This window comes from Paenibacillus sp. FSL L8-0436, assembly GCF_038593025.1.
In the GTDB taxonomy this organism is placed as follows: Bacteria; Bacillota; Bacilli; order Paenibacillales; family Paenibacillaceae; genus Paenibacillus_AQ.
Map to the genome: position 1 here is coordinate 1,840,652 of NZ_CP151955.1, position 922,746 is coordinate 2,763,397.

A 922,746-nucleotide genomic window follows, 5' to 3' on the forward strand; every position below is an offset into this window, starting at 1 on the left:
GCCCATTATTTCATGCGGGCGATGCCGGAGCAGAACATTGTCCTGCCATCCTCTGAGCCGGGAATGTCCGGCGTGAAGCCAAAGTGTATTCCGGCCTATTCGCTTTCAATCAACAACGGCCTGCTGCCGGAGGATTATCCGCTGTACACGCCTAATCCAGCCTTTGGCATTATGGCTGAGGCCTTTAAGCCGGCTACGATTATCGCCGCCGAGTACAACCGCTGCTTCTATGACGATGCACCGGTCAGCCGCAGCTTCGACGTATACAACGACACGTTCTCTACACAGGATGTCCGGGTGGAATTCGTTATCTTGCAGGGGAAAAGCATCGTCCATGAGCAAAGCTTCGGCTTCCGCCAAAGCCCCGCCGAGCATAAGGCCGTCGGGGTGGAGTGGATGCCGTTCCGCGCCGCAGCCGGAGAGCAGGCGGTGTTGACGGCGGTGCTGTTTCACGGCGAGCGGCGGGTGCATGAGCTGCGCTTAGAATACAGGATCATGTCCGCAAGCCTGCTGAACCAACCCGTGAACGTACAGCGTCAGACCGTGTATTGGGGAGCGGATGAGGATTACGAACACATCCGCCGGCTTGTTCCGGGCTGCGAAAAGGTGGACCGTTCTGGACTGGCCGGGCTTGCTGCCGATCATTTGCTCGTTATCGGCAGCAAGGCCGAGGATGTAGATGGCGGACTGGAAGCGCTGCTGAAGGCGTTTGTCGCGCGGGGCGGCAAGCTGCTGCTGCTGGAGCAGACCCAGCTTTCGCTGGGCAGGCTGCCGCTCTCACGCCGGCCCTTCCTCCGCGCCCATGCGGGCAATTACCAGCATCCCGTGCTTGAAGGGCTTGGCGACGAGGAACTGATGTTCTGGCATGAGGAACTGCGTGAGGAGGGTCCGCTGCCGATTGTCCATGCCGCCTTCGAGAAGCCGGCCGCAGGCGATTTCACCCTGCTGCTGGAATGCAGCGCGGGCGATTTTGGCGACGGTGGCGATCTATGGTCGCCGCTGCTGGAATACCGCAGCGGAGAGGGCCTGTTCCTGGCCAATCAGCTGGAGCTGATGGCGAACATTGGCCGCGTGCCGCAGGCCTGCCTGCTGCTGCGCAACCTGCTGGCCTACGCCGGGCGCGCCGGGGACAACGCCGGGGCTGAGGCCCGGCCGGTGGCCGCGCTGCTGCGCCCCGGCGGGAAAGCCGCAGCGTTCCTCGATAAGCTGCGGCTGCGGTATACGGCGCTGGATATGACAGCGCCGGCAGTGGGCAACGCGCCGGGCGAAGCGGCGCCTGGGGACGGGCAGGACTTCGGCCTGATCGTGGCCGAAGCCTGCATGCTTGAGGCGCCGGGGACAGCCGAGGCGCTCCGGCGTCATGCCGAAGCCGGCGGACAGGTGCTACTCCTGCCGGCGGAGGACAGTCAGCAGGCTGAGCTTGCCCGCCTGCTGGGCCGTCCCGTGCGTGTGGTGCCGCACGAGACGTATCACTTGGCGGCGGACTACGCCCGCGCCGCCGTGCGCGGCTTCAGTCCGGTCGACCTCTTCGGCTTCGACAAGGTGTTTCTGTCGCCGCGCGAGGTCATGAACCGCGCGCTGGCCCTCAACAGCCTGGAGCTGCCGGACGCTTATGCTCTTTGTACCAGTGTCGAAGGCACGCCATGGAAGGACTATTTCGTGCATGGCTACACGGCAGAATACAGCCGTCTGGCACTGGTGGAGCTAAACCGCAGAAACACAAGTCCTGCTGGAACATTCCTTGCCGAAGTGAAGACAGGGGCGGGTTCCGTGCTCTGCTCGCAGCTGCTGACGGACCCCGGGAGTGACAAGGCGCTGCGCCTGTATACCCGCCTGCTCGCCAATCTTGGCGCGTCCTTTGACGACGGTTTACTGGATAGCGTGAAGGGTGACGGCGAGTGGGCCATGGAAGTGGCGATGGCGTTGCCTTGTCCGCCCCATGTCGATTACGGGGCGATGAAGGCTTACTACACCGATCCGGAGTTTTCTTTGAATAATCTGGGCGAAGGCCTTTATGGCTGGATGCAGAAGAAAGAGCGGCGTTCCGGCGACGGGACACTGCGGATTGCAGATGCGGGGCTTGATCCGTGGTTTCTGAGCTGCTTTGTGCAGGTGCCCGGACAACTTCGCCGCGGACGTCTGCGCGTCAATACGGCCGTGCCTTATGAGATTTATTTGAACGGCGTGCTGGTGGCAGAGCCTGAGCAGGAGCTTATCCTGCGGGGCGGCCTCAACCGGCTGATCGCGATACTGCATGGAACCGGTGGTGACCTGACCTTCGGTTTGACCTTTCTGAACGCCGACGGTACCTATATGAAGGACCTGGAATACCGCCTGACCCTGGACGAGGTCGAACCGAAATAAATAATCTATATAGATTGAACTGAAAAACTTGAGAGAAGGGAAAGGAGCATCGGAGGGGGATTTTGGAACTGTAGGAACGGTAGTGTCCGCCTTTGTCTTCGGATTTCTACCGCTAATAGCGGTTAAAATCAAGAAATTTGAAGACAACAGCGGCCGGAAGTCCAAATATTCACCGTAGTTGCGACTGATCCTGTACTCTAAAACCACAAGTTCAATCTATATAATAATCATCATAAAGGAGCTGGAGCCCAGTGAAAGCGGAACACTTCAAGCATGCTGAACCATCCGGGCAGCAGGAACATAAGGAGGACACAGGCGGCTTGCCGTCAAGCGGATTACGCACAAACCGCGCTGAGCCGAAGGATTACTATACCTTCAGCGACGAGGAGAAGGAAGTTGAATTTAAACGGCATGATATGCCTACGCCGTGGATGAACTACCTGTCGAACGGTACCTTTCACACAATGCTGTCGCATGCGGGGGGCGGTGTGGCCTTTTATAAGTCGCCCCAGATCTGGCGGATCACGCGCTACCGTTTCTTTCACCTGCCGATGGACCGCTCGGGTCCCTATATCTATGTGCAGGATGCAAAAACGGGCGGGTACTGGTGCCCGACCAGCGAGCCCGCCTCGGACAAACCTGAGGAGTGGAAAAGCGCCCACGGCATGGGTTATACCCGCTTCGAGGCGAAGCGGGCCGATATCGCCGCCAGGACGGTGTATTTTGTCGGGCCATACGAGAACTCGCTGATCTGGAATCTGACCTTGTCCAACCAGGGCAGTGTAGCGAAAGAACTGAAGGTTTACGCCTACGCCGAGTTCGGCATGATGGAATTTATGCGCGAGCTGCAGTGGCAATGCTACAACAAACATCAGGTTTCGGTGCAATATCATCCAGCGGAAACGCTGGTGTACCGTTACGGGGTCGAAAATCAGCCCAAACCGGAAGAGACGCCGCTGGTCTATCTGGCTTCGGACACGCCGCTTTCTGGCTATGACGGCGACCGCGAGGAATTTATCGGCTGTTACCGCAGCGAATCCAACCCGGAGGCGATTGAGAACGGCGGCTGCACCGGATCGACGCTGATGGGCGGGGACCCCTGTGGTGCGCTGCAGTTCAATCTTACGCTGCAGCCGGGCGAGAGCCGCACCATCAATGTATTTCTCGGCACCGCAGCAGATGAGCAGGAAGTTGAACGGGCCGTAGCCCACTCCCGGGAAGCCGGATTTGTAGAATCCTCCTTCCGGGCGCTGAAAGAGCATTGGGCGAGCTATCTGGGAGCGTGGGAGAGCCGGCTGCCGGACAAGGACGCCGAGCGGATGATCAACATCTGGAATCCGTACCAGGCGCACCGTAACTTTCTGTTTTCACGCAACATTTCCTTTTACGCCACCGGTACGTTCCGCGGAGTGGGCTACCGGGACACCTCGCAGGATATTTTGGCGGTGGTGCCCTTCGACACGGAGCTTGCCTTTGACAAGCTGCGGCTTTTGCTCGGCCAACAGTACAAGGACGGCCATGTTAATCATTATTTCTTTCCGAACGAAGGCTGGGAGCCGGTAACCAGTATCCATTCCGACGACCATTTGTGGACCGCACTTGCCGCATGGGATCTGCTTGCAGAAACCGGAGATGCCGCTTTTCTGGAGGCCAAACTGCCTTATTATGACGGCGGCGAAGGCACGGTATATGAGCATTTGAAGGCAGCGATTGACTTTACGGCGTCGAAGCTGGGGCCTAACGGCTTCCCGCTGATGCTGCGCTCGGACTGGAACGACCAGCTGTTCCGCGTATGCCGCGAGGGGCGGGGCGAGAGTATCTGGACGGCGATGCAGCTTGGAACGGTCCTGCTGCGTATGGTTGATCTTGCGGCTGCCGCCGGCCATCCGGAGCATTCCGCTCAGTATGAAGCCATGTATGAGGCGCAGCGTAAACGGGTCAACAGCCTCGGCTGGGACGGGCAATGGTTCCGGCGGGCCATTATGGACGACGGCCGGTTCCTCGGCAGCGATGAACACGACGAAGCCAAAATCTGGCTCAATGCCCAGACCTGGGCCACGTTGTCCGGCATGGCTGACGAGGATAAGGGGCTGCGGGCGATGGACAGCGTCCGCGACATGCTGGACACGGAGCTCGGCATCAAAAAAATTCATCCTTCCATCACCAGCTTTCCCGATCCTGCCGACCCTTTGACCAATTACAACAAGGGGACGGGGGAGAACGGAGCGGTATTCTGCCACGCCAACACTTGGGCTATTATAGCTGAATGTATGCTTGGCCGGGGAGATTTGGCCTACAAATATTACCGCCAGCTGCTGCCGAATGTGGCCATGGATAAGGCGGGCTTATGGCGGTACAAAGCAGAGCCTTACGTCTATGCCTCCAACCTGTTCGGGCCGGAGTCTGACAAGTTCGGCCTCGCCAACGTGTCCTGGCTAACCGGAACGGCTGCATGGATGTATGTCGCCGCCACCCAGTATATTCTGGGGGTGAAGCCGGTGATGAACGGCTTGTCCATCGACCCTTGCATTCCTGCAGATTGGGATGGTTTTACGGTGAAGCGGCGCTTTAGAGGCTGTGTCTATGACATCACCGTTACGAACGCAAGCAAGGTCTGCAAAGGCGTCAAACAAATCACCGTTGACGGAGAACGGGTGGAGGGCAACGTCCTGCCACCGTATCCTGGACGTTCGTCCGTCAAGGTTGAAGTTTTCCTGTAGACAGCCGCTGGTCTTCTAGCAGGCGGGGGGATGCCGCTGTGGTTGATCTTTTCGGTCTCAATCTGGGCGAGGCATTAGCGCTGCGGACTGAGGAGACGTTATTTGTGGAAAAGAGACATGGCGTTCAGTGTCGCGGACTGGAAAGACGTTATTTCGCCGGGAAGCAGCAAACAGCGTGTGAAATGTGGTTATAACATCACTGGTGTCCGAAAGCACCGGAAATGTGCCGAATATCTGCAAATAACGGCTCTGGTGTCCGAATCAGCTAGGGCAGGCGAAAATCGCCCCTTTTTGAAATGGTTGCGTATCACTTCCATTTTACCAAGGGGCGATTTTTTGTGATTAGTATGAGATTGTGTGATCCAGCCTATGGTAGGGCTTCAGCGGATGCTTCTTCTATATTGGTCCGGTGAAATTCCTTTGATCTTTTTGAACATCTGGCTGAAATAGGACGGGGAAAGATCGCCCACCTCCACAGCAATCTCCTGAATGGATTTACCGGTATTGGCCAACAGTATGCAAGCCTCTCTTACACGCCGCTGAATCAAGTATTCGGACAGGGTGATGCCGGCATGTTGCTTGAACAAATGTGAAATGTGGTAAGGCGACAGATGCAAACTGGCAGCCAGCGTTTCGAGGCTGAAGGGCTGCTTGTAATGTTCGTCCAGCCAGTCGGTAATCCGTTCGACATGTGAGCCTCCACGCGACTGGATGGGATTGTCTTCGGTTTGGACATCAGACACTTGTTTTTGAAGCAAACGCATCAGCTGAAGCATCAGGAATCCGGTATCTTCTTCTTTGTTTGCGGCAGAATCATTTACGGAATGATGTAATTCCTCCAGCAAATCCAGAATCGGGGTATTATTCATGGCATAGAAAACCGGCCTCTGCAGAGTGCCCTTCCACATGTTCCGGAAAAACTTCTCAAGGAGAGGAAAAGCGGTAAGATAATGCTCCAGAAAACTGGGGTCAAAGGTCAGATTGGTCCGAATATAAGAACGGTTGGGGGCCGGAGGAACCATCACTTGGTGCAACTGATAGGGCTGGAACCAAACCAGCGTATGATCCTGAATGGGGTAGGTCTGATTCTCCACCATGATTTCTCCATGACCGTTATATATGTACAGTATCTCAATTCCCCTGTGCGCGTGAAACCAATGGGATTCCTCATCTTCATATTTATACTTGTACATCAATAGACCGGGTTCAAGCCCTTTGGGTGTATGATCGTTCCTGTTCATGAAACGCTCCCTTGCAACCATTTTTACTTACAGTATAAATAGCAGGCGATGAAAAATAAAATAGTTTTATAAAAGCGTCAGCAATCCATATAGCACATCAAACCGGCAGAGCTCCGATGGGGAGCCTGCCGGTTTGCGGCTACATATACGGTTGTAAGGTTGATTCATCTTATCGGGTGCCCAAATTCACTTTAATGCTCGTACCAATATCCCGGTATTCCTTGCTCCAGCCGCATCAGCGCTTCCAGGAAAAAATAGTCGCCCCAGATCATGAAATCATCGGGAGACGAATTTCCCCTGACGGAATAGGAACCATGCCTCAGAAAACCCTCCTCAGTCTGACTGCCGGCAGTGAAATAGCGGTTCACCAGGGAATCTATAGATTTGTGGACCGCTTCGTCAAGGAATGCCCGCTCCGGATCATCTTCCGGCAAGTGTTCAAGCAGCTCAAGAATACCGCACACAAAGATAGCGGAAGCCGAGCTGTCGCGGGGTGTGTCTTGCTCTTGCGGAGCATCGAAATCCCAGTACGCAACATGATCCTCCGGGAGCTGCTCCAGAAAATAACGGGCAAGCCGTTTTGAGGTATCCAGGAAATAAGGTTCTTTGAGATGGCGGTAAGCTAAGGCGAAGCCATACACACCCCATGCCTGTCCCCGCGCCCAAGTGGAACCGTCTTGAAAACCCTGTTCTGTTCCTCCGCGGATAGCATTTCCCGTTACCTGATCAAAATAAAAAGTATGGTAGGAAGAGTCATCTCCCCTCACCAGGAACCGGCGGCTTTTCTCAGCCTGAATGCTGGCGCAGTCGGCATAGCTGCAGTCCCCGGTCTGTTCAGTAGCCCAATAGAGCAGGGGGAGATTCATCAGGCAGTCAATGATAATCCGGCCCCCGTTGGCGTTATCGCCTTCCGGCCCCCAGGCTTGAAACAGCTGCGGGGCAGACCGCCAGCGTTTCATCAGAATATCGGCTGCCTGCAGCGCCAGCAGGCGGGAGGCTTCATCCTTATCCACAATCCAGCGGGCCTTCGCGGACAACGAATATAAAAAGCCGATGTCATGATGATCGAGTTCTTTTTCAGCCTCCAAGCGTTTTTTGAGAGAGTCCACACTTTTGATGGCTGCGGCATGAATCTCCGGGTCCTTGCTGTATTCGTAGCTCAGCCATAATATCCCGGACCAGAATCCTTCCGTCCAGCTGGTATGGTCCGTTAAATGATATTTGCCGTCCCCAAGGCTTACGATGGGAAATTGGTCTCCAAAGCGCTTGATGTTAAGGCGGGTGGTGGCCAACGTTTGTTCAATCGCCGGTTTCCAGTTCATAATAACCTCCATAGTATCGCTCAATTGTTCTTATGTTTATTATAAGCCAATCATTTTGTTGATTTGTTGTGCAAGTTCTTAGGTAAGTTGCGGATTAAGCGCAATTCAAATGATATATAAAAAGTACGGTACAATCTTTAATTTAGAGTAAGATGCACTTTTTGCATTATGCTACGATTTGGGGTGAGAAAGGGGGCGGCTTTCCATAATTGTAAGCGCTTAACTTGTCTAACCCAAATTCATACAGAGGAGTGCAACGCATGAGTAAAATGATTAAACAGGTCTTCTCGTTAGTACTGGCGGCGAGTCTGCTTATTCCGTTAGGCTGTCTTGCTCCGGTTGCGCAAGCTGCAACACCGAAACTGGAAGTAACGAAAACGGTTTATCACGAAACCTTTGCGGCCGGTGCAGGCAAAGCTGTTCAATCGGGAGGTGCCAGCCTGACGGCTGTCACCGGCAAGTCTTTTGCAGGCAATGCAGACGGAGCGGCATTATACGTAAGCAACAGAATAAACAACTGGGACGCGGCTGATTTCAAATTCAACGACCTCGGCCTGGAAAACGGAAAAACCTACACGGTGACTTCAATTGTTTATGTGGATGCAAATGTGAATCTGCCCACCGGCGCGAGTGCTGCACTTCAAACTGTGAACAGCTATGGAAATTATGCGGAAGTGAGTTTTGAAGCGGGCAAAGCCGTCACCCTGACTAAGGAAATTACCGTCGATACAAGCAAAGATCAGGCCTTGCGCATGAACTCCAACAAAGCAGGAGCTGAGGTTTCTTTCTATATCGGAGACCTCCTTGTCACCGAGAAAATCGCTTCGGACGGTGGAGAAGAGCCGCCTAGAGAACCGGCTTTACCGTTCACTGCCATCACCTTTGAGGATCAGACTACCGGCGGTTTTGGAGGCAGAGCCGGGACTGAGAAGCTGACTCTTACAGATACAGAGAATCATACCGAGGGTGGTTCCTTTGCCTTGAAAGTAGAGGGCAGAACAGCTACGTGGCATGGGCCGTCCTTGCGTGTGGAGAAGTATGTGGACCAGGGCAGCGAATATAACATTTCGGCCTGGGTCAAGCTGATCGAACCCGCAAGCTCGCAGCTGCAGCTGTCCACGCAGACCGGGAATGGAAGCAGTGCAAATTATGTAGCTCTTTCCCCCAAAACAATCAATGCCAGCGACGGTTGGGTTAAATTTGAGGGGAGCTACCGTTATAACAGTGTGGGCGGCGAATATTTAACCATCTATGTCGAGAGCGCCAATAACGCAGCAGCATCTTTCTATATCGACGACATCCATTTTGAGAAAACAAGCACAGGTCCAATCGCTATACAAAAGGACCTGATTCCTGTAAAGACTGCCTATCAAAATGATTTTTTAATCGGCAACGCGATAACAGCCGAGGATCTGGAAGGCGTGCGGCTGGAGCTGCTTAAAATGCATCACAATGTCGCTACCGCAGGAAACGCGATGAAACCGGATGCGCTGCAGGGATGTTGATGCATGGGCATGTGCAGGTATGGCATCAGCAATCTCCCGTGTGGATGAATACGACAAAGGATGCAGCAGGGAATAGCCTTCCCTTGGGGCGGGACGAAGCGCTCGCAAATCTGCAGACTCATATTAAAACGGTCGTGGAACATTTCGGCGATAAGGTGATCTCTTGGGATGTCGTGAACGAAGCGATGAGTGATAATCCGGGTAATCCGGCAGATTGGGAAACCTCGCTGCGTGAATCCCCTTGGAAGAGCTCCATTGGCGCAGATTATGTGGAGCAGGCCTTCCTGGCGGCAAGAGAAGTGCTGGACCAACATCCAGATTGGAATATCAAGCTGTACTACAACGATTACAACGAAGATAACCAGAATAAAGCGGCAGCCATTTATAACATGGTCAAAGCCATCAATGATAGGTATGCGCTTACACATCCGGGAAAACGTCTCATCGACGGCGTCGGTATGCAGGGGCACTACAGTGTCAACACCAATCCCGAAAACGTAAAGCTGTCGCTGGAGAAGTTTATTTCCTTAGGCGTAGAAGTAAGCATCACCGAGCTTGATATTCAGGCTGGAAGCAACAATCAGCTTTCCGAGAAGCTTGCGAATGCCCAGGGCTATTTATACGCGCAATTGATGGAGCTCTTCAAAACTCACGCCGCAAATATAGAGCGCGTTACCTTCTGGGGCTTGGACGACCATACGAGCTGGAGAGCTTCTGCTAATCCGTTATTATTTGATAAGAACCTGCAGGCCAAGCCGGCTTACTACGGGGTGATCAACCCCGGTAAATTTATGGAGGAGCATAAACCTGATTCTACCGGCGCAAACCAATCCACCGCTGTTTATGCTTCACCTGTAGTTGACGGGACGGTTGATGCTGTCTGGAGCAAGGCACCGGAGTTGCCGGTATATCGGTACCAGATGGCGTGGCAGGGCGCGACCGGAGTGGCCAAAACCCTCTGGGATGATCAAAATCTGTATGTTTTGATTCAGGTCAGCGACGCGCAGCTGGACAAGAGCAGTAAGAACATATGGGAACAGGATTCCGTCGAAATCTTCCTGGATGAAAACAACGGGAAGACGACGTTCTATCAAGACGATGACGGACAGTTCAGAGTCAATTTTGACAACGGGACTTCCTTCAATCCGGCTGGGATCGCTGGCGGATTCGAATCATCAACCAAGGTTGCCGGAACCAACTACACAGTTGAAGTGAAGATTCCGTTTAAAAAAATCTCAGCTAGCAACGACAGGAAGATCGGTTTCGACGTACAGATCAATGACGCCAAAGACGGGGCCCGGCAAAGTGTTGCCGCATGGAATGATACAACCGGCAATGGATATCAGGACACCTCTGTTTACGGTGTGCTTACGCTTACGGGTAAACCTGGCCAATCGAACGAGGGCGGCAACAGCAACAATAACAACACTAACAGTAGCAACGGATCAACTCCGCAGGCCGGAAACGTTGGGAGCAAAGACGGCGTGGTGACAGGGAACCTATCTTGGGCAAAGCAGGCTGTTGCTGCCATGGCTGCCCGGGATATCGTCAAAGGAACCCCAAAGACCAGCTTCTCCCCGGAGACAGCGATGAATAGAGCAGACTTCACCGTGCTTCTTGTGCGAGCCCTTGAATTGAAGGGTACAGATCAGGATAGTGCTGCCTTCAGCGATGTCCAGAAAGATGCTGATTATAGAAATGAACTTGCCATTGCGAAGCAATTAGGCATCGTTACTGGCTATGAAGGCAACATGTTCAAGCCAAACAGTGAGCTTTCCCGCCAGGATATGATGGTGATCGCTTACCGCGCACTGGCGGCAGCCGGCAAAAAGGCGAGTGGCAGCGCAACTTTGGAAAGCTATTCGGATGCAGACCGGATTGCTGATTATGCCAGAGACAGCCTGGCGGCTCTGGTGAAATTCGGAATTGTCAGCGGCAAAGACGGCAAGCTTGCACCGGACGATACACTCACCCGCGCTGAAGCGGCAGTTATTGTGTACCGCATTTGGAATTTGTAATCTGTATTTACAGCTTGTAACCTAAACAGCCAGCCGCCGGGGAATTTCCGGTGACTGGCTGTTTTTTGCTGTGATTTACCAGTATTTCATCAATGAATAAAGATTCTATCTTTGATACAATTCTAAGATTGATGTCATAGGAGGAATCTCGTGAAGGCCATATTAGGTAGATTCATAATAGCGGCAGCCGCTGTCATTTGCTCGACAAGCATGTTTTGTCAGCATATATTGGCCGATGGACGGCTGCCTTTTGATGATATAAGCACAAGCTATGCCCAAAAAGAGATCATAGATTTATATAATAAAAAGCTTATTACAGGAACCTCGTTGACGAGTTTCTCACCAGCCAAGTCTATGACCAGAGCAGAATTTATTACTGTGCTGGAACGTTTGCTAAAGCTTGATCCAGTGGCTAGTCCAGTATCTGCTTTTAGAGATGTAGTAATGAATGAATGGTATTACGGTCCAATTCAGGCGGCTGTTCAGCTGAACCTGGCAAGTGGAACCTCGGAGACTACCTTTGCACCAAAGAGAGCAGTTACAAGACAAGAGGCAGCTGTTTGGCTGGCTGGTGCATTGCAACAAACGAACGGCAAATCCGCTAATCTGACAGCATATAAGGATAGTGATCTTATTGCTGCCTGGGCTGGTAATTCTGTTGCTGCCGTTAGTAATCTAGGATTAATGAAGGGCGATGAAACAGGATATTTTCGTCCAACGGATGCAATTACCAGGCAGGAAGCAACTGTACTTATTTATCGGGTGCTGCAAAATAAAAGCTGGGCCACGGAGCTTGAGAACGAGCCGCAAAAACATATTGTAATCGGCTGGCAGTATGGACAAACAACCGCAGAGTATAAGAGCACTATTCTGAAGTCGAATGTGAACATCTTATCTCCACGGTGGTACTTTGTAGGGGGAACTGGGAGTGTAACGGATTCAACAGATATCTCGCTTGTTTCGTGGGCAAAGACGAAGGACAAAGAAATTTGGGCGATGGTCGGTAACCGGTCCGATCAAGAAGCTACTCATCTAATGTTATCTAGCGTAACAGCAAGAAATACTGCAATAACCCAATTAGCAGCGATGGTAAGTAAATATGGCATTGATGGGCTAAATATAGATTTTGAGAATGTAAAGGCAGCGGATCGGAAATATTTGACAGATTTTATTGCTATATTAGCAGAGAGATTGCATGGCGTTAATGCTACGTTGTCTATAGATGTGTCGCCTGATCTTGGTACGGATTGGACAGAGGCATTCGACTACGCTGCGCTTGGGGAACAAGTGGATTATGTAGTAATGATGGGCTACGATGAGCATTATGGTGGAAGTGTCAATCCAGGCTCCAATGCTTCGCTTCCCTATATCATAAACGCAGTCGAAACCTTGCTAAAGGTTGTATCAAATGACAAGGTCATATTGGCACTGCCATTTTATAACCGGGACTGGACGTTAAAGCAAAATGGAACAGTTTCATCCTCCGAATTCATTACGTTCACTGAGCAAAATCAGAGGATCAATACCTATTCGATGAAACCGCTATGGAATGAATCATTGGCTCAATATGTTGCCGGCTATACGAACAATGTTATGCAACACATGATTTGGATTGAGGACGGGCGCTCGTTAATTGCCAAATATCATTTTGCTGTTACTAAAAATTTAGCGGGAGTGGCCTACTGGTACATAGGCGGGGAAAGTCCGGATATTTGGACAAGTATTAGTAATGCGGAGAAATATTACGGTTATTCCTTCTTAAACAATACAACCCCTTGATTCATCTAGGGGTTTAGACTTGACGGAAATCTCTTGCCTACTGATAGCTTCGTATGGTATATTCTAGGTGTCATTTAATAATCTAAACGTTTAACATAACGTTTGCGGCATAGAATAGGAGATTACAATGAGCAAAACCAGCATTAAGCATATCGCTGCTAAAGCCAATGTTTCGATTGCTACCGTCTCCTATGTGCTTAATGGTACCCGCAATGTCCGTCCAGAAACGCGTCAGCGAGTAGTTGAAGCCATTGAGGAGCTGAATTACAAACCCAACGATATTGCCAAGAGCCTCAAGCTCAACCGTACGAATACGATCGGTGTTATCGCAGAGGATGTGACGGTGTTTAATGCACCCGAAATTATCGATGGCATTAATGATTTTGGCGATCGGCATGATCTGCATATTTTACTGGTCAATCTTCGTCTAAATAAACGTATCGGCCGTAATTTTGCTGATATAGAGGCATACCGGAAGTACGCCGCCAATGCCGTGTCCGAGCTGCTCAGCAAGCAGGTGGACGGGATTATCTATATCGGTGTACATACCCGTGACCTAACCGGACTAATCGATGCAGACGACAAACCTATTGTATATACCTATGGTTATACACGGGACGACATTTCCATACATTATAACGATGAACAGGCTTCTTATGAGGCCATGTCCCATCTGGTCGCGAAGGGTCATAGCAGAATTGCGGTCATTAGCGGGCTGATGGATTCCATTCCGTCCAGACAGCGGCTGAACGGTTATTATCGGGCGATTACTGACTTTGAACTGCCCTTTGATCCTTTATTGATTAAGATGGGGGACTGGGAGCGGGAATCCGGATATCGCCTGACCGGCGAGCTGTTATCTCTGCCGGAGCCGCCGACGGCTATCCTCTCCATGAATGATGTTATGGTGGTAGGGGTATTGCAGGCAGCCGACGAAAGAGGCGTTAAGGTTCCGGAGGACTTGTCGGTGATTGGCTTCGATAACCGGGAATTCAGCGATTATCTGCGCCCGCGGATTACGACGATGGAACTTCCGCTGCACGAGATGGGCTATCAGGCCATAGAGAGCTTGTACAATGTGATCAATGGGAACGAGTCGGCGCCCCTGATTATGCCGGAATGCCGGTTAATCGAGCGTGACTCTGTAGCTGCTGTAATCGATGTGAGATAAAGCCGATGTCTCACATCATATTTTTCTCATTTATCTAAACGTTTAGATTATAAGGCAGGACGCGAAAGAGGTGATGGCGATGACGTTTCTCAGCAATGCAAAATACAGAATGGAGCTTAGCGCCCGGGGAGCCATGCAGTCCCTGGTGATGCAGGAAGATCCCGCCGCAATGAACTGGGTGGTTGATCCCGCTTATCTGCAACAGGCAGGATACGAAGACGAGGATAAGCTGTTCGGGGAATGGACGCTCGAACTAAATGGGAAGATTATACACAGTGTGGATCTTAAGCCGAGGGTGATCCAGGAGGGAGAGCATCGCGCTGCTGTTGAGTTTGATGCTTTTCCGGTAACAATCCGCTTCGTGTACACACTGGAGGAGGAGCGCTTCAGGTGGAGCATCGAATTGTCCAACCGCTCCGCACAAGCTGTACGGATTAACGGGCTGCATGTATGGTTCTCGCTGGCCTATATCATGTTTAGGGATGAGAACGTGCTGCGCAATATGCGTGAATCGTGTGCAGTGTTCACTCATCTGGGCGGAGACTTCACCAAGTTCGCCGCTATCAGGCGCAGCAATGAGGCGCCGCACTTAGGTATTTATCAGACTGGGGGCAGGACAGTCACGGCAGGCTCCTATTGCCGTTATAGTAACCGCTTTCTTGAGCAGGTATCCCCTTCCTTGGACGGCTTGCTGTATCATCGGCTGTCGCTGGTGGAGGATGGAGCTTCAATGCCCGCCTCAGCAGCTGCGGATTGGATCTATGGTAACGCTTACCATGCGCTGGATCTGGAGCCCGGGCAGACTTCCAGCTGGGAGTATGTATTTCTCCCTTGCCAGGATCAGGATGATTTCTACCGCCAGGGAGCCGCGTTTGGCCACCCGCACTGGAGCTATACGCCTGTGCTGACACAGGGCGGAATCTTCCAAGCTGAGGTTGGGATAACGCAGGAACAGTCTATACGTGAAATCTGCCTATTCAGCGCTCCACCGGGAACGGAGGAGATCCGCCGTGAAGACGTTACAGATCAGGCGATTCCGGTAAAAGGAGAGAATGGCAGGTACACACTTACGCTGCTTCGCCCGGCGCCCGGTGAGCATAAGCTGGAGCTGGTGCTTGAAGACGGACGCAGCGACATCCTGGTGTGGAACGTGCTGGAGCCAATCGACATTATGCTGGAGAAACGGGCGGAATGGCTGGTAGCCCATAGCTATGGAAGCGCAGATGGAGTGGAACGCCCCTACGCGTTCCGTCCCTTGTCCAATCAGGGAGAATCACTTGGCAAGCTGACCTTCCTGCTGATGAAGAACAGCATGTCGGCTGCAGTGCCGGAGCAGGTTGAGAAGGCCGAGGCTGCTGCAGTGCTGGATATGAAGCTCCATTGGTTCGAGGAGGGCGATTTCACTCGGCCGCGCCCCTTGTATGGAGGCTTCTACCGGATTTATGATCTGGATTATATTGCGCATGTTTTCTACCTGCTGTCGAGAATGGATGCTGCGCTGCTGAGGCTGCATCCGCCACGGCTTTATCTGGAGTGGGCTGCCGAAGTGATATGCCTGCGTCTGAACCCGGACTGCCATTCCAGGCAGCGAGAGAAGGACGAGGCAGGGCTGAACGGCATTTTCACTCTATATATTCGGGATTTGCTGCAGGCACTTGAGGAGGAGGGACTTGCGGAATGGCAGGGGCAATTGCAGCAGTTATGGGAGCGGTTCGGCCGGAATCTGCAGACAGAAGTACAGCAATACGGCGGGGCAATTACAGAGCACTTCTATGATAACGCAGGGTTCGGACCTACCTGTGAAACGCTGTGCCATCTTGGGAATCTGGACGAAGCGGAACGTTACGGACAGCTGATTCTGGCGAACATCGGTTTCAGTAATGACTACAGGGTCCAGAACCCGGACCGCTGGTGGGAAGCCCTCTCTTCCATGATCCATTCCTTATGGGGGGGATTGGTGTCCGGCTCGGCGCGGGTTGCCTACGAGCATTTGGGCAACCCCGAATATTTGGAGGCGGCTTACCGTTCTACAATGGCCGTGTTCAATTGTTATGACTGGAATGTGCGCTCCACTCCGCGCCGCCTGCAGCCGGGAGAGGCGGCCTCAACTTACAGTGTGGCTGCACCGAATCTGAATATGCCGGAGCTGTCGAGGAACAGGTTCGGACAGTCGGTATTTGTAGCAAGCAGTGATCCGTTATTCGCTTCGCTGTTCTCCACTGTATCCGGAGATGATTGGGACATGGGTGAAGAGCTGGTTGCCTACTTATTGGGTTTTGGGACAACCGCCTACCTCTATAGAGACAGCAGCGGCAAGCTGCGTTGTGTTAACGGTTATGTTACCGAAGAGGCGGACGGCTGGACAATTACGAGCTATGCGGCATACCCTTCCAGATACCTGCTGCTTGAAGACAAGGTGGGTTTCCGCTCCGGGCAAGGCCGGCTGCAGCGCCAAGTAAGACTTCAAGGCGGCGTCTTCAGCGCTTGTCCATAATCGCCGGCAGGAGCGGCAGAATGGGACAGGCTACTATAACGGACAAAACCCGCGAAGCTTTTAGATTAAACGTTTAACTTAGTATAATCGAAATAAATATAGGTGAACTTGGAAAATCGACATTAGGTCTCACAAGTTCATTTTATATAGATTTAAAAGAAAAGGGAGGCAACAAACATGAAGTTTGGTAAACGCACTCTGGTTCTATCACTGGCATTAACAATGGTCTTCGCTTCGCTGGCCGGCTGTTCGGGGAATGGAGAGAAAAACACGGGCAACACTGCCGCCAAAGCCACAGAAAAAGCCGCGAATGATAAGGGAGGCACGTCCGGCAAGGATATCACGCTTGAGCTGTTGTATTGGGGCGATGATGCGCAGAAGAAGCTGGTGGAAGAGGCTGCAGAGAAATATACAGCAGACACTGGAGTTAAGATCAATGCGCAAGTGTTGCCGGCGGACGGAACCTTTGATACTTTCATTCAGACCCGCCTAGCCTCCGATCAATTGCCGGATATCAGCTACATGGGCGAGGGGGATATTCAGAAGTACAATGAAATGGGCATTCTTGAGGACATTAGTGACCTGCTGGCCGATGGTTCAATACCTGAGAAATTGGCAGCGATTACAATCCATTCTCCGGAGCAAAAAGTTATCGGTGTCGGCCTCTCCAACCAACTGGAGCTGCTGTACTACAGTAAAGCAAAGTTCGATGCTGCGGGCATCGCCTATCCGCCATCCAAGGTTGAGGATGCCTGGGATTGGGACACCTTCGTGAGCAATGCCAAGAAGCTGACCACTGATACCAAAGGCAAAACGGCCGCAGATGAGGGGTTCAATGCTTCATTGACAGAAAATTACGGCATCGGGTTTACCGCGGGACGTGAGTTCCATCACTTCTGGGCAGCCAATGCGAACGGAGGCGGTATTGTATCCCCGGACGGCAAGGAGTTTCTGTGGGATTCGCCCAAATCGGTTGAGGGTATCCAGAAGCTGGCCGATCTTATCAACAAGGACAAGGTAGCCTCACCCTTCAATTATTCATGGACTACCGGCGCCGGTTCGGTCATTGATGCGCTGAGCGGCGGTTATGCGATGGCGGTCAGCGGCTCGTGGGATTTGGCTAACATCAAAGGCAATGATGATATCGGTGTCGGCGTGTTGCCCAAGATGGAACAAGCCGTAACGATGAACGCAGGCGCTCCACTGGTAGTTTACAATACGTCCAAGCATATTGAGGAAGCCAAGAAATTCTACGCTTACATGGTTAACCCGGAGAATGCCCTGGATCTGCTCAAGAGCGGAGCATGGCTGCCTAACCAAGCCGACTGGTACACCGACCCTGCCCTCATTGAGAAATGGACTGCCGATCTTCCGGCAAGTGCCAAAGAAACGATTCTCAGTTATTCCACAACCAAGGATTCCATTGCACAGTGGCCTGCTTATTATGTTCCGGCCTATCTTAAGATGAATACGGAATACGAGAAATCCATCGACAAGGCGCTGACCGGTCAGAAGAGCGTCAAGGACATCTACGATGAGATTATGCCAACGATTAAGAAACTGTGGGAAAGCGGAAAGGTTTCGTAATTAAAGCTTATTTTCAAAGAGAGGGCTATGGCTTATGAATCCAGAGAGCAAGACCGGTACGGCACCCAACTATGTTAAAAAGCCTGCCAAAGGCGCCACCAAGGAAGCGGTCGCCGGATATTTATTTGCAGCACCCGCGATTATCGGCTTTTTGGTGCTGACCCTGTATCCGATGTTGGCCAGCTTGTTCTACAGCTTTCACAAAATCACGGTGATGAGCGGCGGGCAGGTGATGGAATGGATCGGGCTGGACAACTTCAGATATATTTTCAGCAATCCAAGCTCCGAGTTCAAAAAATCGATCACGGTCACCCTGATTTACGCTTTTATCAACGTAGTGCTTGTTATTGCCTTCTGTCTGCTGGTCGCGCTCTTGCTGAACCGCAAGTTTCTCGGCAGAAATATGCTGCGGGCGGTCTTCTTCCTGCCCTCAGTCATTCCGATGCTGGCGACCACGATTGTCTGGCAGATGCTGCTGCAGAATCAGGCCAAGGGCGGTTTGGTCAACTGGCTGCTGCTGCAGCTGGGCATAACGCCTTTAGACTTCCTGACAGACCCGGTGCGGATCTTTGAGACGTTGTTTATTATGAGCTTGTGGACATGCGGGGGCACGATTGTTGTCTTCATTGCTACCTTGCAGGACGTTCCCGGTGAACTGCTGGAGGCGATCGAGATGGACGGGGGCAATGCCTGGCACAAGTTCCAGAAGGTCACCTACCCGACGATCAAGCCAGTACTCTTTTTCCAATTGATTATGTGCATGATGACCTCTATCCAGATTTATACCCAGAGTGTGGTGTTGTCCAGAAACGGAGCACCGGACCGGATGACTTATTTCATCAACGTTATGATTTATGATCATTCCTTTGTGCAGGTGGGGATGCGCGGGCTGGCGTCTGCCGAGGCTTGGGTCGTCTTCCTGATCACATTGCTCATTACGGTTATTCTGTTCTATTTCCAGGGCGCGCTCAAGAAGGATGATTCGATGGGCAAAAGAAAGCGGGTGAGATAATGGCTGTCTCTGCGACTGTAAAATATTCAAGTCTTAAGAGAGCAAAGAACAAAACAAAAGCGGTGAACGTCATACTCATCCTACTGTCCTGCCTGCTCGCTTTGGTATTCGCCTTTCCGCTTTATTGGCTGCTGCGCGGCGCATTCGTTAACCATTCAGAGATTCTGGCGCGCCCGCCAGTATTTATCCCCAGTGAGCCGGGCTTTGATAATTTCCGGCTGGGGCTTGAGCGCATCCAGTTTCTGCGGCAGCTCTGGAACTCAGTTTCGATTGTGGTGCCTTATGTAATCGGAACAGTGCTGACCACGAGTTTCGCCGGTTATGCTTTTGCCAAGCTGCGGTTCCCGCTGCGCGGGATGTGGTTCGTGCTCGTAATCAGCACCATGATGCTTCCAAGCGCTGTAACCCTGCTACCGCAATATTCCCTGTATACCTCCCTGGGACTGGCCGGTAAGCCAGCACTTATTATTCCCGCATTTTTCTGCGCAGGCGGCAATGCATACTTTGTCTTTTTGCTCCGGCAATTTTTCACGACCATTCCGCTTGAACTCAGTGAAGCGGCTAAGATTGACGGTGCGGGTTATTTCCGCATTTACTCCCGCATCATGCTGCCGCTCATTCGTCCGGCCATGATTGTTGTAGCCCTGTTCAGCTTCATCAACTGCTGGAATGAATTTTTCTATACGATGATTTATTTGAAGACAGAAGCGGATTATACACTGCCAATGGGTTTGTATATTGTGAACGGAATGCGCATTCCTAACTATGAACAGGTTATGGCGCTCGCTCTGGTCGTTACGGCTCCCTGCCTGGTGTTCTTCCTGATTGGCAACAAATATTTTGTGGAAGGTATTGCGTTGACAGGAATCAAGGGATAAAAAGGAGGAGACAACAAGTTATGAGAAAGACTAAGCGGTCAGGGAAGGCTTGTGTGGCAGCGCTTTGCGCTGCCGTAGTCCTAAATGGCGGGATCGTCCCGGCATCGGCGAATTATACGACAGATTTCGATCATAAGGGTGTAGGAACCGATTACGGGAAACCGGAGTGGAAAGTGGGTAACATCACTACCCCGGAAGGAATTGATTTCAGCAAAGCTACCGTCGGGGAAATGATGCAGACGATTGAGAATTTTGACTTTGATGCCTTCAAGAAAGATAACGCCGATCTGCCCTGGCTGGATTCATTGCTCGTGAACGAAGGCGTGATTCCTGATGATAATGGGAATGATGATGCCAGCGCCAATACATTGTTCAGCCGGGGCAGCGCCCTGTACATGAAGACACAGGACAACTCGAAGCTGGGTTTTGCCGGGAGTGTGTATTATGCGGATACGTTGAACCAGGATGTTATGTATACGCTCTCTCTTTCGACGGGAGAGGTTACGGAGGATCAGTCTGCCCGGAAAAATTATCCCAGCCACGAGAACCAAACCTACCGTAGCGGGGAACTGGAGATTAACCAGCGCAAATTTATTACGAATGATAACAGTGCAGTAACACTGCTGGAATTCAAGAATCCCACGGCAAGCGACATCCAGTTGACACTGAAGGTCAAATCTCCGTTTGTATCCAGGGCAGAAGGGGATGAGTTGATCGGTGACCGGGTAGCGGCTCCGCTGATGATCGGGAAGTCCGGCCAAAAAGTTGTGAAAGCGATGTCATATGTGGATGTTCATCTTAGCGGAACCGGACTTACCCCTGCCGGGAATGAGCTGGTCAGAGAGATTACCGTTCCTGCGGGCGGGACGCTTGACCAGAAGGTGGTTATGGGCTGGCTCGCGGATGAAATTCCCGGCTCCAAGACGCAGTATGAGGAATTCAAGTCTGCGCCCGGCAACAATGAGGCCTTTTCCACCCAGGTGAAGGAGTACAACGAGTGGTGGGCGGATAATATCCCGTACATTGATGTCCCTGATGAAAATGTGAAAAAAGTGCTCTATTACCGTTGGTGGTGTAACCGCTTTAATATCCTGGATGCCAACATTCCCGGCAATGACTGGCAGTTCCCGATGAATATGGAGGGTGTGCTTGGCTACAACAACGGGATCACGGTCAGCGTGCCGTGGGCGCTGCAGGATCTGAAATGGCTCCGCGATCCGTCCTATGCCTATGGGACCTGGCTGGCGCAGGGCGAATATTCAGAGAACAAGAATTACAAGAACAACCCCGGGCGGCCCAACATCTGGACCTGGGATATGATGCAGAACAGCTCGCAGGTAGGCTGGGAAGCATACAAAATCTATGGTGGCGGTTCGGAAATCCTGAAGAAATTCGCTGATTTCTCAGCCAATGATGTGACCGGCACACTGGCTCATTTCAAGGGCAATGATCCGAATCTCGTCTATTATAACCACGGCCCGATGACTGGAAATGACGGTGACACCGTCTCCATGCACTGGAATGGCAACGGCAACAATGCCCGGCTGGACGGCTCTGCGACTACTTATGGCAATGCAGTGGCCACAGCCCAAATGTATAAGCAGCTGGGGGATACAGTGAACGAGACCCGGATGAATGAAACTGCCGGGAAGATTCAGAGTACGATTTTGAACGATATGTGGTTTGACGGTAAGGATTTTGACGGAGACGGCAAAGCGGATACGAACGGCGAAGGCAGCTTTTTGCATAAAAAGGTTGTCGGTAAAGAGGATGTGTTCAACCCGTGGCGCGATAACAACATGTTTGTCTTCAACTTCGGCGTTGTGCCGACAGAAGGACAGGAGGGCTTTCAGGCTAAATATTTGACTCAGCTGACCGATTACGCGGATCCTGATTATTATCCGATCTTTCCGTTCTTCACAGCGGATCAGAACAGCATTATGAAACGGGTGGAGGATTTCAAGAATGGCAAGACGGATGCCTTCGGCACCGACCAGTTCGCCTGGTGCAACTTCGGCAACTACATTAATACTGTCCGTGCTTCCTTGCGCCATTACCCTGTGGACAATATTAACAGTGATACTTACAAGACGTTGTTCGACTGGGGTGCATGGCTGCATACGGTGGAGACGGGCAATACGGATCACCTCGATTCCAATGAATTCTTCTGGCTGGAGGACTATTTCTTCGGAACGCCGTGGACAAAGGAGAATCCTCCGAACCCGAGCGGCAAAATGGTGCGGGCTTGGATTCACCACGATACGCTGGGCATGATGAATTACACCGTACTGGAGGATATGGCAGGTCTTCAGCCGAGAACCGACGACAAGATCGAGCTGTGGCCGATCAATGTCGAATATGACCATTTTGCGGTAGACAATGTGCGGTATCATGATGCGGATCTGTCGATCGTCTGGCAGGACCCTAAGGTATATACCGGGGACAAAAAATTGCCTTATCAAGACATTCCGTCCGGTTTCTCGCTGTTCATTAACGGTGAGCTTGTGATGACCACGAATGAAATGTCACATATTATTTATGATACGGTGACTGGCAAGGTGGAAATGCCTAAGGGTGATGTTGCCGGAGCGGTTGGTGACAATTCTAAGACGCAAGTGTTGTTTGAAAAAGGCAGCGCTACTCCTCTAGCCAAGGCTGATGATACTTCACTGGCAACGAATGCAAAAACGGTGGATATGTTCAACAAGGCGGGCGTAGATATTGTCAATGGTGGCGAGAATCTGGCCGCTGCTGCCGGAACGACGATCGAATCGACGTATATCGAGAGTGGTTCAAGTATTAAAAGCTTGGCGGACGGCTCAACGATAGCTTCCATTGACCACACGTCCAACACGGCTCTGTTCGGCGGTTCGCCGAATCCTGCCGATACGGTCACGTTCAATTTTGACGCCACCAAGCCCGTAGACAATGTGAAGGTCTATTTCTACAATAACCGTCTCCTGGATGGCTACGGTACACCGCAGACGTTCGGTGTCGAGTGTCTGGAGGCGGACGGCATAACCTGGAAGCCGGTGAAAGGGAATTCCGATACCCGGATGTTGTGGCCTCCAACTATAACAATGTGGAGTTCGAGAAGGTTAATACGACAGCGATTCGTGTCAGTGTGACCCATGCACTCGAACTTGCAACAGGGATCAAAGAAATTCAAATCTACATTAACGGCCTGACGGTTACGCCAGCAGTAAATCAGGCACCGAAGGTAACGGTAGATACCCCGGTAAGAGTGCAGCAGGATGAGCTGCTGGCTGTGGTTCCCCAAATTTACGATGACGGTCTGCCTGGCGGCAAGCTGACCTATCAATGGGAGAAAATATCCGGTGATGGCGAGGTCGAAGAGGGTGCGCTCGATCAGGCTGTTTTGAAAGCCACCTTCAAGACTGTAGGTGAATATAAGTATCAGTTGACCGTCAGCGATGGAGACAAGCAAACGGTCGTAGAAGTTCCTGTGTCCGTGTTCATAGCAACGGCTGAACTGGCCGATATGGTTGCGAAATTCGCAGACCGGGATTCGGCGCAAGGGAAAATTGTCCGGAATTCCGGCGACTTCACACCGGAATCCTGGCAGCAACTGCAGTCCGCATTAACTGCGGCTAAAGCATTACTGAGCAAAGGCAACTACACTCTGGATGAAGTAAAGGCTACTACCGACCAATTGCGTATAGCCGTTAGTACTCTCGGCTACAGAAATGCGGCGCTGCTGGCTGTGCCGAGCGCTTCATACACCTCGGCATGGGAGTCGGTGTATGCGGTTAACGACGGATATATTCCGCTTTTCTCTACTGGTTTAGGTGATAATACAATAGAAACACAGTACGGCAACTGGGGCGGATCAGGGGACAATCAATGGCTGCAATATACCTGGAAGCAGAAGGTAAGCCTCTCCGGCAGCTCGATATATTTCTTCGATGACGGCGGCGGCGTGCAGGTGCCAGCTGATTACAGCCTTGACTATTGGGATGAGGCAGCCGGTAAATTTGTCCCTGTCACCAACCTGAGTGAGAAGGGCAAGGAGAAGGACAAATTTAACGATGTAACCTTTGATAAGGTGGAAACGGATAAGCTGCGGCTGACACTGGTTAAACAATCTGCTAGTGTGTTCACGGGAGTCAAGGAATGGCGCGCGATCTCGGCCAAACCGGAGGGAGAAACGCCCGATCCGGGCACATTCGGCAAAATTGTAAGCATAGAGCAGGTTGCCGTAAATACGACGATAGGGGTAGTTCCTGCACTGCCGTCCAAAGTATTGGTAACTTATGCGAATGGGAATAAGGGCATGGCAGATGTGCAGTGGGAGGACATTCCGCTTAACAAGCTTACGATTGCTACAGACTTCATGATTTCCGGCAAGGTTGCCGGAACAGAGCTATCAGCAAGCTGCCGTATATTTGTGAAGTATGACAAGACAAGATTGAAGACTGCTATTGATACGGCCGCAGATCCGGCGGTGAATGAAGAGAACTATACCGCTGCGCCGGGGCAGTGGGAGACGCTTCATGCCGCATTGGAAACGGCTCAAGCTGTGTACGAGAACGGGGCTTCGACCGAAGGTGACATTAATGCTGCTTATACAGCTTTAAAAGCGGCCTTTGAAGCGCTGCAGCCGGTGGAAGGCCGCAATGCGCTGATCAGCGGAATCACGATTCCCGGCGGCATTGTCGATCAGGTAGCGAAAGAAATCATCGTGCCGGAGACGACTACGCTGACAGAGTTGAAGGAAGGGCTGCAAGTTCCGGCAGGCGTAACCTTTGCCGTATATGGAAGTGACGGCATAACCGTTGCAACGGAGCTCCAGACCGGATACAAGGTGACCGTAACGGCTGCGGACAAAACGACGAACCGGACGTATACACTGACGTTGGCTTTCGTAACTCCGCCGGTGGTCACGACTGGTCTGGAGGCGAAGCTGAAGGAAGTGCTGGAGCTGGAACAGGGGCTGTATACACCGGACAGCTGGACGGCGCTCCAGAAGGCTGTAGCCGCTGCGGCTGCGCTGCTGGAGAGCGGAACGGCTGACCAGGCGGGAATCGACGCCGTGTTAAGCAGGCTTGCGGCAGCGGTTGCCGGTCTGCAGCGGCTTCCGGCGGCAACGCCATCAGCAACGCCGCTGCCTTCGGCGACACCGACCCCTACGCCGGGAACTCCGGCGTCCGGGTCCGAGACTTATGTCCCGACGCCGAAGCCTTCGCCAAGCGCGGCGCCGACAGCAGCACCTGCTGCCGTAAGCATAGGCAGCATTGTGCTGCATCCGGTGGCCGGAGCTGACGGAACGGTCAAGGCAGTGCTGACAGCGGGGAATATTGAGGCTGCAGCCAAGGGAATAACAGATGGCAGGTTGACAGTATCCATTAAAGCGGCGGCAGGCATGAAGCAGCTGTCAGTTGAACTTCCATTGCAAGCGCTCATGGCGGCACAAGGTGTGCGCGCAGTCAAGATTGAGACTGGAGCGGCGGACATTCTATTGAACGAGAGTTTCCTGAAAGTCTATGCCGACGGGAAGAGTAATAAGCTTGAGATTTCTGTCAGCGCTATAGATCCGGCAGGTTTACCGCAGCAGGCAAGCGCGCTGCTGGGAGTGAATGTGCTCAGCGATTTCGGACTGAGTGTTGACGGGACTGCTGTTCCGGCATCCGTACTGAAGGCGAAGGGCGTCAAGCTCGCGCTGCCGTACACGTTGAAGCCGGGTGAGAACCCGAACAAGGTAGTAGTCTATTATCTCAATGATAAGCGCGAGCTGGAAGTTGTGAAGAGCAGCAAATACAACGCCGCTGCCGGGACACTGGAATTCAATCTCAACCGGAGCGGAAGTTACGCAACACGCTACTCGAATGTTTCATTTAAGGATATTGCAACTGCAGCCTGGGCAGTGGACAGCATCGAAGCACTCGCGGCCAGAGGAGCTATCCAAGGAACAAATGCGGATAACTTTAATCCCTCAGGCAACGTCACCCGTGCAGAGTTCATCAAGATCCTGATGAATGCGTTCGACCTGGTTGATGAGTCAGTCGTAAGCACATTTACAGATGTGAAGCAGGGTGCCTGGTATGCCGGAGCGGTTGCCAGCGCCCAGAAGCTGGGCATTGTTAAGGGGAAGCCGGACGGCACCTTCGGACTGAATGAGGAGATTACCCGTGAGGAAATGGCCGTCATGCTGTATCGTCTAACACAGCTTGCAAACGTTTCGTTGAGCGGTGCAGTGAATGCCGGTGTCAATGCGAATACCAGTAACAATGCTGCCCCTGTGTCATTTTCTGATCTTGATCAAGTGTCATCCTACGCGGCTGATGCCGTGGAAGACATGGGCAAGAGCGGAGTGATTGGCGGAATGCCGGACGGCAAGTTTGCGCCGGACAGCCAGGCCACAAGAGCTCAAGCAGCAACAGTTATCTTCAGGCTGCTTGGGCAAGCTCAATAACGGGCAGGGGGAACCCATAATGCAGTTGCTAGAATACGCGGACTCAAGCGTTCAATGAACTATGAACCATGAACTAACACTAGAAGTCAGTAGTTTTCCCTACCTATAATTTGTTAAAGAAAGCGGCCAATGACCCAAAAGACAGACCAGGGATTCTCCAGTAATGGGAGAATCCCTGGTCTGTTATCTTTTTACGGTCTCTTTTTAATAACAGGGCAGTCTCATTTCTCGAAAAATCCACTTATGGGACGGTCCGCTTTAGGCTAGCTAATATTGCGGCTGAGAACTAAGGTGTATTATTCAGTTTTATCGAGGTTACTACGCTATTAATATATGCTGCAACATGGAATTCTATCTTTTGCTATATATGACGGTGTATCCGTATATCCGAGTTCAGGGTATGATTATGAAGTATTCGAATTAGTCTATTTTAATATAGAGGTGATTTTTACAATGGCTAGGACTAATCAGTTAACCATACATACGCTCACTCAAGGCGATAGACGACTTGTATCTCAGCTTTTTAAATCTTCAATTTCAGATGCCTTCGAAAAGGAGGGACTGGGGCATTTGCAGGAGGACATTCAACATGAAGTTGACAATAAAAAACAAAGGGTTGATGCCTTTCTGAACCCGGCGAATACAGATATATACTTCCTTGTTGCCAAAATAGATGGGACGGTTGTCGGCACGATTTCATTTGCACCCTGCGACGAGGATATTCGCTCATGCACCGGAAATCAACTTAATGATGTGGGAGAGCTAGGAAGCTTATACGTTTTGCCAAGCTATCAGGGTCTCGGTGTAGGCTCGAGGCTGATTAAGGAATTGATGGCATATCTAGGAAAGCAAGGGATTGAGCAGTTTTGCCTGGACAGTGGCTACCAACGTGCGCAGGCAAAATGGCTGCAGAAATTTGGCAAGCCGTATAAGGTGGTTAAGGATTATTGGGGACCGGATTCGGTTCACATGGTTTGGTTATGCAAAGTCAGCGATTATACAATATAGTTTGGGAAGTTTCCATCAGCCGTTTGCCCTCCGAGATTGACAGATTTAGGGGCGCTGGCTATACTTGAAATGTTAAAATGCAAATCGGATAAAACGTTGATGAAATGAAGTACGCCGGAGCATGGCTCCCTCAGAGAACGGATTCCGTTACGAATACAATCGTAATGGCTGCGAGAATCCGGAAGACAGACCGGCGGAAAGCTGATTTCGGAGTGCGGGGACAATCCCGCCGGGGGCGCCCGTTAACAGCCGCGACAAGGCGATCGCCAGCAGTTGTCCCATGCATATGGGCAGGGCGATAACCAGGGTGGTACCGCGATAATAATCGTCCCTGAATTCATTCAGGGGCGTTTTTGTGTTTTCCGGCAGAAGTGCCGAATTAATGAGAAGACGGGAGCTGTACATGATGAAAGCAAGTGAAATCCGTTCCAAATGGCTGCAGTTTTTTGAGAGCAAAGGCCACAAAATCGAGCCCAGCGCATCGCTGGTGCCCCATAATGACCCATCCCTGCTGTGGATTAACGCCGGTATGGCGCCGCTGAAGGCCTACTTCGACGGCCGGGAAATTCCTGAGAATCCCCGCCTGGCCAACTCGCAGAAATGTATCCGCACCAATGATATCGAGAATGTGGGCAAGACTCGCCGCCACCACACGTTTTTTGAAATGCTGGGGAACTTCTCCATCGGCGACTACTTTAAAGAAGAAGCGATCACCTGGGCTTGGGAGTTCCTGACCGGCAAGGAATGGATCGGCTTTGATCCGGAGCGCATTTCCGTGACGGTGTACGCTGAGGATGAAGAAGCCTTCAAGCTATGGAATGAAAAGGTAGGACTGCCTGCAGAACGCATCATTAAGCTGGGAGATGAGAACTTCTGGGATATTGGCGAAGGTCCTTGTGGACCTTGCTCAGAAATTTTCTATGACCGCGGTGAAGCTTACGGCAACGACATGAGTGATCCGGAAATGTATCCGGGCGGGGAAAATGAGCGTTGGCTCGAAGTGTGGAACCTGGTGTTCTCCCAGTTCAACCATAACAAGGACGGCAGCTATACACCGCTTCCGAATAAGAATATTGATACCGGAGCGGGTCTGGAGCGTCTGGCTTCCATCCTGCAGGATGTCGATTCCAACTTCGATACGGACCTGTTCCAGCCGGTGATCCAGAAGACGGCGAAGCTGGCCAAAGTTACCTATAAAGACAACTTGGAGCAGGATATCGCACTTAAGGTGATTGCTGACCATATCCGTACTGTTACTTTTGCAGTAGGCGACGGTGTGCTTCCTTCCAATGAAGGACGCGGCTATATTATCCGCCGTTTGCTCCGCCGTGCGGTCCGTTACGGTAAGACGCTGGGTCTGGATCGTCCGTTCCTGTATGAGCTGACGGAAACCGTCGGTGAGGTTATGGGTGTGTACTATCCATCCATTCTAGACAACCGGGAGTATATCGCAAAAATCATCCGTACGGAAGAGGAGCGTTTCCACGAAACCTTGTCCGACGGTCTGGCCATTCTTGGCGAGCTTACCGCCAAGGCAAAGACGGAAGGCCTTACTGCCATCGCTGGAGCAGATGCCTTTAAACTTTATGATACGTACGGCTTCCCGTTTGACCTTACGGAAGATTTTGCATCCGAGCAAGGACTTACTGTAGACCGTGAAGGCTTTGATGCTGCGATGCAGGAACAGCGTGACCGGGCCAGAGCTGCCCGCCAGGATGGAGCCAGCATGAAGATTCAGGGCGGCGCGCTTGCTGAGCTGACGGTTAAAAGTGAATTTGTTGGTTATAATGACTCCGTAACAGAGTCAAAAATACTTGCTATTGTTGTCGGCGGTGAACTTGTCGATACAGCCGGTGAAGGTACCGAGTGCCAGGTGATTTTGGAATCAACACCGTTCTACGCTGAAAGCGGCGGACAGGTCAGTGACACCGGCCTGCTTACCGGAGGCTCTGTCACTGCCAAGGTAACCGGATTGTTCAAAGCACCGCATGGCCAGCATGTTCATCTGGTTACTGTTGAAGCCGGGGAGCTGAAGGTAGGCGAGAGTATCCGCGCGCAAGTGAACCGCGAGCAGCGCGAGGATATCGTGAAGAACCATACGGCAACCCACTTGCTGCATAAAGCGCTCAAGGAAGTATTGGGCGGCCATGTGAACCAAGCCGGGTCTTTAGTAGAAGGCGCACGTTTGCGTTTTGACTTCTCGCATTTCGGCGCAATTACGCCGGAGGAGCTGAGTGATATTGAGCATCGCGTAAATGCTCAAATCTGGCGCGGCCTGGATGTCGTGATCGAGAGCAAGCCGATTGAAGAAGCCAAAGCAATGGGGGCAATGGCCCTATTCGGTGAGAAGTACGGCAATGTGGTACGTGTCGTTCAGGTGGGTGATTACAGTCTTGAACTGTGCGGCGGCTGCCATGTGTCCAACACCTCGCAAATTGGAATCTTCAAGCTGGTCAGCGAGAGCGGCATCGGCTCCGGCGTACGCCGGATTGAAGCTGTTACCGGCCGTTATGCTTATGAGTTCACGGAGAGCCAGCTTGATCTGCTGAAGCAGTCGGCAGGTTTGCTGAAATCCTCCCTGAATGATGTGCCGAAGCGGATTGACGCGCTGCATGCCCAGGTTCGTGAGCTTGCCCGTGAAAATGAGTCGCTGCAGTCCAAGCTGAGCGCTACCTTTGCGGCAGAACTGACAAGCAGCGTGAAGACAGTGGGCGGCGGTACACAGCTGCTGGCTGTTGCTGTTCAAGCCGGCAATATGGATGCCCTGCGCTCCACGGCCGATGAACTGAAATCCAAGCTGCCTGATGCTGTACTTGTGCTGGGTGCAGCGATGGACGATAAGGTCAACTTTGTAGTCGCAGTACCTCAGGAGCTGGTGAAGAAAGGCTTCCATGCCGGCAAGCTGGTCAAAGAGGTTGCTGCGGTATGCGGCGGCGGCGGCGGCGGACGGCCGGATATGGCCCAAGCCGGCGGTAAAGATGCCTCCAAGCTTGGCGAAGCACTTGTTAAGGCTGAAGAGCTGGTAGCTGCACTGGCGTAAACATTTGGCTACCGGGATTCCCAAGGTAGCTGTCAACTAACACTAAGGCAGATCAGCCCTAGGCTGATACGCTGCCTGCGAACAAGGTAAAAGCATGTGAGACAGAGAAGCAGCGGTACTGAGTGCTCCATATCAGTGCCGCTGCTTTATTCAAAAAAATAAAAAGTTTTGAATTTTTGCGAATATTCGCCTTTCATGGTATTCTGCAATAGCTTAAAAGCCAAAAAAATCTATATTAATGTAGATGAAATGCCAAAAAAAGCGTTATTATTGTGGCAGGATTTCCTCGTTGGGGCATGAATATGTTATGATGAAGGCAGCAAGTAAGCTGTACAGCAGCAACTTTGCGAAGCTGCCCTTTTAGGGTGATTTTGCAGAAGGAAGGTGTCACAAATGGACTCCATGGACAAAACGGTTAAATTCAATGTGAAGGGCGATGAAAAGGAAGCTTCTCCCCAGGAAATCTTGCTCGCCGTATACGACGCGCTCGTGGAGAAAGAATATCATCCGATCAATCAGATCGTTGGATATCTTCTTTCCGGAGATCCGGCTTACATTCCGCGCCATAACAATGCGAGAAGTTTGGTCCGGAGGAAAGAACGTGATGAGCTGATTGAGGAACTGGTCCGTTTCTACCTTGCCAATCATCGGGTGGATCAGCCGAAATGAAGAAGCTGGGTCTGGATTACGGCGACCGTAGAATCGGAGTCGCCACAAGCGATATTTTCGGATGGACAGCCCAGGCTCTAGAGACGATTGAGCGCCGCGGAAACGGGAATGAGTTCGAACGGATCCGCGAACTGGTGAAAGAGCACGAAATTGGAGAAATTGTGGTGGGGCTTCCGAAAAATATGAATGGCTCAGTTGGACCGCGTGGTGAAATCTGTATAGAATTCGCCGGCCAGCTGCGGGAACAACTCGAATTACCCGTACACCTTTGGGATGAGCGTCTGACGACAGTATCCGCTGAGCGGGTGCTGATTGAAGGGGACGTCAGCCGGAAGAAACGCAAAGGGATTGTGGACAAATTGGCCGCAGCCTTGATTTTGCAAAATTTTTTGGATGCTAACAGTAAAAGGTGAGGGGTGCGCGGATATGACAAACGAGCAGATCGGCCAAGAAGAAGAACCGGAAATCATCTATATTCCCGATGAGGAAGGTAATGAAGAGGAATTTGAGGTCATCATGAAGTTTGAAGTCGACGGTTCGGATGCAAAGTATATGATGGTGGTTCCACTCGATTCCGAGGATGAAGAGAGCGATGAGGTGTATGCGTTCCGTTACGAGGAAGATGGTGACGACCTGCAGCTCTTCATGATCGAGAATGACGAAGAATGGGCCATTGTTGAAGAGACTTTCAATACTTTGGTAGACGAATTGGACGGAGGAGCCGAGAATGACTGATTTTTCCGCCGAACAAGCGGTATGGACATCTAAGCTCAAAGAAATATACGGAGAAACAGTAGAACTGGAAGACGAGCAGGGTAAATCTTCCGTTTACGATATTATTGCCGAGTTTGAAGTCGGTGACCGCGCATATGCGGTGCTGACCGGTTCCGGAAAAGACGCGGAGCAGGAGATTCTGCGGATTGTAGTTTCGCCTGACGGTCTTCCGGAGCTGGAGAGCATCGTTGACGATGAAGAGTGGGAAGATATTTCCGAGCTGTATGATGAGCTGACTTTTCCCGCAGAGGACACGGAATAAGCATCTTTATCTGTATGCAACATTATGTTGAGCATGAAGAGGGCGGAATTTTCCGCGCTCTTTTTGCTTGATATACGACCATAAAAGGTTGATGCAGCGTTCTCATGAAATTTATGTTGAATTTAAGACAATACAATTTTATACTTTATAGTCGGAAAGTGAGGAATCACATTTGAAAGCCGCAATCCGCGCTGTGCTCATTATTATCCTTTTGCTGGCATTGGCAGGAGGGGGAGGAGCATGGTATATCTGGAATGGCATGCAGCCGGTAGAGCCTGCAGGGCCAGCCGTCACGTTTACGATAGAGAAGGGCATGGGGAGTGCGGAAATCGCCAGCCTGCTCGAAGATAACGGCATTATACGTAACGGAATGTTCTTTAGGGGATATCTGAAATGGGTCAAGGAAGGGTCAAGCTTCAAGGCAGGCACCTATACGGCAAGTCCAGGGGACACCTATGATGAGCTGATTACCCGGCTGAATGCCGGGGATGTAGTGAAGGAAGATACGGTGGTGTTCACCATTCCCGAAGGATTCACGGCGAAGCAGATAGCAGAGAAGCTTGCAGAGGCTTGGAACCAGCCGGCCGATGTGTTTCTGAAAATGATGAACTCGGGGGCAGGGCTGACTGCGGTAAATACACTGAAGATTCCCGAGGACGCTAGTTTACGGCACCGGCTTGAGGGCTATTTGTTCCCGGAAACGTATGAGCTGGCCAAGGATAGTACACCGCAAGAGGTTGTTGAAGCCATGCTGGAGCAGTTGACGAAGAAGCTGGACAGTATTCCGGATTGGCAGGCACAGCTTGCGGAGCGCGGATTGTCGCTGCATGAACTGCTGACCGTAGCTTCTCTCGTGGAGCGGGAGGTAGTTGTGGACGAAGAACGTCCGCTTGTAGCCGGTGTTATTTACAACAGGCTGAAGAAAGGCCAGAACCTGGAGATCGACGCAACTGTCCAGTATCTGCTGGACAAGCAGAAGGAAAGACTGCTGAATAAGGACCTGAAGGTCGAAAGCCCGTACAATACGTACCGGAACCCGGGTCTTCCACCTGGCCCTATCGGAAGTCCGGGCCTTGCATCGATTCAGGCTGCGCTTGCACCGAAAGCCTCAGAGTACTATTTCTATGTGACCAAAAAAGACGGCACGCAGGGACATCTATTTGCCAAGACCTACAAGGAACATTTAGCCAATATCAAAAAAAGTGAACAAAATCAGTAGGAAACCTGTAAAATGATAACTGTTGCCGTTCCAGGAATTCTAGTAGGCGTTTTAGAGTTTGAGGGGGAATTCTCCCTCTAATTTAAATAAATGATGATGAGCTGGGCGGATGAATTTAGGAGGAATCAACATGAATAACAAACCGGAGCTGCTGGCAACGGCGGCTTCCTTGGAAGAAGCGCGTGTATTGCTGGATGCCGGGGCAGATGCGCTCCTCATCGGGGATGACCGTTTCGGCATGCGACTTGCCGGACACTTCTCGCTGGAGGACACTGCGGCTGTCGTTAGTCTGGCTCACGGCAAAGGCCGCAAGGTGTATGCCGGTCTTGGCGGGCTGATGACGAACCGTCTGCTGGATGAGCTTCCTGCTTATGTGAAGGCGATCGGTGAGCTTGGCGTTGACGGCATTGAATTCGGAGATCCTGCCGTGCTGGCGGCTGTGAAGCATGAAGCGCCGGGCATGAAGCTGCACTGGAATGCGGAAATGACCTCGACCAATTATGCCACTGCGAACTATTGGGGCCGCAAGGGAGCTTCGCGTGTCGTTCTGGCCCGTGAATTGAATATGGATGAGATGACGGATATGGTACCGCTGCTGGATATCGAAGCCCAGGTACAGGTCCACGGCATGACGAATATATACCATTCCAAACGCAAGCTGGTAGAGAGCTATATGTCGCATCAAGGCTGTCCGAGTGAAGGCGGAAGCCTTGGTAAGGAGCGCGGCTTATTCCTGATTGAAGCAGAGCGCCAGAATGAGAAGTTTCCGATTTATGAAGATGTCAACGGGACACATATTATGAGTTCCGACGATATTTGCATTCTGGAGGACCTTCATCTGCTGCTGGGTGCCGGAGTACACAGCCTGAAGATTGAAGGGCTGCTGAAGCCAGCTGCCTACAATGCCGCTGTAGTTAAGGCTTACCGCCATGCGATAGACCTCTACACCGCTGATCCGGCAGGTTATGCGTTCCAGGAGGAATGGATGGACGGAATCCGGGCGCTGCAGGATCCTGAGCGTGAACTGACATTCGGCTTTTTCTACAAGGAACAGGTATATTAAAATATAAATAAGCAATGACTCAGCTTTTTAAAATAGCTTGTTGTTTAAGCAACATAAAGGTGTAGCAGTGGAGGGGAAGTTTGGAACTGTAGGAGCGATAGCGTACGCCTTTAGGTTTGGATTTCTACCGTGGCTAACGGTTCAAATCAGGAAATCCAAACCTAACAGCGGCCGGAAGTCCAAACATTCCCCGCAGCTGCGTCCAGCACCAGAATGGAAGGTTTTTAAGCTATTTTAACAGGTGAGGAATATGGAGGGGAGAACAGGAATGGGAACCATGACAAAGCCTAAGTTTAAGGGCAAACGTTACCGTCTGGACAAACCGGAGCTCCTAGCTCCGGCGGGTAATCTGGAAAAATTGAAATTCGCCGTGCATTATGGTGCGGATGCAGTATATATTGGAGGCCAGAAATACGGCCTGCGATCCGGAGCGGATAACTTCAGCTTTGAAGAAATGCGTGAGGGCGTGGAATTCGCCAAGAAATACGGGGCCAAGGTATTTGTTGCCACCAATATCTATGCCCATAACGAAGATATCGCCGGGATTGAAGAATACCTGCGCAATCTATATGAAGCCGGGATTGCCGCCATTATTGTAGCGGATCCGGCCATCGTCGATACCGCGCGCCGCCTGGTGCCGGGCCTAGAGGTGCATCTCAGTACCCAGCAGTCCACACTGAACTGGCAGGCTGTCTCTTTCTGGAAAGAGGAAGGTCTGCCGCGTGTTGTACTGGGCCGTGAGACCAGCCTTGAAGAGATTGCCGAGATCAAAGCACATGTGGACATCGAGATCGAGAGCTTTATCCACGGAGCCATGTGCTCCTCGTATTCCGGTCGCTGCGTGCTGTCGAATCACTTCACGGACCGCGACTCTAACCGCGGCGGCTGCTGCCAGTCGTGCCGCTGGAAATACGACCTGTTCGAAGATGCCCGCCCGGAAGGTGCATGGGTATCTGAGGAAGAACAGGCTGAAGCCCTTTCGTCCCCGCAGCCTCTTGAGCTTGGTGTAACCCAGCTTCCACTGCATCAGCCGGAGGATAACCAGTTCTCGATGGGCTCCAAGGATTTGTGCATGCTGGAGAGCATTCCTGAACTGATTGAGGCGGGCATTGACAGCTTCAAAATTGAAGGCCGGATGAAGTCGATTCACTATGTGGCGACTGTAGTCAACGCCTACCGTAAGGCCATTGATGCTTACATGGCCGATCCGGAAGGGTATGAGCTGAAGCCGGAGTGGCTGGAAGAGCTGCAAAAAGCGGCAAACCGTCCGCTGAACACCGGATTTTTCTACGATACCCCGGATCATGAGGATCATATCTATGAGCCGGAGGAAAAAGCGGCTCCTTATGATTTTGCCGGATTGGTGCTGGAGTATGATGCCGAAAGCGGCATGGCTCTAATTCAGCAGCGCAACAACTTCAAGCCGGGGCAGGAAGTGGAGTTCTTCGGCCCGGACAACACCTTCTTCAAGCAGACCGTCGGAGAGCTGTGGGATGAAGAAGGCAACCGGCTTGACGTTGCCCGCCACCCGCTTCAGCGTGTCCGCATGAAGGTAGACCAGCCGGTAGCTTATTTCGATATGATGCGGAAGAGAAAATAATATTATTATTTATTTTACAAGGGATGCTCTTATTTTTTTGAAGAGCATCTCTTTTTTTTGCGCTCCCGCCAAAATTCGGGATATTCTTAGGAAATATAAAATATTCTCTGGGAATTTGTAAAGAAAACTAAGAAAAAAGACCCAATATGCCGATATATATTCCGTGAACGCTTACATACATCTTCTAAACTAATTGGTAGGTGATGGTAATGGGGGCTCCCGAGCGTGAAAAAAGAGGAGAACAGCAGAAAGGGAGAAGGATGAGAGTGGGGAAGAACAAGAAGAAACCGGTGTCAGTACAAAAAGCAGAGACAAACCGCACAAGTGAAACACAGACAGCAAGCAAAAGTAAGGTCAAGAAAGTGCGCGACAAGGTAACCCTTAAGGGGGTACTACATACTTCGGTGCGTCAGGTGAAAAGGGTCAACCCGCTGAAGTCAGTTGGTGTCAAGCTGTTTTTGATTTTCTTGTCTTCAATTGTTATTGTGGTACTGCTCTTGGGACTGTTGTCCTATAACAAGGCCAAGAATACGATTAAAGATAATGTATCAGAAGCTAACCGGCAGACCATTATCCAGACCTCTGATAAGCTTGATATTCTTATCAAACAGTATGAGAATCTGGCACTGCAACTGTATTTTGATTCGAAAATGCAAAGTGATTTGACGGATTTGGCTTCCGCAAGTTCCAATTATGATAAATTTGTAGCTACCGATTCAATAAGCAAGAAGCTATCCAGCCAGACGACAACGGATTCGAACATTGTGGCTATTTCACTGATTCCGCAGTCAGCGGACTATAGTGTAATTACAAGCGGCAACTCCGGACTGAAAATGGATGGAATAAGAGATCAGGATTGGTATAACACGGTTGTAGGCCGTACTCAGGAATATGAATATTATTACTCCAAGGAAACCAAAGCATCCCAGAACTACTGGTTCTCGACGGCCATTGAAGGGGATAAAGGGAAAAATATCGCGATGGTAAGATCCCTCAAAAACATGGGTTCCAATTCAGGATATGTAATCATGCTTGAACTGAAAAATACACTGCTGGAGGAAGCCTTCAAAACTGTTTCCCTCGGAGACGGCTCACGGATTCAGCTTGTGGACCCGGATGGTATAGTAGTCGCTTCTAATGTACCTGCTGATGATGGGGTGGCTTCAGAGCTAGCCTTCATCAAGGAGAGCAAGAGCAACAACGCAAGTCAGGAAGCCAGCGATGCCGACGGCAAGGATGTGCTGGCAGTGTATAATCCCTTGACCAAAGCTGACTGGAAGCTGACCGGAGTGGTGCCTACCGGCGAGCTGGTGAAGGCAGCACGTCCGATTCTGTTCACGACTTATCTGGCGGCGCTTGCCGCAGCAGCGCTTGCGGTAGTACTGGGGTTCTGGATGGTCCAAATGATCGCCAAACCGCTGGCACGCCTGAAGGATCTTATGGTTGAAGGTTCGAAAGGTGACTTGAGCGTGCGTACCGAATACGTATCTAAGGATGAGATCGGCGAACTGTCGGCCTCCTTCAATACAATGATGGAACGGATTACAGAACTGGTTGCACAGACAACGGATACAGCCCGTGAAGTGCTGGATACTGCTGGTGAGCTTGGTGAAGCTTCCCGCAAGACTGCCATTTCCGCGAAGGAAATTGCCGCTGCTACGGAAGAGATCGCCGGTGGTGCAGGAAGTTTGGCTTTGGAAGCTGAACGCGGCAATGAACTGACGGATCTGATCGCTACGCAGATGCAGAGCGTTATCGCTGCCAATGCCGAGATGGATGAGGCGGCCCGTGGTGTCGGTGAAGCCAGCGGACACGGAGCGAAGCAACTGGAAGAGCTGCTGAAGCAGACAGGCCGTACCGGAGAGATGACAACCGCGCTGGTGGATCGTGTCAACGATTTGAAAGAAACGGTATTCTCTGTAATCAAAGTGCTTGATGTGATGAAGAACATTACACAGCAGACGAACATTCTCTCATTGAATGCAACCATTGAAGCAGCAAGAGCGGGCGAAGCAGGCCGCGGATTTATGGTCGTGGCTGGGGAAGTCCGGCAGCTGGCGGATCAATCCAAGCAGTCCATTGCCCTTGTAGCCGGGATTACCGATAAAATCATGGCTGAAATGAACGAGACAGTAACTGTGCTGTCCGAAGTTGCACCGCTCTTCAAGCAGCAGATGAGTTCGGTGAAGAGCACAAGCGATATCTTCGTATCGGTTAAGGGACAGATGGAGGATTTCATTACAAGCCTCGAATCAGTGACCGGCGCCATTGGAAGCCTCAATCATTCCCAAGGTGTCCTGTCGGATGCCATGGGCAACGTAAGTGCGGTAGCGCAGCAATCCTCGGCCACTTCGGAAGAGGTAGCCTCACTCAGCAGCGAGCAGCAGAACGTGAGCGATCACCTCGTTTCGCTGTCAGGCAAGCTGGAGAGCGTTTCAACTCAGCTGAAGGATAAGCTGGCGCTGTTTACCATCAAATAAATCATAGAGTTACGCAGGTTTTTGAGCCGATAAGGCCGTTTCTTCCACAGGAAGAAGCGGCCTTTTCCGCTTTAACAGGTTTCAATGCTTTGGCAAAGGGTTTATGGAACCAATCTGCGAAGTTAACTTGGAACTTTGCGTGCTATCTTCTTGTACAACCACACACTAACACGTATAATGATTTTGTTAGGCAAATTGTTATGAATATAAGAAAAGTTAGGTAAACGCCATTGAAGGAGAAGGGCCGTATGAAGGGTAAACGCAAATACAACTGGTGGTCCTTTATCGGGGATATGAGCATGGAACGCAAGCTACTCCTCGTCTTTCTGATTATCATTACACTCCCGCTTTCTTTTATCAGTGTAATCAGCTTCAAGAGCTACTCCAAGTCCATCGAGTATAATACCATTGCTTATTCAGAAAAGCTGATTGATCAAATGATGGACGGGATTGATGACTACATAGAGGATATGAAACGAATCTCATCCATGCCCGCTTATGTAAACGATATCAAGCAGAACCTGCTGCGCTCAAACCGTTATTATGAGCAGAAGCAGGCCATGACGGGCAAGACGGACAGTTCTTCGATTGCACCCGGTGATTTTGATCTTTTGCTGTCTATACAGCGGGGGATCGAAGGAAATATATCCTTCATCAACAATATCAAACGGGGCACGAATTCCGTGTATATTTTTGACGGCTATGGCAACGGTTATTATTCGGCCAAAGACGGAGGCGTCCGGTTGGATCTGAAGCAAAGCTACAAGTTCTGGAGCGAGCAGGCCAAGTATTCCAGCGGGGAAGCACTGCTTTTCGGCACTCAGGCATACACAAGCAATCTGCAAAGCACCCGGTATGCATTCACGGTTGTCCGTAAAATTGTCGACGGCCTCTGGAATCCAATCGGACTGATCGCGGTGGATGCCAATATCAGCAACATGGAAAATCAAGTTGCTGAACTGGATAAGGTTACGCACGGTAAGTCATTAATTGTGGATGAGAACGGAAAAGTTGTGTATGACAGCGATCAGAAGCTGCTGACGACGGATATTTCACACACGTTGCTGTACCGTAAGGCGCAGGGCAGCGCCGGGAGCTTCTACGATACGGTGTCCGGCAGGGATAGACTGAATATATATTCAAGCTCCTCCAAGACCAATTGGAAAGTGATTATCTCCATTCCGGTCGATGAGTTGACCCGCGATGTGAAGCTGACCCGCAATGTGACCTTTGCCGCAACGCTGATTATCATTGTGCTGGCGCTGATTATTTCGATTATTTTATCCTTTGCTTTGACCAAACCGTTGACTCAATTGATTCAGCTAATGAAAAAAGTGCAGCACGGCGATCTTGATGTCACCTTCCGAGTCAAACGCCGGGATGAAATTGGCCTGCTGGGTCACCAGTTCAACCGGATGCTTGCCCGGATCAGGCAGCTGATCGAGGATATCTACCGGATTGAAGAACAGAAGAAGGAGGCGGAGCTGCAGGCGCTGCAGAGCCAGATCAATCCTCACTTCATCTATAACACACTGGAGACTATCCGCATGACTGCAGAGCTTAATGACGATGTGGAAGCCGCCGACATGATCTCCATACTGGGCAAGCTGCTGCGTTACAGCACGAGTGAATTAACCGGCAAAACGACGATGAAGCAGGAACTGCTGTATGTGCGCAACTACGTAGAGCTGCTGGGCAGCCGTTATCCCGGACGTTTCCTGCTGGAGATCGATGTCCCGGAGGAGCTTAACGAATACTCCATCATTAAGCTGGTCTTCCAGCCGATCATAGAGAACGCTGCTTATCACGGATTGGATGACAGCAAGCCGCAGATGCATCTCAGCATTAAATGTGAGATTACGGAGCATAAGCTGCTGTTTCATATCAGCGATGACGGCTGTGGTATGGATCAGGACACGCTGGACAAGCTCAATGACAGCCTGAAACGTGAGACACCTCGAAAGAAAAGCATCAATGGAGGAATCGGTATGAAAAATGTGCACCAGCGTGTACAGCTGCATTATGGTGCGGGTTACGGCATTGAAGTGTTCAGTGAGGCCGGGAAAGGGACGGATGTAATCTTATCCCTGCCACTGCTGGAGCCAAGCGAACGGACGGATGGCGAGAGCTAGAGAGAGGGGGAAACACCTTGAAGAGGATTAAAATGCATTGGCCTGTGCAAACGGTGCTGCTGGTTCTGCTGCTGCTGTCAGCGGGTTGCGAGAATCGCAGCAACAGCAAGGAGCCTGCTGCATCAGCTGCCGTAGACGGGGGCACATCCAGTCTGTCAGGTACGATTGTCATGCTGACGAATCGAATTGATCTGATTGAGAATGGAACCTTCAAAGGGTATGCCGACCAGTTTAAAAAGAAGTATCCGGAAGCTAATGTGGAATTCGAAGGCTTGTCCAATTATGCGAGCGACATTCTCGTCCGATTATCGACCAAGGACGCCGGGGATGTTCTGCTGCTGCCCGTCAATTTGCCGGCGAAAGAGCTTGAGCTTTTTTTTGAGCCGCTGGATAATGAAATGTCCGCCCAGGAAAAATTCACCACATTCGCCACTTACGGTGGCAAGAGATACGGATTGTCTACAGGTACGACAACCAGTGGGATCGTTTATAACAAGCGGGCTTTCGAGCAGGCGGGCATTACGCAAATTCCGCAGACCCTTGAACAATTCTACGCTGCCTGCGCCAAGCTGAAGGCGGCGGGAATTACCCCCGTCTACTTAAATTACGGAGCTGTCTGGCCGCTGCGGGAATGGGGGAATAATATGGTCAATTTTATGACCGGTGATCCCGAATACATGAACAACATGGTTCATGAGGATAGCCCGTGGCAGATTGATAATGCATGGGGGCAATCTCTGTCCATTGCCAGAACGATAATTGACAGGGGGTATGTGGAGGACGAGCTGTTCTCGAACAATTGGGAGATTTCCAAGACCAAGCTGGCGAAAGGGGAGGTCGGCATGTATCTGCTCGGAAACTGGACGATCCGCCAGGTGCTGGATGCCGGTGCTTCCGAAGGGGATATCGGATTCTTCCCGTTTCCGTATGACAATAGCAGTGAACATTATGCTCCGCTCAATCCGGACTGGTTCATTGGAGTCAGCAAATTCAGCAAGCATAAGGAACTTTCCATGGCCTGGGTGGAGTATTTTGTAAAAGAGACCTCTTACACGGCTGACTGGGGCTTCCTGCCTCCTGAGGGAGCTGCAGAGCCTTCTATGGAGCCATTCCGCGAGTTTCTCTCCTACAATCCCCGGTTGGTTGAGGCTACGGTGCAAAGTGACGCCTTCATAGAAATGGCGAACAGGGCGAAGCTGTCGTTCTGGTCAGGAGATTATATTCAGGAGCTGCTTGCCGCGCCGGATTTACAGCAGTCTTTTGACATATTGAATGAGAAGTGGAAGGAAGCGCGTCAGGGGCAGCAGGCTTCTCCGCAGCCGTAAACGGGAATTGCTTTTTAAATCAAGATTATTTTGGAGGGTTTTCATATGGCTAAAAAGGTTACCATGCAGAAAATTGCCGATCATCTCGGCGTATCCAAGTTTGTCGTCTCCAAATCGCTTTCAGGCAAGGGCGGCGTCAACGAAACAACCAGAGAGCGGGTAATCCAGGCTGCTTCACAGCTTGGCTATTTCACACAGAAGAATGCATACGTGCAAAATATAAAACGTTCCTCCCAGGGCTCAGGGAGCGACCGGAATAAGCAGTCGGTGCTGGTGCTGATGCCCAATATCCGTTCACAGACTCAGGATTCCCTCTATTGGGGCAAAATTGTTGACGGTATCGCACTTGCGCTGGATCAGGAAGGCCTCGGAATGGTGATTGTTTCCGAGCACCGCGCAGATAATTTCGTCAATATTTTGAACCCGAACGGTCTTCTCGGTCTGGTTGGGGTAGGACAGATTTCTACCTCGCTGCTGCTGGAGGTGCACCGTATCGGACTGCCGATGGTGCTGATTGATCATGAAGATCCGCTAATTCCGAGTGATACAGTATTCGCCAACAATACGGATTCCATGAACCGGCTGAGCAACCACCTGATGGCAACTGGGCATAAGCTGCTGCATTTTATCGGTAATATCCGCTACTCGCGCAGCTTCCGCGACCGCTGGATCGGCTTCCGCAGCGCCCTGGAAGAGAATGAACTGAAGCCCCCTGCCGGTGATGACGAGATGCTTCAGCTGGAAGGTATGGATGACGCAATCATTCAAGAGCAGTTCAACCAATGGATGGCGAAGCGGAAAAAAGCCAAAACCATGCCGACAGCGCTAGTCTGCGCCAATGATTTCATCGCGCTCACAGTTAGCGAGGCGCTGAAGGAAGAAGGCTTCTCCATACCGGGTGATATCTCGGTTACGGGATTTGACAACATCGAGGATGCAACAAGAGGTGTTCCGCCGCTTACTACCGTGCATGTGCCCAAGGAGGCAATGGGCCGGGCGGCAGTGGAGAAGCTGCTGAACCGGATTCATAATCCGTCAGCACCGCTGGAGAAGATTCTGATCGCTGCGGATATCGTCCACCGGGATTCAGCTGGACCGCAGAGCTAAGGGGAAGGTGCAACAGCGGCCGGAAGTCCAAACATTCTCTGTAGTCACGGCCAATCCGAAAATAGAAGAATTATAGTTTATGTGGTGGAGGAGTTCTAGTGAGTTATAATGTACATCTTACCCGGGCCGAACATTGGACCGAAAGTATGAATAATCCGATCTCTCTCGAAGAGGCAAAGTCCTGCTTTGACCAGAGAGATGATTTTGAGTATACTAATATGCTCTCCTTGAAAGGCCCATTCGGAACAATGAGCCTTGAAGGGGATTTCTTTCATTGGTCTGTCGAAGATTTTAGTGTGCCTTTCAGCTATAAGGAAGGCAGAATTACTGTACACAGAGCGGATGAGTTTGTCATTGAGAAAATGATTGAAATCTCTGCTGCGCTGGGAGCAAGAGTACAAGGGGATGACGGCGAACTCTATAGCTGATTCGCTGCCGTACTTTACGATGAAGACAGGAGGAGATGGAATGAACCAGACGTTAGCAGATCCGACAGAACACCCGGATTGGAGACTGCCGCATTCATTTGAATGGTATGCCGGACTGGGAGGGGCAACGGGGAAATATACGTACCCTTGGAATTCCACGATCACGGGGCCCGATGCGGAGGCGATGTTTGCCGAGGAGGTTGCAGGGCTGGTGCCAGGGAAAAGAGTGCTCGATATCGGCTGCGGCCACGGGGATTTTACGATTCGCTGGAGTCCTGTGGTGAAGCAAATTGTCGGGCTGGACGTCACTGCTGATTTTATTGAAACGGCCAGCAGCACAGCCCTTTCCAATGTTTCTTTTGTTACAGCCAATACCAAGCACAAGCTTCCCTTCGAAGACGGACAATTTGATTGTGCTTACAACCGTAAAGGCCCGACCTCCGCATACTCCGATCTTACGAGAATCCTCACTAAAGGCGGGAGGCTGCTTGCTCTTCATCCCGGAGACCGTTTGTCGCCAGAGCTGTCCCGGCTCTTTCCCGGGCTGTTTGCACCTCAGCCGGAAGGAACTCCGGTACTGGACAAGATCAATCAACGGCTCGAGGCAAGCGGAATTACAAGCGCTGAAATCGAGATTGTTACGAGTGTGCAGTATTTTCATGAGCCGCTGGATATTGTACGGTTGCGCTGTTTTGGCCAGACGCCAGCGGTTCACGAAATGGTGTTGCAATGTATGCCTGAGATCAGCCGGATCTTCAATCAGCACCAGTCATCCCAAGGGTTGCAGGCAACCTTGGATAATTACATCGTTCGCGCAGCGGTGTAAGTTGGCACTAAGTCTGCTGAAATCTCAAATAATAGGAAAAAGTGCAAGTTTAGTTTCTCTTTTTGCGCTGTTCCGCCACCTGTATAATTTGGCCTGAGACCAAGAGAGTCTATTAGGGCAATTTAGAAGGCATCATCAGCACCTGTAGCTTTAATTGCATTACCTGCAACTATTCAAGGCATAAGCAGATTATTTCTAGAAATAATTGCAGTTCATGCAGTTAAAAATAATAAATTCACCCATTTGATCTGAAATCATCCAATATAAATGTACGGAATGCAACTATACTCGCGGTGGCAGTAGAATTTACGTTTTTAAGTGTACGAAGTACAATTAAGTCGCATTGAGAGTGGTGAATTTGGCCAAAAAGCCATACGGTCATTCCGCTTGCCGGTTCTTACCTCAGCCCATATAAATATAAAAAAAGAGTCCGCCAGATCAACCCGGCGGACTCTTTTTACGTATGAAGTAAGTTAATTATAGCTGCAAGTTACGGTCGATCAGTGCGATGCGCTGTTGTACGCAGGCATAGGAACGGAGCGGATCTTCCGGTGTATTCAGCACATAGTCGAGCATTTGGTCAACTGATGTGGTGGCTACATGAATGCGGGTGTCGGAGGATGCGTAATAAATATAGATTTCTCCGTTATCGCGGGCAATTACACCGTTGCAGAACACTACGTTAGATACGTCGCCGACACGTTCTTCACCGTCTGGAGCGATGAAGTGGCCGCCTGGAGCATGGGTAACTTTGTTCGGCTCATTCAGGTCCGACAGGAAAGCATAAAGCACGTACCGCAGTCCTGCTGCTGTATTGCGCACGCCATGGGCGATGTGCAGCCAGCCGCGCGGAGTTTTGATTGGAGCCGGGCCTTGGCCGTTTTTCACTTCTTTGATAGTGTGATAATAGCGCTGATCCATAATGGACTCGCTGGTAATTACGGCATTTTCGATTGTATCGGAAAATCCCCAGCCGATGCCGCCGCCGGAACCGGCGTCGATGAAGCCATCCTGCGGACGGGTGTAGAAGGCATATTTGCCATCCACAAATTCAGGATGCAGGACGACATTGCGCTGCTGGGCGGAACCGGTCTTCAGGTCAGCCAGACGTTCCCAGGTTTTCAGATCCTTGGTGCGGGTAATGCCGCACTGGGCTACAGCACTGGAGAGATCGCCGTGCGGAGCATCCGGATCTTTACGCTCGGTGCAGAACAAGCCATAGATCCAGCCATCGGCATGTTTAACCAGACGCATGTCGTAGACATTGATATCCGGGTCTTCTGTTTCAGGCAATACTACCGGATGGTCCCAGAAGCGGAAGCCGTCTACACCGCTGTCGCTTTCGGCTACGGCGAAGAAGGATTTACGGTCATTGCCCTCAACGCGGGCTACGATATAGAACTTGCCATCCAATTCAATGGCGCCCGGGTTGAAGATGCCGTTAACGCCGATTCTTTCAGCAAAATAAGGATTGGTTGCCGGATTATAATCATAACGCCAGATCAGCGGGGCATGCTCCGCGGTGAGCAGCGGATACTGATAACGGTCATAAGTCCCGTTGCCGTAAGGCACCTTCTCATTTTTGCGTCCGATCAGGGCTTCATAACGTGCTGTTAATTGCTCTTTGCGTTCTTCGAATAAAGTTGTCATTAGATATTCTCCTTTATAGTTGATTTAAGACGTTCGATCATCTCGAAGCAGGCTCTGCTGTTATGATAAGGACATTTCCAGGCACTGACTTTCGGCTCATGCGCGAGCGGCTGCAGCTTCTCGTCAACACCCCAGTACCATTCGCCATACTTGCGGTCCACTAAATAGCTGTCAATAAACGTCCAGGCGCCTTCGGCGGCATTCAGGAACCGCTGATTCCCTGTCAGCTGATAGGCATTGTAGAAGCCGACAACAGCTTCAGCCTGCGGCCACCAGTCCTTATCCTTGCTCAGCAGCCCGCTGCCGTCGGCCTCATTCCAGATGCCCCCGTCGCTGGCGATGCCTTCTTCAAGCGCAGCTTCCGCCATGGTCAGGGCAACTGTGCGTACGCGCTTGAGCAGCTTCTCATCACCAAGCACCTCTGCGGCTTCCACCAGCAGCCAGCTGCCTTCGATATCATGGCCGTAGGAGACGAGCTCGGATTTCACATGCCACTCCTCATCCAGGAACAGGTGGAAATGCTTGCCTTCCCCGTCAATGATATGATCAAGCATCGTTTCGATCAGCCCGGACAGCTTAACCTTAAGTTCTTCGGATTTCCATACACGGTACAGGCCGGTATAACCCTCCAGCACATGCAGATGCGTATTCATCGACTTCTTCTCATTCATATCCTTGGCGCTTAGCGACAGATCATCCGTTACTTGCCATTCACGCGACAGTGCTTCGATATATCCTTTATAAAGCGGATCATAACCGTGTTTTTCCAAGAGACGGAACAGCTCAACCGCTTGTTCCAAGGCTTGCGGATTTCCCGTAGCGTGATGGAACTCGGCTAGCGCGTAGATGGCAAAAGCCTGGCCGTATACTTGCTTTTTCGGCTGGGAAGGTGCACCTAAAGCATCTACCATCCAGTAAAATCCACCGTATTCCTTATCTGTGAAATGCTCCAGCAGGTAGCTGTAGGCACGTTCAGCCATGGACAGGTATTCAGCTTTGCGGTACATGCGGTAAGCACTCGCAAACGTCCAGAGAATCCGTGCATTAAGCACAAGGCTTTTCTCTGCGCCTTCGACAACATTCAACTGGTTATCAATTTCGCCAACAAAGCCGCCGTGTTGTTCATCCAGCGTGTGTTCCATCCAGAAGCCAAGAATATTGTCCTGCAACTCCGCTTCCAGCTTCTTTAGCCAATCTTCGGGTGAGTTCTTCATTTTCTGGTCCACTCCCATCGTTAGTTATTGATTTTGGAGCCATAATACGCTTTGATGACACCTGCTGCCGACTTCCCGTACATGCAGTAATCATCATTGTCTGCCGCCTCTTCAAGCGGGTAGAGGTGTGCAGGCCAATCCCATAACTAAAGCCCCGTACCCATTCACGGCTTTCGCAGCTGCCGAACATCGCCTGGTAGAACCGGCGTTGCTCTTCTTCGCTGGGTTCACCTTGTAACGTCCAGTCATTGGGGATAGCAGCGCTCCCGGTACGGCTGGGACAACCGGCTTCCATAAAGAAGAACGGTTTGTTGTGTGACTTCACCACCGCTTCAATCCGGTCAAGCTGGGCCTCCCAGTCCTGTTCCGGATAATATCCGCTGGAGGAGATCACATCGAGGTCATCCCACCAGGTCACGTTATCCTCCTGGTATTTGTCGCAATTGTAAGTAATGACCCCGTGGTAGACCTTGCGTACCTCAGCGATCAGGGCCCGCCATTCGGCTTCGCGCCGGTCGGTCTGAACCAGCTCACAGCCGATGCAGAACATTTCGCAACCGCTTTCTTCAGCGATCGCAGCATAATGCAGGATAAAGTCAGTATAAGAGCGGAACCACTCCGACCATTTGGGCTCGCAGGGAACATCCTTGTCGAAAAAGTTAATATGAGCGCGCCAAGTGCCGTCTGCACAATTGACAATCGGCTTCAGGCAGACCTTTAAAGTGAGCTCTTTGGCCTTGCGGATCGCCCGGACTACTTCTTCGTCGGTGACTGTCGGCTTCTCCCAGTACGGAATTTCCGTGGATTGCGGAGTGGCCTGAATGGCGCTGAAGGCAATTGCGGTCCAGTTCGCACCCGTAACCGATTTCATAAGCCCCATCGAAGCTTCGGCTGCTTCAGTAGTCCAGGTTCCGCGTCTGCCCATAAAGCCCCAGGTGACACCTCCGACATATTCATTAAGCAGTGACATTTGGAAACCTCGCTTTACTTAGAAGAATAGATAAAATAATGCTAACAAATAATAATTTTTGTTGTATTATTATTATAATATTGTTATTTATTAATAACAACAATACAATTTAGTTATATACCTTTTTGTGTTTGATTTCAAGGGGGAATTAATTAAAGTAAACTGAAGACTATAAAAGAGCAACACAACACATTTTCTAACCGGCTAATGAGGCATATAATTGAAATGGTAGCGCAATCATTCGTAACGGATTTACAATTGGAGGCGGTTTCGAATTGATTAAGGTCATGATTGCGGACGATGAGGAAGTAATACGACGCGGGCTGGAGAAGATTACTTCCCGCATGGACTTGGAAGTGGAGGTCATTGGCTCATACGGCAATGGACAGGAGGCTTGGGGGCATCTTTCTAAGCTGGCCCCTGAGGATATTGATCTCCTGATTACGGACATCAAGATGCCGAGGATGGACGGCTTCAAGCTGATAGAAGAGGCCAGGGGCCATATGAAAAATTTATCCATCGCTGTGCTGAGCGGATTTAGCGAGTTTGATTATGCCCGGAGGGCCATGCGTCACGGCGTACTGGATTACCTGCTTAAGCCGATAGAGAAGGCACAATTGTACGAGCTGCTGAAGCGGGTGGAGGAGAACAAGGAGCTGAAGATTGCCGTACCTGAACAGGAGAATCCTCCAGCTCAGGCTGCCGAGGGTGGAGAGCATTATGTGGTTGAACAGACCAAAAGCATTCTGGAGAAGGAATATGGCCAAAATTTTGAGCTGGAGCGTCTGGCAGAGACCGTTGGTATGAACGCAAGTTATATCAGCCGCTTGTTTAAGTTCAAGACCGGCCAGACGATAACGGATTATCTTATCGGTATTCGTATCGCGAAAGCCAAGGAGCTGCTGATTGGACAGCCTGATCTCAAAAACTATGAAATTGCCGAAAGGGTCGGTTACAGCGATCCTGTATATTTTAACAAGCTGTTCAAGAAAATGTGCGGAATGACACCAAAGGATTACAAAAGCGAATGCAGGACTCCGAAAAGCTAGCATCCGGAACCAAGTAATCTGCTCTTTAATAGGAAATGATTCGTGAAAAGGGGGGCGAAAGCCCTCCTTTTCAGGTTGTTTAATATAAGGTAGATAACAAATTTAAGTTTAGAAAAACAAAAATAACAAATTTAAGACCAGAAAAAACAATTGAAACCATCGTTTTGGTTCTGGAAACGATTTATAATATATTTGTAAGCGATACCATCATTCTTTTCATAACGATTGCAGACAAGACACGAATTAACGGTGATTTATCTCAATCACGAGTGATATGGAGTGTTAGTATTTTGTTATTTAGAAACGTGACTAAAAGAGAGGGGTCAAAAGTAATGAAGAAAAGCAAAGTAATGGCTGGTTTAATGGGACTTACGCTAATGGCTGGCTTATTCACAGGCTGTTCATCGAACAACAACGCGGAGAATGAAACAGCGAACAATAAAGGAAACGCCGGAACCAACACGGAGGCTACTGCTGCTCCTGAAGGTGATGCCGCCAAGGACATCAAAGGCGAAATCACTGTGATTACACAAAGAACGGATATTGTTGATACCGTATTCAAAGATTATGCAGCAAAATTCAATGAGAAATATCCGGACGTAAAAGTGAACTTTGAAGCACTTTCCAGCTATGAGGATCAAATCAAAATCCGTATGAGCACCGACGATTACGGTGACGTGCTGCTGCTGCCTACAAGCGTAGCGATCAAGGATCTGCCGGACTTTTTCGAGCCGCTGGGCCAAATGTCCGACCTTGAACAGAAATATACAGGGCTTGAAGAACGTTCGGTAGACGGAGTTTCCTACGGTGTTCCAATCACCGTTAACTTCTCCGGCGTGATTTATAACAAACAAGTATTTAAAGATGCGGGCATTACGGAAACACCGAGAACGATGGACCAGTTCATGACGGCTCTGCAGAGCATCAAAGATAAAACCGAGGCTGTTCCGCTGTACACGAACTATGCAGCCGGTTGGACATTGACTCAATGGGAATCGGATTTGGCTACCGTTGCCGGCAACCGCGACTATGTCAATATCGCTCAAGTAGCTTCCGATGACAACTTCGTTAAGGGACAACCTCACTATGACCTGTACAAAGTACTGTACGATGCAGCTAAGAACGGCTTGATTGAAGAAGATCCTACAACAACAGACTGGGAATCTTCCAAGGCTGATCTGGCTAACGGAAAAATCGGTACCATGATGCTCGGCTCCTGGGCGATCGGCCAAATTAAAGGAGTGGCTACAAATCCTGACGATGTAGGCTTCATGCCATTCCCTACCAATGCCGAGAAGGTTCTGGTTCCGCTGTCTGATGACTACAACCTGGGTGTCAGCGTTCACAGTAAAAATAAAGAAGCAGCAAGAGCCTGGTTGGACTGGTTCATTAATGAATCCGGCTATCCGACTACTGAAGGCGGCGGCATGAGCCCGGTTAAGGGTGCTGAGCTTCCTGAAATCCTCAAACAATTTGAAGGCACGGAAGTAACCTTCGATACACTGGCTCCTGCTAAAGCTGGAGAAGAAGGCTGGGTTGATGCCATCGACAAGGAAGCTCAAATTGGCCTCTGGCAGCCTGACTTCAAGAAAGTGATCATTGAAGCGGCTATCGGCAACCGCAAAGATTCCTATGACGATATCATGAAAGATCTGAACGATAAATGGAAAGAAGCAAGAGCAAAGGTTACTGCTGCGAAGTAAGTGCCGGTGATTGCTATAACATTTTAACTTGATAAAACGCAGGGTGAAGAAAGATTCAAGAGAACGGGAAGATGCTCAATGAGGCATTTTCCCCTTCACTTTTGCTGCCTGGAGCTGGATTTGGAGTAAAAAGCATTTGTTCTTAGGAGGTGTGGAGAGTGCCCAAATTGTCTAACTTGAGTTATAAAAATCAGCGGATTTTGATTATTTTTCTATTTTCGTTGGTTCCGCTTCTTTTACTGTTAACCTTCTCGTATTTGCCGGTGTTCAAGATGTTCCAGTACAGCTTCACGAGCTGGGATGGACTCAGCAAGAAGATGGAATATGTAGGGCTCGAAAACTATAAGACGATCTTCACCAAACCGGAGTATTTTTCTGTATTTAAAGTCAGTTTGTATTACTTCTTCGCTACCTTTATCCAAATGGGACTGGCGCTGTATTTTGCCACCATTCTAAGCTTTAATGTCCGGATGAAAAATTGGTTCAAGGGAATTCTGTTCTTCCCGACACTGCTTAACGGTGTGGCTATCGGTTTTATCTTCCTGTTCTTCTTCAAGCCGGAAGGGACTCTCAATACACTGCTTGATTTGTTGGGACTTGGAGCCTGGCAGCAGAAATGGCTGCTAAATCCTCATCTGATCAATATTTCCCTTGCTTTTGCCTCCGTCTGGAGATACATGGGAATGAACTTTATCATCTTCCTTGGAGCGATTTCCTCGATCGGAAGTGATATTTATGAAGCTTCGGAAATTGACGGCGCCAACCGCTGGCACCAGTTCAGACATATTATTATTCCGAGCATCAAACGTATATTGCAGCTCAATCTGATTCTCGCGGTAAGCGGAGCGATCGGTGTCTTCGAAATTCCGTATGTCATGACCGGCGGGTCCAACGGCAGCAGCACGTTTGTCATCCAGACCGTCGATGTGGCCTTCAAATACAGCAAGCTTGGCCTTGCTTCCGCAATGGCCGTATTGCTTCTGGGTATAGTTATACTTGTTACCATTTTACAGCGTGTTCTGATCAAGGAGGAGAAGTAAGAGTTATGCATACTTTTAAATACACCGCTGCTTCTTTCTTCAAATACCTCACCTTACTGTTAGGAGCGCTGGTGGCACTTATTCCAATCGTTGTCGTCCTTTTCGCTTCACTCAAAACAAACGCCGAATATGCTTCGACCGGACCGCTAACACTGCCGGAAAATTGGCTGAATTTCTCGAACTACACCAAGGCCTTTGTCGACGGCAAAATGCTGCTCGGCTTCAAGAACACGATCATTATCGTGGTGATTTCCATCGCCGGTGCAACGCTGACCGGTTCGATGATGGCTTATATCCTGTCCCGCTTCAAATTCAGAGGCAGCAAGCTGATGATGGGTGCCTTCCTGCTGGCTACGCTGATTCCGGGTGTGACGACTCAGGTGGCTACATTCCAGATTATCAACTCCCTGGAGCTGTTCAATACCCGCTGGGCGCCGATTTTGATGTACCTGGGTACAGATATTATCGCCGTTTACATCTTCATGCAGTTTCTGGATTCGATTTCGGAGTCGCTTGATGAGTCTGCGATGCTGGACGGGGCTTCGTATTGGACCATTTACTGGCGGATTATATTGCCGCTGCTGAGTCCTGCCATTGTAACGGTCATTATCGTAAAAGGCGTAAATATCTACAATGACTTTTACACCCCATTCCTGTACATGCCAAAAAGTGACCTGCAGGTCGTCTCGACTGCGCTGTTTAAATTTAAAGGCCCGTACGGTTCGCAGTGGGAGGTTATCTGCGCCGCGATCATGATTGCGATTATCCCGACACTGGTCGCTTTCGTCTCTTTGCAAAAATATATTTATAACGGGTTTGCGCAAGGTTCTGTAAAATAGTTACAGGTAGATTCAACCATTACATTTAAGAACTGCAGCGGGGCTGCAGTACCTTTGGAGGGAGACTTAACTATGAAAGAAGTAAAGTTGATTGGACATGATTTGCCGAATATCCCATGGCAGGAGAGACCTGCAGGAAACGAAAATCCGGTCTGGAGACATAATGACAACCCGGTAATTAAACGCAATCCGGCTAAAGGGGTTGCACGGATTTTCAACAGTGCGGTTGTTGCTTATGATGGCAGCTTTCTCGGTGTATTCCGCGTAGAGGACAACACCACCCGTCCACATCTGCGGATGGGCTACAGTGTTGACGGTCTGGACTGGAAAATCGACGATCAGCCGATTCAATTCATTGATGAAGAAGGCAATCCGTACATGCCGCGTTATGCCTACGATCCTCGTCTGGTGAAAGTCGAAGATACCTATTACATCATCTGGTGTACGGATTTCTACGGCGCGGCTATCGGTGTAGCGAAAACACAGGACTTCAAAACCTTCATCAGCCTGGAAAATCCGTTCCTGCCGTTCAACCGTAACGGCGTGCTGTTCCCTAAAAAAATTAACGGCAATTTCGTGATGCTCTCCCGTCCGAGCGACAGCGGACATACCCCGTTCGGGGATGTGTTCCTGAGCGAAAGTCCAGACTTCGTCTACTGGGGCAAACACCGCCATGTGATGACTAAAGGCGGTCAAGGCTGGTGGCAGAGCACCAAGATTGGCGGCGGCCCTGCTCCGATTGAAACCTCCGAAGGCTGGCTGATGTTCTACCATGGCGTAACCGGAACCTGCAACGGTCTGGTATACAGCATGGGCGCAGTTATTCTGGATAAAGATGAGCCGTCGAGAGTGAAATACCGCTCCAAGAACTTCGTCCTGACACCGGAAGAATGGTATGAAGAAAGAGGTTTTGTGAACAACGTGCTCTTCCCTTGCGCCACGCTGAATGATGCCGAAACCGGCCGCATCGCGATCTATTACGGCGCTGCAGATACTTATGTAGGCGTTGCTTATACGACTGTTCAGGAAATCGTTAATTATGTTATTGCTACCCATGAGGAAGTCGGCGACGACGCGGGCTTGGGCAAGATCTAATACAGGCGGCAAAAAGATAAGCAGGAGCCTCTGAGGCTCCTGCTTGATTGTTGATTAACGGGGTGAAGGCAATCGCCGCCCCATTTCCCAAGATTTCACACCACCTTAAGGAGAAGATGATAAGTGACCAATGAACGATCCCTGTCCCAATTAAAAGCCTACGGGGGCAGCAGCCCGAAGCCGGAAGATTTTGACCTATTCTGGGAAAGGGCGCTAAACGACCTTAACACCCAGCCGCTTGATTATGAACTTGTGCCTGCGGAATTTACCAGCGAGCTGGCGGAATGTTTCCATCTCTATTTTACCGGCGTAGGCGGAGCAAGAGTGCACTGCAAATATGTAAGACCGAAGAAGGCGGCGCAAGGAAAGGGGCCGGGCCTTGTCATGTTCCACGGCTACTCCTGCGACAGCGGGGACTGGATGGAGAAGGTCACTTATGCCGCTCACGGAATTAGCGTGCTGGCGATGGACTGCCGGGGACAGGGCGGGCTGTCCGAAGACAATCTTACAGTGCAGGGCACCACGATCCGCGGCCATATTATCCGCGGTATTGATGATCCCAATCCGGACAACCTTTATTACCGCAACGTATTTCTGGATACCGCCCAGACGGCACGTATTCTGATGGCGATGCCTGAAGTTGACCCGGCGCGGGTTGGCGCTTTTGGCTTGTCTCAAGGCGGTGGACTTACTGTAGCCTGCGCCTCGCTTGAACCGCGCATTGCCATAGCTGTGCCGGTCTATCCGTTCCTGTCCGATTACAAACGGGCCTGGGAAACGAATATCACAACCTCGGCGTACGAGGAGATCAACTACTATTTCCGCTTTTTTGATCCGCATCATTTGCGCGAGGAGGAGATTTTCAACCGGCTGGGTTATATTGATATTCAGAATTTGGCGGACCGGATCCAGGCTAAAGTGCTGTGGGTGACCGGTTTGGCGGATACGATCTGTCCTCCTTCAACACAATTTGCTGCATACAATAAAATCACAGCATCAAAAGACCTCATGGTTTATTATGAATACGGTCATGAGTATCTTCCATATCTTGCTGATCGGACGCTTCAGACGTTCATGACCTTGTAACGGGTGTAATCCTCCCTGCAAGAAAACAGTAGATTTGGCGGTGAATTTTTTTGAGCAAGCAAGCAAAAGGCAGTAAAGGGTTCCTAACCCGGCTGCATCCCTCCAAGTCGCTGGGGATGCGGCTATTTCTCGTGTTCTTCATCGCCACGATGGGAATTGTCCTGTCCCTCGGATACACCTCGTATTCCGTAGCCAGACAAACGATCGAGAACAACGCGCTGTCCTCCAATGAGCAGACGGTCCTGCAAACGGCAGAGAAGCTGGACGTAATATTGCTGCGGTTTGAAGACAGCCTGGGACAGCTTTTTTACAACAAGGATATTCAGAATGCTGTAACGCAAGGTAACCAGTCTCCTGCAAACTCCGGGCAACCTCAGGAGCAGTCTAAAGTGATCACCGGGGAGCTGGAACATTGGCTCTCTGCAGTAAGCGGGATTCAAGCCGTGTACCTTGTACCGTTAAATGCCAGTCTCCCAATCTCTGCTACGGGAACGACTGACAGCGCCTTTGTGGAGGAGATCCGCGCATCCTCCTGGTTCAAGCAGCTGCAGGAGAAACCGCAGAGCTTATGGATTACGCAGGCATTGAAGCAAGGGGACCAGTCGGGAGTGCTGCATTTCGCCAAATCCATCGCGGGGGATGCCGGCGGCACTGGCTACATCGCTGTCTGCGATATCAAGACTACAGAACTGGAGAACCATCTCAGCAAAGTCAATCTGGGAATGGACTCCTACATTCAATTGCTGACGGACAAAGACGAGCTGATTGCCTCTTCACAGCACCAGGAGGCAGATACGTATCTGCGGCTGGGCGGAACGCTGCTGAAAGGCGTTAATCAAACCTCAGGCTCGCTGCCGACCAAGGATGAGGAAGGCGAATCCATTCTTGCAGTGTACGGCACACTGGAGAGCTCCGGCTGGAAAGTACTCGGGGTGGTGCCTGCTGAGAATCTGATCAAGGATGCCGCGCGTATTCTTAACACTACGTACATAGCGGTTGGCGCAGCCGCAGTAATTGCCATTATGATCGGCTTGTGGATGGTAAGGATGGTATCGAGGCCGCTATCAAAGCTGAGGCACTTGATGTTTCAGGGAGCCGAAGGCGATCTGCGTGTGCGGACCAAGATCACTTCCCGCGACGAGATCGGCCAGTTGTCCAGCTCCTTCAATGCAATGATGGAGCGGATTACAGAACTGGTTATCCATACCAACGAGACCGCCCGCGAAGTGCTGGAGACTGCTGATGCACTAGGCAGCGCATCACGCAAGACGGCTGCTGCGGCAATGGATATTGCTGCGGCGACCGAAGAGATTGCCGGCGGTGCAGGCAATCTGGCTCTGGAAGCGGACCGCGGAAATGAAATGACGGCGGCAATCTCCGGGCAGATGGATATGGTTTTTGCTGCCGCCCATGAGATGGAAAGCACGGCGCATAGTGTAGGACAAGCTAGTGAAGAAGGCGTTGTGAAGTTAAAGGAATTGCTGGGCAGAACACAAACGACAGGCGAAATGACCCATCATCTCGTGGTGAAAGTCAATGAATTGAAGGAAACTGCTTCTTCGGTGATTAAAGTGCTTGAGGTTATGCAGAATATTACGCAGCAGACTAATATCCTGTCACTGAATGCTACGATTGAAGCGGCAAGAGCGGGGGAGGCCGGTCAGGGCTTTATGGTTGTGGCCGATGAAATCCGCCAATTGGCTGACCAATCCAAGCGTTCCATTACGGTTGTAGCTGAGATTACCGACAAGATCATGAACGATATGAATGAGACTGTGGCTGCGTTGTCGGATGTAGCTCCGCTGTTCAATGAACAGGTGACTTCTGTCCGCAATACCAGCGACATCTTCGTATCCGTACAGGAACAGATGAATCATTTCATCGACCGGCTGGAATCTGTCTCTTCATCGGTCGACGGACTTAACCAGTCACAACGAGTGCTGTCAGAGACGATTGGCAATGTCAGCTCCTTCGCCGAGGAATCATCAGCTGCCTCCGAGGAGGTTGCTTCCTTAAGCGGTGAGCAGCAGAATGTGAGCGATTATCTGGTTGAACTTTCCGGCAAGCTGGAACATGCTTCAAGCATGCTTAAGGAAAGACTGTCCAAATTTAGTGTCTAACCGTCTGCATGCAAAAAAGTAATACATCCATTACACCGCTCCACCCATTTAGGGTAGAGCGGTTTTTTGCCATACCTTGAACGTCCCATGTAATAAATCAGCAAGGTGGGCATAATAGATCCCAGGAACAACACAATCGGCTATCCGTACATACATTCAGGAGGAATGGCATTGCATAAAGTAATCCATAAACGTATATTCTGGGGCCTGCTTATTTTGTCGGCACTGCTTGCAGTCCTCATTCTAAGGCTGGCATGGGTTCAACTGCTGCTTAAGAATCAGCCGGTCCCCGGTGCGGAATATTCTCTTGCCCAGATGGCCGAGATTCAGAGTGAGCGGGAGACCGTACTGGACAGCGGGCGTGGCCGGCTCTATGACCGCAGCGGAAAGCCGCTTGCCGGTGAAACCGTTTGGGCGGCAGCTTTTTTTCCGCAGGAAGAACAACCTGCTGCTGCCATTAGCCCGGGAGCGGAAGCGGGAACAGAACCTCAACGTCGTCTTGCCGCGATCCTCGGAGTCCCGTATGAGCAGCTGCAGAGCAGAATCTCCGGAGTAAAGGAGCCGTTTCTATGGCCCTCTGCCACAACCAAGATCCCCCAGGCACTGACACCGCAGCAGGCACAAGAAGTGGAGCATTTGGGTCTGGGCGGGGTCAGAGTCCTGCCGTTCTCCCGCAGATATGAGAATGAAGCGTCAGGACGGCAATGGCTGGGGTATCTGTCGGAGGCTTCCAAGACGAAGGCAAAGGACTCACCCACGGGACTAAGAACTCCACTGACCGGAACGGATGGGCTGGAGAAAACTCTGGAACCGCTGCTTCAAGGTGTTGGTCACACGGAGGCATATGCCCAGGTGGATGCGCGTGGCAACCGGCTTCCGGGCAGCCCTATAAAAGTGAAGGCGCCAGGGAATCCCTATTACCCCTTGTCGATCTATACGACGCTTGATAAGCAGCTTCAAGCAGGAATTGAGCAGCTGGTTACGGAGGCGGGATTGAAAGAGGGCGCGGTGGTAGTACTGGATACCAAAAATGGTGATATACAGGCGATGGTGTCTCTGCCCTTTTATAATCCAGGGCATATTTCGCCTGAAGGCGGGGAGTGGAATAACCGGGCACTGCAGGCAGCCGCACCCGGCTCCATCTTTAAGATTGTAACGGCCGCAGCCGCGCTGGAGGCCGGGATCACCTCGCCGGACGAGAAGTTCTATTGCTCGGGGCATTATGACAAATACGGTCTGTCCTGCCAGAACGGCAAAGGACACGGTCCTCTTACGCTGGCGCAAGGGTTCGCCGTGTCCTGCAATACAGTATTTGCTTCCCTCGCCGAGCGGCTAAGCGGTGCGCAGCTTCAGGCCACTGCACTGGCGCTTGGCCTGGGAAGAGATATAGGCTGGCAAGCGAAGGACACGCTTGGCCTGCCGCTGCTCCGGCCGCTCGCCGGGGAGCAGCCCGGAACGATCTTTACGACCCTGCTGCCGGATGACGGCGGAGCAAGGGTGCAGACAGCCATTGGCCAGCGGGATGTAAGAGTGACGCCGCTGCAGGCGGCCAATCTCGTCGTCACGCTGCTGCATGGCGGCAAGGTCAGAGCGCCGCGCATTCTGCAGCGGGTCGCGTTCAGAAACGGCCAGACGCTTAAGGAGCTGCCGGGACACCTGGCTCCGGCTTCCGCCGGACAAATCTCGGAGTCGACGTCCAGGCTGCTGTTGTCCTGGATGCGGCTGGTCGTCACAGAGGGAACCGGCAGACGCCTGCAAGACGCACATTGGCCGCTGGCCGGCAAATCGGGCACGGCCCAGACCCTAGTGAAGGGAGCACCGCGCAACAATCAGTGGTTCATCGGCTACGGTCCGGTTGACCATCCCCGGTATGCCGTATCCATCGCTGTGGAGAACGTGGCCCCCGGCAGTGCCCAGACGGCAACCAAGCTGTTTGGTCAGGTATTCGACTTGTTGGCCGCGTCTTCGGGAGCTTGAGAGGGTTCTGTTTCACCGGTGACGGATCCTCCGGCAGTCGAAGGTTCGGCTGCCGCGAACGGCGAAACGATAAATTCCTCCTGTGGCAGGTAGATCCAGCGCTGGAGATAACCCTGCTGAATCAGCTCTTTGATCAGAATAAGCAGGATCGGAGACAGGATCAGTCCGGCTACGCCAAAGGCGGACATGGAGAAGAGTACAAAGGACAACATCAGAAACGCTGAGGATACGCCGATCGAATTGCCGGTAATCTTCGGCTCCAGCAGCTGGCGCACAATCAGCACAACCGCCAGAAGGACGAGCAGTCCGATCGCAAGCGAAGTATTGCCCACGATAAACAAATAAATGATCCAGGGAATCAGAATCGTCGATACCCCAAGCAGCGGCAGCACATCAAATACAGCGCATACCAGCGCCATGGTGATCTCATTTCCCGTTCTCAGTATGAACAGACCGGCCAGCACAAGAACGAAAGTGATGCTGATCAAGATCAGCTGGGCTTTGAGATAGGAACCGATGGCTTTAAAAACGTTCCCTTGGACGAAAGCGAAAGCCGTCTTAAAGGTTTTGGGCATTTTATCATGAGCGATCTTGCGCCAGTCCTTGATCTCCATGCTGAGGAAAAAAGCGAGAATAATGGCAACGCCGAAATTACCCATAAAGGAGGAGAAAGAGCCAAGCACACCGACCATATACTTAAAGAAGCTGACCATCCATTTGGAAAGAATGTTGGTGGCATCGGTGAAATAGCCATTTATTTTCGTTGTAAGATCAGGCGGCAGCGCATCAATCTTATGCTGCAGATAAGTGGTGGTTTCTTTAAAATGCATTTGAAGCATCTTTGTGTATTCAGGTAAGCTATCCGAGAATTGAATGGCCTTTGTCGCAATGAGCAGTCCTGCACCGAACAAGACGCCCAGCAGAATAATCAGAAACAGCAGTACGGAAATTGCGGAGGCGAACGGTTTGCCCAGTCCCTTGCGGTTCAGGAAGCGGGCCAGCGGCTCGATCAGCAGGAATACAAAAAAAGACAGGAATACCGGTGCGGCCAGTTGATACAGCTTGCTGAAACCTAGCATTACGAGATACACCGTCAGCACCACCAAACCAATATCAAAGAAGGTGCGCCAATATTTTTTGTACAGCGGCAGCATAAGTATAAACGACTCCTTTTTCAGATTACTTTATTAGAAAATTTGACAATTCAGGCTCCAATTCATTGTACACGATTTTAATAAAAAAGCGTCTTTTTCTTTGGTACCTGTGTTAAAATAGGGGGTAACGTTTTTTCGTGGGATTCTGCTCACCTAAAAACCGCGAGGCATATTATACTCTACTTGGCCGTACCCGAATATCTGCTTGCAGACGTAAGACGAGCCAAAGTCAACTCTGGAAAAGCGGTGAATATACATGCAGACTTTGCTGCTCTGGTTATTTTACATCTCGACCTTTTATGCGTTCATTCCTGGAATGATCAGCCGGATCTTCGGTTACCGCGTATTCCGCAAAGGGATTGGGCGCTCCGAATTTGCACTGACCTTTGATGATGGTCCCGATCCGCGCTATACACCACTTTTACTGGATCTGCTTAAACGTTATGATGCCAAGGCGACCTTCTTTGTAGTCGGGGCGCATGCCGAAGAGAATCCGGAACTTATTAAGCGTATGCATGATGAGGGACATCTTATCGGCATTCATAATTATGTGCACAAGAGCAACTGGGTGATGCGTCCCGCTACTGTCAGGCGGCAGATTCAACGCACGGATGATATTATTTTCAGTATTACCGGGGAGCGGAGCACCTATTACCGTCCGCCGTGGGGGATTGTCAATCTGTTCGACTTCTCCAAACGCCGCCAGGTTCAAATTGTGCTCTGGTCGGCTATGTTCGGCGACTGGAAAGAGAAGCTTGGCGCAGACCGGCTGACCGAGAAGCTGATCGACAAGCTGAACCCGGGCGAAGTGATGCTGCTCCATGATTGCGGGACAACACTCGGTGCAGATCTGAAAGCGCCGGAGCATATGCTGATTGCCCTGGAACGGATGCTCGAGGAAGCGCGGCTTCGGGGCTTGCGCAGCATCCGGATCGACCGGATGATCAAGACTGTGCAGAACTCGCCGATTCAGCGGATCTCCTACGGCAAACGGCTGATTGTCGGCCTGTGGCTGGCCTGGGAGCAAGTCTTCCAGTTCCTTTTCCGTTTAAAGACGATCTCACCGGCTGACCCGTTCCTCCATTACCGGCTGCGCAAATATCAAGGCGGCCCCGTGCAGATGGAAGGCGGCGAGGTCTTGAACAAAGGCGATAAGATCATTGAGCTGCATATCGACAACCGGCAGCTGTTCGAGATTAGCCTGAATTCCCGCTCTTCGGCACAGCTTGCGATCCGCATGATCCGCAGAATGGAAAAGGATCTGCCGGTGCTTGCGGAGCAAATAGCCGGCGATGTGGACCTGGCCGAGGCCAAGGCGTTGTACGGTGTCAGCATGCTCAACCGCGGGCCGGAAAAATTCGGCTTCATGATCCTGGATCTGCCGAACGGCTGGTTTGCCCGTTCCTCCAAGTTTTATTTAAGTCTTCTGCTTAGTGTTATTCATCCCTCAGGCGGTGAGAGGTTGAAAGTCCGCAGCGAGGCTCTGATCCCCAAGATGATCCTGATGCCCATCTCACAGCTCTTGGATCAGATGAATCAGCAGCGCCCGCAGAAACAAGCGAACCCGCGTGAGCGCAAACGCGAAGAAGAGTTGACCCTGGAAGCTGAGCTGCCGGGAGCGACGGTTATGCATTGATTTGAGGGTTCCCGAACTTTTATATAATTCGATATAGCTGGCTAAATGCTCCGGCAGCCGTAATTGGCTGACGGGGCATTTTTTGTTTTTGTATAAGGAAATATGCATTGTGATAAAGGAAGGAATCACTTAAGGACTGTCGAATATGGATTTACTGCCTTCTGTGATAAAGAAGCTGGCGGAGCATCAAGCTTCAAAAGGGGGCAATCGGTATATCGGCAGGGGGCTGCCACGACTCTTAGCACAGGCAGGTTATGTCGATTTAGATATGGATACTGTTATCCAGCATAGTGATCTTCATGGAATGGAAGGTTTTAAACGGCAGTTTGATATTAACCGGTTTAGGGTTTTTTACAATAAGGGAATTATCAATGAAGAAGAGTATGAACAATTACAACAAGCCTCTGAGAATTTTAATAATTCCCCTGAAGCCCATGCGATGATGACCTTTGTGATGGCATGTGGTAAAAAACCAGAGGACCGCTGAGCGAACGGGTAACCTTATCCTAACAAACACACCAACACGGCAGCCGTTGTACTGCTGCCGTGTTGGTGTAACATCTGTGCAGAAGATCACACTATTTAGCTTTATTCACAGCATCCTCGGGTACAGCCTATTCGCCAATAGGAGTGAATTTATTCTCCATAGTAATATTGGAAAACTTTGCATAGTTCAGTTGCTCAATCACATTTGCAACATCATTGCTGTCAACGGCAAATCCGACATATACCGAACCTTGCATAACGATTGTCCGCTTGCCGATCAGCGTCCATTTTTTTCCGTCTATAGATCCATAAGCATAGAAAGTATCTCCTTGACGGCCAAGTTTAAGCCAATAGCCTTGTTCCACACCATTAATCTTGAACGGAATATCCGGAAGTAGTTGAATCCCGGCTTTTTCGGCAGCAGAAGGGCTGTCTAAAGTTTCGGCCAATACATCAAATTCTCCGCCCTTAAGGTTTCTTCCCGTCAGATAAGATGACCAGGCGGTAGCTTTAAATAACTTCACCCAGGAGAGGCCAAGGGCCGTAGCAGCACTGTCTTCTTTTAAGTCATCGCGGATCATCAGTCCTGTGAAGGCGTGGTTGTCAACGTCTCCGATCTTCTCCAGCTTCGCGGTAACTGCCATATCTCCGTTCATTTCTTTATACACAAAGTGAAAGTCGTCTTTGGCTGCATTGTTCGCATCTGATCGTTCAAGGCTGCCTTCGCTACTTCCAAGCTTTCCGTTACCTTTAACGGTGATCACATCGCCGGTCATGCTTCCGGAACCTTTAATGTCCGGCTTGCCGATATCTTTAGAGGTCCAGCCCTTGCCAGCCAAAGCAGAGGAGGAGGTAGTGACATAGATGTTAGCGGCAGTGGTTTGTGTTTCATTTCCTTTGGTATCCGTGACTCTTGCGGAGATATAGTGGGAAGTATCCTCTAGTCCCTTGATCGAATAGGTGTAAGTGTTGCCTTTCTTCACTGCATCTCCAAGATATTTAGATCCATTGTATACAGCAACTTTCTTTATTTTGTGTCCGAATTTGGAAGAAGCTTTGATTTTAACTTCGATCTCTTTCCCTAAAGCATACTGGGCATTATTCCCTGGTGCCATGAGGCTGGCTTCAGGATTTTCGGCAACATGGTCCATACCGGCAAGACCGTTAGTATAAAGTTCAAGCCATGTATAACCGCTTTCTGTAATTGTTTTATAGGCATCCTTGATGCCCCAGATATTATTCTTCTTTTCCCACTTGTCGTCTATGCCGTTTTGATTGGTGTCAAATTGATCCTCTCTCTGTTCTTCTACGACACCAAAGGCCGAGTATATCCCCCAACCTCATGTTCCGTGTTGATATATCTTCCCGAGCCTTGCTCTACTTCCGCAACAATTCTTGCATCGATAGCGCCGCGACGCGGGTAGGTAGCTCCCGCTTGTTGCAGAATGCTTTTCAGTAACGGTTGGTTAGCAGGTTTTACACCGGAATTAACGTAATCATCAAATGCTTTATTGGAAGTACCGTGATTTACCCCCGTACTGTCCGCCGAAAGATACGGCTTGCTTACTAAGTTCGTCATTTGGTCACCGCTGCTGTCACCGGAAAATTTCACAGTATCAGAGGACTCATTCAGCAATCCAGTAAGCTCCCCGTTGATTCGGTTCCCGGCGATGTAGAAGCCGCCAAGCTTCTTGGACTCTCCAGCATCAATAACCCTTTGAGTCACGTTATCTCTTGTACCTGGACCGGCAATTTCGATATTATTCATAAAATTAGTAAAGGTAAAACCCCCGCCATAAGTACCGTTAAAGCCCCAATTATAAATTACGTTGTTGGAGAACTGAACAACTGCGACATGCTCTGCATCCGCAGCACCTGCATAACCGCCGCCCAGCCTTGGGTTGCGCGAGGTGTGGTTCGCGTACAGATTGTGATGGAACGTTGTTTTATCTCCGCCTGAAATACCGCCATAGCCATGTCTTCCTTTGGTATGCCCGGACAGAGTCAGACTTTCCGAAATCATGGACCACTGGATTGTACCGTTTTCGCCTCTGTATAACGATAAGGTTTCATCCGTGTTCCAGCTGAAGGAACAATGGTCAATAAGGAAGTAGTTGTTGTCCCTGCCCCAAAGCGCATCCATTGAATCGCTGCCGCTAAATACATTGGTGGCACCCGGACGGAAAGAGATATAGCGAAGAATGATGTTTTCTGAATTGCTGATATCGGTATCCCAGCCTGCAATCGTGATTCCGTTGCCTGGGGCGGTTTGCCCGGCAATGGACAGGTTTTTGATATTGTTGAGCCGCAGGGTGCTTTTCAGTTCAATCGTTCCGGAAACATGAAAAACAATCGTACGCCCCTCTATAGGCGTAGATACAATCCCATACCGAAGCGACCCTTCAATCGGTTTGTCATTGACAGCGTAATCTTTGAGGGTGGTTACGATGTATACATCGCCCCCCCGGCCACCGCTGGTATAGGCGCCGCCACCTTCTGCGCCCGGAAAGGCAATAATAGAGGCACCTGTAAAAATCTTGTCTCCATCTGCCTGTCCTGAGGCATCAAGAGGCTGGATTCCCAAAAATGAAAACGCTACCGAAATACTCGTGAAAACGGCTAAAACCTTGTTGAATCTTTTACTCCTTCTGTTCATCTTTTGACGTATAACATGGATGCAGCCCTATCTTGAGGCAGTGCTCCTGTTATACTTCCTCCTTTCAGTCAAATGTTGTGGGTACGTACGTGATTTTTTGTTTCTTTTTACTGCAACAAGCAGACTACTGCTAATACTTTAAAACTTTTAGGCCGCATTTACCTGCCAAAAAGAAATTATTTTGTGCCAACTATTGCTCTTGGTTCTTGCGCAGATGAGCAAATCCATATTATGTTCTTAGTATTGCAGAAATTTCACTGCTTGGTATTCCGTGACGATAGGGAGGAAGATATGAATATTAAATATCAGCATCGTGACCAGGCGTTTCATTCCTTTATTTCAACCAATAACACCTATCCTCTTCATCTGCATAAGAATGTAGAGATCACGATGGTTTTGTCCGGCAAAATCAATATCAGCATCAATGGACAAGATTATGTTTTGTCTGAGGGGGACATGGCGATCATTTTTTCCAATCAACCTCACAGCTACAAAACGATAGAGAAGAACCAGATCCTGCTGATCTTTTTCGATGCCACATTTCCGGGGGATTTCACGGGGGAGTTGTTTAATCATGTCCCGGATAACCCTGTGATCCCCAAACATCAGATGCTTCCGGGCCTGCTGACAACCTTGTATACACTATATAAAGAACAATGTGACAATCGTTTGCTCAAGGCTTACACCTCTGTAGTACTAGGGCACGCTTTGCCATTATTGTTAATGAAAAAAGTAGACTACAAGAAAGAAATAGACCTCATTCCCAAAATTCTTGCATATATCGACATTCACTTTTTAGATCATATAGATCTGGATACGCTTTCAAAAGAGCTTGGCATCAGCAAATTTATTATTTCCCGCATCTTTTCTGAACAGTTCCACATCTCTTTTCGGGATTATATTAATGGACAGCGGGCAGCCTTTGCCCACATGTTGCTGTTATCGACTACCCATCCGGTCACTGATATCGCGTTTGATTCCGGATTCAACAGTTTGCGCTCTTTCTATCGTGTTTTTAAAAAGGAATATGGAATAACCCCTAATGAATTCCGGCGAAAAGTATCCGAGGATTGAAAAAAGATTGTTGCCTAGGCGAATAGAATATGTGTTGAAGAAGAACGTTTAAACATGACGATGATAAACTTCTGAAGAGAAGGATGAACTAAGCCGCATTTACGCTACCTAGAGCGTGACTTCAAACTGGAAGAGTTCTGGGGAAGCAGGGAATTTAGTATTGAAAGTAGGGTCCCTAAAGCCCGCAGCGGGTTCGTGTACTCGTAACGGACTCAGGAGACGCTATGGAGAGTAAAACCCCTGTTTATTCTCTTATGCGGACCCAGGCGACCTTATCAGCTCTGCATTCTATCTGAAAACAGCTATCAGGGAGAAATAACTGCACTGGAGTCCGTTGTCCTACTGTAACAGGCTAAAAGCTCCAGATAAGTGCAACTTGGTCCGTTTGTGCTCAAAGCGAGAAATACACTTTCCGGACGCACACACACGCCTTCGGAAGAAGAGCGAAGTCTCTGAAACCCCGAGACGTAAGCCTCCGCCCAAAAAACTACCTATTGGCGAAATGCTTTTCTCCGCGTATGATCAGAAAATGGTACTGTACCTATGATTACTTGGGCATACAGCAGCGGTTTTGGCGGAGAAGCGGTTTGAAGACACGCCCTAGTGAAATGAGAGGCAGAAGTGCACTTGAATCTGCCGGACACGGACTACATACAAAAATGATCGAATCAGCTAAACAAAAGAGCAGTCCCACATACGTAGTGGAGACTGCTCTTTTTGTCCGAACTATAATTAGGCTGATGCCTTAAAGCTTGATTAGATCTTCAACACGCCGCCCTTGCTGGCGTTGGTAACAAGCTTGGAGTAGCGGGCCAGATAGCCGGTTTTGACTTTCGGCTCGAACTCTTTCCAGCCGCTGCGGCGGACTGCAAGGACTTCTTCCTCAACCAGCAGTTCGATCTTGCGGTTGTTGAGGTCCAGCTCGATGATGTCGCCATCTTCGACAAAAGCGATCGGACCGCCTTCAGCTGCCTCCGGAGAGATATGGCCGATGCTGATGCCGCGGGACGCGCCCGAGAAGCGGCCATCGGTGATCAGGCCGACCTTGGCGCCAAGACCCATGCCGACGATCTGCGAAGTTGGTGCAAGCATTTCCGGCATGCCGGGACCGCCCTTCGGTCCTTCATAACGGATAACCACGACATGGCCCTCCTTGACTTTGCCGTTCGCGATGCCTTCCAGCGCTTCTTCCTGAGAATCGAAGCAGATTGCCGGGCCTTTATGGTAGCCGCCTACAGAGGCGTCAACGGCACCGACCTTGATGATGGAACCTTCCGGTGCAAGATTTCCGTAAAGCACGGACAGACCGCCAACCTCGGAATAGGGGTTGTCCAGCGTATGAATAACCGAGGTATCTTGAATCTCATGTCCACGGACATTTTCAGCCAGCGTTTTGCCGGTAACGGTCATACAGTCACCGAAGATGGCGCCCGGTTTCTTCAGCAGCTCGTTCAGCACGGCGCTTACGCCGCCTGCCCGGTCTACATCCTCGATGAAGATATCGGAGGCCGGAGCCAGTTTGGCCAGATAAGGCACGCGGTTCGCTACTTCATTGATGCGTTCCAGCGGATAGTCGATGCCTGCCTCCTGAGCCAGTGCCAGCGTATGCAGTACGGTGTTGGTGGAGCCGCCCATCGCCATGTCCAAAGCAAAAGCGTTGTCCAGCGATTCCTGGGTCACGATGTCGCGCGGTTTGAGATCCAGCTTGATCAGCTCCATGAGCTGGGTTGCCGATTTGCGGACAAAATCTCTGCGTTCTTCCGCTACAGCCAGGATTGTACCATTGCCCGGCAGCGCCAGTCCCATCGCTTCCGCAAGGCAGTTCATCGAGTTGGCGGTGAACATGCCCGAACAGGAGCCACAGGTCGGACAGCCGAATTGTTCAAGCTCCAGCAGCTCAGCATCATTGATCTTGCCGACCTGATGGGCGCCTACGCCTTCAAATACAGAGGTAAGGGATAACTTCTTGCCTTTGCTGTCTACGCCGGCCTTCATCGGGCCGCCGCTGACGAAGATAGTCGGGATGTTGACGCGCAGTGCGCCCATCATCATGCCCGGGGTGATTTTATCACAGTTAGGAATGCAGACCATGCCGTCGAACCAGTGGGCGGAAACGACGGTTTCCAGCGAGTCGGCGATAATCTCGCGGCTTGGCAGCGAATAGCGCATACCGATATGGCCCATCGCAATCCCGTCATCTACACCGATCGTATTGAATTCGAAGGGAACGCCGCCAGCTTCACGAATGGCTTCCTTAACAATTTTGCCGAACTCCTGAAGATGCACATGACCCGGAACGATATCAATATAGGAATTGCAGACCGCGATAAACGGCTTGCCGAAATCCTCCTCTTTTACTCCGGCTGCCCGCAGGAGACTGCGGTGTGGAGCCCGGTCAAAGCCTTTTTTAATCATGTCTGAACGCATTTTCTTGGCTGCCATAATGAAATTCCCCCCCTGAAAAGTTTGTTAGTTTCAGCTTCCGTGAATGTATCCAAGCTCACTACGGAAGTTTTTGCCTGGTGTCGTATAGTGTCGCATTAACGCATCACAATCCCAAAAGCTGCGTGTCTGCGGTTTATAGATAGAACGGGGTCCAGCTTCTTAAAGGAGAAGTAGGGCGAAGCCGTTTCTATAAAAAATAAGACCGATTAAGCTTAAACGGTAAGCTGCCATGAATAGCAGCCAGCCATTGTTATTAGTGAGTCTATCACAAAAGGCCTCTTTTTTCTACCGGACAATGTGAAGTTTGTCGGATGACGCAATGGGCCGGGGGGCGCAGAAAAAGCCTATCCCCGGAGGAGGAGGATTTATTTGGAAGTGCATCCAGAGGGGATTATAATCCGGAAGAAGCTGAGGGACAAGCGGAATTGTATTTTCCTTCCACTCTAGACAACTTAAGGAGACCTCAGTAAGATGGTACTTAGCTTTTTATGGGAGGTGCTGGAAGATCCGGGATTGTCCATCATATCACTGAGGAGGAAAGAAAATGTCACAGCGCACAACCTTTTTTAATCCGATTGCAGCAAGCTCAGCTGACCCGTGGGTATTCAAACATACCGATGGCTGCTACTACTTCATGTCTACCCGCTCCAAAGGTCTGGAACTCACCCAATCCAGTACTTTGACCGGGCTTGCGGAAGGCCGCAAGAAATTAATCTGGTCTCCCGCACCGGGAGGCAGCTACAGCTACAACCTGTGGGCGCCGGAGATTCATCACTTGGATAACAAATGGTATATCTACTACACCGCCAATGACGGCGGGGGCGATGAGTCGCGCCGAATCTGCGTGCTGGAGAATGAACAGTCTGATCCGCTGGAAGGGGAGTGGGTGTGGAAAGGCGCGCTGCAGACACCTGTTCCTGGCTTGGATGGTACGGTGATGAGATTGCGGAATGAGCTGTATTTCCTGTATGCCGGATATGGCCATTTCCCTGAGTACGGATCAGCTGTTTACATTATGCGGATGAGTGATCCCTGGACGGTTGCAGGAGAACATCGTCTGCTCACCGCTCCAACCTTGTCTTGGGAGAAACAAGGCGGTATGGCCATTAACGAAGGTCCGGTGATCCTGCAGCGCAACAGCCGCATTTTTCTGGTATATTCGGCGAGCACAACCTGGTCTGAGGATTATGCACTGGGTATGCTCACAATGAGCGAAGCTTCTGATCCTATGGAACCGCCATCATGGGAGAAATCGATGCTGCCTGTTTTTTGCAAAAGTGTGGAGAACGGGATTTATGCTACCGGACATAACAGCTTTACCCGATCACCCGATGACCGGGAGGATTGGATCGTCTATCATGCCCTTCCTGCCGCTGGAGCGGATGTATCTTTGCGGGCAACCCGGATCCAGAAATTCGGGTGGAAGCCGGATGGAACACCGGATTTCGGGGTTCCCTATAGCGATACTCATGCCTTGACCGTCCCGTCGGGTGAATAAGTACTGAGGATCAAACAAATATAAAATCAAGATAGAAAAGGCCATTTGTTACAATAATACTGTAACAAATGGCCTTTTCATGCGAATTGAATTCCAAAAAAAATTCTGCCGTAAATAACGGATTTAACGGCTGGTTATCAAGCTTAATCAGGTGTTGAACAGGTTTTTAAAACCCTTTTGCACTCGAATAGGAGTCTGGTAGGCCGGATTATTTGTTTAATTGAGAATTAAAACATTACAAAAATATTGTTTGAAAGCGTTGACAATGAAGATCAACATCCTTATAATTCGACTTATGATACAGAAAAATTGTATCAATCACATGATTTTTATGTCTGATCATTTTACAGGTAAAAAGGGAGCAATCGGTATGGTGCAAAGGAGCGTGGTTTCAAACGTTGGGTTCGCCTAAGATATTGCGGAACTTATTTTATAGTGGGAGGTTAAGTATGAAGAACAATACAAAGCGTCTGTTAAGTCTTTTATTTGTATTAGTACTGATCATTTCGACTGTAACAGCATGCAGTGGCAATAAGGCAGAAGATGGGGCCGGAAATAGCAGTAACTCCAACAAAGAGAACACATCCAATGCACAAGACCCGGTTGCTTTTAAAGATATCAGCGGAGACATACGCGGTAATAAAGCGCCCACCCAGGAGCAAACCGACGAAGTGAATCATTCCTTGAATGATACATACCTCGGCGACGTTTATGATGAAGTGATTCCAAGCGATTATTCAGCTTATCCTGTTAAAGGAGACGTTGTTCTGGATGTCTGGATGCCTGCAAATTCCAATATCCCGGATATGAACAATCATGTGGTCCAAAAACAGGTGGAGCAATTAACAGGAATCAAGGTGAATTTCATCACGCCGCCAATCGGCCAGGAAGCCGACGCCTTTACTTTGATGATTTCTTCGGGTGATCTACCAGACATTATCATTGAGCCGGGACGTTATCCGGGCGGTCTGGAAGCGGGTGTAAATGACGGCGCTTATATCGATCTGACAGATCTGATGGAAAAAAATGCACCGAACTATACGAAATGGCGCAATTCCGATGAATCGAGAAGAAAAACTACAGTCACTGATGACGGCAAGCTGCTGGGCTTTTACGGGATCGCCCCGTATTCCGAATGGACCTGGTTTGGAACGTTGATTAAGCAGGAGGCGCTGGACAAAACAGGGCTTGAAATTCCGAATACGATTGATGAATGGCATACCTTTTTGACCAAAGCAAAGGAAGCCGGCTACAAAGCACCGCTTAATTACGGATCCTCTTACGGTCAAATCTTTACCGGCATCATTAATGGTGCATATGGAGTATGGGATTGGACCTTCCTCGATAAGAACGGCAAAGTGGCCTGGGGACCGGCACAGCCGAAAGCCAAAGAATACCTGTCGACCATGCAGCAATGGAACAAAGAAGGACTGCTTAACCCGGATTGGGCAACGGCCGACTTTAACCAAAGAATGGCAAGCGCTATTTCGGGGGACACCGCTGTGATGATGGATTCTCCGGATACGATGTGGAGCTACTGGAAAGAGCAGAGCAATATCGATTTTGTGGGAGCGCTGAATCCGGTTCTGAACAAGGGGGATAAATCCGCCACTACGTACAAGAATTTTAAAAGGGCAGGGACTGAAGCTGCGATCACTACCCAAAGCGAGAATGTGGAAGCGGCAATGGCCTGGCTCGATTTCAATTTCAGCAAAAAGGGCTGGGAACTGATTAACTTTGGCGAATACGGAAAGGTACATCTGATAGATGAAACGGGAATGCCTTATTATCCGGAGGACAGTTATATCTATAAGGACCCTGAAGGTCAGCCGGTATCGACTACTTTATATAAATACCGCATGCATAGCTGGCCGAATATCCGTGATGAGCATCATGCCAACCCGCTGATCGCCACCAAAGGAAGCTACTCCGGCGATATCCGGAAATTCTGGACTGAAAATATGGATACCAGCATGGCAATGCCGCCGATTTCCTTTACCAAAGATGAAGCCTCACGGGAAGCCGAACTTGGCAACCAGCTGTCGACACTCCGTGGAGAGTATTTTGCAAAAATCATAATGGGTGAAATGCCGGTTGATGCCTATGATAAATTTTTGAAGGAAGCTCAGAGTATGGGACTGGACGAATTTTTAAGTATCCATCAGGCAGCCTTGGATCGATATAACAAACGATAGGTGGTTGTTTCATGATCCAAAAGGATTTGAAGAAGAACTGGTTTGTCTATCTGTTGGCTGTTCCTGTAGTTGCATGGTTTCTGATCTTCTGCTACGGGCCTATGTGGGGAGTTCTGATCGCCTTCAAGGACTTCAAGCCCTTGCTGGGGTTTAGCGAGAGCGACTGGGTAGGGTTTAAGCATTTTATTGATTTTTTCCAAGGCCCGTATTTTTGGAGAGTCGTTAAGAACACCCTGCTTTTGAATGTTTGGGGGATCGCCTTCGGATTTACCGCCCCGATTATTCTAGCTTTAATGCTGAATGAAATCCGCGGGGCCAAGTTTAAGAAAACCGTTCAAACCATTACCTATATGCCTCATTTTATTTCACTGGTGGTTGTATGCGGGATCATTCATATTTTTGCCGCAGATGAGGGGATCATTACACAAATTCTTCAATTTATAACCGGAAAAGAGTACTCCTCACTGCTTGGCTATTCTTCTTTCTTCCGGCCGATTTATACGTTCTCCGGCATTTGGCAGAGCATCGGCTGGGACAGCATCATTTATCTCGCCGCGATGAGCTCCATTGATACTTCATTATATGAAGCGGCTGAAATTGATGGCGTAGGACGGATAAAGAAAATGTGGCATATTACGCTGCCTCAGATCAGTCCGGTCATTATCATTCTTTTTATTTTTGCAATCGGCGGGTTAATGTCTTCCGGTTACGAAAAAATTATCCTGCTGTACAATCCTCTGATCTACGATACTGCTGATGTCATTGCATCCTATGTTTACCGCCGCGGCTTAAGAGAAGCCAGTCTCAGTTATTCTACGGCTGTGGGATTAATCAGTTCGATCGTTAACTTCGGGCTGCTGTGGATGACCAATAGAATAGCCAAACGCAGATCCGAGGTCAGCTTATGGTAAGAAAGAGGGACAGCCATGAAAGATAACCTGCAGCCTAAAAAGAAAAAAATCAGGAAGCATAGATCCACAGGGGACAGAATATTCGATTTCACCCTGTATGCCTTATTAACCGCATTAACGCTGGTGTGCTTTTATCCTATCCTGCATATCTTGTTTGCTTCCGTCAGTGACCCGGGCTCCTTAGTGGCTCATAAAGGAATTTTGCTGAGACCGCTGGGATTCACTTTGGACGGCTATAAGCTGGTGTTTAAAGACAACAGTCTGATCAACGGGTACAAAAACACGATTATCTATGTAGGGTTAGGCACGTTAGTCAATATGATCATGACCATACTGGGTGCCTATGTGTTATCCAGGAGAAATTTATACTTCAAAAGCTTCATCATGATCCTGATTACGATCACCATGTTCTTTGGCGGCGGGCTGATTCCCTGGTTCTTATTAATGAAGGATATCGGCTTATACAATAATTTGTGGGCCATGATTTTGCCAAGCGCTTTAAGCACATGGAACATCATTATCTTACGGACCAGCTTTCAAGCCATTCCGCAGGAATTGGAAGAAGCGGCTACGATTGACGGGGCGAGCCAGGCCCATATTCTAACGAAAGTCATTCTGCCCTTGTCCAAAGCTACACTGGCCGTAATCTTTTTATACTACCTTGTCGGGAATTGGAACTCCTGGTTTAATGCGATGGTGCTGCTAAAAGACAGAGAGCTGTTCCCGCTGCAGTTATTAATGAAGGAAATATTAGTAGCCAATGACGCTACTGCAACCTCGATCGGCAGCGCAGGCGGGGTAGTTATCGACAGTGCGCAGAGCCAAACGGCTTTCCGCGAACTCGTTAAATATTGTGCGATTGTCGTTTCTACGCTTCCTATATTAGTGGTATATCCATTCCTGCAAAAATACTTTGTTAAAGGGGTTTACGTAGGTTCGATTAAAGGATGAGGCAATAGACTATATAAAATGAAATAGAAATTAATAAACAGGAGTGAAGTACACCATGTTGCCAGAGGCAAGCAATACACAAGTTCCGCGTCCGGAGTATCCAAGGCCCGAGTTTCTCCGCAAAGAGTGGCTGAGCTTGAACGGAGAATGGGATTTTAGTTTTGATGATGAACGGGTTGGTGAGGATGAACGATGGTACCTGGCCGATGCCCCCGCTTTATTTACAGAAACCATCCAGGTGCCCTTTGCGTTTCAGAGCAAGCTGAGCGGCATTGAAGATCCCTCTTTTCATGATGTGGTGTGGTATAGAAGAAGCTTCGAAGTCCCGGAGGCTTGGGACGGCAAGCGGCTTGTCCTTCATTTCGGTGCAGTGGATTATTTGGCAAAGGTCTGGGTGAACGGGCAACTGGTGGCGTCACATGCAGGCGGTCATACGCCGTTTCAGGCAGATATCACACCGTCGCTGATTAAAGGAAGCAACACGATTGTGCTGCGGGCGGAAGATTTCAGCCGGGATGTAACCTTGCCGCGGGGCAAGCAATACTGGCTGGAACAGTCCGCTGCCATCTTCTATACCCGGACGACCGGAATCTGGCAGAGTGTCTGGATCGAACCGGTGTCAGCGGTACATCTGAGCAAAACTAGGCTGACGCCTGACATTGACCGCAATGAAATCCGCATCCGGACGTTCCTCCAGGGGTTTAAGGCTGCAGAGGAGCTTAAACTTCGCATAATGGTATCGTATAGCGGTGAAGTGGTTGCGGAAGATCAATACGCGATCAGGAATGCCGAGCAGCATCGGACCCTCGGACTGGGTGATTTTACGGATCATGGTCTTGGACGCCTATGGAGCCCCGAACATCCGAATTTGTATGACATTCAATTCGAGCTGCTTCGGAATGGCGAGGTAGTCGATGAGGCTGCGAGTTATTTCGGCATGCGCAAGGTGTCTATTGAGGACGGCAGGCTGTGCCTGAATAACCGCCCGTATTTCCAGAGACTGGTGCTGGACCAGGGATACTTCCCGGAGGGAATTCTAACCGCGCCTACGGACGAAGCCTTGAAACGTGATGTAGAACTGGCGAAGGAAATGGGATTTAACGGAGTAAGAAAACACCAGAAGACAGAAGATCCCCGTTTCCTGTACTGGTGCGACAAGCTTGGCCTGCTCGTCTGGAGTGAAGCAGCCAATGCCTATGAATATTCTGAAGAGTATGTCCGGCGGTACACCAGCGAATGGCAGGAGATTATTGAGCGGGACTATAATCATCCAAGCATCGTGGCCTGGGTTCCGCTGAATGAGAGCTGGGGAGTTCCCAATGTCCAGATTGATACACGCCAGCAGCAGCACGGACTGGCAATGTATCATTTAACAAAATCTTTGGATGAGATGAGACCCGTTATCTATAACGATGGTTGGGAGCATATGACTACGGATCTGGTAACCATTCACGACTATGAAAGTCGCCAGGAAGTGCTGGAAGAAAGATATGCCACGGCAGAATCCGCCGTGAATGCGATGCCGGCGAACCGCAAAATATTTGTCGGCGGAGCTTCCTATCAAGGCCAGCCGATTCTCGTATCGGAGTTTGGCGGGATTGCCTTCAAGAAAAGCGACTGGGAGGGCTGGGGTTATTCGGGAGCAGAGAATGAGGAGGACTTCCTGATTAAGCTTAAGGCAGTGGTGGACCCGATGTTCACTTCACCGGTGATTCAAGGCTACTGCTATACCCAGCTGACAGATGTCGAACAGGAAATCAATGGGTTGCTCACTTATGACAGAACGCCCAAAGCGCCGCTTGAAGCCATTCGCAATATTATGATGTTTATCCATAATAAATAATATTTCACAAAAGGAGCTACACAATGGCACATCTACCAACGCTTCCCCGTCCTGAATATCCCCGTCCCGACTTTGTCCGTCCCGAGTGGATCAATCTGAACGGTCAATGGCAATTTGAGATTGATCATGGCAAAAGCGGAAAAGAACGCGGTTACCATGACAAAGGACATGATCTCTCGGGAACGATAACGGTTCCCTTCTGTCCGGAAAGCAAGCTGTCCGGCGTAGAATATACAGATTTTATGGCAGCCGTATGGTGTAAACGGGAGTTCACCTTGCCGGTGAACTGGACCAATGGCAGAACGCTGCTGCACTTTGGTGCAGTTGATTACATGGCGGAGGTATGGGTTAACGGAGTCTCCGTAGGCACGCACCGCGGCGGGTACACTCCGTTCAGCTTTGATATTACCTCCAATCTGTTGCCAGGCGGAAATGTCATTTCCGTCTATGCTGAAGACGATGTCCGTTCCGGGCGCCAGCCGCGGGGCAAACAAAGTGAAATGTTCCACTCGCATGGCTGCGACTACACACGTACCACGGGGATCTGGCAGACAGTTTGGCTTGAGCAGGTGCCCGACGTTTATTTGTCGGACATGAAGGTTGTCCCCGATCCCGACAATGCTAGCGTGCATCTCGAAGTCAAGGTGCACGGAAATGTATCGGGAGGCACACTTACCGCTTCTGCTCTGTATGACGGCAGATCCGTTGGGAAGACCCGTGTCCTTGTCTCGGGACACTCCGTAAAACTTACCCTTCCGCTCTCGGAGGTTCACCTGTGGGAGGTTGGCAATGCCAGACTGTATGACCTGAAGCTGTCCCTGCATACACAGGGCCGGGAGAGCGATACCGTCGATTCTTATTTTGGCCTCAGAACCGTATTACTGGATGGAATGAAATTCCTGATCAACGGAAAACCGGTGTTTCAGCGTCTTGTGCTGGATCAGGGATTTTATCCGGAGGGGATCTATACCGCTCCAGGCGATGAGGATCTGCGCAAAGATATCGAAATCTCCATGGGACTGGGCTTTAATGGTGCGAGACTTCATGAGAAGATTTTCGAGCCGCGGTTTCTGTATTGGGCTGACCAATTAGGGTATCTGGTATGGGGAGAGCATGCGAATTGGGGGCTGAATATCACTGGAGCGGAGAGCTTGGCCCAATTTCTGCCAGAATGGCTTGAGGGCATGCAGCGGGATTACAATCATCCTGCGCTGATCGGCTGGTGTCCTTTTAACGAGACCTGGGACAGAGACGGCACCAAGCAAAATAACGATGTGCTGCGGATTGTATACGAGGTTACGAAACGAATGGACCCGACGCGTCCTGTAATGGATACAAGCGGCAATTTCCATGTGGTGACGGATATTTTTGATCTGCATGATTATGATCAGAACCCGCAGACCTTCCGGGAAAGATATGAACCGATGAAGGATGGCGGAGAAGTGTTCAATACCTTCCCGGACCGGCAAACGTATGAAGGCCAGCCTTATTTCATCAGCGAGTACGGCGGAATTTGGTGGAATCCGCAGCAGAAGGACGAGAAGTCCTGGGGTTATGGGGACCGGCCGGCAACTGAAGAAGCGTTTATTGAACGCTACGAGGGACTGACCCAGGTTCTGCTGGATCATCCGATGATGTTCGGCTTCTGCTATACCCAGCTATATGACGTGGAGCAGGAAGTGAATGGCCTGTATACCTATGACCGGCAGCCGAAATTTGATCCCGAAGTGATTCGCCGCATTAATTCGCGCAAGGCAGCCATCGAAGAGTAGAGCCTTCTAACATCATCCGAAAGGAACGTGAAGGGTTATGAAGGGAAATGTCCGCAATAAGTGGCTGCTGGCCATAGGCGTACTCCTTATTCTTCCAATGGGTCAGGAGACATATGCCGTCCCCAGCCATAACAACTTCTACAACGTAGTCATGCAGGATGGAGCGGACCCGTGGGTTTATAAGCATACAGACGGGTTCTACTATTTCACCAAAACAACCGGCGGGAATGTTACCCTCTGGAAGTCCGCCCAGCTGACTACGATAGATGCTGCTCCCACTAAGGTTGTGAATACAGGCGGCAGCGGCATATGGGCGCCTGAGCTGCATTATATTAACGGGGCTTGGTACATCTACTACGCGATGGATGACGGAGACAATGTGAACCACCGGATGTATGTCATGGAGAATACCTCCGCCGATCCGACAACGGGAACCTGGCAGTTTAAGGGCCGGATCACAGATGCGGCCGACAAATGGGCTATAGACGGCACTGTGCTGCAAGTGAATGGCGAGCTGTATTTTATCTGGTCGGGCTGGGAGGGCGATGTCAATGTGCGGCAAAATCTCTACATTGCCCATATGAGCAATCCTTGGACGATTGATTCCGGGCGCGTAGAGATTTCAAGACCCACCCATAGCTGGGAAACCAACCATTCCCCGCATGTAAATGAAGGCCCGCAGGTGATCGTGCGCGGGGGTGTCATCAGTCTGGTCTATTCGGCAAGCGGAAGCTGGACCGATGATTACTGTCTGGGACTGATCACAGCGGACACATCCAGTGATCTAATGAATCCCGCATCATGGGTTAAACGCAGCCAGCCTATATTCAGTTCAGCAAACGGACTTTACGGGCCGGGGCATCATTCGTTTACTACATCTGTAGACGGCACGGAGGACTGGATCGTCTACCATGCCGCCAAATACAGGGGAGCCGGATGGAACCGCGAGGTTCGCACGCAGCCCTTCAGCTGGAATGCCGACCAGACGCCTAATCTCGGTGCTCCCGCAGATCCTGATCACCCGATTGCTTTGCCCTCCGGCGAAGCCCCTCATTTCCGTTATGAAGGGGAAGAGGGGATATTTGGTGGAGAGGCTTATGCCTCAGCCAGTCCTAAGGGCTCGGGAGGTCTTAAAGCGGGTCATCTGGATACAGCGGCGAGCTACGTGGAATTTTCAGTTCGGGCGGCATCTGCAGGCGAATATATTCTTTTGGCCCGGACGGCGAACGGAACGGCTGGCGGGAATTGGTCCAATCTTCAGCTTAGTGTCAATTCAGGACCTTCCAGCCCGTTTTACATCACCAATAAAGGCTGGGAGAACTGGGGGCTGTCCACAGCCCGGGTACAGCTGAAGGCAGGACAGAACAAGATCCGGTTTGCGAAAGGCGAAGGATACGGAGAAATTGATTTCATTGATATCAAACCTGTGAACAGCAGACTTAATTGTTTTTCAATTCATTAAGAAGTAAGATAAGTATAATGATTAGGAAATAAGGAGAGCTGAATTGTGCTGGAACTTAGCTTAAATGACCCGGACAAACTGGTCACGGTGACCCATGCCTTATCCACCCGTTCCAGGGTTGATATTCTTCGGCTCTTAAACTCTAAAAACTTAAATATTATCGAAATAGCCGAGAAGCTGAAGCTTCCGGTTTCGACGGTAGCGAGCAATATCAAAGTATTGGAAGCGGCTGAGTTAATTCATACAGAATTAGTTCCGGCCTCCCGCGGGGCGATGAAAGTCTGCAGCAGGAATTACGATGATCTCCACATTGCCCTCAATCTGAAAGAGCCGATGCCGACGGGAGTAACCCATGTCTATGAAGTAGAGATGCCGATCGGCCATTACAGCGATTGTGAGGTATCTCCTACATGCGGGATGGCGAATAGCGAGGGCCTTATTATTAAAGAAGATGAACCGTCGAGCTTTTATCACCCCAAACATGTCAACGCACAGCTGATCTGGCTCCGCAAAGGGTTCCTGGAATATTTGCTGCCTATGGATGTCCCCTCCGGAGCGCGGATTGAATCGCTTGAGCTGTCTATGGAGATGTGTTCCGAAGCTCCGAATTATGATCAGAACTGGCCTTCGAACATATCCGTATGGGTGAATGGTTCAGAGATCGGCATGTGGACCAGTCCCGGTGATTTCGGTGACCGGCGCGGCAAACTGAATCCGAATTGGTGGTGGGATGGATCCACGCAATACGGGTTTCTCAAGACCTGGCGTGTTGACCATGAAAAGACAACGCTCGATATGGAGAAGGTGTCGGGTGTTACCTTAGATGATCTTCTGATTAACCGGAGCCCCAAATTGCGGCTGCGCATTGGAATCAACCCCGATGCTGTTCATCAGGGCGGTTTGAACCTGTTTGGCCGCCAATTTGGAGATTACGAACAACATATAATAATGCATGTGAAATATACGATGGAGCAGGATGAAGCAAACCTGTAGCTCTATCTACTCTCCATCATCAAGGGGGTGTCTCAAAAGCCGTGAATGAATTGGCTTGAGACACCCCCTTTTATTGTTGCGAAAGATCATAGGTAAAAGCTTGAGTGGGCGTTCTGTGAATGTTCACTATTCAATAAGGAAAATAACAGCTGTGCGTATCGTTAGAAGACGGAGCTTGCTTCCTCTATAGCACGCTAGAGTCAGGGGGTGCGGCGCAGGGCGGTCCGCTGCAGGGTGATCATCCAGTCGACAGAAGGCTCGACAATCGGGTGAAGCAGGCGTTTTACCCCGGGCTGGGCCAGCAGCACCGTAGAGAGGATTGCGCAGAGCAGCAGAAGAGCTGTCCCGGCGGCGTTGCCGATATAGGCGTAGACTCCTGAAATAGCGGCCAAACGCACGATAAAGCCATGCAGCAGAAAGACATAGAGTGTGCGGCGGCCCCAGTCAGTCATACGGCTAACCTGGTAAGGCACCCAGCCCAGAAAAGCCAGGGAAGCGGTGATTTGCAGAGCGTAGACAGCCAGCCGGTACAGACCCGCATACCATTCACCTGCCCCAAGCTGCATATAAGTCATGCTTCCGTACAGCCAGCCCATTGGAAACCCGGAGCCCAGTACTGCCAGGAGGGCAAAAATCAGGACAGAGAATGCGGCTGCGGCAATTTTGACATACTTCTGAACCCATTTGGCAAAGGTACTGAAGGAAAAGTGATAGCCGATTACGAAGAAGGGTAAATATACGAAGGTGCGGCTGATGCTGAACCAGACCCCGTCAAGCTGCAAATATCCGACGGCTACTCCCGCGGCTACGGCGAAGGCGATTTGTGCCGCTCGGGACCATTTGCCCATCCCCAGCATCAGGAGACGCCAGCAGGCGTGACTGGCCAGGAACCATAGGAGCAGATAAGGGGCGAAGAAGGAATGATGGATATTGGATACATGGAAGAGGGAAACGTCCAGTGCTGAGTATAGGCTTTGAAAAATAAGATATTGCATTGCGATCTGCAGCAGCACCTTGCGGCCTGCGGACCCCGTGAGGCTCTTTCTGGCGAAATAGCCGGTTACGAGCACGAAGAGCGGCATATGAAAGCTGAAGATCCACAGATAAAGACTGTGCATTCCATCCATGCGGCTAATTAAAGGTTCAATGGCGTTGCCTACAAATACAGTAACAATAAGCATGAAACGCAGGTTTAGGAAAAAAGTTTCTCCGCGCGTTTCCAGCGTGTTTTCCCTGGTCATGACCTAACCTCCAAATTATGCACTGTGGAAATTACTTTAATTTTAAAATACAAGATTTTCGGAGAATAAATTGTGAAATACATCACAATGGTAAGCGCTATCACAAGACTCAATTGTGGCGATGTGTTGAAGGTTGTTTGATTTACTTGATTCCTCTATAATTTTTGTATGCAGTACCCGGGAGTGAACACTATTGAAAAAAAGAATCACCAGACGCAGCATCCTCATAGCACTGCTTTTGTTTTTAATTGTGGCGGGGTTGCTCTTGTGGAAATACTTAACTCCTTATACTCCGGCGGAGAAGGCCGAGTCTGCGCTAGTTTCCGCCGGAGGTGTGTCTGTTGAGCAGAACGACAACTGGATCTCTTTCGAGCCCACGGTCATTCTGGGGACGGCAGTGATTTTTTACCCCGGTGCATTGGTGGAAGCGGAGGCTTATGCCCCGCTGGCCAAACGGATTGCCGCTGCCGGGCATCCATTCTATATAGCCCGGATGCCGCTGAATCTCGCGGTCATCAAGGGCGATGCCGCAGATGAAATCATCCGCGTGCATCCCAAGCAGTCTTTTGTGCTCGGCGGTCATTCGCTGGGCGGTGTGATGGCGTCCCGTTATGCGTCAGAGCATCCGGATCAGCTGAAGGGTGTTTTTTTTCTCGCTTCCTATCCAGATGAGAAAGGCAGTCTGAAGGACACTACATTGTCCGTATTATCCCTGCTCGGTACGGAGGATGAGGTTGTTGACAGGGACAAATACAACGAGGGACGTTCCTATCTGCCGGGCAATACGGTGTATTTCTCGATTCTGGGCGGAAATCATGCCCAGTTTGGAAGTTATGGGCCACAAAAAGGTGACGGTACAGCAACGATTACCGAGGATGATCAGCAGGCCCGCACAGCACGAACGATGCTGGACTGGATGGGAAACCTGCGGTAACGTGCTAGTCATCATGGCTATAGATAGATGAGAGGAGATGTATGATGCCACTGCTGCATGTAAAGGATCTCTCCGTGCCTTGCCAAGGCATATTGTTTGACAAGGATGGAACACTGCTCGACCTGCTCGCCACTTGGGGAAGCTGGGCGGAGGAGGTGCTGCTGGGTCTCGGCAATGAGCTTGCCCTTACTGGCACCGGATCGCATGTTGATCTGTCCAAGGTGCTTGGCACATCTCATAATGCTGAAGGTAAGGTAATAGGCTATGATCCCGCCGGACCTCTCTCTATGGCAACTACGGAAGAGAGTTATGGCATTCTCGCGTGGCAGCTGTACACTGCCGGAGTTCCCTGGAATGAGGCGCTGGTCCGTGTGAAGGCCATTGCCCAGGGTGCGATGAATGGAATGCGCGGACGCCGCACAATCGAGCCTTTGCCGGACCTGCTGCCGTTCTTGCAGCAATGTGCCGATGCTTCCTTGCAGCTGGGTGTAGTTACATCCGATGGTGACAAGACCACAGGTGAGCAGCTGGACTTACTTGAAATAACCGGTTACTTCCATACTATTGTCACGAGGGACCGGGTTTCCAATGGCAAGCCGGATCCGGAGATGGCCGAAACCGCTTGCCGGGAACTGGGCTTGCTGCCGGAGCAGACTGTTATTATCGGTGACAGCAATGCGGATATGCAGCTCGGCAAAGGTGCGGGCTTGCGTCTATCGGTCGGCATCTCTCCTGCCGGAGCAGCTGGACATCTGCAGGATGCCGACATTGTCGTTTCCGGCTTTCATGAGCTCCGCATTACCTGCTAACAAATAACTCGTGGAAAGGGTGCGTGTGCAGACTATGGATTCATTGCAAACTTTGGCTTCCTGGATTAAGGACAGCGGAAACATCGTTTTTTTTGGAGGAGCCGGAACATCCACGGAGAGCGGCATTCCGGACTTCCGCTCAGCGGCGGGTTTATACCAGACTGAGCATAACTCGCCTTATCCGCCCGAGGTGATGCTAAGCCGCAGTTTTTTTATGTCCTCGCCGGACATTTTTTTTGATTTCTACCGCAGCAAAATGATTCACCCGGAGGCAGAGCCAAACGGTGCCCATTTATTGCTGGCAGAGCTGGAGCGGCAAGGCAAACTGAAAGCGGTCATTACGCAAAATATTGACGGGCTGCACCAGCTGGCCGGCAGCCGTGTGGTGCTGGAGCTGCATGGCTCTATCCACCGCAATCATTGCATGGGCTGCAACCGTTATTACGGTCTGGAGCAGGTGATTCAGTCTGCTGAACGGGCGCCCCTCTGCCCGGAATGCGGCGGCATCATCAAGCCGGATGTTGTGCTCTATGAGGAACAGCTGGATCATGATGTGCTGGTTGGGGCGGTCGCAGCAATTGCGGCTGCGGACTTGCTTATTATCGGCGGCACTTCGCTGACCGTTCAGCCAGCAGCCAGCCTCGTCACCTACTTCCGGGGGCGGCATACGGTGCTGCTGAACCGTGACCCGACACCGTATGACCATAGGGCGGATCTGATAATTACCGACCGGATCGGGAAAGTGATGGGAGCCGTTCAGGACCAGCTCTAAGAATCTTATAGATCTCACATCCTGTGCGTATCACTGCAGGCGATTTCAGCATTACAAGATTACAAAGGCCGCCAGTGGTTTAAAATAGGGTAATGTGACAACTGAGGATACGAGAGGCAGGGATAAGCAATGGTATATGTGGCTAGCGATGAACGGTATGAAGTTATGCAATATAACCGCTCTGGCAGATCGGGACTGAAGCTTCCGGCGATATCACTGGGACTCTGGCATAACTTTGGCGGGATCGACACTTATGAGAATGGCCGGGAGATGATTACCCGTTCGTTTGATCTCGGCATTACCCATTTTGATCTGGCCAATAATTATGGCCCGCCCGCAGGTTCGGCAGAGGAACTGTTCGGCAAGGTGCTCGCCCGTGACCTTTCCCCCTACCGTGATGAGATGGTGATTTCTACTAAGGCGGGATATTATATGTGGCCTGGACCCTATGGGGAATGGGGTTCACGCAAATATATGCTGTCCAGTCTGGATCAGAGCCTGAAACGGCTGGGACTGGACTATGTCGACATTTTCTATTCTCACCGTCCGGACCCGGAGACACCGCTGGAAGAAACGATGGGCGCGCTGGATTATGCCGTGCGGTCAGGCAAAGCGCTATATATCGGATTATCCAACTATACGGCGGAGCAGACTGTGGAGGCGGTCAGTATTCTGAAGGGTCTCGGCACTCCGCTTCTGATTCATCAGCCGAGGTATTCGATGCTGGACCGCTGGATCGAAGGTGGACTGCAGGATGTGCTGGAAGAGAACGGTATCGGCAGCATTGCGTTTACTCCGCTGGCCCAGGGCCTGCTGACCAATAAATATTTGAATGGCATCCCTGAGGATTCAAGAGCGGCGGGTCCATCCACCGCGCTGAATGAAAGCCGGATTACACCGGAGGTGCAGCGCAAGATCCGTGCCCTTAACCAGATGGCTGTCGCGCGCGGCCAAAGTCTGGCCCAGTTTGCGCTCCTCTGGACACTTCGCGGCGGCAAAGTGACCTCTGCACTGATTGGCGCAAGCCGGGTGAGCCAGATCGAAGAGAACATCGCCGCGTTGTCCCATGCGGACTTTACCCAGGAGGAGCTGGATCGGATCGAGACCATCCTCAAAACAGAGAGTGATGTGTAAGCTTTGCATCCACTACATTTATGGCCTCCATATGCATCCCGTTTAGGGGCCTATTGCTGCACAGCCCGCTTCCTGACCGGAAGACGGGCTGTTGCTGTAGTTGGGCAATTAGGAATAGGGCATAACCTGGGAAAGGGATAGGACATAACATAGGGAATAGAGGGGGATGAAGTGGGGTGTGAATCGGACTGAGGGGACGTTATTTCAGGGAGAAACATCCAAAACTTACACAAACGGACCGTATAGCCGTTATTCTATCTGAAAAGTGGCAGAACACGCGCAATATTGGAAAATAACGCCTCTAAGGTCCGAATTTGTGTAAAAGACAGGCGGATCAGCGTAATAGTGGCTATGGAGTCCGTTTGCAGCCTGTTATCTCCGGAGGGACACGGGGTTAACTAATCAGCTTGATACCGTGTGGCAGCGCATCACACAATAAGGTGAGAGGGTTCAGCACGGGCCACGGCAAGGTGCAGAGAATTCAGCAGGGTTGCCGGGTGGACTGAGATCAACGCGGCTATCGCGAGCTGCAGTGTCTTATTGGGTTCGGGAGGGTGTACAGAATTCCGGCCTCAATAACATAGACCTTAAGTTTGCTGCTTCTCCCCGGGTCTGGACGTTGAGATGCGGTAAGCGGTTGGGGACTGGGCACAGAAGCGTTTGAATTGGCGGGAGAAATACAGGGCATCCGTCAGACCAACGGATGCCGCAACCTGCTCTACGGATAATTCTGGACGTTCCCGCAGCAGCTGGCGCGATTTCTCGATGCGCAGCTTAAGCAGATAGGTCACCGGCGAGAGACCGGTCTCCTGCTTGAAGATCCGCGACAGGTAAGCGCGGTTATAGCCGAGGCTGCCGCACATTTGCTCAATCGAGACCGGGTGAGCATATTGGGAAGCCATATAGTGGATCATCTGCTTCACGGTGCGCTTGACCTGTGATTCCGCCCCCGACAGCCTGGAGGAGGAGATATGCCGCTCAGCGGCTTCTCCGACAATCAGGTACAGATAGCCGAGTGAAGTCAGGTGGGCGCTCTCCTTATTGGCGTAGAACGCCTGCATCATTCCGGCCATCGCAGCGGGGATGACACTGCCTTCGGCAGTGGAGAGCACTGGCTTCTGCGGAGTAAAGCCGGTCTGCAACACAAGCGCGTCGGCTTCCGCACCGGTGAAAGCGGCCCAGCGGTAGCGCCAGGGCTGCTTCCCGTCCGAGAGATAGCTGACCAGCTGGCCGGGATGGATCAGGAAGCAGTCGCCTTGTCCCAGCTCATATTTGCGCTGCTCGGTGCGGAAGGTCCCGGAGCCGGATTCAATGAAGTGAAGCAGGTAATAATCATAGATTTTGGGACCGGCCTGATGCAGCGGCAAGGTCTGGCTTTCGCCGGCAAACAGTACATGCAGATTTTGCTTATCATAATAGACGGGATTTGACCCTACGGAATAAGTATGTTCCACGAAGAAGCTTCCTTTCTGGAGTTAACGCTGTCACCGCTTTGGAAACGGGTAATCGCTGGAAATGCCCGTCCTCCGATTATAACACGGAAGTCACATTTATCCATGCATTGCACACATGATTGCATTATCAGGGCAAGTCTGATTTTATTATAATATAACCATGAAGACAGCAAGACTGATTCCAAGTTGAAGCAAGAGCAGCGAAAGGATGGAGTGGCACTAATGAGCATACAGGAACTTAACAGCAAATTTATTGAGAAGTACGGGGAGAGTACCGAAGAGGCACGCGTCTTCTACGCACCGGGCCGTGTCAATCTTATTGGAGAGCATCTGGATTACAATGGGGGTTATGTACTGCCGGCAGCGCTGGAATTCGGCACAACACTGATTGTACGCCCGCGCAGCGACGGCAAGGTTCAATTCGCATCGACGAATCTTCCTTACGAAGCGTCCATCGACTACAGCGAAATAGGCAAGGCCAAAACAGGGGAATGGATCGATTATCCGATTGGCGTCATGGTGGAATTGGCAAAGAAGGATCTTCCGGTTTCCGGCGGCTATGATCTCTTGTTTCACGGTGATATTCCGAACGGTTCGGGCCTTTCTTCCTCCGCTTCCATTGAGGTGGTTACCGGCTTCGCGTTCCTGACACTGCTGGGTGGGGATACGGATACAGTAGAAATTGCGCTGCTGTCCCAGCGTGCGGAGAACCAGTATGTCGGCGTAAACTCCGGAATTATGGACCAGTTCGCCGTAGCCAACGGCAAGCGTGATCACGCGATTCTGCTGATGTGCGATACGCTGGAGTATAACCTGATTCCATTTGTGACCGGCGCCTACAAGCTGGTGATCAGCAACACGAACAAGAAGAGAGGTCTCGTGGATTCCAAATACAATGAACGCCGCAGCCAGTGCGACGAAGCATTGTCCATTCTGAAGCAGGAGGTTCCTTCCCTGTCTTACCTGGCAGAGCTGAAACCTCAGCAATTTGAAATCCATCAGCACAAAATTACAGATGAAACCGTCAGACGCCGCGCCCGCCATGTAGTGGAAGAGAACCAGCGTGTGCTTGACTCGGTTGAAGTACTGAAGAACAATGACCTGAAGCAGTTTGGTCAATATATGAATGACTCCCATGTTTCGCTTCGCGATCTGTATGAAGTAAGCTGCGAGGAGCTGGACATTATGGTTGAAGAAGCACAGCGGATTCCCGGAACCCTTGGCTCGCGGATGACCGGTGCGGGATTCGGCGGATGTACGGTATCACTGGTGCATGAGGATGATGTCGAACGCTTTATCCGTGAAGTCGGTGAAGCCTATACCACCAGATCCGGTCTGGTAGGCGAATTCTACGTATGCGGTATCGGCAATGGTGTGGAAGAATTGAAAGGAGTGAAGTAAGATGGCGATTTTGGTAACAGGTGGAGCGGGGTATATCGGTTCTCATACAGTAGCTGAACTGCTGGAGCGGGGCGAGGAAGTTGTGGTTATCGACAATTTGCTGACAGGCCACCGTGAGGCGCTGCTGGGCGGCAAGCTGTATGAAGGTGACCTGCGGGACAAGGCGCTGTTGGCCAAGCTGTTTTCGGAGAACAAGATTGAAGCGGTGATCCATTTTGCCGCTAGCTCGCTGGTGGGCGAGAGCATGAAGGACCCGGTCAAATACTATGACAACAACGTATATGGTACACAGTGTCTGCTGGAAGCGATGCAGCATGCAGGTGTGGACAAAATCGTCTTCTCCTCCACGGCCGCAACTTACGGCGAACCGGAAAAGGTGCCGATCGAGGAAACTGACCGCACAGAGCCGGCGAATGTGTACGGTGAAACCAAACTGACGATGGAACGCATGATGGCCTGGTTTGACAAGGTGCTCGGCATCAAATACGTGGCGTTGCGCTACTTCAATGCTGCAGGGGCACATGCCAGCGGCAAGATTGGCGAAGACCACCGTCCGGAGAGCCATCTGATTCCGCTGGTGCTGCAAACTGCGCTGAAGCAGCGGGAGAGCATTGCTGTCTTCGGCGAAGACTATCCGACCGAAGACGGAACCTGCGTCCGCGACTATATCCATGTCAGCGATTTGGCTGACGCCCATGTCCGGGCGGTCAACTATCTGCGCAGCGGCAGTGCAAGCAATATCTTCAACCTTGGCAACGGCCTCGGCTTCTCGGTCAAACAAGTGATCGAAACCGCCAAGAAGGTGACCGGACTGGACATTCCGGTTGTCATTCAAGAGCGCCGCGCCGGTGATCCTGCTGTGCTGGTAGCTTCTTCTGATAAAGCCCGCTCCATTCTCGGATGGACTCCGCAGCATGCGGACCTTGAGGATATTATTCAGAGCGCCTGGAACTGGCATTCAGCGAATCCGCAAGGATACGGAGAAGAATAACTCCTGGCTGTCCGGGGTAGTATGGCATTCTATTGAACCAGCTGCCCCCCAAAAAGGACGCAGACAACTCGCTACACCACATTAAGGAGAATTTAAATGCCTAACGATATTAATACCGCTCCGGCCGGAGAGAAGGCGCTGCATGCCATCGAACAGCTTGTGCTGTTTGCGCTGCACCAGGAGCTGATCCAGCCTGCCGATGTTGACTATAGCCGCAATGAACTGCTGGACCAGTTCGGCTTCAGTGAGCCGTATGCCCTTGAATTCAGTGAAACACCGCTTGAGAGCCCGCAGGGACCGCTGGACATTCTGATCGATTATGGCTTCGAAATCGGACTGATTCCGGAGAATACCGATACGTACCGTGATCTGCTGGATGCGAAGATTATGGGCCTGCTGATGGCACGGCCATCTGAAGTCAATGCCCAATTCTATAGCCTCTCGGCGGAGAAGGGCATTGAGGCGGCAACCGACCGCTTTTACAAATTAAGTATTGATTCCAACTATATCCGCATGGACCGGATTTCGAAGAATGTGTTCTGGCTGCAGGAATCACCCTACGGGGATATCGAAATGACGATTAACCTGTCCAAACCTGAGAAGAACCCGAAGGAAATCGCCATGGCCCGGCTGCTCCCTCCGCCGGTCTATCCGAAATGCCTGCTCTGCCGCGAAAATGTGGGGTATGCCGGACGGTTGAATCACCCGCCACGCCAGAACCTGCGTGTAATTCCGCTGAAGCTGAACAATGAGAATTGGTTCTTACAATACTCGCCGTATGTGTACTACAACGAGCATTGCATCGTGTTCCATCACGATCATGTGCCGATGAAGCTGACCAAGGAGTCGCTGAAGCGTCTGCTCAGCTTTGTGGAAGCTTTCCCGCATTATTTCATTGGCTCGAACGCCGATCTGCCGATTGTCGGCGGGTCGATTCTGACCCATGATCATTTCCAGGGCGGGCGCCATACCTTTCCGATCCAGAAAGCACCGAAAGAGCAGACGTTCACCCATGCCTCCTACCCGGGCGTCAGCCTCAGCATCGTGAAGTGGCCGATGTCGGTCCTGCGTTTGCATGGAGTAGACCCTGCAGTGCTGCTGGAATGCGGCAACGATCTCTATGAAGCCTGGAAATCCTACAGCGATCCTGAGGCTGAGGTATTGGCTTTCAGCGAAGTTGACGGTGTGGAAACCCCGCATAATACCGTTACTCCAATCGTGCGGCGGGCGGAAGACGGCGGCTTCGAGCTGGATCTGGTGCTGCGCAACAACCGGACCAGCGGGGAATTCCCCGAAGGGATATTCCACCCGCACCGGGAGATGCACCATATCAAGAAGGAGAACATCGGCCTGATTGAGGTTATGGGTCTGGCTATTCTGCCGGGACGACTGAAGGAAGAGCTGGATGCTATCGCAGGCGTGCTTGCCGGAGATCTCCCGCTACTGGCTGCCGTGAAGAGTGAAGCTGATCACGCGCTTGCGCAGCATGCCTCGTGGATACAAGAGCTGGCCGAACGCTTCGGCACAGGTCACAACCACGAAGAGGCTGTAAAAATCGTGCAGAATGAGGTCGGTATCAAGTTCACCCATATTCTGGAGCATGCCGGGGTCTACAAACGGACACCGGAAGGACAAGCCGCTTTCCGCCGGTTTGTGCAGAGCTTCGGAGCCCTATAAACAACTGAATGTTAGTATTAATGTCCCCGGCCACGCAGGTTTGGGGGCTTTTCTTATACAGTTCGTTCAGCTTGGCGTGATACGGGGAGACGCTGTGATTTGAATGACGCACGCCGGAGGTCTATAATATGAAATTGCATCACATTCATCAACTAATGGAGGTTTACCCATATGCGCAAGTTTGAATTTTATAATCCTACCAAGCTGATTTTTGGACAAGGAACATTGCAGGCTTTGAAGACCGAAGTCCCGAAATACGGTAAGAACGTATTGCTGATGTACGGCGGCGGCAGCATCAAACGCAGCGGTTTGTATGATAATGTGCTGGCTGAGCTGAATTCCATCGGGGCTGTCGTGACCGAACTGGCCGGAGTCGAGCCGAACCCGCGTCTGTCCACTGTACATAAAGGTGTGGCATTGTGCCGGGAGCACAACATTGAGCTGATCCTTGCCGTAGGCGGGGGCAGCGTACTGGACTGTGCCAAGGCAGTTGCGGTAGGCGCGAAATATGAAGGGGATATGTGGGACTTTGTGGAACGCAAGGCTGCTCCGCAAGCCGCGCTGCCGCTGGGCACAGTGCTGACGATGGCGGCTACCGGTTCCGAGATGAACAACGGCTCTGTCATCAGCAACGAAGTCACCCAGGAAAAAATGGGCTGGGGCAGCGTGCATGCCTTCCCGGCATTTTCCATCCTTGATCCCGAGAACACCTTCACTTTGCCGCGTGACCAGACTGTCTACGGCATGGTGGATATCATGTCGCATGTTCTGGAGCATTATTTCCATACCGACGGCAACACGCCTGTACAGGACGGCTTCTGTGAGACGCTGCTGCGCACCGTTATTGAAACGGCACCGAAGCTGATCGGGGACCTGAACAATTACGAGCTGCGCGAAACGATTATGTACTGCGGCACAATGGCTCTGAACGGCATGGTCAGCATGGGCTTCGCCGGAGACTGGGCAACACACAACATTGAGCATGCCGTATCAGCAGTCTACGATATCCCGCATGGCGGCGGTTTGGCTATTCTCTTTCCGCAATGGATGAAGTACAACCTCAGTACGAACCCTGCCCGCTTCCGCCAGCTGGCCGTGAACGTATTCGGCATTGATCCGTCCGGCAAAAGCGATGAAGAAGCCGGTCTTGAAGGCATTGAAGCACTGCGCCGCTTCTGGGATTCCATCGGTGCGCCGAAGACCCTGGGCGACTATGATATCAATGACAGTGAAATCGGAAACATGGCCGACAAAGCGGTGCGTTTCGGACCGTTCGGTAATTTCCGCAAGCTGGAGCGTGAGGATGTCGTAGAAATTTATACAATGGCACTGTAAGAATGCCACCATAAAGGAGCTGCAGAACTGCAGCTCCGGGCAGGAAATCAAGCCGTTCCCGGTAATGGGGGCGGCTTTTTTGCATAAACTCTTGGCATAGGCCGGCTTGGATTCAAGGCTGCTGCCACGATACAATATTGAGATAATCATCCAAGTTTGTGAAACCAAGGACATGGTTTGAACGTTTATACTAGTATGACAGTCCGGAACTTTAGACGGGAGGAGAAAATAATGCAAACGCTGTATTTGGGCTGTTTGGCGCTCGGCGTCATTTTTGCCGTAGTCAGCGTAGTTGTGGGAGATCTGATCGGCAATGTTTTGGATGGGATATTTGATGTGGCTTCCTTTGATTTCCTGAACCCTGCTGTGCTGGCCGGGGGAGTCACCGTATTTGGCGGAGCAGGCATTCTGCTCACGCGTTACAGCAGGCTGGAAGATGGCGCTGTTCTTGCCTTATCCTTGCTGATCGCAGCCTTTATGGGGGTGGTTCTTTACTTGGGAGTCGTCAAACCGATGGACAAAAGCGAGATGTCAAACGGGTTCTCCATGAGCGAGCTGCCCGGCAAGATCGGAGAAATTACCGTTCCTATTCCGGCACAGGGCTATGGCGAAATCATGGTGAAGTTCGGCGCAGGCAACAGCCTGCATACAGCAGCCAGCTTTGAGCAGCTTTCCCTCCCGGCCGGGATTAAGGTTGTAGTGGTAGAGGTCCGGGAAGGTGTTGCGCTGGTAACTGAATTTGAAGAGAGAAAAGGAGTGGATTCTTAATGTTAGGCTTAGACATTCCAGATTTTTTGTTTATTCCTATTGTAGTTGTAGCGGTTCTACTGGTGCTTGGGATTGCGTTCTGGGCACGTTACAAGACGGTCGGACCCGATGAAGGAATGATTGTCACCGGTTCCTTTCTCGGCAGCAATCATATCTCAGATGATGGCTCGGGCCGTAAAATCAAGATAGTCCGCGGAGGAGGGGCGTTCATTCTGCCTGTTTTCCAGAAGGCCGAGTTCATGTCTCTGCTCTCGCATAAGCTCGATGTGACGACACCGGAGGTATACACTGAGCAAGGGGTGCCGGTTATCGCCGACGGTGTGGCTATTATCAAGGTAGGCAGTTCTACCGAAGATGTGGCAACAGCAGCCGAGCAGTTCATGGGCAAGCCGATAGAAGGGCTGAAGAGCGAGGCGCAGGAAGTGCTTGAAGGGCATCTGCGGGCGATTCTCGGCTCAATGACCGTGGAAGAGGTTTACCGCAACCGTGACCGGTTTGCCCAGGAGGTTCAGGGCGTAGCAGCGCGCGATCTTAAGAAGATGGGACTGCAGATTGTCTCCTTCACCATCAAAGATGTGCGTGACAAGCACGGATACTTGGAAGCTCTAGGTAAACCGCGGATTGCTGCAGTGAAGCGGGATGCAGAAATCGCTGAAGCGGAAGCGCTGCGGGATGCACGGATCCAGAAGGCAAACGCCGAGGAGCAAGGGCAGAAGGCTGAACTGCTGCGGGATACGAACATCGCCGAAGCCTCCAAGGACAATCAGCTGAAGGTTGCAGCCTTTAAACGTGATCAGGATACAGCCAAGGCGGAAGCCGATCAGGCTTATCACATCCAGGAGGCGCGCGCCAAGCAGACGGTGGTCGAAGAGCAGATGAAGGTCGAACTGGTTCGCAAGGAACGCGAGATAGACCTGCAGTCCAAAGAAATACAGGTGCGCGAGAAGCAGTACGATGCGGAAGTGAAGAAGAAAGCGGAAGCTGACCGCTACGCAGTGGAACAGGCGGCAGAAGCCGATAAGGCCAAGCGGATGCGCGAAGCCGATGCCTTGCAGTACAGCATTGAGACCCAGGCGAAGGCAACATCCGAGCAGAAACGCCTGGAAGGCCAGGCAACAGCCGATGCAGAACTGGCTAAAGGTAAAGCGGAGTCCGAAGTTATCCGCCTGCGGGGTCTCGCAGAAGCAGAAGCCAAAGAGAAGCTGGCCGAAGCGTTCCAGAAATTCGGCGAAGCTGCCGTGCTCGACATTATCGTGAAGATGCTGCCTGAATTGGCCGGTAAAATTGCCGAGCCGCTGGCATCCATCGACAAGCTCACTGTAGTGGATACGGGCAACGGTGAAGGAGCGGCGCGGGTCAGCAATTATGTGACCCAGCTGATGTCGACGGCACCGGAAATGCTGAAGAGTGTCTCGGGAATTGATGTAGAGGCATTGATTAAAGGTTTGACTAAAGGAAAAACGGGAACTCCGGACCACAGACCGGCAGTATCGGTTGCACCTGCGGTACCGGTAGTACCTGCAGTACCTACAGTACCGGCAGTGCCAGTGGTTCCAACTGATAAACTTGAAGGATAATGCGGGATAACTCAAGGTATGACAGGTGCATTGCCTGTCATACCTTGAATTTTATGGAGAGTGGGGAACTTCGTATGGAGCTGCTCTTGGATAACATCCGTAAGAGCTTCGGAGATAAACAAGTGCTCAAAGGCATTGACTACACTTTTGAAAAAGGCAAGATTTACGGTCTGCTGGGCCGCAACGGTGCCGGTAAAACCTCGCTGTTCAACTGCTTGAGCGGGGAGATTGGAATGGACAGCGGCGGAGCTTTTTTACGGGAAAACGAAGTAAGCAGTCCGCTTCGCGAGGCGGATATCGGGTATGTGTTTTCTTTGCCCATCCTGCCGGAATTTCTTACAGGCTATGAGTTTGTGAAATTCTATATGGATATCAACCGCGACAAGATTGAACCTGGCAAAAGCATCGAAGACTATTTCGACATTATCCGGATTGAGCAGGAGGACCGCCACCGGCTGATCAAAGGGTATTCTCATGGCATGAAGAACAAGATCCAAATGCTCTGCTTTATCATTACACGTCCGCCCTTGATATTGCTGGACGAACCATTGACTTCTTTTGACGTTGTGGTGGCACTGGAGATCAAGAAGCTGCTGCGGGAGATGAAGCAGGATCATATCATTATTTTCTCTACCCATATTTTACAGCTTGCAGCCGACTTGTGCGACGAACTCGTTATCCTGAATAACGGGACACTCCAGGAGATTCCTGCCGACACTCCGCACAGCCCGGAATTCGAGGAGAGAATCATAACCTTGCTAAAGGATGAGGGCAGCAATGATTAAGACGCTGAACACCATACTGGATATCAGGGGCGCATCCGGGGCGAACCGGCTGATCTATTATCTCCAGCGGCTGCCGGTTATTGGGAAGATGGCAAAGAATGACTTGTATTCCCGGACAGGACTCAAAAAGACGCTGACTGTAATCGTGCTTATTCTGAAGATAATATGGGGCTTTCTGACCAAATTCGCTTACTTGGGAATTGTAGTCTATTGGCCGGTGATCACAATCGGCAAGGAACTGCCGCCTGCTGAACAGTATCAGCTCTATCTGCAAGTGCTGGTCATCATCAGTTGTATCGTAGCGGCAGTTTCAAATGCGGTCATCCTGGAACCGAAGCGGGACAAATATATTTGTGTGAAGCTGATGCGGTTGCCTGCTGATCAGTACATGCACGCTACTTTGTCGCTTCGGACCTTCAGTTTCTTTGTTTATTATATACCGGCCATGTGCCTCTTCGCTTCATTGCTACAGGCCCCGGTCTGGCAGGGAGTGCTGCTTGCCCTGCTGTTAACTGCCTGGCGTTTGGGAAGTGAGGCGCTGCATTTATGGCTCTTCGACTATACGGACATTGTGCTTGTCAAAAAAACAGGGTGGGTGTGGACCGTCATAGGCGTGGGATTTCCGCTTGCCTATGCTCTGCTGTATGCAGAAGTGTCCTTCGTGGACAGCGCTATGTTGTTCAACCTGCCGGCGGGTTTAGCCATTGCGGCTATAGGAGTGGTTGCCGCCGTTTATATTGCGCGTTATCCCCGTTACCGCAGTGCGGTTGATGCTGTGACCAAAATAGACGATCCGCTGCTGGATATGGGGCGTATGATGAAGGAGTCGAGAGTGAAGGATGTCGAGACGAAAGAAAAAGATTTTTCAGCGGAACAGCTGAGTCCCGGTCAATTTCAGGAGAAAAGCGGCTATGCTTACCTGAATGCGATCTTTTTCTCCCGGCATAAACGTTTTTTAATACAGCCGATTCAGCGGCGGATGCTTATCATTGGCGTGTTGTTCGCAGCCGGATTGCTGTCGATGATGGTCTCACCGGCAATGTTTACCAAGATGTCACATTTTTTAATCGGCAGCCTTTCTTATTTTGTATTTATTATGAATTTTACCTCGATCGGTGAGAAGGTCTGCAAAGCGATGTTTTACAACTGCGACATTAGTCTGCTGCGGTATGGATTCTACCGGGAACGGACGGCGGTGCTGAGCAATTTCCGGATTCGGCTGCTGAGAATAACCGCTCTGAATTTGATTCCGGCCGGAGCTATTTGTATAGCTGTGAATCTGCTCATTCTGCTTTCGGATGAAACCTGGGGGATTGCGGATGCAGCTGGTTTTTGCGGGGCTATCCTCGGCCTATCCCTGTTCTTCTCCGTGCATCACTTGTTCATGTATTATATTTTCCAGCCTTACAGCACAGAGCTGAATTTGAAGAATCCGTTCTTCACCATTGTCAACAGCATTGTGTTGGCTGCCACCATTGTGTGCCTCCGCTTGGAGAGCACTCCGGCTTATTTTGCGGGAATGGTACTGCTGACCACGGTAGCCTACATGACCATCGCCTTATTCCTGGTCTATAAATACTCGGGCAGAACCTTTCGGGTAAAATGATTCAGCCTCTTCCACAGTCGAAATCTTGATGTTATGGCGGTAGCCAAGTATAATCTACACATGCTGTCAAGTTATGCAGCTGCCGCAGCGGCAAAGGTATTCAGAATTCAAAGAGGTGTAAGCAGTGAGCAGCATAACAGTGGCTAAGGTACTCAATAACAATGTGATTATTGCCGAGCATCCCCAATACGCCGAGGTTGTGGTGATCGGCAAGGGCATAGGCTTTAACCGGAAAATACGTGATCGGATCAGTCTGTCTTCCGTGGAGAAGATGTTTATTCTCCGCAGCCAGGAGGAGCAGGAGCAATACAAGCAGCTCGTTCCGCAGGTGGACGAGAAGCTGATCGAGGTAGTTCAGGAGATTGTATTGCATATCATGCAGAGCAGCCGCCAACCGCTGAATGAACATATTCATATTGCACTCACTGACCATATTTCATTTGCCATCCGCCGTCATGAACAAGATATCGCCATACATAATCCGTTTCTGTACGAAACCAGGGAGATTTACCCTGAGGAATACAGTCTGGCCGAATATGCAGTCGGGCGGATCAATCAGGCAATGGGGGTAACGTTGCCTTTTGATGAGATCGGTTTTGTGGCTTTGCATATTGTAAGCGCATTGAGCAACCGCCATATCTCCGAGGTGAAGCAGCATTCCGTGCTGATCGGTGATCTCGTGGGGCTGGTGGAGGATAATCTGAGTTATCATGTTCCGCGGGATTCCCTGGATTATTCCCGGCTGGTCACTCACCTGCGTTTTGTTCTGGAAAGACTGCGCCGTGGTGAGAGTGTGCGGGAGACTTCTTCTCTGGACGGGTTAATGAAGCGCGAATATCCTGAAATGTACATGCTGGCCTGGAAGCTGACCAAGGTCATTGAGCAGCGGGTGCGTATTCCGGTATATCCGGCTGAGGTGAGCTACCTGACTATTCATCTGCAGCGCCTGGCCCAGAAGAAAGAGGATGAAGAGGATATGGAGCAGCATGAGGGTTGAAATGAACCCCTTACAAAAACATGCTTGCAACTTCAAAAAATCGGTGCTACAATGTTCCCTGTTCCAATAAAACAGAATACCTACGTGTAACTGATACGATCAGGCATGAGTGATTTACAGTATTTTGGTTGTCAGGCCCCAAGCTGGGGCAATCTAACCTTAGTGTTAGAGAGACAAACCTAAATGCTGTGTTGCTCATGCCTTTTTTGGTTTCTGTTTGTGCGAAATTACTATTAAGGAAGTGGCCAAAATGTTCAAAAAGTTGTTTGGCGTTTTGCAAAGAGTCGGTAAAGCGCTTATGCTTCCTGTAGCCATCCTGCCTGCGGCGGGCTTGCTGCTCGGGATCGGAAACATGCTGGTTAACCCGGATTTCCTCCAATACGTACCGGCACTGGAAAACAGCGGGGTTCAGGCCGTTGCTAACGTTTTGATGAACTCGGGACAGATTGTTTTTGATAACCTGTCGCTCTTGTTTGCGGTCGGGGTAGCCATCGGTCTTGCCGGTGGTGAAGGGGTTGCCGGTCTTGCGGCAATCATCGGTTTCCTCGTCATGAATGTAACCATGGGAACGGTACTGGGCATTAACGCTTATGTATTGACCTGGAAGGATTTCTCCTATTCCAGTGTCTTGGGAATACCGACGCTGCAGACAGGGGTTTTCGGCGGTATCCTGGTCGGGATACTGGCCGCGTCGATGTACAAGCGGTTCTTCCGCATAGAATTGCCGTCGTATCTCGGTTTCTTTGCGGGTAAACGGTTTGTGCCGATTATGACGGCAGTAACCTCTCTGATTCTTGGTCTTGTATTGACGGCTGTTTGGCCGCCGATCCAGCACGGCCTGAACTATGTGTCGCAAAGCATGATCAACACGAACTTGACGCTGTCGGCCTTTATCTTCGGTGTCATTGAGCGTTCACTGATTCCTTTCGGCTTGCATCACATTTTCTATTCGCCGTTCTGGTATGAATTCGGAAGTTATGTCGATAAAGCCGGCGAACTGGTACGCGGGGATCAGCGGATCTTCATGCAGCAGCTGCGCGACGGGGTGGATTTCACAGCGGGTACATTTACAACAGGTAAATATCCGTTCATGATGTTCGGTTTGCCGGCAGCGGCACTGGCGATCTACCATGAAGCCAAACCTGAGAACAAAAAGATTGTCGGCAGCTTGATGGTTTCTGCTGCCCTTACTTCTTTCCTGACAGGGATTACAGAGCCGCTGGAATTCTCATTCCTGTTCGTAGCTCCGCTTCTGTTCGCAGTGCATGCTGTCTTTGCAGGTCTTTCCTTTATGACTATGCAAATCCTTCATGTTAAGATCGGAATGACCTTCTCCGGCGGCTTTATCGACTATGTGCTGTTCGGTATTATCCCGAACCGTACTGCGTGGTGGCTGGTTATCCCGGTAGGTCTGGTTATTGCCGTGATTTACTACTTTGGATTCCGCTATGTCATCCGGAAGTTCAATCTGAAAACTCCGGGCCGTGAAGATGCATCCGATGATTCGGAAGACGTCAACACGGGGAAAGTATCTACAAGCGGGGATGATCTGCCGCGCAACATTTTGTCCGCACTGGGCGGCAAAGAAAACATCACCCATCTGGACGCCTGCATCACCCGCCTCCGCGTCGAGGTTAAGGATAAGGCAGGCGTAGATAAGAACCGGCTGAAGAAGCTGGGGGCTTCCGGTGTGCTTGAGGTTGGTAATAACGTTCAGGCGATCTTTGGTACACGTTCAGATACAATCAAGTCACAGATACAGGATGTCATGAACGGCAGAATACCAGCTGCTTCAGCTGCTGCCGCACCGCAGCCTGAGCTTGAGAAGCAGGCCGGTGAAGAAGGCGCAGCAATTATACCTGAGGACATCGTGTCCCCGGTAAACGGCGAGCTGCTTGATATTACGCAGGTTCCAGATGCTGTCTTCTCCCAGAAGATGACGGGTGACGGATTCGCCTTCCTGTCAGATGACGGCAAGATTGCTTCACCGGTATACGGTAAAGTGTTCAATGTATTCCCGAGCAAGCATGCCATCGGGATTATGTCCGACGGCGGCAAGGAAGTGCTCGTGCATATTGGTGTTAATACTGTAAAGCTTAAAGGCCAAGGCTTCACGATTCTAGTAGAAGAAGGCGACCTTGTAGCTGCAGGACAGCCGATTATGGAAGTGGATCTGGAATACGTGAAAGCCCATGCGCCTTCCGTTATTTCACCGGTCATCTTCTCCAATCTGCCTGAAGGGTCCACGGTTACCTTGAAGAAGCCGGGTAAAGTGGCTGTAGGCGATAAAGACATCATCAGCATTCAGTAACATGTGCATTGGCATGGCGCTTCCCTTATAATGGAGGGGAGTGCGGCCTTCGCATAAGACAAACATTCAAATTAACAGAAAGCGAGTTGGATATTATCATGCAAAAAACATTCAGAATTATTGACGAAGACGGAATTCACGCACGCCCAGCAACAGCGCTGGTAAATACAGCAACAAAGTTTAAAGGCACAGAAGCATTCGCGGAAGCCAAAGGTAAAAAAGTAACACTTAAATCCATTCTCGGCGTATTGTCTTTGGGCCTTGAAGCTGGCGATACCTTGAGTCTGATTACTGAAGGCAGTGAAGAAGCGGAAGCACTGAGCGCACTGCAAGATGTGATGATTAAAGAAGGGCTGGGAGAGCTCCATGAATAAAATTTCAGGAATCGCGGCTTCAGCAGGTATTGCCGTAGCCCGTGCATTTATCCTGGAACATCCGGATTATACAATCACGAAGACTGCTATTAGCGATGTGGAAGCCGAGATTGCCAAACTGGAGAGCGCCCTGGAGAAATCCAAGGGCGAGCTTCAGGCCATTAAGGAGCGCACGCTCGCTGAATTGGGCGAGAAGAAGGCGGAGATTTTCGAATCCCATCTGCTGATTCTTGAAGACCCCGAACTCATCAGTCCCGTAATGGATAAAATCCGCGAGGAATCGGTTAATGCGGACTATGCCCTAAATGAAGTAGCCACTCAGTTTATCGAAATGTTCGAAAATATGAAAAGTGCTTACCTGCAGGAACGTGCCGCTGATATGCGCGATGTAACCAAACGCATCCTGAATCACCTGCTGGGTATTCACTATGTAAGTCCTGCGGAAATCAATGAAGAGGTTATCGTCATTGCCCTGGATTTGACTCCATCCGACACGGCACAGCTTAATCGTAAATACGTGAAGGGCTTCACGACGAATATCGGCGGACGCACCTCGCACTCGGCCATCATGGCCCGGTCCCTGGAAATTCCGGCGGTAGTCGGCACCAAGAATGTACTGTCTGAAGTCAAGGCGGGAGATCTGGTGATTGTCGACGGTTTGAGCGGAGATGTTCTAATCAACCCGAGCGATGCTGAAGTCGCCGAATATAAAGCTAAGCAGGAAGCCTATGATCTGCAAATCGCCGAGTGGAAAAAACTCCGCGATGAGCCGACCGTATCGGCTGACGGCAAACATGTAGAACTGGCTGCCAACATCGGCACACCTAATGATGTGAACGGTGTGATCGAGAACGGCGGCGAAGGTGTAGGTCTGTACCGCACCGAGTTCCTGTACATGGGCCGCGACAAGCTGCCTTCCGAAGAAATTCAGTACAATGCTTACCGCACCGTGCTTGAGAACATGAACGGCAAGCCGGTTGTTGTGCGCACACTGGATATCGGCGGCGACAAGGAGCTGCCTTACCTGGATCTGCCGAAGGAAATGAACCCGTTCCTTGGATTCCGTGCGATCCGCCTGTGTCTGGACCGTCAGGATATTTTCCGCACCCAGCTGCGCGCTTTGCTTAGAGCAAGTGCTCACGGTGACCTGCGCATCATGTTCCCGATGATCGCTACGCTCGGCGAATTCCGTGCAGCCCGCGATCTGCTGCTGGAAGAAAAGGCTAAGCTGCGCGAAGAAGGCAAGGAAGTATCGGACAACATTCAGTTGGGCATCATGGTAGAAATTCCATCAACGGCGGTTCTGGCTGACCAGTTCGCCAAAGAAGTGGATTTCTTCAGTATCGGTACCAACGATCTTATTCAATATACGATGGCTGCCGACCGTATGAATGAACGGGTATCCTACCTGTACCAGCCATACAATCCGGCGATCCTGCGTCTGGTCAAAATCGTTATCGACGCAGCCCATGCTGAAGGCAAATGGACCGGCATGTGCGGCGAAATGGCCGGCGACAGCACAGCGATTCCGCTGCTGCTCGGTCTGGGCCTCGATGAGTTCAGCATGAGCGCAACCTCCATCCTGCCTGCACGCAGCCAGATTTCCAAGCTGTCCGCTGCAGACATGAAGGAAATGGCTGCTAAAGCACTTCAGCTTGGCACCGCCGAGGAAGTTGCTGCACTTGTGCAGAGCAGCGTGAAGTAAATTCGCAAAGATTTTTTGCATTATCCGTTTAGGCAATTCACTCTTCCAACTACTACTGCCGGTCTCCTCTATTGGAGGCCTTTTTTTTGTTGTCAGCGGCAGTACATCATCTGTTGTTCGTGCTGTCCTTTATAAGGACAAGCTCAAATGCCTGGGCGCAGCAGCCGATAATAGAATGTGGGCACATAAAACGGGTGGAACCCAAACCTGTGAACATAGTGTTACATATTATATTATGATTCAAAAGAAAGACAGTACTCTATAGACTTCGCTTGCAGATCTGTGCAAGTATTAATTTCTTCCGTAGTGGAAATAGTTGGATTTAAGTGAAGTAAACCGTTATCCGGCAATATGGCGGAGAACAGGGGGATGGTGGAATAATGAATAGCAATTATATAAATACAGAGACAATAATAGAAACTTATGAAGGCAAGGACCTTGGAGTAACCTACACTGCAGGCTGCAGCCAGTTTAAAGTATGGGCCCCGACGGCCTTTACCGTATCGGTTGTATTGTACGAGACCGGCGGGAACGGCGCAGATGTATCAGCCGTTTATTCCAAAGACAGTGGAGTGATTATCCCCATGCAGCGCCAGGACGGCGGTGTTTGGCAGGCGCAGCTTACCGGAGATCTGAAAGGCAAATATTATATGTACCGCACCGTATTTGCCGACGGCAGTATAAGGGAGGCCGCCGATCCCTATGCAACCGCTGTTTCGGCAAACGGGGTGAGGTCGGCGATTGTGGATTTGCGTGAAACCGATCCGCCCTCCTGGGCAGAGGACCGTTCACCCCAGTTGCCACATCCCGCAGATGCGGTAATTTATGAGCTGCATGTGCGTGATTTCTCCGCCCATGAGAGCTCTGGTATGTTGCATAAGGGGAAGTTCAAAGCTTTTACGGAAACCGGATTACGTGATTCCGCAGGGAATGCACTGGGAATTGATCACTTGGCTGAACTGGGGATTACCCACGTGCATCTAATGCCGGTATTCGATTTCCAGACGGTAAACGAACTGAATGCAAATGGTCTGGACACCGAAGCGGGACATTACTCAGAATATAACTGGGGGTATGATCCACAGCATTATAATGTACCTGAAGGGTCCTACAGTACGAATCCGGCTGAACCTGGGACCCGGATCCGTGAATTCAAAGAAATGGTGCAGGCACTGCATAGCCGGGGCATTTCGGTCATTATGGATGTGGTGTACAACCATACGTATTCTGTTGAGAAGGGGCCATTCGAGCCGCTGGTGCCGGAGTATTTCTACCGTCATGATTATTTGGGTAGACTGTCCAACGGTTCGGGCGTCGGCAACGAAATTGCCACAGAGCGGCCTATGGTGCGCAAATATATTAAGGACTCCTTGTTATACTGGGCTTCGGAGTATCATATCGACGGGTTCCGCTTTGATCTGATGGGTCTGATGGACAGCGTAACCATGCGCGAAATTACGGAAGAGCTGCGCCTTGCCATTAATCCGAATCTGCTGATCTACGGGGAGCCGTGGACAGGAGGGGACTCTCCGCTGGCGGACAAAACGCTGAAGGGTGTGCAGCGGGGCAAAGGTTATGCCGTGTTCAATGACAACTTCCGCGCGGCAATAAAAGGCGACAGCGATGGTTGGGGCAAAGGCTTCGCAACCGGTGAATACGGCAAAGAAGGCGCAGTGGCGTCGGGAATAAAAGGAGCGATTCATGAATTTACCGACTCGCCTGTCGAAACCGTGAATTATGTTACCGCTCATGATAACTTGAATCTGTGGGATAAGGTGCTTGCTTCCCAAGGCCAGCGCCAGGCGGCAGATCTGCCTGAACTGGAGAACGGAAGATTGAAGGGCGGCGGAGAGGTCGAAAAGGCGGTCGCTAGAGCAAATCCGTACTTCGCAATCGACCCGCAGGATGTTCTTGACAATGAAACTGTACGCCGCTCCCTGCTGGCTAACGGGATCATTTTAACCTCCCAGGGCATTCCTTTTCTGCAGGCCGGAGATGAAATGCTGCGCAGCAAATATGGGGATCATAACAGCTACCGTTCCCCTGATGTGGTCAATGCGATCCGCTGGGATAACAAAGAGACATTTATGCCTGTCTTTCAATATTATAAAGGGCTTATTGAACTGCGGCGGAAGCATCCGGCCTTCCGTCTGCATGGACGGCAGGAGATCGAACGCTCACTGGAGTTCCTGCGCTGTGAAGACGGCGTCGTCGCTTATCAGCTGAAGGATAATGCAGGCGGTGATGTCTGGAACAATATCGTTGTTATTTTCAACGCCAATTGGGGGCCTGTTACTCAGCAGCTGCCTGAGACAGGCGGCTGCTGGAATATTGTGGTAGATCATTCCGGTGCCGGTACAGAAGCCTTCCGTATTGCTACAGATCATGCAGTAGAGCTTGAAGGACTGTCGATGATGGTACTGTATGATGTCTACGGCGAGCCTGCACCACGGGCAAAGATCATTGAGGTTCATTATGACCGCCCCGACGGCGATTACCGCGGCTGGAATCTTTGGGTGTGGGGTACAGGCATCCAGGATGGGCAGTGCGATTTCCGGCAGATGGAGGATGGACGTGCGGTAGCACGGATCGAAGTGGTGCCGGGAACAGAGTCAGTTGGATATATTTTGCGGCTGAATGACTGGGAAGAGAAGGGTAGCGGAGACCGCTTTATTGACTGCTCCGGCAGTGAAGCGCTGCTTAAGGTAGTGGTGCAAGACCGCAGCAGTGCAAGCAGCGGCGATGGAGATAATCCGCTTCAGTTAAGCAGCTGAGGTTAAGATATAGAAGAAACGCATAGCCACTCAGCCGATAAAGGCTGTTCTAGCATCGCCGCCGTTTGGGCAGTGATTCCGGAACAGCCTGTTTTGCTGCCTGTTTCTTTATTTATGCTTGTCTGAATGTTCTTCATCCACAAGCTTATTGTATAGATTGGCTTCGTTGCCGCCGCTGTTTTTGGAGCGGTACATCGCCAGGTCGGCGGCGCGGAGCAGTTCGTTGATACTGCCGCCATGCTGCGGATATAGGGCTACGCCGATGCTAGCGGTAGTATGAAAGCTGGAGCCTTGGTTGACAGACCAGGATTTGTTGAACAGCTGAAGCAGGCGGTCCAGCATTTCCTCCAGCATCTCTGGATTGGTAAGGCGGTGAAGCACGACGGCGAACTCATCGCCGCCGATGCGGAACGCCTGACCGAATCCTTTGACCGTCTGCTGCAGCTCACGGGAGAGCAGCTGCAGGAATTCATCTCCGGCCAAGTGGCCAAGGGTATCATTAAGCTGCTTGAACCTGTCGCAATCGAGCAGCGCAACTGCTATTTCCTGTCTGCGATCCTCCGGCTGATTAATCAGGTTCTCCATGTACATTTTAAAATGGGCTCTATTGGGGATTGCTGTTAAATGGTCATAGAAGGCCAGCTTGTGGAGCCGTTCCTCATGTTGCTTACGCTGGGTAATCTCACGAGAGATAAGCATATACTGCGCGGGAAAAGCACGGCTGCCGGTGATCGGTGAGATTTTCGTTTCCAGCCACACCCAGTGGCCTTCTGCCGAACGCATGCGCAGCTCCGAAATCCGCGGAGTCCCCTGGACTACACTCTTCAGCTTCGCCCAGGAGATTTCAGCTTCGCGGATGTAGTTGGAGAGAGGAACACCTTTGTCCGGCACGTAGCCAAGCACGCTGGAATGGGAAGGCGAGGCGTACAGGATCATGCCGTTTGGATCGGTCAAAATAATGAAGTCAGACATGGTCTCACCGATCAGCTGGTATAGGGATTGATCTTCCTGCATCTCACTTTGCAGCGAAACTACTCTGCGGCAGAGATAGATAATAACGAGCATAAGCAGGAACAAGATCAGCGAGTAGGCCGCGAACAGGGTGCTTTTTCTTTCACGGAACTCTTGGGTAATCTGCTGTCCGTAGTTATCGATCAGGTTCTCGGATTGATCCAGGCTGCTGCGGACCTCACTCAGCCGGGTGTTGATCATGGTAGCTGAGTACGTATCCGGGTTCCAATTGCTTTCCATACGCCGGGAGATCAATTCCTGCCCGGTACTCTTCCAGCTTTCAAAAGAACCCTCGAAGCTCTGCAGCTCGTTTCTCAGCCGGGAGAGCAGCCGATTGCTCTGTGTCATCCTCTTTTCCGGTTGCTTCATAGCGTTGATGTTATAGCTGGCCATGCCCAGCCGCTGCTTCACCTGGGCATTATTGTCATGAAACTCCTGAGACAGCAGGCTGCGCTGTTCACGGGTAATGTTCCGGTTCATCACCGTGTGCAGCGCAAGGGCAGCCTGATGAAGATCCCGGTCGGCATTCAGAATCAGCTCTGAGTTTTGGTAGACATCGCTGTACAGTGAATCTGAAAGCCGGTTAATTGTGTGGTTCAGATACAGCAGAGAAGCGGTGCTGATGCCCACCAGAATAACGGAGATAGCGGCAAATAAAAGGATTAATCTGCGTGTGTTTTTGATTTTGTATAAAGCCACTGTCATCCTCTCCCCGCATAAAACTTTGAGAAATCTCTTTGATAGTAGATGATACCTATGCGGAACTAATCCCAGCTGCGGGTAATTGGCCGCAGGGACAACGAGAGAGTGTCTTTCAAATAGTCATAGAAACATAGTGCTTCCAGTACGATTAGGGATCCTTCTCATCAGTATGTAGGACGTACTGCTTAGGGCATCCGGGCCGAGTATGGAATATAAGAGGTTGATCCGAGCCTGAAATCCCCTGCCAGCCGACCTTTCGGGTCATCAAGCGATCCGGTAAGCCGGGGAGGAGACGGGATTCTTGATATAATTAGCTTCAGATTTAAACATTATGTATAGTACTGACTTATTCATACTCCAACCCTTGAGTCCTATTACCCAAGTTTTCTACAAACGATACTCCCTTTCTGTGCTAAGCACTAAAATATCATAGCTGCCGCTCCCGTCCCTTATATTAAAGGTTAGCGGGTTCGTTCCCGGCGAGTTTAGGGATTGATTCCTCTGAATTTGTCGGCTTGTCAAAATGAAATTTTGTGCATATAATAAATAGACATATCTTCTGAGTAAGAAGATGCAGTTTCTCAGCTACATCATTATAAATGCAGTGATGGAGAAGAGTACGCAGTGCCTGGCTTACAGGGAGGAGACGCCGCAGATTGAGAGCGTTTCTAGGAGAGCAGAGCTGCCGAAGTTCACTCCGGAGCAGTTCCCTGAATTTACTTCAAGATCTTTTTGAAGAAAGACAGTAGGGGAAACCGGCCGCAGACCGTTATTTCTGTTAAAGTGAGGCATGTCTTTACCGCACCGAAAGAGGGAATACAGCTCTTAAGGGAAGGGGTACGGCAGTCTAACAAGGGTGGTACCACGGTCTTTTCGTCCCTTACCGGGAGGAAAGGCCTTTTTTTGTTGACAATATGATGATTAAGGGGGCAGTACACGCCATGAAAGAGAAGCTGGAAGCGTTGAAGGTTGAGGCATTGGCTAAGCTGCAGGAAGTAACCGATCCGCAGGTTCTGAATGACTTACGCGTGAAGTATCTGGGCAAAAAAGGCGAGTTAACCGAGGTTCTGCGGGGAATGGGAGGGCTTAGCGCGGAAGAGCGTCCGGTAATCGGCCAGGTGGCGAATCTGGTGCGCAGCGCGATAGAAGATATTATCGGCTCCAAGCAGGAGGCATTCCAGCAGCAGGAAACGCTGAACCGCCTGCAGGCAGAGAAAGTCGATGTTACGCTGCCGGGCCGCGGGTTGCCGCAAGGCGGAATTCATCCGCTCACCCGGGTGGTGCAGGAGATTGAAGATATCTTCATCGGCATGGGCTACCTGGTAGCAGAAGGCCCTGAAGTAGAGACGGATTACTATAACTTCGAGGCACTTAATCTGCCGAAGAACCATCCGGCACGTGATATGCAGGATTCCTTCTATTTGACGGATGATCTCCTGATGCGTACGCAGACCTCTCCGGTGCAGATCCGCACCATGCAGGCAATGCAGGGCGAAACCCCGGTCAAAATCATCTGTCCGGGCAAAGTGTTCCGCCGAGATGATGATGATGCCACCCACTCCTTCCAGTTCCATCAGATCGAAGGTCTGGTCATTGGACGGGGAATCCGCATGAGTGACTTGAAGGGTACATTGCAGCAGTTCATGAAAGAAATGTTCGGCCCGAGTGCGGGGATCCGTCTTCGTCCGAGCTTCTTCCCATTCACCGAGCCTAGCGTTGAAGTTGATGTCAGCTGCTTCAAATGCGGCGGAGACGGCTGCCGGCTGTGCAAACAGAGCGGCTGGCTGGAAATCCTCGGCGCTGGCATGGTACATCCGAATGTACTCAGAATGGGCGGATACGACCCTGAGGAATATAGCGGCTTCGCCTTCGGCGTAGGTGCGGAGCGGATTGCCATGTTGAAATACGGCATCGACGACATCCGTTATTTCTATATCAATGATATGGGCTTCGTGAAGCAGTTCAAGGGCATTTAGATTTTTGACGGGTGAGCGGCTGTTAGATAAATACATCTGAAATAAAGGAAGTGAGCGGACATGAAAGTATCAACCGGATGGCTGGCTGATTATATATCGTTAGAGGGAGTAACCGCTGAAGAGCTGGCGGACAAAATCACCACTGCAGGCATCGAGATTGACGGTGTCGAGCGCCGCAACAAGGGGCTTTCCGGGATTGTAACCGGATATGTGAAATCGAAAGAAAAACATCCCGACGCCGATAAGCTGAACGTGTGTATCGTGGATGCAGGACAGGGCGAGGATCTGCAGATCGTATGCGGAGCAAAGAATGTCGAAGCGGGGCAAAAGGTGCCTGTAGCCTTGGTGGGCGCGAAGCTTCCAGGTCTGGATATCAAAAAAGCTAAGCTGCGCGGCGTATTGTCGCAAGGCATGATCTGCTCGGCTAAGGAGCTTGGGCTCAATGACAAGCTGCTGCCGAAAGAACTGCAGGAAGGCATTCTTGTTCTGCCTGAGAATACCGAGATCGGCCAGGATATTCTGAAGGTGCTGGGCCTGAATGATGAAATTCTTGAATTCGATCTGACACCGAACCGGTCCGATTGCCTAGGCATGATTGGCGCGGCCTATGAGGTAAGTGCGATTCTTGGCCGGGATCTGAAGCTGCCCGATCCGGCAGCGGATCTGGTAGAGACCGGGAGCCAGGCATCCGACTCTATTTCCGTAAAAATCGAGAATGACGAATACTGTTCCCGCTATGCAGTACGCTATATTACCGGAGTGAAGCCTGCTGCTTCTCCGCTCTGGATTCAGAACCGGCTGATGGCTGCAGGTGTCCGTCCGATCAATAACATCGTGGATATCACTAACTACGTCATGCTGGAATACGGACAGCCGCTGCATGCCTTTGACAGTGACAAGGTGGAAGGCGGCGTGCTTGGTGTCCGCTTTGCGCAGGAAGGCGAGGTTCTGACTACGCTCGACGGGCAAGAACGCAAGCTGGAGCCGCAAATGCTTGTGATCGCCGATGGGGCAAAAGCCGTAGCGCTTGCCGGAGTAATGGGCGGACTGGCAACGGAAGTAACTGGAGAAACAGTGAATCTGGTGCTGGAATCGGCCAAATTCGACGGTGGAACGGTCCGCAAGGCTTCACGCCAGTTCGGCCTCCGCTCTGAAGCATCATTGCGCTTCGAGAAAGAAGTGGATCCGAATGCCGTAATTCCGGCATTGGACCGGGCGGCAGCGCTGATTGCGCGTTATGCCGGGGGTTCAGTGCATGAAGGCATTGTTCAGGCAGGAGGAGACTCTGTACAGGAGAAGGTTCTGACCTTGCCACTGGAGAAGTTGAACAACTATCTCGGCACGGAGCTGTCACTGCTGGAAGTGAAGACATTGTTTGGCCGTCTGCATTTCAAATGCGGTGATGCCTCCCAGGGAGTTGTTGAAGTTCAGGTGCCAACCAGACGCGGCGACATCAGCTACGATGTGGATCTCATTGAAGAGATTGCCCGGCTGTATGGCTATGACAATATCCCGACAACCCTGATGGAAGGCATTACCACTCCTGGAGCACTCACTAGACAGCAGTTCCTGCGCCGCGAGCTGCGCCGCCTGCTGTCCCTTGGCGGATATCAGGAGGTCATGGGTTATTCCTTCATTCAGCCGGAGCAGAGCAAATGGTTCCCTGCGCTTGCAGAAGGCCAACTTTCTGTGAAGCTGGCCATGCCGATGAGCGAGGAACGCAGCGTGCTGCGTACCAGCCTCATTCCGCAGCTGCTGGATATTGCCCTCTACAATACCAACCGCCGGCAAAGCGATCTGGCGCTGTTCGAAATCGGCAATGTCTTCTTCACCGACGAAGAGCAGCTCACCCGCCAGCCGCGTGAGCTGCCGGTGCTGGGACTGCTGCTGAGCGGAAGCCGCGCAGCCAAACAGTGGAATGTGACGGCAGAGCCTGTCGATTTCTTCGATCTTAAGGGCGCGCTGGAAACCGTATTTGCCCATCTGGGACTTACCGGACGCGTAGTCTACGAAGCTGATGCCCCGCAAGACTATCATCCGGGCCGTTCCGCTTCGGTGTATCTGCTGGGAGATGAAGGGCGCTTGAAGATCGGAACAATCGGCCAGCTTCATCCTGAACTGCAGCGCAAGCTTGACCTGGAGGATACCTATGTAGCTGAGATCCTGCTGCAGCCGCTCTATGAGTCTGCGCGCGCTAACCTGCAGTACAGTGAACTGCAGCGCTTCCCGGGAATGGAACGGGATATCGCAGTCGTTGTGGATTCGGAAGTTCCGGCAGGCCATCTGCTGGCATCCATCCGTGAGAACGGAGGAACACTCCTGCAGAATGTGCAGGTATTCGACGTGTACACCGGCGGCAAAATGGAAAGCGGGAAGAAGAGCGTAGCGATCTCGCTGCTCTACCGTCATACGGAACATACACTGACCGACGAGGAAGTTGGGGAAGTGCATGATAAGGTTGTTTCCGCACTTCAGCAAACTTTTGGTGCGGAATTAAGAAAGTAGCAGGAATTGTGCAAAGCCGCAGCGAATCCATTTAGAACCAGAGATTCGCTGCGGCTTTTTTCTAATAAGTCTAAGGTTCGGCGGATATGGACTAAATCAATATAATGAAGACGTTTTTTTTGCCAAATGTTTAAGAATAACGCTACAATAGAAGCAGGGATAGCAACTTAGAATCCGCACACATACAAAGGAGGGCACAACTGTGGCTATGGACCGGACTCGTGTCGCCGTGGAGATATATGGAACTTCCTATAAACTTGTCGGAAGCAGCACTGAATATATGAAGCAGGTTGCCCGTTATGTGGACGAGCACATGCGCGCAATTTCCAAATCACATTCCAGACTGGATACACCGCGGATTGCGGTGCTTGCAGCCGTACATATGGCAGAGCAGGCCATCCAGGTTCAGGACTTTAAGAATGAGCTGAATATGCTGACCGGCGAGCGCACGGAGCTGCGCGTGGAGGTATCGCGTCTCCTCGAAGTACAGCGGGAGCGGCAGGAGGAATTCGAACGGCTGGATGCTGCGGCCAAAGAAGAGGCAGCACGGCTGATTGCCGCCGCTGAAGAGGAACGCAAACGGCATTTGGAGATACAGGAACATGAGCGCAAAGTTCATGCCGAGCAGCTGCTTGAAGCAGGGAAGACGGCCGCTGCGGACCGGGATAAGCTGGCTGAAGAGCTGCAGGCCCGCGAGGTGGAACTGAAGACGCTGCGGGATACGAATGAGAATGAGCAGGCTGCTGCCCGCGAGAGTCACCGGCAGGAGCTGGAACGGCTTGAAGCTGTACGTCTGGAGCAGCTGGAAGTACTGAAAGCGGCACATGCGCAGGAGCTGGAACTTCTCCGCGAGACATTGTCCAAGGAGAAAGCGGAAACGCTGTCGGCTCTCCAGCAGGAACTGGCCGAGACCCGGGAGTCGCTGGGAAGCGAGGTTGTGGAGATCCGCACTTCGCTGAGCAAGGAACTGGCGGATACCAAATCCGCGCTGGACAAAGAACTCAGCACCGAAAGAGAAGCGCTGCAGAAAGAGCTTGCCAAGAATAAGGAGCTGCGGCAGTCACAGGGTACCCAAGAGCACCGGCATAAGCAGCAGCTCGGAGAGCTCGAGAAGCAGCTTAGCGAGCTGCGCGGCGGAACCGGGCAGCTTCAGTCCAGGCTGAGAGCGGCGGAAGCGGGGCTGAAGGGTGAACGTGATGCCCGTACGACACTTCTGGCGCAATATGAAGCGGTTCTAAGCCGGGAGGAGCAGCTTTCTGAAGAGCTGCGCTCCGCTACGGAACTGGGAACACTGCTGAATGGGGAGCTGGAAGAGCTGCGCCAGCGTTATGAGCAGGTACAGCGCGAAGCCGTAGAACTCAGAGAATCTCTGCAGGCAACAACCGATACCTTGAGCCACACCAAGGAAGAGCTGCGTTCTGCAGCCGAATTGGGAGAGCTGCTCAGCGATGAGCTGGAAGGACTACGCCAGCGGTATGAGCTGGCACAGCAAGAATCCTCAGAGCTGCGCAAGTCGCTGCAGGGAACCAAGGACAGTTTGCTGAACGTACAGGCGGAGCTTACCCGTACAGCAGAAGAAGCCGGGAACTGGCAGGAGCTTGCGGACAAGCATATGGAGGATATCAGCGAGCTGGAGATGAACCTTCTGGAAGCCGAAGAGAAGTCAGCAGGACTGCAGCGTGAGATTGATACGCTCCGCGGCCAGGCAGACGGAATGGTACAGCAGCTGGACCGTGAGGCCCAACTGCGTGCAGAAGCGGAAATGGAGAGCGCAGCACAGCGCGAAGCTGCAGCGGAAGCCCGCAAGGAACTTTCGGCGCTGCGCGGGCGTTATGAGGAACTCATTGCGCAGTATGATGATGTTCTGCAGGACGGCGAGCAGCTTCGCGAAAGATACGAGCTGCTGGAAGCCGAAAGCGAAGAGTCCACACGGCGTCTCGAGGAGCTCTACGAAGCTAGCCGTGAAGCTGCCGTAACCGCAGCAGAGCAGCAGGAAGTGCTGAAGGAAGCGCGGGAATACGAGGCATCCTGGAAGCATAAGTATGAAGAGCTTCAGCAGCGTCAGCAGCAGTGGAGTGAAGCGGAAGCCACTCTGCGCGAGGAAATCGAGATCTGGCAGCAGCAGGCCGGAGAAGCCGAAGCCGAGGCTGAATCCATGAACCGGGAGCGCAGTGAAGTGCAGCAGCAGCTCGCAGAAATCGGTGAGAGCTACGAGCTCGTGCAGGGCCAGCTTCGTTTAGTGCAGGCGCAGTTCGAACTGCAACAAGGTGAGCTGGATAAGCTCTCTCAGGAACATCGCAATCTCCAAGGGGAATATGCCAAGCTGCAAAGTGAATATAATGAATGGATTCAACTGATCGAACAGGATAGTTGAATGGCGGACGCAAGACAAAGACGGGGCCCGGGCAGTGAATTCTGCCTGGGCCCCGTCTTTGTCTAAATATAAGAATTTATAGGCTTCACGCTATAAATTATCCTTCTATTTCTCGCTGAAACGGATACCGTCCTTTTGAGGACGGTGAAGCCGTTTCCACTTGTTAGATATCAAGTTAGCATCTGCGGGTAACTGTATGCTATTATTCCACGATAATCTTAGCGCTCATCGAGCTGTGCCCGGAGCCGCACATGATTGCACAGGTCATTTCAAAGGTTCCTGCTTCCTCTGGAACAATGACGCGGGAAGAATCCTTGGCGGTTAATTGAAGCTCCAGCTCAGGAACAAGAATTCCGTGGTTGCCGCTTTCGTTCTTAAAGGTGATCTCCACCGGCACGCCTTTTTTTAAATGATATTCCTCCTGGTCAAAGCTGTAATTCGTAGCAGAAATGACGAGTTCATCCTCCGGCTTAATGCCGGAAGCGGCAGTGGCATTATTGCTGGTGGAGCTGGCTTGCTTGCCGTTGCCGCCACTACAGGCCGATAGTATAAGAACAAATGCGATGGACAGCAGCATAGCTGATCTTCGGATCATCTTCATCCTCCTATAACTATATTTTGATACCGTTCGGTGACAATAGCATAGCTTACTTTTAAGCGGAAGTCTTGGATAAACTTTTCAAAACTGTTGACAAACAATCAGGCTCAAAATTTCGTCTAAAAATATGTCCGAAGTTTGTCGAAAAATGCAAATAAATGATGCAAAAATAAATTAAATTTATTATAATGAAAGCTATTATATTAACGGTTAGAAGTAGGGGATGTACATCAATTTAGCTAATGATACGTTGAATGCAGAGATATGGCACCGGAGAATATTAAGCGGGTATTGGGTGCTGGTAATTTTCATGCTGGCTGCCCAGCTCATCTTTATGTTGTCAACCCATATGCCTGAAGTCAAGACGGTGCTGATTCCGAGCAAGGGGCACCTATTTATAGGATGTAATATAATGATTGTGATCGCGATGATACTCGCCGAAATGTGGTTGCGCACTACCTTGCAATATCACAAGCAGGCTGTTGTTGTTTGCGGGTTTATTGTCTCCTATTTGATGTATTTCGTCTTGGAGCCGTTTGTTGACGGTGCACAAATGACCCTGATGATGCCAATTATGATTGCGCTTGTTTATTTCGATCAAAGACTGCTGCACGGATTGGGACTGATCAGCTTACTGTTTTATGCCGGTGTTTATTTGGGGCTGGAACGGCCGGTGCTGGACAAGCCGGTGCTGGAGTTTCTGATGGTAGAGTGCGTGTTTATTGTGTTCGTTGTGATGGCTCAGGCCGTAATTGTCCGGGCACGTGAAGCCCGTGAGCATCTGGAGCAGCTGACCATATCCGAACAGGAACTTATGGTTGAGCGGGCAATTTCCGATAAGATGCTGAAGATTGATGCACTTACCGGTCTTTACAATCACAAGTCATTTCATGAATATCTGGACTCGCTGCTGGAGCAGTGTGAAAGCAACGGGCTGCGGCTGCAGCTGGCGCTGTTTGATATTGATAACTTCAAGCAGGTGAATGATACTTATGGACACTGGGTCGGAGACCTTGTGCTGAAGGAGGTTGCGGCCAAGATGGGCAGCCTGATCAGCTTAAATGATTTTTCGGCGAGGTATGGCGGTGAGGAATTCGCAGTGATCTTCACGGATAAAAGCTTTCACGATGCTTATGCCGCTGCAGAGAAGATGCGGATAAATATCGCCCAGATGGAGCATCCCTATGCCGGGGACAAGCCGATTACGGTCAGCATCGGGTTATGTGATTACCAGCTCGGAGACGGCAAAGAGCGGCTGTTCCGCAAGACAGACAATGCCTTGTACGAAGCTAAGCGGAGCGGAAAGAATACTGTGGTTACCGCATCTGTAGCCCATGACGATGATCCGGTCATGTCCTATGCGTAAGTTACTATAATAAACCCCCTATTTCCGTTATAATCCGGAAATAGGGGGTTTCGTTGTCTGCAGAGCCTCTGACAGGCGATACGTTATTTTCCCGCTTCAAACGGAGTGGATACCGGCAGAAACAGGTCGATAATCCCTATGACGAGTGCTGCCAGAAGCGCTCCAAGGATGGAGACGCTGACACCGCTCACGACAAATTGGGCGATCCAGATGACTAACGCGCTGACGATAAAACCGACGATTCCGCGGCCGAAGGGCGTTGTTTTTTTGCCGAAGATTCCCTCAATAACCCAGCCAAGCAGAGCGATCACCAGGGCAAGGACAAGCGCACTCCAGAAACCGCCGATCGTAAACTGCGGGACAATCCAGCCGACAATCAGCAGCACGATGGCTGCAACGATGAAACGGACGACATGACCCAAAAATTTCACTGAACTAACCTCCTTTGCCTTCGTTTCAAGGATATGTGCAGTTGTTATTGTGACCTGAATCGCCGATTCTATGCCTAAATAGCGCAAATGGGCCGAATTAGGTATAATGTAAACATCTATGAAGGGAGCTGTGACAGTAATTGGACGACAAGATTTTGCATACGCTTGAATATCGCAAGATTTTAAATAAATTGATGCAATATACGCAAACTCCGATGGGACGGCTGGCGGCGGAAGACCTGAAGCCCTCCGGTGATTTTGAAGGGGTGAAGAAACTGCTGCAGGCCACGGATGAGGCGGCTAACGTTGACCGGTTGAAGGGTATTCCTTCTTTTGGCGGGGTTAGCGATATTCGGCCTGCGCTGAAACGCGCCTCCATCGGCGGCATGCTGGGAACGACGGAGCTGCTGTCGGTTGGTAATACCATTGGCGGCGCCCGCCGGGTCAAGCGGTTTCTGGCGGCCATGCATGAGGATGAGAAGATCCATTCTCTGTTTGCCTTAAGCGATCTGCTCTCGGAGCAGAAGCATGTAGAGGATGACATCCGGGCCTGCATTGATGAGAATGCGGATGTGCTTGATTCGGCAAGCCATGAGCTTGCCACGATCCGCAGGGAGCTGCGCGGAGGGGAGACGAGAATCCGTGAAAAGCTGGATTCAATGATCCGTTCCTCCTCAGTGGCCAAGATGCTGCAGGATCAGCTGGTGACGATCCGCGGTGACCGGTTTGTCATTCCGGTCAAGGCCGAATACCGTGCCCATTTTGGCGGAATCGTGCATGACCAGTCCGGTTCGGGGGCAACGCTGTTCATTGAGCCGGAGTCTATTGTGGCGATGAACAATAAGCTGCGGGAGACCCGACTGCGCGAGGAACGCGAGATTGAGATCATTCTCCACCGGCTGACCGCGCTGGTAGGCGACATTGCTGAAGAGATGACCTATGATGTCGATATCCTTGGTGAGCTTGATTTCATCTTTGCCAAGGCGCGTCTGGCGCGTGATATGAAAGCGACCCAGCCACGGATGAATGATCGTGGCTACCTCAAGCTGCGCAAGGGACGCCACCCGCTTATTCCGGCGGAACAAGTCGTTCCCTTGGATGTGGAGCTTGGCAATCAATACAGCTCAATCATCGTTACCGGGCCGAATACGGGCGGTAAGACGGTTACGCTGAAGACCATTGGCCTGCTTAGCCTGATGTCGATGTCCGGATTGTTCATTCCGGCAGAGGAAGGCAGCCAGATGTGTGTATTTGATGCGATTTATGCCGATATTGGGGATGAACAGAGCATTGAGCAGAGCCTCAGTACCTTTTCCAGCCATATGACCAATATTATTTCCATACTGAAGCGTATGACTCCGAAAAGTCTGATCCTGCTGGATGAGGTGGGAGCGGGAACAGATCCGGCCGAAGGCTCGGCACTCGCCATTGCGATTCTGGAGCATATTCACCGGATAGAATGCCGGATGGTGGCCACCACGCATTACAGCGAACTGAAGGCTTATGCCTATGAACGCAAAGGGGTCATCAATGCCAGCATGGAATTTGATGTGCAAAGTCTCAGCCCAACCTATAGATTGCTGATTGGTGTACCGGGCCGAAGCAATGCATTTGCCATTGCCGAACGCCTCGGCCTGCAGAGTGACATTCTTGAGCATGCCCGCGGCGAGGTCAAGGAAGAGGATCTGCGCGTGGAGCACATGATTGCTTCACTTGAAGAGAACCGGCTGGGTGCAGAGAATGAACGCGAGCGTGCTGAAGTGGTCCGCCGTGAAGCGGAAGAATTCCGCAACCGGCAGCAGCTGGAGCTGGAGAAGCTGGAGAGCCAGCGTGACAAGCGGCTGGAGAAGGCGGAGAAAGACGCCAGTGCCATTCTGGACAAGGCGCGTAAGGAAGCGGAGGAAATCATCAGCGATCTGCGGAGGCTGGCGATGGAGGAAGGTGCCTCCGTCAAGGAGCATAAGCTGATTGAAGCACGCCGCCGCCTCGATGAAGCCGAGCCGGCACCGCGTAAGAAGGCGGTATCCCGCAGCAGCAGCGGCAAAGCGCCGCGGCGGATTCAGCCCGGAGATGAAGTCAAACTGCCGAGCGTGAATCAGAAAGGCTTCGTCGTGGAGCTGAGCGGAACGAAGGAAGCGCTGGTGCAATTCGGCATTATGAAGATGAAGGTTAATCTGAACGATCTGGAGTTCCTGGCTTCCGCCCCGGATGTCCCCGTTCCTGCGCTTCGCCGGGCTACTACAGTGAAACGTACCCGTGACGAGAACATCCGCAGTGAGCTGGACTTGCGCGGGACGAACCTGGAAGAGGCAATCATGGAGACCGACCGCTTTATTGATGAAGCCTTTCTCGGCAACCTGGGCCAGATTTCGATCATACACGGCAAAGGAACCGGCGTGCTGCGAACAGGCATTCAGGAGTACTTGCGCAAGCATAAGCATGTCAAAAGCTACCGGCTCGGGAATTATAATGAGGGCGGCGCGGGCGTAACCGTGGCTGAACTGCAATAGCGGCGGAGCCTGGCGGAAAGAGGGGGAAAGATGCAAGAAACTATTGATCTTATGCTGGGCCATCCGCTGGGCGCGCTGATCGGTTACTTCACCGTGGCGATTTTGGGGCTGGTGGTGTTTCTGTCCTTTTTTGAAATGGTGACGAAATATAACTGCTGGGAAGAAATCCGCAAAGGAAACTTGTCGGTAGCCATGGCGACAGGCGGCAAAATCTTCGGCATTTGCAATATCCTGCGCTTCAGCATACAGGCAGGGGCATCGATTTACGAAACGATGAAATGGTCGGTTGTCGGATTTCTGCTGCTCTTGCTGGCTTATTTTTTGTTCGAGTTTTTAACCCCTGTTTTTTCAATTGATGATGAAATTGCCGCAGATAACCGGGCTGTCGGATTGACGGCCATGCTGATCTCAATTTCACTGTCTTATGTAATTGGCGCCGCTATATTCTAACTCAGGGAGTAGGAAAATCATGAAGATGCTGATCCGGATTCTGTTTTTTTCCGCCCTGGCTTTTATAGCGGCCGGTATTATTTATTTAATGGTGAATTGAATTTAAATGTGAGGTAAGAAGGAGATTTTAGTGATGGAAACAACCGTATGCCCTTGGTGTCATACCGAAATCGTGTGGGACGAGGAATTTGGACCCGAAGAGACTTGCCCCCACTGCAACAATGAGCTTAGCGGCTACCGTACAGTCACTCTGGGCAGTGACGATCTGGAAGAAGACGAGCCGGAGACTGAGGACGAACCGGAGTCAGAGGAAATCAGCGATGAGGACTTGTGGGACGACAGCGACAAGGAGAGCGTAGTGCCAATATTCAATACCGCCAGCCAATTCAGCGACGATTATGATATGAAGCGTTACGAGCATAGCGTTTCTGCAATTCTTGCTGCACAGCTTGAAGCGCCCGAGTGCCCGCAATGTCATGAACTGATGGTGCTTGCCGGTACACAGAAGGTAGACAGCTTTGAGCCATCAATTCCCGAAGCACTGGGTGGAGCTGTATTGAAAGCGCCGTTTGCGCTTAATCTCTATGTATGCCCTTCATGTTTTCATGTTCAGCACAATCTCGCGCAGGAAGACCGTATTCAGTTTGTGCGTAACCTGAGCACCTCTGCGGAATAAATGCCGATTCATGTCAGCCCTGCTTTCTGGACATATTAAAGCTAGGAATGTCCAAAAGGCAGGGGGTTAATTATGAAAAGCTTATTACGTAATCAGGCGGTTCTGCTGCTTGCCGTGGCCGGGCTGTATATGCTGGCGAGTGTGCTGGCAGGCACTTTTCTGAACGTCTATCTGTGGAAAAGCCGCCAAAATTTTGCCATGATCGGCTGGTTTACGGTTGCTCAGCAGGTGGCTGTTGGCCTCAGCTTCTGGGTGGGCGGCAAATGGGTGAAGGAGCATAATAAGATGAATGCCCTGCGGCTGGGAATCGCCGTTTCGGGCTTTTTTTATTTGCTGGTGCTGTGGCTGGGCGGACAAGCAGTGCATTATATCTGGCCGCTCGGCCTGATCCTGGGGCTCTCGATAGGCTTCTTTTGGCTGGCATTCAACATCGTGTTTTTCGAAATTACCGAAGCGGTTAACCGTGATTTCTTCAATGGGTGGATGGGGCTGCTCGGTTCCTTTACCGGCATCGTCGGACCGTGGGTTTCCGGTTGGCTGATCTCATTGTGGCCAGGGGAACACGGGTACCGCGTCGTATTTATAATCTCGCTCTGCACTTATGGTATTTCAGCCGTTCTCAGCTTTCTGCTGCAGAAGCGTAAGAGCGAAGGGATCTACCTGTGGCTGGAGCCTTGGAAAGAGCTCCGGCGTGCCGGGAGCCCATGGAGACCGGCAGCGGCTTCGCTGCTGTTTCAAGGGTTGCGTGAGGGTGTTTTTTCATTTCTCATCGGCTTATTAGTGTACATAGCAGCTAAAGAAGAGAGCAAGCTGGGGCAGTTTGCACTCATTACCTCAGCTGTATCTCTGATCAGCTATTTTGCCGCCGGTAAGTGGTTCAAGCCCAAATTCCGCTCCGCAGGCATGTTGGCCGGGGGCCTGCTGCTGTTGGCTGTGATTACGCCGCTGCTCTGGAAAGTCAGCTACGGGACGCTGCTGATCATGGGCATAGGAACCTCGCTCTGTATTCCGCTTTACATGCTGCCTATGGTTTCGACCAGCTTTGACTTGATGGGCCTGTCTGCGGAGGCTGCCGGCAAACGGGTCGAGCTTGTCGTCCTGAGGGAGCTGAGCCTCATGAGCGGACGGCTGCTAGGGGTGTTCGTATTCATTGCGGTGCTGTCTGTGAACGACTCACCGCAGGTCATCACGCTGCTGATGTTGCTGCTGGGTGCATCTCCGCTGGGCAGTTGGCTGATCTTACGCCGTCTGCTGAGAAGCGGCAAATATCATCCGTCTTGAAGAGGGCGTGATGACCGGATAGGGGGAAGGTTAAGTTTGGCCAAGAAAAAAGGTTATGGCCTAAGGACGAAGGTTGCAGTTATGGTATCCGCTGTGGTGATGTTGGTCATGCTGGTGCTCTACATTATTTTCCGGAATCAGATTATCCCGCAGACCCGCCATGCCCTGGAGGATAAAGCCATTACGATTGCCCGCACCCTTGCCCTGATGCCGCTGGTGTCGGAAGGGCTAGGGGAGGGCCGCAGCAAGGAGATTCAGGCCTATACCTCCAAAATCACCCGCCGCAATGATATTATGTTTGTAGTCGTTATCGATATGAACAGTATCCGCTATTCGCATCCTGATGCCTCAATGATTGGAAGGCACTTTGTGGGTGGAGGACAGAAGATGGCACTGCGCGGGGAAGAGAGTATCTCCGAAGGCGAGGGGCTGCTGGGCAAGTCACTGCGCGCCTTTGTACCAGTGTATAACAACAGAGGTTCTCAGGTGGGAGTAGTCGTAGTCGGACTTTCGCTGGAACGCGTACACCGTCTGATAAGGCAGAATGAATGGACCATTATCGCGATTCTGCTGTCCGGTGCCGTGCTTGGAGCCGGAGGGGCGATCGTGCTGGCCCGGAAAATCAAACAGATGATGTTCGGCATGGAGCCTTCAGATATTTCCAAGCTGCTGGAAGAGCGCAGCGCCATGCTGCAGTCTGCACGCGAAGGTATTATTGCGGTAGATGATAAAGCCCGGATCACAATGATCAATGTGGAAGCAGAGCGGCTTCTGGGAACGGTGGGCATTACTGGCAATGCGATGACCCGGCATATCGCAGATTATTGGCCTGAGCTGCGTCTTGAGCCCGTGCTGGCCACCGGGGAAGCTAAGGTCGATCAGGATCTTGAACTGAACGGAATCACATTGCTCGTCAACAGTGTTCCGATCCGGGTGAATGGCCAGATTGCGGGAGCCATCGCTACATTCCGGGACAAGACCGAGCTTGCCGTGCTGGTTGAACAGCTGTCCGGCATTTCCGTATATGCGGACGCCCTGCGGGCCGGGACGCATGAATTCATGAACAAGCTGCATGTCATTATGGGAATGACACATATGGGCCTGTACGATGAGCTTCAGCAGTACATCTCGGGCATGGTGGGCAACTACCAGAAGGAAGTTGGTTCCATTACAAGACAGATTAAGGACCCCGTGATGGCAGGCTTCCTACTGGGGAAATTGAGCCGGGCCCGCGAAGCGGGAATTGATCTGCAGCTGACCGGGGACAGCTATTTGCCGGAATCGGCAGACCCGCAGTGCATACATGAACTGATTACGATTGCCGGCAATCTGCTTGACAACGCTATGGAGGTACTTAAGGGGTATAGCGTTAAGGAGATAGGGCTTGCTTTTTATTATGACCGGGGGCACCTGATTTGTACCGTACGGGACAGCGGGCCGGGAATTCCAGGGGGGCTGCGGGAGCAGATATTTGTTCAAGGCTTCTCCACCAAAGGAGAGCAACGGGGGATCGGTCTGTACCTGGTCCGGAAAAGCGTGGAGAAGCTGAAGGGTAAGCTTCAGATTGTAGATGACGGGAAGCCGGGAACAACGTTTATGGCCGATGTGCCATATGCTGTGAAGGGTGATGAAACTGTATGAACATTAAGGTGCTGATTGTTGAGGATGATCCGATGGTGGCGAAATTCAACCGCCATTATCTGGAGCAGGTGCAGGGTTTTGAGTTCGCAGGCTGGGCCTCTTCAGGCGATGAGGCTGCAAAGATGCTTATGGATCGTGAAGTAGACCTGATACTGCTCGATATTTATATGCCGCATACCAACGGGCTGCAATTGCTGTCCTCCCTGCGGGAGCAGGGAAGCATGGTTGACGTTATCGTGATTTCCGCAGCCAGCGACAATGGGAGCATCCGTAAAGCGCTGCAGCACGGGGCTGTTGACTATTTGATCAAGCCCTTTGAGTTCGCCCGTTTTCAGGCGGCGTTGTCTGCATACCGGGAGGATCATCTGCTGATGAAGCATAGGGAGCATCTCAGCCAGGAGCAGCTTGACAAGCTGCTGCGGCATTCCCTGGGAACCGAGGAAGACAAAGCGGGGACTCTGCCCAAGGGACTTGCGGAAGGGACGCTGGAGAGCATTTGGAACACCATACAGCAGTTGGAAAGGCCGGTATTCTCCACCGAGGATATTACGGCAAGTGCTCCGCTTTCGCGGATCTCTGTCCGCAAATATTTGGCTTTTCTCACGGAGGCCGGTGTGTTGGAGATGGAGATCAGCTATGGAGCGGTGGGCAGGCCGGTATATATGTACACAGTATCTGCTACGGGCCATGAAATTATAGCTAAATATATATAAGCGGCAGCTGCCAATCAAGAGGGACCTTCGGGTCCCTTTTTACTGTACAGGAAGTCGTTGAACCAGACGTGGTTACTCGCCTATTCGCTATGGATTAGGGATTTCATCACTCCTCTATGAATTTAAGAAGCAAATACTAGGCATGTTGGTCCTTCTCTAAATAATATGTCGAATCTACTTGACAATGCTAGGCCTTTTTGACTAGTGTTAACTCAAATATTGGTAGAGAGGATCATGCTCAGAATGCTAGGGTTGTCGATGAAATCATTGTTTTACAAGTTTTGTATGGTACTATGTTTGTTAATTCTGGGTCTTGCTATTTTTCCGCGTCCGTCGCTAGGTTCGGCTAATATTGTGAACCCTGGACAGGTCTATTCCTATTCCACTATGGAAAGAGATATTAAGAGTCTGGCCGCTAAATATCCTGGACTGATCACTTACAAATCGCTGGGTAAGACGATATACGGACGCGAGTTGTGGGCGGTTCAGCTAGGGCGCGGGGAAGCCTCGCTGTTTCTGAATGGCTCGCACCATGCCCGGGAATGGATGACGACTTCACTGCTCATGAAAATGGCAGACTCGTATGCTGAGGCCTATGTCCAGGATCAGAAGCTGGGAAACTATAAGGTGAGAGATTTGCTGAACAATGTCAGTATCTGGATCGTGCCGATGGTGAATCCGGATGGTGTCACGCTGGCTCAGCAGGGCACAGCGGGTCTGTCTAAGAGTCTAGCTTCCACACTGGTAGGCTACAATGGAGGAAGCAGTAATTTCAAACGCTGGAAAGCGAATATGCAAGGGCTCGACCTGAACCGCCAGTATCCAGCGAGCTGGAGCACGATCAGGAATACTTCGCCTTATCCGTCGTACCAGAATTACAAGGGTGTGAAACCGGCGCAAGCGCCGGAGATCCGGCTTATGATGGATTTCACTTATACGCTGGATCCGGAAATGACCATTTCCTATCACAGCTCCGGCGAGATTGTTTTCTGGAACTTCAACACGCTGGCAGCCAATCTGGGACGGGACAAAAAAATCGCCGCCGATGTCGGACTCTTTACCGGCTATTCTCTTGTGAAGCCGGAGAAGAATCCATCCGGTGGAGGCTACAAGGATTGGTTCATCCAGGAGTTTAAACGACCTGGCCTTACGATTGAAATCGGCTCGTACGCCGGTGAAGGGCCACTGCCGCTCAGCGCTTTTAATAACATCTGGGCGAAGAATAAGAAAGTCGGAGTGTATGCAGCTGCGGTCTCATATGATCTTTGGCTCAAGAAGCAGACGCTGGAGCAGGTTGGGCTACCCATGAATCTGTTCACCCAATCGGCAGTATTCTCCGGTACCGGAAATTCGCCAGCCATAGGCACGCAGCCGCCGCAGGAAGTATATGTAATCGCACGTAAGGGAAACTGGTTCCAGATCAAGTACGGCAGCGGTGTGGGTTGGATTTGTCCTGCACCTGGAACATTGGCTGTCGTGGAGGCAGTAGAAGCTACTGCTCAATTGAATGCACAAACAAAGCTGTATAAGTATCCTGATCTTCTGGCTCCCAAGGCGGGCAGCCTTCCGCCACAGAAGGTAGAGGTCAAAGGCAAGTACGCCAATTGGCTGCTGGTCTCGAGCTTGAACGGGACGTGGTGGATTGACGGAACTTCGCTTACTCTGGTAGAGGCTGCGGACCCTACGGCAGTGTCACAGGGTGCAGAGGAAGTAAATAATAGCGCCGAAACTGAAAGCAATAGCATTAATGAAGGAGGAGCACCCTCCGAAGAAAACAGTAACGCAGCGGAAAGCAGCGGCGTTACTGAATAAAGCAGATCTGCAGAAGGCAGTGGAAATGTTGGACGGTGAGTGTTGCAGAAGTGATAGTTAAATCATAACATCATGCGAAAACGGCAGACCCGAAACTACAGGTCTGCCGTTTTCATTTCCAGCCATACATAAGCATCTGCACCAGGCAATTTAAGATTAACTTAAGATTCTCGAAATATAGCAGAAAGGTTGAAAGGATATTCTTGATCCATATGTCTGACAAGAGAAGGGACAGAATCAGGAGAAGAGGTTAAGAGAGATGAAAACAATACAGCGGACTATCATCCAAGCATTAATGATTATATTGGTTATGGTCACAGGCGTGCTGCCCTTACTGCAACCGGGGATGGCCCATGCGGAAGCGGCTCCACTTGCTGTAGATGCGGACCGGATTGACAAATTTGTGGAAACGATGCGGGAGAAACTGGATATTCCGGGTGTGGCGGTCGGGATTGTGCAGGGAGACCAGACCGTCTACACCAAGGGATATGGAATTTCCGGCCCTGAGGGTCAGCCCGTTACAGCGCAAACCCCTTTTATTCTAGGCTCGGTCTCCAAATCGTTTACGGCGCTGGCCATCATGCAATTGGTTGAACAAGGGAAGATTGACCTGGATGCGCCGGTACAGCGCTATTTGCCTGACTTCGAGCTTGCCGACAAGAAAGCGTCCAAAACCATTATGGTCCGGCATTTACTGAATCAGAACAGCGGACTGTCCACTTTACATGGGCGGACAGCTTTTACCAACACGGTGCCAACGATAGATGAACTTATACATAATCTGAAAGATACACCTTTAACTGAGGCCGTCGGCAACAAGTTTCAATATTCCAATGCCAATTACGATATACTCGGGGGGATTATTCAGGCCGTTTCCGGCAAGTCTTATGCTGGATATATTCAGGATCATGTGTATTCTCCTTTGAATATGCAGAACAGTTATACTTCTACACCCGAAGCGAAACTACAGGGATTGGCCACAGGCTACAAGTCCGTCTTTGGTTTCATGGTTCCTTTTGAGCAGCCGGACAACCAATCCATGCTTGCGTCCGCCTATCTGATCTCAAGCGCAGAAGATATGAACCATTATTTAATTGCTCAAATCAATGGCGGAAAGTTCCATGATCGCAGCGTGGCTACTCCGGAAAGTGTTGCGGAGATGCATCAGCCGGTCATAAAAGACCCTACCACCGAAGGCAGTGAATACGGTATGGGCTGGGAGATCATTAATGGTATTGTTCAGCATGCGGGTGATGTTGAGAGCTTTCACGCCGATATGAAGCTGGACGGGGACGTAGGTGTTGTGGTATTGATCAATGCCCATGATTATTTGGTCCGCGGCTACAAATTAAGCATGGTGGCTGATGGAATTCTTGACATTATACATGGCCGCGAGCCGGTCGAGGATACGGGCAGCATTACCGGTACCCATATTTTCATTGATCTGGCTTGTGCAGCAGTGGCAATTTTGCTGGGAGTGTCGGTTTTCAACCTGATTAAACGCAAGAAAAGCTTTCGGTTTACCCCGTTGCGGATCAGCGTATTCGCATTTTGTCTGCTTTTGTTTAATGTAGCGCTGCCGATTACGGTATTATACGGTCCTAGTCATATTTTTGCCCCATGGAGAGTGGTGGTCTCCTTTCTGCCTGGAGTTGGACATCTCGTCTTTGTCCTGAGTATCCTATCGCTGGGGATCGGTGCTGCCAAGCTGATTGTACTGGTTCATAATCTGCGTCTGCACAGAATGAAGGGAAGCGGGAAAACGATCGCCAGCTAGAATTGAATAGAGGAACCTGAGGCCGACCACTCCAGCCGGAAGATCCAGTTACTTTAGTTACTAAATGTTTTTTTTAATTACGTAAGCTTCCAAAAACAGCAGCTTTGCCGCTATGATTATTGTGAAAATATGCACAAGGGGGCAAAGATTACACATGAAAAAGAAAACAGCAGCTGCTCTTCTTCTCATTCTCTCCGTCATGCTTGTTATCGCTGGATGCGGTAACGGAAACAGCAACAATAATACCAGCAGCAACGCAAATGAGAACAAGAGCAAGAACAGCGCGACAAACGCGCCGAAAGAAACTGAAGCCGTTTCGGGGGCATCCGAAGCAAGCTATACACCGTTCGATCAATTAAAAGATAAATATGATATTATCATTGTCGGTGCAGGCGGGGCTGGGATGTCTGCTGCACTTGAAGCAAAAGAAAAGGGCATGAATCCGGTTATTTTGGAAAAAATGCCGGTTGCCGGCGGGAACACAACAAAGTCATCTTCCGGAATGAATGCTTCGCAAACGAAATTCCAAAAAGAGCAGGGCATTGAAGACAGCAATGATTTATTTTATGAAGAGACATTAAAAGGCGGTCATGATACCAACGATAAAGAAATGCTCCGTTTCTTCGTTGACAATTCAGCAAGCGCTATTGATTGGCTGGATTCCATCGGAATTCGCTTGAACAACATCACGATTACTGGCGGGATGAAGGAAAAACGTACACACCGTCCTGAAGATGGTTCAGCGGTCGGACAATACCTTGTTAAAGGTTTGGTGAAAAACGTACAAGAAAAAGGCATCCCGCTTTTTGTGAACGCGGATGTTAAGGAGATAACTGAAAAAGACGGCAAGGCAAACGGCGTCAAAGTCCTCTTTAACCAAAAGGATGAGAAAACCATTACAGCGGCTGCTGTTATTGTGACGACCGGCGGTTTCGGCGCGAATATGGATATGATTTCTAAAGTGAGACCTGACTTGGAAGGATATGTGACTACAAACCAGATCGGCAGCACCGGTGACGGCATCCAGATGATTGAGAAACTCGGCGGCACGACAGTCGATATGGATCAAATTCAGGTTCACCCGACGGTGCAGCAGGACAAATCCTATCTCATTGGGGAAGCTGTCCGCGGTGAAGGCGCTCTGCTTGTCTCAAGTGAAGGCAAACGGTTCACCAATGAACTGGACACGCGGGACAAAGTCACAGCTGCAATCAATACACTTCCAGAGAAATCGGCTTTCCTTGTATTTGATTCCGGCGTAAAGACCCGTGTTAAAGCGATTGAACAGTACGAAAAGATGGGCTTTGTGATCCAAGGAGATTCTATCGAGGCATTGGCCAAAGAAATGAATGTCCCGGCAGATCAGCTGCAAAAGACACTGGATACCTGGAACAGCTCGGTGAAGAATAAAAAGGATGCTGAATTCGGCAGAACTACAGGAATGGACAACGACTTGTCCGGTGCGCCATACTATGCGATTAAAATCGGCCCAGGGATCCATTACACCATGGGCGGCGTAAAAATCAACACGAACACAGAAGTACTGAATAAAGACGGCAAACCTATTACAGGACTGTTTGCGGCTGGGGAAGTTGTAGGCGGACTGCACGGACAAAACCGGATCGGCGGCAACTCTGTAGCGGAAATCATTATTTTTGGCCGTCAGGCGGGTATTAAAGCTGCTGAATTCGTCAAAGCACAATAAGCAATCAATACCTCTTCTATTAGGCAAAACAAAAGCTTGGGCTCAACAGAGCCCAAGCTTTTTGCTGCTTTTATGCCTGTATGGCGGGAGAAGGAGAAGGTTTGGTTGACCGGGTCAGTGAGAACAGCTCCAGCTCGGGCCGGTACACGCCTGCAAGGGTATCCGCCAGAAGCTCGGCAGCAATCATACTGTAGATCGTGCCGTTTCCGCCATAACCTTCAATGAAATAGCAGTGGGGATACTCTGGATGCGGGCCCATATAGGGAAGTCCGTCCCGGGTTGAACCGAAGACGGCTCCCCATGAATATTCCGCTTCGATCCCCCGGATTTCCGGGAAAAGGGCTTCCAGCTCTTCAAGCAGCCGCTGGCCCTGGGAGAGCACGCGGATATCCCGGCGCTCCTGATCGGTCAACGGCTCATCTTTGCCTCCCGCAATAATCCGGTTATCCGGCGTAGTCCGGAAATAGAGGTACGGGCGGGCAGTTTCCCAGATCAGGCTCTGCTCATACCACTTAGGCAAATGTTCAAGCGGTTTTGTCATAATGGCGTAGGTATTAATAAGCTCGGCGCCACGGTCTTTTTTCATCTCCTGGGTTTCGTAGCCCATGGCAAAAATCACTTTCTTGGCGAAGATCCGTCCGTTCTCGGTAATGCAGGTTACACCCTCGGCGCTGTATTCATAATGCCGTGCCCGGGTATGCTCATAGACGCGGACTCCGTTGTCACGGGCCTTGTCAATCAGGCTGTGAACAGTACGGAAAGGATTTGTCTCCGCATCGCCCTTGGAATACAGCGCGGCTGGTTTGGAGAAGGCGTAATGGGAGCTGACCTTATCCTGCTCCCAGAATTCCGAATCAAAGCCGTGCGATACCAGATTCTCATGCTCCAGCTCCAGAGCTGGCACATCCTCCGGTGTGCTTGCATACAGCAGGCTACTGCGGGGAATAATCTGGGGATCAATGTTCAGCTTGTCCGGCAGCTGGAGAATTCTCCGGGTAGCCTGCTGGCACAGCTTATAGAACAGCACACCGTTTGCTTCTCCAAACGTATTGATGCACGCAGTCAGCGATTTGTCGTTGGCTATCTGCAGCAGGCCGGTATTGGCATGGGAGCTTCCGCTTCCAATTGCTCTTTTATCGATGAGAACTGTATCTGCTCCGCTTAAAGATAAGCGGTAGGAGGACATGGCTCCGCCCATGCCTCCGCCAACAATCAGGCAATCGCATGTAATATCCCCTTCAAGCGCAGGATAGGATGGAGGATTTGGAAATGAGCTGCCCCAAGGTAGCTGCCCGCTGTTTAGTTTCATTTGTTGATCTCTCCTTTATGAGATACAGATAGGGTAGTTTCGCCAGCTTTGCCCGCTCTTATGCACGGGTTTAACCGGCATTCATCCGGGAGCACGCATAACATCCATGCATACATAATGTGCCTGGATACGCGGCATAATAACGACTGCTTGAACCATTTAGAAGGAGGGAAATACACACTATGCAATCGAACCAAATGCAGGCGCTTAGCGGCAAAGAAGTGGAATATATCGCTGACTCCATCTCTAATGAGGATCTGTTGATCAAGCAGCTGGCCGCAACCGCCGGGACGACTCAGAACGCCACGGTGCACCAAATCTGCGTGCAACAAATCCAAAGCCATACTGGTCATATGAATACTCTTGTGCAGCTGCTGGAGCAGCATCAGCAATACGCACCGACACAGCCGCAATAAAGCGGCCGGGTATTAGTATGGAAAGCAATTTCAAAACCAAACTATTGAGGGGGTAATATTGTGTACGCACAAAACGGATCGGCATTTATGTCGGATGAGGATTTACTCAACACAGTGCTTGCAGATTTGAAACGGACGGTACGCGAATATACGACCGCTGCTACGGAGTCGAATTGTCCGACTGTACGCCGGGTATTCAACGACCTGACCATGGATACTTTACGCCTGCAGGGGGAACTGTACACGAAGATGTCCCAAATGAACATGTACACTACGCCAGGCAAGGCACTGCGCCAAGATATTGACAAGCAGATTCAGACCGCTCACCAGACTCAGCAGAAATGCCAGCAGTTCGTGCAGCAAAAAACAGGTGCAGCCGGAACAAACGTACATTATGGAAATGTTCCCCAGCATCAGCCGAACGTACAAAGCTCTTACTATATGTAACCTTCCTGCCGGGGGGTGAAGCAACGAAGGGCCTGACCTGTTCGTGCGTAAAAACCTCAGCAGCTAAAGCCGTCCGCTATCCGCCGGATTTCCTCCGGAGGGGTGGACGGTTTTTTGTGTTGGCGACCCTTATTTCGAGCACTGCCCCGTCTTCCCCGCGGGGTTATTTTGTTTGCAGAACTGTCATTTTCGTGTCATATTAGTATTAAACTCTTTTCGCAGGACGATGCGTGATCTTTACGCAGTTGCCGGTGCGAACTATCCGGAGGGAAGGCATGAAGGAAATGAATGAATTGAAGCGGAAAGTGCTGGAACTGCTCAAGGAGGACGCCCGAAGCTCTACGGCGCTGATGGCGACGTTGCTCGGAGCGGAAGAAGATGATGTTAAGACAGTTATTGAGCAAATGGAGAAAGATCATGTCATTGTAAAATATGCTACTGTCGTGAATTGGGATAAAGTGGATGACGAACGGGTGACCGCATTGATCGAGGTGCAGATCACGCCTGAACGGGGCCGCGGATTTGAAGGCATTGCCGAACGGATCTATCTGTACCCGCAGGTCAAATCGGTCTATTTGATGTCCGGCGCCTACGATCTATTAGTGGAAGTGGAAGGACGCAACCTGCGCGAAGTCGCCAATTTTGTCTCCGAGAAGCTGTCTCCGATTGATTCGGTGCTCTCTACTAAAACCAACTTTACCCTCAAAAAATACAAACAGGACGGTATCATCTTTGAAGAGCATGAAGAGGACAAGCGTCTGATGATATCTCCGTAAAGGAAGTAATGATATGATCACCAATGAACCCAAACCAACCGGAGATACAGGCAAATCAATGAATTCATATTTGGCACCGCTGGTTCAGCAAATCCAGCCCTCAGGCATCCGCAAGTTTTTTGACCTGGCGGCAGGCAGCAAGGATATCATTTCCCTCGGGGTCGGGGAGCCGGACTTCAAGACCCCATGGCATGTCCGTGAAGCCTGTGTCTATTCGCTTGAGAGAGGCTTTACCGGATATACCTCCAATGCAGGGATGCCGGAGCTGCGTGAAGGCATTGCCAATTATCTTCAATCCCGTTTCGCTGTTGAATATAATCCCGCTAATCAGATTATCGCCACGGTAGGCGGAAGTGAAGCCATTGATTTGGCACTCCGCGCATTGATCGCACCGGGAGATGAAATTCTCATTCCTGAGCCCTGCTATATTTCGTATTCACCGATCACTGCAATTGGCGGCGGCATTCCGGTCGGGATCGAGACCTTTGGAGAAAATAACTTCAAACTTACGGCAGAGGCGCTTGAAGCCAAAATTACACCGCGCTCGAAAATATTGATCCTCTGTTACCCGAGTAATCCGACGGGGGCGATCATGAGCCGGGAAGACTGGGAACCGATTGCCAAAGTCGTCGAGAAACATGATCTCATCGTGATTTCAGATGAAATCTATGCCGAATTGACCTATGGAAGCAATCATGTGAGCTTCCCATCACTGCCGGGGATGATCGACCGGACGATTCTGGTCAGCGGCTTCTCCAAAGCGTTTGCGATGACCGGATGGCGGATGGGTTATGCCTGCGGCCACCCCGATTTGATCTCGGCCATGCTGAAGATTCATCAGTATACCGTAATGTGCGCCCCTTCCATGGGGCAGGTAGCTGCGCTGGAGGCTTTGACCAACGGTATGGAAGAGAAAGACCGGATGACGGATTCCTACAATCAGCGGCGGCGCCTGATCATCAAAGGCCTGCGCGATGCGGGATTGGACTGCCATGAGCCGCAAGGCGCATTCTACGCTTTTCCAAGCATACGCCGCACCGGACTGACCTCGGATCAATTTGCCCAACGTCTCTTGCTGGAGTACAAGGTAGCTGCTGTTCCTGGCAGTGTATTCGGCTTAGGCGGCGAAGGTTATCTGCGCTGCTCCTATGCCACATCGGTATCCCAGCTGAACGAGGCGGTAGAGCGGATAGGTGAATTCGTCTTACAGCTGGAACGTGAACGGACTGAATAAGGCAGTGAGATGAAGTTTAGGAGGGATGATTGTGCTCTGCGCCGATTGTTACTTGCCTTCCTATAGCGGGGAATGTTATCCGGGAAACGGAAAACGGTCCTGCAAGGCGGATGCTTCAACTCGCGAACTCTCTCTGGAAGATGAGATTCAGGCACTTCGCAGCAGAATGGAGCAGCTCTTTATACAGGAGAAATCCTTCACCTCAGATATTGTGATTGAAATCAGCAGTTTGCTGGACCTGAAGATTAATGAATATATGAGAGGACGTATGCGCAGGGATTGACTGCACATACATCCATTTGGAGATGGAGGGCCTTAGGGCCCTCCTTCTATTTTTCGCTGAAAATAGATGTATCCTATTACTAGTAAATTCCTTATAATGGGTTATGAATGAACGATCATTCATTTCATGGAGGTGTCTATGAGCATTCAAAGCAAAATGCTGGAGCAGAGATTTATCGACGGCTTTGAGCAACTCGCTCCAGATCAGGCAACGCGCCAAATTATAACTCACGCGCTCGAGGTTTTTTCGAGGAAAGGATTTGCCGGGACCAAAATCAAGGATATTGCGGCCAGTGCAGGATTCAGCCAGGGATATGTATATATGTATTTCAAATCGAAGGAGGAGATCTTCACCAGGATTGTCGAACTGGCGTCGGAAGGGGCAGGACGATCCGTGCAATATGCAGCGGAGCTGGAAGGGACGGCTATGGAGAGAATCACTTGGCTGACCGAGGCGTTTCTGTCCCCGGGCAGTCTTGCGATGCAGCATTGGCGGCTGATTCTTTTGCAGACAGCAACCTCCGAAGCTATCCCGGAAGAAGCGAAGCGGATCTCGAAGGAGAAGATTAGAGAGCCTTTTGAGCAGCTGATTCCGCTTATTATGGAAGGCCAGCGGGCCCTGGAGATTGTGGAGGGCGATCCGCTGGAGCTGGCGATTGCTTATTTTTCATTCATCCAGGGGCTGGGAATTGCAAGAGCTCAGGCCACGGAGCAGAATTCTTTTCCTACTACAGAGCTGGTGCTGCGCTTTTTGAAGAGAAGCTGACAGAAGCGGACATTGAACCTAAGGGAGAGAACAGTCATGGTCAAGGTATTTAAACGTGAAGCAGGCAAGGAGAGGGTGCTGCGTTCCTATAATGAGCTGCTGGGACGCTGGGCGACGGAATTCCGCGAGCTGGATATTGAAACGGAATACGGATCAACACATTGTATAACGGCAGGAGATGAAAGCAATCCGCCCTTGCTGCTGCTTCACGGGGTGGGTGATAATTCTGCAGTGATGTGGATGCTCAATATGCAGGAATTAGCCCGGCATTTCTATTGCATCGCGGTAGACACGATAGGCGGACCCGGCAAAAGTATTCCTAACGCCAATTTCAGCAAGCGGACGTTCTCACAGGTGGATTGGATTACTGCCGTAGCCGATGGGCTGGCGATCGGGAAATTCCATCTGGCGGGTGTATCGAATGGTGCCTACATGGCTTTTAATTATGCGACCTGCCTGCCTGAAAGAGTATACGGGGTGGTGTGCATGGAAGGCGGGATGATTACTGCTCCGATGAAGGCGATGATCCAGACGCTGATGATGATGTTCCCGGAAATTCTTGTTCCGACCCGCAATAACCTGCTTAAGGTCACCCGAAAGCTAATCTCGCCAAACTCCGGACTTTTTGACAAACATCCCGAAGTGGCCGAGCATCTGGTGCTGTTAATGAAGAGCCATAATCAGCAGGCCATGTTTGTTCATCAGCTTCATCTTTATGATAAAGAGAAGGCGGTTGCGATCAGAGACAAGCTTTACTTTCTGGTGGGGGATTACAAGCTGGGCCACAAGAAGGATTTCCTGGAGATTTTGAAGGATGGGGATTTCCGCTATAAAGTGATCGAAGACGCAGGGCATGGGGTTAATCATGAGCAGCCGGAGATCATCAACAGGGAAATTATCAGCTTCCTGCAGGAACAGGAGGCATAGGTGTGATAGAAGAGGCTATAAAAAAACGCGAAAACTGTAATTTGACTGAACTTGCCATGGATTGCCCGGACTCAGGCAGTTATTAACATGGCAGAAATACCGATCTTCATTTGCCAACCTTACATCCTACCGATTAAACTATGAATATGTGATGTTGAGAGTGAGGGGGCAGGGAAGAGATGGCGATTTATACGCGTACGGGGGATAAGGGAGAAACATCGGTCATCGGCGGCCGGGTAGGCAAGGATGATGTCCGCGTCGAGGCTTACGGAACGATTGATGAGCTGAACTGTTTTGTGGGTCAGGCCCGCAGTCTGATGGAGGACGAGAAATTCGCCGATGTCCGGGAACAACTGCTGGAGATCCAGCATGAGCTGTTCGATTGCGGTTCGGATCTGGCTTTTGTGAAAATCAGCGAGAGCAAATATAAGGTCAAGAGCGAGATGGCGGTTCGCCTGGAGGGCTGGATCGACAAATTGCAGGCGGAGAATCCGGTGCTGGAGCGCTTCATTCTGCCAGGCGGCAGCCAGCTGTCCTCAGTGCTGCATGTCTGCCGCACCGTCTGCCGCCGTGCAGAGCGGCGGGCGGTTACGCTGGGCCGCAGCGCAGATATTAATCCGGAAGCTGTGATTTATTTGAACCGGCTTTCGGACTATTTCTTTGCGTTGGCCCGCACAGCGAATACACGGCTGGAGATTGCTGATGTAGAGTATGTGCGCAGCAAAAAGGTGTTCCGTAAATAATATGACAAGCTATTATTCACCGATCTCCTATATTGTGCCGCCGTCCGAGGACGGCTGGCTGCTGAAGACCATCCTGCAGAAGCGGATGGATGTGTCCCGCAAGCTGCTCTCCCGCCTGAAGATGACAGAGCAGGGGATTATGCTGAACGGCGAGCGAGTCTATATCAGCGTCCGGGTCAGCGCCGGAGACACCGTGGACATCCGGATGGAGCAGGAAACGTCGGAGGATATTTTGCCGCAGGATATTCCGTTTGATATCCTGTATGAGGACGGGCATCTGCTGGTCGTGAACAAGGCAGCCGGAATCATTGTCCATCCGACCCATGGCCATTATACTGACACACTGGCAAATGGGGTCGTCCATTATTGGGCGCAAAAGGGAGAACAGTACCGCTTTCGCCCGGTTCACCGGCTGGACCAGGAGACGTCGGGCGTACTTGTAATCGCGAAAAATCCTTATAGCCACCAGCATATTTCCGAGCAGATGATTGCCGGAACCGTGGACAAACGTTATGCGGCCTTTGTTCACGGAATTCCTGCGGTGCCGCGCGGTGATATCGACGGTTCCATCGACCGTGACCCGGCAGAACCGCACCGGCGTATTGTGACGCCGGACGGCTATCCCTCCCTGACCCGGTATGAGGTCAAGGCAGCCTACCCGGGCCGTGCGGCGAGGGTGGAGCTGAAGCTGGAAAGCGGCCGCACCCATCAGATCCGGGTGCATATGAGCTCCATCGGCTGCCCGCTGATCGGTGACGGCATGTACCGTCACCTGCTGTATGGCAAGGAGGAGCTGACTTCGGAGGAAGCGGCATGGCTTGCAAGCATCGCGGAGCTGGATGCCTCAATTCCGCGGCAGGCGCTGCATGCGGTGCGGCTGTCGTTCAAGCACCCGGTCGGGCTTGCGGAGCTGGTCTTTGAAGCGCCACTGCCGCCGGATATGGCGCTGCTTGAGCAGAAGCTGGAAAAGGAGACGGCTGGGGAGTAGCGGTACTGCACCTGCACTGCACCTGCACAAGCATATGTCGCCGCAACACCTGGACCTCGTGATTAACGGGAAAAGGTCCCTGTAATTATCGCTTTTGGAAGTAGCGGAGTGAATAGCGGGATTTACTACCTGTAATTTTATCGATAGTGTGTTATAGCGTGATTTCTACAATTATAGAGGGAGTAATTCCCGCTGTCCTTTTATAATTGAGGGTTCGGCCGGAACTAGCGGGCATATTTCCCTCTAGTAACGCCCGTATTACTGATCTAATGCACGGTAAAACGAAAAGATAGCGGAATTACAATTCTATCAGTGAATGATACATGACAGCACCACGGGTCATCTCATTAGCTGCAGTTGGGCTGCAATTGAATTCACTATAAATTTTAAAGGGAACTGCCAAAGGAGCTGCTATGAGTCAACTGAAAGTATATCAATATCCAAAATGCGGAACCTGCCGCAGCGCTGTCAAATGGCTGAAGGAACAGGGGCATGAGCTGGAGCTTCAGCATATCGCCGAGCAGCCGCCCACGGTGGAAGAGCTGCGTTTGCTGGTCGCGAACAGCGGGTTTCCGTTGAAGAAGTTTTTTAATACGAGCGGTGAGGTGTACAAAGCACTTGGTTTGAAGGACAAGCTGTCCAGCCTTAGTGAAGATGAGCAGCTTGAACTGCTGTCCAGTAACGGGATGCTGATCAAACGCCCGGTAGTCACTGACGGCAAGAAAGTCACTGTAGGCTATAAAGAAGAGCAATACGGCGAAGCCTGGAGCAACGCCTAATAAGATGGAATATAAGGAGAGGTTACACATGAGTTCAGTAACAACGGGCCGGGTAATGATCGTCGATGGAATGGCTCTGCTGTTCCGGGCCTTTTATGCGACCTCTTATGGAGGATATATCCGTAAGACCAAGGCCGGACTGCCGACCAATGCGGTGTATGGATTTTTGCAGTATTTTTTCGATGCGGTCAGCACATTTGAGCCTTCCCATGTGGTCTGCTGCTGGGATATGGGCAAAGGGACTTTCCGCACCGAGAAGTATGACGGCTACAAATCGAACCGGATAGATGCGCCGCTGGAGCTGATTCCACAGTTTGATCTGGTCAAGGAAGTCGTGGCTGAACTGGGTGTACCGAATATTGGACTGGTGGGCTATGAAGCGGATGACTGCATCGGTACGCTTGCTTCATGCTACAGCGGGGAATCCGAGGTGTACATTCTCACCGGCGATCACGATATGCTGCAACTGGTCAACGATAACGTCAAAGTCGTCATTATGAAAAAAGGCCGCTCGAACTATAAAGTTTATGATCCGGCGGAATTGCTGGAGGAAAAGGGCCTCACCCCTGCCCAGGTGATCGATTTGAAGGGCTTCATGGGCGACACCAGCGATAACTACCCCGGTGTAAAAGGCATTGGCGAGAAAACGGCGCTGAAGCTGCTGACCGAATACGGGACGGTGGAAGGCGTAATCGAGAATCTTCATCTGCTTCCTAAAGGCGTGCGTGCCAAGATTGAGGCCGATCTTGATATGCTTCACCTGTCCCGTGAGCTGGCGGAAATCCGCTGTGATGTTCCGGTAGTCTGCACGCTAGCTGAATGCCTGTGGGCGCTGCAGCGCGAGACGGCAGCCCGCAAGTTCCAAGAGCTGGAATTCGGCAGCCTGATGCATCTGATCGGCAGTGTGCAGGATGAGCGGGGCATTGTGCAGATCGAGCTTGGGGATCTGGGCTGATCTTCGCCAGCTGCTGATACAGGTTGATTATTTTTTTGCAAAAGCACTCTTGAACCCATATAGGTTCCAGAGTGCTTTTTTTGCGAATGGGGCGGAACATGTTATATAAAGATTGACGAAGGGGTTTAGCAGTGTTTATAATATTAATATAATTATTAAGTAGTTAATATATGTATTAATTATTGAGAGGTGGATTATTATAATGGCTCAGCGTGCAGTATTAAATGCGGATATCCGCAAGGGAACAATCAACCGGAATATTTATGGACATTTCTCTGAGCATTTGGGACGTTGTATTTATGAAGGCATCTGGGTAGGCGAGGATTCGCCGATCCCGAACACGAACGGCATCCGCAACGATGTTGTGGAAGCGCTTAAAGAAATCAAGATTCCGGTGCTCCGCTGGCCGGGCGGCTGCTTCGCCGATGAATATCACTGGAAAGACGGCATCGGTCCGCGCGAAGGCCGCAAACGGATGATCAACACGCATTGGGGCGGTACGGTGGAGAACAACCATTTCGGCACCCATGAATTTATGGAGCTATGCGCCATGCTGGATTGCGAGCCTTATATCAACGGCAACGTCGGCAGCGGCACGGTTCAGGAAATGTCGGAGTGGGTGGAGTATTTGACGTTCAACGGCGTTTCGCCAATGGCGGAGCTGCGTCAGGAGAACGGCCGGCAGGAGCCGTGGACCGTGAAATATTTTGGCGTGGGCAATGAGAACTGGGGCTGCGGCGGAAATATGCGTCCTGAATATTATGCCGATCTGTACCGCCGGTATCAGACCTATGTGCGCAATTATGGAGACAATAAGATCCATCGCATCGCCTGCGGTCCGAACGTCGATGATTATCACTGGATGGAGGTCCTGATGCGTGAGGCCACCCGCTATATGGATTCCATCACACTTCATTATTACACCATTCCGGGTCCTGCCTGGGAACAGAAGGGGGCGGCTACCGGATTTGAAACCGGCGAATGGTTCTCTACGCTGGAGAAGGCGCTGCGCATGGATGAGCTGGTAACCCGCCATAGTGTGATTATGGACAAATATGATCCGGAGAAACGTGTGGGCCTCATTGTCGATGAATGGGGAACCTGGTATGATGTTGAGCCTGGAACCAATCCCGGCTTCCTCTATCAGCAGAACACGATCCGTGATGCGCTGGTTGCCGGTGTAACCCTCGACATTTTCCATAAGCACAGCGGCCGCGTCCGGATGGCGAATATTGCCCAGACGATCAACGTGCTGCAGGCTGTAATTCTTACTGAAGGCGAGAAAATGCTGCTGACTCCTACGTACCACGTATTCAACATGTACAAGGTGCATCAGGATGCGGAACTGCTTGATCTTTCGCTGGAGAGTGGCACCTATAGCTTCGAAGGCCGCGAGATTCCGGAAGTCTCGGCCTCAGCTTCCATTACGGCGGAGGGTGTAATTCATGTCAGCCTGTGCAACCTGAATCATGCTGCAGCAGCATCACTTCCGCTGGAGCTGCGCGGACTTGCCGGGAAAGAGGTTGAGATTACAGGAACGACGCTGGCCGGAACAGCAATTGATGCCCACAATACATTCAGCCAGCCGGAGGCAGTGACGCCACAGCCGTTTACTGGCTTTAAGCTGGAAGGCGGCAAGCTTAACGTTGAGCTGCCTCCGATGTCGGTGACTGTGCTGGAAATTACCCCGAAGGCTTAAGGGAGCATCCGTTATGAGCACTTTATCGACCTGCAAGGGCTGCCGGGAAGAGTATAAGGTGACGGATGCCCAGATTGCCCGGATTCTGGCTTCATCAATGTTCACCCCGGACAACACCGCTTCAGATGAAGTATACAGGGAGCGGGTTGCCCTTTGCTCAGCCTGTCCGAAGCTCCAGGATGGCGTAACATGCACAGCCTGCGGCTGTATCATTCCAGTAGTGGCCAAGCTGAAGGAGCGCGGCTGCCCGTTGCCGGGCGGCGGTTTGTGGAGTCCGGTCACGGAGTAGCGTTCCGCCAAGCCGTTGGAGAGCCTTTGTCACAGAGGAAGCATCATCGGCTGTGAATACCGGAAAGAACCCCCTGGAGTCCCAGGCATACTGAAATTTTAAACGCCCCATCCCTCGCGGTATTGTATCCACGAGTGATGGGGCGTTTGTTTGAGAAGAATTTATAGATGGGCTTGACAGAGCAGGCGTCGCTTGGCTAGGAAACTGTTCCATTCCCATTGTCAGTACCTGCTGCATCCCTTTTATCCGCGTCAGCACCATTGAATCCATCGGTATATAACAGCTCTATGACCAGATCCTCGTTGTAATTGCCGAAGCCTTTGCCGAATAAGGTGAGCCCGCCGATATGTTCGGCATCCTCTTCCACCGAGAGCCTGAAGGTCCACTGCTTGTTGCGGATTGCAACCTGCTCCAGCGTAATGTCAGAGAGTTTTAAGCCGTCCATATAGGTTCCTTTTGGGGTAATGCGCAGCTGCTTGAGCAGGCCGTATTGATTGGTGTACGCCGGCCACCAGGCAGGGGTATATTTCCCCGGGCTGTCTCCGTAATCGCCTGGGCTAGTCCAATATCCGAGCTTCTGGCCATTCAGCGTGAACGCAATATCCGAAGGCCAGTTATTATTGGTTGACGGTGCTTCGGAGGCAATCTCCATCGTAATGATGAGCTCCTCCGGCTGCTGGCTGGACAACAGGAAGTTGGGTATTTTGTATTCGACATAACCTTTGCCAAACCAGAGAATTCCGGCATTCATCCGCTCCATATCCCAGAAATAACGCGGATCGTCGAAGCTGCCGATGATATGCTCGGTAGTGGCCAGTCCGCAGGTTGGCTCTATCTCAAAGTCGGAATAATGTCCGACCGGTATTTCTTTCCGGTGACCCTTGCGCTCTGCTTTGGCCTGGAGCGGGAAGATAATCTCCACCCCTTCAGCGGCAAGAGAACAAATCTTCTGCAGTCCGCTTCGTCCGGGGGCCATATGGGTGCGGATCAGTCCGGCCGTTTCCAGCTTACGCACATGCATTGTCATAATGGCGCTGCTCAGCTTGACCGCTCCCGCCAATTCCTTTACGTTCATGGGCTGAACAGCAAGCAGCTGCAGCATTCGCAGACGTACAGCGCTTGAGAGCGCCTCGTACACCGGCAGGGAATCTTCGGTAAGATCAAGTTTCATTTTCTGGGTACGCCTCCGGATTCAAGTTATATAGTTAATAATTATATTACTTAAATGGCTTTCTTACAACCCGTAGGGTTCACCGGATGGTGTGCTGGAGAACTTTGCCGCTCCACTTTTATCACAGACACTACCCGGCGAAGTTTACTATAATGTACAGGATAAATTAGCGATAAGACAAGGTGCCCTTGTAACTACAAGGGGTAACAGGGAATCGGGTGCAAATCCCGAGCGGTCCCGCCACTGTAAGGAAGAGCTGAACTTCAGCATGTCACTCGGCAAACAGCCGGGGAAGACGAAGGAAGGCGTTATGATCCCGAGCCAGGAGACCTACCTTGTTTGCGCGCACCACGACTCTACGCGGATAGGAGCGGTGTACGAATTGGTTAAAGAGATGAAGGCATGCAGTTTTGGAGACGGTGGATTTTGAAGATTTGGTGCAGAGCAAGTGCCGTCTTCAGCTCCCCCACATTACAATTCTGCGAATTCTCCGCGCTGTTGCAGCGGGAACACCATCTCTTACATATCTGATGACGTACATAGCACTCCCACCCCCCGGGGCGGGAGTTTTTGATTTGATGCGGCACAAAATGACGAATCGATGGAGGGAAAAGCATGAACAAACGCAAGTTTTGGAGTTTTGCTGCACTTATTGCCGGATTTAGCGTTTATTTTTTGCTGAATGAGCCGGGCACGGCCAATGCGATGCATATTATGGAGGGGTTTCTGCCGGTAGGCTGGGCCGTATTTTGGTGGGCGGCGTTTCTGCCGTTTTTTGCCCTTGGAGTCCTTAAGCTGAAGAAAATGACCAAGGACAACCCGGAGCTGAAGCTGCTGCTTGGGCTGGCGGGTGCATTTACCTTTGTCTTGTCGGCACTCAAAATGCCTTCCGTAACCGGAAGCAGCTCCCATCCTACAGGAACGGGACTTGGTGCTGTAATGCTGGGGCCGCTGCCGATGAGCGTAATCGGGTCTGTTGTGCTGCTGTTTCAGGCGCTGCTGCTGGCACACGGGGGGATAACGACACTCGGAGCGAATGCATTTTCGATGGCGGTGGCTGGTCCTTTTGCCGGGTATGCGGTCTATAAACTGCTGATGAAGGTGAATGGACGTGAAAAGCTGGCTGTCTTTATGGCGGCGGCAGTGGCTGATCTCATGACGTATGTAGTGACCTCGGTTCAGCTTGCAGTGGCTTTTCCGGCAGCAGACGGAGGTGTGCTGGCTTCTCTGATTAAGTTCGGCGGTATTTTTGCCGTGACGCAGATTCCGCTCGCTATCAGCGAGGGGCTGCTGACCGTGCTGCTCTGGAACTGGCTGAAATCCTACAGCCCGAATGAGCTGTCACTGCTGAAACGGCAAACCAAGGGAGGAAGTCTGTGATGAGCAATAAGTGGAAAAATGGGTTGATGCTGCTGGCGGTGATTTTGCTGGTGGTGCTGCCTCTGCTGCTGGTGAACGGGGAATTCGGCGGGGCTGACGATGCCGCAGAGGGTGTAATTACAGAGATTGATCCCGGTTATGAGCCCTGGTTCAAACCGCTGACGGAGTTGCCCGGCGAAACGGAAAGCATGCTGTTCGCGCTGCAGGCGGCGATCGGGGCCGGAGTGATTGGCTATTCCATCGGCCTGCTGAAAGGCAGACAGGACCGGCGCAAGCTTAATGATCAGAAGAATTGATGCGTTATCCTACAGCAATGCGCTGAGGCAGCTGCCCGCGATGTGGAAAAGCCTGTTCGCAGCAGTCATGTTCATCCTTTCCTATGCGCTTCATCCGGCCTTGCAGCTTGTGATTGCGGGCTGGATGACCGTGTGGTGTGTCCTGTACGCCAAAATCCCGCTGCGCGCCTACGGCCTGCTGTTTGGTACGGCACTTTTGTTCTTTTGTCTGAGCCTGCCGGCCTTATTGCTTGAAATTGGCCTTCCAACTGCCGGTGAGGCGGTAATGTCCTTGCAGCTCCCGGCTTCGACTCGTTCGCTATACATTACGGCGGAGGGGCTGCACCGGGCAGGATTGCTGCTGGCGCGCGTATTGGCCTGCCTGACCTGCTGCTTTTTCATTATATTTACAACACCGTTCGGAGAATTGCTGCAGGTACTCCGCAGGCTGCGGATGCCGCAGATCGTACTGGAGCTCATGCTGATTATGTACCGTTTTCTATTCCTGCTGAGTGATACAGCACATGGAATGATGCTGGCCCGGCGGCTGCGCGGCGGCAAAAGAGGACGGGTGGCCAAACTGCGTGAAGTTGCAGGAATGGCGGGCTCGCTGTTTGCCAATACGATGCACCGCTACTATGGGCTGTCGCAAGGGCTGATAACCCGGGGGTACATGGGTGAGATTATTTTGCCGCCTTACTTGTCACAACCGGTGCCGCGCAGATTCGCGGTTCAGGCCTGCACCGGTATTTCCCTGCTGCTGCTCGCTCAGCTATGGATCTTGCGGAGCAGGTGATTGCCTGATGCAGGAATCGGCCAACGGCAGGAGTTAAAGCGGAGACTGAACTAAGGGTAAGGAGATTGCAATGAATAATGAATACAGCCTGGTCTTTGAGGGGGTCGCCTACAGTTATCCGGACACGGCGGAACCTGCGCTGCGGGAGCTGACAGTCTCCATCCCCAAAGGACGAAAAACAGCAGTGCTCGGCCACAACGGCTCCGGCAAATCAACCTTGTTCCTGCATGCCGTTGGCGTACTGCATCCGCAGAAGGGCAGGGTGCTGCAGGGCGGCACCCCGCTAACCTATTCCAAAAAAGAGCTGGCCGCCCTGCGCCGCCGCGTGGGCCTCGTCTTTCAGGACCCCGAGCAGCAGCTGATTCTTAGTACGCCTATCGAGGATATTTCATTCGGGCTACGGGGGACGGGCATGGATGAGGCCGCTATTCAGAAGCGCTGCCTGGAAGTGCTGGAGCAGCTGAATCTGCTGGCTCTGCAAGATAAGCCGGTTCATCAGCTCAGTCTGGGCCAAAAAAAGCGCACGGCGCTCGCAGGGGTTATGGCGATGGAGCCGGAGCTGATTTTGCTGGATGAGCCGACCTCCTATCTGGACCCGCTCTCCGAGAGACAGCTGCTTGCGGGACTTGAGAGCATTTCTGCCAAGGGCACCACAGTGGTCATGGCGACGCATGATATGAATCTGGCCTACCGCTGGGCAGACTGGATCATCGTGCTGGATAAAGGCGCCTGCCGGGTAGCCGGATCGCCGGAGGATATTTTTGCAGACGGGGAAGACATTCGGGCGATCGGCCTTGACCTGCCGCTGCTCGCCGATTTATGGCATAGCCTGCCCGGCCGTTTGACTGCCGGGCAGACTGCTCCCCGGAATGCAGAAGAGTTCAAAGCTATTCTGAAGCGGGAAATTCAGTAGAGTGATTACGTCAATGATAGATGTGAAAGTACCTGATTGGGCAGAAGCATCTGCTAGATATAGAGCGTTGTAGCAAGCAGCAGGGGAAGCATGAAATCAGGTTATTTTGTGGACGGGGGAAAAAGGATGAAGAAACAAGGAAAGCTGCTGATTATCGGCTTTGGCCCCGGTGCCCTGGAGCATATTACAGGCCGCGCACTGGCTGCGCTTGAGGAAAGTGAAGCTGTCATCGGCTATAACACCTATGTAGAGCTGATCAAGCCGCTGCTGAAGCATCAGGAAATTGTCGGCACCGGTATGACCGAAGAGGTCAGCCGGGCCCAGGAAGCGGTGCGCAGGGCGGAAGCGGGACAGAGCATTGCGGTCATTTCCAGTGGGGATGCAGGTGTGTACGGGATGGCCGGACTGGTGTACGAGGTGCTGATCGAACGGGGCTGGAAGCGTGCGGGCGGTGTGGAAGTTGAGGTGATTCCCGGAATATCGGCGATCCAGTCCTGCTCCTCTCTGCTGGGAGCGCCGATTATGCATGATGCCTGCACGATCAGTCTGAGCGATCATCTAACGCCGTGGGAGAGCATCGCGGCGCGTGTCGATGCGGCGGGTGCGGCGGATTTTGTAATTGCCTTCTATAATCCGCGCAGCGGCAAACGGACGCGGCAGATTGAGGAAGCCCGCAGCATTCTGCTTCGCTACCGCGATCCTTCCACGCCGGTCGGCATTGTCAAAAGCGCCTACCGTGACCGCCAGCAGACGGTTGTAACTACGCTGCAGAATATGCTGGAGCATGAGATCGGCATGCTCTCCACAGTTGTGGTCGGCAACTCCGCGACTACCGTCTATGAAGGTCTGATGGTGACGCCGCGCGGCTATGAGCGCAAGTACAGTCTTGGCGCCGAGACGCAGGCGCTGAAGCCGCATGAGCGGCTGCGGACAGCGGCAGAGCCGTGGTCGCTGGCTGCGGCAGCGGTTGCCGCAGAGGCCGCAGCAGAGGCGAATAACGCGGCTGGCCCTATGGGCAGCGCGGCGGCTGCGGAGAGCGGAGCTGTTTCTGCAGCGGCCCGGACGGAGCTGCCTAAGGTTTTTGCTTCCGCCGTTTCGCCGGCGGTGCAATTCGAAGCCTCCGAACTGGAGGTTTCGCCGGCACTTGGCAGCCATAGATATAGCGGCGCCCAGATGGCGCTGCTTGCGGAGCTTGCAGGCGATGAAGGTCAGCTGGTATATACGCGGGACGGACATTTTTTGCTGCGCAGCAGTGGGGCTGAGCAGGAGGATAAGGCGTACCGGCTGGCAGAGGCCGGGCTGAATGTGAGCCTGCCGGGGGATTTTGTGAAAGTGAAGACGTGCGGCTTCTGTGAATTAAGAAAGAAAGACGGGCTTAATGCAGCTATCCGCCTTCATAAGCAGCTCCACGGACGGCCGGTGCCACGGGAACTTCAGATCGGTGTAGCCGGTTGCGGAATGGCCTGCAGCTCAGCCGTGCTGGAGGATATCGGCGTAGTGTACTCCAAGGGCAGCTTCGAGCTGTATCTTGGCGGTAAGAAGTCGGGACGAGGCCCGCATGCAGGCAGTCTCGTCGGCGAAGGAATGAATGAAGATGAGCTCATAGCCGCAGTTACAGCGATTGTCAAGCGATACGGTTCGCAGGGCAAAATCAATGAACGGTTTTATACATTTTTTCAGCATGGGGGTCACAACGAATGAAAACAGTATTGCTCGTAGGACACGGCAGCCGGGTAGCGGAGGGCAACGAGGAGCTGCGGAAATTCACAAGTGAGCTTGCCGCCCGCAAGCCGGAGCTGACCTTTGTAACCTGCTTTATAGAACTGGCTTCGCCTTCGATTGCTGAGGGCATAGCGCTTGGTGTAAAAGAAGGCGCTTCGACGGTTTACGTGGTGCCGATTATTTTGTTCGCGGCTGGCCATTCCAAGCTGGACATTCCGCTGGCCATTGACCAGGCGAAGCTAAAGTATCCCGGCGTGGAATTTGTATACGGACGTCCGGTCGGCGTGCAGGAGCGGGCGGTGGATATTTTGCTGGACCGGATCGCAAAAGCAACTGCGTGGAGACAGCCGGACCAGTTGGAAGACAAGATGCTGACAACGGGGGAGAATGCGAATGACGCGGGTCCGGGGGAAGCACCTTCTGACTCCGGAGCTGGCAATACAGGCACTGCTGCAGTTGAGATAAAAACCTCGAAAGTGGAGGACAAAGACACCATTATTCTTGTTATGGGCCGTGGAGGCAGCGATCCTGATGCCAACAGTGATTTCTTTAAGCTGACCCGCCTGCTGTGGGAAAGGACTGCTTATAAAAGCGTAGAGGGCTGCTTTATCGCCATTGCCAAACCTTCGCTGCCCGAGGGGCTGGAGCGTTGTCTGGCATTGGGTGCGCGTAAAATTGTGGTGCTGCCGTACCTGCTTTTCACCGGAGTATTGATGAAGCAGTTTTCTGATATCATCTCGCAGTTCGCTGCCGGGCATCCTGAGGTCGAGGTGGAGCAAGGCAGTTACCTTGGTTCTCACCCGCTGCTGTCCGACATGCTTGCGGAGCGAATTGAAGAGACATTGGAAGGCCAATCCTTCGCCAACTGCGATAACTGCAAATACCGTGTTGAGGCGGCCGCACACCACCATCACCGCCACCATCACGGAGAACATCATAGCCAGGAGCACGGGCGATGTGGGCATAATCATGCGGCTCATGGGCATCAGTGCTGCAGCAGGCAGCATGAACAGGAGCATCACTCCGAGATGGGTACGGAAGGCGAAATACAGCCGCGTCAGCGGGACCTTTCAGTACAGACAGTATCTTCGGCCAACGGACCGAAGGAATTCTGAACGTTATGATATTTATGTTGTGCGGAACGAGTGATGCCCGGGAATTAGCGCTGACTTTGTCATCTCATGAATTGCCGCTGGTGGCTTCTGTCGTGACGCCAAGTGCAGCGGAGCGGCTTGAAGCAGCCGCAATACGGACTGCGGTTGGCAGGTTGGACCGGCCGGGGATGATCTCCTTTTTGCAGGAGGGGAATTACAGTGTTGTAGTAGACGCAAGCCATCCCTTTGCGCTTGAGGCGCATGCCAATGCAATGGCGGCTGCGGAAGCGCTGGGGCTGCCCTATTTTCGCTTCGAGCGGCGAAGCCTTCAGTATGACAGCCATCCCCGGTTGATTTGTGTAGCTTCTTATGAAGCTGCGGCCCGCAAAGCAAAACAATTAAAAGGCTCGGTCATGCTGACCACCGGCGGGAAAACACTGGAGATTTTTGCGGAGCAGCTGCTCGGCGATCCGGAGGTGTGCCTGACGGTCAGACTGCTTCCCTGCCGGGAGAACATCGAGAAATGCCTTGCGCTTGGGATAGAACAGCGGAATATTATTGGGATGCAGGGACCTTTTTCAAGGGAAATGAACGAAGCGATGTACCGGCAATACGGCACGCAGGTCATGATCACTAAGGAGAGCGGAGCCGAGGGAGCTCTTGATGAGAAGCTGCATGCTGCGCTGGATATGGGGCTTTACGTTATTTTGATAACGCGTCCGGACACGCCTTATTGTGATTTTGGCAGTGTTTATCATGCAATGGATGAGATAGCTTATGCGGTAAAAGCAGTACTGGCGGGGCGTGAGCGAAGAGATGTGGAAACATCTACTGAATTATGAAAAGGGGAATGGGCTTGGACTTTGGAACGGATTTCAAACCGCTGACGGTGCAGCCGCAGGAAATTGAGAGCTTGAGCTTTCAAATGATCACGAAGGAACTGGGAGTACATTATTTTAACGCTATACAGTATCCGGTGGTGCAGCGGATCATCCACGCATCTGCCGATTTCGAGCTGGGGCGGAGTCTGGTGTTTCATCCCCGGGCGATTGAAGCGGGTATAACTGCCATTCTGCAGGGCAAGCCGATCATTGCCGATGTGCGGATGGTAGAGGCCGGTATCGCCAAGGAAAGGATACATAAATACGGCGGAGATGTCAGGGTGCATATTTCCGATCCGGATGTCATCGAAGAAGCCAAAATGCTGGGGACGACCCGGGCGATTGTCGCGACGCGCAAAGCTTGTAACGAAGCTCCCCGCGGGATATATGTTATCGGCAATGCGCCCACGGCGCTGCTGGAGTTGATTCGTCTGGTAAAAGAAGGAGCGGCCCAGCCCGGGCTCGTCATCGGCATGCCCGTTGGTTTCGTATCCGCTGCCGAATCCAAAGATGAGCTGCGCAAGCTGGATATTCCCTACATTACGAACGTAGGCCGCAAAGGCGGCAGTACGGTCGTTGTAGCAGCGGTGAATGCCTTAAGCCTGCTGGCTGTCCGGCAGGATACTGAGCAACAGGAATCTGGACGGTAGCAGTAAAGGTAGGGTTTTATACGAATAAAGAATAAATAATCATAGAAGTCGGGAACTAAGCAGAAACAAGCCAAGACTAGCCAAGCTAAGACAAGAAGAAGCGAATTAATGAGAGCCAAACAGAGAGTAGAACATCCACAGACCACAAGAAAAGTAACATCAAGTAAGTACTAAGAAGCACTAAGAAGCACTAAGAAGTACTAAGAAGCACTAAGAAGCACTAAGAAGCACTAAGAGCATTAAAAAAAATAATAAGCTAAGAAGCAGCACTAAGCACTTAGAAGCACTAAGTTAAAATCTAGTGAGCCAAGCAAGTACAGCAATTACCGATATCAACAGAGACCCATAACATACAGCAAAGAAGGGATCGGCATGACCGAGGAGACCGCTTCGAAACCTATGCGCCGGGGTTATACCACCGGCGCCTGTGCTGCCGCCGCAGCCAAAGGCGCGGCACTCCTGCTGATCACAGGCGATGCGCCGGAGAGCGTGGAGCTTTACTTGCCGGCGGGATTCCGGCATACCTTCGAACTGACCGGATGGCAGCGACAGGATAATTTCATGGCAACCTGTGCCACGGTGAAGGATGCCGGGGATGACCCGGATGCCACTCACCGGGCCTGGATCGAGGCCACTGTCAGTTGGCTGGAACATCCCGGTGTGGAGATTGACGGCGGGCGGGGCGTCGGCAGAGTAACGAAACCGGGGCTGCCGGTAGCGGTAGGAGAAGCCGCGATTAATCCGGTACCCCGTCGTATGATTCTGGAAGCTGTATCCGAGGTGCTGGAAGAGCATGGCGCCGCCCGGGGACTGCGGGTGGTAATCAGTGTGCCCGAAGGCGAAGCCATTGCGCTCAAGACACTTAATCCGCGCCTAGGCATCGTAGGCGGTATTTCGATACTTGGCACAAGGGGAGTGGTTACGCCGTTCTCCACTGAAGCCTATAAGGCGAGTGTGGTTCAGGCCATATCGGTTGCAGCTGCTACAGGGAACAGGGGGCTGATCCTCACTACCGGCGGCAGCAGTGAAAAATATGCCATGGCAATGTTCGCTGAGCTTCCGGAGGAAGCTTTTATCCAGATGGGCGAATACGTGGGGTTCTCTCTCGGCCATGCCAAAGCCTATGGATTTAGTAAGGTGACGCTTGTCGGCATGGCGGGCAAATATTCCAAAGTAGCACAGGGTGCCATGCTGATTCACTCAAAAAATGCGCCGGTTGATTTCGGTTTCCTGTCCCAAGTAGCGTCCGAAGCCGGGGCTGACGAAGAACTGGTGCAGGAGATTGCTGCCGCCAATACGGCTTCGCAGGTTGTGGACATGATGACGGAGGCCGGGAATTACGCTTTTTTTGAACAATTATGCCTTCATGCCTGCAGACATTGCCTGATTCACATGAATGGGGAGATGACGGTAGAAATGGTGCTGATCACGATGAAAGGCCGAGTGCTGGGAAGGGCGGAAATCTGTGGCTAATGTAATTTATATCATCGGTATCGGCGAGGATGGCGCAGGCGGGCTGACGCCGGGTAGCTTGAGAAAAGTGCAGGAGAGCGAGGTACTGCTCGGCGGGGAGAGGCAACTGTCGTTTTTCAGCCGGTACGATGGGGACAAGATCACGCTGCAGGGCGGGCTGAAGTCTTTTGCCGATAAGCTGGAGGGATTGTGGAAAGCGGGAAAACGTATTGCTGTGCTGGCTTCGGGGGATCCGCTGTTTTTTGGGATTGGCGGCTACCTTGCCAAAAGGTTTGGGCCGGAGCAGGTCGAAGTGATTCCGCATTACAGCAGTGTGCAGCTTGCTTTTGCCCGGCTGGGTGACAGCTGGCAGGATGCAGAGCTTATCAGTCTGCACGGCAGGCCGATTAACGGGCTGGCCCAGCGGATTGACGGCAGGCAGAAGATTGCTCTTTTGACGGATGAAGTTAATACTCCTGCGCGGATTGCAGCTTACCTGCGGGAGTTTGGCATGACGGAGTATCAGGCTTTTGTCTGCGAGCGGCTGGGCGGCCCGGAAGAGGTCTGCAGGTTCTGGGAACTGGAGGCGCTGGAGCAGGCGGAGTTTGCATCATTAAATGTAGTGATTCTGCGGCGGAAGCCGGGAAGTACGGTGGAGGTACGGCGCGGATTCGCATATCCCGATGAGGTGTTCCAGCAGCGAAAGCCGGAAAAAGGCCTGATTACCAAACGGGAGATCCGCGCTTTTGTCCTGTCGGAGCTGAATCTGTCCGAGGATGCGATTGTCTGGGATATCGGCTCCGGCTCCGGTGCAGTAGCGGTGGAATGTGCGCGGATTGCCCGTCTTGGCAGGGTCTATGCCCTGGAAAAAGGGGCAGACAATCTGCCTAACATTGAAGCCAACCGGCGGAAGTTTCGTGCGGATTTTGCAATTATCCATGAAAAAGCCCCGCAGGGGCTGGATAAGCTTCCAGACCCGGACGCCGTGTTCATCGGCGGCAGCGGTGGTGAGCTGGCAGCTATAATTGCACATAGTGCGGCCCGGCTGCGGCCCGGAGGGCGGATCGTTGTGGGGGCCATCACGATTGAGACGCTGCATGGCAGCATGGAGGCGCTGGCACTCGCCGGATTTGCTCCGGAAGTAACGATGCTGCAGGCCTCGCGGGGCAAACCGATTCTTGGCATGACCCGGTTTGAAGGGATGAATCCCGTCTATGTGGTCAGCGGCCAAAACACGGTTTAACCGATGAACGCTGCAGGGCAGCGGAAGATAGGTATGAGGCGGACAGCGGTTGCGGTGCGAAGAAGGTAGCGATAAGAGGACGATTAGACGGCAACGGTGCGAAGATGTAACGATAAGAGGACGATTAGACGGCTACGATGCGAAGAAGGTAGCGATACGAAGGCTACTAGACGACTAGACAGCTACGATATTTAGTAGGTAACGTCACGAAGTTAGCTACGAGCAGAGGCGGACCGCAGCGACGTTATTTTATCAATGAGCTTTAGTTTTCCAAGTAAACGGACCCCAGCGCCGCTATTTCCTCGCCGGGCTGTATCGTGGAGGTAAATGATGCGAATAACGTCTCTGGAGTCCGAGAAGAGCGAAAAACAGCAATAAATCTGCAAATAGCGCCTCTCCAGTCCGCATAACCGCAAGTTGATCGGATCATGAGCGATGGACCAAGCATTCTGTGCCAGTCCCCCCCTTGAGAAACAGAGTGCTGCATCCAGCAGCTGCAAGGAATCAACTGCCTATCGTCCGGATATGCAATCGGCAATCTAAAGCGAAGCACATGGAGGATTAGTCCATATCTGAGTTAGTCACTACCAGATTTAGTCACTAACAGCTTCAGTCACTAACAGCTTCAGTCCATACTTGCACCCGTGCGTGCCAATCCGAACTCTTATATGCATACCTGTAACGCAAAATGCCATGCCGTACATACACGAAACTGTCGCAGCATAAATCCCTCCTGCCATAGGCAGTAGTGACCTAAAGATATATCCAAATAAACATTCAGCTCAATAAAAGGAGAAACTGGAGATGACAAACAATCAAGCGGAACCGCAGCTGGCGCCCACAAGCGGGCAGTATACTGCCGGTGAAGAAACAGCCCAAGCGATGGCCCAAACTGCTGTGGAAGAGTATGAGTTTGTTGACGGCCAGCTGGAGGCCGAGAATGCATTTGAGTCTAAGGCTGCTTTGCTGGCTGTAGGTACCTTGTATGGAGTGGGTGTCGGTCCCGGGGACCCGGAGCTGATTACGGTCAAAGCCTGCCGTCTGTTGAAAGAATGTCCGGTGATCGCCTATCCGGCTACCAAAAAAGGCGGCAAATCCTATGCACAGGAGATCGTCGACACCTATGTAAATGAGGACGAAAAGGTCATGCTGGGACTTGTGTTTCCGATGACCAAAGACCCTGTGCAGCTGGAGAACGGGTGGCGCTGGACTGTGGAGCTGTGCTGGAATGAGCTGCGCCTTGGCAATGATGTTGCTTTTGTGACGGAGGGTGATCCCAATTTGTACAGCACCTTTATTCATCTGGCCCGTTTAATGCAAGAGCAGCATCCCGTTGTGCCGATTGTATCGGTTCCCGGAATTTCTTCGGTGCTGGGTGCCGCTGCGGCACTCGAACAGCCGCTTGCCGACGGCGATCAGCGGGTGGGTATTATTCCGGCTACCGATGACCGCGAGGCGCTGAAGGAAGCACTGCTGCATCATGATACTGTAGTGTTCCTTAAGGTGGCGAAGGTGCTTGATCTGGTGCTGGAGGTGCTGGATGAACTGGGTCTTGGAGGAAAAGCGTCCGTTGTCACCAAGGTGACTTCTTCCTATGAGACCGTCTGGCGGGATGCCCGCGAGCTGCGCGGCTCAGATCTGGAGTATTTGAGTCTGATGGTGGTGAGCAAATGACGGAAGTACAGCTGGAACCTAAGGTCTACATCGTCGGGGCAGGACCCGGCGATCCAGAGCTGATTACCGTTAAGGGCAGCCGTATTCTGCGCTCGGCCGATCTCGTATTGTACGCCGATTCGCTGGTCAGTGAAAAGCTGATCTCCAGCGCGAAGCCCGGTGCTGAGGTGCTGCAAAGCTCAGGGCTGGATCTGGAGCGACAGGTGGAGCTGATGGCAGAAGCGGTGCAGGCCGGCAAAAGCGTAGCCCGTGTGCACACAGGCGACCCCTCGATGTATGGTGCGATCCTGGAGCAGATGTCGCTGCTGAAGCTGTGCGGCGTCGGCTATGAGATCGTGCCGGGTGTCAGCTCTGTTTTTGCCTCAGCGGCGGCGCTTGGCGCGGAGCTGACGGTGCCGGAGCTGACGCAGACGGTCATTCTGACCCGTGCCGAAGGACGCACGCCTGTGCCCGAGCGCGAGCAGCTGCGCCGTCTGGCCAGCCATCACTGCACGGTGGCGCTGTTCCTCAGCGCTTCACTGGCTGGACATGCGGCGGAGGAATTCCTCGCCGCCGGATGGAGTCCGGACACGCCTGTGGCTGTGGTCAAACGGGCCACCTGGCCGGATCAGCAGATTCTGCGGACAACGGTAGAGAGACTGGAGGCTGACCTGCGCGAAGCGGGCATTACGATGCATGCGATGATTCTGGCCGGCTGGGCACTGGATCCCGGGCTGGTCGACCGCGATGCTCACCGCTCAAAGCTGTACGACAAGACGTTTACCCACGGCTGCCGGGAAGGGACCGGCAATCATGGATAAGAAATATGCGGCTGTCGCCATTACACGTAACGGCATTAAGCTTGCGCTGACGCTGGGGGAGCAACTGGGCAGTACCGAAGTATTCTGCTATGCCAAGTATAGCGGGGAGCTTGAAGAGCTACCGGGGGAACGCCGGATATTTGCCGAGCCGCTAAAAGAGCTGCTGCCGGTTCTATTCCGACGTTATGAGGCTTTGATTCTTTTCTTCTCGCTTGGCGCAGCGGTAAGATTAGCTGCGCCTTTACTGCAGGATAAAAAAACCGACCCCGCCGTCATCGTGATTGACGAACGCGGAGAGCATGTAATCAGCATGCTCTCCGGCCATTTGGGCGGGGCCAACAGGCTGACGCTGCAGATTGCCGGGCTGCTGGGTAGCCATCCCGTGATCACAACCGCCTCGGATGTTCAGGGGACGTTCGCGGCGGATTTGCTCGGCCGTGAATTCGGCTGGCGGCCGGAGAGCTTCACCCACATGAAGGCGTTGAGCGCCGCCTTGGTGAACGGCGAGCGGGTAGCCTTCCTGCAGGAGTACGGGGAGTGCGGCTGGCTGCACCCTGGAGCGGCATTGCCCGAGCATGTGCAGCTCTGCGGGGGTATGGCTGAAATGCGCGCGGCTTCCTTCAGCGCGGCAATTGTTGTAACCGACCGGCTGCTGAAAGCGCCGGAAGCGGCGGCTTTGCCGGAACGGACCGTAGTGTACCGTCCGCGCAGCCTGGTGCTCGGCCTGGGCTGCAACCGCGGCACTTCGGCGGCGGAGCTGGAAGCCGTGGTGGCAGAAACCCTGGCAGAGCTGGGGCTGTCCCTCCTAAGCGTGCGGAATGCGGCCACTGCCGGGATCAAAGGCGATGAAGCCGGACTGCTCGCTTTATGCGCCAAGCACGGCTGGGAGCTGGCTTTGTATCCGCCGGAGCAGTTGAATACGGTGCCGCTGGACCAGCCGTCGGAGATCGTATTCAAGGCGACCGGAGCCTATGGTGTTTGCGAGCCTGCAGCCCTTTTGTCTTCCGGTGCGAGGGACTTGCTTTTGCCCAAGAAAAAAAGCGGCAATGTGACCATTGCCGTGGCCAGGGTTATTTTTGACAGAGGGGAGGCAAATGCAGATGTATGAGTGGGAGGGAGACGGGCTTCCGTTGCAGCGGCGTGCCCGCATCCTTGTAGCCGGTACAGGCAGCGGTTCGGGAAAAACGACGGTAACACTTGGGCTGATGCGGGCGTTTGCCCGGCAGGGACTGAATGTACAGGGCTTCAAATGCGGCCCGGATTACATTGATCCGGCCTATCATGCTGCTGTCACCGGACGTTCACCGCGGAATCTTGATTCCTGGATGACCTCAGGTCAGTATTTGCTGGAGTACTTTCTGCGCTCCTCAGCGGAAGCGGATCTTTCGGTGATCGAAGGGGTCATGGGGCTGTATGACGGCAAAGAAGCGACAGGGCTAACCGGCTCAACCGCCGAGATTGCCATCCTGACAGAAAGTCCGGTTTTGCTGGTGCTCGATGTCCGCAGCATGGGCCGCAGTGCGGCGGCAATAGTACTGGGCTTCCAGCAGCTTGAGCCGCGCGTACGTATTGCCGCAGTTATCGTGAACCGCTGCGGCAGCGCCAGCCATTACCAGACGGTGAAGGGGGCGATTGAAGCTGCCTGTGGAATTCCCGTGCTGGGCTGGCTGCTGCGGGATAGCGGGCTCGACATTCCGGAGCGGCATTTGGGCCTGCTGCCCGCCGTTGAGCGGGGGGAGCTGGAGCCCTTGTTCGACCGTGCCGCCGATCTGCTGGCGGAGGGCACCGACCTCTTGGCGCTGCTGCAGCTTGCCGGAGCAGCGCCTCCGCTGCGGCATCCGCTCCTTTTGCCGGAAATCTCGCTGGCAGAAATCCCCCTGTTTGGCAACCCGGCACAGGGCGGGTCGCCAGCTGAAGACTACCCGGTGGCGGCGTCCGGTTCTCTGCGTGAAGATCAACCGGCAGGCATCGTGGAAACAGGATTACGAACTAATCCTGCTCCCGATTTGGACCTTTCCCGGGGTGTGGAAAGTGAACGGGCAGCGGCTTCCCAGTGGCCAGAACGGCCGACAACCGGCAGCGAGTCTGCGGCGGTATCCCCAGCCGTATCCCATGCCGTATCTCCAAGCAGCCATCTTCCCATCACTCCGTCACTCGCGTCAGCCAGCTACCAGTCGCCGGTTCACCCCATCGCTCCGTCACTTGCGTCAGCCAGTCACCAGCCGCCGGTTCGCCCTATCCCTCCGTCACTCGCATCAGCTAGCTCCAGGCCGGTTCACCCCATCCATCCGTCCCTTGAACCAGCCGACTACCGCCCGGTTCTTGCCGTTGCCCGTGATGCGGCATTTAATTTCTATTACACCGACAATCTGGAGCTGTTGGTTCGAGCCGGTGCAAGACTGGCTGAATTCAGCCCGCTGCGCGGCGAGGGCATTCCGCCGGATGCGGACGGCATTTATATCGGGGGCGGGTTTCCCGAAGAGTTCGCTTCCGTGATCGCGGGGAACAAGGTTTTCCTGAACGGCATCCGGTTAGCTGCGGCGGACGGAATGCCGCTCTATGCCGAATGTGGCGGCTATATGGTACTGGCCCGCAGTCTGACCGACCGCAGCGGGAACTTGCATGAGATGGCAGGGATTATTCCGGCCCATACGGTTATGCAGGAGCGTCGTGCGGCGCTTGGTTACCGGGAAGTTACCGCGATCCGGGACTGCCTGCTGCTGCAGCAGGGAGAGACGCTGCGCGGACATGAATTTCATTACTCCGTCATGAGTTATGACCATGGAGAGCCGAGGACCTTTGCGTATGAGAGCAAAGGGAGGGGCGGCAGCCAGCCGGAAGGTTATGTAAGCGGCAATGTGATGGCAGCTTATGCCCATATTCATCTGGCTTCTTATCTGCCAGCGGCCGTACGGTTTGTCGCAGCATGCCGGGCCTATCATAAACGTAAGTAAGCCAGAGCTTTACCAGCTATGACAAAGGACAAAACAGCAGCTCCGGTTAAACAGGGGATAGCGTGTGATGTCCTTTTTTTTCGGAAAACAGAAGTATGTCAACCGCTTGTCATAACCCTGCAACCCACGTATAATAAAGGCAAGAGAGCGCTTTAATATTGTATAACTACCGGTAGAGCCGGTTAACGGCCAGCCGTTCATGGAGAAGGGGGAACACTGCAGTGAAATTGTTGGGAGCGATTGAAGCAGGGGGAACGAAGTTTGTATGCGGAGTGGGGAATGAGGACGGGACGATAATCGACCGGGTCAGCTTTCCAACGACAACGCCCGAAGAGACGATGGGACTCGTGATCGACTATTTTGGCAAAAAACAAGTCGGCGCCATCGGCATCGGCTCATTTGGACCCATTGATCCGGTGCTCGGAAGCCCTACGTATGGATATATTACGACGACTCCGAAACCTCACTGGGGACAATATAATTTGGTAGGAGCCGTAGGCGGACAATTTAATGTGCCGATCGGTTTTGATACGGATGTGAATGGAGCAGCGTTGGGTGAATACAAATGGGGCGCGGCTCAAGGGCTGGACAGCTGTCTTTATATTACCGTTGGCACAGGCATCGGGGCCGGGGCAGTGGTCGGCGGTGAGCTGATTCACGGCTTATCCCATCCTGAAATGGGGCATATTCTCGTGCCGCGCCATCCGGAGGACAACTTTGCAGGCTTTTGCCCTTATCATGGGGATTGCCTGGAAGGCCTGGCCGCAGGTCCGGCAATCGGCAGCCGTTGGGGCCAGCCGGCAGGCGAGCTGCCTGCGGATCACCCGGCTTGGGCTATGGAGGCCCATTATCTGGCGCATGCACTAATGAATTATGTGCTTATTCTGTCTCCGCAGAAGATCGTTATGGGCGGTGGTGTCATGAAGCAAAGCCAGCTGTTCCCGTTAATCCATGCCAAGCTGCAAGAGTTGCTGGGAGGTTATGTGCAGCATCCTGCCCTGAATGAAGGCATCGGCAACTATGTTGTTTCACCACAGCTTGGAGACAATGCCGGACTGTCCGGAGCGCTTGGATTAGCCAAAATGGCGTTAGACAGAGCCTAACACAAAAAGAGATTGACTGTTCGGCAATCTATGGTATCCTAGGATTTAACAGTATAGCATTTAAGAGGGAGCACCTCTTTCACGTTCAGCGTGAGAGAGGTGCTTTTTGTGCGTTCAAGGGGTCTATATAGCAGTCGTGCTCTATAGATCGGAAGCTCCGGCGTTGACGCGATCATGCTTGCTGTAAGACGAGGAAGGTAGGGATCGGGATGCAGATCGTATTTATGAACCGGTTGTCGAGAATGTCAGGGGCGGACCAGGAGGCGTTTGCCCAGCTATGGATTGGCGAGGAAGAAGGCATTTGGAGTCTGGGCTGGCGCGATTTTTCCGGAGCCGAGGAGCTGAGCGACAACATTTGGTATGAGGGCGGCTCATGGAATGAGATGTTATGTGTATACAGGCATGAGCTGGCGGTAAAGATGGGGGACGGCTATCGTCCGTTAATCGACGGAGCATTCCATGAAGAAGAGGGTCTGAACAGCCGTAATCAGGAGCAGCTCAAGCTGCAGCATTACAGCGAACAGCACGCTAACGAAGCCATCTATGAGGAGCTCTGCGCCTGGCGCAGGGGCAGGGCTTCCAGTGAGCGCAAAGCGCCTTATATTCTGGCCAGCAACCGTCTGCTGCGGATGCTCAGCGCATTTCTTCCCCGCACGCCGGAGGAACTGCTGCAAATCCCGGGGGTCGGCGAGGGAAAGGCTTCGCAATACGGGGCAGAATGGCTGAACATCACTTCGGGAGCTTCGCGTGATCACAGTTATCCGCTGGGCTGGGTCAACGAGGCTGTTGAAGAGGAAGCTTTCAGCTCATGGCTTTATAAGCAGAAAGAGCTTAAGTACAAGAAACAGCTGGAACGGTTGCGGCTGCGGCGCATAGTGCTCCAGGGGATTGAAAACGGCCTGGGAATGGACCAGCTCAAAACGGCGAGCGGGGTTAGCCGCCGTGAAGTGCTCGAAGCGGTAGAAGAACTGGAGAAGGACGGATATTCCGTGGAGAAGCTGATTGAGCTGGAACTACAGGGAATTTCACCAAACGAGCAGGATAGTATATGGACCGCTTATGAACTGTTGGGGGATTCCTTCCTGAAGCCTGTGCTGTATAAAGCGTACGGAGAGGAATTTTCACCTGCCGAAGGGCTGGATATGTATTATGAGCGGCTGCGGCTGATCCGGATCCGTTTCCGGCGCGGTACGGAGAGCGGAGTGGAAATGGCTACGGGGTTTTAGAATAAGGCTTTCGATACCGGGGCGAAATGGAGTTGCCTAAGCGAAAGAATTGTAGCTAAGCGGGATTTTCCCCTTGCAGGAGAGAGTTCCGCTTAGGTTTTTTTTCGATTTGTATTACAAAATATGCAAACAGGGTAATGAACATTAACCTTTAGGCAGATGATCAAAGGGGATTTGCGGATTGCCGCTGAACATATTCTGGATTGGAGCTGTATACATGAATGTTTTACAATGGCTTGAAGTGTGGTATTCACGGCAATGTGACGGAGATTGGGAACACAGCCAGGTTGTCAGCATCACGACACTTGATAATCCCGGGTGGTCTGTTGACATTTTTCTGGGGGGAACCGAACTGGAGGATAAAGGTTTTGAACTGCTGAATATTGACAGGTCGGATGTCGACTGGGTATACGGCAAGGTAAGCGATAATATTTTCCAGGGAAGAGGAGGAGTGAACAATTTAGAAGAGATCCTACAAATATTTCAGCAATGGGCAATGCTTAACGAAGATTAGAATAGATTCTATTCAGCTTCTTTTGAACAAAAAGACGAAGGCTTCCATTCCCTTGCGGTACCGGTGCCTTCGCCTAGCGTATTCGTCCGTTGTTGTTCATAGCCAATCCTTTTTGCGGAAAACAAACAGCATCCCGCAGCCGAGCGTCACCATAACGGCAATAACGCCATAGTAGCCGTACTCTGAATGGGTCTCGGGAATATTGTCAAAGTTCATCCCGTAGATCCCGGTAATTACGGTCAGCGGCATGAATATCGTTGTAATGGCTGTAAATACTCTCATAATTTCGTTGGCACGGTTGGCAATACTCGATTGGTACGCCTCGCGCAAGTTGCCCATAAGATCGCGGTAGGTCTCAAAGGTTTCAGAGATTTTGACCGCATTTTCATAAATGTCGCTAAAATACTTCTGCAGCTGGTCATCGATCAGGCGGAGGTCTTTTTTATTTAGGGTGTTGATAACCTCTTTCTGCGGTCCAAGCATCTTCTTCAGCCAGAGAATTTCGCTGCGCAGACCGATGATCTCGCTAAGATGCGATTTCTTGGTATGCATAAGGATATCCTCTTCCAGCTTCTCAATCCGCACTTCAATCCGGTCGCCGACAGAGAAATAGTTATCCACGACAGTGTCGATCAGATGGTACAGGAAGCGGTCCGGCTCGCTGACCTCCTGCTCCCACAGGATAGGTTTCAGCACACGTAGCTCATGGATCTTTTGTTTGGTGACGGTGATAATGTAATGTCTGCCGAGAAACACGTTCAGTGCACGGAGGAAAATCTCCTCGTCATCGAAACGGATACTGTTGACAACTATAAAATAATGGCTTTCATAAATTTCAATCTTCGGGCGCTGCTCCTCTTCGCTGAGGCAATCCTCAACGGCCAGGTCATGCAGATTGTATAGGGGCTGAAGCAGCTCCAAATCCTCAACATCCGCATCAATCCAGTAGAAGCCCTCTGTAGGGGCTGTCAGTGTTTCTTCAATATCCTCAATAGTTGTAAAAACCCCTGCGTTCACCAGCCGGATTTTCATCTGATTCACTCCTTCTGTCCCCGGTCTTCTCCAGGGATATGCTAATTAAAGCACAGAGAAAAAAATCAGCTTGGCCGGTGGTACAATCAATGAATCAGGCCAAATGACGTTTCGAGAGCATGAAGAAGAACTGCTCCCGCCGCCGGCAAGCTGATGTTAATCCTGTGTGGTAGCTCACTTTGCACGCTTAACTGCGCACCCGGGTCGCCTTCCATGCTTCTCTCACCTCTTCTTTTCGTCATTTATGGTATGAAACACTTGTCTAGTATAACGCCGGGGTATGCCTCTTTCAAGCAAAATTCTTTTCACTTTCAGGGGCTCTTTAGCATTGTATGGACTTGACGAAAAGGAGGTTCATGATTTAAAGTGAATTTTAAGAAAAACAACGTTTGACATTTTAGATTTTTCTAACTGAATACAGCTAAATCTTATCAAGAGCAGGTGGAGGGACTAGCCCGATGAAACCCGGCAACCGGCGTGTGAACGCACGGTGCTAATTCTTGCGGAAGCTTTGCAGGGGATATTTGAATCCCGGCAGAAGTTCTCTGGCAGATGAGAGAGGCGCATATGACTGCAAATCTATGACCTTTCTCGCCCGAGAAAGGTCTTTTTTGGTTGTATTTTAAACACAAGCCGTATTAGCGGCACTCAAATTCAGTTAAGGAGTGGACACAACAATGCCAATTAAAATTCCCGACAGCTTGCCGGCCAAAGAGGTATTATCCGGGGAGAATATCTTTGTAATGGATGAAAGCCAGGCCTTCCACCAGGACATCCGCCCCTTGAGAATCGCTATTCTGAATTTAATGCCGACTAAGGAAACAACGGAAACGCAGCTGCTGCGCCTAATCGGAAACTCGCCGCTTCAGGTTGATGTGATTCTGCTGCATCCCAGCTCCCATACCTCCAAGAACACTTCGGCAGAGCACTTGAAGAGCTTTTATAAAACCTTTGACGAAATCAGCCACCGCCGTCTGGATGGATTAATTGTTACAGGCGCCCCGGTAGAACAGATGGAGTTCGAGGATGTGAACTACTGGGAAGAGCTGAAAGAAATCTTTGAATGGAGCAAACACAACGTTACTTCGACCATGCATATCTGTTGGGCTGCCCAGGCAGGATTGTATCACCACTTTGGAGTGCGTAAGGTTAGCTTGGACGAGAAATGCTTCGGAGTTTTCCCGCACACCGTGAGCCATAATAACGTCAAGCTGCTGCGCGGATTTGACGAAGTGTTCCATGTTCCACATTCCCGTCATACCGACATTTCCCGTGAGGATATCCTCGCTAATCCGGATCTGCAGATTCTGGCCGAATCGGAGGAAGCCGGAATTTATCTGGTAGCGACACATGACGGCAGACAGATTTTCGTTACCGGTCATTCTGAATATGATCCTTTTTCCCTCAAATGGGAGTATGACCGGGATGCAGCCAAGGGGATGGATGTCGCACTGCCGAAGCATTACTATCCTAAGGATGATCCGCAGCGCACACCGCCGGCCGTCTGGCGGGCCCATGCCAACTTATTGTTTGCCAATTGGCTCAATTACTATGTATACCAGGAGACCCCTTACGATATTGGTCCAATAATTTAAAAGAGAAGACGTTAGCTGCTTCACACTATATAGAAATGATTACACCACATTTAGGAGGCTTACAGATGGACGAGAAACTTAGGATTGAAAGCAGACTGGCGCAAATTGGCTCACAGGAAGATCCCGGTACAGGGGCAGTAAATTATCCGATTTATAATGCAACGGCATTCCGCCACCCTAGACTCGGACAAAGCACAGGTTTTGACTACAGCCGCACCAAAAGCCCAACCCGCTCCGTGCTGGAAGAGGCGGCTGCGGAGCTGGAATCCGGGGATGCCGGTTTTGCCTGCAGCTCCGGGATGGCTGCGCTGACCACAGTGTTTGCGCTGTTCGGGCATGGGGACCATCTGGTGGTCTCGCTGGATCTGTACGGGGGCACATACCGGCTGCTGGAGCGGATTCTGTCCAAGTACGGGATCACCGCCTCCTATGTGGATACAAACGATCTTGATGCGCTGGAAGCGGCACGCCTTCCGAATACGAAGGCTGTATTTATTGAAACCCCGACCAATCCGCTGATGATGATTACGGATGTATCAGCCGTGTGTACGTGGGCCCGCCGCCATGGGCTGCTCACAATCGTAGACAATACGCTGCTTACCCCGTTCTTCCAGCGTCCGCTGGAGCTCGGGGCGGATATTATTGTCCACAGTGCCACCAAATATCTGGGTGGCCATAATGATGTCCTTGCGGGTCTTATCGTTACCAAAGGCACCGAGCTGTCAGCAGAAATGGCCATTCTGCATAACTCTCTGGGTGCCGTGCTTGCACCAAATGACAGCTACCAGCTGATGAAAGGCATGAAGACGCTGGCCCTGCGTATGGAGCGGCATGAGAGCAATGCGCTGGAATTAGCTCATTATCTGCTGGAGCACCCGGCTATTGCAGAGGTATTCCATCCGGGGTTGCCTGATCACCCGGGCTACGAGATTCAGAACCGCCAGTCCTCGGGCAACACCGGGATCTTCTCCTTTAAGGTAAAAGACGCAAGATATGTGGAGCCGCTGCTCCGCCATATCCGCCTGATCGCCTTCGCTGAAAGCCTGGGCGGTGTCGAGTCGCTGATGACCTATCCGGCGGTGCAGACCCATGCCGACATTCCGGTCGAAATTCGCGATGCCGTAGGCGTGGATGACCGCCTGCTGCGCTTCTCCGTCGGAATAGAGCATGTGAATGATCTGAAGGGCGATCTCAGCCAGGCGCTGGAAGCAGCGCGGAGCGAGCTTGAGGAAGCTGCGAATTAAGGAAACAACAGGGATGAGCGATAATGAAAAATCGTTAAAATCCGCTGTCCAACTGCTTCATTTCGGCGGGGAAATCGACCGGAAAGCGAGCCGGTCGAAGACCCTATCACTGATCTGGACCAGGTTCTCGCAGGCAAATGATAAAGGATATAGGCAGCAGCGCCGCTTTATGGCGCTGCTGTTTTATTATGGCTTTAGCCAGTTGAGTGCGTGAAACGCGCGAAACAAAAAACCACCCGCTATGCGGGTGGAGGGAACGAGGGTTTGACCACCAAGACCATTCCGATAGAATTGAGATGTTCAGGCTCAATGGAAAGGAATGGTCAAAGATGGCAAACAAGAGCTATAGAAGTGGATGTGCAAATACCATATCGTGTTCACCCCGAAGTATAGACGGAAAGAAATATATAATCAAGTAAGGAAAGATTTAATCGAAATCTTCAAGCGTTTATGTAAATACAAAGGAGTCGAGTTCATAGAGGGACACATGATGCCAGATCACGTGCACCTGTTGGTCGCGATACCGCCGAAGATCGCCGTGTCCACGTTCATGGGATATCTGAAGGGAAAAAGTTCGCTCATGATCTTTGAGAAGCACGCTGGACTAAAGTATAAGTATGGGAATCGAAAATTTTGGGCGGAAGGATACTACGTGAGCACGGTGGGTTTAAATGAAGCCACGGTAGCCAAATACATCCGTGAACAAGAAGCACATGACCAAGCCATAGACAAATTGAGTGTAAAAGAATACGAAGATCCATTCAGTGACAAAAGGAACAAAAAGAAATAAGCCCGTTTAACGGGTAAGTGAAGATGACAAATTACACTGAGCCTGAACAAATGTGTGGTCAGGCTAGCGTCTTTAGGCGCAGTTTGGCAACGAGGGGTTATACCCCTAGAGCAAACCACCCGTTGGACGGGTGGTCCTGATTGTATGTAGAAGTAAAAAATGTAAAAAGTGGAGTGAAAGGTAGAAGTGCCTCTGAATTTGGCGTATGTGGGCAATGTAGCGGCATAAGCGGTAAAAGTGCGTTTGAATTCACCGTATGCCCGCTAAATGGCGGAATGAGAGATTGAACACCTTAGGAGCGCCAGCAAACTTCCAGATGAAGCTGCGAAGTCCATGCCCTACTTTGAGGGAGGATTTTGCCTCGGCTGAGGAATCGCGTGTACGCAAAAAGTTTCTCAAGCTGCCCGGATTGTGATACGATGAAGAAACGAGCTTATTCAAATGTTATACAAATTTAATTCATCCATCATACTAAATGGGCTTAAGAGGAGGCTGCGAACGATGAGTGCGATAGATCTTATTCTGGATAAGACGCTGAAGGGCGAACGTCTTCAATTGGAGGACACTATCCGGTTGTTCGAGAGCAACGAAATTGAGAAAATGGGCGCTGCCGCAGATATTATTATGAAACGCTGGCACCCGGACCCGCTGGCCACATTCGTGATCGGCCGCAATATTAACTACACCAATGTGTGCGATGTATACTGCCGTTTCTGCGCATTTTACCGCAGACCCGGATCCGAGGAGGGCTATGTGCTTCCGGATGAGACCATCTATCAAAAAATTGCCGAAACCATAGCCGTAAACGGTACGGAAATCCTCATGCAGGGCGGCACAAATCCGAATCTGCCGTTCAGCTACTATACGGATCTGCTGCGTGGCATTAAGCAGCGTTTCCCGGAAATTACGATGCATTCCTTCTCCCCGGCGGAGATTATGAAGATGAAGGAAGTGTCCGGCCTTTCTCTGGAAGAGGTAGTGCGGGAGATTCATGCCGCAGGACTAGATTCGCTGCCAGGCGGTGGAGCGGAAATTCTTGACGACCGTACCCGCCGCAAGATCAGCCGGCTGAAAGGCTCCTGGCGTGAATGGATGGACGTCATGCAGACCGCACATAAAATCGGCATGAACACGACCGCAACGATGGTTATTGGCCTGGGAGAGAGTATGGAAGAGCGCGCGCTTCATATGCTACGTGTGCGTGAAGCTCAAGATGAGTGTATCGCCAATAAATATGACTCCGAAGGGTTCCTTGCCTTCATCTCCTGGACATTCCAGCCGGACAACACCAACCTGAAGCTGGACAGACAGACGCCGGAGGAATACCTGAAGACGGTAGCCATCAGCCGGCTTGTGCTGGATAATATCAAGAACTTCCAATCCTCCTGGGTAACGATGGGTCCTGAGGTTGGCAAGTTGTCCCTGCAATACGGATGCAATGATTTCGGCAGTACAATGATTGAAGAGAACGTGGTTTCCTCGGCGGGTGCGACCTACAAGGTCAACATCGAGTCGATCACCCAGCTCATCCGTGAAGCGGGCAAGATCCCGGCGCAGCGCAACACACGCTACGATATCCTGCGGACGTTCGAGGATGCCAATGCGAAGATCGACAATGATTTTGTGATGCAGAACTAGGAAGCTCCGCCGATATTCTAAGTTTAATATACCTTCATATCAATGCGTTAGAGCACCTGTCCGTGTACTTGGCAATTCACGGGCGGGTGCTTTTTGCTTGTGTGCCTGCGTGGTAATAACTAACCAGCGGCTATGTCGAATCTACTAATATTTCAAGTTTTACAAAACTACTTATTAGATTTGATAAACTTCGACAGATTCCTTAACTTTGTCATGATACACTTTTTGCGGTCGGTATAAAGATACAAAGTGGGAGGATTATTAACTTATGAAAGTAACAAGATGGAACAAGCCTATCGCTTCAATACTGGCGGCCACGGTTCTTGGTGCGCAAGTGTTGGGGGGGATGTTTGCAGGTTCAGTTTTGGGAGCGGAAAAGGTTGAAGCCGCAGGTGCTGCTGCAGACTCTTCGGCCACAGTTAAACTGCGGCTCATGAGCACAACGGACGTGCATACAAATGTCTATGGCTGGGACTATTTCAAGAATAATAAATCCTTGACGGTAGGTCTGGACCGTACGGCAACATTGGTCAAAACAGCCAGACAAGAAAACCCGAACAATCTTTTGCTCGACAACGGTGATTTGATTCAAGGCACACCGCTTGGCACTTATATGGCAACCAAATCGGACATTATGACAAAGGCGGGCAAAATTCATCCGCTGATCGCAGCCATGAACGTGATGGGCTATGACGCAGCAACCTTCGGCAACCATGAATTCAACTACGGATTGGAGTATTTGGATCGGGTAGTTAATGGAAGCAAGGAAGATAGCGAAGCTACGAATGCTGATTTTAAATATGTGAATGCAAACATTTATATTGACGACCATAATGCGGATCCTGCAGATGACGTCAATGCCTATAAGCCTTATATCATCATTCCTAAGACAGTTACTGACAGCAGCGGCCAGACGCAGACGATCAAGGTGGGACTCCTTGGACTGGTAACACCGCAAATTATGGAATGGGACAAAGTGAATCTGGAAGGCAAATATATCACCAAGGATATTGCCGAAACCGCAGAGAAGTTTGTTCCCCAAATGGAGCAAGCGGGCGCAGATGTAATCGTGGCGATGGCACATACCGGGTTTGATGCATCTGCCGTGAAGGGTGATCTTTCCGAAAATGACGTCAATGCGCTGAGCAAAGTGCCGGGTATCGACGCCATCACCTTCTCCCACAGCCACAAGGTATTCCCGACCAACGGGAATGACACCCTGCTGGATGCTTCTTTTAAAGATCCCGTGACCAAGCTGCCGTACAATAACGACAAAGCGGTCATCGACAATGCAAAGGGACACATCAATAATGTTCCTGCTGTACAAGCCGGCTACGGCGGTGCATACCTGGGCATCATCGATCTCTCGGTTGTCAAAGACGGAGACAGCGGCTGGAAGGTGGATAAAGCCAACTCGGAATCCTCCACACGTTCGATCTACCGCACAGAAAACAAAGTGAACATCGCAACTGTTGCTCCGGATGCCGAAGTGGATGCGGCGGTTGCAGCCGACCATGAAGCTACAATCGCGTACACCGGCCAGAAGCTGGGCGAAACTACGGCTCCGATGAACAGCTACTTCGCTATGGTACAGGATGATCCGACAGTACAGATCGTAACCTATGCGCAAAAATGGTACGTGGAGAATTACATCGCCACCAGCGCACCTGAATACAAGGATCTGCCAATTCTCAGTGTCGGGGCTCCTTTCAAAGCGGGACGAAATGGCCCTGACGAATACACCAAAATTGATAAAGGCGATTTGACGATCCGCAGCGCCAGCGACCTCTATCTCTATGACAATACGCTGAAAGCAATTCTGGTTAAAGGCAGCACAGTCAAAGAATGGCTTGAAATGAGCGCCGGTGCCTTCAACCGTATCAAAACAGGCATTTCGACGCCGCAGTCTTTGCTTAATCCTTCTTTTGCCGTATATAATTTCGATGTAATTGACGGAATTAAATATCAAATTGATGTGACCAAGAACGCAAAGTACAAGCCGGACGGGTCTATCAATGACGCAACTTCCAGCCGGGTGACGGAAGTGACCTACAACGATCAGCCGCTGGACATGAATCAGAATTTCGTAGTCGTAACGAATAACTACCGTGCCAGCGGCGGCGGCAACTTCCCAGGTGTGAAGGACTCGGTCATGATCCTGAATTCCCAGGAAGAGAACCGTCAGGTGCTGATGGATTACATCACCACTGCCGGTACAATTGATCCAACCGCTGACAACAACTGGTCCATTGCTCCGATCAAGGGGAATGTCAACGTTACCTTTACCTCTTCACCAGCTGCAGCAGCAGTGATGACCGGGAACATTACGGATACCGGTGAGCGTGACGGACGTGATTTTGAAATCTACAATTTGAAATTGAAGGAAACCACTCCTCCGCCTACCGGGGATGTCGAGGTTCATCTTCTCGGAATCAATGACTTCCACGGCCAATTGGATACAACTTCTATGGTGGGCGATAAAAAGGCAGGTACTGCAGCTGTGCTCGCCACCTATTTGAAAGAGGCACGCGCGAAATATCCGAATTCTCTGTTGTTCCATAACGGTGACTCCGTGGGTGCATCTGCACCGGTATCCTCGCTTGAACGCGACGAGCCGACCCACGAATGGATGAACCTGATGAAATTTGATGTGGGAACCTTGGGCAACCATGAGTTCGATCAGGGTGTTGCAGCGCTGAAAACACAAATTTTCGGCGGTGTGGACCCGGTTAACAGCAAAGTTAATCATGCGGGTTCGGATTTTGATTACATCAATGCTAATGCAGTAGACAGCAAAACCGGAGAACCGATCATCACGCCTTATGTTATTAAGGAAGTTGCCGGTATCCAAATCGGCTTTATCGGTGTGGTTACCAAAGCGACGCCAAGCAAAGTATCCCCTGCCGGAACGGCTGGCGTGAAATTCCTGTCCGCTGAGGAAGAAGTTGCGGCGATTGAGAAATACGCCAAGGAATTGCAGCAAAAAGGCGTGGAAACGATCATTGTACTTGCCCATGATCCCGCTACAACTAAAAATGATGTGACCACAGGCGAAGCTGCCGATCTGGCCAACGCGCTTCCGGCCAACTCGCCGGTAGACGTTATCGTAGCCGGAGATAACCATGCGCTGGCCAATGGGGTTGTGAACGGCAAGCTGGTTGTTCAGGCTTACTCTTACGGCACCGCTTTTGAAGACATCAAGCTTGTCATTGATTCTACTACCCGTGATGTGAAGAGCAAAACGGCTGTAGTTACGACCACATTCCAGGAAAATATCACACCTGATGCCGAGACTGAGGCACTGGTGAATAAGTATCTGGCGCTTCATCCGGAGCTGACTCAGCCTGTAGGCACTACAGACGGAACGATTAACCGCAACGATGCCTACACCAAGGAATCCAATCTCGGCAACCTGATTGCCGATGCGATGCGCCAAGCCGATTTCGGTGACGGCAAAGGGGCTGCTGATTTCGCCTTTATGAATCCGGGCGGCATCCGCGCTGACCTTCCAAAGGGGAATGTGGCATTTGGCGATTTGGCCAAAATCCAGCCGTTCGGCAACACGCTGGTGAAGCTGACCCTGACCGGCGAACAAATCAAAACGCTGCTTCAGCAGCAGTGGAACGTTAAAGCCGATGGAACGGTAGATACAAAAACACTGCAGATTTCCGGTCTGAAATATACGGCCAACATGTACCTGCCGGTTGCTGACCGTGTGGCCAATCTTACCAAGGCTGACGGAACCGCGATCAGCATGACTCAGAGCTATACGGCAGTAGTCAACAATTTCATGGCTGCAGGCGGTGACAATTACAGCGTATTAACGAAGGCAAGCGCAACTTTGCCGGGACCTATTGACCTCGACGTGTTCTATGACTACGTTGTGAAGACATTCAAGGGCGGTGCCATTACTGCGGCGCTTGAAGGACGTATCGTCAATAATCTTACGGCTCCTAGCACAGGGGGAGGCGGTACATTACCGTCAGCAACACCAAAGCCTTCTCCAACCACATCACCAAGCCCGTCTCCTAGCGCAACACCTGCGCCGGCGGGAACTTCAGCGCCTAGCGCAACGCCGGTGCCGAGTGCAACAGCGGTTCCTGTATTTAAGGATCTGGGCAAGGTAGCCTGGGCACAGGAAGCGATCAGTGCTTTGGCCGCCAAAGGCATTGTCAAAGGCCTGGACGGCAACACTTTTGCTCCGGCGAAAACGGTAACCAGAGCAGAATTTGTAACCATGCTTGTTCGTTCACTGAACCTTAGCACGCCAGGAAGTGCAACGTTCAAGGATGTTAAGCAAGGAACCTGGTATTCTGAGCCGATCTCCATTGCGGTGAATGCCGGTCTTGTAAAAGGCTCCGGAGATAACCGCTTTGAGCCGGGACGTGTAATTACCCGCCAGGAAATGGCGATTATGATTGCGGGTGCGCTTAAAGAGCAGCTGCCTTCCGTAGATAAGACTGCGGTTTTGGCAAAGTTCGCCGATAAGTCCTCCATTGCCTCCTATGCCCAGGAAGCTGTTGCACAGCTGACAGAGCTTGGAATTCTGAATGGGATGGATGACGCCAAGTTTGCACCTAAATCAAATGCGAACCGTGCTCAGGCAGCGGTGATCATCTACCGCATGCTGGAGAATAAAGCATCTTAATTTCAGCTTTTACCCGGATGTTCCGCCGGCTCTCTTAGAGAGCAGCGGAACATCTTTTTTTAAAATATAAGAATTTATATGTTCACACTATAAATTATCCTTCTATTTCTCGCTGAAACGGATACCGTCCTTTTGAGAACGGCGAAGTCGTTTCCACTTGTGCCAAGTTCATTAAGAGGATATCCGGGAGAAAGTTGATCTCTGCAACCCGCTGACCGCTGCGGCTGCTCAGGGATTACTTCGCTGCAGCTTCCCACTTGCAGCGGATAGGGGAAACAATCGCATTTTCTTTCTTCAGCTCGGTGAAGGCTTTGTCAATGGCTTTGCGTTCCAGTCCCGACAGCTTTTCCACTTCACCTGCGCTAAGCGGGTTCGGCGAAGCTTTGATAATATCCAATACCTGTTCTTTAACACTCATGTCTTCCACTTCCTCGTTTGATTTTTGTGTATCACATTAGCTTTGATAGATAGATTGAATTTAAGATTTTCCCATTAGCCGAGGACGTAGCTACGGTGAATATTTGGACTTCCAGCCGCTGTTGTCGTAAGGATTTCTTGATTTAACCCGCTTGATGCGGTGGAAATCCATGACTGGTTATGCTTCCGAAGCGAGCTTTCCTATGGAAAGCTTTCAGGCGGTGGCTATCGCTCCTACAGTTCCAAAATTCCCCTCCGCGACTTGCCCTTTTGTGTAGTTTTTAAGTTCATTCTATATAGATTAGTAGTATAGGAAAATATGAGCAATAACGCAGTGATATTTTTGGGGGATAAAAAAAGTAGGTGAGAAAAAGGATTTACATATACAACCAAAAGTGATATCATAATCATATCAAATACATATCTTATGGAGGTATCTTTATGAAAGAGAAAACATTGCGCCCGGTCAGCGGTTTTTGGGTTGTCGCTTTAATTGTCATTTGTTTAGGCGGAGGCATTTACGGTGCGTCTCAGGAGTATGTGGCGGTACCGCTCATCCTGTTCGCTCTAGCTGCTGTGCTGTGTACGAGTATTACAGTAGTTCAGCCTAACAAGTCAGTGGTAGTGACCTTCTTCGGACAATATGTCGGAACCATTTCAAGCAGCGGTTTATGGGCGGTTATCCCGTTCAGCATTCGTAAGACGGTATCGCTTCGCGTACGCAACTTCAACAGCGTCAAGCTGAAGGTGAATGATGTGGAAGGCAATCCGATCGAGATTGCCGCTGTTATTGTGTTTAAAGTGATCAATTCGGCCAAGGCGTTGTTTGATGTAGATAAATATATGGCTTTTGTGGAAATCCAGAGTGAGACGGCTCTGCGGCATGTAGCAAGCAGGTATCCCTATGACAATTTCAACGAATCAGGAATGTCACTGCGTGCCAATGCGGATGAAATTGCCAAGGAGCTGGCAACCGAACTGCAGGAGAGATTGTCCTTATCCGGTGTAGAGGTCATTGAAGCCCGGCTGACTCATCTGGCCTATTCTACGGAGATTGCCAGCACGATGCTCCAGCGCCAACAGGCATCCGCTATTCTGTCTGCCCGCCAGATTATAGTGGAAGGCGCAGTTGGAATGGTCGATTTGGCCATCCGCCAGCTTAAAGAAAGCGGAGTCGTTGAGCTTGATGAAGAGCGCAAAGCGGCGATGATCAACAATCTGATGGTAGCGATTGTGTCGGAGCGCGGAGCGAGTCCGGTCATTAACGCCGGCTCGTTGTACTAGAGGCGGTTCATCATGGCGGCCAAAAAAAGCTTTCCGCTGCGGATCGATCCTGAGCTCCATGAGGCGCTGGAACGCTGGGCGGCAGAGGAATTCCGCAGCGTAAACGGACATATAGAGTACCTGCTGCGTGAGTCTTTGAAGCGTTCGGGCCGCTTGCCGGGAAGTAAACGCCGGGAAGAATAATATAGCTTGCGGAATTTCGGGCAGGCTGCAGGCTTGACGGAAGATGAGGACAGATTTATAATTACTCCATAATTCACGTTATCAGCTCCGACAAAGACATGGACCGTTAGCTCAGGACCGCTTCAGAGAGAGGAAACAAGGCTGCAAGTTCCTCCGGTATCCGGCTTCCGATTTACCCCTTTGTAGCTGCGGTTATGAACTCCCGAATGCTGCTTGTTGAAGACAGCCGCTGAGGGACAGTAAGAACCGCCGGTTCATGGCCGTTATTCCCATGCTGACGAAGGATGTAATCCCGTAAATGGCTGCTTTTAATTTAAGGTAGTTAGCCGGGAGGAATCGAATTTGGGTGGAACCACGGGTGCAATCACTCGTCCCTTTGCGGGACGGGTGTTTTTTGTGTGCGTGGATCATTCCGTTCCGAAGCAAATGCTAACAAAACTTTGATGGGAAAATAACGCGGACAGACGAAGTGACTTTTACGGGTTCTTGTCCAAACGAATCGCTCCCTTGCGAGGTGACCGCTAAAAAAGGCAATAGGATGCCCGGGAGGCTTAAAAAGCTCCTTTTAAAAAGGGCTATAGGGAGGGCCCCGGCTTCTGAACGGTGTACCCGAGTCGTTGCAGTTGGCGGATTAAACGATCTTCGGAAGAAATCGCATTTCGCCCAAGTAAATAGTCGGTACCAAGCTCCCGGTAAGGATCATTCGTTCTCAAGATGTGATAGGCGATGACGAGTAATTTATGAGCGAGGGCAACAATGGCTTTGGGTTTACCCCGCCTGCGGGCGAGGGCCCAGAACTTTGCCCCTAAAAACGTTCGGGTTTTACTGGCGGCCCAAGCGGCTTCGACGAGTGCGCTGCGAAGTGCGGAGTTGCCTTTGAGGGTAGCCGAACTTTTTTTTTACCGGCGCTTTCGTTACTGCCTGGACTGAGTCCGGCCCAGGAAGCAAGATGGGCAGCGGACGGGAACACAGACATATCGATCCCGAGTTCTGCGACGAGAATCTTGGCGGTATGGGGACCGAGACCGGGAACGCTCTGAAGGAGCTGAAGCTTCGGGAGATGAGGAGCAAAGGCGATGTCCATCTCAGCCTCCAGTTCAGCAATAGAGGATTCCAGAAAGGCCAGATGCTTCAAGGAATGGGAAATCATTTGGCGGTGGTGCTTGGTAACGCGCCCGTTCAAGGCGGCGGTCAACTCCGGAAGTTTGGCGCGAAGCTTGCCTTTAGCCAAGTCGGCGATCACGTCAGGTTCGAGGACCTCGCCATTGACAATGGCTTGAAGCATAAGGCGACCCGAAACACCAAAGAGGTCGGAGACAAAACTGGAGAGTTTGATATTAGCATCCTCAAGTACCTTGTGAATGCGATTGCGTTCGGAAGCCTCGTGGCCTTTGAGTTTTTTGCGGTAACGGGTCAAATCACGGAGGTTGCGGATCTCTTGAGGCGGCACAAAGCTGCTGCGAATGAGATCGCAGCGATGAAGCTGGGCCAGCCACTCCGCATCCTTGACGTCGGTCTTGCGTCCCTTGATATTCTTGACATGAGCCGCATTGGCGACGGTCAAGGAACAGGAATCTTGAAGGACATTGAAGACGGGTTTCCAAAAGACCCCGGTACTTTCCATCGCGACGTCGGTGCAGCCTTCGTGCTCCAGCCAATCGGCGAGGGAGAGAAGACCGGAGAGGACGGTAGGGAATTCGCGAATCTGTTTGGTGGGTTTGGTGTCTAAAGGTCCTTTGAGAAGACAGGCGACAATCGTGGCTTGATGAACATCCAGGCCGGCACAGCATTGACGAATAGCATCCAAAACAAAACATCCTTTCTTGGCAGGGCTACGGGCCGTCCGATCCAGTGAAATTTGATGGAGGTGCTCGGGGCAACAATACATTGTACTCGAAGACGGCCGTATTTCAATTTAGGAGTCGAGGTCGTACACACAATAAGTTTACCGACTTCACCTGTCCTGCTTAGTATCTGGTATGTACAGGATGCTTGTCGGTTAAACCTCAAGCCTATTTTCATAACACATTGTGCCCGCAAGGGCATTAAAATTTAGGAGGAATAACAATGTCAGTAAGTATCAAGCTACCGGACGGCTCGGTCCGGGAATACGCCGATGGCAGCAGCATCGATGATGTGGCCGCCTCCATTAGCAGCGGACTCCGCAAGAATGCCGCAGCGGGCAAAATGAACGGGATTGTCGTAGATTTGTCGACTCCACTGCAGGAAGACGCGCTGGTGGAAATTGTAACGCTGGATTCGCCGGAAGGCCTTGAAGTTATGCGCCACAGTACAGCCCACTTGATGGCCCAGGCGGTCAGACGCCTATTCGGCACAAAGGAAGTCAAGCTGGGAGTAGGTCCGGTAATTGAGGATGGTTTCTATTATGATATGGATCTGGAGCATCCGCTGAATCCCGAGGATCTGCTGAAGATCGAGAAGGAAATGGATCGCATCGTTTCCGAGAATCTGCCGATTGTACGCAAAGAGGTTAGCCGCAAGGAAGCGCTGGATCGCTTTGGCGAGCTGGGCGATCCTTACAAGCTGGAGCTGATCGAAGCGCTGCCTGAGGATAGCGTGATTACTATTTATGAGCAGGGCGAATTCTTTGACCTGTGCCGCGGCCCGCATCTGCCGTCGACTGCGAAGATCAAAGTGTTCAAGCTGATGAATGTGGCCGGTGCTTACTGGCGCGGCGACAGCAAGAACAAAATGCTTCAGCGAGTATACGGCACAGCCTGGCTTAAGAAAGCACAGCTGGACGAGCATCTGCATCTTCTGGAGGAAGCTAAGAAACGTGACCACCGGAAGCTGGGCAAGGAGCTGGAGATCTTTACATTTAACCAGCTTGTTGGACAAGGTCTGCCGATCTGGCTGCCGAAGGGCGCTAAGCTGCGCAGCATTCTGGAGCGTTATATTGTGGATCTGGAAGCAAGCCTTGGCTATCAGCATGTGTACACTCCGGTGCTGGGCAACGTAGAACTCTACAAAACTTCCGGCCACTGGGAGCATTATCAGGAAGATATGTTCCCTAAGATGACAATTGACAACGAAGAATTTGTGCTTCGTCCGATGAACTGCCCGCATCACATGATGATCTATAAGAGCTCGATGCACAGCTACCGTGATCTGCCGATCCGTATTGCCGAGCTTGGCATTCAGCACCGTTACGAAATGTCCGGCGCATTGACCGGTCTGCACCGTGTACGCTCCATGACCTTGAATGACTCCCATATTTTCTGCCGCCTGGACCAGATCAAGAGTGAGTTCACACGCGTGCTTGAGCTGATCAAGCAGGTGTACAGCGATTTCGGGATTTCCGATTACCGGTTCCGGTTGTCCTACCGTGATCCTAAAGATACTGAGAAATATTTCCCTAACGATGAAATGTGGGAGACTGCTCAGCGGATGCTGCGCGAGGTTGTTGAAGAAGCGGGCCTGCCGTTCTTCGAAGCAGAGGGCGAAGCCGCCTTCTACGGTCCGAAGCTGGACGTTCAGATCAAAACAGTTCTGGGTAAGGAAGAAACATTGTCCACTGTGCAAATCGACTTCCTGCTGCCGGAGCGCTTTGAGCTTGAATATGTAGGCGATGATGGTCAGAAACATCGTCCGGTCGTGCTTCACCGCGGAATTCTCGGCACCATGGAGCGTTTCGTAGCGTTCCTTCTGGAGAATTTTGCCGGTTCGCTGCCGCTGTGGCTTTCCCCGCAACAGGTGAAGATTATTCCGGTATCCTCTGCTTTTGACGAATATGCCAAAGAAGTGGAAGCGAAGCTGCTGAAGAGCGGCATCCGGGCTGAAGTGGATCTGCGCAACGAGAAGATGGGCTATAAGATCCGTGAAGCCCAACTGGAAAAACTTCCATATATGTTCGTCGTGGGAGAGAACGAGATGAACGCGGGATCCGTCTCCATCCGCAAGCGTGGAGAAGGCGATATCGGCGCCCAGCCGCTGCAGGAAGTTATTGAGTCCCTTGCCAAAGAGATCGCCGAGCGTGTAATTTAGTCACCTGATATGAACCTCTGTCATAGGCCCCATGAAGCCGGAACCTGGTGCTTCATGTATAAAATTTTGTGAAACGGGAAACCTTCGCTAATAGGGGGAGGTTTAAGAAATGAACAAAATGGGCTTATGTCAGAGGTTTTGGTGTCTATTCGTTACCATCGTGCTTATGCTGGCTGCTGCGGATATCTATCCGGATTATGGACGCAAGTCGGTTGAGGCGAGCGGGACGGGAGACACTGCCAATCCGCTAAACGTCCGTATAACGGAGTCAGAGGCTTCTCAAAATACAAAGGATCCAGCTGTTTTTACAAGTGTTCGCAATACCAAGCAATCAGAGGTGCTGGCTACCGGCCGCGTGATCCTGCATTCTCAGGAGACGATCTCCAGCGGAGCATCCTCACTCGGCGGCGCCTCAAGAGCAACGCGCCCTGCCGCAACACAGGCGCCTCAGCCAGCGGAAGGAACGGAGGGCCGCAAGAAGACCAATGCTGCTTCCAAGCTGCCGGCCACCGTGCCTGTAGCCGCACCGGCGCCGGAGCAGATCATCACTTCGCTAAAGGTCATGGCAACCGGCTATACGGCCGGATTTGAGTCTACAGGCAAAACCTCAAAGCATCCGCAATACGGGATCACGTATTCAGGTGTCAAGGTGCGCAGGGACAAAAATACCGTCTCCACCATCGCAGCGGACCCGAAGGTTCTGCCGCTGGGCAGCATCCTTTATATTCCGGGTTATGGCTACGCTGTTGTTGCAGATACCGGATCGGCGATTAAAGGACGGAAGATTGACTTATATTTTTCCACTACCAAGCAGGTGTATAAGGAGTGGGGCAAAAAAACAGTTGTGGTCCAGCTCATCAAACGCGGGAACGGGAAATGCACGGAGAGCATGCTGAAGAGTCTCAGCCGGGCGATCCAGACATACAAGACCGTTCCGCAAGACCTGCTGGAGGAAATCGTTTAAACGCAATTACGGACGTTAGGCAGTTTGAATTCTTTTTCACTTGGGGATGCATAATACAGCCCTTCACTTCCCATAATACGGACTGGGGCAAAACACTTGCCTCTTCCGAAAAGGGAGGTGAATTCCGTGGCTAAAAAACCAAAGGTACAAGAAAACTACAAAACACCGAATGAAAAATACAATGCTGAGTTTGCTGTCGAGAATGACGGCGCAACAAAGCAAAGCAACAACACGTTGTCCAAACCGGCCCAAAAACCGCAGCAGTAATGCGGTGATGGACTCTGGGTTACATCTAAAAGCAATGAAGCAGGCTGTCCCGATCACGCTCATATTGAGCTGAGGGGCAGCTTTTTTTGCGGCTTTAAAGAGTAGCCATTGAAATAATCCATGAAATTTCTTACTATTAATACCAATGGACTCCGTCCAGAGACTGAGGCTTATTTACTTCTCGCGCCGCTGTTCCCCGCACCAGTATTCCTGTAGACTAAGGCTATAAGAAACGGATCACATGATTGCTATAACAACTAAAGGGGAAATGGATTATGAAAAGAAGGTTCACCAGCCAGGTACTTGGCGGTCTGATCCTGATTGGACTCGGCGCAGTGTTCCTGCTGAGGCAGATGGGTTATACCGATTTCAGCATAGGATCACTAATTTCTGACTACTGGCCGGTTATTCTCATTTATATGGGTGTGCAGCGTTTACTATCCACCGACGATCATCAATCTAAATTTTCATCAGCGCTTGGCGGATTTTTCTTTCTGGCGCTTGGGGTCTTTTTTCTGGGGCGCAACTTGGACTGGTTCGATGTTTCAGCAGGCGACTTTTTTAAATTGCTGATACCCGTCATGTTGATCGGCGGAGGACTGTTTGTGATCTTCAAGCCGCGTAATGCTACACCACCGGTACCTCCCGTACCGCCAGCACCGCCAGCGCCGCCAAGCTTCTACCCGCCGGGCCAGGGTTCACCGGATGCCACGCCTCCAAAGCCGCTGGAATCGACGCTGGATGAGCAGTTTGAGCAGAAGTTCGGCAAACCTGCCGGAGAGCGTGACTGGAATGAATATTTAAATAAAGACACTAATGAAGACGAGATTGACCCTAAGGATGGCCGTTTTCAATCCGCTGCGGAATCGCGCTGGCAGGAGAACCGGGAACGTCATGAACGCAGACGGCAGGAGCGCCAGGAACGGCATGCCCGCAGACACGGCGAGTGGCATGAAGAGTTTCACCAGACAGAGGATCATAAGGAAACGACGAACCGGTCTGCTTTTATCGGAGATGTCCATATGGGACGTGAGCATTTTCAATTGAAGCATACCAACGTTTCGCAATTTATCGGTGACACGGTGCTGGACCTGACCAATGCGCAAATTCCTTACGGGGAGACGAAGATTAATATTTCCGCGTTTGTCGGCGACATCAAAGTGTATATTCCGGATGATATGAATCTTGGGGTATCTGTGACCAGCAGTTCCTTTATCGGTGACATGCAGGTACTGGAGCAGTCGCGCAGCGGGTTTATGAGCAATGTGCAGTGCAAGACACCTTATTACAAGGAAGCAGGCAAAAAGGTCCGTATTAACGTGAGTGCTTTCATCGGCGACATTAAAGTCAAAACGGTAGGTTAAGGATGGGGACGATCTTTAGCAATACCAAATGGATGCTGCTTGTTTATTTCCTGCTCAGCGGAGGTTTGGCTGCCGGACTTGTGTATGCCGGAACATGCTTGGGCTATATCGAAGTTGTGGATTACCGCATGTGGGTGTACCTGTGTGTTGGGATTGTATTGTTCACCGTGGTTATCGGCTATGTGGCGGGACAGCGGATTCAGCGCCGGATCGATCATCTGGATCTGAACATGCTGCAGGTGGCTAAAGGCAATCTGTCTGTACGGATGCCTGAAAGTGATGATCAGTCCTTTGCGCGGGTCTACCATGAATTCAACATCATGATGGATACCGTGGAGAACAAGATGCAATTGCTGCAGCGGCTTGGGGAACAGGAAGTGATTGAAAAAGAAAAGGCGGCGGAGAGCGCGGTACTGGAAGAGCGGAGGCGAATGGCCCGGGATCTGCATGATACGGTGAGCCAGCAGCTTTTTGCGATTCATATGTCCGCTTCTTCGCTGCCTAAAGTTCTGGAACGCAATGAAGAGCAGGGCCAGATCGTGATGAACCAGTTAATTACGATGTCCCAAATGGCGCAAAAGCAGATGAGAGCGCTGATTGCACAGCTGCGTCCGGTGGAACTGGAAGGCCGTAATCTGTTTGAAGCGCTGGAGAAATGGTTTCCTGACTATTGCCGCCAGAATGGGCTTAAAGGTGTGAAGGAGCTTGAACTGCAGGGCGAATTGTCGGAAGCGATCGAGCATCAGCTGTTCCTGATTATTCAGGAGTCGATGGCCAATATCGTCAAACATGCAGGAGCAAGGGTGGTCAGCCTGTCGTTGCGCGAAGTGCCGAGGCAGGTCGTACTGAGCATCAGCGATGATGGTCAGGGCTTTGAGCATGTGCAGCACAAGCAGGGGTCCTACGGGCTCACCACGATGCGCGAGCGTGCGGAAAAGCTTGGCGGCCAAGTGGAAATTATCAGCCGCAAGGGAGCGGGAACGACGATCCGCGTACATATTCCAAAGTTTGTGTAGGGCTATCAGGAACAGGGGGATTAAAACATGAGTCTTATAAAAGTGCTGCTTGTGGATGATCATGATATGGTGCGGATGGGGCTCAAAACGTATCTGATGCTGGAGCCCAGTTTCGAGGTTATCGGCGAAGCGGCGAATGGCCAGGAAGCGCTGGAAATGCTGAAGGCCGGCGGACAGGACGGTCTGCCTGATCTCGTGCTGATGGATCTGATGATGCCGGTGATGAACGGTGCCGAAACGACGAGGGCCGTCCTAGCCGAATTCCCCGGGCTTAAAATTGTCATCCTCACCAGCTTTCTGGAAGATGATCTGGTCGTAGACGCCATTGAAGCCGGAGCTGTCAGCTACGTGCTCAAAACTGTCTCGGCCGAGGAGTTGATCTATGCGCTGCAAGGAGCGTACCGCGGGATGCCGGTCATGACCGGCGATGTCTCACAGGCGCTGACCCGCGGCATCCGCCAGCGGACTGTACAGGGGGATTCCTCCGGCCTAACCGAGCGTGAGAAGGAAGTGCTGCTGCTTATTGCCGAAGGCAAAACCAACAAGGACATCGGCGAGGAGCTGCATATCAGCATCAAGACGGTGAAGACACATGTCAGCAACCTGCTGATGAAATGCGAACTGGACGACCGCACACAGCTGGCGATTTACGCCCACCGCAAGGGCTGGGCGCAGGGATAAAGGAAATGGATTCATTACAATGGCTTTATAGGAATCTATCAGTAAATAGGACCTGACTATTTACTGGATGGCAGAATGAAGCTTGATCATAATAAGATGTTGTTAAGGGCCGGCGCGGCAATGTGCGCGCGGGTCTTTTTGTTTTTTTATATGCTGAAGTAACAAATACAACAGTCTTTGGTTGTTATTCCTCTGCTACGGTGTCTGAACCCTATTATCTTTTATCTCCGCTTAAATTGTTTTTAATGTGACCTTAAGGTTTAAAGTACAAAATAAGAACAAGAGAACAACACAATACTCCTTGTCGAACAGGCAAGGCACGGGAGGAACGTAAACATGGACGATAACAAAAACAACTTCAATCGTGATAATGAACCTTCACCGGATCGGGAATGGGATAATGCTAAGAACAATGACAGCAGCAATAATAACCAATCAACCGATTCAGGATCCTCATACTACTATTCCTATGGACCTTTTAAATCTTTGAACAAAGACGAGATGAATCCGGATGATGTACAGCATTACAACCGGATGGAGTCGGAGCGGGTTGAGGTCACCCCTCCGCAGCCGATCAAACCGGCCCCTTACAGCACTTCACTTCGCACTACCGGAAATGACGGCGGTGGACGGGGCAGCAATGGCGGCAATGGTTCGGATGGCGGCAACGGCTGGCAGTATAACCGCAAGCCCCAGAGACCGGTAAAAACCGCCTTGATTTCTTTCCTCGCCGGGATGGTCGTGCTGTCAGGCTCAATGTTCATGGCAGACCGCGGTAACTGGTTCACAGGTGGTGAACAGGCGGCAACAGCTACAGTGGCCAGCCCGGCAGCCAAGACGGCAGTCGGCAATGCCAATATTACTCCTTCGACGTCCACCACGGCACTTGTTACCGGATCAGGTGATGTGTCGAGTGTAGTAGATGGAGTTGGACCGGCAGTCGTCAAAATCGAGACATTGGTCAAAACGGGCTCCGGCAGAAGCTCAACCAATCCAAACACGAGCGATCCGTTCTCACAATTTTTCTTTGGTGATCAATTCGGAGGCAGTGGATCTTCCGGGACGGACCAGAATTCCCAGTCAGAACCAAAGTCGGATTCATCACAGCTAACTCCTTACGGTATTGGAACAGGCTTCATTTATGATTCGGCCGGATATATACTGACTAATCAGCATGTTGTTGATAATGCAGATGTTATACAAGTAACTGTTGATGGAACCACCAAGCCTTATGGGGCGAAACTGCTCGGCGCCAGCAAAGATCTGGATTTGGCAGTCCTGAAGATCGAAGGGGCAGACTTCCCTACAGTGGCTCTTGGAGATTCCGACAGCATCAAGGTAGGCTCTGAAGTTGTCGCGATCGGCAACCCGCAAGGTTTCGATCATACAGTCACTGCTGGTGTGCTGAGTGCCAAGGACCGCAGCATTGATATTAACGAAGAAGACGGCAGCGGGACACGCAATTACAAAAACCTGCTTCAAACCGACGCATCGATCAACCCTGGTAACTCCGGCGGACCGCTGCTTAACATGAACGGCCAGGTTATCGGAATGAACGTTGCGGTAAGCACGCAGTCTCAAGGTATCGGGTTTGCCATTGCAGTCAACACCATCAAAGAGGTAGTAGACAAACTTGAAGCCAACCAGGAAATTCCGAAAGAACCTGTTCCATTTATCGGTGCCTCGCTCATGACCATTACAGATGAAGTGGCGAAACAAATGGGCACTGACATCAAAGAAGGATCTGTAGTTGCAGAGATTGTCTTTAAATCACCAGCTTATTCCGCCGACCTGCGTCCTTATGACATCATTACAGGTGTGAACGGAACGAAATATGCAACCAGCCAGGATCTGATTACTTATATCCAATCCTTGAAGGTTGGAGACAAGGTCACAATGAATGTGGTCCGTGACGGCAAAACGCTTGAGCTTCCGGTTACCATCGGCAACAAAAATGATTTTGACACCACCCAAACTCAGAAGCAGTAAATACACCGGACGGTAAAGTGAGCAGCGGAAGGGGGAACCCTTCCGTTTTTGCTGCACAGGGCGCTGGGCCGCGCATTCATGCTACAATAGAGATAAACGATCTAGACAATGGGGGCTGTTTGATGCGACCGAATATTCTAATTATTGATGACGATGAAAAAATTATTTCCATGCTGCGCCGTGGTCTTGCCTTTGAGGGTTATGATGTAAAAACTGCGGCTAACGGGGCCGATGGACTGCGTGCTGTTCTGAACAGCGATCCCGATGTAGTCATACTTGATGTGATGATGCCACAGGTAGACGGTTTTGAGGTCTGCCGTCGTTTGCGGGAAGGCGGAAGCAGTGTGCCTGTACTGATGCTGACAGCCAAGGATGAAATCGAACACCGGGTCAAAGGGCTGGATCTCGGAGCAGATGATTATCTGGTAAAGCCTTTTGCGCTGGAGGAGCTGCTGGCCCGGGTGCGCGCACTGCTTCGCCGCAAGAGCGAGCAGGGAGGCGGCGCAGATCAGGCAGTGTCGTATGAGGATATTACGCTGGATGTGGACTCGCGTGAAGTCACTCGCGCCGGCAAACGTCTGGAGCTGACGGCCAAGGAGTTTGAACTGCTGCATTTGTTCCTGCAGAATCCGAAGCGCGTATTGTCCCGCGACCTGATTATGGATAAAATTTGGGGCTATGATTACAGCGGGGAGTCCAATGTGCTTGAGGTCTATATTGCCATGCTGCGCCAGAAGACGGAGGAGCACGGCGGCAAACGTTTGATCCAGACGATCCGGGGAGCCGGTTACATTCTAAGAGGTGACAATTAAACATGTCTATTAAATTGCGGCTGACAGCCTGGTATTCAGGAATTTTGGCCGTTATGCTGCTGGCTTTATCAGCCGCAATTTACGGTTTTGTCTATTTTAATACGTATGGTGATTTGAAGGACCGGCTTAAACTGCAGGCACAGCAGGTTCAACCTGACATGGGCTTGAACAATGACGGTACTTTGGGGCCGGTGCTTAGAGGGCCTGCAGGACAAAGTTTATTTGCCCAAGTGTATATTTATGACCTGGAAAAGCTGATTCTCAGCACGAACATGACACAGATCAATCTGGAATTCAAATATCCTGCGAAAGAAAACATCCAGAAACAGCAAGGATTCTCTCAGTCCTATTATGGCGGGAATCCCTTTCTGATCTACCAGCAGGCAGTTGATGTTGCTACTAGCAGCGGCAATCATGCAGGTGTACTTCAGGTTGCAGTATATATTGGGGAACAAGTGACAATGCTGACCCGGCTCAAGAACATCCTGCTCGTCGGCTCTTTTGCCACGCTGATCGCAGCCTTCACCTTCGGCCTGTTCCTGGCCCGTAAATCCATGAGCCCGATCGGCATGGTCATTGAAGCTGCGAACGGAATTCAGACGGGAACCGATCTGAGCTCCCGCATTGAATATGACGGTCCGCCGGATGAAATCGGGCGGCTGATTGAAACGGTCAACAGCATGCTGGGGCGGATGGAGGGTTTCTATAAGGATCTTGAGGATTCGTATGCAACCCAGCGCCGATTTGTATCCGATGCCTCGCATGAGCTGCGGACTCCGCTTACCACGATTCGCGGGAACATCGACCTGCTGCAAAAAATATGGGAGATGGAGCCGGGCGAGAGCAGAATGACCGAGGCGGAAATCCGCCAGCTCTCTATGGAGTCGGTAAAGGATATTGCCGATGAATCGCAGCGCATGAGCCGGCTGGTCGCAGATATGCTCTCGTTGGCACGTTCCGATACCGGGCGGACCTTTGATAAGGAGCCAGTAGCGCTTGAGCCAATGATGACTGAGGTTGCACGCCGGGCGTCCTTCCTGCCGCGGCAGGCGGAATGGTCTGTAGGGGCTATGGGGCATCTGAACGGCAAATATATTGTCGGCAACAAGGATTATCTGCAGCAGATGTTATTCATTTTTATCGATAATGCCTTCAAATACACACCTTCCGGAGTAGTGACGCTGGACGCTGTCTTTTATCAGAGCCAGGTGGGGATCCGCATCACGGATACCGGAATCGGGATGGACAAGGATGAGGTGCCGCATATCTTTGACCGGTTCTACCGGGCCGATGAGTCGCGGGGAATTACGGAAGGAATTGGTCTCGGGCTGTCCATCGCCAAGTGGATTATTGATGAGCATGGTGGTTCGGTGGAGGTCGTTACCCGTCAGGGCGAGGGGACTACTTTTGTCATCTGGCTGCCCCTTCTCTTTGCTCCGCCGCTGGAATAGGGTATAATTAGGCAGGTCCTATTACAGCCGTCATTGACAGCAGAAAGCCGGTGAATTCATGGAAGTTATCAAAATCTCTCCCCGGGGCTATTGCTACGGTGTCGTCGACGCCATGGTAATGGCACGGCAGGCCGCACAAAATCTTGATCTGCCCCGGCCGATTTATATACTGGGCATGATTGTTCATAATAGTCATGTTACCAATTCTTTTGAGGATGACGGAATTATAACTCTAGACGGGCATAACCGTCTGGATATTCTCGATAAAGTCGACAGTGGTACCGTTATCTTCACCGCACACGGCGTTTCGCCGGAGGTGCGCAAGATGGCCCGCGCCAAGGGGCTGACGACCGTAGATGCCACCTGCCCCGATGTGACCAAAACGCATGATCTCATCAAGGAGAAGGCAGAGGAAGGCTACGAGATTATTTATATTGGCAAGAAGGGCCATCCGGAGCCGGAAGGTGCTGTTGGTATTGCCCCGGAGCATGTCCACCTGATTGAGAAGGAAGAAGAGATTGCAGGATTGTCTGTGCCTTCTTCCCGTATCGTTATTACGAACCAGACCACGATGAGCCAGTGGGATATTAAAAATATCATGAAAAAGCTGCTGGAGAAGTTCCCCGGCGCCGAGGTGCACAACGAGATCTGTATGGCTACCCAGGTACGGCAGGAAGCGGTAGCGGAGCAGGCCGGTCAATGTGATCTGGTCATCGTTGTTGGCGACCCTAGAAGCAATAACTCCAACCGTCTGGCACAGGTGTCAGAAGAGATCGCAGGCGTGCCTGCCCACCGTATTTCCGACGTGTCGGAACTGAATACAGAGTGGCTCAAGGGAGTCTCCAAGGTAGGGGTAACGTCCGGCGCTTCGACGCCTACACCGATTACGAAGGAAGTTATCAGTTACCTGGAGCAGTATGATCCGGCGCTTCCGGAGACATGGGAAATCAAACGTACGGTGAATATGGCGAAGCTGCTGCCTCCGGTGAAGAACAAGACTGCGAGCGCTACCTAAGGTTTGTCCCGGCATTTGAACTTATAAATTAGGTGGATATGTAGCACACAGATTCCGGCAGCGGAACCTGTGTGCTCTTTGTTATTGGATAGATATCCCTTTTATTATTCCATGCTATACCAGCTGATTTTCCAATGTGCACCAGAGAATAGCTTCATGAATACTAATAAATGGTAACTAATGCAGCTAGAACGGTAATTGAAGGTTGACGAAAAGAACAAAATGCGGTAAAATTACTTTAGTGCTTAAAAGCGTACACGCGTCGTAGCGTGATAGTGACGTGCGATTTATAAGGTAACATTTGCTAAATATTTGCCTAAAAGGGGAGCTATAATATGATCGTTATTACATCCAATCAAACACCGCAAGAGCAGGTAAATGATATTATTGCCGTTATCGAAAAGGAAGGGCTGCAGGTTCATCTCTCCCGGGGGGCGGATCATACGGTTATCGGCCTGATCGGTGGTGTCACACCAAAGCTTGCCGAGCATTTGCGCCAGATGAAAGGTGTGGAGAACGTAGTAAAAATCTCCAAATCCTATAAGCTGGCGAGCCGCGATTTCCATCCGGAGGATACGGTTATCGATATCCGCGGCGTGAAGATCGGCGGGGAAAATCTTGTCATTATGGGTGGGCCTTGTGCCGTTGAATCCCCGGAGCAGATTGACGAAATCGCCCGGCTGGTCAAAGCTTCCGGTGGCCAAGTATTGCGTGGAGGCGCGTTCAAGCCGCGTACCGGACCTTACAGCTTCCAGGGTGTCGGTGTAGAAGGACTGACAATGATGGCGGAAGCCGGCAAGCGGCATGGTCTGCTGACCATTACCGAGGTAATGACACCGGAGTATGTGGATATTTGTGCGGAGCATGCTGATATACTGCAGGTGGGCACACGCAATATGCAGAATTTCGACCTCTTGCGCAAGCTGGGCACCTGCGGACGTCCGGTATTGCTTAAGCGCGGCTTCAGTGCTACTTACGATGAGCTCCTCAATGCGGCTGAATACATTCTGGCCGGCGGCAACCGCGATGTCATGCTCTGTGAGCGCGGAATCCGCACCTTTGAAACCTACACCCGCAACACGCTGGATTTGTCAGCAATTCCAGTGCTTCAGAACCTCAGCCATCTTCCGGTGATTTCTGACCCGAGCCATGGTACAGGACGGCGTGAACTGGTTGCACCGATGGCCAAAGCTTCTGTTGCTGCGGGAGCCAACGGGCTTATTATCGAAATGCATACCGATCCCGACAATTCCATGACAGGCGATGGGGTCCAGTCTCTGTTCCCTGAGCAGTTTGACACCCTGCTGAGAGATCTGGAGAAGCTTGCTCCGCTGGTGGGACGCAAGTTCTCGGAGTCTCTTGAGCCTGCCCCGATTCTTTAGTACAAGAAGCAGAAATCAGCCTTTAGGCCGTCCTCTTCTCGCTTACGGGCGTAGGGAGAGGACGGTTTTTATGTATCGTATTGAATGAATATGACATAGGAAATAGAGAAAGTTGATTTTTTCACTAAAGCGTTAGAATATCTTACATTGTCTTCAAAAATACCTGACATAAGCATTGACGATGTTAGGTTTGAGATTTATAATGACGACAGCAAAAAAATTATAAACAAGAACATTTGATACTGTGAGCGGCCTAATGTTCGGAAATTGGGGAGGAATATAGTCATGTCGGTTGAAAAAGTGTTGCAGACGATCAAGGAAAACAATATCGAGTGGGTGGATTTTCGTTTTGTAGATTTGGGTGGACGTGCTCACCATATCTCATTGCCAGCATCCGCAGTGGAAGCAGAAACATTTGAAAATGGTGTTGCGTTTGACGGTTCTTCCATCAAAGGATTCCGCGGTATTGAAGAATCTGATATGGTAATGATGCCTGATCCGAGCACTACATATATCGATCCTTTTACAGCTCATCCGACGCTGAACATCATGTGCGATATTTTCACCCCTGATGGTGAACGTTACGAGCGCGACCCCCGTGGTATCGCGGTAAAGGCAGAAGAATTCCTGCAAGCAAGCGGTGTGGGTACAGCAGCATTCTTCGCACCTGAATCCGAGTTCTTTATCTTCGACGATGTGCGTTATGAGAGCGGAATGAATAGCTCTTCCTTCTTCGTAGATTCTGAAGAAGCGGCATGGAATACCAATCGTAAAGAAGAAGGCGGCAACCTTGCATTCAAAGTTGGCGTTAAAGGCGGATATGTTCCAGTAGCGCCGGTGGATTCCCAACAGGATATCCGCAGCGAAATGTGCCGTTTGCTGGCTGAAGCCGGACTTGAAATTGAACGTCATCACCATGAAGTGGCAACTGCAGGCCAAGCGGAAATCAACTTCCGTTTTGATACCTTGAAGAAAACAGCTGATAATCTGCTGACTTACAAATATATTGTGCAAAACACTGCACGCCAATACGGAAAAGTGGCAACATTTATGCCAAAACCGCTGTTCGGCGATAATGGTAGCGGCATGCACGTTCACCAATCAATCTTTAACGGCGACGCTCCTTTGTTCTACGAGAAAGGCGCTTATGCCAACCTGAGTGAGATGGCCTTGCACTATATCGGCGGTATCCTGTATCATGCTCCGGCACTGATCGCGCTGACTAACCCAAGCACTAACTCGTTCAAACGTCTGGTTCCTGGTTATGAAGCACCGGTTAACCTCGTTTACTCCAAAGGAAACCGCTCCGCTGCTGTTCGTATCCCGGTAGCTGCTGTGACACCTAAAGGCTGTCGCATCGAATTCCGTACACCGGATTCCACAGCCAACCCTTACCTGGCATTTTCAGCTATGCTGATGGCCGGTCTGGACGGAATCAAGAAGAAGATCAACCCGGAAGAAATGGGTTACGGTCCTCTGGACAAGAACATCTACGAACTGTCCGATGCAGACAAAGAAAAAATCCGCAGCGTTCCGGGCAGCCTGAGCGAAGCGCTTGATTCTCTGGAAGCTGATTACGAATTCCTTACTGAAGGCGGCGTATTCACTAAAGACTTCATCGATAACTATATCGCTCTGAAACGTTCTGAAGCTCAAGAAGTTGCGATTCGTGTACATCCGCATGAATACTCCCTGTACTTCGACCTATAAGTTAGCTTAATTATTGTTAAGAAGCCCCCGGGTATCCCGGGGGCTTCTTTGTGGTCTATTTCTCTTAATCAATGTCTGAAAATTAAAAACAATTCACGAAAACAACGATAATTTTCGTTAATATAACATTATTTAACATAGTTAGAGTGCATTTAGCATGAGCTTATATGTAATTTGATTGATTGAAGGCGTTTTTTGATAAGAAAACTCAAGATTTTGAGGTTCATTCGAGTGGATTTGATCAAAAATATGAATTATCGAAAATAGTTTCGGTTGAATTAGTGCGGTTATTATTGATTAATGAAAAGTAATCCCCTGCGTAATAAACCTGTTTATTCCTTGGAATATCAGACTTTATTCTATGTTTTATTATTAATCGAGGTTAACAAACGGAAATTACTTTACAACAATATCTAACGATGTGATAATAAATACCGAAAGCGGTTTCTGTAAAATGGATAAAAAAGTAACAAAACAATAGGCTATGGAGAGGATGATTGCAGTGGAACAAACGTCTAAGTCAGGTTGGGAATTTACCGGAACAAATGGAGAGTTTAAACTTAAGTATCCCGAAAGAAGCAGCTTTTTATATTTTCCCTTGGTGAATGAGGGAGGGATGATGTCTTCGGTCACTCCGAATCTTCATGGCCAAGCCACTTCAGGGCACAATACATTTCTTACTCCGCCGCTTTCGGTGGAGGATTTGCATAATTCGCGTGCTTCCCGCAATTTCTGGGTATATATTGAGGGCAAAGGCGCCTGGTCGGCAGCGGGGAATTCAGCCAGACAGCATGCACAGGCCTATGAGCCTAACTCTGATGATTCGGAATTGGAAGCAGGGCTCCTATGGCATCGGGTAACCCGTGAGAGCCGTGAACTCGGTATCAAGGCGCAAATCACCAGCATTGTACCCTGCGGCCAAGACAAGGTAGAATTGATGCAGGTGATGCTTACGAATACCGGAGCGGCTGAGCTCATCATTACGCCGACTGCGGCTGTTCCGCTGTATGCCCGTTCAGCGGATGATCTGCGTGATCACCGGCATGTGACCTCTCTGCTAAACCGGATTTATACTTCAGCACAAGGTGTCGAGGTTCAGCCTGCACTTTCCTTTGATGAACGGGGCCATCGTGTGAATCATACCTCCTATGGCGTCTTCGGTGTAGAAGGAGAAGGAAGAACTCCTGTGGGCTTCTTCCCGGTGCAGGAGGAATTTATCGGTGAAGGCGGAAGCCTGGATTGGCCTGAGGCTGTTGTGCGGAATCGGGCTCCTGAGACACGCGAAGAAGGCGTACATAAAGAAGGTTATGAGGCTTTTGGCGGATTGCGTTTTGCCACCGCATCTCTGCTTCCAGGAGAAGGCCGTTCCTATGTGGTGATTCTGGCCATTGAAAGTGAAAGAATAGATATTCCGGGGTTAATGGCCAAATACGGATCCGCCACAGCCTTTGACGTTTTACTGGAAGAAAACAAGGCTTTCTGGGCGGACAAGGTGAATACAGTTGAGTTTCATACCGGAGATCATGCTGCTGACCAGTGGATGAAATGGGTAACGCTGCAGCCTGTGCTGCGCAGGTTGTACGGCAACTCTTTCCTCCCTTATCATGACTACGGAAGAGGCGGGCGCGGCTGGCGCGATCTGTGGCAGGATTGCCTGGCGCTGCTTATTATGGAGCCGGCAGATGTGCGGAGTCTGCTGCTGAATAATTATGCAGGTGTGCGAATCGATGGCAGCAATGCGACCATTATCGGCCAGCAGCCGGGCGAATTTATTGCCGACCGCAATAATATTCCCCGGGTTTGGATGGATCATGGGGCCTGGCCGTTCCTGACCACTATGCTGTACCTGGACCAGAGCGGGGATCTGGATTTTCTGCTGCAGGAGCAAAGCTATTTCCGCGACTCCTTCATGAGCCGGTGCCGGGAACGCGACGCCTCCTGGGACGCTGCGGGGGGAAGCCATCTGCAGACCTCAACCGGAGAGACCTACAAGGGGACGATTCTGGAGCATATTCTGCTGCAGAATCTGGTTCCGTTCTTCAATGTGGGGGAGCATAACAATATTCTTCTGGAGGGCGCGGACTGGAATGACGGGCTGGATATGGCGGCCCAGCGGGGAGAAAGTGTGACCTTCACCGCCTTCTATGGCAGCAACCTGTACGATCTGTCCGTGCTGCTGCGCACTCTTCAGGAACGTACCGGGCTGGAGTCGCTGGAGCTGGCGGAAGAGATGACGCTGCTGCTGGATACATTAGAGAAATCGCTGAACTATGAGTCTGTAATAGCCAAGCGGGAACAGTTGAACCTTTACTACACCGCTGCGCCTAACAAAGTAAGCGGAGTCCGGGTAACTCTGCCAATAGCGAAAGTGGCAGCTGATCTGGCGAAAAAGGCAGAATGGATATTCAATCACTTGCGCCGGAATGAGTGGGTGCAAAGTGATCATGGCGACGGCTGGTTCAACGGTTATTATAATAACGACGGAGAACGCGTCGAAGGCGAACATGCCGAAGGTGTACGCATGACGCTGACAGGCCAGGTATTCCCGCTGCTCGGCCATGCAGCAGCGCCAGAGCAAATTCCGCATATCGTCGCAGCGGTAGAACGCAACCTGCTGGACGACAATATCGGATACCGGCTGAATACCAATTTTGGCGGCATCCAGCAGAATCTGGGCCGTGCTTTTGGTTTTGCCTTTGGTCATAAAGAGAACGGGGCTATGTTCAGCCATATGACCGTGATGTACGGGAACGCCCTGTATAAACGCGGTTTTGTTCAGGAAGGCCGCAAAGTGCTGGATTCACTGTACAAGCTCAGCGCGAATTTCGAACTCAGCCGGATGTATCCCGGCATTCCCGAATATATCAATGAGCAGGGCAGAGGAATGTACACCTATTTAACCGGTTCAGCGAGCTGGCTGCTGCTGACGATGGTCACAGAGGTGTTTGGGGTCAAGGGCAGGCTCGGCGATTTGCTGCTTCAGCCCAAACTGGTGAAGGAACAGTTCGATGAGCAGGGGAAGGCAACGATTAAGACGGTCTTTGCGGAACGCATGCTGGAGGTCGCCTATACGTCCACAGGAAGCAGAGAATACGGGGAGTATGAAATATACTCTGTGTCGCTTAACGGCGCTGAGGTGACGCTTCAGCGCGTCTCAGAGGGTGTTGTGATACCGCGCAGCATACTCCGTGCGCTGCCGGAAGGAGAACTGCATCTCCTGCAAGTGGAGCTGGCCTAACTGCATAAAAGTATACGAAAAGGCGCCTGCTTCGCAGGAAATGCGAATGCAGACGCTTTTTTCAGCGGTGAAGAGGTTCTGAGAATATAGGTAACAATAATAATAAGCAAAAGAAAGAGGAAGATTAACTTATGGCTTACACTCTCACTAATGGGATACTTACTGTGGAGATTGCTGATACTGGAGCCTATAACGGCACTAGATTTGATTGGACAGGGTTTATTACACAGGTAACACTGGAGCAGGGTAAACATACGTTTTGCGTACCGGAAAGCCTTGTGCCCGGGCAGGGTACTGGCGGTTTTGGGCTATGTAATGAATTCGGCATTTCCCGGGCAATTGGCTATGACGATGCAGAAGTTGGAGAATGGTTTCCGAAGCCGGGAGTAGGGCTGCTGCAGAAGCAGGAAGATGCTCCCTATTTTTTTGCCGGAAGTTATCCGCTGATTCCCTTTGAGGTGATTGAAGAACACACTACAGATTCGGTTACCTATTCGGTGCAGCCGATGGAGTGCCGGGGATACAGCATGCTTTTGACCAAAAGGATCTCGCTTGACGAAGACAGGCTGAACATCTATTACACTCTGGAGAACAGAGGGTCAAAGGAGCTTCTGACGGAGGAGTACAATCATAATTTTGTTGGAATTAACGGTGAAAATGTCGGATCAGGGTATGAACTGAGATTGCCGGACAATGTCAGGGTAGAGCAGGCGGAATCCATTTATACAGAGGAATTGCTCAGCCGAACCGGAGATACACTAAGCTGGAAGAATGAGCCCGACCGCCCCTTCTACTGTAAGCTGGGCGGCTGGGAAGATGCAGAAAATTCCTTTTATTGGGAAATTTCTCATCAGCCAAGCAGAGTTGGGATCAGGGAATACGGAAGTTTCCATCCGGAACAGATAGCACTGTGGGGCGAGAAGCATGTTATTTCGCCGGAAGTTTTTGCGGACATCAGCATTTTACCGCGTCACAGCAAGGATTGGAGCCGCAGCTATCAGTTTTTCACCATTTAAGCCTGGCGATTATACCTTCTATGTGAATAATTATACTTGATGGTGTGTTAGATTACTGCTATCATAATCTCTATCCATATTCGCAGGAGAGAAAGGGTGGGGGCAATTTTGAGCAAGAGAGCATACAATTTTAATGCAGGTCCGGCGGCGCTGCCGCTTGCAGTATTGGAACGCGCACAAGCGGAGTTTGTCGAATTCCGGGAAAGCGGAATGTCCATTATGGAGATGTCGCACCGTGGGGCGGTATACGAGTCCGTTCATAACGAAGCTCAGGAACGTCTGCTGTCACTCCTTGGCAATCCGCAGGGTTATAAGGTATTGTTCATCCAAGGCGGAGCAAGCACCCAGTTCGCCATGCTTCCGATGAACCTTGTCTCCGAGGGCCAAGTGGGCAGCTATGTCATGACAGGAAGCTGGGCGGATAAAGCCCTCAAGGAAGCCAAATTGGTTGGTGGCGCCCATGTCGCCGCATCCTCAGAGGACAAGAAGTTTCTGGCGATTCCAGAGCTTAGCAGCATCAAGGCAGCGGATAACGCAGCGTATCTGCATGTTACGTCGAATGAAACGATTGAAGGAACACAATATGCGGAGTTTCCGGATTCCGGCTCTATCCCGCTGATTGCAGACATGTCCAGCGACATTCTGAGCCGTTCCTTTGACGTGAATAAATTCGGGCTGATTTATGCCGGCGCGCAAAAGAATCTCGGACCATCAGGCGTAACTGTGGTTATTGCTAAGGAAGAACTGATCGCGAAGTCGCCTTCCAATATCCCGACGATTCTGCGTTACGATACACATTATAAGAACAACTCTCTCTACAATACTCCGCCATCCTTTTCTGTATATATGGTTAATGAAGTGTTAAAATGGATTGGGGAGCAGGGCGGGCTTGCAGGTATCGAAGTCAAGAACCGCGACAAAGCCGGGCTGCTCTATAATCATATTGACGGTAGTGATGGTTTCTACCGCGGAGTTGCGGAACAAGGCAGCCGCTCCATCATGAACGTTACATTTCGGATGCAGTCGGAAGAGCTTGAGAAGCAATTCGTCAAAGCCGCTGAACTAGAAGGTTTTGTCGGTCTTAAGGGCCACCGCAGTGTTGGAGGCTTGCGTGCTTCCATTTATAACGCGGTTCCTTATGAGAGTGTTAAGGCGCTTACCGATTTCATGCAGCATTTCCGGCAAACTCAGGGCTAATGAATGAAAGCTTTTGAACCTTCCGCCTGCAGGCGGAAGGTTTTCTGCGTGGCACATACGCGCCGTGTATGATCTATAAGCGCTGCCCTCACCTTAGAGGATGTCCTTACTAACACATTATAGGGCTGTTAGAGCCTAAAGAGAGGAAGCATTCACACTATGGCACTTCATATTGTGCTGGTAGAACCGGAAATTCCGGCGAATACCGGCAATATTGCCCGCACTTGCGCGGCAACAGGCACGCATCTTCATCTGGTCCGTCCCTTGGGCTTCCGTACAGACGACGCTACGCTGAAACGGGCAGGACTCGATTATTGGCACGCCGTAAATATCGAATATCATGATTCGTTTGGGGAAGTGCTGGAGAAGTATAAGGAAGGCCGGTTTTTCTATGCTACAACCAAGGCCGAGAAGCGCTATACCGATTTTGCCTTTCAGGATGAGGATTTTTTCGTTTTCGGCAAGGAAACCAAGGGTCTGCCAGCCGATATTCTGGAAGCCGGGAAAGAAACGAGAATGCGCATGCCAATGAGCGATGCTGTCAGATCGCTTAATTTGTCAAACTCGGCGGCCATTATTGTCTATGAAGCGCTGCGCCAGCTAGAATTTCCACAACTTTTCTAAAAACAGACATGAATTTTTATTTATTTCAGCAGGATTCGACAATTGATTAACGAAATAGTTGAATAGTGCCGAAAAAAGTAGTAGTTACTAATTATTAGTTGAACAGGAGAGGTGTAAGTTAGATATGAAACCTGCTGGCGTTGTTCGGAAAGTAGATCAGCTGGGTAGAATTGTTCTGCCTAAGTCCCTGCGTAAAAGGTATCAAATGAATGAAGGCGACCCGGTAGAAATTCTGGTACAGGGCGACCATATCATTCTGGAGCGTTACCGCCCCAAATGTGTATTCTGCGGATCAATTGAGGGTGTAAGTGAATATAAAGATCGTTATATTTGTGCTGAATGTCTTGGGGAAATGACTCAACTTTCAAGACACGCCTAGAAATTACGCTTTCTCCTGCTGAAAGCAAGCAAATTTAATTGTACATAGTATGGCCGCAGCAGGGTGTCTGCCGCCTCCATTACTAAAAAAAGCACCGCACAGATGTGCGGTGCTCTTTTTTTGAAGCAGCGAATGCTTGGGTCCATCCAGGCTTTTATAAGCCCTTGGTCTTATCGTCGTTGTAGGAGGAGGTTAGAATTCCGGTCAGGAACAGCAGAAATACCAGGGTTATGATCCAAAAGGTCAAGGAAAACGACATGCTGGACACCTCCATAAGGATCTGTATTCGTTATCCTGATTATAACCTGGTCTATATCAAAAACAAAAGAAAAATGTGAGATGCCGCATAGACAACTGGGAAAAGTTATTTGAAAAACAGGAAACTGGTCGGCACCTGGCGGAGATTCCCGTCCGATGGATTGTTAATAACCTTTCCTCTAAAGATCAGGGACGAAGAACCCCCGCCATCCAGATTGTAGGCATCGATCACACCCATGTTGTACAGCTTGTTCTGGATTTCCTCCAGTGTGGCACCGGAGGTGCCGTTTTCGTTGTAGCCGTCCGCCACGAGCACGAGAAGCTGATCATCCTTATACTTGCCGATTACGGTGCGCGGGGCACGTTTGGGGCTGCTCTTCCACTTATCCGGGATCACCATCTTGGTGTTGTTCTTCAGCAGGACCGGGACAAAGGTGGCGCCGAACACCGGCTCCAACTGGTCGAGTTGTGTCCGGCTGAAGAATTTGCCGCCGATCAGCTGTCCTGATTTATTCAGGCCAACGAAGCTGAGATCCTTGTAACTCGGCTCGAATCCGTACAAATATTGGCCGCCTACAACGGTTGTGGACAAGGGATAACGTTTACCGCCCTTATCGGCAAATCCTCCGGCATTGATGCCGGCTGTTGCACCGTAACGGTTGACGGCGCGCATGGTAGTTTCAGCTCCGCCGGAGCCGTCTCCGGCCAGGCTCATTTTCATGGCCGAAGCATCCTTCAGCTTGATTTTTAGGGCATAGGCTTTATAGTTGCCGGGATTTAAGCGGTAAAGTTCGATGGTAATGCGCTCGCTGTTCACAATATCGGCAGGAATTCCCAGCCTGGCTGAAATTCTCCGGTTATAGATTTGCTCCGGGCGGGATGCCTGGGTTTTGGCGGTATTAACAATGGCATTCATCGCGTTTGTTGTTTGTTTGTAGAGCTGTGCACTGGCACCTATTGAATCTATGGTATAGGAAGCAGAGGCCTCGGCCAGCTTCAAATCATTCTTCAAAGAGGTTGTTAATTCAAGCGGCCCCGGGGCTGCAGCGAACTGTTCTGTGTTCAGCTTCAGGTCAAGCGGCGGCTGATACCACCACAGACAGAGCAATAACCCGAAGAAGGGAGCAGTCAGCAGCATAAAGAACCGGTTGACTCGTTGGACAGGGGTTCTCATTTCAGCAGATCCATCTCTTTCTTCAGGGCATCGAGTTGCTTGCGGACCTCGTTTAACTGGGTATACAGCTTGTTGCTGTTGTCTGTCTTGCTGCTTGCATTGTCTTTGGTAAAGGTGAGCAGTTCATTAAAGCTCTGAACAGTGCTCTGCAGTTCCTTCACCTCTTCAGAGAGAACGGCAATTCGCGATTCATAATCGGTCTTCAAAACGGTAAGCTGCTGCTGGCTTTGAGTGCCAAGTTCGCTCAGCACCTGCTGCTTTAGATGGTTGGTATAGCTGTACACGGCATAGAAGCCGAGCCCGATCATCAAAATCCAGAACAGTAAAAACCATTTTACGGAAGGGCCGCTTCTCGCTGCAGTACGGCGCGAGTGTACCGGGGTCGATTCCGCTAGCGGTTGCATTACATCACCTCAGGCTGTTTTTTTTCAAGTCCCCATTCTATCAGACTTTTTGAGTTTTCGCAAAAGTGAAAGAGAGTCTGAAAACGTGAAAAAGTAATTGCATCCTATTAAACTACTGCGATACAATTTCTATAGATTGGAATATCTGATGGGCGTATACAAGGTAAAAGAAGGAAGAAAGGATAAAATTGCAACCATCCTTGCATACGTAATAACCGTAAAACCCCGAGGCGTTTTTCACTCTGGGTAAATTATATAGATAGCAGGAGGTCAGGGAGTTAATGATGAAGGTGTGGCGGGGGATCATCGTGGGATGTCATCCCACAAGTATGCTTGGAACAAAACTGATTTTGGAGGAAGGGGGGGAGCTGGAAATTCTCGGGATGTATTCGACTTGGAACGAAGGCGTTTACAATGTGCGTGAAAGTCAGCCGGATCTGGTGCTGGCGGATTATCAGATGCCGGAAGGAAATGTGGAGAGCATTCTGCCGGAGATGAAGAGCAGTTCGCCAAATTCTCATTTCATCATCATGACGGAAGAAGAGGACAAGACTTTATTTCAGCCGCTGCTTGAGCTTGGGGCAAGCGGAATACTCTCCAAGGGAGCTTCTCCCCGCCAGTTGCTGCTGATGATCGACGGATTGCGGGAAGGTTTCCTCTCTATACCGTTTGACTGGATTGAAAAAGGATTTCGGCTGGCACCATCGTCACAGGGGCTGGATGGTGTCATGCAGCTGACCCAGACTGAGATGTTCATTATGGAGCGTATTGTGCAGGGAATCACTTATGATAAAATTGCCCTTGAAATAGAGGTAAGCCGGCGTTCCATAGACAATTATTTGCGCAAAATTTATGTGAAGCTTGAAGTGTCGACGAGAGCGCAGGCTATCGAGAAGTTTGCTCTTTTCTCAAGGCAGAACAAGCAAATCTACGCATAGGATCACCCTAACGACATATTGCCGGCTGGGCTGGAATATTCTTGGTACCAGGGGAGGGGGGAACATATGAGATATGAGTTTTCTGCCCGCGCACATACCTTGCTGTCTTCACCGCTGTTGAGTATCCGCACCAAGACGCGCCGGGGCACGTTGATTTCACTGGCGGAAGAGCTTCCGGCAGAAGAATTGTTCCCGTTGTCCTTGCTTGCCGAAACCGCGTCTACAGTCATCTCCGCAGATGCCGGGGCACTGCAGTACGGTGATCCGGAAGGGTACGGTCCGCTGCGGGAGTGGCTTACCGGGGATTGGCTGAAAGCCAAAGGTGTGGCTGTTGCCGAGGGCGGAGTTCTTCTGACAACGGGAAGTCAACAAGCCATCGATTTGCTGTCCAGGGTATACATAGATCCCGGAGACCGGGTTCTTGTAGAGAATCCCACCTCACCAGGCATTCTGCAGGCGCTCCGTATGCAGGGTGCGGTGATTATTCCCGTGCAGGGAGACAGGGACGGCCTGCTGCCGGAGCATCTGCGTGCCCAAATCCGGCAGCACCGGCCTAAGATGCTGTTTGCAACACCAAGTTTTACGAATCCAAGCGGTATTCTCTGGAGCCTGGCAAGACGTAAGGAGGTGCTGGAGCTGTGTACCAGCCATAACGTGCTGATTATCGAAGACGATTCCTATGGTGATCTGCATTTTCAGCGTTATAGCCAGCATCCGTCCGTAAAATATCCGTCGCTTTATGCGCTGGAGAATGTAAGCGAGGGTGGACATGTGCTCTACATCGGTTCTTTCAGCAAAACGGTCGCGCCCGCTCTGCGGACGGGCTGGGCGGCAGGCAGCCGGGAGCTTATCGGCATGATGGCTGCCGCAAAGCAGATGGCCGACTGGCAGTCCAGCTCTTTAAATCAGCGGCTGCTGCATCATTTGCTGGATGTCACCTCTTTTGATCTGCGCGAGCATATTGCCCTCTTGAACCGGGAATACAATACCCGCCTCAAGCTAATGGCTGAACTGCTGAAGCGTCCGGCCTGGAAGAGCAGCACTTATAGTCTGCCGGAAGGCGGCATGTTCCTGTGGGTATCGCTGCCGGCTGGGCTGGACGCTATGACACTGCTTAAGGCCTCGCTGGCTAAAGGCGTAGCTTTCCTGCCCGGCCCGCTGTGTTGTGTCAGCGGCGGCGGCAACCGCATCCGCCTCAACTTCAGCCATCCCGGCCGGGATGAGCTGCTGCTGGGCATGAACCTGATGAGCGAGGCCGTGACGGAGTTTACGGCCCGGAGCTGAGGGGAATGGGGGTTATTGATTACTGATTGAGGGTAGGGTTGTTAGGCGTAGGTTGAGCACATCGTCTGTTGTATTTAGTGATATCTTTGAATTTGAATGTACAAAATGCAATAGAACCACACTTCGGCCTCTTCTAGCCGGATTCTGATGCACAAAATACATTTATCGAAACTCGGAGCAAACAACAATCAAGAGATTGGCGGGAGTCAGCGGCCGATAATCTCAATAATCAACGCGCTTACGTGTGGGAGGGCAGGAAGATGGAAATTAAAGCGGTGCTCTTCGATCTGGATGGAACGTTATTGGACCGCGAGTCCTCTCTGGTCTCTTTTGTCCGCGATCAGTATGAACGATATCCACAATTTCATTCTGTTCCCAAAGAAAAATTTCTGCAGCGGTTTGTCGAGCTGGATCAGCACGGTTATGTCTGGAAAGATAAAGTGTATCAGCAGCTTCTTGAGGAGTTTTCTATCCGGGAGCTAAGCTGCGCAGAACTTCTGAATGATTATCTGCATGGTTTCCAAGGACATTGCATTGGATTTCCTAATATGATGAGTATGCTTACAACCTTAAAGGCAAACGGAATCAAACTCGCGCTGGTATCCAACGGTTATGGACAATTCCAATATGATAATTTTCAAGCTCTGGGGATCAGCCCTTTGTTCGATAAGGTGTTGATTTCAGAGTGGGAAGGTCTGCGGAAGCCGGATCCGGCGATTTTCCTTCGGGCATTGACTAAGCTAGGGGTTACGGCGGAGGAAGCGCTGTTTGTCGGCGACCACCCGGACAATGATATCCGGGCGAGCCGCGTCGCTGGCCTCAGAGCAGCATGGAAACAAAGTACACAGTTTTCTACGGATGTAGAGGCGGATGTAATATTTGAAGATCTTAAGGAATTAGTTCAGTATGTAATAATCGATTAATAACAAATCGTTGGATATTGGCAGTGTGCAGGCTGGTATTGGTGAAAAGGCAAGTCTCCGGTATGGGGGGCTTGCTTTTTGTTATGCCAATACATGGCATTTCATATATGGATATAAGAAAGACCGAATGAAGAGGAGGGGCAATATGGGAAATGTACTGGAATGTGCGAACCTGACGAAAATGTATGAAAAAAAGGATGCTTTAAACGGACTGAATTTAACAGTTCCATTACGAATATAGCGATTGTGGACGAAGGAAGAGTGCAGCTGCAGGGGAGCGTGGAGGAATTGAAACGGGAGTTAAGCTGCTTAATCAACCTGTATTTCCTGTTCAGCTCAGGCCAAGATCTGGCATTTCTGATTCTTACCGTAAACATGGTCATCGGCATTCTGATCCCGGTGTACATCTATGTGGATGATTACAGGGAATTCTTCACGGGTACGATGCCGGTTAATCATATGCTGCCCGTCAAGACTTCATCGCTGTTTCTGGTGAAATCGGCCGTTTTTATGCTCGGCACCACGGCGGTATGGTCGACGACTTTGCTGGAGGTGTTTTTAAATCCTGATGGCTTATATCAGGCGAGGATTGCTGATTCGGCCAGTCCGGCGCTAGGAATCCTGTATCTGTTGTTGTCCAAGCTGTGCAGTATTCCTGCCGGACTGGCCTTAATAGGACTGGCGCTGGCTGCAGGCAAAAGACAACGCAAACCGTTGTTAAGGTATCTCTGCATTGCTGTCCTGATTGTTGCGGTTGTTGCTGTCCAGTTCGCTCTGGTTATCCAGGACAGCTCGCACTGGAGCTTAGGAACGTCGGCTAATGAGTCCTTCAAGCAATACGCCAATCTGCTGACGGTCAGTCCCATCTATCAGGAGCAGGCGGCCAATATTAACGATACGATCAGTTGGCAGTCTATTGGCATGAATCTGCTGGTCGCCTGTGTTGCAGGCAGCGGGGCAGCCCTTCTGCTGAACGGACGGAAATATGAGCTGTACGGAAAATAAAGCTTAGGCTCGGCTTCCGGTGATGTTCGCATATTCGATCAGCGCCGCTGTTCCGGCGGCCGTGAGCTTGTAGCGGCCGCGCCCCACCCGGAAGAACCACCCATAGTAGTTCTTCTGCAGGAATGCGGCGGCGCCCGGTACGCCGCTTCTCTTGCGCAGCTCGGCGGGTGTGACGCCGAGCTGCGCTTTCGCCCGGCTGTCCGCAGCCGCCGGGCCCAAGGCAGACACAGCAGCGGCGTCCGCTGCTGCGTCTGCCCCTGGCGCGCCGCCGCGTCCGGCGCGCTTCGCGGCGAGGCCGGCCGCCGCAAGGGCGGCTTCGGCCTCGGCGGCCTGCAGCGCGAGTGCCACGCGCAGCGCCTTCTCGCGGTAGGCCGTCACGAGCTTGACGCGCGTGCTGCCGCCGGTGTTGTAGTCGCCGCTGCGCTCGCGGAACTCGTAGAGCAGCCGCTCGCGCCGCCGTGTGCGGCTGCGGGGCTGGGGCGGCGCGTCGCCCGGCTCCGCGAGCACCTCGACCAGCGGCGCCTTGGTCTTGTAGAAAACGACAGTGATCAGCCCAAGGCCAAGGCGGCGGCATAGCCCGCTGAGTTCGCCCCAGCGCTGGTTCACCGCGCCTTTTTTGTCACGCACGCGCTCCACGGCGAGATAAACGTTGGGACTTAACCGCAATCGTTCAACCCCCTGCAGCAGCAGGGCGAGGTTGAACGATTTTTTCATCTCCACGATCAGCGGCTGCTCCTCACCCTCACGCAGGCCTACCAAATCACAGGTCCGCACCTCGCCTTTGATGTCATAGCCTTGTCTCTCAAAAAAACTCTTCAAAGGAGCATACAGCTCCGTTTCATGCCTTACGGCCATATTTGTCACTCCTGTGTCCTATTGTTGCGTCCCCGCTGAATCTACAGGTTTACGGTTGAATGGCAAAGTGTCTGAATAAGCTTGGAGGACAAGCCCGCACTTTGTGCCGGTATTTTATAAGGGAAATCATGATTCTCTATTATAGCACAGCAAAAAAGAGGTAAACTATTCCGGGCTTGCCGCATAGGTATGTAATACACTTTTAAAGCTGTGGAGCAAGTAGGAGCGCAAGAGGAGGTAGCGAGCAATGGATATTTTTGAGCGTATAGCTTCGTATCGGGCTGAGAACGACCGTTTGGCGTGGAGCGGCACCTTCAAGGACTATATAGAACTGCTGAGAAAAGACCCCTCTCCCGCTAAAACAGCTCATTCCCGCGTATACGACATGATCAAGTCACACGGCGTAGAGGACATTAATGGACGCAAGCGGTATAAATTTTTTGAGCAGGAGATTTTTGGACTCGACCGGGCGGTGGAGAAGCTGGTGGAGGAATATTTTCATTCCGCAGCCCGGCGTCTAGACGTACGCAAACGGATATTGCTGCTTATGGGACCGGTCAGTGGAGGGAAATCGACATTGGTTACGCTGCTGAAACGTGGCCTTGAGCAGTATTCGCGTACGGATGCAGGAGCGGTGTATGCCATTGAAGGCTGCCCGATGCATGAGGACCCGCTTCATTTGATTCCGCTGGAGCTGCGCCCGGAGATCGAGAGAGAACTGGGTGTGCGGATCGAGGGCAATCTTTGCCCTTCCTGCCAAATGCGGCTGAAGAATGAATACCACGGTGACATCGAGCAGGTGAAGGTTGTGCGGGTGCTGCTGTCGGAGGAGGAGCGGGTGGGCATCGGGACCTTCAGTCCGTCCGATCCGAAGTCGCAGGATATCGCTGACCTCACAGGCAGCATCGACTTTTCCACGATTACCGAATTCGGTTCGGAATCCGATCCGCGCGCCTACCGCTTCGACGGGGAACTGAACAAAGCGAACCGCGGAGTGATGGAGTTCCAGGAAATGCTCAAATGCGATGAGAAGTTTCTGTGGAACCTGCTGTCGCTGACCCAGGAAGGCAACTTTAAAGCCGGGCGCTTCGCATTGATATCGGCGGACGAGATGATCATCGCCCACACGAATGAAACGGAGTACAAATCCTTTATCTCCAACAAAAAGAATGAAGCGCTCCAGTCCCGCATGATCGTCATGCCTGTGCCGTACAACCTGAGAGTGTCGGAAGAGGAAAAAATCTACGCCAAGCTGATCGCCCAAAGCGACATGAAGCATGTGCATATTGCGCCCCACGCGCTGCGCGCCGCTGCGATTTTCTCAATCCTGACCCGGCTGAAGGAGAGCAAGAAGCAGGGGATGGACCTGATCAAAAAGCTGCGCATGTATGACGGCGAAGAGGTTGAAGGCTACAAGGAAGCCGACCTCAAGGAGATGCAGACCGAATATTTGGATGAAGGCATGTCTGGCATCGACCCGCGTTATGTTATCAACCGGATTTCCAGCGCCCTGATCAAAGGCGACCTGCAGTGCATGAACGCACTGGATGTGCTGCGGGCGATCAAGGATGGTTTGGATCAGCATCCTTCGATTACCAAGGAGGAGCGGGAACGGTATCTGAATTTCATTTCCATCGCCCGCAAGGAATACGATATTCTGGCCAAAAGCGAAGTGCAGAAGGCATTCGTTTACTCTTTTGAAGAGTCCGCCAAAACGCTGTTCGAAAATTATCTCGATAATATCGAAGCCTTCTGCAACTGGGCAAAGATTCGTGATCCGCTGACAGATGAGGAGATGGAGCCGGATGAGCGGCTGATGCGCTCCATTGAAGAGCAGATCGGCATTTCCGAAAATGCGAAAAAAGCTTTCCGTGAAGAAATCCTGATTCGTATTTCCGCCTATTCCCGCAAAGGCAAAAAGTTCGAGTACAACAACCACGACCGGCTGCGGGAAGCGATCGAGAAGAAGCTGTTTACCGATCTCAAGGATATCGTCAAGATTACCACCTCCTCCAAAACGCCGGATGAAAGCCAGCTCAAACGGATCAACGAGGTATCCAGACGCCTGATCGACGAGCATAACTACTGCCCGATCTGCGCCAACGAGCTGCTGAAATATGTCGGAAGTTTGCTGAACCGGTGACCGCACTCATTAGGCACATTCTCTAATAAAGAAATCTGCAAGCTGCATACTTTTGTATGTAACTGCAACACTGCGGACTGCCATGAGGCGGTCCTTTTTTGTGGTGTTTTTTTAAGTGAAATGTACTGCTGAACGCCCATGCAAAACGCTGAAGCAGAAAGCTGGTGCACGATACATGCTGAACTAGCCAAAGGGGAAACGGACCGTACAGCACTGACTTATGTACTTTGAGCTCATATACCCAGATTCACGGACCGTATAGTCCTTGTGATGCTGCAAATGCCGTTAAATATAGCGAATGTGGAGAAATAGCCACCAAAAATACATACAAAAGTCGACATTTTCATAGGAATATCAGTTTTTTCTTATAGTCGAAATTTAGGAGATCGTGTAATTTAATAGCGGATTCATTTTTTTATCATTGGAGGGAAGAACGTTGTCGAAGATGAAGATTGTGAAGAAAGGTTTTGCCTTATTACTTGTGATTTTTTTCACGATATCTCCCTACGCTTCCGTATTCGCCGGGACGGCTTCGGATATTTCCGGGAATTGGGCCGAACCGCAAATTAGCAAGTGGATGGAAAAAGGCTTCATCTCCGGATATCCGGATGGCCGTTTTAAACCGGTTAACCCCATCACCAGAGCCGAACTGGTTTCATTAGTTAACAAATCCTTTGGATTTGTGGAGAGCAAGTCCGTGGAGTTCAAGGATGTGGCAGCTTCAAGCTGGGTGTATCCGGAGTTGTTAAAAGCAAATGCTGCTGGATACATTAGCGGATATGGCAACGGCTCTTTTGGACCGGGCAACAAGGTTACCCGGCAGGAATTAGCGGTCATTGTCAGCAAACTGCTCGGGTTGACTGCATCAGCAGATGCCAACTTCAGCGATACAGCGGATAGTCCGGCGTGGTGCAAAGATGCTATCAGTGCAGTGCAGGAGAAGGGGATTCGAGATTAAGGTAACTTATGCTGATGGTACAGCACTTGGTAGGAGCTACTTAAATATCAGCACTGATGGAGGGACATCTACGAGCTACGGTACTTCTTCACAAGATGGCGTATTCAGTCTTTATCTTCCCGATGGAAAGTATAAGATATATAGTGTAACCGTTAATGATACCAGGGGGAATATTCCATTATATACTGGCATCACTGTAACTGATGGACATCTTAACCCGCAGCCGTATATTCTGAAGCTTCCTCCAAAAGTTTCGGGCTCAATCATTAGTGCAGATGGAACTCCAGTTGCCAATGGAACAATTCATCTCCACAGTGTCGGGGGCAGCGAATACAAGGCATACTCTGCTGTAATCAAAGATGGACAGTTCTCCTTGTATCTCCCGGAGGCTGATTACACAGTGGATAAATTTATTGACGAAGCCAGTCAGAAGGACATTAAATCTACTATTCCTTTAGTGTTGCAGCTGGACAGTCAGTGCCCAATCCGCTTGTGATTACCGTGCCTGGGGAGTATTCCGGTACAGTCACTAAAGGCGGTAAACCTATGACTGGCGTTGTTCTATACTTGCATGACACTGACAACAACAACTCGTATTCAGGACAAATAAAAGACGGGAAATTCACCGTACTTTTGCCTGACGGAAACTACCAGCTCGATAGGGTCAATGACATGAATAACTTCAAGAATTATACGCTCGATCTGAAGTTCAAAGCCGCAGCCGGGGGCATAGATCCCGGGGGCTCTCTGACCATTACGATTCCTTAAGCACATCTCTTGCACAGCAACACAATATGTTAAAAAGTATCATATATACAACAGGCAAGCCTCCGGTATACGGGGCTTGCCTGTTTTTTTTAGCGTGTGCTGCCGAACAGCAAACGAGGAACAGCCCGCTTGCAAACTGCTTGTTATAATGAAATCACCGTACGGGGAAAGGCTGGGTGACTCATTGAATTACAGCAAGGATATTGAGAGATGTATCGATTATATTGAGGAAAATATCAAAGACAACCTGACTGCTGAGAAGATTGCCGCTGAGGCCGGATATTCGCTATATCATTTTAGCCGGGTATTCAGTCTGTGCAAGGAGATGTCTGTAATGGAATATGTACGGAGCCGGAAGCTGTCACTGGCAGCGGTCGAATTGTTCAGCGGACGGAGAATTATTGATATTGCGCTGGAGTATGGCTTTGAGACGCCAGGCGGGTTTACCAAGGCGTTTCGCAAGGCCTATGGCTATAGCCCATCGCAGTATGCGTCCCGTATGGACGGTTATCTTCAGGGCGGTTCTGTTGTCAAAATCGGAGGTTATTTAATGAATCCTGTTATTATGCATAAACCGGCCTTTAAGGTCGCGGGTTACGGTATTGAAACCAATGTGGCCGAAGGCAATTACACCAAGGATACCGCTTCTTTCTGGAGCCACTATGATGGAGAGAACCTGGAATCCAAAATGTATGAAATTCTCGCACCCCCAAGGCACGGAGAAGTCGGCTTATGTGTTCCGGCGGCTGAGAGCGGAAACGCTACTTATCTGCTTGGCGTGATCGTTGACGATTTTAGCCGGGTGACCGACGAGATGCTGACAGTTGAAGTCCCTGAGGCAGACTACGCGGTATTCACCACACCACCCGTGGATACTTCGGAAGAGAAGGATCAGGGGGATTTTGTTCAGGTGATCAAGAGCACCTGGAAGTATATTTTTGAGGAATGGTTCAAGGACAGCGGGTATGTCTATGACGAAGGCAAGCTAGATTACGAGTTCTACGACGAACGCTGCCATTCCAGGGTGGATACGGTGATGGAGATTTATGTTCCGGTGAGGGTGCGACTTTAACATTTGAAAGATGGGCAAAGGCTGCCGGTGAATGAGCTTCACTGCGCGAATATTTGGACTTCCGGCCGCTATCGCTCCTACAGTGCCAAAATTCTCTCCGTTACGCTCACCTCCACAGCCTTTGCCTGGTTATTATTCCTATTCTTAAGGTCGCTGTGGGTAGCGACCTTAAGAAAAGCCCGCTCGCACAAAGTATGTGCTACTACACAAACTTGCGCTGCACCTTTTTACCGTCATAGGTAAAAAGGGCTTTTTTGTCTTCCACCACAGTTTGGAGGTGCACGGTCCGGCCCCAGAGGGCATAGATGTGCGGGAGCGTGCGTTCCAGGTATTTCAGGTCAAGCTCAATACTCTCGTAGCGGTGGGCGATCAGCAGTTCGCCATTGCGCTCGTAATCTGCGTCCTGAACAACAAGGTAGGGAGAGCCGCCGTTGACCCGGGCAAGCACAAGCTGGTCGCGTACATTTTCCCAGGCCTTGTCGGTAATTTTCCATTCCGGTCCTTTTTTCTCAAAGACATAGAGGTCGAGGTCATTGACCAGCTCTTTGGACAGGTAGCTGCGGATAAATGAAATGTCCGAATCCAGTTCGCGCACCTCAAACATTTTGTCGCGATCCCAGCGGCGTTCGATGTCTTCAAAGATTTTCAGCCCCAGATAGTAAGGGTTCAGGCTCTGGCGCGAAGGCTGCACGACCGAGGAATTGAGCTTCGAGTATTCAATGGTCTCCTCCGGAGTCAGGTCCAGCTCGCGCATGATCCGCTGATGCCAATAGGAGGCCCAGCCTTCGTATTGCTAAGGTGCTTGATCTCAGGACTTCTAAATGAGGAGCATTCAAAATAATTATTTTAAAGGGGATATGGAGGAGGGGATACAATTTCTTACTTATTATCAGAAGACATTGTTATCGTTCTTAGCTGATTGTGCTTATCAATCCGTGCTTGTATTGAAAGAAAGGTATAAACTCAAACTGCTAATTAAGTGGAGAAGATTAATTAAGAAAATTGAAGTCAATTTCGAAATCCCTTCATATTACAATACAATGTGGGATTATTCATTTACTAACAACAGTTGTAATAAGGACGAAATACCGTTTCTCGATTTGAAGGCTTGCTGTTATTCTATATTAAGGGAACTTATTGAATTCAGCAAAGTATCAGTTAAAAGTATTGATAGTAATGTATCATCACATGACGTTAGTCAGGCCATGCATGAAACTGTTTATCACACTTTAATTGATCAATTTGGTTTTAACTACACAAGTTATTGTTTAGATTACCCGATTTCAATAAATATCAGTGATTTTTTATTTTCCAATGGTTTAATTTGTACTACCTTTGCTATTGGTGAAGAAATTTGGTTTTATCCAAATAATTATAATGAAAAAACGAATTCTTATGTGTCATCAATTAATCGTTGCGAGGCTGAAGGCTTGTTCTATATTGGTGGTGTGAAACTTCTTAAAGAGGTAATCAATTTTACAAAATTAAGTATGTATGATATTTAATACTACAATAATAAGGAAACTCATTAAGGCCCATGTAGGGCCTTTTTTTCGAAGATTTTTTTTGATAAAGAGGGAAAATGTAGTAATTGGTCGAATTGTTACTTCAATACTAATTTAGAGGGTGTCAAAAATGGATGCGATCCAATTAACTCCTTATCACAGTGCTATTCCTAGCTGGAGCGGTTTTCAATATCAGGGTAAAGTTGCTCTAAATGTTGTGCTCGATTATATACTTAAAATTGAGCCATCAGAGCATGAAAACTACCGTTTAGAATTAGAGTGGTACGAAGATTTTTCCATTATCAAAAATGATGAATATGTCTCCATTCATCAAGTTAAATCATACAAAAAGAAGACCTTAAGTGAGTATAAAGACGCGCTGTGGAATCTCTTGGGGAAATCTGTTTTGAAACCAGGCATTGAGAGTTATCTACATGCAGCAACTGATTTAGATACTATTGAGGATATGAAATCGCGTTTAAAACAACTTGATCCACCATCAGAGCCAAAGCCACCCAAGGAACCAGCTAAGGGTCCGAAAATAAAAGGCTATACTCCTTGGCATTATTACAAAATGGTGATTGATACAGATGCTTACGATTCAGTATTCGATAGTCTTTCAATATATTTGTATGATAATTCAAAACGATTTTGTCCCTTAAATGAGTTGGAAGAAGAAATAAAAAAACGCATTAGATTGTATTTCCAAAAAAATAAAGGACATCTCCCCACTAAAGCTCATGTTGAAACCACTTATCACTATTTATTAGGTGAATTAGACAAGCATATCACGAACAGACATTTTAAATCGCAAGAAAATGACGAGGAGTACGAAGTATTCCCTGACCGTATCCCCTTTAAAGTGCTAATTGATGTTTTGGATACCGAGTGGGAAGAACCCTCAGAAGAATACATATTACATAGTTTAAGAAGTATTTTTCATACAACATGTGAATCTTTATTCGAAGATTTACATCAAACAATTGTTACGGAGGAATGCGAAGAAAAGCTGGAGGATTTATTTAGGGCTGAAGATTATGTGCGACAAATTTCCGAATTAAGTAACGGAGCCTTTTTTACCTTTTGCCAAATGGTTACACCACACATAGAGTTTCATAAAGCAAACACTCATGCCTTTAGAGACTTAATTCCTGAAAATGGCATGGATGTTTTTTGTTACGCATTATATGAGATTAAACATGTGCTTAGAGGATACAAATATATAATCCAAAATGAACAAGGAAATTATGTATATTTACCAAGTACTATAAAATTAAATATCGGACGGATAAGAAGTGAATCAAGGGAAGTTTCAAGAATTGCGATTGGTATATTAGGCAATGCAGCGATACGTGATGAACTTTATGAAGTAGAGGTTATTATTACTGAAAACGTTTGGGCTGAATCTTTAGAAAGTGCCGCTAATAAAATTTTTGATATCGATCCAAAAGGAGAAAGAAATGATAACATCACCAAAATAAAAAGGATTAGATTGATTGATATTGACACAGCGAGGAAGGAATTGAATTAAATGATAAGAATTTTTAATGCACTATTTGAAGAAAATAAATTTAATGTACAGCATTTTATATCGATGCCAACAAATACATTTGCATTAGATATAAGCAGGGGAAGTTATTACTTAGTAATCTTTTTAGATGAAACTTCTATCGATCATTCATCAGTTGACTTATTCAACTCTTACTTTGATGAAATAAAGGGGTTAGAAGTTGGGTATCGTCCAGACATGGATAAAAATACATCTTTAATTGTATGTATAAAAAGGAAAGAGCTTCATCCGAGTCCAGTATTAAATAAGATTATTTTTGATATTGAAGAAGACCCCTATTTTTTTAAGAAGTATGTCCTAACATACACTGAATCTCAAGTTGAAATAGTAATTAAAAATTGGGGTGATTCCTCAATAATGGAATATATGCATACAATTCTAAATGATGAGGGTTTATTTCAATCGCATAAAACATCTCAATTTTTAAATACAGAATACAATTTGGTAAGCCAATTTTTTATTAAACTGCCATTTTTAAGTTTAAGAAAAATGGATAGAGAACTTTCAAGTTTAAAGAAAGAAATTGAAAACTTGTTAACTCCTTCAATTCTTACTTTACGTGATGAATTATTAAATCTTAGATCAGATGACAAACTTGATGAAGAAACTCGGCGTAATTTAATTCTGGAGTTTATAAAGGTGGAGAAATATGAATAAAAATTTCTCGTTGAAACGTATTTACATTGAAAACTTCAAAGCGATTGAACGTTTAGAATTAGATTGGTCTAAAAAACAACTTATTGTTTTAGATGGGCCGAATGGTTTTGGGAAAACAACCATTTTTGATGCAATTGAACTTGTTTTGACAGGTAGAATTGATCGCATCAAAAAACCTGAGGATGCTCGTGTAAGTTTTAATGATGTTTTATTCAGCAACGATACGACCAGAGATTTAATTATCAAAATACAATTTGAATTTGACGAAGAGATAATTACACTTGCAAAAGTATTACCTTCTACGAAAAGGCTGACAGGAATACAAAAGCAACCAGGTAGATGGGAAATTTTTGACACATATTTATTGGAGGATTTCGACTCTGTTTTAGAAGAAGACAATAAAATTACTCAATTCCAACTAAATTCAAGGTTCGATATATCAGAGTTAGAACGAGTATATAGCCTCTTTTATTATATACAACAACAGGAGAACACCTCTTTTCTAAAAAGATCAGGGAAAGAAAGGCTAACGGAAATAAGCAGTTTATTTGACACAACAGAAGAAGTGGAAGAAATGAAGTACTTTCAGAAGGTGAGTAAGTATATAGAGCAGGAAAAAAAGAATGTTGCTAAAAAAATTGAGGAAAGTACAAAACGTATTGAGCATTTCAACGATATCAAATTGTTGGAGATAAACGGGGATGTGAAGTATGAAAGGCTTTTTGCTGAACCATTAAATAAGCAATGGGATCGTGAGGATGTAGTTATTTCTGATAATCAAATGCGAGATCGAATTATCAATGAATTACTTAGTATTGAAGACTTTATCAATAATTTTGATGAATTCGTAAATGCGGGATTCAATAAACAGTTACGGAAATTTGCTAGTGATAAAGACTTGTTAGGTAAAACTATTGCGGGAAAATCATTTATCTCGGACTTTTCTGAAATTGATAAATTAAAGGGGAGACGCAGCAGAGTTCAATTTTTTATTTCTCAGTTACAGGATTTCCAGAAAAACTATTCCCAAATTAATTATGAGAAATTAAATGATGAACTCAAGTTAGAACTCGATACTAAGCAAATTGTTGAAATTGTAGCTCAATTAAAAAATCGAGACGGGGACATTTCTCAGTTATCTAAATTAGTCATTGAACTAAATAATACACGTGATAGATTAACAACACAAATGAGATCTCTTCACGAACATACAGAAGATAACCGTGGCGAATGTCCTTTCTGTGGTTTTGATTGGGGTAATCTTGAATCGTTAAATAATGAAATTCAATCAAAAAGCAATTATTTTTCGTCATTGTGTGACGAGTCTTCAGTAAAACAAAATACTGAAATCAATCAATTGTATGAGATGCACATTAGAGCAGCGTTTTTAGAATTGGAGCTCTTCTTGTCCTTGCCTGAGAATCAACTTAATGAAGTATTTTATCGTGAAGTTGAAGTCGCTAAGCAAAGAGAAACTGATATTAATGCATTAAATGTATTTTGTGGTAATAATAATATTGAAATAACCAATTTTTGTAATATTGACTTTAATATGCACTTAGATGATGGGAATATGAAAATTAAAATTGATGAATTAACATCACACTTAGTTAGTCATTTGAAACGTGTTAAGGAAGGTTATTCTGAATTTGATGAGAAGTATCAAGTCTTTTCCACACTCTTTTCACAATTATTTGGTGAATCAAAACACCGACTAACTAATTTGACGCTTCAAAAAATCAATACTAAAAAACAGTACATTGATTGGGTCTTTTTTAATCAGATCTCTTCCAATCGACAACAAGAAACAGAAATGTTAGCTAAGTATACTGAGAACCATGATAAACTTTCTGACAAACTTGATGAGCTTAATATTATCATTCATGGTTATGATCAAGCTATAAAGCAACACTGGAAGACCATAATGATCGATATAGAAATACCTTTTCATATTTACAGTGGGAAGATAATGCAAAATTACCAAAGGGGATTAGGATTATTTATCAAAGAAAAATCAGACACTGAAAGTATTAGTTTCGTTTCGGATATAAATTCCGATCATGATGCACTAAATTATTTAAGTTCGGGACAACTATCAGCTTTAGTAATTTCATTTATGCTTGCACTAAATAAAATATATGGGCATAAAGACTTGGGAATACTGTTGATAGATGATCCAGTGCAAACCATGGATGAGATTAATATAGCCTCATTAACAGAGCTATTAAGAAATGATTTTTCACATAAACAAATAATTATCTCAACCCATGAAGAAGATGTATCACGTTACTTACAGTATAAATTTAGTAAGTACGGGCTTGAACCATCAAATTTCAACATGCGTGAAGAATCACATGTGAAATAAAACTCACTAGCCACTGGGAGAACTTTTAACCCCGTGGCTAGTGAGTTTTATAATTTAACCGAAAATTTGGACCTCCGTCAAGAAAGTGGACACTAAAAAATGAAATTAGGCTGATTTTCGTTTGAATCTAGCTGCAAACTGAACCGGCGATACGTAGCCCAGAGCACCATGGATTCGCTTGCGGTTATAAAAAAATTCAATGTACTGGTAGATGCCATCATAGGCTTGTTTCTTCGTTTTGAATCGGGTACAGTACACAAACTCTTTTTTCAATAGGCTGTGAAAAGATTCAATACAAGCATTGTCGTAGCAGTTGCCTTTACGGCTCATGCTGGCCTTCATGCGGTATTTCACCAAACGTTTACGGTAGTCGGCTGAGGCATACTGTGAGCCTCGATCCGAATGGTGAATGAGACCTTTCTTTGGGCGTTTGGCCTTGTAGGCGTCTTCTAGAGCGCCCATTACCAGATCTGTGGTCATCCGGTCGTCCAGCCGCCAGCCTACGATTTCCCGGGTGCATAGGTCAAGCACGCTGGCAAGGTACATCCGTCCTTCCCGGCAGGGAATGTAGGTGATATCCGCGACCCATGTTTGATTTGGCTTTTCGGTGGAGAATTGTTGGTTTAGCAGATTAGGTGCAACCGGTAAGGTGTGGTTGGAGTCGGTCGTGTTTACGCGGAATTTCTTTGCTACACAGGAGCGCAAGCCCAGCTCTCTCATGTATTTCCCTACGGTACGCTCACTGATCTTGTGGCCTTCGCGCTGGAGAAGAATCGTGATTTTAGGACTGCCGTAGCAGCCTCCTGTATCGTCAAAATGATAGGTAATTCGCTGAAGAAGCAACGCCTTTCGGGTCGCTTGTGGGCTTGGTTTTGCCGTTCTCCATTTGTAATAGCCGCTCCGCGATACCTCAAGGACACTGCACATCTTCTCCACACGAAACCGGGAGCGATGATCTTCGATGAACTGAAATCTCAGTTCTTTGGATTGCTGAAGATGTGCACTGCTTTTTTTACGATGGCCATTTCCTCCGCCATATCGGCTAGTTGCTGTTCTTTTTCCCGCAACTGTCGTTCCAGTTCTCGTACCCTTTCGGCGCTGGCCACGGGCTCGTCTGGGAACTGCCGGAACTTGCCCAGCCATTGATGCAGGGTTTTAGCGGGGATATCCAGCTCCTGGGCCAGTTCCGCCACCGTCTTGGTCTGCTCCTGGATGTACTTTACCGTCTGTTTTTTAAATTCATCATTGTAGCTTTTTCGTGTTCCACTCATGTGGACACCTCCTCGTTAATCTCATTATTCCTGTTCTCTTAAGGAGTGTCCACTTTTAACTCTAACAGCAATTTCTCTCTTCAAAATGGATAACCGAAGTTCATCCTTTGTATTATTAAGTGTTGCAGATGAGCTTTGACTTAAAATGAGAGGAGTTTAATTTATCATATTATATACAGGCATAAATACTAAATCGTGATGATATTGCACACTCTCAGTAGCTAATTTATGTTTTGCTAACGCTAAATGGCTATTATGGAGAGGATGATTCTTATCAATATGTAGAACTCTTTTTTGTTCATCATCAGAGGGATCAATGGTGATGATTCCTAAATCGAATAATGTATGATGATTGGGACATAAAACAAGCATATTAGGGAAGTCATCCAAATAATCTTTGGAATGCGGAATGATGTGACAAGCTTCTGAATATGCTATTCCTCTTTCCAGTGAACCATATAACACAAGTGGTGTTCCGCAAATTTGGCATGCTTCATTATAAAGCTTCTTCAAATCTCTGGCTTTCTTTCCATTACGTTTGAGTCTGTTTAGTAAATATTTAATGAATTTGTGCTCCGCATTAGAAATTTTGTTGTCGTTTTCCGCTGCGGAAACTGAAAAAAATAGTTATTTTCCGAATCGTCAATATCTTGACTTGGAATTATGTCCAAGTTCATTGTCATTGCACTGATGGTTGTTTCTTCTTCATAATATTTTGTAACAGCCTTAATGACAAAAGATGACCATCCATAAGTTCTAATAAGTCTGTCTATTCCGCTGCCATTAGTCCGAAGGAGATATTGGTAAATGGCATTATCCTTTAATCGCACTAAGGTTAAGCGTGTTTCCAACTGTAGATGATGAGATATAAAACTGAGGATATATGAAACCCAACCTTTGATGTAGGTTGGTTTTTTCAACTTCCATATTTCTTTATCAGGCTCTATATATCTCGTATCTTTTGAACTCCAAGTATTTACAAAAAACAGATCTGTTTCGTGTTCTTGACTTAATCTGACCTTATAAAATTGATTTATGATTTCAGAAAGTTCCTCATTGTAGGAAATCCATGGTGTATTAAAATTTTGATACGGATTTTTCACTTTTACCAGATTATTATTTACAGCAATATCACCAATGGTTAACGATTCGATTTCACTTGTATCAAAAGCAGCACCTAGGCAAACCGCGATACACGCTTTTAATGCAATTATTATCTGCCGATCCTTCAAATGTTCATACCATTTGTCATTAAATAACTCGGTGAAATCAAAATCATGAGGTAAGTATAGCTTTTTGTTGGAATCGATTTCCCCCTCTGCATTTTGTTTTCGGAAATTTTGTTTTAGAAGTAATTTGTTTAGGGGGAATGGCGGGAAATGGTCTTTTTTTAAAAGATGAATATTCACAAAATGATAAAAATGTTCTAGAGCAGCTAGAGTTATTTCTGTTTTATCCTCTGAAATAAATAATTCAAATATTTCGGCAGATATAGCCTCATCAACGTTAGTATCAGAATGATTAGCTGAAAATTTATCAATTTTAGGACGATATTGTTTTTTCGTTCCCTCTGATTGGAACTCTGCTTCCTCTTTGTATCTTAAGTATGCTGCTCTCGTAGTTATCACCTTTATTAACACATCTCCTTGTTTTTTTGTTTTCCTAATTGTCTTCTTCATTCTATAATGATATCCCTGCTATTGGTGGTCATTTTGATTCATCCAACTTCATTCAATGTTAAGTTCTATATCCAATTCCCCCGCCCCCAAAACCGTCACCTTCGAAACCATCGTCCGCAGCAGTACCTTGGCCTCCTCAACAGGCAGCACATATATCGCATCCAAAACCGTCTTTATCTTGCTTTCAAGCACTTCCTTCAGCTCTTCCACCTGTACTTTCTCTCCCTGTTCATTCGAACTTTGATTCTCCTGTATAACCATCTCCATCCGCTGCTTCTCCTCGTTTAAATCCTGCAACTCGATCAATCCAGCAGTATAGGCTTCAACCTTCCGCTTATAACGATTTTTAGCAGCCGTAATTTGTTGATCTCCACGGCTGCTCATGCTGCTGCGGGCTTTTTCGACGAGATGAGGGACCAGTTCAAGGCTAAGTGAATCTGACAAACCTGCTAACCCCTGCAAAAACCAGGACTCCACTTCGTTGGCCTTGTACTGCTTGCTCGTACATGTTCCTTTGTTCTTATTCGCAGAACAGCGGTAGACGCGGTAACGTCTGTCTCGTGACCCTGACCAGCCAATGCTCATCCCCGACCCGCAGTTTCCACATTTCAGTATGCCGCCGAGAAGATGGGGGCTGGTCTGGGCGCGGGGAGCTATGCCTGGTCTGTTCATTTTGGTCTGCACTCTTTCCCAAGTGTTCTTGTCGATAATAGCGGGTAGGCAATCGTCAATGACAATCCAATCCCTATCATCCTTTATGGTTCTTTTCTTCTTGCTTGAATCCACACGATTCCATACAAAAGTGCCTTTATATACAGGATTGGTAAGCAACAGTTTTACAGAACGAATAGACCATTCTTTGTTGTGCCTGGAAGGGATGCCTTCTTCGTTCAGTTGTCTGGCAATTGCGAAGAAGCCCATTCCCTGATTGAGGTATAGTTCATACATTTGTCGTACAATCTTTGCCTCGGGCTCATGGATGATAAGGACTTTATCTTCCAAGCGGTACCCGTAGGGACTCTGGGTCAGCCATTTACCTTGGTTGGCAGCATGGAACATATTATCCAGTACACGCTCTCGAATACGTTCACGTTCAAATTCTGCGACAGCACCCAGCACTTGAAGCGTTAAACGGCCTGATGGCGTGTTCGTATCAAATGATTCACTAATGGAGATGAACGCGACTTGATGCTGCTGGAACATATCGATCAGCGTAAGCAAATCGAGCAGTCGGCGGCTCATCCGATCCAGTTTGGTGACCATAACCTTTGAGATTTCGCCGTTCTCTATGTATGTCATCAGCCGCTTGAGCTGAGGGCGGTCTGTGCTTTTTGCGGAGTATCCATCGTCAATGAACAACAGGACTTCATTTGACCATCCCATGGCTTTACAGTAGGCTTTAAGGCGCTCCTGTTGCTCATCCAGGGAAATACCCTCACGGGCTTGCTCATCGGTGGATACGCGGCAATAAATCGCCACAAAACGGCTTGTGGTGCTCTCTACATTCATTGGCTGATCCTCCTGAGCGGCTGGTCCTTTATTCTATGCGCTAAAAATTAGATTTACGATTATAGGGTTGTCCTCGCCGATCCGCCACATAGGTTGTATTAAAGGGGGAAGGCACGATGGACCTGAAGATCCGTTTTACTGTCAACACTCCTTCGCAGCAGCTTTGTTTTGGCAATCTTAAGGAAATCGATCATCCCGAAACATTAGAGAAGTTAGCGGAACACTTCGCTTCTTGGGAGAAGACCCTAAAAGAAAGAGCAGCCGAACATCTAATGGCAGAGACCCTTGGCTCGGAACAAGCAAGTGGGTATCAAATTAGCTTTGTTCATTCAGAAGAGAGTCTTCCCGAGGTGGGATAGACTCTCCTTTTTTGCATGTTGGTGGTCTGATAACGCACGAAAAGGGGAGCCAACCTATTGCAGGTTAGACTCCCCTTTTGCTTGATCATTATTCACGGTTGTAAACGCATATTTATGAGTATGAAGCTGTTGTCATTCATGATTGTAAATAATTGTTCATGTTTATGAATACTTTTTCTTAACAAAGCACATATTACCAATTACCGAGGCGAGGAGGTGTAATGAGCCAGAAAGACCTCGGACCCTTCTTCGACACATCGAAGCAAATATTCAACGGCATCAGGTTTATAGTTTTGTAAATTCACAAGAAGTTCGTATACGCGATCAAGCCGCACTCGCAGCTCATCGTTATCGTCTGTTGGAAATGGAATTAGGTTAAGGTCATTTTGCAATTGCTCTAGAACACTAAGGGTTATGTTTTGGGTTTTTCCCGTTTCTAAATTTGAAAGATAGCCCGAAGATACGCCGAGCTCATTTGCATAGGCATTCAGACTAATGCCTTTCCGATTGCGAATTTGACGAATTTGTTGACCGATTTCCTGCATTACACAGCCTCCTTAATTCAAAATACTAAAAAGGAATTGAGCCCATGAAAAAAAGGTACCAAGAGATTAAGGATGCCCAAATTCATTCCGTAAAATACGTGAATGATCCCGAAGCAGCCAAACAATATCACGCTTTGTTTCTTGAGGTTATTCAGCGAATTGTTGATGAGGAAATAAATAAGCAGAACCAGGAGCTTCAATGAAGACGGCATTATATGCAAGACACTCGATAAACGAAAAAATCCAAAAAACCTCGATGAGATCACAGATTGGGGAAGGAGAAATTACCGCATTTAAGCACAAATTATTTATCGATGAGAGGTATCTTGATCCTGAAGTTTCTACACGTAGCAATAGCACTGCCGAGAGACCACAGTTACATCGACTATTGTCTGATATCCAGGCAGATATCGTGCAAAATGTGATTGTTAGCAGCCGCTGCCGATTAGCACGCAATTTGGCCGAGCATCTTGAAATTTACGATATTTTTAAGAAGCATAAAACGAATGTGATCTTCTCAGGGGAGGCAGAACCTCCAATGATTTATTCCGAGGAAGGTGAAATTATTGAGGCTATCTTTGGCGCGAAAAATGAACTTGTAGGCAAAAATATTGTTGAAGGGACGAAAGCGGGGAAGCGAGCAAAAGCGAAAAAGGGAGGAAACCCAGGAGGTCAAACACCTTATGGCTACAGATTAATTAAGACAGATGATAATATTGGATCTGGAATAATGAAGAAAGAGGAAAAAGAAGTGTTAGTGATACGAAAAATGTTTGATGTTTTTCTCGCACAAGATTTCAAGTCATTTGCTAATTATGTGAAGTTCCTGAAGTCACAGGGTATTGTGCCTCATGAATGGAGTGATTCTCGGGTACGTGGGATGTTCGGTAATAAGTACTATAACGGTTATCTAAGTTATGGGGATATACAGACGGCGGTTCCTCACCTGAGTATTTTTGAAGATGAAGAATGGAAGAAGATTCAGGAGAAGTTCGCAGCCTATTCAACTGGCCGAACAAATGCCAAACATAATGTCATATTTCTTCTTAAAGACAAAGTTTTCTGTTCATTATGTGGAGATATGATGGAAACAAAGAGATATAACTATAAGGATGTTGAGGGGTATTACGTCTGTATGAAGCACGATCTTAAGGTTAAAAAGAATGAAGTTGAAAGAAGCTATTTACAAGCAACCATTGATTTACTCATAGGTGAACTCCCGATAAAAGTAGAAAAACTGTTTCCAAAATATGTGGCTGAAAAGACAAGCGTTTTAGAAAATAGACAGTTTCAGTTAGAGTTCGAGCTGAGGACTATAGGTTATTCATTAATAACAAAGACCAAGCAATATATGCAAGCTAAATCGAAGGACGACAGGGATAAATATAAGGATGAATTAAAAAATATAAAGAATAGATATGATCTCATACAGGAGGATATTAGTTGTATGAAGGGTGAGATTGATAGGTTTAAGGGAATGGTTCGATACTCTACCATACCTCATCTGAAAGCGGCGGAGTTTGCTCTTAAATCCAGATTAACGGAATTTGCGAAAGATGAGTTAATCCAGTTTCTTATATCCATGAGCAAGGGGATTACAGTAACTCCTGAAATGATGAGAATCGAGTGGAATTATGGTGGTCAAAGTAAATACACGGAGGTGGAAATTTGAATATAACCGACTTTGTAAAACCTGGAATGAAGGGTGCATTTTACGGAAGGCATTCAACGGATAAACAGGAGATGGATTCCCAAAAAACTGCTTGTGAAGAGTTCGTAAAGAAGCATGAATTAAGTCTCATAGATAGTTATTTAGACAGTGCAGTTTCAGCTAGAAAAAAGGTGATGTATGAACGCCCTGAATTAAAACGATTACTTGAAGATGCCAAAAAGAGTAAATTTGATTTTGTCTTGGTATGGTCTGAAGATCGATTGGCGAGAAAAACCAGAGAACATCGTGAAATCCGTAAGAAATTCATAGAATATGAAATTCCTGTATATGTGATTCATAATAACACTCGTTACGATGAAGGTGAGTTGTTATCGCAGACCATACGCGACAGTTTCTCTCAGTATCAGGGAGATAAGATAGCAGGAGACACCAAGCGCGCGATGAGAACATTAAATCGAGAGGGGCGATGGACAACAGAATTGATTTCCCGTAAATCCTCGCTTGGTATAATGTGCATATTAGCATCTAATTCAGATGTAAGAGTTCCCACTTTTTCCCGTGACGTTTTTGGAGGAACTGCGAGAAGAATTCCCAGAGCATAATATATTTAAGCTATTTAATTACAAAGCACACGGTCCAATGACAAGTGATGCTAGATGAGTTCGATTTTATATTTTCTATCGATTAAATTGTCGTTTAGATTAACAAATATTGTTTTATCACTATAGGCTTCAATTTCACTGGCGTCTACTTTATATTCCTTCATTCAGGCAAGAGCTACCCTTGCGTAAGTGGTCCAGAGAACCTTGAATCGGTCAGAGTTCATTCTGAGCCTCTTTCAGTAGTTGTGCAAATTCCTCTTCGCTGTCACTATATGTGGAAATTCCATCCTTACGATCCTTTTGAGCTTGCTTCAGTTGGGACAGAACATTTTCATCTTTAAAAATCACTGAGGTCATTCGCTTCTTCTGTTCATCTGTAAATGTAGGCCGCTCATCTTTCCTTTGCAGCGTAACGTTGAATCCAAAGTTTTCTTCGATTAGCTGGACCAAATCTTTAAGGTCTACGTAAGATTTGCCCTGAAAGCTTTGCTCTAATTGTTCTTTTGAAATGGACATTCTGCTCACCTTCCTTTCGCTCATTATATCATAAACCAATAGCAATCTTATTGTGTTAAGATTACATTTATTAACACTTTAATATTATGATTTTCTAGATCTAAAGGGGGCCAATCTGTATGAGCCAACACTGTTGTGAATTACATGGGATCGTCAATAAAATGACTCGGCATCATTTTCCCTTCGAGGACAACGTGATCCCCAGAAATGGGGTCTATTTGCTTTTTGAAACGGGGGAATACGGGCATGACGCAGATCGGATCGTTCGAGTTGGTACCCACACAGGCCCTAATCAACTTAGGTCACGTTTGAAGCAGCATTTTGTTCAGGAGAATAAGGATAGAAGTATATTTCGCAAAAACATAGGTAGGTGCCTGTTGAACCGAGACAAAGATCCATACGCAAGTGTATGGGAACTCGATTTTACAACTCGGGAAGCTAAACTTAATAATGGTCATCTGGTAGATCCAGCTTATCAGTCAAATATCGAGAACAGAGTCAGTGATTATATACAGAAGCATTTCTCATTTTGTGTGCTGGCTATAGAAGATAAACAAGAGCGCTTATCTTTAGAATCCAGGCTCATATCTACGTTGTCGTTATGTGATGAGTGCGCTCCTTCTGTTCAATGGCTTGGGATGTCATCACCCCATGAAAAATTAAGAAGAAGTGGACTTTGGCAAGTGAACGAGTTGTATAAAGAACCATTGAATAACCAAGATTTTGACAGAATCGAGGTGCTCGCCAGTGAATCGAGATAAATCGCTTTGTATTATTCCTTGCGGGGCCGCAAAGATCTGGGATAAGCAGCCGAACCAGGGGGCGACCGAAGCGCAGTATGTATATACGGGAGTCTTTGCAGTGACTTGTCAAAAATACGCAAGGACCTATTTTGATAACTGGGTGATCCTGTCTGCCAAGCACGGATTTCTGTTTCCAAGCGACTTGATCCCAGAGGATTATAACGTTTCATTCGTTAAACCATCCATTGACACAATTTTACTTGATCAACTACATGAACAGGCAAAGAGTAAGGGATTGTTAGCGTACGAGGAAGTTACCGTTCTTGGAGGGAAACATTATGCAGAACGCGTTAAAGCCATATTCAATCAAGGACAACAGCTGATCTTTCCGCTAAGTGACTGTAAAGGGATCGGCTATATGCTTCAGAAGATTACACATGCACTTGAAGAAAATAGGGAATTGACGTCTATCGTAGCGTCAGAGATCCCTAAAAAAGAAGATAAGGCAAAATCAAAAAATAATTCCATCACTCGGGAGAACAATCTAAATGAAAGCAGCATCGGCAAGTACCACTCCCTTCATGACTTTTTGGTAAATCATCTGGATGGCAAAGTAGTCCTTTCTATAGAACAAATTGAGGCGATCCTTGGTTTTTCCTCGCCAGGCTCCTCATTGAACCACCGTCCGTGGTGGGCTAATTCCTTGAGTCAATCCCACGCCAAATCGTGGCTAATGGCAGGCTGGGAAGTTGATAAGGTTGCGCTTGGAAAGGTAGTCACCTTTCGAAGAATGCTTTAAAGCCTGCTCTTCTAATTTCATGAAACGATTTAGCAATAGAGTTGAGAGGTGGAGTAGTTTATGCATTTTAAACTCATAGATATGGATGGAGTGCCTGTAATTTCTTTACCACCAGGTTATGATTTGTTAGAAGCTTTTATCGGGACGAATCTTCAAGGTAAAACTGAAAAGGGAAAGTGGATCATTGATTCCGTTCACGAAATATTGAGCAATGATGTGACCAACATAACCCTTTCTACTGTTAAGTATCATGTTGTTGAGCTAAGCAAAACAAAAGCGAGAATAATAGATCCATATTCCGATGACGGAGATTATTGTGAGCTGCCATTAGATGCCTTTGAGAGTGTAATTATTAACTGGCTTCAGCAAAAGGATAAATACTACGGATTAAATTAATGGGCAAATCAGCTATAAAATAGGAACCCCACCTTGAGTAGGTTTAATGAAACAATTCACTTGAATGCTTTTTGAAACCAAAGGAATAGACTCTAATGGGATAATGGAAATATCATTAACAACAAGTAAGGGGATGAATGGTTATGTGGCTGTGGGTAATCATCGGAATCGGAGCAGTTATTGCATTTATTATGGTTACTACAAACAACAGGATCAAAGCAAAGGATGAACGCAAATTTCAAATGCACTTAAGGAGTGTTGTATATGATTTAAGGCGGTTCCTGGAAATCCAAAATAAATTAATTACTAACAAAGTCATTAATCTAAAAAAGTATAATTATCTCATTGAAGTAACGGATTATGAAAAATATATTACCCAGGCAGGGGCAGAGGTATATGTGCACGCGGTGCTTTTGGAGAAACTGATGGTGGAACGCTGGTCTTCTTCTATTAGTAAAGATAACAAAGAAATAAAGCAGATACGTGAAAAATTGTTTGGTGATAACGCGTGGAAGATGGAACTGGATGAGGATGATTTTGTCCTCCTTATGGTATTAGGACGAGATGAGGATGCATCGGTGGCATTTACTGAAGTCTGGAATTTGTGATAAGTAGGAATATTCTTAAGTTTTGTGTTACATATTCATGCATGAACTCATTAAACTGAACCTTAACAGATCCATAAAATTAGCCTAACCATAGCAGTTCTGAGGAGATGCAATATGGAAATAAAAAATCGACTTGGATTAAATATTTCTAATTTGACGGACTGGTTTCAACATGCTCCTCCAGCAAAAGGTGAAGCACATTGGGTAGATGGTAGAAGTGCGAAGGAACTTGCAAAGGCATGGACCCAATCAGGTGCTCCTACAGTTCCTAAGGAGTTGGAACGGTTATTAGACTCGCATCAAGATATTAAGGGTTTTATTGCCGAGTTAGCCATACCAGAGTGTGAAACTAAATTGGACGCCTTCAACGGCAGTGGGCGTAAACACGATTTGATTGTATATGGAAAAACATCTGATAATAAAATATTAATTTCTATTGAAGCGAAAGCTGACGAATCATTCGGAGAGGTTATCTCTAATCTGATCAAAAGGTATTCAACTAATCCAAGAACAAAAGTACCAGAACGAATAAAACAGTTAGGTCTTTCTATTTTTGGAGATAAGGAGTTTGGACATATCCGTTATCAGTTGCTTCATGCTGTCGCTGGAACATTAATAGAAGCCCATATAAACAACTGCGTTCAGGCAGTGTTTGTTGTTCATGAGTTCGTACCATCGGGAATACATTCGAAAAAATCGAAACAAAACAATGAAGATTTGCAGACATTTGTTGAGCTTCTTACGGGAACACCACTAATTGAAGGGCAACTCCTTGGACCAATCAAAATAATTGGTGGTACTAATATTCCAAGCAACACTCCATTGTATATTGGAAAAATTGAATCAGCCATAGAAATTTAATATCAAAATAACAGAGAGGACTGATTCAATGAAAATAGAAATCGGAGAATCCTTGATGCTCTCATGGCTGAGACATGCAAAGAATTGTCAGCTTGTTCAGTTGAACTGGAAGCCATCGGTGAAGTCGTGGGAAATTCATAACGAAGCTGTCGTCGAAAGTATGATGAAAGATTCAGACCTATATTTTAAAGAGAAATACAGCCTTGATTTGTTTAAGCAAAACAGTTCATTCTCTCAACTACTCCAACAGGCGGAGATTGATGCTTTGGGTATGGAAGTTGGAGGGGAGAATGGTGTTCAAAACATATATGGTATTGATGTAGCTTTTCATGAGAATGGCTTGAATTACGGCTCCAAGGAAGAAACGATATCCAGAGTGCTGAAGAAAATGATTCGCACTGCTATGGCGATTCATGGGTATTTCAATTTGAATGCTGGAAATATTATATTTGCTGCTCCAAAAATATATGGTGCAATACGTGAACCGCTGCAACTCTACATAGCCGAACTCCAGGAGCTGTTCCATGCAAAAGGTTTAGATTTTCGTTTTGAGCTTCTTTGCAATGAAGACTTCAAGGAGAAAATCTTCAATGTGGTTACAGCCTTATCCAATTCTGTGTCTGATACTTCGGAGCTGTTTATGCGAAGTATACAAATGTATAATCTTTTTGCAGATGATAAGCAGCCAGTAGGCCTACCGAAATCGCCAGTAAAAGTAAAGAAATTACCTGCTGATTTTAAAGGATCTGAGGAAATAAAAATTGGTGCTTTGGTCAGATCCAGTTTTGAGCGACTGATTGCAGATGATCTATTAACAGAGCGCGAAGTTGAGCGATTGGAGCGACTGGACTACGCCAAGAGGACATTTAATATCACTTATCCTGTATTGAAAAAAGTCGACCCTACCCTATCTTTAATCGAACAACGAAATATTAACGGACGGCCGAGATTCTACAGTGATCCATATTCGATCTATGGTTATGATTATCTATTATGTAATCATTGGGTGGAGAACCTCAGCAGAAGTTATTTCGATGCATGGCTAAGACGTATAGATGAAACAAATGTAGGGGACTCAATTTGAGTCCTCATTTTTTTATACTCTCCTTGTATTTAGACATGTTATTATGAACTTAGGAATATTTTCCTATGAATCATTTTACATTTTAAGAATAAATCATCCAGAGGTGAATGGAATGAGTAACAGCAATTTCACTTTCTTGTCGAACCATTGGAATATTCTATCCAATTTGGCCGAAATGGCGGAGCGGAACGTTTATATTGACCCTAACACTTCTCTTATCAAGCTCCGTATGTTCGGGGAGACATTAACGAAATACATATGTGCTTTTGAAGAAATGCAGTTACCAGATAGAGCGACTCAGGATGATAGACTCAGGATTTTGAAGCAAGAAGATCTCCTGACAGAAGAACTTCTTGATATTCTCCATGCTATTCGTAAGATTGGGAATAAAGCCAATCACGAAGAAGGGATTTACGGAACGACCGAGGAAGCCCAAGCATTGCTCAACATGGCCTTTCGCTTATCCGTTTGGTTTATGCAGGTGTACGGTGAGTGGGACTTCATAGCGCCTGAGTATGTTGAACCTTCTGAAGTGGAGGATTCACAAAATCAAGAGCAGCTTGTGATGCTGGCCGCTTCCTATGATGCCAAGGTACAGCAGTTGGAACAGGAATTGTTAAAACTTACTCAGCAGCAGGATACCAAAACCCCTGACGAGAAGCAGAAACGCCATACGAAGGCCAGACAGTTAGGCAGTGCTCTTAAGCTTACTGAAGCCCAGACCCGAATCATTATTGACGAGAAGCTCGTTCAGGCTGGCTGGGAGGCAGATACATTACAACTGCGTTTTAGCGCAGGTACCCGCCCTGAAAAAGGCAGGTACCTGGCTATAGCCGAATGGCCTCTGAAAAATGGGTTTGCGGACTATGCTCTTTTTTATGGAATGGAATTGATCGGTATTGTTGAGGCTAAACGTCAGAGCAAGGATGTTCAAGCCGACATTGAACAGGCGAAGAAATATGCCTCTTATGTAGTTAAGCACGGTGAAGAAATCATTCATGGACCCTGGGGAAATTATCAGGTGCCGTTTTTGTTTGCAACGAATGGGCGTCCCTATTTAAAGCAGCTTGAACACAAATCTGGAATATGGTTTCTGGATGCACGCAAGTCTACGAACCATGCCAGAGTGCTACAAACGTGGTATTCACCTGAAGGTTTAAAAGCTCTTTTACAGCAGGACATTGATAAGGCGACAAAGGATCTCCGTGATGAATCACTGGATTACCTGCATCTGCGTGAGTATCAAGAGAATGCGATTTTGTCAGTGGAACATGCGATAGAAGCAGGACAGCGCAGAATTCTGGTAGCCATGGCAACAGGTACAGGCAAGACAAGAATGGCTATCGGGTTAATTTATCGTTTGATCAAACATAATCGTTTTAAAAGAATTCTATTCCTCGTGGACCGTTCAGCATTAGGCCGTCAGGCTGAGGCGGCGTTTAAGGATTCCAAGCTGGAGAGCTATCATTCGTTTACCGAGATTTTTGAGCTTCAGACGCTGGATGCCAAGAAACCGAATGTGGAAACGAAGGTTCAGATTGCTACCGTTCAAGGTATGGTGAAGCGGCTGTTTTATAGTGAGGATGATAAGGGCATTCCTTCTGTAGATCAGTATGATTGCATCATCGTGGATGAGGCTCACCGTGGTTACACGCTAGATAAGGAAATGACTGAGATCGAGCTGGAGTTTCGTGATCATGCCGATTATGTGAGCAAGTATCGGAAGGTACTGGATTATTTTGACGCTGTGCGAATCGGGCTTACGGCTACCCCAGCTCTTCATACGGTTGAGATTTTTGACAAAGCAATCTTTAACTACTCCTACCGTGAAGCTGTGATTGACGGCTATCTGATCGACCATGAGCCGCCTGTTCAGTTTGAAACAGAACTGAAGAAGAACGGCATCAAGTGGCAGATTGGTGAGGAAGTAGCGGTATATAATGTGGACCTGGGAACCGTGGAGAAAGAAATGCTGGAAGATGAGGTCAACCTCGAAGTAACCCAGTTCAACAAGACGGTGATCACGGAGAATTTCAATCGTGTGGTGCTGGAGGCGCTCACTGAATATATCGACCCTGAAGCGGATGGAAAGACCTTGATTTTTGCGGCAACGGATGATCATGCGGATATGGTGGTTCGGATCTTTAAGGAAGAATTGGAGAAGGTTTACGGGCCAGTAGATGATGGAGCGATTCTAAAAATCACAGGTTCAATTAAAGATCCGCTGCATGCCATTAAGCTCTTCAAAAATGAACGGCTGCCGAACATTGTGGTCACTGTGGATCTGCTTACAACGGGGATCGATATCCCGAGTATCTCCCATGTGGTCTTCCTGCGGCGGGTCCGCTCTCGTATCCTGTATGAACAAATGCTGGGACGGGCTACCCGCCGCTGTGATGAGATCGATAAGGATCATTTTATGATCTATGATGCCGTCGGGATCTATGAATCGCTCAAGCCCTATACAGACATGAAACCTGTTGTGACTAGACCTCAGGTCAGCCTGGATCTCCTGGTCGATGAGCTGAAGCAGATGAAGAGTGAGCATCACATCAAGTCGCATCAGGAAGAGATTGTGGCTAAGATGCAGCGGAAGAAGCAGAGCTGGACGCTTCAGGATCATGAAGATTTCAAAGCTTTATCCGATGGGCAGAATATTGATGAGTTTATTGATGAGGTGAAGAAGGCAAGTACTGAGCAGGTAAGTGAAGCTTTGCTGAGCAAGCCGCAATTGCTTCAGTTTATCGAAGAGAACAGAGGGCGGCACAATCGTCAGTTCATCTCGGATCACAAGGATAAGCTGGTCGGAGTTACACGCGGTTATGGAGATGCCAATAAACCTGAGGATTATTTGGAAGGTTTTAATGGTTTTATCCGTGAGAACCTCAACCTGATTCCAGCACTGAATATTATCTGCACCCGCCCGAATGATCTGACCCGTGAAGAGCTGCGGAAGCTTCGTGTGGCGCTAGATCAGAAAGGTTTTACCGAGAAAAATCTACAAACCGCTTGGCGTGATGTGAAGCAGCAGGACATTGCCGCAGATATTATCAGTTTTATCCGTCAACAGGCACTCGGTGATCCACTCATCAGCCATGAAGAACGGATCGAGAATGCCATGAAGAAGATTTATGAGATGCGAGTATGGCCGAAGGTGCAGAAAGATTGGCTGAAACGGATAGAGAAGCAGTTGCTGCAAGAATCGGTGTTAGACCCGAATCCTGAAAAAGCATTCGATGTGGAACCTTTCCGCAGCAAAGGTGGCTATAAGCAGTTAAATAAAATTTTTGATGGTCAATTGGACGCGATTGTTGCTACAATAAATGTTGCGTTATATCCAACCAGACAGAAGGAGCAAGCTTAAACCATGAGGAATCAGGAAATTGTACAAAAGCTTTGGAACCTGTGTAATGTACTGCGTGATGATGGCATCACGTATCACCAATATGTAACGGAACTTACTTATCTGCTGTTTCTTAAAATGATGAAGGAAACAGAGAATGAGGGGATCATTCCTGAACAATATCGCTGGGATTCATTAGAGGAACGGCATGGAATGGACCTAACTAACCATTACCGCCAACTACTGCTTGATCTTGGTAAAGACGGTCACGAGATCATTAAGCAGATTTATATGAATGCCAGTTCCAACATTGATGAACCCAAGAATCTGGAGAAAATCGTGCGTTCGCTTGATCAACTTGATTGGTATTCTGCCAAGGAGGAAGGTCTGGGAGATCTTTACGAGGGACTGCTGGAGAAGAACGCGAGTGAAACCAAATCAGGGGCGGGCCAATATTTCACCCCGCGTCCATTGATTGATATGATCGTAAAGCTCGTTGACCCGAAACCAGGCGAGCGTTGTAATGACCCTGCCGCAGGCACGTTTGGATTTATGATTGCAGCGGATAGCTATATTCGGAGTAAGACAGATGAATATTTTGAGTTGAGTCAAAAAGAAGCTGAGTTCCAAAGAAACGAAGCTTTCACAGGGGTTGAGCTAGTTAAAGATACACATCGCTTGGCGATGATGAATGCAATGCTTCATGACCTTCATGGGGATATAATGCTTGGAGATACGCTCTCTGACCTTGGAAAAAGCTTGAAGAATTACGATGTGATATTGACTAATCCACCGTTTGGTACCAAACAAGGTGGAGAAGGCCTAACTCGTGATGACTTAACTTTTACGACTTCCAATAAGCAATTGAACTTTTTGCAGCATATTTATCGGGCGCTAAAGGCGAACGGAAAGGCCCGCGCAGCGGTTGTTCTTCCTGACAATGTTTTGTTTGAAGGTGGAGTAGGTGCGAAGATTCGCGCAGACTTGATGGACAAGTGTAATTTGCACACTATTCTGCGGCTGCCTACGGGGATTTTCTACGCTCAAGGGGTGAAGACGAATGTTCTGTTCTTCACACGAGAGAAGATGGATAAGGATAGTACAAAGGACGTTTGGGTATATGACCTGCGGACGAATATGCCGAGTTTCGGGAAGCGGACCCCGCTGACTACTGCGCATTTTGATGCGTTTGTGGAGGCTTATACGGCTGAGGATCGGAGCAGTGTGCAGGACGAAAGATTTAATGTGTTTACTCGCGAGGACATCCGCAAGAAGGACGACAGTTTGGATATTGGTCTGATCGCGGATGAGTCATTGTCAGCTTATGATAATCTGCCTGATCCGATTGATTCAGCGGAAGAAGCAATTGCGAAGCTGGATGAAGCAATGACATTGCTTCTTGAGGTTGTTGCAGAGCTTAAGGCGGTTGAAAACAAGCCAGAGTATGCTGCTGAAGAACGCCAGGAGCTGCTTCAGGTTGCGGAAGCACGTGGAGAGTATAAGGTATGAGTAAGAATAAAGGAAAGACAGCAGAGGAATTGCTGCAAGAGGCACTGGTACCTGAGGAGGAGCAGCCTTATTCAATTCCTGAGAATTGGGTGTGGGTGAAACTGGGGTTTTTAATAACTGTGAAATCTGGCGAAGCACTTACAAAAAAACAAATGATTGATGGGCCCTATCCTGTATATGGTGGTAATGGAGTAAATGGATTTCATAAAGAAAATAATATTTCCGAAACAAGTATAATTGTCGGAAGAGTAGGGTTCAATTGTGGAAGTGTGCATTTATCAGAGAACTATGCCTGGGTAACAGACAATGCTTTTATTGTGAACTTCGATAAAAACAAATTAAATATAAATTATTTATACTGGTTACTAAAAAATCTAAATCTTGGTCAATATAGCAACTCTACTGCTCAACCTGTTATATCGGGAAAAACTATATATCCAATAAAATTCCCGCTTCCACCGTTGAACGAACAAGAAAGAATTGCTATCAAAGTTGAAGAACTCTTGAATAAAATCAATCAAGCCAAACAACTAATCAAAGAAGCTCAAGAAACTTTTGAACTTCGTCGAGCGGCAATTTTGGATAAGGCTTTTCGTGGGGAACTAACAAAGAATTGGCGAGAGCAGCATGGGATAGGAATAGATAGTTGGGTGAAAAGTACCCTTCAGGAACATATATCATATTTGGGTGATGGAATTCATGGTACGCCCAAATATTCAGATACAGGGGACTTTTATTTTATTAATGGAAATAACTTTGATGGGTTTTCAATAGTTTTAAAGCCAGATACTAAAAGGGTGAACGAGGAAGAGTATAAGAAACATAAAAAAAACTTATCTAATCAGACAGTTTTTGTATCAATTAATGGCACTCTTGGGAAAACAGCTTTATATAATGATGAACCTGTGATTTTAGGTAAAAGTGCGTGTTACTTTAATGTACTTGACACATTAGATAAACACTTTACTAGATACTATTTAGAAACCCAAGAGTTTAAAGACTACGCTAATTTAATGGCTACAGGCAGTACGATTAAAAATCTTTCGCTTAAAGCAATGAGAACCCTCCCATTGCAGATCCCCTCACTTTCCGAGCAGCAAGAAATTGTCCGCATATTAGACAATTTATTTGCCAAAGAACAAAATGCAAAGGAAATGTGTGATGTTATTAATAATATTGAGCTGATGACAAATCAAGTTCTTGCCATTGCTTTTAAGGGTAACTTGGGCACAAATAACCCTGCAGAGGATGGTATAGTTGTGAAATTAGAATGAACTGGGATAACTCATTCAAATTCTTCCCACTGCATGGCTGGCACCTCAAGACAGCTTTATCCTTTTATTGTATCAGTTAATTGCAAGCAATTAAAAAAGCTCTCCATAAACGATGCTACATCGTTCATGGAGAGCCTTTTTGCGTAAGCACCTTGGCGATACGAAGCCCAGCCTTCGTTCATGATCTTGGTCTCCATCTGCGGCCAGAAATAGAGCATTTCGTCACGCAGCATCGTCATAATGTCGCGCTGCCAGTCCTCCAGCACGGTCGAATACTGCTGGATGAACCAGACGATATCCTTCTCCGGCTCAGGCGGGAAGGCCCGTTTTCCTGCGGTTTCCGCTGCCTGTGGCTCTGCTGAAGCCGGATCCAGATTCCACAGCTCGCTATAAGGACTTGGCGCAGCGGTACCGCCGGCTGGGGCATCCTTGCGTTCCTTCATCTTGGCTTCCAGCAGATGGGTTTTGCCCAGCTTGCGCGGCTGGATCAGACTGGGGTCAATATGCTCCTGTATCGCCAGCACAGAGTCGATGAAGCTCTCCACGGCATCCGTTCCGTAGGTCACCGAGTAGCCGGCAATCCGGTCGGCTGTGGCCGACATACTCTCGACCATATCCCGGTTGGACATGGAGAAACGCATGTTGTTCTTGAAGAAATCGCAATGCGCCAGCACATGCGCGACAATCAGCTTGTTCTGGATCAACGAATTTCCGTCCAGCAGGAAGGCATAACAGGGATTGGAGTTAATGACGAGCTCATAGATTTTGCTTAGTCCGAAATCGTATTGCGATTTCATTTTGTGAAACGTCTTTCCGAAGCTCCAGTGTCCAAATCGGGTAGGCATTCCATAGGCCCCGAACGTGTAAATAATATCGGCAGGACATATTTCATAACGCATCGGGTAAAAATCCAGCCCAAATCCGGTCGCAATCTCCGTGATCTCGGCAATCGCCCGCTCCAGCGCTTTAATCTCATCCCCGGGCATGAATCCATCGCTCCTTCCAGCTTGCTGTGTTTGCTGCAACCTATTCCGGCTAGACCGCAGAGGTTCCGTTAGATCGGTTCTGTTCTTCTTAATGTATATGGGAGGAGGGGAGGGAGTATGATGCCATGAATCGGGAGTTGGATAAATAGAGTTCATGTAAATTGGAGTATGTAATCGAAGAGTCGGATCGTTCGAGTAGGTACCCACAGGCCTTATCATGATGTCACGCTGCCAGTCCCCCGGCATGGTTGAATACTGCTGGATGTGCCAGACGATATCCTTCTCCGGCTCAGGCGGGAAGGCCTGTTTTCCTACGGTTTCCGCTGCCTTTGGCTCTGCTGGAGCATGTTCCTGATTCCATAGCTAGCTATGAGGACTTGGTGCACTTAGGGCTTGAACTTGAATTTAGATCTGAAACCCACCAAAAGGGAAAGTGACGGAGGGGAAGTTTGGAACTGGAGGAGCGAACGCGTCCGCCTTTATGGACCAATTTCTACCGCGATCAGCGGTTTGAAATCAGGAAATTGGTCCATAACAGCGGCCGGAAGTCCAAACATTCCCCGCAGTCACGGCCAAACCCGAAAGGTATAGCCTTAAAGTCTTAAAGTCTTACAGCCTCTTAATTCTTCATGCCTCAGTACACAAACCTTCGCTGCGCCCAGTAGCTGAACAGGAAGATCGAAACCTCGGTCAGCAGCTTGGCGGCGACAAGCGGGATGATCAGCTTTTCATTGTAGAAATAGAGCAGCCCGTAATTGAACAGCAGCACGAGAATGACCAGCGCGAAGTATTTGGGTAGCGACTCCTGGAGCCTGGACGCCTTGCCACCGGTGAACACATATTTCCGGTTCATGGAATAGTTGAAGATGGAGCTGCACAATCTCGCGGCGGCGACTGACAGGAACAGATTGTGGCTGAGACTCTGGAACAGGAACAACAGCGTGAAGTCGAGCAGGGCCGACAGCAGCGATGAAGTGCTGAACATTAGAATTGGCAGATAAATCCGGAAGGAATCCACCAGAGGCCGGAAATGAGATGATTTATTATCTTCCAGATACACGGTATCAATATATTCCTCGGTAAGGCTATACCCCTCTCTATGGGCAGTCAGCAGCATGTTCATTTCATATTCAAACCGTTCCCCGGGAATCTGGCACAGCCAGTCAAGCATCGGGAAGGAGAAGCCGCGCAGGCCGGTTTGTGTATCATAGATTTTGGTGCCTGTAGTGAGGGAAAAGACTGCCCGTGTCACCGAGTTGCCGAAACGGCTGCGCAGGGGAATGGTCCCGCTGAACCGGCGGCTGCCCAGCACAATTCCGGGCGTGGTCTGGTTCTGGAGCACCTCGACAATCCGTTTAATGTCATGAGGCAGATGCTGTCCGTCACTATCCGCGCAGACTACATAGCCGGACAGTCCGGTCTCCTGGATATACCGGAAGCCTGTCTTCAGCGCGCGTCCTTTTCCCAGGTTGGTCTCATGCGTCAGGACGGTGCAGCCGAAGGCTTCGGCCATGTCGAAGATTCCGCGGTAAGCCGGGCCGCTCCCGTCATCTACAAGGACGATCGGTCCAAGCTGATACTCTTGCAGCTGCACAATTAATTCCAGCAGTCGTTTATCTGGCTCATAGGCCGGAATAAGGATCGTCATGAGGTTACGCCCTCCTTGATATAAAGAATGTCGCTGACCCCGCGTTCCTGATTTTTGCCCAGCGGATTATTCACGACCCGTCCCATGAAATACATCGTGGATGAACCGCCGCCGTCCAGATTGTAGGCTTCGGTGGCTCCGAGATCCGACATCACAGCAGCAAGCTCGGCAAGGGTCATGCCCCGGCTGTAGCCTTCACTGCGCCCGTCCACAACAACGAACACATAATGGTTCGGTGCGATCATGCCAATTGCGGTCCGGGGATTCGCATTCTGGATGGAACGGTTGCCGAAATTGCTGTCGATTTTGACACTGCTGAAATCACTGACGATGTTGCCGTCCTGAATCAGAATCGGCCCGAAGGAGAGGGTATTGGTGGCTCCCTGCGCCAGCAGATCGGACGAAGAAATCTCTTCCTCGTCATACGTCTTCATGGTCCCGTCATCGAACAGCGCCATCGCATCCCGCACCGGATCATCCCGGTACACCGTTCCATTGCGGATAATGACCCCATCCTCGCGGAAGCCATAGTAATCGCCGTTGATTGCAAAGAGCGCATTGTTGCTGGAGGCAATCTCTGAGGTGTCCTCTATGATGTTCGTGCCAAAGCTGCTGTCGGCAAAAGCAGAGCGCAGGCTGCTTGCGTCCTTAAGCACGACATCAGCGACAAAATAAGTGATCTGGTCTGAACCGGACCCGGTCTGTACCTGGTCGATCTGGATCTGGATATCGTCACTGGAATAACTCCAGTCGTCGGAAGTCGCGTTAACCTCGGCTGCAACTGTGGCTGCTGCTGTGCTTACGCCGGCTGTGGCTGTGTCATCCGCTACGACGACTTCGACATGTTCGATCAAGTAACGGTCTGCCAGGCTATAGATCACCGTGCCGAGACTCAGGAGGACCACGATCATCACGATCAGAAGTTTGCGTTTGAAACTCCAGGGTTGTTTTTTTCTTATGTTCATCATTGAACCATCACCTCATCATGTAAGTTGTTAAGGTCATCATACCGGGGTTACCTTTAGTGAAACTGAAATAGTAACCGCACCGGACAATTGGTATACTTTTAACAGAGATCCGGCCATTTCCAGCAATGATAAGGAGGGTAAAGGCTATGAATCCAGTCCGTTGCGGTTATGAATAAACGATGATGCCGATCGGGGGAACCGCTGATTTTTGCTTTTGTATCAAGGAATCTATTGCTATACTTTAACAACAAGACGGTTATTAGAGCTGCTGGGAGGTTCAGTCATGACGCATCGTATACTGCTGGTTGAGGACGATGAAGATATTAGTAGAATGGTGTTTTCTTATTTGGTAAAAGAGGGCTATGAGGTGGAGACTGCATTTGATGGTGAGGCAGCGGAAAAGCTTTTTCATCGCGGCGGCGCCTATGATCTGGTTTTGCTGGATCTGATGCTTCCGAAACGAAGCGGCAACGATGTGCTGCAGACGATTCGGTGGGACAGTCTGGTGCCTGTGCTGATCATGTCGGCTAAGGACAGTGATGTGGACAAGGCGCTGGGCCTTGGCTTCGGCGCGGATGATTATATTACGAAGCCGTTCTCGATGATCGAGCTGGCGGCACGGGTGAAGGCGGCGATCCGGCGGGCAGGATATGCCGCTGCTGGAAGTCCTGTTCAGGAAACAGCTGCCGTTCAGGAGCGCGCCAACACGATAGCACTGCGTGGACTCACCGTCGATCTCGATAATTTCTCGGCGCTGAAGAACGGGGAAGAGGTCAAGCTGACGGCCAAGGAGTTCCAGATTCTTAAGCTGTTCGTGAGCAGCCCCGGCCGGGTGTACACCAAAGCGCAGATTTACAGCGTCGTCTGGGAAGACGATTATTACGGGGATGAGAATGTCATTAATGTACATATGCGCAGACTGCGTGAAAAAATTGAAGATGACCCGTCAAAGCCGGAATACATCAAAACGTTATGGGGCATTGGCTATAAGCTGGGGGATGTGCTGGAATGATCGCTTTTTTGAGTGTGGCTATCCTGCTGCTGCTGCTCGTGATCCTCTGGCAGTACCTGCGTCTGCGGGAGCATTCCCGCCAGCTCGATTATATCCACACCAAACTTACGAGCATTATTGACCGGGGCTCGCACGAAAGGCTGCTTCTGTTCAATAGCAACCCTCATCTGCAAACCCTGCTAACTGATCTCAACCGGCTGCTGGACGTCAATCACAAGGGAGCGGTCGAGCTGGCCAAGCTGGAGAAGTCTATGCGCAGCATGCTGGCGAACATCTCCCATGATCTGAAGACTCCGCTGACGGTAGTGCTCGGCTATATTGAAACGATTCTCCATGACGGGAATATAACGGAAGAGGAGCAGGCGCATATTCTGCGGATGATTCATGCCAAGGCAGAAGAGGTGATCCGGCTGATGAACAGCTTTTTTGATCTGGCCAAGCTGGAGTCCGGGGATAAGCAGATCGCGCTGTCGCGGGTGGAGCTGGGCGAGGTCTGCCGGCGGAACATTCTTTCCTTTTACGATATCCTGAATGCCAAGGGCAGTGAGGTGGAGATTGGGATTCCGGATGAGGCGATGTACATGATGGGCAACGAGGAGGCGCTGGACCGGGTGCTGTCCAATCTGTTGTCTAATGCGATCAATTACGGGGATGCCGGAGGTGTGCTTGGACTCACCCTCTACAGCGCCGGAGACCAGGTGTGCATAGACGTATGGGACCGGGGCAAAGGCGTCACCGAAGGGCATCAGGATAAAGTCTTCGAACGGCTCTACACACTGGAGGATTCCCGCAACCGTGACTATCAGGGGAGCGGCCTTGGGTTGACCATCACCAAACGGTTGACGGAGCAGATGAACGGCAGCATTACCTTACGCAGCAAACCTTACGTCAAAACGGTATTTACGCTTTCTTTTCGCAGGCTGACCTTCTAAAAACTATACTGGTCCGGCGGCTTAACCTGTACTTACGGCTGCAACTTAAGATTTTCGTAAGAATCAGGTAATAAAAAAGAAAATTCCGCTGTGTACAATAAGAACCAGGAAGACAAACGAAGAAGCCAAAGGGGATAACGGAAATGACCACCATACTGCGTACTTGGGATTTAACCAAGGAGTATCAAGGCAAAGAGGCTGTCAAAGGCGTGAATATGAATATCAAGCAAGGCGAAATTTACGGGTTCCTGGGACCTAACGGTGCGGGCAAAACTACGGTGATGAAAATGATCACCAATCTGGTGAAGCCGACGGCGGGGGAGATTGAATTTTTTGGCGAGTTCATGACAAACCGTTCCTATGAAATGCTGAAACGTATGGGCTGCATAATTGAATATCCGGTATTCTACGACAAGCTGACGGCAAGAGAAAATCTCCAGCTGCACGGGGAGTATATGGGTTACTACGATGCCAAGGCCATGGAAGAAGCGCTGGAGCTGGTGAAGCTGAAGGGTGTGGACAAAAAGCCGGTCAAGCAGTTTTCCCTGGGGATGAAACAGCGGCTGGGCATTGCCCGGGCAGTCATGACGAAACCGGAGCTGCTCATTCTGGATGAGCCGATCAACGGGCTGGACCCCATGGGCATCAAGGAGCTGCGTGAGGTGTTCCGCATGCTGAGCCGCGAATATGGAATGACGCTGCTGATCTCCAGCCATATTCTGGGTGAAGTTGAACAGGTCGCCGACACCATCGGCATGATCCGTGACGGAATTCTGCTGGAGGAAGTGGCGATGGATACGATACGCAGCCAGAACACGCAATACATCGAACTGATTACCAGAGAGAGCAGCAAAGCGGTGTATGTTCTGGAGCACAAGCTGGGCCTCACCAACTTCAAGGTGCTCGACCCGCGGACGATCCGCATTTACGATGCCATACAGCAGCTTGAACTGAATAAAGCACTGGTAGAAGCGGGTGTGGAGCTGGAAAGCCTGAGTAAAAAGAATCATTCGCTGGAAGATCATTTTGTGGAACTGATGGGGGGTGAGGGCATTGCTTAAGCTGATACAACTGGAAATCCGTAAAAACAAACTGGCAGGTATGCTCAAAGGCGTTGCCATCGCCAACCTCGCAATTTTTGTCTTTATGCTGCTGCTTACTTACGTTGATTCTGAAGGCAGCGGCAGCGGGGAATTCAATACTTATGCAGAGATGTTCTCCGGCCTGTATGTTTTGGTCAAGGCGACCTTTGTGGTGTTTGCTTCGGTTGTACTGAGCAAGCTGGTTATTGATGAGTATAAGAACAATACCATTACTTTGCTCTTTATGTACCCTATCTCCCGTAAAAAGCTCTTAGGTGCCAAAATTATCATCGTTTTCCTCTTTACACTGATCAGTATTTTTGTAACGGATGTTCTGATTAGCGCTCTTCTGATCGGACTTAACTCTTTCACCCATGCGATTCCGGGACAGCTGGATTTGGCTGTGATTCCTGGAGAGATGATCCGGATAGGTGCAGATGCGGCATATGCGGCAGGGATTGGACTAATTCCTTTATATATCGGAATGCGCAAGAAATCCGTACCAGCCACCATAGTTACTGCAGTGTTGCTTGTCAGCGTGAGTGCCTCCGATTTTGGTAATTTCCAGCCGGGTAATCTGGTAGGGTTCTCCATCTTCCTCAGTCTGCTTGGCGTAGCCATTGCTTACCTGTCGATCCGGAATATTGAACAGAAGGATATTGCCTGAAGGTAACCGGAAGTACAGCTTTGAGTGTTTTCATTTCCTAAGTTCCTCTGCGATGAGGTTAAGGATGGTTCAACCGTTCTTGCTCATCTGCCGGAGGGACTTTTTTGCTGCAAAACCGTTTGGCATCAATGTTTTGATGGCGACCAACTGCGGTTTTTTTGCTATAATAGTTCTTAATTCAGCAATTTTCGAGCGGAGTACAGATTGAAGTTATGGCTACAGTTTATCCGCAGTTAATGAATAGATGAAGATACAGGATTGAAGCAGCAGAGGAGGTGGGCTATGACTAAACAATGGTCTTTTATTCTGGATCGGGTGCTTTCGGAAGAAGGTGCTTATAAAGCGTTATACGATCATCACCCCGACCTGATTATTGTGCTGGACAGGCAGGGATATTATGTGGACAGCAACCGTGCTTTTGAAGTTGCCGCTGGCGCAGATCCGGAACTTCATGAGCCATCGTCTGGTTTGCGGCCAGAACCTCCCGGAGAAGAACATTTTGCTGCAGCGCTCGGAGGTATCGGCTCCGGCTTTGAACTGGAGGCGGATGAGAGCCGCGGAAGCAGCCCGGCTGCGGTTACGTATGTGCCGGTAAAAGCTGAAGAAGGGATCGCAGGCGTATTCGCCATTATCCGATATGACCAGAGCCGTGTTCTTCCTCTTCTGCTTCAGGAATGGTTCGGCAGGCTCCTGACCGGGGAAGTTTCTCCCATGGAATGGACGGATGAGCGGACACCGGGGCGTGAAGAGGAGCTTATAGAACTGGCTATGGTAGAGGAGCAGCAGAAGGCAGAGCTGGTGCTGGAGATGTCAGAGGACAGGCATCTTAGCCTGATATTCAATTCTATTGCAGCCGGAATCTTCGGGCTCGACACGTTGGGCCGGACCTTCTTTATCAACCGTGAGGGAGCAGAAATGCTGGGTTATGAGCCCTACGAGCTGAGGGGGCTTCCGTTGATGGATGTGATCCATCACATCCGTGGAGACGGGTCAAGGTACCAGCAGCATGAATGTCCGATCTGGCAGACCCTGCAGGATGGTGTCACCCGCAGTAGAGGGGATGAAATCTTCTGGCGGAAGGATGGCACCAGCTTTTTTGTTAGCTACCGGATTGCACCGCTTCTGCATAAAGGAATCATCTGCGGTGTAGTGGGCTCTTTCAGTGATATTACCAATGAACGGGAGATTCTCCGGGCCAAGGAATCAGCAGAGCAGGCGGCTCAGGCTAAGTCCGATTTCCTGGCGATGATGAGCCATGAGATCCGTACCCCGATGAACGGAATGATCGGCATGGCCGATCTGCTGCTGGAAACAGAGCTGGAAGAGGAGCAGCGCGGCTACGCCGAGATTCTGCGCAGCAGCAGCTGCAGTCTGCTGCAAATTCTAAATGACATTCTCGATTTCAGTAAAATGGAAGCCGGCAAAATGCCGCTGCTGTCGGAGAAATTTGATCTGCGCGAAATGCTGGAGAACATTATAGATTTATTCACCCCCAAAGCTGAAGAGAAAAATCTGGCGCTGCGCTGGTGGGCGGATACAAGCGTTCCGGCCATAGTGAAGACCGATCCCAGCCGCCTGCGCCAAATCATCGTCAATTTGGTCGGTAATGCGCTCAAATTCACGGAAAGTGGGAGCGTAACCTTGTCGGTGAAGAATATTCCGCTACCGGGTTCACCGGAATACCTGCTGGAATTTTCTGTCCGTGATACAGGAGTGGGAATTGCCGACAGCAAGCTGAATCTGCTCTTTCAATCCTTCTCGCAGCTGCATCCGTTCATTAACCGCAAATATGGCGGAACGGGACTGGGACTGGCCATCTGCAAGCAGCTCGTCGAGCTGATGGGCGGAACGATTTTTGTGGAGAGTGAAGAAGAACGGGGCTCGACCTTCCGCTTTATGCTGCCATTCGTCCATGAAGAAGCTGAATCAGAAGCAGAAGCGGGAATCACGCCCTACCTGTGAACAAGCCTTCTTTGTATTGAATGTTCGAACTGGATTAAACACAGACATAACAAAAACCAGCAAGCTCCGGTTATCGGGGCATTGCTGGTTTTTTTGAAAATATAAGAAGTTATATGCTTCGCGCTATAAATTATCCTTCTATTTTCCACTTGGCTGTTCAATAGTTAGTGCATATACATGAGGCCTACTGTAGCGGGTCCGCAGTGGCTGCCAATGACACAGCCGGCATGAATGACAGCAATCTCTTCAACATCGGTCTGTTCACGCAGCTGCGCCACCAAAAAGTTGGCATCCGCTTCACCCAGTGTGTGGGCCACGATGAGCAGCTCCTTATCCATTTCCCCGGCATTGGCAAGGGCATGCTGGAGCATTTGTTCCACAGCTTTCTCTTTCTTGCCGCGAACTTTGCTCACCGGTACAATCGCACCGTCAATCAGCCGCAGCACAGGCCGGATCTTCAACAGGCTGCCGATAAAATTCTGCATACCTGAACAACGTCCACCCATATATAAGTAATCCAGTGTATCTACAACAAATTCTGTCTCCACTCGGTCGCGGCATTGCTTCAGCATAGCGACAATTTCCCTGCTGCTGTGGCCTTTGGCTGCGGCGCGAACCGCTTTCATCACTAGGAGCGCAATCCCTCCGCATAACGTCTGGGAGTCGACCACTTGTACGCGTCCTTCAGGAAACTCCTCTGCAGCCAGCAGGGCATTCTGATATGTAGAGGATAAAGAAGAGGAAAGACTGATATAGACGATGTCTCCTCCGCTGCTGATGACCGGCCCAAAAGCGGCCATGAAGTCGGCGGGCGAAGGTGCAGCGGTCTTCGGCAGTGCTCCATTTGCGGCGACACGACGATACACTTCCTCAGGTGTAATATCTACACCATCTTTGTAGGTACCGTCTTGAAATACTACATACAGCGGGACGATGCCAATATCATACGTTTCCTTCCAGCCTTGCGGCAAATCGGAAGTGCTGTCTGAAAAGATTTTTACGATAGACATGAAATTCTCCTTCACCGAATCTCGGATGACAATATGACATAATAGAATAAGCCATATAATCTGTTTATTATACCAAGCTATTGCCAATTCTCAAAATGAAAAATAATAGAGTAGGAGACGGAAAAGATGTCAATCTCTTTACACGGCTGCTTCCAGCAAGGTTTAAATAAAAAGGACTACCCTAATCGGGTAGCCCAGTTGCTTATTTCTTCATCACCGGAATCCACACTTCACAGACATAATCCTCTGCATCCGGGTCGCCTGGTGGATAAAGCTCGAATTCCGGACCACCTGCATGCTCATAGCCGGTACCCGGGAACCACTCCTGGAAAATCCGCTGCCACACATTTTGAATCGCATGCGGCATGGGGCCGACTGAGGTGAATACGGCCCAGCTTGCAGCTGGAACCACCGCGGTTTCATAGCCTTGGGGATCCGTCTCCGGCGTACCTTCCACTCCGATCCAGTAGGACAGCAGCTCTTTCTCCATGTCCATACTCATACAGATGCCGAGCCAATCTTTGCCTGTGCCGATTTCAATCAGCTTATCCGAAGTGCCGTCCGCATTGCATTCATTCCAAAACTCAGGGATTCTGCGGAAATTCTCTCCCTCCCTGGTCGTAACCTCCATTGATTTGCCGATGACGGTAAATGCGTCTTTCACCACAATTCTGTATTCCATTTCCTGATCTCCCTTCAATGATAGATGGAAGGAGAGGCGGGGGAATGCTTTGAGCTGTACACCCGGTTCACGCGCGGCGGAGGGGGTCAGTCCATGCGCTTTGCGGAACGCTTTGGCGAAGGCTTCCGGGGAGTCATATCCATATTTCAGCGCTACATCCAGCACCTTAATTTTGGAAATGGCCAGCTCCTGGGCGGCCAATGTCAATCTGCGCTTGCGGATATAGTCTGCCACCGTTACCCCTGTCAGCATGCCGAACATGCGCTGGAAATGAAAAGGGGAGACATGAGCCACCTTAGCCACTTCTTCTATGCGCAGGGGTTCGGTCATCTTGCTCTCCATATAATCCAAGGCATTTTTCATTCGGATCAGCCATTCCACGTTTGCCATCTCCCTTTTGCATTTATACTATCATGAGCCAGTCAACCAAGCCTGTTATTCTCTGCTCATTAATGACAGGTTAACACAAATCGGGTATATGCTATAGACGAATTTGATAGACCCGGGCTTCATAAGGCCGCAAGGTTGCAAGGCTGGCAGCATCCGGCTCTCCCGGATAATTGCCGATAATGATGCTGGTTACAGCCGCCAGCTCAGCAGGGAGATCAACCGGCTGCGGGTCAGCGCTGAAATTCAGCAGAATAAGCCACTGTTCATCGTCTAACGTCCGGGTATAGGCATAAATGTATTCATGCTCCGTCAGCAGCAGTTTATATTCGCCGTAAGCCATAATCTGATGTTCTTTACGCAAGCTAATCAGCTTCTGGTAGTAATAAAACACGGAATCCGGATCAGCCAGCGCCTGCTCTACATTGATATCTGGGTAGTTCGGGTTAAGCTTCAGCCATGGCGCGCCTTGAGTGAAGCCTGCATTTGCGGAGGCATCCCACTGCATTGGAGTACGGGCATTGTCCCGGCCTTTCGTGTGGATGGCCTGTAGAATCGTCTCATGCTCCGCGCCGCCTTCCGTGACCTTTTCCCGGTACATATTCAGGATCTCGATATCCTTATAGTCTTCCAGCACAGGGAATTTCACATTCGTCATGCCGATTTCTTCGCCTTGATAGATGTAGGGCGTGCCTTTCAGCGTATGCAGCAGTGTAGCCAGCATTTTGGCCGACAGAACACGGTATTCACCATCATTGCCGAACCGTGAGACCATCCGCGGCTGGTCATGATTATTCAGGTACAGGCTGTTCCAGCCGCGTTCGGCTAAGCCAACCTGCCATTTATGCAGAATGTCGCGCAAGCCTTTGAGGCTCCAAGGGGTGACATCCCATTTGCCGCCGGGACCGGAGTCCACATCCATATGTTCAAATTGGAACACCATCTGCAGCTCCTGCCGGTCTTCGGCTGTATACAGAATCGCATCCTCTACACTAGCCCCCGGAGTTTCACCAACCGTCATCACCTCATATTTGGAGAGGACCTCACGGTTCATTTCCTGCAAATATTCATGGACCCGCGGGCCGTTCATAAAATATTCACCGCCACCGGCCAGCTCTCCCGGAGCCAGCCCCTCTCTGTGAGCGGAAGGCAGGCCTTCCACCTTGGAGATCATATTAATGACGTCCATCCGTAAGCCATCGACGCCTTTGTCGAGCCAGAACGCGATCATTTTGTAGAGGGCTTCGCGAAGTTGCGGATTCTCCCAGTTGAGATCCGGCTGCTTGCGGGAGAACAGATGAAGATAATATTCTCCGGTAGCTTCATCCAGCTCCCAGGCCGGACCACTGAAGACGGAGCTCCAATTGTTGGGCCGTTCGCCATTCGGTCCGCCGGGCCGCCAAATATAATAATCGCGGTAAGGATTGTCCAGGGAGGAACGGGATTCGGCAAACCATGCGTGTTCATCCGAGGAATGGTTGATCACAAGGTCCATCATCAGCTTGATGCCGCGTTCATGCAGTCCGGCCAGAAGCTCCTCCCAGTCCTTCAAAGTGCCGAACTCATCCATAATATCCTCGTAATCGCTAATGTCATAACCATTGTCGTCGTTAGGGGATTTATAGACCGGGGACAGCCAGACGACATCGACGCCGAGCTTCTGCAAATAATCGAGGCGGGAGATAATCCCTTGCAGATCCCCGATTCCGTCTCCGTTGCTGTCCTGGAAGCTGCGAGGGTAGATTTGATAGACTACGGCTTCTTTCCAAAAGGCTCTTTTCATTCTAAACGACTCCTTTGAGTGATTTTATAATGAAACCATAAAACTATATAAGATGAACTTGTAACCTAATTAGCAAGTAAGGTGGAGGGGAAGTTTGGAAGTGGAGGAGCGATAGCGTCCGCCTTTGTTTTCAGATTTCATCCGCAAAATTGGGTATTCAATATAGAAATCTGAAAACAACAGCGGCCGGAACTCCAAATCTTCCACGGAACCGTGACTACTGCTTAATTGATTTTGAGTTCATCATATATAAAAAACAACCCCGAAGGAGATTGAAGCCTCCGGGGCCAATTAACCGGAATTATGCCGTGACGGTGGAGCCTTCAGCACTGACGCTGCTGAGTCCGTTCACAGTATACTCCTTGCCGTGAATCGTGATGGACGCCGGAATATCGGTTTCATTAACAACCGTAACCTGTACATCGGTAACAATGACTTTAAGCCGCGAGCCGCGGAACATGATCTTGAAGGAATACGAAGTCCAGTGTCCCGGGTTGGAAGGCTTAAGGATCAAGCGGTCTTCCTGAACGCGCAGTCCGCCGAAGCCATGTACAATCGACATCCAGGTTCCCGCCATGCTTGTAGTATGGCAGCCGTCTTCCGTGTCATTGTTATAATTGTCGAGATCCAGTCTCGAAGTCCGCAGGTACATTTCATAAGCCTTATCCTTATACCCCAGCTCACAGGCAAGAATTGCATGGATACATGGGGAGAGGGAGGATTCATGAACGGTAATCGGCTCGTAGAAGTCGAAATTCCGTTTCTTGGTGTCCAGATCGTAACGGTCGCCAAGGAAATATAAACCTTGCAGCACATCGGCCTGTTTAATGAAGCAGGAACGCAGAATGCGGTCCCAGGACCATTTTTGATTCAGCGGCAGATTCTCTGGCAGAACATCCTTCACCTGAATGATCTCTTTATCGAGGAAACCGTCCTGCTGCAGGAAGATACCGCGTTCTTCATCGGCCGGATAGTACATTTTGGCGATGATTTCATTCCATTGTGTGGTTTCGCTGTCCAGCAGCTCCAGCTTATCGGCAAGCTCTTCATACCGGGAAGCCTCGTTCTCCTGCAGATATGCTAATGCTTCCAGCGTGTATTCCATCGTCCAGGCAGCAATCCGGTTTGTATACCAGTTGTTGTTGACGTTATTCTCGTATTCATTAGGTCCGGTTACGCCGAGCATCACATATTTGTCCTTGTGCGCCACGTAGTGAACGCGTTCTTCCCAGAAGCGGGAGATTTCCACAAGCACTTCAAGACCATATTGGCCGAGATAAGCTTTGTCCCCGGTGTAATTAACGTAGTTGTAAATCGCATAGGCAATCGCGCCGTTACGGTGAATTTCTTCGAACGTGATTTCCCACTCATTATGGCATTCTTCACCGTTCATCGTTACCATCGGGTACAGTGCACCTTTTTTATAACCAAGCTTAAGCGCATTTTCTTTGGCTTTTTCCAGATGTTTGTAACGGTAAATCAGCAGGTTGCGGGCGATTGAGGAATCCGCTGTACTTAAGTAGAACGGCACACAGTAAGCTTCTGTATCCCAATAGGTGCTGCCGCCGTATTTTTCCCCGGTAAAGCCTTTGGGTCCGATGTTCAGACGGTCATCTTCACCGGTGTAGGTCTGGTTAAGCTGGAAAATGTTAAAGCGGATCGCCTGCTGTGCCGACACATCACCTTCAATGATAATGTCGCTTTCCTTCCATTTATCGCCCCACACAGTAGCCTGTTCGGTCAAAAGTGCGACGAATCCGGCTTCCTGGGCACTTTGCAGTGCCGTCTGCGCAGCATCAACCAGCTGTCCCAGGCCGTAATTGCGGGAAGTGACATTGGCAGCATATTTATAGATGACAACCTGATCGCCGGTTTGCACGGGGAGAGTTACCGTACTGCCCACATATTTCTCCTGCTCGGTGACTTCAGCTTCTGCAGTAAGCTTTTCGCCATTGACCAGAATATCAAAGGTAAATGCCGAGGTGACGTGAAAATCAAGTTTTTTCGTCTTCAGGGTCAGGTATCCGCCGTCCGGCTCGCCTTTCTTCTCCACTTCGTTCCAGAATTTCTCGTCATAGTTGGCATCCTTATTCTTGATGTCGCCGTCAAGGTAAGGGGTAACGGTAAGCTTTCCGGCAAAATTCACCGGAATGATCGAGTAGCGAATCGCGCCGATCTCACGGCGGGCCATGCTGACGATGCGGATACTTTCCACCTTAACTTCCTTGCCGTCCTCAAGAGTGGCGGTGAAGCTGCGGGAAAGTGTACCTTCCTTCATGTTGAGCACCCGGCGGAACTCAGTAACGGTGCAGGTAGCCAAATCCAGCGGTGTGCCGTCGATGTCGATGTTAATACCAATCCAGTTGGTGCTGTTCAGCACTTTGGCAAAATACTCCGGATAGCCGTTTTTCCACCAGCCGACCCGGGTTTTGTCCGGATAATACACACCGGCCATGTAGCTGCCTTGCAGGCTGTGTCCGCTGTATTGCTCTTCAAAGTTGGCTCTTCCGCCCATATATCCGTTTCCGATGCTAAATACGCTCTCAGAAATTTCTTGGGTCTGGGGATCGAAGGATTCTTCAATGATTGACCATTCATCAATTTTTAGATATTGCTTCATTATTACCGGCTCCTTTTTAGGTGGGGGTGATATAGATGGAACTATGAGTTCGACTATACAGGTTACGTGCTGGCTGCCCCTCGGGCGAATGGATGTTACGATCGCTGTTGTCCCCGGATGCTCGGAAATGGGGGTATGGGGCAAGCATCCGGGGACAAAGACGAACGCAGGGTCTTCTTCGAAGGTCCGTCCGCCTTCACTGCTGCTCAGCGTAACTTTGTTCTCACATATAGTTCAGGTAAATAGAGTAGGGTAAAAGACAATTCACAGGGTTGCTGATAGATGTTAATGTTCGTCAAACCGTTGCAAAAGATTCCCGCAAATGCGCAACGCTAATCTGCTGGAGAGAAGACACAACGATGTTCGCTGCTCCCAGTGTTGCAGGAGAACCGATGCCTACGCTGCGCATACCGGCGCGGGTGGCAGCGAGGATTCCGGCCTCGGCGTCCTCAAAGACTACGCAGTGCTCAGGGGATACGGCGAGTGCCTGGGCCCCCAGCAGGAACACTTCAGGATCAGGTTTGGCCGCACTGGTATGTGTGCCGTCGATGATCGCATCGAAATACGGTGTCAGACCGGTGTTATTCAAGATGGTCATCGCGTTTTTACTGGCGGAGCCAAGGGCGACTTTGATACCGGATTCCCGGCATTCCTTCAGAAAGTCCAGGGCACCGGGCAGAATCTCCGAGCTGTCCATCTTGGCGATGTATTCGACATAGCGGTTGTTTTTTTGCTCGGCCAGCCGGGCTTTTTCCGCCTCGTCCAGCGAAAGTCCGCCGATTTCCAGCAGAATATCCAGTGAAGCGGCGCGGCTGACACCCTTAAGGCGTTCATTATCCTGTTCGGTGAATTCAAACCCAAGGTTTTCCGCGAGTTCTCTCCAGGCGATAAAATGATATTTGGCAGTGTCGACGATCACACCGTCCAAATCGAACAGGCAGGCTTTAATTTCTGACATGTTGATCCTCCTAAATTTTAATGCCCTTGCGGGCACAATGTGTTATGAAAATAGGCTTGAGGTTTAACCGACAAGCATCCTGTACATACCAGATACTAAGCAGGACAGGTGAAGTCGGTAAACTTATTGTGTGTACGACCTCGACTCCTAAATTGAAATACGGCCGTCTTCGAGTACAATGTATTGTTGCCCCGAGCACCTCCATCAAATTTCACTGGATCGGACGGCCCGTAGCCCTGCCAAGAAAGGATGTTTTGTTTTGGATGCTATTCGTCAATGCTGTGCCGGCCTGGATGTTCATCAAGCCACGATTGTCGCCTGTCTTCTCAAAGGACCTTTAGACACCAAACCCACCAAACAGATTCGCGAATTCCCTACCGTCCTCTCCGGTCTTCTCTCCCTCGCCGATTGGCTGGAGCACGAAGGCTGCACCGACGTCGCGATGGAAAGTACCGGGGTCTTTTGGAAACCCGTCTTCAATGTCCTTCAAGATTCCTGTTCCTTGACCGTCGCCAATGCGGCTCATGTCAAGAATATCAAGGGACGCAAGACCGACGTCAAGGATGCGGAGTGGCTGGCCCAGCTTCATCGCTGCGATCTCATTCGCAGCAGCTTTGTGCCGCCTCAAGAGATCCGCAACCTCCGTGATTTGACCCGTTACCGCAAAAAACTCAAAGGCCACGAGGCTTCCGAACGCAATCGCATTCACAAGGTACTTGAGGATGCTAATATCAAACTCTCCAGTTTTGTCTCCGACCTCTTTGGTGTTTCGGGTCGCCTTATGCTTCAAGCCATTGTCAATGGCGAGGTCCTCGAACCTGACGTGATCGCCGACTTGGCTAAAGGCAAGCTTCGCGCCAAACTTCCGGAGTTGACCGCCGCCTTGAACGGGCGCGTTACCAAGCACCACCGCCAAATGATTTCCCATTCCTTGAAGCATCTGGCCTTTCTGGAATCCTCTATTGCTGAACTGGAGGCTGAGATGGACATCGCCTTTGCTCCTCATCTCCCGAAGCTTCAGCTCCTTCAGAGCGTTCCCGGTCTCGGTCCCCATACCGCCAAGATTCTCGTCGCAGAACTCGGGATCGATATGTCTGTGTTCCCGTCCGCTGCCCATCTTGCTTCCTGGGCCGGACTCAGTCCAGGCAGTAACGAAAGCGCCGGTAAAAAAAAAGTTCGGCTACCCTCAAAGGCAACTCCGCACTTCGCAGCGCACTCGTCGAAGCCGCTTGGGCCGCCAGTAAAACCCGAACGTTTTTAGGGGCAAAGTTCTGGGCCCTCGCCCGCAGGCGGGGTAAACCCAAAGCCATTGTTGCCCTCGCTCATAAATTACTCGTCATCGCCTATCACATCTTGAGAACGAATGATCCTTACCGGGAGCTTGGTACCGACTATTTACTTGGGCGAAATGCGATTTCTTCCGAAGATCGTTTAATCCGCCAACTGCAACGACTCGGGTACACCGTTCAGAAGCCGGGGCCCTCCCTATAGCCCTTTTTAAAAGGAGCTTTTTAAGCCTCCCGGGCATCCTATTGCCTTTTTTAGCGGTCACCTCGCAAGGGAGCGATTCGTTTGGACAAGAACCCGTAAAAGTCACTTCGTCTGTCCGCGTTATTTTCCCATCAAAGTTTTGTAAGCATAGCTTCCTTGAATCGACTTCGTACAAAACTCACTTCGAAAGTATAAACTTAAGTTTTGTAAGCTATTTTGACGGATATATTGCGGTTTATAAGTAGCGCAAACGTTTGAACAAAGTTCGAAAAAATAAATGAAGCACTTTCGCTTCATTTATTCTTGTGACCTGATCATTTCTTCCCTGGAGCATACATAGATGACTCTCTAACGATCAAGCGGTGGGGAATGACAAAACGGTTCGTATATCCTGCCTGAATACCCGGCTTCTTGATGCTTTGGATCAGCACTTGGGAGGCCGTATAGCCAAGATGATAAATTCCGATGTCGATGCTGCTGATCGGCGGGCTGGACAGTTCCGATAGTGGGATGTTGTTAAAGCTGACAATCGCCAAATCTTCCGGAACCTTGTATTTCAGTTCATTCAGTCCGCGCAATACTCCGAAAGAGACCATATCGTCCACTGCAACAAGTGCTGTTGGACGGTTCGGGAGATTCATGAAAAATGACATCGCCCTATATCCGCTGTCCTGCAGAAACTCGCCCTCTACAATCCACTCTGTACGCATCTCCAGGCCACTGTTCAGCATGGCTTTGCGGTATCCTTCGAGGCGGTCGCGTGAAACGATGAGGTTAGGCGGTCCGCTGACAAAACCAATGCGTTCATGTCCCATGGAGATTAGGTGGTTTGTAGCGTCGTAAGCGGCCATGACATTATCATTATCCACGGATAAAATATCCTCATAGCGGTCGCTTCGCCCAACAAGCACGAAGGGGTAGCCGCCTGATTCCAGAAAATCAATAACCGCATCATCTTTGCGTGAATACAGCAGAATAACGCCATCAACACGGCGGCCCTTCAATAGGCGGGAAACAGCCTCAAGCTCTTCCTTTTCGTTTGCTCCGGAGCTAATCAACACATCATAACCGGATCGGCTCGATTGAGTCACAATCCCTCTGATTAATTCCATAAAAAACAGATTGGAGAACAGCTCCTCAGCCGGTTTCGGTAAGATGATGCAAATGCTGTTAGTGGTCTTCGAAACGAGGCTTTTAGCCATCATATTCGGAGTGTAGCCCATTTCCTCCATAATCACTTTGACCTTGCGGGAAGTTTCTAGGCTGATTCTGGGATGACCTGACAACACCCGGGATACAGTGGAGGGAGAAACTCCCGCTTTCTTAGCCACGTCCTTGATGGTAACTGTCATAGAAACCTCCTCATGGAACCGTTTGCTTTACAAAGTAATATTAATCGAAGTGCTGTAAATTGTAAATAGACAAAGTCTTTCTAAAAGCCCTTTAGAGCCGATTTGGGAATAAGGGCTAGAACCTTCGCTTTAAATTTGCACATTTCCACAAATGAAATGGAAAAATATAAAAAATATTTGTATATGATGTAAAAATGCTGCCGGGTAAGCTGAAATGTAAAGTCATACAATGCGCAAACGGTTTTTCTTTAAAAGTCTTACGCTACATATGTTTATTCTATTATTGATGATGCAAATCTGTGCAATAAATGGCATTACTGCAGGCCTATTAGTATGAACTTTCTGTCCCGGCTGACGGGTGATTTAGCAATTTATTTTTTTGGTTGACAACAAGTTGAGACTAAGATTAGTATGTTAAACAAGGTATAAAAGCGCTTACAAGCGCTTATTTTGTGCAACATGTCTGCTGCACAAAATAAAGTTTGCAGTGAATGTGTAGGTTTGTTATTTTTGCAAACGTTTGCGCAATGAATTCAAAATTGAAATCTATAAGGGGGTGTCATTCCATCAGGCTTTAGAAGCATGAAATGTTGGATCAAGGAATAAGAAATCAGTGTTATCTCTGTTCAGGAATCGAATGCAAATATGGGGGGATTGAAGGAATGAAATTGGCTTTATGGGGTAAAAAGGCTTTTGCCATCAGTATGATCCTTATTCTTGTGTGCTCTTACTTTACAGGGTACACGGCAAAAGTGGATGCAGCCACATCCAAAGTTGTGCTTGTAGGCGACCTCCAGTCAGAATTGTCTGCTGGTTCAGGGCAAGTGGAAGACTGGTCACCAGATGCAACAGTCACTCAGATGACCTACACAAACAATGGTACTTATGTCTTTACAGGCACGCTGCCGGCAGGGACCTATAAGTACAAGGTAGCCCTTAACGGCACCTGGGACGAAAGCTATGGATACAGCAGTTATACCCATACTGAAGGAACCGATGACGGCGGCAACATCGTGATTACATTGGCTGCTGAAACAACGGTTACCTTCTATTTCAACGAGATTACCCAAAAAATTGCCGACTCGACGTATTACTCGCCAATAGCAGACAACAGACTGCCGCGGCTGGTGGGTACTCTGCAAAGTGAGCTTGGCGATGCGGGCGATTCCTCGCCAGCCGACGCGAAGACGACATTGTCCGATCCGAACTTTGATAATGTATATGAGCGGACGGCTGATCTTCCTAAAGGCGACTATTCGTACAGCGTCTTTGTGCCGGGAGCAACCCCGCAGGAGGATAAGTCTTATCCTGAGCATGAACAGGCCTTGAATCTGCCAGCGGATCTGCCGGTCACCTTCAAATACAACGCGGCGGATCATGCTGTCAGTGCCAAATTTACGGCTCCGGTTGTTCCGGGTAACAATGCCCCTGTACCCGATGGGCATATGCGGGTTCACTACCAACGTACAGCCGGTGATTATACGGATCAGGGTTTATGGCTCTGGGATGATGTAGCTGCACCTTCCTCCGGGTGGCCTGCGGGTGCCACACCATTCCCTGAAGGTCAAACTGATTCTTATGGGGCGTATACTGACGTGCCGCTTAAGGCAGGAGCCAAAAAAGTCTCCTTCTTAGTCGTCAACCGCAACAATCAGGCCAAAGACGGCGGCGACAAGCTGTTCACAATCAATACTCCGCAAGCGAATGAAATCTGGATCAAGGAAGGTTCGGATCAGGTGACGCCGTATGAGCCGGCAGTAATTCCTGCGAATACCGTCCGGATTCATTACATGAGAGGCGACAATCATCAAAGCCAGTACGGTTTATGGCTGTGGGATGATGTCGCAACAGCACCGGTTAACTGGCCGTCGGATGCTGCTCCGTTTCTCCCTGAGAATGTGGACCGCTTCGGTGCGTATATCGATATTCCGCTGAAAGAAAATGCCAAGAAAATTGGCTTCCTTATCGTTAACCCGACAAACGAGGACAAGGACGGCGGCGATAAAGCTTTCAGCCTGCTGGACCGTTACAATCAGCTGTGGGTAAAAGAAGGGGATAACAATGTCTATGTTTCTCCGTTCGGGGAACAACCGGTAGGACTCGTGTCGGCTGAAGTACTATCGACCAGCAAAATCCTTCTGGGCTTCACCTTAACCGACGGTTTAGATGCTGCTGCATTAAAAGCTGGAATTACCGTCAAGGACAAAGAAGGTACAGCTGTCCCGGTAAATGCAGTAACCATTAAGAGCCCGACTTCCATTGAGGTGGATACAGCAGCTTTTGACCTGGGTAAAACGCCGCTGAGTGTATCTTTTTCCGGTAAAACGGTGTCTGCTTCCGGCGGCTGGAGAATGATCGATGAAATGTACAATTATACAGGGGACGACCTTGGGGCTGAATATAATGCGGCTGAGAAATCGGCCACGCTCAAGTTATGGGCTCCTGTGGCCAGTTCTGTTGTGGCAAATGTGTACGATAAGAGTGATGCAACTAAGCTTGTCGGCCATATCAGTCTGACTAAGGGCGAACAAGGCGTTTGGTCTGCGAAGCTGAAGGCATCTGATTTAACAGGCGCTCCCGGGGAGTCAGATGTAAGCGGATACTATTATCAATATGAAGTTACCAATGACGGGGTTATGAAGCAGGTGCTTGATCCGTACGCCAAGTCCATGGCTGTGTTCACTGTGGATACCACAGGTGCTGCGGGCGCTGGCGGAGATACAGTGGGTAAAGCGGCCATCGTTGACCTGAGCCGGACCAATCCGGCTAACTTCCATGAGGCAGATATCGCCGGTTATGAACAACGCGAGGATGCCGTCATCTATGAAGTCCATGTCCGTGATTTCACGTCGGATATTTCAATCGAAAGCAGTCTGGGCGGCGAACGCTGGGGCACCTATGCCGCTTTTGAGAAGAAGCTGGATTATATTAAATCTTTGGGCGTAACCCATATTCAGCTGATGCCTGTAATGGCATGGTATAACGGCGACGAGACGAAGATGGGACAAAGAGAAAGTGAATATTCAGCGCAAAATAATCAGTACAACTGGGGATATGATCCGCATAGCTACTTCTCCCCGGATGGCGCATATTCACAGAATCCTGCCGATCCAGAACTGCGGATCAAGGAGCTTAAAGGGCTTATCGACGCAGTGCATGAGGCCGGGATGGGCGTCGTTCTGGATGTTGTCTATACCCATATGGCGAAGAAGGAATTCTTGAACGATATCGTGCCTAATTATTATGCGTTCCAGGATGCAAACGGCAACTTTATCGGCGGTTTCGGCAACAACCTGGCGACAAACCATAAGATGGCGGAGAAGCTGATGGTGGATTCCGTCAAGTACTGGTTCAGTGAATACAAAATCGACGGCATGCGCTGGGACATGATGGGAGATGCCACGGCAGATGCTGTGCAGGCTGCCTATGATGCCGCAGCAGCCATTAACCCGCAGGCGCTGTTCATCGGCGAGGGCTGGAAAACGTTCGGCGGAGCTGCTTCCGATCCTTCTCTTGCAGGTAAAGGCGCGGATCAGGATTGGATGAATAAGACGGATAGTGTCGGCGTATTCTCCGATGAATTCCGCAATGAATTGAAATCAGGTTATGGTTCGGAAGGTGAACCGAGGTTTATTACGGGCGGGGCACGTTCCATTGAGACGATACTGGACAATATTAAAGGCCAGCCGTCCAATATCCCGGCGGATGATCCGGGGGATATCGTGCCGTACATTGAAGCCCATGACAATCTGACACTGCATGATGTAATTGCGCAGTCCATCAAGAAAGATCCGGCAATTCCCGGGAACGAGCTGGAAATACAGAAGCGGATCAGGCTCGGTAACATGCTGATATTCACTTCCCAGGGTACCTCCTTCCTGCAGGCAGGCCAGGAGTATGGACGCACCAAGCAGTGGAAGGCAGATACTATTCCTGAGCAAAAAGCTACAGAGCTAAAGGACGCAAACAATAATTCATTCGGGTATTTCATTCATGATTCCTATGATTCATCGGATGCGGTCAACATGTTCGATTGGTCCAAGGTAACCGATGAAGTGAACTTCCCGGTGCAGAACATGACCAAAGATTATACCTCAGGCCTCATTAAGCTGAGAAAGTCTACAGATGCATTCCGTCTGGGCGACATGAGTCTGGTGGATTCTAATGTCAGCCTGATTCCGGCGCCGGAAATGAAGGAGACCGGTCTTGTGATCGGGTACAAGAACAAGGCCACTGATGGCACCGGCATCTATTATGTGTTCATGAATGGCGACAATGTATCCCGAACGCTGACACTTTCCGAGGATTTAACAGGCGGCAGCGTACTGGCCGATGATGACGAAGCGGGTACTGAAGTTATCCCTGCTGCAGCCCAGTCCGGTTTTGCATTAACGGCTACGTCCATTGAACTGCAGCCGTTGACTGCTGTAATTATCAAGATGGATGCCGCAGCAGCTGTGCTGAGTTCTCTGGAAACGGACAGCAGCAGCTACTCACTGCAAATTGGCAGCACACATCAATCGGTTGTATATGCTAAATATGATGACGGCAGCAAACGGTCGGTTACGAATACTGCCACCTATATTTCCGATAAACCGGAAGTGGCTGCCGTTACAAGCAAAGGTCTCGTAAAGGGGCTCAAGGCTGGAACAGCCAACCTTACCATTACCTATGGCGGAAAAACAACGAAGGTAACCGTGAAGGTAACGAAAGAGCCGGTGGATAGCAAACGTTATGTCCAATTGACCTATGTCCGTGACGACAAGGATTATACGGATTGGAATCTCTGGATATGGAACACTGGAGTTATAAATGATCAAATTGATTTCACAACGTTTAAGGATGGTAAAGCCAGTGTTCTGATTGAGGTGGCGCCAAATGCCACAAGCGTGGGTTTCGTACTGCGCAAAGGAACGGACTGGAATACGGGCAAACAAGACTACCCGGATGACCGTGTTATTCCGCTTACCCCGGGTGAAAATTTCACCAAGGTCATTGTGACCAGTATGGTGAAGGAGCTTGACATCAAGCCGGTTATTAGCGGTCCGGTCATGAAGGACGGAACGATTACCTTCAAGTACCGTGATGACGAGCTTTTCCGCAGCGGCAACATGGAATCTATCAGCGAGGTCAAAGTGAAAGTAAACGGCAAAGAATACCCGATGGTGTATGATCCGTCGAGTGAGTGGTTCAGTTATCAACTGACTGGTGTGGAAGAAGGAACGTATAAGTATACCTTCCTGATCACTAAGGATGGAGTTACTGAAGAACTCACCGATCCGAAAAATACGGTGAACGGTGAATCGGTTGCCGTATATCATCGTCCAGACGTTACAGTCAGTGCAAAAGTTCAACCGGAAGCTGTCACATCGAGTGAAAATGCCATTGTGACTGTCAGTGCAGCCTCCGAAGAAGCTGTAACCTATACGCATGGATTCATGGATCTGACTGCCATTGGGGGTCCAAGCGAAGTGAAGCTCGATACCGGGCTCATGAAACAGACCATTGCGGTGAAGGATACCGTAGCCGCGGGCATCAAAACCATTCCGGTCACGCTTATTGACCAGTACGGAAATACGCATAAAGGCAGCACCTCCATTGAAGTGAAAGCCAGAACCTATACGGGAGCCAAGCTGGATTTCGATTGGGATGAGGCACGGATCTATTTTGCCCTGACCGACCGCTTCAAGGATGGTGACCTCACCAACAATGAGAACGTCGATAAAACACATCTTGAAGCCTACCACGGCGGAGACTTCCGCGGGATGATCAACAGTCTGGACTACCTTCAACAGCTGGGGATCAACACGCTCTGGATTTCGCCGATTGTCGACAACATTGATTTCAATAAGGGGGTTGATTTCGGCGGTACGCAGCATGCTTACCATGGATACTGGGCCAAGGATTTCACCCAACTGGATGAACATCTTGGCGATATGGCGACCTTCCGCGAACTGATTGAGAAGGCACATGACAAGGGTATCAAAATCATGGTTGACGTTGTGCTGAATCATGCAGGCTATGGTTTGGAAGCAGAGGATAACTATCCGGCCGTTACCGCAGAGGATAAAGCGCGCTTTGAGGGCATGCTCCGTACGGACGGTATATCGGCCGATACTGACCCGATCAAGGGAGAGCTTGCCGGCTTGCCGGACTTCAAAACGGAAGATCCTGCAGTTCGTGCGAAAATTATTGAGTGGCAAACGGGCTGGCTGGACAACGCACGGACAGCGCGTGGCGATACCATCGACTATTTCCGTGTGGATACCATTAAGCATGTGGAAGATACGACATGGAAAGCATTCAAAAATGCGCTGACAGCAATTGATCCCGACTTCAAACTGGTCGGTGAATACTACGGAGGCACCATTGACAGCGATGGCGGCATGCTGCAAACCGGGCAAATGGACGGCTTGCTGGATTTCGGCTTCAAGAATGCGGCGAGAGATTTCACGAACGGCAAAATCAGTGATGTGGATGCTTACCTTCAGGACCGTGAATCGAAGATTGACAATACCCGGATGATGGCTCAGTTCTTGAGCAGCCATGACGAGAACGGCTTCCTGTCTGACTATGTGGACGGGGACAAAGGCAAGCTGAAAATCGCTGCCGCTCTGCAGATTACAGCTAAAGGACAGCCAGTTATTTACTATGGTGAAGAACTCGGACGTTCAGGCAGAAATGCCGGAGACATGTCGAAGGGAGAATTCAGCGAAAACCGTTCGGATATGCCGTGGGATCAGCTTACTGCTGAGCAGGGTCTTCACGACCACTATCAGAAGCTGCTGAATATCCGTGCCAAATACTCTGCGGTATATGCTAAGGGTACACGTACGAAGCTGGCAGGTTCGGATGAACTAGGATATTTGGCTTTTGACAAGCAGTACGGTTCCCAAAATATTGTGACGCTCATCAACACCAGCACGAAGGCTGTAACTGCAAGTATTCCAGTGCCGTACACAGCATTTGCTTCTGTAATAGATGAGTACAGCGGCAGAACCTATGCCGTATCATCCGACCGGAAAGTAACGCTTGAGCTCCCGGGCAGAGATGAGGGAGGAACCGTTATTCTGGCGGTGGTATCTGATGGAACGCCGGGACCTGTACCCACTCCGACACCGACACCAGCACCAACGCCAACAACAACTGCAGATCCGCAAAGCATTGGGGTAGACAGTTTGAAAAACGGCAAGGATGGCAAGGTGGAAGTGCAGGTTGCTGCAGGCAAGCAATCAGTGCTCATACCGATTCAGGCAGCGGGCGTCCTCGGAACAAATGATTTGGTGCTTCATATGGGCGGCATTTCTGTAACCCTGCCTAGTGCAGTGCTGAGCGGGATTCTAGGAAGCTTGTCCGGGACTGAGGGGGAGGGTGCGCACATTCTGTTCGCAACCAGTCCGCTTCAAGGCAATGCGGCAGACACCTTCCTGGCCGGGCTGAAGCTTCAGGATACCAGAGTGACCGCTGCATCGGATGTATATGAGTTTACACTGCATATTGTCAAAAAAGACGGCACCCGTATTCCGGTTACGACCTTTAAAGCGCCGGTTACGCTTGCTTTCAAAATTACCGGCAATCCGGATAAAGATCTGCTCGGTATCTATGTTCTGGGCGATAGCGGAAGTGTGGCATATGCGGGTGGAACCTTGAACGGGAATGTCATTACGGCACAAGTTACGCATTTCAGCAAATATGCGGCACTTGAGCTCGACAAGACATTTAAGGATGTTCCGGCAGCCAATTGGGCGGCAGCGGCGATTAAATCGCTTAGCGCCAAACAAATCGTTACGGGTGTTACCTCTTCCGAATTCAAACCAAAGAGCAATGTCAGCCGCGCGGAATTTACCGCACTGCTGGTTCGTGCGCTTGGTGTGACTGTGGAAGGTCAGGCTGCATTCGCTGATGTGAAGCCTGATGCCTGGTACTCTTCGTACGTGGCAACAGCAGTTAGCCGGGGAATTGTGACCGGACGAAGCCAAGAGAGCTTTGCGCCAAATGCTGCCATCAGCCGCGAGGAAATGGCCGTTATGGTTATTCGTGCGCTGGAAGTCAAACAAGGTAAGAAGGTTGAGGTGGCCTCCGGGACAACCCGGTTTGCAGATGCTTCCGGCATCAGTGCCTGGGCGGGCTCTTATGTAAATGCCGCTGCAGAGCTGGGGTTAGTGCAAGGAAAAGCCGATCATAAGTTTGCTCCCAAAGAGCTGATGACCCGCGCTGAAAGCGCACAAGTGATCTACAATCTGCTTGGCAAATAAATAGCCACATAACGAAAACGGCACTCTTCATCGCGAAGAGTGCCGTTTTTTATTTATGAATGATATCAGGTCTGGATTGAATTGATGGAGCTTGTTATACTACCGCCTTAATGACGGTATAGCCGTATGCTGGCAGCTTAATTGACAGCTTGCCACGCTCAGCGCGCAAGGATTCGCCAGTGAACAGGTTCTCCCATTGACGTTCTTCTACGCCAATGTGGAAAGTCTGGCCTGTCCCTTCTGTGTTCATCAGTACGATGATAATATCATCGCCAAGACTGCGTTCATAAGCCAGCTTGCTGCCCTGCGGGGCCGCCTCCAGGAAGGTGAGGGCGCCGGTGCGGAGTGCAGGATGGCTGCCGCGGATCTCAATCAGCTTGCGGAAAAAGCCGAACAGCTCGCGGTCCTGCTTCTCGGGATCCCACTCCATGCATTTGCGGCAGCCCGGATCGCCTTCGCCATCCATGCCAATTTCAGCGCCGTAGTAGATGCACGGCGTGCCCATAAAGGTGAACTGGAACAATGTGGCCAGTTTCAGCTTGTTCTTGTCTCCTCCGGCCAAGGTCAAGAGGCGCGGTGTATCATGGCTGTCCAGCAGATTGAAGGCCACTTCACTGGCCTGCAGCGGGTAACGCGACAGCTGCTTGCCGATGGCATTGGCAAAAGCTTCGGCGTCAAGCGTGCCGGAGACGAAGAAATCAATTACGGCATCGGTGAATGGATAGTTCATTACCGCATCGAATTTATCACCTTCCAGCCAAGGGGCAGATTCATGCCAGATTTCACCCAAAATATAAGCTTCGGGATTTGCGCGTTTTACTACTTTGCGGAAGTCGCGCCAGAATTCATGATCGACCTCATTGGCAACGTCCAGACGCCAGCCGTCAAGGCCTACCTCACGAATCCAGTATTCAGCTACATTCAGCAAATATTCTTTAACTTCAGGATTCTCTGTATTCAGCTTTGGCATCAGCGGTTCGAAGGCAAAGGAATCATAATTCGGGATGTTGTCCACCACCTGCAGCGGGAATTCGCGGACATGGAACCAGTCCTTGTAGCGGGAGTTCTCTCCGTTCTCCAGCACATCAACGAATGGGGCAAAGGTTCTGCCTGAATGATTGAACACGGCGTCCAGCAGCACGCGAATGCCGCGTTCATGGCAGGCATCGACGAGTTTTTTGAGTGTCTTCACATCACCGAAATGCGGATCAACCTTCATATAGTCCTCTGTATCATACTTATGGTTGGTAGTCGCCGCGAAGATGGGAGTGAAATAGATGCCGGTAATGCCAAGCTCGGTCAAATGATCCAGATGGTCAATGACTCCTTGAAGATCTCCGCCGAAGAAATTTTCCGGTGTAGGCGTACTGCCCCATGGCTGCACATTCTCTGGATTCAGACTGGGATCACCGTTCGCAAAGCGCTCCGGAAAGATCTGATAGAAGACAGCGTCCTTCACCCATGCCGGCGGTGCGAACACATCTACAGGGTTTATGTACGGAAATTCAAACAGCCGGTTCGGATTCGCCGGACGTTCTGTCTGAAAGTCGCTTTCCGTCATCCAGATCCGCTCATGACCTTTTTGCAGCAGGAAACCGTATTTCAGCCTGCGGTACAGGGGAACCGACTCGCATTCCCAATAATCAAACATCGCATCCGAAGTGAAAAGCTTCATCGGAATCAATTCTTTAGTAGCATCCCAGGCATATTTATCGCCGGCCCAGGCGAACACCTCTGTCAAATCTCCCTTTTTGGCACGTAGACGAAGATGGATGGTTTGGCGGTCATAGGCATAAGACCAATTCAAGCGTGGACGGTGGTATACAGCTTCCAATAACATGATAATTCCTCCTAAAAAGTTGGTTTGTGTTGTGGAATCCCAATTGCAGAACTAAGACGGTGCATTATGCGCAATTTGCATGAAGTGGATATATAAGGAACTTAAGGGGTGATATACGGACATGTGCCCGCGGTGCGCAAACATTGTGCCACGATTGCACAATATCGCCCTTACATTCGCCCATAGCAAAGAGGCACAACCGCCGCCGAAGAGATAGTTCCGAGGTTGTACCTGTGTCAAGTAACATTGCCTTTTAGTTATAAAAGAACAAAGGGCGGATGCTTCTGCTGCTTCCAACAGATCAAGCTGCTCATAATGGTTTGGATTATAGCACGGAATAAATAGCCGTTCAATACTATTGTTCAAACCATTGCACAATTATTCACTTGCGATCAGGTTCTTTTACGGTGACCTGATTTTCAAAAAATTCTTTAGAGGAGATAAGTGTGGCTATAAATTGTTTATAAAAACAAATGATTGACTTGAGATTGAAGAAAACAAAAGAAAATAAGAGTAATCTTGCGAATAAGGGATATATTGTATTATGATCATGGATAAATAACCGAAAATGGACGAATATACCATGTGCAAACGTTTTAACAATTAAGATTCCTGTTGTATTATAAATTAAGTAATGAAGCGCTTTCTAGAACTTGACTAAAGCGGATACAGAAGGTTGAAAGAATAAAACAGACATTTTTTTTGGATCTTCTGAAATCGTTTGCGCAAGTTCTGCAGGATCATTGTTGGCAAGCGTACACAAATTAGGAGGGGTTAAAGCATGAAGTTGAAAAAGCTTATGGTTCTTACCGCCGCAGCGTCTATGGCACTTTCTGTTACTGCCTGCGGATCTAACAACAACGGAAATAACGGGGGCAGCAACTCAACCGCAACGAACGCACCATCAGAAAGCACGGCTCCGGCCGGAAACGCAGGCACAGACAACACTGGCGCCGAAACCACACAAATCACCCCGGAAGATGGCGCAACCCTGACCGTATGGGAAAGTAAGGAAGAAAGAGCCTTTACAGACGCAATCGCGAAGGAATTCACTGAAAAATACAATGTTCCGGTAAAAATTGAAGAGTTGTCACCGGTACAGCAAGTTACCAAGCTGTCCCAAGACGGTCCTTCCGGTTTGGCTGCCGACGTTATTCTGATTCCGCATGACAACCTGGGCAGAGCAGCAAGTGCACAGCTTTTGCTTCCAAACGATGTGTTCGAGCAAGAAACAGTAAAGAACAATACAGAATCCTCGATTACCGGTGCCAGCTATGACGGTCTCCTGTACGGCTACCCGCGTGCAGCTGAAACTTATGCTTTGTACTACAATAAGTCCCTTGTTACTGAAGCGCCTAAGAGCTTTGATGATGTACTCGCCTTCGGCAAAACCTTCACCGACAAATCCAAAAACCGGTATGGAATCATGTGGGAAGTCGGCAACATGTATTTCGACTATCCGTTCATCGCTTCCAACGGCGGTTATCTCTTCGGGGATAAAGGCACGAACAAAGACGATATCGGGATCAATACCGACGGCGCAATCCAAGGCTTGAGTGAATTTAAGAAACTGAAAGAAATTCTGCCAATCAACAGTGGCGATATTAACCCGGATATTAAGCGCAGTCTCTTCAACTCCGGCGATGTCGCAATGGATATCAACGGACCTTGGGAACTGGCCGGATACAAAAAGGCTCTGGGCGACAATCTGGGACTGACACCGCTGCCGACTGTCGGTGGAAAAACTGCCATCTCCTTGGCCGGCTTCAAGATCTTCGCGGTTAACGCGTATACGCAATATCCAAATGCCGCCAAGCTCTATGCTGAGTTCGCTTCCAGCAAGGATGCCCAGCTTAAGCTGAACAAACTGGTCGGATCGATTCCAACCAATTTGGAGGCTCTGGAAGACCCGCAAATCAAGGATGACCCTTATGTATCCGTTTTTGCTGAACAGGCTAACAACTCCCAGCCAATGCCTTCCATTCCTGAAATGGGCAATGTATGGAGTCCTGTAAATGCAGCCCTGCCGGAAATCTGGGACAAAGGCGTAGACCCTAAGACTGCAATGGACAAAGCAGCCCAACAGATCAAAGATCTGAACAACGGCGCTTCGAAGTAAACATCTGCAGGTCTATTCCAACAGTCAGTATATTTATGAAATCAAATCACCCGCCGCCTGGTAGCGGCGGGCGATTCTCTGATTTCCCAGGAGAGGAGAACGGAAGGGAAATGCAGCGACACCATACTAGAACAGCAACGATACTGTCTACATTGTTTATGGGATTGGGACAAATATATAACCGCCAATTTATCAAAGGTTTTATTTTTTTGATTGTAGAGGCATTAAGCTTAGTTTACTTTATTGAGAAGCTGGGACGGGCGTTCTGGGGTATCGTTACCTTGGGTACAACCTCCCAACATTTTGAGAAGGTCAAAGGGATTGCCAGATTGGTCAAAGGTGATCATTCTATATTTATTCTAATTCAGAGTTTGATTACAATTATATTCTTTGTTCTGTTTCTGCTTGCGTGGTATATGAACATTCGAGATGCCCAAAAGACTGGAGCTGCGCGAGACGCAGGCCATACTCCGGCTACATTTAAACAGAGCATCCGTTATATCCTCGATTACAAGTTTGCGCAGACATTTCTTATCCTGCCGTCTGTAGGTATTCTGTTATTTACAGTAATGCCGATCATCTTCATGATCATGCTGGCGTTTACGAACTATGCCGCGCCTAACCATATGCCTCCGGCCAAGCTGGTAGATTGGGTTGGCTTTGAAACATTCCGTAATCTGGTGGTACTTAAATCATGGAGCCAGACCTTTTACGGGGTACTTACTTGGACTATTATCTGGGCGATCTTGTCTACGGTTACTACCTATTTCGGCGGTATGCTGGTCGCGATGCTAGTCAGCCAGAAAGGCATTCGTTTCAAGGGCTTCTGGAGAGCTATTCTGATTGTTCCATATGCTATTCCGCAGATGATCTCCCTTCTGCTCATGCGTAACCTGTTCAACGGCCAGTTTGGTCCAGTTAACCAATATCTAAAATTTTTCGGGCTCGGTGGCCTTCCTTGGCTAACGGATCCATTCTGGGCCAAAGTAACGGTTATCGTGGTTAACTTGTGGGTCGGTATTCCGGTATCCATGCTGCTGATTATGGGGGTTCTGACAACGATTCCGCGCGATATGTATGAAGCGGCCGAAGTGGATGGGGCGACCAACTACCAGAAATTCCGCATCATAACATTGCCTATGGTGCTGTTCTCGACGGCGCCTACACTGATTGCCCAGTTTGCAGGCAACATCAATAACTTTAATGCGATCTTCCTGTTAACAGGCGGTAGTCCCCCAAATGGGGATTATCAGTACGCCGGTTCCACCGACTTGCTCGTGACGTGGCTTTACAAGCTCACGCTTGACCAGAACAAATATAACATGGCATCTGCGGTCGGAATCATTATCTTCTTGATCGTAGCCAGCTTCTCGCTTTACAATTACCGGCGGTCGAAATCATTCCAGGAGGAGGACATGATCCAATGAGCGGAGCAAAAATTAAAACAAAAATACGGCTCGGATTAAGTTATTTGATGTTGCTGATTCTGTCTGTTACAGCACTCTATCCTGCCATTTGGATTCTGTTATCGTCGCTGCGGCCGGGCAAATCCCTTTACAGTAAAACACTGATTCCTGAAACGTTTACGCTTGAACATTACCGGGCGCTATTCTATGATAACACCCTGCTGTTCCCTACCTGGTGGCTTAATACGTTTAAGATTGCCTTGTTCTCAATGATCCTGGGCGTTTTCTTGACATTGCTTACAAGCTATGCAGTTTCCCGGTTCAGATTCAAGGCGCGGAAGACCACCATGTCCGGACTGCTGGTGCTTGGAATGTTTCCAGGCTTCATGAGTATGATTGCCATCTATTTGCTGCTGAAAGAGTTTGATCTGCTGGATAAACATCTGGCTCTGATTATCGTATATGCAGCCGGTGCTCCGCTAGGCGGGACTCTAATCGCGAAAGGGTTCCTCGATACGATACCGCGTTCGCTGGACGAAGCTGCCCGCATTGACGGAACAAGTAACTTTGGAATCTTCTGGAGAATTATTCTGCCTTTGTCGAGACCGATGATTACCTACATGGCGCTTACCCAATTTGTCGGACCGTGGGTTGACTTTATCTTTGCAAGACTCATTCTGCGGACCAAGGATAAATGGACCGTTGCCGTCGGTATGTGGGACATGGTGGATTCGAATCAGAACTCCAATTTCACGACTTTTGCGGCAGGCGCTGTACTGATCTCTATTCCGATCATGATTCTCTTTGGCTTCTTGCAAAAATTGCTCGTCGAAGGGTTGACGGCTGGGGCGAGCAAGGGTTAATCAGGCCCTTTGCCACTTTGCGCGATTTAACGAAAACAAGGTACAGCCTTCATTTGACTGCGAAGGGTGTACCTTGTCTTATGTATTTTTATTTAATTTATGGGGTTTAATAGCGGGGCCCTCGCAAAGGATCTGAACCGGCATCCAGGCAAATCACCACTTTGTGGAGTTATTCAGGGACTTCAGCTGGGCACCTAATTAGGTTTCAAGGATAAAACCCACTAATGTGGCGTTATTTTATTCTATGGGAGAGTAGACTTATGAAACGGCAGCGAAGCCTGCATCTGCAATCGGTTGGCGTCAAATTATTTGTAATCCTGTTCAGTACCATTCTGTTGTTGTCCTCCGTGCTTGGTTTGACTTCTTATTACGCCGCCAAAGGTATTATTACCGATGAAGTAGCTGCTGCTTCATCGCAAGCGATTGTCCAGGCCGCTGATAAACTGGATTTCCTCTTTGTCGAGTATGAAGCGCTCTCGCGGCAATTTGCCGTAGATCAGGCGCTCAAGGCAGATCTGGAGGCGGTAAATGATCCCGGTATCGGGATCGTGGCTAAGGTTGCCGCCGAAGGGCGTATCAACAGCAAGCTGGATGCAGTCAAAAGCTCCGATGATCGTCTATTGGGCATCCGGCTTGTTTCCCGCAGCCTCGCCGAAGTTGAATCTTATAAAACCTCGGGCATTACGGGGATCCGCACCGATGAAGGGATCCTGGCGAGATTCAAGCAGATTGACGAGGCCAAGGGCAATCCAGTGTGGTTCCCGGTCCGGCCGACGGGTTTCTTCGATACATACTCGGAAGCTTCTCTCACGATGGGACGGCTTCTGCGCAATATGCAAAATCCGCAAGCGGAATATTATATGCTGATTGAGATCAAGCGAAGCTCTCTCAACGACATGTTAGCGAATCTGCGCATCGGAGAAGACGGTGAGCTGCGCATCCTTGATGCTGACCGAGAGGTTGTGTATGCGAAGGATGATGCTCAATTGGAGCAGACCTCATTCATCAAGCCCTCGAGGGCAGAGGTCGAGCCGCAGCCGGGCCAAGAATTGGATCGTTCCTTTATGGCAGACGATGAAGCCGGAACAGAGCAACTGGCGGTGTACCAGCCGCTGACCACAGGTGGTTGGACACTGCTTGGCTATGCGCCGGTCAGTGATTTCACCAAGTCGGCCGAACGCCTGTTGTACATTACACTGCTCGTAGTACTCGCGGCGGCGCTGATTGCTCTCTTGATCGGCTATGTGCTGGTCCGTCTGATTGGCCGGCCGCTCGGTAAGCTGGCCCGGCTGATGGAGGAAGGGGAGCAAGGCAACCTTAATGTTCGTACCAACTTCAAGGGCCGCGATGAAATCGGCCGGCTTGGACATAGCTTCAACCAAATGATGGAGCAGATTTCCCGGCTGGCCGGCCAGAGCGGCGCTTCGGCGACAGAGGTTCTGGCGACATCCGAACAGCTGGTTCATGCTTCGGCAACGATCTCGGACCACGCCCGTGAGCTGGCGGTAGCCACGGATGAAATTGCCCAAGGTGCTGCCAGTCTGGCGGCGGAAGCCGAGAGCAGCAACCATGATGTGGAGCTGATGGGCGGCAAGATGCATGAGGTGGACCAGATTAACCGGGTAATGGATGCGGCAGCCGAGAAAGTGATCGCAGTCAGCGAGCAGGGAGCGGCGCTGATGAAGACACTGGTTGCACAAAGTGAGTCGACGGTGGAGATGATGCGGCTGATTGAAGAGAATTCGGCCAAGCTGCAGGAAAGCACTCATTTGATCCGCAATATTCTGGCGCCTATGATTGCCATGAACAAGCAGACCAATATTCTGGCGCTTAATGCTTCCATTGAAGCAGTCCGTGCCGGAGCGGCCGGCAGAGGCTTTATTGTTATCGCCGACGAAATCCGCGCCCTGGCCGGCCAGTCCAGCCAATCGATTGCCTCCGTCTCGCAAATTACGGAGGAGATCGGGCGGAGTATCGAGGACACCGTCAAGGTGGTGGGCGAAGCCGTGCCGCTGTTCAGCGAGCAGATCGGTTCGGTGCGGGAATCGTCTCAGATTTTCGCGGCTGTACGCAAGGAAATGGAAGACTTCATTGAATACCTGGGACAATCGTCGGCTGCGGTTTCTGAGTTGACCGTTTTCCAGGCACGTCTTGGCGAGTCGATGGGCAGTGTCCGTTCTGTGGTGCAGCAGACCAGTGCATCTACAGAGGAAGTGGCGGCGATGTCTTCGCGGCAATTGACGGTAAGCGGCGAACTGGTGGCGCTGTCCAAGCAGCTGGAGGAACTGGCAGAGAGCTTGAAGCAATCGCTGATATCTTTTCACGGACAAGCTGAAAATCCGCAAGCGGACAGTCCGGAACAAATGCAGTAGAGTTGTTCCGAAGAACCTCAATATTAGTTGTATATCTTTCCAGGCAGGCAGCGGATAGCTGAATTTCAGCAAGTTGCCACATATCAAGATTCCTCCAGCCCCGCTGATGCGGGCTGGAGGGGTCTAGTCTGGATATCCTCAGTTAATTGGAATTTTCTTTCAATTATTAATAAAACATGAAAGAGATGGACTATGAAATTATTCTGTATACCTTATGCAGGTGGTTCGGCCTTCTTCTACAGTCAATGGTCAAGCCATTTAAACGGAATCGCTGAGATTATTCCTGTGGAGTTAGCTGGCAGAGGCAGGAGAGTGCACGAGCCGTTTTATCGATCTTTTGAAGAAGCAGTTGAAGATATTACATCGATTATTGTGCCGCAATTAAGTGGAGCTCCCTATGGGATTTTCGGGCATAGCTTGGGGGCAAATCTTGCCTATGAAACGATTCATCAACTGAAAAGTGGGGGGTATAAGGAGCCTGATGTCGTTTTTTTCTCAGGAAGATCTGCTCCGCATGTACCAGACAAGGATGAAACTATCGTTCACACGCTCCCGGATGAAGAGTTTAAGCGGCACTTAATGGAATTAGGCGGAACGCCGCCGCAGTTTTTTGATAATACGGAATTGATGGATCTTTTTTTGCCTATTATCAGGTCGGATTTCCGGTTGTCAGAGACTCATATGTTCAAAGAAAGAAACAGTAAACTTGGGTGTGACGTCTACATATTCTTCGGTTACAAGGATGACACCTTGTCAGGAGATATAGAAGAGTGGGACCAAATATCTGATAACGCTTGCAAGTATGTTGGTTTTGATGGAGATCATTTTTTTATTCATAGTCATTCGCAATTGGTTATAGAGGCTCTTATGAAGGCTCTCAATTTCCGCTAATCGCAACAAGATGTGTTTTTACAACAAGAACCTATATTCCAGGCCAATCATCATACTGCCTAATTCGACCTCACTTTCTCAGATTGGTTTGCGGTTGCCTTCAGAAGCATGCAGTTCATTCAGAGTCAGCATAATTAATGAGGGGGACTACTTGTATGAGACCGTTAAGCGGGAGCGAATCTGCATTTCCATTAACGCACGCACAGAAGAGAATTTGGATGATGGAGCAGCATTATCCTGACACTTCGCTCAATAATATAACGCTGTATTTTATTTTTAAAGGAGAAGCGAATTTAGAGTGGATTGAAGCAGCCATCCACTATAATCTTAGCAACCACGCAGGCTTTGGATTGCGAATCTCCCGCAACCAGGACGGTGAGCCCTATCAATATTATGTGCCCCATCATAAAACCCCGTTCCCACTAATCGATTTCAGTACTTCAAATAACCCTAATGAGGCGCTTGAGCTTTGGACGCAGCAGCAAGCGGCAATCCCCTTCCAATTCGAGAATAACCCTTTATATTACGTAGCCCTCTTCAAAATCAGTGACGATGAGTTGGGATATTTAATCAAGGCACATCACATCATTGCTGATGGATGGTCAGGGCAAGCATGGCTTCAAGATACACTGGAAATTTATGAAAAGCTGGCGAAAGGCGAAAACAATCCGGTTGGCAGGTCCAGCAATTTTCTTGATTTTGCAGATCATGAAGAAAATTATTTAAGGTCTAACCGGTACATAAAAGACAAGCAGTTTTGGTTAAACCGTTATCAGAACTTTGAGTCCCCCACGATTATGGGAACTTCCAAAGGGGTCACCAGTGATTCGGCCGGTACACGGAAATCATTCCTACTGAACAAAGAGCTTTCTGACCAGATCAGGGGAAAACTTGATGAGAACCGGGTTTCACTAAACGCCTGGTTTGTTTCGTTAATGCTCGCCTATTTGAATCGGACTACAGGGCAAAGCGACTTAGTCATTGGGACTCCGGTCTTAAACCGTTCCGGAGTGAAAGAAAAATCTGTAATTGGTATGTTTGCCAGTACGATGCCGCTTCGGGTTCAAGTCAATGCTATGCAGAGCTTCGACTCGTTTAGCAGGGAAGTACAGCAGGAATTGATGTCATGTTACTTTCATCAAAAATATCCTTACGATAATCTGGTGCAAGAATTAGAACTGCGCAAAAGGGGAATAGATCAGCTATTTTCTGTTGTTGTAAATAATCTTGGCACCAGACTTGTGACGAATTTGGCAAACCTGACTGTAAAAGCGAACGAGGTTTACAATGGGCATCAATTTTATCCATTTCAGCTTATGATTAAAGACTGGTCTCTGACTGGTGAACTCGAATTGGCTTTTGATTACAAAGCTGACCATTCGGATGGAATTGTAGAACAGATATTTAGCTCTTTTAATGTCATGCTTCAGGATATCCTTGGGGAGCCTAGTCTCATGATGCAAGATATCCGTCTATTAGATGAAGAGGGGACCCGTCAACTTACAGTTGGATTCAACGACACGGCGGCGGAGTATCCGCGGGAAGCGACAATCCACGGTCTGTTCGAGGAGCAGGTGGAGAAGTCGCCGGATGCGGTGGCGGTTGTTTACGGGGAACAGCAGCTCACTTATACGGAGCTGAATGCGCGGGCGAATCAGCTGGCGTGGACGCTGCGCGGGCAAGGTGTGGGGCCGGACCGTATTGTGGCGATCATGGCGGAACGCTCGCTGGAACTGATTGTAGGGATCTATGGCATCCTGAAGGCCGGCGGGGCGTACTTGCCGATCGATCCGGCATACCCGAAAGAGCGCATCCAATACATGCTCGGGGACAGCGGCGCGGAAGCGCTGCTGATTGACGCTGGCCTTGATCCATGCGGATTTGAGGGCGCGGTCATCGAGTTGACTTCCAGAAGGCATGCACAATCCGTGGCCAACCCGCCGCTAGAGCTGGATTCCCGGCATTTGGCGTATGTGATGTATACCTCGGGGACCACAGGCAACCCCAAAGGGGTCATGATGGAGCATCGCGCGGTTATTAACCGCCTGCAGTGGATGCAGAATTGGTACCGCATCGGAGAAGAAGATGTCATTCTGCAGAAGACGCCGATAACGTTCGACGTTTCGGTGTCGGAGCTGTTCTGGTGGGGAATGACCGGGTCCCGGGTCTGCATGCTTTCGCCGCAGGGAGAGAAAGATCCAGCGGTGCTGGCCGAAACCATCGAGCGTCACGGGGTCACGGTGATGCATTTTGTGCCGTCGATGCTAAGCGTCTTCCTGGAGCAGACCGGGCAAGCATTTAGCCCGGAGAAGCTCGGCAGCTTGCGCCGGGTATTTGCCAGCGGAGAAGCGTTGAAGCCGCAGCATGTGGCCGGTTTCTACAAGTTAATGGAAGGGAGCGGAGCCACGCTTCACAACCTGTACGGGCCGACGGAAGCAGCTGAGGTTTCTTATTTTGATTGCAAGCCACTCATCGCGGAAGCGGCGGTGCCGATCGGCAAGCCGCTTGCCAATACGCAGCTGTACATTGTAGGTGACGACTTGCAGCTGAAGCCGATGGGCACCGCTGGTGAGCTGTATATCGCGGGGGACGGTCTGGCGCGGGGTTACTTCAACCGGCCGGACCTGACGGCGGAGAAATTCGTGGACAACCCGTTCGAGCCGGGGACGCGGATGTACCGGACCGGGGATTTGGCGAGATGGCTGCCGGACGGCAATGTGGAGTACCTGGGCCGGATCGACCATCAAGTGAAGATCCGCGGCTACCGGATCGAGTGCGGGGAGATCGAAGCACAGCTTATGGCGCATGCGCATGTCCGCGAAGCGGTGGTCATGGCCCGCGAGGATGGTCAAGGACAGGCGTACTTGTGCGCGTATCTTGTAAGCGACGAATCCGTTCCGGTACCGGAGCTGCGGGCGCAACTGGCAACACAGCTGCCGGATTACATGATCCCGTCCTACTTTGTGGAGCTGGAGAAGCTGCCGCTGACCCCTAACGGCAAAGTCGACCGCAAGGTGCTGCCGGCGCCGGACCGGGAGGCGTACAGCGAAGGCTATGAAGCGCCGCGGGATGCGCTGGAGACGCAATTAGCGGAGTTGTTCGCAGAGGTGCTGGGGATAAACGAAGTCGGCATCGGCGATTCGTTCTTTGAGCGCGGCGGTCACTCGCTGAAAGCGATGACGCTGGTGTCGCGCATTCATCAGCAGCTGGCGGTGGAGCTGCCGCTGCGGGAGCTGTTCGCGCGTCCGACGGTGAAGGCGTTGGCGGTCTATGTGCGCAGCACGGAGGAAAGCGGCTACGGCCGGATCGAGCCGGCAGCGGCGCAGGCATCGTACCCGCTGTCTTCGGCGCAGCGGCGGCTATACGTGCTGCATGAGGTGGAGCCGGAGAGCACGCGCTACAACATGCCGGGTGTCATGGAGCTAACAGGGCAGGTGGATGCGGATCGGTTGAAGGAAGCGATTCGCTCGGTTATCGCCCGTCACGAATCGCTGCGCACGTCGTTCAGGTGGATTGACGGCGAACCGAGACAACAGGTATACGAAGATGTGTCGTTTGAATGGGGATGCCGGGAGGCAGATGAAGTGCAAGCTCGGGAGCTCATCCGGAACTTCGTGCGGCCGTTCGCCTTGGATCAGGCGCCGCTGCTGCGGGCTGGGCTGCTGCGGCTGGCAGAGGAGCACTATTGGCTGGTGTGGGACATGCATCATATCGTGTCGGACGGCGTGTCGCTGAACCTTCTGGTGTCGGACCTCATGGCGGCGTATGCCGGCGGGGAGCTGACGCCGCTGCGGATCCAGTACAAGGACTACGCGGTCTGGCAGCAGGACACGCTCGGGGTAGAGCGGATGCAAGGGCATGAGGCGTACTGGCTGTCGGTCTATGCGGAGGAAGTGCCGGTGCTGGAGCTGCCGGCCGACCGGACGCGTCCGGCGGTGCCAAGCAGTGAAGGCGGGCAGGTTCATGCGCAGATCAGCGCGGACGTAGCTGAGGTCCTAAAACGAATTGCCGCAGAGACCGGAGCCACGCTGTACATAGTGCTGCTGGCCGCCTATAACGTGTGGCTGCACAAGTACACGGGGCAGACCGACATTGTGGTCGGGACGCCGGTGTCGGGACGGACGCATGGTGATACGGAGCCGATGATCGGGATGTTCGTGAACACGCTGGCACTGCGCAACGCCCCGTCCGGGGAGAAGTGGTTTATGGACTTCGTGCGCGAAGTGAAGGAGCGGACGCTGACGGCATTCGAGCATCAGGATTACCCGTTCGAGGAACTGGTAGAGAAGCTGAACGTACGGCGCGATATGAGCCGCAATCCCTTATTCGACACGATGCTGGTGCTGCAGAACATGGAGCAGGCGCGCTTTACCCTGGCGGATGTTGACGTTCGTCCGGTCGAGCTGGAGCACTGGGCGGCGAAGTTTGACCTGACGCTGAACGTCGCGGAGAGTGAGCAAGGACTTCAGCTGTTGCTGGAATACAGCAGCGCGCTGTTTAATGAGGAGACAGCTGGGCGGTACCTGATGCACTTCGTGCAGCTCTTGTCCCAAATCGCCGGGCAGCCGGAAGCAAGCATTGGGTCGTATGAGCTTGTCACGCCAGAGGAGAAGCAAGAGCTGCTGCATGCGTTCAACGACACGGCGGCGGAGTATCCGCAGGAAGCGACGATCCACGGTCTGTTCGAAGAGCAGGTGGAGAAGACGCCGCATGCGGTGGCGGCCGTGTACGGGGATCAGCAGTTGACCTATGCGGAGCTGAACGCGCGGGCGAACCAGCTGGCGTGGACGCTGCGCGGGCAAGGTGTGGGGCCGGAAACGATTGTAGCGATGATGGCAGAACGCTCGCTGGAGCTGATGGTAGGGCTTTATGGCATCCTGAAGGCCGGCGGGGCATACTTGCCGATTGATCCGGCGCTGCCGGCCGAACGCATCCGGTATATGCTCGGGGACAGCGGCGCGGCAGTACTGCTGATTCAGCCCGGCCAGGATTCCTGCGGATTTGAGGGGACGGTCATCGAGTTGACGCCTGGAGGGCAAGCACAATCCGGGGCCAACTCGGAGCTGGAGCTGAATTCCCGGCGATTGGCGTATGTGATCTATACCTCAGGGACCACAGGCAACCCCAAAGGGGTGATGATTGAGCATCGCGCGGTTATTAACCGCCTGCAATGGATGCAGAATCGCTACCCCATCGGAGAAGGGGACGTCATTCTGCAGAAGACGCCGATAACATTCGATGTTTCGGTGTGGGAGCTGTTCTGGTGGGGCATGACCGGGGCCAAGGTCTGCTTGCTTCCGCCGCAGGGAGAGAAAGATCCGGCGGTGCTGGCCGAAACGATAGAACTTCACGGCATCACGGTGATGCATTTTGTGCCGTCGATGCTGAGCGTCTTCCTGGAGCAGGCCGGGCAAGCATTTAGCCCGGAGAAGCTGGGCAGCTTGCGCCGGGTATTTGCCAGCGGGGAAGCGTTGAAGCCGCAGCATGTGAGCGGGTTCTACAAGTTAATGGAAGGGAGCGGAGCCACGCTTCACAACCTGTACGGGCCGACGGAGGCCACGGTCGATGTCGCGTATTACGACAGCGCTCCGACCTTTGCGAAAGCGGCGGTGCCGATCGGAGGGCCGATCGCCAATACGCAGCTGTACATTGTGAACGACAACCGGCAGCTGCAGCCGATAGGCGTCGCGGGTGAACTATGTATAGCGGGCGACGGTCTGGCCCGGGGCTATCTGAACCGGCCGGAGCTGACGGCGGAGAAATTCATCGACAACCCGTTCGAGCCGGGTGCGCGGATGTACCGGAGCGGGGATTTGGCGAGATGGCAGCCGGACGGCAATCTGGAGTACCTGGGCCGGATCGACCATCAGGTGAAGATCCGCGGCTACCGGATCGAGTGCGGGGAGATCGAGATGCAGCTCATGGCGCATGCGCATATCCGCGAAGCGGTGGTCATGGCCTGCGAGGACGAGCAAGGGCAGGCGTACTTATGTGCGTATCTCGTAAGTGATGAAGCGGTTCCGGTACGGGAGCTGCGGGCGCAACTGGCAACACAGCTGCCGGATTACATGATCCCCTCCTATTTTGTGGAGCTGGAGAAGCTGCCGCTGAACTCTAACGGCAAGGTGGACCGGAAGGCGCTGCCGGCGCCGGACCGGGAGGCGTACAGCGAAGGCTATGAAGCGCCGCGGGATGCGCTGGAGACGCAATTGGCGGAGTTGTTCGCAGGAGTGCTGGGGGTAAACGAAGTCGGCATCGGTGATTCGTTTTTCGAGCGCGGCGGTCACTCGCTGAAAGCGATGACGCTGGTGTCGCGCATTCATCAGCAGCTGGCGGTGGAGCTGCCGCTGCGGGAGCTGTTCGCACGCCCGACGGTGAAGGCGTTGGCGGTCTATGTGCGCAGCACGGAGGAAAGCGGCTATGGCCGGATCGAACCGGTGAAGCCGGGCAAGGATTATCCGTTGTCTTCGGCGCAGCGGCGGCTATACGTGCTGCATGAGGTGGAGCCGGAGAGCACGCGCTACAACATGCCGGGGGTTATGGAGCTAACAGGGCAGGTGGATGCGGATCGGCTGGAGGAAGCGATTTGCTCGGTTATCGCCCGTCACGAATCGCTGCGCACGTCGTTCACGTGGATCGACGGCGAACCGAGACAACAAGTACACGAAGACGTGGTGTTTGAATGGGTATGCCGGGATGCAGATGAAGGGCAAGCCCCGGAACTCATCCGGAATTTTGTGCAACCGTTCGCACTCGGTCAGGCGCCGCTGCTGCGTGCCGGGTTGCTGCGACTGGCAGAGGAGCACTATTGGCTGGTGTGGGATATGCATCATATCGTGTCGGACGGCGTGTCGATGAACCTTCTGGTGTCGGACTTCATGGCGGCGTATGCCGGCGAAGAGCTGGAGCCGCTGCGGATCCAGTACAAGGACTACGCGGTCTGGCAGCAGGGCACGCTCGGGGTGGAGCGGATGCAAGGGCATGAGGCGTACTGGCTGTCGGTCTATGCGGAGGAAGCGCCGGTGCTGGAGCTGCCGGCCGACCGGACGCGTCCGGCGGTGCCAAGCAGTGAAGGCGGGCAGGTTCATGCGCAGATCAGCGCGGACGTAGCCGAGGAGTTGAAGCAGATTGCCGCAGAGACCGGAGCCACGCTGTACATGGTACTGCTGGCTGCCTATAACGTGTGGCTGCACAAGTACACGGGGCAGAGCGACATCGTGGTTGGCACGCCGGTGTCTGGACGGACGCATGGTGATACGGAGCCGATGATCGGGATGTTCGTGAATACGCTGGCGCTGCGCAACGCCCCGTCCGGGGAGAAGCGGTTTATGGACTTTTTGCGCGAAGTGAAGGAGCGGACGCTGGCGGCGTTTGAGCATCAGGACTATCCGTTCGAGGAACTGGTAGAGAAGCTGAACGTACGGCGCGATATGAGCCGCAACCCCATGTTTGACACGATGCTGGTACTGCAGAACATGGAGCAGGCGCGCTTTACCCTGGCGGATGTTGACGTACGTCCGGTCGAGCTGAACCACCGGGCGACGAAGTTTGACTTAACGCTGAACGTCGCGGATGGCGAGCAAGGACTTCAGCTGTTGCTGGAATACAGCAGCGCACTGTTCAACGGGGAGACAGCCGGGCGGTACCTGATACACTTCGTGCAGCTCTTGTCGCAAATCACCGGGCAGCCGGAAGCAAGCATCGGCTCGTATGAGCTTGTCACGCCAGAGGAGAAAGAGCAGCTGTTGCACGGGTTCAACGACACGGCGGCGGAGTATCCGCGGGAAGCGACGATCCACGGTCTGTTCGAAGAGCAGGTGGAGAAGACGCCGGATGCGGTGGCGGTCGTGTACGGGGATCAGCAGCTGACCTATGCGGAGCTGAACGCGCGGGCGAACCAGCTGGCGTGGACGCTGCGCGGGCAAGGTGTGGGGACAGAAACGATTGTAGCGGTTATGGCGGAACGCTCGCTGGAACTGATGGTAGGGCTTTATGGCATCCTGAAGGCCGGCGGGGCGTACTTGCCGATCGATCCGGCGCTGCCGGCCGAACGCATCCGGTATATGCTCGGGGACAGCGGCGCGGCAGTACTGCTGATTCAGCCCGGCCAGGATTCATGCGGATTTGAGGGGACGGTCATCGAGTTGACGCCTGGAGGGCAAGCACAATCCGAGGCCAATCCGCCGTTAGAGCCGGATTCCCGGTGTTTGGCGTATGTGATCTATACCTCGGGGACCACTGGCAACCCGAAAGGGGTCATGATTGAGCATTGCGCGGTCATCAACCGCTTGCAATGGATGCAGAATCGCTACCCCATCGGAGAACAGGACCTCATATTGCAGAAGACGCCGATAACGTTCGACGTTTCGGTGTGGGAGCTGTTCTGGTGGGGAATGACCGGGGCCCGGGTCTGCATGCTTCCGCCGCAGGGAGAGAAAGACCCAGTGCTGCTGGCCGAAACGATCAAGCATCACGGGGTCACGGTTATGCATTTTGTGCCGTCAATGCTGAGCGTCTTCCTGGAGCAGGCGGGACAAGCGTTTAGCCCGGAGAAGCTGGGCAGCTTGCGCCGGGTATTTGCCAGCGGGGAAGCGTTGAAGCCGCAGCATGTAAGCGGGTTCTACAAGTTAATGGAAGGGAGCGGAGCCACGCTTCACAACCTGTACGGGCCGACGGAGGCCACGGTCGATGTCGCGTATTACGACAGCGCTTCGACTTTCGCGGAAGCGGCGGTACCGATTGGGGGGCCGATCGCCAATACGCAGCTGTACATTGTGAACGACAACTGGCGGCTGCAGCCGATGGGCGTCGCGGGTGAACTGTGCATCGCGGGGGACGGTCTGGCGCGGGGTTACTTCAACCGGCCGGAGCTGACGACGGAGAAATTCGTAGACAACCCGTTCGAGCCGGGGACGCGGATGTACCGGACCGGCGATTTGGCGAGATGGCTGCCGGACGGCAACCTGGAGTACTTGGGCCGGATCGACCATCAAGTGAAGATCCGCGGCTACCGGATCGAGTGCGGGGAGATCGAGACGCGGCTTCTGGCGCATGCGCATATCCGCGAAGCGGTGGTTATGGCCCGCGAGGACGAGCAAGGGCAGGCGTACTTGTGTGTGTATCTCCTAAGTGATGAAACTGTTCCGGTTGCAGAACTACGTGCGCACCTGGCGGCACAGCTGCCGGATTACATGATACCGTCTTATTTTGTGGAGCTGGAGAAGCTGCCGCTCAGCCCTAACGGCAAGGTCGACCGCAAGGCGCTGCCGGAGCCGCAAGGACGGATGCAGGCGGGAAGTGAATATGTGGCGCCGCGCAGCAAGACGGAGGCGAAGCTGGCAACGATTTGGCAGGACGTGCTCCAAGTCGGACAAGTCGGGATCCAAGACAACTTCTTCGAACTGGGCGGGGATTCGATCAAAGCCGTTCAGATCGCCGCGCGGCTGCGGGGGCATGGGCTGCACTTGGGGATCCGCGATCTGTTCCGGTATCCGACGATCATGGAGCTGAGTCCGCATGTGCAGAAGTTGGCGCGGCAGATCGATCAGCGTCCGGTAGAAGGCGAAGTACGATTAACTCCGATCCAGCAAGGGTTGTTTGAACGGTCGCCGCAGCTGCCGCACCATTATAACCAGGCGGTCATGCTGCATCGCCGGGGCGGATTCGACGAAGGTGTCCTGCACCGTGTGTTTGAACGGATCGCCCAGCATCATGATGCGCTGCGGATGAGGTATCGGGAAGAAGCTACGGGCATGGTGCAGTGGAGCCGTGGGCCACTAGAGGCGAGTTTCGGGCTGGACGTGATCGACTTGCGCGGGGAAAACGGCGTGGACACACGGATTGCGACGGAAGCCGAGCGGCTGCAGCGGGGGCTGCACCTGGAGCAGGGGCCGCTGATACGCCTGGGGCTGATGAAAACCGGCGAGGGCGATCATCTGCTGATCGTCATCCACCATCTGGTGGTGGACGGGGTGTCGTGGCGGATCCTGTTCGAAGATGTGCAGACCGGTTATGAGCAGGCGGAGCGGGGCGAGGAGATCCGCTTTCCGGAGAAGACGGACGCGTTCCAGACGTGGTCGGAGGCACTGGCGCGTTATGCGGACAGTGAGGAACAGCTGAATGAAATCGCTTATTGGAAGCGAATCGAGGAGACGCCGGCTGCGGCGCTGCCAGCGGACGAAGGGCTCAAGGAAGCGGAGCGAACCGGCGGAGCGGTGAGCATCCGGCTGTCACGGGAAGAGACGGCGCAGTTATTGAACCAGGCGGGCCGGGCGTACTATACGGAAATCAACGACATCCTGCTGACGGGGCTGGGCCTGGCGCTGCAGGAATGGACCGGCGAGCGGCGGTTTGTGGTGGACCTGGAAGGGCATGGCCGGGAAGAGATCGGGGAAGCGGTGGATGTCAGCCGTACGGTGGGCTGGTTTACAACGATAGTGCCGACGCTGCTTGACCTGGGGGCATGCGAGACGTTGTCCGACTGCATCAAGGCGGTGAAAGAAGGGCTGCGCAGCGTACCGAACAAAGGGCTCGGGTATGGCGTACTGAAGTATATGACAGCAGCGGAGCACAAACAGGAGTTGACGTTCGACCTTCGCCCGGAGATCTGCTTCAACTACTTGGGCCAGCTGGACCGGGACGTGACCACTGGCGTATTCGAAACGTCGGTGTACGGGACGGGCACCAGCATCGACCCGAACCTCCCCAGTGAGTACAAGCTGAGCCTGAACGGGATGGTGATCGGCGGGGAGCTCGTGTTTACGTGCGACTATGCGGCAGACGTGTACCGGAGGGAAACGGTGGAATGCTGGATGGCGTGTTATGCGGAACAGCTTCGCAGACTGATTGCCCACTGCATGGGGCAGGCGCACAGCGAGAAGACCGCGAGCGATTTTAGTTCTAGTGGATTAGATATTGATGAAGTAGAGAACATTTACTCATTGCTTGAACAAATAGACTAGGAAAAAAAGGGTTAACAGAAGGGGGAGAGATAAAAACATCTCCCCTAACGTTGTTATTGAAGAGAACGAGGTACCAAGTATCTAAACTAAATGGTCGGAGGAATTAGCCCAGGTTTTATAATAGCGTCTCTAAACAACTTGCCGGGAGGTAAACATGAGTAGAAGAAGAGACTCGATAAAAGACATCTATTATCTTACGCCGATGCAAGAAGGTATGTTATTTCATTCTTTGCTTCACAAATCAAATGAGTATTTTGAACAATATACTTTGGAGCTTGCAGGTGATTTAAATGTAACCCTAGTTAATCAATCCTTTGCGAAGCTGATTGAGCGATACGATATACTTCGAACCATCTTCGTCTGGGAAAAGGTGAAGAAATCTGTTCAAGTCGTAGTAAAAAATCAAAAGACGGACTTGATTTTCGAAGATATTTCTCAGTTGAGTGAAAATGAAAAGTCTAGGTATGTGAACGAGTACATGCAAAATGATCGAGATGAGGGCTTTGACCTATTGAGGGGGCCTTTAATTCGATTAGCTGTTCTAAAAAAGGATTCTGATTCACACATAATGATTTGGAGCTTCCACCATATTTTGATGGATGGTTGGTGTGTAAGCATTCTTATGCAGGAATTTATGCATATATATCAATGCTTGAAGACTAAGCAGCCCATTCGACTTGACACGCCAATACAATTTAACAGTTACATGCAATGGCTTGAAAAGCAGGACGGGGAAGCGGCGCGGCAGTACTGGAGCCGGTACTTGGCAAACTATGAGCAACAGGCGAGTGTGCCGCGAGCGCTTTGGACAGCAGGGCATGCGGGAGCCGAGCCGCAGGAGCATGCCTTCCGTCTGGATCGGGGGATGACCCGGGAGCTGGAGCAGTTGGCCCGCCAGGCACAGGTGACGCTGAACACAGTGATGCAGACGATCTGGGGACTGCTATTGCAGAAGTACAACCAGAGCGGTGATGTGGTATTCGGGACTGTCGTATCGGGGAGACCGGCGGAAGTTCCGGGAATCGAACGGATGATCGGCCTGTTTATCAATACGACGCCGGTACGGGTCAGCAGTTCCCCCGACCAGAGCGTAACGGCGCTGCTGCAGCAGGTGCAGGAAGCGGCGCTGGCGTCGGAATCACACAGCTATTATCCGCTGTATGAGATTCAGGGGCTGAGCGCGCTGAAGCAAGGATTGATTGATCATATTTTGGTGTTCGAGAACTATCCGATTGCTGAAGCGATTGGCCAAGCAGGCGGAACGGACGAGGCTGCGTTTGGGATCCGTGACGTTGAAGTATTTGAGCAGACGAATTATGACCTAACCGTCGTGCTAGCCCCGGGCGAAGCGTTGTCGATTGAATTCCGGTACAACGCCAAGGTATACGATGGAACATTCATCCGGCGAATGGAGGGACATATCCGAGAGATCGCGCAGCAAATGCTGGCGGATGCGCAGCGGCCGGTGGCCTCGATATCGCTTGTCACGGCGGAGGAAAAGCAAGAGCTGCTGCATGCGTTCAACGACACGGCGGCGGAGTATCCGCGGGAAGCGACGATTCACGGCCTGTTTGAGGAACAGGTGAAGAAGACGCCGGATGCGGTGGCGGCCGTGTACGGGGATCAGCAGCTGACCTATGCGGAGCTGAACGCGCGGGCGAACCAGCTGGCGTGGACGCTGCGCGGGCAAGGTGTGGGGCCGGACCGTATCGTGGCGATCCTGATGGATCGCTCGGTGGAGATGCTCGTCGGGATGCTCGGCATCCTGAAGGCCGGCGGGGCGTACTTGCCGATCGATCCGGATTATCCGGCTGAGCGAATCGCCTATACGCTGGCGGACAGCGGAGCGCAGTGGCTGGTGACGACCCGTGACGTCGAGCTTCGGACACCGGCGCTTCCGTTCGCGGGATGCCGGGTATATGCCTTAGAAACGGAGCTGATGCCCGCGGAGAATCCGCCGCAGGCGACGAGGCCGGAGCATCTGGCCTACGTGATCTATACCTCAGGGACGACTGGAAAGCCGAAAGGGACGATGATTACGCACCGGAACGTGGTGCGGCTGTTGTTCAACGACCGCATGGCGTTTGATTTCAACGAACGGGATGTGTGGACGTTGTTCCACTCGTATTGCTTCGATTTCTCGGTATGGGAAATGTACGGAGCGCTGCTTTATGGAGGCAAGCTGGTTGTTGTGCCGCTGATGACGGCGAGGGACCCGGAGCAGATGGTGCGGCTGCTGCGGCAGGAGCGGGTGACGGTGTTGAATCAGACGCCAAGCGCGTTTTATGCGTTGTCAGAGCGGGAAATGGAAGAGGCGGACGCGGAGCTGTGCGTGCGAGCCGTGATCTTTGGCGGAGAAGCGCTGGCGCCGGTCCAGTTGCGGGCATGGCGGCGGAAGTATCCCCGTACGGAATTGATCAACATGTACGGGATCACGGAAACGACCGTGCACGTGACGTACAAGAAGCTTGGAGAGGCGGAGATCACAAGCGGCATCAGCAACATCGGCAAGCCGCTCCCGACGCTGCGGGCCTATATTCTGGGCGAAGGGCAGCAACTGCAGCCGATGGGCGTCGCGGGGGAGCTGTGCATCACGGGCGACGGACTGGCACGGGGTTATTTAAACCGGCCGGAATTGACGGCGGAGAAATTCGTAGACAACCCGTTCGAGCCGGGGACGCGGATGTACCGGAGCGGGGATTTGGCGAGATGGCTGCCGGACGGCAACCTGGAGTACCTGGGCCGGATCGACCATCAAGTGAAGATCCGCGGCTACCGGATCGAGTGCGGGGAAATTGAGGTGCGGCTTCTGGCGCATGCACAGATCCGCGAAGCGGTGGTCATGGTCCGCGAGGACGAGCAAGGGCAGGCATACTTGTGCGCGTATCTCGTAAGTGACAAAGCCGTTCCGGTACGGGAGCTGCGGGCGCAACTGGCAACACAGCTGCCGGATTACATGATCCCGTCCTACTTTGTGGAGCTGGAGAAGCTGCCGCTGAGCCCTAACGGCAAGGTGGAGCGCAAGGCGCTGCCGGCGCCGCAAGGGCTGGTGCAGGCGGGAAAGGAATACGAAGCGCCAAGCACGCCGACGCAGCGGCAACTGGCGGAGATTTGGCAGGAAGTGCTGGGAGCGGAGCAGGTCGGCGTCCACGATAACTTCTTTGTGCTGGGCGGCGACTCGATCAAGGCGATCCGCCTCGTCAGCCGGATGAATTGCGACATGGAGGCGGATCTCCCGTTAAGAGAGTTGTACCTGCATCAGACCATCGGAGAGTTGGCTGAGCTTTTGGCGCAGGAGCACAAGCCGAACCGGCAGCTGGAGTTGGGGCGGGAGATGCTGGAGCAGATGAAGCGGCGCATCATGGAGGATTCCGAGCAGGCGAAGCACCTGCCGGAGGATTACGAGGACGTGTATCCGCTTAGCAAAATTCAACAGAGCATGGTGTTCTACTCGAGATTGCGGCCGGAGGAGCCGATCTACCACGATCAGTTTTTGCATCACCTCAGGATCGTGTCGGCGGACCGGTTCGCAGAAGCACTGCAGCGGTTATCCGATAGGCATCCGATTCTGCGCACCACCTTCGATCTCACGCATTTCGAGGAAGAGGTCCAGCTTGTGCACGCCCGGATCGTGCCAGAGCTTTCGGTGGAAGATGTCTCCTCATTTAGCCGTGAGGAGCAGGAGCGCGTCATCCGCGCGCATATCGAACAAGACCAGCGCAACTTGTTCCGGTTCGACGGCAAGGTGCTGTGGCGAGTTCGCTTGTTCCGGATGAATACACAGCATGATTATTGCATGGTGTTTACGGTCCACCATGCGATTCTGGACGGATGGAGCGTGGCATCCTTCCAGCAGGAGTTTGCAGGCATTTATCAGCAACTGCTGCAGGGAGAGCCGGCGGAGGTCAAGCCGCTGGATAGCAATTACAAGGATTATGTGGCCATCAACCGGTTCCGGGAGAGCGACGAGGAGAGCCGGCAATATTGGATCCGCGAATTGGCGGGGTATACCCGCAACAAGCTGCCGTTTAACTACGCGGGCAAGAAGAGGGACCGCGGAGCGGCCAGCAAAATTTACCGCAGGCCACTGAGCAGCACGCTGCTGGGAGCCTTGAAGCGGCAGGCGAAGCGGTACGGTTGTACCGTCAAGGAGCTGTGCTTGAGCGCGCACGTGTATTTGCTGGGCATCCTGACGACGGAGGAAGAGATTGTCACGGGCGTGGTCAGCCACGACCGGCCGGCCATCGAAGATGCAGACAAAGTATTAGGCTGCTTCCTCAATACGGTGCCGATCCGCATGGGGCTAGCGCGCGAAGTGTCCAAGCGGGAACTGGTGAACCGTACAAAAAGGCAGCTTGGGCAAATGAAGGCGCATGAACTGTTTCTGGCCGACATTGCCCAGGCAATTGGTGAAGTATCGAGTCCGTCCGTCAACCCGATCTTCGATACGCTGTTTAACTATACGGATTTCCATGTGCTGGAGGAGATGGGGCCGGGGCAAGAGCTGGCATCGGAGATGGCGGCGCTGAGCTTGGAAGCAAACGAAATGACGAATACGTGGTTTGATCTGGAAGTATCGCAATACTTTAACAGGCTGAACATGCAGATCAAATATGCGCCAGCTTATTTTGAGGATCGGGAGATCGAAACGGCGTTCGTTTGGTACGAACGAATCCTTGAGGCCCTATGTGACGAGGAGACCGATATCTTGTCGGTAGAGCGCCTGATGGCGATTGCGGAACGGCAAGATATTGTGTACGAATGGAACCGGACGGATATGCCGTACGCAGCAGAGAAGACGCTGCACCAACTGTTCGAGGAACAAGCGGCGAGGACACCCGGGCGGACCGCTTTAAACTGGAACGGCCAGCCATTGACCTACCGGGAGCTGGACGAGCGGTCGAACCGGTTGGCGCGGCGGCTGCGGGCCCAGGGGGTGAAACTCAATGATCATGTCGGGCTGATGACCGGGCGGGGTTTTGAGATGATCGTCGGCATGCTGGCGATTCTGAAAGCCGGCGCGGCGTATGTACCGATGGATCCGGACTACCCGCAAAGCCGGATCGCACATATGATCAGCCATGCGGGAGTGAGCGTCGTTGTCGTCGATCAGGCGTATGCAGAAGCGCCTGCGCTATTCGTCGACAGCCGGGACCCTTCGCTGATTGAGCATTCCAGTGAGCCGCTTCGCCTTGCCAAAGATTCGCACGAGTTGGCGTACATTATTTACACCTCTGGCTCAACCGGAGAGCCGAAGGGCGTCATGATTGAGCATCATTCGGCAGTGAACCTGGTCAGCTGGGTCAATCAGGAATTTGGCGTGCATGAGGAAGACCGGCTGTTGTTCATCACGTCGATGTGCTTCGACTTGTCGGTGTATGACATTTTTGGACCGCTGGCGGCAGGCGCCCAGATTGTGATTGCAAGCCGGGAGCAGGTGCAGGATCCCAAGCAGATGCAGCAGTTGCTGGAAGAGGAAGCCATTACGATTTGGGACTCGGTGCCGACGACGCTGAATCATGTGCTGCATGGCCTAGAGGAACAGGAGGAGGCGATCAGCCAGAAGGCTTTACGGCTGGCGCTGGTGAGCGGGGACTGGATTCCGGTCGATTTGGCGGAACGCGCGAAGGCATACTTCCCGAACGTCCAAGTGATAGGACTTGGGGGTGCGACGGAAGCCACCGTATGGTCCAACTACTATCCGATCCAGGAAGTTACGGCGGATCAAACGGGCATTCCGTACGGAAAGCCGCTGGCGAACAATACCTTCTACATTCTGGACGCAGATCGGCATCCGGTGCCGTACGGGGTGGCCGGCGAGCTGTATATCGGGGGAGTGGGCGTAGCCAGAGGCTATTTGAACGATCCGGCGAAGACAAGCGCATCGTTTATGGCCAATCCGTTTGTGCCGCAGGGGCGGATGTACCGGACGGGGGACATGGGGCGCATGCTGCCGGACGGCAACATGGAGTTCCTGGGACGCCAAGATTACCAGGTGAAGATCCGCGGCTACCGGGTGGAACTGGGAGAAATCGAGAACCAGTTGCTGAAGCATGAGGCGGTCCGCGAAGCGGTGGTGATCGCCCGGGAGGATGCGGCCGGCGGGAAATACTTGTGCGCGTACGTGGTGCTGCAGGAGGAGACGGCTTCGGCGGAGATTCGGGAGCACCTCGGGCGGGCCCTGCCGTCCTATATGATACCGGGGTATATGATGCCGATGGAGCGCTTGCCGCTGACCCCTAACGGCAAGCTGAACCGTAAAGCGTTGCCGGAGCCGGATGCCAGAATGCATTCGGAAGAACGGTATGAGGCAGCGAGTACCGAGACGGAACGGAAGTTGCTTGGGATTTGGCAGGACGTGCTTGGCATAGAGAACATTGGGATGAGCGACGACTTTTTTGCAATCGGAGGGCACTCCTTGCGGGCAACCGCGCTGGTGTCCAAAATCCAGAAGACGATGAACGTAGAGCTGACGCTGCAGGACGTATTCCGACTGCCGACGATCAAGGAGCAGGCGCGGAAGATCGAGGGGATGTCGAAGATGGCATACAGCGCCATCGAACCGGCGAAACCGGGGAAGGATTATCCGCTGTCTTCGGCGCAGCGGCGGCTATACGTGCTGCATGAGGTGGAGCCGGAGAGCACGCGCTACAACATGCCGGGAGTCGTGGAGCTCACAGGGAAAATTGATGCGGATCGGCTGGAACAAGCGGTTCGCTCGGTCATCGCCCGTCACGAATCGCTACGCACGTCGTTCAGGTGGATCGACGGCGAACCGCGGCAACAGGTGCATGATGACGTAGCATTGGAATGGGTATACCGGGGTGCAGATGAAGCGCAGGCGCGGGAACTCACCCGGAGCTTCGTACGGCCGTTCGAACTGAGTCAGGCGCCGCTGCTGCGGGCCGGGCTGCTGCGGCTGGCGGAGGAGCGCCATTGGCTGGTGTGGGATATGCATCATATCGTGTCGGACGGCGTGTCGATGAACCTTCTGGTGTCGGACTTCATGGCGGCGTATGCCGGCGAAGAGCTGGAGCCGCTGCGGATCCAGTACAAGGACTACGCGGTCTGGCAGCAGGGCACGCTCGGGGTGGAGCAGATGCAAGGGCATGAAGCGTACTGGCTGTCGGCCTATGCGGAGGAAGCGCCGGTGCTGGAGCTGCCGGCCGACCGGACGCGTCCGGCGGTGCCAAGCAGCGAAGGCGGACAGGTTCATGCGCAGATCAGCGCGGACGTAGCTGAGGCCCTAAAACGAATTACCGCAGAGACCGGAGCCACGCTGTACATGGTACTGCTGGCCGCCTATAACGTGTGGCTGCACAAGTACACGAGGCAGACCGACATTGTGGTCGGGACGCCGGTGTCGGGACGGACGCATACGGATACGGAGCCGATGATCGGGATGTTCGTGAACACGCTGGCGCTGCGCAACGCCCCGTCCGGGGAGAAGCGGTTTATGGACTTCGTGCGCGAGGTGAAGGAGCGGACGCTGGTGGCGTTCGAGCATCAGGACTATCCGTTCGAGGAACTGGTAGAGAAGCTGAACGTGCGGCGCGATAGGAGCCGCAACCCGCTGTTTGACACGATGCTGGTGCTGCAGAACATGGAGCAATCGAGTCTCTATTTAACAGATATTGAGGTTCGCTCCGTTGAACAAGAGACTTCGACAACGAAGATGGATCTGACGATGATTGTTGTCGAAATCGAACAGGGCCTTCAATTATCTTTAGAGTATAGCCGGGATTTATTCGAGCATGGGACGGCGACGAGACTGCTTCAAGGATTTTGTGAACTTATCAAAGCCACGGCCACCGATCCTTCCGTTTGCATTAGAGAATTAAAAATGGAAATCTTTCAACATGAAAAAGAAGAGGAGGAAGACGAATTATTCGATATTATTCATTTTGAATAACAGGATCTGTTGTATTACTAGGGTTAATCTTCGGTAACAATGGCCAAGTCGGTTTATATGAATCTAGTTTCTGTGCTGATCGATAGTGTGTACTCTTTTATCTGAAATAGTTACAGAATTCTAGTTCCAGCGATGAAAAGCTTCGGAGCCATTGGCTTGGTAATTGATCTGGAAAGAAGCTGGAACTAGAATTCACAAAAATCAATTTCTAATTTTGTCAGATTTATTACATGCATAATTTCACGTTCCTATTCATTTTTTAATGCGAATGCATCGATTTTTGTGACTCTTCGATAAAAAACCGATAAAAGTTAATAATTTAACTTTATGGACATTAATGGATTTAATATAATGAGGTGTTGTATTTGTATAAAATGGCATTTATATTCCCTGGCCAAGGCTCGCAATATGTCGGGATGGGTCAAGCATGGCATTCAGCGTATCCTATCGCACGGGAATTATTCGAGATGGCCAACGATGCTCTTGGTTTCGATCTTAAAAAAATATGTTTCGAGGGAAGCACGCAAATACTTAGAAAGACGGAAATCGCCCAACCCGCAATTTTAACTGTAAGTTTGATTGCCTATCGCATAATACTTCAAGAGGTTGAAATTATGCAACCCGTCCTTGCGGGGCATAGCCTTGGAGAGATATCGGCGTTATGTGCAGCGGAAGCTATATCGTTTGCCGACGCAGTCAAGCTAGTGCATGCCAGAGGGAAATATATGCAAGAAGCGGTGCCGGAGGGCCGGGGTTTGATGTATGCCGTGGTTGGACTTTCATCAGAGCAAGTGAAGGAGATATGCAGGGAGATTTCGCTAAATATAGGGACCGTGGTGCCATCTAACTATAATGCCAGCAAACAAACTGTAATATCAGGGGTAAAGGGCGCAGTGGAAGAAGCAGCGATTTCCATGAAACATGCAGGTGCGCAAGTGATACCGTTAAAAGTCAGCGCGCCCTTTCACAGTCCGCTCATGGAACCGGCCTTAGCTCCGTTTCGCGAATTCTTGGGCGGACTTACACTTCATCCTTTGCAGCATCCAGTTGTCTCGAATGTTACAGGGGATTTTTACAAAAGTGAACAGGATATTATTCCGTTGCTCACTGACCAATTAATGAACCCCGTTTTGTGGACGGCTTGCATGAACAGGATGGCGACTCTGCCCGTTCAAGCATTTATCGATACGGGGCCTCGTGAAACACTAGGGCCGCTTTTGAAGGAACATTTTCCAGAAGCGAAGGTATATGCAACAGATTCCATCCATTCGACAATGCAAGAGTGTCTTGACAACCTGAGGGGTGATTCGGAGAGAAGTCATCTAAGAAGCACGGGTAATCTGATGGATAAATGCTTATCTATTGCCGTATGCACCAAAAATCACAATTCAAATGCGGATGAATATCAAAGAAATGTGATCGGGCCGTATAAGATGATCCAGAGAATGAAGGAAGAAATAACTGTTTCCGGAAAAGAACCAACATTAGAGCAGACAGAGAAAGTGCTACATCTGCTTCGGACTATTCTTAAAGGGAAGAAGCTGCCTGCCGATGAGCTGAAATTACGTTTGGAACAGGCGATTAACGAAACAGGTATGCCCGGTTTATTTCAAGGACTGCTGATGTTTTGACTGACTGGTAGAGATACAGATCGAACGCAAAGCTACTCAATGTATTGGAGGTTTAAAAATGGATTCTTTAACCGTTAGGCTTATGGCTTCTAGTGGTAAATACTCGGAGGCCGTTGATTATTGGCTTGAACAGCTTGCGGAATCTCCCGCACCAACAACCCTCTCTCTAGGCAGAGAAAGCGTTGTAGCCGGCCAGTCGTTCCGACAGGTTGAGCAGCAACTTTCGAATGAGACCTTACATCGTGTAGAGTCGCTATCTAAAAACTCGGAACAGGCAATGTTCATGGTCTTAATGTCCGGAACGCTGTTGTTTCTTTCCCGGTATCTGAATCTTACGGATTTATTAGTAGGTATGCCTCCACTGAAAAAAAAAGGAAGCGAAGAAGTTGCTTCGGCTGTATTGCCGATTCGAATCCAAATCCGCTCTGAGAGTACTTTCAGGGACGTGCTAATCCAGGTGCGCAATGGCTTAACGGAAGCCGCCAAACATCAGAAATTTCCCCATCCTTACATAGCCGAGAAAACCGGGCTGCCTATGAACCGTAACGAGTTATTGCGTTTCGGTACGATTGTCTCACTTAACAGCATTCACCAAACGATTGACCCTATCCTCTCTGAATGTCTCATACACATATCTTTTCAAAAGAAGGACGACACACTTTCATTTGTAATGCATTATGATGCAAGTCGCTATGCTCATGAGAGCCTGATCAGGTTGAAGCAGCAGCTGGCTTACTTCCTTGATTTAATAATGGAACAGATAAACACGCCGCTTGCTCAGATCGATATGGTTTCGGATCAGGAAAAGCAACAACTGCTGCATGCGTTCAACGACACGGCGGCGGAGTATCCGCAGGAGGCGACGATCCACGGTTTGTTCGAAGCCCAGGTGGAGAAGACGTCGGATGCGGTGGCGGCCGTGTACGGGGATCAGCAGCTGACCTATGCGGAGCTGAACGCGCGGGCGAACCAGCTGGCGTGGACGCTGCGCGGGCAAGGTGTGGGGCCGGACCGTATCGTGGCGATCCTGATGGATCGCTCGGTGGAGATGCTCGTCGGGATGCTCGGCATCCTGAAGGCCGGCGGGGCGTACTTGCCGATCGATCCGGATTATCCGGCTGAGCGAATCGCCTATACGCTGGCGGACAGCGGAGCGCAGTGGCTGGTGACGACCCGTGACGTCGAGCTTCGGACACCGGCGCTTCCGTTCGCGGGATGCCGGGTATATGCCTTAGAAACGGAGCTGATGCCCGCGGAGAATCCGCCGCAGGCGACGAGGCCGGAGCATCTGGCCTACGTGATCTATACCTCAGGGACGACTGGAAAGCCGAAAGGGACGATGATTACGCACCGGAACGTGGTGCGGCTGTTGTTCAACGACCGCATGGCGTTTGATTTCAACGAACGGGATGTGTGGACGTTGTTCCACTCGTATTGCTTCGATTTCTCGGTATGGGAAATGTACGGAGCGCTGCTTTATGGAGGCAAGCTGGTTGTTGTGCCGCTGATGACGGCGAGGGACCCGGAGCAGATGGTGCGGCTGCTGCGGCAGGAGCGGGTGACGGTGTTGAATCAGACGCCAAGCGCGTTTTATGCGTTGTCAGAGCGGGAAATGGAAGAGGCGGACGCGGAGCTGTGCGTGCGAGCCGTGATCTTTGGCGGAGAAGCGCTGGCGCCGGTCCAGTTGCGGGCATGGCGGCGGAAGTATCCCCGTACGGAATTGATCAACATGTACGGGATCACGGAAACGACCGTGCACGTGACGTACAAGAAGCTTGGAGAGGCGGAGATCACAAGCGGCATCAGCAACATCGGCAAGCCGCTCCCGACGCTGCGGGCCTATATTCTGGGCGAAGGGCAGCAACTGCAGCCGATGGGCGTCGCGGGGGAGCTGTGCATCACGGGCGACGGACTGGCACGGGGTTATTTAAACCGGCCGGAATTGACGGCGGAGAAATTCGTAGACAACCCGTTCGAGCCGGGGACGCGGATGTACCGGAGCGGGGATTTGGCGAGATGGCTGCCGGACGGCAACCTGGAGTACCTGGGCCGGATCGACCATCAAGTGAAGATCCGCGGCTACCGGATCGAGTGCGGGGAAATTGAGGTGCGGCTTCTGGCGCATGCACAGATCCGCGAAGCGGTGGTCATGGTCCGCGAGGACGAGCAAGGGCAGGCATACTTGTGCGCGTATCTCGTAAGTGACAAAGCCGTTCCGGTACGGGAGCTGCGGGCGCAACTGGCAACACAGCTGCCGGATTACATGATCCCGTCCTACTTTGTGGAGCTGGAGAAGCTGCCGCTGACCCCTAACGGCAAAGTCGACCGGAAGGCGCTGCCGGCGCCGGACCGGGAGGCGTACAGCGAAGGCTATGAAGCGCCGCGGGATGCGCTGGAGACGCAATTGGCGGAGCTGTTCGCAGAGGTGCTGGGGGTAAACGAAGTCGGCATCGGCGATTCGTTCTTTGAGCGCGGCGGTCACTCGCTGAAAGCGATGGCGCTGGTGTCGCGCATTCATCAGCAGCTGGCGGTGGAGCTGCCGCTGCGGGAGCTGTTCGCACGTCCGACGGTGAAGGCGTTGGCGGTCTATGTGCGCAGCACGGAGGAAAGCGGCTACGGCCGGATCGAGCCGGCAGTGGCACAGGCATCGTACCCGCTGTCTTCGGCGCAGCGGCGGCTATACGTGCTGCATGAGGTGGAGCCGGAGAGCACGCGCTACAACATGCCGGGGGTTATGGAGCTAACAGGGCAGGTGGATGCGGATCGGCTGGAGGAAGCGATTTGCTCGGTTATCGCCCGTCACGAATCGCTGCGCACGTCGTTCACGTGGATCGACGGCGAACCGAGACAACAAGTACACGAAGACGTGGTGTTTGAATGGGTATGCCGGGATGCAGATGAAGGGCAAGCCCCGGAACTCATCCGGAATTTTGTGCAACCGTTCGCACTCGGTCAGGCGCCGCTGCTGCGTGCCGGGTTGCTGCGACTGGCAGAGGAGCACTATTGGCTGGTGTGGGATATGCATCATATCGTGTCGGACGGCGTGTCGATGAACCTTCTGGTGTCGGACTTCATGGCGGCGTATGCCGGCGAAGAGCTGGAGCCGCTGCGGATCCAGTACAAGGACTACGCGGTCTGGCAGCAGGGCACGCTCGGGGTGGAGCGGATGCAAGGGCATGAGGCGTACTGGCTGTCGGTCTATGCGGAGGAAGCGCCGGTGCTGGAGCTGCCGGCCGACCGGACGCGTCCGGCGGTGCCAAGCAGTGAAGGCGGGCAGGTTCATGCGCAGATCAGCGCGGACGTAGCCGAGGAGTTGAAGCAGATTGCCGCAGAGACCGGAGCCACGCTGTACATGGTACTGCTGGCTGCCTATAACGTGTGGCTGCACAAGTACACGGGGCAGAGCGACATCGTGGTTGGCACGCCGGTGTCTGGGCGGACGCATGGTGATACGGAGCCGATGATCGGGATGTTCGTGAATACGCTGGCGCTGCGCAACGCCCCGTCCGGGGAGAAGCGGTTTATGGACTTTTTGCGCGAAGTGAAGGAGCGGACGCTGGCGGCGTTTGAGCATCAGGACTATCCGTTCGAGGAACTGGTAGAGAAGCTGAACGTACGGCGCGATATGAGCCGCAACCCCATGTTTGACACGATGCTGGTACTGCAGAACATGGAGCAGGCGCGCTTTACCCTGGCGGATGTTGACGTACGTCCGGTCGAGCTGAACCACCGGGCGACGAAGTTTGACTTAACGCTGAACGTCGCGGATGGCGAGCAAGGACTTCAGCTGTTGCTGGAATACAGCAGCGCACTGTTCAACGGGGAGACAGCCGGGCGGTACCTGATACACTTCGTGCAGCTCTTGTCGCAAATCACCGGGCAGCCGGAAGCAAGCATCGGCTCGTATGAGCTTGTCACGCCAGAGGAGAAAGAGCAGCTGTTGCACGGGTTCAACGACACGGCGGCGGAGTATCCGCGGGAAGCGACGATCCACGGTCTGTTCGAAGAGCAGGTGGAGAAGACGCCGGATGCGGTGGCGGTCGTGTACGGGGATCAGCAGCTGACCTATGCGGAGCTGAACGCGCGGGCGAACCAGCTGGCGTGGACGCTGCGCGGGCAAGGTGTGGGGACAGAAACGATTGTAGCGGTTATGGCGGAACGCTCGCTGGAACTGATGGTAGGGCTTTATGGCATCCTGAAGGCGGGCGGGGCGTACTTGCCGATCGATCCGGCGCTGCCGGCCGAACGCATCCGGTATATGCTCGGGGACAGCGGCGCGGGGGTACTGCTGATTCAGCCTGGCCTGGATCCATGCGGATTTGAGGGCACGGTGCTGGAACTGGCGGAAGCCGGGCAAGCACCAGCCGGGGTGAATTTCGCACTTCACGCAACGTCGGGCGAGTTGGCGTATGTGATCTATACCTCGGGGACCACAGGAAACCCCAAAGGGGTCATGATTGAGCATCGCTCGGTGGTTAACTTCATCACAGGGATGACGAGAGTGATTCCATTCGCTCCGGCGAAGTCGATTTTATTTGCGACCACACTGTCATTCGACATCTCGGTGGTGGAGACGCTGCTAGCGTTGACGCAAGGCATGCGGGTCGTGGCAGCGAGCGAAGAACAGCAGAAGGACCCTCAGCAGCTGGCGGCGCTGATCGAACGCCAGCGCATTGGCATGGTGCAGATGACGCCGTCGCGGCTGAAGATGCTGTTGTCGGCGGGCTGCGTGGCGTGGCTTGAAGGCGTAACGGAAATACTAGTCGGCGGGGAGGCATGGACGGACGATCTGCTGGCTGATCTGCAAAGCAAATCAAAGGCCGCGCTGTTCAATATGTACGGTCCGACGGAGACGACGATTTGGTCAGCGGTGCGGGAAGCGACCGTCGACCAGACAGTGACCGTCGGGGGGCCGATCGCCAATACGCAGCTGTACATTGTAAGTGACAACCGGCAGCTGCAGCCGATAGGCGTCGCGGGGGAGCTGTGCATCGCGGGGGACGGTCTGGCACGGGGTTACTTCAACCGGCCGGACCTGACGGCGGAGAAATTCGTAGACAACCCGTTCGAGCCGGGGACGCGGATGTACCGGACCGGCGATTTGGCGAGATGGCTGCCGGACGGCAATCTGGAGTACCTGGGCCGGATCGACCATCAAGTGAAGATCCGCGGCTACCGGATCGAGTGCGGGGAGATCGAAGCACAGCTTCTGGCGCATGCGCATGTCCGCGAAGCGGTGGTCATGGCCCGCGAGGATGAGCAAGGACAGGCGTACTTGTGCGCGTATCTTGTAAGCGAAGAATCCGTTCCGGTACCGGAGCTGCGGGCGCATCTGGCAACACAGCTGCCGGATTACATGATCCCGTCCTACTTTGTGGAGCTGGAGAAGCTGCCGCTGAACTCTAACGGCAAGGTGGACCGGAAGGCGCTGCCAGCGCCGGACCGGGAGGCGTACAGCGAAGGCTATGAAGCGCCGCGGGATGCGCTGGAGACGCAATTGGCGGAGTTGTTCGCAGGAGTGCTGGGGGTAAACGAGGTCGGCATCGGTGATTCGTTTTTCGAGCGCGGAGGTCACTCGCTGAAAGCGATGACGCTGGTGTCGCGCATTCATCAGCAGCTGGCGGTGGAGCTGCCGCTGCGGGAGTTGTTTGCGCGTCCGACGGTGAAGGCGTTGGCGGTCTATGTGCGCAGCACGGAGGAAAGCGGCTACGGCCAAATCGAGCCGGCAGCGGCACAGGCATCGTACCCGCTGTCTTCGGCGCAGCGGCGGCTATACGTGCTGCATGAGGTGGAGCCGGAGAGCACGCGCTACAACATGCCGGGTGTCATGGAGCTAACAGGGCAGGTGGATGCGGATCGGCTGAAGGAAGCGATTCGCTTGGTTATCGCCCGTCACGAATCGCTGCGCACGTCGTTCAGGTGGATTGACGGCGAACCGAGACAACAGGTACACGAAGACGTGTCGTTTGAATGGGGATGCCGGGAGGCAGATGAAGGGCAAGCCCGGGAGCTCATCCGGAACTTCGTGCGGCCGTTCGCGTTGGATCAGGCGCCGCTGCTGCGCATCGAACTGTTGCGGCTGGCGGAGAAGCGCCATTGGCTGGTGTGGGACATGCACCATATCGTGTCGGACGGCGTATCGATGAACCTTCTGGTGTCGGACTTCATGGCGGCGTATGCCGGTGAGGAGCTGGCGCCGCTGCAGATCCAGTACAAGGACTACGCGGTCTGGCAGCAGGGTACGCTTGGGGTCGAGCGAATGGAGGCGCATGAGGCATACTGGCTGTCGGCCTATGCGGAGGAAGCGCCGGTGCTGGAGCTGCCGGCCGACCGGACGCGTCCGGCGGTGTTAAGCAGTGAAGGCGGACGGGTATACACCGAAGTGAACGCCGAGACGGCAGAGGCCCTAAAACGAATCGCGGCAGAGACCGGAGCCACGCTGTACATGGTGCTGCTGGCCGCCTATAACGTGTGGCTGCACAAGTACACGGGGCAGACCGACATTGTGGTCGGGACGCCGGTGTCGGGACGGACGCATGGTGATACGGAGCCGATGATCGGAATGTTCGTGAACACGCTGGCGCTGCGCAACGCCCCGTCCGGGGAGAAGCGGTTTATGGACTTTTTGCGCGAAGTGAAGGAGCGGACGTTGGCGGCGTTTGAGCATCAGGACTATCCGTTCGAGGAACTGGTAGAGAAGCTGAACGTACGGCGCGATATGAGCCGCAACCCCTTGTTTGACACGATGCTGGTGCTGCAGAACATGGAGCAGGCGCGATTTGGCCTGGCGGATGTTGACGTTCGTCCAGTCGAGCTGAACCATCGGGCGACGAAGTTCGATCTGACGCTGAACGTTGCGGAGAGTGAGCAAGGACTTCAGTTGTTGCTGGAATACAGCAGCGCACTGTTCAACGGGGAGACGGCAGGGCGGTACCTGATGCACTTTGTGCAGCTCTTGTCGCAAATCGCCGGGCAGCCGGAAGCAAGCATCGGCTCGTATGAGCTTGTCACGGCGGAGGAAAAGCAACAACTGCTGCATGCGTTCAACGACACGGCGGCGGAGTATCCGCGGGAAGCGACGATTCACGGCCTGTTTGAGGAACAGGTGAAGAAGACGCCGGATGCGGTGGCGGCCGTGTACGGGGATCAGCAGCTGACCTATGCGGAGCTGAACGCGCGGGCGAACCAGCTGGCGTGGACGCTGCGCGGGCAAGGTGTGGGGCCGGACCGTATCGTGGCGATCCTGATGGATCGCTCGGTGGAGATGCTCGTCGGGATGCTCGGCATCCTGAAGGCCGGCGGGGCGTACTTGCCGATCGATCCGGATTATCCGGCTGAGCGAATCGCCTATACGCTGGCGGACAGCGGAGCGCAGTGGCTGGTGACGACCCGTGACGTCGAGCTTCGGACACCGGCGCTTCCGTTCGCGGGATGCCGGGTATATGCCTTAGAAACGGAGCTGATGCCCGCGGAGAATCCGCCGCAGGCGACGAGGCCGGAGCATCTGGCCTACGTGATCTATACCTCAGGGACGACTGGAAAGCCGAAAGGGACGATGATTACGCACCGGAACGTGGTGCGGCTGTTGTTCAACGACCGCATGGCGTTTGATTTCAACGAACGGGATGTGTGGACGTTGTTCCACTCGTATTGCTTCGATTTCTCGGTATGGGAAATGTACGGAGCGCTGCTTTATGGAGGCAAGCTGGTTGTTGTGCCGCTGATGACGGCGAGGGACCCGGAGCAGATGGTGCGGCTGCTGCGGCAGGAGCGGGTGACGGTGTTGAATCAGACGCCGAGCGCGTTTTATGCGTTGTCAGAGCGGGAAATGGAAGAGGCGGATGCGGAGCTGTGCGTGCGAGCCGTGATCTTTGGCGGAGAAGCGCTGGCGCCGGTCCAGTTGCGGGCATGGCGGCGGAAGTATCCCCATACGGAATTGATCAACATGTACGGGATCACGGAAACGACCGTGCACGTGACGTACAAGAAGCTTGGAGAGGCGGAGATCACAAGCGGCATCAGCAACATCGGCAAGCCGCTCCCGACGCTGCGGGCCTATATTCTGGGCGAAGGGCAGCAACTGCAGCCGATGGGCGTCGCGGGGGAGCTGTGCATCACGGGCGACGGACTGGCACGGGGTTATTTAAACCGGCCGGAATTGACGGCGGAGAAATTCGTAGACAACCCGTTCGAGCCGGGGACGCGGATGTACCGGAGCGGGGATTTGGCGAGATGGCTGCCGGACGGCAACCTGGAGTACCTGGGCCGGATCGACCATCAAGTGAAGATCCGCGGCTACCGGATCGAGTGCGGGGAAATTGAGGTGCGGCTTCTGGCGCATGCGCAGATCCGCGAAGCGGTGGTCATGGCCCGCGAGGACGAGCAAGGGCAGGCATACTTGTGCGCGTATCTCGTAAGTGACAAAGCCGTTCCGGTACGGGAGCTGCGGGCGCAACTGGCAACACAGCTGCCGGATTACATGATCCCGTCCTACTTTATGGAGCTGGAGAAGCTGCCGCTGAGCCCTAACGGCAAGGTGGAGCGCAAGGCGCTGCCGGCGCCGGAATCGGTGCATACCGGCAGCGTCTACGAAGCGCCAAGCACGCCGACGCAGCGGCAACTGGCGGAGATTTGGCAGGAAGTGCTGGGAGCGGAGCAGGTCGGCGTCCACGATAACTTCTTTGTGCTGGGCGGCGACTCGATCAAGGCGATCCGCCTCGTCAGCCGGATGAATTGCGACATGGAGGCGGATCTCCCGTTAAGAGAGTTGTACCTGCATCAGACCATCGGAGAGTTGGCTGAGCTTTTGGCGCAGGAGCACAAGCCGAACCGGCAGCTGGAGTTGGGGCGGGAGATGCTGGAGCAGATGAAGCGGCGCATCATGGAGGATTCCGAGCAGGCGAAGCACCTGCCGGAGGATTACGAGGACGTGTATCCGCTTAGCAAAATTCAACAGAGCATGGTGTTCTACTCAAGATTGCGGCCGGAGGAGCCGATTTACCACGATCAGTTCTTATATCATTTCAAAATCGTTTCGGTAGAACAGTTCGAAGAAGCGTTGCAGCGGTTATCCGACAAGCATCCGATTCTGCGTACCACCTTCGATCTCACGCATTTCGAGGAAGAGGTCCAGCTCGTGCACGACCGGATCGTGCCAGAGTTTTCGGTGGAAGATGTCTCCTCCCTTAGCCGTGAGGAGCAGGAGCGCGTCATCCGCGCGCATATCGAACAGGACCAGCGTAACTTGTTCCGGTTCGACGGCGAGGTGCTGTGGCGAGTTCGTTTGTTCCGGCTGAACGCACGCTACGATTATTGCATGGTGTTTACGTTCCACCATGCGATTCTGGACGGATGGAGCGTGGCATCCTTCCAGCAGGAGTTTGCAGGCATTTATCAGCAACTGCTGCAGGGAGAGCCGGCGGAGGTCAAGCCGCTGGATAGCAATTACAAGGATTATGTGGCCATCAACCGGTTCCGGGAGAGCGACGAGGAGAGCCGGCAATATTGGATCCGCGAATTGGCGGGGTATACCCGCAACAAGCTGCCGTTTAACTACGCGGGCAAGAAGAGGGACCGCGGAGCGGCCAGCAAAATTTACCGCAGGCCACTGAGCAGCACGCTGCTGGGAGCCTTGAAGCGGCAGGCGAAGCGGTACGGTTGTACCGTCAAGGAGCTGTGCTTGAGCGCGCACGTGTATTTGCTGGGCATCCTGACGACGGAGGAAGAGATTGTCACGGGCGTGGTCAGCCACGACCGGCCGGCCATCGAAGATGCAGACAAAGTATTAGGCTGCTTCCTCAATACGGTGCCGATCCGCATGGGGCTAGCGCGCGAAGTGTCCAAGCGGGAACTGGTGAACCGTACAAAACGGCAGCTTGGGCAAATGAAGGCGCATGAACTGTTTCTGGCTGACATTGCCCAGGCAATTGGTGAAGTGTCGAGTCCGTCCGTCAACCCGATCTTCGATACGCTGTTTAACTATACGGATTTCCATGTGCTGGAGGAGATGGGGCCGGGGCAAGAGTTGGCATCGGAGATGGCGGCGCTGAGCTTGGAAGCAAACGAAATGACGAATACGTGGTTTGATCTGGAAGTATCGCAATACTTTAACAGGCTGAACATGCAGATCAAATATGCGCCAGCTTATTTTGAGGATCGGGAGATCGAAACGGCGTTCGTTTGGTACGAACGAATCCTTGAGGCCCTATGTGACGAGGAGACCGATATCTTGTCGGTAGAGCGCCTGATGGCGATTGCGGAACGGCAAGATATTGTGTACGAATGGAACCGGACGGATATGCCGTACGCAGCAGAGAAGACGCTGCACCAACTGTTCGAGGAACAAGCGGCGAGGACACCCGGGCGGACCGCTTTAAACTGGAACGGCCAGCCATTGACCTACCGGGAGCTGGACGAGCGGTCGAACCGGTTGGCGCGGCGGCTGCGGGCCCAGGGGGTGAAACTCAATGATCATGTCGGGCTGATGACCGGGCGGGGTTTTGAGATGATCGTCGGCATGCTGGCGATTCTGAAAGCCGGCGCGGCGTATGTACCGATGGATCCGGACTACCCGCAAAGCCGGATCGCACATATGATCAGCCATGCGGGAGTGAGCGTCGTTGTCGTCGATCAGGCGTATGCAGAAGCGCCTGCGCTATTCGTCGACAGCCGGGACCCTTCGCTGATTGAGCATTCCAGTGAGCCGCTTCGCCTTGCCAAAGATTCGCACGAGTTGGCGTACATTATTTACACCTCTGGCTCAACCGGAGAGCCGAAGGGCGTCATGATTGAGCATCATTCGGCAGTGAACCTGGTCAGCTGGGTCAATCAGGAATTTGGCGTGCATGAGGAAGACCGGCTGTTGTTCATCACGTCGATGTGCTTCGACTTGTCGGTGTATGACATTTTTGGACCGCTGGCGGCAGGCGCCCAGATTGTGATTGCAAGCCGGGAGCAGGTGCAGGATCCCAAGCAGATGCAGCAGTTGCTGGAAGAGGAAGCCATTACGATTTGGGACTCGGTGCCGACGACGCTGAATCATGTGCTGCATGGCCTAGAGGAACAGGAGGAGGCGATCAGCCAGAAGGCTTTACGGCTGGCGCTGGTGAGCGGGGACTGGATTCCGGTCGATTTGGCGGAACGCGCGAAGGCATACTTCCCGAACGTCCAAGTGATAGGACTTGGGGGTGCGACGGAAGCCACCGTATGGTCCAACTACTATCCGATCCAGGAAGTTACGGCGGATCAAACGGGCATTCCGTACGGAAAGCCGCTGGCGAACAATACCTTCTACATTCTGGACGCAGATCGGCATCCGGTGCCGTACGGGGTGGCCGGCGAGCTGTATATCGGGGGAGTGGGCGTAGCCAGAGGCTATTTGAACGATCCGGCGAAGACAAGCGCATCGTTTATGGCCAATCCGTTTGTGCCGCAGGGGCGGATGTACCGGACGGGGGACATGGGGCGCATGCTGCCGGACGGCAACATGGAGTTCCTGGGACGCCAAGATTACCAGGTGAAGATCCGCGGCTACCGGGTGGAACTGGGAGAAATCGAGAACCAGTTGCTGAAGCATGAGGCGGTCCGCGAAGCGGTGGTGATCGCCCGGGAGGATGCGGCCGGCGGGAAATACTTGTGCGCGTACGTGGTGCTGCAGGAGGAGACGGCTTCGGCGGAGATTCGGGAGCACCTCGGGCGGGCCCTGCCGTCCTATATGATACCGGGGTATATGATGCCGATGGAGCGCTTGCCGCTGACCCCTAACGGCAAGCTGAACCGTAAAGCGTTGCCGGAGCCGGATGCCAGAATGCATTCGGAAGAACGGTATGAGGCAGCGAGTACCGAGACGGAACGGAAGTTGCTTGGGATTTGGCAGGACGTGCTTGGCGTAGAGAACATTGGGATGAGCGACGACTTTTTTGCAATCGGAGGGCACTCCTTGCGGGCAACCGCGCTGGTGTCCAAAATCCAGAAGACGATGAACGTAGAGCTGACGCTGCAGGACGTATTCCGACTGCCGACGATCAAGGAGCAGGCGCGGAAGATCGAGGGGATGTCGAAGATGGCATACAGCGCCATCGAACCGGCGAAACCGGGGAAGGATTATCCGCTGTCTTCGGCGCAGCGGCGGCTATACGTGCTGCATGAGGTGGAGCCGGAGAGCACGCGCTACAACATGCCGGGAGTCGTGGAGCTCACAGGGAAAATTGATGCGGATCGGCTGGAACAAGCGGTTCGTTCGGTCATCGCCCGTCACGAATCGCTACGCACGTCGTTCAGGTGGATCGACGGCGAACCGCGGCAACAGGTGCATGATGACGTGGCATTGGAATGGGTATACCGGGATGCAGATGAAGCGCAGGCGCGGGAACTCACCCGGAGCTTCGTACGGCCGTTCGAACTGAGTCAGGCGCCGCTGCTGCGGGCCGGGCTGCTGCGGCTGGCAGAGGAGCGCCATTGGCTGGTGTGGGATATGCATCATATCGTGTCGGACGGCGTGTCGATGAACCTTCTGGTGTCGGACTTCATGGCGGCGTATGCCGGCGAAGAGCTGGAGCCGCTGCGGATCCAGTACAAGGACTACGCGGTCTGGCAGCAGGGCACGCTCGGGGTGGAGCAGATGCAAGGGCATGAAGCGTACTGGCTGTCGGCCTATGCGGAGGAAGCGCCGGTGCTGGAGCTGCCGGCCGACCGGAGGCGTCCAGCGGTGCCAAGCAGTGAAGGCGGACGGGTATACACGAAAGTGAACGTCAAGACGGCAGAGGCCCTAAAACGAATCGCTGCGGAGACCGGAGCCACGCTGTACATGGTACTGCTGGCCGCCTATAACGTGTGGCTGCACAAGTACACAGGGCAGACCGACATCGTGGTCGGGACGCCGGTGTCGGGGCGGACGCATACGGATACGGAGCCGATGATCGGGATGTTCGTGAACACGCTGGCGCTGCGCAACGCCCCGTCCGGGGAGAAGCGGTTTATGGACTTCGTGCGCGAGGTGAAGGAGCGGACGCTGGTGGCGTTCGAGCATCAGGACTATCCGTTCGAGGAACTGGTAGAGAAGCTGAACGTGCGGCGCGATAGGAGCCGCAACCCGCTGTTTGACACGATGCTGGTGCTGCAGAACATGGAGCAGGCGCGCTTTACCCTGGCGGATGTTGACGTTCGTCCGGTCGAGCTAAATCACCTGGCGACGAAGTTTGACTTAACGCTGAACGTTGCGGAGAGTGATCAAGGACTTCAACTGATGCTGGAATACAGCTGCGCGCTGTTCAACGAGGAGACAGCCGGGCGGTACCTGATGCACTTCATGCAGCTCTTGTCGCAAATCACCGGGCAGCCGGAAGCAAGCATCGGCTCGTATGAGCTTGTCACGCCAGAGGAGAAAGAGCAGCTGCTGCACGGGTTCAACGACACGGCGGCGGAGTATCCGCGGGAAGCGACGATTCACGGTCTGTTCGAGGAACAGGTGAAGAAGACGCCGCATGCGGTGGCGGCCGTGTACGGGGAACAGCAGCTCACCTATACGGAGCTGAATGCGCGGGCGAATCAGCTGGCGTGGACGCTGTGCGGGCAAGGTATGGGGCCGGACCACATCGTGGCGATCCTGATGGAACGCTCGGTGGAGATGATCATCGGGGTGCTCGGCATCCTGAAGGCCGGCGGGGCGTACTTGCCGATCGATCCGGCCTATCCGGCAGAGCGCATCCAATACATGCTGGAGGACAGCGGCAGTCAGTGGCTGATAGGCGATGAGGCGCTGCTGGCGGAAACTGCCTTTGCGGGAGCGAAGCTGGGACTGACGATAGCAAAGGCCGAAACCGCTGCGACCGGTACAATGTCTGTCGGGGAAAGCAGCAGTATCGATGGCTGCAATTTAGAAGCGGTCAGCGGGCCGGAGAACCTGGCATATATCATCTACACTTCAGGCTCGACGGGTCGGCCCAAAGGAGTGATGGCCGAGCACCGGAGTGTGGCCAACTTGACGTCCATGTTTCAACGTACGCTGCAGATTACCGGAGATGACCGGATTCTCCAATTTGCATCGCTTTCGTTCGATGCCTCTCTATCGGAAATCGTGATGAGCCTGTGCAGCGGGGCGCAATTGCATATAGTGCCGGTGGAAGTGATCCATCACCTCGGGGAGTTCGAGCAGTACATCCGGGAAAACGGCATTACAGTAATCACTCTGCCGCCGGCATACTTAACACGGATGCATCCGGAGCAGGTCCGCCCGTTGAGAACGGTCATCACGGCGGGCTCGGCCTGTCCGCAGGAGGTGGTGCGGAAGTGGAGTCCTTACGTCAACTTAATCAATGCGTACGGGCCGACGGAAACGACGGTGTGCGCCACGATGTGGCCGGCAGACGAGGCGGAAGAAGAGATGGGAATCGTTCCGATCGGTAAACCGGTGTCCAATGTGCGGGTGTATATTCTGGATCAGGAAGGCCGGTTACTGCCCATGGGTGTGCCGGGCGAAATCTGTCTCACGGGAGCCGGCGTGGCCCGGGGCTATCTGAACCGGCCAGACCTGACAGCGGAGAAGTTCGTAGACAACCCGTTCGAGCCGGGGATGCGGATGTACCGGACCGGGGATTTGGCGAGATGGCTGCCGGACGGCAACCTGGAGTACCTGGGCCGGATCGACCATCAAGTGAAGATCCGCGGCTACCGGATCGAGTGTGGGGAGATCGAGGCGCAGCTTCAGGCGCATGGGCATATCCGTGAAGCTGTCGTAGTCGACCGGAAGGACGAGCAAGGGCAGGCATATCTATGCGCTTATCTGGTTTGCAGCATGCCGCTGACTGTAGCCCAAATACATGCTCACCTGTCCAGATATCTGCCGGACTATATGATCCCGTCCTATTTTGTGGAACTGGACCATATTCCGCTTAATAATAACGGCAAAGTGAACCGAACACTTCTGCCTGTTCCAGATGTGGCCATGGATGATCAAGAAGAAAAACTGCCGCCTGCTACTGAGATTGAGTCTGGAATTTTGAAAGTATGGCAAGGGGTTCTTCACAAAGACGACATCGGGGTTACGGATAACTTCTTCCATGTGGGTGGAAACTCATTGCGCATTATGGATATATATTCCAAACTAGAGCAAAAGTATCCGGGCGTACTTGTTGTAGCGGATTTGTTCGGAAACCCGAACGTGCGTCAATTGGCTCAGTATATCGAAACGGTCCATGTGCAAAAACAAGCATCTACATGGAAGCACCTCCCCCTCGCATTCCCAACGTCAGGTATGACCGAGCAAGGAGTCTACATTCCGGGCGATGTATTGCGCTTTGAGCTCTCGGAACGAACGAGTCAAAGCTTGGAACGCATTTCGAGTCACTACAGCATTCAAAAGAGGTCTGTGCTGTTGACCGCTTTTGCATATTTAATGTCGGAATACGCACAGACAGAAACGGTTACTTTGCCTTGCCTGATAGAAGGCGGCGATGTATGCCGGGTTGAGGTTTCGTTCCGGGAAGCCGAAGAGCTGGAGGAAGTTTTTGCAATAGTAGACGGATACCTGAAAACGGAAGGGCGATTTCATTGGGACCAGGTGAAGTATGCTGCTTATGAGCCGCAAGAAGGCCAAATCCTTTGTGCATTTACAGGCGCTGACCCATTGCCGTCAGGCTTTGCAAAGCAGTTTGATCTTGTGCTCAATTGTGGAGAGGCTGGCATTGTCCAGTCAATGACATGTGAGTACAACCAGGGCCGGATTTTACAAGCGTCTGTAGAGAGGCTGCTTCGCCAGTTCGTAAGCTTATTGGCTAAAATGATGGAACAATGTGAAAAAAAGGTCGGTCTGTAAGAGACGTGAAGTGAACAGGAGAAGAGAGGAGAAGGCAAACGAAGGTCCTTCTCTTCTGTTCTACCGATTATACATCAGAGCAGGTTTCGAATTGGAGGGTGCGATGTGAAAAAAAGACTAGTCGACTTCGATACTTCCGAAGTGCTATCAACGAACGAGAATATCAAGTTTGAACAAATCTCAAGTAAGGATATTGCAGTGATTGGTGTATCCTGTCAGATTGGGAGCGCAAAAAATACAAATGAATTTTGGAATTGTATAGTTGAAGGGAAGAGTCTAATAGAAGAAATTCCGCAAACACGTAAAAAAGATATTACAGATGTGCTAAAGCAAAGCGGCATCGACCCTAAGGAATTTAAGAAAGCTACTTATCTTGGTAACATCGACATGTTCGATTATAAATTTTTTTCTCTGCCGGCTATTGAGGCCCAGTTAATGGATCCGCACCAACGGCTCTTTCTGGAGACTGTCTATGCCACTATGGAGGATGCGGGATACGGGGGGAGGGAACTCGTTGGCAGCGAAACCGGAGTATTCGTCGGATTATCAAGCGACGGGCTCAATGAATACAAAGCACTCGCGCAAAGGTCCGCTCCGGAGCTTGTGGGTCTGACAACTTCAGGTAATCTAAAATCGATTATTGCCGGGAGGATTTCCTATATATTTGATTTTAAAGGCCCCAGCAGTGTGGTGGATACTGCATGCTCTTCATCTTTGTCTGCACTTCATCTGGCATGCCGCTCTATTCGCACAGGCGAATGCAATACTGCGATAGCGGGAAGCGTCAGAATCAATATGTTACCGGCCAGTCAGGCGAATGACTACAAAATGGGAACTGAATCATCAGACGGGTACACGCGAACCTTCGATGCAGAATCGGATGGAACAAATACTGCAGAGGGAGTCGCGGCTGTTCTGTTGAAACCACTGCATCAAGCGATGTTGGATCATGATCATATCTATGCGGTCGTTAAGGGCAGTGCATGGAATCAAGATGGAAGCTCGGTAGGACTCACAGCACCGAATCCAGCCGCACAGGAGCGGGTTATTCTAAGAGCATGGCAAGATGCGGGAATCGATCCTGAATCCATCTCCTATCTGGAAGCCCATGGTACGGCAACAAAGCTGGGAGATCCTATCGAAATCCAAGGGATACACAATGCATTCCGCAAGCATACCTCAAAGATGCAATTTTGCGCCATCGGTTCTGTCAAAACAAATATCGGTCATTTGGATCATGCAGCGGGAATCGCTGGTTTTATTAAGGCCGTGCTGGCCTTAGAGCATCAACAAATTCCACCGATGCTGCATTTTAAACAACCTAATCCTAATATATCGTTTATTAATTCGCCCGTTTATATTGCAGACCGGTTAATCGAGTGGAAGCGTTCACCAGGTTCAAAAAGAAGATGCGGGGTAAGTTCGTTCGGTTTAAGCGGAACGAATTGCCATGTCGTATTAGAGGAGGCTCCTGAACGAACAGAGACTTCCCCTGACCATTCACATCATATTTTCACCTTATCTGCCATGGAACAAACGAACCTGTTAGATATGGTAAACAGATATATACTTTTCCTATCGAGTTCTGCCGGCCAGCATAGAATCGGGGATATTTGCTACACCGTTAATACGGGGAGAGGTCACTACGCCCACCGCTTGGTGCTGAAGGCATGCAGCATAGAAGAACTGCTTCAGCAATTGGAGCGATTTCTAAAAACCCCATTCGTTACGATGGAAGAGCATCATATTTATTACGGCAGCCATAACGTCAGCGCTAACAAAGCCACCTGGACAAATCCTGAAGCTGCGACCGGTTCCGCCTCCAAGGACGTCAAAGAACTTCTGTCCAATATTAGCAAAGATTCGTCCGATGCGGGAAGAACGTTTCATGATTTCGCTCAGGCTTATACACAAGGAACAGAGATGAATTGGAAACTGTTATATCCGACACGTTCTTACAATAAAGTCAGTGTGCCGACCTACAGCTATTCGAAAAGCAGATGCTGGATCAACATTCCGGAGAAGCATACACAGCCTGTTGAGAGACGTGAGACTTTAACATCCGTGCATGAAGAGGAGTATTGTTATTACCAGCCAAAATGGGTGCCCCAAAGTATTAATGACAAACTCCCGGAACCCATTGACGGGATGACGGTTTTCTTTCGAACAACGGCTCCGGTTTGCGGCCAGATCTGTACATTGCTGGAAATACAAAACCGGGAATATATTGAAGTTTATTATGGACCCCAGTACAGCAAAGTAACGGATTATGAATACGTGATTTCAGGCAATGACTCTGACTACCTCTTATTGCTCGAGCAAGTAGGAAAGGTTGGGCATGTCATCCATGCCTTTGATCTCGAAGAACGGCTGCCGCACCATACCTTGGAGCTGCAGGAACGCCTCGTTCGCAGCGTGTACAGCTTGGCTTCTTTATCAAAAGCATTATTCAAGAAGCAGCGAAGACAAGAAACAGTGATTTCTGTCCTTACCCGATTTGCAAATGCCGTGACAGGGGACGAGCCACAGATCGATCCGATCGGTGCCGCTATGCTCGGGATGGCGAAGGTTATTCATCAAGAACATCCGTACCTGTACACTCGCAGCTTTGATTTGGACGTAACGATTGAACCTCCCGTAATTGGGCAAATGTTATCTTCAATCAGAGAAGCGACAGAATTTGCATACCGCAACGGCGTTAGATATATAGAAAGCTTACAGGCAGCGGATCTAGGAACAACCGAAGCCGTTTCCATTCGCCACAATGGTGTCTATGTCATTACAGGAGGACATGGGGGGATTGGCTTAGAAGTGGCCAAACATTGGGCGAGACAACAGCAAATCTCCATTGCCCTTGTGAGCCGGACGCCCTTGCCGAGCCGTGAAGAATGGAGCTCTATTAAAGCGGGGGATGATCCTAAACGAAAACGCATCATTGAAAGCATAGAAGAAATGGAGAGTCTGGGTTCAACCATACATTCTTACAGCGCGGATGTTACCGATTTCGATCAAATGGACGTGCTGATCCGGCAGATTAGAGCCAGCCTCGGAAATATTAGTGGAATTTTTCATGCTGCAGGCATCGCAGGAGACGGGATGCTGTTCAGGAGAAGCCAAGAGCAAATGGACGCGGTCCTGTCTCCTAAAGTAATGGGGACATGGAACTTACACTTGCTTACGAAAGACAATGACCTTGACTTTTTTGTGCTGTGCTCGTCGCTCGCTTCGCTTACTGGGGGAGTGGGCCAAGGGGACTACACGGCTGCCAACAGGTTTTTGGATTCATTCGCTTCCTACCGATCCCGATTAGGTATGACGGCTTGTTCTATCAATTGGCCGGCCTGGAAGGAAGTCGGTATGGCTGCTAATTACGGCGTCAAAGAAAGCGATAAAGGTATTAGCCATATTACACCTCGTTCTGCGCTGGCTGCACTTGATCAAATCCTATATTCGAATCGGCCCAGAATGATTCTGGGAGAGATGAACGCTGTACACGCAGATCAAGTAGCGATGAATGGTCAGATTCAGGAGCAACCGTTCTTCAAGAACGTGCAGCTGGTTGGAAGAGAATCCGGTGAATACACCGAACTTGAGAAATTATTGGCAAGCATTTGGGGAGAACTGTTCGAACGTGATGTGATGAGGGTGGATGACAATTTTTACGACTTGGGGGGACACTCCTTATTGCTTATCCGGGTGGAGGTTGAGCTGGAAAAGCATGGTGTGGCGGTAGACCATTTAAATATTGAACGGGACCGGACGCTTGAGAAAATAGCGGAAACTCTGGAAAACTCGAATTCTAAGGTTGAGGACTGAGTGCGTGCTTGAAGTGAAAGCGGGGAAAAAGGGATGGCAAAAATCATTGAACCGATAGAACCTTTTAACGAAATCTATTATCAAAGTTGCTTGTATAATTCGTTGTTTCCGGTTATACGGCATTTTCAGCTTAGTATATTGCCGTTACTGATTAACGATTGGGTTGTGTATGAAACGGCCCTGACAGGGGAAGGCGCCCTTTGCGGAATCTCTTACAGAAGCAATAAGGGTCTTATTGAAGCTCTTGCAGGGCTTGGAATCGCAGTCGAGAAGGAACAGTTTGCCGGAACAGTCATTGACAAAATCAAGAGTGCGGTAGACATGGGGAGACCTGTCGTACTATGGGTTGATTGTTACGAATTGCCGATTCGCAAAGACACTTTTCGGAAGAAGCATTTGCCACACACCATCTTAGTTCATGGATATAATGATTGTACCGGCCATTTTCATATTATTGAACATTTGCAGATGGAGAACCTGTCCTATGATAAAAAAACAATCCGGATGGAAGATTTGGAGCGGGCTTATATTGAATTTGATCATGAATTCAATCAAGGACAAATGAAGCTGGATTCCTACTATGAATTTTATAAGCTGAATCAAGCTGCTTCCATGATTTCCGGCGAAGCGGAACAATACCAGGAACTCATTCAGGCAAATATGAATGTAATTACAGAAGGTCTAGACCAGCTGCTGGAAGTGTCGGAGCTGTGGTATGGGAGATTGATGCAGCAAGCGCACATATCTATAGATTATGCTGCACAGCAACTCGATAAGCTGAATTCAATCATATTGGCGAAACAAGCGGAGAGCTACAAGCTGAAGCTTTTGCAGATGGAGCAGGAGCCTTTAAGTGCCATTCTACAGAGTATTACTAATGAGTGGAGCATGATTAGAGCGATCGTGGGCAAATATGTATACTCCAATCAGTTTAAAGTTGAACAATTCGCCGAATTGCCGGATCGAATCAGCAGTATTTACGATGCCGAGTTAAAGTTTTATGAAACCTTTTTAACGAAGCGATGAAGAGGTACACAGATGAAAGGGATTATACAGATCGATGATGGTGTTAACACATACTAGGTCCATACAAAGGAGCGTCTACTATGCATTCCATGGATACGATTACTCAGGAATTGCTTGAAATCATTAATGCTCATCTCTTGCAAAGAGCTGAAGAAGCGGGAAAATCGGGTGAAACTGGATTGCTGGCCAGCTTGGAAGGTGACCTGGAGTTGTCCAATTATATTAATTCCCTTGATTTCATCATGATTCTCGTTAATATTGAAAAAAAGTTTAACGTGGTGCTGCAAGGAGACCTGAATATCCTAACAGATCGGAGTTTTATCCAAATTGCTGAATTTATTGCAAAAAACAGGAATGATTAATGTTAGCCCTGAAAAAGCTTGTATTTAGGGAAGGGATCTTCAGTTAGGGGCTAGGTGCAGTATAAAAATGCAGCGCGTATCCGCTTAGGCTACGCGCTGCATTTTCTTTTTAGGGGATATGTCACTCACGGCAGATGCTGACCGATGCGGTTCGAAGAGAAGCACTGTTGGATGCCCTCACCTGCGTACCAAGGGACATCGCTTACCCGCCCGATTTGAATTTGTTGAATGAAGCCCGTGGGATACCTTCTTATTATCTTATTAGTTCTCCTCTAAATCCGTCTCATCACGATTTCGCCAAATCTCTTTTGCCGAAAAAGGTCTTGAGCGCCTGGTACACTTCCTTCTTATCCTTAATGACATAATGCATGAACTGCTCCTGCTTCAGATGCCGGTAGGCGGACATCAGCGTGCTGCTGCGGTTGTACTGGTTCACCTCGCCGTATCCGAACATATTGCTGCGCTTCAGCAGCTCCCCGATCAGCTTGACGCAACGTTCGTTATCCGAGGTGAGATTGTCGCCATCCGAGAAATGAAAAGGATAGATATTGTATTTGGCCGGCGGATACCGGCTGTCGATAATCTCCAGCGCCTTCTGGTAGGCTGACGAGCAGATCGTGCCCCCGCTTTCACCCCGGGTGAAGAAATCATGCTCACTGACCTCTTTGGCTTCCGTATGATGAGCGAGGAACACAATCTCGACCTTTTCGTATTGCCGGCGCAGGAAGCGGGTCATCCAGAAAAAGAAGCTGCGGGCGCAGTATTTCTCAAAGGTGCCCATGGACCCGGAGGTATCCATCATGGCGATGATGACTGCATTGGAATGAGGAACGGTAATATCATCCCACGTTTTGTAGCGCAGATCATCGGGACTGATGCTGTGGATGCCGGGATTTCCGTTGCTGGCGTTGCGCCGCAGATTCTCCAGCAAGGTGCGCTTCTTGTCGATGTTCGACATCATGCCTTTTTTGCGGATATCGTTGAAGACGATGGACTTGACCTCGATCTCTTCTTTATCCTTCGGTGCTAGGTGGGGCAGCTCCAGGTCCTGGAACAGAATGTCCTCCAAATCCTCCAGGTTCACTTCAGCCTCAACCGTATCCTGACCCGGCTGATCGCCGGCCTTGTCACCTTTGCCCGGTTGGGCAGATTGCGAATCACGGCCGAGCACATCACCAACCTGGCTGTCTCCGTCTCCCTGGCCGACATGCTTTTGCTTGCGGAAGTTATAGATAATCCGGTACTCATCCAGACTGCGGATCGGCACCTTCACAATCTGTTTTCCGTCCGACATGATAATGTTCTCTTCGGTAACGAGGTCGGGCAGATTATCCTTAATGGCTTCCCTGACCTTCTGCTGATGACGTTCCTGATCCTGATGGCCTTTGCGGTGAAGGGACCAGTCTTCTTTTGACACGACAAACGCATATGGACCGGGTGATTGCGACAGGATGACCACCTCCCATGGAATATAAATCGGTACGGGCGTATGCACATGCTTCTTAAAGAGAGTAACTCTGAGGCATGCTGTAACTAAAGTATATTCAGGGGTAGGGAGGATATGTGAAGATATCAATGGGTATAAACTGCGGAGCCGGGAACTTTGATGCCTTATTCACTGATCTCTTCAATATTAAGCTTATAGCTGTTTGACCGGGATTCCCCGGAATATCTCCGGCCGTCAATCGTGTTATATTAACCTATGACGGGTAATTCCTGCTCATGGTTTCGAGCTCCTCCGGGGTGATTTCTTTCTTAATGACAGCAGAGTGATACATGATTTCATGAACTACATTAGACTGAAGCGTCTTGAGACTGCATGCTTCCGGCTCATGCCCATAGATTGAAAGAAACATGCTTTTAATATAAAAGTTGTTATAACAAAGGAGCAGAAGTACATGACCGCAACCTTATTTAAAAATGGCGTTCTGCCATTTCGCAGCCAACCTGGCGATAACGCAGTATATGTGGAGGACGGCAGGATGACTGCCCTTGGAGAGGGCAGGGACTTGGCCCTGCAGCTTAGCGGCAGAGAATATAACGTTGTCGATTGGGACGGAGCCTATGTGCTGCCCGGTCTGACCGATGCGCATGTGCATCTGGGCATGCACGGGATGAAGCTGGATATGCTGGATTTCACGGGTATGACCTCCAAAGAAGAGATGCTGCATGCAATTGCCAGACGCGCAGAGATTACGCCTCCCGGGGAATGGATCCTCGGGCTGAACTGGAACGAGAATGAATTCCGGCCTGCCGCAGCGCCGCATATATCCGAGCTGGATGCGTTGACAGAGCAGCATCCCGTATTCCTTACGCGTACTTGCTTTCATGCCTTCCTCGGCAACAGCGAGGCTTTCAGGCGGGCAGGCGTGACCGAATCCACTCCAGACTTCGCTTCCGGAGCCTACGGCCGTGATGCTGAAGGGAAGCTGAACGGCTGGATTTATGAGGATGCCTCACAGCCGTTTAATGCCGTGCAGCCGGTGCCCGATTATACCGCCAAGAAGAATGCGGTCCGCCGGGGAATTGCCGACGCGCTCTCCCTGGGGCTTACAGCCGTGCATACAGAGGATCTGAGGCTGCTGGACAGTGTGGAGACGATGCTGCAGATTCACCGTGAGCTGCGCGAAGAAGGCCTGTTCTTCCGCACACACCAGCTGCTGTATTATGGCTATCTGCAGGAGGTGGAGGAGCTGCGGCTGCAGGCAGGCAGCGGTGACGAGTGGCTGCGGCTTGGTGCGGTCAAGCTGTTCGCCGACGGTGCCATCGGCGGACGGACCGCACTGTTGGAGCAGCCTTACAGCGATGCCCCGGATACATCCGGCATCGCGATCCATACACAGGAGAAGCTGAATGAAATTGTCGGCGCGGCGAGACGGCTGTCATTTCCGGTTGCTGTGCATGCGATCGGAGATGCGGCAGCCCGGATGACGCTGGCTGCGATGGACCATCACCGGCTGTCTCCGGAAGCCGTCCTGCCGGACCGCTTCATACATGCCCAGGTGCTGAATGGCGCGCTGGTGGAGCAAATGCGCGGACTTCGGCTCATTGCCGATATCCAGCCGCGTTTTGTGGCCAGTGACTTTCCCTGGGTGCTGGAACGGGTAGGCCCGGCAAGAACAGGGCATCTATATGCCTGGAATAAGCTGATGAAGGCCGGAATTACCTGTGCCGGTGGCAGTGACGCGCCGATTGAGCCGCTGAATCCATTTCTTGGCCTGCACGCTGCCGTTACCCGCCGCAAGCCGGGAGAATCCCATGAGGGCTACTTGCCGGGTGAGAAGCTGAGCATCCCGGAGGCGATAGGTCTGTTCACAACGGGCAGTGCGGCTGCCGCGGGAGAAGAGCGGGAACGCGGACGTATCGCACCGGGCTTGCAGGGGGATTTTACGGTAATTGACCGTGACGTGTTGAGCGATCCCGAGGAACTGCTGCAGGTGAAAGTACGGATGACTGTGGTCAATGGGAAAATCGCCTACTGTGCGCAATGAAAAAAGCAGTCCGGGTACGGGATGATGAGTTGAAGAAATGCCGCCTCATACACTTCTAGTGCGCTCCCCATCAATTTCGACAAAGTTTATGCAACCCCGGCTATGGGTTAAACGTTAATAAGGGTAACAAGCAGATATTGACCATACCGCACGTCTATGAGGAGGCAGTCAACATGAAATCACAACGTTCATTACCGGCTATTGCGGCAGTCGCTGTATTGATGCTGACATTAACCGGTTGCGGAGGTAACACTCCTGCTGAGGCTCCGGGTGAGCCTTCGGCAACGGTTTCTCCTTCACCTGTGGCAAACACAGCAGCGCCTGCACCTAGTCCTACCGCTACTGCTGAAGCACAGGTCATCCAAGGAACCGGCAGCTATGTCGGTCAAATTGACAGTCATTCGATTGAAATAGAAACGGAAGAAGGCCCTACCGCTTTTGAACTGGCTGCTGGCACCGAGAGTGTGCTTGAAGGTCTTGAGATGGAGGACCCTGTAGTTTTTGAATATGTAGAAAAGCCGGTGGAGGGTGATCCTTCCGTTGTCCAACGGATTCTTTCTAAGCTGTCCAAGGCGGAAGAAGGGGCAGCCCCGGTGACCAAACTGCCGGAGACCCGAACCATGAAGCTTACGCTGGAAGGTATGGCGGAAGAGAAGAGTGCCGCGCTTGCGGACGGAGAAGGTTATTCGCTTTATGTATTTGATATCTTTACCTTTGATGCGGCAAGCAACCGGTTATCTATGAAGGTGGATCCTGATTATTACGCCGAAATTAAAAAATTGCCTTCTGATTTTAATCTCGATCTTTTGGAGCAGGAAGGCCGTAAGAAATTGTCTGCTACTGGCAAGGTGACAGCACTCAGCAAGGAAGAGCGTGATCTCAGAATGTCTGACCTGCAGTTATATTTGACCGCAACAGGTTCCGGCCTGACCCGGCAAACGATCGTCAAGGAAATTGACGGACAGGGCTACATGATCGAACTCAATATTCCACAGAGAGAGGCCTCGGAAGGCTTCGGGCCACATGTCTACGCGTCGCTGGATTCCATCGTAAGCCGCTAGCAGGCGGAAGGCTGAATTACCTGTATTGTATTTCAGCTTGAGTTGCAGTATTAGAAGAAGAGCCACTCCACGAACGACGGGAGCGGCTCTTTTCCATTAATGGAAGTAAATAGCGGGATAATCAGTAGGAGCCGGCATTGACCAGAATGGTAGAAATGAGCAGCATGAACAACAGAAGGATGATAGCATTGATAATGGTGCCGATAACGGCGAACACTTTGCGGCGGTTGCGGAGAGTCAGCCCGATAATTCCGACAACTGCTCCGATTACATTAACAGCTGCAAGTATCAAAACGGTCAATCCCAGAAACATGAAGGTTCCTGCAGACTCATTGATGCCGCTGTTGCTTTCACTAAGAATGGAAGAAGCCTGCTTCCCTACCACCACAAAAGTAATTGCATAACCGATAAACGTGACCAGCGCGATCACAAAAGAGGCGATACCCGGGCCGGAATGTTTGAAATCACGTTTATTCGTTTGGTAGGTGTAAGGCACTTCAGGTTTTGACAGATCATTTTGTCCTGGAAATAGGCTGTCCTGCCGGGCTTCCTGTGAGTCGGATTTTGGTGGAGAATTATAGTCCATAATAAAAGTGCGCTCCTTGTAAAAGAATGGGTTCTTGATACTATCCACTTTTTCATAAGAACGCTTCAAATGCAAGTCCCACATTGAAAAAATCCTTGAACTCCGCTGGAATTGACCTCTGCCGGTAAGGTAAGATAGGGGAAGTCCAATAATAAGGAGTTGTATTCTGATTATGCAACGGAGATTGATCGCCTGGGGAGCTTTGCTGGCTATGCTGGCAGTGGGGATCGGCGCATTCGGAGCGCATATGCTGAAGGCTTCGATCAGCGAGGATTACATGAAGGTGTATGAAACCGGTGTGCATTATCATATGATTCATGCACTGGGACTGATATTGGTCGCGATTATTGCAGGACAATGGGGAGAGAGTGTCCGCCTGCGCTGGAGCGGCAGGCTGCTGATCGCAGGAATTGTTCTCTTCTCCGGCAGCTTGTACGTACTGAGTATTACCGGGATCAAAATCCTTGGAGCGGTTACCCCGCTCGGCGGCGTTTGTTTTATTGCCGGCTGGATATGTCTGGCTTGGGAAGCCCTTTCCCGCAAGAACTGACTGAAGTCAACCGGAAGGCATAAGCAAATAAAACAAGCACCTTTCACGGAATGCCATTCCGGTAGGGTGCTTGTTTGTGCTGCACAGGTTCGTGCTAATGAAATTCGTCAATTTCATTGAGGTTAAAGGTATAGACCTGTTTCTCATCAACATGGTAGATGCTTATCGAGTTGGCCGCTTCATCAAAATTTAGAATACGGCAGGGCATGGACATCTGCTTGCCATGACGGTTCGTCCGGATACGGACCAGTTGATTGTTCTGAATGTACTGTCTGATCTTTCCATAAGCATCCGCACGGCTTTCCACTGAGGGCTTATCCTCTGCGGGCTTTTCCGGTTGTTTGTCCGCCGGCTTCACTGGCAATTTAAATGGAACTGGAGGGGCTGACTCTTGTTGCAGAGCTATCTTCGCAGAACGTAGAAGGTTGTCAATGGTTCTTCCCAGCTCAAGACCTGAGTTAATGTTGAAATCTGTGATTTTGTCGCTGTTGTTCAACATTTCAAGTAAATATTGCAGTGCAAGCGGGTTGGTACGGGCATTAATCAGGATGTCGACGTTAAATAAATAATTTCCGTCCGTGTGTTGTAGTTTCTTGTCCATAAATCCCCCAGCTTTTTACTAAATCGATTCCTAAAGTAAATAAACTATAACATTAAATAAACAATAATCATATACTTCTTTGCTTGGAAATAAGGCTTAAAGTCTCTGTATTTTATTAGGAAATAGGACCATCGTCTACACACAGTAAAAGGGCTCCGCATACACATAGAGCGTGGATGACGAAAAAAGGAGGCGCTGCTATTGGTTACCATAGAACCTATTCAGGTCGGAGATCACACCTTAGTTGGAGTCGAGGTGAAACTTCCCAAAACAACGCTGCTCACCATCAGCACAAGCCGAGGGTATATTATGTGCGGAGCGCTGGATGTGGGACTGCTGAATAAGATGCTCAGTGACCGGCAGATTATTGCCGCACGGGCCGTTGGCGTACGCACATTGGCGCAGCTCCTGGCAGCTCCGCTGGAGTCTGTTACTATAGAAGCGGAAAATCTTGGGATTGTGCCGGGGATGGCAGGCAGCGAGGCATTGCTCCGCATGCTCTGAGCGGTATTGAACGTAATGATTTGGCGTGTTGCACGGGGCCCTCTGGGGGCCCTTTTGTTGAAATATAAGCATTTATATGCTTTACGCTATAAATTATCCTTCTATTTCTCGCTGAAACGGATACCGTCCTTTTGAGGACGGCGAAGCCGTTTCCACTTATGCGGGCAGTTAAAGGGCATAAGGCGGACAATCTTGGTCATCCTACGGATAAGGAGTTGGTTTAGCCCTCGGAGAGAGCTCGATTTCACTGTGGGTATGGCTTCCATTTTGTTTCGGCTAACCGCTGGAAGGGTAAAGTAAGTATAGACAATTGCAAGGCCGGACCTTGGACAAGCAGCCGGCTAAATTATGGATAAGGATGGGATCATATCATGGCTAAAGCATCTAACAAAGTAAACACTGCATCATTGGAACAAGTCCTCAACCGTCAAGTTGCGAACCTGAATGTATTGTACGTTAAAGTTCATAACTTTCACTGGTATGTCAAAGGCGAACAATTTTTCGCCCTGCATGTGAAATTTGAAGAGCTTTATGATGATATTACGCTGAAAATGGACGAAGTTGCTGAACGCCTGCTGAGTATCAAAGGCAGCCCTGCAGCTACAATGAAAGAATATCTGGAGATTGCCACCATTCAGGAAGCAACGGGCAAAGAAGATGCCCGGGGCATGGTCCAATCCCTCATTGAAGATTTTGCTACGGTATCCGAAGAACTAATGGAAGGCATTGAGCTTGCAGAGAACGCCAGCGATCAGCCGACAGCCGATTTGTTCATCAAGATCCGCTCTGATCTGGAGAAGCAGCAATGGATGCTGCGCTCGTTCCTGGGCTGATTCCAGCCTGACCCGAAATTACATTTGAAATTCTGCAAAGCCTCCTGTGCGGAGGCTTTGTTTTTGTGTTACTGTGGCATGAGCGTTGGCAGGCTGCGGAATTTGTAGACTCCTGCGGCAAGGGATATAATTTATAGTGAAGATGATGATTTTGAACAGGATAAGTGGAAGGAGTGATTGACCTTGAACGCTAACCCCGTAGCTTTAAAAGAATGGGCCTCAGCGATCCAAACGCTGACAGAAGGACGGATGATTATGCTGATGCGCAAAGGGGGGATAGAGGAAGAAACACGGCGTTTTGAACTTAAAAGCCCTTCGTTCTATCTCTATCCCACTTATGAACACCAGCGTGCCGAACTGCTGAAGGAGCCATACCGCCCGCTCGTCTCCCAGACACTGGAAGCAGGCAGCGCTGACTCCGCTGTGGTTTCATTGAATGCATACGCTGAAGCGGTTGCTGATTTGGAGGTTCATGATTTGAATCAGCTGGAATGCCTGTACCCCTATCACATCTGGAGCGAAGGACTTGCGTCCGAAAGATTGCGCTGGAAAGCGAAGGAACCGCTTCATATCCTGCTGCTTCGTGTATACGTTCCTGAGGCTCCCGCCATTATTCAAGTGCGGCCGGAGTATTCAGGCTGCCGCTCCTGGATTGAACTGGAGTCCCCGCCTGAAGCCGGCAACTTGCGCCCGGTTCTGGGCGACGAAGAGTTCCGGATCAGGAAAGAGGAAATCATCTCTGCCCTTGGACAGCAACAGGCTGAGAAAAGCGCTAAACGTGGATGACGGGTATGAAAATTGAAAATAGATATTTGTAAAAAAACCTTCTTTGTAATAAAATTAGTGAGAATCATTGATAATCACTGTGATTCACTTTATAATAATTATAATGTGATATAAAATCTAATTGTGCTGGCAAACAGGGACCCCCTGTTTCAATACAGCTTTCTGATTTTGCAAATTGATGAGTGGAGGGAATAATTATTATGGCAGCAGATTTTGTCATTGAAGGACTAAAAGCGACAATCGAAGGAAAAGAAATTCTGAAGGGTATCAATCTTCAGATGAAGGGCGGCGAAATTCACGCTATTATGGGTCCGAACGGTACAGGTAAAAGTACACTGGCTTCGGCACTCATGGGTCATCCAAAGTATGTAGTAACTGAAGGCACAGCTGTGCTGGAAGGTGAAGACCTGCTGGAGATGGCAGTAGATGAACGCGCACGCGCCGGTTTGTTCCTGGCCATGCAATATCCAAGCGAGATCAGCGGAGTAACCAACTCCGACTTTCTGCGCAGCGCGATCAATTCGCGCCGTGAAGAAGGCAGTGAAATCTCCCTCATCCGTTTCATCCGTCAGATGGAAGCTAAGATGAAGGAACTGGATATGAATCCGGAATTCCTGCACCGTTATCTGAACGAAGGCTTCTCGGGCGGCGAGAAGAAACGCAACGAAATTCTCCAAATGATGATGCTGGATCCGAAGATCGTCATTCTTGACGAAATTGACTCCGGCCTTGATATTGATGCACTCAAAATTGTCGCTGAAGGTGTAAACTCGATGCGCAGCCCGGAACGCGGTTTCCTGGTTATTACCCACTACCAGCGTCTGCTTAACTACATCACGCCTGATTACGTGCATGTTATGATGCAGGGCCGCATTGTGAAATCCGGCGGACCTGAACTCGCGCAGCGTCTGGAAGCAGAAGGTTATGAATGGGTTAAAGAAGAACTCGGCATTGAAGATGAAACTGTAGGACAGGAAGCTTAAAGAGACGCCAGGAAGGAGGAAACCACTTATGACGACGCAAACCATTCTTCCGGTGGATGCCGGACGTCTCAGCGAATTATCGCAGAGCAGCGGCGAGCCAAGCTGGCTGAAGGACAGCCGGTTAAAGGCGCTGGAACTGGCAGCAAGCTTGGAGCTGCCGAAACTGGAAAAGACACGGATAGAACGCTGGAACGTAAACAACTATGGGACCTACAAAGCAAGCCAGCCTTTTACAGCACTTAGTGAAGCACCTGCTTCCATAACGGCCCTGATTCAGGGTCAGGAGGAAGGCAGTCTGATTATTCAACGCAATTCAGGCGCTGTCTATACACGGCTGGCTCCTGAGCTTGCTGCGCAAGGCGTGATTTTTACCGATTTGCAGACAGCAGTCAAGGAGCATGGAGATCTTGTGCAGCGTTATCTGCATAAGGCTGTGCTGCCAGACGAGCATTCCATTGCTGCACTTCATGCCGCCCTGTGGAACGGGGGAGTATTCCTCTATGTTCCAAAGAATGTGATTATCGACACTCCGCTGCAAGCGGTGCTGCTGACGGACGACGCAGAAGCTGCTTTCGTTCCGCATATTCTGGTGGTTGCCGAATCGAACAGCTCAGTAACTTATGTAGACAACTATGTATCCGACAAAACGGAAGCCGGACTGCATAACGGTGCGGTTGAAGTATTTGTAGGTGCAGGCGCCAAAGTGCGCTTTGCGTCGGTACATCAGCTTGGCGTAGACACTACAGATGTGACCTACCGCCGTGCAGTGGTTGAGAACGATGGAACTATTGAGTGGATTGTCGGCGAAATGAACTACGGCGATACAGCGAGTGACACGAAGTCGGTGCTGAAAGGCAATGGTTCAAGCTCCGATGCCAAAGTGATCGCAGTAGGATCGGGTTCGCAGAAGCTGAACTATACGACGCAGGCGCAGCACTTCGGCAAGAATACGCCGAGTGACATGATTACCCGTGCTGTTATGCGGGATTCTGCGACTTCTATTATTAACGGAATTACGAAGATCGAAAAAGGCGCGACAAGAGCTGATGGACAGCAGACCGAGAAAGTTCTGATGCTGAGCCCGAAGGCACGCGGCGACGCCAACCCGATCCTTCTTATAGATGAAGATGATGTAACAGCCGGCCATGCCGCTTCCGTAGGACGGGTCAATTACGAGCAAGTGTTTTACCTGATGTCCCGCGGAATTACACGGCACGATGCAGAAACACTGATCATATACGGCTTCCTGGCACCTGTAGTGTCGCAAATTCCACTGGAGGGACTGCGCAATCAGCTCCAATCTCTTGTGGAAAGGAAGTTAGGCCAATGATTAACAGTAACATCCGGGAGCAATTTCCCATCCTGAATCAAAAGATTAACGGCCATCCGCTGGTTTATCTGGACAGTGCGGCAACTTCACAGAAACCGCGCCAAGTCATCGAAGCGGTGAAATCCTATTATGAATGGGATAACGCCAACGTCCACCGCGGTGTGCATACTCTGGGCAGCCGGGCTACGGATGCTTATGAGGGAGCCCGTGAGAAGGTTGCGAAGTTCATTCATGCCCGCAGCACGAAGGAGATTATCTTTACCCGCGGCACAACGACAGCGTTAAATATAGTGGCTTCATCTTATGGCCCTGCTGTTCTTAGTGAAGGCGACGAAATTGTCATCACGCAGATGGAGCATCACAGCAACTTTATTCCATGGCAGCAGTTGGCCAAGAAGACTGGGGCGACCCTGAAATTTCTACCGCTGCAGAAGGATGGAACGATCACCCTGGAGGATGCCGAGAATACGATTACGGACAAGACCAAAATCGTAGCCATCGCGTATGTATCCAATGTTATGGGGGTTACCCATCCGGTTAAAGAGCTTGCAGCCATTGCTCACCGCAAGGGTGCAGTTATCGTGGTGGACGGAGCACAGAGCACGCCGCATATGAAGGTCGATGTCCAGGAGCTGGATTGCGATTTCTATGCGTTCTCCGGTCACAAGATGCTGGCCCCGACCGGCATCGGTGCTTTGTACGGTAAGAAGGCATTGCTGGAAGCTATGGAGCCGGTTGAGTTCGGCGGCGAGATGATCGATGACGTCGGTCTTTATGAATCCACTTGGAAAGAGCTGCCTTGGAAGTTCGAAGGCGGGACACCGATTATCGCCGGTGCCGTCGGATTGGGAGCAGCAATTGATTTCCTGCAGGAGATCGGACTGGATGAAATTCACCGTCATGAAATCCAGCTTGCCGCTTACGCGGAGCAGCGTCTTGCAGAGGTTAACGGCTTGACACTGTATGGCCCGCGTAATCGTCAGGTGGGTGTAGTCACATTCAATCTGGGTGATGTGCATCCGCATGATGTGGCGACGGTGCTGGATGCGGAAGGTATTGCCGTCCGCGCCGGCCATCATTGCTGCCAACCGCTGATGCGCTGGCTTGAGGTAAGCTCAACGGCACGGGCCAGCTTCTACCTCTACAATACGGAACAGGATGTAGATGCGCTGGTCCAAGCTTTAATCAAGGCAAAGGAGTATTTCGCCTATGAACTTGGATGACTTGTATAGACGCGTAATTATGGATCATTATAAAAATCCCCGGAACCGTGGTTCATTTGCAGACGACGCTGTGAAGATTGAGCTGAACAACCCGACCTGTGGCGACCGCATTACGCTGCAGCTTAAGGTAGAGGACGGCATCGTCAAAGATGCCCGGTATAGCGGCGAAGGCTGTTCGATCAGCATGTCGTCGGCTTCCATGATGACGGAAGCCGTCAAGGGACAGACTATAGAGCATGCGCTTGAGCTTGCTGACAAGTTCTCCTCCCTGATGAAGGGTGAGACAGTAGATTTCGGAGACTATGAAGATATAGAAGCCCTTTCCGGTGTTAATAAATTTCCGGCGCGGATCAAATGTGCCACACTGGCATGGAACGCGCTTCGCAAAGGAATAGACGTGGAAGAAGAACACCAACAACATTAGATAACAAGGAGGCTGACACCATGGCTAAGAAAGCGCCTGATATGGAGGAATACCAGTACGGGTTCCGTGATGAGCACAAGTCGATATTTCAGTCTGGTAAAGGACTTACGGCCGAAATTGTGAAGGAAATCTCCGCAATCAAAAACGAGCCGGAATGGATGTTGAACTTCCGCCTGAAAGCTCTGGAGCAATTCCGCAAGATGCCGATGCCTCAGTGGGGCGGCAACATGGATGATCTGGATTTCGAAGACATTCAGTACTATGTAAGACCTTCCGAGAAGCAAGGAAAAACTTGGGAGGAAGTTCCTTCCGAGATTAAAGAAACCTTCGATAAGCTGGGTATTCCGGAAGCGGAGCAGAAGTTCCTTGCCGGTGTATCGGCACAATATGAATCTGAGGTTGTTTATCACAGCATGCAGAAGAGCCTTGAAGACCAAGGGGTTATCTTCACCGATACCGATACTGCGCTGCGTGAGCATCCCGAGCTGTTAAAGAAATTCTTCGGCACGATCATTCCGCCGACAGACAATAAGTTTGCTGCACTGAACAGTGCCGTGTGGTCGGGGGGCAGCTTTATCTATGTTCCGAAGGGTGTGAAATGCGAAGTGCCTCTGCAGGCTTACTTCCGTATCAACTCCGAGAATATGGGTCAGTTCGAGCGTACGCTGATCCTCGCGGATGAGGACAGCTTCGTGCATTACGTAGAAGGCTGTACCGCACCAATCTACAGCACCAATTCCCTGCATAGTGCCGTTGTTGAAATTCTGTGTATGAAGAACTCCCGTGTTCGGTATACTACTATTCAGAACTGGGCACCAAATATCTACAATCTCGTAACCAAACGTGCGGTTGCCGAAGAGAATGCCACCATGGAATGGGTGGACGGCAATATTGGTTCCAAGCTGACGATGAAATATCCTGCGGTTGTGTTGAAAGGCCGCGGAGCCAAAGGTTCAGTATTGTCGATTGCAGTTGCAGGCAAAGGACAGCACCAGGATGCAGGCGCCAAGATGATCCACTTGGCACCGGACACGACTTCGACGATCGTATCCAAATCGATCAGCAAGCACGGCGGCAAGGTTACTTACCGCGGACTCGCTTCCTTCGGCCGTCAGGCGGACGGTGCGAAATCGAATATCAAATGTGATACGCTCATTCTGGATAACCAGTCCACTTCGGACACGATTCCATATAATGAGATCATGAACGATAATATCGTGCTGGAGCATGAAGCGACGGTATCCAAGGTTTCCGAGGAGCAGCTGTTCTATCTGATGAGCCGCGGTCTCACAGAAGCCGAAGCCACACAGATGATCGTCATGGGCTTCATCGAGCCGTTCACCAAAGAACTGCCGATGGAATATGCGGTCGAAATGAACCGTCTCATTAAGTTCGAGATGGAAGGAAGTATCGGATAACCTTGCTGTACTCAGGGTTTCCACCTTCCTACAATTTAAATTAATATTTATAGTTGTCACCATAATGTGTGTCCGCAGCAGCCCTGATGTTCTCATCTTTCAGGCCTGCCGGGCACATATTTTGCTTTTGCCCACTACGTATTTAGGAGGCCCACATGAGAAACTTGATCGTGTCTGAATTTTTAACTGTTGACGGTGTAATGGAGGACCCGCAGTGGACCTTTCAATACAGCTCGGATGAGCAGGATCAGTTTAAATTTGCGGAGTTAAAAGCTGCCGATGCGCTGCTGCTGGGGCGCGTAACCTATGAAGGCTTTGCGGCTGCCTGGCCTAATATGCTGGAGCAGACCGGGGAGTACGGCGAGATGATGAATGGTTATGCCAAACATGTAGTCTCCACAACCCTGACAGAAGCCGGGTGGAACAATTCATCTGTGATCAAGAATAATCTGGTGGAAGAAATCACGAAGCTGAAGGAGCAGCCCGGCAGAGACATTCTCGTGTTTGGCAGCTGCACGCTTGTACAGTCCCTGATCTCGCTGGGTCTCGTGGATGAGTACCGGTTAATGGTGTTTCCGGTGGTGCTGGGCAAGGGCAAACGTCTCTTTGGAGATGGGCTGGAGAAGCAGGGTTTTGAGCTGGTGCAGACTAAGCGGTTCTCCTCCGGTGTGGCAGTAGTCTGCTACCGGCCTGCAAAGAACTAAGAGCTGTACAGCAGCAGAGGAAACAACAAAATGCAATCCAAAAACGCTACCGCTGGAACATGAACCCCATGTTTTGGCTGTTGCGTTTTTTTTGTTGTAACAAGCTTCACGGAAATGGATGAAATATGCATAAATATACACCCTGAATCTTGTGTTTGCTTAATTGAACAGTATTTGCGAGGAAATGGAAGCAATTAAAGCTATAGGTATCGTTTTATTATCATATAAGCCATCTTTATTCGGGAAAAACGTGGAAAACGGCGTATTCTACCCTTTGCCGCATTAAAATATGGGTGATAAACTGCTTAAAGTCCCTAAAATGGAAGCGCTAAAAAAGCTGGCTTGCGATGTGAGATTTGCATCGCAAGCCAAATGTATCTTACGGGGCAGGCGCCGCCAAGTAGGGTCAAGTTCATGCTTACGAAGTGAGTTTTACTTCGTAAAGCCAAGTTCATGCTTACGAAGTAAGCTTTACTTCGTAAAGCTTTAAGGAGGAGAGATATGGATGTTCTCAGGCAACTGCGGGGCTTTTATCGGGAGAAGCTGCACTATCTGATTCTGTCGATTTTATGCTTGGCTGCCGCAACTGCAGTGGGGCTTATTACCCCGAATTTGCTACGAAGGTTAATTGATGATGTGATTGTTCCCCTGAAGTTTACTGAGGTGCCCGTACTCGCTCTATCTGTACTGGCCGTGGTAATCGTCAAAGCTTGCCTGCAGTTTGCGCATGGTTTTTTTGGAGGACGGCTGGGTAATTTTCTGGCTTACCGGCTGCGCAATGCCTGCTATGAGAAACTGCAATTTCTGTCTTTCCGCTACTATGATACGGCAAAGACTGGCGACCTGATGTCCCGGCTGACCGGGGACCTTGAAGCGATCCGGAATTTCATCGGCTTCGGCTTCGCCCAATTGCTGAATGTATTTTTTATGGTGCTGTTTGGGTCTATTATGATGTTCACGATCAATTGGCAGCTTACGCTCGTCACACTGATCACTATGCCTTTTCTGGCTGCAGTAGCACTCAGATTCGAATCGAAAATTCATCCGGCCTTTCAGGAGATGCGGCTTGCCCTCAGCTCTCTGACCACGGCTGTTCAGGAGAATATTACAGGTGTACGGACGGTCAAATCATTTGCCAGAGAGGCTTATGAAGTTGAGAAATTTTCGCACCGTAATGAACGTTATAAGGATAACCAGATTTTTGCCGCTGAGCTGTGGAGCAAATTTTTTCCGGTCATGGAGCTTCTGGCCTCCGTCAGTATAGCCATTCTGCTCGGTGTCGGCGGAACGCTGGTCATCAAGGGCCGCATGTCACTGGGTGAACTGGTCGCCTTCTTCAGTCTGATCTGGTATATTATCGGTCCGGTCTGGGGTCTTGGCTTCCATATCAACAACTATACGCAATCCAAAGCTTCGGGAGAACGTGTACTTGAAGTCCTTAACCAGCAGATTGATGTAAAGGATAAGGAGAATGCCCGCGAGCTTGTATCCTCCGAGGTACGGGGCGAGGTCATTTTCGACCATGTTACATTTGCGTACGGGAATAAAATGCCGGCTGTAAAGGACATTCATTTCGAAGCGAAGCCGGGTGCGGTTATCGGGTTCCTCGGCGGTACCGGCTCCGGTAAATCGACGATTACCCAGTTGATGATGCGCGCCTATGACGTAAATAAAGGAAGCATTACACTGGATGGCGTGGATATCCGGGAATACAATATTCGCAGCCTGCGTTCGCAGATTTCGACAGTGTTTCAGGAGACGTTCCTGTTCTCGTCCTCTATCCGCAATAATATCTCTTACGGCCTCAAAAATGTGAGCATGGAGGAAATCATCCGGGCGGCACAGCTTGCCAAAGCGCATGATTTCATCATGGAGATGCCTGATGGATATGACACGGTAGTCGGCGAGCGGGGGATGGGACTTTCGGGCGGACAGAAGCAGCGGATCGCTATCGCCCGTGCCCTGCTTAAGAATCCGCGTATCCTCATACTGGATGATGCCACGAGCGCCGTGGATATGGAGACGGAACATGAGATCCAGACCGGCTTCCAGGAGGTTATGCGCGGACGGACCACGCTGATCATTGCCCACCGGATTTCCTCTCTGCGTCATGCCGACCAGATCATCGTGATGGATGAAGGACGGATGGTTCAAAAGGGAACGCATGCGGAGCTGATTGAAGTTCCCGGCCCGTATCAGGATGTGTACCGGATTCAATACGCCGATTATCTGGCCCGGAATTCGGTGAGAGGGGAGGGGATTCAGCATGAAGCTTGAAGCCAAACAAGCCACAGCGGCTAGTGCAAAGCACAATAAAACCGAGGAACAGACGCTTGAGGAACGTTTTGTATACAAGGATGATGATCAGATCGACAAATCCTTTGACTGGAAGCAGTTCACGAGGTTGTTCGGATATATGAAGCCTTACGCGAAGCAGATGCTTCCGCTCGTCTCCGCTCTGATGATTCTGGGCACAGTCACGAAGCTCACGGTCCCTTTTCTGACCAGTATGGCTATTGACAAGGCAATTGCCCCGAAAGAGGGGAACCCCAGCTTAACGTTATTGTACACACTTACGGTAAGTGTAATTGTACTGTACCTGATCCAGTGGATCGCAGGGGTGTACCGGATCAAATATACTAATGTAATAGGCCAACGAGTGATTTATGATTTGCGCTCGGACCTGTTCCGGCATATTCAGAAGCTATCTTTTAACTTTTTCGATAAACGTCCGGCCGGCTCGGTACTGGTACGGGTAACGAATGATATTAACTCTTTGCAGGATCTGTTCACCAACGGGGTCGTCAATTTAATGATCGACTGTGTGCAGCTGGTCGGCATTACCGTGATTCTGCTGCTGATTAACTGGAAACTGGGGCTTGCCGTGATGGTTACGGTGCCGGTTATGTTCCTGGTTTCAACCAAGCTGCGGCAGAAGATCCGGATTGCCTGGCAGGATGTGCGGATGAAGAACTCGCGGATCAATTCACATTTGAATGAGTCGATTCAAGGTATCCGGGTCACTCAGGCCTACACACAGGAACAGGAAAATATGCATTACTTTGACGCCATGAACATGGACAGCCGGAAATCGTGGAACAAGGCTTCAGCGATGAACCAGGCCTTTGGCCCGATTATTGAAATAACAGGCGGGTTCGGCACCATGATCCTGTTCTGGTTGGGGGCATACCTGATCCAATCCGGAGAGCTGACCGTCGGTTACCTGGTGGCATTCAGTACGTATGTGAGCAACTTCTGGGACCCGATCAACCGCTTGGGCCAGATGTACAATCAGCTGCTTGTAGCTATGGCATCTTCAGAACGGATCTTTGAGTATCTGGATGAGCAGCCTTCGGTTCAGGATAAACCGGGTGCAACACCGCTGCCGAAGATTCAAGGGGATATCCGCTTTAACAAGGTCATCTTCGAATATGAAAAGGGCCGTGCGGCACTGAAGGGTATTGATCTGGACGTCAAGGCCGGCCAGTCGATTGCGCTTGTGGGCCACACGGGCTCCGGTAAAAGTACGATCATTAACCTGATCGGCCGGTTCTATGACATTAAGAGCGGCGATATTACTATCGACGGCAAGGATGTCCGTGAGGTTACCCTGCAGAGTCTCCGGGAGCAGATCGGTATCGTGCTGCAGGATACGTTTATCTTCTCTGGAACGATCCGCGACAACATCCGTTTCGGGCGGCTGGATGCCACCGACAAGGAGGTTGAAGAGGTCGCCAAGGCAGTGGATGCCCATGACTTCATCATGAAACTGCCCGGTGGGTACGAAACTGAGGTGGAGGAGCGGGGGAGTGCGCTGTCCATGGGCCAGCGTCAGCTGCTTTCCTTTGCCCGGGCACTCCTGGCCGATCCGCGTATTCTGATCCTGGATGAAGCTACGGCGAGTATTGATACCGAGACGGAGATCAAAATTCAGGAAGCGCTGAAGATTCTGCTGCAGGGCCGCACCTCCTTTATCGTGGCCCACCGTCTGTCAACGATCCGCCACGCCGATAAAATTATCGTGCTGGATCACGGGGAGATCAAGGAAGAAGGTAATCATGCCGAGCTTACCGCGAGAGATGGCATTTATAACGGTTTAATCGAAGCGCAGTTCCGCTTCTTATAGAAGGTAAGAGCAACCCCATCCGGCATAAGAAATGCTAGAGGGGCTGCTCTTTTTTTAGATTATCCTATTTACAATAGCGGATAAGAAGGGGTGCCTAGTGGCGTCGTTTCCCAACTTTGCCGGAAATACGCACTTCAAACATCTGTGCGCTGATTTCCTGCTGCCATTCGGTGTCCTCTGTATGCGCAGCAAGAACAGCCTCATGGGTCAGCCTTGCCATCTCCCAGCAATACATGGTGTTCACCTGCAGGCAATGGCGCTGCTCGGCTTCTTCGGCCGCCGTTAGCGGGCGCCTGCAGCTTACCGTATAAAGCTCTGCTAGACGCTGATGAACCGGTAGCATAGGTATTCCTCCTCAAAGGTTGTGAGCAGCCCGCAAACAACTTCAATCACTGCCTCTTTTTAAGCCTCGCCATGCGGTGGTTAATCCAAACCAGGCAGAATCACCGGGAATAATAAATTTTGACTAAATGAACACAAAAATCTTGAAATCGCTTTTTTTTGTGCTACAATAGCAGTAATACAGGATTGTGACCGGTAAGGCGGGCAATGCCTAAGTTGATGCGAGTATCATTTTTTTAATGATATTGGGATCAGCTTAGGCTTTTTTTGTACAAACTATATGTTAGGGGGTGATCAACAGATGATTATAGAGAAGATACTTAATAACAATGTGCTCTTAACCAAGAACCAGAAAGGCAAGGAAGTCATTGTGATGGGCAGGGGGATTTCCTTCAATAAAGTAGCCGGGGACTATGTAGATCCGGAAAAGGTCGATAAAATCTTTTTGCTGAACGAAAATCAATTCACGGCCAGACTGACTGAACTTCTGAATGACATTCCGGTGGCTCATCTGGAATTAGCCAATGAAATTGTCACCTATGCGAATGGAGTTCTTGGTACAGAGCTTAGCGACAATCTCTATCTGACCCTGACAGATCATATCCATTTTGCTGTCCAACGTTTTGAAAAGGGGATTGCACTGAAAAATGCGATGCTGTTTGAAATTAAACGTTTCTATAAGAAGGAATTCTCCATTGGGATGGATGCACTGAAGATCATTGAAAGGGCTACCGGACTTTCGCTGGGCGAGGATGAAGCCGGGTTTATCGCGCTGCATCTGGTAAATGCCAGAATGGACGGCAGTGAAATGAAGTCCACGATCAAGATGACGGAAATTGTCCAGAACATTCTGAATATCGTCACTTACCACTACAAGGTTGTTCTGGACGAGAGCTCACTGAATTATTCGCGGTTTCTTACCCATTTGCAATATTTCTCCATGCGGGTATTGAAGAAGGAGAGCAGCAGCAGCGGTGAGGATTTTTTGTACAATCAGCTTAAGCAGACTTATGTGAAGGCGTTTGAATGCGCTAACAAAATCAATGATTATCTGGAAAAGGCCTATAACCAAAGCTTAAGCAAGGATGAATACGTATATCTGACCATCCATATCCAGCGGGTAACGGAACGCAACAATCTGGAGTAAAGCTTGGGTTGAAAGTGAAAACAAAATAGTGATCATCTGACAGGGTGTTACTGGTAAGGCAGGCAAAACCTGAACTGATGGCAAAATGGGCGTGTGATGACATTTCCTTTTTGCCGTGAGTTCAGGTTTTTCTTGTTTGCAGGAGTATAAGGTCAACAGCTGGCACAACCTATATTTGCTGCAACGATCTACATTCTAAAGCTGTAAAGGAGCAAACTAATATGAGCAGCAAAGACTTGTCCAAACAGATTATTACGCTTGTAGGCGGCGAAGACAATGTGAATTCCGTGTTCCACTGCGCCACAAGATTAAGATTTAAGCTGAAGGATTCGAGGAAGGCAGATAAAGCGGCATTGGAGAAAACTCCAGGTGTTATCACTGTGGTGGAGAACAGCGGCCAGTTTCAGGTAGTCATAGGCAACAATGTAAGCCAGGTGTTTGAGCAGATTATGAAGGAAACCTCACTCCAGGATGCCGAAAAATCCGGCAAAGCCGATGAGTCTTCAGAGAGTACCAGTATTCTGGGCAAAGCCGTCGATATCATTTCCAGTATCTTTTCCCCGATTCTCGGGGCACTGGCAGGGGCAGGGATCCTCAAAGGGCTGCTCGCCTTAATTTTATCTCTGGAGTGGATTAATGCAGCCAGCGGGACATATTTGGTTCTGAATGCGGCTTCGGACAGCGTATTCTACTTCCTGCCGGTATTTCTGGCGGTTACGGCTGCGCGCAAGTTCAAGGCTAATCAATTTGTCTCCATTGCTGTAGCAGGCGCTTTAGTCTATCCGGCAGTGATAACCGCAGTCAGCGCGCCGGACCCGCTCAGCTTCTTGGGAATACCGGTTGTACTGATCAACTATTCATCCAGTGTCATTCCGATCATTCTGGCGGTCTGGGTACAGTCCTATATAGAGAAGTGGTTCCGCTCGTTCATCCATGAATCGGTTAGAAATATCCTGGTTCCGATGTTTGCACTGCTTATCGTTATTCCGCTGACCTTCCTGGCCTTCGGTCCTGTAGGTTCATTGATCAGTGATGGGCTGGCTTCCGGCTACACCTGGCTCTACAATTTAAGTCCATTGGTTGCCGGTGCCATTGCCGGAGCGTTCTGGCAGGTGTTCGTAATCTTCGGTGTACACTGGGGTTTCGTGCCGGTTATGCTCAGCAATATTGCCACATTGGGCTACGACACTATGCTGCCTATCCTTACTGCTGCAGTCTTGTCACAAGCGGGTGCGGTATTCGGCGTGTTCCTGAAATCAAAGAATCCGCAGCTAAAAGCTTTGTCCGGCTCCTCAACACTGGCTGCCGTGTTTGGGATCACCGAGCCGACGATCTACGGCGTCACCTTAAAGCTGAAGAAACCGTTCATCTATGCCTGCATCTCCGGAGCCATCGGTGGTGCGATCATCGCTATCGGCGGAGCCAAAGCAATAAGCTTCTCCTTACCGGGCCTGTTGGCTCTGCCGACCTATTTTGGCGACGGATTCTCCTGGGTTGTCATCGGTATCGTTGTTGCTTTTGTATTAGCGGTTATTCTGGTGTATATGTTCGGATTCGATGATCCTGCAGTACCTGCTGAGGAGGCTCCCGGACCTGTTGCCGCATCGTCACCCTCACAGATTGACAAGGAGACGGTGGTCAGCCCGCTGACAGGAACGCTTATGCCGCTGGAAGCTTTGCCGGACGAAGCTTTTGCCTCCGGAGCCATGGGCCAGGGGATCGTGATTGAACCGGATTCAGGGCGGCTGACCTCTCCGGTTAAAGGAATCGTGACGACTGTATTCCCGACAGGGCATGCGATTGGTATTACCTCCGAGAGCGGCGCCGAGCTGCTGATTCATGTCGGGGTCAATACCGTGAAGCTCAAGGGAAAACATTTTGACAAACGGGTACAAGAGGGAGATAAGGTCGAGCAGGGCCAACTGCTGCTGGAATTTGATGTAGCAGCGATTCGAGAAGCCGGCTTTGTGACTGCAACCCCAGTGATTGTGACCAACTCTGCAAATTATCTGGATGTGCTTAAGACTACTGCAACTCAAGTACAAAATGGCGACCTGCTGTTGACCATTATCAATTAGAAAAGAGGGAGATTAAATCATGACAGTGATCAAAAAAGGATTTCCGCAGAACTTCTTATGGGGCGGCGCTACAGCCGCGAATCAACTGGAGGGGGCATACGATGCCGACAGCAAAGGATTGTCCAGTGCGGACATGGTTGCCTACGTGCCTAAGGCCGAGCGTACAAATGACCATGCTATAGAAATCACCTCCGAGCGGATTGAACAGATTCTGTCCGGGGAATTCAGCGCACGTTTCCCGAAACGTGAAGGGGTGGACTTCTATCACCGTTATAAGGAGGACATTGCCTTGTTCGCCGAAATGGGCTTCAAAGTGTTCCGTCTGTCGATCAACTGGGCGCGCATCTTCCCGAACGGCGATGACGCCGAGCCGAATGAAGCAGGACTGCAATTCTATGATGATGTCTTTGACGAGCTGCATAAATATGGCATCGAGCCGCTTGTAACACTGGCCCATTACGAAACACCACTGGGCTTGACGCACAAATATAACGGCTGGGCAGGCCGCGAAGTTATCGCTTGCTTCACCCGTTATGCGGAGACCGTATTCCGGCGCTATAAGGACAAAGTGAAATATTGGATCACATTCAACGAGATCAATATGATGACGCTAAGCCCATTCACGGGCGGCGGCGTTGTAATCGACCGGGCAGAGAACAAGCTGCAGACGATCTACCAGGCGCTGCATCACCAGTTTGTCGCCAGCTCTCTCGCCACCAAGCTGGTGCATGAGATCATCCCGGGTTCGCAGATGGGCTGTATGCTGGCCCGGATGGAAAGTTATGCGAATACCTGCAATCCTGAGGATGTCCTGAAGAATCAGCAGGAGAACCAGATGAATCTGTACTTTACGGATGTGCATGCCCGCGGGGAATATCCGAAGTATATGGAGCGGTTTTTCGAGGAAAACAATGTGGTTATTCATAAAGAGCCGGGTGACGATGAAATTCTGAAACTCCACACCGTTGATTATGTGGCTTTCAGTTATTATATGACGCTGACCGTGTCTGTAAGTCCGGAAGGAGAACGCGCACAGGGCAATCTGTTCGGCGGTGTGAAGAACCCTTACCTGAAGGCTTCGGAATGGGGCTGGCAGATTGATCCCATCGGTTTGCGGATTATGCTGAATACGATGTATGACCGTTATCAGAAACCTTTGTTCATCGTCGAAAATGGTCTTGGCGCGTATGACAAGGTTGAGGAAGACGGCTCTGTCCATGACAGCTACCGTATTGATTACTTAAGACAGCATATTGCTCAAATGAAGGAAGCGGTACTGGACGGCGTTGAGCTGATCGGATATACAAGCTGGGGGCCGATAGACCTGGTGAGCATGTCCACTTCTGAAATGTCCAAGCGTTACGGATTTATCTACGTTGATCTGGATGACGACGGCAACGGTACCTTGAACCGTTCCAGAAAGGATTCCTTCCACTGGTACAAAAAAGTCATCGCCAGCAATGGTGAGGAATTGTAGGACTCAGGAGTAATAATGTGAGTTGCTTCTCACAAGCAATAATTATGGATCATAAAGAAGAGGTTCCCTCAGCCGTCACTGGCGAAAGGGAACCTCTTCTTGCGTGGGAATATCTAAACCGAAGTGAACTATTCCATATAAATTTCAACCACCGTGATTTTGCGTTCGCGGGACAGGTCAAGGAATATGCCTTCACTTTGCACAAGCGGGCGGAAAACATCCAGCGGATTGTTCATGACAATGACACCCATGTCTCCCGTGCTCAGCAGCACGCGTTTACCGATGAAATTAGGCATTAAATGCTGGATAAAGGCTTGTACAGGTCTGCCGTTTAGCTTGCCGAAGCTGAGATTGTTGATTTCACGCAGCACGGAGATCAGTTCTTGTTTGGATTGATAAACACGGTGTGTGGTCATTGCGCTGTAGATATCAGCTACGGCAGCAATCTGGGCATAAGGGTGGATGTCTGATTTCGTAAGGTTGTTGGGGTACCCGGAGCCGTCTTCACGCTCATGGTGCTGCAGGGCAACCAACGCGGTATAAGGATCGTTCATGGAGCTGCGGATGATTTCGTGACCGTAAATCGTATGTAATTTGACTTGCTCGTACTCCTCCGCGGACAGCTTGCCCGGCTTATTCAGAATGGAGGGGGAGATCCGGCATTTTCCGATATCGATCAAGTATCCGGCCCGGCCGATTTCGTAGCACTCTTTCTTGGAATACCCCAGCCATGAGGAGATATAATAAGAAAGCATGCCCACCTGAAGTGAATGGTTATAAGTGTAATTATCATCCCGGTTCAGCAGAAGCAGCAGAGAGACTACATCCTTGTGTTTATCCAAGGAGTTCAGTGACGGCTGGAGAATATCGTCCACTACGGTTTGATTAAAGCTCCCTTTGGTTAACGCTTCCATATATACCGATTCAAAGCCTTCAATACTTGTATCAAAGTTGGCAGCTACGGCCTGAATGATGGAGGATCTGCTGGTTGGGACCGGTGTTATGTACGCCTCCTCGATATCAACATAATCAACGCCATGCTGTATCAGCTTGGCTATCTCCTCGATCTGGAGAGATGATCCTTTAGGTAGTACATGCAGCCCTCTTGAATTAAAGGTGTCCATCCGCAGGCAATCACCCGGTTTAAGATCCATGACGTGTACTTTCAATGAATATGCCACCTTACATTAGCTATTTTTTCCAGCATAGCAACAAAGTCGGAAATATTCAATGGTTTTGAATTACAGGTTAATCTATCTGGTATTTCTGTGCTTTTAGGTCAGAGCCGAGCCACTGTTCTCCAGATTCATTAATGTCCTTTTTCCACACTGGAACGGAGGCTTTAAGCTTCTCGATGGCGTAGCGGCTCGCTTCGTAACAGACATCCCTATGCGCCGCTGACACCGCAATAATAACGCTGGCTTCCTTAAGGCCTACGAGTCCTATCCGGTGCGCAATGGCGCAGCGGGCGTTCCAGCGTTCCTGAACCCCCCTGCCGATTTCCTGCAGCTTGCCCAGCGCCATCGGGATGTAAGCCTCATAATGAAGCGCTGTTGTCCGCTGGTCTCCGGTCATCTCACGCGTAGTTCCGACAAAGACTAAGGAAGCTCCATGATCACTGTCAAGGACTTTATCCAGAAGAGCTTCTGCATTCAGCGGCAGATCGGTAATACTGAACAGACCATCTTCGGTCTCGCTCGTTGAGGGTTCGGCTTCTCCTCCGGAAACGGGAGGAATCAGGGCGACTTCGGAGGTTTCGGAGATCTCAGTATCATCAGGAGCGTATTCATGGTCAACAGCTACCAAAGAAACGCTGATCTGTGCCGCCGCATCAGGGTAGGAGGCAGAGAGAAGCTCCTTTAAACGGCCCGCAGTTACGGAGTTATCGTGAATGTGAAAAGACAGGGTGGAAGAGCCGATTACCTCGGCCAGCCCGGCAAACAGACGTATAGTTATATGCATGGTTTATTCACCTCTTAGGTTCTGATAATGATTCAAATATACCATATTAGCCCTGAAAATGTTATGCTAGGTCTTATAAGATGAGACACCTGCCGCTACATTCAGAACGGCTAAACAGGTGGGAGGGATAGAAGCTGATGGAATCCGCGCCGCAAAGATTGACCATATTTCATACGAATGATATACATAGCCACTTCGAAATGATGAGTCCGATTGCTGCGCAGATAGAACTTCTAAAGGCTGAGGCAGGCGAAGATCCCGTGTTGCTCGTGGATATCGGGGATCATATGGACCGGGCAGCTGTGGAAACAGAAGGTACTATGGGCCAGGCGAACATAGATATTCTTAACTTGACCGGATACGACGCTGTCACCATCGGTAACAACGAAGGACTGACCTTCTCGCAGGGAGATGCGCAAGAGACATTGTCTGCGATATTTACCGGCCTACAGTGCCCGGTGGTGTGCTGCAATTTCCTGGATTCGTCGACGGGAGAACCTCCGCACTGGATCAAACGCCATACGATTGTAGAAAAGGAAGGCATCAGAATTGGGATTACGGGAGCTACGGCAGCTTTCACTTCCTTCTATTCCTTGATGGGCTGGGATGTCACGGACCCTGAGGAGGCGCTGCGTGAGGAGTGCCGTCTTCTGGCCCCGCAGGTCGACCTTGTCATTATTCTCTCTCACCTTGGCCTGCCTGCAGACCGGGCGCTGGCGGAGAAGCTGGAAGGTGTGCATGCGATCCTTGGCGGACACACGCATCATATGCTGGAAACGCCGCTTCTTATTAACGGGACCGCCGTATGTGGTGCGGGGAAGTTCGGCCGCTATGTAGGAAGGCTTGTGTTTGAACGGACAGCGTCTGGAGATTCGTTCAAGTTCTTGAACGGCGGCTGCGTTGCTGTTGACCCCAATCTGAGCGAGGATGTTATTGCTCCTGCCGTAAGGATGAATTTGCAGCGTGGTCTTGAAGTGCTGGAGGAAACGGTGGCGATCAGTGACCGCGAGCTGCCGCTGGATCTGCAGGGCGAATCACCCTTTGGCAATCTGCTGGCGCAGGCGGTGCGGCGTTTCACAGGCAGTCCGATCTCATTAGTCAATACCGGACAGCTGCTCGGGCCACTTCCGAAGGGGAATATCACTGCAGGGATGCTTCATGCGCTCTGTCCCTCACCGATTAATCCTTGTACTATCAAGCTTGCCGGCAAAGACATCCGCACGGCACTTGAACAGAGCCTGTCAGACGAGTTCTGCAATAAGGCAATCTTCGGCTATGGTTTCCGGGGAAACGTGCTGGGAAGTCTGGCTGTGGATGGATTAAAAATCTTGTACGATCCGGCGGTCATGCCTTATGATAACGATATTGCCATTTTTGTCGATGGAGAACCGCTGGAGGAAAGCCGGGAATATGAAGTAGGGACTTTGGACATGTTCACTTTTCGGAGCGGATATGAGAGTATCGCTAACGGGCGTGATACAGTGTATCTGCTGCCACATTTTCTGCGCGATCTGTTGCGGATGGAGCTGCAGCGTCCGGGAAGTCTTGAGGAATGTATGCTCGTCCGCTGGGAGAGCAGAGCGACTTAATGTGGCACCACCTACATATGTAAATCTAGAGCAACAAGCTGCAACAAGTTTCATATGTTCAAGAACAGGAGGCTAAGATGGATACTATTACAGCAATTATTCTGGCTATTGTAGAGGGGATTACGGAGTTTATTCCGGTTTCATCGACAGGCCACATGATTCTTACCACGAAACTATTAGGCTATAACGAGCAAGAGCCGATAATGAAGACATACGAAATTGTCATTCAGCTCGGTGCGATTCTGGCCATTGCGCTGGTCTACCGCCAGCGGGTTCTGAACTTGCTGGGGATCGGACGCAGCCGTCAAGGCAGAGGCGGTGTGATGCCTGCTTCACGTCTCAATCTGGTGCACATCATTCTCGGAATTGCTCCGGCGCTGGCCGTGGCATTTTTTGCCCGTGACTTTATCAAGGGGCTTTTCGGGGCTACGACGGTGTTATGGGCACTGGTCGCCGGCGGGATTCTAATGATCGTTGCAGAATGGGTGAACAAACGCAAGATCCGTGTAACTGCGCATGAGCTTGATGATCTATCTTACGGGCAGGCGCTGGCTATCGGCATGTATCAGATTATTTCCGTACTCTGGCCCGGCTTCTCCCGCTCCGGATCTACAATCTCAGGCGGTATGCTGAGCGGTGTCAGCTATAAGGCTTCGGCGGATTTTTCCTTCCTCATCGCCATTCCGATTATGTGTGCGGCTTCGGGCTATGAGCTGCTGGATTCGTACAAGTATTTTACAAGTGATACCATCTGGGATTTTTCCATTGGATTCGTAATTTCATTTATAGTCGCTTATGTGGTCGTAATCCTGTTCATGAAGCTGATTCAGAAGATCAGACCGACACACTTTGCGATCTACCGGTTTATCCTGGCAGCTGTTTTCTGGCTGTTTATTATGCGTTAATCTCCAAAAAACTTGGTACCGGCAAGGATGTAACCGTTCATCACAAATTTCTTGCCGGATCGCTCAAGGCAACGGTATAGACACAGCGTGTTGACCCTAGGATTTTGAAACAGAATAGTAATTTACCGTTAAAGGCAGGAGTGAGCCAAGGTGCGTTTAGTATCCGTGAATCGGCTTCAGGCGGGAATGAAGCTGGGTAAAAAAATTTATAATGATGAAGGACTTGTTCTGTTAGCGGACGGAATAGAACTTACGGATTCCTTAATTAAGCGGCTGGCAAGGATCGACATCGGCTATATCTACATAGAGGATGCCATCACGGAAGATATCGTAATTACTGGAATGCTGCATGATGAGACACGCAATCAGGCGCTGAAGGTCATTAGGAGCCAGTTTCAGGATATGTCCGGTGCTTCCGGCATAACTAAAGGCTTCTATCATCTCGACAAAAAATTCTCCAAGATGATGGACTCCATTCTGGAAGACATGTCATCCCTGGAGGACCCGATGATTATGCTGGCGGATATGCATACAGCTGACAACTACCTGTATGTCCATTCGCTTAATGTCTGTCTGTATACGCTGGTGCTTGGAATTGCCCATGGCTACAGCAAAGAGGAGCTGCGGGTAATTGGGCTGGGCTCGCTGCTGCATGACATTGGCAAAACGCAGATTCCGGTCAAAATCATCCAGAAGCCGGGGATGCTCAGCGACGAGGAATTCCGCCATATGCAGGCTCACACTGAAATCGGATACCGGATTCTCAAGGATGAGCCGAATATCCCGCTGCTCGCGGCGCATTGTGCCCTGCAGCATCATGAACGTATCGACGGCTCCGGCTACCCCCGCGGGCTGACCGGTCCGCAAATCCATGAATATGCCAAGTGGCTCGGCATAGCCGATTCCTATGATGCCATGACCTCGAACCGGATTTATAAAAAAGCGATGCTGCCGCATCAGGCGGTAGAGGCACTGTATGTCGGATCAGGGACATTGTATGAGCAAAACCAGCTGGAGCTGTTCAGAGACCGTGTAGCGATCTACCCGCTGGGGCTCACAGTGAAGCTGAGCACCGGTGAGAGCGGCGTCGTGGTCAAAATTGATTCCAGTATCCCTCACAGGCCGGTTGTGCGGGTATTTGCCGGCCCCGAAGGTGAGGCAGTTATTCCCTTTGAACGGGATCTTGGCAGAGCCCTTTCCGTTGTGATCGTCGGCGTGACAGATGAGGATCAATCTATGGTGAAGGTGACCTAATTGATGTTGGCGGCAGGGAGTTATCTTTTCGGCTTCCCTGCCGTTTCGCAGCGAGGGAAGAAAGCAGGTTACGCAGCGGTGCGGCCTGCTTTCTTCCCCGCTGTTTTTTATACTCTTCCTAAGGAAAGGTTCCCCGGGCCGCAACAAATGGATCTGGCAATTACACCGCTTGGAGCGGCATAATTGCCGGAAAGTGCAGTTTTTTTGCTGCTCGTGGTATGATATAGGTTAAGTCAACGTTCTTTTTGATTTATTTTGGGTTAATAATAGGAATACGCACTAAAGGAGCAATAAGAAATGAGTATATTAGAACCATCCTCCACAACTGTCCGTGAACTGTCGCCGAACTTCGATCCATGGGATCCGATTACTTCACTGCGCAAGCATGGACGGCATGTATTGACCAGTGTGGAGATGACGGTTACCAATCTATGCAACATGCGATGTGAACATTGTGCGGTTGGCGACAGCCTGACGATGAAAGAAGGAGAAATGCTGCCTCTGAAGAATATGCTGGACCGCCTGGAGCAGGTAGAACATCTGCAAACGATCAGTATTACCGGCGGGGAGCCGATGTTCCGCGCATCGACTGTAGAGAATATCATCGTACCGCTGCTGAAATATGCCCGTGAGCGGGGCATACGTTCGCAGATCAACTCGAATCTGACTATGCCCTACGCCCGTTACGAGCAACTGCTGCCGTATTTGGACGTGATGCATATTTCATTCAATTATGTGAACGGAGACGACTTCCATGAGGTAGGCTTCGCCAACAGCGGTCATCCGGTGTCACGTGAAGCGGCGTATCGTTTATATGACACGATGCTTGAGAATTCACGGCGGCTCAGTGAAGACGGTATGCTGATCTCAGCAGAATCTATGATTAACTACCGTACACACACCAAGCTGCCTGAAATTCATAAGCTGATTGGCGATATGGGGGCAAGACGGCATGAGGTGCATCCGATGTACGCTTCCAGCTTTGCCTCTTCGCTCCCTGTGCTGTCTCTGAAGGAAATGGGTGATGCCATTCATTCCCTGCTGGATCACCGCGATCCGGAGATGTGGATGCTGTTTGGCACTCTGCCGTTTTTTGCCTGCAGCTTCCTGGAACAGGATCAGAAGCTGTTGCGCAGATTGCGTACCGAGAAGAATGTGACGCTGCGCAATGATCCGGACGGAAGAAACCGTGTGAATGTAAATTTATTTACAGGTGATGTGTTTGTCACGGATTTTGCCGATATTTCCGCCTTTGGCAACATCAGTACCAGCAAGCTGGATGACATTTTCGCCGAGTGGCAGACTAAGCATCCGCTTAATCAGAAAGTGAATTGCCACTGTGATGAAGCTGGCTGCTGCGGGCCCAACCTTTTGGTGGCCGATATGTATTATCCAGAGGTAGATTTCAAATCAAGGAAAGCGATCACTTTGTAGAAACGAGGCGTTGTTATAGTGGTGCATACGGAATTTGACATAGGAAGATTGCTGCTTAATCTTTTGCTGGTTCTGGTGCTTGTATTGTTGAATGGTATATTTGTAGCGGCGGAGTTCTCGCTGGTAAAGGTCAGACAATCGCGTCTGACCCAGCTTGTCAGTGAAGGCAACAAGATGGCTGGATACGCGCTGAAGGTCAACAAAAAGCTCGATTCCTACCTGTCAGCGACCCAGTTCGGTATTACCCTCGCCTCATTGGGTCTCGGCTGGGTCGGTGAGCCGGCCATCTCAGAGCTGCTGGTTGAACCGCTAATGTTCCAACTCGGCGTCACCGATCATACACTGATTTCCACTGTGTCTGTCGTTGTCGGATTTTCCATTATTACATTTTTACATATTGTGCTGGGTGAGCTTGCTCCAAAGTCCCTGGCGATTCAAAAAACTGAAGGCTCCGCGCTGCTGCTCTCTGCACCGCTAATGTTCTTCTATAACCTGTTTCTGCCCTTTATCTGGGTGCTCAATGCATCCGCCAATGCTCTTCTTAGACTGGTGGGGGTTGAACCGGCCAGTGAAGCCGAGGCGGCTCACTCGGAAGAAGAAATCCGGATTCTGATGAATCAGAGCGCCAAGAGCGGTGTCATTGATAAAGACGAGATGAAGCTGATGGATAACATTTTTGAATTCTCCGATTTGCTGGCCCGTGAAGTTATGCTTCCGCGTACCGATATGGATGTGCTCTATAGCAATCTTACACTGGAAGAGAATATGCGGATCATTACGGAGACGAAACATTCGCGTTATCCGGTTGCCAACGAGGATAAGGACCGGATTATCGGCTTCATCCACATTACCGACCTGTTGTTCGCACCATTAGAGCAGCAGAATGATCTGGCTTCGCTGGTCCGCCCGATTCTGAATGTACCAGAGTCGATGGAGATCAGCCATGCACTGCGCCTGATGCAGAAGAACAAAGCCCAGCTTACGCTGGTTGTTGATGAATACGGCGGTACAGCCGGACTTCTGACCGCTGAGGAGATTCTTGAAGAAATTGTCGGCGATCTGCATGATGAGTTCGAGGATGAACGTCCGAGCGTCGAGCGCAATGGAGATTATATCTCAGTTGAGGGCCGGATGCTGATTGAGGATGTCAACGATCTTACGGGTGTGATTATTGAGGATGATGAGGTCGACTCCATCGGCGGCTGGCTGTTCAAAGAGCTGGAAGGCAATCCGTCCAAGGGTAAGCGGATTGTTGTGGGCGATGTCACCTTTGAAGTAGAAGAATCCACCCGGCTGCGGATTACAAGAATCAATATCCACCGGGAAAAGCCGGTTGTAAGTGAAGAGGACGATACCGGGACGGATGAAAAAAAGGAATAAGCTTTTACAATATTGCCGGTTCAATGCAGCCGGACAGTTTACAAACCGTATCTTTACATGGAGAATTCCTTCTCTTTGTAAAAGGTGCGGTTTTTTTGCGTGGGCGTTCTGATTCCACCCCAGCCAGTCATAAATTAGTTACGAAGAGATGTGCGTTCAGAAGAAAGGTAAATCAAGCAAATCCTTCGAAGCGTGGTTTGTACGAAGCTGAATCAAGGAAGTATTTGCTAACAAAACTTTAAGGAGGGTGTATCTATTGAACTCCGAGGAACGTGTATGGACCCCGTATAGGGGACCATTTGACCCTTGTCCGCCGGTGCCGTTCAAAACGTATGTTGTGCCGCCTAACCAATTTATTACTTTTCAGCCCCCGGGATTGCCGCAGTTTCCGTTACCTGAAGCACTGAGGGCGGGGACACTTTGGCCCGCTCTGTTCAGCCCGTATGAATCCAAAGCCGGCAAAGGAGGAATTTAGGACGATGGAAGCAAATCCTTGCGAGCCCCGTTACTATGAATTGCTGGAGCAGCTGCAGGTTCTGGATTTTGCCCTGGTGGAGCTTAACCTGTATCTGGATACCCATCCCGAGGACTTAAGAGCGATTGAACAGTTCAATCAGCTGACTCAGGAGCGCACCCGGCTGGCTAATCAATTTCAGGAGCTGTACGGCCCGCTGCAGAACTTTGGCCGCGCCTACTCCAAATGTCCTTGGGAATGGAGCCAGAGCCCTTGGCCCTGGCAGGTATAGCGGCACGCTGGCCCCGGCGAAGCGGCTAGGCGAATAAAACTATAAGGAGGGTTCGTTCCCGAATGTGGATATATGAAAAAAAACTGCAGTACCCGGTACGTGTCGGCAAATGCGATGTGAGGATGGCGCGGTATTTGATGGAGCAATATGGAGGCGCGGACGGGGAGCTGGCGGCAGCGCTTCGTTACATGAATCAGAGATATGCGATTCCCGATAAGGTTATCGGCGTACTCACGGATATTTCAACGGAGGAGTTTGCCCATCTTGAGATGATTGCCACCATGATCTACAAGCTGACCAAGGACGCTTCTATCTGTGAGCTGGAAGCGGCAGGCCTTGGCCCGAATTATGCGACACGCGACCACGCCTTGTTCTACAACAATGCGGCGGGTGTCCCGTTCACCACGACCTATATCGCAGCCAAAGGCGATCCGCTGGCCGATCTCTATGAAGACATCGCCGCTGAGGAGAAAGCCCGGGCTACATACCAATGGCTGATTGATATGACTGATGACGTGGATCTGCAGGACAGCCTGAAATTCCTGCGGGAGCGGGAGATTATTCATGCAATCCGGTTCAAGGAGTCGGTGCAGATATTGATTGATGAGCGGGGGAAGAAGAAGGTGTTTTGATCAGCTGAAACGATGTAGTAAGCACTCGGTTTGAGAAGAAAGAGCCCAGAGATAGTTCTGCGGCTCTTTTATTCTGGTAACAACTCAATGCAGTTTCGATTAGAGCCTTAAACCGTTCATCACGTAAGAGCGGACAGTATCTACAAGTAGATCGGTTCGATCTTTTTCCCCGCTTATAAACCAGTAATACGCAGCACTATAGATCGCTGAACCTGTCATAGCCGAAATGACCTTAGTATGATTGCGGTCTGCCATACGCTGATTATCACCGTTCAAAATTATGCTTTCGATCATTTGCTGCAGCATCTTTTTTACCTTTTCATGAACAAGTGTATCAATAGATTTGGAGTCCATTCTGCATACCTGATAAAAATCTACGATGTAGTTATGTGTCAGCAAGATCAACTCTGTACATATTTCATCCGTGAACTCCTGCGCTTTCACCACTTGCTCAGGAATCAACTCTTGAAAAGCCTGTTCTGTAATTTTCTCCAGCAAAGCGTATTTATCTTCATAGTGGGCATAGAAGGTGGCACGGTTAATGGTAGCTCTCTGTGCTATATCTTTTATGGTAATTGCATTAAATCCTTTATACCGCAACAAATCTCTGAATGCTTCCCTAATTAACTGTCGTGTGCGTAAAACTCTTGGATCTTCCTGATTTGCCGTATCAATACCTCCCTATGTAAACATCAGATATCTAAATGTGTTGTCTATGCAACTTTTTCTTTACTCTGCTGATTGAAATCGTAATAGTACCCTACTATTATCGTATCAGACAGGTGTTGCTTAAACAAACTGTGATAGTTAGCTGAAAGGAAGGATAGTATTGAACATCAAACAAAATAGACTTTTGATAGTTGGCGCCGGTGTGATTGGCAGTTTATACGCACTCAGATTTGCACAGTCAGGACTGGACGTCACATTGCTTGCCCGGGGAAAGAGGTTGGATTCGCTTAAAACGGATGGGCTGCGATATAACGATAATGAGACGATACAGCAAATATCTATCAAGATGATAGAAAAGCTTGCGAGCGACGATACCTACGATTTCATCTTTGTTCCTGTGCGCTATGATCAGGCAGAATCTGCCCTGTCTGCGATCAAGAATAATCAGAGCAAAACAATAATCACCTTGAGCAACACCGTGGGATACGACCGCTGGCTTGAAATCGTGGGTGATCGTTTACTTCCAGGATTCCCGGGTGCAGGTGGAGACATCAAAGACGGTGTTCTATACGCCCAATTCGGTTCCAAAACTTTTTTTGGTGAAATAAATGGACAATTGACTGAAAGAGTGACGAGGCTTGCCCAAATATTTGAAACAGTTGATTTGCCTTATGAAATACAAAAAGACATTCAAGCATTCCATGTTTCGCATGCTGCGCTCGCTGTAGTGAACAAGCATCTCTATACGAACGACGGAATGGTGGATATAGAGACAGCAAGAAACGAGAATACTCTAAGTAAGATTGCCGCAGATATTAAACAAAATATTCATCTGGTAGCGCAAGCCGGAATTCCGGTAATTCCGCCTGAAACGAAGTTAATGGGTGAATTGCCTGTAGAAGATATTATATCCCAATACCGCCAGATGCTGAGCGATGAGTTTATCATTGATGTTAAGCTTGGAAACCAGGCTGTCAGCAGGAAGGCTGAAATAATGTTATTGGATGAGGATTTTCATAAAAAAATATCTTTTCGATAATGACATCAGCGCCGAAGAGAGCGCCCGGCCTATATTGCCGCCAAAGGCGATCCGCTGGCCGATCTCTATGAAGACATCGCCGCTGAGGAGAAAGAGCCCAGAGATAGTTCTGCGGCTCTTTTTTCATGTTCTGAAATTTTTTTATTGCTTACATTGCGATGATCTTACGAACATGTTGCCGCGTTATGCTGTAATAACTTGTTCTTTAAAATTTTAATTTTTATAAAGAGGTTTCGAAGTTAACAAGAACAGACAACAAGGAGCGTGAAAGTTAGTGAGTTATCATCATCCATTTGTAAAGAGAGTATTGAGCGGGATATTGGCAGTGACGGTTCTGCTCCCGTTCATTCCACCCTCCCTTTCATCGTCATCGACCGTCTATGGAGATGCAGCGGAGCCTAGCGGTATCGTCATGGCAGAAGATTTCGAAAAGGTTAACTTAGCTGACTTAGCCTTTGACAGTGCACGCATTCATAGCGGCAGTATGGCGCTTGAAACGAATCCGAAATACGTTCGTAACGGGGCAAAGTCCTTACGGATTGATTATGACTTCATTGGTGTAACAGATAATCCATCCCAAGTTGCGGTAGGGCCTGCAACTCAGTTGGCGTTAACAAACAGAGTTCCCAAAAAAATCGGGATGTGGGTATACGCCAATAACGAAGGACATGGTCTAACCTCTAAGTTCTACGTTTCATCCACTGGAAAATCCAAAACGTATGAGATTAGGAGTGAAGAGGTAGGTATAGACTGGAGCGGCTGGAAGTATGTAGAGGCTGAAATAGGGGCTGATTTGACTCTGCCGGGTACCCTGGCGTTCTACTTCCAGATGAAAGAAAGACAAATGAGCAAAAAGAATAAAGGCTCGGTTTGGATTGACGACGTCAGGCTCATTTATGATGAACCGGTGGATGAAGATATGGATGTTCCTGTATTAAGTCCAACTACACCTACTCCCAATCAAACCTTGAACGCCCCCGTCTCCGACATTATCCTGTCAGCGGATGATGTTAAGTCGGGTATCGATCCCGACTCGATCCGGTTAACTGTAGATGGTCAGTCTGTTGCACCGGCGGCCTATACATATGATCTGAATAATAAGGTGATAACCTATCACCCGGCTATACCGCTCGGCGGCGGCTATCATCAAGTGCTGGCAGAAGTTAAAGATCTGGCCGGCAATCCGGCAGCAGCAGAGTATGCTTTTAATATTGAGCATGGCGCCATGTTTACATTAGAAGCTCCAGCGGAAGCTGTCAGCAACGAGACCTACCGGTTGAAGCTCGAGGCGAAGGATGTAGGCGAAGCCAAGCGCGTGCATGCTAAGATCAAGTTCGATCTGGAGACGCTGCAAGCGAATGCTATTAACGCACGTTCCGATTTAAGCAATGTGCAGACTACCATCGATAATGCAGGCGGTTATGTTGAATTTAGTGCAGAGGGACTGCAAGGCGACCATGCGGATGCGCTGGCAATCATCGATTTCGACGTGAATAGATCCGCGAAGATGGAACGTGGCGAGACGTATAAGCATATTGCTATGGTGGGGGGCGGCTTTGGGTATGACGGCGGCCCTTCGGTGAATTCCTTTGCCTCACCGGTTAATTATAAGATCGGGTTTCCGTACACTCTAAAAGTTAAGGGATCAGGCCTGCAAACACAGAATATAATCACCGTCACAACTCACGCAGGAGATCCGGTAGAAGGAGCGGAAATTGATTTTACCGATACAAACGGCCCTCAGACTTATGTGACCGTAACAGCTGAGGGTTCCAATATATATACGAGCGCTGATAGTTCGTCCGCAGTGTTGCTGGCGGCAGAGAAAAACGGGCAATTTTTCGCCGCAACAGGAAGTACAACCGGATTTGTAAAAGTGTATATGCCGGATGGAACCAAGACCGGTTACATACCATCCGCTGATGTACAGCAGAAGGATCTTACCGAAGGGTTGGGCTTGACGGATGCCAGGGGAGAGATCCATACGTCACTAGCTAACCTTGCAATAGGCACCTGGAAAGTGCAAGCGGTCAAGGATGGCGGTACCAGCGAGAGTATCAGCATGACGGTTGTTTCTCAGTTTGGTGGGGACGATCCGAAATATGTACAAACCTTTGTTACCGAAGATATGAGCACAATGATGAGTGTAGGGTGGCAGACGGCACCTAGAGTTCAAGAAACTTCTATCCAATATGTGAAAGATAGCGATTTGGTTAATAGTGACTTGAGTAATGCACCGGAAAAAGCGGCAGAGCAGCTTGCGCTTTCTGATGTGGAGGTCATTCATGAGGTCGCAGGTGGGCCTCTGGGCGAAATTAAGTTCCATAAATCATTGGTTACTGGCCTCGAGTCAGGTACGGATTATCATTACAGAGTCGGCTACGAAGGACATTGGAGTAGGTGGTACGATTACAAGACATTGGAGGCAGTACCGGATCATCCCGTTTCTTTTGTATTTGTAACCGATTCGCATACCAAAGGTGATAATGGGCTTGCAATTTATCAACAATTGATCAGCAATGCTTTAACTAATTATCCGGACACCCAGTTCATTATGCATGGCGGCGATATGGTTGACGATGGGTCGATCTTGAATGAGTGGAACCAGTTCTGGGAAGCTTCATCGATCTACGCATCCTCTATTCCTTCTGGTTACACAATGGGGAATCATGATGTTAAAGGGGAAGGCAAAGATATTTTTGCCAAGGGATTGGATCTTCCAAATAATGGGCCTGATATCCAGAAGGAGTATGCATATTCATTCGATTCAGGCGAGGTGCATTTCATTGTGCTGAACTCCGAAGCAGACGAAGTAACCATGGACAAGCAAGCAGCTTGGCTTCGTGAGGATATTCAAAAAAGTAATAAAAAATGGAAGATTGTTATGTTCCATAAACCTGCTTATCATACCGAAGATGGACGCGGCAATATGATCGAATATACACAAACATATTTTGCCCCTATTCTGGAAGAATTAAAAGTAGACTTGGTGCTGGAAGGCCACGACCACGTGTACGCGCGCACCTATCCAATGAGTGAAGGGAAGCCATTGTTGAACGGAGAGCAGGGGACTGTCTATTTGGACGGAGGCGCATCTGGCTGGAAGTTCTACGATGGAACAAAATATGAGTATCTGAATTTCATGTTTGACGATGATGTTCCGGTATACTCTGCAATTCAAGTTAGCCATGATAAAATTATAATTCAAGCTCGTACTACGGAAAGCGAAGAATTGATCGACAACTACACGATTGAGAAGAAGGATGAGCTAAAGGTAACTTCCGTGGCAGTATCACCAGCCGAATTGACGTTAAAGGTCGGTGACGAGCGCGGGACTGTTCTTACCGCTACCTATAGCGATAATTCCGCTGTCGATGTCACGAATCAAGCAACATGGATTTCTTCGAATGAGAGTGTAGCTACGGTAGATGCCAAAGGCATCATTCACGCTGTCGGAATTGGCGGGGCTACAATCCAGGCGAGTTACGGCAACATGTCGCCAGTTAAAATTTCTGTAACCGTTCAGGCTGAAGGTATGGTTCCTGTTCTGCTTAAGCTGACAGCTGATCCAGGCACTCACACATTGCAGGCGGGTCAGACAGCTGCTTCTGTTATCACAGCAGTATATGACAATGCAGTGAATACGGTTGTAACGGATCAGGTCATTTGGACGACTTCGGACCCTGCCATTGCCTCGGTATCGGGTGAAGGTGTCATTACGGGCGTTGCGGTGGGTAAAGGGGTAACGATCACGGCTTCGTTCGGCGGCAAATCAATTGCGATTCCAATTGTGGTTACTGAGGTTCCAATTCTGACCTTGGTTGATCTGGCTGTAACACCTGCTTCGCTCTCCTTGAAAGCAGGTCAAACGCAAGCCTTGTCGGTGACGGCAAAATATTCGGATCTTTCTACTGTCCTTAAGACCTTGGATGCGAATTATGTATCGAGCGCGACTTCTGTTGCTACTGTGAGTGAAACAGGGGTAGTGACAGCGGCTGGCACGGGGACGGCCTCGATCGTAATATCTTTTGGGGGAATCAAGAAGGAGATATCGGTTTCGGTAACGGCGGCCACAGGCAACAACAATGGAGGCACGACACCGGCAGCAACGCCAACACCGGCAGTAACGCCAACACCAACAGCAACGCCAACACCAACACCAATATCAACGCCGACAGCAACACCAGCTGTAACTGTAGAGCCTGCGAAGCAACCGGAGTGAAACCTGTGTTCAACGACAGAGTAGACTTAGATAAGGTTAAAGCTATCTTGGCGAAAGAGCGAACAGCTTCTGTTGTTAAATTCCCGGACGTACCTGCAGCTCTGTGGAGTGCAGCGTTCGTTGAACGCGCGGCCCTGATGGGGATCGTAACTGGCTATGCGGATGGTTCATACCATCCTGACGCCAAAGTAACGCGCGCTGAGTTTGCTGCAATGCTTGTAAAGGCTTTTGGTCTGACAGCTTCGGGGGGGACCGGATTCTCCGATACGCAAGGGCATTGGGCTTCGGAGGCGATTGTTGCGCTTCAAGAGAATGGAGTGATTATGGGCTACGCCGATGGTTCATTCCATCCCACGCAGGAGATAACCCGTGCGGAGATTGTGACTATGCTGGCTCGTCTTACGAACTATGTTACCAGCACATCGACGCAATTTTCCGACGTCTCTACGAACTGGGCAGCAGAGCAAATCAATGCCTTTGCTAATGCAGGTATCGTATCGGGTAAAGGCAACGGAGCGTTCAAACCGAACGAATCTGCTTCCCGTGCCGAATCAGTAGTGATGATCATCCGTCTCTTGGATAAGGTCCTTGCACCATAAGAAGCAGTTCAATTTCTCATAGTAGAGTTTAACGACTAAGGCTTATGTAAATAAGCTGAACAAAACGAGCAGCCCAAGCCGGGTTGCTCGTTTTGCTGGTTGTATCAGGGCGATCCGCTGGCCGGTCTCTATGAAGACATCGCTGCCGAAGAGAAAGCCCTGGCTACATACCAATGGCTGGGCCTACGTTTTCCCAATGGTGAAACAGGGAGTACACCCTCTATCCGATTGTCCTCTTTAATCTCTTTTGTAATATCTTAGAAAATGGATAAGCTCACAATTTGATCATCTGCAATGCTGAAGTGATATTCCAGCAATAACGGATCGGGTAAACCTGTTTTGTCATAAGTTCCATCCAACTTGCATGTTACAACAACCTCATCCTTATTTTCTTTTACTGCTTTTGGCTCTAATGTTACGTTTGCTCCAAAATGGTATTGATCACTCCATTCTTTAATCGCTTTTTGGCCAATCCGCTTTTTTCCTTCATCCAACACAACGGCATCTTCTGAAAAGCAGTTTACAAATGCTTCCGGATCGGGCTTATTCGATGCATCAATAAATTTACTGATCGCAGCAGGGATTTGATCGATTTCCATTATTTCTCCCCCTTATTTAGTTTGAACAATTAAACTGTCGGAATGGTACCGCCATCAATGACATATTCGCTTCCTGTAATGGATGCTGCACGGTCAGAAACCAAAAATGCAACCAGCTCAGCGACTTCTTCAGGTAATCCCGGCCGGCCAATTGGAATACCTCCGAGCGAATCCATAAGCTGCTGGAGCGCACCTTCTCTGCTTCCTGTTGTAGTTTGCATCCGATCAATTAACGCATCTGCTGCCTCAGTTTGAATAAAACCAGGAGACAATGAATTAATCCGAATGCCACGGGGAGAAAATTCATTAGAAAGTCCCTTGCTGTAATTAGCGAGAGCAGCTTTAGCTGCTGCATAAGCTAATGTAGTTTCATAAAGGGGCAATCTCCTTTGGATTGAGGTGAAATGAAGAATAACACCTGATTTATTTTCCAACATCAATGGAATAAGGCCGCGATCAAGCCGGACTGCGGCCAGAAGATTCCAATTTAAGGCCTGCAGCCAATCGTCATCGCTAAGAACAAGAGCGCCGCCTGGCGGAGTAGTTGATCCGCCTACACAATGGACAATAATATCGATACCGCCAAGCTGTTCTTTCACTGCTGTAATCACTTGCTCTACCCCTTCAGGTGACACAAGATCAGCTTGAACGAATTTAACCGAATGTGCCATGTCAGCAGAAAGGGAACGGGCCGTTGTCAGGACTATTGCTCCGCTGCTTGCAAGTCTATTCACAACAGCTTGTCCCATTCCTTTTGTCCCGCCCGTTACTAGCACTTTCTTGCCTTTAAATTCTGTTGCCGAGTATTCAAATGCTCTACCCATATCTATACCTCCTTATTATGAATAACTGAATCCGTGTGTTCAGCGCTCTGTCCCTTAAACCTTTATGTAATGTTCAAGAGGAGCTGGTTATAATATTACACTTGACTCTTTTATAACGTCCAATTTATTATATTCATAAAACTAATGAATAATATTAATATAAAGAAGGTCATGTTATGGAGCTTACACAATTAGAGTACTTTATGACTGTTGCACGGTTAGAACACATGACGATGGCTTCAAAGGCACTCGGCATTACCCAGCCAGCCCTAAGTCATGCGATTGCCAAACTGGAGAACGAAATCGGCGCTCCCTTGTTTGAGCGCAATGGGCGAAATGTGAAGCTGAACCGTAATGGCGCAATGTTCTCTAAATGGGTCGGCAAAGCATTGCAAAATATTGAAAACGGCGTAAAAGAAATCGAAGAATGGTCTAACCCGGATACGGGGGTTATTACTTTATCCTATCTCAATATTCTTGGCGTTGACTTAATTCCCCATTTAGTCCGAAGCTATCAATTAGACCATCCCAAAGTCCGCTTTGAATTGACGCAAGGAAATCTTGGAGATATAGATGATCATTTGGAACAAGGACATTCGGATCTTATGATTACATCGAAGGAATCTACTTTAGACAATCATAAATGGGTGGTTATGCAAAATATACCATTGTTTATTGTTGTATCCTCCCAGCATCATTTAGCGAATCGTCCAGCTTTGAGTTTGGCAGAGCTGTCGGGCGAACCCTTCATTGGTTTGAAAAACAACTGCGGATTAAAAGCGACGATTATGTCACGTTTCCAACATACTGGTTTTGTCCTTGATTCGGCGTATGAAGCCGAGGACTTAATCACAGTAGCCGGATTTATTAAGTCAAATCTCGGTGTATCTGTCCTGCCTAAGACTATGGGCTTGATGTTGGATGAACTTGTTTGGATTCCGATTACTGATGAGGGCTGGTATTGGGAAATAGGCTTAAAGTGGAGAGAGGATCGTCATATTTCTCCAACTGCCAAGCGGTTTATTGCATACATTGAAAATGAGCAGCAACGACTTGATTGATGTCACGGTTGAGGCCGTTTTTTATTGAGTGCTAATGACCCGCTGGCTAATTTGTACGAGGGCTACAAAAAAAGAATCAAACAGCGCCTTATTCGGGTTGTTTGATTCTTTTGATATTTGTCTTGATGGGTTGTACAGATATTCAGCTCTTATACGTTATAGCCGAAGCCCAGGATCGTGAAGCATTTGTCCTCATCACCGGCGGCCATTCTTATTTCTATCACATGCTCCAAGTTAAGCTCATTCTGGTACAGGATAACCGGGTTGCAATGTGTCCAGTTGTTCGTATACGGATCAGCAGTGACCACCAGTTTGCCATCGACGAGAATGTCCGCTTTTCCAAATTCGGGACCTGTATGGCTCTTGCGGTCCAGCAGCCGGGTGCAGGCAAAATCATTCCCCAGAACGGGCAGTTTATCCAGTGTGATATCCCCGCCGGTCGTAAGTGATTTATAGGTCTCGGAGAATAAGAAGGTGAGGCAATCCGCCATTACCCGGTGACCGTCGTTAGTGGGATGATAGATATCATAGAAAAATTGCCTTTTCGATATGATATTACCTTCAGCTTTAATCAGTCGGAACTGTTCTGTCACTGCGTTCTTTACACTCACCATAGGGAGATGATAGTGCATGCCTACGGGGGAGAACCGTTCCTGGAGGTTCCAGTCATTCACAAAAACACTGAACAGCAGGATCACGGCCGGCTGGTTGCTCGCGGAAGGGATCTTCAGGCAGAGGCTTTCAAAGCAGTTGCCCTTTGTTTCATCGTCCTCGTCGTTTACCGCGAATTCCACCACTACGACGTCTGGTGTTACGGCACCGTCCCTGAGAATATCTCTTTCATAGCGTATGACCCCAAGCTCCGATGGCGTTCCGCCTACTCTGGCCTTCACATAATGAATGTTCTCTCCGCCGTCCTTGCCGAATAGTTCCTTAAATCTTAAATAGGACTGATAGGCATAACACCCGGTATGTATAGGCTTGGCCCCCGCACCTTGAGTGATGGAACCTCCGATGTAGGCGATCGTGACGTCCTCGCCTTTCACTGCTTTTGCTATCGCTGTCTTCAATCTTGTATTATTGCCTGAATGCATCAAGGATTTTGCAATCATGCCCCTGTATTCATTCGAGCCGAACGAAACCGGAGGTTCAGGCGGCCGGCGCGAACCGGAAATTATCAATACTTCAACCTTTAGCCTTGTGAACGGTCACGAGGCGCAGAGAGTTTTGCAGCTGGCGCTTGGAATTGAAAACGCAGCCGATACCTATAATGCGTTGATCCCTGAATCGCAGAAGGATGCCTATTATCAGCTCGTCTATTATCCTGCGGTAGCTTCGGCCAATGTGGTCAAAATGCATATCTATGCCGGACTGAGCAAGCTGTACGCTGAGCGGGGCAGTGTTCTGGCCAACACCTACGCGGAGTTGACAACGGAAGCAATTGAGCGGGATAAGGAACTGGAGCATTATTATAATACCCGGCTTTCAGGAGGGAAGTGGCAGGGAATGATGAGTTCCGCTCATGTCGGGTATGTCCACTGGGATGCGGAAGGGTGGAAGTATCCGGCGGTGCACACCATAATTCCTGGTCAGGAATCTCAAATGATCGTTGATGTAGAGGGAACGGAGCAAGGATATGTTACGGGTACGGCTACTCTCCCGGTATTCAGCAATCTGCACCAAGAGACGTATGAGATCACGATCAGTAATGGCGGAGCGGCGGGCTTCATGTATCGGGCAGACTGCAATGAGGACTGGATCAGGCTGGATAGAATGCAGGAGTGGGTGGACACAGGGAAGACGATACAGGTAAGTGTGGACTGGGAGAAAGCAAAGGGGGAGGAGTCGGGTGAAATTACCCTCACCGGTACCGGAGGAACGGTTAGGATCGAGGTATCCTTGGACTGGTTTGACCTCCGGGAGGTGCCGCCGGCAACCTTTATTGAAGCTCATAATATCGTGGCGGTTGAGGCGGAGCATGCCCTAAGCCGTGTTGCGAAATCCGGAGTTGAATGGAGGATTATCGAGAACTATGGCCGTTCTTTATCCTCGGTCAAAATGTTCCCGGCCGGAGCAGCTTTTGCCGGGCCGGAGCATGCGCCATATCTGGAGTACCGGATTCTGGTGCGTCAGGACGGGGAGTATACCTTGACCGCCTATCTTGCTCCGACAAACAATCTGTCACCGGTCAGAGGCTTGAAATATGCGGCAGGTTTTGATGGCGAAACTCCGGTGATTGCGGACGCCCTGCCGCCGGACTATGAAGGCGGCAACCATGACAATGAACCTTGGTGCCGCGCCGTTATGGACAATATTCATACGCCTGTCACCCGTCATACACTGACCCAAGGGGTGCACACTCTCCGTTTTTACAGGCTCGCTGCCGGACTGGTTGTGCAAAAGCTGGTGCTGTCTGTTTCCGCGCTGCCCTATACCTGCCTTGGGCCGGAGGAGAGCTACAGTACGGGACGGGCGTAAGTTCAGATGCGTTTTTTGATGTGATAGACAATGAGCAGCATTAGCGGGAAAACGATGGAATAAGTGAAGTCCCAGTCTACCCAGTAGGCGGGGACTTCTTTGACGTAGAAAATAATATCTTTTGCAATCAGATGGGTCAGCCCGTAAATCAAAAATGCCACCGGAAAAATTAGGGGGCGGTATGATTTCAGCTTCAGCAGCTGGGCGGTCCCTAAGACAAAGGCGTAGAAGTAAAGCGCTGTTTTGAAATAGGTGCTAATAATCCATGTGGTAGCCATTAAAGCCTCAAGCCGCTGCAAAAAATTGCCGATGTTGATCCTTTGGGCAAGAATATAGGCTGCATAGAAGTTATGCTCGGAGAAATAAGCCCCAAGCACCGTCAGGGAAAGAAACAAAATAAGGTTTAGTCCAACCCCTCCGATGAGCAGGGCGATGAATATATTCCGGCTTGTATTGCTTTGTTTTTTGGCATAGGGATACACCATGAAGAATACGCATAATTCCCCAAACGGATAAAACACCCCGAAAAAAACCGTGTGCAGCATGTCAGGAAACGGTGTATTCATAATCGGATAGATCTGCTCTATACGCATATCGGGAATCAGCAGAGCGAGCATACCAATCAGAAAAACCGTAAAGAAAGGGAGGAAAATCTGGGCCGCCCGCCCCAGCGTTTCCAGACCCAGTCTTAAGCCATACACCAGCAGAACAATGGCCATGAAGCGGATAACTCCCCCGGGGGTCGCCTCGTAAACCTGTGTGCACATAAAATCTTCAATTTCCCTGACATAGGTAGAGGCAGCAATGAGAAAAAAGAATAAATAACTCAGAGCTACCGCTCCACCTGCCCATTTTCCTAAAATTTGTTGTGAAAGCTCGATAATTGTTTTATTAGGATCAATATTGGCTGTAGTTATCATCAGCTTTAGGGTTGCGAGACCCAAGGGAATACTAATGAGGCCGGCGATCCACGCATCTTCGTGAGCTCCTGCTGTCATTACAGAAGGATATGTAAGCGCCATGTCCCCAATAAGAGTAAAAAGCCCGAGTACTATCATTTGAGCGGTACTGATCTGGTCCTTTTCAAGTCCCATGTGATTCCTCCGTATCTGCTGCAAGCCCTCTTCAGCGTTTCAATATCATTTTCCTTAGCATGCAATATCCTTCCATAATTATGCACCCTAAACAAAATAGAGGTGGAATCGGGATAATTATCAAATTCCGCATCATACTAAGGACAGCTTGTTCACGAAAAACGGAGGTTACGTTATGGAGGATATCCTTAGGAGCCCATTGTCACACCGGCTAGAGGATAATCAGAAGCAGCTATCCCAATTGCTCGGGAAAAGCACCGATCTGATAATCAAAGAATTGCAGCTGGATCCATGTACGCAAATTGCAGTGATCTATATAGATGGTCTTATAGACACGCAGGTGCTGCATAACTCTATTCTTTTTTCCCTTCAGGAAGGCTGTGCCCCCGAGCTGCTGCGGGATCTTGATGCCGGGCAGAAGTTTGAGCTTCTGCAGAAACGTATCCTCATCGCAGGAGATCTATCTGTTACTGATGATCTGAGACAATTTGTGTATCAGCTGATGTCCGGCAATGTGATGGTGCTGGTGGACGGAATATCGAGTGCCCTGCGGATCGGGCTTCCCGGGTGGGATGACCGGAGTGTAAGTGAACCCAGCTCGCAATCGGTTGTGAGGGGACCGATGGAGGCGTTCACAGAGAATATGAGAACGAACACGTCATTGATCCGAAGAAAAATAAAAGACAGTCACCTGTGGCTCGAAACCTTCCAGATCGGCAAGGTGACGCAGACCAGCGTGTCCATTATGTATCTCACTAATATCGCAAGCCCTGACCTGGTGCTGGAGGTAAAGCGCCGATTGGACCAAATAGATACAGACAGCATTCTGGAGAGCGGATATATCGAAGAATTTATTCAGGATAAGACTGCCACGCCTTTCCCGACAATCTATAACAGTGACCGGCCGGATACCATCGCGGCGGGAATTCTGGAAGGGAAAGTGGCGATTCTTGTGGACGGAACGCCTTTTGTCCTGTTGGTGCCTTGCTTTTTTGTCTCCTTTTTCCAATCTGCCGAAGATTATTATCAGCGGTCCGATATTGGTACCTTGCTGCGGTTTGTTCGCTTTCTTTCTTTTTTTATTACGATGCTTGCCCCCTCCTTTTACGTGGCGGTTACTACGTATCATCAGGAGATGATCCCTACCAGTCTGGTCATAAGCCTTGCCGCACAACGGGAGAGCGTCCCGGTTCCGGCTTTCGTGGAGGCGCTGCTTATGGAATTGACGTATGAGATTCTCCGGGAAGCGGGCGTGAGAATACCGAAGAATATAGGGCAGGCCATCTCTATCGTCGGTACGCTGGTCATTGGCCAGGCAGCTGTTGCGGCGGGTTTTATCTCATCGGCGATGGTTATTATTGTATCCATTACGGCCATTTCCAGCTTTGTCATACCGGAGTCGGGCATGGCCATTGCCGCAAGAATGATTCGTTTTGTATTTATCGTGCTTGCTGGTTTTATAGGATTGTACGGGATATTGTTTGGCGTGTTTTTGATTGTGCTGCATTTGGCAAGCCTTCGTTCATTCGGCATGCCTTATATGAGTCCAATCGCTCCATACGAATCGAAAGATCTGAAGGATTCGATCTTCCGCCTTCCTTGGCCGCTTTTAAAGACAAGGCCGGCTAACTTGAAAGTACAGAATTTAAACCGTCAAGACACTTCCAAGGGGAAGGAACCGGCTTATGAGCCCAATAAAAAGTAAACTCCTTCGGCTGCTGCTTGCCCTTCTCATTCCCCTGCTGCTTAGCGGTTGCTGGGAAAGAAAGGAATTAAATGAAATAGCCTTTGTGCTGGGAATGGGACTGGATAAGTCAGAATCCGGCTACAAGGTCACGATGCAGGTGGTTATTCCTTCTTCGATTTCTTCACAGACAGCTGGAGGAGCGGGCGGCGGCGGCGGGGTACCAGTGGTTGTATCCAGCTTCACAGTGCCCACGATCTATGAAGCGGACCGGCAATACACTCTCATCAGTTCGAGAACCAGCTACAAAGGGCATATCCGTGTACTGGTGATCGGAGAGGAGCTAGCCCGGGCCGGGATCGCCGAGACACTTGATGTACTGAAGCGCAGCCGGGAGCCGCGGAATGATTACTTTGTCATGGTCGCGAAAGGGACCACAGCCGAAGAAGTGCTGAAGGTTCTCACCCCGCTTGATAAAATAGCGGCGAATAAATTGTTTAGTTCCCTGGACAAATCCTACAAGATATCAGCCAAAACAACTGCTGTCTCCCTTAACAAGTTCGTTGATGATCTGCTGTATGAAGGAATTAACCCGGTGTTGACCGGAGTGGAGGTGGATGGCAATACCAGCGAAGGCGACAAGATGAGCAATCTGGAACAGAGCGTACCTAAAGCCAATTTACAATACCGTAGCTTAGCTGTATTCAAGAAAGACAGGATGGTCGGGTGGTTAAGTGATAAAGAGACAATCGGCTACAATTACATCACCGATAACGTTGTCAAAACCTCAGGTAATGTAATAGGGGACGACGGCCGGCCTATTGTTATTGAAGCGATACGGACAACCACTAAACGGAAAATGAAGATGGTCGGCGGTGAACCGCATATTTATATTCATGTAAAGGCGGAGGGCAATGTGCAAGAAGTCCAGAGCAAGGATAACCTGGAGGCGGAGAGTGTGATTAGACAACTGGAAAGGAAATCGGAAGAGCGGATAATTCTGCGGATGGAAACTACCGTCAAGCAAATTATCGAGCGCTACAATGTGGATGTCATGGGCTTTGGACAGATGATCTACCGTGCCAATCCTAAAGCTTGGGCCAGGCTGCAGCAGACAAAGGGGGACAATTACCTGAAATCGCTGCCTGTCCATTACAAAGCCACCATGTCGATAAACCGGATCGGTATTACAGACAGATCTTTTATTGACGATGTCAAGGAGTGAGCGAAATGCTGTTGCTGTTATTTCTGGCTATTGCGGCTGTCTGTATAGCCGTCGATGTGCCTTTGCTAAAGCGGGGAAGCAGGACCCGGGATTTGCTGGTCTGGGGTACGCTCTGGATCATGGGCCTTGGTGCGACTGTCTGCTTCTTGTACAGAATCAAAGTACCAAGCCCGCTCCTTCTGGTCATGGTGATCTATAGGCCCGTCAACAGCCTGTTTGAATCATGGTTTTATTAGGTTCGTTTATGTATAATAATACGCCAGCAGAAATGCTGGCTTTTGTATTTAATAATCCAATTAACCATGTCGGAATAGTTAAAACCCTTAGTGGATTTGGTATAATTAAGATATTTTAGAGATATGTATGCGCTTGATTAATTGACCATAGGAAAAAAGAGAACTATAATTGGTATAAAATGGTATGTAAAGGAGAGATATAGAAATTGCTGGAACTAGATGGGGTGAATGCGGATTCTTTGGTTGACATGCTCAAACTATCATTTTCGTGGGAGAACTGGTCAGCCGTAATTGAAATTTCAGACAAATTATTTGAAATTATCGCCATCGCATATGAAACCTCTCAGTATAATACCAAGACACCTCAAAAATATCAGTTAAAAAGAAATATTGTCTACTATTTTGGGTATAGCTTATTAATGAAGGGAGTCGCTTACCAAAAGGTGGGACAATACTCAGAGTCAAGAAAGTGTATTGATCAATATACTAAATTAAGCTGGATTAAGAACTTAGATGAAGAAGGCAAAGAGGAAGTTGAATACTACAAAAACATGGCTAAAGCAAACGGCTATGTGATCGAATTACTTGAGGGAAATGAAGAGGTTTTGCCGGAGTATGTTGTTTTTTTGCAAAGTATAGGTAAGGAAGAATTGTTAAATGGAATGTTAACAGTCCTTGAGTCTGCAATAAGATACAACTATTCTGTTGATTGGGTAATTGATTTATTTAAAGATCAAATCGGGCAGATCGGAAGTAAGGAGAAAAGAGAAGATGTAAGAAGTTATATAGATTATAAATATTTACACGCTACATACTTGTATAAAAGGAAAAATATCTCTGATTCCATAAACTTGATTCTCGATATTTTAATACTCAGTGGTAAACTTGAAGATGGAACAGGCTTTCGGAAGTCCGTTGCATTTTACGAATTGCTCAGAAGTGAAGCTTCAGATTCGCAACATGAGAGGCATCAAGAGATAATGAAAAATATCTTAGAGAGGGAGTTTTTGAACAATGAAAAAGATGATCTTGTTGCTGACAGCCGTATTCGTAATTAGTTCAGTCGTAGTTGTTACCTCTGCAAGTGCAAATAATACTCCGACGAAAAATTCGGTATCCGTTAACAGCATTTCTCTCAATAATCATGGAACAGGACACTAATTTACTTTTTCTTTTGATAAAGCTGTAAAATATTGTTGACCCTTAGAATGTGATATGAACGAAGACTCTACGCATTATGCAGGGTCTTCGTTCTATTATTAGGCTGATCCTGAATACGCCTTTCACTGGGGAAGGCAACAGTTTCACGTTAGCAGTCTGAAACTTCAACTGATATTTGTATAACATAGTTGTCCGGATTTTTTTCTGCCAAATAGTTGAGGAGATCCACTGAGTAAGCACTCCCGGAGATAGCCATTCCTTTGCTACTTATATATTTGTTTATAATTGAGTACGTTACGGGCATGGTTTCATACGATCCTCTATGATTCATGATGACATAACGTCCTTTGGGTTTGATGATCATCCGCTCCCCCAGAATCGGGGTCTTGAGCCTATTGGCAATATAATCCACATAATAATCTCCCGACTCCAGGCGGTCCTTGTCTAGAATGGTCCAAATCGGGAACTCGCAATCAATAAAATGATTCTCGCAATATTCCCGTTGTTCGCTTAATTTGTGAGCAAACTCCTTGTCACCATCGCCCTGTTGTAATTGTATGGCAATGAAATATTCCTCTTCACATTCCTCTATCGACGGCCTATCGTCTATCTCCCCCTGAGCTTGCTCCGTCATTTCAATAGCACCTTTCAATAGGCTTTGCATCCTTTTAATTTTATTCCGCTCGACTTCCAGGACATCCAGCTTCTGTTTGAGCAGCTCCAGGAGCAATGGGGTGTTCTGATTTTGCATGAATCCCTTGATTTCCTGAAGTGAACTCCCTGCCTTTTTCAGCACATTTATAATATCAAGCTTGTGTGAAGGACAGTCTGGATGAAGCACTGCTGGTTGCAGAGGGCTTGCCTCCTCAGGCTGCAGAAGCATTGAAAGAGGCAGGCCGTACTGCCTTTGACCACTCTTTTTTTATTATTCTTGCGGGTGTAGCTGTATTTTTGGCAGCAGCGTCGCTAATCGTCCGGTTAGCCGGAGGGCGGTCCAAGGCTCATGATCTTTTAAAGCTTTAGCGCCGGGCACCAGGAGGTGAAGAGAGGGGAGAGGGAGTAACGCAAAAAAGCCACTTCACGGTGTGAAGTGGCCCGAAATATCGTTACTCTATTATTGACGCAATGTCTTTAGCGCTCCGCTCCAAGCCAGCACTTGATCAAGCATCGCGTTTACATTTGCGGTATGCAGATCAGCCGGTTTGAAGACTGTACCGTTCTCGAAGTCTGTGAACAAGGACAACAGCGGGTGTACCCGGACATCCGCAACCTGCAGTTCACCGAGAATTCCACGCAAGTGTTCAGCAGCGCGTACACCGCCTGCAGAACCATAACTTACGATACCTGCAGCTTTATTGTTCCATTCATCACGGGCAGAATCCAGTGCATTCTTGAGTGCTCCCGTAAGGCTGTGATTATATTCCTGGGCAATAAATACGAATCCGTCAAGTGTGGCAAGCTTTGCTCCCCAAGCCTGAGCGGGTGCGTAATCATCACTTTCACCAAGCAGCGGCAATTTGAAATCAGCAATGTCCACGATTTCATAGTTGGCATCTCCGCGTGCGTCTGCGATTCCTTTTACCCATTCACCTACTTGCGGACTTACCCGTCCTTGACGAGTGCTGCCGAGTATAATACCGATGTTTAACTTTGTCATTTGAATTACCTCCTGAGTGATTTCTTAGTTATAGTTTCTAATAACTTCTATGTGTTTATTATAGCATATTACTTTTTTAAAGCAAGTGGTTTTTCGAAACTATTAATTTTTGAATTTGAGCAGAAATTACTAGGCGTACTACAAGTGGAAACGGCTTCGCCGTCCTCAAAAGGACGGTATCCGTTTCAGCGGGAAATAGAAGGATAATTTATAGCGTGAAGCATATAAAATCTTATATTTTAAAAAAATCCGCCAAAACGGCGGATTCTGATGCTGCTTATTGATCAATCTCAATGTCTCTATAATATTCATCTTTGAGAGTTTCCCAATGCTGTTTGTCTTCATCGGTAATGGTTCTAAGCACTTTGCAGGGGTTGCCCACAGCAATAACATTATCGGGAATATCCTTGGTGACTACGGCACCGGAACCGATGATCACATTGCTGCCGATGTTTACACCGGGATTTATTACTGTGTTTGCGCCGACCCACACGTTGTTTCCAATGGTAATCGGTTTGCCAAATTCGAGCATGGTATTGCGGACCTCTGTATCAATGGGGTGGCCGGCAGTATATACACCTACCCTTGGACCAAATAACACATTGCTGCCGATGGTTACGGGTGCCACGTCAATGATGATGCAGTCATAATTTGCATAAAAGTTATTGCCGATTGTGATGTTGCAGCCGTAATCGCAGCGGAAAGGGGGCTCAATATGTAAGGATTCCCCTGTAGAACGGAATAATTCCTTGAGCAATTGCACTCTATATCCTAACTGTTCTTCCGTACTGTTGTTGAACAAACGGGTGAGCATTCTGGATTTCTTATGGTCTCGGGCTAATTCCCCACCTCTGGCAAGGTACAGCTTGCCCGCTAGCATGTTTTCTTTGTTTGTCGCCATGATTGTGGCCTCCTGAAGTGTTCTTTATTATCTTTACTGCAAGATTGCCGCCAGAATTACCGGCGTTTCTCTATAAGCTGTAAAGAATACGTCATGCTGTCGAGTGTGATGGCAATAAGGCCGTTCATGTAATCATCATCAGGATCATCCAGCAGGATAAGCTGAGGCATATGTTCTGCGGGGATGATCTCCAGACAGCTTTCCAGAATGTGCTGCACATCTTCTTGTCTGAATTGCTCTCCCGTAAGCGCAATGGTCTTCGGATTAATAACCGCGGTCAATGAAGCTACAGCATGCACGGCCAAAGGGAGAAAGGTATCATCTCCACCTAAGCGGATGAACTGCTCTTCCCGGGAAATTCCAAAGGGCAAAAAAGAAACTTCGCCAGCAAACCGGGTATTTCCCTTGTGAATATGTCCGTCAATGATAATCCCCGAGCCCGGAAAGCTGCCGCGGATAAAGGTCAGCACCACGATGGTTGAGTCTTCATCATAGGACTGTTTGTTGTAGAATCCGTAGGCGGTGAGATTCATATCATTTTCTACAGTGACCTTGACGTTGTACTTCTCCTTAAGCAGTGATTCCAGCGGAACATTGATTAACGAATGGATATCACAAATATTAATAACACCTTGATGTACAAGACCCGGAATACCGATACCAACGGCCTTAATATTGTTATATTTCTGTGTGAGCGTTGCGACCAGATGATCCAAGCTTGCCGCGTCGATAAGCTCGGGTTCCAGCAGACCTTGTTCCACAAGTTCACCGGTTGAATTGGTGACCGCAAAAGTTAAGGATAACGAGCCGTCCTCCGTTTTGGCATAGATGCAGGCAATATAGGAGAAATCGGCATTGTACAGAAAACGCCTTGCCGGGCGTCCCCCGCTGGAAGCTTCCAGTTCGGTTTCAATAACCTCGCCGGTTTCGACCAGTTCATTGAGGATGTTTCCGCAGGTTGCTATACTTAACCCTGTAACGCTGGCTACCGCAGCCTTTGTGCCTTGCTTCATCGCTTTTAAGGCTTCCTTGATCAGCTCCTGATTTATCCTTTTGACGCGAATGGAATTGTTGGCGATCTGATTCATTGGGGGCATCCTCCATACCTTTGGAACTTTCAATATTGGTTATTAAAAGTATTGTAAATAATATATCCTGAGTTTTTGCAATTGTCCAGTAAGCCAAAGAAAAAAGCAGCCCTCACCAGGGCTGCTTTCTTAAGATCACAATATCCAATGGACTCAGACGGCTATTCCCGCCGGTATTTATCCCGGTCTGCTTCTGTAATTTCACGGATGACCCGGCAGGGATTGCCGGCTGCCAGCACACCGGAGGGAATGTCCTTAGTTACGACACTTCCGGCGCCGATGACCGTGTTGTCACCGATGGTCACGCCCGGCAGGACGCTTACGCCGCCGCCAATCCAGACGTTGTTTCCAACTGCAATCGGAAAGGCAACTTCCAGCCCTTGATTGCGCTGTTCCACGTCGAGTGGGTGCCCTGCAGTATAAAATCCGCAGTTGGGCGCTACGAATACATTGTCGCCGAAGGTAATCTTCGCCCCATCGAGCATTACACTGTTGTGGTTGATATAGAAATTTTCCCCGACCTCAATATTATAGCCATAGTCACAGACAAAAGGCTGTTCGATCAGGAACCGCTCTGCTGTGCTTCCCAGAAGTTTTTTGATGATTTCTTCTCTTCCTTCGGTATTTGCCGGATGCAGCCGGTTGTATTCATAGCACATTCCCTTAGCGTATAAACGTTCTTCGATCAATTCCTTGTCATAATTTGCATCGTACAATAAACCTAAATGTGATTTTTCTTTTTCTGTCATAACCAGCTGATCTCCACTTTCTATCATTTTATTTCCGTATATTAGTAAAATAGACCTTTAAATTTTACCATACGATTTCTATTTTATTCAAATAGGATGGAATTTACAGGTGAACTGATCTAAAATAAAAGTTGTGTACAAAACAACCGGAGCCATTAGAGCCGGATCTATGGAGAGGAGCAGTGTGAAATGAAGTATCGCAGATTGGGTGGAACAGGGCTTAAGGTCAGTGAAATCAGCTTGGGAAGCTGGCTGACTTACGGCGGTTACGTGGAACGTGAGAATGCCGTTAAAGCCATTGAAACCGCTTACGGATTGGGTGTTAATTTTTTTGATACGGCCAATGTATATGAAAAAGGAGCGGCGGAGAAAGTGCTGGGCGAAACTTTACGCGGATTTCCCCGCGAGTCCTATGTTCTGGCGACCAAGGTTTTCGGCGTTATGGGGGAGGGGCCCAATGACCGCGGATTGTCCCGCAAGCATATTACCGAGCAGTGCCATGCCAGTCTGAAACGGCTTGGGGCCGAATATGTGGACATTATGTACTGCCATCGCTATGATCCGGAAACTCCTATTGAAGAAACACTGCGGACACTGGATGATCTGGTCCGTCAGGGCAAGGTGCTCTATGTGGGTGTAAGTGAATGGACGGCAGCGCAAATGGCGGAAGCGCTCGCGGTCGCCGACCGTTACCTGCTGGATCATATCGTTGTTAACCAGCCTATTTATAATATGTTCGAACGTTATATTGAGAAAGAAATCATTCCGCTCGGCCAGCGCAAAGGAATCGGACAGGTTGTCTTTTCCCCGCTGGCCCAAGGTCTGCTGACGGGTAAGTACAGCTCCGTCTCTGATATTCCTGAGGACAGCCGGGCAGCTAAGCTGGACTGGATGCGTAAAGGGATAACGGATGAGAAGATTGCCAAAGTGCGTCAGCTTGAGGGTGTTGCGGCTGAATTGGACATTTCTGTCGGCAATTTGGCGCTGGCCTGGATTCTGCGTCAGCCTAATGTGGCAAGCGCGCTGGTCGGTGCAAGCCGTCCGGAGCAGGTTGAGGAGAATGTTCTGGCCTCAGGCATAGAGCTCTCCGGGGATATTGTGACCAAGATTGAAGAGATTCTGGGCTAAAGAGAGGAGCAGACAGAGATGAAGGTATTATTTATCGGAGGGACAGGATTAATCAGCGAGGCCGTCTCCAGACTGGCCGTTCAGCGCGGGATAGAGCTGTATCTGTTTAATCGCGGAGAGCGGGGCGAATTCGTGCCGGAAGGTGCGAAGGTGATCCAGGGAGATATCCGCAAGGGGGCGGAAGCCCGTGAAGTGCTGAAGGGGTATGAATTTGATGTTGTGGTAGACTGGATCGCGTTCACTCCTGAGCAGGTACAGCTCGACATCGAACTGTTTACCGGCAAGACGAAGCAATATGTCTTTATCAGCTCGGCATCGGCTTACCAGAAGCCGCAGCGGCATTACCGGATCACGGAAGAGACGCCGCTTGTCAATCCATACTGGCAGTATTCACGCGATAAAATCGCCTGTGAGGAACTGCTGCTGGAAGCCCATCACAGCAACGGCTTCCCGGTTACGATTGTCCGTCCGTCGCATACTTATGGCGTTACAGCAATTCCTGCAGCTTTGACGAGCTGGCAGCATCCCTGGTCACTGGTAGAGCGTATCCGCAAAGGCCAGCCCCTCGTGATTCATGGGGACGGAACCTCACTCTGGACGCTGACCCACAATACCGATTTTGCCAAAGGGTTTGTCGGCCTGCTGGGACATGCTGAAGCCATTGGAGAGGCTGTCCATATCACTTCTGATGAAGTGCTGAGCTGGAATCAGATTTATGCTGCCATTGGGGAGGCTGCAGGCAGAGAGCCGAAGGTTGTGCATATCTCCACGGATTTCATCGCAGCCCATACACCGGCGGGCACAGCGGATGGCCTGATCGGGGACCAGGCGGTAAGCAGTGTGTTCGACAACAGTAAAATCAAACGGCTTGTGCCGGATTACGAGGCTACGGTTCCATTCGCAGAAGGAGTGAAGCTGTCGGTGGCGTGGTTTGAGCGTCATCCTAAGCTGTGCTTGATGGACCAGGAATGGTCGAAGATGCTGGACAACCTGATCAGCAAACATGGCATCGATCCCAAGCTGCTTTCTTATTACGTTTAAGTTTAAGCTCATAGGGTGCACATAAGCTCAAAAGACGGTGATTCCTAATAAGGATCACCGTCTTTTTGTGGGGAATTTTGTTGCTTATACGTGCTGATGTGAGGCGTGGCATGAAACGGGGAATCTTGAATATACTCTCACTACCGAAATTCCCTTAAAAGGAGTCCTGGCCATGCCGACACATCCGTATGTCTCCCGTTTTTTTGTAAATTCCGATGCACGCCGTGAGAAGCTGATTTACGATCTGCCGGAATCCTGGTGGAGCCGCCCTTATGAATACGAGTGGTGTACAAACTTTATTTCACCCCATGATGTGGTGCTGGATGCCGCTTGCGGCATTTCCCATCCGCTGAAGTTCTATCTCGCCGGATTCAGCGACGAGGTTTATGCCTGTGATCTTGATGCCCGCATCCTGTCAAAGGAAGCGATCCTCCAGAACATTGCCGAAGATATCGGAGCCGAAGCGGCGCGGCAGGCGGGGGCGAGACGGACAACAAGTCTTCATCTGGCCCAGGCCGATCTCACCAAGCTGCCGTATGCCGATGAGAGCTTTGATACGATTTTTTGCATCTCGGTACTGGAGCATCTGTCGCTGGAGGATTCTGTGCGTGCGGTGCAGGAGTTCCACAGAACGCTGAACGGAGAGGGCCTGCTGGTACTGACCTTTGATTATCCTACAGTCAATCTGCCGCTGATGAACGACGTGCTGCTGCAGTCCGGATTCCAGTATTGGGGGGAGACGGATTTCAATCTTCCTGAGGATGCTGTGCGAACGGATTTGTGGGGCGGACTGAATTGTTTCAGAGCTGTGCTCAAAAAAGCGCAAAACTAGCAGGACTTTATACCCTTCTTTTAAGAATCTGCTTTCAGTATAGTAGAACAATATCTTATAAAAAGGGGCTAGAGTATTGAAAAGATTGGCAATCATTACAGTTATTTTGTGCCTGCTTGTTCCCTCGTCTGCTGTATTTAGCAAAGGAGCAGGGGGGCAGGAGAACATCACACTTGCTTTTGCCGGAGATATTCTGCTGGACGGTTTTGTAGGTGAGCAGATTGCAAAATACGGGGTTCATTTTCCATTCACCAAAGTGGCACCGGTCCTGCAGAAAGCGGATCTTGCGTTTGCGAATCTGGAGACGCCGGTATCGGTTAGAGGGAAGGCGGCCGAGAAGAACTTTGCCTTCCGCTCCAAGCCGGAAACACTGGGTGGACTCACCTATGCGGGAATTGACGGCGTGACCGTGGCCAACAACCATATCCTGGATTACGGGCAGAACGCCATGCTGGATACGTTGGTGCATCTGGACCGGCACAAGATCGGCCATACAGGTGCAGGCAACAATATTGAGGAAGCCTTCAAACCGTATATTAAGACTGTCAAAGGCAAACGGATAGCTGTGCTGGGCACAAGCCGCGTGTTATCCGGCACCTCCTGGTATGCCGGGAAAAACAATCCCGGAGCTGCTTCAGCCTACACTGCGGAGCCGCTGATGGGTGCGATTAAGAAGTCGGCTAAGGACAACGATTATACCATTGTGTATATCCATTGGAACCAGGAGTTCAAGGACTATCCCGAGGACTACGCCCGGACGCTGGCGAAGCAAATGATCGACTGCGGTGCGGATATTATCCTTGGCGCGCACAGCCACAACCTGATGGGGATCGAATATTACAAGCATAAGCCGATCTACTATTCGCTGGGCAATTTTGTGTTCAACCGTTCTACGCGCGGCGGAGAGAAGACCCTGCATTCGATGCTGGTCAACTTTACAATCAGCGATAGCGGCGTAACCGGCAAAATTACGCCGGTTAAGATTATCGGCGGACAGCCGAATTTTATGGGCAATGCCTATAATCAGGAGACCATCAAGCGAATGAACAAGCTGTCGTTCAATGCTGTCATAGCGGCAGACGGTACAGTTACAGAGGATCTTTGACCTCAATAATATAAAGAGCATGTGATCGAGCCTAATGGCTAATCACATGCTCTTTTTTTGTCATATGAAGTTTAACACTGTATTGAAATCAGCCCTTCACTGCCCCGGCGACAACGCCTTTAACAATATACTTCTGCAGGAAGATGAATACGACGATGGACGGCAGTACAGCCATTACCATGGCCGTCATCGCATATTGCCAGTCCGAAGTGTATTGGCCCACGAATGTATAAGCTGCAAGTGTAAGTGTCTTCGTATCCGGCGAGCCGTTGACCATAAGCAGCGGAAGCAGGAAGTCATTCCAGATCCACATGACGTCGATGATGACGATGGTCGTCGTTACCGATTTCAGCAGCGGGAAGATTACACTGAAGAACAGGCGGAAGCCGGAAGCCCCGTCGATCGTGGCGCTTTCATCGATTTCCAGCGGAATGCCTTTGACGAAGCCGTGATAGATAAATACAGCCAGCGGAGCTCCGAAGCCCCAATACAGCAGACCCAGTCCCCAAGTGCTTTCGGACAGGTTCAGGTTCTTGGCAGTCTGCAGTACGGTCAGCATGATCGACTGGAACGGAATGAGCATCGGCATGATGCAGAGGAAGTAGATCACTCCGCTCCATCTGGATTTTGTCCGTGCAAGCTTATAAGCCGCAATGGACGAAATGAACACGATTCCCAGCAGGCCGACGCCGGTAATAATGAAATTGTTCAGGAACAATCTTGGATAATTGATGAACTCCCACACATAGGAGTAGTTGCTGAAGGTCAACTTCTTCGGCAGGGCAATAACGTCAGTCATGACCTCACTGAAGCTTTTCAGAGAGTTGATTACGGTCAGGAACAGCGGATACAAGAACAAAAGAGATAGGAGGACCAGAACAACTTCCAGAATGATCTTGCCCGCTTTGCTGTTGTTTGTTTTCATTATGCCTCAACCTCTCTTCTCTTGAAGAACGTAAGCTGGATGATCGTCACGACAAGCACAGCCAGGAAGAGGATGAGCGCTTTTGCCGTACCATATCCGTACAGATTGTTCTGGAAGGTATCCCGGTAAATATCATAAGCGATACTGTAGGTAGTTCCGCCAGGGCCGCCGCCGGTCAGCGACAGGATAACGTCGAACACCTTGATCGAGTTGGTCAGGGCCATAAATACCGAAATGGTGATGGATGGAGCAAGCAGCGGCAGGGTGATGCTGAAGAATCTTCTCAGCGGTCCGGCACCGTCCACGGTGGCTGCTTCCTTCAGGTCTTCAGGTACAGATTGCAGACCGGCAATATAGATGACGAGATAGAAGCCGACCGATTGCCATATGGAGACTCCTAAGATCGAGATAAAGGCCAGTCCCGGCGTCCCTAGCCAGCTTAGGTCGAATATGCCCCAGCCTGTACTTTCTCCGAGGGAGTTGAAGCCTTGCATGAAGATGAATTTCCAGATGAAGCCGACGATAACAAGACTGAGGATATAAGGGATAAAGAAAGCCGCTCTCAGCCAGGAAGTCGTCTTCAGCTTCATGTCCAGAAGCACGGCCAGCAGGATGGCCAGCACGTTAACAAGTATGATGTAGAGCACCGCATATTTGATGGTGAACCACGCCGAATCGGAGAAGTTGGTATCTCCGGTGAAGATCTGCTTGAAGTTATCCAGTCCGACAAATTTGGGGTGTTTGGATATCCCGTTCCATTTGGTCATCGAATAACGGATGGTCATGGCAAAAGGAATGTAGAATGCTACAGCGATACAGATCAGAACAGGAAGCGTGAAAATTCCGAATTCTATTTTCTCACGCCATTTTCTGCCGAGTGTTTTTAACATGGAAGCACCTCTTCTTGTATTTATAGGGTGGGAGTAATGTGCCTGGCTTGCCACACATAACCATTCCGGTTAGTCTATATTGTGTATTATAGAGCAGACCCCTATACTCAAAAATGGATTTAAGAGTACAGTTAGGGGTAAAAAGGTGAACTGAAAAGAACACCAAAAAGATGCTGAAGCTGGAGAAAAGGGTCCTGGCATTTTATGGAGGCCACCATTTCCGGTATTGAACCCTGCAAGCAAAGGAGGCCGCCGCACATCATTAGATCAATTCTGCATAAGCTGTTTGAGCCTTTACTGGAGCGGATTTCACGCCGTCTGGCGAATAAGCTGATTCTGCTGTTCACGACCATTATTATCCTGGTGGTTACCTCGCTGACGTTCATTTCCTATGGAATGCTGCGCAAGGAATCAGTGAACAGCAGAATAACGAGCACAAGCAACAACTTGCTGCTGGTCGGCCGTAATCTGGAGAGTTACCTTGACGGGATCGAGCAGCTGTCCCTGCCGCAAATCTCCTATGATGAGATTACTTACGCCATCATGCACGAATCGGAAGATTATGCTTCCAAGATGTATGTGGAGGATTACCTGAAGAACCTCTATTTTTCACGCAATGACCTGGAGGCCATAACCCTCTACGTGATCAAAGAGCAGAAGTATTATTATGTCACCAAAGAGAACTATAATATTACAATCCGGGTCGCCCAGCACCCCCCGATTGAGAATCTCACCTGGTATAAGCGTGCGCTGGCAAGCCCGTTTAACCGTTCTTATCAATCCTTTGTGCAGGACACTTCGGAACAGGATGACTATCCTATTAATAAAGACAAAAGCTTCATGGGCTACCACAGGCTGCTCCGTTCAATCGCGTCCAGAGAACCGCAGGCGGTATTGTCCTTGTACTTCAACTCCAGCGTCACCGATGAGATCATGAAGGACATTCCGTTCAACAGCGGAGAGCATTTGATGTATGTCAGCCCGGATAATGAGGCGTTTGTGGTGGATGACCGTGAATTTTATGCCAAAAGTGAAGCGGCAGGCCTGCTGGACCAGCTGACCCCAGCCCAAGGCGGACGACTTACGTGGTCGGCTGATGAACAAAAATATCTGGTGATCTATGACATTAATAAAAAAGAGGGCTGGAAGCTGATCAAGCCGATTCCCTACAAAGAAATTTATGAAGCGGCGACAACGACACGTAAATTAAACTACTTCATTGGCCTGCTGTTTCTGATCGTCTCGGTGATCCTTGTCAGCTTCATCTCCAACAGGATCACAAATCCGCTGAAAAATCTGTCGCTGCAAATGAAGCGGTTCAGTACCGGCAGCTTTGATGCCGAGGCACAGGTGGAGGGCAACGATGAGATCGCGTATCTGTCGCGCCATTTCAATAAGATGGTGGAGAAAACCAATGAACTGATCAATGAACGTTATAAAATGAAAATCGTCGAGAAAAACGCGGTGCTCAAAGCGCTGGAGGCGGAGATTAACCCGCATTTCTTATACAATGCCCTTCAGGCGATTTCTACGAAGGCATTGAAGAACAACAATGACGATATCGTTGAGATGGTTGATAATCTGGCTTTGACGTTGCGTTACTGCATCAGCGGACGTGATGTTGTTGCGGCCAGGGAAGAGCTGAGGCATATTGAACGCTATTTGGCGCTGCAGAAGGCCCGTTTCGGGAGCCGGATGCAGATCGTCTACGATTGGGACGAGACCTTGCTGGAGCTGAGTATTCCCAAGCTGTCCATTCAGACGCTGGTGGAGAACTGCATTAAGCATGCGCTGGAGAGGGTATCCTCTACAGTCACGATCAGGATTGTGGCGCGGATTACTCCAACCTACAATGTGATTTCTGTACTGGATGACGGGCCTGGCATTAGCGGGGAACGGCTTGCGGAAGTGCTGAGCTCGCTGCAGATCCAGTGGGAGGAATTTGGAGGAGACCTGTCCGATGACGGAAATGAAAGCATCGGGCTGAAAAATTTGAATACACGGCTGAAGCTCTTATATGGAGAAGAAGCGGGTCTGGCGATCAGCAGTAATGAGCACGGAACGGCAATGGAAATGCAATTACCGCAGGGAGGTCTGGGACAACATGTATAAAGTACTGATCATAGATGATGAAGAGCCGCTGCGCGAAGCCATAAACATTCTGGGGGACTGGAAGGGACTAGGGGTAGATCAGGTGCTGGAGGCTACGGACGGCAACGTTGGACTGGCCATGCTGCGGCAGCACAAAATAGATATCGCGCTTGTCGATATGAAGATGCCGGAGCTGAACGGCAGCCAGCTGCTGCAAATCGCCGAGCATGAATTTCCGGATCTGCTGCTGATTGTTATCAGTGGCTACAATGATTTCGAATATACCCGGCAGGCCATCCGTTCCAAGGTTGTCGACTATTTGCTGAAGCCGGTTAACCGGACTGATCTGAACAGTGCGCTGCACAAGGCCGTCGACCTGCTGGAGGCGAAACGCAAGAAAGAAAGCGAATTTATCAGCCAGAACATCACGCTGAACATGTCCATTCCGAAGCTGAAGGAGAAAATGTATCTGTCGATTATCGAGCGCAGCTTCAAGAACCAGTCCAATGAAGCCTTTTTGCCGCTGATCGGTGCAGATACACCCGGCCATTTTTTTGCTGTTGGGATTGTCCGGCTGCTCAATCTGGAGCAGGTCCGCAAGGGTAGATTTCATGAGGACCGGGATCTGATGCATTTTGCCGTAACGAATGTCATTAATGAGAACAGCGGCGGGGATTTTGAAGCGTTCAGCTTCGTCAGCCCCCGGGCAGAGCGTGAATTTATCGCTATCTTTACCATGAAGGGCGGTTACGGGCAGGATGCGGCCTTTCTGTCCCTGCATCATATGAAAAAGGCTGCTTCGACTTTGAAGGAGTTGTTCGGAATTGCCTGTGCAGGAGGCATTGGAGAGCCTTATAGCGATTGTATGGATATCGCACAGTCGTATGACACCGCCACAGCGTCGCTGGACGCCATTGATCTGCTGAATCTAAAGAGCGGCATTGTTGCTGACGGTGCAGGTACTAAACTACCAGTTAAGGACAGCCCTTCTCTGACTGGCCGGATGCCGCTTATCCGCAATGTTTTGGAGAGCGGAAATGTGAATCATGCCAAAAGCATCCTCGGCGAATTCACCGGACAATGGCAGTCTTCCGGGCATTTCAGCCTCGGTGCGGCTGACCGGACGATTCAAGAGTTCATTATTCTGCTGAACGATATCGCCAAGGAACTGAATGCGGTTCCTGAACGGCTGCGCGGCGGCAAAGACAAGGGATTGCGCGGGCTGGGGATCGCCGGTGATTTTGCCTCCTTTGAGCAGTTTGAAGGCGTGCTGAATCATATTCTGGATGTCTATGCCGGTGAAATCGGCAGATCCCTTGCCGGTAACCGCGGCAATGTACTGGAAAATATTAAAGCATACATTGATAACCACTATTTCGAGAATATTAAAATATCGATGTTCACGGATAAATATTTCCTGAGCAGAGAATACTTGATGAAGCTGTTCAAGGCCCAATACAGTTACGGCATTCATGAGTATGTACAAAAGGTAAGAATGGACAAGGCCAAGGACCTGCTGTCTGATCCTGCCCTCAAAATCCAGGATATCTCCGAGATGCTGGGCTATAAGGACAAAAACTATTTCAGCAAGGCGTTCCGCAATTATTACGACTGTTCACCTTCTGAATTCAGGCTCCTGCTGCCCGGGGTAGAAAAGTGAAACGGTTACATTAGCCCACTTTTTTACCCTTATAAGTTCACTTATGTACATTCTTATCCTTTTTCTTTTTATTTAGAATAGCAACAAGACCACACAAGATGCATAAGAAAGAGGGGGCAACATCATGTTAAAACGATTTATGGGACTATCTGCAAGTCTGCTGCTCGTCGGCGGTCTGCTGGCCGGTTGCGGCGGGAACAACAATAATGCCGCTACTAATAATACGGCTGGTACAAATGGGACGGATAATGCTGCCACAACTGATTCTTCCAAGCCCGTAACGATTAATATGTTTACCGCATCTCCGGAGTACACCGATGCGTTCAATGCCTACATCGCAGAATACAAAAAGGTAAAACCGAACGTTACCATCAACCTGGAAATTATGCAGGCTGACTACAATACGGTACTTAAATCGAAAATTGCTGCCGGCAGCACTCCTGACGTGTTCCAGACGACAGCCGGTGGAGATATTGATACCTTTGCTGAATACAGTGCCGATCTTACGAATGAGCCGCTTGCGGCAGCGATGACCGATGCGGTCCGCTCCAATATGAGCTCTACCGACGGCAAGGTGCTGGGACTTCCAGTGAAAGGCAACCTGTTCGTACTGATGTATAACAAAAAACTGCTGTCTGATGCCGGAATCACAGAAATTCCAAAGACAACCGCCCAGCTGGATGATGCGATCACCAAGCTGGAGGCAAAAGGCATTACACCGTTCGCCAATGCCTACAAAGAGTGGTGGGTATGGAAGCACATCTTCCAACACTTTGTGGATGCGGCTGCAATCGATGCGGGAACAGACGCTAAAACGCTTGTAGCGGATTTCATCGCCGGCAAGACGACCATCAAGGATCACCCGCTGCTGTACAATAACTTCTTTAATTACATTGACACTACAGTTAAGCACGGTACGGACAAGCCGCTGGAGCGCGACAGCAATGCTCAAGTCAGCGACTTCGCTCTAGGCAAAACCGCATTCATGAACGGTAAAGGCGCATGGGATGAAGAAGCCATTAAGAAAATTACACCAGACTTTGACCTTGGCATCGCCGGCTACCCTGTCAGCGACAAACCGGAACAGTCCCAGATTATTACTGGTGCTGACCAGGCGCTGCGCATCAACAAGGATTCTGCTGTAGTTAAGGAAACTATTGAGTTCTTCAACTGGCTGTATACTTCCGAGTACGGCAAAAACTGGTTCTCCACCGTGGCTAAGGTAATCCCGCCAATCAAGGATGCCCCAATGCCTGACCTGCAAATGCCTAAGGAAATGGAAGAAATCCTGAAGACGGAGAAATCCGGTGACCTGTCGGTCAACTACTCCCTGGATACATTCCACCAGAAATTTGGTGAACTGATGCAGGCTTACATCGGCGGCAGCAAAACTAAGGATCAAGCGATCAACGAAATTCAGAAAGCCTGGATCCAATTCGGATCGGCTCAATAAAACATTTCGATGTGGGACGGTCTCGAAGGTAAGATTCATTTACCGGGGGGCCGTCCCTTTTTTGTTGGCGGGAGGCGAAAGTTAAAGAAACAAATTATAATTATATAAGACACCAACATATGGCAGGAGGCTAAATTAAATATGGACAGCAAGATCATTGAAATCGCCGAAAATGGACTTTATCTTACGATTGAAATTACACCGGAGCAGGATGTCCGGCTGCTCCACTTCGGAGCGTCACCTTTGGAAGCCGGGGCTATCGCCGACAAGAATAAACCGGGCTTCCGGCTGCTGGAGCTGCAATTGTCGGGTGAAGACCGCGCCGAATATCACGGGCGCACCCACCGGGCCTCCTATCCGGGGCTCCGGATGGTATATGCCGGGCACAGCGACACGGGGAATGCGCTGGGACGCAAGCTGGAGCTAACCTTGACCGATCACATTACGGGAATTCAGGCGGTACAGCATTTTCAGTTCTATAAGGGCGTGCAGATTGTACGCAGCTGGACAGTGCTGAAGAATGCCGGGGAAGCAGAGGCGGCCGTGGAATACATCTCCTCATTTGCTCTTACAGGTGTAGACAAGGAGGGAAGCGGAGACCGCAACGACAAGATCGAGGTAACCCTCGCGCATAGCGGGTGGCAGAGTGAGCTGCAGTGGCGGACCTACCGGCTGCCTGAGCTGGGGATGTCCCATCTGGCCGACCGCGGCTCGAAACGGATTGCCGCAAGCAATACAGGCTCCTGGTCAGCGGCAGAATTGCTTCCCATGGCTGTGCTGCACAACAAGGAGAGCGGGACAAGCCTGTTCTGGCAGATTGAGCATAACGGCTCCTGGCATTGGGAGCTGACGGATCAGTATGATCAGCTTACACTGCTGGCCAGCGGGCCTACAGAGCATGACAACCACTGGTGGCTGAAGCTGGCCCCGGGTGAGGAGTTCACCTCGGTGCCTGTAGCTGTGGGTGCTGTACAGGGAGGATTCCAGGGAGCAGCGGAACAGCTTACGGCGTACCGCCGGATGATCCGCAGACCCAATGAGGATAATGAGCTGCTGCGGATTATTTTTAACGACTATATGAACTGCCTGTGGGGAAGCCCGACGACGGAGAAGCTGCTGCCCTTAATCGACGCCGCCGCCGATGTCGGCTGTGAATATTTCTGCATCGATGCCGGATGGTATGCGCCTGGAGAGTGGTGGGATGGCGTAGGGCAGTGGGAGCCTTCCAGTGAGCGGTTCCCGGAAGGGATTAAATATGTGCTGGACTATATCCGCAGCAAAGGAATGATTCCCGGGCTATGGCTGGAGCTGGAGGTTATAGGCATCAACAGTCCGAAGCTGGCGGAGACCGATGGCAGCTGGTTTTTCATGCGGCATGGCAAACGGGTTAAGGACCGCAGCCGCTACCAGCTCGATTACCGCAGCCCGAAAGTGATTGAACATGCTAACGGTGTTATTGCCCGTCTGGTTGAGCAGTACGGCGTAGGATACATTAAGATGGATTACAACATCAATGCAGGCATTGGAACAGAGACAGATGCGGACAGCTTCGGCGACGGGCTGCTGCAGCATAATCGTGCCTATCTGGCCTGGCTGGACAGCATCTTTGTGCGTTATCCAAATCTTGTGATCGAGAACTGTTCCAGCGGCGGCATGCGTATGGATTATGCGATGCTCAGCCGGCACAGTATCCAGTCGACCAGCGACCAGGAGGATTATGTACAGTACGCGGCCATAGCCGCAGGCTCGCCGGCGGCACTGACACCGGAGCAGTCCGCGGTCTGGTCGTATCCGCTGCGCGAGGGCGATGATGAGGAAGTCATCTTCAATATGGTCAATGCGCTGCTGCTGCGTGTGCACCAGAGCGGACATTTGGCGGAGCTAGAGCCCCGCCGCAGAAAACTGGTGAAGGAAGCTTTGGATTATTACAAAACCATCCGCAGCGATATCCCGCATGCCACGCCTTTCTGGCCGCTCGGCTTGCCGGATAGCGGGGGCGAATGGGTTAGCCTCGGGCTGCGGCGCGGGGAACGCAGGTACGTCGCGGTATGGCGGATTGCCGGAGAAGCCGAGAATGTCCAATTGCCGATAGAAGAGCTGAAGGGGCTTGAACCAGCCATCGCCTGTGCCTATCCGCAGCAGCATGACTTGGCCTGGAATTGGGATAAATCAGCAGGAGTATTGACGGTGGTCCTCCCACCGGGAAAAACAGCGAGATTGTTTGAGATTACTTCGTAAAGTTCGTAAAGCCTGCAGCCAGGGCCGGTCCCCTTGAACCTGATTCTTGGGGAGCGGCTGCTGGTTCTTTTTTTGTACATATTGAGGAAAGTCTAAAATACAAATTCCGGAAGCCGATATACTAAATGGATGCTTCAGTAAAAAAGAATAAAGGAGTTGGTTTAATTTGTTGAAGGTAGTGCCACTCAGCAGCCTTAATCGTGCGGGGGCAACAATAGCAAGCCAGAAAAATCAGAATTCAGGGATTTCTTTTCAAAATGCATTATCGACAACGAATTCGGAAGCAGTTTTGACGGAATTGGAAAATAAATTCGGCATTAAGATCAATGTGCAAGCTATACCCAAGACCGAAGAAGCAGTAAAGAGTGTGTATTCCCACTGTGTTGGCAAAGGAAATGTTACGATCGCTCCCAATATACTGAATCAGTCGGCAACAGATCCACAATTGCAAAAAAAAGTAGAAGATATCATACAGGACCATTTTGCGTCCAGCGCTAATGATAAACCGGGGGATGCCAGCGGGGTAATTATACATCCGGATGGAAAAGCTACGTTTTGGGTTATTGGTGATTATTTGACACCTGCCGAGCGGGAAAAGATTCAAAAAGAAGTAGAGGCAGACCAAAAGAAGAAGGCGGAGCAGTCGGACTTGTTAAGTAAACTAAACAGCAGCACGCTCCTCTCACAATTTGGGTCATCTACAGAGACCTCCAGTAGTGTTGAAGAAGCAAATAACGTGTATATAAATAGTGTGCGTCAAGCCAGTATGGATTCAATGCTGCGGAAAAAGGATCTGTTTCATTTAAATGATTAATACCTTCTTGGATCATGATTACCGCCTAGGTCAACGCGTTTATGACCATTTAGGCGGTTTTTTGCTATGCCATTTGAATCTTCATTCTGCCAGTCCTCCTAATTTAACATTATTCCACAAAAAACTGTCAATGGCAGCCGTTTTCGGCTATTATAATTTATAAACATCGAATATTTTGTCGAATTGACTCTAAATTATAACGAATATTTTGTCGATAAATATCAAAAGTTGTTGAAAATTAAATTGACAGGAAAGAAATAGCACTTTAAAATGCAGATATAGCGTAATCATTACTACTATTTAGAAGCTATGATAGCTTTTAACACAAATGATTATATAAAGTGTTTATATCAAGGGAGGATGCATAATGATGAAAGCAACAGGTATTGTAAGAAAAGTAGATGAACTGGGACGTATCGTGATTCCGATTGAGCTTCGCAGAACAATGGGAATTGACATAAAAGACCCACTGGAGATCTTTGTTGATGGTGAAAAAATCATTCTCAGAAAATATGAGCCTACCTGCATTTTCTCTGGAAGTGCGGAAAACCTGATTAACTTCAAAGGTAAAATGGTAAGCAAAGATGTTCTTGATGAATTGATTTCAAGTTTTGACCATATCTAATTTCTTTTCCTAACCTTACAGATTCCAATGACAGCGGGGGACCGGTGGCAGACACGTTACAGTGTCCGCCACTGGTCCCCTTTTGTTAATCTCGACTCCATAGACAATTCACACTGCTTTCCTATATCATAAAGGAATGTAACCTAGAGCTGCATGTGCAGAGCAGAGATCACTCGCAAAACAATTTGGAAAGGATGAGTCACCTGATGCTAAAGAAACCGGAAGCAATTGTATTTGATATGGATGGAACGTTGTTCCAGACGGAAACCCTGTTATTGCCTGCTTACCATAAAATGTTCGATATCCTGCGGGAAGAAGGGCTGCATACCGGGCCGACTCCGCCGGAGGAACTTATTCTGGGCAGTCTTGGCATGCTGCTGGAGCAAATTTGGAAGAATGTAATGCCGGATGCCGATGAAGCTGTACACCGCCGGGCGGATGAACTGCTGCTGCAGATGGAGGTTGAGGGATTGGAAGCAGGCGGCACCTTGCTCTATCCAATGGTTAAGGAGACCCTTGCCGCACTTCATGAACGTGGAGTCAAGCTGTTCGTGGCCAGCAACGGGTTGGAGGATTACATCCACAGCATCGTTGTTGTGCATGAGCTGAAGGATTTGTTCGAGGGCTTGTACAGCGCTGGTGGACAAGGCACTGCGACCAAAACCGAGCTGCTGCGCATTCTGCTGGACAATCACGGGATCAGCAGCGCATGGATGGTTGGGGACCGTTCCTCCGATGTGCAGGCCGGCAAAGGAAACGGACAGACCGTAATCGGCTGTGCCTATGCAGGCTTCGGACGTCAGGATGAGCTGAAGGGCTCAGACGTTATTATTACTTCCTTCGATGAATTAATCGGATTGTACGACCGGGCTGAGTAACGGATAGAAGCGGGATGCTCCATTCCTGGTACATCTGCAGTTCAAGCCTGCCTACAAACACCCCTTGCTCCGCGGTGCTGCGGACAAGGGGCGTTATTTTTCTACTCTGGAAAAGATTAAGTATTTCGGCGGTTTGCCGGACAAAACGCCTGGAAAAATAGGTTGATAACCTATCTATTTTGTGATTTAATGCAGTAGTACTGTTAAATCTTTTGGATCGGACCGGAACGCACTAACCTGCGTTTTTTTACTGTCCTGTAACCCGTCGGGTGCGGCGTGAATATATTAATTGGTACTGAGGTGAGTCTGTTTGGTTAGATTGTCTGTGGTCGTACCGGTTTATAATGAAGAAGGCAATATCCGGGAGCTTCACCAGAGCATAACGGATGCGGTGCAAGAAAAGATGGACAGCTATGAAATTGTGCTAGTCGACGATGGCAGCAAGGACCGGACCGCCTTGATTCTGGATGAGATTGCACGGTCTGACAAGTCGGTGAAGGTCATTCATTTCGAGAAACATTGCGGGCAGACGGCTGCTGTCTGGGCGGGCATAAGGCAGTCCAGGGGAGAACTGGTCGCACTCATGGACGCCGATCTGCAAAGCGACCCGCGCGATATATTCAGGCTGATGCCCTTTATCGGCAGAGTGGATTTTGTGAACGGCAAACGGGAGAACCGGAAGGTTACTTTTTTGAAAAGGATATCCTCATGGATCGGCGACGGAGTAAGGAATTGGCTTACAGGCGAAAGGATCCAGGATTCTGTATCTCCCTTAAAACTTATGAGGCGGGAAGTGGCGGACAGCTTCTTTTTATACAATGGCATGCACCGTTTTTTGCCTACACTGGCCAAAATGAACGGATTTACAGTCATCGAGGTTACAGTAACGCATCAAGAGCGAAAACACGGACATTCCAAATATGGTGTGCTCAGTCCGGCAATTACAGGATTCGTAGACGCTGTTGTCATCGGTTGGCTAAAAAAAAGAGTCATCCGGTACCGCATCAGATCTATGCCTAATCCGGATTAACGAGAAGCTTTCTGAAATCGGGAGGAGGTGCGGCGGCTGGCCAAGTTTTTAAAGAAAGGGATAGAGTCATTATGAACAAATTCAATATTAAAAATAAATTATACAAGCCTATAGTATTATTCAGCTTAGTGTTGCTTATAAAGAGTGCAGTTGCCTGGTTTGTCGTCTTTAACGACGGTCCCAACTGGAGCATGGTGTTAACGGAAATCCCCTTTTTCATCATTGTGTTCAGTCTGATTGAATGGCTGGCCTCGAAGCGGAAGATATTGTACTACATGATCGCCAATCTGCTGATTACGGTTATTTATTTTTCCGTTCTGATGTATTACAAATATTACGGTGTGATCGCTACATATCATGCTTTGCAGCAAGCGGATAAAGTCACTAAGGTAGGGGAGAGCACGTATTCTCTGATCGCCCCCTATTACCTGTTTATCTTTGTGGATATTATTTTCTTCCTCTTCTTTATGTTCCGTCCCAAGTATATTGCCAAATGGAAGGAAAGAGGCTTGAAACGCATGAACCGGGCAGTTCTGCTGGTCATCACGGCCGTTTCCATCGGACTCTGCTTCTTTAGCATCTGGCCTAATCATGCGAGCATGAATGAGATTAAAAAAGCGGAGAGTATGGGGATTCTCAATTATGAGCTGTATACCCTGTTTGCGGATACCACCGAGGACGAGGAGCTTATTGACAGCAAGGAGATTACCCAGCAGGCGGTCAATGAGCTGAAAGGAATCCAGGAGCCGGCATCACCGCAATTTTATGGGGCTGATAAAGGCAAAAACCTCATTGTGGTGCAGATGGAGTCGTTCCAGAGCTTCTTGCTCGGACTGACCATTGACGGCCAGGAGATCACTCCCAATCTTAATAAGCTGGTAAAAGAAAACACGTATTTCAACAATTTTTATACGAATGCGGGCCAAGGGACAACTTCGGATGCGGAGTTTGTGGTGAACACCTCTTTCTACGTTCCCAAGAATGAGCCGGCTACCTCTTCGGCGTATATGGAGAAATCCGTGCCGAGTTTGCCGAAGCTGCTAGCCTCGAATGGCTATGACACGGCAACCTTCCACACCAATAGTGTGGATTTCTGGAACCGCAAGGAGTTATACAAAGCGGTAGGCTTTGACACCTATTATGACCAGTCCTTTTTTGGCGACGATGACCATATCGCCTTTGGCGCATCGGATGAAGTGCTGTTTGCCAAAACAGTGCCGCAGCTGTCCCAGATGGATGCCGGGGATAAGCCGTTTTATGCGATGGTGATTTCGATGACCGCCCATCATCCCTACCATATGCCGGAAGATAAATATAAGATCGAGTTGCCGGAGCGCTTCGAGGGAACGCTGTTGGGGAATTATATTCGCGCCCAGAATTACGCGGATTATGCGATGGGGCAATTTCTTGAGGAACTGAAGACAAGCGGCCTGTGGGATGACAGCCTTATCGTCTTCTATGGCGATCACCAGGGACTGCCGATGTACACGCTTGGCAGCGATGAGAAGGAACTGATCAATGGACTGGTCGGCCATGAATATGGCTACACCGATATGTTCAACATTCCGTTCATCGTCCATTCGCCGAGTGCTAAACTGCCTGCGGTAATGGATCACACAGGCGGCCAAGTCGACATCTTGCCGACGGTGGCCAATCTGCTGGGTGTATCGGTTCAGAATCAGCTCCATTTTGGTGAAGATCTGTTCAATCAGCAGACTAACCTGCTGCCGGTCAGACATTTCCTGCCGACAGGCTCCTTCATTAACGACAAGAGCATTTATGTAACAGGGGATGCCTACGCGGACGGTACCAACTACAGTCAGCTGGATAACTCCACTCTTGAGGGCGGATCTACAGAAGCGCAATTTGATGCTGTACAACGTCTGCTGCATCTGTCCAATAGCTATATTTTGCAGCTGCCGGACCTGGAACAATAATCAAAAGCACAAAGTATAGGTTGTAAACCTACGCTTTGTGCTTTTTTGGTACACTCTAGTAGCCATCCGGCTGATCCTGTATTTGTTCAAAGTAGGCATGTACCCTGTTCAGGAGATCAATTAAAGTTTCACTTTGCTCCTGGCCCAAATAATCGACCATGCCTTTAAACATCTCCCGGATCTTGGCGACGGCTTTATCTGCGAGCAGCTCGCCTTTTTCCGTCAAGACAATGCTGCTGATTCTCCGGTCCTGTGAGTCGCTGGTGCGCACAACAAAACCTTGTGACAGCAGGCTGTTCACCATCTGTGTAATCGTAGGGGAAGTTACCTTAAGCAGCTTGCTGATCTCGGAGACAGTCAGTACCTGCTTGTCCGCTTTTGTATTGCGGAGTCTGATCGTGATCAGCACCCGTATTTCACTGGGCTTTAGCCCAAACATCGTTAGCTTCTGCCAATTCATCTTGGAGAATTGCTGAAAAGCCCCCAATAATTCATCCACATGTTCATACCTGTCTTCTTTCACTAATACACCTCATAAGCTTATTTACCTATTATTATAGCCCAGATTTAATCACTTTAGGAGTCAATAAATATACTCAGAATTTATAGCAAGGTTCGACAATTTCCGTATAAATGATTTGCTATAATAAATCGATTCTAGGAATTGCAATCTAATATTTTTATCAATAAATAACAGAATTTTGGAGGGACGTTCTTGAAGAAATCAATGATAGTGACCCTGCTAGCCAGTGTCTTTTTAACTTTTTTTATCTTTAATTCTCAGACTTCAGCGGCTGCGGTATTAGAAGGTGTTGATTCCAATTATATAATCAAAGATATGAACGGCACGTCACAGCGGCAGAAGATCAACATTTACAATCAGAGTCGGCTTGAGATGGAGATTCTTCCTGATAATTCAATGATTCAGTATACCTATGATGCGAATGGCAACCTTCTTAAGCGAAGTAAGGCTACACCCGCAGAACCGTATATCTTCAGCACTTCGGTAGTCTCCTATGATATTTATCTGAAAGGGGTTCCTGACAGTGTTAAAACTGTACGTTTTCCGACATGGACGGAATACAATCAGCAAGATGATCTCGAATGGATTGATGGTGTGAAAGTTGCTCCAAATCTCTGGAGAGGTACGGTCGTTCTGTCCAAACATGGGATGGAAACTGGCGCATATGCAACACATGTTTATGCGGATAACAAAGTTGTAGCGGGTGTAACGACTCAAGTTAAGAATACTCAAACCGTCAGCGCTCCTCAAACGGTAGGATTAGCTGCTGAATACTATGAGGTGGTTATAGAAGGCGTGTCCAGAACCATACAAGAAGTGAAATTCCCGACATGGACAGAAAAGAATGACCAGGATGATATTGAGCGGCCCTATGTGATCGGTGAGCGGATAGGCAATACAACGTGGAAGATACGGATACCCTTCAGTAAGCACAATTATGAAGCAGGTAACTATTTCACACATATCTATGCCCATGACAAGTATGGCAATTCAAACTATATCGGAGGAACGTCAGTTACTGTTAAGGGAGGTGTAGGTGTATCAGGACCGAAAACAGCCAATATCTCGGCGGGTTCATACGATGTTTTGATATACGGACTAGACCCTAATATAAAACGTGTTCAGTTCCCTACCTGGACTTCTAATAAAGAGCAGGATGACCTTGAGTGGATTGAAGGTGTGAAGGTTGCCCCTGGAGTCTGGAAAGCCACAGTAGTCTTTCAAAGACACAACTCTGAGGTGGGAAGCTATATTACGCATATCTATGCTGATAATAAATATGTTGGGGCTTTAGTTTGTAATGTTAATCGTTAGCTGAGGTACAAATAGCAGAGATAACGAATGCCAAGCAGTAATTAGAATGAAGTTGGAAAAGTGGAGAGGATGATTGGAGCAAGAATGCAAACCAATAAAATTACTAGCTATGCACTGCCATTTTTTATGATTATTGTTGTATTCAGCCTTTTTCAGAACAAGGCTTTTGCTGCAGAGAACGTAGTGGCTCCTAAAGAATCATTCGAAAGTGGTACTTTTAACGGAACCAGCTATCTCCCTGTGAATGGGACAATTACCAGTGATGCACAAAAGATAGTTAGTGGAAAGTATTCCGCTCATTTGAGTTCTCAAGCATCAGAGGAGTGGAAGGAATTTTCCTATACAGATCAAAGCAAAATTAAATTCGAAAAAAACACAACCTACTCGGTGACTTTTTCCTACAAATCATTGGATATGCAGCCGCTGGATGCGAACCGTTTTTTTTATTTCCTTGCTCGCAGTACTGATAACCTGGAAGACAAGCAGTTTACAACCTGGAATGATGCAAGTGGGGGAAACGGCATAAAAACGATGACGTTCACAACCGGAAATAAAGCAAACTATTACTTAATTTGGGGAATCCACGCAGGAGGCGCCCTTTCAATTGATGATATAACAATCGTGAAGAAAATTTCCGCACAGAGCGAATCTTTTGAAAAGGGTTCATTTGATCAGACTAATTTCCTTGCCGGATCCGGTGTTATTACTAATGACCCAGCAAAAATAGTTAACGGTCAATATTCAGCTTATCTCTCTTCATTAAACACAGAGGATTGGAAAGCATTTTCCTATACGGATACGAACAAAGTGAAGTTTGAAAAAAATACGACCTACAAAGTTACATTTTCCTATAAAACTATCGATATGGTGCCAACCGGAAGTGATCGCCGTTTTTATTTTTTAGCCAGAAGTACGGATAATACAGATGATAAAGGCTGGACGGCCTGGAGCGACGCAAGTGGGAATAAGGGAAGAAAGTCGATAACATTCACAACGGGAAACAAAGAGAATTACTATTTGATCTGGGGAATATTTAAAGGCGGCGCCCTGTCCATTGACGATATAGAAATCACAAAAGTGAATGAATCCTTTGAGAGTGGTTCGTTTACCAATACTAATTTCAATGCTGGCTCTGGAGTCATTACTAATGAATCTTCTAAAGTGATTACTGGACAATATTCTGCTTACCTTAAATCACTGGCGACCGAACCAACAAAGGAATTTGTAAATACAGATCTTAATAAGTATAAATTCGAACCTAATACGACTTATTCAGTAACTTTCTCCTATAAATCAGCTGACATGGATTCTTCGAACGCCAACCGGTATTTCTATTTCCTGGCCCGAAGTTCAGACAAGCTAGAAGAGAAAGGAATGACTACTTGGCAGAACCCTAGTGGCAGTAAGGGCAGCAAAACCGTTACGTTCACGACAGGGAGCAAGGATAATTACTATCTGGTTTGGGGCATCCGTCAAGGTGGTGCTCTTTCGCTGGATGATATAGAAATCTCTAAAGTAAGCGAATCTTTTGAAGGTGGCTCGTATAGCGGGACTGGCTTTTCACCCGTATCCGGAAGGATTACTAATGAATCCTCAAAAACCGTCAGCGGTTCATATTCTGCCTATTTAAGCTCCACAGCTTCCCAGCAGTGGGCGAATTTCGCAAGTACAGATTTGGATCAAGTAAAGTTTCAGAGCAATACGACTTATTCAGTGACCTTTTCTTATAAATCTATTGATATGGATTCAACCAATGCCAACCGCTATTTTTACTTCTCAGCACGTGGCCTAGATGATATTGAAACCAAAGGCTGGACTACATGGAATAGTGCCGCGGGAACAAAAGGAGTAGAAACGGTCACCTTTACTACCGGGAATCAAGAAAACTACTATTTGTTCTGGGGAATTTATGGTGGAGGCGCTCTCTCCATTGATGACATTATTATTAAGCAAGCGACAACTTATCTATACGATGATAATGGAAGGCTGGTGCAGATCAAACAACCCAACAATAAGATTACTTACTATAACTATGACTCAAATGGCAATCTGAAGGGGACTCGAACGGAATAGTGCTACTATGCGCTGAAAGTAATTTGCGAAAGAGGAATGCTAATGAAGAAACGGTCAGCTGTATGGATATTTGGCGTCATAATTTCACTATTATCAGCTTTCTTTATAGAACCTCCCTTTGTTTTCGGAAACTCGGTTAAAAATGCCGAAGCCGCCTATGATGGAACAATCTGGAGACCGGTAATAGCTTATGTGAATTGAATTAGGGGGTGGACCGCTCTTGCACTAGATTCGTGCTTTGCTATACATGACTTTAAAAATGAATGATAGGGGAGTATTTATTTGAAGAATAGAAAAAAGATGAATTCATTTCTCAACGTTGCTTTATCCTTTACTATATTAGTAGGCGGATTTCAAGTTACAAATGAACGTATAGCCGCTGCTGAGAGCAATCCGATCCTTTCCTCTGAATATGTTAAGGCCGAAACTAAGGTGGAAAGTCCTGCTCCTTCTCCAGCCCCATTGAATACAATATCCGAACAGCAAATTGAGCCTACATTTAATCCCGGAAATGTCCAGATGAAATCAGCCTTTGCTGAAAATAAAAAGCTTATAGACGAGGTTGTATCCGTAACTGGAGACGTTTACGATCCGAACATGTTAACCATTCAAATGTTAAAAGAGAAAACCTATGAAACGCGTATGAAATTAGTTCCTGGGAAAACAAAGGAAAATTTAGAGAAGCCTCTTGCCCGTGCGGCTGAACCCAGGTCCCTGGATTTAACCCAAACAGAAATTGAACCGCTTGTTCTGGCTGGAGCCTCCAAGGTTGATGTATATTGGGTAAATTATCTGAGCTTGCTACAGGAGAAGCGAACCCCGCTGGAACTTTGGAAATGGAAACTGAATGAGAAAAGATCCTGGGAGGATATCCAACGGGAATTTGAAAAAGAAGCAGGAATATTCAGTAAGCCCACTGTACAGGAAAATGTGTATGCAACTGAAATGTTGAACCATTTTTCTTTTAATGGAAAGCAAACAGTTTCCTCCTCAGTATATGGACAAGAAGAGGGTACCGGGAAAGGGTATCGATCAGAATTAGCCCTCTCCATGAGTACCTTCGATGCAGCCGTATCCGGTGTGATCAACAACTTGGTCATTCAAGCTCAAATCAATCAAACTTATAAGCCACAGTTTAATGACCGCAACACTTCCAGTGAAATGGTCGATCCGGTGTCAGGAAGTGTGACCCGGAAAGAAAACCTGATTCATTTGCCCGGTGTGGACGGACTGGACTTAGATATTGGCCTTATGTACAATTCCAACCAAAGTATTCCCTTTCTTATTAGTACATGGTGGAATCCCAACTTTCAGAGTTGGGAATATAGCTACAATTATCGTCTTCCGGTCTTAGGCAGTGGGTGGTCGTATCAATTCCCTCACTTACAAAGGGTTAGTCAGTTTGGGTGGATTTACCACGATGGAACAGGCAATGCGTATAGAGTTCGTGATGACTATAGTAATGATGAGCTCTCACTTTATACAAATTTACTCAATTATAAAGGCAAAGACAAGCGACTGGTATCAGAAAATGCGAATACAGACGGCGCATTCAGTAACGGGCAAGAAAGATCAAGTTTCTATATTGAGTACTTAGATCTTAAACGAGAATACTTTACCATTGATGGGGATTTAATTGGAATCGTAGATCGCTTCGGCAATACGATTACATTTAAATACGACGGATCAAGAAGATTGTTCTCGATAACGGATACCGTTGGCCGTGTGGTGAAATTTAATTACGAGGAAGACCTGGATTCCGAGGTGTTTGATGGGGAAAACGTAGATATTCGGGTCTATAGCGAAGAGAACGCAACGCAAGAAGTTCAGAAGGTGGTATTGACGAAAGGGAGAGTATTGGGGGAAATTCAAAGAAATATAGGCATACCCCCACTTCAAAAGTATATTCCGTACCTTGCGTCAATTACCGATCAAAACGGAGAGAAAACCTATTTCGAGTATCAAAATGGCTTTTCGTCTTATGTTGGTTCTTACGACGGATTTCTTTTTAATTCGTTACTGAAAAAAATTACGTATCCCAATTCTGTTACAGAATATGAATATGAACAAGCCGATCGTCATACCGGCCCGAATTCCACCGTCGTAGAATATCGGGCGAAATCTAGAAAGGACAAGACGGCATCCAAGACGTATCAGGAAATAAACTATTCGTATACAGGTGATTATACGGGGAATACCCCGGATCAATATCCGGCTGTTTTACCTGCGGATTTTCGGTTTAGTACGACATCAACTGTGGTTAGCACGACTGCCAGTAATGGGCTCCAAACCACTCATACATTTGATAAAGATGGCAGAGTGCTTCGGACGGAAACCCGGGAGGCTGGAGGCGAGCGGAAGATCACTGACAATACGGCGTTTCATGGAGTCTTTACCCGGTATCCCACAAGGACTACCCTTTCGGAGTATGCTCCTCAAGACACTGAAGCAACCGCAAATCATTTATACACCGAAACCGTGTATAACAGCTGGGGGCAGGTTGAGAGTCAAACGAAGCCGTTGACCGGAGATCAGTTTAATAATCCGGCAATCAAACAGCATTATACAACCACCTACCAGTATGAACCTAAGTATCATTTGCTGGAAACGCAGTCCTGGTATAACAATGAAAATGATGCAACACCGCAAAGTGAACGTTATACCTATACTGCTGAGGGACGGCCGGTAACGGTAACCAATGCGTTAGGAGACAGGACGGTATACAGCTATAGTTATTTTAATAGTACGGGAGGGATCTCCCAGGCAACGGCGGAGAAGACCGCCCAAGGCCAACTGGTGGCCAAAAGCGTGACCCAGTACGGGCCTGAAGGCCGTCGTGCCTACCCTACCGAACAACAGCAGTGGTTCAACATTGGTACATCCAATCAGCAGATTGTGAAAACCACGATGAGCTATGAGATGGGTTACGGGTTGCTGAAAAGTCAGAGCGACGGGAATGGCAAGACCACAACATATGAATATGATGCCGCAGGGCGTCTGAAAAAAGAGACCTATCCAAATCGCTCCAACGCTAACGGAGAAGTGTACAGCGAGGTAGTAGAGTACAACTACTCTAATACAAGTTCCGCAAACTTTGATGCTGTCAATACGGGAATGCCGGTCTTAAAAGTGGACTCTATCCGAACTGTCACTCAGTTATCGAATAACAGCGTGGTTAAAACTTATGCCAATGTACTTTATAACGGAATGGGTTTGGCCCTTTTAGAGGAACACTTTGATGATAACGCTGGAAAGTGGGTGTTCACCCAGTATCACTATGACGATATGGGCAGACCCATCTATCAGAAAGACGCGCTTTCCAATGAAATAACGGTGGGGTATGATGCTTGGGGCCAACAAAAAAGTTTAACGGATTCCTATCGTAATGTCTTTGTGACAAATTATAATTTGAAGCAGCGGAAAGCGGTAAGCTACCTGACTGCGGCGGGCACCTCCGAAACGATGAATTACATCGAGGAGTCTTATGATCCGTGGGGCCGGGTGATTTCGAAGCGGACGTTTAGAGATTGGCCGAATCAGTCGCAGCCCATCACAGAACGCTACAGTTACGATATTATCGGCAATCTTACGGGATATACCGACCCGATGAACCATCTCAATGAGGCTGGCGTGACAACCCTTTACAGTTACAACGCATTAAATCAGTTAACTGGTGTTAAGGATGCGCTAAATCAGACTACACGGTACAGCTATGACGGAAATGGACAAATATCCAAGGTGACCGTTCAGGGTAAGGGTGAGTCGGAACAAACCTTAAACACGAAGAGTTACAACGAAATCGGACTGATGACGACGAAGCAGGACGCCGCCGCCAAAAGCGAAAGTGTGTCCTATAATCATCTGGGCCAACAGACCGGTAAAACGGACCGTATGGGCAGTGTGTTCAGTTACAACTACGACGAGAGAGGCCAACTAAAGAGCAGTTCCGTTAGTGGAGTAATCAATAATACGTCTGCGACGCAAAAAATTGATTATATCTACGGAGATGGATCGCCAAATTACCACACGATCAATAGTTATGTTAATGGAACCTTAAGGGCAACGCAGAAACGTTACCTGGATAGCATGAACCAAGTACGTAACGATTACTCCGTTGGATATTCTACTACGGGTGCGGGTAACCACTCGTCGTCCATTTTAAACCAGTTGGATGTACTGGGCCGAATGACACAAATAAACGATTCCAATCTTGGGTTTTATGTAAACTACCAATTTGACAGTCAGCGGCTGATCAACGTCCAAACCAATGGCAGCGCGTCCCTAAGCAAAGCCGCATCCGACAATGTACAGTACAGCTACTATGCAAATGGCCGAGTCAAGACAATTACGTACCCGCCGTTGACGGATGGAAGTATCTTAAAAACAGAGTACACGTACAACAAAGCACTCGGTTGGGTAGAGAGCATGAAGAATACAAAGGGCAGCTCCGTGCTATCGGGATACAACTACAGCTATGATAATAATGGAAATATTACAGCGGTAACTGAAGTCCTCAATAATGGAGCAGCAAAAACGACAAGTTACGGATACGATGCTTTAAATCGTCTACTGTCAATCAAACGGCCGAATGGTCAAAGTACGCAGTACACGTATGATGTGCGTGGCAATCGTCTAACCTCAAGCGAGAGCGTCAGCACCATGCTGGATCTGAGCGATACAAGCTACACCTATGATTTACAAAACACCTTAACCGGATTGACCAAAAATGGGAATACGACCATCTTCACCTACTATGCAGACGGTCTTCGGTATTTGAAGAGTACTGGAACGACCCATACTCAGGTCAATTATGATTTTAGTGGCCAAGTTATCGCAGAGGAGAAATTAAGCGGGAGCACTGTAATACAAAAGTCCTCCTTTGTCCGTGGAGACCGGGTATTGGTGAAAAAGGACAAGACGGCAGCAAAGGATTACTACTATTTGTACAACGGTCATGGCGATGTGGTGCAAATCGTCAATACCAGCGGAACACCAGTTAACACCTACAGCTATGACGAATGGGGGAATATCACCAGCCAGACGGAAGGGATACAAAATTCCTTTAAATATGCAGGTGAGATTTACGATGCAGAAACGGGACTTTACTATCTGCGTGCGCGGTATTATGATCCGAGTATCGGGCGGTTTTTAAATGAGGATACGGTTGAGGGGCAGATTGATAATCCGCTGAGTCAGAATCTGTATACTTATGTGCATAATAATCCAATAATTAATACTGATCCAACAGGACATTATTGTGAGTCTGGTAATAGTCGCTATGGGCATAGTGGGGGGTGTAGCAGATCTAGCTCTATATATGTTCCAGATTCCATTAAGAATAACAACTCTGGAAAAAGCATAACAGAACTACTGCAAATCTATAAAAACACTAAAGCACAAGCGGTTGTTAATGCTGCAAAGATTGACCCCCATAATTACGTAGTCAAAGGCGGTGCAGCAGCCGTCCCACTTCCTGGTGCACAAGCGGGTTCGGCATTAAATGCAATTGTACAGGCGATAGGAATAACAACAGTTCTCTCTATGGACACAGCTATAAGTGATACTACTACCTCAGAGAAGAAACAGCAGACAATATATCGTGATGGTTCAATGACTAACGCAAACCATACCCCTCGAGTCATAGATACAAAAGGCTTATCCGCATTTACTAAGCCAAAAAAACCTAAAGGGTGGTTTACATCAATAGAAGCGATTAACGCTACAGGAGTCTTGACTGCAGAGGTAGATAATCCTGTAACAGGTCATGTGAGTATCAGAGCTGTTGATCCATACGAACATAAGTTATGGATGGAATCAAGAGAGAATGCCGAGGTTAGTCCTTATTATCTAACTTTAGTTTTAAAGGAAATTACATTTAAATATAATTTTAAGTAGGGGGAATAGTAATGGATATCAATAGTTTAATCCCAAAGGATAAATTCGATCTCAATTCAGTTAATACTTTGAAAACATTGGATATAAACATAATTAAACCTATTATTTCTGATCTATTAGAGTGGACTAAAGATTCAAATTGGCCAATTACAGAGGAAATCGGAGATATGCTCGTTCCCTTAGGCTCTGAATTAATACCTTATCTTAGGGGAATTTTCGATTCTAATGATGACTGTTGGAAATACTCAATACTTGTGAATTTGGTGAACAAATTACCACCAACTGTATTATCGGAAATGGAGGCTGATCTTAAAAGGTTAGCTTTAAACCCTACTGAACGTGAAAGACAAGAATATGTTGACGAAGAGGCGACCGAGATTTTATTGCTTCTACAGTAAATATGAAGGAAACTGAGGAGTGATATTCTTTATTTCAAAATGTAGGGCAAGCCCATTGTTTTATCAATAGGGGCTGCTCTTGCATTATGAACAGGTCTGCAGGTGTTCTTTCTGCCGCCTTACAACTTAAATCCCGAATCCGGCCGGAAGGGCTGTAGCTGTGACTCAAAGCTGATGTGGTCACAACATCTTTTTGAAATAAGCTTCATGGTAGCCAATTTATGAAGCGAATCAATCAGCACCGATGGAAACAAAGGATCGTCTGCTTGTCAGGTTTTAATCTTAATCGGTCTATATAGAGGTGAATTATGTTTGAATAAATCAACTTTTCCCCAGGGACTATTACTTATAATGAGATAAACGAACCTAGATATTTAAAAGAAGAAGACTTATTTCAAGTGACATACGGTGACGATAAGTATGTCCTTGATTTAGGCTGGTATGGAACAGAATACGCAATATTGATTATAGAATCTTTGGATTGGTCTAATTCACTTTGGGAAAGACGTTCTAAACAATTATCTGATCTATTTCAATTAATGAGTGAAGCGGCGACATATATAAGAAAGATACTTAATTACTCCAATGAATAAATGTAGTTTTAGTTATCAAAGCCACGTGAGATTAATACTCCATGTGGTTTTTCTTTTGAAAAGACATTTGACTGACTGAGTATGTCAGTGAATAAGATGATAGGATTACAATAATAGCAGATAGGTTTCACATGGAGTACAAAAAAGTTGCAAAAGAAATTTGTGTTTAGAAACAAACGATTCAGGATTGGATCAAGAAAGACGTAAAATTCGGTAAACCTTCTTGAGCAACTGTCCAATTTATTCAGAATCGAGAATTAAACGTTGATTTTCATTTGCTTCGATTGGATCAGTATGTCAGTAATGCATTTAACTGTTCAATTAGTCGTTCCTGTTTTTGTTCTCCTGAATGCACTCAATAAGGTGCCTATTCTGCAAATAGTGCTGTATTGTTGTGTATTAGTATCCTTCATCATCTCGGTTGTAACCTCAACTTCTTCATGTTCATCTGTTTTGGTTAAGAAATCATCAAAATTTCTGATTTTTTTGGTGAAGTAACCCCTTCTGGAACTATCTTAAACTGTTTGAAGATGTAATTACAGTAATGCAAGTCAGGATCGTATTCAACATTTCCGAATGTCACACATCTTCCTATGACCAATTAGCCCAAAGTTGTCCTATAATAATCTGGGTCAACAGACCGGTAAAACGGACCGTATGGGCAGTGTGTTCAGTTACAACTACGACGAGAGAGGCCAACTAAAGAGCAGTTCCGTTAGTGGAGTAATCAATAATACGTCTGCGACGCAAAAAATTGATTATATCTACGGAGATGGATCGCCAAACTACCACACGATCAATAGTTATGTGAATGGAGCCTTAAGGGCAACGCAGAAACGTTACCTGGATAGCATGAACCAAGTACGTAACGATTACTCCGTTGGATATTCTACTACGGGTGCGGGTAACCACTCGTCGTCCATTTTAAACCAGTTGGATGTACTGGGCCGAATGACACAAATAAACGATTCCAATCTTGGGTTTTATGTAAACTACCAATTTGACAGCCAGCGCCTGGTCAACGTCCAAACCAATGGCAGCGCGTCCCTAAGCAAAGCCGCATCCGACAATGTACAGTACAGCTACTATGCAAATGGCCGAGTCAAGACAATTACGTACCCGCCGTTGACGGATGGAAGTATCTTAAAAACAGAGTACACGTACAACAAAGCACTCGGTTGGGTAGAGAGCATGAAGAATACAAAGGGCAGCTCCGTGCTATCGGGATACAACTACAGCTATGATAATAATGGAAATATTACAGCGGTAACTGAAGTCCTCAATAATGGAGCAGCAAAAACGACAAGTTACGGATACGATGCTTTAAATCGTCTACTGTCCATCAAACGGCCCAATGGTCAAAGCACACAGTACACGTATGATGTGCGTGGCAATCGTCTAACCTCAAGCGAGAGCGTCAGCACCAGTCTGGATCTGAGCGATACAAGCTACACCTATGATTTACAAAACACCTTGACCGGATTGACCAAAAATGGAAATACGACCAGCTTTACCTACTATGCAGACGGCCTTCGATATTTGAAGAGCACTGGAACGACCCATACTCAGGTCAATTATGATTTTAGTGGTCAAGTTATCGCAGAGGAGAAATTAAGCGGCAGCACTGTAATACAAAAATCCTCCTTTGTCCGTGGAGACCGGGTATTGGTGAAAAAGGACAAGACGGCAGCAAAGGATTACTACTATTTGTACAACGGTCATGGCGATGTGGTGCAAATCGTCAATACCAGCGGAACACCGGTCAACACCTACAGCTATGACGAATGGGGGAATATCACCAGCCAGACGGAAGGGATACCAAACTCCTTTAAATATGCTGGTGAGATTTACGATGAAGAAACGGGACTTTACTATCTGCGTGCGCGGTATTATGATCCGAGTATCGGGCGGTTTTTAAATGAGGATACGGTTGAGGGGCAGATTGATAATCCGCTGAGCCAGAATTTGTATACGTATGTGAGTAATAATCCGTTGATTTATACTGATCCGACGGGACATAGACAAGAATGGGGCACAGGTGGAGCAGGAGGTAAAGATTTTGGATTCTGGCAAAAAGAGTGGAATTCTTTTAAAGAGGCAAATTCAACGTGGTATTCGGCAATAGACTTTTGGTCAATGGGGACTATGTCTCAATTAAATGACTATTATAAAATATCTCAGGAGAATCCGTGGTCTTTAGAGCATTTTCTATCTGCTGGAATGATATTTATAGAGTTAACTCCTCAAGGTAAAACAGCAAAATTAACGAATAAGGGAACCGATTTTATAAGAGGTGCACTAAAGACTTGCAATTGCTTCACTGCTGGAACGAAGGTCCAAACAGACGAAGGGGAGAAGAATATCGAAGACATTAAGGTCGGAGATAAGGTTCTTTCCAAGGATGAAGAGACTGGCGAGGTAGCTTATAAAGAGGTCGAATGGCTCTTCCAACGTGATGTTGAGGAAACGTATAATATTACTGTTGGTGATGAAGTCATAACAACAACGGATGAACATCCGTTTTGGATTGTCGGTAAAGGTTGGGTGGAGTCAAAGAACCTTGTGGTGGGCGAAGTTGTAACGACTTCGGACGGCAAAGAATTAGCAATTGAGAAGATTGAGATTAAGCAGGGGCATGCTACGGTTTACAATTTCAAGGTGAAGGATTTCCATACGTATTTTGTCTCAAACCTTGGGATTTGGACACATAATGCTTGTGGGGTAGCACCTCATACTGTTGTAAATGCATTATCAAATTTTCAAAGTAGTCAAATGAAGTTTGGTAGTAATACTTTCCTGCTTGATAAGTCAGGAATGAAACATATTCTAGAGCGTCACCATCCGAATTACTGGGATGGCTCAGTAAAGGCACAACAATCGTTTTTTGATGCAAGTATGTCAATTGACGATATTACGAGCGCCATTAAATCAGTTATGTCCCAAAATAGAGACATCCTTGCGAGTAAAGGGACTAAAGGGATGTATCAAATCACGGGTACTTACAACGGCAAGGACTATGTACTTGGGTTAAACAATGGGCGTGTAGGTCAATTTTATACTCCGTAAGGGTGATACGATGTTTCAAGTTGATTCATATTTGATGAAACCGCAATGTAAAATAGCTGATTTAAGCGATGTAGTTAGAAATCCTCAGAACTATTTTGTCGAAATCACTGATTCGTCAGGATTAAAGGGAATCTATGAGAATCTTGATTTCCAGTATCTTAACGGGGCAATTTGTCTAAAGTATTACGGCGAAAGTATGTTGGATATGAGGTATTGGGACTTGGTCGACCAATTATGGGCGTACGTTATGAATTTAATTGAAGAAGTACTTCAAAAAGGAGAGGGAAGCGTATATTTCCCTGATCAACCCGTCAAAATTATTCTCCGTCCAACAACTAAAGAGTTACTGCTATTCTCAATTGAAGGAAGCGAAGTTACAAATTATGTATTACCTAAAAATGATTTTCTGATAGCACTAGTTCAAGGTGCAGAACAGTTCTTTACCTGCATGACTGATACGTTTAGTTCCGATTGTGATTATTCCTATGAGTTAGAAAGAATAGTCAGGTTAAAAAAGGAATTACATTAGTGTATATGACCTTGGGGAGACTACAATCCTCAAGGTCATTTCTTTTACCCCCACCCATTGCCGAATGAATCGGGCGGTACATCCCGAAAGAACTTAACCCTCATTACCCCCGTATAATATTTCCTAAATATACCTGTACCTGTACGCACATGCAATGCTTTAAAATTCAAAATCCTCCGATTTCGTAAAAACCTCAATTTCATCAGATATCACCATGTTTTACTCTGAATACCTTATCTTTGTTTTCTCTCGGATTTTTCGAGAAAATGACATTTTGCAGTTATCGCAACAGTTTATAGGTAGGTCTCGATAGATAGGGTGAACAGGTCAGTTGACGTACCTATTTAGACAGTTTCACCGATTACTCCGTTGGATATTCTACAACGGGTGCGGGTAACCACTCGTCGTCCATCTTAAACCAGTTGGATGTACTGGGCCGAATGACACAAATAAATGATTCCAATCTTGGGTTTTATGTAAATTACCAATTTGACAGTCAGCGGCTGATCAACGTTCAAACCAACGGCAGCGCGTCCCTAAGCAAAGCCGCATCCGACAATGTACAGTACAGCTACTATGCCAATGGCCGAGTCAAGACAATTACGTACCCGCCGTTGACGGATGGAAGTATCTTAAAAACAGAGTACACGTACAACAAAGCACTCGGTTGGGTAGAGAGCATGAAGAATACGAAGGGCAGCTCCGTGCTATCGGGATACACCTACAGCTATGATAATAATGGGAATATTACAGCGATAACTGAAGTCCTCAATAATGGAGCAGCAAAAACGACAAGTTATGGATACGATGCTTTAAATCGTCTACTGTCAATCAAACGGCCCAATGGTCAAAGTACGCAGTACACGTATGATGTGCGTGGCAATCGTCTAACCTCAAGCGAGAGTGTCAGCTCCAGTCTGGATCTGAGCGATACAAGCTACACCTATGATTTGCAAAACACCTTGACCGGATTAACCAAAAATGGGAATACGACCATCTTCACGTACTATGCGGACGGCCTTCGGTATTTGAAGAGCACTGGAACGAGCCATACTCAGGTCAATTATGATTTTAGTGGTCAAGTTATCGCAGAGGAGAAATTAAGCGGCAGCACTGTAATACAAAAATCTTCCTTTGTCCGTGGAGACCGGGTATTGGTGAAAAAGGACAAGACGGCAGCAAAGGATTACTACTATTTGTACAATGGTCATGGCGATGTGGTGCAAATCGTCAATACCAGCGGAACACCGGTCAACACCTACAGCTATGACGAATGGGGGAATATCACCAGCCAGACGGAAGGGATACCAAACTCCTTTAAATATGCAGGTGAGATTTACGACGCAGAAACGGGACTTTACTATCTGCGTGCACGGTATTATGATCCGAGTATCGGGCGGTTTTTAAATGAGGATACGGTTGAGGGGCAGATTGATAATCCGCTGAGTCAGAATCTGTATACGTATGTGCATAATAATCCGTTAATATACAATGATCCAACAGGACATTATGCTGAGGCTGGGACGGGTGGTGTAGGTGGTTCTGAATGGTATGTTGACTTAACAACTCTTACACAGTTCGAATTACTATCTATTGTTGATGACAAGAAACAATCAGCTGACACAAGAGCACAAGCAATGGCTGAATTCATGAAAAGAAACTTTATGCTTGTTGAGATTGGTGGTTTTAGAGCTGCCTCAGGGGCAAAAAAAATAATCAATAGTGTAAAAAAGGCAGAGAAAGCTGAGGAAGCTATTAAACCTAGTCAAGGGATAATAAAAGACTTTAATGTAGATTTTTTATTGAAAGAAAAGGAAAAACACATATTTTCTGCAGATCATATTAAAAGTGGAATTATGGATTTAGGGAACACCCGAAAAGCAATTATGAAATCTGGACTTGATATTGTTGAAGAGATGAATGGAAAAGGGCTTATAAAAGAGGGAGCGACTCAAATTAGAACAACGATTAATGGGTTTAAATCGGAGATTAGGATTTTCGTTAAAGATGGCAAACTTATAAATTTAGATATGTTCAAGGGACAATCAACAAGAGATATGGGGAATACTATTACTTATCCTTAGGGGGAAAAAAGTTGAATGAATTTTATGAGGAAATATCTGAAGCAATTAATAACTACAATATAGAAAAGGTTGAAACAATTATTGAGAGCCAACTTGTAATAGAACCGAATAATATTGATTTATTGCTGCGCTTAGCAGTTACAGTTTTAACTGTTCCATTAGTCGACTATGCTAAGAGCATTGTATGTTTGAACCGTATTTTTGAGTATGACAAGAAAAATGTAGCAGCAACAATTCTAGAATGTTGTATCCATTATTATCATTTAGCAGGTATTGATGAGAACTTAGTAAACAAAATTAAATGCATTGATGATACTGACTCAGATATATGTTCACTTAAAAAGTTAATATTATCGTGGTACTTTGAAGATAAGGATAAAACAAAAAAAATTGAAATGCTGCGTGAATCTATAGAATGCAATCCAAGTAATGTTAATCCTTATGTGCAATTGGGAAGGGTGCTTATTGAAAGAGGAGATATTACAGAAGGCAGCAGTATGATAAAGAAAGCCTTAGAAAATATTAAATTTGTGTATGACAAAAATACTACTTTTGATTTCTCGGATTTTAATGAATACCTCAATCAGAATATGCGAGGCATACATCTGAGCAATGAAGTTAAAGAAACAATTGAACAAATGATAGTCTAAAGTAAAGGGGATTTGCACGTAGCCACATGTGGGTTAAATACTCCATGTGGTTTTTCTTTTGGGAAAATAGTTGACATTCTAAGTATGGCATTATAATCAAATTAGTAATACATACTAAGCATGGCGGTGAATATGGTGATAGGGTTGAAATTTTTATAGCTGACACGTTTTATATGGGTGATTCCCCATTTGTCGGCGGGGCTTGCAAATAGAATTTCCTGCATAATTGGCAGTCGAGATAGCGCCTTTCCATTCTTCAGGTGCTGTTTTAAGATCAGAATATGGCAGTTTCTCTATGGACAGAGTAGCATAATTTGGCTGATTTGCTGCAAGTGCAAAGCCCGCTGTAATTAGGGAGAGGGGCAATGAATTCTTAAAAATAAACGCACCTGATAATTCACGAATCTAAGGTTACCTTGCGGCACATTAAGCATATTAGGACAGGAATTATTAGCCCATTGGAATCACCTTCCTTCAACCGAATCAACTGGTTTTTAAGAATGATTGACGTTCATTTTAAGACAAATGTAAAATAGTAAGACAAATGTCTTGGGAGGGTGATACGTTGGGCACAATTAAAAAACTGCCAGATGCAGAGTTTGACATTATGAAAGTGATATGGGCAAATAAGGCGCCAGTAACAACCAGTATCATTATGCAACAACTGGGAAGTGAAAGAAGTTGGAAGGCTCAGACAGTCGTTTCACTTATGTTGAGGTTGGCTAAACGAGGTTTTGTCAGATCGGAGAAGAACGGCAAGGAAAACCTCTACTTTCCGCTTATTGAAAAAAATGACTACCTGAATTTTGAAACTAGCGACTTTATCGAACGCTTTCATGGAAATTCTTTTACAAGTCTGGTAGCAAGATTATATGACGGAAACAAGATAAAAGACATTGACCTTGACCAACTGACAAAGTGGCTGAAAGAAAAGAAGGAATAGTATGCAGGAGTTTTTTAGCACTTTACTTCAGAATTCAGTTACTATGTCGTTAGTGACACTTATTTATGCGGCAATACTACCCGTTTTATCGAAACGGTATGCAGCAAAGTGGTGTTACATAGGTTGGATTATAATTGCAGTCGGGTGGGTGTTTCCACTTGGCCCTCAATTTGACTTCTTGTTGAAACCTATGCAATTTTCAGATATACCGCTAACGTCTGTACACACAATTATTAGAGCCACTCCAACTATGCCCGTGCAAGATGTTATAAACACTCCAGCTTCTATTTTATTATGGTGGATATTACTGGTAATTTGGGTTCTGGGTTCTATAAGTATCGCGGCTTATCATATTTGGCGATATAGATATTTTTTAAAGTTGGTAAGCCGTTGGAGCATTCCTATAGTTCATTTCAAATGCTTGAAAATTTTAGATGGATTAAAGTTAGAGATGAACATTAAAAAAAATGTAGAGTTACGTGAGTGTCAGATTATTACAAGCCCCATGCTGGTCGTTTTTTTTCGTCCAGTGATTTTGCTGCCATCTGAACAATTTTCTGATGATGAATTATCAATGATACTGAAGCATGAGTTGGTTCATTTAAAAAGGCATGATCTTTGGTATAAGGCATTGATTTTAATGGTAACCGTGCTTCATTGGTTCAATCCGATAGTTTATCTAATGTCAAGATCCGTAGCAGCACAGTGTGAAATCTCCTGTGACGCAATAGTTATTCAGGGAGCGGATTTACAGCGGCGAAAGCAATATGCTGAAGCAATTATTAATGTTGTAAAGAACGGGGCAAAGCTCCAAACAGCATTTTCAACAAATTTTTATGGAGGAAGAAATATGAAAAGTCGCATTCTTTCAATTATGGACACAAAGCAGAAGAAGACAGGCATTATTATTCTTTGTATGACGATGTTAGGTGTTCTAATGACTGGTGCAGCTATGGCTGCGGCAACTGACTCGCAAGAATCCATTCGTCCTGAAGTAGTTGTCGCATCTCCTAATAGTAATAAAGATACGGATAATGAAGTAACCCAACTCCTAAAGTTGTTACGCCGCCCCTACGGCGACAAGACGAACGCAATTAACTCACAAGGACCGACTCGTCCTGAAGTAGTTGCCGCTTCTCCTAACAGCGATAACAATAGTGATAATGCAGTGACCCACCTTCTAGAGTTGTTAAAGCAGTCGCGATAATGTTTTTCTTCTATGCAAGAAGTCGAAGCATTTGAGTTATTTGTGGGTAATCTTATTTGAAAAATCGAGATAGCCCGTATATGTAATAGTTGTTTTTTGCCCCACAAACAAACTTAGCAGTGGTCAGCACTTCTCCAGACAATTAGTGCTGGCCTCTGTTTATTTGTTTAGGTCAGAATGCAGGGATTTCAAGATATTTGGAGGTGCTTATCTTGGAGTATAGAAAACTTACCATTGATGAAATTTGCAAACTTGAAGGTTTTCACGAAGAAATAGTAGTGGAGAAAAGTGTTCCATTATAACTCATATTGACCCTACAGGGCATTATACTGAAAGTCATGTTGATGCAATGCGTTCGATTGCTATGAAGTATGGAGAAAAATCTCAGGTTTATTGAGATATTAGAAGTGATCTTGGCGAACAAAAACCGATGCACTATTTCAGTAAAAAACTAAGAAACGAATGGTTACAACTTTTCAATATGGTTACATCTTCAAAAAGCTCAAATGATCAAGCTTCGTCGGCTAAAAGACAACTAATGGATATATATGGTAAAGATCAAGCTATTAAAGACGCAGTTGTAAGTATGGTTATAGGTATGACTAGTCCTAGGAGCAACAAACCTTTAGCAACTCAAAAAAAAGGCAAGACATTGCCAATTGACAAATAAACAGACAGATATAATAGCTAAATGGTGGAAAATGGCGAAATCAGTAAAAGAATTAACAGTAAAGATACTCGGTCAGGTAATTTTGATGCACTTTTAACCAAGATTGGAGACTAATGTGTATTATTGGAGAATTACCAAATATAGCCCAAGTAACCGCATTAATGGAGATTATACAAAAGAAGAATGGACTTCAATAAGTGATGTTGGAAAATCATACTCAAATGAAGTGTTTTTAATTGAACATTATTTACAAACTGAATCGTTATATATAATGGCTTTAATTTCAATTATGAATGAGATGAAAATAAACTCACTTCAAGTGACAAATCTTGAGAAGCATGATTTTGGATTTTTAAACGACAGATTCCATACTTTTTATTCTGATGAAATGAAAAAAATCTATAGTAATATTAAGAATGGTGATTCTATTTCTGGGAATGAATTGGTGTTGTTATGTAAATTAGTGCTAAGAGAAAAGCTTTGGTGCAAACTCAAGACTAGTTGTATGTTTGTTCACTTTGGGTTTGATTATTACATGTATATTGGCAGTGCATTAAAATGTAAGGATTCTTTAGGATTTATAGTTAATTCTGGTCTTTTTATTGAACCTTTTCAATCACCTTATCTAGAGGAAGAATAGTACTATATTTCATTTCATGGGAATAACAATTGACATCCTGAGAATTGGAGGAAAGAAAGAGTACTTGAACTTTCAGGGACTTCTCAATACTGCCTTGTACCCAGGACAGGCATAAATGTGGTGACAGCAGACAATATATCATAGTGGCTCAATGACAAATACAAATCATACACCTCGACTTAAAGATACAAAGGGATTATCCGCATTTCTTGCGCCAGATGAACCTAAAGGTTGGTTTACATCAATCGAAGCGGTTAATGTCACAGGAGTCTTGAGTGCTGAAATAGATGATCCTGTAATCAGGTCATGAGAATATCAGAGTTGTTAATACATACGAACATAGGTTATGGATGGAATCAAGAGTGAATGCTGATACTAATCCTTATTATCTAACTTTAGTTTTGAAAGCAATCACCTTTCAATATGATCATAGGTAGGGGGAAAAAGATGGATATCAAAAGATTAATCCCGAAAGATAAAATGGATATCGATTCAGTTAATAAATTGAAAACATTGGATATCAATTTAATTAGACCTATTATACCTGATTTATTAGAGTGGACTGAAGATGCAAATTGGCCTATTACAAAAGAAATTGGGAAGTTGCTGCTACCCTTAGGCAATGAATTAATTCCTCATCTAAGGAAAATTTTCGTTTCTGATGATGACTGTTGGAAATATTCAATACTAGTGAAGTTGGTTAAAAATTTACCGGAATCTGTATTATCGGAAATGGAGGCTGACCTTAAAAGGTTAGCTTTAAACCCTACTGAACGTGAAAAGCAAGAATTAGTCAACGAAGAGGCAGCCGAGATTTTATCGCTTTTGCAGTGAAAGGAATTGAATAGTAATTCTCTTCTTTATGGAATGAAGAGTAGGCCCCTTCTTCTTTTGATTCAAGAGCTGAATTAGGCCTACAGTATGGTCTATATTATTCCTATTCTATGATATAAGTCGATGAATCGCTCATAAATATCAATTATTTATTTAATAAAAGTGAGGTATCCAATGAGCAATTATGATGAGTTATTTGAGGATGCAGAAAATAATTATGAAAAAGGAGGGTATCAAACTGCCCTGGAGTTTTTTGAGAAGGCTCTAGCCATTAGATATTCTAAAGACTGTATTAATTATGGCTCAAAGCCGTAATCAGTGCTTGACGAAGTGACCGAAGGATGAAAATGGAAAAACATCTGTTACTCCTGTATTGTTGTAAGTCTCACCGAACAACAAAAAAAGGAATAAACAGATGCAGATCCAGTATATCAATGAAATGCTCGACATACCAGAGCTACAAGTTCGTCAAATTCGGTCTATGGTGGCCGACGAACTTCATATCGAAGCCATTCCACGCAGCTATAAACAATGCTGTCCCCTGTGCAAATCCGACCAAAACGTCATTCGTAAGGGAAGTAATGGCATGCGGACGGTAAGGCATTTGCCAGTGTTTGCGAAAAAAACCTTTCTGCATGTGCCTTCCATCCGATTGTCCTGCACCACTTGCGAAGCCGGATTTGGATGGTTCTATGAATTTGTCGGACCCAAGCAGCGCTACAGCTGGCTTTTTCGTTTCCATACTTTCGAACAAGCGCTCGGATCAACGGCTGCACATAGCGCTCGTATGCAGCAATTACCTACCAGTACCGTACAACGCATGCATAACGAGGCTGTTCCGGTGGAGTGTGAACGCATCGAGAAGCACGTGTGGACCGAAGCGAAAGAAATGCCCAATCTGGTTTTAGGTGTCGATGATTTTGCCATCCGAAAAGGTCATACCTACAATACCGGTATCCATAATCTCAAAGGCGAGACCATGCTGGATCTGCTTCCGGGTCGAAAGCTAAACGACTTGCGGGCGTATGCCAACACTCATCCAGACTTCCTTCTGTTGAACCCCAAAGCGGTTGTCATGGATTTAGCACAGGCGTATCATACCTGGATCAGCGAGTGCTTTCCCCACGCGATTCGCATTGCGGATCGGTTTCATGTTCATGGTTATGTGATCGACAGTGTACAGGAGGTTCGAAAAACCGTTCAACCTACGCTATCGCCACGGGCAAGGGCTTACCTGAAAGCCCATCATCGCTTGCTTAATCCGCCTGTGGAATCGCTGGAAGAGGAGAGCCGGACGAGACTGGAGATGCTGCTAACCTTCTCCCCACTACTTCGTAGCGTCTGGGAATGGAAGGAAGCATTCTCGACCTGGTATGACTGTTCGCCGAGCTTTAGTGCTGCCAAACTGGGTTTTGAGCGTTGGTGTAAGCAAGGCGAGAAGATGGATCATCCTGCTGTTCGTAGCACCTTAAAGACGATGCGCAATTGGAACATAGAAATCGTAAACTACCATCAATGCCGATGGACAAACGCAACGGTGGAAGGTCGTCACAATCGCATTAAAGCCTTCCAGCGTCGCCATTACTTTACGCGAAATCGTAGCCGTTATAAAGCAGGCATTCTCATTGAATGTAACCGCCATCGTATGTTTCGCTAATAGTCAAGCACTGATTTTGAGATTGAGCCTTAATTATATAGCATGTTGTTATTTGAAATTAGGCAAACTAACCAAAGCTCAAAGTATATTGAAAGACTTAGTTCTGAATAATCCTAATTGGGAGAAACCGCTGATAAATCTTGGAAGAGTGAATTTGGCGATGGGAGATCGTGATAAAGCATTAGAGTTCTTTGAGAGCGCAGCAAAAGTTGAACCTAATAGTGAGGATGTTTACTATTATTTGGGAGTATACTATTTTCAACAAAATAACATTATGAAGGCAAAAGAATATTATGAAAAATCTTTGTCTATTGATAATAACCAATCAGAAACTCATTTAAATCTGGGTCTCTGTTATCTTAGGTTAGATGTAATAGATAAAGCTATAATAGAATTTAAACAAGCCTACCTATTGGACTCAGATTGTATTAAAGCAATTTATAATCAAGGAATAGCTTATTATGCAATAGGAAATTATAAAGATGCATTGAATTATTATCTTGAAGCCCACAAACATATAAAGGATGATACAGATATACTGTATGATATTGCCGATTGTTATTACAAACTTAAAGATCTTGATAACTCTATTCACTGGGGGAATGAAGTACTGAAAATCGACGCGGAGCATGGTAATGCAATCAAGTTGGTGAGAAATGTTTCAATTTTGAATAATAAATGCCAGAAGTAAGGACTCGCAGCAAGATGAAATTATATCGACCACACATGAGTGTAACAACTCCATGTGGTTTCTTTTTGTATTATTATGACTTAGCGCCCACCAAGTGCAGATTTAAACTCATATTCATCTTCGCGTACACTTCACCCTATAGTCCCTTATGAAAATTTCCTGAAGTTATGGTATTTACATAAATATGCTTGCGACAATCCATCTTAATTCCACAAGTCCATTTACCTGAAATACACTATGATCACCAGATTGCACCGTTAAGGGTGTATGGCCTACACTGCCCGCAAATTTATTAACCCTTAGGAGGTGGAAATACGAACATATCTAATCTCAGCTCTAGCAGAATACTACTTTCCACTTCAGTGGAAGAAGAAATTAACTTCCTTGCGTTTTCTAATGATGAAATATTTATTTCAAAGACTAGTATTAGAAAAGTTGATTTCAATGGAAATGTAATTGATAGGAATGAAGACAAAATTAGGACCAAATCGATTTGGCTGGTCAATCGTAAAAATGATATGAAAAAGGAAATTATCCAATATGGAGAATTTGATATTAATGATGTTTACCTAACAGAAAACTATTTATATTATGTCAAAATTGTTGATGAAGATAACGATGGATTATTGCTTGAAAATGACTATCTTAGTGGAGAAGTATGGAGATTAAATAGAATAACATTTGATGATCATTTTTGTTTCAAGATAAACCCATATTATTTTCATCGCTTTTTATCCGCAGACGACTCGTATGTGGTTTTTATTTCTGAAGATCGGATTCCTGATGTTACTGAAATAGTTTTTGTGAATTTAACTACAAAACAATCTGCTGTATTAAATAATACCTATGAGAAGAATTGGTACGATTTTAGAGTAGTGAACAATCAAATAGGAGAGCCGGATTATTGTATCTATAAAGAAGTAATTGACGAAACATCAGAAAAAGATCAATCTAATCTGCAGATGCTTAAATGGAGGGATTTAATAACTCAATTGCATTGGGAATAGATTTATTTGACTCGGCTGATTTAAGATGGAAAAAAAGTAAGCTGAAGCAATGCCGAATATACGAATTTTTAAGGTGGGATGATAGAATGGGTGGTAACTGGGAGTGCTCTCTCAGTTGCCACCTTCTTTATTCAAAGCTCCGCTTTATAAACTAGGATACAGTTGAGGGACAGATTGATAACACGCTGAGTTTTAATTTGTATCCGTATGTTGCAAATAATCCTCTGATTTATTGTGATCCAAGTGAACATATGCATACCGAAATTGGCGTTAGTTACACAGATGCGGATAAAGTAACTATAGCAGCAGCGTATCAACAATTGTTTGCTATGGTTCAATCCCAGAACTACGCATATTTAATGCAAGCAGCACATGATGGCGCTAATCTAATTTGATTGAGATATGAAAGCACGGTAAGCAGAACTATTTATGTAGACTATTACGCAAGGACACCCTTCAAGAGGAGAGGGAGCCAAGAGTATACTTCTTCATTGTATAGCAAATTATACAATGGAAATGCATCACCTGTTCCAATGGCAGCTGTAAAGTTATCGTATTTATAGATATAGAGACGAAAAGGGAAGTATTAGTTTTGATCTGTTTGGTGATCACTAAAAATGATGTCTATAGTTGAGTTACAACTATTTGCAAGTGAGGAGTGAATAAATTAGTGGAAACAGATAATTTAAAAGAATTTGAGTTGAAGTATAGCTGTTTTACTAAAGCTACTAATGGCTTTTGGGAGTATGTGAACTCATGGAAGGTTGATGAACCAGATGAATTTTATGAAGCATTCATGACCTTTGATATTTCTAAAATAGTACTAGAGAAAGGGCAACCGATAGAATATGTACAAACTACATTAGTGGTACTTTTTATGGAGGGGTTTTTTGCAGAGTATCGCATTCTTCAAAAATTAAACGGAGAAATTATGGATGATGGTTTAAGTTTTAAATAGGAGCACAAGTCGAGTACAATTAATGGGAGCAAACGATACCACGGGTTTTTTCAAAGGAATTCCGGCTAGCGAGGCTACTTTTAGGGGCAAGCACTATAACCAACCACATTCTTACAGCTATACCTAACTGTCATATTTCCCACGATAATGGTTTCCGGATCTAAGTGTAAACACGTTAAAAAACTTTAATAATATCCCCATTTATCAAGAGCCAGATGATGTCTTATCACGCTCTCAGCTAAGACGGTAACTACAGTATCGAAAACAAATCCGATCTGCCGTATGATGTGAAATATGAAGATTACACATATAATATCTCAAGGAGTGTAGACTGAGAAGCATTTGGTAGATACATTCACGAATTGAAAGATGCATTCTACATGAGACCTAATCAAAATTTCACTTATCAAGATTTATTAAAATATGCACAAGAACTAAAAGATTCGTTCGGTAAAAAAGGGGGGCCATTTAGTTGAAAGGCAGTTTTTCTTTTATAGTACGTGATGAAAATTTAGACTTTGATGATATAAGTGAAAAGTTGTCAATTGCAGCAACTTCAATTATTAAAAAGGGACAGTACATTAGAAAAGGAGGGGAAACACAAGCTCCATATGATATTTGGCGATTAGAAGTAACAATATCAGAACAAACTGAACCAGAAGATGCTCTTGAGTATTTACTGAACAAGTTAAGTCCGAATTTTGAAAAAATTAATGAACTAATTGGAGTTTATAAAGAAGTTATTATTAATTGTTACTTAAGATCAGATTATGGTCAAATGGGCTTCAAGCTTTCAAACGAAATGATGAAAAAAATAGCACTTTTAGGAGTAGAACTTGATATTCACATTCTATCCTTTGGTGGAGTAGAAAACTGATATCAAAGACAGCTTATTTACAAATCTCACTGAATTTATGCGAAGAAATAAGGTTGGCTTGGAGGTAGTTGCTTCACTTGATACAGAAGTTTACTTTTTGAAAAAACCAATTGCAAAAGCTTCGAAAAAAGTACTTAAAGAAGTGCATACTAAAAACTACAGATGATATTGAAGAATTAAAAAGGCAAATACAATAACAGGTTTTCGGTGTAAGACCTTGAGGATATAATAGTCCTCAAGGTCTTTTTTTTGCCCCCCGGTGCCCCAGTACCGCGCTGGTCGCAAAACAAACAAAATATATTTTTTGGTTGTATTACATCCCCTTAAATTACCCTATAAGTGAAGGCACAAATAAAGAAGAACAAAATGATTTTGGGAGGGAGCATGATAAAAATGAAAAATGTACTATATGTACCGTTGGATGATAGATCGGTCAACCTGGATGATGTCATTGTCCAAGGGAGATCGGCGGGGATCAATGTGATCACGCCAAGTGTGGGCGATCTTAGAAACCGGCTGGATTCACAAAAGACAGCATCGGGAACAACATTACTGGCGACCTCTTCACCCGCCTATGGAAATACCGCAAACATCCGGCAGTTTATCCTTGATAATGCAGCCTCTGTAGATGGCTTTATCATCTCAACAGATATGCTAGCTTATGGGGGCTTGATCGGAAGTCGCCGTCTTCGGACGAGTGCAGGAGGAGCTTACCCGGATTATGATGCGACTATCACGAATTTGCTCGACGTGATTCGTTTAGTTAAACAATCTTATCCTAAGAAGCCGGTCTATGTAATGGATACCATTTTGAGGCTGGCCACAACGATTTTTGCAGAAGGTTTAACCTTTGAAGCCTATACAGAATCACGCAATTTCATGTTACAGCCACGGAAAAGTTTTTCACAGTTTGCTGATATTCTCACCGGATATAACTTGTCGCCAACCGGTTCTTATGGCAGTACGACCCATTTTAATAAAGACCAATATTACAATACCAGACAGCACAAGTTCAAGAGTAATCGTTACATTCTAGAGAAGCTGGTCCAAGCGGGATACATTGATTTCCTTGCGGTGGGTGTCGATGATGCCAATACGCAGGGGGTACAGATCAATGAGATTAACTTTCTGGAAGGGCGCATCAATACTTGTCTTGGCGGAACGAATGGTCAAAACCCAGATCGGGCTATTATTCTTCCAGATGCAGACGGACTGGGGCAGGCGCTAGTGGCACGTATGGCGAATCAGCTCTACCGCTGCGGAATAAAGCCAAGGTATGCCGTGCAATACTTTGGACCACATGGCTCCACCATCACCAGTCCATATGAATATATGGATGTGCATCAAAATATTTTGCGTCATGTGGATATTGTTGGCGGAAAGTCTGTGAGCACTTCACCTACCTTAGAAATTATCGCGATAACTGCTGCGAATCAGGTAACGGCTGCGGTCAGCCGGATTGCTGCCAATAGTACCCAGCACGTTCCAACTGTAGTCATTGATTTCGTGGGTGGTGGCGCAGCGAATGCCACTGTAACCGAAGCATTGCTGAGTAGCGAGCATACGGGGAGTATTTTAGGATACAGTGGCTGGAACACACCAGGTAACAAGATCGGGATTGCACTGGGTATGGGCCAGGCGCGGTATACGTACTTGGTTACGGAAAAAGATGCTGAGGCACTCAGTTCAGCAGTCAACGCTCACGGTACGCTTTTGTTTAAGCGATTCTTGAAAGACTATTATTACAAAACGTTGGCCATTGGTGAAATCCGGGAGTACTCGAGAGCCAATTCTTTGTATACAAATATCGCTACGATTGCAGATCAAAATATGATTTTGTTCAATAGTCCAGCAGACTATTCTCATTTACAAGACGTGCTGAGGGAGCGGATGCAGACGCATACAACCTCACTTTCCGGGAAAAGTGCATTCCTTATCGGCGGTTCTGGAACGGCTTATAACGTCCGCCAGATTTGTGGAACCACTTGGTCATTTTCGGAATATGTCAGTGCAGAACTCATTCATGATGATCCGGATTTTATTTGGGGCCGTGCTTTTGAGATTACTTTGAATCCTAATGTAACCTTAGAATAAGTGTTAAGACAAATAAGACAGGAATAATTAAGATAACGCCAAAAAGAAATATAATTACTGGAAGGTTATTAGAGGTAGCCTTAGGTTCAGTGAAATTAACTTGTCCTGTCCCCATTTCAAGGACTCCGTTTTTAGTAGGAGAAGCAGCCCGTTTTTCCTTAATATTTTTTATTTTTTCATCAAAAACGGGTTGGGATATTGTATTCTCTGCGTGGAGGCTACCTGATGTAGCGTTGTTGCTGTTCAGATCTATTACTCGTTCCCCTGCTATCCCATGGATGTATAAAGCATCTATACCATATCTAACGTCACTAACAAGTTTTACGTCTTCTCCTTCTTTAAGGGATGATTGTGTTGCTAAAAATGATTGCTCATTATCTATATTACTAGTAATGTTGAATATCTCCCACGAACCTGAATCATTGTTTGAATAAATTGTTTCAACATCTATATTATTCACAACTCACTACTATTTTCATTATCAGATATTTTGTAGTAAGCAGTTCCTGAACTCAATTGTGCATTTTCAAAATTTTCTTTTCCATCGAGGCCGTATTCTGATTTCACTGAACTCAAGGAATTAAGATACTTTAATTTGAATTCATTTTGTATAGTTATTTTAATCTGTTCATTTGGAACCGGCTCAAAAGAATCGGCAAAGATGAAGGTACTAAAGTTAAATAACAAGAGATTAAATATGAGGAAAGAAGAAAAAACCCATTTCTTTTTCATTAAATAAAGTCTCCTTGATAAAAACCCACCTGATTCAGGTGGGTTTTTGCTATGATTAGAGTTTTAGGCTACTGAGAGTAGCCTTTATTTCATTCAGTTGAAAATAATAACTCCCCCTATCATCAACATTAAGTTTGGTCGCATAAATCCTTATAAACTTTGCTGAAACGGGAGTAGTGAAATTGAAATTCTTCGCAGATCCGTTATTAACATAATTGGTATATGATTGATTTGGAATATCTGTCCACAGTATAGCGTTATTGCTAGCTTGAATACTGAAATCCTTTGGGAAGCTTAAGGTTGCCCGCGGGGATAGCGTAATTCCGCTAACCGATTTTGTACTTCCTAAATTCAAAACAACCCATTCTGTGTTTGACTCGTTGCTATGTGCCACACTTGACCACGAAGTCGTAGTATTATTATCTGATAATCTGCTGGCAGGCCAGTCAATTAAGCTTGATGATGCAGCCGCATTGGTGATGTTAGCCTTGAATTCGGCAAGCTGGAAATAATACGAGCCCATGTCATCCTTACTTAGTTTAGTGGCGTGGACCCGGATATACTTAGCCAGTACTGAGCTCTCAAAAGTAAAGGTTTGCACACTCCCGTTATTTACATAATTGGTATAGCTTTGATTTGGAACATCAGACCAAGTTAAAGCATCATTGCTGGTCTGGATCTTGAAATCTTTAGGAAAACTATAGGTTCCTCGGGGAGTTAAGCTAATACTGCCTACGGTCTCCATGTTGCCTAAATCGAAGGCAATCCACTCTGTAGCTGATTCACTCCCATGTGCCGGAGTAGACCAAAGGGTGGAGGTATTATTATCAGTTAATCTGTTAACAGACCAACCTTGCAAGCTAGATGAGGCTGCAATATTGCTAAGATCAGCATTGAACTCGGATAATTGAAAGTAATAATTGCCCATATCATCTTTCCCCAACTTTGTTGCATACACCCGAACATATCTGGCTACCACTGAACTATCAAATTTAAACGATTGCACAGAACCGTTATTAACATAGTTTGTATAAGACTGATGTGGGACGTCAGACCATGTTACAGCGTTATCACTGAATTGGATTTTGAAATCTTTTGGAAAGCCTAATGTGGTTCTGGGAGTTAAACTGATTCCACTAATCATATGATTTTCACCTAAATCCGTAGCAACCCATTCCTGTCCAGTTTCTACAGGGTGACCATTACTTGACCAAAAGGTGCTAGAACTGCTGTCACCTAATTTATAAGCTTCAAAACCACTATATTCAGAAGAGGTAAACATGGGAGGTTTTTTTGAACTGATTTTTTTAGTCGTATTGCCGTTGGAGTCGTATAGGTAATAAGTTGTTTCAGAGGGGGATATTTTATAATTCAATCTGCTGCTCCCATTGGAGTATTGATAATAGCTGGCGTTATTTTTCAATGACTCTACATCGGCTGGTTCAGCGTACACTTGGCTCAAGTTACAAAGAAGCACAAGTATTGACGATATCAAGCATACTTTTTTTGTGAGCTTCATTCTTTTAGCACCTTTCATAAGTCACATAGTATTTTTCAACAATGGTAAATGAAATAATCACCTGTTAAATTATACTAAGATTGAATGTAACTTGTATACGGGAATTCGGTTCAAAAGAGTGGAAGCTTTTTTCCATAAAGTGAGTATAGAAAACAATGATAAATTCATAAACAAAATCCAAGCGGATATTAACAATAAACATATTCCATATCTAATCGATTCGAAAACAAGCGAGGAAAGAGTAAGGAATTAAAAACATATTATGTTGTAGTACTAGTGAAACAAAATGAGGGAGCCATTACAAAAGATGAGGTCGAATTTTTTGTGGATGAGGCTAAAAGCAAAAAAATCAAAAAAGTGAGTTTATTATTTTATGATAAATCTAAAGCGAATGCTATTTCTAAAACAGCCGCCCCTTCTGACTCATTCAGATTGGCGGTTGTTTGGCTTTGAGTTCATCTAATCTTGCGGTTGCTTCTACCACTTCTTCAAGCTCTGCACCTGTCAAAGATAAACTGTCGACTTTTTCAATAAAACTACTCATAAGTTCGATTTCATCCATGGATGCAGCAATATCGGCTCGTAATACAAAAGCTTTGTACTGTAGTGTTAATGTTGCTTCTTCATCTTTCGAGAACACAAGGTCAAGCACTTTCGCTGCGTCAGCGGGTTTATCTTTGGCATAGGCCAATTGGTATGCGGTTTCGAAGGCAGTGGCAAATCTTGACGGAGGTTCTTGTTCAGCTGGCATGGATGAGGCATGCTTTTGTCCAATTATTAATCGATTGCCGGCAGGGTCGATGAGGTTGAATCTCCGATCCTCTGCAAGATTATTGACCTTGGTGATCCTAGGCAAACCTTTGGAAGGGACCTTGTGATAGGCTTTTTTTAAATTTCCGCAAAATTCGTTGTACACAGCATCTACGTCTGGAACATTTACATAGCACATACTGTAAGAGTTTGCGGATTCCAGCTTTTTGAGTACAAAAAAATGTAATTCTGCAATCCGGTGACGGACACAAGCGTAAAGGTTTGGTTTGGCTTGCCGATAAGTTATTTCAAAACCTAATGCTTGGTAGAAATTCAACTGTTCGTCTATGAAGCTGCAAGGAAATATAGGGATTGTTGTCCCGTTGCTGATTGTTGACAAGTTTAGAACCTCCCGAGAGTTTACTGTATTTCAAGGAATCAGCTTACCCTCTAATAGTATAGTACAACATTCGTGCAAATGATAAGGTTTACTGGAATATCTTCTTATTTTTCAATGAAAAACATAATGAACCTGCAACAACTTTAAGGATTATTTGAAGGCTACAAAGTTCGTTAGTCTATTGGAGATCGTGATAATTGTTCCGATAATTACTTTAAAAGGATGATCTGTATGTAATTTTTGTCCTAAAAGGGGAGACAAATGGAGAAATTGATAAAGACCTTACTCCAAGCCATTCTTTATGTACTAATAGTTGTTGGATTACATCTAATTTTGATTTATTTTCTTGAGATAAGGATAGAGGGCTGGGGGACAGGATTATTAAAATTCTCATTTAAGGTATACTTTGTGCCGCTATTTTTATGTTTTATTAATTCCTTTTTGTTTATAAGGACTCAGAGGATAAAGTACCATGTCATCTGGCTTCTGTTAACTACGCTCCCAAATTTTTTACTTTTGTTATTTTTCACAGCAATACAAACTAGTGGAGATAGTGAGGATGCAGTTGTCGTTTCTATTGAATTATTCCCAAAATATCAGGTGGAAATGCTCATTCTGCTTCCTGGGAGTATTTTAGTAATCCAATTTATTTTGGCTTTATATTATCTCATCAAAATAAGAAAAGAAGTTAAATCATAATTCAAGCATCATAGTGTTTTGTGTATGGTTGTTTATTGATTTTAAAATTGACGAGGGCTTTGTTGAATTGATGATTTTGTTTCCTCTTTCGTACTTGCTAATACAATTGGTTCTAGTTATAGCGTTATGGATATTGAAATTTCCAAAAAACAACTAGTACCTTGACCGATTTTGATTCTAGTTTTACATTCTTCCTATAAGAAAAATATGGGAGGGTAAGACAATGAACAAAAAATACGAGATTCGACTGGAGCCGAAAGAACGCGAATGGATCGAACAACTTCTTCATGCCGATTCAACATCCCCCGGCATTCGCCGCCGCTGTCTCGTGCTGCTGCTTTCGGATGAAAATCAAGGTGCCATCCCCAAGCAGACTGAAATTGCCAGTCGTTCAGGAGTCAGTAATGTGACGGTCTTTTATACGGTAAAAGACTATTGTACACGTGGGCTTCAGGAGACGCTTAGTTACCGTCGCCGCGCTGAACCGGCACGCCCTTCCCCGATCACCGGTGAGGTAGAAGCACGAATCATTGCGTTAGCCTGTTCTGAGCCCCCAAAGGGGTATGCTCGCTGGACCATTCGTTTGTTGACCCGCCGAGTCATCGAACTGAATATTTTGGAATCTGTCGGACGAGAAACCATTCGAACGACTTTAAAAAAACAAAACTTAAGCCTCACCTGAAAAAACAATGGTGCATTCCCGCCAAATCGAGCAGTGAGTTCGTCGCTCGGATGGAAGACGTCCTAGAGACCTACGCCCTTCCTTATGACCCTGAAATCCCGCTCATTTGTATGGATGAACAGCCGATCCAACTGCTCGATCATTCGCGGCCTCCACAAACCATGAAGCCAGGACAGGTTCTGCGAGAAGATTACGAATATGTTCGCAAAGGAAGTTGCAGCTTGTTTCTGTTCACAGAACCGCTCGCGGGATGGCGTCACGTGCAGGCTTCAGAAAGACGTACTAAATATGACTGGCTCTGCAGATCCAGGAGCTGCTAGAGGTTCACTATCCAGAAGCAAAACGGGTTCGGCTGGTGATGGACAACCTGAATACCCATACGATCTCGTCCTTGTATGAAACCTTTGCACCTGAACAGGCTTTAGCCTTGGCGAAACGGTTGGAAATTCATTATCCCCCTAAGCATGGCAGTTGGCTGAACATCGCTGAGATTGAACTCAGTGTACTGACAATTCAATGCCTGAACCGCCGAATTGCCTCTATTGAAGAATTGCAAGGCGAGGTGTCGGCTTGGGAAACCGAACGCAACCGAATCCAAAAATCCGTTGATTGGCAATTTACCACTGAGCAGGCACGAGGAAAGTTAAAACATTTGTATCCTGAAATTTGATTTGGTCAAGGTACTAGTGCATTTCTTAGGATATATGTTTGCATTATCATACTTTATAAATTTAAAGGGAGGTGTGGTTATTTTTCAAATACCTTTACTTATCAGTTGTCTTCACCGGACTCGGGATGTTCTTGTTCTTTTACACCCACATTGCATATTCCAGCGGCCACAGCATCGCTTTGCGGTAAGTGGCGCTGTCCCCGGTGCGGGCGATGTATTATACGGGGACGTGTATAGAAAAACCACAAAATACTACTTTCCAATAGGTTGAATTATGGTTGAATTATGAGCTGTTATGATATACTAATTAAAGGAGGTGCTTCTGATGTCAAAGGTTAAAGATAATTTGCTTCACTTTCTGAAGAAGGTAGAGTCGGGTGATGTTACTGCTCAAGACATTCACAATGCACAGTCCATTTTAAATTCTTCAGTCATTATTCCGTCAAGTAGTGTACTGAGAAAAGGAAACACGAGAATTCGCTTAAGACATCGGGTTGGATTCACTCCAGCCTTAAAAGACATGCTCCAATCGAACGAGTACTACACGGTCCAAGAGGTTGCTCAACGCTTCAATGTGACGGATAAAGCAGTCTATAAATGGATTAAACAAAATAAAATTGAGTGGGAGCGGACCAGTCAAAATAGTAGGGACATCCGTATTCCCAAAAATCAATTTAAAAGTCCTCCTGCCAAAGCCGAGGCCTCAGATCTGGAAAAATCAATATTCAATGATGCTGTTGAAATGGAACTCGTTAAACGCCAGGATCTATACCGCGATGAAGACTAAAATTGTAATTTGGGATGGTTGTATACTCGCTGATCGGTTTATTTATCGTAACCATAGGGTTCGCAAGGAATTCGACCGGTTGCTTTTGAACATGACAAACTTATGCCACTCTTTAGAATGTTCGCCGGAATTTTTAATGTTGAATTTCTAGATTCATTAGCGCATATAGCTTGGCCTGAATTCTCAGACGATTATAAACTGATCGTCGATGAGATCTTGTATGAAGAGTATGGGTGGCGTAATAAGGGCCAAGATGTGATTGAGGAGTATTTGGGAAAAACAATACATAATGCTGATATGATTGTGACTTATAATCTTAAAGATTTCATTGACCCGTTCGGCAGAATTCGTGTAATGAATCTGGATATGTTTCTATCCCCTGAAGTTCAGGAGGCTTTGTTTTGAAATTTGCTTCAATTCTTCATGTTCCTTTGTTTCTTGTTTATAGTTTTCATCATCCTTCAGAAATATATTAATTCTTTTCGTATATGCATCTTCTAGCATCCATGAGTACCCAGGGGTATATGTAAATATTGTCTCAATCCTCTGAATAGTTTTTTTGAAATTAAACTCCACTTTCGCAACAACAACCGCCCCTTCTGAATCACTCAGAGAGGCGGTTGTTTGGCTTTGAGTAACAGATTTACTCATCAGTTGTCTTCACCGGACTCGGCGTGTTCTTGTTCTTGTACACCCACATCGCATACTCCAGCGGGCGGACCAGCGCTTTACGGTAGGTGCCGCTGTCGCCGGAACGGGCGAAGACTTCGCGGGCCGGCTTGGGATTGACCTCCAGCACCTAAATCTTTCCCTCGCGGTCGATAGCGAGGTCCAGCGCCAGCTCGCACAGGGCGCCGAAGCTGTCTTCAAGGAAGGCTGCGGCTTCAAGCCCCAGCTTTTCAGCCGTTTTCATGGCTTTGGACGCTTTTTCTTCGCTGCCGAGCCATTTCTTCAGCAGGACTTCCGCACGTACCGCATGTCCGCCGCCGTGAAGGTTAGACGTCCCGCTGCCGTTCAATCCGCAGGATGCCGCGTCCACCGGTGCCGTTAATCGGTTTGACGTAGACGACAGGGCTGAATTTCAGCATCCGGTGCAGATCGGCGGAAGACTGATATAGCAAAGTTTCCGGCATATGCTGGCGGAAGCGGCTTTTCTGCGAAAAGGTCTGGTGAACGGTCCATTTATTGCGCAGCGGCCGGTTCAGAAAGGTAAGATGATTATAACGGGAGCGGAATTTGAGCAGCTGCTGAAAGCGGGCATTGCGCTGGATCCGGCAGCGGTCATAGATCATATTCGGGAATGGCCGCCATTTGCGCGACCATTTGCCGCTCCCCGGATCATAGACCATTGCATGGATCAACTCTTTACCGGGATTCACATCTGCGGGAGTGAATACAAAGACACATTCATCATAGATGTAGATACAGAAACAGTTCAAACAGCTCTTTATACTGGTAGGGACCTTTTTATAAACCACTTTATTAAGCGCGGATTTCAATAACGTATTCTGCTCATGGGATTGTAATCGCCCCGAACAACTGGGCTCCTTCTCTTTACATTTTGGTAAGCATATAGGTCGCTTTGGATAAACTGATGCCGTACTCCCTCTTGATCCAAGCCAAATAGTTCGCAACATTTCCCGATACTCGAGTGAGGACAGGAATAAGAACACGAACATACAGACCTGCGTGCGCGGTGATAAGATCCCGGCAATCGGACGATTCATCACTGAAGACGCTTGGGAAGGGCGGATTAGCCACCCGATTACCCAGAACTCGTACAGTCTTTAATTCGCTAATTTATGTGGACCCGAGCGGGCATGTAGCCGTTTCCCATGACCTTTAGGATACGAAATATACCATAAGGTTACATCGTTTCAAAGATTTTTTGAGACTATGCCATTACCTGGATAACTCCACTTGGCATTGAAGATCGCTTCGCTTTGTTCCCAATACTGACGAATAGCCTGATCTCGTTCGGGATTCGGGAAATATTCATGATAAATGGTGCTGGCTGGACAGAATAAGACGCGGAAGCCTGAATAATTAGCATTAAAGCAATAGTCTGTCTCTTCAAAGTAATGAAAGTAATGTTCATCTAATAAGCCCAGCTTCTCCAGCAGATTCCTTTTCAATAGAAAACATGCTCCGTTTATTGCTAAGCATGCTCTTGTTTCCTCCAGAAGGCCAGGTTCATTGAGACACATAAAGTATGGAGAAGTCCAATCCCAGTTTGTTCCCACCCCCACCAGTTGGTTGTTGCTGTTGATTAATTTAGGCGCCACCACGGCGTTCTTCTGATCTGACCAGAGCAACTCATGGAGCGGAGACAGCCATCCGCTTGTAACGAAAACGTCCGGATTCATCACAACGACCGTCTCCGAATTCCCGCTCATTATCCCTCGATTGACCGCACTTGAATACCCCTTGTTATACCCATTCTCTATTAATGTAACTTCGTTGCGGCTTCTTACATACTCAAGTGTGCCATCGGTGCTTCCATTATCCACAATGATGATTCTATAAGGAAAAGGCGTATGTTTTTGAATGGCATCTAAACACCTCTTGATAGTAGAAACAGAGTTGAAGGTGACAATAACCAAATCCGTGCCCATTGACAGGTCCCCCTTTTGTTCCAATGATCGTATTCTTTTCATAATATGAAAATAAACTCTACAGTGACATGGATGAAGGACTATTTGTGATGAAAAAACAAACAGGATCAAAATAGGTGAATGCTTACGTTCAATCTTGTCAAGTGGGAATAGACTAAGTGCATAAGAAAAGTGGAGTGTGAGCTAAATGACAATAACGGTTATTACCCCGGTTCTAAACGAAGAAACTTTCTTACCCGTATATCTTGAAAGCTTATCATCCTATGCAGACGAAATCATCATTGTTGACGGGGGGAGCACGGATCGTTCAGTTGAAATTATTCAATCGTACATCAGTAAATGCAATATTCGCCTATTTATCAGAAAACAAGGGACGGCGTACACCGATGAGTGGAATGAGTCGGTTGTGCGAAATTTCATGGTTAACCAAGCCAGAGGGGATTGGATCGCCAATATTGATGCCGACGAAATATTCGACGACGCTATAAAGACTATATTGCCTGAAAAAATGAAGCAGACGAGTGCTGACGTACTTCTGTTTCCGATGATTAATTTTTGGAAAGATCCGTGGACCGTGCGCGTTAACGCGCCAAACGATGAGAGATGGTCAAATGATATCGTACGTATGTGGAGAAACGGGAAAGGGATTCGCTACCGGGATCAAAAACATCACTGCACATTGCATAATGAAGCAGGTGATGTTTGGTCGCTGCCCTCAGAACGAATCAATGTGCCGCTTTATCATTATCATTATGCGCTTGGGAAACGATTCAAGTTCAACGATAACCGGCGAGGAGATGTTAACTTATACAATAATTCGGGTGATCCCAACTGGTCTTATCATCATGATGAATACGAGGTGAGAACTGTCCCTTATAGGGGCAAACATCCTGAAAGTATTAGGAAATATTTTAACATCTGATAAAGAAGAGACCAATTGGAAGGGTGGACTGACGTGTATACAAAAGAGCAGCGCAGGTTATTAAGAATGCTGAATGAAGTTATCAAGTGGGATAAGAGTAAAAAACTATCACGTTTACAAAAGAAAAAAATGATCCGTAAGATCCATTATTGGGAGAAAACGAAGAAAAGAAAACCGATTCGTCCAAAAGTATCGCCTATTAACCCGAATATAGTTTTGCAAAGAAACATACCTTTACTCAACGAGAGTGACATGAATGACCAATATGCAACTCAGATGCATTCTTCGAAATTGATTGAAGAGCAGAGTTATGACAAACCAGTGGAAAATATGTATCCTTTAAAATTGGTTGAAGGGCCGATTTACGGACAATCCTTGGAATGCAATTACTATCCGAAATTGATTGAAGAGCATATGGCGAGAATCAATCAGCCAGGCAGTTCTAATATCGATTTATTCTGCTTCCCCATCATTGACTGGGATTACCGTTGGCAAAGACCGCAACAATTAAGCCGTCAATTTGCGCAGAATGGCTGCCGTGTATTTTATTTTTACATCGATAGTTTGCCAATAGAAAACCAGAACGCGACATTTGAAGATATTCGATCACAGATCGAGCTGGATGAGGTGGAAAACAAGGTATGGCGGGTGAAGCTGTGCTCTTATTCAGTTTTGAATGTCTACCGGAATACGATCCACCATCCATTAGACCTCCAATACTTGAAGTGGTCTTTAGAGGCGCTGAAACAAAGGTTCAATATTACTCATACCGTATCGATTGTCGATCTGCCGTTTTGGTCGACACTTGTTTTCGAGCTTGAGCATAATAAAATCATTTATGATTGCATGGATGAACACTCCGGATTCTCAAATACTTCTTCAGAGCTCTTGGCGCTCGAACCTGTTCTTATGGATAAGGCTGACGTCATAGTCACTTCCTCGAATCATCTCTATAACAAAGCTAAACAGCTTAATCCTTCTGTTTATCTCATACCAAATGCAGGAGATTTTGATCATTTTTCGGGCAGTGCAATGAAACGGCCCGCAGATATTTCGCAGGTGAGCGGGCCGATTATCGGCTATATAGGCGCCATTGCTGACTGGTTTGATATGCAGTTGGTTTACGATCTAGCTAATGGAAATCCTCACTGGAACTTTGTTCTAATCGGCAGTACGTATTTCAGTGATACAACGGAAATCGAGAAGCTGAATAATGTCTATTTTCTGGGAGAAAAGCCTTATTCCGTTCTACCCGGATATCTCCATTCATTCGATGTTTGCATCATCCCGTTCTTGATCAATAAACTGACAATCGCTACTAATCCTGTTAAGGTATACGAATATTTGGCTGCAGGCAAGCCAGTGGTTTCCTCGGACCTGCCGGAACTGGGCAGTATGACAGATTATGTTAAGCTTGCCAGTAGTGCCAAACAATTCGAAGCTTTGATACGGGTGGCTCTTCAAGAAACTGACGGAACTACATGCATAGCGAGGCGTAAACAGTTCGCAGCCGAAAATACGTGGAAGAAACGTTTCGACTCCTTTCAAACAATTATTCAAAAAATGCTCTATCCTAAAGTAAGCATTATTATCGTAACGCATAATAACTGGGAATTGAGCCGTCGTTGTATCGATAGCTTGCTGAGCAATACCGGTTATCCGCGACTGGAAATTGTTGTTGTGGATAATGCTTCAGCAGATGAAACGCCAGAGCAACTGCTAAAGTACAGCCAGGCCCAAATCAAGCCCATCTTGCTTCCCGAGAACACTGGATTTGCACAGGGGAATATTATAGGTATAACTAATGCTACAGGGGAATATATTGTTTTGTTAAACAACGATACGATTGTCCCCGAGGGATGGCTTCCCCGCTTGCTCCGTCCCTTCTTTGTCGACGACACGATTGGTGCAGTTGGCCCGATGTCCAATTACGTAGGCAACGATCAAAAACTGGACTTTTGTATTGCAGATGGAATAACTGGAGCTAATCAAATTTGGCTTGACGAATTCTACAAACTATATAAGCAAAGAATACGTTTTACGGAATTACTGGGTTTTTTCTGTGTAGCCCTTAAAAAGGAAGTCATCGCACAAGTTGGTCATCTAGACAAAAATTACGGGTATGGCATGTTTGAGGATGACGATTATTGTTTGCGGATGATTGAGGCAGGGTATCGTCTGGCAATTGCTGAAGATGCCTTTGTCTATCACCAGGGAAGTTCAGTCTTTAAACAATGGAGTAAAGAGGAATATACGAGCTTATTTCAAAAGAATAAAGCTTATTTCGAGTCGAAATGGAAAAGAAAGTGGAAACAGCCGAATTTGCCGTTGTCTCTGTTTATTAACGTACAGGACAGCACTAAAATAGCCGAAATAGTGGCTGCTAGCGGTAAACACCCCATATTGATCTATTGTCCCGATGAATGGGCCGATTCGAAAGAGGAATTGCAACAAAATCTTCTAGCCGTTCGCAACAATGATCAGCTGCTGGTGATCGCTATTGTCCAAACTTACCTGTCCGAACCGGTGCATGGCCTTCGTAAGCTCGGACCTGATCTTTATTTGACAAATAACGAGCAGTTTATTCAGCTGACGAAATTCGAACAAATATATTCCTTTACTGGAGGTGAGAGAAGTGGTGACCCAAGCGGATTATTTACAAGCGGCCAGTACCAGGGAGTATAAGGATATATTCGACCTTGAAAGACCTCTTGTTACGATTTGTATACCGACATTCAATCGAGCCGATTTCTTGCTGACCCGCAGCCTTAAATCGGCTGTTCAGCAAACCTACACGAATCTGGAGATTTTGGTTGTCGGAGATGCCTGCACAGATCATACAGAAGAAGTTGTACACGGATTTAAAGATCCAAGAATTGTGTTCCAGAATTTATCCAGCAGGGGTCAATATCCAGATGAGCCTGCTCAACGATGGCTGGTCGCAGGGAGCATTCCAACCAATCAAGCACTAGAGAAAGCCTCTGGCCATTTTATTACTCATCTGGATGACGATGATGAATTTACTGCAGATCGTATTGAAAAACTGGTTGAGTACGCTAAGGCCACACAGGCAGATTTGATTTATCATCCCTTTTACTTCCCATACCTTCCCGAGCAATGGGCCGTGAATGATGCTGAACCGCTCATGTGTGCAAAAGTGACGACTTCCTCCATGTTTTATCATCATTGGTTGAAATGTGTGCCGTGGGATCCACAGTCTTATTTGCTGAATGAGCCGGGTGATTGGAATAAAGTTCGGCGTATGCTCGAACTTGGGGTAAGAACAGCAAGGTATCCGGAGCCACTTACTTTCAAGTATTAAGGGATGTGTTTAATTATGAAGGAGATTCCGTTTTTGCGTCCCCTTGTCGTTCTGAAAGAGGCGTATCAGGGTTATTTGGCTGAAATCGATGCAACCAGAATGTATAGCAATAATGGCCCCTTGAACAAGAGGCTTGAAGAGCGTATTCTACAGGAATATTTCGGTAATATGGGAGCTGATGTTACTGTTAATAATGCGACAACTGGCTTAGTTTTATCGATCGCTCAAATGAAACGCCCCGGAAAATACGCGCTCATGCCCAGCTTCACCTTTGCTGCTACTCCGTTAAGCGCATTATGGTGTGGCCTGGAGCCTTATTTTATTGATATCAAGCCGGGTGATTGGTGCATGGATGAAGAGCTGCTGGAGGAAGCTTTGCAGTTACTCGGGGATGACGTTGCCGTTGTTATTCCATACGCAACGTTCGGCACCGAACTAAATCTTTCTTATTATGAATCATTGCTTCATCGGAACATTCCAGTTGTCGTCGATGCGGCTTCAAGTTTTGGGTCAACCAAAGAGCAACATCACCTCCGGGGTTTTGGGGGGGCAGTCGTTTACAGCTTTCATGCTACTAAATCGTTCGGAATCGGAGAAGGGGGGCTCATATATAGCGGCGACACAGATTTGGTCCGAAATCTTCGGCAGTCCTCCAACTTTGGCTTTAGCGAGGAGCGGGAATCCAATAAATTGGGATTGAATGGGAAAATGTCTGAATATACGGCTGCTATAGGACTGGCAACACTGGATGTATTTCATGAGAAAATCGCGAATCGTGAGCGGGTAGGGGAATGGTACAGGAAGGCAGTGGGCAAGCATAAGCTTTCGGAAGCGGGCTGGAGGGTTCAAGAGGGCATAAGTAAGGTTGCTTATCAATTTTTTCCGATATTATGTCCCCCACATCATGAAAATAATCATTATATTGAAAAATTGCTGAATTCAGGCATTCAAGCGAGGACTTATTTTTCCCCTCCATGCCATAGGCAAAAAATGTTCCAGCATCACCCCAGCACCCGGCTTACCGTTACTGAAGACATCAGTCGGCGTATTCTGAGTCTGCCTGTTTGGGAAGACATCAAGCTTCATCAAATACAGCGGATTGTAAAGTGTTTGGCAGAATGAATAATGAGACGCTGGTCATTTGGGGCTGCGGAGGAATGGGGCGTGAGGTTCTAGCTTTATGTCAGGTACTGGGGCGAGAAGTTGTAGGATTTCTTGATGAACGACCGGAGATGCGGGGCACTGTTATTGACGGTGTTCCCGTTCTCGGAGATATCACAGATCTTTATAAGTGGAAAGACAGTGTGGGCGTAATATGCGCCGGAGTCGGAGACCCTGCACTAAAGAGGAAATTTGTAATAAAAACGCAGAATCACGGGTTTCTCCTGTCCGGGGCGCTTGTTCATCCTTCTGTCAACCTGCCGCGAAGCACCCATCTTGGTGTGGGGTGTATTCTGTGTGCAGGGACGGTAGTTAGCATTAACGTATCTGTCAGCAATTTCGTGATTGTGAATACTAGCGTTACCTTGGCTCATGATGTTTCCATTTCCGATTATGCCACCGTTTCCCCAGGCGTAAACATAAGCGGGAATGTTACGGTAGAAGAAGGAGTGTTTATCGGCACAGGCTCAGCTATCCGTGAAAAAGTAACAATTGGTGCGTGGTCTATGATCGGCGGTGGCTCTTTTGTGAAGGAGCATGTTCCGTCAAATGTCCTGTATGCTGGCGTTCCAGCTGTATTTAAAAAGGGACTCTCCCATCATCCATAAATTGGATGATGGGAGAGTCCCTGCTTTTTGGAACTGGATCACTCAGATAAGATGATGAATCTACGCCAGCTTTTGAACAAGGCGAAGGCTATTATAGTCGCATAAATAAGCAAAATTTTGTTGTGCGCATAGTTCATCGACTGCTTTAGTAACGCCTGGCAATTCTGCCCATTCATATCCCGGGGAGTTTTTGTAGGAATAATCATGAAAGGCGATAATTCCGCCATTTACAACCCTTGAAGCATAGTGGATAATATCGTGCACAACCCCTTCATAGCTGTGGTCTCCATCTATGAAGAGCACGGAGATTGATGGCGGGCAATCGTCATAAGCGGATTGACTGGGCTTTTTTATCGCATTAACGTAAGACTCCATTCCGGCTTTTCGTAGATTTATAATAAAATCCTCTTCATAATTAACCGGCAGTGCGGGATGGGTGAAAGGATCGATGGCATAAACCAAACGTTTTTTGGCAGTGAGATATTGGCTTCCAAGAGAAAGAGCCACTGTGCTTTTCCCCTTGAAAGAGCCGATTTCAACAATTTCCCCGGGAAGATGATCGACAAGTAAGGGCAAATGAAGAAGAGCGAGCATCTCCAGTTCCATTAAAAAGCCTTCTGTGCCACGAACCTGCTCAAGCATTGCTGCTATATTAACTTCATTACTACTATACATTAATGTATCGCACTCCTTTGCTGGTATATCTCAATGATCAGAAACCAAGGCCAAATTCATCCAGATGTTTCTTGAGGAGAGATAAATCAATGCCTCTGTTGATCGATGCATTGGATAAGCTGTTGCATTTATCGCTGTAATACACTGCGAATTTCTCATGCATGTCAGTTCGATATTCTTGAATAAAACGGATACGATTTTCTTCAAATCCGGTTAAATCCGCAACTCCACAGTCATGAAGCGCCCAGGGAGTATCTTGAAAAGGAACCCCGATCTCGTAGCCGGCCCGGCTGAACTCCATACACTGGGAAATATCGTAATAGTGCCATCCTGGGAACAAATCCTCGCGCCAGAGAATGTCTGCCTGAGTGATCATAAGCAACCCGTCCACAGCCATAACTCTTTTGCAGGTGATTCCGGATTCGCAATTTTTAAAAGTAAGAAGCTCCATATTACCAGAATGGCTGCCGAATACTTGACCATAATTATCAGCGGATTCCCACCACATTCCACTGGATGGCAGATAGGCGGATCCTATCACCCCAATCAACCCTAATTTTGCGTTCTTTTGAAAAAGGTTCAACATATCCGCAATAAAATTTGGATTCAGAATATAAACGTCCTGATGAAGGTACACCTTGTACTTTGCATTAGTTTTACTCAAGGCTTCATTGTATCCGGAAGCCATACTCTTGGCGTTCTCAATGGTCAATACCTCGACCTTGATGCCTTCAGGAACATGAAGGGCTGAAATATAATTCATCGATTCTCTCAGTAAGCTGAACTGATTAACACAGTAGATGAAACAGATTTTATAAGGGTCCATAAGAAACTTATTCACCTCTACTTGAGAGATACTCTTACAGCTTGCTCTCGTAAACCTCATAAGTACAATAATTATCATGGATAAACAATTGATTAAGATTCATTTGTGATTTCCATTGCTGGTAAGGATGATTGCTGTCGGCATAGACATCCCATGTTAAATGAACAGCTTTGCTGGCCTTGGTTTTACCCCAACGCTTACCAAGGACTTTGTAACAAAATTCATGCATCATGACGTCCAGGATTTTATAATTCATTTGTTTGCTATAAGTCAGGTAATGCATGAAGTCCTGTGACCGTATTAAAGTTAGGTGTGCACCGGTAAGGGTTTCAATATAATCTTCATGTACGGCTATGTCATTCGGGATCCACGTGTTAGCCTCAGGATAATTATTTAGTGGAAGATTATCGGTGCATAAACTAACACCGCAGGCAAATAGCTCGGGATGGGAATCCATGATATGGATTTGCTCGGTTAAAAAATCGGCGTTATTTACAATTAAGTCACCATCAGTTATCATCACATAATTGCTGTCGGACAGGTTAACCAGCCCGAGATCGAAGGTCATCCGTAACGCGTTCATTGTAATATTTTGTTCAAATAGAACGTATCGGGAAATCTTCCTCTCCTCTACAAGGTTTAACAGGTATGGTTTGATTGTAGAATCGGTATGAATACTCTTGTTCTCAACGACCGTGAAATCTAGCCGGTCTGAGTATTGCTGCAGAAAATCCATCGTTTTGGCAATAATATCGGCATTGTAAAAGAATAATACTACACATGGAATTTTTGGATTCAAGTTGTCCTCCTCACTTTGATCGTTGATACGTAATTTTCTTGATAAACTATAATATTCCGGTTTACGCAGATGGAGAGGGCGGATAATCAAATTAAGTTATTATTCTTACACAGGACCAGTAATGTCACCACTGCTGACTGCAGCACCAACATTCACACCACAGCCGACAGTGGCTTCTACAGCTCATGCTGGACCCTAGCTGGATCTGAGGCCGTTACCTTTAGGGATGTGTGGTGGGTTCAGTTCACACAGCAAACAACCGCCTCTCTGAAAATTGTAGAGGTGGTTGTTTGGCTTTGAGTAACAGATTTACTCATCAGTTGTCTTCACCGGACTCGGCGTGTTCTTGTTCTTATACACCCACATCGCATACTCCAGCGGGCGGACCAGCGCTTTGCGGTAGGTGCCGCTGTCGCCGGAACGGGCGAAGACTTCGCGGGCCGGCTTGGGATTGACCTCCAGCACATAAATCTTTCCCTCACGGTCGATAGCGAGGTCCAGCGCCAGCTCGCACAGGGCGCCGAAGCTGTCCTCAAGGAAGGCAGCGGCTTCAAGCCCCAGCTTTTCAGCCGTTTTCATGGTTTTGGACGCTTTTTCTTCGCTGCCGAGCCATTTCTTCAGCAGGACTTCCGCACGTACCGCATGTCCGCCGCCGTGAAGGTTAGACGTTACGCTGCGGGCTGCTCCCACCCGGCCGGCCATGCCGGTCAGCTCCCACACGCCTTGGCCGTTCTTTTGCACTAGCATGCGGTAGTCGTGGTAGCGCCCGCTGGGCAGGCGCAGCGGGATGCCCTGCTGGACCAGAAAACGTCCGCCGAGGCACCATTGGCGCACAATGGACTCCAGACGGGTGAGCGACACCTTGCGGGGGGCAATAATCTGCCGGTTCTGGCGGCGTCCCTGGATATCGTAGAGTTGCTTGCCGTCCCGCTGCCGTTCAATCCGCAGGATGCCGCGTCCACCGGTGCCGTTAATCGGTTTGACGTAGACGACAGGGCTGAATTTCAGCATCCGGTGCAGATCGGCGGAAGACTGATATAGCAAAGTTTCCGGCATATGCTGGCGGAAGCGGCTTTTCTGCGAAAAGGTCTGGTGAACGGTCCATTTATTGCGCAGCGGCCGGTTCAGAAAGGTAAGATGATTATAGCGGGAGCGGAATTTGAGCAGCTGCTGAAAGCGGGCATTGCGCTGGATCCGGCAGCGGTCATAGATCATATTCGGGAATGGCCGCCATTTGCGCGACCATTTGCCGCTCCCCGGATCATAGACCATTGCATGGATCAACTCTTTACCGGGATTCACATCTGCGGGGGTGAATACAAAGACATCCAATCCGATGTGGCTGCCTTCAATAATCATCCTCCTGTATACACTCTTCTCTTCAAGCTGTTTGGCGTCGTTCAGGTACAGTGTAAGGATGCCTAAGACGGGTTCTGGCACAGGAGCTCACCTTCTTGTGGGTAAATTTCCACGCTGCCTCTGCTCTGGGGCGACCGCAGCAGCAGCGTGGGCTTGCCGGTAGGTCCGCTCTTCAATGCCACAGCAGCAAGCCCGCTGTTAAAGCACATCTTCAGGCTTGCCGTATTGTCGGTAGCGACGTTGCATTCCAGGCGGCCGAGCCGCTCCAGCTGCCCGGACAGCAGGGCTGTACCGGTATGTCTGTTACGGTATAGAGGATGGACGGCAACAAGACAGGCTTCTTTGCCGTAACCGGATACGAAGCTCACGCCTGCCAGCTGACGGCCGCTTTGACCGCGTACGGTGGCGACAAGCAGGGAGACGCCCGGCTCGGCAAGCTGTTCCGGAGTCAGACGGGCCAGCATCCTGCATGCACGAAGCGTAATCCGCTGCTCCCCATACTCCCTCAAAAATTCCAGCAGCCCGGCCAATCTGGAATTCCACTGGCCCGGACTGCTGTCATAGATAGAGGATATCTGCATGGCGTGTCACTTCCTTTACAGGTTTCTACTTGTTCATGCGGGCCAAATGCTGGCTGTACTGAAAAATCCGCTCCAGGGACAGCTTGCGGATGGCCGGTTCGTCGAATTTCATCGGCCGTGAGTTGGCCTCGAAGAACCACAGGTCACCGGCCTCATCGACACCAAGATCCATGGACATCTCACCCAGCATCATTTCGGAGGCCCGTTCAATCTGGCGGGCAATCAGCAGCGCGGTGGTGGGGACATTCTTGAGAATAGCTGCGGCCCTTTCTGGACCGAAGGTTCCTTCCAGCATGGTTGCCGGCTCTTCAATGCTGCCGCCGCGCGGCACATGGGTTGTAATGCTCCGGGCGCCGGCCAGTCTTGCACCGATTCCGGTCACTGCCCAGCCTCCCCGGCTATTCTTCTGCAGGAGAACCCGCAGATCGAAAGGCCGCCCGTGGTGTGTGGCGAGCTGAATGGCTTGCTGCACAATATAACGGGATTGTTTTTTTTCCTTGTTGATCCGTGCCCACAAGCGGTCCATGGAGGCCGCTTTGTAGGTCGCGTTCTTTTTGCCGCTCTGTATCTGCAGCCGATAGGGCAGGCTTACATCCTCGCGGTATTTAAGCCGCATAATCCCCTTGCCGGCTTTGCCGCTTTCCGGCTTCAGGTAGAGGCTGTCATGAGTACTCAGCATGGCGATAAGGGTGTTTGCGCTGCGCAACCGTCTAGTTTTGGGCACATGCTTCGAGGTTGCGCGCGATGCCTTCAGCCATTCAAACAAATCCCATTTATTAAAAAACCTCGGGTTGTAGAGCTTGATATGGTCATGCTCCAGGCACTCGGCAATTTTGCGGGCGACTGGTGCTTTTTCTTCTTCTTCACGATTGGAAATCCGGTTATAAATGACCTGCGGCAGCGGGACAGGAATGCTGTACCACAGCTTGCCGCTGGGGGAAGGGACGTAGCCGTTCACCGTCCGCTCCTCCAGCTTTAAATCACGCGTAGTCACAACGTACACAAGAAAGCCCATTTCTCTGCCGGTGCGGATGATGTCGCGGAAGTTATTGCGGTTGCCGCGAAATTGCTTTACTCTGTCACTGGTCGTTAGTATAGCTATTACGGGTTTGCTCGGGTCAGGGATTCGGCTGTTCACAGATCATCCCTCCTGCGGAATTTGCTGAGATAGAGGCAATGCTCCAGGATGTGCTCAATGGAAGCTTTGCCCTCAGCGCGCAGGGAAGGATGGCGGAAGATCGAGCGTCCCGGTTTGGCGTTAGCCTCGAACATCCAGATATCTTCATCCTGGTCAATTCCAAGGTCAAAGCCGATTTCGCCAAGCAGATGGTGGTGCTGGGTCTCCAGCGACTCGGCCAGCTTAACGGCGGTTGTTTTCGCACGCTGCAGCACTTCATCCGCTCTGGCGCCGAATACGCGGCCCAGAGCCTGTTGCGGTGTGAGCAGGGCGCCCCCGTTCTTTAAGTGGGTGGTCACACTGCCTCTGCCGGCTTTTTTGGCTCCGATGCCTACAACCACCCATTGATTGCTGCCGTTCTTATGCATATGGAAGCGGAAGTCAATGGGGCAGGAGTCAATTTCGATCAGGCGGATACCCTGTTGCACCACATAATTACTCAGGCTTTGGCCATGGCGGGCGCGCAGCATGCGCATGAGGCTGTCGAAGTTGGTAAACCGCAGCAGCACATTTTTACCGCTCTTGCGGTACCGGGCGAAGTAGCCTTTCTTCGGCAGGTAGGTGAGCCGGTAGATTCCGTGGCCCAGACTGCCTGCGGAAGGTTTGTAGTAGACAAAGTGATGCCGTTCGAGCATCTCACGCATTTTATCCGGATTTGGGTTGCTGTGCGTTTCCGGTACATAACGGTTGGCTGCCCCGTCATTTTCCAGCAGCCGGTAGATATCTGATTTATTGAAGAAGCTCCAGTTGAAATACGGAATTCTCTTGCGTGCAAACCGTTCACGCAACTGGTTGATATAGGGGGATACCTCAGCTCTGCGGCTGGGCAGACGGTTATATACCACATCCGGCAGCGGTACTATTTTGCGTTCGAATTTGCCGCTGGCATTCAGGAAGAAGCCGTTCACCTGCTCCTGCTGCCAGTCGATGTCACGCGGCATGAAGGCGAAAATATAACATCTGTTGCTGCCTTCCCGCAGGAGCTGTTTAATAAAGCCGGTGCGGGACCCGAAGGGGCTCGCCGAGGACCCGGGGCCGTCGGACAATACACCGACCAGCGGTCCAAGCTGTACTTCATCCTGCAGGTTGCGCAGATAGACGCCGCCTGTTTTGGGGACCTTGATTGCACTCTTTACTCCAGTGGCGAGGAACAGATGCTTGCCGGCACGTTTGATCGGCTTGATCGTTGCCGGAATGGCATCTTTTCCGAGCCGCAGGCGGATATTTTTCTTGCCGGTTAGTTTCAGGCTTTTCATCAGTTCACCCGAGACGTAGACAACTCTTTGGGGCTGCTTGGTGAAATGCACATTGCAAAAAGTGAGACCCATTTATGAATCCTCCTTAGGAACCATTGATATCATTCTCCCGTTTGTAACGGAACTGCCGCGTAGATGGCTTGCGGTTTGCTGCTGAATTCAGCAGCAGATGACGCGCATAGCGCAGGGGGTTCTCGGCGGCGAGCTTAGCAGCCCGGCGGTCGCCCGTCAACCGGAACACCGTGCGCCCTGGTTTGGAATTGGCTTCAAGCAGATAGATCCTGCCGCCTTCATCGATACCGAAGTCCAGGCCGAGTTCTCCCAGCCTGCCGCATGATTCCTCCAACAGCGGCGGCAGCAAAGCCGATGCTGCTGCAAGTTCCTCCATAAGCTCGATTCCCATCTTGCCGTATTCTGCAAGCAGGAAGGGCTGGGCGGGAACCGCGGTTCCCCCGCCATGGAGGTTCGAGGTTAGCGAACCGCGGCTGCCCAACCGGACGGCCATGCCGGTAAGCGTCCAGACGCCTCTGCCGTTCTTCTGCATTAGTACACGCACGTCGAACGGCTGTCCTCCGCTGCCGGTCAGATGAAGGTAAGGTTGTATAATATAGCGGCGCGGGCCGATAAAGTCATGGATCCAGCTCAGACCTTCGTCCAGCGTGCGGAAACCTTTCTCAAAGGGGGCATTTGCCTCATCACGACCTCTTAAGCTTATGCGCCCGCCCTCGTTATTGCTTAGGCGCTTCGCATGGATTGTGCGTTTGCCATGGGTGCCGGACCTTGGCTTCAGAAAAACGCCGTCCTCTCTTTCTGCGAGCATCGTACCCAAATCACCGGTACCGGTGTAAAGTCTGGTCTCGGGCAGCCATGCGGAAGCTCTGCGGCTGCGCCGCAAAATTTCATAGACGCTCCATTTATCTGGCAATCCACGCGACCAGGGAAGCGACCGGGATAAGGCAGCCAGGGCGGAAGCGGCGGATCTTTTTTCCTGCAGGCTTGAGTATAGACAACGGTTATACAGAATGTCGGGCGGAGCTGCCAGGGTAGGCTGCCACTGTCCGTCATTCCAGATATAGCCGCGTATGGATTGGCCGTCTCTTGCAACTCCCTCGGGGTGAAAGATAAGCACCTGCAGATCATACAGCGGGGCTACCCGGCATAACTGACTGCAGAACTCCGGTTCCGCGATGGGAGGATTCCCGCGGCGGCGGCCCGTCATGATGCCAAGGAACCCCATTGCTGTCTCTGTCATAATGCCCTCCTTATAACCCGGCCAAGTAGCGGCAATATAGAATCATCTGTTTGACGGACGGTCTGATTTTCACATCACTGAGGGGCGTGTTGTCGTTTTTGGACGGTTTGGAGTTGACCTCCAGCAGCCAGATTTTTCCCGACTGATCCAGGGCAAGGTCAATGCCGAGCTCCCCGAAATGCGCGGGGATATAGGTTTCCACACCCCTGGCTATCGCCAGAGCCGCCCGTGGAAGCTGCAGCTGTGTGCTTTCTTTGGTCCCGGACGAGAGGCTGCTCTTGCCGATGGCCTCGCGGACAGTGCTGAGCGTGCCGCCCCGCGCCAGATTGGAGACAAAATGGTTGCTTCCGGCGGTACGGGCAACGATTGAGGTGACGCCCCACTTGCCGGTGCCGTTCTTCTGCACGAGTGCCCGGAAATCTACCGGACGCCGTCCAAGCTCTAGTAGAGGGAGCCCCTGCTGAATCTGGTAGCGGGTGGTTTTCATCTTGGGCGCAATGGATTGAAATAGCTTCGCCAAGGTTGGATAGACTTGTTTACGCGTGCCAAGCGGTGTCGTGGACAGCAGCCGGTAGCCGCCCCCCTCATCTTTGGAAATGCGGAGAATGCCTTTTCCAAGGCTTCCGCGTACCGGCTTCAGGAAGACACTGGGATAGCTGCTGCACATTCTTTTTAATACGGCGAAGCCGGTTAAGGCATGCGATTCCGGCAAATACCGCTGCAGGGCGGCATCCTGTGCCAGTGCTTCGAACACCTCTGTCTTGTCAAGGAACTTTTCATTGAAAAAATGAGTTCCGTAGCGGGATTTTACATCCGCCAAAAAATGCTGTACGCTAGGTTTATTCTCCACCTTTCGAGTCGTAAGCCGATTGTTAATCACATCGGCAATAGGCAGACTCAGCTTCCGCCATCCCTCGTCGTATACCCAGCCCTCAATGGAGGAGCTGTGTGTTTCCAGCCCTTCCGGGGTAAAGAAATATACATAGGCGCCTTGTGCATGGCAGGCATTGGTAAGCTCCCGGCAGAACAGGGTGATCGGGCCGAATACCCTTTCGGGACGGTCCGGATGGTCCCGGCTCACCAGAACGGCAATCAGCGGTCCGAGCCGTAAGGTGCGGCTGCCGGAGCTGTATGAAGCGTTCAGTGTAAGCCGTTGCCGCAGTCCGAGTTTCCGTGCCAGCGCTTCGTTTACGCGCAGACTGTCGGCTTTGGGAACCGGAATGACGGTGACCTCCTGCCGGAAAGAGCCGAACGTGAGCCGGATCGTTCCGTGTGCGGGTATTTTGAGCTTTTTCATGGATTTTTCGCCAAGCATTACAGCGTTTTCCTGCAGGATGCCCGAGTGGACCGTGTGGACCGGGATCTTGAATTTGGACATCGTGGATCTCCTTCCAGTAGGCAGCATGATGCCGGCAATATGAATCTTAAGGGTTACATATCATTCATCATATGGAGACATCTGACCCTTGGTGATTGACCTATTCTTTAAAAAGCCGTGCCGGGTTTGAACGAAGCGAATCAGGAAGCGATGCTTACAAAACTTAGGCAGATGCTTCCGAAGCGAGTTTTGAACGAAGCTGAATCAGGAAGCGATGCTTACAAAACTTTTAGGAGGAATTATAATGAACGTAATTGACAAGGCGCATGAACTGGCGAGAGCCATTAAGGAAAGTACAGAGTTTTCGGATATTTCCAGCGCTATGAAGGTAATTGAGGCCGATCCGGAAAGCAAACGGATGCTCGACAGCTTCCGGCAGAACCAGATTGAGCTGCAGCAGCGCATGATGAGCGGGGAGATGCCTCCACAGGAAGAAATGGAGAAGATGGAGAAGCTGTTCGAGGTGCTGAACCTGAATCTGGGCATCCGTCGCCTGTTTGATGCGGAACGCCGCCTAAGTGTCGTTATCGAGGACGTGAACAAAATCATCACTGACAGCCTGTCGCAAATGTACGGCGGTCAATAATTCTGTATCCGGTCACACTGCTGCCTGGGGTGGCTGCAATGTATGAACAACAGGAGGGTGTCTCCTAGCCTGATGGCTAGAGGACACCCTCCTGTTTGTTGTTTATAGCGATGAAGATTACTCCTGCTTGCCTTCCACCGCACAGAGCAGAATCCCGGCAGCCAGGCCGAGACGGCGGTCCAGCTGGCCGCTGCGGTCCTCGGAGAAGTCGGCGATGATCTTGGTGACGAAGGGATTGAAATTTTGCCGGAAGGCGGGAATAACATTGTTCCCAAGCTCAATGTTATATTTTTGCGGAATGAGGGTGATGAAGCGCCGCAGGAGAGCCATAAGTGTGCTATTTTCTTTGATTAGCCCGATTTCGGTATCCCGCTGATCCAGGATGGTCCATTCATCCTTCAGGATCGATTTAAGCCCCTTGCGGCGGAGCGCCCCGATATGTTCACCGGTCTCCGAGTCATGCACATCGTAGGTCGCGCTGAAGTCGATCACATTGCGGGCTTTAATGCGCAGCAGCTCCTTTTCCATACTCTCGTCCGTAAACAGTGCAATGTCTTCTTTAAGTTTGAAGGCTTTCATTTGCGAATAAAGCACAAGCTCTTCCGAACTGTTGTAGATGTGCAGCTTAGCGCCCATAATGGAAAAAACTTTTTTGCGGATTATGTACTCAGTATGATTGAATGCGTTATTCAATGTAGAATCGCCTCCCTGTAATGCTAACATCATCTCATATCAGAACGGTGGAGGCTATGGTGTAGATTACTTCCCGGAAGTTTTTTGCAACTTGTCTCATAATTCCGGCTGCATGTTCATAGAGTAGAGATATAGATTCCATGGAACAACCTTTTAAGAGAGAAGGAGCTGTCTGTAATGAAGAAAAGAAACAAGTTCAAGCATGGTGTGTATATGCTGGCGGCACTGGCCATGCTGCTCTATGCGCTGCCCAAGCTGTCCTTTCAGAACGGGCCTGGCTGGGTGCTGGGGTTCGGCGTGGTCTGGTGCATTTTTGCCTTTCTGGTAATAGCGTCACATTTGCATTTTATAATCGGTGTGGATGAAGAGAAACAGAAGCGCCTGGAGTCTGTCCGCAAGCATAAGCTGGAGCAGTGGCAGGGCAAATGGAACGAGGAGTCCCGTGTGGCAGAAAGATGATGTAATTCCGCCAAAAGTAGTCCCGTTCCCGAATTTCTTCCGCAGTCAGGACAACCCCTGCATCCGCCGTTTTGGCGGGGGCAGGGGTTGTTGTGCAGTTGCTTAGCTGTAAAGTCGAAGCCTGAAGCGCAGTGTGTTTCATACTTGCTACGGTATAACAATATGTTCACAGATATAGCCAAATCTAAGCTTCCGTTGCTGTTGTACTCCACTGTTGCCTCCGTGTATAATAGGTACAGAATAGTACAGATCGGGCTATGGGGGTGTAACAGTTGGAGGGTCAAGGCGATAACATTACAAAACATGAACAACTGCTCCAGCACATTGAAGGCCTTAAGGTTGGCACCAAAATTTCCGTCCGCAAGCTGGCTAAGGAAATGGCAGTCAGCGAAGGTACGGCTTACCGTGCAGTGAAAGAGGCCGAGAATCTCGGCATTGTCATTACGAAGGAGCGCATCGGTACTGTCCGCGTGGAGAAGAAGCCGCGGAATATTTCCGATCAGCTTACCTTCGGGGATGTAGTGGATATTGTGGAAGGACATGTGCTCGGCGGAGTGAACGGCCTGAATAAGCATCTCCATAAATATGTCATCGGCGCGATGAAGGTTGATGCTATGATCCGCTATATCGACGCTGACAGCCTGCTGATCGTGGGTAACCGTGATGATGTGCATTCGCTTGCGCTGGAGCAGGGTGCAGGCGTGCTAGTGACGGGGGGCTTCGGGACAAGCCGTGAGGTCAAAGCGCTTGCTGACGAGCTGGACCTGCCAGTGATCTCTTCAAGGCATGATACGTTTACAGTGGCCTCCATGATTAACCGGGCCATATTTGACAGGCTGATTAAGAAAAAGATCATGCTGGTTGAAGATATCGTGGATAACAAGCCGCGGCTGAACACCCTGAAAGTTACAAGCACCGTCGGGGAATTGCGGATGCTGTCACAGACCAGCGGCGAACTGCGTTTCCCGGTTACAGATGAATGGAACCGGGTTATCGGCATCGTCGGCCGCAGGGATGTGGAGGAGTTCAGTGAGGAGCACAGCATTGAGAAGGCGATGATCCGCAGCCCTGTCACAGCGGCCCTGCAGACGTCGCTGGCCTCGGCGGCGCAGATCATGATGTGGGAGGGCATTGACTTCCTGCCCATCGTGGACCGCAACCGCAAGCTTGTGGGCTCGCTGACCCGCCGGGAGGTACTGCAAAGCCTGCGTGATGTCAGCAATCAGCCGCAGCTCGGGGAGACTTTCGACCACTTGATTTGGAACGGCTTTGCCGAGGAGCGGGACGAGGAAGGAAAGCTGTTCTTCCACGGCTTCATCACACCGCAAATGGCGACGGATCTGGGTACAATCTCCGAAGGCGTGTTATCCACGCTGATGACGCTTTCCGCATTCAAGGCGGCTAAGGACATCACCGGGAACGACTACGTGCTGGACAATATGTCAACATATTTTATCCGCCCGGTGCAGATTGAGCATTCGGTTGTCGTCCTGCCGAGGCTGCTGGAGATCAGCCGCCGGACCTGCAAGCTGGAGATTGAGATCTCCCACAATGACACAATAGTTGCCAAAGCGGTGCTGATGCTGCAGTCGATCGACCACGGCTGAGCCCTCATATTCTACCAAAAAGACTATCCCGCCGGGATAGTCTTTTACGCATATACGATACAGCGGTTGTCTTCTAATTGAAACGGTTCACTTAAGGATGCTGAGGATGCCGGCAATGCAGCCAGACTAATGGCGGGTAAAATGATTTTCATTCCTGTTCCGGCTGTAGTATCCGTGGCTGCGCAGTCCGGAGAAAATGTTGAAGGCGCCAATCACCAGGAAAACCGCCTCCACAATGACATTGACCGTGGAACCGCGGAAGAGAAACATCGACATCAGCGACAGCGTCACCAGCATGGCGCCGAGCAGCACATTCATAATAGCACGCTTGCGGCCTTTTTCCATTGGATCTGGCGCTCTGCGCGAGGATAAGCTGTACACGGCGGCACTGATCATACAAATCACCAGCAGGACAAACAGCACGTACTTGATGAGCAGAATCATGGACAGGCAGCTCCTTTATCAACATAGTGGAAAATGATAGTTTTGCCCTATGATGTATCCGTATATCACCTGTCCACTATTGTAGCATGATTGGCCTCAGCTGCGCTTATACGGATTAATTTCCACCCAGATTTGCAGTACCCCCTCCATGACGAGCATGGTGCGGATTTTGACCGCGTATTCCTTTTCGCGCACGATGTATATTTTACCGTCGAGGAGCAGCCGCGCCAGCTTGCCGTCCGTGTCGATTTCGAACATGCTGCGTCCGCGCATCGGTTCAAGGTCGGAGACCATTTTGCTGATAATCTCTTTGGTCGTAACGGGATCCAGAGCCGCAGCGCCATCCTTGACCTTGCTGTCCTCTGTGCGCAGCTTGATCTCCCGGATGACGGTAGAGGTGTTGTTGTATTTTTTGAGTGTCAGGATATCCTTCCGGTATTGCTCGATCTGCACACGAAGATCCTGATTGTTCAGCCAGAGCACATTATACCCCATATGAAAAATAGCATTGTATGCGACAGCTCCTGCGACCATGCCGAGTACAAACACAGCGGAAATCTGCGAGAAGCGGCGGTAGCGGTGGAACGGGGGGATTCTCATTCCGGCATCACCCCTTGCCGCACACCCATTTGACCAGCTCGCTGCCCATATGAGCGCCCAGGAAGGCAAATACTAGATAGAGAATTTGCTTGATGGCGGGGGAGAGGTTGCCTCCCAGCATATTGCTCTCAATGACCCGCATCGGGTCGATCGTTCCGCCGACAGCGGCGGCCAGCGCCCAGATTTTAATCCGGTCCGCGATATCCAGCATAGTCTGTGTAGGCGGCTGCAGGGAGACTACCGCACCGATTCCGCCCAGCATGGCTCCACCCAGTACGATGCCGCAGGCAATAAAGAAGTCTAGGACGGCTTTGCTCAAAAACACGTTCATACAAGGCCCCTTTCCGGACCAGGCCTGTTCGTCAGCTCAGCCTGTCCTTGTGCTCTTACTCCATTCTATGGGCGGTTCCCCCTTTAATATGATAAAATAGTTTCATCTTATGTTTTGATTGTTGACTGAAGGGAAGTGGGGATATGAGCCCTTACGTGCATTTGCATGTGCACAGCGAATACAGTTTACTGGACGGGGCGGCGCGCATTACCGATCTCGTGCGCCGGGCCGGCGAATACGGCATGAAGTCGCTGGCGCTGACCGATCATGGCGTGATGTACGGGGCAATCCCCTTCTATAAAGCTTGCAAGGCTAATGGCATCAAGCCGATCATCGGCTGTGAAGCTTATTTGACTGCCGGCTCGCGGCGTGAGCGGGGCAGCCGCAAGGATCAGCCGATCTACCACCTGATCCTGCTCGCCAAGGATGAAACCGGCTACAAAAATTTGATGAAGCTGATCTCGATCGGCCATCTGGAAGGCCAGCATTACAAGCCCCGCATCGATATGGAATCCCTGGCCGCGCATGCTGAAGGTATCATCTGCCTCAGCGCCTGCCTGGGGGGCGAGGTGCCTCAGCATCTGCTGCATGGGCGCGATGACGAAGCGCGCCGGGCCGCGCTGAGATATAAAGAGATTTTTGGCGGGGACTTCTATCTGGAGCTGCAGGATCATGGCATTCCGGAGCAAAAGCGGGTGAACCCGAAGCTGATCGCCCTTGCCGCCGAATGTGATATTCCGCTGGCCGCCACGAACGATGTGCACTATCTGGCCAAGGAGGATGCCGAGGTACAGGATGTGCTGATCTGCATCGGCACCGGCAAGACGGTGGATGATGAGGAACGGCTGAAGATCGGGACAGACCAGCTCTTTTTCAAAAGCGGCGAGCAAATGGCGGCACTGTTCCCGCATGTGCCGGAAGCCATTCTCAACACCGAGGCCATTGCCGGGAAATGCAATCTGGAGCTGACGTTCGGGGGCCATATTCTGCCGGAATATTCCCCGCTGCCGGAAGGGCTGGATGCGGCAGCTTACTTGCGTGAGCTGTGCCGCAGCGGGCTGGAGGAGCGTTATGCGGATACACCGCTATGGGCTTCACCGGAGCAAAAGGCAACAGCCGAGAACCGGCTCGACTATGAGCTGGGTGTCATTGAGAGCATGGGCTTCAGCGATTACTTTCTGATCGTCTGGGACTTCATCGCTTATTGCCACCGGCAGGGCATCGCCACCGGACCGGGCCGCGGATCTTCCGCAGGCAGCCTGACCGCGTACAGTCTGCGTATTACCGATGTCGATCCGCTGAAGTACAATCTGCTCTTCGAGCGTTTCCTGAATCCTGAGCGGATCACGATGCCGGATATTGATATCGACTTCAGCGACGAGCGGCGCGATGAGGTCATCGCTTATGTCGTTGATAAATACGGCCAGGAGCATGTGGCGCAGATCATCACCTTCGGAACGATGGCGGCGCGGGCGGCGGTGCGTGACGTGGGCCGGGCACTGAACCTGCCCTATAACGAGGTGGACAAGGCTGCGAAGCTGATTCCCGGCCAGCTCGGCATCAGCATTGCCCGGGCGCTGGAGAGCAGCCCTGATCTTAAGGCGCTGTATGAAGGCAATCCGAAGACCAGAGGTCTGCTGGACATGGCGATGAAGGTCGAGGGCATGCCCCGCCATGCTTCCACGCATGCTGCAGGGGTCGTCATCTCCAAAGGTCCGCTGACCGATGCTGTGCCGCTTCAGGCCGGCAACGAGAGCACCGCGCTCACCCAGTACTCCATGGAGCATCTGGAGAGTGTCGGACTGCTCAAGATGGACTTTCTGGGGCTGCGGACTTTGTCGATTATTGAACGCTGCATGAACTGGATCAAGGAAATGAGCGGCAGTACACCCGATTTCCGCAGCATTCCCGATGACGATCCGCTAACCTATGAGATGCTTGGTGCGGGTGAAACGACCGGCGTCTTTCAATTGGAATCGGCGGGGGTAAGACGCGTGCTGAAGGATCTGAAGCCTTCAGGGTTCGAGGACATAGTCTCCGTGCTGGCGCTGTACCGCCCGGGTCCGATGGAATTTATTCCTAAGTTTATTGCCGGAAAGCACGGCGAAATCGAAGTGGAGTATCCGCATGCCGACCTGACGCCGATCCTTGCCGATACTTACGGGATCATCGTATATCAGGAACAGATTATGCAAATCGCCTCGCGGATGGCCGGGTTCTCGCTCGGTGAAGCTGATCTGCTGCGCCGCGCGGTGTCGAAGAAGAAACGCGAGACATTGGATAAAGAGCGAAGTCACTTCGTGGAGGGCAGCTTGAGGCTCGGCTATCTGGAGACTGATGCCAACGCTATCTATGATATGATTGTGCGGTTTGCCGATTACGGCTTCCCGCGCGCCCATGCCGCAGCTTACGGCGTGCTGGCCTTCCAGACGGCTTATCTGAAGGCACATTATCCTGTGCAGTTTATGTCGGCGATGCTGACAGCAGTAATGGGCACACACCGCAAGGTGGCCGAATATGTGCTGGAATGCCGCCGCACGGGCATCGGCGTATTGCCGCCGGATGTCAACGAGAGCGGCGTGTTGTTTACGCCTGTGCCGGGAGAAGGCAGCGGCCATATCCGTTTTGGTCTGGCTGCGGTCAAGAATGTCGGCACGCTGGCTGTGGAGAACATCATTGCCGTCCGCAAGGAGCGGCCGTTCGACAGCCTGCTGGATTTCTGCCGCCGCGTTGATCTCCGGGTCTGCAACAAGCGCGTGATAGAATCGCTGCTGCAGGCCGGCGCCTTCGATCGTCTGCAAGGCCACCGGGCACAGCTGCTTGCGATGCTGGATGAGACAGTCGATGCCGCGCTGAAATGGCGCAAGGAGCGTGACGAGCTGCAGATCCAGCTGTTCGACGACCTGATAGAAATGCCGAACTGGGAAATCCGCTATCCGGATATCCCGAAATTCACCATCGGCCAGCAGTTGGAGCTGGAACGCGAGCTGCTTGGGCTGTATCTGTCCGGCCATCCGCTGGACGACAGCGCCGAGCTGCTGGAGGAGCCGGGCATGCAGCGGCTGATGGATCTCGGCGAGGCCGAGGATGAGAGCCAGATCGTAACGGCAGGTATGGTTGTGTCGCTCAAGGAAATTACGACAAAATCCGGCAAAGCGATGGCTTTTGTCGAATGGGAGGACCAGATCGAGCGCTGCGAGGTCGTGCTGTTCCCTGAGGTGTGGAAGCGGAGCCGCAGCCTGATTGAGAAGGGTGCGCTCTTGGCCCTGCGCGCCAAGGTGCAGCAGGAGGACGAGGGCTTCAAGCTGCTGGCCGAAGAGGTCGCGCCGCTTGGCGCCGACACGATTCGCAGCCTGCTGCAGCGCCGCAGCGCAGCTGCCGCCCGCGCGTCCGCCGCGGGCCGCACCCAGACGGCAGGCGCACCCGGAGGTGCGTCTGCTTCCCGGGCGGGCGCAGGCGGCCCTGGCGCCGCCCGCAGCACCGCAGGCGGCGTTACCTCGCCTGCGCCCGCAAGGCCCGCTGCCGCGCAAGCAGCGGCGCCGCAGGAAGCCCCGCGCTCCGCAGCGCCGGGACCGGCAGGCCAGCGTCCTGCAGCCGCAGACGCTGTGGAGTCCGCTGGCCGGAGTCCCGGCGCAGCGGGGAGCGGCCAGCGTGTCTTTATCAAGATCACGCCGGACTCCGAGAACCCGGCGCTGCTCTCGCGCCTGCAGGCGCTGCTGCAGACCCATCCCGGCCCTGCAGCCACCCTGCTGTTCTACGAGCGTGACCAGAAGCTGCTCGCGCTCAGCGACGGCTACCGGATCAAGCCTTCCCAGGAGCTGTTCGCAGCGATCGAGGGGATGCTTGGAGCAGGTACAGTTCGAATAAAATAAGAACATTTCCGCCTTTTTCCGCATACATTAGGAAACCACAGGGAACTGTCCCGTGCGGAAAGGGGAATCACATCATGTCCTATCAAATGGCAAAAGAGCTGCTGGAGCGCAGGGGAGTCACGCTAACGTCCATCGCTGAGATCGTATATATTTTGCAGTCGGCGTATTATCCGGATTTAACCGAAGAAGAGTGTTTATCGAGCGTTAAATCGGTGCTTGGCAAAAGAGAGGTGCAGTACACGCTGATGACAGGCGTTGCACTGGATGAATTGGCCGAAAAAGGCCTGCTGCCGCAGCCGCTGCAGGCGGTGATGGAGGCGGATGAATCGCTCTACGGAGCGGACGAGACTCTGGCGCTTGGCATCACCGGCGTATACGGAATGATCGGGCTGACAGGCTTCGGTTATCTGGATAAAATAAAGCTCGGCATCATCGGCAAGCTGAATGATGATGAGCAGGGGATTCATGTATTTCTGGACGATCTTGTCGCGGGAATTGCGGCGGCGGCATCCGCCAGAATTGCGCATCGGCATGAAGGGGCCAAGGTGTATCCCCATGTCATCGGTACGGAATAATTAACCCCCATTATTTGGTGAATAATGCTCCCTGGTCTTGCTTTCTGCACCTTACTCCTGTTGCGGGAAAAAAGAAAACTGTGTTATCATGATTCCATTATACGGGATACGGCTGGGAATTGAGATTAGGGAGGCTTTGTTGGGCATGTGGACGGTAATCTATATTGCGCCAACCGCCAGAGTGGCGGATATGATTCAGAGCAAGCTTACGGAAGAAGGGTTTATGGTAAAGTGCCGTCCGGTCAATATGTCCAAGCAGCAGTTCGAGATTCTGGTTCCTTCAGGAGAACTGGAGGAAGTGCAGGAAGTCCTTAATCTAATTTTACATCCCTGAATAGACATCAAGATGGCATTCATGACAGCGGCAAGCTGCTATATGCGCAAATAAACGGCTGAAGAGGTGCGACCCTTGTTCAAAGATTTATTTCAGAAAAAACGGAAGTACGCGACTATTCCTTCAGAACGTCTGGAGCGGAGCGGCGGACCGGTAGAAGGCGAACGCCCCAAACGGGAGATTCCCGAGGGCTTAATGAGCAAATGCAGCAAATGCGGAACGATCCAGTACAGCAAGGAGCTGGAGAAGAATCTGAAAGTATGCCCTTCATGCGGTTATCATATGCGGCTAAACGCGTCGGAACGGATCGCAATGATCCTTGATCCGGAAGGCTTTATCGAGTTCGACAGTGAAATGGCGTCCGTAGACCCGCTGCAGTTTCCGGGCTATGCCTCCAAGCTGGAACAACAGCAGTCCAAAACTGGACAGGTTGAAGCCGTGCTTACAGGCCAGGGAACCATTGGCGGTCATCCGGTGATTGTTGCCGTGATGAATTTTGAGTTCTTCACCGGCAGTATGGGCTCGGTTGTGGGAGAGAAGATTACCCGGGCTGTAGAAGAAGCTACGGAGAAGAAGCTCCCGATGCTGATCTTTTCGACTTCGGGCGGAGCCCGAATGCAGGAGAGTATTCTCAGTCTGATGCAGATGGCGAAGACAAGTGCAGCGCTGGCCCGGTTTGGCGAAGCGGGAGGACTCTATATCTCTGTCATTACGGACCCGACAACGGGCGGAGTATCCGCCAGCTTTGCCAGTCTTGGCGATATTATTATTGCCGAGCCTGGAGCAGTATTCGGTTTTGCCGGAAGAATCGTCATTGAGCAGACCATTCGGCAGAAGCTTCCGGATGATTTTCAGACTGCTGAATTCAACCTTCAGCATGGTCAGCTTGATCTGGTCGTACACCGCAAGGAATTACGGTCCACGCTAACCAAGCTTTTGGATTTGCACGACGTGAAAGGGGGCTTTTAGGTTGGCGGGAGAGTTGCCTTTTGAAATGCCTCTGGTAGAAATGCGCAAGAAGATTGCCGAACTGAAGCAGTTCGGTGAAGAGAAGGGCATTGATTTCAGCGATGAGATCGCCCGGCTTGAGGAACGTTACCGCGTGCTTGAGGAAGAAATTTATACCGATATTTCTGCTTCACAGAAGATGCATCTGGCCCGGCATCATGGACGTCCGACTTCGCTTGATCTTATAGGGCTGATCTTTACTGATTTTATTGAGCTGCACGGCGACCGTCTGTACGGAGATGATCTGGCTGTAGTAGGCGGAATCGGCAAGCTCAACGGCGTTCCGGTTACTGTGCTCGGCCAGCAGCGCGGCAAGGATACGAAGGAGAACATTCTGCGTTTCTTCGGCAGCGCGCATCCTGAAGGCTTCCGCAAGGCGATCCGCCTGATGAAGCAGGCGGAGAAGTTTGGCCGTCCGATCGTTACCTTTGTCGATACCAAAGGGGCTTACCCCGGCAATACGGCGGAGGAGAGAGGCCAGTCCGAAGCGATTGCCAGCAGCCTGTATGAGATGTCTCAGCTTGGCGTGCCGGTCATCTGCATCATCATTGGTGAAGGCGGAAGCGGCGGAGCGTTGGCGATGGCTGTAGGCAACCGTGTTCTGATGCTGGAGCATGCCATCTATTCAGCGATCTCCCCGAACGGCGCGGCGTCCATTCTCTGGAAGGATGCCTCGAAGGCGGAACAAGCCGCAGAAGCGATGAAGATCACCGCGGCCGATCTGCTGGAGATGGAAGTGATTGAGGAAATTGTTCCTGAACCGCGGGGTGGCGCACACCGTGATTACGAGTCTACTGCCGCTGCGCTCAAGGATGTCATATGGCGCCATTTGCAGGAGCTGTCGAGCCTGGATTTTGCGGAACTTAAAGAAGACCGCTACCGCAAATTCCGCAAAATCGGCGAGTTTTCCGAAGCTCAGCAGGAAGCCGTTAACCCGGAAGAAGAAGTGCAGAACGTGGAGTAATACTCCCTGTTTCATTTGCACTTTCAGACATATAGTACTATCAGCAGGTACAAAATATGGACTGGCCTAAATTAACATTTATTACCATTGAAATAATCCTGCGGCATTCGCAGGGTTATTTTTATTTTGTCCTGAAACTTCATGTATTCGACTTAAATTTACAGCAAAAGAAGGCTATAACATTGATTTTGTGTCCAAGTTGCAGTAATATTCATTAGGGCGCAGTAAAAGGTACATGTGATAAAGTTCCTATACAAACAGAAAGCCTTATAGTAGATTTTGTAGTTGGAAAAAGTGAGACAGAGAGAACGAAAAAACGGAGGAAAACCTAATGCGGAAAAGTAAAATTGTATGTACGATCGGTCCTGCTAGTGAATCGTTGGAGAATATCAAAAAATTGATCTTGGCTGGTATGAATGTGGCCCGTCTGAACTTCTCCCACGGCGATTTTGAAGAGCACGGCAACCGGATCAAGACGATCCGTCAGGCATCTAAAGAACTGGGCAAAACTGTTGCCATCCTGCTCGACACCAAAGGACCGGAGATTCGCACAGGCAAGCTGGAAGTAGAACCGATTGAACTGGTTCAGGACGAGTATCTGACATTGACTACGGAAGAGATCCTTGGCGACCAAAACCGTATCTCCATCACTTACAGCGACCTGCCTAATGATGTTCAAGTAGGCTCGACCATCCTGATCGATGACGGCCTTATCGGACTTACCGTTGTCGACATTCAAGGCACAGAAATCAAGACCCGTATTGTTAACGGCGGTACGATCAAGAGCAAGAAGGGCGTTAACGTACCAGGAGTTGCCATCTCCCTGCCGGGTATTACGGAAAAAGACACCAACGATATCGTTTTTGGGATCGGACAGGACATCGATTTTATCGCCGCTTCCTTCGTTCGCAAAGCTAGCGACGTTCTGGAAATCCGTGCACTGCTTGAGAAGCACAATGCTTCCCATATTCAAATCATCTCCAAAATCGAAAACCAACAAGGTGTTGACAACCTTGATGAAATTTTGGCAGCTTCCGACGGCCTAATGGTTGCCCGCGGCGACCTTGGTGTGGAAATCCCTGCTGAAGATGTGCCTTTGGCTCAAAAGCTGATGATCGAAAAATGTAACATCGCCGGCAAACCGGTAATCACAGCTACACAAATGCTGGATTCCATGCAGCGCAACCCGCGTCCTACCCGCGCTGAAGCAAGTGACGTAGCGAACGCTATCTTCGACGGAACAGATGCAATCATGCTGTCCGGTGAAACTGCTGCCGGGAAATATCCGGTAGAGTCCGTTCTCACAATGTCCCGCATTGCTGAGAAAGCTGAATCTGCCCTGAACCACCGTGAAATCTTCATGAAGCAACAAATTGCTCAAGAAACAACGGTTACTGAAGCCATCAGCCAATCCGTAGCGATTTCCGCTCTGGACCTGAACGCTAAAGCTATCATTTCTTCGACTGTAACTGGCCACACTGCACGCGTAGTTTCCAAATACCGTCCTAAATCACAAATTATTGCCGTGACTACTCAAGAAAGAACTATGCGTCAATTGGCTCTCGTATGGGGCGTAACTCCTGTATTCGGTAAAGAAGCTACGTCGACAGACGAATTGCTGCAAACTGCCCTTAAAGGCGGTAAGGATTCCGGTCTGGTTAAAGCAGGCGATCTTGTTGTAATTACAGCGGGTATCCCACTGGGACGTTCCGGTTCTACAAACCTGGTGAAAGTAGACACCATTCCAGCTGACTAAGCTTAGGAGTCTTCTATAACGCAGATTGTTCTATTCATAAAAAGCAATGGTGGATCCCACCATTGCTTTTTTTTTTGCTTGATATACGAGGGTCAAATGTATATATTGGATTGAGAGTTTCGGGCAAAATGAACACTAGGAACGTATGAGAATGGGGTTTCTTGTGTTAACGAGAGGCGATCCCTTATGATATACACGTTTAACTACAAAAGTATCTCCGGCGGAATTGGGGCTTGAAGGGAAGGCAACTGCGGTTTTGTTCTGTACCATAATACCTCCATCGGCTGGAGTGAGTTTAGGGCTTTTTCCGTTGATTGTACAGCGGCTGAACCTTGTGGGTGTTACCCGGGCAAGCGCGCCTATAGTTCCGCCGACTTGGGGGGCTTCCATGATCCATTCAGCGGAGGACTGCGGACCAGTGTAATGCTGTATAGTGCGGAAAATCCAGTTCTTGCTGAGATTCTGCAAGGTTATGCGCCATTTGCCGCGGCTGATCTTGGCGATCGTTGCCCGCATGCGGTCTCCGGGAGAGACCGGGAGAGGAATAACCGTCTCCATTGCCGGCAGTATTTCCCACCAGGGATAGTAGCGGACGACTCCATTTATAGATTCATGTGCGGTGCCGGTCTGAATCAGATTGCTGTTTTTGAAGCCGTCGATTCCAATCCAGGCCGAGGAATAGCTGGCTTTGGAAGTGGGCTTGATATAGGGGACAACCCACTCGCCGGAGATCCTCCGGAAGGCTCCTTTTTTGCCTGTGATGGCATATCCGCTCCAGTTGCTGGAGGTCCAGCCGAAGCCCGTGCTTTGAGCTCTTCCCTTGTTGGTTTTGTCCGTGAGACAAGGCAGACCACGCTTTAATTTATAAACTGTGCTCACTTGTTCACCGCCTCTATTAGGTTCTGCTCTATCTAATGCGGCGAAGTCTTGCAAAGGTTGGGTATTCTGTTAAAAAGGATTGGAGAGGAAATATAGCACAAATGGAAAAACTACTGAAGCTGCGCGGCTTTTATCTCTTCCTGGGACTTGCCGGCGGCTCGTTTGGTTCCTATCTGACGCTGTTGCTGAAGTATAACGGAATGGATGTCAGCCAAATTGGTATGATGATGGCGGTAGGAACACTTATTGCCATATGTATTCAGCCTGTATGGGGTCTTATCTCCGACAGGTATAACCAGGCGCGTCTTGTACTTATTCTAAGTGTGGCTGTACCGGCGGTGCTGGCCGTATTCTACCGTTCGGAATATTTCATTGTTCTTCTGATGGTATACACGGTGTCCACGATCTTCTCGTCCACACAGGCCCCTATCGCCGATTCTTACGCCATTGCAGCGGCGAACAGAGCCGGATCCACCTACGGCAGCATCCGGCTGATGATGAGCATAGGAGCGGCTGTAGGAGCCTATGCCGGTGGCCAGTATGTTGAGAGATTTTCAGTCTCTACGATATGGCTCCCGTTCCTGCTCTTAAATTCAGTTGCCGTCATTTTTGCCCTGACCCTGCCCAGACAGGCGGAAGAGAATCATATGATGAGCCAATCGCTGGCTCAAGGGGTCAAAAAATTACTCGGCAACCGCATCTTCCTGGCCTTTCTGGGCGGCAGCTTTTTGGTGAACCAGACGATGACAGCTTTCGGCACTTATTTTGTGGTGGCCTTCCAATCTGTCGGCGGCTCCACCGGGTATGCCGGAATTGCGCTTTTCCTAGCCTCTGTGACCAACGTGCCCTCCATGCTGTATGCCTCGAAAGTCATCCGGAAGCTGGGACGCGAGCGTACGCTGCTGCTGGGTGCGCTGATCTATGTGCTGCGCTGGGGGATTCAGGTGGCCTTTCCCCATCCTTCGGTGATGATCGGCGTGCAGGTGCTGCACGGTCTGTCATTCGGGCTCTTTTATATTGCTGCTGTTGAATATGTGTCGCAGATTACCTCATCCGAGATGCAGGCAACAGGCCAAAGTGTCTTCAATATCGTATTTTCCGGTTTTGCGGGAATTCTGGGCAATTTGCTGAATGGATTTCTGCTTAGTCAGGGCGGTGTCGGGCTGATGAATGTGTCTTGCATGATAAGTTCTGCCGTCGGGGCGGTACTGCTCTTCTATGTAGCCAGAAGCTCAAGGAGCAGCGTTCCGAAGACGATGTCCTCGGGCGGAGTTGGCGTCTAGCTGCCGCTTCCGCAAGTTAATACAGAAAGGAGCATAAGTTATGGAATCACGTAATCGGGTGCTTTCCAGCCGCTGGTACAGCACGGCTTTCCGCGTGCGTTACCAGGAAACCGATCAAATGGGTGTGGTGTACCACGCCAATTACTTAAGCTGGTTCGAGAGCGGGCGCACCGAGATGTTCCGCGAGCTCGGCTTCGCCTACCGTTCGCTGGAGAACATGGGAGTGCTTCTTCCTGTGACTGCGGCAGATTTGCAATTTAAAAGTCCGGCGCGATATGATGATCTTATCGCCGTCTATGCGCGGCTTAAGGTTTTTTCAGCTTTGAGAGTTGTGTATGAATATGAGGTGCGCCGGATTGAGGAGGATGGGGAAAGTGGCGGCGAAGGTTCTGCGGAACACGGAGAGCTTTCACCGCTGACTACAGCCCAGACTCTTCCGGGAGAATTTCTGGTTAGCGGCTCTACCAGTCATGTCTGGCTGAACAAGGACTGGAAGCCGGTAAGACTGGATCGGGCGCTGCCGGAGCTGTATCAAGCGATAACCGGGGCGCTTAGAGAAGAAGAAGGAGGAGCAGTATGATCAGGAACAAATGGCTGTGGGCTGCCTTGTTTATTATCCCGGCCGTGGAATTATTCGGGTTCATCTATGTCGCTGGTTATCTTGGAGCGCCCAAAACGCTACTGCTCATTCTGGCTACTTCAGTGATCGGACTGCTTATGATGCGGTTCGAAGGCAAAAAGGTACTACAGGACAGCAAAATACAAATGCAGGAAGGCAAAGTGCCCGGACGGACGATGCTGGACGGCTTGTGTATTTTTTTCGGCGGTCTGCTGCTGATTCTGCCGGGCTTTGTAACGGATATAATCGGCTTTTCTTTGGTGTTTCCGCTGACCCGGCCGCTGTACCGGGTTTTTCTGCTTAGATGGATTGAGAAGAAAATGAAAAATGGCACCTTTACCTTTTACCGCAGGTAACAGAAACCTGTTTATGCGCTGCTTAGTGTACCAGACGAATAGGATGAACCTAGGAAACGAAACAGAGCGGAAGCCGTCTACTTGGACGGCTTCCGCTCTGTTTCGTTATAAGGGACTGTTTTACGGTTCCCGCTGTATTCCATACACCTAGTTGGACTAATGCAGACGTCCGCTCACAATGTAGCTGTGCAGCGCCCGGAACACACCGGCACGGTGGAAGGCGTCAAGGATGACCAGAATAACAGGACCCAGAAGAAGACCGAGCATGCCGAACAGCTGCAGGCCGGCGAACATACCGACCAGCAGGGTAAGCGGGTCCAGCCCGATGCTGCTGGCGAGCACCTTGGGCTCAAGCACCTGGCGGGTCACGAGAATGATCCCGTAGAGCACCAGCAATCCGATGGACAGAGCCAGGTTGCCGGTCATGTAGGAGTACAGCGCCCAAGGGAGCAATATAACACCGACGCCAAGGTAAGGGACCAAATCAACGATACCGACCGTCAGACCGATGGCAAAGGCGGAGTCTACGCCCAGCAGCAGGAGCCCGATAATGACGATAACCCCGGTAACGGAAATCAGCACTAACTGGGCCCGCAGATAGCCGGACAGCGCTTTGCGCAAATCACTCCAAATCTCAGAGACCGGTCTAAGCAGAGGCGCCGGCAGCAATGAAGTCAATTTTGCATTATGGCGATCCCAGCCGGTGCTGAGGAAAAAGGCGGCCAGCACGATCACAATCAGGATGGTTCCCATACTTGGCAGCGCGGAAATCAGCTTCAGAATCATATTGAAAAAACCGGTGATCAACTGGGTCATGGCGTGGCCCACGGTTTCGGTAGTCCGGCTGATGTTGCTGTCGATAGTGGCATGATAGTCCGGGTTGTCGTGGTAAAACTGGTTGATTTGGTTAATAATATTCTGAATGCTGGCATTGCGGCCCAGTGACAGCAGCAGCTCGCGCCATTGGTCGGTATGGAGATCTAAGGTCTGCAGCAGCACAATCAGCTCTTTCACCAGCCGGGTAATCAGCGCAGTCAGTACAAGGGCCGTACCTCCGATATAGAACAGCAGCGAGAGCGAGACGGCGAGCCAGCCCGGAAGCTTAAATCCTTTAAGGATCACCACCAGCGGATGAATGATATAGGCGAGCAGCCAGGCCAAGAGGAGCGGATAGAGCAGCGGAAGCAATACATAGATGGCGAACATCAGCCCCGCAGCGGCGAGAACGACCCAAAGGCCGCGCAGCACTCTTTTTAACACAAGCGTGTCCATCGTTCATCCCTCCACTATTGCTGCTCCCGCAAGAAAATAACTGCTCGTCTTATGTATATTCATAGATTGATTTTACAGACTATCAAAAGTCATAAAGCACAAAAACAGGGCAGACTCTATAACCTGAAAGCGCAATCATGAAACAGGAAGATCGGAAGTTTTTTTCTATCTCTCCGATAAAATCATTTGATGCGTGTCAAAGCTTCCACGTTGTTCACATAACCGTCAAAATCCGGTATGATTATTAAAGGTTCTACACTGAAAGTTGGTTGCAATCTTTAAGGATGTCTTATCCCCTTCTTTTTATGTTTTTAAACCTTTAAAATGTAAATGTTTTCACGATGTTAGAAATGGCTTTTATACCCTTGTTCGCAAAGGAGAGATATACTATGACAGCTACTAAAGGCCTGGAAGGCATCGTCGCCACGACTTCCTCAATCAGCTCGATTGTGGATGGCGTCCTCACTTACCGCGGATTTGATATTGACGATCTTGCGGAGAATGCCACCTTTGAAGAAACCGCTTATTTGCTGTGGTTTGGCAATCTGCCTACTACGCCTGAGCTGCAGGCTCTGCGACGTGATCTCAGCGCATTTGCACCGGTTCCGGAGCAGGTCATTGCACAAATGAAGCTGTATCCCAAAGAAGCGAACACGATGGCTGCCCTGCGCTCCGCCGTATCAAGTCTCGCGCTCTATGATGAAGCGGCGGATGACATGAGCCGTGAAGCGAATGAAATCAAAGCAGTGAAGATTCAGGCGCAGATTCCGACCATAGTGGCTGCGCTGGCGCGTATCCGCAAAGGTCTGGAGCCCATTGCACCCAAAGAAGGCTTGTCCATCGCAGAGAATTTTCTCTATATGCTATGGGGTAAACAGCCGGATGTCGTATCCGTCAAGGCGCTGGATGCTGCACTGGTGCTGCATGCAGACCATGAGCTGAATGCCTCCACATTTGCCAGCCGCGTGACTGTGGCTACTCTCTCCGATATGTATTCCGGTGTGACGTCTGCGATTGGTGCCCTTAAGGGTCCGCTGCATGGCGGAGCGAACGAGGCCGTAATGAAGATGCTGGAGGAGATCGGCAGTCTGGATGCAGTGGAGCCCTATATTCGCGGGAAGCTGGAGCGCCGTGAGAAAATTATGGGCTTCGGACACCGTGTCTATAAGAATGGGGATCCGCGTGCCAAACATCTGATGAAGATGTCCCACGAGCTGGGCACCATGAAGAATGACACTACACTCTACGATATGTCCGTCAAGATTGAGGAGCTGATCACCGGGCAGAAGGGACTGAAGCCAAACGTGGATTTCTACTCGGCTTCGGTATACACACAGCTTGGCATTGAGCGGGAGTTGTTCACACCGATTTTTGCCATCAGCCGCGCTTCGGGATGGACAGCGCATATTCTGGAGCAATATGTAGACAACCGTATCATCCGCCCGCGTGCTGAATACACAGGGATGTCCGAACAAAAATACGTTCCCGTTGACGAGAGATAAAGGCGGCCCTTGCGGGCCGCTCCACCCCTCTAGTAGAATGAATGTACGCAAGTGCCAACCAAACTAAACTAAACTTTTTAGGAGGATTCCCCACAAATGTTGAAACTAGAAAAATACGATCTGCCGACAGAAGGCGAACAAATCACGATTGAAGACGGCAAACTGGTGGTTCCGAATCATCCGATTATTCCTTTTATTGAGGGTGACGGCACTGGCCGCGACATTTGGAAAGCTTCCAAACGGGTGCTTGATGAAGCAGTTGCCAAAGCTTACGGCGGTTCAAAGAAAATTGCCTGGTATGAAGTGTTTGCCGGCGAAAAGGCCTTCAATACATATGGTGAATGGCTGCCTAATGATACGCTGGAAGCCATTCGTGAATATATTGTAGCTATTAAAGGCCCGCTTACCACTCCAATCGGCGGCGGAATCCGTTCTTTGAATGTGGCGTTGCGCCAGGAACTGGACCTGTATGTATGTTTGCGTCCAGTGCGTTATTTCGATGGCGTGCCTTCACCGGTGAAACATCCGGAGCTGGTGGACATGGTTATTTTCCGTGAGAATACAGAAGACATTTATGCGGGTATCGAATACCAGGAAGGCTCCGAGGCTGTCAAGAAAGTGATTGAATTCCTGCAGAAGGAAATGGGTGTGAACAAAATCCGCTTCCCGGAAACATCCGGTATCGGCATCAAGCCAGTGTCTTCCGAAGGCTCGAAGCGCCTCGTGCGCGCTGCAGTTGAATATGCGATCAAGCATGGACGGAAGAGCGTAACGCTTGTGCATAAGGGCAATATCATGAAATTTACCGAAGGTGCGTTTAAGAACTGGGGTTACGAAGTGGCTGAGCAGGAGTTCGGCGACCAAGTATTTACCTGGAACCAATATGATGTCATCAAGGAACGTGATGGTGAAGCTGCGGCCAATGCTGCCCAGAAGGAAGCGGAAGCTGCCGGCAAAATCATCATCAAGGATGCCATTGCCGACATCGCTCTGCAGCAGGTATTGACCCGTCCGACCGATTTCGACGTGATTGCTACGCTGAACTTGAACGGTGACTACTTGTCCGACGCGCTTGCTGCTCAAATCGGCGGCATCGGCATCGCTCCGGGAGCGAACATCAACTATTTAACAGGGCATGCTATCTTTGAAGCAACACATGGTACAGCTCCGAAATATGCCGATAAGGACGTTGTGAACCCGGGTTCGGTCATTCTTTCCGGAGTAATGCTGCTGGAGCATTTGGGCTGGCAGGAAGCGGCTGACCTTATCTACAAAGGAATGAGTACCGCGATCAACAACAAAACGGTGACTTATGATTTTGCCCGTCAAATGGAAGGCGCAACAGAGCTGAAATGCTCCGCGTTTGCCGACGAAATTATCAATAATCTGTAGTCTTGTAGGAGGATATCTCTTGGCCATCAAACGTTATAAAATTACAGTCGTGGGTGCCGGCTTCACCGGCGCTACCACGGCGCTTATGCTTGCCCAGAAGGAACTCGGCAACGTGGTGCTGCTGGATATTCCGCAGCTCGAGAACCCGACCAAAGGCAAGGCGCTGGACATGCTGGAAGCCGGCCCTGTGCAGAAGTTCGACAGCCAGATTACGGGAACCTCAAGCTATGAGGATGCAGCGGATTCGGATATCGTGATTATTACGGCAGGCATCGCCCGCAAGCCGGGCATGAGCCGCGATGATCTGGTGAATACCAATGCAGGAATTGTGAAATCGGTCTGCGAAAATGTGAAACGTGTCGCTCCGGAATCCATCGTAATTATATTGAGCAATCCGGTAGATGCGATGACTTATGTGGCTTACAATGCACTGGGCTTCCCCAAAAACCGGGTAATCGGACAATCCGGCGTGCTGGATACGGCCCGCTACTGTACTTTTATCGCCCAAGAGCTTAACGTTTCGGTTGAAGATGTACGCGGCTTTGTGCTGGGTGGACATGGCGATGATATGGTACCGCTCGTACGCTACTCCAGCGTGGGCGGCATTCCGATTGATACGCTGATTTCCGCAGAGCGTATTGCCGAGATTGTACAGCGTACACGAGTCGGCGGCGGCGAGATTGTCAGCCTGCTCGGCAACGGCAGCGCTTATTATGCGCCAGCGGCTTCCTTGGTCCAGATGACTGAAGCGATCCTGAAGGACAAGAAGCGGATCATCCCGGTAATCGCTCTGCTTGAAGGTGAATACGGCTATGATGGGCTGTTCATGGGCATTCCGGCGCTGCTGGGTGCGGACGGCATTGAGAAGGTATATGAACTGGAGCTTACGGCAGAGGAGAAAGCGGCTTTGGATAAGTCGGCAGATTCGGTACGTGCCGTTACTTCGTTAGTTACGATCTGAGCATCAGCCTGCAGGAGCCCTCATTTTAGAAATTAAAATGGGGGTTTTCTTTTCTTCTATTTGTTGGTTAGGTATAATTGAAGTGTAACTAAAATCACTGAAAACATTAGAGGAGGTATGTTATGGGTCACTTTTTGTTTTTTCTACATATGATCGGTACATTGGCGCTGGGCTTTTATCTGGTGCTGCCGTTTGTTCTCGGGCGTGTCCAGAAGCTGAGCGTCCCTGCGAGAGAAGGAACGCTTAGTGCAATCGGCGGCTTCAACCGCTTCGCCCAGTACGGTCTGGTCATCCAACTGCTGACTGGCGGCTATATGATGACGAAGGGTGAATATTCGGTACCGTGGATGATCGTGGTTGTTGTTCTGCTGCTTGCGATGTTTGCACTCGGCGGCATCATCAGCAAACCGTTGCGTCTTGCCGCAGCCGGCATGCGCGAGAACCGTGACGTGTCCGCAGAGACAGGCAAAATCCGTACCTTAAGCCTGCTGCTCATGGTGGCGCTGGTGCTGATGGTGTTTTTTATGGTGTACAACAGCATTATTTAAGACTTTCCTTCATAGAAAGACTACAGAAAGCCCGCCTCCGGAATGGCATGGAGAGCGGGCTTTTGGGTGCAGACATTACTTCGGGACTAGTCTATCGGATACTCCCCCGCCATGGCGCTGCCACAGATTGTAACAGACAACGTTTTACAGCAGTTCGTTCAGGGAGAAAACATGGCTTTTCTCAAATTCAGCGAGGATTCCCGCCGGAAGCAGGCGTTGAAGCTCGAGCCGGGTACACCATTTATAATCCGAATGCTCTTCGGACAGCTGTACCGCATGGTCTGTGCTCCGGCACAAATAGGTGATAATGACAAGCTGCCTTGCCGGATCGGTTAGAAACGAGGTTGCATACAGCAGATTGCCGACAGTAACCGCAAGTCCGGTCTCCTCATAAATCTCCCTTTCCAGAGCCGCCTCCAGGTCTTCTCCGAATTCTATTTTTCCGCCTGCACATTCCCAGGTGCCCGCTCCGACGGAATCTCTTGCCGCACGCCGAACAAGCAGAATCCGGCCTCCATGTACAATAACTCCTTTGACAGCAACGATGATGCTGCGTGTGTGTTTGACCATATTGCGTGCTCTCCCCTCTGCGCAGAGTCTGCATAAATCTGCAACTCCATTGCTGGATTAGTGCTTTCTCTCTAAAGTATATCGCCTTCCCCGGCAAAAACGACAGACATTTTAGTTTGACCGCGCCCAAGGTGTGGTAAGTAACATAACGTAAAGCAAATGAAGAGATGATCTGCAGGTGCATAAACCAGGCACCCTGAGCCAACCCTAAAACGATGAGTAACCAACAGGTACACAGCGAAAGGAGAATGGATCATGCCAGACAACACGCAAACCAAAAAAACATTACCTCCGCAGGTGCAGGACCGCCAGCCCGGAATTGAAAGTGAAATGAATCCGCTGCCGGAATTCGAGACCTCAGCCTATAAGGCGGCGGGCAAGCTGCTGGGCAAGGCGGCTCTGATTACAGGAGGAGACAGCGGTATTGGCCGGGCGGTTGCCGTTCATTTTGCCAAGGAGGGTGCGGATGTCGTTATTTCCTACCTCAATGAGCATTCCGATGCCGAAGAGACTAAACGCCAGGTGGAGCAAGAGGGGCGGAAGTGCATTCTGATTGCCGGCGATATCGGCGTGGAGGCGTTCTGCCAGGATCTGATCAATAAGACGGTGGAAGGACTCGGCAAGCTGGACATCCTGATTAATAATGCGGCCGAGCAGCATCCGCAGGAGAAGATTGAGGATATTACCTCCGAGCAGCTGGAACGGACGTTCCGCACGAATATTTTTTCGATGTTCTATTTGACCAAGGCAGCCATGCCTCACCTGAAAAAAGGGTCCACGATCATCAACACGACTTCGATCACAGCCTACCGGGGCAGCCCGCAGCTGCTGGACTATTCGTCCACCAAAGGGGCGATTCTCAGCTTTACCCGTTCGCTGTCGATGAATCTGGCGGACAAAGGCATCCGGGTCAATGCCGTAGCGCCGGGACCGATTTGGACACCGCTTATTCCGTCGACCTTTGACGCGAAGAAAGTCAGTGAATTCGGCGGCACGCAGCCAATGAAACGCCCGGGACAACCGGAGGAGCTCGCTCCGGCCTACGTGTATCTGGCTTCTGACGATTCATCTTATGTAAGCGGACAGGTAATGCATGTGAACGGCGGCGAGGTCGTAAACGGCTAAATGCGGTTGCTGATTCCACTGCTATGAATAATTAGAGTCTGGAGCGGAACCTTGGGTTCCGCTCTTTTTGAAAATATAAGAATTTATAGGCTTCACGCTATAAATTATCCTTCTATTTCTCGCTGAAACGGATACCGTCCTTTTGAGGACGGCGAAGCCGTTTCCACTTGTGCAGGCCTCCTTTAAAGGATGGCTCTTCAAGGAATAATATGTTAGTATATGAAACGTTAAGCGTAATTGAATATGAATTTGTCACTAGGGGTGCCGCAAGGCTGAGACGAACATACCCGTTCGGACCCTTTGAACCTGATCTGGTTTATACCAGCGTAGGGAAGTGGAGAACGAATAACTGCAGCGGGCTGAATGGCCCGGTATTCCTGTATATATTCCAGACTGCCTCCTTTACGGGGGGCGGTCTTTTTTGTGTTTGCCGGTAATGCAAAAGAACAGGAGAAGGTGAACGTGTTGAAAGAGATACATTTGATCTCGGATGGAAGGCAGAATCCGGTGCAGTTTGTTCAGCTGGCTGCGGCTGTGCAATTCATAGTGGATTATATCCATCTCCGGGAAAAGGCAATGTCTGCGCGGGAGCTCATGGCTCTGATGGAGCAGCTGATTATAGCGGGGGTTCCGCCTGCCAAGCTGGTGATCAACGACCGGATAGACGTTGCTCTGGCCGCAGGGGCGGGCGGGGTCCAGTTGGCTTGGCACAGCCTGCCGCCTAATGCAGCGCGCAGTGTAGCACCGGACCTGCGATTGGGAAGGTCGGTGCATTCCCCGGAGGAGGCGGCTGAATCCGGCCTGCAGGGAGCGGACTTCTGCCTGTTCGGGCATGTGTTTCCCTCGGCCTGCAAGCAGGGGCAGCGGGAACGCGGATTGCAGCAGCTGGCTGAGGCTGTCCGCTACAGCAGCATTCCGCTGATCGCCATAGGCGGAATTGAGCCGGGCAATGCCGGAAAGGTTCTGGCAACGGGTGCTGCCGGAATTGCCGTAATGTCCGGAATATGCAGTGCAGGAGATCCTGTGGCCGCCGCTACAGCCTACAGATCAGCAGTTCAGGCCGTACCTTAAGTCTGAAGCCATGAATAATGCTCCTGCACCAGTTAAAGGAGGTGAGCAAGCATGAATTTAATCGTGAATGGAAAAGGCGGGGCCTATGAAGAGGGCTGCCGGACTGTAGCTGATCTGCTAAGCCGGTCCGAGTGGACCGGGAGACTGGTTATCGTGGAGCTGAACGGTGAGATCGTCGGCAAGGAGGTTTACGGAGATACGCTGCTGAGTGAAGGTGACCGCGTAGAGCTGGTCCATTTTGTCGGCGGGGGCTAAAGTGCCGGTGCGTGTTGCCGGATGCAAGAAGCAAGAGGTAAATGGTATGAGGTAAGTGGCAAGTGGTAGGAAGCCAGAGGTAAGACGTAAGACGTAAGAAGCAAGAGTTAGAGGTAAGACGAAAGAGGAAAGACGTAAGACGTAAGACGCAAGAGTTAAAGGCAAGACGTAAGACATAAGACATAAGACATAAGACGTAAGACATAAGAGGTAAGATGAAAACTCGGCGTATCAGTAACAGAGGCTCCGCATTTTAGCGGGCCACTATCTCAGGAGGCGATTTTATGCAAGATCCTTTCGTTATCGGCGGAATCCCTTTATCCAGCAGGCTGTTTATCGGAACCGGGAAATACAGCCGCAATACCCTTATTCCCGAAGTGATTGCACGTTCGGGTTCTCAGGTCATTACGGTGGCTCTGCGCCGGGTTGATCCGGAGAGCAACGACAACATTGTTGCGCATATCCCCTCCCATATGACGTTGCTGCCCAATACCTCCGGCGCGCGCACAGCCGAAGAAGCGGTGCGTATTGCCAGACTGGCCAGGGCGGCAGGGCTGGGCAATTGGGTGAAGATCGAGGTCATTAATGATCAGAAATATTTGCTGCCCGATAATATGGAGACAGTTAAAGCTACGGAAATATTGGCTGCAGAGGGTTTCGTTGTACTGCCGTATATGAGTCCCGATCTTTCCACGGCTATCCGGCTCAAGGCAGCCGGAGCGGCCGCCGTTATGCCGCTGGGTGCGCCCATCGGCTCGAACCGCGGCCTGCAGACCAAGGAGCTGCTGCGGATTCTGATCGCAGAAGTGGATCTTCCGGTGATTGTTGACGCCGGTATTGGCAGACCTTCCGAGGCTGCTGAGGCAATGGAAATGGGCGCATCCGCCGTGCTGCTGAACACGGCAATTGCTACTGCGCATGATCCGCTTCTGATGGCGGAGGCATTCCGTGAGGCGGTAACCGCAGGGCGCAAGGCTTATCTGGCCGGACTGGGGCCGGTGGAGGAGGCGGCAACGGCCTCTTCGCCGCTGACCGGCTTTTTGTTCTAGCCAATGGAGAGAAGGAAGGGAGGAAGAGCATGAGCTTTTTTGATACGGTGACCAGGTTAGAGCAGCTTCCTTACGAGACTTTATGGAAGCAGTATACTGCGGTGGATGTGAAGCGGGCGTTACGATTGGAACATCTGGACGAAGACGGGCTGATGGCACTGCTGTCTCCGGCGGCGGAGCCTTACCTGGAGGAAATGGCGCAGAAAGCGCAAAGATTGACACGTACGCACTTCGGGCATGTGATGCAGCTGTTTACGCCGATGTATTTGGCCGATTTTTGCGTGAATCATTGCACTTATTGCAGCTTTAGCTCGATTTATGACTTTCCGCGCAAAAAACTGACACTGGAGGAGGTCAGGCAAGAAGCAGAAACCATCGCCGCCACAGGCCTGCGCCACATTCTGATTTTGACCGGGGAATCCCGGAGTGAAAGTCCGGCCGCTTATGTGAGGGAGTGTGTGAAGGTGCTCCGTGACTATTTTTCTTCAGTCAGCATTGAGGTTAATCCGCTCTCTACGGAAGAATACAATGATCTGAGGGTGGCAGGGGTAGACGGTCTTACCTTGTATCAGGAGGTGTACCATCAGGAGACCTATCGAAAGCTGCATGTGAAGGGTCCGAAGAGAGTCTACCGCAACCGTCTGGATGCGCCCGAGCGCGGCTGCCGCGCCGGGTTTCGATCCGTGAATATTGGTGCCCTGCTGGGGATGTACGATTGGCGCCAGGAGGCTCTGGCAACGGCCCTGCATGCGAGATACTTGCAGGACAAGTACCCGGAGTGCGAGATCGGCTTGTCGATTCCCCGTTTTCGCCCGTATCTCGGAGAATTCAATCCGGCAAGTGATGTAACCGACCGTGCGCTGGTGCAGATCATACTGGCTTACCGCCTGTTTCTGCCCCGTGCGGGCATTTCATTGTCCACGCGGGAGCCGGCAGCTTTGCGCGATCATCTGGTCCATCTCGGCATCACTAAAATGTCCGCAGGAGTATCCACCGAGGTAGGCGGGCATACCCTTGAAGGCGGAACCCCGCAGTTTGAAATATCGGATGGCCGCAAAGTGTTTGAAATTACAGAAATGTTGTATGCCAAGGGACTGCAGCCGGTATTCAAGGACTGGGATATCCTGACAGAGCCGCTCCATTCACCAAAGATTACACCACACCATCAGGTGGACTCCCTGCGTTAATAAATTCGAAGCGATCAAATTGCTGCATTCAATCTGCCGAATCTGCCCCGGGCTCACTGCTCATGCCAGCGGACAGCTCGTCCAGCGACATTTCAAACCCTGGAGCCATATGGGCCAGGAAATAATCCATCTCCGGCAGTTCCAGTACGCGCAGCTTCGTCGCGGTCTGCTCTTTGGCAGCAGCGAACTCGCGGTTGCCTGCAGCGACCTCCCAGACGCATTTCAGGTAGGCGTCCAGCACATCTGCTGCTTTGACATAGCGCAGCAGCCCGGCATCCTCTGAGCCGGGCGGGCTGTCCTGCGGCTGCAGGAGCGGCGTGTAGACCGCGCTTAGCTCCGGCGGAATCATCGCCGCCAGACGTTCGGCGGCGGCCCGCTCCATGTCGCGGAAGCTGGACAGCAGCCGCGGATTGTTATGTTTCACCGGCGTAGCGATATCGCCGGTGAATACCTCGGAGGCGTCGTGGAACAGCGCCATCACCGCAGCCCGGTCGGCATTTAGCGACCGCCCGAAATGAGCGTTGCCGATCGAGCACAGCATATGGGCCAGCAAAGCTACCTGGAATGAATGCTGCGCCACGTTCTCCGGAGCGGTGCTGCGCATCAGGCTCCAGCGCTGAATATATTGAAGGCGATACAAATAGGCTGAAAAATGGTAGTTCAATTTTTAAGTAACCCCTTTCATGAGCCGATTAATATGATATTATAATAACTAATTGTAACAGAGTTTAGACAACCTGGAACTGATGGAGAGGAGTCCTGAATGAAGATGCAGCATTTTGAAGACAGCATTTATAATCTGATCGTAGAGACCTCCACAAATTTGCCGGGCGATGTGCGCAGGGCGGTAGCGAAGGGGCGCGCGCTGGAAGACAGGGCGACCCGCTCGGGACTTGCTTTGACCACGATTGCACAGAATATCGGAATGGCTGAGCTTCAGGTATCGCCGATCTGTCAGGATACGGGGATGCCGACGTTTATTATTCATACACCTGTAGGCGTTAATCAGATAGAAATGAAAAAAGATATACACAGCGCCATTGTCCGGGCGACCCAAAACGGCAAGCTGCGTCCCAATTCGGTAGATTCGCTTACCGGCGAAAACAGCGGAGACAATCTGGGCGCCGGGACACCGGTAATCCATTTCGAACAATGGGAAGAAGAGGGCGTAGATGTCCGGCTCATCCTGAAGGGCGGCGGCTGCGAGAACAAAAATATCCAATACAGCCTTCCGGCAGAGCTGGAAGGACTGGGCAAAGCTGGCCGTGACCTCGACGGCATCCGCAAATGTATTCTCCATGCCGTCTATCAGGCACAGGGACAGGGCTGCAGCGCGGGCTTCATCGGTGTGGGCATCGGCGGAGACCGCACGACAGGCTATGAGGTGGCCAAGAAGCAGCTGTTCCGTAAGGTGGAGGATATCAACCCGGTAGAGGATCTGGGCAAGCTGGAAGATTATATTATGGAGAATGCCAACAAGCTGGGCATCGGTACGATGGGTTTCGGCGGCGAAGTCACGCTGCTGGGCTGCAAGGTGGGAGTGATGAACCGGCTTCCGGCCAGCTTCTTCGTCTCGGTGGCCTATAATTGCTGGGCCTTCCGCCGCCAGGGCGTGTTGGTTGATCCTGCGTCCGGCAAGATCAGGGAATGGCTGTATGAGAGCGGCACGGGGATTTCCGTTGATGACGCTGGAGTACCTTCGCCCGAGCCGGTAGCTGTGCATGCCGCAGGTGCTGCCGGGTCCGGTGTCGTTCCCGAGGATGCCACGATTCCAGGGGCTCCGGCTGTTTTGTCGGCCGCTGAAGCTGCTGAAGGCGCAGGGCAACCTGCAACGGCCGGCGGATCGCGCGAGGTCCGGCTGACGACGCCGATCAGCGAGGAGGATATCCGCAGCCTGCGGGTGGGTGATGTGGTAATCCTGTCCGGGGAAATGCACACCGGCCGCGATGCGCTGCATAAATACCTGATGGACCACGAAACGCCGGTTGATCTGAACGGTGCAGTCATTTATCACTGCGGTCCGGTCATGCTGAAGGATGAGGAAGGCTGGCATGTAAAAGCGGCAGGGCCGACTACAAGCATTCGCGAAGAACCCTACCAAGGGGATATTATTAAGAAATTCGGCATCCGCGCCGTGATCGGCAAAGGCGGAATGGGCCCCAAAACGCTGAAGGCTCTGCAGGAGCATGGCGGCGTATATCTCAACGCTATCGGCGGAGCCGCGCAATATTATGCCGAATGTATCAAGAAGGTCAATGCAGTCGACTTTATGGAATTCGGAATCCCCGAGGCGATGTGGCATTTGCAGGTAGACGGCTTTGCGGCAATCGTTACGATGGATTCGCACGGCAACAGCCTGCATGCTGATGTGGAGAAGGATTCTGCAGCCAAGCTGGCCCAGTTCCGCGAACCGGTGTTCAAATAAGTCATCAGGAAGATAAAGACCACAATAACAGAAGCCAACCTTCATTTTCACTCTGGAGCGAGGCTTCTTTTTTTGCCAATGTTCAGAAGAATTAAGGAGAAAAAACGAAGAAATTTAAATTTCTTGACAAGCATACGTTTGCATGGTAATTTCTTCTAGAAGGAAACCGGTTTCCCGAATTGCAATGCAGTGAGGCAAGTGATGGAAATGCATCTACAGTCTAACACAGGTTTTGTAAACGCTTTTATGAGAGGGAGATGAGAATGAAACGTAAACCATGGCTTATTCCCGTTCTAATCACGTCCATTGTTCTTTCGATCACGATGAATTTATTTGTGGTCCCGCCGTCGCAGGTTGAAGCCGCCAGCATAGGCACTGTTACCGAAAATGATACGATCTATCAGATTATGGTTGACCGCTTTAATGATGGGGATACATCCAATAATGCGACCGGCGCTGCAATCCGTTACGGAGAGAACTCGGAAGAAGATTTCCGTTACATGAAGGGCGGCGACTGGCAGGGGGTTATTGATAAGCTCCCCTACATTCATAACATGGGATATACGGCAATCTGGATTTCTCCGGTCGCTGAGCCACAAATGACGAACCGCGAGAACAACGGCACCGGGAAAAACACGGCTTATCATGGCTACAACGTGAAGAACCCGAATGCTGCCAACCCTTATTTCGGAACAAAAGAAAAACTTAAGGAGCTGGTAGACAGCGCCCATGCTCTGGGAATAAAAGTGGTTATTGATGTGGTGCCGAATCATATTGGGGACTACATGCTCGGCAGTCAGGCTTATTATGATATACCTTCATTGCAGCCGGCCGCCCCTTTTAATAATACGTCTTGGTATCATCATAACGGAGATATCAATTGGTCGCTGGCCGACGGAAGATATGATCAGTGGGCTCAGGACTACATGGAGAATCATGATCTCGGCGGGCTGGATGATATCGATTTCGATGTTCCGGCGGCGAAGCAGGCTGTGTTCAATTCCATCAAGGGCTGGTTTGATTATACCGGGGCGGATGGCGCCCGTGTCGATGCAGCCAAGCTGATGAAGCCTACGGACATTGGAGAGCTGGAAGATTTGCTGGGCGTCAATACCTTCGGCGAGAACTTTGACGGCAATGCCGAATTTGTCTCCCGCTGGGTAGGCAGCAGCAAGGAATGGGGAATGCTCGACTTCCCGTTGTTTTTCTCCGTGCTGAACAGCTTCGCCTACGGCCAATCTTTTGAGTCCAACATCAAAAGTACGCTGGCGCTCGATTCCCTTTACAATGGAAATGCCAACCATATGGTCACCTTTATAGATAATCATGACCGCAACCGTTTCCTGACGGAAGCCGGAGGAAACGTTGAGAAGCTGCAAAATGCATTGTCCTTTATTTTCACTGTTCGCGGAACTCCTGTGGTCTTCCAGGGCACAGAGCAGAATAAGGGCAACGGCAACGGCCAGATTATGACCGGCGGAATCGCCGATACCTGGAACCGCTGGTCGATGGTGAAACGGGATGCAAACGGCAATGTGCTTCAGAACTATTTTAATGAAGACGCGAGCACCTTCAAGCATATCGCCAAGCTGAATGAAATCCGCAAAAATAACCCGGCCCTGCGCACCGGCACCCAGCGTGAAATGTGGGCTGCCCAGAACCTGTACGCGTTCTCACGCCGCATTGATACCGGGGCCAATGTCGGCCAGGAGGTCATCTCTGTATTCAGCAATGCCTCGAGCGGTTCGCAGACCCTCACTATCCCGCTGCGCGCTGAAAGCACACTGACTGCGGGAACGGTTCTGGTGAACCAGTTCAATACGTCTGACAAAGTGACAGTGCAAGCGGGAGGGGTAACGGGCAAGCAAATCACTGTAACTGTGGGCGCCAATACGGCCAAAATTTACTCCAAAACGCAGCCTGTTTCAGAAAACGAGCCTCCGACTGTGCCAACCAATGTGACAGCCACTGTGAAAAATGCATCCAGTGTGCTGGTAAGCTGGACAGCGTCCACGGACAACGTTGGGGTAACCGGCTATGAGGTTTACCGCAATGGCGTCAAGGTTGGGACTACTTCTACCACAACTTATACGGATAACGGGTTAGCGGGTAATACCAGCTATTCTTATACAATAAAAGCTTATGATGCTGCTTCCAACCTGTCAGGATTCAGCTTAGCCGCTCTTGTTCTCACACCTGCGGGGAACAATGTGACGATTTACTACAAGCAGGGCTATACCACACCTTATATCCATTACCGCCCGGCCGGAGGGACCTGGACGACGGCACCTGGCGTAGCCATACCGGCAGCCGAGGTGGCAGGCTACAACAAAATAACGGTCAATATCGGCGCTGCCACCCAGCTTGAGGCCGTCTTCAACAACGGAAGCGGCACATGGGACAGCAACGGTGGCAGCAATTATTTCTTCGGCACCGGCACCTGGACCTATACACCGACCGGAAATATCCAATCCGGCGGACCCGTGACACCGACAGCCACACCAACGGTGACACCGACTCCAACACCGACAGCCACACCGACGGTGACACCAACGCCAACACCGACAGCTACACCGACGGTGACGCCAACACCAACGCCGACTGCAACAGCAACGGTGACGCCAACAGCGACACCTGTGGGCAATACGGCGACGATCTATTACAAGAATACAGCTTTCAGCAATTCCTATATCCATTACAAGCTGGATGGTTCAACGACCTGGACGACCACTCCAGGCGTGCAGATGGAGTCATCCTCCTATGCGGATTATAAAGTACTAGAGATTCCGCTGGGCAATGCGGCGGGTCTGACCGCTGCCTTTAATAATGGCAGCGGCACATGGGACAGCAACGGCGGCAACAATTATCACTTTGGACCGGGGAGCTCGAGTCTGGTGAACGGCAGCCTGTCGGCTGGAGAACCGCAGGCCGACAGCGTGACGTTCCGGGTCAGTGTTCCGGGTACTACGCCTGCAAGCGGACCGGTGTATCTGACCGGCTCCTTTAACAGCTGGAACGCAGCGGACCCTGCTTACCAGCTGACCAAGGGAAGCGACGGCGTATATTCGATTACACTCAGCCTGCCTGCAGGAACTGCTGTGCAGTATAAGCTGACCCGCGGAAGCTGGGCGGCCGTAGAAACCGCCTCAGGCGGTACGGACATCGCCAACCGGACACTGACACCGGCAGGCGGAGCACAGACAGTCACGCTAACCGTGCAGCGCTGGAAGGATCAATAACAGCTGTCATTAAATCTCTGCCACACTAATCGGTTTCCAAATGGATGTTTATAAACAAGGAGCGGCTCCCCGGGAGGCCGCTCCTTATTCTTAGTTCTGCAATCACAAGCTCAGAACAGCTTATGGCTAAGCTAATTCCGGACAACATGTCTTAACGTGGATTCACGGGCAATAAGCTCCGGTTCCAGCAGCAGCTGCCGTGATCCCGTATTTTTGCTCTGGATAAGATCCATCAGCCATTGGCCGGAGGTTACCCCAAGCTTGAAGGTATCTATATTCAATGAGGTCAGGGGAGGTGTGGTGTATCGGGAGAAAGGGTATTCATCAAAAGCAGCCACACCGAGCTGTGCGGGGATTTCAATGTCCAGCTCGCGGGCGGCTCTTAGCACGCCGAAGGCAACATAATTAGTCATACATACGATGCAGTCGGGCCGGTCACTACCCTGCAGAAGCTGCATGGCGGCGCGGTAGCCTGCATGCTCGTCGGCTTGCCCATTCACAATTAATCTTTCCGGGGCGGACCTGCCTGCCTGGTTCAAAGCCTTAAGATAGCCGTTTATGCGGGAAGTGAAGATTCGCTCATGCGGCTCTCCGCCAATGAAAGCGGGCAGGGAGTAACCCTGCTCCAGCAGATGGCGTGTCAGCATTCTGCCGCCGGCTTCATTATCGAAATCGACCCAGCTGGCCGGATCGTTACTTTCGCCAATGGAGATGTAGGGGAACCCAAGCTGATCGAGCTGCGCGGACAGTTCTTCCGTCAGCACTGAATTGTTGGCGATAATTCCGTCGACGCGCTGATTGTAGACCAGTCTGTTCAGGAAATCTCCCTCTTCATCATTATGCTGCACATTGCAGAGGGTCAGCTCATATTTCAGCGGACCGATCACGCTCTCTATTCCACCTATAATGTTATAGAAGAATTGATTCAGAAATTCGCTTCCTTTGGACATGTCAACCAGCAGCCCCACGGTATTACTGCTCTGCCTGGCAAGACCGGTGGCGATACTGCTCGGGGTATAGTTCATTTGCTTCATAATTTCACGGACTCTGCGTTTGGTGTCCTGCGAAATTTTCGGAGAATCGTTCAGTACCTTGGAGACAGTTGACTTGGCGACATTGGCGGCTTTTGCAACATCCGAAATCGTTACTTTCATTAGATTTCCCTCTCGAATTTAACAGGTTTTGTAATGATAATACCATAAATCGGGTGGAGCCTTAATGTTTTACGTCTCTGCTGGCAGCACATGTTGTCCTATTTTTACACTGCGTTGATAATTGCCTGGAGAACTGGTATTTTAGCCAAAATGGAGGTAGGATGTTCTCAATGACATAATGACAAGGAAGAGGATTTTCAGATGAAACCGTTTCGTATCCGGCTTACTTTTATACTGATGACTATGATCGGGATTTCCATGATCGGCGCCGGACTTACCATGGCCCAATTGTTTAAGGACTCCCATATTGCGGCCCTGGAGGAAAACATGTCCCGGGAAATAAAGCTGCTCTCCGGAACGCTTCAGTTTGCCGATATGAACAGCTCCGGCGCATTGAATTTCTATACGGAGCAGGCCAAGCATATCTCTAAGCTGACCAATTCCCGGATCACCTTCATTACCAAGGACGGCAAGGTCATCGGCGATTCGGAGAAGGATCCGCTGCAAATGGACAATCACTCCACCCGTGAGGAGGAAGTGCTGGCCGCCAAGGAAGGAATCGGACGGGCGATCCGTTACAGTGATACACTCGACCGGCAAATGCTGTATGTAGCCGGAGCTGTAGTCTCGGATCAGGGGTTCGACGGTTATATCCGGCTCTCCATGGAGCTGAACGCGGTGACGGAAGGACTGAGCCGGGCTTGGCTGATTATGGCCGGGGGGCTGGTTCTGCTGTTTATTGCGGCAACCCTGGTGAGCTACAAGGTGGCTTCAAGCATGACCTCTCCGCTGGAGCAGATTACGCGAGTGGCCCGGCGCATTACTGATCTGGATTATGATGCCCGGGTGCCGATGAAGCGCAAGGATGAGATCGGTCAGCTTGCCACAGCAATCAATGCCATGGCCGACAGCCTGCAGACCCAGCTGAAGACGATCCGTGACAACGAGGATTTGTTGCAGAGCGTGCTGGATAATATGACCGGCGGAATTGTGATGATCAATGCGGAGGGCGAGATCGCGCTGCTGAACCGGGCATCGGAACATCTGCTGGACGTGAAGAACAGTGAAATGGCCGGCTATTCCTACAAGGAAATTAAGCATCATTATGAGCTTACCCGATTGATTGACGAGGGAGTTACCCGTAAGGAGGCAATCCACGAGGAGCGGAGCATTTATAACCCGGCTGAGCGGATCGTCCGGCTTGACGGTGTGCCGATGATGCAGGATGGCTCTTACCGGGGCATGCTGTTCCTGCTGCAGGAGGTGACGGAAATCCGCCGTCTGGAGAAGATGCGCAGTGAGTTCGTGGCCAACGTCTCACATGAGCTGAAAACACCGGTGGCTGCGGTAAAAGGGTTTGCCGAGACCCTGCTTGGAGGCGGCGTTACGGATGAGAAGACGGCACGTTCTTTCCTGCAGATTATTTATGATGAGAATGAACGGTTGAACCGGTTGATCGGAGATATTCTGGAATTGTCCAAAATCGAATCAAAGCGCGTACAGCTCGAATGCTCTCCTGTCCATTTAATTGAATTTTTTGATTCCGTACTGGGGACGCTCAGCAAAGTGGCAGAGAAGAAAAAAATCAGCCTCAGTGCAAATGTGCCGAACGAGCTGTTCGTGGAGGGTGATGAAGACAAGCTGCGCCAGATCTTTATGAATCTGCTCTCCAATGCAATCAATTACACGCATGATGGGGGAAGTGTGAAAGTAACCGTCGTTAACGGCCATAAGGCCGACGGCACAGAAACGGTTGTCTTTACCGTCAGCGATACCGGCATGGGCATTCCCCGCAAGGATTTGCCGCGGATTTTTGAACGCTTTTACCGGGTGGATAAGGCAAGATCGAGAAGCTCCGGCGGAACCGGCCTCGGATTGTCAATCGTGAAGCATCTGGTGGAGCTGCATCGCGGTTCGATTACGGTGGAGAGTGATCTTGGCATCGGCAGCTCGTTTATTCTGGAATTGCCGCTGCTGCAGGAGCAGGCAGAATAGGAGTAGGCTCGGTTTACAGCTGGACACGCTCCCGGAAGTGCGTTTTCAAATTTGCCAGTGGGCCCTTCAAGGTTTACTATGGAATTGAATTCTTTTTAAAAATTCAGAAGTCTTTAAGATTTTACACCGGGTTAACATTCCGGTGATATGATGGGCTTGCGAACTGATTTGTAAATTTAAAAACATATGAAGACGGGGGAACCTATGGCACAACGATTGCTTGTCATTGAAGACGAACCGACGCTGGCACGGCTGCTGTCCTATAATTTGACGCAGGAAGGTTATGAAGTGACGGTGGAGGATCATGGAACGGCAGGATATGACCGTGCGACTAGAGAACCTTTTGACCTGATCGTACTGGACCTCATGCTTCCGGGAATGAACGGGATTGATATTCTTGATAAACTGCGCGGACAAGGCATCCGTACGCCTGTTATCGTGCTGACTGCCAAAAATGCCGAAGAGGATGTAGTCCGCGGCCTGAAATCCGGTGCTGATGATTATATAACCAAACCTTTTGGTGTATCGGAATTGCTTGCCCGGGTCAGCGCAGTACTCCGGCGGATCTCCGGACTTGCCGAAGAAGTCCAGCCGGAAGCTGTAGTATCGGCATCGACGATTATTCTGGGACAGCTGGAGATTTACCCTGAACGGTATGAGGTTTCTCTGGGTGGAGTCAGCATTAATCTGCGGCCGAAGGAATTTGAAGTGCTGCTGTATCTGGCTCGCAAGCCGGGTGTGGTGCTGACGCGCGACGATCTGATGAATGCCGTATGGGGCTTTGATTATATCGGCGGACAGCGGACGGTGGATGTCCACGTCAGCTCACTGCGCAAGAAACTGGAGCTTGATCCGGAATCGGTCCATATTGATTCGATTCGCGGTGTAGGCTACAAACTGGTAGTTAGCAAGAAAAGAGCGCCTGTCATTTGAAATGACGGTGTTCTTTTTTTAAAATATACAAAGAATTGAAATAATAAGATCAACGGCACTTCGTGAAAACGGGACGATTGTCACCGATTTTACACTGCGTTAACAATTCTCTTCAACTGTATTTACACTGAAAGCTTATCATGGGGAACGAAGATGATGAGAAGGAGACGCAAAAACTAATGAAATCCATCATTGACATAGAGAAACTTGATCTCTACTATGAGTCTTTTCATGCACTGAAGGCTGTGGATCTGCAGATTCCGGAGAAACAGGTGACAGCTTTTATCGGTCCCTCCGGCTGTGGTAAATCCACATTACTGCGCACACTAAACCGTATGAACGACATGATTCCCGGAACACGAATTGAAGGTAAAGTGAACATCAGCGGCAAAAATATTTACAGCGACGAGGTTGAGGTGGAGAGCCTGCGCAAGCAGGTCGGCATGGTATTCCAGCAGCCCAATCCATTTCCCAAGTCGATCTATGACAATGTGGCCTACGGCCCCCGTCTGCATGGCGTACGCGCAAAAGCGGAGCTGGATGAACTTGTAGAACAAAGTCTGCGGCAATCCGCGCTTTGGGAGGAAGTTAAGGATTTTCTGAAGAAATCTGCACTTAGCCTGTCCGGTGGACAACAGCAGCGTCTTTGCATTGCCAGAGCGCTTGCGGTACAACCGGATATTCTGCTGATGGATGAGGCAACCTCCGCGCTTGACCCGGTATCCACACTGAAGATTGAGGAACTGGTACAGGAGCTGCGCGATAAGTACACCATTGTTATGGTCACACATAATATGCATCAGGCGGCCCGGGTGTCGGGCAAAACCGTGTTTTTCCTGAACGGTGTAATTGTAGAGGCTGCGGATACGGAACTGTTGTTCTCCAATCCAAAGGACTCCCGCACAGAAGACTATATATCCGGCCGCTTCGGCTAACCCCCCCGCAGGGACCCGTTCCTGGAAATGACAAGCTGACCATACGTTTTTGAGGAGGATCGCTTTTATTATGATTCGCAGAAAAGAATTCGATAAAGATCTGGAAGAACTACGCAGTCTGCTGCAGCAGATGGGCGAGCATGTAACGGATGCTCTGGAAGGTGCAATCGTAGCTTTGCAGACTCTTGACACCGTACGTGCACAAGAAATCGTCAAAGCCGATTTACGGCTGAATGCCATGGAAGACAGAATAATGGAAATCGGTTCGCGGCTGATTATCACCCAGCAGCCCGTAGCCAAGGACCTGCGCCGAATTATTGTTGCGTTCAAAATATCCAGCGATCTGGAGCGTATGGGCGATTTGGCACTGGATGTTGCGAAGGTTACGCTGCGCATTCAGGGCCAGCAATTGATCAAACCGCTGGTGGATATTCCGCGGATGGCTGAAATTGTGGCCGTCATGATCGACGAGGCGATTCAATCCTATCTGGATGAGAACACCGATCTGGCGTACAAGATGGCCCAGGATGACGATCAGGTCGATCATTTGTACAGTGCAACGATTAATGAACTGTACACTTATATGGTCGAAAAGCCGGAATCGCTGAATCAGGCGATGCTGTTGACGCTGGTTGGCCGCTATATCGAGCGGATTGCCGATCACGCGACCAACATCGGCGAAAGTGTGGTTTATCTCGTAACAGGCAAACGCCCGGATCTGAATCAATAACGAAGGCACGATTGAGCCGGTGCTGGCTGACCTTGTGCAGCAGCCCGGATTAATTTCGCGTGTACCTATTAAGCAGCAAACTCCTGTACTGGAGGCTTGCTGCTTTTTTCATTTTTATTTGGAAGTTAAGCGGTTTTAACAAGGGTAATAATGGAAATCCTACATTAAATACATAAATTCGGGCGCTTTCTCGAATTAGCCTTCTTTTCGGATGTCTTGGTTCTTTTTTGAGCGGGGCATATGTTACTATGTAGGGAGTAAGCAAGATAAAGGCGAGGTGCTATAGTGGACAAGTTGATACTAATCGATGGAAATAACATCATTTATCGCGCATTTTTCGCCATGCCGCCGCTGACGAATACGGCGGGGCAGCAGACAAATGCGGTATACGGATTTACGACGATGCTGCTGCGTTTAATAGAAGAGCATAAGCCGAGTCATCTGATCGTTGCATTCGATGCCGGGAAGATTACATTCCGGCATGAAGGGTATGAAGATTATAAGGGCGGCCGTCAAAAGACACCGCCGGAGCTCTCTGAGCAGTTTCCGATGCTGAAGGACCTGCTGCGTGATATGGGGGTGCCGCAGTTTGAGATTTCCGGTTACGAAGCTGACGATATTATCGGCAGCATCTCTCGTGAGGCTGATGAAGCCGGACGCCAGGTAATGATCGTGTCCGGGGACAAGGACATGCTGCAGCTGGCCTCGGAGTATACGACGGTGGCACTGGTCCGTAAGGGCGTTACAGAAGTCGAGCTGTACGGACCGCAGCAAATCCGCGAGAAATACGATCTGACGCCAGAGCAGATCATCGACCTTAAGGGGCTGATGGGCGATGCCAGTGATAACATTCCCGGAGTGCCTGGCGTAGGCGAGAAGACCGCACTTAAGCTGCTGCACCAGTTCGGTTCGGTCGAAGGCGTGCTGGCCGGAACCGGCGAGCTGAAGGGCAAGATGAAAGAGAAGCTGGAGGAACATGCGGACAGTGCCGTAATGAGCAAGAAGCTGGCGACGATTTACCGCGAGGTTCCGCTGGAGCATGCCTGGGTGGATATGGAATTCACCGGAATTAAGGGGGATACCGCCGGCCCGGCACTCGCCAAGCTGGAATTCAAATCCCTGCTTGAGCGCCTGTCGCTGAGCGCTTATTCGCCCAGCAGTGATGGAGCTGTAGAAGCGGTTGAAGCTGCCGTCCTGGATATTACCATCGTCGGTGAAAGTGAACTGGAGGACTTGATCTCCGCTCTCCCGGGCATTTCCGCGCTGCATGTGGAATCAAACGGTGAGAACCCGCACCGTGCAGAAGTGATTGGCCTTGGCTTGTCTTCGCCGGAGCGGCATTACTTCGTGCCGTTTGCACTGCTGCAGAGCCATGCAGCAGCTCAGCTGCGGGCCTGGCTGGGAGACAGCAAGGCACCGAAGAGCGGTTATGATCTGCACCGCGCCGATCTGGCGCTGCATTGGCAGGGGATTCCTTTTGCCGGAGCAGCCAATGATGTGCAGCTTGCTGCGTATCTGCTGGATCCGACGGAAGCGAATCAGAACTTGAATGATCTTACCGCCAAATATGGCCTGCCCCGCTTATCTCCGGATGAAGAGGTGTTCGGCAAAGGCGCCAAATATAAAATACCGGAGCTTGAAATCCTCGGCAATCATGTGGCGCGCAAAAGCGCTACCGTGCTTGGTATCGTCGAGAAGCAGCAGCAGGAGCTGACCGAGACGGCAATGACCGGACTGTTCGAAGATCTCGAAATGCCGCTGTCGCGCATTCTTGCCGATATGGAAAAACAGGGAATTGCCGTCAATAAAGAAGATCTTAAAGAGCTGGGGAAAGAATTCGAAGCCCAGATTTCCAAGCTGGTTGCTGAAATCTACGAGATATGCGGAACCGAGTTCAACCTCAATTCGCCTAAGCAGCTCGGGGAAATCCTGTTTGTGAAGCTGGGTCTGCCTGTTGTCAAGAAGACCAAAACGGGATATTCTACCGATGCCGAGGTGCTGGAGAAACTGGCCCCATATCATGATGTGGTGCGTCTGATCCTGCAATACCGCTCGATCGCCAAGCTCCAGTCCACCTATGTAGAGGGGCTGCTCAAGGAAGTCTCCGAAGTGACCGGTAAGGTTCATACCTTCTACCGGCAGACCATTGCCGCAACAGGAAGGCTTAGCAGCCAATTTCCGAATCTGCAGAACATTCCGATCCGGCTGGAGGAAGGCCGCAAGATCCGCAAGGTCTTTGTACCGTCCGAACCGGGCTGGTCCATTCTGGCGGCAGATTACTCGCAGATCGAACTCCGCGTGCTGGCACATATTTCCGGTGATGAGCGGATGAAGGAAGCTTTTTTGCATGATATGGATATTCATACCAAGACAGCGATGGATGTGTTCGGAGTCACGGCCGACCAGGTAGACAGCAACATGCGCCGGTCCGCCAAGGCGGTTAACTTCGGCATTGTGTACGGCATCAGTGATTACGGACTGTCGCAGAACCTGGGGATTTCCCGCAAGGAAGCATCACATTTTATTGAGCAGTACTTTGAAGTATATGAGGGTGTACGCCGCTACATGGACGATATCGTGCTTGATGCCCGCAAGCAGGGTTATGTAACCACGCTGCTGGAACGCCGCCGCTATCTGCCGGAGATCAATGCGAAGAACTTTAATCTGCGCTCATTTGCCGAACGTACGGCGATGAATACCCCAATTCAAGGGACGGCTGCAGACATTATCAAGCTGGCTATGGTCCATATGGACAAGGCGCTTTATGAGCGCGGGCTGAAGAGCCGCATGCTGCTGCAGGTGCACGATGAGCTTGTCTTCGAGGTGCCGGAAGATGAGCTTGAGCTGATGAAGGAACTGCTGCCCAAGGTTATGGCTGGCGCGCTCAAGCTCTCTGTGCCGCTGAAAGCAGAGGTAAGTTTTGGAAGTAACTGGTATGAGGCGAAATAGACTCCCCGCAGGCCCGGCAATTCCGGTATAATGGAGGAGAGGTGAGCTATTATGCCGGAATTGCCGGAAGTAGAAACAGTCAAGAGAACACTAAATGAATTAATTAAAGGCAAGCAGATAGAGAATGTCACCGTCCGGCTGCCGCGGATTATCCAGCGTCCGGACGATACTCAGGCTTTTGCCCATATGCTGGCAGGCCATAGCGTGGTTCATGTGGAGCGCAGAGGCAAATTTCTGCGTTTTGTATTCGACGGTTTGGTAATGGTCTCCCATCTGCGGATGGAGGGCCGGTACGGTCTTTTCCAGGGAGATGAGCCGCTGGACAAGCATACGCATGTCATCTTCCATTTCACCGACGGCACCGAGCTGCGGTATACGGATGTGCGTCAGTTTGGTACCATGCATTTGTTCCAGCCGGGTGAGGATCTTCTTCTTAAGCCGCTGAGCAAGCTGGGGCAGGAACCGCTTGATCCTTCCTTTACAGTGGAGAGGTTCAAGGAAATTGTTTCCGGCAAAAACACCAAAATCAAGCCGCTGCTGCTGAATCAGGAATATGTGGTCGGCATCGGTAATATTTATGTAGATGAGGCGCTGCACCGCGCTGGAATTCACCCTGAGGTGAGCGCGAAGGCGCTTACGGAAGAGCAGTTGAACAAGCTGCATCATGCGATTGTGGCAACGCTGACTGAGGCGGTGAATGCCGGAGGCTCCTCTGTGAAGTCGTATGTCAACGGCCAGGGAGAAAGCGGCAGCTACCAGCAGCAATTGCTCATTTACGGACGTAAGGACCAGCCCTGCGCGACCTGCGGCACTCTTATCGAGAAGAGTGTTGTAGGCGGCCGGGGCACTCATATTTGCCCAAGCTGCCAGCCTTTGGCTGCGGCAGTTAGTAGGGTATTGCACTAGAGCAAGAGATGATTTACAGGCATTATACACCGCTGCTGTTCATGCTGCTGCAAAAGTAAGGCACCGACAGTTTGTCCCGCCCATATACTGTGTGAAGAATGCTCAATAAAGCGAACGGAGCCCGCGGAACGTTCCGCACGGGCTGCCGGTTCTTCACGGGAGGGATTGCGGGTGCTCAGCCCCTTGTTTTCATTGCTGCTGCTGGCTTTTGCCCTGAGCTTGGACGGTTTTGGTGTAGGCATTACATATGGACTCCGCAAAATGAAAATACCGTTGCTCTCCATTATGATTATCTCGCTTTGCTCGGGGGTAGTCATTTGTGTCTCTATGCAGGTCGGTGTGCTGCTGGCGAAGGTAATTTCACCGCAGGCCGCTTCAAGCATTGGCGCAATTATTCTGGTCCTGATGGGCTGCTGGTCCCTCGTCCAGATGTTGATCCAGAAGGAGAAGGAGCACAGTCCGGGAGGGCGGGAGACAGGAGCGGTACTGCTGCCGGGTGTGGCTTCCATGGGGAAGGCTGCAACTGCTGACCTTGCAGATACGACTGCGGATTGTGTGCGTGAGATCGAAAAAGATGCGCAGAAGTTGGCAGTCTTTTCACTGGAGCTCCGCCATCTCGGGGTGGTCATCCAGATTCTCCGTACGCCGTCTTCGGCCGATATGGACGCCTCCGGGAGCATTTCCTCCATGGAAGCGATGCTGCTCGGAATAGCACTGTCGCTGGATGCCTTCGGAGCGGGTCTTGGGGCTGCACTGCTGGGATTCAGTCCGGTATCCACCTCGCTTATGATCGCCCTGTTCAGCGGAACCTTTCTGCTGCTGGGCATGAGAACAGGTCTTAAGCTGTCTGGACGTTACTGGATGAAGCATGCTGCCGTACTGCCTGCGTTAATGTTAATTGCAATGGGAATAATGAAGCTATTATGAGGTGAGTACATGATTATGGGCTTAACCGGAGGCATTGCTTCCGGAAAAAGCACCGTGTCCGCACTGTTTGTGGAAAAGGGAGCAAGGCTCGTGGACGCTGATGCCATCGCCAGAGAAGTCATGCTCCCGGGACATCCGGTGCTGGCTGCAGCTGTGCTGCATTTTGGAGAAGGAATCCTGCTGCCGGATGGAACACTGAACCGCACCAGGCTGGGGGAGATCGTTTTTCATGATCTGGAAGCCCGGCAGGCGCTGAATCAGTTGACGCATCCGGCGATTCGCCAGGAAATCAAAAACCGTATGAACACAATGGAACAAGAAGACCCGCAGCGGTTGACTATTGTAGATATCCCTCTGCTGTATGAATCGGAGCTGGACAACCTTTTCGGGCAAATTGTGGTCGTCTATGTTCCCCGGGAGGTCCAGTTGGACCGGCTGATGGAGCGCAACGGGCTGTCTCTGGAGCAGGCCCAAGGAAGACTGGATGCCCAGCTGGATATTGAACTGAAGCGCAGCAGAGCGGACTACATCATCGACAACAGCGGTACTCTTGCCCAAACTGAGCAGCAGGTTGCCGTATTGTGGGACAGGCTGGGCCTATGATGAAATGGCTGCGTAAAAAAAGAGTGCTGCTCCTGTTATTCGTTGGATTCACTGCAATCCTGTTCTTGAGTACCAACTGGATGTCCTGGTTTTATCCGATTTATTATAAAGCAGAAATTCGTGAACACAGCATTACCTACGATATGGACCCTTTCCTTGTGGCAGCCATCATCCGGGTGGAAACGAACTATAAGACCGGCCGGGAGTCCAAAAAAGGCGCATTGGGACTCATGCAGCTGATGCCGGATACGGCGAAGTGGGCGCTTGAAAAGGCCAAGCTTCCGGATGTCTCGCTGCAACAATTGAAGAGGGAGCCATCGGCCAACATTGAGCTTGGAACCTGGTATTTGTCATCGCTTTCCCGCCAGTTTGATGGCAACCGTACCGCTGTGATCGCGGCCTATAACGCAGGCCCCGGGAAAGTGAAGAGCTGGCTGGAAAAGGGCAATTGGGACGGTACAGCGGCTTCCGTGAAGGATATCCCGTTTGGCGAGACCCGGCATTATGTGCAGCGAGTCATTTATTATTACGACCAGTACACGGAGATTTACAGCGAGTTCTAAGGGAGAAGACTGTATTTGTACGAAAAAGAAGCATTAAACAGCCTTGAAGGCCGTTTAATACTTCTTAGGCAAGCTTATGGGGACAGGTTATTTGTATTGACCTGCCAGTGATTGCTCAGCCAGGGTTACAAGACGTTTAGTGATGTAACCACCGATCGAACCGTTTTCGTAAGAAGTTTTATTGCCTTGGTATCCATCTGGGGAGAGCGTGATACCTAGTTCTTGGGCAACTTCATATTTCAGTTGTTCCAAGGCACCGCGTGAATTTGGAGCTACCAGGTTATTGGAGCTGTTGTTTTGGCTCATTGCTGTTCACCTCCTATCGGTTGGTAACTGTATTATGTGCCGGACATGGCATATTCATAACAACAAAGAAACGGTGTTTTCTGGAAATGAAATCAGCTTACCGGCAGCCGGCGTATTGCCGGACCGGAAAGCGACCATTAATGCAAAAGGAAGTGACTTAAGGCTTATGAAATGCCCTTACTGCGATCACACGAATACGAAAGTGCTTGACTCGCGTCCGGCCAACGAGAATAAGTCCATCCGGCGCAGGCGGGAATGTGAGCGCTGCAGCAAGCGGTTTACCACCTTTGAGATGATTGAAGAAACTCCGCTGATCGTGATTAAAAAAGACGGCAGCCGCGAAGAATTCAGCCGCGACAAAATCCTGCGCGGCCTTATCCGTGCCTGCGAGAAACGTCCCGTCTCCGTAGAGCGCCTGGAGTCCATAGTCTCCGAGGTGGAGAAGTCATTGCGTGGCATCGCCTTAGCCGAAGTGGAGAGCCGCCAGATCGGCGAGCTGGTCATGGAGCAGCTTTACCCTGTCGATGAGGTCGCTTACGTCCGCTTTGCCTCCGTGTACCGCCAGTTCAAGGATATCAACATGTTTATGAAGGAACTGAAGGGACTGCTCTCTAAAAACACCGAGGAGTTTGAGGGGGTGTAGAAGCATTTTGCGCACCCCGAAAAACTTTTTTTGAAAAAGTGTTGACACCGAAGGCGATTTTTTATATTATATAGAAGTCGCCTACGGAACTTAAACATGACGAAGCGATGGGAGCTAACAGCTCAGTCCGGATTTTAGAATACATAATTGTAGTTCTAAATCAGCCACATGGGGCCATAGCTCAGCTGGGAGAGCGCATCGCTGGCAGCGCGCTTATTAAAATCCGCAGTTTAACAACGTAGTTTGTACGATGACTGGTACGTTGACTGACGGTGACAGCACGCAGATATGCGCTACGACAAAACGATGATATGCGTTATACAATCGGCATCTTTCCGTAATAATACGGGAGGTGTTTTTTAGTTTGAGCGAAGATAAACGTAAAGGAAGAACGGTTAAAAGCGACAGGTCATCGGATAGGTTGCGCTATTCACTCGACTACTTGTACGATTACTATTACCAGGCGAAGAAGTCGGAAGGGCGCGCGGAGAATACGCTTAAGACGTACGAACAGAACTACGGGTACTTTTGCGAGTTCTTAGACATGCGCGGGATCATCCGCGATATCCGCAATGTTACTGTAGAGACTGGACGCGAGTACATAATATGGCTACGCGATGAGAAAACGAAGTTTAGCGATAATTGCAACGTTCCGGAAACATCTAGAACGGTTGGGCTATTGCCCAAGTCCATTAATACGCGCGTAAAGAATATGAAGACGATGTTTAAGTTTCTAAAGGAAGAAGGAGTTATTGATGCGGACCCGTTTGTATATCTAAAGAATGTTCAAGATATTGGGCGAGACATTGACGTTCTTACGTCCGACGAATTGAGCTGTCTCATACACGCGCCGAATCAGCGCAAATACAACGAGTTTAGGGATTACGTGGTACTCAACCTTTTAGTTGACGGGATGTTTCGCGTGGACGAGGCGTTATCGTTGAAAAAGACTGATGTTGATCTAACTGCCTGTTACGCTTCTTTGCGCAGGGAGATAACAAAGTCACGCAAGGCTCGTGTTGTTCCGATTACGAAGCGGACAGCTAAGTTGTTGCAGGAGTTAATACGCGAGACTACGGAATTCGACAGTGAGTACATTTTCCTCAATAACTACGGCGAGCGGTTGGTTCCGAATCATTTCCGCCACCAGCTCAAGAAATACGCAGACAGAGCGGGCATAGAAAAGCGAGTCTATCCGCACTTACTGCGCCATTCAGGGGCGACGCTGTTCCTTGAGGAAGGAGGTGCGCAACATCATCTGCAGGTGATCCTCGGTCACGCGGACGGGCGGATGACGGCGCACTATACGCATCTATCGGACAAGAACGTTAAAAAGAACCACGACGAGTTTTCGCCAATCAATGCCGTCATTAGTAAGGCGGAGCGGCCTCGTAAAACAAAACGTTAGCACACAAATAAGCGCCAGTCTTAGCGGAATCAAGCCGTTAAATCTGGCGCTTATTTATATCTGTAAACGCCCGGTTGTGGTATATTTAGTAAGGGGTGTTCATTTTAGTGGTAAAGAGTAGAATGAAATTAATAGTCTTATTAAGTTTGGTTACACTTACCGCGTGCACAAGTACTGAATCAACAAGAAGCGCAAACGTGAGTGAAGGTATTAAAGATAGCGCCCGTGCTAGTGCTACGGTATCCGCTTCGGTTAGCTCGAGTCCGTCTCAGATACCGGAGCCTCTGCGTCTAGCAAGTGAGCAACTAAGTGCCGGAAACCTAGACCGTACATTGACTTATCTTGATTTGACAATAAGCGATTTCCCAGGCACTGAGGCCGCGTATCTAGCATCAGTAGTAAAGTCCTCGATTCTTACGGCGAAGGTACAGAGTTACACATACATGAGTAGTTCGCTTACCAAAGGCAGTGAGAAAGCGTCCGGGAGTCTTTTAGGGGCGAACGTACTCCAGCGCGTGGTAGACATATTAGAGACCAACATAGCTGGGAGCACTAAAGCGGTGACAGAACTAGAGCCTACCGTAAAATATGTCCTTGATAACTATGCAAAGCATTCAGGCCAGCACGTAAGTCCTATGTTTGGATTTACTCCAGCGGTTCTGGAAAAAGATTTATCGTTCTTCGAGGACGTAGGTTATCCAGTACCAACAGATTCCGAAATTGACGAGGTACTGACGTATGCTTTTCAATCCCTTGTACAGTACAACTTAGATCGCCTGTTCGATGACAATGGTACAATTGATTACGTGGGCTATTTCTATTCAGCAAGTACAGCTGTTGAAGGTGGGGTGTATGAGGAACCGGTAATAAATGAAGTGCTAAAACTAACAGAAGACAGCAAATATGACGAAAGAAGAATAGCTATACAGGAGTACTTAAAGTCACAGAAGCAGTGAAAATACGCCAGTCTCTTCGGAGGTTGGCGTATTTTTTTTTTGTAAAAGTGTGTCAGGGGAGTTAGTGTGTCGTCTTTATTGATGTAAGGAGAAGTGGTAGAAGGGTGGCACACAAATGAGTGCAGAAATAACGCTATCCTCCGATCTCCCCACGCTGACCGCCGAAATCCACGCATACAAACGAGTTGCCGGCGAAGCGATATTCGAGATTGGGCGGAGGTTAAAACACGTTAAGGAGAATGACCTGGTTCACGGAGAGTGGTCGCGGTGGTGCATAGAGGATATTGGGATGACACGTCAGCAGGCGGATAAGTTCATTGTGGTATTCGACGAGCTAGGCGCATTTGACAATCCGAATTGTCATATCGGAGTAACTCGTCTGTACGAAATTTCGTTACTGCACCCCGAAGAACGCGAACGCTCGCACACGATCCCGTCAACTGGCGCAACAAAAACGGTCGAAGAGATGACCGTAAGAGAACTGCGCGAAGTTAGGGCGGAATTGAAGCGCGAGCAAGCGGCGCGAGAACAAGCGGAGGCTGAGCGTGAGAAGGCGCAGGAGGATTACGAACTCGTACGCGATACTCTCGAATCTGTACGCGAGCAGCCGCCGAGGATTGAGACGGAATATGTAAGAGATGCAGCGGCAGAAGATAGACTTCGGCAGTATGAAGAAAAGTTCGGGGATATAGAAATATACAAACAGGCGAGAATCGGCAACGTCGCGGATATATCGACATCCTTACAGACATTTGACTATGATGCTAGGACACTCCTTAAGCGTTATGCGTTCTTGCAACAGTACGGAGCTGATATCTCGCGGATGCACGGTTCCGTACTGGAAGATTACAGGAACACAGTGGGGGCGTTGGCTAACTTTGTTACTACTTTAAGCGTCGGATACACAGACTCACACATAAATCGAGATATTATCAACATCTAAACTAATACAGGGAGTGATACTAATGAGTAGCGTAGTTAGTTTGTTCAAAGGACAGGTCGGATTGGCTGATGGGGCAATGTCGGGGATACAGCAGATAATTGAAACTGCACTGTCTACTGTTGTCAGGGATGAGTTTAGACCGGTTCGGGAACTATTGGCGGGACTATTGTCAAACATACAGGAAATGCACGAGAGTACGTCTTCACTCGTGCTGCAGCTACAGGAGGTGAAATCTACGATACATTTACCACTGACGATACCTGATGAGCCTGTTGCGGGCGGGGTTAGTGGTCTACTACCACAAAAAGCCGGTGACGAGATAGTGGCGATGCTGTTTGATAAAATGATATCGAAACACCCGTCTAGGCTCCGCACATTTTACACTGACCTAGAGAGAGAAATGTGTGTACAATTTTCCGCACAGCATAAGGAACGAATCGAAGGAATCAAGCTGTGTGAAGAAGGTAAATATCCGTATAGAAAGATTGACACTATACTGATGCTCGCTGACCGAGAAAGTGTGTTCGCGTTCGCTAAAAGATACAAGTTCAACACGAAATGATTATTAAGTTCTGAGTTGGGCATAACGGGCAAATGTCCAACAGAGGAAATCGCAGCATAACCGTTTGTACTTTCTTACACTTACGTAAAGTTATCACATCGCATTTTTGCACTATTTAACACAAACGCAGCGACGCGTATTTATCTCACGCAGCCTCATCCGTTCAAATTACGCCGCTCACACGCTCCCTTTCGCTCTCCCGTAAAATCACCGTGAAATTAGCGCCTGTGATATCCGGGAGGGATAAATCTACCCTCACACTATCAAAACGGCTAATTCAACGGTGATTCCACGATAAAACGACGGAAGCCGGGCGGAGGGTATAGGTAGGATTACGGAAACGGGGCGGAGGCGGCCGCATCGGGTACGGTTTTTCTCTTATATTTTAAAATCCGCGCAGTTAGATATGTGTAATACAAGGCTTATCGCGCGTAATCCCTTTGATATCCCGTATAATGGTCGACCTTTACCCGTTACGGAGTTTATTAAGAACGATAGTGATTAATAAACTAGATCTTAAGGTCTTATATCTTTAGATCTTAAGTACTTAAAGATTTATAAAATAACACAACGTCCGCACATTGTCAACAACAATTTTACGCGCCGATATATTTACTGTTTCGTCCGCGTTTAAATTTGCACTATTTAACACAACGAAGGAGATGACGCTATTATGAAATTCCGCAAGAAGCCCGTACTTGTCGACGCTGTCCAATACACGCCGGGCCTCGAAGACGGCTACGCATGTTACGCAATTGACGGAGGGCGATTCGTCGGCTACCACGATAAGGCCACGCTGATACCGCCGGGATTCCGGAAAGTACCCGCGCTAAGGCAGTACGGCGGATTCGAGGAGATCAGCGCGGACGATTGGATTATAACGAGCGCATCCGGTAATCGCTACGTATGTAAGCCGGAGATATTTGCGCAGACTTACGAAGCCGCCGACGGACCGCCACACGAGGAAGAAGCGCACGACGTAATCAAACGGATATATGAAAGCAGCCGGCATCCCGAATACTACGATGCGGATACGTACGACCTTCATTGTGGGATCGCACGAGGCATCGAACTAGCGCTTAACACGCTCGGCATAAAAATCGAAGGAGTGAACGCTGATGACAACGGAAATTAAACCGGTAACAATTCCGCGCGAGGTGGCGGATGCGATTGAAACGCTGCGGAGGGATAGCGCTAGTGACCCGGCGTTCGATAACGAAGGGATTGCGCATGCTTACGTTACGGAGTCGTACGTTGGTCCTATCGCGCTTAACCTACGTAAAATCCCGTTCGACACGTTGATGCGCGCTCTGCTCGACGGATACGAACGTGAGCTGACGGAGGAAGAGAAGCGCGCACAATCCGCAACTTACGTAAAGCACCGCTATTTAGAGGCGTTAGAATTTGCGGACGAGGACGAATTGCAACTCGGATTCATTAACGGAGCCAGATTCGTGTTAGACGAATTCGGTATCACTATCGAAGGGGTGAACGCCTAATGTTAAACGCTCAGCTCACGCCAGACTACGCAATCCAATCGGACGCCAACGCTCAGAACTTCGTAGTCAAGCGCCGCCGCATCGTAGACCCGACGCAGGCTCCCGGATACAAGGCGGTTCAGGGAGCGCCAGCTCCCGTTAAGCGCGAAGTATGGGACGACGTGGCTTACTTTCCCGTTAACAGCGACGGTCTGCGCGCGGCACTCGATTACGTACGTTTCAAGGCGTCGGTTAGCGCGGATACGACGTCACTCAGCGAATTTACAGCGCGGTTACGTGCAGAAACATTTCGCATAACAAGCGCGTTGCACACGTCAGCACATTCGTGGCCGGACGTTACCGTTGAAATCGCGGGGAAAAGGCGTGCAATTAGCGGCGATGTGGCGGCCGGAGTGTTAGCGGAAGGGTAACGGGTAGGAACGCTAAATCAACGTAAAGGAGACGGTGCGCAGATATTCGAGAACGCACACGCTGCGGATATTACGTGGGAGGTGTAGATGATGGCGGATTTTAACGTTAAAGAAGTGCGCCAAGCGCTGACGGAAATGCGCGTAAAGGCTGCGATGTGTAAGTACGACCCGGGGTACGTTAGCTATGACGTATTCGAGGCGCTGGCCGGAGTTGCCGATATACTGCTCGGCGAGGTTGAGGAGGAGCAAGCGGAGAAAGCGAGAATGCGCGCGGGGCTTGACGAGTTGCGACGCCTGGCCGAGCGGCCGATTTATGGTAGGGGTTCCGCAAAGACGGCGATGGATACGGCGCGATTGGAGGCGGGGCTATGAAACGCGATGAGATTATCGCAAAGTGGGCGGGGCTTAGCGCGCGGGAAAGAGACGCGTGGGTCGAAGCGGCCGTCCTTCCGATTAGCGAAGAGGAGGCGCGTGACCGGCGCAAGTTCAGCATATCCCTACCACGCTATTCGACGGAAATTTCCGCAGCGTGGACGGTAATGGAGCGTATGAATCCGACGCATTGGGTCAGCGTTATGCGAATCGCAGGCGAAGTAAACTCGACGGGAAACTACGTAGCGGAAGTCGGCGAGCATAGCGCGGGAAGTAACAGCGCTCCAGAAGCGATATGCCTCGCGGCCCTAATCGCTGAACTAACGGAGGTGTCCGCTGATGTGGCCGTTTAAGCGCAAACCGTCTCCGCACCTCTGCGCGCATGAGTGGCGGCTGGATGATACGTTCGTAAAGACGATAGGCTGCGCCCGTTACGTTTTCTTCGTCATCGCGTGCCCTATCTGCGGAACAAAGCGCACCTACCGCGAAGAGGACTTCGCACATTTCCGCAAGTATTTCAACGTTAAATTAACGGAGGTGAACGTTAATGGAGCTGCGTAAATTTCCCGTAACTGCGCCGGACGGAACGGAGTATCGCGTTAAGATAGAGGAGTGGCGCGAATCACTAATCGGCCCGTGTCTGAGCGCTGTCCTATACGTTCCTCGTAAACGATGGGGATTCCGTAGAATCCATACGTTAACTCTGTACTCGCACCGCCAGGACTACGACCCGAACGACGTCGAGTACGTAGCGGTGGCGCGTGAGGCAGTCGCGGATTACTACAGGAACATTGAGGTAGCGGCTATATGGGTGCAGAAGGAAACGGAAGCAGCAGCGCGTAAACAGGACGCAGTCGACCGCTTCAACGCTTGGGACGGACGGATTGAAACGGAGGGAGGTGCGGAATGAAAACGAAGGTAAACGTAACGACAAACGATGGCACGCGCTATCGAGTGCGCTTTGACGAAACGAACGTCTACGGATCACGCTATGTGCTGACCGTTGATGTCTACGTTAAGCGGCGGAGATTCCCCGGATTTCGTCACGTAGATGAATGGCGCTTTATCAGCGGAAACGGCGTATACAACCACGCGAATCCGAACTTCGTAAAGTTAGCGCGAGACTGCGTATTTATCGCACACGATCACGGAGCTGACCGCAGACCTGGCGCAGTAGCCTTGCGTAAATGGGACGGGAGGGTTGACGTATGACACGCTTAACTACCGTTGAACTCCGCGCAGAACAAGCGCGACTCCTAGCGCTCGCGAACGAATTGGCCCGGCGTCATTGGGGCGTTGATTATACGGGGACGCTGCGCTTAACTGCGCGAAACTGGACGCGAAGAGGCGCGTGCTTTGCGTGGGCTCTCGATTTATCGCGGCAGGAAATCCGCATGTCGACGACGGTTAACGCTGAGATAGGCGCGGCTGCAGCGGAGGGAAACCTCCTGCATGAGCTCGTACACTGGCGGCTCAATACGCTCGGGCTTCCGTTTGACGATACGGATAGCGAGTTTATCGCGGAGTGTATTCGGGTGGGTGCGCCAATATCGCAGGACCGACGTGCGCAGGCGGCTTACCAGCGATACATGCGTAGATTCGGATTAAATGAGGAGGCAGCGTAAGTGAAGACGGTTACCGATATTATCGAACATTACAACGGGACAGCGCGCAAGTAATTTACGCGAAATGTGTGATTTAGCGCGCGAGCTTTATATTATTATATGCGAGGAAACGGAGGTCCGAAATGACAATACGTAAACTTGGCGCTGATTACGCACAGCTTATCGTAGAGGCGCGCCAGAATCCGGAAGTCGCGGCGTGGCTTGACGCAGAGGATTGCGCAAGGTGCGGATTCAATCCGGTTGTTCCCGGCTACGATTGGTGCGCGGAGTGTCGTCCGGAGCTGGCGGAATCGAAATCGTAAGAGAAATGGAGTATACGGAAGAAACCACCTATATCCGGGTTTCTTAGGCTTTTTGAACATTTTAGATTTCGCTTACATCTGTAAAGTATATGTGTCACATATGTAACGCAGATGTTATATAAATAGGTACTTTCTGGGAGGAGTGAGATGAAATGGGTTTCTCGTCTTTCAGTGCCATTGCTGAAAAATCGCCGAATATGACGTTTTACCGCTTGTACGCATTTACCATATAATCGGAGGTGTCAACGGATGACCACGAGTGAAACTACGGAAACACAACGTGATTTACACGCTGACCTTGCGTTATGCAGCGAGGTTGCCGAACACTCCCCGCACCATTGGTTCGTAATGCACGATACGGACGTAATGAGCGAAGACCCGCCGGGCTCGTGTGAACTTGACTCGTTAGCGTGGGCAAGCGCTCCAATAGTGGCGGAGTTTATCGCCGAAGCGCGCACCGGATGGCCGATCGCTTTGGAGCGCGCGATTAAAGCGGAGGAAATCGCGGAGATGTGGTGTAGCGAAACCGCAACACAAGTGCAGCAGTACCTCGACGCAATAGAAGAACTCGAACGCCTACGCGCCGGAATTGCGGTTGCCATGACGTACTCAGGCGGAATCATTGTCGAGATGCTGCGTAAGTTGCTGACGGAGGTGTTACGCGATGGCTCCACGCAAGAAAACGGAGAATAAACCGCGCATCACCGCCGACCAGCGCAAAGACTGGCGAGCGCTTCCTCTCGCGGACTGGAATACGTTAACCGTACAGGTGATGATTACGGACCTCAACCGCGAGCGCTACGGAGTCGATCCGTACATCCCGGCTGCGGGTGGCTATCGCTTCGAACAAGGAGTAATAAAACGTGCGCTCACGTTGTACGGTGCGGAGTCTCTACGCGAAACGATAGAACGCGCCTTCGCGGAACATCGCGTAACACGGGATTATCCGCAGTTGACCGCGGGATTTTTGATAACGTACTTGCTGCCCCGCCTTATGCCGCAGGTGCTGGCGGAAAGGAAACGGAAGGAGCGGGCGGAGAGTGCGGTCGTGAATGGCGGGATGACGGCGGAGGAGTTGGCGGAGTTTCTCTGAGGGAACCGTCAATTTCGAAAACCGTAGAGATATTGATAAATCTAAAGCTACGCGGAGGTATTTTGTCTTTCTCAACACTCAAGCCTATAAATTCGTTCCTAGATGGGCATATTTCTCGGAAATTGACGTTGCATAATCTATACGCTTCTACGGTCGGTTTGATAGAGTAATTGAGCAAGGAGATGGAGAAAAGGAGGAACGCAATGTCACACGCTAAAAACTGCATATTATCCGCGCAGTGTTCGCTCGCCGACACCGATAAGTGTAACGCCCGCTGCCCATCATTCATCGCCTGCCACGGATTCAACGGCGAAGGCGGACGCGTAGGCGCTGCGAATGTACCAGCGGATTACAAAGGCGTTACGCTCGCCAATTCGCCGGCACGCGAAGCAATGGCGCGGGATAAAACGAGGGAGTATCGGGCGTACAGCGTGGTAACTCCGTATGCTGACACTTTTACGCGGCAATTCGGTGATACGTCAGAGGAACGGATTAAATCGCTTTATCTGTATAGCGAGTCGCCCGGCACCGGTAAGACTACGACGGCCGCCGCACTAATCCACGAATGGGTCATACGTCATTATATCGGAAGCATCCAACGGAACGGGCAACCGTTGGAACGTCCGGCTTACTTCTGTGACGTAAACGCGTTCCAGACGCTGTTCCTCGGATTCACGCGGCCAGGCATACCGCAAGAAACCGCCGAGAGACACGCCGCTGAATACTACGCAATGGAGCAGCGCGCCAAAGCCGCCCCATTTGCGGTACTTGACGATATCGGCGTCCGGTCAGCGTCCGAAGCGTTTCGCGCGGATTTGCATAGTATCGTTAATCACCGCGTCAGTAACGGATTGCCGACCGTATACACATCGAACGTGCTGCTCGCGGACCTGGCGCAAGTGTTCGACGCCCGCCTGGCCGACCGCATACGGGAGCAGTGCGTAGAGATCGCGTTCGTCGGCGAGAGTAAGCGCGGTCTGCGCAAAACAGCGTAAATAGTAGCTACGATAAGTAAACGGGAGTTAACGAAACGTCACGGCTATTTTCGACAAATTGCGCGTGATAATCCGTTGAGAATAACGTTAATAGCGTTAAATATTTCCTAATGACGTCCAATAATTTATAAATAATCCCAAACGTGTCGAAAGTGCGAACGGAATTCCGCCTTATACGGGATTTGGACGTTGTGTAATGCGGCGGTAAAATAGGAGGTGTAAAGTATGGCAGCACATGGACAGCAGCTATTGTCAAAAATCGTCGATACCGGTGACATTCAGGCTTTAACGCGACTCGGCGTTAGCAGGACAGACTTCGCGACAAAAGGCGAACAGCAGGCGCATGACTTTATCGTTAAGTACGCAGCCGAAAACGCCGGAGCAGCGCCGTCCTTATCAACGTTTGTCGCGGAGTTTCCCGACGATGTGTGCGCATATATTCCCAGCGTGACGGATAGTTTCGAGTATCTGGCGCGCGAGATTAAGGATGCGGCCGGAAAGCGTGAGACTGCGGCGTTACTGAGTGACCCGCGAATGCAGCACGATTTCGACACGATGTCTACGGAGGGTTTTGTCGAGTCATTGACGAAACAACTCGAACGGATTAGAATGAAAACACGAACACTTGTTCCTAGTTCAGTTGGAAATGGTATCCAAGATTTGGCGGTGTTATTCCGCGAAGAGTACAACTCACGTAAAGCGGGAAACTCGTTCAAGTTATGGAGAACCCCTTTCGAGTCGCTTAACGCAGAGATCGGTGGTCTTTATTCCGGGGATATATACGGAATTATGGCGGAGTCTGGGCGCGGTAAGACGTACGTGTCCGAGGTGATTATAGACGAATTATTACGTCAAGGCGCGAAGGTGCTCGTCAAGTCATACGAGCTAAAATGGTATCAATGGCTAGCGCGGCTCATTTCGATTATTACTGCGCGTGAAGAGGAGTTGTCCGCAGATGACTTCGGGGTTAATGTTGGACTGCCGAACAAAGGATTACTCTCCGGAAAGTTAGACGAGGAACTTGAAACGTATCTAATGGGAATGCTAGATAAGCTTAACGGATACTACCCGGGCAACCTCATCTTACAGGCAAAGGGAGACAGCGCACTGTCGCGAACACTCGACGAGCTAGATCGCGAACTATACGAACACAGCGATATTGATGTAGTGGTCATTGACCCTTTTTATGGATTGGCCGATGTGTACGGAAGCAACGCAAATAAGACCGCCGGCGGTGCTGCGGAACAGGCTGCGCGGAGGTTTGAACGAATCATCGGCGAGCACGACGTTATCGGGATATATACGATCCAGGCACAAACGGACAAGCAGGATGAGGAAAGCGGAGAGCAACGCGAACTCCGTCTCCCAAAACGCGATAAGGTAAAGACGACGAAGGCCGTACTTGAAATAGCGACTAACTTATTTACGTTTGATGCAGCGAACGGAATAGGAAAGCTCGGCGTAGAGAAGGGGCGCAATGGTGGCGAAGGGTTTACCGTTGAGCTCGTCGCGTTACTTGATTACGGAGTACTGCGAGAACCTCCGCGTGGTGCCGAAGCCGCTGCGCAATTTGTGAGTGGATTTTAGTTGACAGCAGGAAGAGTTAGTATTATATTAAGGGTGTCAAATATTAGATTAACTAACATTGATATTAGAAAGGTTGATTATAATGACCCCTGAACAAATCCGCGAAGCTGCTGTCGAGATAATAAGAAAACACCCGCAAGGCCTTCGTCAAATTGACCTAATAAAGGAGATAGCTACGATATACAAGGATGAACTCGCTTCCAACGACGACCCCAAAGTTAAGATCAGGAATGCCGTGTGGAATATTGAGGAGAAGATGCCGTACGCGGTAAGCAAGCAAAATTTAGGCGGTCGAATGGCTATGCTGATTCCTGTTTTAGGAGCTAGACGCGGGGGAAGTCGCCAAGCAGGAAGGGTCTCGGAAGAGGGGGCACATTATGAGTCACTCTCAGGGAAACAAGTCGTGCAAAGTGCGTGGACTCTTCTCACTGCGCTTGAGCAGGAAGTTGAAAGGTTTAAGCCAATGTCCGAGGATGTTAGAGGAGTCAGCCCCACACAGATAGGCACGCTTGATTTCGACGATATGAATACCGTACTTGAGATGAGAAGCATCTTAGCTTCAATCAGAAGGTGTAGGGAACTTGTTACTACTCGCGGGATGTTCACTGCCGTAGACGAAGAGTAACAATTAATCTAAAGTGTCGGTTCTGCCGAGTATGTAATCCGCAGAGACGTTGAAGAAGTCCGCGAGTATTATTAGCTTCTCGTGATCGACCGCTGTCTCGCCGGACTCTATACGCTGAACCGACCGCGTTTCCTTATAGCCGAGTAAGTCGCGGAGTTCACGCTGTGTAATCCCGCGATCTTCGCGTAGTTGCTTAATGCGTTGCCCTAAAACGTTCATATTTACGTAATCTCCTATCTTATGTATAACGGATGTATTGACGCGTCATTTAATGACGTGTATGATTGGTAACGGTATCCAGTTCGTAGGTTTCTTCAACGCTACTTATTTTAGCATACGGAGGTGAAATTATGAACGTAATTAATCACGAACTCTTCCTTTCCGCACTCGAACGCTACCCCTGGCGCAATATTCAGCCGAACAGTCGCGGCCGGCTTAACGCATCCTCACCGTTTGGCGAGCGCGTCGACAAGACGCCGTCATTTTCCGTTATCACGGACGCCAACTCGTCAGCTTTCGGATGCTGGGTAGATTCAGGCGCTGCTGATCCGGAGTGGGCGCGAGGCAGCCCCGTAAAATTGTTTGCGTTTCTGCGCAACATAACGGAGTATGAAGCGTTTACAATGTTATATAGCGCAGAGGACGAGGATGCGCCGCCTAGCCTGCGGATTAACTTACGCGCTCCAGATACGGCAGCCCAGCGCAAGCCCATCGACATCACGACGTACATAACACGCGAGGTCCCGTACTTAACAGGGCGCGGCATTGCGCCGGTCATCCAGCGGCTTTACCGTTGCGGATTCGATACGCAGAAGAATGCGGTCGTGATGCCGTGGGCTGGGCCGTCGGGTAACGTCCTTAACGCAAAGTGGCGGGCGACCTGGGGAAAAGCGTTTTGGTACGCTGCAGGAGGCGCGCCGGTTAAGTCGATGATATACGGGATCGAAATCGCATATGCGCGTAAGATTAAACGCGCGGTGATCACAGAGGCCGAAATTTGCGCTATGACTGCGGCGACGGCTGGAACGTTCGGCTTGGCAGTCGGCGGATCGGAATTTACGGAGGAGAAGGCGGAATTGTTGCGGCGGAGTCCGATCGAGGAACTGTTAATCGCGGGCGATAACGATGAGGCCGGCGAAAAACTACGCTGGCAGATCGAGAGGAAGCTGCGCGGTTACCTGCGGCTGTACAACGTAGAGATAAGCGGCCACAAGGATTTTAACGCGGCAGGCATCAAAGCTACGCGCGAGGCGTGCACGAAAGCAACGCAGGTGTCAACGGTGAGGCCGCGTTTAATAGTACGTTGAATGTCGTTAAATTTGACGACATCTATGCGGTGCGAACGATGTTACTCGCTCGCTGCCTTATCGGGCGCAACTTCGTCCCATTCGTACAGATCGTACGGAGAGTCGAGTCCAAGAACTTCCGCTATCATACGGGCTTTATCTAGACCCATGACGCCGACACGTTTACGATCGTTGATCCAGTGTCCAATCTGCGACCGATGAATACCTGTCCGTCGTCCGAGTTCCGCCTGCGATAGCTTCCGTTCCTTGAGAAGCACCCGAAGTCGGCATTCACCGACAACGTACATGAGGGGCCTCCTACTCTAATAGTTCACACAAAATATTTTATCATAAATTTCTTATGAATGTGTGTCACAGACACTAGGACGTCGTCTTTATTTATGTAAGGCATGATTAACCATAAGGGGTTGTTAAATGAATGGACTTTGAACAATTGAATATTAAAGCGAAGGCGCATCTCGCCAGCCCGAATGATTTTACTTTCTCTGAGATGTACCGTGAAGCTACCAAGCTGTTCCAGCGTATGAACCGTGTACGGATTACGTGTAACAGAGTCGGTGACGACAATGATGCGGATGAGTTGCTGGACAAAGTTATCATGAAGGTGATCGCCAAATCACCGGATAACTTCGGAGCCGAGATGTTAAGGTCTATCCGTAACGCGCAGCTTGATTTCTTCAAAACGGAGCGGCGGCGCAGAACCAGGTACGAGCTAACCATCGACGCGGGATCGCCAAATTCCGAAGTCGCTGACGGTGATGACAAGTACCCGATTGAGACTGAAATCATTAATAAACAACGAAAAAAAGAAGCCGACCAGCGCCAACTGATCGACTTCCTCTCGGACCCTGCACAGGTCGATGAAGATACGACACGAATCGTATCCATTTTCTCGGAGTTTCCGTCCATAAGAGCACTCGCAAAAGCGCTCGGACTCCACTACGAGTACGTTAACCGTAAGCTTCGCAAGCTATCTCGCCGATACGACGCCAATCGTTTCGGAGACCTTAACGATTACTTAGCTAGTTAACTTAACGGAACGGGCTATCGGGCAGAAAGTCCGTTCCACTATTAATTATATCACAAGGGTCAAACAATTAGTCTTTATTACTTATGTATAGAATAGCCTAATATTTCCTTTTTGAAACTCCACGTTTTCAATATTACGCAAAAAATTTGCGGTTGTCAACGCTTATTTAGCTACGCCCATCTTTAAACAACGGAGGAACGCGCCATGCAACGTAAAAATGACACGGAATCATCACATAAAACACCGCGCAGTATCGACCGCATTTATAACGGAAGCTACGAAGAATACGAAGACGCAGCGGATTACATTGACGTCCGCGACGTATTGAAAGGACGAGTGATCGCATGACTTGGACCGCTAGTGCTCACGCAGCCAAACGCGCCACTGAACGTTTTGGCGCGACCGCCGAAACAGTATCCGAGTGGTTTAGCGATAAACTCGCGTCTGCTCGATACGTTTGTAACACGGTAGACGACGACGGAAGCGAAGCGCGCATGTTCGTCAACGGTAAAATCATGTTCTTCGTCGCGCTATTTGAGGACATTGTTAAATCCGTTCGATACGCATCTCGCACGCAGACAGCCGCCGACTGTATCGCCGAGCTCGCGGAAAAGGAACTTCGTAAGCGCCAGGTCCGCGCACTTGAGGCGGAACGAGGCTGTGCAGCTAAGAAAGCGGAGTTAGAAGCGCGCCGCATCGATCTTAACATCGCGTTATTGCGTACACGTTCCGAAGCGCGGACCGCAGTATTGACTGCTGAGCTCGCCATAGTCGAAACGGAATTATGCGAGGTGCTTGCGGCAGTCAAGCGCGCTAAGCGGGAGCTAACAAGTTTCGCGGAAGGATACGTATCAATGACGTCATAATTCCTACGTCGGCCGTGCGGTGTTAACGCGACGGTATCCGTTAATGCCGCGTTGCGGACGTAGGAAGTGTCCGAGGTTGGGCGGAACCTTAATCCGTACATTATACGAAGAGGAACGTGATCGAATGAGCATGTTTACGAAGGTAGGCGCGGAAGCAGCGGCGGCAGGTAACAACGAAGGAGACGCGAAGGAGAGTCCGATTGTATCGTTTAAATCCGGATCAACGTTTAAAGTCGGAGTCAAATCGATTAATGACGTGGCGGAATACTACGGCTACGGGATGTTCGGAAAAGTGAACACGTTTCTGCCGGAGAAAGCCGCCGAGCGCAACGCTAAAGGCTACGTAACGAAAAATCCGTCATTGTGGGATCAAGCGGCTGACCTGCTCTACGCGGACGCTAACGCAGCGAAAGAAGCCGGCGCGGATGAAGCTGCGGTCAAAGTGTTCACGGATGAGGCGTATCTCTACAAAGGTAAAAAGCGTTACCTGCGCGCATTCTTCGACCTGACAACCGGTAAGGATATCGTGGTCGATTTGAGTCCGAAACAGGAGCAGACGCTTAAGGCTACGATTGAAGACAATCTCGATGACCTCGACGCAATCGCGTTTAAGTTGACGAAGAAAGGTTCCGGTACAAATGCGGTTGTCGCGCTGTCGGCCATCGTTAAAATGGACCGCGATCTGACCGCAGAGGAGTGCACTAACTTCGATAAACTCGGAGAGGCTCCGTTCGATATGGCGTCGTTCGAAACGTGCTTATACGTTGCTGACACCGCCGAGCAAACGAAGAACCTCGTTATCGCGGGATTTGATATCGGCCGCCTCGGATTGTCTATCGGAGCTAGCGCGGGAACATCAGCGCAGCCTAACGCACAGACTCCGCCGCCTGCAGACGCTGCCGCCTCGCTGGAAATCGATGAGGCCGAGTTGCCCTTCTAAACTACGCATAACAACGGGGAGGTAAGCGCATGAGCAACGTAACGAATCCGATCGAGCGCCGGCTATCCGTCGGCCTCCTGGTCGATAGCGTTAAGGACTTACCGAAGGCAGGCGCGTACCTCAAGCGCTTTTTGGACGAAGTTGACATCGCGCACGGCCCGTTTAGCGTCAACGTGGTTATCTCGGCGGGTGGCGCAGAAGTTCCGCAGCCTACCGTAGAGATTATCTATACGGCGGGCGACGAAGACCGTTCGGCAGATTACGAAAGGGAGCGTGATTAATACGGCACACTTAAGTGAGAACGTAGGTAAGTACTCGGAATTGGCGGCGCGACTTGCCTTATTGGCTAACGGATGGACCGTCCATCAAGCGGAGACTGACGAGGCGTATGACGTCCTCGCCAAAGACCCGGTCAGCGGTGAGTACGCGAAGATTCAAATTAAGACGATCCGTCAGCGCAAAGATCGCGGCGGCGACCTCGTAGTATACGCGAAAAAAGGTAACGGGACGACGTACGACCTGGCCGACGCTGATTATATTATTGGCGTATGGGCGGTCGAAAGCGAAGTTCCCCGCGTGTTCATGTTCGAAAATCGCGTTTTGACTGAGTACTGGTGTGCGGAGGCTAAAGCGTCTGAGCGCTGGGTCGAACTGTCCCTCGCGCTGAATCGCGATGTGTATACGGCGGCAACAGCGGTGGATTCACTATCCGCAGCCTAAACGGAGTCAAGCGCAAGTGGACGTAACCGGGGCGGAGGTAAAGGCGCGGGTGACTGCGCTGATACAGCCCCAACGAAGGAGACGTAAATTAATGGCGAAATTGAACGTAACTTATCCGGCTAGCGAAGTGACTGTAGGAGACGTAATTTACCGCAAAGTTGACCGCAAGGCGCAAGCGGGCGATATCGTTAAGGTGCTGGCCGGCGGTTTGGATATTACGAACGGTGCGTTTTACCTTGTTGAACGCGGTCGCGAACTTTATTTCCGTGACGACGTCGGACACGCTCGTTATCGTATTGAAGGCAGAGTGGGGCAGCACGAAGTCTACACGCCAGTAATCTCCGCATCTACCGCAGATATCCCCGTTGACATGTCCGGTCAGATCACGTTCGAAGGCACGCAATACCGCAAGGTCAGCCGCTCGGCCCGCGAAGGCGACGTTATCGTATTTACGAAGAATACCGCATACGTTTCGGTGGGAAAACCGTACCTTGTCAACGAGATTGATAGCGCAGATGATGCGCAAATTACGGATGACGACGGAGACGACTTCGATACTTGCGCGAAGGAGTTCGATGTGTACGAAAAGGTAACGGAACCGTCCACGAAGTATCGCGAGGTTAAGCGAAAAGCTAACGTAGGTGAGCGCGTTAGAGTATTCGGCCATCACGACACCTCGCAAAATACGGAGCAAGCCGTAATCCGCGTAGAGGACAACGGTCATATCTACTATGCAGATGGCGGGCGGATGCCGGGTGGATACGTAGTCCTTGAGCCAATCGCAGCGCCAACGGCGGCGTACGTAGAAGCCAAGCGTAAGGCCAACGTAGGCGAGCGGATTAAGATCGTGAACCGCCTGTTTATGTCTGATCCGTACGAAACCGGCGATGAGTTAACGGTTAGTAAGCGCCTTGACTCCGAGAGAGTAAGCGTAGACGTTGGCGGTAGGAGTGCAATCGTAAGAGACGAGGAGTATGTCGTTCTCGAACCGAAGCCTAAACGCCTGACGGTCGGAGATTATGCGAAAGTTATCGCGAGGGGCGGTAATCATAACTACGAAGTGGATAGCGTAGTTAGGATCACGGAAGACGACCGCACCGGGGCGCCCTACAGAGCGGAGAAGGCAGACGGGACCGTAGGCAATTGGCTTACGGAGGAACTGGTCGAGCCCGCAACCGAAGCGGAGTTTCTTGCTCAGCGTAAGCCGGCGGAGCCTGCCCGTCTGAAAGTCGGCGACTATGCGAAAGTAATCGACGCTTCCGGGAGTGGCAGCGCGGTCCTCGGTGATATTGTAGAGGTAACGCATGTACGCAGCGCGTCCGACCCTCGTGACGGCGATATGGTCTCCGTTAAAACTTCGGCAGGGGACGCATATAATATGTTCTCGCGCAGATTCACGACAGCCACTCCGGAAGAAGTAAGCGAAGCTCAACGTAAAATCGAAAAGGCGCAAGCTGTCGGTCCGTTCGCTGACGGAGGCTTTGCGCAGATCGTCAACGCTACGGAGGATACCGCCAGCCCTACGCCGCGCAGCACGCCTAACGCCTTCGTACGTGTTGAGCCTACGACATTGAGCCGTCTGCGCGCATTGAAAGTTACGTATGTTGACGGTGCCTTCGGATACTGCAACGCGGACGCCCTGCGCCAGATTACGGAGGCTGAGTATAACGCGGCGGTTGCGCCTGAACCGAAGTTTAGCGTAGGCGATAGCGTTAAAGTTACGATTGCTGACGGGGAAAGACCGCGCTACGGATGGGGCCACGTTAGTAACGGAGACACCGGCAAAGTTACGAATGTGTCTGACGTTAGAATTACTGTAGACTTCCCGAAACAGGGCGGTTGGGACGCCGAGCCGGGCGAACTTACGAAACTGACCGCAGAGGAAGCGGCAGAAGCGCAGGAAACCGCACGTTGGAACGCAATCGGGCGCAAGATCGGCGAGTATAAAACGGGCGATATCGTTACCTCCGCGAGCTATAACGGTGCTACGAAAATAGTTACCGCGCAGATTGAGGACGTCGGTACGGAACTGCTTGGACTACGCGCGGCGGACGGAGAGTACCACGCGGTCAATAAAGACGGCGCTAAGCTCGTCGTACCGGTTGAACAGCGCTTTGACACGGAACAGGCCGCAGAAAAGGCGGCAGCCTAAATTACCGGAGGTGACGCGGATATATGGACGTTAAACTAACGCTTAATCTACGCAGTCCAACGCCAGCCGAAGCGCCGGAGGACGTAGCTGACCGCATAGCAAGCGCGACGAAGCGTAAGAAGGCAGCGGAGGAAACGATAGCGGACGCATGGGTTCGCATACTAGCGCTAAAGAATACGGATGCCGATCGCGAAAAGTTACTCGCGGTAAAAGACGCAATGGACACGGGTGTGACGGGCAGGCACCCGTCCAGCGTCGGTAAACGGTTCAGCAAAGCGGAGGCTATGCGGATTTACACCGGGCTGCAGGAGCGAAACAAGGCGGAGACGCTGCGCAAGATGGTCGAAAGTACTCCGGTACATTACACGCTCGTTCGCGATGAACGTACGCTCGCCAAAGCGTACAACGCGATCGCATCTGCGGACTTAATCGCGATTGACTGCGAAACGTTCGGCGAAGATGACGGAGCGCTCGACCCCTGGCGCGGTAACATGGCGGGATTCAGCGTGTCGACGCGGGGTGAAAGTTTTTACATTCCGCTGAACCACATAGAGAAAACGGAACTTACGGAGGAGCGCATATTTGCCGCGCTTCGTCCGTTGCTTGAAACGAAGCCTAACGTAATGCACAATGCGCCGTTTGACTGCAAATGGTTCGCGGTGAAATACGGAATCAACTTAATCGACGCACTGCACGCGGATACGCGGATTCTAGCGATGGCGTTCGATGAAAACCGCAATCACCGGTTGAAAGACTTGTGTACGGACTGGCTGAAACTGCCGGGCGATAACTTTGACGCGCTGTTCGGCCGTACTCCGTTCAGTGAAATTCCGCTAGACATCGCGTTAGCATATGCGGCAGGCGATACGGAAAAGACGCTTAAGCTGTACGACTGGATTACGCAATGGTACGCCAAGCGCGAAGACTTGCGTAAGATTGAGCGCCTTGTCTTCGATATTGAGATGCCGGTATGCAGAACCTTCATTAAGGCGGACTTGCGAGGCATACGTTTTGACACCGCGAAGTCCTGGGAGATTGACGCCAAGTTTGAAGAAGAGGAAACGGAGCTACGCCACCAGATATTCGAACAACTCGGCGAGGAGATCAACCTTAATTCACCCGCGCAGCTTAAGCGTAAACTCTTCGAGGACTTAAAGCTCACGGACAACGATAACGGATCGACCGGTGTACGTAGCCTTAAGCGGATAAAGAAGGAGCACCCGGTTATTCCAATGCTTCTCGAATATCGCGGTATTGACAAGCTGCGCCAGGCGTTCACGTCAAAGCTGCCGTTTAACGTTAAGTCTGACGGTAAAATTCATCCGTGGCATAACACGTGGGGTGCAGCGACCGGGCGCTTTACCTGCCGCAACCCTAATACGCAGCAGATTCCCGCGAAACGGCCAGAGATACGTCACCTATTCCTCGCAACCGCTGACGACCGCATTCTCGTATCGATCGACTATTCGCAGATAGAGCTCCGCGTCCTAGCACACATGGCGAATGAAACCGTACTTATCGAAGCATTCGAAATGGGCCGCGATATTCACTCGACGACGGCTGCGCTTATATCAAACGGTAAGTATACGTACGAGGATATCGAGCGCTGGAAGGATACGGAGGGCCACGAATGCGCGAAACTTCGTAAGCAGGCGAAGATTGTAAACTTCGGGATTGTGTACGGAATGGGCGCGGGGAAGCTTGCGGATACGCTGGAAATCACGAAGGCAGCAGCGCAGGAGATCATCGATAACTATTTCCGTGGGTATCCGGGCATCAAGCGCTATATGGACGAACAGCACGCGAAGGTTATGAAAGACGGATTCGTTACGGACTTGGCCGGGCGTAAGCGCAGACTCCACGAGGATATTAAGGCGAAAGAACGCTGGAAAGTGTTCAGTGCGCAACGTATGGGCGGTAACTTTCCGATTCAGGCCGGGGCCGGAACGATTCTTAAGAAAGCGCTGGTCGATCTGGAAACAGTGACACCGAAATATGACACGTACATTCTGCTGCAGGTACATGACGAGCTCGTGTTCGATTGCCCGCGCGATATCACTGCCGAAGCCCTTGCGGAGATTCAGCACACGATGGAGAACGCGGTTAAACTGCTGTGCCCTGTCCGTTGTGACGTCGAAATCAATCCGGAACGATGGCTTAAGAAAGTCGATATTGATGCGTGGTTTGAGGAAGAGGAGGATGCCGCGTGAAGGCAATTAAATTAACAAAGGGAATGTCTGCAATTGTTGACGACGATCTCTTTGAAAGTCTTTCTCAATATTCCTGGTGGTTCCATTCAGGAGGCTATGCGGGCCGGTCGGCGACGAAAGGCGGGAAAAAGCAAAGTGTCCTTATGCACCGTCAGATTGTTGATGCTCCGACCGGAAAAGTAGTTGACCATATAAACGGGAACAAACTTGACAACCGGCTAGAGAACTTACGGGTGACCGATCAGGTCGGGAATCAAGCCAATAGAGCGAGCCTGAATCGGAACAATACGTCAGGGTATAAAGGCGTGTCATGGAACAAGGCTACTAGTAGATTTGAGGCTGGTGTCCAGGTAGAGGGCAAACGGAACTTCTTAGGCTTGTTCACTACTGCGGAAGACGCGGCCCGCGCTTACAACGCTAAAGCGCTTGAACTGTTCGGAGAGTACGCACGCCTAAACGTTATCCCATACGAAGAGGAGGACGCAGCATGAACGAAATCATCACGGTAATCGACGTTGAAACGACGGGCCTCGATCACACTGCGGATCACATTACGGAGATCGCCGCTATCCGAGCGGAGGTCTCGGCGGACGGGAGCGGTGGCTTTAAGATACGCGAGATCGGGCGGTTTCAAACGTATGTAGCACTGCCGGATGGCGTTGTCATCCCGCCGGAAATTACGGAGTTGACGAGGATTAGCGCGGACGACTTGCACGGTGCTCCAACGCTAGAGCGCGCATTGACAGCGTTGTGGTACTTCGCCCGACACTCGTACATCATAGCGCATAATGCTCCGTTTGACCTGGCGTTCGTAATCCGCATCTTTAGTACGATTGGGTACTCCGGAGAGTTCGTATGTACACGCGCACTCTCACGCCTGGTTGATCCGGAAGAAAGCGCTAGGCTCGCGGATGTCTGCGCTAGATATGGCGTACCGCTTAACGGACATCACCGCGCGATGAACGACGTTGATGCTACGCTGCATGTTTATGCGATACTCCGCGAGAAGGCGGAGATTAACGGGATTACGTACAGGAACGTCGTGATTGATTCGGAGGAAAGACCGCTCAAATACGTGCCGCCGGGCGCGATAGTGCGGACGATTAAGAGAACGGAAGGGGCTGCGTAAGGGTGGCGGATAAAGCGCAGGTTAGAGCTAAAATCACGGAGGCTATCGAAACCGCGTCAGAAGATACGGACAAAGGCGGAGAGGATGTCGTTAAGTTCGCGGTCGGCGTTGTGCGCCAGTTCTTCGGCATTCCGTGCGAGTACGAATACTGCGGCGGGTTCGATAGTACGGGCTACGATATTGACTGCTACGCGATTGCGTTTATGACGGAAACGGGCGAGCTCGGAATCTACGATTACCAATACGAGAGTTACTAAGGGAGACGATAAATTGACGCAATCAATCGCTAATAAAATCGCGCAGGACCTTACACAATTCCTCAACGCATTCCACTCCGCGCCGGAAGTGTATGACGACGAACTCGACGCACAACTATTCCGCTGGAATGCGGACTGGCTGACGGATAAGTCACGCAAAGTGTGGCCTCCGCGCGGTATCCCAATGTTCTCCCCTTCCGCAGCTAATTCGGACGCTCGCGGACTTTACGAAAAGGCGCGCGGAGCTAAACGGGAATACGTCGCACAGCCTCCGCATCAAGGGCGATGGAAAAAACTTGGCACAGCGATCGGAGACCTTATTCAGCGCGATATTATCTTCGCGGAGAAACATTACGCTAAGCTGTGCGGCGAGGCTCCGCGCTTCGTATTCGAGCGTAATGACCGTGGCGAACCGATGTTTGAGAACTTCGCGAAGAAGAATCACGTTGTTAATCGCGCCGGCACCACGTTCGCGCTGTCCGGTAAGCCTGACGGAATCATGTTATACACGGCGGATGACGGAAAGGTGCTGCGCGTCGGCCTCGAAGTGAAATCGAAACAAGGTTCGTACTCGCAGACGTCCGGATTCCAGGCGAGAAAAGGACCGAAGGACGACCACGTTAAACAAACGTATTGCTATTCGGAAATGTACGGCGTTGACTACTACGTGATCCTCTACGTTAACGCGAGTAAAAAAGGCTGGACGATGACGCCGGAAGACTTCGCCAAGACTCCCGATATCCTCGCGTTCGGACTGCATATAACGGATGCAATGCGCGCGGAGGTACTCGACCACTTCGCGGGTATCGTTAGCGCAGCGAAAGCCGGAACACCGCCGAAGCTTGATCTCGATAAGTGGACGTTCCTCGACTTCAAGCGTGCGGTCTCGTTGTCACTCTCGGAGGAAGAGCTCGCGGAGATTCAGCGCATGGTATCCGCGACATTACGCTCGTCACTTCCGGACGGTAAGAAGCGCGACTATGCGGAGGCGCTGGCGTTCATCGAGGCGGTTCGGGCGGAAGAGTCAGCGAAGGAGGCGGCGTAGTATGCAGATCGGCGAGAGGGGCTACGTTATCCGCACAGCGAGAGCATTCGCATGGGCAGAGCTGGGCGAAGTGTACCTACGCGGAATCGATAACGGTAAGGCCGTTGTGCAGGACGATTCCGGGCGGTCCTGGACGCTGGATGACGGAGAATACTTTATGCCGGTTGTCAATCGGAATACTGGCGTACACGTAAGTGCAGATCAAGATGAGGAGGCCGCCTAATGTCGCAGCTCTATGTAATCGAATCAGTCAGCAATCTCGACGGAACGACGCACGAACGCGAATCCCGGCGTAAAGGCCAGCGAGTGGAAATCCTTAACTGTACGGTCGGCCAGGCGTTATTACTCGTCTACCGCGACGACTACAACAAGCTCATGCGGTCGACTCCGGTTACAAACGTATCATACGGCGCAGTCGACATCGTAGTCTGGACACAGAATAGCGAATACACATTCGGAAAGGTGGCGGCATAATGGACGCTAATTTACTACGTGAACTCATCGTATTCGGCGCGCTCGGCTCTCTCGCGGAGGAACTTACGGATAAGCCGGCGGAGGAATTACTCAGCGCGGAGACATATACGCAGATTGACGCGCTTATGGCCGCGAGCCAACCGTTCGACCGCCTGACGGCTACAGCGGAGTTACTTACGCTGCTCGACGAATCGGCTGCGCGGATACTCGTGCTGATTACGGAAGGAGGCGGAAGCGATCGCGGCAAAGACGAAGAAACCAGCGGAGTTTAACTACCGTATCCTCGCGCTAGACTTATCGCTGAGCCCCGGCATCGCAGCGCTGGAAGTGCGCGGGAGGACTCCGTTCCTCCTTGCGTGCTCCTCCGTTGCGACTTCGACGGCCGATACGGACGCAATCCGCAACTACACGGTTGAAACGTTTATCGCCGCTTTCCTCCGCGAACATCGTCCGTTCGATATCGTTGTCCGCGAAGACTTTACGTCCGGACGGAATAAGCGCGCGACTCAAACGATATTTAGCGCATGGGCCGCCGCAGACAAAGCGCTCCATGCGTACGGATATTACGCGGAGGATTTAAAGCCAGCGCTAAGCCCGACGTCGGTTAAGAAATATGTAACCGGCAGCGGTAAGGCGGAGAAGCCGGAGGTTGCGGAAGGCGTACGGAAGTACCTGCGGTTGGCGGACGGTTATAAATGGCGGACCGGCTACGACGATAGCGACGCGTGTGCGGTCGGCCTGGCGTATTTATTACGCGAGAATCTAATCGATGAAATCGGAGGGATTGCGGCATGACAAAAGCGGAGTTAATCGCGTTACTATCTGACGTTCCAGACGACGCGGAAATCTACGTATGGGAATCGTATAACGCCGGCTGCGCTACTACGAATATCTCGCGCGTTACTTACGGAGACGGCGCGGTATTACTCGAGGACGCATGACGCCCGGCCCCGACCGCATCACGCGGCAACTAGCGCAGGCCCAAGCCGCCGAAGTCGCGGAGATTGAACGTGCGATCGCGGTATATGACGCTTTACTCACGGATTTAGAACGTAAACTAACTGATGCGCGGCGTAGATATAACGAGACGACCGCGCATCTTAACGAATAGGAGCGATTTAATGACGAAATCAACACAGCTACTAACGGATGAATTTATCGCGAAATACCCGGAGTTTCCGGAACAAATGAACGCGCTGGGCCGCTTCGTATACTTGCGGACATACTCGCGGTTCTTGCCGGCGGAGGGCCGACGTGAAAACTGGCGCGAGACTGTGCGGCGTGCTACGGAATATAACGTACAGCTCGGCGTTAAGCATATGGACCGAATCGGATACGGGGCTGACATCGAGTGGCACCGGAAAGAAGCGGAGTTACTCTTCGATAATATGTTCAACTTGCGCCAGTTTCTAAGCGGCCGTACGTTGTGGGTCGGCGGGGCGGAGAACGGTGTCGCCGATAAGTATCCGCTGGCGAATTTCAATTGCTCGTTCATTAACGTCGCGTCATGGGCGGACCTCGGCGATCTATTTTACCTGTTAATGGTTGGCACTGGTGTCGGCTTCAAGTGTACGAAGGAAATGGCGGCTGGCCTCGCGCCAATCCGGACGAATACAGCGCTGCTCCACTCCGAATACGATCCGGTTCCAAAGGCCGCACGCTATGAGCGCACGCAGCTCCGTGACATGGGCAACGGATACGCGAAAATATACGTAGGTGACTCGAAGGAGGGCTGGGTCGAATCGCTGCGCATATACCTCGATATACTCACGCAGCCATCGTACGAGCACATTCATACCGTTAAGATTTCGTATAACAGTGTACGTCCGAACGGTGAGCGCTTGAATACGTTCGGCGGGACCGCGTCCGGACCGGAGCCTCTGCGTGAGATGTTCGCGGGGATTGATGCGGTACTTAAGAACGCGATTGATCCCGGACTCGATCCGTTAGAGCGCGTGCACTTCGTAGACACTGACGAAGTTAAGAACGGTCCAGTTACGGAGTATAGTCGCGTACGCCCGATTCACGTACTTGATATCGGTAATCTCATCGGTAATAACGTAGTTGTCGGAGGCGTGCGTCGTACAGCGGAGATATTCCTCATGGACGCGGACGACTACGAATGTATCTTCGCCAAGTATGGACTCAACGGATTATGGGACGCGGAGAAACACGAAGCCGTTATTGCGAAGACTCGCGCAGTCGGACTCGAAGCACAGGCGGAGTTTCTCGAAAGCTTACCGCTGAATGATCCGAATGCCCGTCCGTTGCATCACCGCAGGATGTCGAATAACTCGATCGCGTTTACCGCGCAGCCATCACGTGAATTTCTGAATCTTGTATTCACGATGATGCAGGCGGAGGGCGAGCCAGGATTCGTCAATCTCGAAGAAGCGCGTAGACGGCGTCCGAATGCGGAGGGGCTCAATCCTTGCGCGGAAATACTGCTCGATAGTTACGGTGTGTGCAACCTGACGACCGTTAATATGACGGCGTTTGTACGCGGCGTTAACGTGGATTACGCTGGACTCGACGAAGCTCAGCGACTATCTGCCCGCGCCGGAATGCGTATGACTCTCGCTGAGTTGGAACTCCCACATTGGAACGCAATTCAACAGCGCGACCGACTGCTTGGAACGTCGCTAACCGGCGTTAAGGATGCACTTGCCTCCGCGCGGATTTCCGCATTTGAGGAGCGTGAACTACTCGCGGACTTGGGCGATACAGCGCGTGACGAAGCGGACGCCTACGCTAAGCAACTCCGGGTTTCAGCGCCTCTACTCGTAACAACGGTTAAGCCGGAGGGTACGATATCGCAGGTTGCCGGCGGAGTGTCGAGCGGTCTGCACTGGTCGCACTCTCCGTATTACATCCGCCGCATCCGTATCAACGCCGCCGATCCGTTGGCTGCCGCTGTCCGCGAACTCGGCTGGCCGGTTAATCCCGAAGTCGGTACGCCGGGCGCAACTGAGGCGGAACGTCTCATTAACGCGCGCACACTCGTAATCGACTTTCCGGTCGCATCCGGAGCCGAGCGCACGAAGGACGACGTCAGCGCAACGGAGCAGCTCGATACGTATTTCGCGTTCCAGCGCCATTATACGGAGCACAACTCGTCGAATACGATAACAGTACGTCCGCATGAATGGGCGGAAGTCGAATCCGTCGTCTACGATAAGTGGGACGAGTTTACTGCGGTGTCCTTCCTCGCGTTGGACGGCGGTTCTTACGAATTAGCTCCGTACGAAGCGATATCCCGCGAACGTTACGAAGAGATGGCGGCGGCTATGCTTCCGTTCGACTCGGCGGTGCTGGCGCGCTATGAAACAACGGGGGTGAGCGATCTTGAAGGTGCTGATGGCTGCGAAGGAGGCGCGTGTCCAATACGTTAATTGGTTCGTTGTGGTGCGTGCGATACGGCTACACCCGTTCTTACGGCGCGCAAATAACATGGCGGATTTAACGGACGAGGAAGCGCGGAAGATAGATGTAATGATGAGAACACGGAGGGCTTGCGATTAATTTCGCCGGCTCTCCGTTCTTTTTTTTCGTAATTAATATGCGCAAAGTGTGTCACAGGCTTGCGTATGTCGTCTTTATGTATGTGAGGCGCAGATGCAACGCACACGCGCCGCCAATCCACGAAGGAGGACGATAGTATGACGAAGCAGTATCGCGAAGTATCACGTAAGGCAGCGGTGGGGGAGCGGATTAAGATCGTAGCGGCGGTCGTGATTTCGGGGTCATACAAAAATGGCGAGGAGATGACGGTCAAGCAGCGGCAGGACACGGAACCTTACGGAGTCTGGACCGTCGAGCAGCCCGTTTTTGTCTACGATAGAGAATACGTAGTCCTCGAACCGGTAACCTCCGCTGCCCCAACGCCATTGTCCGCCGATCCTCTCTACGCAGCCTTCCGCCAGCTCATCCTAGACAACGCGGAAGCCGTTCGCGCGATTCTGCCGGAGTTGGAGGCGTCGGTTCCGCTAAGACTTACGCCGCACGTAACTCCGCTTATCACGCCACCTTACGCAGTTAAACCGCTGACCCGCGCACAGGTTATCGCGAAGGCGGCCGCTGACGTTGCGGAGTTGCTGCGGATTGGTCACGATGTTGACTCAGAGTTACCGGAGCCTGTCGATTTTCAAGGCGTATTCTTTAGCGTCAAATTACACGTTAACCGTGAGAAACGCTCTGTTACCGCGCTTGTCTTTCGCGGATGTGGGACGTTCGCCAGGGATGTACCGGAGGCTAAGTTCACCGCAAAGTGTTCGCCAGCCGACGTATTCCACGCGGAAATCGGCAAAGCGATCGCGCTGCGTAAGGCGCTGGGGCTCACGGTGCCTAGCGAGTATACGGACGCGCCGCAACCGGAGAGGGCGCATGACTACGCGAAAGTAACGTACGCGAACGAGCGCTACACGATTACGCCGGGGGACTTTAAGGAAGGCACGCATGGTACAAACGAAGCCACCGCGTCATCACAAGTAGCCCGCGAAGGTAAAATCACCGACGACACCGACGTTGACTACGGCGCGGTCGAAGCGAAACTATCCGCAGCATAATACGAAGGAGGCCAACGTATGCCACTACCGAAAGATTCGATGTTCTTCGGATTCGCCGATAAGCTAACGGACGAACAGCGCATTTACGTTAACTCGATATTCGATAACCGCGTGACTTTCGTTAACGCCGCGGCAGGAACCGGTAAGACTACGATGGCGGTCGCGGTTGCGAAGATGCTCGGCAAACCGCTCGTCTACGTAATCAGCCCCGTTGAGGAAAAGCGCCTCGGCTTCCTGCCCGGCGGAGTCAAAGCGAAGGAATCCGTATACTTCACGCCATTGGAAGACGCGCTGTACGAGATCGGCGAAGACCCGCGTAAAGCGATATTCGACGAGGAGAACGTAGAAGCGCAGAAACGCGGTGATGTGTGGGTTTACCCGAAGTCACACGTTTACGTACGCGGCACTAACGTAAAGGGTAAAACGGTCATCATTTCGGAGGCGCAGAACTTTACCCGGCGCGAGCTTAAAAAAGTATTAACGCGTTTGCACGACGATTGCCGCGTCATAGTTGAGGGCCACAGCGGCCAGTCCGATTTACCGGACCCGAGTAAATCCGGATTCGTACCGTATCTAGAACATTACCGCGATCAACCGTACGTCAACGTGTGTGAGCTGACGGTAAACTTCCGCGGCGAGATTGCTACACATGCGGATAAACTCGCATGGTAACGCGCGTACCCGACCGCAAGCAGGCGGACATCATGGCGGAGCGCAAACGTCAGCGGACGGTTTTACTCGACAAATTACGAAGAGGTGAGCGGATGAACAACGAAGTTAACGTTAAAATCAAGCGTCTGCATCCGGACGCAGTAATACCACAATATGCAACGGACCTCGCGGCCGGCTTCGATCTTGTTGCGGTCGAGGACGTAGTGATTTCGCCTGGTGAGACCGCCAAAGTACCGCTCGGCCTTGCGTTCGAAATACCGCCCGGCTACGTCATGCTCGTGTGTATGCGGTCGGGGATCGCGCTTAAGACAAAGCTGCGGCAGCCGAACGGAATCGGCGTTATAGATGCGGATTATCGCGGGGAGGTTGCGATGATGTTCGATAATACGCGGCCGGCGCTGTCAATCGACGAGTACTGCGAGTGGCCGACGTTCCTTAACGGAGAAGAGGCGGTAGGCGTGAACTTGCTCGGCGGAGAGTACATCGTGCGGAAAGGCGATAAAGTGGCGCAAGCTTTCGTACTCCCTTATCCGCGAATTAACTTCGTAGAGGCTGCGGAATTATCGGAAACAGCGCGCGGAGACGGCGGATTCGGTTCCTCCGGAGTCAGCGTATGAGACGCCTCAACTACGAATTTATCCTCGTATGGGCCGTCGTGATTATCGTATGCTTGGCGTTTTGGTACGGACTATTCAAGGCGCTGACAATATTAACGTAAAGGAGGCGTACGAATGAACGGAACACGCGTTAAACCACCGCTAGGATTAAAGCCGCGTTACATCTCGAAGGCACAGCGGATGTGCGGGATCAAGGACGCTGTTCAGCGTTATATGGGCGCATGGATGCCAATACCCGACGAATGGATCACGGAGTATAACGAACTTGCAGCGCAAAAGGAGGTCCGCTAATGAGCACGGTAAGGTTTCCACGCTGGTTACGCGCCGACACTATCGCAAGCCATGCGTTCATCTTCCAATGTACAGCGAATCCGGGCGAGTACGTGTGCCTAAAGGCGCGAAACGGCGACGCTATGCCGGGCGATATCTGCTCGCGGGAGTATATCGATAGCTTATCGGTTGAGGTCGCGGACAAATTGATAATCTGCGAAGTTGCGGAGCCGGCCGAAATCATCCCGTTTCCGAACGCAGTCGCCGACACGCTCGAACATTACGCGAATTTAGCGCGGGCCGGCCACGTAACCGGCGTTGTCATCGCGGCTTTAACTCCGCACGGACTCGCGGCCGATCCGCTGCTTGGACACGTCGGCGTAAGCGAACGCGAGCTCAGCGTATTGATCACGGAACTGAACGACGCCCGCCTGTACGCTCTCGTTAACGGAGAAGACGTATAGACGTACGCATTATACTCGCGCTAGTGTTCGCAGTCTTAGTCGCTGGTATTACGGAGTCAACGGGGACGAGTGAAACGGGCAATTACTCGTCTGGCTACAAGACTCCGACAGTACCGGCGCAGAAAGAAGCGCAAGTAACTCCGCAGCCAACCGCTACGCCAATAGCGGAACCGGCGGAAACATGGCGCTCTTTCACCGCGACCGCTTACGTTGCGGATTGCGCCGGCTGCAGCGGCATCACCAAAACGGGCATCGACGTAAGGCGCACGGTTACACACGAAGGACGCTGCGTGATTGCGGTCGATCCGGACGTTATTCCGCTCGGCTCAACGGTTGAAATCCGCTTAGCCGACGGGAGCACATTCGAAGCGACCGCGCAGGACGTTGGTGGCGCGATTAACGGCGCGGAGATTGATGTATTGATGGCGGACGTGAATGACGCGATGGAGTTCGGACGGCAGGCGGTTGAGGTACGCGTCACATCGCCGCGTTAGAGGCGAAAATTAAACGATAAGGGAGACGATTATTAATGGGAAAAACAACGAAGTATTTGCGGTGTCATACGGCGGTATCCGGTCGGTATGCCGTAGGGGACCGATTCGAGGTAATTAGCGAGGATAAGCGGTGCTACTACGTTGCGGAACTCGTCGGAGGCTACACGAAGGAGCCTGACTCAGACGGAGACAGCTTCGCAACGTGGTTCACGCTCGAAACGGACGCCGAAACCGCGCCTATCACGCTCCTCCCCGACGAATCGCTCGGCGGAACTTTACGCGAATATCGCGAGGTTAAGCGGAAGGCGGCCGTAGGTGAACTCGTCAAAAGTTGCGTAGATACTCCGCCGGTATTTACAGTAACAGGCACTGACGATATCGAGACCGGAAGTGTGAGCGGTGGTGCGGACGGTATACCTACGTGGCACAAAAATTACGTCGTCCTCGAACCTACGGAAATCCTCGTAATCAATAACGAGCGCTTCCGCACGGTCGACCGTAAGGCTGCGTTGGGCGAGCGCGTGATTATGACGAAGAGCGGTGTAGCTTTCCCCGCAGGCTCGGTAATTACCGTACATCCTGACGCGGACATCCGCGAAGGTATTATCTGTTACGTGGATGGAGTGTGCGGAACAGGCGGAGGGAGATACCGCGTACTCGAACCGGTTGTATCCGCTGACTCTACGCCTGAACCTACGCTGTTATCCGACCAACCTGCGGAGGACCAAGCGGCCGCTAATATCGTTACCTTAACGCTTAAAGTTGCGGAACTCGAAACGCAGCTTAAAGCGTTGACCGAGTGGCACCGCCGGGCTGCGATTGACCTGCGCGTGGCTCGCGAGGATATCGTACTCATCGAAGAGGGCGTTAGCGACGAGCTTGATGCGCTGAAATTGCGCATTACTGCGCTTGAGTCCGCGCCGGCTAAGTGTAAAGTCGCGTCCGGTCCTGCGGATACTACGCCGCCGTCGTTCAGTAAATCGCCGAGTACCGCCGACGCATACGCTGATCTCGCCGCTAAAATGTTCGCTGCTCCGCTGGTTAAGTCCGCGCAGCAAATCCGCGACGAAATCGTTGAGCGTGCGAAGGCTGACGTTGAAAGAATTATAGACGAATGCTGGGCGGCGGTGCGGCTTTGAAAAATAACTTCGAAATAGTCGGTGATGACGTTCTTATTTTCCTTGATAAGAAAGGTGGAGAACAGATTGCCACTACAATATCTATCGAGGACCTTGAGCGCGCATTAGGATATCCAGGAAAGTGGGTGCCGAGCTTTAAAAAGGGAGCCGGGGTTCACTACGTCACTGGTTTTAGATTTACTGAAGACCGCAGAAAATCGTCTATCCAGTTTCACAGATACTTAACTAATTGCCCGAAGGGGTTGGTCGTAGATCACATAAACCACGACACACTAGATAATAGACGGAAAAACCTCCGTATTGTCACACATGCCCAGAACATCCAGAACAGAAGCTTGAGTAGAAACAATTCAAGCGGTGTCCGGGGAGTCAGCTACTGTAAAGCGCGTGGCTTGTGGGAGGTTAAATTCCGCGTTAACTACACGACCAAACACTTTGGAAGGTACCCAACACTGGAAGAAGCGAGCTTAGTAGCTGCGGAGGCTCTTAGGGAGGCCCTCCCATACTCAGACCCACAAGAAGGAGTGAATGAATATGACGCTTCCTAACATCGGCCTCATCGGAAAGCTCCGCGCAGGTAAGGACGTTGTTGCCGCCTACCTCGCGTCCAAATACGGATACACACGTTTCGCGTTCGGTGACGAACTCAAGCGTTATGCTCACGAAATATTCGGAGAGCCTTTGCCGGGAACGAAGCCACGCGCGCTCTATCAAACGTTCGGCCAAGCGTGCAGAACGGTAGAGGACGGAATATGGATACGCAAATGTCTCGCTGCTATCGATTGGCGTGCGGATGACTGCGCTGCATATAACGCTTCATTACGGGAACACGCACCGCACATTCCTACCGCACCCTTCCGCGCGGTGATTACGGATTGCAGGCAGCCCAACGAATACGAAGCGCTCGCCGCACGTTCATACGTCCTCATCCGCGTCGACGCACCGGACGGCCTCCGTATCCAGCGCGCAGTCGAATCGGGCGACACGTTCGAATATGCGGATTTGATGCACGGAACGGAAACGGCGCTCGACGGGTATTTAGCGGACTTCACCGTTACGAATGACGGGACGCTGACGGAGCTCTATGCGCAGATTGACGATATCATTGCGGAGCTGAGCGCAAAGGAGGCGGCGTAATGACAGCGGAAGGAGTACGCGAAGCCTATCGCGCAGGTTATGCCGCGGGCTATATGTACGGGCGCATTGACGCGATTAACGGCGCGGCTTACGACGATCGGACTCCGCTGACTAAACGTGAGGATACGGAGGTGCGCGCTGATGACGTGGACGGGTTATTCCCCGCTGGACGAACGCTTTCAATCGCCGGATGAACCGTCCGTATTCGCAACCTGCGCATGGTGCGGCGGAGAGATTTACGTAGGCGATCCGGTTACAACGTTTGCGAACGGAGACAAGACGCATGATGGGCGCTGTGAAGACGAGTACGTTCGTGCGGAACTCGGTTTAGAGCGGACGATTGCGGAATAATATTCGCAAGTTTCATCGTTAGAAAAATTCATAATAAGCGGAGTAGTTGGCGAAAATAAGCGTCGGCTCCTCCGCAAAAGGGGCGGATTATCATCGGAAGTGTAAAGATCGATATCGATAAGGGCGCACGCACATACGCAGTTAAATACGTTTTAAACGACGCAGCCGGCGTTAAGAAGTTGCTGCGCGATCGCCACCACGTAAGCAGCGCTCAGTTTCTCGGAGATTATAACGCTGTGGATACGCTCGTTGACTTGAATTCCGCGATCAGCAGCGCCAGCCTGACGGACAAACAAACGGAGTCCATCGCGTGGGTGTATGGCGCTGACCTCACGCAAAAAGACGCCGCCGACATTATAGGCGTATCGCAGCCGACCGTTAAGCAGTCGCTAGATGAAGCGGCGGAGAAGATCGCGGCCGTCTATCGGAAATGGGAATACGGAGAGATTACGGTTGAGTATCCGCTTGAGGACGAAGAAATTACGGAAGAGGAGGCCGCCTAATATGTACGATTACAAAACGGAATTTCACGATGCTGTTACGGGCTTGATCGCGCAGGACATTACGGACCGCGCCGAACGTATGGCGGCCATCCACGCGCTCACTGACGCGTATTTCGATAGCGTAGGTAAACAGCCGGACGCTGCGGAGGTCGAGCGCCTGACCGACTATATTCTGCGCGAGGAGCTTACGGATACGGATCGGATGAAGACGCGCAACACGGAGTATCCGTTCCTATCCGAGCATCAATTCGCGCGGAGGCAAGGCGGCGAGGCATCGGATAAAGCTGCGGAAGAGTATGGCGTAGATGGGCGGAATTATGGCGCACCGGGCCGCCGAAAGCGCAGCAAGGGCGAGGGTATGCTCGTTGACCAATACGCTAAAATCCGGAACAAGACGCGGGCAGCGCAGTACAAGCGTGACACAGCGCCGGGACCGGAGATTACGTATAACTTGTACGAAACAGGCGGCGAGCTTACGGAGCCGTTTACGCAGAAGCGCGGGATTGGTGCGCGGTGGCTGACGGATATGTCAGCGGTTAACGAGGTGACCGTGGAGCCAGCGGAAGAACACGTAAGGGAGGCAGCGTAATGGGTAAAGCATCGCGCGCTAGATGGGACGGTAACGTACGCTCGATGGCGATTGTTGCGAAGTCTCACGCTGACATTACGGAGGAGGACGTTCAGTTTCTCCGCGATAACTATACGTCGACCGGCGGGTTATTACCGAACGCATACGCTGGCGGCGCGTTCTATACGCCCACTCACGTTGCGCGATTCATTACGGGAGCACTATGCGGCCTGAGCGGAGGTTCATTTCCACCGGGCTCCCGTTTCCTTGAGCCAAGCGCAGGTTCCGGCGTATTCATCGAGCACCTGCCGCCGGACTCCGAGATTACAGCGCTTGAGCTCGATGAGACCTCCGCAAAAGTAACGTCACTCATTTATCCGCAGGCCAACGTTACCCAGGGCGACGCGTTCCTGCACAGCCGCCGCGACTATTACGATTACGTTATCGGGAACCCTCCGTATGGCGTGAGTATTGACGTAGCTGCTGACGCTTTACCGGACGCATTCGAGACGCTAAGGATAACGAAAGGGCGCGCGAAAGGGAAGTCGGAGTCAGCGTTTATCGAGCTCGCGACTAAGGCGGTCAAGCCAGGCGGTTACATTGCATTCGTGCTTCCGAAGGGTATCGGATACGGTACGCAGTCAGCGAAAATTCGCGATATCATGCGAGAAACGTGCTGGCACATCGCGTCAATAGAGCTTCCCGGCGAGACATTTGCGCTGACCGGTACGACGATTAAAACGGATATCCACATACTCCGCAAGGTAACGCCAAACGCGCGGAAAGTGTTCGTTAAATACGTCGAGGTTGCCGGTGTTTATCACCGCGCAGAGCAGGCGGAGGAGAGTACGGCCGATACGTTTTGGTACGAGGGACAAATGCCGGTCCTGCAGGCGCAGGTTAACGATATTGGCTACGATAAGGACGGTAAAAGTACGGATAAATGGGGCGACGGCTTAACGCAGCTCGACGAACTGGCCGAAGCGTTTGATGACGACATCATGCGCGCAAATACAAACCCGGTCACACCGGAGCTAGGCGCGAATATCCACGCGTTTAACGTTAAGATAACGCCGTACGAAGCCTGGCGTGCGAAGTCCGGATATATGGCGTATTGGAACGTGTTAACGCTCGGGCGCGGCGAGGACATAAACGGAGTCAGCTCGTTCGACTTCGCGTGGCAGGACCGGATAGTTGACGATTATTACGGGCAAACAGCCGAGATGCCTGAGTATCCGATCGCTGCGTAATTAATCCGCCGCATCTTCGATTATAAACAGCGATTCGACCGTTACATTAAGCGCACGGGCCAGCGCGATTAAGTTAGCGTATGAGCCCTGCGCGGATTTATCAAAGCGCGAGATAGCCGCCTGGGGAACGCCGGATTTCGCTGCGAGTTCAACTTGCGTGAGGCCGGCGTCCTTGCGTGCGCGTTCGAGTGCGGGCGTTACTTTTAACATGCGGGTCACCTCCGATGTTAATTATACATAAGTGAATAAAGTTTGGCAAATAGTATTGACTAATGAATAATCACTAGTGTATAATAAGGATATAAAGAACAACACAAACGGAGGTAATAAAAATGACAAACATTAGCGAAAGCATCATCAGCATATTGAACGGTGACGAAAAGGCGCGCCGCGTACTCGAAGCATTTAACGGAGCAGTTGCGAGTCAAGGTCTTAGTGAGGTTGAGGCGGCACAGGCTCGTCAGGCGCTTATGATGATGTTAATCGCTAACAATCCGCAGGCTATGAGCGTGATGGCGCTTGAATCATATGCGGAACTCCATTAAAGGGGTTCTGCTTGGGAAGGGGAGTGCTATTGCATTGGACGAGAATTGGGAGGAAGTTATGACTCTCGCTGAGAAGTACGGACTAATACTGCAAGCGGCTAATGGGGTTGCCCTACTCGCTACGCATGCGGTGCAGATTGAGAGGTACGGCGAGGAGCAATTCGTAAAGATACAAGAAATGAACGGCAGGCGCCGCTCGGAAACCGGGATAGAGCTGTGCGAGGTAGCGGAGTGAGCACGCGCCAGCCTAAAACCGCCGCCGACCGCAGCGCCTTCCTCGACCGCAAGCTCACGGAATATGGCGCTAGGCTCCGCGCTAATCCGGAGTACGACCGCTGGCGCTGGCGGCGTTACCGGCTGTTATCGTATCGCAATCACGTGTATAAGCTGGTTAACCGCGATCTGCGGGATTCTATTCGGAGGGAGTTGCGGAAATGAGACGGATAAAACGGGTTGTAACGGTAACATACGAATACGATAGCGTAGACGAGGCGCTTAGACACCGCCGCATTATGGAGGCGGACGGATGGGCAGTTAGCGGATTTGCGGTAAGTAACCCGCGCTCTGCAGAGTATACGCTAGAACTTACGGAGGAGGATGCGTTATGAACGGACGGCTTTACGTGAGGACAGCAGGCGGGAATTACGTGGAATTAGCGCTACTGATCGGAGGTGGCTACGTTGCAGACCGGCGATAGAGTCACCGCAAGGGAGCCGCTAAGCTGCACGCAAATGTTCTATGGTAAAGCGGACGTCCCGAAGGAAGCAGCGTTCAATCCTGGCGCGGCGGGTACGGTAGAAAGCGCCTGGCCTAGCGGTGCCGGCATCGTTCAAATGGACGGAGGTCCGCGCGTAATGGTGCTGGATTTGGCTGCGCGGTTTATGACGACGTAAATATTACGCAATAAAGACGCTAGACTCCGTTTGGGCCAGCGTCTTTTTTACGTTACCCGCGTTTTCCTACCTCCGCGATCTTTGCGCCAAACTCCGCCACATATTGCGTCAGCCGCACGCTAATTTCCGCGCGCATAACATCGCGCGTGAGTCCGAAGCGCTCCGGATATCCGCGACAATTAAATTCCGTATACAGGATAAAGTCCGTATGCTCATCGCCGAGTATACGGATATTTGCGCGCTTAAGCTCCGCCCGAATCCGCCGCGTGTCTTCCGCTATCTGGCGCTGGATGTACGTGCCGGCAGCCGCGTATAAGCGCTTGAGCACGTTGCCTGAGCGCTCGATATCGTCAATGCTGCGCTGGACCATCGCGTCTATATGCGGCAGTAATATATAATCGCGCAGCATCGTGCGCTCTTCAACCGTGATGTGACCGTTCATGTGCGTAACCTCCGTGTGAGAACGTATGTACGTATTATACGCGATCAACCGGCGGCCGTCTAGCTCGCGTATTTAAACGTACAGGCTGCGCGCATATAGTGTAGTCCGCGTATCTTAACGGATACCTCCGTAATGTCTTCGATAACTCCGCTGACGAATACTACGATCGGTACGCGCTCTATTTGCGCGGTATACAATTGCACGTTCGAGGTTAGCGGCTTCATAAATCGTGTCATAGCGCAGTCCTTTCGACAAAAACAGCGCCATTTCCTGCGGGAGACGGCGTTTTTATTTGCGGGAAAGGCACGCGGATACCTATAAAAAGCGTGATTTTGCGCCTATACGTTATGAGCCCCGCGAAAGGGCTGCAGGTGAGGATAGTGTGGCCGCACGACAAGCGCAGGCTCCCCGGCAGTGCGTTTCCTCATTTTTATTTTTTCTTGTCGGGAAGAGAACAAATTAGGGGGACTGGGAATGGCGATAGTAATAGAAATGCCAGAGGATTACACAGAGTTTAGACGCAACGAGGCTACAAGGGAATCTGCAAAGGTTGCCGGTAAAAGTGGGATTTATGTTTTCTATGACCGATTGGGTCGACCTTTATACATTGGTAAGTCTAAGGACTTGTCCCGGAGGCTGAAAGAGCACCTAGGAAGCGGAAGGTCCGAATTTTCCCACTTGATCGAAAGTATCCGTATCTATTTGGAGCCGAACCAATGCTACGTCGACATATACGAGACTTACCTAATCAACGAGTTGAAACCTCCGTTTAACTACGACAAGGCTCATTACGCGGAAAGATACTTAATAGTTGCGGATAGACTATCAGAAGTCGAAGTCCGGCTGCGGGAGATAGAAGAGGAAATAAGGGAACTGGAGCACGAGGAACGTCCTGATGATATGGACGGCCTGGGCGACTGCCTCCTCGCTGGCTCTGAGGTACGTAGGCTGGTTCGTGAACGAGCTAGGTTGAACGGAGAGGCAACTAGGCTTCGGAGACGTAGCGAAAGAGGTGTCGCATGAGTACTGCGCAACTATACACCGCTGAACACATCGCATTCGCCGGCACAGGTACCGCATATGACCCGGAAACAGGCGAGATGCTCGTATACGGTCCGGCCAGTACGCATAAGGTCGTAAACATTGCACAGGCCGACGCGTACAAGGAGCGCAAGGAGCACCAAGGCAGGCAGGCGGAGTTCACTTTCGCCGATATGACCGAATTACATGACGTGATTGATGTACTGACTACGTCGCAATGCGGCTATTTGCTTCTGCTGCAGTGTTACGTCGATTACGACAATGGCCGCCTTATTAACGCCAAAGGCGACGCAATGAAGCCGGGGGACCTGCTGGATGTTCTCGGACTGAAACGTAAGCGGCAGACATTTTACGACTTCCTTGATCGCTGCGTTGAGAACGCAATAATCACGCGCGATGAGGACGGAACCTATTACGTCAATCCACGATATCACTTCCGGGGAGCAAACGGCAGCCGGGCGGTGGTTCGAACGTACTCTACGATGGTCAAGCGCTCATATCGCGAGAATAAGGCGTCGGACCTCGGTCTTGTCTACCGAATGCTGCGTTTTGTGCATCTGGACACTAACGCACTTTGCGCTAATCCGCTTGAGCGTGACGCGAGAAAGGTGCGCTGGTTTAACGGTAAGCAACTTGCGGAAGCGATTGGCGTTGATGAGAAGACGGTAACGCGGAGGCTACCGAATATTACGGTGGGCGGCGCTCCAATTGTGGCTCGCGTTAAGGTGAGCGGAGAAGCTACGAAATACGTGTTCAATCCGAACGTGTTCTACCGCAGTAGTAAGGAGCCGGGTACGTTATTGGCCGCGATCTTTAACGGGGCGGCTGCGTAAAAAGTGACCTGATTCGTACATTTCGCCGAAAAAAGTGACTTTATTCGTACATCGAAAAAAGCCATTCCGCCGTGTAGTGGTGCGGCTTTTCGGCGTTTTGGGCGGTAATTTATTTCTTAGTCTTCTCCGTTAACAACGTTCAACAAACGCAGCCATACCGGTAAAAACGCGAACAAATCAGCGGAGTTCGTATCGAGGGAAAGCGCCTCGAACACTGCGGCCAAAACCCGGCCTTGTGTAACTATTATCTAAACGCGCTGATCTTTAATAAAAGCTTGAGCGCAGTTAAATAACATGTTCCGAAGGCGCGGCAGCGACAAGGGATTTAGCCGAACTTTGGCTGAATCAGCACTTGACTTAAACCTCGGATTGTAATGAACATGAAGCTTATTCATCGAAGTATCTCATGTAGACAACACAAAGAATAACGCGGATGTTAAAGCGCAAGCGAACGTACAGTAGCTACGTAGTTGAGCGGAGGGATAACGTTATGTATACGGTCATAAGCGGTAAGTACGAAGGGTTTACGTATGATGAAGATATAGACGCGCTCGAATGCGCTGATGTTGACGAAGTAGATGCGGTAATTAACGAAATGAGATTCGCAGGTTATCGTATCTTTATCATACGTAAGGACGGCGTAGATGTAGCGCGAGTAGACGATATTGCAGCGGCTATTATAGCGCAGGACCGCGTACTTAGTACGTTAGAATAAGCGCAAAAGTCGCGATTAAAAAGAGCGCTATTCCTACGCTCTGCCCGGGCGTAGGAATAGCGTATAGAAGCGCTAATACAGCGGAAAGGAGACGGTTAAATGGCGAAGCAATTAACGTCAGAACAGACGCTTGCGATCGAATGGTTAGCGAAGCCACGTAAAGGCGGTAAGACATACGAAGAGATTGCGAAGCTATGCGGAGTAACAGCGCGTACGCTCGAGAACTGGCGTAAGGACGCGTTCTTTGATGCGGAGTTTAAGCGTGCAGTCATACGTGATAACAGCGCTAAGTTACCGGAGTTAGTCGATTCGTTATCTACGATAGCTATTCGCGATGGTAACGCGGCAATGGCGAAGCTGGCGCTGCAGATAAGCGGTCTGTTAACGGATAAGATCGAAGTGGAAACGAAGGACAGCGGAGGTACAGACGTAGAGGCGTTGAGACAGCGTATCGAGGCGTTGAAGCAGCGTAAGGATAACGAATCCGAAAGCAGCGAGTAATTACGCCATATAATGAAGGAACGCGAATGGCAGCGTTTCGGATACGTTCGGGTGATCGCGTATTGCCTGCACGGGTCGCCTGGCGCGTACCCTCCGCAAACTTTTCACGCTGCACCGTAGTAAATCGCCTTTAACGTTGCATAACCGTTGCATAAACGTATTACACAGCGCCTTATACACGCTGCATAAACTGGAAACGCAGATGAGCGCTAATCACCGGGAAATCGCGTGGTTATGCGCTTCTTTGCGTCTGCGCGCTGGTAAATGTATATGCGATGAATAAGGCGTGTTTATGCAGCGGAATATGTGCGGCTAAAAACGTTGATATGGCGCGGTTTTCTGCGGGTGTCAAGGTAAAGTACATGACCACAAAACTCCGTATTTAGTACATATGTCTACGCATAACGATGTATAACGTAAAGATTACGATGATTTATCGGAGTGAAGCGATTGGATACCCCCAAGGGCTTACCTAAAGTAAGTGCTTTTAGGTGCTATTACAATCCGCGCACCAAAATTAACGTTTGGGCTTCGGTAACCAGACGCATCTACACGTAATTTTATGGTAGAATCACCGTCAAATTAGCGCGATTCAGCCACGGCAGGTATAAACGCTAGGGTACGGATTACTCACGCTAATTCGACGCTAATAAACGGAGGTGCTTACGTGGAGGAGTTACGTCAGATCGCTCTCGACTTGCTGGACGATTACCTTAGCGCAGAAGGGAGCGCTATTAACGAATACTCGACGAATGTTCTCGGACAATTAGCGGAACTCGAACGCGAGGTCGAGGAACTCCGTGAACGCATCGTTAATATCACGTAGAATCACCGTTGATTTAGCCAGTGTAACCCTCGGATGGTATTAGCGGGAGGGTCACGTAGTACGAGCGCTAATTCAACGGTAAAATCACGGTTATTCCCGGCGCAGTCATTTCGCGCCTTAACGGAAGGGAGGCGATATCTATCGCATGGATCGGCGGTAAATGGGTCGCGCGGGCTGAACGCGACGAGCATATACGCGGCTTAGACGGACTCAGAGACGCGCTGTCCAGCGTAGATATCGCGTCTCTTTCTGCGGAAGACTTGCGCGAAGCAGACGCACAGATGGCGGAGCTTGAGCGGTTAGAGCGGATACAGCGCTGCGAAACGTCACTACTCGAATTTTCCATCGAATATTTCTCGGAAGCGCGCAATCCCGGCAACGACGGAAACTGGGAAGACTTCGACATTACGGATGTATCGCAAGCTCCCGATTTTCACCGCGAGATATGCGGGTTAATGGACGACGTATCCAACGTCCATATAAATGATAAGGTGGCGGAAGCAGCGCCCCGGTCACACGGGAAGTCTACGTATTTATCAAAGGCGTTCCCGTTACGTGAGATTTGTTACCGTAAGCGGCGGTATGTGATCACGATATCAGAGACTCCGGCGGTAAGCTCCGCGAATCTCGATTGGATATCGCTGCAGCTCAAGAGTAATGAAAAGCTCCGGACGGACTTCGGACCGCTGTTGAGCGCGAAACAGCAGGAGAATCCAAAAGATAACTCGTCAGAATTTATCGCATGGGAACCGCGCGAAGACGGTACGAAACGTATGCTTGCGAAAGTAGAAGCGGCGTCGACCGGCCAAGCAATACGCGGACGTAACTGGAACCAAAAACGCCCGGACCTCATCATTTGCGATGACCTCGAAGATATTAAATCGAACGCGGCCACTCCGGAACTGCGTAGAAAAATGAAGGATTGGTTTTCACAGACAGTAATGCCACTCGGCGGACCGAAGGGCAAGCGTACAGCCTTCGTATATATGGGAACAACGGTCCATCATGAAGCGCTACTCGTTGACGTACTGTACAATCGGTCAGACTTTAAATCGCGAGTTTATCGTGCGGTCATCGAATGGCCTGAACGTATGGACTTGTGGGAAGCGTGCCGGCTCGTATATAAAGACCCGGACCGGCCGAAAGAGGATCGCGTTAAGGAAGCGCTAGCCCTGTACGAGCTCAATCGCGAGGAAATGAATCGCGGCTGCGTCGTACTATGGCCGGAAGCACAGCCGATTTGGAAACTGATGACGTGGAAATGGGATAACGGTAGTAAAGCGTTCAACACGGAGTATATGAACAACCCGATCGATGAAGAGTCGATGATATTCAATCCGGAGTCATTTACGTATTGGGACGGCGGTCAGCTTAAAGCGGCGTTATCCGTGTATCCCCGTCCGGCCGACGCTGAGTATGACGTTTACATGGGCGTTGACTTCGCGATGGGTAAAACGCGCGGCGACTATAGCGCAATCGCCGTTATAGCTCGCCACAAAAAGACCGGAACAAAATACGTCATAGATGCGTTCGGCGAACGGATAAAGCCGGACGCTTTTTTGCGTGTAATCGTAGAGAAGGCGCTGCGGTATCAACCGAACGCAATCGCGGCCGAGGCGCAGGCGGCGCAAGAGTTCTTCGTTATGCAACTCAAGGACGCACTCAAGGCGGCCGGCTATCCGTCACATACGCGTGTCAAGGAGATTCACCAGCGCTCGCGCAAGGGACTTCGTATCGAAGCGATGATGCCCGCGATTGAAAGCGGAGAGATACAGTTCAGCCGCCGACACGCGCTACTACTCGAACAGTTCGAAATGTACCCGTCCGGCACGCACGACGATCTACCTGATGCTTTGGAAATGGCCGTAAGCATAGCGAAGAGCGGGCGCAAGCAAGCACGCAATAAACCGAAGTGGATGTGATAATTTGACGGAGTTTTATACGTATAGCGAGACGAAGCTGTTTTATACTGGCGCTCAGTATCCGCCGGCTTCCGAAATTGAACGCTTAGCGAAATACGAACGGGGCCGCGTTATCTTCTCCGGCCGCCACGCGGAAATATACGATCGCGCATCGTCTATACTCGCAGATACGCCACAAGCACCGCAGCTTAAGACGCTATTCATCGCGGTTAACATAATGGACGTATTACTCACGAAGCCAGCGGATTTAATGGTCGGCGATCCACCTACGTATGACAGCGGACGCGGACCGGACTCACGCGAACAGCAGCGGCTCGACTCGATCGTTGAGGAGAACGACCTTACGCAGATGATGCACGAAATCGTAATTGGCGGCGGCTACCGGGGCGACTCGTTTATCAAGACGCGCTTCAACTTGCGGGACGACTTTACCGAAGCGGAAGAACTCGGGTTAACACCGCCGCCCGCCGTCATGGAGCCGATTATCGAACCGATCGACCCGTCGATTGTCTTTCCGGAGTTATCACGCGGATCAAAGAAACGTTTTAAAGCGATTAATATCGCGTGGGTCGAGTGGGAAGTCGAGCGGTCAACCGGATTTCTATCGTATTTAACCGGAGTATCAACCAACGAGGACCCGTTCCTAAACGTTGAGCGGCATATTCCCGGCTATATCATTTATGAGCGCTATAAGCTGATTACAAACGGGCTGAATACGTTCTACGACGTGCCGGTTCCCGTTTACATGATCGGCGAACAAGTCGGGGAATCGCGGATTGAACCAACCGGCCAGACGTACATGCTCGTTGAACATGTTCCAAATAAAACGACGGACGACGATTGGCGCGGCATCAGCTCGGTCGAAAAGCTGGAAAGCGTGCTGAGCGCGATTAACGACCGCCTCGTACAGATCGATTATATCCTGTGGAAGCACAGCGATCCGACCGCGTACGGTCCGGACGTAGAGGATAGTACAGACGGAAACGTCCGATTCGGCAGTCGCTATATCCCCGTCGATAAAGAGGACGCGACGCCTGGCTACATGACATGGAACTCGCAGCTTGAGGGCGCGTTTAAGGAGCTCGATATTCTACTCGGACTCGTATTCCAAATGAGCGAAACGCCGCAATGGTTGTTCGGCACTACGCTCGCAGCGGATAAAGGCGGAACTGGTACATCACATACGGATGCCGGTGCAATCAAAGCGCGCTTTATGCCGATACTCTCGAAGGTTAAGCGGATTCGCTCACACGTTGACCGTGCATTTAGAAACGCGCTATGGAAGGCGCTGGCCCTTGAAAATTACGGAAGTAAGGATGTAACAGGCTACGAACCGGTCGAAGCCGTTTATCCTACGATAAATTGGCGCGACGGCATTCCCTCTAATCCGAAAGAGGACGCGGAGGTGGCGCAGATTAGAACTGGCGGAAAGGCGACGTGGTCCGTACTTGACGCAATCAAGGCGCAGGGCGGCGTAGACAACGCGATGGCCGAGGAAATCATACGCAGAATTGACGCAGACGAAGCGCGGACGTTGGGAACGGTCGAATCGACGGTGTTTAACGAATGACGCCGCTAATTCCGGACCCAACGTACGACTACGAGATTGCATTACTCGTCCGCGCATATAAATCCGCGTTATCGTCAATAAGCGCGGAGCTTTCACGCTTAGATTTAACCGCAATGTCCCGCGCTAATTCACGCGCCGCACTCGCCGAGGTTGCGGCTATTTTGCATGGGCTTAATGACGAATCGGCCGCGTGGGTCGAGCGCTACATACCGAAGGCAGCTACGGACGGAATCGCGCGAACGATCGTAGCCCTCGGCGCTGCGGATACGCTTCAGGATGCGGAGAAGATCGTTAAGTTTAACCGGATAAACCGCGAGTTTGTGGCGTCAGCGGTCGCGGATACACAGGCGGACCTCTTGGCCGTAACGCAAAACGTCGACCGCCGCGTTAAACAAGCGATACGCCAAGTGACCGCCGATTCAATGCGCGCGAATCTCACGCGCGGGATCAACGGGAATCGAACGCTTAACGCGGACATCCTGACGCGCATGAAGAAAACGCTCGGCAGCGCGATTGATACTGGAATTATTGACGCAGCAGGCAGGCGTTGGCGTCCGGAAGTGTACGTCGAAATGGTGACACGAACAAAGATGGCGTCTACACACCGCGAGTCAACCGTCAACGAAGCGGTCGGTCGCGGCGCTTACTACGGAGTGATTTCGCGGCATAACGCGGTCGATAAATGCCGGGGTTACGAAGGCATGATCGTTAAGCTGACCCCGGATGCGCCCGGAGATTACCGGTTCATTGGCGATCTGCCGCGTAATGAAATTTTCCATCGACAAACGGGTGGCTTTGCGGAGTGATCCGCACCGAATAACCGCTTAAACTCAGGGAACCCTACGGCGCTTGCGCTATGGCAATCCTGAGCGAAACCTGCTCGCGTATATCGCAATCACAAAGTAGGCAGGGACGTGCAGAGACTATAATAGCGGGACCTTTCGAGGTCATGGGATAGTCCGACACTTCGGGAAACCGGAGAAAACAGCGTGCGCCGAATTGTCGCCACGTAGTAACTGCAGTACGTGATCCAAAACTACTGACCGCCGAATAGGGCGGTTTTTCTTTTGCCGCGATAGGCCGATCACCGAAAAGGCGTGACCTTGACGCTCTGCGTGGCTTTCCTTCAAGGAATCGAACCGAAGGGGTTTGGTGTTTTGGGAGATTTAATTCGTAGGGTACACAGTGTTAATGAAGACTTCTTTAAGGTATGGACTAGAGAAAGCGCGTGGGCATTTGGTTGGCTGGTCACTGACGGCTCCGTTGACGGGAAAAGTGGTCATATCCGCCTAATGCTTAAATCACACGATACTGATGTACTTGAAAAGATTAAAAACGTCATGCGGTTTACTGGTCCAGTTATTCAGGGGATGCATGAGGACGGCCGGCAGTTCGCCTATCTGCGAGTATGTCGCAAAGGTATGACAGAAGATTTGTTCGCTCACGGGATGGCTAGAAAGAACAAGACGTTCAATACGTCTGTGCCAGATGTTCCGGACTCCTTGTTTTGGGACTTCACACGAGGCGTTTTCGAAGGCGATGGAAATATGAAACACGGCAAGCAGTGGAACGATCTGCAACTACTAATTTGTGGGGCAACAAAGAACTTCTTTGAAGAGATGCAGGCCGAGCTTCAAAAGAGGGGAATTAATACAACGCTTAAAGAGCACCCCGCCGGACAGTCAGGCCGTAAGAGCCCGCTTTATACACTAACTACCAAATCGAACGCCGACGCACTGCGTTGGTGCTTTTTTATGTATGCTGATACGCCGAGAGGTCTACGTCTTGATCGCAAGTTCACAATATTCACAAATTACGTAGGCGGATACTACGACCGTAAACGCAGATCGCGGCCATGTATCGAAGCTATTGAACTCATCCGTAACACAATTCCGGAATGCGCAGTCTCAGCGACGACTCCAGAACTACTCGCAGCTTAGCAGGAGCGCCAGGCTCCGCGTCCAGACGTGAATTGACGCAATAAACTTTACGGTTAGTCATCCAATGCGCTACGCGGCGCTTAAACGCGGGAGGATACGCTATGAAACGATTATTCAACGGATTTATGCCTTTCTATAACGCTGATGACGGCGGAGGAGGGGAAGGCGGTAGTAATGGCGCAGACGCGGGCGACGGTAAGCCGGCTAAGGTCGAGTTTACACCGGAGCAACAGGCGGAGCTAGACCGCATTGTCGCGGACCGACTCGCACGCGAACGTAAGAAGGCGGAGAAATTCGCGGATTACGACGAACTAAAAACGAAGCTGACAGCGCTTGAACAAGCGGAAGCAGAACGCACCAAAGCGGACATGACCGCTACGGAACGTCTGGAAGCGGAGAAGGCCGACGCGCTCAAACGTGCGCAGGAAGCCGAGGATCGCAACGCATCCGTATTGACTGCGGCGAATAAGCGCCTGATCAACGCTGAATTTAAGACCGCAGCACGTGACGCGAACATTCCGGTGGACCGTTTAGCGGCCGCGTTGAAACTGGCGGATACCAGCGCAGTTACCGTCGATGATGACGGAAATGTTAGCGGACTGGCCGACGTGATTAGCGCGTTGATTACGGAACATCCGTATCTGGCGGAAGTAACGCAGCCGAAGCCGGTGGGAAGTCCGTCAGGTGGCGGCGATCCCGCAACTAAAACGAAGGACCAGCGCCTGGCCGAAGCGAAGGCGGCTGCGGAGAAGAATCCGACACCGCAGGCAATCGCAGCCTTTACGAAGTTGAAACGTGAATTATCGAGTTAAGTCGAGGCGGCCCATACGGTCGTCTTTTCTTTTGCGCGCATACTTTAGCGCTGCACCGCAATAAACAAAATAACTTATACGGGGGAAATTAAATCATGACTAAAATTTTTAACGCAGACATCATCGGTAAGCCGGAGTCAGTGACAGAACAGATTTTGATGCTCAATCCGCTGCAGACACCAATGCTCGCAATGCTAGGTTTCGCCAATCCGGTCAGCCAGGTTGAGCACGTATGGTTTGAAGACTCGATGTTTTCGACAGAGTCCGCAACTACAGCGTCCGCATTAATCGACGCTACAGCTATCGTAGTAGCATCCGTAGAGCCTTACCGCGTGGGCGACGTTGTTAAGATCGGCGAAGAGTTGCTGAAAGTTACCGCAATCAACTCCGGTACTAAAACGCTGACCGTAACGCGCGGCTACGCAAGCACTACCGCTGCTGCCGTAGCGTCTGGCGCAGTTGTCGAGTTCCAATTCAGCGAAGGCACAGAAGGCGCAGACGCACGTAGCGCCCGGTACAAACAGCGCGTTCGCAAGTCTAATCTGACGCAAATCTTCGACGACACCGTAGAAATCACCGGTACAGCAGCCGCCGTCGCAAATTACGGTATCTCCGACCTGTATACGTATGAGCAATCGAAGAAACAGCTTGAACTCGCGCTGCAACTCGAAAAAGCGCTGATCAACGGTGTGCGCTACGAAAACGGCTCTATCCGGCAAATGGCTGGTGTACGCAGCTTGATTAGCACCAACGTTAAGGACGCACAGGGCGCAGCACTCACGCTGACAATGATCAATGACTCGTTGCAGGCGATCTACGAAAAAGGCGGATTCGCTACTGGCGGTAATTACGAGATCATCGTGCCGGCCAAGCAAAAACGCGTAGTGTCCGCGTTCGGCGACGATAAGATTCGCATCGACCAGGCGGATAACCGTCGCGGCGCGGTCGTTTCCCGTCTGACTACGGATTTCGGTGAGTTCCCGGTTTCCATTAACGATAACCTGGCCGCATCCGAAGCGCTGATCCTCGATAAGAACCGCGCGATGATCCATCCGCTGAACGGCCGCGACTTCACGCACGAATACCTCGGTAAGAAGGGCGACTACTACCAAGGAATGCTCGTAGGAGAGTACACGTTCGAGCTGCACCAAGAAGCCGCACACGCTCGCATCAAAGGCTTGGCGTAATCCCAGCCGCAAATACAACGGAGCCCGTCGCCTAACCGCGCGGGCTTTCGTTTGTAACGGAGGTTAACGATGGAAAAATACACGTCAAAATACGCGGAACTTTCTTTTTACGTCGGCGGTCAGGAACGCAAGTTCAGCGCCGGCCAATACGAAGCAAAAACTGCGGAGGAAATTGCGGTACTTGAACGCTTGGCCGACGCGATTAAGTCGGAAGAAGCAGCACCGGAGGAACCCGTTAAGTCGACGCCTAAACCGCGCAAGGCTGCCGCGAATACCTCCGCAAAATAACGGGAGGTGGGCGCATGGCATTAACGGTAGAAGACGCAACAACGTACATCAACGCGAATTGTATCCTTGTTGACGATTGGACAGACGCAGATGACGCCAAAAAACTACGGATAGTTAACGTGGCTGGACGGACGCTGACGCTCAAATACGCTCAATATACGATACCGGACGCGGCAGTATACGAATTTAGTAATGCGTTAGCGATCGCGTTTAACGATACGAACGCGCTGCAGCAGCAAGGCGTAGCGAGCTTCGGGCTGACCGGCGTAGCTAATTTTACGTTTAAGGACGGAATGAAGACGGGGCTTGACGCGCTGATCCCTGACGTCGTTTATACGCTAATTGGCGCGGCGAACGGCGTTAAGCTCAGCAAACGCGCAGTTAAGTGGGTGACGATGTAATGGCGCTGATACCGCTGAAACAGACGGTCGTAATTACGCCACCGGGCGGATTTGATCCGGACTATAACACGCCGATACCTGGTGTCCCTTATACGCTGAAATGCCGGTTTCAAGAAGGCGTTAAACTTGTGCGCAATCAACACGGAGCCGAAGTGGTCAGCGTCGGCACGTTTTACTTCGATAAGCTGGCGGACATCGGGCTTGACGCCTCTCTTACGTACACCAACGAACTATTAGCGGAAACAACGTACACGCCACTCGCAATCAGCGTAAAACGGGCGCTCAACGGGAAACCGCTACTGACGGAGGTGGACGTATAAATGGTAGGAGCGACAGCGCTCACTCTAGCGGATATCAATGCGGCCGTCCGGACAGCGATGCCGGGAATTACCGTAGTCGGCAACGATTTTATCGCGGCTAATCCGGATGATTGCGCATATGTACGGATAACGGGAGGCGGCCCGCCGAGCGAATGGTCGTCCGTTGCCTATCCTGCGTTTCAGGTCGTGATACGCGCGAAGTTGCCAGCGGCCGCCGAAACGAAGGGGAATGCGCTAATCGCGGCGCTACACGGTAAGACGGAATTTATGGTCGGGAGTACACGCGTGGTTAAGTGCCTGGCGGATCAATCTGCGCCGTGGTATCTCGGACCTGACGAGAGCGGCCGCGCACTCTACTCCGTCAATTTTACGCTAACTACATCGCTTTAAACGCAGGGCTGTCCGTAATCGGGCGGCTCTTTTTGCTGCGCAATAAAAATACCGAGGCAAAGGGGAAAACACTAAATGGCGCAAAATTTTAGCAAGATTGAAATAGGGCCGGCTATCGTCGAGTACGGTACAGGCGCGGATTTGATTAAGTTTGAGACTACTATAGGCGGAGTCGTACTCAACACGGAAACAACATACAGAGATCAGAAAACGGACCAGACCGGTGAGTCAATTGTAGGTAAGCGAGTAACCGGGCGTAATGTCAGCGTTACAGTTCCGTTCGGTGAGTACGAACTATCCATCATTCCGAAAATCATGGCGGGTGCAGAAGTTATTACTGGAGCAGGCGGGTCGAAGGTTAATATTAAGACTGGCGTTGGATTGAATCTGATTGATACCGCAAAGAAAGCCGTTATCAAACCGTTGGCAGGGCTGACCGACCCTGACACATGGGTAACGCTTCCCCTTGCATACAGTGAAACGGACTTGTCCTATTCGTATAACAATGAGAACGAACGTATCACCAACGTAACACTTCGTTCTACTCCAGATGGAACCGGCGTCATTCTCATTATGGGCGACGATACGATTACCGCAACTCCGTAAGCAACGCACGACATGAAAGGGGCGCTTAACTGCGCCTCTATTTTTATTACAAGGAGCGAAAATGATGCAGCTATTTAAGCGTTCAGATAAAGCGGCGGAAGCAGCCGAGCAAGAAACCCCGCAGACACCCGTAATCGACCCGTCGGTAATCCTCCTCGGCGGCCAGGCGGTAAAGGTACGTAAAGTAACGATCGGACAATGGCGCGAGTTATACAGCGTAGTCGGCACGTTGCCGCAAATGTTAATCAGCGTAATAACAGCGCCAGCGGATAGCCGGGTTGCGTATTTGCTTGCGGTAGTGGAGAGCGCGATTGACGACGTTGTTAACGTGGTCGCGGTGCTGACGGGCCTTGAGCCGGCGTGGATCGACGAGAACGTATCTCCAGACGAATTGATGGCGTACTTTGTCGCCGTTGCGCGCGTGAACGATTTCGGCGGACTCCTAAAAAACGTGCAAGGCGCTCTAAAGCTGACGCAAACGCTGGACAAAGCAGCGGACGCAGCGATGAGCGCGGAATAACGGTTGAGCAGTTTTTTATCGACGCAGCCGTACGCCTGGGCAAGACGCAAGTCGAGTTTGAGCGCGGCTACTACGTTATGGACTTACTCGATGTGCTTGAAGCGGAGACACGGCGCAAGGCCGGCGAAACATTGGACGCGCTCAACGTTACCGTCATGTCGCACTCAACAAACGTTGACGACTTCCGAAGCTACGCGGACGGCTTACGTAATGCGGCTGGATTTACGCAGAGTAGTACACCGAAATACGACGAGGCCGGAATTAAGTTACTGCGCGAGCAGATGCGGATAGGGGCGAGGTGATCGGATATGGATTTTAGCGCAGACACGTCGGGATTGTACCGATTTCTAGCGGAGCGTGAGTCCGCTGTTATTGCCGCAGCGATATCCGGAGTACACGACGCTACGGACCATTTGCTCGCGACATCACGTAATGAAGCGCCACTTAAGACGGGGACTCTGCGGATAACGGCGGGCAAAAAGGTCACGAAGGAGAACGGTCAGATATACGGAGAGGTGTTTTATTCCGCAACGGAAGAAGGATCGAGCGGCGTCCGCTTTAACTATGCGCTACGAGTACACGAAATGGGCGAGTATAAGAGCCCGACAACGCCCGGCACGCGTCCGAAGTTCCTATCGCGGCCGCTGCGCACGAACGAGCGGCTATATCAACGGTTTATAAATGACGCGATAAGGAGGGCGCTAAGATGACGACAGGGAGCGCGGGAAACGTCGGAGAAATCCGCGCACGAATTACACTCGAAATGACGGAGTTCCGACGCCAGCTCGAAGAAGCACGGCGTAGAATACGCGAACTCGAAGGTGATACACGACGCGGCGCTGACGGATTCCGCGATATGGGCAGCGCGATTGCGGGGCTTGCGGCTGGCGCAGGACTATCGAAGCTGGTTAACGAGATGCAGCGCGCAGTCGACGCAGCTACGAAATTACACTCGGCGTTTGCGGGGCTTAACGCGGTTGCGAAGGGATTCGGAGTTCAGACAAAAGATGCGAACGCAGCCGTACAGGATCTCGCATCACGCGGATTCCTATCGTTAACTGAGGCGGCACAGGCGTATAAGACTGCGCTGTCAACCGGACTCAGCCTCGACGAGTCAACGAAGCTGATTACGTCGCTCGCGGATTCAGCGGCATACGGACGGCAGTCCTTTTATACGATGGGCGGCGCGATACAGGCGTCACTCGACGGGATTAAGAACGGTAACTCCGTGCTCGCGGATGCGGTCGGTGTGACGAAGAATCTCAGCGTTATGCAAAAGGAATACGCGGCCTCGATTGGTACGACCGTCGGTAAATTGACGGATGCGCAAAAGATTCAAGCGGCGTATAACGGATTTATCCGCGAGGGTGTCTATTACGTCGGTAACGCGGATCAGGCGATGCAAGGGATCATCGGTAGTCAGGCACGGTTTACTCAAGCGACGAATCAAGCCACGGTCGCAATGGGCGAAGCGTTTACTCCGGTCGTACAAAAAGCGCTGGAAACGCTGACTCCGTTAATTATTGAACTGGCGGAATTTACATCCGCGAATAAGGAACTTGTATCCGGACTCGCTACGGGAACAGCCGGAGTACTCGGATTTATCGTTATCCTTACGTCTCTATCAACGGCGCTAAAAGTAATCCCGATGTTGTTTACCGCGATCAAAGCCGCAGCGGCAGGGCTCGGCCTTGCGACTGGACCGTTAGGTATTGCGCTTTTAGCAGTCGGTGCTCTGGCGACCGCATTCGGCGCATTAACGGCAGCCAAAGCGAAAGATAAAGCGGCTACCGAAGAGATGTTGGCCGCGCAGAAAGAGCTTAACGAGCTGCTTGAAAAAGCGCCAATCGACCGGTCTGCTGCGGATGATGAGACGCTGCGAGCTAAAGCGGACGAGCTTAACTCCGCGTTAGAAAAGCGTGCAGAGCTGCAGGAGCGCATCAACGAGATTCAAGCCGCCGGTCAGCGGGGCGAAGGTACGCCGGCGATGCTGTCGGAATCAATGGACATTAACGACGAACTCGAAAAGATGGACGATAATCTCCGCAGCATGGGTTATGACGGCGTCGAGCAGGCCACGGATAAACTAGGCGAATTAAACCAGGCGCTCAAATATTCGGTCGACCGCGTTACCGAACAGGACAAGGCCGAGTATGAAGCGCTCGCGACGAAGAAGGCTACGCTGGTACAAATGAGCGCGCTGGCTACGCAATTTCGGGACCTCTCGTCGCTCCAGACGCTAGACGCCTCACAGAAAAGCCGTCTCGTCGACATTACGGAATCTCTTATCGAACAATATCCGGAGCTTAACGCGCAGCAAGGCGAAGACGGCCGTATCCGTGCGGATAACATAGACGTAATCATTGCGCAAATTGCTACGGATAAGAAGTTCACGGATCAAGCCGCCGAGCATGCATCGCAGCGTATTCGAAACTTTGCAACGGAGAATGAGGCGCAGGCGAAATCGGTCGAGGCGCAGATTGCAAACTATACGCGGCTGATCGAAGCTATGGCTCAGGTCTCCGGAACTCGCGCGGCAACATTTGCGGAGTCGGTGGGGCAAGGCAAGACGCCTGACGTAATGGACATCGTGTTTAACAACGCGCTTACGTCAAAGGTTACGGCGGAGACTACGAAGGCGCGGGACGCAGCACTCGCGCAGCAACAGAAATACTCCAATGCCGCGCGCGATCTGCAGAAGCTAGCCTCGCAAGTGGAGAGCGGTACGCAGACGTTTGATAAAGGGATCATTGCGCCAAATCCGAAAAAAGAAGCGAAGGCAAAGGAAAAGACCGGCAAGACAGCGGCCGAACTCGCTGCCGAAGCGCGTAAAGCCGCATATGACGCGGACCTTAAGACCGTCCAGTTTCAAGCGGACTTTTACGATATGACTGCGGACCAGCAGATCAAGAAATACGAAGAGTTGCGGAAGAAGCACGCGCAGTTTTTGAAAGAGTCCGTAGAAGACGCGCGAACTCTCACGCTCCAGCTTAAGAGCTTATCGGAAGATTCCGTACAATCACGCTACGATTTCAGCACAACGTGGATCGACGCGGAAGAGAAGCGCATGGAAGACGCCGGCAAAACGGAGCTGCAGATAGCGGAGGTGAAACTCGCAAGCTGGACGCGATTACGTGACCGATACGCTAAGGATTCGGAGCAGTATAAAGCCGCCGATGATCAGCGCCGTCAAGCGCGTAAGGACGTAGCGAGTGCGACCGAGGCGGAAGCTCGCGACCAATACGAAGCCTCTGCGAAATGGATCGACGCAGAAGAGCGCCGTATGGAAGACGCGGGCAAGTCGGAAGCGGAAATAGCGCGGATGAAACTCGACGCGTGGACTCGTATTCGTAACCGCTACGCGAAGGACAGCGAATATTACGCGAAGGCCGACGAACAGGCGTATCAATCCCGCAAGGAACTCACGAAGCAGACGGTAGCACTCGCGGACGATCTCGTCAAGGCGCAAAAGGACGCGATTAACGACGCAAAGAAGGCGGACCTCGACGCAATCGACGAGCGCAAAAAGGCCGCTATGGACGATTACGATTCGCGGATTGATGCGATCCAAAAGCTACGCGACGCTAATAAAACGCTGAGCGCGGATGCTGATTACGAAACGCAATTACGCGAGAAACGTGCGCGGGCAGCGGAATTGCAGAGCGCAGTCGGACCCGAAGGCATAGCGGAACGTGACGCGGTACTCAAGGAAATCGAGCGTATGCAACTCGAACACGACCGCGATCTTACGGACCGTACGCTCGAATCGCAGCAGGACGCGCTCAAGGACGAAAAGGACGCGAAGGGTCAGGCGTACGACGCTGAGAAATCCGCAGCCGAGGCGCAGTACAGTGCGCTATTGAGTTCGTTCGAAGCGTATAGCGGCAATATCAAAACGGTCGAAGACGGAATCGCAGCGTATCGAGTTAGCGCGAGTAACGGCGCGAATACCGCGATCCTTACGGAGCTTGACGCGTTCATCACGCAGTACAACGCGAAGATGGCAACCGTTAAGTCACCGCAGACAGCAGCGAAGACAAGCGTAGGCACAGGCGTAATTGGGGCGGCAGCACCTATCATGTCGAGCGCAGGCGGAATCAAACTTAACGCGCAGCAGCAATCAGCGTTATGGGGCGCGATTCCGATTCCGCGTATGGCCGCGCAGGCTCCGGCGGCCGTTACGCAGATTACGCAGAAGATAGATATGAGCGTTAATGACGTCGAGCTTAAGGACCGCGCTGACATAGAGATGCTTTACGATGAGCGTGCGCGCGCTGTGTCACGTATCCAAGCGGCGGGGGTGAAAACGGATTGACGAAACCAGACGTAAACATAAACGGAATATGGATGTCAACGGTAGGGGCGGCGCTTTTTGAGCGTCGTCTTCCCGTTTTGCCCGACGTTGAGGACAATACGCTTAAACTCGCGGACAGAGACGGCGTGCTCGACTTCGGCGCTAATTACGGCCCGCGAACGCTGACGCTGACGTTCGAAATTACGGTAGGGGCGGAGGAGTTTAACGCAACGGTTGCGAATCTCGCCCGCACATTTAACGCGAGACGCGGAGAGCTGGCGCTAGAGTTTAAAGACATGCCGGACAAAAAGTGGCGATGCGTATATGCGGGAACGCTGCAGCTCGGTGCGACCGGCTCGCGCTTGATCGACGTACAGTTGCGGATGAACGATCCGTGGCCGACGTCCGCACAGACTACGGAATTACACGAATACGGTGACGGCCTTTCCTTCGGGGAGGGCTATTTTTATACGGATCACAGCGTAGAAATCACGCATAGCGGTCAGACGTTCACGGTGAATAACGCGGGATCGAACGATGTCGGACCGCTGATTCGGATTTCCGGTGCGTTTACAAATCTATCATTATCGGACGGATTCGATACGCTGACGCTAACGGGATCAACTGGTCCCTCTGACGTTATCGAGATCGATTGCGCAACGGATAAGCAGACGGTGAAAAAGAATGGCGCGAATGCCTACGCGATGAGTAACCGCGTGTTTCCGACGTTGTTACCGGGCGACACGACGTTTACGGTTACGGGCGCTGCGGTTAACGTGCGGATTGAGTTTGTATTCCGCTATAAATACTTATACTAACGGAGGTAATTGCGAATGGGATTTGTAAGACGCGTAATATCGAGCGCGCTGGACTTGGCGAATCTGGCGAAGCATAACGCTAACTTTGCGGATATCGAAACGGACTTAACGGATCATCGCGGGCGGATTGCGACGGTGGAAACGGAACAGACAGCGCAGAGTGACCGTATTGACAATATCGTAGCGAGCGGCGGTGAGAGTAACGTCGAAATTGTGGATGCGCGTGAGGATTACGGGACGCTGCGTGAGCGGTTGGATACGGAGCATGGCGTGGTTACTGCGCAGTTGGCGGCAAAGGCGGCGCAGGAAGATTTGATATACGCTGTGACTAGAAAGCCCTATCTCGTGGTTATAGGTGATAGCACGGCGAAGGGTGGGACCAACGGCGCGAGCATGGCAATGTGGTTAAGCATGATGCTGAAACGCGAGATTATAAATAACGCGGTATGGGGTAGCTGGGTAGTGGATGTGCGAAACAGATTAAAGGAAGACGTACTCGACCTACATCCAGAATACTGCCTCATGCTCATGGGAACCAATCCTATTCATGGTGGAGAGTCGCGCGATATCACTCTAGGACATTATGAGTATATCTTAGACACACTCATTACCAACGGAATAAAGCCGATTGTGTTGTCGGTATTGCCGCGCGGAGACTTTCCCGGTGATAATGCAGCTATACGAATTTTTAACTCATGCCTGCTTCATATGTGCCAAGAAAAAAGCATCCGGTTCGTTGATATGTACAACACTTTGGCGAAAGAGGACGGTACTCCGCTGGATTATGTACTTCACAATGCCGACAATCTTCACTGGGCCACATATGGAGCGCTTTTGGGTGCGCGAGAAGTAGCTAAATGCTTTGAGGTTCCTACTCAAAATAATATTGACTATCCGTTTAACCTCTTTAAAGGTGAATACCCGATCCTTGAAAACGGCATCTTTACGCTAGACACGAATGCTGACGGTCTGGCTAACAGTTGGACAGCGGTAGACACTTCCCATACTACGTTCAGTCTTATAGATAACCCTTCCGGCGGTAAGCGGCAAGTCATTACAAAAACTTCTACTACGGTTGGAACGAGTGGTATCTACCAAACTATCGGAGCTTTGACAGAAAACGCAACATATCGCTTCCAATGCGGCTTAGAATTTACGTTGACCGACCGGACAGACGGCGGCGCCAACAACGCTAACGTCGCGGCAACGTTTGAGTTTTTCAATTCAGGCGGGACATCAATCGGTAGCATTATCGTTGACGAAATTTGGTACGCTACAGGAATCCCATTCGTTAAGATATATAAGGATTTTAGCCCACCAGCAGGCACGTCGACCACCAGATTCACGGTGAGAGGTAACGCGACCTCGCCATTTGAATTGAAAATTGATACCGCCTATATAAATGTAATTCGTTGAACCAACGAGCAGCATTGCCTGACAGTAAAAGCTACAAATTTTAAGTTTTATTTTACACTAGAGGAAAAATATGTAGGTATATCCCACCTTTGATATGTTAAGCTATGTTTATACTTCAAAAGGTGGGAAATTATATGAAAAAGATAAAAATTATCTTAACTCTGTCTTTGGTTACAAACATCTTTATGGCTTGTGTCGTTCTGTTGATCACTTACAAGGTTGGCGGGGTTAATTTTGTGCTGTCAAAGCTGGAGGATAAGGCATTGAAATATTCGGATAACCCCTACTATATTGAGAGAGAAAATATCTACGAAAGTACGATATTACCGCAGAATAAAACAATATTTTTAGGGGACAGTATCACTAACAGAGGATTGTGGGATGAATGGTTTCCAAATTCCGGTACTATTAATAGAGGTATTAATAGTGATACAACCGAAGGGATCAAGAGTAGGTTAAACAGTGTTATCGAGGCAAAGCCTAGTAAAGTTTTCATTATGGCAGGGATAAATGATCTATACGAAAAGAGGTCGATAAAGAAAATTGTTTCGAACTATTCTGAAATCATGAAATCATTTAAAACAAGTTCTCCAGATACTAAAGTGTATATCCAAAGCGTTTTGCCAGTTAACAACGAAATGTATGGAGATGCTATACATAACACGGATGTAGTTAGTCTTAATACTAAACTGAAAGAAACTGCTAGCAAATTTGGATATGAGTACGTCGATGTTTACTCGGAGCTTTCAGAACAAAATCAATTATTAAAAACATTGACAATAGAAGGCATACACTTGAACGGTGAGGGGTATAAACTTTGGAGAAAAGTACTTGAAAAGTATCTTTGATAATATCAATAATTAAATTGCGTGATGCTCGGGATTCCATACTGTGCACCAACTCGCATTGCTCACGCAAGCCCCACGCTCCCACGCGCGGGGCTCTTTGTGCTGCGCAATTATTCCGTTTTCACACGAAAGGAGGACGCTACCATCTCAACGCTACTCTCGCTTGACCGCCATCTCACGCCAATCGGAGCGCTCGTCTCCGCAGACGACGTTACGCGCACACGCCGTATCAACGCCGACTACACGCTCGCTTTCACCGTCCCGTTATCGTCCGCAGATTACCGCGATAAGCTGCCGCTAAAAGGCCACGTACAGGACGAGCGCGGTCAATATTACGTAATCAACAAGCGCCAGCGCAACCGCGACGGCCGCAAGCTAACCGCGCAGATATCGTGCACTCACGTCATGTATAAACTCGCGGATTATAAATTTCCCTACGCGTCATATATCGCGGAGGGCTACGGTAAACACATAACGGAATTAACAGCGCTCATCTCGGCGGCTACGGGTGGGCGCTTTACTATTTCCGTCGACGACACGTTCGATCTCGCGGACGTCAAAGAGTTCGGCGGCGGTAACTGTCTCGAAGCGCTTAACGCGGTAATCAATCTCTACGGCGCGGAGGTCGATCCGGATAATTTCGTTATTCACCTGCGCAAAAAGATCGGCGATGTTAACTCCGCGCTGCAGTACCGCATCGGCAAGAATATCGTAAGTTCGTCCGCAAGCGACGATACGTCTTCGCTGTGCACGCGGTTGTTTGCGGAAATGAAAGACTCGCGCACATGGATCGGGCAGCCAGCGTCGATACTTACGGCGGACGAACGCGCGCGGCTCTTAGCGGCGGACCCGAACGCAATCACTGACGGCATTATCCGCGTCAACTATCTCGTATCTCCGTATGCTGCTGCGTGGGCCAGCGCAAGCGTTCCGTACTATGACGATCTGCTGACGGAGCAGGACGTTACCGATCCCGTTAAGCTATTGGAGGCCGCGCGCTTACGATTGGCCGAACGCGAAGTCCCGGCGCTTGAGGTCAGGGTATCGGCTGCGGACTTATACAAGCTCGACAGTACGGAGCCGCGACCGGGCCTCGGCGATACCGTTACGCTGGTTGATCCGGATATGGACCTCGCGCATGTCAACGCAAGGATCACGGAGTTGACCGAGTATCCGTATACACGCAACAAGCACACACAAGGAACGATCGCTAACGTCCAGCGGCGAGATTATGCGCAGATCATAGCGGACCTAGAATCAACGCGGCGTGCGATCGACAACGTATTTAGTGGCGGAAGAATCCGGGCAGAAGCGTTCGAGGCATTCGCGGCGGCTGCGGTTAAGGAGATCAACGCAAGTAAGACGGAGGTTAAATACGATACGCGCGGGATCGTGCTGCAGTCTACGATTGATCCGGACGACCTCGTAGTCCATACGTCTAACGGCATCATTCTATCTACGGACGGCGGAGTGACAGCGCGGACCGCTATTACAGCGACCGGTATCGTGGCGGAGACAATCGTAGGACAACTCGGTAACTTCGTAAGCATGGTAATCGGCGCAGACAATAACGTAGTTAAGATTAATACGCACGGAATCAGCGCCGGCCATGCGGACTTTAACAGCGCTCCGTTTCGCTTGGATATGGCAGGCAACTTGGTCGCGAATAGTCTGACCGCTAACTCTGCGAAGATACTGACGTCGCGGTTTACGGACGGGGAGATTATCGGCTCGTCGATTAACGTAGGTAGCGGAAAGTTTACGGTAAGTGCCGGCGGAGACGTTTACGCAGAGGGCGGCATATTCGCGGGCGGAACGATTACGGGCGCTAAGATACAAACGTCAGACTCCGTATATCCGCGCGTAGTAATCGATCCGACAAGCGTGGCGTTTGGCGTATATGCTGACGCTAATAACGGTATTCAGATACCGGCGTATGAAGGAGGGGTAAGTAAGATTATTTTTACTGCGGACGGGAATCAGTCTACTATTTATAACTCGCCGGGAATTGGTATGGCTATCGCGGCGTTTGGAAACGCGACACTATCGGGGACAAATATTGACCTCCAACCCGGAGCCGGACGAGTACGGGTACCTTCATGGGGAGATTTTTACAGTACCGCAGATAATGTTACACTCCGCGATGAGTTAAACGCGATATGGTTAGCAATAGGAGCGTAAGCTAACCTATATTAGTGTATCAAACAAGGTGAAACGTTTACGACATCATTTGCGTAGTGGTACAATAAGGAAAATACCATTACGGGGGTTAATCTATGAAAAAATTCGTATCCGGTTTAATAGTTGGGGTATTGCTGTTTGCGGGTGCTTCTGCGTTTGCAGATTCGTCGAGTCTGATCGGACAAAAAGTTCAGGGCTTGTTTTCAATAGAGAGAAACGGAACAAAGGTCGCTGACGCCGTGGTAATCAATGGCTCTACTTATGCGCCTGTGAGAGCTATAGCGGAAGCGACCGGGTCAAAACTGACCGTAGAGGGGAAGAAGATTATTATGGCAGAACGATCGGATGCTGCGCCAGCAGTCGGAGAAACAACACAGGTGGAGCCTGTAGCTCTGGAGGCAGAACGAGAAAAACTGAAAGCCGAAATAGAGAAAAAGACAAAAGGAATTGAGGAGTTCCAAAAGAGCCAAATTGATTTTTGGGATGTCTTGATTGCTGAGAATCCAAACTCAACAACAATACCGCAATGGAAAGCGGCTAAAGAAAAGTACTCCGTGATGCTAGAGCAACTAAAAACAGAGCTCGCCACACTCCAAACGAAACTAACCGAAATTGACGCTAAGCTCGCGGCATCATCGAAATAAAATACGCACAAATAACGAAGAGTCTCGCCATTCCCGGCGGGGCTCTTTTTACGTAAAGGAGACGTTATATGAAAGCACGCGCATTACTCGAATTAACGGTCGATCTCGCTAATCCAGCCGCTGAACTTACGGACGCCATCAGCGCAGTCCTCGGATCAATCGCGCCGGCTCAACGCAAATCAGTCCTCCGCAGTCTCGACGAAGCGGTCGGCGTTGCCCTCGCGTCATTAGCGGATGAAACGGAGGCGGCTGCGTAAATGGACGTATTATGGGCGGAAGTCGCTAAGAACGGAATATTCGCGCTGGCCGCTGCGGTCGTTGCCTACGCGTTCTGGAAGCAGATGCAGCGGATATCAGACGAAGCAAAGGCGCGCGAGGAACGGATTAGCGCGGAGGCTAAAGTCGAGCGTGACCGCATGCACAGCGAAGCACTGGCGCGGGAGGATCGCCTCATGAATCTAGCGGAAGGCTTAACGCAGCGTTTCGAGGCGCTCGCGGGTCAGTACGAGAGCCTGGCGCTCGATGTACACGATATCAAATCGAATTTGAACGGAAAGGATGCGGCATAATGGCGCTAACAATCGAACAGGTACGGAGCAAGTCCGCTGCTAAATTGAGCGGGCTTCTTCCGTGTGTAAAAGCGGCGACTGAGGCGTTAATCGACCGGTCGTTTGCGGCGGGCATTCCGATCGTGATTACGCAGGGGCTGCGGACAATTGCGGAACAGGACGCGCTTTACGCACAGGGCCGTTCGAAGCCGGGCAACGTAGTCACAAATGCGCGCGGAGGATATTCGAATCATAACTTCGGCGTTGCGATTGATTTCGCGTTGCTGACGAATGACGGACGCTCGGTTTCGTGGGATACGAAGCTGGACGGTAATCGCGATGGTAGGGCGGACTGGAACGAGGTGGTTGCGCTAGCGAAGGCGCTCGGCTTTACGTGGGGCGGCGATTGGAAAACGTTCCTCGACATGCCGCATTTCGAAATGACATTCGGAATCAAAACCGCGCAGTATCGCGCAGGCAAGCAGCCGACACAGGCGCAGACAGACGCGGTATTAACGCTGATAGCGAAATTAAACGAGGGGGACGACGAAGTGAAAGTCGATAAGGCGAACGTAGTCATTAACGGATGCAAGGCGAAGGACGGCGTAATCATAGACGGATCGGTTTACGTACCATTGCGTGAGGTTGCGGAAAAGCTGGGCGCGGTCATTGCGTGGGATAACGTAAGTAAGACGGCGGTAGTTAAAACGAAAGGTGGCGCAGTATAATGAAGAAGATCGATTGGGCAGCGAAATTATCCTCGCGTAAGTTTTGGGCGTTGTTGGCGGCGCTGGCTACGTCAGTACTAACGGCGGCTGGTGCGGGAGAAAGCGTAGCGCTACAAGTAACCGGCGTGATTGGCGCGGTCGGCGCGTGCGTGGCGTACATGCTGGCGGAGGGTCTTTCTGACGCAGCGAACAAAGTGAGCGGAGACCTTGCGGACGGAGCGAAAAAGGGAAGCGGAGATAAGACGGAAGAGTAACGAAAAATGGGCGCAGGCTAACGGAGATTGATTCCGCGAGTCTGCGCCCATTTTTGCGTTTTAACAGCGATGCGCTCAGCGCATATCTGATTGATAAACGTCAGCAGCCAAAAAACCGCGCTGCATCAACGTTTCCTAGCCTCCGAAAAATATTTTCGCAGATATGCGCACAAAAAGCTTGCAGCGATGCGCTCCCATGTGATATATTATTTGAGCGGGAAGAAAACGAGCGGGTTGATAAAACGCTGGAAAACGTTGATGTAGCGCGGTTTGTATGCTGACTGACCGTTGACAGAACGGGGTAATTTACGGGGCCATAGCTCAGCTGGGAGAGCGCATCGCTGGCAGCGATGAGGTCAGGGGTTCGATCCCCCTTGGCTCCACCAAATTTCATATGGACTCTTAGCTCAGTTGGTAGAGCAGTAGACTCTTAATCTATTTGTCCAGGGTTCGAGCCCCTGAGAGTCCATCCTAAAGAACGGCAGAAATGCCGTTTTTTTGCTTTTTCGGGAAGCGGGAGGATGAAGCTCCCATTTCTTCTTAGAATAGAACGCTCATTATTTCACAAAACGTTTGTTTAATGAACAGTTGGGACAATCCATTTTTCATACCACTTGTGTCTTTCAACTTTCATATGTGAGGATTCCAAATTATATTTTCTTCACCCTCCTTAATAGCTTGTTGATAATAATTAACTTTTTTTCGTAGCAATATAATTTGTTGTGTGACTTCTTGAAGGTAATCTTCTGCCAATAATTGTTGATCTCTTATGATGTTATATCGTTCTTCCACGGTATCTGATCCCTGTTCGCATAAATCGATGTATTGTTTGATATTCTCAAGCGACATACCTGTCATGCGCAGTGCTTTGACGATTTCAACATATTCCACGTCCTTTGAGGAAAAAAGACGTACATTCTGATGATTTCTGATTATATTTGGAAACAGCTCTTTTTTAGCATAGAACCTGACAGTATGGGGAGATAACCCTGTAAAATTTGCTACCTCATTAATGGTGTACATGATATGCTCCTTTCTCTTGACTGAGAGTAACTCTCAGGTTGTATATTTATTATAACTTATAAATGCTTGATAGAGAAAGGATAATGATTGGTGGAAAATAAGGTATGGTTTGTTACGGGAGCTTCGACTGGACTAGGGAAAGCCATAGTTTTAGAGCTAATAGCTAAAAAGTGCAAAGTAGTAGCAACATCGCGTAATCCGCTAGACATAGAACATTACCTGCCTGGCGCTCAGGAGAATGACAATCTTTTGGTTTTACCGTTAGACGTCACAAACAGTCAGCACATTAAAAGTGTTGTTGAAGCAACCAAGCAAAAGTTTGGCGGAATTGATGTTCTTGTTAATAACGCAGGTTATGCCTACTTCTCACCTGTTGAAAATGCTGATGATGAGCAAATTGAAAATATGTTTGCTGTTAATTTCTGGGGAGTCAAGCACATGATAGATCATGTGCTACCAATGATGAGAGAGCAAAAGAGCGGAACTATTTTAAATATATCTTCTTTAGGCGGTTTACGTGCATTTGCAGGTTTCGGATACTATCATGCCACTAAGTTCGCTTTAGAAGGCTTTTCCGAAAGTTTAAGTCAAGAAGTTAAGCCTCTAGGAATTAATATTTCCTTGGTAGAACCAGGCGATTTTAACACGGATTTTGCAAGCAGATCTGCAACTGAAAATGTAAATATTATAGAAGCATATCAAGCAACGGCAGGTGAAAATATCAAAAACCTTAGAGAATTATCTGGACACCAGCCGGGAGACCCTAACAAAGCTGCCAAGGTAATATATGATCTGGTGAATCGTGGTGATGTTCCTTTGCGAATTCTTTTAGGGAGTGATGCCTATCAGCGGGCAATGGAAAAGTTAACGGGTATGCAAAAATTATTTTCGACCTACCATGATATAACAATTAGCACCGATTATTAAAAGTAATGGGGGGAGTTCCTAAAGCCATGAATGGCTGGTTGGGATGCCCTCGTTTTTTGAACAGGTAGACGTGAGCGCTTGGTGTGGACACTCCGTGAACGGGACCGGTGTTCCAATCGCTGACATGAACGAGACTGTCAAACGCAATTGTAGCACCTTCGTTTTTCCCCATTTCTAGTGGTTGCAACGAATTTTAGATATTTAGAAGATACTGCAACGGGTTCTGCGAACCTACAAACCGCCTTATGATGGAAAGCATGTAATCCATAAGGCGGTCTTTGTCTTGTCTTGAGATTGTTGCGGGTTCGCTCTGAGGAAGGATAATTAGTCATCAGAAGGATCGGCTTTGAAGCCGGGCATCCAAGACGACGGTCTGCTCTTGTGCAGAGAAGTTAGTGACTACAATCAATAACTTCGTACCGTTTACGCAGCCGGAAATTCACAGTAGTAGTACCATGAACATTACAACAGCTTGGCTTAAAAACGGCCTCCATCTTTCAAAATGACGCCGTGGAGCGAATTCCAGAATATAGGGACATCGGATTCGGTGTTGTCAGTATGGCGCATGCTTCCTCGTTGAGCTTGTGGAGATTTTCAGTATTTTGCATGCGAGCTTCTTGGTAGGTTTTCAACTTTCGTGTGTTCGTATTGTAGGAGGCATCTTAGCAGGAAATGTATACAGTTGATCCTTAACTTGTCTATAAAACGACGGAGGTTCAAAAATCATATTGACTTTCTGAAATGGAGTGGATACAATGATACCAAAAGGAAACACCGTTACCGTAAATACACTTAACTTAACTTTTAAAAAAATCGAAAAATACTTCTGAGTTCTGGTAACGGTGTTTCTGAATTATAACATAGTATTTAAAAGGAGAGCACCACTATGACAAATAAGGGGATATGAATCGGGGTAATCAATCTGATCTTGCAGGGAGGACAATATAATGAAAGCTATACAACTGACAAACGGCTTCGGCTTTGAGGAATTAACCATGACGGAACTCGACAAACCAACGCCAGGCCCTAAGGAGGTGCTGATCCGCATGAGGGCGGCTTCTCTCAATTATCGGGATCTAGTGGTCCTCGGCGGATTAATGCCGATCGTAGTTAAATTCCCCTTCATTCCATTATCAGACGGAGCGGGAGAAATTGTAGCCATTGGACAAGGCGTAACTAGATTTCAGGTCGGACAACGAGTAGCAGGTAATTTTCAACAGCGTTTCATTGGCGGCAGCCCAAGACCAGGGGTGTTAGAAGAAAGCCTGGGAGGTCCGTTGAATGGAGTAGCGGCCGAGTATGTCGTTCTACATGAAGACGGAGTCGTTCCTATTCCCGATCACCTCACTTATGAGGAGGCCTCCACCCTGCCGATCGCGGCATTAACCGCATGGAGTATGCTAATCGAATACGGTGGTTTGCAAGCGGGTGATACTGTGCTGCTGCAAGGAACAGGCGGTGTCTCCATCTTCGGTCTTCAATTCTCGCTTATGACCGGAGCACGAGTCATCATCACGTCGAGCAGCAACGACAAGCTGGAACGAGCAAAAGCTCTTGGCGCATGGCAAACGATCAACTATTCGGAGGTTCCTGATTGGGATAAGGCAGCGTTAGAGCTGACTGGCGGCGTCGACCATGTTCTGGATGTTGGAGGAGCGGCAACGATGGGGAAATCCATAAATGCACTTCGCACTGGAGGGACCGTGAGTATGGTCGGGTTCTTATCGGGCTTGACCATTCCGGAATACGATGTCTCCAGCATCTTGCACAAAGCCGCAACGGTTCGCGGCAGTCAAGTCGGCAACCGGGATCACTTTGAAAAGATGAATCGGGCGATTGCCCATCATCGTTTACATCCCGTCATCGACCGTGTATTCCCTCTAGAACGAATTGGAGAAGCTATCGCGCTCTTGGCTGAGGGAAAGCAATATTTTGGTAAAATCGTAGTCCAAATCTAAAATCTCTCAAAAATGATACAGGAGGCGCTCTAATGCCCAATAAACCAGTTAACTCCGTTAAATCTACTGAAAGCGTGAATCGTCCTAAACGCTCACTGCGTGCTAGGATATCCAGATGGGTTCTATCACTGCTCGCGGTGCTCGTTGTAGGATTACTTGTTTTCTTACTTTATCCTTCACCGGTCAAACCGGCAAAATGGTCCGCACCGACGGCTCCCTCTTTTGAGGAAGCGGGTCCGTGGCAACAGAACAACAAACTCAGTTCGGCTCAGCTAGTTACTGATGCCCCTCAATTCCCGGAATTCATTACATTCGATAAAGAAGGCCAGCTATATACAGGAGATTCAGACGGGAAAATTTACAGGGTTCCTTTCGATGCAGAGGGAAATCCGCAAAAAGCCCAACTGTTTGCAGACACCCAAGGAACGCCTAATGGGCTTAAATTCGATGCCAAAGGCGATTTGATCGTTACGGATGTCCAGAGGGGACTGCTGTCTATAAACCCATCCGGGAGCATAGAGGTATTGGCCGATCAAGTGGACGGCAAGCCGATCTATTTAGCTAATGAGCTTGATATTGCCAAGGACGGCTCCATTTATTTCTCCGATACTTCTAATTATGGTAAAGTGACCTTCAAGGAAATGGCCGAGAACAAGCCGCATGGACGTTTGCTGAAGTACGATCCAATGACCAAGAAGACGAGCGTCCTGTTAGAAGGCTTCTATTTTGCAAACGGGGTTGCCTTGTCTGCGGATGAAGATTTTGTGCTTGTGGCAGAATCGTATCATTATCAGTTGACCAGATACTGGCTCAAAGGACCGAAGGAGGGCACATCTGATATTTTCGCAGACAATCTCGCAGGCTTTCCAGACAACATTACGCGTGATGACCAAGGTCATTTCTGGGTCGGTATCTTCACGACTCGCCTTTCTTTTGTAGATCAGATGCATAGCAAACCTTGGCTGGCCAGTACCATGGCCAAAGTGCCGCAGTCGCTGCTTAACGGTGCAAGCGCACCAGTGAAGCATGGGCTTGCTGCGGAGTTCAGTCCGCAGGGAGAACTTATCGGAAGCTGGCATGATCCGGAAGGCAAACTGTATGGTGTAACTACGGCTGCAAGCCATAATGGTTATTTATATATTGGAACGGCACCTGGAGGCAGCAAGGGTGTTCATCGTGTGCTTTTAACAAAATAAGATTGGAATCTGGGAGGGTGCAAAATGAATCTGGATGATTTGGAGCTATCTTGGAATGAGAAGGAGAGTCTGACCGGTAAAGTGGCCTTGGTGACAGGCGCCAGCAGCGGAATCGGGGCATCGATCGCCAGGAAACTGGTAAAACGCGGCGCCCATGTGACTGTAGTGGCACGTCGGCAGGATCGATTGGATGAGCTGGTTCAGGAATTGCATAAAGAGGGATTATACGAGGTTATGGCGGTACCTGCTGATATTCAAAAGGCTGAAGAAGTACAGCATGTGGTCAATGAAACGATTAACCGCTGGGGCCGTCTCGATATTATAGTTGCCAATGCCGGATTCGGGTATCGAAGTCCATTGGTAGAAGTGGATCTGGAAAGATGGGAGGAGCTGTACAAGACGAATGTACACGGTCTAATGTTGACGCTGCACTACGGTCTTCCGCCAATGCTGGATCAGGGGAAGGGAGATGTCATCATCATCTCCTCCATTGCAGGCAAGGAAGTGATTGCCGGAGGAGGTCCATACAGCGCTACCAAATACGGCGTTAACGCCATAGCGTCTGCATTACGTTTGGAGACAATCGATCAGGGAATTCGCGTTACGACGATTCTGCCCGGGGCGGTGGCAACGGAGTTTTCTCAGGTGGCCGGGTATTCCGAGGATGAAATACGGGCGTTTGCTTCGAAAGTTCTGCCGTTACATCCCGATGATGTTGCAGAGGCGGCACTTTATGCATTGGAGCAGCCTGAGCATGTCAGCATTCCGGAACTAACCATTATGCCTTCAAGGCAAGCCCAGCGGTTCAAATAAAACGATGTCCAAATAGTAATAAAAGATCCGTGCCAAATTTGGCAACGGATCTTTATTTTTCCTGGAGCAAGAGCTAACCCTTTTAGGGGGGGGCGGTCCGCACGCACGTAGCAATTGATATGGGGGTAAAATAACCAATTGTTGTATGGAATATACTAAATACTACAGCGCAAGCATCATTAAGTTAATGAACGTATGTCGTAATATTATATATAATTTGTCGTATTTTCCTATTAAAAAAAGCGACTCAGATATGTTACCTTATAGTGGGATGTCAGAATACTATATGTTGGAGGTTATAGCAAATGAGCATTGGCATTGGTCTAGTCAGCTTTTGGCATGTACATGCTTGGGACTATGTTAAGCAAGCGCAGGCGCATGAGGATACGTTTATCGCTGCAGTATGGGACGAAGACGTGATAAGAGGACAAGAAGCGGCTGCAACGTTGAAGGTGCCTTACTTCGAGTCTCTCGATGATATGTTGGCTCAGGAAGATGTTAACGCTGTCATCGTGGATGCGCCGACAAACATTCATAAGGATGTAATAGTGGCCGCCGCCAAAGCAGGCAAACATATCTTTACCGAGAAGGTTATCGCTCCGACAGTGCAGGAAGTTGATGATATTATTACCGAGGTAAATCGGAATCAAGTGAAAATTACCGTATCCTTGCCGCGATTGAACGACGGATACACTTTGTCCATTATGGAGTTGATTAGCGGGGGGCTACTGGGGGAGATAACGTATGTCAGAGTTCGCTTATCCCACAATGGGGCCATTGCCGGCTGGCTGCCTGAGCACTTTTATAATAAGGAACAATGCTCAGGGGGTGCTTTGATCGACTTGGGATGCCATCCTATGTATTTAACCCGCCTATTTTTAGGTCAGGATGTGACCGGTGTAAGTGCCAATTTTGGATATATCACAGGGAAAGACGTGGAGGACAATGCAGTAGCAACCCTGTTTACTACTTCGGGGGCGATCGGTGTGGTGGAGGCCGGATTTGTGAACAGCCATTCGCCGTTTACCATCGAGGTTCACGGAACAGAAGGAACTCTGCTCTTCGGAACGCCGGAGGATAAATTACTTCTTAAGACAAATAAACCTGAGGGTACCCCGAATAGCTGGACGGAGATTCCAATAAAAGATAATCACGACAGTGCTTTTCATCAATGGGTCAATCATATACAGAGTGATACTTTTGCTGATATTAATGTTCAGACTGCCATAGAACTGACCAGATTAATGGAAGCTGCAAATCGCTCGGCAAAAGAAGGACGGGTCATCCCGTTAGCAGATGTAAACGCATGATCTACCAAACGATGTCTCAAAAGTCAGATTTGCTGGAGAGACTCGATATTACAGTTCAATGGGGACATTATGAGATTGTTGTACTCAGGTTCCATTTAACCTCATTCCCGGCCGGAAAAATCATAGATTTCCATAATCATGCAGAGTTTGAGTTTCACTTTATTCCTAAAGGTAAAGGGAAAGTGATTCTCGCTGAGCAGGAGTACCCATTATCACAGGGTATGCTGTATTTAACGGGGCCGGGTGTGATGCATTACCAGGAGGCTGACCAGGAAGAAGCCATGGACGAACTTTGCCTCCATATTGATATTAGACAGAAAAGCAGAGCAGAAGTGGATCCGTGGGAGGTAGCAGAAGCGGAGGAATGTATCGACAAACTGCGGAAACTCCCCCTCATTCCGATCCATGACCGGCATCATGCCATGAATTGCTTTCTGGAAGCCTATGAAGCTTGTGAGGATAAGTTCACCGGATATTATACAGCCATCAAACAGTTTGTAATCAGTATTTTGTTAAAAACAGCAAGAGCGTATGATCCGGAAGGGGTTAGAGCGGAAGCGCCGGTGCGGGATATGCTGACCTACAGATATGAATACGCCATTCAGTATATCAGGGCTAATTATTCCGGGGCTGTCACGCTGGACAATGTTGCAGAAAAGCTGAATATCAGCTCCAGACAGCTGCAGCGGATTTTTAATAAGGTCAATCCTGATCAATCCTTCTCCCAGATTCTTGAGAATATCCGTTTGGAAGGTGTCTGCCGCAAGCTTTCGGAGGGCAACCAGCCGATTGAACAGATTGCTCAGTCTGAAGGTTTTACGAATGCCAACTATTTGCATAATGTTTTTCGCAAGCGGTTAGGAATAACTCCCGCGACCTATAGAAACGGGAAACATACGATAAAGTGAGGATGATAGATATGAGTAAAGTGTATCGGTTAGGCATAATCGGGTGTGGTGGAATCGCGAGCGGGAAGCACCTGCCAAGTTTAAGCAAGCTGAACAATATTGAAATGGTTGCGTTTTGTGATATCGTTCAGGAGCGGGCTGAAGCAGCAGCACAACAATATGGAAGCAAAGACGCAAAAGTCTACACGAATTATCAAACATTACTTAAAGATGGCACACTTGATATTATTCATGTGCTTACTCCCAATGAGTCTCATGCGGAAATCTCTGTCGCTGCGCTGGAAGCCGGCAAGCATGTCATGTGTGAGAAGCCGATGGCCAAGACGGCAGCAGAAGCCAAAAGAATGGTTGATGCAGCCAAGCGAACAGGGAAAAAACTAACGGTAGGCTATAACAACCGCTTCAGAGAGGATAGTCTATTTCTGAAAAAGCTCTGCGAAGCAGGACAATTAGGCCATATTTATTACGCCAAGGCGCACGCCATCAGAAGAAGAGCAGTACCTACCTGGGGCGTTTTTCTTGATGAGGAGAAGCAGGGTGGAGGACCGCTCATCGATATAGGAACCCATGCACTTGATCTGACCTTATGGATGATGGACAATTACCAGCCCAAAGTCGTCTTGGGAACCAAATATCATGAGCTGTCCCAACGGGAAAATGCTGCAAATGCCTGGGGACCCTGGGATCCCGCCAAATTTAAAGTGGAGGATTCGGCGTTTGGAATGATTGTTATGGAGAATGGTGCAACGATCATGCTGGAATCCAGCTGGGCCCTGAATTCGCTGGAGGTTGATGAGGCAAAATGCAGCTTGAGCGGAACGGAAGCCGGCGCGGATATGAAAGAGGGCCTGCGGATTAACGGAGAACAGCATGGCCGCTTATATAAAAATGAGATTGAGCTGAACGCAGGTGGAGTAGCATTCTATGATGGCACAAAGGAAAGTGCGCCTGACCTGGAGATGAGAAAGTGGATTGAAGCGGTTGATCAGGATAAGGAACCGGTTGTAAGACCTGAGCAGGCATATGTAGTTTCCTTGATTTTGGAAGCACTTTATGAATCCGCGCGCACAGGGAAAGCCGTTTACTTCGATTAAAGGAGGAGTTCCCTTTATCAAATCTGAAATTCAAGCAGCCAAGATTCGGGGTACTATCCTGATGGGAACCTGACACCGCCGAGCGAATATGACATCAGGCAGGATGTGGAATTGATAAAAGCGATGGGCTTCAATGGCGCCCGTGAGCACCAGAAGCTGGAGGATCCCCGCTACCTGTACGGGTGCGACCGCCTGGGCCTGCTGGGGAGTGAAGCAGTGAATGCTTATGAGTACTCTGAAGCATTGTCCGCCGATTCATAGTCTTTCGTTAACGTTCATTCCTTCCGATAAACGGGAGGAATGAACGTATTTATAACCGTATAGATTTCTCTCCAACGATTCCGAATGTCGCTATTTGCTACCGGCTTCCCATCTTAGATTCCAGTTATAATGCTGATCCAATTCCTGGTGCCCGCCGAAATATTCTACGAGTCTCTCCACGCTGAATGTATCATCATTCTGATTACGAATCATGGCGATGGCACACATACCCTTATTGTTGTTATGCTCATCCAGCCGGACCTCGATCTCCGGTCCGCTCTGCTGCTTGATGGTTACAACAGCGTCAGCCTCCGACCAGTTCGTGATTCCCTCATAGATGAAAGCAAAGATAACAATTCTGCTGATTTCGGAAAGATAATGGCCATTAATCCGCAGATTCTCGCCCGTGGCAATGGATCCGGTGCGGTCATCCCCGTCTAGGGAGATATAAGGTGGTCTGTTCAAGCTTCCGAAGGATTCACCGAGTGCTTGGACAGAGCCTTTAATGCCATTTTTTAATTCAAACAGACAACCAAGGTCAAGGTCGATGCCTTTACTTCCGAACCAGCCCGATGCTTTTTTTTGATACCAGTTGAGATTGATCAGTATCTCGCCCAGGGATTCAGTCCCTTTCTGGAGATTGATCATCTCACCGCGTTTCTTAAGCAAGATAGTATTGAGATCTAGAGGAGGGGCTGGAGGTGATGCTGGTGAAGAGGGGGGCAAATTGCCCGCCTTAGGGCGTGACCGCAGCTCTGGGAGAGAAAAGGGTGACTGCTGCGATTGAATTACTGGGCTAGAGGGTAGAACTGACGGCACTATGTTATTAACCTGTATTCCATAACTTTCGCATAAGGCAGCTAAACCTCCTGCATATCCGGAACCCACAGCGCTGAATTTCCATTCATTATTGAATCTATAGATTTCTCCGGCGACAATGGCGGTCTCTACAGAAAAAGCTTTACCTAGCCTGTAGCGGATAAGCTCCGTTCCATCAGCGGCGTTGATAATCCGTAAATATGCATCGTCCAGTAGCGAGAAGTTTTGCTGCCGCTTTTCACCCTCATAAATCGTTAGCGCAAATGCAACCCGTTCGTAGTCCGTAGGAATTTGCCGGAGCTCGACAGTGATTTGGGTGTTGTCGGTTAAGCCCGCGTAGGCTCTTTTATCGGACAGCAATACAGCTACGGATTGGTTCGAAGTAGAAGGGTTGCCATAAAAAATAAGATCCTCATCTTTAGAGACAGTCTGGGCCGGCGTAAGCAAAAAAGCAGAAAAATCAACCTCAACCTCAGATCTGGTATTATTCCAGCCCATTCCTACTATAATACGGGTAAGTAGAGGCTCGTCTTTCGTTAAATTGCATTTTTGTCCCTTAATCAGATCAAATGTCATTAGAATCAGCCTTTCAAAAGATTAGTAGAGCTGGATCAATACCTGAAGCAGGTTAGAATCTGCCACGTCTTCCGGCGTCGAGATTTGGACCGTTCAGACTGGATAGCTTCTCCAAGGAATGTTCGTAAATACGTACAATATCCTGCACCTTTTGGAACTCAGGATCCGAAGGACCCAAATTGTCCATGAACATACGCTGCAGGATTTCCTTATAAAACGAAATGCGGCTTCCGATAAGCCCGCACTCGTAATCAATGACCTCTTCAACCGTGTGCTGCTCAACAAATTCCATCATGTCATCGGCCGGGCTATCGTGTGATTCCCGCTCATTGCGTGCAGCAATCGGAGTGTTAACATTCTCGAGGTTAACGGTAGAACGTATATCGGAAAAGAGAATACTTTCTTTCGCCAGCATTACCTGAAAAGGCTTGTGCTTGAACAACTCTTGTACGACAAGAGCGCACATCGTCTGATTCCCCAGCAGCATACCATCAAAAGGGTGAAGAACCCATCCCCTGTCATCCCGATACAGGCTGAACGTGAAGTATTCACCTCCATATTCATATTTCAGATTGATAGCAGTCTCTGAAGTAAGCTCATATTGAAATGCATCCATTGTTCTACTTGCGCCTCCTGCTTCTTCGTTCTGTGTGATTATATTAGCATAGCAGAATATGGGGAATCTTGGGAGAGCGGATTTTCCCCTTTATTATTTACCACGCAAAGGGTATCTGGAAATCGAATATAGCGACAGATTGCCGTTGATAGTTTTTTCGGAAAAAGGGTGGGCTATAGAACGTGAAACATATGCTGAGGAGTTGCTGCTCAAGCTTGGCTCGTTGCTGGACGGGCATGACTATTCTTATGTAGAAACGCTTAAGGATCGCAATCGCGGAATGATCCTTCTATTGATTGAGAAGATCAAGGGGACAGGCAATGCCCGTTTTGTGCCACTGCTTAGAACCTGACAAGCCATAGAATATAAGAAGGTGCAGGCAGAACTTCAAAGTGCTGTACAGTATTTGCTAAAGGAAGGCCAGATATGATTTACCACCTACGACTTTCCCCCTTCGCGCCCGCCTGATCCATCCCTAAGCCCCAAACACCAGCTTCTGCGATAGGCTATCGAGTCCCTGAATTCCTTCTCCTGAACTTCGGACCCCACAGCCCTTATTTTCTCTAATTGACACATTTAGCAATGCTAGCGGACCGTGCTGCACTTATTCCCCTCCATCAGGCATGTTTCACGCGGAATGTCAGCAATTAGCTGCATCTGAGTCCGGAAGGTAGACAAAACAGTGCTTCTTGTGGAAATAAAGGCTCCTCGGTCCGTAACGATTCACCCGACTCCTTCACCATACCTTACAGTAATATGATCCAGCAGGAGTCAAACCGCTAGCCGGTCACACCTTCCGCATTCTCATAAATATTCATGACAACCTGCTGGATCGGCAGTTCCTTGACCGAAATGTCGGAGAACCGGTGCTTCCTGGAGATTTCTTCGATAAAATCGCTGATTGAAATAAGTGCCGTATCCACTTCAAGCGTAATTTGAAAGTCTGACGGGCGCTCGACCACTTTGGTGTAGGCATTGTCGAAGATGGTTTTGTGCACAGACTCCGCAAAAGTAAAACTGACCCGTTTCTTATCCCCCAGAAAAAGCTTCAGCTGCTGAAGCGATTCATCAAAAACCTTCTCCCCGTGGTTAATGACAATGACCCGGTGGGCAAGCTCCTCCACATCCTCAAGATCATGGGTGGTCAGAATACACGTCATATTATGCTTCTTGTTCATCTGGTGAATGAATTCGCGGATTTTGACCTTGGCGATCACATCAAGCCCGATGGTCGGCTCATCCAGAAACAAAACCTCCGGCCGGTGCAGCATAGCCATGACGAATTCGCATTTCATGCGTTCGCCAAGGGACAGCACTCGTGTGGGTTTTTCGATCACATGCGCAATATCCAGCATTCCCGTCAGCTCTTCCAGACGGTGTTTAAAGTCCTGATTGGCGATTCCGTAGATTGCCTTGTTCATGTTGAAGCTGTCGATAGGCGGAATATCCCAGATCAATTGGGATTTCTGACCGAATACGGCTCCGATTTTGCCGACATAACGTTTCCTGTCCCGGGCAGGCGAATAACCAAGAACTTGAATTTCACCGCTTGTGGGAAACAGCGCGCCGCAGAGCATTTTGATCGCCGTTGATTTTCCCGCCCCATTGGGACCCAGAATACCGCAGATTTCCCCCTGCCCAATGGCAAAGCTGATATCGTTGACGGCGTTGACCACGACCTCTTCGCGCTGGAAGAAGCTCTTAAAGGTCTGGCCCATACCTGCGCCCCGCTTATAGGTTTTATACGTTTTAGTTAAATGCAACACATCAATAACCGGCATCATCCGCCTACCCCCTCGTACAATCTGATCATATGCCGGTAAACCCATACTCCTGCCGCCAGAAATAAAAAGCAGGGCAGAACAGCAGCGAAATCGCTGGCATGCACCCGTCCTAGAAGAGCGGAAGCAGGGAAGAAGCCTACCATTCCCACAGGAATTATCATCGTGGCCAAAGCTTGTACAGCCTTCGGAAATATGGACAGCGGATATTTTCCAATGTGCAGCACACTGTCAGCAAGCTCGGAAATTCTCGAGTTGCCCACCCATTTGAAGGACATAGCGGCCATCATTAGAGATAATCCTGCAAGGACCGCCGTCCCTGCGATAAACATCCCGGCAAATTGGAGCCAGCAAAGGACCGGAATGGCGCCGACATGCATAGCGGAGAATATGAATAGCGAAACCCCGCCCAGAAACAGGCCAATACTTTCGGTAGAAAATGTTGTGGCAATAATAAAAAACAGCGGATTCAGCGGTTTCATAAGAATAACTTCGAAGCTTCCCTCACGGACATGCGACATTGTGGTCCAGAGAACGCCGCCGAAAATAAGGCTCGAAAGGCCGCTGGACATGGTGAATACAGACTGGATCAACAACACCTCAAACAAGCTCCAACCGGGAAAGCTGGTGCCCGCCCGGTAAATAAGCAGGGTCACCAGCGGAAACAGAATGTTGCCGACCAGGGTGATCAGACTGCTGATAATGAAATTCATACGATAGGCCACAGCCGACTGCAAAGCAGAATACATGCACTGCCTGTAAATATCCAGATACCGTTTCATGTAAAAAACTGTCCTTTCATGGGGGCATTCACGCGCCGACAGCAGTAAACTGCTTCATGGCCAGACGGCGAACAAGCTCGTTTAATCCGAACGTAACTAACAAGGCCACCGCCTGTATGCCCACGGCTTGCTCAATGGAAAGCTCAACGCCTCCAAGGGAGTAATGGCCGGTAAAAACCATTGCAGGCAGGTAGGCCATGTACTGAAACGGCAGGAAGAACTGGATCACCTGAAGCCAGTGCGGAAAAAAATCAAGCGGAATAAGCGCACCCGAAAAAATACCCGACACCAACATAAAAGCGCTTCGTATTCCAGCTGACTGGACAAGCCAAAATGAAGTCAGGCCGATCATGTAGTTCACATAAAAAATCATTAGAAAGGCAAGCAGCACCGACAGAAGCATCCATGGAAAGCTTGCCGGCCGCATATCAACTCCAAAAATAAAAATGAAGATCAATAGGCAGGGTAAAAATTCAAACAGGAAACCGAGAGACCGATGCCCGATCTTCTGAAACAAAGCGAAAGAACGGTGATGAATCGGGCGCAAATGAAAGGTAAGGAATTTACCGGTGCGCACAAGCATGGATAAGTTCCAATCGGCAAAATCCATGACCAGGTAACCGATAAGCGCAGTAGCGCCGAAATAGCGGATCATTTGGGGGAGTCCGATACCGCTGAGCGAAGCATGATCTCCATATACCGCCGTCCAGATAAAATATTGTACCATAAAATATACAGGACCGACGATAATGGACACCATGGAATGAGTGCGGTAGGCACTCCACTCTTTGTAGGTTACCTCCGCCACCGTCCGGCAAATAAGCCATTTGCGTTGCAGGCTATTCATCAGGTGAGTCCAGACCAAATGATATTAGTTACATTAAATAGGCCCTCTGCGTACCAATTATCACCGGTAAAAGGCACAAACCAAACAGCGGCAAGCTGCTCTGTAGGGTCGATGGCCATGCAGCAGGCTCCAGCGCCTTCGTGAAAATAGCTGGTTGGAGAGTAGAGGAAGGCGGGGCCTCTCCTCATATCCAGTCCAATGCCATAGCTCCGGTCTTTGACATCGTTATTCCAGCAATAATCGGGAACCCCGTACAGGGTGCGGGTCGTGATCTTCTCAACCGCTTTGCGGCCGACGATACGGGTACCGCCCAGTGTTCCCATGCCCAGGAGCATGTTGGCGAACCGGATGAGATCGGCTGGCGTAGAGGCCAGACCTCCGCCGGTGCTGGAGACTGTATCCCACAGCTTTTCCTCTGGAGAGACTTCAGGCTGATTACCGTTAATTAGATCGTTCAGCCGCTTCTCATGTCTCTCGTTTCTTATAATGGCGCGTCCGGCTAGCTCCGGAGTCAGTTCCCAAACAGTATCCTTCATGCCAAGAGGCTTCAGGATTTGCTCTTCTATGTACTGTTCAGCGGTTACGCCAGTCACTTTCTTGATGATTTCTCCGAGCAGGCAGAAGCCAAATGAGCAGTACTGCCATTCCTCGCCGACTTTTTTATTGACCCCGCAGCTCAGCGCGGCTGTGATCCAGTCCGGATCCCCATTCTCAGGGTTATACTTTTCGAAATATTCACCGATTAATTGCCAATAGGATTTATGATAGGGAACTAAGCTGCCCGCACAGTCGGGAAACAGGCCCGAGGTATGGGTCAGAAGGCTGTAGATATCGATTTTGTTAAAAGGGTCCACGTTAAACTGCTCCAGGAACTCGCTGACAGGAAGGTCAAACCGGAGAATACCGTCCTCAACAAGCTTGGCCATTGCTACTGAGGTAACGGCTTTGGTAATAGATGCGATATTATGAACGGTTGTCGGTAAAAGCGGCTCCGCCTTGTCTTCCCGGAACGAAAGCGATCCCATAGCACCATGCATAAAGGTCTTTCCATACCTTGAGACGCAGTAAGATGCGGCCTGGATCTTATTTTGATCAATCAGGTTCTGGAAGTGGTTGTGCAAAACCCCGATTCTCGAAGTATCATAACCTACCTCTGCCGGTGAACAGTCGGTAATGCCTGGCGTAAACAGCATACATATATGCCTCCTTGAAATTATTAGCACCATGCAAGGATACCTAATCTATCTAAGCGCTTTCACAGGAACTCGCCTATTCGTGCCGCTCTGCATGGTAATAGCTTTCAGCACGATACCACTTAAGTATATTTCCAGAGTATGGATGTTACAACGGTAAATTTGTATATAACCAAACTTGCCCGGGTGATGTGTTGTGTAAGAATTTTAATAGAGGATGATATTTACAAAGAAGAAAAAGATTGCAAAAATGACGTATAAAAAGGTATAAATATATATGTGACTTGTCCGGTAGAGATGCCGTTTCATTGCTGGATCGAAAGCTTATTGACAACATTTTTAGATTTTTTGCTGACTGATTAAATAATTAAGCAACAGCGGTCGATAAACATCATATACGAATAATGTAATATTCATATTCACTCGATTTGCATGCAGTCTAATAGAATTCTAACAAAAGAGAGGGCTGGCTGTGGACGGAAAATCAAATGCTTCTGCCTTGCCGCGTAACACATTGCTGAATGGCGTCTATCAGATCAAAAAAGTAATATCGCGCAGTGAGCTTGGAATTGTCTATTTGGGAAGGGAAAAGGAGACGGGGAAACCTGTCGCAATAAAGGAGTTTTATCCTTCGGTGCTGGCCCGGCGAAAGGCTGATAAGCGTACGGTTGAAATTAGATTGGGGAATAGCCTGGACAAATATGATGAGCTTCTGCATTCGTTTATGCAGGAGGCGGAGCTTCTTTCTGAATTGAAGCATCCTCATCTTCTGAAGTATCTTGCTCATCTGGAAGCTCACGGGACAGGATATATTATTATGGAGTACTGCCAGGGAACATCTCTGGATAAGTGGCTGAGTGCACGTGGAGCGGTTGACCGCGCATTATTCATCAATCATACCCTGCTGCCATTGGTGGAGACGCTGGAATACATACATACTCAAGGCATTATTCACCGGGATATCAAGCCCTCCAATATTATGATTATGGAGGATGGCACTCCGAAGCTAATTGATTTTGGGTCTGCAGTCCGCCTTCCGCTTAAGGAAGGGGAGAAGCAGACAATCTTTACATCAGCATGTTACTCTCCCTTGGAGCTTTACTCTGAATTGTCACCTCATAATGAAATGTCTGATATATTCAGTCTGGCTGCGCTATTACATTACTGCTTCTGCGGTGAAGCACCTGCCGATGTGAAGCTGCGCTTGTTCGATGAACAAATTCCTGCGGTTAGGACCAAGAATCCGGAAGTCAGCCGCTGGCTGTCGCGAACCGTTCATTGGGGCCTGGCCATGCGGCAGGAACAACGTTGCCCGTCACTCGCCAAGTTCAGGAGGGCACTGCAAGTTCAGTCTTTTCTATGGAAGTGGAAAGGTACAGCAGTACTTGGGAAGGCAGCGATGGATCTGTCGTCCGGAAAGAAATAGGACAACCTCTAAAGGTTGTCCCATACGGTAACCGGTAGTGATCCTGACTTGAGGGTCACTTTTCTTTTGCCTGGAAGCAACGCTCGCACGCCCCCCGGTTATTCTCCACAGCTTATATAGCTTCCGAATCCCTCTGCTGGCCTACATAAATATTAGTTTTTGGCTTAATGGCCTTATAACGAATCTCAATCTCCGTCAGACCATCTTCGAACGTAATATAGAGCCGGTCATTGTATTCAAGCACTTCCTGCTTGCCACGCTCCACAGGGGTTCTCCCATGTACGACGGTGCAGCGGGAATCATGCCGGACGATCAAGGTTTCATTCTTGCCGGCCTTGAACCAGATATTCCCCGCTTCCGGAACATGTTCCCGGATCTCCATCATGTTAAGCAATTCAGCCAGATTCATCCTGCGCTGTTGAAACGAGGTCATCGGCCAGTGGGTCACAGGAATATCCGTACCGCTTGCAGTACTTAGGAAATAACCCTCCAGTCTGCCGCGAAATACTGGCTTTGGTCGCAGCACGAACCAGTACAGCAGTCCGATAGCAATCAGCAACAGTACGGAGAGTACGCCAATACGCAGCATCTTTTCCACCATGGAAGTGATATGTACAGGGATTCGGGCGGTTACTTTGGCGCCTTCATCATCTGTGGCTGTTACTGAGAGATAGGACTTTCCTGAATGCAGCGAAGACAATAAGAGTTGTCCATCTTTGATGTCTGCTTGAGCCAGGCTCCGATCTCCTTGTTCTGTATCCACGGTATAAGTAAGCGAATCCTTATTGGGATCTTCGAAGTAGCTGGTTAAGTCAAGCTCAACAGCTCCGTCATCCTTGGACAAATCAATGGATTTATTCAAAGCGACCGGCGGCAGATTGTTAATCTCGATGACTGCAGTTTTGCCTTCTCTGTAGAAATCCGAACCGTCTACACGGATATGGTATTGGTATGTATTTGATTTAGGAAATATATAGGTGCCCTGAAAGCCGCTTCCCGTATTGGTTAGTGGAATCCGTTCAACTTTGCCTTCTTTGGGTGTTACGATCAGTTCTGCTTTCAGCCGATTGTAAATATCGGTATCCTGTACTTTAGAAGCGCCGTTTATTCCGTATAGTGCAGCCTCGAAGACGGTAGCTTGTCCTTTGAGCACCTTTTGTCCGCCGGATATAGCGGCTTCGGCACGCATATTGTAATTGCCAAGCAGATTGACTTTGACAAGGTCACCGGCATGTCCGCGGAATTTCAGCACGAAATTGCCTTTAACCGGCTTGACGATTTTCATCAGCGAGTATTTATCCGATTGAATGAAGCTTACATTGCTTGATTTGTAATAGAGCTGGGCCTCCGTTACCGGATGCTCCGACAGCATGATAATATTGGCGTCAGCCATGCTGGAATTGGGAATCTCCACGGTGATTTCCTGAAGGGAGCCATTTGCTGTAACGGCTGCTACGGATGTAAGTACGGATTGAATCTGACTGGCAAAGATCTGGTTAAATATTTCAGGCAAATCGTCTGCACTTCCGGTAATAAAAGAGGTGCCGCCCGTCTCACTTGAGATCCGCTCCAATTCACTTGAATTAACCTTGCCTCCATAATTAAGGCCAACGGTGTAAATCGGGTATCCTGATTTTTGGGCCATGTTAATGACTTTGTCCACATCATTTGCAGAATCAGCAAAAGTCCGTCTACCGGAGCTGTTTCCAATATCGGTCTCTCCGTCGGAGAGAAGGATGAGGAAGGGTTGTCTACCGTTTGCCCGGGATTTCTCCAGCAGTTCCGCGCCGCGCCGCAGTCCAAGGCCAAGATCCGTGTAGCCGGTCCGCTTCAAGCTGTCGATCTTGCTCCGTAATTGCTGTCGTGCGCCGGAAGACGTAATATCCGTGAGCGGGACAGAAGCGGTGATCCGGTCGTTGTAGGCCACGAAGCCCAGCCTGGTTTTTTGCCCCCCGCTCATATCCATGAACATGCGGATAACTTCATCGGCTATCCGGTCCTTGTCCGTCTGATTCATGGAGTAGCTGACATCCAGTACAAACATGGCATCCAGACCTCCTGCCGAAGCGGAAGCGGTAGAGTTCTTGCCGGATGATGCGTAGCTGGAAGTCCCGCCGTTCCCTGCCAAGCAACTTGAAATCAGTATCATCACTACTACAATTTTCCTGAGTGATCTAAAGTACATAAGCTGCGGAATCCCCCCTTGTATCTGTTTAGGCCTAAAGTTATTGATGCAGCTCCATAAAATGCTGGGATAAGGTTATCATCGGCAGCTCTTTGAGGGAAAATAAGGAAAAAATACAAAATAGTCCTTTTAGTCTAGTTAGTCATAAAAATGATTAAATGGAACTATATGCCTTTATATTGACAAAAATTATCTTTACTGGTTAAGATGGGTCCCATGAATCTAAAAATTATCGCAGCAAATGGCAGTATTTAGTCGAATGGTGTAACCAAAGACTCACGAATGCATGCCGGGTAACAGAAAATAATGGAGGGGGGAAGGCATCCTCATGAGCCTTTTTTAACATGGGATGCTGCCTGAATGGACATTATCAATCAAACGAACCGAACCTTGCTTTTTGAGGAAATCAACCCGGAAAAGCTCGATTTAATCACCATCGTCGGGGATGTAAAAGGTATCGACAGCTTGAGTGACGATAAGATCAAAGAGATTAATGAGCATCTTCTTGTGCACAATTTTGATGAGTTCCTCGACAAGTTTTCACCGAGCATCTACTCCTTTTTTAATGCGGCGAACCAGAAAGTAATGTACACGCTGAAGAAGCCTGAAGGCATTCCGGATGATACCATTTCAGAGATTAAGATTGATCAGAGCAATGACTTCCTGCGAATGTTGTTCACGCTGATCGATACGAAAAGAAGCCAAGGGATTACGAATGTTGATTTCAAATTTGAAAATTTGCTGGACATGATCTCTCCAAAGAAGGTTATGGATGATATCCGCCAGGTCCGCAAAGAGATTCACTACATGTACGGCCAGTACGACAAGCTGGATGACGGAGATCCCAAAAAACTGGATGTCGGCGATAAACTGAATATTATGTTTGAGGAAGCCAGCCGCAACTATAACAATGTCATGGCTATGCTGCCACTGGCCATCGAGGATATCAAGACTCGGCTGCTGCTCGGCCGGGCGCAGGAGGATACATCTTCCGAATTGATTCAAGTAGGCCAGCTTACCATCGGCGAGAGCGGTGAACTGAAGATCATCGAGGCTCCCAAGAGTGACAGTACCGACCTGATGCTTCTGGATGAAAGCACGAATACAGATCTCACACAGGTATTTGCTGAAGATTACGGCTCTTTGTCCGAATCTCCGTCTACTTATGTGCAGGACCTGGTAGTACGCACATTCTGTCCGCTTCCGGCGGTCCGGGCTGAAGTCAATGCCGCACTGGAAGTACAGAATTACAATACATACCTGGAATTCTACAAGAATGCCAAAGATGATTTCGTCAAGACGGTTAAACCGCTAGTGGAAAAAATACTGGGTGTCAAGATGTTCTTCGACCAGTATGCGGTTAAAAACAAAGGCATGCAGCCTTCGATGCTGATTGCCAACAGCAAGCTGGATATGCTCGTGAAGAGCAGCAATATCCCGCGGCTGGAGACATATTTGAATACAGTGAACTCGAAAAATGAATTCTCCGATACGATCTGGTACGGGATTGTACCTTCCGTTGAGCTAGAGACAACCGGCAAGGTCAAAGTTAGCCGGGAACGTTTTCGCGGAAACGACAAAGTGGTCAAGCAGGATGGCAACAGCATGGAATCACTTACAATGCTGCTCCAAGTGATCAAGGACTACAAGGTGCAGTTGTTCTTCAGTTTCGAGTCTGGCGAGGACACTACGTTCAGCAGTATGGCTACTGCCGGAATCGACAAGTACATTGACAAATGTGCAGGATTGACACGGAAGGAATACAGTGAATTTGCGATCCCGAGTGCACCGAATTTCACGGTGATTCCTAAGGAGAAGTCCGGTGTTATCATTGACAGCAGAATGCTGCAGACCGAGAACGGTGTGGAATTGTCCAAGGATAAAGAAGACATTCTGAAGCTTTGGATCGAGGGTGTCTATATCGGAGCCGCTTATGTTGCCGCTGGTATTGTAGCTGCTTATCAATGTCCTGAATATCTGAGAAGCAACTTTAAGAATGTAAACCGGGAATTTCCGGGGGTACGCTTCGATATCGAAGCGGGAGACAACAGTCTGCGCTCCGTAACAACGATGACCAAGGAAATCTCGGGGTTCACGAATACAATCAAGGACTCCATTAACCGCAAGAACTTCGGATTTATTTTCTCCTCTGAGAACGCACAGCTTCAGGATACGGATATCAAACGGATTACCGTATATAAATCGAGAAGTATGGCTATGTCAGAGGACGGATATGATTCCATTTACAAAACACAGGTGAGTACCTATATCGAACGTTTCCTGCGCTTCCAGACCGGAGATTTCAAGCATGAGAACATAGTGAAGTTCTTCAGCAACAATCCGAGCAGTCAGAAGAGCCGCTGGTTGGGCAAACGCGGATCGGTTAACTCGATCATTCAAGAAGGCGATGATATGAGCTATATTATCGACGAGAAGAGCAACCTGTGCCATATAGATCTGGTCTTCAACGGTAACGTGAAGAATCTTGAGGTCATGATAACCAAGGGAACCAGCACTGTTAAGGCTTAATCATTCATATAACAACGATAAAAGTTTATATTACAGAACTTATTAAGGTATCAGAGGCTTGTTCATCCGAGCTAGCCTTTATACATATTTCAATACTATTTTTCGAGGAGGTTTTTTATTTATGGGTTTTATTTTAAAAGTTGAAGGTGCAGAAACAATCGAACTGGGAATGGACAATATTCGTTCTGTTGTGTACGACACGGACACTCCGGATGATTCAAACGCAAGATCGACCGATGTTGGAGCAACCCTGCGCATCACTGGTAAAATTATCACGGCTACTGACGGCGATAATGCAGATGACACCATCAAGCTGGCGCTCTGGTCTATTGTTCCTGCTGAAAAAGCGGACTGCTACCGCAAAGTAACGCTTGAAGTTATTGCAGCAGACCAAGTAGTGCGCAAGATCCATTTCCCTAACGCATTCGTTGTAGATTACACAGAACGTTACGGGGACACCGAAGGTGTTGGTGAGTTCACACTGTACATCAAACAAAAGAAAGACAAAACCGAACTTACCAAAATCGATGGCGGATTTTCGGCCTAATATTAGGTAATCGGACTGGGACATCGGGCTGCTGTGTCGGCCTGATGTTCAGAACATTAAGGGGCCTTTATGCGCCTCTTAATGTTTATTTATCTCTAAATCGTAACGGGAAGCGGTGAGGCGATTGACAGATTATTATGAAGTGCTTGGTATTGCCCCAAATGCATCATCCGCCGAAGTGAAGCAAGCTTACCGGAAGCTGGCCAAAAAGTATCATCCCGATACGAACGGAGGAGATCCGCAGGCCGCCGAGCGGTTTAAGCAGGTTCATGAGGCCTATAAGGTACTAGGTAATGAAGAGTCAAGGACGGCTTATCAGTCGCAGTCGCGTACAACCCGGGCATCCGGAGAGCCGCCGGAGAAGCCATCCCCAGGCAAGGAGCGGGTCAGTTTTGATCCGGGAAATATGCAAGAGCAGTTCGAACGTTTTTTTGGTTTCCAGCCGAAAAAGGAGAGTGACCGGAGCATCCCCAAACGCTCTGAGCCAGCAAAAAGTATGGAGTCATCGGAGCTGTTTGAGCGCTATTTTGGAATCCGAAAGAAGTGATCCGGCAGTCATTCTGGGGCGTAGCCCGGTAAGGCGGAGGTTATGGGAGTGAAACAAGGAAGGTCGATCTGGACCCTGGTGCTGGATCTATTGATAACAGCCATCTCGGCTGTAATATTCTATTACATATTTGTGGTTGCAAAGGTTAGGGGGGCACAGGTGGTTGCGGCAGCAATCCTTTTGTTGTCAGTAGTCATAATTGCAGTCAGAACAAGACCCAAGAAGATCAAGGCGCAGAACAAGGTCAAACCCGGCAGCAAGGTTGTAAAGCTGGTGCTGCTGAGTGAAGACGGTGAAAGTGTAAAGGAATGGTACATAGAAGGCGAGACAAGTGTTCTGATCGGCAAAAGCTCAAGGCACGGCGAAGCGGATATAGATCTGTCAGATACACCTTATGCTTCTCTGATCAGCGCCCAGCATGCTGTGCTGAACAAAGCATCCGGCAAATGGTACATAGAGGATATTGAATCCTCCAGCGGTGTGGGTATACGGAAAAGCAATCAGAGCAAAGCAGTTAAATTGGAAATCGAGGAACCCAGCCTGCTTGAGGCGGGGGACTTAATTTATATTGCCAACACGAGGATTCTGGTGAAATGAACAACACATGCGGGGGTATGAGAGCGAATGAGTCTGACAAGATGCGCTAACGGACATATGTTCAGCACAAGAAGACACGGCAACACGTGTCCTTACTGTAATCTTACCGTGGAGAGCCCGGCTCCGTCCGGCAGCAAGGGAGCAGCCATTGCTATGGCGTCCCGTCCTTCCGAAGATGACAGAACGATGCCGTATTTGGGAGAGGCTACCGGAATTGAACCGGTGACGGGTTGGCTGGTCTGTATTGAAGGGGCACAAATGGGACAGGACTACCGGATTATGGCGGAGAAGAATTTTATCGGCCGCTCGGAAGAGATGCATGTGCGCATTCTGGGTGACAATACGATCTCCAGACGCAATCATGCGGTGATTGTCTATGATCCGAAGAAACGCAATTTCTACTTGCTGCCCGGTGATGCTTCCGGACTTGCTTATCACAATAACGAGGCGGTATATTCCCCGGTAGAGCTGGCTGCTTATGATGTTATTCAGCTAGGACGAAGCAAGTTTATTTTTGTTCCCCTGTGCGGTGTTCACTTTGAATGGGAGCAGCAGCAATGAATACGCTGAAGCAACTGCTGGATGATAGTGCATTGACCCCATACTGGATGATTGTTGTCTGGATATTGCTGATCTGGCCGCTGATTATGTTCAGGTATCGTATTCAAAAGATGCCGAAGGCTGGCACCGGTTCCGGGGACGGAATCGGGAACGGCCAGACGATCGGTGCGCGTGAAGAGCAGGATGACTATTTTGCGACGGTCAATATGCCTTTTGGATTGCTAGCTGTGCTTGCGGATGGAATCAGCGGTTTAAGCGGGGGAAGGGTGGCCAGTACGGCGGCCGTCCATACTTTTGTTAAAGAATTTCGGGAACTGGAGCGCTTCCCCGATCCGCCGGAATTCTTCGGTGATGCGGCAATGAACGCCAATGGAGAGATCATGAACCAGTTGCACGGAGTGCAGGGAGGGACCACGCTGGTAGCGGCGCTGATCCGCAGTAGTATGCTCTACTGGGGGGCGGTAGGGGACAGCCTGTTGTTCGTATACCGCGGCGGTATTCTGATTCCGGTTAACCATAAGCATACGCTGGAGAACACACTGCAGGAACAGTATCTGTCCGGTGAGATTACCGAGTCGGAGGCGCTAGGCAATCCGCAGCGCAAGACTCTGGTCAATTATCTGGGGTCCGAGAATTTCAGGAGCATGGAGCTGGCAGAAGAACCTTTTCAGCTGTATAAAGGGGACAAGATTATGCTGTGCAGCGACGGGGTGTACAACACGCTCACGGAAATGGAAATGGAGACGATACTGTCCCGGCCGCTGTCACCCTATGATGCTGCTCAGGCCATGATTGATTTGATAGAGGAGAAAAGGCTTGTACATCAGGATAACGCTACAGTCATTATTGTGGAGAGGCGTTGGTAGAACAGGAGATGTCCCGCCGGGTACATAGCATAAATCATCAATACGGGAAATGGGGATACGCATGAGGAAGGAGAACAGCGATTTTTTAATGAGTTTCGTCTCCGAATCGGGTTCTTTTATGACTAACCGGGATTTTTTCGGGTGCGTTGAGCTGGAGGATAAGGCCTGTTATATCATTGCCGATGGATTGGATTCAGATGAAGAGGCTCACAGTGCCGAAATGATTGTGCAGACGATTCTGGAGAGCTTTTTGGAGAAACCCACCCTCTCCCGGCGGCGTTTGACCGATTACATCCGGATTGCCCATGAGTGGCTGCATTATGAGAGCCGAAGAGTCCGTCTGAAGGCCAGTATACTAATTGTGGTGACGGATTATACGAAGATGGTATGGGCATCAGCCGGGAATGCGAGACTTTATCATTTTCGCGGGGAGCGCCTGATCTTGAAAAGCCGGGACCACAGCCTTGCCCAGCAGATGGCAGACGAAGGACAAATTGCCGAGGACAAGATCGATACGAATGATGAACGTGGCAATCTGCTGCAATATGCCGGGATGCCGGGTAAGCTAAAGCCTTATGTCTCCGGGAAGATTCCGCTGGCAGATGGCGATGTGCTGGTGATGTGCACCTCCGGTTTGTGGCAGGCTGTCGAGGACGCGGAGATGATTGATTCTGTTCAGGCGGCGAATGACCCGGTCATGCTGGCGGATACGCTTGAGGAAGTCATGCTCAGCAAACAGCGGATGCGGATAGACAATTATACGGCAGCATGTATCTACGCTAATAAGACCTATCAGGAAGAGCCGAAGAACCGCAAGAAGTGGATCAAACGCATTCTTATTATTCTATTAACGGTGCTTCTGGTAGGTGGCGCCGGGATCTTCTATAAGGTCAAAAGTGCGGCTAAGAAGGCCGAATTAGCTGCCGACATGCTCCAGTACGAACAGAGTGCTGACGTGTATGTTACAGAGCAGGAGTATGTCAAGGCAGTATCCGACTATAGTCTGGGCCGCAACAACTCGATCAAGCTCAAGGACCGGCTTCATAAAAAGCTGCTGACAGACAAAATGGCGGCTGCGCAAAAGCTGGTTGACGGCGAAGCCCACCTCAAGGAGGGGGATATTGTAAAAGCCAAAGCGAGCTATACCAAAGCGCTGGAACTGTCGGAACCGTACAGTATCTTCAAGCGGCAGGCGATTGAAGACAGACTGGGACAGATGACTGCCTTCCAGAAGGTACAGGACTGGCTTCGGGAAGCAGATCTCAAATTCCAGAACGGAGACTCCAGCGGCGCCATTACGCTGTACCTGCGGGCGCGGTCCTCCGCCACAGAGAACGCTTATAAAGAGGCCCTTGCTGAAATTACAACCAAGCTGGAAACGGCGGAAGCCAAAAAATCGGATGTGGAACGGCAAGTAAGTCAGCTCCAGGCTGATAAGCTGGAAGCCAAGGGCGACCGTTACAATGAAGCCGCTGATTACAGCGGGGCGCTCGATGCTTACGCAGCAGCACAAGAGGTCTATCAGAGTATTGATATGCTGGAACGGGTACTGGCAATGGAGCGCAAGATCTCCAAGCTGGAAGAGAAATTGAACCCGCCTGTACCTGCTGTAGACCCGAATGCTGCCGGAGCTGCAGACCTTACGGGAAGTATGGATTTGCCTCTGGTGACTCCAGATGAAAGTACGGATAACAACGGAAGTATCACAGGGAATTCAACTAATAATGAAGCTGGTAAGGGTTTAGAGGAAAGTGCCGCAAAAGGTGCAGCGAGCACAGAACCGGGCAGCGGTGTAGATGCCGCGCTGCCGAAAGAGGAAACGGTCCAGAAATCTGCTGAAGAGGAGGTGCAGCCATGAAAGATATCATTCGTGACCGTCTGAACAAGATGGAGGATCTGGAGCAGCGCCGGATGCTGAAGGATGTAATGACCGGTTTATTTCTGAATTTGGTGGAATATCAGGAGACGCTGAACCGGCAAATTGAGGAGCGCGTCTTCAATGAACTGGAGCCGGAGGAGGTGCGGCATGATGTGTATGCGTCACTCTGTCCCCGGGAAGAGCTTGATCCACTGCATGAATTCCTGTACCCCATGGTCCCAGGCGATTCAGAGCCGCAGTTTATCAATCTGGCTGAAGTTGCGGCTGCCCTATCGAAGCAGGAGGAAATGAAGTTATGTACGCTGTTCCTTCAGTGTGATACCTCACAGATTCGCTCTCTTACCCGGAGCAAGCGCCAGTTCAAGGGTGAGATGATCACCAGCGGAGGCCGGTATGAGATAACAGTCCGGCTGAAGCAGAGCTCAATGTACACCGAACGCATTGAAGAACTGTACCGGATATTCCGTAAAAACAGCCTGCCGTGGAAAACAGTCCACATCCCTTATGCCTACAAATTTATGGACTGCATCCTGATATCCTGCGGTTCGGAGTGGGACAACCAGGAGACGGTGAAGCAGATTTCCATACAGTTGGAGGAATTGGAACCGTATAAACATATGAATCTGGTGCCGATCTGGAATATTCAGAGAATGGAAATGAAGATCGGCGGCTTTCCCGTTCCGGCGGCTGACCGGGTGAATTACGAGCATGTGCTGCCGCTAAGAAGAACAGGCACAGAACACGGATATCTTGTAGATGGCGAGGAAGCAAATATCCGTTATATTAAACGCTCGGAGGAAGAGATTACAGTTGTATCTCCGCTGGATAAATCGGATTCCTGGACCATGCTGAAGGTGACGAGGCCCATGAATTCTGGAATTGGCCGGATGCATTATCCTCTTTTGTCGAACCGCAGACAGGAAGGGTATATCGGCAGATATGTCCGGCAGGCCGGCAGTCCGGTTCGGTCCAAGGGGGGCATTGCCCGTTTGACCGGGGCATTTGAAGTTTCGCGGGAGGTAGAACTGGAGGATGTCAAGATTCTGCCGCCGGGACAGGAGATTCCGCTGACTTATGAACTGAACAGCTTTGTCAGCGACCAGGTCCGCGTACAGACGGATAAGTACCGGATGCGCCTTCTGTTCAGAGCTGTGGCCAGGGACCGATCACTTGCCGGATCCTATCTAAGTGACGATGTGCTCAGCTTCCTCGTCTCTGAAGTTCAGCTAATCTTTCCGGAGTACCGCTGTGAAGGAGCCTGGGTATGAACTATATTTGGGATCTGCTGGTTCGGTCGGGGCGGGCGGGAATGAAGAGGAGCGACATTCACTTTGTTCCGGCGAAAGTGTATTCACCTTATATGGAACTGAGCCATGCTTATCTCAATGCGGCTGCTGTGGAGCAGGAGGTTGAGGTGAACCCGTACTACCGTTTTTATGATATTTTCAGAGACTTGTTCGATCCTAACAACACTGAGGATTCCGAACTGCGTGAGACTTTATTCGATCTGATCATTCATTTCCTGGCTGAACTGGACCTGATGCAGGGGATGAACAAACGGGAATATCAAATCCGCTTCACACTGCGGGAAATGCAGGAGGGAGTCTTCGGAGAACGGATCCGGCAGCGGCTGAAGCTGTTTGGACGGGAAGAGCAGGAAGTCATCGCCGGGCATGTTCTGCGGCTGTTCGATACCGGCGAAGCGGTGCATCTTCTGCGGGAACTGCTGGTCCGGATGTTCCCGCGTTCCACATTGTATGCGAATTGTGAGGATAAGGACGAATTGCTGCTCTATATCGGTGAGGAAGAGCGCCCGGAGACAAGGGAGAAGCTGGAACTGATTTTGGAGCTTTTTTTACCGGTACGCTTCGAAACGGAGATTTACTGGAAACGCCATTTCGGCATTCTCGACGTGGATCACACGATGGTTCAGGATGGCATTGCCTTGTATTAAAGGAGCAAGAAGAGAGGGCAGATTCAGATGCTGCGGGAGCAGCCGCCTAGGAGGTTACGAACATGAACGGTTATACATACAGGTTGCATCCTGATGCTGCGAGCCGTGAACGCATTCGGGGAACCACCCGATATACGCGGGCAGAGCTTATGGACATGACGACCTTTCAGCTTCGCAACATTTGCTACAAAGAACGGATGGTAGAAGGGCTGGGTCCGCAGACGGACCGCGAAGAGTTGATCCGGATTATCCTGAAATTTCTGGGAGCGGATGATGTACTGTGTATCGGCCGTGTGCATAAGGGCGGGTTCGAACGGATTCAGCAGGCGATCAACCGCCATATGACCTCGCCGCTAAGCAGTGATGGCGGGATTAGTGTTCCCGCACGTCTGATTCTGTACGAAGGGCTTAAGGTGGACAGGCTGGACCGCTACATCGTTACTGCAGCAGGAGGGCTTACGGACTCCAATGTGCTGCTGGTGAACGAAAGTATGGAGCTGTGCGGGATTTTCAATCTGGAGCAGGATGAAGCCGTGCCGGGCACCTTCTACTTAACCGCCGACAGTGGAGCGAGGTGGGAGAGAAGCAGGAACCGCCAGTACAGTCTATTGTTCTTCCGCAAGCGTGACTCGGAGTATTTGTACAAGATTTATTATTCGGACAAGCCGCTGCCGCCTGTTAACATTCAATATACCAAAATTCCGCTAGCCCATCTGGACATCCGTGAGCTGGAACAGACGCAAGCCGTGCTTGCCATCGATTTTGGCACCTCCAATACGACGGCGGGTGCTTATTTGCATAGAGGTTATATTCAGGAACCCAGCAGCCAGGACCTTCTGAACGGACGTGTACGCCTGGAAGAGATTAATTATGTGACCTTTCCGGATACAACCTTTAAGAATACGGACTGGATTGAAGTGCTCCCGACAGCAGTCAGCATCGCAGATTGCTCAGAACCCGGCAATATCCTGTACGAATTCGGATATGAAGCACTGAAGAGCATGCGCAGGGGGGGCTACAGCAGCCGGGCCAGTGTCTTCCGCGGTATCAAGCGTTGGATCAGCGATTACAGTAAACAGGAGGAAGTAGTGGATGCCCAGGGCAATGCAGCTGTAGTGACGCGTCTGGATATTGTGCGTGCCTACCTTGAACATGTAATTCTGACGGCGGAGCACCAGTTCAAATGCAGATTCAAACGGCTGCATCTGTCCGCTCCTGTGAAGATGAAGGCCCAGTTCCTTGAGATGTTCAGCGAGATTCTGCCCGAATACGAAATCGAGAGCGAGCATGCCCTCGATGAAGGAATGTCAGTGCTCTACAACACGATTGCCGACGGTATCGAACGCAATGCCTTTATGGAGGGCGTGCCGTATCAAGCTCTGGTAATTGATTGCGGCGGGGGCACAACCGACCTTTCCTCCTGCCGCTTTACTGTGGAAGACGGACAGATTGCTTACAAGCTGGACATCCACACCACCTACGAGAATGGGGATACCAATTTCGGCGGCAATAATATCACTTACAGAATTATGCAGTTCATGAAGATTGTCTTCGCGGATTATTACTCCGGACGGCGGGCCGCAACCGATATTGACAGCCTGATTGCAGCACCGGGGGCAGATGTGTTCCGCCAGGTCGATGAAGCGGGAGTCCAGAGTGTATATGCGGAGCTCGATCGCCGGTATTTGGAGGCGGAGCAGATTATTCCTACAGCCTACGCCCACCGGGAGCATCGTTCACGGGACGAATATTTGCGGGTCCGCGGAAATTTCCATTTTCTCTGGGAGATTGCTGAAGAGATGAAGCAGCAATTCTTCCGCAAGACCGGCATGCTCCGCAACCGATTCCACTCCGCCATCGAGGACGGACAGGACAGCGATTTGCAGATTACCACGATGGAGCGCTGGTTCCTGTCCGTGGTGCGGAACGGCGAACTCCGTGATGAATTTGAATTTCCGGATGTGGTCTTTAACATCAAGGAGATAACCCAGCTCATCAAGGCGGATATTTATGACGTAGTCCGGAAGTTCCTGGAGGAGTTCTACCGGGAGGGAAGGCTTGGCCAGTATTCGATGATTAAGCTGACAGGCCAGTCCTGCCGGATCGATGTTTTCCGGGAAGCGCTGAAGGAGTTCGTGCCGGGGCGCAGTATAGAATTCCGCCAGAAACCGGCGGAAGGCCGTGTTCCTGATCTGAAGCTGGCTTGCCTGCGGGGAGCGATCCGCTATCTCAGTGCCAGAAAGACGGGGGCAATTCAGGCGGAAATCACCCATGAGGCGGCGGTCATTCCTTATACGGTCAGCGCGTATACCCACAACCTCCGGCAGAAGGTATTGATTAACAGTCTGGAGCGGAGTGACGGTCTGCCCGGCAGCATTTCCCGGCCGTTCGAGACGGCCGAGGTCGAGCTGTATGTCAGCGGCAGCGACGGGACCCTGCGGCAGAAATGTGTATACGTCAATCGTAAGGAGAATTACGAGCAGGTGGTGTACGAGGACATCCAGTCCCGCTTTGGTACGAAGATTCCGCAGGACGATACGGATTCCATTATGAACGGGGAGACGAAGTTCTTCGTGTTCGCGGATCATTCGCATTGGGGTTTCCATGTCCTGCCTGTGGCCCGCCGTGATGAGCAATTGCTGCTGGGTCACAAAAGGCTGTTCGCCTATGAGAATGAATCCTCGGAACTGGACTTTTTTGATGGACTGAAGTAAAAAGGCAAGTCTGGGAAAGGAGCGCCGCAAATGTTCACCTATACTTACCCTGAGTTTCATAAGGGACGGATTCTAAAGACCCGGATGCTTGAGGATCTGCGTGATTTCCCCCGGCAGTTTTGGGAGCTGTACTACAGGGATTATGCAGATGGAATTGTGTCTGGGGCAGAGGTGGAGGTACACGCCGAACGGTTATCGGTAAGCCCCGGCATACTTATGCATGAGAGGCGGCTCTATATGATGACGGAGCCGGCGGAAATTGCTTATAAGGCCACAGGTCAAGAGACTGTTCTGAAGCTCCGCTTCACAGAGCTGGAGACAGGTCATGACCTGTCTCTGGGGCAGACCTCGCTTGCACTGGAAGATGCGGCGTCCGGGACCGGTTCCCATGAGATGGAGCTCGCCCGCTTCAAGCTGAAGGAAGGGGCCAGATTGCGCAAGGATTACCAGAGCTTCGCGGATCTGGCCACCGAATACAATACGCTCCAGGTGGTGCAGGTTCCCTATGCGGCTCCCGGTGCCAGTACCCTTCCTCCGGCTGTGCTTCAGGACTATGCTCAGCGCCTTATGCGTACCGGTACGCCGGATCCGCATGATGTGATGTTCGGTATGCTGTGTATGAATGAAGGTGTCATCGCCCGGAGCGTTATCCTGCATTATATTGCGAGCCGGCTGGGACAGGAATACCGGGATTATCCGAGCCTGCAGATTCACCGCTATCTGGACCGGATTCTCACAAATGCGCGCGGAGGACAGGGACATAAGGGGCAAGCCCACGGGGGTATGCAGCGGATGCTGGTGGAGTAGAGCGGCTGCGCATCAATCGACTATTGGAAGGATGGGGTGAAGATGGAGCATTGGGATGAGAAGATTGTGTCCATGCTTAACGGCAATACAGGCGGACAGCCTACGGATAATTACGGAGTGATTCCGGAAGAGGCTGGACCGGATTTAACCGCACCCGTGGTGCAGATTGGAGACGAGCCGCACACCTTTGTGGAAACGGAGCTGCTGGACGGTGCGATGCGCATGCTGCTCCCGAAGACATTTAAGCTCATGAGTAAGGAGATGGCAAAGCGGAAATATCCTTCTGAGCATCGACCCAGTGTTATATATACGACTTCCAATGCCAGAATTAACATTGCCATCAATCACACCATGAACCCGCTGCCGGAGGACGAGCTGTCCGATTTCAAGAAGGCCATGATCCAGATGCTGCGCCGGACGCAGAAGCTGACGAAATGGTATGGAGACCATGAGTTCAGCATTAACGGCAAGCCGGTCGCCACTTGTGAATTTTTGACCCCGGCGGTTAATGCCAATCTGTATAATCTGATTCTGTTCGCTTCACTTGAGGATCGGGCACTGATGTGTACCTTTAACTGTACGGACGAGGAGCTTGATGACTGGAAGCCGGTCGCACTGGCCATGATGAAATCCATTCAGTTCATTCCACAGAAGGAAGGAGACGAGTCTCATGAGTGAACCAGCCTTATCTTACGATAATCTGCGGGTTAGCCCGTTTGAACTGGTCAGTCTGCAGGAGTTAACCATTACGAAGCAAATGAATGAGCACACCTATGTGAAATTCACCGGTATTGTGGATGAAGAGAAGAAGGACAGCTATGTCCGGCTGAGCTCATCAAATACAGTGGTGGAGATCACGCAGGTGAATGAAGAAGGCGGCAGCTGGGTGCTGTTCAGCGGACTCATTCTGAATTTGAGTGTGTCGGTGAACCGCGGGGTCCACATCCTTGAAGTGGAGGGGGTCTCCCATACCCATGAGTTGGACATTCGCAAGAAAAGCCGTTCCTTCCAGAACCACAGCATGACTTACCCGCAGCTTCTGGATCAGATCGCGGAGGGTTATGCCAATATTGATATTATGGACGCGGCAACGGATGGAGCGGCTATCGGCAAGTTCACGCTCCAGTATGAAGAGACAGACTGGCAGTTTCTGAAGCGGATCGCTTCACGTCTGCGTACCGGTCTGATGCCTGCATCGGTCTTTGATACGCCGAAGTTCTATTTTGGCGTGTTCGATACCTCCTCGAAAGGCAAGCTGCAGGATTTTAACTACCGGGTTCGCAAAAGAATGGACAAATTCCGTTACACTACGCAGAATACGTCAGCCAAGGTAGGCGAGGATGATTTCATATATTATGAGGTCGAGACGGGCCGGGTACTGGATCTGGGCAATGCGATCGAATTCAAAGGCAAGCTGCTGTATGTATACGAAGCTTACACTGAAATGAAGAAGGGCCTGCTTCGTCACCGCTATATTTTAAGCTCGCGTCATGGACTTCGCCAGAATACTTTTTATAATGACAAAATTATCGGAGTTTCGCTGCAAGGCCAGGTAATCGGGATCAACAAGGACAAGCTCAAAATTCATCTCTACATCGATTCGGAGCAGCAGGCAGGAGAGGCGCATGACTTTCCGTATTCATCTGTGTACACGGCAGAAGGCAACAGCGGCTGGTACGTCATGCCGGAGAAGGGCGATCATGTTCGGGTGTATTTTCCGGGGAACAAGGAGGAAGAAGGGGTAGCAACCAGCTCGGTGCGGCAAAATGCCGAAGAAGGCGAGAGCAACAAGCTGAGCAACCCTGACCACAAGTTCTTCCGCACACCGGCCGGCAAGGAGCTGAAGATGACGCCGGATGAGGTGATTGTGACCGGCAAGGACGGAGAGATCTACATCCGGCTTAGTGAGGGCGGCGGGATCGAGATTATCAGCAGCAAGCTGATCAAGCTCAATGCTAAGGAAGATATCATGATGAGCGCGGATAAAAGCATTGTCATTTCCGCCAAGGATCAGCTCAGCCTTATCTGTAAGGACAGCAGCCTGAAGATGGACGGCACGACTGCTTTAAGCGGAACTGAAGTACGTACGAACTAAGCTAAGATGTGCAGATAACATCCTATAAACAACGGTTTAGTTTCGCTATGAAGGAAAGCCTAAACTGGAGCAAGCGATAACAGGAGGGGAAGCTGTTGGCTCAGACTGCTGTGATGGAGATGTTTATGGAAGAAATTCTGGAACCGGTTCGTAACCGGGTGCTGCTGCATTGGGAGCAGCTGTATCAGGCCAACCGCAAGCCTCTACAGGAGGCGTTCATCCGCCACTTTGACAAGCTGTGCCGGGAGGTGGCGGAGCTGCAGAGCATAGGAGAGAAAGGAGCCATCGGGCATTTCACCTATTCGATGCTTCGGACCCGGCTGCAGGAAGGACACGGAGTCTATCTGGTGGAGGTTTCGGATGAGACGTGGCTGTTTGATCCTGCTTCTGTGGCGGGTGAGTATGATGCTTCTTGGGCATTCGGCTATCTGGATGAGCTCCAGCTGCTGCTGGAGGAGGAAAGACAACGCCCGGGTTCCCCGTATACCGGAGGTATCAGCCGTCCCGACCTGGAGAAGCTGCTGTTGCGTGAATCGCAGCATGGGCATCAATATGTCATTGCACTGCTCCGCTCGGCGATGCCGGAGGCGATGCTTACCGAGGGATTCCGTGAGCTGGAGCAATGCGGAATTGTTGAAGTGCGTGTGGGCGAGTATCTCGATATCAGCGAGTCTGTCTACCGCAAGGATAGCGACCCTACGGATGAGACCGAGATTCGGAAATGGCTGGCTGAGCGGATCGAAGGTGCTTACGGATACGGCGCGCTGGAGCGGCTGGATCTGGCAGGCGGAGATTACAGTGAAATGGATTTTCGTTATTCTGCCTTTCGCGAGAGCGCTTTTGGCGGTAGCAGCTTCGCAGAGAGCAATCTGGTGGGTACAGTCTGGGAAGGCTGCGATTTGACGGATACGGAATGGAATCAGGGGTGGCTGCACGGTGCAAGCTTCGAGAATTGTCGTCTGGTGGGGGCATTATTTCATCGGGTGGAGGCAGATTGCGGGCTTCCTGATCCAGGGAATTGGGAGATTCCGGGCTTCCAAGAAGTATCCTTTGCCGGAGCAGACTTAAGCGAGGCTGAATTTGTTCTGGCCAAGCTGCGGGGGGCCAGATTCACGGGGGCGAAGCTGACCGGAGCGATCCTTGGATGGTGCGATCTGACCGATGCGGATTTCCGGGGAGCTGATCTGCGTGGAACGAACTTCTCAGGCTCCTGCTTAATGGGAGTGCAGATGGACACGGGTGCATGCAGCTTGCTCAGCGAACGTCCGGAAATGCCGGAACTTCCGTTCACTGAAGAAGCCATTACGGATTGGCTGAAGGAGGAACATCAATGAGAAACGACTGGTTCCAGCTCTCACAGGACATGCGTGTGCGGGGGGCACTTGAACCGCGTGGTGTAAAAGAAGCCATCCGTCCGGAATGGCTGAAGGGGGAGGATTTACGGGAACTGGAGCGGGCTAATTTGCATTTTGCGCTGCAGCCCAGTCACCAGCCGGTGGCTGTGGACCTCATTGAGCGGCCCTATCCGCTGTGGTCTGATCCTCTGAAGCAGCTGCTTCAGACCTTTGCCCCGCGCCTGATCTTCCGTCTAGCCGGACTAATGGACGCCGAACGAGAGCAGCTGTACCCCTATTGGTTCCTGGTTCCACCGCAGCTTGCCTGTCTGAACGAAGACAGCCAGTTCGACAGCAGCGGCCGCCTTACCCGGCTGAAGGTAGATGCGGACTGCTTGCAGACCTGCATCTGGCCGATTGTCCAGGCCGTGGATAATCGGCTGCACGAGAATGTGTTCCTGATCAACCTCGCCCTCGCGGAAGCCATTTTGCGCAGGGACTTTACTGGGTTATGTATGCAGCGGGTAGAGATGACAACAGCGGAGCCGATGGTTTGAGGCAAATGGAAATCGTTTATTGTAGGCACTTCAACTAACATAGGCAGTTGAATTTAGGAGGGAAGCTCTATGGCAGAAATCAAAGGAATAACGAGACCGGATGTTGTGGAACAGGACGGAGGAGGGGCAGAGCCGAGCTACGTGGTTGCCGGGGCAATCTTAAGCTGTACATGCGGAACTCAGCTGAATCGCTTGAAAATCCCTTATAGCCACGGCGTACACCTGAAAGAAAAAGCACAGCTGAATGTGGAGGACAAGAACCCGATGATCCACATTATGCCATTCGGGAATTGTACCAGCTTATTGAACCCGGCTGTTCAGATCGGGCAACTCGATATTGAAGGGAGGAAGAAGGCGCCGTGTGTTCCGGGGATTTCGACTTCGTGGATGGACGGAAAAACAGATGTGCTTGTGGATGGACACCCCGCGCTGCTCAGTACATGTGTGAACCAGTGTGTTTATGGGGGACGAATTGTGATCGAGGATGACGGTCAGGAGCTTGGGGGATCGAGCCTGGAGGGGACGACGAGCGGGTTCGGCGGGGCCATCCGGTAATGTAAAGGAGAGGAGTGAGACAATGGGCATTGTGGAAGCCGCAACAGGCACATGGAACCTCAAGTGCCAATCGCCCTATCCCGTGCACAGCATCCAGAACATACATATGGAGCGGAAGGCAGGCGGACATGCACGCTTGTTCCTGACCGCTGTTCTTCCCGAAGAACAACAGGACCGGGAAATCGATATGACCGCAAACGGAGAGAATATCTCCCTGATCGAGACTGGTGAACGGGGCCAAGAAATACGCAAGCTGTTTCAGGGGATCATCCAGGAGGTGGGCGTCCGGGATGTTCAGGGGGTATACATCCTGGAACTGGAGGCCGTTTCCTATTCGTATCTGCTGGACATCGAGCCGCGAATTCGTTCGTTTCAGCATAGCGAGATGGAATGTGAGGACGTGATCCGTCAGGTATTATCAGCCTACCCAAAGTCTGACCTCATCGACTACGTGAGCAGCGGCACGAAGCTGGGAGGGCTGACGGTACAGTACCGCGAGACGGATTGGCAGTTCCTGCGGCGAATCGCATCCCGGTTCGGAGCGGTGGTGATCCCGGAGGTGACGGCGGATGCGCCGAAGCTGTATTTTGGTGTCCCGGATGGCGGATATCATGAGCTTAAGGATCAGAATTATACAGTAACAAGAGATTTGCACGCGCTGAAGATGTCCTGGTCGGCGGGAGCCGCAGACGTAAAAGAAGCAGACTTCACCTCATACCGGGTAGAGACGCGGCGCTGGTTCGGACTCGGAGATACCGTACAATTTCAAGGACAGGAGCTGCGGGTAGCAGCGGCAGAGAGCAGGCTTAGGCAGGGCATGCTCATACATACGTATACCCTCAGTCCCCACAGCGGGATCCGGGAGAATGAAATCCGCAACGATGAACTGGCAGGAGCCTCGCTGGAAGGCAAGATATTGGCGGTCACGAAGGATACCGTAAAAGTGCATCTGGACGTGGATGCGACCCAAGCGGAACACGAAGCGAGCTGGATGCCGTACTCAGCGGTCTACGCGAGTGACGGTGGAGGGTTCTACTGCATGCCGCAAGCGGGAGATTCGGTGCAGGTGTATTTCGGAAGCGGGCGTGAACAAGATGCGTTCGCGATGGGATCGGTGAGACGGGGCAGCAGTCCGTCACCGAAGACCGCGGATCCGGCGACCAAGAGTTGGGGAACGAACTTCGGGAAAGAGATGCGGATGACTGATGCGGAGATGTCGCTGATCGCGACCGAAGGCAGCCTGTTCATCACGCTGGACGACGGAGGCATCTCGATCACGAGTAACAGCGGCATCCAGATAAAGACTGTGCAGGATTTGGTACTGGACAGCGAGAAGTGTATAGAGATCGAAGCGAAGGAAATTCTGTTCCTGCAATGCGGGGACAGCAGTCTGGTGCTGGACGGGATGTCGGACCTGCGGGGAAGCAGCCTAACGATGAATGGCATCATAAAGCTGCCCGTGCAGGTCGAAGACCTGGAGCCGCAATACGAAGCCCCGTTCGTGAGCGAAGTGGCAGTACCGGAAGAAGCCGCCCCCGAAGAGCAGCCGAAGAAGAAGAAAAAAGGCTTCTGGAGTAAGGTGCTGGATGTAAGCCAGACAGTGCTGGATGTGGCGGGCCTGATCCCGGGTGTTGGAGAAATCGCGGATTTGGCGAATGCGGGGATCTACGCGCTGCGTGGGGATTATACGAGTGCACTCCTTTCGGTAGGTGCTTCAGTACCCTTTGCAGGCTGGGGACCGACGGGAGTGAAGCTGGGAAACAAAGTCAGGAGAGTACTGCAGAAGGTAGATCTGGCAGGCCAGGCGAGCAAAGCCTACGGCGCAATCAAAACCGTGGCAAGCAAGGGAGCCGATGTCGCGAAGGCGATCGGAAGAATAGCGGATACCGCGGGGGATGCGCTGAATGCCGGTCTAGGGAAAGTGCTGACAAAAGCGAAGAAGCTGGCGAGCAATGTGAGCGCGTTCGATCTAGCTGGCAAGTTGAAGAGCCAAATGAATACCCTCCTGGAAAAACACTCGAAGCTGAAAAAAGTGCTGAACCTAGCAGGGGGCATGGGAGTCAACTACATGGCGACTTTGGCGATGGGCTCTGGGGTAGATGCACTGAGCGAACATGCAGATTCGAATATTGTGAAGGCAGCGGCGTTTACCCTGAGTATGCTTATGGGGCGGAGTAGGTTGAAGAAAGGGAAAGGTGGGGGTTCTAAGGGGACGGGGGAAGGTGATAAGAGAGCTAATGAAAGTTATGATTATAGAAAAGTAAATAAACAAACTAATGATATAGGAGAAACACTCGCAACAAAGAAACAGGTGAAACAATTCAAGGAAAAATGGGGACAATTAGGGGTACCTGTAAAAGTGGATAAAAAAGGGAATATTCTCACAGGTAATCACGAAGCGGCATTCGATTATGGAAAAGGAAGGATATTTATAAAGAAAAACCCTACTGTTGTGAATATATACCACGAAGGTTATCACGCTGAACAATGGTTGGGTATAGGGAAAGAAGCTTATATGAAGTTGAGTCGTCTAGACAGAGAAGAATATGTATTTGAACAAATAATGAAAAATCAACATTTGTTCGATGATGCGTCAATTAAACATTCAATTGAGTATATCAACAGATTACGATTGAAATTTAAATAGTTGAAAGGAGTACAGAAGTGAAAAAATACAATAGAACTAAAGAAGAACTTGAAAAGTTGATAGAATCAGTAAATAAAGAGTTTCCTAGACATCATCGTAAAATAGAAGAAATCCCGATTGATGTCGTTTCGACCCCAGAAGAAGCAATTGAAATCGCAAAAAAGTACCATCAAGAACATGAATTGGATGGGACGGTTGATGAGCAAATAGAAAGTTTATTTTTTGATGAAGCCTATACGTTTAAAGTAGATTTAGAAAATAGAGAGAATGATGATATTCGACCTGCTTGGAGAGTTACTGTAGATTTACCACCAAATCCATTTTTGTTTGAAGATTATACTTTAATTGTATCAGACCGAGATAAAGCGGTAATGGGGATGTTAGATCCTAATGGACATCCAGTATCAGAAGGTAACGAGTTCACTGATGAAGATATAGAGTATATTATGAGTGATGAAGATAAAGAAGATGATGAGGAATAAATGAAATAATTTAAATCATATTTATTTCTATTTTTTAAGTAGAGATTTTGTAGTTGGGTAGGTACAGAAGGAACTCATTATCAATCAATAACACATTTTGGGAAAGTATAAGGTTAATAACGTAAGAGCGTACATTAGAACAGGTCGATTATGGTCAGATACCCCCATGATTGGCCTGTTTTTTGTTATCTTTGTTTTCTCACAGTTTTTGAAATCGGTCGCAACTTAACGAATAGATACCTCGATGGATATTGTACCGAAATAAATTACCATCTTTCCTTAGTAGAGTTTAAAATTATTAATATGGGAACAGGCAATGCTAAAAATAATACCGATCGTGTATTTAGAGAGAATGGTGTTTATAAAATTAATTTCAAGAAGAATTCAAAAATATTAAAATTGTTAGAGTTTAAATGAAGAATTAACAGATAAGAGGAGTTGTATTTGATGAATAATATTAAAAAGAAATACTTGGGAGAAGACAATATTGATTCATTTTTAATGTTCCTAAAGGATCATTATAGTAACGAACTTAAACCTTGTGATGAAAATGACATGATGCTAATAACACAATTAGCAGATAACAAAAAATTGCCTGAAGCATATTTGAAGTTTATGGAATGCGCTGGCAGAGGTTATGTGATGTTCAGTGGTTCGGATTATAGTATTAGGAATATGGAGAGATTTAAAGGATTTAAAGAAGGAGCATTGGAGCTATTAGAAGAATGTAATTTTAATAAAAGAATCGGTGATAATCAATTTGTTTTTATGGGGCACCAAGGATATATGTATTGGTTGTTCAATCTTGATGATGGAGACAACCCTTCCGTCTACTTTTTTGAAGAAAGCTATGATGAGTCATACACTCAAAATGACTTCACGAAATTAAGTGAGACTTTTTCAGAGTTTTTGATAAAGAAATATAATGGTGAACTTCCGCGTTATTAGCAGATATTGAGAGTCTGTAAAATATATTGTGTAAACTCTCAAACCCATTAAAATGGAAGTAAGAGAAAGGTTGGGGAGAACACATGGGACTTTGGACAAAACAGCAGTTACGGGAATTTATTAAGGAAAACAATTTGGTAAGCGCACAGGATGCGCAAAATGCTCTAAAAGAGCTATTCGCTGAGACGATTCAGGAGATGCTGGAAGCCGAAATGGATACTCACTTAGGCTACGGAAAGCATGAAGTAAAGGCGAAACTCACTCCAAATAGTCGCAATGGAAAGAGCCGCAAAACGGTCGTCAGTGAGTACGGTGAACAGGAAATCGCTATCCCTAGGGACCGTCTGGGTGAGTTTGAGCCACTTGTCGTCAAGAAGCATCAGTCGAACGTAACGGGCATCGAAGAACAAATCATTGCCCTGTATGCCAAAGGCGTCAGTACAAGAGAAATCCAGGATCATCTAGGACAGATGTATGGCATTGAAGTCTCTCCTACGCTCATTTCCAATGTCACGAACAAGATTGTTCCTCTCATTAAAGAATGGCAGAACCGGCCTCTGCAGGGCGTCTATGCGGTCGTCTATCTGGACGCCATCCACTTTAAAGTCAAACAAGACGGGGCCATTATCAACAAGGCCGCCTACATGGTCATTGGCATTGATTTGGACGGAAACAAAGATGTGCTGGGCATGTGGATCGGGGAGAACGAGTCCTCCAAGTTCTGGCTGAGCGTGCTCAATGAGCTGAAAAATCGCGGGGTGGGGGACATTCTCATTATCTGCGTGGACAACCTGTCCGGGTTCTCTCAAGCGATTGCAGCCTGCTACCCCCAAACTGAAATCCAGAAGTGTATTATTCACCAGATCCGCAGTTCCACACGGTACGTGTCGTACAAGGACATTAAGAAGGTGACCGCCGACTTAAAGCCTATATACAAGGCCGCTACTGAGGAAGGCGCCTTGCTTGAACTCGACCGTTTTGAGGAAGTCTGGGGCGCTAAATATCCTCTTATTATCCGTTCCTGGCGGACAAATTGGGACGAACTTGCTACCTTTTTCAAGTACCCGCCTGAGATCCGCAAACTCATCTACACCACCAATATGATCGAGAGTTACCACCGCCAGCTACGCAAAGTAACGAAAGGAAAAAGCATCTTTCCTACGGATGAGGCATTGCTGAAGATGCTCTATTTAGCTACCGTTGACGTCACTCGGAAATGGACGGGACGTGTACAAAACTGGGGGCAAATGCTGCTCCAGTTGTCCGTCTTCTTTCCTGATCGGGTCGGTCAACACTTGCGTTAGATTCGCGACTTCCCCCTCGGGGGAATCTATGCTTAAAAGAGTTTACACAAAATTATTGACAGACCCGATATTGAAAAGAGATTCATAGCAATCTAAATCATCTTAAAATAATTCTAGTACTTTGACCATAACGGGAAGTATTGACCCTGATATTTGACAGGTATATGCATGTCGTATGCAAATTTTGGTTACCTCCAGTTTCTAACTTTTAGTTGTAATGAGGGTAGTTAGGGGAAGCATACAGATTCTTTGTTGGACTAGGAGGCTTTAAATGATAAATCTACAATCTTTATCAACTTTTAATCTTTATCCTGCAGTTGATGAAAATGAAATCAACAGGATCGAGATAGAAATAGGGTTCAAATTCCCCAAAGTATTTAGGGATCTCCTAAAGTTAACTAACGGCTTTGAAACAAAAGAAGGTGTCATAATTTTTGGTACTGATGTTATTTTTGAAAGAAATCAAACATATGAGGTTTCAGAATACGCTCAGGGTTATTTAGCTATTGGATATATTAGCGCCATCATTTTAATAGGAAAGTAGTTTAGCGAAGCAATATAGTTACCAGCCCAAGCCTGTTGATTAATCCCAATATGTAACTTAATACTGACATATAGCAAAGTGAAACCTCAGAACGAACACCACGTAATAACAAAATGATATATGAAAATAATACCAATTAGATTTTATTTTATCCGAGGAGGGGAAGCTTTGAAGAAATTATTAGCATTTTTGTTGTCTTCATCCTTGATACTTACTTCACTAGCGCCACATGCACTAGCTAAGGATGAGAAAGCAGCAATGACACGAGAAGAGGTTGTTACTTATTTATTAAATGTTGCAGATGATTATAACCCTGGCTTGAAGAAAGAAGACATTTTGAAGGGGGATGCTCAAGGCAAAACCAAAGGTGGTGAGTATGTCTCACGTGCCGAAGCATTAATTATGCTAAGTAGAGCATTCTCAGACCTACCGAAGCCGCAGGGAAACGATTCACGTAGCTTAAATATAGCGTCTTCCTTTAGTGACATCCCGGTGTGGGCACAAGCTGAGATGACTGAAATTGCTGCGACAGGTATCGTTAACGGTTATACGGATGGCAAACTTGGAGCTAAGGATCAAGTTACACTTGAACAATTAACTGCACTAGTTAAAAGAATGGTAGCGTTAAAGGGGACAAACCCTCGTGATGATTATTATGAGTTTGTAAATAAAAAGTGGCTGAATGCATCTACCATTGATGCTGGAGAAATGACCAACGGTGCATTTAACGAATTGGATAAACAAAATCAAGAACGAATTAAAGATATGCTGCAAGAAGTTGTGAAGGACACACATGCTAAAGGATCAGTAGAACAGAAAATTGCAGACTTTTATACGAATGCACAAGATTTAAAGCATCGTAATGCTTTGGGAATTAAGCCAATTGCACCTTATATTACATCCTTGAATCAAGCTTCTACAATCCAGGAGGTAATGAATGTAGGCTTGAAGATGGAGAAAGAGCTCGGCTTTGGCTCTATTTTATCATTTGGTATCATGGCAGATGCTAAAAAAAGTGATATTAATGCATTATATTATGCAGGTGTAGGCTTGATTTTAGACAAGACGAGTTATGTTTCTAACAATGCTCAAGCAAAACAAGGGTATGTCTCGTATTTGAGCAAGTTATACCAACTTGCTGGTGACAGCAAGGAAGTTGCCGAGAAAAAGGCAAACTCATTGTATGAGTTTGAGAAGCAAATAGCAGCAGCAACGATGGACATTCAAGACCAGAATGATGTAAATAAATATTATAATCCATATGCGATCCAAGACTTTGCTGCGCTGTTCCCTTCACTGGATATGGCTAATTATTTGAAGCAGCTACAGCTTGGTTCCGTGGATAAAATAATTGTAATGGACAAGGGGCAAGCCAATAAGCTTTCACAATTAATGACTGATGAGCATGTGCAAGATTTTAAAAACTATATGCAAGCGATTTGGCTTATTAATACCAGTAGCGTATTAAGTGAAGAGTTGCAACAAGCATCGTTGGATTTCCAAGCTAATCTATTTGGTATTCAAGGTCAAAAAACACAAGATGAAATTGCAATTCAATTAACACAAAGTGTAATGAGTGATTACTTAGGTCAAATGTTTGCAAAACGCCATTTTACAGCTGAAGCGAAGCAAGACGTGGAAAAAATGGTGAAGGAATTTATTGCGGTGTACAAGGAGCGTATTAAGGCGCTCGACTGGATGTCTGAAACCACTAAAGCTAAAGCTATGCTGAAGCTAGATAAAATGACCTACAAGATCGGTTATCCTGATAAATGGGATGACAGATTTAAAGACGTATCCATCGTATCCATTAAAGAGGGTGGAACATTATTTGATAACTTTGTAGCTATTCGCAAAGCATCATGGAAAACAGAAGTAGCAACATTGGGCCAACCTGTGGATAAAAGTAAATGGCAAATGAGTGTTTACAATGTTAACGCCTATTACAACGCACTCAATAATGAAATTGTATTCCCAGCAGGTATTCTTCAAGCACCATTTTATGATATTAATGCGAAGCACGAAACAAATTTAGGTGCAATTGGTATGGTGATTGCCCATGAAATCAGCCATGCATTTGATAATCTCGGCTCTTCCTATGATGAAAATGGAAATGCTGTAAACTGGTGGACACCTGAGGACTATAAGAAGTTCCAAGAAAAAACGGAGCAAGTGATTGCTTATTATAACGGACTGGAAGTCATTCCTGGTGTATATAATAACGGTAGCTTGACTGTGAGCGAAAATATTGCTGATCTTGGTGGTATGGCCGCCTCCTTGCAAGTATTGTCTCAAACGAAAAATGCTGATTACAAAGCTTACTTTGAAGGATATGCAACGATTTGGCGTACTACAATGAATAAGGAAGTGGTTGCTTATCTTTCTAGCAATGATACACATTCCGCTAACAAAATTCGTGTGAATCGCACAGTTGCCAGCTTTAAAGAATTTTATGATACCTATGGAATTACAGAAAAAGATATGATGTATGTAGCGCCAGAGCAGCGTGTGAGTATCTGGTAGAGTATAACTTGGCACAAACTTGATGGACTATCCAAAGCTCATTCCCACTTGAACCATGAGTAGGAATGAGCTTTTTTACATACCCAAAATCAAAGAAGGATGAAACAAATGGCAAAACGTGTACAGGTTGTGACAGCAGAACAGAAAGAAACAGCAACCAGTGCAGAAAGCAGAAAAGAGGTACGGTCTATAGCACAGGCCCGCGCATTATACGAGTTAATTGATGGAATTCCTGATAACTGTCAGCAAGCCCGGGAGTACGTGAGTAGCAGGGTTACATCATTCTGGACGGACGGATTCTCAGGTTAATGTAGGCTTAGGCAGTATAATCGGGGGGGAATGCTGCTGAAAAAATAGGAAGAAGTATGCAGTGCCCTAGCTTTAATTGTTTTTTCACCATGAAAATGGTGATGGTAAAAAAAATGTCGAAGTATTGACTAGGATGAAAATGGAATCATACACTTTGGTGAATTCTCAGCATACTGAAGTTACTGTTTTCAAAAAAAATAAAGTGTTAAAATGGCAGATGGATACTGGACGAAGGGAAAAATAAAAGGGTGGTGGAAAATGGCAAACTATACGCACCTTATGAATAGCAGTTGGTACGGTGAAATCTCAAATTCCAATATTTCGGATATTAAAGAAAGCATTTTACGTTCAAAGACGGAACAAGGTATTATACTCCAACTCGTGGAGCTTTTCAAGTTAGGAGATTTTACGCAAAAAACACTCTTAATTCACTTGTTAAATCATTCTGAAGATGAAGCAGTATTAAATCTCTGCATTCAAATTTTTTGCTCAATTTGTACGCATGAAGATTTAAGAGACTCGAACAATCATCTGTTTTTAGAAAATGCTACAGAAGAGGTGGTTCATACATTTGCGTTAGCGGCAGTTACAACGCTTTCTCTCGAAGTTGTTCCATATCTATTAGCATTACTTGAAGATTGGGATGAAATTAATGATACGTCGATCATTATAAGGGATTCGATAGATGCTTTTATTGAATTTGAAGAGCATTTAGGTGATGGTGCAACCGTGGAAGAGATTAATCATTATTATTTGGAGTACATTAACAGTTGTAACTCGGAGAAGTATTACTATAATCAAGAAACTGTATTTCTTGGTGATTTAGCAAAAAAATTAATTGAAAGAGTTATGATTGCCGCTAATACCGGACAGCGTCTTGAAATGGAGTTAGTTCCATCCTTACTATCGATTTGGTCTGGGGAGAAAGTGCCAGGCGATTACCACACAGTAATAAATGCTGACAACTATAAAGTTTTTATTAATTATGTCGAAGGACTTTCAAAGAAAAACTGGGAGAAGGGACATAAGTATTTTTACGGACTTAAAGTATAATGTATGGTTATAAGACACCCTCTGTGATAACATGATGTGAAATAAACCTTGATAGAATGAGGGCTACCCAGTGCCAAATGAAGTCATCATTCAACTAACAACACATATAACTTAACAATAGCGTTACGATGATCAGGTCGATTATGGTAAGATACCACCATGATTGACCTGTTTTTTTTGTTGTTTTATAGGAATTTGAGCAATTCATGGAAAATACTGTCCTCTAGATCAAGCAGCCATGGCTCATCTAACTGACGTTGTCTCGTGGTGGAGCAATACGGGGAGATATTATGGTGCAAAGTCCCCAGAAGTTAGGGAATGGATGCTTAACTCCGATAACTATGTAATAGTACATTATAGTTTGAACCGACCTGCAGATGCGAAGTTAACTGAAACCTATTTGCCACCAGATAAATAATCATTGGAGGGACTGCTAATGGAACTAGATGATCAAGTATATAAAGCTATCGAGAGTTATACTGCCGCTCTGGAACTGGTTCCGTTACCGAAGAACAACTGGGAAACAAGTACATGGATTTATACAGCATTAGGCGACACTTATTTTCATAACAATAGCTATGAAATGGCCAAAAGTAATTTTTATAATGCTTTAAACCGTCCAGATGGGATTTCAAATCCATTTATTTTACTGAGACTTGGAGAGAGTTTGTTCGAGTGTGGGGAGCTTGCTAAAGCTAAGGACTATCTGTTAAGTGTACCTAGACCCTATAAATCGAAATATTAAAGACCTATTTTTATATGTTCAGGAAGGGTTAGATAAGTTAAAACTTAAAGAAATACTTAGCGAAAAATATGAGGGCGTATCCATTGAATTAAATAGCGAGTTTATTATTACAGGTAAGGATTACAGAATCATCATCGGCGGCAAATAAAAAGAGGAGATTTTAAAATGACAATAAACGATCCGATTTTTGGTGAAATTGAGTATAACTATACTTGGGCTAAGGATACTACGATTCATTTTTTTGGAAAAGAAACTGAGATTGCATTGATGATCGATGGTGAAGAAGATGGCAAGTTTGATGAAGATCAATATACAGCATATCAATCATTAATGCAAAACTGGCAGCAATTACAGCAAAGCTTCTTGCAACCCATTTTAGACTATTACCAACAAAAACGATATGAACTGGGTTATGATATTGAATTTAATGAGTATTATCCCTTAGTTGAAACAACCAGCCAACTTCTTGAGATGATTACTTTGGTTGGAATTGTTGTTTCATATGCAGGGATTTATGAAGGCCGAGATATCGGAATACTTTTTGATTGTACCTGGGATATAGAGAATGGAGTGGGAATTCGTTTATTGAATGAAAAAGTAACTGAAGTAGGCTATCAGGATGTTGCGATTTGAATAACTTATCATCTGATGTCAGAGAAACACTGATACAAGCAGGCTGGAACCCAAATAATAAGGTTGATTTAAGCAAGACGGTAAAGTTTTTAGAAGCAATGGGGTATCAAGTATTCGATTCAGTGATTGATGCACTAAGAGTATTTGGTGGAATCGAATATAAATTTAAGCATCCCGATGGAAGTTTGGAAACCTTTAGTTTATTTAGAAAACCAGAAGAGATATGACGCCGGGAACAGATAGACTTGTGGCAAAGGTGGATTGATAAGTTATGCAGAACGGAATATACAGCAATTTAGTAGAGGAAGTTATTCAATTCTCTAATTCTATTATGGATTTCCCGAAAATAGCGAAAGCCCAAAATATCGTTACAATTAATCAATATGAAGAGGCGAAAAGGCTAGCCGGTACTGAAGTTTTTGGTGAAGATGAGTATACTTGGTCTGATATAAGACAACTTGAAATGGGAAAAGTTAAGGGGAAGTTATATAAATTAGATTCTTCCCAAAAACCTAGGGGTTTGGATGAATTAACTGGATTAATAGCGGATGGTCTTAGAAGTCAAATAACTGGCCCCTATCATGATTTTTTTGAAACTGTTGTAGTGGACTTGAGAAACTGTGCGATCAATCGTGCAATAAATGGTGTGGTTGAAAATTTTTATGAACAAGTTTTTAAAATCTATAAGGCTGGTGGTTTTCCATGCGGGTGGGATGGTGATTACCCGGACGAAGGAAGACTTATTGCTTACTTTGCCTAAACAAGAAACTGAGTGAGGTTAACATATGACTTTTTCACAAAGAACTATTGATATATTAAAGGATGCTGGCTGGTATCCTGAAAGGAAAGTAGCGATTAGCCCAACAATAAACTTTTTGGTGAAAAAAGGGTTTGAAGTATTTGATCTTGCCAAGGAGGCATTTGAACAATTCGGTGGATTGGAGTATTCAGTGCCCAGTGATGAATCAGATAACTTCCAGATAGGTCCTGAATTTTTAAGGGAAGGCATCGAAAGGAAACACTATAGCAGGTATGAAACAATCATAGGAGAAGAACTAGTTGTAATCGGATTGGCATATGACGAGAATGCAACTATGTTTATGTCTAAAACAGGGAAAGTATATGGCATTATGGATGATTATTATATTTGGAAATTCGGCGATAATATATATGAAGCTATACATAATTTATGTGAGAGTAAAGAGTTAAAGGTAATTAGTGAGGAATGAGAATATTGGGGGGAGTTTTGTGAACATAGAATTTGAGTCAACATTTAAACCATTTCAACTTCAAGAATTAAAAACTTTTGAAGAAACGTATAGTATTGTCTTGCCAGATGATTATAAGAATTTTTTAATGTATCGTAACGGAGGTAAGACAGTTCGCAGAAGATTTGAAACAAGAGATCAGAAAATCACATCGTCTATTATGTTATTTCTGCCACTTAGCAAAGAAACGGAGAGTAATCTAGAAGATTATTTTAAAAAATATAATGGTGGAGCAATAATCCCTCCTAACTTTATTCCTATTGGAATAGACCCTGCAGATAGTCTAATATGTCTTTCTGTTAATGAGGAGGATCAAGGAAAAGTTTATTTCTGTGATATGGATTATTTCGAAGAGGACAATGAGCTGAGACCCGAATTCGTCAAACTAGTATCTTCAAGTTTTGGTGAGTTTGTGAATTCACTGTACCAGCCAGAATGATTGTATTTTTATAAGGAATATCTTGACCAAGATAGATTTCCAAATTTATTCCCTGAGGATTAATAGATAGCACATAGCACAGTAGGTCAAAATTCCCCCTGGCGGACTTACTCCACTCCAAATTTGAGCTGGGGTAAGTCTTTTCTTGCATTGTGTATAGCTAGAAAGGAGACAGATAGGTGAGACGAAATTATGAAGCATTATTTGGTGCGTTTTATGAGATATATTTTGATTATAAAAGCGAGAAGATGAGCGATGCTGAAGCCATTGCCTGTACAGCTGATGCATATTTTGGTGTACAAAGTAGAGGGGAAATGGAGAAGGCTGTTGTATATATTTCAGAAGGGAGAATCTGCTTAACGCATTCAAAAATATTTATTAAAGCAAAAGAAAGAATAGTTGAGGCATTAAATTCTTTAGATTTACATAAGCTTCAAATTGAAACAACTCCAGATGAGTATAAGGACATATTAGAGCGCAGAGATATGGTATTAGATGAAATTGATAATATTCCAGTAGATTATAGCCCCTACACAAGATGGTATTACCATGAAATGGAGAAAGAAGTTAAGAACTACTTTGGGATCATTGTTAATGAAGTGGAAAATAAAAATGAAATGATAGAGAAAGTATTGGAGCGTTTTGAACGTGAATGTACGAATACGCTTAGCGAAAATATTGTTGTTAAAACTACGCTTGTAGAGTTGCTAATTAGATATGATATTAAGGGAAAGGAACAATTTGTAGAAATCAGAAAAGAGCTGGAACAGTTCGATATAAATGATGTAGGTGAACAGTTAACAGAAGCTGAGAAGGTAGATCTGTCTATCCGAATCAGCAACTTGTTGATGTTAACCGGGGCCTAGAAAATGAAGACAGGATAACATATCTAGGGCGGTAATCCGCCCTGAATAAAGTTTATTCGATACTTGCTAAAGCCTTTTTAACAAGTTGGTCTGACTGACGTGTTGTCTCTGGCAAACGATAATCGGGTGATAGGTGTAGAACCCATTCACAAGCGGTATCTAATGAAATACGATGACCAGTGGAGACGAAGATAGGCTTAACATTATTCTGTGTTCTAAGAACATTTCCGATAATATCTCCTTGATCTTGCAGTGGTGAAATAGATCCTCTTGTTAAATTGGGTTCATCATACTCTCCTAATAACCTGGTTTTTCCACAACCAATTGTAGGAATATCAAATAGAACACCTAAATGACTGGCCAGACCAAATCGCCTCGGATGCGCAATCCCCTGACCATCACAGACAACTAACTGAGGAGAGGTCTTGATCTGTTTAAATGCTTTAACTAAAGGGGGAAGCTCCCTGAACGAAAACAGTCCGGGGATATAAGGGAATTGAACAGAATCTTCAACTACCATTGATTCTACTATGTCTAATGAACTTGCTTCTAAAATGACTACTGCGGCGATCAGCAAGTCACGTTGTTCACTATATGCCACGTCTACTCCAGCGATATAACGAATTTCAGCAAATTGATCTTCTTTTATAACTTTTAAGGATAACTTTTGCTGTAATATTATTGCTTCCGTTTCGGTTAGAATCCATGAATGGTTTAATAGTGGTTCCATGTTGTATCCCTCATTTTCGAACATTAGAATATACAGAGATTTGTTTTTAGAAAATGCAAACTGCGTCACGGCTTTACTTACGCGTAAGGGTCCGTTTCGCCCGCTCAGTAATACGTTTCGTTTCCATTGTGTCAGAGGCGTCCAGCCAGTCGGAGCAAAGCTGCAGCACCCAATCCGGCTGGCTTTTGCTGGCGTCATTCAGCCAATTGGCCACCGAGTCCTGCACATATTTGACCGGATCGGAACGAAGGGGTTCAAGGAGCGGAAGCCCCTGTGCCGGGTTTTCTTTCAAGGCTTGTATATGTTTTGCCCAGACGCCTTGGGGACGTGTCGACTCCACGGCAAATCTGCGGATATTTGCGTCCTCGTCCCGGACCCATTTCGCCAAGAGGGTGATGGCTGCCTCCAGATTGGCTGAGATGTGGGCTCTTACCGCCATCCAGGCAATCTCACGCACTCCAAAATGGGAATCGGCAGCAAACGGGCGGATATGCTGCAGTATGCCGGCAATATCCATACCTGGAGTGACTCCGACGATATAAGCCGCCCAACAACGGACGCTGTCGGAGCGGTGTGACGCTAGCATAGCGAACAATTGGCCTCGCCCGGTCTCGGGCAACTCGCTCAGCAGGCGAAGCCACTGCGCTGCAATGGCCGGAATCATCTTCATCGGCTTGTCTTCTTTAAGCTTATTTAAAGCTGGCAGCATTACCTCTGCTTCATGTGAAAGACCGGAAGTGTTCAGCACAATGGACAATAACGCCCGGTGATCCACTGCCAGCCATTCTGTCAGATTAACGCTCTCAATAAAACCTTGATTTAAGAGTTCCAGCACATTTAGCGGAATATCCGCAGCCTTCTTGGCGCCTTTGCGATTAAGGATATCTGCGGGAAGTGAAGCCGTTTCGTTCATCAAAAAAAGGACCTCCTCATGGGTTGCTTTCCTTAAAATACCCTGAGCAACCGCATGGAGGATGTAATGCAGATTACAGCTTAAAGACAATCTGATATCAAATTCTCAAGTCGCTCCGGATGGATGCGGACCGTTTTAAAGCCTGTCTGGACCAGGCCGTCCCTGTTCCATTGCCGCAAGACGCCGCTTACTGCCTCACGGGTGGCTCCAACCATGTTGGCGAGTTCCTGGTGGGATAAGGACAGGTTGATCCTGGATAATCCGTCCTGCTCTTCACAGCCGAACCTGCGGGACAAACGCAGCAGAATATGCGCAAGCCTAAACCGCAAATCCCCAAGTGCCAACTGCAACATCAGACTGCCCATTTCATTAAATTGGCTGCTTAACGTCTGTATCAGGTTCAACATGAAACGGGGCCGGCTCAGCAGGAACCCTTCGAAGCGGTCTTTATTCATCAGACAAATATCACAGTCATCCAGCGTGTCTATAAAAAGCTCTCTTGTCCCAAGCGAGATGCCGGCCATTTCGCCAAAAACATTTCCTTCACTCAGAATATCGAGCGTAAATTGCTTGCCTGTGCTGCTCAGCTGGTAAAGGCGAACCTTGCCCTTTTTGACAAAAAACAACCCTTCTGTAAATGTCGACGGTGTCTGGAGCAACGTATTCGCCGGGACTGCTGTAATGGAAGTCATCTCCTCCATCTCCATTAAGTCCTCAGTGGACAGATTATTCAGAAGATTAAACTGGGATAAATACTGGATGCTATCCATGAATCCTCCTTGGCATGTAATACGGCTCTGCCGTATAAATGAACCCCGGGCTGCATAAAAGCCCGGGGTTTATTTTGTGTCCGATAGCCACCCTTAGGTAATGGAGGCTTCGTAGATATCATGTGTAGATTTTGCGAGCATAACATTGAATTCATCGTCCGATAGCTGATCGCTGAGCCCTTGCGATAAAGCGCGGGAGAAGCTGGCGATCAGTCCATGGTTATGTGCCAGCTTATCATTGGCTTCAGCTTGGGAATAGCCTCCAGACAAAGCCACGACCCGTACCACATGCGGATCTTCAATCAAATCGCTGTAGAAATTGTCCTCAGTCGGTATGGACAGTTTTAGCATGACCTTTACATCTTTGCCAAGGGCGGATAATTGAGTAGAGAGTTCGTGTTTTAAAAGCTTCTCAGCTTGTCCCTTATCTGCGCTGTGGATATCCACTTCCGGTTCAATGATCGGCACCAGGCCATAACCAGCAATTTGCTTAGCAATGGTGAACTGCTGTTCGACAACTTTTTGAATGCCTTCGGGATTTGCTTCCTTAATCAGCGAGCGCATCTTGGTTCCGAAGATGTTTTTCTGCACTGCGCGCTTCAGAAGGTCATCCAATCCGGGAATAGGCTTCATGAGCTGAACCCCATTTTCAAGTTCGTCCAGACCTTGATCGATTTTCAAAAAAGGCACAATGCCTTTCTCTTCCCAGAGATAATCGGCGGTTAATTGCCCGTCAATGAAACGATCCATCGTGTTCTCAAAAAGAATAGCACCTAAAATGTGCTTGGAATCAAACGCTGAGCTCTTGATAATACGTGTTCTCATTTCGTGAACCCGTTCAAACATCTCTTCTTCATTGGAATAGCGGTCTTCCTGAATACCGTATTGCAGCAGTGCTTTAGGCGTGCTTCCACCGCTTTGATCTAAAGCCGCAATGAAGCCCTTTCCCGTGTGAATCCGGTTCAATTGTTTCGTATTCATGGTCGCTTCCCCTTCCCTTTCATAAAGTGAATGGTAACTGTTTCAATCATGTATAGTTTAGTTAGATTAAACGAACAATGCAAACTAAAGGAAAAGACAGGGAAGCCAATCAAGTATGAGAGGTGAGTTCACATGAGTATTGATTTGATCTGCACGATAGGTCCGGCTAGTTCTTCTCCTGCGGTTCTCAAGGAATTGCTGCTGAGCGGGATGACGACTGCCCGGCTCAATATGTCGCACGGAAGCCATGAAGAGCATGAGCGGGTAATCGAAGCTTTACGGTCAGCCGCTGCCGAATCGGGACAGCCTGTACGGATTATGGGTGACTTGCAAGGACCGAAAATCCGTCTGAAGAACGTAAAAGGGGACGCGATTCGCTTAGATGAGGGTCAAACGTTTATCCTTGACCAGTCTGATGAACCGGGGAGCCGGGAACGCGCAGCGCTCGATAATCCTGGTGTAATGGAAGATATTTTACAAGGAGCAACTATTTTAATCAATGACGGGGAAGTCAAGCTTGAGGCGTCGCATTTGGAGGAAATTCGAGAGTTTGTAGCTTCACTGGGGAAATATAGTCAACCTGGCCTTATTTCTAAAATCGAAACTATTCATGCCGTGCGTAACTTTCCATCCATCATGGAGGCGTCCGAGGGGATCATGATTGCGCGCGGAGATCTTGGCGTGGAGCTGCCTTTTGAACGGATCCCCTTTATTCAGAAAGCGATTCTTCGCGAGTGCAGCCTGTCGAAGACCTATGTAATTACGGCCACCCAAATGCTGCAATCCATGGTCGATCATCCGGTTCCGACGCGCGCAGAGGTAACAGATGTCTCTCAGGCCGTAATGGACGGGAGCGATGCCGTGATGCTGTCAGCTGAGAGCTCGGTTGGTCATTATCCTGTGCAGAGCACAAGAGCCCTGAATACGATAGCCAAATTTGCAGAGAACATGCGAGAGCAAGGGAAAAACGGTTTTTCACTGGAGGAGATTTGCTCCGAGTCCCTATTTGATAATCTGTATAAGGGACACATAAAATAAATAGCGGCTGGCGGAAATCGTCCCGAGAATCCGAAAGGCGAACAAAGCAGCGGGTCTCCCGGTTATTGGAGATTCGCTGCTTTGTGTTTTCGCTCAACCGCCGTTTAGGTGATAACCTATTTCAAGCCGTTGCTTTAGCAAATATGATGAAGAACAACATCAACTCGCCTAATATAAGATGTGGAGAAGCCGCTATAAATAGGTCCAGGGTAAACAGGGCACACAGAATGCCGGTTAACAGAGTAACAACGGTGAAGCTGGGTCTAAGATGATTGAATTTGTACTGATAGAGTATGAACATCACGGAAATATAATAGATCAGCACAGAGCCGAAGGCAAAACAAAGCATAAAGACGTACTCCAATTGATCTATAAAGAGAAGTTGTATGGAAGCGGCAATCATACTGAGTGAAAAATAAATAAACAAGTGCCCGTATATGAGGCTCTGTCCTGCCGTTTGTTTCGATTTGTCTACGTGCTTCTCCACATTCTCGAAGTATTGCCACCAGATGGCTATCACTAATAGAAAAGCCAGGGCTGCAAATAAAACAGAAGATCCTGTGAATTTATAGGATTGCAGGACAGACAGCATGCTGACTACCGACTCACCAAGCAGAATCAGGGTGAACAACGCAAATCGTTCTAATAAATGCGCAGTATGAATCGGCGTCTTGACCAAAATTTTTCGTCCGAGCAGAGGTACAATAATGTCCACAGCAATGCCTGCATATAGAAACAAATACCGTACTGAGGAGTCAAAAAAGAGGGAAACGCAGGAGATAACGATCCCCAGCCCAAAGGAGGCTCCTAAGAATCGGGCTGTTTTCTGTTTATGTGCAGCCTCTGTCCGCGAAGAGAGCACATACTGGACGGCGGTTAAGCTCCTTAAACTGATATATCCGACAAAAAACGGCAAATAATTTGCATCAAAGTCCACATCAAGACTGGCGGTCATGATCAAAACAAAAAACAGCTGCACGATCATAAAGAGCCGTTGCGCATTGCTGTCACGGCCGAATCGGTTGATGTATACGGATTGCCCTACCCAAGCCCACCAAATCGGAACGAAAATCAGGATGAATTTCACCAGATGCTCAACGGAAATACTGTTATGCTCGACATGCAGTAATACATGGGTAGCTTTGGAAACAGCAGCTACAAATAGCAAATCGTAAAAAAGCTCTAGCCAAGAAACCTTTTTCTCATGCATTGTTAGGAAGCCCCCTCAGATTCTGCAGAATAGGTGTGGAGACTGGTGACGTTTCATCAGAATATATTAGCACGGAATTACTTAAAAAATAAGCAAATATTTAGACCCTTTAGCTGTTATGTCGTAAACTATATATACGTGATTTTCGCGTAAACACAGGAAGGACTTTTAATTTCACTATGAATACGAAGCCGCTAACAAAAACTGTAACATTCATTGAAGCTCTGGCCATTGTGGTGGGGATGATCATCGGATCGGGGATTTTTCTGAAGCCTAGTATTGTGCTGAATCATGCCGGTACGGCATGGATGAGTATTTTGGCCTGGGGGATTGGAGGAATCATAACGCTGGCCTCGGCGCTGAGCGTGGCGGAAATCGCAGCCGCCATTCCTAAGTCAGGAGGTCTCTATACTTATCTAGGTGAACTGTACGGCGGGGTATTCGGTTATTTGCTGGGTTGGGTGCAGGCTGTAATCTCCTATCCGGCCTCCGTTGCGGCGCTGGCGATAGCGTTTGCCACATACTCCGGATACTTTTTGCCGCTCAATCAATGGCAGCAGAAGCTGCTGGCGGTGTCCATTCTGGCATTCATTCTCCTCATGAACGTCATTGCGACCAAATTCGGCGGTATTATTCAGACGGTTGCGACTGTTGGGAAGCTGATTCCGGTTGCAGGTATCGTAGGAGTAGGTTTATTCTCGGATTTGGCTCCCGGCTTTGGAGGGATTGGAGCTACTGCGACTGGTGCGGGCTTTGGGGCGGCGGTTCTGGGCACATTATGGGCCTATGACGGTTGGATCAGCGTGACCAATATGGCAGGTGAAATTAAAGATCCGGCCAAGACCCTGCCGAAGGTCATCTCCATTGGTGTGATGTTCGTGATCGCCGTTTATGTGTTGTTCAATATTGCAATTTTCAAGGCGCTGCCTTACGATCAGATCATTTCTTCTCAGACTCCTGGGGCTGATGCAGCCGAGGCTTTGTTTGGCAGCGGCGGCGGAGCTTTCATTACTGCGGGGATTATCGTGTCTGTACTTGGTGCGCTAAATGGGTATTTAATGACCGCGGCGCGGGTGCCTCAGGCAATGGGGGAGAAGAATCAGATTCCTTTTTCCCGGGTACTCCGAAGCATCCATCCCAAGTTCCAGACTCCAGCCAATGCGCTCATTTTTCAAAGTGTGCTGGCGGTCATCTATATTTTCTCGGGAACCTTTAATACGCTGACGGATTTGCTGGTGTTTGTGTTGTGGATTTTCTTTACAATGGGTGTGTTTGGTGTGTTCATCTTGCGTAAAAAACTGCCGCAGGAGAAAGGACGTTACCGTGTGCCACTCTACCCGGTTACCCCTATCTTAGGGGTGGCAGGCGGGATCTATATTCTGGCCAGCACAATTGTGAGTGATCCGCTGCGTTCTCTTGTGGGTATCGGCATTACGCTGGCCGGACTCCCGGTCTACTATGTGCTGTCCCGCAAAAACCGGTAGTTTTAAAATAATGAAAGAACTTGAGTAATAATTTTCTTGACAGAAGAAATATAAAGTTATATGATATTAAAGCGTCTTTTAAAGATGATTTCTTTTTTTGAAAGATTCTAGTCTAGTGGAATTCGAATAATTAGACATCTATTTGGACTCTTAGCTCAGTTGGTAGAGCAGTTGACTCTTAATCAATTGGTCCAGGGTTCGAGTCCCTGAGAGTCCATCACAGAAAAAACGGCAGAGATGCCGTTTTTTCTGCTGTTCGGGTAGTGGAGTGGCTTTTTATTTGGTTTTGAATCGTGGTATAGTTTGGATAGAAAAGACGTACAATGCAAAGAGAGCCGTGCGTCAACACGACTCTCTAGGCAATAGCCGCTTTTAAGGGCGGCGGCTTTAAGGTATTACGGGCAGAGATAGACCGCATCCTTTGCGAGAGGGCGGTTGACACATACAAAGCGACTCCAAAGCTCTTGCTCTTATGGGACAAGCGAACCAAACACGTCAAATACCGGCGTGTTTTTTTGCGTTTAATTTCGGCGTCGATCATGCTCCAGCTCTTCTTTTATATATTGCATCAAAAGCTTCTTGGAAGAGGAGATATACTCATCATTGCGTGCTTGCAGCAGGCCGACCGGAATGGCGGAATCCTTCAGTTCAACTTGGATTCTCACAACATTTGGCGGTAATGGCGTAGAATCGAGAACGGCTCCTATGGAGGAAGGGATTTGCTGGACGAACCCCGCAATGGCTGAGATTTGACTTACTGTATACAGAAATGGAGTTTCAGTGTAACGGGAAAATTGCTTCGATAACCGCGAATAATATAAACAGGTAGTTCCCCCGGAAATGATTGGATAACCCAGTAATTCTTCAAAAGAGATTCCGTCTCTCCCCACCAACGGGTGGTTGTCCACTGCGATGAAAGAAATACGCTCGTTGTACAGTGGCTCAAAGTGAAACGAAGCCGCCTCGGCAGGTTCTCCGCATAGGGCAAAGTCCAATACATTCTGAAGCAGTGAACGGGACAGAGAGGTTGTGTTCCCGATTACGAAGTGGCAGGATACATTGGGCTTATTGTCGCGGAACCGCTTTAGCGAGTTTGGCAGTACCTGCTCTGTTAACGATTCCAGCCCTCCGATACTGAGAGTGCCGATCTCCTCTTTTTGCAAAGCTTTGGCCTGTTCTGCTACATAGTTCCAGTGTTGAATCAGCTTGTCGATCTCTGTTGCAAATATTTGCCCGGCAGCGGTGAGCTCTGAATCCCAGCCTCGTTTGAAAAGCTTGATGCCCAGTTCCTTCTCCAGCCGCTGAACCTGGTTCGTAATCGTAGATTGTGCGTAGTTCAGTTTTGCGGCGGCTTTGGAGAAGTTTCCTTCTTGAAGGATAGTCTGAAATGTAGTGAGTTCCTTTAAGTCCATAGTCTATATCTCCATCGGAAAAATTGAATTTTTGTATCATTTAATTCAATTATACAGAATAAGAGGTGGAGAGTACAATAAGGATAAATCGCGCTAAAGGAGTGAAGTGAACATGCCATTCGTCAGGGTAAGTTACATGGAAAATAAATACGATGCGGAGCAATTACCCATTATTAGCCGTGATATCATGAGTGCTCTAGTTGAGCATTTTAACGTACCTGAGGATGATTTTTTTCAAGTATTCCATGCACACAAAGCAAGTGAGTTTTACTATAGTCCGAATTACTTGAACATAGAGCGAACGGATGGACTGCTCTTTATTCAAATCACGCTCAAATCCGGAAGAAGCACGGAGCAAAAAAAGAGCTTTTACAGCAAGTTGGCTCAACTGTTATCGAATACCCTCCACATCAGGAAGGAAGACGTCTTCGTCGTGCTGGTCGATACGGAATTTGAGGACTGGACGTTTGGTAGTGGCATCGCACAAATGATTGAACGTCCATAGAAGGAAAGGAGGGGAATGGAATGAAGCATCGTAAAATTGCATCGAAAGCCCTTGAAACCTTTGGGGAGATTGCCCCAGCGTTTGCCCGCTATTCGGAAGAAGTGCTCTTCGAGGAGGTATGGCGGAGAGAGCAACTATCGCTTCGGGAACGCAGTCTCCTTACGGTATCGGCGCTAGTCGCTGGTGGACTTACCGGGCAGTTGCCCTTTCATATCCGTCTGGCCCGGGAGAACGGTCTATCCGAGGAAGAATTGATCGAAGCGATAACTCATCTCGCTAGAAAGTGATTCCCAAAGTGACAACAATGTAACAAACCCCCTCCTGCTTATCACCTGGATCGAACGACAGGGTTTGCGCTTAACCATACAATTAATGTGTTGGTTGGAACTGCCTGTTCGATCTGACTTGGGTTAAGCCCAAATTTAAGGGAAGCAAGGAGAGGATTTTCGTTGAGTAAGAATAAGAATAAGAATAACAAAACCCGCCGCACGTCCGGCATGCTGGCCGCTCTGCTGATGCTGACTCTTGCCGGTGAAGCAAGCGCGTATGCTCAGCCGTCTGAGCCATCAGATCATTTAGCCTCGGTCCAACAAGTTGCCGCACTCAGCAGCGCTGCCCCGGGAGATTTAAAGAACGGGCCCCGTGATGCGAAGGAAGTTGAGGCGTTTCTTGACGCATTTTTTGCCCAGGATGCCATAAAGCAAAAAGCCGGATCGGCTGCGATCTCTGTTGTTCAAGACGGGAAGGTGCTCGTCTCCAAAGGTTACGGCGTAGCTGACAAAACGTCGAAGGCACGGGTTGATGCCAACCTGGGTACCTTCCGGATCGGCTCCGTTTCTAAAGTATTTACAGCCGCAGCCATTATGCAACTTGTCGATCAAGGGAAAATTTCGCTTCAGGACAACATTGAAAAGTACCTGGATGGTTATAAAGTAACAAATCCCTTCGATACACCGGTAACGATAGAGCATCTGTTGACGCATACGACCGGTTTTGAAGTACGCGAACCTACGGATGCCAGCTATTTATTTGACCCTTCCCAGAAACCTATTTCATTAAAAGAAAGCATCTACGATGTGTTCCCGCCTGTTGTTCGCAAGCCGGGAACGTCCTATATGTACGATAATTTTGCTTCCAGGCTGCAAGGATACATTGTGCAGAAGGTAAGTGGAGAATCCTTCGGGAGTTATGTGCAAAAACATCTGTTTAAGCCGCTCGGTATGACTTCAAGCAGCTTTAGCATGACCAAAGATTTGACCCGCCGGCTTGTAACTTCTTATGATGCGGAGGGCAATGTTATTCCGGTGTATGGTTTTTCGCCGGGTGAATGGCCGGAGGGCAGCATGTTATCGACCGCCTCCGATATGGCATTGTTTATGAAAGCTTTTCTGAATGATGGCCGTGCGGCGGACGGCACGGTTATCCTGTCACCTGAATCGGTGAAGGCGATGTCGGCTTATCAGATAGCCATCCATCCGGATTTGCCGGATATGACATATGGCTTTGAGTCACCCGTTCTTCCGGCCAAAACGAAGGGTGAAACAGTGATCTCCAAAGGTGGCGACATTCTGGGCTATAGTTCGCTGCTATGGATTCTGCCTGACCGTAAAACGGGTGTTTTCGTTTCTTACAATACGAATCAGGATTTGCGTAATGATCTGTTTACCGCTTTTATGAATCATTATTATGCGAGTGGCAAATCGCCGTATGAAGCGAAGGGTTTCAAGGTACAGTCCGCGGAAGACCTTGCCAAGTTTGAAGGCCTGTACTCCGATTTGCGGATTAAACTGTTGACCAAAGTCGAAGTGGCAGGAGATGGCACTCTAATGGTGAGCGATATGCTCAGCCGTCACCAGTTGAAGCAGACCGGCGAGCTGCTGTTCGTTGATGAGGAGGGGAATCCTCTAGCCTTCAAGGCGGATGCCGAGGGCCGTATCCTCTATATGAAATACTCTAATTTATTCAGCTATGCGGCCAAAATACCGGAGGATCCAGCCGAATTCCCGGATGTATCGGCCGATCATCCGTATGCCAGTTACATTCTTAGCTTAAAGTCACTGGGCTTCTTAACGGAAGATTTGTCACAGCCATTTGAGCCTACGCAAACGGTCACCCGTGGAGCGTTCATCCATACTTTTAACGCGATATGGAGCATCCCTGAATCTTCAAATCCGTCTGTATTCAAGGATACTGAAAGTTCTCCCTACCGAAAGGATATTCAAGCCGCTGTCGAGGCCGGTATGCTGAATGGAACGGGGAGCGGATTGTTCGAACCGGACCGTCCGATTCTTCGCGAAGAAGCTGCGGCTATCGTCTACCGCTTGCTTACTGTAACGGGAATTAGGGTGCCGGATTCCACGGCTGTCCTTGCACCGGGCACGTCGAAATGGGCTGCCGATGCTGTCAGCTCTGCGGTCATCTGGAAGCTGCATGGACCGGAGGTGACCGAATCGAACGGCATGTTCGATTATGGCTCTCAGCGGGCGTTGAACAAGCAGGAACTGGCGGCTTTGCTGTTCACGATGCTGCTTCCGCAATAAGTTCATTACAGTGGGGGGGGCGATTCATTTGCCTCCCCTTTTTGTATGGAAGCACGGAATGGTATGATGAAGGAGCAACAGCCGGAAGGGAGTTCGCCGATATGGATTTTAATATATTTATTATCGAAGATGATGAGGCCATTTTTGCTTCCTTAAAGGAACGATTGGAGCAGTGGTCGTTTCATGTCACGGGACCGGAGCGATTTGATGATGTGATGAGCACCTACATTAAAGTGCAGCCCCAGCTGGTCATCATAGATATACAACTTCCAATGTATGATGGTTTTCACTGGTGCCGGGAGATTCGGGCAGTGTCAAAAGTGCCGATTCTCTTTCTATCTTCGCGCGATCATCCGCTGGATATGGTGATGGCGATGAATATGGGGGCGGACGATTATATTCAAAAGCCGTTTCATATAGACGTGCTGCTCGCGCAAATACAAGCGATTCTCCGCCGGACCTATGCTTACAGAGAGGAAGCTGATGACCTTATCGAATGGAACGGCACCATTATTGATATGAAGCGTGGCCTGATCCGCAAGGATGGGCAGGACGTGTTATTGACCAAGAACGAATTTTTTATTCTGGTGGTGCTCGTCAAGGAGAAGGATAAAGTGATTTTACGCCAGGATCTGATCCGCAAGCTGTGGGATGATGAGACCTTCGTCAACGACAATACGCTGACAGCGAACATAACGCGGCTGCGTCAAAAGCTGGCGCTTTTCCAACTGGAAGAAGCAATTATAACAAAAAAAGGGCTTGGATATATGGCGTGTACGTTATGAGCGGGAAACGTTTATTCCTCCGCTATCTGTATGACAGGAAAAGCTGGATTGTGTTCTTCCTGTTCTCATTGTTATTTGTAGATTTGCTGATCTGGATCGATAATGGTATTTCCATCCGGGGCAATTCGATGCTCTATTTAAACCTGCTGCTAATTCTGGCGATGATCGTTTTCCTAGGGTGGCGTTTTCGCAAAGAAACGAGGTATTCGCGAGCGCTGGTTGAACTGGCTGAAGGGATCCATGAGGATTGGGTTGAAACCTTGCCTTCAACTTATTTGTATCAGGAGGAGGCGACGAACCAGCTCTTACGGGCAGTGGACCACTGGTACTGGCATAAAATATCGAAGAGCCATTCTGCCCGATCTATGGAGCAGGATTATATCGCTGCCTGGGTGCATGAGGTGAAGACGCCGCTGACTGCGGTGAAATTAACCATCGATGCCAACAGAGACCATCCGGCGATGCGTAAAATCGAATCGGAATGGCTGCGGATTCATTTACTAATCGACCAGCAATTATACATTTCGCGTTTGCCGACACTTGAGGCTGATTATGTGTTGGAACAGACGGGAATTCAGCGGCTTGCTGCACTGGAAGTACGTGAGCTTAGCTCCTGGTGTATGGAGAAAAATATAGCTGTTGAGTTTGAAGGCGAAGAGACTTTAGTTAGAACGGACCGCAAATGGTGCCGTTTTATTATCCGTCAAATATTGACGAATGCGGTTAAATATAGCCCGGAGGGCGGAATGATTGTACTTTCAACTACAGCCATAGAGGATGGGCCTGTCAGATTAACGATTAGAGATGAAGGACCGGGCATCGCCGCACATGACTTGCCGCGTATTTTCGATAAAGGCTTTACCGGTGGGAACGGCAGACTGCAAAATGCGGCAACTGGACTGGGGCTCTATTTAGCTCAAACTGTTGCGGATAAAATCGGGATTAGGTTAACGGTAGAGTCGGAGCCCCAATCAGGAACGGCTATGCAGATGACCTTCACCGCGATCAATGCGTTCGAATCTGTCCGGACTTCAATATGATAATATTGTCACGTAGAACCTCCTGCTTGTCATCTGATACGGGCGACGGGCATGGCCTGTTTCTCTAAAATGAAGGTTATATCAGAGTGGAGGCTATGGAGATGAATCAAAACAATGGGCTGAGAACCGTGCTGCATGCGCAGGATGTCCGTAAATCATTTGGTGTCAGGGGAAATGTTCAGCAGGTGCTGAAGGGCATCAACCTGCGTGTAGTGGAAGGTGAGTTTGTCGGAATCATGGGGCCGTCCGGGTCGGGGAAGTCGACTTTGATCAAAGTGTTGGCGACCATTGATAAAGCGACGGAAGGCAAAATTCTCGTCGAAGATACGGACGTCTCGATTATGAAAAATAGCGAATTGTCTGCTTTTCGGCGCAGGAAGCTGGGCTTCATCTTTCAGGATTACAACTTACTTGATACGTTGACGGTAAAAGAGAATATCCTGCTTCCCCTTTCCCTCGATAAGATGAAGAAAGCAGCGGTGGAGGCTGATTTTCAGGCCATGGCTGCAGATCTTGGCATCGGGGAGATTGCCCATAAATATCCGAATGAAATTTCCGGGGGGCAGCGGCAACGGACGTCTGCTGCACGCGCATTAATCCACCGGCCCTCCATCGTTTTTGCGGATGAGCCGACAGGTGCTTTGGATTCGAAGGCGGCCTCCTCTCTGTTGGGAATGTTGGAGGAGCTTAACGGGCAGCAAAATATTACCATTATGATGGTGACTCATGATCCTGTGGCCTCGAGCTATTGCAGCCGAGTTGTGTTTTTGAAGGACGGAATGCTGTATTCCGAATTGTACCGTGGCAGCAAGACACGGCAAGCTTTCTTTAAAGATATATTGAATGTGCAGGCCGTGCTCGGGGGTGATCATATTGACACTGTTTGAGTTGATTATCCGTGGTGTGCGGAAAAATATTAAAAATTACTACTTATATTATTTTGCACTAATTTTCAGTACAGCCCTTTATTTCGTGTTTGCCACATTGCAGAATGACTCATCGGTAATGGCAGCATCATTCGGCGATATTCCATTTACTTTGGTGTTTGATGTGGCCGGAATTTTGGTGCTCACGATTGTAGTTGTATTCATGATCTACGCGAACAGCATTTTTCTGAAACGGCGCAGCAAGGAAATCGGGCTGTATCAGCTGGTGGGGCTGACGCACAGCGCGGTAGCAAGGTTGCTCATCACGGAGAGTGCGCTGCTGGGGATGGGGGCGCTCCTGACCGGAATAGTTGGGGGAGCGCTTGTGGCGCGGATTTTTATGCTTATTCTGATGAAACTGATCGGTATAGAAAGCGTTGTAACCCTCTCTTTCTCGAGTGGAGCCGCCTTGCAGACCGTCATCGTATTTACTGTGCTTATCGGCCTTACCATGGTACAAATGCTGTTCAAGGTTTACCGCTCAACGCTGCTCGATCTATTCAAGGCGGACAAGCAGGGCGATTATCCGCAAGAGCCGAAGACTGTTTTGTCCGCTTTGATGGGGCTGCTTGGGATTGGACTGATCGTTACAGGCTATCTGCTCTCCAGCCAAACCCTCGGCCAGAATCTGTTCCAGCAGGTGCTAGTGATTCTTGCCTCGACCATACTTGGAACCTATTTGCTGTTTCGTGTGACGATAGGCTGGCTGTTCTTCCGGATACGAAAGGGGAAGGATGGACAGCTCGGGCTAAAAAACAGTTTGTCGCTAGCCCCGATCATGCATCGCATGAAGGGGAATGCGAACTCGCTCACCCTGATTACCATTCTATCTGCGATGACGCTGACGATGGTAGCCATCTCTTATTCGCTGTACTATTCGGCGGAGAGTGAGTCTAGAGCAATGCTGCCTTACGACGTTATCTTTGCCAATAATGAGCGGGCTGCGAAGTCATTTCGTGTTGAGCTGGAGAAGGCCGGAATTGCGTTTGCTCATCGACCGGTTGAGGCTGTCCGGCTGCCTGGCACGATCAGTATAGGGCAAGGGGACGGACGCAGCCTGTTGTTGCTCGCGGCAGAACAATTGCAGGCAAGCGGTGCAGACATTATTGTCCCAGGACAGGGGGAGGCCGTCTGGTACACTGGCCTCAAGAAGGCGCTAAGCAAGCAGCCGTTTCCGGTTACTTTTCCACAAGCTGTTGATTTCGGGGCAAGTGGGGTTCACGCCAACATACAATTAATACGGGGAAATGATCGCTATGCCATGAATTTCAGCTTACACGGCCATCAGCTTGTGATGCCGCTGGCCTCGATAAGGGCTATTCGTGAGCAAATGCCATCTTCGCCTGCATATGAAGCGATTGTGATCGACACTTACCAAATTGCGGATAAGAATGAGCGTGCAGCGGCAGCTGGTATCTATGCGAAATATGTCAAGGAAGAGGGAGGCAATCCCGATTTCGATAGCTTTTATAAAGGGTCGCTCCGAAAATTCGGGCTGATCATTTTCATAGCAGGTTTTCTCGGCCTGATCTTCCTGATCTCTACGGGCAGTATTCTGTATTTCAAGCAAATGACAGAGGCGGAGCAGGAGAGGGATAGCTATACGATTCTATGGCAGCTCGGATTCGGAGAGCGTGAGATCATGGGCGGCATTATCCGCAAGCAGATGTTTGTATTCGCGATACCGCTTGCGATCGGGCTTTTGCATTCCATCTTCGCCGTAAAAGCGGCTTCTGCGCTGTCTTTATCTAACCTCACCTTCCCGGCAGCTATTGCCATGTCGGTATATACGCTCATCTATTTTCTGTTCGCTGTGCTCACTGTTGTTTATTATCGCCGGATTGTGAAGATGTCTCAGCATTAAGGCTAGTAAGTTGTGCGAGCTCCTGCATTATATCCACTATTTTTTTGAAAATTGTACAAAATTTAGGTAGATTAATGAACCGAAACCGGTTTATAATGGGTTTATACAAAATGTTTGCGCTTACATATTTTCCTGTGAAACTACCCCTGTAACGAAGTCAACAGGCGTTTATATACGAAACCGGTTGGAATAACAATAGTCTAAGCCGATTCGACTGCCCCCCTCCAAAGGTGTCGGCACCTATACAGTGTGGAAAACGCTTATTTATGCTCTGGCTATTCCGGGTTTCAAATGTGCGGAGCGCGCGCCGTGCATTGAAATAAGAGAAAATAAGTGAGGTGATATTACTGGGCTGATCATGGGTAGACTGTTACCGTCTGTTTTCCTGCGTCCTATTAAAACTTTCATTTTAAGAGGAGGGAAAGATGATGTTGAGAAGGGGAAAAGTTCTGGTTCTATTACTTCTGTTCACACTCTTGATTTCTTTAGTACCCGCTGGGCATTCAAATGCAGCTTCTAACTGGAATCAGGTATGGAGCGACGAATTCGACGGGAATTCTCTGAATACTGGCAATTGGTCTGCCGAAGTTAACGGCGATGGCGGGGGAAACAATGAACTGCAGTACTACACCAACCGTGCGCAGAACTTGAAAGTTACCGGGGGGAATCTCGTCATTACTGCACTAAAAGAATCCTATGGCGGAAAGAATTACACCTCTGCAAGGATAAAGACACAAGGATTAAAAAGTTTTACCTATGGAAAAATCGAAGCGAGAATCAAGTTGCCCTCAGGGCAGGGAATATGGCCGGCATTTTGGATGCTTGGAACGAACATCGATTCGGCGCATTGGCCTCAGTGCGGGGAAATCGACATTATGGAGCGTGTGAACAATAATGCCTTTGTTAATGGCACAGTGCATTGGGATGCCAATGGACATGCTGAGTATGGACAGGTATCCGGCAATTTGGATTTTTCCCAGTACCATGTCTACAGCATTGAGTGGGATGCAAATTATATTAAGTGGTTTGTAGACGGCAACCAATATAATGCCTTCTATATTGAGAACGGAACTGGAAATACGGAAGAATACCAGAAGCCATTCTTTATACTGCTCAATCTTGCCGTGGGCGGAAATTGGCCGGGCAGTCCCGACAATTCAACTCCATTCCCGGCACAAATGCTGGTTGATTATGTACGCGTGTATCAGGCGTCCACTTCGCCAAACATCGAAAGCGGCAGTATTTATACCTTAACAAACAAGGCGAGCGGCAAGGCGCTGGATGTAGTGGACGTTTCCACAGCCAGTGGAGCTAAAATGCAGCAATGGACCAATTACACTGCCAATAACCAGAAATTCAAGGTAGAGAGTACAGGTGACGGATACTACAAGCTTACAGCATTGCATAGCGGAAAAGTATTGGATGTCCCAAACTCAAGTACTTCCACCGGTGTACAGCTTCAGCAATGGGACGATAATGGTTCCAATGCCCAGCGGTGGAGAATCGTGGATGCGGGAGGCGGATATTTCAAACTTGTTTCCAAAGTGAGTGGACTGGCCATGGACGTATCCGGATCTTCTACGGCAGATGGGGCAGTGGTCCAGCAATGGACCGACAATGGAAGTGATGCTCAGAAGTGGTTGTTTACCAAAGTTAACTAACACCCTAGCAGGACACTGAAACAAATTTGTCTGAATGCCGTGCCCCGTTTCGGGTAATTTATGAATCTTGTGACGGGGTGCAGCTTTATTGCTTCTGCTCTATGGGGAAAAGACGAAAACGCAGGCTTAGCTGTGCACTGCAATCTGTACCTCGAAACCGTCCGGATCCAGTACATAAAAGAACGATATGCGTGGATTCGGCGTGATCGGACCACGCGCTACCGGGATACCCTGGCTTTTGAAACTCTCTATTGCCTCATCCAGTGACGCCACCTCGAACCCAATGGACACACCGCATTCCGGCTTCAGAGCCGGGTCGCTTCCCTGAATAAGCTCGATCTTGGGCTGCCCCTCCGTGCCTAACATAACAATCTGTCTTCCTCTGCTCTCAAATCTGCGGTCAATCGGAAGTCCCAGAATGCTGTGATAAAAATTAAGGGATGCCTCCAGATCCCGCACCCTGAGCGTAATCCAATTCATGCTCAATATCATGTATCCTATCCCCTTTTTGTGGATTTTCTATTTTGTTCATTATACGCTATTTTGGGGCAAGCATGTTTCCAACAATCCGCAGACTCTGCTTTCGGGTAACGAATCTGGACAACTGTGCTCCGAGGTAATTTTGCGAGCCTGGAACAGTGTATATCTTCTTTTTCGCGAGTGAGCGCAGCGCAGTCTCAACTACCTGCTGTGGAGTTGCTTTCTTCCCGACTGAAGCATCCTCAGTCCCCACGACGGTGAAGAAAGCTGTATCGGTAGAACCGGGGCAAAGTGCAAAGAACTGGACTCCACGGTCACGATTCTCCCACCATAATGCGTCTGTAAAGGACAAGACAAAAGCTTTGGTTGCCCCATACACAGCCATATAGGGGAGCGGCTGAAATCCTGCGGTGGACGATACATTGATCACAGTACCAGAGCTTCTGCGCAGCATATCCGGCAAGAATAAATGAGTCATATTTACGACGGCAGCAACATTCAACATAATCTCCTCATGCTGCCGCTGACCTGAGATTTGCTCGAACCTCCCATGAGTGGCAAATCCGGCATTATTGACCAGCAGCTCAATCTCAAGCTTCAACAGCTGGCATTGCTGGAACAATTCGCTTGGTGCACTTGCTTCCGTAAGATCCATAGCTATGACTTTGACTTTGATGTTATAGCTTCTTTCGAGTTCCGCTGCCAAGTCATCGAGTTTGTTCTTAGATCTGGCTACGAGAACCAGATGGCTTCCTTGTTTAGCCAGCTGTATTGCGAATTGTTCGCCAATGCCGGAAGAGGCACCCGTGACTAGCGACCATTTTCCTTGAATATTCATAAAATAACTCCTCCTATTAAAACGATGTATTCGTTAAGAAACAGTGTTTCCTATTGAAATCATAGTAACCTGCTGGCTGGAGAAAGTCAAACCTTCTTTTTTTAAAAATTTGCAAGAAGATATGTGTATGTAGGATTGACTTTGTGGAATCGACTGTATAGAATGCGTGGTATATGATTGGAAACTGCGTTTCCCGAGAATAACAACATAACTAAAGAAGGCGATTAAGTTGAATGAACCTAACAATTTTGCTGACGCAAGCAATAGAAAGCTGACAACCTACCAGGAAGCCCGCTTACAGAACACAGCTAGTCTTCGTCAACTCGTAGTTGATGCAGCAGCCTTTATTCTTCAGGAAGAAGGGCCGGAAGCTGTCACCGTGCGAAAAGTAGCTCAGAAGATGGGTTGCTCGACCAAGATCATCTACAGTCTGTTTGCTAATAAAGAAGGTTTAGCCCAGCAATTATATCTGGAGGGCTGCAAAATACTCTCGAGCGAATTTGAGAGTGCTTCACAGTCAGAGGATCTGCAGCAGTATTTAATTAATCTGGCAGAAGTGTATTGGGAATTTGGCCAGCGCTATACCAGCTACTATAAATTGATGTTTGGGGGAGCATTTGCAGATTTCAAACCGGATGAGCAGAGCATGAAAGGCACTGTTACTGCTATGCGGCGCTTGTTATCCGTGATTGTCAGCGCTCAAGAGCAAGGCCTAATTACTGGTGATTCAAATGCGGAATTTATTGTAGGTACGATTTGGTCCTCTCTTCACGGAGTGATTCACCTGCACATAGGAGGACATTTGGGAAGTGTCGCAGCGTCGCACGCAGTGTATAAAGGAACGGTAGCTCTGCTTGCAAGCTCACTGTTTGCACCTGCAGCCGCAGCCAAGCATTTAAAGCAGGAGTAGTTAGTGAAATCCTTTATATAAGGCCTGGGTTCGAATCCTGAGAGTCTATAACACAATTAAACGGCAGAGATGCCGTTTTTTTGTTTCTAAATTTGTTATAAATCTTTACAAATGCCGAAGAACGAAGCCTATTTCCGAAAAAAAGGAAAAGGTATATAAGTAAGGGAGAACTAGAACTTATTAATTTTATAGGGATAAATTCCGATAAAGAAAGAGTCCTGTACAACTAAAGTCACACCTGCATACCCATAACGGGACAGAAAAAACCGAGTTTGAAACAAAGGCAAATCCGTACGAAAGTCGGAGACGCAAAGCCACGGGTCTACTTCATCCAAAGGAGGATGTTAAGACAGCCGGGCCGCTCAAGGCACTTGGTTTTTTGGCGTGCCTACAAATAGCGCTGGGGGAGAGAAGTAAATGAGGTTTAGAAGGAAAGGGAAGTTTTCGCGGACGGTTGTGTCCGCAGTGGCGGTGAGTATGCTTGTGGGCCTGTTTAGCGGAGGCCTTAGCATGAAGCAGGTTTTGGCTGCCGGGACCGATCCGGGTAGAACGGACTATAACGTATCCGGCAACCGGATCGTATGGCTGGAAGCAGAGGCTGACGGGGTGAAGCAGGTTCACGCGATGAATCAGGCCAGTGGTGCCAGCACTGTTCTTACATCGGGTTCATCTGCCAAGGATGCGCCTTATGTGAGCGGCAACGTTGCAGTGTGGGCCGACAAAGGAACAGAGCAGGAGTCTTCACTGAACTGGGATATTTACACTGCCGATCTTGAGACGGGTACACGAAGAAAGCTTAACAAACAGTCTGGCACATATGGCAATCCGACTACGGATGGAGTCGGTGTGGTTTGGTACGAGCGCAAAAATTACGGCAGCATGATCTATCATGATCTGGCTACGGGCGTTGAAGCCGACCTCGGCGAAGGACGTTTCCCGGTGCTGGCCGGCGGCAATGTAGTGTATAAGAATGCCCGTGACGGGGGGCTCAGTCTGCTCCATTTGAAAAGCGGGGCTACGCGTGCACTGGTTAGTCTGGGCGGAGCAAGCTATGTGGACTGGTTTGTTTTTAACGGCAGCGATGTACTGTTTAAGCAAAAAAATGGGGCTTCCGAGAGCAAATATGTGATTCTGAATATCAAGGATCTGACTGCTCTGCCTGTGGATCTCACCGAGATGAAGCCTGGAGGAACCCAGTATGCCTTCATGTCGATAGGTGAAGGGCAGGCAGTTTTTCAAGAGGAGAGGGACGGTGCTGCCACATTGCAGCAAGTGAACCTTTCTACATATGCAGTGAAATCACTGCCAGCAATAGAGCCCGGAACGAAGCTGATCGGCATTACCGGGGATAAACTGCTTTACAGCAAGAAGGATGATTACATAGAGTCGATTGACCTGAAAGAAGGATCAACCCCTCCGAGTCCGGGAGCCACTCCAAGTCCAGGGGTAACCCCAACCCCAGGAACGACTCCAGCTCCAGGGACAACCTCAAATCCAGGTGCAGTTCCAAATCCAGGCGCAGATCCGAACCCGGGTTCAGCCCCGGAAGTGAAGACCCCTGTAGTAACCGGAGCCAAGGACAGTCAGGTTATCGGAAGTGCTGGAGGTACTTTGTCTGTACTGAATGGCTGGGCACGGCTGGAGATTTCAGCAGGAACCTTCCCTGACAATACCACTGTAAGCTTGGCCCAAGCTGAGCTGGAGAAAGAAGTACTGCTCGACGCAACCGGCAAAAAACTGCTGAAGGCAGGTTCAGCGTGGCAGGTGCAAGCGAGTGCTCCGTTCCTGATGCCGGCCAAGCTGACGGTAGGGTACCCGAAGGAAGCGCCTTGGACGACAGGCCGTGAGAAGCTTGGAATCTATAGCAACGATCCGGCAAAAGGCATATGGAACTATATTGGCGGAGTGACTGCGGCGGAAGACGCCGTTGTTCAAACCGGAATTACAGCTTCCGGACTATATGCGGTAATGCTGCGCGGAGCTGAATTCACAGATATGTCAGGCCACTGGGCGCAGCAAGCTGTAGAGGTGCTAGGGGCTAGGGGGATTGTGAACGGGATGAACGGAACCGCTTATGCGCCAAAAGGGATCCTGACCCGGGCTGAATTCACCAAGCTGCTGGCAGCAACTCTTGGATTGCAGCCGCAGCGGCCGGAGACACCGGCTTTCCGTGATGTTTCAGCTGCGAACTGGTCCTACCCTTATGTGGAAGCAGCTGCAGCGGCAGGAATCGTAACGGGAGAAAGTGGACTTTTTCACGGTAATGATCCGCTGACCCGTGAACAGATGATGGTGATGCTGATGCGGGCAATAGACAGCACTATCGGCAGCCGGGCTTCTGCTGCAGAATCTGCCAAGCTTGAAGCTGAATTGGGCGGATATAAGGACAACGGCAGCGTTAGCAGTTGGGCAAGGGATTCCGTAGCTGCAGCGGTGGGCAAGAAGCTGGTGCAGGGTAACGGACAGCTTTTGAAGCCTAAAGACTCATCAACGAGAGCAGAAGCAGCGGTCGTGATGTACAAGCTGCTGGCTGAGCTGAAATTACTCTAACTTACAACGGATAGGAGATCAAATCATGAAATTCGGAGCGCTCAAAAGGAAGTGGCGCGGCGGCAGCATGAAGGCACGTTTTAACCTCATGCTTGCTTTGCTGCTGGTCATTTCTTATATTCCCATCCTTCCAGGTCTGGATAAGTTCATCTCTCCGGCCTATGCAGCTACCAATATGCGGATTGAACCCAGTGAACTTAACCCGGAATCGGGAAAATCGGTTAAAATCTCCTTCAGCTTCAACGCGGCCGACAACGGTCAGGAGTATCATAAAACGAATATCAGCCTCTGTACTCCACAGCGGGACGGATCGTCCCCGCTCCTCGGGGATCTGATTAAGAGCGGTGAATATCCAACGAAGCTTAACGGCCAATATATCGTTCATGAGTATGAATGGGACGGGAAAATCGGCGGTGTACCGCTGGATGAAGGGCGTTATAACATCTGTATCTCCCCTGCCGAGTATAACGGTGTTGGCGTGTACTACGGGCAGATCGCCAGCTTTGAAATCCTTGGAGGCGATGAATTGCCTCCTCCGGCAGCTTTGCAGATCAAACCTGCTGCTGCAGGACAATCTGTGGTTTCAGGAACTGCTGAACCAGGGGCCCAGCTGGAAGTGGAACTTTATTATCCGTCCAGTGGGGAAAAACGGCTGTACTCTAATATTGCTGTCAACAGCGCAGGACAATGGAGTGAACAGATCGGGATAACGCTGGGTAAAGCCGTGCATATCACGGCAAGAGCGAAAGAGGAAGGTAAGTACTCGGGGGTTTCGGAGCCGCTCGCAGTGCTGCGTGCGCCTATGCCTGCTTTTTCACTCAGCTGGGAGGCGCTGGCAGCCTATTATTATAAGCTGGATACTGTTCAGGCCATGCAGGAGAAGGCTCAGGACATTGCATTATTGAACCAGTCTGCAACCTCTGCGGGAACAATCAGCGGCCTGACCTCCATTCTGCTGACCAATCCGCAAACCAGCCGGGCTATAAACAGCGGGGATCTGCCGCAGTTTACGGAAGCGGCACTTCAGGATCGGCTGCGGATTGTGAACCCGTCCGGACAGGCACCGGTTGATCCGGCACGGGGAGATTTTGTCTACTCCAGTGATTCAATCTCGCTGCAGGCGTTGATGCCGCTGCAATTCGGCCTGAACTATTTAAGCCGTGACCCTTTTACAGGTGTAAGTGGATTAGGGTGGCATCACAGCTATGAATGGAAGCTGACTGCGGTAGAAGACGGCAAGGTAGAAGTGATGAGCCCGGATGGCTCGCGTTTTGAGTACGTACCTTTGTCGGGAGGAGAGTATCTGACACCGCGCGGCACGGACTGGACGCTGAGTACTCCGTCAGCAGGGGCGTATACTCTATCATCACCTCAAGGCGATCTCTACCGGTTCAATGCAGAGGGGCTGCTGCAGTCCATTACGGATTTGAACGGGAATAAGATCACTTTTGCTTACCAGGGTACGAAGCTGGCAACGGTCAGTACAGCCGGGGCTTCTCTGAGCTTAAGCTATGACGGAGCAGGAAAGCTGATGACTGCAAGTGATCCAACCGGCCGCCAAATGTCATTTCATTATGACCCGGCCACTGGAGACCTGACCTCGATTACTGATGTGGACGGAGCTATAACCAAGCTTACCTATGATAACAAGCACCATGTGCTTAGTGTTACGGATGCCAAAGGGACCGCCACGATGAGTGTGACCTATGATGACCATCAACGCGTGACCGGCTTTACCGATTTTTACGGGCAGACAAGTTCATCCAGCTATGAAGGGCGCGTAGCTCCGGTAGTTCGGGGAGAGGTGTCTGATGGCGGCGAGACTGGGATAAATCCTGCAAACGGACGGGATATTCCGGACTCGGATGAAGTGATTTTGTCCGGTACGATGCATAATCTTGCCCATGCACCTGCATACCGGCAGGTTGCCGGGCTGAAGCCGCTCATCGCTGACTATTTGGCGGGCAGCATCGGAGCCATCGAGAACAAACGGGATGGCTTCATTACTTCTGCGGTTGCCGCTCCAGGCGGGATTGCTGCCATCCAAAGTGCAATTGCGGCCAGCAGTACATCTCCGGCAGTTGTCAGTTCGGGTCATTTAAATCTTGAAGAAAGCGTAACATTCGGGTCGCCGAACAAGCCTGTGGTGCTGATCGTGGATGGTATGAATACGAACCGGGATATTACCGTGCGTGTGTATGGTACGCTGATTCTGAAGCAGGGACTTAATGCCAATACAAAGCTTGCACTGGATGTGCAGAAGGTTCAAGGTTTGTACGGCAATCTGTGGTCCGGCGGAACGATTCATCTCAACAATGATTCTTCCGTAACTGTGGGGGATACACTGCAAACGGGCAGTTTGACCTATAACAGCGGCGGTCTGACCATTGATGCGCAGCGGATATTGATTGCCGGAGACTTGTCCATTAACACTAGGGTGGAAATGAACATCGCCCAGGAGATGGTCGTTGGCGGGATCGTATCCAACAACCAGACGGCGAATCTAACCGTGTCCGGCGGCGATCTGTTCGTTCGTGACAACGTCAGTGTTAACAATAATTTGAATGTGCAGACGGGCGGTCTATTCGTCCTTGGCGGAGACATGACTCCGAACCAGACTCCTGTTGTTCATACGGGAGTGGGAGCAGGCAAGACCATTTTGACCTACTCGGAGAGCGGAGCAAGCGATGTAGTTTCCGGGAATGCCAGAACGGTGAGTGCTGCCGGATTGGCCTCTTCCATCGCCACTACTGCGAATAAAACAACGTGGACCAATGCGCTTCATCAAGATACTGCTTATATATGGAATAATAATTTTCAAGTCGTTCAGCGGCAAGCGGCGAATGGCTCGATCGTAAAATACAGCTATGACAGCAGCGACCGGGTAACCGCGATCACAGACGCTAACGGCAATAAAGAAAAATTGGCATATGACGAGCGCGGCAATGTTACTCAGCTGACAGATGAGAATGGTACTTCCACCCTCACACGTTATAACGCCTTGAATCGTGCGGTTGAGAAGATCGATGCCCTCGGCAACCCTTCCACCTACGATTATGATACCGCAGGCAATCTTGTCGCAAGTACGGATGCCCTCGGCAGCACTGTCACCATTGTCAGAGACAGTGCAGGGGTTCCGGTCTCCGTAACCGATGCTGAAGGGCATACCACAGCATATATCAATGATGCTGCCGGGTTCGCACAGGAAATTAAGGACCCGAGCGGATATACGACAGTGATTGAGCGTGATACCCTGCACCGCACCACCCAAGTGGCAGATGCCGATGGCAAGCTGCAAGGTGTCGAATATGACAAGAAGGACCGTGCCGTTTCCATAACCAATGCGCTTGGCCAGACGAGCACGGTCACTTTTGACGCAAATGGCAATGTGGAAGAACAAACGGATGAAGCCGGGACAAAGACTGTCAGCTCTTACCAGGTATACCGGTTAAGCGGTACGAAGGACGGACTTGAGCATAGTACCAGCAATACGTATGATGCGCTCGGCCGCGTGATAGAGCAAAAAGATAAGGCGGGTGAGACAACGGCTTACAGCTACGACAGTGTCGGACAAGTAAAGGAAGTTACGGATGCTGAAGGCGGGAAGAGCACTTATACCTACGACGATAACGGAAATGTGCTCACCCGGAAGGATGCCAAGGGTAATCTCACCTCCTATACCTACAGTAAACGCAATGAACTGCTGAGTGTGACCGATCCACTCGATGCCAAGACGAGTTACCGTTATGATGCGGCTGGCAATACCATCAAAGAGACGGATGCACTGGGCAATAGCACCTATTATGACTACAATGCACTGGGACAACTGGTGAAGGTAACAGATGCGCTACGCGGGGTAACGGAATACCAGTACGACAAGAACGGCAATCAGATTGCCGTCATCGACCCTAACCATTCCATCTGGAAGACCAAATACGACAGCAGAGGTCTGGATGCAGGGACAATCAATCCGCTGAATGAGGAAACGGTCGTAACCCGCAATGCACGCGGACTAATGACCGGGTTCACCGATGCGGCAGGCCAGAAGACCACCTACGAATACGATGATTTGGGACGCAGTACACGGGTACGCAACGCGCTCGGGTACGAAACTTCATATGCTTATGATGCTCAAGGCAATGTAGAGAAGATCGTGGATGCGAATCAGCGTGAAACTGCTTTTACGTATGATCCGCTGGGCCGGTTAACAGATGTGAAGAATGCGGAGGGCAGCACCACCCATTACACCTATGACGCCTCCGGCAACTTGCTGGACAAAACCAATGCCCTGGGAGCAGTGACTTCCTATCACTACGATGCACTGAACCGGGTGATTGAATCAGTGAATCCGCTGCAGGAGAAGACCAGCCTTGCTTATGATAAGAACGGCAACCTGCAGAAGGTTACTGAACCGGACAGTAATACAACCGTATATGCCTATAATAAAGGCAATCAAGTCGAGCAGATTAAGTACGGTAATGATCTAACTGTAAATTACAAATATGACCTCGCGGGACGTCGTGAGTTGATGACGGACAGTACCGGAAACACAAGATATACCTATGACGCACTTAACCGGCCAACGTCGGTCATTGATCCGGACGGCAATAACGTGCGTTATGAATGGACCGCAACCGGACAGCGCAGCAGAGTGATCTATCCGGATAACTCGGTGGTTAACTATGCGTACGATAAGCTGGGCCGCATCAAGCAGGTGACGGATGCGCAGAACCAGACGACCAGCTATCAGTACGATGCGGGCGGCCGCCTGACGGAGAAGCTGCTGCCAAACAACGGTCAAAGCACTTATACCTATGACGGGGTTGGACAACTGCTGGAGATGAAGCATCAGGCACCGGGCGGCGCGCTTCTGGAGCAGCTGACCTATGTCTACGATCCGGCAGGGAACAAAATACGCACGGAACGCCAGGAAGGCGGCAGCGATGAGGATAATCCGGCCGGCACACAGCGTCCGGCAGACATCTCGGATTATGCGTACGATGCGCTGAACCAACTGGTTGAAGTGCAGAAGCAGAATGGTTCCAAGGTCGTCTACTCCTACGACACCGTAGGCAATCGTCTAGGCAAAGAAACAACTGAAGCCGGAATTACCACCTTGGAGAGCTACACTTACGATGCGGCCAACAAGCTGACCCATTACGAAAAAGGCAGCGACTACAAGGACTACGCCTACGATAAGCGCGGCAATTTGCTGGAAGTGAGCGGGATCGACAGCGAAACGGTTTTGAGCTTGTTCACGGCGAAGGGCAATGCGCAGAAGGTTACAGTGCCGGAAAGTGTCTATTCGGATAAGGAAGTAAAAGGACTGGAAGCAGGCGGGGCCGCAGACGCAAATGCAAATGCAGTTACCAATACAGATGCATTGTCGGAGCTGTTAGATCCGCTGTCATCGATTGCAAATCCATCCTTAAGTCCAGCAGGAACGATTCCAACCGATGATGGAGGAGCTTCATTATCCGGCCTGCCGGAAGCAGATCTTGAATCTGGCGTCACGGAAGAGGTATACGGGGCAGACAAAGTCCTGAATCCTGACGCACTGCTGAAGGTTGCGCAGGCAGCAGGCCCTCAGGTGCTGGAGAGCAACCGCTGGGATGCATCGAACCGGCTGATCGGGAATACCAACGCGTACGGCGATATCACCACATACAAGTATGACGGTGACGGGAACCGGGTCTCCATGCGGACCACCATTGGTGACGGTGCAATTCAGGATGCCTATCTCTCAAGCAATCCTGCCGGGAACCGGGATGGCTGGGAGCCGCAATATAAGAAGCGGCAGATTGATATTTATTTTACCAATGACATCACCATGAGCATTCCACAGCCTCTTATGGCGACCGGAGCTGACGGCCAGAACTGGAAGCAGTCCTACGTCTACGGAGCCGGTGAAGAGCGGATCAGCATGAGTTATCTGGTCAGCGGAGACGAGAGCAACGATTGGGAACCGGCTGATGGAGCCAGTGGTGCAGGAGCGGCGGCTGTAGCGCCAAATACACTCTATTATCTGAGTGATGCACAGGGCAGCGTGATCGGCCTGGAAGGCCAGGACGGCAGCATCTCGGCACGCTACCGCTACGACGAATTCGGCGTAGCCGAAAACCCGGAGAAATTCGACCTGAACTGGTCCGGTCCAGACAACTTGTTCGGCTACACCAGCCTGGGCTATGATTACTACAGCGGCTACTCCCATGCACAGGCGCGGGATTTTGACTCTAGTATTGGCCGGTTTATGAGTGAGGATACTTATGAAGGGGATATTAATGAGCCGCAGACGTTGAATTTATATACGTATGTGTTGAATAATCCGTTGAGGTATACAGATCCTAGCGGGAATATGGCATGGGAACCCTATAATGTCAAGCAGCTAAGAATCATAGTGGATGAAGCTAGGGTGAAATCTAAATTCAGTACAACCAATAAGAATTATCAGGTGTATAAGGATTTCATATGGAATCACTACAACTTTTCATCTTTCATGAAGAAAAACCGCTACAATTACTTATATGGGTTGTTAACGGGAACAAGTGCCTACACGAACAGTGCCGGTAATGCAGGCTGGGCGAGAGAAGAGTTAATACGAGCGTATTATGAATCAGTAGAGGCAGAGTATGTCGCAGCTATGGCGATGGGATTTGCTACAAACGTCAGTATGCGTGGCAGTGTAGGCAACCAGAATAAGACAAAGAGCAAATCTTCATCTGGATGTAATTGCTTTGTAGCGGGTACTAAGGTTCAAACAGACGAAGGGGAAAAACCTATCGAGGAAATTGAGGTAGGTGACAAAGTTCTAGCCAAAGACGATGAGACTGGCGAGATGGCTTACAAGGAAGTTGAATGGCTCTTCCAACGTGATGTCGAGGAAACGTATAATATTACTGTTGGTGACGAAGTCATAACGACAACTGATGAGCATCCGTTTTGGATTGTCGGCAAAGGTTGGGTGGAATCCAAAAACCTTGTGGTAGGCGATGTTCTAACCACTTCGGATGGCAAAGAATTAGCCATTGAAAAGATTGAGGTTAAGAAGGAACATAAAACCGTCTATAACTTTAAGGTCAAGGATTTCCATACGTACTTTGTTTCTAATCTTGGTATTTGGACTCATAATGCTTGCAGTACACCTAATACAACTACGAAATGGGATATTAAATCAAATGCACAAGCAGAATTAACCTATAATTTCCATGGGCAAAAAGTAAAAGCCTATCAAGACAGTAATGGCTACTGGTGGGCGAAAGATACCACTGGTCATGGCGGCTCTGCTTACAAGGTATTTGAAAAGAAAGGTAAAGAACTCCATTGGAAGGCAGATGCAGATGAGTACGGTAACTGGATTACAGACAAGCACAAGAGTCAGACAGGTACTGTAATAAAACTGAATTAGTGCATATGATGGAGGGAGGGGGGATATTCCCCCCATTCCATCATACACATATCATAGGCGGTGTATGAATGGGCTATAATAAACAGTTAGATGGGTTTTTATCCAGTAGTTTTCCTGGTCTTCAACTTAAAAGCCCCCTTTTTTATAATTCTGCAATTGCTGTTAGATTCGAACTAGGGGGCAATCTTGAAGAGCAAAGTAGGGTCGAAAGAGTAATCGATAGAGCATTGTCCATATTTAAGGAACTTAATCAGCCAACCGATGACATATATTTAACAGTTTTTGTTGATAGTTGGGGTGAAAATCCGGTCGCTTCTTTTGAGAAGGATGTTTATGAACTATTTTTCGCGTATGCGTCTGGAGTCAGAAATGAAGATATTGATAAGCTAGAGCAAGAGTTTCGCTATAAAGACCCGGATGAAAATGGCGACGACGATACTATTACGTTGAGATATTGCACAAAGGCTAAAGTGAAAGATTTGAAGGTGGAAGAATTACTGGGTGCAATTGCAAATCGAGAAATGGGATACGAGCCGCGCATCGTTGGAGATATCTTTTTGGTCAATGAAACGAAAAAATCCATATTTTATGTCTACGATAACAGAGGTATGGATGTTGTGGCAGAAGATAAAAAGACGTTAAGAGCAGTTTATGACAAATATAATAACTGGATATTAGATTATGACCGAAGTCGAATAGATAAAATATTTTCTTGATAAGTCCTTGTGGGGATAATTCCCTCCAAGGATTTTTTTGTACCCCACCCAGTGCCGAATGAATCGGGCGGCTACATCAAAACGAACTTAAATCTCATCACCCCCGTATGTAATTCCTCTAATATGCCTGTACGCACATCCAATGTTTAATTTTATAACCTAAGTAACGCTTTAGCGTTACATCTAACAGGTTCATTTTGGTCAGATACCATCATGATTGACCTGTTTTTTGATATCTTCGCTTTCTTATGGTTTTTCCAAGTAAACAGCTTCCGCAACTTCATTACGACATAAGCCGACTACGAATAGTAAGGACAATTTGAATATCCCACGCAACGAACTGGCAATAAGCAACGATGATTACTATGCAAAGGCAATCTGGTGACGACCAGTTGACATAGAGAGTAGGTCATATGAGAAGGCTAGCCGCCCACTCCATTAACATACCGAGGGGGAAAGCAGTATTAGACATGCAATTAACGGATTGGGAAGAACTACAGTCTAACTTGTTCAGAAATACCCGTGTTGAACAAACGGCTGAACAAGAAGCGATACAGCTTTATGAAGTCATTACCACGTTCTATGCCAAGTTCTCAAGAAATCCGCCGATGCTTTTTCTTGGAAGGCAATACGGTTAACGTACTCTTTGAACTTGTATCGTGGGGGATGTTGGCTTGGAAGATGTGGGGGTGACGGTGCAATTCAGGATGCCTATCTCTCAAGCAATCCTGCTGGGAGCCGCAATATAAGAAGCGGCAGATTGACATTTATTTTACCAATGACATCACCATGAGCATTCCACAGCCTCTTATGGCAACCGGAGCTGACGGCCAGAACTGGAAGCAATCCTACGTCTACGGAGCCGGTGAAGAGCGGATCAGCATGAGTTATCTGGTCAGCGGAGACGAGAGTAATGATTGGGAACCAGCTGATGGAGCCAGTGGTGCAGGAGCGGCGGCTGTAGCGCCGAAGACACTCTATTATCTGAGTGATGCACAGGGAAGCGTGATCGGACTGGAAGGCCAAGACGGCAGCATGTCAGCACGGTACCGTTACGACGAATTCGGCGTAGCCGAAAACCCGGAGAAATTCGACCTGAACTGGTCCGGTCCAGACAACTTGTTCGGCTACACCAGCCTGGGCTATGATTACTACAGCGGCTACTCCCATGCGCAGGCGCGGGATTTTGACTCTAGTATTGGCCGGTTTATTAGTGAGGATACGTATGAAGGGCAGATTGATAATCCGCTGAGTCAGAATCTTTATACGTATGTGGAGAACAACCCTTTAAGATATGTTGATCCCTCAGGAAATATAGCAATGGCGGCAGGAGGATTATATTTAATTCCTGGTGTTGGAGAGGTATTGGCTGTTGTTACTGGCGCAGGTATTGTAGTGTATGGAGGATACAAGATTTATCAGTGGGCTACTGCTCCAGAAGAGGCGCCTAATGTGTCGATTCCGAAAAAAATAGAACTTAAAGTAATTCCAGGTGGAAACAATACTAACAAACCAGATCCAAATCCTAAACCCAAAGCTCCACCTGTAAACCAACCCAATAACGATAAACAAAGAAAAGAACCAACGAAAATTTATCGGCTAGGAAGTGATAGTCCTTGGAATTTGACACCTAGGGCTACAGATGCGACTACAGGATTATCGTTCCAACTAACTCGTCCCACCTCTGGAGGTTTTATTGAAACAACAGTTGAACAAATAAATGCTACTGGAATACTTGTAGCCATTATTGATGGGCAGAACCATGTCTCGGTTGTACCTACAGATGGGAATCTTAAGTATTGGGCTTCTCAACGTCCAAATACTGGGGACCCCGCGAAAGATTCATATAATTATAATACTCAAGGAAGTTGGAATAGATACACAACCACTTTGTTAAATATCTTTGGTTCTTATAATAAATGGGTTCAAAAGAAAGGTGGACGATAAGAAATGGAAAAATACAGTCAGATGGATATATCAACCATGATTGAGAGACTAGATGAGTTACAAAATTCTCAACGAATAACAGAAGCAATAGATCTTCAAAAAGAATTAATTGAAAGAAGAGAGGATATTATCCCCTTTCTTAAGTTATCAAAAAAAGATTCGAGTTTTCTAACCTTTTTTTCTGCTTTTTTTATACCTGAATGTGATAAGGATTTTTTAAAACTAATGAAAAAAGAACTATTCGAAGTGATAAATAGTATGGATTTAACTGAACACGTAGATCTATTGCTTGTTGAAAGTTTGACTCATAAAGGGGTTTTTACTGAAGAACTGAACAAGAAATTATTTGAAAAACAAACGCACATTCAATATTTTTATAATTATTCAAATATGAATAAATATATTTTGTCTGACTATTTGAATAAATTATCGTCTTTATTAAAAACATAAGGTGGACGTGACATTGGTACTCATATTCCATTAGAGACGTGAACATGAAAAAGAAAATTGATTATATTGGAAGTACTGGTACTCAGCATTTTTTCGACTGGTTGCTCTTCTTCTCGAAATAAAGCATCTGTTTCACCAGCGACTCAGACGGATGTATTTGCACAAACGGGTAATGAGAAAATAGAAGACTCTACAAGTGAATCATATTATGGGGTTTGGAAAATAACCAAGGTTTTAGGATATGGACCAGTAAGCGCATATGACCGGGATGGAGTGGTGGATTGGGAGTTGATTTTAAACGAAAGTGCTTTTATCGGTGAGTTTTTGCTGGCTCAATGTGAGGGCAGTTGGATGTGGAAAGAAGATTATGAGGCGCCGGCTATCGCAACGAAAGATGGGAAGGTTATCATCAATGTTCTGCATCGGGTAGCCCGTTATTGGAGTAAGCCTGAACTGCCAGAGTATCATTTGGATAACATGCTGAAATTGTTGCAACCACATCCGTACTTATGAAGCAGTAAACCCCGAAATTTCCGGGATAAATGTACACTTTCAAAGTTTAAACAATAGTCGGCATAACTAGCATGGCCGACTGGAAAAAGATGTACTTATTCAGGTTAAAGAGCTTTGCTGCGGACGATTATGAAAACCAGCCTGCAAGCAACTTCGTAACCCTTAGAGCACTTGAATACTGCCAACATGGCAGGTTCAGGTGCTTTTTGTTTCCGGCGAAAGGAACTTGATAACATCGACAGTACAAAGCTGTACTTTAAACTTATGCTTAATTCCAAAAATGAACTATATATCTTGAACTCATAAAATTAAGAACTGCTTGATCGGGTGAAAGATAGTAAAGAACCGAAAAGGACGGGGAGCGAAATGACACATGAACAAGAGATTGAAAAACTGACCGCAGCGATGAAAGAAACGGAAAGCACACGCATGTACGAAAGATATCTAGCTGTACGTTTGCATTTAGGCCAATGCGCAGAAGGTTACAGTGCCGGAAAGTGTCTATTCGGATAAGGAAGTAAAAGGACTGGAAGCAGGCGGGGCCGCAGACGCAAATGCAGATGCAGTTACCAATACAGATGCATTGTCGGAGCTGTTAGATCCGCTGTCATCGATTGCAAATCCATCCTTAAGTCCAGCAGGAACGATTCCAACCGATGATGGAGGAGCTTCATTATCCGGCCTGCCGGAAGCAGATCTTGAATCTGGCGTCACGGAAGAGGTATACGGGGCAGACAAAGTCCTGAATCCTGACGCACTGCTGAAGGTTGCGCAGGCAGCAGGCCCTCAGGTGCTGGAGAGCAACCGCTGGGATGCATCGAACCGGCTGATCGGGAATACCAACGCGTACGGCGATATCACCACATACAAGTATGACGGTGACGGGAACCGGGTCTCCATGCGGACTACCATTGGTGACGGTGCAATTCAGGATGCCTATCTCTCAAGCAATCCTGCCGGGAACCGGGATGGCTGGGAGCCGCAATATAAGAAGCGGCAGATTGACATTTATTTTACCAATGACATCACCATGAGCATTCCACAGCCTCTTATGGCAACCGGAGCTGACGGCCAGAACTGGAAGCAGTCCTACGTCTACGGAGCCGGTGAAGAACGGATCAGCATGAGTTATCTGGTCAGCGAAGATGAGAGCAACGATTGGGAACCGACTGATGGAGCCAGTGGTGCAGGAGCGGCGGCTGTAGCGCCGAAGACACTCTATTATCTGAGTGATGCACAGGGAAGCGTGATCGGACTGGAAGGCCAGGACGGCAGCATCTCGGCACGCTACCGCTACGACGAATTCGGCGTAGCCGAAAACCCGGAGAAATTCGACCTGAACTGGTCCGGTCCAGACAACTTGTTCGGCTACACCAGCCTGGGCTATGATTACTACAGTGGCTACTCCCATGCGCAGGCGCGGGATTTTGACTCTAGTATTGGCCGGTTTATTAGTGAGGATACTTATGAAGGGGATATTAATGATCCACAGACGTTGAACTTATATACGTATGTGGAGAATAATCCGTTGAGGTATACAGATCCTAGCGGACATGAGGCACTACCAAAAACTGTAGATGAAGTAATTAGAGATTTTAAGGTTATAACAGGCGGGGCAGCTAAAGGGGCTAAGAAAGGTTCAAAAACAGGGCTGATTGGCTCAGTTGTTAGTGCTTTTATAAGCGCGCTTTTTGCTGCAACTCCAGTAGGTGAAGATCAAGAATATATAAATACAAAGGTTGCAGAAAGTTTAAATATCTCTATTCTAAGTTTAGAAGAAGCAGAGGATATAAAAAAAATACATCAAAAAATATAGTGTATAGATCGCTTAGTTCCTATGATGTCGGTAACCTAGTAGCTGGGAGAGGTATTCTTTCCAAACACACCCCTCCCCATCGAGAATGGTCTTTACTTGAGCACATACTAGATGGAAATAAGAAAGAAGATGGAAAAGATATATCTATGGGTTCTGATCCTTGGATAGCTACAACTAGAGAGTTGAGAATAGCTAATGAGCGATATAGAGGCAAGCATGGAATTGTTGTGATTGACTTAAATAAAGTTAGTTCAATTAAAAAGTCCGCACAATATGAATTTATGGGACTGTATGAACCATTTGGTGTTGAATATGCAGCTGAAATGGCAGAGAATGATAGTGAAGTATCAGTTTATAAATACATTCCAATAAGTGCGATTGTGGGGTGGATTCCATGACAAATGAAGCTGAATTAAGGAAGGACATATCATCGATTGTTCATAAAATTCTTATTTTGATTAGGAAAGACAGAATTATACCAAATGGAGAAATTTCAATGTTGATTGATTATTTGGATGATTTAAAAATATTCACTAAAGGAAGAGATGATATATCTAAAAAACTAGTATATGAATTATTTTATCTATATACAACTGTTATTAGCCAAATATCTTACAATAAAGATGTAGACATCAGCATTGTTACAGAATTATATATGAAGATTACTTCAGTTTTCAATGATGGCCTTTATCAATAAAAGACCACATGAGAGGAAACGGGACTGCGCCCTGTTTGTGAAACAGAGATTAAAACACCTACTAAGTTTAAGCAACCAGCCGTCGGAAATCTATCATACACAAGAAATTAAGTTTTTTTAACCTAATCTGGCGTCACGGAAGAGGTTTACGGGGCAGACGAAGTCTTGAATCGAGTCTGTAAAATATATTGTGTAAACTCTCAAACCCATTAAAATGGAAGTAAGAGAAAGGTTGGGGAGAACACATGGGACTTTGGACAAAACAGCAGTTACGGGAATTTATTAAGGAAAACAATTTGGTAAGCGCACAGGATGCGCAAAATGCTCTAAAAGAGCTATTCGCTGAGACGATTCAGGAGATGCTGGAAGCCGAAATGGATACTCACTTAGGCTACGGAAAGCATGAAGTAAAGGCGAAACTCACTCCAAATAGTCGCAATGGAAAGAGCCGAAAAACGGTCGTCAGTGAGTACGGTGAACAGGAAATCGCTATCCCTAGGGACCGTCTGGGTGAGTTTGAGCCACTTGTCGTCAAGAAGCATCAGTCGAACGTAACGGGCATCGAAGAACAAATCATTGCCCTGTATGCCAAAGGCGTCAGTACAAGAGAAATCCAGGATCATCTAGGACAGATGTATGGCATTGAAGTCTCTCCTACGCTCATTTCCAATGTCACGAACAAGATTGTTCCTCTCATTAAAGAATGGCAGAACCGGCCTCTGCAGGGCGTCTATGCGGTCGTCTATCTGGACGCCATCCACTTTAAAGTCAAACAAGACGGGGCCATTATCAACAAGGCCGCCTACATGGTCATTGGCATTGATTTGGACGGAAACAAAGATGTGCTGGGCATGTGGATCGGGGAGAACGAGTCCTCCAAGTTCTGGCTGAGCGTGCTCAATGAGCTGAAAAATCGCGGGGTGGGGGACATTCTCATTATCTGCGTGGACAACCTGTCCGGGTTCTCTCAAGCGATTGCAGCCTGCTACCCCCAAACTGAAATCCAGAAGTGTATTATTCACCAGATTCGCAGTTCCACACGGTACGTGTCGTACAAGGACATTAAGAAGGTGACCGCCGACTTAAAGCCTATATACAAGGCCGCTACTGAGGAAGGCGCCTTGCTTGCTTGAACTCGACCGTTTTGAGGAAGTCTGGGGCGCTAAATATCCTCTTATTATCCGTTCCTGGCGGACAAATTGGGACGAACTTGCTACCTTTTTCAAGTACCCGCCTGAGATCCGCAAACTCATCTACACCACCAATATGATCGAGAGTTACCACCGCCAGCTACGCAAAGTAACGAAAGGAAAAAGCATCTTTCCTACGGATGAGGCATTGCTGAAGATGCTCTATTTAGCTACCGTTGACGTCACTCGGAAATGGACGGGACGTGTACAAAACTGGGGGCAAATGCTGCTCCAGTTGTCCGTCTTCTTTCCTGATCGGGTCGGTCAACACTTGCGTTAGATTCGCGACTTCCCCCTCGGGGGAATCTATGCTTAAAAGAGTTTACACAAAATTATTGACAGACCCCTTGAATCCTGACGCGCTGCTGAAGGTTGCGCAGGCTGCAGGCCCTGAGTGCTGGAGAGCAACCGCTGGGATGCATCGAACCGGCTGATCGGGAATACCAACGCTTACGGCGATATCACCACATACAAGTATGACGGTGACGGGAACCAGGTCTCCATGCGGACTACCATCGGTGACAGTGCAATTCAGGATACCTATCTCTCAAGCAATCCTGCCGGGAACCGGGATGGCTGGGAGCCGCAATATAAGAAGCGGCAGATTGACATTTATTTTACCAATGACATCACCATGAGCATTCCACAGCCTCTTATGGCAACCGGAGCTGACGGCCAGAACTGGAAGCAGTCCTACGTCTACGGAGCCGGTGAAGAACGGATCAGCATGAGTTATCTGGTCAGCGGAGACGAGAGTAACGATTGGGAACCGGCTGATGGAGCCAGTGATGCAGGAGCGGCGGCTGTAGCGCCGAAGACACTCTATTATCTGAGTGATGCACAGGGAAGCGTGATCGGACTGGAAGGCCAGGACGGCAGCGTGTCAGCACGGTACCGTTACGACGAATTCGGCATAGCCGAAAACCCGGAGAAATTCGACCTGAACTGGTCCGGTCCAGACAACTTGTTTGGCTACACCAGCCTGGGCTATGATTACTACAGCGGCTACTCCCATGCGCAGGCGCGGGATTTTGACTCTAGTATTGGACGGTTTATTAGTGAGGATACTTATGAAGGGGATATTAATGATCCACAGACGTTGAATTTGTATACGTATGTGGAGAATAATCCGTTGAGGTATACAGATCCTAGTGGGAACAGGGCATACAAAGGCTCAAGCCAATAACGTCCTTCGGGAAATCTTCGACTCGTTGTACCGCTGATTTTGGAAATGACCAAAGCGGCAACCGTAGACAACACAAGCAAAATCGAAAACCCGGCATCAAGAAAAATAGCTTGAATACCTGTGGATGCATAAGTCCGGCAAGCCGAAACGGCCAGCAGTATGTTTACAGAAAAGATAACCCACAGCGTCTGCCGCTCGATTCTTTTTTGTTCCATCGTTCTCCAATCCTTTCCTCCTTACACTCGATAGATGGGGCACGTTGCGCATCGAAAGGCTCCATCCAAACGGGCGTGCCACGTAAAATCCAACGGGATTACTTCAAAATCGCGTTCTTTAAGTTGCTGCTGCAAGGAAATGTGTCTTTTCTGAACGATAATCTGCTTGGGTCCCACCATTAAAATATTCGTTCCCATCTCGGCGCGTGTTTTTTGATCCACTTCAATAAAATCGTATGTGTTCAAAGGGTAGGGGAGCGGAGATTGCAGTGATTCGCGATGAATGATGCCTTGCTTTTCCCCGATCAACGTCATGCAGCAATCCAAATGCAGGATACCGTCGTTCGCCAGTCGGATGGGAACGACCATGATCCCCGAGCCGAGCCGATGTTGCAACCATTGTGCACCTTTCATATTGCTTGCATATTTGCCAATCCCCACATAAACGTAAGGAAGATCGACAATAACATCGCCGCCTTCCAGATAGATGTCCGACGAAGGGGAAATCGTTTCGATTTTGGCTCCGGCAGCACTCATTTTATTCAGGATGGAGCGATACCCGCGCATTTCTTTGTTTCGCATGTCGATCTGTAGATTGGCGGCGATCATCGTTTCGTTTACACACAACACTGAATCGCGGGCATACATTTGTCCGAGCCCCGGCGGTTCCTCCAATTGAACCCTCACTTCGTCAAGACGAAGTACCTGAACCCCGCGGCTGGTCAAAGCATCTCTCAAACCTTCCAGTTCCCGCTGATACTTTCGTACCAAGAAACGTGGAACCGCCCTGCCGGAGAAAAGCGGATAGACCAGACGGGTAATTACCTTTTTCCACCAAGCGCTTTCGTCTTCCGATTCAATATCATGTGTGCCGGGAAAATAAAGGGACGGGGCAACTCCCAAAATGACCGTCTTCAACTGACCGTACTCATTTTCAACACGAATAGGATTCATCGATAGCCTCTCCATTTCTAAAAATTCCCGAACAAAACACATGCCATGCTGATTGTACGATATGAAGAAATTGTTCGTTTGTACCATATTGGAATTGCATCATGACTCCGTCCGAAATGCAAATAAATGCGTTTAGCAAGTCATAAATATCATGGTTCCTAATGGTGCCGTCATCCATGCCTTTTGTGAAAATCGAGGCGAGCAACTCTTTCAATTGCCGCTCGTACAAAGTTAATTTCTCTAAAAGCACAGATTTCAATGCATATGGCGGAAACGATGACATTCTTCTGAAAAAGTTGAATTCTATTTCTTGATCGGCTTCCAGCGGATAACAGGCAAGATGCTGAAAAATGGCGTATAACTGCTCTTCCGTATCTGAATCTGCGATCTCGTCAGTCAATCGCTTCAACAGCTCTTGGTTTTTTCGAATCAATTCGTCTACGATGGTTAGAAAAATCTGTTCTTTTCCTTTGAAATGCGAGTAAAGAGAGGCTTTGCGAATGCCGACTTTTGCTGCAATAGCTTCCATGGAAGTTCCTTCATAACCGTGAATTGAAAATAATTTTAAGGCTTCCTGCTTGATCAGATTTGATGAAGACATACAATCCCTCCCACAATAATACTACCGAACGGTAGGTAGTGTTATTATACTTCAAAAAATAAACGCATGTCAACTTCTAGCGTGGCGCGATTCATTCTATGTATGACATGCTGGATTGCGAAAACCAATCGCCATGACATTGATAATCAAATTCATTTAGATTACCATACAGAGTAAGAGGTTTGGCGAAGGAGTGCGGACAAATGCGAGAAGAAAACTTACAGGCATTCACACGCCCAACGAAAGAAGGAGAGCACCAAATTTTTGCGGGACTGCTGAAATGCTCGACCTGCGGACAAGGGCTGTCCTTTGCTCGTGGCGGCAGCAGTAAAACGGCTGGTGGCAAAGGTGGACGAGGCAGCTTCGCTTGCAACCAGTCCAGAACGCGCGGCAAAGCCTATTGCAGCTTTCATTACATTAGCTATGTGGATATTTACGAGATTATTTTGGCGGATTTCAGCGTCATGCCTGGATTGCCAAGGAGCAGGAAAGCGCCTTTGTGGAGATGGTTGCGACCATGAGCGAGAGCCAGCAGAAGAAGCAGTGGGGAACAGCAATTAAAGAGCGGGATAAGCTGGCTAAGCGGGAGAGCGAACTGCAAACCATTTAACGGAAGCTGTATGAGGACAATGCTTTAGGAAAAATCACGGACGAGCAGTATGTGGCATTGTCACGAGATTTTACAGCAGAGCAAGCTCAATTGAAGGTGCGGCTCAAGCTGTTGGAAGAACAGCTTCAACAAGCAGAGAGCAAGCGTGAAAACACGACTCGATTTTTGGAATTGGTACGAGAGTATACGGATATGAAGGTACTAACGAAGCCAATATTGAATGAACTGATTGACAAGGTTCTGGTGTATGATGCCGAGAAGGTGGATGGCAAGCGTGTACAGCGCATTGATATTTATTACCGATTTGTCGGTTTAATTTCGTAAACAACAGAGGTTCTTACCTCGTTAAAAAAAGATCACTCCGTTGAGGTATACAGATCCTAGCGGGAATATGGCATGGGAACCCTATAATGTCAAGCAGCTAAGAATCATAGTGGATGAAGCTAGGGTGAAATCTAAATTCAGTACAACCAATAAGAATTATCAGGTGTACAAGGATTTCATATGGAATCACTACAACTTTGCATCTTTCATGAAGAAAAACCAGTATAATTACTTATATGGATTGTTAACGGGAACAAGTGCCTACACGAACAGTGCCGGTAATGCAGGCTGGGCGAGAGAAGAGTTAATAAGTGCATATTATGAATCAGTAGAGGCAGAGTATGTCGCAGCTATGGCGTTGGGATATGCTACAAACGTCAGTATGCGTGGCAGTGTAGGCAACCAGAATAAGACAAAGAGCAAATCTTCATCTGGATGTAATTGCTTTGTAGCGGGTACTAAGGTTCAAACAGACGAAGGGGAGAAACCTATCGAGGAAATCGAGGTAGGGGATAAGGTTCTCGCCAAGGACGAGAATAACCCTGACGGAGAATTGGCTTACAAGGAAGTAACAGGTTTATACCGCAACCTACGTGATGATATTATTAAATTGCATGTTGGTGAGCAAATTATCGAGACGACTGACAATCATCCGTTTTGGGTGGAAGGCAAAGGGTGGGTCTTCGCAGATAAACTTCAAGCGGGCGATAAACTCCAAAAGGCTAACGGAAGCAACCTAACGATTGATAAGGTCGAGTTCGTTAAACTGGATGAGCCTGTAGCTTAAAAGAATAAATATTTCGATATAAACAAAGACTTTGACCTTGGGGGTTGCAATCCTCAAGGTCTTTCTTTTATCCCCACCCAGAGCTGAATGAGTTGGACGGCAGAACCAGAGTGAAGTTACCCTCATTACCTCAGTATGATATATCCCTGATATGACTGTACGCACACACATTTAATCTATGACCATTGTTAACACTGATAATAACCCTCAAATCACCAGATATGAACATGATTTATTTTGAAAACCTTATCTTCGTTTTCTCACGCATCAATAAAAGAAATCTGACGATTGATAGGGTAGATTTGTTAAGCTGGATGAGTCTGTTACGGTCTACAACTTTACTGTTGCTGGCTATCATATGTATTATGTAACCGATTTAGGAATTTGGGTACATAATACGAATACGGGTGATTGTATTATTAAAACAGGTGACAAGACACTCGGAGGTCATTCATTTAGTAAACATGGTGCAGAACATGCAAATGAGAGAGGGTTTTCATCTCAAGCGATTGACAACATAATAAACAACAATAAAGGGAATTGATTTAGCGAAAAGGAACATCAATAAGGTTAAATACTGTATTTCGAAACCTTGATTGGCTTTATGCCTTCAAGGTTTCTTTTTTAGAGGGGGACGAATGAACTGATACATTCAATCAAAAAGAGTCTTGCGATTCGTCAGACTAATGTCACACGTGCCAAGAGAATGCCTATTTTCATTCTTATTACGAGCGAAAGATAGCAGAGGGAAAAATCAAACAACAAGCAGTTGTCTGCTTAATGAGGAAGCTGGTAAACATCATCTACGTCATGATGAAGAAAAGTCAGCCTACGTGATGCCGAATACCCTGTACAACAGGCGGGATGATAGAATAGGTGGTAATTGGGAGCTTTCTCAGTTGCCACCTTCTTTATTCAAAGCTCCGCTTTATAAACTAGGATACGTATGAAGGGGATATTACGAATCCGCTGAGTTTGAATTTGTATACGTAAGAAAGATGGATCACTAGAAATGAACTTAGAAAATAATATTGTGGAAATTTCCACATAAAAGTTAAATGATTTGAAAGGTGGAATTCGTGTGATAATACCTGTGCTTAAAAGTATTGATTTTGCTGGAAACCCAGAAAAGCAGACTGATTTTAATGTGAGAGTAACAGCTTATGTTCCAGAAGAAAATGATAAGGGTGCAGACTGCTTTCATTTCCAAATGATTTCACCAGAATATCTGGCGAAATTTTTAAGTGGAAATAATCTTTTTAATGGAAGGGCAACATTCATTGTTAATAAATTTGACCTAGCTTTGTTGGAACTAGAAGTAAATAAGATTTTAAAGGATTGTATCCGTCCTACTTGGGATGAAGTGGGGAAGGCTATTAACCGACATTTGAGATGGGAATACGATAACATTCAATACTTGTCGAGTGAGGAGGTACAAACAAGGGTAGACCTAGATTAATGACAAGGACTTAAACTGTATCAGGCTACCTGGGTCTGTCAATAATTTTGTGTAAACTCTTTTAAGCATAGATTCCCCCGAGGGGGAAGTCGCGAATCTAACGCAAGTGTTGACCGACCCGATCAGGAAAGAAGACGGACAACTGGAGCAGCATTTGCCCCCAGTTTTGTACACGTCCCGTCCATTTCCGAGTGACGTCAACGGTAGCTAAATAGAGCATCTTCAGCAATGCCTCATCCGTAGGAAAGATGCTTTTTCCTTTCGTTACTTTGCGTAGCTGGCGGTGGTAACTCTCGATCATATTGGTGGTGTAGATGAGTTTGCGGATCTCAGGCGGGTACTTGAAAAAGGTAGCGAGTTCGTCCCAATTTGTCCGCCAGGAACGGATAATAAGAGGATATTTAGCGCCCCAGACTTCCTGAAAACGGTCGAGTTCAAGCAAGGCGCCTTCCTCAGTAGCGGCCTTGTATATAGGCTTTAAGTCGGCGGTCACCTTCTTAATGTCCTTGTACGACACGTACCGTGTGGAACTGCGGATCTGGTGAATAATACACTTCTGGATTTCAGTTTGGGGGTAGCAGGCTGCAATCGCTTGAGAGAACCCGGACAGGTTGTCCACGCAGATAATGAGAATGTCCCCCACCCCGCGATTTTTCAGCTCATTGAGCACGCTCAGCCAGAACTTGGAGGACTCGTTCTCCCCGATCCACATGCCCAGCACATCTTTGTTTCCGTCCAAATCAATGCCAATGACCATGTAGGCGGCCTTGTTGATAATGGCCCCGTCTTGTTTGACTTTAAAGTGGATGGCGTCCAGATAGACGACCGCATAGACGCCCTGCAGAGGCCGGTTCTGCCATTCTTTAATGAGAGGAACAATCTTGTTCGTGACATTGGAAATGAGCGTAGGAGAGACTTCAATGCCATACATCTGTCCTAGATGATCCTGGATTTCTCTTGTACTGACGCCTTTGGCATACAGGGCAATGATTTGTTCTTCGATGCCCGTTACGTTCGACTGATGCTTCTTGACGACAAGTGGCTCAAACTCACCCAGACGGTCCCTAGGGATAGCGATTTCCTGTTCACCGTACTCACTGACGACCGTTTTGCGGCTCTTTCCATTGCGACTATTTGGAGTGAGTTTCGCCTTTACTTCATGCTTTCCGTAGCCTAAGTGAGTATCCATTTCGGCTTCCAGCATCTCCTGAATCGTCTCAGCGAATAGCTCTTTTAGAGCATTTTGCGCATCCTGTGCGCTTACCAAATTGTTTTCCTTAATAAATTCCCGTAACTGCTGTTTTGTCCAAAGTCCCATGTGTTCTCCCCAACCTTTCTCTTACTTCCATTTTAATGGGTTTGAGAGTTTACACAATATATTTTACAGACTCGGCTACCTAGGCTTAATATTTTTTATGTATTTAGATGACTTATGGTAGCCGAAATAATAAGCGATATTTAAAGACCTTGGGGGACAAAATGATGATACACGGCTTTTAATTCCGCTAAGTGCAGTAAAAACAATTGCTCTGTGGCCTCTCTTGATTAGTGTGATTTATTAGAAATTGTTGGACTTACACGACGATAAATAGTATACAGCACTACATAGAGTAGAACAATTCCATGTAGTTCCCCCCCCCCCCCCCGCCCCCATTTATAAATGATCTGCTATAAATTATACTCAAATTTTCTCTATGACTACCCTAACTCATCGTGGTGAGCAGAATGCCAAGTTGTAGTGTCATATAATGTATAATAGTTCATTATGCAAGTCGGAGTATTCGATTAACTAAAAATCAAAAAGGCTAGGAGTTAAACTCCTAACCTTTCTGACGCTCTTGTTGCTTTTTTAGTGCTCTGCCCCGTGGTACAAGACGATAGGTTGATTTGCGGTTGACAAAACTGGAACAATGCTAACGATAGCGAGAACTAAAAACATGGAGACTACAAATTTTTTCATGAAGCTTCAACCCTTTCTTTTATAGTTTTTATTTTTGATTCGAAAATCTTTATTTGAGTAGAGTTTGCATATTGGCGTAAAGATTCAAAATAAACAATAGCCTGTTTAAAAACATTATCTGCACCAGTCGTATCTGCTGAATTTATCAGTTTTATGCAATACTCTATCGCTGTGAAAAAATCTTGTGTGTTTGTTTTATATTTAATCATGTTAAGAAAAAAAGTTTGACGGTAAGAAGCTATAATAACATCATTTGTGGACTTGTCTTCTAATTTAGAGGTATCACTTGAAAATAGATTTAATTGAGGATCGACATTAAGGTTGAACTTGGTAGCGGTTTTTAAAAGAGTATTTAGTCCTGGCAATATTTCTTTTGGATTAAGAGAAAGGAAGGATACATAATGATCCATAACTTCAATGTTACCAGAAAGCAATTCTACTTCAAATCTATTTGGTTGAGATATGTACTTATAATATTCCACTTCCTTAAAGCCTTCATCATCCAAATCTTGAAACCAGCTTAAATTGCTGTATTCATCAATACAAGTCCGAGCTTCGTCATAATCTTCGAGTTCTTTGTTCGCCAAACCCTTCATTAGCAAACTATAGCCGTAATAATAAACTAAAGGTCGTTGATGATTTTCATAAGAATTACCAGCAGTGTAATTATCGTAATTATTAGCAATTCGCCTATGAAAAGCATCTGAAAGTTTTAAGAGGTTGTGCCAACTCTCAAAAGAGTAAGCCATTTTTAAAACTTTAACAGCCAGATCATAATCTAATAGGTTTATGTCTATATCTAAAACGAGATTCCCATCCACAGGATCACCTTCCTATAATTACCTAATTATAGAATTATAATACAAGATAATCAACGAGTGGTCAATTATGTTTTATCGTTTCGTAATACTTTTTGATAATGGAGGGGCAAAGAAAAAGTAGAGAGTTGTGAAATGTTAATAATGTATAAATAAAGGTAGGGACCTGGAATTCAAACTAACTCTAACGTCGAAGTCTGAGCAGTGGTTCTCTTGTATACCTTAAGAAACAACTAATTAAAAGGCTCTACATATCCCGACCATAAACAATGAAAGTCGAGTTCTGCGCTCTACAGTAAAACATAGTTTTTCCTTAATATGAGATTGGGAGGGGAAGTATGGTGAAGATAGCTATAAACTTTGACCGACAACTGGATGAAGAGACCTATCATTTAGTGGAAGGCCTTGCGAAAACAAGAAGAATGAAAAGAGATGTCAAGATACTTTCTAGTATGGTTCAAGGTAAAGATATGGGGGTTGACGGCGAATTTTATTACAATCCATTAGATTTTCCAGAGTCTGGACAGAGCGTAGATCCATCCATTGTTGATTATAACACTCCGCCCAGTTGCCAACCGGACCTCTGGTTGCATTGGGAACCAACCAAAGATCGTAAGCAAATCATATGGACCTCCAGTGAACAAACGGTAAATATTGTGGACTGGCTGGTTTATTTGGTTCAAAAAGTCTTTGGGCCAAAAGGTTACTGCTTGAGTGGAGATGTACAAGTAACCGGGTCTAAAAGGATCAGGATAGAGAACAATGAGATATTTGTAAACGACAGATCTATAAACGCCATGGAAACTTTGATGAACATTATGATGTCAAATATGAGGCTGGATTTGAATACATCGGTTTTACCTGGACGAATACTTAAGATGGAGATGTCTCCTGGTGAGAAATGGGCTATCGAGGTCGAAGACACCTGTTTCGAAGTGAGGACTGTATTGTCTTCAGTTGAGAATGAGATTACTTTGGTACAGCAGTTTAATGATGTTTTATTCAGTTATTCTGGCCATCTCCAATTAGATAGTAAGGATATTGAAATTCATTGGAGTGATGACGGCATGAGATCCGCGGTTTTCCTGAAGGGTGTTCTTGTGACTGTTTATGACTTGGCAAACCAAAGAATGATCAAATCCGCGTTGGACGAAGGTGACCTGATTCCAGTTCCTGGAAAGTGGGGTGGATTCTATGAGTGATATATAAGAACGAATAGGGAGTTGCCGGAAGAAAGTATAAGAGAACTACTGGGTTTTCTAGAGGCACTAAGAAAATTCACTAAAGGAAGACATGAAATATCTAAACCTTTGGCGTATCAATTGTTCTACCTTTACACAACAGGTGTAAGTCAAGCTGCTCATAACAAGGATCCAGATAATACTATACTTACGGAGTTATACATGGGCATTGTTGCCGTATTTAGTGATGCTCTTTATCAATAATCAAATTTGCTATATAGATTGAACTTAAAATTTGAGAGAAGGGAAATGAGCAACGGTAGAGTCTGATGAGAAATTAATTGCACAATACCATCGGCTGAAGTAATGATGATTAGATTTATCATTGACAAAATATTTTATTTATGCTATAATTTACATATCTAAATTTACCGTTTATAATAAGATTCTCCTGGCCAGGGGGAGTCTTATTTTTGTTTATGCGGAGGATGATTGTATGTTGACAAATGAGTCCAGTTTAACTTCCTTAATCTCAGCGTTTGGTCGAGCCTATCATAGTAAATATGACACACCCAAAATTTTCGATGATTTTATTGCCAAAGATTTAATTACGGCAAAAGAATTTACAGATATCAGCGAGAATATGATCCAAGGCATATCCTTTTTTAACCAAGAGATTGCTCAAAAATATCAAGAGGACCCGGATGAAATTTTAAAGTGGATTACACAAGTCCAGCTTTCTCCAACACCTTTGGCACGGGCTGCGTATTGTGAACAAGTATTCCTGAATGAAGCGATGCTCGGACTAAAGCAGTATGTTATCCTTGGAGCCGGGCTAGATACTTTTTGTTTCCGGCATCCGGAACTGGAGAACAGCGTGGGAATTTTCGAGGTTGATCATCCGGCTACACAGGAATTGAAGAAGAACAGGTTGGATGAGGCTAATTTAACATTCCCGAGGAATCTTCATTTTGTTCCTATGGACTTTACCAAACAGTTTTCTTATCAGCATCTGATAGAGGCGGGATTTGACAGCACAAAAACATTCTTTAGCCTGTTGGGAGTTTCTTATTATTTAACGAAAGAGGAAATTTCGAACTTGATCCATCATTTATTTGCTAACGTCCCTTCAGGCAGCTCAATAGTCCTTGATTATGCAGACGACAGACTGTTTGAGGAAAAAGGGATGTCTAATAGAGTTGATAATATGGTGAAAATGGCTTCAGCCGGTGGAGAACCGATGAAATCAGGCTTCACGTATTCGGAAATCGAGAAGCTGCTGGAGGGCGCAGGCTTACTAATCTACGAGCATCTATCACCGGCTGAGATCAATGACCGTTTCTTCAGTCACCGGACGGATTATTTGTCTGCTTTTGAGACAATTCATTATCTCCATGCGATAAAAAAATAATCGATCAATGACCGCAGGCTTAGGAAAGAGACCACATTCCTTGAGATTGCGTTCTCTTTCTATTTGTCCAGCTGAATATTTAACTCATGATACCCCAGGGTTTGACAAAATGCTAAATCATTAAATGCCCAAACTAGGAATGGAACCCACTCGCCGGGGTGAGGTTATCAACGCCACGTTATTTTAAGAACAAGGATAACCTGACGATCGAAGCGTTTAAGTCGTTTTTGGCCTATTATGGCCTAAAGATTGAAGCGGAAATTGCAAACACCATGACAGCCGGGGATATGCTCGACGTTACACTGAAGCATATCTTAGATTAATGTATCGCAGCTGGATGGAATTGAAAAGATGCATATCCCGTATTCAGCTCAAGGCAGGCTGTTTATCCAGTTTTTTTCGAAAGCTGTCTTGGACCGTAATTTACAGGAAGTTGTGTCCAGCAGTTATCTAGCTAATGTCCATGGCATCGCAAAAATCTTTGATTACGGCAACAGGGCGGGACAGATGACTGTAGAGGATGCGCAAAGCGCTGCCTATGGGCTGCTGGCTATGGTACTAGGACTAAGCTTCTTCAGAGTAGCGGACATACCGCCAAGCCGCAGCGAAGACAACCGGTACATTTGCGAGGATTATGTCAGAAGGTTCACCAAGCATTGAATATGCAATATTAGGAGGACAATTATGAATGTAGCGAAGGTAGAAGCAGGTGGCGTAGATATTGCTGTTGTGAGCAGCAGCCAAGTATTAATTGGGGATGTGCAGTCAGCGCTGGATTTTATAGCTACCGTACGATATGAAACGGACTGTGACCGTATTATTCTGAACCAATCCAATGTAAGCGACAGCTTTTTCGACTTGAAAACACGCCTGGCTGGCGAGGTCCTGCAGAAGTTCATTAATTATCAAGTGAAGCTTGCGCTGGTTGGTGATTTTTCTGTATATACCAGTCAAAGCCTTAAAGATTTCATTTATGAATGTAACCATGGGAATGACTTCTTATTCATGCCAACCGAACAACAAGCGATTGAAAAGTTAAGCATGCTGAAGTAAAAGATAGACCGGGCAAAAGAAGCTAGAGGTTGTGGAGCAACCTGCCGCCGCCGCAGTCACCCTACATTTTCCATTGACGATCTTGGGTTTCGTGTTGCTAGATCCCAATAAAAAGGCGGGAACCCCCCCTAGAAATAAATCGGATCAACCATAGTGTCTCCAATTATATGCTAGAGGGTGTCCCCGCTCAATGGATTATAATGCAAATTACATATTGACGGCTTTGAGGTACAACGTGTTGGTCTTCTTGTCTAGTTCAAATTCCATATAGACACTGAAACTAGAGATGAAGAATCCGGGCAAGTCAACTTCATAGACCAAAGTAGTATAAGTAGCCCCTTTATCAGAATATGTCTTGTCTAACGTTACACCGTCGACAGTTGCATTTTTTAGAATAGCCGCATATTTCGTAAGAATATCTTTTTCATTGACTTTGACAAAGGCTTGGACAGTTTTGGCGAAGTTTTCCTTCGCTCTTTTTTTGTAGCCCATGTCATAGTCATTTAAGTCATCGATCACATATTTATCCACCAGGGCATCGTAATCGGCAGTTGAACCGGAGCTAACGGCCTTGCCGTAGGATTGGATAAATGCCAATCCTACGGATTTGTATTTGTCACCTGAGGCATTGAGATCATGATTCGCAGGCAATGTAATCAAACCAGCCGGTGTGCTGGCCGTCTGAGTTGCAGGTGCACTGGCTGCCGGAGCGCTAGCTGCCGGAGCACTGGCTGCTGGAGCACTCGCTGATGGTGTGCTAGGAGCAGCATCATTATAAGGGATACCGGCATTGGCGCCACCAGTAGTTGAAATGACAACGGTGTTGCTGCCGCTGTTCCAGAGGACTTCCGCATTCAGCGCTTCACCGACGGCTTTAGCCGGAAGATAAGTAGATCCGTTGTAGACCAGAGGGGAGATTTTGTTTCCGCTGGCATCTTTAGGCGTCCAGGAAGCTCCATCTACAGTAAACTTAATTGTGCTATTCAGGTAAGCTTTGACTAAAGAAATCCCGTCAGCAGCATAGACACCGACAGCCCCGAATAACAATCCGCTTGCCAGAATGGTAGAAACGAATGCTTTTTTTGAAATGTGCATAAATATTAAATCCTCCTAATTCATTGCTTGGTTTATTTTAACTATGTACTTTAAATGAGGTTTAATTTTCCTCTCTTTTTAATTTATAGTACCTTATTCTTATCGTCAACTTTAATGTTATTATCAAGGAAAAATAGAGAGAGTTTTGGAGCTTACACCATAAAACACCATCGAACGCCAAATTTGTCCACAAATTGGACCATACATGGACTAAAAAATACCGGACCTATGGGCGTAATTGTGGTGCTTCCATCCTTCATGATCTGATAGGCCTCCCGCAGAACTGTTTCGTTATCAAAGGTAGCGACCAGCTCTAAGATAGAATCGGATGAATGTTCTTTGTTGCCGCCGTAGTCGCTGAACATAACCCTTTGGCCGAGAATATGCATTTCCGCGTGAATGACAAATTTCTGGGGCTCCTTGTCGGGATCATACATTATGGAATCTGTAGTGGCGTTAAAAGCCTTTTGATAAAGTTCGATAGCTTTGCAGCAATCACCATTCAGATATAATTGTGGATTTAGCATACATTCTCTCCTTTAAGGGATTTATACTAAACGGGTAATAGTTTGAAGAAAGCTGATGCCAGTTTATCCGGTGATAATAAGTTATATTTTACCACCCGTCAATGAACTAATTATCGTTTTCTGATACCTGTGTTGCGGGGGAATCGGCTATCGCGGAGCCATCCGTTTTGAGCTGACCCTGGAAATGTGGGATAATAAGTTACAATGATTGGAGAGGTGAGAATTTAGATGACCTATTCGTTCGCAATTGGACCTATAGAGCTGCAGGAATTTGACAGTGAAGATGAATTGATAAACAAATGCAAGGAATGGAATCTCTTGTCGAATACAGCAACACGGGTGAAGACCTACCAGTACAAGAGAAACGGTATCACGCTGCCTTGTGAAATTGTGGGGTACGTCGATAGTATGACTGTAGTGATACAGTTTGAGAATAAGCAGCAGCATTGCATTCACCCTGCTTATTTAAAAGAGATGCAGACCTCCGGTTTTGGACAAAAATCAGCAGCAGCTGCTGAAGTCGAGGTGACCGATGGAGCGGATGAAGCTGGCAATGAAGCGGTAAGTGAAGAAACCGTAATTGAACCAGCGACAATCGAACCAACATCACTTCCGCCGGCTGCCGGTGTGAAGACTGAGGAAAAACCGCAGGAACCCTTGAAGAAACAGGAGAAAGCGAAAAAGAAAGCAGCGCTTGAACTGCCTGAAGAGAAACTGCAAATGTCCGCTACAGTCAAAGAGTTTACCACCGTGCCCAACCACTTTTCAGATAATGATGATGAAGTCATCATCTATGATGAGGTAGCTATAGAAGGCCACGAGTTAGAGTTTGGGGAAGTTTGGTCCAGCCACAGCGCTACATTGAAGAAACTTGAACTTGCGGTCGGGGATAAAGTTTCGTTTGAAGCAAAGGTGGTTGCCAAGAAGCTCACCCAGCATCCTGTAAAGTATAAGATCAACAACCCTTCGAAACTGAAGAAAATAACAGAATAAACAGGACCTTTAGAAGCAGGAGGACGGGGACGCTTATAAGTGACAAATTTCAAAACACGTCTGCTCTTAATCGGTACAGATAGTCTCCCAAGCTGCTGAATGGTATGATAGGAAGTGGGGTGAATTGGACAATGAATAATGAGACAACGAATGAACCAACAAACGAGGAAGTAGAAGGCAATCAAGAGAATATGTCTGCCGAGAATTGGTCCGAGCTTCTGAACGCTGTTCATCATAACGGCCTCGTAGCTTTGAAAATGAGCTTTAATGAAGTGGAAGGACAAGTGTCGCAGCTGGAGGCCTACGGTGCGGTGTTTGTGTACCGTGTTAAGGATGCGTCGAACAATGACTATTTCTGCGGGTTTTTCCTTCGCGAGCTGATCGCAAGATTTCAGTCGGGTAATGATCCTGCGATCTGGATGGCTTCTTTCTTCCACGAGCTGATGAAGACTCCAGGAGGCAAGGATCTTCCCAAACCGCCTGCAAACGAGGAAGAAGCAAAAGCGGTTATCGACAACGTGTTGGTTCCGCAATGCATCGAAGCTATTCGTGAAGAATTTGCTCCTGAGCAAATCCATGCGGGGCTTGCCTTGAACCCGGAGCATGGCCCGGTCCTGGAAGCCGGATTCCCGGCCATTACTGATGGCCCTAACGTTTGCGCGATTCCGCTACATTTCTTGCTAACCCATTTGCAGCTGAACCGTGATCCGTCCGAGCTGCTGATTACAGGCATGTACAATATCCGTAAAGAGCATGGATTGGACTAAAATGTGAAAAGCATGAAACCATACAAAAGCAACCCTGCCACCAGGCAGGGTTGCTTTTGTATTTTACAGTACATACTTCAGAGCTTGTAGCGGGACCGAGAAGAGCGTAGTTGCCGCAGAGGCAATTGGCTGACTATAAAATATAAGGTCAGTCCAATTAAGACTGCATAGTACGGTATGAAGTAATACAAGCTGTATTCATTCACGTAGCTGGTCAGGAATAAAAAGTGCAGGCTTGTTAAGAACATGTAATCTCCAGTCATTCTTAGATGGTAATAAGGATAAGCCATCAGGAAGAAGCTGAATACATAAAAGCATAAGATCAGAAAGGTGCTGAGCGTTCTGCGGATCAGGAAACTGACTAGCAATAAGAGCGATGTCACGATAATGAATAGGGAATACACGATCACCGGCTTTTCCAGTCCATCGTCATAATAATATAAATAGAGCGTTGTCGTATCTTTATTATGATAGAGGATATTGGAGAAATCATGTTCCAGCGAGACGGTGAGATTACCGTAATTATTGGAAGTAAGAAACGCATAAGCAAGGTAAGCGACTGTGAGCAGAGCAACCAACAGATTGATCGGGTAAGGCCGTTTATCTTCTAACTCTGCCATAGGTAACATTATTCAGAGTCTCCCATCCATTTGTTTAATATATGTTGTGAATCAATGAATTCATATTACATATATTGGTATATCATTATAATCATTTTAGTGTAGCGAATAAAATCACAAACCATAAGCCCGAACCGCAGCTTGTTCCTGCTCATATGTTGAATGGACGACAGGAGAGGGGAGAACGGCCTTGGGAAAAGCAGCCGATCCATACGGCGTTTCAATCATCGTGTGCACCAACCGCCCGCAATTTTTTGATAATCTATTAGGCAGCTTCAGAAGTCAGCAATACAAAACGAAAGAATTAATCATTATACTTAACAGAAACAGCATGAATCTGAAGCAGTATCAAAGTAAAATACGCGCCTATCCCAATATCTCGGTGTATAAGGTACCGGAAAAAACTTCGCTCGGACAATGTCTAAACTGTGGGATTGCCAAAGCCCGTTTCCCGTATATCGCCAAGTTTGATGATGATGATTACTACTCCCCGTACTATTTGAAGGAGCAGATGAATGCGCTCAAGCGTACCAAAAGTGATATCGTCGGAAAACATGCTTGTCTTGTGTATCTGTCAGGCACCAAACGGCTCATTATCAGATCGCCCAGAGAAAAGAATAAGACTGCGGATTTTGTGCAGGGGGGAACGCTGCTGTTCAGCAGACAAGTGACGAGGCAGGTGCGTTTTTCGGATCGTTCGCTGGGGGAAGATGTTGCTTTTTTACGCAGATGCAGCGCCAAAGGGTATCGTACCTATGCCACATCCCCGTATAACTATGTCTATATGCGCAGAGAAAACAAGGGCAGCCACACGTGGAAAGTGGGAGACCGCTTTTATCTCAAAGGAAGTATACCTGTCGCCGTGACCGACAACTACCGGGCAATCGCAAAACGGAAAGTGTAGAAGTGGAGTTGAGGGGGGACAACCACAGGTGGTTAATCCCCAAGCCTTTCACAAACAATAATGGCATCAGTATTCGGAGGCTCTTCTTGCCCGGATAAATAAAAATTGCGGTTTGCGCAGCAGCTTCTCATATGACTGAGGCAGCGCTTGTTTGAATTCTTCCGTCGGCATAGGCTCCAGCAGCTCTTCGAGTATAAAGTCAGCGTGAAGTACAGCGGACATAATCGCATTTAGAGGCCGTCTGTAGAACTGAACCTTCACTTTGACGTGATTGACATCCCAATCATCTTCCAGAAGTTCAGTCAGGAAGTAATTCTCCCGTTGAAATACAGTAAAATCCATAAACGGATGATGAACGGAAAAAACGAGTAACCCGCCCGGTTTCAGGATTCTATGGAATTCACGCATAACGAGTGTCCCGTCTTTCAGATAATGCAACGCCAACGAGGAAATCACCAGGTCAGTGGAGTCATCCCCGATAAAATAAAGGGGCTCATTCAGGTCCGCACAGACAAGCTTGGCCCGGTCGCCAACTCTTCTCCGGGTCATTTCGATCATTTTGGGGCTGAAATCGAGCGCGGTAACGGAAGCACCTTTGCCAAGTAGCCAATCACTATACCAGCCAGCCGCGCATCCTGCATCCACTACGCTTTTGCCCTCCACATCCGGCAGCAGGGATAAGGTAGCTGGCCGTTCATAGTAAGCATTATAAGGTTTTTTGTCCACATAGCTGAGATAGTATTCTGCCATTTCTTCATATGAATCCAGCGAAACCGACTCCTTGTGCATTCTGCTCTCCCCCTTTTCCCAATTAACCTTCCTCTAGCAGCCTTTGAAGTTCTTCTTCGTCACAGCCCGATACCAGCAGCTCTAGATGTTGAAACAGCTTGTGCTCATCCCAGTTCCACCACTGCACTTTGGACAGCAGCCCGATCAGCTTATCACTGAAGCGTTGTCTAATTAAACGGGCGGGATTACCGCCGACAATGGAATAAGGCTCTACATTTTTTGTTACGGTTGAATTGGAAGCGATAATGGCGCCGTCCCCAATCGTGATCCCCGGCATAATTGTAACCTGCTGGCCGATCCAGACATCGTTGCCAATTACGGTATTCCCTTTAAAAGGAAGCTGTTCAAGCGTAGGTGTCACCTTTTCCCAGCCGCCGCCAAAAATATTAAAGGGATAGCTTGTCAGTCCATCCATGCGGTGATTGGCACCGTTCATAATGAACGTAACACCTTCTGCAATGGCGCAGAATTTGCCAATGATCAGTTTGTCGCCCAAAAATTCATAATGGTGCAGAATGTGTTCGTAGAAATGCTCCGGGTTGTCGCTATTGTCACTGTAGTAGGTATAGTCACCGATTTCCACATTTGCCCTGGCTGGCAGATTACGGATATAGCATACAGTTTTAATATTCTCATTGGGGTACAGCTTGTTTTTATCCGGCCCGACCATCATGGCTTTCACCTCGCGAGTTATATTTACGGAATATTGAAGCAGGGGAAGCGAAACTCCGCAGTCATTCTATTCTTACTATTTTATGGCAGTCCGTCAAGTTGGAGAGGCTTATACGAAAAAAGCAACTCCTCCAACCCGGTAGGAATTGCTTTTTGTGTTGCAGCTTTATCAGTTACAGTGCTTTATCGTCAATAGAATTTAACCAGCCTTCAATCTCTCCGATGACAGAGCTGACGCAACCATCCTCGAATGGTGAGATCAGACCGGCAAGCTGGGCCAGCTGGACAAAAGATTGGCTTCCCCCGGCCTCACAGAGGCGCAAATAATCGCTCCAGGCAGATTTGAAATCTTCATTTGAACGTTTCCAGAACTGGAAAGCGCAGAGCTGGGCTAGCGTATAGTCGATATAATAGAATGGTGAGCGGAAGATATGTCCTTGCTTATGCCAGAACCCGCCTTGTTCCAGATAAGCGTTGCCGTCATAATCGCGGTGCGGCAAATATTTCTTCTCAATTGCCCGCCAGGCGTGCTTGCGCTCAAGCGGTGTGGCCTCCGGATTCTCATAGACAAAATGCTGGAATTCATCCACAGAAACACCATAGGGAATGAACTCCAATCCAGACGCCAAATGATTGAAGCGGTATTTGTCGGCATCCTGCTCAAAGAAGAGGTCCATCCACGGCCAGGCAAAAAACTCCATGCTCATTGAGTGAATTTCCGCCGCTTCCGAAGTCGGGAACTCATATTCAGGCAACAGCATATTACGGCTTGAATAGACCTGGAAGGCATGGCCCACTTCATGGGTCAGCACATCAATATCTCCTGCTGTTCCGTTGAAATTGGAGAAAATGAACGGGGCCTGATACTGGCTCAGATAGGTACAGTATCCGCCGAATTGTTTGCCTTTTTTACTTGTCAGATCCATGAGCTCGTTGTTCTGCATAAAAGTGAAAAATTCATCCGTTTCCGGAGAAAGCTCTTTGTACATCTTTGCACCGTTGGCTACAATCCACTCGGGATCGCCTTTGGGTTCAGCATTGCCTGTATTGAAGTTAAAGCCCTCATCGTAATACTTCAGGGCATCCAGACCCAGACGTTCGGCTTGGCGCTGCTTCAGCTTCAGGGAGACGGGAACGATATGCTCCAGCACCTGCTTACGGAAATTGGCGACCATCCCGGCGTTATAGTCGGTTCGCATCATCCGGTCATAACCGAGTTCTACAAAGCTGGCGTAACCCAGCTTCTTGGCTATGCGGGCACGAACCTTAACGAGCTCGTCGTAAATACGGTCGAATTCGGCCTCATGTGCGGCCATAAATTCATTTTTGGCCAGATATGCACGTTTGCGCGTATCGCGGTCTGTTGCCGTTTCAAACGGTGTCAATTGGGACAAGGTGCGTTCTTCCCCATCGAACTGGATCTTGGCGGAAGCGATCACCTGAGAGTATTCGGTGGAGAGCTTGTTCTCCAGCTGCAGATCCTCAATAATTTCCGGGCTGAAAATCCGGAGCGAAATTTCAGCCAGCTGGAGCAGCTGCGGGCCCCATTCCTTCTCAATTTCAGCTCTGAATTTGGAGTTTACGAGCGCTTTGTAGTATTCAGTTATGTATTCCTGGACAATGGGGCTGATCTCATCTACGTAATCCTGTTCTGCCTTGTAGAATTCATCCTCAGTGTTGATGGAATGCCGGATGTAGACGAGGCTTGTCATGGTTTCAAAAGAACTGCGGAGTTTGTTCAGCGCAAGGATTGCGGCCTTTTGTTCCTCCCAGTTATCCGCTTCGAGACCTTTTAACAGCGCTGTGAACTCCAGTTTGAACTTGTTTGCGTCGGGGCGTTCATAAGGGTATTCTGTAAATTTCATGAAACCATCAACATCCTTTCTCTACCATATGAACTATATTATATACGCTGGAGCCTCAGAAAAACAAAAAAATTAATGTTCGGAGATCTTGAATTAATTTGCGTAAAGGAGACAGCCGCACTATCCAAGGTAACCGTCAAAACTCTGCATCACTATCACAAAATCGGCTTGCTGATGCCGTGTGAGATCAGTGAAGCAGGGTACCGTTTGTATGGGACGGAGGAGCTGGAACGTCTGCAGCAGATTATTTTGCAGCGCAAGCGCAGTAGAGTGATTTCCAAACGGACAGCAGAGCTGTACACACCGATATTCCGCCAAGCACGTTTAAGTGTTTGGCGGTTTTTGGTGATAAGGTGCGAAACTATTTTTTTGTCACGGAAATCCAAATGCATCCATGTTATCATCGGTTCAGCAAAGGAGTGCTGATGTTGAAGACGAAGTTGATCCCACCACCAGGAAAGTTAATTCGGGTTAAAGGCAAACAGATGCATATCAGAATAAGTGGGTTACCAGGAGGTAAGACCGTTGTTTTCGATCATGGCTGCGGCTACGGATCTTATTCGGATACATGGTCACTAGTTGAGGAGAAAGTAGCGCCATTTGCACAGACTGTTGTTTACGATCGGGCGGGGTATGGTTGGAGTGAGAAGGGATCCGTTCCTAGAAACAATGAGGAAGCTGTTGAAGACTTGCACGAGCTGCTTCAGGCAGCAGGCGTTCGACAGCCTTTTATCTATGTGGGCCATTCCTATGGTGGTGTAAATGCGCGTCTTTATGCGGAGCGCTATCCGGAAAATCTGGCTGGCATCGTGCTTGTTGATGCGAGTCACGAAGATGAGCTGACAGAGCGGTTCCCAAGAGAACATGTGAAGGGTCAAAAGTCGGGAATATGGATGTTTCGGATGCTGTATTGGTTGACCAGAGCAGGGATTCTGAATTGGCTATTGCAGCGGAACAAGCTGAAGGATTTTGAAGCTCTGTTGAAGCATTTCCCTGAGCCTATAGCGGAACGGATGAGACTAATGACGCCTCAGAGAGCGACAGGGTTGGCAGTATATCAGGAATTCAAAAATTTACAGCTTGGCTATGATGCCGTCAGGAATAAAAGTCTTCCTGCAGGATTGCCCTTACTTGTGCTGAAAAGTGGCAAAGTGGAGCATTTAGAGAAACTGCCGTCAGGTATAGCCGATAAAATAACAAGCTGTTTATTGGATGTAGCTGAAGAAATGTCCCAGTTGTCAGACCAGGGTGAACTGGTCGTTGTGGAAGGCAGCGGACATAATATTCATATCGAACGGCCCGATGCCGTAGCTCAAGGAATCCGTCAAATGCTATAAAACCGTGTTTCCGAACATATGCAACCTGTGGTTGACAGATTGTTAACGTCGCTTGGTAGTCAGGAACATGACGGTTTAATACGATAAGCTTGAGGTGATGATGATGGATTTTGCGGATAAACTGCAAGGCTACAGAAAACAAAGGGGGATGTCCCAAGAAAATTTGGCGGAGGTCATCGGTGTGTCGCGGCAAGCCGTATCTAAGTGGGAATCGGGTCAGTCGTATCCGGAAATGGATAAGATGATTGCCTTAAGCGAGTTCTTTGGTGTAAGTATGGACCATATGGTCAAAGAAGTTTCGGGCAATCAGGAAGCAGTCCCGCCACTCGTTACTGGGAATTTCCACGCTGATGTAACTGCAAAGTATCATTATGAATACAAGAGCAAACGAACGTTGTTCGGGATTCCGCTGGTGCATATTAATGTAGGACGCGGAATTTATGTCGCCAAGGGAGTTCTGGCTATTGGGAATATTGCCGTTGGCGGTTTGTCAGTCGGAATCCTCTCGCTTGGCGGCCTATGCTTCGGCGCACTTGCAGGGGGGATGATCAGTATTGCCGGGCTGGCTCTTGGCTTGTTGTTGGCCATAGGCGGACTGGCCGCAGGAATTATCGCTATAGGAGGGCTTGCCGTTGGAATGTTCGCCATCGGCGGGTTGTCCATCGGAATGTTCTCGCTCGGCGGCTGTGCGATTGCCTCGCGGATCGCCATCGGGGGTTATGCAAGCGGACATATTGCGATCGGCGACGTGGCCAAGGGGGCGTATACGATCCTCGTTGAACAGGAGCATTTCAGCAGCATTCAGGCAGAGCAAGTGAGGGAACTGATCAATCAGGAGTACCCGCGCCTGTGGAAGCCGGTGGCGGAAGGGATTATAGCTATCTTCGAATAGAAACCAGTGTAGCGTCCAGCCGCTGATCACTGACAGGGAACTTTCTAACCAGCTTCCGGAGCGCATGGCTGTGGGGTGTACTCCGGGGGGATTTCTGCAGGAAGACTGGCAACCCTGTTACAATTTGGTATACTGAGCCTATCTATAAAACTTCCTATGCAACCAGAGTTTGACAGATGAAGTATGTTTCGCATAGAGATCTAATGTGTTATGGGGGAAATGGGATTGAAGAAGGCTGTTTTATGTTCAATATTGTTCATGTTTATAATGGGTAGCTTGATTCCCGGGGTGGGAGCAGCTGCGAATTCCGTTTATCCGAGTGATAATGGGCCCCGGCAATCCAGTTATGCTGCACCGTTAGCCAAGCCGGAGTTGAAGTGGGCGGTTCCGTTCACAGGAGAAATTAAGCAGGTGGTTATTGATTCAGCAGGTATTTTGTATGTTCTGTCCGAAGGAGTGCGGGTAGTGAAATTAACGTCACTTCGGGCAAGCGGCGAGATCCTCTGGTCCAAGGAAATAAAGGGCGTAGAGGCGAATGCACTCAACCTGTCCAACGATAAGTTTCTGATCGTATCAAGCTCTCTCGACGGCCGGGAGCTGACGGATTCTTCAAGGCTGAACGACAGAACGGCGATTGTATCCAAATACACTATCGCCGGAGAGCTGCTTTGGGAAAATACATACGAATATGTAATGAGACTCGGCAATATCACCGTAGGCGATGACGGCTATGTGGCGCTTGCGCTATCGTACTTTACTCAAGCAAGCGGATCGAAGAGATATACGGAACATGTGAAGCTGATCGGCATGAATGCGAGTGGTGAAACCAAGTTCAACAACACAATGGTTTCGGACACGGAGACGGTCCCTGTAAATTTCTCTGCTCCTCTAATTGTGAAGGACAACGTATACTTGTCGATATCCAAGGGATTCATGAGACCTTATAGTTCAAGAGCGATGATCGCCGAATTCACGGATGCCCAATTTTTAAAGATCAGCAAGCAGGGAGTATTGTTGTCCAGCACAAAGTATAAAGGCATTAGTCCGTCTGCTCCTGTCTATTACAACAACAATTTCTATGTGAGCGGTGAACCCTATGGCGGGGACAACAACTTGTATATAATCAATACCGCCGGGAAGATCACCAAGACCATCAGCGTAGAAGCGGGCCATATCGGCAACCAGATTCCGGCTTCCATCAGCAAGGATGGGCATATTGTTTTTGCACAGCATGTGTATAGTCCTGCCGGCAAGCTGCTCTGGAGTTTTCAGCCGACTGCCAAAGGCAAGGTCTACCGCTTTTATCCGTATTCCGCACCTGGCCTCACCCTTGACAGCAGCCAGAATATTGTATTTAGCGGCTATGATAGTTTATATGGTAGCAATTACATTAGCTCCATTAATATGAAGACCAAAAAGATCAACTGGAGCTTGCCCATTAACACAGAAGCACGGTCTCCAGTCATCATTGGCAAGGACGGAACAATATATGTTTGGGGAAATAAGTTGTATGCATACGGCAAGAAAGCTTCGTAAGAAAGCTGAACCTTGAACAGTTATTCCAAAACGGCAGAAATCCCGTTTTTTTGTTGCCCGCGTCCCCGGATAAGCACGCCTTTTCCAGCTGGTGAAGGCCGTGGCGCGGGAGGGGTCAATCCCTTGTGCAGTGGGATTTCTGAGCAGGCCAAGCCCGCCCGGCCATGCCCCTGAGCGGGGTAATCCCCTGCATAGGCCATTTCCTAAACAGGTCAATGCCGCCCGGCCATGCCCCTGAGCGGGGTAATCCCCTGCATAGGCCATTTCCTGAACAGGTCAATCCCGCCGAGCTAAGCCTCTAAGTAGGTCAATCCGCGCGCAAGCCAATCCAGCACAGGCCACTCCCGCCCAAACCAAATCCCCCGCGTAGGCTGCGGACTGTATAGCTCTTATTTATGCGTATCTGTTCATTTCAGCGGGTTCGCGGACCGTATAGCCGTTATTATGCTTCAGAATCATGTTTATAGAGGTGATTTGTGCCAATAGCTGCATTCCAGTCCGCAAGGTGGCTTAATGAGGCGGATTCATGTGAATAAGGGCGCCTCGGTCCGCAACATTTCCTCCGCACTCAACCTCTGCCCCCACCACTCTGCCCCCACCGCTCTGCCCGAATCGCTCTGCCCCCAACCACCCTGCTCCCAATCACTCTGCCCTCAATAACTCTTTCTCCAATTACGATGTTCGAGTCGCTATGTGCTTGTCTCGCCTTCAGATGCGGATCGTGCGGATCAGGTCGATGAACAAGCCGATCAGCGGGGAATAGTGGCGGTCGCGATTATAGGAATAGAAGATATGCCGCTGAAAATTGTAGTCCGGAATAGTACGCATCATTAATTTTCCCCTCGCCACCTCATCCTCCACGGCAAGCCGTGAAATAAAAGACACATGTCTGCCGCCCATAAGCGATTGCTTGATCGCCTCCAGTGAATCGAGCAGGATATGGGCTCTTGGCGTTACGCCGGACCGTTCAAACCATTTGTTGGTCAATTGGCGTGTGCTCGATTCCATATCATGCAGAATAAAATGGGCAGACGCGATCTCGGACGGACTAAGCCTGGTCTGAGCCGCAAATTCATGAGTGGGGGCGAACACCAGTACAAGCTCATCTTCGCATAAGGATTGGCTGTGCAGAGTGGGTACATAAAAGGATTCGGTGGACAATATGCCCAGATCAATTTCATGATTCACCAGCATCTCTTTAATTACAGGGGAGGGCTTAACCGATAACGAAATCGTTGTTCCCGGATGCTGCTCTCCGAACTGGCCCAGGATTTGGGGGAGAATATACGTGGCCGGCACATAACTTGCGCCGATTTTGAGCGTGCCGCGGCCTGCATTATTGAACTCCTTCACTACCCGCTCGGCCTCTGCGGCCAGTGCATTGATTTTGACGGCATAATGAAGAAACGCCTTGCCGCTTTCCGTCAGGATCATTTTATCCATTCTCGACTCAAAAAGCTTCTCCCCGAGCTGCTGCTCCAAATTCTTCAAATGATAAGTCACTGTAGGCTGCTTCAGTCCAAGTTCTTCGGCTACTGTCGTGATTTTCCTGTGTTTATGGAGCAGTTCTACGATCTGCAGCTTAATCAAATTCAGGTTCATTACTATTCACTCCCTCGTCTGCTAGCTAAACGATAACATAGAAAAATTCTATGAATGTTAAAATAAATCGGTGAAAAAGTTAATATCGGCGTTACACCCGGCAAATATTGCGGGAATTGTTTGCCTATAAACTAAGGACATGTTCATAGCAACCTTACTTTAGTGCAGTCATTATCTTTTTATAAGTTAAGAACAGGCAGGTACATGAGAATGAAGCAGCTTATCATTAGCGGACTGGAAAAGAAATTCGGTGACGTGCATGCCCTGAAGCCTGCCGATCTGACCATTGCGGCAGGAAGCTTTACCACGTTGCTTGGGCCTTCGGGCTGCGGTAAAACCACCTTGCTTCGTCTGCTTGCAGGACTGGAAACACCGGATGCCGGAGAAATTGTGGCTGACGGGGAACTTATTTTCTCCAGCAGCCGGAAGATCAGCCAGCCGATTCACCGCCGGAATTTCGGCATGGTCTTTCAAGATTTTGCGCTTTGGCCGCATCTGAGTGTCTTTGAGAATGTAGCGTTTGGGCTGCGGGCATCGCGGCAGAAGAAGGAGCTGCGCAGCCGGGTGCAGGAAGCGCTACGCAGCGTAAGACTGGAAGGACTGGAGCTGCGGTTTCCCCATCAGCTGTCCGGCGGTCAGCAGCAGCGGGTCGCTTTTGCCAGAGCGGTGGTGACCCGGCCCAGGCTGGTGTTGTTCGATGAACCACTCAGTGCGCTGGATGCCGTCCTCCGGGATGAGATGCGGCTGGAGCTGCTCTCACTGGTGAAGGACATGGGCATCACCGCACTGTACGTGACACATGACCAGACCGAAGCGATGTCCATGTCGGATGAGGTGGTTGTCATGCATGGCGGAAGCATCCTGCAGACTGGTGCCCCCGAGGAAATTTACAAGAAGCCGGCTGAGCCCTTTGTGGCCCGCTTTATCGGCAGGTCAAACTGGATTGTCCCCGGGAAGCAAATGCTTCGGCCGGAGCAACTACGCTGGATCGACAGGGAGGGAACCTCTCAGGCATTTACCGGAATCATCCGGCATGTCAGCTATATGGGTGACCGCTATGAGGTCATTCTGGAGATGCAGGGAATGGGCACCTGGACGGCTTATCATTCACACCGTTTAACGGTGGGTGAGAGCATTCAGGTCTACGCCTCACAGGAGCACATTCACCATCTGAACTAATCACAATTATTATTAGGAGGTCTTCCCTTGAATTTCATTAAAAAAAGCAAACTAGGTTCCGTTCTTTTGACTGCCGTACTAAGCATCAGCCTGGCTGGCTGCGGTTCCTCCAATACACCTGAGGCTAACGCTAAAGCGAACGACAGCAAGACCAAAAACAATAATACTTCTTCTGCTACTGAACAAGCCTCACCACCGGCAGAGAATACGCTTAGCGGCAGTCTTGTGGTATACAGCGCTGGACCTGAGGGACTGGCGAATAAAATAAAAGTAGGGTTCGAAGCGAAGACCGGAGTCAAAGTGGAAATGTTCCAGGGCACCACAGGCAAGATTCTTGCTCGGATGGAGGCGGAGAAATCCAACCCGGTGGTCGATGTGGTGGTTCTTGCCTCCCTGCCTTCCATGCAGGGCATGAAAAACGACGGATTATTGCTTCCTTATCAAGAAGCGGTGAATGCCGGCAAACTTGTCAGTGACTGGTCGGATGCGGAAGGGAATTACTTCAGCTACAGTGCGTCCGCACTGGGAATTGTCTATAACACCAAGAAAGTAACCACACCGCCGGCTTCCTGGTCTGACCTGGGCCAGCCGGAATGGAAGGGCCTGGTCAACATCCCCGATCCTTCGCTCTCCGGCTCGGCACTGGATTTCATGACCGGTTACCTGAGTGCTCAGGGAGACAGCGGCTGGGATCTGTTCAAGCAATATAAGGCAAATGGGGTGGCGATGGCAGGCGCGAATCAGGAAGCACTGGATCCGGTAATTACCGGTGCCAAATCCGTGGTTGCCGCAGGAGTTGATTATATGGCCTACAAAGCCAAAGCGGATGGAGAACCGGTGGATATCGTGTATCCGGCTGAAGGCACAGTGATCAGCCCGCGTCCGGCGGCCATTATTAAGACGAGTGCAAATGTGGACAACGCCAAAGCATTTATTAATTATCTGCTTTCCGATGAAGCCCAGGCACTCGTAGCCAAGGCGTACCTGCTGCCGGGAAGAAGCGATGTGAAGGCGGAGAACCGCGCCAATCTGGATGGGATCAAAACCTTTGACGTGAAATGGGATTGGATGAACGAACATGGCGATGAAGTGTCCACAACATTCACGGATCTGTTCAAATAAGCGGAATGAAAATTAACGCTTTACGCTCATTTAAGTGGGTGAGCAGCAGCCTTGCTTTGTGTATACTGGTTATTCTGGTGCTGCTGCCGCTGCTTCTGATCTTCTGGACTAGCATTTATTCTGGTCAAAAACTCGATATCACCGCACCGCTCAGGACCATTACCGGAAACAGCGGGCTAATGAAGGTGCTGCTGAATTCTCTGGGTCTTGGAGCAAGCGTAGTCGCCTTGACTACAGTGTTCGCCTTGCCGCTGGCCTGGATTATGGCCAAGAGTGACATCGGGCGCCACGCCTGGCTGGATGTTGTCCTGCTGATTCCGTTCATGACACCGCCTTACATCGGTTCCATGGGGTGGATGTTATTTATGCAAACCGGTGGCTATATGGAGCAGGTTCTTCCGTCTTCTGCAGCGCTGACCCCTTATTTCTTCAGCTATGGGGGGATGGTGCTGATTATGAGCCTGCATCTGTTTCCTTTCCTCTATCTGCTGCTGCGCAATGCACTGCTGCAGATCGGGGGCGGGTTGGAGGAGGCGGCTTCGGTTCATGGCGCTCCATTCTTTTACAAGGTTAGAAGAGTTATTGTACCCTTGCTGTTATCGAGCTACGGGCTTGGTGTGCTGCTGATCTTTGTTAAGACAATTGCCGAATTCGGGACACCTGCGACCTTCGGGCGCAAAATCGGGTTTTATGTTCTGACCTCGGAAATTCACAAATATATTTCCAGCTGGCCGATTGATTTCGGCAAAGCGACTTCACTGGCCAGCCTGCTGCTCGGAGTCTGCCTGATCCTCTGGTATATCCAGACGATCATCAGCAGCCGCTATTCTTACCGCCTGGTGGGCGGGAAAGGGATACGCAGCAAGCATTACGCCGCAAAGGGAGCCTTGGGCTTCTTCAGCTGGGGGTATATTGTGCTGCTGCTGCTCGCTTCCGTCGGAGTCCCGTATTTCTCCATTATTACCGCATCATTATTGAAGCTGCGCGGGGAGGGGCTGTCGTGGGGGAATCTGACGTTAAGCCATTATGCTGAGCTGCTCTCTCCAGGCTCACCAGGCCTTCAGGCACTGATCAACAGCTTCAGCCTGGCGATTGTTGCTTCGAGCATCGCAGTAATTCTTGGCACATGGCTCGCGCTGATCATTGGCAAGGGCACAGCATGGCGGCAAAAATGGACCGATCTGTTCAGCCTGCTGCCGAACACAGTTCCGGGCATTGTCCTTGTCGTTGGGCTGATCCTCCTGTGGAATGCCCGTTGGATGCCGGTCCCGCTCTATAACACCTATGGGATGGTCGTGCTAACCTATGTCGTGCTGTTCCTTCCCTACACCGTGCAGTATGTCAAGGCCAGCTACGGGCAGATTGATTCCTCCCTGATGCAGGCGGGGCAGGTATTTGGCGGAAGTAAGGCTTACGTGTTCCGCCGTATCCTGCTGCCGCTCATTCTTCCCGGAATGGCGGCTGGCTGGATGATGACCTTCACCATTTCCGGCCGTGAATTGGTGGCCTCGCTGCTGATTTTGCCGCCGTCGATGCAGACGTCGGCGACTTATATCTTTGCCCAGTTTGAACAGGGCGCAGTGGCGATGGGCATGGCAATGGCCGTAATCTCTGTAGGCGTTACAACTGCATTGCTGCTTGTAATTCAATACTTAAGTCCAGACAGAAAGCGGAGACAACTATGACCAAGCTGACCATATGGGGGGGCGCCGGGGAGCATGGGCGCTCCTCCTACCTTTTACAGGGTAAGGAATCCTGTATTTTGCTCGATTGTGGTGTGAAGAAGGAAGGGAAAGGAGAGTATCCGCTGCTGGATGCCGCGGTTATTCCGCAGCTTCAAGCGGTCTTTCTATCCCATGCCCATGAGGACCATTCGATGGCCCTTCCGCTGCTTTATAAATATGGCTATAAAGGGAAAGTATGGACAACACGCGATACCTTCAGGCAGCTGCCCGGCTATTTCGAGGCGTGGAGCAGATATACGGCCGCTGAGTCAGCCGGGCTGCCTTATGGAGATGAAGACAAGCAGGCGATGGAATTTATGTTTCTGGACGAGCAGGCCGGACCCCGCACCTGGCTGAACGTTGCACCCGGCCTGCGTGTGCAGTGGGGGCGAACCGGACATTTGGCTGGTGCAGTATGGCTTGCCCTGGAATGGGAGGGGAAGACGGTCTACTTCTCCGGTGATTACACCGAGGAGTCGCAGCTGCTGGCTGTGGACCGGCCACAGGCGCTGTTCTTGTCCGGGCCTGAGGCAGGCAGGGAGCAAGGAGAAGCCGATCTGGCCATCATCGACGCCGCCTACGGAGCGGATCCCGCAGAGCAGCAAGTGAAACTGCTGCAGCTGGAGACTGCGGTCCGGGATACTTTAGAAGGCGGCGGCTGTGTGCTGCTGCCCATGCCGCTGCAAGGCCGGGGCCAGGAGCTGCTCATCTGGGCTGCTGAGCGGTTTCCACAAGCGCAGCTTGTGGTGGAGGAAGCTCTGCTGGCTCCGCTCAGAGCGCTGCGAACCCGTTCAGGTTGGCTGAGAGATGAGGCTCCCGGCAGCATTGACCGGCTCCTGAACAGCAGGAACTTGAAAGCAGTCTCTGTTCCTTCCGAACGGAAGGAGGCACTGAGGCAGCGGAAGAATAAGATAATCTTCACGAACGACGCACTGCTCCAGTCTCCTACAGCCCAGTGGTATTACCGGCAGCAGCTTGATGTTCCCGGCAGCCATGTGATTTTTACAGGCCATTTGCCTGAAGGCAGCTTTGGCCGCAACCTGCTTGGGCAGCAAGGCAGCGGCGGCTGTAAGGTTTCACTGATCCGCTACAAGGTGCATCAAGGCCTTCCTGACATCCGCCGGATGCTGCGGGCTGTTCCAAGCCGCCGCACAGTGCTGGTTCATGCCCCTAAGAAGCAGACGGATCAGGTGCTTTCCATCCTGGAGGAAGAAGGATTTACGGGACTGTATTCTCTGCTTCCCGGGGACAGTATCTCCTTCTGATGCACCCGAATACCCTCTTTTAGACAGCAAGCCAGCTCGACATTTGAGCTGGCTTGCTGTCTGTTTGCTGTTATCTACTAAACCCAGCGGTCCGCAAAAGGGCGGTTCAATGGATTATTCAAATAGCTGCTGTTATTCCGTGACCAGAACCCGTGGTGAAGTGCTGCGGATAACGCTGGAGGCGATCCAGCAGCCGAGACCGGCCACGGTTATACTAAGCAAAGCGAGGAAGGAGATGCCAGCCCACTGCATTAGGAGCGGCAGCTTGACAATACCATAGGAGGAGAGCAGCCCTCTTAATATGCCGGGGAGGAGGAATACCCCGCAGCCGATGCCCAGAGCCGTACCCGCTACGGACAGCGCCACAATGCTCCAGGTTACTGCACCCCGGATGTTATTCGAAGTCAGCCCGATGGATTTGTAGATGCCATAGGTCTTGGTTTCCTTGCGGATATGAATCCGGCAGGTACTGTAAATAATGAGGCAGGTGACCAGCAGAAACAGCAGGCTCAGAATGCTCATCGGAATGATCAGGACCGCCGTAGCTTCCTTGAATACCGAATCGAGCAGGGTTTGCTGTTTGATGGCCTGAATTCCAGGGCCATATTTGTCATTCAGCTGCTGCACTATCTTATCTGCATCATTGTCGTTTATTAAATTCAAGTAAGCTGTATCAGGGTGAAACTGGGTGAGCGCATCCGAGGTTATTCTGGCCTGATTGGACATATTGGCAATCGACTGATAAATGCCGGTCACTGTGAAGGTATGCTGCTCTCCTTCAACATACAGCTCGATAACATCCCCCAGCTCTTTCCCGAGCTGCCTGGAGATGTTGATGCCGATGGATATTTCATTGCGGTTGGCCGGATTTCTGCCGTTTAAGGAGGCGAAGCCCACCTCATCCAGACTTCCTTCTACGGCATTAAGCGGAATGCTGAGGGATTGTGAAGCATCGTCCACCTTCCCGGAGCTTCGCATGGTTTCCGCAGACACAACGCCGATGGATTGGCCCGCCCAGTTAAGGTTCAGGATAGCGGGATCGGCCTTAACCTCGGCATTCAGAGCTTCACGGTCGAAATCCGCTTCGTTCACGACCATGACAACAATATCAGAGGCATCATAACCCCACAGCGGCGAGGTTTTCTGCATTTGATAGATGCTGTTCAAGAGGACGAAGCCGAAGACCAGCACTGACGTTGTAACGGTGGTCAGAATAAGCATCAGGATAGAGCCCTTAAGATTTTTGGTTACATTTCTCAGCCCGATGACAGCAGGAACCGGCCAGCGCTCAAACTCACGGCCCCGCTTTCCACGGCCATTCCAACGTTTGCCAAGGCTGCTGTGCGAAGCTTCAGACATACCATAACGAATGGCCTGCATCGGCTGAATGGAACGGGTTTTGCTGGCATAAATCCACACGCATACAAGAATCAGCAGCAGCATCCCTGCTCCGACCATCCAATCAGTCCAAGCTCCCTGGAGCTGGATCGAGGAATAATCTGTCTTTAAGAAGGATAGAGACTGTTCAATAATAACTCCCGATAGAAAGCGGCTGATCCATAGCCCGGGCAGGATGGACAGCAGCGCAAGAAAACTGTACTGGGCCACGTAGGTGCCTATAATCTGCCTTGAAGTCAGACCCATGGATTTAAAAATCCCGATGGTTTTGTAATTGGCCAGAATTGCATCCGAAATCGTAAAGCTGATCGTAAACAAGGCAACCAGCATCATTACAATGCCAAGGAAGCTCATGACAAAACCGATGATTTTGTTCATGATAAAGTAGAAAGCTGAAATTTGCTCATAGCTGTTCATCTCTTCCATAAATGGAGTGCCCAGAAATTTCTCAAACCGCTCCCAATAATCAGCACGCTGGCTGTAGTCAGCGAAACGGAGTCCCAGAATATATGAATCTGTGTCTTGAACAGAGCTTAGATCCTGCTGGTAGTCACTGCTGTTCATCCAGATCCGCGCTGTTGTGGAAAAGGGCCCTCCCAGCGGAAGGTCGATCACAACAGCAGATACAGTTAAGCTAAGTGGAGTATTACCTGTCTTGAACTGAAGCTCGTCACCAATGGAAACATCATATTTATAGGCGAGCGAGGTTGGAATCCAAATCGTACCCTGCTCGGGATGAGCAGTCTCCGGTCCTTGGGCAAATACAAGCTCATCTGTGCCAAAAGGCCGGTCCGGTGTATTCATCATATACAAATACAGGTTGGGGATATCTTCTCCGCGGTGTTTAACTCCTGCCAAAGGCTTGTAAGGCAGCAGCACGGATGCCGTTACGCCATCCTGCTGGGACCACCACTGGGCTGACTTCTGCGGATTATGAAGACCTCTGCTGAACATTAATAGTTCATGGGAGCCTTTAGTGTCGCGATGCAGGCTTTCGTAAAGATCTTCCGAGTTCGAAATAACGGTTATCGCGGTGTTCGTCAGCAGCGTGGACAGCAGAATAAGCAGTGCAATCAGACTGTTCTGCACTTTGCGTTTCCTCAGATTCCCCCAGCAAATCGTCATTATTGCATGCATTACGTAAGGCTCCCTTCACGGGAGATGTAGGAGAAGATGAGGGACTCTCTGTCCTGCAGCTGATCAGGGGTAAAAGCACCAAGCTCCAGCACGCCGCCAACCTGACCATCCCGGATAAAAATCAGCCGGTTCGCACGGCAGGCCGATTTGATATCATGAGTGACCATGACGATGGATTGTCCCTCGGCATTCATGCTTGTCAAAATATCGAGTACCGCAACGCCCTGATCATAATTCAGGCTTCCTGTCGGCTCATCTGCAAAAATGATCTCAGGCGTATTGATTAATGCCCTCGCAATAGCAGCTCTTTGCTGCTGGCCCCCGGACACCTCAGCCGGCAGCCGGTGCTGCTGCTCCTCAATGCTCATGGCCTTCATCAGCGACAAGGCTTTCTGCTTCACTTCACGCCGTGGTCTTGCTGCAACATAGCCGGGTAAAGCGATATTTTCCAGCAGTGTCAGATCAGGCACAAGATTGCTGCTCTGATAGATATATCCGATTTTCCCGGCTCTCAGCCCGGAAAGCTCCTTCTCGGAGAAGCTGTCCATACGCTGCTGGCTGAAATGGACTTCACCTGCGGTGACCGTGTCCAAACCGCTAAGCAAGTAGAGCAGCGTTGATTTTCCCGACCCGGAATCTCCCATAATTACGGTGAAATCCCCTTGGTAGATGTCCAAATCAATATTTCGGATGGCGTGGAATTGCTCGCTGCCGGTGGAATAGGTTTTACACAGGTTTTTGGTATGAAGTATCGCGGTTTTCGGCATGCATAAATCCCTCCAGGTATCATTTTCCTTCATTGTAGAGGGGGAATCTTGCAATAAGCTTATCAGGTTATTAATAAATTATTACAAGGCAAGGAGCTGTCAGCATATAGGCAGGGTGAAATAAAATTCGGTCCCCTGATGTTTGGCGCTTTTAAAGGAAATGGTGCCATGATGGGCTTCAATAATATGTTTGCAGATCGACAAACCCAGTCCGGACCCCTCATTGAACCGTTTCTCAAATTGTGAAGGCGCATGTCCCTGAAAATAACGTTCAAAGATAAAGGGCATGTCCTGCGGCAGAATTCCCTCGCCTGTATCGGATACGGTCACCGTAAGCTGATGCTGTTCCTGAACGATGGCTACCCGGATCGTATCTCCGGCAGAAGTATGCTTCAGCGCATTGGCGATAAGATTGGATAGAAGCTGTTCGATTCGGACAGGATCTATGCGGATCAGCACGTTTGGGATTTCGGAAGGCTCAGCAAATTCCACGCCTGCCGTACGGATATAAGGGCCCATTGGCCTGAGAATGGACTCGAAAATCTCCTTACTGTAATGCTCCGCGGGATGTACAGAAATTTGGTCCAAATCTCTTAAAGCATGCACCAGCAAATCCTCGACCAGCATGGCCATCTTGTTGGCTTGCGCCTGCATAATCTCCATATAGGCCATAACCGCCGGCAGATCGGAGCAGACCCCTTCGCGGATCGCCTCAATATAGGCTTTGACGATGGTCAGCGGTGTTTTCAAATCATGTGAAATATTGGAGATGAGTTCCTTCTGGGCCTTGCTCTGCGCTTCTTTTTGCATGCTTAGCGTCATAATTTCACTCCGCATTTGATCAAATACGGCGTAGACCTCACCGATTTCATCCTGCTTTGCATATTCGGCTTTCTGCCCGTAGTTCCCCTTGAGAATGGCCTCGGCATGATCCTTTAAACCGTTAACCGGATGAAGGAGGTCGTGATTGATTTTGTACCGGAGCCGGAATAGAAGCAGCAGCACGAGGAGCAAGGCTATCATCAGCAGAGTGAACATGGCAGGAAAAGACGCAGTTTGCCTATAAGCGAGGAGTGAGCCGGGCAAGGTGAAGATCGCATTCCCAGCCTGCACTCCAGAATCAGGATCAACAACCGGGAAGGCCAGTTTGAACATTTCCTGTGCTGTTTTGGAGCTGTATAGATCATAATGCAGATCACTTTTAAGATTCAGCTTGTCCTTATTCATGGAATGTGGAGCAGAGGAGTCGAAAAGAAGGGTACCGTCAAGGCCAGTGTATTGCAGGTGGAGCTGCTTCTCTTCACTCCACTTACGCAGTTCTTCCCGTATCCTGTTCTGACTGGAGATTTCGGTGTGATGCTGCTCCAGAACCAGCATAATGCCGCTTATCTCAATACGCGCCTGATTCACCACTTCGTCCGGAAGAACATCCTGCTCCGTAGCCGAAAGTCTATACTGAATGAACGCCCCGCAGCCCCCCATAATTACAATACAAGCGATGGCTGAGGCGAACCACGGTTTAAACCAATTTCTCCAATACATAGTTCAGCGGCTCCATTCTTTGATTTAATCCTGGTTGAATTTATAGCCGACTCCCCATACGGTTTTGAGATACTCAGGATTGGAGGGGTCCGCTTCAAGCTTCTCCCGCAGCCGGCGGATGTACACGGTAATGGTGCTCTCATCCCCATAGGAGGTGTAGCCCCAGATTTGATCGAGCAGCTGGCTCTTGGAAAATACCTGGTTTCTGTGCTCGGCCAAAAAGAACAGCAGCTCAAATTCCTTGGCAGACAACGAAATCTCACGACCGCCTTGCGTTACCTTATAGGCTTTTTTGTCGATGGTCAGGGTACCGATAGAAATCAGTTCGTCCTGCGGCAACGGAGTTCCGAGGCTCTCCATTCTGCGCAGATGAGCCTGAATTCTTGCCACCAGCTCGCTGAGGGAAAAGGGCTTGGTCATATAATCATCCGCACCGAATCCCAGCCCCAGCACTTTATCGGTATCGCTGCTACGGGCGCTTAGAATGAGAATTGGCGTCCGGGTTTTATCGCGGATTTGTCTGCACAGCTCAATCCCGTTTGCATCAGGCAGCATGATATCCAGAATAATGAAATCGGGCTGTACTGCTTCAAGCAGCCGAAGACCGTCCACGCCATTGTCTGCAATATGTACGTCAAAACCCTGCAATGTAATATAATCCTTCAGAATACGGGAAATGTCCTGTTCATCTTCAATGATGAGAATCCGTTTGCGTTGCTGCATCGTTTACACTCCTACTTGTTTATTCTGCTTCCATTATATAGGGCATTCCGGAGATTCACTATAACTCCTTATGTTCTCTACGGTTTCGGGCAGAACATAGCTTTATTATCGGAAGTATCGTCTGATATAATAGGCTTAACTATACAAATTTAAAACATAGGGTTACTTGCTGCAATTTGGAGGAAATACATAATGATTGAAAGCACAAAACTTCACATCCCCCATGGCCGCAACTCCCTGGTACCCCGGCCAAGTCTGATGAACAAGATCAATGAAGGAATGACTGCAAGGCTGACTGTTGTATCAGCACCCGCCGGTTACGGGAAGTCAACAGCGTTAAGTGAATGGGTCAAATACAGCGGATCGCGTGCCGCCTGGGTGTCCCTGGATAAGCAGGATAACGACTGGATCACATTTTGGAGCTATGTGGCAGCTGCGGTCGAGGAGCAGTTTCCTGGGTTTGGTGCCAGAATCCGGCCTTTGCTTAAGAAAGGTTCCTCAATCTTCTCCGAGCCTGCACTGGACGTTATGCTGAATGAATTCAGAGAAACTGCTGCCGATCTGGTCATTATACTCGATGATTATCATTTCATCAGTCTCCCGGAAATACATGATTCGCTGGTCTATCTACTCCAGCATTTGCCGCCTCATATTCACTTTTTTATCGCTGGCCGTACCGACCTGGCCATACTGGCCAGCAGTATAACGGAAGCAGTTACTGTACATAAAATTACTATGCAGGATTTGAGCTTCCAATTGGATGAAGGGATGATCTTCTTCCGGGAGACAACGGATTTAAGGTTGACGAAGAAACAGGTGACACAGCTCTACCACCAGACCGAAGGCTGGATCAGCGGACTGCAGCTGGCCGCAATTGCTCTAAAGAGCAGCGATAACATCTCCCGCTCCATTGATGGCATTAGAGGCCAGCATCAGGACATCTCCCGCTATTTGCTGGAGGAAATGTTCTCTCATCTGCCTGAGCCCATACGCGTATTTCTATTGGAAACCTCGATCCTGAGCCGGATGAACCATTCCATCTGTGAAGTGGTAACCGGTCAGCCGGATTGCCAGGAGCAATTGGAGAGCCTGGAACAGCTGAATTTGTTCATTATCCCTTTGGACGATCAGAGAAACTGGTACCGGTATCATCATTTGCTGTCTGATTTTTTGCAGGAACAGCTGACAGCCGAAGATCCGGCAAAAATAACTGAGGCCCATATCCATGTGGCGCATTGGTGGGAGCATTATGGATTTGAAGCGGAAGCGGTGGAACATTACTTGGAGGGCAAGCAATATGAGGACGCTGTCCGGTTGATTGAGAAGAATATCCTTCACCTTTTGCAATCCAGAAGTGTTGTGCTCAACCGATGGTTATCCGTCATTCCTGAGCATTATTTTGCCGGGAAACCAATGGTGGAAGTCTTCTATATCTCTGTGCTGCTCGGAGTGGGGAAATGGAAAGCAGCTTTTAAAAGAATTCAGCAGGCTGAGGTTTCATTCCAAACCCTGCAAGCCACTTTAAGCGAACAAGCATATCATCAGGCGATGGGCAACATCTACTTTATGTGTTCGGTCTCCGCCTATCTGCGCAAAGACTTGGTAAACATGTCGAAATACTTCGAAGAGATGGAGCAGCATATCCCGGAGGGCAGCTTTTTTCAAACGATGGGGCGCAACAGACACCAGGGATATGATGCCTTCGACGATCATTTGGTCTATATTAACGATCTTCATTATGCAGAAGAGACACTGGTGAAGTGGATAACTCTCTGGGAGAGTAATCGGGAATATCCTTTTGTAGGTTTCCTGTTTGTCTCCTATACCAAGCTGCTCTACGAGTGGAACCGCCTGGAGGAAGCGGCTGTTTCTATTCATAAGGCGCTCAAGCGTGAGGATATTAAGCCTTATGCACGGATATTGATTCACCTTACGGTCAGCGCCGTGAGAATTCATACTGCCCAGGGGGATCCGGAAGGTGCTTCGGAGCTGCTTTCCGGTCTGGGCTCACAGATTGATTCCCCGGATCATTTGCTATTTATGAAAAGAGTTGAAGCGGAGCAAGCCTTCTTGGCACTGGAACAGGGCCGGGTGGAAGAGGCCCGCGCCTGGCTGCAGAGCTGCGATGTAACCTTTACGGACGAGGTGTCTCCGAACCTTGTTGCCGAGCATCTGATCTTGGCGAGAGTGCTTGCGGCTTGCGAACAATCAGATAACGCACTGCAGCTGTTGGAGCGGATGTATCAGTTATTATGCAAGGAGGACCGTCAGCGCGGCCAGATTCAGGTGCTGGTCCTGCAGAGTGTGCTTCATCAGGGTATGGGACAAACGGAGACGGCCCTTGGTAAATTGGGAGCCGCGTTGCATTTGGCACAGCCGCAGGGCTATATCCGCAGCTTTATTGACGAAGGTACTGCTATGAAAGAGCTGCTAACCTCTTATTTGAAGCTGGGGCGGGAGAGCAATATGCGCAAGCGTACCGAGGTTTCCGCGGAGTATGTGGAGCGGCTGCTGCAGAGTTTTGAATAGAGGGTAACTCTCTGGCAGATGGCCAGTACTCCGTAAGTACTTATTAATAGGCGGCTGCGCGATTCCTTGGTGCTCGATCGGCGCTAGCGGCAGGGAAATAGGTACCATGCGTACCCGAATACGTAACGCGCCTGAAAACTCGCACCGGAATACGTAACGTACCCGAAAACTACCGGAAAATGCACCGGAAGCGCACTGGAAGTGCACAAGAAAAAGTACCAGAGTACGTACTAGAAGAAGTACCAGAATACGTACCGAAAAAGTACCAGAGTACGTACTAGAAGAAGTACCAGAATACGTACCGAAAAAGTACCAGAATACGTACCTAGCAGATCATCCCCGCAAGTTGCGGACTGTATAGCCTCTATTTATGCTGGATAGCTCTTTTTAGCAGGTTCGCGGACCGTATAGCCTTTATTCGCCTTCAGTTACTCCTAAATAGGAGAGATTTGAGCAAATAGCTGCATCTGAGTCCGAAAGTTGGGTATAAGATCCGAAGTTTTGCAAATAAGGTCTCACCGGTCCGCTTGAGGTTATTCGATGCACATTATTGCAAGGCTGCGTGTTTCCTCAGCCTGTCCTCCTCAGCTTATCCATTCATAGTCCCAAACGATTACCTCGTTATAACCGAAGCCGGTAGGTACGTATACGCTGTTTGCCGCTCTCAATGTCAATCAGCTGCTGTTCAACCAGGTTTTGCAGGATTCTTCTGGCATGGCGATTGGTTACCTTCAGATGTGCAGTCAGTTCTACTGGTGTGAACGGACGCAGTAACCGTCTCGCATAACGAAGAGTCTCAGCTTCAAGCCAGGTTAATGTGGAGGGAACATCGGTTGCGATGAATTTGCCAATAAAAGCGAGCACAAGCTGCTGACATTGTTTCGGTTCTTCTATAACTGATAGGTAAGCAATCGGAAGAAATGTCCAGGAGTCCAGCGATAACAAACAATGGCGCATGCACAGATCCTTGAACCTCCTGACATCAAGATCTCTGGCATGCGGACCATAGCCCTGAATTTCAATTCCGCCTCTGGTACCTCCTGGCATATAGGCCAAATCCAAATACCGGTAGCCATTATTGAAATCCCGAACCTCCCATTCAGGAAACAGATGGTCAAAATTCCCGACTGCCGGAAACCAGACTCTCCTTAAAAATTCAACCGTTCCATGTCCCAAACCTTTGGTCACCAGTTCCCTCCGTCTAGGATTAAGCTCATTCGTGAGATTTTTTTCTAACCATTCCATGTACTGCTGCTCAAACCGTGCCATTACTTTCCCTCCCTAGGACTATGGTCATTTCATACCGTTTAAGAATTGTTACGGACAAAAAGAAAAGCCGCTTTCGCACCACTCATCCCGGATTGATACTCGAGAGATGAATAGTGTGAAAGCGGCGTGTTCTTCACGACCTATAATTCTGATTATACCTTGAAAATTCCAACTCAACAATGAAAGTAGAGAACCCTCCATTTCAGAACCATTTTCTTCACACCAGTAATAACCAATTCTATGATAGATTAGAATGAGGCCGAAGGTCGGGCCAATTTAATTATGTGGAAGGATTATAGGACTATGGAAACTTTGCATCAGCAATTTGATTTCAACAAGCTGTGCGCAGCTTGCGATTTGGGGAAATTAACAACACAGCCGGAACGAATTTTCGGCGGGTTCCTTCATAAAATGTACCGCTTAACTACGGACCGAGCTGAATATGCTGTAAAAGTGCTGAATCCGCAAATTATGAAGCGGAGCACAGCGATGGAGAACTATATTTTTGCGGAAAAGGTGGCAACTCTGGCCCGTGAGCAAGGAATAAACGCTCTTCCGGCTATCGTATCGAAGGGGAACTTTATGCATGAAGTAGAGGGTCAATATGTGCTGCTGTTTCCTTGGGTGGACGGAAAGCCGCTATCCTCCGGGACCATTGATAGGGATGCCTGTGAGAAAATTTCCGGTATTCTCGCAGGCATACATCGCATAGATTTCTCTCAACTTACAGATGAAGCTGATTCAGCCAAGGAAGATTATGTACCGTCAACCGTGGATTGGCAGAGTTACGCCCTCAAGGGAGAGCAAGCTCACTTGGAATGGTCGTCCATGCTGACAGAATACTTGAATAAGCTGCAACAGTGGGAGACGCAGGCGAACGCAGCAGGGGCTGCATTGATGAATAACAAGGTGATCAGTCACAGAGATTTAGATCCGAAAAATGTGTTATGGGATAACAATCATCTTCCGGTTATCATTGACTGGGAAGCAGCCGGGGCAGTTAACCCCATGCAGGAGCTGATCGAAGTAGCTTTGTATTGGTCGGGCTCTGAGACGGGGAATGTTAACAAAGACGCTTTCCGTACAATGATCAGCACATACCGCAAGCATGGAGGCAAGATCGGCGATAACTGGCATGATGTGCTGAATTGCGGATTTCAAGGGAAGCTGGACTGGCTCAGCTATAGCAACAAACGCTCGCTAGGAGTGGAAAGCACAGACGCTGCGGAACAAGAGCTGGGAACGAGTCAAGTCATACCGACAATACAAGCTATGGCGGATTATGCTGATTTTATACCGGTCTGCATAGAGTGGCTGGAGGAAATGGAGGTTTGATCCTGCCTTTTGATAAGTTGGGTGAATTTGTTGACCGGTGCTTACCCGTAAATGGCCACTGTTAACACGGACAAGAAGGCGATCCCGGCTAAAGGGGTCATGATCCATTTTTCTTTTGGACTCTTGGAGAAAAGGTTGGCGAACATATTCAGGCCCAAATAAACAGCAATGATCCAGATGAAAATAGATGTGAAATGAAAGCTGAATCCTATGGCAAGGACTCCGGCGTGTTGCAGCGAAACTGCTGAAAAGAACAAGAGAATGAAAACCGACAGCAGACTGAAAAAACGCAGCTTTCCAGGCAATTTGCCTTTATATCTCCCGCCCATTGTGATCTCGCCCCAGGGCAAACCGAACGTCAGCAGCAATTGGATCAAAGCAATGATTATGAACAAGAGAGTGCTAAGCTTTGCCGCTGCCTGTATGTAAGAATTCTCCATCGTGTTAGCTCCTTTTTACTTTCTTTACAGTCCTCCATATTTTACGCTTGGTTAGTTTATATAGTCCATATTAAATTAAAAGCAAACAGCCATATCATTGGATAGGGCTGTTTGCTCCAAGCTAATGTCTAGTATAACGGATTTTTCTTTTGGCTTTGAGAAGATTCGCTCTACGGCTTCTGAGCTGTCTGATGATGCTTAGTTCGGTTAAGGAGAGGCGGAGAGTCTTTGACCGTTTCACTTTCGAATGTAGTCTTCTGCTTTTTTTGTAACGAAGTTTAAGGTGGGTGACTTTCCGCTTTCTCCGTTTCAAATACGTTCTGAATTTTCTCCACGGCGTCAGGCTGAGGTATTTATGATGCAGACCTGCCCCCGGAGAGTTTTGATCCCAAAACTTTTCCGTGCCGGTAAAATGGACAATTTTATTATGGAAGTCATGATTGGGTATAAACTGGTTGAAGAAATTGAAGCGCCGATCCAACTGAAGGTAATTTCCTCCGAAAACTGCATTTAATGCATCCTGATCAGGCATCGTAGAATCCGGGAAACTGCGCAAAAAGTGCAGTGTTTCTTCGTACCATTCCTGGTGGCAGCGGATAGTATTCAGGGCAAACAGAACCACTCCGGAATTGAAGTAACGCTCGGGAACCAAACCTTTGGAATTGATAACATGTGCAACTTCCATAATGCCCTGATCCCAAACCGCGCCTAAATAATACTGACCCAGATCAATTCGCCACAGCTCTTCAAGGTCCATATTGACCAGCACATCGCAGTCCAGATAGATGATTTTTTCAACCGGGATAAGTGCGGGAAGAAGCAAGCGGTACATACATGCCTGTGTCCATACATTAATTGAGCCTACATTTTCCAATACCTGAAGCATGTTTTCAGGAAGAGTAATGGGATAGAAGGTAATGGTGTGTTTATATCGGCTTGTTAGTCTCATGAGCTTTGACTTGTTCTCTTCCGTTAAAGTCTGATCATGCAAAATATGAACATTAACACGGGAAGCGGTATTGTGGAAAACCGAGGCTAAAACAACTCCGGCATGCTCGGCATAGTGTCCATCCTGATCCTGAAAAGCTAACGCAAGTTCGATCATATGCTTATTCCTCTCTCAACATTATTGTGTGAATGTACCATAGTATACGTTTGCCATGGATACATGGATCAGGCGAAATGCCTACTCCATTCACCCATTTTCAACGGTCTGCTGATGGAAGGAAACAGGCGACGTTGACTTGAACTTGTCTAGTTTCCGGATTCAATTTAATATTGAGATAAATTAAAGTGTTTTCTTCGAGGAGGGTCAGCATGAAATACGAGTCGGAAAGTCCGGAAAACTATATCAGCCAACTGCCGGAAGATCGTCAGGAAGCCATTACGCAGCTACGGAGCACAATCAAGGGGAATCTTCCAAGCGGCTTCGAGGAAACGATGTCCTATGGCATGATTACCTATGTTGTTCCACATCACTTGTATGCGCCGGGTTATCACGTGAATGCTGAACAGCCTCTTCCATTTATAAGCATAGCCTCACAAAAGAATTTTATCGCACTGTATCATATGGGAGTGTATATGTACCCTGAGCTGCTGGCGTGGTTCCGCAGGGAGTATCCGAAGCATGTCCAGACAAAGCTTGATATGGGCAAATCATGTATCCGGTTCAAAAAAACAAACAACATTCCATACGGGCTTATTGCCGAACTGAGCAGCAAGATAACGGTGCAGGAGTACATTGAAATCTACGAGCGGGAAACAGAAAAGATCAGAAAAAAATAATTCATGCTGGGAATTCCCCGCCGGCAGGCTATAGGAGGGAAATGTTATGGACAACAAAATTACTTATGAATCTGTGGATGATTATATTTCGAGATCTGCTCCTGAAGTTCAGGAGATCCTCCAAACGTTGAGAAAGGTCATTCAAGAATCGGCCCCTGAGGCGAAAGAAAAGATAAGTTATCAGATGCCTACTTTCGAGCTGCATGGCAATCTGGTCCATTTTGCGGCATTTAAGAAACATATTGGATTGTATCCGGCACCGAGCGGGGTTGAAGCCTTCAAAGAGGAGCTGGCCGAATATAAGGGAGCCAAAGGTTCCGTTCAATTCCCTTTAGATAAGCCCATGCCCTATGATTTAATCCGCCGGATCGTCGAATTTAGAGTGGCTGAGAATCTTCAGCAAGCTGAGGACAAAGCGAAAAAGAAGAAGCTGCAGAAGCAGGAGAAATCATTCAGGGCGAACCTGTAAGTGAGGTGGAAAATAGTGACGGAACGGATTCCCTGCCAAAGCCAAAACTGTGCGGCAACCATTTTACCGGCTACTGCCCACAAAACGGGCGGATTCTGCATGCCGTGTTATCAGGAACAGGAACGCAGCAAACGCCAGGCTTATATTGAACAGCACCGCAGGGATGTGGATCTGTATAAAGGAATCGCTGATCCGGTGGAAGTGCTTAAGATTATGCATACAAAACAAGCCTACGACCCTTTGATCCGCTATCTGCCTTATCCCTTAAACCGCGAGCAGGTGTATTCTGCCTTGTCGGGTGAGGATGCAGAGAGGATGAAGGCATATGCATTAGATTTGCTCAGTGCCGGTGACGAGGAGACCAGCGTGGATATTCTTTTGTCGCTGCTCTGTTACAACAACGTGCGGCTTACGGACTGTATCCCTGTGCTTATCGGCCATGAGCTGTATTACCCGGGGATTCTGTATAAAGATGCTTCAGCAGAAGTCCGGGATCAGCTGCTGGAACAGGTGGAACAGGATAGTGAGAACCGCAATCATCTGCTGCTGGCCTTAGCCTGGATAGGAGACGGACGGATTGTTCAGCAGTTTCAGCAGTGGCGGGAGCAACCGCCCCGGTGGGCGAAAGAGCTTTTTGTTTCACCTGATCAATACTCACTTGAAGCCGGCTGGGAGCTTACAGAATCGGGAGTGCGGCGGGATCTGTTTTCTCACACCGGATTTGCCATTGAACGGGCGGCAGAACCACTGAATGCTGACCTTGCTGCGAATGAACCGGCACGGTTTCTGGGAGCGGGCCCGGAGGAATGCCCGTGGTGCGGCAGCGGGTTTACGCGGCTGATGGAACTGCGGAATAATCATCCGTCGGTTCGTGATTTGGCTCTGGCAGATGAGTGGCTTAAGGTGGATACATGCCTGTCCTGCGGCAGTTACAGTGTGATTTATATGGAAACTGGAATTCAGGGAGAACCCCGCTGGAGCTTATACAATCAAGCACCGCAACCTTTGCCGGATCTTAATCTTGGAGACGATAATGACGAGTATTTAGCCGCTGCACCCCGCCTGCATCTCGCTGCTCAACCGCGAAATGCATATCATGCCGTGGAGTGGACACTGGAACCCGCAGCCTCACAGGTTGGCGGACACCCGACCTGGATTCAGGATGCAGAATATCCGGCTTGTCCCTGCTGCTCTGAAAATATGATGTTTATAGCCCAGTTGGATTGGTCACAGCTTGGCCCTTACGGAGAGGGCATCTATTATATGTTTATTTGTCCGAAAGATAAGATTACGGCTACGGTATATCAGCAATCCTAGTATATTAACGTCACTGGAGAAATTGGGAGGTACTGCCTGAATATATGGAGGACCCTTATTCTCTGGAGCTACAACTTGATTCTATTGTGAATATCATGCTGGCCCATAAATAAAACCAGCCCAAGTAGCCGCTGAACACCTTCGGGTGGGAGGCTTCTTGTATTCCTACAAAACTCCCGGAAGGTGTAATTTTAGTCGTTGCCTTGTTTGGATTTATATTTTACAGTAAGATTTGTAAATACCATGATCTGTAACTGTGCTTGGTGACATAAGGCGCTGATTGGGGGGTGTAAACCTTGTACCAGATTATTGATTTCGTACTCAACAAGCTCCATGCAAAGCCTGCGGAATAAACAGGGCGAAGCTTGGCATGGAGCGAAGGAATAATTTCGCCTGTAGTAACTTAAAAGTTGTGTTTATTAAGCAGGCTTTGCCCTTAGAATATCTATTCTATTTTAAGGAGCGAGCCCATTATGGATTATATAAGAGCGACGGATGTGTTCCCGGAACGACTACTCCAAGAGATCCAGCGGTATATTCAGGGGGAATTGATCTATATTCCAACCCGTTCAAGCGAGCGGAGAAAATGGGGCGAGAATTCAGGTGCGGCTAACTATTATGTTGCCCGTAATGAGAAGATCCGCCAGAGTTTCCGCGAGGGTGTAACCATCGACCAATTGTCAGACCAGTTCGGATTGTCGGTGGAGAGTATTAAGAAAATCGTATATTCGAAGAGATAACATTGACCCGCAGATGAATCTGCGGGTTTTTAACTTTATGAGGAGCCGCGAGCAGCGTAGTGTTGCGACAGCATAAGGCGCTGGATTTCAAGGTGCGATGATGGAGTTAGTTGGTGTGTGCGACGGCACTGATTTCGATCAATTGCCCAGGGGAAGCCAGGAAGGCCACACCGACGAGACTGCCGGCTGGCCGGTGTTCTCCCATGTATTCCTTGAACAGTCCGACGCATGTCTCAAAGTGCTCTTGCGCGTTTGTCAGATAGATCTCCACATAAGCGAGGTTTGACCTCGTGACACCAAATCCCGCCAGCACGCGATCGAGATTCTCCAGCGTCTGCCGGGTCTGTGCCTCGATATCGCCCCCGCCAACGAACGCGCCCTCCGTATCATGGGAAAATTGTCCCGAAATGTAGATGGTGCCGTTGACGCTATAGCCCTGGGTGATGCCGTGATCCCAAAGATCGTGATTGTAGGTTTTGACAGTAGCCATTTTTTTCTCTCCTTTACTTCAAAGTAAGGTCAGTATAAAGTGAACGTAAATAAAAATATAGTACGCACTTTTTTGATAGGTACTACCAGAAAGGATAGTGTAAATATGAGTATGGCTGAATATAAAGGTAAGGTTAAAAACATTCAAGATACACCATTTGGTTATACCTTGTCCGTTATTGGCGGTAAATGGAAGATGGTGATTATGTACCTGCTGGCAGAAAACCAACCGGTTCGCTTTAATGATCTGAAAAGACAGATTGGTGCTATTACGTATAAAACATTGAGTTCACAACTGAAAGAATTGGAAGCTGACGGTATGGTGATACGGAAAGAGTATCCACAAGTTCCCCCTAAAGTCGAGTACAGTCTCACAGATAAAGCCGAAACACTATTACCTGTTTTGGAAGGTTTATGTGAGTGGGGGACGATACACCAAAATAATTAGATGAGGCCTGGTTTACAACCTTTAATAAGAGATCTCGGTATATCATCCCAGCCTGCAATTTCCTTACAATAAGGTCATACAGAAGACTAAGGGGATGATTAACGATGACAGTACGGTTCAGAGCCTACACTCCGGAAGATATGCTGAAAGTACGCCAATTTCTTTCACATGTTTATAGTAAACTTGGGCGGCCGAATAGTTGGCTGATTGCACGCTTTGAATTCGAGATTTTTTTCCTGCAAAAGAATGCCGGATGGCTTCCCGAGTGGGAGCAGAATATAGGGTTATGGGAAGAAGAGGATGGTAAGCTGGTTGCCGTAGCCTGCAAGGATGGCGATTTCTATTTCCAGCTCGATACAGAACAGCCGCAGGAAAGTCTGCTCATGGAAATGTTCGAATTCATTGAAGAGAGGTCCCGCCAGGGAACAGCCGGTTATTGCAAACTGGCTGTTCCGGCCTTTATGCCACAGCTGGAAAAGATGGCGCTAAGTCGCGGATATGAGCTTCTTCCGAACGAAAGCGATAATTTCGTTTCTATCGCACTGGGCCGGATTTTTCCTGTGGAGATTCCATCGGGGTTCACTCTTTGCTCTGGAGCGGATGTCTCTAATAGGGCTAAGGCGCAGGGGCATATTATGGCGTTCAATTATCCGGTAACTCCATATGCGGAGCAGATGCTTCAATATTATGGAGGGATTGCTGAAGCTCCCGGTTATCGGCCTGAGCTTGATCTGTCACTTGTTAATGGGCAAGGGGAGGTCGTGTCTTTCTGCAATGTTTTTCTGGATGAGGAGAACAAGATGGGCATACTTGAACCGGTGGGTACTCATAGAGATTACAGGTTGCATGGGCTGGGGCGAACGATTATTTATGAAGCTCTAAACCGGCTGCGGGCAATGGGGATGGTCAAGGCATATACGGGTCCCATGCAGCCTTTTTATGAGCATATCGGTTTTGAGCTGGACGTGGAGCTGACCGTGTGGAAGAAAGAAATATAGTGTTCTATTTTGAACGTAATTCCCTTTATAGCGCACAAAAAAACCAAGCTCTGAGGTACTGGGGCTTGGTTTGTTGTATGTACTATTTTGAGGCGACTCTAATTCATAATCCCGATATCGGAAAATACAGATCACACTCGCAATAATGCTTGTTGCCCTTGGCGTAATTAATATATTCAAAGCTGAACTTCTCCTCTAATTGAAAAGGTACGGTCGGCATCCAGGTTGCGGTGATGTATTCCCAGATTTCACTCAGAGAGTGCGGCGTAATCTCCTCAGGCCGATGCAGCCCGATGTAGGTAAATACACCGTATTTATGCGGTTTAATATGTTTGATATTCAGGTCAGGCGGGATGATGCTGCTGTGGTTGATTTGCAGGGAGGGCTGGTAGATCATAGACCCGGTAAAGGGCTCGGGAATGGAAGTGAAGCCGATATAGACATCCTTCTCTACCGGATTCATAATCCTGGAACGGGAAAGCGTGAAGAATTCGACACCATAACGGGCCGCAGCCTGGGACAGCTGGTTGTCCTCTGCATAAATAGTATAGGTGGGCCCTGCTATTGAAAAAGGGGGCAATACCGAGATGGAGCGAAAAAAAACGAGGCCATCTCCGGCGCGGCTCATAAAGTCGGCATTGAACCGGTCCAGGATATTCAGCGGCGAAGGCGATCTGCGCCATTTGGCCGGAGTGACATGATACTCTTCCTTAAAAGCCCTGTTGTAGGTCCGTTCACAGCTGAAGCCGTATTTGGCGGAAATATATTCAATGCTGCTCCGCTGATTCAGCAGATCGCCAAGCGACAGGGCAATCCGCCTTCTGCGCACATACTCCATTAGGCCAGTGGCTGTAGCCCCTTTCCAGATGCGCAGCAGGTGGAATTTGGAGACATTGACATGCCCGGAGATATCATCAAGACAGAGCGTTTCCAGCAGATGCTCTTCAATATATTCCGTTGTCCGGTTGATAGTTTCCAGTAAATAATGATCCATTGGGGTCTCCCTTCCAGCAATTTCTGTCCGGTTTTCATGGAAAACGTGAAGTATAATTTTACCACAAGCTCCAGAATCGGCAAGCGATTTCAATCATATGGAGCGGGTGGAGGATCATTGGATATGGATGATAGAGTACTGCTGGAGTTAAAAGACCGCTATCTGGCCGCGACCGAAAGCTTCGTGGACAGGGTCAGGGAAGATCCGAACGTTATTGCCGTCATTGTGTGCGGAAGTCTCGCTTATGATTCAGTCTGGGAGAAAAGCGATATTGACATGGGCCTGGTCGTCCGCGACCAAACCCTGCAACAGAACGCTTATTGTCTCGTGGAGGATGGAATTACTATAAACGTCCAGCTGTTTGAGAGAAGTACCTTCAAGCGGGGTTTTGAGCGAATGATCGGCGGCTCGATGCCGCAGTCTTTTTTTGCGAAGGGGCGGATGATCTATACTTCCGATGACAGTCTCTATGACTACTTCGAAGAATTCAAGCAGCTGGGAAGTTATGATATTGCGTTGTCCCTGCTTTGGAATGCCTGTGAGTTGATTGATGTGTACCACAAATGCCAAAAATGGCTGACGGTGCGCAAAGATCTGCTTTATGCCCAGTATTTTTTGCTTAAGGCAGGCAATCTGATAGCCAATATGGAGCTGTGCTCACAAGGTGAGCCGCCGATCCGGGAGTCGGTCCTGAAGATCCTCGAACACAGTCCGGAACGTATGGCCCCCTTTTATCAGAACCCAATGTCCAGGCGCTTAAGTGAGGATGAAATTCAGAACGCCATTGACACGATAGGACAAGTTCTGGACCGTCATCTTGACATGATCAAGCGCCCGGTCGTTGAATTTATGGCAGATCAGGAGATGAAGACCGTAACCTTGCTGGCGAAGCATTTTCATATGCAAAGTCATTTCTTGATCAACATCCTGGAGTACATGGCCGGGAAGGGTGTCATCGAGAAGGTGTCACAAACGATCCGTATCACCTCCAAGAGCAAACCGGCCGTCGAGGAAATTGGTTTCTTGTATATTCCATAAAAAGAAGGGGGAATTCGCATATGTCCGTACGCACGACAATTGAAATATCGGGGGCCAAGCAGAACAATCTCAAGAATATCTCCGTAGAGATCCCGCGGGACAAGTTAACGGTCATCACCGGGGTATCCGGCTCCGGCAAATCCTCACTCGCGTTTGATGTTATCTATGGGGAGGGCCAGCGGAGATTTCTCGATTCGATCTCGAATTTTGCCAAAAGCCGGATCAGCCAGGTGAAGAAAGCAAAGGTTGATTCTGTACGGGGCTTGTCCCCGGTCATTGCCATAGAACAGAAAAAGGGTAACAATAATCCCCGCTCCACCGTAGGGACTGTAACGGATACCAATGATTATTTGCGTCTGTTGTTCGCGACAGCGGGTATCGGACATTGTCCGGAATGCAGCCATCCGCTCAAGCAGCTGTCTGCGGCCCAGATCGCCGAGCATATCTCGGCACTGCCTAAAGGTACGGTCGTTGAGCTGCGGGCCCCTGTATACAAAATCTACGGGGAAGACTACAGCTATACTTTTCAGCAGCTGCGGGCTAAAGGCTTCAAGCATCTGCTTATTGACGAAGCTCCTGTGTCATTGTCGGAAGAGATTGAGCTGGATGAATCCGTAACATACCGGATTGAGATGGTTATTGACCGGTTTACTTTAAAGCATGACACCTACATACAGCTGACTAAGACCATCGAGGCGGCAATGCTGGCGCTGGATGAGGATATATTGATCAAGGTAGAAGTGATCGGGGGAGTGGAGGACGGGTTCTACGACCATTTTGGCTGCCGGGAGCATCATTTCTTCCTTTGCGATATGCAGCCGTTCCATTTCTCCTTCAATACTCCGGCAAGCGCCTGCCATACCTGCATGGGTGTAGGCATGTCCTATGTCGTGGAGCCGCGCTTTCTGGTGGTTGCACCGGAGAAAAGCATTAATAAAGGAGCGCTGAAGAACACGGTGTTCAACACATCGGGCAAAGACAGCTACCGCTCGGTGATGATGTACAGCTTGTCCCAAAAATATGGCTTCAGCCTGGATACACCATTCCATGAACTTCCTACATCGGTTCACGAGCTGCTCTTCTTCGGCACCAAAGGCGAACTCGTCCCCATGCTGCACCCGCCTACCTCACAAAAGAAGAACTGGATTACCGGCCGGGACCGGCCGTTTGCGGGATTTGTGCATGAGATGGAACACTGGTACAAGCAATACATCCGCAAGTCATCCACCTCGGAGGCGTTTGAGCCGACCTTTATCAAGGAGTGTATGATCGAAAAAATATGCCCGGCATGCGGCGGAGCGAGGCTGAAGAAACAACGGCTCCAGATTACGGTCGGGGACCGGAATTTTGACCAGCTCACCCGTATGCAGCTGCATGAGCTGCTGGGATTTCTGGATGGCTTGACCTTTGAGGAAGAGGTACGGGATGTAGGAGAGACCATTATCCGCGAGCTGCATACGAGAATCTCCCTGCTGATCGAAATCGGGCTTTATTACATCAACCTGGGCAGAAGAAGCGACAGCATGTCCGGAGGCGAAATGCAGCGGATCAAAATGTCGACGCAGATCAGCAGTGAGCTGATGGGCATGCTCTATATTATGGATGAGCCGAGCATCGGACTTCACCCGCGCGATTCGAGCAAGGTGATTGATACGATGAGAAAGCTGTGTGATATCGGCAATACGATCATTGTGGTTGAACATGATCTGGATACGATACAGTCTGCCGACCATATCATCGAAATTGGTCCAGGACCCGGTATTCATGGCGGGGAGATTGTTGCGAGCGGAACGATGCAGGATATTATGGACGAGCCGGAGTCGGTTACAGGCCAATACTTATCCGGAAGCGCAAGCATCCCCATTCCCAAGCAGCGGCGGAATCTGGGAGATCACTTCTTATCCATTCAGGGAGCCCGGGAGAATAATCTCAAGAATGTGGACCTGGACATTCCGCTGGGTGTTTTTATCTGCGTGACCGGGGTATCCGGCTCAGGGAAAAGCTCGCTGATCAACGAGATTCTGTCTAAGCAGCTGAGAATAGATAAAACGGGTGCACGGATTGTCGCCGGGGAGCATGATTATCTGTTCGGTTCGGAGCTGCTAAACCATGTGATCAATATTGATCAGACACCGATCGGGAGAAACAGCAAATCCAATCCGGCCACTTATATCGGGATATACGATAAAATCCGAGACCTGTTCGCCATGCAGCCTGATGCCGTAGCGCGCGGGTATCAGCCAATCGACTTCAGCCTTACCCATGCCAACGGGACACGGTGTGAACACTGCGCGGGCGACGGAATTATCGTCACAAGCCTGCAGTTTATGGCTGACATTGAATCCATCTGCCCGGTGTGCAAAGGCAACCGGTTCTCTGAAGAAGGTCTTGAAATCAAGATCCGGGATAAAAGCATAGCCGATGTTCTGCAAATGACTGTGGAAGAAGCCAGTATCTTCTTCGAGGACCATAAGTACCTTAAGCATAAACTGGGGATTATGAACGAGCTGGGACTGGGATATATGACCCTTGGCCAGAGTTCAACCACCTTGTCCGGCGGAGAAGCGCAAAGAGTGAAGCTGGCTTATGAATTGGGCAAGATCAAGAAAGGCGCCCACAACCTGTATATTCTAGATGAGCCTACAACGGGATTGCATCTGGCGGATATACAGAAGCTGCTGCTTGCGCTGAACAAGCTGATGGACAGCGGGCATTCTGTCATCGTCATTGAACATCATCTGGATGTGATGAAGTCGGCAGACTATATCATTGATATGGGACCGGAAGGCGGCAACGAGGGCGGATATGTTGTCGCGGAGGGAACTCCAGAGCAGGTGGCGCAAGTGGAAGCTTCCCATACCGGAAGATACCTGCGCAGTGTGCTTGAACCGAGAGAGGTTAGAGCCTGGATAGTTTAATCTGCAAGGCATACCCCGTCAATCACGGAGTGAAGGAGCGGAAGTAATGAACGGACAATATAAAGTGGAATTTGCAGAAATGCAGGATGTTGATTCATGGATGTCAATGATTGAAGCTGTCCGCAGTAATTTTCCGGGTCTCCACAGCGAAGAATTGCTGGAGGACTATAAACAGACCGTAATTAAGAACATTAACAGGCGGACGGCTATCTGTGCGGTCTATTCTGGCGAGGTTACCGGGCTGATGCTATTCTCCTATAATGCCAAATGCCTCTCCTGCATGGCTGTACACCCGGATCACCGCAGACAAGGAATCGCCACAGCGATGATCGATCAAATGTTATCTTTGTTTCCGGAGGATACGGAGCTTTCCGTAACTACGTTTAGAGCAAATGATCCGCTCGGGGCAGCCCCGCGTCCGTTATATAAGAAATTTGGATTTGTTGAGGATGTGCTGACAGAGGAATTTGATTATCCTCATCAGAAATTTGTCCTGCGCAGATCACCATCATAAAGGGGGATAACATTGAATCAGCCACAGATTTATCCATATGAATTGTCTGCCGTTGTAGAAGCGCGTAATGGATCATTTAAAGTTCTCTCAGATCACAGACAAGGCAGCTCAAGAACAGGAGTGTGGAAGATTCAAGCGGATTAAGATCAGACCGGTGATTGGTTTGGCCGTCCGGATAAAGACGGGAATCCCATTGAGCTATATCATCATGCGGATCCTGTTGTCTATATCCGCAGCACGCTTGAGGATATGGCCGGCAAATGTATGGAACTAAAGCTTCTTCAGCCTGCTGAGCTTGAACTGCTGGAGTGGGCTCTACAGAATGCCGGTGTTTTTGAAGGCAGCAAGCCTGTCCCCATAAGCTGGGATTCAACCCCGGGCAACTGGCTGGTAGATACTAACAGGATTTTTAGGGGACTGATTGATTTCGAGAACATGTTATGGGGCGTAGATGTGGGCCATTTTTCGGTACTGTTTGAGAAATATTTTATTAAGGATGGGCGCGCCAAGTTAGCATTTTTTGAAGGCTATGGTGATGAGATTCTGATCCACAAGCAGATTCATATCAGGATTTGCTGCATTAAGCTGGCTTTGGGAGATCTCTATTGGGGCACTCAAAATAACATGCCTAAAGTTATAGCAAACGGGAGGAAACTTCTGGCGTCCTTGCTGAAAGCAGACAATGATAAATGATGACTTTTAACGAGGGGAAGATACTTTCGCTTATTCACAGTAATCTTCCTGCCAGTTCATTATTTTACATTTTTCGAGTTTCCTGTACAATATAAGTTACATATTATTACAGTCATCTATTGAAATTGATTGCGTTATACATACGCTAAGGAGTGGATCAAATTATCTTAATGCAGTATTGGTGTAACTATCTTTAATTGGAGTCATCAGCTATTTCCTGGGGAATATCTGCGGAGCGGTGATGCTGCGGAACGTTGATAGAATTTCGGTGTTTGTCTTAACTTTTTTTTTGCCGTAGAGACGATCCATGCCTGGATGGTCTATGAATCTAGTAAGTGTGGAGGTATAACTTGTGTCGAAACCTGTGTATGGAAAAAACGCTGTGCAGCTGAAACATAATGATAGAACAACAGGGGGAGGATGGCTGCTTGCTGCCGTTTTTATACTGTTTCTGGGATGGGCGCCATTCCAGAGGGGATTGTTCAACAGTCAGCAGCTCATATTCGAGAAACCTCTCTTTGTGTCCGCTCTTGTTTGCTGTCTTATGCTGTTTGGCTGGGTAGGTTTGTATTATAAAAAATTTAAGCTGCAGGAGCAAAGTGACTTGCTTGTTCTGGCTGCATTTATGTTGCCGATCATTTATGCGCTCACACTGTTTGTAGCTGTTTCGTATTACTCAGCGATGAACATGCTGTTTATTCAGACTATGTACGCTGCCGTCTTTATAATCTCCTTCTACCTGTTAAAGCATGAGAAGGTGAACTTTGCGATACAGCAGGCCGTCTTGAGTATTGCTTATATCATTGTATGGTTCGGCCTGCTCAATTGGCTAGGGAGCGGGAAGTTAGCGGGCAGTCTGGTAGGCTGGTTCACAAAAGAGGTAGTTAATGGAACTTACAATGGTGCACTGATAACCGATTCCAACGGTTTGCGGTTGACCTCGATATTTCAGTATGCCAATACGTATGCAGCCTTTTTAATGGCCTTTCTGTTTGTTGCCCTATTTGCACTGGTCCGCTCCAAGAAGGGGTATGGCTGGCTGCTACACGGCTTCATGCTCGTCCCGATTATCGTTTCCATGCTGCTTACGCTGTCACGCGGCGGGCTTGTCATGATGCCGGTAGTATTTATATTGCTGTTGTTATTCCTGAAGTCTGTTCAGCAGATTCTATGGATCATTCACCTTGGAATTTCCGGACTGGCATCTTTAGTTATTGTTTCACCCGTTACTAATCTGGGAATCAGCCTAAATACGGATTTCACCTCATCATCGGCCTTAAAGGGCTGGGGCTATTTGCTCGGGGCTTCGCTCCTTACAGCCGGATTAAGCTGGGTAGTGCAGCGTTACCTGGCTCCGTGGCTGCGGGGCAAGTTGGACGGCGAGAACTCCCGAAAACTGAATGGAATGTGGATTCCACTGGGTTCGGTTGCGCTTGTCGGTATTATTGCCTTTTTGCTGATCGGTACAGGCGTGCGGAGTATTCTTCCGGATCACATTGAAGTCCGGCTGGAGAATATTAATTTCAAGCAGCACAGTGTTTTGGAGCGGATTACCTTTTATAAGGATGCTGTGAAGGTTATTAAGGATAATCCGGTTCTTGGGATCGGAGGTAGCGGCTGGCAGGCAGTGTTCGGGCAATATCAGAATAACCCCTATGTCAGCCACCAAGTGCATAATTTTTTCCTGCAGTATCTGATTGAGGTGGGGATAGTCGGTTTTGTTGCGTTTATGAGTTTCATTCTCTATATTTTTTATAAGTATATCCGCGGGTATGCGGCAAGGAAGCAGGATGAATTCAGCAACGGTTTCTTTTATCTGATTATTGCATTATCCATTCTTGTTCACAGCCTGTTGGATTTCAATATGAGCTATGCGTTTATGGGGATTCTGGTCTTTCTGGGCATGGCCGGAATGGCAGTGGTGATGGACAGCAAGCCGCTGCGCCGGAACTGGAACAAGGCAGGGGTACGTTACGGGTATCTTGCATTCCTTACGGCAGGGGCGGTGTTTATGCTGGTACTGTCCATCACCTATATCAGTTCCAACAATGCAGGCAATAAAGCCCGGCAGTTGTTCAGTGTCAGCCAATCCTATGATGAGCTCAAAGCTCCGCTGGTCAAGGCGCTGAAGAAACGTCCAGGTCATCCGGAGTCGACGATCTATCTGTCTTCGCTGGATCAGCAGGTGTATTCCCAGACGCAGAACGAACAATTTCTGGAGGAGTCGCACACCTTACTGACGACTGCGCTAAAGAGAGAACCCTACGATAAAGAGTTACTGAAGCAGTTGGTTTCTTATTATGATCTTAAAAATCAAAGCGACCTTGCTCTCATGGTCTACCACGATAATGCCAACAAGTATAATTGGGATATCGATTGGTACAGTACGCTGATCAGCCGCTCCCTTATGGTGGGAGAGCAAGCCCTGAATTTAAAGGACGATGCCGCTAAACAAAAATATTTCACAATTGGACTTCAAGCCTACGATCATGTGACTGCCGGTGTGGAGCATCTAAAAACACTGCCACCCGAACAGCTGCAAGGAAATCCATTCTCTGTAACCCCGCTCATCGCCCTGAACGCGGGTAAGATAAAGTTTATGATGGGTGAAGTACAGGAAGCTACGGATATCTTAAAGCAGGCCTTAAGTGCAGATTATGCGGATGTTACTAACCGCGAGATCGCCCGCTGGTATCTGGCTGCACTGAAAAAGAATGGAGGCCAGGACCAGGCGGTCCATGATCTGCTGATTGCAGCGGACGCGCAGGAGGCGGCCCGAATTGATGAAATCTTAGCTAAGCAGTATTAAAGGAAGGGACACTCTCCTGAATAAGAAATCGTTTTGCTTATTGCAGCATTTTTTGAAATTTAAAGTGTAATTGAGGCGTTTTTGCGTTATCCTCTAAGAAGACACAGCTTTCCCGGAGCTGGTCAGATCCAAAGAAAAGTAGAGAATACCGCAGGAGGAACATGGATGTCAACTGAGATTTCACGTTCGTATATTGAGAATGTAAAACTGGAACTGCTCAGCAGGCTTGGGCTGAAGCAGGTCTATTATAAAGGTCCGGCAGGCGATGATTTGCTCTTTGAGGCCACGGGTTTTGACAAAGGAACACAACATAAATTTTGCGTCAGAACAAAAACCGGGACCATTGACGAGTTCGTTGCAGGAAAATGGATGAAGGTCCGCAGCTTTACGATCAAGAGTGAAAAATGAAACTTGGCACAACAATCAAAGCCGCATACCCCGCGATCTGTGGGGTATGCGGCTTTTTTTTGCATGACACTAACCTCAGATTAGCAAGCTTATTAGAGGTTAGTGTCATTTTGTTCTTTGTAACCGGGTTAAGATGCTTGTTCGAATTGGCTATTGTAAAGCTCCGCATAGAAGCCATTTTTGGCAAGCAGTTCATGATGGCTGCCGCTTTCCAAGATATCGCCATCCTTCAGAACCAGAATCACATCGGCATTCTTAATCGTTGAGAGCCTGTGTGCAATCACGAAGGAGGTTCTTCCTTCCATGAGCTTATCCATCGCCTGCTGAATCAACAGCTCTGTTCTTGTATCTACCGAGCTTGTTGCTTCATCGAGGATGAGCATCGGCGCATCCTTGAGCATTGCGCGGGCGATCGTAAGCTGTTGCTTTTGCCCGGTAGATAAATTGACTTTATCGTTGAGCACGGTATCATATCCGGCACTCAAGGTCTGTATGAAATGGTGCAAGCCCACTGACTTACAAGCCTCTTCGATTTCTTTATCGGTTACGCTCGTTTTGTTGTACACTAGGTTTTCCCTGATAGTGCCCTCAAAAAGCCAGGTATCCTGCAGAACCATACAGAATAAATCATGGATGTTTTCTCTGGTTAAGCTGCTGATCGGGGTATCATCAATATAAATTTCCCCGCCCATTAATTCATTAAACCGGATTAGAAGGTTTACAAGCGTTGTTTTACCTGCGCCGGTAGGACCGACTATAGCGACTTTTTGTCCAGGCTTAACCTCTGCAGAGAAATCTTTAATAACAAGTTTGTCTGAATTGTCATAAGCAAATTGCACATGCTCAAATTTCACTTTGCCCGCAGCGGTTTCAAGATGTCCTTCCTTGTGACTCTCATGGTCCATTTCCTCGGCATCCAGGAATTCAAAGACACGTTTGCTTGCGGCAGACGCCGATTGCAGACTTTGTGCGGCTTGCGCAATCTGTGACAGCGGCTGTGTAAAATAACGGACATACAGGATGAAGGCCACAATAACCCCAAAGGATATCGTTCCGTTCATAGCAAGTATAGCACCTGCGACACAAACGGCCACAAACCCCAGATTGCCTATAAACATCATAATCGGCATCATGAGACCGGAGAGGAACTGTGCTTTAAATGCGCTATCTTTAAGATTCATATTCAAGGATTCAAATGTACTGCGCATTTGCGATTCGCCATTGTAGGCCTTAACTACAGTATGTCCAGAATAGACTTCCTCCACATGGCCATTGATTTTTCCTAAATATTCTTGCTGGCTTTGAAAATACTTTTGAGATTTTTTCATAATTGCCGCCATGAGACCAAAGCCAATTACGGTGGCAGCAATCGCTGTAATGGTCATGATCACATTTGTTTTGAACATCATGATGAGAGACCCGACAAACAGGGCGAGGGCAGTGACCAGTGTGCCGACACTTTGATTTAAGGCTTGCCCGCTCCTCCTTAACCGACCTGCCCAATAAAGAAGAAAAACCTGATATTATATTGCAGCAAGCGGTAAAGCTTTATCTGCAAAGGGTCCGCCAGCTTGAACCACAGATCCATGCCTTTGTTTCGGAAGAGCATCTGGAGGCGCGTTTGGCCATTGAAGCGGAGCGTTTGCTGGCTTCATCCGCTGCAATGGCAGACAAACCGGCTTTATGGGGAATGCCGGTTGCTATAAAGGATCTGTTGCATGTCGAGGGTTTACCCACTCGTGCCGGTTCCGCGCTTCCTCCAGAAGTATTGATTGATAAGGAAGGCTCATTGGTAAGACGTCTTCGCGCCTTGGGAGTGCTGATTGCCGGAAAGACAGTGACCGAAGAATTTGCCTACAACGGGCCTATCGCTACACGGAATCCGCATAACACGGAACACATGCCCGGCGGATCAAGCGCAGGATCTGCGGCAGCGGTAGCCGCCGGTCTATGTCCCCTCGCAGTAGGCACCCAGACCTTGCGCTCTGTGATCGCACCGGCTTCCTTTTGCGGAGTGACAGGGTTCAAAACCAGCTATGGAAGAGTCCCGCTGGATGGAGTGATTCTGCTGTCGCCTTCTTTTGACACGATAGGCTTCTTCACGCAGGATCTGCCAAGCATGGAAGTGGCTGCAGCCCATCTTGTTCCGGACTGGACCCCCCCGCCAGGTAGATCGGAAGCCTGTACTCGGTATCCCGCGGGGAGTGTACATGGAGCTGATGAGCCCGGAGGTCAAAGCCACCTTTACTGCGCAAATCGAACATCTTGAGCAGTTGGGCTACCAGGTCCGTTATGCAGACATGCCATGGGAAGATGAGTTTATTTACGGGGACAGCATGCTGCGGTTCATTGAAGGGGAGATGGCGCGCGGGCATGCATCCTGGTTTGAGCATTATGCTGAGCTCTAAGGTCCTCCGGTGAGAGAGGCTATTCTTAGAGGCAAAGCCATCGCAGAAGATGAACTGGACGGGTACCGCAGGAAGCAATGGGTGCTGCGGGAAGAACTGAAATCGCTGATGGTGAAAGAAGGGATAGATATTTGGGTGTCTCCAGCACAAGGCGGAACCGCTCCGAAGGTAGCGGACAATAATACCGGATGGTCGGGAATGCCCGCCATATGGGGGTTTGCCGGATGCCCGGCCCTCAGCCTTCCGTCAGCAAGCCTTGAGGGATTGCCGCTCGGTTTTCAGTGCATCGGAAGCTTTGGCGAGGATGAATGGCTGCTGGTCTGGGCCCGGGAAGTAGTTCTGGATTTGTGAAAATATAAGAATTTATCGGCTTCACGCTATAAATTATCCTTCTATCTTTCACTGAAACGGATACCGTTCTTTTGAGGACGGCGAAGCCGTTTCCACTTGTTGAACTAGATACATGTATTGCCCTCCAACAATTGTGTGAAGTGGCCTTATATACATCTATTGTTGAATTCCATGATTGGTACGCCTCCGATAAACATTGGTCGATTCAGTTCAGAATTTATGCAGGGGGAGACGGTTAGTCCCTCCCTTTGGAATAGGCGGCAAGCAAGTCTTCAACGGGAATATTGTAGATTCGCAGGCCGGACAGGTTGCATTCCTGAATATTCACATTGGACAGATCACAGCCGAATAGGGTGCTGCCGGTTAACCGGGAATCAGCAATAAGTGTGCTCTGAAGGTTCAGGTTGGTGAATTTGGAGTCACTCATATTGCAGTCTGTAAACAGACTGTGTCTTAAATTGCTGTTGCTGTAGCAGGATTTTTCCAGATTCATATTGTAAAAGTCGGCTTCATTCATCATACAATTCTCGAATTCCGACTTAGAGAGCTGCCGGTCCTCAAATCTCACACCTTCCTCTGAAGTTACAGCGCCAACTTTGACCTTCTCATAGCCGAATTCGGTGGCGGATTCATAGATTCGCGTATAACCGGCTTTCTCATAGAAATGGTGGTTGCTGAGCTGCTTGCTGGAGGTTTCCAGCTTCCAAGCCCGGACAGCAGGATATTCCTCTTCGAGAAAACTCATAATCTTCGTAGATTATTGTCATATTCATTCTCTTCCGGTGCCCAGCGCTTCATCTCCAGGTCGAACGCTCTTTTCATTACTTCAGCTAAAAGCCCGGCATCTGCCGTGGTTGCTCTGCGAATATTCATGGCTGCACACTCCGTTTTTGTAATAATGAATCCTTAATTGTTTTATTCCGAACAAAGGTATACCCCGGCCCCAGGAATATAGCTGACGGATGTGCAGCGGCCGGTAACGGTTCCAAGGACTTGCAAGGTATAAATGTCGATCAGCTGCAGCAATAGGCCATTCTGTTCTGCGATGAACTTGCGGGTACGCATACAGCGGGAATTAATCATCCGTGCCATCGTATATTGATCGCTGGCCGTGTACAACAACTCACCGCTGTCAAGATCATAAATCTGATCCAGAGGCTCCGATGTTCTGATTCCAAACTTTTTCAGATCTTCCCCGATATAAATATTGTCATAACACTCATCAAGTTTGCGCCTGTCCATTTGCCTGTCCTTTAGACCGTATGTACATAGTTCTGAAGAATTCCCGCTAAAATGCTGTTTGCATAGGAAAAGAGAAGATCCTCTCTGGCTGATGCCGGCATACCCATGGGCCGGATCACATTGGTCAATAATAAAAGTCTCGTCGATTGGCAGGTGATTGCGGACATTCTGAACGAACTGTTCCAGCGGAATGATGACCACACTTTGTATGGCTGTACCTTCGAGCATATCGTATTGGCTGTAATCCCATTGCGCCCTTTTTTCAGAGACTCCAATCCGGCCCGTCACAATCATAAGCTGTTCGATATGATCCTGTTCAAAGACTGAGGTGTATGATAAGTGTATGATCCGGTCATTCGGCCCGATCCTCTCGGGAACGGGGAAACTCTGCCCAAGCTCGACGTCGATCAGCAGATATCCGGTAAATCCGGAGTTTCGTTTTTTGGAGAAGGGGTCCAGATCAGGCAGGCTAACCAATAGATAACGCTCGTTCAGCCCATATAATCCCATTCGGCTTATTGCCGAAACCTCCGTGCTTTCCGCCAGCTCATCCGTCAAACGAAGAATATAGACCTCCTTGGCCTGCATGCTGCGGCAATCCAGCTGATGAATTGCCAAGACGGCCGTCCGGCCTTCCCAGCTCATATACGCATAATAAATCCAGCGCCCGGCGTCCGAATAATTAAGGATATAGGGCTTATGGCCGTAGCTGACAAAGTCCGTGGTATGGTTGATAAGATCATAACGGAGCACTCCGGCAAAAGGCCCGGATTCGGTGACCGCCTCTTCATCCATAACGTCACTGACATAAAAGACAGCGTAGCGCTCATCGAGAGTAACCCCGGAATAATTTACAAATTGATTTTCAAAGCCATGCAGATGCTGCATTTCAGTCATTTCCAAGCGCCACTCCCTTACTCTATAATAAAACAGAATATACCATAAATTGTGTGTAAAAAGGTTAAGACCAATGTGGAAAAAGGAAAATTGAAATTTAAGGGTACGAGCTCAGCTCGTGCCCTTTGCGTTCCGCCGCAGAAATCTGACATTTACTTCTCCGCTGCCTGCCGTGTTAGGACGTAGACCCAGACGGAAGGCATTCCGTTTTAAAGCCGTTTTGACCTGCAAGGGGGAAAGGGAGGGGGAACGCTGCAGCAGCAACGCGGCTGCGCCGGAGACGATAGGCGTCGAGACGCTGGTGCCGGACAAGACAAAATATTGTTTATCTATTGTCAAATACGGATATTGGCGGGCTAACTGTGAGCCGGGTGACCGCAGGGAGATGATCGTTTCGCCAGGGGCTACAATGTCAGGTTTCTTCCTTCCTCCCGGTGCAGGCCCGCGGCTGGAGAATTCGGTGATCCGGTCGTCGCCTTGCGGCAGCGTCCGGCGGTCATCCACAGCTCCTACCGTAATGGCCGCAGGGCTAACACCCGGTGACTCAATCGTTCTGCGGCCTGGACCGCTGTTCCCGGCGGCAATCACGACGGTGAGCCCGGATTTGACTGCTTTTTCTACAGCCTGGCAGAGCAGGTCGTCCTCACATGAAGTATTCACCGGTCCGCCGAAGGACAGTGAAAGAATGCGCAGCTTCAACCGCTTCCGGTGCTTAATACACCATTCAATCCCCTTAATAATCGTGGAATCATAGCCATCACCATTTTTATCCAATACTTTAATGCCCGCAATTCCGGCTTCCGGTGCCGGGCCTCTGTATTTCCCCCGGCTTGCCCAGCCGTTGCCTGCTGCGTCGCCGGCGATATGCGTGCCATGACCATTGTCGTCATAGGGCTGTTTCCGGTGATTTATAAAATCCTTGAAGGCAATAATCCGGTTCACCGGCCGGGTCAGATCCGGATGCGGGAATATTCCGGTATCGAGAATGGCGATATGGATTCCTTTGCCCGTAAGCCCATCCGCTTGCCGAACGGCTGAAGCTCCGACTGACGGGGTGGCTATATTTAATGAAGTCGTTTTGATTGCGTCCAAATAGACCTTGTGAACTCCATGCCAGCAGCATATGCGTTCCAGACATTTCAATGATACCTGTGAGGATGCCGCATTGAGCAGGGGCAGACGGCGGCTTACGATAAATGGCTGTGGGCCGATATGTCTGTGTAAAGCGAGAAGACGGGAGGATGTGATGGGCCGTTTAAACTGAATAATGACCGGAACGGCCGCCGGTTTGTAGCCAGAGGCATAGGTTTGCCGGACTTTGTGTTTCAGGGGCCGATTTAATTTGGTGGCATACTGCTGCAGCCATAGCTGTGTGTTCATTGCTCAGTGATCACCTCTTCAGTCAGTGTATGCACAGTAAGATACGGTGGGTACGTATCTATGAACCTAGGACACTACCACATTTTAATACAAGTAGGTCATTGTAGTTTCAGTGAGCACGGGAAATGAATCTAATAGTGTATCCTATAAGAAAGTGGTGAAGAGTAAATGAAGCCAGTGGATAAGAAGACTCTTATGGCAAAACGGGCACTTATAGCCAAAAAAGCGCTTATGGCCCGCAAGGCAAAGGCATCCGCAGTGAAAAAGAAACGCAGAATTAGACAAAGCCTCGACAGATTTATCGTAATTGCTACGAATCTGTCTAATGCACCAAGAGATACAAGTGGATGGACAGCTAGCTTAACCAACGCAGGCGTAACAACAACAGCGGATTTTGATGATTTTGGTGTGGCCAGATTCCCCACAATCACCACGTTAACAACGGTCCCGTATCTTTTGAGAATAAGAGATGCCAACGGAAATCCGGTAGTCAGCCGAAATGTTCCTGCAGACCGTGAATTTTTCATCGCCAGATTCTAATCTGGGGTGATCCATGGATGTGACATAGTCTAAACAGCGTGCGCCGATGCAAGACGGTGTGCGCTGTTTGTTATGATATGGAAGCAAATTAGAGTAAACTGGAATTGTAATGTTTTTCCTGTACTCGCATCAGCTTGGTATTCAGACTGGAGGAGTGTCCTATGTACGAGTGGATCAAAGACCGTTGCTTGCTGGAATATAGCGCCAAGCAGGAGCGGTTTGAATTGGACAGGTTAACTGGTTTTTATAAGAAAAGACTGACGATGGACAAGCCACCTTCCGGGATGACAGTGCTCGGGCAATATTTCATTGCTTCGAGTGTGTTGGATGACGAATCCTTCGCCCAGGTAATCCCGGTACAGGACGAAGAGTTTAGAGCCATATTGATGGAGCAGGTGGCGCCACATTTTACGGTAGTAAAGGAATCCGGCCATGAAGGTGTAATAGAATCACTTTTTCTGGAGCAGCTCAGACCGGAATCGAAGATATTGTTCGAGGAGACGAAGACCGGGATTTTGCCCGTAATACAGGATTTGTACCGTCACAAGGATATGAGCAGCCGTTACCATGGAGCCAAGAGACAACTGATTCATTATCCTGTGAATTTGAAGCTGCTTAAGCCCTATGATGCGCCAGATGTGCAAGAACTGCAAACGCTGCTGAGGAAGTTCTATTTCAAATCCGGGGGAGTATCCAGTCTGATGCCGGTCGGCTGGATGTTTGAGGATTCCTTACGGAATTCTGCCCTGCTGCGGTTTCTTGCCGGATTTGTCCCACATGTTACGATGCTCGTGGATGCAGACAGCAACGAAGTAGTAGTGCTGCGTATGGGCGAAAATGAATTATTATATACGCTTAAATTGAATTCAGCTAAGCCGCAGCCGCCGCGCAGACACAATAATTATTTATACCTGGATATGGGCATTGGATTGGTCTTTGTGGTTGATTTGGCCGGGCAGCCACCGGTGGGGGATTGGAAAGATCTCCGGGAGAAACAGGGTTATTATTTGCCGGAGGACAGTGAATTTGCAGATTTTGATCATGAGACTGCAGCGCCGATTCCTGAGGGCTTAGGACTTTTTTTTGATTCGGATTTCGCGAAAGCGATGGTTGAGGCGGTTAACCGGGAATTGCGGCTTTTTAATGCCTTGGGAGGAAAATGATGGATTATATCTCACCCGGCAATATGTTGATCAACGATAGATGAATTGCAGAAATCGGTAGAACTTAATCCTTACTGAGAAGACCAATAACACTTATTATTGCTCCTAGTAATATAGTCAGAAAACTCAAGCTGGGATATCTGACCTTGTAATCAACGATAGCATTAAAAATGAGTCCTAAAAAAATCAGTTCGGCGCCAAATAACATTAGTTTCTTTCCAGTCAGATTTTTGCGAAAAAAAGATAATGCCAATAGGATGCCTATAATGATTGTAATTCCTAATAAAGCACTAATGATCAAAAAACCGTTCTCAGATAAATAAAAAAGGTTAGAGCCAGGAATTTCTTCCAAGGTTATTTCCTCCATTCTAAGTTAACCATCCCTACAATATTGACTGGTTATTTTCTATTTTGAATGTACCATTTAATTGAAAATTATTCCATGCAGGAATAGTGGGAAGGATTGACAAGCCTATTATTATTTAATAATCTTCCTTATAGCACAAGCGTTATTAATAGGGGAGGTGCAGATCGTGCCGCCGAAATCAGATATTACGAAAGAGCAAATTATACAGGCGGCATTTGCCATTGTGCAGGAGCAAGGGCTTGAAATGTTGTCAGCCCGAAATATCGCGCAGAAGCTGAATTGCTCCACCCAGCCGATTTACAGCTTGTACGGAAATATGGAGGAGATCAAAAGTCTGGCGTATCAGAGGGTTGTAGATCATGTGCGCTACAGCATGACAACGTATGAGGAGGGGTACTATTCACCTGCTCTCAATTTGGCTATCGGATTTTTGCATTTTGCCAAAAAAGAACAGCATTTGTTCAGATCTGTGTATCTCTCCGGTTATAAGAGCTATGATCTGGATCAAGAAGAATTTATAGGCGAAGCCATAAGCATGGCCTACATGCGTCATAGCAAACGGCTCAATTCAGCCTCGGAATACAGACTTAAGCGGGTTTTTCTGAATCTCGCCATCTATTTAATCGGGCTGGGAACCCTGATCCACTCAAGTACAAAGAAGCTGGAGATTGATGAGGCAATAATCATGGTCAGGGAGATGTACGAAACTCTGCTTCTGAGAGAAAAAGAGGGAATGAGCTGTGAATAGGAGTCTGCCGTTATTTCTTCAAGAAATCAGATTAAGACATTAGCCATTGCTATTTTCTTCTCGATGAGTATACAATAGATTGAATTAAAATACTGGAAGAGGTGGAAATATGAAGGGGGAACGGAAGAGCGGCGATCGAACAGCACTTTCATATTCAAATCTTCATATTTTCATTTTATTGAAACACTAAAGCATTTTATGCTTTAGTGTTTTTTTATTATACGGAGGTGTAGAGATTGGTAAGGTACAAAAGAGTTCTTATTAAACTAAGCGGCGGGGCAGTGGCAGGAAAGACTGAATTTGGTTTTGAACCGGAAAAAATGGAGCATATAGCGAGTGAAATTATGTCCGTGGTGGAATTGGGCGTTGAGGTTTCACTCGTGATCGGAGGGGGCAATATATTCCGTGGCAACATGGCGGAGAGCTGGGGCATAGAAAGAGCGGAGGCTGACAATATCGGCACGCTCGCGACCGTCATCAACAGCTTGATGCTGCGTGGAGTACTCAAGGCCAAATCTGACAGAGAAGTGCGCGTAATGACGGCAATACCGACTACATCCGTTGCTGAACCGTATATCCGTTTAAGGGCAATTCATCATTTGGAAAAAGGGTACATCGTGATTTTTGCCGGAGGAAACGGTCAGCCCTATGTGACAACAGACTATCCTTCGGTTCAACGAGCGATCGAGGTGAATTGTAATGCCCTGCTGGTTGCCAAACAAGGGGTGGATGGTGTACTTAGTGCAGATCCTAAATATGATAGGGAGGCGAGAAAGTTCAAATCCCTGCATTACAACGATGTGCTTCAGCATAATTTGAAGGTGATGGATCAGTCAGCGTTTATCCTGGCCAGGGATTATCATCTCCCGATGCATGTGTTCAACTTTGACCAGCCGGGTTCCATGAAAGACATTTGTGAAGGGATCAATCACGGAACAATCATTAGCGGAGAATCTCTTCTGGAATTGGAATAAGTGGCATATTTTATTCCATGAATAAGAAGGTGTGGAGTGCAATAGCTTAGTTTGTCAATATACAGCTAGCTAATATGCTTAAATATTAGTGATTATGTACAATCGGTTGGCAGGAATTTAGCTATAATGACAATAAACCTAACATTTATATTTAAAAGGCGCAGCATTCAAGATATAATGTGGCCATCAGTATCAGCGTGAAGGTTGGCGGCGGATAGCCATGCACTTTGATATCCCAAAGATGCCATTGAAAGGTCTGAGGTATGATGAGCCTGGAAACTTTAAATGAACGAGTACAAACGGACCTTTCCTATTTGGCCTATGGCGGTACGGACTGGGTACGTCCTCTGGAGCATCTGGAAGGGCATGTCTACGATGTTGTTATTGTAGGAGGCGGTCAAAGCGGTTTGGGAGCGGCTTTTGGACTGTTGCGTGAACGGATATCCAACATTCTAGTCATTGACGAGAACAGTGAAGGGTCAGAGGGGCCTTGGGAGACCTATGCCCGGATGGTTACACTGCGCACACCCAAACATTTGACCTCCATTGATTTGGGGATTCCATCACTGACCTTCCGCTCCTGGTGGGAAGCGCAGGCTGGCCCCGAGGGCTGGGAGGCCATGGACAAAATCCCGCGCGGTGAATGGATGAACTATCTGCGCTGGTACCGGCAGGTGCTCAGACTTCCTGTCATCAATGAGGTGAAGCTGAAGCTGATTGAGCCTGGAGAAGAGGGACTCCACCGCCTGCACATTGCCGGCCCGGGAGCACCCTCCGGGTTGCTGCTGGCCCGGAAGGTAGTGCTGGCAACCGGCATTCAGGGTGGCGGTGAATGGCATGTGCCGCCGCTCATTGCCGGGAATCTGCCGGAGCATCTGTACGCACATACTTCGGAGGCCATTGATTTCAGCGCACTGAAGGGCAAGAAAATCGCCATTCTGGGCGGCGGAGCCTCAGCCTTTGATAATGCTAATTACATGCTCTCCGAAGGTGCAGCCGAAGCCCATGTCTTTGTGCGGCGGGAGAAGCTGCCGAGCGTCAACCCGATTCGCCAGATGGAAATGTCGGGGATGATTGAAAGGTTTCATACCTTGGCGGATGACGATAAATATGCGGTGATCTCCCATTTCTTCAAATACAATCAGCCACCGACCAATGATACCTTTGCCCGTGCCGCGGCTTGGCCCGGTTTCACGCTGCATCTCGGGTCCCCGTGGCTTGATGTGCAGGTTGCTCCGGGCGGAGCGGTAGTAACAACTCCCAAGGGAGAGTTTACCTTTGATTATATTGTGGTCAGCACCGGTCTGCTAAGTGATCCCGGATTGCGGCCCGAGCTGCGGCTGGTTGAGCGCTATATCGCCCGCTGGAGCGACTGCTATCAAGCTCCGGAAGATAAGACGAATCCGCTGCTTGATGACCATCCTTATCTCAGCCCGGGGTTTGCGCTGCAAAGCCGTGGGGAAGACGGGAAGAAGCTGCTGCATGGTTTGTTTGTTTTTAACTATTCCGCTTTGGCCAGCTGCGGGTTGTCCGCTTCAGCGATTTCAGGCATCCGGAACGCCATACCCAAGCTTGTTGCCGGGGTGGCAGATCAGCTCTTCGGGGATGACCGTGAGAGGATTCTGCAATCTTTTTACTCCTATAATGAAATTGAATTTACCGGAGATTTGTAAGGAAAAGCTCTCTTGAGAAATCAAGAGGGCTTTTTGCTATAATAAAGAGGTTCATATTTCTTCTGCAGATTGGAGTAAGACCATGACCTATCGCAATTTGGAAGAGTGCATTATAGATTTGGAGAAGCACGGGCATTTGATCCGTATTCATGAGGAAGTGGATCCCCTGCTGGAGATGGCAGCGATCCACTTAAAGGTTTATGAGGCCGGCGGCCCTGCATTATTATTTGAAAATGTCAAAGGCTCGAAGTACCGTGCGGTGTCGAACCTCTTCGGGACCATTGAACGCAGCAAGTTTATATTCCGGGATACCTGGGATTCTTCGCAGAATGTTATCGCGCTGCGCAATGATCCGATGAAGGCGCTCAAGCAGCCCTTTAAATATATAGGTACAGGGCTGGCCGCGAGAAAGGCTCTGCCGCTTAAGACATTCGGCGGTGTCCCGGCAGGCTTCGAGGAAATTCAAATCTCCGACCTTCCGCAGATTAAGCACTGGCAGGGTGATGGCGGGGCTTTTGTAACCTTGCCGCAAGTGTACTCGGAGGACCCGGACAAGCCGGGCATAATGAATTCGAACCTGGGCATGTACCGTATTCAGCTCAGCGGCAACGAGTATGAAGTGAATAAGGAAGTGGGGGTTCATTACCAGATCCACCGCGGCATCGGAATCCACCAGTCCCAAGCGAACAAGCGGGGCGAACCGCTTAAAGTGAGCTGTTTCATCGGCGGTCCTCCCGCACACACATTGTCTGCTGTCATGCCGCTGCCGGAGGGCCTAAGTGAAATGACCTTTGCCGGGCTGCTGGCCGGACGCCATTTCCGCTACAGCTATGTAGACGGCTTCTGCATCAGCGCGGATGCGGATTTTGTAATTACCGGGGAAATACATCCTGGTGAGACCAAACCGGAAGGTCCCTTTGGCGACCACTTGGGGTACTACAGCCTGGTGCATCCTTTCCCGGTCATGAAAGTACATAAGGTGTATGCCAAGAAAGGAGCGATCTTTCCGTTCACCGTAGTGGGACGGCCGCCGCAGGAGGATACCGCCTTTGGGGAATTGATTCATGAACTGACCGGAGGCGCTGTGAAGCAGGAGATCCCGGGAGTGAAAGAAGTACACGCGGTCGATGCTTCGGGTGTACATCCCCTGCTGTTTGCCATTGGCAGCGAACGGTACACGCCTTATCAGCAGTTGAAGCAGCCGGCGGAGATTCTTACCATCGCCAACCGGATCCTGGGAACCGGCCAGCTTAGCCTGGCCAAGTATCTGTTCATTACGGCCGAGGAGGACCGGGCCATAAGCACTCATAATGTGGTTGATTTCCTGACCTATATTCTGGAGCGGATTGATCTTCACCGCGACATTCATTTTCAGACCAATACGACGATTGATACGCTTGATTATTCCGGCACAGGGATAAACAGCGGCAGCAAGGTGATTTTTGCAGCAGTGGGAGAGCAGAAGCGAAACTTGTGCACAGAAGTGCCGGAGGTTCTGTCCCGGCTGCAGGGCTTCAGGGAGGCCAGAATGGTGATGCCGGGCATCGTTGCCCTGCAAGGTCCGGCATTCATTAATTACAGGGAAGCGCAGCAGCAGCTAAGGTCTTTGTGCACCGCCATTGAGGAACAAGGTCCGCTCCCTTCCTTGCCGATGATTATTCTGTGTGATGACAGCGGGTTTATGAGCGGGACCCTGAACAATTTCCTATGGGCGACCTTCACACGCAGCAACCCTTCACATGATATATATGGCGTGAACAGTGTAGTGGAGAACAAGCACTGGTCCTGCGACAATGTCATTATAGACGCCCGTACGAAACCGCATCAGGCCCCGCCATTAATCCCGGATCCTGAGGTGGAGCGCCATATTGAGCGGCTTTTTGCAAAGGGAGCCATCCTGGGAAGCCTGCGTAAATAAAACTGCAGGTTATTCTCTTGGCGGGGAGTTGGGAGAAAACAGTATATTCGAACAGAAAACCGCAGCTGATGTCGCTGCGGTTTTTTTATGTGCGTCTCACAGTTGTACCTATTCGAAAATCGGTTTTTTGTCATATTTTCGCGAAATTTCGTACGAAAATAGGTAACATTGCTGGATCGAAGTCGTAACCTGCGTGGCCGGGAGTACTCTACAGAAAAAAATTAATGCAATATACAGGCAGGACAGATTGCCATATGATACGGATAGAAGAAACGCTAAGAGTGAAAATAATGGATCGGAGAGAGACAACTTATAAGTGAATTAGACCAAGAAGGCCAGGCACAGCCTGGCTTCTAATCGCTGAGCGAGCCTGTTGGACCGGATTTTACTCCCGATCCCCTGAGCTGAGATTGTAGGACCCAATAAACGAATGCAGTCATATTTTGGTGATCATTAATGATATAAAATAGAAAAAATAAAAATGATGTAATATTCGACAAAAAATTCCTTACATTTCAAAAAATATATGATAGTATAAAAAATGCAATTGAACAAACGTTTGCACCACTTCTGATTTTATCTGTTCCAGAAACAAAGGAGGCGTATGGAGTTGGTGTGAATAAATTTGGAAATGTATGAAAAGAAAAGAAAGTGAATGTAAGGAAACGGAGAGGGGATTAGGCAATGAGATCAGAACAAGCTGAATATGCAGTATCGGAGAAGATGCCAGCGCTGGTATGGTGTTCCGAGGGACTGAATCTGTCTGAACTGGACATCCCGGCGATTACACTTTTAACTGATGTCAAAGTAAAAATTGAAATGACAGGGATCTGCGGAACCGATCTGGCTGTCATCACAGGAAAAGAACCTGGTATTACTGGAGTGATACGCGGTCATGAAGCTGTAGGAACTGTCATCGAAACCGGGGCGAATGTGACTGGCCTGAAAATAGGCGACAGAGTAGTCATTGATCCCAATCAAAGCTGCGGTGAGTGCAGATTTTGCCGTCAAGGCAAACAACATCTCTGCATAGGAACGGATGGACAGGGCATGCCGATTGCCGGATTGAACAAAAATGGCACTTTTGCTCCCTGGTTTGTTACTGATGAAAAGTATTTGTATAAATTACCTGAACAAATGAGTTGGGAAGCGGCACTGGTCGTTGAACCACTCGCCTGTGTTCTGCATAACTTCCGTGAAGCAGGGATCAGCGCAGGTGACTCGGTGTTAATTCTTGGTTCCGGTCCGATGGGGCTTTTATGTCAAATAGTTGCCAAACGCATGGGGTGCACTACTATTTCCACGGAAATCAATGCAGGTCGGCTGGCAAAGGCGAAGCAAATCTCTGACTATGCCTGCCCGCCGGAGGAGCTGACCCCTGAGCTGGTGTCCAGCATTCTGGGAGAGAAGAAATTCAACATCGTAATGGATACGGTGGGTACACAGATGGAGATGGCGGAACAATGGGTGGAGCGCGGCGGTACGATAATCCCCTTCGGCATCAATGGAAAATATCAATATACAATCTCACCGACTTTTTATACCCAGAACGCAGTAAGGCTCCTGGGAGCCGGTGAATATCTGAACACCTTTGCGGATGCATTTCAGTTTGCGCAGGATGTACCGGAAGTATCCTCCCTGATTACTCGCAAGTACAGTTTGAATCAATCCGGGACCGCCATTCAGGAGCTGCTGGGACATGTGCCGGATCCTGCAGCTTCTTCGGACAAGCCGCTTCTAAAAACGGTGTTTGTTTTCTGAAAAGAACTTTCATAGGGAGATGCGCTCAATGATCAGACGGGATGAAAGAATAAACCGGATGCTTGAATATTTTGCTGGCTGCCAATTTAAAAAAGTGGAACCCATCTGGATACCCGCTTTGTGGAACGAGTGCGGTTATTTGTCGGCCTTGGATAACAAGGATGGCGAAATTCTCGTTGATCCGGCAGGGTTTATGGTTAAGCATCTGCAGTACCTGCTTGAGTTGTCTTCGGGTTACGTCAATATCGACCAGACAGATTTAGATAATAGTGTCATCTATTGCTCCTTGCTCCGTTATACCTCAGCCTGGGATTATAGCCATACCGGAAATATCCAATCCGGAACGTTTCTGAAATTTATGATTTTGTTGCCAATGCTAAAAAAAATGAATGTCAATATCCTGTACTTGCTGCCTGTAACCCAATACAGCCATTTGAATCTCAAGGGGGATATTGGTTCGCCGTATGCCGTGTACAGCCTGTTTGATTTAGATGAGAATTTACATGATTCGTTGCTGGACGGTATGGAGAAGCTGACCATCCATGATGAGCTGGCGACCTTGGTTGAGGCCTGCCATTTGCTGGATATCAAAGTAGTACTTGATTTAATTCCGCGGGTGAGTGCAAGAGATAATGTTTTTTTGGCAGAACACCCGGAATGGTTTTACTGGATTGATCTTAACGTGCTGCCGGGATTCCAGCCGCCGAAAATCGCCGAATTGGAGTTCTTCGCCGAATGCACACCTGATAAGCTGGAAACCATTTACCGCAGCGATGAAACCTTGGTTTTTCTGAACCAATTCCGTCTGCCGCCGAATGAACTGGATGCAGCCCTTTGGAGTGACATCAAACGGCGCGCGCTTGAGTCAGGCGAATCCATATTACCGATGATCGAACGTGAGATGGGGATTACCCCGGCCCCCGCACATTCGGATTGGATTAATGATGTTCAGCCAATCTGGACAGATGTTGCCTTCTTTCGTCTGTACAATGATCCCTCTCCATTGGTCCGGTCTTATTTACCTGAGGGACAACCGCCATACGTACTTTTTGATACGATCAAGTGCAATGTATACCCGGGAGAGGAGCCGAACCAGGAATTATGGAACACGCTGATAGAGGCTGCTTCTTTCCAACTGAACACCTATAACATTGATGGTTTCCGGATGGATATTGGACACACGCTCCCGGTTCCCTTACAGGAATCTATGTTCAAGGTGATTAAAGATATTAAGCCAACAGCGATTCTGATCAGTGAGGATTTATTCAATCGCAACCACCGTGAAGCGGCAAGAACCGGATACAATGTGATGTTAGGCAGCGGGTGGAACATCATGACTGATATCCGTGTCGAACGTTTGGAGGAGTACCTGCGGGAACTTCCGGAGTTGCAGATCCACGTATTTGCCTGCTCGGAAACGGCGGATACTCCAAGAATTACAAGCCGGGGCGGGATGGAACTGGCCCGTCTCATGACGGTGTTTAATTATTTCCTTCCGAACGGAATTCCCTATCTGACTACAGGAATGGAAGTATATGAAGAGCAGCCCCTCAATTGCGGTCTCGGGGATAATACCGGCGGTGCAGATATTCCAAAAGCTTTTTTCAATACCATGACAATCAACTGGACCAATGAATCCACATTGCTGCCGCTCCTGGAGCAATTAAAGCAGATAAAGAGACAATACTCTAATCTGCTGAAGCCAACGAACTTTTATCTTTCCGATTCACAAGGCGATATTATGATCTACTCTTACTATTTGAAAGATGAGTTGTTCAGTGTTTGTTTTAATTTGAACCCGGAAAAAGAGCAGACATTACAGACTGAGCTTATCTATCCGGGGTCTAAAAAGACAAATCTGCTGATAGAAAGCGAACCGGGCGGATGGGACAAGCCTGGCAGCGAAGAAACCTATGAGATGCGGCCTTATCAGGCGCTGGTACTTTTAATGGAACTGATCAAATGACCAAGGAGGAAGGACGGCTATGAACAAACAAACTGTGCAGCAACAGCAACTGAATATCTGGCATGAATTCGATGGGAAGGGAGACACCTCTATAGAGGTGTTGGAGCAGCTCTGCCGTCAGTATAGCTCTGAATTCAGCATTCCCGTTATTCCGCAAGTCATGAATATCTCCATTCTGACCGCTGGCTTGCAGCAGGTAAAAACTGCCGGAGCTGGTCCGCAAATGGCGTTGGTTCCGGCAGATATGGCCGGCTACGGGGAAGCAGCCATGTATTCGGAGATTCCGGAGAAATTCTGGTCCATGTCCGGCTTTACTGATAAGGATATCCGTTACTCCATGCGGTCGAACGGCAGACAGTATGGTATTCCTATTCTGAAAGGCAATCATCTGGTGCTTTATTGCAACTCGGAAATCTATCTGGAGGCTCCAGCTTCGTGGGAAGCGATTGAACAACAGGCGGAGGAGCTCATGGCTAAAGAAATTGTTCCGGTCGCCTCTGATCTGGCAGACCCGTATTGCTTTATCCCATTCCTGACTGCATTTGGAGGCTGGCCGCTGAAGGAAGGGAAACCTGATCTGTCAACTCCGGAAATGGAAGCAGCCCTGCGGTTTGTTCAGCAGCAAACTGCCCAAGGGGTGCTTGGCAGTTTTCACGGTTCAACTGAACTCCTGGACCGTTTTATCGCCGGAGAGATTGGTGCCATCATTTGCGGGGAATGGATTTACAATTATTTAGACCTTCATATGCGAGACAGATTGCTAGTAGGTGCGCTGCCGACTATTATTGGCAACCCGGCAGTCTCAATGGCTTCATCCATCGGTCTGGTATTTCCGCAGAATTCGTTGGAATCGGAGCAAGCGGACGAGCTACTATCATTCGCCGCTTATCTGCTGAGTGAAAGCAGTCAACGGGAATGGGCGGAGCGTGTACAGCGGATTCCAGTGCATGCCGGGGTGTTGGAGGACATCAGGGTTACCGCCTCACCGGTCAGGGCTACACTGATTTCCTGCCTTGAAAGTGCGCGTAACATGCCAATTGAGCCGGTTATGAGGGAAGTCTGGGATGCCATCTCCGCAGGCTTAAAACATTTATCACAAGAAGACGCCGCGAGATTATTGGTGTTAATGGAAGAGCATGTGAGCAGCAGCAGCAAACAGCAAACTCTATAGAGAAGAGGGAAAACCATGAAAACGACTATTTTTAGCCAAGTGTCAATCGACGGAAAGCTTACTTTAGGTGCGGGGCAGTCCAGCAAACAATTGTTCAGTATGTTCGAGGAACCTGATATTGAATATATTCATAAATTCAGGGGCTTAGTTGACGCTATCATGGTAGGGAAAAATACAATACAAAATGATGATCCGATGCTGACAAACCGGTATGAGGAGAATAATAACCCGCTGAGGATTATACCCACCTCACATATGGATATTTCGCTGGACAGCCATGTTTTTGCCGACAACGGCAGAACGCTGATCGTTACCACTGAAAATGGTCAGGATCCTGAGAAGATAAGTATTTTGAAGAACAGAAATAAAGAGGTGTTAATCTGCGGAGAGGACAAAGTGGATTTTGTGAATTTGTTCCGTGAACTGGAGGCTAGCTACAACGTGCACAGCATTATGATAGAAGGCGGCGGATTTCTAAACTGGAATGTATTTGACCAGGATTTAGTAGATGAAATCATCTTAATGCAGCTGCCGATTATTATCGGAGGCGAGACCAATGTAACGCTTGTTGACGGCAAGGGATATAATGATCTGAGCTTTGCAAAGAAGTTCAAGGTTGTCGAAGTTCTCCCGCAAAAAAACTATACACTGCTTCGTTATCAGAAGGCTGTATGACGATGATGGGAGGGCCCGGTAATGTTAAAAGATTCAAAGGCGGATTTTTATAGCAATATCTATAAAATAGCAATTCCTGTAACGCTGCAAAGCCTGATTATGGCACTGTTAACCTTAACCGATCAGCTGATGGTCGGACAACTCGGCGATGTGGCCGTTGCTTCTGTAGGCATATCGATAAAAATATACGGGATTATAACTGTAGTATTGGCCGGACTGGCGACAGGAGTATCCATTTATGCCGCGCAGTTCTGGGGGAAGAAGGATGAGAGAAGCACAGCGCAGCTGCTGGGATTAGGACTGCTTCTCGGGATGGGCATCTCCATTATTTTTACGTTGCCCATTCATTTCTTCCCGGAATTCAGTCTCAGCTTATTTACTAAGGACCAGCGGCTGATCACAGAGGGGTCCGGTTTTCTGAAAGTGATCTCTCTGAGTTATATTCCGGTCATGCTGACGATGATCTATTCCGCTATTTTGCGTGCTACAGGACATGTGAAGCTCCCTATGATAACCAGTATAGCTGCAGTGTGTATTAATATTATACTTAACTATCTGCTAATCTTCGGGAAATTCGGCTTTCCGGAATGGGGGTTAAAAGGAGCAGCCATTGCTACACTTACCGCCCGGTTGTTTGAATGCTGCTTTATCATCGCAGCTGCCTATAAGCTTCGTCTTCCCGGAGCAACCCATATCCGCGACTGGTTCGGGGCATCCGGGACGCTTCTTGGGAAGTTCCTTCGCACTACGTATCCGATCGTATTGACCGAGCTGATTTGGGTGCTGGGTGAAACTGTATACGCCATTATTTACAGCCGGATGGGAACTTCAGAAATAACCGCGATGACGATAACCTATCCGCTTCAGAGCTTAAGTATCGGTTTATTATCCGGGCTCTCTAGCGCGGCCGGCATCATGATTGGGAATAAGCTGGGGGCCGACGAGCAGGATGCGGCACTGGATTTTTCAAAGCGGTTCATTAAGCTGGGTATCCTGGTTTCCCTTGGAGTCGGCGTGTTGATTGCCGTATTTGCGCCTTTGTATGTATCTATCTTTCAGGTGTCAGATGAAGCGCATCTCATGGGAACCCGCCTGGTTTGGGTATTCGCTGCATTCCTGTGGGTAAAGGTTGCCAACATGATATTGGCGGGCGGCATTCTCAACAGCGGCGGTGACAGCAAGTTTGTATTCGCAATGGAATCCACTGCGACATGGCTGATTGGTGTCCCTTCCGGATTATTAATGTCATTTGTCTGGAAACAACCTGTATTTCTGGTATACATGATATTGTCCATGGAAGAAGTGGTTAGACTTAGCATTGGGCTGATACGAATACACTCCAGAAAATGGATGAAAAATTTGGTCGCTGACATATCTGCATAAGAAGGAATGGATGCGGGGGAGAGATCCCCCGTCTTGCTTTATTACAATACAATGGAAACTGAATTGCCAAAAAAATAGATTACCATTATACACGATGATGCCAAAACTATGAATTATATATTTCAATTGACCAAAGGTAAAACTATGGTTATATTTGTAATATAATAAAATTTCTCTCATATGTTGCTACGAGTTGATTCTGAAGGAGTGGTTTACTTGATAGCTACAACCACGATTCGCAGCGAGTTGGATAACCTCATGAAACAAAAAGGCTGGAATATGAGTAATCTGGGTAGAACCATCGGTATAAATGTAGGGTCTATAAGCTCCATATTAAAGGGCAATAAGGTAATGAGCGTGGATCAGGTTGACAGGGTGACCGCGGTGCTTTCGTTGCCTGCGGGTTATTTTTACGAAAATTATATCCAGGAGAGTATGATAGAAGCGACGCCTAATTGGCGAAGGATCGGCCCGTTTCTTTACCGCTGCGCAGAACTGAATAAACTGGATTGTGTTTTGAAGACGGTTACTATTCTTCTAGAGGAATTGACCTACGCACCCTTGCTCTTTGATGTTGCCAATGATTTTTTCAAGAGAAACTGGAATGACTCTGCCGCGATTCTGTATGATAATGTGGCCAGATGTGAAATCCGCCAGCATTCCGAACGTTTGGCCTTTTGCCAATACCGTCTCTTCACACTTAGCATTGGAGATGACCAAATCCAGAACTTTGAGGCGGCCTGTCAGTTTGAACCTTTTGTCGAACGTTTGAATGAGAAGGATCAGCTGGATGCACTTAAAGATTTAGCGAATATCTATCGTTCTTTACGGCGATGGGACAAGGTTGAGGAGCTTGCCCGGGAGATGGGCCGGAAGGCCCGGATACAGTATATTAGCAAACATCGCAAAGAAGAAAGAATGCAAGAGGACTTGGCAACCAGCCTACCGCTTTTTGTATACATAGCCTATTCGAACCTGCTTCTTGCAAGTGTATGGGACGCCAGAGGGGATTTTCAGCAAGCCTTGGAATGCACCTATGCTTATGCCGATCTTAGTTGGGTCAAAGAGACGGACCCTGAGACATTACATTGGGTTGAATTGTTTCAGCATTGGGCACAAGTCAATACCTATATAAATAAGCTTCGAGGCGGAGATCAAAGTGTGATTTCTGACCTTGTTGAAATTACTAAAGGCAAAAAAGAAATCTTTACTGAGCTCCTTAATATTATTGAAGCAGCTAATCAGTATTCTTTTGATATCGATTATATTTTAGATGAATTCGAGTCTCAGATTCTCTTTTATGAACGAGATCTGGCTTCCGATGTGTATACCCGGCAGGTCATTCCTGAACAAACAGCACGGTTTAGTTACGAGTTGTCAAAATATTACCTTAAAAAAGCAATGTATGCAGAAGGATTTAAGTATTTATTAGAAAGTATGGAATCATACACTGCGAAAAACAATAGTAATGCTATTATCAAATGTGTAGGCTTATTTGAGAGTTTTAAAGAATATGCGCGGCCTGAAACATTGATACAATATCAAAGATTTATTCAAATCGAGTACCGTCTTTAAATATCTCTTCCATTTTTGAGCCTATATAACCTCTGAGTATCCGGCAGATTGTACGAGAAACTGTCCTTCCCTTGCAGGGAGGGACAGTTTTTGATTGTAATGGCTGACTCCCGTGCGCCTGGCAATTTCCGAGTGAGTGGGAATCACTCCCTGGCTTTGGTCTGCCAGAAGAAGTAGGAGACAACGATTTCGAATACCTTTAGATGTGGAAATGCTGTGAAGGAGTTGCTTTCACAACATCTTTTACAGTCAGTCTCTCGACTATTGAATAGTTATTTTAAATCTTAAAAACAGATACCGTTTGATTCATTTCTTCCGCCCTTTTGGCAAGCATGTTGGCCCCGGCAGAAACTTCCTCCATGGCTGCCGTAGTTTCCTCGACAACGGATGCTACCATTTGAGTAGAATCTGCTGCACGTTCAGAGATTTCAGCTATTTTTCTCATAGATTCCAGCATAGAAACGGTACTTCCACTTACAGATCTTGCTTCAATAGCGGCATTGTCCACCTCACCGCTGACCTCTTCAACAGCAACAACAATATCAGAGAATACGGTACCCACACCTTCGACGAGCACCATACCTTCATTTAGTGAATGAACTCCTTCATTCATTGAGATCACAACTTCGTCGGTTCTCAATGTGATTTCGTTGACCAGAGAAGAGATTTTGCCCGTTGCTTCGCTGGCCTGTGCTGCCAGTTTGCGTACTTCAAAGGCAACGACCGCGAACCCTTTTCCATGCTCGCCTGCTCTTGCAGCTTCTATGGCCGCATTTAGTGAAAGTAAGTTGGTACTGGCTGCTATGTCACTGATCATAGTTGAAATTTGACTAATCTCGGCAGACTTTTCCCCTAAAATATTAACTACTTCAGCAGATTGAGTTACCTTGCTATGAACATCTCTTATTTGAGAGACAGTGGAAGAAATTATGGCTTGACCATTATTAGCCTTCTCCTGTGCTTGGCTTGTGAGATCGGACACATTTGCAAACCGATTAGTTATTTTCTCGACGCTATTAGAAACGTCTACTGTAATATTCAAGGTTTCAGCTATATCTGCAAGCTGAGTTTGCGATCCCTCTGCGACTAAAGTAACACTTACGGCTATCTGCTCGCTGGCTATACTTGTCTGCTCTGCACTAGCTGTTAACTGCTCTGCTGTAGAGGCAACCAGTAACGAGTTATCTACCACTTCTTTTAAAAGGTTACTCAGTGACTCGCACATGACATTAAAGTCGGACGCCAGCTCGCCGACCTCGTCTTTTGATCGGACCCTAAGGGGTTCGACTTGCAGGTTCCCCCTGGTTACCAACTTCATTTGTTCCGCGATCTTTAATATAGGTTTAGTGAACGATGCAGCCAGTAAAAGCGAACCGATGATTCCAAGGATAGTGCTTATGGCAGTCAGGGAAATCATTAATATTTTACCTGATTGGTAAGAACGACTCGATAGATTGGCTGCATCCATAGCGTATTGCTCATTGAGTAGCCTAAGTTTATTAACGTCGTCTAATGCGGCATTATAAATAGCAGAATTTCCATGTATGATCATGTATGACATCACTTTATTATTTTCTTCCATCGCAGTGGAAACCACTTTTAGATACCGGAGATACATTGCCCACTGACCATAAAAGTTGGTGAACAGCTCTTTTTCCTCTACTGTGGAGGCAATACTCTGGTATTTGTTTACGCTCTCTTCCATTAAATCTATTGCTTTTGCTAGGTCAACTTGATCTTTTTTTCGGGCTGCCGGATCCTCTTCGATTATCATCCTAACGGTGAGTCTGTCAACTTCTGTTATCTGCTTGTCCATACCCTGAAGCAGAATAACGGCAGGTAAAGAGCGCTTATTAACTTTATCTGCTGCCACCCCCATATCCGACATCTTTATGATACCTACAATACTCGAAAGTGACAAAACGATAACTAATACGAGCGCCGCACTAATTAATTTTTTCTTTAAAGTCAATCTGAACATCGTTTCTTCCTCCTATGTCTGGTCTCGATGTCACCGTTGGGCTTTCCAGTAAATACGTATTTGCCGCAACAGCTCAGCCGAATCTATTTTCCCACTGATGTAGCTTTGAATAGATGCACCAGTGATGGCCCAATGATCAGGAGGAAGAGTTGTAATAAACGGTAATGTCTTTCCTTCCGAGATATACGCCTTGATCGATTTCCCCAAAGGATCTACAGGCTCTAAGGAAATGTTCTTGAACGCAGGAATAGTATTGGCCTTGTTGACTAGGAACTCTTGTCCGGGCTTTTCAAATACGAGCCAATTAAGAAACCTTTTTGCTTCCTCCTGCTGTTTAGGAGTGGTGGTTTTTGAGTCGATGATTATATATTTTGTTACACCAACTGTAATTTTTGAATTAACAGGATCATCCGAATTATTGTTTAACGGAAGAGGCAAGAAGCCGTATTCCCCATTTGCTGTATCATTGCTCTTAATTTCCCCCCAAGCCCAGTTGCCCATAAACCAAAGCCCTACTTTTCCCTCTCCAAGGGCCTTTGCTCCGTCATAAGTATTTTCCATAGGCGAATTCTTATTAATGTTGTTATCTTTGAGCAAATCTAAGGTTTGTACCCACCCAGACATCGCATCATTTTTAGACATATCTATGGAATTATTCTGCATACCCTTAACAAACTTTGAAAAACCTCCGGGTTGAACAGAATAAGATACAGTTAAAAGATGAGAGCCAAGTGACCAATCCATCGTAGAAAGCATGACTGGTTCTACACCCGTCTTCTTGATCTTAGTCATTAATAAGTTGAGGCTGCTTCTACTTTTTACCGATGAAGCATCGAAAGAGCCCCCAACCGCCTTGTCGAGTACCTTCTTATTGTATATTAATCCATAGCCTTCAACTGCAAATGGAAAGCCGAGTACAGTTTCGTTTTTCTTAACAGCATCAAGTCCATTGTCTATCGTTTCAGCCACCCATTTTTCTTTACTTAAATCAACAGCTTTGTCCAGGAACTGCTGTGTGTCCCCTGAATCAAGCATCGACATAGTTGCCGGGCTCCCTGAGCCGTACATCGACATTAACTTTTGATAACCAGACGTACCCTCCGGAGCGGATATTATCTCTAAAGTTACTCCAGGATGCTCTTGATTGTATTGTTTCGCTACTTCCTCTAATTGAGTTTTTATCTCAGTTTTGGAATTTAGAAGTGTGATCCTGGTTGTCTTCAGTGACGTTGGGGAAGCTGAACACCCCATTAACATTAATAGACATGCCAGGGAGAGTGAAATTCCCAGCTGTTTTTTCATTAAGTTTCCCTCCATATTATGAATACATTTCTAACGGAATTTATATTATCCTGAGTCCTATAAATATTTGTTTGCTTAAACTATAGGTAAGTTGTTCGAGCTAATTGTAATATAATAGGATTCAAAGACGAATAACCCTATCCCTTCTGATGTTTTTTCGAAAATCTAGCACCTTTAACTTATCGGTATATTTACCTAGGTAAATTAGGGATTTACTTTGGTAATATATGACTATGGAATCAAGACGTTTTCTTTATACTTTCCTGACTAGGGCGTTTATGCAAACTAGGGTTTTGTAAGAATTTGGTAAATAGTAAGTATAATGAGACGATACGAAATCCGTGACAACCAATGGGAAAAGATCAAGGACCTGCTGCCGCCGGAACGAAAACCACAAGGAGGGAGACCCCCGAAAGGCCATTGTCAGATGCTGAATGCCGTGCTGTGGGTGCACCCTGGCGGGATTTACCGGCTGACCGGAGGACAGTCCCATGACTCGATAACCGGCTGCGAGATCCTAAAACAGATGGACTTCATAAGAACGCAAGTGCTGGCTGACAGCTTATGACACCAATCAGTTTTTTTACCTTCTGAAGGGGCAGTCTGCAACTTCGGTCCTTCCAAGCAAAAGGAATCGTCGGGAACAAAGAGAATGAGACAAAGAACTCTATAAAGAGTGAAGCATTACCGCCGATTGGCGACTCACTATGGCAAATTAGCCTGCACCTTTATGCTGTTTTGACCTTAGCTTCGATGATGGTGTGTTTTGCTTAGGTTTGTATACATGCCCTAGTAGCTACTAGTTTTCTAGCCATTTTATTCTTGCCTCGTAAAAGAAGCAGATATAATTTAGTTTCACGAATGTAGGCGAGTCGGCTAACATCTGAGGTATTATTGAGCAGCAATTGCATATGAAGATCTCTTCATAATCAAAGCAGCAGAAGGATGAGGGTTAATGGAAGTTTTGGAAACGTTGCGTTTAGTGCTTAGGAGATTCAGAGCAGAAGATGGGCAGGACCTGCATGAATATCTTGCCTGTGAAGAGGTTGTAGAATATGAGCCTTATGGTGTTTACAATGAAGAAGACAGCCATGCTGAGGCGGTGAGACGTTCCACGGATCAGGCATTTTGGGCAGTGTGCCTGAAGGATTCAGGCAAAGTAATCGGTAACTTATACTTTCAGGAGCAGCATCCGCAGGAGTTTCAGACTTGGGAGATTGGCTATGTGTTCAACCGTGAGTATCAGGGCTGCGGCTATGCGGCTGAAGCCTGCCGTACATTGCTGGAGTACGGCTTCAATACTCTAGGAATTAGACGGATAACCGCCCATTGTGATCCGCGGAATACACCATCCTGGCGGCTGCTCGAACGGCTGAAGCTGCGGCGGGAGGGGCATTTTCTCCAGACGGGCTATTTTAAAACCGATGAACAAGGTATGCCGAAATGGCATGATACTTTTGCCTATGGTGTGCTTGGTAAGGAATGGCTGAATCTGAATCAGGAGAAAGCGGCAGAATAACAAGTGTAAGCAGAGATCTTCTTGAGAAATCGAGGAGGTCTTTCTTTGTATAAATAGTTGAGATAATTTATCTCTCCGTTTACAAAATTTATATAATTTTAACGCTGGCTTGCCATCCTCCTGATGCTGCGTTGACATCCAAGCCTTACACTTGCAGAGGTAGTAAGAAGATAAAAGCGGACTGTTAGGTCATTAGGAGGCTTCCATTTTGAGTGAACTAGAGCATTCATTAACCCTGCCTGCAAGAGAAAAAGCGGCATCGGCTGGAGTTCCCTTACGGCCGGCATATTTAAGCAAGCTGAAGGTTCAGGAGAATATGCTTGCCTACCTGTTCCTGGCTCCTTCGTTGCTGCTGTTTGGTGTGTTTTTATTCTATCCGTTGCTGAAATCCGTATATTTAAGTTTGCATAGTACGGACCCGGCGGGACGAATCGCAGCGTATGTCGGCTTTGACAATTTCACTGCCCTTTTCACTTCAGGACTATTTATGGATGGTATCCGGGTGACGGCGCTGTTTGCCCTCCTGACGGTCCCGACCGGCCTGCTGCTTGCACTTGTGCTCGCGGCGCTTACCCACAATCAGCTGCACGGCAAACGGCTGTTCCAGTTCGCCTTCTCTTTGCCTATGGTGCTGTCTGTTGGATCGGCGGCAGTGATCTGGAAATTCCTGTTTCATCCCACGCTGGGTATGCTGAATTATTTGCTGGAGCTTGCCGGGATGACGCCGGTGGCATGGCTGGTCAATCCGGATACCGCGCTGCTCTCTATCTCATTAATGACGGTATGGATGAATCTCGGGTTCAATTACATCATCCTGTCGAGCGGAATGCAGGGCATTTCGGATGAAATCTATGAGAGTGCCAGAATTGACGGAGCGGGAGCGGTTACGGTATTTCACAAGATTACCCTGCCTCTGCTGTCTCCAACCTTGTTCTTCGTGCTCGTGGTTTCGATCATTAGTGCCTTCCAGGCGTTTGGCCAGATCAATATTTTAACCGCCGGCGGACCGATGAACAGTACCAACGTGTTTGTATACTCCATCTACCGTGAGGCCTTTGTCAACTTCCGCTTCGGAACGGGCAGCGCCCAGGCATTGATGCTGTTTCTGGTTATTATGCTGCTGACGCTGATCCAGTTCAAATGGGTGGAAAGGAAAGTGCACTATCAATGAAAAAGCCAAAAGCAGGACGAGTACTTACCTACTGTATGCTCACTGTGGTGGCGGCACTGGTATTGTATCCCGTGTTCTACAGCTTCTTCATGGCCGTTATGGCCCCGGAAGAGGCTAGCGCTTATCCGCCGTCCATCGTTCCACATTCCTTTCATCCGGAGAACTTTAGCGAAGTGTTCGATATTATTCCGATCGCCGCCTTTATTGGCAATACCTTTCTGGTATCCGGTATTGTCATGATCGGCCAATTGATCACCGCCAGTCTGGCAGCTTACGCCTTCGCCCAGATGAATTTCAAAGGGAAATCACTGATGTTCAGCCTGTTCGTGGCCACGATGATGGTTCCCTGGGAAGTGACGATGATTCCCAATTATTTGACTGTACGCAGCCTGGATTGGCTGGATACTTATCAGGGTCTGACCATACCTTTTCTGGCGACGGCCTTCGGCACCTTCCTGCTGCGGCAGTTCTTTATGCAGCTGCCCAAAGAGCTGTTTGAGGCAGCCAAAATCGACGGCTGCGGGCATATTCGCTACTTTCTGTTTCATATGCTGCCGCTCTCCAGACCGGCACTGGGCACCTTGGCTGTCTACTCTTTTCTGAATATGTACAATTCCTATCTCTGGCCGCTGCTTGTTACGAACAGCAAACCGATGCGGACGGTGCAGATCGGAATCTCCATGCTTGAATTTCAGGAATCGACCTCGTGGAATCTGGTATTTGCCGGAATCACACTGGCCATTCTGCCTTCGCTGCTGCTGCTGGTATTCGGATTGAAGCAGCTTGTCCGGGGCATGGCGGCCGGTGCACTGAAGGGGTAAGTGATAGGATGCACAGAGCTAAAAGCTAGTCAGCTGCTTATTGCAGATGATGAATACGTATATAGCTTCTTCAATCCAAATTATAGGGGAAAAAGGAGAGATACTTAGAATGAAACAATTCAAACAGGGTATGGTTCCATTGCTTGCGAGCCTGATGCTGGTTCTTGCTGCCTGCGGCAACAATTCAAATGCAGTTGAGAACAATAATACAGCCGGCAGCACCTCCTCAGGCAGTGATGGGGAAGTGAGTGCCGCTGCCGCTCCGGTAAAACTCAGCTGGTGGCATTCTATGTCCGGTGCGGGTGAAAAAGCGATTAATCAGATTGTCTCCGACTTCAATGCCAGCCAGACCGGCATCAAGGTGGAAGCGGTGTACCAGGGTAAATATGATGAAAGCTTGAACAAGCTGAAAGCCTCCATCGGCTCGAACAGCGGACCGGATCTGATCCAGGTCTATGAAATCGGCAGCAAGTTTATGATTGATTCGAAGATGATCACACCGGTGCAGCAGTTTATCGACCAGGACGGTTTTGATCTGTCAGGTCTGGAACTCAACATTATCCGATACTATACGATTGACGATAAGTTAAATGCAATGCCGTTCAATACATCCAATCCGATTCTTTATTATAATAAAGATGCTTTCAAAGCAGCCGGACTTGATCCTGAGAACCCTCCTAAGACATTCGAGGAATTCGAAGCCGCTGCCAAAGCATTAAGCAAAGACGGTAAAGCCGGAGCGACAATTGCCATCTACGGCTGGTTCATGGAGCAGCTGTTTGCCAATCAGAACGCAGATTATGTTAATAACGGCAATGGACGCGAAGCCGCTGCCACAGAATCGCTGCTGGCTTCGGATGCCGGTGTTAGCACACTGGAATGGTGGAAAAAGATGGTCGACGATAAAGTAGTCGCCAATCTGGGACGGGACACAGATGATACGGATAGCGCGTTCGCTGCAGGCCAGGTAGCGATGACACTGAACTCTACGGCTTCGCTGCGCAATATGGTAGAGGCGGCTGGCGGCAAATTCGAAGTTGGCACAGGTTTCCTGCCGAAACCTGCCTCGGCGAAGGACGGCGGAGTGATTGTCGGAGGAGCCAGCCTGTATATTATGAATAACAAACCGGAAGCGCAGCAGAAGGCGGCATGGGAATTTATCAAATATGTGGCCTCACCGGAGGTTCAGGCAAAATGGAGTGTAAGCACCGGGTACTTCCCGATTAACAAGGCTGCTTATGAGCAGCAAGTGCTCAAGGATAATATGGTGAAATATCCGCAGTTCCAGACTGCTGTTGACCAGCTTCATGCTTCGAGTGCTTCAACGGCGACCTCGGGTGCGGTAATGGGCGTATTCCCCGAAGCACGCCAGATTGTTGAAGGTGCGATTGAAGAAGCGCTGAACGGACAAAAAGAGCCTAAACAGGCGCTGGAGGATGCCGGCAAACAGATTACCGGGAAAATCGGCGAGTACAATGCTACGGTGAAATAGAACTCCGAAGTCAATGAATGGGGCTGCATTCGACAGCTGAGGTGGAAGCCGGGCAGATGCCCGGCTTCTTTTTTGTTATATAAGGATTTAAATGTCCGCTGCGGAAATGGTCCTTCTATAGTGCCCGGAAACAGTTAACGTTTGGGAAAAAAGGTTCTATATAGGCTGTGCAATTGGATGAAATATCCTATTGCACGACTCTTTTTTGTGTTTTTTGGATTCCTCTTAATTTAAACCCTCATTAATACGATAAATATAAAGTGCTATTTGGAGTACCACGATTATAGCAGTCTTTATTTATTCCATATAGTTACATCAAAGGGGGAACAGAAAGTGAGACACACCATTAAAATGAAGATTGATTTAAGATTGAAATTGTATTTGATCATTCTGGTTCCGCTGCTGGCCATGGGTGTACTGATTATGTGGTCCACAATAACATCCAGTACAAGTGCTTCATTAACTACGATGCAGCATAACAATCAGCAATTGGCGGTGAACACCACGCAGCTGCTGGGTCAAGAATCCGAATCTATTAAGAAACTACATGCCAGTGCTTCAGAGAAAAGCAATGAATACAAACGTCTTAGAAACGAGCTCATTACAGCACGTCTTCAATCAGGGGCGCTATATGTATACATGTATAACAAGACTTCCGAGGGTTGGGAGTATACGGTAGACGGAGCAGGATGGGATGACGCTGATTATAGTCCTTATGGGGGGGAGATGAAATTTGCTCCCGAGATTGAGAAGCGATTATTAAGTGGTGAAGTAGTCACCACGGGTATTGTTAATGATCCGACCTGGGGCCAGCTGTTATCTTCATTCTCGCCCATCAAGGACTCAGGAGGTAAGATTATTGGTTATTTGGGCATTGATATTTCTGCTAAGGCAGTGAATCAAATATCAGCAGAAACTTTGGCTGACTCCTATCGGACGGTTATCCCCATTTTTGCTGTTGTGCTGATTCTATCGCTGCTGATGATGTTGTTCGTGGTGAGGGGAATCCTAAGGCAGGTTCGTGATATTAAGTCTAGTCTCGAGCAGGTCGCAGACGGGAATCTTAAAGTGATCTCAAGACATATCACGAAAGACCAGCTGGGCGATATCAGCGGGTTGATTAACCGGATGGTCGCGCAATTAACGAAGATCATTGTTGGAATACAGCAAGGCTCAAGTACTCTGCAGCAGTCCTCGGGCAATATAGCCAACACGGTCCAGACGAACCAGCGCCAGACCGAAGAGCTGTCCCGTGCGATTGAGGAAATTGCTGCGGGTTCTATGAAGCAGGCTGAGGAAACAGAGCAATCGGTGAAGCATTCAGATAATCTCGGCAAAATTATGGATGAAGTGGGTTCGTATGTGCATCAATTTACTGATACTTCAGAGCGGTTGTCTGCTGTTCAAATGCAGGTTACCCGTGAACATGAGGCACTGCTGGAGAAGGGACGGGAGAATGCTAAGCGGGTCGGGCACCAGCAGGAGATTTCCAGATCACTGACGGCTCAATCCCAACTGGCTTCTTCGATCAGCGGCCAAATTCACAGTATTCTGAAACAAACAAAGATCCTGTCCCTGAACGCTTCTATTGAGGCAGCCAGAGCTGGTGATGCGGGTAAAGGCTTCGCGGTGGTCGCCGGAGAAATGGGCCAGCTTGCCCGGCAATCCGAACAATCTATTCAGGAGATTGATGCAATCCTGGGGTCCTTTGTACAAGAGACTCATCGTATGGGCAGCCAATTCGATGAGAATATAGCGGCGGTTAAGGAACAGGAGAGTCAGATTGCTGATTGTCTTCAAGCTTTCGGAGAGGTCAGCAGTATTTCGGCTGAAGTGCAGGAGCTGGCACAGCGGCTGCAAGGCCGTACGGCGGACATGCACGCCATCCGGCAGGAAGTGGAACAACATTTAAGCTACATTGCTTCGGCAACTGAAGAGACTTCGGCAATGTCTGAAGAAGTCGCGGCAAGTGCAGTGGAACAGAAGCGGTCCGCAGAAGAACTATCAATCGTCTCCGGGCAGCTCGCGGGACTTGCCGGCAATCTGAAAGCTTATTCCGATCAGTTTCAAGTAGAAACTCAGAAATTGTTAGAATGACGAATCGTCAGACTAATCCTTTACAAACCTCCCGGATCTATCGGATGATAGAATCAGCTTGAGAAGAAACAGGTGAATCAGATGAAAATTAACCGTTTGCTGGGAATCGTAGTCTATCTGCTCAATCGGGAGGTGGTCAGTGCCCGTGCACTGGCCGGGAAATTCGAGGTTTCGCCGCGTACGATTCAACGTGACATCGAATCTATTGGGCTAGCCGGGATTCCGGTGGGATCGCTGCAAGGCACTAACGGAGGTTATTACATACTCGACAGCTTCAAAATGAACAGACAGCTGCTTCAGTCCGAGGATTACGCTTATATTCTGGCCGCCCTGAAGGGGCTGGTATCGGGCTACAGCAGCAGACGCGCAGAGGATACCATGGAGAAAATCATGTCCTTAACACCGGAGAAGGAGGCAGTGCCGCAGCCCTTTCAGCTTGATTTGGGGGTTCTAAGGGAGGGAGCGGGCACGGGAGAGGCGATTGAAGTTATAGAACATGCCGTCCGCCGGAAAAAAGTGCTTCACTTTCAATATACCAATGCAAGGAATGAGGTGTCAGACAGAAATGTCGAGCCATTGCTCTTAACCTATAAGTGGTATGCCTGGTATTTATTCGCTTATTGCTGTGACAATTGCGGATACCGGCTGTTCCGTCTGTCCCGAATCCGGGAGCTTCGGGACACGGACGGGACCTTTTCAAAACTGCATCAAGATGCGGAAAGTCTGCTGGCGGAGGCGCAGGATCACCGGCCGTACATAACCGTTAAGCTTGCATGTCCGGCAGGTCTCAGGGTGCTGATGGAGGAGCTGCTCCCCAATGCGGTGCTGATAGAAGTCCGGGGTCAGGAACTGGTCATGGGCTTCACCGTCCCGGAAGAGGAGAACGGCTGGTTCGGAACATTGCTGTTGTACGGCCATCAGCTTACAGTGCTTGAACCTCTGTCACTGTGCCAGCGAATGGCGGACCATGCCAGTAATCTGCTTAATAAATATGCCGAATGTAAGACCAAAGAATTGGTGCTCTGCAAAGATGTGGATACCGAAAAGTGAAGAACAAAGCTGTTTTTTCGTACGATTACTATTACATAAAAGAATTTAGCAGAATGTTGTAATTATTGATTGTTCAGCGTAGTGATTGTAGCACGTTTCTCCACCCTTTCCGGAGGGGGAAGAAACGCGCTGTTTTTTGCGGGCAGATTGTGTGATCCCTCCCGTACCAGCCGGAAAATCCTCCAACCTCTTTACGCTAAGCTGTAAATATCCCTGTTCGGCTCTTCAAGCGCCGGTTCTCAATCACCTCTTCGTAATCCCGGATCAGGCTGTCAAAGATATGCTCCCAGGAGCGGCCGAGCGCGAGCCGCCGTCCCTCCAGGCCCATAGCCATCCGTTGCTCCGGCTGATCCGCCATAGTGCATATTTCCTTCACCAGTTCCCCCGGCTGATGCGGTTCAAACAGTGACCCGGTCACACCGGACAGGACCAAATCCGTTGTGCCGCCTGCCCCGGCAGCGATGACAGGCAGGCCCGAGGCCATCGCTTCCAGAACAACGTTCCCGAAGGTTTCCGTGCTGGAGGGGAACACGAATACATCTGCCGAAGCATACAGCTCCGCCAATTCTTCCCCGTGCTTGCACCCGGTGAAGCTGACATTGCGCGGCGCCTGCGCCCGCAGCTCCGGCAGCAGCGGGCCGTCTCCCACGACCAGCAGGTGAACCGCCGCTGCCGTGGATTCCGGCAGCTGCCGCATGGCGGTTAAGAGGGTGGGGATGTCTTTTTCCGGAGCAATCCGTCCGACATATAGCAATACTACCGGTGCCGTAATTCCGTAACGCTCCCGTACCTGTCCGCTGCGTTTCTCCGGTGTGAACAGACTGCAGTCAATTCCCCTCGACCACAGCCGCAGCCGGGTGAATCCGTGCGAGCGCAGCGTAGCTTCTGTCTCCCGCGAAGGGGCCAGGATGGCATCGCAGGAACGGTGAAACCATTTCATGTATTTCCAGTAGAGCGGAATGATTCTTCTCATCCGGTAGTATTGAAGATAACGGTCGAAGTGGGTGTGGTAGGAAGCAACATGAGCGAGGTTCTGCTTCTGGGCATAGCGGAGACCGTACAGGCCGATGTTGAACGGGGTGGCCATATGCAGCAGATCGGGCCGGAAGGTCCGCAGTTCTTGCTGGATGGAGGACATGGCGGGCAGCGCCAGCCGGCACTCGGGATACAGAAAAAAGGGGATGCTGGCAATCGGACGGACGGGATCGGCGAAATGTTCTTCAGGGGCAGATTTCGGGGTGAAGAGCAGATGCTCGATGCCGCGGCGGTGTAAATGACCGGCGAGCCGGTGAAGCGTGCGGGCGACTCCGTTGGTTTGAGGAAGATAGGTGTCCGTAAACAAGGCAATACGCATGGATAATCCCTCCCGGTGCTCTTGTTGTCTTGATCATAACAGGCGAATATTTCAGAGAAGTCATCGGGGCATCAACTCATTTCCGTCTTCAAGTGGCGGTTTATTCTGAGGTTTACACTCCGTTTATGCAAATCGGCAAATCAGAACATACTCGTCCTCTATAGTAGAAAAAAATCTATAGAGTATTGGAGTGACAATCACTTGAATTCAACAGGCAAAACAATCCTTTCCCTGCTGATTGCCGCAGAACTGGCAGTGGGCCCTGTGTGGAACGCAGGTCCGGCAACAGCTGCAGCAGCACCCGGGGCCGGCACTCCGTATACCGCTGGCGGCGTTTATGATGTAACCGTTCCCCATATTGTCGTGAACCAGATTTATGGCGGAGGGGATGCCGAAACAACGGGAGGTTACTTCTCCAAGGGCTATATCGAACTTTACAATCCTACGGATTCCGCTGTGGATTTAAGCGGCTGGTCCGTGCAATACTCAGATCCAACCATGAACGGAGCCTGGAGCAAGCTGGAGCTGACCGGCACGATTCACGCGTATTCTTCTTATCTGATTACGGACGGCAAAGTGAACCCAGACTTTAAAAGTGATATCAACGGCAAAGGCGATCAGGTATGGAGTGATATTCTCTTTTACAATAAAGGAATGAAGGTGGTGCTGCTGAACAGTACTACGCTGCTGGAAACGGCAAATCCGTTCCTGAATAAACCGGATTCCTACGTGGATATGATCGGCACGGCAGGCAATGACAACGGCTCAACCATCGACGGCTATGAAAGTGACTATCCGACCGGCAAATCCGGCGGTACCTCGAAGCAGAAGTCGGTGTGGCGCAGCGATTTTGCCGATAGTGACAATAATAAAACGGATCTTAAGCAGATCAGCTTCGATTCACTGGATGCGGGAACGCTGAATCGGATGAAGCCGCACAGCAGCGCCGACGGAGCATGGGGCATGGCTATTCAGCCTCTTGGACTGGCGGACCAGTCTCTGCCTGCAGCCACGGCCGGATCACCGTATTCGGTAACACTGTCCGTATATGGCGGGACATTGCCCTATACCTTTGAGGCGGCGGGGCTGCCCGAAGGTCTGAGCCTGGATGCTTCATCCGGCAAGATCAGCGGAACTCCGGCGGCAGCAGGTCCGGCAACGGTCAGTGTCTCAGTATACGACAGCAGTGCTCCTGCTATGAAGGCGGAAGGCAGCCTTCCGCTGACGGTGGATAAGCCGGCAGGGGAGCCAACTGCGGATATTATCAGCATTACAAAGATTGGCGGATACTCTGTCGGGGTTACCAATGAAGACGGCGGTGTGGCGGAGATCGTCAAGTATAACCGTGATAACGGAAAGTTCTATCTGGTCAACGGTTCGACGCATCCGGCGACAGTAGATATCGTAAATCTGAAGGACGGCATCCATCCGGAAAAGGAAAAGAGCATCAACGTGGAGCAGCTGGCGGAAACCGGAGGCTTCAGCTATGGCGACCTGACCAGTGTGGACATTAACCCGGTAACGAAGCGGATTGCTGTAGCCATACAGGAAGCGGATGCCATGAAGAACGGCAAAATTCTTCTGCTGGATTATGACGGTAAGCTGCTGGATACCTATGAGGCTGGAGTCCAGCCTGATATGATCAAATTCACCGGGGATGGCCGCTTTATTCTTACGGCTGACGAGGCCGAGCCCCGAACATTGGAGGGGGACCCGGAAGGCAGTGTGACGATCATTGACACGACCGCGAAATCAGCGGGTTACGTCAAGTTCGACAACCCTGAACGGATCGACGATCTCGTGCATATCCGCGGGGCGGTTGATCCGGCAACGAAGCTGATTACAGGAAAGGGAACGAAGGAAGAGGCAGTCCGCGACCTGGAGCCGGAATTTATCGAGCTGTCCGAAGATCAGAAGACCGCTTATATTACCCTTCAGGAGAACAATGCAGTAGCTGCAGTTGATATTGCTTCCCGCAAGCTGCTGTGGGTCAAGGGGCTTGGATTTAAGGATTTGAGCGATCCGCTAAATGGACTTGACCTCGTGAAGGACAGCAAGAGCAGGCTGGAAAATGTTCCGTTCTTCGGCGTTTATATGCCAGATGGGATCAGCCAGTATAGCGTTAACGGCAAGACCTACTTGTTCACGGCCAATGAGGGCGATGCCACGGAATGGGACAGCAAGGAAAATGCCAGCACGATCGGCAAAATGAAGGGTGCGCTTGAACCTGACTCCGCTGCTGCAATGTTCCTGAACGGAAATACGAAATATGACGGTGTAGAGGTCATGTCGGATATGGGGCATGACGGCATGTACCTGTATGGGGGCCGTTCCTTCTCGGTATGGGACGCTGATACGCTGAAGCAGGTGTATGACAGCGGCAGTGACTTTGAACGGATTACAGCGGAGCGGCTGCCTGATTATTTCAACGCAAGCAACAGCAATACAACGCTGGACAGCCGCAGCACCAAAAAAGGACCGGAGCCTGAATATGTTAAGGTAGGCAAGGTCGGGCAAAAAGCGCTGGCCTTCATCGGGCTGGAGCGCATCGGCGGCCTAATGACTTACGATGTCAGCAATCCTGAGCAGCCGCAGTTTCTCAACTATATTAATTCCCGTGAATTCACGCCGAAAAATAATATCGCTACAGACACCGGGCCGGAAGGCATCGAGTTCATTCCGGCAACGGACAGTCCGACCGGACTTCCCTTGGTGCTGGTAGCCAATGAGGTAGGAGGCACTGTAGCGGTATATCAATTAAATGTTACAAAGGTTACGCTGGACCAGAAGTCACTCTCTCTAAAAGCGGGAGGAGCAGCGGCAACGCTCAAAGCCGAGGTTAAGCCAGCGGCTGGAACTCCAGAGAATTCGGCGCTTAGCTGGAGCTCCTCTGATCCTGCAGTGGCCGCAGTGGACCAGAATGGGACAGTCACGCCGCTGGCAGCGGGAACGGTGACCGTCTCCGTATACAGTGCGGATGGTTATGGCATAGCCGAATCGCTGGTGACTGTAGCTGCGGCTGATCCGGTCATTACGAATCCGGGTCCAGGCGGCTCTGCGGGGCAGACCCCGGCAGTTGCAGCTCAACCCCCGGCGGTAACGGTTGAAGGCTCCAAGGTTGTTCTTGAACTCAAGGCCGCAGCAGGTGCGGATGGAGCGGCGACTCTGTCGGTTACTGCCGAAGCCGTGACAGCAGCGCTGGAATCGTTAAAAACTTCTGCCGGCAAAGAGCTGGTTTTCCGCGTAGCTAGTACAAGCAGTGCGGCCAAGACCGCTACATTGGAGGTTCCCGCCGCAGTCTGGGGTGCTATTTCCGGCAGCACTGTGCAAAATGTGACATTCGCAGCGGGACCTGGAAGCGTCTCGTTCGACCGCACTTCGGTAATTGCATTGAACACTGCGGCAAACGGTGAACCGGTGAAACTATCTATTACGGGAACCGATCTTGGCAGGGTTATGGGCAATCCCGCTGGAGGTATAAGCGAAGCCGCGCGGAGCACAGTCGGCAGCCGTCCGGTTATCAACCTTACCGTGCAAACCGGTAGCCGTACCCTATCCAGCTTTGGGGGAGGTAAAGTGCTGGTGAGCATCCCGTATTCACTGTCTTCTGCAGAGGATGCCAATGCGGTAGTGGCCTACAATGTTACTGCTGCAGGCGAGCTGGTTGTGCTTCCTGGCAGCCGCTATAATGCGGTGAGCGGTCAGTTGACCTTCCGTACCGCGCATTTCTCTGCTTATGCGGTTGGTTACAGCAACCCGGGCTTTACCGATACCGCTGCCAGCTTTGCCAAAGACTCTATCACGTATCTGGCGGCACGCGGCATTATTTCCGGAATCAACAAAAACCAGTTTGATTATAAGAGCAACCTGAGCCGTGGCGACGCAGCCCTGCTATTGGCCCGTCTGGCCGGGGCGGAGCTGAACACGGCAGTGTCCGGCAGCTTCACAGATGTGAAGGCGGATGACTATTATGCTGCGGCCATCGCCTGGGCGAACGTTAGCGGAATCGTAAACGGCACCGGAGACGGGAAGTTTGCGCCTAAGGCGAAGGTTACACGCGAACAGCTCGCAGTTATGATTATCCGTCTGGCGGATGAGCGGAACTGGACGCTGCCAGTAAGCGGCGGCACTGCTGTATTCACAGACCGCCAGTCCATTAGTTCTTATGCGCTGGAAGCTGCTGGAGCTGTCCAGCAGGCGGGAATCATCTCAGGCAAAACCGCCCCGGATGGCGGTGTTAACTTTGCGCCGCAGGCTTCAGCTACGCGTGAGGAAACCGCGCAGATGCTGGCTGCACTGCTCAAGCTTGCCGACTGAACCCGGCAACGGATTTCTTTGATTACCCCTGACGCCTTCTGGGCGTCAGGGGTTTTTCGGTGCGCTTCACAGTCGCACCACCCGGTAACTTTACCCTTTAAAGGGCCGTAGCCGAAGCAGACATCCGGGCAAAATATATTTTCCGTTCCGGAACTGTTCGATGTTTGGACAAGCCTTTCTTTTGTGGGTTCTTGATGATTCTTCCAAAGTTAGGTCTTACCTTGTATTACCCGATTTCTATCTGGTTAGAGGAAATGTCAACCGTAGAAAAAAAGGCCAGGAGTACAACGAGGCCAACAAAAAGCGCCGTCATAACAGCCCAAGCCCATTTCTGGTTTTGAGATTGCCGAATATGCTTTCCTTTGAGAGCGGGCAGCAGCAGACCTGCCAAAATCCAATTGATACAATTTCCAACCTGAAGTTGATTCAGTGTCAAGGCAGAATTGCCAAGCACATTGAGCAGCAACAGCAGGGAGTTGGCCCCGAGAGCGGTTCCCCACAGCAAGACGGTTATGGATCGGCGTTTTGCCGCCCGGGCCGGTGCGGTTTTTCTCCACAGCCGGAGCAGCCAAGCAGCCGGAACCACAAGCAGAGCGCCTCCAAAGAAAATAACCACCGCTACACCAATAAGCAGATTAGTAAAAAATGAAGAGATGACGAGGTTCAGCCAAGGAGGAAGCAGTTTCAGTGTATGCTGGAGCCCGCTCCGTCTTCTCTTATTCGCCCTGATACAGTACAGAATGGGCAGTGCTGCGGGGTACCCGTAAAAGCTGACCGTCAGATCAGACGCTGCGGCGGTATTGGTGCTGCCCGCTGAGCAGACAGCGGGAGTAAATACAGTCAATATGACGATGATGAATATTCCTGCCAGCAGAGCTGCTAGTTGATTCGATGTGATCTTCTTCATATTCGACCTATGGTGTTAAATGGAAAAAGTTCCAATTGGCCAACAGCAGGACAAACGCCTTATTGATTGATCCGTAGGCAAACACGGTACCTGCAGGATCTACTGGTGTCCTCTTCCCGATATCGGCATAACCGTAGCCTTTAGAAAAAATAATCTTGTCGCCCTTGGTCACCACAACCGCGGCGCCGGGAGTAGATTGTCCAATTTGGGAGTTTACATAGCTGTCGATTTCCTGTTCCAGCCGGTTGCAAGGAATCCCCGAAGGCGTTTCGCCAGTGCCAGCCGCATCCGCTGTATAGGACGGAATCGAAAAAAACGTAAAGAACAGCACACAAGCCAGAAATGTTATGATCGGAATCCGCTCTCTCGTATTCATATTTTGTTCCCCTTCTTTCTTCTACAATTGCCCCATGCCAGGTAACCTATTTCCAAGTTCCATTGCATAATCAGGTACATTTCCATCATACGGAATTAATTCTTATTTAATCTTTGCCGGTTTCTTAATCAATCCTTAAATGTTCATGCAAACAGGCCCGTTCTCCACGATGCAGTGGAAATACGGGCCTGTTGCTCTTAATCTGGTATTTGAAGCTATATTAATTAAATCGGTTTGGGATTGGCCGTGATTCCAGAGAATGTTTGGACTTCCGGCCGCTGTTGTCTGCAGATTTCTTGATTATGTACCGCTGTTCGCAGTGGAAATCGGCAGACAAAGGCGGACGCTAATGGAGCTCCACCCTTGAAATAATACAAATGTCCTTACGAGCTAATACCGGAATCCCAGATAGGCTCGGCGAACTGATTCTTGAGATTGCTGCTGCAATCCTTGCCGGTATCATAAGACCGGTTGCCGAGCACCCGCTTGAATTGCTCCAGCGCACGGGCTGCTTCTGCGGGGAGCTTGCTGTTGAGCCAATCGGCCAAAGCCTGCAGCACACTCCGCCCTTCCTCCAGCGCCTGCTCCCAGAGCTCCCAGACACTTTCTGTCCGGACCTCGGAGTACAGCGCGGAATGCCGCCATTCGGCATGCTTTTCGTTTAAATAATCCAGCTGCTCGTCTCTTGGGGAAAGCGGCTGGTAGAAATGGTGGCGCGCTTTTCCTCTTAGCAGCGACCTCTTCCAGCCTTTGGGATCATATAAGCATTTATGTGCCAGAATCATGTCCTGATACGACTCCTGCCAGATCTCATCCGGAAGGCCCTTTGTTTCAGGATACCAGGCCGCAGCGGTTTCATGCAGGAGCGTGTGAACGGTATGGGGGAGCCGCGAGCCGACGTGGATTTTTTTCCAGGCTGCGATCCGCCAGGTATCGATTTGTTTCAGCCTTTGCATGAACACAGTATCGAGGACAATCTCAAACCGCTGATGATTGCGGTGCTTGTAGCCGGCTTTCCAGTTAATGTAGGGATGAAGATTACGGTCCAACAGATGATGCGTCAGAAATCCAAGGAAATACTGCTGCGTTTCTGCAAGGTCAGGTGGAGGGAGGCTGCGTATTTTTTGCCAGAACTCCAGCAGCACCGGACCGCAGTGCACAGAGTGCATAAGGTCGCCCAGCCGGAGGGCTCCGGTATCTTTTCGCCACGGCATAAAGCGGTGGTATAGAAGTAAATCAGGTCCCTGGCAGCCAAGCTGGTATAATTCAGGCCGCTCTTTCAGCCCGCCCAGAAAAGGAAACTGATCCGCAAATTGTTCCGCCAGCACCTGCCCATACTCCAAATGCATCCAAATATTAGGCATCGCTCCACCCCTTTTACGCTTAGATAGCTCCATCATAATCTCTTCATGTTAAGAGAGATTGCATTCTGCTTCTTTGGATTGTTTTCATATTGCGCTTAATTCTAAGGTACTCTTGTATAGCTCCAATATCAACTCTGCAAAGTGTGGCAATTGTGCAAACTGCAGGACCCGGTGGACTGGCGCTGGAAATACCTATACAAAAGCCGGCGTATGGATATATCGCTGCAACTAGAGGCATCATTCTGTAATTCATGCTATAATCAAGCGGATTACACTCAATAAATTACCGAGGTGATGAGAAGAATGGGATTTCAGGCAGGCCAGCTTTTTGTTAATTTGCCGGTAGACAATCTGCAGAATTCGATTAACTTTTTTACCGCTTTAGGTTTTGAGTTCAACCCGCAGTATACCGATGAGAACGCAACTTGTATGATCATCAACGGCAACACCTTTGCGATGCTGCTGGTCAAGGAGTTTTTCAACACCTTCACCTCCAAAAAGATTATCGACACTTCCGGTCAGACAGAGGTAATTCTGGCCATCTCTGCCTCCAGCAAAACCGAAGTGGACGAGCTGGTGCAGAAGGCGCTGGCCGCAGGCGGGAAACCTTTTAACGACCCGGTGGATCACGGCTTTATGTATAACTGGAGTTTCCAGGATATTGACGGGCATCTGTGGGAAGTCATGTATATGGAAGAAAACGCCGGGTAAGCGGGCGGATCAGAATATGTAGTTGATCTAGAACAAGCCTCTGGAGTATTCCGGGGGCTTGTTTTGTTTGTACCTGTTTGAGCAGCGGCATTCGGACCCCAGCGCCCTTATTTTGTCCAAAAAAGCTTTATTTCTGATGTTGCGGACTCCAGTGAACTTATGTGCTCTAAAAACGCACCAACTAGGATGATTCATCAAAATAGCGTCATTCCGGTCCGGGGCTTATTCTAATTGTATTGGGTACGGTGCAGGTTTTGTTAACATTTTCGCAACAGATTCTTTACGATCCGCATACAAAACCTTGGAGAGTATTTAATATCCAGCTCCTACAATGAGTGTATTAGTAAAATATACCTATAGTAGGCGTGATACGAAGGGATGATATGCTTGAAAAGAAGCTTGCTGCACCTATCTATGAAATGGAAGCTGATTCTGGTATTCTCTGCGATAACTTTCATCTTCCTGGGGGTGGCTCTGTACCAGGGACACAAGATTAATCAGGTGGAGCTCTCTATGGAACGGCAGAAAACGGAGATGGAAAAACGGATCACCGTTCAAACCATCACGCAGCTATTGCAGGAATTGGACGGTCTGGAAGGATCGCTGGCTGAATCCAGTGATGTGGAGCTTGCCGGGCCTTTTAAGGACAAGCAGCAGCGGCTCGCCGATGAGATTGCCCGTATGGATTTTGAACAGGAGACGCCTGCGTACACAGAACTGCAGCTGCTCCGGACCCAGGCCGGAGAATATGCGGGGTTATTCGGGGAACTGGTCAAGACGATGGAGGATGAGAGCCTTGATCCGCTGACGGTGCTGGAACAAATCGACGCCTTGCATATGAAGGCAACGGCTGTAAATCAATCGATGCTGGAAACCAACGGGAAACTGTATGACGCTGCCGCAGGGAACGCCGAGAGGGCACAGGATCATTCTTTTACACTGCTGGATCAAACGGTATCCATTGTGCTTTACGCCGCAGTTGGAGTTTTCCTGTTCACCCTGGTGCTGGCCTGGCTGCTGATCCGCTCATTCTTGAGACCGGTGCGCAGGCTCCAGGATGCGTTGCAGCAAATTGCCGATGGCGATTTACGGCAGCAAATCAATTCTCCTTACAATGATGAACTGGGACGTTTGAGCTATCATTTTGATCATATGGTTACCCGGGTCCGGGATATGCTGCGGCAGACTCTGTCCGTTGCTTCATCCCTGGCGGATTATTCACATTCCTTCCAGCAATCCTCATCCATTACCGCGGATACTAATCAGGATATTGTCGGAACGATACAGGAAATCTCCGTGGGTGCGGATCAGCAAGCCGTGCAGTCTGAGCAAAGTGCAGTTCTGCTGCAAGAGCTGGAGCGGGAAGTGGATGAGATTACGGATCATGCCGATGCCATGCTCACGACAAGCGAAACCGCCAATCACAATACCCGCAGAGGGTCTGAGACGGTTACCGCACTGCAGCAGATTTCCCGGCATTCCCGTGATTCCATCGGCAGGGTGTATCAAGCGCTGGAGAAGCTGGTGGAGCAATCCCAGGATATCACCCGGATCACGAATTCCATTACCGAAATCTCCAAGCAGACGAATATTCTCTCGCTGAATGCTGCGATTGAGGCGGCGCGGGCCGGAGCTTCCGGCAAGGGGTTTGGCGTTATTGCGGACGAAGTCCGGCATTTATCGGTCCAGACCAAAGATTCCTCCATACATATCAGCGAGATCATTCATGAGCTTCAGAACAGTATGACCGACTTTCAGGGCTACATGCTGGAGACGAAAAAAAGCCTCGAGCAGCAGGATCACCAGGTAGCGGAAACTCTTGCATCTTTCGAGGCGATTGACGGATCGATTACCGGAATCAGCAGACAAATTGGACAAATTCACCATAAGGTGGAGCTGACCCGGAAGATTAATTCCCGGCTTGCCGTATCCATCCACTCCGTAGCTTCCGTAGCCGAGCAGACAGCTGCAGGCGTTCAGGAGGTCAATGCTTCCAGCACGCAGCAGGACAAGGCAATCCGTGATATTGCCCGGCAGGCGGTGGAGATTAACGAAATTTCGCAGCGGCTGTTCAGGGAAATCAATATTTTCAAAATAGAAGAGGAGACCGGGGACGTCTCGCCATCCGGTCAGCTGCTGGTATTGGAAGAACACCGGAGTGGACTTAATGAAACGCCGGAAAAACTACTCGCGATCGCCGAATGAAGCATTAAGCTGGGCCACCAGCTCCGGAAACCAGTCACTGAGTGCAAGGAATGAAAAGCCCGCCGAGCGGGCTTTTGCTGTATCCATATGGTAGGACTCGGCAATGCCGAAAGGAGACATATCCTCAGCCGCAGTTTCAGCCACAATCACCGCCTGTTTAGCAGTGGCTGCTTCAATAATGGAGAGGATCTCCCCTATGGCAAGAGACCCGTCCGAGCATGCATTTACCGGTCCGGTCAGTTGGGAAAAGCCAAGCCAATACAGGAAATCCGCCGCCTCATCCGAACGGATGAAGGAGAGGGCAGCCCGGGTATTCGGGATGCCGATCGGCCGGCCTTCGCGGACATGCTCGATGTGAAAATGCAGCCTCCGCGTATAATCATCCGTGCCCAGTACCATAGGAATACGCACGGTAGCCACGGGGAATGCGTCCTGCTTCAGCAAAACCGTCTCGGCCAGCCTTTTGCCCTCCTGGTAGTTGAAGTCCTCCTTCGCACCTAATTGCAAGGGGTACACTTCAGGGTCGAAGTCAGCTTCGGTCAAAGCTTCCGGTTTTGGATTATAGACCGACAGGCTGGAGGTCAGGATGTACCGTTTAGCGGTGCGGGCAAAAATACGGCTGGCAGCATCAGCCTCATCCGGTGAAAAACAGATATTGTCATAGACCACATCCCAAACGGTATCCCCGACGGCTTCGGCAAGCGCTTTGGCGTCCGTGCGGTCCACATTCAGCCTGGAGACCTGTTCCCCGAAGTCGTCTTCCGCCCGGCCTCTGGTCAGAATCGTTACCTTGCTGTCTCCCTCCCTGAGCAGCCGTTCCACCAGCTGTTTGCCAAAAAATCGGGTTCCCCCAAGCACAAGTATGTTCCTCATTCAATACACTCCTTTATAAATTGAAATAGCTGACCCGCCTGAAGCCTTGGGTTAGGCGGCCATCCGCAGCCCGGCATGAGTGCTGCTGCTGCGGCCAGCGGTTGAACGGCTGCTGCCGGCAAAGTGCAGCGCCTGCACGGTACCTGTGCTTACAGCCATCGTAAGTTCCGCTGAATGTTCCTGGCGGAGAAGCTCCAGCATGACAGGGATTTGACCCTGCTCATAAGCATCGGCCAGCGCCGACAAGAGTTGCCGGTAATCGGCATCCAGCGGAACCGCAGGCCCGCCGTCCGCCGACAGATCCTCTCTAACGGCTGTGAGTGCCTGCCGTGCCCGGTGCAGCGCCGACTTCACCGCACCTTCGGTTGTTTCCAGTTGTTCCGCCGTTTCATCCGCAGAATAGCCCAGCACATCCCGCATCAGAAAGGCCGTCCGCTGCAGCGGAGACAGGTGTTTCATTAGGGCCTGAAAGGCCATTTCAATTTCGGAGATCGTTCCGCCCGTTAACGGCTCTGCCTGTGAATGCCCGCGCTCCAGTGCGCGGCTCAGGGAAGCCCGTCGCCGTGCAGCATCAATCCATGTATTTTTGGCGATCCGCAGCAGCAGGGCTTCTGGATTCGGATTGGCCGGAAATTTGCCGTATCCCAGCGCCTTTGCCCAGGTCTCCTGAGCCAAATCCTCGGCTTCAATGCTGGACCGGGTAAGTGTCAGGCAATAGCGGTTCAGGACTGCTCCAAGCGACTGCAGACTTTTCTCACCGGTATGGTTAACGGTATTGTACTCTTCAAGGGTCATCACGCTTACGCATCTCCTTCTGGCTATCCCATTTAATTTGTTCCCTCTATTATATAAACGAATAGCTCATCATAAAAGATACGCATCATCCGTAAATTTAAAAATTCTGTATGTGCCGTATCCTTTGCCCGCCATGATCCGTTTACAGGGTATAAAGTTAAGGCACATTACAGGAGGTATATAAGAATGAGTATTATTCCCTATGTGATTGAACAAACGAGCAGGGGCGAGCGCTCTTACGACATTTATTCCCGGCTGCTGAAAGACCGGATTGTATTCGTGGGTGCGGCCATTGACGATCAGCTGGCTAACAGCATCATTGCCCAGCTGTTGTTTCTGGCGGCGGATGAGCCGGATAAGGATATTCAGATGTTCATTAACAGCCCGGGCGGCTCAACTACCGCGGGGTTCGGAATTTATGATACGATGCAGGTAATCAAACCTCAGATAAATACGATCTGTACCGGTTTTGCGGCTTCTTTCGCTTCGCTGCTGCTGCTCTCCGGAGCTACAGGCAAACGGTTCGCCCTGCCGAACAGCGAGATTATGATCCACCAGCCGCATGGCGGCGCACAAGGGCAGGCTAGTGATATCGCAATCAGCGCCAAGCGTATTCTGCAGATCCGGGAGAAGGTTGTGCGGATCACTGCGGAGCGCACCGGACAACCGGTGGAGAAGGTCGAAAAGGATATGGACCGGGATTATTTCCTGTCGTCCGAAGAGGCGCTGGAATACGGGATTATTGACAAAATCATTACCAAACTTTAAGCGAATGGAGCGGATGGGTATGCTGGCAGCATTGCAAGGGCAAGAGGTCACCGTTAATTTTCTGGATGGTTCCAGTGTCAGAGGCGGTGTTCTGGAAGAGATCGACGAGCGGTTCGTGAAATACCGTACGGAATATCAGGTACTGTACATTCCGATCAGCTCTATCCGTGCCGTAGCCGTGGAAACGAAGGAGCGGGAGCGTCCCCGCGTCGGATTCGGGCAGTAAGACCGTAATGTTCTGCTGTAACTGGAATCCCCGAAGCCCCTAACAAGGGGTTCGGGGATTTTTTTGCATCTAATGAAGTATTCTCGTCATTGTCATTGAGAACGATTATCAATTATACTTGTTTGTAATAGAGTAATATAAAAGTTCTGTAATGGTGGTGTTATATAACAATGGACCTGAAAGTAATGGAACCAGAAGTAACTTCTCCCGCTGAAAAGGATGCTGAGACTCTGCCGGACTGGGATCAGTTGTCCTTCAGACTGTTGTCGGTTCAGGCACTGAGGGGAGACGGGGAGGTCCGGCTGCCCCAGCAGCTGAATTTCTGCTATGCGCTGATTCTGGTGGCAGGCGGAGCAGTCCGGATTCATGTGGATCACCGCCAGGTGGAGCTGTCCGCAGGTTCAGTCTGTCTATGCCTGCCGGAGCAAACGATCGGAACGGCCAAACCGGCCGCCAGCCTGGATATGCATATTTTTTATTTTGAAGTCTATCATTACGGCAAGCCGGAGAACGTTCGTGACCATGCAATCCATGACGCACTTCTGTTTCCGCCGGATACCATACTGCCACACTTTCCAGCTAAACAAGTCTCTTCCGTCTGTAGTGAAGTTTTTCGGATCTCCGGGGCCGGACAACAGAACATCAGCTTTCGCGCGCAAATAGATTTTCAGGAGCTGCTGTATGTGATTCGTATGAGCTGCCGGCAGAAGCCCAGAGATACGGGAAGGGCACTGGAGCAGGCCAAGCAGTACATAGAGGATCACTTCACGGAGCCGCTGACGACCCAGGAGCTGGCGCAAGCCGCCGAGCTCAGCCCCAAGTATTTTGTGGACCTGTTTAAGCGGAAATACGGCAAAAGTGCAGTGGAATACGCCGCCGAACTGCGGCTGCAGCAGGCGAAACGGCTGATGGCGGAGAGTGGACTGAAGCTGCGGGATATCGCTCACCGGGTGGGGTATGCCGATGAGTTCTATTTCAGCCGGAAATTCAAAAAGATGATCGGTGTGCCGCCTGCAGTCTATATGAAAAGCCGTCACCGGAAGCTGGTTGCTTATACTCCGGCGGTGCTGGGACAATTGCTGCCGCTGAACCTGACTCCCTACGCGGCAGCGCTGCATCCGAAATGGACGGAATATTATTATCTGAACTACCGTGGGGATATTCCCGTGCATATCAGCGCGTACCGCAACAATCAGGAATGGCAGGCTAACATTGATCTGCTGAGCCAGCATCCGGCTGACCTGATCATCGCCCGGGATGAGCTGAAGGAGCAGGAGAAAACCGCGCTGGAGAAGATAGCTCCAGTCTATTATAGTCATGGCGGCAGCTGTGATTGGCGTGGGCAGTTTCAGGAACTGGCACAGGTTCTGGGCGAGAGCTGGCAAGGAGAGCAGTGGCTGTCAGCGTATGACCGTGAGGTGCGCAGCGCCAAAGAACTTCTGCACAAAGCGATGGGTGATGAATCTGTTGCTGTGATCCGGATGCTTGGCAGCAAGCTGTATTTGTACTGCAATCACGGCATGCTGGACATGCTCTACCGGGAGCTGGAATTAAAGCCGGCCTTTAAGTCCGGCGAAGGTATTTATAACGTGCCGGTTACACTAGAAGAGCTTGCGGCTCTGCCGGCAGATCATTTGTTCATGCTGATCCGCAGAGAGAACGATACGCTGGGCGAGTGGCAGAAGTTGCAGAATCATCCGTTATGGCTGAAGCTTTCTGCGGTTCAGAGACACCGGGTGCATCATATGAGCTCCGATCCCTGGCGTGAGCATTCCGCTTATGCGCAGCTGCGGATGCTCCGGCAGACGCTGCAGCTGCTTGCAGCCAATCGTCCATAAATGTTCCGCCTTTTGTCCATGGTACGGCAGCAGACCCTTCGTTATAATCGAAAATGATAATCATTATCACTTGTTGTGATATTGATTGGACATTTTACAGAGTGGAAGGGGATTTATAGAAAGATGAAAAGATCATTTGGGATAGCAGGACTGATAGCATTATTTGTACTCGTACTTACAGCGTGCGGAGGCAACGGCAACAATACGCCGGCAAATGGGGCCGCAAATGCTGCGGAAACCGCAACAGCAGCTCCGGCGGCTACGGCAGAAGCCTCACCGGCAGCTGCTGAAGCAGGCACACGCACGATTGAATATTTAGGGGAGCAATATACGGTACCCGCATCAGCAGAACGGATTGTTATTACCGGAGCTATGGAAGCCATGGAGGATGCGCTGGTGCTGGATGTGCATCCAGTCGGCGCAATTACGTTCAGCGGTGAATTTCCGGAACGCTTCGCTGCCATTACGGACAAGGCTGAATCAATCGGGGAGAAAACCGAGCCGAACTTCGAGACGATCCTGAAGCTTAAGCCGGATGTGATCCTCGGGACTACGAAGTTCAAGCCTGAAGTAGTAGAGCAACTGAAGAAAATCGCTCCGCTTATTCAAGTCTCGCATATCGCCAGCAACTGGGAAGCGAACCTGAATCTGATGGCAGAGCTGACTGGCAAGCAGGAGCAGGCTGCGGCGGAAATCGCCAAATATCAGGCAGCGCTGGAAAGTGCAAAGGCAGAGCTTGGTGAGAAGCTGAAGGATCAGAAGGTAGTGGCAGTACGTATCCGTGCGGGACAAATGTTTATTTTCCCTGCGGCGGTGTTTGTTAACCCTATCTTGTATAACGATCTTGGCCTGAGTGTTCCGGCAGAGGTAGAAGCGGCGAAAGCACAGGAAGGCATTTCGGTCGAGCAGCTGGCGTCTATGAATCCGGATATCCTGTTTATCCAATTTGCTGCCGATGAGAATGCTGAGACTGCAACAGCGCTGGAAGACCTGCAAAGTAATCCGATTATCCAAAAAATCAATGCGATGAAAAATAAAAAGACCTTCGTTAATGTAATTGATCCGTTGTCCGAAGGCGGACCGGCATGGAGCCGCATACACTTCCTGCAGGCTGCAGTGGAGCAGCTGAACAAGTAATCTGAGATTGTACAAAAGAGTGGGATGATATGAAATTATCTGCCGGACTAAAGACGACCTCCTTGCTGGTGCTGGGGGTCGTCCTCATTATACTCGTCGGTGTCTTGTCGGTGCTCTATGGCACTAAATCCATCAGCTATGGCACGGTATGGAATGCGCTGTTTCATCTGGACGGGAACAATATTGATCATCTGATAATCCGCACCTCGCGGATTCCGCGGGTGGCCGGGGCGCTGCTGATCGGCGCGTTCCTGGCCGTATCCGGGGCCTTAATGCAAGGGATGACGCGGAATTACCTGGCCTCTCCTTCAATTATGGGGATTAGCGACGGATCTGTATTTGCCATTACGCTATGTATGGTGTTCCTGCCCGGCGCTTCATCCATGACGATGATTCTCTATTCACTGGCAGGCTCGATGCTGGGAGCGGCTTTGGTCTTCGGTACAGCCAAGCTGCTGCCCGGCGGGGCCTCGCCCTTGTCACTGGCCGTCCTGGGTACCATTATCGGCACGTTTCTTGGAGGGGTGTCGCAGGCGCTCGCTACCTATTTTCAAATTTCGCAAAATATCAGCTTCTGGTACAACGCCCGGCTGCATATGATGGACCCGGCGTTAATCAAGCTGGCAATTCCGTTTGCCATGGTCGGCTTGGCTCTGGGTCTGATGATGGCCCGCTCCGTGACAATGCTCTCGCTTGGTGACGAGACCGCTGCAGGCCTCGGCCTTAAGGTCACAGTGGTAAAAGGCTTGACGATGCTGAGTGTCGTCATTCTGACGGGGATCTCAGTGGCCATTGCCGGGAAAATAGCCTTTGTCGGCCTCATAATCCCGCATATTACGCGTTATCTGATCGGTCAGGACTACCGCAAGATCATTCCTTTTTCCGCTTTTTTGGGCGCGCTGTTTCTGGCTGCATGCGATCTCATCAGCAGATTCGTGAATTTTCCGTTTGAAACGCCGATCGGTGTAGTCACCGCTTTGTTTGGGGTTCCCTTTTTCCTCTATTTAATCAAGACGAGAGGGGGCGGCCAGACTTGAGCGAGTCCTCTCTTTCACCGAAACCAAAGCGGCTTGCATTCTGGTCCTTGTTTCTGATCATGTGTGCACTCACGCTGTGTTTCATGTACATCAGCCTGACCAACGGGACCTTCGATCTTTCGGCGAAGGATGTGCTTCGTACTTTACTGCGGATTAATCCCGCCAAAGATCATGACCTCGTTATCTTTGATTTTCGTCTGCCGCGCATTGTACTTGGCGCACTTGTCGGATTCGGGCTGGGAATCGCCGGTGCTGTGCTGCAGGGCATCACCCGCAACTCTCTTGCGGATCCCGGAATTCTCGGCATTCATGCTGCTGCAGGAGCTTTTGTCGTATTGTACATGTTCTTTGCCGCAGGGACGATGAAAACCCCGGACTGGTTTGCGGTCCTGTCCATGCCGATGTTCGGATTTGTGGGCGGGCTGGTTGCCGTCATTCTGCTCTATATCTTCGCCAGGCAGAACGGTGAGTTTAATCCGCAGCAGCTGATTCTTGTGGGCATCGCGCTTGCATCCGGCTTTGGGGCAATTACCCTGTTTGTCTCACTCAAAATGGACCCGCAAAACTTTGAGATGGCCGCCATCTGGCTGGCCGGCAGCGTGTACAGCGCGAACTGGAGACAGGTGCTTTCGACCCTGCCCTGGCTGGTGATATTAATTCCAGTGATCTGGAGACGCGCAGCTGTTCTTGATTTAATGCAGCTGCATGAAGTCAGTGTAAAGGGATTAGGTGTCGCTGTAGGCAGAGAAAGGCAGATCCTGCTGCTCTGCTGTGTCGGTCTGGTCAGCGCCTGTGTTTCCGTGTCCGGCAGCATCGGGTTTGTTGGCCTGATCGCACCGCATATCGCCAGAAGACTGATCGGCAACAGCTATAAGTACATCGTCCCCTTATGCGGCATGATTGGGATGCTGATGGTGGTTATCAGCGATTTTATCGGCAAAACGGTGTTCGCTCCGGCTCAACTGCCGGTAGGCATTGTCATCTCTATCATCGGTGTGCCGTATTTCATTTTTCTTTTGTTCAAGACACGCACGAAATAGGTGCGCTTGAAGGAGGTTAACATCATGGAAGGAACTTATATACAGGAAGAGATTGGCGGCCGCAGGCTGACTCTCTATACTCCGATGTCCTATGGGGAAGAGGGCAGACGGTTTCCGGTTGTTTATCTGCAGGATGATGGCGAAGTGATGGAGCATTCGCTGAATTACCTGGAGCATTTATTTATAACCAAAGCGCTGCCGGAACTGATTTTTGTCGGCATTACCCCGCATGACCGGAATCATGAATATACACCATGGCCGTCACCGGCCCTGATGCCGGGCAGACCGGATTTTGGTGGCGGCGGCGGAGAGTATTTGAAGGAGCTTGTCGGGAGGATCAAGCCGTATGTAGACAGCAGCTATCATACTATGCCAGGACCAGAGCATACAGGCCTGCTGGGCTGCTCCTTCGGCGGACTGATCTCGCTTTATGGATCATACCTTTATCCTGATGTGTTTGGCAGGATCGGGCTGATCTCCGCATCGTTCTGGTATGAAGGTATCTTGAATTACATACGGGGACAGAGCAGGACGATGCCGGAACAGCGGATCTACATGTATGTCGGAGAGCTGGAGGGACTGTACAAGACAAACTTGCAAAAGCAAATGGTCCCGCAGTCGCGCCTCGCGCATGAGCTGCTGCTGGAGCAGGGCTTTAGCGAGCAGACATTGCGCTTTGAGACCAACCCTATAGGAACACATGACAGTGTATTTTTCAGCCAGCAGCTTCCCCATGCCCTGCACTGGCTGTTTGGAGCAGAGCATGCCGGGGGCAGCAGAGTCTGATCCTGTGGCGAGTGAATCAATGGCAGAGCAATCATATAAGGGAGTCTTCCGAAAACCGCGCTGGCGGCTGAGGGAAGGCTCCTTTTTTAGTAGATCATGAAGAGAGGATGAAATTGTACCGATACTGGGCGTTGTATGTGTACATAATAGCTAAAAGAAACTTGAGGCGGTGGCGTTTGCGGGTGAATAGGAGAATTTATACACGGATGATGATGAGTATTGGATGAACGGGACAACCTATAATAACCCTAATGACCGTTCCATTATGGTGCCGAAGCGGATTGGAATTGGCACTACGATTAATATAGGGACAAAAACGGGTAAATATATATATTACGGCCTTTCGGCAAAAGCAAGCTATACCTCTATAAACAATCCCCTCCGTACATTGTAATCAGATTGCCTGACCTCTATGTGGTTTATAACCATAAGGAGGCATCCGAGACCCGGCAGATTTTTGCGGAGCTGCAAGGGAGGTGAGGAATTCATTGATTTTAAAATAAATCGTATGAAGCAGACCCCTGCTGTGATACAATAGTCCGGTTGGCCTTGTATACGGGTTTCCGTTCAATATAGCTTCTGCTTCTTTGGCGCAATGATGAGAAGAAGTCGAGAAAAACAGAGCATTATCAAGTATTACTATGAATTACAGAGTATTAATAAGGAAATCCGTAGATTTTACAGAAAAGGCATTAGTTTTTGTCGTTTTTTATTGATTTATTCAAAAGTATTCTGTATAATCAGCCTTGTTGATTTTTCATATGGAATAGCCCATGCTTCCGAAGCAAGTTTTGTATAAAGCTATTCTTCTGAAGCAACGCTGACAAAACTTTTTTTGGGAGGTTGTTAATTTTGGGAAAAGCGTTAATTATTGGCGCTGGCGGCGTAGCAAGTGTTGTTGTGCATAAATGCTGTCAGAACCCGGATGTATTTGAAGAGATCTGTATCGCGAGCAGAACCCTTGCGAAATGTGATGCTCTGAAAGATAAATTGGCCGGAGGCCAGACGAAGATTTCTACTGCTCAGCTCGATGCAGATAACACGGACGAGGTCATTGAACTGATCAAGAGCTTCCAGCCGGATGTCGTTATTAATGTCGCTCTCCCATATCAGGACCTGACCATTATGGATGCTTGTCTGGCAACGGGAGTGCATTATGTGGATACCGCCAACTATGAACCACAGGATACTGCTAAATTCGAGTATTCCTGGCAGTGGGCGTACAAAGAAAGATTCGAGAAAGCAGGAATTACCGCGCTGCTCGGCAGCGGCTTTGACCCTGGTGTAACCGGTGTGTTCACGGCTTATGCGCAGAAGCATTATTTTGACGAAATCCATACGATTGATATTGTTGATGCCAACGCGGGCGACCACGGTTATCCGTTTGCCACCAACTTCAATCCTGAAATCAATATCCGCGAAATTACGGCTAACGGACGTTACTTTGAGAATGGCGAGTGGATTGAAACTGCACCGCTGTCCGAGAAAAAAGTCTACGATCTCCCGGAGATCGGTCCGAAGGATATTTACCTGCTGTATCATGAAGAACTGGAATCCCTGGCTGCCAACATCAAGGGTGTGAAGAAAATCCGTTTCTGGATGACTTTCTCGCAGAACTATCTCACTCACCTGAAGGTGCTTGAGAATGTGGGCATGACTTCCATTGAGCCGATCCTTTATGAAGGTAAAGAAATTATTCCTTTGCAGTTTCTGAAGGCGATTCTGCCTGACCCGGCATCCCTGGGACCAAGAACCAAAGGCAAAACCAACATCGGCTGCATCATTCAAGGCACTAAAGACGGCCAGCCAAAAACTTACTATGTGTACAATGTCTGCGATCATGAGGAATGCTACAGAGAGGTTGGCTCCCAAGCCATTTCCTATACCACCGGCGTTCCAGCAATGATCGGGGCTATGCTGATTATAAAAGGCATCTGGAAGAAACCGGGCGTCTACAACGTAGAAGAATTCGATCCGGATCCATTCATGGATGCACTGAACAAACACGGGCTGCCTTGGCAAGAAGATTTCTCGCCAACGCTGCTGGATTAGGGCGTAACGTAATGAAGGATAAGGATATAGATATCGATATCAGCTCGCTGCCTTCACCCGCTTACCTTGTGGATGAACGGCTGCTGAAGAAGAACCTCGAGACACTGAACTACGTGCAAGAACGTAGTGGTGCGAAAATTCTGCTTGCGCAAAAAGGCTTCTCCATGCATGCCCTGTACCCGCTTGTCGGACAGTACCTGCATGGCGTGACCTCCAGCTCCTTGTTCGAAGCCCGGCTGGGCTTCGAGGAAATGGGCAAAGAGGTGCATGTCTACGCGCCTGCTTATATGGACCGCGAGTTCGATGAGCTGCTCGGTTATACCGACCACATTGTGTTCAACTCGTTTGATCAGTGGAGCCGGTTCAAGGACCGGGTGCAGAATGCTCCGAAGAGAATCAGCTGCGGCATCCGTGTCAATCCGGAATATTCCGAGATTGAAGTGCCGCTCTATGATCCGTGCTACAATTTTTCCCGGATGGGCGTAACTTTGCCGAACTTCCGGCCCGATGAGCTTGAGGGTATCGATGGCCTGCATTTCCATACGATGTGCGAGCAGAACTCGGATACGCTGGAGCGTACGCTTAAGGTCGTGGAAGAGAAGTTCGGACAGTACCTGCATGGCATGAAATGGCTGAATTTCGGTGGCGGCCATCATATTACCCGTCCCGATTATGATCTGGAGAAGCTGATCAGCTGCATCCTGCATATGAAGGAAACCTATAATGTCGAGATCTATCTGGAGCCCGGTGAGGCGGTTGCCCTCAATACCGGATATCTGGTGGCTACCGTTCTGGACACGATGCATAACGGAATGGATATAGCCATTCTGGATACTTCGGCCGAATGCCATATGCCGGATGTGCTGGCGATGCCGTACCGTCCGAACATTATCGGCGCCGGAGAGCCGGGCGAACATGCCTATACGTACAGACTCGGCGGCATGACCTGCCTGGCAGGAGATGTGATCGGGGACTATTCATTCCCGGAGCCGCTGAAATACGGCGACAAGCTTGTCTTCCTCGACATGGCGCATTATTCCATGGTGAAGAATCATATGTTCAACGGTGTGAACCTGCCGGCCATTGCTTCGTATAACGAAGAAGAGGGCCTTAAGGTGATCAGAGAGTTTGAATATAGCGATTTTAGCAACAGATTGTCTTAATAATTATAATAGCGAGGCGTTCCGCCACCTGTGTTTATGGGTGATGGGGCGCCTTTTTTGGGTTGCGGTTAACGGGGGAAGCGGAAGTACTGAATGGTTAAAGCTGTTTTATCCATTGCTCTTAAGCATAGAACTCGCGTAACATCGAGGCATGAAGCAAGCTAGCTTGAACGTGAAAGGAGTGATCGGCATGAAACGCCGGGCTAATCCATCTACTATTACATTGACGGTGAAAAGGAATTGATTACTTAATGCAATTGTGAACTGAAAAGGAGCTGCTGCAACGCATGCTGAAGTTAAAATATTTATTCTCGAATGAAAGTTTGGCGGAGATGCTGCTGGGGAACTGGACCTATGATCCGGAGTCGCTGCATTTGTTCCAGTACTATCGAATCTCCTCCAATGCGATATATCCGTTCAGAAGTGCCGGGAACGGTCAATTCCTGCGGTTTGCCCCGCAGTCGGAGAAGCTGATGAAGAACCTGCGGGCTGAGCTGGAGTTCATCTCCTACCTGAAGGAATGCGGATATGGTGTGCTGGAGGCCGTTCCCTCCCTGGAAGGAAAGGAACTGGTAGAAGCGAGGACTCCCTGGGGAGAGTATTATGCTTCTGTCTTCAAGCGTGTACCCGGAGTTCAGCTGCAGGATGCCGGCTTAAGTGATCATGTCATGTTCAGGTATGGAGAGGCCTTGGGCAAGCTGCATCAGCTGTCCAGCACGTATAGCCCTGTACAAACCAAGAGATGGTCATACCGCGATGTGCTGGACTGGACCGTGGATGTGTTAAAGGCATTTCCGCAGGAAACGGCGGCTGTGGCGGAAGCTCGGCTGCTGGCCGAGTATTTCAGCAAGCTCCCGGTTACAACAGCCAACTACGGGCTGATCCATTATGACTTTGAGCTGGACAATGTGTTTTATGATGAAGCTAGTGACACCATCAGTGTGATAGATTTTGATGACTGCATGTATCACTGGTATGCTGTGGATATCGAGCAGTCGCTGGACAGTCTGGTAGAGGAGATTGATCCTGAAGAGTTTGGACTGAAGAAAGAGCGCTTTATGGAAGGGTACCGCAGCCAGTTTAGTCTTCCCGATGACGGCCCCACTATGGCGGCGTGCAGACGGTTCGCCGATTTGTACGGGTATGCCAGAGTTTTGAGGTCCACCGCTGAACAATGGGAGCATGAGCCGGAATGGCTCACGGGGCTGAGAGGCAGGCTGCACCATTCCCTGGTGAACAGATCTGCACGGTTTGGAGAGCGGTTAACCTAAAGCGGGCAGCGTAATGTGAACGGTGCGACGGATGTTAATGGATGTTAATGGATGCTAATGGATGCTACTGCCGGTCTTGAGCGGAAAGTAACCTGTTGCTGTCCCGCCGGACAACTCAGAATTGAGCGGAAAGTAACTTGTTGCTGTCCCGCCGGACAACTCAGAATTGAGCGGAAAGTAACTTGTTGCCGTCCCGCCGGACAACTCAGAAATTCGTAACGGGAATTGCGCCCGCTAAATAGACGATACGAGCGGAATCTGAGTAACTAACGGGAATTTCTCCCGCCTTATTTAACCAAATGGCCCGATTGAGTGAAACGGTTCAGATTAGCGGGAGAAATTCCCGCAAAGGTTTTGAAGAGGATTGTTTATACAACAATACCGGGAGCTTTGCCCGTTATTGTTGCTAAGACTGACTGGCGATCTTAGCAGAAGCTTGTAGTAGAGGAAATCCTGAATAGATAAACCCCAGGAAAAAGCGGACCCCGCTTCCACGAAACGTGGAGCGGAGGCCCGCTTTCTGCTTTAGATCGGCTATTGGATAAGCTGGGGACTGGAGATCTATTTGTAAGTGATTGCAATCTCCTCTTCCTGCGGCATCCAGTTGACTGTTGCGCCAAGCTGTTCGCTGATGAAGCGCAGCGGCAGGTAGATCGTTCCGTATACGACAAACGGCGGGGTCTCAAGAGTTACCGTTTTGTTATTTACGGTCGTAGCCCCTGTAACAGAATTGATCGTGATCGAGATGGCGGGTTTATCGCCAGCGGCGCGGGAAATCGTCACTTTTTTATCCACAGTGGTTGTTGTACCTCCTGCTTTGCCTGAAGGGACACTCTTCGTATCTTCTTTGTAAGAGACATTGGCCCCCATCTTGTCAAACAATGAACGGAGTGGAATAAAGTTTTGCCCGCCCCGGGTGATTACACCGTTCGTTAGAGTAACCCTTTCGCCGTTCAAGGATACTGCAATCGGTTTCTGTACGGGAACTGGAGTTTTATAGCTGAACTCATACTCACCATATCCCAGCTGTCCGTCTTTGTTGACGCCCCAGCCCAAGAGGGACCCGTCCTTTTTTTGCAAAATAAGATGGCGCTCACCTTCCTGAATAGATGTGATATCAGAGGCAAGGAGAGTGAATTTCGCATCCGCTGACATGGAGTCGCCTTCAAGGGAGGCCGTGTAAGCTTTGCCATCTGCAGTCAGGGCGACGATTGACCGTTCCATGAAGTAGGCACCAGTCACGTTCTTGATGCCTGTAAGGCACACGGGGACTTTCTGCTCATGATAAGTGGTTCCGTCGGACCAGCCCGTTACGGTGGAACCCCAGAACCATAGGCGTGATTGACCATCGATGGCCAGCATGGTCTGCAAGTTGCCATGGATCGAGCGGATATCTGTCAATCCGCTCACCCGAGAAGCGGATAGGACAGACGGAAATGGCTTTCCGGAATCAGCGGAGTCATAGGACTGAATAGGCCAGGTCCAAAGTGTACCATCTTTTTTAAGCGCATATTGCTGCGTCAGCTGGGTGATACCGGTCAAATTCTGGACAGGCTCAAAGGTGGACAGCTCATCGCGGGAGGTCCATACAGTGCCATCTTTTTTCAGGAAGTTGATACGTTCCCAGCCTTTGTTTCCATCCCATTCATTATAACCATTCACCGCAGCGACATCATCTATGCCGAGAACAGCTGCAAAGAGGGGGGATTTGTCTTCGTCTGATACTCGGGGAGAGCTGAATACCGCGCCATTTCCATCTATAGCTATGTAACGGTTCCAAAGCGTAGAAAGCTCTGTTAGCTTGGTCAGTTCCTGAACAGGAGTGACTTCCACCGCCAGAGTCTTAGGGTTGGTCTGCCACCGCCATACGGCATTATCCTTTGTGACGGCCAGTCCTCCAGCCTGTAGGCCAAACCCATAGGCGGCTTGTACATCCTTCAGCCCCGGAAGCAGAGTAGGCACTGATTTAGTGCCACCCCATATCCAAAGGCTTCCGTCATTTTTAATCAGGTATTCTGGTCCATAGGACTTAATGCCGGCAGTTGCTTGCACTGTTGCTGCGGCGGTTGTAGCGGCAGCTTCGGCACTCCCAGCACTCCCGGCAGCAGATGCATGTATTGAAGCCATTGAAGCGGTTAAGCTCAGCAACAAACATAAAGTCATCGTCCATTTTTTCACGGAAATCCTCCTCGGTAATTTGCGTAATTTACTTATATGAGCATTTTGCATTAATCTAAACCCTTGTTACACAAAGCAATTTTAAGCATAAAAAAGGACTTCACCCCAACTTGGAGAAGTTTTCAAGTGACCAAACGAGAAAACCCAAGGGAGTGAAGTCACTATGTATATTCTCCAAGAAAGTCTATTTTCCTTTGAGGAGCTTCAAAAAATTGATTCCAAAGAACGTCTGCCCATCTTTTTCAGCGCACTTGACCTGCGTCCTTATGCGAGAGAATTGAGGAATCCTTCACCCCGAGGAGCGGATGGACACTGTCGGCAAGGCATTCTTCGCGCGTTACTCGCGGCTCCCTTAGAGAACATCGATACGTTCACCGGCCTAGCGCGCAGACTGGAGTTTGACCTTCGTTTCCGTTACCAATGTGGACTTCGGCTGGATCTCCCCGCCCCTTCGATTTCCACGTTAAGCCGAGTCTTTGCCGAGTTGACTCGCAAAAGCCTTGCAAAGCAGTTGTTTGAGGATCTTGTGGCTCAGTGCCAAGAGGCTGGAATCATCGCCGGCACTCATGTCGCGATCGACAGTGCAGCCATTCACGCCTACGAAAAAAAAGAACCCAAACGAAAAAGTGAACTTACCGGCAATGCCAACTGGGGTGCGAAATTTGATAGCTTTGGCAACAAAGTCAAGTGGTTTGGCTATAAGCTGCATCTGGCCGTCGATGCAAAGAGCGAACTTCCCATGGCACTCCAGGTGACCCCTGCCCATGTGAACGACGGAGACGAAGGGCCTGTGCTCATAGCGCTTGCCGCTGCGAAATCCAAGGCGAAATTCTTCATGCTGGATGCGGGCTACGACCAAATGAAAAACTACGAGGCGGCCCGGAACGTCAAGGCCCAAGCCGTTATCCCTCTCAATCCACGGAATGAAAAGGAACCGCCCGCTGGGATCACCCGCAAAGGCACCCCCTGTTGTTCGATGGGTTTTCCCATGACGTATTGGGGTCAAGAGAAAACACATTTGAAATTCCGTTGTCCGCATGCGACAGGTCAAGTAGATTGTCCTTTGGGCATGGCCGCTTGTTCGTCTTCCAATTATGGAATGGTCGTTAAAATCAATAGTCAAATGGATCTCCGGCGCTATGCGCTGCCGCACCGGGAAAGCCGAGGCTGGAAAGAACTTTACAATAAACGAACCAGTGTGGAGCGCTGCAATTCTCGAATGAAGACCTATTTAACCGCTGACCAGCTCCATGTTTGGGGTATTCAAAAAGTGACAACTTACCAATATTTAAATGCAATTGTGTTACTTGCCTCTGCGCTTGCCATCGCGAAGCAACGAGTACAAAACGCCGCTTAAAAATTTCAGCTTCACCGAAATTCTGTCCGTCTGCCTACTTATAACCCAAATATCAAAAACGGAGCTTTGGAAGTGGCCCGACTTTGACTTTGAATTGAAAATTGAATTATGCAAAATGCTCATATAGGAAATAAAACAACTTGTAAGGTTAGACGCAAGGACTGGTTAAAAAGTTTCCTAACCGATCTAATCCCTCATGATTGTTCGGGAAGAGTAAAGCAATATCAATCAAAAGGCCGTATCCGCTAAGTCTGAAGCGGATACGGCCCTTTCTGGAGCTGCGCCTGCAAAAAAAATCATGAATTCATCCGTTCACAGAAAGCACTCCTGTGATACAATAGCTTAGTCTGTTTTTTAATGGAATAATCACAGCAAGCTGTACCCGGCATTGTCCGTACCTGAGGAGGAAATCAGCGTTAATGAAACATGCACCCTTTATAGCAGTGGAAGGTCCGATCGGAGCCGGTAAAACAACACTTGCCACGATGCTGGCCGGTGAATTGCAGCTTCCGGTCATCAAAGAAATTGTGGAGGAGAATCCGTTCCTGGACAAGTTCTATCAAAACATGGACGACTGGAGCTTCCAGCTTGAAATGTTCTTTCTCTGCAACCGGTATAAGCAGCTTGAAGATACCGTAAACGAGTACATCGCTAAGAACAAGCCGGTTATTTCGGATTATCATATTTATAAGAACCTGATCTTTGGCGAGCGGACGCTGAAAGGAACCAAACGTGACAAATACCGCGAAATCTATCATGTGCTGACTGATGATCTGCCGAAACCGGATATCATTCTTTATATCAGAGCGGATCTTGATACGCTGCTTACCAGAATCGCTAAGCGCGGCCGCCCGTTCGAAGAGGAGATTGCTCCTGCTTATCTGCAGCAATTAATAGAGGATTACGACGATGCGATGGCTTCGCTGGCCGTCAGCGAACCGTCAACCGTTATTGTGACCATCGACGGAACCCAGGTAGATTTTGTGGGAAACCAAGAAGACTTTGCCGCAATCGCCGACCACCTAAAGGAGCTTATGAAATGAACCCATACAACATCCCTGATAACGCAATTATCACAGTAGCCGGTACGGTAGGTGTCGGAAAGTCCACACTGACCGGAGCTTTGGCGAAGCGTCTCAATTTTCAGACTTCGCTGGAACAGGTAGACCACAATCCGTATCTGGAGAAGTTCTACCATGATTTTGAACGATGGAGCTTTCATCTGCAAATCTACTTCCTGGCCGAACGCTTCAAGGAGCAGAAGAAAATGTTCGAGCTGGGCGGCGGGTTTGTGCAGGACCGTTCTATTTATGAGGACACCGGTATTTTCGCCAAAATGCATGCCGATCAGGGCACGATGTCGAAAACAGACTATGAAACATACACCAGCCTGTACGAGGCTATGGTGATGACGCCCTATTTCCCGCATCCTGACGTGCTGATCTATATTGAAGGCAGCCTGCCGTCGATCCTGACCCGCATCAATGAACGTGGCCGCGAGATGGAAATCCAGACCGATGTCTCCTACTGGGAGCATATGCACGGACGTTATTCGCAGTGGATTGGCGAGTTCAGCGCCTGCCCGGTGCTGCGCCTGAATATTGACGATTATGATGTGAATGATGCGGCTTCGATGGCGGAGATTCTGAAGCAGGTAGGGAAGTCGATCCAGCGGGTTCCGGTGGAGAAGTAGAAGGTGAAGGTCAATCGGAGAATCCGGTTGGCCTTTTTTTGAAATATAATAATTTATAGGCTTCACGCTATAAATTATCCTTCTATTTCTCGCTGAAACGGAAACCGTCCTTTTGAAGACGGCGAAGCCGTTTCCACTTGATGGATAGGAATTAATGCGAGAGGTGCCTGAAGATGTCCCCTGTGATACAATAATCTGAAAAGCCGTAATGGATGGAGGAACCTCACTTGAAGTATGACTTTGACAAAGTAGTTAACCGCCGAAATACCCGCTCCTACAAATGGGATCAGTCCGAGAAGCTGTTCGGAGACAAGGAGATTCTTCCGCTCTGGGTAGCGGATATGGACTTTGAGAGCCCGCCTGCCGTGAAAGAAGCGATTCAGCGGCGCGTTCAGGAGGGAATATACGGCTATAGCGTGACGAGTGATTCCTACAAAGAGGCGATTGCCGGCTGGTACCGCAGACGCCATGACTGGGAGATTCAAAAGGAATGGATTACGGATTCCCCCGGAATCGTTACCTCGCTCAGCCTGTCGGTGGAGCTGTTCAGCAAGCCGGGAGATCAGGTGATTCTGCAGTCGCCCGTCTACTATCCTTTTTATGATGTGATCCGGATGAATGACCGCAAGGTGGCCATTAATCCGCTGAAACTCGAAGACGGCCATTATGTTATGGATTATGTCCAACTGGAAGAGCTGATGGCCGGCGGCGCCAAGCTGCTGCTGCTGTGCAGCCCGCATAATCCGGGAGGCCGGGTGTGGGAGCGGGAAGAACTGCTGCGTCTTGGAGAGCTGTGCCTGCAGTATGGGGTAACGGTGATCTCGGATGAAATCCATTGTGATATGGCTATGCCGGGCCACAAGCATATTCCGTTCGCTTCCTTGTCGGAGGAGCTGTCGAATATTACACTGACCACGCTGGCCGCTACCAAGACGTTCAATTTGCCGGGCCTGCAGACCTCTTACATCGTAACCTCCAATCCGGAATTGAAGCGGAAATTTGAGTACAAGCTTAAGGCGCTCAGCCTGCACATGTCTCCTTTTTTTACACCAGAGGCTGTGGAAGCGGCATACAATGAAGGCGGGGAATGGCTGGATGAACTCATACAGCATATCAGCGGCAATGCAGAATATGCCATCGGCTACCTCGCGGAGCACCTGCCGCAGGTGAAGCCAATGACGCCAGAGGCCACTTACCTGCTGTGGATCGATTGCCGCGCACTTGGGCTGGACGCTGAGGGTCTGAAGAAGCTGATGTACCGTGAAGCCAAAGTGGCATTTAACGAAGGATCAGTCTTTGGCACGGAGGGACAAGGCCATCTGCGGATTAATCTGGCTTGCCCGCGTTCCATTCTGTCCGAAGCACTGGAGCGTTTCAGTCAGGCTGCAGCACCTTATGTAAAATAAGGGGATTTACGCTGTTAGCGATAAGCCCGCCGTATCTCTTTTGAACACTGCACTGTTCAGAGGGTACGGCGGGCTTATTTACGCTTGCTGAATACTCTTTCATTTTGCACAACGATTTTTCTCTGCCCGCCTCCCACAGATAACCTTAGGGAAATTTAAAGCCTTAGGCAGATCCCATTGACCTGTCCTGGCATTGAGCACTTGGGACACCCGTGTTAAGATGAAATCTATGATATGGATACATAATGGGAGTGGAAAAAATAGAGATGAGTAAAACCCGCATAATTATTGATTGTGATACCGGCATTGACGACGCATTGGCCATATTATATGCCCTGCGGACTCCAGATGTGGTTGTGGAAGGAATCACCACTGTATTCGGCAATATTGATGTCGCTCAGGCGGCAGATAATACATTGAGGCTGCTGGCCTTGGCCAATCCCGGTTATGAGATTCCCGTAGCCCTTGGCGCGTCCCAAGCGCTCGTCCGCGAGCTGGGCGGCTTCTCGACCCATGTGCACGGTGAGAACGGGATTGGCGGTGTTCAGCTGCCTCCATCGTCTCAGCGGCCGGTGCTGGAAACGTCAGCCGAATTTATAGTCCGCCTGGCGGATGAGAATCCCGGCGAGATTGTACTCGTAACGCTGGGACGGTTGACCAACCTGTCGCTGGCGCTTGATCTGGACCCGGCTCTAACCGGGAAACTCAAGAAAGTAGTCGCCATGGGCGGTACCGTCTTTAAGCCCGGCAATGTTACAGCGGTTGCGGAAGCAAATCTGTGGGGAGATCCGGAAGCTGCTGACCGTGTATTCACCTCCGGGCTTCCCGTGCTGATGGTCGGGCTGGATGTTACGCTGAAGACGCTCATCACCACAGAGCATCTGGAGCTTCTGAGGCAGTTCGGCAAGGAAGAGAACAAAGCGCTGATTGACTTCATGGACGAATCCTTGAAGTATTATTTTAATTTCTACCGTGAAGCGAATTATCTGATAGGTGGAGCACCGCTGCATGATCCGCTGGCGCTGATGGCCGCGCTGCAGCCGGACCTGCTGACCTGCCGCCAGATGAAGGTCCGCGTGGAGACCCGGGGTGAGCATACCGCCGGAATGGTCGTTGCCGATTTGCGGGCACAGCCCAAAGCGGGTGAATTCATAGAGGTTGCCGTTGATGTAGATGCGGAACGGGCCGTCGGCGTCTTTTTGAGCGCGTTTATGTGATAGTTACAATCTATTAATTTGCTATAAATAACTATTTTGGTAAAATGGTAGACGGAACTGAACTAGGTTTGAGAGACTCGACATCCTATCATAGAATGGAGATTTTATACATGAAACGCTTAACGAAGCTGCTATTATGTGCAGCAATCTCTGTAAGCAGCTTTGCCGCTTTGCCTGCCCAGCCGACTCAGGCTGCCCCGGCGGGTGTCAGCATTATGCTGGACGGATATCCGCTGCCTTTTCCGGTTGAACCTGCGGTGATGAGCGGAACTACGATGGTGCCGTTCCGCGCGATCGCGGAAGCTTTGGGAATTCCGGTGGTATGGGACCAGGCCGCACGTAAAATCACAGCAACCACAAGCGGTGCCGCCGGGACCACTAAGGTTATCCTTACACTCGGCAGCAAAAATGCAGCGGTGAACGGCGCAACCGTGAAGCTGGCTGTAGCTCCGCAAAATATCCGGGGCACCACGATGATCCCGCTCAGCTTCTTTGGCCAGCAATTTGGCGCAGCGGTATCCTGGAATCAGGCCAGCAAGACTGTATCGATCACTTCGCCGAAGAAGGATATGTATACGCTTGGGTTTTATGCGCAGGGAGCCTATAGCGAGGTTTCGCGGATTCCTGATTTTAGCGCGGTCGCCTTTGGGTGGAGCCGGATCGACCGCAGCGGACAATTCACTACGGCCAGTACGGATTTCTGGTGGCCGAAGGCTGACGGCGATGTGACACCGGAGTCCATCGTCCAGAATGCCGCTGCCGGAGGGACCACGCCTTACCTGATGGTTTATTCCGGGGACAAAGAGCTGGAGCTGACCAAGAATATGGAAGATCTTGAGCTTCAGCAGAAGACGATTACCAGTATTGTTGATTTAGCTTCACAGAAAGGCTTTAAGGGAATCGGGCTTGATCTGGAAGGGCTGGGTATGACCGGCGACAAGAAGCTGGTACAGAGCCAATATAATGTTTTTGTCAAAAAATTATCCGTAATGGCGCGGGCGGCAGGTCTTAAGCTGACCGTTATTCTTCCCCCGCTGAACGGCTCCTACAAAGGGTATGATTATAAGACGCTGGCATCGCTGGCCGATGATTTGGTGATTATGGCTTATGCGTATGAGGATGAGTCAGGTCCGGAGCCGATGAACAAAGTGGATGAAGGCATTCGTCTGGCCCTGCAGCAGGTGGATAAAAGCAAGCTGGTGCTCGGAATCTCCGTATACAGTGAGAATGCAACCTCCGTCAACGCCAAGATTGGACTGGCCAAACGGTATGGCCTCAAAGGCATCGCCCTCTGGCGGCTTGGACTGATCGGACAGCCTGTTTGGAATGAGATGAGCAAATCGCTAGAGTTGTAGAACGGTAGAGTTGCCGGAAATCATAGATTGAATCTGAAGGTTGAGGATGAATGTTAGTCGGTTTGGAACTAGAGGCTGCCCGCCGGGCAGCCTCTTCTTGCTATTTCCAGGGAAGGAAGTAGTGCGGATTGCGTTCTTATACAACAAATATCACATTAACTTGAGCTGCAAACCTTTATAATCTCTAAGGTTGACCCTTGAGCAGGATATCTTATTTTTTTAGGAGGCTTATCAAACATGAGCATGAAATATAAATCACTGGAGCTGGACAAACCGCTGACGTATGAACTGGAAGGTTTGGAGGTTGGCGTGACCTCGAACTGCAATTTCCGCTGTGATTACTGCTGTGCATATAATAGAAACGACGGGCAGAGCATTAATGGCAAGGAGGTTATCCGGATCCTGGAGGAGCTTCCCGGGCTGAAGCGGGTCCGCCTCTCCGGCGGTGAAGTGACCTTGAAGTTTCAGGACTGCGTTGAAATTGTATCCTACTGCGCTTCCCGGGGCATCCAGACCCAATTAAACTCCAACGGCAGTCTGCTGAATGCGGAGCGCATCGAACAACTGGTGTCTGCCGGGCTGACTACGATACATATCTCGTTCAACTTTACAACAGCGGATGCTTTCTCCCGTTATTACAACATTCATCCAAGCGTCTATGACAAAATCAGAGAGAACATCACAATGTTCGCCAAGACAAGTGTGGACGTTGTGCTGGAAACGCTGCTGTTCAATGAAACACAGGACAATATGAAAGAAATCAGCGATCATGTCTACTCTATGGGAGTTAGAACGCACGAGATTCAGAACAGCATTATCATGGGCCATACCGGCTGGAAAGCCATTGCTGCCCGTGAACAGCTGAAGAATGCCGTGAATGAGCTGATTGAACGCAAAAAAGAAGATACAACGCTCTACTTCACCTGTATGGACCGCTTTATGGAAGCACTTGGTTTCCAGGAGCAGCCTGGGGTATATTTCCCGCATTGCATAGAAGGCAAGAAACAGCTGCACCTGCATGGCAACGGCGATATTCTGATCTCCGAGCTTTGCCACCCGGTAATCATCGGCAACATTTATCAGGGAACCTCGCTGAACGAGCTGTACAGCAATATGCCTGAGCCGCTCTCACAGTTTCTGGAGAAGCAGCCTTGCCCGGCGCTGGACGCTTTGTTTCCGCAAGGCCTATAGAGAGCTGGGACGAACCGGATTCAGCTTGAAAGAGCCGGTTCGGCAGCTCAACAGCAGACAGGACCGCGGCATTCCAGCTGCGGTCTGTTTTTGCTGCCGGCTTGATAGATCAGCGTGAGATATTTGTTGTGAATATTTCATCCCACAATGAAAACTATCATGTATAATCATCATCATGTGCACTACTAATGCAGAGAGGCTCGGCAGCTTACCTACATAGACAAAGTTCGGGAGGATTACAACGTGATTTACGGATTTTTACTATTGCTGTTGGCTTGTTTTTTCCAGGGCAGCTTTGGACTCGGCATGAAGAAATATCAGCCGTTCTCCTGGGAGGCCTTCTGGACGATCTTCTCTCTGGTGGGGATTCTGATCATTCCGGTGGTCTGGACATGGATCGAGGTGCCAAATTTCTTCAGCTACATCCGGCAGACCTCCTCTGATGTGCTGTGGACCGCCTCTTTTTGCGGTTTTCTGTGGGGAATCAGCTCCATAATGTTCGGCAAAGCGATTGACTCCATCGGGGTTTCACTCACTTACGGGGTAAACATGGGCATATCGGCTTCCCTGGGCTCATTAATTCCGCTGTTTATCTTTGGAAATAGGCATCATGAGAATTTGTTAAGATTTCAATAAAGTCTGCAATGTGAAATCTATGGAGAAGGCATGTATGCCGCTGCATACATGAAGGTAGAAGACATGCTCAATGGAATAAGGAATGGGTTGCTGCGTTCCAATACGTTGCTGGAAAAAATAATGCCGCTGCTGACACCGGCTGCTATCGCGTTTGGCGTTCTGAACGAGAGCAGGCTGCTGCCTTTTACCTGGCTGGTGCCGTGGATATTTGCCTTCATGACACTGATTGGCAGTCTCAAGTCTAATTTACGCGATTTGCTGGCCGTACTGCTCAAACCGCAGAAGCTGATTATTCTGATGGTTATTCTGCATGTGGTTATGCCGCTGATCGGCTGGATTGCGGCGAAGGCTTTTTTTCCGGGCGATCCCTATACGGTTACGGGTTATGTACTGTTGTTCGCCATTCCGACTGGAGTCGTCAGCGTGGTCTGGGTATCCATGCACGGCGGCAATGTGGCACTGACGCTGGCGCTGATTCTCATTGACACCTTGCTGTCACCGCTGATCGTACCGGGTACACTGCATCTGCTAATGGGGGCAAGCGTGGAAATCCAGCTCGGGGAAATGATGAAGGGACTGCTATGGATGGTCGTATTGCCTTCTCTGGCGGGAATGCTGCTGAATCAATGGACGAAGGGAGCGGCCGGGAAAGTGTACGGTCCGCCGCTGGCTCCATTTGTGAAAGTGGGACTTTTTATCGTCGTATCGATGAACGGCGCCAGTATTGCCCGGTATTTAAAGCATCCGGACGGCAAACTCGCGCTGATTCTGTTCGTCACCTTTGGAACAGTTGTGCTTGGGTATGTGATCGGAGCCTTGGTGTCACGCCGCCTTCACTGGGATTACGAAAATTCGGTGGCCGTGCAGTTTAACTCCGGGATGCGCAACCTGAGCGCGGGGGCTGTGCTGGCGGTGAAGTATTTCCCTCCTGCTGTGGCACTCCCGGTCATTTCCGGGATGCTCTTCCAGCAGATTCTGGCCGCATGCTCAGGATTTGTAATCCGCAGCAGGATGAGACGCATGCAATCCGAAGATGCTGCAGCACAGTCAACCTCAACGTCTCCAAGGGAAACGACGATCTCCTCATAGAAGCAATATAACGATAAGCAGGCGGAATATCCTTCCGGCCTGCTTTTTTGAACTGTAATGAAAATGATATGGAAAGCAATTTTCTGTTTTCTTCGACGAAATACGCTATTATTTTCCGAAAATTTACATCTTATCTTCACTGTTTTCATGGGTGTACCGATAATAAGTGTAACAAATTACATAGAAATAGGAAGATGACCAGGACTATAAGACCAGTATGAAAGGACGTAGAAATTAATGAAAATTCGTATGAAGCTGTCAGTTATGATGATTGCCGTTACCCTGCTTTCTACTGTAATCATGGGGGCTTTCACGTATTACAAATCCACCAACACCATTCTGGGCCTTACCGAATCTGCAATGAAGCAAGTCAACACCAATAAAGCGGAAACCATAGCGGCGATGATTGATAAAGAGAAACGCAGTATGGCTCTGGTGGCCGGACAGACCGAAATTATTGAACTGCTGCAACAAAACAAAACCGGCGGAATAGCAGATGGAGATACGCTGCAGGCCGAAGTGAACACCAAGCTGCAAGGCATCGTGAAGGATGCCGGCAATCTTGAACATATGTTTGTATCCGATATGAAGGGGATTGCGGTAGCAGATAGCGACACGGCACTGGTGGGTACGGATTTCAGCGAAAGAAGTTATGCAAAGCGCGTGATTGAGACCGGTGCCCCCGTCATCAGTGAAACTTTGAAATCGAAAGCTACAGGGGCTTTTGTTGTAGCGTTTGTGCAACCGGTGACCAGCGGCGGCCAAATGATCGGCTTTGTCGCCTCGGCTGTCAATGCGAACAGTATTATCAAATACTTGTCCGGTGCCAATGTGGCAAATGCGCCTTCCTCGTACGTCTATCTGGTAGATGAGACCGGAAATATGCTGTATCATCCCGATGAGACGAAGATTGGATTGCCTGTCGAGAATGAGCAGATCAAGGCTGTTGTGGAACGTGTGAAAGCCGGAGAGAAGGTTGAAGACGGCAAAGTGCAGTACAGCATCGGTGATGCGGAGAAAAAAGCTGCTTATACCGTCATTCCCGAAACGAACTGGACACTGGTGCTGACTGGTGATGTCGGGGAGGTCATGCAGCCTGTAGACAATATGACGCATTATATTATCCTGCTTGGTCTGGGGAGTCTGCTGCTGACTCTGATCATTGGACTGTTTGTCGCCGGCAGAATTTCTTCCCCGATCATAAAGCTGACAGAAATGATTAACCAGACCGCTAAGCTGGAACTCAAATACGATGCGCAGTATGAGTATCTGTTGAAGAACAAAGATGAAACTGGAATCATTGCTAAAGCCATGTTCCATACCCGCGCTGTGCTCCGGGAAATGGCTGAAAGCCTGATCACCATCTCCACGAAGGTACTGGACAATGCGGAAACGCTGGAGAAGCTGTCCATTGATGTCAGAGAGAATGCGCATGACAATTCAGCCACAACGGAGCAGCTGTCGGCAGGTATGGAAGAGACGGCAGCTTCAACAGAAGAGATGACAGCAGCGATTCATGAAATCGAGAACAATGTCCGAATGATCTCCGGAAAGGTCAAGGAAGGGACGGAAGTGACCAGCCAAATTATCGAGCGGGCACTGGTGCTGCAGCATGACGCCGTGCAGTCTACGGATAATGCCAAGCGGATTTACGAATCGGTGCGTATCGAAATGGAGAAGGCGATTGAGCAGTCGGGCGCGATCAATGAAATCAATCTCCTGGCAGATACCATTCTGTCGATTACCAGCCAGACCAATCTGCTCGCCTTAAATGCGGCAATTGAAGCTGCCCGTGCGGGTGAAGCAGGGCGGGGATTTGCGGTAGTTGCGGGAGAAATCCGCAAGCTGGCTGAGAAATCCTCCGAAACAGCAGCGGGAATTCAGGATGTCGTCAAGAATGTATACTCTTCTGTAGAGCAGATGAAAGAGAATTCCGAAGCCATGCTTACGTTTATTGACCACAATGTGCTGGGTGATTATGAGCGCCTGACAGAGGTCAGCGAGCAGTACAACAGTGACGCCTCCATCATCAACACGCTCATGAACCAGTTCGAGGAGTCCGCAGATCACTTGGACCAGACGGTATCAAGCATCGCGATTGCGGTTAATGAGGTGGCAGCTACTGTCAACGAAGGTGCAATCGGCGTGCAGGATATTGCCGAGAAGACGGCGGATATTGTAGAGAAGACATTCCATGAGGCGACGATGGCCGATGAAAATACGCAAAGTGCCAAAGCGCTTCAGGGACTGGTGGAGAAATTTAAAATATAAAGCTATAACTTAGGCCCCGCCGCATACTGGCAGGGTTCTTTTTTTTGTTCATCATCATTACATCTATTGATAGGTTCATCCTTTTTTGGACCATACTATGGATAGGATACAGCTGTGCAGCCGCTGATATGGGGGGATGTAATGATTAAGATAACGCTCGGGGACGAAGAGAAGGGATACAGCCATAATCAAGCAGAGTTGAATGGGGATGGCGTAAGATTAACGTTTCCCGTGTTAACCGTTAATGATAGAGAAACGCGCAGGCTGGATCAGCTCCGGCATATGCAGGAGAGCTTTCTGCTGCAGATGGTCCGGGAAGAGTGGCTCAGTCCGGAGAAGGTGAAACAACGGCTGCGGCAGCTACAGCTCCATCCGCTGGCCGATGAGGGAGTGAAGCTGCAATGTGCAGCCGTAGAGCTGCAGATTCCGGCAGGAGAAATAGGAGAGCCACGGAAGCGCCGGAATCAGCTTTATAAGGATTTCCAGCAGATATGCCGCAGGACGGCTGCAGGGTCGAAGGGCGTGTATCCGTTCTGCGATGCCGGAAGCATTAGCCCGGTAATGTATTTCTTGATTGTCATGAAAGACAATGCGTCCCATAAGGATGATAGAGCTGAGCACTTCGCCAGAGAGCTTGAGCAGAATGTCGAGCGCGGATTGAGGCTGGGAATTGCCGCAGGAATCGGTGCAGCGATCAAAGGACTGAAGCGGTTAAAGAACGGCTATGCCTCGTGTTTACTGGCTTTATGCGGGAGCCGGAGCGCTATTCCCGGCAGCGGCACAGGGCTGGTTCTACAGAGTCGTGCCAGTGACCGGTTGACTGCATTCAGCCAGGCGACGGAACAGAGGCTGACGTTGAGTCTGGAACAGCCAGCCAGTGCTGCTTTCCGCCTGGAGCTGGATTCGTTGTTCACTCTGGAGGACGGTGCGGCTTCTCAACTGGAGGTTTGCCGCTTTTTGGCGCAGCGTACGCTGCTGATTCTAGGTGGAGCTGCGGGGAAATTTGAATACGGCGGCACAACGCTCCAAAAATATTTATGGAACAGCCAAATGACCCTTGCCGCCTGCACATCGGGTGAACATGCAAAGGAATTGCTGCAGGAACTGGGACAGCTAGTCATGGGGGAAGTGAGAAGGACCCAGGCATCCGGCGGAAGAGAGCTGGCCGAGGCTATCAGGAAATACGTGAAGGAACATTTTGCCTGCGACTTGAAAGCTCCATCTCTTGCAGCGTTATTTCATATATCTGAGGCCGAGCTCAGCCGGTTATTCAAAATGCATGTTGGCATTCCCTTGAACGACTATGTCACTAAATTGAGAATGGCCCAGGCTGAGCAGCATCTGCGGGAAAATGCACTGAAATGCTCTGAGATCGCAATGCTGGCAGGTTATTCCGTGACAGATGAATTTATAAGCGCCTTCAAGAAGTACAGCGGCAGAAATCCCAAGGACTACCGGGAGTGGTACTTGAAGAGACAGATGAAGGTATAGTAAGGCCTTCTTCAAAAAGGAGGTGAAGGCCTGCGTCTTCATCTTCAAGTCATTTTATGGTAAATTAAATATAAGCATTGCCGGATTTGAGCGGAAGGGAGACAGGACTATGACAAGTTTCGGCACACAGCTCTATGCAAAGTCTATAGATTAACAACCGCGGTTGTTTGTATAGAGCTGTAAGCAGATTACCGCATAAGTTATCTTGTAGAAGATAATGGTTTCTCCTATAGACTTTGCTCCCTTAAAACGTTTACTAATTTTAAGGAGCGGGCTATAAAATGAAATATGTTAACGCAGATGTGATTCTGCCGGAAGTATTGCTGAAGGAGATTCAGAAATATATTCACGGTGGAATGCTCTATATTCCGAAGCCTGAAGGCGTGCGGAAGAAATGGGGCGAGAATTCGGGCAGCCGAATGTATCTGACAGCGAGAAACAATGAAATCAGGGAGCAGCATGCCGGCGGAGCTACCGCCCGTGAACTTTCTGAGCAATTTTGTCTGTCATACGACAGCATCAAAAAAATTATCTACTGCAAAAAATAGATTCACAAAATGCCGTATGGGATGAACAGTCCGATGCGGTTTTTTGTGTGCAATAATCTCTTATAAGAGTTGTCTATCTATTAGCAATGCGGCGCTGCCATTATAATAAACGGACATATTCGTTAAGGAGGAAAAATAATGTCCGAAGCTTTTCGCTGTGATACGGATGAGGATAAAAGGCTTCTGTTGAAGCAGGCAAGGAGCATCGTGATGTGGGCACTGCCGTAGTATGGGCTGGATTGGACCGCAATTTCATATATCGGCCTGTCCGATAACATCACTTATAAGATCGAGACGGCAAGCAGCGGAAGCTATTTGCTGCGGATGCACGGGCGATGGATGAGTAGTGCAGAGATTCAGTCGGAGCTGCTGCTGCTTCAGGCGCTGAACCGGGTCGAGGGACTGACGATGCCGGAAGGAGTGGCCAATACAGCAGGCACTTATATCCTCAAGGCAGATTCTGAAGAGGATGCCTCTTCCTTGTGGGTAACAGTTACCCGCTGGGTCGAAGGTGAGCATGCTGGCGGGCATATGACGGATCAGAGAATATTCGATATGGGAGCTATGATGGGAGCCTTGCACATCGCGGCTGCCGGATTCGTTCCTCCGGCTGGGTTTATCCGCCCTGTATGGGGGGAGCAGAGCTTTAAGCGTGAGATGGATAAGCTGGGACGTTATTACAGCGGGTTTGTATCTGAAACGGGATGGAAGACTTATCAGTTAGCTGCTGCAAAAATCCTCTCCGAACTGGAGGACATGGAGGCAAACAAAGATCAATATGGACTGATTCATGGAGATCTGCATAGCGGAAACGTGGTGTTTGCCGGCGAGCAGCCCTATCCGATAGATTTTGGAAGATGCGGTTACGGGTATTATCTCTACGATCTGGCTGCCGCATTATTGGAGCTATCCCCTGAGCAGCGCAAGCGGTTTATTGAAGGCTATGCAAGCCGGAAGAAGCTGGAAAGCGGATATGTGCGTAGACTGGAATGTTTTTTTATTATGATTATGATCGGAAATTACAGCCATCATGCCTCGAACCCGGCGGAAGTCCCCGGACTGCGGGAGCAGCAGCCTTATTCCCAGGCGTATCTCAGGGAATATTTAAAGAGTGCTCCCTTTTTGTTCGAGGTGATTGAGCCCGAGGAAATGAAATGATTAGCCGGAGATGAGCGAGATTGCTTCCTCCACGGTAAGCAGTTCCTCCTTGTGCGCAGACATGTCCTTGAGACGGAGCTTGCCGAGTGCGGCCTCGCTTTCGCCGAGCAGCAGACAATAGCGGATGCCTTTTGCTGAGGCTGCGGCCATCGTTTTCTTCAGCTTCCGGGTACCGGAATCTACGGTTACGCGGATGCCTGCGGCCCGCAGCCTTGCAGCGGCGAGCAAGACCTGAGGCATATTCCCGCCAACGGGAACGATCCATACTCCAGTCGGCTCCTTCTGCACCGGACGCTCTCCAAGCAGGGCCATGATCGACTCCATGCCAAATGAAATGCCGACCGTAGGGTATTCGATATCCTCTCTTCCGACCAGCTTTCCAATGATGGAATCATATCTTCCCCCGCCCCCAAGGCTGGACGTATAAACACCGGAGGCGTCGAAGATTTCATAGACGGTCCCGGTATAGAAGGATAGGCCGCGTGACAGGAACGGATCGAAGACACAGAAGCTGTCCAGGCCAATTTCTTCAATCAGCTGTTTCAGAGCAAGAACTTCTAACGCACCGGGCCGGCCGGCGAGTCCATATTTACGCGTCAGCTCCTCAAAACCCGGGTTGCCGGATTCCAGCAAAGCGGTAATCGCCAGCAAGGCCTCCGGAGTTAGTCCTTTATCGGACAGCTCCGCCAGCACGCCGCCGATGCCGATTTTGGCGAGCTTATCAAGGGTCAGCATCACGGAGAGGTGCTCCTGCGCCGGGACACCTGCCGATTCCAGAATCTCGCCGAGGAACCGGCGGTTGTTCCATTTGACCACCACCGCAATGTCCAGTCTGCGGAATACCTCGGCGGCCAGCTGCATCAGCTCCGCTTCAGCCTGCGGACCGGCAATCCCGACCACATCGGCATCGCATTGCAGGAATTCGCGCAACCGGCCTTTTTTGACCGGACCGTCGCGGAACACCTTGCCGATCTCATACCGCTTGAAGGGGAACTCTATCCCCGGATTGAGGGCAATCACCTTGGCAAAGGGAATCGTCAGGTCGTAGCGCAGCCCCAGTCGGCGGCCGCCCTGGTCGGTGAGCTGGTACATTTCGCGGAGGATTTCGTCTCCCCCGGCATATTTGGAGGTCAGCAGTTCAAGCTCATTCAGCAGTGTTGTATCCATGGATTCAAAGTCATAGCTTTCAAACAGCCCGCGCAGCACAGTCTGTACCTTTTGTCTGACCGCTTGCTCCCGGCCGAAATAATCGTAGGTTCCTTTAATGTTTTGCATGTTAAGCAGCTCCTTTAACTCGAAATATAATTCAGCATAAAAAAACGCGCCGGACCTCATGGTCCTGCGCGCTTATAATTGCCGCAGGGAGGTCAAACGCGAAATGCGTTAGCCCTCCCTGATAGATGTTCAGGAGTGCTAACGCTGCTTGTGATGATGAAGTTGATTCTGTATGATGGTAATGCTGTTTGTGTTGTTCACTGGAATCAACGCCCTTTCAGACTGGATTACAGCACATTATAGCGGATAGTGAAAATCCTTGCAAGTATGATACTGCGGATGGATTAGAATAATCAATTGAACGAAAAGGGGGATTCACTGTGAATCATACACAACTTATTGCCGAGTCTGAAAGGTTTGCGAAGGAGCAGCTGGCCGGAGATTCCACCGGTCATGACTGGTTTCACACAGAACGTGTGCGGAATACGGCGGCACTGATTGCGGAGATGGAGCAGGGGGATGTTTTTATTTGTACAGTCGCTGCGACATTACATGATGTTGCCGACGAGAAGCTGAACCCTTCCAAGGAAGCGGGACTGGATAAAGTACATAACTGGCTTAAGCAGCACCTGGCGGATGAAGCCCAAATCAAACATATCATGCTCATCATTGAGACGATGTCCTTCAGCGGCGGTGGGGGTGAACCGATGTCGACCTTGGAAGGGCGGATTGTGCAGGATGCGGACCGGCTGGATGCGCTTGGCGCCATAGGCATTGCCAGAACGATGGTGTTCTCGGGCGCGAAGGGACGTCCGGTGTATGATCCGGAGATCGCGCCGCGCGATGAATCGCTGCAGAAGGAATACCGCGATTATTCCAAGGGGACGGCGGTCAATCATTTTTATGAGAAGCTGCTGAAACTGAAAGACCTGATGAATACCCCCTATGGCCGCAAGCTGGCCGAAGAACGGCATGATTTCATGCTGGGCTTTCTGGAGCAGTTTTATAAGGAATGGAATCAAGGCAGCCATTAACTGTTATAATGAGACTATGCACAAGATGGAAGGAACGCGGGAACCCCCGCTTGAACCGGAACAATCGGCATAGAAGAGGTTGAAGTGAACATGAGTGAACTGCAGTTTAGAGAGTATGGTTTAAATGAAGAAATTATCCGGGCGCTGGATGTGCTGAAGTATCTGGAGCCGACTGAAGTACAGCGTAAAGTGATTCCTGTAGCCTTGCAGGGACAGGATTTGATCGTGAAATCGCAGACCGGCAGCGGCAAAACCGCGTCGTTCGGTATCCCGCTCTGCGAGCTGGTGGATTGGGCGGAGAACAAGCCGCAGGCATTGGTGCTGACCCCAACCCGTGAGCTGGCTGCTCAGGTGAAGGAGGATATCACCAACATCGGGCGCTTCAAGCGGATTAAGGCGGTCGCCTTGTTCGGCAAACAGCCGTTTGCCCCGCAGAAAATTGAACTCACACAAAAGACGCATGTTGTCGTAGGTACGCCGGGCCGTGTGTTCGATCATATTGAACGCGGTACGCTGCCCCTGCAGCGGATCAAATATCTCGTCATCGACGAGGCCGACGAAATGCTCAGCATGGGCTTCATCGAGCAGATCGAGAAGATCATCCAGCAGCTGCCCCGGGAACGGGTGACGATGCTGTTCTCCGCCACGCTGCCGGAGGCGGTGAAGAATTTATGCCGCAAATATATGCAGAGTCCGGCGGATATTGAGATTGAAGCCAGCGGCATCACGACAGCGTCGATTGAGCATGCGCTGATTGAAGTGAGACAAGCTGCCAAATTCCAGCTGCTGTGTGATCTGCTCACCGTGGAGAATCCGGACAGCTGCATTATTTTTTGCCGCACCCAGGATCAGGTGAACGCCTTGTTCCGCGGGATGGCCGATCTGGAGTATCCGGTGGATAAGATTCACGGCGGGATGATGCAGGACGAGCGGTTTGAGGTCATGAATGCTTTTAAACGGGGCCAGTTCCGTTATCTGATTGCCACCGATGTGGCCGCCAGAGGTATTGATATTGAGAACATCACCCATGTGATCAATTATGATATTCCGCTGGAAAAAGAAAGCTACGTCCACCGCACCGGCCGGACCGCACGCGCGGGTAAAAGCGGCAAAGCGATCACGCTCGTTACGCCGAATGAGCACAAATGGGTAGCGGACATTGAGGGCTATATCGGTTTCAGCCTGCCGGTAATGAAAGCTCCTTCGGACGATGCTGTGGCCTACGCCAAACCGGCCTTCGATCTGAAGCTGGGCAAGCAGCAGGTCCGCAAAGCGGGCAAAACCGAGGTCATGAACGAGAACATCATGAAGCTGTATTTTAACGGCGGCAAGAAAAAGAAGCTCAGAGCCGTCGATTTCGTCGGCACCATAGCGAAGCTTGAAGGCATCACCGCAGACGACATCGGGATCATCACGATCCAGGATAACGTCAGCTACGTAGATATCCTGAACGGCAAAGGCGCATTGGTGCTGCAAGCGATGAAAGACACTACGGTAAAAGGCAAGCTGCTGAAGGTGCATATCGCGAAGAAATAGACCAGGTTTCAGGCAGGGAAAGTAGACTTCGTTCGGCCAAAAGAATGCACAGACAGATTGCAAAAAAGCAGTATCGGACGAAGGTCTGATACTGCTTTTTGTCTTTGCGGAATGCCGGACCGCTTACTGGTGAACGGCCCCGTATGCCCGGATCTCGATAAGCTCCGCATAACGGCTGCCGTTCGTCGAATCAATCAGTACTCTGAGGTGGTCAGCCTGCACCGGATTCGGCAGACGGTGGATCACCTTGCGCTTGCGGTTATCGCTTCCGGCTGCAACCTCAGTCCACTCCCCGCCGGCAACAAGCGCCTCTACCCGGTAGTCACGAACCAGCTCGGGAATGATGGCAAAAGCCGTGCGGTGATGATGCAGGTTCACCAGATCTTCGTTGACATCATCGTTGAAGGTCAGGTGGATTTCGGCGATGGACTGCACCGAATCCCACTGCAGCTGCAGCCATTCCGGCTGTCCGCCTGCCATTGGCTGCGACATCCATTGCTGCGGCCCGCCGAACGGGCGGTGATAGCCGTTTACGGCTTTGTCCGCTGCGAAGGCGGCAGTCGGCGACCCGATCCGGCAGCAGAACGGCTGGCGGGCTTTGCCCTGCATCTTCCACAGCACCACGGGCTGATCCGTGGAGTGGTCCTCCAGATCCATGGATACATGCGGCTCTTCATCCTTGAAGAAGACGAGCACGCCGCTGTGCGGCTGCTGCGAATGATACAGGCTGACCACATCGTTCGCCTTGATGATGATAAAAGCATTTTGCGGCACTTGCGGCTGCCACTGCAGATCGAAGGTAAGCCATTGCTGCTCACCGGCTACGGCGTGGGCAGTTGCCCTTGCCTGCAGGGTATGCGGCACGTAATTTTCCCTGCGCCCGGTGTCCCACAGCTCGGCTGTAACCGAAGTGGCCTGCTTGGCATCCACCAGCAGCTGAAAGCCGCTGATTCCCGGATCCGCAGGAATCAGCACAGCGGCATCATGCTGCAGCGGATAAGCTTCGCCCGGTTGGGTCAGCTCAATCACGCCCAGCGTGCTTGAGGCGGTGATCCGCGCTTTGCGGGCGACATCATCTTCATCGCTGCTGCGCAGCCCGATGATCGAGGCATCGCTGCGCAGCAGCGTCTGCCGCAGCTCTTCCAGATGCCGCTCCTGCAGTTCGCGCGGGGTGATTCCCTTGCGGCTGCTGAGTGCGGCTCCGGTTCCGGCCGCTTCACCGATCACGGCGCAGGTGGCCATCACCCGTGTTGTGCCGAAGGCGACATGGGAAGCGCTGATATCGCGCCCGGCCATCAGCATATTCCGCACATTGGCGGAATAGAGGGAGCGGAAGGGGATATGATATACCCCGTCGGCATGCATATGCTTGGAGCCGCTGGCGTCGGCATACATCCCCTGCGGCGGATGCAAGTCGATCGACCAGCCGCCAAAGGCTACGCCGTCCGCGAATTCGCGCTGGGCGATAATGTCATTCTGGTTCAGCACGTAGTCTCCGGCAAACCGCCGGTATTCACGTTTGCCGGGCAGTGAGCCGACCCATTCCAGCGTCATATTCTCAGCGCCGAACTTGCCGGAATTTTTGATATAATCCCATATGCCGTAAATGACCGACCACAGCTCGTCGCGGATCATTTCATTGTCATGAACAGCGTCATGCTCGCCGCCCCATTCAATCCACCAGTAGTGGCAGCCGGAATCACCGCTCTTAATGACACGCCGGATTGGAATCGTCGTCTGTGAGATGTCCTTGGCAAAGGAAGGCGGCACAAAATTCATCGGTACGCCGGTATCTTTGGTATAGAAGAGGATGGTGCTGCCTAGCGTAATGTCATCGGCGATCTCCGGCGCCCACTCTTCGCCGTACTTGCTCCGGGCTTCCCGTCCAAGGGCAAATTTGGCTCCGGCCAGAAATCCGATCAGGCCATCACCCGTGCAATCGAGATACATGCTGCTCTTAAAAGTGATTCTCCGCTCCGAACCCATCATCCAGCCGGTGACCGCCGTAATCGTCCGCTCCTGCTCGTCTCCTTCAGCCAGAACCTCATGGACATCCGTATTCAGGTAGAGTGTGATATTGGACTCAGCCTTGACAGCCTCCAGTACGACCAGATCCCATAGATAAGGGTTACCTTCCGGATTGCGGTACTGGTTCTCCACGAACAATTCACCCATAATTCCCGTTTCCCGGGCGTAGCGGTTCGTGCCGTGTGCCGTTGCTCCGCAGACCCAGACCCGCACCTCGCTGCTGGAATTGCCGCCGAGCACAGGGCGGTTCTGGATCAGAGCCACCTTTTGCCCAAGTCTCGCGGCAGCAATCGCCGCACATACTCCAGCCAGCCCGCCGCCGATCACCGTAATGTCATTTTGCACTAGCTCCTGCTTCATGAATGAGCACCTCTTAGGTTTATATTCTTAATGCATATCTATAATTTCATAATGAAGCTGCTACTTTACTTTTGAAATACACGATTATATCATTAAACATATACTTTATTTCATGAAAGGGATGGAGCCATGAAACTTCTGGACCATATCTACTGGAAGCAGAAGACGAGTTTTGCCCTGCCAAGCGACTGCTATGATTCCTGGGTCGCCTTTGCGGTAGAGGAGGGGCTGTTCCGCTTCGAAATTGGAGAACATGGCGGTGAAGCGGGGTTTGCCGATTTGGTCGTCTGCCCTCCCGGAATTCCCTTCATTCGTGAGACGATTACACCGCTCACCTTTCATTACATCCAGTTCACCCCGGAGAATGATACTAGCTTGCCGCAGCCGGGGCTCCTGCAGCTTAGCGATACGAAGCGCTTAAGCTCGACCTATGCCTATTTGCGCCAGCTCAGTGAAGACAATAGTCCAGCCGCAAGGGAATGGAAACAGCATCTTATCAAAGACCTGTGGCTGCCGGTTCATATGGAGAGCCGGGCGGAAGCCGGAGGGCGTAAATTCTCCGAAGACGCAATGATGGATGAAGCTGCATCCATCATTGCCGATAGAGCCGCAGAACCACTCAGTCTGCTGGAGCTCGCCCGGGAGCTGGGATTAAGTCCCGTGCAGTTTACGCGGCGCTTCCGCGCAGCTTTTCAGGAGACGCCTTCCTCCTATTTGAAATCGCTCCGGTTGGCCAAAGCACGCCTTCTGCTGAAGGACAGTGAACTGAATCTGACCCGGATTGCCGAAAGATGCGGCTATGAGAACGGATTCTATTTAAGCCGGGTGTTCACGAACAACACCGGAATGAGTCCGGCGGAATACCGTAAACGGCATAGGCTGTAGAAGCATAGAACAAATCTGTGCATCATAACCCCGGTCTATAGGAGCGATGCGACAAAACAATGCAATTTTCTCCAGCTTCAGCCGGGTGACCCCTGCAGATGTTATAATAAGTCCACAAATGAAGGGAGAGAGCTGCGGAAATGAAGAAGCCGGACTGGAAGATGTTTATACCCCAGAAGCTGAGATACAGGCTGTTCGGCGCTTTTCTCATCCTTATTCTTCTGCCGTTCAGTGTGCTGAATGTATACAACTACCGGCAGATTGAATCCCTCGTCGAGGAGAAAATCAGCCAGCAGAGCCACGAGCAGCTGGTGCAGATGTATGGAACGCTGGAGGATCAGATGAGCGTAGCCTTCAAGACGCTGATCTTTGTGGAGCAGGATTCGGCGGTCCGCAGTGTTCTGACAAAGCCAGGTAACCGGTCGCCTTTAGAGAATAAAGCGCTGATCGAAGAAAAATTTAAAATGCTCAACAATAGCTTTTTCCTATACAATCCTTCCGTATATTTTACCCTGCTGGACTTTCATGAGAGCGTATACACTTCTTATTTGCCGAAACAGGCGCTAGCCTACGAACCGTACCGTGAGCTCTTCCGCCGCCATCTGGGGAGTGTTGTCCCTGCAGATCAGGGCACGGTCCAAAGAGAGGCTGTCCTCCCGGGTGAAGCAGCAGCGCAAACGTTGGATTCCGCAGAAGCCCAAGATCTGTTCTACCAGTGGGATTCACGCGACGAGAACAATATGCTGCGGGAGGTATCCACCAGCCCTTATCTGCTCTCGCTGTATGCCTATATGAAGGACAGCGGAGGCAACCGCTACGGGCTGGCCCGGATCAGTATCGATTATTCCTTCTGGTTCCAGTCCGTCCTCAAGGAATCCCTGAGCAGTCAGGATTATTTTCTGATTACCGGCAAGGGAGAGACTGTGGCCCGCTCCTCCAAAAAAGCGGTGCTGGCCCCGGAGATCACCCGGGAAATTGCCCTCCATCCTGCACAGGCGTATCTGACCGATGACAAGACCGGCACACTGATCAATTATGTCTATATCGAGTCACTGGACTGGTATATGGTCAACCGGATTCCGCTGGCCGTGTTGTTTAATGAAATTTCCGGGCTGAAGCAGCGTTATTTCCTGACGTTTTTTGCCTTCACAGCTGCATTTGTACTAATGGCCTTTATGATCTCTGCTACCTTTACCCGTCCTTTGTCGCATCTGCAGAACAAGATGAAGGATGTCGTCCGCAAAAACCTGAAAATCCGCATCCCCGAAGGCCGGAGCCGTGGCGAAGTGCTGGAGCTGACCCGGACCTTCAATACAATGCTGGATGACACGAATAAGCTGATTGCCCAGTTGAAGGCAGAGGAGCGGCAGAAGGAAGCGGTTCATTTCCATATGCTGCTGGCCCAGATGAACCCGCATTTTTTGCTGAACACCTTGAACACGATGAAATGGAGCGCCATCCGCAGCGGGAATGAGGAGATCTCCGAAATGTGCGTGTCGCTGGGCAAGCTGCTGGAGGTCAGCCTGAATGCTGAGGTTGAGCTGGTCTACCTCAAGGACGAGATCGAGCTGGTTCAAGCTTACCTGCATATTCAGCGGATCCGGTATCAGGGCAGCTTTGAGGTAACCTGTGATTTTGACGATGAGCTGGAGTATGCGCTGGTGCCGAAGCTGAGCCTGCAGCCGCTGGTGGAGAATGCGATCCGCCATGGCGTCGGCCCTCTGACTGGACGGGGGCAGATCAGTATCCGTATTTACAGAAATGACAAAGCGCAGCTTACGCTGGAGGTAGGGGATAACGGCATCGGCATGGAGGAATCCAGGCGCCTGCAGGTGACCCGGACCCGTAAGGGGATCGGACTGTCCAACCTGAAGGAACGGCTGCGGCTGCTCTTCAAGGGCCAAAGTGAGCTGGAGATTCTCCAGCTGTCACCGGGAACCCTGATCCGGTTCAGTATTCCCTTCCTGCTGTCGACACCATATGTGCAGGACAAGAAGATCGAGTAAAGGGAGGAAGGTCTCATGTGGAGCGTACTGCTGGTGGAGGATGAGGTATTCGTAAGAGAGTCGGTGCGGGAGATTATTTCCTGGGAGGAGCTCGGCTTCATGGTTATCGGCGAATCCGGCAACGGGACCGAAGCGCTGGAACTAATCATGCGGGATAAACCTGATCTGGTGCTCGCGGATATCGTGATGCCTGGTCTGAACGGCATTGAGCTGTTGAAGCAGACCCGTCAAGCGGGGCTGAATACGAAATTTATTATGCTGACCTGCATGGGAGAGTTCGAATATGTCCGCCAAGCGATGGAATACGGGGCCTCCAATTATATTCTCAAGCTGTCAATGAGCGTAGGTTCATTGCGGGATACGCTGCGCAAGGTTAGCGCCGAGCTGAGTGCCGGCAGTCACCGGAATGTTGCTCTTTTGGAGGCGGACGGGATTCCAGCGGTTGTTGCAGCTTCTGCGGAAGCACCTGACACCGCTAACCCCGGACCGGGTGGGGCTTTTCCTGAAGATGAGGTGAAAAATCCGCTGCTGTCCGGCTTCGGATCCCTGTCCGGGCCTGTTGTTTCGCATCCGGAGATTAGCAAGATCATTGAATATATCGGAGAGTATTACGACCGCGATATTACAGTCAAGTCCATGTCCCGCTATGTGATGATGGGAGAGAATTATATCAGCGCCTTATTCAAAAAGAAAACCGGGCATACGCTGATCCATTATCTGCACGGTGTGCGGATGGAGAAAGCGGCAGTGTTTTTGCGGGAGACCGATCTGCCTGTGCATGAGGTGGGGCATCGGGTGGGCTTTCCGAGCGATAACTATTTCATCAAAATCTTTAAGCGTTGGACCGGATGCACCCCGAGCCAATACCGCCACCGTGAGGAATAGAAGAAATATGTGTGATCATTTTTGCCCGGTCACTGCTGCAAATTCCGTATATTTGTTCCGCCAGGATGGTGGATTTGTATCTAAAATGCCTCCAGCGTCCCTGCTAGGATGTAAGGGAAGCACAATCCATAACAAAAACGGGGAGGCAGACAGAAACGATGAAAACTAAAAAAGGGTTGACCCTGCTGGCAGCATGCGTGCTGATGCTTGGGATACTGGGCGGATGCGGAGGAACTAAAAATAACACTGGTGGAGAAGCGCAGGGGAATGAAGGCAGCAAAACGGTGAAGTTAACCATGTGGGGTGCCGTTCCGCCGGAGAACGGACCACAGGAGGTTGTGGATACCTGGAATGCGGAGCATCCTGAGACTCAGGTCGAATACGTGCGTTTTGTCAATGATGATGACGGCAACCTGAAGCTTGATACCGCACTCTCGACGGGGCAGAACGTCGATCTGTTCGTCAATTATACTTTGACCAATCTGGATAAACGCATCAAGGGCGGCACTGCCCTCGACCTCGGCGAATTCACCGACTACAACATCGACGAGAAAATGGGTGCGGATGCTGCTACCTGGAAAATAGACGATAAATACTACGGGATGCCAACCAAAAAGAATGCTTTGTTCTTTGCCCTGAACAAGGATGCGCTCGATAAAGCCGGTCTGGCCTTACCAACGGCATGGACCTGGGATGAAGCAAGAGAATATGCCGCCAAGCTGAAGGCAGAGGGGTTCAAGTACGGGCTGGTGCAGCATACTGCCTCGCTGGTTGATCCGCTGGATTCCGCTCTCGTGAAGAACGGTTATGTCAAGGCGGATGGCAGCTCTAACCTTGATGATCCGCTGATCACCAAATGGCTTGAAACACTGAACGGAATGATGCAGGAGGATGCCACCACCCCGCCGCTTGGCGAGCAGCTGACCTCCAAGATGCCTGTGGAGAACATGTTCCTCAGCGGGGAATCAGCGATGATCAACATTGGGGAATGGCTGATCCGCAGCTCCAACAATATGACGGATTTTCCGCGTGAGTTCACCATCGCCTTTGCTCCCGTTCCAAGGCTGGCGGACAATGCAGCTGATTTCGTCAAAAGCGGCGGACTGGGCGACTTCATCTCCATCAACGCCAAATCCAAAAATAAGCAAGCGGCCTGGGAGTTCCTGAAATGGTATGCCGACGGCGGCATGATTCCGATGGCGGCCGGAGGCCGCCTGCCTTCCTCCAATGCGGTGGACCAGCAGACCGCGATCAGCCAGCTGCTAGGCGATCATGCGGACACCTATGATAAAGCTTCGCTTGAGTTCGTGCTCTACGGCGATAAGACGCCAACCTTTGTCCGCAGCATTGCCCAGGAAATCGTGGATATGCGCGCCCAGGAATACGAGAAATATTTCCTTGGCAGCCAGACTGCGGAACAAACGGTACAGAGTATGGTCAAACGCCACAATGAATGGCTGAAGCAGAATCAGTAAGCCGCAGCCGGTTGTGCTGCATAGAACCGTTCCCTTATGGGGAGCGGTTTTTTTAAAATATAAGCATTTATATGCTTCACGCTATAAATTATCCTTCTATTTCTCGCTGAAACGGATACCGTCCTTTTGAGGAAGGCGAAGCCGTTTCCACTTGTCCACGAATAGAACATTTCCATCCACATGCCCGTAAGCGGACAAGCTGCAAATTAAGTAATTCTGTGATATCCATTCGGTGGTTATGTTCCTTAAAAGCCGCCGCCAGGCTTGTTATGCTTAAGTCGAGATCATACAGCTAAGGAGTGGGGGAACAATGAACAAATCATGGATGAAGCGGCAGAGCAGGCTCGGCTATCTGTTTATCGGACCGAATATGCTCGGGGTCCTGTTGTTTTTTATTATACCGGCCGCCTATTCGTTTTATCTGATGTTCACCGATTACAAATTTATGGACCCGGAGATTCATTTTGTCGGTCTGGACAACATTTCGAGGATGCTGGGAGACGAGCTTTTTTATGTAGCGCTGAAGAATACACTTATCTTTCTGCTGGCCGTTCCGGTGTCGATTCTGCTGGCTTTTATAGTGGCGGTTATTCTGAACAAATCTGTTTATTTTCAAAAAACGCTGCGGGCGCTTTATTTCATGCCTTACATTACCAGCGGCGTAGCCATTGCATTTGTCTGGATGCTGCTGTTCCAGCCGACCTCGGGTCCGATTAACGGATTCCTGCGCGGTATTGGCATTAACCATCCGCCAGGGTGGCTGTCCACGACGGAAACCTCGATGTATGCGATTGACATCATCTGGATCTGGTTCATGCTGGGCTACAACATGATTATTTTTCTGGCTGCCCTGCAGGAAATTCCCGAAGAGCTGATGGAAGCCGCCAGAATCGACGGAGCCCGTCCCTGGCAGAGCATCCGCCGTATAGTCTGGCCGCTGGTGAGTCCTACAACCTTTCTGCTGCTGATCACCGGACTGATTATGACAATCAAGAACTTCGGCATCATTCAGGCGATCACCCAGGGAGGGCCGGGAAACAGCACAACGGTGCTGTCACTGTTCATTTATCAGAATGCCTTCCGCTATTACGAGATGGGTTATGCCGCCGCCATAAGCTGGGCGCTCTTCGCGATTATCATGATCTTCACCGTGTTCCAGTGGGTCGGCCAAAAACGCTGGGTCCATTACTGAGTAGACAGTTCAGCGTCCGGGTGATGGCTTCGCCACCAAATTTTCAGGAGGATTTCCTATGCAAAAAACAACGATTAGACCGGCAGCTCCTTACCTGCAGGAGATCAAGGCTGATTCTTCCCTTAATATCCGCAAAATCATCACAACCCTTGTGATGTCCGGTTTCGCCCTGCTGATGATTGTGCCTTTTATCTGGATGATCAGCACTTCGTTCAAGTCTCCTGCGGATGTGTTCAAATATCCGGTTCAGTGGATTCCCTCCAGCCTGAATTGGGAGCATCATATTAAGGTGTGGAGCGGGAATGACAGCTTTATTACCTACTACCTGAACTCGCTGAAAATATCGCTGATCAGCACGGCCGGCGCAGTGTTCTTCTCTGCTTTTGCTGCTTACGGGTTTGCCCGGATTCAGTTCAAGGGGCGGGAGCCGCTGTTCCTGGTCTACCTGTCGATGATGATGGTTCCGCCGCAGGTGCTGTTCGTGCCGAAGTTTCTGATGTTTGATTGGGCGGGAATCTATAATACACATTGGGCGCTGATTCTGCCCGGCATGTTCACGATCTTTGGAGTGTTTATGCTGCGCCAGTTCTTCCTGTCCGTACCTGCGGAAATTTCCGAAGCGGCATTTATCGATGGGGCAGGGCATTTCCGGATCTTTTTCCGGCTGGTGCTGCCGCTGGCCAAGCCCGCCTTGGCTACTCTTGCAGTCATCGACTTTTCCTGGCACTGGAATGATTACGAGAATGCGCTGGTTTTTCTGCTAGATAAGGATTTATATACCGTTCCGCTTGGCCTGCAAAATTTCATTCTTGAGAACAACGTAGACTACAACGGCATGATGGCGGCAGCGACAGCAGGCATTATTCCGATGATTATCGTTTTTCTGCTGGGGCAGAGGTACATTATTCAAGGGGTGGCCGGCAGTGCAGTGAAGGGGTAGGGAAAGAGGCAGGTAAACGCAGAACAACCTTCCGCAATCAGCCTATAGGGGGCTGTAGAGCGGAAGGTTGTTCTTATTTCTGCATGATGTCCTATGTCCTATCATTCCTGCATAGGACAATTCTCGGCCTTACGTTGCGCTATTGTTTCCTTGACCATTTATTTCATTCTCTGCGTTTTACGCATTATACTGCGCCTGGTACAGGCGGCTGTAGGTGCCTCCGGCGTTGACCAGCTCTTCGTGGCGGCCTTCCTCGGAGATACCGTCTTCATTTACAACAATAATCCGGTCGGCATTTTTGATCGTCGTGAGACGGTGGGCAATCACAAGGGTGGTACGGCCCACCGACAGGTCAGCCAGCGACTGCTGGATGGCGGCTTCCGTTTCCGTATCCAGCGCCGAGGTGGCTTCATCCAGAATCAGGATCGGAGGATTTTTGAGGAACATTCTGGCGATGGCCAGACGCTGTTTTTGTCCGCCGGACAGTTTCACGCCGCGTTCCCCGATCACTGTATCCATGCCATCCGGGAGGCTGCTAATCAGCTCTTCCAGGTGGGCGCGTTTGGCAGCTTCCCAGATTTCCGGAAGCTCCGCATCCAGCTTGCCGTAGGCGATATTCTCACGGATTGTGCCGGAGAACAGGAAGACGTCCTGCTGCACAATCCCGATTTGCTTGCGCAGCGAATTCAGCTTCATGTCACGGATGTCTATTCCGTCGATGGAGATGCTGCCGCCGGTGACGTCGTAGAAGCGGGGCAGCAGGCTGCAGATTGTGGTTTTGCCCGCGCCGGAAGGGCCGACAAAAGCAATCGTATCCCCGGCGTTGACCTTCAAGCTGATCTCCTGCAGTACCGAACGATTGTCATCATAGCCGAAGCTGACGTTTCCAAAGATAATATCTCCGCGCAGCGAACCGACGTCCACCGCACCCGGCTTATCAGCGATATCCGGCTCTGTATCAATCACCTCAAGATAACGTTTGAACCCGGCAATACCTTTCGGGTAGCTCTCGATAACGGCATTGATTTTCTCAATCGGCCGGAAAAAGACATTGGACAACAGGATGAAAGCAACAAACTCCCCGATCTCCAGCTCTCCCTGAATAAAGAACCAGGCGCCGCAGACCATGACCACAATTGTAATCAGGCGTGTCATCATATAACTGACTGACGAGCTCTTGGCCATCAGCTTGTAGGCCATCAATTTGGTCTGGCGGAACATTTGGTTGTCAACAGCGAACAGTTCTTTTTCATATTCTTCATTGGCAAAGGACTGCACGACGCGGATTCCCCCGACATTGTCCTCGATCCGGGCATTGAAATTGCCTACGTTGCCGAATAGCCGGTGGTAGGTAGAGGTCATGCTGCGTCCAAAATGGATGATGACCCAAGCCATAATCGGCACGATAATGAACGTGATCACGGCCAGCTTCAGATTGATATCGGCCATCAGGATAAAGGCTCCAATCAGCGTCATCACGGCAATGAACACATCCTCCGGACCGTGATGCGCCACCTCGCCGATATCGTTCAAATCATTGGTAATCCTACCGAGCAAATGCCCGGTTTTATTGTTATCGAAGAAGCGGAAGGAGAGCTTCTGGATATGATCGAACATTTTTTTGCGCATATCTGTTTCAATATTTATTCCCAGCATGTGCCCCCAATAGGTGACAACATAATTCATTGCGGTATTAAGAGCGTAGATGGCAAGCAGGGCAACGCTGGCGATCAGAATTAATGACCAGTCTTGTCCGGGGAGCAGATCATCAATAAATTTATTCACGGCCACCGGAAAGGCCAGCTCCAAAAGCCCCGCACCCACCGCACAAGTGAAGTCGAGAACAAACAGCTTCTTATAAGAACGATAATAGGAAAAAAAACGACGCAGCATCTCTTGTTCACTCTTTTCTGTAATGTTATGTATTCTAGTTGAGAGTGATTCTCAACTACCTTTATTCTTAGGATACTAAAGAGGGTTGTCCGTTTTGTCAACCGCAAGAATAATTTAAATTGCAGGGGAAGGGTGTAAGTTCTTTCCGCATCACCCAGACAAGACTGGATATTTCCACATATTTTAAAAGTATTCAAGTATAAAGGAGGAGTTAACATGAGCGAAAATGTTGGAGGATACGGCGGTGCTTTCACTTCCACTGGAGCGATTCTGGTGTTGTTCATCCTGCTTGTAATCATCACTAAGTCTCTCTGGGTATAATCAGCTGATTTAATCTTCTCCAAAGCCGCCGGTCCTTTTGGACCGGCGGCTTTTTCAGATGGAAGGCCGTATAGTTAAGTTATCCTGAGAATCCAAGAAGCTGTGCACCGGCATACATAAGGGGGTATAATGTAACAAAGCGTGATACATAGAACAGCTTCATTTCCGTACAAGCCCGGTGCTTGACGGATTTTTTCGCTGCAATCAGGAGGAGCCTCATGAAAGCAAGGCAAGAAGACCGCAAGATTCAGACTTCATTATCCACCTTATCCCCAGGAAACGCAGGATCTAACGGTATTCTGCTTGGGGTCGGCATTATTTTTGTCGCAGCGGCGCTGCGGGCCCCGTTCACCTCTGTCGGACCGTTGCTGGAGATGATCCGCGATGATCTGGGATTATCCAATACACTTGCCGGAGCAATAACTACATTGCCGCTGCTCGCTTTTGCGTTGCTGTCCCCATTTGCTCCGCAGCTCGCCCGCCGTTTTGGCCTTGCCAACGTGCTGATGCTGGCGTTGCTGGCATTGTCGATGGGAATCCTGATCCGTTCCGCCTCGGGAACCCTCACATTGTTCGCAGGCACCGCAATCATCGGGCTGTCGATTGCGGTATGCAATGTGCTGCTGCCGGGATTGATCAAAGGCAGGTTTCCCGGGCGGATCGGTCTTCTAACCGGGATTTATACGGTTTCGATGAATTTATGCGCAGCGGTGGCTTCCGGCATTAGTGTTCCGATAGCGGACCAGGCAGGGTTCGGTTGGCGGGGTACGCTTGCCCTATGGTTCATTGTCGCTGCACTGGCTACTCTATTCTGGATTCCGCAGATGAAGAGCCTGGGCCAAGGGAGCGGAACAAGCACGCCCGGCTCAGCCGGGAAAATGTGGCGTTCACCGCTCGCCTGGCAGGTTACCTTATTCATGGGCCTGCAATCTCTGCTTTATTACGTTCTGATTGCCTGGTTCTCGGTCATTCTCGGTGAGCGGGGCATGTCCTCCAGCCATGCGGGCTGGATTCTTTCACTGCTGCAGCTGGCCCAGCTTCCGTTTACCTTTTTTGTTCCTTTATGGGCAGGCAAACTGAAGAACCAGCGGGGGCTGGTTGTTATTACGGCTGTTTTGTTCATGGCCGGAATCTCCGGCGTTTGGTTCGGCAGCAGCGCATGGATGCCGGTATGGGCGATCTGTATCGGCATTGCCGGAGGTTTTGCCTTTGGACTGGCAATGATGTTCTTCAGCTTGCGCACCCGCAGCACACAGGAGGCAAGCGAGCTGTCGGGAATGGCCCAGTCGATCGGCTACCTGCTGGCAGCCATGGGACCGGCATTGTTCGGGCTGCTTCATGACGCTACGCACAGCTGGAACGGTCCGTTGGCACTGCTCGTAGCGGCAAGTGTTCTGCTGCTCGTGGCGGGGCTGGGAGCCGGAAGCAACCGGTATGTAGGAGACGCAACAGAACCCGCCAAATAACGGCGGGTTCTGCTGTGATATTTGATTGTGATGTGAATCCCTAGAGAAAATAGCGGCCCGAATGGTTCTTATTGTTTCTTAAAACCAATGTCAACGGAATCAAGGCTAATATTATATAAATTCCTATAAATACAGGCAGTTGAAGGCTATTCTCTTTTTCAACCAGCCCCATTGTTATGAAAATAAGTCCTAGCAAAAAATGGGGCAGAGCCAACCCTTTTTGGAAGGAGCCGATGGATTCCTCGCTAATTAATGTTTTTGCATTTTTACCAATGAAGAGTTTAAAGCTTAGCAAGTGACCTATCCCGGAAATGATCATTGCGATCCCTAGAAATAGTTGAGCATACATGTAACCACCCCCTCTTTTGTGACTTGTTATTCGAACTCATCAATTGAGGTTATCATCCTAATGCAAACTATTGTTCCCATTTATTGTAACAGAAAGGTGAGCGTGGCAATAATGTTTACGAAAGAAACGTTGTGTTAGCAAGTATGAAGCTGCGGCTGCAGCAGATGAATCAAAGATTCTCCGAAGCGGGAAACAAAGGCCATATCCGTATCATAGGTTCCGGTATTCCATTGCTGATTCATCGGAAGTCTCCTTTCAGGTCAAACAGGAATACTTCTGTTGTACCATGCGTTATCTTATAAGTGAAATATATAAATCAAATAGAGTTTATCTTCAAAAGCCGAAAAGACTCCGACCTCTATAGGCGGAGATGAATCGGCGGTTTTCAACTATTCAGCGAACGTATGTGCTATACTGTAAGAAAATACTATAAAGGGGGTGTCGCACATGATCGTTCATCAAGCCTATAAATACCGCATCTGCCCGAATACCGGGCAACAGCAACTCATTCGTCGAATGTTTGGCTGCTGCCGCTTTGTGTTCAATCATTTCCTGGAAGAGTGGAATCAAACCTATGCCGAAACAGGCACAGGTCTGTCCTATCAGACCTGTGCGACACAGCTCCCTGTCCTAAAAACCCAATATGACTGGCTCAAAGAAGTCGATAGTATTGCTTTACAGTCCGCCGTTCGGCATGTGGCAGATAGCTTTGACCGCTTTTTTAAAAAAGCAAAATCAAGCGCCTCGCTTTAAAAGCCGGAGGCATCCAGTACAAAGCTACACCACGAAATTCACGAACGGAAATATCGCCATTGAAGGCAACCGGTTGAAGCTTCCCAAGCTCGGCTGGATGCGTTTCGCCAACTCTCGGAAGCTGGAGGGTCGTATACTGTCCGCTACGGTACGGCAAAACGCCAGCGATAAGTATTTTGTCTCCCTGGTTTGCGAGGTCGAAAAGACCCCACTCCCACAAGCAGATGCGCATATCGGTATTGACTTAGGGCTTAAGGAATACGCTGTGTGCTCCAACGGCGAGCATTTTGCCAACCCCAGGTTTTACCGTCAATACGAGAAAAAGCTTGCGCTGTGGCAGCGGCGTTTGGCAAGACGCACACCAGGAGGTCGAACTGGAAGAAAGCCAAGCAACACATTGCCCGTATTCACGAACACATTGCAAATTCCCGGAACGATTTTCTCCACAAGATGACAACGAAGCTGATCCGTGAGTGCCAAACGATCAGCATCGAACATTTGCGTGTGGGGAATATGATTCAAAATCCCAAACTCTCCAAGTCCATCGCTGATGCGTCCTGGGGCGAATGGGTGCGTCAACTCACGTATAAAGCATCCTGGTATGGACGAACCCTCCGGGTTGCCGACACCTTCGAGCCGACCAGTCAGCAGTGCCACGTATGCGGCACGATCCATCCCGAAGTGAAGAACCTCTCGATTCGAGAATGGACATGTGTAGCTTGCGGAACACACCATGATCGGGATGAAAATGCGGCGATCGGGATGAAAATGCGGCTCATAATATCAAACAGGTAGCGGTATAGCTATTACCTATAAAAATAAAACGTAGAACTGCGAGAACGCAGGGATCGCTTGCCCATAAGAGGAGGTTGCTCCTCTGTTCGCAAGAATCCACCCCTTCAAGTCAGCTAAGTGGTGGAGATTCAATGGTTATGCCTATCATCAGTTTCAAGCCGGATTCACCCGCCTGCCCCCAATAAGGCCAAGCTGATGCCGTATAAGCTGAACAGAATCAGGCTGACCGATGAGATCAGGCTCAAAGATCGAATGAAGGCATCTGGCAGTTTGCCGCTGATCCAGCAGATAATAGCAGATAACAGCAGCCACCAGCAGCAGGAGCCGAGCGCAATTCCGGCCGGGAGGAACAGGGAAGACCCGACAGTATTTCCAAGTGAAGCTGCGAGCGCCATGAAGCTTAGAATGGTGGCCGGATTAGCCAAAGTCAGAAGAAAGGAGGAGAACATGCTGTAGGCTATTCCGCTGCGGACGGCTTCCGGTTTGGCACCGGATTTGCCCGGCCACAGAGCTTTTACTCCAAGAACCCCAAGGAAGAGGCTGCCGATGAGCCGGAGCGGCAGATCATAGGCAGAAGTGATCTCATTCACAATTCGGAAGCTGGTGACGGTAGCCAGAGCATACAGTACATCGGCAAGCGCAATTCCCGCACCGGTCGCCAGGCCCGCCCAGAAGCCATGCTTCAGTGTCCGGTTAATGCATAGCAGAGACATGGGACCGACAGGAGCGGCAATTATGAAACCGAAACCGAAGCCGCTGAAGAGGGCGGGCCAGCTGATCATGGTGCAGTGTCTTCAGGCGACAGCGGGACATTCGGTGTTTCTTTAACCGTTCCGAGGATGATCGTTGTGCGGGTCCGCACAATACCCGGCAGGCTTTTCAGCTCCTCGCTGATGATCCGGTCAAGATCGCGGGTTCCCCGGCAGCGGATCTTCAGAATGTAGTCGTCATCTCCGGCGGTATGATGGCATTCCTGAATTTCCGGCAGCTTCAGTACCAATTCCAGAAAAGCCTGCCGGTGCGTTGGCCGCTCCAGCGAAACCGCAATGAGTGCCCCCAACCCAAAACCGGCAGCTTCGCCATCAATTAGCGCCGTGTAGCCTTTGATTATCCCTTGCTCCTCCAGTCTCCGAACCCGGTCAGCAGCCGCAGGAGAAGAGAGGCCAAGCAGTCCGGCAAGCTCGGCCCAGGTCATTCTTCCATTCGCCATAAGCGCATTGATGATTTTATGATCCAAAGAATCCATGTTATCTAACCTTCCTTTATAAAGTTATAACTGTAATTTACTTTGAATACGTAAGTTAGTCAGTGATTAATCTTTCAGTGTGAAAATAGGAATTGTCCTGTCCAGACGAGTGATTAATACACTGCTTCGAAAATAAAACTTGCATTTTACATCAAAAGGGAGTATATTCTTAATTACGGTGATTAAATCGCTGTATATATAATATGCGGTCATGGCGGAATTGGCAGACGCGCTGGCTTCAGGTGCCAGTGATAGCAATATCGTGGAGGTTCGAGTCCTCTTGACCGCATCATAGTTTACACACCAAACCCTTCTTCGGAAGGGTTTTTTTATTTTGCGTTTTACTGGGTATGGTTGTGTCGTTCGATTAATGAAAATGGCTGTCAAGCGGGATGAATGAAAATGAAACAATTTGAGGAGCAAGTTCTCAAATTAGTGAGGGAAGCCTGACTGTTGGGTAATGTCACCATCTATTGGGAGGGATATTGTTCCGCCGTCTTAGTCAGATCTTACGTACCTTGGGGGTCACCTATTGACTCTTTCAAGCCTCCGTTCGGTTTATCTTGCTTGCAGCATAGTTGTGGGGGAGGAGTTTTATCGACCTGTGTCATCCGACTATACATGTCCATCCCTTCTCTTGTTAAATGAGGCAATATAAGGCTCCACAGGATGGAAATGATACTTTTCTGCTTTGGAAGAAAGTTTTGGAGAAGAATTATTTCCTGTGTCCCATACATATTGATCGATAATAAAGATATAGACAAATTTTCATATTGTCCGGCATATAATTCTTCTTTCATAATTCCATTATTAACAAATAGGGTAAATGTATCGGTAAAAAGTGTATAGAAATCATTAACAACCTTAATTTGCATATTAGCTATCTCAGGATACAGCTTAGGCAATTCTGTAAAACTGGAGAAATAAAAAAAATATTTTTCGCGGAATGCACTAAGGATTAAAAACTGCTGATTCAGCCCTTGGATAGAAACCTCTGCTGAGAAATTTAAGTTTTGATATTCTTCATACTGCCTCGCCATAACACCGATCATGAGGTCTTGTTTTTTTTTGAAATGGTATGTCAAATTACCAGGACTAATATTTAGCGCATCGGAAATATCCCTCAATGTTACATATGCATATCCATTTTTATTAAATAATTCAATTGAAGTCTCAAGGATCTTATCTCTTAAATTATTATCCATGCCTATCTCCTTTATAGCGTTTGTGATATGTACTTGAAATCAAAAGCATTATATCATAAATTGGCCCTTTAAGCCGAAATAAGTAGCTTGATTAAGGATATGGAAGGAATCCAGAGATGATTGCCGAGAATCCTCCGCTAAGAATGATTTTCTCGAAAAGGATCAGAGTTGAATTAGTGTACTCGCAGGAATACACTTGCTTTAGTACATGTGTACTAATATTTCTTTTATAAAAATGATAGAAGGAGTGAATCCAATTGCTGGAAGAAGGGGGGGTATCCATTGGTATGGAAATGCTGCACCTAAGGAAAAGAAGAAATGTATTCGGCATATACAACACAGCTTATTGATTGACTGGTTTCAAGAAAAACTATCAAATGGAGGCAAGCTATGAATCCTCTACCTATCGACACTAACGAAAGAAGTAATCACTTTTATGAGCTTACCTGGAAGGAAGTAAAGATTCCGATGAGAGATGGGAATTACCTCGCCGCAAATCTTTATCAGCCTAATGCAGACGGGGATTTTCCAGTAATCATGACGATGTGTCCGTATGGAAAGGATACGCATTTCTCACAATTTGCTCCTGCTAACCCGGCGGTTGCAATAGAATATACCCATTCGCAGGATAAAGGACCGTTACTTAGCTGGGAAACACCAAATCCTGAATATTGGGTGCCACAAGGGTATGCTGTATTGCGAGTAGATGAACGTGGTATCGGTAATTCTCCAGGGAAGCTTGATATATTATCAAGTGCTTTAAAGAAGGATTATTATGATGCAATCGAATGGGCTGGAACGCAAGCCTGGAGCAATGGACGGATAGGACTGCTGGGCATCTCCTACTTGGCAATGAGCCAATGGGCTGTGGCATCCGAACAACCTCCTCATTTAGCGTGCATCATACCTTGGGAAGGTACAGTAGATTATTATGCGGATTTCTGTTATCCGGGTGGAATTCAGGCAAACGGCTTTCTTTCATTCTGGTGGAAAAACGGAGTTTTGACACATCAATACAATCCCGGTGGAAGCCTCTCCGAGGAACAACTGCAGGACAATCGCATTGATTTCCCAGAGATGGTCAAAAACAATCCGTTACGTGATCAATCATGGACGAATCGGTTCTCTGATCTAAGCAAAGTAGAGGTGCCTTTATTATCCGCAAGCAACTGGTTTAGCGCCGGAATGCATACCCGGGGGAACTTTCTGGGATTTCAGAATGCAGCATCGGAGCACAAGTGGCTTGAAGTGCATATCGGCAGCCATGTTGGTGAATTTTATACCGCTCAGGGTCGTGAGCTGCAGAAAAAATTCCTCGATTATTGGCTCAAGGGAATCGATACCGGCATAACGAGGGAGCCGAAGGTGAAGCTTGCCATTCCCCGCGGAGGTAATAGCTACACATGGCGCTACGAGAATGAGTATCCGCTTAAGCGTACCCAATGGACTCGATTTTACCTTGATGCAAGCTCAAAGCTGCTTACAGTGGAACTTCCGCAAGCCAAGAGCCAGCTTTGCTATGATGGCGATAAGGAGCGCGAGTCCAGGCACTGGGCCGAGCCCTTTATGGTGAAAGCATTCTCGAGAGAGGAAAACAACTCCAAGCGTATTCTGTTTGAAACTGCTCCGTTCGAGAACGAAACAGAGATTCTGGGGCCTATCAAGCTCCGCTTGTGGGCATCGTCAACTACAGATGATATAGACATTTTTGTATCTTTGCGCAACATTGACCCTCTTGGCAATGAGGTAGTTAATTCAGGAGCACTAACGGACCAATTCCCCATTAGCCAAGGCTGGCTACGCGCTTCCTTACGTAAAACAAATGATCAAATATCGGCGGAATATAAGCCCTACTACAGCTTTGATGAGATCCAGAAGCTGATTCCCGGGGAAGTCTACCCCTTGGATATAGAGATATGGGATAGCGCGATTGTTGTAGCTAAAGGAAATCGGTTGCTCCTGGAAATTGGCAGCCAGAATCAGAGCGGCTGCGCACTGCTGACTCAGACGGCGGATGACAGGGTTTGGGAAGCAGACGTTACTCTATATACAGGGGATGAATTTGATTCTTATTTATTGCTGCCGATCATACCCTAACTGGATTTAACTCTTCCCTACCATTTCATGAGGTCGGGCAGGTTGTGGAATTTGGCAAAGCGCGATTTCATCCGGTAGCTGCTGCCCAGTTGTTCAAAGGTGAGCAGATCATCCTTTTTGCGTATTGTGAGACATCGAACTGTAGTGGGGGATTTTAGATGGTACACTCGGTTTATTGCGGTGAATTTGCAGATATACAAATGATCGGTTACATCACCTCACCTGATGTTCATGAAGTAAATTACCAATTTGGAGCATATAGAGACCAGAAATATATACTAACCTCAGTCCTTGAGCAATCTTGAGATGCAGTGAGCTTTCTAGCCGCTGCTTCTTTTTTTGCCTATCCGTTCCCCCGGTTCTTATATGATCAGGTTTGTGAATATTGAATAACGTCACAAGAATGACACAATATATGTTCATTTTTTCCGGCAGAAAAACAGTTATACCTATTAGAGAGGAGGGGACGAGGTGGATGAAAGGGAATGGATTCGGCGGATTCAGGAAGGGGAAACCGAATATCTGACACCGCTGATTGAGCGGCACTACGCTGGCATCCAGAAGTATTGCTGCTGGCGGGTACGGAACGCGGAAGAGGCGAAGGATTTAACTCAAGAGACCTTTTACCGCTTCTGCCGCCATATTGAGCGCTATACTGACGCCGGAAAATGCCGTGCGTACTTATACACTATCGCCCGCCATCTATGCAACGATCATTTAAGGAAGGGGCAGCCGCTATCCCTGGAGGACGAGGGGGATGCAGCAGACTGGAGGGCTGCACAGCAAAGCAGCTCTATAGAAGAACAGGTGGAAAGAGAGCAGCTGGTGCATGAACTGTTTGAGCTGCTGCCTGAGGCGCAGCGGGAACTGGTGTTTATGCGCTTTTGCCTGGATCTGACCTACCGTGACATTGCCCGCGTAACAGGAGTGAACGTGTGTATGGTGCAGTACCGGGTGAAGCGCGGGCTGTCTGTACTAAGAAGTCACTTGGAAAGGAGTGAACCCGTTGAACAAGAGATCAGAGCAAGCCATCGTCAACACCCTAAGGAACTACCCCACGCCCCCCATTGAACGGCAGCATCTTGAAGATACCGCCAGAGGGTCGGTGGAGGTGCTGCGCCAGCGACAAGCCGGGCGGAGAACGTCGTTCGGAGAGTTCTATCTGGCCCAGCTTCGCTTCATCAGCTGGAAGGTGTGGGCCGTGCAATTACTGATTGTCCTGGGAATGGTGCTGTTACTGCGAAACGCCCTTCAGGAAATGGGAGAGAGTGTGCAAATCGTCATGATGGTCTCTATATCTGCGCCTCTGCTGGTAATGGCTGGAATCCGTACTCTGACCCGTTCGCTTAGCTGTCATATGCTGGAGATAGAACTCAGCACCCGCCATCTCCTGGAGAAGCTGACGATGGTCCGCATGAGTCTGCTGGGGATGGCGGATTTGCTGGGTCTGACCCTGCTGGCTGCGATATTAAGTGTTTGGATACATAGTGATGTTGCAACCCTGCTGATCTATCTGCTGGTGCCTTTTAATTTAACTTGCCTCGGCTGCCTGTGGCTGCTCAATCGGGTTCGCACCCCAAGCTGCGGATATTACTGCCTGACCTTCGCCGGCGTGGTGGCCTTGGTACAGATGATCCTTGCCTTTACCCCCAACCTGTGGGTGTTTGAGCCAACAGCAATGGGAGTATGGCAGATGATGCTGCTGGTGACAACCGCAGGAATAGCGCTGCAGGTACGCGGTTTGCGCAAAACTTGCCGGAGTCTGGAGACCGCTTCCAGCCTGATGTGAATTTACCGCAGCGCAGGCCGCTTTGCTACAGGGAGCATTGAATAAGGAGGGTTCATAACGTGTTGGAACTGACTATAAATGAGCTAAGCAAGCGCTTTGCCGCGAAACAGGCGGTGAACGGCATTTCGGCCCGGCTGACCAGCGGTGTGTATGGTCTGCTTGGAGTTAACGGAGCAGGTAAAACAACACTGATGCGGATGATCTGCGGCATTCTCAGTCCGACCTCGGGGATGATCCAGATGAACGGTCAGGAGATTGGCCGCATGGGGGAACAATACCGCGATCTGCTGGGCTATATGCCTCAGGACTTCGGATATTATCCCGATTTCAGCGCGGAAGAGTTTCTGTGGTACGTCGGATCGTTGAAAGGGCTGACCCTGAAGGCTTCGAAGGGAAAAGCCCGTGAACTGCTGCACATGGTAGCTCTGGAGGAGGCGGCCCGCAAGAAAATCCGCACCTTTTCCGGGGGGATGAAGCAAAGGCTCGGCATCGCCCAGGCACTGCTGAATGATCCCCGCCTGCTGGTGCTGGATGAGCCAACGGCGGGACTGGATCCCAAGGAGCGGGTACGCTTCCGCAACCTTATTGCCGATCTGGCCCGCGATAAGATCATCCTCCTGTCGACACATATTGTGTCCGATGTGGAATATATCGCCGATCAGATTCTGGTGATGAAACAGGGTGTGCTGCTAATGAGGGGGACGGTAGAACAGCTGACAGCTACGATGGAGGGCAATGTCTGGTTATGCCATGTTCCGGCGAGGGAAGCGGAGGCGTGGAATGAACGGTACTGTGTGAGCAATCTGCGGCATGAGCGGGACCGGGTTGAGCTGCGTATTGTCTCTAAGGTCCAACCCGCAGCTCATGCAGTTTCGGTTCCACCGACGCTTGAAGACTTGTTTCTATACCATTTTCAAGATGAATCGGCTGCAGCGGCTGGCGAAGTCAAATAGGAGGTACAGTTTATGGATATTCTGACCCGGTTTGAGCTCAGAAAGATCATGAGACGGAAATCATTTTTTATAGGCATAACACTTGTAATCGTCGTGGCCTTATTAGGCGTATGGGCGCTCGTTTCGGGTGCGTACATAACGGACAAGGACGGCAATGATCTAAAAGGACTGGAAGCCATCCCGCTCCGAAAGGAATACAACCGCCAGCTTGCCGGACCGCTGACGATGGAGAAAATAGCGGCTGCAGTCAAGCATCATCAAAAAGTCATACATGATCCGAAAAACCTTAACGAGAAGGGGGAGCTCACAAATGAGGCTTATGTAACCTACAAAGAGCAGAGTTATCAGATTGATACGTTGATCCGGTTTGCTTTTTCCCATTCCCGTGAATACGATCATTATATTATCGACAGCATGACACCTAGTACTGCAAAGACCTTCTATCAGGAACGTCTCGATAAGGTGCAAGAGTACATAGACAGGGATTATACTCCCGGCAATGCTTCTGCCAAAGAGAATGCTTTTTTTATGCGGATGAATAAGTCCATTCCAGTCCCCTTCCAAATGGACTATGTAACCGGCTGGGAGAATGTGTTCGAGAACCTGCAGTTTATTTTATTGATCAGCGCGTTTGTGATTGCGATTTGGCTTGCTCCTGTCTTTGCCGGTGAATACCAGAGCGGGGCGGATGCGATAATCTTGTCCTCCCGTTATGGCCGCAATAAGGTCATTGCCGCCAAATTAAAAGCCGGGTTGATTGTCTCCCTTGGCTTGCTTGCTGCGGGATTAGGCACCTATACTCTCTTGATGCTTGGGATTTTTGGATTTGATGGGGGAAGCGCCAGCGTGCAGATGATCAAGCTTTTTGCCCCGGTTCCTTTCACGGTGTTTCAGACCTATTTGTGGGCAATTCTCATTGGCAGCCTGGCCTGTCTGATCGTGGGGGCGGTGACGCTCTGGCTGTCCAGCCGGATGAGCACCCCATTTCCCGTTATCATTGTCATTGTCATTTTGCTGATCGGCCCGCTGTTTTTTCCGGCTAGCAAGAGCAGCCGCTTGTACAATCATATAATGAACCTATTTCCTGGCAAAATGGTTGACGGCATTACGAGAGTAACCGAATACGAGGTGTATTCTGTGTTTGGACAGCTGATTCCCAGCTATAAGTTCGCTACAGGTTTTGCGGTCATCGTTATTGCCCTGCTCCTGCCCTTTACTTATCGCGCCTTCAAAAACCATCAGGTGGTTTGATAGGAAAAACTCAAGGTGCAGCTCTGAAGTCCCAAGCGGAAGTTGTCAAAAAAGTACGGATTCGCAGATTGCTGATGCAGCAGTTTGCGGACCCGTTTTGTTTTTTTTCGGAAGCACTGTAACTATTTCGGAGGCTTGGACGAATAAGTAGTAAAAGGCTGCGGGAGAGGAGGGGATTCGGACGAACGATATCCAGAGAGGAAACAGACAGCGCTCCATTATGGAGGATGAGGCTGCGGGTCACCCGGATGATGAAGCAGCCGTGCTGCTCCGGTTCCGGCAGGGAGAACGGGAGGCCTTTGAATGGCTGGTCCGTCAATACCGGCAGCCTGCGGTAGGGTTTGCCTATCATCTGACCGGGGATTATCATACCGCCGAGGATTTGGCACAGGACTCTTTTGCCTATCTGCTGGTGTATCCGGAGCGATTCGATGCCCGCGCGTCTTTTAAAACCTATCTGTTCACAATCCTCCGCAACAAAAGCATAGATTCCTTGCGGAAGCGGCAGCGGACCCTGCCGGTTGAAGCAGGGATGCGCAGACGTCCCGATTCCTCCTTTTCAGGGGATTACTCAGGAGATAACCTGCCTGAAGGAAACCGCATGCCGCCTCCCGGCAGGGATGATCCTGAGCAGATGGCGATTGTGCACGAGGAGGACCGGGAGTGGCAACGGCGGTTGCTTACGCTCAAGCCGGATTACCGGATGGCCGTGTATCTCGTTGATGTAGGTGAGATGTCTTATACAGAAGCGGCAGCTATTATGGGCCGTACAACGGTGAGCTTCAAGGTGCTGCTGCACCGGGCCCGCAAGAAGCTGAGGCAGATTTACGAAAAGGAGGAGTGGGATTGTGAAGCCAGCCGAAGAGGAACAAGCGTTTCTAGAGGAAGTGTACCGGAAAGCCCGTCTGCTGGAGTATGACAAACGTGAGGCTGAGAAGGTGCAGAGAAACAGCCGAAAGCTCGACAGGCAAAGAAATACTAAGCTGACGAGTATTGTGCTTACTGCGGTTTCTGTTTTTGTAATGATCAAGTTCGAAGTTATTGATGTAGTGTTACTTGTCTTGCTGTCACTCCTCCTGATCGGAATAGGACTGATGGTGGAGAACACGGAGTTTACCTGGGACCAGGAAAGCGATTAGTAGTAAGTAGTCAAAAGCATGTGAGGGAGAGGACCAGAATGGAACTTGTAATTGAACAACTTACCAAAACATACGGGAGTAAGCAGGCTTTAAACGGTGTCAGCTTCAAAGTAGGCGAAGGGATTCACGGACTGCTTGGTCCCAACGGGGCAGGCAAAACAACGCTGATGCGGCTGCTTGCAACTTTACTTACGCCGACGTCCGGCAAAGCAACGATCGGTGGAGTCCCGCTGACGGACAAAGCGCAGATCCGCCAGCTGGTCGGTTATCTGCCGCAGGAATTTGCATTTTATCCAGGGATGTCGGTGCTTGAAGCGATGGATTATCTCGCACTTTTGTCCGGGGTGAAGGGGCATTCGGAGCGGAAGCGGAGAATCGACGATTTGCTGGAGCAGGTGAACCTGACGGAGCAGCGCCGGACCAAGGTGAAAGCACTGTCCGGCGGAATGAAGCGCCGGCTCGGCGTGGCCCAGGCAATGGTGCATGAACCGAAGCTGCTGATTGTCGATGAGCCGACGGCAGGGCTCGATCCGGAAGAGCGGATCCGTTTTCGCCGGCTCCTCGGCCGATTCTCTGAGGGGAGAATCGTCCTGCTGTCCACCCACGTTGTCGAGGATGTGGAATCCACCTGTGAGCAAATGACCGTGCTGCATAAGGGAAGTCTGCGCTACCACGGCAGGATCGGCGACCTGACGGGGGCTGCCGCCGGACGCGTCTGGACGGTGGAGCTTGACCGGGCGCAGTGGGAGCGGGACCGCGACCGCTTGCCCGTGCTGTCCGCTGTGCCGGAAGGCACAGGAATGCGCATCCGTGTTCTCGCCGATCAGCCGCCTTATCCGGGAGCGCAGCAGGCCATACCGTCTATTGAGGATGCCTATCTTTACCTGATGCGCAAGGAGGAGTCGTTCGTATGATAGGGCTCATTGGTAAAGAGATTCGCATGATTCTGCGCAGTCTCGTCTTTTATGTATTTATACTAGTGGCCTGCTTCTTCTATTTCACCGAATATGCCGCAGAGCAGACCTGGAGCGAGCTTCGGCCTCCCGTTATGACTGAGCCGCAAAATGTGGGTCCCCCGGAACATCCTTATTACGGCTGGAAGCTGCCCGGGAACACCTCTGAACTTGCTACGCAAATGAGGAAAGAGATGGGCTGGGACCTGGATGCCGGTTCAACAACCAAGCTGAGAATCGGCTTTCCGCTCGAGAGCAAGCTGGATAAGCAAGAAAAAGCTGCCCTCACCGAAGCTGCTTCCAAGCTGGACATCATTCTTAAAGATTCGGACAAGTACACGATGGAAGACGTTTACAAGGTTGCCGATGATTTGAACGAGCAACTTGGCGGGAGCAGTATGTATAAAAGAGGGATGGATGAATTCGGCTTTGGTATCGATAACTACGAGGAAGCGGTGAAAGCGCAGGAACAAACGCTTGTACGCTACAACGAGGTTGTAGAAGCCGGAGAGCTGCTGCCCGGAGCCGCACGGTATTTCAGCGATTACCTCGCACTCCCGGCTGGTATCTTTCCGGTATTCCTTTCGGCCTTTCTGCTGCTCCGTGACCGTTCCAGCCGAATGAGCGAGCTGATATACAGCCGCCGGGTTTCGTCATGGACCTACGTCGGTTCAAAGTTTATCGCGCTTGGGATCATGCTCTCCCTGATTTATCTTGTGCTTGCAGTTGCCGGCGGCTGGCAGACCGTAAATGCCCTGGAACTGAAGGGACAGACGGCGGAGGCGATTTTCCTCTTCCTTGGATACACAGCTTGGTGGCTGCTGCCTACAGTCTGGGCTTCGATTGCCTTCGGAATGTTCGGCTCTATGCTGTTCCGCCGGGGGATTGTGCCGATCGCCCTGCAGGTCGTCTGGTGGTTTATTTCTGTGCTGCCGCTTATGGGCTCCTATGGACTATACAAGTTGATCATCCGCTTTAACACGCCAAGGGACGCAGATTTATATAAAGGCTGGGTGGATGAGATCGCGATTAACCGCAGCTTTTACATTCTGCTTGCGGTGCTGCTGGCAGCCGGAACCGCGCTGCTCTGGGAAAGAAACCGCAGCCGGACGGATTCCGGACGGGTACGGGGAAGCAAAACCTCTGCAAGAAAAGCCAAAACGGCCGCGGGAGAAGCCTCATGACAGGTCAATCACTCCGCGTGCTTGGTTGGTACAACCTCAAGCTGACCGCCCATTATTCGTGGCTGCTATCCATCGCCCTGCTGTGCAGCGTGCATTTCTTCATGGATCCTCAGCTCATGGAATGGGGAGATGTCGCCAAGCTGGGAGAACAATTGATCAGCTTCCTTGGCCTGATCGTGTACCCCCATCTGGCGATGCTGGAGGAAGGCGGAATCGGTGAGGTGCTCTACGCCAAGAAGGTGCGGCATCACCCTATCTTTCTGTTTCGCTGGCTGTCCGTTACTTTGTTTATTTTCTTGATCATTGCCGTTTTTTTCACCAGCCTGCATTTGCGCGGCGCGGTCTTTGACCTATGGCCGATGATCGGCGGAGTTGCCATTACCGCAATGGCGATCGGATCCGCAGGTATGACGGCCGCTCTATTGCTCAGCAACCTATCGGGCGGATACATTATCGGCTTTGCCTGGTATCTGCTCGACTTTATGACAAAGGGCCGTCTGACCGGACATTTTTTTCTGTTTGGGCTCGTGAATGGCGGATGGGATCCTGACAAATGGCTGCTCGCCGGACTGTCATGCGCACTTGCCGTGTTCTGTGCCTTCCTGCTTCCGGCCCGCAGACTGGACTGAAGGCAGCCCAGGCGGGCAGAGAGGCTAGCTCGGCAGCCTGTTTGAAATAGAACGAACTTAACTCTTCAGCATCTTCGCTTACCGGCGAGACTCCCTCACAACCTGAGATTGATAAAGCGAAGCAGAAAGTCCAGCACGCTGCACCCGCATGGACGGCGGGACCTGCACCGGAGCCGAAAAACTAAACAAACGGCATAACATATAACTGACCGCCTTGAAGTCATTGTAGTGACTGAGAGGCGGTTTTTTGCCGTGCAAAACTGCTGACATTGCGTCCCGATCTGCAAACTGCATCGAACGGGTTTCCCGCCCCATGTTCATTCCACTTGGGCAAAAAGCCCTTATTCGCATGACAATTCTCCAGTAAATTGGCTCATTCGTTTCCATTGTCTCTATGATAGACTTCATATTAGAAGCTAATTGACCGAAAAAAAGATATACTTACATTTACATTTAATTTCTGTCCGCCACTTTCACAGAGGAGGCTCTATCATTGTCCGACAATCTTTTTAAATATCTGTATTTGCGGTCTTCTACAGGATTTGCAGTCGTGTCCATGAAGGATGGGACGATACAGCTGGCCAACCCTGCACTGTGCAGTATGTTCGGGTATACGGAAGCGGAGTTTACGAACCTTCGGTATTTGGATATTTCCTGTACGGAAGAGAAAGACACAGCAGATGATGAGCAGGTTATAAACCTATTGCTGCAGAGCCCGGGTGCGGCTGTAGACAGTGAAAATCAATTTACTCGCAAGAATGGTGAAGTCTTCTGGGTGGCACTGCATTTGTTTCTGACTTTTGATGAAGCTGGTGGTACCCCTTTATATATGATTGCGGAAATGAAGGATATTACGGACCGCAAGCTGGCAGAGAAGAAGATACTGGAGGAGCATTATCTCTATAATCTGATTTCGCAGAATACACCGGATTTGATATCTCTCGCTGATCCTGAGGGTACGATCCATTATGTTTCGCCCTCCATTGAACGAGTGCTGGGATACTCCACCCATGAAATGATCGGTAAAAAAAGACCGGATTATTACCATGAGGAAGACGCATTGGAGATGACCGAGCAGGGACTGCTCTATTCGGACAACGATGTGTTTACCCGCAGGGTACGCCATAAAGACGGGCACTATCTTTGGATTGAAAGCTCTTTCCAGGTCATGCGCGACGATAAGGGTGAGGTCCAGCAGGTCTTGACGGTTGCCCGGGATATAACGGTCCGGAAGAAATACGAGGACATGCTGGCGAACGCCCAGTTTCTGGCCCGGATGGGCTCGTGGGAATGGGAGGCGTCCAGCCAGCAGTTGATTGCTTCCAAGGAAATGCGCTGTATCTTTGGGCATACTGATGATTGCAGCAATCATACCGTCTATGATCCGCTGCTCATCAAGGAATGTGTGGAGCCTGAAGATCTGCCCAGGGTTACGGAGGCGCTGCTTGATTCGGTGAAACATGGGACGAAAGGCGGAGCGGTCTTCGGAATTACGTCGGCCGACGGTACGAAGAAATTTATCGATGCCCATTGGGAAGTGGCTCAGGATGCCTCAGGTAACATAAGGTTGATTAGCGGAGTGGTTCAGGACATTACAGCTCATCGGGAAATGGAGCAGCAGCTTCGGGAAAGCGAACAGAACTACCGGCTCATTTCGGAAAATTCCCAGGATTTCATTTCCCGCAATGCAACCGATGAGAAAGCAACCTATCTGTATGCCTCTCCGGTCTGTCTGCAGATGTTCGGATATACACCTCAAGAGATGGTAGGCACCGGGGGAATGGATTATATTCATCCCGAGGATGCAGCCCGTGTTCAGGCCTATCTGCGCAGCAGCATGAAAGGGGAAAGGCTTGAGCCTATCGTCTTCCGGTTTCTGTGTAAAGACGGCTCTTACATCTGGACAGAAACGACCCTGCGCCACATTGGTACCGGTGCTGGAGGGGATACGGAGATTGTCGGCATCACCCGCGACATCTCGGAGCGGAAGCAATATGAGCTCAAGATGCTGGAGAGCGAAAACCGCTATAAGTCTTTGTTTGAATATAACCCTTCGGCTATCAGCGCGATGGATTTGCAGGGACGGATCCAATCGCTGAATGCCAGCCTGCAGCATTTGACGGGTTATTCCTGTGAAAGCCTGCTGTTGTCAAACTACTGCGATATCTTTGATCCGGAAGAGCTGGATTTTGTGGCAGAACGCTTTCTTGTTGCTGCAAGCGGTGTAGCTCAAACCTTTGAGAGCAGACTGCTTCACCGGGATGGGCATGTTGTCGAGGTCAGCATGATTTATGTGCCGATAATGGTAGACAGCCGGGTCGTGGGCGTATTTGCCATTACGAGCGATATTACGGAGCGCAAACGGCATCTGGAGCAGATTGAGAAGCTCAGCTATGAGCATGCGCTGATTCTGAATTCCGTCTCAGAAGGTATTTTTGGCATGAATCTTGAGGGTGCGACGGTATTTATCAATCCGGCGGCGTCCGCAATGCTTGGCTACGAAGCCGGGGAGCTGGCGGGTGAAATCAGGCTGCCTACGATCGAGCAGACGTGGCTCGACGGAGAGCCGTATCCTGGAGGGCGGAAGACTTTGCGGGAATGGCTGGAGGATCATCTCACCTATGATGAGAAAGAGGGCGTATTCTGGAGACAGGACGGTTCAAGCTTTCTCGTCAAATACAGGATGACCCCTTTGTTCGATAACGGTGTACGGAAGGGTGTTGTGGTTGTGTTCCGCGACATTACCGAAGAGAAGGCGATTGTACGGGCTAAGGAGTCTGCCGAGCAGGCGGACCGGGCCAAATCTGAATTTCTGGCCATTATGAGCCATGAGCTGCGCACACCCATGAACGGGATTATCGGCATGGCTGATTTGCTTGAAGGCACCGAGCTTGATGAAGAACAGCAGTATTATACACAGATTATTACCAAAAGCGGTGGGACGCTGCTGCATATTCTCAATGAGGTGCTCGATTTCAGCAAAATTGAGGCGGGTATGATGACGATTGAGCTGCAAGCTGTGGATCTCCGCCAGGTTGTATCGAACGTCACAGATATCTTTTATCCCCGTATCAAAGAGAAGGGGCTCTCGCTAAACTGCGAGCTGGATGACGCGCTGCCACCGCTGGTGTTAACGGATGAGACCAGACTGCGCCAGATTCTTGTTAACCTGGTCGGCAACGCGGTGAAATTCACCGAAGAAGGGGAAATCGGGATTCAAGTGAAGCTGGTGTCATCCAGAGATTCCGGCGAGTGTGTTCTTAAATTTACCGTGACGGATACTGGGATCGGCATTCCGCTGGACAGCCAAGGGCTGCTGTTCCAATCCTTCTCCCAATTGCATCCATCGATCAACCGCAAATATGGCGGAACAGGTCTGGGACTGGCCATCAGCAAAAAACTGGTGGAGCTGCTGGGTGGAGCGATAGGCGTGGAGAGCCGTGAAGATGAAGGCTCGGAGTTCTTTTTCACCCTCCATACCACTCTTCCAAGAGAATTGTCCTCTGCGGGCGGCGCTGCTGCGTTCCCTGCTACGGAACGGCGGGAGAACCGTAGCAAGTACAAAGGCTCCTCCAGCGGGGTGTACGGTCCGCTCTCGATTCTAGTTGCCGAGGATCATCCTGTGAACCTGAGATTGCTGCAGGCGTATCTCAAGAAGCGGGGATATGATTCCGATGTGGCATCCAACGGGGAAATGGCGGTCGAGGCCGTGCTCACCGGGCAGTATGATCTGGTATTTATGGACATTCAGATGCCGCTCATGGATGGGATTGAAGCGACAGCCAAAATCCGCGAGGAGCTCGGATTGTCCCCGGTCATTATCGCCACTACAGCTTTTGCCCGCAAAGAAGACAAGGAGATGTGCCTGAGGGCGGGCATGCAGGATTTCATCTCCAAGCCGATCCGGCCGGAGGAGCTGGACAGGGTGCTGAGGGAATGGTCGGCTTATTCCCGCAGATAGGCTGAAGCAGCCATACGGGAGTCAGGAATGATTGGCCTCAATTGAGGTTATTCTGAAAGAATGAAGGTTGAAAAGCAAGGAGGGAGGGCCGCTAGTGAGAGTGTTGTTGTATGTCCTGTTTGCGATCCTTTACCTGCTGACCACGTTCTTCGGCCTGGGTCCCGTACTGTTCGCTGACGGCTCTGCCAAGGAACGGATCCTTACGCTGATTGTCGTGTTGCTGATTTATACGGCGATCACCGTATGGATGCGCAGTCTGCTGAAACGGCTGGGCAAGCATTGACAAAATCTGCTACGCTGACTATATTTAGATTATTCGTAATTTTTACGTATAAATATAGCCAGCGAGAGGGTAACGCGATTGCAAAAGATGAAACGCGGCGATTTTGTCATTATTGTATTGGTTTTACTTGTAGCCGGCTCCATCTACGGAGTCAAATGGATGAATAACCGGAATGAGCATTATGCACAAGGGGCTTTGAAAGCTGTTATTACAGTGAACGGCAAAGAGTATAAAACTGTTTCATTGACCAAAGAAGAGCATATTATTGAGATGAAGACTAAGTTCGGCCACAATATACTAAAAGTCTATAATTATGGAATTCAGATGACTTATTCTGATGCGCCGCTGCCGATTGCCCTGGAGATGGGTTTTATTTCCAGACCGAGGCAGCAGATTATTTGCATTCCGGCCCGGCTGATGGTTGAAGTCGTTAACCCCGATAAATCCATTGATGATGATGAGCTGGACGCAGTTATTTAGCTGCCGGTAAACTTTGAATCTGCTCCCATGCGGCCACCGAGTCGGCATTGGTGTACACGTAAGGAGTGGAAGGCTGGGGAATCGCTGTAATGCTGTCTGGAGCAATCTGCATGATTTCCTTGCCGCCGTATTTCACAACCTGAAGCTTGCCCCGAACCTCAATCCAGGTATCGGCGGGCAGGCTTATTTGTGTTTGCGGATCAAGCAGGATTCCGAAAGGAGTGGCATCGGCAGTACAGCATTGGACGAGAAAACGGCTGACCGCATACGAACTTTTGCCTGCCACCGCCGGTTCGCGGTACAGGAAACCTGAGACGGTGATCTCTTTACCAGCAAATTGGCCTTTATACAGGTCGATTGCTCCGAACGTTTCGGAGAAAATTTCCGGATAGACCGTAATGACATCCTGTGCGTGAAGGTTGGCCGCAAGCTCCGCGAATTCCGCCTGATAAGGATTGGCAGCTGCGAATGACTCTTTTTCCCGCGGTTCCACCGTGGTATAGGATAAGGCGATTCCTTTTTTGGCTGCGGCCGCGCTGCCCAGAGCACGGTCGGGAAGCAGGAAGCCGAGCAGCAGCGGAAGCAGGAACAAGCCGTAAAGCGCGCTGCTTCTGAGCCCGGTGCGGGGCAGACGGTGCTCGCAGTCGCACAGGACACTGCTTTTGCCGAACAAGGCCTGAATCCCCAGGCTGAGTGCCATGAGTGCAAGGGGTATGGGACAGAGCTTAATCCAGCGCGCCAGCTTAGGGGCGACATAATAATGCAGCGCGTCCTGCTGGACCAGATGCCCAATGTAGAGAGCAAAGAGAAGCAGAATAACCGCCCTGAGCAGATAGTGGAACCGGATGCTGCCGGAATCGTTCATCTTGGCCCTCCTGAAATTTTTGTGAGAAATAGCGTCATAACCCTAATGAAACCAGCACTGATCCGATAAAGACGGCGGAGAAGATAAGGAAAAATAAGTAAAGCGCGAACTTCGTCTTGAACAGCGAGAGCAGCATCAGCGAATTTTTGAAATCCAGCATCGGTCCAAGCACCATGAATGCCAGCAGTGATCCCGCCGGGAAGGTGTGCAGAAAGGTGGAAGCGACAAAGGCATCGGAGGTTGAACATAAGGAAAGGACAAAGGCCAGCCCCATCATGAACAGATAGGATCCCAGCGGCTTCTCTCCAATAGCGGCCAGACTGCCCTGATTCATAAAGCTCTGAATGCCGGAGGTCAGCAGGCAGCCGATAATCAAATATTTGCCCATCTCAAAAAACTCGTCCGATGTATGCACGAAGACGGCAACCAGTTTGCCTCCGCGTGTGCCTTGTTCATGGCGTTCCCCGGTTTCACGCTGAATAGAAAGCCGCAGCGGCGACTTTTTCACCGTGATATAAATGATAAGGCCGATCAGTGCGGCAACGGCAAACGCAAGCCCCATACGGGCATAAGCGAGTCCGGGATGGGAGCGGAAGGCTGTCAGTGTCGCCCCATAAACGACGGGATTGACCACGGGTCCCGAGAGAATGAATACGACGGCAACATACAGCGGCATTCCCTTATGCATCAGGCGGCGGACCAGCGGGATCATGCCGCATTCGCATACGGGAAAGAGGATGCCGAGCAGGCAGCCGAACAGGATCGCCGGAACCGGTCTCCGCGGAATCCAGCGTGAGATGATCTCGTCCGGAACGAATACGCGGAGCAGGGAAGACAGCAGCGCACCCAGCAGCACAAACGGCAGGGCTTCCAGCAGAATGCCGATAAAAGCTGTTTTGAACGTATCCACATAGGCATTGTCCAGCAGCTCCGGGTGCTCCGGCAGCCACACGATGCCCGCAATAATCAGGAAGACGGCGGGAATGAGCAGCGGCAGTATTTTAAACGGAGAAAAGGTTGTCAAGGCATCTTAGGCTCCTTCCCGGCGTGCAGTATTAACCGAACAGTGCAGACCAGCGCTCCGTCAGCTGCTGTTCATCCAAATGCAACCCTATGAAGACGACATAAGGCAGTCCGGGATAACGCGATGGCTCCCAGCTTGCCCGGTTTCCGGCAAATTGCACCAGCTGGACTTCAGCCTGACCCCTCAGCCGTACATGTCCTTTGGCCCGCAGGAGGCTGCCGCCCCATTCGCGGAAGAAGCCCTCCAGCTGTTCCCTGTAGATTCCGCTTTCTTCCGCTTGCGGGAATGTCAGCGTCACAGCAGCCACCTGCGAATACGAGGATTCGGCTTCAAGCCCCGGTTCCTGGACTGCGGTTGCACCATGGGGCTGACCGGCGTTCATCCGCTTAAGCACGGACCCGTTGATGCTGCGGGAGCTGCGCTGGGCAGCTGCGGTACGGGATGTCCGGGCAGTGATGCCGGCCAGCAGCGGAGCCACGTTGATTTCACTGTAGTGGGTAAACACAATCTCGGATTCCGCATTATACTTGCGGACGGCCTTTTCGATTTTCCATAAGGTTTCCGGCTCTACAAGATCACTTTTATTGACGATAATCAGGTCGGCCCCGCTGATTTGCTTGTGCAGTGTCCGGACAAGCTGCTTGTCGGCAGAAAACCGGCTGTTGTACTCGAGCATGTTTTCGGCATCGAGAAGGGTGACCGTATAGTGCAGCGCCAGCCGCTCGCTGAACGAAGGCTCCAGCAGCGACTTTGCGATCTCTTCGGGATCGGCGACGCCGGTAAGCTCGATAAAGATCATATCCGGCCGCCGGGCGAGCAATGCATTCAGGCTTCCCGGCAGTTCGTCCTTGCGGCTGCAGCAGACACAGCCGTCCAGCAGCTTTTCCACACTTGTCCCCGTATGCTCCTGCAGAATATAGCCGTCAACATCGCGTTTGCCCAGCTCATTCATCACTACACCGGGATTCAGTCCCCGTGCCTTGCTCTCTTTCAGCAGAGTGAGCAGGAGGGTTGTCTTCCCGCTCCCCAGAAATCCGCTTAATATAATCACCGGTATCTTCATCGTCCACACTCCCGTTTGAATCTTGCAATTGCAAGAATCATATTTTCATATTTCCATTTATACGTAATTTGATCTAAGGAAAGACCACATATTTGAGAGAGTATAAATTTTCTGCATGCCCTTGTTGACAGCAGGGGACTCAAACATGTAGAATGTGTAAATCGTAAATATTACGATTAAATAAAAGGAGATGAACGCTGTGAGAGTAATTGTGACTTTGGCCTGCACAGAAACCGGCGACCGCAACTATACCACTACCAAGAACAAGAAAACTCAGCCGGGACGGATCGAAATGAAGAAATATTGTCCGCGTCTGAAACGGGTTACGCTGCACCGGGAGACACGCTAAGTTATGCAGTCTGGAATCAGAAGCCGCCTTGCGCTGCACATAACTTTTCATCTGTCATCCCTATCCCATCTTAAAGTCTAAGGAGTAAATCTATGAATAAAATTCCTGTTACCGTGCTCAGCGGATATCTGGGCTCCGGTAAAACCACATTGCTCAATCACATTCTGCACAACAGAGACGGCCTGAAGGTCGCTGTTATTGTCAATGACATGAGTGAGGTCAACGTCGATGCTAGTCTGGTGAAATCCGGCAACACTCTCTCCCGGACCGAGGAAAAGCTGGTGGAAATGTCCAATGGGTGCATCTGCTGTACACTCCGCGACGACCTGCTGCGTGAAGTGAGCAATCTGGCCGCGGAAGGCCGGTTTGATTATATCCTGATCGAATCCTCCGGGATCAGCGAGCCGGTTCCGGTCGCGCAGACCTTTACGTATGCTAATCCTGATCTGGATATTGACCTGACGGAGCTCGCCAGACTGGACACGATGGTCACCGTTGTGGATGCCAACCGTTTCTGGCATGATTTCGCTTCCGGAGACAGTCTGATCGACCGTAATATGACGGCGGGCGAAGGGGATTTCCGCGATATTGTAGATCTGCTTATTGATCAGATTGAGACCTGCGATGTATTGCTGCTCAATAAATGCGATCTCGTTGAAGAGCAGGAGCTGAACAAGCTTGAGGCTGTGCTGCGCAGACTTCAGCCGGGTGCCAAGATCATCCGTACGGTCAACGGTGTCGTTGATCCCAAGGAGATTCTCAATACGCATTTGTTTGATTTTGAGAAGACAAGTATGTCCTCCGGCTGGATTGCGGAGCTGAATAAGGAGGAGCATACACCGGAGACCGAAGAATATGGCATTGGCTCCTTCGTCTACCGGTGCAGAACACCTTTCCACCCGCAGAGATTAAGCTTCTTCTTCAGCAATTGGCCGGAAGAAGTTGTGCGGGCGAAGGGGCTGGTCTGGCTGGCCGCGAAGGGCGATCTCGCCGCGAGCTTAAGCCAGGCCGGGCCTTCGATCCAATTTGGTCCGGCCGGTTACTGGCTGGCGACTCTGCCGAAGGAGCAGCAGCTTGAAGTGCTGGCGGTCGAGCCTGACGTGAAGGCCAGATGGGACGAGCAGTGGGGCGACCGGATGAATGAGGTTGTGTTCATCGGAGTGGCCATGGACCGTGCGGCGATTGAAGCCAGACTGGACCGCTGTCTGTTGACCGGAGAAGAACTGCAGCAGGACTGGAGCCAGTTCAATAATCCGCTTCCTTGGCCTGCCGAGGAGCTGCTGGCAGCCGCTCAGGAGTAGCGGCGGTAAGCGAGCACAAGTAGAGAGCGGATCTCATAGAGGGTGCCTCCAGCGAGTTAGCATTTAGAAGGACCTGTTTCCACGTGTGAGTGGAGAATGGGTCCTTTTTTATTCATTTAGATTTTATATTGTTTGTTGCACATCGTTGTAGTTAATCTTAATAATTACGATTAATTTGCCGTAATGGGTTTACAAATCGTAATCATTACGATAATATGTTTGGAGTCAATACGTAATGTTTACGATTAATCCAAAGCGGATTAGGAAAGAAAGGATATGTGCCATGATTTTATCATCCATGCGGGATGTGGTGTTTGGTTACGGGAACGAGCCTGTGATTGACTCCCTGTCGCTTGATATTGAAGCCGGGCAGTTCATCGGGATTACCGGCCCGAACGGTGCGGCAAAGACCACGCTGCTGAAGCTGTTGCTGGGGCTGCTGCGTCCGTGGAGCGGAACAGTCACACTGAACCGGGAGATCACGGGAGGAGGCAAGCTTGCTGTCGGCTATGTTCCGCAGCAGGTGGCTTCCTTCAATGCCGGATTTCCCAGCAAGGTTATTGAACTGGTCCGTTCCGGCTGCTACACCCGACTTGGCTTGTTCGGCAGGTTCACGAAAAGTGAGGAGGAAATTGTCGAGCGCAGCCTGAGACAGGTGGAGATGTGGGACTACCGCGACCGCCGGATCGGGGAATTGTCCGGCGGGCAGAAGCAGCGGGTCTGCATCGCCCGTGCGCTCGCAGGACAGCCTCAGGTACTGGTGCTGGACGAACCGGCCACAGGCATGGACATCGCCAGCCGTACCGGCTTCTACAAGCTGATGCGACATTATGTCAGCCAGCACGGGCGCACCGTCATTATGGTCACGCACGGCCTGGAGGAGACAAGCGCTTATCTAGATACAGTGATCAGCCTGGAACGGAAGGAACAGGAGGGCTGGCAATGTTTGGTTACGAATTCATGCAGCGTGCATTTTGGGCCGGGGGCCTGATCGGGATCATCGGGCCGCTGCTCGGCGTATATCTGATGCTCCGCCGTCAGGTGCTGATGGCCGATACCCTCTCCCATGTGTCGCTCGCGGGTGTGGCGCTGGGCTCAGTGCTACAGCTGAATCCCGCACTCAGCGGCTTCGCGGTAGCTGTCATCGGCGGTATCGTCATCGAGCAGCTACGCCGTTCTTACCGTACATACAGCGAGCTACCGGTTGCCATTATTATGACCTCGGGGTTAGCGCTGGCAGTTGTGCTGATGAGCCTGCAGCAGAATCTGAGCAAGAGCTTCAGCTCGTATCTGTTCGGCTCTATCGTAGCTGTGAGTGATACGCAGCTTAGACTGATTGCTATCGTCACAGCGGCAGGCCTGCTGTACTTCGTCCTGCTGCGGCGGCCGCTCTACAGCCTGACCTTTGATGAAGAAACGGCCAGCATCGGCGGCGTGCATACGGGCCTGTTATCCTTTTCGTTCGCTGTGCTCACCGGGATGACCGTTGCGGCAGCAATGCCGGTGGTAGGGGTATTGCTGGTGTCCGCACTTATTGTGCTGCCAGCCTCGCTTGCGCTGCGTATCGCTTCCGGCTTCACCGCCGCGGTTCTGATTTCCATCGGCGTGGGCCTCACCGGTGTTTTTAGCGGCCTGGCAACATCCTATTATATCAATACGCCTCCCGGAGGCACGATTGCCCTCATTCTGCTGTTGTTCCTGCTGACCGCCATCGCAGTGCAGAAGCTGAGCAGGCGGCGGAACCGCCGTAACACACATAAATCCTTAAGCAAATTCCATAAACCCATATAAGAACAGGAGTTAACATTTATGAAGTCTAAATTCAATTTCCGCCATCTTGCCGTCTTGTCCCTATCAACCCTGCTGATTGCCGCCGGTTGCGGCAAAAACAATAGCGCAGATTCTGCCGCTACTGCTGCTACTGCTTCAAATGCGCCAGCAGCCGAGACAACTGCCGTTCCGGCAGCAGACAAGCTGGACATTAAGGTCAGCTTCTACCCGATGTATGAATTCACCAAGAATGTTGCAGGTGAGCTTGCCGATGTCGAAGTCTTGGTTCCGGCCGGCATGGAGCCGCATGACTGGGAGCCGACGGCACAGGATATGGCCAAGATTACAGATGCCGATGTGCTCGTCTATAACGGAGCCGGCATGGAGGGCTGGGTTGAGCAAGTGCTGGACAGTGCTTCGGGCAGCAAAATGGTCACCGTGGAAGCCAGTAAAGGGCTTGAAATTAGGGAAGGCTCAGAGGAAGAAGCGGATGCTCACAGTCACGAACATGAGGAAGCCGGACATGCCGGGGAAGCCCACGATCACGAACATGGAGAAGCCGGACATGCTGAAGAAGCTCATGATCACGAAGAAGGTGAACATGCGGAGGAAGGCCATGCTCATAATCATGGCGGTCTGGACCCCCATGTCTGGCTAGCTCCTGAACTTGCAATCCAGGAAGTGCGTACTATCGAAGCCGCGTTGTCCGCTGCTTCCCCAGCGAACTCAGCTGCCTTCAAAGCCAACGCCGAGGCCTATATTGCCAAACTGGAGGCGCTGCACCAAGAGTTTCAGGATGGACTCAAGGATACAAAACGCAAAGATTTTATTACTCAGCATGCCGCCTTTGGCTATTTGGCTGAGGCATACGGCCTGACACAGGTGCCGATTGCCGGCCTCTCTCCGGAACAGGAGCCATCCGCTGCCCAAATGGCCGGAATTGTTGAATTCGCCAAGGCCCATGACGTAAAAACGATCTTTTTCGAGACGCTGGTATCCTCCAGTGTTGCTGACACAATTGCCCAGGAAATTGGTGCCAAGGCCGCTGTCTTGAATCCGATCGAAGGACTGACGGATGAGGACCGCAGCAATAACCTTGATTATATCGGTATCATGCGCCAGAACCTGGAAGCGCTGAAGACGGCACTTAACGAATAGAGCAGAATTCATCATTGGCAACTCATTCAAACAACGGAAGGCGGATAAACAATATGGCCAAGAAATCAAAAGTAGTCAAAGAATTAAAACGGCAGGAATTGGTGGCTAAATACGCAGATCGACGGAGAGAGCTGAAGGCCAAAGGAGACTATATGGCCCTGCAGAAGCTGCCGCGTGATTCCTCCGCTACCCGGCAAAAGAACAGATGCGCTGTTTCCGGCAGACCCAGAGGGTATTTAAGCAAATTTAAAATTTCCCGGATCGTCTTCCGGGATCTGGCGCTGAAGGGTCAAATCCCCGGCATAACCAAGTCCAGCTGGTAAAATCAGGTGTTGTGTTTCAGCTTTGAAGGAACGGCTAATTCTCGACTTTACAGGGGATTGGCCGTTTTGCTGTGTTCATTATCTTTGCCTGGGTTTGAGGAGTGGATTATTATAGAAGAAAAGCAGGATTGATTCCAGAAGGAGGGATTCAGCATGAGCTTCTTTCCCGGAGGAAGAGCGGATCAGCAGAAAGGACGAAATATGGGGAGCGTTGTTCTCCAAAAGCCATCCCTGCCCTTGGGCCTCAAGGCTGCCCAAACGGTACGGCTGGGGCGTGCACTTAATGCCGAGGGCAAAATCTCCCTGTATGCCAAGGAATCACCTGAATATGATCACTTTACGTCACATGAGGATGCAGGCGTAAAGCTGCTGAATGCAATGCGCAGCAAACGCAGCTGAGAAGGGAGGAAGAAGGTTGTACAAGTCAATAGAAGAGATTACGCTGAATACCTGGCCTGCGGAGCAGAGCGTAATGCTGGAGGGCTGGGTGCTGCGTTCGGCAGCGGACTACACGAAACGGGCGAATTCGGTCAACCCGCTCTACGGCCCGGAGGAACAGGATGCCGGACTTGGAATGTTGCGGAAGATTCGGCTTGCAGAACAATATTATGAGGACGCCGGGCTGAATCCCGTATTCAAAATCACTCCGTATGCCCGGCCTGCCGGTCTGGATAAGGAACTGGAGTCGCAGGGATATGGCCTTGTCGAGCCGTCATCCGTCCGTGTTCTTGACCTGCAGGACCTGCCTGAATTTCGCAATGTCTATACGCTGCAGATCCGCGGCGAGCTGACAGAGGAGTGGCTGGAGGTCTTCGCTGATTTAACCGGGTTGTCCTCCGGGAACCGGGAGACGCTGCGCCGAATGCTGACCGCTTCCTGTTTGAAGCAAGGTTACGCTCTCTTGCTCAAGGATGGTGTTCCGGCTGCCTGCGGGCTTGGGGTAATCCAGCACGGGTACATAGGGCTGTATGATATCGTCACAGCTCAGGCTCACCGCAGACATGGGATGGCGGAGCAATTGATTCTGGGACTGCTCCACTGGGCCAAGGCCCAGGGTGCCGCAGCCTCCTTTTTGCAGGTGGTACAGGCGAATAAGGGCGCTTCAGCCCTATATGACAAGCTGGGCTACAAGGAGATTTATGAGTATTGGTACAGGGTCAAAACCCGGGAATAGAGGAGGCGAAATATGTGTCACAATACTGGAGCGACAGATTTGCCCGGGAAGGTATGATTTGGGGAGAACAGCCCAGCGGATCGGCGCTGCGGGCTAAAGCGTGGTTCCTTGAGCAGGGGATCAAGTCCGTCTTGGTTCCGGGTGCGGGCTATGGCCGCAATACGAAGGTGTTCTCGTCACAGTTTGACACTTACGGCATAGAGCTGAGCAGTGCCGCACTGAAGCTTGCTGCGGAATGGGACAGCAGCACACGGTTTATCGAAGGATCGGCACTGGAGCCTCAGCTGGAGCACCAGGTGGAAGCTGTCTACTGTTACGATGTGCTTCACTTGTTTCTTGCCGGTGAGCGGTACCGCCTGATTGATGCGGCTCTTGCGCAGCTGCGGCCCGGTGGCCTGCTCTACTTCACCAGCTTCTCTGATGAAGATCCGAACTATGGCTGCGGAAGAAGACTGGAGCCGGGGACCTACGAGTATAAGGAAGGGAAATATGCCCACTTTTTCAGCGATGCCGATTTGCGGGAGCATTTTGCCGGAACGGAGATTGTTGAGACCGGCACATTTACGGATTCGCTGTACAGTCCGCAGGGCGGAAGCCATGAATACATACTTAGAACTATTCTCGCATGCAAAAGAGGATAGAACCCTGGCAGTAAGACGTTTTTTTTGTAGTCCGCGCAACCGGATTTCAGCTTGCCGGCCACGCGGTTCAGACCTAAACGAATTTCCCTTGAGTCGGGACAGACAACTCCTTGAATGTCTTGCATAAATGAGCCAATGCAGGCGACAGCTCTGGAACAGCCATGGGCAGGCCATGCCCGGCAAGCAAGACTTGCGGATCGAGAAGTGCGAGCTTGCGCACAGACTTCTCCGCCTCCACCCAGTCTAACGTGAAATAAGCCGGAGGACCGTGCAGTTCCTTGTGCTGCGTAATTACCGCAAATGCCGATTCCTGCTTCACTGTAATTAAAGCGTCTCCTGCTATAAGCACCCTGTCTTCGGGACGGAAAAGAGAGATATGCCCCGGGCTGTGCCCCGGCGTATGCACCCATGTCCATCCTTTGGCCCCGGGAACACTTCCGTCTTCCGGCAGCGGATGCACAGCTGCACCGAGATCAATGCCACGGTGCGGATAAAGCGGGGCTGCTACGGCCATCAGGCCGCCGCCAACGGATGGATCAGCCGGAGGATAATCCTCTTTTCCGGTGAGATAAGGCAGCTCCAGAGGGTGGGCATACACCGGAGTTCCTTTCCATTCTTCCAGCAGCTCCTTCAGGTTGCCGACATGATCAAAATGCCCGTGCGTCAGCACAATTGCCTGCGGCGGTTTGCCAAACTGCTCTCTGGCCGTGTGCATAATGCTCCCTGCGAAGTTTCCAAGTCCGGTGTCCACCAGAATCCAATCTGATCCGGGCCGGCCAATAAAAGCTGCGTTCGCAAATAAGGTCCGAAGACCCAACACTCCGGCTGCCACTTCCCATGTTTCAGTAAAACCGGCAGTCAGTATACCGTTCCATTCCATCCGCGTTCCTCCTGTTTGTTACTAGCTCAAGTGAGTTCACCTTGTAGTATGGCCTTTTTCATAAAATAAAAAGCATAGCTGCTCAAAGCAGTCCCGAGCCGGGGGACACGTCAAATGGCCCTTCTCGCAATGAAGAAGGACCTTGTGTGTTTGTTGTTAAGAAGATGTACTTAGGACAAGCCGTTTGCTGGATGAACCTGCGGTTTAATCGGGTTAATGCAGCTCACAATCAGCGAACAGGATATGCCGCGGGATACGGAAGAAATTCTCTGCTTTCTCCTGCAGTGCGAGGGTTGGGAGATGGCTCTGATGCAGCCATTTGCGGAAGGTGCCGGGATGGACACCGATCCAGATGCTGACATCGGTGACGGAGAAATCGTAAACCATGCACAGACCCGTAAGAATGACATTGCTGCGGGGTGAGCCCGCAAGTGTTCTTTTCATAAACCGTGAAGGTGTCGGCTGGCAGACTATCGGACTTTGCCGTACAAGTGCTTCGTTGAACAGGATGTGGGACGGATAGCCAAGCAGGCGGCAGACCTTGTCCAGATTGGTTCTGGAGGGGATGCGGCCCTCGTACACCCAGGCGCTTACACTGCGCGAGGAGACGGAGAGCTCTTCCGCAAGCCGGGACAGCTTAATGTCCTTGGCCATCAGGATGGCAAGCAGCACACGGTTGCGGATTTGACTGCGTTTAGGCCGGCGAAATCTTTTGACCCGTACACCTTGTCCAAGATATTTACGGTTGATCAGAGACCAGGCCTGGATTTTGTGAGATTCTGGTTGATTCTTAGGCATACTTCCTCCGAATTTTTAAGGTTATACTACAATACTTTCTGAAGTGCTGCAATGGTTAATGCTGTAATTGCTTACATACATGCTTAAGTTTCTTTCAGAAGTGATGGTGTTATGATATATTTTTAATAATCATTTTACAAATTTAATCGTTGGGAGCGAAATAGATGATTAAGCATATTGTGTTTTTTAAATTGAAAGACCGGTCCCCGGAGAAAGTCGAAGCCACAGTTCAGGTCCTCCGGAACATGGAAGGCAGAATTCCGCAGCTGCTCTCCATCGAGGTCGGTGCCGATCTGATTCATTCCGAGCGTTCCTTTGATATTGCACTTGTAACGGTGGTAGCCTCCATGGAAGATTTGCAGGCTTACCAGGTTCACCCGGCCCATAAGGAAGTTATTGCCCATATCAATGAGGTCAAGGAGCTTTCGATTGCAGTAGATTACGAAATCTAAAGCAGGATGTCTATGGCAGGAAAACCCATTAAATACCGAAAGCGGTGACGTAAATGCGTGAGCTTGAGTATCCGATGGAAGCCTTAACGTATCTGATCGTATTTTTGGCAGCCTGCTTTATTATGCTGTTCTGGCTGAAACGCCGCGGCAAACGCGGAAAGTAGCAGCCATTACTTTCGTTCTACTTAAACCACCAGAGTTGGAGGGTCAGCTGTGTATTATGTCAACCGAAAGCAAATCGAAATGATACTTGGCCAAATCCCCGATATCAGAGCCGGTCTTCAACATGCGGCATCTGCATGGGATGGCAGCATCATCACAGGACTCGTGCAGGAACGATGCCTGCATTTGGCGATAGAGGTTGTGACTGATGTCGGCAGCTACCTGATCGACGGGTTCATCATGCGTGATGCCGGCAGCTATGAAGACATTATCTCCATTATCCATGAAGAAAAAGTCCTCGGTGACAGCGGAATCTACGAGGTGCTTATCCAGCTCGTATCCCTGCGCAAACCGCTGGTGCAGGATTATTATACCTGGGAGCGCAGCGCGCTGCATCCGTTAACCCATGTGCTCCCGCAGGTGCTGGAGCAGTTCGCGGAGGAAGTGCGCAGATATCTGGACCAGGAGCTGGGTACTGGACAATAACTGGACAATAACTGGGAAATGCCTGAACTAAGCCAGTGCTGCACAACTATTATACACGGCGAAAGCCGTGAAAGAGAGGAGGTCCTTGCGGATGAAAAAGGGGCAGGAAAGCGGATCTACACGACGTTTGATTATGACACTCCTGAAGAAAAAAGGCCCGCTGACGATCGGTGCGCTGGCGGAGGAACTGGGAATTACCGAAATGGGCGTACGGCGTCATGTACTGCAGCTGGAGCAGGAATCGCTGGCCAAGACCAAGGTTGTCCGCCAGGCCATGGGCCGTCCTCTGCATGTCTATTCACTGACTGAGCGGGCTGAAGACCATTTTCCCAAAAGCTATCATAACCTGGCGCTTGAATTGCTGCGGGAGCTGGATCACGGCAGCGGCCTGGAGGCCGTCAATGTGCTGTTCGAAGGCCGGCGGCGGCGGATGCTGGCCCAGTACGCTCCGATGATGGAGAACTGCAATCTGGAGGAGCGGGTTGCCGAACTGTCTTCCATCCAGAATGCCGGAGGTTATATGGCTGAATGGAATAAGGAAGAGGACGGCTCCTATATTATGCGCGAATATAATTGTCCGATCCGCCAGGTAGCGACCCAATACCGGAAGGCTTGCCAATGTGAACATCAGTTGTTCGAGGAACTCCTGGGCGCCAAAGTTACGCGCAGTGAATGTATGGCGGAGGGCGGCCAGTGCTGCCGGTACGATATTACGCCGAGAGAAAAAGACAAAACTTCTGAAATGACCTCCTAATCAGTCACAGGACAAAACATCCATGCTTATGATATACCAGAACTAGGCGATTGCCCGGGTGGCCGGGCAGAGGCACTTGAATCCAAAGGAGAGATTGAGGATGAAAAAGGAATCCAAAAGTTTGCTGTGGGGTATTTTGGCCGGTAGTGTGGTAGGTTCAGTGACAGCGCTGCTGTTCGCTCCTAAACCAGGCAAAGAGCTGCGTAAAGATATTGCGGAAGGTACCACCGGAGCCATTGATAAAGTGCAGGATGTCGCCGGGCAGGCCGGAGACAAAGGCGCGGAGCTGTACGGCAAAGCCAAAGAGGCGGTAGAAACTGTTGTAACCGAAGTTAAGGAATGGAGCAAGCAGTACATCCATGCCGATGAGGAAGAAAAGTATATCACTCTCAGCGGAAAAGCAGTTGAAGAAGCAGAAGCCGTATCGGACGCTGCGGAAGCCGCCTTTGAAGAGGCTGCTGCTGGCAGTGATGAATCCGCTGCGGAGATTGAAGACGTTCTGGAGGATGAAGTAAAGGATGACAAAGGCAACGGTGAGATCGCCTGATTTCACGGGATAGGCCATTCTCAGGGAATCCTAATAATATACACGCTTCCGGCCAAGAGCCGCTTTTCGCAACACGGCGGAAGGTGGCTCTTGGCGGCTGGAACAACAGTGGAATATTGGGCTGGACACCGGAGCCGATCAATGCTTCTCTTGAACTGTAACGGCAAAAGGAGTATTATCTGCAATTGGGGCTGAAGGCCAGGTACACTTTGTTTAAGCCTTACATAAGCTACACAAAACAAGTAAAAGGAAGCGGTGTGTTCGTGCAGCAAGCTATAGCAATATTGGACTCGGGTGTGGGGGGACTTACGGTTGTCAAAGAAGTAATGAGACAGCTCCCGCGGGAGAAAATCATCTATTTTGGAGATACTGCCCGCGCCCCTTACGGACCCCGTTCAACCGAGGAAGTGAAACTGTTCACCGAGCAAATCGTGGACTATCTAATTCAATTTAATCCTAAAATGATCGTTATTGCCTGCAATACTGCAACTGCGGCAGCTCTTGACTATATCTCTGCCAAGGTGTCCATTCCTGTCATCGGAGTCATCCATCCGGGTGCCCGTGCGGCGATCAGCGCAACCAAAATAGGCCAGGTCGGCGTAATTGGCACCATCGGAACCATTAAGAGCGGAGCCTATACCGCAGCGCTTCAGGAGCTGTCACCGTTTGTCAAGGTAGTCAGTCAGGCCTGCCCGGCGCTTGTCCCTTATGTCGAGCAGGGGTTGTTCCGCACGGCGGAGAGCGAAGCGGCGGTGGCGGAATCCCTCAACGGGATCAAATATGAACCGATTGATACGCTGATTCTGGGCTGTACCCACTATCCGTTCCTGGTAGAACCGATTGGCAAGGTCATGGGACCCGGTGTTAAGCTGATCAGCTCCGCGGATGAAACCGCGCGGGAGATCAGCACGATCCTATATGACAAAGGCAAGCTTGCCCGTGGGGATGAAAGTCCGATTCATCAATTTTTCTGCAGCGGAGATGCCGAGATGTTCCAGCGGATCGCCCGCGACTGGCTTGGAGAACAGATCAAGCGTACTCCTGTTGTGTGGCAGGTATCTTCGTTATAGGCTTTGCTGTGAGGAAACAATAGGGACAATCCCTCGGATTGGGAAATTTCAGAATCAAGGGCGTTTATGATAGACCGGGAGGTATCACTCCGGGTCTTTTTTTCGTAACCTCCAAGACCTTATTTACCTGCCAGGGTGATTTTGTCCTGCACAAATGAATAGTTGCGATACTTCAGAATTTATTGTATGCGTTTACATTTATTTGTGCGGAAGGGGTGAACTGTGCTCATTTCTTTCATGCAGGGCAGTAGGGGCTGCATACAATAGGGTTGAGGGCTGTGTCCTGTTGTCTCCGCGGGTATTGTCCGCCCGGGCGGCAGGGGATGACGGCAACTAGAGGGCCGAGAGGATGAGACATATGCAGCAATATATTGCCCGCAGGGGAGATACCGTTAGCCGAATTGCCGCCAGGCATGGACTTACACCGGAGCATGTAATTCAAGGAAACCCATGGGCCGGCAGGCAGCCTTATTTATATCCGGGCCAAATCCTGTTTCTGCCTTCCGCTCCACGCAGACGTTATTCTGTACAGGAGGGGGATGACGCCGAATTGATTGCCGCTTTATTTAATGTGAGTATAGATGAGCTTGAAATGCTGAATCCCGGAGTGACCTCAGGCCGCTGCTGCATACCGGGCAAAGTGCTGGTTATTCCTCCGGCGGCTTCACGGTCTGTAGTGTCTGTACGCAGCGAATATGGTCCGGATGATGTCGAGCAGGATATCGGCAAGCTGGTGGACAAATACCCGTTTGTTACAAGGGACAGCATCGGCGCAAGTGTGCTCGGCAAGCCGCTCCACCTGCTGCGGATAGGCAGCGGGTCCCGCCACCTCCATGTCAACGCTGCACTGCATGCCAACGAGTGGCTGACCTCGCCGTGCCTGATGTCGTTCATCGAACAATATGCCGCTGCGTATGAGGCAGGCAGGGATTGGCACGGCCACCGCCCCGAAGAGTGGCATAAGCATTGGACCTTGTGGGCAGTACCTATGGCTAATCCGGATGGGGTGGAGCTGGTGCAGGAGGGGGTACTGCCCGGCCAGCCCCACTATGAGGAGCTGCTGCAATGGAATTGCGGGCGGCGGAGCTTCCGGCATTGGAAGGCTAACATCCGCGGGGTGGACCTGGGCGATCAGTTTCCGGCCCACTGGGAAGAGGAACAGGCTCGCCGGGGAGTGCCGGGTCCTGCCCCGCGGAACTACAGCGGACCGGCGCCGCTCAGTGAGCCGGAAGCCGCCGCGCTGGCGGCGCTGGCGGAGCAGTATCCCGGTGATGCAGCCGTATCTCTGCACAGCCAGGGCGGAGAGATCTACTGGAACTACCGGGGATATGAGCCGCCGGAGAGCAAGGGATGGGCGGCAAGGCTGGCAGCGGCGAGCGGTTACCGGGCCGTTGAGCTGAGCGGCAGCGATGCCGGTTATAAGGACTGGTTCATTCAGCGCTTCCGGAAGCCGGGCTTCACGGTGGAGCTGGGCATCGGCAAAAATCCGCTGCCGCTGGCTGATTTTGAAGACATGGCGCTGGAAACCGGGCTTATTTTGGGTGCTATACTCTCAAATTTGAAATAAAAATGAAACAAACTTTGTAAATTTGCGTAATATAACAGCAAAGGGTACGGCCGCAGTCATTCCTATACGTGCTTTGCGGCTGAATCCTTTTTTATGGATATAACTGCTGATTAAGTGCTGTCCAACACTATCCCGGTGTCTGGAATTCAACATATTACCTATATCATTATTAGGAGGACCGTCATGAAATTCAGAAAACTGCTTTCGCTTAAACAATGGTCCCATATCTTCCGTAATTCCTGGCAGTATGTCATTTCTCCCAATGTCACGATAGGGGACAAGCTGCTGTTCACTATACCGGTGCTGCTCTACTGGGTGCTTCCTGATTTTATGCCGTTTCTGCCGATTGACGATATTGGTGTGACGATGCTGCTGATGGGCTGGTTTGTATCGCGGATGGACCGCAAATATCCTACTCTGAAGAGCGGAAGATGAATTTTTAGAGAATCTTTATACGCTCCATTCTGATCTATTTCGCCGATATGGTTGCTTTTACAGGTTACTTTCCTTAAAATAAATTATTGAGTATTTAAATTTAAGATGCCTGGGAGATGGATGAGGATGAACGTCAAAATTACCCGCAATGCGGCTAAAGTGATAAAGAAAACTATGGAGCTTGAAGGCAACAGCGAGCTCAAGCTGCGCGTAGCCATTACCCACGCTCACGGCGACCATGCCCACTACGGTCTGGATTTGGACACGCCTAAAGAGAATGATGTGGTAGTATCCACAGACAAGGAGATCGATGTAATTCTCGATCCGAACCAGCCGCTGCTGGATGGCGTGAAGATTGATTACCTGTATTTCCCTGAAGAAGGTTTTGTCATCACTAATCCGTCTAAAGGAAATCATGGCGATCACTAAACGTTCGCCCGTACCTTACGGACATAAAGAAGGGTTGCTTTATGGCTAACGAAATACAAATTTGCGATCAATGCAATTACACGAGAATGAAGAGCATTCTTCCCAAGCTGCGCAAGATGGCTCCCGATGCGGAGATCAAGATTGGCTGCAAGTCCTACTGCGGACCTTGCGGCAAGCGGGCCTTTATCTATATCAACGGCCGTTATATCAGTGCTCCGACTGAAGATGAGGTACTGGCGAAAGCCGCAGCCTTTGTCAAGCAGCCGGCAGTTAAGGAATAAATCCGTCATATATCACGAGGGGTGGCAATCGAACGGTTGTTTTGCCGACCCATCGCCACCCACAACAAGATTCGCCTCTGCTGACCAAGCGGGGGCTTTTTATTTTTCAAATTTACAGAGGTGTCCTATTCAGTCATTGCGGGACCTTTCCAGTTCTGCCCGATCCGCTCAGGTTCTGCCTGGTTTGGGCACCGGGGAGGCACATGGTATAATGAACCTGTTGTCTAAACTGATCTATACATAGGAGGGAATGATACTGTATGAAGCATCTTACCGACGGAACGATTCTGAATAATGGGGTTGTCATGCCCTGGTTTGGTCTCGGTACTTACAAAGCAGAGGGCGAGGAGGTCGCAAAGGCCGTCACGGCCGCTCTTGAGCTGGGTTACCGGAGCATAGACACCGCAGCGGTATACGGCAATGAAGAGGAAGTAGGCCGGTCGATAGCCGCCAGCGGCGTAGACCGGGACAGCCTGTTCGTGACCACAAAGGTATGGAACAGTGATCAGGGCTATGATACGACCCTGCGGGCTTTTGAGACCAGCAGCAAGAAGCTGGGACTGGATGTGATCGACCTTTATTTGATCCATTGGCCGGGCAAGGATAAATATAAAGAGACTTGGCGTGCACTGGAGCGCCTTAATCAGGAAGGCCGCGTCCGGGCAATCGGAGTCAGCAATTTCCAGATCCATCATCTGCAGGAATTGCTGAAGGACAGTGACACCGTGCCGGTCATCAATCAGGTGGAGCTGCACCCGCGGTTTATCCAGAAGGAGCTGCATGATTTCTGCGCACAGCATCACATTCAGATCGAAGCGTGGGCTCCGCTGATGAAAGGCAGACTGCAGGAGAATGAGCTGCTGAAGAACATCGCGGACAAGCATGGCAAGACCGTATCACAGGTTATTCTGCGCTGGGGGCTTCAGAGCCGTATCGTGATTATTCCGAAGTCGGTCACTCCGTCCAGAATTAAGGAGAACAGCGAAATCTTTGATTTCGAGCTGTCACAGGAGGAATTGGCTGCGATCAGCGGACTGGATGCCGGGGAGCGGATCGGCACCGATCCGGATCAATTGTTGTTCTAGGCAGTCCAGCATCTTTCACACAAAAAACGAGGCTGTTCCAAAAGCCATGATCTGGCTTATGGGAACAGCCTCGTTGGAAATATCTAAAAAAACCGGGCAGTGATCCATCCGTTACTGGAGGATCGCTGCCCGGTTTTCTTGTACAGTCTTCGAGACTGCACCGAATGATAATCAGGTCTGAGGGTTGCGCGGTGGGAGCGGCCCAAGGTATTGATAATATTGGCATTCGATCCGCCCGTTATACAGCTTGCGGCGCTTGTCCGCCTTGCGGCCGTACAATTGCTCGAATTCCTTCGACGGGCTGATGGCGAAGAAGGACCATGTCGGGAGATACAGCATCATTTCACCGAACTGGCGGGTCAGACGTTCGACTTCCTTGTCGTTGCTGAGCCGTTCGCCGTAAGGCGGATTGGTAATGATGCAGCCGTATTCGCCTTCCGGCCGTGCCTTCGCGGCAGCGATGTTCTTGAAGGTGATTTCACCGGCGAGACCGGCGCTTTTGGCGGCGGCTTCGGCAATTTCAATCGCCGCAGGATCAATGTCGCTGCCGGTTAATTGCAGCGGATAATCATCGCGCACGGCGTCGAAGGCTTCCTCGCGGGCTTCCTCCCACAGACGTTTCGGGATTTCCGGCCAATGCTCGGAAGGGAACGAACGCCGCAGTCCCGGCGCGATGTTCCAGGCGATCATCGCCGCTTCAATCAGCAGCGTGCCTGAGCCGCAGCAAGGATCGTACAGCGGACGGTGGCCGTTCCAGCGGCTGAGCTGGATCAGGGCGGCGGCCATTGTTTCCTTCAGCGGCGCTTCTGTAGCCTGACGGCGGTAGCCTCGTTTGTGCAGCGCCGGGCCGGTCGTGTCCAGCGTGATCAGGGCGATATCATTCAGCAGAATCATCTCAACCACATAACGCGGTCCATTTTCCGGGAACCATTCCGTACGGTACGAAAGCTTCAGCTTCTCGACAATGGCTTTCTTGACAATCCCCTGGCAGGCGGGTACGCTGGTAAGCTGGGATTTATGCGAGCGGCCTTCCACAGGGAATTCCCCATTCTCGGGAATCCAGTCCTCCCAGTTGATCGCTTTGACGCCTTCGAACAGCTCATCGAAGGTTTTGGCCGGAAACTGGCCCATTTTAACGAGTACACGGTCTGAGGTGCGCAACCATAAATTGCAGCGGCAGATGTCAATATAATCTCCGCTGAACAATACCCGTCCGTTCTCGACGGTGGTCTCATAACCCAGTTCGTTTAATTCGCGTGCTACTACAGCCTCCAGCCCCATGGGGGCGGTGGCGATCAATTGTAATTTGCCCAAATGCTCTCAACTCCGTTTAACTTGTAGATGGTAACGCAATGCCAGTACAATAAGGTAAGTTACCGGAAGGCGATACAACGTATTGCCGGCATTCTAAATATGCGCCTCGTCAAGGACGGCGCAGCTGATCCTTCTAAGTATAGGGGAATGCGCGGGACTTCACAACATGAACTAAAGGAGAATACATATGCCTAACCAAGAAGAATACAGCGAACAGCTTTATACAGAGGATGAGCTGCTGCTTGAAGTGAAGAAAGCAATCGCCGGGAACCACATGCCTGAGGTGTCCATCGCTCCGGGTTATGGACGGCTGCTCACCATGCTGGTGGGCCTGTCCCGTTCGAGGAACATTCTGGAGATCGGCGCGCTTGGCGGGTACAGCGGCATCTGCCTGTGCCGCGGACTAGCGGACGGCGGAAGCCTGACGTCGCTTGAGCTGAAGGCCGAATATGCCGGACTGGCCGGGCGCCACCTGCAGCAGGCCGGATTCGGCGATACGGTGGAATATAAAATCGGCCCTGCGCTGGACAGCCTGAAGCTGCTCGAAGCGGAGGGCCGGACTTTTGATTTCTTTTTCATTGATGCGGACAAGGAGAATTACCCGAATTATCTCGAATATGCGATCAGACTGGCCTCGCCGGGTGCAGTCATCGCCGGGGATAATATCTTCCTGCGCGGCCGCACCTTGAACACGGACAAGAACGGACCTGCCGTGCAGGCGATGCGCCGTTTCAACGAAATGATAGCGTCTGATCCACGCCTGAAAAGTACACTGCTCCCCGCCTATGACGGACTGGCTTTGGCAGTAGTAAAGTAAACACCGGATTTGCGCTTAGGGTACCTGCCGGATTACTCCCTATGCTAGCGGAATAGCCGCGGCTCCGTATTTTTATACAGCTTGAGCCGTACCCAGACGGTATTGATCAGCAGGAAGCAGCCGGAAATGATGAACAGGCCCTCAATGCCGATATAGCCAGACAGAAATCCGCCGATCACCGCTCCCAGCATATTGCCAAGGGCCAAGGTACTGCTGTTGAAGCCGAAAGCCCGGCTCTCCTTGCCGTCAGGCGTATAGGAACGGATAAGTGCATTGACGCTCGGGAGCAGCCCCCCCATGAAGACGCCCATCAGGAAACGGACAATAATCAGCTGCCAGACGCTGGTTACAAAAGCCTGCGGGATCAGGAACAGCGAAGCTCCGATCAGCGCGAAGGTTAAGATCCGGTGGGCGCCGATTTTGTCGCTCAGCTTGCCCAGTACCGGGGAGGCCAGCATATTGGAGATGCCGGTAACCGCGCTGACCATTCCTGCCCAGAAGGCGATGTTCACAGCGGAGCCGTGCAGCTTCTCCACATAGAGAGGCAGCAGCGACATCGGGCTGATCATTGCAAACTGCAGCAGAAAGGTAACGCCGAACAAGGCCGGAAGCTGTGGAACCTTGGCCAGCTCCTTGAAGCCTTCCATTACGGAAACCTGCGGAACCTGCGCAGCCTCGACCCGGTCAAACTTCTCTTTGACGAGGAACAAGGCCAGCAGCGAGGCGACGAACAGCAGCGCCCCGACGACATAGAAGATCGGGCGGAACCCGATCCAGTCAGCCAGCGCCCCGCCGATCAGCGGTCCCAGAATAGTACCGGCAACCGACCCGGACTGCATCAGCCCCATGGCGAAGCCCATCCGGGGTTTAGGTGTCGTTCCCGAGACGAGTGCGATGGAGGCCGGGTTGAAGCCGGAGATGGTTCCGTTCAGCAAACGGAGCAGCAGCAGCTGCATTGGAGACTGCGCAAATCCCATCAGCACAATGACGATCGCCATGCCGAAGCTGGAGCGCAGGAGCATGATTTTACGGCCGTATTTGTCGGCCAGCTTGCCCCACAACGGCTGGAACAGAAATGAGGTCAGAAAGTTCGCGGCAAAAATAAGCCCGGCCCACATTCCAATTGCATGATCACCCTGCACTCCCAGATCTTTGGCAAGATATAGAGACAGGAACGGGGTAATCATGGTCATCCCGGCATTTACCAGGAATTGGCCAAACCAAAGCACCATGAGGTTGACTTTCCATGTCTCCCAATTCTTCAAAGTGCTTTCACTTCCTTTCAGAGGATTCAAAGAGAAAATATTCACGAAAAATTGACATTCTATCAGTATATCATAGTTTTTTGGCTGGACGGTGCAACACTTGTCATAGTAATGTCATGGGATTGTCATTCCATGAAGGGTGGAATGGTTGTTACCTACTTTTAAAAAGGGCATAATAAGTTATATGTGTTTACAAATAACCTATCAAATCTAATGGAGATCTTATCATGACCTACAATGACACTTTTATCCGTGCCTGTAAGAAGCAAGAGACGGACCATGTTCCCGTATGGTACATGCGCCAGGCCGGACGTTATGATCCAGAATACCGTAAAATCAAGGAGAAATACTCGCTGCTGGAAATCTGCAGCCAGCCTGAGCTTGCAGCGGAAGTAACTCTGATGCCTGTACGCAAGCTGGGTGTGGATGCGGCGATCCTCTATTCCGACATTATGAATCCGGTGGCATCGCTTGGCGTTAAATTCGACATCGTCAAGAATATCGGACCGGTAATCGAGAATCCGATTGCTTCCGCAGCCGATGTGGACAGATTGAAGCCGATTGATGTAGAAGGGGATCTCAGCCACATCCTCAAGACCATTGCCATATTGGATAAGGAGCTGGAGGTGCCGCTGATTACCTTTGCAGGCGCGCCGTTTACCATTGCCAGCTATCTGATCGAAGGCAGGCCTTCCAAGAGCTATCACCGCACGAAAGAGATGATGTTCAGCCAGCCCCGGGTCTGGGAGAAGCTGATGGAGAAGCTGGGAGATATGGTGATCGCCTATCTGCGTGCCCATGTCCGCAGCGGCGGTAAAGCGTTCCAGCTGTTCGACAGCTGGGTAGGGGCTCTGGCTCCCCGTGATTTTGAACAATATGTCCTGCCAACCATTACGCGTATTTTTGCCGAACTTTCGGATCTCGATGTACCTAAGATCTATTTTCCCGGCGTAAGCTCCGGCGAACTGCTGCCAAGCCTAACAAATCTTAAGGCCGATGTCATCGGAGTCGACTGGCGTGTGAGCCTGAGTGAAGGCAGACGAAGAACAGGCGGCAGATTTGCGATCCAGGGTAATCTGGACCCTTATCTGCTTACAGCACCGATGGAGGTACTGAAGGAGCGGGCCAAGGAACTGATTGATGAAGGCATCCGGGAGCCGGGGTATATTTTCAACCTGGGTCACGGCTTATTTCCCGAGGCTTCTCTGGACACGCTAAGGGAGTTGACTGAGTATGTGCACGAGTACTCGGAGCAGGCGCTGAAGGAAGCTGCACAGCCAAGAGCTTAGGTTGAACAACAGATTGCAGAGTATGGACATTATTCGTAAAAGGGGATGGAATCTGTGACAGCAAAAATCGGAGTTCTCGTGATGTCATACGGCACGCCTGAAAGTTTGGAGGGCGTAGAGGCTTATTACACCCACATCCGGCGCGGCAATGCACCTTCAGCCGAGCAGCTGAAAGAACTGAAGGACCGCTATGAGGCTATTGTCGGGGGAGTCTTCCCGCTTAGAGAGAACACGGACCGGCAGGTGGAGGCTTTGCAGGAGGCGCTCAATAGCGGCCACGGCGGTGAGGATGTTCAATATGTGTGTTATCAGGGGCTTAAGCACGCACATCCTTTTATTGAAGACGGTGTTGAAGCTATGGCGCGGGATGGCATCACCCAGGCGGTCGGGATTGTACTTGCTCCCCATTATTCGGTAATGAGTGTAGGAACCTACATTAAACGTGCCAGGGAAAAAGCTGAAGCCAGCGGAGTCAACATGGAATTTGTGGAGAGCTATCATCTGCATCCCGAGCTGATTGATGTGCTCACCCGCAGAGTGTCTGCCAAACTTGACCTCTTTGAAGAGACCGGCGCCGCCCGGGATGAGGTTCGTGTATTGTTCAGCGCCCATAGCTTGCCTGAACGGATTCTGGCCATGGGCGATCCATACCGGGATCAGCTTCTGGAAACGTCAAAAGCCATCGCCGAGCAGGCCGGTGTAACCTCCTGGCAGTTTACCTGGCAGAGCGCGGGCAGAACGGCTGAGCCTTGGCTGGGCCCGGACATTCTGGATACGCTGCGTGAGCTTGGCGAAGCTCAGGTGAAATACGTGCTGTCGGCCCCGATCGGTTTTGTTTCCGACCATTTGGAAGTGCTGTATGACCTCGACATTGAGGCGCAGGCACTGGCTTCGGAACTGGATCTGCGGCTGATGCGCACCGATTCGCTGAACAGTGACCCGGCCTATATGTCGGTCCTCAGCGATGTGGTGCGCACCAAAGCGAGTCAACTGAAGGTGAACCAGTCATGACGGGTTCACCCCGTAAGGTAGTCATTATCGGCGGAGGCCTCAGCGGCCTCAGCGCCGCTTTTTACGTTCGCAAATACTACCGGGAAGCCGGAATACAGCCGGATATTGTGCTGATCGAGAAGGAGAAGGTGCTGGGAGGCAAGATCGAAACATTGCAACGTGACGGCTTCGTCGTTGAGAAAGGGCCGGATTCTTTTCTGGCCCGCAAAACGGCTATGAGCGATCTGGCCAAGGAGCTGAAGCTTGATCATGAGCTGGTGACCACCAATCCGAATGCCAAAAAGACGTACATACTGCAGCGCGGCAAACTCCACCCGATGCCGGCGGGGCTTGTTCTCGGCATTCCTACAGAGCTGAAGCCGTTCCTGAAGAGCGGTCTTGTGTCGTTCAGCGGCAAAATGCGGGCGATGCTGGACTTCGTTCTTCCGCCGCGCCGGAGCAGCGAAGATGAATCGCTCGGCCAGCTGATTGAGCGCCGTCTTGGCACTGAGGTGCTGGAGAATATGACCGAACCTCTGCTTGCCGGTATATATGCCGGAGATATGCGCAAGATCAGCCTACAGGCGACCTTCCCCCAGTTTGGTGAGGTGGAACGCCAATACGGCAGTCTCATCCGCGGAATGACTACGGGCCGCAAACCTGTCGAGACGCATACGGGCACCAAAAAAAGCGCCTTCCTGACCTTTCGCAAAGGACTGCAAAGTATGGTTCATGCCCTGATTCATGAACTGCATGATGTGGAGCAGCGCACCGGAACGGGTGCCGCCCGTATTACCGTCCGCACTGATAGCGGCCGCTCTTCCGCAGCCGAATCCGGTCCGCGGTACGCGGTAGAGCTGGATAACGGCGAAACGCTTCTGGCTGACGATATATACGTCACCGCGCAGAATTTTGCTGCCGCTGAGCTGCTCCGTCCCCATGTGGATGTGTCCGCACTGGATAACGTCAACTATGTATCGGTAGCCAATGTGGTAATGGCCTTTGCCAAGAAGGATATCGTTACGGAATATGACGGGTCGGGGTTCCTTGTTCCCCGCAAGGAAGGGCGCAATATTACCGCCTGCACCTGGACTTCTACCAAATGGCTGCATACAAGCCCTGAGGACAAGGTGCTGCTGCGCTGTTATGTCGGCCGTTCAGGCGATGAACAGAATGTTGAGCTGCCGGATGAGGCGCTTGCGGAGCTGGTGCGCAAGGATCTGCGGGAAATTATGGGAGTTGGCGCACAGCCGCTCTTCACGGAGATTACCCGGCTGAAGCATTCCATGCCGCAGTATCCGGTCGGTCATCCCGGCCGTATCGCAGGGCTGCGCAGTGAGCTGTCGCAGAAGCTCCCGGGCGTCTACGCTTTTGGCGCCGGTTATGATGGCATCGGGATGCCTGATTGCATCAAACAGGCCAAGGAGACGGCTGAAGCCGCAGCCGGAAGCTTGAACAAGCAGCCCGCACCTGTAGGTGCATCCAGAGGTTAGAACCAAACGGTGAAGCGGAGGTGGTGGCGCTTCACCGTTTTTTTATGGAATTCCCGCCCGGCTATTTTGGAGGGAGCAGCATGAGTTATGCTATAATAGAAACAATTTAAAGGCAAAGGGGATTGTTTGTACCCATGTATCCGCCGAGATCACGCACACGACAGAACAATAAGCGCAGCACTAAACGCCGGCGCAGAAGGGTTTGGGCGTGGACCAACGTAAGTTTGCTTTTGTTGATGACCGCTATGCTAACCTATTATTTTATTGGAGATCACGACAAAGAGAATGCTGCCCCGCCACCGCCGTCAGAGGCGGTAGTTTCGCCCTTACCGGACGCCGTGACACCTGAGCCTGAAGCTACGGCGACCGTAACTCCTGAGGTCACAGCTAGTGCTGAACCAACTCTAGAACCCTCTCCAGAACCCTCTCCAGAGGCTTCACCGGCACAGGAGAATATAGCAGAGGCAACGCCGTCCCCCGAGGCTAGCAGAGCTCCAGAGACTGCAATAGGTTCCGGAGACGAAGGAGATGGCGGAGATGGTGGAGATGGTGGAGATGGTGGTAAGAATACCGGCGATGCGGTTTCCGGATTGCCGGAGAATGCCGGGGACACAGTCACGCTGAATTTTGCCGGGGACGTGATTTTTGCCGGCAAGGTCGGGGAACTGCTCCAGAAGAAAGGGTATGATTATTCCTATTCTGCCCTGAATGGAGTGTTTAAGAAGGATGATCTCACCGTAGTGAATCTGGAAACACCGATTACTACGGGTGGTGTGAGCGCCGAGAACAAGCAGTTTGTATTCAAGGGAGCGCCAGAGGCCTTGGATGCGCTGAAGTCAGCCGGTGTGGATGCGGTAAATCTTGCCAATAACCATACGCTGGATCAAGGGGAGCAAGGTCTGCTGGATACTTTGAGCAACCTCAGCAAGCGGGGGATTCCTTATGTAGGGGCAGGAGCTGACAGCAAGGAAGCTTATACGACCCAATATTTTGAGCGCCAGGGAATCCGGATAGCCTTGCTTGGCTTCACACGTGTTATTCCTCATACGGACTGGATCGCCGGAGCGAAGAAGCCCGGTGTTGCTTCTGTCTATGACAGCAGAGAAGGGCTGAAGGCCATCGCCGCAGCCAAGAAGAAGGCTGACCTGGTCGTTGTAGTTGTCCACTGGGGGAAGGAACGGGTTGAACAATATGATGCGACCCAGCAGGAGCTGGGACACAGCTTTATTGATGCCGGAGCGGACCTGGTGATGGGCGGCCACCCGCATGTGCTGCAGGGGATAGAGCCGTACAAGGGCAAATGGATCGCTTACAGCACAGGCAATTTTATTTTCACACGGTCCAAGGTTCCTGCTACGTGGGAGACCGCTGTTTTTCAGGCACAATGCACTGTCAAAGGCGAGTGTTCGCTGAAACTAAGCCCGATGGACGCCGAATTAGGCCAGCCTGTGCCTATGAATGATGTGGATGGACAGCTTTTGCTGAATAAGGTTCACTCCTTATCTTCAGGACTCGTAACTATCAGAAACGACGGAACTGTCGTACAAGCCGGCAAATAGGGCTAAACCAACAAGATAGTCGTAAGCAGCTCGCACCGGTCCCTGCAGAATTCACGGGGGAATCCGGAGACAGACCATACTTCTGCTGGAGGTACTTATGATGAAAAACATGTGTGTAGCCCACCGTGGATTCTCCGGGAAAGCACCGGAGAATACGCTCGCAGCCGTTCGCATGGCGCTTGCTCTGCCTTATGTACGCTGGATGGAAATTGATGTTCAGCTTACCAGAGACGGGGTGCCGGTCGTCATCCATGATTTTACGCTGGACCGGACGACGAACGGACACGGCAAGATTAAAAACATGGATTATGAGCATCTCCGGCGCCTGGACGCGGGAAGCTGGAAAGGGCGTGCCTTCCGGGGAGAACGGGTCCCTTCGCTGGAAGAGGTACTTGAGCTTGCTTCCGGACGGCTGCGCCTGAATATTGAACTGAAGACTAGCGGTGATATGTATCCGGGCCTGGAGAAGGCAGTCATTGACCTTGTCTCTTCCAAAGGGATGCGGGATGATGTTGTGCTGACCTCCTTTGATGCCGGGGCATTGCAGCGGATTAAGGAGCTGGATCCGCGGTTTCGCACTGGTCTGATTTATGATTCCAGAACCGGTGATCCGGCCCGTAAGCTGAAGGAGCTGGACTGCTCCTTTCTGTCCATCAGCTTTGCAAGGCTGAATCCGGGGCTGGCGAAGCTGCTTGCCGAACGCGGCGTCAAAACGATGGCCTGGACGGTGAACAAGGCGAAGGAGATGCGCCGTCTGGCTGAAATGCATTCCGATATTATGATCTGTACGAACCGTCCGGATATCTGGGGTGAAACTTTTCTGAAGGCTTAAGGACATACCAATGGACGGGAAAAGGAGCTGATTATAATGTGTGCAGATGTTAATAACATATACTGTGTTGGACGCAATTATAAATTACATGCCGAGGAGCTGGGAAACCAGGTTCCGGTGGAGCCGCTGATCTTCCTGAAGCCCTCCCATGCGGCGGTATCTCTCGATAAGGCCATTATTCATCTCCCGCAGGATGCCGGACTTATTCACTATGAAGGTGAACTGGTACTGCGCATCGCACGTGATTATGTACCGGGCATGAGCGTGGAGGAACTGGTGGATGTCATGGCGCTCGGCCTGGATTTCACCCTGCGTGACGTGCATAATGATCTGCAGAAGAAAGGCTTGCCATGGACGGCTGCCAAAGGCTTCAAGAACGCTGCTCCGCTCACCCCTTATATTGCTTTTCCCGAGCAGGAGGAGCTGGAAGCAACAGATTTCACCGTGCTGAAGAATGGGGTGGAAGTGCAGCACGGGAATGTGAAGAACATGATTTTTTCGCTGCAAAAGATTGTTGAATTCATTGCCGCCCGCTACGGGCTTGGCAAAGATGATGTGATATTCACGGGTACCCCTGCCGGGGTAGGTCCGGTTGTTTCAGGCGATTCCTTTGAGCTGTACTGGGGCGAGAAGCTTATGGGCACCTGCCTGATCGGTTAATCTTAATCAGTCCTCGTCTTCCGGAGATTCGTCTGCGGAAGATGCTTATTCTTGCAGAAGCGGAGTTGAATCTATGTTATGGGTGATCGGTGCCTGCGGCGCTTTGCTGGTCGCCGGAGCGGCTTATGCCAAACAGTCGCTGAGCTTGTCCGGCATGCTGGCGGCGGTTGTTATGGGGACCATTTATTTTGGTGCCGGAAATGCCTTCTGGTTCGGTATCCTGCTGCTGTTCTTCATCTCTTCCAGTATGTTATCCAAACTTCACCATGAGAATAAGGCCGAACTGGAGCTGACGTATGACAAGACAGGACGCCGGGATGCCGGGCAAGTGTTTGCCAACGGCGGAATGGGCATGCTGCTCGTCCTGCTGAATGCTATTTATCCCCTGGAGATTTGGGGATTTCTCTTTATCGGCGTAATGGCAACCGTGACCTCGGATACATGGGCCACGGAAATTGGCACGCTGTCCAAGAAACCTCCGCGGTCGGTGCTCACGGGCAAAATCCTCCAGGCAGGAACCTCCGGCGGCGTATCGCTGCCGGGCACTCTGGCCGCCGCCGCAGGCGGAGCCTTCATTGGAGTTGCCTCCTGGGCGCTCCGGGCGGCCTCCGGCATGCCTGACCATTCCTTCCTGCGGCTTGCGCTCGCCGGACTCGTGGGCGGTCTCGCCGGCGCTTTCGCCGACTCGATCCTGGGCGCTACGGTGCAGCGGATGAACCGCTGCACCAAATGCGGCCGCGAGGTGGAAGCCTCGCAGCATTGCGGTCAGCCCACGGTGTATGCCCGGGGCTGGCGCTGGATGGACAACGACGCGGTTAATGCGCTGAGTTCGGTCATCGGCGGCGCTGCCGCGCTGCTGATCGGCTTTACAGCCAGTTAGAAAGTCAACAATACAGCAATGCGCCATATAGTCAGGAGGTGAACCGGATGAGCAGTGCAGCAAATCACAAGCATACTGCCATTCTGGATGCCGCTTATGAGCTTTTCGGTTCAGGAGGTTTCTACGAGACGAAAATGTCCAAAGTGGCGGAACATGCGGGAATCGCTAAGGGTACAGTCTATTTGTATTTTAAAAGTAAGGAAGAGCTGTTTATGGCTGTCACCCGCCGCGACTGCGAGGGCTTCATGCAGCAGCTTGAGCACAAGCTGGAGGACTGTACGGCTCCGACAGAGAAGCTGGCGGTGATCGCCGAACATCATCTGATGTATTATTACGAGCGCAAGCAGCACACCAAGCTGTTCTTCCGGGCTCCCAACAACAACCCGGAGCTGGTGGCCTATATGGCGCTTTTTATGGAGGAATATATGCAGGCCGTGGTGAAGGTGCTCCTGGAAGGCGGGGCCTCCGAACCGGAGCTGATGGCTCAATCCTATATCGGGATGCTGGACCGGCTGAAGATGGATATTCTGTTTCAACCCTCCTTTACGGAAGAGGACGCGTATAAGCGGGCAAAATTTGCTGCGGCGCTGTTTATTCACGGGGCAATCGGCAGTCTGAATGCGGAGAATCGTTATTAATCGGCCAATAAGTTCAACTAAGGCAGCATAAATCCGGTAATGAAAATATAAGGCAAGCGAGGACAGCGTATGAATATTATGACCGTGGAACATCTTTCCAAAAGTTATGGAGAGAAAATTTTGTTCCGTGATGCATCGTTTGGTATGGATGACCGGGACAAGATTGGTGTCATCGGTGTGAACGGAACAGGCAAATCGACCTTTTTAAAAATCATCGCCGGGCTGGATACCGCCGACGAGGGACAAATCGCAATCGGCAACGGTGTGCGGGTGCAGTATTTGGCGCAGAATCCGCCCTATGAACCAGGCAATACCGTGCTGCAGCAGGTATTTGCAGGAGATGATCCTGAGCTTGCTACCATGCGTGAATATATGGAGATTATGGCCCTGCTGGAGAAGAATCCCGGCGACGCCGGACTGGAGGGCAGACTGGTACGGATCGGGCAATCCATCGATGCAGCCGGAACCTGGCATCTGGAGAGTGAAGCCAAAACCGTGCTGACGAAGCTCGGCATCACCCGTTTTGACGCCTTGATGGAGACGCTCTCGGGGGGACAACGCAAGCGTGTAGCACTCGCGGCCGCCCTGATTACACCTTCAGAGCTGCTGATTCTGGATGAGCCGACCAACCATATTGATACCGACTCCGTGGCATGGCTGGAGCAGTATCTGCAGAAGCGGCGCGGAGCGCTGCTGATGGTTACGCATGACCGTTATTTCCTGGAACGGGTAGCCAGTGTCATGCTGGAGCTGGACGGAGGGCGTCTGTACCGTTATGAAGCGAACTACTCGCGGTTCCTGGAGCTGAAAGCAGACCGTGAGGAGCGGGAAGCGTCGGCCGAGCAGAAGCGCAAGAATCTGCTGCGCACAGAGCTGGCCTGGATTCGCCGCGGAGCCAAAGCACGGTCCACGAAGCAGAAAGCGCGAATCGACCGCTTCGAGAAGTTGAAGGAAAGCCAGGGCGGCGCTTCGGCTGGAGCAATGGATATTTCCGTCGCTTCAACCAGGCTGGGCCGCAAAATCATTGAAATGAAGGATCTTACCAAGGCGCTGGACGGCCGGACACTGATTAAAGATCTGACCTATCTCGCCGTACCGCAGGACCGTGTAGGGATTGTCGGTCCAAACGGCAGCGGTAAGTCAACACTGCTTAATTTGATTGCCGGCAAACTTCAGCCGGACAGCGGCGAGGTTCAGCTGGGTGCAACGGTCAAACTGGGTTACTTTACACAAGAGCATCAAGATATGGACGACACCATGCGGGCGATTGAATATGTAAAGGAAGAGGCGGAGATCATCCGCACCGCTGACGGCAGCGTCATAACGGCCGGACAGATGCTGGAGCGTTTCCTGTTCCCTCCGGCAATGCAGTGGACACCCATCTCCAAGCTGTCCGGCGGCGAGAAGAGACGACTCTACCTGCTTCGTGTACTGATGGGGGCGCCTAACGTGCTGCTGCTGGACGAGCCGACCAATGACCTGGATATCGGGACGCTCGCCGTTCTGGAGGATTATCTGGACGAATTTCCCGGCGTAGTGTTCACTGTATCGCATGACCGTTATTTTCTGGACCGTACGGTGGATAAGCTGATCGCTTTTGAGAACGGGCAGATCCGGCTGCATGTCGGTGACTACAGTGAATATGAGGAGTGGCTGGCGAAGAACGTTACTGTACGCAGTGATAATGGCAAAGACGAAGCAGCGGGCGGGGGCAAACGCAGCTCTGCCCCGGAGCAGAGCCAGAATGCACAGACCTCCCCTCCAGCCCGGGAGAAGCTGAAATTCACCTTCAAGGAACAGCGGGAATATGAGGGGATCGACGAGCAAATTGAGCTGGCGGAGCAGCATCTGGTAGATATCACTGCGCAGATGGAAGCCGCTTTTGCCGACTCTGGCCGGCTGCAGGAGCTTGTAGACCAGCAGCGGCAAGGCGAAGCAGAGCTGGAACGCCTGATGGAGCGCTGGACGTATCTGAACGAGCTGGCAGAGCGAATCGCCGGCAAAGCTTAAGATTAGGGATCAGGTAAGAGAATAAGATGAACATACACAGCAAGCCGACTTCCGTTGCTAACGGAGGTCGGCTTGCTTTTTGATATGCGGCTATGAAAGTTTATTGTTTCATTTACAGAGGATAAATTCTCTTAACCTATGTAGTCTATCACCCGCTCCAATTGCTGTTAGCGTAATACAGTAATAGGGAGGAGGAGATGTTATGCCAAGAATAACTCAGTCTGTCGAAGAATTGAAAAGGTTTATAGAGAATGCGGAGTCGGTCTGGGTTGAAGTGTTTTACTCGGCTGATACTAACAGAGTAATCATTGTGGACGGAAGGGAATATTACCGGCTGCCGCTGAGATTCAGTACAAGAGCCAAGGTGATAGCTTATTTCAGAAGATATTGGGGTATTGTTTTGAGCAATAGAATGTTCTGTAATCTGATGACCGTGACAAGAAATGGAAGATTGTACGTGATTGCAGGAGATACAGGCCCCCTGCCATACTATCCCCGGAGACTTCGGGTTACGAGTCGTACATCAACTAGACTTAAGGTTACGGCCAGTCTGTCCTTTGACGTAGATACAGATGAAGGAACTGAAATCATCCGTTACCTGATCGCCAGATCCGGGGAGCGGCTTACGATTCTGGACCGGAGTAATAAGGTCGGTGATCCAAGGTATCAACCCTGCCGGTAAACTGGATTAAGATTGATTTGCAAAAAAAAACAGGCTCAGTCCGATTCCGCTGACTGAGCCTGCCTTCATATTTTAACTCGCTAAACGGTCTATTTGCCCCCGGCTACGGCAATCATCTGCACCACCGGACGCGAATCGCCGGTTAATACAGCCTCGTCGGCGTTCATCTGCGAGGAGCCGTCACCGTCCAGGAAGATTCCTTCCCTTCCTTCTCCGGGGACATGCTCCAGTACGGCTGTGCGGAACTCTTCCGCCGTACTGAGCGTTGGAGTGACGATCAGCCACAGCTTGCCTGCACTATCGTAGACCAGGCCGGAGCGCATCCGCTGCTCATCGGCATTAGGAAGATGTTCTGCGGCAGCAGACAACGTCCACAGCTCTTCATGCTGCAGATTCATGCTGATCCCGCCCTGTGCCCAATAGTTGGAGCGGTCACTGACCTCCAGTTCATCGCCGGAGGAAACAACCTGCACCGACAGCTTGCCGCTTGCGCCATCCCAAACCATCGTTCCGCGGGCGTATTTGGCATTGAACCAGCCGGAGCCGTAAGCTCCCCGGGCTCCGCTCGACGGATTATCATTCATGATGGCTATCGACAGGAGATCGGTCCCATAGAAGAAACCGCCGTTAATGCCATATGCGGCGATTTGCCGTAAGGGGGCACCGGCGGGACGCAGGACAATATCTTCCGCTGTCAGCGACATCATGTGCAGCTGAAGCTTACCCGAAGATTCGGCCTCCCGATAGGAGTAGGCATGAGGGAGGCCGTCAAAGACCTCGGCAGGCTGTGTATCCGGTTTAGCCATTATAATGGCTATCACCGTAATCAAAATAAGCATGAGCAGCACCGCAACGGCAATCAGCCAGTGTTTGCGCCGTAAAATCCGCTGCAGCTTGCTGCCGGTTTCAGTTTGTACCGACATAAGCGGCAAGCAGCTTAGCGGTATTGAGCACGGCCTGCTTGTGCGTGCGCTCCATGGAGTGTGACGCATGCACGCCCGGGCCGATCAGCGCGGCGCGGATATTGTTGCCGCCTCTTAACGCAGCGGAGGCATCGGAACCGTACTGCGGATAGATATCTACCGCGAACGGAATGGCCAGACTATTCGCCAGATCGATCAGGCGGCCGGTCATGGCATAGTCGTAAGGGCCGGAGGAGTCCTTTGCACAGATGGACACATCGGTCTCCTTGCAGCTCAGGTCATCACCCATCGCGCCCATATCGACAGCGATGAACTCGCTGATCTCTCCGGGGATCCAAGCGGTTCCGTGTCCGACCTCTTCATAATTGGAGATCAGCAGAGAGAGATTGTGCAGCGGCTTCCAGCCTTCGCGTTTCATGCTTTCCAGCAGGCCCAGCAGAGCGGCCACACTGGCTTTGTCGTCCAGATGGCGGGATTTGATATAACCGCTTGGCGTAATCACTGCGCGGGCATCAAAGGAGATAAAGTCTCCGACGCCAATGCCGAGCTTCAGTACGTCATCCTTGGTGGAGACGAGTTCGTCGATGCGAATCTCCATATTCTCCTCAACGCGTTTGAAATCGCGCGCATCCGGATAGACATGGACCGAAGGATGGCTGGTCAGAATGGTGCCGGTGTAGGTCAACCCGGTACGGGTATGTATGACGCAGTATTCATTCTCAATACTGCTCATGGTAAATCCCCCGACAGAAGTGAGGCGAAGTGTTCCGTTCGGTTTAATGGACCGTACCATAGCGCCTAAGGTATCCACATGGGCGCTGATACCAATGGTGCGCGAAGGATCAAGGCCGGGGACGGTCAGAATAACGCCGCCTTTTTCGTTCCAGCTTAAAGGCACGTTTAAGGCGGCTGCTTCTTCAGCCACAAGATTCATGACCTGGGCCGTGAATCCGCTGGGGCTTGGAGTATCCAGCAGTTTTTTGAGAATAGAGAGAATATAGTCTTCATTAGGCTGAATGGTAAGCATGGTTAAGCCCTCCTGTTCATGATTAAGGAATAGAGACCTAGTGTTGAGTAGTGTGTTCTGTGGAAAGGGGGTCATGCTGTGTACCCAGAGAGTCCAGTGAACTGCCTGCGTCACGCAGCTTGTTCAGCTCTGCTGTCAGTCCTTTAATCTGCTTCTGCAGCTTATACTGGCGGAAAATGCCGTAAGAACCGACAACGACTCCACCGATCAGCGCACAGCCCAGAATGACGAGAATGAGCGGGATGCTGACAACATCAAAACCGAAATTAACCGGTACCGTATCGACGTTCATGACTGCGAACACAGCAGTAAGCAGAGCGAAGAAAAGACCGAGAATAAGCGACCATTGCAATTTCATATGATTTCCTCCTAGACGGTATGACAATATAAATCCCTCGCCCGCAAAGGGCAAGGGATTAATGTAATACTAAGCTTTCTGCCTTATTTGGTCAACTGTTCCATTTGCTCAATTACGCTTTCGAACACGCTCATAGCTTCGCGGATCGGTTCAGGAGAAGACATATCTACTCCGGCTTTGGACAAAATGTTGATCGAATAGTCACTGCCGCCGCTCTTCAGGAAGCCAAGGTAGCGGTCCACTGCCGGTTTGCCTTCTTCAAGAATCTGCTTCGCAAAGCTGGTTGCAGCCGAGAAGCCGGTAGCATATTTATAGACATAGAAGCTGTTGTAGAAATGCGGAATCCGTGCCCATTCCATTTCGATATCTTTGTCCACAACCATGTCTTTGCCGTAGTATTTGACGTTAAGGTCATAGTACACAGCCGAAAGATCCTGCGGAGTAAGCGATTCGCCGTCTTCCGCGCGCTGGTGAATGATTTTCTCGAACTCGGCGAACATTGTTTGCCGGAATACTGTAGTCCGGAACTGGTCGGCATAATAGGTAAGCAGGTACATTTTTTCCTTCGGATCGGTCGACTTGTTCAGCAGATAATCCATCAGCAGTGCTTCGTTAGTTGTGGAAGCCACTTCTGCAAGGAAAATGGTATACTGTGCATCCCGGTATTTCAGCGCATTGTCCGAATAGTAGGAGTGAAGGGCGTGGCCCATTTCATGCGCCAGCGTGAACATGCTGTTCAGGTTGTCGTTATGGTTCAGCAGCACATAAGGATGGGTGCCGTAGGAACCCCAGCTGTAGGCGCCGGTGCGTTTGTTCTCATTCTCGTAAACATCGATCCAGCCATTGTCATAGCCTTCCTGCAGCACACTCAGGTAATCTTCGCCGAGAGGCTTCAGGCCTTCTTTGGTGATTTTCTTAGCTTCTTCAAAGGTAATGTCCAGCTTATATTCGTCCACAAGCGGAGCGAACAGGTCATACATATGTAACTCGTCAACCCCGAGCAGCTTCTGGCGCAGCTTCATGTAACGGTGCATCAGCGGCAGGCTTTCGTGAATGGTATCGATCAGGTTGGTATATACCTCTTTTGGAATGTTGTCACCGTACAGCGACATTTCCAGAACGGACGGATACTTGCGCACACGTGAGTAGAATACGTTCTTATTCACATTTGCGCTAAGGGTGGAGGCAATGGTGTTTTTTTGCTTGCCATAAGTTTCATAGACTGCCTTAAAAGCATTCCGCCGCACTTCGCGGTCAGGGCTCTCCAGGAACTGGATATAGCTGCCGTGTGTCAGCTCTACTTCCTTGCCTTCTTCATTCTTGACCTTGGGGAACTTCAGGTCCGCATTGTTCAGCATGCTGAAGATCGTCTGCGGTGCCTGGGAGATATTGCCGACCTGGGCGAGCAGGGCTTCTTCTGCTTTGGACAGGACATGCGCTTTTTCACGCTTCATTTCCGTCAAAGTGAATGTGTAAGCCGATAAGGAAGGATCAGCAATGAACCGGTCCAAAGTCTCATCCGGCAGGGACAGAATCTCCGGTGTTACAAAAGAGAGAGCTTCTCCGGCTTCGACACTAAGCTTTTTCGCTTTTTGGGTAAGTGCCTGATAGGTTGGGGCAGCCGTATCTTCATCCTGACGCATATGCGCATATACATAGAGGCGTTCAGTCAGCAGCGACAGCTGATCATCGAGCTCGAAGCAGGCCTTCAGCTTGTCGGAAGAATCAAGCTTTCCCTGGAAATCAGCCGTTTTCTTGATCAGCTCTTTAACTTCAGCGTATTCTGCATCCCATTCCTTCTGTGAAGCAAACATATCTTCAAGCTTCCAGCGGTTCTCGGCGGGCACTTCACTTCTCTTCAATAATTGTTCCATAGAAATCCTCCTTGAATGATGGGATGTAGTAGGCATAATCTTCTGCGGCGCAGCTGAAGCGGAATAGTTGCCCGGCAGCAGGCAGAGCGCAAGCAGAAGCGGCAAAGATTTGGCGCGAAAGGACATACTGCAGCCTCCTAGATCTTAAAGTCAGCTTAGTATGCCCTGCCAAATTCTGATTATTAACGCTTAAGCACAATTTACAGAAGTTATGCCAACAAGCTATAAATAATGAAGACAAAAGCTAAGGCAATCAGGATTACGGCAGTCAGGGCCATGCCGCGCTTCATACGCGGCGGCATCTTGTCCTTGCCCATAATCAGCACAGCTCCAAGGCATAGAACAACGATTACATATATTACGAGATTCTCGTTATCCATGTCCGGTTATACCTGCTTGAAGGCAGCGATGATATTCTTGTATTCTTCTTCATTATCTTTATAGGATTCTTTGTTGAACCGGTTGTTAACCCATTGCATCATGGCCGGACGGCTCATAAAGGTATGCGTTTCTTCTCCCCATTGATCAGAAATTTCACGGAGAATAATGTAGCGTCCCTGAACCTCGACAGTCATCATGTTCCACTTGTCTGTTTTGTATATTTCATGTTTTTTGATCATTATCATTACCACCCTGGCGATTTTTGGCTTTTGGCTCAATGATAACGCACCGGGGAAGGGAAAAGCAAATGAAATCACTAATATAGGAAATTGATGGATTGCTTTGCAGGAATAGTTGGGTTATAATGTAAGCATACGCCATATATGGCGGTATTTTTAGGAGGTTGTTCATTTGAAAGGTACAGTAAAATGGTTTAATGCAGAAAAAGGTTATGGTTTCCTTCAAGTAGAAGGCGGCGAAGATGTATTCGTTCACTTCTCAGCAATTCAAGGCGACGGTTTCAAGACTTTGGACGAAGGTCAAGCAGTTGAATTCGATATCACTGACGGTAACCGTGGTCCTCAAGCAGCTAACGTAGTTAAATTATAAGAAACGGCCGGACAGTTCAGCTGTCAGCCGCAATATATATTTGATTTATGGCAAAGCACTTGCAAGAGTGGTAACCATCAACTTACAAGACACACAGTTCTTTCGGGAACTGTGTTTTTTTATATGGGTTTTTTATTATAGAGAAGAGACCTTACCTGCTATAGTCTGGGCAGTAAGGTCTCTTGTTTTATTGAGCCGGCGGGAAGGGCGAATCCGGCGGCTTGCTGGCGGCAGGTTTTATTTTACGGTTAAAATAACGTCCGGGGCCTCCTCCAACATCAACGAGATGCTTGCCGAGAAACCCAAGGAAGGCGAGCAGGGAAAAGCCCGTGGCCACCAGGTAAAAAACTTCGCGTCCGGCGTCCTGGAAAATCAGGCCTCCGAATGTGCCGCTTAGCAGGCCGGAGGCGCTGGACCACACCACCGTGAAGAGAGCGAGTCCTGTTGCACGCAGATGGTCGGGAATGATCCGTGTAATGTACCGGACGGCCGTCACATAAAAAATTCCGAACGAAATGCTGTGCATCGCCTGAATAGCGATAATGGCCCCGGGAACATCGGCCAGCGACATAAGCAGAAAGCGCAAGGCATACATAAGGCTGCCAATCGCGAGCAGCGGCAGCTCTTTGAATCTTTCTCCATATTTGCTGAGCAAAAAGAAGACAGGGATTTCGCTTAGTGCCGAAGCGAGCAGTGCCCAGCCGATGACTTCATCACCGGCATTCATGCCTTTCAGGCTGAGCGTTAGAAAAGCTTCATTCATTCTGTGGCCGAGGGCGAGTACGAATACACAGCCGAAGAACCACAGCACTTCCTTTTGCAGTAAAATTTCTTTAAGTCCGCCGCTCTTGACAGGGGGCTCTCCAGAGCTGGCACTGCTCCCGGTTGCTTCATCATTCCGCTTGGCATCCTTCAGCCCGAAGGTGATAAGGAGTGCGGCAGCAATGATAACTAGACAGACGGTAATGCTGTAGGAAGGACCTAAGGCCCGCAGAACGTAGCCGATGGCGAGCGCGAAGAAGGAATACCCGAGAGAGCCGAACACGCGTATGGCGATGAAGTTGCGCCCGTGGCGCTGCGCTATTTTGATGGCCATAGTGTCTGCTAGCGGAAAAACCGGGTAATAGAAGAAATAGAAAAGGGAAATAATAAGCATAACACTTGTAAAGCCGGTGGCTCTCGCCAGCATTATTGCAGTTACCAGTTGACCTGCCAGGAGGATAGCCATGATCTTTTTGATCGTGCCCAGCCGGTCGCTGACCATGCTCCAGAACAGATTGGAAAGAATGGAGATCAGCGGTCCGACAGAATATATCAGTCCGACCTGAGGGCTGCTGAAGCCCAGATGGGTATAGAATAGCGGGAAATACGAAACTACCAGCACACTTGTACCGTAGAGTGTGAACATAAAGGATCGCAGCCAGTTCTGATCGCTGTACCGGCCGCCGGTCCGTCCTGAATACATGAAGTTGCACTCCTCCGAATATCAAATACGGATAGTATAGCATAAAGAAAAGTCGGCATGTTTGTTAAAATTGAGGTATTTCTGAATCTTTCAACCTTTTGCGAAAGTGATTTTGTTGTTTGTACAAATACGTTGATGATATTATAATAATGATGATTTGGATAAGGAGACAACAATGTGGAGGCACTGTCATTGAGTGAATTTGAGCAAGGCCGTTACCTTAGCCCGAGGGGCCCTATTGGGCTTATGAACAGGGTCTACAAGTACGTGCTGCCGGAAGTGCGGGAATGTCTGGGCTTCTGGCGCCAGGATGCGGAAGGGATTCCCGATCCCGAGCTCCGCAAGCAAGCGCTTGCCAGCATTGAGACGAAGCAGTTTCATTGTGAAGGCGGCGGGATTTATGCCGCCGGTAATTTATCAATGAGACATATATTGATTCCGTTAATTGTCGCATATCAAACGATCAGTGATTATCTGGACAACTTATGTGATCGCAGTACTTCGCTGGATCCTGCCGATTTCAGGCTGCTGCATCAATCCATGCTGGACGCAATTACCCCCGGTGCAGAGCCTGTTAATTATTATGCGCTGCGCAGCGAGCAGAATGACGGCGGATATTTGTACAGGCTGGTCCGCAAATGTCAGGAGATGACCGCGCTTTTGCCCGGGTATGCTTCGGCGGTCGCGGAGATCCATGATCTGGCTGTACTGTATACGGATTTGCAGGTTTATAAGCACATAAGCCCCGAACTCAGGGAAGATGCCCTGAAGGAGTGGTGGGCGAAAGAGGGAAAGCGTGCTCCGCATCTTCAATGGAATGAGTTTGCAGCAGCAACAGGTTCCACGCTGGGTGTATTTATGCTTTTTCTGGCCTCTTGCGACCCCAAGCTGACTAAATCGGCATCGGTTTCGATTCGTGCTGCGTATTTTCCGCATCTTTGCGGATTGCACATTATGTTGGATTACCTGATCGATCAGGATGAAGACCGGGCCGGCGGTGATCTTAATTTCTGCAATTATTATGACAATTCAGATACTATGCTGAACCGGATCGCTTCCATCGTGGAGTGGGCCCGTAAGGATGTCCGTAATCTTCCTGAGACCTCCATGCACCGCATGGTGATCGAGGGGCTTCTGGCACTTTATTTATCCGATCCGAAAGTCAGCGAACAGCGGGAGGTTCGCACGGTATCGAAGCGTCTGATGAGAAAGAGCCCGCTGACCAGACTGTTCTTTTTTGTGAACAGCCGCTGGATCCGCAAACACATGTATTAGATGTCGTGGAGCGCATTCCCTCTATAAGGGATGGGCACCGCACAATTTTAAGGAGGAACAAACAGGATGACTAATGTTAAAAAAATCGCAGTATTGACCAGTGGAGGAGACTCACAGGGCATGAACGCTGCTGTTCGCGCGGTAGTGCGCAGCGCAATTTTTTACGGGGTTGAAGTGTATGGTATCCAGCGCGGCTATCAGGGTCTGCTGAACCGGGACATTTTCCCGATGGATCTGCGCAGTGTAGGCGATATTATTCAACGTGGAGGTACCATTCTGCAGTCTGCGCGATGTCTGGAATTCGTGAAGCCTGAAGGTCAGCAGAAAGGTGCGGACATCCTGAACGAAATGGGCATCGACGGCCTTGTAGTTATCGGTGGTGACGGCTCTTACAAAGGGGCTAACAAGCTCAGCAAGCTGGGAATTAAGACAATGGCTTTGCCGGGTACGATTGATAATGACATTTCTTTCACGGACTACACGATTGGCTTTGATACAGCAGTAGGGGTAGTTGTAGATGCCATTAACAAGCTTCGTGACACGATGTCCTCGCATGAGCGTTCCTCCATTGTAGAAGTTATGGGACGCCACTGCGGAGATATTGCTCTTCATGCAGGCCTGGCTTCCGGAGCCGAAACCATTCTCGTACCGGAAATGCCTTATGACCTCAACGAGGTGGCTGACCGGATGCGTGACAACTTTGCCAGAGGCAAACGCCACAGTATCGTTATTGTCGCTGAAGGCGTAGGCAAGGGTGAAGACGTTGCACAAGCGTTGAAAGACCGCCATGCTTCACTGGATGCCCGCGTAACGGTTCTGGGTCATATTCAGCGCGGAGGTACTCCGACTCCAGGCGACCGCAATCTGGCAAGCCGTTTGGGTGACTTTGCTGTTCGCAAACTGCTCGAAGGTGAATCGGATAAAGGCTGCGGCATTATTAAAGGCGAGCTGACGCTTACCGATATCGATACTGTGGTGAATACGAAGAAAGATTTCGATACGGAATTGTACGAGCTGGCTTCCCGTCTTTCCCAATAGAATACAAGAGAGCAGCAAATGCTGCTTCACAAGCCGCCTAGAGATAGGCGGTTTTTTGTGTTTGACAATATACCCCCACCCGTATATTATATACCCTATGGGGTATAATCATAAGGAGGATAAGAATATGGGTAAAACAATCATTATTATTGGTGGCGTTGCCGGTGGAGCGACAGCTGCTGCAAGGCTGCGGAGACTGAATGAACAGGATGAGATCATCCTGTTCGAACGCGGGGAGCATGTATCGTTTGCCAACTGCGGACTGCCTTATTATATTGGTGAAACAATTGATTCCCGTGATAAGCTGTTTCTTCAGACGCCCAAGGGTATCAAGGAACGATTTAACATAGATGTTCGTGTGCTTACTGAAGTAACGGAAATTGTACGCCAGCATAAACTTGTTCATTACCGTGATGTCCGCACGGGTGAGACGGGGGAGATTCCATATGACCTCCTGATTCTGTCCCCGGGAGCCAGACCCATTGTGCCTGATATTCCGGGTCTCTCCGAGGCCAAGAATGTATTCACCTTAAGAAATATCCCGGATACGGACCGGATTAAATCTTTTGTAGACAGTATGCGTCCTAAGCATGCCACGGTTATCGGCGGAGGTTTTATTGGGCTGGAAATGGCGGAGAACCTACGTGAACGTGGACTTGAGGTGACGATTATTGACCGGGGTGCACAGCTTCTCAATCCGCTGGACCCGGAAATGGCCAAACCTGTGGAAGAGCATCTCCGGATGCACGGCGTGGAAATAAGGCTGAATGAGGGGGTGGAGGCTTTTGAGCAACAGGGCGGAATGCTGCGCCTTTCTTCTGGAGACGTGATCAGGACCGAGATGATCATTATGGCAATTGGAGTCACTCCAGAGAATGAGCTTGCCCGCCACAGCGGTCTAGAGCTGGGAATCCGCGGCGCGGTTAAGGTCAGTTCTACCCTGCAGACCAGCGATCCCGATATTTATGCCATCGGTGACGCCATTGAGGTCAAGGACCGCAATCATGGATTTGCCACCATGGTTTCTCTGGCATGGGGAGCGAACCGGCAAGGCCGTCTAGCGGCAGATCATATCAACGGTCACGCCATCTCCTATGATGGAGCTTTGGGAACGGCAATCATTAAGACCTTTAACCTGACCTCAGCAGTTACCGGGAACAATGAGAAGACGCTCACAGCTCTCGGTGTCCCTTATGAGGCCATTCATATCCATCCCAATTCACATGCGGGTTATTACCCCGGAGCATCCCCGATTGCCATGAAGCTGCTGTTCAATCCCGACAATGGTGATATATACGGAGCACAGGCTGTGGGGGCAGACGGTGCTGACAAGCGGATTGATGTCATTGCCACTGCTATTCGCGGAAAGCTGAAAGTGAACGAGCTCGCAGATATAGAGCTGGCTTATGCACCGCCATATTCTTCAGCTAAGGACCCCGTCAATATGGCCGGGTATGCCGCTTCCAATGTTGTGGATGGATTAGTCAGCAATCTGCAGTGGCATGAGGTGGATGCTTTCTCCGCCAAGGGCGGACTGATTATCGACGTCAGGGACGAGGTGGAACGGCTGGCAGGTTCCATTCCCGGCTCAGTGAACATTCCACTGTCCGAACTGAGAAACCGGCTTGCCGAGATTCCTGGTGATCAGGAGATCGCGGTATCCTGCCAGGTAGGGCTTAGAGGCTATATTGCTGCAAGAATGCTGAGTCAGCATGGGTACAGCGTGAAGAATGTTGATGGTGGATACAAAACGTATGCTGTAATGGCAATGAAGGATATCCTGCCGCCAGAGGAGAGCAGCGCAGATATGGCAGCCCATTTACCAACTTCTCCGGATTCTTTAGATGACAGGGCACAAAGCGGCAGCGGGGAGCAGCTGCTGTTGCTGGATGCTTGCGGACTACAGTGTCCGGGCCCTATACTCAAAGTATATGAGACTGTAAAGTCCATGCAGGTAGGACAGCAGCTGGAGATTGCTGCTACGGATTTCGGTTTTGCCGCAGATATTAAGCAGTGGTGCCTCAAGACGCAGAATACACTGGAGTCGGTGGATGTGTCGGAAGGGAAAGTGAAGGCTCTTGTACGTAAAGGGTTAAACAGGGTGACGGGAGAAGCCTTGCCAGCAGTGCCTTCTGAAGCCAAGGAGGGTACGACGATGATCGTGTTCAGCGGTGATCTGGACAAGACGATTGCTTCCTTCATTATTGCCTCCGGTGCGGCAGCGATGGGCAAGCAGGTGACCATGTTCTTTACCTTCTGGGGATTGAATGTTCTGCGTCAGAGAAATGCTTCTCCGGTTAAGAAAAAAGGGTTGGACAAAATGTTCGGAATGATGATGCCTCAAGGTACCACAAAGCTGCCGTTGTCCAGAATGAACATGGGCGGGCTGGGTGCAAGGCTGATACGGCATGCAATGAAACGGAAAAATGTGGACTCTCTGGAACAGCTGATGCAGGGTGCGCTGAATGCCGGTGTAAAGATCATTGCCTGCACGATGAGTATGGACATCATGGGCATCAAACAGGAAGAATTAATGGCTGGCGTTGATTTTGGCGGGGTAGCCAGTTATCTGGGAGCCGCTGAGGATTCGGGTGTGAACTTGTTTATCTAAAGGATGTGGGATGTATGGAATATGATAAAGGCATCAAAAACAGATTGAAGCGTATTGAGGGCCAGGTGCGTGGTGTGCTGGGCATGCTGGAGGAAGGGCAGGATTGCCGGGAGATTGTGACCCAGCTGACGGCAATAAGAACAGCTGTAGACCGCACTGTGGGTGCTGTTATCGGCGCTAATCTGGAGCAATGCATTCAGGAGGAACTGGAGCAGGGCAATTCACCGGATAAAGTGATTAAGGAAGCAGTCGAGATGCTTGTGAAAAGTCGTTAATTCAAAAAGGAACAGCTGCGGATGAGCGCGCTGTTCCTTTTTAATTAACTGCGAGAACATCACACTTCTTCGGCATGGTGCCGAAGAAGCTGTGCTGCTCATAGCCATTATTGTTCTCCAACCCCGGTGGCCAAAGCAAACCGCCGCTGGACTTTGACTAGCCGCGTCAGCAGCAGAATGGCTCCAATCGCCAGACCGGTAATCAGTCCAACCCAGTAGCCGTAGGCGCCCATATCGGTATAAGTCGCCAGGACATAGCCTGTAGGCAGGCCGATTACCCAATAGGCGGCGAAGCAAATGATGAATGCCGGGTTTACATCCTTATAGCCCCGCAGCACACCTTGCGTCGGCGTGGCAATGGCATCGGAGATCTGGAAGAAGATCGCGTAAATCAAAAAGTGCTGAATCAGGGAGATGACCTCGGGTTCGTCGGAATAAAGTCCGGCAACCGAATCGCCGGCGAACAAGAGGACGAGAGCAGTCAGCAGCGACAGCACGGCGGCTGAGGCGATGCCCATAATGCCGTATTGGCGGGCATCCTTCTGCCTGCCGGACCCGTTCTCAAAGCCGACGAGAATCGTCAGGCTCATGCAGATGCTGAGCGGAATCATGTACAGGGTGGAGGCGAAGTTAATCGCCGCCTGATGAGCTGCAATGGTTACTGTGTCGAACCGGCTCATGAGCAGTGTTACTGCCGAGAAAACCGCCGTTTCAAAAAAGATGGAAAATCCGATAGGCACGCCGATCTTAAGCAGCTCTTTGAAGCTGCTCAGCGATATGGCGTAGAACTTGCGGAACAGCTGCAGGCTTTTGAAGGGCTCGGAGCGGTAAATGAAGGTCAGGGCAATTCCGAAGATCACCCAGTAGGTGATAGCCGATGCGACCCCGGCTCCGACTCCCCCAAGGCGCGGGAAACCGAAATTTCCGAAGATAAGCAGATAGTTCAGCCCAACATTGACAGGTAAAGCCATTAGCGTGATGAACATCGAAACTCTTGTCTGCCCTAATGCATCGATACAGCTGCGGACTACCGTATAGCCGAACAGAGGGATGATGCCGAAGGAAATGGCGCACAGGAAGCGGAAAGCGATATTCCGTACTTGCGGCTCCAGATTCATAAAATCAAGAACAGGCGACAGAGCGAAACCGCCGATCACGAGGACGAGCAGAGAAACAATCAGTGAGAGCCAGATGCCCTGGGTCACCTGATAAGCGACATCTTTATCCCGGCGGTTGCCTATTAAATTGGACACAATCGGTGTTATACCCATGAGTATACCGCTAAGCCCGGTTTGAATCGGGATCCATAAGCTGGTGCCGATGGCTACGCCGGCCAGATCATTCGTGCCGAATTTGCCGGACATATTGGTATCAAAGAAAGTAATAGCTGACAACGCAATCTGCGTAACAAGAATAGGAAATAAAATATGCAGGAATTGGCTTGCCTTTTGTTTAAGAGAAGTAGTATGTATCATCGGTTTGTGCCTCGTCATCTAAATTTTATAAAAGTGTGTAACCTATAAATCCTTATATTATCAGTAAAAGACCCGGCAGGGCGCCGGGTCCTTGGCTTATATTTGCTGATTGATTTCATCAAGGATAATTGCTGTATTCATTATTTCTCGTAATCTACACCCGAAGTGTAACGGTTGTTAGCATTCCAGAGGAGGAATTCATCCACTTTCTCGTCTTTCAAAGCCCGGATCTGGTCTTCCACCTGCGTCTTGCCGTATTTCACATAATGGCCGCTTCCAAGCCAGCTTGCGGTGAAGTCCTGAATCCAGGGGCGGATAACCGGTTTGTAGCTTCCCAGAGGGTCGAGCTTCTTATGTGTATCGACCATGGAACCCTTAATGGTTGCGTAAGGGTCTTTGTCAGGGTCTTTCACATCGAACCATCCTGTTGAATAATGGCTTGGGTATACCATCGGGCTGATAACGTCCACATTCTTCGATATTTTCACGAAATCCTGGCCTATGCCTTCCGCAGCGGGAACAGAAGCGGCGTATCCGAAAATATCAACTGATACCCGTACGCCCAGCGGATTTAGCTCTGCTTTGGCGTATTTAACGAAGTCGCCAATGATCTCCACACGTGGTCTGTCGTTCTTGGTATATTTAAGAGTATCAGCACGTTTCTCGAAGCCTTCCGGGAAACGGACGTAATCGAACTGGATTTCCTTGAAGCCTAATTTGGCGGCTTCCTTGGCGATGTCTACATTGTATTTCCATACATCTTCATTATAGGGATTGACGAAGCTGTCTCCGCCTTTATTGCTCCAGACTGTGCCATTTGTATTTACGAATGACATTTCCGGCTTCTTCTTGGCGAGAACAGAGTCCTTAAAGACTACGATCCGGGCAATCGGATATACGTCATGCTCCTTTAGGCGGGTCATCAGCTTGTTGATGTCACCGATGAACGGCTGGGGATGACCCAGCTTCTGAAGTTCAGCATTGTCTGTCTTGTAGGTAATGTATCCCGCATCATCCTTAATATCGATAACCATGGAATTTAATTCCGTTTTATCAAGCAGGTTAAGCAGCGTTTCCATCCGTGCTCCGCCTGCACTGTAGGCTGTCACATAAATACCTTTAACCTTGGGGGCATCCGGCTGCGGATCGGCAAGAATCGCGCCGTCAGTACCTCCTGCTTCATTTCCGGGTGAAGCGCTTGTAACCGGAGTAGGGGAATTGGTGCCGCCTGTGGCGTTTGGTGATGCCGATGCTCCGTTTGGATTGCTGCTGTGCTCTGCGATGATGGGGGGATTGGTGGCGGACTGTAATGCAGCCGTCACGTCAGAGTCGTGTCCGCCATGCGGCACGCCAACGCCTCCCAGGGCCATCATCAGTAATGCCCAGGTGATGTTCATTTGCTATTCTCTCCCTTTATGTACATTCCCTTAAAGTATAAAGGAACGGCAGCTGCCAAAAAGAACAGACTTGTAACAATCCCTGTAATTTTTGGCTGTTAAAAATAACCGCTCTTGTTGTTTATAAACGGGATGTACAGATTTTAAACGGTCCTGTTAAAAAGTAAATGCCGCCCGGACCCGGCACATAGCCGAACCCCAAGCGGCAACTATGAAGATTGCTTCGAAACGTTTTACTCACTGAAGATACGCAGAATTCTGATGCTCGCAAATGCTGTAATGGATGATATCCATGGCATCTGCCGGTTCCAGAATACTCAGACCGTCACGCAGAACGATTACGGAATTCAATTCATTCTGCTTGAGAAACGGCATCATATCAGGATACCACCTCATGACGATTGCTGACAGTTTTACCGTTTCCATTTCCATAAAAATCACCCTTTCCTTTTTCGAATGGTACTGAATTGAATTCAGGGTACACCCGTAAAACGAAGTGCCGGAAAAAAGAGGGGTAAATCCCAATCTTCATGAAATTGTAAGGGTCCTGCGTGAGTATAATATATCACAGTTTTAATTTATGCGCATTTCTTTCAATGTGATCTTTTGCGGAAGGAACCCATGACTCCAACGGTTTCCACAATGTTCACAAAAGCCTGGGGATCGCTGGATCTAATGATTCTTTTAAGCTCTGCGAGCTCGTAGCGGGTAGTCACTGTCATTAGCATGTCCCGTTCAACATGAGAATAAGCGCCCTCTGTTTTGATCTTTGTGACCCCGCGTTGCAGGCCCAGAAGCTGCTGAAGCAGTTCGTCTGTCCTTGTGGTTACGATGTAGACAGTCACTTTAACATGACTGATGTGAATCAGGTCAACGACCTTTCCGGTTACATAAATGGAGACCATCGACGCAAGAGCTAAATTCCAATTGTCGTCAAAATAGGCGGCGGCCAGAATGACAATACCATTCAGCCCTACAAGCACATTCCCGATCGGGAAGTCGCGGTAGCGCGTAATAATGGAGCCGATAATGTCAAAGCCGCCCGTAGATCCTCCAACCCGGAAGGAAATACCGCTGCCGACACCTACCAGCACTCCGCCGAAAACGGAGGCAAGAAGCATATCCGACGCTACAGCTGTCTGCGGTACCAGCGTCATTAGCCAAGTTGTGGCCCCTACGGATACAATGCTGAGAATAATAAATCTGCGCCCGAGCTGAAACCACCCTGCCACAAGCAGCGGCACATTGAAGAGCAGATATAGCAGACTGATGTTAAGGGGTGTGAAATAACCCACTAACATTGCCACACCGGATACCCCTCCGCTTAGCAGCCGGTGGGGGATTAAGAACAGGTTGAAGCCGCTTGCTATCATCGCCGAACCCAGGATGATGGCAAGGTAATTTCCTAGTTGTCTTAGTCGTAACAAGCAAATTCACCTCTGACGTGTAATGTAAGTAATGAAAGTAAGGAATACACTGGTATTCCTGATCGGGTTTGTGATATAATGTATAGGATATTCTTGAGTAGAACGTTACAATGGTACTTTTGCATTGCTTCGGATGTGAAGCTACAATTGTTCAGGCTAAATAACCAAGCTTGATCATAGGACATTTTTTCGTCCCAATACGCGTAAACCATGCAGAGATTACGGCATGTTTGGACAGCCTATAAATGTGTTTACCGCTACTTAAGAATACAGACAAGCATGTGGAATGTCCACTGTATAGAAGGAGCATGAATAATTTGAAAACATTCGCAGAATTCGGCTTGGAGCCAAAAGTACTTCAAGCAATCACAGAGCTAGGATTTGAGGAAGCAACACCCATTCAGGAGCAGGCAATCCCGCTCGCGCTGACTGGAGCAGACTTGATCGGCCAGGCACAGACCGGTACGGGCAAAACAGCCGCTTTCGGTATTCCCCTCATCTCCAAAATTGCTCGGGAAGAAGAAAAAATCCTGGCGCTAATTATGACGCCAACCCGTGAGCTTGCGATTCAGGTTGCTGAAGAAATCGGCAAACTGACCCGCTTCAAGGGTCTGCGTTCACTGGCTATTTACGGCGGACAGGATATCGGCCGTCAAATCCGCGGATTGAAGAAGAAACCACAGATCATTATCGGAACACCTGGACGCCTTCTGGATCACATCAACCGCAAGACGATCCGTCTTGATGATGTGCAGACCATCGTATTGGATGAAGCTGATGAAATGCTGGATATGGGCTTCATGGAAGACATCCAGACGATCCTCAAGCTCGTGCCGGAAGAACGTCAAACCATGTTGTTCTCAGCAACAATGCCTCCTAACATTCAACGTCTCGCCCAACAGTTCCTGAAGAACCCGCAACATGTTTCCGTAATTCCAAAACAAATCAGCGCTCCATTGATTGACCAAGCCTATATCGAAGTTCCTGAGCGCCAGAAGTTTGAAGCACTGAGCCGTCTGATCGATATGGAATCCCCAGATTTGGCAATCGTCTTCGGACGTACCAAACGCCGGGTTGACGAGCTTGCCGAAGGCCTCCAGAAACGCGGATATTCCGCTGACGGATTGCATGGCGACTTGTCCCAGAACCAGCGTGATGCGGTTATGCGTAAATTCCGTGACGGCAGCATTGATGTGCTGGTAGCTACTGACGTAGCGGCGCGCGGACTCGACGTTTCCGGTGTAACACATGTTATCAACTTTGACCTTCCGCAAGATCCGGAAAGTTATGTACACCGTATCGGCCGTACAGGCCGTGCAGGTAAAGAAGGAACAGCGTGGTCATTCGTGACTCCGCGTGAAATGGACCACCTTCATCTGATCGAGCGTGTAACCCGTCACCGGATTACCCGCAAACCGCTGCCAACAATGGCTGAGGCAATTGAAGGCAAACAACGCATCACTGCAGAACGTCTGCTGGCAATGGTTGAAGAAGGCGGCGAGCTGAACGAATACAAAGGCATCGCGATTCAATTGCTGGAGCAATATGATTCTGTACAACTGCTCTCCGCAGCAATGAAATTGCTTACCGGCGACAACAAGGATACACAGGTTGAATTGACACCGGAAGATCCGATCCGCGCAAAACGCCGCGGCGGCAAGAATGACATCCGCAGCGGCCGCAAGCCTAATGGCGGCTATGGCGGCAACCGCACTGGTTCCGGCACAGGCGGTGGCTATAAAGGCAACCGTGATAGCGGCAGCAGCTATGGCGGCGGCTATAAAGGCAACCGCGACAGTAGCAGCGGCAGCACAACCCGTGGTGGTTACAGCAGCGGCTACGGCAGCAACAGCAGCAGCGGCGGTTACAAAGGCAACCGCGACAGCAGTGCCGACCGCAAACCATCGGCGCGTCCAAGCAGCACAAGTACTCGTCCGGCTAAACGCGAAGATTACGACATTTAAGCAGCACCGGCAATAATGGAAGAAGACGAGTACCGGTTAACGGTTCTCGTCTTCTTTTTGTACAATTGAACATATTTAGGCTTTGTGTTTCATGCCTTAGATAACAAAAGTACGGGTGATAATAACGAGCAGGATGAACAGAACGAGGATAGTGCCTGTGGAAGTCCAGACGTTGCAGCCAACTGGTGAGGACATAGGTAAAACCTCCTTTGAATTAAGGTGATTGTAATGGTTACGTTCCTAATATATGGACGGATCGTCGGGCTTGCATAGACCATAACCCAGAATCTTAAGAATGGGCGCTGGAAAAGTCCGGGTCAAATAAGGTATAGTTAAGATACGCAGTATGCGCGAGACAGACAGGAGGAAGGGAATTGGAGTTTAAAGGAGCAATGGGCGGTCTATACCGCGTCACGGAATGGATTTCACGTATCGCCTTCAGTAACATTTTGTGGGCAATCTGTTCGGTTCCGTTTCTGTTCATGGGAGTAATGAAGATGATTATGTGGGGATCGGGTGCAGGCGGCCCCAATGAACAGATCACACTGAACTGGGCGATGGGTATTTTGGCACCGTTTACGGTGTTCCCGGCAACAGCGGCACTATTTACGGTTGTACGCAAATGGGTTATGGGCAATAGCGATGTTAGCACATTCCGCACTTTTTTCCAGGGGTACAAAGAAAATTATTTCAAGAGTATGCTTGGGGGATTAATTTACACAGTGCTGTTTGTTGTGATGTACGTAGATGTGACCGTATACATGACGCAAATGGCGAATTTCAGAATCGTCGGTATTTTGATGCTGGTGCTGATGATTATTTTGTTCGTCTCCATGTTTAATTTCTTCTCGATTGTGGTTCATTATCAAATGACCTTCAAAGAAGTGGTGACCAACTCCGTTTTGTTGACAATCGCCCGGCCGATCCGCGTATTCTCCACGCTTATTGGTGCAGCGGTTCTTGTCTATATAGGTCTGAAGTATCCGGTGCTTTACGCCTTGTGTATTCCTACACTGATTGCCTTTTTCGCCTTCTTTAACTTTTACGCTACATACAACAAGCTGCAACTGCAGGTGGAGAAGAAGAAGCAACAGGAACTGGAAGCCCAGGAGGCCGCTGAAAGAGAAGCTGCGGAATTGCTTGAGGCAGAAGATTACGATGAAGATGATGACGACGATGATGACGACGATGATGACGACGATGATGAGTACGATTCAGATAAAGATAAAAAACGGATTTAACATTAATTACACATAAGCCGCGAAATTAGGCGAGAAATTTATTCCAGTGTAAATTAAAGCGCATACAGGTTTACTTTTTCGTCAAGACGCAATATAATAGTAACAAATCCTGCGATGTACGTTTACGGTTGCTCGTTGTTTTGAACCAATGATAATGTCTTGGGAGATCTATACGAAGCGCGGCTGAAAGGCCCTGTCTATACGACGCGGGGAATTCAAAAACGACTTCTGCGGTCACCCACCTGCTATAGCAGGTTCAGAAGACACTGTAGCCGGACGGCATAGGCGGGTTTTCTACTGTTTTTGACAAGGTGCCCTGTTTCCCGCTTACCCGCGGGGATGGGGTACCTTTTTGTTTATAGTGAACAAGGTGAAAGTGAGCAATGCCCTTTTGTTCCTGGGATAAGAGTGTTACACTTAGACTAATGAACTTGGGATTTGAAGAGGGGGAAGAATTTTGTCGTTGAAAAGAACCTTGGTCGGTTTATTTCGCAGTCATGACGGAACAAGCGACCGTGCAAAAGATCCGGCATTAAAGACGCGTTACTACACTCTTTCTAGAGATAAGGCGTGGGAAGAAATATCCTCAACGCTGAAGAAGATTCCTGGCTTCAAAGTGCTTCATGAAGTGCAATCTGTAGGAGAGATTACGCTTGAGAAGAGAACAGCATTCGGGCGTACGCTGGATATTACTGTGTCGGTGCTAAATACCTCGCCGGTGCGTTGCGGCGTAGATATGTACTCGGCATCCAGAGGTTCGCTTGGCGACCTGGGCGCCAACTATCGAGTAATTCAGCGTCTGTACCAGTCTCTTGATAGGAAGCTGGGCAAATACAAGACAGAATAAAGGCAAGCTGCACTTTTCTGTTCAGAGATTGTATACGGTTTCGTGAAGTGTGAAGATGCAGCCTGTCATTGAACAATAGGGCTACCCATAAGCAAAAGCGGGAGAAGGATGACCTTCTGCCGCTTTTTTTTAAAGAATCAGAACTTATAGATTTTCATGTACTACGAATGAAATACAATTCGGCTGCAGGCTACAGCAGTTCCTTTACAGCTGCAATAGCAGCCTCGTAATTGGGATGCTCAGACATTTCGCCGAGGTACTCCACATAAGCCAAAGTATCGTTTTTGTCGATTACGAAGATGGAACGCATATCCAGACGGAATTCTTTAATCAGGACGCCGTAGGCTTGTCCAAAGGCTGCTTCCTTGTGATCAGACAGTGTGATGACCCGGTCAATGCCGGCAGCGCCGCACCAGCGGGCTTGGGCGAACGGAAGATCCATACTGATGGTGAGAATAACGACATCATCGCCGAGCTCTGCGGCCTCGCTGTTGAAGCGGCGGGTCTGCGCATCGCATACACCGGTATCCAGAGAAGGCACCACGCTGATCAGCTTGATTTTGCCGGCGTAATCACTGAGGGAAGTATCTTCCAGCAGATTCTTGCTCACTGTGAACTGTGGTGCGGAATCTCCGGCTTTGAGCTGCGGACCCATCAGTGTGATGGGGTTGCCTTTAAATGCGGCCACGCCTGTTCTTTCTTGCGTCATATCCTTGGTTCCTCCTTGAATTGCAATATTGGATTCTTACTGCCACAATAAATTATAATCTTTTTAGAAGCTGGATGTCCAACCGACAACTTACATAAAGGGTGGGTGTTATGATATTCATACGATATGAAAAGTGGAGAAGCTATCTCCGGTATTATCCGGTAACCTGTTTGCTTATATTGGCGAATGTGATTATGTTTATTGTTCTGACGTTAAACGGCGGCTCCACAAATATCCAGACACTGATTGATTACGGGGGAACCGTTAATGTCAGCCCGCTGAAAGAGGAATTGTGGCGTTATGCGACGGCGATGTTTCTGCACAATGGCTTTGCCCATCTGTTCTTTAACTGTTTTGCGTTATTGGTGTTTGCTCCGCCTTTGGAACGGCTGATGGGCTGGTGGCGTTACGCGCTGCTCTATCTGGCGGGAGGTTTCCTTGCCAATCTTCTGGGAGTCGCGGTCAGCAGCCGTTCAGTGGTGGATTACGGTACGGTGTCAGTAGGGGCTTCAGGAGCGATCTACGCCGTATACGGCGCATTCCTCTATATTGCGCTGCTGCAGAGAGCGATGATGGATGAGAGCTCACGTAAGACGTTGTACGGGCTTTTGGTGATGGGAATTATTATGTCCTTCGCCACACCTCATGTGGACTATACAGCCCATATTGGCGGCCTCGTGGCCGGGTTCTTTCTTTATGGACTTATTATACGGGTATTCAAAAAAAGCCGAAGGTAGGAGGTGTTGGATTCGTGGAACTTAGACAGCTGCAATATTTTTTGAAGGTAGCGCAAAAAGAGCATGTTACCAGAGCGGCAGAAGAGCTGCATGTGGCGCAATCTGCGGTTAGCCGCCAGATTCATCAGCTGGAGCAGGAGCTTGGAGTGGACTTATTCATGCAAAAGGGGCGCAATCTGCAGCTCACCCCGGTGGGGCAGCTTTTTTGCAAACGGGTAGAGTCGGTGCTGAAGGAATTGGAGCGCTCGGTAGCTGAGGTGCATGAATTTCTGGACCCGGAGCTTGGAGAGATCCGCATCGGATTTCCGCATAGCCTGGGTACGCATCTTATACCTTCCATTGTGGCGGAGTTTCGCCGGCATTATCCTCAGGTTAAATTTCGTTTCAAGCAGGGGTCTTTTCCGTCTTTGATTAAAGACGTGCTGTCCGGTGAAGTGGATCTGGCGTTTATTTCTCCCTTCCCCGAAAATGACGGTCATGTGGCCGGAGATATTGTAATGACAGAGGAGCTGTTCGCGATCCTTCCGCAGAATCATCCGCTTGCCGGAGAGAAGGTAATCCGGCTTGAACAGCTGCGGGAAGAAAAGTTCGTCTTGTTCAGCCAGGGATATTCATTGAGGCCGATCGTATGGCAAGCCTGCCTGCAGGCAGGGTTCAAGCCGCAGATTGCTTTTGAGGGCGGAGAGACTGATACCATACGGGGTTTGGTTGCCGCTGGCATGGGAGTGAGCCTGCTGCCGGAAACGGCATTGTATCAGACCAATCCTATGCAGCCGGCTCAAGTGAGGGTGATAGATCCTGTTGTGACCAGAACGGTGGGAATCATTCACCGCAGTGAGGGCAAGCTGCCGCTGGTAGCCCGCTCCTTCCGCACTTTCCTGTTGACATATTTCAAAGATAGAAATAACAATACCCCGGTCGGCTCGTAGCCTTCCGGGGTATTTGCCCTTTATATCGACAGCGGGTTAACTAGATTGGTTTAATCACGATTTCCCAAGAACATCATGATCAGACGCAGCAGTTCAAGCAGGGAGACCAGAGCGGCAGCAACATAAGTTAAGGCAGCTGCATTCAGGACCTTGGCTACGCCGCGCTCTTCCTCGTTGCGGATGTAGCCTTGCTCAACCATGACCTGACGGGCCCGGCTGCTGGCGTTGAATTCAACCGGCAATGTAACAAGCTGAAAGGCTACTGCAGCCGAGAAGAAGATAATACCCAGACCAATAAGATTCAATGAGCTGAAAATAAATCCTGCCAACAGCATGAAGGGGGCTACGCCGGAAGCGAAATTGACAACCGGGAACATCCGGTGGCGCAGCGTGAGCATTGGATAATGTTCTTTATGCTGAATGGCATGGCCGATCTCGTGACATGCGACAGAAACAGCGGCGATGGAGCTTTCATAGTATACAGGCTCCGACAGGCGCACAACCCGGTGGACGGGATCATAATGGTCGGAAAGGGTGCCGCGCACAGGCTCGATCGGTACATCATAAAGGCCATTGGCATCAAGCATACGCCGTGCGGCTTCATAACCTGTCAAACCGTTCATGTTGGCAACCTTGGACCATTTATTGAAGTTGCCTTTAACTCTGAACTGAGCCCACAACGAGAATAGAAAAGCGATAATAACTAACAGATACATCAAAGGCATCATATAACATTCCTCCACTATGGTGTGAAAATAGTATTTACATTGGCGGCCCCTGCAAGAGCAGCAGCCGGATCGCCTCCATGCACGCAACGCCCTGCGGAAGCAGTGCTGACAGCGCTCGTTTGGCTTGGACCGGTTTCAGTCCGCTGATCATCGGTTCCAGTGCCTTCACTTCGCGCTCAAGCCGCTGCATCTGCAGCTCCAGCTCCACGAGTTTATCCGAAACATCGGTTTCTGGTGCAGCTGAATTCCACTTGCTCATCATGGTTTTAATTTCTTCCAATGTATATTTCTCATGCTTTAACTGATTGATACGTTCCAGAGCGATTAAAGTTTCATGGCTGTACAGCCGATAGTTCTTCATGCTTCTGGTTTCTGGTACAATGAGTCCCAGCTTCGTATAATAATCGATTGTGCGTTCACTGATGCTAGCAGCTTTGGCCAGTTCGCCAATCCGGTACAGGATCATATCCCCAAGTTCTTCTCACCTCGCTAACAGAATCCGGCCGGTTTGATCCGGCACTCTTCTTACTATATTTACACTTATAATGATATCAAATGACAAACCGTACAGTCAAACGTGACACTTACTTTAAGTATATGCAGGGTTGAAGCCAAAGATACCTTTGGAAAAGCAGCTCTTCCTTCTATAAGATTGTACACCAATTGGACCTTGCGATCTGCGGCATAATAACAAGGTTGGATGGGATCTATAATTATATTACATGATGTGTCATGTATATTGGGGTGACGGAAGAGTGCGCTGCTTCTTCTGCTCATGAAAAGAATGGGGTTCGGCAAAATAAGCGTCATCCTCTTGATATATGTTAAGGATACTTAACATACAATACAGCATCTTGGATCATTTACATTAATGAAAATACACATTCATACATGGAGAAGTCCGTTTTTTCTGTAATCGTTTGCATGAATAAGGTTTGCTGATGGGCTGGAAACCTGTGATTTAACAGCGGAAATGCGTAGCTACAGGCAAATACTGAAGAAATCATGTGCTTCAAGAAATAAATCGCAACATTCATAAAAATAGTCTTGTCAATTTACCTGACTTCTGATTATAATGACATTAAGAGTTTCATGCTTTGTTAGAAAATATAACATTGGGGAGTGGGGTAAAGAATGAAAAAAAAGATGATAATGATGTTTCTGGCCATGATTACACTGATGGTCTACCCGGTCAGCGCATTTGCCGCTGAAGGTCCGGCAGCACCGGATCTCCAAATCGGATTGGATACGGCGTTTACTTTCCTGGCATTTATTCTTGTATTCTTTATGCAAGCGGGGTTTGCGATGCTTGAAGCCGGTTCGGTCCGGATGAAGAACGCGGGCCACGTAGCTGGTAAGACCGTATTGACACTCGCAATTGCCAGCTTGTGTTTCTGGGCACTGGGTTTTGGCCTGGGCTTCGGTAACGGCAACGGGTTCTTCGGAACTACAGGCTTCTTCTATGGTGGTGAAACACAAGCAGCATCCTTCGATTCCCTGGCATTCTCAGATGTAACCTTAAACGTTAAATTCCTCTTCCAAATGGCTTTTGCCGCAGTTTCTCTGGCCATCGTATCCGGTGGTATGGCGGAACGTGCTAAGCTTAGTGTATACATTATCTTCGGAATTCTGTTCTCTGTAGTTATCTACCCTGTCGTAGCCCACTGGGTATGGGGCGGCGGCTGGTTGGCTGAACTGGGTATGCAGGACTATGCAGGTTCAACGGTTGTCCATCTTACAGGTGCAACGGCGGCTGTAGTCGCGACAATCTTGCTGAAACCCCGTCTTGGCAAGTTCAACAAAGAAGGCAAGCCGGTTATTATTCCGGGACATAACCAAGTATTCACAGTACTCGGTGTTATCATCCTCTGGTTCGGCTGGTTCGGATTTAACCCTGGTAGCGCGTTGTCTCCAATGGGCGGATTCTTCGGCCACGTAGCATTGACAACTAACCTGGCAGCTGCGGCTGGCGGTCTGGCTGCACTGATCGCTTCTTGGCTCTACTTCGGCAAGTCGGATATCCCGGCAATGCTGAACGGTGTTCTGGCTGCACTGGTTGCAATCACAGGCGCTTGCGCATTCGTAGTGCCTTGGGCGGCAATTCTTATCGGGTTTGTAGCGGGAGCATTCACTTTCATGACTTCACAATGGCTGGAACGTGCCGGCCTTGATGATCCAATCTATGCCTTCTCTGTACATGGTATCGCTGGGATGTGGGGAGCGGTGTCCACCGGGTTGTTCGCAACACCTGATCTGATCGCGGAAGGCGCGCTTGTCGGTAAACCCGGATTGTTCTACGGCGGCGGATTCCACCAGCTCGGCGTACAGGTGCTGGGTGTGGCAGGTACCTTTGTCTTCGTAGCAGTTCTGTCCTTCATCATTCTCTACGTAATTAAGTTGGCTATTGGCCTGCGTGTTACCGAAGAGGAAGAATTAATGGGCCTTGATATCAGTGAACATGGTACTTACGGTTATCCTGAACAAATGAAACTGATTGCAGAATCGGAATCCAAGACCCTTAAAAATTAACTACTTCTATAGATAGGGGGCGGACCGAGTGGCTTCGATGGAGTCAGCAGAGTGGAATGAAGATAAAAATTACTTGTCCATCGCAACGGCCGGTTCGCCGCAGGAGCTTAAGGCAAGGCGCACGGCCTGTCAAACCGTACTTCTGGCACAGTTAAACGTTGTTCCAATCGGGGAATGGATGACCCGTGTCAATGCAATGCATGACAGTATTGCGAAGGCGGCAGTAATCATATGTGAGGCGCAGATGAAAGAGGCGGGCTACGGCCCGCCTCCCTGCGCCTATTCCTTTATTGTGTTTGGCAGCGCAGGCAGGCAGGAATCTACGCTCTGGAGTGATCAGGATAACGGCCTGATTGTGGAAGGGGAACCGGATGGGCTCAAGAGGAGTTATTTCCTTGTCTTTGGTGCTCTGTTGTCGGATTTATTTGAACAAGTGGGTTATGAGAAATGCAGCGGCAAGGTGATGTGCTCCGAGCCGCTCTGGTGCAAGACACTGACGGAATGGAAAGAACAGCTGCAGAGCTGGATGCACCAGCTGGAATGGGAGCCGATCCGTTATCTGATTATTTCCTCCGATATGCGCCATGTAGCCGGGAACGCGGAGTTATCCGCGGAGTGGCGGGAAGCTTTTCATGCTGGATTTATCGGCAACGAGAAGCTGTCCACGGCGGTATTGCGCAATACAGTCCGCCACAAGGCGACACTAAATCTTCTTGGACAGGTACTGACGGAACGGTTCGGCGATTATGCCGGGGGATTTGATGTCAAATATGGTGTTTATATTCCGCTCGTGAATATTGTTAGACATTTGTCTTTATTTGAGGGAGTCTGGGACAGCTCCACGCTGACGAGGCTGGAAGTATTGGGGGCGCTTGACAAGTACCAGCACCTTGAAGAGATCCGCCGGGCATTTTTGACCGCACTGCGGATGCGTGCGAACACTCCCTACAGTGTAAACGACGGTTTATTGTCCAGCAGTGATTATATTGCTGAAAGTGATCTGAAGAATAAGCAGCTTATGTCCGAGCTGCGGGAAAGTCTGCTGCTCGTCAGGCGCCTGCACAGGGCACTGCAGCGTCAGCTCAGGTCAGCGGAAAGGAGACAGTCATGAAGGAGCCGAACAAAGGCGGCGGATTCTGGAACAACCTGAGACAAGGCGGAATGCCATCCGCCATCGCGTCGATGAGAGGCGGGGAATCAGCACAGCAAACGGCGCAGCAAATGGCCTTTATCCGTTCCCTGATGCGCGAGAAACGGCGTCCTGAAGTGCTGCATACCCCTCTCGCTGAACTTGAGACTGTTATTTTCGACCTGGAAACGACAGGTTTCTCCCACCAGCATGGGGATGAGATTATGTCGTTTGGTGCGATTCGTGTAGTAGGAGAAGAAATAAAAGAAGATGAATGCTTTTATACACTGGTAAACTGCCAGACGGCGATACCGGATAATATTACCAAGCTTACGGGAATTTCCAAAGAGATGACATCCGCTGCACCTTCGTTAATGGACGGGCTGCATAATTTCATGTCCTTTGTGGGCCAGCGGGTGCTGGTAGCGCACGGAAGTGCGCATGACAAGTCTTTTCTGAATGCTGCATTATGGAAAACCTCCAAAGTGCAGCTTACCCACAGAGTGCTGGATACGATGATGCTGGCCCGCTGGCTTGAGCCGCACCGCAGTAATTATACGCTGGATGAACTCCTTGCCGTACATGAGATTCCGATCCAAGGGCGGCATCATGCGCTGGAGGATGCCAAAATGACTGCGCGGTTATGGGTGTCTTATCTGAATGAGATCTCCCAGAAGCGGCAGGTTGATACCTTGGGAGATCTGTATGCTTATTTAAGCAGAGCATAGAGCGGAGCATGCAGCAGCCGGTAACCCGTTGTTCCACTTGAATCAGGCAGCCGGTCGATATGAAAGCCCCTCAAGTTTATTTCCCCATTATTGTCCGTACCGGGAGAACCGATCAGGTATACCTTGAATTCGGGGCCCAGTGCACTTAGTCCCTTAATGTCGGAGGGAGAAGGCCAGGGGGCAGAATGGGGATGGGAGTGGAACAAACCGACAGGGGCGGGGTCGTTATAGAGTGCTTTTACCCATTCGCGGGGATCGGGAACGAAGGCATGCAGCGGGTCAGGCGCTACGTTGCTCATGGGGACATAGTCCTTGATGTGCATGCCGCCCGCTGCGGCAGCACCCAGCAGTACGCCGCAAGCTTCATGCGGATAACAGGTCAGCAAATGCTTCCCCAGCATGAGCTGTACGGAGCTATCCAGTCTGATGGGCTGGGTTTTTCCCTGGTATGCTGTCATATTTTCACCCCTCTCTCTTCATGGGATTTCGTCTCTGACGGAATCCTCTTTTTTTGGTACGGAAGAAGCTGATTTTACCTGGATGTAAAGGATGGTTTGAAACTGCACATATTGGGGGTACAATAGGAGCAAACCATCCCATTTGCAAAGGAACGGTCTTCCCATGAGAGCTGTGAATAAACGAAATGTAACTGTTGTGGCCTTGATTGTGATATTGGCCGTTCTCGTCATTGCGCATGAATTCAGGGCTGAGCCCGAGTCAGTACCAGTAGTGCAGCAATCGGCCAAGCTGGAAAGCGGTGCAGGTGCTGGCTTGCTGGCTCCCCCCTTCACTTTGCAGGGAAACGACAGCACTGTTTATGACGTAGGAGGACCTCGGGAGAAGGCGCTGATGCTTAATTTCTGGGCTTCCTGGTGTGAACCGTGTCAGCAAGAGGCTCCTGAGCTGAATGCAATGGCTGTTAAATATAAGAATGTTCTTGATATTTATGGAATCAATGTGACCAGCCAGGATTATAAGCCGAACGCCGAACGTTTCATCAAAAAATATATGCTGTCCTTTCCGGTCATGTTTGATCTAAAGGGCAAGGTGTTCGATAAATATAACGGCGCGGTGTTTCCTACCAATGTGTTGATTGACAAAAGTGGGGTAATCTCCGAGATCATTCTCGGTGTTTTGACTGCCGAAGAGCTGGAGAAGAAAATCATCACACTAACCGGCTCTTAAAGAAACGGCAACTATTAAGCCCCCCTGCGGAACGGGTGTTTCCCGGCTGCAGGGGGGCTTTGTCTGAGGCATTTGTGAGGCCGAATCTTTAATGATTGACTAAGCCTCTAGGCTCACTGCTGGACTTCTTGTCGTTTTCGCGTGAGATTTGTCCCAAAAGGGCATAGCGCATACTGTCGACCAATGCTTCCCAGCTGGCCTCAATGACATTGCTGGATACGCCAACCGTACTCCAGGTATTAGTATAATTTCTGGATTCGATCAGAACCCGTACCTTCGCAGCGGTCTGATCCTGTTCATCCAGCACACGAACCTTATAGTCAGAGAGATGCATCTCATCCAATTGCGGGAAGTAAGGCAGCAGTGCCTTGCGCAGGGCGTTGTCCAGCGCGTTGACCGGGCCGTTGCCTTCTGCAGCGGTATACAGGTTCTCGCCGCCGGCCTTCAGCTTGACGAAGGCCTCGGAAACAACCGGACTGCCGGCTGTCTTCTCCACAAGCATTTTGAACGATTCAAAAGTGAACAGCTCGTTCATCTCGCCGGTGGCTTCACGCAGCAGCAGCTCTAGTGAGGCGTCGGCGCCTTCGAATTGATATCCCTGATGCTCCAGGTTCTTGATCTTGTCAATCACCTTGCGGGCCTGCTCGCTGCTTGGGTCAAGACTGAGGCCCATATCCTGGGCTTTGGACAGGACATTGCTCTGGCCGGCCAGCTCAGAGACCAGCACGCGCTGTTTGTTGCCCACCAGTTCAGGAGCAATATGCTCATAGGTACGTGAGTCGCGCATGATCGCAGAGACGTGAATGCCGCCTTTGTGGGCAAATGCGGCCGTTCCAACATAAGGCTGATTAACCGGCATATTCACATTGGCGACTTCGCTCACAAAGCGTGCGGTGTTGGTCAGCTGGGGGAGGGAATCCCCCGGAATACAGTGATACCCCATCTTAAGCTGCAGAGTGGGAATGATCGAGCACAGGTTGGCGTTGCCGCAGCGCTCACCATAACCGTTGATTGTGCCTTGCACCTGCCGGGCACCTGCGCCAATGGCACTGAGCGTATTGGCGACCGCAAGCTCACAATCATTATGGGTATGGATACCCAATGAAGCGCCCGGAAGGGTCCCGGCCATACCGGATACAATGTCTTGAATCTCATTCGGGAGTGTGCCGCCGTTTGTATCGCACATGACCAGCCAGTCCGCACCGGCTTCCCGTGCTTTAGCCAGGACGGCAGCTGCATACTCCGGATTGTTCTTATAGCCGTCGAAGAAATGCTCAGCATCGAAGATCACTTCGAGGCCTTTGCGTTTCAGATAAGCGATGGAGTCGCCGATCATCGCCAGATTCTCTTCTAATGTAGTTTGTAGGGCAGTATGCACATGGAAATCCCACGATTTCCCGACCAAAGTAGCCGCCGGTACGCCGGCATCAATCATTCTTTGGAGATTGTCGTCGTTCTCGGCTACAGAGTTCTTGCGCCGGGTACTGCCGAATGCGGTGATTTTGGCATTTAAATGAAATTCCTTGACCCTTTTGAAAAATTCGATATCCTTATTGTTGCTTCCCGGGATGCCACCTTCAATGTAGTGCACACCCAGATCATCGAGTTTTCTGGCAATCTTCAGCTTATCATCCGCCGACAGGCTGATGCCTTCGCCTTGGGTGCCGTCGCGTAGTGTCGTATCGAAGATGGAGATGGACTTAGACATGGGAGTCCTCCTAAAAGTTTTGTGAGAATGGCTTCCTGGATTTACTCCGTACAGAATTTACTTCGGAAGCATCCGCTTAAGGGAAATGAATTTTTATATTATAGCATTTTTACGCGGGAATGTAACAAAGAACTTTACAGCGTTTCTGCTTTTGTTGACCTTCCGGCAGTTGAAGAGGTATGCTAAATCCGACAATGGAAACCCTGAAGATAAGAAGGTAGATATTGTGCAGAACGTGGATCAGTATTACCCAACAAGCGGCAGGGTTATTCTGCATGTGGATATGAATGCTTTCTACTGCTCAGTGCATGAGGCGGAGGATCCGGAGCAATACAAAGGCAAACCGACGGCGGTTGCCGGAAGCGTGGAGCTGCGAAGAGGGATTATTGTCACCTGCTCCTATGCTGCACGCAGGCTGGGAATCTCAACAGGCATGCAGGTGCAGAAGGCACTGCGGATTTGTCCATCGTTAATTGTTATTCAACCGAACTTTCATCTATACCGCAAGTATTCGAATGCATTCATGCAGATTGCCTACAGCTATACTCCGCTGCTTGAAGCAGTCTCAATAGACGAATGTTATCTCGACATTACCGGCTCCAGACAGTTTGGGACTCCGCTGGAGATTGCCGGGGCCATCCAGCGCCGGATCATGGAGGAGCTTGGACTGCCTTGCTCCATTGGGGTTGCCCCCAATAAGCTGCTGGCCAAAATTGCCTCGGATCTGAAAAAGCCCAACGGAATCTCCGTCCTCCGGCTGCGTGATGTGCCGGATATTTTGTGGAACAAGCCATGTAATGAAATGTTTGGCATTGGCGGAAAAACAGCCGAAAAGCTCCGGAAGCTTGGCATCTACAGCATCGGTCAGCTGGCTGCGGCCGATGAGAAGATGCTGGTGGATTATTTCGGGGTCATGGGCTCATGGCTGAAACGGGCGGGCAACGGTATTGACCACGGCATTGTGAATCCTGAGCGCGAACAGAGCAAGTCGATCGGGCATACGACAACCTTGCCCAGAGATGTAGTCGGTCTGGCAGAGGCCCGGCCGATTCTGCTGAATCTTAGCGACCAAGTTGCCCGGCGGCTGAGGAAGCAGGGCTTGGTGGCAGCAGGTGTGCAGCTCACCATCCGCACACCCGACATGAAGACCATTACCCGGTCGCGCCAGCTGGAGACTCCTTCAGAAAGTGCTGAAGACATCTATAAGACGGTGTGCGAGCAGTTTGCCAAGCACTGGAAGGGGGACAAGCCGGTGCGCCTGCTGGGTGTTACCCTGCAGGGACTGAGCCCCAAGGAGGACTCCGCTATCCAGCTGGATTTGTTCGATTATGAACGTCAGCCGAAGAAGGAGTCCCTGAACAAAACGATGGATATGCTGCGCAACAAATTCGGCGAGAATGCGGTGCTGACGGCCGGCATGCTCAGTGACAGCCACTCGGCCCGCCTCCGCAATCATAAGGAGCGCGGCACCTCACTGCAGAAGGACAATCTCGAAAGTGTTGATCCTGATAAAACATGAGAAAAGCCTTGCCCGGCACGGACATTCAAGCAATGGAATATGCGTCGAAAATGGAAACGAATTGAAAACTCATTGATATTGTATTCTATTTATATTAATATGAGAAAAATAACAGGCTGCTACAGCAGGCTGTATTGTTTAACGGGAGGCAGAGAAAAAATGGCTAAATACACTTGGGTCGAAAAAGATACTTGCATCGCTTGTGGTGCTTGTGGCGCGACGGCCCCTGATATTTTTGATTATGATGATGAAGGTCTGGCAGAAGTGATCTACGAGAATGACAGCAATCGCGGGTGTACTGTAATTCCGGATGATTTGTTCGACGATTTGCAGGATTCTGCAGATGGATGCCCAACGGACTCCATCAAAATTGCGGATGCCCCTTTTAATAAAGAAGGTTAATCCAAAAGGTTTTTCGTTGACTACAGGATATAAGGATCGCTCAGCGCGAACCTTATATTTACATAAAGACATCTCTTCGCCGGCGTAAATTCGGTTGGGGGGATGTCTTTTTTTGATGGATTGACCGATATAAATAAAGAAAGAATTCACAAACCCGCGGAGGCCCCGATGAAAAACTCGCAGCATCTCAAGGCGTATGTTCAGTTGCATCCTGAAAACAAGATGGCATGGTACTTGCTTGGTAAGGAATACTATAAGAACGGCCAGCAAGGCAAAGCGAATTACTGCTTCAATCAGGCCGGTGAAGTATACGAAGCTTTCGAGCACAGCAAGGTGCCGGCCGAAATGCTGCGTGAATATGAAGACGGCCTGCTTCAGGCTGCCCGGCAGCGTCACCAGAACAAGCAGAGAATGCGCCGTGTTCTGCTAACACTAGTGCTGTTGCTGCTGGTGTTTCTGCCGGATGCAGCTGTGCCGGGTACCCTTCCCGGTCCCGGTGAAACAGACAACTCGGCTCCAGAGATTGCCGGCGGAGCTCCGGCAGATTTACCGGAGGAACTTACGGCAACGGCGGTGCCTGAGACTGGAGTACAGTTGGCCCCGGATCCGGTAAAGCTGGCCTTTACGGCACAGCCGGGGGATGCTGCCGGACCTGGCAAGGCGCTGGCGGGCTTGCTGCAGAGCAGCCAGCCGACCGGCTCAACGGCGATCCTGCGAATGGAGCGCTCCGGCAAATGGCTTATATGGAAGAAGAAGCTGCCGCTCGAGGCAACGCTGGAGAAGAGTGAGAAAGGACGAATTGTATACCAATCCTACAATTCGGCGGTCTGTGCCTGCCAGCCCCCGGATTCAGCAGAGCTGAAGAAACAGGCGGCAGGATGGCAGGAGGACCAGGAGGAGCTGGCGGTGCTGTGGAGCGCCATGCGATCCTACAAGAGCAGCAAGGGCGTGCTGCCGAGATCCCCTGGAGAGCTGGAGGCGCCGTTTCCGGGAAATTGGCTGGGTGGAACGACTCCGCTGATGAAAGCGAAGTTTGCCTCGCTGCGTGCGGCAGCTTCCCCGGCAGTCCCGCAGGCCCCGGCGGCTACTGCCAAGCCGGATACTGCCACGGCAACGGGGATTCCTGCAGCAGGCCAGAGCGGCAATTCTCCTGGAGCAAGTGGTGATGCGGCGGCGGAAATGCCCTTTTTTACAGGACCGCTGACTATTATTGTAGATAAACAAAAACACCGCCTGGCAGTGACCAGCGGCTCGATAATTCTGCGGAACTATGAGATTGGACTCGGCGGCGACAAAACACCTGAAGGGACTTTTACGATCACAGACAAGGTGGTCAATCCGAATGGCCATGACAACGGGGAATTCGGCAGCCGCGGGATGCAGCTCTCGGACAGCAACTATGCCATACACGGCACAAATGAGCCTGACAGCATAGGCAAAGATGAATCGCTGGGATGTATCCGGATGAACCGCAAAGATGTGGAGGAATTATTCGCCATGGTACCGATGGGAACGAAGGTTCAGATTACTAAAGGGGTTCTGCCTGAGGAGCTGCTGCTTCCGGAGGAAGCCTTTCCCTCTGGAGCACCTCAAAATCAGACCAACCCCCACAAAGTCTACCACTGGCTGAATTAATTACCTGCTACAAGAAATAGAACAATAATAAGAAGAATCAGCAAGGCCAGACTTACACTAATCCACAGGATTGCTTTGCGGTTGACTTCTTCCTTCTTCTGCTGGAGTGTAGGAGGTTTGCGTTTAGTTGACATACTGGTCATCCTTCTTTCTCTCTTGATCGGTGATTACCCTTACATTGTAATGCGTTTGCAAGAAAAATACTATACTCTGCATTTCGCTCGAAGGCATCACCTGGGCAAAAAACTTTTCTTTTCTTCCCGAAACGGATAAAATTAAGAAGAAACCTAAAGAAACGGGGAGTCGCGGGACATCACGTATTATCCCTTGAAGGAGCGAGAACGGTGCTGTATCGAAATTTAGGTAAACCAATTTTCTTTAAAATGGACCCGGAGAAGGCACATCATCTCGTCATAGGCGGTTTGAACAAAGCGGCCTTGGTTCCGGGCGGCAGCGCGGCCATGCGCTTGATGTACGGCGTTCCAGAGACAGCCGATCTTGCGGTAGACCTGTTCGGTCTGCATTTCCCTACTCCGGTGGGTCTTGCAGCGGGACTGGATAAAAACGCTGAAGCGGTGGGCGGCTTCTCATCAATTGGCTTCGGATTTATGGAAGTGGGTACGGTTACGCCCAAGAGCCAGCCGGGCAATGACAGCCCGCGGTTATTCCGTCTTCTTCCGGACGAAGCGCTGATTAACCGGATGGGCTTCAATAATGAAGGCGCAGAGGCCATGGCCCAGCGGCTGAAGGTGCTGAAGAAACGCAGAATTCCTGTGGCGGTCAATATCGGGCGCAATAAATTGACCCCAAATGAATCAGCACATGAGGACTACCGGCAGTGTATCCGTACGCTTTATCCGTACGGTGATTTTTTTGTGGTTAATATCAGCTCTCCGAATACACCGGATTTGCGGAGTCTTCAGCATGGCAGTGAATTATCGAACCTGCTGGCCCAAGTGAAAGAGGAAATGGAACTCCAGCGTGAGATAAGCGGTATGGCCAAAAGTCTGCTGGTCAAGATTGCTCCCGATGTCAGCGACACCGAGCTTGAATATATGGTACATACACTTTCTGAAGCCGGTGTGGACGGCGTGATCGCTACGAACACCACACTCAACCGTGAGGGGCTGAAGAGTGACAAAGCCGGAGAGACAGGGGGCCTCAGCGGCAAACCGCTGCGCGACCGTTCCACAGAGATTATCCGCAGCATTTATCACCAGACCGGCGGCAAGCTGCCGATTATTGGTTCAGGGGGTATTTTTACCAGCCAGGATGCTTATGACAAAATCCGGGCGGGTGCCAGCCTGGTTGAAATTTATACAGCTCTCATCTATGAAGGACCGGAGGTTAACCGCAGTTTGCATGCCGGACTTAGGCAGCTTCTGCGGCGGGACGGATTCCGTAATATCCTAGAAGCGGTGGGCGCTGATCATCACTGAAGGATGAATGGACAGGAGGACGAAGGCGATGGACGGCAGGGACTGGGGAACTTTTTTGCTACCATATGAACAGACTGTGGAGGAACTTAAGGTTAAATTCAAGACGATGCGCTCGGAGCTCAAGAAGAGAGAGGAATATACGCCGATCGAGTTCGTAACCGGACGCGTGAAGCGGCTGTCCAGCATTCTGGAGAAGGCCAAGCGGCTGAATGTGAAGATGGAAGATCTGGAGACAGGCATTGAGGATATCGCCGGCATACGCATTATGTGCCAATTCGTTGAGGATATCCGCAGAGTGGCGGAGTATATCCGTGCCCGCAAGGATCTTGAAGTGCTTTACGAGAAGGACTATATCACCAATTACAAGGAAAGCGGCTACCGCAGCTTCCATATGATTATTAAATATCCTGTTCAGACGGCTCTGGGGCAAAAGATTGTGCTCGCCGAGATTCAAATCCGCACACTGGCGATGAATTTCTGGGCAACCATCGAGCATTCGCTGAACTATAAATACCGTGAAAGCCTGCCCGATGAAATGCGGGTGCGGCTCAAGACGGCGGCAGAGGCCGCTTCCATACTGGACAGTGAAATGTCCAGCATCCGTGAAGAAATTCTGGAGGCTCAAAAAACCTTCGAAGAAAATTCCAATATGACGACTCAATTGCTCAAGGCGATTCATCAATTGTATTTCTATCATCTGGTGAACGAGGCGATTGAAAGCCAGGAACGTTTCAATGTGATCTGGCAGGCACAGGATATGGATGCGATGAAGGAATTGCTGGACCATGTGCGTGAGCTGCTCTCTAATGCGAAGAAGGACAGTCTGCCGGATGGTCTATGAACCGCTGTATCTGGCGTACCTGGTCTATTTCAATAGAGACAGAGATTATTTCGAATGTCATGAGGTGCTTGAAGAGCTGTGGCTGGCCAAAGACCGTGATCCGCTGTACAAAGCACTTCTTCAGGTAGCGGTCGGGTTGTATCATTTCCGCAACGGGAATGTGCGCGGCGGGAGGATTATGCTGGGCGGGGCACATAATGCGCTGCAGAAGTATCCGGATGAAACGCTGGGAATTCATCTCGCGAAGCTTGTACAGGAGACTGGTGAGTATGTCCGCAAGCTGGAAGGTTATGATGAACAGCCGTTTCCCTATTATGATCTGACCCTTGAAATTGCAGATCCCGGTCTGGAAGAGGCTGTAAAGATTGCAGCTGCCCGGATTACACCCAACTTGCCGCAGCGCAGGGGGCCCCAGCGGCCGGCTCACTCACCGCACCGCAAATGAAGCAATAAATACAGCAAGACAACAAGGAGCACTCCACCGGGGTGTTCCTTGAATTATTCATTCCTACATTCAGAAACAACAAGCAGGAGGAAAGCAACATGGCGGCACAATTGCCCGGCTCGTTCACGCAGCGGATGAAAGAACTGTTGGGAACGGAGTATGAACAATTTGCGGAGACCTACAAGGAAACTCCTTATGGCGGCATCCGCGCCAATACCTTGAAAATATCGGTGAAGGACCTGCTGGCGCTAGCACCTTTTGAGCTGGAGCTGATTCCCTGGTGTCCGACCGGGTTCTATACCGGGGAAGGTGCCAGACCTGGCAAACATCCGTATTACCATGCCGGCCTGTATTATATTCAGGAGCCGAGTGCAATGGCTCCTGTAGAGCTGCTTGATGTGCAGCCGGGTGACCGGGTGCTGGATTTATGTGCCGCACCGGGCGGCAAATCTACGCAGATCGCCGCTAAGCTGCAAGGCGAAGGTCTTCTGGTCAGCAATGATCTTCATCCGGAGCGGACCAAGGCTTTGGCCAAAAATTTGGAGCTTTACGGTGTCCGCAATGGCATTGTACTGAATGAAAGCCCGGAACGGATCGCAGCGGCATTCCCCGGGTTCTTTGACCGGATTCTAATCGACGCGCCATGCTCCGGTGAAGGCATGTTCCGCAAGGATGAAGACATGGTGAAGCAGTGGGAGCCGGGAACGCCGGAGAAATATGCGGCGATGCAGCGGGACATTCTTGTCTCTGCCGCTGCGGCGCTGAAGCCCGGCGGGACATTGGTCTATTCGACCTGCACGTTTGCGGTAGAAGAGAATGAGGGGACGATAGCTGATTTTCTGGCCGCACATCCCCGGTTCTCACCGGTTCCGGTAGGCGGCACAGGCTCTTTCGCTCCAGGGTTCGGCGAATTGCCGGAGACGGCCCGTCTGTGGCCGCATAAGGTCAAGGGTGAGGGGCATTTCATGGCCGTGCTGCGCCATGATGGAAGCCTCGCTCCGGAAGAGAAAGGCGGAGACCGGGACATTGTGCTTGGGATCGCTGCGCGGAACAAGTCAGGCAAAGCATCACCTTCAGCTAAAGCAGCTGGAGGTAAAACAGAAAAAGGACGCGGCGGCAAAGGCGGCCGTACATTCGGCAAATCCGGCAACGGCTCCGGCAGAGAACAGGAAAGCATAGGAGAAGAGACACGGCTTGCCGCCTATACCGATTTCTTCAAGGACCAGCTCGGCTGGCAGCCTGCGGGATATCCCGTGTGGTTCGGCGAACATTTGTACCTCTCGCCATTGCCGAAGGAAGCCTTGGATGGACTGAAGACGATCCGTCCAGGCTGGTATGTAGGTCATGTGCGCAGCGGCCGGTTTATTCCCGGGCATCCGCTCGCTACCGCCCTGCACCCGGAGGAGAGTTGCCGCAGTCTTTCCCTGTCAAGCAGCAGCGGTGAAGCGGTCTCCTATCTTAAAGGCGAAACATTATCCATTCCGGCAGAACGACTGTCTGTGAAGTCAGGCAGTGCACTCAAAGGGTATGTGCTGGTCTGTATCGACGGGTACAGCGCAGGCTGGGCGAAGTGGCAGGACGGAATGCTGAAGAATGAATATCCGGCTGGCTGGAGGTGGACATAAGGCATGGGGGCATCGGGAAATAATGCTAAGAAACAACGGATCGATAAAGTGCTGTCCCATATGGGCGCAGGTTCCCGCAGCGATATCCGCAAGCAGGCGAAGCAGGGGCTGATTACAGTTAATGGGATTGTGGTAAAGGACAGCGGGTTTCATGTTGACCCCTATCTTGACAGGGTAGAGCTCAATGGGGAGCCGGTTCTGTACCGCGAGCATATCTATCTGATGATGAACAAGCCCCCGGGTGTCTTGTCTGCTACAGAAGACAAACGGGACCGGACTGTTCTTGATTTATTGAAGCCGGCGTATGCGCAGTTCGAGCCGTTTCCGGTCGGGAGACTGGACAAGGATACGATTGGACTGCTGCTGCTTACCAATGACGGCAAGCTCGCCCATGAGCTGCTGTCCCCGCGAAAACATGTGCCGAAGACGTATGAGGCTATCGTGGAGGGCGAAGTAGACGCAACGGATGTGGCTGCATTTGCCGCAGGTGTGGAACTGGAAGATGGTTATGTTACTCTCCCGGCACAGCTGAGAATCCTTGGCAGGGAGCGCGGCGGCAAAATCACCTCACAAATCTCCCTAACCATTACTGAAGGAAAATTCCATCAGGTGAAGCGGATGTTTATTGCGGTTGGCAAAAAAGTGACGTTTCTGAAGCGGGTGTCTATGGGGGATTTGAAGCTGGACGAAAGCCTGCCATTGGGCGCTTGCCGGGAGTTGACGGCAGAAGAGCTGAGTCTGCTTGGTGCAGACGGCCGGGAAACATGAGAAATAGCCCTGCTGCTGATTTAATACCGGCTTAATTAAAGTACGTGTTTTAGTTGACGGGGGTTTTGTAATCTTGCATATATAGATATAAAAGACAGACAAGGATGGTGGGGTATGAGATACAAACTGATTGCGCTGGATGTAGACGGAACACTGTTGAATGATGATCACCACTTAAGTGATGAGAACAAAGAGGCAATTGCTGAGGTTACGCGGCTGGGCGGCCAGATAGTATTATGCACAGGCCGCAGCCCGCAGAACTCGATTCCATTTATGGAAGAAATGGGCCTGTCGGGGTATGTGCTGGGCCACAACGGAGCGGCGACGGTCCGTGTCAATGACCGCAAAGTGCTGCATCAATTTGGGCTGGATGCCCGTGGACTTGACCCTTACATTGATTATTGCCGGCAGCATGATATCCATTTCGATGTTAATACCGCTTTTGATATGTACGTCGATAATGTGGAGAATTTGACCCAAGAGGCTAATTTTATGTACGAGCACTTCCGGATTATGCCTGCTTCGCTGCCGGCCTGGGAGGATTTTCGTGAACCGATTGTAAAATTTACGGTTTTTACCCAGTCGGACATTCTGGATGAAGCACAGCGTGAATGGGGCACTTGGACGCAGCAGTACAATATTTTGCGCAGCGGCGAATTTTTTGTAGACTTCATGCATCCCGAGGCTTCAAAGGGGAATGCGCTGAAGAATCTGGCTGTGCAGCTTGGGATTCCTCAGGAGGAAGTCTTATCAATCGGGAATTATTATAATGATATTTCAATGCTTACCTACGCCGGACTGGGTGTTGCGATGGATAATTCACCACTCGAGGTCAAAGCAGCGGCAAACGCGGTTACTGGGACCAACAACGACAGCGGAGTCCGCGACGCGCTGGTGAAGTACTGCCTATCGTAATACTTGAGAAAGTATGAAATAAGTGAGCGTGAAGTAAGAATATAAATGTGGAAGCATAGACTAGTGCCCTGAGGCGCTGGTTTATGCTTTTTTCTGCTTATCTGATCCGCTTTATCAATCTGCGATCATTAATAAAACATTGCTAGATATAATCAGCCGTGAACTAGAAATGCAAAAAAGCGGCTGCACCGCCCCTTAAAGGGACGGCGGGCCGCTTGGTGCCACTGTGCGTTGCTGCTTGAGCGGAATTAGACAAACAACGAACGGGAAATGATGACAAGTAAAATAAAGAGCACCAAAATCGCACCGGTCGATGTGAAGCCTGGAACTGCACCCATGTCTGATTCCTCCCTTAACTCATGTCTAGTTCCCATGCCGCGCTGTTATGCTACGGCGTCATTGGGATAATGTCATCATATGCCGGGGGAGGCATCACGAACTGGTCAGTTGCCTATTGCTCGTCAATATGGGCTTTTAGGATCCGCAGCCCTTTGGGCAGGTGATTCTTCAGTTGACCGGAGCTGGCTTTGCCCCAGCCAACGGGAAGTCCGTCAACGGTGACCAGTGTCCAGCCGTGCAGCTCAGCCGGAACAGGCAGGCTCTCTCCGCGCAGCCAGATCTGAATTTCATGACTATCGGCCGCAAGGTCCCAGCTACGGGCAGCTTGACTGGGCTGAAGGGACATTGCCAGGGCATGGGCCGGTTCGATCCGGTTTTTCTTCAGATGGGCCACATGCAGCCCGGCCCGCGGGATTTTGAGGCCTTCAAGCAGACCGGTATGCAGGCTATCGTTAAATGTCTCCGGGAGCAGGTACAAGGATTCTCCAAAGAGCAGAGGCACACCCTGGCCGGTGAATCCTGGCAGATGCTCCGCTGCCCAGCCCAGAAACTGCTGGTAAGCATCGCGCACGGAAGAGGTTGTTCGCGGGCTGTTTTTGCCCCGTGCGCTGCCCCGTTTGCTGCGGCTATTCGCAGCTTCTTCTGCAGGTGCCTTGCGCAGCAGGGCGACGAAATGTCCTTCGCCTTTCTCCAGATGCGGCCAGAGGCGTTTCTCGGCAATCAGCTCCATATCGGGATAGTGCTCTATAAACCGGGCGATGGTATCTTCATTCTCGCTGCGGTTGAAGGTACAGGTCGAATACGCCAGACTGCCGCCCGGTTTCAGCATGCTATAGGCATCCTGTAAAATATCCCATTGTCTTGCCGCACACATCTCGACATGGCCCGGAGACCATTCGCTTACAGCAGCGGGATCTTTGCGGAACATACCTTCACCAGAACAGGGGGCATCCAGCATAATCCGGTCGAAGACCTGCGGGAAACGCCGTGACAGCTCCCCTGGAGCTGCACTGGTCACCAGTGCGTGGGAGATGCCGTGGCGTTCGACATTTTCGGCCAGAATTTTGGCCCGCTCGGGATGGATCTCATTGGACACAAGCAGACCTTGTCCCTGCATTAGAGAGGCGATATGTGTTGTCTTTCCGCCGGGAGCGGCGGCAAGATCCAGCACCGTCTCACCGGGAAGCGGCCCCAGGAGCTCGGCCGCGGACATTGCCGAGGGCTCCTGAATATAATATAGTCCGGCAGTGTGGTAGGGATGCCGTCCGGGCCGGGCCGGATGTTCGTAGTAATACCCTGAGGGGCACCAAGGTACCGGTGTAAGGCCGAATAGTGAAACCGCATGTTCGGCAGCGCGGATGCCGGTTCCAAACCGGCTTTTTAAAGTGTTGAATCGCAGACCCTGGGTCCGCAGCAAAGTATAGCTTTGCAGAAAAGCGTCCGCCTCCTGCCCCAGCATTTCTCTCATGGCAGTGGTATAAGCGGCGGGCAGCTGTTCTTCCGTCATCATTCATTCTCCTCTTGTCAAAATCAATTCAGGCTCAAGCGTTCTTCTTGGTTGCTGTTTCAGGTGGTTACCGATAAAATCAAGGTATGGGACCTTAGCGTACCAGTAATTGTACATATTTATTACTATATCATAATTGCCGGGTCTCACCGTAATCAGGGCAATTGTAAAGGGGATGTACCAGATGAACTTGCTGCAAGCGCTATTCTTCCCGCCGGAACAGCCCGGTGGTGTATCTTCAATGATTCCTTATCTCCAGGAACGTTTCCGTTCCAGCCGCTGGGATATGGATCTCTTCTGGTTGCCCAAACGGATTCGCGGCAAAGGGCGCGAAGAGATTGTATTTGAGACCTTCGATTGGACTAAGTATGGCGAAAGTCCGGTTGTACAAAAATATATTCAGACCTACCGCGATTATATATGGTGGACGAAGCTGCGGATGAGTAAAAAGTATGATCTGATCCATGCCCATCACCCGATTGCCGGTCTGGCGATGAAAAAGATCTATCCGGAAATCCCGCTGATCCAGACCCTGCATTCCAGCTATGAACGTGAGCTGATTCTGAATGGAATCATTGAAGAAGGCGGTCCGGAGCATCAATTTCTTGTCTCGGTATACCGTGAGCTGGAGCATGTCAGTGACCGCCTGATGACGGTTTCACGCTCTTTTGCCGATTATTTGGCGCCATATATTGACCAGCCCTCGAGTGTTGGCGTCATTCCAAACGGCTTCGATGAGAAAAGATTCAAGCCTGTTCCGCATGACAACAGCATCCCGCAATTGGTGACGGTAACCCGGCTTGTACCGGCCAAAGGGATAGATACGTTGTTTAAAGCTTGTGCCGAGCTGAACAAACGGGGCCATGAATATGTGCTGCACATCATTGGGGATGGTCCCAGCCGCGGTGAGCTGGAGTCATTAGCCCAGAATCTGGGCATTTATAATGAGACGATTTTTTACGGATACACTTTACACCCGGAAGAATTCATGCCTTTCTTTGATATTTTTGTACTCCCTTCTCGCGCGGAGGCTTTTGGCTCGGTGTTTGCGGAGGCGGCGCTCAGCTGTCTGGCTCTTGTCGGCACGAATGTGGGAGGGATTCCAGAACAAATTGAGGACGGGGTGAACGGACTTCTGGTCAATCCTGACGATGAGGTGGCATTGGCGGATGCGCTGGAAAAAGTAATCAGCGATCCGGGTTACCGCTATGAGCTGTCCCGTTCGGCTTGGGATAAAGCAAAAAGCCTGTATTCGCTGACCCGGGTGGCCAATGAGCTCAAAAAAACCTATCTGCAATATCAGCCGGGAACGAAAGGGTGAGCAGATGATTCCTTTTCGTTTCTTGCATGCCGCGGATCTGCACCTAGACAGCCGTTTTGCCGGATTGGCGCAGCTTCCGCAGGCTATACGCTCCTATTTACGGGAGTCCACCTTCGCCGCCCTCGGGCGGCTTGTTAACGTAGCCGTTCATGAAGAAGTTGATTTTGTGGTCATCAGCGGGGATGTGTACGATGTCTCTGATGCTTCGCTGCAGGGACAGCTGCGGTTTCAGGAAGCGCTGCAGGAATTGGGAAGGCATGGCATCCAGGTCTTTCTGATTCACGGCAACCATGATCCGCTCGACGGACCGCGTCTGGCTACCGAACCGCCGGAGCATGTCACTGTATTCAGTTCAGGAGAGCCGGGACAGGCCATCGCCCGCCGCCGGAGCGACGGGAAGGAGGTCGCTGTGGTCAGCGGAATTTCCTATGCAACAGCAAAGGTAACGGAGAATACTGCCTTGAAATTTAGCCGCAGGACCGGAAGCAGCCTGTTTCATATTGCGCTGCTGCATGGCAACGTGGATGGGGATCTTCAGCACGAAACCTATTCCCCCTGCACCCGCAAGGATTTGATCAGCCGGGGATTCGACTATTGGGCGCTGGGACATATACATAAACGCAGTATTCTGCATGAGCGCCCGTCTATTGTGTATCCGGGCAATATCCAGGGCCGCAGCATTAAAGAGACCGGACCTAAAGGTTGTTATGTGGTGGATGTGGATGAAGCAGGAGCTGCATCGCTCCAGTTTCATGAACTGGATTCCGTCCGCTGGCAGGTGCGGGAGATTTCTATTGAAGGATTGGCGGATGAGGTGAAATGGATTGAAGCTGTCGAGCAGGCAGTTGAGGAAATCAGGAATGAGCTTCCGCAAATGATGTCGGTTGTGCGGTTTCGGCTTACGGGCAGGGGAGGCGTGCACAGGACACTGGCAGAAAAGGGTGCAGCGGATGATTTGCTCTCTGAGCTGCAGCGGCGTGAGGCGAAACGTGCGGAGCGGAAAGAATATGCCGGTCTCGTGTGGACAGAGGGTTTCTCGGTGGAAACAGGTCTGGCGATAGACCGGGAACGGCTGCTGCAGGAGGACAGCTTCCTGGGTGAAATGCTGCGGCTGTCGGGGCGCAGCGGGGAGACGACAGAAGGACTGGATGAACTGATCGGAAGTGCATTGAAGCCGCTCATGGAGAACCAGGAGCTCCGCAGACTGCTGTTCTCGGCAGATGAAGAGGAGAAACGGGGCTGGCTGAAAAGCGCGTCAGAGCTGGGGATTACACTGCTTAGCGGGGTGGAAGAGACCGCTGAGGGGGAGAAAGCAGACATCAGACTGCCAGGTGCAACGGATACAGCCAGCGAAGGGACCGGGCAGGAGCGGGGGAGTACAGGATGAAGATACAACATGTGCAGATCGGAGGTTTCGGGCGTCTGCATAACCGGGAACTGGAGCTGCAGGAAGGCGTAACTGTTCTGTTTGGACGTAATGAGGCCGGTAAAAGTACTACGATGCAGTTCATCCGGGCGATGCTTTTTGGGATCCCGACCAGGGTGAATCTGGCGGAAAGATATGAGCCCGCACAGGGTGGTCTGCATGGCGGCATGCTGACGGCGAATGACGAGCAGGGAGGCCTATGGAGAATCCGCCGTTATGCCGCAGGTGGAGAGACGGCGGGACGCAGCGAAAAGCTGAACATTACCGTCAGCTATCCGGATGGACGATCAGAGGAAGTGGGGCAAGCGGAAATGGAGCGCCGTCTGCTCGGCGGCATTTCCAGAAGCATGTTCCGGCAGCTGTTTGCTGTGTCGCTGGACGAGCTTCAGGAGCTTGGGGCACTGCAGTCCGAGGAGATGAGCAGCTATCTGTTCCATGCCGGGATGGGCGGTGGCGGCGAAATTATGCGGGCCGAACGGCGGTTGATCCAGGAAGCCGAGAAGCTGTATAAGCCGCGCGGCAAAGTGCAGGATGCGGCCAAAATCCTGCAAAACATCGACAAGCTGGAACGTGAAATGGCTGAGAGCCGTTCTTATCTTCCCCGGTATAATGAGAATACTGCTGCTTTGCAAAATGCGCAGCTGGAGCTGGCGAGGCTGGAAAAGTTGCGGACTTCCACCGGGGGGATGCTGGTCAAACTGCGGAAGGTGCAGGACATCCGCGAGCTGTGGCTCAAGTGGCGGGAAGCGGGGCTGGAGCTGGCAGAGCTGCCGGTGATTGAGGTCTTTCCGGAGAACGGTGCAGTTCGCTGGCAGTCCCTTGAAGGGGAGATCCGCAGCAGCGAAGCAGCGGTATTCCGCATGGAGCGTCTGGAGCAGGAACTTATCGCTGAGCTTGCCCAGCATCCGCCGGATCTGTTGCTGATTGCACAAGGACCGGCACTTGAGCGTCTGGACCGCCGGCGTTCCAGTTATGAGGACCGGAGGGCGGAACGGCAGCGTCTCACGGGCGAGCTTGCTGCACTGCATGAGCATCTGGAGCGCATCCTGCGCGGGATTGGCGCAGGCTGGAGCCTAGCCGAGCTGGCGGACTTCTCCGGTGCGGCGGCGGATCGTGAAGCCGCACGGCGCTTCGCGGCATCCTTCGCCGGGTATGACCGGCGAATGGAAGCGCGTGAGGCGGAGCGGCAGAGCCTCCGCTCCCGTCTCGCCGCCGCGGGCGCTGCGCTGCAGGCGGCGGAACGTTCGCTTGCGCGCGAGCACGCAAGCGGCGCCGCGGACTTCGCGGGCCTCGCCCCGCGCAGCCCGCGTGAAGTGCTGCAGCTGTGGGACGAGCTGCAGCAGGCCGCCGAGCGCTGGCGCGAAGCACAGCTCGGCGGGGCAGGGCCGCTGCGCGGCCCCGGCGCCGGTGGCGGCTCCGGCGCGGGAGAGCGCCGGGCTGCGCTGTACCGGCGCTTGCTTGCAGCAGGCGCAGCGCTGACGCTGCTGCTGCCGGCTGCGCTGTACCTGACCGGTGCGCCGCCGGTCAGCGCCTGGACCGCGCTCGGCCTGCTGGCCGCCGCGGACCTCGCCCTGTGGGCCGGGCTGCGCGCCGCGCGCAGACCGGGAACGTCCCCGCCGGAGCATGGCGGGGACGGGAGCGTGGCCGCAGCGGAGATGCTGCGGCTGCGCGGGCTGCTGCTCTCCGGGGCGGAGCCGGAGAGTGCTTTAAGCCGGCCGGGCCGCAGGCCGGCGGCAGCGCCCAGCCCTGAAGCAAGCGGGCTGGAGGCTGGCATGAAGGAGCTTCGCAGGCTCATGGAAGCCTGGAATGCCTGGCGGCAGCGGGTGGAACGGCTGGCCGGGGAGCGGGAAACCTGCCTGACAGAGGTAGAGACGCTCTCCGGGCAGGAGCGGGCACTGGCCGAAGAGATGGATCGTGCTGAGGCTGAATTTACCCAGCTGGATGAGAGCTATGAAGCATGGCTGCGCCAGCACAGATTGCCGGAAGGCTTGTCGCCCGAAGGGCTGCCGGATATATTCGCCAGAGTGGAGCAGGGGAACGAGCTGCTGCGCCAGGAGAGCAAACTGGCGGCCCGGCTTAAGGAGCTGCAAGAAGAGTGTGCTGCTTATGAACAAGAATGCCTGAATTTATGGCATGAGGCAGCACCGGGGGGCGAACTGTCGTCCGCTGCCGCCGACAACGCTGCAGCAAGATTAGCAGATCCCTCGGGTTTGTTGCCATCCGTAAATTCTGAGGTTTTATCCCTGAACGATACTGCAAGTACAGGTAATACACAGGTTCTGCCATTAATAGAACCTGTCGCTGGAACTGCCGCGCTCACCTTGCTGAGCTGGCTGGAGATCAGAAAGCGGGATTGGGACCAGCTCAAGACGGAACTGCTCCGCCGGGAAGCTGCCCAAGAGCGGCTGCATGAAGTACAGGCGGAGCTTGCCGGGGGCCGTCAAGCACTTGAGGTATTGAATGAGCGCAGCGGCAGATTGCTGCAGGAGGGCGGTGCTACGGACGGCGAGGAGTTTCTGCGCCGTTCGTCAGCCGTGCAGCGGCGTCTGGAGCTGACCAGATCGATCCGCCAGTGGGAGCTGGCCATGTTCGGCGGATGGGAGAACGGGGAAGCGGTCGAACTGCAGAAGCTGCTGGAGCATCATGATGCTGCTGCGCTGGAGCGGGAACGGTCCGCAGCGGAGGATGCTGCGGCAAGTATTGAGGAAGAACGTAATGCGCTGCTTCAGCACCGGGGCAAGCTGCTGCAGGAGCGCGAGTATTTGAAGGAGCGCTGTCTGGAAGACACGGTGCTCCAGCAGTTGGAGGAGCAGCGGGCGGCGCTGAAGATTCTGGCCGGACAGTATGCTGTATCAGCCTTGGCTGCCGAACTGATGGGAAGGACACGCCGCATCTACGAGCAGGAGAAGCAGCCGCAGGTACTGCAGCTGGCTTCGGCGTATTTCAACAAGCTGACGGAAGGGGAATACCTGAGAATCGTGATGACGCTTGGGCACAAGGAGTTGAAGGCGGAGCATAAGGATGCCGGGCTTCTGGACAGCGGACTGCTCAGCCGGGGAACAGCGGAGCAGCTGTATCTGGCTATCCGCCTGGCCCTGGCAGAGACGATGAACCGCCAGGCCAGCCTGCCGCTGCTCTTCGATGACCTGTTCGTCAACTTTGATGAACGCCGCCTGCATGCGGCACTGGCACTGATTGGTGAATTGTCGGTTTCCCGGCAGATTGTCATGATGACCTGCCACCGGCATGTAGCCGAAGCGGCTGCACGTTTGATACCGGCAGCCGCTGTGATCTCTGTATAGAAGCTGTACAGCTTCGAACCAAGCGGCCGTACGGCTCTTTAAATTAAAAGAAATTATATGCTTCACGCTATAAATTATCCTTCTATTTCCCGCTGAAGTGGATTCATCCGGAGGGAACAGTTGCTTCATCCTTCCAGCTGTTATTTCCGTGTGATCCGAATCACCGGTTTGACAGCTACAATGGTGATGGCATTGCCTTCCGGGCCGGAAGGGTCAGCTATCCGGGGCGGAGGAGACATAGGCGCGCGCAGCAGCATAATAACCCAGACTAGCGCCAAGGCACCGAATATAGGGTAGAAAACTCCCAATAGTGAGCTGAAGCCAAATTGGCTGAATAAATAACAGATCAGCATCAGCAGGGGAGTGACGAGGGACGGGGCGATAGGCAAATGCTGCTTAAGCTGTACTCCAACTCCATAGATATTGGCTACAAAAGTGCTGAAGATTTCCAGGAAGATCAGCAGCAGATAAATGCTCTGCACAAGGGGGCCTAGCCGGAAGGCGATGCTGCCCATAGGGATTTCAAACTGCAGGATGCCTGGCATTTGCGAGCTCATGGCAAAATGAGCGGCCAGCAGCATGAACCCGATCCCTGCCCCGCCGAGGATGCCGCCCCGTACCAGGGATTTTTCATCATCGGTATGGCGGGCCAGCGGAACAAGCACGGCTTGGGCCATCCCGAGGTTGAAGGCGGTATAGAGCAGCGGTGACATCCACGCCCCGAAGATGCTGCGATCGGTTTCAAGGAACAGAAAGCGCCCTGCTCCCGGTACCCCGAGCGTATTGGAAATGATGATTAGCGACAAAGTAAGCATTAAGGGCACGACAACACTGTTGATTTGCAGGATACCGGAAATTCCGCGTTTCAGTAAAAAGTATGAGCCGAATATTGTAATCAACAGACCTGCCTGGAACGGCAATCCCAGATTCTCCTGGAATATCGCCCCTGCCCCTGCCAGCATGATACTGTTGACTGCGACGAGAACGATCAAGGTAAAGAGGCTGATGCTGCTGCCGACCCGTTCGCCGAAGAGATGGCGGTTAAAGTCTTCATAAGAATCGGCTTCGATGCGCCGGGCAATCACCATCATTTTGGTGCCCAGCCAAATAAAGAGCACCGTCGCGAGCAGAATGGTTAATACCGCCCAGTGGCCGTACCGGGTGAAAAACCTTAGGATTTCCTGGCCGGTGGCAAATCCGGCGCCTACAATGGTGCCAATATAAGTGAAAGCGATTTGCAATGTGCGGACATGGGATTTCATGGCTCGCCTCCTTCAATGCTATGAATATAAAAAATGGGCATCACCCGCAGGATTGCCTTGTGCAGTCCATATAGTACAGGTTATGATGAGGAACAGAAGGACATGACTTCCGCCTAATGGCAAATGGGTGTATTAGAGTGGAATGTCTGAAATTATAAAGGGTAATGGAGGTTCAAAGTCATGGAAGTATTGAAACAGCGGATTTTGCAGGAAGGGGTCGTCGTTTCGGATCAGGTACTGAAACTAGACGGTCTGCTCAACCATCAGGTGGATCCCATGCTGACGATGGAAATGGGACGGGAGTTTGCCGGGAGATTTGCGGACGCCGGAGTTACGCGGGTAGTTACTGTGGAGTCCTCGGGTATTGCCGTGGCATTTGCCACCGCTTATGAAATGAAGGTGCCGCTTGTATTTGCCCGCCGCAAAAAAACATTGCTCGCCGATCCTGATGCTTTGTGCGAAAGAGTACCATCGTTCACCAAGGGAATCGTTACTGATATTATGTTGTCCCGCCAGTATATCTCTCCAGATGATAAGATTCTTTTTATTGATGATATTATCGCCAATGGTGATGCAGCACGCGGACTGATCAAGATCATCCAGCGTTCAGGGGCCGAACTGGTGGGACTGGGCGTAGTGGTGGAAAAAAGCTTTCAGGCAGGAGCCCGCACCATCCGGGAACAGGGCATCCGTCTGGAGTCGCTGGTCAGAATTATGTCTCTAAGTGAAGGAACAATAGTTTTTGGCGACTAAGCAGTGGCAATTAATAGGTGTATAGCCTATTTTTAAAACATCTGCTTTTCACCCTATGACTTTTCCTTTATAATAAACATTAGACATAGGAGAGGAGGCGTCACAATGGGGAAAGAACCGGTGACAGAGCAATTCTTTATAAATAAATTATCCGAGGCCAAGGATCATTTCGAGCGTGCGCTGGATTGTAAACACACGGAGTTCGACGATCTGTATCCCTATATGATTGAACATCCTCAATTTTTCTGGTACAAACGTTATGTAGCCTGGTCGGAACTTTTGACAATCACAGGTTTGTGTAAAGAACTGGATTTCAACTGGAAACAGAATTTCAGTGATCATCAGGTTGAATATCTGGAAGAACGTGTGATGTCCGCTAAAGTTCTTGATTTCTGGTTTGAGAAGAATGAAGCGCTGATATAGTATCTTCATAAGACATACAGAATTGCTTTCTAGTAAGGAACTGAGGCCCAGATGATTTATCATTCGGGCCTTTTTCATGAGTGAATTGCGGGAGACAATGGACAAGCTAACTAACGGAGGGAGGGGAGTATTACCACATGATCAGTGATGAACAGCTGGATGCGTACCGGATATCCGGAGAGAAAATACGTGTCGTACGTGATGCGTTGGAGAGCAATGACGTCAAAGGTATTGTATTGGCCTGGGACGAGTCACAGGTGATGGTGCGCCGTCCCAATAAGCGGATAGTGAAGCTTGACCGTAATTACGTGTATCAGCCTTTCTCGGAGCCTAGACAAGATCCGGACAATATATAAGCAACTCACAGCATGACAGCCCTTGTCCGGTTATGGATAAGGGCTGTCATTATTTATATACTTCATTATGCTATTAGATGGACATAGCCATCTGTTCGACACTGTCTTCCTTGGGGAGAACGGCGAGCTCGGGATTCAATCCGAGATAAGCGCGCATGCGCAGCATCATTTCATTGCGGAATCCAGGCCACGGGATGTTGAACTCTCCCACATAACCGCGGCAGGCATACTGTGCTTCAACGCCTCGCTGATCCTGGCGTATGGTGGTGATCTTCAAATGATGTGAAGCCAGTTCACGGGTTACCTCTTGCAGCATTAGCGAGGTCTTCTTGGTTGCGCTGGACACCAGTTCCATGTAAAGCTGTGGCGTCTTAAACAGACCACTCTTGCCGATTACCCGGCAATCCCGTTCAAATACTTTATGAATAAACGTTAGCAGCAGATAGCTTCTGACAAGGGACAATTCGTCTTTGGTTATATCTTCAGGAATAGCTGGTGTGATTAGTGTACTTCTCTTGGTAGTCGCCATTATAAATCACCTCATTTATATTATGCGAACCTTTGTTCTTATTATACCTCTTATTCATCAATAAAAGCAATATTTAACCAAAAATTAATGAAACCAAAGAAAAATCGAAAAAGATTGACTCTGAATTCTCAGTATGATATGATCTATCTTGTGACCGCGAAAGCGAGTCATCATAATATGCGGTCATGGCGGAATTGGCAGACGCGCTGGCTTCAGGTGCCAGTGGTAGCAATATCGTGGAGGTTCGAGTCCTCTTGACCGCATCGTGTTTTACAAAGAAACCCCTTCCTAGGAAGGGGTTTTTCTTTTGTCTGGCTTAGTATATTTAGGCGGATTGAACGTGCCGCCAGCGTTAGTTACCTTTTCTCCTGGCATGTGAATGTCTTTGTTCAGCTCTTATGGAGTATAAGAATCCGGGGCAAGAAAACAGGGACGCCTATTGATTTCAAGGAGTAATAACGTTATTATATGACTATAAAATCAAAAACGGTCATAGAGTATTAAGGAGGCGGCATGGCGAAGAAATTTAGCGATAAAGAAAAGGAAATTATACAGGAAAGGCTCCTAAGCAAGGCTGAGATATGCTGGGGGAAGTATGGAATTAAAAAAACCAGCGTGGATGAGCTCGTCAGAATGGCGGGTATTTCAAAAGGTGCATTTTATTTATTTTATCCATCTAAAGAACTGCTTTTTTTCGATGTTCTTAAAAGCGTTGATAAACGTATAAAGAATGCAATGCTTGAAGCATTAAAAACCTCTAATGAGCCCCCAAAGCAGAGTTTTATCCAGGGTCTAAAGCAAATGTTTATCGAGGTCCAGAAAAACCCGTGGATTCTAAATCTTCAAAACGGTGATTACGAGCTTCTGATCCAAAAGCTGCCGGAAGAAACCGTTAAAGAACATCTATCGGATGACGAGGACGAAATTTCAATGCTCTTAAAGTACCTTGAGGTTGAATGTGATATAGGATTTGTATCATCTGCGATGAGGGCGATATTTTTCACAGTACTTCATAAAAATGAGATTAGCGGAGAGCATCATGAAGAAGTGGTGCATTTCTTTATCGAAAGTCTTGCGGAGAGGGTTTTTGAAGGGAGGGTGGAGCGGTGAAGTCAATCTATAAAAGTCCCTTGGGTAAAGAAAAAATACTTCACATCTATGACAAGCTGCAATCCCGGCTGGATACGAAATTTGAGAGCCGATACGTGGATACGCGATTTGGCAAAACCCATATTTTAGTCGGGGGTGATGAAACGGCACCACCCTTAATCTGCTTTCACGGAGGAAATGTAGTAAATCCAATAACGCTCAAGTGGTTTGAACCTCTGTCGAAGATCTATCGTATTTATGCGCCAGATACCATCGGACATCCGGGCAAAAGTGATGAAATCCGGCTCAATCCCAAAACAAATGAATATGCTGAGTGGGTTTGTGATTTTATGGATGGTCTGGGTCTAGCGAAGGCGAAATTTATTGGACCCTCGTACGGAGGCGGAATACTTATACGTTTGGCTGCCTACGCACCTGAGCGTATTGAAAAAGCAGTATTTCTTGTACCTTCAGGTATTGCGGGAGGTAAAATGACCGGCATGATGAGGAAGATACTCATTCCGCTTGCTGTATATAAAGTTATTTCTACCGATAAAAATTTATACAAGGCTTGTGCAGCAATGTTCGATGATGAAATCCATGAAGATTTGTTGTTGCAGATACAATACATATATGATTATGTCCGGTTGGAAACGGTATTTCCCAAGTATGCATCCAAGGAAGAATTGATGGCGTACACCGCACCTTCCTTACTAATTGTCGCTGATGAAGATATATTTTTCCCTGCTGAACAGGTTGTTCCAAGATCGAAAGAGATTTTTAATCAGCTGCAAAAAATTGTTGTGCTGGAAAATGCAAGCCATTTTCAAAACAACAGAAACCTTGAAACTATTATTAATGAAATAGAGAGTTTTTTTGAATAGTTCTGCCCGTATTGGCAGGCTCTTGATTTGGCAGTGATGCCATCAAGGGCCTTTTTTGTATTTATTAGAGTTATGAGGAAATGGAAAGTGTGCTTTACATTGGAAAAGGTAAATGTTATTATTATGGAAAGTTAACTTTCCGTAATAAGTGAGGTGAAAGCATGGAAAACAGACTGGAGCAGCTTCGCAAGGAGCGGGGGATTAAGCAGGAGGAGCTTGCCGAGGCATTAGAAGTTTCGCGGCAGACCATTGGTTCGCTCGAAAATGGGAGATATAATCCGTCCATTATTCTAGCCTTTAAAATTGCCCGCTATTTCAAGCTGGCCATTGAAGATATCTTTATCTATGAGGAGGAATCGGAATGAAAATGAACAAGACAGTTTGGCTGTTTACTATTCTGCTGCTGCTTGGAGGTATTTTGACTGTAGTCGGCCTTCTGGTGATTGATGAAAGTACAGAAAAGCTTGCCGGAATATGTGTGGGGATAGGTTCGGGGCTGTTCAGTATGAGTGCCGCTAATCTTATCGTTCAAGGGTATTACCGGAAGCACCCCAAGCTCAAAAAGCAGGCTGTGATTGATTTCCGCGACGAACGCAATACAGCTATCCGGATGAAAGCCAAGGCCAAAGCCTTCGATATTATGTTTGTGGTCATGATTGCACTGCCGTTTCTGTTTATTTTTGCTGGGATTTCTCTATGGGTGGTGTTGACTACCATTGGCCTTTATTTATTTGGCTATTTTACCCAACTCTTCTACATGATTAAATACAGCAAACAGATGTAGCCGATCTGGGAGAAGCGGGAATACAAGGAGTTACTTAACACTGGAGGAAGATCACAATGGATGATGCTGCGAAGAACAGGATGCATTGGGAATTAGCCTATATTTTTATTCTTACGGCGCTGATAACGACATTGGCGGGAATGGTCCGTGAGTTGCCACATGCGATTGCCATTGCCGGATTCACAGCTGCGTTTGCGGCAAATATTTGGATCTGGAAGAAGAGTATCAGCCGGACTGTTATTTATCTCCACAATGGTTTGAACATCGTCTGCGCACTGTTTCTGGCGTATATGCTGTCAGCCTACATATTCGTCTCGGAGAGTGCGATTATTGGTGCTGCCCTCGGAGTGGTGGTAATGGATGTGTTTAGTTTCACCAAGAGAGGGCGGTTCACACTTAATGCCAAACTAATGGGACAAAACAATACAGCCGCGCGGTTATCCATTTGTCTTCCGGTTCCCGGGAAGCGAGGGCTGATTCCGGTTATCGGTGTGGGAGATTTGGTCTTTTATTCGATGCTGACAATGGTTGCATTGAAATCGGACAGTGAGTTCGGCCTGTTATTTGCGGTATTGCCCATTCTGGCAGGGCAGCTGCTGAACATTGCCATCATTCTTGCTGTAAAAGATAAAAATGGATTCAAAGGCTTTCCGGCAACCTTAATGCCCGGATTGTTGTTTATTGTTATTTATATTACAGGTATCCCGGCATAAAAAGCGGCTTCCAGACCTCAGGGATTTGCCCGGGGTCGGAGCAATATACCGTCTGCAGATAGCGGCTTACCGGAGTCAATTGCTGTTCAACCAGCACTTCTTTGATCTCGGAAGGTTTGGTTGGGATCGAATGTCCGGCAGCTTCCATGAAACGTTCAATGGGCAGAAGCATCCCGCAGCTCTTACGGTAAGACATCCGGTGCGGATAACGCGGGGAGCTTCCGGAGTCATATTTGGACAGCTTGATATGCTCAAAATGATCACTCAGCAGTTCATAGGCAGAGAATTTCAGGATGGCAAAATGTTCGCCGGGTTCTCTGCGGGAGTACATAGCAGCCATGACAAGGCAATCACGCTCTGTCGGCCACAGGAAGACATGCTGGTCAAGGCAGGCGCGGAATTGCTCCTGCGTTGTTTCCGGGTCCATGGCCTCAGGAGTGATCCGCAGATGGGCATTTAACCAGACTGAGCGGCCTTGATAACAGGTCTGTTGCAGCGTCGCGCGGTGCACACCGCATGCATGCTCAGGGTCCAAAAGCACGGATGCGGCCAGTCTGTCCAGTCCGGCAATAGCCGGAAGATTGCGTGCTCTGGTGAAATGGTAGAGCGAGCGTCTTAGCGGGCTTTTAGTGATAGCTGATAGGATGGCTGTTTTCATATTGGCATTTTGTCCTTTACGGTTTACTGTTTTTGAGACGCCGGTAATACAGCCAGGTTCTGCCCACAAACGACCCGAAGAGGAGCATGCAGATGAACATTAGCGAAGTGTTCCATGCCCGGGAAGCGGTGATTCCGTCATTTAGCATGCCATCAATGAATGCCCCCAAATTCACGCTATAGAGCAGAAGCAGCGGGAGGAATAGCGAAGTATAGCTGATGGCGATTTTTCGGGCGTGCTTCAAGCGGTGGAATTGATCGCTGTATATTTCAGGGCGCTCAGCGCCTTCCGAATATTCCCGGCTCCAGATCGTCCATTTCTGCAAGGAGGAGAGGGAACTGTAGACGTTCTTCCAGCCGGCCTCCCTGTGCAGCTCCAAATAACCTTCATCGGAAATCACTTGATAGTCGGCATGATAGTTCATCCGCCGTGGGCTGCCTTTGCAGAAATAGAACAGCGTTCCGCCTGGACCGACTTTACACAGATTAAATCCAAGCCGTTCTTTGTTCTCAAGCCACTGCTCCAGCCGGTCCGGAGCGTACATCCAGCCTAGTTTGATCCGGATGATCTTGGGTCCGGCGGGGTCGGGCTGTACGTCAAGTTCGTAGCTGTCTTGATTGTCCCCGCGTAATATTTTATTGGCTGCCCTGATCTTGATAACGGAATAGAACGCGAGTACCAGCAGAGCGATGGCGAAGGCTGCAGCGATATAGGTAACCAGCCACATCGGGCTTTTCACTACCCGGAGGGGCGTATCCTGGGAAAGGGAAAAACCTATCGTGATTAGCGGAATTAGTGCAATTAATAACAAATAAACGATAATCGCCATGAAAAAATAAGAAATCTTCCGGTTTCGCTTGATCGCTTCCTGACGTGAGGGGTAGGCGTTAATTTGGCCGGGTTGCCGTTCATTGGCATAAATGGTCCACTTCCCTTGATGCACGTTCCTTGTCCAGCCCTCAGCTGCCAGATAGGTGGACAAGGAGGTTTGAGCTGATGGAGCATACCCGATTTGATAGGTAATGTTACCCGGCTTACCCTGCCGGAAAATAAACCGCCGAAGTTTAATATTCCATCCTTCAAGCAGCCATCCCTGGCTGGCCATCCCGGTCAGCCAGGTTTCTGTTTTGAGTAAGTCGTAGCTCCAGAAAGGCCGAAATACAGTCTTCATAAGAATTCCTCCTCGCAGTTAATCGCATTGTTGTGCAGTTCTTTCAATCTGCCAATTTCTACGGTCATCACTTTTTTTCCAAGCTCCGATACCTCATATACCGTTTTTCTTTCTTCATCAGCAAATACGGTGATCAAGCCGTCTTTGTTCATTTTGGTCAATGTTCCATAGACTGTACCTGATCCCAGTCTGAGCCGTCCGCCTGACAATTCTTCAACATGCTTGATGATTCCGTATCCGTGGCGCGGTTTGGTCAGGGACAACAGAATGTAGAATGCTGTCTCGGTCATCGGCACGTACTTTTTAAGTGCTTTTTCAATGGAGGACACCCGGATCACCTTTTTCCAAAAATATATGTCTCATCGCGACTATGTCATAACGTGACTATATCACGACGTGACTTATTATGCAAAGAAACTTTCCCGGGAAATAAGAAATGAGGGGGATTACAATCCATTAATCCTACTTTGTAATATTTTTGCAGAAGAATATCTTAATCGGTTGAAATTTTTTACAATGAAATAAGGTATTTAATTCTGTGAAACAAATAACCTCATATAGAGAGGAACTGAGACTATGAAAACATTAGTTATTGTGGATGATGAGCCCTCGGTGGTGAACGGGCTGCGCACTTATGTAGACTGGGCAGCACAAGGGATTCAATTGATCGGAACCGCGGATGACGGAGATACAGGGCTTACGCTCATACGTGAGCTTAGGCCGGATATTGTGCTGACGGATGTGCAGATGCCTTCCATGGACGGAATTACGATGGCTGCCGAGGTCCGTGCACTGCTGCCGGATGCCAAAATTGTGTTCATCAGCGGGCACAACGATGCAGAGTATTTGAAATCGGCGCTGCAGATGCATGCGGCTGATTATATTTTTAAACCAGTCAGCAGGAAAGAATTGTACGCCGTGATGGGAAAAGTGACTGCTGCACTAGATGCGGAGAGGCGGGAGCGGGACCGGGTAAAGGAAATGCAGGTTAAGCTAACCCAGAGCATGCCGCTGCTGCGCGAGAAATTTCTGCTGTCAGTGGTCAGCGACAACATCAACATGGCCCAGGTGCAGGATAAACTGCAATTTCTGGGACTGCCGCTGCTCTCTGCGGACAGCTATATCATTATGGTCATCGTAATTGATGATGTTCCGCAGGTAATGGATTCACGCAGTGAGCGGGATAAACAGCTTTTGTCCTATACGGTGCTGAATATCATTCAAGAGTTAACGGATAAGCAAATGCGCGGTGTGACGTTTGAGAAGGAGCCGGGAGAGTATGTCGGCATTTTGTTGACCCGTTCTTTTGGAGGACAGGAGGCGGACCGCTCTCCCGAGAACGAATTGCTGCTGCTGGCGGAATCGATCCGCGACAATCTGCGGAAATGGCTGAAGCTGAGTGTAACTATCGGGGTGGGCGATGGAGTAGGCAGCCTTTCTGAGGTACCGGCCTCCTATAAGCAGGCAAGAGCTGCCGCCGACCAGAAATGGTATCTGGGTAAAAATCGCATTCTGACGATGGACAACATTGAGTCCGGAGAGAATCTGCGTTACCGCTTTGAGCCGGAATGGAGCGAACGCGTAATCACTGCCCTTAAGTCAGGCGATCAAAGCCGGCTGCAGGGGGAACTGAGTGGAATCTTTGGCCTGCTGGAGCTGAACCGGGGGCAGGGCTCCCGTTATGCGCAGAATGTCAGTCTTCACCTGATTCTGCAGTCCAGCCAGGTGCTGCTGGAGCTGAACGGCATGACGGCAGAGTGGGAGAAACGGGAAATGGAAGCCTGGAAGCTGGTTATGCGCCAGGAAACGATTCAGGATTTGCTGCGGTATACGGAATCTTATTTGCGGCATGTCTGTGATTTTGTGGAGGCCAAACGTTGCGGAAAGTCCAGTGAGGTCATTGAACGGGTCCGCCGCCTAATCGGAGAGCGCTATGCGGACAATTTGACGATCGCCGATATTGCAGCAGGCGTATATCTCAGTCCTACCTATGTAAGGCTGCTGTATAAGCAGGAAACGGGCGAAACCGTGTTTGAATATTTGACCAAAGTACGGATTGAAAAGGCGAAAATGCTGCTGAGAGATCCGCAGAACAAATTTTACGAGGTCTGCTATGCCGTAGGTTATAGCGATCCCAGCCATTTCAGCAAGCTGTTCAAAAAAATGACCGGGAGCACACCCAGCGCCTACAGAGAACAGCAAAATTAGAACTTGAGCCTCCCAAGGGCGATACGACAAAAAGGCCGGAGAAACGAGGTGTCACCTTTATGAAATTGGGATGGAGCTATCTGACTGGACTTGGGCAGGGGATTCTGGCCGCAAGAAAGTGGCTGCTTGTGTATGCGCTGCTAATCTTGCTGCCGGTGTCCATTTTACTGGCTTCCTTCTATCAGCGGTCCAATGAAATTCTGGAACAGGAAGTTACCCGTTCGATGCAGCTTACACTGAAGCAGGCAGGGCTGAATTTAACCTACAAGCTGGAACACATCCGCGACAGCAGCAATTCGGTGTTTATGAACCAAATCCTCTACGATAATCTGCTCCAGAAAGCCAGTATCACGGAGCAGCTAAAGCAAATTAAGGAGCTCCGCAATCTGGCCGAAACCGCACAGGAGAATGAGGATATTTTTCGCCTGCGGTTTTTTGTTGATCCTTCCCGCCTGTATGCCGGAGACCGGATTAATCTGTATTCCTTTGAGGATGCAAAGCAATATCCATGGTATGAATCGGTGATAGAAGCTGGTGGGGGGATGGTTTGGACCGGTGTTTATCAGGAGAAGTATAACGACATTGGTAAAAAGAATATTTTTTCCGTTGCCCGGATGCTGCGCAATCCCCAGGAATATGAAGAGATTGTAGGTATTCTCGTGATGGATGTGTCCGAAGGTCTGATCGGGGAGATTATGTCGGAGCTGCAGTTCTCGGACAAGTACGCTCCTTTTCTATCGGATGCCAGCGGCAGATTGATCTACAGTTCAGATAGTGCCGGTCTGACTAAGTCGGATAATAAAGCAGGGAATCTGCAAAAGGACGCGGCTGTCCTGCCTAAAGAGCTGCTTGATACCATCGAGCACTCGGAGGAAGGAATTCTAAAGCATTCGATTGACCGTGAAGAAGTGAACGTAGTGTACACCACCATCGGAACGACTGGCTGGAAGCTGGTCGCACAGGTATCGGAGCCTGAGATTTCACACAGGGCCACAGCGATGAATCAGTTCACCAGTATTGCTACACTTGCGGGAATTACGGTTTTGTTCCTGGTACTGGTCTTTGTTCTATTCATGTTCATGATTCAAGGCATGCAGCGCAGAGTGCAGATGATTCTCAAAATGATCCGCAAGGAAGGGATCGGCTGGCTGGAAGACCGCCGTTCTATGCCTGATGGTGATTTCCGGCTGCTGGAGCGCAGCGTGGACCATCTTATTCACAAGGTCAATAACCTGATGGAAGAATCGTATCAGGCCAAGATGCAGGAGCGGGAGGCTCAGCTTCGCACACTTCAGGCGCAGATCAATCCCCATTTCCTGTACAATGCCCTGGATATGATCAACTGGTCGGCCATTGCCCATGACGCTGAGGACACGAGCCAGATGATTGAAGCGCTGGCCCGTTATTTCCGGCTCAGCCTGAACCAAGGACGCGACAACGTCAGCATTGTGGATGAGCTGAATCTGGCCAAGGTGTTCCTTGAGATTCAGCAGAACCGCTTCCCGTCCACGTTTACGTTCACCATTCAAGCGGAACCGGGGCTTGAACAATATATGATGCCGAAGCTGACGCTGCAGCCTCTGGTGGAGAACGCTTTGCTTCACGGCATCCGCAAGACGAAGCAAAAACAAGGGGGAATCATGATCACAGCAGCTCATGAGCAGGGGGATATCGTGCTCACAGTCTCTGATGACGGGACCGGTATGAGCCAGGATCAGGCCAACCGTCTCCTGATCGATCCATCTGCCGGGAGTCAGCCGGGCGGTTTGGAGGGCTCGTTTGGGCTCTATAATGTCAATGAAAGAATCCGCTATTTCTCAGGCAACCGGTATGGCTTGTCCATTGAGACGGAGATCGGAAAGGGAACCCTTGTTACTGTGAGATTTAAAGCGGTTTCATCAGAATAGTTTTGCAGCTTTTTTTACAGTCGCCTGAGACCAGAAATAATCGCTTTACCTCCTACAACAGGACCCGGGTAGATCCTTATAATTAACCCATAAACAGTTGGGGGTGAGCCATCTTGGGCGCAGGTGTCACGGATTTGAACCCGAAGAGCAAGGTTAAGCCAACCAGAATCAGGTCCGCCAGCAGGTGGAGATATGCATGGAGAAACAGGGATTATTATGTACTGCTGATCCCCGGATTATTGTTTCTCCTGCTCTTCAAATATACACCGCTTTACGGGGTGCTGATTGCTTTTCAGGATTTCAACATTTTTGAAGGGATCAAGGGCAGCGAGTGGGTGGGGCTTGAGCAATTCCATAAGCTGATCCAGTCGGAAGAATTCGGAAGGGTGTTTATGAATACGCTGTTAATCAGCGTTTATAAAATTGTGATACTTTTTCCGGTTCCTATCTTCATCGCGCTGGTGCTGAACGAGGTTCGGCTGATGTTCTTCAAACGGACGATTCAGACGATCATTTATCTTCCGCATTTTTTGTCTTGGGTCATTATCTCTGGCTTATTCGTGACCATCCTCTCTACATCGGGCGGGCTGGTCAACAACATCATCCAGTGGTTTGGCGGAGAGCCGATCAGTTTTTTTGTCAGCAATGAGTATTTCCGCAGTCTCGTGGTGTTTACCGCAGGCTGGAAGGAAACGGGCTGGAATGCCATCGTCTTCATTGCCGCCATTGCCGGTATCGATCAGGAGCAATATGAAGCGGCTGCTATTGACGGGGCGGGCAGAATCCGCCGGATGCTGCATATTTCCATTCCGGGAATTCTGCCGACGGTGGTGCTGATGTTCATACTCCGTCTCGGTTCAGTACTCGACGCGGGTACAGAGCAAATTCTCACAATGTACAATCCGGTGGTATATGAAACAGCTGATGTCATCGGAACCTTCGTGTACCGGATCGGTCTTGGCAAGATGGACTACAGCTTCAGTACAGCAGTCGGGCTGTTTAACTCCGTCGTCGGTTTCATCCTGATTGTCTCAGGCAACTATATCAGCCGCAAGCTGCTTAAGCGCGGAATCTGGTAATCCGGGAAGGGAGAGAAGATAACAATGACCAAACGAACCAAAGGAGATCTGGTGCTCGATATCTCCGTGTATGTCTTCCTGATCGCCCTGGGGATTATTATGCTTCTGCCGCTGCTGAACGTGTTATCCAAATCGGTCAGTGAAGAATGGGCAATTACTTCCGGCAAGGTAGGCATCCTGCCTGTGGGTTTCCAGCTTGACACTTTGAAGGAGGTTATTTCCTCCTCGATGTTCATACGCGCCTTCTGTGTATCCATCGGCGTCACTGTAGTAGGAACGGCTATTTCGATCCTGATGACCGCACTTACCGCGTACCCGTTATCCAAACGTAATCTGCCGGGTATTTCCTTCATTATGGTGCTGTTCATCTTCACTATGCTGTTCAACGGAGGGCTGATTCCCAATTATCTGCTGATGCGCCAGCTGCATTTGATCAACAATCTGTGGGTGCTGATTCTGCCCGGGATGATCAGTGTCTTTAACATGCTGGTTATCAAAAGTTATTACGAGAGTCTTCCCGAAGCACTGGAGGAATCGGCACGGATTGACGGTGCCAAGACGTACACTATCCTGTTCCGGATCATCCTGCCGCTCAGCATGCCGGTTATCGCCACCATTGCCCTGTTCTATGCCGTGGGCTTCTGGAATGATTATTTCGGCCCGATGATCTATATCAACGATACCGCGCTTAAGACTTTGCAGCTGTATCTGCAGGATGTCGTAATGGATGCCAGTGCGGCCAATGCCGTGAACAAAAGCGTGGACGATCTCATGAATATGTCACCGGAAGGCATACGCGCAGCGACTGTGGTAGCCTCCACTGTCCCGATCCTGTTTGTGTATCCGTTTCTGCAGAAGTATTTTATCAAAGGGGTGCTGATCGGCTCTGTAAAGGGCTGAGTTTTGTCCCCGCAGCTTGCGCTATGAAGCCGCTCTTTGACAGAGCGTTTCATATACAACATCACCCCATATCATTGGAGGAGGGTTATAAGGATGAAATATAGAAAAGGATTGTCTCTCATGATGTGCACCGGGCTGCTGCTTGCAGCAACGGCCTGCGGTTCATCGGGCAACAATGGCAACAAAGAGAGCAAGGGAACAGAGGAGGGGGCGAAAGCTCCGGCGGCTACAACCGCTGCAGTAACTGAAAGCGATTCCAAGCCTGAACTGAAATCGCTCAATCTGTGGTCAAAGGATGATTACAACACGTATCCGCTTGCCAAAGTGATTGAAGAACAGACCGGCTACAAGGTGAAATACGAAATGCTTCCGGCGGATAAAGCGATGGATAAGCTTAACCTGCTGATTTCCTCCGGTGAGCCTTATGACGTTATTACCATTTCCGGTGAAAAAGCCGTGTATACCGATTATGCCAAAATGGGTGCCCTGGTGGATCTGGGACCGCTAATTGATGAGTTTGGTCCCAATATTAAAGCTTCTATCTCGGAGGCATCCTTTGATGCCATGAAGGTAAACGGCAAAATCTACGCTATTCCGAACAGTTCTTCGCAGTTTGCCGGGGCCGATCTGATGATCCGCCAGGATTGGCTCGACAAGCTGGGGCTTAAGATGCCGACGACGCTGGATGAATTTACGGCAGTGCTCAAGGCGTTCAAGGAAAAAGATCCCGGCGGCAACGGCAGCAACAGCGCACCGATGTCAATTGACGGTGCTCTCGCAACGACAGCCAATATTACCGGTGCATTCGGGATTGCCACAAGCTGGAACCAGGTCGACGGCAAACTGGTGCCGACACCGCTGCATCCGGGATTCAAGGAATATTTAACTTATATGTCCGATTTGTATAAGCAGGGGCTTCTGGACAAGGAATTTGCAGTTAACAAGGATGCTACCCTGAAGGAGAAGTTCACCAGCGGTAAGGTGGGTGTGATTCAGCTTCCCTGGTATGACATTCCGGGCATTGCTGATGCGCTGGCTGTGAATTTCCCGGACGCCAAGTTTGCCTACCTTCCTGCCTTAAAAGGGAAAGACGGGCAAATGGGCCTCGGAATGAGCGGCGGGTTCGACCGCATTACCTTTATTCCGAAATCTGCCAAACATCCGGAAGATGCGATTAAATGGATCAATGCCAAGCTGGAGAAAGAAACGTTCAAGCTGATCGCCATCGGAGAGGAAGGCAAACATCATACGTTTAAAGATGGCGTATACAGCCCGATTCTCCCGCTGTTCACGGATGAACGGGGCAATGCCAGCAACTATCTGACCGGTATCGACGAAAAGCTGTATCCAATCTATTGGCAGGCCCGTGTCCAGAAGGATGCACGTCTGTTTGCCGGCTTCTCCTTCCTTAACAATGAGCTGCCGGCAGAGGCCAGAATTTCCGATCCGCTTGCGCTTGCTCCGTCCCTGCCGGAATATTCCAAGAGCAATGCTTCACTGGGTCAGATGATCAATGATTTTGCCGTCAAGGTAATCGTAGGTGAGGAGTCCCCTGATGCGGTAACAACATTTGTTGAAAAGTACAATGCCGCTGGCGGAGAAGCGAGTGTCAAAGAAGTTAATGACTGGTATGCGGCATCCGCTAAATAAAAGGCTGAGTGTTTGGAGGAAAATAGAATGAAAACCTACAGGATGCGGAGCAATGAAGTTCCGCTCCAGGACAACTGGGATGTGATCGTTGTGGGCGGCGGCCCTGCGGGCTGCACGGCCGCCGCCGCCGCTGCGCGTGAAGGGGCAAGAACACTGCTAATTGAAGCGACGGGAAGCCTTGGCGGAATGGGAACCTCGGGACTCGTGCCGGCATGGTGTCCATTCTCCGACATGGAGACCATCATCTATAGAGGGCTGGCGATGAAAGTATTCGAAGCCCTGAAAGCTCAGATGCCGCATGTTGATAAGGATGCCATGGACTGGGTGCCGATTGAGCCGGAGAAGCTGAAGGTTATCTACGATGAGCTGGTTCAAGAAGCCGGTGTAACTGTATTATTCCAGACCCTGCTTGGTTCTGTGGAAACCGGTGAAGACGGTAGAGTGGAAGCACTGATTACGGCCAGCAAAAACGGCCTGCAGGCTATGCAGGCCAAGGTATATATCGACTGTACAGGAGATGCCGATGTCGCGGCTTGGGCAGGGGCGGAATACCTCAAGGGCGATACCGAAACCGGTGACCTCATGCCGGCCACGCACTGCTTCAACCTCGGGAATGTGGATGAATATGCTTATCTGAACGGACCGCTGCTGCATGGCAATAATAAAACCAGTCCGATCTATGACATTCTGCGGTCCGGTAAATATCCGTTGATCCCGGATTCGCATATCTGCAACAATATGATTGCTCCCCGTACGGTAGGCTTCAACGCCGGCCATTTATGGGAAGTGGACAACACGGATGCCTTTTCGGTATCGGCTGCCCTGATGCAGGGAAGGAAACTTGCCGCAGTTTACAGGGATGCGCTAGCCGAGTTTATGCCGGCTTCCTTCGGCAGCTCTTTTGTAGCCAGTACAGGTTCTTTAATGGGAGTGCGTGAGACAAGAAGAATTACCGGGGATTACGTACTGAGTGTCGATGATTATGTGAACCGCCGCAGCTTCGCGGATGAAATCTGCCGCAACAGCTATTTCATTGACATCCATGGGACGGAAAAGGAAGAGAAGCAGGCTGGAGGCAAGCAGGAAGTCATTAAACGTTACGGTCCGGGCGAATCGCATGGCATTCCTTACCGTTGTTTGACCCCGCGGACGTTGAGAAACGTCCTGGTCGCAGGGCGTTCCATCTCCTGTGTGCGCGAGGTCCAAGGCAGTGTCAGGGTGATGCCGGTCTGTCTGACCATGGGCGAAGCCGCCGGGATTGCCGCAGCACTGGCAGTGAAGCTTCCTGACAATGACGTGCATGCCGTGGATATCCCTACCTTGCGCAGACGTCTGCAAGAAGAAGGAGCATACCTGCCGGAGATAGCCGGGGCAGACGCCGTCAAACCGCACGAAGAAGCGAAGAATGGTGTAGTCTAAAATACCTTAGCCTCACCGGAATCTATTTGCGGATGGGCCTGCGATTGAACAGGAGCGCGTTGATCTCGCCGCCGACCAGTATAATGATTGAACTGATGTACAGCCAGATCAGCAGGATCATGACGCCTCCGAGACTTCCGTAGGTTTTGGTGAAATCGCTGAACTGGTTGACGTAAATGGAGAAGAGAATGGAGGTTATGATCCAGCCGATGGTGGAGAACATCGCGCCGGGCATAACCTCTTTTAGCGTAAGCCTCCGGCTGGGTGCAATCCAGTAGAGCAGAGTGAACACGACGAACAGCACGAACAGCGGTACGATATATTGCAGCAGATCCCATACCTTCTGCAGGCCGTAGGGCAGATCAGCAAGCAGGAAGATCTGTGTCTTCAGCCAGCTCCCCAGTACGAGCAGCAGAATGCTGAGCAGAACAACCACACCGATGATCATGGTGGCCAGGAAAGCAATCCCCCGTATTTTCCAGAACACCCTGCTCTCCTCAATATCGTAGGCGCGGTTAAGCCCTTTAATGATAGCGTTGATGCCCTTGGAGGCAGCCCACAGCGTGGCCAGCATCCCGAAGGACAGCAGGGCCTCACTCCGTCCCTCGGATACATCCTGCAGAATCTCTTCAATTATGGAGACGGCTTCGGCAGGCATGATCTGCTGCAGCTCCGCAATCCTGTCCTCGATAGAAATATGGGCGTAACCGATCAGCGTCATAATAAAGATCAGGAAAGGAAACAGGGAGAGGATCAGATAATAAGTCAACTGCGCACTGATACCCTGCACATCGTCGAGTTTGATTTTTTGGAACAGCTGCTTCATCAAAGAGAACACACCTGCGGCATCCTTAGTCTTGTTCATAGTTCACTCCTCTACCCGCTTTTTCTTTTATGTTATGCATGTACATATTTTTAATATTAACATAACCGCAAAATTCCCAACGGTATGCCCATGGGCGGAGGGCTGAACCAAAGCGGAAACTCCAGATTGTGGATTAGACAAGAGGTGGAGCACAGTCTGCGGCGGCTGCAAACCGATTATATCGAGCTGTACCAGCTGCACTGTCCAGACCCGCAGACTTCAGCGGAAGAGACGCTCAATAGCTTATTTTACCCGTTACCGTTATTTTGTTCGACTCCTTATCCCAGTAAATAGACTTTTTTAATGCCAGAATGGCATCACGTAGTGGGATGAGCGTTTCTCCATCCTTTGAAACGATCGTTTGATGTTTCATTGTAATGCTCGCCCATCATACTTGAAAGGGTTTCAATACTACAATAAATATGATTTTCCTTAATAACATATTGAGATGTAGAATAATCAACTGAATTTGCCACGATATGGAGCGGAGTGGCCGCATAGATATTTGTTGTGGAAAACGGTAATACAAGTAGTAAGGATATAGCCGTTATCAACTTCTTAAACATCGTGTCACCTCACAAGTGTAATATCAATGTATCCTCTAGGACTCAGAAATAGAGATTGTACTTCATTCTAAAAAATAATGAGTGATGTCATAGCTATTTACATAGCGGGTTTTGTTTAATACAAGTATATACTTTAGCGCCAAGGACTTACAGGCTGATCTAATTACCGGAAGGGGAATCATAATGAGTTTACCGCTTACGGATTACAACAGAATTCGCAGCTGGTTTTACCGCAATGCCCGCCCTTTGGATCTCGCCAGATGGAGGTTCCACTTCGAAGAAGGGCCTTTGTCCGCAGTGTTGGAGGCCTTATCTGCTTATCAGAATGAAGACGGCGGTTTTGGACATGCGCTTGAAGCCGACTCCTGGAATCCGAACTCCACACCGATTCAGACAGCGACAACGGTAGAGAAGCTGCTGGAGATTCATTTTGATGACCGGACCCATCCGATCGTTCAAGGGATGATGAGGTATCTGGACAGTGGAGCCGAGATGGATGAAGGTATCTGGAGGAATGTAGTGGACTCCAATAATGATTACCCTCATGCCCCATGGTGGCATACGGATTCGAACAGCACCGCCCGCAGTATGTATAATCCGACAGCGATTCTGGCCGGGGCAATCCTCAAATTTGCTGACAGAGACAGCCGGCTCTATGAACAAGGCATGCAAATTGCCAAAGACTTGGCAGGCAAGTTCCTGGAGCATCCTGATATTGAGATGCATCCGCTGAAATGTGTGCTCACGATGCTGGAGTGTATCGCTGCCGCTAAGGTCGAGGAGCATTTCGCTTATCCGCAGCTAATAGTAGCTGCCAGAGCCCAAATCGCAGTGCTGCTGGCACGCGGAGCCGGGGATTGGAACGGATACAGCTGCAGACCTTCTGCATTTATCAAAACTCCGGATAGTTTGGGTGCCGCAGATCACGCAGCGCTGGTTCAACAAGAGCTGGACTACATACTGAGCACCCGAAATCCGGAGGGGGTTTGGAATTTAACTTGGAGCTGGGCTGCTTATGTGAAGGAATTTGCAGTCGCCGAAAACTGGTGGAAAGCGAGTATTGCGATTGGGAATTTGCTGCTGCTGCGCGCATTTAAAGGATTGGGATATTCTTGATGTTTTGGTTATGATGATGGTATACTCATCGGCATAATATAATTTCTCAAGGGATTGTGATGAGGATATGGTGAAATCAGTCGAACTGACCTCCTAAAATGAAAAATGCAATAATTTTAGGAGGTCAGAATATATGAATTTTAATCACATTGTCATGGATAACTGGAGTAGAAGACCCTATTTTGAACATTATATAAACAATGTCAGATGCACCTATAGCATGACTTCAAATATTGACATAACCCGTCTGCTTTCAGAACTTAAGAATAAGGGGATTAAGCTGTACCCGGCACTAATCCACATGATAACAACGGTGGTAAACCGCCATAGTGAGTTTCGCACCTGTTTTGATTCTGAAGGCCGGTTAGGTTATTGGGACAGCCTGTCACCTAGCTTTACAATCTTCCATGATGATGATAAGACTTTTTCAAGCATCTGGACTTTGTACGGTGAAGATTTTGGTGATTTCTACAGCCGTTATCTTGCTGATATGAAGATGTACGGAAGTGTTAAACAATTTGCCGCGAAAGCGAACGAACCACCTAACACCCTCCCTATTTCTAGCATTCCGTGGGTCAGCTTCACGGGCTTTAACCTGAACGTGTATAACGAGGGCACCTTTTTGCTGCCCATCTTTACAATGGGGAAATATTTTCAGCATGACCAAAAAATACTGTTGCCCTTATCGGGACAATTCCATCATGCCGTTTGCGACGGCTACCACGCCAGCGTGCTGTATAATGAACTGCAATTACGTGCAGATAGCTATAAGGAGTGGTTGCACTACAATTAGTTAGCCACCCCACATTATCAAGAGTTGCTGTAGGCAGGAACATACTCATGTTCATAAATAGCCTGTACTTTTTCCAGAACCTTGCGGCTCTCGGAGGCGAACTTCAGGTTGCTTACCTCGTCTTTGACGAGAAATACTCCGGGCACATGGCTGTGCTTGCCGAAAGCCGCTTTGTACAGCAGACCGGCCCCGTAGCTGGGATGGGGGAAGAACAGCCTGATAATCGGCTTCAGATAAAAAGGTAAACCCGATTTTTTGCCGCTGCGGATCGTATTATTGCCCCCCGGGTCTGCGCTGCGGATCATTATTTCTTCAGCGGCTAGTTGTGTGGAGATTTCTTTGGTCCAGAGTGAAAGTGCCATTTTGGAAGTAGCGTAGGGGCCGAACAGTTTTTTGAAGGATGACGGACGTTCCAGGGTATCCGGATTAAATTCCTTAAGTGTCAGAACCGCATTGGAGGCAGTGTTGATCACCGTTTTATGAGTTCCTTTCAGGAGCAGTCCTTTTAGTTCCATCATTATAATGTACGGGACCACTGTTTGCAGCTCAAAGTGCAGCTCCCGCCCCTGCTTGGAATAACTCAATTCGGCAAAGCTGCCGCCGGCGTTGTTGAACAGCAGATCAATTTGGGATTCAGCCGCCACAACCTCCCCGAGAGCTTTTCCCAGACTATGAAAATCTGAAAGGTCCGCCTTATAAATCCGCAGCCGCTTGCTGCTTAGTGCTTCAAGGATAGGGGCATCATCTTCGGGAAATCCTGAGCGGATTAGTGCGATCACCTCCCAGCCTTCACCCAGCAGTTTGCGGGTCAATTCCAGGCCAATTCCGTTGTTGGCTCCTGTAATCAGCGCGGTTCCGCGCTGTGTTTGTGTTGTCATAGTAATCTCTCCTCAAAGTGCAGTGATAGTGGCCTTAGGCCTGACGGTTGATGATGCGCTCATTGTATAAGTTGGAGCCGACTCCAAGTCAAGGAGAGGTGGGCTTGAAGTTGAATAGATTAGGGGATTAGAAAAGTGCAGAGGATGTCTGCTTTGTCCTTGCCGGGCGGCGGGTTCTTCCTTAAACTGATAAGGATTGGAAAAAGGAGGAACTTTATATGAATCAAGTCATCTATTCCCCGTCAAAGTATATTCAAGGCGGCGGTGAAATCTCGAAGCTGGGCGCTTATTGCACACAAATGGGAGCCACAGGGGCTTATGCCATTGTAGATCCTTACATCCTCGCTACCTACGGAAATGATATCGTCAGCAGCTTTGACGCTGAGTCTATGCCGCTTGTTCAGCGTGAGTTCAAGGGAGAATGTTGTCTAAAGCTGGTGGAGCAAATTGTTGCGGAGCTGGACTTGAACGCGACAGGTGTAATTCTGGGTATCGGCGGCGGCAAAACACTGGACACGGCCAAAGCCGTAAGCCGTTATATCGGATTGCCGGTGGTCATTGTTCCGACAGTGGCTTCTACAGATGCGCCTTGCAGCGCCTTGTCGGTACTTTATTCGGAGGAGGGTGAATTTGACCGCTATCTCCCTCTGCTGCAAAGTCCTAATGCCGTAATCGCCGACATAGATATTATTGCTAAAGCCCCTCCGAGATTGCTGGCGGCAGGAATGGGCGATGCGTTGTCCACTTTTTTTGAAGCAAGGGCTTGCCGTAATTCCGGCGCTGTGACCCATGCAGGGGGACAGAGCTCGATCGCTGCATTTGCGCTGGCGCGTGCTTGTCTGGATACGCTTCTTGCTGAAGGAGCTGAGGCATTAGAGGATGCCCGCAAAGGAATAGCCTCGGTGGCTGTCGGCCATATCGTGGAAGCGAATATTTACCTTAGCGGCATCGGCTTTGAGAGCGGCGGACTTGCCGCCGCCCATGCCATTCATAACGGACTGACTGTGCTTGAGGAATGCCGGCATATGCTTCACGGGGAAAAGGTGGCGTTCGCCACGCTGGCGCAGCTGATGCTGGAGCATACAGCGGAGGAGGAGATCGCTGCCGTCATTGCTTTCTGCCGGGAGGTCGGCCTGCCTGTAACTCTTAAGGAAATGGGCCTTTCTGGAATGGAGCCGGGGAAACTTATGGCTGCGGCCCAAGCCAGCTGTGAGGCAGACAGCCCGATGGCAAATATGCCGTTTGAGGTATTCCCGCAGGATGTATTTGATGCGATCATTGCAGCTGACCGCCGGGGGCAGCAGGCCGGATAACGATTGTTAATTATTGCGTACCTGTCCCGTACATATTTCTCCTTCAGGTTCCAAACAATGAGAACAATGGCACCATAGCATCGAAGGAGGAGATCCTCTTGAAAAAGAGCAATTATACGGGCAAACGCACCATTCTGTATCCATTCATTACTGTTGTCGCATTGATGACGGCGCTGGTTCCGGCCGCTGCAACTGCGCACGGAACATCAGCTGGTTCAGTTTCACATCACGTCAGGGGCAGCCGGTCTGTAGTGTCTTCATCCGGCCTTGCCGAACCCGCCGTGAACGGCAGCGCTAAGGGTGAAGGAACCCAGGAGAAGAAACAACATACCCGCAGCAGGGTAGCCATCATTGTCGATGATTTCGGCAATGACATGCGTGGTACGGAGGAAATGTTCAAATTGCCGGTTAAGATCACTGTTGCTGTAATGCCGTTTCTATCGACTACAGAGAAGGATGCACGACGTGCACATGAGCTGGGCTTCGATGTGCTGGTGCATTTGCCGATGGAACCGAAGCATGGCAAACCCGAGTGGCTGGGCCCGGGTGCAGTTCTGACCCGGATGAGCGATGCCGAGGTACGCAAGCAGGTCGAGGCTGCACTGGACAATGTTCCTTTTGCCGTGGGAATCAACAATCACATGGGCTCCAAGGTGACCGGTGATGAGCGGGTGATGGGCATTGTGCTGGCGGTATGCAAGGAACGCGGATTATTTTTTGTGGACAGCCATACGAATTACCGTTCGGTAGCCGGCAGAATGGCCCGGGAGATCGGATTGCCGCCCGTGGAGAATCATATCTTTCTGGACGATGTTCATACGGCAAGCCATGTCGTGAAACAAATGCGGCTGGTGCAGGAAAGGGCGCTGAATCAGAACTATTGTATAACGATCGGCCATGTTGGCATCCAGGGCAAAGAGACCGCTGCGGGCATCCGCAGCGGCATTGGCGAAATAAAGGACAGTGTCGAGTTTGTAGGCATTTCCGAACTGGTCCGGGACGAATGGCAATGGAACTCGAAGCCTACACTTCCATAAGATACCCGGCAATACCGTTAGCAATCGCTTCAGCAATTTCCTCTTGGCCCTGCGGACTGCAAAGCTTCTCGCGGTCGGTCGGGCTGCTCACAAATCCCGCCTCAACGATCACTGTTGTGGCGGTTATTTTATTGAGCAGATAAAACGGCTTGCCTTGCCTCGGGGTTTCTTTCACATCATAGAGATGGTTGAGCTGGTCCTGTATCGAACTGGCCAGCAGGAAGCTGCGGCCTTCCTGACGGTATAGCACAAGCGGCCCGTGTTTGGAGGGGGAAGCGGCCCAGTTAATATGAATGCTGACCACGACATTTGCCGGAAGCGTCTCGGCCAGCTCCTTGCGCTGGGCAAGGTCCCGCAAATGGCGGGAGGAGCTGCGCAGCCAGCGGTTCTCATCGCTGGGGGCATAGTCACCGGTCCGGTTAAGGATCGCATCAAAGCCGTCACTGCGCAGCAGCAGGAACAGCCGGCGGGAGATGGCGAGTGTGATATCCTTTTCAAGGATGGTTCCATATGACGTACCACCGTCAATTCCCCCATGCCCGGCATCAATCAGAATGATCCGCTGATCGTGGCCGAGCATATGCTGGCGCTCTTCTTTCGCCGGGGCTCCCGAAGGCGCCGGAGACGCCTGCACAATTCCTGAAGGTCCCAGGGGAAGCATAAACAGCAGGGCAGATGACACGATTACGAACAACCGGCGCAGTGTAACGTTTCCCCGGGTGGATTGGTTTCTGGTTTGGTTCAAGTAGTTCAAGCTGGATAACCTCCTTGTGCGGTAAAGATCTTTTGACCGGACTGGATACTTTGTTAGATTGTGCTGGAACAGGCAAAGCTATACGAAAAGCAGCTTCACGGTTTAGATATAGCTGTTCTAGAGCACACTAGGAACATGGAGATCCAGACAGAATCAAAGGTGAGTTCCCAAATTCAGTATTCAGGTTCAGGAGGTGGCGAAATGGCTTCCAGCGGTGATGAACTGGTGAAGTATATTACGGAAAAGGTAGTCGTTTATATCGAAGATCCGCGTGCCAGCCGGGCGCGGCGAAAGGCCGAGAAAGAGCCGTGGGCCGAGAAATGGTTCGGCATGCTGCCGCTCGGCTGGTCGATCTGGCGGAGCAAATGGAGCCGGAACGACAAAAAATGATCCGGGTGCAAGAGTACCGGCAAATCGCATGTACAGCTTGAACTGAAAACAACCTTCCAAGGTGCCTTGTACATGGCACTGTGGAAGGTTGTTTTGTTGCATACTAGCAGGAAAGACGTTGTACAAACAAAGGGTAAGCTTAACGTTTTGAAGTTGTAAGCGCACCGATCACTGTTTTGCCGGCTAGAGGCAGCTGGTGCAGGGTACCGCTTTGTTGAAGCGCTGAGAGAGGGAGGTAACGTTTGCCTTTCGGGCCCGCAGCGGCATAGACGATGGCCGGACTGCTGCCGCTTGTCTTCCCGCTGGAACCGGCAGGCAGCCAGCGCTGATACCCCGTAATCATAAACGGCGCTCCGGTCGTATCGTTCCTGCCAGCAGACTGAAAGACGAGACTGCCGCTTTGATTCAGCAGAACAGTGAAGTTTTCTGCGCTGTCCAGCTTCAGCTTGGGGCTGGTCAGCCACTGCAAGTCAGCGTATGGATCATCCAGACCTTCACTCCGGTAGGTCTGCAGGGGAGACCAGTCCGAGTCCAGCCCGGAGATTGTATTGACTCCATCAAACTGTACCTTCAGGACCTCTTCTGCTTTGTCTGAACTCCACGGCAGAACTTGCGGTACCGAAGCGTTGATATATATATCCGTATGGTCGAGCGTTAATTTCCACACCGGGAGTAAAGAGGCGTAAAGAGGTGTCAGTTCAAGCTTTCCTGAATAATCTGAAGAGATGAGTTCCTCCTGCACCAGAAACTGGCGCAGATCGGTCAAGCTGTAAGGCAGCCCGGAGGTTCCGGTTCCGTATTCACTAAGCATATAACCGCCTTGCTCTGTAGCCGAGACAATCAGGTATCCGATGCGCTGCCCGCCGTCCATGATATTAACAAGCCAGCTATGTGTGCCCGGTCCCAGCGGATAATAGTCGGTACGGGCTTCTTTCCAGCTTGTGAAGGGGGCATCGGCGGACAGCTTGCGGATGGTCAGCTTGGTGAAGTCCTGCAGCGATTCCGTTGATGGTTGCGTCTTGATCGCAAGTGAGGCCAGCGCATCATGGGAGACTGCTTGTGTGACAGTGACGCGGGTGTCCTTAGCGGCATAGACAGCCGGAAAAGCAGAGCTTGCCGACAGCCCGATTGTGCAGAGGCACAGAATGAGGAGGAAGCGGCCGCGACGACCAGGCACGGCCTTCCGCCTTGATTTTATAGTCATGTCGTCGTTCACCTTTCTTGGTCCAAATCAAATCATATTCATGGAACGGGTATAAATTAATTGTAGCGGACAAGCTCTAAAAAGGGTGTTGCATGCTGTCGCGCCGGGTTGCGGGAATTCCGCTGTTTTTTTGCCTGCTTTTAGCGAGCAGGGTCGCATTCTATGTGCTGCGCAGATGGAACAGGCCGTAGGTTACGGCAGAAACTGCAACCTGCGGCTCGTATTGCCAGGAGGTCTCCTTCCGGCGGCGGTTGTATTGCTCCTGGATCGCCAGCCGCTTCTCTTCGTCCTGCTCTTTGAGCAGCTCCTCATAATAAATGTCTACGATGCTCAGCTCAAGCCGCAGCCTTTCCCGGGCCTCCTCCGCCCAGCTGTAGTCCAGTTTCGCAAGCTGTGAAGTCAAATAAGCCTCCAGCCGGTCGGCCCCGGCGGCAATGGTAAGCTCCGAGGGCTGGATGTGAATATTCTCCGGCAGGCGGGGAGTTAATTCCCGTGAATTCAGCTTCGTGCCAAAGTCGGCGGCAATGACCCCGCTGGTTAAGGAAATTCCGATAAAATGCAGCTCTTCCCGTTTCAGATCGCAAGTCATCTCTACTTTGTAACAGACGCCTAGCCACGGTTCATAGGCCGCAGAGAACAGCGTCATCCGCTGCCTGCTTCCCGGGTCCTCGAACAGCTGCAGACATTTGCCCTCATCACGTGCGGCGGCCCAGATCTGCTTCAGCCGCTTGCTGCCGTATACTATATCCTCGCGGCGGATCATGCCCGGTCCGATCCGCGGCAGTACCGGCATAACGCCAAAGTAGCGGGCGAGAATGCCGTCCTGCGGATCTGCTTCAGCGGGAGCCGCCCCTGCGGATGGAGGCTGCCCGAAACCGGCCGCCGGGCTGTCCGCGCCGGCTTCCATCTCTGCCGCGCCAAGGTTGCCTCCTGCGCCCGGCAGAAGCCCGGCCGCAGGACGGCTTGCCGCACCCCGCTGTGCCCGTGGCGGAGGAGCGGCCTGCGCGGCCAAGCTGTCGTACTTCTCCGGGTCGAAGACGAAGGTGAACGACAGCGTCTCCGGATCGACGCCGGTGCGTTCCACGAACCCCCAATAATAAGGCCGGTCGGTGAGCATCCGGTCGGCGCGCGGCGAGAGCTTCACTGTCACATGCAGCGGAGATACCTCAAGGATCGAGCACTCCGTTGCTTCCAGATAATCCATGACATGCTTGCGGACTTGCTGCGGAGAAAGGGTCATCAGGTGGCCTCGCTTTCATTCTGTATGCCTTGGGTCAGCTCGCTGATGGATTCGCCGATGTGGTCAAGTCCGCTGCGCAGCTCCTCGTCGCTGCGGGCTTCAAGCATGATTTTATAAAGGCTTTTCTCCAGCGATTCCTTTTTCTCGAAACGTTCCAGGATCACATCCAAACCGCCGATGACCATCTCGAACATGTTGATTTTCTCATGCAGCAAATGCAGGATATGCTCTTCGATGGTACCTTCTGTGGAGAGGTTGTAGATGACCACATCGTTCTCCTGGCCCAGACGGTGGACCCGGCCGATCCGCTGCTCGACCCGCATCGGGTTCCACGGCAGATCGAAATTGATCATATGGTGGCAGAACTGCAGATTGATGCCCTCGCCGCCGGCTTCCGTGGCAATCATCACCTGGGCCCGTCCACGGAAAAGATCCATCATCCAGTCCTTCTTGCCGCGGTTCATCCCGCCGGAGTATGACACACACTGCAGCCCGTGTTCACGGAAGTATTGCAGCAGATACTCCTGCGTGGCGCGGTATTCAGTGAAGACGATGACCTTTTCGTTCATTTCACGGATCAGCTCCATCGTTTTCTCCGCTTTGGTATTCGTCTTGACGGTGCGGATGCTCTGCAGCAGCTCCATCATCCGCTCCCGCTTCGGAGAATCGGCAGGCAGCTTTTTGATTAGGTTCACCAAGGTAATGAATACAGCATCACGGCTGCTGCATACCTCACGCTGAAGCGTAACCAGAGAGAGCATGCTGCTGAGATTGCCGCCTGATTCCTGATATTGGTCTTTGACAAAGGCGGTAACGCCGTCATATAATACCTTCTCTTCCGGTGAGAGCGTGAGCGGAATATTGCGGACCTTGCGCTTGGTGAAGTTGACCGGGCCCTCGCCGCGGCGGTTGCGGATCATAACTTTGGACAGCTCGCCTCTCAGCTGGACTTCATTCTTCGGCTGGCGTTTGTCCACGACGAAATTAGCGGCAAAATCCCCCTGATTGCCAAGCTGCCCCGGCTTCAGCAGGGTGATCAGGTTGAACAGCTCACCGAGGTCATTCTGTACAGGAGTGGCGGTGAGCAGCAGACAGTACTTTTTGCGCAGCTGCTGAACGAACTGGTAGTTGGTGGACTTCTTGTTCTTCAGCTTATGGGCCTCGTCGATAATCAGCATGTCGTATTCGCTGCCGAGCAGCAGTTCTTTATGCGGATCACGTTTGGCGGTGTCCATGGAGGCGACCACAATGTCATTTCCCCAGGAATAGGACTTCTTCTGTGCTACGGCAGTTATGCCGAATTTGGCGTTCAGCTCGCGTACCCACTGCAGGACGAGCGAGGCGGGGACCAGAATCAGCACTTTGCTTACCAGTCCGCGTACCAAATATTCCTTAAGCACGAGACCGGCTTCGATCGTTTTGCCGAGTCCGACTTCGTCGGCGAGAATCGCCCGGCCCGACATTTCAAAGAGTACCTTATGAGCGGTATCAAGCTGGTGGGGAAGCGGAGACAGTCCTGACAAATGCTTCAGGCATTGCAGCTCGTCGAAGCTGGTGACAAGGCCCGATTCTTCACCCTGCACGGCAAGCCGGGATAACCTCAGGTCTCCCCAAGGCCCGCCTTTCTCCAGCCTCGACTCCAGATCATGCAGCCAGTTTCGCTCAAAGGATAGGGGAACAGGCAGCAGCGGTACGGGTGTATTGACCTCTTGCGTCAGGGAATTGCGGGATAATTGCGTCATGTTGCAGCCTCCTCCGGCGCTGTATCATATCGAACTAGCGTAGAAGTAGTATGCGCGTAAAAGAGAGAATTCATAACCTGATATGGATTGCGAAAGAGTTGTGCATATTAAAGATTCGCTCACCTGCAGATGAAAATTTTAGTTTCTGATTTTATAAAAAAACGAGCAAGAGTGAGAAAAGGCGTCATGAATGCCGATTTTCCGCCACGGGGCTTCCTATATCGAAAAAGACCTTCGATACAATATGTGGTATAGTTTAAAAGCTGACGCACACAATATATTGTTACAAATGCTTGAAATATTGATTTATCAGAGCATTTGACGGTTATTTGTTATTGACAAGAGAAACTTCCTTTGCACAAGCAGGGAGCTGGAAGTTTTTGTTGTGGGTCACAAAACGTAAGCCCACATCATGGAACGGAAGATTTACATATCATACATCCGGGAGGTTTTTCTATTGAGTACAGTGAAACGCAAGCAGCGCCTTGAGGGCCTTAGCGAGAAAATATTTTTGGACCGGTATGCGTGGAAGGATGCGGACAGCAATAATGCCAAAGTAGGCGATGTTGTTCTCGTCCTGACCAAAGACGATCCCAAATTCCCTACCAAGGAAGTTGGCGAAATTGTGGAGCGCAGCGGACGGATTGTTACCGTGAAGACACGCAGTGGTGAACTGGTGAAATCGGATGTAGAAAAGCTTACGCTTAATATAGAGAAAACTCCGGAGGAAATGTGGGACCGGCTTGCAGCCGCCATGGCTTCGGTAGAGAAAACACCTGAGCTTCAGGAAGAATGGACAGGCAAGTTCCGCTCCATTCTCGATGACTGGAAGCTTGTACCGGGCGGCCGGATCGCCGCAGGTGCCGGTGCCAGTGAAGAGCTGACGTTGTTCAACTGTTATGTAGTACCTTCGCCTAAAGACAGCCGCGGCGGAATTATGCAGACACTGTCGGAAATGACCGAGATTATGGCCCGCGGCGGCGGCGTGGGGATTAACCTGTCTTCGCTGCGTCCCCGCCGTGCTATCGTTAGAGGCGTGAACGGATCATCCAGCGGTTCTGTCTCCTGGGGCGGGCTGTTCAGCTATACGACCGGGCTGATTGAGCAGGGCGGCAGCCGCCGTGGCGCGCTGATGCTGATGATCAATGACTGGCACCCGGATGTGGTTGATTTCATTACTGTGAAGCAGACTATGGGTCAAGTGACCAATGCCAACCTTTCAGTATGCGTCAGCAACGTTTTTATGAAAGCTGTTAAAGAGGATCTCGACTGGGAGCTCGTATTCCCGGATACGACTGACCCTGATTATGATACGATTTGGGACGGAGACCTCGATAAATGGAAAGCGGACGGCCGCCGGGTCATTCCTTACCGTACAGTTAAGGCACGCGATGTCTGGCATACGATTATTGAATCAGCCTGGAAATCGGCAGAGCCGGGCGTCGTATTCATGGAATACTACAATCAAATGTCCAACAGCTGGTACTTTAATCCGATTATCTGTACCAATCCGTGCGGTGAGCAAGGACTTCCGGGCTGGGGCGTCTGCAACCTGTCCGCCGTCAACCTTTCGAAGTTCTACGACGCGGAGAATCATGATGTGGACTGGGCCGATCTGGCGACGACTACCCGTTATTCTGTTCGTTTCCTGGACAATGTCATAGACAAGACGCCGTATCATTTCCCGGAAAATGAAGCCAACCAGAAGTTGGAACGCCGCGTAGGCCTTGGAACCATGGGTCTGGCTGAGCTGATGATCAAACTGAACATCCGCTACGGCAGTCCTGAATCGCTGGAGTTTCTGGACAAGCTGTACGGCTTTATGGCCCGCGAAGCGTACCTGGCCTCAGCGGAAATTGCCGGCGAGAAGGGTTCGTTCCAGGCGTTCGATACCGACAAATATCTGCAGAGCGGATTTATGAAAAATATCACCGAAGTTTATCCGGAGGTGGGTGAATCCATCCGCAAGCACGGCATGCGCAACGTTACCGTGATTACCCAGGCGCCTACAGGCAGCACCGGTACAATGGTAGGAACTTCGACTGGTATTGAGCCTTATTTTGCCTTCAAATATTTCCGTCAAAGCCGTCTCGGCTACGACGAGCAGTTCGTGCCGATCGCACAGGAATGGCTGGAAGCCCATCCGGGTGAAGAGCTGCCTGATTATTTCGTAACCTCGATGGATTTGTCGGCCAAGGATCACATCCGTGCGCAGGCTGCCATTCAGCGCTGGGTGGACAGCTCGATCTCCAAGACCGCCAACTGCCCGTCAGACTTCACCGTTGAAGAAACTGCCGAGCTGTACGAAATGGCCTTCGATTTGGGCTGCAAAGGTGTAACTATCTACCGCGACGGCAGCCGCGATGTGCAAGTGCTGGAAACCACGAAGAAGGAAGACAAGAAAGAGGCTCCGGCAGCGGAAACGGCTGCACCGGAAGCAGTAGAAGCTGCACCGGCCAGCGCAGTTGTGGCAGCGAGCCCTGCGCCACAGGCCAATGCCAATGTTGTCGACAAGCAATACAAGAAACGCCCGCAGGTGCTGCGCGGTGCAACCTATAAGATCAACACGCCATTCGGCATGGCGTATATCACTATCAACGACCTGGATGGCATTCCGGCAGAAATCTTCCTGAATGTCGGCAAAGCGGGTTCCGACGTCTTCGCCATGGCGGAAGCATTGGGCCGTGTCTGCTCGCTGTTCCTCCGTTACGGCGACCACGGCGAGAAGGTGGAGCTGCTGATCAAGCATCTCAAGGGCATCGGCGGCTCCGGCGCCATCGGCTTCGGCGCGAACCGCGTCGAGTCCATCGCCGACGCGGTAGCGAAGGCGCTGGAAACACATGTGCTGAACAATGCAAATGACGACCATGTCCCAGCTCCGATCGCGGCAACACTGGAGCTGGAGGATTTCAACGAAGCGCTGAACGCCGAGTTGAAAGCGAGCGTACCGTCTGCGGCAGTAGCGGACGACGGCCACGGCGGCCATGCCGCACACAGCCATGGGGCGGTCTCCCGCGACCTTTGCCCATCCTGCGGCAGCGCCTCGCTGGTTAACATCGAAGGCTGTAAGACCTGCAGCAACTGCGGGTATAGCCGGTGCGGGTAAGAAGTAGGATTACAAGAAACCTAGAACGATTGTTGTGATGGATCATAAAAGCTCAAAAAACTCCACGACTCCTGCGAAAAGTGAATAAAAATTAACTCCCCTGCCTACAGAAACTAATATTCTGTGTGGCGTCAGAATTAATGAGGAATTTTTTAAATTTATTGAGACTGTATCGTCAAAATTGATGAGAAATGTATAAATATGCATGGTTATACAGGGGGGTTATAAACTATAAAGAAAACGTCTTGGCGACAAATCACTAACTCATATTTTTGAAAATTAAAACAAGTAACAGCATAGGGGAGCATCTGTTGGCTCCCCCTTTTTATGAAAAGACAGCTAGAAACGCATAGGGTTCCCGTAACAACCAACAAGGGAAGTCATAATGTATGCCGTCAGATAATAAATCAAGTAAACTGCTCCACGTTCAAAATGGAGCAATTCGCAAATTGCTATATACCCATGTAATCGATGAAGACTTGAAAAATCGATACCGCGTAGTGATGGAAGAGAAACAAAGACCTGACACTGTAAAAATTTTGGTTTTGGAACTAATCGATCCGTATCTATCATTAATAGATGTGGAATGGATCGAGGACAGAATGGAGGGAATAGGGCGTGCCCCTATAAGGGGTGATCTGGAGGAGCCAAGTTTGTCGTAAAATTATTATACGGGAGTCCACTGTCCAGAATATCGACAAAAAATGGGAATTGGGAACTATATCTAATTAAATCAGATTCTATTATATTAATACATATGTTTCCATTTATACGCAAAGTCGAGATGGGAACATCAAACCAAAATAATAGAAAAGAGGTTTTTGAACAATGAAACTGCTCAAAGTCGTTTCTAGTGCCGCATTATCCTCTGCAATGTTGTTGACTATCGCTTCCGGTGCATTTGCTCAAGCATCGAGCCCAGTAGCGAAGGAAGCTTCGGGTGTTTCTGTGACATTGGACGGAAAGACAACTACATTCTCCAGCGCGGAGATTGATAGACTGGCGGCACAAAACAATGTCGATGCTAATGCATTGCGGAAAGCGATTGAAAGCGGCCCGGATGAAGAGGGAAGATTTTCGCCGTTTTCGAAGCTCCCTCAACTCAAAAATGACGAAGTTACGACGCAAAAGCAGTTGGATCAGGCCAATGAGCAAAGACTCTCTTCTACGGGAGAGCCTCTCGTTAGGTCTAAAGCTACCTCAAAGTCTTCCTCTTTTAGCGCTCTGAGTACTATCAGCAAAACAAACCAAGACTCCACTGCATATAACTGGACAGGGAACAAAACAGCGAATGGCAACTGGCCAGCGCTGGGGATTTGCGCTACTCATAGACAAAAAGATATCGGCGGCAGCACGTACGCTCCTGTCATTCCTTTTGGAAAACTTATAAGTACAAACAAAGATATTTGGCTGCCTGATGGCGTCGGCTACAAAAGCGATTTTACAGTAGATGATACAGGCTCTGGTCCGAATAGAACAGCTTATTGGATTGATATCTTCTATAACAAAGATACTCAGTCTGCAATTAATTATGGCGTAATCAAGCTTGATTATACTTATACGTCTTAAAATAACTCAACAATTTTAGGAGAATACACTTGTTAAAAAAGAAGTACCTCGGCATAGGCTTTATCATATTGATTGCGTGTGCGGTCTTTCTATTGTACGTGCTAAAGATCGGCCCATTCGGCGGTTCTGCATACAAACCTGTGGAACAGGCTACTACGTCAATAAGCAACAAGCAGGCTGACGAGAAGAAAAAATTAACCATAATGGAAGTTTTGCGCCTTGGATATGAAGAGGCAAAGAAGCACACAGAAGAAGAACCTCTGCTTATTAGTTTGACAAGTACTGATGATACTACTGTGCCACAAGGAAAAACCGATGGTGCGGATGGAAAAAGGAATGCTTGGAATCTTCAGTTTGGTAATAAGAAGGGCAATATTAACGTTACCATATCGTTCAAAGATGGGAAAGTCGATTCTGAGGTGAAAAGGGACGACAACAATTCACTTCAGAAAGGGCAGTATGCAATTTCTGATATCAAAATTGATTCTCCTGAGGTAGTTAAAAAGGCGATTGAAGTACTGGGTATGCGGCCAGGGAATCCCGAAATTAAGGATGACTGGATCAAGGGGTATCATTTTAGTATCATGGGATTTATTACTGATCCAAACTCTTCCGAAAGTCGCTATCTTCTTAGAGTCATGGGGATCTCACCCACTTCTCCTAACAGTGAAAATGACAGCTTGAGGATGACCGTATTCTTCGATGTCAAAACCGGCGAAATATTTAACGCTTCCGAAATGACTGGTTATGACAAGGATGGTCGTACGAATTGGAAGGATGTTCTGCTTAAAAAGGCAGGCAATAAGTAAGAAAAAAGCAGTCCTCTAGCGGAGGTACTGCTTTTTTCTTGGGCTTATGGAGGTTCTCAAGATGAGTATTCTGTCGAGCTTCGTGACGGCTCCGTTGAGAAGTATCAGGTTGGCGCGATGGCCACGAACGAGAAGCAAGTGCCTAGCGGTGTCATGGACGCTTTCGTGGAAAGCATTGTAACGAATACACCACCGAGTATTTCCGGCGAAGAAGGCCTGAAGTCGCTATACACCCGCTCTGCAAGATCTGAATGTGCGTAAAGCCATTAATTTGGCTATTAACAAAAAAAGTATCGTCAATGATCTGATGGATGGTATCGGCAGTGAAGCTAAAGGGTTGTTCCCGCTGACAGTTCCTTATGTGACGGACTCCAATAATACCTGGTACGGCTTCGATCCGGCGGAAGCGAAACAGCTTCTTACGGATGCAGGTTATAGTGATTCAAACGGAGATGGAATTGCCGAGAAGGCTGGTACGCCGCTTGAGCTGAACTTTGTACTACAGCAGGCTGAATTCCCGGAATGGAAATCAATCAGTGAGCTGATTCAGTCCGAACTCAAAGAGATTGGGATTGCTGTGAATCTTCAGGTTCTGGAGCCTAATGCCTATTACGATGCCTTATGGACAACCAAGGCTTATGATCTGATCATGTACCGGACCTACGATGATGCATATAATCCGCATGCGTTCCTCCTATCTCTGTTCCATGAAACTGAGGAAGCACCTGCTGTGGTCTGGTCAGATGCTGGAGTGGAATCACTGATTGACACAGCCGTAGGTACAACCGATCTGCAGGAACGCCAGAGCGCTTATGACTCTATTTTCACCAAGCTGTACCAGGAGGCCA

At 49.8% G+C, this 922,746-nt stretch carries 794 protein-coding genes, 5 tRNA genes, 1 other RNA gene, 15 pseudogenes, 4 riboswitches and 1 other annotated feature (2 of these 820 only partly in view); of the genes and pseudogenes, 629 read left to right on the forward strand and 186 right to left on the reverse strand.

Going from position 1 to position 922,746, the window contains the following annotated elements; translation table 11 throughout:
• Together NSS79_RS08480 and NSS79_RS08485 are read left to right on the forward strand one after the other, a co-directional pair.
• On the forward strand, window positions 1-2,364 hold the 3' portion of the coding sequence (locus NSS79_RS08480; protein ID WP_342439007.1) for a glycoside hydrolase family 2 TIM barrel-domain containing protein. It extends 1,815 nt beyond the left edge of the window; 2,364 of the gene's 4,179 nt are visible here — the last part of the coding sequence; its start codon lies beyond the left edge, outside the window; the stop codon is at window positions 2,362-2,364.
• A 251-nt stretch (window positions 2,365-2,615) separates the two neighbouring features.
• Window positions 2,616-5,084, forward strand: coding sequence for a glycosyl hydrolase family 65 protein (locus NSS79_RS08485; protein ID WP_342439008.1), 2,469 nt, complete (start codon window positions 2,616-2,618; stop codon window positions 5,082-5,084).
• A 380-nt stretch (window positions 5,085-5,464) separates the two neighbouring features.
• Here the strand turns inward: NSS79_RS08485 and NSS79_RS08490 are convergent, their stop codons facing one another.
• Window positions 5,465-6,325, reverse strand: coding sequence for an AraC family transcriptional regulator (locus NSS79_RS08490; protein ID WP_342439009.1), 861 nt, complete (start codon window positions 6,323-6,325; stop codon window positions 5,465-5,467).
• A 191-nt stretch (window positions 6,326-6,516) separates the two neighbouring features.
• The gene (locus NSS79_RS08495) at window positions 6,517-7,647 is read right to left on the reverse strand and encodes a glycoside hydrolase family 88 protein (RefSeq protein WP_342439010.1); all 1,131 of its coding nucleotides are present in this window, start codon (window positions 7,645-7,647) and stop codon (window positions 6,517-6,519) included.
• Between the two features lie 260 nt (window positions 7,648-7,907).
• On the opposite strand from NSS79_RS08495, the pseudogene NSS79_RS08500 reads away from it, so the two are divergent.
• The 24 genes and pseudogenes from NSS79_RS08500 (at window position 7,908) to NSS79_RS08615 (ending at window position 44,457) form a co-directional block, all read left to right on the forward strand.
• Window positions 7,908-11,170 (forward strand): annotated as a pseudogene (locus tag NSS79_RS08500) (endo-1,4-beta-xylanase).
• 150 nt (window positions 11,171-11,320) lie between these two features.
• Entirely contained in the window at window positions 11,321-12,949 is a 1,629-nt protein-coding gene (locus NSS79_RS08505) for an S-layer homology domain-containing protein (protein WP_342439011.1), read from the forward strand.
• Window positions 12,950-13,076: 127 nt separating this feature from the next.
• Window positions 13,077-14,120, forward strand: a complete 1,044-nt coding sequence (locus tag NSS79_RS08510) for a LacI family DNA-binding transcriptional regulator (RefSeq protein ID WP_342439012.1) — start codon at window positions 13,077-13,079, stop codon at window positions 14,118-14,120.
• Window positions 14,121-14,199: 79 nt separating this feature from the next.
• Window positions 14,200-16,614 (forward strand): hypothetical protein, encoded by a 2,415-nt coding sequence (locus NSS79_RS08515; RefSeq protein WP_342439013.1) that lies wholly within the window; start codon window positions 14,200-14,202, stop codon window positions 16,612-16,614.
• Window positions 16,615-16,791: 177 nt separating this feature from the next.
• Window positions 16,792-18,201: an extracellular solute-binding protein gene (locus tag NSS79_RS08520; RefSeq protein WP_052091925.1), complete on the forward strand. Its 1,410-nt coding sequence runs from the start codon at window positions 16,792-16,794 to the stop codon at window positions 18,199-18,201.
• 34 nt (window positions 18,202-18,235) lie between these two features.
• Window positions 18,236-19,213 carry a sugar ABC transporter permease gene (locus NSS79_RS08525; protein WP_342439014.1) on the forward strand — a complete coding sequence of 326 codons (978 nt, stop codon included), beginning with the start codon at window positions 18,236-18,238 and terminating at the stop codon, window positions 19,211-19,213.
• A complete protein-coding gene (locus tag NSS79_RS08530) occupies window positions 19,213-20,091 on the forward strand; it encodes a carbohydrate ABC transporter permease (protein ID WP_076113582.1) in 879 nt (292 codons plus the stop codon). The genes NSS79_RS08525 and NSS79_RS08530 overlap by 1 nt, the downstream gene beginning before the upstream one ends.
• A 20-nt stretch (window positions 20,092-20,111) precedes the next feature.
• Window positions 20,112-23,219, forward strand: coding sequence for a hypothetical protein (locus NSS79_RS08535; protein ID WP_342439015.1), 3,108 nt, complete (start codon window positions 20,112-20,114; stop codon window positions 23,217-23,219).
• A 374-nt stretch (window positions 23,220-23,593) separates the two neighbouring features.
• Window positions 23,594-26,524 (forward strand): S-layer homology domain-containing protein, encoded by a 2,931-nt coding sequence (locus NSS79_RS08540; protein WP_342440329.1) that lies wholly within the window; start codon window positions 23,594-23,596, stop codon window positions 26,522-26,524.
• Window positions 26,525-26,977: 453 nt separating this feature from the next.
• Window positions 26,978-27,532: a GNAT family N-acetyltransferase gene (locus tag NSS79_RS08545; protein ID WP_342439016.1), complete on the forward strand. Its 555-nt coding sequence runs from the start codon at window positions 26,978-26,980 to the stop codon at window positions 27,530-27,532.
• 406 nt (window positions 27,533-27,938) lie between these two features.
• Window positions 27,939-30,572 carry an alanine--tRNA ligase gene (gene alaS / locus NSS79_RS08550; RefSeq protein ID WP_342440330.1) on the forward strand — a complete coding sequence of 878 codons (2,634 nt, stop codon included), beginning with the start codon at window positions 27,939-27,941 and terminating at the stop codon, window positions 30,570-30,572.
• A gap of 393 nt (window positions 30,573-30,965) precedes the next feature.
• Window positions 30,966-31,241, forward strand: coding sequence for an IreB family regulatory phosphoprotein (locus NSS79_RS08555; RefSeq protein ID WP_036696603.1), 276 nt, complete (start codon window positions 30,966-30,968; stop codon window positions 31,239-31,241).
• Window positions 31,238-31,654: a Holliday junction resolvase RuvX gene (gene ruvX / locus NSS79_RS08560; RefSeq protein ID WP_342439017.1), complete on the forward strand. Its 417-nt coding sequence runs from the start codon at window positions 31,238-31,240 to the stop codon at window positions 31,652-31,654. The genes NSS79_RS08555 and ruvX overlap by 4 nt, the downstream gene beginning before the upstream one ends.
• Before the next feature lie 13 nt (window positions 31,655-31,667).
• On the forward strand, window positions 31,668-31,976 hold the full coding sequence (locus NSS79_RS08565; RefSeq protein WP_038588104.1) for a DUF1292 domain-containing protein: 309 nt from the start codon (window positions 31,668-31,670) through the stop codon (window positions 31,974-31,976).
• Window positions 31,969-32,277, forward strand: coding sequence for a DUF1292 domain-containing protein (locus NSS79_RS08570; protein WP_342439018.1), 309 nt, complete (start codon window positions 31,969-31,971; stop codon window positions 32,275-32,277). Before NSS79_RS08565 ends, NSS79_RS08570 begins: the two co-directional genes overlap by 8 nt.
• 172 nt (window positions 32,278-32,449) lie before the next feature.
• Complete coding sequence (gene mltG, locus NSS79_RS08575) at window positions 32,450-33,496, forward strand: endolytic transglycosylase MltG (RefSeq protein ID WP_342439019.1); 1,047 nt, start codon at window positions 32,450-32,452, stop codon at window positions 33,494-33,496.
• A gap of 130 nt (window positions 33,497-33,626) precedes the next feature.
• A complete protein-coding gene (locus NSS79_RS08580) occupies window positions 33,627-34,559 on the forward strand; it encodes a peptidase U32 family protein (RefSeq protein WP_342439020.1) in 933 nt (310 codons plus the stop codon).
• Window positions 34,560-34,827: 268 nt separating this feature from the next.
• The gene (locus tag NSS79_RS08585) at window positions 34,828-36,159 is read left to right on the forward strand and encodes a U32 family peptidase (RefSeq protein ID WP_342439021.1); all 1,332 of its coding nucleotides are present in this window, start codon (window positions 34,828-34,830) and stop codon (window positions 36,157-36,159) included.
• Window positions 36,160-36,419: 260 nt separating this feature from the next.
• Entirely contained in the window at window positions 36,420-38,639 is a 2,220-nt protein-coding gene (locus tag NSS79_RS08590; RefSeq protein WP_342439022.1) for a methyl-accepting chemotaxis protein, read from the forward strand.
• Window positions 38,640-38,887: 248 nt separating this feature from the next.
• On the forward strand, window positions 38,888-40,771 hold the full coding sequence (locus tag NSS79_RS08595) for a sensor histidine kinase (protein ID WP_342439023.1): 1,884 nt from the start codon (window positions 38,888-38,890) through the stop codon (window positions 40,769-40,771).
• Between the two features lie 17 nt (window positions 40,772-40,788).
• Entirely contained in the window at window positions 40,789-42,096 is a 1,308-nt protein-coding gene (locus NSS79_RS08600; RefSeq protein WP_342439024.1) for an ABC transporter substrate-binding protein, read from the forward strand.
• A 45-nt stretch (window positions 42,097-42,141) separates the two neighbouring features.
• Entirely contained in the window at window positions 42,142-43,203 is a 1,062-nt protein-coding gene (locus NSS79_RS08605; protein ID WP_342439025.1) for a LacI family DNA-binding transcriptional regulator, read from the forward strand.
• Between the two features lie 98 nt (window positions 43,204-43,301).
• Entirely contained in the window at window positions 43,302-43,631 is a 330-nt protein-coding gene (locus NSS79_RS08610) for a hypothetical protein (RefSeq protein WP_342439026.1), read from the forward strand.
• A gap of 40 nt (window positions 43,632-43,671) precedes the next feature.
• Window positions 43,672-44,457: a methyltransferase domain-containing protein gene (locus NSS79_RS08615; RefSeq protein WP_342439027.1), complete on the forward strand. Its 786-nt coding sequence runs from the start codon at window positions 43,672-43,674 to the stop codon at window positions 44,455-44,457.
• Between the two features lie 477 nt (window positions 44,458-44,934).
• Here NSS79_RS08615 and NSS79_RS08620 read toward each other — a convergent pair whose 3' ends face one another.
• From NSS79_RS08620 to NSS79_RS08630, 3 genes and pseudogenes are all read right to left on the reverse strand, one after another.
• Window positions 44,935-46,107 carry a glycosidase gene (locus NSS79_RS08620; RefSeq protein ID WP_342439028.1) on the reverse strand — a complete coding sequence of 391 codons (1,173 nt, stop codon included), beginning with the start codon at window positions 46,105-46,107 and terminating at the stop codon, window positions 44,935-44,937.
• Entirely contained in the window at window positions 46,107-47,321 is a 1,215-nt protein-coding gene (locus NSS79_RS08625) for an AGE family epimerase/isomerase (RefSeq protein WP_076111389.1), read from the reverse strand. The genes NSS79_RS08620 and NSS79_RS08625 overlap by 1 nt, the downstream gene beginning before the upstream one ends.
• A gap of 20 nt (window positions 47,322-47,341) precedes the next feature.
• Window positions 47,342-48,291 (reverse strand): annotated as a pseudogene (locus NSS79_RS08630) (1,4-beta-xylanase).
• 275 nt (window positions 48,292-48,566) lie between these two features.
• Here NSS79_RS08630 and NSS79_RS08635 point away from each other — a divergent pair.
• The 8 genes from NSS79_RS08635 (at window position 48,567) to NSS79_RS08670 (ending at window position 59,200) form a co-directional block, all read left to right on the forward strand.
• On the forward strand, window positions 48,567-49,340 hold the full coding sequence (locus tag NSS79_RS08635; protein ID WP_342439029.1) for a response regulator: 774 nt from the start codon (window positions 48,567-48,569) through the stop codon (window positions 49,338-49,340).
• Window positions 49,341-49,672: 332 nt separating this feature from the next.
• A complete protein-coding gene (locus tag NSS79_RS08640; RefSeq protein ID WP_076111393.1) occupies window positions 49,673-51,043 on the forward strand; it encodes an ABC transporter substrate-binding protein in 1,371 nt (456 codons plus the stop codon).
• A gap of 158 nt (window positions 51,044-51,201) precedes the next feature.
• Window positions 51,202-52,083, forward strand: coding sequence for a sugar ABC transporter permease (locus NSS79_RS08645; protein ID WP_340893882.1), 882 nt, complete (start codon window positions 51,202-51,204; stop codon window positions 52,081-52,083).
• A 5-nt stretch (window positions 52,084-52,088) separates the two neighbouring features.
• Window positions 52,089-52,922 carry a carbohydrate ABC transporter permease gene (locus NSS79_RS08650; RefSeq protein WP_038588146.1) on the forward strand — a complete coding sequence of 278 codons (834 nt, stop codon included), beginning with the start codon at window positions 52,089-52,091 and terminating at the stop codon, window positions 52,920-52,922.
• Between the two features lie 72 nt (window positions 52,923-52,994).
• Window positions 52,995-54,017 carry a glycoside hydrolase family 130 protein gene (locus tag NSS79_RS08655; protein ID WP_342439030.1) on the forward strand — a complete coding sequence of 341 codons (1,023 nt, stop codon included), beginning with the start codon at window positions 52,995-52,997 and terminating at the stop codon, window positions 54,015-54,017.
• Window positions 54,018-54,140: 123 nt separating this feature from the next.
• Window positions 54,141-55,103, forward strand: a complete 963-nt coding sequence (locus NSS79_RS08660) for an alpha/beta fold hydrolase (RefSeq protein WP_342439031.1) — start codon at window positions 54,141-54,143, stop codon at window positions 55,101-55,103.
• Between the two features lie 50 nt (window positions 55,104-55,153).
• Window positions 55,154-57,223, forward strand: coding sequence for a methyl-accepting chemotaxis protein (locus tag NSS79_RS08665; protein ID WP_342439032.1), 2,070 nt, complete (start codon window positions 55,154-55,156; stop codon window positions 57,221-57,223).
• 171 nt (window positions 57,224-57,394) lie between these two features.
• A complete protein-coding gene (locus NSS79_RS08670; RefSeq protein WP_342439033.1) occupies window positions 57,395-59,200 on the forward strand; it encodes a penicillin-binding protein 2 in 1,806 nt (601 codons plus the stop codon).
• Here NSS79_RS08670 and NSS79_RS08675 read toward each other — a convergent pair.
• The gene (locus NSS79_RS08675) at window positions 59,161-60,354 is read right to left on the reverse strand and encodes an AI-2E family transporter (protein ID WP_342439034.1); all 1,194 of its coding nucleotides are present in this window, start codon (window positions 60,352-60,354) and stop codon (window positions 59,161-59,163) included. The genes NSS79_RS08670 and NSS79_RS08675 overlap by 40 nt on opposite strands.
• Before the next feature lie 256 nt (window positions 60,355-60,610).
• Here NSS79_RS08675 and NSS79_RS08680 point away from each other — a divergent pair, with 256 nt between their 5' ends.
• Window positions 60,611-61,990, forward strand: coding sequence for a polysaccharide deacetylase family protein (locus NSS79_RS08680; protein WP_342439035.1), 1,380 nt, complete (start codon window positions 60,611-60,613; stop codon window positions 61,988-61,990).
• Between the two features lie 145 nt (window positions 61,991-62,135).
• Window positions 62,136-62,477, forward strand: a complete 342-nt coding sequence (locus NSS79_RS08685) for a hypothetical protein (protein ID WP_342439036.1) — start codon at window positions 62,136-62,138, stop codon at window positions 62,475-62,477.
• A 127-nt stretch (window positions 62,478-62,604) separates the two neighbouring features.
• On the opposite strand, the gene NSS79_RS08690 is transcribed toward NSS79_RS08685, so the two are convergent.
• On the reverse strand, window positions 62,605-63,627 hold the full coding sequence (locus tag NSS79_RS08690) for an Ig-like domain-containing protein (RefSeq protein WP_342439037.1): 1,023 nt from the start codon (window positions 63,625-63,627) through the stop codon (window positions 62,605-62,607).
• A gap of 155 nt (window positions 63,628-63,782) precedes the next feature.
• On the reverse strand, window positions 63,783-65,060 hold the full coding sequence (locus NSS79_RS08695) for a hypothetical protein (protein ID WP_342439038.1): 1,278 nt from the start codon (window positions 65,058-65,060) through the stop codon (window positions 63,783-63,785).
• Between the two features lie 363 nt (window positions 65,061-65,423).
• Between NSS79_RS08695 and NSS79_RS08700 the strand changes: the two genes are divergently transcribed.
• On the forward strand, window positions 65,424-66,206 hold the full coding sequence (locus NSS79_RS08700) for an AraC family transcriptional regulator (RefSeq protein WP_342439039.1): 783 nt from the start codon (window positions 65,424-65,426) through the stop codon (window positions 66,204-66,206).
• A gap of 756 nt (window positions 66,207-66,962) precedes the next feature.
• Here NSS79_RS08700 and ilvD read toward each other — a convergent pair.
• Complete coding sequence (ilvD, locus tag NSS79_RS08705; protein ID WP_342439040.1) at window positions 66,963-68,648, reverse strand: dihydroxy-acid dehydratase; 1,686 nt, start codon at window positions 68,646-68,648, stop codon at window positions 66,963-66,965.
• A gap of 547 nt (window positions 68,649-69,195) precedes the next feature.
• On the opposite strand from ilvD, the gene NSS79_RS08710 reads away from it, so the two are divergent.
• The 8 genes from NSS79_RS08710 to NSS79_RS08745 all read left to right on the forward strand — a co-directional run bounded on the left by NSS79_RS08710 (window position 69,196) and on the right by NSS79_RS08745 (window position 80,276).
• Window positions 69,196-70,149: a glycoside hydrolase family 43 protein gene (locus NSS79_RS08710; protein ID WP_342439041.1), complete on the forward strand. Its 954-nt coding sequence runs from the start codon at window positions 69,196-69,198 to the stop codon at window positions 70,147-70,149.
• Between the two features lie 449 nt (window positions 70,150-70,598).
• The gene (locus tag NSS79_RS08715; protein ID WP_342439042.1) at window positions 70,599-72,344 is read left to right on the forward strand and encodes an extracellular solute-binding protein; all 1,746 of its coding nucleotides are present in this window, start codon (window positions 70,599-70,601) and stop codon (window positions 72,342-72,344) included.
• A gap of 11 nt (window positions 72,345-72,355) precedes the next feature.
• Complete coding sequence (locus tag NSS79_RS08720) at window positions 72,356-73,255, forward strand: ABC transporter permease subunit (RefSeq protein WP_342439043.1); 900 nt, start codon at window positions 72,356-72,358, stop codon at window positions 73,253-73,255.
• Window positions 73,256-73,270: 15 nt separating this feature from the next.
• Complete coding sequence (locus NSS79_RS08725) at window positions 73,271-74,206, forward strand: carbohydrate ABC transporter permease (RefSeq protein WP_342439044.1); 936 nt, start codon at window positions 73,271-73,273, stop codon at window positions 74,204-74,206.
• 55 nt (window positions 74,207-74,261) lie between these two features.
• Window positions 74,262-76,049, forward strand: a complete 1,788-nt coding sequence (locus NSS79_RS08730) for a sugar-binding domain-containing protein (RefSeq protein WP_342439045.1) — start codon at window positions 74,262-74,264, stop codon at window positions 76,047-76,049.
• Window positions 76,050-76,072: 23 nt separating this feature from the next.
• Window positions 76,073-77,821: a sugar-binding domain-containing protein gene (locus NSS79_RS08735; RefSeq protein ID WP_342439046.1), complete on the forward strand. Its 1,749-nt coding sequence runs from the start codon at window positions 76,073-76,075 to the stop codon at window positions 77,819-77,821.
• Window positions 77,822-77,858: 37 nt separating this feature from the next.
• Window positions 77,859-79,283 (forward strand): family 43 glycosylhydrolase, encoded by a 1,425-nt coding sequence (locus tag NSS79_RS08740; protein ID WP_342439047.1) that lies wholly within the window; start codon window positions 77,859-77,861, stop codon window positions 79,281-79,283.
• 45 nt (window positions 79,284-79,328) lie between these two features.
• Window positions 79,329-80,276, forward strand: a complete 948-nt coding sequence (locus tag NSS79_RS08745) for an ArsR family transcriptional regulator (protein WP_342439048.1) — start codon at window positions 79,329-79,331, stop codon at window positions 80,274-80,276.
• 200 nt (window positions 80,277-80,476) lie between these two features.
• On the opposite strand, the gene NSS79_RS08750 is transcribed toward NSS79_RS08745, so the two are convergent.
• Window positions 80,477-81,517 (reverse strand): fucose 4-O-acetylase, encoded by a 1,041-nt coding sequence (locus NSS79_RS08750; protein WP_342439049.1) that lies wholly within the window; start codon window positions 81,515-81,517, stop codon window positions 80,477-80,479.
• A gap of 193 nt (window positions 81,518-81,710) precedes the next feature.
• Here NSS79_RS08750 and NSS79_RS08755 point away from each other — a divergent pair, with 193 nt between their 5' ends.
• The 4 genes from NSS79_RS08755 to mgrA all read left to right on the forward strand — a co-directional run bounded on the left by NSS79_RS08755 (window position 81,711) and on the right by mgrA (window position 85,166).
• Complete coding sequence (locus tag NSS79_RS08755) at window positions 81,711-82,451, forward strand: alpha/beta fold hydrolase (protein WP_340893854.1); 741 nt, start codon at window positions 81,711-81,713, stop codon at window positions 82,449-82,451.
• Between the two features lie 41 nt (window positions 82,452-82,492).
• The gene (locus NSS79_RS08760) at window positions 82,493-83,260 is read left to right on the forward strand and encodes an HAD-IA family hydrolase (RefSeq protein ID WP_342439050.1); all 768 of its coding nucleotides are present in this window, start codon (window positions 82,493-82,495) and stop codon (window positions 83,258-83,260) included.
• Between the two features lie 34 nt (window positions 83,261-83,294).
• Window positions 83,295-84,032, forward strand: a complete 738-nt coding sequence (locus tag NSS79_RS08765) for an NAD-dependent protein deacylase (protein ID WP_038588204.1) — start codon at window positions 83,295-83,297, stop codon at window positions 84,030-84,032.
• A 129-nt stretch (window positions 84,033-84,161) separates the two neighbouring features.
• Window positions 84,162-85,166 (forward strand): L-glyceraldehyde 3-phosphate reductase, encoded by a 1,005-nt coding sequence (gene mgrA / locus NSS79_RS08770; protein ID WP_038588207.1) that lies wholly within the window; start codon window positions 84,162-84,164, stop codon window positions 85,164-85,166.
• 587 nt (window positions 85,167-85,753) lie between these two features.
• Here mgrA and NSS79_RS08775 read toward each other — a convergent pair.
• Window positions 85,754-86,620, reverse strand: a complete 867-nt coding sequence (locus tag NSS79_RS08775; RefSeq protein ID WP_342439051.1) for an AraC family transcriptional regulator — start codon at window positions 86,618-86,620, stop codon at window positions 85,754-85,756.
• Window positions 86,621-86,842: 222 nt separating this feature from the next.
• Here NSS79_RS08775 and NSS79_RS08780 point away from each other — a divergent pair, with 222 nt between their 5' ends.
• The 13 genes from NSS79_RS08780 to pulA all read left to right on the forward strand — a co-directional run bounded on the left by NSS79_RS08780 (window position 86,843) and on the right by pulA (window position 104,921).
• On the forward strand, window positions 86,843-88,021 hold the full coding sequence (locus NSS79_RS08780; RefSeq protein ID WP_342439052.1) for a galactokinase: 1,179 nt from the start codon (window positions 86,843-86,845) through the stop codon (window positions 88,019-88,021).
• A 1-nt stretch (window position 88,022) separates the two neighbouring features.
• Window positions 88,023-89,012, forward strand: coding sequence for a UDP-glucose 4-epimerase GalE (gene galE / locus NSS79_RS08785; protein WP_342439053.1), 990 nt, complete (start codon window positions 88,023-88,025; stop codon window positions 89,010-89,012).
• Between the two features lie 96 nt (window positions 89,013-89,108).
• Window positions 89,109-90,689: a UDP-glucose--hexose-1-phosphate uridylyltransferase gene (locus tag NSS79_RS08790; protein WP_342439054.1), complete on the forward strand. Its 1,581-nt coding sequence runs from the start codon at window positions 89,109-89,111 to the stop codon at window positions 90,687-90,689.
• A 171-nt stretch (window positions 90,690-90,860) separates the two neighbouring features.
• Window positions 90,861-92,024, forward strand: coding sequence for an iron-containing alcohol dehydrogenase (locus NSS79_RS08795; RefSeq protein ID WP_342439055.1), 1,164 nt, complete (start codon window positions 90,861-90,863; stop codon window positions 92,022-92,024).
• A gap of 231 nt (window positions 92,025-92,255) precedes the next feature.
• Complete coding sequence (locus NSS79_RS08800; protein ID WP_038588227.1) at window positions 92,256-92,792, forward strand: hypothetical protein; 537 nt, start codon at window positions 92,256-92,258, stop codon at window positions 92,790-92,792.
• Window positions 92,792-94,369, forward strand: a complete 1,578-nt coding sequence (locus NSS79_RS08805; protein ID WP_342439056.1) for a flotillin family protein — start codon at window positions 92,792-92,794, stop codon at window positions 94,367-94,369. Before NSS79_RS08800 ends, NSS79_RS08805 begins: the two co-directional genes overlap by 1 nt.
• Window positions 94,370-94,443: 74 nt before the next feature.
• A complete protein-coding gene (locus NSS79_RS08810; protein ID WP_342439057.1) occupies window positions 94,444-95,154 on the forward strand; it encodes an ABC transporter ATP-binding protein in 711 nt (236 codons plus the stop codon).
• A complete protein-coding gene (locus tag NSS79_RS08815) occupies window positions 95,147-96,760 on the forward strand; it encodes a hypothetical protein (protein WP_342439058.1) in 1,614 nt (537 codons plus the stop codon). Before NSS79_RS08810 ends, NSS79_RS08815 begins: the two co-directional genes overlap by 8 nt.
• 124 nt (window positions 96,761-96,884) lie before the next feature.
• Window positions 96,885-97,757: a PRD domain-containing protein gene (locus NSS79_RS08820; RefSeq protein WP_340893829.1), complete on the forward strand. Its 873-nt coding sequence runs from the start codon at window positions 96,885-96,887 to the stop codon at window positions 97,755-97,757.
• Window positions 97,758-98,007: 250 nt separating this feature from the next.
• Window positions 98,008-100,068, forward strand: coding sequence for a glucose-specific PTS transporter subunit IIBC (ptsG, locus tag NSS79_RS08825; protein ID WP_076111448.1), 2,061 nt, complete (start codon window positions 98,008-98,010; stop codon window positions 100,066-100,068).
• 98 nt (window positions 100,069-100,166) lie between these two features.
• Window positions 100,167-100,442: an HPr family phosphocarrier protein gene (locus tag NSS79_RS08830; protein WP_038599075.1), complete on the forward strand. Its 276-nt coding sequence runs from the start codon at window positions 100,167-100,169 to the stop codon at window positions 100,440-100,442.
• A complete protein-coding gene (ptsP, locus tag NSS79_RS08835; protein ID WP_342439059.1) occupies window positions 100,435-102,147 on the forward strand; it encodes a phosphoenolpyruvate--protein phosphotransferase in 1,713 nt (570 codons plus the stop codon). Before NSS79_RS08830 ends, ptsP begins: the two co-directional genes overlap by 8 nt.
• Window positions 102,148-102,527: 380 nt before the next feature.
• Window positions 102,528-104,921, forward strand: coding sequence for a type I pullulanase (pulA, locus tag NSS79_RS08840; RefSeq protein WP_342439060.1), 2,394 nt, complete (start codon window positions 102,528-102,530; stop codon window positions 104,919-104,921).
• Between the two features lie 108 nt (window positions 104,922-105,029).
• Here pulA and NSS79_RS08845 read toward each other — a convergent pair whose 3' ends face one another.
• Entirely contained in the window at window positions 105,030-106,631 is a 1,602-nt protein-coding gene (locus NSS79_RS08845) for a sensor domain-containing diguanylate cyclase (protein WP_342439061.1), read from the reverse strand.
• Between the two features lie 598 nt (window positions 106,632-107,229).
• Window positions 107,230-107,518 (forward strand) — a binding site (T-box leader).
• 57 nt (window positions 107,519-107,575) lie between these two features.
• On the opposite strand from NSS79_RS08845, the gene pheS reads away from it, so the two are divergent.
• The 3 genes from pheS to zapA all read left to right on the forward strand — a co-directional run bounded on the left by pheS (window position 107,576) and on the right by zapA (window position 113,489).
• Window positions 107,576-108,610 (forward strand): phenylalanine--tRNA ligase subunit alpha, encoded by a 1,035-nt coding sequence (pheS, locus tag NSS79_RS08850; protein ID WP_342439062.1) that lies wholly within the window; start codon window positions 107,576-107,578, stop codon window positions 108,608-108,610.
• A gap of 60 nt (window positions 108,611-108,670) precedes the next feature.
• On the forward strand, window positions 108,671-111,115 hold the full coding sequence (gene pheT / locus NSS79_RS08855; RefSeq protein WP_342439063.1) for a phenylalanine--tRNA ligase subunit beta: 2,445 nt from the start codon (window positions 108,671-108,673) through the stop codon (window positions 111,113-111,115).
• A gap of 202 nt (window positions 111,116-111,317) precedes the next feature.
• Entirely contained in the window at window positions 111,318-113,489 is a 2,172-nt protein-coding gene (gene zapA / locus NSS79_RS08860; protein ID WP_341119808.1) for a cell division protein ZapA, read from the forward strand.
• A 202-nt stretch (window positions 113,490-113,691) separates the two neighbouring features.
• On the opposite strand, the gene NSS79_RS08865 is transcribed toward zapA, so the two are convergent.
• Window positions 113,692-114,084 (reverse strand): cupredoxin domain-containing protein, encoded by a 393-nt coding sequence (locus NSS79_RS08865; protein WP_342439064.1) that lies wholly within the window; start codon window positions 114,082-114,084, stop codon window positions 113,692-113,694.
• A 226-nt stretch (window positions 114,085-114,310) separates the two neighbouring features.
• On the opposite strand from NSS79_RS08865, the gene NSS79_RS08870 reads away from it, so the two are divergent.
• Window positions 114,311-115,453 (forward strand): GGDEF domain-containing protein, encoded by a 1,143-nt coding sequence (locus tag NSS79_RS08870; RefSeq protein WP_076111461.1) that lies wholly within the window; start codon window positions 114,311-114,313, stop codon window positions 115,451-115,453.
• Window positions 115,454-115,536: 83 nt separating this feature from the next.
• On the opposite strand, the gene NSS79_RS08875 is transcribed toward NSS79_RS08870, so the two are convergent.
• Window positions 115,537-115,884, reverse strand: coding sequence for a phage holin family protein (locus NSS79_RS08875; RefSeq protein WP_076111463.1), 348 nt, complete (start codon window positions 115,882-115,884; stop codon window positions 115,537-115,539).
• Between the two features lie 140 nt (window positions 115,885-116,024).
• Between NSS79_RS08875 and NSS79_RS08880 the strand changes: the two genes are divergently transcribed.
• The 9 genes from NSS79_RS08880 (at window position 116,025) to NSS79_RS08920 (ending at window position 128,449) form a co-directional block, all read left to right on the forward strand.
• A complete protein-coding gene (locus NSS79_RS08880; RefSeq protein WP_342439065.1) occupies window positions 116,025-118,394 on the forward strand; it encodes an endonuclease MutS2 in 2,370 nt (789 codons plus the stop codon).
• Between the two features lie 30 nt (window positions 118,395-118,424).
• Window positions 118,425-118,844 carry a DUF350 domain-containing protein gene (locus NSS79_RS08885; protein WP_342439066.1) on the forward strand — a complete coding sequence of 140 codons (420 nt, stop codon included), beginning with the start codon at window positions 118,425-118,427 and terminating at the stop codon, window positions 118,842-118,844.
• A gap of 133 nt (window positions 118,845-118,977) precedes the next feature.
• Window positions 118,978-119,520, forward strand: coding sequence for a hypothetical protein (locus NSS79_RS08890; RefSeq protein WP_342439067.1), 543 nt, complete (start codon window positions 118,978-118,980; stop codon window positions 119,518-119,520).
• Between the two features lie 72 nt (window positions 119,521-119,592).
• Entirely contained in the window at window positions 119,593-120,801 is a 1,209-nt protein-coding gene (locus tag NSS79_RS08895; protein WP_342439068.1) for an MFS transporter, read from the forward strand.
• Between the two features lie 36 nt (window positions 120,802-120,837).
• On the forward strand, window positions 120,838-122,442 hold the full coding sequence (gene dcuS / locus NSS79_RS08900; RefSeq protein WP_342439069.1) for a DcuS/MalK family sensor histidine kinase: 1,605 nt from the start codon (window positions 120,838-120,840) through the stop codon (window positions 122,440-122,442).
• Window positions 122,439-123,155 (forward strand): response regulator, encoded by a 717-nt coding sequence (locus NSS79_RS08905; protein WP_342439070.1) that lies wholly within the window; start codon window positions 122,439-122,441, stop codon window positions 123,153-123,155. The genes dcuS and NSS79_RS08905 overlap by 4 nt, the downstream gene beginning before the upstream one ends.
• Before the next feature lie 354 nt (window positions 123,156-123,509).
• Entirely contained in the window at window positions 123,510-124,967 is a 1,458-nt protein-coding gene (locus NSS79_RS08910; RefSeq protein ID WP_342439071.1) for a M14 family metallocarboxypeptidase, read from the forward strand.
• 259 nt (window positions 124,968-125,226) lie between these two features.
• Window positions 125,227-126,744 (forward strand): serine hydrolase domain-containing protein, encoded by a 1,518-nt coding sequence (locus NSS79_RS08915; RefSeq protein WP_342439072.1) that lies wholly within the window; start codon window positions 125,227-125,229, stop codon window positions 126,742-126,744.
• 154 nt (window positions 126,745-126,898) lie between these two features.
• The gene (locus tag NSS79_RS08920; protein WP_342439073.1) at window positions 126,899-128,449 is read left to right on the forward strand and encodes a flavocytochrome c; all 1,551 of its coding nucleotides are present in this window, start codon (window positions 126,899-126,901) and stop codon (window positions 128,447-128,449) included.
• Window positions 128,450-128,519: 70 nt separating this feature from the next.
• On the opposite strand, the gene NSS79_RS08925 is transcribed toward NSS79_RS08920, so the two are convergent.
• Window positions 128,520-129,758: an FAD-dependent oxidoreductase gene (locus NSS79_RS08925; RefSeq protein ID WP_342439074.1), complete on the reverse strand. Its 1,239-nt coding sequence runs from the start codon at window positions 129,756-129,758 to the stop codon at window positions 128,520-128,522.
• A gap of 182 nt (window positions 129,759-129,940) precedes the next feature.
• On the opposite strand from NSS79_RS08925, the gene NSS79_RS08930 reads away from it, so the two are divergent.
• The 13 genes from NSS79_RS08930 to NSS79_RS08990 all read left to right on the forward strand — a co-directional run bounded on the left by NSS79_RS08930 (window position 129,941) and on the right by NSS79_RS08990 (window position 140,059).
• Complete coding sequence (locus NSS79_RS08930; protein ID WP_076111483.1) at window positions 129,941-130,174, forward strand: hypothetical protein; 234 nt, start codon at window positions 129,941-129,943, stop codon at window positions 130,172-130,174.
• 60 nt (window positions 130,175-130,234) lie between these two features.
• Window positions 130,235-130,621 carry a spore coat protein gene (locus tag NSS79_RS08935; RefSeq protein WP_342439075.1) on the forward strand — a complete coding sequence of 129 codons (387 nt, stop codon included), beginning with the start codon at window positions 130,235-130,237 and terminating at the stop codon, window positions 130,619-130,621.
• A 275-nt stretch (window positions 130,622-130,896) separates the two neighbouring features.
• A complete protein-coding gene (locus NSS79_RS08940) occupies window positions 130,897-131,397 on the forward strand; it encodes an Lrp/AsnC family transcriptional regulator (RefSeq protein WP_038588292.1) in 501 nt (166 codons plus the stop codon).
• A 13-nt stretch (window positions 131,398-131,410) separates the two neighbouring features.
• On the forward strand, window positions 131,411-132,631 hold the full coding sequence (locus tag NSS79_RS08945; protein ID WP_342439076.1) for an aminotransferase class I/II-fold pyridoxal phosphate-dependent enzyme: 1,221 nt from the start codon (window positions 131,411-131,413) through the stop codon (window positions 132,629-132,631).
• 25 nt (window positions 132,632-132,656) lie between these two features.
• Window positions 132,657-132,914, forward strand: coding sequence for an aspartyl-phosphate phosphatase Spo0E family protein (locus NSS79_RS08950; protein WP_342439077.1), 258 nt, complete (start codon window positions 132,657-132,659; stop codon window positions 132,912-132,914).
• A 138-nt stretch (window positions 132,915-133,052) separates the two neighbouring features.
• On the forward strand, window positions 133,053-133,679 hold the full coding sequence (locus NSS79_RS08955; protein WP_342439078.1) for a TetR/AcrR family transcriptional regulator: 627 nt from the start codon (window positions 133,053-133,055) through the stop codon (window positions 133,677-133,679).
• Between the two features lie 36 nt (window positions 133,680-133,715).
• Entirely contained in the window at window positions 133,716-134,606 is an 891-nt protein-coding gene (locus NSS79_RS08960; RefSeq protein WP_342439079.1) for an alpha/beta hydrolase, read from the forward strand.
• Window positions 134,607-134,785: 179 nt separating this feature from the next.
• On the forward strand, window positions 134,786-135,349 hold the full coding sequence (locus NSS79_RS08965) for a cob(I)yrinic acid a,c-diamide adenosyltransferase (protein ID WP_342439080.1): 564 nt from the start codon (window positions 134,786-134,788) through the stop codon (window positions 135,347-135,349).
• Between the two features lies 1 nt (window position 135,350).
• Window positions 135,351-136,337 (forward strand): RluA family pseudouridine synthase, encoded by a 987-nt coding sequence (locus tag NSS79_RS08970; RefSeq protein ID WP_342439081.1) that lies wholly within the window; start codon window positions 135,351-135,353, stop codon window positions 136,335-136,337.
• A gap of 413 nt (window positions 136,338-136,750) precedes the next feature.
• Window positions 136,751-137,116 (forward strand): arsenate reductase family protein, encoded by a 366-nt coding sequence (locus NSS79_RS08975; protein WP_076111496.1) that lies wholly within the window; start codon window positions 136,751-136,753, stop codon window positions 137,114-137,116.
• Window positions 137,117-137,144: 28 nt separating this feature from the next.
• The gene (locus tag NSS79_RS08980; RefSeq protein ID WP_052091936.1) at window positions 137,145-138,071 is read left to right on the forward strand and encodes a 5'-3' exonuclease H3TH domain-containing protein; all 927 of its coding nucleotides are present in this window, start codon (window positions 137,145-137,147) and stop codon (window positions 138,069-138,071) included.
• Between the two features lie 202 nt (window positions 138,072-138,273).
• On the forward strand, window positions 138,274-139,770 hold the full coding sequence (locus NSS79_RS08985; RefSeq protein ID WP_342439082.1) for an alpha-N-arabinofuranosidase: 1,497 nt from the start codon (window positions 138,274-138,276) through the stop codon (window positions 139,768-139,770).
• Window positions 139,771-139,783: 13 nt separating this feature from the next.
• The gene (locus NSS79_RS08990) at window positions 139,784-140,059 is read left to right on the forward strand and encodes a DUF6171 family protein (protein ID WP_038588311.1); all 276 of its coding nucleotides are present in this window, start codon (window positions 139,784-139,786) and stop codon (window positions 140,057-140,059) included.
• Between the two features lie 196 nt (window positions 140,060-140,255).
• On the opposite strand, the gene NSS79_RS08995 is transcribed toward NSS79_RS08990, so the two are convergent.
• Window positions 140,256-141,230: an ArsR family transcriptional regulator gene (locus NSS79_RS08995; protein WP_342439083.1), complete on the reverse strand. Its 975-nt coding sequence runs from the start codon at window positions 141,228-141,230 to the stop codon at window positions 140,256-140,258.
• 163 nt (window positions 141,231-141,393) lie between these two features.
• Window positions 141,394-141,583: riboswitch (cobalamin riboswitch) on the forward strand.
• Between the two features lie 262 nt (window positions 141,584-141,845).
• On the opposite strand from NSS79_RS08995, the gene NSS79_RS09000 reads away from it, so the two are divergent.
• The 17 genes from NSS79_RS09000 (at window position 141,846) to NSS79_RS09080 (ending at window position 159,907) form a co-directional block, all read left to right on the forward strand.
• Complete coding sequence (locus NSS79_RS09000) at window positions 141,846-142,610, forward strand: energy-coupling factor ABC transporter permease (RefSeq protein WP_342439084.1); 765 nt, start codon at window positions 141,846-141,848, stop codon at window positions 142,608-142,610.
• On the forward strand, window positions 142,610-142,906 hold the full coding sequence (locus tag NSS79_RS09005) for an energy-coupling factor ABC transporter substrate-binding protein (RefSeq protein ID WP_038588318.1): 297 nt from the start codon (window positions 142,610-142,612) through the stop codon (window positions 142,904-142,906). Before NSS79_RS09000 ends, NSS79_RS09005 begins: the two co-directional genes overlap by 1 nt.
• Window positions 142,890-143,681, forward strand: coding sequence for a cobalt ECF transporter T component CbiQ (cbiQ, locus tag NSS79_RS09010; protein ID WP_342439085.1), 792 nt, complete (start codon window positions 142,890-142,892; stop codon window positions 143,679-143,681). Before NSS79_RS09005 ends, cbiQ begins: the two co-directional genes overlap by 17 nt.
• A 70-nt stretch (window positions 143,682-143,751) precedes the next feature.
• Window positions 143,752-144,594 (forward strand): ABC transporter ATP-binding protein, encoded by an 843-nt coding sequence (locus NSS79_RS09015; RefSeq protein WP_342439086.1) that lies wholly within the window; start codon window positions 143,752-143,754, stop codon window positions 144,592-144,594.
• Between the two features lie 126 nt (window positions 144,595-144,720).
• Window positions 144,721-146,295, forward strand: a complete 1,575-nt coding sequence (gene cobJ, locus NSS79_RS09020) for a precorrin-3B C(17)-methyltransferase (protein ID WP_342439087.1) — start codon at window positions 144,721-144,723, stop codon at window positions 146,293-146,295.
• A complete protein-coding gene (locus NSS79_RS09025; protein WP_342439088.1) occupies window positions 146,292-147,431 on the forward strand; it encodes a sirohydrochlorin chelatase in 1,140 nt (379 codons plus the stop codon). The genes cobJ and NSS79_RS09025 overlap by 4 nt, the downstream gene beginning before the upstream one ends.
• 5 nt (window positions 147,432-147,436) lie before the next feature.
• A complete protein-coding gene (cobK, locus tag NSS79_RS09030) occupies window positions 147,437-148,252 on the forward strand; it encodes a precorrin-6A reductase (RefSeq protein WP_342439089.1) in 816 nt (271 codons plus the stop codon).
• A gap of 14 nt (window positions 148,253-148,266) precedes the next feature.
• Window positions 148,267-148,941: a precorrin-8X methylmutase gene (locus NSS79_RS09035; protein ID WP_342439090.1), complete on the forward strand. Its 675-nt coding sequence runs from the start codon at window positions 148,267-148,269 to the stop codon at window positions 148,939-148,941.
• 372 nt (window positions 148,942-149,313) lie between these two features.
• Window positions 149,314-150,414 (forward strand): cobalt-precorrin-5B (C(1))-methyltransferase, encoded by a 1,101-nt coding sequence (locus NSS79_RS09040; RefSeq protein WP_342439091.1) that lies wholly within the window; start codon window positions 149,314-149,316, stop codon window positions 150,412-150,414.
• Window positions 150,407-151,636 (forward strand): precorrin-6y C5,15-methyltransferase (decarboxylating) subunit CbiE, encoded by a 1,230-nt coding sequence (cbiE, locus tag NSS79_RS09045; protein WP_342439092.1) that lies wholly within the window; start codon window positions 150,407-150,409, stop codon window positions 151,634-151,636. The genes NSS79_RS09040 and cbiE overlap by 8 nt, the downstream gene beginning before the upstream one ends.
• A gap of 963 nt (window positions 151,637-152,599) precedes the next feature.
• Complete coding sequence (gene cobI / locus NSS79_RS09050; protein WP_342440331.1) at window positions 152,600-153,310, forward strand: precorrin-2 C(20)-methyltransferase; 711 nt, start codon at window positions 152,600-152,602, stop codon at window positions 153,308-153,310.
• Window positions 153,307-154,110, forward strand: coding sequence for a precorrin-4 C(11)-methyltransferase (gene cobM, locus NSS79_RS09055; RefSeq protein ID WP_342439093.1), 804 nt, complete (start codon window positions 153,307-153,309; stop codon window positions 154,108-154,110). Before cobI ends, cobM begins: the two co-directional genes overlap by 4 nt.
• The gene (locus NSS79_RS09060) at window positions 154,103-155,218 is read left to right on the forward strand and encodes a cobalamin biosynthesis protein (protein ID WP_342439094.1); all 1,116 of its coding nucleotides are present in this window, start codon (window positions 154,103-154,105) and stop codon (window positions 155,216-155,218) included. Before cobM ends, NSS79_RS09060 begins: the two co-directional genes overlap by 8 nt.
• Entirely contained in the window at window positions 155,211-157,064 is a 1,854-nt protein-coding gene (locus NSS79_RS09065) for a cobyrinate a,c-diamide synthase (protein ID WP_342439095.1), read from the forward strand. Before NSS79_RS09060 ends, NSS79_RS09065 begins: the two co-directional genes overlap by 8 nt.
• 221 nt (window positions 157,065-157,285) lie before the next feature.
• Entirely contained in the window at window positions 157,286-158,167 is an 882-nt protein-coding gene (locus tag NSS79_RS09070; RefSeq protein WP_342439096.1) for an ROK family protein, read from the forward strand.
• Window positions 158,168-158,376: 209 nt separating this feature from the next.
• Entirely contained in the window at window positions 158,377-159,393 is a 1,017-nt protein-coding gene (locus NSS79_RS09075) for an HRDC domain-containing protein (protein WP_342439097.1), read from the forward strand.
• Window positions 159,394-159,610: 217 nt separating this feature from the next.
• Window positions 159,611-159,907, forward strand: coding sequence for an immunity 53 family protein (locus tag NSS79_RS09080; RefSeq protein WP_076111532.1), 297 nt, complete (start codon window positions 159,611-159,613; stop codon window positions 159,905-159,907).
• 96 nt (window positions 159,908-160,003) lie between these two features.
• Here the strand turns inward: NSS79_RS09080 and corA are convergent, their stop codons facing one another.
• Window positions 160,004-160,939 carry a magnesium/cobalt transporter CorA gene (gene corA / locus NSS79_RS09085; RefSeq protein ID WP_038588344.1) on the reverse strand — a complete coding sequence of 312 codons (936 nt, stop codon included), beginning with the start codon at window positions 160,937-160,939 and terminating at the stop codon, window positions 160,004-160,006.
• Between the two features lie 425 nt (window positions 160,940-161,364).
• Window positions 161,365-161,498, forward strand: a riboswitch (SAM riboswitch).
• A gap of 118 nt (window positions 161,499-161,616) precedes the next feature.
• On the opposite strand from corA, the gene metA reads away from it, so the two are divergent.
• The 6 genes from metA to NSS79_RS09115 all read left to right on the forward strand — a co-directional run bounded on the left by metA (window position 161,617) and on the right by NSS79_RS09115 (window position 170,854).
• Window positions 161,617-162,534: a homoserine O-succinyltransferase gene (gene metA, locus NSS79_RS09090; RefSeq protein WP_342439098.1), complete on the forward strand. Its 918-nt coding sequence runs from the start codon at window positions 161,617-161,619 to the stop codon at window positions 162,532-162,534.
• A gap of 65 nt (window positions 162,535-162,599) precedes the next feature.
• On the forward strand, window positions 162,600-163,778 hold the full coding sequence (locus NSS79_RS09095) for an aminotransferase class I/II-fold pyridoxal phosphate-dependent enzyme (protein ID WP_342439099.1): 1,179 nt from the start codon (window positions 162,600-162,602) through the stop codon (window positions 163,776-163,778).
• A 13-nt stretch (window positions 163,779-163,791) separates the two neighbouring features.
• Window positions 163,792-163,992, forward strand: a complete 201-nt coding sequence (locus NSS79_RS09100) for a hypothetical protein (protein WP_342439100.1) — start codon at window positions 163,792-163,794, stop codon at window positions 163,990-163,992.
• Window positions 163,993-164,133: 141 nt separating this feature from the next.
• Entirely contained in the window at window positions 164,134-164,568 is a 435-nt protein-coding gene (gene tnpA / locus NSS79_RS09105) for an IS200/IS605 family transposase (protein WP_342437301.1), read from the forward strand.
• Between the two features lie 501 nt (window positions 164,569-165,069).
• Window positions 165,070-166,206, forward strand: a complete 1,137-nt coding sequence (mqnC, locus tag NSS79_RS09110) for a cyclic dehypoxanthinyl futalosine synthase (RefSeq protein WP_342439101.1) — start codon at window positions 165,070-165,072, stop codon at window positions 166,204-166,206.
• Between the two features lie 268 nt (window positions 166,207-166,474).
• Window positions 166,475-170,854, forward strand: coding sequence for a bifunctional 2',3'-cyclic-nucleotide 2'-phosphodiesterase/3'-nucleotidase (locus tag NSS79_RS09115; protein ID WP_342439102.1), 4,380 nt, complete (start codon window positions 166,475-166,477; stop codon window positions 170,852-170,854).
• Window positions 170,855-171,089: 235 nt separating this feature from the next.
• Here the strand turns inward: NSS79_RS09115 and NSS79_RS09120 are convergent, their stop codons facing one another.
• Complete coding sequence (locus NSS79_RS09120) at window positions 171,090-171,272, reverse strand: hypothetical protein (RefSeq protein WP_038588359.1); 183 nt, start codon at window positions 171,270-171,272, stop codon at window positions 171,090-171,092.
• A gap of 440 nt (window positions 171,273-171,712) precedes the next feature.
• Between NSS79_RS09120 and NSS79_RS09125 the strand changes: the two genes are divergently transcribed.
• The gene (locus NSS79_RS09125; protein ID WP_342439103.1) at window positions 171,713-172,555 is read left to right on the forward strand and encodes an SPFH domain-containing protein; all 843 of its coding nucleotides are present in this window, start codon (window positions 171,713-171,715) and stop codon (window positions 172,553-172,555) included.
• Between the two features lie 12 nt (window positions 172,556-172,567).
• Window positions 172,568-172,738, forward strand: coding sequence for a toxin-antitoxin system HicB family antitoxin (locus NSS79_RS09130; RefSeq protein WP_038588362.1), 171 nt, complete (start codon window positions 172,568-172,570; stop codon window positions 172,736-172,738).
• An 805-nt stretch (window positions 172,739-173,543) separates the two neighbouring features.
• Here the strand turns inward: NSS79_RS09130 and NSS79_RS09135 are convergent.
• Complete coding sequence (locus NSS79_RS09135; protein ID WP_340899475.1) at window positions 173,544-174,545, reverse strand: IS110 family transposase; 1,002 nt, start codon at window positions 174,543-174,545, stop codon at window positions 173,544-173,546.
• A 260-nt stretch (window positions 174,546-174,805) separates the two neighbouring features.
• Here NSS79_RS09135 and thrS point away from each other — a divergent pair, with 260 nt between their 5' ends.
• The 17 genes from thrS to NSS79_RS09220 all read left to right on the forward strand — a co-directional run bounded on the left by thrS (window position 174,806) and on the right by NSS79_RS09220 (window position 195,848).
• A complete protein-coding gene (thrS, locus tag NSS79_RS09140) occupies window positions 174,806-176,743 on the forward strand; it encodes a threonine--tRNA ligase (protein WP_342439104.1) in 1,938 nt (645 codons plus the stop codon).
• Between the two features lie 109 nt (window positions 176,744-176,852).
• Window positions 176,853-177,707, forward strand: coding sequence for a 3D domain-containing protein (locus NSS79_RS09145; protein WP_342439105.1), 855 nt, complete (start codon window positions 176,853-176,855; stop codon window positions 177,705-177,707).
• Between the two features lie 126 nt (window positions 177,708-177,833).
• Complete coding sequence (locus NSS79_RS09150; protein ID WP_179091822.1) at window positions 177,834-177,974, forward strand: hypothetical protein; 141 nt, start codon at window positions 177,834-177,836, stop codon at window positions 177,972-177,974.
• A 275-nt stretch (window positions 177,975-178,249) separates the two neighbouring features.
• Entirely contained in the window at window positions 178,250-179,338 is a 1,089-nt protein-coding gene (liaF, locus tag NSS79_RS09155; protein WP_342439106.1) for a cell wall-active antibiotics response protein LiaF, read from the forward strand.
• Between the two features lie 2 nt (window positions 179,339-179,340).
• Window positions 179,341-180,354 carry a sensor histidine kinase gene (locus tag NSS79_RS09160; protein WP_342439107.1) on the forward strand — a complete coding sequence of 338 codons (1,014 nt, stop codon included), beginning with the start codon at window positions 179,341-179,343 and terminating at the stop codon, window positions 180,352-180,354.
• Between the two features lie 27 nt (window positions 180,355-180,381).
• Window positions 180,382-181,035: a response regulator transcription factor gene (locus tag NSS79_RS09165; protein ID WP_076113054.1), complete on the forward strand. Its 654-nt coding sequence runs from the start codon at window positions 180,382-180,384 to the stop codon at window positions 181,033-181,035.
• 336 nt (window positions 181,036-181,371) lie between these two features.
• Window positions 181,372-183,024: a trypsin-like peptidase domain-containing protein gene (locus NSS79_RS09170; protein ID WP_342439108.1), complete on the forward strand. Its 1,653-nt coding sequence runs from the start codon at window positions 181,372-181,374 to the stop codon at window positions 183,022-183,024.
• A gap of 122 nt (window positions 183,025-183,146) precedes the next feature.
• Complete coding sequence (locus NSS79_RS09175; RefSeq protein ID WP_342439109.1) at window positions 183,147-183,836, forward strand: response regulator transcription factor; 690 nt, start codon at window positions 183,147-183,149, stop codon at window positions 183,834-183,836.
• A 2-nt stretch (window positions 183,837-183,838) separates the two neighbouring features.
• Window positions 183,839-185,287, forward strand: coding sequence for a HAMP domain-containing sensor histidine kinase (locus tag NSS79_RS09180; protein ID WP_342439110.1), 1,449 nt, complete (start codon window positions 183,839-183,841; stop codon window positions 185,285-185,287).
• Between the two features lie 58 nt (window positions 185,288-185,345).
• Complete coding sequence (locus tag NSS79_RS09185) at window positions 185,346-186,302, forward strand: 4-hydroxy-3-methylbut-2-enyl diphosphate reductase (protein ID WP_038588386.1); 957 nt, start codon at window positions 185,346-185,348, stop codon at window positions 186,300-186,302.
• A 335-nt stretch (window positions 186,303-186,637) separates the two neighbouring features.
• Window positions 186,638-187,684: a 3-deoxy-7-phosphoheptulonate synthase gene (gene aroF, locus NSS79_RS09190; RefSeq protein ID WP_038588389.1), complete on the forward strand. Its 1,047-nt coding sequence runs from the start codon at window positions 186,638-186,640 to the stop codon at window positions 187,682-187,684.
• A gap of 285 nt (window positions 187,685-187,969) precedes the next feature.
• On the forward strand, window positions 187,970-189,394 hold the full coding sequence (glnA, locus tag NSS79_RS09195) for a type I glutamate--ammonia ligase (protein WP_341091254.1): 1,425 nt from the start codon (window positions 187,970-187,972) through the stop codon (window positions 189,392-189,394).
• A gap of 493 nt (window positions 189,395-189,887) precedes the next feature.
• Window positions 189,888-192,632, forward strand: coding sequence for a cellobiose phosphorylase (locus NSS79_RS09200; protein WP_342439111.1), 2,745 nt, complete (start codon window positions 189,888-189,890; stop codon window positions 192,630-192,632).
• Between the two features lie 131 nt (window positions 192,633-192,763).
• A complete protein-coding gene (locus NSS79_RS09205; protein ID WP_342439112.1) occupies window positions 192,764-193,648 on the forward strand; it encodes a hypothetical protein in 885 nt (294 codons plus the stop codon).
• A gap of 105 nt (window positions 193,649-193,753) precedes the next feature.
• Window positions 193,754-194,845 carry a 3-phosphoserine/phosphohydroxythreonine transaminase gene (serC, locus tag NSS79_RS09210; protein WP_342440332.1) on the forward strand — a complete coding sequence of 364 codons (1,092 nt, stop codon included), beginning with the start codon at window positions 193,754-193,756 and terminating at the stop codon, window positions 194,843-194,845.
• A 159-nt stretch (window positions 194,846-195,004) separates the two neighbouring features.
• Window positions 195,005-195,469: a tRNA (uridine(34)/cytosine(34)/5-carboxymethylaminomethyluridine(34)-2'-O)-methyltransferase TrmL gene (gene trmL / locus NSS79_RS09215; protein ID WP_342439113.1), complete on the forward strand. Its 465-nt coding sequence runs from the start codon at window positions 195,005-195,007 to the stop codon at window positions 195,467-195,469.
• Between the two features lie 124 nt (window positions 195,470-195,593).
• Complete coding sequence (locus NSS79_RS09220) at window positions 195,594-195,848, forward strand: AbrB/MazE/SpoVT family DNA-binding domain-containing protein (protein ID WP_038588405.1); 255 nt, start codon at window positions 195,594-195,596, stop codon at window positions 195,846-195,848.
• A gap of 364 nt (window positions 195,849-196,212) precedes the next feature.
• Here the strand turns inward: NSS79_RS09220 and NSS79_RS09225 are convergent, their stop codons facing one another.
• Both NSS79_RS09225 and NSS79_RS09230 read right to left on the reverse strand, forming a co-directional pair.
• Entirely contained in the window at window positions 196,213-197,280 is a 1,068-nt protein-coding gene (locus NSS79_RS09225; RefSeq protein ID WP_342439114.1) for a phosphodiester glycosidase family protein, read from the reverse strand.
• Window positions 197,277-197,684 carry a hypothetical protein gene (locus NSS79_RS09230; RefSeq protein ID WP_038588412.1) on the reverse strand — a complete coding sequence of 136 codons (408 nt, stop codon included), beginning with the start codon at window positions 197,682-197,684 and terminating at the stop codon, window positions 197,277-197,279. The genes NSS79_RS09225 and NSS79_RS09230 overlap by 4 nt, the downstream gene beginning before the upstream one ends.
• A 281-nt stretch (window positions 197,685-197,965) precedes the next feature.
• On the opposite strand from NSS79_RS09230, the gene NSS79_RS09235 reads away from it, so the two are divergent.
• The 4 genes from NSS79_RS09235 to NSS79_RS09250 all read left to right on the forward strand — a co-directional run bounded on the left by NSS79_RS09235 (window position 197,966) and on the right by NSS79_RS09250 (window position 201,834).
• Window positions 197,966-198,622 carry a response regulator transcription factor gene (locus NSS79_RS09235; protein WP_038588414.1) on the forward strand — a complete coding sequence of 219 codons (657 nt, stop codon included), beginning with the start codon at window positions 197,966-197,968 and terminating at the stop codon, window positions 198,620-198,622.
• A gap of 66 nt (window positions 198,623-198,688) precedes the next feature.
• Window positions 198,689-199,906: a PLP-dependent aminotransferase family protein gene (locus tag NSS79_RS09240; protein ID WP_342439115.1), complete on the forward strand. Its 1,218-nt coding sequence runs from the start codon at window positions 198,689-198,691 to the stop codon at window positions 199,904-199,906.
• A 260-nt stretch (window positions 199,907-200,166) separates the two neighbouring features.
• Window positions 200,167-200,829, forward strand: coding sequence for an HAD family hydrolase (locus NSS79_RS09245; RefSeq protein ID WP_342439116.1), 663 nt, complete (start codon window positions 200,167-200,169; stop codon window positions 200,827-200,829).
• A gap of 246 nt (window positions 200,830-201,075) precedes the next feature.
• Window positions 201,076-201,834, forward strand: a complete 759-nt coding sequence (locus NSS79_RS09250; protein WP_342439117.1) for a hypothetical protein — start codon at window positions 201,076-201,078, stop codon at window positions 201,832-201,834.
• 3 nt (window positions 201,835-201,837) lie between these two features.
• Here the strand turns inward: NSS79_RS09250 and NSS79_RS09255 are convergent, their stop codons facing one another.
• Entirely contained in the window at window positions 201,838-202,689 is an 852-nt protein-coding gene (locus NSS79_RS09255) for a DUF2161 family putative PD-(D/E)XK-type phosphodiesterase (protein ID WP_342439118.1), read from the reverse strand.
• 247 nt (window positions 202,690-202,936) lie between these two features.
• On the opposite strand from NSS79_RS09255, the gene NSS79_RS09260 reads away from it, so the two are divergent.
• From NSS79_RS09260 to NSS79_RS09280, 5 genes are all read left to right on the forward strand, one after another.
• A complete protein-coding gene (locus NSS79_RS09260; RefSeq protein ID WP_038588431.1) occupies window positions 202,937-204,832 on the forward strand; it encodes a PrkA family serine protein kinase in 1,896 nt (631 codons plus the stop codon).
• A gap of 445 nt (window positions 204,833-205,277) precedes the next feature.
• On the forward strand, window positions 205,278-205,790 hold the full coding sequence (locus NSS79_RS09265) for an S-layer homology domain-containing protein (RefSeq protein ID WP_342440333.1): 513 nt from the start codon (window positions 205,278-205,280) through the stop codon (window positions 205,788-205,790).
• A complete protein-coding gene (locus NSS79_RS09270; protein ID WP_342439119.1) occupies window positions 205,750-206,286 on the forward strand; it encodes a hypothetical protein in 537 nt (178 codons plus the stop codon). Before NSS79_RS09265 ends, NSS79_RS09270 begins: the two co-directional genes overlap by 41 nt.
• Window positions 206,268-206,558: a hypothetical protein gene (locus NSS79_RS09275; protein WP_342439120.1), complete on the forward strand. Its 291-nt coding sequence runs from the start codon at window positions 206,268-206,270 to the stop codon at window positions 206,556-206,558. Before NSS79_RS09270 ends, NSS79_RS09275 begins: the two co-directional genes overlap by 19 nt.
• Window positions 206,559-206,742: 184 nt before the next feature.
• Window positions 206,743-207,630, forward strand: a complete 888-nt coding sequence (locus tag NSS79_RS09280) for an AraC family transcriptional regulator (RefSeq protein WP_342439121.1) — start codon at window positions 206,743-206,745, stop codon at window positions 207,628-207,630.
• A 202-nt stretch (window positions 207,631-207,832) separates the two neighbouring features.
• Here the strand turns inward: NSS79_RS09280 and NSS79_RS09285 are convergent.
• A pseudogene (locus tag NSS79_RS09285) lies at window positions 207,833-208,417 on the reverse strand (SpoVR family protein); the annotation flags it as partial.
• A gap of 34 nt (window positions 208,418-208,451) precedes the next feature.
• Between NSS79_RS09285 and NSS79_RS09290 the strand changes: the two are divergent.
• The 4 genes from NSS79_RS09290 (at window position 208,452) to NSS79_RS09305 (ending at window position 213,727) form a co-directional block, all read left to right on the forward strand.
• On the forward strand, window positions 208,452-209,135 hold the full coding sequence (locus NSS79_RS09290) for a hypothetical protein (RefSeq protein ID WP_342439122.1): 684 nt from the start codon (window positions 208,452-208,454) through the stop codon (window positions 209,133-209,135).
• A 130-nt stretch (window positions 209,136-209,265) separates the two neighbouring features.
• Window positions 209,266-210,666, forward strand: coding sequence for an ABC-three component system protein (locus tag NSS79_RS09295; RefSeq protein WP_342439123.1), 1,401 nt, complete (start codon window positions 209,266-209,268; stop codon window positions 210,664-210,666).
• Window positions 210,667-211,362, forward strand: a complete 696-nt coding sequence (locus NSS79_RS09300; RefSeq protein ID WP_342439124.1) for an ABC-three component system middle component 1 — start codon at window positions 210,667-210,669, stop codon at window positions 211,360-211,362. It begins immediately after the preceding gene.
• Window positions 211,355-213,727, forward strand: a complete 2,373-nt coding sequence (locus NSS79_RS09305) for an AAA family ATPase (RefSeq protein ID WP_342439125.1) — start codon at window positions 211,355-211,357, stop codon at window positions 213,725-213,727. Before NSS79_RS09300 ends, NSS79_RS09305 begins: the two co-directional genes overlap by 8 nt.
• Before the next feature lie 105 nt (window positions 213,728-213,832).
• On the opposite strand, the gene NSS79_RS09310 is transcribed toward NSS79_RS09305, so the two are convergent.
• The 5 genes from NSS79_RS09310 to NSS79_RS09330 form a co-directional block, all read right to left on the reverse strand.
• The gene (locus NSS79_RS09310) at window positions 213,833-214,705 is read right to left on the reverse strand and encodes an IS3 family transposase (RefSeq protein WP_342440334.1); all 873 of its coding nucleotides are present in this window, start codon (window positions 214,703-214,705) and stop codon (window positions 213,833-213,835) included.
• Complete coding sequence (locus NSS79_RS09315; RefSeq protein ID WP_340893796.1) at window positions 214,702-214,998, reverse strand: transposase; 297 nt, start codon at window positions 214,996-214,998, stop codon at window positions 214,702-214,704. Before NSS79_RS09315 ends, NSS79_RS09310 begins: the two co-directional genes overlap by 4 nt.
• Window positions 214,999-215,154: 156 nt before the next feature.
• Entirely contained in the window at window positions 215,155-215,511 is a 357-nt protein-coding gene (locus NSS79_RS09320; protein WP_342439126.1) for an HNH endonuclease, read from the reverse strand.
• Between the two features lie 35 nt (window positions 215,512-215,546).
• Window positions 215,547-216,677: a hypothetical protein gene (locus NSS79_RS09325; RefSeq protein ID WP_342439127.1), complete on the reverse strand. Its 1,131-nt coding sequence runs from the start codon at window positions 216,675-216,677 to the stop codon at window positions 215,547-215,549.
• A gap of 48 nt (window positions 216,678-216,725) precedes the next feature.
• Entirely contained in the window at window positions 216,726-218,186 is a 1,461-nt protein-coding gene (locus NSS79_RS09330) for a recombinase family protein (protein WP_342439128.1), read from the reverse strand.
• 116 nt (window positions 218,187-218,302) lie between these two features.
• Here NSS79_RS09330 and NSS79_RS09335 point away from each other — a divergent pair, with 116 nt between their 5' ends.
• Window positions 218,303-218,545, forward strand: coding sequence for a hypothetical protein (locus NSS79_RS09335; RefSeq protein ID WP_342439129.1), 243 nt, complete (start codon window positions 218,303-218,305; stop codon window positions 218,543-218,545).
• Window positions 218,546-218,745: 200 nt separating this feature from the next.
• Here NSS79_RS09335 and NSS79_RS09340 read toward each other — a convergent pair whose 3' ends face one another.
• Window positions 218,746-219,090 (reverse strand): helix-turn-helix domain-containing protein, encoded by a 345-nt coding sequence (locus NSS79_RS09340; RefSeq protein ID WP_342439130.1) that lies wholly within the window; start codon window positions 219,088-219,090, stop codon window positions 218,746-218,748.
• Window positions 219,091-219,134: 44 nt separating this feature from the next.
• Between NSS79_RS09340 and NSS79_RS09345 the strand changes: the two genes are divergently transcribed.
• Genes NSS79_RS09345 through NSS79_RS09355 form a run of 3 tightly spaced genes read left to right on the forward strand, consistent with a single transcriptional unit; the run spans window position 219,135 to window position 221,364 of the window.
• Window positions 219,135-219,293 (forward strand): hypothetical protein, encoded by a 159-nt coding sequence (locus NSS79_RS09345; RefSeq protein ID WP_342439131.1) that lies wholly within the window; start codon window positions 219,135-219,137, stop codon window positions 219,291-219,293.
• Window positions 219,290-220,762 (forward strand): recombinase family protein, encoded by a 1,473-nt coding sequence (locus NSS79_RS09350; protein WP_342439132.1) that lies wholly within the window; start codon window positions 219,290-219,292, stop codon window positions 220,760-220,762. Before NSS79_RS09345 ends, NSS79_RS09350 begins: the two co-directional genes overlap by 4 nt.
• Window positions 220,759-221,364: a recombinase family protein gene (locus NSS79_RS09355; RefSeq protein ID WP_342439133.1), complete on the forward strand. Its 606-nt coding sequence runs from the start codon at window positions 220,759-220,761 to the stop codon at window positions 221,362-221,364. The genes NSS79_RS09350 and NSS79_RS09355 overlap by 4 nt, the downstream gene beginning before the upstream one ends.
• Window positions 221,365-221,577: 213 nt before the next feature.
• Here NSS79_RS09355 and NSS79_RS09360 read toward each other — a convergent pair whose 3' ends face one another.
• Complete coding sequence (locus tag NSS79_RS09360; protein ID WP_342439134.1) at window positions 221,578-221,880, reverse strand: hypothetical protein; 303 nt, start codon at window positions 221,878-221,880, stop codon at window positions 221,578-221,580.
• 119 nt (window positions 221,881-221,999) lie between these two features.
• Here NSS79_RS09360 and NSS79_RS09365 point away from each other — a divergent pair, with 119 nt between their 5' ends.
• The 9 genes from NSS79_RS09365 (at window position 222,000) to NSS79_RS09405 (ending at window position 232,497) form a co-directional block, all read left to right on the forward strand.
• On the forward strand, window positions 222,000-222,641 hold the full coding sequence (locus NSS79_RS09365; RefSeq protein ID WP_342439135.1) for a hypothetical protein: 642 nt from the start codon (window positions 222,000-222,002) through the stop codon (window positions 222,639-222,641).
• Window positions 222,628-223,422 (forward strand): DUF6884 domain-containing protein, encoded by a 795-nt coding sequence (locus NSS79_RS09370; protein WP_342439136.1) that lies wholly within the window; start codon window positions 222,628-222,630, stop codon window positions 223,420-223,422. The genes NSS79_RS09365 and NSS79_RS09370 overlap by 14 nt, the downstream gene beginning before the upstream one ends.
• 60 nt (window positions 223,423-223,482) lie before the next feature.
• Window positions 223,483-223,818: a hypothetical protein gene (locus NSS79_RS09375; RefSeq protein ID WP_342439137.1), complete on the forward strand. Its 336-nt coding sequence runs from the start codon at window positions 223,483-223,485 to the stop codon at window positions 223,816-223,818.
• 143 nt (window positions 223,819-223,961) lie between these two features.
• Complete coding sequence (locus NSS79_RS09380) at window positions 223,962-224,426, forward strand: hypothetical protein (protein ID WP_342439138.1); 465 nt, start codon at window positions 223,962-223,964, stop codon at window positions 224,424-224,426.
• Between the two features lie 114 nt (window positions 224,427-224,540).
• A complete protein-coding gene (locus tag NSS79_RS09385) occupies window positions 224,541-225,287 on the forward strand; it encodes a hypothetical protein (RefSeq protein ID WP_342439139.1) in 747 nt (248 codons plus the stop codon).
• A gap of 28 nt (window positions 225,288-225,315) precedes the next feature.
• Window positions 225,316-226,371: a hypothetical protein gene (locus NSS79_RS09390; RefSeq protein WP_342439140.1), complete on the forward strand. Its 1,056-nt coding sequence runs from the start codon at window positions 225,316-225,318 to the stop codon at window positions 226,369-226,371.
• A gap of 112 nt (window positions 226,372-226,483) precedes the next feature.
• Window positions 226,484-229,735, forward strand: coding sequence for a type I restriction-modification system endonuclease (hsdR, locus tag NSS79_RS09395; RefSeq protein ID WP_342439141.1), 3,252 nt, complete (start codon window positions 226,484-226,486; stop codon window positions 229,733-229,735).
• A gap of 3 nt (window positions 229,736-229,738) precedes the next feature.
• A complete protein-coding gene (locus NSS79_RS09400) occupies window positions 229,739-231,223 on the forward strand; it encodes an N-6 DNA methylase (RefSeq protein WP_342439142.1) in 1,485 nt (494 codons plus the stop codon).
• Complete coding sequence (locus tag NSS79_RS09405) at window positions 231,220-232,497, forward strand: restriction endonuclease subunit S (RefSeq protein WP_342439143.1); 1,278 nt, start codon at window positions 231,220-231,222, stop codon at window positions 232,495-232,497. Before NSS79_RS09400 ends, NSS79_RS09405 begins: the two co-directional genes overlap by 4 nt.
• A 56-nt stretch (window positions 232,498-232,553) precedes the next feature.
• Here NSS79_RS09405 and NSS79_RS09410 read toward each other — a convergent pair whose 3' ends face one another.
• The 3 genes from NSS79_RS09410 to NSS79_RS09420 form a co-directional block, all read right to left on the reverse strand.
• Window positions 232,554-233,483: a SpoVR family protein gene (locus NSS79_RS09410; protein WP_342439144.1), complete on the reverse strand. Its 930-nt coding sequence runs from the start codon at window positions 233,481-233,483 to the stop codon at window positions 232,554-232,556.
• Between the two features lie 634 nt (window positions 233,484-234,117).
• Complete coding sequence (locus tag NSS79_RS09415; protein WP_342439145.1) at window positions 234,118-235,131, reverse strand: bifunctional glycosyltransferase family 2/GtrA family protein; 1,014 nt, start codon at window positions 235,129-235,131, stop codon at window positions 234,118-234,120.
• Window positions 235,128-236,099 (reverse strand): phosphodiester glycosidase family protein, encoded by a 972-nt coding sequence (locus tag NSS79_RS09420; protein ID WP_342439146.1) that lies wholly within the window; start codon window positions 236,097-236,099, stop codon window positions 235,128-235,130. Before NSS79_RS09420 ends, NSS79_RS09415 begins: the two co-directional genes overlap by 4 nt.
• A 283-nt stretch (window positions 236,100-236,382) precedes the next feature.
• On the opposite strand from NSS79_RS09420, the gene NSS79_RS09425 reads away from it, so the two are divergent.
• From NSS79_RS09425 to NSS79_RS09445, 5 genes are all read left to right on the forward strand, one after another.
• A complete protein-coding gene (locus NSS79_RS09425) occupies window positions 236,383-237,111 on the forward strand; it encodes a response regulator transcription factor (protein ID WP_342439147.1) in 729 nt (242 codons plus the stop codon).
• Window positions 237,108-238,043, forward strand: a complete 936-nt coding sequence (locus tag NSS79_RS09430) for a sensor histidine kinase (RefSeq protein ID WP_340893707.1) — start codon at window positions 237,108-237,110, stop codon at window positions 238,041-238,043. Before NSS79_RS09425 ends, NSS79_RS09430 begins: the two co-directional genes overlap by 4 nt.
• Window positions 238,044-238,186: 143 nt before the next feature.
• A complete protein-coding gene (locus NSS79_RS09435) occupies window positions 238,187-239,104 on the forward strand; it encodes an ATP-binding cassette domain-containing protein (protein ID WP_342439148.1) in 918 nt (305 codons plus the stop codon).
• Window positions 239,088-239,792: an ABC transporter permease gene (locus tag NSS79_RS09440; RefSeq protein WP_342439149.1), complete on the forward strand. Its 705-nt coding sequence runs from the start codon at window positions 239,088-239,090 to the stop codon at window positions 239,790-239,792. Before NSS79_RS09435 ends, NSS79_RS09440 begins: the two co-directional genes overlap by 17 nt.
• A 282-nt stretch (window positions 239,793-240,074) precedes the next feature.
• Complete coding sequence (locus tag NSS79_RS09445; protein ID WP_340893701.1) at window positions 240,075-241,754, forward strand: ATP-binding protein; 1,680 nt, start codon at window positions 240,075-240,077, stop codon at window positions 241,752-241,754.
• A 164-nt stretch (window positions 241,755-241,918) separates the two neighbouring features.
• On the opposite strand, the gene NSS79_RS09450 is transcribed toward NSS79_RS09445, so the two are convergent.
• From NSS79_RS09450 to pgmB, 5 genes are all read right to left on the reverse strand, one after another.
• Window positions 241,919-242,764 (reverse strand): DegV family protein, encoded by an 846-nt coding sequence (locus NSS79_RS09450; RefSeq protein ID WP_342439150.1) that lies wholly within the window; start codon window positions 242,762-242,764, stop codon window positions 241,919-241,921.
• Window positions 242,765-242,966: 202 nt separating this feature from the next.
• Window positions 242,967-243,827 carry an AraC family transcriptional regulator gene (locus NSS79_RS09455; RefSeq protein ID WP_342439151.1) on the reverse strand — a complete coding sequence of 287 codons (861 nt, stop codon included), beginning with the start codon at window positions 243,825-243,827 and terminating at the stop codon, window positions 242,967-242,969.
• A gap of 100 nt (window positions 243,828-243,927) precedes the next feature.
• The gene (locus NSS79_RS09460; RefSeq protein ID WP_342439152.1) at window positions 243,928-245,616 is read right to left on the reverse strand and encodes an alpha-glucosidase; all 1,689 of its coding nucleotides are present in this window, start codon (window positions 245,614-245,616) and stop codon (window positions 243,928-243,930) included.
• A gap of 301 nt (window positions 245,617-245,917) precedes the next feature.
• The gene (locus tag NSS79_RS09465) at window positions 245,918-248,236 is read right to left on the reverse strand and encodes a glycoside hydrolase family 65 protein (protein ID WP_342439153.1); all 2,319 of its coding nucleotides are present in this window, start codon (window positions 248,234-248,236) and stop codon (window positions 245,918-245,920) included.
• A 295-nt stretch (window positions 248,237-248,531) separates the two neighbouring features.
• Complete coding sequence (gene pgmB, locus NSS79_RS09470; protein ID WP_342439154.1) at window positions 248,532-249,194, reverse strand: beta-phosphoglucomutase; 663 nt, start codon at window positions 249,192-249,194, stop codon at window positions 248,532-248,534.
• 259 nt (window positions 249,195-249,453) lie between these two features.
• Here pgmB and NSS79_RS09475 point away from each other — a divergent pair, with 259 nt between their 5' ends.
• Entirely contained in the window at window positions 249,454-250,455 is a 1,002-nt protein-coding gene (locus NSS79_RS09475; protein ID WP_340899475.1) for an IS110 family transposase, read from the forward strand.
• 544 nt (window positions 250,456-250,999) lie between these two features.
• Here NSS79_RS09475 and NSS79_RS09480 read toward each other — a convergent pair.
• Window positions 251,000-252,037 (reverse strand): LacI family DNA-binding transcriptional regulator, encoded by a 1,038-nt coding sequence (locus NSS79_RS09480; RefSeq protein ID WP_076113088.1) that lies wholly within the window; start codon window positions 252,035-252,037, stop codon window positions 251,000-251,002.
• A 662-nt stretch (window positions 252,038-252,699) separates the two neighbouring features.
• Between NSS79_RS09480 and NSS79_RS09485 the strand changes: the two genes are divergently transcribed.
• Window positions 252,700-260,292, forward strand: coding sequence for a pullulanase (locus NSS79_RS09485; protein WP_342439155.1), 7,593 nt, complete (start codon window positions 252,700-252,702; stop codon window positions 260,290-260,292).
• 94 nt (window positions 260,293-260,386) lie between these two features.
• Here NSS79_RS09485 and NSS79_RS09490 read toward each other — a convergent pair whose 3' ends face one another.
• The gene (locus tag NSS79_RS09490) at window positions 260,387-262,132 is read right to left on the reverse strand and encodes an alpha-glycosidase (protein WP_076113090.1); all 1,746 of its coding nucleotides are present in this window, start codon (window positions 262,130-262,132) and stop codon (window positions 260,387-260,389) included.
• A gap of 781 nt (window positions 262,133-262,913) precedes the next feature.
• Here NSS79_RS09490 and NSS79_RS09495 point away from each other — a divergent pair.
• The 12 genes from NSS79_RS09495 (at window position 262,914) to NSS79_RS09550 (ending at window position 311,302) form a co-directional block, all read left to right on the forward strand.
• Complete coding sequence (locus tag NSS79_RS09495; RefSeq protein WP_076113091.1) at window positions 262,914-264,251, forward strand: maltose ABC transporter substrate-binding protein; 1,338 nt, start codon at window positions 262,914-262,916, stop codon at window positions 264,249-264,251.
• Window positions 264,252-264,361: 110 nt separating this feature from the next.
• Window positions 264,362-265,678 (forward strand): sugar ABC transporter permease, encoded by a 1,317-nt coding sequence (locus NSS79_RS09500; protein WP_076113092.1) that lies wholly within the window; start codon window positions 264,362-264,364, stop codon window positions 265,676-265,678.
• Window positions 265,675-266,520 (forward strand): sugar ABC transporter permease, encoded by an 846-nt coding sequence (locus NSS79_RS09505; protein ID WP_076113093.1) that lies wholly within the window; start codon window positions 265,675-265,677, stop codon window positions 266,518-266,520. Before NSS79_RS09500 ends, NSS79_RS09505 begins: the two co-directional genes overlap by 4 nt.
• 260 nt (window positions 266,521-266,780) lie before the next feature.
• On the forward strand, window positions 266,781-268,892 hold the full coding sequence (locus NSS79_RS09510; protein WP_076113094.1) for a methyl-accepting chemotaxis protein: 2,112 nt from the start codon (window positions 266,781-266,783) through the stop codon (window positions 268,890-268,892).
• 192 nt (window positions 268,893-269,084) lie between these two features.
• Window positions 269,085-269,783, forward strand: a complete 699-nt coding sequence (locus NSS79_RS09515) for a thioesterase domain-containing protein (RefSeq protein WP_076113095.1) — start codon at window positions 269,085-269,087, stop codon at window positions 269,781-269,783.
• A 155-nt stretch (window positions 269,784-269,938) separates the two neighbouring features.
• Window positions 269,939-280,744 carry an amino acid adenylation domain-containing protein gene (locus tag NSS79_RS09520; RefSeq protein WP_342439156.1) on the forward strand — a complete coding sequence of 3,602 codons (10,806 nt, stop codon included), beginning with the start codon at window positions 269,939-269,941 and terminating at the stop codon, window positions 280,742-280,744.
• A gap of 154 nt (window positions 280,745-280,898) precedes the next feature.
• Entirely contained in the window at window positions 280,899-288,656 is a 7,758-nt protein-coding gene (locus tag NSS79_RS09525) for an amino acid adenylation domain-containing protein (RefSeq protein ID WP_342439157.1), read from the forward strand.
• Window positions 288,657-289,030: 374 nt separating this feature from the next.
• Complete coding sequence (gene fabD, locus NSS79_RS09530; RefSeq protein ID WP_342440335.1) at window positions 289,031-290,287, forward strand: ACP S-malonyltransferase; 1,257 nt, start codon at window positions 289,031-289,033, stop codon at window positions 290,285-290,287.
• 58 nt (window positions 290,288-290,345) lie between these two features.
• A complete protein-coding gene (locus NSS79_RS09535) occupies window positions 290,346-306,098 on the forward strand; it encodes an amino acid adenylation domain-containing protein (RefSeq protein WP_342439158.1) in 15,753 nt (5,250 codons plus the stop codon).
• 105 nt (window positions 306,099-306,203) lie between these two features.
• Entirely contained in the window at window positions 306,204-309,914 is a 3,711-nt protein-coding gene (locus NSS79_RS09540) for an SDR family NAD(P)-dependent oxidoreductase (RefSeq protein ID WP_342439159.1), read from the forward strand.
• A gap of 33 nt (window positions 309,915-309,947) precedes the next feature.
• Entirely contained in the window at window positions 309,948-310,940 is a 993-nt protein-coding gene (locus NSS79_RS09545; RefSeq protein ID WP_342439160.1) for a BtrH N-terminal domain-containing protein, read from the forward strand.
• A gap of 80 nt (window positions 310,941-311,020) precedes the next feature.
• The gene (locus tag NSS79_RS09550; protein WP_342439161.1) at window positions 311,021-311,302 is read left to right on the forward strand and encodes a hypothetical protein; all 282 of its coding nucleotides are present in this window, start codon (window positions 311,021-311,023) and stop codon (window positions 311,300-311,302) included.
• A 286-nt stretch (window positions 311,303-311,588) separates the two neighbouring features.
• On the opposite strand, the gene yhbH is transcribed toward NSS79_RS09550, so the two are convergent.
• Window positions 311,589-312,752, reverse strand: coding sequence for a sporulation protein YhbH (gene yhbH, locus NSS79_RS09555; RefSeq protein ID WP_038599129.1), 1,164 nt, complete (start codon window positions 312,750-312,752; stop codon window positions 311,589-311,591).
• Window positions 312,753-313,200: 448 nt separating this feature from the next.
• On the opposite strand from yhbH, the gene NSS79_RS09560 reads away from it, so the two are divergent.
• Entirely contained in the window at window positions 313,201-314,793 is a 1,593-nt protein-coding gene (locus NSS79_RS09560) for an amidohydrolase (RefSeq protein ID WP_342439162.1), read from the forward strand.
• 173 nt (window positions 314,794-314,966) lie between these two features.
• Window positions 314,967-315,854, forward strand: a complete 888-nt coding sequence (locus tag NSS79_RS09565) for a hypothetical protein (RefSeq protein ID WP_342439163.1) — start codon at window positions 314,967-314,969, stop codon at window positions 315,852-315,854.
• Between the two features lie 121 nt (window positions 315,855-315,975).
• Here NSS79_RS09565 and NSS79_RS09570 read toward each other — a convergent pair whose 3' ends face one another.
• On the reverse strand, window positions 315,976-316,440 hold the full coding sequence (locus NSS79_RS09570) for a hypothetical protein (protein ID WP_342439164.1): 465 nt from the start codon (window positions 316,438-316,440) through the stop codon (window positions 315,976-315,978).
• A 172-nt stretch (window positions 316,441-316,612) separates the two neighbouring features.
• Here NSS79_RS09570 and NSS79_RS09575 point away from each other — a divergent pair, with 172 nt between their 5' ends.
• The gene (locus tag NSS79_RS09575; RefSeq protein WP_342439165.1) at window positions 316,613-316,990 is read left to right on the forward strand and encodes a DUF423 domain-containing protein; all 378 of its coding nucleotides are present in this window, start codon (window positions 316,613-316,615) and stop codon (window positions 316,988-316,990) included.
• Window positions 316,991-317,084: 94 nt separating this feature from the next.
• Here the strand turns inward: NSS79_RS09575 and NSS79_RS09580 are convergent, their stop codons facing one another.
• Window positions 317,085-317,591 (reverse strand): hypothetical protein, encoded by a 507-nt coding sequence (locus tag NSS79_RS09580; protein ID WP_342439166.1) that lies wholly within the window; start codon window positions 317,589-317,591, stop codon window positions 317,085-317,087.
• A gap of 201 nt (window positions 317,592-317,792) precedes the next feature.
• On the opposite strand from NSS79_RS09580, the gene NSS79_RS09585 reads away from it, so the two are divergent.
• The 11 genes from NSS79_RS09585 (at window position 317,793) to NSS79_RS09635 (ending at window position 329,922) form a co-directional block, all read left to right on the forward strand.
• Window positions 317,793-318,095 (forward strand): DUF1805 domain-containing protein, encoded by a 303-nt coding sequence (locus NSS79_RS09585; RefSeq protein WP_076113274.1) that lies wholly within the window; start codon window positions 317,793-317,795, stop codon window positions 318,093-318,095.
• Window positions 318,096-318,466: 371 nt separating this feature from the next.
• Window positions 318,467-318,928, forward strand: coding sequence for a Dps family protein (locus NSS79_RS09590; RefSeq protein WP_342439167.1), 462 nt, complete (start codon window positions 318,467-318,469; stop codon window positions 318,926-318,928).
• Between the two features lie 183 nt (window positions 318,929-319,111).
• The gene (locus tag NSS79_RS09595; RefSeq protein ID WP_342439168.1) at window positions 319,112-319,714 is read left to right on the forward strand and encodes a DUF1802 family protein; all 603 of its coding nucleotides are present in this window, start codon (window positions 319,112-319,114) and stop codon (window positions 319,712-319,714) included.
• A 200-nt stretch (window positions 319,715-319,914) separates the two neighbouring features.
• Window positions 319,915-320,697 (forward strand): Fe-S cluster assembly ATPase SufC, encoded by a 783-nt coding sequence (sufC, locus tag NSS79_RS09600; protein ID WP_038588534.1) that lies wholly within the window; start codon window positions 319,915-319,917, stop codon window positions 320,695-320,697.
• 28 nt (window positions 320,698-320,725) lie between these two features.
• On the forward strand, window positions 320,726-322,027 hold the full coding sequence (gene sufD / locus NSS79_RS09605) for a Fe-S cluster assembly protein SufD (RefSeq protein WP_342439169.1): 1,302 nt from the start codon (window positions 320,726-320,728) through the stop codon (window positions 322,025-322,027).
• Window positions 322,024-323,250, forward strand: coding sequence for a cysteine desulfurase (locus NSS79_RS09610; RefSeq protein ID WP_342439170.1), 1,227 nt, complete (start codon window positions 322,024-322,026; stop codon window positions 323,248-323,250). Before sufD ends, NSS79_RS09610 begins: the two co-directional genes overlap by 4 nt.
• Complete coding sequence (sufU, locus tag NSS79_RS09615; protein WP_038588542.1) at window positions 323,237-323,674, forward strand: Fe-S cluster assembly sulfur transfer protein SufU; 438 nt, start codon at window positions 323,237-323,239, stop codon at window positions 323,672-323,674. Before NSS79_RS09610 ends, sufU begins: the two co-directional genes overlap by 14 nt.
• A 20-nt stretch (window positions 323,675-323,694) precedes the next feature.
• Window positions 323,695-325,092 carry a Fe-S cluster assembly protein SufB gene (sufB, locus tag NSS79_RS09620; protein ID WP_341091360.1) on the forward strand — a complete coding sequence of 466 codons (1,398 nt, stop codon included), beginning with the start codon at window positions 323,695-323,697 and terminating at the stop codon, window positions 325,090-325,092.
• Between the two features lie 155 nt (window positions 325,093-325,247).
• Window positions 325,248-325,796, forward strand: a complete 549-nt coding sequence (locus tag NSS79_RS09625) for a dihydrofolate reductase family protein (protein WP_038588548.1) — start codon at window positions 325,248-325,250, stop codon at window positions 325,794-325,796.
• A 501-nt stretch (window positions 325,797-326,297) separates the two neighbouring features.
• Window positions 326,298-328,073, forward strand: coding sequence for an ABC transporter ATP-binding protein (locus NSS79_RS09630; RefSeq protein ID WP_038588551.1), 1,776 nt, complete (start codon window positions 326,298-326,300; stop codon window positions 328,071-328,073).
• Window positions 328,063-329,922, forward strand: coding sequence for an ABC transporter ATP-binding protein (locus tag NSS79_RS09635; RefSeq protein WP_342439171.1), 1,860 nt, complete (start codon window positions 328,063-328,065; stop codon window positions 329,920-329,922). Before NSS79_RS09630 ends, NSS79_RS09635 begins: the two co-directional genes overlap by 11 nt.
• Before the next feature lie 94 nt (window positions 329,923-330,016).
• Here the strand turns inward: NSS79_RS09635 and NSS79_RS09640 are convergent, their stop codons facing one another.
• Window positions 330,017-330,265, reverse strand: coding sequence for a hypothetical protein (locus tag NSS79_RS09640; protein WP_038588555.1), 249 nt, complete (start codon window positions 330,263-330,265; stop codon window positions 330,017-330,019).
• A gap of 300 nt (window positions 330,266-330,565) precedes the next feature.
• On the opposite strand from NSS79_RS09640, the gene NSS79_RS09645 reads away from it, so the two are divergent.
• The 3 genes from NSS79_RS09645 (at window position 330,566) to NSS79_RS09655 (ending at window position 334,966) form a co-directional block, all read left to right on the forward strand.
• Window positions 330,566-331,411, forward strand: a complete 846-nt coding sequence (locus NSS79_RS09645) for a PRD domain-containing protein (RefSeq protein ID WP_342439172.1) — start codon at window positions 330,566-330,568, stop codon at window positions 331,409-331,411.
• A gap of 221 nt (window positions 331,412-331,632) precedes the next feature.
• Complete coding sequence (locus NSS79_RS09650; RefSeq protein WP_342439173.1) at window positions 331,633-333,489, forward strand: beta-glucoside-specific PTS transporter subunit IIABC; 1,857 nt, start codon at window positions 331,633-331,635, stop codon at window positions 333,487-333,489.
• A gap of 19 nt (window positions 333,490-333,508) precedes the next feature.
• Window positions 333,509-334,966, forward strand: a complete 1,458-nt coding sequence (locus NSS79_RS09655) for a 6-phospho-beta-glucosidase (protein ID WP_342439174.1) — start codon at window positions 333,509-333,511, stop codon at window positions 334,964-334,966.
• 128 nt (window positions 334,967-335,094) lie between these two features.
• Here the strand turns inward: NSS79_RS09655 and NSS79_RS09660 are convergent, their stop codons facing one another.
• Together NSS79_RS09660 and NSS79_RS09665 are read right to left on the reverse strand one after the other, a co-directional pair.
• On the reverse strand, window positions 335,095-336,135 hold the full coding sequence (locus tag NSS79_RS09660) for an HD-GYP domain-containing protein (protein ID WP_342439175.1): 1,041 nt from the start codon (window positions 336,133-336,135) through the stop codon (window positions 335,095-335,097).
• Between the two features lie 79 nt (window positions 336,136-336,214).
• Window positions 336,215-336,928 carry a molybdenum cofactor biosynthesis protein MoaE gene (locus NSS79_RS09665; protein ID WP_342439176.1) on the reverse strand — a complete coding sequence of 238 codons (714 nt, stop codon included), beginning with the start codon at window positions 336,926-336,928 and terminating at the stop codon, window positions 336,215-336,217.
• Window positions 336,929-337,065: 137 nt separating this feature from the next.
• Here NSS79_RS09665 and NSS79_RS09670 point away from each other — a divergent pair, with 137 nt between their 5' ends.
• The 8 genes from NSS79_RS09670 to NSS79_RS09705 all read left to right on the forward strand — a co-directional run bounded on the left by NSS79_RS09670 (window position 337,066) and on the right by NSS79_RS09705 (window position 344,868).
• On the forward strand, window positions 337,066-338,517 hold the full coding sequence (locus NSS79_RS09670) for a bifunctional UDP-sugar hydrolase/5'-nucleotidase (RefSeq protein ID WP_342439177.1): 1,452 nt from the start codon (window positions 337,066-337,068) through the stop codon (window positions 338,515-338,517).
• Between the two features lie 77 nt (window positions 338,518-338,594).
• Window positions 338,595-339,422 carry an undecaprenyl-diphosphate phosphatase gene (locus NSS79_RS09675; protein ID WP_342439178.1) on the forward strand — a complete coding sequence of 276 codons (828 nt, stop codon included), beginning with the start codon at window positions 338,595-338,597 and terminating at the stop codon, window positions 339,420-339,422.
• A gap of 150 nt (window positions 339,423-339,572) precedes the next feature.
• Window positions 339,573-340,676 (forward strand): HD-GYP domain-containing protein, encoded by a 1,104-nt coding sequence (locus tag NSS79_RS09680; protein ID WP_342439179.1) that lies wholly within the window; start codon window positions 339,573-339,575, stop codon window positions 340,674-340,676.
• Window positions 340,677-340,973: 297 nt separating this feature from the next.
• Window positions 340,974-342,110: a radical SAM/CxCxxxxC motif protein YfkAB gene (yfkAB, locus tag NSS79_RS09685; protein WP_342439180.1), complete on the forward strand. Its 1,137-nt coding sequence runs from the start codon at window positions 340,974-340,976 to the stop codon at window positions 342,108-342,110.
• A 15-nt stretch (window positions 342,111-342,125) separates the two neighbouring features.
• Window positions 342,126-343,490 carry a hemolysin family protein gene (locus tag NSS79_RS09690; RefSeq protein ID WP_340899895.1) on the forward strand — a complete coding sequence of 455 codons (1,365 nt, stop codon included), beginning with the start codon at window positions 342,126-342,128 and terminating at the stop codon, window positions 343,488-343,490.
• Window positions 343,491-343,827: 337 nt separating this feature from the next.
• Window positions 343,828-343,965, forward strand: a complete 138-nt coding sequence (locus tag NSS79_RS09695) for a spore coat associated protein CotJA (RefSeq protein ID WP_342440336.1) — start codon at window positions 343,828-343,830, stop codon at window positions 343,963-343,965.
• Window positions 343,966-343,969: 4 nt separating this feature from the next.
• A complete protein-coding gene (locus NSS79_RS09700) occupies window positions 343,970-344,236 on the forward strand; it encodes a spore coat protein CotJB (RefSeq protein WP_076113291.1) in 267 nt (88 codons plus the stop codon).
• A gap of 62 nt (window positions 344,237-344,298) precedes the next feature.
• Window positions 344,299-344,868 (forward strand): manganese catalase family protein, encoded by a 570-nt coding sequence (locus tag NSS79_RS09705; protein WP_076113292.1) that lies wholly within the window; start codon window positions 344,299-344,301, stop codon window positions 344,866-344,868.
• Between the two features lie 99 nt (window positions 344,869-344,967).
• On the opposite strand, the gene NSS79_RS09710 is transcribed toward NSS79_RS09705, so the two are convergent.
• Window positions 344,968-345,543 carry a TetR/AcrR family transcriptional regulator gene (locus tag NSS79_RS09710; RefSeq protein ID WP_076113293.1) on the reverse strand — a complete coding sequence of 192 codons (576 nt, stop codon included), beginning with the start codon at window positions 345,541-345,543 and terminating at the stop codon, window positions 344,968-344,970.
• Window positions 345,544-345,697: 154 nt separating this feature from the next.
• Between NSS79_RS09710 and NSS79_RS09715 the strand changes: the two genes are divergently transcribed.
• The 4 genes and pseudogenes from NSS79_RS09715 to NSS79_RS09730 form a co-directional block, all read left to right on the forward strand.
• On the forward strand, window positions 345,698-346,576 hold the full coding sequence (locus NSS79_RS09715) for a 2-dehydropantoate 2-reductase N-terminal domain-containing protein (RefSeq protein WP_342439181.1): 879 nt from the start codon (window positions 345,698-345,700) through the stop codon (window positions 346,574-346,576).
• Between the two features lie 274 nt (window positions 346,577-346,850).
• Window positions 346,851-350,798, forward strand: a complete 3,948-nt coding sequence (locus tag NSS79_RS09720) for an Ig-like domain-containing protein (RefSeq protein WP_342439182.1) — start codon at window positions 346,851-346,853, stop codon at window positions 350,796-350,798.
• 5 nt (window positions 350,799-350,803) lie between these two features.
• Complete coding sequence (locus NSS79_RS09725; RefSeq protein WP_342439183.1) at window positions 350,804-351,397, forward strand: S-layer homology domain-containing protein; 594 nt, start codon at window positions 350,804-350,806, stop codon at window positions 351,395-351,397.
• A gap of 105 nt (window positions 351,398-351,502) precedes the next feature.
• A pseudogene (locus NSS79_RS09730) lies at window positions 351,503-351,577 on the forward strand (spore coat protein CotJC); the annotation flags it as partial.
• A 77-nt stretch (window positions 351,578-351,654) separates the two neighbouring features.
• Here NSS79_RS09730 and NSS79_RS09735 read toward each other — a convergent pair.
• Both NSS79_RS09735 and NSS79_RS09740 read right to left on the reverse strand, forming a co-directional pair.
• Entirely contained in the window at window positions 351,655-351,996 is a 342-nt protein-coding gene (locus NSS79_RS09735) for a nuclear transport factor 2 family protein (RefSeq protein ID WP_076113296.1), read from the reverse strand.
• Window positions 351,997-352,025: 29 nt separating this feature from the next.
• Window positions 352,026-352,820: an SDR family oxidoreductase gene (locus tag NSS79_RS09740; RefSeq protein ID WP_342439184.1), complete on the reverse strand. Its 795-nt coding sequence runs from the start codon at window positions 352,818-352,820 to the stop codon at window positions 352,026-352,028.
• A gap of 176 nt (window positions 352,821-352,996) precedes the next feature.
• Here NSS79_RS09740 and NSS79_RS09745 point away from each other — a divergent pair, with 176 nt between their 5' ends.
• Entirely contained in the window at window positions 352,997-353,881 is an 885-nt protein-coding gene (locus NSS79_RS09745; protein WP_342439185.1) for a LysR family transcriptional regulator, read from the forward strand.
• 149 nt (window positions 353,882-354,030) lie between these two features.
• Here the strand turns inward: NSS79_RS09745 and NSS79_RS09750 are convergent, their stop codons facing one another.
• A complete protein-coding gene (locus NSS79_RS09750; RefSeq protein ID WP_342439186.1) occupies window positions 354,031-354,993 on the reverse strand; it encodes an SGNH/GDSL hydrolase family protein in 963 nt (320 codons plus the stop codon).
• Here NSS79_RS09750 and NSS79_RS09755 point away from each other — a divergent pair.
• Window positions 354,992-356,359 (forward strand): hypothetical protein, encoded by a 1,368-nt coding sequence (locus NSS79_RS09755; protein ID WP_342439187.1) that lies wholly within the window; start codon window positions 354,992-354,994, stop codon window positions 356,357-356,359. The genes NSS79_RS09750 and NSS79_RS09755 overlap by 2 nt on opposite strands.
• A gap of 2 nt (window positions 356,360-356,361) precedes the next feature.
• On the opposite strand, the gene NSS79_RS09760 is transcribed toward NSS79_RS09755, so the two are convergent.
• Window positions 356,362-357,453: an endospore germination permease gene (locus tag NSS79_RS09760; RefSeq protein WP_342439188.1), complete on the reverse strand. Its 1,092-nt coding sequence runs from the start codon at window positions 357,451-357,453 to the stop codon at window positions 356,362-356,364.
• Between the two features lie 175 nt (window positions 357,454-357,628).
• Here NSS79_RS09760 and NSS79_RS09765 point away from each other — a divergent pair, with 175 nt between their 5' ends.
• The 4 genes from NSS79_RS09765 to NSS79_RS09780 all read left to right on the forward strand — a co-directional run bounded on the left by NSS79_RS09765 (window position 357,629) and on the right by NSS79_RS09780 (window position 361,656).
• Window positions 357,629-359,158, forward strand: a complete 1,530-nt coding sequence (locus tag NSS79_RS09765; RefSeq protein ID WP_340899533.1) for a spore germination protein — start codon at window positions 357,629-357,631, stop codon at window positions 359,156-359,158.
• Window positions 359,139-360,362: a Ger(x)C family spore germination protein gene (locus NSS79_RS09770; RefSeq protein ID WP_342439189.1), complete on the forward strand. Its 1,224-nt coding sequence runs from the start codon at window positions 359,139-359,141 to the stop codon at window positions 360,360-360,362. Before NSS79_RS09765 ends, NSS79_RS09770 begins: the two co-directional genes overlap by 20 nt.
• Window positions 360,363-360,367: 5 nt before the next feature.
• A complete protein-coding gene (locus NSS79_RS09775) occupies window positions 360,368-360,598 on the forward strand; it encodes a hypothetical protein (protein WP_342439190.1) in 231 nt (76 codons plus the stop codon).
• Window positions 360,599-360,804: 206 nt separating this feature from the next.
• Window positions 360,805-361,656: a DNA-binding protein gene (locus tag NSS79_RS09780; RefSeq protein ID WP_342439191.1), complete on the forward strand. Its 852-nt coding sequence runs from the start codon at window positions 360,805-360,807 to the stop codon at window positions 361,654-361,656.
• Window positions 361,657-361,907: 251 nt separating this feature from the next.
• Here NSS79_RS09780 and NSS79_RS09785 read toward each other — a convergent pair whose 3' ends face one another.
• Complete coding sequence (locus NSS79_RS09785) at window positions 361,908-362,510, reverse strand: hypothetical protein (protein WP_342439192.1); 603 nt, start codon at window positions 362,508-362,510, stop codon at window positions 361,908-361,910.
• A gap of 65 nt (window positions 362,511-362,575) precedes the next feature.
• Here NSS79_RS09785 and NSS79_RS09790 point away from each other — a divergent pair, with 65 nt between their 5' ends.
• Window positions 362,576-362,782: a hypothetical protein gene (locus NSS79_RS09790; RefSeq protein ID WP_342439193.1), complete on the forward strand. Its 207-nt coding sequence runs from the start codon at window positions 362,576-362,578 to the stop codon at window positions 362,780-362,782.
• Window positions 362,783-362,873: 91 nt separating this feature from the next.
• On the opposite strand, the gene NSS79_RS09795 is transcribed toward NSS79_RS09790, so the two are convergent.
• The 4 genes from NSS79_RS09795 to NSS79_RS09810 form a co-directional block, all read right to left on the reverse strand.
• A complete protein-coding gene (locus tag NSS79_RS09795; protein ID WP_076113308.1) occupies window positions 362,874-363,416 on the reverse strand; it encodes an NADPH-dependent FMN reductase in 543 nt (180 codons plus the stop codon).
• 277 nt (window positions 363,417-363,693) lie between these two features.
• On the reverse strand, window positions 363,694-364,317 hold the full coding sequence (locus tag NSS79_RS09800) for a sugar O-acetyltransferase (protein ID WP_342439194.1): 624 nt from the start codon (window positions 364,315-364,317) through the stop codon (window positions 363,694-363,696).
• A gap of 56 nt (window positions 364,318-364,373) precedes the next feature.
• The gene (locus NSS79_RS09805) at window positions 364,374-365,405 is read right to left on the reverse strand and encodes an ROK family protein (protein WP_342439195.1); all 1,032 of its coding nucleotides are present in this window, start codon (window positions 365,403-365,405) and stop codon (window positions 364,374-364,376) included.
• Window positions 365,406-365,566: 161 nt separating this feature from the next.
• Window positions 365,567-366,154, reverse strand: coding sequence for a sugar O-acetyltransferase (locus NSS79_RS09810; RefSeq protein ID WP_342439196.1), 588 nt, complete (start codon window positions 366,152-366,154; stop codon window positions 365,567-365,569).
• A gap of 189 nt (window positions 366,155-366,343) precedes the next feature.
• Here NSS79_RS09810 and NSS79_RS09815 point away from each other — a divergent pair, with 189 nt between their 5' ends.
• From NSS79_RS09815 to NSS79_RS09830, 4 genes are all read left to right on the forward strand, one after another.
• A complete protein-coding gene (locus NSS79_RS09815; RefSeq protein WP_342439197.1) occupies window positions 366,344-367,282 on the forward strand; it encodes an aldo/keto reductase family protein in 939 nt (312 codons plus the stop codon).
• An 18-nt stretch (window positions 367,283-367,300) separates the two neighbouring features.
• Complete coding sequence (locus NSS79_RS09820; RefSeq protein ID WP_340899520.1) at window positions 367,301-368,323, forward strand: SDR family oxidoreductase; 1,023 nt, start codon at window positions 367,301-367,303, stop codon at window positions 368,321-368,323.
• 172 nt (window positions 368,324-368,495) lie between these two features.
• Window positions 368,496-369,155 (forward strand): class I SAM-dependent methyltransferase, encoded by a 660-nt coding sequence (locus NSS79_RS09825; RefSeq protein ID WP_340899519.1) that lies wholly within the window; start codon window positions 368,496-368,498, stop codon window positions 369,153-369,155.
• A 76-nt stretch (window positions 369,156-369,231) separates the two neighbouring features.
• Window positions 369,232-370,260 (forward strand): CapA family protein, encoded by a 1,029-nt coding sequence (locus NSS79_RS09830; RefSeq protein WP_340899517.1) that lies wholly within the window; start codon window positions 369,232-369,234, stop codon window positions 370,258-370,260.
• Window positions 370,261-370,348: 88 nt separating this feature from the next.
• On the opposite strand, the gene NSS79_RS09835 is transcribed toward NSS79_RS09830, so the two are convergent.
• Entirely contained in the window at window positions 370,349-371,185 is an 837-nt protein-coding gene (locus NSS79_RS09835; RefSeq protein WP_038588763.1) for a carbohydrate ABC transporter permease, read from the reverse strand.
• A complete protein-coding gene (locus tag NSS79_RS09840) occupies window positions 371,185-372,075 on the reverse strand; it encodes a sugar ABC transporter permease (protein ID WP_342439198.1) in 891 nt (296 codons plus the stop codon). The genes NSS79_RS09835 and NSS79_RS09840 overlap by 1 nt, the downstream gene beginning before the upstream one ends.
• Before the next feature lie 204 nt (window positions 372,076-372,279).
• On the opposite strand from NSS79_RS09840, the gene NSS79_RS09845 reads away from it, so the two are divergent.
• The 9 genes from NSS79_RS09845 to NSS79_RS09885 all read left to right on the forward strand — a co-directional run bounded on the left by NSS79_RS09845 (window position 372,280) and on the right by NSS79_RS09885 (window position 384,801).
• Window positions 372,280-374,187, forward strand: coding sequence for a sensor histidine kinase (locus tag NSS79_RS09845; RefSeq protein ID WP_340899515.1), 1,908 nt, complete (start codon window positions 372,280-372,282; stop codon window positions 374,185-374,187).
• Window positions 374,180-375,826: a response regulator gene (locus NSS79_RS09850; protein ID WP_342439199.1), complete on the forward strand. Its 1,647-nt coding sequence runs from the start codon at window positions 374,180-374,182 to the stop codon at window positions 375,824-375,826. The genes NSS79_RS09845 and NSS79_RS09850 overlap by 8 nt, the downstream gene beginning before the upstream one ends.
• Before the next feature lie 124 nt (window positions 375,827-375,950).
• Window positions 375,951-377,279, forward strand: coding sequence for a sugar ABC transporter substrate-binding protein (locus NSS79_RS09855; protein ID WP_342439200.1), 1,329 nt, complete (start codon window positions 375,951-375,953; stop codon window positions 377,277-377,279).
• 141 nt (window positions 377,280-377,420) lie between these two features.
• The gene (locus NSS79_RS09860; protein WP_342439201.1) at window positions 377,421-379,517 is read left to right on the forward strand and encodes a glycoside hydrolase family 36 protein; all 2,097 of its coding nucleotides are present in this window, start codon (window positions 377,421-377,423) and stop codon (window positions 379,515-379,517) included.
• A 166-nt stretch (window positions 379,518-379,683) separates the two neighbouring features.
• On the forward strand, window positions 379,684-380,331 hold the full coding sequence (locus NSS79_RS09865; RefSeq protein WP_342439202.1) for a DUF6033 family protein: 648 nt from the start codon (window positions 379,684-379,686) through the stop codon (window positions 380,329-380,331).
• A gap of 367 nt (window positions 380,332-380,698) precedes the next feature.
• Complete coding sequence (locus tag NSS79_RS09870; protein ID WP_038588784.1) at window positions 380,699-380,956, forward strand: AbrB/MazE/SpoVT family DNA-binding domain-containing protein; 258 nt, start codon at window positions 380,699-380,701, stop codon at window positions 380,954-380,956.
• 194 nt (window positions 380,957-381,150) lie between these two features.
• On the forward strand, window positions 381,151-381,834 hold the full coding sequence (locus tag NSS79_RS09875) for an HAD hydrolase-like protein (RefSeq protein WP_179091881.1): 684 nt from the start codon (window positions 381,151-381,153) through the stop codon (window positions 381,832-381,834).
• A 310-nt stretch (window positions 381,835-382,144) separates the two neighbouring features.
• Window positions 382,145-382,864 (forward strand): glycosyltransferase family 2 protein, encoded by a 720-nt coding sequence (locus NSS79_RS09880; RefSeq protein WP_340899509.1) that lies wholly within the window; start codon window positions 382,145-382,147, stop codon window positions 382,862-382,864.
• A 71-nt stretch (window positions 382,865-382,935) separates the two neighbouring features.
• Window positions 382,936-384,801 (forward strand): LTA synthase family protein, encoded by a 1,866-nt coding sequence (locus tag NSS79_RS09885; protein ID WP_342439203.1) that lies wholly within the window; start codon window positions 382,936-382,938, stop codon window positions 384,799-384,801.
• 55 nt (window positions 384,802-384,856) lie between these two features.
• Here the strand turns inward: NSS79_RS09885 and NSS79_RS09890 are convergent, their stop codons facing one another.
• Window positions 384,857-385,324 (reverse strand): MarR family transcriptional regulator, encoded by a 468-nt coding sequence (locus tag NSS79_RS09890; protein ID WP_076114293.1) that lies wholly within the window; start codon window positions 385,322-385,324, stop codon window positions 384,857-384,859.
• A gap of 192 nt (window positions 385,325-385,516) precedes the next feature.
• Between NSS79_RS09890 and NSS79_RS09895 the strand changes: the two genes are divergently transcribed.
• From NSS79_RS09895 to NSS79_RS09990, 20 genes are all read left to right on the forward strand, one after another.
• Window positions 385,517-386,638: a GBS Bsp-like repeat-containing protein gene (locus tag NSS79_RS09895; protein WP_342439204.1), complete on the forward strand. Its 1,122-nt coding sequence runs from the start codon at window positions 385,517-385,519 to the stop codon at window positions 386,636-386,638.
• Window positions 386,639-386,722: 84 nt separating this feature from the next.
• Window positions 386,723-388,711 carry an RHS repeat domain-containing protein gene (locus NSS79_RS09900; protein ID WP_342439205.1) on the forward strand — a complete coding sequence of 663 codons (1,989 nt, stop codon included), beginning with the start codon at window positions 386,723-386,725 and terminating at the stop codon, window positions 388,709-388,711.
• A gap of 42 nt (window positions 388,712-388,753) precedes the next feature.
• Window positions 388,754-388,912 carry a hypothetical protein gene (locus NSS79_RS09905; protein ID WP_342439206.1) on the forward strand — a complete coding sequence of 53 codons (159 nt, stop codon included), beginning with the start codon at window positions 388,754-388,756 and terminating at the stop codon, window positions 388,910-388,912.
• 81 nt (window positions 388,913-388,993) lie between these two features.
• On the forward strand, window positions 388,994-394,606 hold the full coding sequence (locus tag NSS79_RS09910; RefSeq protein WP_342439207.1) for an RHS repeat-associated core domain-containing protein: 5,613 nt from the start codon (window positions 388,994-388,996) through the stop codon (window positions 394,604-394,606).
• Between the two features lie 11 nt (window positions 394,607-394,617).
• A complete protein-coding gene (locus NSS79_RS09915) occupies window positions 394,618-395,004 on the forward strand; it encodes a DUF5071 domain-containing protein (protein ID WP_342439208.1) in 387 nt (128 codons plus the stop codon).
• Window positions 395,005-396,548: 1,544 nt separating this feature from the next.
• On the forward strand, window positions 396,549-398,663 hold the full coding sequence (locus NSS79_RS09920) for a polymorphic toxin-type HINT domain-containing protein (protein ID WP_342439209.1): 2,115 nt from the start codon (window positions 396,549-396,551) through the stop codon (window positions 398,661-398,663).
• Between the two features lie 10 nt (window positions 398,664-398,673).
• Window positions 398,674-399,192, forward strand: a complete 519-nt coding sequence (locus NSS79_RS09925; protein WP_342439210.1) for a hypothetical protein — start codon at window positions 398,674-398,676, stop codon at window positions 399,190-399,192.
• A gap of 440 nt (window positions 399,193-399,632) precedes the next feature.
• On the forward strand, window positions 399,633-401,276 hold the full coding sequence (locus tag NSS79_RS09930; RefSeq protein WP_342439211.1) for an RHS repeat-associated core domain-containing protein: 1,644 nt from the start codon (window positions 399,633-399,635) through the stop codon (window positions 401,274-401,276).
• 11 nt (window positions 401,277-401,287) lie between these two features.
• On the forward strand, window positions 401,288-401,926 hold the full coding sequence (locus NSS79_RS09935; RefSeq protein WP_342439212.1) for a tetratricopeptide repeat protein: 639 nt from the start codon (window positions 401,288-401,290) through the stop codon (window positions 401,924-401,926).
• A 565-nt stretch (window positions 401,927-402,491) separates the two neighbouring features.
• A complete protein-coding gene (locus NSS79_RS09940; protein ID WP_342439213.1) occupies window positions 402,492-402,869 on the forward strand; it encodes a BlaI/MecI/CopY family transcriptional regulator in 378 nt (125 codons plus the stop codon).
• Window position 402,870: 1 nt separating this feature from the next.
• Complete coding sequence (locus NSS79_RS09945) at window positions 402,871-404,076, forward strand: M56 family metallopeptidase (protein WP_342439214.1); 1,206 nt, start codon at window positions 402,871-402,873, stop codon at window positions 404,074-404,076.
• Between the two features lie 785 nt (window positions 404,077-404,861).
• The gene (locus NSS79_RS09950; protein WP_342439215.1) at window positions 404,862-405,386 is read left to right on the forward strand and encodes a hypothetical protein; all 525 of its coding nucleotides are present in this window, start codon (window positions 404,862-404,864) and stop codon (window positions 405,384-405,386) included.
• 447 nt (window positions 405,387-405,833) lie between these two features.
• Window positions 405,834-406,220: a DUF5071 domain-containing protein gene (locus tag NSS79_RS09955; RefSeq protein ID WP_342439216.1), complete on the forward strand. Its 387-nt coding sequence runs from the start codon at window positions 405,834-405,836 to the stop codon at window positions 406,218-406,220.
• Window positions 406,221-406,394: 174 nt separating this feature from the next.
• The gene (locus NSS79_RS09960; RefSeq protein ID WP_342439217.1) at window positions 406,395-406,535 is read left to right on the forward strand and encodes a hypothetical protein; all 141 of its coding nucleotides are present in this window, start codon (window positions 406,395-406,397) and stop codon (window positions 406,533-406,535) included.
• Window positions 406,536-406,635: 100 nt separating this feature from the next.
• A complete protein-coding gene (locus NSS79_RS09965) occupies window positions 406,636-407,877 on the forward strand; it encodes an ISL3 family transposase (protein ID WP_342436644.1) in 1,242 nt (413 codons plus the stop codon).
• Window positions 407,846-408,568 (forward strand): tetratricopeptide repeat protein, encoded by a 723-nt coding sequence (locus NSS79_RS09970; RefSeq protein ID WP_342439218.1) that lies wholly within the window; start codon window positions 407,846-407,848, stop codon window positions 408,566-408,568. The genes NSS79_RS09965 and NSS79_RS09970 overlap by 32 nt, the downstream gene beginning before the upstream one ends.
• A gap of 362 nt (window positions 408,569-408,930) precedes the next feature.
• The gene (locus NSS79_RS09975; RefSeq protein ID WP_342439219.1) at window positions 408,931-409,575 is read left to right on the forward strand and encodes a hypothetical protein; all 645 of its coding nucleotides are present in this window, start codon (window positions 408,931-408,933) and stop codon (window positions 409,573-409,575) included.
• A 670-nt stretch (window positions 409,576-410,245) separates the two neighbouring features.
• Window positions 410,246-410,533, forward strand: coding sequence for a hypothetical protein (locus NSS79_RS09980; RefSeq protein WP_342439220.1), 288 nt, complete (start codon window positions 410,246-410,248; stop codon window positions 410,531-410,533).
• A gap of 472 nt (window positions 410,534-411,005) precedes the next feature.
• A complete protein-coding gene (locus NSS79_RS09985) occupies window positions 411,006-411,410 on the forward strand; it encodes a DUF4279 domain-containing protein (protein ID WP_342439221.1) in 405 nt (134 codons plus the stop codon).
• Between the two features lie 384 nt (window positions 411,411-411,794).
• Window positions 411,795-413,504, forward strand: coding sequence for a DUF4127 family protein (locus NSS79_RS09990; RefSeq protein WP_342439222.1), 1,710 nt, complete (start codon window positions 411,795-411,797; stop codon window positions 413,502-413,504).
• Here NSS79_RS09990 and NSS79_RS09995 read toward each other — a convergent pair.
• From NSS79_RS09995 to NSS79_RS10005, 3 genes are read right to left on the reverse strand one after another with little or no spacing between them, the layout of a single operon-like run.
• The gene (locus tag NSS79_RS09995; protein WP_342439223.1) at window positions 413,485-413,964 is read right to left on the reverse strand and encodes a hypothetical protein; all 480 of its coding nucleotides are present in this window, start codon (window positions 413,962-413,964) and stop codon (window positions 413,485-413,487) included. The genes NSS79_RS09990 and NSS79_RS09995 overlap by 20 nt on opposite strands.
• Window positions 413,961-414,236 (reverse strand): hypothetical protein, encoded by a 276-nt coding sequence (locus tag NSS79_RS10000; RefSeq protein ID WP_342439224.1) that lies wholly within the window; start codon window positions 414,234-414,236, stop codon window positions 413,961-413,963. The genes NSS79_RS09995 and NSS79_RS10000 overlap by 4 nt, the downstream gene beginning before the upstream one ends.
• A 55-nt stretch (window positions 414,237-414,291) precedes the next feature.
• Window positions 414,292-415,755 (reverse strand): discoidin domain-containing protein, encoded by a 1,464-nt coding sequence (locus NSS79_RS10005; protein ID WP_342439225.1) that lies wholly within the window; start codon window positions 415,753-415,755, stop codon window positions 414,292-414,294.
• A gap of 276 nt (window positions 415,756-416,031) precedes the next feature.
• Here NSS79_RS10005 and NSS79_RS10010 point away from each other — a divergent pair, with 276 nt between their 5' ends.
• Entirely contained in the window at window positions 416,032-416,208 is a 177-nt protein-coding gene (locus NSS79_RS10010) for a hypothetical protein (protein ID WP_342439226.1), read from the forward strand.
• Here the strand turns inward: NSS79_RS10010 and NSS79_RS10015 are convergent.
• The gene (locus NSS79_RS10015; RefSeq protein WP_342439227.1) at window positions 416,183-416,905 is read right to left on the reverse strand and encodes a hypothetical protein; all 723 of its coding nucleotides are present in this window, start codon (window positions 416,903-416,905) and stop codon (window positions 416,183-416,185) included. The two genes, NSS79_RS10010 and NSS79_RS10015, sit on opposite strands and share 26 nt — an antisense overlap.
• A 261-nt stretch (window positions 416,906-417,166) precedes the next feature.
• On the opposite strand from NSS79_RS10015, the gene NSS79_RS10020 reads away from it, so the two are divergent.
• The 4 genes from NSS79_RS10020 to NSS79_RS10035 all read left to right on the forward strand — a co-directional run bounded on the left by NSS79_RS10020 (window position 417,167) and on the right by NSS79_RS10035 (window position 419,743).
• Window positions 417,167-417,604, forward strand: coding sequence for a hypothetical protein (locus NSS79_RS10020; RefSeq protein WP_342439228.1), 438 nt, complete (start codon window positions 417,167-417,169; stop codon window positions 417,602-417,604).
• Between the two features lie 223 nt (window positions 417,605-417,827).
• On the forward strand, window positions 417,828-418,286 hold the full coding sequence (locus tag NSS79_RS10025) for a helix-turn-helix domain-containing protein (protein ID WP_342439229.1): 459 nt from the start codon (window positions 417,828-417,830) through the stop codon (window positions 418,284-418,286).
• A 313-nt stretch (window positions 418,287-418,599) separates the two neighbouring features.
• The gene (locus NSS79_RS10030; RefSeq protein WP_342440337.1) at window positions 418,600-418,956 is read left to right on the forward strand and encodes a transposase; all 357 of its coding nucleotides are present in this window, start codon (window positions 418,600-418,602) and stop codon (window positions 418,954-418,956) included.
• 325 nt (window positions 418,957-419,281) lie between these two features.
• Window positions 419,282-419,743 (forward strand): helix-turn-helix domain-containing protein, encoded by a 462-nt coding sequence (locus NSS79_RS10035; RefSeq protein WP_342439230.1) that lies wholly within the window; start codon window positions 419,282-419,284, stop codon window positions 419,741-419,743.
• A gap of 372 nt (window positions 419,744-420,115) precedes the next feature.
• On the opposite strand, the gene NSS79_RS10040 is transcribed toward NSS79_RS10035, so the two are convergent.
• From NSS79_RS10040 to NSS79_RS10050, 3 genes and pseudogenes are all read right to left on the reverse strand, one after another.
• The gene (locus NSS79_RS10040; protein WP_342439231.1) at window positions 420,116-420,394 is read right to left on the reverse strand and encodes a hypothetical protein; all 279 of its coding nucleotides are present in this window, start codon (window positions 420,392-420,394) and stop codon (window positions 420,116-420,118) included.
• Window positions 420,387-421,146 (reverse strand): annotated as a pseudogene (locus tag NSS79_RS10045) (YheC/YheD family protein); the annotation flags it as partial. The gene NSS79_RS10040 and the pseudogene NSS79_RS10045, both read right to left, overlap by 8 nt.
• Before the next feature lie 474 nt (window positions 421,147-421,620).
• Window positions 421,621-422,358: a glycosyltransferase family 2 protein gene (locus tag NSS79_RS10050; protein ID WP_342439232.1), complete on the reverse strand. Its 738-nt coding sequence runs from the start codon at window positions 422,356-422,358 to the stop codon at window positions 421,621-421,623.
• 187 nt (window positions 422,359-422,545) lie between these two features.
• Between NSS79_RS10050 and NSS79_RS10055 the strand changes: the two genes are divergently transcribed.
• Genes NSS79_RS10055 through NSS79_RS10075 form a run of 5 tightly spaced genes read left to right on the forward strand, consistent with a single transcriptional unit; the run spans window position 422,546 to window position 428,371 of the window.
• Window positions 422,546-423,280, forward strand: coding sequence for a glycosyltransferase (locus NSS79_RS10055; protein ID WP_342439233.1), 735 nt, complete (start codon window positions 422,546-422,548; stop codon window positions 423,278-423,280).
• 33 nt (window positions 423,281-423,313) lie between these two features.
• Window positions 423,314-425,965 (forward strand): glycosyltransferase, encoded by a 2,652-nt coding sequence (locus tag NSS79_RS10060; protein ID WP_342439234.1) that lies wholly within the window; start codon window positions 423,314-423,316, stop codon window positions 425,963-425,965.
• Window positions 425,916-426,602, forward strand: a complete 687-nt coding sequence (locus NSS79_RS10065) for a glycosyltransferase family 2 protein (protein ID WP_342439235.1) — start codon at window positions 425,916-425,918, stop codon at window positions 426,600-426,602. Before NSS79_RS10060 ends, NSS79_RS10065 begins: the two co-directional genes overlap by 50 nt.
• Before the next feature lie 15 nt (window positions 426,603-426,617).
• The gene (locus NSS79_RS10070) at window positions 426,618-427,724 is read left to right on the forward strand and encodes an aminotransferase class I/II-fold pyridoxal phosphate-dependent enzyme (protein ID WP_342439236.1); all 1,107 of its coding nucleotides are present in this window, start codon (window positions 426,618-426,620) and stop codon (window positions 427,722-427,724) included.
• Window positions 427,721-428,371, forward strand: coding sequence for an acetyltransferase (locus NSS79_RS10075; RefSeq protein WP_342439237.1), 651 nt, complete (start codon window positions 427,721-427,723; stop codon window positions 428,369-428,371). The genes NSS79_RS10070 and NSS79_RS10075 overlap by 4 nt, the downstream gene beginning before the upstream one ends.
• 60 nt (window positions 428,372-428,431) lie before the next feature.
• Here the strand turns inward: NSS79_RS10075 and NSS79_RS10080 are convergent, their stop codons facing one another.
• The 9 genes from NSS79_RS10080 to NSS79_RS10120 all read right to left on the reverse strand — a co-directional run bounded on the left by NSS79_RS10080 (window position 428,432) and on the right by NSS79_RS10120 (window position 437,674).
• Window positions 428,432-429,046 carry a class I SAM-dependent methyltransferase gene (locus NSS79_RS10080; protein WP_342439238.1) on the reverse strand — a complete coding sequence of 205 codons (615 nt, stop codon included), beginning with the start codon at window positions 429,044-429,046 and terminating at the stop codon, window positions 428,432-428,434.
• Between the two features lie 37 nt (window positions 429,047-429,083).
• The gene (locus NSS79_RS10085; protein WP_342439239.1) at window positions 429,084-429,872 is read right to left on the reverse strand and encodes a glycosyltransferase family protein; all 789 of its coding nucleotides are present in this window, start codon (window positions 429,870-429,872) and stop codon (window positions 429,084-429,086) included.
• A 34-nt stretch (window positions 429,873-429,906) separates the two neighbouring features.
• Window positions 429,907-430,671 carry a hypothetical protein gene (locus NSS79_RS10090; RefSeq protein ID WP_342439240.1) on the reverse strand — a complete coding sequence of 255 codons (765 nt, stop codon included), beginning with the start codon at window positions 430,669-430,671 and terminating at the stop codon, window positions 429,907-429,909.
• Window positions 430,672-430,980: 309 nt separating this feature from the next.
• Window positions 430,981-432,111: a YheC/YheD family protein gene (locus NSS79_RS10095; protein ID WP_342439241.1), complete on the reverse strand. Its 1,131-nt coding sequence runs from the start codon at window positions 432,109-432,111 to the stop codon at window positions 430,981-430,983.
• Window positions 432,093-432,611: a hypothetical protein gene (locus NSS79_RS10100; RefSeq protein ID WP_038588879.1), complete on the reverse strand. Its 519-nt coding sequence runs from the start codon at window positions 432,609-432,611 to the stop codon at window positions 432,093-432,095. The genes NSS79_RS10095 and NSS79_RS10100 overlap by 19 nt, the downstream gene beginning before the upstream one ends.
• 25 nt (window positions 432,612-432,636) lie before the next feature.
• Window positions 432,637-433,749, reverse strand: coding sequence for a YheC/YheD family protein (locus NSS79_RS10105; protein ID WP_038588882.1), 1,113 nt, complete (start codon window positions 433,747-433,749; stop codon window positions 432,637-432,639).
• On the reverse strand, window positions 433,746-435,116 hold the full coding sequence (locus NSS79_RS10110; protein ID WP_342439242.1) for a YheC/YheD family protein: 1,371 nt from the start codon (window positions 435,114-435,116) through the stop codon (window positions 433,746-433,748). Before NSS79_RS10110 ends, NSS79_RS10105 begins: the two co-directional genes overlap by 4 nt.
• Window positions 435,117-435,129: 13 nt before the next feature.
• On the reverse strand, window positions 435,130-436,296 hold the full coding sequence (locus NSS79_RS10115; RefSeq protein WP_052091965.1) for a YheC/YheD family protein: 1,167 nt from the start codon (window positions 436,294-436,296) through the stop codon (window positions 435,130-435,132).
• A 10-nt stretch (window positions 436,297-436,306) separates the two neighbouring features.
• On the reverse strand, window positions 436,307-437,674 hold the full coding sequence (locus NSS79_RS10120; protein WP_342439243.1) for a YheC/YheD family protein: 1,368 nt from the start codon (window positions 437,672-437,674) through the stop codon (window positions 436,307-436,309).
• Between the two features lie 244 nt (window positions 437,675-437,918).
• Here NSS79_RS10120 and NSS79_RS10125 point away from each other — a divergent pair, with 244 nt between their 5' ends.
• Window positions 437,919-438,260, forward strand: coding sequence for a YlbF family regulator (locus NSS79_RS10125; protein ID WP_340899474.1), 342 nt, complete (start codon window positions 437,919-437,921; stop codon window positions 438,258-438,260).
• 117 nt (window positions 438,261-438,377) lie between these two features.
• Here the strand turns inward: NSS79_RS10125 and NSS79_RS10130 are convergent, their stop codons facing one another.
• Window positions 438,378-438,953 (reverse strand): hypothetical protein, encoded by a 576-nt coding sequence (locus tag NSS79_RS10130; protein ID WP_342439244.1) that lies wholly within the window; start codon window positions 438,951-438,953, stop codon window positions 438,378-438,380.
• A gap of 177 nt (window positions 438,954-439,130) precedes the next feature.
• Between NSS79_RS10130 and NSS79_RS10135 the strand changes: the two genes are divergently transcribed.
• Together NSS79_RS10135 and NSS79_RS10140 are read left to right on the forward strand one after the other, a co-directional pair.
• Entirely contained in the window at window positions 439,131-439,412 is a 282-nt protein-coding gene (locus NSS79_RS10135) for a hypothetical protein (protein ID WP_038588896.1), read from the forward strand.
• 272 nt (window positions 439,413-439,684) lie between these two features.
• Window positions 439,685-441,019 carry a DRTGG domain-containing protein gene (locus NSS79_RS10140; protein WP_342439245.1) on the forward strand — a complete coding sequence of 445 codons (1,335 nt, stop codon included), beginning with the start codon at window positions 439,685-439,687 and terminating at the stop codon, window positions 441,017-441,019.
• Window positions 441,020-441,145: 126 nt separating this feature from the next.
• On the opposite strand, the gene NSS79_RS10145 is transcribed toward NSS79_RS10140, so the two are convergent.
• From NSS79_RS10145 to NSS79_RS10155, 3 genes are all read right to left on the reverse strand, one after another.
• Complete coding sequence (locus NSS79_RS10145; RefSeq protein WP_342439246.1) at window positions 441,146-441,463, reverse strand: YtpI family protein; 318 nt, start codon at window positions 441,461-441,463, stop codon at window positions 441,146-441,148.
• Between the two features lie 96 nt (window positions 441,464-441,559).
• Window positions 441,560-442,063 (reverse strand): hypothetical protein, encoded by a 504-nt coding sequence (locus NSS79_RS10150; protein WP_342439247.1) that lies wholly within the window; start codon window positions 442,061-442,063, stop codon window positions 441,560-441,562.
• A gap of 7 nt (window positions 442,064-442,070) precedes the next feature.
• Entirely contained in the window at window positions 442,071-442,394 is a 324-nt protein-coding gene (locus NSS79_RS10155; RefSeq protein WP_038588909.1) for a YtrH family sporulation protein, read from the reverse strand.
• A 143-nt stretch (window positions 442,395-442,537) separates the two neighbouring features.
• Here NSS79_RS10155 and NSS79_RS10160 point away from each other — a divergent pair, with 143 nt between their 5' ends.
• The 6 genes from NSS79_RS10160 (at window position 442,538) to pyk (ending at window position 450,903) form a co-directional block, all read left to right on the forward strand.
• Window positions 442,538-446,266, forward strand: coding sequence for a DNA polymerase III subunit alpha (locus tag NSS79_RS10160; protein WP_342439248.1), 3,729 nt, complete (start codon window positions 442,538-442,540; stop codon window positions 446,264-446,266).
• Between the two features lie 74 nt (window positions 446,267-446,340).
• Window positions 446,341-446,841 carry a phosphatidylglycerophosphatase A gene (locus NSS79_RS10165; protein WP_342439249.1) on the forward strand — a complete coding sequence of 167 codons (501 nt, stop codon included), beginning with the start codon at window positions 446,341-446,343 and terminating at the stop codon, window positions 446,839-446,841.
• 145 nt (window positions 446,842-446,986) lie between these two features.
• Window positions 446,987-447,175: a hypothetical protein gene (locus NSS79_RS10170; RefSeq protein WP_038588919.1), complete on the forward strand. Its 189-nt coding sequence runs from the start codon at window positions 446,987-446,989 to the stop codon at window positions 447,173-447,175.
• A gap of 75 nt (window positions 447,176-447,250) precedes the next feature.
• Entirely contained in the window at window positions 447,251-448,144 is an 894-nt protein-coding gene (gene accD / locus NSS79_RS10175; protein WP_339225824.1) for an acetyl-CoA carboxylase, carboxyltransferase subunit beta, read from the forward strand.
• A 1-nt stretch (window position 448,145) separates the two neighbouring features.
• Complete coding sequence (locus tag NSS79_RS10180) at window positions 448,146-449,147, forward strand: acetyl-CoA carboxylase carboxyltransferase subunit alpha (protein ID WP_342439250.1); 1,002 nt, start codon at window positions 448,146-448,148, stop codon at window positions 449,145-449,147.
• Between the two features lie 331 nt (window positions 449,148-449,478).
• Window positions 449,479-450,903, forward strand: a complete 1,425-nt coding sequence (pyk, locus tag NSS79_RS10185; RefSeq protein WP_038588922.1) for a pyruvate kinase — start codon at window positions 449,479-449,481, stop codon at window positions 450,901-450,903.
• A 135-nt stretch (window positions 450,904-451,038) separates the two neighbouring features.
• Here the strand turns inward: pyk and NSS79_RS10190 are convergent, their stop codons facing one another.
• Window positions 451,039-451,782: a G1 family glutamic endopeptidase gene (locus NSS79_RS10190; RefSeq protein WP_342439251.1), complete on the reverse strand. Its 744-nt coding sequence runs from the start codon at window positions 451,780-451,782 to the stop codon at window positions 451,039-451,041.
• A 101-nt stretch (window positions 451,783-451,883) separates the two neighbouring features.
• On the opposite strand from NSS79_RS10190, the gene NSS79_RS10195 reads away from it, so the two are divergent.
• Genes NSS79_RS10195 through NSS79_RS10205 form a run of 3 tightly spaced genes read left to right on the forward strand, consistent with a single transcriptional unit; the run spans window position 451,884 to window position 454,040 of the window.
• Entirely contained in the window at window positions 451,884-453,065 is a 1,182-nt protein-coding gene (locus NSS79_RS10195; RefSeq protein WP_076110662.1) for an MFS transporter, read from the forward strand.
• A gap of 40 nt (window positions 453,066-453,105) precedes the next feature.
• On the forward strand, window positions 453,106-453,645 hold the full coding sequence (locus NSS79_RS10200; protein WP_342439252.1) for a thioesterase family protein: 540 nt from the start codon (window positions 453,106-453,108) through the stop codon (window positions 453,643-453,645).
• Window positions 453,642-454,040, forward strand: coding sequence for an FxsA family protein (locus NSS79_RS10205; RefSeq protein WP_076110660.1), 399 nt, complete (start codon window positions 453,642-453,644; stop codon window positions 454,038-454,040). The genes NSS79_RS10200 and NSS79_RS10205 overlap by 4 nt, the downstream gene beginning before the upstream one ends.
• A gap of 156 nt (window positions 454,041-454,196) precedes the next feature.
• Here NSS79_RS10205 and ytvI read toward each other — a convergent pair whose 3' ends face one another.
• Complete coding sequence (ytvI, locus tag NSS79_RS10210) at window positions 454,197-455,312, reverse strand: sporulation integral membrane protein YtvI (protein ID WP_342439253.1); 1,116 nt, start codon at window positions 455,310-455,312, stop codon at window positions 454,197-454,199.
• Between the two features lie 389 nt (window positions 455,313-455,701).
• On the opposite strand from ytvI, the gene NSS79_RS10215 reads away from it, so the two are divergent.
• From NSS79_RS10215 to NSS79_RS10230, 4 genes are all read left to right on the forward strand, one after another.
• Complete coding sequence (locus NSS79_RS10215) at window positions 455,702-456,814, forward strand: citrate/2-methylcitrate synthase (protein WP_342439254.1); 1,113 nt, start codon at window positions 455,702-455,704, stop codon at window positions 456,812-456,814.
• Window positions 456,815-456,910: 96 nt separating this feature from the next.
• The gene (icd, locus tag NSS79_RS10220; protein ID WP_076110657.1) at window positions 456,911-458,206 is read left to right on the forward strand and encodes an NADP-dependent isocitrate dehydrogenase; all 1,296 of its coding nucleotides are present in this window, start codon (window positions 456,911-456,913) and stop codon (window positions 458,204-458,206) included.
• Between the two features lie 19 nt (window positions 458,207-458,225).
• The gene (gene mdh, locus NSS79_RS10225; RefSeq protein ID WP_342439255.1) at window positions 458,226-459,167 is read left to right on the forward strand and encodes a malate dehydrogenase; all 942 of its coding nucleotides are present in this window, start codon (window positions 458,226-458,228) and stop codon (window positions 459,165-459,167) included.
• 122 nt (window positions 459,168-459,289) lie between these two features.
• Window positions 459,290-459,715, forward strand: a complete 426-nt coding sequence (locus NSS79_RS10230) for a hypothetical protein (protein WP_038588945.1) — start codon at window positions 459,290-459,292, stop codon at window positions 459,713-459,715.
• A gap of 144 nt (window positions 459,716-459,859) precedes the next feature.
• Here NSS79_RS10230 and NSS79_RS10235 read toward each other — a convergent pair whose 3' ends face one another.
• Window positions 459,860-460,285 (reverse strand): NUDIX domain-containing protein, encoded by a 426-nt coding sequence (locus NSS79_RS10235; RefSeq protein ID WP_341118445.1) that lies wholly within the window; start codon window positions 460,283-460,285, stop codon window positions 459,860-459,862.
• A gap of 255 nt (window positions 460,286-460,540) precedes the next feature.
• On the opposite strand from NSS79_RS10235, the gene NSS79_RS10240 reads away from it, so the two are divergent.
• From NSS79_RS10240 to thiH, 5 genes are all read left to right on the forward strand, one after another.
• Complete coding sequence (locus tag NSS79_RS10240; protein WP_076110654.1) at window positions 460,541-461,410, forward strand: SDR family oxidoreductase; 870 nt, start codon at window positions 460,541-460,543, stop codon at window positions 461,408-461,410.
• A 247-nt stretch (window positions 461,411-461,657) separates the two neighbouring features.
• A riboswitch (TPP riboswitch) is annotated at window positions 461,658-461,760 on the forward strand.
• Between the two features lie 112 nt (window positions 461,761-461,872).
• A complete protein-coding gene (locus NSS79_RS10245) occupies window positions 461,873-462,481 on the forward strand; it encodes a thiamine phosphate synthase (protein ID WP_342439256.1) in 609 nt (202 codons plus the stop codon).
• 51 nt (window positions 462,482-462,532) lie between these two features.
• A complete protein-coding gene (gene thiS, locus NSS79_RS10250; protein ID WP_342439257.1) occupies window positions 462,533-462,736 on the forward strand; it encodes a sulfur carrier protein ThiS in 204 nt (67 codons plus the stop codon).
• A 284-nt stretch (window positions 462,737-463,020) separates the two neighbouring features.
• A complete protein-coding gene (locus NSS79_RS10255; RefSeq protein ID WP_342439258.1) occupies window positions 463,021-463,785 on the forward strand; it encodes a thiazole synthase in 765 nt (254 codons plus the stop codon).
• Between the two features lie 29 nt (window positions 463,786-463,814).
• A complete protein-coding gene (gene thiH / locus NSS79_RS10260) occupies window positions 463,815-464,972 on the forward strand; it encodes a 2-iminoacetate synthase ThiH (protein WP_342439259.1) in 1,158 nt (385 codons plus the stop codon).
• Window positions 464,973-465,000: 28 nt separating this feature from the next.
• Here thiH and yfbR read toward each other — a convergent pair whose 3' ends face one another.
• The gene (gene yfbR / locus NSS79_RS10265) at window positions 465,001-465,636 is read right to left on the reverse strand and encodes a 5'-deoxynucleotidase (RefSeq protein ID WP_342439260.1); all 636 of its coding nucleotides are present in this window, start codon (window positions 465,634-465,636) and stop codon (window positions 465,001-465,003) included.
• A gap of 105 nt (window positions 465,637-465,741) precedes the next feature.
• Here yfbR and NSS79_RS10270 point away from each other — a divergent pair, with 105 nt between their 5' ends.
• Both NSS79_RS10270 and NSS79_RS10275 read left to right on the forward strand, forming a co-directional pair.
• Window positions 465,742-467,397 carry a fumarate hydratase gene (locus NSS79_RS10270; RefSeq protein WP_342440338.1) on the forward strand — a complete coding sequence of 552 codons (1,656 nt, stop codon included), beginning with the start codon at window positions 465,742-465,744 and terminating at the stop codon, window positions 467,395-467,397.
• 263 nt (window positions 467,398-467,660) lie between these two features.
• Complete coding sequence (locus tag NSS79_RS10275; RefSeq protein ID WP_342439261.1) at window positions 467,661-470,636, forward strand: carbohydrate binding domain-containing protein; 2,976 nt, start codon at window positions 467,661-467,663, stop codon at window positions 470,634-470,636.
• 131 nt (window positions 470,637-470,767) lie between these two features.
• Here the strand turns inward: NSS79_RS10275 and NSS79_RS10280 are convergent, their stop codons facing one another.
• The gene (locus NSS79_RS10280; protein ID WP_342439262.1) at window positions 470,768-471,790 is read right to left on the reverse strand and encodes a LacI family DNA-binding transcriptional regulator; all 1,023 of its coding nucleotides are present in this window, start codon (window positions 471,788-471,790) and stop codon (window positions 470,768-470,770) included.
• Between the two features lie 201 nt (window positions 471,791-471,991).
• On the opposite strand from NSS79_RS10280, the gene NSS79_RS10285 reads away from it, so the two are divergent.
• The 9 genes from NSS79_RS10285 (at window position 471,992) to NSS79_RS10325 (ending at window position 482,331) form a co-directional block, all read left to right on the forward strand.
• The gene (locus NSS79_RS10285; protein ID WP_076110647.1) at window positions 471,992-473,785 is read left to right on the forward strand and encodes an ATP-binding protein; all 1,794 of its coding nucleotides are present in this window, start codon (window positions 471,992-471,994) and stop codon (window positions 473,783-473,785) included.
• Window positions 473,786-473,989: 204 nt separating this feature from the next.
• Window positions 473,990-474,718, forward strand: coding sequence for a response regulator transcription factor (locus NSS79_RS10290; RefSeq protein WP_038588964.1), 729 nt, complete (start codon window positions 473,990-473,992; stop codon window positions 474,716-474,718).
• A 179-nt stretch (window positions 474,719-474,897) separates the two neighbouring features.
• On the forward strand, window positions 474,898-475,653 hold the full coding sequence (pstB, locus tag NSS79_RS10295; protein ID WP_038588967.1) for a phosphate ABC transporter ATP-binding protein PstB: 756 nt from the start codon (window positions 474,898-474,900) through the stop codon (window positions 475,651-475,653).
• A gap of 70 nt (window positions 475,654-475,723) precedes the next feature.
• A complete protein-coding gene (phoU, locus tag NSS79_RS10300) occupies window positions 475,724-476,383 on the forward strand; it encodes a phosphate signaling complex protein PhoU (RefSeq protein WP_076110645.1) in 660 nt (219 codons plus the stop codon).
• Window positions 476,384-476,668: 285 nt separating this feature from the next.
• Window positions 476,669-479,332 (forward strand): DNA polymerase I, encoded by a 2,664-nt coding sequence (gene polA, locus NSS79_RS10305; RefSeq protein WP_342439263.1) that lies wholly within the window; start codon window positions 476,669-476,671, stop codon window positions 479,330-479,332.
• A 51-nt stretch (window positions 479,333-479,383) separates the two neighbouring features.
• Window positions 479,384-480,238, forward strand: coding sequence for a DNA-formamidopyrimidine glycosylase (mutM, locus tag NSS79_RS10310; protein ID WP_342439264.1), 855 nt, complete (start codon window positions 479,384-479,386; stop codon window positions 480,236-480,238).
• 171 nt (window positions 480,239-480,409) lie between these two features.
• Window positions 480,410-481,165, forward strand: coding sequence for a manganese efflux pump (locus NSS79_RS10315; RefSeq protein WP_342439265.1), 756 nt, complete (start codon window positions 480,410-480,412; stop codon window positions 481,163-481,165).
• A gap of 9 nt (window positions 481,166-481,174) precedes the next feature.
• Complete coding sequence (gene coaE / locus NSS79_RS10320) at window positions 481,175-481,768, forward strand: dephospho-CoA kinase (protein ID WP_342439266.1); 594 nt, start codon at window positions 481,175-481,177, stop codon at window positions 481,766-481,768.
• On the forward strand, window positions 481,768-482,331 hold the full coding sequence (locus tag NSS79_RS10325; protein WP_340899886.1) for a lytic transglycosylase domain-containing protein: 564 nt from the start codon (window positions 481,768-481,770) through the stop codon (window positions 482,329-482,331). The genes coaE and NSS79_RS10325 overlap by 1 nt, the downstream gene beginning before the upstream one ends.
• 87 nt (window positions 482,332-482,418) lie before the next feature.
• Here the strand turns inward: NSS79_RS10325 and NSS79_RS10330 are convergent, their stop codons facing one another.
• A complete protein-coding gene (locus NSS79_RS10330) occupies window positions 482,419-482,637 on the reverse strand; it encodes an alpha/beta-type small acid-soluble spore protein (RefSeq protein ID WP_038588982.1) in 219 nt (72 codons plus the stop codon).
• Window positions 482,638-482,803: 166 nt separating this feature from the next.
• On the opposite strand from NSS79_RS10330, the gene nrdR reads away from it, so the two are divergent.
• The 19 genes from nrdR (at window position 482,804) to NSS79_RS10425 (ending at window position 495,657) form a co-directional block, all read left to right on the forward strand.
• A complete protein-coding gene (gene nrdR, locus NSS79_RS10335; protein WP_342440339.1) occupies window positions 482,804-483,280 on the forward strand; it encodes a transcriptional regulator NrdR in 477 nt (158 codons plus the stop codon).
• 364 nt (window positions 483,281-483,644) lie between these two features.
• Window positions 483,645-484,688, forward strand: a complete 1,044-nt coding sequence (locus NSS79_RS10340) for a tyrosine-type recombinase/integrase (protein WP_342439267.1) — start codon at window positions 483,645-483,647, stop codon at window positions 484,686-484,688.
• A gap of 560 nt (window positions 484,689-485,248) precedes the next feature.
• Window positions 485,249-485,644 (forward strand): hypothetical protein, encoded by a 396-nt coding sequence (locus tag NSS79_RS10345; RefSeq protein ID WP_342439268.1) that lies wholly within the window; start codon window positions 485,249-485,251, stop codon window positions 485,642-485,644.
• A 115-nt stretch (window positions 485,645-485,759) separates the two neighbouring features.
• Window positions 485,760-486,587, forward strand: a complete 828-nt coding sequence (locus NSS79_RS10350) for a DUF3102 domain-containing protein (protein WP_342439269.1) — start codon at window positions 485,760-485,762, stop codon at window positions 486,585-486,587.
• Window positions 486,588-486,609: 22 nt separating this feature from the next.
• Window positions 486,610-487,149, forward strand: a complete 540-nt coding sequence (locus tag NSS79_RS10355; protein ID WP_342439270.1) for a hypothetical protein — start codon at window positions 486,610-486,612, stop codon at window positions 487,147-487,149.
• Window positions 487,150-487,822: 673 nt separating this feature from the next.
• The gene (locus NSS79_RS10360) at window positions 487,823-488,284 is read left to right on the forward strand and encodes a hypothetical protein (RefSeq protein WP_342439271.1); all 462 of its coding nucleotides are present in this window, start codon (window positions 487,823-487,825) and stop codon (window positions 488,282-488,284) included.
• Complete coding sequence (locus tag NSS79_RS10365; protein WP_342439272.1) at window positions 488,268-488,648, forward strand: hypothetical protein; 381 nt, start codon at window positions 488,268-488,270, stop codon at window positions 488,646-488,648. Before NSS79_RS10360 ends, NSS79_RS10365 begins: the two co-directional genes overlap by 17 nt.
• Window positions 488,648-489,058 carry a hypothetical protein gene (locus tag NSS79_RS10370; RefSeq protein WP_342439273.1) on the forward strand — a complete coding sequence of 137 codons (411 nt, stop codon included), beginning with the start codon at window positions 488,648-488,650 and terminating at the stop codon, window positions 489,056-489,058. The genes NSS79_RS10365 and NSS79_RS10370 overlap by 1 nt, the downstream gene beginning before the upstream one ends.
• 87 nt (window positions 489,059-489,145) lie before the next feature.
• Window positions 489,146-489,430, forward strand: coding sequence for a hypothetical protein (locus tag NSS79_RS10375; protein WP_342439274.1), 285 nt, complete (start codon window positions 489,146-489,148; stop codon window positions 489,428-489,430).
• Entirely contained in the window at window positions 489,427-489,783 is a 357-nt protein-coding gene (locus NSS79_RS10380; protein WP_342439275.1) for a hypothetical protein, read from the forward strand. Before NSS79_RS10375 ends, NSS79_RS10380 begins: the two co-directional genes overlap by 4 nt.
• Before the next feature lie 401 nt (window positions 489,784-490,184).
• Entirely contained in the window at window positions 490,185-490,340 is a 156-nt protein-coding gene (locus NSS79_RS10385) for a hypothetical protein (RefSeq protein WP_342439276.1), read from the forward strand.
• Complete coding sequence (locus NSS79_RS10390; protein ID WP_342439277.1) at window positions 490,337-490,642, forward strand: hypothetical protein; 306 nt, start codon at window positions 490,337-490,339, stop codon at window positions 490,640-490,642. Before NSS79_RS10385 ends, NSS79_RS10390 begins: the two co-directional genes overlap by 4 nt.
• A 182-nt stretch (window positions 490,643-490,824) precedes the next feature.
• Window positions 490,825-491,055 (forward strand): hypothetical protein, encoded by a 231-nt coding sequence (locus NSS79_RS10395; protein ID WP_342439278.1) that lies wholly within the window; start codon window positions 490,825-490,827, stop codon window positions 491,053-491,055.
• A 122-nt stretch (window positions 491,056-491,177) separates the two neighbouring features.
• A complete protein-coding gene (locus NSS79_RS10400) occupies window positions 491,178-491,357 on the forward strand; it encodes a hypothetical protein (protein ID WP_342439279.1) in 180 nt (59 codons plus the stop codon).
• A gap of 249 nt (window positions 491,358-491,606) precedes the next feature.
• A complete protein-coding gene (locus tag NSS79_RS10405; protein WP_342439280.1) occupies window positions 491,607-492,050 on the forward strand; it encodes a hypothetical protein in 444 nt (147 codons plus the stop codon).
• Entirely contained in the window at window positions 492,022-492,450 is a 429-nt protein-coding gene (locus tag NSS79_RS10410) for a hypothetical protein (RefSeq protein ID WP_342439281.1), read from the forward strand. The genes NSS79_RS10405 and NSS79_RS10410 overlap by 29 nt, the downstream gene beginning before the upstream one ends.
• Before the next feature lie 203 nt (window positions 492,451-492,653).
• Window positions 492,654-493,445 (forward strand): DNA replication protein, encoded by a 792-nt coding sequence (locus tag NSS79_RS10415; protein WP_342439282.1) that lies wholly within the window; start codon window positions 492,654-492,656, stop codon window positions 493,443-493,445.
• 225 nt (window positions 493,446-493,670) lie between these two features.
• A complete protein-coding gene (locus tag NSS79_RS10420) occupies window positions 493,671-495,032 on the forward strand; it encodes a DNA helicase (protein WP_342439283.1) in 1,362 nt (453 codons plus the stop codon).
• A gap of 82 nt (window positions 495,033-495,114) precedes the next feature.
• Window positions 495,115-495,657 carry a hypothetical protein gene (locus tag NSS79_RS10425; protein ID WP_342439284.1) on the forward strand — a complete coding sequence of 181 codons (543 nt, stop codon included), beginning with the start codon at window positions 495,115-495,117 and terminating at the stop codon, window positions 495,655-495,657.
• A gap of 3 nt (window positions 495,658-495,660) precedes the next feature.
• Here NSS79_RS10425 and NSS79_RS10430 read toward each other — a convergent pair whose 3' ends face one another.
• Window positions 495,661-495,876: a helix-turn-helix transcriptional regulator gene (locus NSS79_RS10430; protein ID WP_342439285.1), complete on the reverse strand. Its 216-nt coding sequence runs from the start codon at window positions 495,874-495,876 to the stop codon at window positions 495,661-495,663.
• Window positions 495,877-496,007: 131 nt separating this feature from the next.
• Here NSS79_RS10430 and NSS79_RS10435 point away from each other — a divergent pair, with 131 nt between their 5' ends.
• Complete coding sequence (locus NSS79_RS10435; RefSeq protein WP_342439286.1) at window positions 496,008-496,964, forward strand: toprim domain-containing protein; 957 nt, start codon at window positions 496,008-496,010, stop codon at window positions 496,962-496,964.
• Window positions 496,965-497,005: 41 nt separating this feature from the next.
• On the opposite strand, the gene NSS79_RS10440 is transcribed toward NSS79_RS10435, so the two are convergent.
• The gene (locus NSS79_RS10440) at window positions 497,006-497,251 is read right to left on the reverse strand and encodes a helix-turn-helix transcriptional regulator (protein ID WP_342439287.1); all 246 of its coding nucleotides are present in this window, start codon (window positions 497,249-497,251) and stop codon (window positions 497,006-497,008) included.
• Window positions 497,252-497,382: 131 nt separating this feature from the next.
• Here NSS79_RS10440 and NSS79_RS10445 point away from each other — a divergent pair, with 131 nt between their 5' ends.
• The 31 genes from NSS79_RS10445 (at window position 497,383) to NSS79_RS10595 (ending at window position 519,817) form a co-directional block, all read left to right on the forward strand.
• Window positions 497,383-497,994, forward strand: a complete 612-nt coding sequence (locus tag NSS79_RS10445) for a hypothetical protein (protein WP_342439288.1) — start codon at window positions 497,383-497,385, stop codon at window positions 497,992-497,994.
• Window positions 497,995-498,198: 204 nt separating this feature from the next.
• Window positions 498,199-498,342, forward strand: coding sequence for a hypothetical protein (locus tag NSS79_RS10450; protein ID WP_342439289.1), 144 nt, complete (start codon window positions 498,199-498,201; stop codon window positions 498,340-498,342).
• Window positions 498,339-498,860 (forward strand): hypothetical protein, encoded by a 522-nt coding sequence (locus NSS79_RS10455; protein ID WP_342439290.1) that lies wholly within the window; start codon window positions 498,339-498,341, stop codon window positions 498,858-498,860. Before NSS79_RS10450 ends, NSS79_RS10455 begins: the two co-directional genes overlap by 4 nt.
• Before the next feature lie 76 nt (window positions 498,861-498,936).
• On the forward strand, window positions 498,937-499,800 hold the full coding sequence (locus NSS79_RS10460) for a hypothetical protein (protein WP_342439291.1): 864 nt from the start codon (window positions 498,937-498,939) through the stop codon (window positions 499,798-499,800).
• A 29-nt stretch (window positions 499,801-499,829) separates the two neighbouring features.
• Window positions 499,830-500,081 carry a hypothetical protein gene (locus NSS79_RS10465; protein WP_342439292.1) on the forward strand — a complete coding sequence of 84 codons (252 nt, stop codon included), beginning with the start codon at window positions 499,830-499,832 and terminating at the stop codon, window positions 500,079-500,081.
• The gene (locus NSS79_RS10470; protein ID WP_342439293.1) at window positions 500,074-500,520 is read left to right on the forward strand and encodes a hypothetical protein; all 447 of its coding nucleotides are present in this window, start codon (window positions 500,074-500,076) and stop codon (window positions 500,518-500,520) included. The genes NSS79_RS10465 and NSS79_RS10470 overlap by 8 nt, the downstream gene beginning before the upstream one ends.
• Window positions 500,521-500,611: 91 nt before the next feature.
• Window positions 500,612-502,672 carry a hypothetical protein gene (locus NSS79_RS10475; protein ID WP_342439294.1) on the forward strand — a complete coding sequence of 687 codons (2,061 nt, stop codon included), beginning with the start codon at window positions 500,612-500,614 and terminating at the stop codon, window positions 502,670-502,672.
• 23 nt (window positions 502,673-502,695) lie between these two features.
• Window positions 502,696-504,882: a DNA polymerase gene (locus NSS79_RS10480; RefSeq protein ID WP_342439295.1), complete on the forward strand. Its 2,187-nt coding sequence runs from the start codon at window positions 502,696-502,698 to the stop codon at window positions 504,880-504,882.
• A complete protein-coding gene (locus NSS79_RS10485) occupies window positions 504,879-505,373 on the forward strand; it encodes an HNH endonuclease (RefSeq protein WP_342439296.1) in 495 nt (164 codons plus the stop codon). The genes NSS79_RS10480 and NSS79_RS10485 overlap by 4 nt, the downstream gene beginning before the upstream one ends.
• A complete protein-coding gene (locus NSS79_RS10490; RefSeq protein ID WP_342439297.1) occupies window positions 505,370-506,011 on the forward strand; it encodes a 3'-5' exonuclease in 642 nt (213 codons plus the stop codon). The genes NSS79_RS10485 and NSS79_RS10490 overlap by 4 nt, the downstream gene beginning before the upstream one ends.
• 2 nt (window positions 506,012-506,013) lie before the next feature.
• Window positions 506,014-506,268 carry a hypothetical protein gene (locus NSS79_RS10495; RefSeq protein ID WP_342439298.1) on the forward strand — a complete coding sequence of 85 codons (255 nt, stop codon included), beginning with the start codon at window positions 506,014-506,016 and terminating at the stop codon, window positions 506,266-506,268.
• A 13-nt stretch (window positions 506,269-506,281) separates the two neighbouring features.
• Window positions 506,282-507,313, forward strand: a complete 1,032-nt coding sequence (locus NSS79_RS10500; RefSeq protein WP_342439299.1) for a hypothetical protein — start codon at window positions 506,282-506,284, stop codon at window positions 507,311-507,313.
• Between the two features lies 1 nt (window position 507,314).
• Window positions 507,315-507,536: a hypothetical protein gene (locus tag NSS79_RS10505; RefSeq protein ID WP_342439300.1), complete on the forward strand. Its 222-nt coding sequence runs from the start codon at window positions 507,315-507,317 to the stop codon at window positions 507,534-507,536.
• On the forward strand, window positions 507,536-507,787 hold the full coding sequence (locus NSS79_RS10510; RefSeq protein WP_342439301.1) for a hypothetical protein: 252 nt from the start codon (window positions 507,536-507,538) through the stop codon (window positions 507,785-507,787). The genes NSS79_RS10505 and NSS79_RS10510 overlap by 1 nt, the downstream gene beginning before the upstream one ends.
• Window positions 507,787-508,059, forward strand: coding sequence for a hypothetical protein (locus tag NSS79_RS10515; RefSeq protein ID WP_342439302.1), 273 nt, complete (start codon window positions 507,787-507,789; stop codon window positions 508,057-508,059). The genes NSS79_RS10510 and NSS79_RS10515 overlap by 1 nt, the downstream gene beginning before the upstream one ends.
• A gap of 49 nt (window positions 508,060-508,108) precedes the next feature.
• Window positions 508,109-508,582: a crossover junction endodeoxyribonuclease RuvC gene (locus tag NSS79_RS10520; protein WP_342440340.1), complete on the forward strand. Its 474-nt coding sequence runs from the start codon at window positions 508,109-508,111 to the stop codon at window positions 508,580-508,582.
• Window positions 508,583-508,908: 326 nt separating this feature from the next.
• Entirely contained in the window at window positions 508,909-511,179 is a 2,271-nt protein-coding gene (gene nrdJ, locus NSS79_RS10525; protein WP_342439303.1) for a ribonucleoside-triphosphate reductase, adenosylcobalamin-dependent, read from the forward strand.
• A gap of 267 nt (window positions 511,180-511,446) precedes the next feature.
• The gene (locus tag NSS79_RS10530) at window positions 511,447-512,352 is read left to right on the forward strand and encodes a hypothetical protein (RefSeq protein WP_342439304.1); all 906 of its coding nucleotides are present in this window, start codon (window positions 511,447-511,449) and stop codon (window positions 512,350-512,352) included.
• An 18-nt stretch (window positions 512,353-512,370) separates the two neighbouring features.
• Window positions 512,371-513,024 (forward strand): PhoH family protein, encoded by a 654-nt coding sequence (locus tag NSS79_RS10535; protein WP_342439305.1) that lies wholly within the window; start codon window positions 512,371-512,373, stop codon window positions 513,022-513,024.
• Between the two features lie 92 nt (window positions 513,025-513,116).
• Window positions 513,117-513,641 (forward strand): deoxyuridine 5'-triphosphate nucleotidohydrolase, encoded by a 525-nt coding sequence (locus tag NSS79_RS10540; RefSeq protein ID WP_342440341.1) that lies wholly within the window; start codon window positions 513,117-513,119, stop codon window positions 513,639-513,641.
• 114 nt (window positions 513,642-513,755) lie between these two features.
• Window positions 513,756-513,932, forward strand: a complete 177-nt coding sequence (locus NSS79_RS10545; protein WP_342439306.1) for a hypothetical protein — start codon at window positions 513,756-513,758, stop codon at window positions 513,930-513,932.
• A complete protein-coding gene (locus NSS79_RS10550; protein ID WP_342439307.1) occupies window positions 513,932-514,375 on the forward strand; it encodes a hypothetical protein in 444 nt (147 codons plus the stop codon). The genes NSS79_RS10545 and NSS79_RS10550 overlap by 1 nt, the downstream gene beginning before the upstream one ends.
• A gap of 290 nt (window positions 514,376-514,665) precedes the next feature.
• Entirely contained in the window at window positions 514,666-514,869 is a 204-nt protein-coding gene (locus NSS79_RS10555; RefSeq protein ID WP_342439308.1) for a 3D domain-containing protein, read from the forward strand.
• Between the two features lie 35 nt (window positions 514,870-514,904).
• Window positions 514,905-516,008: a hypothetical protein gene (locus tag NSS79_RS10560; RefSeq protein WP_342439309.1), complete on the forward strand. Its 1,104-nt coding sequence runs from the start codon at window positions 514,905-514,907 to the stop codon at window positions 516,006-516,008.
• Window positions 515,984-516,556: an HNH endonuclease gene (locus NSS79_RS10565; RefSeq protein WP_342439310.1), complete on the forward strand. Its 573-nt coding sequence runs from the start codon at window positions 515,984-515,986 to the stop codon at window positions 516,554-516,556. Before NSS79_RS10560 ends, NSS79_RS10565 begins: the two co-directional genes overlap by 25 nt.
• The gene (locus tag NSS79_RS10570) at window positions 516,543-517,145 is read left to right on the forward strand and encodes an adenylate kinase (RefSeq protein ID WP_342439311.1); all 603 of its coding nucleotides are present in this window, start codon (window positions 516,543-516,545) and stop codon (window positions 517,143-517,145) included. Before NSS79_RS10565 ends, NSS79_RS10570 begins: the two co-directional genes overlap by 14 nt.
• Window positions 517,145-517,339 carry a hypothetical protein gene (locus NSS79_RS10575; protein WP_342439312.1) on the forward strand — a complete coding sequence of 65 codons (195 nt, stop codon included), beginning with the start codon at window positions 517,145-517,147 and terminating at the stop codon, window positions 517,337-517,339. Before NSS79_RS10570 ends, NSS79_RS10575 begins: the two co-directional genes overlap by 1 nt.
• Window positions 517,287-517,496 carry a hypothetical protein gene (locus NSS79_RS10580; RefSeq protein WP_342439313.1) on the forward strand — a complete coding sequence of 70 codons (210 nt, stop codon included), beginning with the start codon at window positions 517,287-517,289 and terminating at the stop codon, window positions 517,494-517,496. The genes NSS79_RS10575 and NSS79_RS10580 overlap by 53 nt, the downstream gene beginning before the upstream one ends.
• Window positions 517,497-517,732: 236 nt before the next feature.
• Window positions 517,733-517,999, forward strand: coding sequence for a sigma factor-like helix-turn-helix DNA-binding protein (locus NSS79_RS10585; RefSeq protein ID WP_342439314.1), 267 nt, complete (start codon window positions 517,733-517,735; stop codon window positions 517,997-517,999).
• Between the two features lies 1 nt (window position 518,000).
• On the forward strand, window positions 518,001-518,588 hold the full coding sequence (locus NSS79_RS10590) for a hypothetical protein (RefSeq protein WP_342439315.1): 588 nt from the start codon (window positions 518,001-518,003) through the stop codon (window positions 518,586-518,588).
• A complete protein-coding gene (locus NSS79_RS10595; protein WP_342439316.1) occupies window positions 518,588-519,817 on the forward strand; it encodes an N-6 DNA methylase in 1,230 nt (409 codons plus the stop codon). The genes NSS79_RS10590 and NSS79_RS10595 overlap by 1 nt, the downstream gene beginning before the upstream one ends.
• Here NSS79_RS10595 and NSS79_RS10600 read toward each other — a convergent pair whose 3' ends face one another.
• Window positions 519,818-520,027, reverse strand: coding sequence for a helix-turn-helix transcriptional regulator (locus NSS79_RS10600; protein WP_342439317.1), 210 nt, complete (start codon window positions 520,025-520,027; stop codon window positions 519,818-519,820).
• A gap of 122 nt (window positions 520,028-520,149) precedes the next feature.
• Between NSS79_RS10600 and NSS79_RS10605 the strand changes: the two genes are divergently transcribed.
• The 5 genes from NSS79_RS10605 (at window position 520,150) to NSS79_RS10625 (ending at window position 521,255) form a co-directional block, all read left to right on the forward strand.
• On the forward strand, window positions 520,150-520,362 hold the full coding sequence (locus NSS79_RS10605) for a hypothetical protein (RefSeq protein WP_342439318.1): 213 nt from the start codon (window positions 520,150-520,152) through the stop codon (window positions 520,360-520,362).
• A gap of 34 nt (window positions 520,363-520,396) precedes the next feature.
• Complete coding sequence (locus NSS79_RS10610; RefSeq protein WP_342439319.1) at window positions 520,397-520,597, forward strand: hypothetical protein; 201 nt, start codon at window positions 520,397-520,399, stop codon at window positions 520,595-520,597.
• Window positions 520,579-520,800 carry a hypothetical protein gene (locus tag NSS79_RS10615; RefSeq protein ID WP_342439320.1) on the forward strand — a complete coding sequence of 74 codons (222 nt, stop codon included), beginning with the start codon at window positions 520,579-520,581 and terminating at the stop codon, window positions 520,798-520,800. Before NSS79_RS10610 ends, NSS79_RS10615 begins: the two co-directional genes overlap by 19 nt.
• On the forward strand, window positions 520,797-520,970 hold the full coding sequence (locus NSS79_RS10620) for a hypothetical protein (RefSeq protein ID WP_342439321.1): 174 nt from the start codon (window positions 520,797-520,799) through the stop codon (window positions 520,968-520,970). Before NSS79_RS10615 ends, NSS79_RS10620 begins: the two co-directional genes overlap by 4 nt.
• Window positions 520,971-521,042: 72 nt before the next feature.
• Window positions 521,043-521,255 (forward strand): hypothetical protein, encoded by a 213-nt coding sequence (locus tag NSS79_RS10625; RefSeq protein ID WP_342439322.1) that lies wholly within the window; start codon window positions 521,043-521,045, stop codon window positions 521,253-521,255.
• A 52-nt stretch (window positions 521,256-521,307) separates the two neighbouring features.
• Here NSS79_RS10625 and NSS79_RS10630 read toward each other — a convergent pair whose 3' ends face one another.
• On the reverse strand, window positions 521,308-521,697 hold the full coding sequence (locus NSS79_RS10630) for a hypothetical protein (protein WP_342439323.1): 390 nt from the start codon (window positions 521,695-521,697) through the stop codon (window positions 521,308-521,310).
• 59 nt (window positions 521,698-521,756) lie between these two features.
• On the reverse strand, window positions 521,757-521,933 hold the full coding sequence (locus tag NSS79_RS10635) for a hypothetical protein (RefSeq protein ID WP_342439324.1): 177 nt from the start codon (window positions 521,931-521,933) through the stop codon (window positions 521,757-521,759).
• A 238-nt stretch (window positions 521,934-522,171) separates the two neighbouring features.
• On the opposite strand from NSS79_RS10635, the gene NSS79_RS10640 reads away from it, so the two are divergent.
• The 30 genes from NSS79_RS10640 (at window position 522,172) to NSS79_RS10785 (ending at window position 547,769) form a co-directional block, all read left to right on the forward strand.
• On the forward strand, window positions 522,172-522,720 hold the full coding sequence (locus NSS79_RS10640; RefSeq protein ID WP_342439325.1) for a nucleotide excision repair endonuclease: 549 nt from the start codon (window positions 522,172-522,174) through the stop codon (window positions 522,718-522,720).
• Complete coding sequence (locus tag NSS79_RS10645) at window positions 522,717-523,571, forward strand: hypothetical protein (protein WP_342439326.1); 855 nt, start codon at window positions 522,717-522,719, stop codon at window positions 523,569-523,571. The genes NSS79_RS10640 and NSS79_RS10645 overlap by 4 nt, the downstream gene beginning before the upstream one ends.
• Window positions 523,572-524,061: 490 nt before the next feature.
• A complete protein-coding gene (locus tag NSS79_RS10650) occupies window positions 524,062-524,286 on the forward strand; it encodes a hypothetical protein (protein ID WP_342439327.1) in 225 nt (74 codons plus the stop codon).
• A gap of 99 nt (window positions 524,287-524,385) precedes the next feature.
• Window positions 524,386-524,787, forward strand: coding sequence for a phBC6A51 family helix-turn-helix protein (locus tag NSS79_RS10655; protein WP_342439328.1), 402 nt, complete (start codon window positions 524,386-524,388; stop codon window positions 524,785-524,787).
• Between the two features lie 667 nt (window positions 524,788-525,454).
• Window positions 525,455-525,613 carry a hypothetical protein gene (locus NSS79_RS10660; protein WP_342439329.1) on the forward strand — a complete coding sequence of 53 codons (159 nt, stop codon included), beginning with the start codon at window positions 525,455-525,457 and terminating at the stop codon, window positions 525,611-525,613.
• A gap of 281 nt (window positions 525,614-525,894) precedes the next feature.
• Window positions 525,895-527,535 carry a phage terminase large subunit gene (gene terL / locus NSS79_RS10665; RefSeq protein ID WP_342439330.1) on the forward strand — a complete coding sequence of 547 codons (1,641 nt, stop codon included), beginning with the start codon at window positions 525,895-525,897 and terminating at the stop codon, window positions 527,533-527,535.
• A gap of 4 nt (window positions 527,536-527,539) precedes the next feature.
• Window positions 527,540-529,105 carry a portal protein gene (locus tag NSS79_RS10670; protein ID WP_342439331.1) on the forward strand — a complete coding sequence of 522 codons (1,566 nt, stop codon included), beginning with the start codon at window positions 527,540-527,542 and terminating at the stop codon, window positions 529,103-529,105.
• Window positions 529,102-529,911 (forward strand): phage minor capsid protein, encoded by an 810-nt coding sequence (locus tag NSS79_RS10675; protein ID WP_342439332.1) that lies wholly within the window; start codon window positions 529,102-529,104, stop codon window positions 529,909-529,911. The genes NSS79_RS10670 and NSS79_RS10675 overlap by 4 nt, the downstream gene beginning before the upstream one ends.
• Window positions 529,912-530,262: 351 nt before the next feature.
• Complete coding sequence (locus NSS79_RS10680) at window positions 530,263-531,045, forward strand: hypothetical protein (RefSeq protein ID WP_342439333.1); 783 nt, start codon at window positions 530,263-530,265, stop codon at window positions 531,043-531,045.
• 101 nt (window positions 531,046-531,146) lie between these two features.
• Window positions 531,147-531,857 (forward strand): scaffolding protein, encoded by a 711-nt coding sequence (locus tag NSS79_RS10685; RefSeq protein ID WP_342439334.1) that lies wholly within the window; start codon window positions 531,147-531,149, stop codon window positions 531,855-531,857.
• Between the two features lie 95 nt (window positions 531,858-531,952).
• On the forward strand, window positions 531,953-533,044 hold the full coding sequence (locus NSS79_RS10690; RefSeq protein WP_342439335.1) for a DUF5309 family protein: 1,092 nt from the start codon (window positions 531,953-531,955) through the stop codon (window positions 533,042-533,044).
• A gap of 69 nt (window positions 533,045-533,113) precedes the next feature.
• Complete coding sequence (locus NSS79_RS10695; RefSeq protein WP_342439336.1) at window positions 533,114-533,332, forward strand: hypothetical protein; 219 nt, start codon at window positions 533,114-533,116, stop codon at window positions 533,330-533,332.
• Between the two features lie 14 nt (window positions 533,333-533,346).
• Window positions 533,347-533,733, forward strand: coding sequence for a hypothetical protein (locus NSS79_RS10700; protein ID WP_342439337.1), 387 nt, complete (start codon window positions 533,347-533,349; stop codon window positions 533,731-533,733).
• On the forward strand, window positions 533,733-534,053 hold the full coding sequence (locus NSS79_RS10705) for a hypothetical protein (RefSeq protein ID WP_342439338.1): 321 nt from the start codon (window positions 533,733-533,735) through the stop codon (window positions 534,051-534,053). The genes NSS79_RS10700 and NSS79_RS10705 overlap by 1 nt, the downstream gene beginning before the upstream one ends.
• A complete protein-coding gene (locus tag NSS79_RS10710) occupies window positions 534,054-534,443 on the forward strand; it encodes a minor capsid protein (RefSeq protein WP_342439339.1) in 390 nt (129 codons plus the stop codon). It begins immediately after the preceding gene.
• Window positions 534,444-534,518: 75 nt separating this feature from the next.
• The gene (locus NSS79_RS10715) at window positions 534,519-535,049 is read left to right on the forward strand and encodes a hypothetical protein (RefSeq protein WP_342439340.1); all 531 of its coding nucleotides are present in this window, start codon (window positions 534,519-534,521) and stop codon (window positions 535,047-535,049) included.
• A 61-nt stretch (window positions 535,050-535,110) separates the two neighbouring features.
• A complete protein-coding gene (locus NSS79_RS10720) occupies window positions 535,111-535,569 on the forward strand; it encodes a hypothetical protein (protein WP_342439341.1) in 459 nt (152 codons plus the stop codon).
• A gap of 308 nt (window positions 535,570-535,877) precedes the next feature.
• Window positions 535,878-536,279: a hypothetical protein gene (locus tag NSS79_RS10725; protein WP_342439342.1), complete on the forward strand. Its 402-nt coding sequence runs from the start codon at window positions 535,878-535,880 to the stop codon at window positions 536,277-536,279.
• Window positions 536,276-539,884 (forward strand): hypothetical protein, encoded by a 3,609-nt coding sequence (locus tag NSS79_RS10730; protein ID WP_342439343.1) that lies wholly within the window; start codon window positions 536,276-536,278, stop codon window positions 539,882-539,884. The genes NSS79_RS10725 and NSS79_RS10730 overlap by 4 nt, the downstream gene beginning before the upstream one ends.
• Window positions 539,881-540,681 (forward strand): phage tail domain-containing protein, encoded by an 801-nt coding sequence (locus NSS79_RS10735; protein ID WP_342439344.1) that lies wholly within the window; start codon window positions 539,881-539,883, stop codon window positions 540,679-540,681. The genes NSS79_RS10730 and NSS79_RS10735 overlap by 4 nt, the downstream gene beginning before the upstream one ends.
• A 15-nt stretch (window positions 540,682-540,696) precedes the next feature.
• Window positions 540,697-542,097, forward strand: a complete 1,401-nt coding sequence (locus tag NSS79_RS10740) for a GDSL-type esterase/lipase family protein (RefSeq protein WP_342439345.1) — start codon at window positions 540,697-540,699, stop codon at window positions 542,095-542,097.
• A gap of 134 nt (window positions 542,098-542,231) precedes the next feature.
• Window positions 542,232-542,945 carry a GDSL-type esterase/lipase family protein gene (locus NSS79_RS10745; RefSeq protein ID WP_342439346.1) on the forward strand — a complete coding sequence of 238 codons (714 nt, stop codon included), beginning with the start codon at window positions 542,232-542,234 and terminating at the stop codon, window positions 542,943-542,945.
• 99 nt (window positions 542,946-543,044) lie between these two features.
• Window positions 543,045-545,126 carry a phage tail protein gene (locus NSS79_RS10750; protein WP_342439347.1) on the forward strand — a complete coding sequence of 694 codons (2,082 nt, stop codon included), beginning with the start codon at window positions 543,045-543,047 and terminating at the stop codon, window positions 545,124-545,126.
• Between the two features lie 95 nt (window positions 545,127-545,221).
• The gene (locus tag NSS79_RS10755; protein ID WP_342439348.1) at window positions 545,222-545,770 is read left to right on the forward strand and encodes a hypothetical protein; all 549 of its coding nucleotides are present in this window, start codon (window positions 545,222-545,224) and stop codon (window positions 545,768-545,770) included.
• Between the two features lie 68 nt (window positions 545,771-545,838).
• A complete protein-coding gene (locus NSS79_RS10760; RefSeq protein WP_342439349.1) occupies window positions 545,839-546,027 on the forward strand; it encodes a hypothetical protein in 189 nt (62 codons plus the stop codon).
• Window positions 546,028-546,339 (forward strand): hypothetical protein, encoded by a 312-nt coding sequence (locus NSS79_RS10765; RefSeq protein WP_342439350.1) that lies wholly within the window; start codon window positions 546,028-546,030, stop codon window positions 546,337-546,339.
• A complete protein-coding gene (locus tag NSS79_RS10770; protein ID WP_342439351.1) occupies window positions 546,339-547,046 on the forward strand; it encodes a M15 family metallopeptidase in 708 nt (235 codons plus the stop codon). The genes NSS79_RS10765 and NSS79_RS10770 overlap by 1 nt, the downstream gene beginning before the upstream one ends.
• Window positions 547,046-547,300, forward strand: coding sequence for a hypothetical protein (locus tag NSS79_RS10775; protein ID WP_342439352.1), 255 nt, complete (start codon window positions 547,046-547,048; stop codon window positions 547,298-547,300). Before NSS79_RS10770 ends, NSS79_RS10775 begins: the two co-directional genes overlap by 1 nt.
• A gap of 310 nt (window positions 547,301-547,610) precedes the next feature.
• Window positions 547,611-547,686: transfer RNA gene (locus NSS79_RS10780), tRNA-Ala, on the forward strand.
• A gap of 10 nt (window positions 547,687-547,696) precedes the next feature.
• Window positions 547,697-547,769 (forward strand) — tRNA-Lys (locus tag NSS79_RS10785).
• A gap of 161 nt (window positions 547,770-547,930) precedes the next feature.
• Here NSS79_RS10785 and NSS79_RS10790 read toward each other — a convergent pair.
• Window positions 547,931-548,323, reverse strand: coding sequence for a MerR family transcriptional regulator (locus NSS79_RS10790; RefSeq protein WP_342439353.1), 393 nt, complete (start codon window positions 548,321-548,323; stop codon window positions 547,931-547,933).
• A 90-nt stretch (window positions 548,324-548,413) separates the two neighbouring features.
• Here NSS79_RS10790 and NSS79_RS10795 point away from each other — a divergent pair, with 90 nt between their 5' ends.
• The 8 genes and pseudogenes from NSS79_RS10795 to NSS79_RS10830 all read left to right on the forward strand — a co-directional run.
• Window positions 548,414-549,250: an oxidoreductase gene (locus tag NSS79_RS10795; RefSeq protein WP_342439354.1), complete on the forward strand. Its 837-nt coding sequence runs from the start codon at window positions 548,414-548,416 to the stop codon at window positions 549,248-549,250.
• Window positions 549,251-550,197: 947 nt separating this feature from the next.
• A complete protein-coding gene (locus NSS79_RS10800) occupies window positions 550,198-551,208 on the forward strand; it encodes an NAD(P)-dependent alcohol dehydrogenase (RefSeq protein ID WP_342439355.1) in 1,011 nt (336 codons plus the stop codon).
• Window positions 551,209-551,240: 32 nt separating this feature from the next.
• Entirely contained in the window at window positions 551,241-552,404 is a 1,164-nt protein-coding gene (locus NSS79_RS10805; protein ID WP_342439356.1) for an SMP-30/gluconolactonase/LRE family protein, read from the forward strand.
• A gap of 24 nt (window positions 552,405-552,428) precedes the next feature.
• A complete protein-coding gene (locus NSS79_RS10810; protein ID WP_342439357.1) occupies window positions 552,429-553,217 on the forward strand; it encodes an SDR family oxidoreductase in 789 nt (262 codons plus the stop codon).
• A gap of 305 nt (window positions 553,218-553,522) precedes the next feature.
• The gene (locus NSS79_RS10815) at window positions 553,523-554,527 is read left to right on the forward strand and encodes a Gfo/Idh/MocA family oxidoreductase (RefSeq protein WP_342439358.1); all 1,005 of its coding nucleotides are present in this window, start codon (window positions 553,523-553,525) and stop codon (window positions 554,525-554,527) included.
• Window positions 554,524-555,435 (forward strand): helix-turn-helix domain-containing protein, encoded by a 912-nt coding sequence (locus tag NSS79_RS10820; RefSeq protein ID WP_342439359.1) that lies wholly within the window; start codon window positions 554,524-554,526, stop codon window positions 555,433-555,435. Before NSS79_RS10815 ends, NSS79_RS10820 begins: the two co-directional genes overlap by 4 nt.
• 11 nt (window positions 555,436-555,446) lie before the next feature.
• Window positions 555,447-556,529, forward strand: coding sequence for a Gfo/Idh/MocA family oxidoreductase (locus tag NSS79_RS10825; RefSeq protein ID WP_342439360.1), 1,083 nt, complete (start codon window positions 555,447-555,449; stop codon window positions 556,527-556,529).
• 48 nt (window positions 556,530-556,577) lie between these two features.
• Window positions 556,578-556,769: pseudogene (locus NSS79_RS10830) on the forward strand (glycoside hydrolase family 2); the annotation flags it as partial.
• 111 nt (window positions 556,770-556,880) lie between these two features.
• Here NSS79_RS10830 and NSS79_RS10835 read toward each other — a convergent pair.
• The gene (locus tag NSS79_RS10835) at window positions 556,881-558,185 is read right to left on the reverse strand and encodes a TerD family protein (RefSeq protein ID WP_342439361.1); all 1,305 of its coding nucleotides are present in this window, start codon (window positions 558,183-558,185) and stop codon (window positions 556,881-556,883) included.
• Between the two features lie 52 nt (window positions 558,186-558,237).
• The gene (locus tag NSS79_RS10840) at window positions 558,238-558,801 is read right to left on the reverse strand and encodes a hypothetical protein (RefSeq protein WP_342439362.1); all 564 of its coding nucleotides are present in this window, start codon (window positions 558,799-558,801) and stop codon (window positions 558,238-558,240) included.
• 58 nt (window positions 558,802-558,859) lie between these two features.
• Here NSS79_RS10840 and NSS79_RS10845 point away from each other — a divergent pair, with 58 nt between their 5' ends.
• The gene (locus tag NSS79_RS10845; protein ID WP_342439363.1) at window positions 558,860-559,153 is read left to right on the forward strand and encodes a hypothetical protein; all 294 of its coding nucleotides are present in this window, start codon (window positions 558,860-558,862) and stop codon (window positions 559,151-559,153) included.
• 427 nt (window positions 559,154-559,580) lie between these two features.
• On the opposite strand, the gene NSS79_RS10850 is transcribed toward NSS79_RS10845, so the two are convergent.
• From NSS79_RS10850 to NSS79_RS10865, 4 genes are read right to left on the reverse strand one after another with little or no spacing between them, the layout of a single operon-like run.
• Window positions 559,581-560,585 carry an ATP-binding cassette domain-containing protein gene (locus NSS79_RS10850; protein WP_342439364.1) on the reverse strand — a complete coding sequence of 335 codons (1,005 nt, stop codon included), beginning with the start codon at window positions 560,583-560,585 and terminating at the stop codon, window positions 559,581-559,583.
• Window positions 560,582-561,364 (reverse strand): ABC-2 family transporter protein, encoded by a 783-nt coding sequence (locus NSS79_RS10855; protein WP_342439365.1) that lies wholly within the window; start codon window positions 561,362-561,364, stop codon window positions 560,582-560,584. Before NSS79_RS10855 ends, NSS79_RS10850 begins: the two co-directional genes overlap by 4 nt.
• Before the next feature lie 28 nt (window positions 561,365-561,392).
• Window positions 561,393-562,211: an ABC-2 family transporter protein gene (locus tag NSS79_RS10860; RefSeq protein WP_342439366.1), complete on the reverse strand. Its 819-nt coding sequence runs from the start codon at window positions 562,209-562,211 to the stop codon at window positions 561,393-561,395.
• Complete coding sequence (locus NSS79_RS10865; RefSeq protein ID WP_342439367.1) at window positions 562,211-563,404, reverse strand: serine hydrolase; 1,194 nt, start codon at window positions 563,402-563,404, stop codon at window positions 562,211-562,213. Before NSS79_RS10865 ends, NSS79_RS10860 begins: the two co-directional genes overlap by 1 nt.
• A gap of 472 nt (window positions 563,405-563,876) precedes the next feature.
• On the opposite strand from NSS79_RS10865, the gene NSS79_RS10870 reads away from it, so the two are divergent.
• Entirely contained in the window at window positions 563,877-564,830 is a 954-nt protein-coding gene (locus tag NSS79_RS10870) for a serine/threonine-protein kinase (protein ID WP_342439368.1), read from the forward strand.
• Between the two features lie 112 nt (window positions 564,831-564,942).
• Here NSS79_RS10870 and NSS79_RS10875 read toward each other — a convergent pair whose 3' ends face one another.
• The gene (locus NSS79_RS10875; RefSeq protein ID WP_342440342.1) at window positions 564,943-566,979 is read right to left on the reverse strand and encodes a VWA domain-containing protein; all 2,037 of its coding nucleotides are present in this window, start codon (window positions 566,977-566,979) and stop codon (window positions 564,943-564,945) included.
• A 396-nt stretch (window positions 566,980-567,375) separates the two neighbouring features.
• Between NSS79_RS10875 and NSS79_RS10880 the strand changes: the two genes are divergently transcribed.
• The 32 genes and pseudogenes from NSS79_RS10880 (at window position 567,376) to NSS79_RS11035 (ending at window position 598,318) form a co-directional block, all read left to right on the forward strand.
• Complete coding sequence (locus NSS79_RS10880) at window positions 567,376-569,544, forward strand: transcriptional regulator (protein ID WP_341091517.1); 2,169 nt, start codon at window positions 567,376-567,378, stop codon at window positions 569,542-569,544.
• 121 nt (window positions 569,545-569,665) lie between these two features.
• Window positions 569,666-570,091 (forward strand): hypothetical protein, encoded by a 426-nt coding sequence (locus NSS79_RS10885; protein WP_038589056.1) that lies wholly within the window; start codon window positions 569,666-569,668, stop codon window positions 570,089-570,091.
• Window positions 570,092-570,215: 124 nt separating this feature from the next.
• The gene (locus NSS79_RS10890; protein WP_342439369.1) at window positions 570,216-570,638 is read left to right on the forward strand and encodes a DnaJ domain-containing protein; all 423 of its coding nucleotides are present in this window, start codon (window positions 570,216-570,218) and stop codon (window positions 570,636-570,638) included.
• 48 nt (window positions 570,639-570,686) lie between these two features.
• Window positions 570,687-571,235, forward strand: coding sequence for an FHA domain-containing protein (locus NSS79_RS10895; RefSeq protein ID WP_342439370.1), 549 nt, complete (start codon window positions 570,687-570,689; stop codon window positions 571,233-571,235).
• A 27-nt stretch (window positions 571,236-571,262) separates the two neighbouring features.
• On the forward strand, window positions 571,263-571,796 hold the full coding sequence (locus NSS79_RS10900) for an FHA domain-containing protein (protein ID WP_038589064.1): 534 nt from the start codon (window positions 571,263-571,265) through the stop codon (window positions 571,794-571,796).
• Window positions 571,793-572,662 (forward strand): protein phosphatase 2C domain-containing protein, encoded by an 870-nt coding sequence (locus NSS79_RS10905; protein ID WP_342439371.1) that lies wholly within the window; start codon window positions 571,793-571,795, stop codon window positions 572,660-572,662. Before NSS79_RS10900 ends, NSS79_RS10905 begins: the two co-directional genes overlap by 4 nt.
• An 88-nt stretch (window positions 572,663-572,750) precedes the next feature.
• The gene (locus tag NSS79_RS10910) at window positions 572,751-574,520 is read left to right on the forward strand and encodes a serine/threonine protein phosphatase (protein ID WP_342439372.1); all 1,770 of its coding nucleotides are present in this window, start codon (window positions 572,751-572,753) and stop codon (window positions 574,518-574,520) included.
• The gene (locus NSS79_RS10915; RefSeq protein ID WP_342439373.1) at window positions 574,517-575,809 is read left to right on the forward strand and encodes a normocyte-binding protein; all 1,293 of its coding nucleotides are present in this window, start codon (window positions 574,517-574,519) and stop codon (window positions 575,807-575,809) included. The genes NSS79_RS10910 and NSS79_RS10915 overlap by 4 nt, the downstream gene beginning before the upstream one ends.
• Window positions 575,806-576,495 (forward strand): iron-dependent peroxidase, encoded by a 690-nt coding sequence (locus tag NSS79_RS10920; RefSeq protein ID WP_342439374.1) that lies wholly within the window; start codon window positions 575,806-575,808, stop codon window positions 576,493-576,495. The genes NSS79_RS10915 and NSS79_RS10920 overlap by 4 nt, the downstream gene beginning before the upstream one ends.
• Before the next feature lie 62 nt (window positions 576,496-576,557).
• The gene (locus NSS79_RS10925; protein WP_038589071.1) at window positions 576,558-579,209 is read left to right on the forward strand and encodes a molecular chaperone; all 2,652 of its coding nucleotides are present in this window, start codon (window positions 576,558-576,560) and stop codon (window positions 579,207-579,209) included.
• A gap of 30 nt (window positions 579,210-579,239) precedes the next feature.
• Window positions 579,240-580,016, forward strand: a complete 777-nt coding sequence (locus NSS79_RS10930; RefSeq protein WP_342439375.1) for a DNA and RNA helicase — start codon at window positions 579,240-579,242, stop codon at window positions 580,014-580,016.
• A gap of 42 nt (window positions 580,017-580,058) precedes the next feature.
• The gene (locus NSS79_RS10935; protein ID WP_342439376.1) at window positions 580,059-580,694 is read left to right on the forward strand and encodes a hypothetical protein; all 636 of its coding nucleotides are present in this window, start codon (window positions 580,059-580,061) and stop codon (window positions 580,692-580,694) included.
• A complete protein-coding gene (locus NSS79_RS10940) occupies window positions 580,687-582,111 on the forward strand; it encodes a hypothetical protein (protein WP_342439377.1) in 1,425 nt (474 codons plus the stop codon). Before NSS79_RS10935 ends, NSS79_RS10940 begins: the two co-directional genes overlap by 8 nt.
• Window positions 582,112-582,206: 95 nt before the next feature.
• On the forward strand, window positions 582,207-583,445 hold the full coding sequence (locus NSS79_RS10945; RefSeq protein WP_342439378.1) for a pentapeptide repeat-containing protein: 1,239 nt from the start codon (window positions 582,207-582,209) through the stop codon (window positions 583,443-583,445).
• The gene (locus NSS79_RS10950) at window positions 583,442-584,002 is read left to right on the forward strand and encodes a hypothetical protein (RefSeq protein ID WP_038589080.1); all 561 of its coding nucleotides are present in this window, start codon (window positions 583,442-583,444) and stop codon (window positions 584,000-584,002) included. Before NSS79_RS10945 ends, NSS79_RS10950 begins: the two co-directional genes overlap by 4 nt.
• A 69-nt stretch (window positions 584,003-584,071) precedes the next feature.
• Window positions 584,072-584,557, forward strand: a complete 486-nt coding sequence (locus tag NSS79_RS10955; RefSeq protein ID WP_342439379.1) for a DUF4280 domain-containing protein — start codon at window positions 584,072-584,074, stop codon at window positions 584,555-584,557.
• 22 nt (window positions 584,558-584,579) lie between these two features.
• A complete protein-coding gene (locus tag NSS79_RS10960) occupies window positions 584,580-587,204 on the forward strand; it encodes a zincin-like metallopeptidase toxin domain-containing protein (protein WP_342439380.1) in 2,625 nt (874 codons plus the stop codon).
• Between the two features lie 17 nt (window positions 587,205-587,221).
• Window positions 587,222-587,686 (forward strand): hypothetical protein, encoded by a 465-nt coding sequence (locus NSS79_RS10965; RefSeq protein WP_342439381.1) that lies wholly within the window; start codon window positions 587,222-587,224, stop codon window positions 587,684-587,686.
• A gap of 447 nt (window positions 587,687-588,133) precedes the next feature.
• The gene (locus NSS79_RS10970) at window positions 588,134-588,634 is read left to right on the forward strand and encodes an SMI1/KNR4 family protein (protein ID WP_342439382.1); all 501 of its coding nucleotides are present in this window, start codon (window positions 588,134-588,136) and stop codon (window positions 588,632-588,634) included.
• Between the two features lie 83 nt (window positions 588,635-588,717).
• Window positions 588,718-589,938 carry an IS256 family transposase gene (locus NSS79_RS10975; protein WP_342439383.1) on the forward strand — a complete coding sequence of 407 codons (1,221 nt, stop codon included), beginning with the start codon at window positions 588,718-588,720 and terminating at the stop codon, window positions 589,936-589,938.
• Window positions 589,939-590,209: 271 nt separating this feature from the next.
• Window positions 590,210-590,482: an SMI1/KNR4 family protein gene (locus tag NSS79_RS10980; RefSeq protein ID WP_342439384.1), complete on the forward strand. Its 273-nt coding sequence runs from the start codon at window positions 590,210-590,212 to the stop codon at window positions 590,480-590,482.
• 168 nt (window positions 590,483-590,650) lie between these two features.
• The gene (locus NSS79_RS10985) at window positions 590,651-593,005 is read left to right on the forward strand and encodes a M13-type metalloendopeptidase (protein WP_342439385.1); all 2,355 of its coding nucleotides are present in this window, start codon (window positions 590,651-590,653) and stop codon (window positions 593,003-593,005) included.
• A gap of 108 nt (window positions 593,006-593,113) precedes the next feature.
• Entirely contained in the window at window positions 593,114-593,314 is a 201-nt protein-coding gene (locus NSS79_RS10990) for a hypothetical protein (RefSeq protein ID WP_342439386.1), read from the forward strand.
• 258 nt (window positions 593,315-593,572) lie between these two features.
• Entirely contained in the window at window positions 593,573-594,367 is a 795-nt protein-coding gene (gene imm47 / locus NSS79_RS10995) for an Imm47 family immunity protein (RefSeq protein ID WP_342439387.1), read from the forward strand.
• Window positions 594,368-594,569: 202 nt separating this feature from the next.
• Window positions 594,570-594,785 carry a GH-E family nuclease gene (locus NSS79_RS11000; protein WP_342440343.1) on the forward strand — a complete coding sequence of 72 codons (216 nt, stop codon included), beginning with the start codon at window positions 594,570-594,572 and terminating at the stop codon, window positions 594,783-594,785.
• Between the two features lie 42 nt (window positions 594,786-594,827).
• Window positions 594,828-595,079: pseudogene (locus tag NSS79_RS11005) on the forward strand (hypothetical protein); the annotation flags it as partial.
• A gap of 198 nt (window positions 595,080-595,277) precedes the next feature.
• Window positions 595,278-595,745: a DUF2004 domain-containing protein gene (locus NSS79_RS11010; RefSeq protein ID WP_342439388.1), complete on the forward strand. Its 468-nt coding sequence runs from the start codon at window positions 595,278-595,280 to the stop codon at window positions 595,743-595,745.
• Entirely contained in the window at window positions 595,742-595,972 is a 231-nt protein-coding gene (locus tag NSS79_RS11015; RefSeq protein ID WP_342439389.1) for an SUKH-3 domain-containing protein, read from the forward strand. The genes NSS79_RS11010 and NSS79_RS11015 overlap by 4 nt, the downstream gene beginning before the upstream one ends.
• Window positions 595,973-596,016: 44 nt before the next feature.
• Window positions 596,017-596,505 (forward strand): hypothetical protein, encoded by a 489-nt coding sequence (locus NSS79_RS11020; protein ID WP_342439390.1) that lies wholly within the window; start codon window positions 596,017-596,019, stop codon window positions 596,503-596,505.
• A gap of 25 nt (window positions 596,506-596,530) precedes the next feature.
• A complete protein-coding gene (locus NSS79_RS11025) occupies window positions 596,531-596,974 on the forward strand; it encodes an SUKH-3 domain-containing protein (protein ID WP_342439391.1) in 444 nt (147 codons plus the stop codon).
• A gap of 19 nt (window positions 596,975-596,993) precedes the next feature.
• Window positions 596,994-597,452 carry an SMI1/KNR4 family protein gene (locus NSS79_RS11030; protein WP_342439392.1) on the forward strand — a complete coding sequence of 153 codons (459 nt, stop codon included), beginning with the start codon at window positions 596,994-596,996 and terminating at the stop codon, window positions 597,450-597,452.
• Between the two features lie 179 nt (window positions 597,453-597,631).
• On the forward strand, window positions 597,632-598,318 hold the full coding sequence (locus NSS79_RS11035; RefSeq protein WP_342439393.1) for an Imm3 family immunity protein: 687 nt from the start codon (window positions 597,632-597,634) through the stop codon (window positions 598,316-598,318).
• Between the two features lie 52 nt (window positions 598,319-598,370).
• Here NSS79_RS11035 and nfi read toward each other — a convergent pair whose 3' ends face one another.
• The 4 genes from nfi to NSS79_RS11055 form a co-directional block, all read right to left on the reverse strand.
• A complete protein-coding gene (nfi, locus tag NSS79_RS11040; RefSeq protein WP_342439394.1) occupies window positions 598,371-599,048 on the reverse strand; it encodes a deoxyribonuclease V in 678 nt (225 codons plus the stop codon).
• A 73-nt stretch (window positions 599,049-599,121) separates the two neighbouring features.
• A complete protein-coding gene (locus tag NSS79_RS11045) occupies window positions 599,122-599,961 on the reverse strand; it encodes a DNA alkylation repair protein (RefSeq protein ID WP_342440344.1) in 840 nt (279 codons plus the stop codon).
• An 80-nt stretch (window positions 599,962-600,041) separates the two neighbouring features.
• Entirely contained in the window at window positions 600,042-600,731 is a 690-nt protein-coding gene (locus NSS79_RS11050) for a Crp/Fnr family transcriptional regulator (RefSeq protein WP_342439395.1), read from the reverse strand.
• 93 nt (window positions 600,732-600,824) lie between these two features.
• Entirely contained in the window at window positions 600,825-601,712 is an 888-nt protein-coding gene (locus NSS79_RS11055; RefSeq protein ID WP_342439396.1) for a fructose bisphosphate aldolase, read from the reverse strand.
• Window positions 601,713-601,844: 132 nt separating this feature from the next.
• On the opposite strand from NSS79_RS11055, the gene NSS79_RS11060 reads away from it, so the two are divergent.
• Window positions 601,845-602,750 carry a pyruvate kinase gene (locus NSS79_RS11060; protein WP_342439397.1) on the forward strand — a complete coding sequence of 302 codons (906 nt, stop codon included), beginning with the start codon at window positions 601,845-601,847 and terminating at the stop codon, window positions 602,748-602,750.
• 121 nt (window positions 602,751-602,871) lie between these two features.
• Here NSS79_RS11060 and NSS79_RS11065 read toward each other — a convergent pair whose 3' ends face one another.
• On the reverse strand, window positions 602,872-603,960 hold the full coding sequence (locus NSS79_RS11065) for a low temperature requirement protein A (protein WP_342439398.1): 1,089 nt from the start codon (window positions 603,958-603,960) through the stop codon (window positions 602,872-602,874).
• A gap of 179 nt (window positions 603,961-604,139) precedes the next feature.
• Here NSS79_RS11065 and NSS79_RS11070 point away from each other — a divergent pair, with 179 nt between their 5' ends.
• Entirely contained in the window at window positions 604,140-605,444 is a 1,305-nt protein-coding gene (locus NSS79_RS11070) for an amino acid permease (protein WP_342439399.1), read from the forward strand.
• A gap of 144 nt (window positions 605,445-605,588) precedes the next feature.
• A tRNA-Lys gene (locus NSS79_RS11075) sits at window positions 605,589-605,661 on the forward strand.
• Window positions 605,662-605,965: 304 nt separating this feature from the next.
• On the opposite strand, the gene NSS79_RS11080 is transcribed toward NSS79_RS11075, so the two are convergent.
• Window positions 605,966-606,856, reverse strand: a complete 891-nt coding sequence (locus NSS79_RS11080; protein ID WP_342439400.1) for a LysR family transcriptional regulator — start codon at window positions 606,854-606,856, stop codon at window positions 605,966-605,968.
• Between the two features lie 112 nt (window positions 606,857-606,968).
• Here NSS79_RS11080 and NSS79_RS11085 point away from each other — a divergent pair, with 112 nt between their 5' ends.
• The 8 genes from NSS79_RS11085 (at window position 606,969) to NSS79_RS11120 (ending at window position 616,177) form a co-directional block, all read left to right on the forward strand.
• Complete coding sequence (locus NSS79_RS11085; RefSeq protein WP_342439401.1) at window positions 606,969-607,361, forward strand: tautomerase family protein; 393 nt, start codon at window positions 606,969-606,971, stop codon at window positions 607,359-607,361.
• Between the two features lie 20 nt (window positions 607,362-607,381).
• Window positions 607,382-607,648 (forward strand): carboxymuconolactone decarboxylase family protein, encoded by a 267-nt coding sequence (locus NSS79_RS11090; RefSeq protein WP_076110578.1) that lies wholly within the window; start codon window positions 607,382-607,384, stop codon window positions 607,646-607,648.
• A 162-nt stretch (window positions 607,649-607,810) separates the two neighbouring features.
• Window positions 607,811-609,901: a serine hydrolase gene (locus NSS79_RS11095; RefSeq protein WP_342439402.1), complete on the forward strand. Its 2,091-nt coding sequence runs from the start codon at window positions 607,811-607,813 to the stop codon at window positions 609,899-609,901.
• A gap of 101 nt (window positions 609,902-610,002) precedes the next feature.
• A complete protein-coding gene (locus NSS79_RS11100; protein WP_342439403.1) occupies window positions 610,003-610,686 on the forward strand; it encodes a response regulator transcription factor in 684 nt (227 codons plus the stop codon).
• On the forward strand, window positions 610,683-611,726 hold the full coding sequence (locus NSS79_RS11105; RefSeq protein ID WP_342439404.1) for a sensor histidine kinase: 1,044 nt from the start codon (window positions 610,683-610,685) through the stop codon (window positions 611,724-611,726). The genes NSS79_RS11100 and NSS79_RS11105 overlap by 4 nt, the downstream gene beginning before the upstream one ends.
• A 101-nt stretch (window positions 611,727-611,827) precedes the next feature.
• On the forward strand, window positions 611,828-612,613 hold the full coding sequence (locus NSS79_RS11110; RefSeq protein WP_342439405.1) for an ABC transporter ATP-binding protein: 786 nt from the start codon (window positions 611,828-611,830) through the stop codon (window positions 612,611-612,613).
• Window positions 612,600-614,516: an ABC transporter permease gene (locus NSS79_RS11115; protein WP_342439406.1), complete on the forward strand. Its 1,917-nt coding sequence runs from the start codon at window positions 612,600-612,602 to the stop codon at window positions 614,514-614,516. Before NSS79_RS11110 ends, NSS79_RS11115 begins: the two co-directional genes overlap by 14 nt.
• Window positions 614,517-614,944: 428 nt before the next feature.
• Entirely contained in the window at window positions 614,945-616,177 is a 1,233-nt protein-coding gene (locus tag NSS79_RS11120) for an RICIN domain-containing protein (protein WP_342440345.1), read from the forward strand.
• A 126-nt stretch (window positions 616,178-616,303) separates the two neighbouring features.
• On the opposite strand, the gene NSS79_RS11125 is transcribed toward NSS79_RS11120, so the two are convergent.
• Window positions 616,304-616,669 (reverse strand): VOC family protein, encoded by a 366-nt coding sequence (locus NSS79_RS11125; RefSeq protein WP_342439407.1) that lies wholly within the window; start codon window positions 616,667-616,669, stop codon window positions 616,304-616,306.
• A gap of 46 nt (window positions 616,670-616,715) precedes the next feature.
• Window positions 616,716-617,495 carry an SDR family oxidoreductase gene (locus tag NSS79_RS11130; protein ID WP_038589173.1) on the reverse strand — a complete coding sequence of 260 codons (780 nt, stop codon included), beginning with the start codon at window positions 617,493-617,495 and terminating at the stop codon, window positions 616,716-616,718.
• Window positions 617,496-617,724: 229 nt separating this feature from the next.
• Between NSS79_RS11130 and NSS79_RS11135 the strand changes: the two genes are divergently transcribed.
• From NSS79_RS11135 to NSS79_RS11190, 12 genes and pseudogenes are all read left to right on the forward strand, one after another.
• The gene (locus tag NSS79_RS11135) at window positions 617,725-618,405 is read left to right on the forward strand and encodes a TetR/AcrR family transcriptional regulator (protein WP_342439408.1); all 681 of its coding nucleotides are present in this window, start codon (window positions 617,725-617,727) and stop codon (window positions 618,403-618,405) included.
• A 272-nt stretch (window positions 618,406-618,677) separates the two neighbouring features.
• Window positions 618,678-618,771: riboswitch (cyclic di-GMP riboswitch) on the forward strand.
• Window positions 618,772-618,822: 51 nt separating this feature from the next.
• Window positions 618,823-620,955, forward strand: coding sequence for an S-layer homology domain-containing protein (locus NSS79_RS11140; protein ID WP_342439409.1), 2,133 nt, complete (start codon window positions 618,823-618,825; stop codon window positions 620,953-620,955).
• A gap of 25 nt (window positions 620,956-620,980) precedes the next feature.
• Entirely contained in the window at window positions 620,981-628,360 is a 7,380-nt protein-coding gene (locus tag NSS79_RS11145; RefSeq protein WP_342439410.1) for a polymorphic toxin-type HINT domain-containing protein, read from the forward strand.
• Window positions 628,361-628,428: 68 nt separating this feature from the next.
• The gene (locus tag NSS79_RS11150) at window positions 628,429-629,076 is read left to right on the forward strand and encodes a DUF3885 domain-containing protein (RefSeq protein WP_076114651.1); all 648 of its coding nucleotides are present in this window, start codon (window positions 628,429-628,431) and stop codon (window positions 629,074-629,076) included.
• Window positions 629,077-629,958: 882 nt separating this feature from the next.
• Window positions 629,959-631,023: an RHS repeat-associated core domain-containing protein gene (locus tag NSS79_RS11155; protein ID WP_342439411.1), complete on the forward strand. Its 1,065-nt coding sequence runs from the start codon at window positions 629,959-629,961 to the stop codon at window positions 631,021-631,023.
• A 3-nt stretch (window positions 631,024-631,026) separates the two neighbouring features.
• Complete coding sequence (locus NSS79_RS11160) at window positions 631,027-631,473, forward strand: hypothetical protein (RefSeq protein ID WP_342439412.1); 447 nt, start codon at window positions 631,027-631,029, stop codon at window positions 631,471-631,473.
• A gap of 66 nt (window positions 631,474-631,539) precedes the next feature.
• On the forward strand, window positions 631,540-631,986 hold the full coding sequence (locus tag NSS79_RS11165; protein WP_156130855.1) for a hypothetical protein: 447 nt from the start codon (window positions 631,540-631,542) through the stop codon (window positions 631,984-631,986).
• A gap of 790 nt (window positions 631,987-632,776) precedes the next feature.
• Complete coding sequence (locus NSS79_RS11170) at window positions 632,777-633,802, forward strand: RHS repeat-associated core domain-containing protein (RefSeq protein ID WP_342440346.1); 1,026 nt, start codon at window positions 632,777-632,779, stop codon at window positions 633,800-633,802.
• Window positions 633,803-633,948: 146 nt separating this feature from the next.
• Complete coding sequence (locus NSS79_RS11175; RefSeq protein ID WP_342439413.1) at window positions 633,949-634,200, forward strand: hypothetical protein; 252 nt, start codon at window positions 633,949-633,951, stop codon at window positions 634,198-634,200.
• The gene (locus tag NSS79_RS11180) at window positions 634,197-634,499 is read left to right on the forward strand and encodes a hypothetical protein (protein WP_038589182.1); all 303 of its coding nucleotides are present in this window, start codon (window positions 634,197-634,199) and stop codon (window positions 634,497-634,499) included. Before NSS79_RS11175 ends, NSS79_RS11180 begins: the two co-directional genes overlap by 4 nt.
• A 245-nt stretch (window positions 634,500-634,744) precedes the next feature.
• Window positions 634,745-635,969: pseudogene (locus tag NSS79_RS11185) on the forward strand (IS256 family transposase).
• 114 nt (window positions 635,970-636,083) lie between these two features.
• Window positions 636,084-636,875 carry an RHS repeat-associated core domain-containing protein gene (locus NSS79_RS11190; RefSeq protein ID WP_342439414.1) on the forward strand — a complete coding sequence of 264 codons (792 nt, stop codon included), beginning with the start codon at window positions 636,084-636,086 and terminating at the stop codon, window positions 636,873-636,875.
• Between the two features lie 236 nt (window positions 636,876-637,111).
• On the opposite strand, the gene NSS79_RS11195 is transcribed toward NSS79_RS11190, so the two are convergent.
• Together NSS79_RS11195 and NSS79_RS11200 are read right to left on the reverse strand one after the other, a co-directional pair.
• The gene (locus tag NSS79_RS11195; RefSeq protein WP_342439415.1) at window positions 637,112-638,044 is read right to left on the reverse strand and encodes an arginine deiminase family protein; all 933 of its coding nucleotides are present in this window, start codon (window positions 638,042-638,044) and stop codon (window positions 637,112-637,114) included.
• Window positions 638,025-638,645: a TetR/AcrR family transcriptional regulator gene (locus NSS79_RS11200; RefSeq protein WP_342439416.1), complete on the reverse strand. Its 621-nt coding sequence runs from the start codon at window positions 638,643-638,645 to the stop codon at window positions 638,025-638,027. The genes NSS79_RS11195 and NSS79_RS11200 overlap by 20 nt, the downstream gene beginning before the upstream one ends.
• A gap of 203 nt (window positions 638,646-638,848) precedes the next feature.
• Between NSS79_RS11200 and NSS79_RS11205 the strand changes: the two genes are divergently transcribed.
• The 4 genes from NSS79_RS11205 (at window position 638,849) to NSS79_RS11220 (ending at window position 641,825) form a co-directional block, all read left to right on the forward strand.
• Complete coding sequence (locus NSS79_RS11205; RefSeq protein WP_342439417.1) at window positions 638,849-639,166, forward strand: zinc ribbon domain-containing protein; 318 nt, start codon at window positions 638,849-638,851, stop codon at window positions 639,164-639,166.
• A 146-nt stretch (window positions 639,167-639,312) separates the two neighbouring features.
• On the forward strand, window positions 639,313-639,579 hold the full coding sequence (locus NSS79_RS11210; protein ID WP_342439418.1) for a DUF4368 domain-containing protein: 267 nt from the start codon (window positions 639,313-639,315) through the stop codon (window positions 639,577-639,579).
• A gap of 124 nt (window positions 639,580-639,703) precedes the next feature.
• On the forward strand, window positions 639,704-640,366 hold the full coding sequence (locus NSS79_RS11215; RefSeq protein WP_342439419.1) for a polymorphic toxin-type HINT domain-containing protein: 663 nt from the start codon (window positions 639,704-639,706) through the stop codon (window positions 640,364-640,366).
• A 1,081-nt stretch (window positions 640,367-641,447) separates the two neighbouring features.
• Window positions 641,448-641,825: an Imm8 family immunity protein gene (locus NSS79_RS11220; RefSeq protein ID WP_342439420.1), complete on the forward strand. Its 378-nt coding sequence runs from the start codon at window positions 641,448-641,450 to the stop codon at window positions 641,823-641,825.
• A gap of 97 nt (window positions 641,826-641,922) precedes the next feature.
• Here NSS79_RS11220 and NSS79_RS11225 read toward each other — a convergent pair whose 3' ends face one another.
• Entirely contained in the window at window positions 641,923-643,143 is a 1,221-nt protein-coding gene (locus tag NSS79_RS11225) for an IS256 family transposase (protein ID WP_342435582.1), read from the reverse strand.
• 638 nt (window positions 643,144-643,781) lie between these two features.
• Window positions 643,782-644,606 carry a hypothetical protein gene (locus NSS79_RS11230; RefSeq protein ID WP_342439421.1) on the reverse strand — a complete coding sequence of 275 codons (825 nt, stop codon included), beginning with the start codon at window positions 644,604-644,606 and terminating at the stop codon, window positions 643,782-643,784.
• A gap of 335 nt (window positions 644,607-644,941) precedes the next feature.
• Here NSS79_RS11230 and NSS79_RS11235 point away from each other — a divergent pair, with 335 nt between their 5' ends.
• The 5 genes and pseudogenes from NSS79_RS11235 to NSS79_RS11255 form a co-directional block, all read left to right on the forward strand.
• Window positions 644,942-645,805, forward strand: coding sequence for a hypothetical protein (locus tag NSS79_RS11235; RefSeq protein WP_342439422.1), 864 nt, complete (start codon window positions 644,942-644,944; stop codon window positions 645,803-645,805).
• A 475-nt stretch (window positions 645,806-646,280) separates the two neighbouring features.
• Window positions 646,281-647,195 carry a class I SAM-dependent methyltransferase gene (locus NSS79_RS11240; protein WP_342439423.1) on the forward strand — a complete coding sequence of 305 codons (915 nt, stop codon included), beginning with the start codon at window positions 646,281-646,283 and terminating at the stop codon, window positions 647,193-647,195.
• A 124-nt stretch (window positions 647,196-647,319) separates the two neighbouring features.
• A pseudogene (locus tag NSS79_RS11245) lies at window positions 647,320-647,855 on the forward strand (TetR/AcrR family transcriptional regulator).
• Window positions 647,856-647,879: 24 nt separating this feature from the next.
• Window positions 647,880-648,248 carry a DUF4180 domain-containing protein gene (locus NSS79_RS11250; protein ID WP_342439424.1) on the forward strand — a complete coding sequence of 123 codons (369 nt, stop codon included), beginning with the start codon at window positions 647,880-647,882 and terminating at the stop codon, window positions 648,246-648,248.
• Window positions 648,249-648,260: 12 nt separating this feature from the next.
• A pseudogene (locus NSS79_RS11255) lies at window positions 648,261-648,359 on the forward strand (formylglycine-generating enzyme family protein); the annotation flags it as partial.
• Window positions 648,360-648,455: 96 nt separating this feature from the next.
• On the opposite strand, the gene NSS79_RS11260 reads toward NSS79_RS11255, so the two are convergent.
• Both NSS79_RS11260 and NSS79_RS11265 read right to left on the reverse strand, forming a co-directional pair.
• Complete coding sequence (locus NSS79_RS11260; protein ID WP_342439425.1) at window positions 648,456-649,343, reverse strand: stalk domain-containing protein; 888 nt, start codon at window positions 649,341-649,343, stop codon at window positions 648,456-648,458.
• A 152-nt stretch (window positions 649,344-649,495) separates the two neighbouring features.
• Window positions 649,496-649,870: a VOC family protein gene (locus NSS79_RS11265; protein ID WP_342439426.1), complete on the reverse strand. Its 375-nt coding sequence runs from the start codon at window positions 649,868-649,870 to the stop codon at window positions 649,496-649,498.
• Window positions 649,871-650,098: 228 nt separating this feature from the next.
• Between NSS79_RS11265 and NSS79_RS11270 the strand changes: the two genes are divergently transcribed.
• Both NSS79_RS11270 and NSS79_RS11275 read left to right on the forward strand, forming a co-directional pair.
• Window positions 650,099-650,863: a hypothetical protein gene (locus NSS79_RS11270; protein WP_342439427.1), complete on the forward strand. Its 765-nt coding sequence runs from the start codon at window positions 650,099-650,101 to the stop codon at window positions 650,861-650,863.
• 131 nt (window positions 650,864-650,994) lie between these two features.
• Entirely contained in the window at window positions 650,995-651,630 is a 636-nt protein-coding gene (locus tag NSS79_RS11275) for a hypothetical protein (RefSeq protein WP_038589222.1), read from the forward strand.
• Window positions 651,631-651,707: 77 nt separating this feature from the next.
• On the opposite strand, the gene NSS79_RS11280 is transcribed toward NSS79_RS11275, so the two are convergent.
• Window positions 651,708-652,259: a hypothetical protein gene (locus tag NSS79_RS11280; RefSeq protein ID WP_342439428.1), complete on the reverse strand. Its 552-nt coding sequence runs from the start codon at window positions 652,257-652,259 to the stop codon at window positions 651,708-651,710.
• A gap of 181 nt (window positions 652,260-652,440) precedes the next feature.
• On the opposite strand from NSS79_RS11280, the gene NSS79_RS11285 reads away from it, so the two are divergent.
• Complete coding sequence (locus NSS79_RS11285; protein WP_342439429.1) at window positions 652,441-653,154, forward strand: glycosyltransferase family 2 protein; 714 nt, start codon at window positions 652,441-652,443, stop codon at window positions 653,152-653,154.
• Window positions 653,155-653,220: 66 nt separating this feature from the next.
• On the opposite strand, the gene NSS79_RS11290 is transcribed toward NSS79_RS11285, so the two are convergent.
• The 3 genes from NSS79_RS11290 to NSS79_RS11300 all read right to left on the reverse strand — a co-directional run bounded on the left by NSS79_RS11290 (window position 653,221) and on the right by NSS79_RS11300 (window position 656,480).
• Window positions 653,221-653,943 carry a class I SAM-dependent methyltransferase gene (locus tag NSS79_RS11290; protein ID WP_342439430.1) on the reverse strand — a complete coding sequence of 241 codons (723 nt, stop codon included), beginning with the start codon at window positions 653,941-653,943 and terminating at the stop codon, window positions 653,221-653,223.
• Between the two features lie 22 nt (window positions 653,944-653,965).
• Window positions 653,966-654,616, reverse strand: a complete 651-nt coding sequence (locus NSS79_RS11295; protein WP_342439431.1) for a Vat family streptogramin A O-acetyltransferase — start codon at window positions 654,614-654,616, stop codon at window positions 653,966-653,968.
• A 172-nt stretch (window positions 654,617-654,788) separates the two neighbouring features.
• Complete coding sequence (locus NSS79_RS11300; RefSeq protein ID WP_342439432.1) at window positions 654,789-656,480, reverse strand: M3 family oligoendopeptidase; 1,692 nt, start codon at window positions 656,478-656,480, stop codon at window positions 654,789-654,791.
• Window positions 656,481-656,555: 75 nt separating this feature from the next.
• Here NSS79_RS11300 and NSS79_RS11305 point away from each other — a divergent pair.
• From NSS79_RS11305 to NSS79_RS11320, 4 genes and pseudogenes are all read left to right on the forward strand, one after another.
• A pseudogene (locus NSS79_RS11305) lies at window positions 656,556-656,741 on the forward strand (MerR family DNA-binding transcriptional regulator); the annotation flags it as partial.
• A gap of 164 nt (window positions 656,742-656,905) precedes the next feature.
• The gene (locus tag NSS79_RS11310) at window positions 656,906-657,817 is read left to right on the forward strand and encodes an alpha/beta hydrolase (RefSeq protein WP_342439433.1); all 912 of its coding nucleotides are present in this window, start codon (window positions 656,906-656,908) and stop codon (window positions 657,815-657,817) included.
• A 103-nt stretch (window positions 657,818-657,920) separates the two neighbouring features.
• Window positions 657,921-658,709, forward strand: coding sequence for a helix-turn-helix transcriptional regulator (locus tag NSS79_RS11315; protein ID WP_342440347.1), 789 nt, complete (start codon window positions 657,921-657,923; stop codon window positions 658,707-658,709).
• 225 nt (window positions 658,710-658,934) lie between these two features.
• Window positions 658,935-660,245 carry a hypothetical protein gene (locus NSS79_RS11320; protein WP_342439434.1) on the forward strand — a complete coding sequence of 437 codons (1,311 nt, stop codon included), beginning with the start codon at window positions 658,935-658,937 and terminating at the stop codon, window positions 660,243-660,245.
• A 708-nt stretch (window positions 660,246-660,953) separates the two neighbouring features.
• Here NSS79_RS11320 and NSS79_RS11325 read toward each other — a convergent pair.
• Window positions 660,954-661,847 (reverse strand): LysR family transcriptional regulator, encoded by an 894-nt coding sequence (locus NSS79_RS11325; RefSeq protein WP_076113121.1) that lies wholly within the window; start codon window positions 661,845-661,847, stop codon window positions 660,954-660,956.
• Window positions 661,848-662,057: 210 nt separating this feature from the next.
• On the opposite strand from NSS79_RS11325, the gene NSS79_RS11330 reads away from it, so the two are divergent.
• Genes NSS79_RS11330 through NSS79_RS11345 form a run of 4 tightly spaced genes read left to right on the forward strand, consistent with a single transcriptional unit; the run spans window position 662,058 to window position 667,137 of the window.
• Window positions 662,058-663,026, forward strand: coding sequence for an ABC transporter ATP-binding protein (locus NSS79_RS11330; RefSeq protein ID WP_038589253.1), 969 nt, complete (start codon window positions 662,058-662,060; stop codon window positions 663,024-663,026).
• A 27-nt stretch (window positions 663,027-663,053) separates the two neighbouring features.
• A complete protein-coding gene (locus NSS79_RS11335; protein ID WP_340899336.1) occupies window positions 663,054-664,148 on the forward strand; it encodes an ABC transporter substrate-binding protein in 1,095 nt (364 codons plus the stop codon).
• A gap of 5 nt (window positions 664,149-664,153) precedes the next feature.
• On the forward strand, window positions 664,154-665,833 hold the full coding sequence (locus NSS79_RS11340) for an iron ABC transporter permease (RefSeq protein ID WP_076113123.1): 1,680 nt from the start codon (window positions 664,154-664,156) through the stop codon (window positions 665,831-665,833).
• Entirely contained in the window at window positions 665,830-667,137 is a 1,308-nt protein-coding gene (locus tag NSS79_RS11345; RefSeq protein ID WP_076113124.1) for an MBL fold metallo-hydrolase, read from the forward strand. Before NSS79_RS11340 ends, NSS79_RS11345 begins: the two co-directional genes overlap by 4 nt.
• 132 nt (window positions 667,138-667,269) lie before the next feature.
• Here the strand turns inward: NSS79_RS11345 and NSS79_RS11350 are convergent, their stop codons facing one another.
• The 4 genes from NSS79_RS11350 to NSS79_RS11365 all read right to left on the reverse strand — a co-directional run bounded on the left by NSS79_RS11350 (window position 667,270) and on the right by NSS79_RS11365 (window position 672,704).
• Complete coding sequence (locus NSS79_RS11350; protein WP_342439435.1) at window positions 667,270-669,672, reverse strand: FtsX-like permease family protein; 2,403 nt, start codon at window positions 669,670-669,672, stop codon at window positions 667,270-667,272.
• Window positions 669,672-670,439: an ABC transporter ATP-binding protein gene (locus NSS79_RS11355; RefSeq protein WP_342439436.1), complete on the reverse strand. Its 768-nt coding sequence runs from the start codon at window positions 670,437-670,439 to the stop codon at window positions 669,672-669,674. Before NSS79_RS11355 ends, NSS79_RS11350 begins: the two co-directional genes overlap by 1 nt.
• Before the next feature lie 99 nt (window positions 670,440-670,538).
• Window positions 670,539-671,981, reverse strand: coding sequence for a HAMP domain-containing sensor histidine kinase (locus NSS79_RS11360; protein WP_342439437.1), 1,443 nt, complete (start codon window positions 671,979-671,981; stop codon window positions 670,539-670,541).
• Window positions 671,982-672,005: 24 nt separating this feature from the next.
• The gene (locus NSS79_RS11365; protein WP_342439438.1) at window positions 672,006-672,704 is read right to left on the reverse strand and encodes a response regulator transcription factor; all 699 of its coding nucleotides are present in this window, start codon (window positions 672,702-672,704) and stop codon (window positions 672,006-672,008) included.
• 192 nt (window positions 672,705-672,896) lie between these two features.
• On the opposite strand from NSS79_RS11365, the gene NSS79_RS11370 reads away from it, so the two are divergent.
• Window positions 672,897-675,233 carry a hypothetical protein gene (locus NSS79_RS11370; protein WP_342439439.1) on the forward strand — a complete coding sequence of 779 codons (2,337 nt, stop codon included), beginning with the start codon at window positions 672,897-672,899 and terminating at the stop codon, window positions 675,231-675,233.
• Window positions 675,234-675,854: 621 nt separating this feature from the next.
• Here NSS79_RS11370 and NSS79_RS11375 read toward each other — a convergent pair.
• Window positions 675,855-676,502 carry a transcriptional regulator gene (locus NSS79_RS11375; protein WP_342439440.1) on the reverse strand — a complete coding sequence of 216 codons (648 nt, stop codon included), beginning with the start codon at window positions 676,500-676,502 and terminating at the stop codon, window positions 675,855-675,857.
• A gap of 303 nt (window positions 676,503-676,805) precedes the next feature.
• Between NSS79_RS11375 and NSS79_RS11380 the strand changes: the two genes are divergently transcribed.
• Window positions 676,806-677,837: a phosphotransferase gene (locus NSS79_RS11380; protein WP_342439441.1), complete on the forward strand. Its 1,032-nt coding sequence runs from the start codon at window positions 676,806-676,808 to the stop codon at window positions 677,835-677,837.
• Between the two features lie 41 nt (window positions 677,838-677,878).
• Here NSS79_RS11380 and NSS79_RS11385 read toward each other — a convergent pair whose 3' ends face one another.
• Both NSS79_RS11385 and NSS79_RS11390 read right to left on the reverse strand, forming a co-directional pair.
• Complete coding sequence (locus NSS79_RS11385; protein WP_342439442.1) at window positions 677,879-678,277, reverse strand: hypothetical protein; 399 nt, start codon at window positions 678,275-678,277, stop codon at window positions 677,879-677,881.
• A 121-nt stretch (window positions 678,278-678,398) separates the two neighbouring features.
• Window positions 678,399-679,382 (reverse strand): glycosyltransferase family 8 protein, encoded by a 984-nt coding sequence (locus NSS79_RS11390; RefSeq protein WP_342439443.1) that lies wholly within the window; start codon window positions 679,380-679,382, stop codon window positions 678,399-678,401.
• Window positions 679,383-679,594: 212 nt separating this feature from the next.
• On the opposite strand from NSS79_RS11390, the gene NSS79_RS11395 reads away from it, so the two are divergent.
• The 4 genes from NSS79_RS11395 (at window position 679,595) to NSS79_RS11410 (ending at window position 682,588) form a co-directional block, all read left to right on the forward strand.
• A complete protein-coding gene (locus NSS79_RS11395) occupies window positions 679,595-680,062 on the forward strand; it encodes a DUF1801 domain-containing protein (protein WP_342439444.1) in 468 nt (155 codons plus the stop codon).
• Window positions 680,063-680,108: 46 nt separating this feature from the next.
• Complete coding sequence (locus tag NSS79_RS11400) at window positions 680,109-680,531, forward strand: DUF1801 domain-containing protein (RefSeq protein ID WP_342439445.1); 423 nt, start codon at window positions 680,109-680,111, stop codon at window positions 680,529-680,531.
• A 15-nt stretch (window positions 680,532-680,546) separates the two neighbouring features.
• On the forward strand, window positions 680,547-681,848 hold the full coding sequence (locus NSS79_RS11405; protein ID WP_342439446.1) for a DUF1963 domain-containing protein: 1,302 nt from the start codon (window positions 680,547-680,549) through the stop codon (window positions 681,846-681,848).
• 473 nt (window positions 681,849-682,321) lie between these two features.
• A complete protein-coding gene (locus NSS79_RS11410; RefSeq protein WP_038589292.1) occupies window positions 682,322-682,588 on the forward strand; it encodes a CD3324 family protein in 267 nt (88 codons plus the stop codon).
• 106 nt (window positions 682,589-682,694) lie between these two features.
• On the opposite strand, the gene NSS79_RS11415 is transcribed toward NSS79_RS11410, so the two are convergent.
• A complete protein-coding gene (locus NSS79_RS11415; protein ID WP_342439447.1) occupies window positions 682,695-683,078 on the reverse strand; it encodes a RidA family protein in 384 nt (127 codons plus the stop codon).
• Window positions 683,079-683,183: 105 nt separating this feature from the next.
• Here NSS79_RS11415 and NSS79_RS11420 point away from each other — a divergent pair, with 105 nt between their 5' ends.
• On the forward strand, window positions 683,184-683,525 hold the full coding sequence (locus NSS79_RS11420) for a helix-turn-helix domain-containing protein (protein WP_038589298.1): 342 nt from the start codon (window positions 683,184-683,186) through the stop codon (window positions 683,523-683,525).
• Window positions 683,526-683,629: 104 nt separating this feature from the next.
• Entirely contained in the window at window positions 683,630-684,523 is an 894-nt protein-coding gene (locus tag NSS79_RS11425) for a GNAT family N-acetyltransferase (RefSeq protein WP_342439448.1), read from the forward strand.
• Between the two features lie 103 nt (window positions 684,524-684,626).
• On the opposite strand, the gene NSS79_RS11430 is transcribed toward NSS79_RS11425, so the two are convergent.
• Entirely contained in the window at window positions 684,627-685,517 is an 891-nt protein-coding gene (locus NSS79_RS11430; RefSeq protein WP_342439449.1) for an AraC family transcriptional regulator, read from the reverse strand.
• 123 nt (window positions 685,518-685,640) lie between these two features.
• Here NSS79_RS11430 and NSS79_RS11435 point away from each other — a divergent pair, with 123 nt between their 5' ends.
• The 6 genes from NSS79_RS11435 (at window position 685,641) to NSS79_RS11460 (ending at window position 693,897) form a co-directional block, all read left to right on the forward strand.
• The gene (locus tag NSS79_RS11435; RefSeq protein ID WP_342439450.1) at window positions 685,641-686,555 is read left to right on the forward strand and encodes a nucleotidyltransferase; all 915 of its coding nucleotides are present in this window, start codon (window positions 685,641-685,643) and stop codon (window positions 686,553-686,555) included.
• A 20-nt stretch (window positions 686,556-686,575) separates the two neighbouring features.
• On the forward strand, window positions 686,576-689,473 hold the full coding sequence (gene uvrA, locus NSS79_RS11440; RefSeq protein WP_342439451.1) for an excinuclease ABC subunit UvrA: 2,898 nt from the start codon (window positions 686,576-686,578) through the stop codon (window positions 689,471-689,473).
• A 46-nt stretch (window positions 689,474-689,519) separates the two neighbouring features.
• Window positions 689,520-689,987 carry a GNAT family N-acetyltransferase gene (locus NSS79_RS11445; RefSeq protein WP_342439452.1) on the forward strand — a complete coding sequence of 156 codons (468 nt, stop codon included), beginning with the start codon at window positions 689,520-689,522 and terminating at the stop codon, window positions 689,985-689,987.
• Between the two features lie 264 nt (window positions 689,988-690,251).
• The gene (locus NSS79_RS11450) at window positions 690,252-690,680 is read left to right on the forward strand and encodes a hypothetical protein (protein ID WP_342439453.1); all 429 of its coding nucleotides are present in this window, start codon (window positions 690,252-690,254) and stop codon (window positions 690,678-690,680) included.
• 352 nt (window positions 690,681-691,032) lie between these two features.
• A complete protein-coding gene (locus tag NSS79_RS11455; protein ID WP_342439454.1) occupies window positions 691,033-693,489 on the forward strand; it encodes an O-antigen ligase family protein in 2,457 nt (818 codons plus the stop codon).
• Between the two features lie 165 nt (window positions 693,490-693,654).
• Window positions 693,655-693,897 (forward strand): hypothetical protein, encoded by a 243-nt coding sequence (locus tag NSS79_RS11460; RefSeq protein ID WP_340899311.1) that lies wholly within the window; start codon window positions 693,655-693,657, stop codon window positions 693,895-693,897.
• A gap of 128 nt (window positions 693,898-694,025) precedes the next feature.
• Here NSS79_RS11460 and NSS79_RS11465 read toward each other — a convergent pair.
• Window positions 694,026-695,375, reverse strand: a pseudogene (locus tag NSS79_RS11465) (ABC transporter ATP-binding protein); the annotation flags it as partial.
• On the opposite strand from NSS79_RS11465, the gene NSS79_RS11470 reads away from it, so the two are divergent.
• The 3 genes from NSS79_RS11470 to NSS79_RS11480 are packed head-to-tail and all read left to right on the forward strand — an operon-like array spanning window position 695,345 to window position 696,656.
• Window positions 695,345-696,166 (forward strand): amidase, encoded by an 822-nt coding sequence (locus NSS79_RS11470; RefSeq protein ID WP_342439455.1) that lies wholly within the window; start codon window positions 695,345-695,347, stop codon window positions 696,164-696,166. The pseudogene NSS79_RS11465 and the gene NSS79_RS11470 sit on opposite strands and share 31 nt — an antisense overlap.
• Window positions 696,108-696,305: a hypothetical protein gene (locus NSS79_RS11475; RefSeq protein ID WP_342439456.1), complete on the forward strand. Its 198-nt coding sequence runs from the start codon at window positions 696,108-696,110 to the stop codon at window positions 696,303-696,305. The genes NSS79_RS11470 and NSS79_RS11475 overlap by 59 nt, the downstream gene beginning before the upstream one ends.
• Before the next feature lie 9 nt (window positions 696,306-696,314).
• Entirely contained in the window at window positions 696,315-696,656 is a 342-nt protein-coding gene (locus NSS79_RS11480; protein WP_342439457.1) for an amidase family protein, read from the forward strand.
• A gap of 235 nt (window positions 696,657-696,891) precedes the next feature.
• Here the strand turns inward: NSS79_RS11480 and NSS79_RS11485 are convergent, their stop codons facing one another.
• The 4 genes from NSS79_RS11485 to NSS79_RS11500 all read right to left on the reverse strand — a co-directional run bounded on the left by NSS79_RS11485 (window position 696,892) and on the right by NSS79_RS11500 (window position 700,175).
• Complete coding sequence (locus NSS79_RS11485; RefSeq protein ID WP_342439458.1) at window positions 696,892-697,401, reverse strand: pentapeptide repeat-containing protein; 510 nt, start codon at window positions 697,399-697,401, stop codon at window positions 696,892-696,894.
• Window positions 697,398-697,529 carry a hypothetical protein gene (locus tag NSS79_RS11490; protein WP_342439459.1) on the reverse strand — a complete coding sequence of 44 codons (132 nt, stop codon included), beginning with the start codon at window positions 697,527-697,529 and terminating at the stop codon, window positions 697,398-697,400. Before NSS79_RS11490 ends, NSS79_RS11485 begins: the two co-directional genes overlap by 4 nt.
• Before the next feature lie 42 nt (window positions 697,530-697,571).
• The gene (locus NSS79_RS11495) at window positions 697,572-698,795 is read right to left on the reverse strand and encodes a hypothetical protein (protein ID WP_342439460.1); all 1,224 of its coding nucleotides are present in this window, start codon (window positions 698,793-698,795) and stop codon (window positions 697,572-697,574) included.
• A gap of 111 nt (window positions 698,796-698,906) precedes the next feature.
• Window positions 698,907-700,175, reverse strand: coding sequence for a S8 family peptidase (locus NSS79_RS11500; RefSeq protein WP_342439461.1), 1,269 nt, complete (start codon window positions 700,173-700,175; stop codon window positions 698,907-698,909).
• Between the two features lie 168 nt (window positions 700,176-700,343).
• Between NSS79_RS11500 and NSS79_RS11505 the strand changes: the two genes are divergently transcribed.
• Window positions 700,344-700,715, forward strand: a complete 372-nt coding sequence (locus tag NSS79_RS11505; protein ID WP_342439462.1) for a hypothetical protein — start codon at window positions 700,344-700,346, stop codon at window positions 700,713-700,715.
• Between the two features lie 161 nt (window positions 700,716-700,876).
• A complete protein-coding gene (locus tag NSS79_RS11510; protein ID WP_342439463.1) occupies window positions 700,877-701,878 on the forward strand; it encodes a hypothetical protein in 1,002 nt (333 codons plus the stop codon).
• Between the two features lie 64 nt (window positions 701,879-701,942).
• On the opposite strand, the gene NSS79_RS11515 is transcribed toward NSS79_RS11510, so the two are convergent.
• Window positions 701,943-702,230: a hypothetical protein gene (locus tag NSS79_RS11515; RefSeq protein ID WP_342439464.1), complete on the reverse strand. Its 288-nt coding sequence runs from the start codon at window positions 702,228-702,230 to the stop codon at window positions 701,943-701,945.
• A 181-nt stretch (window positions 702,231-702,411) separates the two neighbouring features.
• Here NSS79_RS11515 and NSS79_RS11520 point away from each other — a divergent pair, with 181 nt between their 5' ends.
• The 10 genes from NSS79_RS11520 to NSS79_RS11565 all read left to right on the forward strand — a co-directional run bounded on the left by NSS79_RS11520 (window position 702,412) and on the right by NSS79_RS11565 (window position 716,089).
• Complete coding sequence (locus NSS79_RS11520) at window positions 702,412-702,993, forward strand: TetR/AcrR family transcriptional regulator (protein WP_342439465.1); 582 nt, start codon at window positions 702,412-702,414, stop codon at window positions 702,991-702,993.
• Between the two features lie 236 nt (window positions 702,994-703,229).
• Complete coding sequence (pyrH, locus tag NSS79_RS11525; RefSeq protein WP_342439466.1) at window positions 703,230-703,967, forward strand: UMP kinase; 738 nt, start codon at window positions 703,230-703,232, stop codon at window positions 703,965-703,967.
• Window positions 703,968-704,233: 266 nt separating this feature from the next.
• Window positions 704,234-705,640, forward strand: a complete 1,407-nt coding sequence (locus tag NSS79_RS11530) for an NAD(P)/FAD-dependent oxidoreductase (protein ID WP_342440348.1) — start codon at window positions 704,234-704,236, stop codon at window positions 705,638-705,640.
• An 82-nt stretch (window positions 705,641-705,722) separates the two neighbouring features.
• Window positions 705,723-707,558 (forward strand): UbiD family decarboxylase, encoded by a 1,836-nt coding sequence (locus tag NSS79_RS11535; protein WP_342439467.1) that lies wholly within the window; start codon window positions 705,723-705,725, stop codon window positions 707,556-707,558.
• 684 nt (window positions 707,559-708,242) lie between these two features.
• Window positions 708,243-709,319, forward strand: coding sequence for an alcohol dehydrogenase catalytic domain-containing protein (locus NSS79_RS11540; RefSeq protein ID WP_342439468.1), 1,077 nt, complete (start codon window positions 708,243-708,245; stop codon window positions 709,317-709,319).
• A 28-nt stretch (window positions 709,320-709,347) separates the two neighbouring features.
• Window positions 709,348-711,285, forward strand: coding sequence for an alpha-amylase (locus NSS79_RS11545; RefSeq protein ID WP_342439469.1), 1,938 nt, complete (start codon window positions 709,348-709,350; stop codon window positions 711,283-711,285).
• Window positions 711,286-711,304: 19 nt separating this feature from the next.
• Entirely contained in the window at window positions 711,305-712,456 is a 1,152-nt protein-coding gene (locus tag NSS79_RS11550; RefSeq protein WP_342439470.1) for an extracellular solute-binding protein, read from the forward strand.
• Between the two features lie 15 nt (window positions 712,457-712,471).
• Window positions 712,472-713,131, forward strand: coding sequence for a dihydrofolate reductase family protein (locus NSS79_RS11555; protein WP_342439471.1), 660 nt, complete (start codon window positions 712,472-712,474; stop codon window positions 713,129-713,131).
• A 21-nt stretch (window positions 713,132-713,152) separates the two neighbouring features.
• Window positions 713,153-714,514, forward strand: a complete 1,362-nt coding sequence (locus NSS79_RS11560; RefSeq protein ID WP_342439472.1) for an MATE family efflux transporter — start codon at window positions 713,153-713,155, stop codon at window positions 714,512-714,514.
• 216 nt (window positions 714,515-714,730) lie between these two features.
• Window positions 714,731-716,089 (forward strand): helix-turn-helix transcriptional regulator, encoded by a 1,359-nt coding sequence (locus NSS79_RS11565; RefSeq protein ID WP_342439473.1) that lies wholly within the window; start codon window positions 714,731-714,733, stop codon window positions 716,087-716,089.
• Between the two features lie 277 nt (window positions 716,090-716,366).
• On the opposite strand, the gene NSS79_RS11570 is transcribed toward NSS79_RS11565, so the two are convergent.
• Window positions 716,367-718,070 (reverse strand): methyl-accepting chemotaxis protein, encoded by a 1,704-nt coding sequence (locus NSS79_RS11570; RefSeq protein ID WP_342439474.1) that lies wholly within the window; start codon window positions 718,068-718,070, stop codon window positions 716,367-716,369.
• A gap of 30 nt (window positions 718,071-718,100) precedes the next feature.
• Window positions 718,101-719,372: an ABC transporter substrate-binding protein gene (locus NSS79_RS11575; RefSeq protein WP_342439475.1), complete on the reverse strand. Its 1,272-nt coding sequence runs from the start codon at window positions 719,370-719,372 to the stop codon at window positions 718,101-718,103.
• Window positions 719,373-719,694: 322 nt separating this feature from the next.
• Between NSS79_RS11575 and NSS79_RS11580 the strand changes: the two are divergent.
• The 7 genes and pseudogenes from NSS79_RS11580 to NSS79_RS11610 all read left to right on the forward strand — a co-directional run.
• A pseudogene (locus tag NSS79_RS11580) lies at window positions 719,695-719,846 on the forward strand (transposase); the annotation flags it as partial.
• Window positions 719,847-720,327: 481 nt separating this feature from the next.
• Window positions 720,328-720,891, forward strand: coding sequence for a GNAT family N-acetyltransferase (locus NSS79_RS11585; RefSeq protein WP_342439476.1), 564 nt, complete (start codon window positions 720,328-720,330; stop codon window positions 720,889-720,891).
• Window positions 720,892-721,099: 208 nt separating this feature from the next.
• Window positions 721,100-722,062: a sugar ABC transporter permease gene (locus NSS79_RS11590; RefSeq protein WP_342439477.1), complete on the forward strand. Its 963-nt coding sequence runs from the start codon at window positions 721,100-721,102 to the stop codon at window positions 722,060-722,062.
• Window positions 722,059-722,883 carry a carbohydrate ABC transporter permease gene (locus tag NSS79_RS11595; RefSeq protein WP_342439478.1) on the forward strand — a complete coding sequence of 275 codons (825 nt, stop codon included), beginning with the start codon at window positions 722,059-722,061 and terminating at the stop codon, window positions 722,881-722,883. Before NSS79_RS11590 ends, NSS79_RS11595 begins: the two co-directional genes overlap by 4 nt.
• Before the next feature lie 109 nt (window positions 722,884-722,992).
• Window positions 722,993-724,375 (forward strand): ABC transporter substrate-binding protein, encoded by a 1,383-nt coding sequence (locus NSS79_RS11600; protein ID WP_342439479.1) that lies wholly within the window; start codon window positions 722,993-722,995, stop codon window positions 724,373-724,375.
• A gap of 333 nt (window positions 724,376-724,708) precedes the next feature.
• Window positions 724,709-726,472: a methyl-accepting chemotaxis protein gene (locus tag NSS79_RS11605; protein ID WP_342439480.1), complete on the forward strand. Its 1,764-nt coding sequence runs from the start codon at window positions 724,709-724,711 to the stop codon at window positions 726,470-726,472.
• 81 nt (window positions 726,473-726,553) lie between these two features.
• Window positions 726,554-727,522, forward strand: a complete 969-nt coding sequence (locus tag NSS79_RS11610; protein WP_342439481.1) for a YafY family protein — start codon at window positions 726,554-726,556, stop codon at window positions 727,520-727,522.
• 196 nt (window positions 727,523-727,718) lie between these two features.
• On the opposite strand, the gene NSS79_RS11615 is transcribed toward NSS79_RS11610, so the two are convergent.
• Entirely contained in the window at window positions 727,719-728,876 is a 1,158-nt protein-coding gene (locus tag NSS79_RS11615; protein ID WP_342439482.1) for a glycosyltransferase family 1 protein, read from the reverse strand.
• Between the two features lie 201 nt (window positions 728,877-729,077).
• Here NSS79_RS11615 and NSS79_RS11620 point away from each other — a divergent pair, with 201 nt between their 5' ends.
• Window positions 729,078-733,193: a choice-of-anchor I family protein gene (locus tag NSS79_RS11620; protein ID WP_342439483.1), complete on the forward strand. Its 4,116-nt coding sequence runs from the start codon at window positions 729,078-729,080 to the stop codon at window positions 733,191-733,193.
• 226 nt (window positions 733,194-733,419) lie between these two features.
• On the opposite strand, the gene NSS79_RS11625 is transcribed toward NSS79_RS11620, so the two are convergent.
• The 3 genes from NSS79_RS11625 to NSS79_RS11635 all read right to left on the reverse strand — a co-directional run bounded on the left by NSS79_RS11625 (window position 733,420) and on the right by NSS79_RS11635 (window position 735,840).
• Entirely contained in the window at window positions 733,420-734,100 is a 681-nt protein-coding gene (locus NSS79_RS11625; RefSeq protein ID WP_342439484.1) for a hypothetical protein, read from the reverse strand.
• A 7-nt stretch (window positions 734,101-734,107) separates the two neighbouring features.
• Window positions 734,108-734,476 (reverse strand): serine hydrolase, encoded by a 369-nt coding sequence (locus NSS79_RS11630; RefSeq protein ID WP_342439485.1) that lies wholly within the window; start codon window positions 734,474-734,476, stop codon window positions 734,108-734,110.
• A 383-nt stretch (window positions 734,477-734,859) separates the two neighbouring features.
• A complete protein-coding gene (locus NSS79_RS11635) occupies window positions 734,860-735,840 on the reverse strand; it encodes a zinc dependent phospholipase C family protein (RefSeq protein ID WP_342439486.1) in 981 nt (326 codons plus the stop codon).
• A gap of 303 nt (window positions 735,841-736,143) precedes the next feature.
• Here NSS79_RS11635 and NSS79_RS11640 point away from each other — a divergent pair, with 303 nt between their 5' ends.
• Both NSS79_RS11640 and NSS79_RS11645 read left to right on the forward strand, forming a co-directional pair.
• Window positions 736,144-736,551: a VOC family protein gene (locus NSS79_RS11640; protein WP_342439487.1), complete on the forward strand. Its 408-nt coding sequence runs from the start codon at window positions 736,144-736,146 to the stop codon at window positions 736,549-736,551.
• Window positions 736,552-736,938: 387 nt separating this feature from the next.
• Window positions 736,939-738,756, forward strand: coding sequence for a methyl-accepting chemotaxis protein (locus tag NSS79_RS11645; RefSeq protein ID WP_342439488.1), 1,818 nt, complete (start codon window positions 736,939-736,941; stop codon window positions 738,754-738,756).
• Here NSS79_RS11645 and NSS79_RS11650 read toward each other — a convergent pair.
• Together NSS79_RS11650 and NSS79_RS11655 are read right to left on the reverse strand one after the other, a co-directional pair.
• Window positions 738,736-739,629: an NAD-dependent epimerase/dehydratase family protein gene (locus tag NSS79_RS11650; RefSeq protein WP_342439489.1), complete on the reverse strand. Its 894-nt coding sequence runs from the start codon at window positions 739,627-739,629 to the stop codon at window positions 738,736-738,738. The two genes, NSS79_RS11645 and NSS79_RS11650, sit on opposite strands and share 21 nt — an antisense overlap.
• 51 nt (window positions 739,630-739,680) lie before the next feature.
• Entirely contained in the window at window positions 739,681-740,424 is a 744-nt protein-coding gene (locus tag NSS79_RS11655) for a sigma-70 family RNA polymerase sigma factor (RefSeq protein WP_342440349.1), read from the reverse strand.
• A gap of 186 nt (window positions 740,425-740,610) precedes the next feature.
• On the opposite strand from NSS79_RS11655, the gene NSS79_RS11660 reads away from it, so the two are divergent.
• The 11 genes from NSS79_RS11660 (at window position 740,611) to NSS79_RS11710 (ending at window position 751,742) form a co-directional block, all read left to right on the forward strand.
• Complete coding sequence (locus NSS79_RS11660) at window positions 740,611-741,192, forward strand: ATP-dependent Clp protease proteolytic subunit (protein ID WP_038589409.1); 582 nt, start codon at window positions 740,611-740,613, stop codon at window positions 741,190-741,192.
• A 19-nt stretch (window positions 741,193-741,211) separates the two neighbouring features.
• On the forward strand, window positions 741,212-741,418 hold the full coding sequence (locus NSS79_RS11665) for a hypothetical protein (protein WP_038589412.1): 207 nt from the start codon (window positions 741,212-741,214) through the stop codon (window positions 741,416-741,418).
• Between the two features lie 170 nt (window positions 741,419-741,588).
• On the forward strand, window positions 741,589-743,256 hold the full coding sequence (locus tag NSS79_RS11670; protein WP_342439490.1) for an AraC family transcriptional regulator: 1,668 nt from the start codon (window positions 741,589-741,591) through the stop codon (window positions 743,254-743,256).
• 123 nt (window positions 743,257-743,379) lie between these two features.
• A complete protein-coding gene (locus tag NSS79_RS11675) occupies window positions 743,380-744,393 on the forward strand; it encodes an ABC transporter substrate-binding protein (RefSeq protein ID WP_342439491.1) in 1,014 nt (337 codons plus the stop codon).
• Window positions 744,394-744,422: 29 nt separating this feature from the next.
• Window positions 744,423-745,430, forward strand: coding sequence for an iron ABC transporter permease (locus tag NSS79_RS11680; protein WP_342439492.1), 1,008 nt, complete (start codon window positions 744,423-744,425; stop codon window positions 745,428-745,430).
• 59 nt (window positions 745,431-745,489) lie between these two features.
• Window positions 745,490-746,470 (forward strand): iron ABC transporter permease, encoded by a 981-nt coding sequence (locus NSS79_RS11685; protein ID WP_342440350.1) that lies wholly within the window; start codon window positions 745,490-745,492, stop codon window positions 746,468-746,470.
• 24 nt (window positions 746,471-746,494) lie between these two features.
• Window positions 746,495-747,256 (forward strand): alpha/beta hydrolase-fold protein, encoded by a 762-nt coding sequence (locus tag NSS79_RS11690; protein WP_342439493.1) that lies wholly within the window; start codon window positions 746,495-746,497, stop codon window positions 747,254-747,256.
• A 223-nt stretch (window positions 747,257-747,479) separates the two neighbouring features.
• Window positions 747,480-747,650, forward strand: a complete 171-nt coding sequence (locus NSS79_RS11695) for a DUF5808 domain-containing protein (RefSeq protein ID WP_342439494.1) — start codon at window positions 747,480-747,482, stop codon at window positions 747,648-747,650.
• Window positions 747,651-748,108: 458 nt separating this feature from the next.
• Window positions 748,109-749,308 (forward strand): saccharopine dehydrogenase family protein, encoded by a 1,200-nt coding sequence (locus tag NSS79_RS11700; protein WP_076112218.1) that lies wholly within the window; start codon window positions 748,109-748,111, stop codon window positions 749,306-749,308.
• A gap of 26 nt (window positions 749,309-749,334) precedes the next feature.
• Window positions 749,335-750,471: a carboxynorspermidine decarboxylase gene (gene nspC / locus NSS79_RS11705; RefSeq protein WP_179091793.1), complete on the forward strand. Its 1,137-nt coding sequence runs from the start codon at window positions 749,335-749,337 to the stop codon at window positions 750,469-750,471.
• Window positions 750,472-750,758: 287 nt separating this feature from the next.
• Entirely contained in the window at window positions 750,759-751,742 is a 984-nt protein-coding gene (locus NSS79_RS11710) for a phosphotransferase (RefSeq protein ID WP_342439495.1), read from the forward strand.
• Between the two features lie 561 nt (window positions 751,743-752,303).
• Here NSS79_RS11710 and NSS79_RS11715 read toward each other — a convergent pair.
• On the reverse strand, window positions 752,304-753,920 hold the full coding sequence (locus NSS79_RS11715; RefSeq protein WP_342439496.1) for a stalk domain-containing protein: 1,617 nt from the start codon (window positions 753,918-753,920) through the stop codon (window positions 752,304-752,306).
• A 163-nt stretch (window positions 753,921-754,083) separates the two neighbouring features.
• Between NSS79_RS11715 and NSS79_RS11720 the strand changes: the two genes are divergently transcribed.
• The 13 genes from NSS79_RS11720 to NSS79_RS11780 all read left to right on the forward strand — a co-directional run bounded on the left by NSS79_RS11720 (window position 754,084) and on the right by NSS79_RS11780 (window position 769,332).
• On the forward strand, window positions 754,084-755,277 hold the full coding sequence (locus tag NSS79_RS11720; protein ID WP_342436458.1) for a transposase: 1,194 nt from the start codon (window positions 754,084-754,086) through the stop codon (window positions 755,275-755,277).
• Window positions 755,278-755,696: 419 nt separating this feature from the next.
• Window positions 755,697-756,320, forward strand: coding sequence for a deoxynucleoside kinase (locus tag NSS79_RS11725; RefSeq protein WP_038589432.1), 624 nt, complete (start codon window positions 755,697-755,699; stop codon window positions 756,318-756,320).
• Entirely contained in the window at window positions 756,317-756,970 is a 654-nt protein-coding gene (locus NSS79_RS11730; RefSeq protein ID WP_038589434.1) for a deoxynucleoside kinase, read from the forward strand. The genes NSS79_RS11725 and NSS79_RS11730 overlap by 4 nt, the downstream gene beginning before the upstream one ends.
• A gap of 227 nt (window positions 756,971-757,197) precedes the next feature.
• A complete protein-coding gene (locus NSS79_RS11735; protein WP_342439497.1) occupies window positions 757,198-758,376 on the forward strand; it encodes a MalY/PatB family protein in 1,179 nt (392 codons plus the stop codon).
• Between the two features lie 266 nt (window positions 758,377-758,642).
• Complete coding sequence (locus NSS79_RS11740; protein ID WP_342439498.1) at window positions 758,643-759,593, forward strand: nucleoside hydrolase; 951 nt, start codon at window positions 758,643-758,645, stop codon at window positions 759,591-759,593.
• 110 nt (window positions 759,594-759,703) lie between these two features.
• Window positions 759,704-760,948, forward strand: a complete 1,245-nt coding sequence (locus NSS79_RS11745) for a stalk domain-containing protein (RefSeq protein ID WP_342439499.1) — start codon at window positions 759,704-759,706, stop codon at window positions 760,946-760,948.
• A 237-nt stretch (window positions 760,949-761,185) separates the two neighbouring features.
• A complete protein-coding gene (locus NSS79_RS11750) occupies window positions 761,186-762,139 on the forward strand; it encodes a radical SAM protein (RefSeq protein ID WP_342439500.1) in 954 nt (317 codons plus the stop codon).
• A gap of 243 nt (window positions 762,140-762,382) precedes the next feature.
• Window positions 762,383-762,775 carry an L-rhamnose/proton symporter RhaT gene (locus NSS79_RS11755; protein WP_342439501.1) on the forward strand — a complete coding sequence of 131 codons (393 nt, stop codon included), beginning with the start codon at window positions 762,383-762,385 and terminating at the stop codon, window positions 762,773-762,775.
• A gap of 30 nt (window positions 762,776-762,805) precedes the next feature.
• Window positions 762,806-763,864, forward strand: a complete 1,059-nt coding sequence (locus NSS79_RS11760) for a bile acid:sodium symporter family protein (RefSeq protein WP_342439502.1) — start codon at window positions 762,806-762,808, stop codon at window positions 763,862-763,864.
• Between the two features lie 237 nt (window positions 763,865-764,101).
• Complete coding sequence (locus NSS79_RS11765; RefSeq protein ID WP_342439503.1) at window positions 764,102-766,135, forward strand: methyl-accepting chemotaxis protein; 2,034 nt, start codon at window positions 764,102-764,104, stop codon at window positions 766,133-766,135.
• Between the two features lie 141 nt (window positions 766,136-766,276).
• Complete coding sequence (locus NSS79_RS11770; protein WP_342439504.1) at window positions 766,277-767,626, forward strand: AraC family transcriptional regulator; 1,350 nt, start codon at window positions 766,277-766,279, stop codon at window positions 767,624-767,626.
• A gap of 281 nt (window positions 767,627-767,907) precedes the next feature.
• Window positions 767,908-768,174: a CD3324 family protein gene (locus tag NSS79_RS11775; RefSeq protein WP_038589454.1), complete on the forward strand. Its 267-nt coding sequence runs from the start codon at window positions 767,908-767,910 to the stop codon at window positions 768,172-768,174.
• A 324-nt stretch (window positions 768,175-768,498) separates the two neighbouring features.
• Window positions 768,499-769,332, forward strand: coding sequence for a phosphotransferase (locus tag NSS79_RS11780; protein WP_342440351.1), 834 nt, complete (start codon window positions 768,499-768,501; stop codon window positions 769,330-769,332).
• Here the strand turns inward: NSS79_RS11780 and NSS79_RS11785 are convergent, their stop codons facing one another.
• A complete protein-coding gene (locus NSS79_RS11785) occupies window positions 769,333-770,607 on the reverse strand; it encodes a histidine--tRNA ligase (protein ID WP_342439505.1) in 1,275 nt (424 codons plus the stop codon).
• A gap of 320 nt (window positions 770,608-770,927) precedes the next feature.
• Here NSS79_RS11785 and NSS79_RS11790 point away from each other — a divergent pair, with 320 nt between their 5' ends.
• Both NSS79_RS11790 and NSS79_RS11795 read left to right on the forward strand, forming a co-directional pair.
• Window positions 770,928-771,581 (forward strand): HD domain-containing protein, encoded by a 654-nt coding sequence (locus NSS79_RS11790; RefSeq protein WP_342439506.1) that lies wholly within the window; start codon window positions 770,928-770,930, stop codon window positions 771,579-771,581.
• 90 nt (window positions 771,582-771,671) lie between these two features.
• Entirely contained in the window at window positions 771,672-773,117 is a 1,446-nt protein-coding gene (locus NSS79_RS11795; protein ID WP_076112242.1) for a DEAD/DEAH box helicase, read from the forward strand.
• Window positions 773,118-773,240: 123 nt separating this feature from the next.
• Here the strand turns inward: NSS79_RS11795 and NSS79_RS11800 are convergent, their stop codons facing one another.
• Complete coding sequence (locus NSS79_RS11800) at window positions 773,241-775,505, reverse strand: FAD-dependent oxidoreductase (RefSeq protein ID WP_342439507.1); 2,265 nt, start codon at window positions 775,503-775,505, stop codon at window positions 773,241-773,243.
• Between the two features lie 129 nt (window positions 775,506-775,634).
• On the opposite strand from NSS79_RS11800, the gene NSS79_RS11805 reads away from it, so the two are divergent.
• From NSS79_RS11805 to NSS79_RS11830, 6 genes are all read left to right on the forward strand, one after another.
• The gene (locus NSS79_RS11805; RefSeq protein ID WP_342439508.1) at window positions 775,635-776,390 is read left to right on the forward strand and encodes an AraC family transcriptional regulator; all 756 of its coding nucleotides are present in this window, start codon (window positions 775,635-775,637) and stop codon (window positions 776,388-776,390) included.
• Between the two features lie 140 nt (window positions 776,391-776,530).
• Window positions 776,531-778,396: a histidine kinase gene (locus tag NSS79_RS11810; protein WP_342439509.1), complete on the forward strand. Its 1,866-nt coding sequence runs from the start codon at window positions 776,531-776,533 to the stop codon at window positions 778,394-778,396.
• 15 nt (window positions 778,397-778,411) lie between these two features.
• Window positions 778,412-779,281, forward strand: a complete 870-nt coding sequence (locus tag NSS79_RS11815) for a response regulator (RefSeq protein WP_342439510.1) — start codon at window positions 778,412-778,414, stop codon at window positions 779,279-779,281.
• Window positions 779,282-779,439: 158 nt separating this feature from the next.
• Window positions 779,440-780,756, forward strand: coding sequence for an extracellular solute-binding protein (locus tag NSS79_RS11820; protein WP_342439511.1), 1,317 nt, complete (start codon window positions 779,440-779,442; stop codon window positions 780,754-780,756).
• A gap of 310 nt (window positions 780,757-781,066) precedes the next feature.
• Window positions 781,067-781,948, forward strand: a complete 882-nt coding sequence (locus NSS79_RS11825; protein WP_340899243.1) for a sugar ABC transporter permease — start codon at window positions 781,067-781,069, stop codon at window positions 781,946-781,948.
• 58 nt (window positions 781,949-782,006) lie between these two features.
• Window positions 782,007-782,888 (forward strand): carbohydrate ABC transporter permease, encoded by an 882-nt coding sequence (locus NSS79_RS11830; protein WP_081965780.1) that lies wholly within the window; start codon window positions 782,007-782,009, stop codon window positions 782,886-782,888.
• Window positions 782,889-783,065: 177 nt separating this feature from the next.
• Here the strand turns inward: NSS79_RS11830 and NSS79_RS11835 are convergent, their stop codons facing one another.
• Entirely contained in the window at window positions 783,066-784,781 is a 1,716-nt protein-coding gene (locus NSS79_RS11835) for an ABC transporter ATP-binding protein (RefSeq protein WP_342439512.1), read from the reverse strand.
• 216 nt (window positions 784,782-784,997) lie between these two features.
• On the opposite strand from NSS79_RS11835, the gene NSS79_RS11840 reads away from it, so the two are divergent.
• Complete coding sequence (locus NSS79_RS11840; RefSeq protein ID WP_218642530.1) at window positions 784,998-785,102, forward strand: YjcZ family sporulation protein; 105 nt, start codon at window positions 784,998-785,000, stop codon at window positions 785,100-785,102.
• A 218-nt stretch (window positions 785,103-785,320) separates the two neighbouring features.
• A complete protein-coding gene (locus tag NSS79_RS11845) occupies window positions 785,321-786,568 on the forward strand; it encodes an MFS transporter (protein ID WP_342439513.1) in 1,248 nt (415 codons plus the stop codon).
• A 40-nt stretch (window positions 786,569-786,608) separates the two neighbouring features.
• On the opposite strand, the gene NSS79_RS11850 is transcribed toward NSS79_RS11845, so the two are convergent.
• Complete coding sequence (locus NSS79_RS11850; RefSeq protein WP_038589493.1) at window positions 786,609-786,917, reverse strand: hypothetical protein; 309 nt, start codon at window positions 786,915-786,917, stop codon at window positions 786,609-786,611.
• A gap of 447 nt (window positions 786,918-787,364) precedes the next feature.
• On the opposite strand from NSS79_RS11850, the pseudogene tnpB reads away from it, so the two are divergent.
• Window positions 787,365-788,465 (forward strand): annotated as a pseudogene (tnpB, locus tag NSS79_RS11855) (IS200/IS605 family element RNA-guided endonuclease TnpB).
• A 164-nt stretch (window positions 788,466-788,629) separates the two neighbouring features.
• Here tnpB and NSS79_RS11860 read toward each other — a convergent pair.
• Both NSS79_RS11860 and NSS79_RS11865 read right to left on the reverse strand, forming a co-directional pair.
• Entirely contained in the window at window positions 788,630-789,247 is a 618-nt protein-coding gene (locus NSS79_RS11860) for a LysE family transporter (RefSeq protein ID WP_342439514.1), read from the reverse strand.
• Window positions 789,244-789,711, reverse strand: coding sequence for an Lrp/AsnC family transcriptional regulator (locus tag NSS79_RS11865; protein WP_342439515.1), 468 nt, complete (start codon window positions 789,709-789,711; stop codon window positions 789,244-789,246). The genes NSS79_RS11860 and NSS79_RS11865 overlap by 4 nt, the downstream gene beginning before the upstream one ends.
• Before the next feature lie 205 nt (window positions 789,712-789,916).
• On the opposite strand from NSS79_RS11865, the gene NSS79_RS11870 reads away from it, so the two are divergent.
• A tRNA-Leu gene (locus tag NSS79_RS11870) sits at window positions 789,917-790,000 on the forward strand.
• 220 nt (window positions 790,001-790,220) lie between these two features.
• Here NSS79_RS11870 and NSS79_RS11875 read toward each other — a convergent pair.
• Window positions 790,221-790,916 (reverse strand): TetR/AcrR family transcriptional regulator, encoded by a 696-nt coding sequence (locus tag NSS79_RS11875; protein ID WP_342439516.1) that lies wholly within the window; start codon window positions 790,914-790,916, stop codon window positions 790,221-790,223.
• Window positions 790,917-791,306: 390 nt separating this feature from the next.
• On the opposite strand from NSS79_RS11875, the gene NSS79_RS11880 reads away from it, so the two are divergent.
• From NSS79_RS11880 to NSS79_RS11940, 13 genes are all read left to right on the forward strand, one after another.
• Window positions 791,307-793,013 (forward strand): CocE/NonD family hydrolase, encoded by a 1,707-nt coding sequence (locus NSS79_RS11880; protein WP_342439517.1) that lies wholly within the window; start codon window positions 791,307-791,309, stop codon window positions 793,011-793,013.
• 471 nt (window positions 793,014-793,484) lie between these two features.
• Complete coding sequence (locus NSS79_RS11885) at window positions 793,485-794,084, forward strand: RNA polymerase sigma factor (RefSeq protein WP_342439518.1); 600 nt, start codon at window positions 793,485-793,487, stop codon at window positions 794,082-794,084.
• Window positions 794,020-794,802 carry a hypothetical protein gene (locus NSS79_RS11890; RefSeq protein WP_342439519.1) on the forward strand — a complete coding sequence of 261 codons (783 nt, stop codon included), beginning with the start codon at window positions 794,020-794,022 and terminating at the stop codon, window positions 794,800-794,802. The genes NSS79_RS11885 and NSS79_RS11890 overlap by 65 nt, the downstream gene beginning before the upstream one ends.
• Window positions 794,803-794,861: 59 nt before the next feature.
• Complete coding sequence (locus tag NSS79_RS11895) at window positions 794,862-795,755, forward strand: ABC transporter ATP-binding protein (RefSeq protein WP_342439520.1); 894 nt, start codon at window positions 794,862-794,864, stop codon at window positions 795,753-795,755.
• Window positions 795,756-795,767: 12 nt separating this feature from the next.
• Entirely contained in the window at window positions 795,768-797,006 is a 1,239-nt protein-coding gene (locus NSS79_RS11900) for a hypothetical protein (RefSeq protein WP_342439521.1), read from the forward strand.
• Window positions 797,007-797,226: 220 nt separating this feature from the next.
• Complete coding sequence (locus NSS79_RS11905) at window positions 797,227-797,925, forward strand: RNA polymerase sigma factor (protein ID WP_342439522.1); 699 nt, start codon at window positions 797,227-797,229, stop codon at window positions 797,923-797,925.
• Entirely contained in the window at window positions 797,855-798,145 is a 291-nt protein-coding gene (locus NSS79_RS11910) for a hypothetical protein (protein ID WP_342439523.1), read from the forward strand. Before NSS79_RS11905 ends, NSS79_RS11910 begins: the two co-directional genes overlap by 71 nt.
• A 38-nt stretch (window positions 798,146-798,183) precedes the next feature.
• A complete protein-coding gene (locus NSS79_RS11915) occupies window positions 798,184-799,059 on the forward strand; it encodes an ABC transporter ATP-binding protein (RefSeq protein WP_342439524.1) in 876 nt (291 codons plus the stop codon).
• A complete protein-coding gene (locus NSS79_RS11920) occupies window positions 799,056-800,282 on the forward strand; it encodes an ABC transporter permease (protein WP_342439525.1) in 1,227 nt (408 codons plus the stop codon). Before NSS79_RS11915 ends, NSS79_RS11920 begins: the two co-directional genes overlap by 4 nt.
• On the forward strand, window positions 800,279-800,911 hold the full coding sequence (locus NSS79_RS11925) for a hypothetical protein (RefSeq protein ID WP_342439526.1): 633 nt from the start codon (window positions 800,279-800,281) through the stop codon (window positions 800,909-800,911). Before NSS79_RS11920 ends, NSS79_RS11925 begins: the two co-directional genes overlap by 4 nt.
• A gap of 493 nt (window positions 800,912-801,404) precedes the next feature.
• Window positions 801,405-804,872, forward strand: coding sequence for a PAS domain S-box protein (locus NSS79_RS11930; RefSeq protein ID WP_342439527.1), 3,468 nt, complete (start codon window positions 801,405-801,407; stop codon window positions 804,870-804,872).
• A gap of 94 nt (window positions 804,873-804,966) precedes the next feature.
• Window positions 804,967-805,155, forward strand: a complete 189-nt coding sequence (locus NSS79_RS11935; protein WP_038589528.1) for a hypothetical protein — start codon at window positions 804,967-804,969, stop codon at window positions 805,153-805,155.
• Between the two features lie 87 nt (window positions 805,156-805,242).
• The gene (locus NSS79_RS11940) at window positions 805,243-805,635 is read left to right on the forward strand and encodes a NusG domain II-containing protein (protein ID WP_342440352.1); all 393 of its coding nucleotides are present in this window, start codon (window positions 805,243-805,245) and stop codon (window positions 805,633-805,635) included.
• On the opposite strand, the gene NSS79_RS11945 is transcribed toward NSS79_RS11940, so the two are convergent.
• From NSS79_RS11945 to NSS79_RS11955, 3 genes are read right to left on the reverse strand one after another with little or no spacing between them, the layout of a single operon-like run.
• Complete coding sequence (locus NSS79_RS11945; protein ID WP_076112273.1) at window positions 805,628-806,500, reverse strand: TIGR03943 family protein; 873 nt, start codon at window positions 806,498-806,500, stop codon at window positions 805,628-805,630. The genes NSS79_RS11940 and NSS79_RS11945 overlap by 8 nt on opposite strands.
• 34 nt (window positions 806,501-806,534) lie before the next feature.
• Window positions 806,535-807,524 (reverse strand): permease, encoded by a 990-nt coding sequence (locus NSS79_RS11950; protein ID WP_038589533.1) that lies wholly within the window; start codon window positions 807,522-807,524, stop codon window positions 806,535-806,537.
• Window positions 807,525-807,555: 31 nt separating this feature from the next.
• Window positions 807,556-808,587, reverse strand: a complete 1,032-nt coding sequence (locus tag NSS79_RS11955; RefSeq protein ID WP_342439528.1) for a CobW family GTP-binding protein — start codon at window positions 808,585-808,587, stop codon at window positions 807,556-807,558.
• A 199-nt stretch (window positions 808,588-808,786) separates the two neighbouring features.
• Here NSS79_RS11955 and rpmG point away from each other — a divergent pair, with 199 nt between their 5' ends.
• The 9 genes from rpmG to NSS79_RS12000 all read left to right on the forward strand — a co-directional run bounded on the left by rpmG (window position 808,787) and on the right by NSS79_RS12000 (window position 815,303).
• Window positions 808,787-808,936, forward strand: a complete 150-nt coding sequence (gene rpmG, locus NSS79_RS11960) for a 50S ribosomal protein L33 (protein ID WP_038589539.1) — start codon at window positions 808,787-808,789, stop codon at window positions 808,934-808,936.
• Between the two features lie 92 nt (window positions 808,937-809,028).
• Window positions 809,029-810,237, forward strand: coding sequence for a GTP-binding protein (locus NSS79_RS11965; protein ID WP_342439529.1), 1,209 nt, complete (start codon window positions 809,029-809,031; stop codon window positions 810,235-810,237).
• A gap of 283 nt (window positions 810,238-810,520) precedes the next feature.
• Complete coding sequence (locus NSS79_RS11970) at window positions 810,521-811,228, forward strand: metal ABC transporter ATP-binding protein (protein WP_342439530.1); 708 nt, start codon at window positions 810,521-810,523, stop codon at window positions 811,226-811,228.
• A complete protein-coding gene (locus tag NSS79_RS11975; protein ID WP_342440353.1) occupies window positions 811,174-812,028 on the forward strand; it encodes a metal ABC transporter permease in 855 nt (284 codons plus the stop codon). Before NSS79_RS11970 ends, NSS79_RS11975 begins: the two co-directional genes overlap by 55 nt.
• An 18-nt stretch (window positions 812,029-812,046) precedes the next feature.
• Complete coding sequence (locus tag NSS79_RS11980; protein ID WP_342439531.1) at window positions 812,047-813,165, forward strand: metal ABC transporter substrate-binding protein; 1,119 nt, start codon at window positions 812,047-812,049, stop codon at window positions 813,163-813,165.
• Window positions 813,166-813,218: 53 nt separating this feature from the next.
• On the forward strand, window positions 813,219-813,488 hold the full coding sequence (gene rpsN / locus NSS79_RS11985) for a 30S ribosomal protein S14 (protein ID WP_342439532.1): 270 nt from the start codon (window positions 813,219-813,221) through the stop codon (window positions 813,486-813,488).
• Between the two features lie 153 nt (window positions 813,489-813,641).
• Entirely contained in the window at window positions 813,642-813,887 is a 246-nt protein-coding gene (locus NSS79_RS11990) for a hypothetical protein (RefSeq protein WP_342439533.1), read from the forward strand.
• 16 nt (window positions 813,888-813,903) lie between these two features.
• Entirely contained in the window at window positions 813,904-814,662 is a 759-nt protein-coding gene (locus NSS79_RS11995) for a GNAT family N-acetyltransferase (RefSeq protein ID WP_342439534.1), read from the forward strand.
• A gap of 14 nt (window positions 814,663-814,676) precedes the next feature.
• Window positions 814,677-815,303 carry a class I SAM-dependent methyltransferase gene (locus tag NSS79_RS12000; RefSeq protein WP_342439535.1) on the forward strand — a complete coding sequence of 209 codons (627 nt, stop codon included), beginning with the start codon at window positions 814,677-814,679 and terminating at the stop codon, window positions 815,301-815,303.
• Window positions 815,304-815,376: 73 nt separating this feature from the next.
• Here NSS79_RS12000 and NSS79_RS12005 read toward each other — a convergent pair whose 3' ends face one another.
• Window positions 815,377-816,183 (reverse strand): MBL fold metallo-hydrolase, encoded by an 807-nt coding sequence (locus NSS79_RS12005; protein ID WP_342439536.1) that lies wholly within the window; start codon window positions 816,181-816,183, stop codon window positions 815,377-815,379.
• Window positions 816,184-816,396: 213 nt separating this feature from the next.
• Window positions 816,397-816,981 carry a helix-turn-helix transcriptional regulator gene (locus NSS79_RS12010; RefSeq protein ID WP_038589560.1) on the reverse strand — a complete coding sequence of 195 codons (585 nt, stop codon included), beginning with the start codon at window positions 816,979-816,981 and terminating at the stop codon, window positions 816,397-816,399.
• 164 nt (window positions 816,982-817,145) lie between these two features.
• On the opposite strand from NSS79_RS12010, the gene NSS79_RS12015 reads away from it, so the two are divergent.
• From NSS79_RS12015 to NSS79_RS12060, 10 genes are all read left to right on the forward strand, one after another.
• Complete coding sequence (locus NSS79_RS12015) at window positions 817,146-817,433, forward strand: Dabb family protein (protein WP_342439537.1); 288 nt, start codon at window positions 817,146-817,148, stop codon at window positions 817,431-817,433.
• Window positions 817,434-817,646: 213 nt separating this feature from the next.
• Window positions 817,647-818,081, forward strand: coding sequence for a HepT-like ribonuclease domain-containing protein (locus NSS79_RS12020; RefSeq protein WP_342439538.1), 435 nt, complete (start codon window positions 817,647-817,649; stop codon window positions 818,079-818,081).
• A gap of 91 nt (window positions 818,082-818,172) precedes the next feature.
• On the forward strand, window positions 818,173-818,835 hold the full coding sequence (locus NSS79_RS12025) for a metalloregulator ArsR/SmtB family transcription factor (RefSeq protein ID WP_038589567.1): 663 nt from the start codon (window positions 818,173-818,175) through the stop codon (window positions 818,833-818,835).
• A 100-nt stretch (window positions 818,836-818,935) separates the two neighbouring features.
• Window positions 818,936-819,382 (forward strand): YtxH domain-containing protein, encoded by a 447-nt coding sequence (locus NSS79_RS12030; RefSeq protein WP_342439539.1) that lies wholly within the window; start codon window positions 818,936-818,938, stop codon window positions 819,380-819,382.
• Window positions 819,383-819,645: 263 nt separating this feature from the next.
• Window positions 819,646-820,452, forward strand: coding sequence for a glutamate racemase (gene racE / locus NSS79_RS12035; protein WP_341091828.1), 807 nt, complete (start codon window positions 819,646-819,648; stop codon window positions 820,450-820,452).
• Window positions 820,453-820,810: 358 nt separating this feature from the next.
• Window positions 820,811-822,019, forward strand: coding sequence for a M14 family zinc carboxypeptidase (locus tag NSS79_RS12040; protein ID WP_342439540.1), 1,209 nt, complete (start codon window positions 820,811-820,813; stop codon window positions 822,017-822,019).
• A 183-nt stretch (window positions 822,020-822,202) separates the two neighbouring features.
• On the forward strand, window positions 822,203-822,454 hold the full coding sequence (locus NSS79_RS12045; RefSeq protein ID WP_342439541.1) for a hypothetical protein: 252 nt from the start codon (window positions 822,203-822,205) through the stop codon (window positions 822,452-822,454).
• A gap of 126 nt (window positions 822,455-822,580) precedes the next feature.
• Window positions 822,581-822,883: a heme biosynthesis protein HemY gene (locus NSS79_RS12050; protein ID WP_038589576.1), complete on the forward strand. Its 303-nt coding sequence runs from the start codon at window positions 822,581-822,583 to the stop codon at window positions 822,881-822,883.
• A 41-nt stretch (window positions 822,884-822,924) separates the two neighbouring features.
• On the forward strand, window positions 822,925-823,164 hold the full coding sequence (locus NSS79_RS12055; protein ID WP_038589579.1) for a DUF1450 domain-containing protein: 240 nt from the start codon (window positions 822,925-822,927) through the stop codon (window positions 823,162-823,164).
• Between the two features lie 260 nt (window positions 823,165-823,424).
• Window positions 823,425-824,249, forward strand: coding sequence for an aldo/keto reductase (locus NSS79_RS12060; protein WP_342439542.1), 825 nt, complete (start codon window positions 823,425-823,427; stop codon window positions 824,247-824,249).
• A gap of 171 nt (window positions 824,250-824,420) precedes the next feature.
• Here the strand turns inward: NSS79_RS12060 and NSS79_RS12065 are convergent, their stop codons facing one another.
• Complete coding sequence (locus tag NSS79_RS12065; protein WP_341118551.1) at window positions 824,421-825,563, reverse strand: class I SAM-dependent RNA methyltransferase; 1,143 nt, start codon at window positions 825,561-825,563, stop codon at window positions 824,421-824,423.
• A 187-nt stretch (window positions 825,564-825,750) separates the two neighbouring features.
• Between NSS79_RS12065 and NSS79_RS12070 the strand changes: the two genes are divergently transcribed.
• Window positions 825,751-826,380 carry an O-methyltransferase gene (locus NSS79_RS12070; RefSeq protein WP_342439543.1) on the forward strand — a complete coding sequence of 210 codons (630 nt, stop codon included), beginning with the start codon at window positions 825,751-825,753 and terminating at the stop codon, window positions 826,378-826,380.
• 44 nt (window positions 826,381-826,424) lie between these two features.
• Here NSS79_RS12070 and NSS79_RS12075 read toward each other — a convergent pair whose 3' ends face one another.
• The gene (locus NSS79_RS12075) at window positions 826,425-827,645 is read right to left on the reverse strand and encodes an MFS transporter (protein WP_038589591.1); all 1,221 of its coding nucleotides are present in this window, start codon (window positions 827,643-827,645) and stop codon (window positions 826,425-826,427) included.
• A gap of 227 nt (window positions 827,646-827,872) precedes the next feature.
• Here NSS79_RS12075 and hemE point away from each other — a divergent pair, with 227 nt between their 5' ends.
• From hemE to NSS79_RS12125, 10 genes are all read left to right on the forward strand, one after another.
• Window positions 827,873-828,934, forward strand: a complete 1,062-nt coding sequence (gene hemE, locus NSS79_RS12080; protein ID WP_341091836.1) for a uroporphyrinogen decarboxylase — start codon at window positions 827,873-827,875, stop codon at window positions 828,932-828,934.
• A 54-nt stretch (window positions 828,935-828,988) separates the two neighbouring features.
• Window positions 828,989-829,945, forward strand: coding sequence for a ferrochelatase (gene hemH, locus NSS79_RS12085; RefSeq protein WP_342439544.1), 957 nt, complete (start codon window positions 828,989-828,991; stop codon window positions 829,943-829,945).
• Window positions 829,942-831,417, forward strand: a complete 1,476-nt coding sequence (gene hemG, locus NSS79_RS12090) for a protoporphyrinogen oxidase (protein ID WP_341118557.1) — start codon at window positions 829,942-829,944, stop codon at window positions 831,415-831,417. Before hemH ends, hemG begins: the two co-directional genes overlap by 4 nt.
• 134 nt (window positions 831,418-831,551) lie before the next feature.
• Entirely contained in the window at window positions 831,552-832,976 is a 1,425-nt protein-coding gene (locus NSS79_RS12095) for a CapA family protein (protein WP_342439545.1), read from the forward strand.
• Window positions 832,977-833,076: 100 nt separating this feature from the next.
• Complete coding sequence (locus NSS79_RS12100; RefSeq protein ID WP_341097624.1) at window positions 833,077-833,808, forward strand: glycerophosphodiester phosphodiesterase family protein; 732 nt, start codon at window positions 833,077-833,079, stop codon at window positions 833,806-833,808.
• A gap of 36 nt (window positions 833,809-833,844) precedes the next feature.
• The gene (locus NSS79_RS12105) at window positions 833,845-834,468 is read left to right on the forward strand and encodes a fumarylacetoacetate hydrolase family protein (protein WP_342439546.1); all 624 of its coding nucleotides are present in this window, start codon (window positions 833,845-833,847) and stop codon (window positions 834,466-834,468) included.
• 73 nt (window positions 834,469-834,541) lie between these two features.
• Entirely contained in the window at window positions 834,542-835,348 is an 807-nt protein-coding gene (locus NSS79_RS12110; RefSeq protein WP_342439547.1) for a DUF92 domain-containing protein, read from the forward strand.
• Window positions 835,349-835,395: 47 nt separating this feature from the next.
• Window positions 835,396-835,986, forward strand: coding sequence for a TetR/AcrR family transcriptional regulator (locus tag NSS79_RS12115; RefSeq protein WP_342439548.1), 591 nt, complete (start codon window positions 835,396-835,398; stop codon window positions 835,984-835,986).
• A gap of 69 nt (window positions 835,987-836,055) precedes the next feature.
• Window positions 836,056-837,996, forward strand: coding sequence for an ABC-F family ATP-binding cassette domain-containing protein (locus NSS79_RS12120; RefSeq protein ID WP_342439549.1), 1,941 nt, complete (start codon window positions 836,056-836,058; stop codon window positions 837,994-837,996).
• A gap of 202 nt (window positions 837,997-838,198) precedes the next feature.
• On the forward strand, window positions 838,199-838,678 hold the full coding sequence (locus tag NSS79_RS12125; RefSeq protein ID WP_341118566.1) for a DL-endopeptidase inhibitor IseA family protein: 480 nt from the start codon (window positions 838,199-838,201) through the stop codon (window positions 838,676-838,678).
• An 89-nt stretch (window positions 838,679-838,767) separates the two neighbouring features.
• On the opposite strand, the gene NSS79_RS12130 is transcribed toward NSS79_RS12125, so the two are convergent.
• From NSS79_RS12130 to NSS79_RS12155, 6 genes are all read right to left on the reverse strand, one after another.
• Window positions 838,768-839,601: a hypothetical protein gene (locus NSS79_RS12130; RefSeq protein WP_342439550.1), complete on the reverse strand. Its 834-nt coding sequence runs from the start codon at window positions 839,599-839,601 to the stop codon at window positions 838,768-838,770.
• Window positions 839,585-840,628, reverse strand: a complete 1,044-nt coding sequence (locus NSS79_RS12135) for a M42 family metallopeptidase (protein ID WP_342439551.1) — start codon at window positions 840,626-840,628, stop codon at window positions 839,585-839,587. Before NSS79_RS12135 ends, NSS79_RS12130 begins: the two co-directional genes overlap by 17 nt.
• A gap of 37 nt (window positions 840,629-840,665) precedes the next feature.
• Window positions 840,666-840,986, reverse strand: coding sequence for a lipopolysaccharide assembly protein LapA domain-containing protein (locus tag NSS79_RS12140; protein WP_341118569.1), 321 nt, complete (start codon window positions 840,984-840,986; stop codon window positions 840,666-840,668).
• A gap of 83 nt (window positions 840,987-841,069) precedes the next feature.
• Window positions 841,070-842,860 (reverse strand): oligoendopeptidase F, encoded by a 1,791-nt coding sequence (gene pepF / locus NSS79_RS12145; protein WP_342440354.1) that lies wholly within the window; start codon window positions 842,858-842,860, stop codon window positions 841,070-841,072.
• Window positions 842,861-843,069: 209 nt separating this feature from the next.
• The gene (locus tag NSS79_RS12150) at window positions 843,070-843,240 is read right to left on the reverse strand and encodes a hypothetical protein (RefSeq protein WP_341118570.1); all 171 of its coding nucleotides are present in this window, start codon (window positions 843,238-843,240) and stop codon (window positions 843,070-843,072) included.
• A 6-nt stretch (window positions 843,241-843,246) separates the two neighbouring features.
• Entirely contained in the window at window positions 843,247-843,480 is a 234-nt protein-coding gene (locus NSS79_RS12155) for a hypothetical protein (RefSeq protein WP_036702226.1), read from the reverse strand.
• A gap of 172 nt (window positions 843,481-843,652) precedes the next feature.
• Between NSS79_RS12155 and NSS79_RS12160 the strand changes: the two genes are divergently transcribed.
• The gene (locus tag NSS79_RS12160; protein WP_019911834.1) at window positions 843,653-843,850 is read left to right on the forward strand and encodes a cold shock domain-containing protein; all 198 of its coding nucleotides are present in this window, start codon (window positions 843,653-843,655) and stop codon (window positions 843,848-843,850) included.
• Window positions 843,851-844,037: 187 nt separating this feature from the next.
• Here NSS79_RS12160 and NSS79_RS12165 read toward each other — a convergent pair whose 3' ends face one another.
• Window positions 844,038-845,315: an MFS transporter gene (locus tag NSS79_RS12165; RefSeq protein WP_342439552.1), complete on the reverse strand. Its 1,278-nt coding sequence runs from the start codon at window positions 845,313-845,315 to the stop codon at window positions 844,038-844,040.
• Window positions 845,316-845,507: 192 nt separating this feature from the next.
• Here NSS79_RS12165 and NSS79_RS12170 point away from each other — a divergent pair, with 192 nt between their 5' ends.
• From NSS79_RS12170 to NSS79_RS12185, 4 genes are all read left to right on the forward strand, one after another.
• A complete protein-coding gene (locus tag NSS79_RS12170) occupies window positions 845,508-846,590 on the forward strand; it encodes a tetraprenyl-beta-curcumene synthase family protein (RefSeq protein WP_038599341.1) in 1,083 nt (360 codons plus the stop codon).
• 66 nt (window positions 846,591-846,656) lie between these two features.
• Window positions 846,657-847,628 (forward strand): 6-phosphofructokinase, encoded by a 972-nt coding sequence (gene pfkA, locus NSS79_RS12175; protein WP_038589639.1) that lies wholly within the window; start codon window positions 846,657-846,659, stop codon window positions 847,626-847,628.
• A 127-nt stretch (window positions 847,629-847,755) separates the two neighbouring features.
• The gene (locus NSS79_RS12180) at window positions 847,756-850,239 is read left to right on the forward strand and encodes a CoA-disulfide reductase (RefSeq protein ID WP_342439553.1); all 2,484 of its coding nucleotides are present in this window, start codon (window positions 847,756-847,758) and stop codon (window positions 850,237-850,239) included.
• A gap of 14 nt (window positions 850,240-850,253) precedes the next feature.
• Window positions 850,254-850,514, forward strand: coding sequence for a metal-sensitive transcriptional regulator (locus NSS79_RS12185; protein WP_038589645.1), 261 nt, complete (start codon window positions 850,254-850,256; stop codon window positions 850,512-850,514).
• Window positions 850,515-850,621: 107 nt separating this feature from the next.
• Here NSS79_RS12185 and NSS79_RS12190 read toward each other — a convergent pair whose 3' ends face one another.
• The 4 genes from NSS79_RS12190 to NSS79_RS12205 all read right to left on the reverse strand — a co-directional run bounded on the left by NSS79_RS12190 (window position 850,622) and on the right by NSS79_RS12205 (window position 854,813).
• Entirely contained in the window at window positions 850,622-851,989 is a 1,368-nt protein-coding gene (locus NSS79_RS12190) for an MATE family efflux transporter (RefSeq protein WP_341118573.1), read from the reverse strand.
• 140 nt (window positions 851,990-852,129) lie between these two features.
• Window positions 852,130-853,386: a putative glycoside hydrolase gene (locus NSS79_RS12195; protein ID WP_341118574.1), complete on the reverse strand. Its 1,257-nt coding sequence runs from the start codon at window positions 853,384-853,386 to the stop codon at window positions 852,130-852,132.
• Between the two features lie 237 nt (window positions 853,387-853,623).
• Entirely contained in the window at window positions 853,624-853,818 is a 195-nt protein-coding gene (locus NSS79_RS12200) for a hypothetical protein (protein ID WP_038589654.1), read from the reverse strand.
• 161 nt (window positions 853,819-853,979) lie between these two features.
• Window positions 853,980-854,813, reverse strand: a complete 834-nt coding sequence (locus NSS79_RS12205; RefSeq protein ID WP_340899153.1) for a YitT family protein — start codon at window positions 854,811-854,813, stop codon at window positions 853,980-853,982.
• 317 nt (window positions 854,814-855,130) lie between these two features.
• Between NSS79_RS12205 and NSS79_RS12210 the strand changes: the two genes are divergently transcribed.
• A complete protein-coding gene (locus tag NSS79_RS12210) occupies window positions 855,131-856,777 on the forward strand; it encodes a DEAD/DEAH box helicase (RefSeq protein ID WP_340899152.1) in 1,647 nt (548 codons plus the stop codon).
• A 96-nt stretch (window positions 856,778-856,873) separates the two neighbouring features.
• Here NSS79_RS12210 and NSS79_RS12215 read toward each other — a convergent pair whose 3' ends face one another.
• Window positions 856,874-856,972, reverse strand: coding sequence for a dihydroorotate dehydrogenase (locus NSS79_RS12215; RefSeq protein WP_144024380.1), 99 nt, complete (start codon window positions 856,970-856,972; stop codon window positions 856,874-856,876).
• A 179-nt stretch (window positions 856,973-857,151) separates the two neighbouring features.
• Here NSS79_RS12215 and NSS79_RS12220 point away from each other — a divergent pair, with 179 nt between their 5' ends.
• The 3 genes from NSS79_RS12220 (at window position 857,152) to NSS79_RS12230 (ending at window position 858,865) form a co-directional block, all read left to right on the forward strand.
• Window positions 857,152-858,018, forward strand: a complete 867-nt coding sequence (locus tag NSS79_RS12220; RefSeq protein WP_342439554.1) for a DUF624 domain-containing protein — start codon at window positions 857,152-857,154, stop codon at window positions 858,016-858,018.
• A gap of 103 nt (window positions 858,019-858,121) precedes the next feature.
• A non-coding RNA gene (ssrS, locus tag NSS79_RS12225) (6S RNA) lies at window positions 858,122-858,314 on the forward strand.
• A 161-nt stretch (window positions 858,315-858,475) separates the two neighbouring features.
• Window positions 858,476-858,865, forward strand: coding sequence for a DUF1499 domain-containing protein (locus NSS79_RS12230; protein WP_340899150.1), 390 nt, complete (start codon window positions 858,476-858,478; stop codon window positions 858,863-858,865).
• Between the two features lie 190 nt (window positions 858,866-859,055).
• Here NSS79_RS12230 and tpx read toward each other — a convergent pair whose 3' ends face one another.
• Complete coding sequence (tpx, locus tag NSS79_RS12235; protein WP_341118575.1) at window positions 859,056-859,574, reverse strand: thiol peroxidase; 519 nt, start codon at window positions 859,572-859,574, stop codon at window positions 859,056-859,058.
• A 110-nt stretch (window positions 859,575-859,684) separates the two neighbouring features.
• Here tpx and NSS79_RS12240 point away from each other — a divergent pair, with 110 nt between their 5' ends.
• Window positions 859,685-860,311, forward strand: coding sequence for a rhomboid family intramembrane serine protease (locus tag NSS79_RS12240; protein ID WP_341118576.1), 627 nt, complete (start codon window positions 859,685-859,687; stop codon window positions 860,309-860,311).
• A 14-nt stretch (window positions 860,312-860,325) separates the two neighbouring features.
• On the forward strand, window positions 860,326-861,240 hold the full coding sequence (locus NSS79_RS12245) for a LysR family transcriptional regulator (RefSeq protein ID WP_038589672.1): 915 nt from the start codon (window positions 860,326-860,328) through the stop codon (window positions 861,238-861,240).
• Window positions 861,241-861,290: 50 nt separating this feature from the next.
• On the opposite strand, the gene NSS79_RS12250 is transcribed toward NSS79_RS12245, so the two are convergent.
• On the reverse strand, window positions 861,291-861,965 hold the full coding sequence (locus NSS79_RS12250) for a zinc metallopeptidase (protein WP_038599346.1): 675 nt from the start codon (window positions 861,963-861,965) through the stop codon (window positions 861,291-861,293).
• 37 nt (window positions 861,966-862,002) lie between these two features.
• Window positions 862,003-862,434, reverse strand: a complete 432-nt coding sequence (locus NSS79_RS12255) for a MerR family transcriptional regulator (RefSeq protein WP_038589674.1) — start codon at window positions 862,432-862,434, stop codon at window positions 862,003-862,005.
• A 668-nt stretch (window positions 862,435-863,102) separates the two neighbouring features.
• On the opposite strand from NSS79_RS12255, the gene NSS79_RS12260 reads away from it, so the two are divergent.
• The 3 genes from NSS79_RS12260 to NSS79_RS12270 are packed head-to-tail and all read left to right on the forward strand — an operon-like array spanning window position 863,103 to window position 866,354.
• Complete coding sequence (locus NSS79_RS12260) at window positions 863,103-864,497, forward strand: ammonium transporter (protein ID WP_038589677.1); 1,395 nt, start codon at window positions 863,103-863,105, stop codon at window positions 864,495-864,497.
• A 37-nt stretch (window positions 864,498-864,534) separates the two neighbouring features.
• Window positions 864,535-865,608 (forward strand): DUF294 nucleotidyltransferase-like domain-containing protein, encoded by a 1,074-nt coding sequence (locus tag NSS79_RS12265; protein ID WP_342440355.1) that lies wholly within the window; start codon window positions 864,535-864,537, stop codon window positions 865,606-865,608.
• Entirely contained in the window at window positions 865,605-866,354 is a 750-nt protein-coding gene (locus tag NSS79_RS12270) for an exonuclease domain-containing protein (RefSeq protein WP_038589680.1), read from the forward strand. Before NSS79_RS12265 ends, NSS79_RS12270 begins: the two co-directional genes overlap by 4 nt.
• On the opposite strand, the gene NSS79_RS12275 is transcribed toward NSS79_RS12270, so the two are convergent.
• A complete protein-coding gene (locus NSS79_RS12275; protein WP_342439555.1) occupies window positions 866,336-866,812 on the reverse strand; it encodes a M67 family metallopeptidase in 477 nt (158 codons plus the stop codon). The genes NSS79_RS12270 and NSS79_RS12275 overlap by 19 nt on opposite strands.
• 163 nt (window positions 866,813-866,975) lie before the next feature.
• On the opposite strand from NSS79_RS12275, the gene NSS79_RS12280 reads away from it, so the two are divergent.
• The gene (locus NSS79_RS12280) at window positions 866,976-867,539 is read left to right on the forward strand and encodes a TlpA disulfide reductase family protein (protein ID WP_342439556.1); all 564 of its coding nucleotides are present in this window, start codon (window positions 866,976-866,978) and stop codon (window positions 867,537-867,539) included.
• 88 nt (window positions 867,540-867,627) lie between these two features.
• On the opposite strand, the gene cimA is transcribed toward NSS79_RS12280, so the two are convergent.
• On the reverse strand, window positions 867,628-869,247 hold the full coding sequence (gene cimA, locus NSS79_RS12285; protein ID WP_342439557.1) for a citramalate synthase: 1,620 nt from the start codon (window positions 869,245-869,247) through the stop codon (window positions 867,628-867,630).
• A 226-nt stretch (window positions 869,248-869,473) separates the two neighbouring features.
• Between cimA and NSS79_RS12290 the strand changes: the two genes are divergently transcribed.
• The 3 genes from NSS79_RS12290 to NSS79_RS12300 all read left to right on the forward strand — a co-directional run bounded on the left by NSS79_RS12290 (window position 869,474) and on the right by NSS79_RS12300 (window position 872,803).
• Complete coding sequence (locus NSS79_RS12290) at window positions 869,474-870,766, forward strand: DNA polymerase IV (protein WP_038599352.1); 1,293 nt, start codon at window positions 869,474-869,476, stop codon at window positions 870,764-870,766.
• A gap of 159 nt (window positions 870,767-870,925) precedes the next feature.
• Window positions 870,926-871,168: a ferredoxin gene (locus tag NSS79_RS12295; RefSeq protein ID WP_076112325.1), complete on the forward strand. Its 243-nt coding sequence runs from the start codon at window positions 870,926-870,928 to the stop codon at window positions 871,166-871,168.
• A gap of 168 nt (window positions 871,169-871,336) precedes the next feature.
• Window positions 871,337-872,803: a L,D-transpeptidase gene (locus NSS79_RS12300; protein ID WP_342439558.1), complete on the forward strand. Its 1,467-nt coding sequence runs from the start codon at window positions 871,337-871,339 to the stop codon at window positions 872,801-872,803.
• Here NSS79_RS12300 and NSS79_RS12305 read toward each other — a convergent pair.
• Entirely contained in the window at window positions 872,800-872,937 is a 138-nt protein-coding gene (locus tag NSS79_RS12305) for a hypothetical protein (protein WP_179091796.1), read from the reverse strand. The genes NSS79_RS12300 and NSS79_RS12305 overlap by 4 nt on opposite strands.
• Before the next feature lie 210 nt (window positions 872,938-873,147).
• On the opposite strand from NSS79_RS12305, the gene NSS79_RS12310 reads away from it, so the two are divergent.
• The 6 genes from NSS79_RS12310 (at window position 873,148) to NSS79_RS12335 (ending at window position 878,836) form a co-directional block, all read left to right on the forward strand.
• Window positions 873,148-874,242, forward strand: a complete 1,095-nt coding sequence (locus NSS79_RS12310) for a quinone-dependent dihydroorotate dehydrogenase (protein ID WP_342439559.1) — start codon at window positions 873,148-873,150, stop codon at window positions 874,240-874,242.
• 28 nt (window positions 874,243-874,270) lie between these two features.
• Window positions 874,271-875,083: a GTP pyrophosphokinase family protein gene (locus NSS79_RS12315; RefSeq protein ID WP_038589698.1), complete on the forward strand. Its 813-nt coding sequence runs from the start codon at window positions 874,271-874,273 to the stop codon at window positions 875,081-875,083.
• Window positions 875,073-875,528, forward strand: coding sequence for a DUF309 domain-containing protein (locus NSS79_RS12320; RefSeq protein WP_342440356.1), 456 nt, complete (start codon window positions 875,073-875,075; stop codon window positions 875,526-875,528). Before NSS79_RS12315 ends, NSS79_RS12320 begins: the two co-directional genes overlap by 11 nt.
• Before the next feature lie 98 nt (window positions 875,529-875,626).
• Window positions 875,627-877,153 carry an RsmB/NOP family class I SAM-dependent RNA methyltransferase gene (locus tag NSS79_RS12325; RefSeq protein WP_342439560.1) on the forward strand — a complete coding sequence of 509 codons (1,527 nt, stop codon included), beginning with the start codon at window positions 875,627-875,629 and terminating at the stop codon, window positions 877,151-877,153.
• 3 nt (window positions 877,154-877,156) lie between these two features.
• On the forward strand, window positions 877,157-877,921 hold the full coding sequence (locus NSS79_RS12330; RefSeq protein WP_342439561.1) for a pseudouridine synthase: 765 nt from the start codon (window positions 877,157-877,159) through the stop codon (window positions 877,919-877,921).
• A 114-nt stretch (window positions 877,922-878,035) separates the two neighbouring features.
• On the forward strand, window positions 878,036-878,836 hold the full coding sequence (locus tag NSS79_RS12335; protein ID WP_342439562.1) for a Cof-type HAD-IIB family hydrolase: 801 nt from the start codon (window positions 878,036-878,038) through the stop codon (window positions 878,834-878,836).
• 248 nt (window positions 878,837-879,084) lie between these two features.
• On the opposite strand, the gene NSS79_RS12340 is transcribed toward NSS79_RS12335, so the two are convergent.
• Window positions 879,085-879,174, reverse strand: coding sequence for a sporulation protein YjcZ (locus NSS79_RS12340; protein WP_197073075.1), 90 nt, complete (start codon window positions 879,172-879,174; stop codon window positions 879,085-879,087).
• Window positions 879,175-879,287: 113 nt separating this feature from the next.
• Window positions 879,288-880,682: an RsmB/NOP family class I SAM-dependent RNA methyltransferase gene (locus NSS79_RS12345; RefSeq protein ID WP_342440357.1), complete on the reverse strand. Its 1,395-nt coding sequence runs from the start codon at window positions 880,680-880,682 to the stop codon at window positions 879,288-879,290.
• Between the two features lie 184 nt (window positions 880,683-880,866).
• Here NSS79_RS12345 and NSS79_RS12350 point away from each other — a divergent pair, with 184 nt between their 5' ends.
• From NSS79_RS12350 to NSS79_RS12360, 3 genes are read left to right on the forward strand one after another with little or no spacing between them, the layout of a single operon-like run.
• Window positions 880,867-882,003 carry a glycosyltransferase family 4 protein gene (locus NSS79_RS12350; RefSeq protein WP_038589703.1) on the forward strand — a complete coding sequence of 379 codons (1,137 nt, stop codon included), beginning with the start codon at window positions 880,867-880,869 and terminating at the stop codon, window positions 882,001-882,003.
• Window positions 881,954-883,390: a DNA repair exonuclease gene (locus tag NSS79_RS12355; protein WP_342439563.1), complete on the forward strand. Its 1,437-nt coding sequence runs from the start codon at window positions 881,954-881,956 to the stop codon at window positions 883,388-883,390. Before NSS79_RS12350 ends, NSS79_RS12355 begins: the two co-directional genes overlap by 50 nt.
• Window positions 883,387-886,731, forward strand: coding sequence for an AAA family ATPase (locus NSS79_RS12360; RefSeq protein ID WP_342439564.1), 3,345 nt, complete (start codon window positions 883,387-883,389; stop codon window positions 886,729-886,731). The genes NSS79_RS12355 and NSS79_RS12360 overlap by 4 nt, the downstream gene beginning before the upstream one ends.
• A 140-nt stretch (window positions 886,732-886,871) precedes the next feature.
• Here NSS79_RS12360 and NSS79_RS12365 read toward each other — a convergent pair whose 3' ends face one another.
• On the reverse strand, window positions 886,872-887,993 hold the full coding sequence (locus NSS79_RS12365; protein ID WP_342439565.1) for a hypothetical protein: 1,122 nt from the start codon (window positions 887,991-887,993) through the stop codon (window positions 886,872-886,874).
• A gap of 180 nt (window positions 887,994-888,173) precedes the next feature.
• On the opposite strand from NSS79_RS12365, the gene NSS79_RS12370 reads away from it, so the two are divergent.
• The 3 genes from NSS79_RS12370 (at window position 888,174) to NSS79_RS12380 (ending at window position 889,525) form a co-directional block, all read left to right on the forward strand.
• The gene (locus NSS79_RS12370) at window positions 888,174-888,746 is read left to right on the forward strand and encodes a xanthine phosphoribosyltransferase (protein ID WP_038589705.1); all 573 of its coding nucleotides are present in this window, start codon (window positions 888,174-888,176) and stop codon (window positions 888,744-888,746) included.
• A gap of 105 nt (window positions 888,747-888,851) precedes the next feature.
• The gene (locus NSS79_RS12375; protein ID WP_342439566.1) at window positions 888,852-889,169 is read left to right on the forward strand and encodes a hypothetical protein; all 318 of its coding nucleotides are present in this window, start codon (window positions 888,852-888,854) and stop codon (window positions 889,167-889,169) included.
• Window positions 889,170-889,306: 137 nt separating this feature from the next.
• Entirely contained in the window at window positions 889,307-889,525 is a 219-nt protein-coding gene (locus tag NSS79_RS12380; protein ID WP_038589707.1) for a hypothetical protein, read from the forward strand.
• Window positions 889,526-889,598: 73 nt separating this feature from the next.
• On the opposite strand, the gene NSS79_RS12385 is transcribed toward NSS79_RS12380, so the two are convergent.
• Window positions 889,599-890,054, reverse strand: coding sequence for a hypothetical protein (locus tag NSS79_RS12385; protein ID WP_342439567.1), 456 nt, complete (start codon window positions 890,052-890,054; stop codon window positions 889,599-889,601).
• Between the two features lie 179 nt (window positions 890,055-890,233).
• On the opposite strand from NSS79_RS12385, the gene NSS79_RS12390 reads away from it, so the two are divergent.
• The 6 genes from NSS79_RS12390 to NSS79_RS12415 all read left to right on the forward strand — a co-directional run bounded on the left by NSS79_RS12390 (window position 890,234) and on the right by NSS79_RS12415 (window position 893,524).
• Window positions 890,234-890,317 (forward strand) — tRNA-Leu (locus NSS79_RS12390).
• Window positions 890,318-890,567: 250 nt separating this feature from the next.
• Window positions 890,568-891,164 carry a TetR/AcrR family transcriptional regulator gene (locus NSS79_RS12395; protein WP_342439568.1) on the forward strand — a complete coding sequence of 199 codons (597 nt, stop codon included), beginning with the start codon at window positions 890,568-890,570 and terminating at the stop codon, window positions 891,162-891,164.
• Window positions 891,161-892,027: an alpha/beta hydrolase gene (locus NSS79_RS12400; RefSeq protein WP_342439569.1), complete on the forward strand. Its 867-nt coding sequence runs from the start codon at window positions 891,161-891,163 to the stop codon at window positions 892,025-892,027. Before NSS79_RS12395 ends, NSS79_RS12400 begins: the two co-directional genes overlap by 4 nt.
• A 161-nt stretch (window positions 892,028-892,188) precedes the next feature.
• Complete coding sequence (locus tag NSS79_RS12405; protein ID WP_038589712.1) at window positions 892,189-892,392, forward strand: helix-turn-helix transcriptional regulator; 204 nt, start codon at window positions 892,189-892,191, stop codon at window positions 892,390-892,392.
• Complete coding sequence (locus NSS79_RS12410) at window positions 892,389-892,811, forward strand: hypothetical protein (protein WP_038589713.1); 423 nt, start codon at window positions 892,389-892,391, stop codon at window positions 892,809-892,811. The genes NSS79_RS12405 and NSS79_RS12410 overlap by 4 nt, the downstream gene beginning before the upstream one ends.
• 56 nt (window positions 892,812-892,867) lie before the next feature.
• Window positions 892,868-893,524 (forward strand): hypothetical protein, encoded by a 657-nt coding sequence (locus NSS79_RS12415; protein ID WP_342439570.1) that lies wholly within the window; start codon window positions 892,868-892,870, stop codon window positions 893,522-893,524.
• On the opposite strand, the gene NSS79_RS12420 is transcribed toward NSS79_RS12415, so the two are convergent.
• From NSS79_RS12420 to NSS79_RS12430, 3 genes are read right to left on the reverse strand one after another with little or no spacing between them, the layout of a single operon-like run.
• Window positions 893,505-894,182, reverse strand: coding sequence for a hypothetical protein (locus NSS79_RS12420; RefSeq protein WP_342439571.1), 678 nt, complete (start codon window positions 894,180-894,182; stop codon window positions 893,505-893,507). The two genes, NSS79_RS12415 and NSS79_RS12420, sit on opposite strands and share 20 nt — an antisense overlap.
• A 16-nt stretch (window positions 894,183-894,198) precedes the next feature.
• Window positions 894,199-895,353 carry a DUF2812 domain-containing protein gene (locus NSS79_RS12425; protein WP_342439572.1) on the reverse strand — a complete coding sequence of 385 codons (1,155 nt, stop codon included), beginning with the start codon at window positions 895,351-895,353 and terminating at the stop codon, window positions 894,199-894,201.
• Window positions 895,350-895,643: a PadR family transcriptional regulator gene (locus NSS79_RS12430; RefSeq protein WP_052092522.1), complete on the reverse strand. Its 294-nt coding sequence runs from the start codon at window positions 895,641-895,643 to the stop codon at window positions 895,350-895,352. The genes NSS79_RS12425 and NSS79_RS12430 overlap by 4 nt, the downstream gene beginning before the upstream one ends.
• A gap of 286 nt (window positions 895,644-895,929) precedes the next feature.
• On the opposite strand from NSS79_RS12430, the gene NSS79_RS12435 reads away from it, so the two are divergent.
• The 6 genes from NSS79_RS12435 (at window position 895,930) to NSS79_RS12460 (ending at window position 904,516) form a co-directional block, all read left to right on the forward strand.
• The gene (locus tag NSS79_RS12435) at window positions 895,930-897,561 is read left to right on the forward strand and encodes a response regulator (RefSeq protein WP_342439573.1); all 1,632 of its coding nucleotides are present in this window, start codon (window positions 895,930-895,932) and stop codon (window positions 897,559-897,561) included.
• Window positions 897,562-897,620: 59 nt separating this feature from the next.
• Entirely contained in the window at window positions 897,621-899,468 is a 1,848-nt protein-coding gene (locus NSS79_RS12440) for a sensor histidine kinase (RefSeq protein ID WP_342439574.1), read from the forward strand.
• A gap of 167 nt (window positions 899,469-899,635) precedes the next feature.
• Complete coding sequence (locus NSS79_RS12445; RefSeq protein WP_342440358.1) at window positions 899,636-900,547, forward strand: ABC transporter permease subunit; 912 nt, start codon at window positions 899,636-899,638, stop codon at window positions 900,545-900,547.
• Window positions 900,548-900,571: 24 nt separating this feature from the next.
• Window positions 900,572-901,447: a carbohydrate ABC transporter permease gene (locus tag NSS79_RS12450; RefSeq protein WP_038589718.1), complete on the forward strand. Its 876-nt coding sequence runs from the start codon at window positions 900,572-900,574 to the stop codon at window positions 901,445-901,447.
• A gap of 93 nt (window positions 901,448-901,540) precedes the next feature.
• On the forward strand, window positions 901,541-903,097 hold the full coding sequence (locus NSS79_RS12455; protein ID WP_342439575.1) for an extracellular solute-binding protein: 1,557 nt from the start codon (window positions 901,541-901,543) through the stop codon (window positions 903,095-903,097).
• Between the two features lie 27 nt (window positions 903,098-903,124).
• The gene (locus NSS79_RS12460; RefSeq protein ID WP_342439576.1) at window positions 903,125-904,516 is read left to right on the forward strand and encodes an FAD-dependent oxidoreductase; all 1,392 of its coding nucleotides are present in this window, start codon (window positions 903,125-903,127) and stop codon (window positions 904,514-904,516) included.
• 22 nt (window positions 904,517-904,538) lie between these two features.
• Here NSS79_RS12460 and NSS79_RS12465 read toward each other — a convergent pair whose 3' ends face one another.
• Window positions 904,539-905,381: a YihY/virulence factor BrkB family protein gene (locus tag NSS79_RS12465; protein WP_342439577.1), complete on the reverse strand. Its 843-nt coding sequence runs from the start codon at window positions 905,379-905,381 to the stop codon at window positions 904,539-904,541.
• A gap of 90 nt (window positions 905,382-905,471) precedes the next feature.
• On the opposite strand from NSS79_RS12465, the gene NSS79_RS12470 reads away from it, so the two are divergent.
• From NSS79_RS12470 to catA, 3 genes are all read left to right on the forward strand, one after another.
• Window positions 905,472-905,675 carry an aldo/keto reductase gene (locus NSS79_RS12470; RefSeq protein WP_342439578.1) on the forward strand — a complete coding sequence of 68 codons (204 nt, stop codon included), beginning with the start codon at window positions 905,472-905,474 and terminating at the stop codon, window positions 905,673-905,675.
• A 455-nt stretch (window positions 905,676-906,130) separates the two neighbouring features.
• Window positions 906,131-907,063, forward strand: a complete 933-nt coding sequence (locus tag NSS79_RS12475) for a hypothetical protein (RefSeq protein WP_342439579.1) — start codon at window positions 906,131-906,133, stop codon at window positions 907,061-907,063.
• Window positions 907,064-907,196: 133 nt separating this feature from the next.
• Entirely contained in the window at window positions 907,197-907,856 is a 660-nt protein-coding gene (catA, locus tag NSS79_RS12480) for a type A chloramphenicol O-acetyltransferase (protein ID WP_342439580.1), read from the forward strand.
• 17 nt (window positions 907,857-907,873) lie between these two features.
• On the opposite strand, the gene NSS79_RS12485 is transcribed toward catA, so the two are convergent.
• Window positions 907,874-908,734 (reverse strand): SDR family NAD(P)-dependent oxidoreductase, encoded by an 861-nt coding sequence (locus tag NSS79_RS12485; protein WP_342439581.1) that lies wholly within the window; start codon window positions 908,732-908,734, stop codon window positions 907,874-907,876.
• A 218-nt stretch (window positions 908,735-908,952) separates the two neighbouring features.
• Between NSS79_RS12485 and NSS79_RS12490 the strand changes: the two genes are divergently transcribed.
• Window positions 908,953-910,047, forward strand: a complete 1,095-nt coding sequence (locus tag NSS79_RS12490) for a glycerol dehydrogenase (RefSeq protein WP_342439582.1) — start codon at window positions 908,953-908,955, stop codon at window positions 910,045-910,047.
• Between the two features lie 98 nt (window positions 910,048-910,145).
• Window positions 910,146-911,084: a divergent polysaccharide deacetylase family protein gene (locus tag NSS79_RS12495; RefSeq protein ID WP_342439583.1), complete on the forward strand. Its 939-nt coding sequence runs from the start codon at window positions 910,146-910,148 to the stop codon at window positions 911,082-911,084.
• Here the strand turns inward: NSS79_RS12495 and NSS79_RS12500 are convergent.
• Entirely contained in the window at window positions 911,071-911,838 is a 768-nt protein-coding gene (locus NSS79_RS12500) for an N-acetylmuramoyl-L-alanine amidase (RefSeq protein ID WP_342439584.1), read from the reverse strand. The genes NSS79_RS12495 and NSS79_RS12500 overlap by 14 nt on opposite strands.
• A 201-nt stretch (window positions 911,839-912,039) precedes the next feature.
• Here NSS79_RS12500 and NSS79_RS12505 point away from each other — a divergent pair, with 201 nt between their 5' ends.
• Window positions 912,040-912,228, forward strand: a complete 189-nt coding sequence (locus tag NSS79_RS12505; protein WP_038589726.1) for a YqzE family protein — start codon at window positions 912,040-912,042, stop codon at window positions 912,226-912,228.
• A 139-nt stretch (window positions 912,229-912,367) separates the two neighbouring features.
• On the opposite strand, the gene NSS79_RS12510 is transcribed toward NSS79_RS12505, so the two are convergent.
• From NSS79_RS12510 to NSS79_RS12520, 3 genes are all read right to left on the reverse strand, one after another.
• Window positions 912,368-913,432, reverse strand: coding sequence for a hypothetical protein (locus tag NSS79_RS12510; RefSeq protein ID WP_342439585.1), 1,065 nt, complete (start codon window positions 913,430-913,432; stop codon window positions 912,368-912,370).
• 160 nt (window positions 913,433-913,592) lie between these two features.
• The gene (locus tag NSS79_RS12515; protein WP_342439586.1) at window positions 913,593-914,672 is read right to left on the reverse strand and encodes a YqhG family protein; all 1,080 of its coding nucleotides are present in this window, start codon (window positions 914,670-914,672) and stop codon (window positions 913,593-913,595) included.
• Entirely contained in the window at window positions 914,672-916,414 is a 1,743-nt protein-coding gene (locus tag NSS79_RS12520) for an SNF2-related protein (RefSeq protein WP_342439587.1), read from the reverse strand. Before NSS79_RS12520 ends, NSS79_RS12515 begins: the two co-directional genes overlap by 1 nt.
• 457 nt (window positions 916,415-916,871) lie before the next feature.
• On the opposite strand from NSS79_RS12520, the gene NSS79_RS12525 reads away from it, so the two are divergent.
• The 6 genes and pseudogenes from NSS79_RS12525 to NSS79_RS12550 form a co-directional block, all read left to right on the forward strand.
• Entirely contained in the window at window positions 916,872-919,520 is a 2,649-nt protein-coding gene (locus tag NSS79_RS12525) for an adenosylcobalamin-dependent ribonucleoside-diphosphate reductase (RefSeq protein ID WP_342439588.1), read from the forward strand.
• Between the two features lie 389 nt (window positions 919,521-919,909).
• Complete coding sequence (locus tag NSS79_RS12530; protein WP_342439589.1) at window positions 919,910-920,182, forward strand: hypothetical protein; 273 nt, start codon at window positions 919,910-919,912, stop codon at window positions 920,180-920,182.
• Between the two features lie 166 nt (window positions 920,183-920,348).
• Complete coding sequence (locus NSS79_RS12535) at window positions 920,349-921,089, forward strand: hypothetical protein (RefSeq protein WP_342439590.1); 741 nt, start codon at window positions 920,349-920,351, stop codon at window positions 921,087-921,089.
• A gap of 29 nt (window positions 921,090-921,118) precedes the next feature.
• Entirely contained in the window at window positions 921,119-921,898 is a 780-nt protein-coding gene (locus tag NSS79_RS12540; protein WP_342439591.1) for a hypothetical protein, read from the forward strand.
• 72 nt (window positions 921,899-921,970) lie between these two features.
• Window positions 921,971-922,159: pseudogene (locus tag NSS79_RS12545) on the forward strand (hypothetical protein); the annotation flags it as partial.
• Window positions 922,137-922,746, forward strand: partial view of an ABC transporter substrate-binding protein gene (locus NSS79_RS12550; protein WP_342440359.1) — the 5' portion only. It continues 125 nt past the right edge of the window; 610 of the gene's 735 nt are visible here — the first part of the coding sequence; its start codon is at window positions 922,137-922,139; the stop codon falls past the right edge of the window. The pseudogene NSS79_RS12545 and the gene NSS79_RS12550, both read left to right, overlap by 23 nt.

Coding starts and splice junctions, on each gene's coding strand:
- NSS79_RS08490 (WP_342439009.1), bottom strand. CDS start 6,325: ATGAACAGGAACGATCATACACCCAAAGGGCTTGAACCCGGTCTATTG.
- NSS79_RS08495 (WP_342439010.1), bottom strand. CDS start 7,647: ATGAACTGGAAACCGGCGATTGAACAAACGTTGGCCACCACCCGCCTT.
- NSS79_RS08510 (WP_342439012.1), top strand. CDS start 13,077: ATGAGCAAAACCAGCATTAAGCATATCGCTGCTAAAGCCAATGTTTCG.
- NSS79_RS08515 (WP_342439013.1), top strand. CDS start 14,200: ATGACGTTTCTCAGCAATGCAAAATACAGAATGGAGCTTAGCGCCCGG.
- NSS79_RS08520 (WP_052091925.1), top strand. CDS start 16,792: ATGAAGTTTGGTAAACGCACTCTGGTTCTATCACTGGCATTAACAATG.
- NSS79_RS08525 (WP_342439014.1), top strand. CDS start 18,236: ATGAATCCAGAGAGCAAGACCGGTACGGCACCCAACTATGTTAAAAAG.
- NSS79_RS08530 (WP_076113582.1), top strand. CDS start 19,213: ATGGCTGTCTCTGCGACTGTAAAATATTCAAGTCTTAAGAGAGCAAAG.
- NSS79_RS08535 (WP_342439015.1), top strand. CDS start 20,112: ATGAGAAAGACTAAGCGGTCAGGGAAGGCTTGTGTGGCAGCGCTTTGC.
- NSS79_RS08540 (WP_342440329.1), top strand. CDS start 23,594: ATGGTTGCGAAATTCGCAGACCGGGATTCGGCGCAAGGGAAAATTGTC.
- NSS79_RS08545 (WP_342439016.1), top strand. CDS start 26,978: ATGGCTAGGACTAATCAGTTAACCATACATACGCTCACTCAAGGCGAT.
- alaS (WP_342440330.1), top strand. CDS start 27,939: ATGAAAGCAAGTGAAATCCGTTCCAAATGGCTGCAGTTTTTTGAGAGC.
- NSS79_RS08555 (WP_036696603.1), top strand. CDS start 30,966: ATGGACTCCATGGACAAAACGGTTAAATTCAATGTGAAGGGCGATGAA.
- ruvX (WP_342439017.1), top strand. CDS start 31,238: ATGAAGAAGCTGGGTCTGGATTACGGCGACCGTAGAATCGGAGTCGCC.
- NSS79_RS08565 (WP_038588104.1), top strand. CDS start 31,668: ATGACAAACGAGCAGATCGGCCAAGAAGAAGAACCGGAAATCATCTAT.
- NSS79_RS08570 (WP_342439018.1), top strand. CDS start 31,969: ATGACTGATTTTTCCGCCGAACAAGCGGTATGGACATCTAAGCTCAAA.
- NSS79_RS08580 (WP_342439020.1), top strand. CDS start 33,627: ATGAATAACAAACCGGAGCTGCTGGCAACGGCGGCTTCCTTGGAAGAA.
- NSS79_RS08585 (WP_342439021.1), top strand. CDS start 34,828: ATGGGAACCATGACAAAGCCTAAGTTTAAGGGCAAACGTTACCGTCTG.
- NSS79_RS08590 (WP_342439022.1), top strand. CDS start 36,420: ATGAGAGTGGGGAAGAACAAGAAGAAACCGGTGTCAGTACAAAAAGCA.
- NSS79_RS08595 (WP_342439023.1), top strand. CDS start 38,888: ATGAAGGGTAAACGCAAATACAACTGGTGGTCCTTTATCGGGGATATG.
- NSS79_RS08605 (WP_342439025.1), top strand. CDS start 42,142: ATGGCTAAAAAGGTTACCATGCAGAAAATTGCCGATCATCTCGGCGTA.
- NSS79_RS08615 (WP_342439027.1), top strand. CDS start 43,672: ATGAACCAGACGTTAGCAGATCCGACAGAACACCCGGATTGGAGACTG.
- NSS79_RS08620 (WP_342439028.1), bottom strand. CDS start 46,107: ATGACAACTTTATTCGAAGAACGCAAAGAGCAATTAACAGCACGTTAT.
- NSS79_RS08625 (WP_076111389.1), bottom strand. CDS start 47,321: ATGAAGAACTCACCCGAAGATTGGCTAAAGAAGCTGGAAGCGGAGTTG.
- NSS79_RS08640 (WP_076111393.1), top strand. CDS start 49,673: ATGAAGAAAAGCAAAGTAATGGCTGGTTTAATGGGACTTACGCTAATG.
- NSS79_RS08650 (WP_038588146.1), top strand. CDS start 52,089: ATGCATACTTTTAAATACACCGCTGCTTCTTTCTTCAAATACCTCACC.
- NSS79_RS08655 (WP_342439030.1), top strand. CDS start 52,995: ATGAAAGAAGTAAAGTTGATTGGACATGATTTGCCGAATATCCCATGG.
- NSS79_RS08675 (WP_342439034.1), bottom strand. CDS start 60,354: ATGCTGCCGCTGTACAAAAAATATTGGCGCACCTTCTTTGATATTGGT.
- NSS79_RS08680 (WP_342439035.1), top strand. CDS start 60,611: ATGCAGACTTTGCTGCTCTGGTTATTTTACATCTCGACCTTTTATGCG.
- NSS79_RS08685 (WP_342439036.1), top strand. CDS start 62,136: ATGGATTTACTGCCTTCTGTGATAAAGAAGCTGGCGGAGCATCAAGCT.
- NSS79_RS08690 (WP_342439037.1), bottom strand. CDS start 63,627: ATGGACCATGTTGCCGAAAATCCTGAAGCCAGCCTCATGGCACCAGGG.
- NSS79_RS08700 (WP_342439039.1), top strand. CDS start 65,424: ATGAATATTAAATATCAGCATCGTGACCAGGCGTTTCATTCCTTTATT.
- ilvD (WP_342439040.1), bottom strand. CDS start 68,648: ATGGCAGCCAAGAAAATGCGTTCAGACATGATTAAAAAAGGCTTTGAC.
- NSS79_RS08710 (WP_342439041.1), top strand. CDS start 69,196: ATGTCACAGCGCACAACCTTTTTTAATCCGATTGCAGCAAGCTCAGCT.
- NSS79_RS08715 (WP_342439042.1), top strand. CDS start 70,599: ATGAAGAACAATACAAAGCGTCTGTTAAGTCTTTTATTTGTATTAGTA.
- NSS79_RS08720 (WP_342439043.1), top strand. CDS start 72,356: ATGATCCAAAAGGATTTGAAGAAGAACTGGTTTGTCTATCTGTTGGCT.
- NSS79_RS08725 (WP_342439044.1), top strand. CDS start 73,271: ATGAAAGATAACCTGCAGCCTAAAAAGAAAAAAATCAGGAAGCATAGA.
- NSS79_RS08730 (WP_342439045.1), top strand. CDS start 74,262: ATGTTGCCAGAGGCAAGCAATACACAAGTTCCGCGTCCGGAGTATCCA.
- NSS79_RS08735 (WP_342439046.1), top strand. CDS start 76,073: ATGGCACATCTACCAACGCTTCCCCGTCCTGAATATCCCCGTCCCGAC.
- NSS79_RS08740 (WP_342439047.1), top strand. CDS start 77,859: ATGAAGGGAAATGTCCGCAATAAGTGGCTGCTGGCCATAGGCGTACTC.
- NSS79_RS08750 (WP_342439049.1), bottom strand. CDS start 81,517: ATGACCAGGGAAAACACGCTGGAAACGCGCGGAGAAACTTTTTTCCTA.
- NSS79_RS08760 (WP_342439050.1), top strand. CDS start 82,493: ATGATGCCACTGCTGCATGTAAAGGATCTCTCCGTGCCTTGCCAAGGC.
- NSS79_RS08765 (WP_038588204.1), top strand. CDS start 83,295: ATGGATTCATTGCAAACTTTGGCTTCCTGGATTAAGGACAGCGGAAAC.
- mgrA (WP_038588207.1), top strand. CDS start 84,162: ATGGTATATGTGGCTAGCGATGAACGGTATGAAGTTATGCAATATAAC.
- NSS79_RS08780 (WP_342439052.1), top strand. CDS start 86,843: ATGAGCATACAGGAACTTAACAGCAAATTTATTGAGAAGTACGGGGAG.
- galE (WP_342439053.1), top strand. CDS start 88,023: ATGGCGATTTTGGTAACAGGTGGAGCGGGGTATATCGGTTCTCATACA.
- NSS79_RS08790 (WP_342439054.1), top strand. CDS start 89,109: ATGCCTAACGATATTAATACCGCTCCGGCCGGAGAGAAGGCGCTGCAT.
- NSS79_RS08795 (WP_342439055.1), top strand. CDS start 90,861: ATGCGCAAGTTTGAATTTTATAATCCTACCAAGCTGATTTTTGGACAA.
- NSS79_RS08800 (WP_038588227.1), top strand. CDS start 92,256: ATGCAAACGCTGTATTTGGGCTGTTTGGCGCTCGGCGTCATTTTTGCC.
- NSS79_RS08805 (WP_342439056.1), top strand. CDS start 92,792: ATGTTAGGCTTAGACATTCCAGATTTTTTGTTTATTCCTATTGTAGTT.
- NSS79_RS08810 (WP_342439057.1), top strand. CDS start 94,444: ATGGAGCTGCTCTTGGATAACATCCGTAAGAGCTTCGGAGATAAACAA.
- NSS79_RS08815 (WP_342439058.1), top strand. CDS start 95,147: ATGATTAAGACGCTGAACACCATACTGGATATCAGGGGCGCATCCGGG.
- ptsG (WP_076111448.1), top strand. CDS start 98,008: ATGTTCAAAAAGTTGTTTGGCGTTTTGCAAAGAGTCGGTAAAGCGCTT.
- NSS79_RS08830 (WP_038599075.1), top strand. CDS start 100,167: ATGCAAAAAACATTCAGAATTATTGACGAAGACGGAATTCACGCACGC.
- ptsP (WP_342439059.1), top strand. CDS start 100,435: ATGAATAAAATTTCAGGAATCGCGGCTTCAGCAGGTATTGCCGTAGCC.
- pulA (WP_342439060.1), top strand. CDS start 102,528: ATGAATAGCAATTATATAAATACAGAGACAATAATAGAAACTTATGAA.
- pheS (WP_342439062.1), top strand. CDS start 107,576: ATGAAAGAGAAGCTGGAAGCGTTGAAGGTTGAGGCATTGGCTAAGCTG.
- pheT (WP_342439063.1), top strand. CDS start 108,671: ATGAAAGTATCAACCGGATGGCTGGCTGATTATATATCGTTAGAGGGA.
- NSS79_RS08865 (WP_342439064.1), bottom strand. CDS start 114,084: ATGATCCGAAGATCAGCTATGCTGCTGTCCATCGCATTTGTTCTTATA.
- NSS79_RS08870 (WP_076111461.1), top strand. CDS start 114,311: ATGTACATCAATTTAGCTAATGATACGTTGAATGCAGAGATATGGCAC.
- NSS79_RS08885 (WP_342439066.1), top strand. CDS start 118,425: ATGCAAGAAACTATTGATCTTATGCTGGGCCATCCGCTGGGCGCGCTG.
- NSS79_RS08890 (WP_342439067.1), top strand. CDS start 118,978: ATGGAAACAACCGTATGCCCTTGGTGTCATACCGAAATCGTGTGGGAC.
- NSS79_RS08895 (WP_342439068.1), top strand. CDS start 119,593: ATGAAAAGCTTATTACGTAATCAGGCGGTTCTGCTGCTTGCCGTGGCC.
- NSS79_RS08905 (WP_342439070.1), top strand. CDS start 122,439: ATGAACATTAAGGTGCTGATTGTTGAGGATGATCCGATGGTGGCGAAA.
- NSS79_RS08915 (WP_342439072.1), top strand. CDS start 125,227: ATGAAAACAATACAGCGGACTATCATCCAAGCATTAATGATTATATTG.
- NSS79_RS08920 (WP_342439073.1), top strand. CDS start 126,899: ATGAAAAAGAAAACAGCAGCTGCTCTTCTTCTCATTCTCTCCGTCATG.
- NSS79_RS08925 (WP_342439074.1), bottom strand. CDS start 129,758: ATGAAACTAAACAGCGGGCAGCTACCTTGGGGCAGCTCATTTCCAAAT.
- NSS79_RS08930 (WP_076111483.1), top strand. CDS start 129,941: ATGCAATCGAACCAAATGCAGGCGCTTAGCGGCAAAGAAGTGGAATAT.
- NSS79_RS08940 (WP_038588292.1), top strand. CDS start 130,897: ATGAAGGAAATGAATGAATTGAAGCGGAAAGTGCTGGAACTGCTCAAG.
- NSS79_RS08945 (WP_342439076.1), top strand. CDS start 131,411: ATGATCACCAATGAACCCAAACCAACCGGAGATACAGGCAAATCAATG.
- NSS79_RS08950 (WP_342439077.1), top strand. CDS start 132,657: ATGATTGTGCTCTGCGCCGATTGTTACTTGCCTTCCTATAGCGGGGAA.
- NSS79_RS08955 (WP_342439078.1), top strand. CDS start 133,053: ATGAGCATTCAAAGCAAAATGCTGGAGCAGAGATTTATCGACGGCTTT.
- NSS79_RS08960 (WP_342439079.1), top strand. CDS start 133,716: ATGGTCAAGGTATTTAAACGTGAAGCAGGCAAGGAGAGGGTGCTGCGT.
- NSS79_RS08965 (WP_342439080.1), top strand. CDS start 134,786: ATGGCGATTTATACGCGTACGGGGGATAAGGGAGAAACATCGGTCATC.
- NSS79_RS08970 (WP_342439081.1), top strand. CDS start 135,351: ATGACAAGCTATTATTCACCGATCTCCTATATTGTGCCGCCGTCCGAG.
- NSS79_RS08975 (WP_076111496.1), top strand. CDS start 136,751: ATGAGTCAACTGAAAGTATATCAATATCCAAAATGCGGAACCTGCCGC.
- NSS79_RS08980 (WP_052091936.1), top strand. CDS start 137,145: ATGAGTTCAGTAACAACGGGCCGGGTAATGATCGTCGATGGAATGGCT.
- NSS79_RS08985 (WP_342439082.1), top strand. CDS start 138,274: ATGGCTCAGCGTGCAGTATTAAATGCGGATATCCGCAAGGGAACAATC.
- NSS79_RS08990 (WP_038588311.1), top strand. CDS start 139,784: ATGAGCACTTTATCGACCTGCAAGGGCTGCCGGGAAGAGTATAAGGTG.
- NSS79_RS08995 (WP_342439083.1), bottom strand. CDS start 141,230: ATGAAACTTGATCTTACCGAAGATTCCCTGCCGGTGTACGAGGCGCTC.
- NSS79_RS09000 (WP_342439084.1), top strand. CDS start 141,846: ATGAACAAACGCAAGTTTTGGAGTTTTGCTGCACTTATTGCCGGATTT.
- NSS79_RS09005 (WP_038588318.1), top strand. CDS start 142,610: ATGAGCAATAAGTGGAAAAATGGGTTGATGCTGCTGGCGGTGATTTTG.
- cbiQ (WP_342439085.1), top strand. CDS start 142,890: ATGATCAGAAGAATTGATGCGTTATCCTACAGCAATGCGCTGAGGCAG.
- NSS79_RS09015 (WP_342439086.1), top strand. CDS start 143,752: ATGAATAATGAATACAGCCTGGTCTTTGAGGGGGTCGCCTACAGTTAT.
- cobJ (WP_342439087.1), top strand. CDS start 144,721: ATGAAGAAACAAGGAAAGCTGCTGATTATCGGCTTTGGCCCCGGTGCC.
- NSS79_RS09025 (WP_342439088.1), top strand. CDS start 146,292: ATGAAAACAGTATTGCTCGTAGGACACGGCAGCCGGGTAGCGGAGGGC.
- cobK (WP_342439089.1), top strand. CDS start 147,437: ATGATATTTATGTTGTGCGGAACGAGTGATGCCCGGGAATTAGCGCTG.
- NSS79_RS09040 (WP_342439091.1), top strand. CDS start 149,314: ATGACCGAGGAGACCGCTTCGAAACCTATGCGCCGGGGTTATACCACC.
- cobM (WP_342439093.1), top strand. CDS start 153,307: ATGACGGAAGTACAGCTGGAACCTAAGGTCTACATCGTCGGGGCAGGA.
- NSS79_RS09060 (WP_342439094.1), top strand. CDS start 154,103: ATGGATAAGAAATATGCGGCTGTCGCCATTACACGTAACGGCATTAAG.
- NSS79_RS09065 (WP_342439095.1), top strand. CDS start 155,211: ATGTATGAGTGGGAGGGAGACGGGCTTCCGTTGCAGCGGCGTGCCCGC.
- NSS79_RS09075 (WP_342439097.1), top strand. CDS start 158,377: ATGCAGATCGTATTTATGAACCGGTTGTCGAGAATGTCAGGGGCGGAC.
- NSS79_RS09080 (WP_076111532.1), top strand. CDS start 159,611: ATGAATGTTTTACAATGGCTTGAAGTGTGGTATTCACGGCAATGTGAC.
- corA (WP_038588344.1), bottom strand. CDS start 160,939: ATGAAAATCCGGCTGGTGAACGCAGGGGTTTTTACAACTATTGAGGAT.
- metA (WP_342439098.1), top strand. CDS start 161,617: ATGCCAATTAAAATTCCCGACAGCTTGCCGGCCAAAGAGGTATTATCC.
- NSS79_RS09095 (WP_342439099.1), top strand. CDS start 162,600: ATGGACGAGAAACTTAGGATTGAAAGCAGACTGGCGCAAATTGGCTCA.
- NSS79_RS09100 (WP_342439100.1), top strand. CDS start 163,792: ATGAGCGATAATGAAAAATCGTTAAAATCCGCTGTCCAACTGCTTCAT.
- tnpA (WP_342437301.1), top strand. CDS start 164,134: ATGTGCAAATACCATATCGTGTTCACCCCGAAGTATAGACGGAAAGAA.
- mqnC (WP_342439101.1), top strand. CDS start 165,070: ATGAGTGCGATAGATCTTATTCTGGATAAGACGCTGAAGGGCGAACGT.
- NSS79_RS09115 (WP_342439102.1), top strand. CDS start 166,475: ATGAAAGTAACAAGATGGAACAAGCCTATCGCTTCAATACTGGCGGCC.
- NSS79_RS09120 (WP_038588359.1), bottom strand. CDS start 171,272: ATGAGTGTTAAAGAACAGGTATTGGATATTATCAAAGCTTCGCCGAAC.
- NSS79_RS09125 (WP_342439103.1), top strand. CDS start 171,713: ATGAAAGAGAAAACATTGCGCCCGGTCAGCGGTTTTTGGGTTGTCGCT.
- NSS79_RS09130 (WP_038588362.1), top strand. CDS start 172,568: ATGGCGGCCAAAAAAAGCTTTCCGCTGCGGATCGATCCTGAGCTCCAT.
- thrS (WP_342439104.1), top strand. CDS start 174,806: ATGTCAGTAAGTATCAAGCTACCGGACGGCTCGGTCCGGGAATACGCC.
- NSS79_RS09145 (WP_342439105.1), top strand. CDS start 176,853: ATGAACAAAATGGGCTTATGTCAGAGGTTTTGGTGTCTATTCGTTACC.
- liaF (WP_342439106.1), top strand. CDS start 178,250: ATGAAAAGAAGGTTCACCAGCCAGGTACTTGGCGGTCTGATCCTGATT.
- NSS79_RS09160 (WP_342439107.1), top strand. CDS start 179,341: ATGGGGACGATCTTTAGCAATACCAAATGGATGCTGCTTGTTTATTTC.
- NSS79_RS09165 (WP_076113054.1), top strand. CDS start 180,382: ATGAGTCTTATAAAAGTGCTGCTTGTGGATGATCATGATATGGTGCGG.
- NSS79_RS09170 (WP_342439108.1), top strand. CDS start 181,372: ATGGACGATAACAAAAACAACTTCAATCGTGATAATGAACCTTCACCG.
- NSS79_RS09175 (WP_342439109.1), top strand. CDS start 183,147: ATGCGACCGAATATTCTAATTATTGATGACGATGAAAAAATTATTTCC.
- NSS79_RS09180 (WP_342439110.1), top strand. CDS start 183,839: ATGTCTATTAAATTGCGGCTGACAGCCTGGTATTCAGGAATTTTGGCC.
- NSS79_RS09185 (WP_038588386.1), top strand. CDS start 185,346: ATGGAAGTTATCAAAATCTCTCCCCGGGGCTATTGCTACGGTGTCGTC.
- aroF (WP_038588389.1), top strand. CDS start 186,638: ATGATCGTTATTACATCCAATCAAACACCGCAAGAGCAGGTAAATGAT.
- glnA (WP_341091254.1), top strand. CDS start 187,970: ATGTCGGTTGAAAAAGTGTTGCAGACGATCAAGGAAAACAATATCGAG.
- NSS79_RS09200 (WP_342439111.1), top strand. CDS start 189,888: ATGATTGCAGTGGAACAAACGTCTAAGTCAGGTTGGGAATTTACCGGA.
- NSS79_RS09205 (WP_342439112.1), top strand. CDS start 192,764: ATGGCTTACACTCTCACTAATGGGATACTTACTGTGGAGATTGCTGAT.
- trmL (WP_342439113.1), top strand. CDS start 195,005: ATGGCACTTCATATTGTGCTGGTAGAACCGGAAATTCCGGCGAATACC.
- NSS79_RS09220 (WP_038588405.1), top strand. CDS start 195,594: ATGAAACCTGCTGGCGTTGTTCGGAAAGTAGATCAGCTGGGTAGAATT.
- NSS79_RS09225 (WP_342439114.1), bottom strand. CDS start 197,280: ATGAGAACCCCTGTCCAACGAGTCAACCGGTTCTTTATGCTGCTGACT.
- NSS79_RS09230 (WP_038588412.1), bottom strand. CDS start 197,684: ATGCAACCGCTAGCGGAATCGACCCCGGTACACTCGCGCCGTACTGCA.
- NSS79_RS09235 (WP_038588414.1), top strand. CDS start 197,966: ATGATGAAGGTGTGGCGGGGGATCATCGTGGGATGTCATCCCACAAGT.
- NSS79_RS09240 (WP_342439115.1), top strand. CDS start 198,689: ATGAGATATGAGTTTTCTGCCCGCGCACATACCTTGCTGTCTTCACCG.
- NSS79_RS09245 (WP_342439116.1), top strand. CDS start 200,167: ATGGAAATTAAAGCGGTGCTCTTCGATCTGGATGGAACGTTATTGGAC.
- NSS79_RS09255 (WP_342439118.1), bottom strand. CDS start 202,689: ATGGCCGTAAGGCATGAAACGGAGCTGTATGCTCCTTTGAAGAGTTTT.
- NSS79_RS09260 (WP_038588431.1), top strand. CDS start 202,937: ATGGATATTTTTGAGCGTATAGCTTCGTATCGGGCTGAGAACGACCGT.
- NSS79_RS09265 (WP_342440333.1), top strand. CDS start 205,278: ATGAAGATTGTGAAGAAAGGTTTTGCCTTATTACTTGTGATTTTTTTC.
- NSS79_RS09270 (WP_342439119.1), top strand. CDS start 205,750: ATGCTATCAGTGCAGTGCAGGAGAAGGGGATTCGAGATTAAGGTAACT.
- NSS79_RS09290 (WP_342439122.1), top strand. CDS start 208,452: ATGAGGAGCATTCAAAATAATTATTTTAAAGGGGATATGGAGGAGGGG.
- NSS79_RS09295 (WP_342439123.1), top strand. CDS start 209,266: ATGGATGCGATCCAATTAACTCCTTATCACAGTGCTATTCCTAGCTGG.
- NSS79_RS09300 (WP_342439124.1), top strand. CDS start 210,667: ATGATAAGAATTTTTAATGCACTATTTGAAGAAAATAAATTTAATGTA.
- NSS79_RS09305 (WP_342439125.1), top strand. CDS start 211,355: ATGAATAAAAATTTCTCGTTGAAACGTATTTACATTGAAAACTTCAAA.
- NSS79_RS09315 (WP_340893796.1), bottom strand. CDS start 214,998: ATGAGTGGAACACGAAAAAGCTACAATGATGAATTTAAAAAACAGACG.
- NSS79_RS09325 (WP_342439127.1), bottom strand. CDS start 216,677: ATGAAGAAGACAATTAGGAAAACAAAAAAACAAGGAGATGTGTTAATA.
- NSS79_RS09330 (WP_342439128.1), bottom strand. CDS start 218,186: ATGAATGTAGAGAGCACCACAAGCCGTTTTGTGGCGATTTATTGCCGC.
- NSS79_RS09335 (WP_342439129.1), top strand. CDS start 218,303: ATGGACCTGAAGATCCGTTTTACTGTCAACACTCCTTCGCAGCAGCTT.
- NSS79_RS09340 (WP_342439130.1), bottom strand. CDS start 219,090: ATGCAGGAAATCGGTCAACAAATTCGTCAAATTCGCAATCGGAAAGGC.
- NSS79_RS09345 (WP_342439131.1), top strand. CDS start 219,135: ATGAAAAAAAGGTACCAAGAGATTAAGGATGCCCAAATTCATTCCGTA.
- NSS79_RS09350 (WP_342439132.1), top strand. CDS start 219,290: ATGAAGACGGCATTATATGCAAGACACTCGATAAACGAAAAAATCCAA.
- NSS79_RS09360 (WP_342439134.1), bottom strand. CDS start 221,880: ATGTCCATTTCAAAAGAACAATTAGAGCAAAGCTTTCAGGGCAAATCT.
- NSS79_RS09365 (WP_342439135.1), top strand. CDS start 222,000: ATGAGCCAACACTGTTGTGAATTACATGGGATCGTCAATAAAATGACT.
- NSS79_RS09375 (WP_342439137.1), top strand. CDS start 223,483: ATGCATTTTAAACTCATAGATATGGATGGAGTGCCTGTAATTTCTTTA.
- NSS79_RS09380 (WP_342439138.1), top strand. CDS start 223,962: ATGTGGCTGTGGGTAATCATCGGAATCGGAGCAGTTATTGCATTTATT.
- NSS79_RS09385 (WP_342439139.1), top strand. CDS start 224,541: ATGGAAATAAAAAATCGACTTGGATTAAATATTTCTAATTTGACGGAC.
- NSS79_RS09390 (WP_342439140.1), top strand. CDS start 225,316: ATGAAAATAGAAATCGGAGAATCCTTGATGCTCTCATGGCTGAGACAT.
- hsdR (WP_342439141.1), top strand. CDS start 226,484: ATGAGTAACAGCAATTTCACTTTCTTGTCGAACCATTGGAATATTCTA.
- NSS79_RS09400 (WP_342439142.1), top strand. CDS start 229,739: ATGAGGAATCAGGAAATTGTACAAAAGCTTTGGAACCTGTGTAATGTA.
- NSS79_RS09405 (WP_342439143.1), top strand. CDS start 231,220: ATGAGTAAGAATAAAGGAAAGACAGCAGAGGAATTGCTGCAAGAGGCA.
- NSS79_RS09410 (WP_342439144.1), bottom strand. CDS start 233,483: ATGCCCGGGGATGAGATTAAAGCGCTGGAGCGGGCGATTGCCGAGATC.
- NSS79_RS09415 (WP_342439145.1), bottom strand. CDS start 235,131: ATGACGATCCTTATTCCGGCCTATGAGCCAGATAAACGACTGCTGGAA.
- NSS79_RS09420 (WP_342439146.1), bottom strand. CDS start 236,099: ATGATGAACATAAGAAAAAAACAACCCTGGAGTTTCAAACGCAAACTT.
- NSS79_RS09425 (WP_342439147.1), top strand. CDS start 236,383: ATGACGCATCGTATACTGCTGGTTGAGGACGATGAAGATATTAGTAGA.
- NSS79_RS09430 (WP_340893707.1), top strand. CDS start 237,108: ATGATCGCTTTTTTGAGTGTGGCTATCCTGCTGCTGCTGCTCGTGATC.
- NSS79_RS09435 (WP_342439148.1), top strand. CDS start 238,187: ATGACCACCATACTGCGTACTTGGGATTTAACCAAGGAGTATCAAGGC.
- NSS79_RS09445 (WP_340893701.1), top strand. CDS start 240,075: ATGACTAAACAATGGTCTTTTATTCTGGATCGGGTGCTTTCGGAAGAA.
- NSS79_RS09450 (WP_342439150.1), bottom strand. CDS start 242,764: ATGTCTATCGTAAAAATCTTTTCAGACAGCACTTCCGATTTGCCGCAA.
- NSS79_RS09460 (WP_342439152.1), bottom strand. CDS start 245,616: ATGAAAAGAGCCTTTTGGAAAGAAGCCGTAGTCTATCAAATCTACCCT.
- NSS79_RS09465 (WP_342439153.1), bottom strand. CDS start 248,236: ATGAAGCAATATCTAAAAATTGATGAATGGTCAATCATTGAAGAATCC.
- pgmB (WP_342439154.1), bottom strand. CDS start 249,194: ATGTCAGAAATTAAAGCCTGCCTGTTCGATTTGGACGGTGTGATCGTC.
- NSS79_RS09480 (WP_076113088.1), bottom strand. CDS start 252,037: ATGACAGTTACCATCAAGGACGTGGCTAAGAAAGCGGGAGTTTCTCCC.
- NSS79_RS09485 (WP_342439155.1), top strand. CDS start 252,700: ATGAAATTGGCTTTATGGGGTAAAAAGGCTTTTGCCATCAGTATGATC.
- NSS79_RS09490 (WP_076113090.1), bottom strand. CDS start 262,132: ATGTTATTGGAAGCTGTATACCACCGTCCACGCTTGAATTGGTCTTAT.
- NSS79_RS09495 (WP_076113091.1), top strand. CDS start 262,914: ATGAAGTTGAAAAAGCTTATGGTTCTTACCGCCGCAGCGTCTATGGCA.
- NSS79_RS09500 (WP_076113092.1), top strand. CDS start 264,362: ATGCAGCGACACCATACTAGAACAGCAACGATACTGTCTACATTGTTT.
- NSS79_RS09505 (WP_076113093.1), top strand. CDS start 265,675: ATGAGCGGAGCAAAAATTAAAACAAAAATACGGCTCGGATTAAGTTAT.
- NSS79_RS09510 (WP_076113094.1), top strand. CDS start 266,781: ATGAAACGGCAGCGAAGCCTGCATCTGCAATCGGTTGGCGTCAAATTA.
- NSS79_RS09515 (WP_076113095.1), top strand. CDS start 269,085: ATGAAATTATTCTGTATACCTTATGCAGGTGGTTCGGCCTTCTTCTAC.
- NSS79_RS09520 (WP_342439156.1), top strand. CDS start 269,939: ATGAGACCGTTAAGCGGGAGCGAATCTGCATTTCCATTAACGCACGCA.
- NSS79_RS09525 (WP_342439157.1), top strand. CDS start 280,899: ATGAGTAGAAGAAGAGACTCGATAAAAGACATCTATTATCTTACGCCG.
- fabD (WP_342440335.1), top strand. CDS start 289,031: ATGGCATTTATATTCCCTGGCCAAGGCTCGCAATATGTCGGGATGGGT.
- NSS79_RS09535 (WP_342439158.1), top strand. CDS start 290,346: ATGGATTCTTTAACCGTTAGGCTTATGGCTTCTAGTGGTAAATACTCG.
- NSS79_RS09545 (WP_342439160.1), top strand. CDS start 309,948: ATGGCAAAAATCATTGAACCGATAGAACCTTTTAACGAAATCTATTAT.
- NSS79_RS09550 (WP_342439161.1), top strand. CDS start 311,021: ATGCATTCCATGGATACGATTACTCAGGAATTGCTTGAAATCATTAAT.
- NSS79_RS09560 (WP_342439162.1), top strand. CDS start 313,201: ATGACCGCAACCTTATTTAAAAATGGCGTTCTGCCATTTCGCAGCCAA.
- NSS79_RS09565 (WP_342439163.1), top strand. CDS start 314,967: ATGAAATCACAACGTTCATTACCGGCTATTGCGGCAGTCGCTGTATTG.
- NSS79_RS09570 (WP_342439164.1), bottom strand. CDS start 316,440: ATGGACTATAATTCTCCACCAAAATCCGACTCACAGGAAGCCCGGCAG.
- NSS79_RS09575 (WP_342439165.1), top strand. CDS start 316,613: ATGCAACGGAGATTGATCGCCTGGGGAGCTTTGCTGGCTATGCTGGCA.
- NSS79_RS09580 (WP_342439166.1), bottom strand. CDS start 317,591: ATGGACAAGAAACTACAACACACGGACGGAAATTATTTATTTAACGTC.
- NSS79_RS09590 (WP_342439167.1), top strand. CDS start 318,467: ATGGCTAAAGCATCTAACAAAGTAAACACTGCATCATTGGAACAAGTC.
- sufC (WP_038588534.1), top strand. CDS start 319,915: ATGGCAGCAGATTTTGTCATTGAAGGACTAAAAGCGACAATCGAAGGA.
- sufD (WP_342439169.1), top strand. CDS start 320,726: ATGACGACGCAAACCATTCTTCCGGTGGATGCCGGACGTCTCAGCGAA.
- NSS79_RS09610 (WP_342439170.1), top strand. CDS start 322,024: ATGATTAACAGTAACATCCGGGAGCAATTTCCCATCCTGAATCAAAAG.
- sufU (WP_038588542.1), top strand. CDS start 323,237: ATGAACTTGGATGACTTGTATAGACGCGTAATTATGGATCATTATAAA.
- sufB (WP_341091360.1), top strand. CDS start 323,695: ATGGCTAAGAAAGCGCCTGATATGGAGGAATACCAGTACGGGTTCCGT.
- NSS79_RS09625 (WP_038588548.1), top strand. CDS start 325,248: ATGAGAAACTTGATCGTGTCTGAATTTTTAACTGTTGACGGTGTAATG.
- NSS79_RS09630 (WP_038588551.1), top strand. CDS start 326,298: ATGGATGTTCTCAGGCAACTGCGGGGCTTTTATCGGGAGAAGCTGCAC.
- NSS79_RS09635 (WP_342439171.1), top strand. CDS start 328,063: ATGAAGCTTGAAGCCAAACAAGCCACAGCGGCTAGTGCAAAGCACAAT.
- NSS79_RS09640 (WP_038588555.1), bottom strand. CDS start 330,265: ATGCTACCGGTTCATCAGCGTCTAGCAGAGCTTTATACGGTAAGCTGC.
- NSS79_RS09645 (WP_342439172.1), top strand. CDS start 330,566: ATGATTATAGAGAAGATACTTAATAACAATGTGCTCTTAACCAAGAAC.
- NSS79_RS09650 (WP_342439173.1), top strand. CDS start 331,633: ATGAGCAGCAAAGACTTGTCCAAACAGATTATTACGCTTGTAGGCGGC.
- NSS79_RS09655 (WP_342439174.1), top strand. CDS start 333,509: ATGACAGTGATCAAAAAAGGATTTCCGCAGAACTTCTTATGGGGCGGC.
- NSS79_RS09665 (WP_342439176.1), bottom strand. CDS start 336,928: ATGCATATAACTATACGTCTGTTTGCCGGGCTGGCCGAGGTAATCGGC.
- NSS79_RS09670 (WP_342439177.1), top strand. CDS start 337,066: ATGGAATCCGCGCCGCAAAGATTGACCATATTTCATACGAATGATATA.
- NSS79_RS09675 (WP_342439178.1), top strand. CDS start 338,595: ATGGATACTATTACAGCAATTATTCTGGCTATTGTAGAGGGGATTACG.
- yfkAB (WP_342439180.1), top strand. CDS start 340,974: ATGAGTATATTAGAACCATCCTCCACAACTGTCCGTGAACTGTCGCCG.
- NSS79_RS09700 (WP_076113291.1), top strand. CDS start 343,970: ATGGAAGCAAATCCTTGCGAGCCCCGTTACTATGAATTGCTGGAGCAG.
- NSS79_RS09705 (WP_076113292.1), top strand. CDS start 344,299: ATGTGGATATATGAAAAAAAACTGCAGTACCCGGTACGTGTCGGCAAA.
- NSS79_RS09735 (WP_076113296.1), bottom strand. CDS start 351,996: ATGGAAATCGATCAAATCCCTGCTGCGATCAGTAAATTTATTGATGCA.
- NSS79_RS09740 (WP_342439184.1), bottom strand. CDS start 352,820: ATGGGTAGAGCATTTGAATACTCGGCAACAGAATTTAAAGGCAAGAAA.
- NSS79_RS09745 (WP_342439185.1), top strand. CDS start 352,997: ATGGAGCTTACACAATTAGAGTACTTTATGACTGTTGCACGGTTAGAA.
- NSS79_RS09755 (WP_342439187.1), top strand. CDS start 354,992: ATGCCCCTGTATTCATTCGAGCCGAACGAAACCGGAGGTTCAGGCGGC.
- NSS79_RS09750 (WP_342439186.1), bottom strand. CDS start 354,993: ATGATTGCAAAATCCTTGATGCATTCAGGCAATAATACAAGATTGAAG.
- NSS79_RS09760 (WP_342439188.1), bottom strand. CDS start 357,453: ATGGGACTTGAAAAGGACCAGATCAGTACCGCTCAAATGATAGTACTC.
- NSS79_RS09765 (WP_340899533.1), top strand. CDS start 357,629: ATGGAGGATATCCTTAGGAGCCCATTGTCACACCGGCTAGAGGATAAT.
- NSS79_RS09770 (WP_342439189.1), top strand. CDS start 359,139: ATGAGCCCAATAAAAAGTAAACTCCTTCGGCTGCTGCTTGCCCTTCTC.
- NSS79_RS09775 (WP_342439190.1), top strand. CDS start 360,368: ATGCTGTTGCTGTTATTTCTGGCTATTGCGGCTGTCTGTATAGCCGTC.
- NSS79_RS09785 (WP_342439192.1), bottom strand. CDS start 362,510: ATGCAAAATCAGAACACCCCATTGCTCCTGGAGCTGCTCAAACAGAAG.
- NSS79_RS09795 (WP_076113308.1), bottom strand. CDS start 363,416: ATGACAAAGTTAAACATCGGTATTATACTCGGCAGCACTCGTCAAGGA.
- NSS79_RS09800 (WP_342439194.1), bottom strand. CDS start 364,317: ATGGCGACAAACAAAGAAAACATGCTAGCGGGCAAGCTGTACCTTGCC.
- NSS79_RS09805 (WP_342439195.1), bottom strand. CDS start 365,405: ATGAATCAGATCGCCAACAATTCCATTCGCGTCAAAAGGATAAATCAG.
- NSS79_RS09810 (WP_342439196.1), bottom strand. CDS start 366,154: ATGACAGAAAAAGAAAAATCACATTTAGGTTTATTGTACGATGCAAAT.
- NSS79_RS09815 (WP_342439197.1), top strand. CDS start 366,344: ATGAAGTATCGCAGATTGGGTGGAACAGGGCTTAAGGTCAGTGAAATC.
- NSS79_RS09820 (WP_340899520.1), top strand. CDS start 367,301: ATGAAGGTATTATTTATCGGAGGGACAGGATTAATCAGCGAGGCCGTC.
- NSS79_RS09825 (WP_340899519.1), top strand. CDS start 368,496: ATGCCGACACATCCGTATGTCTCCCGTTTTTTTGTAAATTCCGATGCA.
- NSS79_RS09835 (WP_038588763.1), bottom strand. CDS start 371,185: ATGAAAACAAACAACAGCAAAGCGGGCAAGATCATTCTGGAAGTTGTT.
- NSS79_RS09840 (WP_342439198.1), bottom strand. CDS start 372,075: ATGTTAAAAACACTCGGCAGAAAATGGCGTGAGAAAATAGAATTCGGA.
- NSS79_RS09845 (WP_340899515.1), top strand. CDS start 372,280: ATGGAGGCCACCATTTCCGGTATTGAACCCTGCAAGCAAAGGAGGCCG.
- NSS79_RS09850 (WP_342439199.1), top strand. CDS start 374,180: ATGTATAAAGTACTGATCATAGATGATGAAGAGCCGCTGCGCGAAGCC.
- NSS79_RS09855 (WP_342439200.1), top strand. CDS start 375,951: ATGTTAAAACGATTTATGGGACTATCTGCAAGTCTGCTGCTCGTCGGC.
- NSS79_RS09860 (WP_342439201.1), top strand. CDS start 377,421: ATGGACAGCAAGATCATTGAAATCGCCGAAAATGGACTTTATCTTACG.
- NSS79_RS09870 (WP_038588784.1), top strand. CDS start 380,699: ATGATGAAAGCAACAGGTATTGTAAGAAAAGTAGATGAACTGGGACGT.
- NSS79_RS09875 (WP_179091881.1), top strand. CDS start 381,151: ATGAGTCACCTGATGCTAAAGAAACCGGAAGCAATTGTATTTGATATG.
- NSS79_RS09885 (WP_342439203.1), top strand. CDS start 382,936: ATGAACAAATTCAATATTAAAAATAAATTATACAAGCCTATAGTATTA.
- NSS79_RS09900 (WP_342439205.1), top strand. CDS start 386,723: ATGCAAACCAATAAAATTACTAGCTATGCACTGCCATTTTTTATGATT.
- NSS79_RS09905 (WP_342439206.1), top strand. CDS start 388,754: ATGAAGAAACGGTCAGCTGTATGGATATTTGGCGTCATAATTTCACTA.
- NSS79_RS09915 (WP_342439208.1), top strand. CDS start 394,618: ATGGATATCAATAGTTTAATCCCAAAGGATAAATTCGATCTCAATTCA.
- NSS79_RS09920 (WP_342439209.1), top strand. CDS start 396,549: ATGACACAAATAAACGATTCCAATCTTGGGTTTTATGTAAACTACCAA.
- NSS79_RS09925 (WP_342439210.1), top strand. CDS start 398,674: ATGTTTCAAGTTGATTCATATTTGATGAAACCGCAATGTAAAATAGCT.
- NSS79_RS09930 (WP_342439211.1), top strand. CDS start 399,633: ATGACACAAATAAATGATTCCAATCTTGGGTTTTATGTAAATTACCAA.
- NSS79_RS09945 (WP_342439214.1), top strand. CDS start 402,871: ATGCAGGAGTTTTTTAGCACTTTACTTCAGAATTCAGTTACTATGTCG.
- NSS79_RS09955 (WP_342439216.1), top strand. CDS start 405,834: ATGGATATCAAAAGATTAATCCCGAAAGATAAAATGGATATCGATTCA.
- NSS79_RS09960 (WP_342439217.1), top strand. CDS start 406,395: ATGAGCAATTATGATGAGTTATTTGAGGATGCAGAAAATAATTATGAA.
- NSS79_RS09965 (WP_342436644.1), top strand. CDS start 406,636: ATGCAGATCCAGTATATCAATGAAATGCTCGACATACCAGAGCTACAA.
- NSS79_RS09990 (WP_342439222.1), top strand. CDS start 411,795: ATGATAAAAATGAAAAATGTACTATATGTACCGTTGGATGATAGATCG.
- NSS79_RS10000 (WP_342439224.1), bottom strand. CDS start 414,236: ATGAAAAAGAAATGGGTTTTTTCTTCTTTCCTCATATTTAATCTCTTG.
- NSS79_RS10005 (WP_342439225.1), bottom strand. CDS start 415,755: ATGAAGCTCACAAAAAAAGTATGCTTGATATCGTCAATACTTGTGCTT.
- NSS79_RS10020 (WP_342439228.1), top strand. CDS start 417,167: ATGGAGAAATTGATAAAGACCTTACTCCAAGCCATTCTTTATGTACTA.
- NSS79_RS10025 (WP_342439229.1), top strand. CDS start 417,828: ATGAACAAAAAATACGAGATTCGACTGGAGCCGAAAGAACGCGAATGG.
- NSS79_RS10035 (WP_342439230.1), top strand. CDS start 419,282: ATGTCAAAGGTTAAAGATAATTTGCTTCACTTTCTGAAGAAGGTAGAG.
- NSS79_RS10040 (WP_342439231.1), bottom strand. CDS start 420,394: ATGAGTAAATCTGTTACTCAAAGCCAAACAACCGCCTCTCTGAGTGAT.
- NSS79_RS10050 (WP_342439232.1), bottom strand. CDS start 422,358: ATGGGCACGGATTTGGTTATTGTCACCTTCAACTCTGTTTCTACTATC.
- NSS79_RS10055 (WP_342439233.1), top strand. CDS start 422,546: ATGACAATAACGGTTATTACCCCGGTTCTAAACGAAGAAACTTTCTTA.
- NSS79_RS10070 (WP_342439236.1), top strand. CDS start 426,618: ATGAAGGAGATTCCGTTTTTGCGTCCCCTTGTCGTTCTGAAAGAGGCG.
- NSS79_RS10075 (WP_342439237.1), top strand. CDS start 427,721: ATGAATAATGAGACGCTGGTCATTTGGGGCTGCGGAGGAATGGGGCGT.
- NSS79_RS10080 (WP_342439238.1), bottom strand. CDS start 429,046: ATGTATAGTAGTAATGAAGTTAATATAGCAGCAATGCTTGAGCAGGTT.
- NSS79_RS10085 (WP_342439239.1), bottom strand. CDS start 429,872: ATGGACCCTTATAAAATCTGTTTCATCTACTGTGTTAATCAGTTCAGC.
- NSS79_RS10100 (WP_038588879.1), bottom strand. CDS start 432,611: ATGCAGATATCCTCTATCTATGACAGCAGTCCGGGCCAGTGGAATTCC.
- NSS79_RS10110 (WP_342439242.1), bottom strand. CDS start 435,116: ATGGGTCTCACTTTTTGCAATGTGCATTTCACCAAGCAGCCCCAAAGA.
- NSS79_RS10115 (WP_052091965.1), bottom strand. CDS start 436,296: ATGACAGAGACAGCAATGGGGTTCCTTGGCATCATGACGGGCCGCCGC.
- NSS79_RS10120 (WP_342439243.1), bottom strand. CDS start 437,674: ATGTCCAAATTCAAGATCCCGGTCCACACGGTCCACTCGGGCATCCTG.
- NSS79_RS10125 (WP_340899474.1), top strand. CDS start 437,919: ATGAACGTAATTGACAAGGCGCATGAACTGGCGAGAGCCATTAAGGAA.
- NSS79_RS10135 (WP_038588896.1), top strand. CDS start 439,131: ATGAAGAAAAGAAACAAGTTCAAGCATGGTGTGTATATGCTGGCGGCA.
- NSS79_RS10145 (WP_342439246.1), bottom strand. CDS start 441,463: ATGATTCTGCTCATCAAGTACGTGCTGTTTGTCCTGCTGGTGATTTGT.
- NSS79_RS10150 (WP_342439247.1), bottom strand. CDS start 442,063: ATGAGAATCCCCCCGTTCCACCGCTACCGCCGCTTCTCGCAGATTTCC.
- NSS79_RS10155 (WP_038588909.1), bottom strand. CDS start 442,394: ATGAACGTGTTTTTGAGCAAAGCCGTCCTAGACTTCTTTATTGCCTGC.
- NSS79_RS10160 (WP_342439248.1), top strand. CDS start 442,538: ATGAGCCCTTACGTGCATTTGCATGTGCACAGCGAATACAGTTTACTG.
- NSS79_RS10165 (WP_342439249.1), top strand. CDS start 446,341: ATGTCCTATCAAATGGCAAAAGAGCTGCTGGAGCGCAGGGGAGTCACG.
- NSS79_RS10170 (WP_038588919.1), top strand. CDS start 446,987: ATGTGGACGGTAATCTATATTGCGCCAACCGCCAGAGTGGCGGATATG.
- pyk (WP_038588922.1), top strand. CDS start 449,479: ATGCGGAAAAGTAAAATTGTATGTACGATCGGTCCTGCTAGTGAATCG.
- NSS79_RS10195 (WP_076110662.1), top strand. CDS start 451,884: ATGGAAAAACTACTGAAGCTGCGCGGCTTTTATCTCTTCCTGGGACTT.
- NSS79_RS10200 (WP_342439252.1), top strand. CDS start 453,106: ATGGAATCACGTAATCGGGTGCTTTCCAGCCGCTGGTACAGCACGGCT.
- NSS79_RS10205 (WP_076110660.1), top strand. CDS start 453,642: ATGATCAGGAACAAATGGCTGTGGGCTGCCTTGTTTATTATCCCGGCC.
- ytvI (WP_342439253.1), bottom strand. CDS start 455,312: ATGGACACGCTTGTGTTAAAAAGAGTGCTGCGCGGCCTTTGGGTCGTT.
- NSS79_RS10215 (WP_342439254.1), top strand. CDS start 455,702: ATGACAGCTACTAAAGGCCTGGAAGGCATCGTCGCCACGACTTCCTCA.
- icd (WP_076110657.1), top strand. CDS start 456,911: ATGTTGAAACTAGAAAAATACGATCTGCCGACAGAAGGCGAACAAATC.
- NSS79_RS10230 (WP_038588945.1), top strand. CDS start 459,290: ATGGGTCACTTTTTGTTTTTTCTACATATGATCGGTACATTGGCGCTG.
- NSS79_RS10235 (WP_341118445.1), bottom strand. CDS start 460,285: ATGGTCAAACACACACGCAGCATCATCGTTGCTGTCAAAGGAGTTATT.
- NSS79_RS10240 (WP_076110654.1), top strand. CDS start 460,541: ATGCCAGACAACACGCAAACCAAAAAAACATTACCTCCGCAGGTGCAG.
- thiS (WP_342439257.1), top strand. CDS start 462,533: ATGAATTTAATCGTGAATGGAAAAGGCGGGGCCTATGAAGAGGGCTGC.
- NSS79_RS10255 (WP_342439258.1), top strand. CDS start 463,021: ATGCAAGATCCTTTCGTTATCGGCGGAATCCCTTTATCCAGCAGGCTG.
- thiH (WP_342439259.1), top strand. CDS start 463,815: ATGAGCTTTTTTGATACGGTGACCAGGTTAGAGCAGCTTCCTTACGAG.
- NSS79_RS10270 (WP_342440338.1), top strand. CDS start 465,742: ATGCAGCATTTTGAAGACAGCATTTATAATCTGATCGTAGAGACCTCC.
- NSS79_RS10275 (WP_342439261.1), top strand. CDS start 467,661: ATGAAACGTAAACCATGGCTTATTCCCGTTCTAATCACGTCCATTGTT.
- NSS79_RS10280 (WP_342439262.1), bottom strand. CDS start 471,790: ATGAAAGTAACGATTTCGGATGTTGCAAAAGCCGCCAATGTCGCCAAG.
- NSS79_RS10285 (WP_076110647.1), top strand. CDS start 471,992: ATGAAACCGTTTCGTATCCGGCTTACTTTTATACTGATGACTATGATC.
- NSS79_RS10290 (WP_038588964.1), top strand. CDS start 473,990: ATGGCACAACGATTGCTTGTCATTGAAGACGAACCGACGCTGGCACGG.
- pstB (WP_038588967.1), top strand. CDS start 474,898: ATGAAATCCATCATTGACATAGAGAAACTTGATCTCTACTATGAGTCT.
- phoU (WP_076110645.1), top strand. CDS start 475,724: ATGATTCGCAGAAAAGAATTCGATAAAGATCTGGAAGAACTACGCAGT.
- mutM (WP_342439264.1), top strand. CDS start 479,384: ATGCCGGAATTGCCGGAAGTAGAAACAGTCAAGAGAACACTAAATGAA.
- coaE (WP_342439266.1), top strand. CDS start 481,175: ATGATTATGGGCTTAACCGGAGGCATTGCTTCCGGAAAAAGCACCGTG.
- NSS79_RS10325 (WP_340899886.1), top strand. CDS start 481,768: ATGAAATGGCTGCGTAAAAAAAGAGTGCTGCTCCTGTTATTCGTTGGA.
- NSS79_RS10330 (WP_038588982.1), bottom strand. CDS start 482,637: ATGAGCCAAAACAACAGCTCCAATAACCTGGTAGCTCCAAATTCACGC.
- nrdR (WP_342440339.1), top strand. CDS start 482,804: ATGAAATGCCCTTACTGCGATCACACGAATACGAAAGTGCTTGACTCG.
- NSS79_RS10350 (WP_342439269.1), top strand. CDS start 485,760: ATGAGTGCAGAAATAACGCTATCCTCCGATCTCCCCACGCTGACCGCC.
- NSS79_RS10355 (WP_342439270.1), top strand. CDS start 486,610: ATGAGTAGCGTAGTTAGTTTGTTCAAAGGACAGGTCGGATTGGCTGAT.
- NSS79_RS10360 (WP_342439271.1), top strand. CDS start 487,823: ATGAAATTCCGCAAGAAGCCCGTACTTGTCGACGCTGTCCAATACACG.
- NSS79_RS10365 (WP_342439272.1), top strand. CDS start 488,268: ATGACAACGGAAATTAAACCGGTAACAATTCCGCGCGAGGTGGCGGAT.
- NSS79_RS10370 (WP_342439273.1), top strand. CDS start 488,648: ATGTTAAACGCTCAGCTCACGCCAGACTACGCAATCCAATCGGACGCC.
- NSS79_RS10375 (WP_342439274.1), top strand. CDS start 489,146: ATGATGGCGGATTTTAACGTTAAAGAAGTGCGCCAAGCGCTGACGGAA.
- NSS79_RS10380 (WP_342439275.1), top strand. CDS start 489,427: ATGAAACGCGATGAGATTATCGCAAAGTGGGCGGGGCTTAGCGCGCGG.
- NSS79_RS10390 (WP_342439277.1), top strand. CDS start 490,337: ATGAAAACGAAGGTAAACGTAACGACAAACGATGGCACGCGCTATCGA.
- NSS79_RS10395 (WP_342439278.1), top strand. CDS start 490,825: ATGTCGACGACGGTTAACGCTGAGATAGGCGCGGCTGCAGCGGAGGGA.
- NSS79_RS10400 (WP_342439279.1), top strand. CDS start 491,178: ATGACAATACGTAAACTTGGCGCTGATTACGCACAGCTTATCGTAGAG.
- NSS79_RS10405 (WP_342439280.1), top strand. CDS start 491,607: ATGACCACGAGTGAAACTACGGAAACACAACGTGATTTACACGCTGAC.
- NSS79_RS10410 (WP_342439281.1), top strand. CDS start 492,022: ATGGCTCCACGCAAGAAAACGGAGAATAAACCGCGCATCACCGCCGAC.
- NSS79_RS10415 (WP_342439282.1), top strand. CDS start 492,654: ATGTCACACGCTAAAAACTGCATATTATCCGCGCAGTGTTCGCTCGCC.
- NSS79_RS10420 (WP_342439283.1), top strand. CDS start 493,671: ATGGCAGCACATGGACAGCAGCTATTGTCAAAAATCGTCGATACCGGT.
- NSS79_RS10425 (WP_342439284.1), top strand. CDS start 495,115: ATGACCCCTGAACAAATCCGCGAAGCTGCTGTCGAGATAATAAGAAAA.
- NSS79_RS10430 (WP_342439285.1), bottom strand. CDS start 495,876: ATGAACGTTTTAGGGCAACGCATTAAGCAACTACGCGAAGATCGCGGG.
- NSS79_RS10435 (WP_342439286.1), top strand. CDS start 496,008: ATGAACGTAATTAATCACGAACTCTTCCTTTCCGCACTCGAACGCTAC.
- NSS79_RS10440 (WP_342439287.1), bottom strand. CDS start 497,251: ATGTACGTTGTCGGTGAATGCCGACTTCGGGTGCTTCTCAAGGAACGG.
- NSS79_RS10445 (WP_342439288.1), top strand. CDS start 497,383: ATGGACTTTGAACAATTGAATATTAAAGCGAAGGCGCATCTCGCCAGC.
- NSS79_RS10450 (WP_342439289.1), top strand. CDS start 498,199: ATGCAACGTAAAAATGACACGGAATCATCACATAAAACACCGCGCAGT.
- NSS79_RS10455 (WP_342439290.1), top strand. CDS start 498,339: ATGACTTGGACCGCTAGTGCTCACGCAGCCAAACGCGCCACTGAACGT.
- NSS79_RS10465 (WP_342439292.1), top strand. CDS start 499,830: ATGAGCAACGTAACGAATCCGATCGAGCGCCGGCTATCCGTCGGCCTC.
- NSS79_RS10475 (WP_342439294.1), top strand. CDS start 500,612: ATGGCGAAATTGAACGTAACTTATCCGGCTAGCGAAGTGACTGTAGGA.
- NSS79_RS10480 (WP_342439295.1), top strand. CDS start 502,696: ATGGACGTTAAACTAACGCTTAATCTACGCAGTCCAACGCCAGCCGAA.
- NSS79_RS10490 (WP_342439297.1), top strand. CDS start 505,370: ATGAACGAAATCATCACGGTAATCGACGTTGAAACGACGGGCCTCGAT.
- NSS79_RS10505 (WP_342439300.1), top strand. CDS start 507,315: ATGCAGATCGGCGAGAGGGGCTACGTTATCCGCACAGCGAGAGCATTC.
- NSS79_RS10510 (WP_342439301.1), top strand. CDS start 507,536: ATGTCGCAGCTCTATGTAATCGAATCAGTCAGCAATCTCGACGGAACG.
- NSS79_RS10515 (WP_342439302.1), top strand. CDS start 507,787: ATGGACGCTAATTTACTACGTGAACTCATCGTATTCGGCGCGCTCGGC.
- nrdJ (WP_342439303.1), top strand. CDS start 508,909: ATGACGAAATCAACACAGCTACTAACGGATGAATTTATCGCGAAATAC.
- NSS79_RS10530 (WP_342439304.1), top strand. CDS start 511,447: ATGACGAAGCAGTATCGCGAAGTATCACGTAAGGCAGCGGTGGGGGAG.
- NSS79_RS10535 (WP_342439305.1), top strand. CDS start 512,371: ATGCCACTACCGAAAGATTCGATGTTCTTCGGATTCGCCGATAAGCTA.
- NSS79_RS10540 (WP_342440341.1), top strand. CDS start 513,117: ATGAACAACGAAGTTAACGTTAAAATCAAGCGTCTGCATCCGGACGCA.
- NSS79_RS10545 (WP_342439306.1), top strand. CDS start 513,756: ATGAACGGAACACGCGTTAAACCACCGCTAGGATTAAAGCCGCGTTAC.
- NSS79_RS10550 (WP_342439307.1), top strand. CDS start 513,932: ATGAGCACGGTAAGGTTTCCACGCTGGTTACGCGCCGACACTATCGCA.
- NSS79_RS10560 (WP_342439309.1), top strand. CDS start 514,905: ATGGGAAAAACAACGAAGTATTTGCGGTGTCATACGGCGGTATCCGGT.
- NSS79_RS10565 (WP_342439310.1), top strand. CDS start 515,984: ATGCTGGGCGGCGGTGCGGCTTTGAAAAATAACTTCGAAATAGTCGGT.
- NSS79_RS10570 (WP_342439311.1), top strand. CDS start 516,543: ATGACGCTTCCTAACATCGGCCTCATCGGAAAGCTCCGCGCAGGTAAG.
- NSS79_RS10575 (WP_342439312.1), top strand. CDS start 517,145: ATGACAGCGGAAGGAGTACGCGAAGCCTATCGCGCAGGTTATGCCGCG.
- NSS79_RS10580 (WP_342439313.1), top strand. CDS start 517,287: ATGACGTGGACGGGTTATTCCCCGCTGGACGAACGCTTTCAATCGCCG.
- NSS79_RS10590 (WP_342439315.1), top strand. CDS start 518,001: ATGTACGATTACAAAACGGAATTTCACGATGCTGTTACGGGCTTGATC.
- NSS79_RS10595 (WP_342439316.1), top strand. CDS start 518,588: ATGGGTAAAGCATCGCGCGCTAGATGGGACGGTAACGTACGCTCGATG.
- NSS79_RS10600 (WP_342439317.1), bottom strand. CDS start 520,027: ATGTTAAAAGTAACGCCCGCACTCGAACGCGCACGCAAGGACGCCGGC.
- NSS79_RS10605 (WP_342439318.1), top strand. CDS start 520,150: ATGACAAACATTAGCGAAAGCATCATCAGCATATTGAACGGTGACGAA.
- NSS79_RS10620 (WP_342439321.1), top strand. CDS start 520,797: ATGAGACGGATAAAACGGGTTGTAACGGTAACATACGAATACGATAGC.
- NSS79_RS10630 (WP_342439323.1), bottom strand. CDS start 521,697: ATGAACGGTCACATCACGGTTGAAGAGCGCACGATGCTGCGCGATTAT.
- NSS79_RS10635 (WP_342439324.1), bottom strand. CDS start 521,933: ATGACACGATTTATGAAGCCGCTAACCTCGAACGTGCAATTGTATACC.
- NSS79_RS10640 (WP_342439325.1), top strand. CDS start 522,172: ATGGCGATAGTAATAGAAATGCCAGAGGATTACACAGAGTTTAGACGC.
- NSS79_RS10645 (WP_342439326.1), top strand. CDS start 522,717: ATGAGTACTGCGCAACTATACACCGCTGAACACATCGCATTCGCCGGC.
- NSS79_RS10650 (WP_342439327.1), top strand. CDS start 524,062: ATGTATACGGTCATAAGCGGTAAGTACGAAGGGTTTACGTATGATGAA.
- NSS79_RS10655 (WP_342439328.1), top strand. CDS start 524,386: ATGGCGAAGCAATTAACGTCAGAACAGACGCTTGCGATCGAATGGTTA.
- terL (WP_342439330.1), top strand. CDS start 525,895: ATGGCGGAGCTTGAGCGGTTAGAGCGGATACAGCGCTGCGAAACGTCA.
- NSS79_RS10675 (WP_342439332.1), top strand. CDS start 529,102: ATGACGCCGCTAATTCCGGACCCAACGTACGACTACGAGATTGCATTA.
- NSS79_RS10685 (WP_342439334.1), top strand. CDS start 531,147: ATGAAACGATTATTCAACGGATTTATGCCTTTCTATAACGCTGATGAC.
- NSS79_RS10690 (WP_342439335.1), top strand. CDS start 531,953: ATGACTAAAATTTTTAACGCAGACATCATCGGTAAGCCGGAGTCAGTG.
- NSS79_RS10695 (WP_342439336.1), top strand. CDS start 533,114: ATGGAAAAATACACGTCAAAATACGCGGAACTTTCTTTTTACGTCGGC.
- NSS79_RS10700 (WP_342439337.1), top strand. CDS start 533,347: ATGGCATTAACGGTAGAAGACGCAACAACGTACATCAACGCGAATTGT.
- NSS79_RS10705 (WP_342439338.1), top strand. CDS start 533,733: ATGGCGCTGATACCGCTGAAACAGACGGTCGTAATTACGCCACCGGGC.
- NSS79_RS10710 (WP_342439339.1), top strand. CDS start 534,054: ATGGTAGGAGCGACAGCGCTCACTCTAGCGGATATCAATGCGGCCGTC.
- NSS79_RS10715 (WP_342439340.1), top strand. CDS start 534,519: ATGGCGCAAAATTTTAGCAAGATTGAAATAGGGCCGGCTATCGTCGAG.
- NSS79_RS10720 (WP_342439341.1), top strand. CDS start 535,111: ATGATGCAGCTATTTAAGCGTTCAGATAAAGCGGCGGAAGCAGCCGAG.
- NSS79_RS10725 (WP_342439342.1), top strand. CDS start 535,878: ATGGATTTTAGCGCAGACACGTCGGGATTGTACCGATTTCTAGCGGAG.
- NSS79_RS10730 (WP_342439343.1), top strand. CDS start 536,276: ATGACGACAGGGAGCGCGGGAAACGTCGGAGAAATCCGCGCACGAATT.
- NSS79_RS10740 (WP_342439345.1), top strand. CDS start 540,697: ATGGGATTTGTAAGACGCGTAATATCGAGCGCGCTGGACTTGGCGAAT.
- NSS79_RS10745 (WP_342439346.1), top strand. CDS start 542,232: ATGAAAAAGATAAAAATTATCTTAACTCTGTCTTTGGTTACAAACATC.
- NSS79_RS10755 (WP_342439348.1), top strand. CDS start 545,222: ATGAAAAAATTCGTATCCGGTTTAATAGTTGGGGTATTGCTGTTTGCG.
- NSS79_RS10760 (WP_342439349.1), top strand. CDS start 545,839: ATGAAAGCACGCGCATTACTCGAATTAACGGTCGATCTCGCTAATCCA.
- NSS79_RS10765 (WP_342439350.1), top strand. CDS start 546,028: ATGGACGTATTATGGGCGGAAGTCGCTAAGAACGGAATATTCGCGCTG.
- NSS79_RS10770 (WP_342439351.1), top strand. CDS start 546,339: ATGGCGCTAACAATCGAACAGGTACGGAGCAAGTCCGCTGCTAAATTG.
- NSS79_RS10775 (WP_342439352.1), top strand. CDS start 547,046: ATGAAGAAGATCGATTGGGCAGCGAAATTATCCTCGCGTAAGTTTTGG.
- NSS79_RS10790 (WP_342439353.1), bottom strand. CDS start 548,323: ATGTACACCATTAATGAGGTAGCAAATTTTACAGGGTTATCTCCCCAT.
- NSS79_RS10800 (WP_342439355.1), top strand. CDS start 550,198: ATGAAAGCTATACAACTGACAAACGGCTTCGGCTTTGAGGAATTAACC.
- NSS79_RS10805 (WP_342439356.1), top strand. CDS start 551,241: ATGCCCAATAAACCAGTTAACTCCGTTAAATCTACTGAAAGCGTGAAT.
- NSS79_RS10810 (WP_342439357.1), top strand. CDS start 552,429: ATGAATCTGGATGATTTGGAGCTATCTTGGAATGAGAAGGAGAGTCTG.
- NSS79_RS10815 (WP_342439358.1), top strand. CDS start 553,523: ATGAGCATTGGCATTGGTCTAGTCAGCTTTTGGCATGTACATGCTTGG.
- NSS79_RS10820 (WP_342439359.1), top strand. CDS start 554,524: ATGATCTACCAAACGATGTCTCAAAAGTCAGATTTGCTGGAGAGACTC.
- NSS79_RS10825 (WP_342439360.1), top strand. CDS start 555,447: ATGAGTAAAGTGTATCGGTTAGGCATAATCGGGTGTGGTGGAATCGCG.
- NSS79_RS10835 (WP_342439361.1), bottom strand. CDS start 558,185: ATGACATTTGATCTGATTAAGGGACAAAAATGCAATTTAACGAAAGAC.
- NSS79_RS10840 (WP_342439362.1), bottom strand. CDS start 558,801: ATGGATGCATTTCAATATGAGCTTACTTCAGAGACTGCTATCAATCTG.
- NSS79_RS10845 (WP_342439363.1), top strand. CDS start 558,860: ATGGGGAATCTTGGGAGAGCGGATTTTCCCCTTTATTATTTACCACGC.
- NSS79_RS10850 (WP_342439364.1), bottom strand. CDS start 560,585: ATGATGCCGGTTATTGATGTGTTGCATTTAACTAAAACGTATAAAACC.
- NSS79_RS10855 (WP_342439365.1), bottom strand. CDS start 561,364: ATGAAACGGTATCTGGATATTTACAGGCAGTGCATGTATTCTGCTTTG.
- NSS79_RS10860 (WP_342439366.1), bottom strand. CDS start 562,211: ATGAATAGCCTGCAACGCAAATGGCTTATTTGCCGGACGGTGGCGGAG.
- NSS79_RS10865 (WP_342439367.1), bottom strand. CDS start 563,404: ATGCTGTTTACGCCAGGCATTACCGACTGTTCACCGGCAGAGGTAGGT.
- NSS79_RS10875 (WP_342440342.1), bottom strand. CDS start 566,979: ATGATACTGATTTCAAGTTGCTTGGCAGGGAACGGCGGGACTTCCAGC.
- NSS79_RS10880 (WP_341091517.1), top strand. CDS start 567,376: ATGGACATTATCAATCAAACGAACCGAACCTTGCTTTTTGAGGAAATC.
- NSS79_RS10885 (WP_038589056.1), top strand. CDS start 569,666: ATGGGTTTTATTTTAAAAGTTGAAGGTGCAGAAACAATCGAACTGGGA.
- NSS79_RS10900 (WP_038589064.1), top strand. CDS start 571,263: ATGAGTCTGACAAGATGCGCTAACGGACATATGTTCAGCACAAGAAGA.
- NSS79_RS10905 (WP_342439371.1), top strand. CDS start 571,793: ATGAATACGCTGAAGCAACTGCTGGATGATAGTGCATTGACCCCATAC.
- NSS79_RS10910 (WP_342439372.1), top strand. CDS start 572,751: ATGAGTTTCGTCTCCGAATCGGGTTCTTTTATGACTAACCGGGATTTT.
- NSS79_RS10915 (WP_342439373.1), top strand. CDS start 574,517: ATGAAAGATATCATTCGTGACCGTCTGAACAAGATGGAGGATCTGGAG.
- NSS79_RS10920 (WP_342439374.1), top strand. CDS start 575,806: ATGAACTATATTTGGGATCTGCTGGTTCGGTCGGGGCGGGCGGGAATG.
- NSS79_RS10925 (WP_038589071.1), top strand. CDS start 576,558: ATGAACGGTTATACATACAGGTTGCATCCTGATGCTGCGAGCCGTGAA.
- NSS79_RS10930 (WP_342439375.1), top strand. CDS start 579,240: ATGTTCACCTATACTTACCCTGAGTTTCATAAGGGACGGATTCTAAAG.
- NSS79_RS10935 (WP_342439376.1), top strand. CDS start 580,059: ATGGAGCATTGGGATGAGAAGATTGTGTCCATGCTTAACGGCAATACA.
- NSS79_RS10940 (WP_342439377.1), top strand. CDS start 580,687: ATGAGTGAACCAGCCTTATCTTACGATAATCTGCGGGTTAGCCCGTTT.
- NSS79_RS10950 (WP_038589080.1), top strand. CDS start 583,442: ATGAGAAACGACTGGTTCCAGCTCTCACAGGACATGCGTGTGCGGGGG.
- NSS79_RS10955 (WP_342439379.1), top strand. CDS start 584,072: ATGGCAGAAATCAAAGGAATAACGAGACCGGATGTTGTGGAACAGGAC.
- NSS79_RS10960 (WP_342439380.1), top strand. CDS start 584,580: ATGGGCATTGTGGAAGCCGCAACAGGCACATGGAACCTCAAGTGCCAA.
- NSS79_RS10970 (WP_342439382.1), top strand. CDS start 588,134: ATGAATAATATTAAAAAGAAATACTTGGGAGAAGACAATATTGATTCA.
- NSS79_RS10975 (WP_342439383.1), top strand. CDS start 588,718: ATGGGACTTTGGACAAAACAGCAGTTACGGGAATTTATTAAGGAAAAC.
- NSS79_RS10980 (WP_342439384.1), top strand. CDS start 590,210: ATGATAAATCTACAATCTTTATCAACTTTTAATCTTTATCCTGCAGTT.
- NSS79_RS10990 (WP_342439386.1), top strand. CDS start 593,114: ATGGCAAAACGTGTACAGGTTGTGACAGCAGAACAGAAAGAAACAGCA.
- imm47 (WP_342439387.1), top strand. CDS start 593,573: ATGGCAAACTATACGCACCTTATGAATAGCAGTTGGTACGGTGAAATC.
- NSS79_RS11010 (WP_342439388.1), top strand. CDS start 595,278: ATGACAATAAACGATCCGATTTTTGGTGAAATTGAGTATAACTATACT.
- NSS79_RS11020 (WP_342439390.1), top strand. CDS start 596,017: ATGCAGAACGGAATATACAGCAATTTAGTAGAGGAAGTTATTCAATTC.
- NSS79_RS11025 (WP_342439391.1), top strand. CDS start 596,531: ATGACTTTTTCACAAAGAACTATTGATATATTAAAGGATGCTGGCTGG.
- nfi (WP_342439394.1), bottom strand. CDS start 599,048: ATGGAACCACTATTAAACCATTCATGGATTCTAACCGAAACGGAAGCA.
- NSS79_RS11045 (WP_342440344.1), bottom strand. CDS start 599,961: ATGAACGAAACGGCTTCACTTCCCGCAGATATCCTTAATCGCAAAGGC.
- NSS79_RS11050 (WP_342439395.1), bottom strand. CDS start 600,731: ATGGATAGCATCCAGTATTTATCCCAGTTTAATCTTCTGAATAATCTG.
- NSS79_RS11055 (WP_342439396.1), bottom strand. CDS start 601,712: ATGAATACGAAACAATTGAACCGGATTCACACGGGAAAGGGCTTCATT.
- NSS79_RS11060 (WP_342439397.1), top strand. CDS start 601,845: ATGAGTATTGATTTGATCTGCACGATAGGTCCGGCTAGTTCTTCTCCT.
- NSS79_RS11065 (WP_342439398.1), bottom strand. CDS start 603,960: ATGCATGAGAAAAAGGTTTCTTGGCTAGAGCTTTTTTACGATTTGCTA.
- NSS79_RS11070 (WP_342439399.1), top strand. CDS start 604,140: ATGAATACGAAGCCGCTAACAAAAACTGTAACATTCATTGAAGCTCTG.
- NSS79_RS11080 (WP_342439400.1), bottom strand. CDS start 606,856: ATGGACTTAAAGGAACTCACTACATTTCAGACTATCCTTCAAGAAGGA.
- NSS79_RS11085 (WP_342439401.1), top strand. CDS start 606,969: ATGCCATTCGTCAGGGTAAGTTACATGGAAAATAAATACGATGCGGAG.
- NSS79_RS11090 (WP_076110578.1), top strand. CDS start 607,382: ATGAAGCATCGTAAAATTGCATCGAAAGCCCTTGAAACCTTTGGGGAG.
- NSS79_RS11100 (WP_342439403.1), top strand. CDS start 610,003: ATGGATTTTAATATATTTATTATCGAAGATGATGAGGCCATTTTTGCT.
- NSS79_RS11105 (WP_342439404.1), top strand. CDS start 610,683: ATGAGCGGGAAACGTTTATTCCTCCGCTATCTGTATGACAGGAAAAGC.
- NSS79_RS11110 (WP_342439405.1), top strand. CDS start 611,828: ATGAATCAAAACAATGGGCTGAGAACCGTGCTGCATGCGCAGGATGTC.
- NSS79_RS11120 (WP_342440345.1), top strand. CDS start 614,945: ATGTTGAGAAGGGGAAAAGTTCTGGTTCTATTACTTCTGTTCACACTC.
- NSS79_RS11125 (WP_342439407.1), bottom strand. CDS start 616,669: ATGATATTGAGCATGAATTGGATTACGCTCAGGGTGCGGGATCTGGAG.
- NSS79_RS11130 (WP_038589173.1), bottom strand. CDS start 617,495: ATGAATATTCAAGGAAAATGGTCGCTAGTCACGGGTGCCTCTTCCGGC.
- NSS79_RS11140 (WP_342439409.1), top strand. CDS start 618,823: ATGAGGTTTAGAAGGAAAGGGAAGTTTTCGCGGACGGTTGTGTCCGCA.
- NSS79_RS11145 (WP_342439410.1), top strand. CDS start 620,981: ATGAAATTCGGAGCGCTCAAAAGGAAGTGGCGCGGCGGCAGCATGAAG.
- NSS79_RS11150 (WP_076114651.1), top strand. CDS start 628,429: ATGGGCTATAATAAACAGTTAGATGGGTTTTTATCCAGTAGTTTTCCT.
- NSS79_RS11155 (WP_342439411.1), top strand. CDS start 629,959: ATGAGTTATCTGGTCAGCGGAGACGAGAGTAATGATTGGGAACCAGCT.
- NSS79_RS11160 (WP_342439412.1), top strand. CDS start 631,027: ATGGAAAAATACAGTCAGATGGATATATCAACCATGATTGAGAGACTA.
- NSS79_RS11175 (WP_342439413.1), top strand. CDS start 633,949: ATGGGTTCTGATCCTTGGATAGCTACAACTAGAGAGTTGAGAATAGCT.
- NSS79_RS11180 (WP_038589182.1), top strand. CDS start 634,197: ATGACAAATGAAGCTGAATTAAGGAAGGACATATCATCGATTGTTCAT.
- NSS79_RS11195 (WP_342439415.1), bottom strand. CDS start 638,044: ATGAATCCTATTCGTGTTGAAAATGAGTACGGTCAGTTGAAGACGGTC.
- NSS79_RS11200 (WP_342439416.1), bottom strand. CDS start 638,645: ATGTCTTCATCAAATCTGATCAAGCAGGAAGCCTTAAAATTATTTTCA.
- NSS79_RS11205 (WP_342439417.1), top strand. CDS start 638,849: ATGCGAGAAGAAAACTTACAGGCATTCACACGCCCAACGAAAGAAGGA.
- NSS79_RS11225 (WP_342435582.1), bottom strand. CDS start 643,143: ATGGGACTTTGGACAAAACAGCAGTTACGGGAATTTATTAAGGAAAAC.
- NSS79_RS11235 (WP_342439422.1), top strand. CDS start 644,942: ATGGTGAAGATAGCTATAAACTTTGACCGACAACTGGATGAAGAGACC.
- NSS79_RS11240 (WP_342439423.1), top strand. CDS start 646,281: ATGTTGACAAATGAGTCCAGTTTAACTTCCTTAATCTCAGCGTTTGGT.
- NSS79_RS11250 (WP_342439424.1), top strand. CDS start 647,880: ATGAATGTAGCGAAGGTAGAAGCAGGTGGCGTAGATATTGCTGTTGTG.
- NSS79_RS11260 (WP_342439425.1), bottom strand. CDS start 649,343: ATGCACATTTCAAAAAAAGCATTCGTTTCTACCATTCTGGCAAGCGGA.
- NSS79_RS11265 (WP_342439426.1), bottom strand. CDS start 649,870: ATGCTAAATCCACAATTATATCTGAATGGTGATTGCTGCAAAGCTATC.
- NSS79_RS11270 (WP_342439427.1), top strand. CDS start 650,099: ATGACCTATTCGTTCGCAATTGGACCTATAGAGCTGCAGGAATTTGAC.
- NSS79_RS11275 (WP_038589222.1), top strand. CDS start 650,995: ATGAATAATGAGACAACGAATGAACCAACAAACGAGGAAGTAGAAGGC.
- NSS79_RS11280 (WP_342439428.1), bottom strand. CDS start 652,259: ATGTTACCTATGGCAGAGTTAGAAGATAAACGGCCTTACCCGATCAAT.
- NSS79_RS11290 (WP_342439430.1), bottom strand. CDS start 653,943: ATGCACAAGGAGTCGGTTTCGCTGGATTCATATGAAGAAATGGCAGAA.
- NSS79_RS11295 (WP_342439431.1), bottom strand. CDS start 654,616: ATGATGGTCGGGCCGGATAAAAACAAGCTGTACCCCAATGAGAATATT.
- NSS79_RS11300 (WP_342439432.1), bottom strand. CDS start 656,480: ATGAAATTTACAGAATACCCTTATGAACGCCCCGACGCAAACAAGTTC.
- NSS79_RS11310 (WP_342439433.1), top strand. CDS start 656,906: ATGTTGAAGACGAAGTTGATCCCACCACCAGGAAAGTTAATTCGGGTT.
- NSS79_RS11315 (WP_342440347.1), top strand. CDS start 657,921: ATGGATTTTGCGGATAAACTGCAAGGCTACAGAAAACAAAGGGGGATG.
- NSS79_RS11325 (WP_076113121.1), bottom strand. CDS start 661,847: ATGAACCTGAATTTGATTAAGCTGCAGATCGTAGAACTGCTCCATAAA.
- NSS79_RS11330 (WP_038589253.1), top strand. CDS start 662,058: ATGAAGCAGCTTATCATTAGCGGACTGGAAAAGAAATTCGGTGACGTG.
- NSS79_RS11340 (WP_076113123.1), top strand. CDS start 664,154: ATGAAAATTAACGCTTTACGCTCATTTAAGTGGGTGAGCAGCAGCCTT.
- NSS79_RS11345 (WP_076113124.1), top strand. CDS start 665,830: ATGACCAAGCTGACCATATGGGGGGGCGCCGGGGAGCATGGGCGCTCC.
- NSS79_RS11350 (WP_342439435.1), bottom strand. CDS start 669,672: ATGCATGCAATAATGACGATTTGCTGGGGGAATCTGAGGAAACGCAAA.
- NSS79_RS11355 (WP_342439436.1), bottom strand. CDS start 670,439: ATGCCGAAAACCGCGATACTTCATACCAAAAACCTGTGTAAAACCTAT.
- NSS79_RS11360 (WP_342439437.1), bottom strand. CDS start 671,981: ATGTATTGGAGAAATTGGTTTAAACCGTGGTTCGCCTCAGCCATCGCT.
- NSS79_RS11365 (WP_342439438.1), bottom strand. CDS start 672,704: ATGCAGCAACGCAAACGGATTCTCATCATTGAAGATGAACAGGACATT.
- NSS79_RS11370 (WP_342439439.1), top strand. CDS start 672,897: ATGATTGAAAGCACAAAACTTCACATCCCCCATGGCCGCAACTCCCTG.
- NSS79_RS11375 (WP_342439440.1), bottom strand. CDS start 676,502: ATGGCACGGTTTGAGCAGCAGTACATGGAATGGTTAGAAAAAAATCTC.
- NSS79_RS11380 (WP_342439441.1), top strand. CDS start 676,806: ATGGAAACTTTGCATCAGCAATTTGATTTCAACAAGCTGTGCGCAGCT.
- NSS79_RS11385 (WP_342439442.1), bottom strand. CDS start 678,277: ATGGAGAATTCTTACATACAGGCAGCGGCAAAGCTTAGCACTCTCTTG.
- NSS79_RS11390 (WP_342439443.1), bottom strand. CDS start 679,382: ATGATCGAACTTGCGTTAGCTTTTCAGGATCAGGATGGACACTATGCC.
- NSS79_RS11395 (WP_342439444.1), top strand. CDS start 679,595: ATGAAATACGAGTCGGAAAGTCCGGAAAACTATATCAGCCAACTGCCG.
- NSS79_RS11400 (WP_342439445.1), top strand. CDS start 680,109: ATGGACAACAAAATTACTTATGAATCTGTGGATGATTATATTTCGAGA.
- NSS79_RS11410 (WP_038589292.1), top strand. CDS start 682,322: ATGGATTATATAAGAGCGACGGATGTGTTCCCGGAACGACTACTCCAA.
- NSS79_RS11415 (WP_342439447.1), bottom strand. CDS start 683,078: ATGGCTACTGTCAAAACCTACAATCACGATCTTTGGGATCACGGCATC.
- NSS79_RS11420 (WP_038589298.1), top strand. CDS start 683,184: ATGAGTATGGCTGAATATAAAGGTAAGGTTAAAAACATTCAAGATACA.
- NSS79_RS11425 (WP_342439448.1), top strand. CDS start 683,630: ATGACAGTACGGTTCAGAGCCTACACTCCGGAAGATATGCTGAAAGTA.
- NSS79_RS11430 (WP_342439449.1), bottom strand. CDS start 685,517: ATGGATCATTATTTACTGGAAACTATCAACCGGACAACGGAATATATT.
- NSS79_RS11435 (WP_342439450.1), top strand. CDS start 685,641: ATGGATGATAGAGTACTGCTGGAGTTAAAAGACCGCTATCTGGCCGCG.
- uvrA (WP_342439451.1), top strand. CDS start 686,576: ATGTCCGTACGCACGACAATTGAAATATCGGGGGCCAAGCAGAACAAT.
- NSS79_RS11445 (WP_342439452.1), top strand. CDS start 689,520: ATGAACGGACAATATAAAGTGGAATTTGCAGAAATGCAGGATGTTGAT.
- NSS79_RS11450 (WP_342439453.1), top strand. CDS start 690,252: ATGGAACTAAAGCTTCTTCAGCCTGCTGAGCTTGAACTGCTGGAGTGG.
- NSS79_RS11460 (WP_340899311.1), top strand. CDS start 693,655: ATGTCAACTGAGATTTCACGTTCGTATATTGAGAATGTAAAACTGGAA.
- NSS79_RS11475 (WP_342439456.1), top strand. CDS start 696,108: ATGGAGCTGATGAGCCCGGAGGTCAAAGCCACCTTTACTGCGCAAATC.
- NSS79_RS11485 (WP_342439458.1), bottom strand. CDS start 697,401: ATGAGTTTTCTCGAAGAGGAATATCCTGCTGTCCGGGCTTGGAAGCTG.
- NSS79_RS11490 (WP_342439459.1), bottom strand. CDS start 697,529: ATGAATATTCGCAGAGCAACCACGGCAGATGCCGGGCTTTTAGCTGAA.
- NSS79_RS11495 (WP_342439460.1), bottom strand. CDS start 698,795: ATGACTGAAATGCAGCATCTGCATGGCTTTGAAAATCAATTTGTAAAT.
- NSS79_RS11500 (WP_342439461.1), bottom strand. CDS start 700,175: ATGAACACACAGCTATGGCTGCAGCAGTATGCCACCAAATTAAATCGG.
- NSS79_RS11505 (WP_342439462.1), top strand. CDS start 700,344: ATGAAGCCAGTGGATAAGAAGACTCTTATGGCAAAACGGGCACTTATA.
- NSS79_RS11510 (WP_342439463.1), top strand. CDS start 700,877: ATGTACGAGTGGATCAAAGACCGTTGCTTGCTGGAATATAGCGCCAAG.
- NSS79_RS11530 (WP_342440348.1), top strand. CDS start 704,234: ATGAGCCTGGAAACTTTAAATGAACGAGTACAAACGGACCTTTCCTAT.
- NSS79_RS11535 (WP_342439467.1), top strand. CDS start 705,723: ATGACCTATCGCAATTTGGAAGAGTGCATTATAGATTTGGAGAAGCAC.
- NSS79_RS11540 (WP_342439468.1), top strand. CDS start 708,243: ATGAGATCAGAACAAGCTGAATATGCAGTATCGGAGAAGATGCCAGCG.
- NSS79_RS11545 (WP_342439469.1), top strand. CDS start 709,348: ATGATCAGACGGGATGAAAGAATAAACCGGATGCTTGAATATTTTGCT.
- NSS79_RS11550 (WP_342439470.1), top strand. CDS start 711,305: ATGAACAAACAAACTGTGCAGCAACAGCAACTGAATATCTGGCATGAA.
- NSS79_RS11555 (WP_342439471.1), top strand. CDS start 712,472: ATGAAAACGACTATTTTTAGCCAAGTGTCAATCGACGGAAAGCTTACT.
- NSS79_RS11560 (WP_342439472.1), top strand. CDS start 713,153: ATGTTAAAAGATTCAAAGGCGGATTTTTATAGCAATATCTATAAAATA.
- NSS79_RS11570 (WP_342439474.1), bottom strand. CDS start 718,070: ATGTTCAGATTGACTTTAAAGAAAAAATTAATTAGTGCGGCGCTCGTA.
- NSS79_RS11575 (WP_342439475.1), bottom strand. CDS start 719,372: ATGAAAAAACAGCTGGGAATTTCACTCTCCCTGGCATGTCTATTAATG.
- NSS79_RS11585 (WP_342439476.1), top strand. CDS start 720,328: ATGGAAGTTTTGGAAACGTTGCGTTTAGTGCTTAGGAGATTCAGAGCA.
- NSS79_RS11595 (WP_342439478.1), top strand. CDS start 722,059: ATGAAAAAGCCAAAAGCAGGACGAGTACTTACCTACTGTATGCTCACT.
- NSS79_RS11600 (WP_342439479.1), top strand. CDS start 722,993: ATGAAACAATTCAAACAGGGTATGGTTCCATTGCTTGCGAGCCTGATG.
- NSS79_RS11610 (WP_342439481.1), top strand. CDS start 726,554: ATGAAAATTAACCGTTTGCTGGGAATCGTAGTCTATCTGCTCAATCGG.
- NSS79_RS11615 (WP_342439482.1), bottom strand. CDS start 728,876: ATGCGTATTGCCTTGTTTACGGACACCTATCTTCCTCAAACCAACGGA.
- NSS79_RS11625 (WP_342439484.1), bottom strand. CDS start 734,100: ATGAAGAAGATCACATCGAATCAACTAGCAGCTCTGCTGGCAGGAATA.
- NSS79_RS11630 (WP_342439485.1), bottom strand. CDS start 734,476: ATGAATACGAGAGAGCGGATTCCGATCATAACATTTCTGGCTTGTGTG.
- NSS79_RS11635 (WP_342439486.1), bottom strand. CDS start 735,840: ATGCCTAATATTTGGATGCATTTGGAGTATGGGCAGGTGCTGGCGGAA.
- NSS79_RS11640 (WP_342439487.1), top strand. CDS start 736,144: ATGGGATTTCAGGCAGGCCAGCTTTTTGTTAATTTGCCGGTAGACAAT.
- NSS79_RS11650 (WP_342439489.1), bottom strand. CDS start 739,629: ATGAGGAACATACTTGTGCTTGGGGGAACCCGATTTTTTGGCAAACAG.
- NSS79_RS11655 (WP_342440349.1), bottom strand. CDS start 740,424: ATGACCCTTGAAGAGTACAATACCGTTAACCATACCGGTGAGAAAAGT.
- NSS79_RS11660 (WP_038589409.1), top strand. CDS start 740,611: ATGAGTATTATTCCCTATGTGATTGAACAAACGAGCAGGGGCGAGCGC.
- NSS79_RS11665 (WP_038589412.1), top strand. CDS start 741,212: ATGCTGGCAGCATTGCAAGGGCAAGAGGTCACCGTTAATTTTCTGGAT.
- NSS79_RS11670 (WP_342439490.1), top strand. CDS start 741,589: ATGGACCTGAAAGTAATGGAACCAGAAGTAACTTCTCCCGCTGAAAAG.
- NSS79_RS11675 (WP_342439491.1), top strand. CDS start 743,380: ATGAAAAGATCATTTGGGATAGCAGGACTGATAGCATTATTTGTACTC.
- NSS79_RS11680 (WP_342439492.1), top strand. CDS start 744,423: ATGAAATTATCTGCCGGACTAAAGACGACCTCCTTGCTGGTGCTGGGG.
- NSS79_RS11685 (WP_342440350.1), top strand. CDS start 745,490: ATGTGTGCACTCACGCTGTGTTTCATGTACATCAGCCTGACCAACGGG.
- NSS79_RS11690 (WP_342439493.1), top strand. CDS start 746,495: ATGGAAGGAACTTATATACAGGAAGAGATTGGCGGCCGCAGGCTGACT.
- NSS79_RS11695 (WP_342439494.1), top strand. CDS start 747,480: ATGAACGGGACAACCTATAATAACCCTAATGACCGTTCCATTATGGTG.
- NSS79_RS11710 (WP_342439495.1), top strand. CDS start 750,759: ATGCTGAAGTTAAAATATTTATTCTCGAATGAAAGTTTGGCGGAGATG.
- NSS79_RS11720 (WP_342436458.1), top strand. CDS start 754,084: ATGTATATTCTCCAAGAAAGTCTATTTTCCTTTGAGGAGCTTCAAAAA.
- NSS79_RS11725 (WP_038589432.1), top strand. CDS start 755,697: ATGAAACATGCACCCTTTATAGCAGTGGAAGGTCCGATCGGAGCCGGT.
- NSS79_RS11730 (WP_038589434.1), top strand. CDS start 756,317: ATGAACCCATACAACATCCCTGATAACGCAATTATCACAGTAGCCGGT.
- NSS79_RS11740 (WP_342439498.1), top strand. CDS start 758,643: ATGAGTAAAACCCGCATAATTATTGATTGTGATACCGGCATTGACGAC.
- NSS79_RS11745 (WP_342439499.1), top strand. CDS start 759,704: ATGAAACGCTTAACGAAGCTGCTATTATGTGCAGCAATCTCTGTAAGC.
- NSS79_RS11750 (WP_342439500.1), top strand. CDS start 761,186: ATGAGCATGAAATATAAATCACTGGAGCTGGACAAACCGCTGACGTAT.
- NSS79_RS11760 (WP_342439502.1), top strand. CDS start 762,806: ATGTATGCCGCTGCATACATGAAGGTAGAAGACATGCTCAATGGAATA.
- NSS79_RS11765 (WP_342439503.1), top strand. CDS start 764,102: ATGAAAATTCGTATGAAGCTGTCAGTTATGATGATTGCCGTTACCCTG.
- NSS79_RS11770 (WP_342439504.1), top strand. CDS start 766,277: ATGATTAAGATAACGCTCGGGGACGAAGAGAAGGGATACAGCCATAAT.
- NSS79_RS11775 (WP_038589454.1), top strand. CDS start 767,908: ATGAAATATGTTAACGCAGATGTGATTCTGCCGGAAGTATTGCTGAAG.
- NSS79_RS11780 (WP_342440351.1), top strand. CDS start 768,499: ATGCACGGGCGATGGATGAGTAGTGCAGAGATTCAGTCGGAGCTGCTG.
- NSS79_RS11785 (WP_342439505.1), bottom strand. CDS start 770,607: ATGCAAAACATTAAAGGAACCTACGATTATTTCGGCCGGGAGCAAGCG.
- NSS79_RS11795 (WP_076112242.1), top strand. CDS start 771,672: ATGAGTGAACTGCAGTTTAGAGAGTATGGTTTAAATGAAGAAATTATC.
- NSS79_RS11800 (WP_342439507.1), bottom strand. CDS start 775,505: ATGAAGCAGGAGCTAGTGCAAAATGACATTACGGTGATCGGCGGCGGG.
- NSS79_RS11805 (WP_342439508.1), top strand. CDS start 775,635: ATGAAACTTCTGGACCATATCTACTGGAAGCAGAAGACGAGTTTTGCC.
- NSS79_RS11810 (WP_342439509.1), top strand. CDS start 776,531: ATGAAGAAGCCGGACTGGAAGATGTTTATACCCCAGAAGCTGAGATAC.
- NSS79_RS11815 (WP_342439510.1), top strand. CDS start 778,412: ATGTGGAGCGTACTGCTGGTGGAGGATGAGGTATTCGTAAGAGAGTCG.
- NSS79_RS11820 (WP_342439511.1), top strand. CDS start 779,440: ATGAAAACTAAAAAAGGGTTGACCCTGCTGGCAGCATGCGTGCTGATG.
- NSS79_RS11825 (WP_340899243.1), top strand. CDS start 781,067: ATGAACAAATCATGGATGAAGCGGCAGAGCAGGCTCGGCTATCTGTTT.
- NSS79_RS11830 (WP_081965780.1), top strand. CDS start 782,007: ATGCAAAAAACAACGATTAGACCGGCAGCTCCTTACCTGCAGGAGATC.
- NSS79_RS11835 (WP_342439512.1), bottom strand. CDS start 784,781: ATGCTGCGTCGTTTTTTTTCCTATTATCGTTCTTATAAGAAGCTGTTT.
- NSS79_RS11840 (WP_218642530.1), top strand. CDS start 784,998: ATGAGCGAAAATGTTGGAGGATACGGCGGTGCTTTCACTTCCACTGGA.
- NSS79_RS11845 (WP_342439513.1), top strand. CDS start 785,321: ATGAAAGCAAGGCAAGAAGACCGCAAGATTCAGACTTCATTATCCACC.
- NSS79_RS11850 (WP_038589493.1), bottom strand. CDS start 786,917: ATGTATGCTCAACTATTTCTAGGGATCGCAATGATCATTTCCGGGATA.
- NSS79_RS11860 (WP_342439514.1), bottom strand. CDS start 789,247: ATGATCAGCTGGCCCGCCCTCTTCAGCGGCTTCGGTTTCGGTTTCATA.
- NSS79_RS11865 (WP_342439515.1), bottom strand. CDS start 789,711: ATGGATTCTTTGGATCATAAAATCATCAATGCGCTTATGGCGAATGGA.
- NSS79_RS11875 (WP_342439516.1), bottom strand. CDS start 790,916: ATGGATAATAATTTAAGAGATAAGATCCTTGAGACTTCAATTGAATTA.
- NSS79_RS11880 (WP_342439517.1), top strand. CDS start 791,307: ATGAATCCTCTACCTATCGACACTAACGAAAGAAGTAATCACTTTTAT.
- NSS79_RS11900 (WP_342439521.1), top strand. CDS start 795,768: ATGGATATTCTGACCCGGTTTGAGCTCAGAAAGATCATGAGACGGAAA.
- NSS79_RS11905 (WP_342439522.1), top strand. CDS start 797,227: ATGGAGGATGAGGCTGCGGGTCACCCGGATGATGAAGCAGCCGTGCTG.
- NSS79_RS11915 (WP_342439524.1), top strand. CDS start 798,184: ATGGAACTTGTAATTGAACAACTTACCAAAACATACGGGAGTAAGCAG.
- NSS79_RS11920 (WP_342439525.1), top strand. CDS start 799,056: ATGATAGGGCTCATTGGTAAAGAGATTCGCATGATTCTGCGCAGTCTC.
- NSS79_RS11925 (WP_342439526.1), top strand. CDS start 800,279: ATGACAGGTCAATCACTCCGCGTGCTTGGTTGGTACAACCTCAAGCTG.
- NSS79_RS11940 (WP_342440352.1), top strand. CDS start 805,243: ATGAAACGCGGCGATTTTGTCATTATTGTATTGGTTTTACTTGTAGCC.
- NSS79_RS11945 (WP_076112273.1), bottom strand. CDS start 806,500: ATGAACGATTCCGGCAGCATCCGGTTCCACTATCTGCTCAGGGCGGTT.
- NSS79_RS11955 (WP_342439528.1), bottom strand. CDS start 808,587: ATGAAGATACCGGTGATTATATTAAGCGGATTTCTGGGGAGCGGGAAG.
- NSS79_RS11965 (WP_342439529.1), top strand. CDS start 809,029: ATGAATAAAATTCCTGTTACCGTGCTCAGCGGATATCTGGGCTCCGGT.
- NSS79_RS11970 (WP_342439530.1), top strand. CDS start 810,521: ATGATTTTATCATCCATGCGGGATGTGGTGTTTGGTTACGGGAACGAG.
- NSS79_RS11980 (WP_342439531.1), top strand. CDS start 812,047: ATGAAGTCTAAATTCAATTTCCGCCATCTTGCCGTCTTGTCCCTATCA.
- rpsN (WP_342439532.1), top strand. CDS start 813,219: ATGGCCAAGAAATCAAAAGTAGTCAAAGAATTAAAACGGCAGGAATTG.
- NSS79_RS11990 (WP_342439533.1), top strand. CDS start 813,642: ATGAGCTTCTTTCCCGGAGGAAGAGCGGATCAGCAGAAAGGACGAAAT.
- NSS79_RS12005 (WP_342439536.1), bottom strand. CDS start 816,183: ATGGAATGGAACGGTATACTGACTGCCGGTTTTACTGAAACATGGGAA.
- NSS79_RS12010 (WP_038589560.1), bottom strand. CDS start 816,981: ATGCCTAAGAATCAACCAGAATCTCACAAAATCCAGGCCTGGTCTCTG.
- NSS79_RS12015 (WP_342439537.1), top strand. CDS start 817,146: ATGATTAAGCATATTGTGTTTTTTAAATTGAAAGACCGGTCCCCGGAG.
- NSS79_RS12025 (WP_038589567.1), top strand. CDS start 818,173: ATGAAAAAGGGGCAGGAAAGCGGATCTACACGACGTTTGATTATGACA.
- NSS79_RS12030 (WP_342439539.1), top strand. CDS start 818,936: ATGAAAAAGGAATCCAAAAGTTTGCTGTGGGGTATTTTGGCCGGTAGT.
- NSS79_RS12040 (WP_342439540.1), top strand. CDS start 820,811: ATGCAGCAATATATTGCCCGCAGGGGAGATACCGTTAGCCGAATTGCC.
- NSS79_RS12045 (WP_342439541.1), top strand. CDS start 822,203: ATGAAATTCAGAAAACTGCTTTCGCTTAAACAATGGTCCCATATCTTC.
- NSS79_RS12050 (WP_038589576.1), top strand. CDS start 822,581: ATGAACGTCAAAATTACCCGCAATGCGGCTAAAGTGATAAAGAAAACT.
- NSS79_RS12055 (WP_038589579.1), top strand. CDS start 822,925: ATGGCTAACGAAATACAAATTTGCGATCAATGCAATTACACGAGAATG.
- NSS79_RS12060 (WP_342439542.1), top strand. CDS start 823,425: ATGAAGCATCTTACCGACGGAACGATTCTGAATAATGGGGTTGTCATG.
- NSS79_RS12070 (WP_342439543.1), top strand. CDS start 825,751: ATGCCTAACCAAGAAGAATACAGCGAACAGCTTTATACAGAGGATGAG.
- hemE (WP_341091836.1), top strand. CDS start 827,873: ATGACCTACAATGACACTTTTATCCGTGCCTGTAAGAAGCAAGAGACG.
- hemG (WP_341118557.1), top strand. CDS start 829,942: ATGACGGGTTCACCCCGTAAGGTAGTCATTATCGGCGGAGGCCTCAGC.
- NSS79_RS12095 (WP_342439545.1), top strand. CDS start 831,552: ATGTATCCGCCGAGATCACGCACACGACAGAACAATAAGCGCAGCACT.
- NSS79_RS12100 (WP_341097624.1), top strand. CDS start 833,077: ATGAAAAACATGTGTGTAGCCCACCGTGGATTCTCCGGGAAAGCACCG.
- NSS79_RS12105 (WP_342439546.1), top strand. CDS start 833,845: ATGTGTGCAGATGTTAATAACATATACTGTGTTGGACGCAATTATAAA.
- NSS79_RS12110 (WP_342439547.1), top strand. CDS start 834,542: ATGTTATGGGTGATCGGTGCCTGCGGCGCTTTGCTGGTCGCCGGAGCG.
- NSS79_RS12115 (WP_342439548.1), top strand. CDS start 835,396: ATGAGCAGTGCAGCAAATCACAAGCATACTGCCATTCTGGATGCCGCT.
- NSS79_RS12120 (WP_342439549.1), top strand. CDS start 836,056: ATGAATATTATGACCGTGGAACATCTTTCCAAAAGTTATGGAGAGAAA.
- NSS79_RS12125 (WP_341118566.1), top strand. CDS start 838,199: ATGCCAAGAATAACTCAGTCTGTCGAAGAATTGAAAAGGTTTATAGAG.
- NSS79_RS12130 (WP_342439550.1), bottom strand. CDS start 839,601: ATGTCGGTACAAACTGAAACCGGCAGCAAGCTGCAGCGGATTTTACGG.
- NSS79_RS12135 (WP_342439551.1), bottom strand. CDS start 840,628: ATGCTTACCATTCAGCCTAATGAAGACTATATTCTCTCTATTCTCAAA.
- NSS79_RS12140 (WP_341118569.1), bottom strand. CDS start 840,986: ATGAAATTGCAATGGTCGCTTATTCTCGGTCTTTTCTTCGCTCTGCTT.
- pepF (WP_342440354.1), bottom strand. CDS start 842,860: ATGGAACAATTATTGAAGAGAAGTGAAGTGCCCGCCGAGAACCGCTGG.
- NSS79_RS12150 (WP_341118570.1), bottom strand. CDS start 843,240: ATGGATAACGAGAATCTCGTAATATATGTAATCGTTGTTCTATGCCTT.
- NSS79_RS12155 (WP_036702226.1), bottom strand. CDS start 843,480: ATGATCAAAAAACATGAAATATACAAAACAGACAAGTGGAACATGATG.
- NSS79_RS12165 (WP_342439552.1), bottom strand. CDS start 845,315: ATGTATTCAGGACGGACCGGCGGCCGGTACAGCGATCAGAACTGGCTG.
- pfkA (WP_038589639.1), top strand. CDS start 846,657: ATGACTAATGTTAAAAAAATCGCAGTATTGACCAGTGGAGGAGACTCA.
- NSS79_RS12180 (WP_342439553.1), top strand. CDS start 847,756: ATGGGTAAAACAATCATTATTATTGGTGGCGTTGCCGGTGGAGCGACA.
- NSS79_RS12185 (WP_038589645.1), top strand. CDS start 850,254: ATGGAATATGATAAAGGCATCAAAAACAGATTGAAGCGTATTGAGGGC.
- NSS79_RS12190 (WP_341118573.1), bottom strand. CDS start 851,989: ATGATACATACTACTTCTCTTAAACAAAAGGCAAGCCAATTCCTGCAT.
- NSS79_RS12195 (WP_341118574.1), bottom strand. CDS start 853,386: ATGAACATCACCTGGGCATTACTGATGATGGCCCTGGGAGGCGTTGGC.
- NSS79_RS12200 (WP_038589654.1), bottom strand. CDS start 853,818: ATGGAAATGGAAACGGTAAAACTGTCAGCAATCGTCATGAGGTGGTAT.
- NSS79_RS12215 (WP_144024380.1), bottom strand. CDS start 856,972: ATGTCCTCACCAGTTGGCTGCAACGTCTGGACTTCCACAGGCACTATC.
- tpx (WP_341118575.1), bottom strand. CDS start 859,574: ATGACGCAAGAAAGAACAGGCGTGGCCGCATTTAAAGGCAACCCCATC.
- NSS79_RS12240 (WP_341118576.1), top strand. CDS start 859,685: ATGATATTCATACGATATGAAAAGTGGAGAAGCTATCTCCGGTATTAT.
- NSS79_RS12250 (WP_038599346.1), bottom strand. CDS start 861,965: ATGCCTTTGATGTATCTGTTAGTTATTATCGCTTTTCTATTCTCGTTG.
- NSS79_RS12255 (WP_038589674.1), bottom strand. CDS start 862,434: ATGATCCTGTACCGGATTGGCGAACTGGCCAAAGCTGCTAGCATCAGT.
- NSS79_RS12260 (WP_038589677.1), top strand. CDS start 863,103: ATGAAAAAAAAGATGATAATGATGTTTCTGGCCATGATTACACTGATG.
- NSS79_RS12265 (WP_342440355.1), top strand. CDS start 864,535: ATGGAGTCAGCAGAGTGGAATGAAGATAAAAATTACTTGTCCATCGCA.
- NSS79_RS12270 (WP_038589680.1), top strand. CDS start 865,605: ATGAAGGAGCCGAACAAAGGCGGCGGATTCTGGAACAACCTGAGACAA.
- NSS79_RS12275 (WP_342439555.1), bottom strand. CDS start 866,812: ATGACAGCATACCAGGGAAAAACCCAGCCCATCAGACTGGATAGCTCC.
- NSS79_RS12280 (WP_342439556.1), top strand. CDS start 866,976: ATGAGAGCTGTGAATAAACGAAATGTAACTGTTGTGGCCTTGATTGTG.
- cimA (WP_342439557.1), bottom strand. CDS start 869,247: ATGTCTAAGTCCATCTCCATCTTCGATACGACACTACGCGACGGCACC.
- NSS79_RS12295 (WP_076112325.1), top strand. CDS start 870,926: ATGGCTAAATACACTTGGGTCGAAAAAGATACTTGCATCGCTTGTGGT.
- NSS79_RS12300 (WP_342439558.1), top strand. CDS start 871,337: ATGAAAAACTCGCAGCATCTCAAGGCGTATGTTCAGTTGCATCCTGAA.
- NSS79_RS12305 (WP_179091796.1), bottom strand. CDS start 872,937: ATGTCAACTAAACGCAAACCTCCTACACTCCAGCAGAAGAAGGAAGAA.
- NSS79_RS12315 (WP_038589698.1), top strand. CDS start 874,271: ATGGACGGCAGGGACTGGGGAACTTTTTTGCTACCATATGAACAGACT.
- NSS79_RS12320 (WP_342440356.1), top strand. CDS start 875,073: ATGGTCTATGAACCGCTGTATCTGGCGTACCTGGTCTATTTCAATAGA.
- NSS79_RS12325 (WP_342439560.1), top strand. CDS start 875,627: ATGGCGGCACAATTGCCCGGCTCGTTCACGCAGCGGATGAAAGAACTG.
- NSS79_RS12330 (WP_342439561.1), top strand. CDS start 877,157: ATGGGGGCATCGGGAAATAATGCTAAGAAACAACGGATCGATAAAGTG.
- NSS79_RS12335 (WP_342439562.1), top strand. CDS start 878,036: ATGAGATACAAACTGATTGCGCTGGATGTAGACGGAACACTGTTGAAT.
- NSS79_RS12340 (WP_197073075.1), bottom strand. CDS start 879,174: ATGGGTGCAGTTCCAGGCTTCACATCGACCGGTGCGATTTTGGTGCTC.
- NSS79_RS12345 (WP_342440357.1), bottom strand. CDS start 880,682: ATGACGGAAGAACAGCTGCCCGCCGCTTATACCACTGCCATGAGAGAA.
- NSS79_RS12350 (WP_038589703.1), top strand. CDS start 880,867: ATGAACTTGCTGCAAGCGCTATTCTTCCCGCCGGAACAGCCCGGTGGT.
- NSS79_RS12355 (WP_342439563.1), top strand. CDS start 881,954: ATGAGCTCAAAAAAACCTATCTGCAATATCAGCCGGGAACGAAAGGGT.
- NSS79_RS12360 (WP_342439564.1), top strand. CDS start 883,387: ATGAAGATACAACATGTGCAGATCGGAGGTTTCGGGCGTCTGCATAAC.
- NSS79_RS12365 (WP_342439565.1), bottom strand. CDS start 887,993: ATGAAATCCCATGTCCGCACATTGCAAATCGCTTTCACTTATATTGGC.
- NSS79_RS12370 (WP_038589705.1), top strand. CDS start 888,174: ATGGAAGTATTGAAACAGCGGATTTTGCAGGAAGGGGTCGTCGTTTCG.
- NSS79_RS12375 (WP_342439566.1), top strand. CDS start 888,852: ATGGGGAAAGAACCGGTGACAGAGCAATTCTTTATAAATAAATTATCC.
- NSS79_RS12380 (WP_038589707.1), top strand. CDS start 889,307: ATGATCAGTGATGAACAGCTGGATGCGTACCGGATATCCGGAGAGAAA.
- NSS79_RS12385 (WP_342439567.1), bottom strand. CDS start 890,054: ATGGCGACTACCAAGAGAAGTACACTAATCACACCAGCTATTCCTGAA.
- NSS79_RS12395 (WP_342439568.1), top strand. CDS start 890,568: ATGGCGAAGAAATTTAGCGATAAAGAAAAGGAAATTATACAGGAAAGG.
- NSS79_RS12405 (WP_038589712.1), top strand. CDS start 892,189: ATGGAAAACAGACTGGAGCAGCTTCGCAAGGAGCGGGGGATTAAGCAG.
- NSS79_RS12410 (WP_038589713.1), top strand. CDS start 892,389: ATGAAAATGAACAAGACAGTTTGGCTGTTTACTATTCTGCTGCTGCTT.
- NSS79_RS12415 (WP_342439570.1), top strand. CDS start 892,868: ATGGATGATGCTGCGAAGAACAGGATGCATTGGGAATTAGCCTATATT.
- NSS79_RS12420 (WP_342439571.1), bottom strand. CDS start 894,182: ATGAAAACAGCCATCCTATCAGCTATCACTAAAAGCCCGCTAAGACGC.
- NSS79_RS12425 (WP_342439572.1), bottom strand. CDS start 895,353: ATGAAGACTGTATTTCGGCCTTTCTGGAGCTACGACTTACTCAAAACA.
- NSS79_RS12430 (WP_052092522.1), bottom strand. CDS start 895,643: ATGACCGAGACAGCATTCTACATTCTGTTGTCCCTGACCAAACCGCGC.
- NSS79_RS12435 (WP_342439573.1), top strand. CDS start 895,930: ATGAAAACATTAGTTATTGTGGATGATGAGCCCTCGGTGGTGAACGGG.
- NSS79_RS12440 (WP_342439574.1), top strand. CDS start 897,621: ATGAAATTGGGATGGAGCTATCTGACTGGACTTGGGCAGGGGATTCTG.
- NSS79_RS12450 (WP_038589718.1), top strand. CDS start 900,572: ATGACCAAACGAACCAAAGGAGATCTGGTGCTCGATATCTCCGTGTAT.
- NSS79_RS12455 (WP_342439575.1), top strand. CDS start 901,541: ATGAAATATAGAAAAGGATTGTCTCTCATGATGTGCACCGGGCTGCTG.
- NSS79_RS12460 (WP_342439576.1), top strand. CDS start 903,125: ATGAAAACCTACAGGATGCGGAGCAATGAAGTTCCGCTCCAGGACAAC.
- NSS79_RS12465 (WP_342439577.1), bottom strand. CDS start 905,381: ATGAACAAGACTAAGGATGCCGCAGGTGTGTTCTCTTTGATGAAGCAG.
- NSS79_RS12470 (WP_342439578.1), top strand. CDS start 905,472: ATGGGCGGAGGGCTGAACCAAAGCGGAAACTCCAGATTGTGGATTAGA.
- NSS79_RS12475 (WP_342439579.1), top strand. CDS start 906,131: ATGAGTTTACCGCTTACGGATTACAACAGAATTCGCAGCTGGTTTTAC.
- catA (WP_342439580.1), top strand. CDS start 907,197: ATGAATTTTAATCACATTGTCATGGATAACTGGAGTAGAAGACCCTAT.
- NSS79_RS12485 (WP_342439581.1), bottom strand. CDS start 908,734: ATGACAACACAAACACAGCGCGGAACCGCGCTGATTACAGGAGCCAAC.
- NSS79_RS12490 (WP_342439582.1), top strand. CDS start 908,953: ATGAATCAAGTCATCTATTCCCCGTCAAAGTATATTCAAGGCGGCGGT.
- NSS79_RS12505 (WP_038589726.1), top strand. CDS start 912,040: ATGGCTTCCAGCGGTGATGAACTGGTGAAGTATATTACGGAAAAGGTA.
- NSS79_RS12510 (WP_342439585.1), bottom strand. CDS start 913,432: ATGACTATAAAATCAAGGCGGAAGGCCGTGCCTGGTCGTCGCGGCCGC.
- NSS79_RS12515 (WP_342439586.1), bottom strand. CDS start 914,672: ATGACCCTTTCTCCGCAGCAAGTCCGCAAGCATGTCATGGATTATCTG.
- NSS79_RS12520 (WP_342439587.1), bottom strand. CDS start 916,414: ATGACGCAATTATCCCGCAATTCCCTGACGCAAGAGGTCAATACACCC.
- NSS79_RS12530 (WP_342439589.1), top strand. CDS start 919,910: ATGCCGTCAGATAATAAATCAAGTAAACTGCTCCACGTTCAAAATGGA.
- NSS79_RS12535 (WP_342439590.1), top strand. CDS start 920,349: ATGAAACTGCTCAAAGTCGTTTCTAGTGCCGCATTATCCTCTGCAATG.